792 protein-coding genes, 25 tRNA genes, 12 rRNA genes, 1 other RNA gene, 2 pseudogenes, 4 riboswitches and 1 other annotated feature (2 of these 837 cut by a window edge) are annotated in these 922,746 nt (G+C 55.4%); of the genes and pseudogenes, 523 read left to right on the top strand and 309 right to left on the bottom strand.

Annotated features, from left to right (window positions below):
• On the bottom strand, positions 1-1,456 hold the 5' portion of the coding sequence (gene ravA / locus ACXKZG_RS22685) for an ATPase RavA (RefSeq protein ID WP_488875493.1). The gene continues 41 nt to the left of window position 1, outside the view; 1,456 of the gene's 1,497 nt are visible here — the first part of the coding sequence; it begins with the start codon at positions 1,454-1,456; its stop codon lies off the left edge, out of view.
• A 257-nt stretch (positions 1,457-1,713) separates the two neighbouring features.
• Here ravA and kup point away from each other — a divergent pair, with 257 nt between their 5' ends.
• Positions 1,714-3,582 carry a low affinity potassium transporter Kup gene (gene kup / locus ACXKZG_RS22680; protein ID WP_013200046.1) on the top strand — a complete coding sequence of 623 codons (1,869 nt, stop codon included), beginning with the start codon at positions 1,714-1,716 and terminating at the stop codon, positions 3,580-3,582.
• Between the two features lie 59 nt (positions 3,583-3,641).
• Here the strand turns inward: kup and qseC are convergent, their stop codons facing one another.
• Together qseC and qseB are read right to left on the bottom strand one after the other, a co-directional pair.
• A complete protein-coding gene (qseC, locus tag ACXKZG_RS22675; RefSeq protein ID WP_013200047.1) occupies positions 3,642-4,988 on the bottom strand; it encodes a quorum sensing histidine kinase QseC in 1,347 nt (448 codons plus the stop codon).
• Entirely contained in the window at positions 4,985-5,647 is a 663-nt protein-coding gene (gene qseB, locus ACXKZG_RS22670; protein ID WP_013200048.1) for a quorum sensing response regulator transcription factor QseB, read from the bottom strand. Before qseB ends, qseC begins: the two co-directional genes overlap by 4 nt.
• Before the next feature lie 220 nt (positions 5,648-5,867).
• Here qseB and ACXKZG_RS22665 point away from each other — a divergent pair, with 220 nt between their 5' ends.
• Positions 5,868-6,263 (top strand): YgiW/YdeI family stress tolerance OB fold protein, encoded by a 396-nt coding sequence (locus ACXKZG_RS22665; protein ID WP_346568258.1) that lies wholly within the window; start codon positions 5,868-5,870, stop codon positions 6,261-6,263.
• Between the two features lie 42 nt (positions 6,264-6,305).
• On the opposite strand, the gene ACXKZG_RS22660 is transcribed toward ACXKZG_RS22665, so the two are convergent.
• From ACXKZG_RS22660 to ACXKZG_RS22650, 3 genes are all read right to left on the bottom strand, one after another.
• Complete coding sequence (locus tag ACXKZG_RS22660; protein ID WP_013200050.1) at positions 6,306-7,658, bottom strand: 8-oxoguanine deaminase; 1,353 nt, start codon at positions 7,656-7,658, stop codon at positions 6,306-6,308.
• Positions 7,659-7,745: 87 nt separating this feature from the next.
• Positions 7,746-9,119 (bottom strand): nucleobase:cation symporter-2 family protein, encoded by a 1,374-nt coding sequence (locus ACXKZG_RS22655; protein WP_134823126.1) that lies wholly within the window; start codon positions 9,117-9,119, stop codon positions 7,746-7,748.
• Positions 9,120-9,318: 199 nt separating this feature from the next.
• Positions 9,319-10,215: a LysR family transcriptional regulator gene (locus ACXKZG_RS22650; protein ID WP_013200052.1), complete on the bottom strand. Its 897-nt coding sequence runs from the start codon at positions 10,213-10,215 to the stop codon at positions 9,319-9,321.
• Between the two features lie 103 nt (positions 10,216-10,318).
• Between ACXKZG_RS22650 and budA the strand changes: the two genes are divergently transcribed.
• The 8 genes from budA to rbsR all read left to right on the top strand — a co-directional run bounded on the left by budA (position 10,319) and on the right by rbsR (position 18,748).
• Positions 10,319-11,101, top strand: a complete 783-nt coding sequence (gene budA, locus ACXKZG_RS22645; protein ID WP_488875492.1) for an acetolactate decarboxylase — start codon at positions 10,319-10,321, stop codon at positions 11,099-11,101.
• An 18-nt stretch (positions 11,102-11,119) separates the two neighbouring features.
• The gene (gene alsS, locus ACXKZG_RS22640) at positions 11,120-12,799 is read left to right on the top strand and encodes an acetolactate synthase AlsS (protein WP_134823128.1); all 1,680 of its coding nucleotides are present in this window, start codon (positions 11,120-11,122) and stop codon (positions 12,797-12,799) included.
• 152 nt (positions 12,800-12,951) lie between these two features.
• A complete protein-coding gene (gene rbsD / locus ACXKZG_RS22635; RefSeq protein WP_013200055.1) occupies positions 12,952-13,371 on the top strand; it encodes a D-ribose pyranase in 420 nt (139 codons plus the stop codon).
• 7 nt (positions 13,372-13,378) lie between these two features.
• Positions 13,379-14,890, top strand: a complete 1,512-nt coding sequence (gene rbsA, locus ACXKZG_RS22630) for a ribose ABC transporter ATP-binding protein RbsA (protein WP_053141028.1) — start codon at positions 13,379-13,381, stop codon at positions 14,888-14,890.
• Positions 14,887-15,855, top strand: coding sequence for a ribose ABC transporter permease (rbsC, locus tag ACXKZG_RS22625; RefSeq protein WP_013200057.1), 969 nt, complete (start codon positions 14,887-14,889; stop codon positions 15,853-15,855). Before rbsA ends, rbsC begins: the two co-directional genes overlap by 4 nt.
• 22 nt (positions 15,856-15,877) lie before the next feature.
• Positions 15,878-16,756 (top strand): ribose ABC transporter substrate-binding protein RbsB, encoded by an 879-nt coding sequence (gene rbsB / locus ACXKZG_RS22620; protein ID WP_053141027.1) that lies wholly within the window; start codon positions 15,878-15,880, stop codon positions 16,754-16,756.
• A gap of 57 nt (positions 16,757-16,813) precedes the next feature.
• Positions 16,814-17,743, top strand: coding sequence for a ribokinase (rbsK, locus tag ACXKZG_RS22615; protein WP_013200059.1), 930 nt, complete (start codon positions 16,814-16,816; stop codon positions 17,741-17,743).
• 3 nt (positions 17,744-17,746) lie between these two features.
• Positions 17,747-18,748 carry a ribose operon transcriptional repressor RbsR gene (rbsR, locus tag ACXKZG_RS22610; RefSeq protein ID WP_209215495.1) on the top strand — a complete coding sequence of 334 codons (1,002 nt, stop codon included), beginning with the start codon at positions 17,747-17,749 and terminating at the stop codon, positions 18,746-18,748.
• On the opposite strand, the gene mdtD is transcribed toward rbsR, so the two are convergent.
• Positions 18,745-20,148, bottom strand: coding sequence for a multidrug transporter subunit MdtD (gene mdtD / locus ACXKZG_RS22605; RefSeq protein ID WP_013200061.1), 1,404 nt, complete (start codon positions 20,146-20,148; stop codon positions 18,745-18,747). The two genes, rbsR and mdtD, sit on opposite strands and share 4 nt — an antisense overlap.
• A 547-nt stretch (positions 20,149-20,695) precedes the next feature.
• Between mdtD and ACXKZG_RS22600 the strand changes: the two genes are divergently transcribed.
• The 4 genes from ACXKZG_RS22600 to rrf (ACXKZG_RS22585) all read left to right on the top strand — a co-directional run bounded on the left by ACXKZG_RS22600 (position 20,696) and on the right by rrf (ACXKZG_RS22585) (position 25,745).
• Positions 20,696-22,236: ribosomal RNA gene (locus tag ACXKZG_RS22600) — 16S ribosomal RNA — on the top strand.
• 73 nt (positions 22,237-22,309) lie between these two features.
• Positions 22,310-22,385 (top strand) — tRNA-Glu (locus ACXKZG_RS22595).
• 229 nt (positions 22,386-22,614) lie between these two features.
• A 23S ribosomal RNA gene (locus tag ACXKZG_RS22590) occupies positions 22,615-25,522 on the top strand.
• A gap of 107 nt (positions 25,523-25,629) precedes the next feature.
• A 5S ribosomal RNA gene (gene rrf, locus ACXKZG_RS22585) occupies positions 25,630-25,745 on the top strand.
• Together the 16S, 23S and 5S rRNA genes with 1 tRNA gene alongside form the textbook arrangement of a ribosomal RNA operon.
• 173 nt (positions 25,746-25,918) lie before the next feature.
• On the opposite strand, the gene mobA is transcribed toward rrf (ACXKZG_RS22585), so the two are convergent.
• Positions 25,919-26,518 (bottom strand): molybdenum cofactor guanylyltransferase MobA, encoded by a 600-nt coding sequence (gene mobA / locus ACXKZG_RS22580; RefSeq protein WP_346596275.1) that lies wholly within the window; start codon positions 26,516-26,518, stop codon positions 25,919-25,921.
• Between the two features lie 78 nt (positions 26,519-26,596).
• Between mobA and ACXKZG_RS22575 the strand changes: the two genes are divergently transcribed.
• From ACXKZG_RS22575 to spfP, 5 genes are all read left to right on the top strand, one after another.
• Positions 26,597-26,866, top strand: a complete 270-nt coding sequence (locus ACXKZG_RS22575; RefSeq protein ID WP_013200063.1) for a YihD family protein — start codon at positions 26,597-26,599, stop codon at positions 26,864-26,866.
• Between the two features lie 74 nt (positions 26,867-26,940).
• Positions 26,941-27,927 carry a serine/threonine protein kinase gene (locus ACXKZG_RS22570; RefSeq protein ID WP_488875491.1) on the top strand — a complete coding sequence of 329 codons (987 nt, stop codon included), beginning with the start codon at positions 26,941-26,943 and terminating at the stop codon, positions 27,925-27,927.
• A gap of 53 nt (positions 27,928-27,980) precedes the next feature.
• Positions 27,981-28,610, top strand: coding sequence for a thiol:disulfide interchange protein DsbA (dsbA, locus tag ACXKZG_RS22565; RefSeq protein WP_151038617.1), 630 nt, complete (start codon positions 27,981-27,983; stop codon positions 28,608-28,610).
• Between the two features lie 421 nt (positions 28,611-29,031).
• Complete coding sequence (gene polA / locus ACXKZG_RS22560; protein ID WP_013200066.1) at positions 29,032-31,818, top strand: DNA polymerase I; 2,787 nt, start codon at positions 29,032-29,034, stop codon at positions 31,816-31,818.
• 295 nt (positions 31,819-32,113) lie between these two features.
• Positions 32,114-32,161, top strand: a complete 48-nt coding sequence (spfP, locus tag ACXKZG_RS22555) for a small protein SpfP (protein WP_441316268.1) — start codon at positions 32,114-32,116, stop codon at positions 32,159-32,161.
• A 73-nt stretch (positions 32,162-32,234) separates the two neighbouring features.
• Here the strand turns inward: spfP and yihA are convergent, their stop codons facing one another.
• The gene (gene yihA, locus ACXKZG_RS22550; protein ID WP_013200067.1) at positions 32,235-32,879 is read right to left on the bottom strand and encodes a ribosome biogenesis GTP-binding protein YihA/YsxC; all 645 of its coding nucleotides are present in this window, start codon (positions 32,877-32,879) and stop codon (positions 32,235-32,237) included.
• Positions 32,880-33,436: 557 nt separating this feature from the next.
• On the opposite strand from yihA, the gene yihI reads away from it, so the two are divergent.
• Positions 33,437-33,970: a Der GTPase-activating protein YihI gene (yihI, locus tag ACXKZG_RS22545; RefSeq protein WP_013200068.1), complete on the top strand. Its 534-nt coding sequence runs from the start codon at positions 33,437-33,439 to the stop codon at positions 33,968-33,970.
• Between the two features lie 264 nt (positions 33,971-34,234).
• The gene (hemN, locus tag ACXKZG_RS22540) at positions 34,235-35,593 is read left to right on the top strand and encodes an oxygen-independent coproporphyrinogen III oxidase (RefSeq protein WP_488876296.1); all 1,359 of its coding nucleotides are present in this window, start codon (positions 34,235-34,237) and stop codon (positions 35,591-35,593) included.
• Positions 35,594-35,665: 72 nt separating this feature from the next.
• Here the strand turns inward: hemN and glnG are convergent, their stop codons facing one another.
• The 3 genes from glnG to glnA all read right to left on the bottom strand — a co-directional run bounded on the left by glnG (position 35,666) and on the right by glnA (position 39,682).
• Complete coding sequence (glnG, locus tag ACXKZG_RS22535; protein WP_013200070.1) at positions 35,666-37,075, bottom strand: nitrogen regulation protein NR(I); 1,410 nt, start codon at positions 37,073-37,075, stop codon at positions 35,666-35,668.
• A 7-nt stretch (positions 37,076-37,082) separates the two neighbouring features.
• Complete coding sequence (gene glnL, locus ACXKZG_RS22530; RefSeq protein WP_053145234.1) at positions 37,083-38,132, bottom strand: nitrogen regulation protein NR(II); 1,050 nt, start codon at positions 38,130-38,132, stop codon at positions 37,083-37,085.
• Positions 38,133-38,272: 140 nt separating this feature from the next.
• Entirely contained in the window at positions 38,273-39,682 is a 1,410-nt protein-coding gene (gene glnA / locus ACXKZG_RS22525; protein ID WP_013200072.1) for a glutamate--ammonia ligase, read from the bottom strand.
• Between the two features lie 433 nt (positions 39,683-40,115).
• On the opposite strand from glnA, the gene typA reads away from it, so the two are divergent.
• The 5 genes from typA to fabY all read left to right on the top strand — a co-directional run bounded on the left by typA (position 40,116) and on the right by fabY (position 44,972).
• Positions 40,116-41,939: a ribosome-dependent GTPase TypA gene (typA, locus tag ACXKZG_RS22520; RefSeq protein WP_013200073.1), complete on the top strand. Its 1,824-nt coding sequence runs from the start codon at positions 40,116-40,118 to the stop codon at positions 41,937-41,939.
• A 134-nt stretch (positions 41,940-42,073) separates the two neighbouring features.
• Entirely contained in the window at positions 42,074-42,670 is a 597-nt protein-coding gene (gene yihX / locus ACXKZG_RS22515; RefSeq protein WP_013200074.1) for a glucose-1-phosphatase, read from the top strand.
• Positions 42,671-43,543 (top strand): virulence factor BrkB family protein, encoded by an 873-nt coding sequence (locus tag ACXKZG_RS22510; RefSeq protein ID WP_013200075.1) that lies wholly within the window; start codon positions 42,671-42,673, stop codon positions 43,541-43,543.
• Positions 43,540-43,977, top strand: coding sequence for a D-aminoacyl-tRNA deacylase (gene dtd, locus ACXKZG_RS22505; RefSeq protein ID WP_053145240.1), 438 nt, complete (start codon positions 43,540-43,542; stop codon positions 43,975-43,977). Before ACXKZG_RS22510 ends, dtd begins: the two co-directional genes overlap by 4 nt.
• A 56-nt stretch (positions 43,978-44,033) precedes the next feature.
• A complete protein-coding gene (gene fabY / locus ACXKZG_RS22500; protein ID WP_041691835.1) occupies positions 44,034-44,972 on the top strand; it encodes a fatty acid biosynthesis protein FabY in 939 nt (312 codons plus the stop codon).
• 16 nt (positions 44,973-44,988) lie between these two features.
• Here the strand turns inward: fabY and rluF are convergent, their stop codons facing one another.
• The 3 genes from rluF to ACXKZG_RS22485 all read right to left on the bottom strand — a co-directional run bounded on the left by rluF (position 44,989) and on the right by ACXKZG_RS22485 (position 49,105).
• Entirely contained in the window at positions 44,989-45,867 is an 879-nt protein-coding gene (gene rluF / locus ACXKZG_RS22495) for a 23S rRNA pseudouridine(2604) synthase RluF (RefSeq protein ID WP_013200078.1), read from the bottom strand.
• A 38-nt stretch (positions 45,868-45,905) separates the two neighbouring features.
• A complete protein-coding gene (locus ACXKZG_RS22490; protein WP_346568362.1) occupies positions 45,906-47,588 on the bottom strand; it encodes an AsmA family protein in 1,683 nt (560 codons plus the stop codon).
• 128 nt (positions 47,589-47,716) lie between these two features.
• Positions 47,717-49,105, bottom strand: a complete 1,389-nt coding sequence (locus ACXKZG_RS22485) for a nucleobase:cation symporter-2 family protein (RefSeq protein WP_013200080.1) — start codon at positions 49,103-49,105, stop codon at positions 47,717-47,719.
• A gap of 160 nt (positions 49,106-49,265) precedes the next feature.
• On the opposite strand from ACXKZG_RS22485, the gene ACXKZG_RS22480 reads away from it, so the two are divergent.
• The gene (locus tag ACXKZG_RS22480) at positions 49,266-49,928 is read left to right on the top strand and encodes an SDR family oxidoreductase (protein WP_488875490.1); all 663 of its coding nucleotides are present in this window, start codon (positions 49,266-49,268) and stop codon (positions 49,926-49,928) included.
• Positions 49,929-49,934: 6 nt separating this feature from the next.
• Here ACXKZG_RS22480 and recG read toward each other — a convergent pair whose 3' ends face one another.
• Genes recG through gmk form a run of 5 tightly spaced genes read right to left on the bottom strand, consistent with a single transcriptional unit; the run spans position 49,935 to position 55,812 of the window.
• The gene (recG, locus tag ACXKZG_RS22475; protein ID WP_013200082.1) at positions 49,935-52,016 is read right to left on the bottom strand and encodes an ATP-dependent DNA helicase RecG; all 2,082 of its coding nucleotides are present in this window, start codon (positions 52,014-52,016) and stop codon (positions 49,935-49,937) included.
• Positions 52,013-52,711 carry a tRNA (guanosine(18)-2'-O)-methyltransferase TrmH gene (gene trmH / locus ACXKZG_RS22470; protein WP_053145252.1) on the bottom strand — a complete coding sequence of 233 codons (699 nt, stop codon included), beginning with the start codon at positions 52,709-52,711 and terminating at the stop codon, positions 52,013-52,015. Before trmH ends, recG begins: the two co-directional genes overlap by 4 nt.
• Before the next feature lie 3 nt (positions 52,712-52,714).
• Complete coding sequence (spoT, locus tag ACXKZG_RS22465; protein ID WP_013200084.1) at positions 52,715-54,838, bottom strand: bifunctional GTP diphosphokinase/guanosine-3',5'-bis pyrophosphate 3'-pyrophosphohydrolase; 2,124 nt, start codon at positions 54,836-54,838, stop codon at positions 52,715-52,717.
• Positions 54,839-54,859: 21 nt separating this feature from the next.
• Positions 54,860-55,135 (bottom strand): DNA-directed RNA polymerase subunit omega, encoded by a 276-nt coding sequence (gene rpoZ / locus ACXKZG_RS22460; RefSeq protein WP_004154766.1) that lies wholly within the window; start codon positions 55,133-55,135, stop codon positions 54,860-54,862.
• 53 nt (positions 55,136-55,188) lie between these two features.
• The gene (gmk, locus tag ACXKZG_RS22455) at positions 55,189-55,812 is read right to left on the bottom strand and encodes a guanylate kinase (RefSeq protein ID WP_013200085.1); all 624 of its coding nucleotides are present in this window, start codon (positions 55,810-55,812) and stop codon (positions 55,189-55,191) included.
• Positions 55,813-56,062: 250 nt separating this feature from the next.
• Here gmk and ligB point away from each other — a divergent pair, with 250 nt between their 5' ends.
• Positions 56,063-57,754 (top strand): NAD-dependent DNA ligase LigB, encoded by a 1,692-nt coding sequence (gene ligB / locus ACXKZG_RS22450; protein WP_346568367.1) that lies wholly within the window; start codon positions 56,063-56,065, stop codon positions 57,752-57,754.
• Here the strand turns inward: ligB and ACXKZG_RS22445 are convergent.
• Positions 57,729-58,346: a trimeric intracellular cation channel family protein gene (locus ACXKZG_RS22445; protein WP_013200087.1), complete on the bottom strand. Its 618-nt coding sequence runs from the start codon at positions 58,344-58,346 to the stop codon at positions 57,729-57,731. The two genes, ligB and ACXKZG_RS22445, sit on opposite strands and share 26 nt — an antisense overlap.
• A gap of 134 nt (positions 58,347-58,480) precedes the next feature.
• Between ACXKZG_RS22445 and ACXKZG_RS22440 the strand changes: the two genes are divergently transcribed.
• The gene (locus ACXKZG_RS22440; RefSeq protein ID WP_041691837.1) at positions 58,481-59,161 is read left to right on the top strand and encodes a DJ-1/PfpI family protein; all 681 of its coding nucleotides are present in this window, start codon (positions 58,481-58,483) and stop codon (positions 59,159-59,161) included.
• An 84-nt stretch (positions 59,162-59,245) separates the two neighbouring features.
• Here ACXKZG_RS22440 and ACXKZG_RS22435 read toward each other — a convergent pair whose 3' ends face one another.
• On the bottom strand, positions 59,246-59,584 hold the full coding sequence (locus ACXKZG_RS22435; protein WP_013200089.1) for a zinc ribbon domain-containing protein YjdM: 339 nt from the start codon (positions 59,582-59,584) through the stop codon (positions 59,246-59,248).
• Between the two features lie 283 nt (positions 59,585-59,867).
• On the opposite strand from ACXKZG_RS22435, the gene ACXKZG_RS22430 reads away from it, so the two are divergent.
• A complete protein-coding gene (locus ACXKZG_RS22430) occupies positions 59,868-61,214 on the top strand; it encodes a glycoside-pentoside-hexuronide (GPH):cation symporter (protein WP_488875489.1) in 1,347 nt (448 codons plus the stop codon).
• Between the two features lie 12 nt (positions 61,215-61,226).
• Positions 61,227-63,278 carry a glycoside hydrolase family 31 protein gene (locus ACXKZG_RS22425; protein ID WP_488875488.1) on the top strand — a complete coding sequence of 684 codons (2,052 nt, stop codon included), beginning with the start codon at positions 61,227-61,229 and terminating at the stop codon, positions 63,276-63,278.
• Positions 63,279-63,345: 67 nt separating this feature from the next.
• Here the strand turns inward: ACXKZG_RS22425 and ACXKZG_RS22420 are convergent, their stop codons facing one another.
• Positions 63,346-64,209 carry a YicC/YloC family endoribonuclease gene (locus tag ACXKZG_RS22420; RefSeq protein WP_488875487.1) on the bottom strand — a complete coding sequence of 288 codons (864 nt, stop codon included), beginning with the start codon at positions 64,207-64,209 and terminating at the stop codon, positions 63,346-63,348.
• 158 nt (positions 64,210-64,367) lie between these two features.
• Here ACXKZG_RS22420 and ACXKZG_RS22415 point away from each other — a divergent pair, with 158 nt between their 5' ends.
• Positions 64,368-64,793 (top strand): DUF3574 domain-containing protein, encoded by a 426-nt coding sequence (locus ACXKZG_RS22415; RefSeq protein WP_488875486.1) that lies wholly within the window; start codon positions 64,368-64,370, stop codon positions 64,791-64,793.
• 35 nt (positions 64,794-64,828) lie between these two features.
• Here the strand turns inward: ACXKZG_RS22415 and ACXKZG_RS22410 are convergent, their stop codons facing one another.
• Positions 64,829-66,013, bottom strand: coding sequence for a NupC/NupG family nucleoside CNT transporter (locus ACXKZG_RS22410; protein WP_013200094.1), 1,185 nt, complete (start codon positions 66,011-66,013; stop codon positions 64,829-64,831).
• A 212-nt stretch (positions 66,014-66,225) separates the two neighbouring features.
• Between ACXKZG_RS22410 and rph the strand changes: the two genes are divergently transcribed.
• Together rph and pyrE are read left to right on the top strand one after the other, a co-directional pair.
• Positions 66,226-66,942, top strand: a complete 717-nt coding sequence (gene rph / locus ACXKZG_RS22405) for a ribonuclease PH (protein ID WP_013200095.1) — start codon at positions 66,226-66,228, stop codon at positions 66,940-66,942.
• Positions 66,943-66,996: 54 nt separating this feature from the next.
• Positions 66,997-67,638, top strand: coding sequence for an orotate phosphoribosyltransferase (gene pyrE / locus ACXKZG_RS22400; RefSeq protein WP_013200096.1), 642 nt, complete (start codon positions 66,997-66,999; stop codon positions 67,636-67,638).
• 38 nt (positions 67,639-67,676) lie between these two features.
• Here pyrE and slmA read toward each other — a convergent pair whose 3' ends face one another.
• The 3 genes from slmA to coaBC form a co-directional block, all read right to left on the bottom strand.
• Positions 67,677-68,273, bottom strand: a complete 597-nt coding sequence (gene slmA, locus ACXKZG_RS22395; RefSeq protein WP_013200097.1) for a nucleoid occlusion factor SlmA — start codon at positions 68,271-68,273, stop codon at positions 67,677-67,679.
• 120 nt (positions 68,274-68,393) lie between these two features.
• Positions 68,394-68,852, bottom strand: a complete 459-nt coding sequence (gene dut / locus ACXKZG_RS22390; protein WP_041691838.1) for a dUTP diphosphatase — start codon at positions 68,850-68,852, stop codon at positions 68,394-68,396.
• The gene (coaBC, locus tag ACXKZG_RS22385; RefSeq protein ID WP_013200099.1) at positions 68,830-70,044 is read right to left on the bottom strand and encodes a bifunctional phosphopantothenoylcysteine decarboxylase/phosphopantothenate--cysteine ligase CoaBC; all 1,215 of its coding nucleotides are present in this window, start codon (positions 70,042-70,044) and stop codon (positions 68,830-68,832) included. The genes dut and coaBC overlap by 23 nt, the downstream gene beginning before the upstream one ends.
• A gap of 198 nt (positions 70,045-70,242) precedes the next feature.
• Here coaBC and radC point away from each other — a divergent pair, with 198 nt between their 5' ends.
• From radC to mutM, 4 genes are all read left to right on the top strand, one after another.
• Entirely contained in the window at positions 70,243-70,911 is a 669-nt protein-coding gene (gene radC / locus ACXKZG_RS22380) for a RadC family protein (RefSeq protein ID WP_151038604.1), read from the top strand.
• Between the two features lie 282 nt (positions 70,912-71,193).
• Positions 71,194-71,430, top strand: coding sequence for a 50S ribosomal protein L28 (gene rpmB / locus ACXKZG_RS22375; protein ID WP_013200101.1), 237 nt, complete (start codon positions 71,194-71,196; stop codon positions 71,428-71,430).
• A gap of 17 nt (positions 71,431-71,447) precedes the next feature.
• Positions 71,448-71,615 (top strand): 50S ribosomal protein L33, encoded by a 168-nt coding sequence (rpmG, locus tag ACXKZG_RS22370; RefSeq protein WP_001051798.1) that lies wholly within the window; start codon positions 71,448-71,450, stop codon positions 71,613-71,615.
• Positions 71,616-71,700: 85 nt separating this feature from the next.
• Complete coding sequence (mutM, locus tag ACXKZG_RS22365; RefSeq protein WP_013200102.1) at positions 71,701-72,510, top strand: bifunctional DNA-formamidopyrimidine glycosylase/DNA-(apurinic or apyrimidinic site) lyase; 810 nt, start codon at positions 71,701-71,703, stop codon at positions 72,508-72,510.
• Positions 72,511-72,513: 3 nt separating this feature from the next.
• Here mutM and coaD read toward each other — a convergent pair whose 3' ends face one another.
• The 8 genes from coaD to ACXKZG_RS22325 form a co-directional block, all read right to left on the bottom strand.
• On the bottom strand, positions 72,514-72,990 hold the full coding sequence (coaD, locus tag ACXKZG_RS22360; RefSeq protein ID WP_013200103.1) for a pantetheine-phosphate adenylyltransferase: 477 nt from the start codon (positions 72,988-72,990) through the stop codon (positions 72,514-72,516).
• Positions 72,987-73,775 (bottom strand): glycosyltransferase family 2 protein, encoded by a 789-nt coding sequence (locus tag ACXKZG_RS22355; protein WP_053145272.1) that lies wholly within the window; start codon positions 73,773-73,775, stop codon positions 72,987-72,989. Before ACXKZG_RS22355 ends, coaD begins: the two co-directional genes overlap by 4 nt.
• Entirely contained in the window at positions 73,776-75,050 is a 1,275-nt protein-coding gene (gene waaA, locus ACXKZG_RS22350) for a lipid IV(A) 3-deoxy-D-manno-octulosonic acid transferase (RefSeq protein ID WP_041691839.1), read from the bottom strand.
• A gap of 102 nt (positions 75,051-75,152) precedes the next feature.
• A complete protein-coding gene (locus ACXKZG_RS22345; RefSeq protein WP_488875485.1) occupies positions 75,153-76,286 on the bottom strand; it encodes a glycosyltransferase family 4 protein in 1,134 nt (377 codons plus the stop codon).
• On the bottom strand, positions 76,279-77,361 hold the full coding sequence (rfaQ, locus tag ACXKZG_RS22340) for a putative lipopolysaccharide heptosyltransferase III (RefSeq protein WP_488876295.1): 1,083 nt from the start codon (positions 77,359-77,361) through the stop codon (positions 76,279-76,281). Before rfaQ ends, ACXKZG_RS22345 begins: the two co-directional genes overlap by 8 nt.
• A 76-nt stretch (positions 77,362-77,437) precedes the next feature.
• Positions 77,438-78,388 (bottom strand): glycosyltransferase, encoded by a 951-nt coding sequence (locus ACXKZG_RS22335; protein ID WP_488876294.1) that lies wholly within the window; start codon positions 78,386-78,388, stop codon positions 77,438-77,440.
• 53 nt (positions 78,389-78,441) lie between these two features.
• Complete coding sequence (locus tag ACXKZG_RS22330; RefSeq protein ID WP_488875484.1) at positions 78,442-79,545, bottom strand: glycosyltransferase family 9 protein; 1,104 nt, start codon at positions 79,543-79,545, stop codon at positions 78,442-78,444.
• A 248-nt stretch (positions 79,546-79,793) separates the two neighbouring features.
• Positions 79,794-80,900: a glycosyltransferase gene (locus ACXKZG_RS22325; protein ID WP_488875483.1), complete on the bottom strand. Its 1,107-nt coding sequence runs from the start codon at positions 80,898-80,900 to the stop codon at positions 79,794-79,796.
• A 312-nt stretch (positions 80,901-81,212) separates the two neighbouring features.
• Here ACXKZG_RS22325 and ACXKZG_RS22320 point away from each other — a divergent pair, with 312 nt between their 5' ends.
• Both ACXKZG_RS22320 and ACXKZG_RS22315 read left to right on the top strand, forming a co-directional pair.
• Positions 81,213-82,172: a polysaccharide deacetylase family protein gene (locus ACXKZG_RS22320; protein WP_488875482.1), complete on the top strand. Its 960-nt coding sequence runs from the start codon at positions 81,213-81,215 to the stop codon at positions 82,170-82,172.
• Between the two features lie 36 nt (positions 82,173-82,208).
• Complete coding sequence (locus tag ACXKZG_RS22315) at positions 82,209-83,456, top strand: O-antigen ligase family protein (RefSeq protein ID WP_488875481.1); 1,248 nt, start codon at positions 82,209-82,211, stop codon at positions 83,454-83,456.
• Between the two features lie 17 nt (positions 83,457-83,473).
• Here the strand turns inward: ACXKZG_RS22315 and ACXKZG_RS22310 are convergent, their stop codons facing one another.
• From ACXKZG_RS22310 to rfaD, 4 genes are read right to left on the bottom strand one after another with little or no spacing between them, the layout of a single operon-like run.
• Positions 83,474-84,397: a glycosyltransferase family 2 protein gene (locus ACXKZG_RS22310; protein ID WP_488875480.1), complete on the bottom strand. Its 924-nt coding sequence runs from the start codon at positions 84,395-84,397 to the stop codon at positions 83,474-83,476.
• Positions 84,394-85,383 (bottom strand): lipopolysaccharide heptosyltransferase RfaC, encoded by a 990-nt coding sequence (gene rfaC / locus ACXKZG_RS22305; protein ID WP_488875479.1) that lies wholly within the window; start codon positions 85,381-85,383, stop codon positions 84,394-84,396. Before rfaC ends, ACXKZG_RS22310 begins: the two co-directional genes overlap by 4 nt.
• Positions 85,371-86,432: an ADP-heptose--LPS heptosyltransferase RfaF gene (gene rfaF / locus ACXKZG_RS22300; RefSeq protein WP_488875478.1), complete on the bottom strand. Its 1,062-nt coding sequence runs from the start codon at positions 86,430-86,432 to the stop codon at positions 85,371-85,373. Before rfaF ends, rfaC begins: the two co-directional genes overlap by 13 nt.
• Positions 86,433-86,448: 16 nt before the next feature.
• Positions 86,449-87,381, bottom strand: coding sequence for an ADP-glyceromanno-heptose 6-epimerase (gene rfaD / locus ACXKZG_RS22295; RefSeq protein ID WP_013200116.1), 933 nt, complete (start codon positions 87,379-87,381; stop codon positions 86,449-86,451).
• 231 nt (positions 87,382-87,612) lie between these two features.
• On the opposite strand from rfaD, the gene ACXKZG_RS22290 reads away from it, so the two are divergent.
• Both ACXKZG_RS22290 and tdh read left to right on the top strand, forming a co-directional pair.
• The gene (locus ACXKZG_RS22290; protein ID WP_488875477.1) at positions 87,613-88,815 is read left to right on the top strand and encodes a glycine C-acetyltransferase; all 1,203 of its coding nucleotides are present in this window, start codon (positions 87,613-87,615) and stop codon (positions 88,813-88,815) included.
• Positions 88,815-89,840, top strand: coding sequence for an L-threonine 3-dehydrogenase (gene tdh, locus ACXKZG_RS22285; protein ID WP_346568390.1), 1,026 nt, complete (start codon positions 88,815-88,817; stop codon positions 89,838-89,840). The genes ACXKZG_RS22290 and tdh overlap by 1 nt, the downstream gene beginning before the upstream one ends.
• A 42-nt stretch (positions 89,841-89,882) precedes the next feature.
• Here tdh and ACXKZG_RS22280 read toward each other — a convergent pair whose 3' ends face one another.
• From ACXKZG_RS22280 to envC, 4 genes are read right to left on the bottom strand one after another with little or no spacing between them, the layout of a single operon-like run.
• The gene (locus ACXKZG_RS22280; RefSeq protein ID WP_134823151.1) at positions 89,883-90,791 is read right to left on the bottom strand and encodes a hypothetical protein; all 909 of its coding nucleotides are present in this window, start codon (positions 90,789-90,791) and stop codon (positions 89,883-89,885) included.
• Positions 90,784-92,019, bottom strand: coding sequence for a glycosyltransferase (locus tag ACXKZG_RS22275; RefSeq protein WP_013200120.1), 1,236 nt, complete (start codon positions 92,017-92,019; stop codon positions 90,784-90,786). Before ACXKZG_RS22275 ends, ACXKZG_RS22280 begins: the two co-directional genes overlap by 8 nt.
• A 54-nt stretch (positions 92,020-92,073) precedes the next feature.
• On the bottom strand, positions 92,074-93,000 hold the full coding sequence (locus ACXKZG_RS22270) for a divergent polysaccharide deacetylase family protein (protein ID WP_346596242.1): 927 nt from the start codon (positions 92,998-93,000) through the stop codon (positions 92,074-92,076).
• A gap of 3 nt (positions 93,001-93,003) precedes the next feature.
• Entirely contained in the window at positions 93,004-94,311 is a 1,308-nt protein-coding gene (envC, locus tag ACXKZG_RS22265; RefSeq protein WP_488875476.1) for a murein hydrolase activator EnvC, read from the bottom strand.
• Between the two features lie 327 nt (positions 94,312-94,638).
• Between envC and ACXKZG_RS22260 the strand changes: the two genes are divergently transcribed.
• The 4 genes from ACXKZG_RS22260 to cysE all read left to right on the top strand — a co-directional run bounded on the left by ACXKZG_RS22260 (position 94,639) and on the right by cysE (position 97,584).
• Positions 94,639-95,070 carry a rhodanese-like domain-containing protein gene (locus ACXKZG_RS22260; RefSeq protein WP_013200123.1) on the top strand — a complete coding sequence of 144 codons (432 nt, stop codon included), beginning with the start codon at positions 94,639-94,641 and terminating at the stop codon, positions 95,068-95,070.
• 140 nt (positions 95,071-95,210) lie between these two features.
• The gene (secB, locus tag ACXKZG_RS22255; RefSeq protein ID WP_013200124.1) at positions 95,211-95,675 is read left to right on the top strand and encodes a protein-export chaperone SecB; all 465 of its coding nucleotides are present in this window, start codon (positions 95,211-95,213) and stop codon (positions 95,673-95,675) included.
• Positions 95,675-96,694, top strand: coding sequence for an NAD(P)H-dependent glycerol-3-phosphate dehydrogenase (gpsA, locus tag ACXKZG_RS22250; protein ID WP_488875475.1), 1,020 nt, complete (start codon positions 95,675-95,677; stop codon positions 96,692-96,694). Before secB ends, gpsA begins: the two co-directional genes overlap by 1 nt.
• Positions 96,695-96,762: 68 nt before the next feature.
• The gene (gene cysE, locus ACXKZG_RS22245; protein WP_013200126.1) at positions 96,763-97,584 is read left to right on the top strand and encodes a serine O-acetyltransferase; all 822 of its coding nucleotides are present in this window, start codon (positions 96,763-96,765) and stop codon (positions 97,582-97,584) included.
• A gap of 3 nt (positions 97,585-97,587) precedes the next feature.
• On the opposite strand, the gene trmL is transcribed toward cysE, so the two are convergent.
• From trmL to cpxR, 3 genes are read right to left on the bottom strand one after another with little or no spacing between them, the layout of a single operon-like run.
• A complete protein-coding gene (gene trmL, locus ACXKZG_RS22240; protein ID WP_013200127.1) occupies positions 97,588-98,061 on the bottom strand; it encodes a tRNA (uridine(34)/cytosine(34)/5-carboxymethylaminomethyluridine(34)-2'-O)-methyltransferase TrmL in 474 nt (157 codons plus the stop codon).
• A gap of 43 nt (positions 98,062-98,104) precedes the next feature.
• Complete coding sequence (gene cpxA / locus ACXKZG_RS22235; protein ID WP_013200128.1) at positions 98,105-99,481, bottom strand: envelope stress sensor histidine kinase CpxA; 1,377 nt, start codon at positions 99,479-99,481, stop codon at positions 98,105-98,107.
• Positions 99,478-100,176: an envelope stress response regulator transcription factor CpxR gene (gene cpxR / locus ACXKZG_RS22230; RefSeq protein WP_013200129.1), complete on the bottom strand. Its 699-nt coding sequence runs from the start codon at positions 100,174-100,176 to the stop codon at positions 99,478-99,480. The genes cpxA and cpxR overlap by 4 nt, the downstream gene beginning before the upstream one ends.
• Before the next feature lie 150 nt (positions 100,177-100,326).
• Here cpxR and cpxP point away from each other — a divergent pair, with 150 nt between their 5' ends.
• The 5 genes from cpxP (at position 100,327) to ACXKZG_RS22205 (ending at position 105,144) form a co-directional block, all read left to right on the top strand.
• Entirely contained in the window at positions 100,327-100,836 is a 510-nt protein-coding gene (cpxP, locus tag ACXKZG_RS22225) for a cell-envelope stress modulator CpxP (RefSeq protein WP_013200130.1), read from the top strand.
• A 119-nt stretch (positions 100,837-100,955) separates the two neighbouring features.
• Positions 100,956-101,858 (top strand): CDF family cation-efflux transporter FieF, encoded by a 903-nt coding sequence (fieF, locus tag ACXKZG_RS22220; RefSeq protein ID WP_488875474.1) that lies wholly within the window; start codon positions 100,956-100,958, stop codon positions 101,856-101,858.
• A gap of 207 nt (positions 101,859-102,065) precedes the next feature.
• Positions 102,066-103,028: a 6-phosphofructokinase gene (gene pfkA / locus ACXKZG_RS22215; protein WP_013200169.1), complete on the top strand. Its 963-nt coding sequence runs from the start codon at positions 102,066-102,068 to the stop codon at positions 103,026-103,028.
• Between the two features lie 144 nt (positions 103,029-103,172).
• Complete coding sequence (locus tag ACXKZG_RS22210) at positions 103,173-104,165, top strand: sulfate ABC transporter substrate-binding protein (protein WP_106382037.1); 993 nt, start codon at positions 103,173-103,175, stop codon at positions 104,163-104,165.
• A gap of 220 nt (positions 104,166-104,385) precedes the next feature.
• The gene (locus tag ACXKZG_RS22205; protein WP_488876293.1) at positions 104,386-105,144 is read left to right on the top strand and encodes a CDP-diacylglycerol diphosphatase; all 759 of its coding nucleotides are present in this window, start codon (positions 104,386-104,388) and stop codon (positions 105,142-105,144) included.
• Positions 105,145-105,175: 31 nt separating this feature from the next.
• Here the strand turns inward: ACXKZG_RS22205 and yhjD are convergent, their stop codons facing one another.
• Positions 105,176-106,177 carry an inner membrane protein YhjD gene (yhjD, locus tag ACXKZG_RS22200; protein WP_455916762.1) on the bottom strand — a complete coding sequence of 334 codons (1,002 nt, stop codon included), beginning with the start codon at positions 106,175-106,177 and terminating at the stop codon, positions 105,176-105,178.
• Between the two features lie 57 nt (positions 106,178-106,234).
• Positions 106,235-107,134, bottom strand: a complete 900-nt coding sequence (locus ACXKZG_RS22195; RefSeq protein ID WP_013200173.1) for a LysR family transcriptional regulator — start codon at positions 107,132-107,134, stop codon at positions 106,235-106,237.
• 114 nt (positions 107,135-107,248) lie between these two features.
• Here ACXKZG_RS22195 and ACXKZG_RS22190 point away from each other — a divergent pair, with 114 nt between their 5' ends.
• A complete protein-coding gene (locus ACXKZG_RS22190) occupies positions 107,249-108,007 on the top strand; it encodes an SDR family NAD(P)-dependent oxidoreductase (protein ID WP_013200174.1) in 759 nt (252 codons plus the stop codon).
• 59 nt (positions 108,008-108,066) lie between these two features.
• Here the strand turns inward: ACXKZG_RS22190 and ACXKZG_RS22185 are convergent, their stop codons facing one another.
• Complete coding sequence (locus tag ACXKZG_RS22185) at positions 108,067-108,918, bottom strand: PhzF family phenazine biosynthesis protein (RefSeq protein ID WP_134823159.1); 852 nt, start codon at positions 108,916-108,918, stop codon at positions 108,067-108,069.
• A gap of 161 nt (positions 108,919-109,079) precedes the next feature.
• Here ACXKZG_RS22185 and ACXKZG_RS22180 point away from each other — a divergent pair, with 161 nt between their 5' ends.
• Entirely contained in the window at positions 109,080-109,703 is a 624-nt protein-coding gene (locus ACXKZG_RS22180; RefSeq protein WP_013200176.1) for a glutathione S-transferase family protein, read from the top strand.
• A 2-nt stretch (positions 109,704-109,705) separates the two neighbouring features.
• Here the strand turns inward: ACXKZG_RS22180 and ACXKZG_RS22175 are convergent, their stop codons facing one another.
• On the bottom strand, positions 109,706-111,163 hold the full coding sequence (locus ACXKZG_RS22175) for an aminotransferase-like domain-containing protein (RefSeq protein ID WP_134823161.1): 1,458 nt from the start codon (positions 111,161-111,163) through the stop codon (positions 109,706-109,708).
• A 136-nt stretch (positions 111,164-111,299) separates the two neighbouring features.
• On the opposite strand from ACXKZG_RS22175, the gene ACXKZG_RS22170 reads away from it, so the two are divergent.
• The gene (locus tag ACXKZG_RS22170; RefSeq protein ID WP_013200178.1) at positions 111,300-111,884 is read left to right on the top strand and encodes a LysE family translocator; all 585 of its coding nucleotides are present in this window, start codon (positions 111,300-111,302) and stop codon (positions 111,882-111,884) included.
• Positions 111,885-111,937: 53 nt separating this feature from the next.
• Here the strand turns inward: ACXKZG_RS22170 and mqo are convergent, their stop codons facing one another.
• Positions 111,938-113,557, bottom strand: coding sequence for a malate dehydrogenase (quinone) (gene mqo, locus ACXKZG_RS22165; RefSeq protein ID WP_106382042.1), 1,620 nt, complete (start codon positions 113,555-113,557; stop codon positions 111,938-111,940).
• A gap of 408 nt (positions 113,558-113,965) precedes the next feature.
• Positions 113,966-114,418 (bottom strand): carboxymuconolactone decarboxylase family protein, encoded by a 453-nt coding sequence (locus tag ACXKZG_RS22160; RefSeq protein WP_013200180.1) that lies wholly within the window; start codon positions 114,416-114,418, stop codon positions 113,966-113,968.
• An 87-nt stretch (positions 114,419-114,505) separates the two neighbouring features.
• Between ACXKZG_RS22160 and pdxR the strand changes: the two genes are divergently transcribed.
• Positions 114,506-115,936 (top strand): MocR-like pyridoxine biosynthesis transcription factor PdxR, encoded by a 1,431-nt coding sequence (gene pdxR / locus ACXKZG_RS22155; RefSeq protein ID WP_488875473.1) that lies wholly within the window; start codon positions 114,506-114,508, stop codon positions 115,934-115,936.
• A gap of 44 nt (positions 115,937-115,980) precedes the next feature.
• Here pdxR and tpiA read toward each other — a convergent pair whose 3' ends face one another.
• Together tpiA and ACXKZG_RS22145 are read right to left on the bottom strand one after the other, a co-directional pair.
• Positions 115,981-116,748 carry a triose-phosphate isomerase gene (tpiA, locus tag ACXKZG_RS22150; protein WP_013200182.1) on the bottom strand — a complete coding sequence of 256 codons (768 nt, stop codon included), beginning with the start codon at positions 116,746-116,748 and terminating at the stop codon, positions 115,981-115,983.
• Positions 116,749-116,867: 119 nt separating this feature from the next.
• A complete protein-coding gene (locus ACXKZG_RS22145; protein ID WP_013200183.1) occupies positions 116,868-117,461 on the bottom strand; it encodes a DUF1454 family protein in 594 nt (197 codons plus the stop codon).
• A 90-nt stretch (positions 117,462-117,551) separates the two neighbouring features.
• Here ACXKZG_RS22145 and ACXKZG_RS22140 point away from each other — a divergent pair, with 90 nt between their 5' ends.
• Complete coding sequence (locus tag ACXKZG_RS22140) at positions 117,552-117,995, top strand: DUF805 domain-containing protein (protein ID WP_013200184.1); 444 nt, start codon at positions 117,552-117,554, stop codon at positions 117,993-117,995.
• On the opposite strand, the gene fpr is transcribed toward ACXKZG_RS22140, so the two are convergent.
• A complete protein-coding gene (fpr, locus tag ACXKZG_RS22135) occupies positions 117,986-118,732 on the bottom strand; it encodes a ferredoxin--NADP(+) reductase (protein ID WP_013200185.1) in 747 nt (248 codons plus the stop codon). The genes ACXKZG_RS22140 and fpr overlap by 10 nt on opposite strands.
• Positions 118,733-119,037: 305 nt before the next feature.
• Between fpr and emrD the strand changes: the two genes are divergently transcribed.
• Positions 119,038-120,216 carry a multidrug efflux MFS transporter EmrD gene (emrD, locus tag ACXKZG_RS22130; RefSeq protein WP_013200186.1) on the top strand — a complete coding sequence of 393 codons (1,179 nt, stop codon included), beginning with the start codon at positions 119,038-119,040 and terminating at the stop codon, positions 120,214-120,216.
• Positions 120,217-120,303: 87 nt separating this feature from the next.
• Here emrD and glpX read toward each other — a convergent pair whose 3' ends face one another.
• From glpX to ACXKZG_RS22115, 3 genes are all read right to left on the bottom strand, one after another.
• On the bottom strand, positions 120,304-121,314 hold the full coding sequence (gene glpX / locus ACXKZG_RS22125; RefSeq protein WP_013200187.1) for a class II fructose-bisphosphatase: 1,011 nt from the start codon (positions 121,312-121,314) through the stop codon (positions 120,304-120,306).
• A gap of 100 nt (positions 121,315-121,414) precedes the next feature.
• Positions 121,415-122,929: a glycerol kinase GlpK gene (glpK, locus tag ACXKZG_RS22120; protein ID WP_013200188.1), complete on the bottom strand. Its 1,515-nt coding sequence runs from the start codon at positions 122,927-122,929 to the stop codon at positions 121,415-121,417.
• A gap of 32 nt (positions 122,930-122,961) precedes the next feature.
• Positions 122,962-123,810: an MIP/aquaporin family protein gene (locus ACXKZG_RS22115; RefSeq protein ID WP_488875472.1), complete on the bottom strand. Its 849-nt coding sequence runs from the start codon at positions 123,808-123,810 to the stop codon at positions 122,962-122,964.
• A gap of 448 nt (positions 123,811-124,258) precedes the next feature.
• Between ACXKZG_RS22115 and zapB the strand changes: the two genes are divergently transcribed.
• The gene (gene zapB, locus ACXKZG_RS22110) at positions 124,259-124,498 is read left to right on the top strand and encodes a cell division protein ZapB (RefSeq protein WP_013200190.1); all 240 of its coding nucleotides are present in this window, start codon (positions 124,259-124,261) and stop codon (positions 124,496-124,498) included.
• A 45-nt stretch (positions 124,499-124,543) separates the two neighbouring features.
• Here zapB and rraA read toward each other — a convergent pair whose 3' ends face one another.
• The 7 genes from rraA to priA form a co-directional block, all read right to left on the bottom strand.
• Positions 124,544-125,029 (bottom strand): ribonuclease E activity regulator RraA, encoded by a 486-nt coding sequence (rraA, locus tag ACXKZG_RS22105; protein ID WP_013200191.1) that lies wholly within the window; start codon positions 125,027-125,029, stop codon positions 124,544-124,546.
• A 106-nt stretch (positions 125,030-125,135) separates the two neighbouring features.
• Positions 125,136-126,065 (bottom strand): 1,4-dihydroxy-2-naphthoate polyprenyltransferase, encoded by a 930-nt coding sequence (locus ACXKZG_RS22100; RefSeq protein WP_013200192.1) that lies wholly within the window; start codon positions 126,063-126,065, stop codon positions 125,136-125,138.
• A gap of 157 nt (positions 126,066-126,222) precedes the next feature.
• Positions 126,223-127,554: an ATP-dependent protease ATPase subunit HslU gene (gene hslU, locus ACXKZG_RS22095; protein WP_013200193.1), complete on the bottom strand. Its 1,332-nt coding sequence runs from the start codon at positions 127,552-127,554 to the stop codon at positions 126,223-126,225.
• A gap of 11 nt (positions 127,555-127,565) precedes the next feature.
• Complete coding sequence (hslV, locus tag ACXKZG_RS22090; protein WP_013200194.1) at positions 127,566-128,096, bottom strand: ATP-dependent protease subunit HslV; 531 nt, start codon at positions 128,094-128,096, stop codon at positions 127,566-127,568.
• A 90-nt stretch (positions 128,097-128,186) separates the two neighbouring features.
• A complete protein-coding gene (gene ftsN, locus ACXKZG_RS22085; protein WP_488875471.1) occupies positions 128,187-129,113 on the bottom strand; it encodes a cell division protein FtsN in 927 nt (308 codons plus the stop codon).
• Between the two features lie 168 nt (positions 129,114-129,281).
• Entirely contained in the window at positions 129,282-130,286 is a 1,005-nt protein-coding gene (gene cytR / locus ACXKZG_RS22080) for a DNA-binding transcriptional regulator CytR (RefSeq protein WP_482435172.1), read from the bottom strand.
• Positions 130,287-130,511: 225 nt separating this feature from the next.
• Complete coding sequence (gene priA, locus ACXKZG_RS22075; RefSeq protein ID WP_106382050.1) at positions 130,512-132,710, bottom strand: primosomal protein N'; 2,199 nt, start codon at positions 132,708-132,710, stop codon at positions 130,512-130,514.
• Positions 132,711-132,927: 217 nt separating this feature from the next.
• On the opposite strand from priA, the gene rpmE reads away from it, so the two are divergent.
• Positions 132,928-133,143: a 50S ribosomal protein L31 gene (rpmE, locus tag ACXKZG_RS22070; RefSeq protein WP_013200198.1), complete on the top strand. Its 216-nt coding sequence runs from the start codon at positions 132,928-132,930 to the stop codon at positions 133,141-133,143.
• Positions 133,144-133,224: 81 nt separating this feature from the next.
• On the opposite strand, the gene ACXKZG_RS22065 is transcribed toward rpmE, so the two are convergent.
• The gene (locus tag ACXKZG_RS22065; RefSeq protein ID WP_346568417.1) at positions 133,225-134,127 is read right to left on the bottom strand and encodes a LysR family transcriptional regulator; all 903 of its coding nucleotides are present in this window, start codon (positions 134,125-134,127) and stop codon (positions 133,225-133,227) included.
• A gap of 99 nt (positions 134,128-134,226) precedes the next feature.
• Here ACXKZG_RS22065 and ACXKZG_RS22060 point away from each other — a divergent pair, with 99 nt between their 5' ends.
• Positions 134,227-135,228 carry an aldo/keto reductase gene (locus ACXKZG_RS22060; protein WP_013200200.1) on the top strand — a complete coding sequence of 334 codons (1,002 nt, stop codon included), beginning with the start codon at positions 134,227-134,229 and terminating at the stop codon, positions 135,226-135,228.
• Positions 135,229-135,332: 104 nt separating this feature from the next.
• Here the strand turns inward: ACXKZG_RS22060 and metJ are convergent, their stop codons facing one another.
• Complete coding sequence (gene metJ, locus ACXKZG_RS22055) at positions 135,333-135,650, bottom strand: met regulon transcriptional regulator MetJ (RefSeq protein ID WP_013200201.1); 318 nt, start codon at positions 135,648-135,650, stop codon at positions 135,333-135,335.
• A gap of 286 nt (positions 135,651-135,936) precedes the next feature.
• Between metJ and metB the strand changes: the two genes are divergently transcribed.
• The 3 genes from metB to metF all read left to right on the top strand — a co-directional run bounded on the left by metB (position 135,937) and on the right by metF (position 140,652).
• Positions 135,937-137,097, top strand: coding sequence for a cystathionine gamma-synthase (metB, locus tag ACXKZG_RS22050; RefSeq protein ID WP_013200202.1), 1,161 nt, complete (start codon positions 135,937-135,939; stop codon positions 137,095-137,097).
• 2 nt (positions 137,098-137,099) lie between these two features.
• Complete coding sequence (locus ACXKZG_RS22045) at positions 137,100-139,529, top strand: bifunctional aspartate kinase/homoserine dehydrogenase II (protein ID WP_013200203.1); 2,430 nt, start codon at positions 137,100-137,102, stop codon at positions 139,527-139,529.
• A 223-nt stretch (positions 139,530-139,752) separates the two neighbouring features.
• Positions 139,753-140,652 (top strand): methylenetetrahydrofolate reductase, encoded by a 900-nt coding sequence (gene metF, locus ACXKZG_RS22040; protein WP_013200204.1) that lies wholly within the window; start codon positions 139,753-139,755, stop codon positions 140,650-140,652.
• Positions 140,653-140,752: 100 nt separating this feature from the next.
• Here metF and ppc read toward each other — a convergent pair whose 3' ends face one another.
• Together ppc and argE are read right to left on the bottom strand one after the other, a co-directional pair.
• Positions 140,753-143,404 carry a phosphoenolpyruvate carboxylase gene (gene ppc / locus ACXKZG_RS22035; protein WP_053145333.1) on the bottom strand — a complete coding sequence of 884 codons (2,652 nt, stop codon included), beginning with the start codon at positions 143,402-143,404 and terminating at the stop codon, positions 140,753-140,755.
• A 245-nt stretch (positions 143,405-143,649) separates the two neighbouring features.
• Complete coding sequence (gene argE, locus ACXKZG_RS22030; RefSeq protein WP_346568420.1) at positions 143,650-144,801, bottom strand: acetylornithine deacetylase; 1,152 nt, start codon at positions 144,799-144,801, stop codon at positions 143,650-143,652.
• A gap of 180 nt (positions 144,802-144,981) precedes the next feature.
• Between argE and argC the strand changes: the two genes are divergently transcribed.
• The 4 genes from argC (at position 144,982) to argH (ending at position 149,483) form a co-directional block, all read left to right on the top strand.
• Positions 144,982-145,986, top strand: a complete 1,005-nt coding sequence (gene argC, locus ACXKZG_RS22025) for an N-acetyl-gamma-glutamyl-phosphate reductase (RefSeq protein WP_488875470.1) — start codon at positions 144,982-144,984, stop codon at positions 145,984-145,986.
• Between the two features lie 15 nt (positions 145,987-146,001).
• Complete coding sequence (argB, locus tag ACXKZG_RS22020; RefSeq protein ID WP_013200208.1) at positions 146,002-146,778, top strand: acetylglutamate kinase; 777 nt, start codon at positions 146,002-146,004, stop codon at positions 146,776-146,778.
• A gap of 26 nt (positions 146,779-146,804) precedes the next feature.
• Positions 146,805-148,025: an argininosuccinate synthase gene (locus ACXKZG_RS22015; RefSeq protein ID WP_013200209.1), complete on the top strand. Its 1,221-nt coding sequence runs from the start codon at positions 146,805-146,807 to the stop codon at positions 148,023-148,025.
• 84 nt (positions 148,026-148,109) lie between these two features.
• The gene (argH, locus tag ACXKZG_RS22010; protein WP_013200210.1) at positions 148,110-149,483 is read left to right on the top strand and encodes an argininosuccinate lyase; all 1,374 of its coding nucleotides are present in this window, start codon (positions 148,110-148,112) and stop codon (positions 149,481-149,483) included.
• Between the two features lie 141 nt (positions 149,484-149,624).
• On the opposite strand, the gene ACXKZG_RS22005 is transcribed toward argH, so the two are convergent.
• Positions 149,625-150,356 (bottom strand): redoxin family protein, encoded by a 732-nt coding sequence (locus tag ACXKZG_RS22005; RefSeq protein WP_488875469.1) that lies wholly within the window; start codon positions 150,354-150,356, stop codon positions 149,625-149,627.
• A gap of 135 nt (positions 150,357-150,491) precedes the next feature.
• Here ACXKZG_RS22005 and oxyR point away from each other — a divergent pair, with 135 nt between their 5' ends.
• Positions 150,492-151,409, top strand: coding sequence for a DNA-binding transcriptional regulator OxyR (gene oxyR, locus ACXKZG_RS22000; protein WP_013200212.1), 918 nt, complete (start codon positions 150,492-150,494; stop codon positions 151,407-151,409).
• On the opposite strand, the gene sthA is transcribed toward oxyR, so the two are convergent.
• Positions 151,392-152,792, bottom strand: a complete 1,401-nt coding sequence (sthA, locus tag ACXKZG_RS21995) for a Si-specific NAD(P)(+) transhydrogenase (RefSeq protein ID WP_013200213.1) — start codon at positions 152,790-152,792, stop codon at positions 151,392-151,394. The genes oxyR and sthA overlap by 18 nt on opposite strands.
• 202 nt (positions 152,793-152,994) lie before the next feature.
• Here sthA and fabR point away from each other — a divergent pair, with 202 nt between their 5' ends.
• On the top strand, positions 152,995-153,636 hold the full coding sequence (fabR, locus tag ACXKZG_RS21990; RefSeq protein ID WP_041692180.1) for an HTH-type transcriptional repressor FabR: 642 nt from the start codon (positions 152,995-152,997) through the stop codon (positions 153,634-153,636).
• 11 nt (positions 153,637-153,647) lie between these two features.
• Positions 153,648-154,004, top strand: coding sequence for a YijD family membrane protein (locus ACXKZG_RS21985; protein ID WP_013200215.1), 357 nt, complete (start codon positions 153,648-153,650; stop codon positions 154,002-154,004).
• A 27-nt stretch (positions 154,005-154,031) separates the two neighbouring features.
• Here the strand turns inward: ACXKZG_RS21985 and trmA are convergent, their stop codons facing one another.
• Entirely contained in the window at positions 154,032-155,132 is a 1,101-nt protein-coding gene (trmA, locus tag ACXKZG_RS21980) for a tRNA (uridine(54)-C5)-methyltransferase TrmA (RefSeq protein WP_134823171.1), read from the bottom strand.
• A 124-nt stretch (positions 155,133-155,256) separates the two neighbouring features.
• Positions 155,257-155,436, top strand: a riboswitch (cobalamin riboswitch).
• 72 nt (positions 155,437-155,508) lie between these two features.
• Here trmA and btuB point away from each other — a divergent pair.
• The 9 genes from btuB to ACXKZG_RS21935 all read left to right on the top strand — a co-directional run bounded on the left by btuB (position 155,509) and on the right by ACXKZG_RS21935 (position 164,195).
• Positions 155,509-157,383, top strand: coding sequence for a TonB-dependent vitamin B12 receptor BtuB (gene btuB, locus ACXKZG_RS21975; protein WP_471720742.1), 1,875 nt, complete (start codon positions 155,509-155,511; stop codon positions 157,381-157,383).
• Positions 157,328-158,179, top strand: a complete 852-nt coding sequence (gene murI, locus ACXKZG_RS21970) for a glutamate racemase (RefSeq protein ID WP_488875468.1) — start codon at positions 157,328-157,330, stop codon at positions 158,177-158,179. Before btuB ends, murI begins: the two co-directional genes overlap by 56 nt.
• 376 nt (positions 158,180-158,555) lie before the next feature.
• Positions 158,556-160,096: ribosomal RNA gene (locus tag ACXKZG_RS21965) — 16S ribosomal RNA — on the top strand.
• 75 nt (positions 160,097-160,171) lie between these two features.
• Positions 160,172-160,248 (top strand) — tRNA-Ile (locus ACXKZG_RS21960).
• A gap of 155 nt (positions 160,249-160,403) precedes the next feature.
• Positions 160,404-160,479: transfer RNA gene (locus tag ACXKZG_RS21955), tRNA-Ala, on the top strand.
• Positions 160,480-160,681: 202 nt separating this feature from the next.
• Positions 160,682-163,589: ribosomal RNA gene (locus ACXKZG_RS21950) — 23S ribosomal RNA — on the top strand.
• 229 nt (positions 163,590-163,818) lie between these two features.
• Positions 163,819-163,934: ribosomal RNA gene (gene rrf / locus ACXKZG_RS21945) — 5S ribosomal RNA — on the top strand.
• Positions 163,935-164,035: 101 nt separating this feature from the next.
• Positions 164,036-164,112 (top strand) — tRNA-Asp (locus ACXKZG_RS21940).
• Between the two features lie 7 nt (positions 164,113-164,119).
• Positions 164,120-164,195: transfer RNA gene (locus tag ACXKZG_RS21935), tRNA-Trp, on the top strand.
• 143 nt (positions 164,196-164,338) lie between these two features.
• Here the strand turns inward: ACXKZG_RS21935 and hdfR are convergent.
• The gene (gene hdfR / locus ACXKZG_RS21930; protein WP_041692181.1) at positions 164,339-165,163 is read right to left on the bottom strand and encodes an HTH-type transcriptional regulator HdfR; all 825 of its coding nucleotides are present in this window, start codon (positions 165,161-165,163) and stop codon (positions 164,339-164,341) included.
• A 121-nt stretch (positions 165,164-165,284) separates the two neighbouring features.
• Here hdfR and ACXKZG_RS21925 point away from each other — a divergent pair, with 121 nt between their 5' ends.
• On the top strand, positions 165,285-165,623 hold the full coding sequence (locus ACXKZG_RS21925) for a MaoP family protein (RefSeq protein ID WP_013200220.1): 339 nt from the start codon (positions 165,285-165,287) through the stop codon (positions 165,621-165,623).
• 25 nt (positions 165,624-165,648) lie between these two features.
• Here ACXKZG_RS21925 and ACXKZG_RS21920 read toward each other — a convergent pair whose 3' ends face one another.
• Positions 165,649-167,169, bottom strand: coding sequence for a YifB family Mg chelatase-like AAA ATPase (locus tag ACXKZG_RS21920; RefSeq protein WP_471720740.1), 1,521 nt, complete (start codon positions 167,167-167,169; stop codon positions 165,649-165,651).
• Between the two features lie 345 nt (positions 167,170-167,514).
• Here ACXKZG_RS21920 and ilvL point away from each other — a divergent pair, with 345 nt between their 5' ends.
• The 6 genes from ilvL (at position 167,515) to ilvA (ending at position 174,064) form a co-directional block, all read left to right on the top strand.
• Positions 167,515-167,613, top strand: coding sequence for an ilv operon leader peptide (gene ilvL, locus ACXKZG_RS21915; RefSeq protein WP_071822090.1), 99 nt, complete (start codon positions 167,515-167,517; stop codon positions 167,611-167,613).
• A 140-nt stretch (positions 167,614-167,753) separates the two neighbouring features.
• A complete protein-coding gene (gene ilvG / locus ACXKZG_RS21910; protein WP_488875467.1) occupies positions 167,754-169,400 on the top strand; it encodes an acetolactate synthase 2 catalytic subunit in 1,647 nt (548 codons plus the stop codon).
• The gene (gene ilvM / locus ACXKZG_RS21905) at positions 169,397-169,654 is read left to right on the top strand and encodes an acetolactate synthase 2 small subunit (RefSeq protein WP_041691853.1); all 258 of its coding nucleotides are present in this window, start codon (positions 169,397-169,399) and stop codon (positions 169,652-169,654) included. The genes ilvG and ilvM overlap by 4 nt, the downstream gene beginning before the upstream one ends.
• A gap of 19 nt (positions 169,655-169,673) precedes the next feature.
• Entirely contained in the window at positions 169,674-170,600 is a 927-nt protein-coding gene (locus ACXKZG_RS21900; RefSeq protein ID WP_013200223.1) for a branched-chain amino acid transaminase, read from the top strand.
• Between the two features lie 63 nt (positions 170,601-170,663).
• Positions 170,664-172,514 (top strand): dihydroxy-acid dehydratase, encoded by a 1,851-nt coding sequence (gene ilvD, locus ACXKZG_RS21895; RefSeq protein ID WP_013200224.1) that lies wholly within the window; start codon positions 170,664-170,666, stop codon positions 172,512-172,514.
• A 5-nt stretch (positions 172,515-172,519) separates the two neighbouring features.
• On the top strand, positions 172,520-174,064 hold the full coding sequence (gene ilvA, locus ACXKZG_RS21890) for a threonine ammonia-lyase, biosynthetic (protein WP_013200225.1): 1,545 nt from the start codon (positions 172,520-172,522) through the stop codon (positions 174,062-174,064).
• Here the strand turns inward: ilvA and ilvY are convergent, their stop codons facing one another.
• On the bottom strand, positions 174,065-174,946 hold the full coding sequence (gene ilvY / locus ACXKZG_RS21885) for an HTH-type transcriptional activator IlvY (RefSeq protein WP_013200226.1): 882 nt from the start codon (positions 174,944-174,946) through the stop codon (positions 174,065-174,067).
• Between the two features lie 164 nt (positions 174,947-175,110).
• Between ilvY and ilvC the strand changes: the two genes are divergently transcribed.
• Positions 175,111-176,589 (top strand): ketol-acid reductoisomerase, encoded by a 1,479-nt coding sequence (gene ilvC / locus ACXKZG_RS21880; protein ID WP_013200227.1) that lies wholly within the window; start codon positions 175,111-175,113, stop codon positions 176,587-176,589.
• Between the two features lie 85 nt (positions 176,590-176,674).
• Here the strand turns inward: ilvC and ppiC are convergent, their stop codons facing one another.
• Positions 176,675-176,956 carry a peptidylprolyl isomerase PpiC gene (gene ppiC / locus ACXKZG_RS21875; protein WP_013200228.1) on the bottom strand — a complete coding sequence of 94 codons (282 nt, stop codon included), beginning with the start codon at positions 176,954-176,956 and terminating at the stop codon, positions 176,675-176,677.
• An 89-nt stretch (positions 176,957-177,045) separates the two neighbouring features.
• Between ppiC and rep the strand changes: the two genes are divergently transcribed.
• Positions 177,046-179,067 (top strand): DNA helicase Rep, encoded by a 2,022-nt coding sequence (gene rep / locus ACXKZG_RS21870; protein WP_013200229.1) that lies wholly within the window; start codon positions 177,046-177,048, stop codon positions 179,065-179,067.
• Positions 179,068-179,128: 61 nt separating this feature from the next.
• On the opposite strand, the gene gppA is transcribed toward rep, so the two are convergent.
• Together gppA and rhlB are read right to left on the bottom strand one after the other, a co-directional pair.
• On the bottom strand, positions 179,129-180,613 hold the full coding sequence (gene gppA, locus ACXKZG_RS21865; protein ID WP_013200230.1) for a guanosine-5'-triphosphate,3'-diphosphate diphosphatase: 1,485 nt from the start codon (positions 180,611-180,613) through the stop codon (positions 179,129-179,131).
• Positions 180,614-180,620: 7 nt separating this feature from the next.
• The gene (gene rhlB / locus ACXKZG_RS21860; RefSeq protein WP_151038561.1) at positions 180,621-181,913 is read right to left on the bottom strand and encodes an ATP-dependent RNA helicase RhlB; all 1,293 of its coding nucleotides are present in this window, start codon (positions 181,911-181,913) and stop codon (positions 180,621-180,623) included.
• A gap of 117 nt (positions 181,914-182,030) precedes the next feature.
• Here rhlB and trxA point away from each other — a divergent pair, with 117 nt between their 5' ends.
• The 17 genes from trxA (at position 182,031) to ACXKZG_RS21775 (ending at position 196,027) form a co-directional block, all read left to right on the top strand.
• Positions 182,031-182,363: a thioredoxin TrxA gene (gene trxA, locus ACXKZG_RS21855; protein WP_013200232.1), complete on the top strand. Its 333-nt coding sequence runs from the start codon at positions 182,031-182,033 to the stop codon at positions 182,361-182,363.
• Positions 182,364-182,750: 387 nt separating this feature from the next.
• Positions 182,751-184,010, top strand: coding sequence for a transcription termination factor Rho (rho, locus tag ACXKZG_RS21850; RefSeq protein ID WP_013200233.1), 1,260 nt, complete (start codon positions 182,751-182,753; stop codon positions 184,008-184,010).
• A gap of 320 nt (positions 184,011-184,330) precedes the next feature.
• Positions 184,331-185,410 carry a UDP-N-acetylglucosamine--undecaprenyl-phosphate N-acetylglucosaminephosphotransferase gene (gene wecA / locus ACXKZG_RS21845; RefSeq protein ID WP_106382082.1) on the top strand — a complete coding sequence of 360 codons (1,080 nt, stop codon included), beginning with the start codon at positions 184,331-184,333 and terminating at the stop codon, positions 185,408-185,410.
• A gap of 50 nt (positions 185,411-185,460) precedes the next feature.
• Complete coding sequence (gene wzzE / locus ACXKZG_RS21840) at positions 185,461-186,486, top strand: ECA polysaccharide chain length modulation protein (protein WP_053142031.1); 1,026 nt, start codon at positions 185,461-185,463, stop codon at positions 186,484-186,486.
• 48 nt (positions 186,487-186,534) lie between these two features.
• The gene (wecB, locus tag ACXKZG_RS21835) at positions 186,535-187,665 is read left to right on the top strand and encodes a non-hydrolyzing UDP-N-acetylglucosamine 2-epimerase (protein ID WP_134823180.1); all 1,131 of its coding nucleotides are present in this window, start codon (positions 186,535-186,537) and stop codon (positions 187,663-187,665) included.
• Positions 187,662-188,924, top strand: a complete 1,263-nt coding sequence (gene wecC, locus ACXKZG_RS21830; RefSeq protein ID WP_488875466.1) for a UDP-N-acetyl-D-mannosamine dehydrogenase — start codon at positions 187,662-187,664, stop codon at positions 188,922-188,924. The genes wecB and wecC overlap by 4 nt, the downstream gene beginning before the upstream one ends.
• Complete coding sequence (rffC, locus tag ACXKZG_RS21825; RefSeq protein ID WP_013200238.1) at positions 188,921-189,640, top strand: dTDP-4-amino-4,6-dideoxy-D-galactose acyltransferase; 720 nt, start codon at positions 188,921-188,923, stop codon at positions 189,638-189,640. The genes wecC and rffC overlap by 4 nt, the downstream gene beginning before the upstream one ends.
• A 4-nt stretch (positions 189,641-189,644) precedes the next feature.
• Complete coding sequence (gene rffA / locus ACXKZG_RS21820) at positions 189,645-190,775, top strand: dTDP-4-amino-4,6-dideoxygalactose transaminase (protein WP_053142042.1); 1,131 nt, start codon at positions 189,645-189,647, stop codon at positions 190,773-190,775.
• A 1-nt stretch (position 190,776) separates the two neighbouring features.
• Positions 190,777-192,027 carry a lipid III flippase WzxE gene (wzxE, locus tag ACXKZG_RS21815; RefSeq protein WP_106382079.1) on the top strand — a complete coding sequence of 417 codons (1,251 nt, stop codon included), beginning with the start codon at positions 190,777-190,779 and terminating at the stop codon, positions 192,025-192,027.
• Positions 192,024-193,094, top strand: a complete 1,071-nt coding sequence (locus ACXKZG_RS21810; RefSeq protein WP_488875465.1) for a TDP-N-acetylfucosamine:lipid II N-acetylfucosaminyltransferase — start codon at positions 192,024-192,026, stop codon at positions 193,092-193,094. The genes wzxE and ACXKZG_RS21810 overlap by 4 nt, the downstream gene beginning before the upstream one ends.
• The gene (gene wzyE, locus ACXKZG_RS21805; RefSeq protein WP_346568582.1) at positions 193,091-194,431 is read left to right on the top strand and encodes an ECA oligosaccharide polymerase; all 1,341 of its coding nucleotides are present in this window, start codon (positions 193,091-193,093) and stop codon (positions 194,429-194,431) included. The genes ACXKZG_RS21810 and wzyE overlap by 4 nt, the downstream gene beginning before the upstream one ends.
• Positions 194,432-194,541: 110 nt before the next feature.
• On the top strand, positions 194,542-195,216 hold the full coding sequence (wecG, locus tag ACXKZG_RS21800) for a lipopolysaccharide N-acetylmannosaminouronosyltransferase (RefSeq protein WP_241199885.1): 675 nt from the start codon (positions 194,542-194,544) through the stop codon (positions 195,214-195,216).
• A gap of 180 nt (positions 195,217-195,396) precedes the next feature.
• Positions 195,397-195,473 (top strand) — tRNA-Arg (locus ACXKZG_RS21795).
• A gap of 95 nt (positions 195,474-195,568) precedes the next feature.
• Positions 195,569-195,644: transfer RNA gene (locus ACXKZG_RS21790), tRNA-His, on the top strand.
• A gap of 15 nt (positions 195,645-195,659) precedes the next feature.
• A tRNA-Leu gene (locus ACXKZG_RS21785) sits at positions 195,660-195,746 on the top strand.
• Positions 195,747-195,783: 37 nt separating this feature from the next.
• Positions 195,784-195,860, top strand: a tRNA-Pro gene (locus ACXKZG_RS21780).
• Positions 195,861-195,950: 90 nt separating this feature from the next.
• Positions 195,951-196,027: transfer RNA gene (locus tag ACXKZG_RS21775), tRNA-Pro, on the top strand.
• Positions 196,028-196,605: 578 nt separating this feature from the next.
• Here ACXKZG_RS21775 and hemY read toward each other — a convergent pair.
• Genes hemY through hemC form a run of 4 tightly spaced genes read right to left on the bottom strand, consistent with a single transcriptional unit; the run spans position 196,606 to position 200,631 of the window.
• Complete coding sequence (gene hemY, locus ACXKZG_RS21770; protein WP_013200244.1) at positions 196,606-197,796, bottom strand: protoheme IX biogenesis protein HemY; 1,191 nt, start codon at positions 197,794-197,796, stop codon at positions 196,606-196,608.
• 2 nt (positions 197,797-197,798) lie between these two features.
• Positions 197,799-198,929: a uroporphyrinogen-III C-methyltransferase gene (hemX, locus tag ACXKZG_RS21765; RefSeq protein ID WP_151038557.1), complete on the bottom strand. Its 1,131-nt coding sequence runs from the start codon at positions 198,927-198,929 to the stop codon at positions 197,799-197,801.
• Positions 198,930-198,946: 17 nt separating this feature from the next.
• Positions 198,947-199,693, bottom strand: a complete 747-nt coding sequence (hemD, locus tag ACXKZG_RS21760; protein ID WP_488875464.1) for a uroporphyrinogen-III synthase — start codon at positions 199,691-199,693, stop codon at positions 198,947-198,949.
• A complete protein-coding gene (gene hemC / locus ACXKZG_RS21755) occupies positions 199,690-200,631 on the bottom strand; it encodes a hydroxymethylbilane synthase (RefSeq protein WP_053142056.1) in 942 nt (313 codons plus the stop codon). The genes hemD and hemC overlap by 4 nt, the downstream gene beginning before the upstream one ends.
• Positions 200,632-200,917: 286 nt before the next feature.
• Between hemC and ACXKZG_RS21750 the strand changes: the two genes are divergently transcribed.
• The 9 genes from ACXKZG_RS21750 (at position 200,918) to corA (ending at position 210,546) form a co-directional block, all read left to right on the top strand.
• Positions 200,918-203,473 (top strand): class I adenylate cyclase, encoded by a 2,556-nt coding sequence (locus ACXKZG_RS21750; RefSeq protein WP_013200248.1) that lies wholly within the window; start codon positions 200,918-200,920, stop codon positions 203,471-203,473.
• A gap of 120 nt (positions 203,474-203,593) precedes the next feature.
• Positions 203,594-203,830: an LPS translocon maturation chaperone LptM gene (gene lptM, locus ACXKZG_RS21745; RefSeq protein WP_041691855.1), complete on the top strand. Its 237-nt coding sequence runs from the start codon at positions 203,594-203,596 to the stop codon at positions 203,828-203,830.
• Between the two features lie 27 nt (positions 203,831-203,857).
• Positions 203,858-204,682, top strand: coding sequence for a diaminopimelate epimerase (gene dapF / locus ACXKZG_RS21740; protein ID WP_013200250.1), 825 nt, complete (start codon positions 203,858-203,860; stop codon positions 204,680-204,682).
• Positions 204,679-205,386: a DUF484 domain-containing protein gene (locus tag ACXKZG_RS21735; protein ID WP_013200251.1), complete on the top strand. Its 708-nt coding sequence runs from the start codon at positions 204,679-204,681 to the stop codon at positions 205,384-205,386. Before dapF ends, ACXKZG_RS21735 begins: the two co-directional genes overlap by 4 nt.
• Positions 205,383-206,291: a tyrosine recombinase XerC gene (gene xerC / locus ACXKZG_RS21730; protein WP_053142063.1), complete on the top strand. Its 909-nt coding sequence runs from the start codon at positions 205,383-205,385 to the stop codon at positions 206,289-206,291. The genes ACXKZG_RS21735 and xerC overlap by 4 nt, the downstream gene beginning before the upstream one ends.
• A complete protein-coding gene (yigB, locus tag ACXKZG_RS21725) occupies positions 206,291-207,007 on the top strand; it encodes a 5-amino-6-(5-phospho-D-ribitylamino)uracil phosphatase YigB (protein WP_013200253.1) in 717 nt (238 codons plus the stop codon). Before xerC ends, yigB begins: the two co-directional genes overlap by 1 nt.
• A gap of 57 nt (positions 207,008-207,064) precedes the next feature.
• Positions 207,065-209,227, top strand: a complete 2,163-nt coding sequence (gene uvrD, locus ACXKZG_RS21720; RefSeq protein WP_013200254.1) for a DNA helicase II — start codon at positions 207,065-207,067, stop codon at positions 209,225-209,227.
• A gap of 157 nt (positions 209,228-209,384) precedes the next feature.
• Positions 209,385-209,441: a YsgD/CorL family protein gene (gene ysgD, locus ACXKZG_RS21715; protein ID WP_371732180.1), complete on the top strand. Its 57-nt coding sequence runs from the start codon at positions 209,385-209,387 to the stop codon at positions 209,439-209,441.
• A gap of 151 nt (positions 209,442-209,592) precedes the next feature.
• Positions 209,593-210,546, top strand: coding sequence for a magnesium/cobalt transporter CorA (gene corA, locus ACXKZG_RS21710; protein ID WP_106382071.1), 954 nt, complete (start codon positions 209,593-209,595; stop codon positions 210,544-210,546).
• Between the two features lie 54 nt (positions 210,547-210,600).
• Here the strand turns inward: corA and rarD are convergent, their stop codons facing one another.
• Together rarD and ACXKZG_RS21700 are read right to left on the bottom strand one after the other, a co-directional pair.
• A complete protein-coding gene (rarD, locus tag ACXKZG_RS21705; RefSeq protein WP_134823189.1) occupies positions 210,601-211,503 on the bottom strand; it encodes an EamA family transporter RarD in 903 nt (300 codons plus the stop codon).
• Positions 211,504-211,569: 66 nt separating this feature from the next.
• Positions 211,570-212,040: a thioesterase family protein gene (locus ACXKZG_RS21700; RefSeq protein WP_041692183.1), complete on the bottom strand. Its 471-nt coding sequence runs from the start codon at positions 212,038-212,040 to the stop codon at positions 211,570-211,572.
• Positions 212,041-212,211: 171 nt separating this feature from the next.
• On the opposite strand from ACXKZG_RS21700, the gene pldA reads away from it, so the two are divergent.
• Both pldA and recQ read left to right on the top strand, forming a co-directional pair.
• Positions 212,212-213,090 (top strand): phospholipase A, encoded by an 879-nt coding sequence (gene pldA / locus ACXKZG_RS21695; protein WP_041691856.1) that lies wholly within the window; start codon positions 212,212-212,214, stop codon positions 213,088-213,090.
• A gap of 54 nt (positions 213,091-213,144) precedes the next feature.
• The gene (gene recQ, locus ACXKZG_RS21690) at positions 213,145-214,971 is read left to right on the top strand and encodes an ATP-dependent DNA helicase RecQ (RefSeq protein ID WP_013200259.1); all 1,827 of its coding nucleotides are present in this window, start codon (positions 213,145-213,147) and stop codon (positions 214,969-214,971) included.
• Between the two features lie 46 nt (positions 214,972-215,017).
• Here recQ and rhtB read toward each other — a convergent pair whose 3' ends face one another.
• Complete coding sequence (rhtB, locus tag ACXKZG_RS21685; protein ID WP_013200260.1) at positions 215,018-215,641, bottom strand: homoserine/homoserine lactone efflux protein; 624 nt, start codon at positions 215,639-215,641, stop codon at positions 215,018-215,020.
• 115 nt (positions 215,642-215,756) lie between these two features.
• Here rhtB and pldB point away from each other — a divergent pair, with 115 nt between their 5' ends.
• Both pldB and yigL read left to right on the top strand, forming a co-directional pair.
• Positions 215,757-216,749 carry a lysophospholipase L2 gene (gene pldB, locus ACXKZG_RS21680; RefSeq protein WP_134823190.1) on the top strand — a complete coding sequence of 331 codons (993 nt, stop codon included), beginning with the start codon at positions 215,757-215,759 and terminating at the stop codon, positions 216,747-216,749.
• A 74-nt stretch (positions 216,750-216,823) separates the two neighbouring features.
• The gene (gene yigL / locus ACXKZG_RS21675; RefSeq protein ID WP_053142069.1) at positions 216,824-217,624 is read left to right on the top strand and encodes a sugar/pyridoxal phosphate phosphatase YigL; all 801 of its coding nucleotides are present in this window, start codon (positions 216,824-216,826) and stop codon (positions 217,622-217,624) included.
• A 37-nt stretch (positions 217,625-217,661) separates the two neighbouring features.
• On the opposite strand, the gene glpT is transcribed toward yigL, so the two are convergent.
• Positions 217,662-219,011 carry a glycerol-3-phosphate transporter gene (glpT, locus tag ACXKZG_RS21670; protein WP_488875463.1) on the bottom strand — a complete coding sequence of 450 codons (1,350 nt, stop codon included), beginning with the start codon at positions 219,009-219,011 and terminating at the stop codon, positions 217,662-217,664.
• Between the two features lie 267 nt (positions 219,012-219,278).
• Here glpT and ACXKZG_RS21665 point away from each other — a divergent pair, with 267 nt between their 5' ends.
• Positions 219,279-220,133: a carboxylate/amino acid/amine transporter gene (locus tag ACXKZG_RS21665; RefSeq protein WP_013200264.1), complete on the top strand. Its 855-nt coding sequence runs from the start codon at positions 219,279-219,281 to the stop codon at positions 220,131-220,133.
• Positions 220,134-220,183: 50 nt separating this feature from the next.
• On the opposite strand, the gene ACXKZG_RS21660 is transcribed toward ACXKZG_RS21665, so the two are convergent.
• On the bottom strand, positions 220,184-220,666 hold the full coding sequence (locus tag ACXKZG_RS21660) for a YehS family protein (protein WP_013200265.1): 483 nt from the start codon (positions 220,664-220,666) through the stop codon (positions 220,184-220,186).
• A 98-nt stretch (positions 220,667-220,764) separates the two neighbouring features.
• On the bottom strand, positions 220,765-221,706 hold the full coding sequence (metR, locus tag ACXKZG_RS21655; protein WP_013200266.1) for an HTH-type transcriptional regulator MetR: 942 nt from the start codon (positions 221,704-221,706) through the stop codon (positions 220,765-220,767).
• Between the two features lie 141 nt (positions 221,707-221,847).
• Between metR and metE the strand changes: the two genes are divergently transcribed.
• On the top strand, positions 221,848-224,124 hold the full coding sequence (gene metE / locus ACXKZG_RS21650; protein WP_134823191.1) for a 5-methyltetrahydropteroyltriglutamate--homocysteine S-methyltransferase: 2,277 nt from the start codon (positions 221,848-221,850) through the stop codon (positions 224,122-224,124).
• A gap of 48 nt (positions 224,125-224,172) precedes the next feature.
• Here the strand turns inward: metE and ACXKZG_RS21645 are convergent, their stop codons facing one another.
• Positions 224,173-225,000, bottom strand: a complete 828-nt coding sequence (locus ACXKZG_RS21645) for a dienelactone hydrolase family protein (protein WP_053142074.1) — start codon at positions 224,998-225,000, stop codon at positions 224,173-224,175.
• Positions 225,001-225,288: 288 nt separating this feature from the next.
• On the opposite strand from ACXKZG_RS21645, the gene udp reads away from it, so the two are divergent.
• The 9 genes from udp (at position 225,289) to tatD (ending at position 233,383) form a co-directional block, all read left to right on the top strand.
• Complete coding sequence (gene udp / locus ACXKZG_RS21640; RefSeq protein ID WP_013200269.1) at positions 225,289-226,050, top strand: uridine phosphorylase; 762 nt, start codon at positions 225,289-225,291, stop codon at positions 226,048-226,050.
• Positions 226,051-226,123: 73 nt separating this feature from the next.
• Entirely contained in the window at positions 226,124-227,659 is a 1,536-nt protein-coding gene (gene rmuC, locus ACXKZG_RS21635; RefSeq protein WP_106382066.1) for a DNA recombination protein RmuC, read from the top strand.
• Positions 227,660-227,735: 76 nt separating this feature from the next.
• Positions 227,736-228,491 (top strand): bifunctional demethylmenaquinone methyltransferase/2-methoxy-6-polyprenyl-1,4-benzoquinol methylase UbiE, encoded by a 756-nt coding sequence (ubiE, locus tag ACXKZG_RS21630; protein WP_013200271.1) that lies wholly within the window; start codon positions 227,736-227,738, stop codon positions 228,489-228,491.
• Between the two features lie 12 nt (positions 228,492-228,503).
• The gene (ubiJ, locus tag ACXKZG_RS21625) at positions 228,504-229,109 is read left to right on the top strand and encodes a ubiquinone biosynthesis protein UbiJ (RefSeq protein ID WP_013200272.1); all 606 of its coding nucleotides are present in this window, start codon (positions 228,504-228,506) and stop codon (positions 229,107-229,109) included.
• On the top strand, positions 229,106-230,743 hold the full coding sequence (ubiB, locus tag ACXKZG_RS21620; RefSeq protein ID WP_013200273.1) for a ubiquinone biosynthesis regulatory protein kinase UbiB: 1,638 nt from the start codon (positions 229,106-229,108) through the stop codon (positions 230,741-230,743). The genes ubiJ and ubiB overlap by 4 nt, the downstream gene beginning before the upstream one ends.
• Before the next feature lie 120 nt (positions 230,744-230,863).
• Positions 230,864-231,109: a Sec-independent protein translocase subunit TatA gene (gene tatA, locus ACXKZG_RS21615; protein ID WP_013200274.1), complete on the top strand. Its 246-nt coding sequence runs from the start codon at positions 230,864-230,866 to the stop codon at positions 231,107-231,109.
• 3 nt (positions 231,110-231,112) lie between these two features.
• Positions 231,113-231,760, top strand: coding sequence for a Sec-independent protein translocase protein TatB (tatB, locus tag ACXKZG_RS21610; protein ID WP_013200275.1), 648 nt, complete (start codon positions 231,113-231,115; stop codon positions 231,758-231,760).
• A gap of 2 nt (positions 231,761-231,762) precedes the next feature.
• Positions 231,763-232,521, top strand: coding sequence for a Sec-independent protein translocase subunit TatC (tatC, locus tag ACXKZG_RS21605; protein ID WP_013200276.1), 759 nt, complete (start codon positions 231,763-231,765; stop codon positions 232,519-232,521).
• Positions 232,522-232,597: 76 nt separating this feature from the next.
• Positions 232,598-233,383, top strand: coding sequence for a 3'-5' ssDNA/RNA exonuclease TatD (tatD, locus tag ACXKZG_RS21600; protein ID WP_013200277.1), 786 nt, complete (start codon positions 232,598-232,600; stop codon positions 233,381-233,383).
• A 24-nt stretch (positions 233,384-233,407) separates the two neighbouring features.
• Here the strand turns inward: tatD and rfaH are convergent, their stop codons facing one another.
• A complete protein-coding gene (gene rfaH, locus ACXKZG_RS21595; RefSeq protein ID WP_013200278.1) occupies positions 233,408-233,896 on the bottom strand; it encodes a transcription/translation regulatory transformer protein RfaH in 489 nt (162 codons plus the stop codon).
• A 187-nt stretch (positions 233,897-234,083) separates the two neighbouring features.
• Between rfaH and ubiD the strand changes: the two genes are divergently transcribed.
• Positions 234,084-235,586 carry a 4-hydroxy-3-polyprenylbenzoate decarboxylase gene (gene ubiD / locus ACXKZG_RS21590; RefSeq protein ID WP_013200279.1) on the top strand — a complete coding sequence of 501 codons (1,503 nt, stop codon included), beginning with the start codon at positions 234,084-234,086 and terminating at the stop codon, positions 235,584-235,586.
• A 27-nt stretch (positions 235,587-235,613) separates the two neighbouring features.
• On the top strand, positions 235,614-236,315 hold the full coding sequence (gene fre, locus ACXKZG_RS21585) for an NAD(P)H-flavin reductase (protein ID WP_053142087.1): 702 nt from the start codon (positions 235,614-235,616) through the stop codon (positions 236,313-236,315).
• A 100-nt stretch (positions 236,316-236,415) separates the two neighbouring features.
• On the opposite strand, the gene fadA is transcribed toward fre, so the two are convergent.
• Positions 236,416-237,579: an acetyl-CoA C-acyltransferase FadA gene (fadA, locus tag ACXKZG_RS21580; protein ID WP_265908466.1), complete on the bottom strand. Its 1,164-nt coding sequence runs from the start codon at positions 237,577-237,579 to the stop codon at positions 236,416-236,418.
• Positions 237,580-237,589: 10 nt separating this feature from the next.
• Positions 237,590-239,776: a fatty acid oxidation complex subunit alpha FadB gene (fadB, locus tag ACXKZG_RS21575; RefSeq protein ID WP_488875462.1), complete on the bottom strand. Its 2,187-nt coding sequence runs from the start codon at positions 239,774-239,776 to the stop codon at positions 237,590-237,592.
• A 187-nt stretch (positions 239,777-239,963) separates the two neighbouring features.
• On the opposite strand from fadB, the gene pepQ reads away from it, so the two are divergent.
• The 10 genes from pepQ (at position 239,964) to birA (ending at position 252,457) form a co-directional block, all read left to right on the top strand.
• Positions 239,964-241,295, top strand: coding sequence for a Xaa-Pro dipeptidase (gene pepQ, locus ACXKZG_RS21570; RefSeq protein WP_013200283.1), 1,332 nt, complete (start codon positions 239,964-239,966; stop codon positions 241,293-241,295).
• The gene (locus tag ACXKZG_RS21565; protein ID WP_488875461.1) at positions 241,295-241,906 is read left to right on the top strand and encodes an IMPACT family protein; all 612 of its coding nucleotides are present in this window, start codon (positions 241,295-241,297) and stop codon (positions 241,904-241,906) included. The genes pepQ and ACXKZG_RS21565 overlap by 1 nt, the downstream gene beginning before the upstream one ends.
• Before the next feature lie 29 nt (positions 241,907-241,935).
• Positions 241,936-243,387: a Trk system potassium transporter TrkH gene (trkH, locus tag ACXKZG_RS21560; RefSeq protein ID WP_013200285.1), complete on the top strand. Its 1,452-nt coding sequence runs from the start codon at positions 241,936-241,938 to the stop codon at positions 243,385-243,387.
• Between the two features lie 18 nt (positions 243,388-243,405).
• A complete protein-coding gene (hemG, locus tag ACXKZG_RS21555; RefSeq protein ID WP_106382089.1) occupies positions 243,406-243,957 on the top strand; it encodes a menaquinone-dependent protoporphyrinogen IX dehydrogenase in 552 nt (183 codons plus the stop codon).
• Positions 243,958-244,350: 393 nt separating this feature from the next.
• Positions 244,351-245,891: ribosomal RNA gene (locus tag ACXKZG_RS21550) — 16S ribosomal RNA — on the top strand.
• A 73-nt stretch (positions 245,892-245,964) separates the two neighbouring features.
• Positions 245,965-246,040: transfer RNA gene (locus ACXKZG_RS21545), tRNA-Glu, on the top strand.
• A 227-nt stretch (positions 246,041-246,267) separates the two neighbouring features.
• Positions 246,268-249,174, top strand: a 23S ribosomal RNA gene (locus ACXKZG_RS21540).
• A 107-nt stretch (positions 249,175-249,281) separates the two neighbouring features.
• Positions 249,282-249,397: ribosomal RNA gene (gene rrf, locus ACXKZG_RS21535) — 5S ribosomal RNA — on the top strand.
• Positions 249,398-250,460: 1,063 nt separating this feature from the next.
• Positions 250,461-251,498, top strand: a complete 1,038-nt coding sequence (murB, locus tag ACXKZG_RS21530; RefSeq protein WP_013200287.1) for a UDP-N-acetylmuramate dehydrogenase — start codon at positions 250,461-250,463, stop codon at positions 251,496-251,498.
• A complete protein-coding gene (gene birA / locus ACXKZG_RS21525) occupies positions 251,495-252,457 on the top strand; it encodes a bifunctional biotin--[acetyl-CoA-carboxylase] ligase/biotin operon repressor BirA (RefSeq protein ID WP_013200288.1) in 963 nt (320 codons plus the stop codon). Before murB ends, birA begins: the two co-directional genes overlap by 4 nt.
• Before the next feature lie 30 nt (positions 252,458-252,487).
• Here birA and coaA read toward each other — a convergent pair whose 3' ends face one another.
• Positions 252,488-253,438 (bottom strand): type I pantothenate kinase, encoded by a 951-nt coding sequence (gene coaA, locus ACXKZG_RS21520; protein ID WP_013200289.1) that lies wholly within the window; start codon positions 253,436-253,438, stop codon positions 252,488-252,490.
• A 567-nt stretch (positions 253,439-254,005) separates the two neighbouring features.
• Here coaA and ACXKZG_RS21515 point away from each other — a divergent pair.
• From ACXKZG_RS21515 to rpoC, 13 genes are all read left to right on the top strand, one after another.
• Positions 254,006-254,081 (top strand) — tRNA-Thr (locus ACXKZG_RS21515).
• A gap of 20 nt (positions 254,082-254,101) precedes the next feature.
• Positions 254,102-254,186: transfer RNA gene (locus ACXKZG_RS21510), tRNA-Tyr, on the top strand.
• 159 nt (positions 254,187-254,345) lie between these two features.
• A tRNA-Gly gene (locus tag ACXKZG_RS21505) sits at positions 254,346-254,420 on the top strand.
• Positions 254,421-254,426: 6 nt separating this feature from the next.
• Positions 254,427-254,502: transfer RNA gene (locus ACXKZG_RS21500), tRNA-Thr, on the top strand.
• A gap of 114 nt (positions 254,503-254,616) precedes the next feature.
• A complete protein-coding gene (tuf, locus tag ACXKZG_RS21495) occupies positions 254,617-255,801 on the top strand; it encodes an elongation factor Tu (RefSeq protein WP_013200290.1) in 1,185 nt (394 codons plus the stop codon).
• A 228-nt stretch (positions 255,802-256,029) separates the two neighbouring features.
• The gene (gene secE / locus ACXKZG_RS21490; protein WP_013200291.1) at positions 256,030-256,413 is read left to right on the top strand and encodes a preprotein translocase subunit SecE; all 384 of its coding nucleotides are present in this window, start codon (positions 256,030-256,032) and stop codon (positions 256,411-256,413) included.
• 1 nt (position 256,414) lies between these two features.
• Positions 256,415-256,960 (top strand): transcription termination/antitermination protein NusG, encoded by a 546-nt coding sequence (gene nusG, locus ACXKZG_RS21485; protein WP_013200292.1) that lies wholly within the window; start codon positions 256,415-256,417, stop codon positions 256,958-256,960.
• Positions 256,961-257,161: 201 nt separating this feature from the next.
• Complete coding sequence (gene rplK / locus ACXKZG_RS21480; protein WP_013200293.1) at positions 257,162-257,590, top strand: 50S ribosomal protein L11; 429 nt, start codon at positions 257,162-257,164, stop codon at positions 257,588-257,590.
• A 3-nt stretch (positions 257,591-257,593) separates the two neighbouring features.
• Positions 257,594-258,295 (top strand): 50S ribosomal protein L1, encoded by a 702-nt coding sequence (gene rplA / locus ACXKZG_RS21475; RefSeq protein ID WP_013200294.1) that lies wholly within the window; start codon positions 257,594-257,596, stop codon positions 258,293-258,295.
• Between the two features lie 291 nt (positions 258,296-258,586).
• A complete protein-coding gene (gene rplJ / locus ACXKZG_RS21470) occupies positions 258,587-259,090 on the top strand; it encodes a 50S ribosomal protein L10 (protein WP_013200295.1) in 504 nt (167 codons plus the stop codon).
• A 71-nt stretch (positions 259,091-259,161) separates the two neighbouring features.
• A complete protein-coding gene (gene rplL, locus ACXKZG_RS21465) occupies positions 259,162-259,527 on the top strand; it encodes a 50S ribosomal protein L7/L12 (protein WP_013200296.1) in 366 nt (121 codons plus the stop codon).
• Between the two features lie 326 nt (positions 259,528-259,853).
• Positions 259,854-263,882, top strand: a complete 4,029-nt coding sequence (gene rpoB, locus ACXKZG_RS21460) for a DNA-directed RNA polymerase subunit beta (RefSeq protein WP_013200297.1) — start codon at positions 259,854-259,856, stop codon at positions 263,880-263,882.
• Positions 263,883-264,015: 133 nt separating this feature from the next.
• Positions 264,016-268,236 carry a DNA-directed RNA polymerase subunit beta' gene (rpoC, locus tag ACXKZG_RS21455; protein ID WP_013200298.1) on the top strand — a complete coding sequence of 1,407 codons (4,221 nt, stop codon included), beginning with the start codon at positions 264,016-264,018 and terminating at the stop codon, positions 268,234-268,236.
• Between the two features lie 135 nt (positions 268,237-268,371).
• Here the strand turns inward: rpoC and ACXKZG_RS21450 are convergent, their stop codons facing one another.
• Entirely contained in the window at positions 268,372-268,563 is a 192-nt protein-coding gene (locus tag ACXKZG_RS21450) for a DUF1127 domain-containing protein (RefSeq protein ID WP_013200299.1), read from the bottom strand.
• 171 nt (positions 268,564-268,734) lie between these two features.
• Between ACXKZG_RS21450 and ACXKZG_RS21445 the strand changes: the two genes are divergently transcribed.
• Complete coding sequence (locus tag ACXKZG_RS21445; protein WP_488875460.1) at positions 268,735-270,219, top strand: aminotransferase-like domain-containing protein; 1,485 nt, start codon at positions 268,735-268,737, stop codon at positions 270,217-270,219.
• Between the two features lie 136 nt (positions 270,220-270,355).
• Here the strand turns inward: ACXKZG_RS21445 and thiH are convergent, their stop codons facing one another.
• The 7 genes from thiH to ACXKZG_RS21410 all read right to left on the bottom strand — a co-directional run bounded on the left by thiH (position 270,356) and on the right by ACXKZG_RS21410 (position 276,585).
• Positions 270,356-271,483: a 2-iminoacetate synthase ThiH gene (thiH, locus tag ACXKZG_RS21440; protein WP_013200301.1), complete on the bottom strand. Its 1,128-nt coding sequence runs from the start codon at positions 271,481-271,483 to the stop codon at positions 270,356-270,358.
• Entirely contained in the window at positions 271,480-272,256 is a 777-nt protein-coding gene (locus ACXKZG_RS21435) for a thiazole synthase (RefSeq protein WP_013200302.1), read from the bottom strand. The genes thiH and ACXKZG_RS21435 overlap by 4 nt, the downstream gene beginning before the upstream one ends.
• A gap of 1 nt (position 272,257) precedes the next feature.
• Positions 272,258-272,458 (bottom strand): sulfur carrier protein ThiS, encoded by a 201-nt coding sequence (thiS, locus tag ACXKZG_RS21430; RefSeq protein WP_206404843.1) that lies wholly within the window; start codon positions 272,456-272,458, stop codon positions 272,258-272,260.
• Positions 272,442-273,203, bottom strand: a complete 762-nt coding sequence (locus ACXKZG_RS21425; RefSeq protein WP_346596478.1) for a HesA/MoeB/ThiF family protein — start codon at positions 273,201-273,203, stop codon at positions 272,442-272,444. The genes thiS and ACXKZG_RS21425 overlap by 17 nt, the downstream gene beginning before the upstream one ends.
• Entirely contained in the window at positions 273,193-273,840 is a 648-nt protein-coding gene (thiE, locus tag ACXKZG_RS21420; protein WP_346568844.1) for a thiamine phosphate synthase, read from the bottom strand. The genes ACXKZG_RS21425 and thiE overlap by 11 nt, the downstream gene beginning before the upstream one ends.
• Positions 273,837-275,771 carry a phosphomethylpyrimidine synthase ThiC gene (gene thiC / locus ACXKZG_RS21415; RefSeq protein ID WP_488875459.1) on the bottom strand — a complete coding sequence of 645 codons (1,935 nt, stop codon included), beginning with the start codon at positions 275,769-275,771 and terminating at the stop codon, positions 273,837-273,839. Before thiC ends, thiE begins: the two co-directional genes overlap by 4 nt.
• 88 nt (positions 275,772-275,859) lie before the next feature.
• Positions 275,860-275,960: riboswitch (TPP riboswitch) on the bottom strand.
• Between the two features lie 118 nt (positions 275,961-276,078).
• Entirely contained in the window at positions 276,079-276,585 is a 507-nt protein-coding gene (locus ACXKZG_RS21410; protein ID WP_013200306.1) for an Rsd/AlgQ family anti-sigma factor, read from the bottom strand.
• A gap of 84 nt (positions 276,586-276,669) precedes the next feature.
• On the opposite strand from ACXKZG_RS21410, the gene nudC reads away from it, so the two are divergent.
• From nudC to ACXKZG_RS21375, 7 genes are all read left to right on the top strand, one after another.
• Entirely contained in the window at positions 276,670-277,443 is a 774-nt protein-coding gene (gene nudC, locus ACXKZG_RS21405) for an NAD(+) diphosphatase (protein ID WP_013200307.1), read from the top strand.
• A 191-nt stretch (positions 277,444-277,634) separates the two neighbouring features.
• Complete coding sequence (locus tag ACXKZG_RS21400; protein WP_488875458.1) at positions 277,635-278,351, top strand: bactofilin family protein; 717 nt, start codon at positions 277,635-277,637, stop codon at positions 278,349-278,351.
• Positions 278,352-278,534: 183 nt separating this feature from the next.
• Positions 278,535-279,602 (top strand): uroporphyrinogen decarboxylase, encoded by a 1,068-nt coding sequence (gene hemE / locus ACXKZG_RS21395; protein ID WP_013200309.1) that lies wholly within the window; start codon positions 278,535-278,537, stop codon positions 279,600-279,602.
• Positions 279,603-279,604: 2 nt separating this feature from the next.
• Entirely contained in the window at positions 279,605-280,273 is a 669-nt protein-coding gene (gene nfi, locus ACXKZG_RS21390; RefSeq protein WP_206404848.1) for a deoxyribonuclease V, read from the top strand.
• A gap of 65 nt (positions 280,274-280,338) precedes the next feature.
• Positions 280,339-280,929 carry a YjaG family protein gene (locus ACXKZG_RS21385; protein WP_013200311.1) on the top strand — a complete coding sequence of 197 codons (591 nt, stop codon included), beginning with the start codon at positions 280,339-280,341 and terminating at the stop codon, positions 280,927-280,929.
• 188 nt (positions 280,930-281,117) lie between these two features.
• Positions 281,118-281,393 (top strand): nucleoid-associated protein HU-alpha, encoded by a 276-nt coding sequence (gene hupA, locus ACXKZG_RS21380; protein ID WP_013200312.1) that lies wholly within the window; start codon positions 281,118-281,120, stop codon positions 281,391-281,393.
• A gap of 125 nt (positions 281,394-281,518) precedes the next feature.
• The gene (locus ACXKZG_RS21375) at positions 281,519-282,184 is read left to right on the top strand and encodes a DUF1481 domain-containing protein (protein WP_041692185.1); all 666 of its coding nucleotides are present in this window, start codon (positions 281,519-281,521) and stop codon (positions 282,182-282,184) included.
• 38 nt (positions 282,185-282,222) lie between these two features.
• Here ACXKZG_RS21375 and purD read toward each other — a convergent pair whose 3' ends face one another.
• Entirely contained in the window at positions 282,223-283,503 is a 1,281-nt protein-coding gene (purD, locus tag ACXKZG_RS21370; protein ID WP_013200314.1) for a phosphoribosylamine--glycine ligase, read from the bottom strand.
• A 19-nt stretch (positions 283,504-283,522) separates the two neighbouring features.
• Positions 283,523-285,112, bottom strand: a complete 1,590-nt coding sequence (gene purH, locus ACXKZG_RS21365) for a bifunctional phosphoribosylaminoimidazolecarboxamide formyltransferase/IMP cyclohydrolase (protein ID WP_013200315.1) — start codon at positions 285,110-285,112, stop codon at positions 283,523-283,525.
• A gap of 628 nt (positions 285,113-285,740) precedes the next feature.
• Here purH and ACXKZG_RS21360 point away from each other — a divergent pair.
• The 4 genes from ACXKZG_RS21360 (at position 285,741) to rrf (ACXKZG_RS21345) (ending at position 290,908) form a co-directional block, all read left to right on the top strand.
• Positions 285,741-287,281, top strand: a 16S ribosomal RNA gene (locus ACXKZG_RS21360).
• A gap of 73 nt (positions 287,282-287,354) precedes the next feature.
• Positions 287,355-287,430: transfer RNA gene (locus ACXKZG_RS21355), tRNA-Glu, on the top strand.
• Positions 287,431-287,657: 227 nt separating this feature from the next.
• Positions 287,658-290,565, top strand: a 23S ribosomal RNA gene (locus ACXKZG_RS21350).
• 227 nt (positions 290,566-290,792) lie between these two features.
• Positions 290,793-290,908: ribosomal RNA gene (rrf, locus tag ACXKZG_RS21345) — 5S ribosomal RNA — on the top strand.
• A 235-nt stretch (positions 290,909-291,143) separates the two neighbouring features.
• Here the strand turns inward: rrf (ACXKZG_RS21345) and ACXKZG_RS21340 are convergent.
• Both ACXKZG_RS21340 and ACXKZG_RS21335 read right to left on the bottom strand, forming a co-directional pair.
• Positions 291,144-291,938: a transporter substrate-binding domain-containing protein gene (locus ACXKZG_RS21340; RefSeq protein WP_488875457.1), complete on the bottom strand. Its 795-nt coding sequence runs from the start codon at positions 291,936-291,938 to the stop codon at positions 291,144-291,146.
• Positions 291,935-293,143 carry a M20 family metallopeptidase gene (locus tag ACXKZG_RS21335; RefSeq protein ID WP_013200317.1) on the bottom strand — a complete coding sequence of 403 codons (1,209 nt, stop codon included), beginning with the start codon at positions 293,141-293,143 and terminating at the stop codon, positions 291,935-291,937. The genes ACXKZG_RS21340 and ACXKZG_RS21335 overlap by 4 nt, the downstream gene beginning before the upstream one ends.
• Positions 293,144-293,303: 160 nt before the next feature.
• Between ACXKZG_RS21335 and ACXKZG_RS21330 the strand changes: the two genes are divergently transcribed.
• The 5 genes from ACXKZG_RS21330 to aceK all read left to right on the top strand — a co-directional run bounded on the left by ACXKZG_RS21330 (position 293,304) and on the right by aceK (position 300,268).
• Positions 293,304-294,155: a LysR family transcriptional regulator gene (locus ACXKZG_RS21330; RefSeq protein ID WP_134823213.1), complete on the top strand. Its 852-nt coding sequence runs from the start codon at positions 293,304-293,306 to the stop codon at positions 294,153-294,155.
• Positions 294,156-294,261: 106 nt separating this feature from the next.
• Entirely contained in the window at positions 294,262-295,191 is a 930-nt protein-coding gene (gene metA, locus ACXKZG_RS21325; RefSeq protein ID WP_013200319.1) for a homoserine O-acetyltransferase MetA, read from the top strand.
• A gap of 327 nt (positions 295,192-295,518) precedes the next feature.
• Positions 295,519-297,117 (top strand): malate synthase A, encoded by a 1,599-nt coding sequence (gene aceB / locus ACXKZG_RS21320; RefSeq protein ID WP_134823214.1) that lies wholly within the window; start codon positions 295,519-295,521, stop codon positions 297,115-297,117.
• Positions 297,118-297,135: 18 nt separating this feature from the next.
• Positions 297,136-298,440 carry an isocitrate lyase gene (aceA, locus tag ACXKZG_RS21315; RefSeq protein ID WP_013200321.1) on the top strand — a complete coding sequence of 435 codons (1,305 nt, stop codon included), beginning with the start codon at positions 297,136-297,138 and terminating at the stop codon, positions 298,438-298,440.
• Between the two features lie 19 nt (positions 298,441-298,459).
• Positions 298,460-300,268 (top strand): bifunctional isocitrate dehydrogenase kinase/phosphatase, encoded by a 1,809-nt coding sequence (gene aceK, locus ACXKZG_RS21310; RefSeq protein WP_488875456.1) that lies wholly within the window; start codon positions 298,460-298,462, stop codon positions 300,266-300,268.
• Here aceK and ACXKZG_RS21305 read toward each other — a convergent pair.
• The 4 genes from ACXKZG_RS21305 to iclR form a co-directional block, all read right to left on the bottom strand.
• Complete coding sequence (locus ACXKZG_RS21305) at positions 300,214-300,855, bottom strand: bifunctional 4-hydroxy-2-oxoglutarate aldolase/2-dehydro-3-deoxy-phosphogluconate aldolase (RefSeq protein ID WP_041691858.1); 642 nt, start codon at positions 300,853-300,855, stop codon at positions 300,214-300,216. The genes aceK and ACXKZG_RS21305 overlap by 55 nt on opposite strands.
• 14 nt (positions 300,856-300,869) lie before the next feature.
• The gene (gene edd / locus ACXKZG_RS21300) at positions 300,870-302,690 is read right to left on the bottom strand and encodes a phosphogluconate dehydratase (RefSeq protein ID WP_346595291.1); all 1,821 of its coding nucleotides are present in this window, start codon (positions 302,688-302,690) and stop codon (positions 300,870-300,872) included.
• Positions 302,687-303,226: a gluconokinase gene (gene gntK, locus ACXKZG_RS21295; RefSeq protein ID WP_013200324.1), complete on the bottom strand. Its 540-nt coding sequence runs from the start codon at positions 303,224-303,226 to the stop codon at positions 302,687-302,689. The genes edd and gntK overlap by 4 nt, the downstream gene beginning before the upstream one ends.
• Positions 303,227-303,372: 146 nt before the next feature.
• Positions 303,373-304,206 (bottom strand): glyoxylate bypass operon transcriptional repressor IclR, encoded by an 834-nt coding sequence (gene iclR, locus ACXKZG_RS21290; protein ID WP_106381870.1) that lies wholly within the window; start codon positions 304,204-304,206, stop codon positions 303,373-303,375.
• 245 nt (positions 304,207-304,451) lie between these two features.
• On the opposite strand from iclR, the gene metH reads away from it, so the two are divergent.
• Complete coding sequence (gene metH, locus ACXKZG_RS21285; protein WP_488876292.1) at positions 304,452-308,087, top strand: methionine synthase; 3,636 nt, start codon at positions 304,452-304,454, stop codon at positions 308,085-308,087.
• Here the strand turns inward: metH and ACXKZG_RS21280 are convergent.
• A complete protein-coding gene (locus ACXKZG_RS21280) occupies positions 308,084-308,836 on the bottom strand; it encodes a UTRA domain-containing protein (RefSeq protein WP_013200327.1) in 753 nt (250 codons plus the stop codon). The genes metH and ACXKZG_RS21280 overlap by 4 nt on opposite strands.
• Positions 308,837-309,044: 208 nt before the next feature.
• Between ACXKZG_RS21280 and ACXKZG_RS21275 the strand changes: the two genes are divergently transcribed.
• From ACXKZG_RS21275 to ACXKZG_RS21250, 6 genes are all read left to right on the top strand, one after another.
• Positions 309,045-310,106, top strand: a complete 1,062-nt coding sequence (locus ACXKZG_RS21275; protein ID WP_488875455.1) for an ABC transporter substrate-binding protein — start codon at positions 309,045-309,047, stop codon at positions 310,104-310,106.
• A 9-nt stretch (positions 310,107-310,115) separates the two neighbouring features.
• Positions 310,116-310,931, top strand: coding sequence for an alkaline phosphatase family protein (locus ACXKZG_RS21270; protein ID WP_013200329.1), 816 nt, complete (start codon positions 310,116-310,118; stop codon positions 310,929-310,931).
• Positions 310,931-311,770 carry an ABC transporter permease gene (locus ACXKZG_RS21265; RefSeq protein WP_013200330.1) on the top strand — a complete coding sequence of 280 codons (840 nt, stop codon included), beginning with the start codon at positions 310,931-310,933 and terminating at the stop codon, positions 311,768-311,770. The genes ACXKZG_RS21270 and ACXKZG_RS21265 overlap by 1 nt, the downstream gene beginning before the upstream one ends.
• Positions 311,771-311,782: 12 nt before the next feature.
• On the top strand, positions 311,783-312,568 hold the full coding sequence (locus ACXKZG_RS21260) for an ABC transporter permease (RefSeq protein WP_013200331.1): 786 nt from the start codon (positions 311,783-311,785) through the stop codon (positions 312,566-312,568).
• 2 nt (positions 312,569-312,570) lie between these two features.
• Entirely contained in the window at positions 312,571-313,563 is a 993-nt protein-coding gene (locus tag ACXKZG_RS21255; protein ID WP_013200332.1) for an ABC transporter ATP-binding protein, read from the top strand.
• Positions 313,564-313,689: 126 nt separating this feature from the next.
• The gene (locus ACXKZG_RS21250) at positions 313,690-315,315 is read left to right on the top strand and encodes a Na/Pi cotransporter family protein (protein ID WP_134823222.1); all 1,626 of its coding nucleotides are present in this window, start codon (positions 313,690-313,692) and stop codon (positions 315,313-315,315) included.
• Positions 315,316-315,351: 36 nt separating this feature from the next.
• On the opposite strand, the gene panS is transcribed toward ACXKZG_RS21250, so the two are convergent.
• The 3 genes from panS to ACXKZG_RS21235 all read right to left on the bottom strand — a co-directional run bounded on the left by panS (position 315,352) and on the right by ACXKZG_RS21235 (position 319,880).
• Positions 315,352-316,269, bottom strand: coding sequence for a ketopantoate/pantoate/pantothenate transporter PanS (gene panS / locus ACXKZG_RS21245; protein ID WP_106381876.1), 918 nt, complete (start codon positions 316,267-316,269; stop codon positions 315,352-315,354).
• A gap of 59 nt (positions 316,270-316,328) precedes the next feature.
• Positions 316,329-317,681: a lysine-sensitive aspartokinase 3 gene (lysC, locus tag ACXKZG_RS21240; protein WP_013200335.1), complete on the bottom strand. Its 1,353-nt coding sequence runs from the start codon at positions 317,679-317,681 to the stop codon at positions 316,329-316,331.
• Positions 317,682-317,778: 97 nt separating this feature from the next.
• Positions 317,779-318,022: riboswitch (Lysine riboswitch) on the bottom strand.
• Positions 318,023-318,074: 52 nt separating this feature from the next.
• A complete protein-coding gene (locus ACXKZG_RS21235; protein WP_488875454.1) occupies positions 318,075-319,880 on the bottom strand; it encodes a cation:proton antiporter in 1,806 nt (601 codons plus the stop codon).
• Between the two features lie 219 nt (positions 319,881-320,099).
• Between ACXKZG_RS21235 and pgi the strand changes: the two genes are divergently transcribed.
• The 8 genes from pgi to ubiA all read left to right on the top strand — a co-directional run bounded on the left by pgi (position 320,100) and on the right by ubiA (position 328,324).
• Entirely contained in the window at positions 320,100-321,749 is a 1,650-nt protein-coding gene (pgi, locus tag ACXKZG_RS21230) for a glucose-6-phosphate isomerase (RefSeq protein ID WP_488875453.1), read from the top strand.
• A 646-nt stretch (positions 321,750-322,395) separates the two neighbouring features.
• Positions 322,396-322,644, top strand: a complete 249-nt coding sequence (yjbE, locus tag ACXKZG_RS21225; RefSeq protein WP_041691859.1) for an exopolysaccharide production protein YjbE — start codon at positions 322,396-322,398, stop codon at positions 322,642-322,644.
• Positions 322,645-322,723: 79 nt separating this feature from the next.
• Positions 322,724-323,371 carry a YjbF family lipoprotein gene (locus ACXKZG_RS21220; RefSeq protein WP_488875452.1) on the top strand — a complete coding sequence of 216 codons (648 nt, stop codon included), beginning with the start codon at positions 322,724-322,726 and terminating at the stop codon, positions 323,369-323,371.
• Entirely contained in the window at positions 323,368-324,123 is a 756-nt protein-coding gene (locus ACXKZG_RS21215; protein ID WP_106381879.1) for a capsule biosynthesis GfcC D2 domain-containing protein, read from the top strand. Before ACXKZG_RS21220 ends, ACXKZG_RS21215 begins: the two co-directional genes overlap by 4 nt.
• Positions 324,123-326,219, top strand: a complete 2,097-nt coding sequence (locus tag ACXKZG_RS21210; RefSeq protein WP_106381880.1) for a YjbH domain-containing protein — start codon at positions 324,123-324,125, stop codon at positions 326,217-326,219. The genes ACXKZG_RS21215 and ACXKZG_RS21210 overlap by 1 nt, the downstream gene beginning before the upstream one ends.
• Before the next feature lie 153 nt (positions 326,220-326,372).
• A complete protein-coding gene (gene psiE / locus ACXKZG_RS21205) occupies positions 326,373-326,771 on the top strand; it encodes a phosphate-starvation-inducible protein PsiE (protein ID WP_013200341.1) in 399 nt (132 codons plus the stop codon).
• A gap of 139 nt (positions 326,772-326,910) precedes the next feature.
• The gene (gene ubiC / locus ACXKZG_RS21200; RefSeq protein WP_346566803.1) at positions 326,911-327,438 is read left to right on the top strand and encodes a chorismate lyase; all 528 of its coding nucleotides are present in this window, start codon (positions 326,911-326,913) and stop codon (positions 327,436-327,438) included.
• Position 327,439: 1 nt separating this feature from the next.
• On the top strand, positions 327,440-328,324 hold the full coding sequence (gene ubiA, locus ACXKZG_RS21195; RefSeq protein WP_041692188.1) for a 4-hydroxybenzoate octaprenyltransferase: 885 nt from the start codon (positions 327,440-327,442) through the stop codon (positions 328,322-328,324).
• A gap of 60 nt (positions 328,325-328,384) precedes the next feature.
• On the opposite strand, the gene plsB is transcribed toward ubiA, so the two are convergent.
• Positions 328,385-330,808 (bottom strand): glycerol-3-phosphate 1-O-acyltransferase PlsB, encoded by a 2,424-nt coding sequence (plsB, locus tag ACXKZG_RS21190; protein ID WP_013200344.1) that lies wholly within the window; start codon positions 330,806-330,808, stop codon positions 328,385-328,387.
• A 128-nt stretch (positions 330,809-330,936) separates the two neighbouring features.
• Between plsB and ACXKZG_RS21185 the strand changes: the two genes are divergently transcribed.
• The 4 genes from ACXKZG_RS21185 to ACXKZG_RS21170 all read left to right on the top strand — a co-directional run bounded on the left by ACXKZG_RS21185 (position 330,937) and on the right by ACXKZG_RS21170 (position 333,913).
• A complete protein-coding gene (locus tag ACXKZG_RS21185) occupies positions 330,937-331,296 on the top strand; it encodes a diacylglycerol kinase (RefSeq protein WP_013200345.1) in 360 nt (119 codons plus the stop codon).
• A gap of 116 nt (positions 331,297-331,412) precedes the next feature.
• Positions 331,413-332,021, top strand: a complete 609-nt coding sequence (gene lexA / locus ACXKZG_RS21180; RefSeq protein ID WP_013200346.1) for a transcriptional repressor LexA — start codon at positions 331,413-331,415, stop codon at positions 332,019-332,021.
• 119 nt (positions 332,022-332,140) lie between these two features.
• Positions 332,141-333,463 carry an MATE family efflux transporter DinF gene (gene dinF / locus ACXKZG_RS21175; RefSeq protein WP_106381882.1) on the top strand — a complete coding sequence of 441 codons (1,323 nt, stop codon included), beginning with the start codon at positions 332,141-332,143 and terminating at the stop codon, positions 333,461-333,463.
• Positions 333,464-333,703: 240 nt separating this feature from the next.
• Complete coding sequence (locus ACXKZG_RS21170; protein ID WP_013200348.1) at positions 333,704-333,913, top strand: CsbD family protein; 210 nt, start codon at positions 333,704-333,706, stop codon at positions 333,911-333,913.
• Positions 333,914-334,039: 126 nt separating this feature from the next.
• Here ACXKZG_RS21170 and zur read toward each other — a convergent pair whose 3' ends face one another.
• Positions 334,040-334,555, bottom strand: coding sequence for a zinc uptake transcriptional repressor Zur (gene zur / locus ACXKZG_RS21165; protein ID WP_134823232.1), 516 nt, complete (start codon positions 334,553-334,555; stop codon positions 334,040-334,042).
• Positions 334,556-335,029: 474 nt separating this feature from the next.
• Here zur and ACXKZG_RS21160 point away from each other — a divergent pair, with 474 nt between their 5' ends.
• From ACXKZG_RS21160 to pspG, 3 genes are all read left to right on the top strand, one after another.
• Entirely contained in the window at positions 335,030-336,271 is a 1,242-nt protein-coding gene (locus ACXKZG_RS21160) for a conjugal transfer protein TraF (protein WP_134823233.1), read from the top strand.
• Between the two features lie 207 nt (positions 336,272-336,478).
• Entirely contained in the window at positions 336,479-337,474 is a 996-nt protein-coding gene (gene dusA, locus ACXKZG_RS21155) for a tRNA dihydrouridine(20/20a) synthase DusA (RefSeq protein ID WP_013200351.1), read from the top strand.
• 211 nt (positions 337,475-337,685) lie between these two features.
• The gene (pspG, locus tag ACXKZG_RS21150; protein ID WP_013200352.1) at positions 337,686-337,916 is read left to right on the top strand and encodes an envelope stress response protein PspG; all 231 of its coding nucleotides are present in this window, start codon (positions 337,686-337,688) and stop codon (positions 337,914-337,916) included.
• A 247-nt stretch (positions 337,917-338,163) separates the two neighbouring features.
• Here pspG and ACXKZG_RS21145 read toward each other — a convergent pair whose 3' ends face one another.
• The gene (locus ACXKZG_RS21145) at positions 338,164-339,144 is read right to left on the bottom strand and encodes a quinone oxidoreductase (RefSeq protein WP_488875451.1); all 981 of its coding nucleotides are present in this window, start codon (positions 339,142-339,144) and stop codon (positions 338,164-338,166) included.
• A gap of 95 nt (positions 339,145-339,239) precedes the next feature.
• On the opposite strand from ACXKZG_RS21145, the gene dnaB reads away from it, so the two are divergent.
• The 6 genes from dnaB to ACXKZG_RS21115 all read left to right on the top strand — a co-directional run bounded on the left by dnaB (position 339,240) and on the right by ACXKZG_RS21115 (position 344,231).
• The gene (dnaB, locus tag ACXKZG_RS21140) at positions 339,240-340,655 is read left to right on the top strand and encodes a replicative DNA helicase (protein ID WP_013200354.1); all 1,416 of its coding nucleotides are present in this window, start codon (positions 339,240-339,242) and stop codon (positions 340,653-340,655) included.
• Between the two features lie 120 nt (positions 340,656-340,775).
• Positions 340,776-341,240 (top strand): Lrp/AsnC family transcriptional regulator, encoded by a 465-nt coding sequence (locus ACXKZG_RS21135; protein ID WP_471720713.1) that lies wholly within the window; start codon positions 340,776-340,778, stop codon positions 341,238-341,240.
• A gap of 257 nt (positions 341,241-341,497) precedes the next feature.
• Positions 341,498-342,112, top strand: a complete 615-nt coding sequence (locus ACXKZG_RS21130; protein WP_013200356.1) for a YitT family protein — start codon at positions 341,498-341,500, stop codon at positions 342,110-342,112.
• A 47-nt stretch (positions 342,113-342,159) separates the two neighbouring features.
• Complete coding sequence (locus ACXKZG_RS21125) at positions 342,160-343,353, top strand: amino acid aminotransferase (protein ID WP_013200357.1); 1,194 nt, start codon at positions 342,160-342,162, stop codon at positions 343,351-343,353.
• A 38-nt stretch (positions 343,354-343,391) separates the two neighbouring features.
• Positions 343,392-343,808 (top strand): secondary thiamine-phosphate synthase enzyme YjbQ, encoded by a 417-nt coding sequence (locus ACXKZG_RS21120; RefSeq protein WP_346595306.1) that lies wholly within the window; start codon positions 343,392-343,394, stop codon positions 343,806-343,808.
• A gap of 90 nt (positions 343,809-343,898) precedes the next feature.
• Positions 343,899-344,231: an MmcQ/YjbR family DNA-binding protein gene (locus ACXKZG_RS21115; protein ID WP_013200359.1), complete on the top strand. Its 333-nt coding sequence runs from the start codon at positions 343,899-343,901 to the stop codon at positions 344,229-344,231.
• 3 nt (positions 344,232-344,234) lie between these two features.
• Here ACXKZG_RS21115 and ACXKZG_RS21110 read toward each other — a convergent pair whose 3' ends face one another.
• The 6 genes from ACXKZG_RS21110 to ACXKZG_RS21085 all read right to left on the bottom strand — a co-directional run bounded on the left by ACXKZG_RS21110 (position 344,235) and on the right by ACXKZG_RS21085 (position 350,435).
• Positions 344,235-345,353 carry a M20 family metallopeptidase gene (locus tag ACXKZG_RS21110; protein WP_488875450.1) on the bottom strand — a complete coding sequence of 373 codons (1,119 nt, stop codon included), beginning with the start codon at positions 345,351-345,353 and terminating at the stop codon, positions 344,235-344,237.
• A gap of 43 nt (positions 345,354-345,396) precedes the next feature.
• Positions 345,397-346,152, bottom strand: coding sequence for a glutamine amidotransferase (locus ACXKZG_RS21105; RefSeq protein WP_151038507.1), 756 nt, complete (start codon positions 346,150-346,152; stop codon positions 345,397-345,399).
• Between the two features lie 12 nt (positions 346,153-346,164).
• The gene (locus ACXKZG_RS21100; RefSeq protein WP_134823237.1) at positions 346,165-347,244 is read right to left on the bottom strand and encodes a phosphotriesterase family protein; all 1,080 of its coding nucleotides are present in this window, start codon (positions 347,242-347,244) and stop codon (positions 346,165-346,167) included.
• 3 nt (positions 347,245-347,247) lie between these two features.
• Positions 347,248-348,249, bottom strand: coding sequence for an ABC transporter permease (locus ACXKZG_RS21095; RefSeq protein ID WP_191907225.1), 1,002 nt, complete (start codon positions 348,247-348,249; stop codon positions 347,248-347,250).
• A 19-nt stretch (positions 348,250-348,268) separates the two neighbouring features.
• On the bottom strand, positions 348,269-349,015 hold the full coding sequence (locus ACXKZG_RS21090; protein ID WP_162096478.1) for an ATP-binding cassette domain-containing protein: 747 nt from the start codon (positions 349,013-349,015) through the stop codon (positions 348,269-348,271).
• A 406-nt stretch (positions 349,016-349,421) separates the two neighbouring features.
• Positions 349,422-350,435, bottom strand: coding sequence for a LacI family DNA-binding transcriptional regulator (locus tag ACXKZG_RS21085; RefSeq protein ID WP_162096471.1), 1,014 nt, complete (start codon positions 350,433-350,435; stop codon positions 349,422-349,424).
• Between the two features lie 354 nt (positions 350,436-350,789).
• Here ACXKZG_RS21085 and ACXKZG_RS21080 point away from each other — a divergent pair, with 354 nt between their 5' ends.
• Positions 350,790-351,743 (top strand): ABC transporter substrate-binding protein, encoded by a 954-nt coding sequence (locus ACXKZG_RS21080; RefSeq protein ID WP_013200366.1) that lies wholly within the window; start codon positions 350,790-350,792, stop codon positions 351,741-351,743.
• A 36-nt stretch (positions 351,744-351,779) separates the two neighbouring features.
• Here the strand turns inward: ACXKZG_RS21080 and ACXKZG_RS21075 are convergent, their stop codons facing one another.
• Positions 351,780-352,640: a PfkB family carbohydrate kinase gene (locus ACXKZG_RS21075; RefSeq protein WP_488875449.1), complete on the bottom strand. Its 861-nt coding sequence runs from the start codon at positions 352,638-352,640 to the stop codon at positions 351,780-351,782.
• Positions 352,641-352,667: 27 nt separating this feature from the next.
• Here ACXKZG_RS21075 and ACXKZG_RS21070 point away from each other — a divergent pair, with 27 nt between their 5' ends.
• Complete coding sequence (locus ACXKZG_RS21070; protein WP_488875448.1) at positions 352,668-353,513, top strand: BtpA/SgcQ family protein; 846 nt, start codon at positions 352,668-352,670, stop codon at positions 353,511-353,513.
• Complete coding sequence (locus tag ACXKZG_RS21065) at positions 353,514-354,164, top strand: TenA family protein (protein ID WP_488875447.1); 651 nt, start codon at positions 353,514-353,516, stop codon at positions 354,162-354,164.
• Positions 354,165-354,272: 108 nt separating this feature from the next.
• Here ACXKZG_RS21065 and ACXKZG_RS21060 read toward each other — a convergent pair whose 3' ends face one another.
• Together ACXKZG_RS21060 and uvrA are read right to left on the bottom strand one after the other, a co-directional pair.
• Complete coding sequence (locus tag ACXKZG_RS21060; RefSeq protein WP_013200370.1) at positions 354,273-355,328, bottom strand: NAD(P)-dependent alcohol dehydrogenase; 1,056 nt, start codon at positions 355,326-355,328, stop codon at positions 354,273-354,275.
• Positions 355,329-355,702: 374 nt separating this feature from the next.
• Complete coding sequence (gene uvrA / locus ACXKZG_RS21055; RefSeq protein ID WP_013200371.1) at positions 355,703-358,534, bottom strand: excinuclease ABC subunit UvrA; 2,832 nt, start codon at positions 358,532-358,534, stop codon at positions 355,703-355,705.
• Positions 358,535-358,838: 304 nt separating this feature from the next.
• On the opposite strand from uvrA, the gene ssb1 reads away from it, so the two are divergent.
• From ssb1 to ACXKZG_RS21025, 6 genes are all read left to right on the top strand, one after another.
• Complete coding sequence (ssb1, locus tag ACXKZG_RS21050) at positions 358,839-359,387, top strand: single-stranded DNA-binding protein SSB1 (protein WP_013200372.1); 549 nt, start codon at positions 358,839-358,841, stop codon at positions 359,385-359,387.
• A gap of 296 nt (positions 359,388-359,683) precedes the next feature.
• Positions 359,684-361,924 carry a ferric-rhodotorulic acid/ferric-coprogen receptor FhuE gene (gene fhuE, locus ACXKZG_RS21045; protein ID WP_488875446.1) on the top strand — a complete coding sequence of 747 codons (2,241 nt, stop codon included), beginning with the start codon at positions 359,684-359,686 and terminating at the stop codon, positions 361,922-361,924.
• A complete protein-coding gene (gene fhuD / locus ACXKZG_RS21040) occupies positions 361,914-362,825 on the top strand; it encodes a Fe(3+)-hydroxamate ABC transporter substrate-binding protein FhuD (RefSeq protein WP_488876291.1) in 912 nt (303 codons plus the stop codon). Before fhuE ends, fhuD begins: the two co-directional genes overlap by 11 nt.
• On the top strand, positions 362,819-364,825 hold the full coding sequence (gene fhuB, locus ACXKZG_RS21035) for a Fe(3+)-hydroxamate ABC transporter permease FhuB (protein WP_488875445.1): 2,007 nt from the start codon (positions 362,819-362,821) through the stop codon (positions 364,823-364,825). The genes fhuD and fhuB overlap by 7 nt, the downstream gene beginning before the upstream one ends.
• A gap of 275 nt (positions 364,826-365,100) precedes the next feature.
• On the top strand, positions 365,101-365,802 hold the full coding sequence (locus ACXKZG_RS21030; protein WP_488875444.1) for an alpha/beta fold hydrolase: 702 nt from the start codon (positions 365,101-365,103) through the stop codon (positions 365,800-365,802).
• Between the two features lie 97 nt (positions 365,803-365,899).
• Entirely contained in the window at positions 365,900-366,346 is a 447-nt protein-coding gene (locus ACXKZG_RS21025) for a DUF3828 domain-containing protein (protein ID WP_013200384.1), read from the top strand.
• 29 nt (positions 366,347-366,375) lie between these two features.
• Here ACXKZG_RS21025 and ACXKZG_RS21020 read toward each other — a convergent pair whose 3' ends face one another.
• Positions 366,376-367,311 (bottom strand): VirK/YbjX family protein, encoded by a 936-nt coding sequence (locus tag ACXKZG_RS21020; RefSeq protein WP_471720705.1) that lies wholly within the window; start codon positions 367,309-367,311, stop codon positions 366,376-366,378.
• Positions 367,312-368,390: 1,079 nt separating this feature from the next.
• A complete protein-coding gene (locus ACXKZG_RS21015; protein WP_488875443.1) occupies positions 368,391-368,786 on the bottom strand; it encodes a transposase in 396 nt (131 codons plus the stop codon).
• A 544-nt stretch (positions 368,787-369,330) separates the two neighbouring features.
• On the opposite strand from ACXKZG_RS21015, the gene ACXKZG_RS21010 reads away from it, so the two are divergent.
• The gene (locus tag ACXKZG_RS21010) at positions 369,331-370,587 is read left to right on the top strand and encodes an MATE family efflux transporter (RefSeq protein WP_013200387.1); all 1,257 of its coding nucleotides are present in this window, start codon (positions 369,331-369,333) and stop codon (positions 370,585-370,587) included.
• Positions 370,588-370,595: 8 nt separating this feature from the next.
• Complete coding sequence (locus ACXKZG_RS21005) at positions 370,596-371,549, top strand: ATP-grasp fold amidoligase family protein (RefSeq protein ID WP_013200388.1); 954 nt, start codon at positions 370,596-370,598, stop codon at positions 371,547-371,549.
• A gap of 56 nt (positions 371,550-371,605) precedes the next feature.
• On the opposite strand, the gene ACXKZG_RS21000 is transcribed toward ACXKZG_RS21005, so the two are convergent.
• A complete protein-coding gene (locus ACXKZG_RS21000; RefSeq protein ID WP_013200389.1) occupies positions 371,606-371,887 on the bottom strand; it encodes a YjcB family protein in 282 nt (93 codons plus the stop codon).
• An 887-nt stretch (positions 371,888-372,774) separates the two neighbouring features.
• Here ACXKZG_RS21000 and dgcN point away from each other — a divergent pair.
• Positions 372,775-374,058: a diguanylate cyclase DgcN/YfiN gene (dgcN, locus tag ACXKZG_RS20995; protein WP_488875442.1), complete on the top strand. Its 1,284-nt coding sequence runs from the start codon at positions 372,775-372,777 to the stop codon at positions 374,056-374,058.
• Here the strand turns inward: dgcN and soxS are convergent.
• Positions 374,055-374,483, bottom strand: coding sequence for a superoxide response transcriptional regulator SoxS (gene soxS, locus ACXKZG_RS20990; protein ID WP_013200391.1), 429 nt, complete (start codon positions 374,481-374,483; stop codon positions 374,055-374,057). The genes dgcN and soxS overlap by 4 nt on opposite strands.
• Positions 374,484-374,574: 91 nt before the next feature.
• On the opposite strand from soxS, the gene soxR reads away from it, so the two are divergent.
• From soxR to ACXKZG_RS20970, 4 genes are all read left to right on the top strand, one after another.
• A complete protein-coding gene (gene soxR, locus ACXKZG_RS20985; RefSeq protein ID WP_013200392.1) occupies positions 374,575-375,033 on the top strand; it encodes a redox-sensitive transcriptional activator SoxR in 459 nt (152 codons plus the stop codon).
• A gap of 72 nt (positions 375,034-375,105) precedes the next feature.
• The gene (locus tag ACXKZG_RS20980; RefSeq protein WP_488875441.1) at positions 375,106-375,768 is read left to right on the top strand and encodes a glutathione S-transferase family protein; all 663 of its coding nucleotides are present in this window, start codon (positions 375,106-375,108) and stop codon (positions 375,766-375,768) included.
• Positions 375,769-376,050: 282 nt separating this feature from the next.
• A complete protein-coding gene (locus ACXKZG_RS20975; protein WP_013200394.1) occupies positions 376,051-377,400 on the top strand; it encodes an NCS2 family permease in 1,350 nt (449 codons plus the stop codon).
• Between the two features lie 168 nt (positions 377,401-377,568).
• Positions 377,569-379,218: a Na+/H+ antiporter gene (locus tag ACXKZG_RS20970; protein ID WP_013200395.1), complete on the top strand. Its 1,650-nt coding sequence runs from the start codon at positions 377,569-377,571 to the stop codon at positions 379,216-379,218.
• A 509-nt stretch (positions 379,219-379,727) separates the two neighbouring features.
• Here the strand turns inward: ACXKZG_RS20970 and ACXKZG_RS20965 are convergent.
• On the bottom strand, positions 379,728-380,645 hold the full coding sequence (locus ACXKZG_RS20965; RefSeq protein WP_013200396.1) for a LysR family transcriptional regulator: 918 nt from the start codon (positions 380,643-380,645) through the stop codon (positions 379,728-379,730).
• Between the two features lie 101 nt (positions 380,646-380,746).
• Between ACXKZG_RS20965 and ACXKZG_RS20960 the strand changes: the two genes are divergently transcribed.
• The 3 genes from ACXKZG_RS20960 (at position 380,747) to ACXKZG_RS20950 (ending at position 382,557) form a co-directional block, all read left to right on the top strand.
• The gene (locus tag ACXKZG_RS20960) at positions 380,747-381,175 is read left to right on the top strand and encodes a CidA/LrgA family protein (RefSeq protein ID WP_134823251.1); all 429 of its coding nucleotides are present in this window, start codon (positions 380,747-380,749) and stop codon (positions 381,173-381,175) included.
• Positions 381,168-381,866, top strand: a complete 699-nt coding sequence (locus ACXKZG_RS20955) for an LrgB family protein (protein ID WP_013200398.1) — start codon at positions 381,168-381,170, stop codon at positions 381,864-381,866. The genes ACXKZG_RS20960 and ACXKZG_RS20955 overlap by 8 nt, the downstream gene beginning before the upstream one ends.
• Positions 381,867-382,011: 145 nt before the next feature.
• Positions 382,012-382,557, top strand: a complete 546-nt coding sequence (locus ACXKZG_RS20950) for a YfaZ family outer membrane protein (protein ID WP_013200399.1) — start codon at positions 382,012-382,014, stop codon at positions 382,555-382,557.
• Positions 382,558-382,598: 41 nt separating this feature from the next.
• Here ACXKZG_RS20950 and ACXKZG_RS20945 read toward each other — a convergent pair whose 3' ends face one another.
• The 3 genes from ACXKZG_RS20945 to acs form a co-directional block, all read right to left on the bottom strand.
• On the bottom strand, positions 382,599-384,257 hold the full coding sequence (locus ACXKZG_RS20945) for a cation acetate symporter (RefSeq protein WP_013200400.1): 1,659 nt from the start codon (positions 384,255-384,257) through the stop codon (positions 382,599-382,601).
• Positions 384,254-384,565: a DUF485 domain-containing protein gene (locus tag ACXKZG_RS20940; protein ID WP_013200401.1), complete on the bottom strand. Its 312-nt coding sequence runs from the start codon at positions 384,563-384,565 to the stop codon at positions 384,254-384,256. Before ACXKZG_RS20940 ends, ACXKZG_RS20945 begins: the two co-directional genes overlap by 4 nt.
• Before the next feature lie 136 nt (positions 384,566-384,701).
• A complete protein-coding gene (gene acs / locus ACXKZG_RS20935; RefSeq protein WP_488875440.1) occupies positions 384,702-386,657 on the bottom strand; it encodes an acetate--CoA ligase in 1,956 nt (651 codons plus the stop codon).
• 532 nt (positions 386,658-387,189) lie between these two features.
• Between acs and gltP the strand changes: the two genes are divergently transcribed.
• The 4 genes from gltP to ACXKZG_RS20915 all read left to right on the top strand — a co-directional run bounded on the left by gltP (position 387,190) and on the right by ACXKZG_RS20915 (position 398,029).
• The gene (gene gltP / locus ACXKZG_RS20930) at positions 387,190-388,491 is read left to right on the top strand and encodes a glutamate/aspartate:proton symporter GltP (protein WP_488875439.1); all 1,302 of its coding nucleotides are present in this window, start codon (positions 387,190-387,192) and stop codon (positions 388,489-388,491) included.
• 621 nt (positions 388,492-389,112) lie between these two features.
• Complete coding sequence (locus ACXKZG_RS20925) at positions 389,113-395,268, top strand: autotransporter outer membrane beta-barrel domain-containing protein (RefSeq protein WP_488875438.1); 6,156 nt, start codon at positions 389,113-389,115, stop codon at positions 395,266-395,268.
• Positions 395,269-395,563: 295 nt separating this feature from the next.
• On the top strand, positions 395,564-397,108 hold the full coding sequence (locus tag ACXKZG_RS20920; protein ID WP_488875437.1) for a methyl-accepting chemotaxis protein: 1,545 nt from the start codon (positions 395,564-395,566) through the stop codon (positions 397,106-397,108).
• Positions 397,109-397,255: 147 nt separating this feature from the next.
• Complete coding sequence (locus tag ACXKZG_RS20915; RefSeq protein WP_488875436.1) at positions 397,256-398,029, top strand: AraC family transcriptional regulator; 774 nt, start codon at positions 397,256-397,258, stop codon at positions 398,027-398,029.
• Here the strand turns inward: ACXKZG_RS20915 and leuA (ACXKZG_RS20910) are convergent.
• Positions 398,002-399,675, bottom strand: a complete 1,674-nt coding sequence (leuA, locus tag ACXKZG_RS20910) for a 2-isopropylmalate synthase (RefSeq protein WP_488875435.1) — start codon at positions 399,673-399,675, stop codon at positions 398,002-398,004. The two genes, ACXKZG_RS20915 and leuA (ACXKZG_RS20910), sit on opposite strands and share 28 nt — an antisense overlap.
• A 688-nt stretch (positions 399,676-400,363) precedes the next feature.
• Between leuA (ACXKZG_RS20910) and ACXKZG_RS20905 the strand changes: the two genes are divergently transcribed.
• Positions 400,364-402,016 (top strand): dihydroxyacetone kinase subunit DhaK, encoded by a 1,653-nt coding sequence (locus tag ACXKZG_RS20905; protein WP_488875434.1) that lies wholly within the window; start codon positions 400,364-400,366, stop codon positions 402,014-402,016.
• 356 nt (positions 402,017-402,372) lie between these two features.
• Here ACXKZG_RS20905 and sbmA read toward each other — a convergent pair whose 3' ends face one another.
• Positions 402,373-403,602: a peptide antibiotic transporter SbmA gene (gene sbmA, locus ACXKZG_RS20900; protein ID WP_134823260.1), complete on the bottom strand. Its 1,230-nt coding sequence runs from the start codon at positions 403,600-403,602 to the stop codon at positions 402,373-402,375.
• A 335-nt stretch (positions 403,603-403,937) separates the two neighbouring features.
• Here sbmA and ACXKZG_RS20895 point away from each other — a divergent pair, with 335 nt between their 5' ends.
• The gene (locus ACXKZG_RS20895; protein ID WP_488875433.1) at positions 403,938-406,823 is read left to right on the top strand and encodes an EAL domain-containing protein; all 2,886 of its coding nucleotides are present in this window, start codon (positions 403,938-403,940) and stop codon (positions 406,821-406,823) included.
• A 47-nt stretch (positions 406,824-406,870) separates the two neighbouring features.
• On the opposite strand, the gene ACXKZG_RS20890 is transcribed toward ACXKZG_RS20895, so the two are convergent.
• Entirely contained in the window at positions 406,871-408,283 is a 1,413-nt protein-coding gene (locus ACXKZG_RS20890) for an MFS transporter (protein WP_134823262.1), read from the bottom strand.
• 271 nt (positions 408,284-408,554) lie between these two features.
• Between ACXKZG_RS20890 and ACXKZG_RS20885 the strand changes: the two genes are divergently transcribed.
• The 4 genes from ACXKZG_RS20885 (at position 408,555) to yjdN (ending at position 413,158) form a co-directional block, all read left to right on the top strand.
• The gene (locus tag ACXKZG_RS20885) at positions 408,555-409,292 is read left to right on the top strand and encodes a gluconate 2-dehydrogenase subunit 3 family protein (protein ID WP_013200412.1); all 738 of its coding nucleotides are present in this window, start codon (positions 408,555-408,557) and stop codon (positions 409,290-409,292) included.
• 2 nt (positions 409,293-409,294) lie between these two features.
• Positions 409,295-411,076 carry a GMC family oxidoreductase gene (locus ACXKZG_RS20880; protein WP_013200413.1) on the top strand — a complete coding sequence of 594 codons (1,782 nt, stop codon included), beginning with the start codon at positions 409,295-409,297 and terminating at the stop codon, positions 411,074-411,076.
• Positions 411,077-411,086: 10 nt separating this feature from the next.
• Positions 411,087-412,400 carry a c-type cytochrome gene (locus ACXKZG_RS20875; RefSeq protein ID WP_488875432.1) on the top strand — a complete coding sequence of 438 codons (1,314 nt, stop codon included), beginning with the start codon at positions 411,087-411,089 and terminating at the stop codon, positions 412,398-412,400.
• A gap of 317 nt (positions 412,401-412,717) precedes the next feature.
• A complete protein-coding gene (gene yjdN / locus ACXKZG_RS20870) occupies positions 412,718-413,158 on the top strand; it encodes a VOC family metalloprotein YjdN (protein ID WP_134823265.1) in 441 nt (146 codons plus the stop codon).
• Here the strand turns inward: yjdN and ACXKZG_RS20865 are convergent.
• On the bottom strand, positions 413,148-414,059 hold the full coding sequence (locus ACXKZG_RS20865) for a LysR family transcriptional regulator (RefSeq protein ID WP_488875431.1): 912 nt from the start codon (positions 414,057-414,059) through the stop codon (positions 413,148-413,150). The genes yjdN and ACXKZG_RS20865 overlap by 11 nt on opposite strands.
• 98 nt (positions 414,060-414,157) lie before the next feature.
• Between ACXKZG_RS20865 and ACXKZG_RS20860 the strand changes: the two genes are divergently transcribed.
• Positions 414,158-415,225 carry an SDR family oxidoreductase gene (locus tag ACXKZG_RS20860; protein ID WP_488875430.1) on the top strand — a complete coding sequence of 356 codons (1,068 nt, stop codon included), beginning with the start codon at positions 414,158-414,160 and terminating at the stop codon, positions 415,223-415,225.
• A gap of 183 nt (positions 415,226-415,408) precedes the next feature.
• Positions 415,409-416,188: an L-threonylcarbamoyladenylate synthase gene (locus ACXKZG_RS20855; protein ID WP_013200418.1), complete on the top strand. Its 780-nt coding sequence runs from the start codon at positions 415,409-415,411 to the stop codon at positions 416,186-416,188.
• Positions 416,189-416,218: 30 nt separating this feature from the next.
• Here ACXKZG_RS20855 and ACXKZG_RS20850 read toward each other — a convergent pair whose 3' ends face one another.
• Both ACXKZG_RS20850 and ACXKZG_RS20845 read right to left on the bottom strand, forming a co-directional pair.
• Positions 416,219-417,115 carry a LysR family transcriptional regulator gene (locus ACXKZG_RS20850; RefSeq protein WP_134823268.1) on the bottom strand — a complete coding sequence of 299 codons (897 nt, stop codon included), beginning with the start codon at positions 417,113-417,115 and terminating at the stop codon, positions 416,219-416,221.
• 156 nt (positions 417,116-417,271) lie between these two features.
• Positions 417,272-418,573, bottom strand: coding sequence for an MFS transporter (locus ACXKZG_RS20845; protein WP_134823269.1), 1,302 nt, complete (start codon positions 418,571-418,573; stop codon positions 417,272-417,274).
• Between the two features lie 480 nt (positions 418,574-419,053).
• Between ACXKZG_RS20845 and ACXKZG_RS20840 the strand changes: the two genes are divergently transcribed.
• From ACXKZG_RS20840 to ACXKZG_RS20830, 3 genes are all read left to right on the top strand, one after another.
• Positions 419,054-420,676: an alpha,alpha-trehalase gene (locus tag ACXKZG_RS20840; protein ID WP_049789639.1), complete on the top strand. Its 1,623-nt coding sequence runs from the start codon at positions 419,054-419,056 to the stop codon at positions 420,674-420,676.
• A gap of 159 nt (positions 420,677-420,835) precedes the next feature.
• Positions 420,836-421,615, top strand: coding sequence for an ABC transporter substrate-binding protein (locus ACXKZG_RS20835; protein WP_488875429.1), 780 nt, complete (start codon positions 420,836-420,838; stop codon positions 421,613-421,615).
• 5 nt (positions 421,616-421,620) lie between these two features.
• On the top strand, positions 421,621-422,712 hold the full coding sequence (locus ACXKZG_RS20830; protein WP_488875428.1) for a DUF2817 domain-containing protein: 1,092 nt from the start codon (positions 421,621-421,623) through the stop codon (positions 422,710-422,712).
• A gap of 80 nt (positions 422,713-422,792) precedes the next feature.
• Here ACXKZG_RS20830 and ACXKZG_RS20825 read toward each other — a convergent pair whose 3' ends face one another.
• A complete protein-coding gene (locus ACXKZG_RS20825; RefSeq protein ID WP_106381934.1) occupies positions 422,793-423,572 on the bottom strand; it encodes a HalD/BesD family halogenase in 780 nt (259 codons plus the stop codon).
• 151 nt (positions 423,573-423,723) lie between these two features.
• On the opposite strand from ACXKZG_RS20825, the gene ACXKZG_RS20820 reads away from it, so the two are divergent.
• Positions 423,724-424,749 (top strand): Gfo/Idh/MocA family protein, encoded by a 1,026-nt coding sequence (locus ACXKZG_RS20820; RefSeq protein WP_013200430.1) that lies wholly within the window; start codon positions 423,724-423,726, stop codon positions 424,747-424,749.
• Positions 424,750-424,805: 56 nt separating this feature from the next.
• Here the strand turns inward: ACXKZG_RS20820 and ACXKZG_RS20815 are convergent, their stop codons facing one another.
• A complete protein-coding gene (locus tag ACXKZG_RS20815; protein ID WP_471720692.1) occupies positions 424,806-425,222 on the bottom strand; it encodes a nucleotide triphosphate diphosphatase NUDT15 in 417 nt (138 codons plus the stop codon).
• Between the two features lie 181 nt (positions 425,223-425,403).
• On the opposite strand from ACXKZG_RS20815, the gene ACXKZG_RS20810 reads away from it, so the two are divergent.
• The 3 genes from ACXKZG_RS20810 to ACXKZG_RS20800 are packed head-to-tail and all read left to right on the top strand — an operon-like array spanning position 425,404 to position 428,959.
• The gene (locus ACXKZG_RS20810) at positions 425,404-425,925 is read left to right on the top strand and encodes a sugar dehydrogenase complex small subunit (protein ID WP_013200432.1); all 522 of its coding nucleotides are present in this window, start codon (positions 425,404-425,406) and stop codon (positions 425,923-425,925) included.
• 26 nt (positions 425,926-425,951) lie between these two features.
• A complete protein-coding gene (locus tag ACXKZG_RS20805) occupies positions 425,952-427,541 on the top strand; it encodes a GMC family oxidoreductase (RefSeq protein WP_013200433.1) in 1,590 nt (529 codons plus the stop codon).
• Between the two features lie 2 nt (positions 427,542-427,543).
• The gene (locus ACXKZG_RS20800) at positions 427,544-428,959 is read left to right on the top strand and encodes a c-type cytochrome (RefSeq protein WP_488875427.1); all 1,416 of its coding nucleotides are present in this window, start codon (positions 427,544-427,546) and stop codon (positions 428,957-428,959) included.
• Between the two features lie 38 nt (positions 428,960-428,997).
• Here ACXKZG_RS20800 and ACXKZG_RS20795 read toward each other — a convergent pair whose 3' ends face one another.
• Positions 428,998-429,411, bottom strand: a complete 414-nt coding sequence (locus ACXKZG_RS20795; RefSeq protein WP_013200435.1) for a winged helix-turn-helix transcriptional regulator — start codon at positions 429,409-429,411, stop codon at positions 428,998-429,000.
• Between the two features lie 115 nt (positions 429,412-429,526).
• On the opposite strand from ACXKZG_RS20795, the gene ACXKZG_RS20790 reads away from it, so the two are divergent.
• Positions 429,527-430,384, top strand: coding sequence for an SDR family oxidoreductase (locus tag ACXKZG_RS20790; RefSeq protein ID WP_013200436.1), 858 nt, complete (start codon positions 429,527-429,529; stop codon positions 430,382-430,384).
• Between the two features lie 3 nt (positions 430,385-430,387).
• Here the strand turns inward: ACXKZG_RS20790 and ACXKZG_RS20785 are convergent, their stop codons facing one another.
• A complete protein-coding gene (locus tag ACXKZG_RS20785; RefSeq protein WP_471720690.1) occupies positions 430,388-431,548 on the bottom strand; it encodes an MFS transporter in 1,161 nt (386 codons plus the stop codon).
• Positions 431,549-431,637: 89 nt separating this feature from the next.
• Between ACXKZG_RS20785 and ACXKZG_RS20780 the strand changes: the two genes are divergently transcribed.
• Together ACXKZG_RS20780 and ACXKZG_RS20775 are read left to right on the top strand one after the other, a co-directional pair.
• Positions 431,638-432,405, top strand: a complete 768-nt coding sequence (locus ACXKZG_RS20780) for an IclR family transcriptional regulator (protein WP_488875426.1) — start codon at positions 431,638-431,640, stop codon at positions 432,403-432,405.
• A gap of 113 nt (positions 432,406-432,518) precedes the next feature.
• Positions 432,519-433,103 carry a YceI family protein gene (locus ACXKZG_RS20775; protein WP_488875425.1) on the top strand — a complete coding sequence of 195 codons (585 nt, stop codon included), beginning with the start codon at positions 432,519-432,521 and terminating at the stop codon, positions 433,101-433,103.
• Between the two features lie 69 nt (positions 433,104-433,172).
• Here ACXKZG_RS20775 and dld read toward each other — a convergent pair whose 3' ends face one another.
• The 3 genes from dld to umuD all read right to left on the bottom strand — a co-directional run bounded on the left by dld (position 433,173) and on the right by umuD (position 435,827).
• A complete protein-coding gene (dld, locus tag ACXKZG_RS20770) occupies positions 433,173-434,867 on the bottom strand; it encodes a D-lactate dehydrogenase (protein WP_488875424.1) in 1,695 nt (564 codons plus the stop codon).
• Positions 434,868-435,010: 143 nt separating this feature from the next.
• Positions 435,011-435,394 (bottom strand): hypothetical protein, encoded by a 384-nt coding sequence (locus tag ACXKZG_RS20765; protein ID WP_013200441.1) that lies wholly within the window; start codon positions 435,392-435,394, stop codon positions 435,011-435,013.
• 13 nt (positions 435,395-435,407) lie between these two features.
• Positions 435,408-435,827 carry a translesion error-prone DNA polymerase V autoproteolytic subunit gene (gene umuD / locus ACXKZG_RS20760; protein WP_013200442.1) on the bottom strand — a complete coding sequence of 140 codons (420 nt, stop codon included), beginning with the start codon at positions 435,825-435,827 and terminating at the stop codon, positions 435,408-435,410.
• A gap of 503 nt (positions 435,828-436,330) precedes the next feature.
• Here umuD and tssB (ACXKZG_RS20755) point away from each other — a divergent pair.
• The 26 genes from tssB (ACXKZG_RS20755) to ACXKZG_RS20630 all read left to right on the top strand — a co-directional run bounded on the left by tssB (ACXKZG_RS20755) (position 436,331) and on the right by ACXKZG_RS20630 (position 472,271).
• The gene (tssB, locus tag ACXKZG_RS20755) at positions 436,331-436,828 is read left to right on the top strand and encodes a type VI secretion system contractile sheath small subunit (protein WP_013200443.1); all 498 of its coding nucleotides are present in this window, start codon (positions 436,331-436,333) and stop codon (positions 436,826-436,828) included.
• A gap of 28 nt (positions 436,829-436,856) precedes the next feature.
• Positions 436,857-438,404, top strand: coding sequence for a type VI secretion system contractile sheath large subunit (tssC, locus tag ACXKZG_RS20750; protein WP_346595363.1), 1,548 nt, complete (start codon positions 436,857-436,859; stop codon positions 438,402-438,404).
• A 15-nt stretch (positions 438,405-438,419) separates the two neighbouring features.
• Positions 438,420-439,763: a type VI secretion system baseplate subunit TssK gene (gene tssK / locus ACXKZG_RS20745; RefSeq protein WP_488875423.1), complete on the top strand. Its 1,344-nt coding sequence runs from the start codon at positions 438,420-438,422 to the stop codon at positions 439,761-439,763.
• The gene (gene tssL, locus ACXKZG_RS20740) at positions 439,760-440,449 is read left to right on the top strand and encodes a type VI secretion system protein TssL, short form (RefSeq protein WP_346600963.1); all 690 of its coding nucleotides are present in this window, start codon (positions 439,760-439,762) and stop codon (positions 440,447-440,449) included. Before tssK (ACXKZG_RS20745) ends, tssL begins: the two co-directional genes overlap by 4 nt.
• Positions 440,449-442,128 (top strand): OmpA family protein, encoded by a 1,680-nt coding sequence (locus ACXKZG_RS20735; protein WP_488875422.1) that lies wholly within the window; start codon positions 440,449-440,451, stop codon positions 442,126-442,128. The genes tssL and ACXKZG_RS20735 overlap by 1 nt, the downstream gene beginning before the upstream one ends.
• Before the next feature lie 3 nt (positions 442,129-442,131).
• Complete coding sequence (locus ACXKZG_RS20730; protein ID WP_013200448.1) at positions 442,132-442,623, top strand: Hcp family type VI secretion system effector; 492 nt, start codon at positions 442,132-442,134, stop codon at positions 442,621-442,623.
• Positions 442,624-442,918: 295 nt separating this feature from the next.
• A complete protein-coding gene (gene tssH, locus ACXKZG_RS20725; protein ID WP_488876290.1) occupies positions 442,919-445,573 on the top strand; it encodes a type VI secretion system ATPase TssH in 2,655 nt (884 codons plus the stop codon).
• A gap of 11 nt (positions 445,574-445,584) precedes the next feature.
• Entirely contained in the window at positions 445,585-448,035 is a 2,451-nt protein-coding gene (locus tag ACXKZG_RS20720) for a type VI secretion system Vgr family protein (protein ID WP_488875421.1), read from the top strand.
• Positions 448,036-448,049: 14 nt separating this feature from the next.
• Positions 448,050-450,845, top strand: coding sequence for a glycoside hydrolase family 19 protein (locus ACXKZG_RS20715; protein ID WP_488875420.1), 2,796 nt, complete (start codon positions 448,050-448,052; stop codon positions 450,843-450,845).
• 1 nt (position 450,846) lies between these two features.
• On the top strand, positions 450,847-451,548 hold the full coding sequence (locus ACXKZG_RS20710) for a hypothetical protein (RefSeq protein WP_488875419.1): 702 nt from the start codon (positions 450,847-450,849) through the stop codon (positions 451,546-451,548).
• Positions 451,549-451,613: 65 nt separating this feature from the next.
• Entirely contained in the window at positions 451,614-452,603 is a 990-nt protein-coding gene (locus ACXKZG_RS20705) for an N-acetylmuramidase domain-containing protein (RefSeq protein ID WP_488875418.1), read from the top strand.
• Positions 452,603-453,277 carry a hypothetical protein gene (locus tag ACXKZG_RS20700; RefSeq protein WP_488875417.1) on the top strand — a complete coding sequence of 225 codons (675 nt, stop codon included), beginning with the start codon at positions 452,603-452,605 and terminating at the stop codon, positions 453,275-453,277. Before ACXKZG_RS20705 ends, ACXKZG_RS20700 begins: the two co-directional genes overlap by 1 nt.
• A 589-nt stretch (positions 453,278-453,866) precedes the next feature.
• A complete protein-coding gene (locus ACXKZG_RS20695; RefSeq protein WP_346595375.1) occupies positions 453,867-454,130 on the top strand; it encodes a PAAR domain-containing protein in 264 nt (87 codons plus the stop codon).
• Between the two features lie 2 nt (positions 454,131-454,132).
• Positions 454,133-455,341 carry a hypothetical protein gene (locus ACXKZG_RS20690; RefSeq protein ID WP_488875416.1) on the top strand — a complete coding sequence of 403 codons (1,209 nt, stop codon included), beginning with the start codon at positions 454,133-454,135 and terminating at the stop codon, positions 455,339-455,341.
• Positions 455,334-458,729, top strand: a complete 3,396-nt coding sequence (locus ACXKZG_RS20685) for an ImcF-related family protein (protein ID WP_488875415.1) — start codon at positions 455,334-455,336, stop codon at positions 458,727-458,729. Before ACXKZG_RS20690 ends, ACXKZG_RS20685 begins: the two co-directional genes overlap by 8 nt.
• A gap of 55 nt (positions 458,730-458,784) precedes the next feature.
• On the top strand, positions 458,785-460,407 hold the full coding sequence (tssA, locus tag ACXKZG_RS20680) for a type VI secretion system protein TssA (protein WP_488875414.1): 1,623 nt from the start codon (positions 458,785-458,787) through the stop codon (positions 460,405-460,407).
• A 33-nt stretch (positions 460,408-460,440) separates the two neighbouring features.
• The gene (tssF, locus tag ACXKZG_RS20675; protein ID WP_488875413.1) at positions 460,441-462,210 is read left to right on the top strand and encodes a type VI secretion system baseplate subunit TssF; all 1,770 of its coding nucleotides are present in this window, start codon (positions 460,441-460,443) and stop codon (positions 462,208-462,210) included.
• On the top strand, positions 462,174-463,253 hold the full coding sequence (gene tssG / locus ACXKZG_RS20670; protein WP_488875412.1) for a type VI secretion system baseplate subunit TssG: 1,080 nt from the start codon (positions 462,174-462,176) through the stop codon (positions 463,251-463,253). The genes tssF (ACXKZG_RS20675) and tssG (ACXKZG_RS20670) overlap by 37 nt, the downstream gene beginning before the upstream one ends.
• 20 nt (positions 463,254-463,273) lie before the next feature.
• Positions 463,274-463,798: a type VI secretion system lipoprotein TssJ gene (gene tssJ, locus ACXKZG_RS20665; RefSeq protein ID WP_488875411.1), complete on the top strand. Its 525-nt coding sequence runs from the start codon at positions 463,274-463,276 to the stop codon at positions 463,796-463,798.
• A gap of 3 nt (positions 463,799-463,801) precedes the next feature.
• On the top strand, positions 463,802-466,201 hold the full coding sequence (locus tag ACXKZG_RS20660) for a type VI secretion system Vgr family protein (protein ID WP_488875410.1): 2,400 nt from the start codon (positions 463,802-463,804) through the stop codon (positions 466,199-466,201).
• Between the two features lie 2 nt (positions 466,202-466,203).
• Positions 466,204-467,031: a DUF4123 domain-containing protein gene (locus ACXKZG_RS20655; protein ID WP_488875409.1), complete on the top strand. Its 828-nt coding sequence runs from the start codon at positions 466,204-466,206 to the stop codon at positions 467,029-467,031.
• A gap of 45 nt (positions 467,032-467,076) precedes the next feature.
• Positions 467,077-467,622 (top strand): DUF3304 domain-containing protein, encoded by a 546-nt coding sequence (locus ACXKZG_RS20650; protein ID WP_488875408.1) that lies wholly within the window; start codon positions 467,077-467,079, stop codon positions 467,620-467,622.
• A gap of 96 nt (positions 467,623-467,718) precedes the next feature.
• Positions 467,719-468,264, top strand: coding sequence for a DUF3304 domain-containing protein (locus ACXKZG_RS20645; protein WP_488875407.1), 546 nt, complete (start codon positions 467,719-467,721; stop codon positions 468,262-468,264).
• Positions 468,265-468,278: 14 nt separating this feature from the next.
• Entirely contained in the window at positions 468,279-470,075 is a 1,797-nt protein-coding gene (locus tag ACXKZG_RS20640) for a T6SS phospholipase effector Tle1-like catalytic domain-containing protein (protein ID WP_488875406.1), read from the top strand.
• A 335-nt stretch (positions 470,076-470,410) separates the two neighbouring features.
• Positions 470,411-470,878, top strand: coding sequence for a type VI secretion system baseplate subunit TssE (gene tssE / locus ACXKZG_RS20635; RefSeq protein ID WP_488875405.1), 468 nt, complete (start codon positions 470,411-470,413; stop codon positions 470,876-470,878).
• Positions 470,871-472,271 carry a VasL domain-containing protein gene (locus ACXKZG_RS20630; protein WP_488875404.1) on the top strand — a complete coding sequence of 467 codons (1,401 nt, stop codon included), beginning with the start codon at positions 470,871-470,873 and terminating at the stop codon, positions 472,269-472,271. The genes tssE (ACXKZG_RS20635) and ACXKZG_RS20630 overlap by 8 nt, the downstream gene beginning before the upstream one ends.
• 234 nt (positions 472,272-472,505) lie before the next feature.
• Here ACXKZG_RS20630 and ACXKZG_RS20625 read toward each other — a convergent pair.
• A tRNA-Ser gene (locus ACXKZG_RS20625) sits at positions 472,506-472,608 on the bottom strand.
• A gap of 49 nt (positions 472,609-472,657) precedes the next feature.
• Here ACXKZG_RS20625 and ACXKZG_RS20620 point away from each other — a divergent pair.
• From ACXKZG_RS20620 to ACXKZG_RS20590, 7 genes are all read left to right on the top strand, one after another.
• Positions 472,658-473,542 (top strand): ParA family protein, encoded by an 885-nt coding sequence (locus ACXKZG_RS20620; RefSeq protein WP_479402965.1) that lies wholly within the window; start codon positions 472,658-472,660, stop codon positions 473,540-473,542.
• On the top strand, positions 473,535-474,914 hold the full coding sequence (gene dnaB-PI, locus ACXKZG_RS20615; protein WP_488875403.1) for an SPI-7-type island replicative DNA helicase: 1,380 nt from the start codon (positions 473,535-473,537) through the stop codon (positions 474,912-474,914). The genes ACXKZG_RS20620 and dnaB-PI overlap by 8 nt, the downstream gene beginning before the upstream one ends.
• Positions 474,911-476,422, top strand: a complete 1,512-nt coding sequence (locus ACXKZG_RS20610) for a ParB family protein (RefSeq protein WP_488875402.1) — start codon at positions 474,911-474,913, stop codon at positions 476,420-476,422. Before dnaB-PI ends, ACXKZG_RS20610 begins: the two co-directional genes overlap by 4 nt.
• A 48-nt stretch (positions 476,423-476,470) precedes the next feature.
• A complete protein-coding gene (locus ACXKZG_RS20605; protein WP_217550109.1) occupies positions 476,471-477,052 on the top strand; it encodes a DUF2857 domain-containing protein in 582 nt (193 codons plus the stop codon).
• The gene (locus tag ACXKZG_RS20600; RefSeq protein WP_488875401.1) at positions 477,049-477,303 is read left to right on the top strand and encodes a ParE family toxin-like protein; all 255 of its coding nucleotides are present in this window, start codon (positions 477,049-477,051) and stop codon (positions 477,301-477,303) included. The genes ACXKZG_RS20605 and ACXKZG_RS20600 overlap by 4 nt, the downstream gene beginning before the upstream one ends.
• 90 nt (positions 477,304-477,393) lie before the next feature.
• Positions 477,394-478,578: an STY4528 family pathogenicity island replication protein gene (locus tag ACXKZG_RS20595; RefSeq protein ID WP_488875400.1), complete on the top strand. Its 1,185-nt coding sequence runs from the start codon at positions 477,394-477,396 to the stop codon at positions 478,576-478,578.
• A 100-nt stretch (positions 478,579-478,678) separates the two neighbouring features.
• On the top strand, positions 478,679-479,401 hold the full coding sequence (locus ACXKZG_RS20590; RefSeq protein ID WP_488875399.1) for a PFL_4669 family integrating conjugative element protein: 723 nt from the start codon (positions 478,679-478,681) through the stop codon (positions 479,399-479,401).
• A gap of 138 nt (positions 479,402-479,539) precedes the next feature.
• On the opposite strand, the gene ACXKZG_RS20585 is transcribed toward ACXKZG_RS20590, so the two are convergent.
• On the bottom strand, positions 479,540-479,989 hold the full coding sequence (locus ACXKZG_RS20585) for a hypothetical protein (protein ID WP_488875398.1): 450 nt from the start codon (positions 479,987-479,989) through the stop codon (positions 479,540-479,542).
• A 26-nt stretch (positions 479,990-480,015) separates the two neighbouring features.
• On the opposite strand from ACXKZG_RS20585, the pseudogene ACXKZG_RS20580 reads away from it, so the two are divergent.
• A pseudogene (locus ACXKZG_RS20580) lies at positions 480,016-480,198 on the top strand (DUF3577 domain-containing protein); the annotation flags it as partial.
• 29 nt (positions 480,199-480,227) lie between these two features.
• Here ACXKZG_RS20580 and ACXKZG_RS20575 read toward each other — a convergent pair.
• Positions 480,228-481,348 (bottom strand): IS3 family transposase gene (locus ACXKZG_RS20575; RefSeq protein ID WP_488875397.1). Its coding sequence is split into 2 segments (ribosomal slippage): positions 480,228-481,090 and positions 481,090-481,348, totalling 1,122 coding nucleotides; the frame shifts between segments, so codons are not numbered across the junction.
• Positions 481,349-481,369: 21 nt separating this feature from the next.
• On the opposite strand from ACXKZG_RS20575, the gene ACXKZG_RS20570 reads away from it, so the two are divergent.
• The 9 genes from ACXKZG_RS20570 to ACXKZG_RS20530 all read left to right on the top strand — a co-directional run bounded on the left by ACXKZG_RS20570 (position 481,370) and on the right by ACXKZG_RS20530 (position 490,544).
• The gene (locus ACXKZG_RS20570; protein WP_488875396.1) at positions 481,370-481,732 is read left to right on the top strand and encodes a DUF3577 domain-containing protein; all 363 of its coding nucleotides are present in this window, start codon (positions 481,370-481,372) and stop codon (positions 481,730-481,732) included.
• A gap of 141 nt (positions 481,733-481,873) precedes the next feature.
• Positions 481,874-482,965 (top strand): nucleoid-associated protein, encoded by a 1,092-nt coding sequence (locus ACXKZG_RS20565; protein WP_488875395.1) that lies wholly within the window; start codon positions 481,874-481,876, stop codon positions 482,963-482,965.
• Positions 482,958-484,241, top strand: a complete 1,284-nt coding sequence (locus ACXKZG_RS20560; RefSeq protein WP_369789576.1) for a hypothetical protein — start codon at positions 482,958-482,960, stop codon at positions 484,239-484,241. The genes ACXKZG_RS20565 and ACXKZG_RS20560 overlap by 8 nt, the downstream gene beginning before the upstream one ends.
• 178 nt (positions 484,242-484,419) lie before the next feature.
• Positions 484,420-485,082, top strand: coding sequence for a TIGR03759 family integrating conjugative element protein (locus ACXKZG_RS20555; RefSeq protein ID WP_488876289.1), 663 nt, complete (start codon positions 484,420-484,422; stop codon positions 485,080-485,082).
• Complete coding sequence (locus ACXKZG_RS20550) at positions 485,061-485,696, top strand: lysozyme family protein (protein ID WP_488875394.1); 636 nt, start codon at positions 485,061-485,063, stop codon at positions 485,694-485,696. Before ACXKZG_RS20555 ends, ACXKZG_RS20550 begins: the two co-directional genes overlap by 22 nt.
• The gene (locus tag ACXKZG_RS20545; RefSeq protein ID WP_488875393.1) at positions 485,693-486,199 is read left to right on the top strand and encodes an integrating conjugative element protein; all 507 of its coding nucleotides are present in this window, start codon (positions 485,693-485,695) and stop codon (positions 486,197-486,199) included. Before ACXKZG_RS20550 ends, ACXKZG_RS20545 begins: the two co-directional genes overlap by 4 nt.
• A gap of 161 nt (positions 486,200-486,360) precedes the next feature.
• Positions 486,361-488,445, top strand: a complete 2,085-nt coding sequence (traD, locus tag ACXKZG_RS20540) for a type IV conjugative transfer system coupling protein TraD (RefSeq protein WP_488875392.1) — start codon at positions 486,361-486,363, stop codon at positions 488,443-488,445.
• Positions 488,445-489,206 (top strand): TIGR03747 family integrating conjugative element membrane protein, encoded by a 762-nt coding sequence (locus ACXKZG_RS20535; protein ID WP_488876288.1) that lies wholly within the window; start codon positions 488,445-488,447, stop codon positions 489,204-489,206. The genes traD and ACXKZG_RS20535 overlap by 1 nt, the downstream gene beginning before the upstream one ends.
• 177 nt (positions 489,207-489,383) lie before the next feature.
• On the top strand, positions 489,384-490,544 hold the full coding sequence (locus ACXKZG_RS20530; RefSeq protein WP_488875391.1) for an IS30 family transposase: 1,161 nt from the start codon (positions 489,384-489,386) through the stop codon (positions 490,542-490,544).
• A gap of 245 nt (positions 490,545-490,789) precedes the next feature.
• On the opposite strand, the gene ACXKZG_RS20525 is transcribed toward ACXKZG_RS20530, so the two are convergent.
• Together ACXKZG_RS20525 and ACXKZG_RS20520 are read right to left on the bottom strand one after the other, a co-directional pair.
• A complete protein-coding gene (locus ACXKZG_RS20525) occupies positions 490,790-497,794 on the bottom strand; it encodes an autotransporter outer membrane beta-barrel domain-containing protein (RefSeq protein WP_488875390.1) in 7,005 nt (2,334 codons plus the stop codon).
• A 28-nt stretch (positions 497,795-497,822) separates the two neighbouring features.
• Positions 497,823-498,011 (bottom strand): hypothetical protein, encoded by a 189-nt coding sequence (locus tag ACXKZG_RS20520; protein WP_110867843.1) that lies wholly within the window; start codon positions 498,009-498,011, stop codon positions 497,823-497,825.
• Between the two features lie 207 nt (positions 498,012-498,218).
• Between ACXKZG_RS20520 and ACXKZG_RS20515 the strand changes: the two genes are divergently transcribed.
• The 4 genes from ACXKZG_RS20515 to ACXKZG_RS20500 all read left to right on the top strand — a co-directional run bounded on the left by ACXKZG_RS20515 (position 498,219) and on the right by ACXKZG_RS20500 (position 503,924).
• Complete coding sequence (locus tag ACXKZG_RS20515) at positions 498,219-498,842, top strand: response regulator (RefSeq protein WP_110867842.1); 624 nt, start codon at positions 498,219-498,221, stop codon at positions 498,840-498,842.
• Positions 498,842-502,309, top strand: coding sequence for an ATP-binding protein (locus ACXKZG_RS20510; RefSeq protein WP_488875389.1), 3,468 nt, complete (start codon positions 498,842-498,844; stop codon positions 502,307-502,309). The genes ACXKZG_RS20515 and ACXKZG_RS20510 overlap by 1 nt, the downstream gene beginning before the upstream one ends.
• A gap of 105 nt (positions 502,310-502,414) precedes the next feature.
• Positions 502,415-503,032 carry a helix-turn-helix transcriptional regulator gene (locus ACXKZG_RS20505; RefSeq protein ID WP_488875388.1) on the top strand — a complete coding sequence of 206 codons (618 nt, stop codon included), beginning with the start codon at positions 502,415-502,417 and terminating at the stop codon, positions 503,030-503,032.
• A gap of 250 nt (positions 503,033-503,282) precedes the next feature.
• Positions 503,283-503,924, top strand: coding sequence for a hypothetical protein (locus tag ACXKZG_RS20500; RefSeq protein WP_488875387.1), 642 nt, complete (start codon positions 503,283-503,285; stop codon positions 503,922-503,924).
• A 1-nt stretch (position 503,925) separates the two neighbouring features.
• On the opposite strand, the gene ACXKZG_RS20495 is transcribed toward ACXKZG_RS20500, so the two are convergent.
• Both ACXKZG_RS20495 and ACXKZG_RS20490 read right to left on the bottom strand, forming a co-directional pair.
• Positions 503,926-504,225, bottom strand: a complete 300-nt coding sequence (locus ACXKZG_RS20495) for a hypothetical protein (protein ID WP_488875386.1) — start codon at positions 504,223-504,225, stop codon at positions 503,926-503,928.
• Positions 504,225-504,494: a hypothetical protein gene (locus tag ACXKZG_RS20490; RefSeq protein ID WP_488875385.1), complete on the bottom strand. Its 270-nt coding sequence runs from the start codon at positions 504,492-504,494 to the stop codon at positions 504,225-504,227. Before ACXKZG_RS20490 ends, ACXKZG_RS20495 begins: the two co-directional genes overlap by 1 nt.
• Before the next feature lie 103 nt (positions 504,495-504,597).
• Here ACXKZG_RS20490 and ACXKZG_RS20485 point away from each other — a divergent pair, with 103 nt between their 5' ends.
• The 17 genes from ACXKZG_RS20485 to ACXKZG_RS20405 all read left to right on the top strand — a co-directional run bounded on the left by ACXKZG_RS20485 (position 504,598) and on the right by ACXKZG_RS20405 (position 518,861).
• Positions 504,598-504,936, top strand: a complete 339-nt coding sequence (locus ACXKZG_RS20485) for an integrative conjugative element protein, RAQPRD family (protein WP_488875384.1) — start codon at positions 504,598-504,600, stop codon at positions 504,934-504,936.
• On the top strand, positions 504,927-505,169 hold the full coding sequence (locus ACXKZG_RS20480; RefSeq protein WP_008107119.1) for a TIGR03758 family integrating conjugative element protein: 243 nt from the start codon (positions 504,927-504,929) through the stop codon (positions 505,167-505,169). The genes ACXKZG_RS20485 and ACXKZG_RS20480 overlap by 10 nt, the downstream gene beginning before the upstream one ends.
• Positions 505,170-505,215: 46 nt before the next feature.
• On the top strand, positions 505,216-505,593 hold the full coding sequence (locus tag ACXKZG_RS20475; protein ID WP_224933598.1) for a TIGR03745 family integrating conjugative element membrane protein: 378 nt from the start codon (positions 505,216-505,218) through the stop codon (positions 505,591-505,593).
• Between the two features lie 10 nt (positions 505,594-505,603).
• Positions 505,604-505,966, top strand: coding sequence for a TIGR03750 family conjugal transfer protein (locus ACXKZG_RS20470; protein WP_488875383.1), 363 nt, complete (start codon positions 505,604-505,606; stop codon positions 505,964-505,966).
• The gene (locus ACXKZG_RS20465) at positions 505,963-506,622 is read left to right on the top strand and encodes a PFL_4703 family integrating conjugative element protein (protein WP_455851717.1); all 660 of its coding nucleotides are present in this window, start codon (positions 505,963-505,965) and stop codon (positions 506,620-506,622) included. The genes ACXKZG_RS20470 and ACXKZG_RS20465 overlap by 4 nt, the downstream gene beginning before the upstream one ends.
• Entirely contained in the window at positions 506,619-507,482 is an 864-nt protein-coding gene (locus ACXKZG_RS20460; protein ID WP_488875382.1) for a TIGR03749 family integrating conjugative element protein, read from the top strand. Before ACXKZG_RS20465 ends, ACXKZG_RS20460 begins: the two co-directional genes overlap by 4 nt.
• Positions 507,472-508,968 carry a TIGR03752 family integrating conjugative element protein gene (locus tag ACXKZG_RS20455; protein WP_488875381.1) on the top strand — a complete coding sequence of 499 codons (1,497 nt, stop codon included), beginning with the start codon at positions 507,472-507,474 and terminating at the stop codon, positions 508,966-508,968. The genes ACXKZG_RS20460 and ACXKZG_RS20455 overlap by 11 nt, the downstream gene beginning before the upstream one ends.
• 11 nt (positions 508,969-508,979) lie before the next feature.
• Complete coding sequence (locus ACXKZG_RS20450) at positions 508,980-509,393, top strand: TIGR03751 family conjugal transfer lipoprotein (RefSeq protein WP_488875380.1); 414 nt, start codon at positions 508,980-508,982, stop codon at positions 509,391-509,393.
• On the top strand, positions 509,393-512,203 hold the full coding sequence (locus ACXKZG_RS20445) for a conjugative transfer ATPase (protein WP_488875379.1): 2,811 nt from the start codon (positions 509,393-509,395) through the stop codon (positions 512,201-512,203). The genes ACXKZG_RS20450 and ACXKZG_RS20445 overlap by 1 nt, the downstream gene beginning before the upstream one ends.
• 12 nt (positions 512,204-512,215) lie before the next feature.
• The gene (locus tag ACXKZG_RS20440) at positions 512,216-512,611 is read left to right on the top strand and encodes a hypothetical protein (RefSeq protein ID WP_264273350.1); all 396 of its coding nucleotides are present in this window, start codon (positions 512,216-512,218) and stop codon (positions 512,609-512,611) included.
• Positions 512,612-512,681: 70 nt separating this feature from the next.
• Positions 512,682-512,993 (top strand): hypothetical protein, encoded by a 312-nt coding sequence (locus tag ACXKZG_RS20435; protein WP_488875378.1) that lies wholly within the window; start codon positions 512,682-512,684, stop codon positions 512,991-512,993.
• 255 nt (positions 512,994-513,248) lie between these two features.
• Entirely contained in the window at positions 513,249-513,641 is a 393-nt protein-coding gene (locus ACXKZG_RS20430; RefSeq protein ID WP_264273348.1) for a TIGR03757 family integrating conjugative element protein, read from the top strand.
• A complete protein-coding gene (locus tag ACXKZG_RS20425; RefSeq protein ID WP_488875377.1) occupies positions 513,638-514,600 on the top strand; it encodes a TIGR03756 family integrating conjugative element protein in 963 nt (320 codons plus the stop codon). The genes ACXKZG_RS20430 and ACXKZG_RS20425 overlap by 4 nt, the downstream gene beginning before the upstream one ends.
• Positions 514,597-516,012, top strand: a complete 1,416-nt coding sequence (locus ACXKZG_RS20420; protein ID WP_488875376.1) for an integrating conjugative element protein — start codon at positions 514,597-514,599, stop codon at positions 516,010-516,012. The genes ACXKZG_RS20425 and ACXKZG_RS20420 overlap by 4 nt, the downstream gene beginning before the upstream one ends.
• Position 516,013: 1 nt before the next feature.
• Positions 516,014-516,337, top strand: a complete 324-nt coding sequence (locus ACXKZG_RS20415; RefSeq protein ID WP_264273345.1) for a hypothetical protein — start codon at positions 516,014-516,016, stop codon at positions 516,335-516,337.
• Positions 516,334-517,851, top strand: a complete 1,518-nt coding sequence (locus ACXKZG_RS20410; RefSeq protein ID WP_488875375.1) for a conjugal transfer protein TraG N-terminal domain-containing protein — start codon at positions 516,334-516,336, stop codon at positions 517,849-517,851. The genes ACXKZG_RS20415 and ACXKZG_RS20410 overlap by 4 nt, the downstream gene beginning before the upstream one ends.
• A 98-nt stretch (positions 517,852-517,949) precedes the next feature.
• Positions 517,950-518,861 carry a hypothetical protein gene (locus ACXKZG_RS20405; protein WP_488875374.1) on the top strand — a complete coding sequence of 304 codons (912 nt, stop codon included), beginning with the start codon at positions 517,950-517,952 and terminating at the stop codon, positions 518,859-518,861.
• A gap of 90 nt (positions 518,862-518,951) precedes the next feature.
• On the opposite strand, the gene ACXKZG_RS20400 is transcribed toward ACXKZG_RS20405, so the two are convergent.
• On the bottom strand, positions 518,952-519,317 hold the full coding sequence (locus ACXKZG_RS20400) for a hypothetical protein (protein WP_488875373.1): 366 nt from the start codon (positions 519,315-519,317) through the stop codon (positions 518,952-518,954).
• Positions 519,318-520,145: 828 nt separating this feature from the next.
• On the opposite strand from ACXKZG_RS20400, the gene ACXKZG_RS20395 reads away from it, so the two are divergent.
• The 8 genes from ACXKZG_RS20395 to ACXKZG_RS20360 all read left to right on the top strand — a co-directional run bounded on the left by ACXKZG_RS20395 (position 520,146) and on the right by ACXKZG_RS20360 (position 528,021).
• Positions 520,146-521,033, top strand: coding sequence for an integrase domain-containing protein (locus ACXKZG_RS20395; protein ID WP_488875372.1), 888 nt, complete (start codon positions 520,146-520,148; stop codon positions 521,031-521,033).
• Positions 521,034-521,196: 163 nt separating this feature from the next.
• Complete coding sequence (locus ACXKZG_RS20390; RefSeq protein WP_488875371.1) at positions 521,197-521,727, top strand: response regulator; 531 nt, start codon at positions 521,197-521,199, stop codon at positions 521,725-521,727.
• Positions 521,728-521,810: 83 nt separating this feature from the next.
• Positions 521,811-522,785, top strand: coding sequence for a hypothetical protein (locus ACXKZG_RS20385; RefSeq protein WP_488875370.1), 975 nt, complete (start codon positions 521,811-521,813; stop codon positions 522,783-522,785).
• A gap of 217 nt (positions 522,786-523,002) precedes the next feature.
• A complete protein-coding gene (locus ACXKZG_RS20380; protein ID WP_488875369.1) occupies positions 523,003-523,506 on the top strand; it encodes a hypothetical protein in 504 nt (167 codons plus the stop codon).
• 78 nt (positions 523,507-523,584) lie between these two features.
• Positions 523,585-524,571, top strand: coding sequence for an ArdC family protein (locus ACXKZG_RS20375; protein WP_488875368.1), 987 nt, complete (start codon positions 523,585-523,587; stop codon positions 524,569-524,571).
• A gap of 129 nt (positions 524,572-524,700) precedes the next feature.
• Entirely contained in the window at positions 524,701-526,185 is a 1,485-nt protein-coding gene (locus tag ACXKZG_RS20370) for a conjugal transfer nickase/helicase domain-containing protein (RefSeq protein ID WP_488875367.1), read from the top strand.
• Positions 526,186-526,261: 76 nt separating this feature from the next.
• Positions 526,262-527,275, top strand: coding sequence for a tyrosine-type recombinase/integrase (locus ACXKZG_RS20365; RefSeq protein ID WP_224933835.1), 1,014 nt, complete (start codon positions 526,262-526,264; stop codon positions 527,273-527,275).
• A gap of 326 nt (positions 527,276-527,601) precedes the next feature.
• Positions 527,602-528,021: an efflux RND transporter permease subunit gene (locus tag ACXKZG_RS20360; protein ID WP_488875366.1), complete on the top strand. Its 420-nt coding sequence runs from the start codon at positions 527,602-527,604 to the stop codon at positions 528,019-528,021.
• Positions 528,022-528,146: 125 nt separating this feature from the next.
• On the opposite strand, the gene ACXKZG_RS20355 is transcribed toward ACXKZG_RS20360, so the two are convergent.
• The 11 genes from ACXKZG_RS20355 to ACXKZG_RS20305 form a co-directional block, all read right to left on the bottom strand.
• Entirely contained in the window at positions 528,147-529,109 is a 963-nt protein-coding gene (locus tag ACXKZG_RS20355; protein ID WP_488875365.1) for a KpsF/GutQ family sugar-phosphate isomerase, read from the bottom strand.
• Positions 529,110-529,112: 3 nt separating this feature from the next.
• Positions 529,113-529,880 carry a glucitol operon DNA-binding transcriptional repressor SrlR gene (srlR, locus tag ACXKZG_RS20350; protein WP_488875364.1) on the bottom strand — a complete coding sequence of 256 codons (768 nt, stop codon included), beginning with the start codon at positions 529,878-529,880 and terminating at the stop codon, positions 529,113-529,115.
• Positions 529,881-529,967: 87 nt separating this feature from the next.
• A complete protein-coding gene (gene gutM / locus ACXKZG_RS20345; RefSeq protein WP_488875363.1) occupies positions 529,968-530,330 on the bottom strand; it encodes a transcriptional regulator GutM in 363 nt (120 codons plus the stop codon).
• Positions 530,331-530,374: 44 nt separating this feature from the next.
• Entirely contained in the window at positions 530,375-531,154 is a 780-nt protein-coding gene (srlD, locus tag ACXKZG_RS20340) for a sorbitol-6-phosphate dehydrogenase (protein WP_488875362.1), read from the bottom strand.
• A gap of 13 nt (positions 531,155-531,167) precedes the next feature.
• Positions 531,168-531,536, bottom strand: a complete 369-nt coding sequence (locus tag ACXKZG_RS20335; RefSeq protein WP_488875361.1) for a PTS glucitol/sorbitol transporter subunit IIA — start codon at positions 531,534-531,536, stop codon at positions 531,168-531,170.
• A 14-nt stretch (positions 531,537-531,550) separates the two neighbouring features.
• Positions 531,551-532,540 carry a PTS glucitol/sorbitol transporter subunit IIB gene (srlE, locus tag ACXKZG_RS20330; protein WP_488875360.1) on the bottom strand — a complete coding sequence of 330 codons (990 nt, stop codon included), beginning with the start codon at positions 532,538-532,540 and terminating at the stop codon, positions 531,551-531,553.
• A 14-nt stretch (positions 532,541-532,554) separates the two neighbouring features.
• Positions 532,555-533,103, bottom strand: a complete 549-nt coding sequence (gene srlA, locus ACXKZG_RS20325) for a PTS glucitol/sorbitol transporter subunit IIC (RefSeq protein ID WP_013360098.1) — start codon at positions 533,101-533,103, stop codon at positions 532,555-532,557.
• 638 nt (positions 533,104-533,741) lie between these two features.
• Positions 533,742-535,205: a glycoside hydrolase family 1 protein gene (locus tag ACXKZG_RS20320; protein ID WP_488875359.1), complete on the bottom strand. Its 1,464-nt coding sequence runs from the start codon at positions 535,203-535,205 to the stop codon at positions 533,742-533,744.
• A gap of 197 nt (positions 535,206-535,402) precedes the next feature.
• Entirely contained in the window at positions 535,403-536,050 is a 648-nt protein-coding gene (locus tag ACXKZG_RS20315; protein ID WP_488875358.1) for a TetR/AcrR family transcriptional regulator, read from the bottom strand.
• 49 nt (positions 536,051-536,099) lie between these two features.
• A complete protein-coding gene (locus ACXKZG_RS20310) occupies positions 536,100-538,085 on the bottom strand; it encodes a CocE/NonD family hydrolase (protein ID WP_488875357.1) in 1,986 nt (661 codons plus the stop codon).
• Between the two features lie 134 nt (positions 538,086-538,219).
• Positions 538,220-539,227 carry a zinc-dependent alcohol dehydrogenase family protein gene (locus tag ACXKZG_RS20305; protein ID WP_488875356.1) on the bottom strand — a complete coding sequence of 336 codons (1,008 nt, stop codon included), beginning with the start codon at positions 539,225-539,227 and terminating at the stop codon, positions 538,220-538,222.
• Between the two features lie 79 nt (positions 539,228-539,306).
• Between ACXKZG_RS20305 and ACXKZG_RS20300 the strand changes: the two genes are divergently transcribed.
• Complete coding sequence (locus ACXKZG_RS20300) at positions 539,307-539,687, top strand: winged helix-turn-helix transcriptional regulator (protein ID WP_488875355.1); 381 nt, start codon at positions 539,307-539,309, stop codon at positions 539,685-539,687.
• A 15-nt stretch (positions 539,688-539,702) separates the two neighbouring features.
• Here ACXKZG_RS20300 and ACXKZG_RS20295 read toward each other — a convergent pair whose 3' ends face one another.
• A complete protein-coding gene (locus tag ACXKZG_RS20295; protein ID WP_488875354.1) occupies positions 539,703-540,851 on the bottom strand; it encodes an MFS transporter in 1,149 nt (382 codons plus the stop codon).
• Between the two features lie 117 nt (positions 540,852-540,968).
• Between ACXKZG_RS20295 and ACXKZG_RS20290 the strand changes: the two genes are divergently transcribed.
• Positions 540,969-541,718, top strand: coding sequence for an IclR family transcriptional regulator (locus ACXKZG_RS20290; RefSeq protein ID WP_488875353.1), 750 nt, complete (start codon positions 540,969-540,971; stop codon positions 541,716-541,718).
• Positions 541,719-542,139: 421 nt separating this feature from the next.
• On the opposite strand, the gene ACXKZG_RS20285 is transcribed toward ACXKZG_RS20290, so the two are convergent.
• The 5 genes from ACXKZG_RS20285 to aspA all read right to left on the bottom strand — a co-directional run bounded on the left by ACXKZG_RS20285 (position 542,140) and on the right by aspA (position 547,755).
• Positions 542,140-542,215 (bottom strand) — tRNA-Phe (locus ACXKZG_RS20285).
• Between the two features lie 110 nt (positions 542,216-542,325).
• Entirely contained in the window at positions 542,326-542,904 is a 579-nt protein-coding gene (dicD, locus tag ACXKZG_RS20280) for a division control transcriptional repressor DicD (RefSeq protein WP_488875352.1), read from the bottom strand.
• A gap of 63 nt (positions 542,905-542,967) precedes the next feature.
• A complete protein-coding gene (locus ACXKZG_RS20275; RefSeq protein ID WP_488875351.1) occupies positions 542,968-544,692 on the bottom strand; it encodes a protein-disulfide reductase DsbD in 1,725 nt (574 codons plus the stop codon).
• 207 nt (positions 544,693-544,899) lie between these two features.
• A complete protein-coding gene (locus ACXKZG_RS20270) occupies positions 544,900-546,201 on the bottom strand; it encodes an anaerobic C4-dicarboxylate transporter (RefSeq protein WP_151038434.1) in 1,302 nt (433 codons plus the stop codon).
• A 117-nt stretch (positions 546,202-546,318) separates the two neighbouring features.
• Positions 546,319-547,755 carry an aspartate ammonia-lyase gene (aspA, locus tag ACXKZG_RS20265; RefSeq protein WP_013200465.1) on the bottom strand — a complete coding sequence of 479 codons (1,437 nt, stop codon included), beginning with the start codon at positions 547,753-547,755 and terminating at the stop codon, positions 546,319-546,321.
• A 361-nt stretch (positions 547,756-548,116) separates the two neighbouring features.
• Between aspA and ACXKZG_RS20260 the strand changes: the two genes are divergently transcribed.
• The 4 genes from ACXKZG_RS20260 to ACXKZG_RS20245 all read left to right on the top strand — a co-directional run bounded on the left by ACXKZG_RS20260 (position 548,117) and on the right by ACXKZG_RS20245 (position 551,363).
• On the top strand, positions 548,117-548,578 hold the full coding sequence (locus tag ACXKZG_RS20260; RefSeq protein WP_013200466.1) for an FxsA family protein: 462 nt from the start codon (positions 548,117-548,119) through the stop codon (positions 548,576-548,578).
• Positions 548,579-548,790: 212 nt separating this feature from the next.
• On the top strand, positions 548,791-549,084 hold the full coding sequence (locus ACXKZG_RS20255; RefSeq protein WP_012442682.1) for a co-chaperone GroES: 294 nt from the start codon (positions 548,791-548,793) through the stop codon (positions 549,082-549,084).
• Positions 549,085-549,129: 45 nt separating this feature from the next.
• Positions 549,130-550,773 carry a chaperonin GroEL gene (groL, locus tag ACXKZG_RS20250; protein ID WP_013200467.1) on the top strand — a complete coding sequence of 548 codons (1,644 nt, stop codon included), beginning with the start codon at positions 549,130-549,132 and terminating at the stop codon, positions 550,771-550,773.
• A 236-nt stretch (positions 550,774-551,009) separates the two neighbouring features.
• Complete coding sequence (locus ACXKZG_RS20245) at positions 551,010-551,363, top strand: DUF4156 domain-containing protein (RefSeq protein ID WP_013200468.1); 354 nt, start codon at positions 551,010-551,012, stop codon at positions 551,361-551,363.
• A gap of 118 nt (positions 551,364-551,481) precedes the next feature.
• Here the strand turns inward: ACXKZG_RS20245 and epmB are convergent, their stop codons facing one another.
• Positions 551,482-552,510, bottom strand: a complete 1,029-nt coding sequence (epmB, locus tag ACXKZG_RS20240) for an EF-P beta-lysylation protein EpmB (protein WP_013200469.1) — start codon at positions 552,508-552,510, stop codon at positions 551,482-551,484.
• Between the two features lie 41 nt (positions 552,511-552,551).
• Between epmB and efp the strand changes: the two genes are divergently transcribed.
• The 3 genes from efp to ACXKZG_RS20225 all read left to right on the top strand — a co-directional run bounded on the left by efp (position 552,552) and on the right by ACXKZG_RS20225 (position 553,552).
• Positions 552,552-553,118, top strand: coding sequence for an elongation factor P (gene efp, locus ACXKZG_RS20235; RefSeq protein WP_346599758.1), 567 nt, complete (start codon positions 552,552-552,554; stop codon positions 553,116-553,118).
• Between the two features lie 59 nt (positions 553,119-553,177).
• Positions 553,178-553,309, top strand: a complete 132-nt coding sequence (locus ACXKZG_RS20230; protein WP_034891515.1) for an entericidin A/B family lipoprotein — start codon at positions 553,178-553,180, stop codon at positions 553,307-553,309.
• Between the two features lie 108 nt (positions 553,310-553,417).
• A complete protein-coding gene (locus tag ACXKZG_RS20225; protein WP_013200472.1) occupies positions 553,418-553,552 on the top strand; it encodes an entericidin A/B family lipoprotein in 135 nt (44 codons plus the stop codon).
• Between the two features lie 35 nt (positions 553,553-553,587).
• On the opposite strand, the gene ACXKZG_RS20220 is transcribed toward ACXKZG_RS20225, so the two are convergent.
• The 5 genes from ACXKZG_RS20220 to frdA all read right to left on the bottom strand — a co-directional run bounded on the left by ACXKZG_RS20220 (position 553,588) and on the right by frdA (position 557,466).
• On the bottom strand, positions 553,588-554,115 hold the full coding sequence (locus ACXKZG_RS20220) for a lipocalin family protein (RefSeq protein ID WP_134823303.1): 528 nt from the start codon (positions 554,113-554,115) through the stop codon (positions 553,588-553,590).
• 70 nt (positions 554,116-554,185) lie between these two features.
• Positions 554,186-554,527, bottom strand: coding sequence for a fumarate reductase subunit FrdD (gene frdD, locus ACXKZG_RS20215; protein WP_041692197.1), 342 nt, complete (start codon positions 554,525-554,527; stop codon positions 554,186-554,188).
• A gap of 11 nt (positions 554,528-554,538) precedes the next feature.
• Complete coding sequence (frdC, locus tag ACXKZG_RS20210) at positions 554,539-554,946, bottom strand: fumarate reductase subunit FrdC (protein ID WP_455916882.1); 408 nt, start codon at positions 554,944-554,946, stop codon at positions 554,539-554,541.
• 11 nt (positions 554,947-554,957) lie between these two features.
• On the bottom strand, positions 554,958-555,692 hold the full coding sequence (locus ACXKZG_RS20205; RefSeq protein ID WP_106382201.1) for a succinate dehydrogenase/fumarate reductase iron-sulfur subunit: 735 nt from the start codon (positions 555,690-555,692) through the stop codon (positions 554,958-554,960).
• Positions 555,685-557,466, bottom strand: coding sequence for a fumarate reductase (quinol) flavoprotein subunit (frdA, locus tag ACXKZG_RS20200; protein ID WP_106382200.1), 1,782 nt, complete (start codon positions 557,464-557,466; stop codon positions 555,685-555,687). Before frdA ends, ACXKZG_RS20205 begins: the two co-directional genes overlap by 8 nt.
• Positions 557,467-557,750: 284 nt before the next feature.
• On the opposite strand from frdA, the gene epmA reads away from it, so the two are divergent.
• Entirely contained in the window at positions 557,751-558,728 is a 978-nt protein-coding gene (gene epmA, locus ACXKZG_RS20195; RefSeq protein WP_106382199.1) for an elongation factor P--(R)-beta-lysine ligase, read from the top strand.
• Between the two features lie 38 nt (positions 558,729-558,766).
• Here the strand turns inward: epmA and mscM are convergent, their stop codons facing one another.
• From mscM to rsgA, 3 genes are all read right to left on the bottom strand, one after another.
• On the bottom strand, positions 558,767-562,102 hold the full coding sequence (mscM, locus tag ACXKZG_RS20190; protein ID WP_488875350.1) for a miniconductance mechanosensitive channel MscM: 3,336 nt from the start codon (positions 562,100-562,102) through the stop codon (positions 558,767-558,769).
• A gap of 9 nt (positions 562,103-562,111) precedes the next feature.
• The gene (gene asd / locus ACXKZG_RS20185; RefSeq protein ID WP_013200480.1) at positions 562,112-563,011 is read right to left on the bottom strand and encodes an archaetidylserine decarboxylase; all 900 of its coding nucleotides are present in this window, start codon (positions 563,009-563,011) and stop codon (positions 562,112-562,114) included.
• Positions 563,012-563,117: 106 nt separating this feature from the next.
• Positions 563,118-564,176 carry a small ribosomal subunit biogenesis GTPase RsgA gene (rsgA, locus tag ACXKZG_RS20180; protein ID WP_013200481.1) on the bottom strand — a complete coding sequence of 353 codons (1,059 nt, stop codon included), beginning with the start codon at positions 564,174-564,176 and terminating at the stop codon, positions 563,118-563,120.
• 96 nt (positions 564,177-564,272) lie between these two features.
• Between rsgA and orn the strand changes: the two genes are divergently transcribed.
• From orn to ACXKZG_RS20160, 4 genes are all read left to right on the top strand, one after another.
• Positions 564,273-564,818, top strand: a complete 546-nt coding sequence (orn, locus tag ACXKZG_RS20175; protein ID WP_488875349.1) for an oligoribonuclease — start codon at positions 564,273-564,275, stop codon at positions 564,816-564,818.
• A gap of 160 nt (positions 564,819-564,978) precedes the next feature.
• Positions 564,979-565,054, top strand: a tRNA-Gly gene (locus ACXKZG_RS20170).
• 33 nt (positions 565,055-565,087) lie between these two features.
• Positions 565,088-565,163, top strand: a tRNA-Gly gene (locus tag ACXKZG_RS20165).
• A gap of 32 nt (positions 565,164-565,195) precedes the next feature.
• Positions 565,196-565,271: transfer RNA gene (locus ACXKZG_RS20160), tRNA-Gly, on the top strand.
• Positions 565,272-565,588: 317 nt separating this feature from the next.
• Here ACXKZG_RS20160 and queG read toward each other — a convergent pair.
• Positions 565,589-566,725, bottom strand: a complete 1,137-nt coding sequence (queG, locus tag ACXKZG_RS20155) for a tRNA epoxyqueuosine(34) reductase QueG (protein ID WP_013200483.1) — start codon at positions 566,723-566,725, stop codon at positions 565,589-565,591.
• Here queG and nnr point away from each other — a divergent pair.
• From nnr to ACXKZG_RS20080, 15 genes are all read left to right on the top strand, one after another.
• Complete coding sequence (gene nnr, locus ACXKZG_RS20150) at positions 566,724-568,247, top strand: bifunctional ADP-dependent NAD(P)H-hydrate dehydratase/NAD(P)H-hydrate epimerase (RefSeq protein WP_346566867.1); 1,524 nt, start codon at positions 566,724-566,726, stop codon at positions 568,245-568,247. The genes queG and nnr overlap by 2 nt on opposite strands.
• Entirely contained in the window at positions 568,244-568,720 is a 477-nt protein-coding gene (gene tsaE / locus ACXKZG_RS20145; RefSeq protein ID WP_013200485.1) for a tRNA (adenosine(37)-N6)-threonylcarbamoyltransferase complex ATPase subunit type 1 TsaE, read from the top strand. Before nnr ends, tsaE begins: the two co-directional genes overlap by 4 nt.
• An 8-nt stretch (positions 568,721-568,728) precedes the next feature.
• A complete protein-coding gene (amiB, locus tag ACXKZG_RS20140; RefSeq protein ID WP_013200486.1) occupies positions 568,729-570,384 on the top strand; it encodes an N-acetylmuramoyl-L-alanine amidase AmiB in 1,656 nt (551 codons plus the stop codon).
• 17 nt (positions 570,385-570,401) lie between these two features.
• Positions 570,402-572,309, top strand: coding sequence for a DNA mismatch repair endonuclease MutL (mutL, locus tag ACXKZG_RS20135; protein ID WP_134823310.1), 1,908 nt, complete (start codon positions 570,402-570,404; stop codon positions 572,307-572,309).
• Complete coding sequence (gene miaA / locus ACXKZG_RS20130; protein ID WP_013200488.1) at positions 572,302-573,252, top strand: tRNA (adenosine(37)-N6)-dimethylallyltransferase MiaA; 951 nt, start codon at positions 572,302-572,304, stop codon at positions 573,250-573,252. The genes mutL and miaA overlap by 8 nt, the downstream gene beginning before the upstream one ends.
• Before the next feature lie 102 nt (positions 573,253-573,354).
• Positions 573,355-573,663 (top strand): RNA chaperone Hfq, encoded by a 309-nt coding sequence (gene hfq, locus ACXKZG_RS20125; protein ID WP_013200489.1) that lies wholly within the window; start codon positions 573,355-573,357, stop codon positions 573,661-573,663.
• Between the two features lie 209 nt (positions 573,664-573,872).
• Positions 573,873-575,153 (top strand): ribosome rescue GTPase HflX, encoded by a 1,281-nt coding sequence (gene hflX, locus ACXKZG_RS20120; protein ID WP_013200490.1) that lies wholly within the window; start codon positions 573,873-573,875, stop codon positions 575,151-575,153.
• A gap of 70 nt (positions 575,154-575,223) precedes the next feature.
• Entirely contained in the window at positions 575,224-576,474 is a 1,251-nt protein-coding gene (gene hflK, locus ACXKZG_RS20115; RefSeq protein ID WP_013200491.1) for an FtsH protease activity modulator HflK, read from the top strand.
• 3 nt (positions 576,475-576,477) lie between these two features.
• Positions 576,478-577,482, top strand: coding sequence for a protease modulator HflC (gene hflC, locus ACXKZG_RS20110; RefSeq protein WP_013200492.1), 1,005 nt, complete (start codon positions 576,478-576,480; stop codon positions 577,480-577,482).
• Positions 577,483-577,549: 67 nt separating this feature from the next.
• A complete protein-coding gene (locus tag ACXKZG_RS20105) occupies positions 577,550-577,750 on the top strand; it encodes a DUF2065 domain-containing protein (RefSeq protein WP_013200493.1) in 201 nt (66 codons plus the stop codon).
• A gap of 97 nt (positions 577,751-577,847) precedes the next feature.
• Positions 577,848-579,146: an adenylosuccinate synthase gene (locus tag ACXKZG_RS20100; RefSeq protein WP_488875348.1), complete on the top strand. Its 1,299-nt coding sequence runs from the start codon at positions 577,848-577,850 to the stop codon at positions 579,144-579,146.
• 193 nt (positions 579,147-579,339) lie between these two features.
• Positions 579,340-579,777: a nitric oxide-sensing transcriptional repressor NsrR gene (gene nsrR / locus ACXKZG_RS20095; protein ID WP_013200495.1), complete on the top strand. Its 438-nt coding sequence runs from the start codon at positions 579,340-579,342 to the stop codon at positions 579,775-579,777.
• Between the two features lie 19 nt (positions 579,778-579,796).
• Entirely contained in the window at positions 579,797-582,265 is a 2,469-nt protein-coding gene (gene rnr, locus ACXKZG_RS20090; RefSeq protein ID WP_134823312.1) for a ribonuclease R, read from the top strand.
• Positions 582,266-582,320: 55 nt separating this feature from the next.
• The gene (gene rlmB / locus ACXKZG_RS20085) at positions 582,321-583,058 is read left to right on the top strand and encodes a 23S rRNA (guanosine(2251)-2'-O)-methyltransferase RlmB (protein ID WP_106381850.1); all 738 of its coding nucleotides are present in this window, start codon (positions 582,321-582,323) and stop codon (positions 583,056-583,058) included.
• A gap of 101 nt (positions 583,059-583,159) precedes the next feature.
• Positions 583,160-584,788 (top strand): isovaleryl-CoA dehydrogenase, encoded by a 1,629-nt coding sequence (locus ACXKZG_RS20080; protein WP_488875347.1) that lies wholly within the window; start codon positions 583,160-583,162, stop codon positions 584,786-584,788.
• Here ACXKZG_RS20080 and bsmA read toward each other — a convergent pair.
• Both bsmA and ACXKZG_RS20070 read right to left on the bottom strand, forming a co-directional pair.
• Positions 584,765-585,088 (bottom strand): biofilm peroxide resistance protein BsmA, encoded by a 324-nt coding sequence (bsmA, locus tag ACXKZG_RS20075; protein WP_134823314.1) that lies wholly within the window; start codon positions 585,086-585,088, stop codon positions 584,765-584,767. The genes ACXKZG_RS20080 and bsmA overlap by 24 nt on opposite strands.
• A 54-nt stretch (positions 585,089-585,142) precedes the next feature.
• On the bottom strand, positions 585,143-587,077 hold the full coding sequence (locus tag ACXKZG_RS20070; protein WP_134823315.1) for a methyl-accepting chemotaxis protein: 1,935 nt from the start codon (positions 587,075-587,077) through the stop codon (positions 585,143-585,145).
• 166 nt (positions 587,078-587,243) lie between these two features.
• On the opposite strand from ACXKZG_RS20070, the gene yjfP reads away from it, so the two are divergent.
• Positions 587,244-587,993: an esterase gene (gene yjfP / locus ACXKZG_RS20065; protein ID WP_488875346.1), complete on the top strand. Its 750-nt coding sequence runs from the start codon at positions 587,244-587,246 to the stop codon at positions 587,991-587,993.
• A gap of 35 nt (positions 587,994-588,028) precedes the next feature.
• Here the strand turns inward: yjfP and ACXKZG_RS20060 are convergent, their stop codons facing one another.
• On the bottom strand, positions 588,029-588,238 hold the full coding sequence (locus ACXKZG_RS20060; RefSeq protein ID WP_041691874.1) for a hypothetical protein: 210 nt from the start codon (positions 588,236-588,238) through the stop codon (positions 588,029-588,031).
• 366 nt (positions 588,239-588,604) lie between these two features.
• Here ACXKZG_RS20060 and rpsF point away from each other — a divergent pair, with 366 nt between their 5' ends.
• From rpsF to rplI, 4 genes are read left to right on the top strand one after another with little or no spacing between them, the layout of a single operon-like run.
• Positions 588,605-589,000: a 30S ribosomal protein S6 gene (gene rpsF / locus ACXKZG_RS20055; RefSeq protein ID WP_013200501.1), complete on the top strand. Its 396-nt coding sequence runs from the start codon at positions 588,605-588,607 to the stop codon at positions 588,998-589,000.
• 6 nt (positions 589,001-589,006) lie between these two features.
• Positions 589,007-589,324, top strand: a complete 318-nt coding sequence (gene priB, locus ACXKZG_RS20050; RefSeq protein WP_071822094.1) for a primosomal replication protein N — start codon at positions 589,007-589,009, stop codon at positions 589,322-589,324.
• 4 nt (positions 589,325-589,328) lie between these two features.
• A complete protein-coding gene (gene rpsR, locus ACXKZG_RS20045) occupies positions 589,329-589,556 on the top strand; it encodes a 30S ribosomal protein S18 (protein WP_004392491.1) in 228 nt (75 codons plus the stop codon).
• A gap of 41 nt (positions 589,557-589,597) precedes the next feature.
• Positions 589,598-590,050 carry a 50S ribosomal protein L9 gene (rplI, locus tag ACXKZG_RS20040; RefSeq protein ID WP_013200502.1) on the top strand — a complete coding sequence of 151 codons (453 nt, stop codon included), beginning with the start codon at positions 589,598-589,600 and terminating at the stop codon, positions 590,048-590,050.
• 65 nt (positions 590,051-590,115) lie between these two features.
• Here rplI and ACXKZG_RS20035 read toward each other — a convergent pair whose 3' ends face one another.
• Positions 590,116-590,670, bottom strand: coding sequence for a LysM-like peptidoglycan-binding domain-containing protein (locus ACXKZG_RS20035; protein ID WP_151038417.1), 555 nt, complete (start codon positions 590,668-590,670; stop codon positions 590,116-590,118).
• 300 nt (positions 590,671-590,970) lie between these two features.
• Between ACXKZG_RS20035 and bamJ the strand changes: the two genes are divergently transcribed.
• On the top strand, positions 590,971-591,591 hold the full coding sequence (gene bamJ / locus ACXKZG_RS20030) for a BamJ family beta-barrel-assembly machinery protein (protein WP_013200504.1): 621 nt from the start codon (positions 590,971-590,973) through the stop codon (positions 591,589-591,591).
• A 34-nt stretch (positions 591,592-591,625) separates the two neighbouring features.
• On the opposite strand, the gene ACXKZG_RS20025 is transcribed toward bamJ, so the two are convergent.
• Positions 591,626-593,566, bottom strand: a complete 1,941-nt coding sequence (locus tag ACXKZG_RS20025) for a bifunctional 2',3'-cyclic-nucleotide 2'-phosphodiesterase/3'-nucleotidase (protein WP_346595419.1) — start codon at positions 593,564-593,566, stop codon at positions 591,626-591,628.
• A 344-nt stretch (positions 593,567-593,910) separates the two neighbouring features.
• Here ACXKZG_RS20025 and cysQ point away from each other — a divergent pair, with 344 nt between their 5' ends.
• Positions 593,911-594,651 (top strand): 3'(2'),5'-bisphosphate nucleotidase CysQ, encoded by a 741-nt coding sequence (gene cysQ / locus ACXKZG_RS20020; RefSeq protein WP_013200506.1) that lies wholly within the window; start codon positions 593,911-593,913, stop codon positions 594,649-594,651.
• 690 nt (positions 594,652-595,341) lie between these two features.
• On the opposite strand, the gene ACXKZG_RS20015 is transcribed toward cysQ, so the two are convergent.
• Positions 595,342-595,899: a YtfJ family protein gene (locus tag ACXKZG_RS20015; protein WP_134823320.1), complete on the bottom strand. Its 558-nt coding sequence runs from the start codon at positions 595,897-595,899 to the stop codon at positions 595,342-595,344.
• A 316-nt stretch (positions 595,900-596,215) separates the two neighbouring features.
• On the opposite strand from ACXKZG_RS20015, the gene ACXKZG_RS20010 reads away from it, so the two are divergent.
• Positions 596,216-596,422 carry a DUF1107 domain-containing protein gene (locus ACXKZG_RS20010; protein ID WP_013200508.1) on the top strand — a complete coding sequence of 69 codons (207 nt, stop codon included), beginning with the start codon at positions 596,216-596,218 and terminating at the stop codon, positions 596,420-596,422.
• A gap of 45 nt (positions 596,423-596,467) precedes the next feature.
• Here the strand turns inward: ACXKZG_RS20010 and paeA are convergent, their stop codons facing one another.
• Both paeA and ACXKZG_RS20000 read right to left on the bottom strand, forming a co-directional pair.
• Entirely contained in the window at positions 596,468-597,799 is a 1,332-nt protein-coding gene (gene paeA / locus ACXKZG_RS20005) for a polyamine export protein PaeA (RefSeq protein ID WP_013200509.1), read from the bottom strand.
• Positions 597,800-597,865: 66 nt separating this feature from the next.
• Positions 597,866-598,297 (bottom strand): hypothetical protein, encoded by a 432-nt coding sequence (locus ACXKZG_RS20000; protein ID WP_488875345.1) that lies wholly within the window; start codon positions 598,295-598,297, stop codon positions 597,866-597,868.
• 38 nt (positions 598,298-598,335) lie between these two features.
• Between ACXKZG_RS20000 and tamA the strand changes: the two genes are divergently transcribed.
• Genes tamA through ACXKZG_RS19985 form a run of 3 tightly spaced genes read left to right on the top strand, consistent with a single transcriptional unit; the run spans position 598,336 to position 604,177 of the window.
• Positions 598,336-600,051: an autotransporter assembly complex protein TamA gene (gene tamA / locus ACXKZG_RS19995; RefSeq protein WP_013200510.1), complete on the top strand. Its 1,716-nt coding sequence runs from the start codon at positions 598,336-598,338 to the stop codon at positions 600,049-600,051.
• Positions 600,048-603,821, top strand: a complete 3,774-nt coding sequence (gene tamB / locus ACXKZG_RS19990; RefSeq protein WP_488875344.1) for an autotransporter assembly complex protein TamB — start codon at positions 600,048-600,050, stop codon at positions 603,819-603,821. The genes tamA and tamB overlap by 4 nt, the downstream gene beginning before the upstream one ends.
• Positions 603,822-603,823: 2 nt before the next feature.
• Positions 603,824-604,177: a gamma-glutamylcyclotransferase family protein gene (locus ACXKZG_RS19985; protein WP_013200512.1), complete on the top strand. Its 354-nt coding sequence runs from the start codon at positions 603,824-603,826 to the stop codon at positions 604,175-604,177.
• 62 nt (positions 604,178-604,239) lie between these two features.
• Here the strand turns inward: ACXKZG_RS19985 and ppa are convergent, their stop codons facing one another.
• Positions 604,240-604,770, bottom strand: coding sequence for an inorganic diphosphatase (gene ppa / locus ACXKZG_RS19980; protein ID WP_013200513.1), 531 nt, complete (start codon positions 604,768-604,770; stop codon positions 604,240-604,242).
• A 154-nt stretch (positions 604,771-604,924) separates the two neighbouring features.
• Positions 604,925-605,326 carry a lysozyme inhibitor LprI family protein gene (locus ACXKZG_RS19975; protein WP_134823323.1) on the bottom strand — a complete coding sequence of 134 codons (402 nt, stop codon included), beginning with the start codon at positions 605,324-605,326 and terminating at the stop codon, positions 604,925-604,927.
• Between the two features lie 171 nt (positions 605,327-605,497).
• Here ACXKZG_RS19975 and ACXKZG_RS19970 point away from each other — a divergent pair, with 171 nt between their 5' ends.
• On the top strand, positions 605,498-607,060 hold the full coding sequence (locus ACXKZG_RS19970) for a methyl-accepting chemotaxis protein (RefSeq protein WP_488875343.1): 1,563 nt from the start codon (positions 605,498-605,500) through the stop codon (positions 607,058-607,060).
• Positions 607,061-607,134: 74 nt separating this feature from the next.
• Here the strand turns inward: ACXKZG_RS19970 and fbp are convergent, their stop codons facing one another.
• Entirely contained in the window at positions 607,135-608,133 is a 999-nt protein-coding gene (fbp, locus tag ACXKZG_RS19965) for a class 1 fructose-bisphosphatase (protein WP_013200516.1), read from the bottom strand.
• 169 nt (positions 608,134-608,302) lie between these two features.
• On the opposite strand from fbp, the gene mpl reads away from it, so the two are divergent.
• On the top strand, positions 608,303-609,658 hold the full coding sequence (gene mpl, locus ACXKZG_RS19960; protein ID WP_488875342.1) for a UDP-N-acetylmuramate:L-alanyl-gamma-D-glutamyl-meso-diaminopimelate ligase: 1,356 nt from the start codon (positions 608,303-608,305) through the stop codon (positions 609,656-609,658).
• A 79-nt stretch (positions 609,659-609,737) separates the two neighbouring features.
• Here the strand turns inward: mpl and yjgA are convergent, their stop codons facing one another.
• A complete protein-coding gene (gene yjgA / locus ACXKZG_RS19955; protein ID WP_013200518.1) occupies positions 609,738-610,283 on the bottom strand; it encodes a ribosome biogenesis factor YjgA in 546 nt (181 codons plus the stop codon).
• Between the two features lie 164 nt (positions 610,284-610,447).
• Between yjgA and pmbA the strand changes: the two genes are divergently transcribed.
• From pmbA to ACXKZG_RS19895, 12 genes are all read left to right on the top strand, one after another.
• The gene (gene pmbA / locus ACXKZG_RS19950) at positions 610,448-611,788 is read left to right on the top strand and encodes a metalloprotease PmbA (protein ID WP_151038410.1); all 1,341 of its coding nucleotides are present in this window, start codon (positions 610,448-610,450) and stop codon (positions 611,786-611,788) included.
• A gap of 110 nt (positions 611,789-611,898) precedes the next feature.
• A complete protein-coding gene (gene cybC / locus ACXKZG_RS19945) occupies positions 611,899-612,282 on the top strand; it encodes a cytochrome b562 (protein WP_013200520.1) in 384 nt (127 codons plus the stop codon).
• 495 nt (positions 612,283-612,777) lie between these two features.
• Positions 612,778-613,044, top strand: a complete 267-nt coding sequence (locus ACXKZG_RS19940; protein WP_241199784.1) for a glycine dehydrogenase — start codon at positions 612,778-612,780, stop codon at positions 613,042-613,044.
• A gap of 55 nt (positions 613,045-613,099) precedes the next feature.
• Complete coding sequence (locus ACXKZG_RS19935) at positions 613,100-613,462, top strand: SFCGS family glycine-rich protein (protein WP_013200522.1); 363 nt, start codon at positions 613,100-613,102, stop codon at positions 613,460-613,462.
• Between the two features lie 3 nt (positions 613,463-613,465).
• Positions 613,466-613,762 (top strand): DUF4312 family protein, encoded by a 297-nt coding sequence (locus tag ACXKZG_RS19930; RefSeq protein ID WP_013200523.1) that lies wholly within the window; start codon positions 613,466-613,468, stop codon positions 613,760-613,762.
• A 67-nt stretch (positions 613,763-613,829) separates the two neighbouring features.
• On the top strand, positions 613,830-614,606 hold the full coding sequence (locus tag ACXKZG_RS19925; protein WP_106381837.1) for a DUF4311 domain-containing protein: 777 nt from the start codon (positions 613,830-613,832) through the stop codon (positions 614,604-614,606).
• 12 nt (positions 614,607-614,618) lie between these two features.
• On the top strand, positions 614,619-615,263 hold the full coding sequence (locus tag ACXKZG_RS19920) for a DUF4310 family protein (protein ID WP_013200525.1): 645 nt from the start codon (positions 614,619-614,621) through the stop codon (positions 615,261-615,263).
• Between the two features lie 76 nt (positions 615,264-615,339).
• Complete coding sequence (locus ACXKZG_RS19915) at positions 615,340-616,473, top strand: amidohydrolase/deacetylase family metallohydrolase (RefSeq protein ID WP_488875341.1); 1,134 nt, start codon at positions 615,340-615,342, stop codon at positions 616,471-616,473.
• The gene (locus ACXKZG_RS19910) at positions 616,457-617,572 is read left to right on the top strand and encodes a DgaE family pyridoxal phosphate-dependent ammonia lyase (RefSeq protein WP_134823329.1); all 1,116 of its coding nucleotides are present in this window, start codon (positions 616,457-616,459) and stop codon (positions 617,570-617,572) included. Before ACXKZG_RS19915 ends, ACXKZG_RS19910 begins: the two co-directional genes overlap by 17 nt.
• Before the next feature lie 2 nt (positions 617,573-617,574).
• Entirely contained in the window at positions 617,575-618,315 is a 741-nt protein-coding gene (dagF, locus tag ACXKZG_RS19905) for a 2-dehydro-3-deoxy-phosphogluconate aldolase (RefSeq protein WP_013200528.1), read from the top strand.
• Positions 618,316-618,381: 66 nt separating this feature from the next.
• On the top strand, positions 618,382-619,527 hold the full coding sequence (locus ACXKZG_RS19900; RefSeq protein WP_488875340.1) for a lactonase family protein: 1,146 nt from the start codon (positions 618,382-618,384) through the stop codon (positions 619,525-619,527).
• A 59-nt stretch (positions 619,528-619,586) separates the two neighbouring features.
• A complete protein-coding gene (locus ACXKZG_RS19895; RefSeq protein ID WP_013200530.1) occupies positions 619,587-621,497 on the top strand; it encodes a BglG family transcription antiterminator in 1,911 nt (636 codons plus the stop codon).
• 59 nt (positions 621,498-621,556) lie between these two features.
• Here the strand turns inward: ACXKZG_RS19895 and dolP are convergent, their stop codons facing one another.
• From dolP to ACXKZG_RS19875, 4 genes are read right to left on the bottom strand one after another with little or no spacing between them, the layout of a single operon-like run.
• On the bottom strand, positions 621,557-622,129 hold the full coding sequence (gene dolP / locus ACXKZG_RS19890) for a division/outer membrane stress-associated lipid-binding lipoprotein (protein WP_013200531.1): 573 nt from the start codon (positions 622,127-622,129) through the stop codon (positions 621,557-621,559).
• Positions 622,130-622,139: 10 nt separating this feature from the next.
• Positions 622,140-622,730 (bottom strand): DnaA initiator-associating protein DiaA, encoded by a 591-nt coding sequence (gene diaA, locus ACXKZG_RS19885; protein ID WP_013200532.1) that lies wholly within the window; start codon positions 622,728-622,730, stop codon positions 622,140-622,142.
• Positions 622,731-622,762: 32 nt separating this feature from the next.
• On the bottom strand, positions 622,763-623,155 hold the full coding sequence (locus tag ACXKZG_RS19880) for a YraN family protein (RefSeq protein WP_488875339.1): 393 nt from the start codon (positions 623,153-623,155) through the stop codon (positions 622,763-622,765).
• The gene (locus ACXKZG_RS19875) at positions 623,113-625,191 is read right to left on the bottom strand and encodes a penicillin-binding protein activator (protein ID WP_488875338.1); all 2,079 of its coding nucleotides are present in this window, start codon (positions 625,189-625,191) and stop codon (positions 623,113-623,115) included. Before ACXKZG_RS19875 ends, ACXKZG_RS19880 begins: the two co-directional genes overlap by 43 nt.
• Positions 625,192-625,253: 62 nt before the next feature.
• Between ACXKZG_RS19875 and rsmI the strand changes: the two genes are divergently transcribed.
• On the top strand, positions 625,254-626,111 hold the full coding sequence (rsmI, locus tag ACXKZG_RS19870; RefSeq protein ID WP_013200535.1) for a 16S rRNA (cytidine(1402)-2'-O)-methyltransferase: 858 nt from the start codon (positions 625,254-625,256) through the stop codon (positions 626,109-626,111).
• A 32-nt stretch (positions 626,112-626,143) separates the two neighbouring features.
• An RNA gene (rnpB, locus tag ACXKZG_RS19865) (RNase P RNA component class A) lies at positions 626,144-626,640 on the top strand.
• A gap of 494 nt (positions 626,641-627,134) precedes the next feature.
• Here the strand turns inward: rnpB and ACXKZG_RS19860 are convergent.
• On the bottom strand, positions 627,135-627,599 hold the full coding sequence (locus tag ACXKZG_RS19860; RefSeq protein ID WP_488875337.1) for a hypothetical protein: 465 nt from the start codon (positions 627,597-627,599) through the stop codon (positions 627,135-627,137).
• A 143-nt stretch (positions 627,600-627,742) separates the two neighbouring features.
• On the opposite strand from ACXKZG_RS19860, the gene ACXKZG_RS19855 reads away from it, so the two are divergent.
• Together ACXKZG_RS19855 and ACXKZG_RS19850 are read left to right on the top strand one after the other, a co-directional pair.
• Complete coding sequence (locus ACXKZG_RS19855; RefSeq protein ID WP_455864220.1) at positions 627,743-628,552, top strand: shikimate 5-dehydrogenase; 810 nt, start codon at positions 627,743-627,745, stop codon at positions 628,550-628,552.
• Between the two features lie 107 nt (positions 628,553-628,659).
• A complete protein-coding gene (locus ACXKZG_RS19850) occupies positions 628,660-629,229 on the top strand; it encodes a UPF0149 family protein (protein WP_488875336.1) in 570 nt (189 codons plus the stop codon).
• An 81-nt stretch (positions 629,230-629,310) separates the two neighbouring features.
• Here ACXKZG_RS19850 and ACXKZG_RS19845 read toward each other — a convergent pair whose 3' ends face one another.
• Positions 629,311-630,015 carry a pirin family protein gene (locus ACXKZG_RS19845; protein WP_013200538.1) on the bottom strand — a complete coding sequence of 235 codons (705 nt, stop codon included), beginning with the start codon at positions 630,013-630,015 and terminating at the stop codon, positions 629,311-629,313.
• A 125-nt stretch (positions 630,016-630,140) separates the two neighbouring features.
• Between ACXKZG_RS19845 and ACXKZG_RS19840 the strand changes: the two genes are divergently transcribed.
• The gene (locus ACXKZG_RS19840) at positions 630,141-631,043 is read left to right on the top strand and encodes a LysR family transcriptional regulator (RefSeq protein ID WP_013200539.1); all 903 of its coding nucleotides are present in this window, start codon (positions 630,141-630,143) and stop codon (positions 631,041-631,043) included.
• A gap of 82 nt (positions 631,044-631,125) precedes the next feature.
• Here the strand turns inward: ACXKZG_RS19840 and ACXKZG_RS19835 are convergent, their stop codons facing one another.
• The 8 genes from ACXKZG_RS19835 to ACXKZG_RS19800 form a co-directional block, all read right to left on the bottom strand.
• Positions 631,126-632,112 carry a glutathione S-transferase family protein gene (locus ACXKZG_RS19835; protein ID WP_488875335.1) on the bottom strand — a complete coding sequence of 329 codons (987 nt, stop codon included), beginning with the start codon at positions 632,110-632,112 and terminating at the stop codon, positions 631,126-631,128.
• 143 nt (positions 632,113-632,255) lie between these two features.
• Positions 632,256-632,648: a DoxX family protein gene (locus ACXKZG_RS19830; protein ID WP_013200541.1), complete on the bottom strand. Its 393-nt coding sequence runs from the start codon at positions 632,646-632,648 to the stop codon at positions 632,256-632,258.
• 247 nt (positions 632,649-632,895) lie between these two features.
• On the bottom strand, positions 632,896-633,177 hold the full coding sequence (locus ACXKZG_RS19825; RefSeq protein WP_013200542.1) for a YqjK-like family protein: 282 nt from the start codon (positions 633,175-633,177) through the stop codon (positions 632,896-632,898).
• Positions 633,177-633,569, bottom strand: a complete 393-nt coding sequence (locus ACXKZG_RS19820) for a phage holin family protein (RefSeq protein WP_013200543.1) — start codon at positions 633,567-633,569, stop codon at positions 633,177-633,179. The genes ACXKZG_RS19825 and ACXKZG_RS19820 overlap by 1 nt, the downstream gene beginning before the upstream one ends.
• A gap of 2 nt (positions 633,570-633,571) precedes the next feature.
• Positions 633,572-633,877, bottom strand: a complete 306-nt coding sequence (locus tag ACXKZG_RS19815) for an ElaB/YgaM/YqjD family protein (RefSeq protein WP_013200544.1) — start codon at positions 633,875-633,877, stop codon at positions 633,572-633,574.
• A 37-nt stretch (positions 633,878-633,914) separates the two neighbouring features.
• Positions 633,915-634,289, bottom strand: a complete 375-nt coding sequence (locus ACXKZG_RS19810; protein WP_013200545.1) for a DUF1090 domain-containing protein — start codon at positions 634,287-634,289, stop codon at positions 633,915-633,917.
• A 157-nt stretch (positions 634,290-634,446) separates the two neighbouring features.
• Entirely contained in the window at positions 634,447-634,833 is a 387-nt protein-coding gene (mzrA, locus tag ACXKZG_RS19805; protein WP_013200546.1) for an EnvZ/OmpR regulon moderator MzrA, read from the bottom strand.
• Positions 634,833-635,510, bottom strand: coding sequence for a DedA family protein (locus tag ACXKZG_RS19800; protein WP_013200547.1), 678 nt, complete (start codon positions 635,508-635,510; stop codon positions 634,833-634,835). Before ACXKZG_RS19800 ends, mzrA begins: the two co-directional genes overlap by 1 nt.
• Before the next feature lie 458 nt (positions 635,511-635,968).
• On the opposite strand from ACXKZG_RS19800, the gene ACXKZG_RS19795 reads away from it, so the two are divergent.
• Both ACXKZG_RS19795 and ACXKZG_RS19790 read left to right on the top strand, forming a co-directional pair.
• Entirely contained in the window at positions 635,969-637,417 is a 1,449-nt protein-coding gene (locus ACXKZG_RS19795; RefSeq protein ID WP_488875334.1) for a tagaturonate reductase, read from the top strand.
• Between the two features lie 11 nt (positions 637,418-637,428).
• Positions 637,429-638,919, top strand: coding sequence for a UxaA family hydrolase (locus ACXKZG_RS19790; protein ID WP_013200549.1), 1,491 nt, complete (start codon positions 637,429-637,431; stop codon positions 638,917-638,919).
• Positions 638,920-638,967: 48 nt separating this feature from the next.
• Here ACXKZG_RS19790 and sstT read toward each other — a convergent pair whose 3' ends face one another.
• The 3 genes from sstT to ACXKZG_RS19775 form a co-directional block, all read right to left on the bottom strand.
• A complete protein-coding gene (sstT, locus tag ACXKZG_RS19785) occupies positions 638,968-640,200 on the bottom strand; it encodes a serine/threonine transporter SstT (RefSeq protein ID WP_041692199.1) in 1,233 nt (410 codons plus the stop codon).
• 240 nt (positions 640,201-640,440) lie between these two features.
• A complete protein-coding gene (locus ACXKZG_RS19780) occupies positions 640,441-641,412 on the bottom strand; it encodes a TerC family protein (protein WP_346566888.1) in 972 nt (323 codons plus the stop codon).
• 253 nt (positions 641,413-641,665) lie between these two features.
• Positions 641,666-642,664 carry a Gfo/Idh/MocA family protein gene (locus ACXKZG_RS19775; protein WP_013200552.1) on the bottom strand — a complete coding sequence of 333 codons (999 nt, stop codon included), beginning with the start codon at positions 642,662-642,664 and terminating at the stop codon, positions 641,666-641,668.
• Positions 642,665-642,832: 168 nt separating this feature from the next.
• On the opposite strand from ACXKZG_RS19775, the gene ACXKZG_RS19770 reads away from it, so the two are divergent.
• Positions 642,833-644,524, top strand: coding sequence for a chloride channel protein (locus ACXKZG_RS19770; RefSeq protein WP_346566890.1), 1,692 nt, complete (start codon positions 642,833-642,835; stop codon positions 644,522-644,524).
• 68 nt (positions 644,525-644,592) lie between these two features.
• Here ACXKZG_RS19770 and ACXKZG_RS19765 read toward each other — a convergent pair whose 3' ends face one another.
• The 4 genes from ACXKZG_RS19765 to ACXKZG_RS19750 all read right to left on the bottom strand — a co-directional run bounded on the left by ACXKZG_RS19765 (position 644,593) and on the right by ACXKZG_RS19750 (position 648,802).
• The gene (locus tag ACXKZG_RS19765; protein ID WP_134823345.1) at positions 644,593-645,444 is read right to left on the bottom strand and encodes a BtpA/SgcQ family protein; all 852 of its coding nucleotides are present in this window, start codon (positions 645,442-645,444) and stop codon (positions 644,593-644,595) included.
• A gap of 39 nt (positions 645,445-645,483) precedes the next feature.
• Positions 645,484-646,383 (bottom strand): carbohydrate kinase family protein, encoded by a 900-nt coding sequence (locus ACXKZG_RS19760; protein WP_134823346.1) that lies wholly within the window; start codon positions 646,381-646,383, stop codon positions 645,484-645,486.
• A complete protein-coding gene (locus tag ACXKZG_RS19755) occupies positions 646,383-647,135 on the bottom strand; it encodes a GntR family transcriptional regulator (RefSeq protein ID WP_134823347.1) in 753 nt (250 codons plus the stop codon). The genes ACXKZG_RS19760 and ACXKZG_RS19755 overlap by 1 nt, the downstream gene beginning before the upstream one ends.
• A gap of 272 nt (positions 647,136-647,407) precedes the next feature.
• Positions 647,408-648,802: an aminotransferase-like domain-containing protein gene (locus tag ACXKZG_RS19750; RefSeq protein WP_488875333.1), complete on the bottom strand. Its 1,395-nt coding sequence runs from the start codon at positions 648,800-648,802 to the stop codon at positions 647,408-647,410.
• 127 nt (positions 648,803-648,929) lie between these two features.
• Here ACXKZG_RS19750 and ACXKZG_RS19745 point away from each other — a divergent pair, with 127 nt between their 5' ends.
• Positions 648,930-649,793, top strand: coding sequence for a DMT family transporter (locus tag ACXKZG_RS19745; RefSeq protein ID WP_013200558.1), 864 nt, complete (start codon positions 648,930-648,932; stop codon positions 649,791-649,793).
• Positions 649,794-649,803: 10 nt separating this feature from the next.
• Here the strand turns inward: ACXKZG_RS19745 and ACXKZG_RS19740 are convergent, their stop codons facing one another.
• Complete coding sequence (locus ACXKZG_RS19740; protein ID WP_134823350.1) at positions 649,804-650,310, bottom strand: M48 metallopeptidase family protein; 507 nt, start codon at positions 650,308-650,310, stop codon at positions 649,804-649,806.
• Between the two features lie 82 nt (positions 650,311-650,392).
• Here ACXKZG_RS19740 and rlmG point away from each other — a divergent pair, with 82 nt between their 5' ends.
• Complete coding sequence (gene rlmG, locus ACXKZG_RS19735) at positions 650,393-651,520, top strand: 23S rRNA (guanine(1835)-N(2))-methyltransferase RlmG (protein WP_151038394.1); 1,128 nt, start codon at positions 650,393-650,395, stop codon at positions 651,518-651,520.
• Positions 651,521-651,581: 61 nt separating this feature from the next.
• On the opposite strand, the gene ACXKZG_RS19730 is transcribed toward rlmG, so the two are convergent.
• Positions 651,582-652,298 (bottom strand): purine nucleoside phosphorylase YfiH/LACC1 family protein, encoded by a 717-nt coding sequence (locus tag ACXKZG_RS19730; RefSeq protein WP_013200561.1) that lies wholly within the window; start codon positions 652,296-652,298, stop codon positions 651,582-651,584.
• Positions 652,299-652,428: 130 nt separating this feature from the next.
• Here ACXKZG_RS19730 and ACXKZG_RS19725 point away from each other — a divergent pair, with 130 nt between their 5' ends.
• Positions 652,429-653,235 carry a 5'-nucleotidase, lipoprotein e(P4) family gene (locus tag ACXKZG_RS19725; protein ID WP_106381808.1) on the top strand — a complete coding sequence of 269 codons (807 nt, stop codon included), beginning with the start codon at positions 652,429-652,431 and terminating at the stop codon, positions 653,233-653,235.
• 54 nt (positions 653,236-653,289) lie between these two features.
• On the opposite strand, the gene ACXKZG_RS19720 is transcribed toward ACXKZG_RS19725, so the two are convergent.
• The gene (locus tag ACXKZG_RS19720) at positions 653,290-655,299 is read right to left on the bottom strand and encodes a 2,4-dienoyl-CoA reductase FMN-binding domain-containing protein (RefSeq protein ID WP_488875332.1); all 2,010 of its coding nucleotides are present in this window, start codon (positions 655,297-655,299) and stop codon (positions 653,290-653,292) included.
• Positions 655,300-655,476: 177 nt separating this feature from the next.
• Here ACXKZG_RS19720 and ACXKZG_RS19715 point away from each other — a divergent pair, with 177 nt between their 5' ends.
• Entirely contained in the window at positions 655,477-656,796 is a 1,320-nt protein-coding gene (locus ACXKZG_RS19715; RefSeq protein ID WP_013200564.1) for a gluconate:H+ symporter, read from the top strand.
• Between the two features lie 47 nt (positions 656,797-656,843).
• Here ACXKZG_RS19715 and ACXKZG_RS19710 read toward each other — a convergent pair whose 3' ends face one another.
• The 8 genes from ACXKZG_RS19710 to galB are packed head-to-tail and all read right to left on the bottom strand — an operon-like array spanning position 656,844 to position 664,183.
• On the bottom strand, positions 656,844-658,145 hold the full coding sequence (locus ACXKZG_RS19710) for a c-type cytochrome (protein WP_488875331.1): 1,302 nt from the start codon (positions 658,143-658,145) through the stop codon (positions 656,844-656,846).
• Entirely contained in the window at positions 658,142-659,755 is a 1,614-nt protein-coding gene (locus ACXKZG_RS19705; RefSeq protein WP_488875330.1) for a GMC family oxidoreductase, read from the bottom strand. Before ACXKZG_RS19705 ends, ACXKZG_RS19710 begins: the two co-directional genes overlap by 4 nt.
• Positions 659,748-660,266, bottom strand: coding sequence for a sugar dehydrogenase complex small subunit (locus ACXKZG_RS19700; protein WP_488875329.1), 519 nt, complete (start codon positions 660,264-660,266; stop codon positions 659,748-659,750). Before ACXKZG_RS19700 ends, ACXKZG_RS19705 begins: the two co-directional genes overlap by 8 nt.
• Before the next feature lie 26 nt (positions 660,267-660,292).
• The gene (locus tag ACXKZG_RS19695; protein ID WP_151038389.1) at positions 660,293-660,742 is read right to left on the bottom strand and encodes a GlcG/HbpS family heme-binding protein; all 450 of its coding nucleotides are present in this window, start codon (positions 660,740-660,742) and stop codon (positions 660,293-660,295) included.
• 1 nt (position 660,743) lies between these two features.
• On the bottom strand, positions 660,744-661,628 hold the full coding sequence (locus tag ACXKZG_RS19690) for an NAD(P)-dependent oxidoreductase (RefSeq protein WP_488875328.1): 885 nt from the start codon (positions 661,626-661,628) through the stop codon (positions 660,744-660,746).
• Positions 661,628-662,728: a 4-oxalomesaconate tautomerase gene (locus ACXKZG_RS19685; protein ID WP_488875327.1), complete on the bottom strand. Its 1,101-nt coding sequence runs from the start codon at positions 662,726-662,728 to the stop codon at positions 661,628-661,630. The genes ACXKZG_RS19690 and ACXKZG_RS19685 overlap by 1 nt, the downstream gene beginning before the upstream one ends.
• Position 662,729: 1 nt before the next feature.
• Positions 662,730-663,443, bottom strand: a complete 714-nt coding sequence (locus ACXKZG_RS19680) for a 4-carboxy-4-hydroxy-2-oxoadipate aldolase/oxaloacetate decarboxylase (protein ID WP_488875326.1) — start codon at positions 663,441-663,443, stop codon at positions 662,730-662,732.
• On the bottom strand, positions 663,440-664,183 hold the full coding sequence (gene galB / locus ACXKZG_RS19675; protein WP_488875325.1) for a 4-oxalmesaconate hydratase: 744 nt from the start codon (positions 664,181-664,183) through the stop codon (positions 663,440-663,442). Before galB ends, ACXKZG_RS19680 begins: the two co-directional genes overlap by 4 nt.
• A 126-nt stretch (positions 664,184-664,309) precedes the next feature.
• Between galB and ACXKZG_RS19670 the strand changes: the two genes are divergently transcribed.
• Positions 664,310-665,545, top strand: a complete 1,236-nt coding sequence (locus ACXKZG_RS19670; RefSeq protein ID WP_106381798.1) for a LysR family transcriptional regulator — start codon at positions 664,310-664,312, stop codon at positions 665,543-665,545.
• Here ACXKZG_RS19670 and aroQ read toward each other — a convergent pair.
• Genes aroQ through ACXKZG_RS19650 form a run of 4 tightly spaced genes read right to left on the bottom strand, consistent with a single transcriptional unit; the run spans position 665,540 to position 669,460 of the window.
• Positions 665,540-665,971, bottom strand: coding sequence for a type II 3-dehydroquinate dehydratase (gene aroQ, locus ACXKZG_RS19665; RefSeq protein ID WP_013200574.1), 432 nt, complete (start codon positions 665,969-665,971; stop codon positions 665,540-665,542). The genes ACXKZG_RS19670 and aroQ overlap by 6 nt on opposite strands.
• Positions 665,972-665,980: 9 nt before the next feature.
• Positions 665,981-666,805: an amidohydrolase family protein gene (locus ACXKZG_RS19660; protein WP_488875324.1), complete on the bottom strand. Its 825-nt coding sequence runs from the start codon at positions 666,803-666,805 to the stop codon at positions 665,981-665,983.
• Entirely contained in the window at positions 666,805-668,064 is a 1,260-nt protein-coding gene (locus ACXKZG_RS19655) for a gallate dioxygenase (RefSeq protein WP_455864201.1), read from the bottom strand. Before ACXKZG_RS19655 ends, ACXKZG_RS19660 begins: the two co-directional genes overlap by 1 nt.
• Before the next feature lie 16 nt (positions 668,065-668,080).
• A complete protein-coding gene (locus ACXKZG_RS19650) occupies positions 668,081-669,460 on the bottom strand; it encodes an MFS transporter (protein WP_013200577.1) in 1,380 nt (459 codons plus the stop codon).
• An 817-nt stretch (positions 669,461-670,277) separates the two neighbouring features.
• Between ACXKZG_RS19650 and ACXKZG_RS19645 the strand changes: the two genes are divergently transcribed.
• From ACXKZG_RS19645 to ACXKZG_RS19635, 3 genes are all read left to right on the top strand, one after another.
• Positions 670,278-670,904 (top strand): carbonic anhydrase, encoded by a 627-nt coding sequence (locus tag ACXKZG_RS19645; RefSeq protein ID WP_106381793.1) that lies wholly within the window; start codon positions 670,278-670,280, stop codon positions 670,902-670,904.
• Positions 670,901-672,379 carry a SulP family inorganic anion transporter gene (locus ACXKZG_RS19640; protein ID WP_471720644.1) on the top strand — a complete coding sequence of 493 codons (1,479 nt, stop codon included), beginning with the start codon at positions 670,901-670,903 and terminating at the stop codon, positions 672,377-672,379. The genes ACXKZG_RS19645 and ACXKZG_RS19640 overlap by 4 nt, the downstream gene beginning before the upstream one ends.
• A 95-nt stretch (positions 672,380-672,474) precedes the next feature.
• Positions 672,475-673,584, top strand: coding sequence for an AI-2E family transporter (locus tag ACXKZG_RS19635; protein ID WP_013200580.1), 1,110 nt, complete (start codon positions 672,475-672,477; stop codon positions 673,582-673,584).
• 59 nt (positions 673,585-673,643) lie between these two features.
• Here the strand turns inward: ACXKZG_RS19635 and ACXKZG_RS19630 are convergent, their stop codons facing one another.
• The 3 genes from ACXKZG_RS19630 to ACXKZG_RS19620 are packed head-to-tail and all read right to left on the bottom strand — an operon-like array spanning position 673,644 to position 676,212.
• Positions 673,644-674,423 (bottom strand): ABC transporter ATP-binding protein, encoded by a 780-nt coding sequence (locus tag ACXKZG_RS19630; RefSeq protein ID WP_488875323.1) that lies wholly within the window; start codon positions 674,421-674,423, stop codon positions 673,644-673,646.
• Positions 674,420-675,184 carry an ABC transporter permease gene (locus tag ACXKZG_RS19625; RefSeq protein ID WP_013200582.1) on the bottom strand — a complete coding sequence of 255 codons (765 nt, stop codon included), beginning with the start codon at positions 675,182-675,184 and terminating at the stop codon, positions 674,420-674,422. The genes ACXKZG_RS19630 and ACXKZG_RS19625 overlap by 4 nt, the downstream gene beginning before the upstream one ends.
• 11 nt (positions 675,185-675,195) lie before the next feature.
• A complete protein-coding gene (locus ACXKZG_RS19620) occupies positions 675,196-676,212 on the bottom strand; it encodes an ABC transporter substrate-binding protein (RefSeq protein ID WP_488875322.1) in 1,017 nt (338 codons plus the stop codon).
• Between the two features lie 283 nt (positions 676,213-676,495).
• Here ACXKZG_RS19620 and ACXKZG_RS19615 point away from each other — a divergent pair, with 283 nt between their 5' ends.
• Positions 676,496-676,687: a hypothetical protein gene (locus ACXKZG_RS19615; RefSeq protein ID WP_488875321.1), complete on the top strand. Its 192-nt coding sequence runs from the start codon at positions 676,496-676,498 to the stop codon at positions 676,685-676,687.
• Between the two features lie 50 nt (positions 676,688-676,737).
• On the opposite strand, the gene ACXKZG_RS19610 is transcribed toward ACXKZG_RS19615, so the two are convergent.
• Together ACXKZG_RS19610 and ACXKZG_RS19605 are read right to left on the bottom strand one after the other, a co-directional pair.
• Positions 676,738-677,163, bottom strand: a complete 426-nt coding sequence (locus ACXKZG_RS19610; protein WP_488875320.1) for a hypothetical protein — start codon at positions 677,161-677,163, stop codon at positions 676,738-676,740.
• Between the two features lie 70 nt (positions 677,164-677,233).
• Positions 677,234-677,581 (bottom strand): DUF1493 family protein, encoded by a 348-nt coding sequence (locus tag ACXKZG_RS19605; RefSeq protein ID WP_488875319.1) that lies wholly within the window; start codon positions 677,579-677,581, stop codon positions 677,234-677,236.
• Positions 677,582-677,777: 196 nt separating this feature from the next.
• Between ACXKZG_RS19605 and ACXKZG_RS19600 the strand changes: the two are divergent.
• Positions 677,778-678,152: pseudogene (locus ACXKZG_RS19600) on the top strand (STM2901 family protein); the annotation flags it as partial.
• Positions 678,149-678,490 carry a DUF1493 family protein gene (locus ACXKZG_RS19595; RefSeq protein ID WP_488875318.1) on the top strand — a complete coding sequence of 114 codons (342 nt, stop codon included), beginning with the start codon at positions 678,149-678,151 and terminating at the stop codon, positions 678,488-678,490. The pseudogene ACXKZG_RS19600 and the gene ACXKZG_RS19595, both read left to right, overlap by 4 nt.
• Positions 678,491-678,604: 114 nt before the next feature.
• On the opposite strand, the gene ACXKZG_RS19590 is transcribed toward ACXKZG_RS19595, so the two are convergent.
• Positions 678,605-678,681, bottom strand: a tRNA-Ile gene (locus ACXKZG_RS19590).
• Between the two features lie 195 nt (positions 678,682-678,876).
• On the bottom strand, positions 678,877-679,680 hold the full coding sequence (locus ACXKZG_RS19585) for an SDR family NAD(P)-dependent oxidoreductase (RefSeq protein ID WP_488875317.1): 804 nt from the start codon (positions 679,678-679,680) through the stop codon (positions 678,877-678,879).
• A 305-nt stretch (positions 679,681-679,985) separates the two neighbouring features.
• On the opposite strand from ACXKZG_RS19585, the gene ACXKZG_RS19580 reads away from it, so the two are divergent.
• Both ACXKZG_RS19580 and ACXKZG_RS19575 read left to right on the top strand, forming a co-directional pair.
• Positions 679,986-680,585 carry a TetR/AcrR family transcriptional regulator gene (locus ACXKZG_RS19580; RefSeq protein WP_346599848.1) on the top strand — a complete coding sequence of 200 codons (600 nt, stop codon included), beginning with the start codon at positions 679,986-679,988 and terminating at the stop codon, positions 680,583-680,585.
• A complete protein-coding gene (locus ACXKZG_RS19575; RefSeq protein WP_488875316.1) occupies positions 680,578-681,513 on the top strand; it encodes an AraC family transcriptional regulator in 936 nt (311 codons plus the stop codon). Before ACXKZG_RS19580 ends, ACXKZG_RS19575 begins: the two co-directional genes overlap by 8 nt.
• A 41-nt stretch (positions 681,514-681,554) precedes the next feature.
• Here the strand turns inward: ACXKZG_RS19575 and ACXKZG_RS19570 are convergent, their stop codons facing one another.
• Positions 681,555-682,289: an SDR family oxidoreductase gene (locus tag ACXKZG_RS19570; RefSeq protein ID WP_488875315.1), complete on the bottom strand. Its 735-nt coding sequence runs from the start codon at positions 682,287-682,289 to the stop codon at positions 681,555-681,557.
• 234 nt (positions 682,290-682,523) lie between these two features.
• Here ACXKZG_RS19570 and ACXKZG_RS19565 point away from each other — a divergent pair, with 234 nt between their 5' ends.
• Both ACXKZG_RS19565 and ACXKZG_RS19560 read left to right on the top strand, forming a co-directional pair.
• Positions 682,524-682,796 (top strand): type II toxin-antitoxin system Phd/YefM family antitoxin, encoded by a 273-nt coding sequence (locus ACXKZG_RS19565; RefSeq protein WP_053140587.1) that lies wholly within the window; start codon positions 682,524-682,526, stop codon positions 682,794-682,796.
• 8 nt (positions 682,797-682,804) lie between these two features.
• The gene (locus ACXKZG_RS19560) at positions 682,805-683,101 is read left to right on the top strand and encodes a type II toxin-antitoxin system RelE/ParE family toxin (protein WP_134823376.1); all 297 of its coding nucleotides are present in this window, start codon (positions 682,805-682,807) and stop codon (positions 683,099-683,101) included.
• 37 nt (positions 683,102-683,138) lie between these two features.
• Here the strand turns inward: ACXKZG_RS19560 and ACXKZG_RS19555 are convergent, their stop codons facing one another.
• Positions 683,139-683,954 carry an SDR family oxidoreductase gene (locus ACXKZG_RS19555; RefSeq protein ID WP_488875314.1) on the bottom strand — a complete coding sequence of 272 codons (816 nt, stop codon included), beginning with the start codon at positions 683,952-683,954 and terminating at the stop codon, positions 683,139-683,141.
• Positions 683,955-684,046: 92 nt separating this feature from the next.
• Here ACXKZG_RS19555 and ACXKZG_RS19550 point away from each other — a divergent pair, with 92 nt between their 5' ends.
• Complete coding sequence (locus ACXKZG_RS19550) at positions 684,047-684,958, top strand: LysR family transcriptional regulator (RefSeq protein WP_471720631.1); 912 nt, start codon at positions 684,047-684,049, stop codon at positions 684,956-684,958.
• On the opposite strand, the gene ACXKZG_RS19545 is transcribed toward ACXKZG_RS19550, so the two are convergent.
• Entirely contained in the window at positions 684,936-685,505 is a 570-nt protein-coding gene (locus tag ACXKZG_RS19545; protein WP_488875313.1) for a histidine phosphatase family protein, read from the bottom strand. The genes ACXKZG_RS19550 and ACXKZG_RS19545 overlap by 23 nt on opposite strands.
• A gap of 594 nt (positions 685,506-686,099) precedes the next feature.
• Between ACXKZG_RS19545 and ACXKZG_RS19540 the strand changes: the two genes are divergently transcribed.
• Genes ACXKZG_RS19540 through ACXKZG_RS19530 form a run of 3 tightly spaced genes read left to right on the top strand, consistent with a single transcriptional unit; the run spans position 686,100 to position 689,575 of the window.
• The gene (locus ACXKZG_RS19540; protein ID WP_488875312.1) at positions 686,100-687,494 is read left to right on the top strand and encodes an MFS transporter; all 1,395 of its coding nucleotides are present in this window, start codon (positions 686,100-686,102) and stop codon (positions 687,492-687,494) included.
• Positions 687,495-687,552: 58 nt separating this feature from the next.
• The gene (locus ACXKZG_RS19535) at positions 687,553-688,590 is read left to right on the top strand and encodes a LacI family DNA-binding transcriptional regulator (protein WP_488875311.1); all 1,038 of its coding nucleotides are present in this window, start codon (positions 687,553-687,555) and stop codon (positions 688,588-688,590) included.
• A gap of 10 nt (positions 688,591-688,600) precedes the next feature.
• The gene (locus tag ACXKZG_RS19530) at positions 688,601-689,575 is read left to right on the top strand and encodes a nucleoside hydrolase (protein WP_488875310.1); all 975 of its coding nucleotides are present in this window, start codon (positions 688,601-688,603) and stop codon (positions 689,573-689,575) included.
• A gap of 45 nt (positions 689,576-689,620) precedes the next feature.
• On the opposite strand, the gene ACXKZG_RS19525 is transcribed toward ACXKZG_RS19530, so the two are convergent.
• A complete protein-coding gene (locus ACXKZG_RS19525; protein WP_488875309.1) occupies positions 689,621-691,105 on the bottom strand; it encodes a PepSY-associated TM helix domain-containing protein in 1,485 nt (494 codons plus the stop codon).
• A gap of 82 nt (positions 691,106-691,187) precedes the next feature.
• Positions 691,188-691,616 carry a DUF2946 domain-containing protein gene (locus ACXKZG_RS19520; protein WP_488876287.1) on the bottom strand — a complete coding sequence of 143 codons (429 nt, stop codon included), beginning with the start codon at positions 691,614-691,616 and terminating at the stop codon, positions 691,188-691,190.
• 270 nt (positions 691,617-691,886) lie between these two features.
• Between ACXKZG_RS19520 and ACXKZG_RS19515 the strand changes: the two genes are divergently transcribed.
• A complete protein-coding gene (locus ACXKZG_RS19515; protein ID WP_013200603.1) occupies positions 691,887-693,116 on the top strand; it encodes an MFS transporter in 1,230 nt (409 codons plus the stop codon).
• A gap of 49 nt (positions 693,117-693,165) precedes the next feature.
• Here the strand turns inward: ACXKZG_RS19515 and ACXKZG_RS19510 are convergent, their stop codons facing one another.
• The 3 genes from ACXKZG_RS19510 to ACXKZG_RS19500 form a co-directional block, all read right to left on the bottom strand.
• Positions 693,166-693,633, bottom strand: coding sequence for a YbaK/EbsC family protein (locus ACXKZG_RS19510; protein WP_041692203.1), 468 nt, complete (start codon positions 693,631-693,633; stop codon positions 693,166-693,168).
• Positions 693,634-693,705: 72 nt separating this feature from the next.
• Positions 693,706-694,494, bottom strand: coding sequence for a siderophore-iron reductase FhuF (fhuF, locus tag ACXKZG_RS19505; protein ID WP_346595499.1), 789 nt, complete (start codon positions 694,492-694,494; stop codon positions 693,706-693,708).
• 486 nt (positions 694,495-694,980) lie between these two features.
• Complete coding sequence (locus tag ACXKZG_RS19500) at positions 694,981-696,081, bottom strand: GGDEF domain-containing protein (RefSeq protein ID WP_346595501.1); 1,101 nt, start codon at positions 696,079-696,081, stop codon at positions 694,981-694,983.
• A gap of 261 nt (positions 696,082-696,342) precedes the next feature.
• Between ACXKZG_RS19500 and ACXKZG_RS19495 the strand changes: the two genes are divergently transcribed.
• On the top strand, positions 696,343-696,627 hold the full coding sequence (locus ACXKZG_RS19495; protein WP_041691886.1) for a DUF1435 domain-containing protein: 285 nt from the start codon (positions 696,343-696,345) through the stop codon (positions 696,625-696,627).
• Positions 696,628-696,777: 150 nt separating this feature from the next.
• On the opposite strand, the gene ACXKZG_RS19490 is transcribed toward ACXKZG_RS19495, so the two are convergent.
• From ACXKZG_RS19490 to rsmC, 4 genes are all read right to left on the bottom strand, one after another.
• A tRNA-Leu gene (locus ACXKZG_RS19490) sits at positions 696,778-696,864 on the bottom strand.
• Between the two features lie 38 nt (positions 696,865-696,902).
• Positions 696,903-696,989, bottom strand: a tRNA-Leu gene (locus tag ACXKZG_RS19485).
• Between the two features lie 33 nt (positions 696,990-697,022).
• Positions 697,023-697,109, bottom strand: a tRNA-Leu gene (locus tag ACXKZG_RS19480).
• Between the two features lie 186 nt (positions 697,110-697,295).
• The gene (rsmC, locus tag ACXKZG_RS19475) at positions 697,296-698,330 is read right to left on the bottom strand and encodes a 16S rRNA (guanine(1207)-N(2))-methyltransferase RsmC (RefSeq protein WP_134823383.1); all 1,035 of its coding nucleotides are present in this window, start codon (positions 698,328-698,330) and stop codon (positions 697,296-697,298) included.
• Between the two features lie 179 nt (positions 698,331-698,509).
• Here rsmC and ACXKZG_RS19470 point away from each other — a divergent pair, with 179 nt between their 5' ends.
• The 38 genes from ACXKZG_RS19470 (at position 698,510) to ACXKZG_RS19285 (ending at position 742,909) form a co-directional block, all read left to right on the top strand.
• Positions 698,510-698,929 (top strand): DNA polymerase III subunit psi, encoded by a 420-nt coding sequence (locus ACXKZG_RS19470; protein ID WP_134823384.1) that lies wholly within the window; start codon positions 698,510-698,512, stop codon positions 698,927-698,929.
• Complete coding sequence (rimI, locus tag ACXKZG_RS19465) at positions 698,892-699,332, top strand: ribosomal protein S18-alanine N-acetyltransferase (RefSeq protein ID WP_041691887.1); 441 nt, start codon at positions 698,892-698,894, stop codon at positions 699,330-699,332. The genes ACXKZG_RS19470 and rimI overlap by 38 nt, the downstream gene beginning before the upstream one ends.
• Positions 699,333-699,346: 14 nt before the next feature.
• Positions 699,347-700,027 (top strand): pyrimidine 5'-nucleotidase, encoded by a 681-nt coding sequence (gene yjjG / locus ACXKZG_RS19460; protein ID WP_488875308.1) that lies wholly within the window; start codon positions 699,347-699,349, stop codon positions 700,025-700,027.
• 959 nt (positions 700,028-700,986) lie between these two features.
• Positions 700,987-701,481, top strand: coding sequence for an SH3 domain-containing protein (locus tag ACXKZG_RS19455; RefSeq protein WP_167738438.1), 495 nt, complete (start codon positions 700,987-700,989; stop codon positions 701,479-701,481).
• 24 nt (positions 701,482-701,505) lie between these two features.
• The gene (tssJ, locus tag ACXKZG_RS19450; protein WP_053140546.1) at positions 701,506-702,009 is read left to right on the top strand and encodes a type VI secretion system lipoprotein TssJ; all 504 of its coding nucleotides are present in this window, start codon (positions 701,506-701,508) and stop codon (positions 702,007-702,009) included.
• Between the two features lie 25 nt (positions 702,010-702,034).
• Positions 702,035-703,378: a type VI secretion system baseplate subunit TssK gene (gene tssK / locus ACXKZG_RS19445; protein WP_488875307.1), complete on the top strand. Its 1,344-nt coding sequence runs from the start codon at positions 702,035-702,037 to the stop codon at positions 703,376-703,378.
• Positions 703,379-703,395: 17 nt separating this feature from the next.
• A complete protein-coding gene (locus ACXKZG_RS19440; protein ID WP_488875306.1) occupies positions 703,396-704,634 on the top strand; it encodes a DotU family type VI secretion system protein in 1,239 nt (412 codons plus the stop codon).
• A 3-nt stretch (positions 704,635-704,637) separates the two neighbouring features.
• Positions 704,638-708,258, top strand: a complete 3,621-nt coding sequence (tssM, locus tag ACXKZG_RS19435) for a type VI secretion system membrane subunit TssM (RefSeq protein WP_488875305.1) — start codon at positions 704,638-704,640, stop codon at positions 708,256-708,258.
• 21 nt (positions 708,259-708,279) lie between these two features.
• Entirely contained in the window at positions 708,280-708,990 is a 711-nt protein-coding gene (gene tagF / locus ACXKZG_RS19430) for a type VI secretion system-associated protein TagF (protein WP_013200617.1), read from the top strand.
• Positions 708,991-709,007: 17 nt separating this feature from the next.
• Positions 709,008-710,024, top strand: coding sequence for a type VI secretion system protein TssA (tssA, locus tag ACXKZG_RS19425; protein WP_053140538.1), 1,017 nt, complete (start codon positions 709,008-709,010; stop codon positions 710,022-710,024).
• A 47-nt stretch (positions 710,025-710,071) separates the two neighbouring features.
• Complete coding sequence (gene tssB, locus ACXKZG_RS19420; RefSeq protein ID WP_106381763.1) at positions 710,072-710,599, top strand: type VI secretion system contractile sheath small subunit; 528 nt, start codon at positions 710,072-710,074, stop codon at positions 710,597-710,599.
• 3 nt (positions 710,600-710,602) lie between these two features.
• Positions 710,603-712,102, top strand: a complete 1,500-nt coding sequence (tssC, locus tag ACXKZG_RS19415) for a type VI secretion system contractile sheath large subunit (protein ID WP_053140535.1) — start codon at positions 710,603-710,605, stop codon at positions 712,100-712,102.
• 596 nt (positions 712,103-712,698) lie between these two features.
• Positions 712,699-713,181: an Hcp family type VI secretion system effector gene (locus tag ACXKZG_RS19410; protein WP_013200621.1), complete on the top strand. Its 483-nt coding sequence runs from the start codon at positions 712,699-712,701 to the stop codon at positions 713,179-713,181.
• A gap of 78 nt (positions 713,182-713,259) precedes the next feature.
• Complete coding sequence (locus ACXKZG_RS19405) at positions 713,260-714,105, top strand: N-acetylmuramidase domain-containing protein (protein ID WP_488875304.1); 846 nt, start codon at positions 713,260-713,262, stop codon at positions 714,103-714,105.
• Positions 714,106-714,113: 8 nt separating this feature from the next.
• The gene (locus ACXKZG_RS19400) at positions 714,114-714,665 is read left to right on the top strand and encodes a hypothetical protein (protein WP_488875303.1); all 552 of its coding nucleotides are present in this window, start codon (positions 714,114-714,116) and stop codon (positions 714,663-714,665) included.
• Between the two features lie 131 nt (positions 714,666-714,796).
• Positions 714,797-715,135: a lysozyme inhibitor LprI family protein gene (locus tag ACXKZG_RS19395; protein WP_488875302.1), complete on the top strand. Its 339-nt coding sequence runs from the start codon at positions 714,797-714,799 to the stop codon at positions 715,133-715,135.
• 90 nt (positions 715,136-715,225) lie between these two features.
• Complete coding sequence (locus tag ACXKZG_RS19390; protein WP_157868004.1) at positions 715,226-715,597, top strand: hypothetical protein; 372 nt, start codon at positions 715,226-715,228, stop codon at positions 715,595-715,597.
• 172 nt (positions 715,598-715,769) lie between these two features.
• Positions 715,770-716,171: a lysozyme inhibitor LprI family protein gene (locus ACXKZG_RS19385; protein WP_488875301.1), complete on the top strand. Its 402-nt coding sequence runs from the start codon at positions 715,770-715,772 to the stop codon at positions 716,169-716,171.
• A 196-nt stretch (positions 716,172-716,367) separates the two neighbouring features.
• On the top strand, positions 716,368-718,491 hold the full coding sequence (tagH, locus tag ACXKZG_RS19380) for a type VI secretion system-associated FHA domain protein TagH (RefSeq protein WP_488875300.1): 2,124 nt from the start codon (positions 716,368-716,370) through the stop codon (positions 718,489-718,491).
• Complete coding sequence (locus ACXKZG_RS19375) at positions 718,491-719,285, top strand: PP2C family protein-serine/threonine phosphatase (protein ID WP_041692207.1); 795 nt, start codon at positions 718,491-718,493, stop codon at positions 719,283-719,285. Before tagH ends, ACXKZG_RS19375 begins: the two co-directional genes overlap by 1 nt.
• An 18-nt stretch (positions 719,286-719,303) precedes the next feature.
• Positions 719,304-720,296 carry a hypothetical protein gene (locus ACXKZG_RS19370; protein ID WP_346599891.1) on the top strand — a complete coding sequence of 331 codons (993 nt, stop codon included), beginning with the start codon at positions 719,304-719,306 and terminating at the stop codon, positions 720,294-720,296.
• A gap of 25 nt (positions 720,297-720,321) precedes the next feature.
• Positions 720,322-721,140: a type VI secretion system accessory protein TagJ gene (locus ACXKZG_RS19365; RefSeq protein ID WP_488875299.1), complete on the top strand. Its 819-nt coding sequence runs from the start codon at positions 720,322-720,324 to the stop codon at positions 721,138-721,140.
• Positions 721,137-721,718 (top strand): type VI secretion system baseplate subunit TssE, encoded by a 582-nt coding sequence (gene tssE / locus ACXKZG_RS19360; protein WP_053140497.1) that lies wholly within the window; start codon positions 721,137-721,139, stop codon positions 721,716-721,718. The genes ACXKZG_RS19365 and tssE (ACXKZG_RS19360) overlap by 4 nt, the downstream gene beginning before the upstream one ends.
• Before the next feature lie 2 nt (positions 721,719-721,720).
• Positions 721,721-723,598, top strand: a complete 1,878-nt coding sequence (gene tssF, locus ACXKZG_RS19355) for a type VI secretion system baseplate subunit TssF (protein ID WP_338571426.1) — start codon at positions 721,721-721,723, stop codon at positions 723,596-723,598.
• Positions 723,595-724,659, top strand: a complete 1,065-nt coding sequence (gene tssG, locus ACXKZG_RS19350) for a type VI secretion system baseplate subunit TssG (protein ID WP_134823402.1) — start codon at positions 723,595-723,597, stop codon at positions 724,657-724,659. The genes tssF (ACXKZG_RS19355) and tssG (ACXKZG_RS19350) overlap by 4 nt, the downstream gene beginning before the upstream one ends.
• A 56-nt stretch (positions 724,660-724,715) precedes the next feature.
• Positions 724,716-727,328 (top strand): type VI secretion system ATPase TssH, encoded by a 2,613-nt coding sequence (gene tssH / locus ACXKZG_RS19345; RefSeq protein ID WP_488875298.1) that lies wholly within the window; start codon positions 724,716-724,718, stop codon positions 727,326-727,328.
• A 29-nt stretch (positions 727,329-727,357) separates the two neighbouring features.
• Entirely contained in the window at positions 727,358-728,827 is a 1,470-nt protein-coding gene (locus tag ACXKZG_RS19340) for a serine/threonine protein kinase (RefSeq protein ID WP_488875297.1), read from the top strand.
• A 59-nt stretch (positions 728,828-728,886) separates the two neighbouring features.
• A complete protein-coding gene (locus ACXKZG_RS19335; RefSeq protein ID WP_488875296.1) occupies positions 728,887-730,848 on the top strand; it encodes a type VI secretion system Vgr family protein in 1,962 nt (653 codons plus the stop codon).
• A gap of 25 nt (positions 730,849-730,873) precedes the next feature.
• On the top strand, positions 730,874-731,905 hold the full coding sequence (locus ACXKZG_RS19330) for a PAAR domain-containing protein (RefSeq protein ID WP_488875295.1): 1,032 nt from the start codon (positions 730,874-730,876) through the stop codon (positions 731,903-731,905).
• 17 nt (positions 731,906-731,922) lie between these two features.
• Positions 731,923-732,360, top strand: a complete 438-nt coding sequence (locus tag ACXKZG_RS19325) for a hypothetical protein (RefSeq protein ID WP_488875294.1) — start codon at positions 731,923-731,925, stop codon at positions 732,358-732,360.
• Between the two features lie 21 nt (positions 732,361-732,381).
• A complete protein-coding gene (locus ACXKZG_RS19320; protein WP_488875293.1) occupies positions 732,382-733,458 on the top strand; it encodes a hypothetical protein in 1,077 nt (358 codons plus the stop codon).
• Positions 733,459-733,662: 204 nt separating this feature from the next.
• Complete coding sequence (locus tag ACXKZG_RS19315) at positions 733,663-735,588, top strand: type VI secretion system Vgr family protein (RefSeq protein ID WP_053140471.1); 1,926 nt, start codon at positions 733,663-733,665, stop codon at positions 735,586-735,588.
• Positions 735,585-736,019, top strand: coding sequence for a DcrB-related protein (locus tag ACXKZG_RS19310; RefSeq protein ID WP_488875292.1), 435 nt, complete (start codon positions 735,585-735,587; stop codon positions 736,017-736,019). Before ACXKZG_RS19315 ends, ACXKZG_RS19310 begins: the two co-directional genes overlap by 4 nt.
• A gap of 3 nt (positions 736,020-736,022) precedes the next feature.
• Entirely contained in the window at positions 736,023-740,639 is a 4,617-nt protein-coding gene (locus ACXKZG_RS19305) for an RHS repeat-associated core domain-containing protein (protein ID WP_488875291.1), read from the top strand.
• A gap of 4 nt (positions 740,640-740,643) precedes the next feature.
• Positions 740,644-741,189: a hypothetical protein gene (locus tag ACXKZG_RS19300; RefSeq protein ID WP_134823410.1), complete on the top strand. Its 546-nt coding sequence runs from the start codon at positions 740,644-740,646 to the stop codon at positions 741,187-741,189.
• 616 nt (positions 741,190-741,805) lie between these two features.
• Positions 741,806-742,111, top strand: a complete 306-nt coding sequence (locus ACXKZG_RS19295; RefSeq protein WP_134823411.1) for a hypothetical protein — start codon at positions 741,806-741,808, stop codon at positions 742,109-742,111.
• A gap of 104 nt (positions 742,112-742,215) precedes the next feature.
• Positions 742,216-742,617: a hypothetical protein gene (locus ACXKZG_RS19290; RefSeq protein WP_488875290.1), complete on the top strand. Its 402-nt coding sequence runs from the start codon at positions 742,216-742,218 to the stop codon at positions 742,615-742,617.
• A gap of 100 nt (positions 742,618-742,717) precedes the next feature.
• Positions 742,718-742,909 (top strand): hypothetical protein, encoded by a 192-nt coding sequence (locus ACXKZG_RS19285; protein ID WP_134823413.1) that lies wholly within the window; start codon positions 742,718-742,720, stop codon positions 742,907-742,909.
• 169 nt (positions 742,910-743,078) lie between these two features.
• Here ACXKZG_RS19285 and yghU read toward each other — a convergent pair whose 3' ends face one another.
• Positions 743,079-743,945, bottom strand: coding sequence for a glutathione-dependent disulfide-bond oxidoreductase (gene yghU, locus ACXKZG_RS19280; protein ID WP_488875289.1), 867 nt, complete (start codon positions 743,943-743,945; stop codon positions 743,079-743,081).
• Positions 743,946-744,149: 204 nt separating this feature from the next.
• Here yghU and ACXKZG_RS19275 point away from each other — a divergent pair, with 204 nt between their 5' ends.
• From ACXKZG_RS19275 to yjjJ, 11 genes are all read left to right on the top strand, one after another.
• A complete protein-coding gene (locus tag ACXKZG_RS19275; protein ID WP_053140460.1) occupies positions 744,150-744,797 on the top strand; it encodes a DNA-3-methyladenine glycosylase I in 648 nt (215 codons plus the stop codon).
• Positions 744,798-745,051: 254 nt separating this feature from the next.
• Positions 745,052-746,641, top strand: a complete 1,590-nt coding sequence (prfC, locus tag ACXKZG_RS19270; protein ID WP_013200639.1) for a peptide chain release factor 3 — start codon at positions 745,052-745,054, stop codon at positions 746,639-746,641.
• A 308-nt stretch (positions 746,642-746,949) separates the two neighbouring features.
• Complete coding sequence (gene osmY, locus ACXKZG_RS19265; protein WP_013200640.1) at positions 746,950-747,564, top strand: molecular chaperone OsmY; 615 nt, start codon at positions 746,950-746,952, stop codon at positions 747,562-747,564.
• Positions 747,565-747,699: 135 nt separating this feature from the next.
• The gene (locus tag ACXKZG_RS19260) at positions 747,700-747,861 is read left to right on the top strand and encodes a DUF1328 domain-containing protein (RefSeq protein WP_013200641.1); all 162 of its coding nucleotides are present in this window, start codon (positions 747,700-747,702) and stop codon (positions 747,859-747,861) included.
• Between the two features lie 147 nt (positions 747,862-748,008).
• Entirely contained in the window at positions 748,009-749,061 is a 1,053-nt protein-coding gene (locus ACXKZG_RS19255) for a patatin-like phospholipase family protein (RefSeq protein WP_013200642.1), read from the top strand.
• On the top strand, positions 749,058-749,834 hold the full coding sequence (locus ACXKZG_RS19250; RefSeq protein ID WP_338571391.1) for a TatD family hydrolase: 777 nt from the start codon (positions 749,058-749,060) through the stop codon (positions 749,832-749,834). Before ACXKZG_RS19255 ends, ACXKZG_RS19250 begins: the two co-directional genes overlap by 4 nt.
• A gap of 367 nt (positions 749,835-750,201) precedes the next feature.
• Complete coding sequence (gene deoC, locus ACXKZG_RS19245) at positions 750,202-750,981, top strand: deoxyribose-phosphate aldolase (RefSeq protein WP_013200644.1); 780 nt, start codon at positions 750,202-750,204, stop codon at positions 750,979-750,981.
• An 80-nt stretch (positions 750,982-751,061) separates the two neighbouring features.
• On the top strand, positions 751,062-752,384 hold the full coding sequence (deoA, locus tag ACXKZG_RS19240; RefSeq protein ID WP_488875288.1) for a thymidine phosphorylase: 1,323 nt from the start codon (positions 751,062-751,064) through the stop codon (positions 752,382-752,384).
• Between the two features lie 62 nt (positions 752,385-752,446).
• Positions 752,447-753,670 carry a phosphopentomutase gene (deoB, locus tag ACXKZG_RS19235; protein ID WP_134823419.1) on the top strand — a complete coding sequence of 408 codons (1,224 nt, stop codon included), beginning with the start codon at positions 752,447-752,449 and terminating at the stop codon, positions 753,668-753,670.
• A gap of 59 nt (positions 753,671-753,729) precedes the next feature.
• On the top strand, positions 753,730-754,452 hold the full coding sequence (gene deoD, locus ACXKZG_RS19230; RefSeq protein ID WP_013200647.1) for a purine-nucleoside phosphorylase: 723 nt from the start codon (positions 753,730-753,732) through the stop codon (positions 754,450-754,452).
• A gap of 191 nt (positions 754,453-754,643) precedes the next feature.
• Entirely contained in the window at positions 754,644-755,963 is a 1,320-nt protein-coding gene (yjjJ, locus tag ACXKZG_RS19225; RefSeq protein WP_488875287.1) for a type II toxin-antitoxin system HipA family toxin YjjJ, read from the top strand.
• On the opposite strand, the gene ACXKZG_RS19220 is transcribed toward yjjJ, so the two are convergent.
• The gene (locus ACXKZG_RS19220) at positions 755,964-756,629 is read right to left on the bottom strand and encodes a YtjB family periplasmic protein (RefSeq protein WP_106382150.1); all 666 of its coding nucleotides are present in this window, start codon (positions 756,627-756,629) and stop codon (positions 755,964-755,966) included.
• A 115-nt stretch (positions 756,630-756,744) separates the two neighbouring features.
• Between ACXKZG_RS19220 and serB the strand changes: the two genes are divergently transcribed.
• Genes serB through nadR form a run of 3 tightly spaced genes read left to right on the top strand, consistent with a single transcriptional unit; the run spans position 756,745 to position 760,355 of the window.
• On the top strand, positions 756,745-757,722 hold the full coding sequence (gene serB / locus ACXKZG_RS19215) for a phosphoserine phosphatase (RefSeq protein ID WP_013200650.1): 978 nt from the start codon (positions 756,745-756,747) through the stop codon (positions 757,720-757,722).
• A gap of 9 nt (positions 757,723-757,731) precedes the next feature.
• Positions 757,732-759,114 carry a DNA repair protein RadA gene (gene radA, locus ACXKZG_RS19210; protein ID WP_013200651.1) on the top strand — a complete coding sequence of 461 codons (1,383 nt, stop codon included), beginning with the start codon at positions 757,732-757,734 and terminating at the stop codon, positions 759,112-759,114.
• Positions 759,115-759,128: 14 nt separating this feature from the next.
• A complete protein-coding gene (gene nadR, locus ACXKZG_RS19205) occupies positions 759,129-760,355 on the top strand; it encodes a multifunctional transcriptional regulator/nicotinamide-nucleotide adenylyltransferase/ribosylnicotinamide kinase NadR (protein ID WP_013200652.1) in 1,227 nt (408 codons plus the stop codon).
• Positions 760,356-760,466: 111 nt separating this feature from the next.
• Here the strand turns inward: nadR and ACXKZG_RS19200 are convergent, their stop codons facing one another.
• Positions 760,467-761,468 carry a zinc-binding alcohol dehydrogenase family protein gene (locus ACXKZG_RS19200; RefSeq protein ID WP_106382153.1) on the bottom strand — a complete coding sequence of 334 codons (1,002 nt, stop codon included), beginning with the start codon at positions 761,466-761,468 and terminating at the stop codon, positions 760,467-760,469.
• A gap of 97 nt (positions 761,469-761,565) precedes the next feature.
• Here ACXKZG_RS19200 and ACXKZG_RS19195 point away from each other — a divergent pair, with 97 nt between their 5' ends.
• Positions 761,566-762,462 carry a LysR family transcriptional regulator gene (locus ACXKZG_RS19195; RefSeq protein WP_041691892.1) on the top strand — a complete coding sequence of 299 codons (897 nt, stop codon included), beginning with the start codon at positions 761,566-761,568 and terminating at the stop codon, positions 762,460-762,462.
• Between the two features lie 76 nt (positions 762,463-762,538).
• Here ACXKZG_RS19195 and ettA read toward each other — a convergent pair whose 3' ends face one another.
• Positions 762,539-764,206: an energy-dependent translational throttle protein EttA gene (ettA, locus tag ACXKZG_RS19190; protein ID WP_013200655.1), complete on the bottom strand. Its 1,668-nt coding sequence runs from the start codon at positions 764,204-764,206 to the stop codon at positions 762,539-762,541.
• Between the two features lie 261 nt (positions 764,207-764,467).
• On the opposite strand from ettA, the gene ACXKZG_RS19185 reads away from it, so the two are divergent.
• Positions 764,468-765,415: a 2-hydroxyacid dehydrogenase gene (locus ACXKZG_RS19185; protein WP_134823422.1), complete on the top strand. Its 948-nt coding sequence runs from the start codon at positions 764,468-764,470 to the stop codon at positions 765,413-765,415.
• A gap of 9 nt (positions 765,416-765,424) precedes the next feature.
• Here ACXKZG_RS19185 and deoR read toward each other — a convergent pair whose 3' ends face one another.
• Positions 765,425-766,201: a DNA-binding transcriptional repressor DeoR gene (deoR, locus tag ACXKZG_RS19180; RefSeq protein WP_013200657.1), complete on the bottom strand. Its 777-nt coding sequence runs from the start codon at positions 766,199-766,201 to the stop codon at positions 765,425-765,427.
• A 24-nt stretch (positions 766,202-766,225) separates the two neighbouring features.
• Positions 766,226-766,897 (bottom strand): deoxyribose-phosphate aldolase, encoded by a 672-nt coding sequence (gene deoC, locus ACXKZG_RS19175; protein WP_013200658.1) that lies wholly within the window; start codon positions 766,895-766,897, stop codon positions 766,226-766,228.
• A gap of 188 nt (positions 766,898-767,085) precedes the next feature.
• Here deoC (ACXKZG_RS19175) and rbsK (ACXKZG_RS19170) point away from each other — a divergent pair, with 188 nt between their 5' ends.
• From rbsK (ACXKZG_RS19170) to ACXKZG_RS19140, 7 genes are all read left to right on the top strand, one after another.
• A complete protein-coding gene (gene rbsK, locus ACXKZG_RS19170; RefSeq protein ID WP_346566944.1) occupies positions 767,086-768,000 on the top strand; it encodes a ribokinase in 915 nt (304 codons plus the stop codon).
• A 13-nt stretch (positions 768,001-768,013) separates the two neighbouring features.
• Positions 768,014-769,339 carry an L-fucose:H+ symporter permease gene (gene fucP, locus ACXKZG_RS19165; protein ID WP_488875286.1) on the top strand — a complete coding sequence of 442 codons (1,326 nt, stop codon included), beginning with the start codon at positions 768,014-768,016 and terminating at the stop codon, positions 769,337-769,339.
• Positions 769,336-770,358: an aldose 1-epimerase family protein gene (locus ACXKZG_RS19160; protein WP_488875285.1), complete on the top strand. Its 1,023-nt coding sequence runs from the start codon at positions 769,336-769,338 to the stop codon at positions 770,356-770,358. Before fucP ends, ACXKZG_RS19160 begins: the two co-directional genes overlap by 4 nt.
• Positions 770,359-771,459: 1,101 nt before the next feature.
• Complete coding sequence (gene leuC, locus ACXKZG_RS19155; RefSeq protein WP_488875284.1) at positions 771,460-772,896, top strand: 3-isopropylmalate dehydratase large subunit; 1,437 nt, start codon at positions 771,460-771,462, stop codon at positions 772,894-772,896.
• The gene (gene leuD / locus ACXKZG_RS19150; RefSeq protein WP_346599944.1) at positions 772,883-773,524 is read left to right on the top strand and encodes a 3-isopropylmalate dehydratase small subunit; all 642 of its coding nucleotides are present in this window, start codon (positions 772,883-772,885) and stop codon (positions 773,522-773,524) included. Before leuC (ACXKZG_RS19155) ends, leuD (ACXKZG_RS19150) begins: the two co-directional genes overlap by 14 nt.
• On the top strand, positions 773,521-774,435 hold the full coding sequence (locus ACXKZG_RS19145; protein ID WP_488875283.1) for an alpha/beta fold hydrolase: 915 nt from the start codon (positions 773,521-773,523) through the stop codon (positions 774,433-774,435). The genes leuD (ACXKZG_RS19150) and ACXKZG_RS19145 overlap by 4 nt, the downstream gene beginning before the upstream one ends.
• Positions 774,436-774,466: 31 nt before the next feature.
• On the top strand, positions 774,467-775,417 hold the full coding sequence (locus ACXKZG_RS19140; protein ID WP_488875282.1) for a LysR family transcriptional regulator: 951 nt from the start codon (positions 774,467-774,469) through the stop codon (positions 775,415-775,417).
• 40 nt (positions 775,418-775,457) lie between these two features.
• Here ACXKZG_RS19140 and ACXKZG_RS19135 read toward each other — a convergent pair whose 3' ends face one another.
• On the bottom strand, positions 775,458-776,381 hold the full coding sequence (locus ACXKZG_RS19135) for a sugar ABC transporter substrate-binding protein (protein ID WP_151038319.1): 924 nt from the start codon (positions 776,379-776,381) through the stop codon (positions 775,458-775,460).
• A 52-nt stretch (positions 776,382-776,433) separates the two neighbouring features.
• Positions 776,434-777,213 carry a TIM barrel protein gene (locus tag ACXKZG_RS19130; protein WP_134823430.1) on the bottom strand — a complete coding sequence of 260 codons (780 nt, stop codon included), beginning with the start codon at positions 777,211-777,213 and terminating at the stop codon, positions 776,434-776,436.
• Between the two features lie 199 nt (positions 777,214-777,412).
• Between ACXKZG_RS19130 and ACXKZG_RS19125 the strand changes: the two genes are divergently transcribed.
• On the top strand, positions 777,413-779,368 hold the full coding sequence (locus ACXKZG_RS19125) for a sigma-54-dependent Fis family transcriptional regulator (protein ID WP_041691894.1): 1,956 nt from the start codon (positions 777,413-777,415) through the stop codon (positions 779,366-779,368).
• Here ACXKZG_RS19125 and ACXKZG_RS19120 read toward each other — a convergent pair.
• From ACXKZG_RS19120 to ACXKZG_RS19075, 10 genes are all read right to left on the bottom strand, one after another.
• A complete protein-coding gene (locus ACXKZG_RS19120) occupies positions 779,343-783,290 on the bottom strand; it encodes an amino acid adenylation domain-containing protein (protein ID WP_488875281.1) in 3,948 nt (1,315 codons plus the stop codon). The genes ACXKZG_RS19125 and ACXKZG_RS19120 overlap by 26 nt on opposite strands.
• A 321-nt stretch (positions 783,291-783,611) precedes the next feature.
• On the bottom strand, positions 783,612-784,310 hold the full coding sequence (urtE, locus tag ACXKZG_RS19115) for an urea ABC transporter ATP-binding subunit UrtE (RefSeq protein ID WP_013200669.1): 699 nt from the start codon (positions 784,308-784,310) through the stop codon (positions 783,612-783,614).
• A 1-nt stretch (position 784,311) separates the two neighbouring features.
• Positions 784,312-785,103 carry an urea ABC transporter ATP-binding protein UrtD gene (gene urtD, locus ACXKZG_RS19110; RefSeq protein WP_013200670.1) on the bottom strand — a complete coding sequence of 264 codons (792 nt, stop codon included), beginning with the start codon at positions 785,101-785,103 and terminating at the stop codon, positions 784,312-784,314.
• Positions 785,096-786,172: an urea ABC transporter permease subunit UrtC gene (gene urtC, locus ACXKZG_RS19105; RefSeq protein WP_053140406.1), complete on the bottom strand. Its 1,077-nt coding sequence runs from the start codon at positions 786,170-786,172 to the stop codon at positions 785,096-785,098. The genes urtD and urtC overlap by 8 nt, the downstream gene beginning before the upstream one ends.
• Positions 786,172-787,746 (bottom strand): urea ABC transporter permease subunit UrtB, encoded by a 1,575-nt coding sequence (urtB, locus tag ACXKZG_RS19100; protein ID WP_346599952.1) that lies wholly within the window; start codon positions 787,744-787,746, stop codon positions 786,172-786,174. Before urtB ends, urtC begins: the two co-directional genes overlap by 1 nt.
• 97 nt (positions 787,747-787,843) lie before the next feature.
• A complete protein-coding gene (urtA, locus tag ACXKZG_RS19095) occupies positions 787,844-789,112 on the bottom strand; it encodes an urea ABC transporter substrate-binding protein (RefSeq protein ID WP_013200673.1) in 1,269 nt (422 codons plus the stop codon).
• 27 nt (positions 789,113-789,139) lie between these two features.
• Positions 789,140-789,850, bottom strand: a complete 711-nt coding sequence (locus ACXKZG_RS19090; RefSeq protein ID WP_013200674.1) for a GntR family transcriptional regulator — start codon at positions 789,848-789,850, stop codon at positions 789,140-789,142.
• A 9-nt stretch (positions 789,851-789,859) separates the two neighbouring features.
• Positions 789,860-793,477, bottom strand: a complete 3,618-nt coding sequence (gene uca / locus ACXKZG_RS19085) for an urea carboxylase (RefSeq protein WP_488875280.1) — start codon at positions 793,475-793,477, stop codon at positions 789,860-789,862.
• Positions 793,470-795,272 (bottom strand): allophanate hydrolase, encoded by a 1,803-nt coding sequence (gene atzF / locus ACXKZG_RS19080; protein WP_488875279.1) that lies wholly within the window; start codon positions 795,270-795,272, stop codon positions 793,470-793,472. The genes uca and atzF overlap by 8 nt, the downstream gene beginning before the upstream one ends.
• Positions 795,273-795,433: 161 nt before the next feature.
• Entirely contained in the window at positions 795,434-796,321 is an 888-nt protein-coding gene (locus tag ACXKZG_RS19075) for a LysR family transcriptional regulator (RefSeq protein ID WP_488875278.1), read from the bottom strand.
• Between the two features lie 131 nt (positions 796,322-796,452).
• On the opposite strand from ACXKZG_RS19075, the gene ACXKZG_RS19070 reads away from it, so the two are divergent.
• A complete protein-coding gene (locus ACXKZG_RS19070; RefSeq protein ID WP_013200678.1) occupies positions 796,453-797,178 on the top strand; it encodes a pirin family protein in 726 nt (241 codons plus the stop codon).
• A gap of 61 nt (positions 797,179-797,239) precedes the next feature.
• Here ACXKZG_RS19070 and ACXKZG_RS19065 read toward each other — a convergent pair whose 3' ends face one another.
• The 3 genes from ACXKZG_RS19065 to ACXKZG_RS19055 are packed head-to-tail and all read right to left on the bottom strand — an operon-like array spanning position 797,240 to position 801,655.
• Complete coding sequence (locus tag ACXKZG_RS19065; RefSeq protein ID WP_013200679.1) at positions 797,240-798,061, bottom strand: alpha/beta fold hydrolase; 822 nt, start codon at positions 798,059-798,061, stop codon at positions 797,240-797,242.
• A gap of 45 nt (positions 798,062-798,106) precedes the next feature.
• Positions 798,107-799,735: an MFS transporter gene (locus ACXKZG_RS19060; RefSeq protein WP_488875277.1), complete on the bottom strand. Its 1,629-nt coding sequence runs from the start codon at positions 799,733-799,735 to the stop codon at positions 798,107-798,109.
• 42 nt (positions 799,736-799,777) lie between these two features.
• The gene (locus ACXKZG_RS19055) at positions 799,778-801,655 is read right to left on the bottom strand and encodes an amidohydrolase (protein ID WP_488875276.1); all 1,878 of its coding nucleotides are present in this window, start codon (positions 801,653-801,655) and stop codon (positions 799,778-799,780) included.
• Positions 801,656-801,921: 266 nt separating this feature from the next.
• Here ACXKZG_RS19055 and ACXKZG_RS19050 point away from each other — a divergent pair, with 266 nt between their 5' ends.
• The 3 genes from ACXKZG_RS19050 (at position 801,922) to ACXKZG_RS19040 (ending at position 808,159) form a co-directional block, all read left to right on the top strand.
• The gene (locus tag ACXKZG_RS19050; protein WP_013200682.1) at positions 801,922-802,608 is read left to right on the top strand and encodes a hydrolase; all 687 of its coding nucleotides are present in this window, start codon (positions 801,922-801,924) and stop codon (positions 802,606-802,608) included.
• 83 nt (positions 802,609-802,691) lie between these two features.
• Entirely contained in the window at positions 802,692-803,075 is a 384-nt protein-coding gene (locus ACXKZG_RS19045) for a response regulator (RefSeq protein ID WP_013200683.1), read from the top strand.
• The gene (locus tag ACXKZG_RS19040; protein ID WP_488875275.1) at positions 803,072-808,159 is read left to right on the top strand and encodes an AAA family ATPase; all 5,088 of its coding nucleotides are present in this window, start codon (positions 803,072-803,074) and stop codon (positions 808,157-808,159) included. Before ACXKZG_RS19045 ends, ACXKZG_RS19040 begins: the two co-directional genes overlap by 4 nt.
• A gap of 17 nt (positions 808,160-808,176) precedes the next feature.
• Here the strand turns inward: ACXKZG_RS19040 and ACXKZG_RS19035 are convergent, their stop codons facing one another.
• Positions 808,177-808,797: a response regulator transcription factor gene (locus ACXKZG_RS19035; protein WP_053145510.1), complete on the bottom strand. Its 621-nt coding sequence runs from the start codon at positions 808,795-808,797 to the stop codon at positions 808,177-808,179.
• A 460-nt stretch (positions 808,798-809,257) separates the two neighbouring features.
• Between ACXKZG_RS19035 and bglF the strand changes: the two genes are divergently transcribed.
• Together bglF and ACXKZG_RS19025 are read left to right on the top strand one after the other, a co-directional pair.
• Positions 809,258-811,105: a PTS beta-glucoside transporter subunit IIABC gene (gene bglF / locus ACXKZG_RS19030; protein ID WP_488875274.1), complete on the top strand. Its 1,848-nt coding sequence runs from the start codon at positions 809,258-809,260 to the stop codon at positions 811,103-811,105.
• 13 nt (positions 811,106-811,118) lie between these two features.
• Positions 811,119-812,513 carry a glycoside hydrolase family 1 protein gene (locus ACXKZG_RS19025; RefSeq protein WP_488875273.1) on the top strand — a complete coding sequence of 465 codons (1,395 nt, stop codon included), beginning with the start codon at positions 811,119-811,121 and terminating at the stop codon, positions 812,511-812,513.
• A gap of 28 nt (positions 812,514-812,541) precedes the next feature.
• On the opposite strand, the gene licT is transcribed toward ACXKZG_RS19025, so the two are convergent.
• Positions 812,542-813,405 carry a BglG family transcription antiterminator LicT gene (licT, locus tag ACXKZG_RS19020; RefSeq protein ID WP_013200688.1) on the bottom strand — a complete coding sequence of 288 codons (864 nt, stop codon included), beginning with the start codon at positions 813,403-813,405 and terminating at the stop codon, positions 812,542-812,544.
• A gap of 278 nt (positions 813,406-813,683) precedes the next feature.
• Between licT and sltY the strand changes: the two genes are divergently transcribed.
• Together sltY and trpR are read left to right on the top strand one after the other, a co-directional pair.
• Positions 813,684-815,606 carry a murein transglycosylase gene (gene sltY / locus ACXKZG_RS19015; protein WP_488875272.1) on the top strand — a complete coding sequence of 641 codons (1,923 nt, stop codon included), beginning with the start codon at positions 813,684-813,686 and terminating at the stop codon, positions 815,604-815,606.
• A 53-nt stretch (positions 815,607-815,659) separates the two neighbouring features.
• Positions 815,660-815,989 carry a trp operon repressor gene (gene trpR / locus ACXKZG_RS19010; protein ID WP_041691896.1) on the top strand — a complete coding sequence of 110 codons (330 nt, stop codon included), beginning with the start codon at positions 815,660-815,662 and terminating at the stop codon, positions 815,987-815,989.
• Here the strand turns inward: trpR and yjjX are convergent.
• Positions 815,975-816,526, bottom strand: a complete 552-nt coding sequence (gene yjjX, locus ACXKZG_RS19005; protein WP_013200690.1) for an inosine/xanthosine triphosphatase — start codon at positions 816,524-816,526, stop codon at positions 815,975-815,977. The genes trpR and yjjX overlap by 15 nt on opposite strands.
• A 50-nt stretch (positions 816,527-816,576) precedes the next feature.
• Between yjjX and gpmB the strand changes: the two genes are divergently transcribed.
• A complete protein-coding gene (gene gpmB / locus ACXKZG_RS19000; RefSeq protein ID WP_053140358.1) occupies positions 816,577-817,224 on the top strand; it encodes a 2,3-diphosphoglycerate-dependent phosphoglycerate mutase GpmB in 648 nt (215 codons plus the stop codon).
• A gap of 82 nt (positions 817,225-817,306) precedes the next feature.
• On the opposite strand, the gene robA is transcribed toward gpmB, so the two are convergent.
• The gene (gene robA, locus ACXKZG_RS18995) at positions 817,307-818,197 is read right to left on the bottom strand and encodes an MDR efflux pump AcrAB transcriptional activator RobA (protein WP_013200692.1); all 891 of its coding nucleotides are present in this window, start codon (positions 818,195-818,197) and stop codon (positions 817,307-817,309) included.
• Between the two features lie 192 nt (positions 818,198-818,389).
• Here robA and creA point away from each other — a divergent pair, with 192 nt between their 5' ends.
• Positions 818,390-818,860, top strand: coding sequence for a protein CreA (gene creA / locus ACXKZG_RS18990; RefSeq protein ID WP_013200693.1), 471 nt, complete (start codon positions 818,390-818,392; stop codon positions 818,858-818,860).
• 57 nt (positions 818,861-818,917) lie between these two features.
• Here creA and arcA read toward each other — a convergent pair whose 3' ends face one another.
• A complete protein-coding gene (gene arcA / locus ACXKZG_RS18985; protein WP_013200694.1) occupies positions 818,918-819,634 on the bottom strand; it encodes a two-component system response regulator ArcA in 717 nt (238 codons plus the stop codon).
• Between the two features lie 601 nt (positions 819,635-820,235).
• Here arcA and ACXKZG_RS18980 point away from each other — a divergent pair.
• From ACXKZG_RS18980 to thrC, 5 genes are all read left to right on the top strand, one after another.
• Entirely contained in the window at positions 820,236-820,937 is a 702-nt protein-coding gene (locus ACXKZG_RS18980) for a tRNA/rRNA methyltransferase (protein ID WP_134823448.1), read from the top strand.
• A 190-nt stretch (positions 820,938-821,127) separates the two neighbouring features.
• A complete protein-coding gene (gene thrL / locus ACXKZG_RS18975) occupies positions 821,128-821,199 on the top strand; it encodes a thr operon leader peptide (RefSeq protein ID WP_071822137.1) in 72 nt (23 codons plus the stop codon).
• Positions 821,135-821,256 (top strand) — a sequence feature (Thr leader region). (Overlaps the previous gene by 65 nt.)
• 24 nt (positions 821,257-821,280) lie before the next feature.
• The gene (gene thrA, locus ACXKZG_RS18970; RefSeq protein WP_134823449.1) at positions 821,281-823,743 is read left to right on the top strand and encodes a bifunctional aspartate kinase/homoserine dehydrogenase I; all 2,463 of its coding nucleotides are present in this window, start codon (positions 821,281-821,283) and stop codon (positions 823,741-823,743) included.
• Between the two features lie 2 nt (positions 823,744-823,745).
• Positions 823,746-824,675 (top strand): homoserine kinase, encoded by a 930-nt coding sequence (gene thrB / locus ACXKZG_RS18965; RefSeq protein WP_053140355.1) that lies wholly within the window; start codon positions 823,746-823,748, stop codon positions 824,673-824,675.
• 3 nt (positions 824,676-824,678) lie between these two features.
• Positions 824,679-825,965 (top strand): threonine synthase, encoded by a 1,287-nt coding sequence (gene thrC, locus ACXKZG_RS18960; RefSeq protein WP_013200698.1) that lies wholly within the window; start codon positions 824,679-824,681, stop codon positions 825,963-825,965.
• Positions 825,966-826,047: 82 nt separating this feature from the next.
• Here thrC and yaaA read toward each other — a convergent pair whose 3' ends face one another.
• The gene (yaaA, locus tag ACXKZG_RS18955; protein WP_488875271.1) at positions 826,048-826,824 is read right to left on the bottom strand and encodes a peroxide stress protein YaaA; all 777 of its coding nucleotides are present in this window, start codon (positions 826,822-826,824) and stop codon (positions 826,048-826,050) included.
• Between the two features lie 253 nt (positions 826,825-827,077).
• Here yaaA and tal point away from each other — a divergent pair, with 253 nt between their 5' ends.
• The 3 genes from tal (at position 827,078) to ACXKZG_RS18940 (ending at position 830,175) form a co-directional block, all read left to right on the top strand.
• Positions 827,078-828,031: a transaldolase gene (gene tal / locus ACXKZG_RS18950; RefSeq protein WP_488875270.1), complete on the top strand. Its 954-nt coding sequence runs from the start codon at positions 827,078-827,080 to the stop codon at positions 828,029-828,031.
• A gap of 132 nt (positions 828,032-828,163) precedes the next feature.
• Positions 828,164-828,751 carry a molybdopterin adenylyltransferase gene (gene mog / locus ACXKZG_RS18945; protein ID WP_013200701.1) on the top strand — a complete coding sequence of 196 codons (588 nt, stop codon included), beginning with the start codon at positions 828,164-828,166 and terminating at the stop codon, positions 828,749-828,751.
• A 122-nt stretch (positions 828,752-828,873) separates the two neighbouring features.
• Positions 828,874-830,175, top strand: a complete 1,302-nt coding sequence (locus ACXKZG_RS18940; RefSeq protein ID WP_488875269.1) for an MFS transporter — start codon at positions 828,874-828,876, stop codon at positions 830,173-830,175.
• A gap of 53 nt (positions 830,176-830,228) precedes the next feature.
• Here ACXKZG_RS18940 and satP read toward each other — a convergent pair whose 3' ends face one another.
• A complete protein-coding gene (gene satP, locus ACXKZG_RS18935; RefSeq protein WP_488875268.1) occupies positions 830,229-830,801 on the bottom strand; it encodes an acetate uptake transporter in 573 nt (190 codons plus the stop codon).
• Between the two features lie 110 nt (positions 830,802-830,911).
• Here satP and ACXKZG_RS18930 point away from each other — a divergent pair, with 110 nt between their 5' ends.
• From ACXKZG_RS18930 to nhaR, 5 genes are all read left to right on the top strand, one after another.
• Complete coding sequence (locus ACXKZG_RS18930; protein ID WP_041691897.1) at positions 830,912-831,103, top strand: hypothetical protein; 192 nt, start codon at positions 830,912-830,914, stop codon at positions 831,101-831,103.
• Between the two features lie 26 nt (positions 831,104-831,129).
• A complete protein-coding gene (gene dnaK / locus ACXKZG_RS18925) occupies positions 831,130-833,046 on the top strand; it encodes a molecular chaperone DnaK (RefSeq protein ID WP_013200704.1) in 1,917 nt (638 codons plus the stop codon).
• Positions 833,047-833,154: 108 nt separating this feature from the next.
• Positions 833,155-834,294: a molecular chaperone DnaJ gene (dnaJ, locus tag ACXKZG_RS18920; RefSeq protein WP_013200705.1), complete on the top strand. Its 1,140-nt coding sequence runs from the start codon at positions 833,155-833,157 to the stop codon at positions 834,292-834,294.
• Positions 834,295-834,477: 183 nt separating this feature from the next.
• Positions 834,478-835,638 (top strand): Na+/H+ antiporter NhaA, encoded by a 1,161-nt coding sequence (gene nhaA, locus ACXKZG_RS18915; protein WP_346566971.1) that lies wholly within the window; start codon positions 834,478-834,480, stop codon positions 835,636-835,638.
• Positions 835,639-835,685: 47 nt separating this feature from the next.
• On the top strand, positions 835,686-836,573 hold the full coding sequence (nhaR, locus tag ACXKZG_RS18910; protein WP_013200707.1) for a transcriptional activator NhaR: 888 nt from the start codon (positions 835,686-835,688) through the stop codon (positions 836,571-836,573).
• Positions 836,574-836,637: 64 nt separating this feature from the next.
• On the opposite strand, the gene rpsT is transcribed toward nhaR, so the two are convergent.
• Positions 836,638-836,901 (bottom strand): 30S ribosomal protein S20, encoded by a 264-nt coding sequence (rpsT, locus tag ACXKZG_RS18905; RefSeq protein ID WP_013200708.1) that lies wholly within the window; start codon positions 836,899-836,901, stop codon positions 836,638-836,640.
• A gap of 315 nt (positions 836,902-837,216) precedes the next feature.
• Between rpsT and ribF the strand changes: the two genes are divergently transcribed.
• From ribF to carB, 8 genes are all read left to right on the top strand, one after another.
• Positions 837,217-838,155, top strand: coding sequence for a bifunctional riboflavin kinase/FAD synthetase (ribF, locus tag ACXKZG_RS18900; protein ID WP_053140334.1), 939 nt, complete (start codon positions 837,217-837,219; stop codon positions 838,153-838,155).
• A 30-nt stretch (positions 838,156-838,185) separates the two neighbouring features.
• Positions 838,186-841,002, top strand: coding sequence for an isoleucine--tRNA ligase (ileS, locus tag ACXKZG_RS18895; RefSeq protein ID WP_013200710.1), 2,817 nt, complete (start codon positions 838,186-838,188; stop codon positions 841,000-841,002).
• Entirely contained in the window at positions 841,002-841,502 is a 501-nt protein-coding gene (gene lspA / locus ACXKZG_RS18890) for a signal peptidase II (RefSeq protein WP_013200711.1), read from the top strand. The genes ileS and lspA overlap by 1 nt, the downstream gene beginning before the upstream one ends.
• A 9-nt stretch (positions 841,503-841,511) precedes the next feature.
• Positions 841,512-841,982, top strand: a complete 471-nt coding sequence (gene fkpB / locus ACXKZG_RS18885; RefSeq protein WP_013200712.1) for an FKBP-type peptidyl-prolyl cis-trans isomerase — start codon at positions 841,512-841,514, stop codon at positions 841,980-841,982.
• Entirely contained in the window at positions 841,963-842,916 is a 954-nt protein-coding gene (gene ispH / locus ACXKZG_RS18880; protein WP_053140328.1) for a 4-hydroxy-3-methylbut-2-enyl diphosphate reductase, read from the top strand. Before fkpB ends, ispH begins: the two co-directional genes overlap by 20 nt.
• A gap of 212 nt (positions 842,917-843,128) precedes the next feature.
• The gene (gene dapB, locus ACXKZG_RS18875) at positions 843,129-843,950 is read left to right on the top strand and encodes a 4-hydroxy-tetrahydrodipicolinate reductase (RefSeq protein WP_346566972.1); all 822 of its coding nucleotides are present in this window, start codon (positions 843,129-843,131) and stop codon (positions 843,948-843,950) included.
• 467 nt (positions 843,951-844,417) lie between these two features.
• The gene (gene carA, locus ACXKZG_RS18870; protein WP_041691900.1) at positions 844,418-845,563 is read left to right on the top strand and encodes a glutamine-hydrolyzing carbamoyl-phosphate synthase small subunit; all 1,146 of its coding nucleotides are present in this window, start codon (positions 844,418-844,420) and stop codon (positions 845,561-845,563) included.
• A 14-nt stretch (positions 845,564-845,577) separates the two neighbouring features.
• Complete coding sequence (carB, locus tag ACXKZG_RS18865) at positions 845,578-848,802, top strand: carbamoyl-phosphate synthase large subunit (RefSeq protein WP_013200716.1); 3,225 nt, start codon at positions 845,578-845,580, stop codon at positions 848,800-848,802.
• 127 nt (positions 848,803-848,929) lie between these two features.
• Here carB and ACXKZG_RS18860 read toward each other — a convergent pair whose 3' ends face one another.
• On the bottom strand, positions 848,930-849,268 hold the full coding sequence (locus ACXKZG_RS18860; RefSeq protein WP_488875267.1) for a DUF1493 family protein: 339 nt from the start codon (positions 849,266-849,268) through the stop codon (positions 848,930-848,932).
• A gap of 354 nt (positions 849,269-849,622) precedes the next feature.
• Here ACXKZG_RS18860 and ACXKZG_RS18855 point away from each other — a divergent pair, with 354 nt between their 5' ends.
• The 6 genes from ACXKZG_RS18855 to ACXKZG_RS18830 are packed head-to-tail and all read left to right on the top strand — an operon-like array spanning position 849,623 to position 855,703.
• Positions 849,623-850,333, top strand: a complete 711-nt coding sequence (locus ACXKZG_RS18855) for a FadR/GntR family transcriptional regulator (RefSeq protein ID WP_134823458.1) — start codon at positions 849,623-849,625, stop codon at positions 850,331-850,333.
• The gene (locus tag ACXKZG_RS18850; protein WP_013200718.1) at positions 850,323-851,486 is read left to right on the top strand and encodes an aminotransferase class I/II-fold pyridoxal phosphate-dependent enzyme; all 1,164 of its coding nucleotides are present in this window, start codon (positions 850,323-850,325) and stop codon (positions 851,484-851,486) included. Before ACXKZG_RS18855 ends, ACXKZG_RS18850 begins: the two co-directional genes overlap by 11 nt.
• A gap of 38 nt (positions 851,487-851,524) precedes the next feature.
• Complete coding sequence (locus tag ACXKZG_RS18845; RefSeq protein ID WP_488875266.1) at positions 851,525-852,808, top strand: ABC transporter substrate-binding protein; 1,284 nt, start codon at positions 851,525-851,527, stop codon at positions 852,806-852,808.
• A gap of 45 nt (positions 852,809-852,853) precedes the next feature.
• Positions 852,854-853,777, top strand: a complete 924-nt coding sequence (locus tag ACXKZG_RS18840; RefSeq protein ID WP_013200720.1) for a carbohydrate ABC transporter permease — start codon at positions 852,854-852,856, stop codon at positions 853,775-853,777.
• A gap of 10 nt (positions 853,778-853,787) precedes the next feature.
• The gene (locus tag ACXKZG_RS18835; RefSeq protein WP_013200721.1) at positions 853,788-854,615 is read left to right on the top strand and encodes a carbohydrate ABC transporter permease; all 828 of its coding nucleotides are present in this window, start codon (positions 853,788-853,790) and stop codon (positions 854,613-854,615) included.
• A gap of 5 nt (positions 854,616-854,620) precedes the next feature.
• Complete coding sequence (locus ACXKZG_RS18830; protein ID WP_488875265.1) at positions 854,621-855,703, top strand: ABC transporter ATP-binding protein; 1,083 nt, start codon at positions 854,621-854,623, stop codon at positions 855,701-855,703.
• 34 nt (positions 855,704-855,737) lie between these two features.
• Here the strand turns inward: ACXKZG_RS18830 and ACXKZG_RS18825 are convergent, their stop codons facing one another.
• Positions 855,738-856,352, bottom strand: a complete 615-nt coding sequence (locus tag ACXKZG_RS18825) for a LysE family translocator (protein WP_053140310.1) — start codon at positions 856,350-856,352, stop codon at positions 855,738-855,740.
• A gap of 189 nt (positions 856,353-856,541) precedes the next feature.
• Here ACXKZG_RS18825 and folA point away from each other — a divergent pair, with 189 nt between their 5' ends.
• Entirely contained in the window at positions 856,542-857,024 is a 483-nt protein-coding gene (gene folA, locus ACXKZG_RS18820) for a type 3 dihydrofolate reductase (RefSeq protein WP_488875264.1), read from the top strand.
• 65 nt (positions 857,025-857,089) lie between these two features.
• On the opposite strand, the gene apaH is transcribed toward folA, so the two are convergent.
• The 6 genes from apaH to lptD all read right to left on the bottom strand — a co-directional run bounded on the left by apaH (position 857,090) and on the right by lptD (position 863,933).
• On the bottom strand, positions 857,090-857,920 hold the full coding sequence (gene apaH / locus ACXKZG_RS18815) for a bis(5'-nucleosyl)-tetraphosphatase (symmetrical) ApaH (RefSeq protein ID WP_346566976.1): 831 nt from the start codon (positions 857,918-857,920) through the stop codon (positions 857,090-857,092).
• A 67-nt stretch (positions 857,921-857,987) separates the two neighbouring features.
• Positions 857,988-858,365: a Co2+/Mg2+ efflux protein ApaG gene (apaG, locus tag ACXKZG_RS18810; protein ID WP_013200726.1), complete on the bottom strand. Its 378-nt coding sequence runs from the start codon at positions 858,363-858,365 to the stop codon at positions 857,988-857,990.
• 4 nt (positions 858,366-858,369) lie between these two features.
• Complete coding sequence (gene rsmA / locus ACXKZG_RS18805) at positions 858,370-859,209, bottom strand: 16S rRNA (adenine(1518)-N(6)/adenine(1519)-N(6))-dimethyltransferase RsmA (protein WP_013200727.1); 840 nt, start codon at positions 859,207-859,209, stop codon at positions 858,370-858,372.
• The gene (gene pdxA, locus ACXKZG_RS18800) at positions 859,202-860,194 is read right to left on the bottom strand and encodes a 4-hydroxythreonine-4-phosphate dehydrogenase PdxA (RefSeq protein WP_488875263.1); all 993 of its coding nucleotides are present in this window, start codon (positions 860,192-860,194) and stop codon (positions 859,202-859,204) included. Before pdxA ends, rsmA begins: the two co-directional genes overlap by 8 nt.
• On the bottom strand, positions 860,184-861,479 hold the full coding sequence (gene surA, locus ACXKZG_RS18795; RefSeq protein WP_346600009.1) for a peptidylprolyl isomerase SurA: 1,296 nt from the start codon (positions 861,477-861,479) through the stop codon (positions 860,184-860,186). The genes pdxA and surA overlap by 11 nt, the downstream gene beginning before the upstream one ends.
• 54 nt (positions 861,480-861,533) lie before the next feature.
• Positions 861,534-863,933, bottom strand: coding sequence for an LPS assembly protein LptD (gene lptD, locus ACXKZG_RS18790; protein ID WP_041691901.1), 2,400 nt, complete (start codon positions 863,931-863,933; stop codon positions 861,534-861,536).
• Between the two features lie 148 nt (positions 863,934-864,081).
• Here lptD and djlA point away from each other — a divergent pair, with 148 nt between their 5' ends.
• On the top strand, positions 864,082-864,915 hold the full coding sequence (gene djlA / locus ACXKZG_RS18785) for a co-chaperone DjlA (protein WP_013200731.1): 834 nt from the start codon (positions 864,082-864,084) through the stop codon (positions 864,913-864,915).
• 66 nt (positions 864,916-864,981) lie between these two features.
• Here djlA and rluA read toward each other — a convergent pair whose 3' ends face one another.
• The 3 genes from rluA to polB form a co-directional block, all read right to left on the bottom strand.
• Positions 864,982-865,635 (bottom strand): bifunctional tRNA pseudouridine(32) synthase/23S rRNA pseudouridine(746) synthase RluA, encoded by a 654-nt coding sequence (gene rluA / locus ACXKZG_RS18780; RefSeq protein WP_013200732.1) that lies wholly within the window; start codon positions 865,633-865,635, stop codon positions 864,982-864,984.
• Between the two features lie 42 nt (positions 865,636-865,677).
• Positions 865,678-868,584: an RNA polymerase-associated protein RapA gene (gene rapA, locus ACXKZG_RS18775; protein WP_013200733.1), complete on the bottom strand. Its 2,907-nt coding sequence runs from the start codon at positions 868,582-868,584 to the stop codon at positions 865,678-865,680.
• A gap of 132 nt (positions 868,585-868,716) precedes the next feature.
• Positions 868,717-871,077 carry a DNA polymerase II gene (gene polB, locus ACXKZG_RS18770; RefSeq protein WP_488875262.1) on the bottom strand — a complete coding sequence of 787 codons (2,361 nt, stop codon included), beginning with the start codon at positions 871,075-871,077 and terminating at the stop codon, positions 868,717-868,719.
• 228 nt (positions 871,078-871,305) lie between these two features.
• Here polB and ACXKZG_RS18765 point away from each other — a divergent pair, with 228 nt between their 5' ends.
• Positions 871,306-872,073: a DedA family protein gene (locus tag ACXKZG_RS18765; protein WP_013200735.1), complete on the top strand. Its 768-nt coding sequence runs from the start codon at positions 871,306-871,308 to the stop codon at positions 872,071-872,073.
• Here ACXKZG_RS18765 and thiQ read toward each other — a convergent pair.
• From thiQ to sgrR, 4 genes are all read right to left on the bottom strand, one after another.
• Entirely contained in the window at positions 872,060-872,761 is a 702-nt protein-coding gene (thiQ, locus tag ACXKZG_RS18760) for a thiamine ABC transporter ATP-binding protein ThiQ (RefSeq protein ID WP_346595583.1), read from the bottom strand. The genes ACXKZG_RS18765 and thiQ overlap by 14 nt on opposite strands.
• Complete coding sequence (thiP, locus tag ACXKZG_RS18755) at positions 872,745-874,355, bottom strand: thiamine/thiamine pyrophosphate ABC transporter permease ThiP (protein ID WP_488875261.1); 1,611 nt, start codon at positions 874,353-874,355, stop codon at positions 872,745-872,747. The genes thiQ and thiP overlap by 17 nt, the downstream gene beginning before the upstream one ends.
• The gene (thiB, locus tag ACXKZG_RS18750; RefSeq protein ID WP_013200737.1) at positions 874,331-875,317 is read right to left on the bottom strand and encodes a thiamine ABC transporter substrate binding subunit; all 987 of its coding nucleotides are present in this window, start codon (positions 875,315-875,317) and stop codon (positions 874,331-874,333) included. Before thiB ends, thiP begins: the two co-directional genes overlap by 25 nt.
• Positions 875,318-875,358: 41 nt before the next feature.
• Positions 875,359-875,465, bottom strand: a riboswitch (TPP riboswitch).
• 35 nt (positions 875,466-875,500) lie between these two features.
• The gene (gene sgrR / locus ACXKZG_RS18745; protein ID WP_488875260.1) at positions 875,501-877,162 is read right to left on the bottom strand and encodes an HTH-type transcriptional regulator SgrR; all 1,662 of its coding nucleotides are present in this window, start codon (positions 877,160-877,162) and stop codon (positions 875,501-875,503) included.
• Positions 877,163-877,407: 245 nt separating this feature from the next.
• Between sgrR and ACXKZG_RS18740 the strand changes: the two genes are divergently transcribed.
• The gene (locus ACXKZG_RS18740) at positions 877,408-878,586 is read left to right on the top strand and encodes a sugar efflux transporter (RefSeq protein WP_013200739.1); all 1,179 of its coding nucleotides are present in this window, start codon (positions 877,408-877,410) and stop codon (positions 878,584-878,586) included.
• 39 nt (positions 878,587-878,625) lie between these two features.
• Here ACXKZG_RS18740 and leuD (ACXKZG_RS18735) read toward each other — a convergent pair whose 3' ends face one another.
• The 4 genes from leuD (ACXKZG_RS18735) to leuA (ACXKZG_RS18720) are packed head-to-tail and all read right to left on the bottom strand — an operon-like array spanning position 878,626 to position 883,300.
• On the bottom strand, positions 878,626-879,231 hold the full coding sequence (gene leuD, locus ACXKZG_RS18735) for a 3-isopropylmalate dehydratase small subunit (protein ID WP_013200740.1): 606 nt from the start codon (positions 879,229-879,231) through the stop codon (positions 878,626-878,628).
• 9 nt (positions 879,232-879,240) lie between these two features.
• The gene (gene leuC / locus ACXKZG_RS18730; protein WP_488875259.1) at positions 879,241-880,638 is read right to left on the bottom strand and encodes a 3-isopropylmalate dehydratase large subunit; all 1,398 of its coding nucleotides are present in this window, start codon (positions 880,636-880,638) and stop codon (positions 879,241-879,243) included.
• A gap of 2 nt (positions 880,639-880,640) precedes the next feature.
• Positions 880,641-881,729, bottom strand: coding sequence for a 3-isopropylmalate dehydrogenase (gene leuB, locus ACXKZG_RS18725; protein ID WP_488875258.1), 1,089 nt, complete (start codon positions 881,727-881,729; stop codon positions 880,641-880,643).
• Between the two features lie 2 nt (positions 881,730-881,731).
• Entirely contained in the window at positions 881,732-883,300 is a 1,569-nt protein-coding gene (leuA, locus tag ACXKZG_RS18720; protein WP_488875257.1) for a 2-isopropylmalate synthase, read from the bottom strand.
• 885 nt (positions 883,301-884,185) lie between these two features.
• Between leuA (ACXKZG_RS18720) and ilvI the strand changes: the two genes are divergently transcribed.
• From ilvI to lpxC, 19 genes are all read left to right on the top strand, one after another.
• Positions 884,186-885,910 (top strand): acetolactate synthase 3 large subunit, encoded by a 1,725-nt coding sequence (ilvI, locus tag ACXKZG_RS18715; protein WP_134823474.1) that lies wholly within the window; start codon positions 884,186-884,188, stop codon positions 885,908-885,910.
• A gap of 2 nt (positions 885,911-885,912) precedes the next feature.
• On the top strand, positions 885,913-886,404 hold the full coding sequence (gene ilvN / locus ACXKZG_RS18710) for an acetolactate synthase small subunit (RefSeq protein ID WP_013200745.1): 492 nt from the start codon (positions 885,913-885,915) through the stop codon (positions 886,402-886,404).
• Between the two features lie 196 nt (positions 886,405-886,600).
• Positions 886,601-887,611, top strand: a complete 1,011-nt coding sequence (gene cra, locus ACXKZG_RS18705; RefSeq protein ID WP_013200746.1) for a catabolite repressor/activator — start codon at positions 886,601-886,603, stop codon at positions 887,609-887,611.
• Positions 887,612-888,158: 547 nt separating this feature from the next.
• The gene (mraZ, locus tag ACXKZG_RS18700) at positions 888,159-888,617 is read left to right on the top strand and encodes a division/cell wall cluster transcriptional repressor MraZ (protein ID WP_013200747.1); all 459 of its coding nucleotides are present in this window, start codon (positions 888,159-888,161) and stop codon (positions 888,615-888,617) included.
• Positions 888,618-888,619: 2 nt separating this feature from the next.
• Positions 888,620-889,561, top strand: coding sequence for a 16S rRNA (cytosine(1402)-N(4))-methyltransferase RsmH (rsmH, locus tag ACXKZG_RS18695; protein ID WP_013200748.1), 942 nt, complete (start codon positions 888,620-888,622; stop codon positions 889,559-889,561).
• Positions 889,558-889,878 carry a cell division protein FtsL gene (gene ftsL / locus ACXKZG_RS18690; protein ID WP_013200749.1) on the top strand — a complete coding sequence of 107 codons (321 nt, stop codon included), beginning with the start codon at positions 889,558-889,560 and terminating at the stop codon, positions 889,876-889,878. The genes rsmH and ftsL overlap by 4 nt, the downstream gene beginning before the upstream one ends.
• Before the next feature lie 8 nt (positions 889,879-889,886).
• Positions 889,887-891,656, top strand: a complete 1,770-nt coding sequence (locus tag ACXKZG_RS18685; protein WP_013200750.1) for a peptidoglycan glycosyltransferase FtsI — start codon at positions 889,887-889,889, stop codon at positions 891,654-891,656.
• Positions 891,643-893,130: a UDP-N-acetylmuramoyl-L-alanyl-D-glutamate--2,6-diaminopimelate ligase gene (gene murE / locus ACXKZG_RS18680; protein WP_488875256.1), complete on the top strand. Its 1,488-nt coding sequence runs from the start codon at positions 891,643-891,645 to the stop codon at positions 893,128-893,130. The genes ACXKZG_RS18685 and murE overlap by 14 nt, the downstream gene beginning before the upstream one ends.
• On the top strand, positions 893,127-894,488 hold the full coding sequence (murF, locus tag ACXKZG_RS18675) for a UDP-N-acetylmuramoyl-tripeptide--D-alanyl-D-alanine ligase (protein ID WP_488875255.1): 1,362 nt from the start codon (positions 893,127-893,129) through the stop codon (positions 894,486-894,488). The genes murE and murF overlap by 4 nt, the downstream gene beginning before the upstream one ends.
• Complete coding sequence (gene mraY, locus ACXKZG_RS18670) at positions 894,482-895,564, top strand: phospho-N-acetylmuramoyl-pentapeptide-transferase (protein WP_013200753.1); 1,083 nt, start codon at positions 894,482-894,484, stop codon at positions 895,562-895,564. Before murF ends, mraY begins: the two co-directional genes overlap by 7 nt.
• Positions 895,565-895,566: 2 nt before the next feature.
• Complete coding sequence (gene murD, locus ACXKZG_RS18665; protein ID WP_488875254.1) at positions 895,567-896,883, top strand: UDP-N-acetylmuramoyl-L-alanine--D-glutamate ligase; 1,317 nt, start codon at positions 895,567-895,569, stop codon at positions 896,881-896,883.
• On the top strand, positions 896,883-898,097 hold the full coding sequence (gene ftsW, locus ACXKZG_RS18660; RefSeq protein ID WP_013200755.1) for a cell division protein FtsW: 1,215 nt from the start codon (positions 896,883-896,885) through the stop codon (positions 898,095-898,097). The genes murD and ftsW overlap by 1 nt, the downstream gene beginning before the upstream one ends.
• Complete coding sequence (murG, locus tag ACXKZG_RS18655) at positions 898,094-899,152, top strand: undecaprenyldiphospho-muramoylpentapeptide beta-N-acetylglucosaminyltransferase (RefSeq protein WP_013200756.1); 1,059 nt, start codon at positions 898,094-898,096, stop codon at positions 899,150-899,152. Before ftsW ends, murG begins: the two co-directional genes overlap by 4 nt.
• A gap of 67 nt (positions 899,153-899,219) precedes the next feature.
• Positions 899,220-900,695 (top strand): UDP-N-acetylmuramate--L-alanine ligase, encoded by a 1,476-nt coding sequence (gene murC, locus ACXKZG_RS18650; protein ID WP_013200757.1) that lies wholly within the window; start codon positions 899,220-899,222, stop codon positions 900,693-900,695.
• A complete protein-coding gene (locus ACXKZG_RS18645) occupies positions 900,688-901,608 on the top strand; it encodes a D-alanine--D-alanine ligase (protein ID WP_338571207.1) in 921 nt (306 codons plus the stop codon). The genes murC and ACXKZG_RS18645 overlap by 8 nt, the downstream gene beginning before the upstream one ends.
• A 1-nt stretch (position 901,609) precedes the next feature.
• Positions 901,610-902,449, top strand: a complete 840-nt coding sequence (gene ftsQ, locus ACXKZG_RS18640; RefSeq protein ID WP_013200759.1) for a cell division protein FtsQ — start codon at positions 901,610-901,612, stop codon at positions 902,447-902,449.
• Entirely contained in the window at positions 902,446-903,702 is a 1,257-nt protein-coding gene (gene ftsA / locus ACXKZG_RS18635; protein WP_013200760.1) for a cell division protein FtsA, read from the top strand. The genes ftsQ and ftsA overlap by 4 nt, the downstream gene beginning before the upstream one ends.
• 70 nt (positions 903,703-903,772) lie before the next feature.
• Complete coding sequence (gene ftsZ / locus ACXKZG_RS18630) at positions 903,773-904,930, top strand: cell division protein FtsZ (protein ID WP_013200761.1); 1,158 nt, start codon at positions 903,773-903,775, stop codon at positions 904,928-904,930.
• A 101-nt stretch (positions 904,931-905,031) separates the two neighbouring features.
• The gene (gene lpxC, locus ACXKZG_RS18625; RefSeq protein ID WP_053145520.1) at positions 905,032-905,949 is read left to right on the top strand and encodes a UDP-3-O-acyl-N-acetylglucosamine deacetylase; all 918 of its coding nucleotides are present in this window, start codon (positions 905,032-905,034) and stop codon (positions 905,947-905,949) included.
• 8 nt (positions 905,950-905,957) lie between these two features.
• Here lpxC and ACXKZG_RS18620 read toward each other — a convergent pair whose 3' ends face one another.
• Positions 905,958-906,473 (bottom strand): DUF721 domain-containing protein, encoded by a 516-nt coding sequence (locus ACXKZG_RS18620; RefSeq protein ID WP_013200763.1) that lies wholly within the window; start codon positions 906,471-906,473, stop codon positions 905,958-905,960.
• Positions 906,474-906,493: 20 nt separating this feature from the next.
• On the opposite strand from ACXKZG_RS18620, the gene secM reads away from it, so the two are divergent.
• Entirely contained in the window at positions 906,494-906,994 is a 501-nt protein-coding gene (gene secM / locus ACXKZG_RS18615) for a secA translation cis-regulator SecM (protein WP_053140249.1), read from the top strand.
• Positions 906,995-907,070: 76 nt separating this feature from the next.
• Positions 907,071-909,776 carry a preprotein translocase subunit SecA gene (secA, locus tag ACXKZG_RS18610; protein WP_013200765.1) on the top strand — a complete coding sequence of 902 codons (2,706 nt, stop codon included), beginning with the start codon at positions 907,071-907,073 and terminating at the stop codon, positions 909,774-909,776.
• 50 nt (positions 909,777-909,826) lie between these two features.
• Here secA and ACXKZG_RS18605 read toward each other — a convergent pair whose 3' ends face one another.
• Positions 909,827-910,522 carry a prepilin peptidase gene (locus tag ACXKZG_RS18605; RefSeq protein WP_134823480.1) on the bottom strand — a complete coding sequence of 232 codons (696 nt, stop codon included), beginning with the start codon at positions 910,520-910,522 and terminating at the stop codon, positions 909,827-909,829.
• Between the two features lie 201 nt (positions 910,523-910,723).
• Here ACXKZG_RS18605 and mutT point away from each other — a divergent pair, with 201 nt between their 5' ends.
• Positions 910,724-911,119: an 8-oxo-dGTP diphosphatase MutT gene (gene mutT, locus ACXKZG_RS18600; RefSeq protein ID WP_013200767.1), complete on the top strand. Its 396-nt coding sequence runs from the start codon at positions 910,724-910,726 to the stop codon at positions 911,117-911,119.
• Positions 911,120-911,150: 31 nt separating this feature from the next.
• Here mutT and yacG read toward each other — a convergent pair whose 3' ends face one another.
• From yacG to coaE, 3 genes are read right to left on the bottom strand one after another with little or no spacing between them, the layout of a single operon-like run.
• Complete coding sequence (gene yacG, locus ACXKZG_RS18595) at positions 911,151-911,360, bottom strand: DNA gyrase inhibitor YacG (RefSeq protein ID WP_013200768.1); 210 nt, start codon at positions 911,358-911,360, stop codon at positions 911,151-911,153.
• A gap of 11 nt (positions 911,361-911,371) precedes the next feature.
• Positions 911,372-912,115 carry a cell division protein ZapD gene (gene zapD / locus ACXKZG_RS18590; protein WP_488875253.1) on the bottom strand — a complete coding sequence of 248 codons (744 nt, stop codon included), beginning with the start codon at positions 912,113-912,115 and terminating at the stop codon, positions 911,372-911,374.
• 4 nt (positions 912,116-912,119) lie between these two features.
• Positions 912,120-912,731 carry a dephospho-CoA kinase gene (gene coaE, locus ACXKZG_RS18585; protein ID WP_488875252.1) on the bottom strand — a complete coding sequence of 204 codons (612 nt, stop codon included), beginning with the start codon at positions 912,729-912,731 and terminating at the stop codon, positions 912,120-912,122.
• Between the two features lie 236 nt (positions 912,732-912,967).
• Here coaE and ACXKZG_RS18580 point away from each other — a divergent pair, with 236 nt between their 5' ends.
• Positions 912,968-914,008 (top strand): GMP reductase, encoded by a 1,041-nt coding sequence (locus ACXKZG_RS18580; protein ID WP_013200771.1) that lies wholly within the window; start codon positions 912,968-912,970, stop codon positions 914,006-914,008.
• A gap of 128 nt (positions 914,009-914,136) precedes the next feature.
• Here ACXKZG_RS18580 and hofC read toward each other — a convergent pair whose 3' ends face one another.
• The 7 genes from hofC to ACXKZG_RS18545 form a co-directional block, all read right to left on the bottom strand.
• Positions 914,137-915,336: a protein transport protein HofC gene (gene hofC / locus ACXKZG_RS18575; protein WP_488876286.1), complete on the bottom strand. Its 1,200-nt coding sequence runs from the start codon at positions 915,334-915,336 to the stop codon at positions 914,137-914,139.
• Complete coding sequence (gspE, locus tag ACXKZG_RS18570) at positions 915,329-916,723, bottom strand: type II secretion system protein GspE (RefSeq protein ID WP_157868051.1); 1,395 nt, start codon at positions 916,721-916,723, stop codon at positions 915,329-915,331. The genes hofC and gspE overlap by 8 nt, the downstream gene beginning before the upstream one ends.
• A complete protein-coding gene (gene ppdD / locus ACXKZG_RS18565) occupies positions 916,723-917,175 on the bottom strand; it encodes a prepilin peptidase-dependent pilin (RefSeq protein WP_013200774.1) in 453 nt (150 codons plus the stop codon). The genes gspE and ppdD overlap by 1 nt, the downstream gene beginning before the upstream one ends.
• 208 nt (positions 917,176-917,383) lie before the next feature.
• Complete coding sequence (gene nadC, locus ACXKZG_RS18560; protein ID WP_053140230.1) at positions 917,384-918,274, bottom strand: carboxylating nicotinate-nucleotide diphosphorylase; 891 nt, start codon at positions 918,272-918,274, stop codon at positions 917,384-917,386.
• 93 nt (positions 918,275-918,367) lie between these two features.
• Positions 918,368-919,030, bottom strand: coding sequence for an anti-sigma factor (locus tag ACXKZG_RS18555; protein WP_488875251.1), 663 nt, complete (start codon positions 919,028-919,030; stop codon positions 918,368-918,370).
• On the bottom strand, positions 919,027-919,596 hold the full coding sequence (locus ACXKZG_RS18550) for an RNA polymerase sigma factor (RefSeq protein ID WP_041691905.1): 570 nt from the start codon (positions 919,594-919,596) through the stop codon (positions 919,027-919,029). The genes ACXKZG_RS18555 and ACXKZG_RS18550 overlap by 4 nt, the downstream gene beginning before the upstream one ends.
• A 70-nt stretch (positions 919,597-919,666) precedes the next feature.
• On the bottom strand, positions 919,667-920,227 hold the full coding sequence (locus ACXKZG_RS18545; RefSeq protein WP_013200777.1) for a fasciclin domain-containing protein: 561 nt from the start codon (positions 920,225-920,227) through the stop codon (positions 919,667-919,669).
• A gap of 188 nt (positions 920,228-920,415) precedes the next feature.
• Here ACXKZG_RS18545 and ampD point away from each other — a divergent pair, with 188 nt between their 5' ends.
• Both ampD and ampE read left to right on the top strand, forming a co-directional pair.
• Positions 920,416-920,982 carry a 1,6-anhydro-N-acetylmuramyl-L-alanine amidase AmpD gene (ampD, locus tag ACXKZG_RS18540; RefSeq protein WP_134823486.1) on the top strand — a complete coding sequence of 189 codons (567 nt, stop codon included), beginning with the start codon at positions 920,416-920,418 and terminating at the stop codon, positions 920,980-920,982.
• A gap of 5 nt (positions 920,983-920,987) precedes the next feature.
• On the top strand, positions 920,988-921,842 hold the full coding sequence (gene ampE / locus ACXKZG_RS18535; RefSeq protein WP_151038241.1) for a beta-lactamase regulator AmpE: 855 nt from the start codon (positions 920,988-920,990) through the stop codon (positions 921,840-921,842).
• On the opposite strand, the gene ACXKZG_RS18530 is transcribed toward ampE, so the two are convergent.
• Positions 921,816-922,746 carry the 3' portion of a glycoside hydrolase family 43 protein gene (locus ACXKZG_RS18530; RefSeq protein ID WP_488875250.1) on the bottom strand. 47 nt of this gene lie beyond the right edge of the window, so only the last 931 of its 978 coding nucleotides appear in the window; its start codon lies off the right edge, out of view — the gene reads right to left on this strand; the stop codon is at positions 921,816-921,818. The two genes, ampE and ACXKZG_RS18530, sit on opposite strands and share 27 nt — an antisense overlap.

Raw genomic sequence — 922,746 nt, 5'->3', positions numbered from 1 at the left:
GACTCTCTTCAATTTTTGCCAGCCAGTCATCGCTGATAAACAGGCAGCGCTGATGCTGGCTGAACAGCGTGCGCTGGTTGCGCAGCTGGGTTTCCACCTCATCCAGTGCCTGCACAATCTCTTCCGGCAGCCCGCTGGCCTGCTGTTTGCCCGGCAGCATCAGCCGGGTGGATTGCAGGCTGACATCGCGCAGCGTCAGGCAGTCAGTACCGTCCACATGCAGGTCCAACGTCTGGGCAAAGCCAATGCCGTTAAGCTTGCCGCGAATATCGCCGCTTTTTTGCAGCCAGTGATGCAGCGGTTCACGCGCAATCACCACGTGCGTCACCTGCATGTCGTGCAGCATCAGCGGCTTTTGCAGCATCAGCGTCAGTGAGTCATCGGCCAGCGTGGCGGGCAGTTCGTAATGCGGTTTGCGGCTGAACATCCCGCCATGTTTTTCCAGACGGATCGCCTGTTCGACGCTTTTTTCCTGCTGCAAGGCCAGCCGGCGCGACTCAATTTGCTGCAGCTTAATCAGCATCGGCTGCTGCTGCCAGGCGTGCTGGGTGATCAGGCTGTCGATTTCGCGATCCAGCAGCTTCATCGACGCCACGTCGTGCCACAGGCAATCCTTCAGCAGGATAAGATCGACCGGCGCAATGCTGTTGCGTCCGCTGTAAAACGCGCAGGCTTGCAGCAGGTGGATGGCTTTTTTCCAGCGGCGATCGGAGATATACGGCGCTTCGGGCTGGTTTTCCATCTGCTGACGCAGCAGGAAGATCAGTTCAAAGACATCGTCAGTCAGCGCGACCTGAGTAATGCCTTTCTGCCATTCGCTATACTCTTCATCGGTGATGCACAGAGAGTCCGCCACCGGGTTGATGGTTTCATCCTGCTGGTGGGTAAGCATGCTGCGGAAGTTTTGCTTCTCATGCACGTTATCCAGCCACAGGCGGATTAACATGCGGTCATACAGCGCTTCCAGCCCGCTGTCGGCCTCGGGCAGCTCATTCGACGCGGTAACCAGCAGGCGCATGGGGATTTTTTCTTCGCTGTCACCGTTACGAAAGCGACGTTCATTAATGGCGGTCAGCAGGGTATTGAGGATCGCCGGGCCCGCCTTCCAGATCTCATCGAGAAAGACAATTTCGGCATCCGGCAGATAACCTTTGGTCAGTCGCTGGTAGCGGCCTTCGTCTTTTAGTGCCTGAATAGAGAGAGGGCCAAACACTTCTTCCGGGGTGGAAAAACGGGTCATCAGGTATTCAAAGGCGCGGGAATGTTGAAAAGCGTACTTGAGTCGGCGGGCAATCAGACTCTTGGCAATGCCCGGTGGGCCCAGCAAAAAGACGCTTTCGCCGCTCAGCGCAGCCAACAGGCAGAGGCGAATCGCGTGATGCCGCTCATAAAGTCCTTTTTCTAACGCATTGCTGAGGCGGGCGATTCTTTCCGCAAGTAAATGGGGCTGGGGCATGTTCAAACATTCATCCTTTTCTACGGTCAGGCCAGCAGGGTGACTGGCGAGCGCAAACACTACTGGCTATGATGCTTGAAAGAGTTGATACGAGTCAGCTTTTTTCTTGTCAAAGAGTGACGCAGGGCAGTGAAGTCATTTCTCTTAACGTAATAAGGATAGGCATTCATCATGATTCATGCATACTGTGCGCGTTTTGATGGCTTGATGAGCTGTGCGCAATCCCGCGTCACTCGGCTCCAACAAAAGACTAGTTTATGAGTTCTGAAAAAAAGCAGTCCCTTGGCGCAGTGACCTTAGCCGCCATTGGCGTTGTCTATGGTGATATCGGTACCAGCCCTTTATATACCCTCCGTGAATGCCTTTCCGGCCAGTTTGGCTTTGGCGTGGAACGTGACGCGGTATTTGGTTTTCTTTCCCTGATTTTCTGGCTGTTAGTGCTGGTGGTGTCGCTCAAGTACATCAGCTACGTGATGCGCGCAGATAACGCCGGAGAAGGGGGAATACTGACCCTGATGTCGCTGGCCGGCCGCAATACCGGGGCCAGAGCCACGGCGGTACTGGTGATCATGGGACTGATTGGCGGCAGCTTCTTCTATGGTGAAGTGGTGATCACGCCGGCCGTTTCAGTGCTTTCGGCGATTGAAGGTCTGGAGATCATCGCGCCGAACCTCGACCGCTATATTGTACCGATGGCGATTGCCGTGCTGACGCTGCTGTTTGCTATCCAGAAGCACGGTACCGGCATTGTCGGCAAACTGTTCGCCCCGGTGATGTTGCTGTGGTTCATTGTGCTGGCGGTGCTCGGCGGCATGAGTATCGCTGCGAATCCGGACGTGCTACATGCGATGAACCCTTACTGGGCGATGCATTTCTTTATGGAATATAAAGAGGTGTCGTTCTTTGCGCTGGGCGCGGTGGTGCTGGCGATCACCGGGGTAGAAGCGTTGTATGCCGATATGGGCCACTTCGGTAAATTCCCTATCCGTCTGGCGTGGTTCATTGTGGTACTGCCGTCGCTGGTGCTGAACTATTTCGGCCAGGGCGCGCTGCTGCTGAAGAACCCTGAAGCGATAAAAAACCCCTTCTTCCTGCTGGCGCCTGACTGGGCGCTGATCCCGATGCTGATCCTGGCGACGCTGGCCACGGTTATTGCCTCGCAGGCGGTGATTTCTGGCGTCTTCTCGCTGACCCGGCAGGCCGTTCGTCTGGGCTATCTGCCGCCGATGCGCATTGTGCACACTTCGGAAGAGGAATCCGGTCAGATTTATATCCCGGTCATCAACTGGCTGCTCTATTTCGCCGTGGTGATTGTGATTGTTGGCTTCCAGCACTCCAGTAACCTGGCCGCGGCCTACGGTATTGCCGTCACCGGCACCATGGTGTTGACCGCGATCCTCTGTACCACGGTGGCGATTAAAAACTGGCACTGGAACCGTTATCTGGTGCTGACGGTGCTGGTCGGCATGCTGTGCATTGATGTGTCGTTGTTCTCTGCCAACCTGGTGAAAGTGTTCTCCGGTGGCTGGTTGCCGCTGTGCCTGGCACTGGTGATGTTTATCATCATGACCACCTGGAAAAGCGAGCGTTTCCGCCTGCTGCGTCGTATGCATGAACACGGCAACTCACTGGAAGCGATGATTGCCTCGCTGGAGAAATCGCCGCCGGTGCGCGTACCGGGCACCGCGGTGTATATGTCCCGTGCGTTGAACGTGATCCCGTTCGCCATGCTGCATAACCTTAAGCATAACAAAGTGTTACATGAGCGCGTGGTGCTGCTGACGCTGCGAACGGAAGATGCGCCTTATGTGCATAACGTCCGGCGCGTGACCATCGAACAGCTTTCGCCAACCTTCTGGCGCGTGGTGGCCAGTTACGGCTGGCGTGAAACGCCGAACGTGGAAGAGATTTTCCACCGCTGTGGGCTGGAAGGGCTTAGCTGCCGGATGATGGAGACCTCGTTCTTTATGTCGCATGAGTCGCTGATTATCGGTAAACGACCGTGGTATCTGCGCCTGCGCGGCAAGCTGTTCCTGATGCTGCAGAAGAACGCCCTGCGTGCGCCAGACCAGTTCGAGATCCCGCCTAACCGGGTGATTGAGTTAGGGACACAGGTCGAGATTTAATCCCGACCGGTAGAGAAAAGGGGCCTTTGGGCCCCTTTTTTTGTGCTCGCTGACGCGGGCTACCAGCTGACGGACGCCGCAAAACCGCCCGCATCACGGTTAGCAAAGCTGGCCCGCATCCCATGCAGTTGGGCAATATTGCTGACGATGGACAGTCCCAGCCCGCTGCCGGACTTTTCCTGTCCCGGAGGCCGGTAAAACCGCTCGCCAACCCGCGTCACAGCCTCTCCCGTAACACCGGGTCCGTTATCCAGAACCTCAATACGGCGTGGCGACAGGATCAGCTGCACGCTTCCGCCGGACGGGCTGTAACGAATGGCGTTATCCAGCAGATTACGCACCATCAGCGCCAGCAGCAGCGGCTGTCCATTTTTGATGACCGGAACCCCGGGCGCCTCAAGGCTAAGCTCGATACCGGCGGCCTGCGCGTTGCCATAATGATCGACAACGGCCTGTTGCAGCAGCTGTTGCAGATTGACCGGCTGCGTCTCCAGATCCTTCTCGCTGTCCAGTCGTGAGAGCGTCAGCAACTGATCGACCATCCGTGTGGCTCTGTCGATCCCCGCATCCAGATTGGCCAGTGCATGGTGACGCATCGCTTCATCGTCATGGGCCAGCTGCGCCACTTCGGTTTGCACCTTCAGCGCCGCCAGCGGCGTGCGCAGCTCATGCGCGGCATCTGAGGTAAAGCGTCGCTCGCGGGTCAGCATCTGTGCGATCCGGGCAAACAGCGAATTCAGTTCGTCCACCAGCGGCCGGACTTCTTGTGGAACCCGATCTTCCCTTAACGGCGTCTGATCGTCCGCAGAGCGATGCCGCAGCTGGCTGGCGATACGTTTCAGCGGTGCGAGCTCATGGGTGATCAGCCATAGCAGCAGGATCAACATCACCGGCAACGCAAACAGCCACGGCCAGAGGTTGGTCTGCACGATATCGCGGGTCATATCATCGCGATATTCCCATTCCTGACCGACCACCACCACATACTGCTGATCCGGTGTGCTCAGCCAGACCATGCGCCACAAATCATCGTCACCTTTCAGCTTGCCGTCGGTGAAGCCGTTGCGCGGGTAGTGAAAGCGGAAGTCTTTGCCGTTTTCACCGTCGTTCATCACCATTTTTCCGTCGCGGGTGAACACCGCAAAGGCCAGCGCATCGTCTTCCTGATCGCCGCGATGATGCTTGAGCAGCTTTTTGGTTTTAGGCAGCGTCAGCGGTTCGTGGCTGAGCTGTTCCGGGTTCATCGTTGCCAGCCTTTTGGCAAACAGCATCTGCTGGGTATCAAACAGCTCATTGATTTTATGCCGCGTCTGCCACCATGAGCCGAGGCTGGCCGTTCCCCAGCAAATCAGCGTCAGGAGCAGAAAGCCCAGCATCAGACGCAGGCGCAGGCTCAGGCGATTCACACCGGTTCTCCCAGCGTATAACCGACGCCGTGAATGGTGCGGATAAACTGGCTGCCCAGTTTTTTTCGCAGATGGTGGATATGCACTTCAACGGCGTTGCTGGAGACGTCTTCATCCCAGCTGTAGAGCTTTTCTTCTAACTGCGCTCGGGTCAGCACTCTGCCGGTATTCATCAGAAACAGTTCGAGCAGCGCCAGCTCGCGGGATTTTAGCTCCAGCGGTTCGCCGTTCAGCGTCACGCGGTGCGAGCCGCTCTCCATCACCACTGCACCATGGCTGAGCAGCGGGTGAAGCTGGCCATGGCGGCGGCGAATCAACGCCTGTAACCGGGCCGCGACTTCGCTCAGGGCGAAAGGTTTGCAGAGATAGTCATCGGCCCCTTGCTGTAGGCCGGTTACCCGCTGTTCCAGCGCATCCCGCGCGGTGAGGATCAGCACCGGTTCATCCTGTCCCTGCTGACGCCACTGGCGCAAAATATCCAGCCCGTCCATGCCCGGCAGGCTTAAATCCAGCACCACCGCGTCATAAGGCGCCGCGCTGAGTGCCGCCAGTCCCTCTTTACCTTCGGTGAACCAGTCGACGCTGAATCCCATTTTTATCAGCCCGGCTTTAATCCCGTCGCCAATTAACCGATCGTCCTCAATGACTAAGATGCGCATGATAAATTCCTCTGTGATTACCCGCTTTATACGTAACAGGCAGACCGGTTGTACAGCGCAGATCGCCGGAATTCGCGTTTTTTCGCTAATTTTGATAAATATTAAGCGTGCCGCGAGGTTCTTAAGAACCTGTTAAGAACCCTTTGCTTTAATAGCTCCCGAAGAGACAAACGAGGCACTATTTATTACTGCCGAACCTCCAAGGAATAAAGGTGACAATATGAAAAAGACCGCTGCTTTATTAGCCATTACCGCGCTGGTTTCAATGCCTGTTCTTGCTGCTCAGACCGGTGGGTTTGTTGACCCAAATGCCCCCACTGCCCAGGTGCAGAAAGGCGGCTTTTCCGGACCAAACGGCACGGTAGCCACCGTTAAACAGGCGCAGGATATGAAGGATGATGCCTGGGTAACCATGCGCGGCAATATTGAAAAGCGTATTGGTGATGAGGATTATCAGTTCCGCGATGCCACCGGCACGATGAAGGTTGAGATTGATCATAAGCGCTGGGAAGGCCAGACCATTTCGCCGAAAGATAACGTCGAGCTTCAGGGCAAGATTGATAAAGACTTCAACTCGGTTGAACTGGACGTAAAACAGATCCGCAAAGTTCAGTGATAATACGTCGCGGCGGGGACAACGAACCCCGCCGCGCGTTATTTAGCTGACCAACGCACTGGCAGCCGTGCGATGTTGAGCAATCAACGAGGCAATATCCAGACCCGGAATAACGCCATCTATCACCCGCCACTGACCGCCCACCATCACGTAATCAGCTCGCTCCGCGCCACACAGAATTAAGGCGGCAATCGGATCGTGGCTGCCGCTGAACCGTAATTCATCCATTTTAAACAGCGCCAGATCGGCCTGCATGCCGACCCGTATCTCACCAATATCCTCGCGCCCTAATAAACGCGCCGATCCGCGTGTCGCCCAGCCGAGCACTTTTTGCGGCGTGATACGTTCAGCGCCGTAACGCAGCCGCTGCAAATAGAGCGCCTGGCGGGTTTCATACATCAGGTTGGAGGCATCGTTAGAGGCGGAACCGTCCACGCCCAACCCTATGGTTGCGCCAGCCTGTTCCAAATCCAGCGTCGGGCAGATACCCGAAGCAAGCCGCATATTGGACACCGGACAGTGGCAGATGCCGGTTCCGGCCGCGCCGAGGCGGGTTATTTCATCAGGATTGAAATGAATTCCGTGCGCCAGCCAGGTGCGTGGCCCCAGCCAGCCCACCTTCTCCAGATAATCCACGGTGCGCAGGCCAAAACGATCCAGACAGAATTGCTCTTCATCCAGCGTTTCGGCCAGATGGGTGTGCAGACGGACATCCCACTGCCCGGCCAGCTTTGCGCTTTCAACCATGATCTCTTCGGTAACCGAGAACGGAGAACAGGGCGCCAGGGCAATCTGTATTTGTGCGCCGGCGCCGCGCTGGTGGTAGCGCTTAATCAGCCGCACGCTGTCTTCGAGAATAGCTTCACCCGTCTGCACCGTGTGCTGAGGCGGCAGGCCGCCCTGGTCTTCGCCGAGACTCATTGAGCCACGGGTTAACAGCGCCCGCATGCCCAGCTCTTTCACCACCTCAACCTGCACATCAATCGCCTCTTCCAGTCCGTCGGGAAAAAGATAGTGATGATCGCTGGCGGTGGTGCAGCCAGACAGCAACAGTTCCGCCATTGCCACTTTGCTGGCCAGCGCCAGCGCATCGGGCTTCAGTTTTGCCCACACCGGATAGAGCGTTTTCAGCCAGGGAAACAGCGGCTGATTGACGACGGGTGCCCAGGCTCGGGTCAGCGTTTGGTAAAAATGATGATGCGTGTTGATCAAACCCGGCAGCACCACGTGCTGGCTGGCGTCTTTGATCTCATCGCAGGGCTGGGAAGGGTGTTGGCCTGAAGCCAGGATTTCAGTGATCACCCGATCTTCAATGACCAGTCCACCTCGTCCATCGGTGTCTTCAGGGGTAAAAATAGCGAGCGGGTTTTTCACCCAAATACGGTGTGCGGGCATAGCCAGCTTCTCCTTTATAAAGAATAAGATAAGCCAGCTCAGTTATACCCTGTCTGCTGATCCAGGGAGCGCGTACGCGTTACAAGACTATTTTTCCGTTGCCAGTTTGCTTTCGCGGGTCTGACGTACCGCGGTGTCGGACGGCAACACCAGGTTCAGCACGATGGCAACAATGCCACCCGCGCTAATCGCTGAGCCAAACAGGTTAGCAAAAACCTTCGGTAAATGGCTGAGGAATTCAGGTTGCGCTTCGATGCCGAGGCCAATGCCAAACGAGACGGCAATGATCATCATGTCGCGGCGGGTCAACGGCGATTGGGTCATGATGCGGATGCCAGCGGCCAGTACGCTGCCAAACATCACCAGCGTCGCGCCGCCTAAAACCGGTGCCGGGATTTGCTGGACCACCGCGCCAAACGCCGGGAACAAGCCCAGTAACGCCAGCAGGCAGCCAATCCACATGCCGACATAGCGGCTGGCGACGCCAGTCATCTGGATCACGCCATTATTCTGCGCAAAGGTAGTGCTGGGCAGCGCCGAGAAGATGGCTGCCAGCATGCAGCTGACGCCATCCGCCAGAATGCCGCCCTTTAAACGTCTGACGTAGCTTTCCCCTTCAACGGGCTGGCGTGACAGCAGGCAGTTCGCCGTCAGATCACCGACCGCTTCAAGAATACTGATTAACGAAATCAGCGCAATCGGCAGAAACAGCGAGAAATCGAACTGGAAGCCGAAGCGATAGGGCTGTGGCACGGCAATCCAGGATTCGGTGAACGGATGCAGGGTCAGATTGCCGCTCAGCGCAGCGGCCACGCAGCCAACGGCCATACCGAGGATCACCGCAGAGAGACGCAGCCAGCGGTTGCGCGCGTGGCTGAACAGCACGATGGTGGCCAGCGTCAGCAAACCCAGCAACAGGTTAGGTACCGAACCGAAGTTTGCCGCGTTATGACCGCCGCCCCAGTCGGTGATGCTGACCTTAATCAAGCTGATGCCAATCAGGCACACCACGGTGCCACTGATTAACGGGGTGATCAGGCGGCGGATCTGGCCCAGAAAACGGCTGACGATCATCGGAATAAAGGCCGCAACCGTGGTCAGGCCGAAAATCATCGCCATCACATCTTCCGGGCTGCCGCCGCGATTTTTCACGCTGAATCCGGCCGCCAGAATCACCGCCAGAAAGGCAAAGCTGGTGCCCTGCAGGCAAATCATCCCGGCACCGATATGCCTTATCCGGCGAGCCTGAATAAAGGTGCCAAGGCCGGAGACAAACAGCGACATGCTGATCAGATAAGGCAGCCAGGCATTGAGGCCCAACACCGTACCGATAATCAACGGTGGTGTAATCACGCCCACCAGACTCGCCAGCACATGCTGTAACGCGGTAAACAGCGCGACCGTCGGAGTGGGTTTCTCCTCAAGGCCATAAATCAAATCAGAAGGTTCATTAGCAGACATAACTACACTCCATGGATCGGCAGACTTTGTCTCATGCATGAAACACGCCAGAGTGCAGTAAATGATGCGGTGGTTTTTTATTATCTGATAGATAAGGGCTTTTTTCTTGAATCGGATGATCCGAAAGTTTCACGATGTTTTTACGTGAACCTAATTGGTGCGATCCAACCCGGCAAATACGCACCAAAATGGCACATTCTCAGCGCGTGGCCGGCTGAATTTCATTGAGGGTGGCCACCAGATGCAGCACCGCCGGCGATCGATCCAGCCGTCGCCAGGCCAGGGCGATATCGCTGTTTAGCACCGCATCATCAATGGCATGCAGCGTGACGTCCGGATGGCGAATGCAGCCCAGCGATTCCGGCACGAGGGTATAGCCAAACCCACTGGCCACCAGCCCGATGGCGGAGGCGATTTGCGGTGCCTGTTGGCCGGTGCGCGGCTGGAATCCGGCCCGCAGACAGGCGCTGATGATCATCTCATACAGGCTGGGCGCCACTTCCTGCGGAAAGAGGATCAGCGGATCCTCCGCCAGCTGCTGCAGCGACAGGGATGCCTGGCCCGCCAGCGCATGGCCCGGCGGCAACACCGCCAGCATTTTTTCACTGGCGATGACCTTCAGATTAAAGGCTTTGCTGCTTTCACACGGCAGGCGCACAAAGGCCGCATCCAGCAATCCTTCCTGCAGGTTATGCAGCAGCGTCGCCATATTCTGCTCGCCGGTGATCATCTCCATATCCGGGTAGCGATGCTGAAACTCCCTGAGCAGGCTGAATACCGAACCATGAAACGCCACCGAGCTGGCGAAACCGAGGGAAAGTCGTCCCCGGGTGCCGCGCGCAATGCCTTTGGCTTTCTCCAGCGCATGACCACTGAGTTCGAGGATCTGGCAGGCATCCTGATAAAAGGCCTCTCCGGCTTCGGTCAGCTCAACGCTGCGGGTCAGTCGTTTCAACAACGGCAGGCCAATTTCGCGCTCAAGGCGAAGGATTTGCTGGCTCAGAGGCGGTTGGGAAATCCCAAGCAGTTCGGCCGCGCGGGTGAAGTTGTGGGTCTGGGCAACGGCCACAAAATAGCGCAGGTGACGGAGTTCCATATCAAAAACGTCTCAAAGTGAAGGCTTCCCTATATTGGTATCCGGCACTGAATCGAGTCAACATCCTGTTAATGATTCTTAACCTTTTAGCCACGAGGATGACATGAAAAATTCTGCAACTGACTGTTTATGCGAACAAGAGCTGGCCTCTACCGTCAGCGCATTGCAGCAGCATAAGCCAGAAAGCGTAATCTATCAGACCTCTCTGATGAGCGCGTTGCTGAGTGGGGTTTACGAGGGCAATATCACCGTTGCCGATCTGCTGAAAAAAGGCGACTTCGGCCTCGGTACCTTTAACCAGCTGGACGGCGAACTGATTGCCTTCGATCGTGAGGTCTATCAGTTACGCGCTGACGGCAGCGCCCGCGAGGCCAGTCCGCAGCAGAAAACCCCCTTTGCGGTGATGACCTTCTTCCGTCCGCAGCATCGCCATCATTTCGATCGGCCGGTGGGTCGTCAGCAGATTCACGACTATATCGACAGTCAGGTCACCTCCGATAACCAGTTCTGCGCCCTGCGCATCGACGGCCGTTTCTCGGAGGCGCAGACCCGCACCGTGCCGTGCCAGCATCGTCCTTATCGCAGCATGCCCGAAGTGCTCGGCCAGCAACCCACCTTTCATTTCAGCGAGCGCAACGGCGTGCTGATTGGTTTCCGCACGCCGCAATATATGCAGGGCATCAACGTGGCGGGTTACCACGAGCACTTTATTACCGATGACCGTCAGGGTGGCGGCCATCTGCTGGATTACCGGCTGGAGGAAGGGGTGCTGACCTTCGGTGCGATCAACAAACTGGTGATCGACCTGCCAAAAGATAACGACTTTCTGCAAGCCAACCTGAATCCCGACGATCTGGATTCGGCCATTCGTTCCGTTGAGAGCTAATTCCCCTAAGGAGTCATGATGAAAAATCCAACCGATACTCAGCTATGGCAGCATGGCGCCGATCTGGTCGTGGCGCAGCTGGAAGCTCAGGGCGTGAAGCAGGTCTTTGGTATTCCGGGCGCCAAAATCGATAAGGTCTTTGATTCGCTGGTGGACTCCACTATCCAGACCATCCCGGTGCGCCATGAAGCCAATGCTGCCTTTATGGCGGCGGCGGTAGGACGGCTGACCGGCAACGCGGGCGTGGCGCTGGTCACCTCCGGCCCCGGTTGCTCGAACCTGATCACCGGTATGGCCACCGCCACCAGTGAAGGCGATCCGGTGGTGGCGCTGGGCGGCGCGGTGAAGCGCGCGGACAGTGCAAAACAGGTGCATCAGAGCATGGACACCGTTGCCATGTTTCGTCCGGTCACCAAATATGCCGTTGAAGTCACCGATGCCAATGCCCTGTCTGAAGTGATCTCCAACGCCTTCCGCCAAGCTGAACACGGCAGAGGCGGCGGTGCCTTTGTCAGCCTGCCGCAGGATATTGTCGATCAACCGGCCCGGGGCAATCTGCTGAGCAGCAAAGGTCAGGTGTTGCTGGGCGCCGCGCCGGATGTGGCGATTGAGGCGGTTGCCGCACAGATTGCGCAGGCCAAAAACCCGGTTCTGCTGCTGGGACTGATGGCCAGCCAGCCGGAAAACAGCGATGCGCTACACCGCCTGCTGGAGCGCAGCCATATTCCCGTCACCAGCACCTATCAGGCGGCTGGGGCCGTCCGTCAGGGACACTTTTCACGCTTTGCTGGCCGGGTAGGCTTGTTTAACAATCAGGCGGGCGATCGTCTGTTACGTCAGGCTGACCTGATTATCACCATCGGCTACAGCCCGGTGGAATATGAGCCGGCCATGTGGAACAGCGGGACGGCCACGCTGGTGCATATCGATGTGTTGCCTGCGGAAGCGGATAACTGCTATTTGCCGGATGCTGAGCTGGTGGGCGATATCGCCGCAACGCTCGACAAACTCGCCGCGCGCATTGCCTCGCCTTTGCAGCTCAGCTCACAGGCCGCATCGATTCTGCACGATCGCCAGCAACAGCGGGAGCTGTTGACATTGCAGGGCCAGAATCTGAATCAGTTTGCCTTGCATCCGCTGCGCATCGTGCGGGCGATGCAGGACATCATTAACAGTGACGTCACCCTGACGGTGGATATGGGAAGCTTCCATATCTGGATTGCCCGCTATCTTTACAGCTTCCGGGCGCGTCAGATTATGATCTCCAACGGGCAACAGACGATGGGCGTGGCGCTGCCGTGGGCCATTGGCGCCTGGCTGGTCGACCCGAGCCGTAAAGTGGTGTCGGTCTCCGGCGATGGCGGATTCCTGCAGTCCAGTATGGAGCTGGAAACTGCCGTCAGGCTCAAAGCCAATATTCTGCACATCATCTGGGTGGATGAGGAATACAACATGGTGGCGATGCAGGAACAGAAGAAATATCAGCGGGTGTCGGGGGTTAAATTCGGCCCGGTCGATTTCAAAGCCTATGCCGAAGCCTTCGGCGCTGCCGGATTTGCGGTAGACAGCGCAGAAGCGTTAGAGCCAACGCTGCGTAAAGCCATGGATGTGCAGGGACCTGCAGTGGTCGCGGTGCCGGTCGATTATGCCGACAATCATTTGCTGATGGGCCAGCTCCATTTAAGCCAGATCCTCTAACCTCCAGCCACGATCCCAGCCTTAAGCCAAACCCGAGGCAGGCAACAGCGAAACGTTTCGATGGCGATCACAATTTCGCGATTTGGCGGTTGTTTTCGCCCCTGCCTCTCTTAAACTCCGGATCAGCGAAACGTTTCGCTCTGGAGTGAAAGATGAAAAAAGGCACCTTACTGAATTCTGATATTTCGTCCGTGGTTTCCCGCCTCGGGCATACCGACAGCCTGACCATCGGCGATGCGGGCTTGCCAATTCCGGCCGGTCCTCAGCGTATCGATCTGGCGCTGACCCACGGTATTCCCAGCTTTCTGCAGGTGGTTCACACCGTGACCGAAGAGATGCAGGTAGAAAGTGCCATCATCGCGGAAGAGATCAAATCTCATAATCCCAAGCTTCACAGCGACCTGTTAGCCCTGCTCGACTTGCTGCAACAACATCAGGGAAACACCATCTCGATCCAGTACGTCACTCATCACCAGTTAAAACAGCAAACCCAGCGTAGTCAGGCCGTGATCCGCAGTGGGGAATGTTCCCCCTACGCGAATATCATCCTGACCGCTGGCGTGACCTTCTGAGGCCATGATGCAACCTTTACTGCAACTGCAAGGTATTGATAAATCCTTTCCCGGCGTGAAGGCGCTTTCCGGCGCGGCACTCTCGGTCTATCCGGGCAGAGTGATGGCGCTGGTCGGCGAAAATGGTGCCGGTAAATCCACCATGATGAAGGTGATGACCGGGATCTATCCGCGTGATGCGGGTCGCATCACCTGGCTGGGCAATGACGTCTCCTTCAACGGGCCAAAAGCGTCGCAGGAAGCCGGCATTGGCATCATTCATCAGGAGCTGAACCTGATCCCACAGCTGAGCATTGCGGAAAACATCTTCCTCGGCCGTGAGTTTGTTAATGCGTTTGGCCGCATCCAGTGGAAGAAAATGCACGCCGAAGCCGACGTGCTGCTGAAAAAACTCAATCTGCGTTTTAGCAGCCACAGGCTGGTGGGCGATCTGTCGATCGGCGACCAGCAGATGGTCGAGATTGCTAAAGTGCTGAGTTATGAGTCGAAAGTGATCGTGATGGACGAACCCACCGATGCACTGACCGATACCGAAACCGCGTCGCTGTTCCGCGTGATCCGCGAGCTGAAGGCGCAGGGATGCGGCATTGTCTATATCTCGCACCGCATGAAGGAAATCTTCGAAATCTGCGATGACGTGACCATTTTCCGCGACGGACAGTTTATTGCCGAGCGGGCCGTGGAAAGCCTGGAAGAAGATTCGCTGATTGAAATGATGGTTGGCCGCAAGCTGGAAGAGCAATACCCGCGGCTGGATAAAGCGCCTGGTGAGGTTCGCCTCAAGGTGGAACATCTTACCGGGCCGGGCGTTGACGATATCAGCTTCACCCTGCGCAAAGGTGAAATTCTGGGTGTTGCCGGGCTGATGGGCGCGGGCCGTACCGAATTAATGAAGGTGTTATACGGCGCGATGCCGCGCAGCAGTGGCAGCGTGCAGCTCGACGGCAAAAACGTCACCACGCGTTCGCCTGAAGAAGGGCTGAAAAACGGCATCGTCTATATCTCTGAAGACCGTAAACGCGATGGACTGGTGCTGGGCATGTCGGTGAAAGAGAACATGTCTTTGACCGCGCTGGATTACTTCAGCCACAAAGGCGGACGCCTGAAGCACGCTGAAGAGCAGATGGCCGTTGGCGATTTTATTCAGCTTTTCAATGTGAAAACCCCGTCAATGGACCAGCCAATTGGGCTGCTGTCTGGCGGTAATCAACAGAAAGTCGCCATCGCTCGCGGTCTGATGACCCGCCCAAAAGTGTTGATCCTCGATGAGCCGACGCGCGGCGTCGATGTCGGGGCGAAGAAAGAAATTTATCAGTTAATCAATCAGTTCAAAGAAGAAGGGCTGAGCATCATCCTCGTCTCCTCTGAGATGCCTGAAGTGCTGGGTATGAGCGATCGCGTGCTGGTGATGCACGAAGGCCGCCTGAGCGGTGACTTCCCCATTGAACAAGCCACGCAGGAAGTCTTAATGGCGGCGGCGGTAGGCAAGCAACATAGCGTGGAGCTAGCAAAACTATGAGTACCCAAACCCTTCGTGCCAACCGCATCTTCAGCAAAAGCTGGCTGCTGGAGCAAAAATCGCTGATCGCCCTGATCGTGCTGATCGCCATTGTGTCGAGCCTCAGCCCGAACTTCTTCACCGTCAATAACCTGTTCAACATCCTGCAGCAGACGTCGGTCAACGCCATTATGGCGGTGGGCATGACGCTGGTGATCCTGACCTCGGGCATCGATCTTTCCGTGGGTTCATTGCTGGCATTGACCGGCGCGGTGGGCGCTTCGCTGGTGGGCCTGGAAGTCAATGCACTGGTCGCCGTGGCGGGATCGCTGGCCTTGGGCGCGGCGATTGGCGCGCTGACCGGTACGATTGTCGCCAAGGGCAAGGTTCAGGCCTTTATCGCCACGCTGGTGATGATGCTGCTGTTGCGCGGCGTGACCATGGTTTATACCAACGGTAGCCCGGTGAACACCGGCTTTAATGATAATGCCGATCTGTTTGGCTGGTTCGGCATCGGCCGCCCGCTGGGCATCCCAACGCCGGTGTGGATTATGGCCATCGTCTTCTTCGCGGCCTGGTACATGCTGCATCACACGCGTCTGGGCCGTTATATCTATGCGCTGGGCGGCAATGAAGCGGCGACCCGTTTATCCGGCATCAGCGTCAGCCGCGTTAAAATCATCGTTTATGCCCTGTGCGGCATGCTGGCCGCGCTGGCAGGCACGATTGAAGTGGCGCGTCTCTCTTCGGCTCAGCCAACGGCGGGAACCGGCTATGAGCTGGATGCTATCGCGGCCGTGGTGCTCGGCGGTACCAGCCTGGCAGGCGGTAAAGGACGCATTATGGGAACCTTGATCGGTGCGCTGATCCTCGGCTTCCTGAATAACGGCCTCAACCTGCTCGGTGTTTCTTCTTACTACCAAATGATCGTCAAAGCTGTGGTGATACTGCTGGCGGTGCTGGTAGATAACAAAAGCAGTAAATAACTCTCCCCTACAGGAATTTATGATGAAAATGAAACTGACTGCACTTGCTGTTCTGCTCGGCGTAACCGTCAGCGCAAACGCGCTGGCAAAAGACACCATCGCGCTGGTGGTTTCCACACTGAATAACCCGTTCTTCGTCTCCTTAAAAGATGGCGCACAGAAAGAAGCGGATAAGCTGGGCTACAACCTGGTGGTGCTGGATTCACAGAACAACCCGGCGAAAGAGCTGGCTAACGTGCAGGACCTGACCGTTCGCGGCACCAAACTGCTGCTGATCAACCCAACCGATTCAGACGCGGTGGGCAATGCCGTGAAGATGGCGAACCAGGCGAATATCCCGGTGATCACCCTCGACCGCGTGGCTTCCCAGGGCAAAGTGGTGAGCCACGTCGCTTCGGATAACCGTTTCGGCGGTAAAATGGCCGGTGACTACCTTGCCAAAAAACTGGGCGATAACGCCAAAATCATCGAGCTGGCCGGTATTGCCGGTACCTCGGCTGCCCGTGAACGTGGCGAAGGCTTCAAAACCGCGGCCGATGCGCACCACTTCCAGATCCTTGCCAGCCAGCCCGCTGATTTCGACCGTACTAAAGGCCTGAACGTGATGCAAAACCTGCTGACCGCGCATCCTGATGTGCAGGCCGTGTTCGCGCAGAATGATGAAATGGCGCTGGGCGCGATGCGTGCATTGCAAACCGCAGGCAAATCTGATGTTCTGGTGGTTGGCTTTGACGGCACCGCCGATGGCGTGAAGGCGGTTGAAGGTGGCAAGCTGGCCGCGACCGTGGCGCAGCAGCCAGAGCAGATCGGCGTTATCGGCGTGGATACCGCTGATAAAGTGCTGAAGGGCCAGAAGGTTCAGGCAATCAACCCGGTTGATCTGAAACTGGTCACTAAATAATTCAGCACGACACGCGCCACCTCCTGCAGGTGGCGCCTTTTTCTGGACGACACCCTGATGAAAACACCCGGTAAGCTGGCTGTCCTTGGCAGCATCAACGCAGATCACATCCTTAACCTGAACACCTTTCCTCGTCCCGGTGAAACGGTGATCGGCAAGCATTATCAAATCGCTTTCGGCGGCAAAGGGGCCAATCAGGCGGTCGCGGCCGGACGCAGCGGCGCTGACATCGCGTTTATCGCCTGTGTGGGTGAAGACGATATTGGTCAGCGTATTCGCGAGCAGCTGAATAAAGACAACATTGATGTTTCCCCTGTCGAAGTGATTGCGGGTGACTCCACCGGCGTGGCGCTGATTTTCGTCAATGCCGAAGGCGAAAACAGTATCGCCATCCATTCGGGTGCCAACGCGGCGTTGACGCCAGCCATCGTCATCAAGCACCAAAAAACGATCGCTGAGGCTGGCGCGTTACTGATGCAGCTTGAGTCTCCGCTTGATAGCGTGCTGGCGGCCGCCAAAATCGCCCATCAGCATCAGACCAAAGTGATCCTCAATCCCGCGCCTGCCACGCCGCTGTCCGATGAGCTGCTGGCGCTGGTGGATATGATCACCCCCAATGAAACCGAAGCCGAGATCCTGACGGGCGTCCATATCGACAGCGATGAGGATGCAGCCCGTGCGGCGGCGGTTCTGCATGATAAAGGCATCCACAGCGTGCTGATTACGCTGGGCAGTCGCGGCGTGTGGCTCAGTGAGCAGGGCGACGGGCAGCGCATTGCCGGCTTTAAGGTGGATGCGGTCGATACCATCGCCGCAGGCGATACCTTTAACGGCGCGTTGATTACCGCCTTACTGGACGAACAGCCGATGGCGCAGGCCGTGCGCTTTGCCCACGCCGCGGCCGCGATTTCAGTCACGCGATCCGGTGCGCAGCCTTCGGTGCCCTGGCGTCACGAGACCGACAGCTTCTTGCAGCAGCAGGGGTAGCACTTGGCCACCATGAAAGATGTCGCACGGCTGGCGGGCGTTTCAACGTCCACCGTTTCCCATGTGATCAACAACAACCGCTTTGTCAGTGACGCGGTGCGGGAAAAAGTGACCACGGCGATTTCGCAACTTAACTATGCGCCATCCGCCCTGGCACGAAGCCTGAAGCTTAACCAGACCCGCACCATCGGGATGCTGCTGACCGCCAGCAGCAACCCGTTCTATTCGGAAGTGGTGCGTGGCGTCGAAAGAAGCTGTTATGAGCGCGGCTACAGTCTGGTGCTGTGCAATACCGATGGCGATGAAAACCGCATGAACCGCAGTCTGGAGACGCTGTTGCAAAAGCGTGTCGACGGGCTGTTAATCATGTGTACCGAAAGCCATATTCCGTCGGTTGAGATCCTGACGCGCTATCCTTCTATCCCTTCCGTGATGATGGACTGGTCCCCTTTTGACGGTGGCAGCGACATTATTCAGGATAACTCGCTGCTGGGCGGCGAAATGGCCACCCGGCATCTTATCTCCCGGGGGTATACGCGTATTGCCTGTATCGCCGGACCACAGGATAAAACGCCGGCCCGTTTACGCCTTGAGGGATTTCATCAGGCGATGAAACAGGCGGGTTTACCGGTGCTGCCTGGCTATATCGTCGCTGGCGATCTGGAGTTTGAGGGCGGCTACAATGCGATGAACCAACTGCTGGCGCTCAACCCGCTGCCGCAGGCGGTGTTTACCAGCAACGATGCGATGGCGGTTGGGGTTTATCATGCGTTGTATCAGGCAGGACTGTCGGTGCCGCAGGACATTGCGGTGATCGGCTATGACGATATCGAGCTGGCCCGCTATATGACCCCGCCGCTGACCACCATCCATCAGCCGAAAGATGAACTGGGTGAGTTGGCCATTGATACGTTGCTGCATCGTCTGGCCGAGCCCGGTGGCAGCCAGCAACTGCTGGTGCTGACACCGGAACTGGTCGAGCGTGGATCCGTCGGGGAGCGTTAAGCGGCTTTCTTCTTTTTCTCCCGGTTGCTGATCAGATGCCTTCCGTCGCCGGGTTTCAACATCAAAAACACCGATCCTGAGATCACCGTGACCACACCCATCGTCAGGAACGTGGCATGGAAGTGCTGAACGGTGGTGCCATCAAAGTTTTCATAGAATCGCAGCACGGCGGCACTGACCGCCACCCCGAAGCTGATCGCCAGCTGTTGGGTCACGGCCAGCATGCTGTTGCCGCTGCTGGCGTTGGCATCATTAAGATCCGCCAGTGTGATGGTGTTCATGGCGGTGAACTGTGTCGACATCCCCATCCCCAGAACAAACAGCGGCAGCAGGAGCACCAGCAGGCTCATCCCCGGCGTTTGTAAGGCGAAGCTGGCAACCAGCACGCCGATGATCACGCTAATCCATACCAGGGTTTTACGGTAGCCAAACCAGCGCAGCACCTGCGTCACCATCGACTTGGCCATAATCGAACCTAACGCGGTCGGTGCCATCATGCAGCCTGCCAGGATCGCCGAGTAACCAAAGCCAACCTGCAGCATCAACGGCATCAGGAAAGGAATGCATCCCGTCCCGAGGCGTGCGGCGATATTGCCCAGTATGCCTACCGAGAAAGTGCGGGTTTTAAACATCGGCAACGGGATGAGCGGCGTAGGGTGGCGTCTTGCGTGCACTATATAGAGAAGAAGTAACAGAACGCCGCCCAGCGTGACCGCCAGCGCAATGCTGGTGGCAACGATCTTCTCGCCAAACAGCTCTATTCCGCTCGAAAGCAGCACCAGCCCAATCCCGAACAGCAAAAAGCCCAGGAAATCGAAGCGGCGGCGTGGCGTGGTGAAGTCCGGCATATATTTGCGGGCATAGATGATGCCGGCAATCCCCATCGGGATATTAATCAGGAAGATCCAGTGCCAGGTAGCATAGGTCACCAGCACGCCACCCAGCATCGGCCCCAGTACCGGGCCAATCAGTCCGGGCATGGTGACGAAATTGAGTACCGGCAGCAGTTCGCTCCGTGGGTAAGCCCTTAACAGGGCAAGGCGTGCAACCGGCATCATCATCGCGCCGCCGACACCCTGCACCACCCTGAAAGCAACCAGTGAGGTTAGCGACCCCGAGAGTGCGCAGGCGAGAGAGCCGAGGGTAAACAGTGAGACAGCGACGATAAAGACTTTGCGGGTGCCGTAGCGATCGGCCAGCCAGCCGCTGACGGGAATAAGCAGGGCAACCGTTAAGGTGTAGCTGATGACGGCGGACTGCATCGCCAGCGGAGAGCGGTTAAGACTTTGGGCGATTGCAGGGAGGGCGGTGTTCAGTATCGTGGCATCCAGCGCCTGCATAAAGAAGGCCATGGCGGCGATCCACGGAAGTCCGGCCATACTGCGCGCGGATTTTATCATTTAGCATCCTTTTTAATGTTCAATGCTGGCAGGGCAAACCTGCAATGCATAAAGAATAGTATCAGCTGACCTGGTTACAGGAAGGGCAAAAGGGCTTTTAAAGGCCATTTAGCTGCTAAAAACAGCGTAAGACGGGTGTTTTTTCACCTTTTGGTGAAAAAAGAGGCGGTCAGATCTTTTTTGTTGAGAAACACTTGCGGCCTTCCAGGAATTCCCTATAATGCGCCTCCACTGACACGGAACAACGACTTACGAGTCACCGGGTCAGAGGTTCAGGAAGCTGAATCGCCGGAGAAAAACTTCCCAAAAAGAAGTTGACTCTGAAGGAGGAAAGCGTAATATACGCCACCTCGCAGTAAGGCGCCAAGGCACTTACCGCAACGCTCTTTAACAATTTATCAGACAATCTGTGTGGGCACTCGCAGGATTGATATCAGCGCCGCAAGGCGCAAAAAAATATCAAGCCTTAAGAGTGAACACATAATGAAATTCATTATGACGTTTTACACTTGAGCATCGCTGAACTTGTTTCAGCAAATCGAACTTTTAATTGAAGAGTTTGATCATGGCTCAGATTGAACGCTGGCGGCAGGCCTAACACATGCAAGTCGAACGGTAGCACAGAGAGCTTGCTCTCGGGTGACGAGTGGCGGACGGGTGAGTAATGTCTGGGAAACTGCCTGATGGAGGGGGATAACTACTGGAAACGGTAGCTAATACCGCATAACGTCTTCGGACCAAAGTGGGGGACCTTCGGGCCTCACACCATCGGATGTGCCCAGATGGGATTAGCTAGTAGGTGGGGTAATGGCTCACCTAGGCGACGATCCCTAGCTGGTCTGAGAGGATGACCAGCCACACTGGAACTGAGACACGGTCCAGACTCCTACGGGAGGCAGCAGTGGGGAATATTGCACAATGGGCGCAAGCCTGATGCAGCCATGCCGCGTGTATGAAGAAGGCCTTCGGGTTGTAAAGTACTTTCAGCGGGGAGGAAGGCGATAAGGTTAATAACCTTGTCGATTGACGTTACCCGCAGAAGAAGCACCGGCTAACTCCGTGCCAGCAGCCGCGGTAATACGGAGGGTGCAAGCGTTAATCGGAATTACTGGGCGTAAAGCGCACGCAGGCGGTCTGTCAAGTCAGATGTGAAATCCCCGGGCTTAACCTGGGAACTGCATTTGAAACTGGCAGGCTAGAGTCTTGTAGAGGGGGGTAGAATTCCAGGTGTAGCGGTGAAATGCGTAGAGATCTGGAGGAATACCGGTGGCGAAGGCGGCCCCCTGGACAAAGACTGACGCTCAGGTGCGAAAGCGTGGGGAGCAAACAGGATTAGATACCCTGGTAGTCCACGCCGTAAACGATGTCGACTTGGAGGTTGTGCCCTTGAGGCGTGGCTTCCGGAGCTAACGCGTTAAGTCGACCGCCTGGGGAGTACGGCCGCAAGGTTAAAACTCAAATGAATTGACGGGGGCCCGCACAAGCGGTGGAGCATGTGGTTTAATTCGATGCAACGCGAAGAACCTTACCTGGCCTTGACATCCACGGAATTCGGCAGAGATGCCTTAGTGCCTTCGGGAACCGTGAGACAGGTGCTGCATGGCTGTCGTCAGCTCGTGTTGTGAAATGTTGGGTTAAGTCCCGCAACGAGCGCAACCCTTATCCTTTGTTGCCAGCGAGTAATGTCGGGAACTCAAAGGAGACTGCCGGTGACAAACCGGAGGAAGGTGGGGATGACGTCAAGTCATCATGGCCCTTACGGCCAGGGCTACACACGTGCTACAATGGCGCATACAAAGAGAAGCGAACTCGCGAGAGCAAGCGGACCTCACAAAGTGCGTCGTAGTCCGGATCGGAGTCTGCAACTCGACTCCGTGAAGTCGGAATCGCTAGTAATCGTAGATCAGAATGCTACGGTGAATACGTTCCCGGGCCTTGTACACACCGCCCGTCACACCATGGGAGTGGGTTGCAAAAGAAGTAGGTAGCTTAACCTTCGGGAGGGCGCTTACCACTTTGTGATTCATGACTGGGGTGAAGTCGTAACAAGGTAACCGTAGGGGAACCTGCGGTTGGATCACCTCCTTACCTGAAGATACCTTCCCGCGTAGTGTCCACAACAGATTGTCTGATAGAAAACGTAATGAGCAACAGTAACAGAGTCCCCATCGTCTAGAGGCCCAGGACACTGCCCTTTCACGGCTGTAACAGGGGTTCGAATCCCCTTGGGGACGCCATCTCCTGATAATGAGTGAAAGACATTATCAACCAGTATCTCAAAACTGATTCTCTCCGCAAGGACGAGTCACGTTTGAGATATTTGCTCTTTAACAATCCGGAACAAGCTGAAAATTGAAACGACATGTCGTTTTCATTCTCCGTAATAAGAATGAAATCAATGATATGTTCGAGTCTCTCAAATGCTTACAACAGCAATGTGTCTTTCGGGACGCTTGTGGGTTGTGAGGTTAAGTGACTAAGCGTACACGGTGGATGCCTAGGCAGTCAGAGGCGATGAAGGGCGTGCTAATCTGCGATAAGCGTCGGTAAGGTGATATGAACCGTAATAACCGACGATACCCGAATGGGGAAACCCGGTGCACTTTGGTGCATCATTGCAACATGAATACATAGTGTTGCAAGGCGAACCTGGGGAACTGAAACATCTAAGTACCCAGAGGAAAAGAAATCAACCGAGATTCCCCCAGTAGCGGCGAGCGAACGGGGAACAGCCCAGAACCTGAATCAGTTTGTGCATTAGTGGAAGCGTCTGGAAAGTCGCAGGGTACAGGGTGATACTCCCGTACACAAAAATGCACTTGCTGTGAGTTCGATGAGTAGGGCGGGACACGTGACATCCTGTCTGAATATGGGGGGACCATCCTCCAAGGCTAAATACTCCTGACTGACCGATAGTGAACCAGTACCGTGAGGGAAAGGCGAAAAGAACCCCGGCGAGGGGAGTGAAACAGAACCTGAAACCGTGTACGTACAAGCAGTGGGAGCACCTTCGTGGTGTGACTGCGTACCTTTTGTATAATGGGTCAGCGACTTATATTCTGTAGCAAGGTTAACCGTATAGGGGAGCCGAAGGGAAACCGAGTCTTAACTGGGCGTTAAGTTGCAGGGTATAGACCCGAAACCCGGTGATCTAGCCATGGGCAGGTTGAAGGTTGGGTAACACTAACTGGAGGACCGAACCGACTAATGTTGAAAAATTAGCGGATGACTTGTGGCTGGGGGTGAAAGGCCAATCAAACCGGGAGATAGCTGGTTCTCCCCGAAAGCTATTTAGGTAGCGCCTCGTGAACTCATCTTCGGGGGTAGAGCACTGTTTCGGCTAGGGGGCCATCCCGGCTTACCAACCCGATGCAAACTGCGAATACCGAAGAATGTTATCACGGGAGACACACGGCGGGTGCTAACGTCCGTCGTGAAGAGGGAAACAACCCAGACCGCCAGCTAAGGTCCCAAAGTCATGGTTAAGTGGGAAACGATGTGGGAAGGCACAGACAGCCAGGATGTTGGCTTAGAAGCAGCCATCATTTAAAGAAAGCGTAATAGCTCACTGGTCGAGTCGGCCTGCGCGGAAGATGTAACGGGGCTAAACCATGCACCGAAGCTGCGGCAGCGACGCTTATGCGTTGTTGGGTAGGGGAGCGTTCTGTAAGCCGTCGAAGGTGGACTGTGAGGTCTGCTGGAGGTATCAGAAGTGCGAATGCTGACATAAGTAACGATAAAGCGGGTGAAAAGCCCGCTCGCCGGAAGACCAAGGGTTCCTGTCCAACGTTAATCGGGGCAGGGTGAGTCGACCCCTAAGGCGAGGCCGAAAGGCGTAGTCGATGGGAAACAGGTTAATATTCCTGTACTCGGTGTTACTGCGAAGGGGGGACGGAGAAGGCTATGTTAGCCGGGCGACGGTTGTCCCGGTTTAAGCATGTAGGCGGAGAGTTTAGGTAAATCCGGACTCTTTTTAACGCTGAGGTGTGATGACGAGGCACTACGGTGCTGAAGTAACAAATGCCCTGCTTCCAGGAAAAGCCTCTAAGCATCAGGTAACACGGAATCGTACCCCAAACCGACACAGGTGGTCAGGTAGAGAATACCAAGGCGCTTGAGAGAACTCGGGTGAAGGAACTAGGCAAAATGGTGCCGTAACTTCGGGAGAAGGCACGCTGGCGCGTAGGTGAAGGGACTTGCTCCCGGAGCTGAAGCCAGTCGAAGATACCAGCTGGCTGCAACTGTTTATTAAAAACACAGCACTGTGCAAACACGAAAGTGGACGTATACGGTGTGACGCCTGCCCGGTGCCGGAAGGTTAATTGATGGGGTTATCCGCAAGGAGAAGCTCTTGATCGAAGCCCCGGTAAACGGCGGCCGTAACTATAACGGTCCTAAGGTAGCGAAATTCCTTGTCGGGTAAGTTCCGACCTGCACGAATGGCGTAATGATGGCCAGGCTGTCTCCACCCGAGACTCAGTGAAATTGAACTCGCTGTGAAGATGCAGTGTACCCGCGGCAAGACGGAAAGACCCCGTGAACCTTTACTATAGCTTGACACTGAATATTGAACCTTGATGTGTAGGATAGGTGGGAGGCTTTGAAGCGTGGACGCCAGTCTGCGTGGAGCCAACCTTGAAATACCACCCTTTAACGTTTGATGTTCTAACCTGGCGCCGTGATCCGGCGTGGGGACAGTGTCTGGTGGGTAGTTTGACTGGGGCGGTCTCCTCCTAAAGAGTAACGGAGGAGCACGAAGGTTAGCTAATCACGGTCGGACATCGTGAGGTTAGTGCAATGGCATAAGCTAGCTTGACTGCGAGAGTGACGGCTCGAGCAGGTGCGAAAGCAGGTCATAGTGATCCGGTGGTTCTGAATGGAAGGGCCATCGCTCAACGGATAAAAGGTACTCCGGGGATAACAGGCTGATACCGCCCAAGAGTTCATATCGACGGCGGTGTTTGGCACCTCGATGTCGGCTCATCACATCCTGGGGCTGAAGTAGGTCCCAAGGGTACGGCTGTTCGCCGTTTAAAGTGGTACGCGAGCTGGGTTTAGAACGTCGTGAGACAGTTCGGTCCCTATCTGCCGTGGGCGCTGGAAGATTGAGAGGGGTTGCTCCTAGTACGAGAGGACCGGAGTGAACGCACCACTGGTGTTCGGGTTGTCATGCCAATGGCATTGCCCGGTAGCTAAGTGCGGAAAAGATAAGCGCTGAAAGCATCTAAGCGCGAAACTTGCCTCGAGATGAATCTTCCCTGGGCCTTTAAGGCCCCTGAAGGGACGTTGAAGACTACGACGTTGATAGGCCGGGTGTGTAAGCGCAGCGATGCGTTGAGCTAACCGGTACTAATGACCCGTGAGGCTTAACCTTACAACACCAGAAGCGTTCTGGTGGGTGTCTGAGAGACACGAACGATATTTTCAGCTTGAACCGGATAAATTTGCGCGGCCTTATGGCGGCGTGAATAACAGAATTTGCCTGGCGGCTTTAGCGCGGTGGTCCCACCTGACCCCATGCCGAACTCAGAAGTGAAACGCCGTAGCGCCGATGGTAGTGTGGGGTCTCCCCATGCGAGAGTAGGGAACTGCCAGGCATCAATTAAGCAGACAAGCCTCATGCGAAAGCATGGGGCTTTTTTGTGTGCGTAAAAAGCAAAAACCCACAGCAGACCCGCCTCAAAACAGCTCCTGAACCCCCCAAAATACCCAAAAACCAGACAAAAAAAGACGCCGTGCTGCCGCACGACGCCTCTAAATTCCGCTAAATTCAGCGCTTACCCTGAAATGAAGCGAGATCTTCAGGCGTATTAAGATTAATAAACGCCTGCTGGTTGTCGAAATTAACCGCTGAACCGCCCACTTCTGTCAGGAAAACCATCAATTTGCGGTCGCCACGCTGCAAATATTCTTCCAGCTGAGGCGCCAGACTCCGGTGAACTAACGCCAGTGTGGGATGATCGCGTTCACCACATCTCACCCAGGCTGCTTTTGCCCCGGCATTTTTTACCTGCCAAAGCTGACTGACCAGATTTGTTGGAAGGAAGGGCGTATCACAGGAGGCAAAAACGGCCCAATCGGTGTTGATTCGCTGCAAAGCGGCCAACATGCCTGCCAGCGGACCCGCAAATCCGGTAAAAGTATCGGCAAAAACCTCGCAACCACTTTCCAGGTAGCGCTGATGATGACGATTGGCACTGATACAGACCTCCGCAACCTGCGGCTGCAGGATCGCCAGCACATGCTGATACAGCGGCTTGCCATTCAGCATCACCAACCCTTTATCCTCGCCCTGCATCCTGGAACCTCTCCCTCCGGCCAGAATCACGCCGCTGACATCCTCTACTCTATACTTCACTGGTTGAGTCATGCGCCACAATACCCCTCTTTTCATGTGGGATTAAAGCTGGTAACCTGGCGTCCTCTGTCGACCTTAAGGAACCCTGTCATGAAATGCCACCGTCTTAATGAACTGATTTCTCTTCTTCAGCCTGAATGGCAGAAAGAACCCGACCTTAATCTGATGCAATTTTTGCAGAAACTGGCGTCTGAGTCAGGTTTTAGCGGCCCAATAGGCGATCTGACAGACGATATTCTGATCTATCATCTGAAAATGCGCGGTACCGATAAAGATGAGCAGATCCCAGGTCTGAAAAAAGATTATGAAGAGGATTTTAAGACCGCGCTGCTGCGTGCCAGAGGAGTCATTAAAGATTAATTCCCCGCAGTCTCCCGTAGCCTGCTGCGTTTAATGGTATTCTTAAGGGCTAATTCACGCCATGAGCATCCCGGATGAAAGAACCCGCGTTTAATTTTCAACATCTTGATCCCGATACCATCCTTGATGCACTCTGGGAGACTGGGATCCGTGTGGAATCAGGGCTGACTGCCCTGAACAGCTATGAAAACCGGGTCTATCAGTTCTCAGATGAAGACAAAACCCGCTATGTGGTGAAGTTTTATCGCCCACAACGTTGGTCACAGCAGCAGATCCTGGAAGAACATCAGTTCACTGCAGAACTGTTTGATGATGAGGTTCCCGTCGCAGCGCCGCTGCAATTACAGGGAAAAACCCTCCATCAGCATAATGGTTACCTGTATACCGTATTCCCAAGCCTGGGTGGTCGTCAGTATGAAACGGACAATTATGACCATCTGGAATGGGTAGGGCGATTCCTTGGTCGTATCCATCAGACGGGCCGCAAAAGCACCTTTGCCGTTCGTCCTACCCTGGGGCTGGACGAATACATCAACGAACCGCTTCAGGTCTTTGAAGCCAGTACATTAATTCCCCGTAAGTTGAAGGAGCCCTTATTGGCCAGCGTGCGGCTGATAGGCACAACTTTACAAAAATACTGGCATACTCAGTGGCAGCCTTTACGCCTGCATGGTGACTGCCATCCGGGCAATATTCTCTGGCGTGATGGCCCGTTCTTTGTTGACCTCGATGACGCCCGTAATGGCCCCGCCGTGCAGGATTTATGGATGTTAATTAACGGGGATAAACAAGAACAACGCCTACAATGGGATATTCTGTTAGAGGCTTACAGTGAATTCTGCGAGTTCGATACACACGAATTGTCACTTATTGAACCTTTACGCGCTATGCGGATGGTTTATTATCTGGCGTGGGTTGTTCGCCGCTGGCAAGACCCTGCATTTCCTGCAAGTTTTCCATGGATGACGGATGAAGATTTCTGGCGCAGGCAGATTTCACTATTTAACGAGCAGGCAAGGTTGTTGCAGGAGCCCCCGCTACAACTGACGCCCGCATTCTAAGGCTGACCGTCTTTTCCGGTTTGCCCAATTTGCTGTTAGGAGAGAGTTTCACGATGAAAAAGATTTGGTTTGCGCTGGTTGGTCTGGTTTTGGCCTTTAGTGCGTCAGCAGCCCAGTTTACGGATGGCCAGCAATACGTGACGATGCAGAAACCCGTCGCTGGCGAACCTCAGGTTCTCGAGTTCTTCTCTTTCTTCTGCCCTCACTGCTATGAGTTTGAAAACGTCTGGCATGTTAGCGATGCGGTGAAGAAAGCCCTGCCTGCTGACACCAAAGTGACCAAATATCACGTCGAGTTCCTGGGTGGTGAGATGGGTAAAACCGTGACTCAGGCCTGGGCTGTTGCAATGGCTCTGGGCGTGGAAGATAAAGTTACCACACCACTCTTTGATGGCATTCAGAAAACACAGACCATCACTGATGCAGCGAGCCTGAAAGATGTCTTCGTCAAAGCGGCAGGCATTACGCCCGAAGCTTATGACGGCGCCTGGAATAGTTTCGTCGTGAAATCTCTGGTGGCCCAGCAGGAAAAAGCGGCAGCCGATGTACAGCTGCAGGGCGTTCCAGCGATGTTTGTTAACGGCAAATATATGGTTAACAACGGTGGCCTGGATACCAGCTCAATGGACAACTATGTTCAGCAATATGCCAACGTAGTGAAGTTCCTGCTGACTCAGAAGTAATTGACGTCAGTCTGCAACGCCGGCGTAATGCCGGCGTTGTTGTTTTCAACTGCCGGCTCTGGTTTCTCCACGGAATAAACATGCTGAGAAGATCCTGATTGAAAGACAGAGATCCTGTGCGATCGGCAAAGGCAATAATTAATATCCACATATAATTCATTCCGTGAAACCTGAAGTTATTCCTGGCGAATAAATTTAACTTGTTGAAAACAGGTTTTTTTTGTTTTTATGCCGGCATTTTATTCTAGGTATGAAAAACCGGGATCATTTTTACGCACAAACTTATCCACAGCTTATTACTGCGTCACCTCCCGCAAAATCAACAGCCAAATGAAGTTTATCCGTCAGGTTATTTCAACTTTCGTCCTCAGCTGTGGCATCCTTACCGCATTGAAAAAACCAACGAAGAACGTGACGACTTATGGCACAAATTGCAGAAAACCCGCTGATTCTGGTAGATGGCTCTTCTTACCTCTATCGCGCATACCACGCGTTCCCTCCGCTGACCAACAGCGCAGGAAAACCTACCGGCGCGATGTACGGTGTGCTGAATATGTTGCGCAGCCTGCTGCTGCAATATAAGCCCAGCCATGTAGCCGTGGTTTTTGATGCCAAAGGCAAAACCTTCCGCGATGAGCTTTTCGAAGCCTATAAATCCCACCGCCCACCGATGCCGGACGACCTGCGAGCGCAGATCGAGCCCTTGCATAATATGGTCAGAGCGATGGGCTTGCCTCTACTGGCCGTCAGTGGCGTGGAAGCCGATGACGTCATCGGTACGCTGGCGCTGGAAGCCGGTAAAAAAGGCAAGCCGGTATTAATCAGCACTGGCGATAAAGATATGGCGCAGCTGGTAACGCCAGATATCACCCTTATCAACACCATGAACAATGCGATCCTCGGCCCTGACGAAGTGGTGGAGAAATATGGCATTCCGCCTGAATTAATCATCGACTTCCTCGCGCTGATGGGCGACGCATCCGATAACATTCCCGGCGTACCGGGCGTGGGCGAGAAAACGGCTCAGGCGCTGCTGCAGGGGCTGGGCGGAATTAAAGATATCTATGCCAACCTGGATAAAGTCGCTGACCTGACGTTCCGTGGGGCAAAAACCATGGCCACCAAGCTGGAGCAAAATAAAGAGATGGCGCTGCTCTCTTACCAGCTGGCGACCATTAAAACGGATGTGGAATTAGATCTGACCAGTGAACAGCTGACGGTGAATGAGCCGGCGGTGGAAGAGTTACTGGGCCTGTTCCGCGAATATGAGTTCAAACGCTGGATCACCGACCTGGAAGAAGGAAAGTGGCTACAGGGTAAAAAGAGTCATCCTGCCGCGCAGAAAGCGCTGGTTGAACAGGTTGAAGAACAGGTCGAAACCACCAGTACGCTCTCTGCCGAAGGCTATGTCACTATTCTGGATGAAGAGACCTTCGAAAGCTGGCTGAAGCAACTCAAGACCAGTTCACTGTTTGCGTTCGATCTGGAAACCGACTCGCTGGATACGCTGAGCGCCAATATCGTGGGGATTTCCTTCGCCATTGAGCCAGGCAAAGCCGCCTATCTTCCCGTGGCGCATGATTATCTGGATGCGCCAGCCCAGCTGGATCGCAACAGCGTGCTGGAGCGCCTCAAGCCGCTGCTGGAAGATCCGGCGTTGCTGAAGGTGGGTCAGAACCTGAAATACGATCGCGGCGTGCTGAAGAACTACGACATCGAATTACAGGGCATCAAGTTCGACACCATGCTGGAGTCGTACGCGCTGAGCAGCGTGGGGAGTCGTCATGATATGGATACGCTCTCATCACGCTGGCTGAACCATAAAACGGTCTCCTTTGAGGAGATTGCCGGCAAAGGCAAAAAGCAGCTGACCTTTAACCAGATCGATCTGGAACAGGCCGCGCATTATGCTGCCGAAGATGCCGACGTAACGCTCCAGCTCCACCTGAAGATGTGGCCAGAACTGGAGAAAGAGCAGGGGCCGAAGGAGGTGTTCGAAAACATCGAAATGCCGCTGCTGACGGTGATCTCGCGCATTGAGCGTAATGGGGTGTTGATCGATCAGGGGATTCTGGCCGCCCATTCGAAAGAGCTGACCATTCGTCTGGCAGAGCTAGAGCAAAAAGCCCATGAACTGGCGGGTGAGCCGTTTAACCTCTCTTCGCCAAAGCAGCTGCAGACCATTCTCTTTGAGAAGCAGGGCATCAAGCCAACCAAGAAAACGCCTGGCGGCGCGCCGTCTACCAGTGAGGAAGTCCTTGCTGAGCTGGCGCTGGATTATCCTTTGCCGAAGGTGATCCTGGAGAACCGTGGCTTAGCCAAGCTGAAGTCGACCTACACTGACAAGCTGCCGTTGATGATTAATCCTATCACCGGACGCGTGCACACCTCTTATCATCAGGCGGTCACGGCCACCGGCCGACTCTCTTCTACCGATCCCAACCTGCAGAACATTCCGGTGAGAAACGAAGAAGGTCGCCGCATTCGTCAGGCTTTCATTGCTTCCAAAGGCCATAAGATTGTTGCCGCTGACTATTCTCAAATTGAGCTGCGCATTATGGCTCACCTGTCACAGGATAAGGGCTTGTTAAGCGCCTTTGCTGAAGGCATGGATATACACCGTGCGACGGCTGCCGAAGTCTTTGGCATGGCACTGGATAAAGTCACCGGCGAACAGCGACGCAGCGCGAAAGCGATCAACTTTGGCCTGATATATGGCATGAGCGCCTTTGGCCTCTCCCGTCAGCTGAATATTGGTGCAGGTGAAGCGAAGAAGTATATGGATCTGTACTTTGAACGCTATCCTGGCGTGTTGGAATATATGGAAAGCACCCGCCAGCAGGCCGCTGAAAAAGGCTATGTCTCAACGCTGGATGGCCGACGTCTCTATTTGCCGGATATCAATGCCAGTAATGCAATGCGCCGTAAGGCGGCCGAACGCGCAGCAATCAATGCGCCAATGCAGGGCACGGCGGCTGACATTATCAAAAAGGCGATGATTGCGGTCGATGGTTGGTTAACGCCGCAGTCAGCACCGGACGTGAAAATGATCATGCAGGTACACGATGAACTGGTCTTCGAAGTGAAAACCTCTGAAGTGGAGGCGGCCACGGCGAAAATTCGCGATCTGATGGAAAACAGCATGAAACTCGACGTTCCTCTGCAGGTGGATGTCGGCGTTGGCGATAACTGGGAACAGGCGCACTAATTTCCCGGCTGCCCACGGATGAGACTGATTTTATAGCAAATTCAGTCTCATTTTTTATCCATAAGAAAATGCTTTAGTTCCGCTGTACGCCTGAAACTTTGGGCCAACCACCGTTCAGAATTTCACCTAAGCAGTTATCCTGGAAGCATTTTTTTTGTAATTAAGCTACAGGCAAGGGCGGTTTCTGTGACCTGAGTTGGATAACACCCGGTGTTTTCTGAAAATTAACTACAAAAAACCCTTTTGAGGGCCGAAAAAATCCTGTAGAGTTTCAGTTGTAGGGTACAGAGGTAAGATGTTCTATCTTTCAAACCTTTTACTTCACGTAATCGGATTTGGCTGAATATTTTAGCCGCCCCAGTCGTTATGACTGGGGCGTTTTTTATTGGGCGCTATCTGGCCCCAGGGCGAGAATCTTACTCTGCAGGCGCTTCTTGTTCTTCGTCTTCTACTGCTGGCGGAAGTTCGCTAAACCACGTATTTAACTGATCGCTCAGTTTATCAACGCCAATTTTCTTCAGTGAAGAGAACATCTCTACCCGAACATCCCCAATGAACCCTTTGGCTGTTTCACGCACCGCATTCAGCTGCGCTTTGCGTGCGCCAGAAGCCAGTTTGTCTGCCTTGGTCAACAGCACCAGCACCTGAATGCCGCTCTGCACTGCCCACAGGATCATCTGCTGATCCAGGTCCTTCAGCGGATGGCGGATATCCATCAGCACCACCAGGCCCTTCAGGCACTGACGATCGCGCAGATATTCTGCCAGCGCTCTCTGCCACTTCAGCTTCATCTCTTCCGGTACTTCTGCATAACCATAGCCCGGTAAGTCGACCAGACGATAGCCTTCAGCAACCTGGAAAAGGTTGATCAGCTGGGTACGGCCTGGGGTTTTACTGGTACGTGCCAGGCTTTTTTGATTGGTCAGCGTATTCAGTGCGCTGGATTTGCCCGCGTTGGAACGACCGGCAAAAGCCACTTCAAGTCCGGTATCGGCTGGAAGGTGACGAATGTCAGGGGCACTGGTGACAAAATGGGTAACGTGATAATTCCAGCCAGACAAAATAAAAACTCCAGATAATAAGGTCAATTGCGCAGAGTATACCCTGTATAGAATGAAAGCGCCCAACCGACCTTTTTACGGCCGGGATTTTGTAGGAGATTGGCTATTAGATTTGCCAGAAGTTTCCTCTTTTTCACGCTAAATAAAACTAATAAAACATTTAATAACAATAAGTTATATAAAATTATGACTTTCCGAAAAGAATTTTGTTGTGGCACCTCCCTTGTCAGTTTGACCATTTAGTCTAAAGTAATTGGCAGAACCCGGACGGTTCTCTTCAGGATGATGTGCTCATGGGCGCCAGGACGGTGTGGAGCAGGGAAGGAGCGTGTTGGGATTTTCAACACAACATGGAAAGGATCGAGTCCAGGACGGGACTCCCAGGCAATGGAAAACCGGGATGTTGGCTGCTCAAAAGGATGCTGACCTAGTCAGTCCTTCTGCGGAAGGTGCGAAAAAAGGCGACAGGGTGACCTGGCGCCTTTTTTCTTTGTCTGCTTTCTGCTAGATTCCGCCGCAATTCTATACTGAATATAAATCGTCTGAGAGCAGAAAACATGAAGCAACCCGCACGCGCGCCACAGGATAAGAAACCGGCAGCAAAAACCCAGCGTAAAACGCGTGATGAATCCAACGCGGAAGCGCGCGATCGTAAGCGCGACAAGAAGCATCGCGGCAATGCCTCCGGCAGCCGTGCTAATCCGGTCACCGTTAACAAGAAGAGCGGCGAAAGCGCCGTCAGCAAAGATCCGCGCATTGGCAGCAAAAAGCCCATTGCCCTGGGTCCGGTAACTGCAGACGCTCAGCCCGCGAAGAAAGTGGCTAAAGTCGCTAAACCTGTAGAAGAGAAAAAAGTCCTTCTGTCGCCGGAAGAAGAGCTGGCGAAGCTGGAGAATGACGAACGTCTGGACACCTTGCTGGATCGCCTGGAAAAAGGCGAGACGCTGTCAGCAGAAGATCAGGCCTGGCTGGACCAGACGCTCGACCGTATCGACGTGCTGATGGAAGAGCTTGGCATCGCGCTGGACGACGGTGCGGAAGATGAGCAGGCGGAAGAAGATATGTACCGCTTGCTGAAAGGCGGCCAGTAACCTTTCTGCGTTATTGGGTAAAATTGAGGTGGCGCAGTATTGCGCTGCCCTTTTAAAAGGTTTCTCTGCGAATGAATTGGCCTGGATCAATTTTCGTGCTGATTATGCTCTGCAGCCTTGGCGGGTTATTCGTTAAACTACGTCGTCTTTCGCGGTTGAAAACCCGACTGCACCGAGCGACCGTCCGCCAGTCTGCCAGGCACACCCCTTTCACCCGACGGTCGGCATCCAGACGCCAACGCAGGAGTGAATACCGTGACGCAGATGATTGAATGGGATCAACGCCTGATCCAGACCTACAATATCTCCGGCCCCCGTTATACCTCCTATCCCACCGCGCTGGAATTTACCGAGCAGTACAACGAAGCGGCTTTTCAGCAGGCAGCGCAACGCTATCCCGATCGTCCTCTGTCCCTGTATGTTCACATCCCGTTCTGCCATCGGCTGTGTTATTTCTGCGGCTGCAACAAGCTGGTCACGCGTCAGCAGCACAAGGCGGATGCCTATCTGGATGCGCTGGCGAGCGAAATCCAGTCTCGCGCCAGATTATTTCGTGGCCGCACCGTCAGCCAGATGCACTGGGGCGGCGGCACACCGACGTATTTAAATAAGCAGCAGATAACCCGGCTGATCACCCTGCTGCGGCAGGCTTTTACCTTCAGTGAAGACGCCGAGCTGTCGATTGAGGTCGACCCGCGAGAAATCGAACTGGATGTGTTGGACCATTTGCATGCGGCAGGCTTCAACCGCCTGAGCATGGGCGTGCAGGACTTCAACAAAACGGTGCAGGAGAAGGTGAACCGGGTTCAGGATGAACAGGTGATCGTCGATCTTATCGCGCGTGCCCGTCAGGTTGGCTTTGCTTCCGTCAGTCTGGACCTGATCTACGGCCTGCCGGCACAGACGCCAGAGAGTTTTGCCTTCACCCTGCAGAAAGTCATCGCGTTGAACCCCGATCGGCTTAGCGTGTTTAACTACGCGCACATGCCGGCCTTGTTTGCCGCACAGCGCAAAATCAAAGAGGCTGATATGCCGACTGCTCAGCAAAAAATGGATATCCTGCAGCAGTCAATCGCCATGCTGACCGGCGCGGGCTACCAGTTTATTGGCATGGACCACTTTGCCCGCCCTGACGATGAGTTGGCCGTCGCGCAGCGGGAAGGGAAGCTGCACCGCAATTTCCAGGGCTACACCACGCAGGGCGACAGTGATTTACTGGGCATGGGCGTTTCAGCCATCAGCATGCTTGGTGACACGTATGCGCAAAATGAAAAAGAGCTGAAATCCTGGTATGCCGCCGTGGCTGAAAATCACACGGCGTTATGGCGGGGTGTGGCGCTGTCGGCTGATGATTGCCTGCGTCGGGACGTGATTAAAACGCTGATGTGCAATTTCGCGCTCAATTTTGCTGACTTTGAGAGCGGTGAACGGTCCTTTAGCGACTATTTTGCCGAAGATCTGGCGCTGTTAGCGCCGTTCATCAGGGACGGGCTGGTGGAATGCCACGAGAAGGGCCTTCAGGTGACGGCTAAGGGACGTTTGCTGGTGAGGAATGTCTGTATGTGCTTTGACGTCTACCTGCGTCAGAAGGCGCGTATGCAGCAATTCTCACGGGTGATCTGATTGCCAGAAAACAAAAAGGCCGGACAAATACTGTTCCGGCCTTTTTTTTGGGTGACAGACTCGCGGTATCCGCTACTCCATTCCCAACTCTTTCAGCTTACGGGTCAGGGTATTTCGTCCCCATCCCAGCAAACGTGCGGCTTCCTGCTTGTGCCCCTGCGTATGACGCAGTGCGGTGGTCAGCAGCGTGCGCTCCATTTCGGGTTGCGCTTCTGACAGCAGGTTTTGATGACCGGAACGCAGCGCGCGATCGGCCCATTGTGCCAACAACGTTGCCCAGCTGTCCGGCAGTGACTGCACCGGATTTTCAGGCGTTGAAGTCTCAAACAGCTCGGACGGCAGATCCTGAATTAACACTTCTTGTCCGGCCGCCATAACGGTCAGCCAGCGGCAGGTGTTCTCAAGCTGACGAACGTTACCAGACCAGTGAAGCCGGGTGAGGGCCGTTTCGGTTTCTGGGTGCAGGATCTTCGCTTCAACACCGAGTTCACGTGCCGCAACCTGCAGGAAATAGCGTGCCAGGCGCGGAATATCTTCGCGACGTTCGCGCAATGGCGGCAGGTGCACACGAATCACGTTCAGGCGGTGGAACAGATCCTCACGGAACTTGCCTTCCTGTACCCGCAGCTCCAGGTTCTGGTGGGTTGCCGCAATAATGCGCACATCCACTTTCACCGGTGCATAGCCACCAACGCGATAGAACTGACCATCCGCCAACACACGCAGCAAGCGGGTCTGAACATCCATCGGCATATCGCCGATTTCATCCAGGAACAGCGTGCCGCCGTCGGCCTGTTCAAAACGGCCCTGACGAATTTGATTAGCGCCGGTAAATGCGCCTTTCTCATGGCCAAACAGTTCCGACTCAATCAGGTCTTTCGGGATCGCCGCCATGTTTAGCGCGATAAATGGCGCTTTTGCCCGCGGGCTGTGGCGGTGCAGAGCATGGGCGACCAGCTCTTTACCGGTACCGGACTCGCCGTTGATCAATACGCTGATCGACGAACGGGAAAGGCGTCCAATAATGCGGAAAACATCCTGCATCGCGGGCGCTTCGCCAATGATGTCGGTAGTGGGGCCGCTAACCGGTTGATTACGCGGCTGCTGCTGCTCCTGGTAATGGCTGATCGCCCGTTCTACCAGCGCAACGGCCTCATCGATATCAAACGGTTTTGGCAGATAATCAAACGCACCCTGCTGATACGCGCTGACCGCCGCATCCAGATCGGAGTGGGCCGTCATTATGATGACCGGAAGCATCGGATGACGCTGCTTAATTTGTTTCAGCAGCGCCAGGCCATCCATGCCGGGCATGCGAATATCTGAAAGTAAAACGTCTGGGGTTTTACTGGCAAGGGCGTCCAGCACCTCATTAGCGCTGTCAAACGTGGCGCAGTTCAAACCGGCTCCAGTGAGCGCGCGTTCAAGCACCCAGCGGATGGAGCTATCGTCATCGACGATCCAAACTATCCCTCGTTGCATAGAAACCTCACTGGCGAATAGGCAGAAATACCGAAAATTCAGTGTGACCGGGCCAACTGCTAAATTCTATTTTTCCCGAATGCTGATCGATCAGGCTTCGGGCAATCGACAGGCCTAAACCTGTGCCGCCTTCACGCCCGCTCACCATCGGATAAAACAGCGTATCCTGCAGTTGTGCCGGAATGCCTGGGCCATCATCTTCAACATCGATGCGGGCCACCAGGCGATAGCGTACGCCGTGCAGCGTTAACTGAAACGCCGTGCGGGTACGAAGAGTAATAGTGCCGCCTTCTTCACCCAACGCCTGAAGCGCGTTGCGTACTACGTTCAGCAGGACTTGTTCAATCTGATCCGGATCGTGCGGCAGTTCAGGCAGGCTGGGATCGTAATCCCGCACCAGCGTGACGTTATCGGGCAGCTCCATCGACACCAGGTTCACGATGCGTTCTGCGACCTGATGGATACTCTGCGTGACGTGCATACCCGGCTGCTGTGGACCCAGCAGGCGATCAACCAGATTGCGCAGGCGGTCAGCCTGTTCAATGATCACCTTGGTATATTCGGTTAATGACGGATCGGGCAGGGCTTTCGCCAGCAGCTGTGCTGCGCCACGCAATCCTCCCAGCGGGTTTTTAATTTCATGTGCCAGACCACGGACTAAATCCCGGGCGGCGACCTGCTGAGCATGTTGAATTTGTTCCTGACTGAGACGGCGCTGATTATCCATCGGGGCCATTTCAAGCAGAATTAAGCCTTCAGGCAGACGCTGTGCGGTTAGCGACATAATATGCGCACGGCTGTCGACCACCAAAGTCACTTCACTGTCAGTAAAACCCTGACCTGCATCCAGACTCTCAAGCATGACGTCGATATTTAACGAAAAATATCCCATCAGTTCCGGCAGCGGTAATCCAAATAGCTTGCGGGAGCTTTGCGCTAACAGTTGTTGGGCCGCGGGATTGGCGTAATGCACCACCAGTTCGCTGTCGACCAACAAAATACTGTTAATAAGGGAATTGAGAATCTGCCCAGCATCGGGCAGCGTGCCTGTTGCCATACAGCCTTCTCCTGCACCATTTTAGTGCATTATAGTCCTTAAACCCGAAATTCGTCTTCCCGGACGATGAATTCGTGGTGAAAAAAGCCCATCCGGAGATGGGCTGGAATTTTCCACGGCAACAAATACTGTCTTACCTGTTAAACGCTGTAGTACAGCTCGAACTCAACAGGGTGTGGCGTCATACGAACGCGGTCCATCTCGGCTTTACGCAGTTCGATGTAAGCTTCGATAGCGTCGTCAGTGAACACGCCACCACGGGTCAGGAACTCGCGGTCTTCGTTCAGTGCTGCCAGCGCTTCGTCCAGTGAACCTGCCACTTTAGGGATCTCAGCTTCTTCTTCCGGCGGCAGGTCGTACAGGTTTTTGTCCATCGCATCGCCAGGGTGGATCTTGTTGATGATGCCGTCCAGGCCAGCCATCAGCAGTGCAGCGAAGCACAGGTACGGGTTAGCCGCTGGATCAGGGAAGCGCGCTTCGATACGACGTGCTTTCGGGCTGGCAACCACTGGGATACGGATAGAAGCAGAACGGTTACGGGCAGAGTAAGCCAGCATTACTGGCGCTTCGTAGCCTGGGACCAGACGCTTGTAGGAGTTAGTGGTTGGGTTCGCCAGGGCGTTGATCGCTTTAGCGTGCTTGATAACACCACCGATGTAGAACAGGGCCATTTCAGACAGGCCGCCGTATTTGTCGCCGGCGAACAGGTTGTTACCGTCTTTAGACAGTGACATATGGCAGTGCATACCAGAACCGTTATCACCGAACATAGGTTTCGGCATAAAGGTCGCTGTTTTGCCGTAGGCGTGCGCCACGTTGTGAACAACGTATTTGTAGATCTGAATTTCGTCAGCTTTTTTGGTCATGGTGTTGAAGCGGGTTGCCACTTCGTTCTGACCCGCGGTTGCCACTTCGTGGTGGTGAGCTTCAACAACCAGGCCCATCTGCTCCATGGTCAGACACATCGCAGAACGGATGTCCTGTGAGGAGTCGACAGGTGGAACCGGGAAGTAACCGCCTTTCAGACCTGGACGGTGACCTTTGTTGCCGCCTTCGTAAGCTTTACCGCTGTTCCAGTAAGCTTCGATATCGTCGATAGCAACATGGGAACCGGAGGTGCTGCTGCCGAAACGGATGTCATCGAACAGGAAGAACTCTGGCTCTGGTCCAAACAGAACGGTGTCTGCAATGCCAGAAGAGCGCAGGAAATCTTCAGCGCGCTTTGCGATGGAGCGTGGGTCACGATCGTAGCCCTGCATGGTGCCTGGCTCGAGAATGTCACAACGGATGATCAGCGTAGGATCTTCGAAGAATGGATCCAGCACAGCGGTGGTCGCATCTGGCATCAGAACCATGTCTGATTCGTTAATGCCTTTCCAGCCACCAATAGAGGAGCCGTCAAACATTTTGCCTTCTTCGAAGAAGTCAGCGTTAACCTGATGAGCAGGAATGGTGACGTGCTGTTCTTTACCTTTGGTATCGGTAAAACGCAGGTCAACGAATTTGACTTCGTGCTCGTTCATCATCGACAGAACGTGTTCAGCGGACATACTTAACTCTCCTGGATTTTGTCATTGTCGTCGTGGTTAGCGATCTCAAGGTGGACTTTGCTTATCTCGCATTGTCATCCGATAATAAAGATCTCTCACACGCTATCAACCGTTGTGAAAAACTGCATTCTTCGCTTGAGTGTATAAAGCGAAATCTATGCCAACTTTATTATTTACCTGAAAAAGCGCTATGATGCGCCCTCTCGTGATACGGGACCTGCACCATGATGGAAGTCGCGCACCATTTTGGTGCTATTGAGTGCTGAGTGAGCACTATTCTGGTGCATTTTTTCGATGGAGTGCGATTCTTGCACTGTTTAAGGTGTAAAAAGCAATCCTGACAGTTATCTTTAATTGAAATTTGTGATCCTGTTCAGTCCTTCGATTAATCCGTGTACAATAGCGCGCTATTTCTAATGCCTGAGGCAAAGCTGTGATCGAAAATTTGCGTAACATCGCCATTATTGCCCACGTTGACCATGGTAAAACTACCCTGGTCGATAAGTTGCTGCAGCAATCCGGGACCTTTGACGCCCGTACTGAAGCCACCGAACGCGTAATGGACTCCAACGATTTGGAGAAAGAGCGTGGGATTACCATCCTCGCAAAAAACACCGCCATTAATTGGAATGACTACCGCATCAACATCGTGGATACCCCAGGACACGCCGACTTCGGCGGTGAGGTTGAGCGTGTGATGTCAATGGTTGACTCGGTGCTGCTGGTTGTGGATGCAATGGATGGCCCAATGCCGCAAACCCGCTTCGTGACCAAAAAAGCGTTTGCTAATGGTCTGAAGCCGATCGTTGTTATCAACAAAGTTGACCGTCCTGGTGCGCGTCCGGATTGGGTTGTTGACCAGGTATTTGACCTGTTCGTAAACCTCGATGCGACTGACGAGCAGCTCGACTTCCCGGTAATCTATGCATCAGCGCTGAACGGTATCGCTGGTCTGGATCACAACGATATGGCTGAGGATATGACTCCGCTGTATCAGGCCATCGTGGATCACGTTTCTCCTCCGCAGGTTGAGGCAGAAGCGCCATTCCAGATGCAGATTTCCCAGCTGGACTACAACAACTACGTTGGTGTTATCGGCATCGGCCGCATCAAACGCGGTAAAGTTAAGCCAAACCAGCAGGTTACTATCGTAGATAGCGAAGGCAAAACCCGTAACGGTAAAGTCGGTAAAGTCCTGACCCACATGGGTCTGGAGCGTATCGAAGCGGTTGAAGCTGAAGCGGGCGATATCATCGCTATCACCGGTCTGGGCGAGCTGAACATCTCCGACACCATCTGTGATCCACAGGCTGTTGAAGCGCTGCCAGCACTGAGCGTTGATGAACCAACCGTAACCATGTACTTCAACGTAAACACCTCTCCGTTCTGTGGTAAAGAAGGTAAGTATGTGACTTCACGTCAGATCCTTGACCGTCTGAACAAAGAACTGGTGCACAACGTTGCGCTGCGTGTTGAAGAAACCGAAGATTCTGACGCCTTCCGCGTGTCAGGTCGTGGTGAGCTTCACCTGTCCGTTCTGATTGAAAACATGCGTCGTGAAGGCTTCGAAATCGCCGTTTCACGTCCTAAAGTTATCAACCGTAAAATCGATGGCCGCATGCAAGAGCCGTTCGAGAACGTGACGCTGGATATCGAAGAACAGCACCAGGGTTCTGTAATGCAGGCAATGGGCGAGCGTAAGGGTGATGTTAAAGACATGATCCCTGATGGCAAAGGCCGTATTCGTCTGGATTACCTGATCCCGGCGCGTGGACTGATCGGTTTCCGTACCGAATTCATGACCATGACGTCTGGTACCGGTCTGCTGTACTCCACCTTCAGCCACTACGATGATGTTCGTCAGGGTGAAATCGGCCAGCGCCAGAACGGCGTGCTGATCTCTAACGGCCAGGGTAAAGCGGTAGCATTCGCCCTGTTCAGCCTGCAGGATCGCGGTAAGCTGTTCCTCGGCCACGGTGCTGAAGTGTATGAAGGCCAGGTTATCGGTATTCACTCACGTTCAAACGACCTGACCGTGAACTGCCTGACCGGTAAGAAACTGACCAACATGCGTGCTTCGGGTACTGATGAAGCAACCACGCTGGTTCCGGCAATCAAGATGTCTCTGGAGCAGGCTCTGGAATTCATCGATGATGACGAACTGGTTGAAGTTACGCCAACGTCCGTACGTATTCGTAAACGTCACCTGACGGAAAACGACCGTAAACGCGCAAGCCGTGGTCCTAAAGAGTCTTAATCCTCTTTAAGCACTGCACTCTCAAGGCCGGAGCTCTCCGGCCTTGATTCTTCTCCCTGATTTTCCCCCTCTCCTGTTCAGTCTCCCGATTTACCGCTAGAGTGAATATCTCACCGGCACAAAAGGAGATGACCATGCTGTATATCTTTGATTTAGGTAACGTCATTGTTGATATTGATTTCAACCGGGTTCTTGGCGTCTGGAGCGATCTGGGGCGCGTACCGCTGTCTACATTGCAAAGCCGTTTCCAGATGGATGCGTCTTTCGAACAGCACGAACGAGGTGAAATCAGTGATGAAGAGTTCGCAGAGAAAATGTGCGAACAGCTGGATGTCGCGTTAAGCTTCGAACAGTTTGCGGCGGGCTGGCAGGCGGTTTTTGTCGGCGTGCGTCCGGAAGTGATTGCCATCATGCACAAGCTGCGTGAGCAGGGCGATCGCGTTGTTATCCTCTCTAATACCAACAAGCTGCATTGTACCTTCTGGCCGACGCAATACCCGGAAGTGCAGAGCGCGGCAGATAAACTCTATTTGTCCCAGGAAATGGGGCTGCGCAAGCCTGAGCCTGAAATCTATCAGCAACTGCTGAATGCCGAAGATGCATCCGCACAGGAGGCGATTTTCTTCGACGATAATCTTGCCAACATTGAAGCTGCCCAGGCATTGGGTATTCACAGCGTGCACGTCACGGATGCCAGCGTGGTGCCGATGTTCTTTAGCGATCGCTTCTGAATGAGCCGTATTAATCATTACCGCCACCGGCTGCGGGCTTTTTGGGGTTGGCTAAAATTACTGTGGGAACGCATTGATGAAGATGCGATGACGACGCTGGCGGGTAACCTGGCGTATGTGTCGCTGCTGTCACTGGTACCGCTGGTGGCGGTGGTCTTCGCCCTGTTTGCTGCCTTTCCGTCCTTTGCCAATGTCAGTGTTCAGCTGAAGGCATTTATTTTTAATAACTTTGTGCCGTCTTCCGGTACGGTGATCCAGAGCTATCTGGAGCAGTTTGTCGCCAACGTCAACAAAATGACTGCGGTCGGCGCCTGCGGGCTGGTGGTGACGGCATTGCTGTTGATGTACTCGATCGATACCGCGCTGAATACCATCTGGCGCAGCAAGCGCAAACGCCCGATTGTGTACTCGTTTGCGGTGTACTGGATGATCCTGACGCTGGGGCCGCTGTTAGCGGGTGCCAGTCTGGCCATCAGCTCGTATCTGCTGTCGCTGCGCTGGGCGTCCGTGACGGGCGTCAGCTGGCTGATTGACTATGGGCTCAGGATTTTCCCGTTACTGCTCTCCTGGCTGTCATTCTGGCTGCTGTACAGCATCGTGCCGACCCGCCAGGTGGCGGGAAAGGATGCGTTGATTGGTGCGCTGGTGGCCGGGCTGCTGTTTGAGCTCGGGAAAAAAGGCTTTGCGCTGTATGTTACGATGTTCCCTTCGTACCAGTTAATTTACGGTGTGCTGGCGGTGATCCCCATCCTGTTCCTGTGGGTTTACTGGACCTGGTGTATCGTCTTATTGGGGGCCGAAATCAGTGCCACCCTTGGCGACTATCGCCTGATAAAACAAGAAGAACAAAAAAAAGAAGATGAGGAATTATGATTGCCTTAATTCAACGCGCGTTGAGCGCCAGTGTGACGGTGGCAGGAGAAACCACCGGTGAAATCGGCCCGGGATTGCTGATCCTTTTAGGCGTGGAAAAAGGCGACGACCAGCAGAAAGCCCAACGGTTATGCGATCGGGTGCTGGGGTATCGGATCTTCGGCGACGAAAACGACAAAATGAACCTCAATGTCCAGCAGGCGGGAGGTAGCCTGCTGGTGGTCTCACAGTTCACCCTGGCTGCCGACACGCAAAAGGGGATGCGTCCCAGCTTCTCCGGCGGTGCCGATCCCGCTGATGCGGAGCGGCTGTATGAATCCTTTATCGGCTGCTGCCGGGAAAAGGGGATGGTCACGGAAACGGGGCGTTTTGCTGCCAATATGCAAGTTGCACTGGTCAATGACGGACCGGTGACGTTCTGGCTGCAGGTTTGAGGCAGCTGGCTGAACGGCAGGGAGGCGTTGCGGGCTCAGAGAGAGAGAACCACTTTATGTATCACCTTCGGGTTCCTGAAACAGCAGAAGAGCTGGATACCTACTATCAGTTCCGCTGGGAAATGTTACGTAAGCCGCTCCATCAGCCGATGGGCTCAGAGCGGGATGCCTGGGATGCGTTAGCGCATCATCAGATGGTAGTGGACGAGCGCGGAGAACCGGTTGCGGTTGGCCGCCTGTACATCAATGCAGAAAATGAGGCCGCTATCCGCTTCCTGGCGGTGCATCCTTCCGTGCAGGGCAAAGGGCTGGGTACGCTGGTGGCGATGACGCTGGAGTCTGTGGCGCGCCAGGAAGGGGCCAAGCGAGTGGTCTGTAGCGCCCGTGAAGATGCCGTCGAATTCTTTGCCAAGCTGGGCTACATCAATCAGGGCGAAATTACCGCGCCGCAAACCACGCCGGTGCGCCACTTCCTGATGATCAAACCGGTGATGTCGCTCGACGATATTTTGCACCGTGCCGACTGGTGTGGGCAGCTGCAGCAGGCCTGGTACGATCACATCCCGCTGAGTGAAAAGATGGGCGTGCGCATCTTGCAGTTCACCGGGCAGAAGTTTATTACCACCATGCCGGAAACCGGCAACCAGAACCCGCACCATACCCTGTTCGCGGGTAGCCTGTTCTCGCTGGCGACGCTGACCGGCTGGGGATTAATCTGGCTGCTGCTGCGCGAACGTCGGCTTGGCGGCACGATTATTCTTGCCGATGCGCACATCCGTTACAGTCATCCGATTACCGGGAAACCGGGTGCCGTTGCCGATTTAGGCTCGCTGAGTGGCGATCTGGATCGGCTGGCGCGCGGACGTAAAGCGCGCGTGCAGCTGGAAGTGGAGCTGTTTGGTAATGAAGAGTGCGGGGCGGTGTTTGAAGGGGTTTACATCGTGCTACCCGCCGATGCTGACGGCCCTCTTGAGCAGGGCGGTTCCGGCGGGTAACGGAAGGGGCGCTGAGTTAGCGCCCTTTCTTTTTGCGCCCAGGCTGAACGAAACGCTTACGGGCAGCGCCGTTGGCGGTCGGCTTTTCTGCCGTTTTCGGTCCGGCGATGGTCGGCTTTTTCACCGCAGCAGGTTTAGCCTTCGGCTTGGCTTTCTTCTCCGGGTTTTCTTCCGACGAGGAATGCTCGATCAGCTTAAATAACTCAATCAGCTCATCATCCGTGAATTCACGCCATTCGCCGATTGGCAGGCCTTTCAGGCTGACGTTCATAATGCGCGTGCGTTCAAGCTTGGTTACTTCATAACCAAAGTGCTTACACATGCGGCGGATCTGGCGGTTAAGTCCCTGCACCAGCGTGATGCGGAACACGAACGGTGCCTCTTTCTTCACCTTGCACTTTTTGGTCACCGTGCCCAGCATCGGCACGCCGGCACCCAGCCCGGCAATAAACTCGTCAGTGACCAGTTTGTTGACCGTCACCACGTACTCTTTCTCGTGATCGTTGCCGGCACGCAGGATTTTGTTCACCAGATCGCCGTGGTTGGTCAGGAAGATCAGTCCCTGGGACTCTTTATCCAGACGGCCAATCGGGAAGACGCGTTTGCTGTGGTTAACGAAGTTAACGATATTGTCGCGCTCACCTTCTTCGGTGGTACTGATGATGCCGACGGGCTTGTTCAGCGCGATAAGCACCAGATCGTCTTCGTTACGAGGCTCAATCAGCTGACCGTTAACCTTTACTACATCCCCTGCATAGACCTGATCGCCCACGGCTGCACGCTTGCCGTTGATAAAAACATTTCCCTGTTCGATATAGCGATCGGCATCACGACGAGAACAGATACCGCTCTCGCCGATGTATTTGTTAAGACGAATGGATGAGTTGGTCAGCATGGTTCCTCCGTAAAAAAACGGACTATACCTTACCTGCGTTACTGCGCGCCAGTGACCTGACCCGCGTGCAGGGTTTGCTGCACGCTTTTGTCACCTGCGCTGGCGGAGAGGCTGCCGTTTACCGTCGGTTTTAACGGCGCATCAGCCGCCAGACTGGCCTGCGCTTTCAACTGCAGATCGCCATCGCCTTCCAGCGGAACCGTTGGCCAGCCCCAGTCGTGCAACAGATTAACCGGCACCTGACGACCGTTCAGGGTCAGCGAAAGGGCACGTTGCGGCTGCTGGGAAAGGGTCGCCAGGCTCTCGACCATGCCGTTTTTAGTGAACGCGCTCATCTCGGTAACGTTGATTTTGCTGTCGTCCGCGGTCAGTGCGATTGACGGATGGCGCAGATCCACCCGGTTAAAGGTGGCTTCAGCCGCGTTCAGGCTCAGGCTGCCTGACCAGATCCCCCACTGATGATCCTTCGCCATCAACAGGTTGCTGCCATTGCCATCCAGCGAGGTGGTCTGGAACGGGAAGGCCGGATTAATATCAATAATCAGATTGCGGTTGGCGGCAAATTTGGTCACTTCAACGCTATCCAGCCAGTCCGGCAGACGCGCCATCCAGTGTTCGCGCCAGTTCTGCGGCAGCGTGTATTCCAGACCGGCGATCGCCAGCTCATTCAGCGTGAGTTTCTTGTCACTGCGGTTCCAGTTGCCTTCGGTGCGGACCAGACCGTTAACCCAACGCGAACTGAACTGCGTCAAGGCGACGCCCTGTGGCGAGAAGGCCAGGTTCACAATCGGATCGTTGAGTTCCAGGCTGCCATTCACAAAAGTACTGGCGTTCATCGATAGCGAACCGTCATCGCTTTCCCAGTCACCGTTTTTCAGGGTGATATTCTTCAGCGCCATATCCAGGTCGGTCACTGCCCAGTCCGTTCCCTGCAGGCGGGCATCGGTCATATCAATGCGGTCAAAATGCACTGACGGCAGCGCTAACAGCGGATCGAGGAAGCCGCTGAGGGTGTTATCAGACTGCAGGCGGATGCTGTTGAGGCGCAAATTCGCCACGTCCCAGTTTCCCTGAGCATCACGTTGCGCGCTGGCGGTGATCGAGCCCAGCGCAGCATCCGCGCCAATATTGCTGATGATCAGCTGCCTATTCTTGATGCTGCCCTGAATCAGCACATTGCTGGCGGGAATGCCGTTAATCTCCACTGAACCGGCACTTATCTGGAAGCTGGCATCGTTGCCGATGAAATCGCCGGCCTGCGGTTTCCAGGGGAGAACGCCGCCATCGACTCGGGTTGCCGTGACGGGCAGGCTGCTGTCCGGGCTGTTCACCGCCATCTGGTTCAGTTGCAGCCTGTCAGCCTGCAGCGGCAGCGGTTTTCCCTTGCCGGAAAGCGTCAGCGAGCCTTTTTCCAGCCAGATGCTGGCGAAATGCAGCGGCTGGGTAAACTGGATAACGCTCAGGCCAAGATCGACGCGTTTAGCGGTTACCATCGCCGGCTGCGTTTTGTGGCCAAAGGAGACATCGTTCAGGATCAGATGGTCAGGATCGGAAAAGTTATGCTCCAGCTTGCTCATCGCCAGCTGATAGTCGGTATGTGAGCTAATGGTACGGCTAATCCAGCGGGCACCCCACTGGGTCTGCACCACAACATACAGCGCAACCACTGCCAGCAGCAGGATCAGCAGAATCGTCAGCAGAATTTTTCCGATTACTTTCATGGCATCTGTCCCTGTGAACATCGGGTAAAAGGTTGTTATGCCTGATTTATCATCGAAGCTCAACTCTCAGAAGACGCAGAGGGCACCAGGACCCTCTGCGAATCACCACAGGATGACACAAGACGGGATTATTTTTCCTGCGGAAAGAGCAGATTCAGAATGATGGCAGTGATGCCGCCAGCGGCAATTCCGGAAGAAAGTAACGTTTTCAACCAGTCAGGAGCAAATTGCAGGATCAGCGGCTGCTGAGAAACGCCCAGGCCAACTGCCAGTGACAGCGCCATAATCATGATCGCCCGGCGGTTTAGCGGCTCGCGGGAGACAATGCGCACCCCGGAAGCGGCAATCGTACCGAACATCACCAGCGTCGCGCCGCCCAGTACCGGTTCCGGAATATGCTGCACAAAGCCACTCACCGCCGGGAACAGACCCAGCACAATCAACATTAACGCCACGACAAAGCCAACGTAGCGGCTGGCCACGCCGGTCAGCTGTATCACGCCGTTGTTCTGGCCGAAGCAGGAATTAGGGAAGGTATTAAACAGCGCCGAGACGAAAGAGTTCAGCCCGTTAGCCAGCACGCCGCCTTTCAGGCGCTTCATATACAGCGGTCCGCTCACCGGCTGCTCGGAGACATCTGACGTTGCCGTGATATCACCGATGGTTTCCAGCGAGGTCACCATAAATACCAGCATCAGCGGGATCAGCAGGTTCCAGTCAATGCCCAGGCCGTAATAGAACGGCGTTGGAACCGCGATCAGTGGCTGACTGACCGGAGCGCTGTTTTCCGGCAGCATACCGAGCGCCCAGGCCAGCAGATAGCCGACGGCCATCGCAATCACCAGAGACGCCACGCGCAGATAAGGATTCCGCTGGCGGTTAAGCAGAATAATCACCAGCAGCACCGCACCTGCCAGCATCAGATTCCTGGGCGCACCAAAGGTGTGATCGTTCATCGCCGCAAAGCCACCGCCAATCGACGTCAGGCCAACCTGGATCAGTGACAGGCCGATAATCATTACCACAATGCCTGACACCAGCGGGGTAATTACCCGGCGGGCAAGATGCAGGAAGCGGGAAAGGATCATTTCCGTGCAGGAGGCCAGCATCAGCGTGCCGAACAGCGCGGCCATCATGGTGGGCACATCGGCACCGCCATTCTTCAGCGTCATTCCGCCCATAATCAATGGCGTGACGAAGTTAAAGCTGGTTCCCTGAATCGACAGCAAACCCGAACCAACCGGGCCCCAGGTTTTAATTTGCAGTACGGAAGCCACGCCCGACGCAAACAGCGACATGCTGATAATGTGCTGCGTATCCTGCGCCGGCAGGCCCAACGCCTGGCAAATCAATAATGCGGGGGTGATCACCGCCACAAACATCGCCAGCAGATGCTGACAGGCTGCAAACAGGGTTTGCGGCAGAGGAGGGCGATCTTCCAGACGGTAGATTAATTCACTTTTCACCGCAGGTATTGGGTTACGGCTGGCTGCTGCATCGGGGATATTGGCGGACATTCTCGGGCTTCTCTGACGAAGAAAGTGGCGATTTTAATCGTCTGGTGGGCAAAAGCAAACGTTTGCCGGGCGTTATAGTTCGGTTGTTCAGCCTTCACCCAGCGAAACGGCGCGCTGTTCGCTAGACTAAGGGTAACTACGTCCACTGAGAGAGGAACACATGCAGGTATTTATTATTGGTGCAACGGGTGGCGTCGGAAGCCGTTTAAGAAAGAGTCTGGTCAAAGCCGGGCATCAGGTGACCGGTGTTTACCGCAGCGAAAGCCAGGTGGATGACCTGGTCGCCGATGGGGTTAAGCCGGTAAATGTGGATTTGATGAACACCAGCGGGGAAAAGCTGGCCGAGGTGATGAAAGGCTGTGATGCGGTGGTGTTCTCTGCCGGTGCTGCCGGTGCCGGTATCGAACAGACGGACGGGATTGATGGGCGCGGGTGCAAGTTTGCCGCCGAAGCGGCCAGGCTGGCAGGGATCAAACGCTTTCTGCTGGTCTCCGCGTTTCCGGAAGCCGGTCGGACGAAAACCCTCTCGCCTACCTTCGAACACTATATGCAGGTGAAGAAGCAGGCCGATGTGATGCTGGCCGCCACCGCGCTGGATTGGGTTATTCTGCGTCCGGGTACGCTGGTGAATGGCTCTGGCAGTGGAAAAGTGCGGCTGGGTCTGGCGATCCCTTATGGCACGGTGCCAAGAGCGGACATTGCCGCCGTGCTGCACAGCCTGATCGATCATCCTGAGGTCAACCGGGTGATCATCGAGCTGACGGCCGGCGAGCAGGCGGTTAATGATGCCGTGGCAGAAATGGCGGCTTACAGCGGCCGATAGCGGGATTCAGGCGTTAGTATAGCGCTGCGTTTCCGGCAGCCAACGCTCAATCAGCGACTGTGCCTGAGTCGGATAATGCTGGTGGATGTGGCGGGCGACGCGCTGAACTTCGGGGATCATTGCGGCATCCCGCAGCAGGTCCGCCACTTTGAATTCGGCGTTACCTGTCTGCCGGGTGCCGAGCATTTCGCCTGGCCCACGAATTTCCAAATCGCACTGGGCAATCACAAAGCCGTCATTGCTGTCGCGTAAAACCTGCAGGCGCTTTTGCGCCGTTTTGCTCAGCGGCGCTTTGTACAGCAATACGCAGTGCGATGCGACCGATCCACGGCCCACGCGGCCGCGCAGCTGGTGGAGCTGTGCCAGGCCCAGCCGCTCGGGATTCTCAATGATCATCAGGCTGGCGTTCGGCACATCCACACCCACTTCAATCACCGTGGTGGCGATCAGCAGGTGGATCTCACCCAGCTTAAAGGCCTGCATCACCGCCTGCTTTTCCGACGGCTTCATGCGCCCATGCACCAGTCCAACGTTCAATTCTGGCAGCGCCAGCTTCAGTTCTTCCCAGGTGGCTTCTGCGGCCTGCGCCTCTAGCTGTTCAGATTCTTCAATCAGGGTACATACCCAGTACGCCTGACGCCCTTCATCGCTGCAGGCGCTTTTCACCCTGGCGATAATGTCCGGCCTGCGGGTATCGGGGATGGCAACCGTGGTGACCGGCGTTCTGCCCGGCGGCAGTTCATCAATCGTCGAGGTATCAAGGTCAGCATAGGCAGTCATCGCCAGCGTTCGCGGAATGGGCGTGGCGGTCATGATCAGCTGATGCGGATGGAAACCCTGCTCTTCGCCCTTCTCCCACAAAGCGAGGCGCTGATGGACGCCAAAGCGATGCTGCTCATCAATAATCACCAGTGCCAGCCCGTTAAACTGCACCTGTTCCTGGAAAATGGCATGAGTGCCGACAATCATCGACACCTGACCGCTGGCGATGGCTTCCTGCTGCGCCAGTCGGGCTTTGCCTTTTTGTTTTCCTGCCAGCCAGCCCACTTCAATCCCCAGCGGTTCAAACCACTGACGGAAGTTGTTGGCATGCTGTTCAGCCAGCAGTTCGGTCGGCGCCATCAGGGCAACCTGCTTACCGTAAGCGATGACGTTTAGTGCGGTGAGTGCGGCGACCAGCGTTTTGCCCGAGCCCACATCGCCCTGAACCAGACGCATCATCGGATAGTCGTGAACCAGATCCTGCTCAATTTCACGCACCACGCGTGCCTGGGCACCCGTCGGGCTGAAGGGCAGCGCGGCCAGTAATTTGTTACTCAGGTCATGGCGTGCAGGCATTGATAAGGCATGGTAGCGCTGGGCACCGGCGCGGACGGCAAGCATGCTGAGATTGTGCGCCAGCAGTTCTTCCATAATCAGCCGCCGCTGAGCGGGATGCTTACCGCTCTCCAGATCGGCGAGCGCCATATCCGGCGGCGGACGGTGCAGGGTACGCAGTGCGTCTTTCAGGCTGATCATGCCCTGGCTTAACTCGGGCGGCAGCAGTTCGGCAATGGCGCAGGTATCCAGCAGAGCCAATGCCTGGTCCGTCAGATTGCGTAGCGTCGCCTGGCGGATGCCTTCGGTGGTGGAGTAAACCGGTGTCAGCGTCTCCTGCAGCTCAACCCCGCTATGGTCACCCTGGATGCGATATTCGGGATGAATAATCTCCGCGCCGCGCTGGCCACGTTTCACTTCGCCATACGCGGTGACGCGTTTGCCTGGAGAGAGGCTGTTTTTCATGCCAGCGTTGAAGTTGAAGAAGCGCAGGGTGAGGATGCCGCTGCCGTCACTGATCTGACAGGTCAGCATGCGCTTACGGCCGAAGGAGATGTCGCTTTGCAGCACTTCGCCCTCTACCGTGGCATAAATATTGGGAAGGAGATCGTTAATCGCGTACAGCTGGGTGCGGTCTTCATAACGCAGCGGCAGATGCAGCAATAAATCCTGCACGGTTACCAGCCCCAGCTTCGCCAGTTTGCCTGCCTGACTTGCGCCAACGCCAGACAACGAATTCAGCGGGACGGCATCGAGCAGGCGGCCGGTCATTTTCTGCGTACCGAAGCTTGCATGCTGTCCCACCATTCGGCATCGGCGATCACTTCACCGACGTCGCTAATTTCCGGGTAAGGCAGACCTTTGTGCTTCGCGACGCGCGCCAGCACCGGGTAACCGCCTTCGAACAGTAAACGCTGCTGCTCGCTGTATTCCAGCGTGCTTTCCCGTCGCTGATACATGCCGGCGTTTTGCCGCTGGCGCTGGGCTTCGTAGAGGATTAAGGCCGAGGCCACAGAGACGTTCAGCGACTGCACCATCCCGATCATCGGGATAATGATGTCCTGGTCAGCAAGGTCGAGGGCTTGCTGGGTGATGCCGGTTTTTTCCTGCCCCATCAGAATGCAGGTAGGGCGGGTGTAATCAATCTCACGGAAATCGACGGCTTTATCAGAAAGATGGGTGGCAAGAATTTGCATCCCCTGGCCTTTGAGCTGGCCGACGGCATCAGCAATATTGCTGTGCGTTTTCACCTGGACCCAGCTGTTGCTGCCTGCAGCGGACGAGACCATGGTGCGCATCCGGCTACCGGGCCAGACCGCATGGACTTCGTGCACGCCAACCGCATCCGCGGTACGGATCACCGCGGCGACGTTATGGGGCTTATGAACCTGCTCCATACAAACGGTCAGGTCGTGCTGGCGGGCGGCCAGCATCTCAAGGATGCGGGCATAGCGTTGAGCATTCATGCGTTAGTTTCGGTTGCGATGAACTTTAATCACGTCCGGCATTACGCGGATTTTACGCATAATATTCGCCAGGTGAACGCGATCGCGTGCCGTAAGACGGATAAAGGCGCTGTAAACCCGGCCATCTTTTTCTTCCGTATTCAGGCTCTGGATATTGGACTCAGCCGTATTGATTGCCGCGGTCAGATTCGCCAGCGCGCCCTGATGGTTGAACATGTCCACTTTGATCTCCGCCACAAACTCATGCTCGGTGACTTTATCCCATTCTACGGCCATGTACTTCTCTGGCTCTTTCTGCCAGCCGCGAATGTTACGGCACGACTCATGGTGCACCACCAGGCCTTTGCCAGGGCTGACGTGCGCCACAATCGGATCGCCTGGAATCGGGCGGCAGCACTTGGCGAAGGTGATCAGTACGCCATCTGCGCCTTTGATTGGCAGCTTATTGCGCGAAGAGGACGTCGTTGTTTGCTGTGGTGCAGGCGCAGCGTGTTCGCCCTGCTGCAGATTCTTCGCCACCACCACGCTCATCGCATTGCCGAGGCCAATTTCAGCCAGCAGGTCATCCATGGTCGGCAACTTCATTCTTTCCAGCTCATGCTGAACATTTTCAGGCGGGATTTCGGCCAGTTTACGGCTGCCCCCTAACGCATGGTTCAACAGACGACGGCCAAGGCTGACGGAGTCTTCGCGCTTGAGGTTTTTCAGCAGCTGACGGATTTTCGCCCGGGCTTTCGAACTCACCACAAAGTTCAGCCAGGCGGCGTTTGGACGCGCGCCAGGTGCGGTGATGATTTCGACGGTTTGCCCGCTGGTCAGCGGCTGGGAAAGCGGATACGGCTGACGATCGACACGTGCGCCAACGCAGGCATGACCGATATCGGTATGCACGGCGTAAGCAAAGTCGACCGGCGTTGCGCCCGCAGGAAGTTCGACAATGCGGCCTTCCGGGGTAAAAACGTAAATCTCATCCGGGAACAGATCGGATTTCACGCTTTCAATAAATTCAAACGAGCTACCGGCACTCTGCTGCAGCTCCAGCAGGCTTTGCAGCCAGCGCTGGGCGCGGATTTGTGCGGTGGTGCTGCTTTCACCTTGCTCTTTATAAGCCCAGTGCGCGGCGACACCCATTTCTGCCATCTGATCCATATCTTCGGTACGGATCTGGACTTCGACCGGCACGCCGTGCGGACCAATCATCGAGGTATGCAGCGACTGATAGCCGTTGGCCTTGGGGATCGCGATGTAGTCTTTCACCCGACCTGGGCGCGGTTTGTAGAGGCTGTGCATCTGCCCCAGAACGCGGTAACAGGTATCGAAATCACTGACAATCACCCGGAAAGCATAGATATCCATAATGGAATGGAAGCGCTGCTCTTTCAGGTGCATTTTGCAGTAAATCGAATAGAGGTGTTTTTCCCGACCACTGACGCGACAGGGGATCCCGGCTTCCTGCAGACGACCGTCAATTTCAGAGAGGATTTTCTGGATCATCTCTTTACGGTTGCCGCGGGCCGCTTTAACCACTTCTTTAATGACGCGGTAGCGGTTTGGGTAAAGTGCTTCGAAACCCAGCTCTTCGAGCTCAGTTTTCAGGTGATGAATACCCAGACGGTGAGCCAGAGGGCTGTAAATTTCCAGCGTCTCTAACGCAATGCGTCGTTTTTTATCCGGGCGCAGGGCCCCGAGGGTACGCATATTGTGGGTGCGGTCAGCGAGTTTGATCAAAATGACGCGGATATCCTGCACCATCGCCATGATCATTTTGCGGAAGTTTTCCGCCTGCGCTTCTTTTTTATCGCGGAATTTTAGCTTATCGAGTTTAGAAACCCCCTCGACCAGTTCAGCAACAGTCTGACCAAACAGCTGTTCCATATCCTGATACGTTGCGGGCGTGTCTTCGATAACGTCGTGCAAAAGCGCGGCCATGAGCGTTTCATGGTCGAGCTTCATTTCAGCAAGAATGCAGGCCACGGCTACCGGGTGGGTGATATAAGGCTCACCACTGGAGCGCGTCTGTCCCTCGTGAGCATCACGTGCGACAAGGTAAGCTTGCTTGAGGCGTTTAATCTGATCCTCAGGCAAGTATTTTTCAATCAGTTGATTGAGACTTTCGAACAGATACAAGGGCGACCTGCAGGCTGGTGATTAACGACGACCTTCAGCGATAGCGGTTACGGCCTGCAATTCAGCGGCTTCCTGCTCATGCTGTTCCTGGCGATCACGCACATCCAGAATCTGGTTGGTGATCAGACCTTCTTCGATTTCGCGCAGCGCGATCACGGTAGACTTGTCGTTTTCTTCCGGAACCAACGGATCTTTACCGCCAACCTGCATCTGACGTGCGCGACGAGCCGCGACCAGAACCAGGTCAAAACGGTTACCAATTTTCTCTACTGCGTCCTGAACGGTTACGCGTGCCATAAGTGTGATACTCCACGGGTGACGAAATGACTGGGCATCATACTGAGTTGTCCTCAGTCTGCCAATAGTTTGCTGATTAATGCGTCATGACGGGATTTTTGACGGCCCATACGCAGACGCTCAGCGCGAATGATGGTTTTCAGATCGGACAGTGCCAGGTCGAAATCATCGTTCACAATAAGGTAATCATACTCCGCGAAGTGGCTCATCTCTGCCACGGCCTGAGCCATGCGCTTGGTGATAACCTCTTCGCTGTCCTGTCCGCGGCCACGCAGGCGACGATCCAGTTCATCTTTCGATGGCGGCAAAACAAAAATGCTGCGTGCCTGGGGCATTTTCTGGCGGATTTGCTGCGCGCCTTGCCAGTCGATATCCAGGAACACATCCACGCCGGTCGCTAATACCTGCTCGATCGCTTTACGCGAGGTGCCGTAATAGTTGCCAAACACTTCCGCGTGCTCAAGGAAGGCTTCTTCCTTAATCATGCCGCGGAATTCGTCATGACTGACGAAAAAGTAGTGTTCGCCGTGATTCTCACCGGGACGCACTCCCCGCGTCGTGTGGGAAATGGAAACCTGAGTATCGTACAGCGGCTGCGTTTTCAGCAACGCGTGAATCAAGCTGGATTTTCCCGCCCCACTGGGAGCAGAAACAATAAAAAGTGTGCCTTGAGCCATGATTATCTTGATATGCCAATAAAGCGGAGTCTACTTCCTGCACAGTATACACGGCTGATGCCCTTCATGCAGCGTTTCAGCGTCCTGGCGGTGCATTTTCTCAGAATATGGAAAGCGGGTCGCGGTATGGATGTAGCTTTTCATGCTAGGCAAATCAATTTTCGAGCGGCATTCCAGGTCGTTTCTTTGCCTCTCGCCAACCGGTCCATTTTTGCATTTAATCCCCACAGCACCCTAAAAGGAGACAGGGATGAACAAACTATGGCTGGTACTGGCCTTGTTCGCGGGCATCGCGCAGGCCGCTTGTCCTGCCTGGACGCCGGCCAGAGCAGAGCAGGAAATGAATGCGCTGGAAAATCAGCTCAGTGCATGGGATGACGCCTATTACCGGGCGGGCGAACAGAAAGTGCCGGACGATCGTTACGATGCGCTGGCACTTAAGTATCAGTCGTGGCAGCACTGCTTTGCCCCCGGCAGCGATCTTCGCCAGCCGGCGCTGGCCCGTAACGGCAAAGTCCTGCATCCGGTGGCTCACGTCGGGGTGAAAAAGGTGGCTGACCAGCAGGCGCTTTCACGGTGGATGGCGGGAAAAGACGCGCTCTGGGTGCAACCCAAGGTAGACGGTGTGGCCGTTACCCTGCATTACAAACGGGGAAAACTGGCTCAGGTGATCAGTCGCGGAAATGGATTGCAGGGAGAAGACTGGACGGAAAAAGCCCGCTTTATCCCCGATATTCCCCAACAGATCGCGCTGGGGTCTGACAGCCTCGTTTTGCAGGGCGAGCTTTACCTGAAGATGACCGATCACCAACAGACGTTACTGGGCGGCCTGAATGCCCGTGCCACGGTAGCGGGGGCCATGCGGCGCAACACCCCTACAGATACGCTGAACAGGCTGGGTATCTTTATCTGGGCGTGGCCCGACGGACCGGCAACCTTGCGGGAAAGGATCGAAAGGCTCAGCGAAGCGGGCTTTCCAATGATGGGCGAGTGGAGTAAACCGGTTCGCTCTGCGGAAGAAGTCGCTGGCTGGCGTGAACGTTGGTTTGCTCAACCGTTACCCTTTGTCACCGACGGCGTGGTGGTCCATAGCCAACCTGTTAAAGGCGCTTACTGGCAGCCCGGCGAGAACGCCTGGTCGGTGGCCTGGAAATATCCTCCCGCCACGGTGACCACGGAAGTCCGTTCGGTGGATTTTCCGATTGGGCGCACCGGGAAAATAAGTACGGTGCTGAATCTTGTCCCGGTAAAGCTGGATGATAAGCAGGTCAGTCGGGTAAATGTCGGTTCGTTCAACCGCTGGCGGGAGGCGGACATTGTCGCCGGCGATCAGGTTGCGGTCAGCCTGGCGGGGCAAGGCATTCCACGGCTGGATGAGGTGGTCTGGCGTGTGGCCGATCGCACGCTTCCCGCGTTACCTGATGCGACCTTATTCCATCCCCTGAGCTGTTTTAGCCTGACGCCTGTTTGTCGTCAGCAGCTTCTGGCCCGGCTTGTCTGGCTGAGTGGCAGGGCCGCCTTAACTCTATCTGGTGCCAGCGAAAGCACCTGGCAGCGGATTATGCAGTCCGGCCAGCTCACTCACCTTTTCTCCTGGCTGACGTTAACGGCAGAACAGTTAAGCCAGATCGCCGGTATTACCCCGGCAAGGGCGAATCAGCTCTATCACCAGTTCAACCAGACCCATCAGCAACCTTTTAAACGCTGGGTCAGGGCGTTAGGCGTGCCGGTTCCCAACAAGGCGTTAGATGCGCTGGATGATGACAACTGGCAGAGCCTGCTCTCGCGGAAAGTTGCCGACTGGCAGCGCCTGCCAGAGATAGGCGAAAGGCGTGCGGGTCAGATCGTGACCTTCCTTCAGCATCCCGATGTGCAGGCGCTGATCGCTTTTCTCTCAACACATCTTCAGCAATCGATCAGTGTTCAGCATGAGGGTAATTGAAAATGGGCAGGCCAAGCTTAAATCGCAGTGCCAGCAGACGGGCAATAAAGCCGAAGAGCAGGGTCGCGGTGATCACCACTTCGTGGGAAAGCGGGGTCTTCAACAGCAGGATATAGATCCAGCCAGAGGCGAAAGCGATGCCGGCATACAGTTCTTTCTGGAACACTAACGGGATGCGGTTGCAGAACATATCGCGCAGCACGCCGCCAAACACGCCGGTAATGACCGCGCAGATTGCCGCAATGATCGGCGCATGGCCCATATCCAGCGCGACTTTTGTGCCGATGATGGAGAACACCACCAGGCCAAGCGCATCCAGCACCAGGAACACTTTGCGCAGGTGCGGCATCAGATGGGCTAATTGGGTGGTGACGACGGCCGCTGCGGCCACAATGATGATATAGACCGGATGCTGCACCCAGCCAAGTGGATAATGGCCTAGCAGCATATCCCGCACCGACCCGCCGCCAATGGCGGTGACCGAGGCGATAATGATGACGCCGAACATATCCATTTTGCGCCGCCCGGCTGCCAGCGCGCCGGTCATGGCTTCAGCGGTGATACCGATGATGTAGAGAACAGTAAGTAACATAGCCAGCTCCAGAGTGATCGCCGGCAAGCCTGCAGGATCTGCAGCAGATTGACGATTGAATTTTTTTAAGGCGAATTCAGCTAAATTAGATTAGCTAATCCGAATTGTCATCAGGATATAAATGGGAGAGTGCAATGAATAAGCCATTTACCATCGTTATGCCGTTGTATCAGGGAATTACGCAGTTAGATTTCACCGGTCCTTATCAGTTTTTTTCCCGCCTGCCGGATGCAAAAGTTGTGGTGGCATCACTTGGCGCTGAGCCTGTCGTTGTGGAAAGCTTCAGCTTTTCCGGCCTTGCTGCCCTGGATGAGATTACCGAATGCGATCTGCTCTGTGTGCCGGGCGGCACCTGCACTAACGCGATCGAGAATGCCGACTTTCTCGCTGCCATTCGACGCTTAGGGTTGAATGCCAGCTACGTGACGTCAGTCTGTACGGGTTCAATGATCCTCGCAGCCGCTGGCTTGCTGAAGGGGAAAAGAGCCGCCTGTCACTGGGCATGGCGTGATTCGCTGGCGCTGTTTGGCGCGATCCCGGATAACGAGCGCGTGGTGAAGGATGGGCACATCATTACCGGCGGTGGCGTGACCGCAGGAATTGATTTTGCGCTGGTGGTGATTGCCGAAATTGCCGGAGAAGAGATGGCGCAGTCAATTCAGCTTGGCCTTGAGTACGCACCGCAGCCGCCTTTCAATGCCGGACGACCTGAAACGGCGCCTCCCGCTGTCAGAGAGAGAGTGATGGCGCGGATGCAAAAAGTGGTGGAGGAAAAAATGCCGATCCTCGAAAAAGCGGCCCGCGAGCTCAACTGACGATCGCCCCGACGTCCCTGTCCGGACCGACGCATCGGCGCCGGGCAGGCAACTTTCACACTAAGATTCCGGCATCTTTCAGGATTAGTTCTTCTTCACAAACTCTGATTTCAACTTCATCGGGCCAAAACCATCAATTTTGCAGTCAATATTGTGGTCGCCTTCCACCAGACGAATGCTTTTAACTCGGGTGCCGATTTTTAGCGGGGTTGAGCTGCCTTTCACTTTTAAATCTTTAATCACCGTGACGCTGTCGCCATCGGCCAACAGGTTGCCGTTAGCATCTTTCACAATCAGCGCGTCATCAGACGCGGCTTCAGCCCCTTCGGACCAGACGTGACCGCACTCAGGGCAATTGAAGAGCGCGCCATCCTGCCAGGTATATTCAGAGTGACACTTCGGGCAGGGAGGAAGGGTTTGCATAATAAGCCTCAAAATAATCCATAGAAAATAAGGGGGCATTTTAGCCTGGCGGCTGGCGTAAGCCCACAAAAAACGCCGATGCAGGTCCGGAAGGCGTCATTGCGCAACCTTCCGTACCGCTTTGACATAAAGGAGTTACCGGTATCACAGAAATAAGAAATCATAAAAATGGAACGAGATCCCGCAATTGAGCCTTCCTCGCCTCAACTCTATAACTAAACGTCAGTTTCCCTTAAGGCTTCCAGGCCACGATCTGCAACCCTTAACAACAGGCGTGCCATCTATGAAAGAGACGTTATCGGTAAAAGAAAAAATTAGCTACGGCCTCGGCGATATGGCCAGCCATATTGGTCTCGAAAATGTGATCATTTTCCTGACCTTTTATTATACCGATGTGGTGGGATTGCCCGCCGTCTTCGTCGGAACGATGTTCCTGCTTGCGCGCGCGGCTGATGCCATCATCGATCCCCTGATGGGCCTCATTGCGGACCGCACCAAAACGCGCTGGGGTAAATTTCGCCCCTGGTTGCTGTGGCTGGCTGTGCCGTTTGGTGCCAGTTGTCTGTTGATCTACGCCGTGCCGGAATCCCTCTCGCTGAGCGGAAAAATGATTTTTGCCAGCGTGACTTACGTAGCGATGATGCTGATGTACACCGCCATCAACATTCCTTATTGCTCGATGGGCGCGATCATCACGTCGGATAATGAAGAGCGCATTTCGCTGCAATCCTACCGTTTTTTCCTCGCGACCCTCGGCGGCGCGATGTCCACTTTCCTGATGATGCCGCTCGCCCAGTATATTGGCGGCGAAGATAAACTGGCCGGTTATCGGGGGGCGATGGCCATCATGGCTGGCGCAACCGTCTTTATGTTCCTGATCTGTTTCAGAAATACCAGGGAGCGTATCCAGGCACCGGCCAGCCACGAAAACTTTATCAGCGACCTGCGCGACTTACTGCGTAACGACCAGTGGCGTGTTGTGGCGGGTCTGGTGTTTTTCAACATTGCTTTTGGCGTTATCAGGCTCGGCGCCATGATGTATTACGTGACCTATCACCTGGGCAATCCCAGCTATTTTATGTGGCTGCTGGGGGCACACATCGTCGGCAAAAGCGCGGGCAGTGCGCTGTGTAAACCCCTGACCACCGGCCGCAGTAAGGTGCAGGTATTCAGGCTGGCTGCCTGGGCCGCAGGCCTACTAAGTATCGCGATCTTCTTCCTGCCCGCCTCCATCAGTCTGCTGGTGGTGATGGTGGTACTGGTTTCCACCTTCTACCAAATTACCACCACCCTGATGTGGGTGATGATGTCTGATGTGGTCGATTACGGTGAATACACTCAGGGAAAACGTATGGACGGCACCATCTTCTCCACGCTGCTTTCCATCTTGAAAATGGGCATGGCGGTGAGCGGAGCGATCGTCGGCTGGACGCTGGGCCTGAGCGGCTACATTCCCCATGCTGAGATGCAAAACCCGGTCGCCATGTCCGCCATTATCGCGTTGTTCAGCCTGGTTCCCGGCGTGCTTTCAATTCTCAGCGCGCTGACGCTGCGTTGGTACATGCTGAGCGATGCCACGATGGCTGACGTTAATACCTCGAAAAGATCGCTACAAAGCGATCGTTACTAATCAGGAGTTTCTATGAGCGAGTTAATCGCAGAGCAGCGCCGTATTCTGTGGCATTTCGATCGACAAACGCTGGTTGTTGAACCCTGGGGGAAGAACAGCCTGCGCGTTCGCGCCACCTGCTTACCGCCGATCAAAGATGAATGCTGGGCACTGTTACCAGACCCGCAAGAGACACCCGTGTCGATCACGGAAGGGCCGGAAACCCTGAGCATCACCCACGGCAATTTAAAAGCGGTGCTGAACATCAAAGGCCAGCTGGCTTTTTATAACCAGCACGGTGAATTACTGCTGGAAGAGTTCTGGCGCCAGCGCACCACGGTGGGCATTGGCGCCAGCGAAAAGAATCAGGATAAGTACATCAGCGCGCTGAAGCTGGATGCCCGTGAGTTCCGTCCTATTCCCGGTGGAAAATATCAGCTGACCGTCCGCTTTGAAGCCCGGCCGGAAGAGAAAATCTATGGCATGGGCCAGTATCAGCAACCCTGGTTAGACCTGAAAGGCTGCACGTTAGAGTTGGCGCAGCGTAATTCCCAGGCCAGCGTGCCCTTTATGCTCTCCAGCCTGGGTTATGGGCTGCTGTGGAATAATCCGGCTATTGGTGAGGCGACCTTCGCGAAAAATGGGACCGAGTGGCAGGCCAAAGTGACTGAGCAGATGGATTACTGGATCACTGCCGGTGAGACGCCTGCGGAAATCGTCCGTCAATATGGCGCCGTAACAGGCACTGCGCCAAAAATGCCGGAATTCGCCACCGGTTTTTGGCAATGCAAATTACGTTACCGAACCCAACAGGAAGTGTTGGAGGTGGCACGTGAGTATCATCGTCGTCACCTGCCATTGTCTGTAATCGTTATCGACTTCTTCCACTGGCCGAATCAGGGTACCTGGTGCTTCGATCCCAAAGACTGGCCAGATCCGAAGGCGATGGTCGCCGAGTTGAAATCGCTGGGCATCGAAACGATGGTATCAGTGTGGCCAACCGTCGACAGCCGCACCGAAAATTATCAAGAGATGAAGTCCAAAGGCTATCTGGTGAATACCGATCGCGGCGTGTCGGTCAATCTGGATTTTATGGGCAACACCACCTTCTTCGATGCAACACATCCTGAGGCACGGCGGTTTGTCTGGGAGAAGGTAAAACAGAATTACTATGACCTGGGTATCAAGCTGTTCTGGCTGGATGAAGCCGAGCCGGAATACCGCGCCTATGATTTTGATAACTATCGCTATCATCTCGGTCCGGTGCTTGAGGTCGGTAATATCTATCCGCAGAAGTTTGCTGCCGGTTTCTATGATGGGCTGAAAGAGCAGGGAGAAACCGACATCGTCAATCTGGTTCGTTGTGCCTGGGCAGGTAGCCAGCGCTATGGCGTACTGGCATGGTCTGGCGATATCCATTCCTCTTTCCATTCACTCCGCAACCAGATTGCCGCCGGCCTGAACATGGGGATGGCAGGTATTCCCTGGTGGACCACCGATATCGGCGGATTTCAGGGCGGTAACGTTAACGATCCTGCCTTCCAGGAGTTGCTGATCCGGTGGTTCCAGTGGGGCGTTTTCTGCCCGGTTTTCCGTCTGCATGGCTACCGGGAACCACAGATCCAACCTCCTGAGGCCTGGCGAGACGGTATTGCCCAATGTAATAGCGGGTCGCCGAATGAGGTCTGGAGCTACGGTGAGGATAACTATCAGATCATGCGCCACTGGCTGCTGGTTCGTGAAAAGCTGCGTCCTTACATCAACCGCATGATGGATGTGGCTCATGAGCAGGGCGATCCGGTGATGCGTGCCATGTTCTACGCATTCCCTGAACAGAGTGAAAGCTGGCAGGTGGAAGATCAGTACATGTTTGGGCCCGATATCCTGGTGGCACCCATTCTTCACCAGGGACAGCGCGAACGCCGTGTCTGGCTGCCTGCGGGGACGACCTGGCGTGAGTTAAACGGGGAGCAGCATGAAGGCGGTCAATGGATAGGCGTTGCCGCGCCGCTCGACGCAATTCCCGTGCTGGTGCGTGATGGCTCGCAGGTTCAGCAAGAGCTGGGGGAGTATGTGACGCGTTAAGTGTTGGAATGATCGTGAAGTCAGGTGAAAGCCCACTGAACAGTGGGCTTTGTACGCATGGACGCGGTTATTCGATGTTTTGGATTTGCTCGCGCATCTGCTCAATCAGCACTTTCAGCTCGATGGCGGAGGTGGTGATCTCGGCATTGATCGATTTAGAGGCCAGGGTGTTCGACTCGCGGTTGAACTCCTGCATCATAAAGTCGAGACGGCGGCCAACGGCTTCCTTCTTCTTCAGGATGTTGTAGGTCTCTTTAACGTGCGCTTCCAGACGATCCAGCTCTTCAGCCACGTCAACACGCTGTGCCAGCATGATCAGTTCCTGCTCAACGCGGTTGCTGTCCAGCTGTACCTGCGCATCTTCCAGCTTGCTGACCAGCCGCTCGCGCTGCCATTTCAACACGTCTGGCATCTGCGTTCGCACCTTGCCGATTTCCGTCGTCACGCCTTCAAGACGTTGTTCAATCATCGCTTTCAGCGCCGTGCCTTCTGTCTCACGGGAAGTGATAAAGTCTTCCAGTGCGGTATCCAGCGACGTTAACAGCTCGGCGGAAATAGCATCCAAATCCTGCTCTTCGGCAGACATCACGCCAGGCCAGCGCAGAATATCAACCGGGTTGATTTCCCCTTCATCGCTCTGCATTTTGACCCAGTTAGCGGCCTGAACCAGCTGAACAGCCAGCTTTTCATTCAGCACCAACGCGCTCTGCGCGCTGGGATCGGCGTCAAAACGCAGGTTGCATTCGATTTTACCGCGGGTCAGGCGGTTACGGATGCGCTCACGGATCACCGGCTCCAGGCCACGGAACTGCTCCGGCAGGCGGATGTAGGTTTCTAAATAGCGCTGGTTAACGGAACGAAGTTCCCAGGCTGCGTTGCCCCATTCGCCTTTGGTTTCACGCCGCGCGTAGGCGGTCATACTGCGGATCATGTGCGTACCCGTTTTCTGAGAAAGATAAACGGATTATAGCGGCGCAAGCCAGGCCTTAACAGGCATTCGGCTAAACTCAATGAAATCAGCGATCGTCACTGGTTTTTTACCCGGGCCAGCTTATGATGCAGTTACCCGTAATCTGCATCAGGAACTTCATGAAAACCTCTTCCGTTATTGCTGTGGCTGTCGCCTTTACCCTCAGCGGCTGCATGGCTTCCAGCCAGCAAACTACCGTGACCCCCGCCAGCTGCCAGGTGGGCGATGCCATGCAGCAAACCACGCTTTATTTTGGTCTGAGCCGGCCTCATGGCGCGGATATCACTCACGCTGAATGGCAATCGTTTGTCGACAGCGAGGTTACGCCACGCTTCAAAGATGGCCTGACGGTATTTGATGCCAAAGGTCAGTGGCTGGGAGAAGACGGCAAGGTGGCACGAGAGGGCAGTAAGGCGTTGATGCTGATCCATGCGCCAGGCAAGCAGTATCAGCAGAATATTGAAGCGCTGCGCACGCGTTACAAGCAGCGCTTCCAGCAGGAGTCGGTGATGCGGGTGGATAGCCTGGTCTGTGTCGGCTTTTAAGTTCAGCCCGGCATCACGCCGGGCTGGTTGTCAGATTACAACACCAAACCGGCAAAGGCGGCTGACAGCAGGCTGACCAGCGTCGACCCGTAGACCAGCTTCAGACCAAAGCGGGAAACCACGTTGCCCTGCTGTTCGTTCAGGCCTTTGATCGCGCCCGCGACAATGCCAATGGAAGCAAAGTTGGCGAACGAAACCAGGAAGACGGAGAGGATGCCAAGCCCGCGAGGTGAAAGCTCCGCCGCGATTTTCTTCAGCTCAATCATTGCCACAAACTCATTTGCCACCAGTTTGGTCGCCATGATACTGGCTGCTCGCAGCGCATCCGGGGCCGGAATGCCTATCAACCAGGCAAATGGCCAGAAGATGTAGCCGAGGATTTCCTGGAAGCTGATGCCAAACAGGCTGGAGAAGATGGCGTTGACCGCAGCAATCAGCGCAATAAAGCCAATCAGCATCGCCATAATAATCATCGCCACCTTAAAGCCGGCAAGAATGTATTCCCCCAGCATTTCAAAGAAGCTCTGATCTTCGTGCAGCTTTTCCAGTTTGATTTCCGGCTCGTCGCCTGGCACCGTCGGATTGATGATCGACAGGATAATAAAGGTGCTGAACATGTTAAGCAGCAAAGCCGCCACCACGTAGCGCGGTTCAATCATCGACATATAGGCGCCAACAATCGACAGTGACACCGTCGACATCGCCGCCGCCGCCATTGAATACAGGCGGCGAGGGGAGATATCAGCCAGAATGCCTTTATAGGCGATAAAGTTCTCAGACTGGCCGAGGATCAGGGTACTGACCGCGTTAAACGACTCCAGTTTGCCCATCCCGTTCACTTTCGACAGAACCGTGCCAACCAGACGGATCAGCAGCGGCAAAATACGCAGGTGCTGCAAAATCCCGATCAGTGCCGAGATAAAGATGATCGGGCAGAGCACACCCAGGAAGATGAAGGCCAGACCCTGACTTGCCATGCCACCAAAGACGAACTCCGATCCTTGCCCGGCAAATTTCAGCAGGGTTTCAAAGAATCCGGACACCGCGGTGACCAGCGTCAGGCCACTGGACGCGTGCAGGAAGAACCAGGCCAGCGCGGCTTCAATCACGACCAGCTGAAGGATCACCCGAGGGCGGATTTTTTTACGGTCGTTACTGAACAGCAACGCCAGGCAAAAGATGACCACAAGGGCCAGAAGAAAATGAAGTACGTCAGGCATTTCAATGATGTCCGGCAGACTAATGAGAGAAGGCAGCATTTAGCCACAACTTGCCGCGCTTTTCACTCTGCGTTGCGCTGCGCTGCAATTTTAGACGTAAGAAAGTCATCTCAGGCATAAGAAACGCCGTCTGCATCAGGCGAACGTAGGCATTCGGCGGTGAAATCCGTATAATGCGCAGCCAATACTGATTTGCTAGCCGGAGAGAAACCATGCGTCCTGCAGGCCGTAGCGCACAACAAGTGCGCCCTGTCACACTGACCCGTCATTACACCAAACATGCTGAAGGTTCAGTTCTGGTTGAATTCGGTGATACCAAAGTGCTGTGTACCGCCACCATCGAAGAAGGCGTACCGCGTTTTCTGAAAGGTCAGGGACAAGGCTGGGTAACCGCTGAGTACGGCATGCTGCCGCGCGCGACCCACAGCCGTAATGCCCGCGAAGCCGCGAAAGGTAAGCAGGGTGGCCGCACGCTGGAAATTCAACGTCTGATCGCCCGCTCTTTGCGTGCGGCGCTGGATTTGAAGGCGCTGGGTGAATTCACCATCACCCTGGACTGTGACGTGCTGCAGGCGGATGGCGGAACCCGTACCGCCTCCATCACCGGTGCCTGCGTGGCGCTGGCCGATGCCCTTAACCATCTGGTCTCTATCGGCAAGCTGAAAACCAATCCAATGAAAGGGATGGTGGCCGCCATTTCCGTCGGTATCGTTAACGGCGAAGCGCTGTGCGACCTGGAATACGTCGAAGACTCCGCCGCTGAAACCGACATGAATGTGGTGATGACGGAAGATGGCCGCATGATTGAAGTGCAGGGCACCGCAGAAGGCGAGCCCTTCAGCCACGATGAGCTGCTCCAGCTGCTTGCTCTGGCAAGAGGGGGAATTGATTCCCTGATTCTGGCGCAGAAAGCAGCGCTGAAAGACTGATTTTATGAGGCGACCCGTGAGTCGCCTTTTTTATGACAAGCAGAGGACCAAGACATGAAAGCCTGGCAGCGCCAATTTATCGAATTCGCCATCAACAAGCAGGTGCTGAAGTTTGGTGAGTTCACGCTGAAATCAGGGCGCACCAGCCCTTATTTCTTCAATGCTGGCCTGTTCAATACGGGCCGCGATCTGGCGTTACTTGGGCGTTTCTATGCCCAGGCGCTGGTAGATTCCGGTATTGATTTCGACCTGGTTTTTGGTCCGGCGTACAAAGGTATCCCAATTGCGACCACCACCGCCGTCGCGCTGGCCGACCATCACGATCGCGATGTGCCTTATTGCTTCAACCGTAAAGAAGCCAAGACGCACGGTGAAGGTGGCACGTTGGTGGGCAGCCCGTTGCAGGGGCGCATTATGCTGGTGGACGATGTGATCACGGCCGGTACCGCCATCCGCGAATCGATGGAGATCATTTCAGCAAGTCATGCCACGCTGGCTGGCGTGCTGATTTCGCTGGATCGTCAGGAACGCGGACGTGGCAAGGAGTCAGCCATTCAGGAAGTTGAGCGGGATTACGGCTGTAAGGTCATTTCGATTATTACGCTGGAAGAGCTGATTGCTTATCTGGAAGAGAAGCCGGAGATGGCAGACCATCTGGTGGCGGTTCGTGCTTACCGTAAAGAGTACGGTATCTAAGATTGTCGCGGGTCAGATCCCTCTGACCCGCAGTCTGTTTATACCAGCTGAGACGCCAGCAAGGGCCAGCGGGTATCAAAGTCTACCGTTGGACGGTAGCGGAAGCCGGAACGGACAAAGCGGGAAAGCAAGCCTTCACAGAACGCCAGCAGTTGACTGGCCAGCAGCGTTTCATCGGTCACAAAACCCTCGCCTTCCCGCAATTTCTGCTCGCGAAGCACCTGACGCAGCTGCACTTCAATGCGCTCGAACAGCTGATTGATTCGTCCCTGCAGACGGTCCTGTTCAAACATCAGTGCATGGCCGGTCAGAATGCGCGTTAAACCCGGATTACGCTCACCAAAACCCAGAATTAACTGGATAATCAGACGCAGACGCGGCAGCGTCTCTTTTTCGTCTTTCAGAATCAGATTGATGCGCGTAATCAGGCTGTCTTCAATGAACTCGATCAGGCTGTCAAACATCCGGGTTTTGCTGGGGAAATGGCGATACAGCGCCGCTTCCGAAACCCCAACGTTGGCGGCCAGTTTGGCCGTGGTGATCCGCTGACTGCCATCGCTTGATTCCAGCATTTGCGCCAGAGCCTGCAATATTTCTTCGCGACGATTCCTTTTCGCACTCTTTTTCTCTGCCATGACCTGAAAAACCCCTGAAATATCACTTTAATAGGGCAGTAGCCCACGCAACGTCCGTGAGCAAAGCGCTCACGGCGAAAATAAGGATAAGTGACTGGCTAACGATCTGCAGGCAGACGCTTACTGGCGACCAGAGTGACCAAAGCCACCTTCTCCGCGATCGCTGGTATCAAAGTCTTCTACCAGATTGAATTCAGCCTGAACGACCGGCACGAAGACCATCTGAGCGATGCGCTCGCCGGGTTCAATGTTGAAGGCTTCCTGACTACGGTTCCAGACGGAAACCATCAGCTGGCCCTGGTAATCCGAATCGATCAGACCGACCAGATTACCCAACACCACGCCATGTTTATGGCCAAGGCCAGAGCGGGGAAGAATGACTGCTGCCAGTTGCGGGTCGCCAATGTGAATAGCCAGACCGGTTGGCACCAGCGTGGTGGCGCCTGGTGCCAGTAAAATGGCTTCATCCAGGCAGGCGCGCAGGTCAAGACCTGCCGATCCAGAGGTGGCGTAGGTGGGTAATGGGAAGTCTTTACCCACACGCGCATCTAAAATCTTAACGTCGATTTTTTTCATCATAACGGCTGACTATCTCGTCTAGTAACTGTTGGCCAAGGAGTGACTTATCGCTGAGCGGTAAGACTTTCTCTCCCTCCTGCCAAAAAAGGTGCAGAGCATTGGTATCACTGTTGAAACCCTGCCCGGCTTTCGAAACATCGTTGGCGCAGATTAAATCCAGGTTTTTACGGACCCGTTTTTGTTGCGCGTATTCTTCCACATTCTGGGTTTCTGCCGCAAACCCTACGACGTAAGGGCGGCCCTCCTGCATGTGCGCGACCCCTGCAACGATGTCGGGGTTTTTTACCATTTTGAGGGTGACTTCATCACCCTGTTTTTTGATTTTATCTGGCGCAACTTCAGCGGCACGATAGTCTGCAACGGCTGCCGTGCCAATAAAAATATGTTGTTTAGCGGCGCTTGCCATCACCGCATGTTGCATCTCTAACGCGGTTAACACGTCGGTGCGTTTAACCCATTGCGGCGTGTTTAATGCCACAGGACCACTGATCAAGGTGACGTTTGCGCCCCGTTTTGCCGCCGCGGCGGCAATCGCGAAGCCCATCTTACCTGAGCTGTGGTTAGTAATGAACCGAACCGGATCCAGCGATTCACGGGTGGGACCGGCGGTGATCATAATGTTGAGATGTTTCAGATCGTTGACGGGTGAAGACCAGTTCACCGCTTCATCCACAATCGCCAGCGGATCTAACATCCGGCCTGGACCGACATCACCACAGGCCTGGCTGCCGCTGTCCGGCCCCCAAATCAGCACACCCCGCTGTGCCAGCACCTGCAAATTATGCTCGGTGGCCGGTGCCCGGTACATCTGCTGATTCATTGCCGGCACCACGGCAATCGGTGCCGGTGTGGCGAGGCAGATGGTGGTCACGAGGTCATTTGCCATCCCTGCCGTCACCCGCGCAATAAGGTCCGCTGTAGCGGGTGCCAGGATCACCAAATCGGCCCATTTCCCCAGCTCGATGTGCCCCATCGCCGCTTCCGCTGCCGGATCGAGCAGGTCATCAGATACCGGATAGCCAGAAACAGCCTGCAGGCTAAGCGGTGTGATAAAGGCTTTTGCCGCTTCCGTCATCACCACGCGCACCTCAGCCCCGCGATCGCGCAGGCGCCTGACCAGTTCGGGTGCTTTATAGGCTGCGATACCGCCGCTTACGCCCAGAACAATGTGTTTACCGGTTAATCCCGTCATCTTGCTATCCGCCCTGTAGAGTCAGACTGGCGCGGCTCACTGCCGCCACAATGCCGCTATTTTACCATACTCATCCGGCGGTGCCTGTTAGCACTCTGTAGCCTTTGCGAGACAATTCGCAGAGTCAGACCGGAAGGGTGGAAAAGTACTGTATATAATGCCATGCTTTTTCGGGCTGAGGAAGAAGGGATACGCAAGATGAAACAGTGGACGGAGTTACCGCCGAGAGAAAAATTACTGGTGAAAGGCGTTGAGGCATTGAACGATACCGAATTACTTGCGCTGTTTTTACGCACGGGATCGGGCGGTGTGCATGTGATGGCGCTGGCGCAGCAGCTGATAGGGACATTTGGCTCGTTATACCATTTGATGACGGCAGACCGGACGGCATTTGATCGGGTTAAAGGGATAGGTGATGCAAAATATACCCAGATCAATGCGATAGCCGAGTTAGCCCGCCGTTTCTTTTCCAGTATTCCAGTTCAGGAGCGCCAGCTGGCGGGCGGGACGGCCGATATGCTTACCTTTTTTATTAGTCAACTAGCGCACCGTGAGCGAGAAATTTTTATGGTGGCGTTTCTTGATAACCAGCACCGGATGATTCACGCGTGCGAAATGTTTGCCGGAACCTTAAATAGCGTCGAAGTTCATCCACGGGAAATCGTCAAAGAAGCGCTGGCGAAAAATGCGGCTGCGCTGATTCTGGCGCATAATCATCCCTCCGGGATTGCCCGCCCCAGTAGGGCTGACCATCAGGTCACGCGGCGAATTGTCGCGGCCTGCCAGTTAATGAATATTCACGTATTGGACCATATTGTCATTGGGCACGGCGAGTCGGTCTCTTTTGCCGAACGCGGGTGGATGTAGCCCACCCGGTTCGGCTAAAAGCTCATTTTTTGTCCCGAGTTAAGAACGGTTAAGTGTTCAAATGAAGCTATTTTGCACGATCCAGAGGGATCTTTATCTGTTCGGGACTTGAGCAGCGGCGGCGCAGGGCGTATACTACGCCACCTTTGAGAATCTCGGGTTTGGCAAATAGGCCTACTCAGCGGGTTCACATTGAACTCGCCTGGAGGGTCTTAGAGCCTGACGAGGCGGCCAAAACCTTATTTTTAAAGCTCGAGCTGATTTGATTTTTGGAGAATAGACATGTCACGAGTCTGCCAAGTAACTGGCAAGCGTCCGGTATCGGGTAACAACCGCTCCCACGCAATGAACGCGACGAAACGCCGTTTCCTGCCGAACCTGCACTCTCACCGTTTTTGGGTTGAGAGCGAAAAGCGCTTCGTTACACTGCGCGTCACTGCCAAAGGCATGCGCGTAATTGATAAAAAGGGTATTGAGACGGTCCTGGCCGATCTGCGTACCCGCGGTGAGAAGTACTAAGGTAAAGGAACTGAATCATGGCTAAAGGTATTCGTGAGAAGATCAAGCTGGTTTCTTCTGCTGGGACAGGTCACTTCTATACCACCACGAAGAACAAGCGTACTAAGCCGGAAAAATTGGAATTGAAGAAATTTGATCCAGTTGTCCGCCAGCACGTGATCTATAAAGAAGCTAAAATCAAGTAATTGATTTCAGTGGATGAAAAACCCGGCTTCGGCCGGGTTTTTTGTTTTTAAAAAAGGATAACGGACCTTAACGGGAGGCAAGTACATGCCGGAGTTACCTGAAGTCGAAACCAGCCGCCGCGGCATTGAACCGCATCTGGTGGGCGCCACTATTCTTCATGCTATTGTCCGCAATGACCGCCTGCGTTGGCCGGTTTCCCTCGAAATTCAGAGCCTCAGCGATCAACCGGTGCTCAGCGTGCAACGCCGTGCCAAGTATCTGCTGATTGAGCTGCCGCATGGCTGGATCATCATTCACCTGGGAATGTCCGGTAGCCTGCGCGTGCTGCCCGAAGAGCTTCCCCCTGCCAAACATGACCACGTCGATCTGGTGATGAGCAACGGTAAGGTCCTGCGTTATACCGATCCTCGCCGCTTTGGTGCCTGGCTGTGGTGCACGGATTTAGCCGCGAGCAATGTGCTGGCCCATCTTGGCCCGGAACCCCTGCATGATGCCTTCTCGGCGGAGTATCTGTTTGATAAGTCGAGAAACAAGCGGACGCCGGTTAAACCCTGGCTGATGGATAACAAACTGGTGGTGGGAGTGGGGAATATTTACGCCAGCGAATCCCTGTTTGTTGCCGGGATCCATCCCGATCGTCCGGCCATGACCCTGACTCAGGACGAAGCGGCTTTGCTGGTGAAAACCATCAAGGCGGTACTGCTACGTTCAATTGAGCAAGGGGGAACAACGCTGCGTGATTTTCTGCAGACGGACGGTAAGCCGGGTTATTTCGCGCAGGAGTTGCAGGTGTATGGTCGGGCAGGCGAACCCTGTCGGGTCTGTGCCACGCCGATTAAGAGCGCGAAGCACGCCCAGCGCAGTACCTTTTATTGTCCGACCTGTCAGAAATAAGGCTTAGAGTTTAGCCTGCAGCGCGTCAAAAACGGGCTGCGGTAGAAAGGCGCTCACATCACCTTTGTGACGCGCCACTTCTTTCACCAGCGAAGAAGAGATAAACGAGTACTGCTCTGAAGGCATCAAAAACACGCTCTCCAGCTCCGGCAACAGATGGCGGTTCATGTGGGCCAGCTGCATCTCATATTCAAAGTCAGAGACGGCCCTCAGGCCTCTTACCAGCACATTGGCTTGCTGATCGCGGGCAAAGTTCGCCATCAAATCACTGAATCCCACCACCTCCACGTTCGGCAAATGGGCTACCACCTGCTGCGCCAGGCTTACGCGCTCTTCCAGCGTGAACATCGGTTTCTTGCTGGGACTGGCCGCGATAGCCAGTACGATACGGTCAAACATCAACGCGGCTCGCGTCACGATATCCAGATGGCCATTGGTCATCGGATCAAAGGTGCCAGGATAAATCGCTTTGGTGCTCATAGACCGCCCTTGCCGGAAGCGTGAGAAGAGTTATTCAGCGCCCAAAGCGCCGCGTATTTATTGAAGGTGTACTGCGCATTGACGACCGCCAGCAGCCAGCCCTGTTTGCCATCCAGAAAACCTGCACGCAAAACCAGCGTTTTGAAGAAGGCGCCGATGGTGTGCGTAAAGATGGAAACAATGCCGCAGCGCTTGCCCTGATGATAGCGCTGTTTTGCCCAGGCCTCCGCGTAGGCGAACTGTTTCCACTGGAAGGCAGAAAAGTCACGACAGGTCAGATGCAGAAGATCGCCTTTCAGCGCAGTCACGGCAACGCCTTGGGTGTCGAGCGACTCATGCACCTGGTGATCGTTGTATTGATAGCGGGAAGGATAGAGGCGGGTGACCCGGTCCGGATACCAGCCGCTGTGGCGCATAAAGCGGCCTAAAAACAGGTTACGGCGACCCAGACTGTACACCGCGTCAGCTGAGGCGGGGCTTGTTAGCACGGCCTCTATCGAAGCGCGCAGCTGTTGCGTCACGCGCTCATCGCTGTCGATCATCAAAATCATCGGATGGCTGGCATAACTCTGCGCCAGCTGACGCTGACGGCCATAGCCGTGCCATTCCGTGGAGTGAAAGACTTTTGCGCCGTGTCGGGCAGCAACCTGGGGTGTGCCATCACTGCTACCTGAGTCGAGCAGGACGATCTCATCGGCCCAGCTCACGGACTCCAGACATTCTGGCAGCAGGTCAGCCGCGTTTTTGGCGATCAGCACGACTGAAAGAGCCTGGCGTGAAGACATTTAGTGATTCCGCTGTGGCAGATGGGGTTCGAGTAACTGTAGCAGACGCTGCAGCGCACCCTGGTTCTGATGCAGCACTTCGACGGCATGACGGCCATAGTAAAGGCGATAATCTTCGTCGGTCAGCAGCGTACCAATTTCTTTATCCAGCGAGTCCGCATCGGTGACGGTAATCAGGCCGTCAGCCTGCTGCAGCTTGGCGCAGATATCTTTGAAATTGAGGGTATAAGGTCCCATCAACACCGGGATAGCATGTGCGGCCGCTTCCAGCGGATTGTGGCCGCCACGATCGACCAGGCTGCCGCCAACAAAGGCCACATCGGCAATGCCGTAAAGCAGCATCAGTTCACCCATCGTATCGCCAATCACCACCTGCGTGCTGCCTGACGGGATCTCGCCACTGCTGCGAAGGGTGTAGCTGAGTCCGGCTTTCTGCGTCAGTTCGCGGGCGGTAGAAAAACGCTCCGGATGACGGGGAACCAGAATTAACAATAAATTGGGGAAACGCGTCAGCAGCTTACGGTGCGCATCCAGAATAATGCTCTCTTCGCCATCATGCGTACTGGTGGCAATCCACACCGGACGGCGAGGTGCCCACTGGCGACGCAGGGTAATCGCTCTGGCGGCCAGTTCTGGCGTGACGGAGATATCAAACTTCAGGCTGCCGGTCACCGTCAGCTGCGAGCGTTTTAAGCCAAGGCTGATAAAGCGTTCGCCATCTTCCTGATTCTGCGCGGCAATCAGCGTAATGCGTTGCAGCAGCCGTTGCATAAATTTGCCGAGTTTTTTGTAGCCCTTTGCAGAGCGTTCTGACAGGCGGGCATTGGCGATCACCAGCGGGATCTTTCGTTTGTGCAGCAGCGCGATCATGTTCGGCCACAGCTCGGTTTCCATAATGATCACCAGACGCGGGTTCACATTATCGAGGAAGCGGTTCATCGAGCCGGGGAGATCGTAGGGCAGATAAACATGGTGCACATCTTTGCCAAACGCTGAGGCTGCGCGTTCAGAGCCGGTTGGCGTCATGGTGGTGACGGTGATTGGCATCGAGGGATAGCGATGGCGCAACGCCCGCACCAGCGGGACCGCAGCCAGCGTCTCACCGACAGAAACGGAGTGCAGCAAAATACCGTCTGGCTTCACTTTGCCGGCGCAATAGCCATAGCGTTCTGCCCAACGTTTGCGGTAGGCGGGAGCCTTCCGGCCGCGGAGCCAGAGCCGGAGCCAAATCAGGGGCTGAATGAGGTAAAGCAGAACGGTATAAAGTGTTGTCATCACAGTGTTTATTCAGAGTGGAGAGACTCGCGCCAGAGTATGCCAGAAAAGAGGAATAATACGGCATGTTAGCAGATAAGTCGTCTCCGCTCACACTTCTTATCAGGGCTGCTGCAACACTTGTTGATATAGCACATGAAGCTGCGTGGCAAGCTGTTGCGGAGAGCAGGGCAGGACCCTTTCCCGGGCAAGATCGCCCATCCGGCTGTCCAGCGTGCGTTGTGGGATGGCAACGGCCGCCGCCGTCAACGCCGGCACGTCCAACGCATCACAGACAAACCCTTGTTTACCATCGACAATGAATTCCGCACCGCCACAGGTAAAACTGGTGATGACCGGTAATCCGCAGGCCATCGCTTCCAGAATGACGTTAGGGAAGGGATCGTACAGCGTAGGCAGAATCAAGCTGTCAGCGGCGTGATAGAAGGGGATGACGTTGTTCTGCACGCCCAGGAAATGAATGCGTTTTTCGCATCCCAGGCTGCGCGCGAGGTTTTCGTAACGTGATTGCTGCTTGTCCTGCCCGATCACCAACAGGTGCGCATCGGTCGCTGCCAGCGCGCTGATACTGGCCTTAAGACCTTTGCGTTCAAAGCCTGAACCGACATAGATAAACACTTTCGCATTATCCGGCAGGTTAAGCTGCTCACGAGACTGCTGACGTTGCTCGGCGGTTGCGGGCATAAAGCGCGTGGAGTCGATGGCATTATAAATCACCGCAAACTTCTCTTCGGGTACCTGGAAGCAGCGCATGATGTCGTTTTTCACCATCAGCGAATTGCAGATGATCTTTTTAAGCGCAGGGGAGCGGAACATCTCTTCTTCTGCGGTCATCACATAGCGGTGATAACGGCTTACCTGCGTCAGCAATCGCTGCACCGGAGACACGACCCGGGCGCGCTGTTCCAGCCACACCCGGTGCACGCCGTCGCCGGCGCGGAAAATATCGCAGCCCGCAATACGCTCGTGACTTTGCACGATATCAAACTTCTCCTGCTGCCAGCAGGCCCGTGCGGCCACGGCAAAGCCACGTTCGCGGGAGATCCGGCCCCACTTTTTCGGGTTGCAGATATGCAGGTGCCACTCTGGCTTGGGTTCTCCCTGCCAGCTGCGGGTAATGATGTTTAATTCCAGGCTATCGTCATCCAGCGCTTCCAGCGCACGTGAGATAAACCGCTCGGCGCCGCCATCGGGGCGATATTTCTGGCGCACTATGGCCAGTCTGACCTTACTCATCCAGATAATTCCTTGCGGCTTTCACCACGTCTTCAAGTGGGATAGCGCTGAGATAACGCGTTTCCGTTTTGGTATCGATGCTGTCCGGTGAGGGCAGCGGCGCATAGTCACCCGCCCAGATCACCTTGTTGTTGTCGCCCCACGGCCGCCATTGCTTCAGCTTGGTTGGGCCAAACAGCGCAATACAGGGCGTATCCAGCGCGGCAGCCATATGCATCGGGGCGGAATCGACGCCGATAAACAGGTTGGCATGGTCAATCAGCGCGGCTAACTGCGGCAGAGTCAGTTTACCTGCCAGAGAGATGGCCTGGCGGTTCTGGCATAGCGAGAGAATATTGTCGATCATCGCCAGCTCTTTCTTATCTGGCGCAGCGGTCAGCACAATATCCATTTCATCTGAGGCAAGACGGTCAATCAGCCCAGCCATTTTATTGTCTTCCCAGCACTTGAACAGCCAGCGGGACGTGGGCTGAATCACAATATAAGGTTTACGGGTTGGCTGAAGCTGTTCCAGCTGAGTGCGGGTGGTTTCCCAGTCGCTCTCACTGTAGTGCATTGCGGCCGGAAAGCCGTGGAAAGGGATGTTTAGCGGCGTTAACGCCATCAGGTTTTGTTCAACCGTATGCAGATTTGCATGCTGTTCAGTGGTGGCCCGATGGGTATGCGCCAGGCGCCAGATGGCATTGCGACGCTTATGGTAATCAAAACCAATCCTGACTTTCGCACCCGAGAAGGCGGTAATAATGGCGCTGCGCCACTGGTCCGCGAGGTTGACCACCAGGTCGTAATGACACTGGCGAACGGCGGAGACTAACGCCACCTCATGCCGGATGTGCTGCCAGGCACCCTCTTTTTTCCAGTTACGATCGATAAAGTGGATCTGTCGAATGTCCGGATGCGCCTGCAGCATCGGGCGCGTCTCTTTATACAAAAGCACGTCAATACTGGCATCGGGATATTGCTGGCGCAGGGCGTGGATCACCGGGGTGGTCAGCAGCATATCGCCATGATGGCGGAGTTTGATCAGCAGAATGGTTTTTGGCGTAAACAACGGGCTGATTTGCGGAGTAGCCATGCTCATGAGATCTCAATGTTGAGTTGACCCACTGCAAGGAGGGGCCTGCCAGTAAAAATGTCGACGGGTTTCATCATTAGCCTTTCCGCCAGCGATAAATTCGGCTCAGCCACAGCAGCAACTGGTACCACTGCTGCACGCCACGCGCATTTCGCAGCATTCTGCCCGGCGTTTTACTGGCGATCAGGTCCGCTATCATCGCCTGTCGGGCGGCCGCATCGGGTTCGCGGCGAATAGAGTGGCACACGGTCAGGGCTTCTTTCGTGACCTGCCGATACAACGGCGCAGACAGCTTTACGGTGTTTTTATAGCGCTGGTTAATCTCATCCAGCATCCGCGCGATTTTAAGATAGTGGCGCTGATATTCCACATTCCGCATTCCCGTGCGCTTCTGATTACTGATTGACTGATCGTGTACGTAATAACGGTACATCACCTCGTCGGTATACCGCACCCGACGGGCATTCAGCATCAGTTCAGTGGTCCACGGGATATCCTGATGATGCAGGCCGGGCTCAAACTGTAGGTTAAGTTGGTCAATCAATACACGGCGGTAAACGCCCAGCCAGACAACATGCAGATAGCGATTGGTCGCCAGGGCCTTGCCGAGCCATTCAGCGCCGCTAAGAACGCCGGTGGATTGTAAACGGTCTTTAGGGATCAGCGGTTTGGCTTTATCCCCGTCCCAAAAAACGCGTTCTGCATTGCACTGGGCGATATCCAGATCGTCGGCGTTGGCCATGGCGATCAGTTTTTCATACATATCAGGTGCAAGGGTGTCGTCAGCATCGGGGAAGGTCACGTAGCGGCCTGTCGCTATTGCCATCCCGGCGTTGCGGGCGCGAGATACGCCGCCATTTTGCTGATCGATAACCCGAACGTGCGGATACTCAGCGGCATACTGATGCGCCATCGCGGCTGACTCGTCAGTTGAACCATCATTAACAATAATGACTTCAAGGGATTGCAACGTTTGAGCCAGTAATGAAGCCATGAAAGCCTCAAAGCTTTTCCCGGCATTGTACATCGGGATAACCACGCTCAGTTCAGGCGCGGCGGGATCGGAATGCGGCATCATACTCAGGGTAAAATCTTCTCTTCGTGAGTCAATTGAGGCTTGCGGGCACTCACAAAATCATGGATATCATCCAGCTTACGCTTATCCAGTTCAAACAGTTGTTCGGCAGGATGATTGAATTTGTAGAGCGCCTGAAAAACAAAGGAGGTTGGCGCAATATGGTTCGGCCCGATCAGCAGAACATCGCCTAATGGCCGTTGTTCTTCTACGCAGCAGGGACCATAAATCAGCACCACTGGCACATTCTGCGCGTCAGCAATATAAACATTGCCGGAGTCCGATGCCACGTAGATATCCATCTGCTCGATCGCATAGGGCAATCCCTCCAGCGAGACCTTGCCAATCATGTTGACCAGGTTGTCGAGTTCACCAACCACCTTATTGAGCTCATTTAAGCGAGGAAGTTCATTCGGTGAACCAAATACATAGAACAGGCAGGGCAGGTCGCTCAGACGATCGAATAGGCTTTTCCAGATAACCGGGGGAATGGTTTTCGCCTGATTTCCGGCCGAGATGCTGATGCCGATTTTAATTTTGTCCGTCCTGAACAGCTCTTCCGGCGTATTGACGGGTTGCACTAACGGCAGCGTCGCATGCTTGGGATAGCTCTCTTTGGTCAGCGAGCGGTCGGCCAGTTTCAGGTAGTTTTCCAGCGTCAGCGTGTTTTTCTCATGCTCCACCGTGCCGCTGGCGGTGAGATAAAAAATCCCCTGATACCAGCGACGGCGATACATCGACAGAAACTGTTTATTCTCCGCATTACAGCAGGCGGCATAGAACAGATTGGCGTTGTTAGGATGCAGCAGATAGACGTTGCGATAGCGGTTCATCAACCTGATGGCCAGCTTCAGTTTGGCCATCGTGCTGGATTTATGCTCTTCAACGTAAAAAATCTCGTCCAGAGTGGCATCATTACGGGCAAGCGGCGCGACTGAGGTGCTGAGCAGGGCGTCGCTATGCTTAAGATGCTGCATCAACGGGGTGATGTTGATGAAGTCCCCTATCTTTGCCGTCTGAATGATCAGATTACGGTTGCTTGTGTTCTTACCCAGCTTTTTCCATAGCTTAAGCGGTAAGAGCAGCAAAAATAACAATACATAATTCACGCTCTGTTCTCCCTGAGCGAGCTGAAAGTTCCACGGAAGAGGATCTGGGTAAGCGTACGTCCCATTGTCAGCCGTATTGATGAGGTCAAGCTTTTCACTGAGCTCAGATATCCGTTCCTGTTAATGAGCGTTATCATGGGCCAAAACCTTCAATGATGAGTAAACAAAAAGTGGCTTCAGGTTGTCTTCGCCCTGATGTTGTGGGCTGATTTTAACGCTGAAACGAATGACAGTGCAGCAGGACTTTGTTAATTACGATTAATTAAATCAAGGTACTGTCTGCAAACAGCCTCAATACTGTAAGCATCGACATCAGGCTTAAGCATTATGGGTGGATGAAGATAAATATCCCGCATTGTCGCCGCCAGCGAATCGTCATTCATTTCTGCCAACCCCCGCGATAATTCGCCGGTCAGGATGCTGACGGGGCCACCCGGGCAGCGGGTGCTGACCACCGGCGTATGGCAAATTAATGCTTCGACTAATACGTTGCCAAACCCTTCGCTGTCCGAGCTAACGACCAACAGCTTCGCATGACGGATGTAGGGATAGGGATTGCTGATAAATCCCTTAAAAATGACACGCTTGCTGATGCCTAAGTCAATAGCCAAATCTTTAATCGCGCGGGTAGCCTCGCTACTTCCCTGGCCAATTAACACCAGCGGCGCTTCGAGGCCACTTATGGCGTAGGCGCGTAACAGCCGGTCATGGCGTTTGGTCGGATGAAAACGGCCCACATGGACCAGATAGTCCTTACCTTCCATCGAGCAGGGTTTCAGCGAAAGGGCTTCAATGGCCTCAAACTCAAAGGGATTAAATATCACCTGCTCACGTTTGGGCTGGATTTCAAACGAGCGCTTCAGGTCCTCCACGACGTATTGCGAGACGCCAATGATGTTTCGGCCCTGATAAATGCGGCGGATTTTGGCCTTTTTAAGCCACAGAGAGAAGCCTTTACGGCGGGCAAGGTATGAGGCAGAAAACACCCCATGCAGGCAGAACCAGGTCTTTTCAGGTTCAAGGTGCGGGCAGCGGCGTACGATGCGATCCGTCTTGTGCAGATGAGAAATCACCAAATCGAACGGGGTGTCGCTTGTCTCCGCCGCATGGATTTCTTTATCCAGCTGTGCAGCGCGGCGGCTCAGTTCGGTCAGTTTGCGCCACGGTTTTTTGCAGTTATCTTTGATCACCCGGAAATCCAGACCGGGCGGGATGGCGTACTCACACACCGAACGCAGTGAGAATAACGACACCCGATGTCCACGCTCCATCATCCCTTTTGCAAGAGTCAGCACGACTTTCTCAGCTCCCCCTCCGGGTAAGCCATCAATGATCATCAAAATGCGCTTGGACAATTTTTTACCCTTAGCCAGAAAAATACTGCGGAGAAGGCGCCGTAGCCTCTTTTGCCGCATAAATGCCGCTCATCTTTTTTTTGATTCAGGCGGATCCTTCTGCCAGAGCTGTGTAGATTATAATCGGGAAAACAAGCCGAACATCAGGGGCTTCCCAATGTACTCTTTTTTATTAGCTGTAGTTATCTTAGAAAATTAACAGGAAGAGTGCCACAGCATAATCCACTGACAATATTGCCTCGCGAATCTCTTTGCGTCTCTATTGTCCGCTGCGTAACATACCCGCAGACTAACCAGGAGTATGGAAACGGCATGACCACACCCGCATTTCTCATCACTATTGATACGGAAGGTGACAACCTGTGGCGCAATCGCTCGGGTATTGTTACCACCAAAAACGCGGGATATCTCGCACGTTTCCAGCAACTTTGCGAAAAATACGGTTTCAAACCGACCTGGCTGACCAACTATGAAATGGCCATCGACCCGGTTTACCAGGCATTCGCCCGTGATGTGATCGCCCGCGGAACCGGTGAAGTGGGGATGCATTTACATGCCTGGAACAGTCCGCCAGCGTACTCACTGACTGACGATGACTGGAAATTTCAGCCCTATCTGATCGAATATCCAGTTGATGAAATGCGCCGAAAAATCGCCTACATGACTGAGCTACTGGAAGAGACCTTTCAGACAAAAATGCTCAGCCATCGGGCCGGGCGTTGGGCGTTCAACCAGCAATATGCCCGGCTGCTGGTTGAGTTTGGCTATAAGGTAGACTGCTCCGTCACGCCTGGCGTGAACTGGCAGTTTTCTCCGGGTGCGCCGCAAGGCTCCGGCGGCACCAACTACACGCATTTCCCGCGCAATGCTTATTATGTGGATGCGGAAGATATTTCCCGTGAAGGCACCTCGCCGTTGCTGGAGGTGCCAATGAGCGTTCAATACAAGCATTCAGGATTGATGAACAGCCTGAAACAAGGCTATGACCGTTTACGCGGCAAGCAGCGCAGTCCGTCGGTTCACTGGCTGCGTCCGACGGGCGGTAACGTGCAGCAGATGATTGGCGTGGCTGAAAAAACGCTGGCTGCGGGGTCGGATTACGTTGAGTTTATGCTGCACTCGTCCGAATTTATGCCCGATGGCAGCCCGACCTTTAAAAATGAAGCGGATATCGATCGCCTTTATGACGATCTGGAGCAGTTGTTTAACTGGTTACATAGCCGGACCGTCGGGATGACGTTAACGGAATATGCGGCCACTAAAGCTCGTTGATGTGATAAACAGGACTCGGTGAGAGAGAAAATGAAAATGAGCTTCAAAGATACGGACTTCCGTGCTGTTTTTTACTTGCTGGCCCTGGCTTGTACGCTGCTAACCATTATGGTGACCTTTATTGACGTTAAGGGTGCCAAGGTGCTGTTTTACTGGAGCTTCTATTTTTCACTCGCGGGGATTTTGTTTAACCTGAAAGAGTATGATAAATCGCGGCTATGGTTCATTGGGCTATTGGCCGTGCTTGGCTTGAGTAAGGTCATCTGGTTCTACTGGGAATATCTGGGCAGCGCGGATTACAGCGAGTTTAACGACTACTTTAATGCGGGAAAACGCCTGCTGTTGGCGTGCTTTATCGGTTACTGGCTGTTTTCTCAGATGAAGAACTACCCGAAAAGAAGTCTTTGGTTAATCCGCACAGGCTTACTGGTGGCGTTTTTTGCCGCGACCCTGTTCGGTTTATATCAATACTTTAGTGATATTCACCGGGTCGCTTTTTCGTTAGACCGCGCCACCATATCCGCCTATGGCTATGCGATGCTTTCAACGATGGTGCTGTTTATGCTGGCCACCGAAAAGCATACCCCTGAAAACATCCTGTTCTGTCTGGCGATCTTTTGTCTGTCCTATTTTATCCTGGTGCAAACCGGCACCCGCAATATGATGGCGGCTTATCCCCTGATTATCCTGCTGGTTGGCGTACTGCAATTCCGTCACTTCGGCCTGAAGTCATTATTCTCGGTGGTGATTGCCTTGGTGATCTTGGTTGGGGTGAGCTATAAGCCGATGATTGAGCCGAAGCTGGACTCGACTCTGCAAGAGTACAATACCTATATCCAGTCGGACGGGAATCAGTTTGGGTCGTTAACCACGCGTCTGGCAATGTGGCGAGTGGGGTCAGTCTGTTTCATCGCGCATCCTCTGGGGATGAAAACAGAAGATCGTACGGCGTGCTTCGAAAACTATGTGAAAACCCGCCATACAGACACTATCTCGCTGATGTATGAGAAAGTGCATTTGCACAACGAATTGCTGGATAGCGCGACGCTACAGGGAATTCAGGGCGCGTTGGTGATGCTGCTATTTTATGTCGTGCTGATTGCCTACGCTCTTCGAAGCAGAAATGCGTTGATGCTGGCGGTGATGTTTGGGGTAGTGATTAGCGGCCTGAGTGACGTGGTGTTCATCAGCCGTGAGTTAACGATTTGCGTGGCGTTGATGCTGATCGTCAGCGAGATGTTCAATGCATTGAGAAGCCATCAGCAGAGCAGCCTGGCCCGTTAACGTCTTCACCGGGGTCTTCACAGACCCCGTTTACGCACCTGCAGCATTTTTCTTTTGTAGCTGAGTCTGATTTTTCTATCCAACAGGAAACGGCTCAGACTGACCCGACCAATACGCGCGTTGACGATCCTGTCCTGGCCGCTGCTTCGCAGCGCGTCTGGATAGCGGTTGGCGATATCTAGCCAGTGGCAGGTAATTAGCGAGGCAAAGTTAGCGGGTAAAACCTCATCCATATGCTGCGTTGCCGCAATCAGGCAGTCGATTTTCCGCTCATCTATCGCGGAAGACAGGCTGTTGGCGTGTTTGCGATAGAGATAGAATCCGCTGTCTGAATAAAGCGTCTTCTGGCTCAGTGTCAGTAACAGTGGAAATAACCAGCTGTCCTCATAACAAATGAAGTCTGGAAAAGCGTGCTGCTGGAGCAGATGACGGGCAAAAAACTGGCCAATGAAATGTGCCTGATAGTCGCGATGGATCAGAAACCGTTCAACAGACTGATGCTGAGTCAGTATTTCAGGTGCCTTTGCCTGCCAGACGGGCTGATTGGCGATCTCACCACGCACCTCAATTATTTTACTCAGGAAAATGTCCGGCGCGTGCTCTTGCAACGTGACCAGCCGATCGCGCAAAGCATCAGGCAGGAGGTGATCGTCACTGTCTACCATCAGCAAGTAATCACCCGTTGCCAGGCTCACCGCCTGATTACGAACTTTACCGACGTTTCGGTGGGCCGAAAGGACGCTGCGAAGACGGGGTAATTGCCCTGCATAGCGATCGATAATGGCCTGCGTGCCGTCCGTGGAACCATCATTAACGATGATAATTTCAGCTTGATCGAGTGCCTCACCCAATGAAGCCACAATGCTGTCGAGCGTTGCAGCAAGATAGGTTTCACTGTTATGGGCGGCAATCAGGATGCTGAGCGGGCAGGCGTTGGTCATCGGCTTAACGGCACCGGTAAGGCGATAGCGGGTAAGAGCAGCGACAAGACATTCTCAGCAGTAATCGAGGCCATATTATTGCCCTGCTCGGGGCGCAGCACGCACTGGTTCTTGCCGTAACCGCCTATCAATCCCGGGTCGGTCGGGCCATAAAGTGTGATATTCGGGCGATCCAGCGCGGCGGTAAGATGGCTTAAACCGGTATCGACGGAGACGACTGCTCTGGCGCCTGCCAGCGTGCGGGCAACCTGCTCAAGCGTCAGCTTTGGCAGCACCTCGACATAGCTAAACCCTTCGGCCAGCCTGATGGCGCGCTGGTGTTCGTGGTCAGCGCCCCACGGCAATTTAATCCTCAGGCCGCTGTCGGCGAGTAAGCCAATCAGCTCGCGCCAATGGCTTTCTGGCCAGTGCTTGGCATCACGCGTGGTGGCATGAAGAAACACCAGGTACTGTCCGGCATCAGATGGCGGCTCGCTAAGGAAATGCTGCGCGATGGCGTAATCCCCTTCGCTATCCGGCATCGGGTAACCCAGACTTTTGGCGAACAGCTCGCGAGTTCGCTGCACGGCATGTTGTTTTTTACTGATTTCATGGCGCTCGTCATACCACCAGCTGGCGAAAGGTTCTCGCGCACTGCGGCTGTCCTGACCATGCTTAACGCCTTTTGCAATGCGCGTGACCAGCGCGGCGCTTTTGATCAGTCCCTGTGCATCGATCACCACATCATACTGGCGCGACTGCACTTCGCGTTTAAACAGGAAGCGCTCTTCGCGGACTTCACTGCCAAACCAGTGTTTACGCCAGCGGCGGATGGCCACCGGGATCACTTTATCCACGGCAGGATGCCAGGCGGGGATCTGCGCAAAGCCTTCTTCCACCACCCAGTCAAAGCGAATGCCGGGAATCGCCTGCATGGCATCAGTCAGCGCCGGAAGCGTGTGCAACACGTCGCCCATGGAGGAGGTTTTAACAATCAGGACGTGCATGTTTTTTCCTCGTCATCCGCTAACAAGGCCGTCAGCTCGGCGATCACCCGCTCAGGCTGAATATCGATCAGGCTCTGATGATAGCCTTCTTCCGCATCTCCTTTGCGTACCTTGTGGTAGCCGGTGATCAGGCGGATAACGCGTGCTTTATCGGACAACGGCGGCGTAAAGTCAGGGCTGCTTGGGCCGTAGAGTGCGATCAGCGGACGATCCAGCGCGGCGGCAATGTGCATCAGGCCGGAATCGTTGCTCACCACCGCGCGGCAATGCGCCAGCAAAATCACCGCCTGTTCCAGCTGGGTTTCACCGGCCAGATTGCGGCAATGCGCACGCGAATCTTCCTGCAGGCTTTGCAGGATCTGTTCGCCCGTCTCTTTATCTTTGGCCGAACCAAACAGAATGATTTGATAGCCACGGTTGATCAGGCTCTGCGCCAGTTCAGCGTAGTGGTAATGCGGCCAGCGTTTTGCCGGACCAAATTCTGCGCCAGGGCAAAAACCGATCGCGGGACGATCTGCCGATAAGCCGAACGCCGCGGCGGTCGTCAGCTTTTCAGCTTCATTGACCTGCAGCTTCGGCCACAGCAGCGGCTGCGGCAGCTGGGCCGCATGGCTGTAGCGCGATTTGTCGTAGGCCAGCGCCACATAGCGCTCAACCATTAAAGGCCACGCGGCTTTATCCAGCACCCGCACGTCGTTCAGCAGCCCGTAGCGCATTTCACCGCGCCAGCCGGTGCGGGTTTTGATATCGGCAAAGAAGGGAACTAACGCGGACTTAAACGAGTTGGGCAACACGTAAGCCCGATCGTAACCTTTGCTGCGCAAGGCTTTGCCCAGACGACGACGCTCGCCTAATGCCAGCGCACCATGGCCCAGCGGCATCGCCAGCGCTTCGTTGACCTCTGGCATACGCGATAACAGTGGACGGCACCACGCGGGTGCCATCACATCAATTATCGCGTCGGGTTCAGCCGCCTTCAACGTGCGATAGAGACTTTGCGACATCATCATATCGCCAACCCATGAAGGGCCGATTACCAGAATCTTCATTGCCGGAATTGTCCCGTTACGCCTTGCGGTTCAGCCATGCCATATATTCAGCGACGCCTTCAGCGACGGTTTTGAACGGCTTATCATAGCCCGCTGCCAGCAGGTTGGTTTGATCCGCCTGGGTATAGGCCTGGTAGCGTCCCTTCAGTTTTTCCGGGAAAGGAATGTATTCGATTTCCCCTTTCTGATGGAAATTCAGCGCCGCATCGGCCACTTCCTGGAACGACTCGGCACGACCGGTACCGCAGTTGAAGATGCCGGAAACGTTATTTTCCCAGAACCACAGGTTCACCGACGCCACATCTTCCACGTAGATAAAATCACGCTTAAAGGTATCGCTGCCTTCGAACAGCTTGGGATTTTCGCCGTTGTTTAACTGGGTGTTCAGGTGGAAAGCCACGCTGGCCATGCTGCCTTTATGGCCTTCACGCGGACCATACACATTGAAGTAGCGGAAACCACAGACCTGCGAACCCGCTTCCGGCAGGATCTGACGGACATAGTGATCGAACAGCATTTTGGAATAGCCGTAAACGTTCAGCGGCTCTTCATACTGGCGCTCTTCGATAAAGTTATCGTTGCGGCCGCCGTAAGTGGCTGCGGAAGAGGCATACAGGAACGGGATTTCGTGCTCGAGGCAGTAGTGCAGCAGCTCTTTGGAATACTGATAGTTGTTGTCCATCATGTACTTGCCGTCCCACTCGGTGGTGGATGAGCAGGCGCCTTCATGGAAGATCGCTTCAACATCGCCGAAATCTTCATCGGCCAGAATGCTGATCAGAAAGTCTTCTTTATCCATGTAATCGGCAATATTCAAATCCACCAGATTGACGAATTTGGTGCCGTCTTTCAGGTTGTCGACCACCAGGATATCGGTATGGCCTTTGTCATTCAGCGCTTTAATAATGTTGCTACCGATAAGTCCTGCGCCGCCGGTGACGATAATCATGAGCATTAACCTTTAAACAGGGGGGTGAAACGGGAGGTTTCACACGCTAATGCCTCTTATCATAACATCTGATGCGGCGTCAGACAGCCAGATGACTCCGTAACGGAATGTAATTGTTGGAAGCTGGCGTTAATTATGCTGCGAAAATCACACTACACGATCTGTATCCTCGTCCCATCCCTTGCCCTTCAGTAAGATATTCCGCTACTAAGCCTGTTTCGGAGTATGAAAATGTCATCGCCATTTTATCAGCAACTTACGCAACAATTACGGGAAGTCGAGGCGGAAGGGCTGTTTAAGTCCGAACGCCTGATTATCTCCGCGCAACAGGCCAATATCGAACTGGAAGGCGGCGGGAAAGTCGTTAACTTCTGCGCAAATAATTACCTGGGTTTGGCTAATCATCCCGCCCTGATCGCCGCGGCGAAAGAAGGCATGGACAGCCACGGATTTGGCATGGCGTCAGTACGCTTTATTTGCGGCACGCAGGACAGCCATAAACAGCTGGAAAAGCAGCTGGCGGAATTTTTGGGCATGGAAGATGCCATTCTCTATTCCTCCTGCTTTGATGCTAACGGCGGTTTGTTCGAAACGCTGCTTGGGCCGGAAGATGCGATTATTTCTGACGCGCTGAATCACGCGTCGATTATTGATGGCGTAAGGTTATGCAAAGCCAAACGCTACCGCTATGCCAACAACGATATGTCGGAACTGGAAGCGCGGCTGGAAGAAGCCAAAGCGGCCGGCGCGCGCCATATCATGATCGCCACCGACGGCGTTTTCTCCATGGATGGCGTGATCGCCAACCTCAAGGGCATCTGTGACGTGGCGGATCGCTATGGCGCGCTGGTGATGGTCGATGATTCTCATGCCGTTGGCTTTGTGGGCGCAGGCGGTCGGGGCACGCACGAATACTGCGAGGTGATGGGCCGGGTCGATATCATCACCGGTACGCTGGGCAAAGCGCTGGGTGGCGCTTCGGGTGGCTACACGGCGGCTAAAAAAGAGGTGATTGAATGGCTTCGCCAGCGATCCCGTCCTTATCTGTTCTCGAATTCGCTGGCGCCGGCCATTGTTGCCGCCTCAATACGTGTGCTGGATATGCTGACCGAAGGAGATGGTTTACGTCAGCGTCTGTGGGACAACGCAAAATTTTTCCGTGCCGAAATGACCAAAGCCGGGTTTACCCTGGCCGGCGCCGATCACGCCATTATTCCGGTGATGCTGGGCGAAGCGAAAGTGGCGCAGGAATTTGCCCGGCTGTTGCAGCAGGAAGGCATCTACGTTACCGGCTTCTTCTATCCCGTGGTGCCGAAAGGGCAGGCAAGGATCCGCACGCAAATCTCGGCGGGACACAGCCATGAGCAGCTAGTCCATGCGGTGGATGCTTTCAGCCGGATTGGCAAAAAGCTTGGCGTGATTAAGGAGGCGTGATGAAAGCATTAGCGAAGCTGCGCGCGGAAGAAGGGATCTGGATGGTTCACGATGCGCCTGTCCCCGAGCCGGGTCACAATGACCTGCTGATCAAAATTCGTAAAACCGCCATTTGCGGCACGGATGTGCATATCTATAACTGGGATGAATGGTCACAGAAAACCATTCCCGTGCCGATGATCACCGGGCATGAATATGTTGGTGAAGTGGTCGGGATCGGTCAGGAAGTGAAGGGCTTCTCGCTGGGCGATCGGGTTTCCGGGGAAGGGCATATTACCTGTGGCCACTGCCGAAACTGCCGGGCGGGGAAAACCCATCTTTGCCGCAATACGGTCGGCGTTGGCGTTAACCGGCAGGGCTGCTTTGCGGAATACCTGGCGATCCCCGCGTTTAATGCCTTTCGTATTCCCGACAACATTTCTGATGAGCTGGCAGCGATTTTCGACCCTTTTGGTAATGCGGTGCATACGGCGCTGTCATTCGATTTGGTCGGCGAAGATGTGCTGATTTCAGGTGCCGGCCCGATTGGCATTATGGCGGCAGCAATCTGCCGTCATGTCGGCGCCAGGCATGTGGTGATCACCGACGTGAATGACTATCGCCTCGATCTGGCCCGCAAGATGGGGGTGACCCGCGCGGTGAACGTCAGCCAGCAAAAGCTGGTGGACGTGATGCAGGAACTGGGCATGACCGAAGGATTTGACGTAGGACTGGAGATGTCCGGCGCACCGGCAGCGTTCAGAACGCTGTTAAGCGTGATGAATAACGGTGGCCGCATTGCATTACTCGGCATTCCCCCTTCAGAGATGTCGATTGACTGGAATCAGGTGATTTTCAAGGGACTGTTTATCAAAGGGATTTATGGCCGGGAAATGTTCGAGACCTGGTACAAAATGGCGGCATTAATCCAGTCCGGGCTGGATATCACGCCGATCATTACCCATCACTTTGGGATTGATGATTTTCAGGCGGGGTTTGATCAAATGCGCTCGGGCCTTTCAGGCAAGGTGATTCTGGACTGGTAATCAATCTGTTGGGTCGGCAATGGGCCGACCCAATTTACAATGTTACTTGAGCTTTTCGGCATCCGTCAGATAGCGCACCTTACGGGTGTAATCCTGACCTTTAAAGGTCAATGGCGTATCGGATGACTGCAAATACTTTTGCCATTCCGAAAGCGGGAAGCCGCCATGCGCACCAACCACCTCTTTCGGGATCGCTGCCGTGCTGCCACCAATCTTCTTCGAGACCGGCCAGTTCATCCAGTCACCCAGGTTTACCGTCTTCAGATCCAGCATATCCAACAATGCAGCCAGTGGGAGCTGATCGGTGGGTGGCTGCGAATCATCCATTAATTCCCAGGTATCCTGGAAAAGCGTTAACCACAGTGGGCAAATGCGTTTCCACGTCTGCCGTGTCGCGGCAAGAAAAGCGCCATTCACATGGTCAACAATATAAGGTCTGACGCTATTGCGGTAATAAGCCGGTCGGTTTTGCTCAGGCGCATTGGCCAGTTTGGCGATCATCTTGCCCTGGCGGAAGCTGGAATAGATATGCCCGTCATGCATGTTGATATCGGGCATTTTCAGCAGATTGAGATCGGAATCGATCATCAAAATGCCGTCGGTTTTTGCCTGCAAAGGCGCCTGAAGCTTAATCAAACGACTGCGGTAAATTTGTTTATAGCGGTAGTTCTCTTCCCGCAACGGCACGTCCAGCGTCACCACCCGGGTTTTCGCCGGCAGCTCGCCAAACTGTGCGGCAGGCTGATCGGAGACGATGACAATCTCTTCTGCATCAGGCGCAAAACGCGATGCAAATAACGCGCTTAAGGTTGCCTCTTCGACAAAGTCAGCGCCCGTACAGGGAATGACAATAGAAGTGACCGGTGTTGCGCCTTGCACCTCTTTCTGCTGATAAGAGAGGTTATGGCGCGAACGAATGTGGCGGAACTGAGGGTTCAGGAATTCAAACATGCGAAGAGTTTCCATGTGACGCATTTTTCAAAATAGATTCCACGCCTGCGACGTAATGCTCAATAGCATAGTGCGCTTTCACGTTGGCGTTGGCCTGTTGCAATAATGTCGTGCGTTTTTCCGCATCAAGATACAGCGTCTTCATCTGCTCAAACAGGGTATCGGTATCGCCGTAATCGAACAACAAGCCCGTTTTATCCGGCGAGATAAGTTCGGCGGTGCCGGTGACTTTCGAGCCAATCACCGCGGTATTGAGCAACATGGCCTCCAGCACCACGCGCGGCAACCCTTCACTTTTGGACGCCAGAATAAACACGTCCAGCGCGGCCAGATATTCCAGGGCATTGGGGCGGAAACCGGTAAAAATCACCCGATCCGCAATACCGGCCTGAGCCGCCTGACGTTTTAACGCCGCTTCTTCCGGGCCTTCGCCGAGGATCACCATCCGCCAGTCGGCCTGGGGGAAGGACGCGGCAAACTTTTCCAGCGCCTGCAGAATATGGTGATTGGATTTGCGGGGGATTAACGATCCGATGCTGCCAAACACAAAGGTGCGGTTATCCAGCGCCAGCAGCTGTTGCCGCATCGCATCGCGGGAGGGCAGCGGTTGCCAGATGTCGATAGCATTGAATACGGTGAAGCATTTTTCAGCCACGACGCCATGGGCGATCAGCACTTCGCGGACGCCGTTTGATACAGCGATGATTGCATCCGCGCGCTGATTCACCATCCCGACCAATTCGCGGTTCAGGACCGGTTCAATGCGGCAATGCTGCACCAGGGTAATCGGTAAACCTTCGGCCGCAAGATAGCCTTCAGCGTTCGATCCCGGCTGATTATTCATGTAGAGCAAATCAATATTCTGGCGGGAAATCGCCTCGGCAATACGTTTCGCATTGGGCTTGATGCGCCAAAGCATATCCACCCAACGGGTCGTTTTCAGCCGTAAAGAACGGTTGAAAAATACCAGCGATCGCAGTAGTTCTTTGCAGACTTTCGCCCAGCGAGGTTGCTTGCGTTGCGGAATAAACATCACCGGGATGCCGAGCGCTTCCAGCACGTCAGCAATGGTGTCACCTTTACCACGGCGGTAATTATGGTAGAAGCAGCAGCGGATATCGAACTGACTGCGGTCGATACGCTTCAACAGCTCAAGCATGCTGTTGGTGCCGCCACCCCATTCATTTCCGGTATCCAGCAACAGAATTTTTTTACGCTGATCTTCCATGTGTCCGCGACTCTCTGGGCCTGCGTCCCTTCAGTCAGGGACGCTGCAGAAAAATTAAGGTTGGGTCCCGATATCGAGCTTCAACCCGCTAAAGTGCGTATCGATATAACGCATGCCCGCGCTGTTGCCAATACTTTCAGCCACCACGCTCAGTGCACGGGTTGCCGGAACCGGTGCAATCTTCACCGGACAGCTTTTCACGCCGTGGAACGGATTACGCGGTTTTTCAGCCGGTGGCAACGGCTGGCGGCCGGTGGATTGGGGCTCATTCAGCAACTGGCTTGGACGAACCAGCGTCACGTCTGCCGGAAGCGTTGGCAGCATTTCCTGCAATACCCTGACGGTGGTGGGATGCGGATGGCCGATGGCAATGGCTGAGCCATCGCGCTGGGCCAGGCGCACCGCACGCGTGAACTGCTTGCGGATATCCGCTTCGTTCTGCGTATCGTCGAGGAACACGCGGCGCTTCAGCACGTTGACGCTGGTTCCGGCGGCGGCGCGCGTTGACTGGCTGTTACCGATGGTCATGCTGTCGAGGAAGTAGAAATTATAGTGATCCAGTACCTGCATCACCTTCTGCATCCCAGGCAGACTGGAGGTCATCGCGCTGCCCATATGGTTATTCAGGCCGACCGCAAAAGGCACATCGGCCACCGCTTCACGAATAATGCGCGCGATCTCCGCACTGGACATGTTCGGGCGCAGGGTGTCTTTTTCCAGCGGTTGTTTGCTCAGGGGCGCCATCGGCAGATGGATCAGCACTTCGTGACCCAGCTGGTGGGCTTTGGTCGCCATTTCACGGGCGTGGGTGGCGTTAGGCAGAACCGCGACAGAGATGTTCTTCGGCATCTGCAAAACCTGATTCTCTTCCTTCGGACGATAACCAAAATCATCAATGACGATAGAGAGTTTTCCGGCGTGTGCCGTACAGGCCATTAACAGGCCTGCCAGCACGCCACTCATTTTGCGGAGGTGTGACAAAAGTTATTTTCCTAACCACGGAAGTGGATTGACGGCCTGTCCCTGGCGTCGGATTTCGAAATAGAGTGAAGGCGTGCCCCGGCCGCCACTGGTCCCGACCAGTGCGATTGGCTGTCCTGCCTTAACCTGAGTTCCCACGCTCACCAGCGCACTTTGGTTGTAGCCGTAAAGGCTCATATCCCCTTTGCCGTGTTCTACCACCACCACCAGACCGTAGCCCTGTAGCCAGTCGGCCATCAGAACGCGGCCATCGGCAATGGCTTTCACTTCGGTGCCTTCAGGTGCGTCAATCACCAAGCCTTTCCAGCGTAGCTCACCCTGCAGCTGTTCGCCGAAGCGATGTTCAATCGTGCCGCGCGCCGGCCATACGGCCTGGCCAGAAGGACGGCCTAATCCGCCGGTGCGCGCCATTAATGAACGCTCACCTTCGGTCGGTTTGTAGGTGGTGCCTTTGCTCTTCGCCTGAGCCTGACGCTGACGGACTTTTTCCGCCTCGCGCGCTTCTTTCTCTGCCCGGGCTTTGGCTTCCCGTTCAGCTTTGGCAATTTTGTCGCGCAGGCGGCTTTCGTTTTCCCGCATATCGACCAACTGCGCCTGATCTTTTTCGAGAGACGACTCCAGCGTGGTCAGCGTTTTCTTACGGGCAACGCGCGCACCTTCCAGCTTCTGCTGTTGCGACTGCTGCTGGTCGAGTAAGGATTTCTGCTGCGCCTGTTTATCCACCAAAGACGCTTTCTGCGCAGAGAGGTCGCTGCGGGTCTTTTTCAGGTCATCAATTGATTTTTGGCGGGCATCGTTAAGATAGCCAAAGTAGGAAAGGATGCGCTCGCTGCGCTGGCTCTCTTCGCCGCTGAGGATCAGCTGGACGCCGCTGTGTTGTCCCTGACGGAAAGCCGCATCGAGCTGCTCGGCAAGCAGCTTTTCCTGACTGACTTGTTGCGCCTCCAGCTTGCTGATCGAGGCGGTCAGCGATGAAATGTCCTTATTCAGCCCGGTGAGGGTGATTTGGGTTTCACGCAGTTGGCGGCTGGCCTGAGCAATGATCTTTTCCTGGCTGGTCAGCTGCGCCAACAGCTTGCCGCGTTGCTGCTTTTGCTGCAAAACGCTCTTCTCTTTCGCTGCAATATCCTGCTGCAGGCTGGAGAGCTGCGACTTGTTATCGTCGGCCGCGTGGCTGGCAAAAGACGACAGCAAAAGACCGGCGCAAAGTACGCTGGCAGACAGGCTGAACACATGAGATCGCAACAGAACGCCTGTGGCAGATCCGTTACCCTGTGCTCGTAAAGATGAAACTGGCGCTTTTTCCCTCATAGGACCAGATTATTCCACGATGAACAGCAGCTTACCAGCCATCTGTCCCGGCTTTTGCATTTCCACCAGTGACAGCGTTGCCTGAAACCGGTCGCTGGGCAGGCGATCCTGCGGGGAAGTGTCAGGCAGATTTGCACAACAAATAACCGCTCAGGATTGCAGCGAACTCGCACTGACACGGGCATTTACACTTAAGGCAATTTTTTTTGGGAATCTGCCTCAGAAAACGCAACTCTGACGGCTTCATGACTGTACATGACAATACTGGCAGGTATACTCAGAAGCCTTGTTTTAGCTTATTAACCCTTTCGGGAGTTGTTACCCCTCATGCAAGATATTATGCAGTTCGCAGGCAGCCACACCATTCTTAGTCTGGCGTGGGTTGTCCTGTTGGTTTTGGTGATCGTGACTACCGTTAAGGGTATGTTCTCCAAGATAAAAACGATTAGCCGCGGTGAAGCAACCCGTTTAATTAATAAAGAAGAAGCCGTGGTGGTCGACGTGCGTGGGCGTGATGACTACCGTAAGGGCCATATCTCCAATGCCATCAACGTGCTGGCCGCTGACATCAAAAAAGGCAGCTTTGGCGAATTAGAGAAGCACAAAGCGCAACCGATTATCGTGGTGTGTGCCAACGGCACATCCGCTGCAGAACCCGCTGCTCAGCTGAACGCGGCCGGTTTTGAAAACGTCTCCATACTGAAAGATGGCGTCTCCGGTTGGAGTGGTGAAAACCTGCCGCTGGTACGTGGAAAGTAAGACTGATGTAGTGATGCGCAGCACTTTGTTGGCTGTGAAGACCAGTTCGCGCTAGATGGCTTTTCTGGCCTCGACCCGCTACTTAAATAAGACGGGCGAGTGGCGAAATAACGGATTATTAACCAATAGGATTACGTAACATGTCAGAGCAAAACAACACCGAGATGGCTTTCCAGATCCAGCGTATTTACACCAAGGATATCTCTTTTGAAGCGCCTAACGCGCCTCAGGTTTTCCAGAAAGAGTGGGAACCAGAAGTGAAACTGGATTTGGATACGGCTTCCAGCCAGCTGGCAGAAGACGTGTATGAAGTCGTACTGCGTGTGACCGTAACGGCAACCGTGGGCGAAGATACTGCGTTCCTGTGTGAAGTTCAGCAGGCAGGTATTTTCTCTATCTCCGGTATCGACGGTAACCAGATGGCGCATTGCCTCGGTGCATACTCGCCGAACATCCTGTTCCCTTATGCTCGCGAATGCATCACCAGCCTGGTTTCACGCGGTACCTTCCCGCAGCTTAACCTGGCGCCAGTGAACTTTGACGCGCTGTTCATGAACTATCTTCAGCAGTCAAACGAAGGCGCCGCTCCTCAACAGGATGCATAATGCCTCACGCTAACGCTTCAATGAGCGTCCTCGGTGCCGGATCTTACGGCACCGCTTTAGCCATCACGCTGGCTCGTAATGGGCACAACGTGGTGCTGTGGGGACACAACCCACACCATCAGGCTCAGCTTCAGGCTGACCGCTGTAATGCGGCTTTCCTGCCCGATGTTCCTTTCCCTGATTCGTTGAGCCTTGAAACCGATTTGGCCAGTGCGATTGCTGCCAGTCGCGATCTGCTGGTGGTGGTTCCCAGCCATGTGTTCGGCGATGTATTACAGCAAATCAAACCGCATCTGCGCGCTGACTCCCGCATTGTCTGGGCCACGAAAGGCCTGGAAAAAGAGACCGGACGTTTGCTGCAGGATGTCGCGCGTGAGATCCTCGGTCCGGATATTCCGCTGGCAGTGATCTCGGGCCCGACTTTTGCCAAAGAACTGGCGGCGGGTCTGCCGACGGCGATTGCCCTGGCGGCAACGGACAGCGAATTTGCTGATGACCTGCAGACGCTGCTGCATTGCGGTAAAAGCTTCCGTGTGTATAACAATCCGGACTTTATTGGCGTCCAGCTCGGCGGCGCGGTGAAAAACGTGATCGCTATTGGCGCGGGCATCTCCGATGGAATTGGCTTTGGTGCCAATGCACGTACCGCATTAATTACCCGTGGCCTCGCTGAAATGACCCGTCTGGGCACCGCTCTCGGTGCCGATCCCACCACCTTTATGGGCATGGCGGGATTAGGCGACCTGGTGCTGACCTGTACCGATAATCAGTCACGCAATCGGCGCTTTGGCATGATGCTGGGGCAGGGAATTGACGTGGAAGCGGCGCAAACGACCATCGGTCAGGTAGTGGAAGGTTTCCGAAATACTAAAGAGGTTAAGGCTCTGGCTGCGCGCTGCGGCGTGGAGATGCCAATAACCGAGCAAATTTATCAGGTTCTGTATTGCGAAAAAAATGCGCGAGAGGCAGCATTGAGCTTACTTGGGCGCACAAGGAAAGACGAAAACAGCGCCAGTTGAGAAAGGGATGCAAACTGATATAGCGCGCAGGCAGTCGCCGGGCGCTATTTTTTGATGTGGAGAGAGCAATGCCGTGTGTAGAACCTGAACTGGTCTGGGATTATATCAAAGCGGAAGCGCGGGCCCTGGCTGACTGCGAACCGATGCTTGCCAGTTTTTACCACGCAACGTTGCTGAAGCACGACGATCTGGGCAGTGCGCTGAGCTATATGCTCGCCAACAAGCTGGCCAATCCGATCATGCCTGCCATCGCCATCCGTGAAATCGTGCAGGAAGCCTATAATCAGGACCCGTCGATGATCCAGTCGGCAGCCTGTGATATCCAGGCCGTCCGTCAGCGTGACCCGGCAATCGATAAATACTCCACGCCCTTGCTGTACCTGAAAGGCTTCCACGCCTTACAGGCCTATCGTATTGGTCACTGGCTGTGGAATGAAGGACGACGCGCGCTGGCGGTGTATCTGCAGAACGAAGTGTCGGTCTCGTTTGCGGTGGATATTCATCCGGCGGCCAAAATTGGTCGCGGCATCATGCTCGATCACGCCACCGGCATTGTCATTGGCGAAACGGCGGTGGTTGAAGACGATGTCTCGATCCTGCAATCCGTTACGCTGGGCGGTACCGGCAAAACCAGCGGCGATCGCCATCCGAAAATTCGCGAAGGGGTGATGATCGGGGCAGGAGCGAAAATCCTCGGCAATATCGAAGTGGGACGCGGGGCGAAAATTGGTGCCGGTTCGGTAGTGCTGCAACCGGTTCCGCCACATACCACCGCAGCTGGCGTTCCTGCCCGCATCGTTGGCAAGCCGAGCAGCGACAAGCCTTCGATGGAAATGGATCAGCACTTCAATGGCACCGTGCCGGGCTTCGAATTCGGCGACGGGATCTGACGTTTACGCCTTCACCACTGCGCCAGCGTAATCCAGCTGGCGCCACGCCTCGTATACCACCACTGAGACGGCATTAGACAAATTCATGCTGCGGCTGTCCGGCTGCATCGGGATTCGGATTTTCTGCTGTGCCGGCAGCGCATTGAGAATGTCGGCTGGCAATCCCCGCGTTTCCGGTCCAAACAACAGGTAATCACCCGGCTGATAACTCACCGCGCTGTGCGCGGGCGTGCCTTTTGTGGTGAGCGCAAACAGCCGCTGTGGCGCTTCTGCAGACAGAAACGCAGCATAGTCAGCGTGATGTTTGATGGCGGTGAACTCATGATAATCGAGCCCCGCACGGCGCAGGCGCTTATCATCCCAGGCAAAGCCCAGCGGCTCAATCAGGTGCAGTTGAAAGCCGGTATTGGCGCAAAGACGGATGATATTCCCGGTATTGGGTGGGATTTCAGGTTCAAATAAAACGATATTCAGCATCGACAACGGCCCTCATTAGCGAGGGCCGAAGCATAGCAAACAATCAGGCTTTGCTGGAATAGAGCGGCAACCAGATTGTCAGACGCAGACCGCCCAGCGGGCTGTCATCCGCTTTGACCCAACCCCGGTGTTGCTGGATGGCGGTATCGACAATCGCCAGCCCCAGGCCGGTTCCACCGGATTCACGGTCGCGCGCTTCATCAGTGCGGTAGAACGGCCGGAAAATCTGCTCACGATCTTCCGCGCTGACGCCTGGGCCATCATCATCAACGTGGATGGTAATGCCCTGTTTATCCACCGAAAAACTGACGGCGATTTTGGAGTAGGAGTAGCGCAGCGCATTGCGGACGATATTCTCCAGCGCGCTGTCCAGCGCACTCGGGTTACCGTACAGCGGCCATGGGCCAGGCGGATAGGGCACGTCCAGCGTTTTGCCCATCTGCTCGGCTTCAAACTTGGCATCATCCAGCACGCCGGACCACAGCTGGTTGGCTTTCATCGCTTCGCTGACCAGCGCATTTTTGTGCTGAGTGCGGGAGAGCACCAGCAGGTCGTTGATCATGCCATCGAGCCGCTGTGCTTCCATCTCAATACGCTGCAGCTCTTTGCCTTCACCCTGACGGCGGCGCATCAGTGCGGTGGCCAGCTGCAGGCGAGTCAGAGGCGTACGCAGTTCATGTGAGATATCCGACAGCAGACGTTGCTGACCGGTCATCATTCTTTCCAGGGCGCTGACCATCTGGTTGAAGCTGGCACCGGCCGCCAGAAACTCCTGCGGGCCGGATTCCAGTTCGGGACGCTGACGCAAGTTACCGGCCGCCACATCATCGGCAGCATGCTTGAGCTTACGGGCCGGTTTAGCGAGGCTCCAGGCCAGCCAAAGCAGCAATGGCGAGCTGATCAGCATAGTGACAATCAGCAGCAGCAGAGGACGGTCAAACAACAGATTGATAAAGTCCAGCTGTGAGCTGCCCGCCGGGCGGATCAGGTAAAGCTGGTAGTTATCTTCTCCGTCGCGAACCGAGAAGGGGCCAACCATCTCAACGCGGCCGTATTTCTTTTTCTGCGGATGATCGGAGTTATCAGACTGGCCGATAAAATTACGGATCACCTGCATTTCGTTATGCTGTGCGCCGATCACGCGACCCTCACTGGTGACCAGTAAAAGCCGTTGACCAGGCGGAGCCCATTTGTCGATTGCGCGAAACAGTCTGCGCCACCACATCAGGTCGTTGGGCGGATCCTGCATCAACTCCGCTTCAACGTGTTGTTCAATCATGGTGCCCTGACGCTGCTCGTTATCCAGCAGCGGCGTCATCTGACGGGTATCCAGCTTTGGCACCATTAAAACCAGCATCAACACCAGTGCCAGGGTCAGCCAGAAAATAGCGAAGATGCGGGTGGTCAGGCTTGAAATCATGTAGCGGAAACCATCAGATAGCCGCGGCCACGCAGGGTTTTAAACCAGGGATGACCATCTTTGCGGTCCGGCAGTTTTCGGCGCAGGTTAGAGATATGCATATCGATCGCGCGATCGAACGGCGTCAGGCGTTTTCCAAGCACTTCCTGGCTCAGATGTTCGCGGGAGACCACTTGTCCAAGGTGCTGGGCAAGCAGATACAGAAGCGTGAACTCTGTCCCGGTCAAATCCAGCGTCAGGCTGTCGAAGCTGGCTTCCTGGCGGCCTGGATTCAGGCGCAGGTGATCGACTTCCAGCGTCGGTGAGCTGTTATCGTGTTGCTGTTGCTGCTCGCTCCAGTTTGAACGGCGTAAAATAGCGCGTATACGCGCCACCAGTTCGCGATCGTTAAATGGCTTAGGCAGATAGTCATCTGCACCCAGTTCGAGGCCCAGAACGCGATCCAGCTCGCTTCCGCGCGCCGTCAGCATAATGACCGGCGTCTGGTGCTGTTGACGCAATTCTTTCAGGGTGTCGATACCGTTTTTCTTCGGCATCATGACGTCGAGCAGTAAAAGATCTATCGTGTTATCAATCAGGGTGAGTGCCTGCTCGCCGTCGCCGGCAACCAGAACGTCAAACCCTTCCATTTCAAGTAATTCTTTCAGCAGCGAAGTCAATTCGCGGTCATCGTCAACCAACAGGATTTTATTCATTTTTATTGCCCTCCGCAGGCAAAATACCGTGAACGAATGCTGTCATTCCATGACTTTACGTAGTTTTACACCGGCTGACGCATGTTTGCAGCGGGCGCCGTAGACTGGCTCTCGTTGAATCGAAAATGGAAACCAACCTGGGAGTAAACGATGCGCAAAGTTACCGCCGTCGTTGTGGTTCCGGCGCTGATAATCAGTTTCTCCGCCGCCTGTTCTGCAGCAGTGACGACGACTGACGAGATGCATCAAGACAACGCGGCGACACGCAGTATGACGCAAATTCCGCAGAGTCACATGTTTGATGGCATCAATCTCACCGAACAGCAGCGTCAACAGATGCGAGATTTGATGCAACAGGCGCGTCATGAACGTTCTTCCATAAGTATTAACGATTTAGAACAACTGCACGAGAAGATTATTGCAGATAAATTTGATGAAGCGGCCTACAAAGCTCAGCTGGATAAGATTGCACAGGCGGAAGTCTCGCGGCAGGTAGAAATGGCCCGGATACGCAACCAGATGTACCACCTGTTAACACCAGCCCAGCAGGACGTTTTAAACGAGAAACATCAGCAGCGCATGAGTGAAATGCGCAAGCTAACGAACATGCAGCAGGCGTCATCGCTGCAGGCAGTGAGTAGTACCGGCAGTAACCAGTAACATAGTATCCCTGTTTTTCCTTGCCATAGACACCATCCCTGTCTTCCCCGCCATGATGGCGGGGCTTTTTTTTGCCTGAAATCCAGTATACTTACGCACTCAACTTAAGGGAGTGTGGCATGGATCAACACTACGCACGTCTGGTGAATCGCGCCGCACTGGCCGCCACGATGCTGGCTTCGGTGCTGCTGCTGGTGAAGATTTTTGCCTGGTGGTACACCGGCTCCGTCAGCCTGCTGGCCGCCCTGGTCGACTCCCTCGTCGATATCGCCGCCTCACTGACCAATCTGTTTGTGGTCCGCTACTCCCTTCAGCCTGCTGACCGCGAGCATACCTTTGGTCACGGCAAGGCAGAATCGCTGGCCGCGCTGGCTCAAAGCATGTTTATCTCCGGCTCTGCACTGTTCCTGTTCCTCACCGGTCTCCAACACCTGGCGACGCCCAATGAAATGCGCGGACCGTTAATCGGTATCGTCGTCACCTTGATCGCCCTGTTTTCCACTCTGATGTTGGTCACTTTCCAGCGTTGGGTGGTTAAGCGCACCCGCAGCGTGGCTATCCGCGCCGATATGCTGCATTACCAGTCTGATGTGATCATGAACGGGGCCATTCTGTTGGCGTTGGGGCTAAGCTGGTACGGCTTTAAGCGTGCGGATGCGCTGTTTGCGCTGGGGATTGGCGTGTGGATTTTAACCAGCGCATTGCGCATGGGCTACGATGCCGTTCAGGCGTTGCTGGATCGGGCGTTGCCGGATGAGGACCGTCAGACGATCATTGATATCGCCACAAACTGGCCGGGCGTTCAGGGCGCGCATGATATCCGTACCCGTCAGTCGGGCCCAACCCGTTTTATTCAGCTGCATCTGGAAATGGACGATAATTTGCCCCTTTATCAGGCGCACAAAATGGCAGAAGACGTTGAAAAGGCATTGTTAAGCCGCTTTCCGGGGTCGGATGTGATCATTCATCAGGATCCCTGCTCGGTGGTACCGGCTGAAAGGGCGCGGGGACTTGATCTATAATTCCTTGGGAAATAAATGGGTTAGCGCAATGATTGTGAAAAACGTGACGCGGCGCAAAAAAAATAGCTGAATCATGACTGACCTGAATCAATTCAGCTGCCTGGCTTTGATATACTATTGCCATCATTAGTGGGTAAGATCGCCTATGCGCCGACCTTCCAGGGCGCTCAGAATTCTAATTTTGCATCAACAAGTTCAGAGGTTGTCATGATTAAAAAAATCGGTGTACTGACAAGTGGTGGCGATGCGCCAGGAATGAACGCAGCCATCCGGGGCGTGGTCCGTGCCGCCCTGAGCGAAGGCCTGGAAGTGTGTGGCGTTTACGATGGCTATCTGGGCCTGTATGAAGATCGCATGGCCAATCTGGACCGTTACAGCGTATCTGACATGATTAACCGTGGCGGCACCTTCCTGGGCTCCGCGCGTTTCCCGGAGTTCCGTGAAGAGTCAGTGCGCACCGTTTGCATCGAGAACATGAAAAAGCGCGGGATTGATGCGCTGGTAGTTATCGGTGGTGATGGTTCTTACATGGGCGCCAAGCGTCTTACTGAGATGGGTTTCCCGTGCATCGGCTTGCCGGGCACCATTGATAATGACGTGGCCGGAACGGATTACACCATCGGTTACTTCACCGCGCTGGAAACCGTCGTCGAAGCGATTGACCGTCTGCGTGACACGTCTTCTTCTCACCAGCGTATTTCCATCGTTGAAGTGATGGGCCGTTACTGTGGCGATCTGACGCTGGCTGCGGCCATCGCCGGTGGCTGTGAATTTATCGTATTGCCTGAAATCCCTTACACCCGCGAAGAGCTGGTAGAAGAGATCAAAGCGGGCATCGCCAAAGGTAAAAAGCACGCTATCGTGGCCATTACCGAGCACATCTGCGATATCGATGAGCTGGCCAAATACATTGAAGCTGAAACCAAGCGTGAGACCCGTTCAACGGTGCTGGGCCATATCCAGCGCGGCGGTGCGCCGGTCGCTTACGACCGTATCCTGGCATCCCGCATGGGCGCCTACTCGATTGAGCTGCTGTTGCAGGGCTACGGCGGCCGTTGTGTCGGTATTCAGAATGAGAAGATGGTGCACCACGACATCATCGATGCGATTGAAAACATGAAGCGTCCCTTCAAAGGTGACTGGCTGGATACCGCCAAGAAGCTTTATTAAGCAAAATCAAGGCGCTGAAACCCAGCGCCTTTTTACTGCCTTGCTATATTCCATTAGGTTATTAAAGCTTGTTTTTAATTCTTTAAATCGTGGATAGGTTTGTGTCAGGCTCTCCTACAGCGAAAACCTTTGGGAGAGAGAGTAATGAATAAGTGGAGTGTGGGATTTACCCTGTTACTGGCTTCAACCAGCGTGCTGGCGAAAGATATTCAGCTGCTGAATGTTTCTTACGATCCAACGCGTGAGCTGTACGAACAGTACAACAAAGCCTTCAGCGCGCATTACAAGCAGGAAACAGGTGACAATGTTGTCGTCCGTCAATCCCATGGTGGCTCCGGTAAGCAAGCGACGTCCGTTATCAACGGCATTCGTGCCGATGTGGTTACGCTGGCGTTAGAATCTGATGTGGATGCCATTGCTGAACGCGGTCGTATCGACAAAAACTGGATTAAACGTCTGCCAGACAACTCTGCTCCTTACACCTCGACCATCGTCTTCCTGGTCCGCAAAGGCAATCCAAAGCAAATCCACGACTGGGGTGATTTGATCAAACCTGGCGTGTCGGTGATCAGTCCGAATCCAAAAACCTCCGGCGGCGCACGCTGGAACTATCTGGCGGCATGGGGTTGGGCACTGGATCAGAACCATGGCGATCAGGCGAAAGCGCAGGCTTACGTCAAAGCCCTGTATAAAAACGTTGAGGTTCAGGATTCCGGCGCGCGTGCCGCGACCAATACCTTCGTAGAACGTGGCTTAGGCGATGTGCTGATCGCGTGGGAAAACGAAGCCTATCTGGCGGTGAACAAGCTGGGTAAAGACAAGTTTGAGATCGTGACGCCAAGTGAATCAATCCTGGCGGAACCGACCGTATCCGTGGTGGATAAAGTGGTCGACGAGCGTGACAGCCGTAAAGTGGCCGATGACTACCTGAAGTATCTCTACTCGCCAGTGGGTCAAACCATCGCGGCAGAGAACTACTATCGCCCGCGCGATCCTGAGGTCGCGAAGAAGTTTGCCAGCACCTTTGCGCCGGTGAAATTGTTTACCATTGATAATAAGTTTGGCGGCTGGACTCAGGCCCAGAAAACACACTTTGCCGATGGTGGCACTTACGACCAGATTATGAAACCCGATTAATTGTTACCCAGGCGGTGAATACCTTCACCGCCTGATTTGCCTTATCCACGGTCTTTACTGCTTATTTACGCCTTCCTTACCCTTTCCGAACCCTTCCGAATACTGCCTTAAGTCGATTTATCCCCGCCCAGAAAAATGGTCACCGCGATTGATTATTTGACATGATCTTTATCCGTAATTCGTTTACATTACGAGCAGATTATGAGCAGAGGTTTCAATGATGCAGGGGCGAAAGCGGGTCCTGATTGTAGTGGGTATTGCAGGGGTAATTTTGACGGCGGGCTGTGCCTCGATCGCGTTGAATTATAAAAACAATTCGGATGCGTTATGGAAAATTGTCAGTCAAAAATGTGTGCCTAACCAAAATCAAAATAACGATCCCACACCCTGTCGTCAGGTCGACTTGCGCAATGGTTATGTGGTCCTGAAAGATCGCGTTGGTCCTCTGCAGTTTTTATTAATGCCGGTGGAAAAGATTACCGGTATTGAAAGTCCGGCCTTACTCAATCCTGCTACGCCTAATTTCTTTGCGGAAGCCTGGCGCTCGCGTCATTTTATGGAAGAAAAGCGCGGTGCGCCCATCAATGACAGTGCCTATGCGTTAAGCATTAATTCAGAGCGGGGAAGAACGCAGAATCAGCTGCATATTCATATCTCCTGCCTGCGCCCGGATATTCGCCAACAGCTGGACAGCCTCAGCCCTAAACTGACCAGCCTATGGCAATCCGAGCAGTTGGCTGGGCATACCTATCAGGTGCGGGCGGTTACCCGCGACGAGATCAAAAAGATGAGTCCGTTTCTGCGTCTCGCCAGAGAGATACCCGGCGCGCGGGAAGAGATGTACAAATACGGCATTGCCGTTGCGGCGCTGCCAGATGGCCGTCGCGTGATGATGGTGATCAAACGTAATCTGTTGCTGATGAACCGGGGTTCTGCTGAAGAGTTGCAGGACCACAGTTGCAGCATCCTCAAGTCTTAAGGGCAACCCACGCTGCCCTTAAATCCCTGCCTCAGGCTTTTTTAGCCGCTGGCTCGATGGGTTGATCGTCCTTGTACTTCGCCGTGGCAATCCACGCGGCGCAGAACAGGGTCAGACGGGCAAAGAAGTAGAAAAAGGCCATCAGTCCCAGCACCGACCCAAAAGCTGCGCCGGAAGGCGAAGACGCCAGCTTAGGCAGGGTCAGCGTCATAATGAATTTAATCACTTCAAAGCCAATCGCCGCCAGCAAGGTCCCACGGAATAACGCTTTTTTACGCGGCTTATGCCGTGGCAGGATCCAGAAAATCCACAGGAACAACAGATAGTTCGCCAGAATGGAAATCGACAACGCAATCAGCGTCATCGCCGGTTTCAGCCAGTCGATTCCCTCCAGTCCTAATGCCCGCACAATCATATCCTGCGCCGCGCCGGCAATAGATGTCAGTGACAGCGTGATAATCAGCGCCAGCACCAGTCCGGTCAGCGAAATAAAGTCGCGGGAATAGCGCCGCCAGATTTTCTCTTTGTCCTGCTCGTTTCTTTCCCAGACATCGCGCGACTGGGCGCGGATCGCCTCGCGCAGATTGCCCATCCAGCTAATCCCGGAATAGAGCGCAATGAACAAGCCGGTCAGCCCGACGGTAGTACGCTGTTGAATCGCCGTATTAACGGTGTTTTTCAGCGTCGAGGCCAGCGTGGGATCGCTGATATTGTCGACGATCTTATTGATCAACTGCGTCAGCAGGTCCTGGTTAGACGCCAACACAAAACCGACGGCGGCAAAGGAGACCATCAGGATCGGGATCAGCGAGAGAAATGAGAAATAGGTAATCGCCGCGCCAAACTGGCTACCCAGTCGATCGTTAAAGCGTTCACCCGCGCGCAGGAAATGCGCCACGGCGGGAATGGCCTGGAACCAACTCGCCAGCTTTGAAACCCGGGTAATGGATTTATCAACGGTGTGATTGCCTGTCTTGATATTGATCAGCGGTTTGTCTTCTTGCTGGTTTTCAGCGGATTGGTTTTCCTTCATGTCACCTTCTTCATGTCCTTCAAATGAATGTACCTGCCTGAAATTATAGCCCCGCACTCAGGTAACGTATTTTTTCATCGTCTGAGTGATCCATTCCATAAAAACGTGCACCCGACGGGCGAGGTTACGGCGGTGGGGATATATCAGCGAGATGGGCATCGGTTCAGCCCGAAAATGCGGCAGAACTTCCACCAGGGTTTTGTTGGCCAGTGACGCTTTCATTCCGGCGAGAGGCGCCTGAATGATGCCAAGTCCGGACAGACAGGCCGACTGGTAGGTTACCGTATTGTTGACGGTGACCGCGCCGCCGGTCTGGATAAAGCGGGTTGTTTTGCCGTCCCAGTACTCAAATCCTTGCGGATGGACGCCCAGCTGCTGGCTGTAATGCACCATCGCATGTTGTCCCAGATCGTCGAGGGTCTGTGGGGTGCCAAACCGTTCCAGGTAGTCAGGGCTGGCGCAATTTATCTGCGTCATTTTCCCTAACGGACGCGCGATCAGCCCGGAGTCGCCCAGGGTGCCGCCACGGATCACGCAGTCAAAGCCTTCCCGAATCACATCGACACGGCGGTCACTGCTGCTCAGCTCCAGCTCGATCCCCGGGTATTGCTGCAAGAATTGCGGCAGCAGCGGCAGGATGAAATTACTGGCAAGGCTGACCGACATATCCACCCGCAGCCGGCCGCTGAGCGTGGTGGGATCGTGCTGAAACAGGGAATCCATCTCTTCCAGCGTGGCCAGCACATCACGGCAGCGCTCGTAATACACCAGTCCATCCTGGGTCAGCTGCACGCGGCGGGTGGTACGGTGCAGCAGTCGCGTTCCCATGCTGTTTTCCAGCGCCTGTAACTGACGCGACAGGCTGCCTTTCGGTAAACCCAGGCTGTCTGCCGCGCGGGTAAAGCTCTGCAACTCCGCGACTCTGACAAACACCTGCATTGCGTGAATTTTATCCATTTTTGCGCCTGTTGTTGTCCGGAATGAAACAGTGAAGCGTCATTCAGGACATTTATAGATCAGAACGGAGGTAATATCCTGTTTTTTGTCCACAGAAACAGACTGGAGAAGAAAATGAGCCATAAAATCGCAGTGATCACCGGCGGAAGCCGGGGTTTAGGTGAGAATGCCGCCCTGAAACTGGCCGCTAAAGGCGTTGACGTCATTTTGACGTACCGTAGCAAGCAGCCGGAAGCCGATCGGGTTGTGCAGCGTATTGAGGCGCTCGGAGCCCGTGCCGTGGCGCTTCAGCTGGATGTTGGCGACAGCAAGAGCTTCGTGGCCTTTGCGGCTGAAGTGAAAAAACAGCTCAACGCTGTCTGGCAAAGAGAGCATTTTGATTATTTATTGAACAATGCCGGGACCGCACTTCACGCCAGTTTCGAGGAGACCACCGAAGCGCAGTTTGATGAGATGGTGAATGTCCATTTCAAAGGGCCGTTTTTCCTGACCCAGACGCTGCTGCCGCTGCTGGTGGACGGCGGACGTATCCTGAATATCTCCAGCGGACTGGCGCGCTTTAGCCTGCCAGGCTCCAGTGCGTATGCGTCGGTAAAAGGGGCGATGGAAGTGCTGACCCGTTATCAGGCGAAAGAACTGGGTAAGCGTGGGATTGCGGTGAATATCCTCGCGCCAGGCGCGATTGCCACCGACTTTAGCGGTGGGATGGTGCGTGATAACCCGGAAGTGAATGCCTTTGTCGCCTCGCAAACGGCGCTGGGACGGGTCGGTTTGCCGGATGACATCGGCAATGCCGTCGCGCAGATCCTCAGCGATGAGAGCGGCTGGATCAACGGTCAACGTATTGAAGCGTCCGGCGGCATGTTTATGTAATCCTCTGGCGCCGCTCTCTGGATCCAACGCCAGCAGAGCGGCGGCCGTGACTGGCGTGCTTAAACGGCGAGCGTCCCGTCGATAACCGTGACGGTTTGTCCACCAATCCACAGGCCATCGCTGGCGTAGGTGACGCTCAGCCTGCCTGCGCGCTTCATCGCCGTCCCCTGGCGAACCCGATAATCCAGCTCAACGCCCTGTGCCTGAAGATAGCGGGCCAGACAGGCGTTGGCGCTGCCGGTGACCGGATCTTCAGTGAAGGAGCCGTTCTCGACCAGCAGGCCTCGCACTTCATACTGCTCGGGCAAACCGTCCAGCGGGCCAAACGGCATCACGCCGTTCACCTGCGCTTTCCGCAACAGCCGTTCAAACTCCACGATATTCGGTTTGATCGCCAGCACCGCCTCAGCGGATTGCATCGGCACCAGCAACCAGCGAATGCCCATATCGGCCACCATTACCGGCAACTGAGTTTCCAGCGCGTCACTGTTCAGGGCACTGCTTAACGGCGCATCGCTGAACCCGGTCAGCGTGGCTTCCGGTGCGGCAAAGGCCAGCGCACCCTCGGCGGCAATTTTGATGGTGACCAAACCAATCCCGCACTCCTGCACAATCTTGCCGGGATTTTTCACGGTGACGCCCGCTTCGAGCAGCGCATGGGCGGTACCCAGCGTCGGATGCCCGGCGAACGGCAGTTCCAGATCCGGGGTGAAGATGCGCACCCGATAGTCCGCGGCGGGATCTTCAGCCGGCAGCACGAAGGTGGTTTCTGACAGATTGGTCCAACGGGCAACGGACATCATCTGCTCATCGCTCAGGCCGCTGGCATCCATAATCACCGCCAGCGGATTGCCGTTGAGCGGTGAAGAGGTAAAGACATCAACCTGTTTAAATGCACGTAACTGTGTCATCACTAAAGTCCTTCTGGTTGGCATGTTGCAAGAGTAGACGGAAAATTGCCTGCTTAAGCCGGCGGAAATCACATTGTTGAGGCAGCAAGGGGTTAGCCATTGTCAGCCTGACCGAATATGGGTATTAATAGCTCCACGCTGCACAAAAAAGTGACGGAACTATGCTGAAAATACTGGGACGCGCCTCATCAATCAACGTTCGCAAAGTGCTGTGGGTTTGTGAAGAGCTGGACATTGCCTTCCGCCGGGAAGACTGGGGCGACGGATTTAAATCCCCCCAGGACGCCGCCTTCAAAAACATGAATCCCAATGCCCTGATCCCGGTTATACAGGAAGGGGATTTCATCCTTTGGGAATCCAACGCCATTATCCGTTATCTGGCCAATGCGTACGGCGGCGGCTGGCTCTATCCCGAGGATCCCCGCGCCCGTGCGCCCGTCGATCAGTGGATTGACTGGCAGGCCACCGAGCTGAATACCTCCTGGCGCTATGCCTTTATGTCGCTGGTTCGCCACTCTCCGGCGCATCAGGATCCGCGTTTACTGGCCGCGGCGAGTAAAGGCTGGTCGCATACCATGGGCATTCTCAATGCGCAGCTGGAACGTACCGGCGCGTATGTTGCGGGCAAAGCCTTCTCGCTGGCGGATATCCCGGTCGGACTGTCGGTTAACCGCTGGTATGAAACGCCGCTGGACCATCCTGACTTTCCGGCGGTGCGGGCCTATTACGAGCGACTGACCCTGCGCAAAGGCTATGCGACCTATGGCCGCAACGGCACGCCGTAATCTCAGGCGATACCCGCTTCCAGCCCGCTAAGTTCACAGGCCACCGCACCGGTTCGCTTCAGTGCCCAGGTGTAGCGCTCATCAAAGGGATAGCAGCAGGACAGGCGAAGCGCGCTGTTCCCGCGATCGCTCAGGGTATAAAGTGCGCCGGGCGTCAGACATATCTTCTCCTGCAACAGGCGATGGAACAGCTCGACGGTATCCACTTTCGCCGGCAGCTCCACCCAGAAGACAAAGCCGCCGCTGGGCAGCGTTGCTTGGGTTCCCTGCGGGAAATGGCGGGCAATAATGCCACGCGCCTCATCCAGCTGCGCGGCATAGCGGCGGCGCATGGTGCGAAGATGATGATCGTAGCCGCCTGATTCCAGAAAATGGCCCAGCGTTTCTGACAACAACCGCGATTCTGCCAGCGAAGAGACGGCTTTCAGCCTGGCCAGTTCACCGCTAAACCGTCCCGCCGCAATCCAGCCGATATGGAAATCAGGTGCCACCGTTTTGGTAAAACTGGCGCAGTACAGAACCCAACCCTGGGTATCGAAGGCTTTCACCGAAGGCGCGAGGGGCCAGCAGAACTGTAGCTCGCCGTACAAACCGTCTTCCAGTAGCGGCACCTGGTAGCGGTTGACCAGCTTCGCCAGCCGCTTTTTATCGTCCAGCTTCATGCTGCATCCCAGCGGATTCTGCACGTTGGGCATGGCGACAATCGCCTGCAGCCGCTTTTCCTGTAGCAGCAGCTCCAGCGCATCCAGCGACATCCCGTGTTGGGGATCGGTGGGGATTTCCAGCACCTTCAGCCCCAGGCTTGCCAGCAGCGGGAACAGGTAAAAATAGGTTGGCGTTTCGACGCCCACACAGTCACCGGGCCGGGTGACCGCCCGCAGCGCCAGCTGGAGCGCTTCCATACAGCCGTGGGTCAGGGTGATATCTTCGGTCGCCAGCGCCATGCCCAAATCCATCGAGCGTTTGGCGATGGCCCGGCGTAAGCGTTCGCTGCCGGGTGGCAACGCATAGCGGCCAATTAACTCCGGCTCGCGGCGTAACAGCGAGGCCATAATGCGGCTGATTTTTGCCGTGGGAAAAAAATCACTGTTCTGCGGGCAGGCCAGCGAGATATTGGTGTAGTCCGGATGATTCTGCGCGGCAAAAACCGCATCAATCAAATCCAGCTTCTCGCTGCTGGGAGAGCGCACTTTCGCCCGCCGATCGCCGCTGCTTTTCACCGAAGGCAGCATGCCACGCACGTAATAACCGGATTGAGGTCGTGCTTCGATCAGGCCGCGATCTTCAAGGATACGGTAGGCCGTCAGCACCGTATTGATACTGACCTGATGATTACTGGCGCAGCGACGTATCGCGGGCAGACGCGTGCCGGGCAGGAAAGTGCCGTTATGGATGGCTTCTGCCAGCGATTCTGCCAGCTGGTGATACAGGGTACTTTCCTGCGGTTCGACAATGGACACAATCGCCTGCCTTAGTGATGGGTACAGTGAAAGTCATTTCGACATTGTACTCATTACAATAGTGTATTTCTGAATCTGTTACCATCCTGCTGCCCGCACTACCATGGTGTTCTCAACCATCTGCAGGATACTGACCATGCTTGATCCCTCCTTTTTCAGTTATGTCACCGTTATGTCGATTACGCCTGGGCCGAACAACCTGATGCTGGCGACCTCTGGCGTCAATTTTGGCATGCGTAGAACGCTACCGATGCTGCTGGGAATCATGATCGGCTGCGCGATCCAGACGGCGATAGCGGGATTACTGCTGGAGGTCTTGCTGGTGTGGATGAGCGCCATTCGCCTGCCGTTAACGCTGTTGGGCGCGGCTTATCTGCTCTGGCTGTCTTGGAAAATTTTCCGCAGCGGCGCGCCAGAATTGCGTGAGAAAGCGCAGCCGATGACGCTGCTGGGCGGGGCGATGTTCCAGGCCATTAACCCAAAAGCCTGGCTGATGGCCACCAACGTCGCGTTGATGTACACCGCCAGCAGCGGAATTTTGACGGTGATGATTGGGTTTATGGCGCTGAATCTGCCGTGCATTCTGATCTGGGCAGCGATGGGAGACCGGTTGGGGAAACATCTGCAGGTGGCGTGGAAGCTGCGTGTCTTTAACACCGTGATGGCACTGTCGCTGATGGCGACGACGTTATGGATGCTAGTTGAAGTGATTCACCCCTGATCGGAAAGGGCGGCCTTTAGGCCGCCCTTTATTGCCTGATGCCCGGCCAGTAATTACTTACCGATCACCGCCGCATTGGCTTCTTCTGCTTCATCGTTCGCGGCTGAGGTTGGGGTGTATTCCAACTGCAGAACACGACTGGTTTCCGCCAGCTCTTTCTCGGTCGCCGCCACGTTGCCGTTCAGCTTCCTGCCATACGATGGGATCATCGTTTTCAGCTTCGCCTGCCACTCAATCGATGAGAAGCGATCCTCAAACACTTTGGCCATCAGATCGATCATGATTGGCGCAGCGGTTGACGCGCCCGGAGACGCACCCAACAGAGCGGAGATGGTGCCATCCTGAGACGTCACCACTTCGGTGCCGAGTTTCAGCACGCCACCTTTATCCGCATCTTTCTTGATGATCTGCACGCGCTGACCGGCCTTCACCAGACGCCAGTCTTCCTTTCTGGCTTCCGGGAAGTACTCCTGAAGTGCCTTCAGGCGATCGTCATCGGTCAGCATCACCTGACCCACCAGGTATTTCACCAGATCGAAGTTGCTCAGGCCAACGTGCAGCATCGGCTTAATGTTGGAAGAGGTCAGCGAGCCAAACATATCCAACAGCGAACCCTGCTTCAGGAACTTGGTGGAGAAGGTGGCGAACGGACCAAACAGCAGTGTCTGTTTACCATCCAGCATCCGCGTATCCAGATGCGGAACCGACATCGGCGGTGCGCCTACGGACGCTTTGCCATAGACTTTCGCCAGATGGCGCTTTACCACGTCCGGATTCTCGGAGACCAGGAACTCGCCGCCCACCGGGAAGCCGGCATAGTCTTTCACTTCCGGGATGCCCGATTTCTGCAACAGCGTCAGGCCCGCGCCGCCCGCGCCGATAAAGACATATTTGGCGCGCAGCGTTTTTTCCTGACCGTTGTTTTTCAGGTCGGCGAGGGTCACGCTCCAGCTACCGTCTTCGTTACGCTTGATATCGCGCACTTCGTGACTGGTTTTGAGCGAGAATTGCGGGCTCTTCTGCAGTGAATTCACCAGTTGATGGGTGATTTCGCCAAAGTTGACGTCGGTACCGGTCAGAATACGGGTCGCGGCAACGCGGTCAGTCGCTTCGCGACCTTCCATCATCAACGGCACCCACTCCCTGACTTTTTCCGCATCTTCTGAATATTCCATGCCACGGAACAGCGTGCTTTTCTGCAAGGCTTCAAAGCGTTTTTTCAGGAATTCGACATTGTCGTCGCCCCAGACAAAGCTCATGTGCGGCACGCTGTTGATAAAGCTGCGAGGGTTTTGCAGGTTGCCTTTTTGCACCTGATACGCCCAGAACTGGCGGGAAATCTGGAAGGATTCATTGATTTCCACGGCCTTTTTGATCTCAATTGAGCCGTCGCTTTTTTCCGGGGTGTAGTTCATCTCTGCCAGCGCGGAATGGCCCGTGCCTGCATTGTTCCAGCCGTTTGAACTCTCTTCAGCGATGCTGTCCAGACGTTCAACCATGCCAAGTCGCCATGTGGGCTCAAGCTCCTGTAAATAGGTGCCGAGCGTGGCGCTCATGATTCCGCCGCCGATCAACAACACATCGACGTCATTTTTCTCTTCTTCAGCCGTTACCGATTTTGCCAAACTTATTGCGTTGAACCAGCCAGCCAGGCGTACTGCTAAATTTCGCATGAGGGCGACTTCTCCGTATGTTGAATCATCAACATGGTAAGCAGGTGAAACAGTTTCGGCTTCTGAGGAGCGCGTTTTGCTGTCTCGTTTTTCCAGGGTAATTTTTAAGCAAATTCACACATTAAAACGAATGTATTGAAAATGGTTAAAGCGATAGAAATATACCATTGTTACCAGTCAATTAAAAAATTGTTTAAAGATTAAAAATGAGAATGAAAAATCAAACGAAATTAGTAACATTGATACCGCGCCGTGAGGGTGGCGCGGTCGGAGGAAGTGAGAGCAGAAGAGCTATTTTATAATCAGCGACTTAGGTTCAGTTAGGGCATCGAGCCCTCAGCGGCTCGCGCTTTTTAGCCGTAAAGGTGCGGGATCATTTTTTTTGGCAACGCGTTTAGCTTTTTAACATTAGCGCGGGGCACTGTCAGGCAGTTTACGGTGGCTGATCGCCAGGCGGTTATAGGCATTCATCAGGCCAATGGCGATGGTCATATCGCTGATCTCTTTTTCACTGAACGCCGCCTCAACCTCCGCGAAGACCGCATCCGGTGCGTGGGATTGGGCAATCAAGGTTAGTGACTCTGCCCATGCCAGCGCTGCTTTCTCACGCGAGGTGAACCAGTCGCCCGCTTCACGCCAGACCTGGGTCAGCACAATTTTGTCCCACGGCAGGCCCCCTTTGTGCAATGCTTTGGTATGCATATCAATGCAGTATGCGCAGCCATTGATTTCCGATACGCGCAGGAAAACCAACTCGATCAGATCCTGTGGCAGGCCGCATTGCGCTACATAGTTGTAGACGCCACCGAGCGCTTTCATGCCAGCCGGGGCAACCTGGGTGTAATCGATACGTTCGCTCATTTTTCTTTCCTTTAATGGTCTGGTGCAGGTGAGGGGCTGAATAGCCCCGCTGGCGATGATTCTCTCTTCTTCGATGGGACAGTAAAAGTGCCAGGAATTGACAAAAACAGTGGTCCATCTGCCGTGCAGATTGCGCTCTCACGACGAGGGGAACTGACGCTCAGCGAGCAGATCCGCGATGAGGTGACCGCCGCTATCCGGGAAGGTCGGCTGGTGGCTGGCGCGCGCGTGGCATCCTGCCGGGATCTTGCGGCTCAGCTTGGGGTGGCAAGAGGAACCGTTCGCCATGCCTACGATATGCTGGTAGACAGCCAGTTGCTGGTGGCGAAGGGCGCGGCGGGCACCTTTGTCGCGGCACAGCTGCCGGTTACCTCGAAGCCTGGCGCCCGGCAAAAAGTGATGTCGCCACTGTTCGACATTATTCACGACTTCGATTTAGCGCCGCTCACCTTCCAGATGGGCGTACCGGCGGATGACGCATTCCCGGCTAAAGTCTGGTCGCGCATTCTCACCCGCCACGCCCGCGAGATGGCGACGCGGCCGGTTAGCTATCCCGATCCCCGAGGCAGCGTAATTCTGCGGGAACAGTTGGTCAGCTATCTGGCGATGACGCGTGGCATTCGTTGCCAGGCATCGCAAATCATGATCACCAACGGCTATGCGGGCGCGCTCGGACTGATTTGCCTGACCCTGGGTCTGCGGGACCAGCAGGCGTGGATTGAAGATCCCGGCTACCTGCTGGCACGCAAGGCGCTGGAAATGGCCGGCGTGACGCCGGTGGGCATTTCGGTGGACAGCGAAGGGATACGGGTGGATGAAGGCAAACGGCTGGCGCCCGAAGCGCGGATCGCGCTGGTGACGCCAGGCCAGCAGGCGCCGCTGGGCATGACGCTTTCTCTGGCGCGCAGGAGCGAGCTGATCCAGTGGGCGCAGCAAACCGATGGCCTGATTGTCGAAGATGACTATCTGGGGGAACTCCAGCTTGATGGCCGGGCGGCGCCGGCAATGGCTTCACTGGATACCGAGCGCGTGCTGCATATTGGCACCTTCAGTAAGAACCTCAGCCCTTCACTGCGTTTAGGCTATCTGGTGGTGCCTGAAAGGCTGGCGAGCCGTTTTGGCGACGTCACGGCTTTACTGTCTCCAGCCTCCTCCTTTGTGCTGCACAATGCGGTGGCTGAATTTTTACGGGAAGGGCATTTTATGCGGCATTTACGGCGCATGAAACGGCTGTACGCGGAGCGGCTGGAGAATATGTTGCAGGCTTTGCGACCGCATTTCCCGTCGGTGACCCGTGCGGCACTCGGCGTGGTCATTGAATTGCCTGCTGGCACGCGGGACAGCGTGATCGCGCGCGAAGCGCTTGCCTGGGGCATGGCGCCAACGGCGCTTTCCGTCTGGTATCAGTGTGCAGAACGGCGTCGTTATGGCTTAGTGCTTAGCGTGACCAATATGCCGAAAGGGGGATTTGAAAGCAGTGCGCTGAGGTTAAAAATGTTGGTCGAGCAGTGTGGCTGAAGGGGAAAATATCCTGCGCTGTGACCAGCGCAGGAGGCAGAGCATCAGGCGTTTTTCGCTGCTGCAGCTGCTTTAACGATCACCGCGAAAGCATCTGCTTTCAGTGATGCGCCGCCAACCAGCGCACCGTCGATGTCCGGCTGAGCAAACAGTTCAGCGGCGTTCTTGTCGTTAACAGAACCGCCGTACTGAATGATAACCTGAGCGGCAACGGCTTCATCTTTTTTGGCAATATGGCCACGAATGAATTTGTGAACCGCCTGGGCCTGAGCTGGAGTCGCCGATTTACCGGTACCGATCGCCCATACTGGCTCGTAAGCAATAACCACACCGTTGAACGCGTCCGCGCCCTGGGTGTTCAGCACCGCGTCGATCTGACGTGCGCAGACTTCTTCGGTTTTACCCGCTTCGTTTTCTGCTTCGGTTTCACCGATGCACAGCACAGGGATCAGACCGGCTGCTTTCAGCACGGCAAACTGCTCAGCCACGAACTCGTCGCTCTCTTTGTGGTAAGTACGACGCTCAGAGTGGCCGATAATGATGTATTTCGCGCCAACGTCTTTCAGCATGTCGGCAGAAATTTCACCGGTAAACGCACCAGACAGGTTCACACCCACATTCTGCGCGCCAAGGGCGATATGGCTGCCAGAAATAGCGTGTTTCGCCAGATCCAGATACATCACCGGAGGGGCAATGGCTACGCCGCAGCCGTCAACATTGCTCAGCTCTGTACGCAGGCCGGCAATCAGTTCGTTGACCATATGCTTGCTGCCGTTCAGTTTCCAGTTACCCATTACTAACGGATGTCGCATTATATCCTCCACGCTTAGCGCGATGCTGTTAAATTACCCTGCCTTGGCAGCGTTGTCTGCCAGACAGTATAGAGATCAAAAACACGAAAGGCTTTGCTTTTCGTCATCTTTGCGGAGGGTCAGTTGGTGGCCAGCGCGAGTTTAATCGGCTCGATGGCGAAGGTCAGACCCTTGTCGCCATTGTCCGCCACGATGTAGCGCACCGCGCCCTCATCCTGAGTGTAATAGCGCGATCCTTTCCCTTTGCTCAGCACATCATCCAGCCGTTTCAGGCTTTGCGCTTCGTTAAGCGTCGGCTCGAAAAAACGCTCCATGGCGGCCATGTACGCACGGGCTTTATCCTGCGCTTCCTTCTGATCCGGACCGGGAACCGGTAGCCAGGTTATCTGTAACGTTTTGATCTTACCGGTCCCTTGCTCAAGGGCGGTCGACGCGTACAGATTTTCATTGATCTTGCTGGCGGCGCGGGTCAAATTACTTTTGTCCCCACGGTTGTCGATGGCGCGATATTCAGCAATCTGTAACGTTGGGTAGATAGCATTATACTTTTCGCGAAACTGGCCGATAGTCATATCAAAGGTGGGCGATCCCGCCTGAAGATAAGGCGCGGCAGGCAGGTGTTCAGTACGATCCTGCGCAACAGGGGCGTCGTCTGCTCTGGCCGCCGTAAGCGTTAGCAGTAACGTGATGCCCAGAAAAATCGCTTTATTCATACCGTCAGCCCTAACCAATAAATTCAGCTCAAGATTAGAACGGACAATGACCGGCAAAGTCAAAGCCTGACGCTGTTCTGGGGGATAAAAATGACCTTACAAGCGTGGTGTTTTTCCTGGCGGGGCCGAATAGGACGCCGGGATCTGTGGGTCTGGCTGACGCTGTGGCTGGCACTGATGGTGGTGCTGTTCTGGCTGGCCGACCGGGGATTTATGTCGACACAATCTGCGGCTTTTTGCGTGGTTTGTCTGCTATGGCCGACCGGTGCGGTGGTGGTGAAACGCCTGCACGATCGCAATAAAACCGGCTACTGGGCGCTGCTGTTGGTGGTTGCCTGGGTATTACTGGCGCGTGACTGGGATATGTTACCGGCCAACTGGCAGTGGGCGTTGGGATGCTTTATTCCAACCCTGATCCTGGTGACCATGACGCTGGAACTCGGCACCTTTCGCGGCACGCCGGGCGAGAACCGCTTTGGTAAAGCGGCCAGCCCGGTGAACTATTTACGTCGCAGGGCGCCTGATTACCAGTAATGCTCGGCGGTCATATGGCCGGGCTTACGTTTCAGGTGCTTGCGCATCTCGCGGGTCTCTTTCAACAGCTGTTGGGTGTCTCTGACCATTTGCGGATTGCCGCACAGCATGACGTGGCTGTCTTCAGCATTCATTGGCAGGCCAACGGCGGATTCCAGCTCACCGCTCTCAATCAGCGCCGGGACGCGGCCGGTCAGTGAACCGGTAATCTCTTCGCGGCTGACCACGGTCTGGATGCGTAACTGGCCGTTGTAACGCTGCTGTAGCTGCTGCATCAGCGGCAGGTAGCTCAGATCCTGGGCATAGCGGGCGGCATGAACCAGCACGATATTCTCAAAGCGCGCCAGGCCTTTGCCTTCCTGCAAAATCGACAGGTAGGGACCGATGGCGGTGCCGGTTGCCAGCATCCACAGCGTTTTGCATTCCGGGACTTCATCCACGACAAAAAAACCGGCCGATTCTTTGGTGATCATCACTTCGTCGCCGGGCTTCAGGGCATGCAGGCGCGGGCTGAGTTTGCCTTCCGGCACGGTGACCAGATAGAACTCCAGATTGTTATCGCTCGGGGCATTAACAAAGGAGTAAGCCCGCTGTACGCGCTCTCCGTCAATTTCCAGCGCCAGCTTGGCAAACTGACCGGCAGTAAACGGGTCGATGGGGGCGGTAACGATCAGACTGAATAAACTGTCGGTAAAATCGTTCACCTGTTTGATGCTGGCGTTAACCCATTCGGCCATAAATAACTCCTTTATTCGGGGGTAAGGGCAAGGTGGCGTAGCGGTATCTTCTCCACTCAGCGGCTGATTTTCCAGTGTCAGTCGGTGACAAAGCTCGTATCGACAAATTGTCCGCACCTGTAAACACTATAACGTACAGATAGATTTACGCTGCTGCCTGCTTTCTCTGACAGTGGATGCCTGACCATTTTCAGCCTGCCTCTCGCTTTGTCATCGAATCCTGATATTTTCCCCGGCATAACACTCCCTCCTGCTGGCGTTATTGCTGAATTAAGTGAGTAACGCCGATAAATGTGCTGACTGAAATGAGAAAAATTGAAAACGGGCATCTGTTGCTGATGCTGATCGCGCTGGTGGCTGTGGGGCAGATGGCGCAGACCATCTATGTCCCGGCGATGGCGACCATTGCCGAGGCGTTTAACGTCCGGGATGGCGCGGTACAACGGGTGATGGCGGCGTACCTGATGACCTATGGCGGCTCCCAGCTGTTGTATGGGCCGTTGTCCGACAATATCGGCCGCCGCCCGGTGATCCTCGCCGGTCTGGCGATTTTCTGCGTGGGTACCCTGGTGGCGCTCAATGCGGCCACCTTCGATCTGCTGGTGCTCGGCAGCGCGATTCAGGGACTGGGCACCGGCGTAGCGGGCGTGATGGCCCGAACCATGCCGCGCGATTTGTATGCCGGCAGCACATTAAGGCTGGCAAACAGCCTGCTGAATATGGGTATCCTGGTCAGCCCGCTGGTGGCACCGGTGATTGGCGCGCTGCTGACGCATCTGTTTGGCTGGCAGGCCTGTTTTGCTTTCCTGCTGCTGCTGTGTTTCTGCGTAGGTACCGCGATGCTGCGCTGGTTACCGGAGACGCGTCCCGCACCGGTTGAGAAACGCCGGTTATTTTCGCGCTATCGCCCGCTGCTGGCGGATGGCACCTTTATTCGCTACCTGATTATGCTGATGGGGGCGTTGGGCGGCATCGCGGTGTTTGAGGCCAGCTGTGGCGTGTTGATGGGCGGCGTGTTGGGCCTGAACAGCTTGACCGTCAGCCTGCTGTTTATTCTGCCAATCCCGGCGGCCTTCTTTGGTGCCTGGTTTGCCGGGCGCGATAACCGACCTTTCCCGCAGTTGATGTGGTGGTCAGTGAACAGCTGCCTGCTGGCCGGGGCGTTGATGTGGATCCCCGGCTGGTTTGGGGTGATGACCATCTGGACGCTGATCGTGCCGGCGGCGGTGTTCTTCTTTGGGGCCGGGATGCTGTTTCCGCTGGCAACAACCGGTGCCATGGAACCCTGGCCTTATATGGCCGGGACCGCGGGGGCGTTGTTAGGAGGATTGCAGAATCTGGGATCGGGTCTGGCTGCATGGCTTTCCGCCCTGTTGCCGCAGACCGGGCAGTTCAGCCTGGGTATGCTGATGTCGGCGATGGCGCTGCTGATCCTGCTGTGCTGGCTGCCGCTTTCCCGCCGTCCGGAGCCGATGGCGGTTTAATCGCGACCGCCCATAAAAAACGGCCCCGCCAGCAACACTGCTGCCGGGGCCGTTTTTAGTTGTCCACAGAATCGGACAACTCAGGCGTTACAGAATAAACGGGTGCAGATTTTCATCTTTGCGATCGAGGTAGTGAATCGACTGAATACGGCGAATGGTGCGGGATTTGCCGCGAACCAGCAGCGTTTCAGTGGTCGCGATATTGCCGTTGCGGGTGATGCCCTTCAGCAGGTCGCCGCTGGTGATGCCGGTTGCCGAGAAAATCACGTTATCGTTACGCGCCATCTCGTCCAGACGTAAAACCTTGCCGGCTTCGATGCCCATTTCCTGACAGCGTTTCAGCTCCTGCTCGCCGAGCGCGCGGTTCTCCGGCGTGTCGCCTTTGACATCATGACGCGCCAGCAGGCGGCCTTGCATATCGCCATCCATCGCCCGGATCACCGCCGCCGAGATCACGCCTTCAGGTGCGCCGCCGATGCCGTACATCACATCCACTTCACTGTCTGGCATACAGGTCAGGATCGATGCCGCAACATCGCCATCGGGAATGGCAAAAATCCGCACGCCAAGCTGCTGTAGCTGGGCAATCACGGCATCGTGACGGGGCTTCGCCAGAATGGTGACGGTCAGTTCAGACAGCGGCTTGCGCAGCGCCTCAGCGACGCGCTTCAGATTCTCTTCGAGTGGCAAAGCCAGATCGATTGCGCCTTTCGCGCCGGGCCCGACAATCAGTTTTTCCATATACATATCGGGCGCATTCAGGAAGGTGCCCTTATCGCCAACCGCCAGCACCGCCAGCGCATTAGGCTGGCCCATCGCGGTCATGCGGGTGCCTTCAATCGGATCGACGGCGATATCTACCGCATCACCCTCGCCGCTGCCGACCTTCTCGCCGATATATAACATCGGGGCTTCATCAATCTCGCCCTCGCCAATGACGATCTGGCCGTCAATGTTCACTTTGTTCAGCATGATGCGCATGGCGTGGACGGCAGCACCGTCTGCGGCGTTTTTGTCACCGCGTCCCAGCCACTTGTAGCCTGCCAGAGCAGCGGCTTCCGTTACGCGTGAAAATTCAATGGCGAGTTCTCGTTTCATGATTGGCCTCGGGAAATGTTGAGGCGGAAAGTTTATCACAGCGGGGAAGCGGGGGAGGGGGAAAAGCCCGTAGCCGGGAGGCCACGGGCAATTTTCAGACTTACGAGTCGTCCTGATCTTCCCACGCCTGGGCGCGAGAAACGGCTTTTTTCCAGCCGGCATAGAGGTAGTTACGCTGAGTGGTTTCGATGCTTGGGCGGAACTCACGCTCAATCACCGCTTTTTCACGCACTTCATCCAGATCTGACCAGAAACCGACGGCCAGGCCAGCCAGGTACGCTGAACCTAACGCGGTCACTTCCAGCACTTCAGGGCGCTCAACACGCGTACCCAGAATGTCGGACTGGAACTGCATCAGGAAGTTGTTGGCAACCGCACCACCATCCACACGCAGAGACTGCAGGCGGGTATTGGCATCGATCTGCATTGCTTCCAACACGTCACGCGTCTGATAAGCAATCGACTCCAGCGTGGCACGGATGATGTGGTTAGCATTCGCACCGCGCGTCAGGCCGAAGATCGCGCCACGGGCATACGGGTCCCAGTAAGGAGCACCCAGACCGGTAAAGGCAGGCACCATATAAACGCCGTTGCTGTCCTTCACCTTAGTCGCAAAGTACTCGGAGTCGGTTGCATCGCCGATCAGTTTCATCTCATCGCGCAGCCACTGGATAGAGGCACCGCCGATAAATACCGCGCCTTCCAGTGCGTAGTTCACTTCACCGCGTGGGCCACAGGCGATGGTGGTCAACAGGCCGTTGGTTGAGGTCACCGCTTCGGTACCGGTGTTCATTAACATAAAGCAGCCGGTGCCGTAGGTATTTTTTGCCATACCCGGCTGAACACACATCTGGCCGTACAGCGCCGCCTGCTGGTCACCGGCGATACCGGCGATTGGAATACGCGTACCGCCTTTACCACCAATGTTGGTCTGGCCGTACACTTCAGAAGACGATTTCACTTCTGGCAGCATTTCACGCGGGATATCGAGGATATCCAACATGCGCTGATCCCACTCCAGCTTGTGGATGTTAAACATCATGGTACGCGAGGCGTTGGTGTAATCGGTGATGTGCACCCGTCCCTGCGTCATTTTCCACACTAGCCAGGAGTCAACCGTACCGAACAGCAGCTCGCCACGTTTCGCACGATCGCGTGAGCCTTCCACGTGGTCGAGGATCCACTTCACCTTGGTACCGGAGAAGTAAGGATTAATCACCAGGCCGGTGGTGTGCTGGATATACTCTTCCAGCCCTTCTTTTTTCAGTTTTGCACAGTAGTCAGCGGTGCGCGGATCCTGCCAGACGATAGCGTTGTAGATCGGCTTGCCGGTCTCTTTGTCCCAGATAATGGTGGTTTCACGCTGGTTGGTGATACCGATCGCGGCAATCTCGTCTGAACGAATATCGGCATGCGCCAGCACTTCTACCAGCGTGGAGCTCTGGGAAGCCCAGATATCCATCGGGTCATGCTCAACCCAGCCGGGCTTAGGATAAATTTGCTGAAATTCGCGCTGGGAGACGGCAACGATGTTGGAGTCATGATCCAGGATCACGGCACGAGAGCTGGTCGTCCCCTGATCGAGCGCGACAATGTATTTTTTTTCTATGGTCATAATTCATTCCTGATGGTGTAAAGGGTTAGCACTTACGCTTTACGCTGCTCAGCACGCGCTATCGTCTTCTCGTCTTTCTTTACTACAGCTGCGCCAGGCAGGTTACGGGCAATCAGATAGCGATAGCCAACTGCGCCCAGGCTGGCACCCACAATCGGTCCAAAGATCGGCACGAGGAAATACGGGATATCACGGCCACCGGTAAAGGCGACGTTACCCCAACCCGCAAGCCAGGCAAAGAGTTTCGGTCCGAAATCACGCGCCGGGTTCAGTGCGAAGCCGGTCAGTGGACCCATTGAGCCACCGATTACCGCAATCAGCAGGCCAATCAGCAGCGGAGCCATCGGACCGCGAGGCAGGCCGTTACCGTCATCGGTCAGCGCCATAATCAGGCCCATCATCACCGCGGTGATCACCGCTTCAACCAGGAAGGCCTGGCCAACGCCGATGTGCGGATTTGGATAGGTGGAGAAGATCCCAGCCAAATCGAGGCTCTCGATACTGCCGCGCACCATCTGATGCGTTTGCTCGTAATCAAAGAACAGATTGTAGTAGAGACCGTAAACCAGTGCGGCGGAGCAGAAGGCACCGGCGATTTGTGCCAGAATGTACGGCACAACTTTACGGCGTTCGAAATTGGCGAACAGGCAGAGTGCAATGGTCACTGCAGGATTCAGATGCGCGCCGGAGATAGCGGCGCTGAGGTAGATGGCCATCGCAACGGCAATCCCCCAGATAATACTGATTTCCCACTGACCAAAACTTGCACCAGCCAGTTTCATGGCGGCGACACAGCCGGCACCAAAGAAGATAATGGTGGCGACACCAAGGAATTCGGCGATGCACTGCCCTTTGAGCGTGCTTGTTGCTGTCTGACTCATGATGACATTTCCTGAAGGCGAGGTTTAATGTTGTACTTCGTTTTTTTCTCACTCCCTGAGCCGCCCAAATCTTATGTAGGGCTGATGTAAATTTATCGTTAACGAGCATAAACGAGAAATAGCGAAATCAAAAGTTGTGTGCTGTGTCATAAAAATGAGCGTTTTCGCGTCTTTTTGCTTTCCTGAAACAACATTTCAATTTTCCATTTGGTGATTTTTATCCCAAATCGTTAACATTAGCCCCGCAAATACTGCGGGTAATGTTGCAGATTCCAGGTCTATGCTGAAAATTGTTACAGTCTGCACCCTGTGCGGGTTCGCTACTGGACTTGGGGCGCGGGTCTACTTACAATCGGGGAAGCGTTGTTATCCGTGGAATCCCGGCTTATCCCCTCATGATCTGCGGCTGGCAACATCAACGCCTGGCGATTTGGAGAGGTCTTTTACAATGTCATTTGAAGTGTTCGAGAAACTGGAAGCGAAAGTACAACAGGCGATTGATACCATCACCCTGTTACAGATGGAAATTGAAGAGCTGAAAGAGCAGAACAACAACCTGAATCAGCAGGTTCAGCAGGCTGCAGGGAATAGCGAATCAGTGGTGCGTGAGAACCAGCACCTGAAAGAAGAGCAGCTTGTCTGGCAGGAGCGTTTGCGCGCCCTGTTGGGAAAAATGGAAGAAGTCTGATTTAACGGTCAGCAGAGAAACGGGTGCCAGTGGCACCCGTTTTTTTTATTCGATATCGAGCGGATCTTCGGAAAGGATAATGCCAGTGTTGTCGGCGTAGAGATGATCGCCGGAGAAGAAAGTGACGCCACCGAAGTTGACGCGAATATCGCTCTCGCCAATGCCTTCACCCGCAGCACCGACCGGAATGGCAGCAATCGCCTGAATGCCAATATCCAGCTCTTCCAGATCGTCAACCTGACGTACGGAACCGTACACCACAATGCCTTCCCATTCGTTCTGCAGTGCCAGCCTGGCCAGCGCCGCATCAATCAGCGCACGACGCACTGAACCGCCGCCATCAACCAGCAGCACACGACCTCGCCCGTTTTCCTCCAGCAGATCGTACAACAGCCCGTTGTCCTCGAAACATTTTACCGTGATGATTTGCCCGCCAAACGACGTACGGCCACCGAAGTTTGAAAAGAGCGGTTCAACGACGTTCACATCTTCGTGATAGATGTCGCAGAGTTCAGAAGTATCATATTTCATAAGGGTTTCGTCTGTTTGCCACAGGAACTCTAAGTATATCGCTTTCTCGCCGCTGTTGGCAAAATCATCAATTGTTAAAAGTTGCGATGAGTCAAACACATCGCAGTTAATTGAGGACCAGCCCGAGCGAGAAAAGCAGGTTGAGTAACAGGGCGGATTTCACGGTTTTCGCCAGCATAGGACGCATGGCAACGGCGGAAGGCTGCTGCGTAATGTAGCGGGCCTGTCTGAACAGCAACGGTGCGGAGAGCAGGAATAACCAGCCGGCGAGATTCAGCGAAGTGAGCAGGGCAAAAACCGCGCAGCACAGCACGGCCGCGGTGAGGATTAGCTGATGATAGCGCCTGGCGCCACTCGCCCCTAAGCGCACCGCCAGGGTAAACTTGCCATGCTGCTGGTCGCTTTCAATATCGCGCATGTTATTGACGTTAAGCACCGCGACCGCCATCAGCCCACAGGCTGTGGCAGGTAACAGCAGTAGCAGGGAGAGTTGATGGGCCTGAAGATAGTAGCTGCCCATTACCCCAAGCCAGCCGAAGAAAATTAATACCGACGCATCGCCCAATCCTAAATAGCCATAGGGTTTCTTGCCGACGGTGTAAGCGATGGCGGCGACGATCGCCACCGCGCCCAGCGCAATAAAGCCCAAAAAATCGTTTACCGACTGGCAGGCGCGGATCACCAGCGCGACGCCGGATATCATCGTCAAGGCCACGGTGAGGATCAGGGCACTGCGCATCTGCTTCTGACTAATCGCCCCTTTTTGCATGCCCCGCAGTGGCCCGATGCGGGCCGGCGTGTCGCTGCCTTTCAGGGCATCACCATAGTCATTTGCCAGGTTGGACAGAATTTGCAGCAGGGCGGTGGTGAGCAGTGCCAGCGCGGCGGTGCCCGCATTAAAATGTCCCTGCCACCAGGCCAGCGCGGAACCGGTCATCACCGAGGCACAGGCCAGCGGCAGCGTGCGCAAACGCAGGCTTTCCAGCCAGGCGCGGGAAGAAGATATTGCGGTCATCGGGTGCAGATTATCCGTCATAGCGGCAGGTCCTGGCTGAGGGAAGACGTCGCGCTATGGTAGCGTCTGCGACGGGCCAGAGAGTTATTCCACGTCAAGGATGCAACTGCCGGGAAGGGATTTCAGGCAATAAAAAAGGAGGCCGAAGCCTCCTGATGTGTCGATTTTCGCCGCGCGGTTACAGAATAAAGCGGCTCAAATCTTCGTCTGCGACCAGCTCGTCCAGATGCTTTCCAACATACTCGGCATCAATGGTAAACGACTGACCGTTGAGGTCGCTGGCGTCATAGGAGATATCTTCCATCAGACGCTCCAGCACCGTATGCAGACGGCGCGCACCGATGTTCTCGGCGGTTTCATTCACCTGCCACGCGGCGGCGGCAATCTTGCTGATGCCGTCTTCGGTGAAGTGAATATCCACGCCTTCGGTTTTCATCAGCGCTTTGTACTGCACGGTCACGGAGGCACTCGGCTCGGTCAGAATGCGCTCGAAATCATGGGTGGTCAGTGCCTGCAGCTCAACGCGGATTGGCAGACGACCCTGCAGTTCCGGGATCAGGTCTGACGGGCTGGCAACCTGGAACGCACCCGACGCGATAAACAGAATGTGGTCTGTTTTCACCATGCCGTGCTTGGTGGATACGGTGCAGCCTTCCACCAGTGGCAGCAGGTCGCGCTGTACGCCTTCGCGGGAAACGTCCGGGCCGGAGCTTTCGCCACGCTTACAGACTTTGTCGATTTCATCGATAAAGACGATACCGTGCTGCTCAACCGCGTCGATCGCTTCCTGCTTCAGCTCTTCCGGATTGACCAGTTTGGCGGCTTCTTCTTCAATCAGCAGCTTCATCGCTTCCTGAATTTTCAGCTTACGCGGCTTCTGCTTCTGGTTACCCAGGTTCTGGAACATCGACTGCAGCTGATTGGTCATCTCTTCCATGCCCGGAGGCGACATGATTTCAACGCCCATCGATGAAGAGGCCAGATCGATCTCAATCTCTTTGTCGTTCAACTGGCCTTCACGCAGTTTTTTGCGGAAAGACTGACGGGCGGCAGACGGTGCGGCTTCCGCTTCAGACTGGCCCCAGTTGTTCTTGGCCGGTGGGATCAGCACGTCCAGAATGCGTTCTTCCGCCATCTCTTCAGCGCGGTAACGATTTTTTTCAATCGCCTGAGAACGCACCATCTTCAGTGCAGAATCGGTCAGGTCGCGGATGATGGAATCCACTTCTTTACCGACATAACCCACTTCGGTGAATTTGGTCGCTTCGACTTTGATAAACGGCGCGTTGGCGAGTTTTGCCAGACGGCGGGCAATTTCTGTTTTACCCACACCGGTCGGGCCGATCATCAGAATGTTTTTTGGCGTCACTTCGTGGCGCAGCTCTTCGTCGAGCTGCATACGACGCCAGCGGTTACGCAAGGCGATCGCCACGGCGCGCTTGGCATTATCCTGGCCAATGATAAATCTGTTCAGTTCGCTGACGATCTCGCGCGGAGTCATTTCGGACATAGTTGGGATCCTTACGCTTTAGACGGTAATGCTTCGATGGTGAGGTTGTGGTTGGTATAGATGCAGATGTCGCCTGCAATACCCAGCGCTTTTTCAACGATGTCACGTGCGCCGATTTCGGTGTTTTCCAACAGCGCACGGGCAGCAGCCTGCGCGTAAGGACCACCAGAACCAATGGCAATTAAATCGTTTTCCGGCTGAATGACGTCGCCATTACCGGTAATAATCAGGGAGGCATTTTCATCGGCTACCGCCAGCAGCGCTTCAAGCTTGCGCAGCATACGGTCGGTACGCCAGTCTTTCGCTAACTCAACGGCCGCTTTCACCAGGTGGCCCTGATGCATTTCCAGCTTACGTTCGAAGAGTTCAAATAGCGTAAAGGCATCTGCGGTCCCACCAGCAAAACCGGCAATGACTTTGTCGTTATAGAGACGACGCACTTTTTTGACGTTGCCTTTCATTACGGTGTTGCCGAGGGTAGCCTGGCCATCACCGCCAATTACTACCTGGCCGTTGCGTCGTACACTTACAATTGTTGTCACGGGCAGACCCCTTGTTGCAGTCAGAAGATGTCCCCGCAGTTCACCTGCGGGGCATTGATGCAACCAGATATGGGGCGGCTTTAAGGGGTTTCAACCCCCGGAGGCGAGAGGAATACAATTTGAATGGCCCGATCCGCGCAGACGTTTCAGCGTGCTGTCAGCCGAAGAACGGCTGTTGTACGGGCCGATCACTACGCGATTCCAGCCACCGCCGGTCGTGATTCGGCTTTCAAATCCTTCGAAGGCCAGCTGTGCACGAATCGACTCTGCCTGGTCGGTCCCTTTGAACGAACCACACTGCACCATCCAGTGCTGAGACTTCTCGGCCTCTTTCGGTTTGCTCTCCGTTTTCGGCTGCTGAGCGGTTTGTGCCGGTGCCTGCGCTGGCGCAGCCTGCTGCTGCTTAACCGACTCACGTACTGCCGGCTCACGCACTGCCGGCGTTGCCCGGGTCACCGGCGCGACAGGTGCCTGACGAGGCGCCTGTTGCTGCTGTTGCTGCTGTGGCATCCGTGACTGCTGCTGTAACTGGCTCTGCTGCTGTTGACGCTGCAACGTTTGCTGACGCTGTGCCGGGGTCTGTTCGTTCCACGGCACCTCATTCAGCTGCGTTGGCTGCTGGCGCATATCAGACTGCATTTGCTCCAGCAGCTGGCGCTGTTCGTCGGTGAGCTGGGTTTTGGATTGCACTTCGCCACCTGATGACGGTTCAACAGGTGAGGGAACGGTAATCTGACGGTTTTCCAGCTCTTTGATATAACGCCAGCGCTCTTCCGGTTTAGGCGGAAGGCCGTTACCCACGGCTTTGTGCGCGGGGATTTCCGGCGTCTCTTCTTTTTTATGATGGGCAATAAACCACAGTCCGCCGACGAACGTCACCAGCACGGCAACGGCAAGCACAACCATAATTTTTGAAACTCCTGAACCACCACCACTGCGCTTTTTAGTGCGACTGTTGGTCTTCTTGCGACGCGTCCCTGTCGAACGCCCGCGGCCTACGTAATCTTTTTGTGCCACTAATCGTTCCGCTAATATTCAATGAAAGGTGAGGCCGGACCAAAGCTGACGCGCCCGGCTATCAGCCCGTCATGTTACTTAAGGGCCGGAAGTTTGACCAGCGGGGATCCCTGTAAGAATCCACTGAATCTTGTTTTTGCGTCTGTGGTGACGGAAATAGTGAGCTTTTCAGACTTTTTCCCGCAGGGAAGGCGCGGTACTGCCGCGAATTTTCAGTTCAAAATCTAACAGGCGGGAACCGCTGTTAACGGTTTTGCCCTGCAGCTGTTCGAGTAACAGCAACATCGCTTCCCGACCGATATTAAACCTCGGCTGGGCAACGGTGGTCAGTTGCGGGTCGCTGTAACGGGACAGTTCGATATCATCGAAGCCAATCAGCGATAAATCCTGAGGCACGCGTAACCCCATGATTTTGGCCTGCGACATCGCGCCTAGCGCCATGATGTCACTGTGACAGAACAGCGCGTCCGGCGGCTTAGGCAGCGTCATCAGATGTTTCATCGCCCGCGAACCGGCATCGAAGGTAAAGTCGCCGCGCACAATGTAGTGTGGATCGACCGCCAGGCCATTGCGGCGTAACGCCTGGATGTAGCCCTGCAGACGATACTGGCACAGCGGCATATCCTGCGGACCGGCAATACAGGCAATGCGACTGTGGCCGAGTTTTAGCAGATGATTAACCGCTTCGAAGGCCGCGGTCAGGTTATCGATATGCACGGTTGGCAGCTCAAGCTCAGGCGCAAATTCATTGGCCATCACCATTGGCGGAAGATTGCGCTGCTCTTCAATCCCGGTGTCGAAAGGCACCTGTGAACCCAACAGCACCATGCCATCGATTTGACGGGTCATCACCAGGTTGAGAAAGGATTTTTCCTGCTTGTTCTGATGAGCGCAGTCGCCGATCAGTACCAGATAGCCCTGATCGGCCGCGACCACTTCAATGCCGCGGATCATCTCACTAAAGAAGGGATCACAGATGTCAGGGACGATCACCAGGATCGTACGGGATTCGCTGCGTTTGGCACTGCGGGCCATCGCGTGAGGGGAGTAACCAACGGCAAGCACCGCTTTTTCGACTTTTTTGCGCGTGGCGGCAGAGACCTTTTCCGGGTTCATCAGGGCGCGCGAAACGGTCGCCGTTGATACGCCTGCTTCTTCAGCCACGTCCTTCATGGTCGCGCCTGTTGTCTCTTGATTGTGCTCCAACGCTTTTCTCCTCACGCCAGCCTGAGCTGACCTGACACTTGGGGACGATTCTAATTATAAGTAGCCGCGAGAGGTCATTTTGCAGGCCAGACACTCATGTTTATCAGATGCGGCGACAGGCTGTTACTTAATTTGCATAAAAATTGTGACTTGTGCGACTTTTTTCGATGTTACTCGCACCCGTAAGACGATTTAGCCTTCTGTAGGATCCACATCCAGCGTCCATTTCACTTTTCGCGCCTGCGGCAAGGTGCCAATCAGCGGCAGTGAATTTTTAATTAACCGCTGTAATACGGCGCGTGACGGATGCTGTAACAGTAACTGCCAACGGAAGCGGCCACCGCGCTTAGGTTGCAGTGCCGGAACCGGCCCCATCACCCAAAACGCCTCATCTTTTAACGGGCTGGCTTCCAGCAAATTACGCAGCTGCTGTAAGAACAGCGCAGACTGCTGATTATCATGGTCTTCGGAGCGGAACAGCGCATGGCTGGTAAACGGCGGCAGGAACACGGTTTTGCGCTCGACCAGCGCCTGCTGGGCAAAGGCATCGTAGCCCTGATGCAGCAAGGTTTGCAGCAGCGGGTGCTCAGGATGGTGCGTCTGCAGCATCACTTCTCCTTGCTTACCCGCACGGCCTGCGCGTCCGGCCACCTGAGTGTAAAGCTGGGCGAAGCGCTCGGCTGAACGGAAGTCGGCGGAAAACAGCGCGCCATCCACATCCAGCAACGACACCAGCGTCACATCCGGGAAGTGGTGACCTTTGGCCAGCATCTGCGTGCCGACCAGAATGCGCGCGCCGCCCCGATGCACATCCGCCAGATGCTGTTCCAGCGCCCCTTTGCGGCTGGTGGTATCACGATCGATGCGCGACAGCGGAACGTCAGGGAACTGCTCGCTGAGATTGTGTTCGAGCTGCTCGGTTCCCAGCCCGACCGGCACCAGGTTGGTCGATCCGCACTGCGGGCATTGATGGGGCACCGGACGCTGGCTGTCGCAATGGTGGCAGCGCAGCTGGCGATGGTGCTGGTGCAGCGTGTAGTAGCGATCGCAACGCTGACACTCGGCAATCCAGCCGCATTCATGGCATAGCATGGCGGGAGAGAAACCGCGACGGTTCAGGAACAACAGCACCTGATTGTCCGCTTTGAGGTGCTGACTGATTTTTTTGATCAGCATCGGCGACAGTCCGCCCTGCAATTTCACCCCTTTCAGGTCGATCAGCTGTTGCGTCGCCTGTCGGGCGTTACCGGCACGTTTGTTGAGGTTGAGCTGGCGGTATTTGCCCATCTGCACGTTGTGCAGCGTTTCCAGCGCGGGCGTCGCGGTGCCCATCACAATCGGAATATCTTCCTGTCGTGCGCGGAACACGGCCAGATCGCGAGCCTGATAACGCCAGCCTTCCTGCTGCTTATAGGAGCTGTCGTGCTCTTCATCAATGATGATCACCCCAAGCCGTGCGAAGGGCGTGAACAGCGCAGAGCGCGTGCCGATAACAATCGCCGTTTCACCCTGACGGGCGCGCAGCCAGACGGCCAGGCGTTCGCCGTCGTTCAGGGCGGAGTGCAGCACGTCGACCGGTGCGTTAAATCTTTCCCGAAAGCGGGCGATGGTTTGCGGCGTCAGCCCGATTTCAGGCACCAGTACCAGCGCCTGACCGCCGTTCGCCAGCACATTCTCCAGCACGCTGAGATAGACTTCTGTTTTACCGGAACCGGTGATCCCGGCCAGCAGCCAGGCGGCAAAATGATCGTCTTCGCTGCGGATCGCGCCCACAGCGGTGGCCTGTTCGGTATTCAACCTTAACCGCTCGCCTTTCACCGCATAATCGGTGCGCCAGTCCTGCTGAGCCCGCGGCTGCGCACGCAGATCGCACAGGCCTTTCGCCCGCAGCGCCTGCAGTGTGGCGTCGGTAATATCGTGCTGGCTGACTTCATGGCGATAGAGCGGGCGCTGACGCAGCGCGGCGAGCGCCTGCTGCTGCTTCGGCGCACGCTTCAGGCTTTCCGGGGCCGTTTCTTTCCCTGACTCGCTGAGGAACCATTGATAGATCGGCGCGTCCTGCGCGGGTTTCCCCTGTCGCAGCAGCACCGGCATGGCGTGAAACAGCACTTCGCCCAGCGGATAGTGATAATAGTCGGCGGCCCACAGCAGAATGCGCCACAGCGACGGCGGATAGAGTGACGCCTCGTCCAACACTTCATGCACGGCTTTTAGCTGATCCAACGGGAAATCGCTGGTTTCAGACGTGCCGACCACCACGCCAATCGCCTTGCGCTTGCCAAAAGGCACGCTGACGCGCGCGCCGGCTACCGGTAACGGCAGATGAGCGGGTAACGCATAGTCAAAATTGCGGGCAAGCGGGACGGGTAGCGCGACCTGAACAACGGGCATGAAATCATCCGGATGAAATTATGAGCGAGATAGTGTACACTGTGTCTTCCGTAATGTGCGGATTCGATTGCAGCAGACGTTACCTTTCTGTATAGTTTGCCGCCGTTGATACGGCATTATTGGTATCAAAACACCTGTTATTATTAATCCGCGTGTGGTGCCGGTGCAGGAATAATCCTGGCACGGGAGAGCGACACGGCCTTAACTGAGGTTTCCCATGAAAAAAGGTATTCACCCTAATTACGCTGAAGTTACTGCTAAATGTTCTTGCGGTAACGAAATCAAAACCCGCTCAACCGTGGGTCACGACCTGAACCTGGACGTGTGTGGTAACTGCCACCCGTTCTACACCGGTAAGCAGCGTGACGTTGCTAGCGGTGGTCGTGTTGACCGCTTCAACAAGCGTTTCACTATGCCTGGCAGCAGCAAGTAAGTTGCCTGAAAGAAACGGTCTCCGTTTCGCAAGTGATGAAAACCCAGCTACGGCTGGGTTTTTTTATGCCTGTCATTCCGCTCAGGGCTGGCGGTTAAACGCCTGCAGCCACGCAATGAAACAGCGCAGCGGCGTTGAGGTGTATTTCCTGCCGGGATAGTAAAGCCAGAAGCTTTCAGCCGGGGCGGCAAAATCCGCCAGCACTTCCACCAGCTCACCGTTATCCAACCGGTTTTGCACCAGCTCTTTAAACACAAAAGCCAATCCTGCACCCGCGCTCGCCGCGTCTGCCATCACAAAATCATTGTCCAGCGTCAGGCTGCCCACCACCGCAACCGCCAGTGGTTTCCCTGCATCACTGAATTCCCATTTGTAGTTCATCCCACTGGGAAAACGTCGCTGGATACAGGGAAAGTTGATTAATTCCTGAGGGTGCTTAGGGACGCCATGTAGCGCAATATACGCCGGGCTGGCGATCACCGCTCCCCGCAATTTTCTGCCAAAGGGGATCGCCACCATATCCTGCGGGATGGCCTCGCCAAAACGAACGCCCGCATCAAATCCCCCTTCGACAATGTTCACCAGACTGTCACTGGTCGTGACCTCCAGCGCGATATCGGGATACTGCTGGCGAAAGGGCAGCAGCAATGACTGCAGGTACAGGGCTTCGGCGCTGCGCGGCATATTCAACCGCAGCGTGCCGCGCGGATCGACCCGCCAGTGATTCAGTTCATCCACCGCCAACGAAAGATCCAGCATCGCCGGTTCAATACGCAGTAAAAATGCTTTCCCGGCATCAGTCAGTGAAACGCTGCGCGTGGTGCGATTCAGCAAGCGAACGCCGATGCGCTGTTCCAGATTGGTCATGGTGTGACTGAGCGTCGAGGGCGTGACGTTTCGCTCCTTCGCCGCTTTGCCAAAGTTAAGATGGCGGGCGATGGCGGTGAAAATCTCTAATTCCTGCAGCGTGGCGCGTGTTTTCATATTCGTGATTATTTTTCACTAATCTGCTTAAAAGGCATCAATTGTTGAATAAATCTGAGCAAAGTATAACGGTTCTGTCGCCAATTACCGGAGAAGAAAATGAAGCGCAGAACATTAGGCAGTCAGGGTTTTGAGGTCTCGGCCATCGGCCTCGGCTGCATGGGGATGACTTTCGCTTACGGTCACAACGATCGCCAGCAGGCGATCAACACCCTCCACCGTGCGTTCGATCTGGGCGTGGATTTTCTCGATACGGCGGAAGTTTACGGGCCTTTCAATAACGAGGAACTGCTGGCAGAGGCCCTGAAGGGGTATCAGGGACGGATTAAGGTCGCAACGAAATTCGGCTTTAACATCACTGACCAGGGGGAAGGGTGGGAACGGATTAAAGGCGTTAACAGCCAACCGGCGAATATCCGCGCCGTGGCGGAAGCGTCGTTAAAAAGGCTCAACGTTGAGACGCTGGACCTGTTTTATCAGCACCGTCCCGATCCTGCGGTGCCGATTGAAGCGGTGATGGGCACGCTGGCAGATCTGGTGCGCGAAGGTAAAATCCAGCATATCGGCCTGTCCGAAGTCTCCAGCGAGACGTTGAGAAGAGCGCAGGCTGTCTATCCGGTCACCGCTTTACAGAGCGAATACTCGTTGTGGAGCCGGGATGTTGAACAGGGCGTTTTGGCTACCTGTCAGCAGCTGAACATCGGTTTCGTGCCGTACAGTCCGCTTGGACGCGGCTTCCTGACCGGCAAGTTGCCCGATCCTGACACGCTTGATGCCTTCGACTATCGCAGAACGCTGCCGCGTTTCCAGCCCGATGCCCTGGCGCAAAACAACAAGCTGCTCGCCCAGTTGGCGGAGATGGCATCAGGTTATGGCGCGACGTCCGCCCAGATCGCGCTGGCCTGGGTGCTGGCGAAAGGGCAGAACATCGTACCCATCCCTGGCGCGAGTAAAATCGCCAACCTGGAAGATAACTGCAAAGCCACCGAGATTGCGCTGGCGGCTGGCGATGTCAGCCATCTTGACCGCTTATTCAGCGTTGGCAATATCGCGGGAGAACGTTATAACGCCGGTGAGTTTGGGCTGGTTGAGCGTGACTGAATGCCGTAAAGGCGATCCGCACAGGCGGTGAACCCCTAAATCACGGCCAAAAAAAATCCGCGAATGCTATCCATTCACGGATTTTTTTATGCCTTGAGGCGGGCCTAGTATTCCCAGGTATCGGGATCGACGCCCATCTCACGCATGATTGCTTTGGCTTCTTCCGGGATCTCATCGCTGCGTTCTTTACGCAGATCAACATCATCTGGCAAAGGCTGGCCGGTGAAAGCATGCAGAAACGCTTCGCAAAGCAGTTCGCTGTTAGTGGCATGACGCAAGTTATTAACCTGACGGCGTGTCCGCTCATCGGTCAAAATTTTTAATACTTTCAACGGAATGGATACCGTGATTTTTTTAACCTGTTCGCTTTTCTTGCCGTGCTCAGCGTACGGGCTGATATATTCGCCGTTCCATTCAGCCATGGGTTACCTTAGTCATCATTAAATTGAAATTACCCTTTATTTCCCGGCATGCCTGCCTGTGAGCGTTGGGTATATACCGAAATTCGGCTAATTATGCCCGAAGTTAGTGACCATCACACTGCATTGGCTCAACTTTCTGTCGGCTATAGCGTCATAATCTTAACGGTTATTGTCGGTTTGCTCAATCTATACGCAAAGACATTTAGATGTCCAGATGTATTGACGTCCATCTTTGCGCTGTTATGCTATGGCTCTTCTTTATTATCCAGTCAGGAATATTTGCACCATGACGCGTAAACAGGCAACCATCGCAGTACGCAGCGGTTTGAATGATGACGAGCAATATGGCTGCGTTGTCCCGCCGATCCACCTTTCCAGCACCTATAACTTTACCGATTTCAACGAGCCTCGCGCCCATGACTACTCTCGCCGTGGCAACCCGACGCGCGATGTGGTTCAGCGTGCGCTGGCCGAGCTGGAAGGCGGTGCCGGTGCGGTGATGACCAATACCGGAATGTCAGCCATTAACCTGGTGTGCACGGTATTCCTGAAGCCTGGCGATCTGCTGGTGGCCCCGCACGACTGCTACGGCGGCAGCTATCGCCTGTTCGACAGCCTGAGCAAACGCGGTGCGTACCGCGTGAAGTTTGTCGATCAGGGCGATGAAGCGGCGCTGAACGCGGCGCTGGCCGAAAAGCCGAAACTGGTGCTGATCGAAAGCCCAAGCAATCCGCTGCTGCGCGTGGTGGATATCGCCGCCATCTGCAAAGCGTCTGCGGAAGCCGGTGCCATTACCGTGGTGGACAATACCTTCCTCAGCCCGGCCTTACAGAACCCGCTGGCGCTCGGCGCTGACGTGGTGCTGCACTCGTGCACCAAATACCTGAACGGCCACTCTGATGTGGTAGCGGGCGCGGTGATCGCGAAAGACCCGGCGCTGGTGACCGAACTGGCGTGGTGGGCAAACAATATTGGTGCCACCGGCAGCGCGTTCGACAGCTATTTGCTGCTGCGCGGCATGCGCACGCTGGCACCGCGTATGGCGGCGGCACAACGCAATGCGTTAGCCATCGTTGATTACCTGAAGCAACAACCGCTGGTCAAAAAGTTGTATCATCCTTCCCTGCCGGAAAACGCGGGCCACCAGTTTGCCGTTCGTCAGCAAAAAGGCTTTGGCGCGATGCTCAGTTTCGAGCTGGATGGTGATGAGCAGACCTTACGCCGTTTCCTGAAAGCGCTGGAATTGTTCACGCTGGCAGAGTCACTGGGTGGCGTGGAGAGCCTGATTTCTCACACCGCAACCATGACCCACGCAGGCATGTCGGCTGAAGCCCGTGCCGCCGCAGGTATTTCTGAGACGCTGTTGCGCGTGTCAGTTGGAATTGAAGACCACGAAGATTTAATCGCCGATCTGGATAATGCATTCCGGATAGCGGCCGAGAGGTAAGTATGAGTCAGTCAGCAGTGGCAGCAGGTACGCGTCAGTTGCATAAATTTGGTGGAAGCAGTCTTGCGGACGCCAAATGTTACCTGCGTGTGGCGGGGATCATGGCGGAATACAGCCATCCCGGCGATATCATGGTGGTCTCCGCTGCGGGGAGCACGACCAACCAGTTGATCAGCTGGCTGAAGTTAAGCCAGAGCGATCGGTTATCGGCTCACCAGGTGCAGCAGGCGCTGCGTCGCTATCAGAGCGAGCTGATTGCCAGCTTGCTGCCACCTGCTCAGGCAGACGGCATGATTGCCGAGTTTATTCACGATCTGGAAAAACTCGCTGCGCTGCTGGACGGCAAAATCACTGATGCAGTCTATGCCGAAGTGGTGGGACACGGCGAAATCTGGTCCGCCAGGCTGATGGCTGCGGTGCTGACACGGCAAGATATCGCGTCCAGCTGGCTGGACGCGCGTGAATTCCTCTGTGCTGAGCGTGCTGCGCAGCCGGAAGTAGACGAAGGGAAATCCTGGCCGCTGCTACAGCAGCTGATGATCCAGCATCCCAACCGTCGTCTGGTGGTCACCGGTTTTATCTGCCGCAATGAAGCGGGTGAAACGGTGCTGCTCGGTCGCAACGGCAGTGACTACTCAGCCACGCAAATTGGTGCACTGGCGGGCGTGTCCCGCGTCACCATCTGGAGCGACGTGGCGGGCGTCTACAGTGCCGATCCGCGCAAGGTAAAGGATGCCTGCCTGTTGCCGCTGCTTCGTCTGGATGAAGCCAGTGAGCTTGCGCGCCTTGCCGCGCCGGTTCTGCACACCCGTACTCTGCAACCCGTCTCCGGCAGCGATATCGATCTGCAACTGCGTTGCAGCTATCAGCCTGAGCAGGGTTCAACCCGCATTGAGCGCGTGCTGGCTTCCGGCACGGGCGCAAGGATTGTCACCAGCCATGATGACGTCTGTCTGATTGAGTTCCATGTGCCTTCGCAGCACGACTTTGCCTCTCAGCATAAAGAGATCGATCACCTGTTGAAGCGCGCGCAGCTACGTCCGCTGGCCACCGGTGTGCATCCCGACCGCAATCTTATTCAGCTGTGCTACACCTCTGAAGTGGTCAGCAGCGCGCTGGATCTGCTGCAGGATGCGGGCATCCCGGGCCGCATTCAGCTGCGTGAAGGCATGGCGCTGGTGGCGATGGTCGGTGCGGGCGTCTGCCGTAACCCGCTGCACAGCCACCGCTTCTGGCAGCAGTTGAAAGATCAGCCGGTAGAATTTATCTGGCAGTCTGAAGACGGAATCAGTCTGGTGGCGGTGTTGCGTGTTGGCCCGACCGAAAGCCTGATCAGAGGCCTGCACCACTCGCTGTTCCGTGCGGAAAAGCGTATTGGACTGGTGCTGTTTGGCAAAGGCAATATCGGTTCACGCTGGCTGGAGTTGTTCGGACGTGAGCAGGAAATCCTCTCTGCCCGCACCGGCTTCGAATTCCTGCTGGCTGGCGTGGTGGACAGCCGCCGCAGCCTGCTGAACTATGACGGACTGGACGCCTCCCGCGCGCTGGCTTTCTTCGAAGATGAAGCGGTCGAGCAGGATGAAGAGTCGCTGTTCCTGTGGATGCGTGCCCACCCGTATGATGATTTGGTGGTGCTGGATGTCACCGCCAGCGAAACGCTGGCCGATCAGTATCTGGATTTCGCCAGCTACGGCTTCCATGTGGTCAGCGCCAATAAAGTGGCGGGCGCCTCAACGACCGATCGTTATCGCCAGATCCGCGATGCGTTCGCCAAGACCGGCAGCCAGTGGTTGTATAACGCCACCGTCGGCGCGGGCTTGCCGGTGAACCATACGGTGCGCGATCTGCGTGAAAGTGGCGACAGCATTCTGTCACTCAGCGGCATCTTCTCCGGCACGCTCTCCTGGCTGTTCTTGCAGTATGACGGCACGGTGCCTTTTACCGAGCTGGTGGATCAAGCCTGGCAGCAGGGACTGACCGAGCCCGATCCGCGAGTGGATCTCTCCGGTCAGGACGTGATGCGTAAGCTGGTGATCCTGGCGCGTGAAGCGGGTTATGACATCGAGCCGGATCAGGTTCGCGTCGAGTCGCTGGTGCCGGACAGCTGTAAGGGCGAGTCGGTCGATCACTTCTTCGAAAATGGTGAGGCGTTGAACGACCAGATGCAGCAGCGTTTTGAAGCCGCTCAGGAAATGGGGCTGTTGCTGCGCTACGTGGCGCGCTTCGATGCCAATGGCAAAGCGCGCGTGGGTGTGGAAGCGGTGCGCAGCGAGCATCCGCTGGCTTCACTGCTGCCGTGCGATAACGTCTTCGCGATTGAAAGCCGTTGGTATCGTGATAACCCGCTGGTTATCCGTGGGCCGGGGGCTGGCCGTGATGTGACCGCCGGTGCCATTCAGTCTGACCTGAACCGTCTGGCACAACTGCTGTAATCCTGTCTTCGGGGCCGGCATCCGCTGGCCCCTGATTTTCCTCAAAATTTTCCTGCCATCATGAAGTCTGTTCAACTTGAGTGAGAATTTGTCACGCATGTTGACCAACTATCTGTTGACTGAATAAGCGATTTCGTTCATTTTGAATGTCTGGACGTCTAAACGTATGGATGTTCAGAGAGGGATTTTTATTCTATTGCAGCGATCGATGAGGTAAGCAGGTATGAGTTTTTTCCACGCCAATCAGCGCGACGCGTTGAACCAGAATCTGGCCGAACTGAACGGGCAAATTAACGTCTCTTTTGAATTTTTCCCGCCGCGTACCAGTGAAATGGAACAAACTCTGTGGAACTCTATCGATCGTCTCAGCAGCCTGAAACCTAAATTTGTGTCGGTGACCTACGGCGCCAACTCCGGCGAACGTGACCGTACCCACAGCATTATCAAAGGCATTAAGGATCGCACCGGGCTGGAAGCGGCACCGCATCTGACCTGTGTGGATGCCACTCGCGACGAGCTGCGCACCATCGCCCAGGATTACTGGAACAACGGTATTCGCCATATCGTGGCGTTGCGGGGTGACCTGCCACCGGGCAGCGGTAAGCCGGAAATGTACGGTGCCGATCTGGTCGGCCTGCTGAAAGACGTTGGGGATTTTGATATCTCTGTTGCCGCCTATCCGGAAGTCCATCCGGAAGCGAAAAGCGCGCAGGCTGACCTGATCAACCTTAAGCGTAAGGTCGATGCCGGTGCCAACCGTGCCATCACCCAGTTCTTCTTCGATGTGGAAAGCTATCTACGTTTCCGCGATCGCTGCGTGACCGCCGGTATTGATGTGGAAATCGTCCCAGGCATTCTGCCGGTTTCAAACTTTAAGCAGCTGCAGCGATTTGCCACCATGACTAACGTGCGCGTGCCGGGCTGGATGACCAGCATGTTTGAAGGGCTGGACGACGATCCTGAAACGCGCAAAATGGTTGGCGCCAACGTCGCCATGGACATGGTGAAAATCCTCAGCCGTGAAGGGGTGAAGGATTTCCATTTCTACACCTTGAATCGCGCAGAGCTGAGCTACGCTATCTGCCACACGCTGGGCGTTCGCCCGCGCGGTGCCGTCGTCTGAAACGGATGAAATAAAGGAAAAAAGACGCCCGTGGGCGTCTTTTTTTATGGGCGTTGCCCGCTGCAGAAATTGCGGGAGGCCTGAGCCTCCCGACTGCGGCTTAGCCGGTGTTACGCATGCCGGCAGCCACGCCAGCAATGGTGACCATCAGCGCTTGCTCTACGTGCGGATCGACCGGTTCGCCTTTCGCTTCCTGCTGACGTGAACGGTGGAGCAGCTCTGCCTGCAGAACGTTGAGCGGATCGGTGTAGACGTTACGCAAGGCAATCGATTCGGCAATCCATGGCTGATCGGCCATCAGGTGCGCATCGTTGGCGATAGTCAGGATGGCTTTGATGTCTGAGTCCAGCTGATCGCGCAGCTGTTTGCCTAGCGGCCACAATGACGGTTCGACCAGGCGCTGATCGTAATATTCGGCCAGCCACAGGTCAGCTTTCGAAAACACCATCTCCAGCATGCCGACGCGGGTTGAGAAGAACGGCCAGTCGCGACACATGGTTTCCAGCTCATCCTGATTACCGGCTTCCATCGCTTTTTGCAGCGCGGCACCGGCACCCAGCCAGGCCGGCAGCATCAGGCGGTTCTGCGTCCAGGCAAAGATCCACGGAATCGCACGCAACGATTCAACGCCACCGCTTGCACGGCGTTTGGCTGGACGGGAACCCAGAGGCAACTTGCCCAGCTCCTGCTCCGGCGTTGCCGAGCGGAAGTAAGGCACGAAATCTTTGTTTTCACGCACGTAGCCACGATACATCTCGCAAGAGTCCGCAGACAGCTGGTCCATAATGCGGCACCACGCTTTCTTTGGCTCCGGCGGTGGCAACAGGTTGGCTTCCAGAATGGCACCGGTATACAGCGACAGGCTGCTGATAGTGACTTCTGGCAGACCGTATTTAAAGCGGATCATCTCGCCCTGTTCGGTAACGCGCAGGCCACCTTTCAGGCTGCCTGGAGGCTGGGAAAGCAATGCCGCATGGGCAGGTGCGCCGCCACGGCCGATAGAGCCACCGCGTCCATGGAACAACGTCAGGGCGATGCCGGCTTTCTCACAGGTTTTGATTAATGCATCCTGCGCTTCATACTGCGCCCAGCTTGCGGCCATCACGCCGGCATCTTTCGCAGAGTCAGAGTAGCCAATCATTACCATCTGCTTGCCCTGAATGATGCCGCGATACCAGTCGATGTTGAGCAGCTGGCTCATCACGTCATTGGCATTGTTCAGGTCATCCAGCGTTTCAAACAGCGGTGCTACTGGCATGGTGAACGGGATACCGGCTTCTTTCAGCAGCAAATGCACCGCCAGCACGTCGGACGGCACTTTGGCCATCGAGATAACATAAGCGGCAATCGAACCTTTCGGCACTTCAGCGGCGACGCGGCAGGTTTCAAGCACCTCACGCGTATCGGCACTTGGCTCCCAGTTGCGCGGCAGCAGCGGACGTTTTGAATTCAGTTCGCGGATCAGGAACGCCTGTTTGTCGGCTTCTGACCAGCTTTCATAATCGCCCAGACCGAGGAAGCGGGTGATTTCGGCAATGGCTTCAGTGTGACGGGTGCTTTCCTGACGGATATCAATGCGCACCAAAGGCACGCCGAAGCACTTCACGCGGCGCAGCGTATCCAGCAGCTGGCCATTGGCAATGATGCCCATGCCGCACGCCTGCAGGGACTGATAACAGGTGTACAGCGGATCCCACAGCTGGTCGTTGGAGATCAACAGGTCAGCCGGGCGCGGCAGACGTTCGCCCTTCAGGCGACGTTCCAGGTAGGCCTGGGTGCTCATCAGCTGACCACGCAGGTTTTTCATGATCTCGCGGTAAGGTTCCAGCGCTTCCGGGTTACCACACAGCTCACGCACTTCTGGCGTACATTCAGACATCGACAGCTCTGACACCAGCACGGCGATATCACGCAGGAACAGGTCGGTCGCTTTCCAGCGGCTAAGCTGCAGCACATGGCGGGTGATATCGGCGGTGACGTTCGGGTTGCCGTCACGGTCGCCGCCCATCCACGAAGTGAACTTGATCGGCACGAAATCCACCGGCAGCTTGACGCCAAACGAGGCTTCAACCTGCTCATTCAGTTCGCGCAGGAAGTTAGGCACGCCTTCCCACAGGCTGTTTTCGACCACGGCGAAGCCCCATTTGGCTTCATCAACCGGGGAAGGGCGGTATTTACGTATTTCATCGGTATGCCAGGCCTGAGCAACCAGCTGGCGCAGGCGGCGCATGATCTGCGATCGGTCGTAATCAGAAAGATCGTTGTGATCGAGCTGCTTCAGGCAGCTGTTCACTTCAACCAGTTTGTGGATCAAGGTACGACGGGTGATTTCCGTCGGGTGGGCAGTCAGCACCAGCTCCAGTGAAAGCGATTCGATGGCTTCACGGATCGAGGCTTCGGTCAGATGAGGTTGCTGCTTCAGGCGATCGAAGACTTTGGTCAGCATTTCCGGGTGATTGGCCCCTTCACCCTTCGGGGAAATCGTATGGTACTGCTCGGCAACGTTAGTCAGATTCAAAAACTGGCTGAAGGCGCGTGCAACAGGCAGCAGCTCATCATTCGACAGGTTTTGCAGCGTTGACAGCAATTCTTTACGGTGGGCGTCATTTCCCGCACGTGATGACTTCGAGAGTTTGCGGATGGTTTCCACCCGCTCAAGGATGTTCTCTCCAAGTGCATCCTTAATCGTATCCCCGAGCAGTTTGCCGAGCATACTGACATTACTTCGCATTGCGGAATATTGTTCGTTCATATGACCCCTGACACCCTTCTTGTTTTTGTCACTTTATTTCACCGTTGCCGGCATAACTTTGCCTTTTATCTAGCCACGTTCGTTACCATTCGTCAAATGACTTAAATCTGGCGGCTTCAGCGGCTAAATGTCGGTAATTTATGAAATTTAATTACAGGCAAGTGAGATAAGTTATTCTTATCATGAAAGACGGAACAAATCAGGGGCAACACGCTGTTTCAGCAGTGAATTGCCCCAAATGTGATTTAGTGGTGGCAAAAATGCTGCACAACCTGAGCGATCAATTCACGGGTGGGTTTAATAAATGCGGTGTCGATATATTCGTCCGGTTGGTGCGCCTGATTGATCGATCCCGGGCCCAAAACCAGCGTTGGGCACAGCGTCTGAATGAACGGCGCTTCGGTACAGTAGTTCACCACTTCGGTTTCGGTTCCCAGTAATTTCTCCACTACCTGCACCAGCTGATGGTTGCGCGGACATTCGTAGCCTGGAATGGGCGGATGCAATTCACCAATCGTCACCCGGCCTGGCCAGCGTTCACTCACCGGAGCCAGCGCATCATTCAGCAAACCTTCCAGATCCTGCAGTGACAGGCCCGGTAACGGACGAATATCCATATACATCTCACAGCAGGCACAGATGCGGTTTGGCGCATCGCCGCCGTTGATGTAGCCGAAGTTCATGGTCGGATACGGGATGGCAAAGCCATCATGGTGATAGCGCTCTTTCAACGTATTACGCAGGCCCATCAGGTGAGTGATGGACTCATGCATCAGCTCAATCGCATTGACGCCACGCGCCGGATCGCTTGAGTGACCCGACTGGCCCTGAATGCGGATCGACTGAGATAAATGGCCTTTATGAGCCCGCACCGGTTTCAGTGAGGTGGGCTCACCAATAATCGCGCAGTCCGGGCGGATGGTGGTGTTTTCAGAGAAATACTGCGCGCCGGCCATGGTGGTTTCTTCATCGGCGGTGGCGAGGATGTAGAGCGGCTTTTCCAGTTTGGTCACGTCAACATCACGCAGAGTATCTAAAATAAAGGCAAAGAAGCCTTTCATGTCGGCGGTGCCCAGACCGTAGAGCTTGTTGTCATGCTCGGTCAGGGTGAACGGATCGCGCGTCCAGCGCCCATCGTCGAACGGGACGGTATCGGTATGACCGGCGAGCAGCAGGCCGCCCGCGCCGTTTCCGGTTCTGGCCAGCATATTGAATTTGTGGCGCGTGCCGGGCACCGGTTGCACTTCAACGCTGAAGCCAAGGTCACGGAACCAGCCTGCCAGCAAATTGATTAAAGTTTCATTACTCTGATCGATGGCAATATCGGTTGCGCTGATCGACGGTGTGGCAATCAACTCACGGTATAACTCGATAAAAGGGGGTAATTTTGTCTTCACTGTTGCCATTCCTTGAGTTAGGATAGTGTCATATTCATGCATTAATAGTGAATAAAAATACATTAACGGCGTACGGATGGAAACCACAAATTGCTCCATCGTCCAGCGCCGCTCGCGTGGGAAGACAGCGAAAATTCGCTGCAGCCCGGAAATTTGAGACCAGAAAAAGGTGTCAGTCTGATGTTGAATACGCTGATTGTTGGTGCTAGTGGTTATGCTGGCGTAGAGCTTGCGACTTACCTGAATCGTCATCCACAGGTGAACATAACCGCTTTGGCGGTTTCAGCGCAAAGCCCGGACGCAGGAAAATTACTTTCCGATCTTCATCCGCAGCTGAAAGGCATCCTTGATATGCCGCTGCAGCCCTTGAGCAGCGCCTCGCAGTATGCCGATAAAGTGGACGTCGTTTTTCTGGCGACCGCTCACGAAGTCAGCCATGACCTTGCGCCAGAGTTCCTCGCCGCGGGTTGTGTGGTATTCGATCTCTCCGCTGCTTTCCGCGTGAACGATCAAAGCTTCTTCACAGACTACTACGGCTTCCCGCATCAGCATCAGGACTGGCTGGAAAAAGCGGTATATGGTCTGGCCGAATGGCAGCATGACAAAATTAAAGAAGCGCAGCTGATTGCGGTGCCGGGTTGCTATCCTACCGCTGCCCAGTTGGCCTTAAAGCCGCTGGTCGAAGCGGGCCTGCTGAACGATGCGCAATGGCCGGTGATCAACGCCACCAGCGGCGTGAGCGGAGCAGGGCGCAAAGCGGCGGTCGGCACCAGCTTCTGTGAAGTGAGCCTGCAGCCGTACGGTATTTTCACCCATCGTCATCACCCAGAAATCGAAGCGCACCTCGGTGTGCCGGTGATCTTCACCCCGCATCTGGGCAACTTCCCGCGCGGTATTCTGGCAACCACCACCTGCCGGTTAAAAGCAGGTGTGACGTCTGACGACGTGGCAGAAGCGTTCCATAATGCCTATCACGATAAGCCATTGGTGCGTGTTTACGACAAAGGCGTGCCGTCAATTAAGGGTGTTGTTGGTCTGCCATTCTGCGACATCGGTTTTGCGGTGAGGGGTGAACACCTGATTGTCGTGTCGGCAGAAGACAACCTGTTGAAAGGCGCCTCCTCGCAGGCAGTGCAATGCCTGAATATTCGTTTCGGCTTCCCGGAAACGCAGTCACTTATTTAATCGGTGAAGAAGATTATGACGACTCCTTTAATTATTAAACTCGGTGGCGTGCTGCTGGATAGCGAAGAAGCGCTGGAGCGCCTGTTTGGCGCGCTGGTGGCCTACCGGGCTGAGCATCAGCGTCCACTGCTGATTGTGCACGGCGGTGGCTGCCTGGTGGATGAGCTGATGAGCAAGCTCTCGCTGCCGGTGAAAAAGAAAAATGGCCTGCGCGTCACGCCTGCGGATCAGATCGACATTATTACCGGCGCCCTGGCGGGAACCGCAAACAAAACCCTGCTGGCCTGGTCGAAAAAGCACGGCATCGAGGCAGTTGGCCTCTGCCTGGGCGACGGCAGCAGCGTTAACGTGGAAGCCTTCGACGAAGAACTCGGCCACGTGGGTCTGGCCACGCCAGGTTCGCCGATGTTAATTAATACTCTGCTGACCGCCGGTTTCCTGCCAGTGATCAGTTCCATCGGCATCACTCAGGATGGTAAGTTAATGAACGTCAACGCCGACCAGGCTGCGACCGCATTGGCGGCCACCCTGGGTGCCGATTTAATCCTGCTGTCGGATGTCAGTGGCATCCTCGACGGCCAGGGACAGCGTATCGAAGAGATGACCGCCGCCAAAGCTGAGAAGTTGATTGCTGAAGGCGTGATCACCGACGGTATGATTGTCAAAGTCAATGCAGCCCTGGACGCTGCCCGCACGCTGGGCCGTCCGGTAGATATCGCCAGCTGGCGTCATGCTGAGCAGCTGCCGACCCTATTTAACGGCGTGTCAATTGGCACCCGGATCCTCGCTTAATCAGAAACGGATTCAAGGAAAAGACAATGCAAGACAAGAGCATCAAAAAAATCGTTCTGGCTTACTCCGGTGGTCTGGATACCTCCGCCATCATTCCATGGCTGAAAGAGAACTACGGCGGCTGTGAAGTGGTCGCATTTGTGGCTGATATCGGTCAGGAACGTGGCGATCTTGAAGGCGTTGAGCAGAAAGCTCTGCAGTCAGGCGCGTCCGAATGTCACGTTGTCGATCTGCGTGAAGAATTCATCAGCGAATACGTTTACCCCGTGCTGCAGACCGGTGCGTTGTACGAAGGCACCTATCTGCTGGGCACCTCGATGGCGCGTCCAATCATCGCTAAAGCGCAGGTTGAGCTGGCGTTGAAAGTGGGTGCCGATGCGCTGTGCCACGGTGCGACCGGTAAGGGTAACGACCAGGTGCGTTTCGAAACCACCTATACCGCGCTGGCACCACAGCTGAAAGTGGTTGCGCCATGGCGTGAGTGGAACCTGCGTTCCCGTGAAGCCCTGCTGGACTACCTGAAAGAGCGCAACATCCCAACCACCGCCTCTCTGGAAAAGATCTACAGCCGTGATGAAAACGCCTGGCATATCTCTACCGAAGGCGGCGTGCTGGAAAGCCCATGGAATGCACCGAATAAAGATTGCTGGGTGTGGACCGTCGATCCGCTGGAAGCGCCAGATCAGCCGGAGCAGGTGACTGTGACTGTTGAGAAAGGCCGCGTTGTTGCGGTTAACGGCAAAGCGATGAGCCCGTTCCAGTGTCTGGACGCGCTGAACGTGATCGGTGCCAAACACGGCGTTGGCCGTATCGATATCGTGGAAAACCGTCTGGTCGGCATCAAATCCCGCGGCTGCTACGAAACCCCAGGCGGCACCATCATGGTGAACGCACTGCGCGCCGTAGAGCAGCTGGTTCTGGACCGTGACAGCTTCAAATGGCGTGAGCAGCTGGGCCATGAGATGTCGTATGTGGTGTACGACGGTCGCTGGTTCGCGCCATTGCGCAAATCCATCCAGGCGGCGGCTGAGTCACTGGCTGAAGACGTCAACGGCGAAGTGGTGCTGCAGCTGTACAAAGGCACCGTGACGGCAACGCAGAAGAAATCGGCTAACAGCCTCTATTCTGAAGAGTTCGCGACCTTCGGCGAAGATGAAGTGTACGATCACCGTCACGCGGGTGGCTTCATCCGTCTGTTCTCCCTTTCTTCACGCATCCGTGCGCTGAACGAAAAGAACAAGGCCTGAGTTCAGGCTAATCGCGCCAGGGAGATCCTCTCTGGCGCCCCGCTGAAAATTTACTCTCACCAAACGAATTAATGGAGCACTGACATGGCACTTTGGGGTGGACGGTTTACTCAGGCAGCAGATCAACGTTTCAAACAGTTTAATGACTCGCTGCGCTTCGACTATCGTCTGGCAGAGCAGGATATTGTCGGATCCGTTGCCTGGTCCAAAGCGCTGGTGACGGTCAATGTTCTGACAGCAGAAGAGCAGCAGCAGCTGGAAAGCGCGCTGACGGTATTGCTGGAAGAGGTGCGTGCCAATCCGCAGCAAATCCTTGAAAGCGATGCAGAAGATATTCACAGCTATGTTGAGGGACGCCTGATCGAGAAGGTCGGCGCGCTTGGCAAAAAGCTCCATACCGGACGCAGCCGTAATGACCAGGTGGCGACCGATCTGAAATTGTGGTGTAAAGCGCAGGTCAGCGAATTGCTGATCGCTTCCCGCCAGTTGCAGCAGGCGCTGGTGGCCACTGCGGAAGCAAACCAGGATGCGGTGATGCCGGGTTACACCCACCTGCAACGCGCTCAGCCGGTGACCTTTGCGCACTGGTGCCTGGCGTATGTGGAAATGCTGGCGCGTGATGAAAGCCGCCTGCAGGATACGCTGAAGCGCCTGGATGTCAGCCCGTTAGGCTGTGGCGCATTAGCCGGAACCGCGTACGAAATCGATCGTGAGCAGCTGGCCGGCTGGTTGGGCTTTGCGTCCGCCACCCGTAACAGTCTGGACACGGTGTCTGACCGCGATCACGTGCTGGAACTGCTGTCCAATGCCTCGATCGGCATGGTGCACCTGTCGCGTTTCGCAGAAGACCTGATCTTCTTTAACACCGGTGAAGCGGGCTTTGTAGAGCTATCCGACCGCGTGACCTCCGGTTCTTCTCTGATGCCTCAGAAGAAAAACCCGGATGCGCTGGAGCTGATCCGTGGCAAATGTGGCCGTGTACAGGGCGCACTGACCGGCATGATGATGACATTGAAAGGTCTGCCGCTTGCTTACAACAAAGACATGCAGGAAGACAAAGAAGGCCTGTTTGACGCGCTGGATACCTGGTCAGACTGCCTGCATATGGCGGCGCTGGTGCTGGATGGTATTCAGGTGAAGCGTCCGCGTTGTCAGGAAGCGGCAGAACAGGGTTACGCTAACTCAACCGAACTGGCGGATTATCTGGTCAGCAAAGGCGTGCCGTTCCGTGAAGCTCACCATGTTGTCGGTGAAGTGGTGGTGGCGGCGATTGCTAAAGGCGTGGCGCTGGAAGCCCTGCCGCTGACGGAATTGCAGGCTTACAGCAGCGTGATTGCCGAAGATGTCTATCCGTTCCTGTCACTGCAATCCTGCCTGGACAAACGTAATGCGAAGGGCGGCGTTTCTCCTCATCAGGTGTCGCTGGCGATAACTGATGCGAAAAATCGTCTGATTTAAGGTGCGTCAGAGCGGGAAGCGTTTTCCTTCTCGCGAAAAAAAGGCGGACCAGGGGTCCGCCAAATAAGATTCGACTTTATTATACGTTCTCGGCACATAAGAGAACGGGTCATGCAGGCATCACCCGTTCTGCTCAGGTTCTCAGGCTACAAAAAACTTTTCCAGATCGTCGCTGCCACCAATGTGGCGTCCACCGATAAAGACCTGTGGCACCGTTGCTCGGCCCGTTACGGCGCGAAGGCTGACGGTTGTCGCGTCCTGCCCCAGCACAATCTCCTCGTACTGAATACCGCGATCCTGCAGCATCTGTTTGGCCTTAGCGCAGAATGAACAGCCTGGCTTGGTGAACAGCGAGACGGACTCCTGCACCTTAAACTCCGGTGCCAGATAGCGCAGCATGGTGTCAGCATCAGACACTTCAAACGGGTCGCCCGGCTTGTTGGGTTCAACGAACATTTTTTCTACCACGGCGTTGCGCACCAGCATGGAGTAACGCCATGAACGTGGGCCAAAGCCGAGGTCGGCTTTCTCAACCAGCATCTCCATGCCACGGGTAAAATCACCGTTGCCATCGGGAATAAACGTAATGTTCGAGGCGTGCTGATCGGCTTTCCAGGCATTCATCACAAAGGTGTCATTTACCGACACGCAGAGAATGCTATCAACGCCGTGCTTTTTAAAGACGTCAGACAGTTCGTTGTAACGTGGTAAATGGCTGGAAGAGCAGGTTGGGGTAAAGGCACCCGGCAGCGAAAACAGAATGACGGTTTTATCTTTGAACAGCTCATCAGTAGTAACATCTACCCAGTTATCGCCCTGACGAGTATGAAAAGTGACCTGCGGGACTGACTTACCTTCCTGACTAACAAACATAAATACCCTCTGTAATTTCTTAAAAATTGATTTATCTCGCGAACGGGGGACATTATTGCCATCTGCGCTTGATAGGGATAATCGTTGATTGCTATCCTATCTATCGCCACGGACTATCGTGGCCCGGAGGATAAAATGAATATTCGTGATCTTGAATACCTGGTAGCGTTGGCCGAACATCGTCATTTTCGACGTGCAGCAGATTCCTGCCATGTCAGCCAACCCACCCTGAGCGGCCAGATCCGCAAGCTTGAAGATGAGCTTGGCGTGATGTTACTCGAGCGAACCAGTCGTAAGGTACTGTTTACCCAGGCTGGACTGTTGCTGGTCGATCAGGCGCGTACGGTTTTACGTGAAGTGAAAGTGCTAAAGGAGATGGCCAGCCAGCAAGGCGAAGAGATGTCCGGGCCAATGCATATCGGGCTGATACCAACTGTCGGGCCGTATTTGTTGCCGCAGATCGTCCCCAACCTGCATAAAACCTTCCCTAAGCTGGAAATGTACCTGCACGAAGCGCAGACCCAGCAGTTGCTGGCTCAGCTGGATAGCGGGAAGCTGGATTGTGCCATTCTGGCGCTGGTGAAAGAGTCGGAAGCCTTTATTGAGGTGCCGTTGTTTGACGAGCCGATGAAGCTGGCGATTTATCAGGATCACCCGTGGCGCGATCGCGATCGTGTACCGATGTCCGATTTGGCCGGTGAAAAGCTGTTGATGCTGGAAGACGGGCACTGCTTACGCGATCAGGCAATGGGATTCTGCTTCCAGGCAGGCGCAGATGAAGATACGCACTTCCGTGCGACCAGTCTGGAGACGTTGCGCAATATGGTGGCAGCAGGCAGCGGCATCACGCTGTTACCGGCGTTAGCCGTACCGAAAGAACGCGTGCGCGACGGGGTTTGCTATCTGCCGTGCTACAAACCTGTCCCGCAGCGTACTATCGCGCTGGTTTATCGCCCGGGATCGCCACTGCGCGGCCGCTATGAGCAGCTGGCAGAGGCAATCAAGGTCCATATGCAAAACTATATGGGCCCGGCGTTAAAACAGGCGGTTTAAACCGTTTAATGCCGCCACGCGGTAGGCTTCGGCCATGGTGGGATAGTTGAAGGTGGTATTCACGAAGTACTCGATCGTGTTGCCGCCGTTCTTCTGTTCCATGATGGCCTGGCCGATATGAATGATCTCCGCAGCACGCTCACCAAAGCAGTGGATGCCAAGGATCTCTTTGGTTTCGCGGTGGAAGAGAATTTTCAGGCTCCCGACATTCATCCCGACAATCTGCGCACGCGCCAGATGCTTAAACTGCGCACGACCGACTTCGTATGGCACCTTCATCGCCGTCAGCTGCTGTTCCGTTTTGCCGACAGAGCTGATCTCAGGGATGGTATAAATCCCGGTAGGGATGTCTTCAATCAGGTGGGCATTGGCTTCACCTTTAATCAGCGCCTGTGCCGCAATACGGCCCTGATCGTAAGCCGCAGAGGCCAGACTTGGGTAGCCAATCACATCACCCACCGCGTAAATATGCGGTTGAGCGGTCTGATACATGCTGTTCACTTTCAGCAATCCACGGCCGTCCGCTTCCAGACCCACATTTTCCAGCGACAGCGAATCGGTGTTACCGGTACGTCCGTTGGCGTAAAGCAGGCAGTCAGCTTTCACTTTCTTGCCTGACTTGAGGTGCATAATCACCCCGTCACTGACGCCTTCAATCTTCTCGAACTCTTCGTTATGGCGAATAACCACGCCGCTGTTCCAGAAGTGGTAGGAAAGTGAATCCGAAATTTCCTGATCGAGGAACGCCAGCAGGTGGTCGCGAGTGTTAATCAAATCGACCTTCACGTTCAGGCCACGGAAGATTGAGGCGTACTCACAGCCAATCACCCCAGCGCCATAAATAATGACGTGGCCGGGTTCATGGTGCAGGTTCAGAATGGAGTCGCTGTCGTAAACGCGAGGATGGGTAAAGTCGACGTCTGCAGGATGGTAAGGGCGTGAACCGCAGGCGATGACAAATTTCTCTGCCGTCAGGCGCTCCAGGCTACCGTCGTGGGACGCAATTTCAATGGTGTTGGCATCGATAAAGCGTGCATCACCCTGATACAGTTCGCAGCGGTTACGTTCATAGAACCCCTGGCGCATACGGGTTTGCTGGCTAATCACGTTTTCAGTGTGGTTAAGGATGTCGGCAAACGAGGAGCGCAACAGACGGGTCTGATCGCTGTAAAGCGGGTTCTGGTTGAACTCGATAATACGGCTGACTGCATGACGCAGTGCTTTAGATGGAATGGTTCCCCAATGCGTACAGCCGCCACCGATGTTGTGATAGCGCTCGATAACGGCGATGCGGGCACCCTGTTTCAGCAGGCCCATCGCGGCTCCCTCACCGCCAGGACCTGAACCAATCACAATGGCGTCGTAATCATAAGACTGTTGCATACCAATACGTCCTATTTTTTTATACAATTTTTCAACGAGATTCTAACATCCCGATGACCACTTCCCAATTCTAACCGACTTTTTTGCCATCATTTGTCAAAGCGTGGGGTTAACAGGCGCTCACAAACTAGATGCCACTGTACGCTGAAATTTTTGTTATAGTGCCGATCAGCTAAGTAAAACAGGCACAAACATGACTACCATGGGCGTCAGAGCACAGCAGAAAGAACGGACAAGACGTTCGCTGATTGAAGCGGCATTTAGTCAACTAAGTGCCGAGCGGAGTTTTGCCAGCCTGAGTCTGAGAGAAGTCGCCAGGGAAGCGGGGATCGCACCGACGTCATTCTATCGTCATTTCCGTGATGTAGATGAGTTAGGGCTAACCATGGTAGATGAAAGTGGTCTGATGCTACGCCAGCTGATGCGCCAGGCGCGTCAACGCATCGCCAAAGGGGGCAGCGTCATTCGCACCTCGGTCTCCACGTTTATGGAGTTTATTGGCAACAATCCCAACGCATTCCGCCTGTTGCTGCGGGAACGTTCCGGGACTTCGGCGGCGTTTCGTGCCGCGGTGGCCCGGGAAATTCAGCATTTTATCGCCGAACTGGCGGACTACCTTGAGATTGAAAACCGCATGCCGCGCAGCTTCACTGAAGCGCAGGCGGAAGCCATGGTCATTATCGTGTTTAACGCCGGTGCAGAAGCGCTGGATATCGATATCGATCAGCGCCGTCAGCTGGAAGAACGGCTGGTGTTGCAGCTGCGGATGATTTCGAAAGGGGCTTATTACTGGTATCGTCGTGAACAGGAGAGGCTGGCGGTAACGCTGGAATCCCATGACTAAAGGAAAGTGACATGAGTTTAGCGCCTGGCCGTGACAGAGGTACGCTGTTGCTGGCATTTCTTACCGGTTTGTCGATCAACGGGACGTTTTCGGTGTTATTCAGTTCCCTTGTGCCGTTCTCAATTTTTCCGCTTATCGCGCTTGGCCTGGCGGCCTGGTGCCTGCATCAACGCTATCTTAACCGCTCAATGCCGGATGGCATGCCTTCACTGGCCGCCGCTTTTTTTCTGCTTGGTATCCTGCTTTACAGCGCCATTGTGCGCGCGGAATACCCGGAAATCGGCTCTAACTTTATCCCGACCATCCTGATGGTAGCGCTGGTGTTCTGGATTGGGCTGAAGCTGCGTACGCGCAAAAGCCAGGAGTAAAATGGGCGACTGAGGTCGCCCAACCTTTTAGCGTCGGGTCAGCAGAACGCCGCACTCCATATGGTGGGTATACGGGAACTGATCGAACAGCGCCAGCTTCTCAACCGTGTGCGTTTCTGACAGTGTGGCCAGGTTTTCGCACAGCGTTTGCGGGTTGCAGGAGATATAAAGGATGCGCGGGTAAGCCTGCACCATTTTCACCGTATCGGCATCCAGCCCACTGCGCGGCGGATCGACGAAGATCGTCTCGCACTGATAGCTCTGCAAATCGATGCCTTCCAGACGCCTGAACTGGCGCTTCCCTTTCATTGCTTCGGTAAACTCTTCCGCTGACATGCGGATGATCTGCACGTTATCAATATTGTTCACCGCAATATTGTACTGAGCTGAGGCCACCGACGGTTTCGCGATTTCAGTCGCCAGCACGCGGTTAAAGTTGCGGGCCAGCGCCAGCGAGAAATTGCCGTTACCGCAATACAGCTCCAGCAAATCCCCGGATGAATCTTTGGTGACTTCCAGCGCCCACTCCAGCATCTGAATATTCATCGCCGCATTCGGCTGGGTGAAGCTGTTTTCGACCTGACGATAGATAATGTCTTTTCCGGCAACCGGTAAACACTCATCAACGTAATCGCGATCCAGGCAGATTTTGGTCTTGGTGGCGCGACCAATCAGCTGTACGTCAAAGCCTTCTGCCCGCAGCGCATCCCGCAGGGCTTCCGCTTCCTGCTGCCACTCTTCGGTCAGAGCACGGTGATACAGCATTGAAACCACGATCTGGTTGCTCAGCGTGGACAGATAATCGACCTGGAAAAGCTTGTGGCGCAGCGTTTTGTTATCGCGAACGGCGGCAATCAGGCGTGGCATCAGCGCATTGATTAACTGGCTGGCCGCCGGGAAGCTGTCAACCCGAATCCGCTCGCGGGTCTGTTGATCAAAGATGATGTGATACAGGTCATCCCCTTCATGCCAGAGACGAAACTCCGCGCGCATACGGTAATGGCTGACCGGTGAACGAAATACGTCAACTTCCGGAGCCGCAAACGGGGTCATCAACGTCTGCAGACGGGTAACCTTTTCCTCAAGTTGGGCATCATAGTGTTCAATGGGCAGCTGTTCGGGCGTCATGCGTTTTCCTGGGTTGAAGGGCTTTTATTGCCGGGCGATTGTAGGCATCTGGCACTCAATGTCCAGTATTGTGCAGTTTCGCTGGGTTTTGGATGTCTGGATATCTGGACTTCTCTCATTGTTGAACATAAGATGCGATTTCCGGCCTTTCAAACAGTTAAAAGGGAATCCAGTACCAAGCTGGAGCTGACGCGCAGCGGTAGGGAATGTCTTGGCGAACGTAATTCAGACACTGTCTCCGGATGGGAAGTCTTCGCCATTTATGATTCCGAGCCCGAAGACCTGCCGGTATTACGTCGCAATTCCTGTGACCATCGCGTGCTATCGGTCGCAGGCCTGCGGCATCCTGCATGAATTTATGGATGCTTTGTCAAAAATGATAATTAATAAAACCCCACTGTTGGCTTTTAGCGCAACGGCGATTTCCCTCTGGGCGCAAAATGGCTTTGCACAGGATGCGGATAATACGCTGGTCACCACGGCGAATCGCTTTGCGCAGCCTGTTTCTTCGGTATTAGCCCCGACTACGGTTGTCACCCGGGAAGAAATTGACCGTTGGCAGTCCAAAAGCGTCGCGGATGTGATGCGTCGTCTGCCCGGTGTTGATATCGCGCAGTCCGGGGGCCTGGGACAGCAGAGCTCGTTGTTTATCCGTGGTACCGAATCCCGCCATGTGCTGGTGCTGATTGATGGTGTCCGTCTGAACCAGGCCGGTATCAGCGGCTCTTCCGACCTCAGCCAGATCCCCATTTCACTTGTCCAGCGTATTGAATACGTCCGTGGCGCGCGTTCTGCCGTATACGGCTCAGATGCCATTGGCGGTGTGGTTAACATTATCACCGGCCGCAGCAAACCAGGTACGACGCTTACCGCCGGCGTCGGCTCGAATGGCTATCAGTCTTATGATGGTTCGACTCAGCAGATGCTTGGACCAAACACCCGGGTGACCCTGGCAGGTAACTATACCTATACCAAGGGTTATGACGTGGTTGCCAACTATCCTGACGTCTACGGGGACCCGGCACAGAAAGATCGTGATGGATTTATGAGTAAATCCCTCTACGGCTCGGTAGAACAACAGTTTAGTGACGAGCTGAGCGGTTTTGTGCGTGGCTATGGCTACGACAACCGCACCGCGTACGATAGCAGCCTCAGTTATAACGTTCCCGGCGCACTGGTTGATACCCGTCAGCTTTACAGCCAGACGTGGGATACCGGGCTGCGCTTTAACCGTGACATCTATTCCACTCAGCTGATTGCCAGCTACAGCCATACCAAGGATTACAATTACGATCCGCGTCTGGGACGTTATGCCGATCCCGCCACGCTGGATGATGTTGAGCAGTACAACCTGCAATGGGGTAACACCGTTGCTGTCGGTTACGGCACCGTCAGCGCCGGCGTGGACTGGCAGAAGCAAACGTCAGAGCCGAACACCAGTACTGTTACTGAAGGGCAGGAACAACGTAACACCGGCGTGTATGCCACGGCACAACAAAAGCTGGGCAGCGTCACGCTGGAAGGGGCAGTTCGTGGCGATGACAACAATACCTTCGGCTGGCATAACACCTGGCAAACCAGTGCCGCGTGGGAGTTTGTTGATGGTTACAGCGTCTTCGCCTCTTACGGTACCGCGTTTAAGGCACCAAATCTGAGCCAGTTATACAGTGGAGTCTATGGTAACCGCGATCTGGACCCGGAAAAAAGCAAGCAGTGGGAAGGAGGCTTCGAAGGGCTGACCGGTCCGGTTAACTGGCGCCTGTCGGGTTATCGCAACGACATTGATAACCTGATTGACAGCGATCCAACCACGTTCCGTTATTACAATATCGATAAAGCCACTATTAAAGGTGTAGAGGCTACCGCGTCATTCGATACCGGCCCACTGAGCCATACCGTTTCTTATGACTATGTGGATCCGCGTGACGGCAATACCAACGAAATCCTTGTTCGTCGTGCTAAGCAGCAGGTTAAGTACCAGCTGGATTACACGATTTATGATTTTGACTGGTCACTCAGCTATCAATACCTGGGCGAGCGTTACGATAAGGACTTCAATACCTCTTATACTACCCGCACCGTCAAACTGGGTGGCGTGAGCCTGTGGGATCTCGCCGTTTCGTATCCGGTCACGTCTCAGCTGACCGTTCGTGGTAGAATAGCCAACCTGTTCGATAAAGATTACGAGACAGTTTATGGCTATCAAACTCCAGGAAGGGAGTATTACCTCAGCGGCAGCTACACCTTCTAAAGAGCGTCCTACCGTGCTGGTTTTTGACTCCGGCGTCGGTGGGCTTTCAGTCTATGAAGAGCTCCGGCAGCTGATGCCGGATCTCCACTACGTTTATGCCTTCGATAACGTGGCCTTTCCTTATGGTGAAAAGTCAGAAGAGTTCATCGTTCATCGCGTTGTCGATATCGTCGAGGCTGTCACCCGTCGCTACCCGCTGGCGTTAGTGGTGATAGCCTGTAACTCTGCCAGTACCGTTACCCTCCCAGCACTTCGTGCCCGTTTTGACTTCCCTGTTGTTGGCGTTGTGCCCGCGATTAAACCGGCTGCCCGCTTGACCCGTAATGGCATCGTCGGATTACTGGCGACGCGAGGTACGGTTAAGCGTCCTTATACTCACGAGCTGGTGGCGCGTTTTGCCAGTGAATGTAAAACGGAAATGTTGGGATCGGCAGAGCTGGTTGAGCTGGCTGAAGCGAAGCTGCAAGGCAAGCCCGTTCCGCTGGAAGAGGTTCGCCGCATTTTGCAGCCGTGGCTGCGAATGAAAGAACCGCCGGATACCGTCGTGCTGGGCTGTACCCACTTTCCTCTGTTAAATGAGGAGTTACAGCAGGTATTGCCGGAAGGGACGCGTTTAGTGGATTCAGGCGCGGCGATAGCGCGTCGTACGGCCTGGTTATTAGAAAATGAATCCCCTGCAGCTTTTTCTGCCGACAGCAATATCGCTTTCTGCACGGACATCACCGAGCAGGCAGTACAATTAATGCCCGTTTTGAAGCGTTATGGCTTCGAAAAGCTCGAAAAACTGGCACTTTAGTCGGTTTGTGAGTGAAAAATAATCGGTTGAAAAGTTTTTTGCATTTAGCGCTTGTCAGACTCCAGAAAATCCCTATACTGCGCCTCCACTGACACGGAACAACGACTTACAGGTCGCCGGGTCAGGAAGAGAAAAGTGAGAAAATTCCTTGACTCTTCAGCGGGAAAGCGTAATATCTGCACCCCGCGCCACACGAGATTATGTGGCACTGCTCTTTAACAATTTATCAGACAATCTGTGTGGGCACTCGCAGGATTGATATCAGCGCCGCAAGGCGCAAAAAAAATATCAAGCCTTAAGAGTGAACACATAATGAAATTCATTATGACGTTTTACACTTGAGCACCGCTGAACTTGTTTCAGCAAATCGAACTTTTAATTGAAGAGTTTGATCATGGCTCAGATTGAACGCTGGCGGCAGGCCTAACACATGCAAGTCGAACGGTAGCACAGAGAGCTTGCTCTCGGGTGACGAGTGGCGGACGGGTGAGTAATGTCTGGGAAACTGCCTGATGGAGGGGGATAACTACTGGAAACGGTAGCTAATACCGCATAACGTCTTCGGACCAAAGTGGGGGACCTTCGGGCCTCACACCATCGGATGTGCCCAGATGGGATTAGCTAGTAGGTGGGGTAATGGCTCACCTAGGCGACGATCCCTAGCTGGTCTGAGAGGATGACCAGCCACACTGGAACTGAGACACGGTCCAGACTCCTACGGGAGGCAGCAGTGGGGAATATTGCACAATGGGCGCAAGCCTGATGCAGCCATGCCGCGTGTATGAAGAAGGCCTTCGGGTTGTAAAGTACTTTCAGCGGGGAGGAAGGCGATAAGGTTAATAACCTTGTCGATTGACGTTACCCGCAGAAGAAGCACCGGCTAACTCCGTGCCAGCAGCCGCGGTAATACGGAGGGTGCAAGCGTTAATCGGAATTACTGGGCGTAAAGCGCACGCAGGCGGTCTGTCAAGTCAGATGTGAAATCCCCGGGCTTAACCTGGGAACTGCATTTGAAACTGGCAGGCTAGAGTCTTGTAGAGGGGGGTAGAATTCCAGGTGTAGCGGTGAAATGCGTAGAGATCTGGAGGAATACCGGTGGCGAAGGCGGCCCCCTGGACAAAGACTGACGCTCAGGTGCGAAAGCGTGGGGAGCAAACAGGATTAGATACCCTGGTAGTCCACGCCGTAAACGATGTCGACTTGGAGGTTGTGCCCTTGAGGCGTGGCTTCCGGAGCTAACGCGTTAAGTCGACCGCCTGGGGAGTACGGCCGCAAGGTTAAAACTCAAATGAATTGACGGGGGCCCGCACAAGCGGTGGAGCATGTGGTTTAATTCGATGCAACGCGAAGAACCTTACCTGGCCTTGACATCCACGGAATTCGGCAGAGATGCCTTAGTGCCTTCGGGAACCGTGAGACAGGTGCTGCATGGCTGTCGTCAGCTCGTGTTGTGAAATGTTGGGTTAAGTCCCGCAACGAGCGCAACCCTTATCCTTTGTTGCCAGCGAGTAATGTCGGGAACTCAAAGGAGACTGCCGGTGACAAACCGGAGGAAGGTGGGGATGACGTCAAGTCATCATGGCCCTTACGGCCAGGGCTACACACGTGCTACAATGGCGCATACAAAGAGAAGCGAACTCGCGAGAGCAAGCGGACCTCACAAAGTGCGTCGTAGTCCGGATCGGAGTCTGCAACTCGACTCCGTGAAGTCGGAATCGCTAGTAATCGTAGATCAGAATGCTACGGTGAATACGTTCCCGGGCCTTGTACACACCGCCCGTCACACCATGGGAGTGGGTTGCAAAAGAAGTAGGTAGCTTAACCTTCGGGAGGGCGCTTACCACTTTGTGATTCATGACTGGGGTGAAGTCGTAACAAGGTAACCGTAGGGGAACCTGCGGTTGGATCACCTCCTTACCTGAAGATACTCTCCCGCGTAGTGTCCACAACAGATTGTCTGATAGAAAAGTAACGAGCAGAAAAAACCTCTACAGGCTTGTAGCTCAGGTGGTTAGAGCGCACCCCTGATAAGGGTGAGGTCGGTGGTTCAAGTCCACTCAGGCCTACCAAATTTTCACTCATGCTGCGTTATGTTTCCGGCTTGCATAGTGAACTATGCGGCGCGAAAACATGCCTTGCCTGAGCAAAAATTAACATTTGTCGCCTGACGGTGGCTGATGAACTCACGTTGAGTGGTAGTAGATGGTCTCTGCAGTAACTGTATGGGGCTATAGCTCAGCTGGGAGAGCGCCTGCCTTGCACGCAGGAGGTCAGCGGTTCGATCCCGCTTAGCTCCACCATGCAGTTTTCTGACAATACTTCAGAGCGTACCGGCAACGGTGTGCTGCGAAGTATTATGCTCTTTAACAATCCGGAACAAGCTGAAAATTGAAACGACATGTCGTTTTCATTCTCCGTAATAAGAATGAAATCAACGATATGTTCGAGTCTCTCAAATGCTTACAACAGCAATGTGTCTTTCGGGACGCTTGTGGGTTGTGAGGTTAAGTGACTAAGCGTACACGGTGGATGCCTAGGCAGTCAGAGGCGATGAAGGGCGTGCTAATCTGCGATAAGCGTCGGTAAGGTGATATGAACCGTAATAACCGACGATACCCGAATGGGGAAACCCGGTGCACTTTGGTGCATCATTGCAACATGAATACATAGTGTTGCAAGGCGAACCTGGGGAACTGAAACATCTAAGTACCCAGAGGAAAAGAAATCAACCGAGATTCCCCCAGTAGCGGCGAGCGAACGGGGAACAGCCCAGAACCTGAATCAGTTTGTGCATTAGTGGAAGCGTCTGGAAAGTCGCAGGGTACAGGGTGATACTCCCGTACACAAAAATGCACTTGCTGTGAGTTCGATGAGTAGGGCGGGACACGTGACATCCTGTCTGAATATGGGGGGACCATCCTCCAAGGCTAAATACTCCTGACTGACCGATAGTGAACCAGTACCGTGAGGGAAAGGCGAAAAGAACCCCGGCGAGGGGAGTGAAACAGAACCTGAAACCGTGTACGTACAAGCAGTGGGAGCACCTTCGTGGTGTGACTGCGTACCTTTTGTATAATGGGTCAGCGACTTATATTCTGTAGCAAGGTTAACCGTATAGGGGAGCCGAAGGGAAACCGAGTCTTAACTGGGCGTTAAGTTGCAGGGTATAGACCCGAAACCCGGTGATCTAGCCATGGGCAGGTTGAAGGTTGGGTAACACTAACTGGAGGACCGAACCGACTAATGTTGAAAAATTAGCGGATGACTTGTGGCTGGGGGTGAAAGGCCAATCAAACCGGGAGATAGCTGGTTCTCCCCGAAAGCTATTTAGGTAGCGCCTCGTGAACTCATCTTCGGGGGTAGAGCACTGTTTCGGCTAGGGGGCCATCCCGGCTTACCAACCCGATGCAAACTGCGAATACCGAAGAATGTTATCACGGGAGACACACGGCGGGTGCTAACGTCCGTCGTGAAGAGGGAAACAACCCAGACCGCCAGCTAAGGTCCCAAAGTCATGGTTAAGTGGGAAACGATGTGGGAAGGCACAGACAGCCAGGATGTTGGCTTAGAAGCAGCCATCATTTAAAGAAAGCGTAATAGCTCACTGGTCGAGTCGGCCTGCGCGGAAGATGTAACGGGGCTAAACCATGCACCGAAGCTGCGGCAGCGACGCTTATGCGTTGTTGGGTAGGGGAGCGTTCTGTAAGCCGTCGAAGGTGGACTGTGAGGTCTGCTGGAGGTATCAGAAGTGCGAATGCTGACATAAGTAACGATAAAGCGGGTGAAAAGCCCGCTCGCCGGAAGACCAAGGGTTCCTGTCCAACGTTAATCGGGGCAGGGTGAGTCGACCCCTAAGGCGAGGCCGAAAGGCGTAGTCGATGGGAAACAGGTTAATATTCCTGTACTCGGTGTTACTGCGAAGGGGGGACGGAGAAGGCTATGTTAGCCGGGCGACGGTTGTCCCGGTTTAAGCATGTAGGCGGAGAGTTTAGGTAAATCCGGACTCTTTTTAACGCTGAGGTGTGATGACGAGGCACTACGGTGCTGAAGTAACAAATGCCCTGCTTCCAGGAAAAGCCTCTAAGCATCAGGTAACACGGAATCGTACCCCAAACCGACACAGGTGGTCAGGTAGAGAATACCAAGGCGCTTGAGAGAACTCGGGTGAAGGAACTAGGCAAAATGGTGCCGTAACTTCGGGAGAAGGCACGCTGGCGCGTAGGTGAAGGGACTTGCTCCCGGAGCTGAAGCCAGTCGAAGATACCAGCTGGCTGCAACTGTTTATTAAAAACACAGCACTGTGCAAACACGAAAGTGGACGTATACGGTGTGACGCCTGCCCGGTGCCGGAAGGTTAATTGATGGGGTTATCCGCAAGGAGAAGCTCTTGATCGAAGCCCCGGTAAACGGCGGCCGTAACTATAACGGTCCTAAGGTAGCGAAATTCCTTGTCGGGTAAGTTCCGACCTGCACGAATGGCGTAATGATGGCCAGGCTGTCTCCACCCGAGACTCAGTGAAATTGAACTCGCTGTGAAGATGCAGTGTACCCGCGGCAAGACGGAAAGACCCCGTGAACCTTTACTATAGCTTGACACTGAATATTGAACCTTGATGTGTAGGATAGGTGGGAGGCTTTGAAGCGTGGACGCCAGTCTGCGTGGAGCCAACCTTGAAATACCACCCTTTAACGTTTGATGTTCTAACCTGGCGCCGTGATCCGGCGTGGGGACAGTGTCTGGTGGGTAGTTTGACTGGGGCGGTCTCCTCCTAAAGAGTAACGGAGGAGCACGAAGGTTAGCTAATCACGGTCGGACATCGTGAGGTTAGTGCAATGGCATAAGCTAGCTTGACTGCGAGAGTGACGGCTCGAGCAGGTGCGAAAGCAGGTCATAGTGATCCGGTGGTTCTGAATGGAAGGGCCATCGCTCAACGGATAAAAGGTACTCCGGGGATAACAGGCTGATACCGCCCAAGAGTTCATATCGACGGCGGTGTTTGGCACCTCGATGTCGGCTCATCACATCCTGGGGCTGAAGTAGGTCCCAAGGGTACGGCTGTTCGCCGTTTAAAGTGGTACGCGAGCTGGGTTTAGAACGTCGTGAGACAGTTCGGTCCCTATCTGCCGTGGGCGCTGGAAGATTGAGAGGGGTTGCTCCTAGTACGAGAGGACCGGAGTGAACGCACCACTGGTGTTCGGGTTGTCATGCCAATGGCATTGCCCGGTAGCTAAGTGCGGAAAAGATAAGCGCTGAAAGCATCTAAGCGCGAAACTTGCCTCGAGATGAATCTTCCCTGGGCCTTTAAGGCCCCTGAAGGGACGTTGAAGACTACGACGTTGATAGGCCGGGTGTGTAAGCGCAGCGATGCGTTGAGCTAACCGGTACTAATGACCCGTGAGGCTTAACCTTACAACACCAGAAGCGTTCTGGTGGGTGTCTGAGAGACACGAACAGATATTTTCAGCTTGAACCGGATAAAGAATTATCTGTTCTGCGGACCCCGGTCCGTGGGATTTTGCTTTGTGGCAAGGCGGCAAGCGCCGTGAAGGAAGGAGCATACTGAAGTATGTGACTGAGTTTACAAGCGCGGCCAACGCGGCCACGGAGCGAAATACACAGGACAGAGCACAAGAATTTGCCTGGCGGCTTTAGCGCGGTGGTCCCACCTGACCCCATGCCGAACTCAGAAGTGAAACGCCGTAGCGCCGATGGTAGTGTGGGGTCTCCCCATGCGAGAGTAGGGAACTGCCAGGCATCAATTTAGACCATTTTATGGTCATGACCTTTCCAGTGACACGGAAAGGGCGAAACACCTGATATCAGAAGCAACATTCTGAAGTCAGTACAGAATCGGTGGAGCGGTAGTTCAGTTGGTTAGAATACCTGCCTGTCACGCAGGGGGTCGCGGGTTCGAGCCCCGTCCGTTCCGCCACCCTTTTAGGGGCGTAGTTCAATTGGTAGAGCACCGGTCTCCAAAACCGGGTGTTGGGAGTTCGAGTCTCTCCGCCCCTGCCATTAAAAATGATCCTTTGCTTCGGCAAAGGATTTTTTTTTGCCTGTAATACAGCAATTTCTGCTGCAAATTCCTCCAGTCCCCTCTCTTCAGATGAAAAAAATGGCCAGTAAACTGACCATTCTGTTCGCTTTTCATGCCCGAATTACTGCGTATTAACCGGAAATTTAATCAACTGACGAATATGCGTTTGTTGATCGCTGTTCTGTAACCACACGGCATAAAGCGGTCTGACGGCCACTGGCGTGTCCGGGATCACCACCAGATCCGGGTATTCACTTTGCCAGATGTCCGGCAAGAATGAGCAGGCTCCCGTGGTGTGCAGCAGCTGCCGGGTTAAATGGGCCGAGGTGGTCGTTAACACAGGGACGTCATCTGCACCGGCAAGATAGCTCTCATGTTGGTGAAAATCAGCGCCCCATTCCAGCTTGATATAGTCATATTTCTCACGTTTGTCCGTTTTTCGTGAACGATACAGGGTTAATGAGATATGCCCAATTTGCTGGCTGGTGAGCTCATCCATTTTCGGTGCCTCAGTGGTGATCAGCAGATCCAACTGACGCTCATGCAATTGCTTCACCAGCAGATGACGCTGAGCGACGCGCGCTTCGAGGTGCAGGCTTTCACGGTTCTCATACAGTGTCTGCAGCCAGGGCGTGAGGTAAGCCTCCCATAACGACGCACTGGCCCCTATCGACAGCTCATGATGCTGCTGGGTGTGCGAGACTTCCTTCTTGGCCATCATCCATGTGCTCATCAAACTTTCGGCGTAAGGCAACAGGCGCTCACCAGCCGAAGTCAGCCGTATGTTATTGCGGTGACGGGTAAAAAGATTCACCCCCAGCTGATTTTCAAGCTGCCTGATGCGAAAACTCACGGCCGATTGTGTGAGATAGAGCGCTTCAGCGGCACGTCCAAAGTGGCGAGTTCTGCTCACTTCAAGAAAGGTCTTCAGTAATTCCGTATCCACATCCATCTCCTAAAAAACATTTGTCGTTATGATTTAAATGTTTTGTTTTACACTCTGTCAAGCGTATCTAATACTCCGCGCCATAAATAGCACGGCCATAGAAGAGTTAGGAGCGTGTAGAATGGCGGAAAGCTTCGCAACAACTAATCGTTTTTTTGACAACAAACACTATCCGCGTGGATTCTCCCGTCATGGTGATTTCACCATCAAAGAAGCCCAACTTCTTGAGCGTTATGGTTACGCTTTTAACGAGTTGGATCTGGTAAAACGTGAGCCTGCAACGGAAGAAGAGCGTCTGTTTGTTGAGGTGTGCCGCGGCATCCGTGAGCCACAGACTGAAGCAGAGCGCGTCTGGTCCAAGTACATGAGCCGGATTAAGCGTCCTAAACGTTTCCACACCCTGTCTGGCGGTAAGCCACAGATGGAAGGTGTGGAAGATTACACGGATAGCGACGATTAAGATAAAAGGGGCTTCGGCCCCTTTTTCATTCCAGACTTTTCTGTAGATGGCTAAGTAACCTGTCGATCCCCCGATAACTTAGCGCCTCGTGCAGGTGCTCTCGCTGAATACTCTCCTTCTTTCCTAAATCTGCAATCGTGCGGGCAACCTTCAGAATACGCTGCCAGGCGCGAACTGACAGACCTAACTGATTCAACACCTCTTCGAGCCACTGCGCATCCTGCTGCGTTATCCGGCAATCGCGCTTAATTTCTTTGGGCTGAATAAGGGCATTAACCTTTCCGGCACGATTAAGCTGGCGTTGTCGGGCCGCAATCACCCTCAGCCGAATAGTGGTGCTGCTTTCACTGTTGGCGTTTTGCCTGCTCAGTGTGCCAGGTGGAAGCAGAGGGACTTCAAGCGACAGATCGAAGCGATCGAGGAACGGCCCGGACAGTTTGTTGAGGTAGCGAAGCGTCTGCTGCGGCGTGCTGCGATTATGGGTACCCTGATAATGACCTGTCGGGCTGGGGTTCATTGCGGCTATTAACTGAAAGCGCGCCGGGTAGGTCACTTTCGCCCGCGCGCGTGAAATACAAATCTCACCAGACTCAAGCGGTTCTCTCAGCGCATCCAGCGTTTTACGATCAAACTCTGGCAGCTCATCCAGAAACAGAATGCCATTGTGTGCCAGCGAAATCTCGCCGGGTTTTGGCATTGAACCGCCACCGACCAGTGCATAGCGTGATGACGTGTGATGAGGGGCCCGGAATGGGCGCTGTCGCCATTGCTGATGCAGAACACCTGTGCTGACCAGGCTGGCAATGGCGGCGCTCTCCAGGGCCTCCTCATCGCTTAATGATGGCATTAACCCGGTTAGCCTGGTGGCAAGCATTGTCTTCCCTGTGCCGGGCGGCCCAATCAGTAACAGGTTATGCCCACCGGCGGCACAAATTTCCAGTGCCCGCTTCGCCTGTTGCTGACCCACGATGTCACTGAGGTCTCCTCCTTGCCAGCCTACCTCAGGTAACTCACATCGTGCCTCTTCAAGCGTTGTGTGGCCGGCCAGAAAATGGCAAACGTTTAGCAGATGACCGCTCAGCAAGCTTTTCGCCTCGTGGATCATGCCGACCTCTTCAAGGTTATCGCTCGACAAGATCAGCTGGCGCTGTGCCTGAGTGGCTGCCAGCGCTGCGGGAATGGCGCCCTGTACGCCACGGAGAGCACCTGTTAAAGCTAACTCTCCCAGGAATTCATATTGCCCCAACTTCTCCGCAGGAATCTGCTCTGAGGCCGCCAGAATCGCTATTGCGATTGGAAGATCGTATCTTCCTCCTTCTTTCGGAAGATCGGCTGGCGCAAGATTGACGGTGATGCGTTTAGCGGGAAAGGTAAAGCCACAGTTGATGATGGCACTGCGTACCCGATCGCGGGCTTCTTTTACCGTCGTTTCAGGCAGACCCACCAGTGAAAGCGCGGGCAGGCCATTACTGAGATGAACTTCAACCAACACCAATGGCGCCTCGATACCAATAGCGGCTCGGGTATAGGCGAGAGATAGCGACATAGACACTCCTTGTTTATCGCAGTCTTACTTTTCAGCGGAACACTTTCGAGTGCCCGCGGCTGCTTTACCGGGCGGGCTCGCAAAGAACATCGTCCTGAGGACAGATTTTATGAGTGGCGTTCGACAGGGCTCGCAATATGAACGGTGTTTTTTTCACCTGTAGTCATTGCGCAGGGTGCGTAATGAATAATTTTCAGGATCTGGCTTATTCCCTGAATAACCATCGCTTTTTTGAATATTGCAGCGCGCAGCATAAAATAAAATGATCAAAAAAGTTGAGTTTGACTCGCTAACTGTGATAACTCTGTAGGCATTACTTCGAACAAGCGAAATTATCGAATACAAATGAAAGCCCTTCTACGAGTCGTCAGCCTAGTCATTATTAACGTCGTCGTGATTATTATCACGCCGTGCGGGGCTACGCTCGGAGAAAGAAAGGCTTAAAAATCAAGCCTGATTTCGAAAGAACCCCCGCACCGAAAGGTCCGGGGGTTTTTTTTTGGCAGGTTATCAATGACAGAGGAACAGATTATGAACAGTAGAATAAAATGCTGTTGTTCCCAGCCAGAGGCGGGGAAATAACTATGAATGGTGCTCAGTGGGTGGTTCAGGCGTTGCGTGCGCACGGTGTCGAGACAGTTTTCGGCTATCCGGGTGGGGCGATTATGCCCGTCTATGATGCGCTCTATGACGGTGGCGTCGAACACCTACTCTGTCGCCATGAGCAGGGCGCAGCAATGGCCGCTATCGGCTACGCCCGTTCTACTGGCAAAGTCGGCGTGTGTATCGCCACTTCCGGCCCGGGTGCAACGAACCTGATCACCGGCCTGGCTGATGCGATGATGGATTCTGTGCCTGTGGTGGCGATCACCGGTCAGGTTTCCTCTGCCTTTATCGGTACTGATGCGTTTCAGGAAATTGACGTGCTGGGAATGTCCCTGTCCTGCACCAAACACAGCTTCCTGGTGGAATCACTGGAAGAACTGCCAGAAGTGATGGCTGAAGCTTTCGCTATCGCGCAGTCTGGTCGTCCTGGCCCGGTACTGATCGACATTCCTAAAGATATTCAGCTGGCGAGTGGCGAGTTAACGGCTCACCTGTTGCCGGTCGAAGCCGAAACCGAGCATCCTTATCAGGAATTGCAGCAGGCAAGAGCCATGCTGGCGCAGGCGAAGAAGCCAATCCTCTATGTCGGTGGCGGTGTTGGCATGGCCGGTGCCGTTGAGGCACTGCGCGCTTTCGTTAAAGAGACCGGTATTCCAACTGTTGCTACGCTTAAAGGATTGGGTACGCCCGATGCCGAAGACCCATGCTACCTGGGCATGTTAGGTATGCATGGTACCAAAGCCGCTAATTACGCAGTGCAGCAGTGTGATTTGTTGATTGCCGTCGGTGCGCGCTTTGATGACCGTGTGACGGGCAAGTTAAACACCTTCGCTCCACATGCCAGCGTGATCCATATGGACATTGACCCGGCTGAATTGAATAAACTGCGTCAGGCCCATGTGGCATTGCGCGGCAACCTGAATAAAATGCTGCCAGACTTATATCATCCGGCAGACATCAGCGCCTGGCGCGATCACGTCATCACGATGAAAGCGGAAAACGGCTGGCGTTACGATCATCCAGGTGAAGCTATCTTTGCCCCATTGTTCCTGAAGCAGTTGTCCGATCGTAAACCCGCCAGCGCTATCGTCACCACTGATGTGGGCCAGCATCAGATGTGGGCCGCACAGCATATGCGTTTCAGCCGCCCGGAGAACTTCATCACCTCCAGCGGGCTGGGCACGATGGGCTTTGGCCTGCCAGCCGCCGTCGGTGCGCAGGTTGCCCGCCCGGACGATACCGTTATCTGCGTTTCCGGCGATGGTTCATTCATGATGAACGTGCAGGAACTCGGCACCATTAAACGTAAGCAGCTGCCGGTCAAAATCGTGCTGATGGATAACCAGCGTTTGGGCATGGTTCGCCAGTGGCAGCAACTGTTCTTCTCCGAGCGCTACAGCGAAACCAATTTGTCCGACAATCCAGACTTCCTGACCCTGGCCAGCGCGTTTGATATCCCTGGCCAGCGCATTACCCGGAAAGACCAGGTCGACGCCGCGTTAGACGCTTTGCTGCACAGTGAAGGGCCATACATGCTCCACGTCGCCATCGACGAGCATGAAAACGTCTGGCCTTTGGTACCGCCTGGTGCCAGCAACGAAAATATGATGGAGAAAACCTCATGATGCAGCATCAATTGTCTATCGAAGCCCGCTTCAGACCCGAAATACTGGAGCGGATATTGCGGGTTGTCAGACACCGTGGTTTTCAGGTGTGTGCGATGAATATGGCTTCCAGTAATAATACCGACAACATTAATATTGAAATGACCGTTGCCAGCCAGCGCTCAGTCGATTTACTGTCAACACAATTAAGCAAGCTGATGGATGTCGCGTGCGTCCAGATCCAACAACAGACAACACAACAGATCCGCGCCTGAGCGCGAAAGGAAAATAAGAATGACGAAGAAAGCTGACTTTATCTGGTTCAATGGCGAGATGGTTAAGTGGGAAGACGCGAAGGTCAGCGTGATGTCCCACGCACTGCACTACGGTACGTCTGTGTTTGAAGGCGTCCGCTGCTACGACTCGCACAAAGGCCCGGTAGTCTTCCGCCATCGTGAACATATGCAGCGCCTGCACGACTCTGCAAAAATCTATCGTTTCCCGGTCAGCCAGAGCGTTGATGAACTGATGGAAGCGTGCCGCGAAGTTCTGCGCGTCAACAAACTGAAAAGCGCTTATATCCGTCCGCTGGTCTTCGTTGGCGACGTGGGTCTGGGTGTTAACCCGCCAGAAGGCTTCAGCACCGATGTGATCATTGCCGCGTTCCCTTGGGGCGCGTACCTGGGTCCTGAAGCGCTGGAGCAGGGTATTGATGCCATGGTCTCCTCCTGGAACCGTGTGGCACCCAACACCATCCCAACTGCTGCGAAAGCGGGCGGTAACTACCTGTCCTCACTGCTGGTAGGCAGCGAAGCTCGCCGCCACGGCTATCAGGAAGGTATCGCTCTGGATACTCAGGGCTACATCTCTGAAGGTGCGGGTGAGAACCTGTTCGAAGTGAAAGAGGGCATTCTGTTTACCCCGCCATTCACCTCTTCCGCGCTGCCGGGCATTACGCGTGATGCGATCATCAAGCTGGCTAAAGACATGGGTATCGAAGTGCGTGAGCAGGTGCTGTCACGTGAATCTCTGTATCTGGCCGATGAAGTCTTCATGTCAGGTACGGCTGCTGAAATCACACCGGTTCGCAGCGTAGACGGTATCCAGGTAGGTGAAGGCAAGCGCGGCCCGGTTACTGCCCGCATTCAGTCCGCCTTCTTCGGCCTGTTCACTGGCGAAACAGAAGACAAATGGGGCTGGCTGGATTCGGTTAACCCATAATAAAAAAATACCTGAGCGGGCGTCATATGACGCCCGCGCACTATCTGATTTTGGAGTATGAGCATGCCTAAGTTACGTTCCGCTACCACCACACATGGCCGCAATATGGCCGGTGCCCGTGCCCTCTGGCGCGCCACTGGAATGACCGACGACGATTTCGGTAAGCCAATCATTGCGGTAGTTAACTCCTTTACCCAGTTCGTACCGGGCCACGTTCACCTGCGCGACATGGGGAAACTGGTCGCTGAGCAGATTGAAGCGTCCGGCGGCGTGGCAAAAGAGTTCAACACCATTGCGGTGGATGATGGGATCGCGATGGGGCATGGCGGCATGCTGTACTCCCTGCCGTCGCGTGAATTGATTGCAGACTCGGTCGAGTACATGGTGAATGCGCACTGTGCCGATGCGATGGTCTGTATCTCCAACTGCGACAAAATCACCCCGGGGATGCTGATGGCTTCCCTGCGTTTGAATATCCCCGTGATCTTCGTTTCTGGCGGCCCGATGGAAGCCGGTAAAACCAAGCTCTCTGACAAAATCATCAAGCTGGATTTGGTTGATGCCATGATCCAGGGCGCAAACCCGAACGTCAGCGATGCCGACAGCGAGCAGATCGAACGCTCCGCGTGCCCGACCTGTGGCTCCTGTTCCGGTATGTTTACCGCCAACTCGATGAACTGCCTGACCGAAGCGCTGGGCCTTTCCCAACCGGGTAACGGTTCACTGCTGGCGACTCACGCCGACCGTAAAGACCTGTTCCTGAATGCCGGTAAGCGCATTGTTGAACTGACCAAACGCTGGTATCAGCAGGATGATGAAAGCGCGCTGCCGCGTAACATCGCCAATAAAGCGGCTTTCGAGAACGCCATGACGTTGGATATCGCCATGGGCGGTTCCACCAACACCGTTCTGCACCTGCTGGCCGCTGCGCTGGAAGGTGATATCGACTTCAATATGTCAGATATCGACCGTCTGTCACGCAAAGTGCCACACCTGTGTAAAGTGGCGCCGAGCACCCCGAAATACCATATGGAAGATGTGCACCGCGCCGGTGGCGTATTCGGTATCCTCGGCGAATTAAGCCGTGCCGGCCTGATGGATCAAAGCGTCCGTAACGTGCTGGGTCTGACCCTGCAGGAAACGCTGGATCAGTACGACATCATGCTGACCAAAGATGAAGACGTGAAGAAAATGTTCCGTGCTGGCCCGGCCGGTATCCGCACCACGCAGGCGTTCTCTCAGGACTGCCGCTGGGAAACGCTGGATGACGATCGCAAAGAAGGCTGTATTCGTACGCGTGAATTCGCCTTCAGTCAGGACGGTGGTCTGGCCGTGCTGTACGGTAACCTCGCTGAAGATGGTTGCATCGTCAAAACGGCGGGCGTGGAAAAAGAGAGCCACACCTTCCGTGGTCCGGCCAAAGTTTACGAAAGCCAGGATGATGCCGTTGCGGCGATCCTGGGCGGCAAAGTGGTTGCCGGTGATGTGGTTGTAATCCGTTACGAAGGGCCTAAAGGCGGACCGGGCATGCAGGAAATGCTTTACCCGACCACCTATCTGAAATCGATGGGCCTCGGCAAAAGCTGTGCGCTGATCACCGATGGACGCTTCTCCGGCGGTACTTCCGGGCTGTCAATCGGCCATGCTTCACCAGAAGCGGCCAGCGGCGGAACCATTGCGCTGGTGAGAGACGGCGACATCATTGATATCGATATTCCTAATCGCGGCATCAAGGTTGATGTGCCAGATAACGTGCTGCATGCCCGTCGCGAAGAAGAAGAAGCCCGCGGTAGCGAGGCCTACACGCCACATGGTCGTGTGCGTGAGGTTTCCTATGCCCTGCGCGCTTATGCCTTACTGGCAACCAGTGCGGACAAAGGCGCTGTGCGTGACAAGAGCAAGCTGGGAGGCTAACAACGATGGCTGAGTCTCAACCGTTACCCGACGAGCCATGCGGCGCGGAGTATCTGCGGGCGGTTCTCCGTTCGCCGGTCTACGAAGTGGCGCAGGTGACCCCGTTGCAGAAGATGGAGAAGATCTCTTCCCGTCTGGGCAACACCATTTTGGTCAAGCGTGAAGATCGTCAGCCGGTGCACAGCTTCAAGCTGCGCGGGGCTTACGCGATGATCGCAACGTTGAATGAAGAGCAGAAAGCGCGCGGGGTGATTACCGCCTCCGCCGGCAATCATGCTCAGGGCGTGGCGTTATCGGCATCAAAGTTAGGGATTGCTTCCCTGATTGTGATGCCAGTGACTACCGCAGATATCAAAGTGGATGCGGTGCGGGCGTTTGGCGGTGAGGCTTACCTGTTTGGTGCCAACTTTGACGAAGCGAAAGCCAAGGCCATCGAACTGGCGGAGCAGAAGGGCTACACCTTTGTGCCGCCGTTCGATCACCCGATGGTGATCGCCGGACAGGGTACGCTGGCGATGGAGCTGCTTCAGCAGGATGCGCATCTTGACCGCGTGTTCGTGCCCGTTGGCGGCGGCGGTCTGGCAGCAGGTGTTGCCGTGCTGATTAAACAGCTGATGCCGCAGATCAAAGTGATCGCGGTGGAAGCAGAAGATTCGGCCTGTCTGAAGGCGGCGCTCGACGCGGGTCATCCTGTCGATCTGGCCCGCGTTGGGGGCTTTGCTGAAGGTGTGGCGGTCAAACGCATCGGCAATGAAACCTTCCGTCTGTGCCAGGAGTATCTCGACGACATCATCACCGTCGACAGCGATGCGATATGTGCGGCGATGAAGGATTTATTTGAGGATGTCCGCGCCGTTGCCGAGCCTTCCGGGGCGCTGGCACTGGCCGGCATGAAAAAGTATATCCAACAGCACCAGATCAAAGGGGAACGTCTGGCACACGTGCTCTCTGGCGCAAACGTCAACTTCCACGGTCTGCGATATGTCTCGGAGCGTTGTGAGTTGGGTGAACAGCGCGAGGCATTGCTGGCGGTCACCATTCCGGAGCAGAAAGGCAGCTTCCTGAAGTTTTGCCAACTGCTTGGCGGTCGCTCGGTCACCGAGTTTAACTATCGCTATGCGAATGCCGATAACGCCTGCATTTTTGTTGGCGTGCGGCTGACGCGTGGGCTTGAAGAGCGCAGCGAAATCCTGCAACTGTTGCAAGAGGGCGGCTATAAAGTTGTCGACCTGTCCGACGATGAAATGGCCAAGCTGCACGTGCGTTATATGGTCGGCGGACGCCCTTCAAAACCGCTGCGTGAGCGGTTGTTCAGCTTTGAGTTCCCTGAAGCGCCGGGCGCATTACTGCGCTTCCTGCAAACGCTGGGCACACACTGGAATATTTCGTTGTTCCATTATCGTAGCCACGGCACTGACTATGGTCGGGTGCTGGCAGGCTTTGAGCTCAGCGACAGCGAGCCCCAGTTTGAAGAGCACCTGGCCGAGCTGGGCTATGATTTCCATGATGAAAGTAACAACCCGGCCTTCAGCTTCTTCCTCGCAGGCTAGTTACATCAGTGCCCAAAACGCATCGATAAGCGGCTCATTGAGCCGCTTTTTTTGTACGCAAACGCCCAGTTCGAACGGTGCGACCATCTCCACGTTATCCAGCTCAAGAATACGATTGCGCACGGACTCCGGACTGTTCTCCAGCACCACATCCGGCAGCAAAGCAATGCCACAGCCCAGCGCAACCATCGACACAATCGCTTCGTGACCAGCCACCGTGGCGTAAATCAACGGATTAGGAATGCGGCGGCGGCGGAACCATAAATCAATGCGCTGCCGGGCAGGACCCTGATCGGGCAAAATAAACGGGATCTCTGACCAGTCCGGCTCAGGTTCTGTGGCCTGAGTCCGGACCGGGCAGGGCAACGCCGGGGCAATCAACACCAGCGGGATCAGCCCAATCGGCGTAAAGCCAATACTGGCCGGCAGCGTTTCCGGCCGTCCTGCAATGGCAATATCAGCCTCTGTGCTCTGCACTTTCTCCACCGCGTCCGCGGCATCCCCGGTTGTCAGCTTAATTTCTACCAGCGGATGTTCAGCACGGAAGCGATCCAAAATCGGTGGCAAGTGGCTGTACGCCGCGGTCACGGAGCAAAAAAGGCGCAACTCACCGCTGAGTGATGGGCCATTCTGCCCAATGGAATGCAGCAGATGTTGATACTGCAACAGCGTATGCTGGGCGAACTGGCGCAGCTGCTCACCTGCATCGGTCAGGGTGACCGTACGGTTATCCCGCAGGAACAAAGCCTGGCCGAGGTCTTCTTCCAGCCGCTGAATTTGTCGGGATAAGGTGGAAGGACTGACGTGCATCGCCCTTGCGCTGCGGCCAAAATGCCGGCTTTCGGCCAGATGAAGGAACAGTTTCAGATCACGTAAGTCCATATAATTCAGGCCTCAATTTCACGTTGCAGTTTTTGCAATGTCACGTTGTTAATATATCAATTTAAGCAATGCATTTCCTGTCATATGATAAGGTTTATACAGGGTAAGCGCGAAAGGCGTTCCCTCCTTATTAAAAGACCCAAACAACCCTATACGGAGTTTCCATGGCTAACTATTTCAACACTTTGAACCTGCGCAACCAGTTGGCGCAATTAGGTAAATGCCGCTTCATGTCCCGTGAAGAATTTGCTGATGAAGCAAGCTACCTGAAAGGCAAAAAAGTCGTCATCGTTGGTTGTGGTGCTCAGGGCCTGAACCAGGGTCTGAACATGCGTGACTCCGGTCTGGATATTGCTTACGCCCTGCGTGCAGAAGCGATTGCTGAGAAGCGTGCTTCATGGCGTAAAGCGACCGAAAACGGCTTCAAAGTGGGAACCTACGAAGAGCTGATCCCGCAGGCCGACCTGGTCGTTAACCTGACGCCAGACAAGCAGCACACCTCTGTTGTTCAGGCTGTTCAGCCGCTGATGAAAGATGGCGCGGCGCTGGGTTACTCACACGGCTTCAACATCGTTGAAGTGGGCGAGCAGGTTCGTAAAGACATTACTGTAGTGATGGTTGCGCCGAAATGTCCGGGCACTGAAGTCCGTGAAGAGTACAAGCGTGGCTTCGGTGTTCCAACGCTGATTGCGGTTCACCCGGAAAACGATCCGAAAGGCGAAGGCATGGCGATTGCTAAAGCCTGGGCCGCTGCAACAGGTGGTCACCGTGCCGGTGTTCTGGAATCTTCCTTCGTTGCTGAAGTGAAATCTGACCTGATGGGCGAGCAGACAATTCTGTGCGGTATGCTGCAGGCGGGTTCACTGCTGTGCTTCGACAAGCTGGTGGCAGAAGGGACTGACCCGGCCTATGCCGAGAAACTGATTCAGTTCGGTTGGGAAACCGTGACCGAAGCGCTGAAGCAGGGCGGCATCACGCTGATGATGGATCGTCTGTCTAACCCAGCGAAAGTGCGTGCTTACGCGCTGTCTGAGCAGCTGAAAACCATCATGGCGCCACTGTTCCAGAAGCACATGGATGACATCATCTCCGGTGAATTCTCTTCCGGCATGATGGCTGACTGGGCGAACGACGATAAGAAACTGCTGGGCTGGCGTGAAGAGACCGGTAAAACGGCCTTCGAAACGGCTTCACAGTTCGAAGGTAAAATTGCAGAGCAGACGTACTTTGATGAAGGCGTGGTGATGATCGCGATGGTCAAAGCAGGCGTTGAGCTGGCATTTGAAACCATGGTTGATGCCGGCATTATCGAAGAATCAGCTTACTACGAATCTCTGCACGAGCTGCCGTTGATCGCGAACACCATCGCGCGTAAGCGTCTGTATGAAATGAACGTGGTGATCTCTGACACGGCGGAATACGGTAACTATCTGTTCTCTTACGCGGCAGTTCCGCTGCTGAAAGAGTTTATGACTACCCTGCAGGCCGGCGATCTGGGCAAATCACAGGCGACCTCTACCGCCATCGACAACGCTCAGCTGCGTGATGTTAACGAAGCCATTCGTCACCATCCAATCGAAGCCGTTGGTAGCAAACTGCGTGGCTACATGACTGACATGAAGCGTATTGCCGTTGCCGGTTAATGCCTGACTGACGGGCTGGTTTCACTGGCCCGAAAGCAAAAAAAAGAGCGGAATCCGCTCTTTTTTTTCGTCCGTCATCCGGCAATCAGTTGCGGTACAACACCTTGATGATGTGGTAACCGAACTGGGTATGCAGAGGACCATAGGGCACGATAAGTGGGCAGGAGAACACCACTTTATCAAACGCCGGCACCATTGCGCCCTGTTTGAACTCGCCTAAATGGCCGCCTTTTTTGCCCGATGGGCAGGTGGAATGCTTCTTGGCCAGCTTTTCAAAGTCTGCGCCTTTTTCCAGCTCAGCCAGAATATCCTGAGCCAGTTTTTCTTCCTTAACAAGGATATGGAGTGCTGCTGCGGTTTTTGCCATGATCGTACCTTGAGTCGTATGGATGCTGCTGGCTATACTACCACGCTGAATTTCTCTTTCCTTCTGTCTTTTCATCGAGCGACTTTCCTATGCGTCTGAATCCTGGCCAACAACATGCCGTCGAATTTGTTACCGGGCCCTGCCTGGTGCTGGCGGGTGCGGGGTCGGGCAAAACACGCGTGATCACCAATAAAATCGCCCATCTGATCCGTGAATGCGGCTATCAGGCGCGCCATATTGCCGCGGTAACCTTTACCAACAAGGCCTCGCGCGAGATGAAAGAGCGTGTGGCGCAAACGCTCGGGCGCAAAGAAGCGCGTGGGCTGATGATTTCCACCTTCCACACCCTGGGGCTGGAGATCATCAAGCGCGAGTATGCCGCGTTGGGTATGAAGTCGAACTTTTCGCTATTTGACGATCAGGATCAGCTGGCTTTGCTGAAGGATCTGACCGAAGAGTGGCTGGAAAATGACAAGACCTTGCTGCAACAGCTGATCTCCACGATCTCCAACTGGAAGAACGATCTGATGGATCCCTCCCGTGCGGCGGCGGGTGCCGTGTCGGAGCGGGATAAGCTTTTCGCCCACTGTTATGGCCTTTACGACAAACATCTGAAGTCCTGCAACGTGCTCGACTTTGATGATTTGATTTTGCTGCCGACCCTGCTTTTCCAGCGCAATCAGGAAGTGCTGGAGCGCTGGCAACAGCGCATCCGTTACCTGCTGGTGGATGAATATCAGGATACCAACACCAGCCAGTATGAACTGGTGAAGCTGCTGGTGGGCGCACGCGCGCGTTTTACCGTGGTAGGGGATGACGATCAGTCGATCTACTCCTGGCGCGGCGCGCGGCCGCAAAACCTGGTGCTGCTAAACGAGGATTTCCCGGCGTTGCAGGTCATCAAGCTGGAACAGAATTACCGCTCCACCGAGCGCATCCTGAAAGCCGCCAATATTCTGATCGCCAACAATCCGCATGTGTTTGAGAAACGCCTTTTCTCCGAACTGGGTTATGGCGCAGAGCTTAAAGTCGTCACCGCCAACAACGAAGATCATGAGGCGGAGCGGACGATTGGTGAATTGATTGCCCATCACTTTATCAATAAGACCCAGTACAAGGATTACGCGATCCTCTATCGTGGCAACCATCAGTCGCGCGTATTCGAAAAAATGCTGATGCAGAACCGCATTCCTTACCGCATCTCCGGGGGAACCTCTTTCTTCTCCCGACCGGAGATCAAGGATCTGCTGGCGTATCTGCGCGTGCTGACCAATCCCAATGATGACAGCGCATTTATGCGCATTGTGAATACGCCCCGGCGTGAAATTGGCTCGGCGACGTTGCAGAAGCTGGGTGAGTGGGCGATGCAGCGCAACAAGAGTTTGTTTACCGCCAGCTTCGATATGGGGCTTGAGCAGACGTTGTCAGGACGTGGGCTGGAATCGCTACAGCGCTTCACGTTCTGGCTGCAGGAAGTCGCACAGCTGGCTGAACGTGAGCCGGTCGCCGCTGTTCGCGATCTGATCCGCGGTATCGACTATGAAAGCTGGCTGTTTGAAACCTCTGCCAGCCCAAAAGCGGCCGAAATGCGGATGAAAAACGTCAATACGCTGTTCCAGTGGATGACAGAAATGCTGGAGGGCAGCGATATCGATGAGGCGATGACGCTGACGCAGGTTGTCACCCGGTTTACGCTGCGCGATATGATGGAGCGCGGCGAAAGCGAGGAAGATATGGATCAGGTTCAGTTAATGACGCTGCATGCGTCGAAAGGCCTGGAATTCCCCTACGTCTACCTGGTCGGGATGGAAGAAGGGCTGTTGCCACATCAAAGCAGCATCGATGAGAACAACGTTGAAGAAGAGCGTCGGCTGGCCTACGTGGGCATCACCCGCGCCCGCAAAGAGCTGACCTTCACCTTGTGCCGCGAGCGTCGGCAATATGGCGAGACCATCCGCCCGGAACCGAGTCGTTTTCTGATGGAGCTACCACAGGATGATTTGAAGTGGGAATCCGAGCGTAAGATTGTCAGCGCCGAAGAGCGGATGCAGACCGGACAAAGCCGCGTCGCCAATCTGAAAGCGATGCTCGATAAGGCGAAAGGGAAGTAGAATCACTGAGCGGTTAAAAATGAAAAAGGGGCTGAATCAGCCCCTTTTTACTGCCTGTCGGTCAGCCGATGGTCAGCGGCCAGTGAACATAGCTCTGCCAGTGGCATTCTTGCTCCAGCAGCTCCGCACGAAGCGGATGCGCTTCCAACCAGCCTGCGGGCAGCGTCACATGCAACGCATCGTCATCGGCATGAAGCCGAACCGCAGGTAGCGTATCGTCACGTCGACGGCTGGAGAAAATGATCGCCAGACGCAGCAAACGACAGAGTCGTTCAGCCATTCGCGGAGGGATGGCATTTTGCTGGCTTAGTACCGCCAGATCGATACTGTTGACCTGATTTTGCAGCAAGGTTGCCAGCAGTTTTTTCTGTGCGGGAGTAAAGCCGGGAAGGTCGAGATGGCGGATCAGATAGGCAGCGTGTTGCGGAGCCTGTTTGAAATCGACGCTCAGACCGATTTCGTGCATCAGGCAGGCACTGTCCAGCAGCTCCCGACATCGATCGTCCAGTTTCCAGCTGTGGCTGACCTGGCGGGCGAAACTTTCTGCCAGATTGCGCACGCGGTCGGCTTGCTCGGCATCAATAGTGAAACGACGCTGGATATTTTTCAGCGTGCGGCTGCGAATATCACGATCGATCGGCAAATGAAGCATGCCATAAACCAGGCCTTCACGCAGTGCACCGCCCGCCAGCGTCATGCTGTGGATATTCAGCTCGGTGAAAATAGCGATCAGAATCGACAGACCGCTTGGAAATACCAGCGCGCGCTCCAGCGTTAGCCCTTCGATCTCAAGCTCTTCCAGCTTGCCGCACTGAATCGCCCGCTGCTTCAACTGCTGCAGCTTGCTCAGGGTGATGCGTTCATCCATGCCCTGCGCCATCATAATTTCCTGCAACGCCTGTACGGTGCCAGAAGCCCCCACACAGACCTGCCAGCCGTGCTCACGTAGCTCGGCAGCAATCGGGCGGATCATGGCGCGAGCGGCAAGTTCTGCCTGTTCAAAATTGGCTTTCGCCAGATGACGATCGCCAAAATAGCGTTCAAGCCAGGTGACACATCCCATCGACAGGCTGAAAAGGGAGGTGGTTTGCGAACCGCTTCCGGTCACCAGCTCCGTACTGCCGCCGCCAATGTCCACCACCAGACGCTTATCGGATCCGCCGGTGGTATGCGCAACGCCCTGATATATCAGGCGTGCTTCTTCCTCGCCGCTGATGACATTCACCGGGCAGCCAAGAATGTGTTGGGCGGTTTGCAGGAAAGTGCCGGCATTCGACGCCAGCCGCAGCGTGGCGGTGGCGACGACGCGAATTTGCTCAGCAGGAATGTCCTGCAACTGCTCTGAGAACAGCCGCAGACACTGCCAGCCGCGCTCCATCGCTTCATCGGAAAGATGGTTTTCGCTATCGAGGCCGGCGGCCAGACGCACTTTGCGCTTGATGCGCGCTACGGTCTGGATATTTCCAGCCACCTCGCGCACCACCAACATATGAAAACTGTTCGATCCCAGATCGATAGCAGCATAAAGTGATGACGCGCTCAGCATGGCTGTTTTAACCTGAACGTTTACGGTTATTGTTGCGTGGTGCACTGCTGCGGCGATTGTTGTTGCCGCCACGACGTGGACCATTGCCAGAACGATGACGTGTTAAACGCTTCGGTGGCGGCAGATCGGTCATCAGCGCATCACTGTTATAGCGGCTCACGGTAATGCTGTGGCCAATATACTCTTCGATAGCAGGCAGATTCAGCGCGTACTCTTCGCACGCCAGGCTGATGGAATGTCCATTGGCGCCAGCGCGTCCGGTACGACCAATACGGTGCACATAGTCTTCACGGTCATCCGGCAGGTCATAGTTGAACACGTGAGTTACCGCAGGGATATGCAGGCCACGCGCGGCAACGTCGGTGGCGACCAGGATATCAACATCACCTTTAGTGAAGTCATCCAGAATACGCAGACGTTTCTTCTGTGCCACATCGCCGGTCAACAGCCCAACACGGTGTCCATCTGCTGCCAGGTGGCCCCAGACATCTTCACAACGGTGCTTGGTGTTCGCGAAGATGATGGCACGATCTGGCCACTCTTCTTCCAGCAAAGTTTGCAGCAGGCGCATCTTCTCTTCATTAGAAGGATAGAAAAGTTCTTCTTTAATGCGGTGGCCGGTTTTCTGCTCGGGTTCCACTTCCACATATTCCGCGTTGTTCATGTTTTCGAACGCCAGTTCGCGAACACGGAAAGAGAGGGTCGCGGAGAACAGCATGTTCAGACGCTGATTTGCCGCAGGCATCCGGCGGAACAGCCAGCGAATATCTTTAATAAAGCCGAGATCGAACATGCGATCCGCTTCATCGAGCACAACCACCTGAATGGCGCCGAGGTTAACGTGATTTTGCTTGGTATAGTCAATCAGTCGGCCCGTGGTGCCGATTAAAATATCGACACCGCTTTCCAGCACTTTCAGCTGCTTATCGTAGCCGTCACCGCCATAAGCAAGCCCAAGCTTGAGACCGGTTGCCTGCGTCAGCGGTTCAGCATCGGCATGGATCTGTACGGCTAATTCGCGCGTAGGGGCCAGGATCAGCGCACGTGGCTGATTCACCTGACGGCCTTCTGGCGCAGGGTTAGAAAGAAGATGATGGAACGTTGACGTCAGGAACGCCATCGTTTTTCCGGTACCGGTTTGCGCCTGTCCCGCTACATCACGCCCTGAGAGCGTGAAAGGCAATGCCAGCGCCTGAATCGGCGTGCAGTTATGAAAGCCTTTAGTTTCAAGGGCTTCAATCACCTGAGGGTGCAGGGCGAAGTCGGAAAACTTCTGTTCGGTTAAGTGTGTTTTGCTCATAGTGTGGTAGAATATCAGCTTACTATTGCTTTACGAAAGCGTATCCGGTGAAATAAAGTCAACCTAAGTTGGCAGATTTTACGCCAACCAGCCAGGCATAATCTTTTGGAGTAAGACATGAGCAGCGATAAAATTGTTCACCTGACCGACGACAGCTTCGATTCCGACGTATTAAAAGCAGAAGGTTTGACGCTGGTCGACTTCTGGGCAGAGTGGTGTGGTCCTTGTAAAATGATCGCCCCAATCCTCGATGAAGTCGCCGAAGAGTACGACGGCAAGCTGACAATCGCGAAACTGAATATCGACGATAACCCGGGCACCGCGCCTAAATACGGTATTCGTGGTATTCCTACTTTGCTGCTGTTCAAAAACGGCGAAGTCGCGGCAACGAAAGTTGGCGCCCTTTCTAAAGGCCAGCTCAAAGAGTTCCTTAACGCGAACCTGGGCTAACAGCCTGTCCGGCGCCTGGTCTGAGGGGGTTTATTTGCCCTCAGTCAGGTGCCCGGCATATTTTTAGTCAGCTGCTAGACGTTTCACATCAGTCGTGCTAAGTTGTTTTTACTGCACTACGAACTTACCTGTAGTTTGAATCTTAGATTTATTCCTTGTTGAACGCCTAATCATCTTCTCCTTACGGGCATTCAGCAATCTGACGGTTAGCATCATCAGAATTTCCGGCGTCTTGTCCTTACCGTCTCCTCGTCTCAGATTTGCGTTTTCCTGCACGTGATCATCGAGCGGATCCTGACAAGAGTGCCATTAACAGGCATGGATTTTTCGCCATACCACTTACGACAATCATTCCGAGATTTACCCCGAGTTTAAGAACCCACCATTATGAATCTTACCGAATTAAAAAATACGCCGGTTTCTGACCTGATTACACTCGGCGAAAACATGGGGCTTGAAAACCAGGCCCGTATGCGCAAACAGGACATTATCTTCTCCATCCTGAAGCAGCATGCAAAAAGCGGCGAAGACATCTTCGGCGACGGCGTACTGGAAATTTTGCAGGATGGCTTTGGATTCCTCCGTTCTGGAGACAGTTCCTACCTCGCCGGTCCTGATGATATCTACGTTTCCCCTAGCCAAATCCGCCGCTTCAACCTCCGCACTGGTGACACCATTTCCGGCAAGATCCGCCCGCCGAAAGAAGGTGAGCGTTATTTCGCCCTGCTGAAAGTTAATGAAGTTAACTACGACAAACCTGAAAACGCCCGCAACAAAATCCTGTTCGAAAACTTAACCCCGCTGCACGCAAACTCTCGTCTGCGCATGGAACGTGGTAACGGTTCGACCGAGGATTTGACCGCTCGCGTACTGGACCTGGCCTCGCCAATTGGTCGTGGTCAGCGTGGTCTGATCGTTGCACCACCAAAAGCCGGTAAAACCATGCTGCTGCAGAACATCGCCACCAGCATCGCTTACAACCACCCAGACTGCGTACTGATGGTACTGCTGATTGACGAGCGTCCGGAAGAAGTGACCGAGATGCAGCGTCTGGTGAAAGGCGAAGTGATTGCATCTACCTTCGATGAGCCAGCATCCCGCCACGTGCAGGTTGCCGAAATGGTTATCGAGAAGGCCAAGCGCCTGGTTGAGCACAAGAAAGACGTGATCATCCTGCTGGACTCCATTACCCGTCTGGCGCGTGCCTACAACACCGTTGTTCCTGCTTCAGGTAAAGTCCTGACCGGTGGTGTTGATGCTAACGCCCTGCACCGTCCAAAGCGTTTCTTCGGTGCTGCACGTAACGTAGAAGAGGGCGGAAGCCTGACAATCATCGCCACCGCACTGGTTGATACCGGTTCGAAGATGGACGAAGTGATCTACGAAGAATTTAAAGGTACAGGCAACATGGAACTGCATCTGGCGCGTAAAATCGCTGAGAAGCGTGTGTTCCCTGCTATCGATTACAACCGTTCAGGTACGCGTAAAGAAGAGCTGCTTACCAGCTCGGAAGAACTGCAGAAGATGTGGATCCTGCGCAAAATCATCCATCCAATGGGTGAAATTGACGCGATGGAGTTCCTCATCAACAAGTTGGCAATGACCAAAACAAACGATGAGTTCTTCGACATGATGAAACGCTCTTAAGGCGACTCATCGGGCTGTAACGTTCAGGTTCAGCCAGGCTGAACCTGCTCTTTCTGGCCTTTTCGTGTGGATCGGGCTGTTCGCGACAGCAAAAAAATAAGAAAACTCGGGGAACGCCACGCTCAGACGTGGCGTTTTTCGTTTATGGGCTATACGATATTCAGCAACTGGAGAATTAAACCAAAAGGTGCGGTTAGCAAAAAAGGGACTTTAGGCCGTTTTATGCTCATCACGCACAACAGAAATCAGAATTAAACGGATGTTAATGGCACATAAAATGCTTATAACACTGCGAGATTCTTTGCAGAGAGCTGGTTAATGTGAATTTACTCAATATGAGTACTGAGCTTGCTTTAATATTTGTCTTTTCGATGGTTTTCCTCTTTTTTGCCCGTAAAGCAGCTAAAAAGGTTGGTCTGGTAGACAAGCCTAACTACCGTAAGCGCCACCAGGGTGTGGTTCCTCTGGTGGGTGGCATCTCTGTTTTTGCCGGGACCTGCTTTGGCTTTGCCATCACTAACTTCTACATTCCCCACGCTCTGCTCTATCTTTGCTGCGCTGGCATGTTGGTCCTGATCGGTGCCCTCGACGACCGTTGGGATATCAGCGTCAAAATTCGTGCTATTGTCCAGGCCATTGTTGCCGTGCTGATGATGAGCATGGGTAAGCTTTACTTGCTCAGCCTGGGATACATCTTTGGTCCCTGGGAACTGATTGTTGGCCCCTTTGGTTATGTCCTTACCCTGTTTGCCGTCTGGGCAGCGATCAACGCCTTTAATATGGTGGATGGCATAGACGGACTGCTGGGTGGGCTGTCCTGCGTCACTTTCCTCGCAATGGGCATCATCCTGTTACTGGATGGTCAGCAGAGCCTGGCGATGTGGTGCTTCATCATGATTGTCGCCATCGTGCCCTATATCTTGTTGAACCTGGGCGTGTTCGGTCGCCGCTATAAAGTGTTTATGGGCGATGCGGGAAGTACGCTGATTGGTTTCACCATCATCTGGATCCTGCTCGAGGCGACACAGGGTCAGTATCACCCTATCACCCCGGTCACCGCGCTCTGGCTGATTGCTATCCCGTTGATGGACATGGTTGCTATTATGTACCGCCGCCTGAGTAAAGGGATGAGCCCGTTTTCCGCCGATCGGCAGCATATTCACCACCTGATTATGCGTGCCGGGTTCACCTCCAGGCAGGCGTGTTTCCTGATTACGCTGGCGGCAGCGTTGCTGGCTGCGGTGGGCGTGTTGGGCGAGTCGCTGAGTTTTATCCCTGACTGGGCGATGCTGGTGCTGTTCCTGCTGGCCTTTATGCTTTACGGCTACTGCATCAAGCGGGCATGGCGAGTGGCCAGAATGATCAAACGCTTCAAAAGACGCTTACGGCAGACACAGTAAAGCGCTTATTACCTCTGAAAAGCTGACCCTGATAACAAGGAATATGAAGTATGACGCATCCTGACGTTACCCATAACGAGCTGGATATTCGCGGGCTTTGCTGCACGTTATGGCAGGGTAAAAAATGGATTGCGGGCGTGGCGCTGGTGTTTGTCCTGCTTGCCTGGATCTGGTCGCTGTTGGTGACGCCACAATGGAGTACCACCGCGGTTACCGATCGTCCGACGGTCAATATGCTGAGCAGCTACTATTCGCAACAGCAATTCCTGAATAATCTGGATCTGCGCGCCAGTCAGTCTGCGGATACCCCTCCTTCGGTGATGGCTGAGGCCTACCAGGAGTTTGTGATGCAACTGTCTGCCTATGACACCCGTCGCGAATTCTGGCTGCAAACGGACTATTACAAGCAGCGGCAGCACGGCAACACCCGTGATGACGCGGTGTTGTTAGACGAGCTGATTGCCAACATTCAGTATCAGCCGGCGGATGCCGCTAAAAACCTCAATGATTCCGTGCGTCTGGTTGCTGAGACGTCGAAAGATGCCAACACGCTGTTACGCCAGTATGTGGCTTTCGCCAGCCAGCGTGCGGCCACGCACCTAAATGAAGAGCTGACCGGTGCCTGGGCAGCCAGAACCATCCAGATGAAAGCACAGGTTAAAAGGCAAGAAGCCGTCGCGAAAGCGATCTACGATCGTCAGGTGAACAGTGTTCAGCAGGCGTTGAAAATTGCCCAACAGCAGGGTTTTGAACAGGCCAAAACGGATACCCCTTCCGAACAGCTGCCCGATTCTGAACTGTTCCTGTTAGGTCGCCCGCTGCTGCAGGCCAGGCTGGAAAATCTGCAGGCGACCGGACCGGGTTACGATCTGGACTATGATCAAAACAAAGCCATGTTGTCGACGCTGAATGTCGGCCCAACATTGGTGACTACTTTCCAGACTTACCGCTATCTGCGTACACCGGAGGAGCCGGTGAAACGCGACAGCCCTCGTCGCCTGTTTTTGATGATTATGTGGGGCGCTGTGGGTGCCTTAATTGGGGCAGGGATTGCACTGGCACGTCGACCGCGCTAACCGCGGCTGGCCTGTTGTTATCAGACAGATGAACGAAAGAGAGTCACTGTGAAAGTATTAACAGTTTTTGGCACGCGCCCTGAAGCGATAAAAATGGCGCCGCTGGTCCATGCGCTGGCGCAGGATAGCGAGATTGACGCTCGCCTGTGCGTCACCGCACAGCATCGTGAGATGCTGGATCAGGTGCTGCAACTGTTCGCCATCATTCCGGATTATGATCTGAATATCATGAGTCCGGGGCAGGGGCTGACTGAAATCACCAGCCGGATTCTCGAAGGATTAAAGGCTGTTTTCGCTGAATTCAAACCGGATGTGGTGCTGGTCCATGGCGATACCACCACGACCTTTGCTGCCAGCCTGGCGGCATTCTATCACCGCATCCCCGTTGGCCACGTTGAGGCCGGTCTGCGCACCGGCGACCTCTATTCTCCGTGGCCGGAAGAAGCTAACCGCACGCTGACCGGTCACCTTGCCACCTGGCATTTCACCCCGACGGAAAATGCCCGTCAGAACCTGCTGAAAGAAAACCTGCGCAGTGACCGGATGTTTGTCACCGGTAACTCGGTAATTGATGCGCTGTTCTGGGTAAGAGATCGGGTATTGGGTGATACAGGACTACGGGAAGGCCTGGCTTCGCGCTATCCGTTCCTTGATTCAGACAAAAAAATGATTCTGGTCACTGGCCACCGACGCGAGAGTTTTGGTGGCGGTTTTGAACGCATTTGTAGCGCGCTGGCTGAAATTGCCCGCCTGCATCCTGATGTTCAGATTGTTTATCCTGTTCACCTGAATCCCAACGTCAGCGAGCCGGTAAACCGCATCCTGAGCGGCATCGACAATATCTTCCTGATTGAACCTCAGGAGTACCTGCCTTTTGTCTGGCTGATGGTGCGTTCCTGGCTAATCCTGACGGATTCTGGCGGCATTCAGGAAGAAGCGCCGTCATTGGGTAAACCGGTGCTGGTGATGCGCGAAACCACCGAGCGGCCAGAAGCGGTTGCGGCGGGAACGGTCAAGCTGGTGGGCACAGACGTACAGAAGATAGTTGGTGAGGCCACGCGCCTGCTGACGGATGAAGACGCTTATCAATCCATGAGCCGTGCCCATAACCCTTATGGTGACGGCCTGGCCTGCGAACGTATTGTGCAGGCACTAAAAAATAATCGGGTTACGTTATGATTTTCAATACCATTTCCATTATCGGCCTGGGCTACATTGGCCTGCCAACCGCAGCGGCATTTGCCTCACGGCAGAAGAAGGTCATTGGCATCGACATCAATGCGCACGCTGTTGAGACCATCAATCGCGGTGAGATCCACATCGTTGAGCCAGACCTCGACCGGGTTGTGAAGACCGCCGTTGAACAAGGTTACCTGCGCGCGGCAACCCAACCTGAAGAGGCCGATGCCTTTCTGATTGCTGTACCAACACCGTTTAAAGACGATCATCAGCCCGATCTCAGCTGGGTGAAAGCGGCCGCTGAATCCATCGCGCCGGTGTTGAAGAAAGGGGATTTAGTGATCCTCGAATCGACCTCACCGGTGGGTGCCACCGAGCAAATGGCGGCCTGGCTGGCGACAGCACGTGAAGACCTGAGCTTCCCGCAACAGGTTGGTGAAGCCGCCGATGTGCATATTGCCTATTGTCCTGAGCGTGTTCTGCCGGGCAAGGTGATGGTCGAACTGTTCAAAAACGATCGGGTGATTGGCGGGATGACGCCAGCCTGCTCGCAGCTTGCCTGTGACCTGTACAATATCTTTCTTGAAGGTGAGTGCGTGGTCACCAACTCCCGCACTGCCGAAATGTGTAAGCTGACCGAAAACAGCTTCCGGGACGTCAACATCGCCTTTGCCAACGAGCTGTCGTTGATTTGTGCCGATCAGGGGATCAACGTCTGGGAACTGATTAGCCTGGCGAACCGCCATCCGCGGGTGAATATCCTGCAGCCCGGCCCTGGCGTTGGCGGCCACTGCATCGCCGTCGATCCCTGGTTTATCGTGGCGCAAAATCCGGTACAGGCGCGATTGATCCGCACCGCGCGTGAAGTGAATGACAGCAAACCGCTGTGGGTCCTTGAGCAGGTTAAAAAGGCATTAGCCGAGAGTCTGACCACCAGCGACAAGCGCGCCAGTGAGCTGACGATTGCCTGCTTTGGTCTGGCGTTTAAACCGGATATTGACGATCTGCGTGAAAGCCCGGCGATGCACGTGGCTGAAATGATCGCGGACTGGCATTCCGGCACCACGTTAGTGGTGGAACCGAACATTCACCAGCTGCCGGAGAAACTGGCCGGTAAAGCTGAACTGGTTGGGCTGCATCACGCCCTGAAGCAGGCTGACGTGCTGGTGATGCTGGTCGATCACGCGCAGTTCAAAGCGATGGATGCGAAACAAATCCACGCTCATCAGAGAGTGGATACCAAAGGAGTCTGGCAATGAGTGCCAGCAGCCAGCCTGCGCTTATGCCATCGGTAGCCCTCAACCCGTTGAGTTGGGAAAATACCTTCTTTGGCGTGAACAGTGGCTTGCTCTCATTTGAGGCGAATGGGTCGCCATTAACTGACGCGCTGTTTGCAGGCTACGATCTCGTTCAGGCGAAGGTGCTGTCGCAGCAGACCGCCGAGCTGGACGCGCTCAGCGCGCTGGGTTTTAAGCTGGTGGAAGGGGAAGCCGACTTTGTGCTGGGCATTGCCTCTGCAAGCCGCCCTGAAGGGATCCGCATTGCCAGAAAAGAGCATATTCCTGCCTTACGCGAAGCGGCAAGCGGCGCGTTTGCGCAAAGTCGCTTCCGTGCGCCCTGGTATCAGCCCGGTGACAGCGGCCGTTTCTATGCTCAGTGGATTGAAAACGCGGTGCTTGGCACCTTTGATCATCAATGCCTGCTTGCTATCAATGAGCAGGGCGATCTGCAGGGGTTTATCTCCCTTCGTGAACTGTCGGATGGCAGTGCGCGCATCGGGCTGCTGGCGACGTTACCGGAAGCTCAGGGATTAGGAGTGGGACAGCGCATGATCGAAGCGGCGTCCGACTGGTGTCGCGCGCGACGCCTGACTCGTCTGCATGTGGCAACTCAACTGGGCAACTTACCCGCGCTCAGACTCTATCATCGCTGTGGGGGTGTTATAGAACGCACCGCTTACTGGCTCTACAGGTAACATTATGATCCCATTTAACGCACCACCGATCGTGGGAACCGAACTCGACTACATGAAATCGGCGATGGGAAGCGGCAAGCTGTGCGGCGACGGTGGATTTACCCGACGCTGCCAGCAGTGGATGGAAAATAAGTTCGGCAGCAAAAAAGTGCTGCTGACCCCATCCTGCACGGCCTCTCTGGAAATGGCCGCGATCCTGATCGATATCCAGCCTGGCGATGAAGTGATCATGCCAAGCTATACCTTCGTCTCAACGGCTAACGCCTTTGTGCTGCGCGGCGCGACTATCGTGTTCGTCGATATCCGCCCGGATACGTTGAACATGGATGAGACGCTGATTGAAGCGGCGATCACCGACAAAACCAAAGCCATTGTTCCGGTTCATTACGCCGGCGTCTCCTGTGATATGGACGTGATTATGGCGCTGGCAGCCAAACACCATCTGTTTGTGATTGAAGACGCCGCACAGGGCGTGATGTCCACCTGGAAAGGCAAAGCGCTGGGGACAATTGGTCATATCGGCTGCTTCAGCTTCCACGAAACCAAGAATTACACGGCAGGCGGTGAAGGTGGCGCGACGTTAATTAACGATCCGGCTTTGGTTGAGCGTGCTGAAATCATCAGAGAGAAGGGCACGAATCGCAGCCAGTTTTTCCGTGGGCAGGTGGATAAGTATACCTGGCGCGATATTGGTTCCAGCTACCTGATGGCCGATTTGCAGGCGGCTTATCTGTGGGCCCAGCTGGAAGCCGCGTCGGCGATTAACGCGCAGCGCCTGCGCTTGTGGCAGAACTACTACAGCGCGCTGCAGCCGATTGCGGCCAGCGGCCGGATTACCCTGCCCACCATCCCGTCGACCTGTCAGCATAACGCGCACATGTTTTACATCAAGCTGCATGATATTGACGACCGCACGGCGCTGATTAACTGGCTGAAGGAAGCCGAAATCCTGGCCGTCTTCCACTATATTCCGCTGCACTCTTCACCTGCCGGTCAGCGCTTTGGCCGCTTCCACGGCGAAGATCGCTACACCCAGTCCGAGAGTGAACGACTGCTGCGTCTGCCGCTGTTTTATAACCTCACTGATAATAATCAGCAGACGGTGATTAACTCCCTGCTGAGCTATTTTTCCTGATATGTCGCTGGCTAAAGCGTCGGTGTGGACGGCAGCGTCCACGCTGGTAAAAATTGCGGCCGGTCTGCTGGTGGTCAAAATGCTGGCGGTATCATTTGGCCCGTCAGGCGTTGGTCAGGCAGGCAACTTCCGTCAGTTGATTACCGTGCTTGGCGTGCTGGCCGGGGCGGGTATTTTTAACGGTGTCACCAAATACGTTGCCGAATATCAGCAAAACCCAGCGCAACTTCAGGCGGTAACGGGCACCGCCTCGGCAATGGTGCTGGGCTTCTCCACCCTCCTGGCCATCGTATTTTTGCTGTTTGCCGGACCGATTAGCGTCGGCTTATTTGGCCACAGTGATTACCAGAACGTGGTGCGTATTGTCGCCTTCCTGCAGGCAGGCATTGCCTGGGCCAATCTGGCGCTGGCGGTAGTGAAAGGCTTCCGCGATGCGAAGGGCAATGCGCTGGCGCTGATCCTGGGCAGCCTGATTGGCGTAATGGCCTGGTTTGTCTGTTACTGGATCGGCGGCTATAGCGGGGCGCTGGTGGGCATGGCGATGGTTCCGGCGCTGGTGGTGGTGCCTGCGGCGCTATTACTGGCAAAGCGTGACCATCTGCCGGTGCGATTTTTCAAACCTTGCTGGGATGGCGCGATTGCCCGCAATCTGAGTAAGTTCACCCTGATGGCGCTGATGACCTCCATCACCTTGCCGGTGGCATGGATCATGATGCGAAATCTGCTGGCCGACCATAACGGCTGGGAGCAGGTAGGTCTCTGGCAAGGGGTGACCAGCATTTCAGATGCCTATCTGCAATTTATCACCGCCTCATTCAGCGTCTATTTGCTGCCAACGCTGTCGCGTCTGACCAGCAAAAAAGAGATCTCCCGGGAAATTCTGCGCTCGCTGAGTTTTGTACTGCCCGCGGTGATGGGAGTCAGCCTGATGGTATGGCTGTTGCGGGACGTGGCTATCTGGCTGCTGTTCTCCAGTCAGTTTACCGGCATGCGGGATCTCTTTATCTGGCAGCTGACCGGCGATGTCTTTAAAGTAGGCTCCTACGTTTTTGGTTATCTGGTGATCGCCAAAGCCTCACTACGTTTTTATGCCCTGACCGAGATCAGCCAGTTCATTCTGCTGACGCTGTTCGCGCGCTGGCTGATCCCGCTGCACGGGGCCACCGGCGCGGCACAAGCCTATATGGCGACGTATATGGTCTATTTTGCGCTCTGCGCAGGCACCTTTTTTCTTTATCGTAGAAAAGTATGACAACATTGATTCACGTTCTCGGCTCTGCCATTCCACACCATAATCAAACCGTGCTGCGCTTTTTTAACGACAGCGTGGCCGAGGCCGTGCCGCGTGCGGAACCTCGTCAGTTTTGGGTGGTTGGGGAGCCTGCCGCCGCGGATTACAGCCGGCTGGCGATCCGCTGGTTTGCCAACAAACGCGCCATTGCCGATGCGGTCGTCGCCCTTGCACAGGCAGACAGACAAACCCATTTCTTTTTCCACGGACAGTTCAATCCCACGCTGTGGCTGGCGATCCTGTTCGGTAAGATTAAACCGGCGCAGGTTTACTGGCATATCTGGGGTGCAGATCTCTACGAACAGGCCGGTGGTCTCAAATTTCGCCTGTTCTACTTCCTGCGGCGGCTGGCGCAAAAAAGGGTCGGTCAGGTTTTTGCCACGCGTGGCGACATTAACTATTTCCAGCAACGCTATCCCGATGTCCCAGCGGCACGGCTCTATTTTCCGACCCGAATGGCTCAGGTGGCGTTGCCTGCCGCCGAGCCGCAGCCAGAGATGACCTTGCTGGTAGGAAATTCTGGCGATGAAAGTAATCGCCATATTCAGGCGCTGCAGGAGATCCATCAGCAGTTTGGTCGTCAGGTTAATGTGGTGGTCCCGATGGGCTACCCGGAACACAATGACGCCTACATTCAGCGCGTGCGTGAAGCCGGGCTGGCACTTTTTGCGCCGGAAAGATTACAGATCCTCACGGAAAAGCTCGAGTTCGCCACTTATTTACAGCTGATCTCGCGCTGCGACCTGGGGTATTTTATTTTTGAACGTCAGCAGGGCATTGGCACATTATGCTTGCTGATCCAGGCCAACGTGCCGTTTGTGGTTAACCGTAAAAACCCGTTCTGGCAGGATTTGACCGAGCAACAGGTGCCCGTGCTGTTTGCCGGCGATTCGCTGGATGCACAGGTGGTTGGCGAAGCAAAACGGCAAATGTCCCTGTTGGATAAACCCGCGATTGCCTTTTTTGAGCCTGCTTATCTCGACGGCTGGAAAACGGCGCTGGCCCAGGCTGAAGGAGTGAAAGCATGACGCTGATGCAATTTGCTGGTCTGCTGGTGGTCTGGCTGCTGTCGCTGGGGCTGATCCTGACGCTGACCTGGAAGGAATTTCGACGGGTAAAGTTCAACTTCAACGTCTTCTTTTCGCTGCTATTTTTGCTGACATTTTACTTCGGCTTCCCGCTGACCTGCATGTTGGTGTTTGGTTTTAACGTTGAGGTGGTTCCTCCTGAATTTCTGCTCGAGGCGCTGCTTTCCGCTACCGGGTTTTATGCCATTTACTATGTCAGCTATAAAACACGCCTGCGGCCAGCCTCGTCCCAACCCAGCCGGCAGTTTTTCACCATCAACCGGGTCGAAGCGCATTTAACCTGGGGCATTCTGGCGGCGATAGCGCTGGGCACGGTGGCGGTATTCTTCCTGCACAACGGCTTCCTGCTTTTTAAGCTGCACAGTTACAGCCAGATCTTTTCTGCCGAAGTGTCAGGCGTCGCGCTGAAGCGCTTTTTCTACTTCTTTATCCCGGCGATGCTGGTGGTCTATTTCCTCAAGCCCGGATTCCGTAACTGGTTGTTTTTCCTGGTGGCGACCGTCGCCTTTGGTTTGCTGACCTATGCCGTAGTGGGCGGGACGCGGGCAAATATCATCATCGCTTTTGCGCTGTTCCTGTTTATCGGCATTATTCGCGGCTGGATCTCCTTATGGATGCTGGCGATGGCGGGTGTGTTCTCCGTGGTCGGGATGTTCTGGCTGGCGCTGCGCCGCTATAACCTTGATGTCAGTGGCTCTGAAGCGTTCTATACCTTCCTGTATCTGACGAGGGACACCTTCTCTCCGTGGGAAAACCTCGGCCTGCTGCTGCAAAATTACGACAAAATTGATTTCCAGGGACTGGCACCGATTGTTCGTGATTTTTACGTGTTTATCCCCAGCTGGTTGTGGCCCGACCGGCCCTCCATCGTGTTAAACAGCGGCAATTATTTCACCTGGGAGGTGTTGGATAACCATTCCGGGCTGGCAATTTCGCCGACGCTGATAGGCTCTCTGGTGGTGATGGGAGGCGCGTGGTTTATCCCGCCGGGCGCGGTAGCCGTGGGGATGATCATTAAATGGTTCGACTGGCTCTATCAAAAGGGACAGCAGGAAACCAACCGCTACAAGGCTGCGATCCTACAAAGTTTCTGCTTTGGCGCGGTGTTTAATATGATTGTGCTGGCACGTGAAGGGCTGGACTCTTTCGCTTCGCGAGTGGTGTTCTTCTGCCTGATCTTTGTGGTGGCGGTGGTGGTGGCGAAACTGCTGTTCTGGCTGTTTGATGCGGCAGGTCTGATCCGCCCCCGTAAAATGCCGGTCGCGCTACATGACTAATTTTCTCAGGCCTGCGGGCCTGATTTGTTGCATTTGACCTGAAGGAACCGATTGTGGATTCAGTACCGCTATACCAAATCCGCGGCTTCACGCTGCTCGGTTTTCGCGATATGGCTGCGTTTCTTGACTATCTCTATCTGGGAAAAAACCTCAAGACCGGCACGCTGGTGGCGATTAATGCGGAGAAAGTCCTGACCGCCGAAAGCCAGCCGGCGATCCGCCAGCTGATCGACGAAGCGGAATTTAAGTACGCCGACGGCATCAGCATCGTGCGGTCCGTACGCAAAAAATATCCGCAGGCGGAAGTCTCCCGCATTGCCGGTGCCGATTTGTGGGAAGGATTAATGGAACGTGCCGGACGCGAAGGCACGCCGGTGTTTCTGATTGGCGGCAAGCCTCAGGTGCTGGCACAAACGGAAGATAAGCTGCGTCGTCAGTGGAATGTGAACATTGTCGGTTCGCAGGACGGTTATTTTGCGCCGGCAGACCGCGAAGCCTTGTTTGCCCGAATTGCCGCCAGCGGCGCGAAGATTGTTACCGTGGCGATGGGATCGCCGCGACAGGAAATTCTGATGCGCGACTGCAAGGCCGTCTGGCCAGAAGCCCTGTATATGGGCGTGGGTGGCACCTACGACGTCTTTACCGGTCATGTGAAGCGTGCGCCTAAGATCTGGCAGAAAATGGGCCTGGAGTGGCTCTACCGGCTTATTATGCAGCCATCACGTCTGCGCAGGCAGCTCAGGCTGCTGAAATATCTGAACTATCACTGGCGTGGCGATCTGTAGTTTTCGTATTTGTTTGCCGGCGGTTGGCTGAATGCTGAACGTTTTAGCCCGGAAATCGGGTGAAAACGTTCGCCATTTAGACAGAACGCACAAAGCGTAATCAAACAAGATATTTAGTGATAAAAAGCACTGGACAGGATCGGCTCAAATACGTAGTATGCCCATCCGCAACGGCGCTAAGCGCCCGTAGCTCAGCTGGATAGAGCGCTGCCCTCCGGAGGCAGAGGTCTCAGGTTCGAATCCTGTCGGGCGCACCATTAATTTAGTGCAGCAAGAGCTGCGGTGGTAGTTTTACCGCGTTAGGTAGTAAGCAGTAAGCAGTAAGAAGTTCGGTAGTACAGCAGTAGATGTGGTGGCTATAGCTCAGTTGGTAGAGCCCTGGATTGTGATTCCAGTTGTCGTGGGTTCGAGTCCCATTAGCCACCCCAGATTTTGTCCGGTACGCGATGGTGGCGGAATTGGTAGACGCGCTAGCTTCAGGTGTTAGTGTTCTTACGGACGTGAGGGTTCAAGTCCCTCCCTTCGCACCAACAAAATCAGCAGTATTGTCAAGCAGTAAGCAGTATTCGGCGAGTAGCGCAGCTTGGTAGCGCAACTGGTTTGGGACCAGTGGGTCGGAGGTTCGAATCCTCTCTCGCCGACCACTTTCAAAGACTTGCCGAGGCAGGTTTTTTTGCTTAAGGTCCACGGATCTTAGCAGCAGTAAAAAGCAGTAATGAAGTGCCAGCAGTATTCGGCGAGTAGCGCAGCTTGGTAGCGCAACTGGTTTGGGACCAGTGGGTCGGAGGTTCGAATCCTCTCTCGCCGACCAATTTAGAAAAACCCCGCTTTGGCGGGGTTTTTTGCTTTCCGCCATTCGCTATCCGCAGCCCTGTCGTTTCTTCCCGTTTTTTGTCTCCGTTAAGAGACAGCTAATTCGTTGTTTATTATAGCCTTTACTCAACTTCATTTTCGCTGTCGTTAATCCACGACGCCCGTACAACCGTTTGTCGTTAAATGCCAACGGCCAGAACGGTGTTTGACTCACAGTGATGTAAATAAAATGGCTAACTATCAAAGAGTTAATATATTTTTCAGCGGTGTCGATAAAGCTGGCACGTCTCCTGCAATATCACCACTGTAGATGCTCATTCCACTCCTTATGATTGTTAACGCTTCATAAACCAGGAATGATGCAGAGCCCTTTACGGTACCTGTTGTCCGCCCGCCAGTCTCGCTTCGGCCTTACTGGAGTCCAGGGACAATACGTTGAGTCAGGTACCAGCCAAATTGTCTTACCGACCTGATCTTTACACCTGCCAGTTTGGCAGGTGTTTTTTTTTGTCTGTCTGCCAGAGATCAGGCATAAAAAAACCGGGCACAGGGCCCGGTTATCTGGAAGATGCAGGATTACGGTGCGTTCTTCAGGGTCAGCAGCAACCCGTCACGCCGCATCTGTGCCGCTTCTTCTGGCTTATGCTGACGATCCAGCGTGTCAGCCAGCCAGGCGTAATCAAAGGCATCAGGACGCTGCTTAAGCGCTTCTCTGAAGGCCTCGGCTGCCTGCTCCCACTCGCCATGCTTCATCAGCAGCTGACCCAGCGTGCTGTGCAGCAATGGTGTGGCACCATGCTGTTTGATCTGCTGGCGCAGCGCTTTCTCAAGCTGTTCCGGATTGCCGGTCTTCAGGCGTGGCATCAACAGGATTAAACGCTCGTCATAGGCCTTCTTGAGGCCATCCAGCACGATTTGCTGCGCCGTTTCGTGGTCATCACAGACGATCAGGTGATCTGCCATGGCAACCTGCAGGGCCGTCTCATTGCGCGTTTTACGGCTCTGATCCTGCCACCAGCGTTTCAATCCATCGCTACCCTGATCGGCCATTGCCTGGTTCATTAAGCCCAGCCAGGCTTCCTGTTGCAGAGCCAGACGATGCGCTTCATCCGACACCTGGGATTTCTCCATCGCAGGCAGGATATCCAGCAGGGCGCTCCAGGCACCGGTCCGCACGTAAGCCTGCTCAGCCAGACGCAGCACTTCAGGATGGCGCGGAGCCACTTCCAGCAGTCGATCAACACCATGACGCGCGGCGTGATCTTCATTACGCGCCAGTTGAATACGCACGCGGGTGATCTCCACCGGCAGCTGATCGCTGCCCGCCAGTTCCGCGGCACGTTCAAGGTGCTGGTTGGAACGAATTTCGTCACCACGTTGCTGAGCGGCTTCTGCTGCCAGCAGGTAGTTCACCACAGGCTGTTCTGCATGGTCAGCATTGCGCGACAGCAGTTTTTCAACCTGGCGATAATCTCCTTCAGCCAGCTTAACCAGCGCAGCATTGGTTTGCTTACGCGCGCGGTTACGCTTACGGCCCATAAACCAGCCACGGGTTCTGACGCCGGTGCGTAACAGGCGACGCAACACCCACTCCACCACCAGGATCACGATCAGTGAGAGGATCAGGATGATGGCCAGTCCGGTGACGCTGGTTTCGATATTCCAGTTATCGGTCTGGATCAGCACATAACCCTGGTGGCCGGCCAGCATTGGGCCAAGCACCACGCCAGCAATTAGCAGGAGAAACAGTATCAGGACTTTAAGCATGCTTATTCTCCCTGCTGCTGTTGCCCGGCACTTGGCTGTGCCAGCAGGTTGCGCACGCGCGTTTGCATCAGTTTATCCAGCATCGGCTGGCTTTGCAGTGCATCCGGAACGTCCATTGAGACGCTTTGCTGGCTCAGGTCGTCCAGCTGGCTGAGAAACGCCTTCGTGGCCGGATCGTGAGTATCAAACCAGGCGCGAACCCAGGTCGACACCGTGTCGATGGACTGCTTATAGATTTGATCCTGATGACGTGGCACGGCCTGCGCCGCAATCAGCAGGCGTGAACGGATGTTTTCACGCAGATAGACATCCTGATTCGGGGCCAGCAGCGGTTCGGCAGTGGTATCGCGACGACGGATGGTAATGAAATCATCCATAAAGTTGTGCCAGCTTTTCACCAGATTCTGACGCCACTCGCGCAGGGAAGAAGAGAGCTCGCCGCTGTCCTGATCCATTGGGCTGCCGTCGGAGTCATTGTCAGCAAGGCGCAGGTTATCAACGCCATTGGAAAGCTGATTCAGTTTGAGGATGATGCCATCGTAATCCACCTGGCTAACGGCAGAAAGCGTGCTGATGTCCTGGGTCAAGGCGCGACGCACATCAATCAGGCTCGGGTCGTTCATATCGGCCAGACTCTGATCGGCGCTTTTAAGCAGTGCAGCCGCGGTGGTGACATCCTGATCGCTCCACAACTTGCGGCCCGCCAGTTTCACCAGATAGTCGGCCTGAGCCAGCAGCCAGGTATGCGCATCATTGCCGGAAATGGTCGCGACTTTCTGTTTAAGCTCATCCAGCTGCTGGCTCATCGCCGTTTGCTGTTGATGGGCAGTGTCTAACGCGCTGCTTTGCGTCGCCAGTTGCTGCACCAGCGTCTGCTTGTCGCTGGCGGCCTGCTGCTGCAGGTCGGAGAGTTGATTAGCCAGCGTCTGGTTAGCCGCAGCCTGCTGTTGAGCCTGGTGTTTACCATTTATATAAAGTCCAACGCCTATCGCCAGCGCGATCGCTATAGCCAGAACGCCCAACGCCGTGCCGGTATTCTTCGGCTTGCGGGGTGGTTTTTGTTCTGCTGTAGTGGTCTCACCCGCTGGGGTGGTTTCTTCAACCATGGCGGAGGAATTTTTTTGTTCCGTCATTGTGGCACATCCCATATTTAAGTTTGTTGTAACGCTCGCAGCAACGCGTCGTTATCGGCACCATCGGCTACCCGTATCTCTCGCCAGCCCAGTTCCCTGGCGCGAGTAGCCAAACGATCACTGACGACAACCAGTCGACAGTGCAGAAGCCATTCCTCACGATCAATCTCAAGGAACAGCGAATAAAGCTGTTGCAGCATTTCGCCACTGGTCACCACCAGCGTATCAATCTGACGATCGCGCCAGCGCCGACCTTCTATTGCACCCTGGTAAATCTTCGCACAACGTTGATAGCATTCAACAAACTGTACAGTAGCGCCGCGCGCTTGCAAGGTCTCTGCCAGCAGTTCACGCCCGCCGTTACCCCTGAGGATCAGCGCGCGCTTGCCCGCAACCTGCTGCAAGGCCGGGAGCTGAATCAATATTTCGCTGGTTTCACGCTCGTGCGGCCAGACAACATCCAGTCCGCTTGCCGCATGCAGGGCCAACGCCGTTGTCCGGCCAATAGCATAATAGTTCAAGCTGGCGGGCCATGATGCCTTCGCGCGCACAAGAGCAGGCTGCGCATAATGAATGGCCTGCTGCGACAGAATAAAAACCAAGTCATCCGGCCGCAGGGTGGCGAGGTGACCGGGCAGGCTGTCGAGATCAACGCCAGGCGTGAATTCAATTAGCGGCATCGCCCAGGCCGCCCGTCCTTGCGTGCGTAAACGGCTTACCAGCTCGTCGGCGGCCGGTGATGGACGGGTGACCAGGATGGTCATGCGGGAGGATTTCCCTGGTAAACTTCGGCAAGGATCTCGCGAGCGCCATTATTCAGCAGCTCTTCGGCCAGCGAGATGCCCATTTTTTCCGCATCGGCCCTTGGCCCACGGCGTTCGCCACGGATCATCGCGGTGCCGTCTGGGGAACCGACCAGCCCACGCAGCCAGAGTTCATCACCCTGCAGCAGCGCAAAGCTACCGATTGGCACCTGGCAGCCACCTTCCAGACGGGTGTTCATTGCCCGCTCCGCTTTCACACGGACGGCGGTGTCGTCATCATTTAAGGCTGACAGCAGCGCGATAGCCTGCGCATCATCCAGACGGCATTCAATGCCGACCGCGCCCTGGCCAACGGCCGGCAAGGATTCTTCCGCCGGCATGGCATAGCGGATGCGATCGCCAAGGCCCAGGCGCTTCAGTCCGGCTACGGCAAGAATGATCGCGTCATAGTCACCCGCATCGAGCTTACCCAGACGCGTGCCGACGTTGCCACGCAGCGATCGGATGATCAAATCTGGTCGACGGGCGCTGAGCTGACATTGACGACGCAGGCTCGATGTTCCCACGACCGCGCCCTGCGGCAGGGCATCAACCGAGTCGTATTGATTAGAAACGAAGGCGTCGAGCGGATCTTCACGCTCGCAGATTGTGACCAGTCCCAGCCCTTCCGGGAAGGCGATTGGCACATCTTTCATCGAATGAACGGCAATATCTGCGCGGTCTTCGAGCATCGCCTGCTCCAGTTCTTTGACGAATAATCCCTTGCCGCCGACCTTAGCCAGCGGCGTGTCGAGGATCACATCACCCTTGGTCACCATCGGGACGAGTTCGACCCGAAGCCCCGGATGGCAAGCCATCAGACGCTGCTGAACATAATGTGCCTGCCAAAGTGCAAGCGGACTTTGCCTGGTGGCAATTCTTAAAATTTTGTCTAACATGCTTCTTACCGTTTTGATCGCTCATTGATTATCCTATCATTGATACGGGAATGCTGTCAGTTTCCACGCTGTCAAACGGCCACCAGCGGACGGATCACGGCATCTAAAACCAGGCAGAACGTAAAACGTGCTAAACTGTTGTGTAGCGCAACTTTCTTTACGGTCAATCTGCCAGGTGTTAGATTGATCACGTTTCCAGCAATAATTCGCCCGACTATTTTTAAATCAAGCGGCGGATTTCGGAAACAGGGTTTTTGTAAGCACTGGGATAATCAGGCGAGACGTCTTGTACCTCTACATAGAGACACTGAAACAGAGACTGGATGCTATCAACCAGCTGCGCGTAGATCGCGCGCTGGCTGCTATGGGACCTTCGTTCCAACAGGTCTACAGTCTGCTGCCAACCTTATTACATTATCATCATCCGCTGATGCCGGGTTACCTCGAAGGTAACGTTCCACATGGCATCAGCTTTTACACGCCTGATGAAAGCCAAATTGATTATCTCAATGATTTAGAAGGTAAATCTGGATCATTCGCTGCTATTCCGCCCCGCGGCGAACTGCCGATTACCGGCGTGTATTCGATGGGTAGTACCTCTTCTGTTGGTCAAAACCTCACCTCCGACCTCGATATCTGGGTCTGCCACCAGTCATGGCTGGATAATGAAGAGCGCCTGGCGCTGCAAAAGAAATGTACCCGCCTGCAGAAATGGTGTGCGTCGATGGGCGTTGAAGTCAGCTTCTTCCTGATTGATGAAAACCGTTTCCGCCATAACGAGAGCGGCAGCCTCGGCGGGGAAGATTGCGGCTCCACGCAGCATATCCTGCTGCTGGATGAGTTTTACCGCACCGCAGTGCGGCTGGCAGGTAAGCGTATTCTGTGGAATATGGTGCCGGGAGAAGAGGAAGAGCATTACGACGATTACGTCATGTCACTCTATCAAAAGGGCGTGTTAACCCCGAACGAGTGGCTTGATTTGGGCGGCCTGGGCACGCTGTCTGCCGAAGAGTATTTCGGAGCCAGCCTGTGGCAGCTGTATAAAAGTATCGATTCTCCGTACAAAGCGGTGTTGAAAACCCTGTTGCTGGAAGCCTACTCGTGGGAATACCCGAGTACTCAGCTGCTGGCGATGGACATCAAGCAGCGCCTGCACGACGGTGAAATCGTTTCTTACGGCCTCGACCCTTACTGCATGATGCTGGAAAGAGTGACGTATTACCTCACCAGCATTGACGATCATGCCCGTCTGGATCTGGTTCGCCGCTGCTTCTATCTGAAAGTCTGCGAAAAGCTGTCGGTTGATCATGGCAAGTCTGGCTGGCGGCGCGAAATTCTTAATCAGCTGGTGACGGAATGGGGTTGGGATGCGGATCGCATCACGATGCTGGACAGCCGCGCCGACTGGAAAATTGAACGGGTGCGTGAAGCCCACAACGAACTGCTGGATGCGATGATGCAGAGTTATCGCAACCTGATCCGCTTCGCCCGTCGTAACAACCTGAGCGTTAGCGCCAGCCCGCAGGATATCGGGGTGTTGACCCGTAAACTGTACGCGGCTTTTGAAGCGCTGCCGGGCAAAGTGACGCTGGTGAACCCGCAGATTTCGCCGGATCTTTCTGAATCGCATCTGACCTTTATTCATGTGCCGCATGGCCGTGCCAACCGCGCGGGCTGGTATTTGTATAATCAGTCGCCGGATATGCAATCGATCATCAGCCATCAACCGCTGGAATATAACCGTTACCTGAATAAGCTGGTGGCCTGGGCCTGGTTTAACGGCCTGCTGACCAGCAAAACCCGCCTGCACATTAAAGGCAATGAAATCTGTGACCTCGCCAGATTACAGGAGCTGGTCGCTGACGTGTCGCACCACTTCCCGTTGCGGGTGCCCTCACCAACGCCGAAAGCGCTCTACAGTCCCTGTGAAATCCGCCATCTGGCCATTATCGTTAACCTCGAATATGACCCGACCGCCGCTTTCCGCAATCAGGTGGTGCATTTTGACTTCCGTAAGCTGGACGTCTTCAGCTTTGGTCAGCAGCAGCAGTGCCTGATTGGCAGCATCGATCTGCTTTATCGCAACTCGTGGAATGAAGTGCGCACGCTGCACTTTAATGGCGAGCAGGCGATGATCGAAGGATTGAAAACCATCCTTGGCAAAATGCACCAGGATGCTGCGCCGCCAGACTCAGTGGAAGTGTTCTGCTACAGCCAGCATTTGCGCGGATTAATCCGTACCCGCGTTCAGCAGTTGGTGTCGGAATGCATCGAGCTGCGCCTGTCCAGCACCCGTCTGGAACCCGGGCGTTTCAAAGCGGTACGTGTGGCAGGTCAGACCTGGGGTCTGTTCTTTGAACGGCTGAGCGTGTCGGTGCAGAAGCTGGAAAACGCCGTCGAATTCTATGGCGCTATCTCCAACAACAAATTACATGGCCTGTCGATCAAGGTGGAAACCGATCAGACGCGCCTGCCTGCTGTCGTAAATGGCTACGCCAGCGAAGGGCTCATCCAGTTCTTCTTCGAAGATACCAAAGACGATTTCGGCTTTAATATCTACATTCTGGATGAAACCAACCGGGTAGAGATTTATCACCATTGTGAAGGCAGTAAAGAGGATCTGGTGCGCGACGTGAGCCGCTTCTACTCCTCTTCACACGATCGCTTCACCTACGGCTCGAGCTTTATCAACTTCAATCTGCCGCAGTTCTACCAGATTGTGAATGTTGACGACCGTTTCCAGGTCATCCCTTTCCGCAGCCAGACGCTGGCCCAACTTTGCGCCACCGTCTCGGATAACGATCCGAACGGCGACTACGCCCAACGCTATCAAATGCATTGATGTCATGGCGGGATGCTTTCCGCTACTGACTGTGACATCGAATCAGCTTTTCCTGTTGCTTTTAGCACTTCACCTGCGATGATAGACAACAAACAGGCCCTGATAACGAGCAGAATAAGCATGAACAAAATGATTTGCCGGATGGCGCTGGTGCTGGCTGTAGTCAGCCTGGCAGGGTGCGGACTGAAAGGACCTTTGTACTTCCCGCCGCAGGAAAAGCCAAAGCAGCAAACCACTGAGAGCACCAAAAAGACACCCGCGACCGCCACGGATCAGCGCGCTGTCACGACGCCAGCTCAGAATGGAACGCAGAGCCAGCCTTCGACCACCGAACCGGAAACGCAAACGGCTCAGTAAACTATGACGCACTCGTTGGAGCCAAAAATGCAGTTCTCCAAAATGCACGGTCTGGGCAATGACTTTATGGTGGTCGATGCCGTGACGCAAAACGTCTATTTTTCTCCAGAATTGATCCGGCGTCTGGCGGATCGTCATCTGGGGATCGGTTTCGATCAGCTGCTGATCGTCGAGCCACCGTACGATCCCGATCTCGACTTCCATTACCGTATTTTCAACGCTGATGGCAGTGAAGTTGCCCAGTGCGGCAATGGCGCGCGCTGTTTTGCCCGCTTCGTGCGGTTGAAAGGGCTGACCAACAAAAATGATATTCGCGTCAGCACCCAGACCGGGCGTATGGTGCTTAGCGTCACGCAGGATGAGCTGGTTTGCGTCAACATGGGTGAACCCAACTTCGATCCGCAACAGGTGCCGTTCCGCGCCAATAAAGCCGAGAACCTCTACCTGATGCGCGTTGCTGAGCAGACCATCATGTGTGGCGTGGTGTCGATGGGTAATCCTCACTGCGTACTGCAAGTGGACAGCGTGAAAACCGCCGCTGTCGAAAGTCTGGGGCCGGTGCTGGAAAGTCACGATCGCTTCCCTGAGCGCGTTAACGTCGGCTTTATGGAAGTGGTCAGCCGTGAACACATCCGCCTGCGCGTGTATGAGCGTGGCGCGGGTGAAACTCAGGCCTGCGGTAGCGGAGCCTGTGCGGCGGTTGCCGTCGGCATTCAGCAGGCGCTGCTGGCTGAAAAAGTACGCGTCGATCTGCCTGGCGGCAGCTTAAACATTGCCTGGAAAGGCCCGGGACATCCGCTGTATATGACCGGTCCAGCCACTCACGTTTATGACGGATTTATTCATTTATGAAAAATGTCGGAGAACAACAGGCGACCAGCGAATTGCTGCTGGACGATCGAGCGGTCAGCGAGTTCCTGCTGCAAAATCCGGACTTCTTTATCCGTAATGCCCGTCAGGTTGAGCAGATGCTGGTGCCCCATCCGGTGCGCGGTACGGTCTCGCTGGTGGAGTGGCAGCTGGCTCGCCAGCGCAACCATATCACCCAGTTAGAAGAAGAGATCACCCTGCTGATGGAGCAGGCCAGCGCGAATCAGCAGCTGTTTGACCGCCTGTTATCCCTGCAGGCCCGCCTTGCGGCCGCAGACAGCCTGCACGATATGCTTAATCGCCTGCATCGCTGGGCCAGAGAGCTGGGGCTGGCAGGCGCTAACGTCCGCCTGTTCAGCGAGAAATGGCGGATTGGCGCGCCTTCTGACTTCACTCAGCTCGCGCTTTCCCGACACGCTTTTGAATCCGTCCGCATCCAGCGGCTGGGTAAACAGCAGCATTACCTGGGCAGCCTGAATGGCCCTGAGCTGTTGCTGTTGCTGCCTCAGGCCAAAGCGATTGGTTCGGTGGCGATGTCGCTGATGGGCGAACAGGGCGATCTGGGCGTGCTGATTTTCAGCAGCCGTGACACGCAGCATTATCAGTCAGGCATGGGAACCGTGCTGTTACAGCACCTCTCTCTGATGCTGCCCGATCTGCTGACGCGCTGGGTCGAACGCGCATGAGCAGTGACTCGCCTCTACAACCCGCCGTAGAGGGATTCCTGCGCTACCTGAAGGTAGAGCGCCAGCTCAGTCCGCTGACTCAAATCAATTACCAACGCCAGCTTGCCGCCTGCCTTGCCTTGCTCACCGAGATGAAGCTAACGGCCTGGGACAAGCTGGATGCGGCGCAGGTGCGTTCGCTGGCGGCCCGCAGCCGTCGCGGCGGCCTGAAACCGGCCAGCCTGGCCTTACGTCTGTCCGCCCTTCGCAGCTTCCTCGACTGGCAAATCAGCCAGGGCGTGCTGAAAGCCAATCCGGCAAAAGGCGTAGCCACGCCGCGCGCGCCGCGCCATCTGCCGAAGAATATCGATGTGGATGAAGTCAGCCAGCTGCTGGATATCGACCTGAACGATCCGCTGGCGGTGCGCGACCGCGCCATGCTCGAAATTATGTACGGTGCCGGATTGCGTCTTTCAGAGCTGGTGGGCATCGATACCGGCCATCTGGACTTAGCTTCGGGCGAAGTGTGGGTGGTGGGTAAAGGCAGCAAGGAGCGACGCTTGCCGATTGGCCGCACCGCCGTGCAATGGATGGAACACTGGCTGGAAATGCGCGAACTGTTTGCACCCGAAGACCAGGCGGTCTTCCTGTCGAAATACGGTAAACGCATGTCCGCCCGCAACGTGCAAAAGCGCTTCGCCGAGTGGGGCGTGAAGCAGGGCGTTTCCAGCCATATTCACCCGCATAAATTGCGCCACTCTTTTGCCACCCATATGCTGGAATCCAGCGGTGATTTGCGCGCGGTGCAGGAGTTACTGGGTCATGCCAATCTCAGCACCACACAGATTTATACCCATCTCGACTTCCAACACCTGGCGTCGGTTTACGATGCTGCCCATCCCCGTGCCAAACGAGGAAAATCCTGATGCACTTTTACCGACCGCTGCGACCGATTGCCGCGATGACCTTTGATCTGGATGACACGCTGTACGACAACTATCCGGTGATCATGCGTACCACTGAAGAGTCGCACGCTTTCCTGCAGTCTTATCATCCGGCCTTAAACCATTTCAGCGTTGAGCAATATCAGCAGCTGCGCGACAGCCTGCGCGAGCAGGAGCCAGACATTTATCACGATGTCAGCGAGTGGCGACGCCGCGCGGTGGAACTGGCGATGCTGAATGCCGGCCTGACGCCGCGCGAATCCGAAGAAGGTTCACGCGCAGCGATGGCGCACTTCGCTCACTGGCGCAGCAAGATCGACGTGCCGGAAGAGACCCATCAGACGCTGGCCACGCTGGCAAAACAGATCCCGCTGGTGGCGATCACCAACGGTAACGCTGAGCCGCACCTGTTTGGTCTGGACAAGTACTTCCAGTTTATCCTGCGTGCCGGTCCGGATGGCCGCGCCAAGCCGTATGACGATATGTATCACGTTGCGGCTGAGAAGCTGAATCTGCCGCTACAGAGTATTCTGCATGTGGGCGATGACCTGACGACTGACGTTGCGGGTTCAGTGCGTTGCGGTATGCAGGCCTGCTGGATCAATCTGCGCAAAGGCAACCTGATGCATATCGCAGATTCCCGCCTGCTTCCCACGCTGGAAATTTCGCAGTTGGCATCGCTGACTGCGCTGATATAATAGACTGGTTAAATATCCAGTGGAGCGCGTGGCGCTCCCCCTTTCCTGACGGTGCCTATGGACGTTTCTGACCTGCTAGACAGCTTGAATGACAAACAACGCGACGCCGTTGCCGCGCCGCGCAGCAACTTGCTGGTGCTGGCTGGTGCTGGCAGCGGCAAGACACGCGTGCTGGTTCATCGTATTGCCTGGCTGATGGCCGTTGAAAACTGCTCACCTTATTCGATTATGGCGGTGACCTTCACCAACAAAGCGGCGGCAGAGATGCGTCATCGCATAGAGCAGCTGATCGGCACCAGTCAGGGCGGAATGTGGATTGGGACTTTCCATGGCCTGGCGCACCGTTTGCTGCGTGCGCACCACCTGGACGCCAATCTGCCACAGGATTTTCAGATTCTGGACAGTGAAGATCAGCTGAGGTTGTTGAAGCGCCTGATCAAAGCGATGAATCTGGATGACAAGCAGTGGCCCGCGCGTCAGGCGATGTGGTACATCAACGGCAAGAAAGACGAAGGGCTGCGCCCGAAACATATCGAAAGCTACGGCAATCCGGTTGAGCAAACCTGGTTACGCATTTACCAGGCCTATCAGGAAGCCTGCGATCGCGCCGGGCTGGTGGATTTTGCCGAACTGCTGCTGCGTGCTCACGAGCTGTGGCTCAACAAACCGCATATCCTCAACCACTATCGCGAGCGTTTTACCAACGTGCTGGTGGATGAGTTCCAGGATACCAACAACATTCAGTACGCCTGGATCCGCATGCTGGCAGGTGACACCGGCAAGGTGATCATTGTTGGCGATGACGATCAGTCCATTTATGGCTGGCGTGGTGCGCAGGTCGAAAACATTCAGCGTTTCCTGACCGACTTCAAAGGGGCCGAAACGGTTCGTCTTGAGCAGAACTATCGCTCGACCAATAACATCCTTAAAGCCGCTAACACTCTGATCGCCAATAACAATGGCCGTCTGGGTAAAGAGCTGTGGACCGATGGCAAAGATGGCGAACCGATTTCGATTTACTGCGCCTTTAACGAGCTGGATGAAGCCCGCTTTGTGGTCAACCGCATTAAGGTGTGGATGGAAAACGGCGGGGCGCTGAAAGACTGCGCCATCCTGTATCGCAGTAATGCCCAGTCGCGCGTGCTGGAAGAGGCCTTGCTGCAAACCAGCATGCCTTACCGCATTTATGGCGGTCAGCGCTTCTTCGAACGTCAGGAAATCAAAGATGCGCTGGCGTATCTGCGAATGATCTCCAACCGTAACGACGATGCGGCATTTGAACGTGTGGTGAACACGCCAACCCGCGGCATCGGCGATCGTACGCTGGACGTTGTGCGTCAGACCGCCCGCGAACGTCAGCTGACCTTGTGGCAGAGTACCCGCGCGCTGTTGCAGGAAAAAGCGCTGGCTGGTCGCGCCGCTTCTGCTCTGCAGCGCTTCACCGAGCTGGTGGATTCGCTGGCGCAGGAAACCAGTGAAATGCCACTGCACGTGCAGACTGACCGGGTGATCAAGGATTCCGGCCTGTGGTTGATGTACGACCAGGAGAAGGGCGAGAAGGGCCAGGCGCGTATTGAAAACCTTGAGGAGCTGGTCAACGCCACCCGGCAGTACAGCTATCAGGATGAAGATGAAGATCTGATGCCGTTGCAGGCATTCCTCTCACATGCTGCGCTGGAGGCGGGCGAAGGTCAGGCCGACAAATGGCAGGATGCGGTGCAACTGATGACCATGCACGCCGCCAAAGGTCTGGAATTTATTCAGGTGTTTATCGTCGGCATGGAAGAGGGCATGTTCCCCAGCCAGATGTCGCTGGAAGAGGGCGGCCGGCTGGAAGAGGAACGGCGCCTGGCGTATGTCGGCGTGACGCGAGCGATGCAAAAGCTCACCCTGACCTACGCTGAAACCCGCCGCCTTTATGGCAAAGAGGTGAATCACCGTCCTTCCCGCTTTATCGGCGAACTGCCGGTTGAGTGCATCGAGGAAGTTCGCCTGCGCGCCAGCGTCAGCCGGCCGGTTAACCATCAGCGTATGGGCACGCCGCTGGCACAGAATGACAGTGGCTTTGCGCTGGGCCAGCGGGTGCGGCATGCCAAGTTTGGTGAAGGTACCATCGTTAATCTGGAAGGCAGCGGGGAACACAGCCGTCTTCAGGTGGCATTTCAGGGGCAGGGCATCAAATGGCTGGTCGCTGCCTATGCGAAGCTTGAAGCAGTTTAATCACGTTTACGGGGTGAGTTTTTCGTCACCCCGATCCTCTCTCCTGCTCGCTTAACACTTGTCAATATTTGTTGCGTATTTATGCTGGTACGGTTGTTGACGCCATTTTCAGCACAGCGTAACATGCGCGCACCATTACCCTAAGAGGACATTCGCCTTGGACACACCCAGTACCTACTGGCTCATTGACCTGCAATCCAGGTACAACTCCTAAGGCTATCCTCTTCTGCTGATAGCCTTCGCGGTTGTTGGCGACCTCGCATTTCCGTCGCTCTGAGTCAGATGCTGTTGCTGACCGAAACGCTCTCGTTTCCTGTGTACAAGCGTATTGTCCCATTCTGATACTGTGAATTGGGAGTACAGCTATGCTGAGCGCATTTAAACTGGATAAAAGCCGCTTAACCCGCCTTGAGCTGGAAGAGCCGAACGACGAGCTGTCCAGCTCCGTTTGGGTCGACCTGATCGAGCCGGAAGAAAATGAGCGTGACCGTGTCCAGAACGAGCTGGGCCAGAGCCTGGCCACCCGGCCTGAATTGGAAGACATCGAAGCCTCAGCACGTTTCTTTGAAGATGAAGACGGCCTGCATATCCACTCCTTTTTCTTCTATGAAGATGCGGATGACCACGCCGGTAACTCCACCGTGGCCTTCACCATTCGTGAAGGGCGTCTGTACACGCTGCGCGAGCGCGAACTGCCTGCTTTTCGTCTCTACAGGATGCGTGCCCGTAACCAGATCCTGATCGACGGGAATGCCTACGAGCTGTTGCTGGATCTGTTCGAGACCAAAATTGAACAGCTGGCGGATGAAATCGAAAACATCTACAGCGATCTGGAAAAGCTCAGCCGCGTGATTATGGAAGGTCAGCAGGGCGACGAATTCGATGGTGCGCTGTCGACGCTGGCCGAGCTGGAAGATATCGGCTGGAAGGTGCGTTTGTGTCTGATGGATACCCAGCGCGCGCTGAACTTCCTGGTGCGTAAAGCGCGTTTGCCGGGCAATCAGCTGGAGCAGGCACGTGAAATCCTGCGAGATATCGAATCGCTGCTGCCGCATAACGAATCGCTGTTCCAGAAGGTTAACTTCCTGATGCAGGCGGCGATGGGCTTTATCAATATCGAACAGAACCGCATCATCAAGATCTTCTCGGTGGTCTCGGTAGTGTTCCTGCCGCCAACGCTGGTGGCATCCAGCTACGGGATGAACTTCGAGTTTATGCCCGAGCTGAAATGGAGCTTTGGTTACCCAGGCGCGATTACGCTGATGATCCTGGCAGGGCTGGCGCCTTACGCCTACTTCAAGCGTAAAAACTGGCTTTAATCCCGGCTGCAAAAAACGAAAACCCCGCGCAAGCGGGGTTTTTTGTTTCAACACTCAGGCCAGACCTGGCTGCCTGCTCCGCTTCAGCGTCCACACCGCATCCAGAATAAACAGTGCCAGCGCGGCCCAGATAAAGCTGAAGGTCACCACTTTATCAGGCGTCATCTGCTCACCATAAAACACCACGGCCAGCAGGAACATCAGCGTCGGGCCCAGATACTGGAAGAAGCCAACGGTCGACAGGCGCAGCCTGCTACAGGCGGCAGTAAACAGCATTAGCGGAATGGTGGTGACGATCCCGGCGGCCACCAGCAACAGGTTCAGCGTCAGTGGATTCTGGCTCAGGTGGCTGGTGCTGGAATCAGCAATGCCAAACAGGTAAATAGCTGCCACCGGCAGCAGCCAGCTGGTTTCGACCAACATGCCGGTCTGGGCATCCACACCAATCTTTTTGCGGATCAGGCCATAGGCGGAAAAGGTGACCGCCAGCCCGATAGCAATGATCGGCACCGAACCAAACTTCCACAGCTGAATGAGCACACCACAGGCGGCCAGCGCCACTGCCAGCCACTGCAGGCGACGAAAGCGTTCTTTCAGGAATACCATGCCCACCACCACGTTCAGCAGCGGATTGATAAAGTAACCCAGGCTGGCTTCCAGGATATGCTGATTATTCACCGCCCAGATAAAAATCAGCCAGTTTGCACAGATAACCGTGGCCGAGACCGCCAGCATCAGGATCTTTTTCGGCTGCTGCAGGATCAGCTTCACTTTGGCCCAGTTCCGGCTGAGACTGACCAGCAACAGCATAAAGAAGAATGACCAAATCACCCGGTGCGTCATGATTTCGCCCGGCGCGACCTGTTGCAGAAGTTTGAAATAGGCTGGGGCAATACCCCAGATAAAATAGGCGCCGAGGGCAAAAAAGATCCCCTGGCGGGTGTGTTGCGCATCCATGAAAACAGGCTCCATCAGGTCTAATGTAGGGGTGTAGGGACTGCTATTGACGGCATGATGAGCGCATTAACCCGTCAGGTACGTGGCCGTAGCGCTGGCAATATACAGGCCCGTGTCGTTATGCAGTTCAACGCGCGCGACCGAGACCTTATTGCCGCCCCGCAGCAGGCTGCTGGTGGCAATAAACCGCTCTCCGCGACCCGGACGGAGATAATCGACCCGCAGATCGATGGTGCCCATACGCGATAATCGCTGACGCAGCTCCTCTTCGGTAATACTCTCCTGACGCGTCAACGCGCTGCTGACGCAGACCAGACCGGCCGCCACGTCCAGCACTGACGCGATCACGCCACCGTGCAAAATCTTCTGCGCCACATTGCCCACCAGCTGGGTCTGATTGGCAAAGCTCAGCTCGGCGTAATCGGGTTCCAGCCGGTCTAAATGCAGGCCCAGCGCCTGGTTAAACGGCATATGATAAACAAAAATGTCACCGATCAGGCGGCGCGCGGCATCCTGAGTCAGAGGGACTGCAGACATCATGAGAATTCCTTTGCGGCAATGTCATTTTAATGGGAAGCAGCTGGCCATATTAGGCTCAGGCGGGTCAGGTTTCCACTTTACAAAAACAGCGCTAATGCCACACTCGCTTTCTGTGTAGAATGGCGTGCTTTTTATCCACTTATCCCTTTATTCGCTCTGGAGAACATTATGCCTATGCTGAGAGGATTGCTGGTTGCAGCCTTCCTGTTTCCCACGTTAGTTCTGGCACAAGAGGCCACGGTCACTGAGGTCCATGACAAGCCCGCCGTGCCTGGCAGTATCATTGCTAACCTGTTGGAAAAGCATGACAACCCTTTCGTTCTTTTCCCGTACGAAAGTAACTATGTTCTGTATACCGACACCAGCAACATCAATAAAGATGCGATCCAGACCTATAACTGGGGCAATAAAGCCAAGCATGATGAAGTGAAATTCCAGCTTAGCCTGGCGTTTCCGCTGTGGCGTGGCATTTTGGGTGATAACTCAGTGCTGGCGGCGTCTTATACGCAAAGCAACTGGTGGCAGCTTTCAAACCGCGGTGCGTCTTCACCGTTTCGTGAAACTGACTACCAGCCACAGATCTTCGTGGGATGGGCAACGGATTACACCTTTGCCGGCTGGACGCTGCGAGATATCGAAACCGGTCTGAACCACCAGTCCAACGGACGCTCAGAACCGACGTCGCGAAGCTGGAACCGTGTCTATGCGCGTTTGATGGCGCAGAACGGCAACTGGATGGTCGAAGCCAAACCCTGGTACCGCCTTCCAGAAAATGAAAATAATGATGATAACCCGGATATCACTAAGTACATGGGGTATTATCGCCTGACCGTTGGCTATCAGTGGGGCGAGAGCATTTTCAGCGTGAAGAGCAACTATAACTGGAACAGCGGTTATGGCGGCGCGGAAATGGGCTGGAGCTACCCGATGACCAATCACGTTCGCTTCTACACTCAGGTGTTCAGCGGCTATGGTGAATCACTGATTGACTACAATCACCGCCAGACGCGCGTGGGTGTGGGCGTGATGTTGAACGACCTGTTTTAATGTTTTTGGGTGAGTGGTTGACGCCGCTCACCCCTCATCAGATTTGGGGAATACGTGTCAACGGCAGTTATTAATCAGGAAGCGCTGGCGGAACAGGTACTGCAAGAGACCTTCGGCTACCAGCACTTTCGCCCAGGACAACAATCGATCATTCAGGCCTCACTGAACGGGCGTGACTGCCTGGTCGTGATGCCGACCGGCGGCGGTAAGTCGCTCTGCTATCAAATCCCTGCGCTGGTAAGAGAAGGCCTGACGCTGGTGGTCTCTCCGCTGATCTCGCTGATGAAAGATCAGGTGGATCAGCTGCTGGCTAACGGCGTTTCGGCCGCTTGCCTCAACTCCACCCAGACCCGTGAAGAGCAGCAGGAGGTGATGGCCGGTTGCCGTACGGGTAAAGTGCGGCTGCTGTATATCGCGCCTGAACGCCTGATGATGGATAACTTCCTCGACAATCTGCTGCACTGGAATCCAGCCATGCTGGCGGTCGATGAAGCGCACTGTATTTCTCAGTGGGGCCATGATTTCCGTCCTGAATACGGCGCCCTGGGCCAGCTACGCCAGCGCCTGCCTGATGTGCCGGTGATGGCCCTGACGGCCACGGCGGATGAAACCACCCGCAATGATATTGCGCGTCTGCTTCAGTTGGACGATCCGCTGATCCAAATCAGCAGCTTCGACCGCCCGAATATCCGCTACACGCTGGTCGAAAAATTCAAACCCACCGAGCAGCTGCTCCGCTACGTGCAGGATCAACGGGGCAAGTGCGGCATCATTTACTGTAACAGCCGGGCGAAAGTGGAAGACACCGCCGCCAGGTTGCAAAGCCGTGGGCTGAGCGTCGGCGCCTATCATGCCGGGATGGACAATGCCCATCGCGCGCAGGTTCAGGAAGCTTTCCAACGCGATGACCTGCAAATCGTTGTCGCCACGGTGGCGTTCGGCATGGGCATCAACAAGCCCAACGTACGCTTTGTGGTGCACTTTGATATCCCACGCAACATCGAGTCCTATTATCAGGAAACCGGACGCGCCGGGCGCGATGGCCTGCCTGCCGAAGCCCTGATGCTGTACGATCCGGCCGATATGGCCTGGCTGCGCCGCTGCCTGGATGAAAAAGCGCCGGGTCCGTTGCAGGACATTGAGCGACATAAGCTGAACGCTATGGGTGCCTTTGCGGAAGCGCAAACCTGCCGTCGACTGGTGCTACTGAATTACTTTGGCGAAGGTCGTCAGCAGCCTTGCGACAACTGCGATATCTGCCTCGATCCGCCACGCCGGTATGATGGCCTGGTGGAAGCGCAGAAAGCATTATCCGGTATTTATCGCGTTGGGCAGCGTTTCGGTATGGGCTACATTGTTGAAGTGCTGAGAGGCGCGAACAATCAGCGTATCCGCGATATGCAGCACGACAAATTGCCGATTTACGGCATTGGTAAAGATCAGAGCCATGAACACTGGGTGAGCGTGCTGCGTCAGCTGATCCACCTCGGGCTGGTGACGCAAAACATTGCGATGCACTCTGCCCTACAGCTTACGGAAGCGGCCCGACCGGTCCTCAGGGGCGAAGCCTCACTGATGCTGGCGGTGCCAAGGCTGGTAACGGTCAAAACCCGCAGCAGCAGCCAGAAATCTTACGGCGGCAATTACGATCGCAAGCTGTTCGCCAAGCTGCGGAAATTACGCAAAGCGATTGCCGACGAAAACAACGTCCCGCCGTATGTGGTGTTCAACGATGCCTCGCTGATTGAAATGGCCGAGCAGATGCCGATCACCGCATCAGAGATGCTGGGCGTCAACGGGGTAGGGCAGAAGAAGCTGGAGCGATTTGGTAAGCCGTTTATGGTGATGATCCGGGATCACGTCGATGGTGACGAAGAGTAAGGCAATCAGAGGCCGGGCTGGCTGCCCGGCCTTTTCGCTTCGCCTGTCAGGCAATGCGTCGGGCTGAGGCCAGCAACGCACCCACCGCCATAAACATCCCGCCAAAGGTTCTGTTCAGCAACTTCATCTGCTTTGGCCCTTTGATCCAGCCCGCGATGCGCGTTGCTAATGTGGCATAGCCAATCATCACAATGATATCGACCACCACCGTCGTCACGCCCAGCACCAGATACTGAATCGCCTGCGGCTGATGCGGAATGATGAACTGCGGGAACAGCGCCGCCAGAAAGACAATGCTCTTCGGATTGGTCAGGTTAACCAACACCGCCCGCTTAAACAGCTTGCGACGTGGCATGGCTTTCGCCACGGCTTGCAGATCGATACCGCCGCCAGAGCGCCACTGCTGGATGCCCAGCCAGACCAGATAGGCCGCACCTGCCCACTTCAGAATTTCAAACGCCAAAACGGACTGGGAGAACAGCGCGCCCAGCCCAATGCCGACCAGCACAATGTGCAGCGACAGACCGACCTGCAGGCCAGAAATAGAGGCAACCGCGCCACGATAGCCATGGCTGATGCCGGTGCTCATGGTATTAATGGCACCCGAACCCGGGGAAAGACTTAAAATGCTGGTTGTAAGAAGATAAGCCAGCCACCACTCGATGGTCATGGGTAACGCTCCCTGATAGCGCAGAAGTGTGACACAATACGTCATTGTTTGCGGTTGCGCTACGGGATGACGTGAGGTCTTTCGCAGCGGATGAAGGGAGTGAGGGCTGAAGCCGATGACAGGTCGAAAAAACGGCTGGCCAACGCGTGAAAAGGCGTTTGCCGCTTTTGCTACAGGCCCGCTGCTGGATTTCTGGAAGCGCCGGGAAGAGGGTGAATTTACCGGCGTGGAAGACGTGGCGATTCGCTACGTCCGCTTCAGCGCTGCAAAACACGATAACGTTATTCTGCTCTGCCCGGGGCGCATCGAAAGCTACGTGAAATACCCTGAGCTGGCCTACGATCTGTTCCACTGCGGCTATGATGTGGTGATTATCGACCACCGTGGGCAGGGACGTTCGGGCCGGTTGCTGCAGGATTCGCACCGTGGCCACGTGGAAGCCTTCGACCACTATGTCGACGATCTGGAAACGCTGTATCAAAAGGAAATTGCCAGCCGCAATTACCGTTATCGTTATGCGCTTGCTCACTCGATGGGTGGCGCGATCCTGACGCTGATGCTGGCAAGACAGCCGAAAGCGTTCGATGCGGTGGTGCTGGCGTCACCAATGTTCGGTATCTATCTGCCGATGCCCGTATGGATGGCCAACCAGATCCTGAACTGGGCAGAGAAACGTCCGGCATTCCGTGATGGTTATGCGATGGGCACCGGAAAATGGCGCGCACGCCCGTTTGGTATCAATGCGCTGACCCACAGCCGTGAACGTTACCGGCGCAATCTGCGCTTTTACGCTGACGACCCCGGCCTGCGGGTAGGTGGTCCAACCTACCATTGGGTGCGTGAAGGCGTGCTGGCCGGACAAAGCATTTTAGAGAAAGCGAAAGAAATCACCACGCCGCTGCTGCTGCTGCAGGCCGGTGCGGACAAGGTGGTGGATAACCGGGCCCAGGATTTATTCTGTCAGGCCATGACCACTGCGGGGCAACCCTGCGAAGGGGGAAAACCGTTTGTTATCGACGGCGCGCGTCATGAGATCTTGTTTGAAAAAGACAGCATGCGTGCCGAAGCGCTGGACGCGATCGTCGCGTTTTTTTCCAGACATCCCTAATTGTGCACGACTCAGATATGACTCTCATTAGCGGGCAAGAAAGCATGCCCGATAACAGACAAACCAGAGGTTTTATGTACCCTATCGTTGCTTCCGATCTTGATGGCACCCTGTTGTCTCCGGATCACCGTCTCTCCTCCTTCGCCCGTGAAACGCTGCCGCTGCTGACCCGCAAAGGCGTGAACTTTATTTTTGCCACCGGCCGTCACTATATCGATGTCGCCCAGATGCGCGACAGCCTGGGGATTGATGCGTTTATGATCACCTCCAACGGCGCTCGCGTGCACAATACCGCCGGCGAGCTGGTGTTCAGCCACAACCTGGATGAAGACATCGCCAGTGAGTTGTTTGCGATGCACCACGACCATCAGGACATCTTCACCAACGTCTATCGCGATGAAGAGTGGTTCCTGAACCGCAATCGCCCTGAAGAGATGGATTTTTTCCGTGAGTCCGACTTCAACTATCAGATCTATCAGCCGGGTTCGCTGCCAACCGATGGCATCAGCAAGGTGTTCTTTACCTGTGGTAAGCCCGAACTGCTGATCCCGCTGGAAGAAGCGCTGATTGCTCGCTGGGGCGATCGGGTTAACGTCAGTTTCTCGCTGCCGACCTGTCTGGAAGTGATGGCGGGTGGCGTCTCTAAAGGCCACGCGCTGGATGCCGTCTCGCAATCGCTGGGTTACAGCCTGAAGGACTGCATTTCCTTTGGTGACGGCATGAATGATAAAGAGATGCTGAGCATGGCGGGCAAAGGCTGCATCATGAGCAACTCTCACCAGCGCCTGAAAGATTTCCTGCCGGAGCTGGAAGTGATTGGCAGCAACGCGGATAACGCGGTGCCGCATTACCTGCGCAAGATGTACAACGTCTAAGCCGTAATAACCGCCCCGAATCCGGGGCGGTCTCACGTTATTCAGCCGACTTCAGCTGCTGTTTATGTTTGTTTTCACTGAGCATGGTCAGCAGCAGGAAGATCACCGACAGCACGCAGCCGCCAATCATGATGATAAAGCCGCCGTCCCAACCAAAGTAATCCACGGTATAACCGACAATCGCGCTTGCCGCGACCGATCCGCCAAGATAACCAAACAAACCGGTAAAGCCTGCCGCCGTGCCTGCCGCCTTTTTCGGTGCCAGTTCCAGCGCATGCAGTCCAATCAGCATCACCGGGCCATAAATCAGGAAGCCGATGACGATCATGCAGGCCATATCAATCCCCGGATTGCCTGCGGGATTCATCCAGTAAATCACCGTGGCAATGGTCACCAGCACCATAAAGAACACCCCGGTCGCCCCGCGATTGCCCTTAAAGACTTTGTCCGACATCCAGCCGCACAGCAACGTTCCTGGGATCCCGGCGTATTCGTAGAAGAAATATGCCCAGGAGGATTTATCCAGCGCGAAGTGCTTAACCTCTTTCAGGTAGGTCGGTGACCAGTCGAGGATGCCGTAACGCAGCAGATACACGAACACGTTCGCCAGCGCGATGTACCACAGCAGTTTGTTCGGCAGAACGTACTGCATAAAGATCTGCTTAGCGGTCAGCTCCTCTTCATGCTTCTCATCGTAATCCACCGGATAGTCGTTCTTGTACTCTTCAATCGGCGGCAAACCACAGGATTGTGGCGTGTCTCGCATCAGCGCAAAGGCAAAAACAGCCACCAGAATCGCGCCGAACGCCGGCATATAGAGCGCTGCTTTCCAGTCGTTAAACCACGCCATGCCCAGCAGGAACAGCAACGGTGGGATGCCGCCGCCAACGTTATGTGCACAGTTCCACACCGACACAATGCCGCCACGCTCTTTCTGTGACCACCAGTGAACCATGGTTCGCCCGCACGGTGGCCAGCCCATGCCCTGGAACCAGCCGCAGAGAAACAGCAGGACAAACATCACCATGATGCTGGACGTTGCCCAGGGCACAAAGCCCATAAACAGCATCACCGCAGCGGCCAGGATCAAACCGGCGGGCAGGAAATAGCGGGGATTAGAGCGGTCCGAGACCGATCCCATAATGAATTTGGAAAAACCGTAAGCGATAGAAATACCGGATAACGCGAAGCCGAGATCGCCCCGTGAGAATCCCTGTTCAATCAGGTAGGGCATGGCCAGCGCGAAGTTTTTACGCACCAGATAGTAGGCGGCGTAACCGAAGAATATACCCAGGAAGATTTGCCAGCGTAGCTTGCGGTAGAGCGGATCCACCTGGCTGGCTTCAACGCGCGGCTGATGAGATGCCGGTTTGAAAATACTTAACATATAAGCCTCCAATGGCGACGTTCTTGTTGTTTTAACCTCCGCGGACGCCTCACATCATCGATCCGTCCGTCAAAGGGCGTAGGGATGTTCCATTTCGCGCACAGGATAGGGGTTTTCTGCTGTTGAGACTGTGAAGGTTTACACAAATGTTACATTTTTATGACAGCGCGGAAGGATGAAAAAGCGCCAGATGTAAACTAAATACTTTCCTGCAACTTCGGTCATTTCGTTACACTGGGCGCACTTTTCGCAGCAGAGTCTTCCATTGTGACGTTACTGATTGTCACCACAATTTTGTGGGCATTTTCTTTTAGCCTGATTGGCGAATACCTGGCGGGCCAGGTCGATAGCGTATTTTCGGTGTTAGTGCGCCTGGTGCTGGCGGCGGTGGTGTTCCTGCCGTTTCTGCGCTGGCGTGGCTATCGGGCCTCGACCATCCTGATGTACATGGCGGTGGGCGCATTGCAGCTCGGCATCATGTATCTGATCAGTTTCCAGGCCTATCTCTACCTCAGCGTGCAGGAATTCCTGCTGTTTACGGTGATGACGCCGCTGTACGTGACGCTGGTTTATGATTTGCTGACCGGCCGTGGCGTGCGCTGGGGCTATGCCCTTAGCGCGATGCTGGCGGTGGGCGGCGCGGCTATCATCCGCTACGACAAAGTCAGCGATCATTTCTGGTTCGGCCTGATGCTGGTGCAGCTGGCTAACCTCATCTTTGCCATTGGCATGGTCGGGTATAAGCGCCTGCAGGAAATCCGGCCGGTACCGCAGCACACCGCGTTCTCCTGGTTCTATCTGGGCGCGGCGATGATTGCCGTTGTGGCGTGGTTTATGTGGGGAAATCCGCAAAAATTACCGACGACTTCGCTGCAGTGGGGCATTTTGATTTGGCTGGGTGTGGTGGCGTCTGGGCTGGGCTACTTTATGTGGAACTATGGTGCGACGCAGGTTGATGCCGGCACGCTGGGGATCATGAACAACATGCATGTGCCCGCCGGACTGCTGGTGAACCTGGCGATCTGGCAGCAGCAGCCACACTGGCCGAGCTTTATTATTGGTGCCGCGGTTATTTTCGCTTCATTGCTGGTGCACCGACACTGGATCGTGAAAGGCCGATAGCGTGGGGAACGTGCAGGGATAACGGGCAGACTGCTGCTGCCCGCTATGACTTACTTGGCTTTTGGCACAACCGCAGGACGGATTTTCATGGTCAGTCCTTTCAGGAAGTTACGCAGGATCTGATCGCCGCACTCGCGGTAGTTTTTGTGACCAGGCTTGCGGAAAATCGCCCCAATCTCAGACTGTCCCACCGCAAAATCCGCCATCTTCAGAATGTCGAGAATGTCGGTGGTTTTCAGATCGAACGCCACGCGCAGCTTCTTCATCATGATGTTATTGGTCATCTTGCGCTCGATGGACGGCTCTGGTGCATCTTCACTTTTGCCGCGGCGCTGGAAAATCAGGCCATTCAGGAAGTAGCCCATAATCACATCCGGGCATTCACGGAAACCGTCTTCATCGTCTTTCTTCAGGAAGCTGTTGATTTCGGCTTCGGTGACTTCTGTTTCTGCCAGCGCCAAAATTGCCACAACCTGCGCATCGCTCAGGTTAAGCATGAAGCGCACGCTGCGCAGAACGTCGTTATTAGTCATAAAAATCTCATCAGGGATCAAAGGCTGTTGTGCGCATTATAGTGACAAATGGCCGTTGATACAGGAAAACCCACCAGCGATTCAGGCTGGCAGGTAAATCAGGAGTGGGTCAGCGGAGAGGGCAGTGCGGCACCGGGCTGAGAAGCGTCTCTGACCAGCGGCAGATGATCGCAGGCATGCTGGCGGGCAGAACGGATAAAGGCTTCGGTCACCGGCTGACGCTGTTCACCATCGCGCACGGCGGCATACAGCCGACTCCACAGGCCATCACCCAGCGTTTTGGTCACCACCAGTCCCTGATGTTCGAAGCTTTCCACCACCCAATGCGGCAGTGCCGCAATCCCCATTCCGGCCGACACCATCTGGATCAGCAGTAGGGTGTTATCGACGCTTTTCAGCGCCGGGCTGACGCCAGCCGGTTGCAGGAAGTGTCGCCAGATATCCAGACGCTGACGCTGCACCGGATAAATCATCAGCACTTCATTCGCCAAATCTTCCGGCGAGATATGGTCCACTTTCGCCAGCGGATGATCCTGGGCCAGCACTAACCTCACTTCAAAATCAAACATCGGCGAATAGAACAGGCCACTGCGCGGCAGAATATCGGAGGTCAGCACGATATCCAGCTCGCCCTGCTGCAAGGCAGGCTGAGGGTCGAAGGTGACGCCCGATTTGAAATCCATCACCACCTGAGGCCAGCTCTGGCGGAAATTACTCAACGCCGGCGTCAGCCACTGGATACAGCTATGGCATTCAATGGCGATGCGCAGCGTGGTCTGGTGAGGCTCGTGGCAGGCCTGAAGCGCCTGCTGGATCTGCGGCAACACCTGTTCCGCCAGCTGCAGCAGGATTTCGCCCTGGGGCGTAAAGCGCAGCGGCTGGCTTTTACGCACGAATAACCGAAAGCCCAGACGCTGTTCCAGGTCGCTGAACTGATGAGATAACGCCGACTGCGTTTGGTGAAGCTGGGCCGCCGCGGCCGCCAGCGAACCGGTTGTCCGCAGCGCCTGCAGCGTCCGCAGGTGTTTGAGTTCGATCATGAGAGTCCTTCACATCGACAGTGAACAATTTGCGCTTGTGGTGACTACAGTACCTGCGGATTATAGATGTGTAAACATCTGGACGTCTAAAAGCCTGATTGCATCTGCAAGGACAGCGGGCAACAACTGAGGAAAGAACTGATGACCATTCTGAACCACACACTTGGATTCCCTCGCGTCGGTCTGCGTCGCGAACTGAAAAAAGCGCAGGAAAGCTACTGGGCGGGTAACAGCACTCAGGACGATTTACTGGCGGTAGGCCGCGAACTGCGTGCCCGCCACTGGCAGCAGCAGAAGCAGGCGGGCGTTGATCGGGTGCCGGTGGGTGACTTCGCCTGGTACGATCACGTTCTGACCACCAGCCTGATGTTGGGCAACGTGCCGGCCCGTCACCAAAACAAAGACGGCTCTGTCGATCTGGATACGTTGTTCCGTCTTGGCCGTGGCCGGGCACCCACGGGTGAGCCCGCTGCCGCTGCCGAAATGACCAAGTGGTTCAACACCAACTACCACTACATGGTGCCGGAATTCACCCAGGGCCAGCAGTTCAAACTTAGCTGGACACAAATTCTGGAAGAAGTCGATGAAGCGCTGGCTCTTGGCCACAACGTAAAACCGGTGCTGCTGGGCCCGGTAACCTATCTGTGGTTGGGTAAAGTAAAAGGCGAACAGTTTGACCGACTGAGCCTGCTGAAAGACATTCTGCCGGTCTACCAGCAGGTGCTGGGCGAGCTGGCTACCCGCGGAATTGAATGGGTACAGATTGATGAACCTGCGCTGGTGCTGGAACTGCCGCAGGAATGGCTGAACGCCTTCAAACCGGCTTATGATGCCTTGCAGGGCAACACCAAACTGCTGCTGACCACCTACTTTGACAGCGCCGGCACTAACATCAATACCCTCCGTACGCTGCCGGTGCAGGGGCTGCACGTTGACCTGGTGCAGGGTAAAGACGATATCGTTGCGCTAAATGCCAGGATCCCTGCCGACTGGTTGCTGTCCGTCGGCGTTATCAATGGCCGTAACGTCTGGCGAGCCGACTTAAGTAGCTGGTTTGAACGCCTGCAACCGCTGGTTTCCCAGCGCAAACAGCTGTGGATCGGTTCGTCCTGTTCGCTGCTGCACAGCCCTATCGACCTGAGTACCGAAACCCGCCTGGACGACGAAGTGAAAAGCTGGTTCGCCTTCGCCCTGCAAAAGTGTGCTGAGCTGTCACTGCTGAGCAACGCGCTGAACAACAATAACCCGCAGTCACTGGAGGCCTGGAGCGCACCGATCCGTGCCCGCCGTGATTCGGGTCGGGTGCATAACGCGGCGGTCAGCAAACGTCTTGCGGCGATCACCGCGAAAGACAGCCAGCGCGATCATGGCTATAGCGTACGTGCTGACGCGCAGCGCAAGCGCTTTAACCTGCCGGCCTGGCCGACCACCACCATCGGTTCGTTCCCACAAACTACTGAAATCCGTGGCCTGCGCCTGGACTTCAAACAGGGTCGCCTCGACAGTAATCACTACCGTACCGGCATTGCCGGACATATCAAACAGGCCATTGCTGAGCAGGAACGTCTGGGTCTGGATGTGCTGGTTCACGGCGAAGCCGAACGTAACGACATGGTTGAGTATTTTGGCGAGAACCTCGACGGTTTTGCCTTCACGCAAAATGGCTGGGTGCAGAGCTACGGTTCACGCTGCGTCAAACCGCCCGTTATTATCGGCGACGTCAGCCGCCCGGCGGCGATCACCGTTGAGTGGGCGAAATACGCCCAGTCCCTGACGGAGAAACCGGTGAAAGGCATGCTGACCGGGCCGGTTACCATCCTTTGCTGGTCATTCCCGCGTGAAGACGTGAGCCGTGAAACCATCGCTAAGCAGATTGCCCTGGCGCTACGCGATGAAGTGGAAGACCTGGAAAAAGCCGGTATCGGCATCATTCAGATCGATGAGCCTGCCCTGCGTGAAGGTCTGCCGCTGCGCCAGTCCGACTGGGCGGCCTATCTGGCATGGGCCGTTGATGCCTTCCGCCTGAACGCTGCCGTGGCGCGGGATGACACGCAGATCCATACCCATATGTGTTACTGCGAGTTCAACGACATCATGGGGTCGATTGCGGCACTGGATGCGGACGTGATCACCATCGAAACCTCACGGTCGGATATGGAACTGCTGGAGTCGTTTGAGGAGTTTGATTACCCGAATGAGATCGGCCCTGGCGTGTACGACATTCATTCGCCAAACGTGCCCGGCGTGGAATGGATGGAGGAACTGCTGCTGAAGGCGGCGAAGCGCATCCCGACTGAGCGTCTGTGGGTGAATCCGGATTGTGGTCTGAAAACCCGCGGCTGGACAGAAACGCGTCAGGCGTTAGCGAACATGGTGCAAGCCGCCCAGAATCTGCGCAAAACTAAAAAACCGGCCTGATTTCTGAGTGATTGAAGTGATGTGGGGCGCCTGGCGCCCCTTTTTTTATTACTTCACGCCATTCTGCCGGAACCAGGCGAGCATGCGCTGCCAGCCATCTTTGGCCGACTCTTCATGATAGCTTGGGCGGTAATCGGCATTAAAGGCATGGCCCGCATCCGGATAAACAATAATTTCCGATTTGGCGTTCGCTGCACGCAGCGCCTGGCGCATAGTCTCCACGCTCTCCTGCGGAATGCTGTCATCCTTGCCGCCATAAAGTCCTAACACCGGCGCAGTTAAATCCACCGCGATATCAACCGGCTGCTTCTGCTGCTTCAGCGTCTTCTCTCCGACCATTTTGCCATACCAGGCCACGGCGGCTTTCAGCTGTGGATTGTGTGCTGCATACAGCCAGGTAATGCGTCCGCCCCAGCAGAAGCCAGTGATGCCCATATTGCGCATATCGCCGCCGTGACGGGAGGCCCAGTTGGCAACGTGATCCAAATCGGCCAACACCTGATTATCCGGAACGGTGCTGACTAATTCTTTAAACAGCGTCGGGATATCGTCGTATTCAGCAGGATCGCCCTGGCGGAAGTAAAGCTCTGGCGCAACCGCCAGATAGCCTTCGGCAGCCAGGCGACGGCAGATATCGCGAATGTGTTCATGCACGCCAAAAATCTCCTGAACCACCAGAATCACCGGCAGTGGGCCGCTGACATGACGCGGTTTGGCGTGAAAAGCGGGCATGTTCTCGCCCTGAGTAGGAATGGATGTTTCACCTGACTGGATGGCGTCACTGTCAGTAATAATCGTGGTCGATGCGGTAGGCGATACCGCAGGAGTGAACCCATTATTGCTCATTTTTTGAGTCGTATTCTCGTCGGTTTTCATTGTCCTCTCCATGCATGCATTAGCGCAATCAGCTAACTATAGCCAGGATTACGTTTGGGTCAGGGGGTTGCTCTCTACCCATCATTAACACTGCCATTACCTGACCGTGAGGGCAAGTTGTGGCAATCCGAAAGGAAAGAGTGTTTAAATGTGATGTATGTCACTTCTTGTTGTTGATTCAATGTAACTTTCATTGGACGAAGTGATGCGATTCACATAATTTTCGGCAGCTTTGCATTATTGTGACCGCCAGATCCTTATCCCCCTTTCCCGTTACAGGAGTTTGAAATGGCACACTCAGACGTTTTTCATTTGGGTTTAACAAAAGCGGATTTGCAGGGCGCGACCTTGGCGATTGTGCCGGGCGATCCTGAGCGGGTGAAAAAAATTGCGGCATTGATGGAAAACCCGGTCCATCTGGCTTCACACCGTGAATTTACCAGCTGGCGTGCAGAGCTGGATGGCAAGGCGGTGATCGTCTGTTCCACCGGCATCGGCGGTCCTTCAACGTCTATTGCAGTGGAAGAACTGGCTCAACTGGGCGTGCGCACCTTCCTGCGCGTCGGTACCACTGGCGCTATTCAGCCAGAGATTAACGTCGGCGATGTGCTGGTCACCACCGGCTCAGTGCGTCTTGATGGCGCCAGCCTGCACTTCGCCCCGCTGGAGTTCCCGGCTGTCGCGGACTTTACCTGCACCACGGCGCTGGTCGACGCGGCGAAAGCGGCAGGCGCAACCACCCACATTGGCATCACCGCATCTTCCGATACGTTCTATCCTGGTCAGGAGCGTTACGACACCTTTTCAGGCCGCGTCGTCAGCCGTTTCCAGAACTCAATGAAGGAATGGCAGGATATGGGCGTGCTGAACTATGAAATGGAGTCGGCAACGCTGTTAACCATGTGTGCCAGTCAGGGACTGCGGGCCGGTATGGTGGCGGGTGTGATCGTCAACCGCACTCAGCAGGAAATTCCTGATGCGGAAACGATGAAAAGAACCGAGAGTGATGCGGTACGTATCGTAGTAGATGCGGCGCGCCGCCTAATCTGACGCTTTTTATCTGGACATTCATACAGTAGGCCTCTACCTTTTCCCGTAGATAAGTCCATGCGGGAGAATAAAGGTGGATGCAACAATCAGTTATGGCGTTTGTCTGGCGCTGGCCGGTGTGCTGGCAGGCTGGACAATCGCCTGGTTTCGCGGGCAGCAGGTCTCAGCCCGGCAGGAAACCGAACGGCAATTGCTGCTGCAGTCAGCGGAACAGCTGCGCGAAGAGCGTCAACGGCTGCAGCAGCAGGTCGAAACCTGTCAGCAGGCGCAACGGCAGAATGAGCTCGAGTTGCGCCAGCTACACGGGACGCTGTCTGCGGCCCAGGAAAAGCTTCACCACCTCGATCACTGGCGCAATGAAACTGAACAGCTGACGCGGGAATTACGCAACCAGCTGGAAATCAACAGTTCTCAGGAAGCCGAACTGCGCGAAGTCACCATCCGTCTTGAAGAAACCCGCATGGCTGCTGAAGAGAAACAGCGCCTGCTGGTCAACAGCGAGCAGCGGCTGAACGCGCAATTTGAAAACCTTGCAAACCGGATTTTCGAAAACAGTGGCCGCCGCGTTGATGAGCAAAACAAGCAAAGCCTTAACAGCCTGATTTCGCCACTGCGTGAACAGCTGGAAGGCTTCCGCCGCCAGGTGCAGGACGGATTTGGCCAGGAAGCCCGTGAACGTCATACCCTCTCGCATGAAATCCGCAACCTGCAGCAGCTGAACGCGCAAATGGCGCAGGAAGCGATCAACCTGACCAAAGCGCTGAAAGGCGACAATAAAACCCAGGGTAACTGGGGTGAAGTGGTCTTGAGCCGCGTGCTTGAAGCCTCCGGGCTGCGGGAAGGCCATGAGTATGAAACCCAGGTCACCATTCAGTTAGAACAGAACGGAAGGATGCAGCCGGATGTGATCGTGCGTCTGCCGCAGGGCAAAGATGTGGTTATCGATGCCAAAATGACGCTGGTGGCCTACGAACGTTACTTCAACGGTGACGATGAGGCGCAGCGCGAAGCGGCAATCAGCGAGCATATTGCCGCCATTCGTGGGCATTTACGTCAGCTGAGCCGAAAAGATTACCAACAATTGCCCGGTTTACGCTCCCTGGATTATGTGTTGATGTTTATCCCGGTTGAACCGGCCTTTTTACTGGCGATCGATCGTCAGCCGGAGTTGATTAACGAAGCGCTCAACCTGAACATCATGTTAGTCAGTCCAACCACCCTGCTGGTGGCGTTGCGGACGATTAACAATCTTTGGCGCTATGAGCATCAGAGCCGCCATGCCCAACGCATCGCCGATCGTGCCGCGAAGCTCTACGATAAAATGCGCCTGTTTGTCGATGACATGTCCTCAATGGGCCAAAGTCTGGACAAAGCGCAGGACAGTTACCGTCAGGCAATGAAAAAACTGTCGGAAGGGCGGGGCAATATGATCGCCCAGACCGAAAGCTTCCGTCAGCTGGGTATCGAGGTGAAACGGCCGATTAATCCGCGGCTTGTTGAACAGGCCATGCCGGAATCGGCCGAAAATATCGCTGAGCTGGAGGACGATGAAGCCCAGCCAGATGGCGATTCCGGGCAGGATAACGGCGCATTAAGAGTCAATGAATAAGCCGCCAGGCTGCGTGCCTGACCTGCTGGACTCTGGTACACTTGGCAGATAATTGATTGCAGAGCAGGCAAAACAAATGGCAGATGAATCAAAGGACACCACTCATTTCGGCTTCCGTACCGTAGCGAAAAGCGACAAGGAAGAAATGGTGGCAGATGTTTTCCATTCCGTTGCGGCCAAATATGACCTGATGAACGATTTAATGTCGTTCGGCATCCACCGCGTCTGGAAGCGTTTTACTATCGATTGCAGCGGCGTCCGCCGTGGGCAGCGCGTGCTGGATCTGGCGGGCGGCACCGGCGATTTGACCGCGAAGTTCTCGCGCCTGGTGGGCGAGACGGGCGAAGTGGTGCTGGCTGATATCAACAGCTCGATGCTGAAAGTGGGCCGTGAGAAATTACGCAACAACGGCATCATTGGCAACGTGAACTACGTGCAGGCCAATGCTGAAGCACTGCCTTTCCCGGACAACTATTTCGACTGCATTACCATCGCCTTTGGCTTGCGTAACGTCACCGAGAAAGAGAAAGCGCTGGCGTCCATGTTCCGCGTACTGAAGCCGGGCGGCCGTTTACTGGTGCTGGAGTTCTCCAAGCCGGTGCTGGAACCGCTAAGCAAGGCCTATGACGCATACTCTTTCCATATCCTGCCGCGCATCGGCGAGTTGGTGGCGAAGGATTCCGGGAGCTATCGCTATCTGGCCGAATCCATCCGTATGCATCCGGATCAGGACACACTCAAGCAGATGATGGAAGACGTGGGCTTTGAAAACACCACGTATCACAATCTCACCGGTGGCATCGTTGCACTGCACCGTGGGTTCAAGTTCTAAACAGGAAAGCGAATGACTTTAACGCCGCTGTTAACCGCGGGCCTGGAAACGGCACTTAACCAGATCCTCTATCGCGATCGCGGCCTGAAAGCAGCACGTCAGCGCCTGAATGGCAAAAGCCTGGCCATCGTGCTGGCTGAACTGAAACAGCCGCTGATCTTTATCTTCAGCGAGCATCAGGTTGATGTGCTGGGCGAGTGGAATGACACGCCCGATTGCACGGTAAAAACGCAGATTGCCACCTTGCGCAAGCTGCGCGATCGCCAGCAGCTGACCAGCGTGATCCGCAGTGGCGAGCTGGAAGTCGACGGCGATCTGCAGGTTGTGCAGCACTTTTCTGCGCTTATCGATCTCGCCGAGCTGGACCCCGCTGAATACCTTGCGCCCTGGACCGGGGACGTGGTGGCGCAGGGTATCAGCCAGTTTGCCCGTCGCGGTTTCCAGCTGTTACGTGGTGATGCTGAACGCAAGCAGGCCTATCTCGGTCAGGCGCTGACCGAAGAGTGGCGGCTGGCACCCGGCGGATTAGAAGCAGCCTGGTTTGCTGAAGAAGTTGATGCGCTATCGCGCGATCTTTCCGCGCTTGAAAGCCGCCTTGCAACGCTGGAGGGCAAATGACGCCAGGAGAATTGCGCCGACTCTATTTGATTATCCGGGTATTCCTCACCTACGGCCTGGATGAACTGATCCCCAAAACCCGTCTGGCATTGCCGATCCGCATGTGGCGTAAGTGCCTGTTCTGGCTGCCCAACAAGCACAAAAACCTGCCGCTTGGCGACCGTATTCGCCTGGCGCTGGAGCAACTGGGTCCGGTATGGATCAAGTTTGGTCAGATGATGTCGACACGACGCGACCTGTTCCCGCCGCAGATTGCCGATCAGCTGGCGATGCTGCAGGACCGGGTAGCCCCATTTGACGGCGTGCTGGCTAAGCAGCAGATCGAACTGTCTCTTGGTTGCCCGGTTGAATCCCGCTTTGATGATTTCATGATCAAACCTCTGGCATCAGCGTCGATTGCCCAGGTGCATACGGCAACGCTGAAAGAAAACGGCCAGAAAGTGGTGATCAAAGTGATTCGCCCGGACATCCTGCCGGTGATCAGAGCCGATATGAAGCTGATCAACCGCATGGCGCGCTGGGTTCCACGCCTGTTACCCGACGGCCGCCGCTTGCGTCCGCAGGAAGTGGTCGCAGACTACGAAAAAACGCTGATTGATGAGCTGAACCTGTTGCGCGAAGGGGCTAACGCCATCCAACTTCGCCGTAACTTCGATAAAAGCAAAATGCTGTACGTTCCGGAAATCTTCTCCGACTACGGCAGCGAAACCATGCTGGTGATGGAGCGGATCTACGGTATTCCGATTTCCGACGTGGTGACGCTGGAGAAGCATGGCGTGAACATGAAGTTGCTGGCTGAGCGCGGCGTGCAGGTGTTCTTTACCCAAGTGTTCCGCGACAGCTTCTTCCATGCGGATATGCATCCGGGCAATATTTTTGTCAGCTACGACCATCCAGAAGATCCGCAATATATCGCCATCGACTGCGGGATTGTCGGCTCGCTGAATAAAGAAGATAAGCGCTATCTCGCCGAAAACTTCATCGCCTTCTTCAATCGTGATTACCGCAAGGTGGCCGAGCTTCACGTCGACTCTGGTTGGGTTCCGCCGGACACCAACGTGGAAGATTTCGAATTTGCCATCCGCACCGTGTGCGAACCCATTTTTGAAAAGCCGTTGGCAGAGATCTCCTTTGGCCACGTGTTGCTGAATCTTTTCAACACCGCCAGACGCTTCAATATGGAAGTTCAGCCACAACTGGTTCTCCTGCAGAAAACATTGTTGTATGTTGAAGGCATTGGGCGGCAGCTTTATCCGCAGTTGGATCTGTGGAAAACAGCCAAACCGTTCCTGGAAGACTGGATCAAAGATCAAATCGGTATTCCGGCCATTGTCAGGGCACTGAAAGAGAAAGCGCCTTTCTGGGCTGAGAAATTGCCAGAACTGCCGGAACTCTTCTATGACAGCCTGCGCCAGCACAAGCATTTGCAACACAGCGTCGACAAGCTGACCAACGATTTAAAAGGCGAGCGGATCAGACAGCATAAGTCCCGTTACCTGTTCGGCGTCGGTGCGACCTTGTTGCTCAGCGGCACTGCCATCTTGCTGACACGGCCAGATTGGGATCTGATTTCCGCGGCGATGATCGCCGCCGGTCTGGTGAGCTGGCTGGTTGGCTGGCGTAAAACCAGCTGATTGTCATGAAAGGTAAACAGAAGGTTATCCCGCGCTGGTGATGGTTTGCTCATCGTCAGCGCAACACAAGCTGTATATACTGAAAAACTGGCATCACAACTCAATATCAGAGGCAAAATCATGGGCGGTATTAGTATCTGGCAATTGTTAATCATTGCCGTAATTGTTGTTCTTCTGTTTGGTACCAACAAACTCCGTACGCTGGGATCTGATTTGGGTTCATCGATCAAAGGCTTCAAAAAAGCCATGGGCGATGAAAACGAGAAAGATAAAGACCATGCTAATGATGCTGACTTCCATGCCAAACTGGCGGAAAAAGATCAGACAGAAGCGAAGAAAGAAGACGTCAAGAACGACAAGGTATAAACCGTGTTCGACATAGGCTTTAGTGAACTGATTTTGGTGTTCGTTATCGGGCTGGTCGTGCTGGGTCCACAGCGTTTACCGGTGGCGGTCAGAACCGTCGTTGGCTGGATCCGCGCTCTGCGTTCACTGGCGACCAGTGTGCAGAACGAACTCGCTCAGGAACTTAAATTGCAGGAGCTGCAGGACAGCCTGAAAAAGGTGGAAGAGGCCAGTAAGAACAGCCTTTCTCCTGAGCTGAAGGCGTCAATGGAAGAGCTGAAGCAATCAGCAGAATCCATGAAGCGTTCTTACCTCGGCGAAAATGAAAAAGCCGATGACGAAGCCAACACCATCCATAACCCCCTTGTGAAGAACTCTGCCGAGACGCATGAGGGTGTGACGCCAGCGGAAGCCGACCATCAGGCCAGTTCCCCTGTCAAAGCCCCTGACGCGGTGACCACACCGGTTCAGGTATCTGAAGCGGCAACCTCACCCATTCCGGCTACTGACGTGGCGTCTGCGCCCGTTCAGGCACCCGAAGTGGCTACCGCGCCAGCTCAGGCCCCGACAGTGAAACCTGAACCGAAACCGGCCTTGACCACGAATGGCGACGCGCCAATCCTGTCCAGCCGTGCTCCTGTTTCCACCCATTTACCGAGCGATGAACGATAAACATGGCTGTTGAAGATACCCAACCGCTTATCAGTCATTTGATTGAACTCCGTAAGCGCTTGTTGAACTGTATTATTGCCGTCGTCGGCATCTTTATCTGTCTGGCTTATTTTTCCAATGACATCTACCAGCTGGTTTCCGCGCCGCTGATTAAGCAGATGCCAGCGGGCGCCAGCATGATCGCCACTGACGTTGCGTCCCCGTTTTTCACCCCAATAAAACTGACGATGATCGTCTCGGTATTCCTTGCGGTACCGGTGATCCTGTATCAGATCTGGGCCTTTATCGCCCCTGCGCTTTATCGCCATGAGCGCAAGCTGGTTATGCCGTTGCTGTTTTCCAGTTCATTCCTATTCTATACCGGAATGGCTTTCGCCTACTTTGTTGTCTTTCCGCTGGCCTTTGGCTTCTTCGCCAAGACCGCGCCGCAGGGCGTGTTGATTGCCACTGACATTAACAACTATCTCGATTTTGTAATGGCACTGTTTATGGCATTTGGCGTCTCCTTTGAAGTGCCAATTGCTATCGTGTTGATCTGTTGGACCGGCATGACAACCCCGGAAGACCTGAAGAAGAAGCGCCCGTACGTGTTGGTGGGTGCTTTCGTGGTGGGAATGCTGTTGACCCCGCCAGATGTCTTCTCTCAGACGCTTCTGGCTATTCCGATGTATTGCCTGTTTGAAGTCGGCGTGTTCTTCGCGCGCTTCTATGTCGGCAAGCGTCGTCAGGACATGGACCCGGAAGAATCGGGCCCAGAGTAGCGTAAAGCAGGTCCAGCGCTCCCTTACATGACGTAACGTAACCGCCCGAAAGGGCGGTTACTGTTTGGAAAATCCTATGTTCGATATTGGTGTGAACCTGACCAGCACGCAGTTCGCGAAAGATCGCGATCAGGTCGTAAAACGTGCGAAAGACGCCGGGATCACCGGCTTACTGATCACCGGCACCAACGCGCTGGAAAGCCAGCAGGCGCAAAGCCTGGCCACGCGTCGTCCGGGTTATTGCTGGTCCACCGCCGGTGTCCATCCTCATCATGCCAGTGAATGGTCAGGCGAAACCGCCGCGACCCTGAAACGGCTGGCGGAGAGCCCTGAAGTGGTCGCCATTGGCGAATGTGGTCTGGACTTCAACCGCAATATCTCTGAACCTGAGCAGCAGGTTTATGCGTTCAATGCCCAGCTTGAGCTGGCTGCCGAATTGGCGATGCCGGTGTTTCTCCACTGTCGCGATGCCCACGATCGTTTCCTCGCCGTCCTCACGCCCTGGTTACCAACGTTGCCTGGTGCGGTGGTGCACTGCTTTACCGGCACGCGCGAAGAGCTTGAAGCCTGCCTGGCGGCGGGACTCTCAATTGGGATTACGGGCTGGGTGTGCGATGAGCGACGTGGCGTAGAGCTTCGTGAGTTAATGCCGTTGATCCCAGCCGACCGTCTGCTGCTGGAAACGGATGCGCCCTATTTGCTGCCCCGCGACATGCGCCCGAGGCCGCCTTCACGACGTAATGAACCCTGCTTCCTGCCGCATATTGTGCAGGTAGTGGCGGGATTACGTGGGGAAGAACCCGAGGCGCTGGGACGTCAGTGCGATGCTAATGCGCGTAAGCTGTTTCGTTTGCCGGCGTAATTCCGGCATCAGCGGCAGGAAGGGTTAAAGCTTGTGGAACTGCTTGTTGTCGAGGCTGCGCGTGATCTGCTTATTGAGCAGGTTCAGCAGCAGCATTGAGCGCGCTTCCCCATCGGGCTCGGTGAAGATGGCTTTCAGCCCTTCAAACGCGCCGCAGGTAATTAACACGCGGTCGCCGGGCTGAGGCACGTCAGGATCGACCATGGTGATTGGCGTATCGGTTTGCAGTGCCATAATCACGTCATGAGGAACGCTTGCCGGCAGACTGCCGAAGCGAACGAAATGGCTGACGCCCCGCGTGGCGCTTATGGTTGTGGTATGAATCGCTTCCGGATCAAATTCTATAAACAGATAATTGGGGAAGAGCGGCTCATCCACCTGGGTGCGTTTTCCGCGAACCAATTTCTCTAATGCAATCATTGGGCTAAGACAATGCACCGATTGACGCTCAAGATGTTCTTTCGCGCGAAGCAGCTGGCCACGTTTGCAATAAAGTAAATACCAGGATTCCATAACGTCACTTTTTGATTACAGGGCCGCTAAGAATACCAAACTCATCGCCAGAGTTATAGCGGGATCCAGCAGAGATGCGGCCCTGGCAAGAATTTGGTTTGCAGATCGCGGTCGCTCCAAAAAACTAAGCATAGCGTAACAATCCTCCCTATAATGGCCGATTCACTGACCGTATTGATGAGAAGTCATGAAATACCACGACTTACGCGATTTCCTTGCCTTGCTTGAGCAGCGCGGGGAATTAAAACGTATTACGCAAGAGATCGACCCGGATCTTGAGATGACCGAAATCGCCGATCGCACCCTGCGAGCTGGCGGCCCGGCACTGCTGTTCGAAAACCCAAAAGGGTACGACATGCCGGTGTTGTGCAACCTGTTCGGTACGCCGGACCGTGTGGCCATGGGCATGGGACAGAAAGATGTCTCGGCGCTGCGTGATGTTGGCCGCCTGCTGGCGTTCCTGAAAGAACCTGAGCCACCTCGCGGTTTCCGTGATTTCTTCGATAAGATGCCGCAGTGGAAGCAGGTGCTGAACATGCCGACCAAGCGTCTGCGTGATGCGCCGTGCCAGCAAGAGATTTGGCAGGGTGACGAGGTCGATCTGCACCGAATCCCGGTAATGAAATGTTGGCCTGAAGATGCGGCCCCGCTAATTACCTGGGGATTGACCGTCACACGCGGTCCGCACAAAGAGCGGCAGAATCTCGGCATCTATCGCCAGCAGGTGATTGGTAAGAACAAGCTGATTATGCGCTGGCTCTCCCATCGCGGCGGCGCGCTGGATTTCCAGGAGTGGACGCAGCAGCATCCGGGGGAACGTTTCCCGGTATCCGTCGCGTTGGGCGCCGATCCGGCCACGATTCTGGGTGCCGTGACCCCCGTTCCTGACACCCTGTCTGAATATGCCTTCGCCGGCCTGCTGCGCGGCACTAAAACGGAAGTGGTGAAGTGCATATCCAACGATCTGGAAGTGCCCGCCAGCGCGGAAATTGTGCTTGAAGGCTATATCGAGCCTGGCGAAATGGCGCCAGAAGGCCCTTACGGCGATCATACGGGTTACTATAATGAAGTAGACAGTTTCCCGGTGTTCACCGTGACGCATATCACTCAGCGCCGCAATCCGATCTATCATTCGACCTACACCGGTCGTCCACCGGATGAACCTGCGGTGTTAGGCGTGGCGCTGAATGAAGTCTTTGTGCCGATCCTGCAGAAGCAGTTCCCGGAAATTGTCGATTTCTATCTGCCGCCGGAAGGGTGTTCCTATCGCCTGGCCGTCGTTACGATGAAAAAACAGTATGCGGGACATGCCAAGCGCGTAATGATGGGCGTCTGGTCTTTCCTTCGTCAGTTTATGTATACCAAATTTGTTATTGTCTGCGATGATGATGTGAATGCCCGTGACTGGAACGACGTCATCTGGGCGATCACCACGCGAATGGATCCGGCGAGAGATACTGTCTTAGTTGAAAATACGCCGATCGACTACCTGGACTTCGCTTCACCTGTTTCCGGCTTAGGCTCGAAAATGGGACTGGATGCGACCAATAAATGGCCAGGCGAAACGACGCGAGAGTGGGGACGTCCAATCCGTAAAGATCCGGCGGTAACAGCCCGTATCGATGAGATTTGGGACGAACTGGGCATCTTCAGTGAGCCACCTACGCGCAATAACACGCCCGGCAAATAACTGCCAGAGACCCGACAGAGGGAACGCATGACAACGTTAAGCTGCAAAGTGACCTCAGTAGAGGCGATTACCGATACTGTGTACCGAGTGAGAATGGTGCCGGAGGCTGATTTTAGCTTCCGTGCTGGCCAGTATTTGATGGTGGTGATGGACGAGCGTGACAAGCGTCCATTCTCACTGGCTTCCACTCCGATGGAAAAAGACATTATCGAGCTGCACATTGGTGCCTCAGAACTGAATCTGTATGCCATGGCGGTGATGGAACGCATTCAGGAACAGCGCAAAATCACCGTCGATATTCCCCATGGTGATGCCTGGCTGCGGGAAGAGGGCGATCGCCCGCTGGTGCTGGTTGCGGGTGGAACCGGGTTCTCCTATGCCCGTTCTATTCTGCTGACCGCCCTTTCTCAGCAGCCGGATCGTGATATCGCCCTTTACTGGGGCGGACGCGAGCTGAAGCATCTCTACGATCTGGAAGAGTTAGACGCGCTGGCCATTAAGCACCCTAACCTGAAAATTATTCCGGTTGTCGAGCAGCCTGAAGCGGGTTGGGATGGGCGCAGTGGTACGGTGCTGACCGCCGTGATGAATGACTATGCCACGCTTGCCGGTCATGACATCTATATTGCAGGCCGTTTCGAGATGGCCAAAATCGCCCGTGAGCGTTTTTGTGCCGAGCGCGGCGCGAAGGAAGATCAGATGTTCGGCGATGCCTTCGCCTTTATCTGAGGTTGCCGGGGGCAGGACGCTCTGCCCCTGAACCTGAGCAACGAAAAAACCCGCCCCTGACAGGCGGGAATTGAATCAGTGAAACAGCCAGTTCAACGTATCAGATGCGTTCGAAGACGGTGGCGATCCCCTGTCCCAGACCAATACACATGGTCGCCAGGCCAAATTGGGCATCGCGCCTTTCCATCAGATTAAGCAAGGTAGTACTGATGCGGGCACCCGAACAGCCCAGCGGATGACCTAACGCGATTGCACCGCCATTCAGATTGACCTTTTCATCCATCACTTCCAGCAGGCCGAGATCCTGAATACAGGGCAGCGTTTGCGCGGCGAACGCTTCATTCAGTTCGAAGACGCCAATATCCGTCACGTTCAGACCGGCTCTTTTTAACGCCAGTTTTGACGCCGGAACCGGACCGTATCCCATCACCGAAGGGTCACATCCCACCACCGCCATCGCGCGGACAACCGCTCGCGGCTTAAGGCCCAGCTCACGCGCACGGGATTCACTCATTATCAGCATCGCAGCGGCACCGTCTGACAGTGCGGAAGAGGTGCCTGCAGTGACCGTGCCGTTGACCGGATCGAAAGCGGGACGTAATGCGGCGAGGCCCGCAACGGTGGTATCTGAACGGATCACTTCATCGAAGTCGTAACGGCGCAGCACGCCATCCGCATCATGTCCGCTGGTTGGCACAATCTCATTGGCAAAGTGACCGGCCTGGGTGGCAGCCCAGGCACGCTGATGGGAACGTGCGGCGAAGGCGTCCTGACGCTCACGGCTGATTTTATGGATGCGCGCGAGCATCTCGGCGGTTAATCCCATCATCCCAGCCGCTTTGGCGACGGTTTTGCTCAATCCCGGATGAAAGTCCACCCCGTGATTCATCGGCACGTGGCCCATATGTTCAACGCCACCAATCAGGCAGGCATGGGCATCGCCCACCATAATGGCGCGCGCCGCATCATGCAGCGCCTGCATTGAGGAACCACACAGGCGGTTGACCGTGGTCGCCGGCACGCTGTGCGGGATCTCTGCCAACAGCGACGCGTTGCGGGCAATATTGAAACCCTGTTCGAGGGTTTGCTGCACGCAGCCCCAGTAAATATCGTCCAGCGAAGCCGCGTCCAGCGCGGGATTGCGGCTCAACAGGCTGCGCATCAAATGTGCCGATAAATCTTCAGCACGAACGTGGCGGTAAGCGCCACCTTTAGAACGACCCATCGGCGTGCGGATGGCATCAACAATCACGACTTTTTCCATTTTCTTACCCTCACGCCGTTTTCAGAGTGGCATCGCCGATGGGCGCGGCCTGTGGATACCAGCTTTCGTCTTTCTGCGCTTTTTCACGCAGGCCAGCAGGCGGCTGATAAAGCGCACCCAGCTCGCTGAACGGTTCAGCCTGGCTGACAAAACGCGCATTGCCTTGCGTATCGAGATAGCGGAAAGCGCCGCCGTGGAAGGGCGGGAAGCCGAGTCCATAAACCAGCGCCATATCGGCCTCGGCAGGGGAGGCAATAATTCCCTCTTCCAGACAACGTACGACTTCATTGATCATCGGGATCATCATGCGGTACACGATCTCATCATCGCTGAACACCCGCTTTGGCTGACAGACCGTCTGCAGCAGGTCATCGACCGCCGGATCTGCCACCTTCTTCTGTTTACCCTTGCTGTCCGTTTCCCAGCGATAGAAACCAAGCTGATTTTTCTGACCAAAGCGTTTGGCATCGAACAGCACGTCAATCGCATCGCGATAATCTTTCTTCATGCGGGAAGGGAATCCGTCAGCCATCACCATCTGTGCATGGTGAGCGGTATCAATCCCCACCACGTCCAGCAGCCAGGCCGGGCCCATTGGCCAGCCGAACTGTTTTTCCATCACTTTATCTATCTGGCGGAAGTCTGCGCCATCGCGCAGCAGCAGGCTGAAGCCCGCAAAGTAAGGGAACAGCACCCGGTTAACGAAAAAGCCCGGACAGTCATTAACAACGATCGGCGTTTTGCCCATTTTGCTGGCCCAGGCCACCACGGTTGCCAGCGTCGCGTCTGAGGTTTTCTCACCCCGGATCACTTCGACCAGCGGCATGCGGTGAACAGGATTAAAGAAGTGCATGCCGCAGAAATTTTCTGGCCGCTTCAACGCGTGGGCCAGCTGGCTGATTGGGATGGTGGAGGTATTCGACGCCAGGATCGCACCGCTGTGCAGATAGCCTTCCGTTTCTGCCAGCACCGCGGCTTTTACCTTCGGGTTTTCAACAACGGCTTCAACCACAATGTCTGCCCGCTCAAAGCCGGCATAGTCCAGCGTGGGTTGAATGGTGCCAATAATGCCAGCCAGTTTCATGCCGTCGATTTTTCCGCGTTCCAGCTGTTTATTCAGCAGTTTCGCGGCTTCTTTCATACCCAATTCCAGCGAGGCCGGATTAATGTCCTTCATCATCACCGGTACGCCTTTCGAGGCGGACTGATAAGCAATGCCGCCGCCCATAATACCGGCGCCCAGCACAGCGGCTTGTTTTGGCGTTTCAACGTCGCGGGTCAGCTTTTTGGCTTTGGCCTTCACCGCCTGATCGTTGAGGAAGATCCCCACCAGTGCGCGAGCCTCGTCAGAACGGGCCAGTGGCACAAAGGCCTGCGTCTCCAGCTTCAGCGCAGCATCACGGCCCAGACCTGCTGCGGCCTCAATGGTTTTCACCGCCATCATCGGTGCCGGGTAATGTTTCCCGGCGGTCTGCAGCACCATACTTTTTGCGATGCTGAAGCTCATGGTGGCTTCAATCTTGCTCAGTTTCAGCGGCGCAAGCTTCGGCTGACGACGTGCGCGCCAGTCCTGCTTGCCGGACATCGCTTCCTGCAGGATGGCCAGCGCGGCCTGCTGCAATTTCTCAACCGGGACCACGGCATCAACCAGACCGATGGCCAGCGCTTTTTGCGCATCGACATCTTTGCCGGCGGCTATAATTTCCAGCGCGCTGTCCGCACCTAACAGGCGAGGCAGACGTACCGATCCCCCGAATCCAGGCATGATGCCCAGTTTGGTTTCCGGCAGGCCGATGCGGGCGTCCGGGGTGGCAATACGGAAATCGGTCGCCAGAATGCATTCACATCCGCCGCCGAGGGCATAGCCCTGGATCGCGGATAGCGTCGGCACGGGCAGGTCTTCCAGTCGGCTAAAGATGGCGTTGGCAAAGCCCAGCCACTGTTCCAGTTTTTCAGCCGGTGCCGCAAACAGAGAAAGGAACTCAGTGATATCCGCGCCAACAATAAAAGCCGGTTTGCGGGAGCTGAGCAGCAGCGCTTTCAGCCCTGGCTGCTTCTCCAGAACCGAAATAGCTTCACCCAGGCTGGCCACGGTTTGTGTATCCAACTTGTTCACCGAGCCGTGCGCATCAAAAGCCAGCTCGGCGATGCCATCTTCCAGCCAGTCCAGGGTAAGCGTGTCGCCTTTGTAGAGCATGTTGATCTCCTGAAGCCGCATTAAGGGGATCTGGTCATACCAGATGATCGAGAGTGTGGAAGGGATGTTAATTATTTGCAAACGAGAGTTTGCTAATTTGCAAACAAGATCACAGGCGCGGCAAAACGGCATCGGGTAAAGGGCTGTGATAAGATGCGCTCAATTTCACGTTAATGGAGACGGAGTTATGGAATCGTTGGTCACTCTTTATCAGGACCACCTGAAAACACTACAGGCGCGTGCTCAGCAGGTATTAGCTCGCAGCAAGCTGGATGCCATGTTGATCCATTCGGGAGAACTGCTCACCGTTTTCCTCGACGATCATACCTATCCCTTTAAAGTGAATCCGCAATTCAAAGCCTGGGTGCCGGTGACCTCTGTGCCGAACTGCTGGCTGTGGGTGGATGGCGTAAACAAACCTAAGCTGTGGTTCTACTCGCCGGTTGATTACTGGCACAACGTTGAGCCGCTGCCGCAAAGCTTCTGGACCGACGAAATCGACATCGTGGCGTTAAAAAATGCCGATGAGATTCAACAGCTGTTGCCTGCTCAGCTGGGTAATGTGGCTTATATCGGCCCTGTGCCCGCGCGCGCAGCGCAGTTAGGCATCAAAGCGGAGCTGACTAACCCGAAAGCCGCTATCGATTTCCTGCATTACCATCGCTCGCTGAAAACTGACTATGAGCTGTACTGCATGCGCGAAGCGCAGAAAACCGCGGTGATCGGTCATCGTGCGGCCAAAGAGGCGTTCCTCTCAGGCATGAGCGAGTTTGATATCAATGGCGCTTACCTGAGTGCCACCGGCCACCGCGATATTGATGTGCCTTACGGCAATATCATTGCGCTGAATGAACACGCTGCGGTGCTGCATTACACCAAGTTGGATCATCTGCCCCCTGCGCAGTCGCGTAGCTTCCTGATTGATGCCGGAACAGAATACAACGGCTATGCGGCCGATCTGACCCGCACCTATTCAGCGCAAAGTGACAATGACTATGCCCAGCTGATCCGCGATATGAATGAAGAAGAGCTGGCGCTGATCGCCACGATGAAAGCTGGCGTTCGCTACACCGAATACCATCTGCAAATGCACCAGCGTATTGCCAAACTGTTGCTTAAGCATCAGCTGGTGAAAGGGCTGAGTGAAGAAGCGCTGGTGGCGGAAGATCTGACCGGGCCGTTTATGCCGCATGGTATTGGTCATCCGCTGGGACTTCAGGTTCATGATGTCGCCGGATTTATGCAGGATGAAGAGGGCACCCATCAGGCCGCACCTGCGCAATATCCTTACCTGCGCTGCACGCGTATTCTGGAACCGCGGATGGTGGTCACCATTGAACCTGGCATCTACTTTATTGATTCCCTGCTGGCGCCATGGCGTGAAGGCAAGTTCAGCCAGCATTTCAACTGGGATCGCATTGATGCGCTCAAGCCTTATGGCGGCATCCGTATTGAGGATAACGTCATTATCCGCGAACAGGGCGTGGAAAATATGACGCGTGACCTGAAGCTGGACTGATGGACGCGTATGACATCCCCGCTGAGCGCTTCAGCGTCAGCGAGGAGATTAAAAAAAGCCGCTTTATTACGCTGTTGGCCCATACTGACGGCGTGGAAGCGGCGCGGGCCTTTGTTCATCAGGTCAAAGGCGAGCATCCTTCTGCCCGCCACCATTGCTGGGCATGGGTGGCGGGAGCCCCTTCCGACTCACAACAGCTTGGGTTCTCTGATGACGGTGAACCCTCTGGCACGGCAGGTAAACCGATGCTTGCCCAGCTGATGGGAAACAACATCGGGGAAGTGACCGCCGTCGTCGTGCGTTATTACGGTGGCATCCAGTTGGGTACGGGCGGCTTAGTGAAGGCGTATGGCGGGGGTGTTCAACAGGCATTAAAGCTGCTGCCGCGTCAGCAAAAAGTCCCGATGCTGACCTTCACGCTCTCCTGTGACTATGCTCAACTGGCAGAGATAGAAAGAATGACTGGCCGCTTTCATGGCCAGCTGTTGCAGACAGAATTTTTGGCATGCGTCTCGCTGACGCTGGCCTTGCCCCATGCGCAGGTGGCCGGGTTTTCGCAAAATCTTACAGACTTTAGCCGAGGGGCGCTCACGCTCACACTGCTCGACTAACCTCATCATCGTCAGGAAGGAAAGGCTACATGCATTATCGTGCCATTACCCGCATCGTTGGGTTGCTGGTCATTTTGTTCTCGGGGACGATGATCGTGCCGGGCCTGGTCGCGTTAATCTACCGCGATGGTGCCGGACGAGCCTTTACTCAGACCTTCTTTATGGCACTGCTGATCGGCTCGATGCTGTGGTGGCCCAACCGAAAGCAGAAAAAAGAGCTGAAGCCTAAAGAGGGCTTCCTGATCGTCGTGCTGTTCTGGACAGTGCTGGGCAGTGTGGGGGCGATGCCCTTTATCTTTGCGGAACATCCCAACCTTTCAATTACCGATGCCTTCTTTGAATCCTTCTCAGGTCTGACGACGACCGGTGCCACGACGCTGGTGGGGCTGGACTCGCTCCCTAAAGCGATCCTCTTCTACCGGCAAATGCTGCAATGGCTGGGCGGCATGGGGATCATTGTGCTGGCAGTGGCGATTCTGCCGATTCTGGGCGTGGGGGGTATGCAGCTCTATCGCGCGGAAATGCCCGGCCCGTTGAAAGACAATAAGATGCGGCCGCGTATTGCTGAGACGGCGAAAACCTTGTGGCTGATCTACGTGTTGCTAACCGTCGTCTGTGCGCTGGCACTCTGGCTGGCGGGTATGCCGCTGTTTGATGCCATCGGCCACAGCTTCTCAACGATCGCCATCGGCGGCTTCTCCACCCATGATGCGAGTATCGGCTATTTCAACAGCCCGACGATTAACACGATTATTGCCATCTTCCTGCTGATTTCCGGCTGTAACTACGGCCTGCACTTCTCTCTGCTGAGTGGTCGTAATCTTCGCGTCTACTGGCGCGATCCAGAATTCCGCATGTTTATAGGGGTGCAGCTGACCTTAGTGGTGATCTGCACCATCGTGTTGTGGTTCCACGATGTCTATCATTCCGGACTGCAAACGCTTAACCAGGCCTTCTTCCAGGTCGTGTCGATGGCCACCACCGCCGGTTTTACCACCGACAGCATCGCGCGCTGGCCACTGTTCCTGCCGGTCTTGTTGTTGTGCTCTGCCTTTATTGGTGGTTGTGCCGGTTCGACGGGCGGCGGGCTTAAGGTCATCCGTATCCTGCTGCTGTTCAAACAGGGTAACCGTGAGTTAAAGCGCCTGGTGCATCCGAACGCGGTTTACACCATCAAGCTGGGACAGCGCGCGCTGCCGGAACGTATCCTCGAAGCGGTGTGGGGATTCTTCTCTGCGTATGCGTTGGTGTTCCTGTTGAGCATGCTGGCGATTATCGCGACCGGCGTTGATGATTTTTCTGCGTTTGCGGCGGTGGCAGCTACCCTGAACAATCTGGGCCCAGGATTGGGAGTGGTGGCAGATAACTTCACCACCATGAATGATACGGCGAAATGGATCTTAATCCTGACGATGCTGTTTGGTCGTCTTGAAGTGTTCACGCTGCTAGTCCTGTTTACGCCGACCTTCTGGCGCGAGTAACTAAAACGAGTAATGAATATGAAAGCGTTGATTCTGTTTTCCAGCCGCGAGGGACAAACCCGCGAGATTGCAGCTTATATAGCTAACCAACTTAAAGAGCAGCAGGAGTGTGAGGTAGTGAATATCGAACATGCCTCTGCTGTTGACTGGTCTAAGTACGATCGGGTGTTGATCGGGGCCTCTATTCACTACGGTCACTTCCATCCGGCGGTAACCAAATTTGTGAAGAAGAACCTGGCCCAATTAAATGAAAGGCCAAGCGGCTTCTTCTCCGTCAACCTGACCGCCCGTAAAGCAGAGAAGCGTACGCCGCAGACCAATGCGTATACCCGCAAGTTCCTGTTGCAGTCGCCATGGCAGCCGGACTGCTGTGCGGTATTCGCTGGCGCACTGCGTTATCCGCGCTATGGCTTCTTCGATCGCTTTATGATCCGCTTGATTATGCGTATGACCGGCGGCGAAACCGATGTCAGTAAAGAAGTTGAGTACACAGATTGGGTTCAGGTGGGTCGCTTTGCCCATGAATTTGCTGGATTATCAGGCAAAATGCAGGAAAAAAAGGCGCTTTGATGAAAAATGACGCTGTCAGTCATTTTTCTGCAATAAACACTTGTCCTCCGTCAGGAACTCCCTATAATGCGCATCCACTGACACGGAACAACGACTTACGAGTCACCGGGTCAGAGGTTCAGGAAGCTGAATCGCCAGAGAAAAACTTCCCAAAAAGAAGTTGACTCTGAAGGAGGAAAGCGTAATATACGCCACCTCGCAGTAAGGCGCCAAGGCACTTACCGCAACGCTCTTTAACAATTTATCAGACAATCTGTGTGGGCACTCGCAGGATTGATATCAGCGCCGCAAGGCGCAAAAAAATATCAAGCCTTAAGAGTGAACACATAATGAAATTCATTATGACGTTTTACACTTGAGCATCGCTGAACTTGTTTCAGCAAATCGAACTTTTAATTGAAGAGTTTGATCATGGCTCAGATTGAACGCTGGCGGCAGGCCTAACACATGCAAGTCGAACGGTAGCACAGAGAGCTTGCTCTCGGGTGACGAGTGGCGGACGGGTGAGTAATGTCTGGGAAACTGCCTGATGGAGGGGGATAACTACTGGAAACGGTAGCTAATACCGCATAACGTCTTCGGACCAAAGTGGGGGACCTTCGGGCCTCACACCATCGGATGTGCCCAGATGGGATTAGCTAGTAGGTGGGGTAATGGCTCACCTAGGCGACGATCCCTAGCTGGTCTGAGAGGATGACCAGCCACACTGGAACTGAGACACGGTCCAGACTCCTACGGGAGGCAGCAGTGGGGAATATTGCACAATGGGCGCAAGCCTGATGCAGCCATGCCGCGTGTATGAAGAAGGCCTTCGGGTTGTAAAGTACTTTCAGCGGGGAGGAAGGCGATAAGGTTAATAACCCTGTCGATTGACGTTACCCGCAGAAGAAGCACCGGCTAACTCCGTGCCAGCAGCCGCGGTAATACGGAGGGTGCAAGCGTTAATCGGAATTACTGGGCGTAAAGCGCACGCAGGCGGTCTGTCAAGTCAGATGTGAAATCCCCGGGCTTAACCTGGGAACTGCATTTGAAACTGGCAGGCTAGAGTCTTGTAGAGGGGGGTAGAATTCCAGGTGTAGCGGTGAAATGCGTAGAGATCTGGAGGAATACCGGTGGCGAAGGCGGCCCCCTGGACAAAGACTGACGCTCAGGTGCGAAAGCGTGGGGAGCAAACAGGATTAGATACCCTGGTAGTCCACGCCGTAAACGATGTCGACTTGGAGGTTGTGCCCTTGAGGCGTGGCTTCCGGAGCTAACGCGTTAAGTCGACCGCCTGGGGAGTACGGCCGCAAGGTTAAAACTCAAATGAATTGACGGGGGCCCGCACAAGCGGTGGAGCATGTGGTTTAATTCGATGCAACGCGAAGAACCTTACCTGGCCTTGACATCCACGGAATTCGGCAGAGATGCCTTAGTGCCTTCGGGAACCGTGAGACAGGTGCTGCATGGCTGTCGTCAGCTCGTGTTGTGAAATGTTGGGTTAAGTCCCGCAACGAGCGCAACCCTTATCCTTTGTTGCCAGCGAGTAATGTCGGGAACTCAAAGGAGACTGCCGGTGACAAACCGGAGGAAGGTGGGGATGACGTCAAGTCATCATGGCCCTTACGGCCAGGGCTACACACGTGCTACAATGGCGCATACAAAGAGAAGCGAACTCGCGAGAGCAAGCGGACCTCACAAAGTGCGTCGTAGTCCGGATCGGAGTCTGCAACTCGACTCCGTGAAGTCGGAATCGCTAGTAATCGTAGATCAGAATGCTACGGTGAATACGTTCCCGGGCCTTGTACACACCGCCCGTCACACCATGGGAGTGGGTTGCAAAAGAAGTAGGTAGCTTAACCTTCGGGAGGGCGCTTACCACTTTGTGATTCATGACTGGGGTGAAGTCGTAACAAGGTAACCGTAGGGGAACCTGCGGTTGGATCACCTCCTTACCTGAAGATACCTTCCCGCGTAGTGTCCACAACAGATTGTCTGATAGAAAACGTAATGAGCAACAGTAACAGAGTCCCCATCGTCTAGAGGCCCAGGACACTGCCCTTTCACGGCTGTAACAGGGGTTCGAATCCCCTTGGGGACGCCATCTCCTGATAATGAGTGAAAGACATTATCAACCCGTATCTCAAAACTGATTCTCTCCGCAAGGACGAGTCACGTTTGAGATATTTGCTCTTTAACAATCCGGAACAAGCTGAAAATTGAAACGACATGTCGTTTTCATTCTCCGTAATAAGAATGAAATCAACGATATGTTCGAGTCTCTCAAATGCTTACAACAGCAGTGTCTTTCGGGACGCTTGTGGGTTGTGAGGTTAAGTGACTAAGCGTACACGGTGGATGCCTAGGCAGTCAGAGGCGATGAAGGGCGTGCTAATCTGCGATAAGCGTCGGTAAGGTGATATGAACCGCAATAACCGACGATACCCGAATGGGGAAACCCGGTGCACTTTGGTGCATCATTGCAACATGAATACATAGTGTTGCAAGGCGAACCTGGGGAACTGAAACATCTAAGTACCCAGAGGAAAAGAAATCAACCGAGATTCCCCCAGTAGCGGCGAGCGAACGGGGAACAGCCCAGAACCTGAATCAGTTTGTGCATTAGTGGAAGCGTCTGGAAAGTCGCAGGGTACAGGGTGATACTCCCGTACACAAAAATGCACTTGCTGTGAGTTCGATGAGTAGGGCGGGACACGTGACATCCTGTCTGAATATGGGGGGACCATCCTCCAAGGCTAAATACTCCTGACTGACCGATAGTGAACCAGTACCGTGAGGGAAAGGCGAAAAGAACCCCGGCGAGGGGAGTGAAACAGAACCTGAAACCGTGTACGTACAAGCAGTGGGAGCACCTTCGTGGTGTGACTGCGTACCTTTTGTATAATGGGTCAGCGACTTATATTCTGTAGCAAGGTTAACCGTATAGGGGAGCCGAAGGGAAACCGAGTCTTAACTGGGCGTTAAGTTGCAGGGTATAGACCCGAAACCCGGTGATCTAGCCATGGGCAGGTTGAAGGTTGGGTAACACTAACTGGAGGACCGAACCGACTAATGTTGAAAAATTAGCGGATGACTTGTGGCTGGGGGTGAAAGGCCAATCAAACCGGGAGATAGCTGGTTCTCCCCGAAAGCTATTTAGGTAGCGCCTCGTGAACTCATCTTCGGGGGTAGAGCACTGTTTCGGCTAGGGGGCCATCCCGGCTTACCAACCCGATGCAAACTGCGAATACCGAAGAATGTTATCACGGGAGACACACGGCGGGTGCTAACGTCCGTCGTGAAGAGGGAAACAACCCAGACCGCCAGCTAAGGTCCCAAAGTCATGGTTAAGTGGGAAACGATGTGGGAAGGCACAGACAGCCAGGATGTTGGCTTAGAAGCAGCCATCATTTAAAGAAAGCGTAATAGCTCACTGGTCGAGTCGGCCTGCGCGGAAGATGTAACGGGGCTAAACCATGCACCGAAGCTGCGGCAGCGACGCTTATGCGTTGTTGGGTAGGGGAGCGTTCTGTAAGCCGTCGAAGGTGGCCTGTGAGGGCTGCTGGAGGTATCAGAAGTGCGAATGCTGACATAAGTAACGATAAAGCGGGTGAAAAGCCCGCTCGCCGGAAGACCAAGGGTTCCTGTCCAACGTTAATCGGGGCAGGGTGAGTCGACCCCTAAGGCGAGGCCGAAAGGCGTAGTCGATGGGAAACAGGTTAATATTCCTGTACTCGGTGTTACTGCGAAGGGGGGACGGAGAAGGCTATGTTAGCCGGGCGACGGTTGTCCCGGTTTAAGCATGTAGGCGGAGAGTTTAGGTAAATCCGGACTCTTTTAACGCTGAGGTGTGATGACGAGGCACTACGGTGCTGAAGTAACAAATGCCCTGCTTCCAGGAAAAGCCTCTAAGCATCAGGTAACATAGAATCGTACCCCAAACCGACACAGGTGGTCAGGTAGAGAATACCAAGGCGCTTGAGAGAACTCGGGTGAAGGAACTAGGCAAAATGGTGCCGTAACTTCGGGAGAAGGCACGCTGGCGCGTAGGTGAAGGGACTTGCTCCCGGAGCTGAAGCCAGTCGAAGATACCAGCTGGCTGCAACTGTTTATTAAAAACACAGCACTGTGCAAACACGAAAGTGGACGTATACGGTGTGACGCCTGCCCGGTGCCGGAAGGTTAATTGATGGGGTTATCCGCAAGGAGAAGCTCTTGATCGAAGCCCCGGTAAACGGCGGCCGTAACTATAACGGTCCTAAGGTAGCGAAATTCCTTGTCGGGTAAGTTCCGACCTGCACGAATGGCGTAATGATGGCCAGGCTGTCTCCACCCGAGACTCAGTGAAATTGAACTCGCTGTGAAGATGCAGTGTACCCGCGGCAAGACGGAAAGACCCCGTGAACCTTTACTATAGCTTGACACTGAATATTGAACCTTGATGTGTAGGATAGGTGGGAGGCTTTGAAGCGTGGACGCCAGTCTGCGTGGAGCCAACCTTGAAATACCACCCTTTAACGTTTGATGTTCTAACCTGGCGCCGTGATCCGGCGTGGGGACAGTGTCTGGTGGGTAGTTTGACTGGGGCGGTCTCCTCCTAAAGAGTAACGGAGGAGCACGAAGGTTAGCTAATCACGGTCGGACATCGTGAGGTTAGTGCAATGGCATAAGCTAGCTTGACTGCGAGAGTGACGGCTCGAGCAGGTGCGAAAGCAGGTCATAGTGATCCGGTGGTTCTGAATGGAAGGGCCATCGCTCAACGGATAAAAGGTACTCCGGGGATAACAGGCTGATACCGCCCAAGAGTTCATATCGACGGCGGTGTTTGGCACCTCGATGTCGGCTCATCACATCCTGGGGCTGAAGTAGGTCCCAAGGGTACGGCTGTTCGCCGTTTAAAGTGGTACGCGAGCTGGGTTTAGAACGTCGTGAGACAGTTCGGTCCCTATCTGCCGTGGGCGCTGGAAGATTGAGAGGGGTTGCTCCTAGTACGAGAGGACCGGAGTGAACGCACCACTGGTGTTCGGGTTGTCATGCCAATGGCATTGCCCGGTAGCTAAGTGCGGAAAAGATAAGCGCTGAAAGCATCTAAGCGCGAAACTTGCCTCGAGATGAATCTTCCCTGGGCCTTTAAGGCCCCTGAAGGGACGTTGAAGACTACGACGTTGATAGGCCGGGTGTGTAAGCGCAGCGATGCGTTGAGCTAACCGGTACTAATGACCCGTGAGGCTTAACCTTACAACACCAGAAGCGTTCTGGTGGGTGTCTGAGAGACACGAACGATATTTTCAGCTTGAACCGGATAAATTTGCGCGGCCTTATGGCGGCGTGAATAACAGAATTTGCCTGGCGGCTTTAGCGCGGTGGTCCCACCTGACCCCATGCCGAACTCAGAAGTGAAACGCCGTAGCGCCGATGGTAGTGTGGGGTCTCCCCATGCGAGAGTAGGGAACTGCCAGGCATCAATTAAGCAGACAAGCCTCATGCGAAAGCATGGGGCTTTTTTGTGTGCGTAAAAAGCAAAAACCCACAGCAGGCCCGCCTGATAACGGCCAAAACCCGCCACTGAAATCCAAAACCGCCCCAAACACCCCCTAAAACTCCCAAACCATCCCAAACCATCCCAAACCATCCCAAAACCAGACAAAAGAAGACGCCGTCCTTCCGCACGACGCCTTAAAGGATAATGACAGGCAGATAACGTCGTGTTCTGAAAGCGTTAATTACCCGACCTTGTTAAGGAGAACATAATGGTAATTTTATTGAGATCCATAAACCCGATGGAATAACCAAACTATAAGAGTAATTAGCAAAAATTTATTCTGACTGTGGTTTTTTACAGATAATATTTAAATTATAAGGAGAGAATAAAAGTGCAGAGGATAAAGACACTGAGTGAAGGGTTTGTTGAGTGAAATAACTGAGCGACTGATATTGCTATATCCTAACCTTCCATTGCACGCATTGTACATGACGTAAGACAGACAGGGGAGCTCAAAATATTTAAATGATTTCTTGGTGGTAAACACCAATCACTCGCATTATATATTAGCCAGTTTTTATGGCCAATCTCCTGCTAATGGCGTCCCGAGACAATATGAAAAACTGAACCTGAATAGCGTTAAAATAATTCCATCTCATCAGCTATCCTATCAACAGTTGTAGTCTGGTAGACCTTCATTGCCTGAATCTGTATCAAATAGTCTTCAGATGGAATGAATATCATCGGGTCGTCTGATGTGATCTAAATTCATTATTACAATCATGCATTCAATTAAACCTCATCATTGTTAAAGGGGGTTATTTAATGGTGGGTGAATGTTTTGGTGAAACAGTCGATTGATTGAGATGGGGTTTTGTCCCTGCATTTTAATATAAAGCAATATTCAAGAGTTTGGTTTTTAGGGGTTATCCGTAACTCATTCCCGTATTACAACAAAAGTCTTTATTAAATCAAAATCCACTGCAAGCTTGCGGATGGATGGGGTACACTCTCCCGTAGATTAATTTATTAAGGTTTGAGCATGTCCTCTCAACATAACTCCCTTCAATCCTGGAATACTTTTGGCCTTGACGCCCATGCCGCCAATCTTGATGTAGCGACCAGCGCAGAGTCGCTTCTGCAAAGCTGGCAGCAGAGCCTGCTACACAACCAGCCGGTGTTGCTACTGGGAGAAGGTAGCAACATTCTTTTCCTGGAAGACTTTTCTGGCCGGGTGATCATCAACAGAATTAAAGGCATACAGATCGAGGAAGATCAGCATCACTGGCAGCTGCATATCGGCGCGGGTGAAAACTGGCACAATCTGGTGCAGGTCCTGCTGGAGAAAGGCATACCGGGACTGGAAAATCTGGCGATGATCCCCGGTTGTGTTGGTTCAGCACCTATACAGAACATTGGGGCTTATGGCGTCGAGCTAAAGGATGTCTGTGCTTATGTTGATGTATTGGATTTAAACACCGGTGAAGTCGAACGTCTGACGGCAGCCGCATGCCAGTTCGGTTATCGGGACAGCATCTTTAAGCATCAGTATCAGCTGGGCTATGCCATTGTTGCCGTAGGACTGGTGTTGAACAAACAGTGGTGCCCGGTAATGACTTACGGCGACCTGAGAGCATTAGATCCACAGACAGTCACTCCCCAACAAATTTTCGATGCGGTCTGCGCAATGCGTAGCAGTAAGCTGCCGGATCCGGCGATAACAGGTAACGCTGGCAGCTTCTTCAAGAATCCGGTTGTCACTGCTGAAGCCGCAGAGGCGATCCGCACTGCCTACCCAACGCTGCCCGCTTATCCTCAAGCGGATGGAAGAGTAAAGCTGGCTGCAGGCTGGCTGATTGAGCAGTGTGAGCTTAAAGGGGTTAGCGTTGGCGGCGCAGCGGTGCATCAGCAGCAGGCGCTGGTTTTGATCAACAAAGAGAAGGCGACAGGGAGCGACATAGTGGCTTTAGCGCATGAAGTGCGCCAACGAGTGGGCACGAAATTTAACGTGTGGCTTGAGCCTGAGGTGCGCTTTATTGGCGCGCAGGGTGAAAAGGATGCAGTTGGAGTCATTGCATGAAAGCAAATACCGTCCCGTTAACGCTGATTGGCCTGTTGGCTGATGGCGAGTTCCATTCCGGAGAGCAGCTTGGCGAACAGCTGGGTATGAGCCGCGCCGCAATCAATAAGCACATTCAGACCCTGAAGGATTGGGGGATTGATGTCTTCACTGTTACCGGCAAAGGCTATAGCCTGCCGGCACCGATGCAGCTGCTGGATGAAGAAACGATTATGGCGCAGCTGAAGGAAAAACGGCTGGCCGTAATCCCGGTGATTGATTCAACTAATCAGTATCTGTTGGAAAGAATGGATTCACTGCAATCAGGTGATGCCTGTGTCGCAGAGTATCAACAGGCTGGCAGAGGACGGCGTGGTCGTCAGTGGTTCTCCCCGTTTGGTTCTAATCTCTATTTATCTCTTTACTGGCGCCTGGACCAGGGGCCAATGGCGGCAATGGGCCTGAGTTTAGTTATCGGGATTGTCATTGCCGAAGTTTTGCAATCACTGGGTGCTAAAGACGTTCGCGTAAAGTGGCCTAACGATCTCTATCTGAACGATCGCAAACTGGCCGGCATTTTGGTTGAGTTGACCGGAAAAACCGGCGATGCCGCTCAGTTGGTGATCGGTGCGGGTATCAATCTTGCTATGCGCTCACCCGATGCCGGTATTGTGAACCAGGGCTGGATAAACCTGCAGGAAGCCGGCGTCAACGTGGACCGAAATACGCTAACGGCGCATCTGATCAACAATATGCGTGAATCGTTGCCGATATTTGAGCGCGAGGGACTGGCACCTTTTATCGATCGCTGGAGCGAGCTGGATAACTTTATTAACCGGCCGGTTAAATTGCTGATTGGCGATAAAGAAATCCCGGGAATTGCGCGCGGCATCGATCAGCAAGGCGGATTAATTCTGGAGCAGGATGGGGTAAGGAAATCCTGGGTCGGGGGCGAAATTTCGCTTCGTCCGCAAGATTAATTGCAAGAAAAGGGGCTTTCGCCCCTTTTTTTATTTCCGCAAGCGGACCAGGTCCACCGCATGATCGACGCTTTTGGTCATTATCAGGCTGGCTCGTTCCCGGGTAGGCAAGATATTTTCCTTAAGGTTCATAAGGTTGATCTCTTCCCATAGCTGAGTTGCCACGCCCACCGCTTCCTCTTCAGAGAGTTTCGCGTAGTTGTGGAAATAAGAGTCTGGATCGGTAAAGGCGCCCTGGCGGAATTTCAGGAAGCGGTTAATGTACCAGCTCTGCAGCAGATCTTGCGGGGCATCGACGTAAATTGAGAAGTCTACAAAATCAGAGACAAAGACGTGATGCGGATCGTGAGGATAGTCCATCCCACTCTGCAAGACGTTAAGCCCTTCAAGAATCAAAATATCAGGCTGCTGCACAACCTTGTCACCCTGCGGGATCACATCATAAATAAGATGAGAGTAAACCGGAGCCGTGACCTGCGAAGCGCCTGATTTTAAATCTGATACGAAATTCACCAGTCGGTGCATGTCGTAAGACTGCGGAAAGCCTTTCTTCTTCATCAGACCGCGTTCTTTAAGCACCTCATTAGGGTGCAGGAAGCCGTCAGTGGTGATCAGCTCTACCCGCCGATGCTCAGGCCAGCGGCTCAGCAGAGCCTGCAGTACACGCGCTGTAGTGCTCTTACCCACGGCGACGCTGCCAGCAATACTGATGATATAGGGAATCTTCTGGCCATTGGTTCCCAGGAACTGCTCAAGTACAGCCTGACGACGAACGTTAGAACTGATATAGAAATTAAGCAGACGTGAAAGGGGAAGATAGATCTCGGCTACTTCCTCAAGAGATAAATCTTCATTTATCCCCTTCAGGCGGGCAATTTCTTGTTCACTCAAGGTCATTGGGACTGAATCGCGGAGCGCAGCCCATTGATCACGATTGAATTGTAGATAGGGGGTGGTCAACAAGGAGTCTTTTTTGCTCATATGCATGCTTCTGCCAGCAAGAATTTGCCTGTCGTAGAGTTAACTACTCTGTCGAGGGGGATAAACCCGCCTTTTCCAGCTCATGTGACTAAGGTAAATTTCAGAAAACAATGGGCAGGAGGTTACCACCAGAGAGACAGTAGCTGAAGGAAAAATATATTCTGCGAGCGCAAACGGAACGGCACCCGCATTTATTGAATAATGTGCTGGCAATCAGCAAAAGAAACTGATCACACACGCCAAGAAAAAATCGCTTATACGCCGCCTCTGTTTAGTCAGTCATGGCACGATGCCTGCCAATTGTCGCCTTTTTAAGCGTAGAGTGTTGCCATCGCAATTTTTTTGCCGCGATCATGCATCTTTTAAACTTAGCGGCGCAGTTGAATCGCAAAATCATCCGCGTGGATGCTGGTGAAAAAATCGCTAAAATGGCGCTTCTTTGAACTGTTTTTCTGCCCCAATGCGATAATTTGCGAAGAATTGCACAAATAGTAAGCATAAGAACATTTATCGCAATTTTTTTGTTGCATCAGAGGCCAGGTCTTCCTAGAATGCGCACCACTTGATGCCGGCTTAGCTCAGTTGGTAGAGCAACTGACTTGTAATCAGTAGGTCACCAGTTCGATTCCGGTAGCCGGCACCATCAAGTAACGAAATACCCCTGGTGGGGTTCCCGAGCGGCCAAAGGGAGCAGACTGTAAATCTGCCGTCATCGACTTCGAAGGTTCGAATCCTTCCCCCACCACCATTTCGACCCGGAACGTTAAGGTTGAAATGAATGAAGATTTTAGACTGAGCACCAGCGCAGTCAGGGTCATCAAGCGTATGCGGGTTGACTCGAATAGCAAGGGGGCATCTTCTTGTTGTTCAAAAGCTACAGACAGAACAGGTAGCCGAGTTCCAGGATGCGGGCATCGTATAATGGCTATTACCTCAGCCTTCCAAGCTGATGATGCGGGTTCGATTCCCGCTGCCCGCTCCAAGCCGTGCTGATATGGCTCAGTTGGTAGAGCGCACCCTTGGTAAGGGTGAGGTCCCCAGTTCGACTCTGGGTATCAGCACCACTTCTAATTCTCCCTCCCTGATTCTTTCTCTGTACGTTAAAATTCAACTGTTCAGGCTTTGCCTGGTTGATGTGGTGATATCACCGATTTATCCGTGTCTTAGAGGGACAAGTTATGTCTAAAGAAAAATTTGAACGTTCCAAACCGCACGTCAACGTTGGTACAATCGGCCACGTTGACCACGGTAAAACTACCCTGACTGCTGCTATCACTACCGTTCTGGCTAAGACCTACGGTGGTTCTGCTCGTGCATTCGACCAGATCGATAACGCACCAGAAGAAAAAGCGCGTGGTATCACCATCAACACTTCCCACGTTGAATATGACACCCCATCACGCCACTATGCGCACGTTGACTGCCCAGGCCACGCCGACTATGTGAAAAACATGATCACCGGTGCTGCACAGATGGACGGTGCAATTCTGGTTGTTGCTGCAACTGACGGCCCTATGCCTCAGACCCGTGAGCACATCCTGCTGGGTCGCCAGGTTGGCGTTCCTTTCATCATCGTATTCATGAACAAATGCGACATGGTTGATGATGAAGAGCTGCTGGAACTGGTTGAGATGGAAGTTCGTGAACTTCTTTCTGCCTACGACTTCCCTGGTGATGACCTGCCAATCGTTCGCGGTTCTGCACTGAAAGCACTGCAGGGCGAAGCTGAGTGGGAAGAGAAAATCATCGAGCTGGCTGGCCACCTGGATAACTACATCCCAGAACCAGAGCGCGCAATTGACAAGCCATTCCTGCTGCCAATCGAAGACGTATTCTCCATCTCCGGCCGTGGTACTGTTGTTACCGGTCGTGTAGAGCGCGGTATCATTAAAGTTGGTGAAGAAGTTGAAATCGTCGGCATCAAAGATACGGCTAAATCAACTTGTACCGGCGTTGAAATGTTCCGTAAGCTGCTGGACGAAGGTCGTGCAGGCGAGAACTGTGGTGTTCTGCTGCGTGGTATCAAGCGTGAAGACATTCAGCGTGGTCAGGTTCTGGCTAAGCCAGGCTCTATCAAGCCACACACCAAATTTGAGTCAGAAGTTTACATTCTGTCCAAAGACGAAGGCGGCCGTCATACTCCGTTCTTCAAAGGCTACCGTCCACAGTTCTACTTCCGTACAACTGACGTGACCGGTACCATCGAACTGCCAGAAGGCGTTGAGATGGTCATGCCTGGTGACAACATCCAGATGGTGGTTACCCTGATCCACCCAATCGCGATGGATGACGGTCTGCGTTTCGCAATCCGTGAAGGTGGCCGTACTGTTGGTGCGGGTGTTGTTGCTAAAGTTATCGCATAATCGCGGATAATATTTGACGCAACGCACATGAAAAGGGCATCATTTGATGCCCTTTTTGCACGCTGTAACATAGAACCTGGCTCATCAGTGATTTTCAACCATAATCATTGCTGAGGCAGGCTCTGTAGCACGGCGTTATATGCCGAGTTTCGCCTGAAAGCCTCATTCGGTTTGGTTGCCTCGTATTACGGGGCAAAATAGTTTCTGTTTATTGTGGCAGGTTGGTTTATGAGTGCTAATACCGAAGCTCAAGGGAGCGGGCGTGGCCTGGAAGCGGTAAAGTGGCTAGTCGTAGTGTTACTACTGATTCTGGCCATCGTAGGTAACTACTTTTACCGTGAAGTCTCGCTGCCGTTGCGTGCGCTGGCCGTCGTTGTCCTTATCGCTGTCGCCGGTGGCATTGCGCTGCTGACCACGAAAGGTAAGTCTACACTGGCGTTTGCCCGTGAAGCCCGCACCGAAGTTCGCAAGGTCATTTGGCCGACTCGCCAGGAAACGTTGCATACCACGTTAATCGTTGCCGCGGTTACTGCCGTGATGTCACTGATTTTGTGGGGACTGGATGGTATTCTGGTCCGTCTGGTATCGTTTATCACTGGCCTGAGGTTCTGAGATGTCTGAAGCTCCAAAAATGCGCTGGTACGTCGTTCAGGCGTTTTCCGGTTTTGAAGGCCGCGTAGCCCAATCGCTGCGCGAGCATATCAAGTTACATAACATGGAAGAGCTTTTTGGCGATGTCATGGTTCCAACTGAAGAAGTGGTTGAGATCCGTGGTGGTCAGCGTCGTAAAAGCGAGCGTAAGTTCTTCCCGGGTTATGTCCTGGTCCAAATGCTCATGAATGATGCAAGCTGGCACTTAGTGCGTAGCGTGCCTCGTGTCATGGGATTCATTGGTGGTACCTCCGATCGTCCGGCACCTATTAGCGATAAAGAAGTCGATGCGATCATGAACCGCCTGCAGCAGGTTGGTGATAAGCCACGTCCGAAAACCATGTTTGAACCTGGTGAAATGGTCCGTGTTAGTGACGGTCCGTTCGCAGACTTCAACGGTGTGGTTGAAGAAGTGGATTATGAGAAAAGCCGCCTGAAAGTGTCGGTTTCAATCTTTGGGCGTGCTACGCCGGTTGAGCTGGACTTTGGTCAGGTTGAAAAAGGCTGATAATCACTCTGCGCGGAGACAGACTGTGGGGTAACCACTCCCTGCATATAAAATGATCTCTTTGAGTGAAAATTGGTTGCGAGAGGCGCGAAATTGCCATACAATTTCGCGCCTTTTGTTTTTATGCGCTGTTCGCAGCGTGTGGAATATTAATCACGGGGAGCTCTTCACGGAGCGTCTGAACCCAATTGAGGAATTATCATGGCTAAGAAAGTACAAGCCTACGTCAAGCTGCAGGTTGCAGCTGGTATGGCAAACCCAAGTCCTCCGGTCGGTCCGGCACTGGGTCAGCAGGGTGTTAACATCATGGAATTCTGTAAAGCGTTTAACGCCAAAACAGAATCCCTGGAAAAAGGCCTGCCTACTCCAGTTGTGATTACCGTTTACTCTGACCGTTCTTTCACCTTCGTTACCAAAACGCCTCCAGCACCTATCCTGCTGAAGAAAGCGGCTGGTATTAAGTCTGGTTCCGGTAAGCCGAACAAAGACAAAGTCGGTAAAGTAACGCGTGCTCAGGTACGTGAAATCGCAGAAACTAAAGCTGCGGACATGACTGGTGCTGATATTGAAGCGATGGCTCGCTCAATTGAAGGTACTGCTCGTTCCATGGGCCTGGTTGTAGAGGACTAAGAAATGGCTAAGCTGACCAAGCGTATGAGCGTGATCCGCGACAAAGTTGATGTAACTAAACAGTATGACATCAACGAAGCTGTTGCTCTGCTGAAAGAACTGGCTACTGCCAAGTTCGTTGAAAGCGTTGACGTAGCGGTAAACCTGGGCATTGATGCCCGTAAATCTGACCAGAACGTTCGCGGTGCAACTGTACTGCCACACGGTACTGGCCGTTCTGTTCGCGTTGCCGTATTTGCCCAGGGCGCAAACGCTGAAGCTGCTAAAGCTGCAGGCGCTGAGCTGGTAGGTATGGAAGATCTGGCTGACCAGATCAAAAAAGGCGAAATGAACTTCGACGTTGTTATCGCATCTCCTGATGCAATGCGCGTTGTTGGCCAGCTGGGCCAGGTACTGGGCCCACGCGGTCTGATGCCTAACCCGAAAGTGGGTACCGTAACCCCTAACGTTGCTGAAGCGGTTAAGAACGCTAAAGCCGGTCAGGTTCGTTACCGTAACGACAAAAACGGCATCATCCATACCACTATCGGTAAGGTTGATTTCGATGCAGATAAACTGAGAGAAAACCTGGAATCCCTGCTGGTTGCGCTGAAAAAAGCAAAACCTTCACAGGCGAAAGGCGTTTTCATCAAGAAAGTTAGCCTGTCCACCACTATGGGTGCAGGCGTTGCAATCGATCAGGCTGGCCTGAACGCTGCAGTTTAATCTGCTTTACGCGGGCGAAAGTTTCTATTAGAATCTTACGCCCGTTGTTCCGTTAATTGCGGAACCAGAATTTTCGGTTGGAGCCTGGCCTTATCCAGGCCTCCGTCCAAGACCGCAGGTGTCTCGAAAGAGGCTTAATCTCCTGCGTAGACGGTGACAGAACCTGAAGAATATTTTTATAGTCTTTGCTGGATTCTGCTCACCGTGTTAAGCGCCTGACTTCGGAAACGCGGTCAGGTGAAGTGAGTTCCGGAGAAATTCATCTCCGGCAAAATCCAGGAGCAAAAGCTAATGGCCTTAAATCTTCAAGACAAACAAGCGATTGTTGCTGAAGTCAGCGAAGTAGCCAAAGGCGCGCTGTCTGCGGTAGTTGCGGATTCTCGTGGCGTACCAGTAGGCAAAATGACTGAACTGCGTAAAGCAGGTCGTGAAGCTGGCGTTTACATGCGTGTTGTTCGTAACACCTTGCTGCGCCGCGTCGTTGAAGGTACTCAGTTTGAGTGCCTGAAAGACACGTTCGTCGGTCCAACCTTGATTGCATATTCTATGGAACACCCGGGCGCTGCTGCTCGTCTGTTCAAAGATTTCGCTAAAGCGAATGCAAAATTTGAGGTTAAAGCTGCGGCCTTTGAAGGCGAGTTAATCAGTGCGGCTCAGATCGACCGCCTGGCAACTCTGCCTACTTACGATGAAGCAGTCGCACGCCTGATGGCAACCATGAAAGAAGCCGCTGCCGGCAAACTGGTTCGCACTCTGGCTGCAGTACGTGATCAGAAAGAAGCTGAAGCTGCATAAGCTCAGGCCTTTCATTTTCCGTACTCTTGCTAACGTATTTACACCTAAACTGAATTTCAGGAACATTTGACATGTCAATCACTAAAGAACAAATCATTGAAGGCGTTGCAGCCCTGTCTGTAATGGAAATCGTTGAACTGATCTCCGCTATGGAAGAAAAATTCGGCGTTTCAGCTGCTGCTGCAGTTGCTGGCCCAGCCGCTGCTGCTGAAGCTGTAGAAGAAAAAACCGAGTTCGACGTTGTACTGAAAGCTATCGGCGCTAACAAAGTTGCCGTGATCAAAGCAGTACGTGGCGCAACTGGTCTGGGCTTGAAAGAAGCTAAAGACCTGGTTGAGTCTGCACCTGCTGCCCTGAAAGAAGGCATCAGCAAAGACGACGCTGAGTCTCTGAAGAAAGCACTGGAAGAAGCTGGCGCAGAAGTTGAAGTTAAGTAAGCCAACCTTTCAGGTTGCAGCCTAATCTGATTTAGGCTGACGGCTGGTGACTTTTTAGTCACCAGCCTTTTTGCGCTCTACAGCGTCAATGACGTTTCACACTGTTTAGTCATTGAATTGCTTAATATCTTTCTCTATCGACGACTTAATATATTGCCCTCCTGCGGCGCTTCTCTGCTTTGCTACGGCAACGAAATGATTTAAGCGTGATAGAAAGAGGTATTACGGAAGGGGAGTCTTCTTTCCGCGTCACAAAATAGTGTTGCATGAACTGTCCCCTCTGGACGGACAGCGAGGTTCTACCTTTCAGCGAGCTGAGGAACCCTATGGTTTACTCCTATACCGAGAAAAAACGTATTCGTAAGGATTTTGGAAAGCGCCCCCAGGTGCTCGACATTCCTTATCTCCTTTCTATCCAGCTTGACTCGTTCCAGAAGTTCATCGAGCAAGACCCGGAAGGTCAACATGGTTTGGAAGCGGCTTTCCGTTCCGTATTCCCAATCCAAAGCTATAGCGGTAATTCTGAACTGCAGTACGTCAGCTACCGTTTAGGCGAACCTGTTTTTGATGTGAAAGAGTGTCAGATTCGTGGCGTCACGTACTCTGCACCCCTGCGCGTAAAACTGCGCCTGGTGATCTACGAGCGCGAAGCGCCGGAAGGCACCGTTAAGGACATCAAAGAACAAGAAGTTTACATGGGTGAAATTCCACTCATGACCGATAACGGTACCTTTGTCATCAACGGTACAGAAAGGGTTATCGTTTCTCAGCTGCATCGTAGTCCTGGTGTCTTCTTCGACAGCGATAAGGGTAAAACCCACTCATCGGGTAAAGTGCTTTATAACGCACGTATCATTCCTTACCGTGGTTCGTGGTTGGACTTTGAGTTCGACCCGAAAGACAACCTGTTCGTTCGAATTGACCGTCGCCGTAAATTGCCTGCGACCATCATTCTGCGTGCACTGAATTACACCACTGAGCAGATCCTTGATCTGTTCTTTGACAAAATCGTGTATGAAATCCGCGACAACAAGCTGCAGATGGAACTTGTTCCTGAGCGCCTGCGTGGAGACACTGCCTCATTCGATATCGAATCCAACGGTACTATCTACGTTGAGAAAGGCCGTCGTATTACTGCACGTCATATCCGTCAGCTGGAAAAAGATGGCATTGAGCACATCGAAGTTCCTGTTGAATACATCGCCGGCAAAGTCGTTGCTAAAGACTATGTTGACGAGAGCACCGGTGAGCTGATCGTTGCTGCCAACATGGAGCTGTCGCTGGATCTGCTGGCTAAGCTGAGCCAGTCTGGTCACAAGCGCATCGAAACGCTGTTCACCAACGACCTGGATCACGGTGCGTACATTTCCGAAACCGTCCGCGTCGACCCAACCAGCGATCGCTTGAGCGCACTGGTTGAGATCTACCGCATGATGCGCCCTGGTGAACCACCAACGCGCGAAGCGGCTGAAAACCTGTTCGAGAACCTGTTCTTCTCTGAAGACCGCTACGATCTGTCTGCGGTTGGTCGTATGAAGTTCAACCGTTCTCTGCTGCGTGACGAGATCGAAGGTTCCGGTATTCTGAGCAAAGACGACATCATCCAGGTGATGCGTAAACTGATCGGGATCCGTAACGGTATTGGCGAAGTGGATGATATCGACCACCTCGGCAACCGTCGTATTCGTTCCGTTGGCGAAATGGCAGAAAACCAGTTCCGTGTCGGTCTGGTCCGTGTTGAGCGTGCGGTGAAAGAGCGTCTGTCTTTAGGCGATCTGGATACCCTGATGCCTCAGGACATGATCAACGCCAAGCCAATTTCTGCAGCAGTGAAAGAGTTCTTTGGTTCCAGCCAGCTGTCCCAGTTTATGGACCAGAACAACCCACTGTCTGAGATTACGCACAAACGTCGTATCTCTGCACTTGGCCCGGGCGGTCTGACGCGTGAGCGTGCAGGCTTTGAAGTTCGAGACGTTCACCCGACGCACTACGGTCGCGTGTGCCCAATCGAAACGCCTGAAGGTCCAAACATCGGTCTGATCAACTCCTTGTCCGTGTACGCACAGACCAATGAGTACGGTTTCCTGGAAACCCCATACCGTCGCGTTCGCGAAGGCGTGGTGACCGACGAAATTCATTACCTCTCTGCAATTGAAGAGGGTAACTACGTTATCGCTCAGGCTAACACCAACCTCGACGACGAAGGTCACTTCGTAGACGATCTGGTTACTTGCCGTAGTAAAGGCGAATCGAGCTTGTTCAGCCGCGATCAGGTTGACTACATGGACGTATCCACCCAGCAGATCGTTTCTGTTGGTGCGTCACTGATCCCGTTCCTGGAGCACGATGACGCCAACCGCGCATTGATGGGTGCAAACATGCAACGTCAAGCGGTTCCAACTCTGCGTGCTGATAAGCCGCTGGTTGGTACCGGTATGGAACGCGCGGTAGCGGTTGACTCCGGTGTTACAGCCGTAGCAAAACGTGGTGGTACTGTTCAGTACGTGGATGCATCCCGTATCGTTATCAAAGTTAACGAAGACGAAATGTACCCAGGCGAAGCCGGTATCGACATTTACAACCTGACCAAATACACCCGTTCTAACCAGAACACCTGCATCAACCAGATGCCTTGCGTGAACCTGGGTGAGCCAATTGAACGTGGTGATGTGCTGGCTGATGGTCCTTCAACGGATCTCGGCGAACTGGCACTGGGTCAGAACATGCGCGTCGCGTTCATGCCTTGGAACGGCTACAACTTCGAAGACTCCATCTTAGTCTCCGAGCGTGTGGTACAGGAAGATCGCTTCACCACCATCCACATTCAGGAACTGGCATGTGTGTCTCGCGACACCAAGTTGGGGCCGGAAGAGATCACCGCTGACATCCCTAACGTGGGTGAAGCTGCGCTCTCCAAGCTGGATGAATCCGGTATCGTTTATATCGGTGCTGAAGTGACCGGCGGCGACATTCTGGTTGGTAAGGTAACGCCGAAAGGTGAAACCCAGCTGACGCCAGAAGAGAAGCTGTTACGTGCGATCTTCGGTGAGAAAGCGTCTGACGTTAAAGACTCTTCTCTGCGTGTACCAAACGGCGTATCAGGCACCATTATTGATGTGCAGGTCTTCACCCGCGATGGCGTGGAAAAAGACAAGCGCGCGCTGGAAATCGAAGAGATGCAGCTGAAGCAGGCGAAGAAAGACCTGTCTGAAGAATTGCAGATCCTCGAAGCTGGCCTGTTTAGCCGTATTAGCTACCTGCTGGTTGCCGGTGGCGTTGAAGCGGAAAAACTGGAAAAGCTGCCTCGCGAGCGCTGGTTGGAACTCGGCCTGACCGACGAAGACAAGCAAAACCAGCTGGAACAGCTGGCAGAGCAGTACGACGAGCTGAAGCACGAGTTTGAGAAGAAACTCGAAGCGAAGCGCCGCAAAATCACTCAGGGCGATGACCTGGCACCTGGCGTGCTGAAAATCGTTAAAGTGTATCTGGCCGTTAAACGTCAGATCCAGCCTGGTGACAAGATGGCTGGTCGTCACGGGAACAAAGGTGTTATCTCCAAGATCAACCCGATCGAAGATATGCCATACGATGAGAACGGTACGCCGGTCGACATCGTACTGAACCCGCTGGGCGTACCATCACGTATGAACATTGGACAGATTCTTGAAACCCACCTGGGTATGGCTGCGAAAGGTATTGGCGAGAAGATCAACGCCATGCTTAAGAAGCAGGAAGAAGTGTCTAAGCTGCGTGAGTTTATTCAGCGTGCGTACGATCTGGGCTCCGATTTACGTCAGAAAGTCGATCTGAACACCTTCACCGACGACGAAGTGCTGCGTCTGGCAGAAAACCTGAAGAAGGGGATGCCAATCGCAACACCAGTGTTTGACGGCGCGAAAGAAAGCGAAATCAAAGAGCTGTTACAGCTCGGCGGCCTGCCTTCTTCTGGTCAGATCACGCTGTTTGATGGTCGTACTGGCGAGCAGTTCGAGCGTCAGGTTACCGTTGGCTACATGTACATGCTGAAACTCAACCACTTAGTGGATGACAAGATGCATGCACGTTCTACCGGCTCTTACAGCCTCGTTACTCAGCAGCCGCTGGGTGGTAAGGCGCAGTTCGGTGGACAGCGATTCGGTGAGATGGAAGTGTGGGCACTGGAAGCATACGGTGCCGCTTATACCCTGCAGGAAATGCTGACCGTGAAGTCTGATGACGTTAATGGCCGTACCAAGATGTATAAAAACATCGTGGACGGTAACCATCAGATGGAACCGGGCATGCCGGAATCCTTCAACGTACTGTTGAAAGAGATCCGCTCGCTGGGTATTAACATCGAGCTGGAAGACGAGTAATCCCTGTGACTTTCAGGCTGTAGCCCATGTGGATGCAGCCTGAGAGATAACGGGAAAAGCACTCGAATTTGTACTGGTTACAGCACGTCCGCCTGGACGTGCTGAGAAGTCTCACTCCGACGGGAGCTAATCCGTGAAAGACTTACTTAAGTTTCTGAAAGCGCAAACTAAGACCGAAGAGTTTAGTGCGATCAAAATTGCTCTGGCCTCGCCAGACATGATCCGTTCATGGTCTTTTGGTGAAGTTAAAAAGCCAGAAACCATCAACTACCGTACGTTCAAACCAGAACGTGACGGGCTTTTCTGTGCGCGTATTTTCGGGCCGGTAAAAGACTATGAGTGCCTGTGCGGTAAGTACAAGCGCCTGAAACACCGTGGTGTGATCTGTGAGAAGTGTGGCGTTGAAGTTACACAGACCAAGGTTCGCCGTGAGCGCATGGGCCACATTGAGTTGGCATCACCTACTGCGCACATCTGGTTCCTGAAATCGCTGCCTTCGCGCATCGGTTTGCTGCTGGATATGCCACTGCGTGACATCGAGCGCGTGCTGTACTTCGAATCATACGTTGTGGTTGAAGGCGGCATGACCAACCTCGAGCGTCGTCAGATCCTGACTGAAGAGCAGTATCTGGATGCGCTGGAAGAGTTCGGTGACGAATTCGACGCGAAGATGGGTGCGGAAGCTATTCAGGCCCTGTTGAAAAACATGGATCTGGAGCAGGAATGCGAGACGCTGCGTGAAGAGCTGACCGAAACCAACTCCGAAACCAAACGCAAAAAACTGACCAAGCGTATCAAGCTGCTGGAAGCGTTCGTTCAGTCTGGTAACAAGCCAGAGTGGATGATCCTGACCGTGCTGCCTGTACTGCCACCGGATCTGCGTCCGCTGGTACCGCTGGACGGCGGTCGTTTCGCTACGTCGGATCTGAACGATCTGTATCGTCGCGTGATCAACCGTAACAACCGTCTGAAACGCCTGCTGGATCTGGCTGCGCCAGATATCATCGTACGTAACGAAAAACGTATGTTGCAGGAAGCGGTCGATGCGCTGTTGGATAACGGCCGTCGCGGTCGTGCGATCACCGGTTCTAACAAGCGTCCTCTGAAATCTTTGGCCGATATGATCAAAGGTAAGCAGGGTCGTTTCCGTCAGAACTTGCTGGGTAAACGTGTCGACTACTCTGGTCGTTCGGTTATCACCGTCGGTCCATACCTGCGTCTGCACCAGTGTGGTCTGCCGAAGAAAATGGCACTGGAACTGTTCAAACCGTTCATCTACGGCAAGTTGGAACTGCGTGGTCTTGCTACCACCATTAAAGCTGCCAAGAAAATGGTTGAGCGTGAAGAAGCTATCGTTTGGGATATCCTCGACGAAGTGATCCGCGAACACCCGGTCCTGCTGAACCGTGCACCAACTCTGCACCGTCTGGGCATCCAGGCATTTGAGCCAGTACTGATCGAAGGTAAAGCTATCCAGCTGCACCCGTTGGTTTGTGCGGCTTATAACGCCGACTTCGATGGTGACCAGATGGCTGTTCACGTACCGCTGACGCTGGAAGCCCAGCTGGAAGCGCGTGCGTTGATGATGTCTACCAACAACATCCTGTCTCCAGCGAACGGTGAGCCAATCATCGTTCCTTCTCAGGACGTTGTATTGGGTCTGTACTACATGACCCGCGACTGTGTTAACGCCAAAGGCGAAGGCATGGTGCTGACTGGCCCGAAAGAAGCTGAGCGTGTTTACCGCGCCGGTCTGGCCTCTCTGCACGCTCGTGTGAAAGTCCGTATCACCGAGCACGAAAAGAACGAGCAGGATGAGTGGGTTGCTAAAACCAGCATCATCGATACCACCATTGGTCGCGCCATCCTGTGGATGATCGTGCCTAAAGGTTTGCCGTACTCTATCGTCAACCAGGCGCTGGGCAAAAAAGCGATCTCCAAGATGCTGAACACCTGTTACCGCATCCTGGGCCTGAAGCCGACCGTTATCTTTGCGGACCAGACCATGTACACCGGTTTTGCCTATGCAGCGCGCTCAGGTGCGTCAGTAGGTATCGACGACATGGTCATCCCAGAGAAGAAAGTGGAAATCATCACCGAAGCGGAAGCAGAAGTGGCTGAGATCCAGCAGCAGTTCCAGTCTGGTCTGGTTACCGCTGGCGAACGCTATAACAAAGTGATCGATATCTGGGCTGCGGCCAACGAACGCGTTGCTAAAGCGATGATGGAAAACCTGTCTACCGAAGTGGTTATCAACCGTGACGGTGAAGAAGAGCGTCAGGTTTCCTTCAACAGCATCTTTATGATGGCTGACTCCGGTGCGCGTGGTTCTGCAGCACAGATTCGTCAGTTGGCCGGTATGCGTGGTCTGATGGCTAAGCCAGATGGCTCAATCATCGAGACGCCAATTACCGCGAACTTCCGTGAAGGTCTGAACGTACTCCAGTACTTCATCTCGACGCACGGTGCACGTAAAGGTCTTGCGGATACCGCACTGAAAACAGCTAACTCCGGTTACCTGACCCGTCGTCTGGTTGACGTGGCACAGGATCTGGTTGTCACTGAAGACGATTGTGGTACCCACGAAGGTATCATGATGACCCCGGTTATCGAGGGTGGCGATGTTAAAGAGCCACTGCGTGAGCGTGTTCTGGGTCGTGTGACGGCTGAAGATGTGATCAAGCCGGGTACTGCTGACATTCTGCTGCCACGTAACACCCTGCTGCACGAACAGCAGTGTGATCTGTTGGAAGAGCACTCTGTTGACAGCCTGAAAGTCCGTTCCGTAGTAGGTTGCGAAACTGACTTCGGTGTGTGTGCACACTGTTATGGACGCGATCTGGCACGTGGTCACATCATCAACAAAGGTGAGGCCATCGGCGTTATCGCAGCACAGTCCATCGGTGAGCCGGGTACCCAGCTGACGATGCGTACATTCCACATCGGTGGTGCGGCATCTCGTGCGGCTGCTGAATCCAGCATCCAGGTGAAGAACAAAGGTACGCTGAAACTGATCAATGCCAAGTCGGTAACCAACTCCGCTGGCAAGCTGGTGATCACCTCGCGTAACGTTGAACTGAAAATGATCGACGAATTTGGTCGTACCAAAGAGAGCTATAAAGTTCCTTACGGTTCAACCATGGCGAAAGGCGACGGCGAGCAGGTTGCAGCGGGCGAGACCGTAGCAAACTGGGATCCGCACACCATGCCAGTGATCACCGAAGTGAGCGGTTTCATTCGCTTCACTGACATGATCGACGGCCAGACCATTACCCGTCAGACAGATGACCTTACCGGTCTTTCTTCTCTGGTGATCCTGGACAGTGCTGAACGTACTGCCGGTGGTAAAGATCTGCGTCCAGCGCTGAAAATTGTTGATGCTAATGGCAACGATGTAATGATCCCAGGCTCCGATATGCCTGCTCAGTACTTCCTGCCGGGTAAAGCAATTGTGCAGCTGGAAGATGGCATCAAGATCAGTTCTGGTGACACCCTGGCTCGTGTACCGCAGGAATCTGGCGGTACCAAGGACATCACCGGTGGTCTGCCACGCGTTGCTGACCTGTTCGAAGCCCGTCGTCCGAAAGAGCCGGCAATCCTGGCTGAAATCAGCGGCATCATTTCCTTCGGTAAAGAAACCAAAGGGAAACGTCGTCTGGTTATCACCCCGATTGATGGCAGCGATCATTACGAAGAGATGATCCCGAAATGGCGTCAGCTGAACGTGTTCGAAGGTGAACGTGTTGAACGTGGTGATGTTGTTTCCGATGGCCCTGAGTCTCCACATGACATTCTGCGTCTGCGTGGCGTGCATGCGGTGACCCGTTACATCACTAACGAAGTGCAGGAAGTTTACCGTCTGCAAGGCGTTAAGATTAACGATAAGCACATCGAAGTCATCGTGCGTCAGATGTTGCGTAAAGCAACCATCGCAAGTGCAGGAAGTGCAGACTTCCTGGACGGTGAGCAGGTTGAGTTCTCACGCGTTAAAATTGCTAACCGTGAGCTCGAAGCCAACGGCAAAATCGCAGCGACCTTCGCACGCGATCTGCTGGGTATCACCAAAGCGTCTCTGGCGACCGAGTCCTTCATCTCTGCGGCCTCGTTCCAGGAAACGACGCGCGTACTGACCGAAGCAGCCGTTGCGGGCAAACGCGACGAACTGCGCGGCCTGAAAGAGAACGTCATCGTGGGCCGTCTGATCCCAGCCGGTACCGGTTACGCTTATCATCAGGATCGTATGCGCCGTAAAGCAGCTGGCGAAACGCCGGTTGTTCCTCAGGTGACTGCGGACGAAGCTTCTGCCAGCCTGGCAGAGTTGCTGAACGCGAGCATGGGCGGCAAAGACGATTAATCGTCTCTGACCCTCAAGCCACTAAAAACCGCTCTCCGGAGCGGTTTTTTTATGCCTGCGATTTACAGACAAAAAAATGGGTGGCCGGATTTCTCCAGCCACCCTAAATACGGGCTGTGTCAGCCCAACACCACATCATTTATAGCGACGAACATCCTCACAGGTCATGCCAATATCTTTCAGCTGGCTTGCGCTAAGTCTTGAGAGAATTTTGCGGGTCTCTACCCGGCTCCGCCAGGCTTTCCACAAACGGTAAGGCAATTTGTAGATCAGATGAAACGGTGAATCGGCGAAAGGCTTTGCAGCCCGATTTTCATTGAATTCCATGATGCTCTCCTCAACGGGGTATGGGGCTATTTTGCGCGGAAGCGGAATTTCAATACAGATGCAAAAAACACCTTTATTTAACATACAGATTGGAAGATAGTGGGTCTGAATGGTCAGATGCAGAGCGATCTGTACTGGTTTCTGGCTTGTGTACCGTGTGGAGACGATACGATGACGCGTTATCAACATCTGGCAGATTTGCTGGCAGGGCGGATTGAACAAGGGCTTTACCGCAGTGGTGAGCGCCTGCCCTCGGTCAGGATCCTCAGTACTGAACATGGCGTAAGCATCAGTACCGTTCAGCAGGCGTATCATTTGCTGGAAGAGAGGCAGTTGATCACGCCGCAGCCTCGCTCAGGCTATTTTGTCACTCCGCGCAAAGCCGAACCGCCCGTTCCTCCGCTAACCCGTCCGGCTCAGCGTCCGGTAGAAATTACGCAGTGGGATGCGGTGTTGGATTTGTTAAACGCCCGTCAGGAAAAAGATGTGTTGCAGTTAGGCAGCGGCATGCCTGACCTGAACCAGCCAACGCTCAAGCCGCTGTGGAAGATCATGAGTCGGATCGGCCATCAGCAGGATGTGCGGATGCTGAACTACGACAATATTTATGGGCTGCCGGAATTACGTGAACAGATTGCCCGTCTGGCCATTGATGGCGGTTGTCATCTGACGGCGGATGAGATTGTGGTCACCACCGGTTGTCACGAAGCCTTGTCGGTATCGATTCGCGCTGTCTGCCAGCCGGGCGATATTGTGGCGGTAGAATCCCCGACCTTCCACGGCACCATGCAGTCCCTGCGGGGCTTTGGCATTAAAGCCATTGAGATCCCCACCGATTCAGAAACCGGGATCAGCCTTGAAGCCCTTGAGCTGGCGTTTGAGCAGTGGCCGATTAAAGCGGTGGTGGTGGTACCCAACTGCAATAACCCGCTGGGCTTTATCATGCCCGAACCACGTAAGCGTGCCTTGCTGGCTCTGGCGCAGCGTTTTGACGTGGCCATTGTCGAAGATGACGTCTACGGCGAACTGGCGTATGAATATCCCCGCCCGCCAACCATCAAGTCGTTCGATGATGAAGGCCGGGTTTTGCTGTGCAGTTCCTTCTCCAAAACCGTCGCCCCTGGTCTGCGGGTGGGCTGGGTTGTGCCGGGACGATATCTCGATCGTGTACTGCATATGAAATACATCGTGACCGGTTCAACAGCCACGCAAACCCAGATGGCCGCGGCGGAATTTGTTCGCCAGGGCTACTATCCGGCGCATCTGCGACGGATGCGTCAGCAGTACCAGCGTAATCTGGAAATATTTACCCACTGGGTTCGCCATTACTTCCCTTGCGGCATTTGCGTCACCCGGCCGCAGGGCGGTTTTTTGATGTGGATAGAATTGCCGGAAGCATTCGACTCCGTCAGGCTTAACAAGGAGTTGCGCGAGGCCAAACTGCAAATCGCGGTGGGATCGCTGTTCTCCGCCTCTGGAAAATACCGCAACTGTCTGCGCCTAAGCTATGCCCAACCGTTTACCGACAGAACCGGCATAGCGCTGGAAATCCTTGGTGCTGCGGTGGAGCGGGCAATGGAGCGCTGTGGTATCAAGGTGCACTATCCGGTCACCTCCACCGATGAGGAAGGAGGCAGGGTCAGCGAGAGGGGTTGATACTGACCCTGGTTAACTCCCCTGTTGGAGTCAACGAGAGGGAGTTTACCGTCCTCACTGAACGGTGCCAGTGAGGACGTGACGCGATGCGAAGCGGATTCCAGCGTTTTTGAGGTCCGTTACATCCGCTGGCATTTTACTTCGCGGCTCTTCCCAGATAGCCATCCCAGTCCTTCCAGACCGGCTGCATTCCTGACTGAATCAACGCTTTCGCGACCTGCTGCGGGTGACGGTTATCATGTGGGGAGAACTGTTCCAGCTCCGTCTGCCCGTCGGCATAGCCGCCGGGCTGCGTTTTCGAAAAGGCGCTGACAGTATTAATCGCCAGCGGCACCACCTTATCGCGGAACTGGGGTGATTCCCGGGTTGAGAGCGACTGCTCAACTTCCGGTGCAAACAGCCGGAAAGCGCAAATAACCTGAACCAGCTGCGCTTCATCCATGATCGACGCCGGCTGAATGCCGCCCGCGCAAGGCCGGAGTCGGGGAAAGGCCACCGAATATCGGCTTTGCCAGTAGGTTTTCTGCAGCCATAACAGGTGTTCAGCCATCATATAACAGTCGGTGCGCCAACTGTCTGACAGGCCGATCAAAGCGCCCAGGCCAATCTTATCCACGCCGGCACGGCCCAACCGGTCTGGCGTTTCCAGCCGGAAGAAGAAATCCTGCTTGTTGCCTTTAAGGTGATGCTGGCTGTAGACCGAAGGATGATAGGTTTCCTGATAGACCAGTACGCCATCCAGCCCTAATGTTTTCAGTTCGGCATACTCCGCTTCACTCATTGGCTGCACTTCCATCATTAAGGAACTGAAGTGCTGACGAATGGCGGGAACATGTTCACGGAAGTAAGCCATGCCGACTTTTGCCTGATGCTCGCCGGTGACCAGCAACAGGTTATCAAACCCCATCTTGCGGATAGCCTGACATTCCCGGGCAATCTCATCAGCATCTAACGTCTTACGCCTGATGCGGTTACTCATCGAGAAGCCGCAATAGGTGCAGTCGTTGGCACAGAGATTGGACAGATACAGCGGCACAAAGAGATTAACCGCATGGCCGAAGCGTTGCCGGGTTAAGCGCTGGGCCTTTTGCGCCAGCGGCTCCAGATAGGCCTGAGCAGCGGGCGAGAGCAGGGCCATCAGCTCTTCCCGCCCGACGTTGACCGCATTCAGCGCTCGCTCAACATCCGCGGCCGTTTTGCTGTGGATCCTCAGGCGAATATCATCCCAATCGAGCGTTTCCCACTGTGAGACGAAGCTTTTCATTGCGGCTCTCCTGCCTGCAAAAAGTGGGTCAGCGGGCTGGTGGCCACGGCCTGATGGTGGCGACTGCCCAACCCGCTGCGGTAAGCCAGTGCGCCAGCTTCAACAGCAAGTCTGAACGCCCTCGCCATTTGCACCGGGTCTTGCGCGGAGGCCATTGCGGTATTCACCAGCACCGCGTCAGCACCCATTTCCAGCGCTTCACTGGCGTGGCTGGGCGCGCCAATGCCGGCATCTATCACCACCGGCACATTAGACTGCTCGATTATGATCGCCAGCAGATCGCGTGTTTTCAGCCCTTGATTACTGCCGATCGGCGCACCCAACGGCATCACGGCCGCACAGCCCACTTCTTCTAACCGCTTGCACAGCACCGGATCGGCGTGGCAGTACGGCAATACGGTAAAGCCTTCCCGCACCAGGATCTCCGCTGCTTTCAGCGTTTCGATGGCATCGGGCAGCAGATAGCGAACGTCCGGGTGGATTTCCAGCTTTAGCCAATGGGTGCCCAGGGCTTCGCGTGCCAGACGGGCAGCAAAAATGGCTTCCTCTGCGGTTTTAGCGCCGGACGTGTTTGGCAGCAGCTGCACGCCCAGTTCCTGAAGAGGCCGCAGGATCCCGTCATCGCCACCGCGTAAATCAATCCGCTTCATCGCCATGGTGACCAGCTGGCTGCCGGACTCGCGCAACGCCGCAAGCATCATTTGTGGACTGGAGAATTTGCCCGTACCGGTAAATAAACGAGACGAAAAGGTTTTATCAGCAATTTGCAGCATGTCAGCCTCCGGCAATGGCCTGGAAAATCACCAGATCATCGCCTTCCTGTAATAAGTAAGAGGACCAGCGATCGCGGGGAATAATCTGCTGGTTAACGGCCAGCGCGGTGCCTGGCTGGTGGCGGGAAAGCTGCTCCAGCAGCCCGGCCAGCGTCAGCGTGCCGGCCAGCGTCAGGTTTTCATCGTTAACCACGATTTTCATCACTGACCCCGCATACCGGGCAATCCACACTGCGTTGCAGCGACAGCGTTCGCCAGGTTTGTTGCCTGCCGTCAAACAGCCGAAGTTTGCCGTCAAGGCAGGACGGCTGGCCTGCCAGCATCTTTAAGGCTTCTAACGCCTGTAAGGTACCCATTACGCCCACCACAGGACCCAGCACGCCTGCGGTACGGCAATTTCGCTGGGGTTCATCTGCGTCCGGCCATAAGCAGCGATAGCAACCGTGTTCAAAAGGAGGCGTAAGCACCAGCAGCTGGCCACCCAAGCCAACGGCGCTGGCACTGACTAACGGCTTACCCTGTTCCACGCAGGCGGCATTGACCGCATGGCGGGTTTCCATGTTGTCGCTGCAATCCAGCACCAGGTCGACCTGCTGCACGACTTCCCTGAGTGATTCAGCCGTCATCCGCTGCGCCAGAGCAATAAACTCCACCTGCGGGTTTAGCGACTGTAGGTGCTTCTTCGCCACGGCGACTTTGGACTGACCGGTTTCATTCGTGCGAAACAGCACCTGGCGCTGAAGATTACTGATATGCACGCTATCGTCATCGGCCAGCACCAGCTTGCCAACGCCTGCGGCAGCGAGGTACAGCGCCGCAGGTGAACCCAATCCGCCGAGGCCGATAATCAGTACGCTGCCTGCCTGCAATTTCTGCTGGCCATCGAGGCCAAACTCCTCCAGCAGGAGCTGACGGCTGTAGCGTAAAAAGTCGTTGTCACTGAACATGGGCTTCGTCCCCGTTTCCAGCCAGATCGAGCAGCTGCGCGGTAGCTGCCTGCCAGTCAGGCGCCAGCGTGATGGCGCTGACCACCGCAATGCTTCCCACGCCGGTTGCCAAGACCTGCGGTGCCCGTTCCAGACTGATGCCGCCAATCGCCACCGTGGAAATCCCTTTCAGGCGGGAAATATGGCGCTGCAACTCCTGCAATCCCTGCGGCGAAGAGGGCATATTTTTGGTCTGGGTCGGAAAGACGTGTCCGAGGGCGATATAGGACGGCTTCTCAGCCAGCGCCCGATCGAGCTCGGCATCGTCATGGGTTGAAAGCCCAAGCCGTAATCCGGCGCGATGGATCGCATCCAGATCGGCGACATCCAAATCTTCCTGGCCCAGATGCACGCCATAGGCCTGATATTTAATCGCCAGCTGCCAGTAGTCATTGATAAACAGGCGTGCCTGATAACGCTTACCCAGTTCGATAGCCGCCGCGATATCGTTTTCGACCGCCGCGTCAGGCAGATCCTTGATTCGTAACTGAATCGTACGCACGCCCGCTTCAAGCAGGCGCGCGATCCAGGGCACCGTTTCCACGACCGGATAGAGTCCAAGCTGGGCCGACGTTGGCGGGAAGGCTGAGCGGCTCATGCTTTTTCCTCCTGCGACAGCGCATCGGCGGGGTGATAAAGTTCCCCGCCGCGGGTACGGAAAGCCTCTGACATTTCGGCCATACCAACCTCAATCGGTTTGGCTTCCGCCTCCTGTCTGGCGGCATAGTCCCGCACTTCCTGAGTAATTTTCATCGAACAGAATTTCGGGCCGCACATTGAACAGAAGTGGGCGACCTTGCCCGATTCCTGCGGCAGCGTTTCATCGTGATAGGCGCGCGCAGTATGAGGATCGAGTGCCAGATTAAACTGATCTTCCCAGCGGAATTCGAAGCGGGCTTTGGACATGGCGTTATCGCGGATCTGCGCGCCGGGATGCCCTTTTGCCAGGTCGGCGGCATGCGCGGCAATCTTGTAGGTAATCAGACCCTGCTTAACATCTTCCTTGTTGGGCAAGCCCAGATGCTCTTTCGGCGTGACGTAACAGAGCATTGCGCAGCCAAACCAGCCAATCATCGCCGCGCCAATACCGGAGGTGAAATGGTCGTAGCCAGGCGCGATATCGGTGGTTAGCGGGCCGAGCGTATAGAAGGGCGCTTCATGGCAGTGATCGAGTTGCTCGGTCATATTACGGCGGATCATCTGCATCGGCACATGTCCTGGCCCTTCGATCATCACCTGCACGTCATACTCCCAGGCAATTTTGGTCAGCTCGCCCAGCGTATGCAGCTCGGCAAACTGCGCTTCATCGTTGGCATCCTGAATCGATCCTGGACGAAGTCCGTCGCCCAGCGACAGCGAAACGTCGTAGGCGACGCACAGCTCGCAGATCTCGCGGAAGTGTTCGTAGAGGAAGCTCTCTTTGTGGTGAGACAGGCACCACTTGGCCATGATCGATCCCCCCCGGGAGACGATCCCCGTCAGGCGTTTTGCGGTCATCGGCACATAGCGCAGCAACACACCGGCATGGATGGTGAAGTAATCGACGCCCTGTTCAGCCTGTTCCAGCAAGGTATCGCGGAACACTTCCCAGTTGAGATCCTCTGCCACACCGTTCACTTTTTCCAGCGCCTGATAGATCGGAACCGTACCAATCGGAACGGGACTGTTACGCAGGATCCATTCGCGCGTCTCATGAATATTGCGCCCGGTAGAAAGATCCATCACCGTATCGGCGCCCCAGCGGGCGGACCACACCAGCTTCTCCACTTCCTCTTCAATCGACGAGCTGACCGCGGAGTTACCGATATTGGCGTTAATCTTCACCAGGAAATTGCGGCCAATAATCATCGGTTCGGATTCAGGATGGTTAATATTTGCAGGGATGATGGCGCGGCCGGCCGCCACTTCCTGCCGGACGAACTCTGCCGTGATATTTTCCGGCAGGCTGGCACCAAAGCTATTGCCGGGATGCTGTTGCAACAGCACGTCACCCCGGATACGTTCGCGGCCCATATTTTCACGCAGGGCGATAAATTCCATCTCTGGCGTAATCACGCCCAAACGCGCGTAATGCATTTGCGTCACGCAGCGGCCAGCCAGTGCCTTGCGTGGGCGGGGAAGATGGTCAAAACGCAAATGATCGAGGCCTTCATCCGCCAGGCGCTGTTGGGTATACACCGAACTGAGCTGCTCAATGTGCTGAGTATCACCACGCTGTTCAATCCAGTCATTGCGTAGTCTGGCAAGTCCGCGATGCACATCAATTTTTGCGTCAGGATCGCCATAAGGTCCGGCCGTGTCATACACCGGTACCGGTTCGTTATCTTCAAACTGCGGATTGTCTTTGCTGCCACCGACCATCGTCGGACTGAGCTGGATTTCACGCATCGGCACGCGAATATCCTCGCGCGAACCGTTCAGCCAGATGCGTTTAGAATTGGGGAAAGCGGTGCCCTGAAGGGAGTCGATAAACTGCTGGGCTTCTGCGCGCTGTTTGCGGCGGGTCAGTCTTTTATCACGGGTAGACATAGCTCGTTCCTGAAAAAAGGGAATTTGCTTGCCTGGAGTTCGGAGGAGTAAGCGCAGGGTGTGAAAATGGTCGGATCCACACCGTCACTGAAGATTTACTCTTGTTCCCTTCGCAGGTACTAACCTGATCAGGTTCCGCGGATCCCGAATTAACGGTCTCAGCCCCTAAGGGCACTCCGACAAGAAGAATTTTGCTGGCAGACAGCACCAGCAAAACAATCGTGGCAGGTCTGGCCTCGCCACATAGTGCCCTTTCAGCATAAAGGGGCTTTTTTGAAACTACAAGGGGTTTACAATCTGATAACGTTTACGCCGGACGGGCAAGCGCACTCTCATTAGCTGCCTCAGGCTTATCCGCCGTTTTTTCCAGCGCCAGCTGAATAAAGCGGTCTTCAAGCGTGAAACGCGCTTCCAGCGCTTCGCCCACTGTGGACAAAGCATTCTGGAATTCGAGACAGTTATCGTGATCGATAGCCTTCTCGAGATGGGTATCATACACCTGCATGATCATCTCGGTGTTTGCCTGCAGGGAAGGGTAGATCAGCGCGGCTTTAGCCAACTGTTCGCTGCCTTCCATCTCCTGAATAAAGCGTTGATAAACGGTGAAATGCCCGGTGGAAAGGTAATCCACCAATCCCTGACAGAAGCTGTCCAGCGCGTTTTCATCGAGCGTAGTGAGCGATTCCTTGTTAGGCTTGATGCCAACCAGACGATAATAGGCAATCAACAACTGCCTGCGGGAGCGTAGACAAAAGTCTACCAGGTCGCTACATCCGCCGACGCGCGCGGTCAGAACTTCTAACTGGTTAAGCATGAGTGACTCCATGAGTGTAATTATTACTATTTCGCCCCAATCCAGTAATTCAGAAAGTCTGTAAAGCTGAGGATGAGCAATTTTATGCAACGTGAGATTTCAAGCGTAGACGTTGGCTGGTGGGTTGTCAGTCATGAACATAAACTTTGGTTACCGAAAGGTCAATTACCGTTCGGTAGCGCGCAAGAATTAAGCCTGACAGGATCGAACGGATCACAAATCGGCGAGTGGCAGGGCGATCCCGTCTGGCTGATCTGTGAGAACCGTCAAGAGGGCATGGGATCCTTGCGTCAGATCCTCGATCTGGACGTGGGCCTGTTCCAGCTGGCGGGTAAAGGGATCCAGCTGGCGGAGTTCTATCGCTCGCATAAGTGGTGCGGCTACTGCGGCCATGAAATGCACCACAGCAAAACCGAACTTGCCTGCCTCTGCCGCCATTGTCGACAGCGCTATTACCCGCAAATCGCGCCCTGCATCATTGTGGCGATCCGCCGTGGGGAAGAGATCCTGCTGGCCCAGCATACCAAACACCGTAACGGCATCTACACGGTGCTGGCCGGTTTTGTTGAAGTCGGCGAAACGCTGGAACAAACCGTCGCGCGGGAAGTGATGGAAGAGAGCGGGCTGAAGGTGAAAAACTTGCGTTACGTCTCCTCTCAACCCTGGCCGTTCCCCCAGTCGTTGATGATGGCTTTTATGGCCGATTACGACAGCGGCGAGATTGTCATCGATCCCAAAGAGCTACTGGATGCGGGTTGGTATCGCTTTGATGCCTTACCGCAGCTTCCTCCTCCAGGAACGGTCGCCCGTCGCCTGATTGAGGATACCGTGGTGCTTTGCCGCGAAGAGGCTGAGTAAGTACCCAGGCCGGCAAATTCACCCTTTGCCGGCTTTTGCTGAACCCGCTCGGGTGTTTAATCATCGTATTTCATTTTTTTAAATAAACTACTGTGCTTAATCGTGCAGCATCACGTATTTTATTGTTCTGATTTTGTCTGCCAGACTGCATTAATATTAATGTCATGTTAATAACATCAGGGAATGATGCCATGGAAAGGTTCAAGAAAGAACATTACTTATGGGGCCTGTGGCTCTTATGGATTTTTTCTCTTTGTTGTTACCTCTTCCCGCAATATAAATTCTTTGATTGTTGCCTGAGGGTGACGATCGGCTGTTATTTAATATTCGTTTTATTAACTCTCGCTAAAAGGATGGATCCCAATATGTTTAACTTCAATAAGAAAGAAACAGACTCGCCAGTGAACGGCTCAGTCGCTACCGCCTCGCCGCAGGCACCGAAGGCCGCGCTGGAGCTGGCTGATGAGAGCGCGACGGCGAAAGAAACCCGCATTTCATCAGGCAGTAAATTGACGGGTGAAATAATTAATGAAGCTAATATTTCGATAAATGGTCAGATCGTTGGCGATATTGTCAGTAAGAAAACGGTGCAGATCGGTCAAGAGGGGAAAGTGAATGGTAAGGTGTCTTCTTTGAAAGTTGTTGTAAATGGTTCGCTAAAAGGATGCTGTTACGCGAAGTCAGTCACGATTCTTTCCCGTGGCCGAATTGAAGGGGATGTTTATGCCGAGGATTTCTCTATTGAGAAAGGCGGCGTATTTATTGGCAATTCTCATGTGCTTGATGAAAACAGGCTGCCAGATAAAGCCTCGACCGCGGTGAGGACAAAGCCAGAAATATCTGAGTTAATGCCGCCGGCACCGGGAAAAAATACCAATAAAGAGCGGGGTGACAAAGTCGCTAAATAAGGGTTTGATATGCGCATTCAGCCACCCAACCGGGCGCGAGGTTCACTGCCCGGTGGGTGAGCCCATCCTGTCTTATGCTCTCAGCCGCCCGGCGATCGCTCAATTTTTGTGACGCTGTGGCAGCGCCATTTCCAATAAATGTTACACTACGCGCATGCATGTGTGCTTAGAGAGCTTTTAAAAATGAGTGAACTGAAGAACGATCGTTATTTGCGCGCCCTGTTGCGCCAGCCGGTAGATGTGACGCCAGTGTGGATGATGCGCCAGGCCGGGCGTTATTTGCCTGAGTACAAAGCGACTCGCGCGGTAGCCGGTGATTTTATGTCGCTGTGCAAAAATGCCGAACTGGCGTGTGAAGTGACGCTGCAACCGCTGCGTCGCTATAACCTGGACGCGGCGATCCTGTTCTCCGATATCCTGACCATTCCAGATGCGATGGGCTTAGGCCTCTATTTTGAAACGGGTGAGGGTCCGCGTTTCTCTTCACCGGTCACCTGTCGTGCAGACGTTGAAAAGCTGCCAATCCCCGATCCTGAACAGGAACTGGGTTATGTGATGAATGCCGTGCGCACCATCCGTAAGAATCTGAACGGTGAGGTTCCGCTGATTGGTTTCACCGGCAGCCCGTGGACGTTGGCGACCTATATGGTGGAAGGCGGCAGCAGCAAGGCCTTCACCAAACTGAAAAAGATGATGTATGCCGAGCCGGCCACCCTGCATCTGATGCTGGATAAGCTGGCTGACAGCGTCACCCTGTACCTCAATGCGCAAATCCGCGCCGGTGCGCAGTCGGTGATGATCTTTGATACCTGGGGCGGCGTGTTGACGGGTCGTGACTACCTTGAGTTCTCCCTTCACTACATGCACAAAATCATTGATGGCCTGCAGCGTGAAAACGACGGACGTCGCGTACCGGTTACTATGTTCACCAAGGGTGGCGGACAGTGGCTGGAAGCCATGGCGGCGACCGGCTGTGATGCGCTGGGGCTGGACTGGACGACCGATATTGGCGATGCACGCCGCCGTGTAGGCGATAAGGTCGCGCTGCAGGGCAATATGGATCCTTCCATGCTGTATGCCGCGCCTGCCCGTATCGAGCAGGAAGTAGCAACTATCCTTGCAGGCTACGGTAATGGCAGCGGTCACGTGTTCAATCTGGGTCACGGCATCCATCAGGATGTGCCGCCAGAGCACGCAGGGGTGTTTGTCGAGGCAGTCCACACGTTGTCTCGCCCATACCATCAGGACTAAGCATGGATATTCAGGCATTAAAACAGGAACAGCTTGCGCGTGCCGCTGAGGTGATACGTGAAGATGATTTTGAGGTAATGCCGCCCCGTTACATTGGCGGTGCCGATGTCGGGTTTGAGCAGGGCGGTGAGATAACCCGCGCCGCCCTGGTTATTCTGGAATATCCTTCGCTCCAGTTAGTGGAGCATCGTGTTGCGCGCATCGCCACCACCATGCCCTATATCCCCGGTTATCTCTCCTTCCGTGAATATCCCGCGTTGATGGCCGCCTGGCAGCAGCTGGAGCATCGTCCTGACCTGTTAATGGTCGATGGGCAGGGCATTGCCCATCCGCGTCGCCTGGGCGTTGCCAGCCACTTTGGCCTGCTGGTGGATGTGCCGACGCTGGGCGTAGCAAAAAGCCGGCTGTGTGGCACCTTCGAACCGCTCGCCGATGAGCCGGGCGCCAGCCAGCCATTAATGGACAAAGGCGAGCAGATCGGTTTTGTCCTGCGCAGTAAAATCCGCTGTAATCCGCTTTTTATATCGCCTGGCCATCGCATCAGCCCGGCTACCGCATTGAGCCTGGTGGAGAGCTGCCTGAAAGGTTATCGCCTGCCTGAACCCACGCGCTGGGCAGATGCCGTCGCTTCCCAACGGCCCGCTTTCCTGCGCTGGCAACAGAGGGGTTAACGGTGTGAGCCGTCACCTTTTCGGTTACACTGCAGGCCGCGCACTTATCTTTAAGAGATCCGAACATGTTACGTAATCCCATTCATCTGCGGCTTGAGAAACTGGAAAGCTGGCAGCACGTTACTTTTATGGCCTGCCTGTGTGAACGCATGTACCCCAACTACTGGGCGTTTTGCCAGCAGACAGGCTTTGGCGACAGTCAGATTTACCGCCGTATTCTCGATTTGATTTGGGAAACGCTGGTGATTAAAGACGCCAAAGTGAATTTTGACTCGCAGCTGGAAAAGTTTGAAGAAGCGATCCCGGCCGCAGAGGATTACGATCTGTACGGCGTCTACCCGGCTATCGATGCCTGCGTGGCATTAAGCGAATTACTGCATTCGCGTCTGAGCGGTGAAACTCTGGCGCATGCCATTGCGGTAAGTGAAGCGTCGATCACCAGCGTCGCGATGCTGGAAATGACCCAGGCCGAACGCGAAATGACCGATGAAGAGCTAAAAGAGAATCCTGCTGTTGAAGAGGAATGGGATATCCAGTGGGAGATTTTTCGCCTGCTCAGCGCCTGCGAAGAGAGGGATCTTGACCTCATCAAAGGACTGCGATCTGACCTCAAAGAAGCCGGGATCAGCAACATCGGTATAAATTTTCAGCAGTAAGGCGATAAAACGTGACTTCAGGCCTGATTTGTAGCGCCTAAAGGCTTCACATTCGCCCCCTGTCTGGTCTACATTTGGGGGGCTGAAAAATGTGGCTATCGGTGCGTGTATGCAGGAGAGTGCCAGAAACTGGTTTTTCCCTCGCACTCGATACTTAGCAAGCGATAAATACACTGTAAGGATAACTTATGAACAAGACTCAACTGATTGATGTAATTGCGGACAAAGCGGACCTGTCTAAGACCCAGGCTAAAGCTGCACTGGAATCCACCCTGGCGGCGATTACTGAGTCTCTGAAAGAAGGTGATGCTGTACAACTGGTTGGTTTTGGTACCTTTAAAGTTAACCACCGTGCTGAGCGTACTGGCCGCAACCCGCAGACTGGTAAAGAAATCAAAATTGCTGCTGCTAACGTACCGGCATTTGTTTCTGGTAAAGCACTGAAAGACGCTGTTAAGTCATAATTTGACAGTGAAGAGTTTAAACAGGGGGGCGTCGAGCCCCTTTTGTTGACGCTCTCCGTTGAGATCCCTCTGCTTTCGCCAACCAGGCTGCGGCAAACCCTTCTGCAATGTGTGATAATCACACCATGATACGAAACCCAATAACGACTTCTGCGCTGTTCCTGATGCTGCTGACGCTGGCAGGATGCAGTTCAACCCCGAAAGTCCCTGACTTTACCGCCAGTGGTTATCTGGCCGATCGCGGAACCGTGAGGATTTGGCGTAAAGACAGCCATCAGCATTCCAGCCATCTGGTCACCATCTATACCCCTTTCAATGAAACCACGAGCGAGACCACGGATTATCAGTGGCAGGCAGACAAGCTGGTGTCGATTGAAAGGAAGACTAAAGGCGACCATCCTGAAAGCGTCACGCTGCGTTTTGATCAGGACGGGAATCTGAGCTTTATGCAACGCCAGCTGGACGGACGACGAGAAGCGCTCTCAGCAGATGCGATAGCGTTGTATCAGTTTGATGCAGGGCGGATGTTGAAAATCAGTGACGACCTGATAGATGGGCGGGTATGGCTGAAGCAGGGGCACTGGTCACCTTCAGGCACCGTGACGCTATGCCAGGGCGGTGAGGAAAAACCGACCTTTGATAGCTTCTTTATGCATTACATCACTCAGCATCAGCGCGAGTCAGGTAAACCGGTGAGTATTTCATGGCTGGAAGCGCCAAAAGGCACGCAGCTGATTCTGGTTTCTGCGGAAGATCAGTGCCTGTCGGAACCGAAAGAAGCGGACTTCTAATAACGGGGCAATCAGCTTGCCCCGTCAGCATGACTTAACTACTTACGACCAATCGCACGATAGCCGATATCGCTGCGGCAGAAGCTGCCGTTCCAGGAGATATGCTTAGCCAGTTCATAAGCGTGTTTCTGAGCCGCGGCAACATCTTCGCCCAGCGCGGTCACGCACAGCACACGTCCGCCGTTGGTGACCACCAAATCGTCCTGCATCTTGGTCCCCGCATGGAAGACTTTGCCATTCGGCGTCTCTTCCAGCGGTAAGCCGTGGATCTGATCGCCGGTAGCGTAATCGCCAGGATAGCCGCCAGCAGCCAGCACCACGCCCAGAGAAGGACGAGGATCCCACACCGAGTCTTTGGTATTCAGCTTGCCGTCCACGGCAGCCAGGCACAGATCCACCAGATCCGACTGTAGACGCAGCATGATCGGTTGAGTTTCCGGATCGCCAAAGCGGCAGTTAAATTCGATCACTTTCGGCTGACCGCTCTGATCGATCATCAGGCCAGCGTAGAGGAAGCCGGTATAAACGTTGCCTTCGGCGGCCATGCCACGCACGGTTGGCCAGATCACTTCATCCATCACGCGCTGGTGGATTTCATCGGTCACGACCGGAGCCGGAGAGTAAGCACCCATGCCGCCGGTATTAGGACCGGTATCCGCATTGCCGACACGTTTGTGATCCTGGCTGGTGGCCATCGGCAGCACGTTCTCGCCGTCGACCATCACGATGAAGCTGGCTTCTTCGCCGTCAAGGAACTCTTCTACCACGATGCGGTGTCCGGCATCGCCAAAGGCGTTTCCTGCCAGCATATCCTGAATCGCGTCTTCTGCTTCCTGCAGCGTCATCGCCACGATCACGCCTTTACCGGCGGCCAGACCGTCGGCCTTGATCACTATTGGCGCACCTTTACTTCGGGTGTAAGCCAGAGCGGGCTCCACTTCAGTAAAGTTCTGGTACTCAGCGCTTGGGATCTTGTGGCGAGCCAGGAAATCTTTGGTGAAGGCTTTCGAGCCTTCAAGCTGAGCAGCGGCCTGCGTTGGGCCAAAAATCTTCAGGCCAGCAGCACGGAAAGCATCAACCACGCCCATCACTAACGGCGTTTCCGGACCGACGATGGTCAGGCCGATATTTTCACTCTGGGCGAAGCTCAGCAGCGCGGGAATATCGGTGGCGCTGATGTCGACGTTCTGCAAAGCAGGTTCAAGTGCCGTTCCGGCGTTGCCTGGGGCAACAAACACGGTTTCTGCCAGTGGCGACTGCGACGCTTTCCAGGCCAGCGCATGTTCGCGTCCGCCATTACCAATCACTAAAATTTTCATTGTTCAGTCTGCTCCGTAATTAATGGCGGAAATGGCGCATGTCGGTGAAGATCATCGCCAGGCCGTGTTCGTCGGCGGCGGCAATCACTTCGTCATCACGAATCGAGCCACCAGGCTGGATAACACAGCTCACGCCAGCAGCCGCTGCGGCATCGATACCATCGCGGAACGGGAAGAACGCATCAGACGCCATGGCCGAACCTTTCACTTCCAGTCCTTCATCGCTGGCTTTGATACCGGCAATTTTCGCTGAGTAGACGCGGCTCATCTGGCCTGCACCTATGCCGATGGTCATATTGTCACGGGCATACACGATGGCATTGGACTTAACGAACTTGGCCACTTTCCAGCAGAACAGCGCGTCACGCAGTTCCTGCTCGGTTGGCTGGCGCTTGCTGACGACACGCAGCTGGCTTTCATTCACCATGCCGAGATCGCGATCCTGCACCAGCAGGCCACCGTTGACGCGTTTGAAATCCAGCGCGGTCTGACGCTCCTGCCACTGACCGCAGGTCAGCACGCGAACGTTCTGTTTCGCGGCGGTAATCTTCAGGGCGGCTTCGCTGGCAGATGGCGCGATGATCACTTCGACGAACTGACGGCTGATGATCGCCTGAGCAGTGGCTTCGTCCAGCTCGCGGTTGAACGCAATGATGCCGCCAAACGCGGAGGTTGGATCGGTTTTGTAAGCACGCTCGTAGGCATCGAGGATTGAACCGCCAACAGCCACGCCACACGGGTTCGCATGCTTGACGATCACGCAGGCTGCCTCGGTGAACTCTTTCACACATTCCAGCGCGGCGTCAGTATCTGCGATGTTGTTATAAGAGAGGGCTTTGCCCTGAAGCTGTTGCGCGGTGGCCACGGATGCCTCTGTGACATTCTCTTCTATATAGAAGGCCGCATCCTGATGGCTGTTTTCGCCGTAGCGCATATCCTGCTTCTTAATGAAGTTCAGGTTCAGCGTGCGGGGGAAGCGGCCAGCAGGTTCGCTGGTTTCACCATGGTACGCCGGCACCATGCTGCCAAAATAGTTGGCAATCATGCTGTCGTAGGCGGCGGTGTGTTCGAAGGCTTTAATTGCCAGGTCGAAACGGGTGGCCAGCGTCAGAGAGTTCTGGTTGGCATCCATCTCGGCAACGATTGCCTGGTAGTCGCTGCTCTTAACGACAATCGCCACGTCTTTGTGGTTCTTCGCCGCTGAGCGCACCATGGTTGGCCCGCCGATATCGATATTCTCAACCGCATCTTCCAGCGAGCAACCTTCACGGGCAACGGTCTGGGCGAACGGATAAAGGTTAACGACTACCATGTCGATAGGAGAGATGCTGTGCTCCTGCATGATGGCATCATCCTGTCCGCGGCGTCCTAAGATGCCGCCATGCACTTTCGGGTGCAGGGTTTTGACGCGTCCATCCATCATTTCCGGGAAACCGGTGTAGTCGGACACTTCAGTAACAGGCAGGCCCGCGTCTGCCAGCAGGCGAGCAGTACCGCCAGTGGAGAGGAGCTCGACGCCGCGCTGAGTCAGCGCCTGAGCAAATTCGAGAATGCCGGCTTTGTCAGACACGCTCAGAAGCGCGCGGCGTACAGGACGAGGTTGTTGCATGAGGTTTATCCCTTGGCTTTGGTTCGCATCGATAAGATCGTTACCTCAAGCTTAGCCATTTTCTTCCTCTATATAGAAGAAGAGTGAATTCAGCCTCAGGGAACGCCCTTAACAGCGGCAGTTTTTTTCGGGGGCATTGTAGCGAAAACGTTTGCGTGGTGCTTGTCTAATTTAACGGGCGCTGACGAATGTGGATAAGATTGTGCATAACTGCGTATAAACAGCCCTTTTGCTGTGGATTGCAGCGAACGGTCTGTTTTTCGCAATTTAGGGGTTGTCAGGGTGCGAGAACTCCCTATAATGCGACTCCATCAACACGGCACAACGACTTACGAGTCATCGGGTTGAGAGATTCAGGAAGCTGAATCGCCAGAGAAAAACTTCCCAAAAAGAAGTTGACTCTGAAGGAGGAAAGCGTAATATACGCCACCTCGCAGTAAGGCGCCAAGGCACTTACCGCAACGCTCTTTAACAATTTATCAGACAATCTGTGTGGGCACTCGCAGGATTGATATCAGCGCCGCAAGGCGCAAAAAAATATCAAGCCTTAAGAGTGAACACATAATGAAATTCATTATGACGTTTTACACTTGAGCACCGCTGAACTTGTTTCAGCAAATCGAACTTTTAATTGAAGAGTTTGATCATGGCTCAGATTGAACGCTGGCGGCAGGCCTAACACATGCAAGTCGAACGGTAGCACAGAGAGCTTGCTCTTGGGTGACGAGTGGCGGACGGGTGAGTAATGTCTGGGAAACTGCCTGATGGAGGGGGATAACTACTGGAAACGGTAGCTAATACCGCATAACGTCTTCGGACCAAAGTGGGGGACCTTCGGGCCTCACACCATCGGATGTGCCCAGATGGGATTAGCTAGTAGGTGGGGTAATGGCTCACCTAGGCGACGATCCCTAGCTGGTCTGAGAGGATGACCAGCCACACTGGAACTGAGACACGGTCCAGACTCCTACGGGAGGCAGCAGTGGGGAATATTGCACAATGGGCGCAAGCCTGATGCAGCCATGCCGCGTGTATGAAGAAGGCCTTCGGGTTGTAAAGTACTTTCAGCGGGGAGGAAGGCGATAAGGTTAATAACCTTGTCGATTGACGTTACCCGCAGAAGAAGCACCGGCTAACTCCGTGCCAGCAGCCGCGGTAATACGGAGGGTGCAAGCGTTAATCGGAATTACTGGGCGTAAAGCGCACGCAGGCGGTCTGTCAAGTCAGATGTGAAATCCCCGGGCTTAACCTGGGAACTGCATTTGAAACTGGCAGGCTAGAGTCTTGTAGAGGGGGGTAGAATTCCAGGTGTAGCGGTGAAATGCGTAGAGATCTGGAGGAATACCGGTGGCGAAGGCGGCCCCCTGGACAAAGACTGACGCTCAGGTGCGAAAGCGTGGGGAGCAAACAGGATTAGATACCCTGGTAGTCCACGCCGTAAACGATGTCGACTTGGAGGTTGTGCCCTTGAGGCGTGGCTTCCGGAGCTAACGCGTTAAGTCGACCGCCTGGGGAGTACGGCCGCAAGGTTAAAACTCAAATGAATTGACGGGGGCCCGCACAAGCGGTGGAGCATGTGGTTTAATTCGATGCAACGCGAAGAACCTTACCTGGCCTTGACATCCACGGAATTCGGCAGAGATGCCTTAGTGCCTTCGGGAACCGTGAGACAGGTGCTGCATGGCTGTCGTCAGCTCGTGTTGTGAAATGTTGGGTTAAGTCCCGCAACGAGCGCAACCCTTATCCTTTGTTGCCAGCGAGTAATGTCGGGAACTCAAAGGAGACTGCCGGTGACAAACCGGAGGAAGGTGGGGATGACGTCAAGTCATCATGGCCCTTACGGCCAGGGCTACACACGTGCTACAATGGCGCATACAAAGAGAAGCGAACTCGCGAGAGCAAGCGGACCTCACAAAGTGCGTCGTAGTCCGGATCGGAGTCTGCAACTCGACTCCGTGAAGTCGGAATCGCTAGTAATCGTAGATCAGAATGCTACGGTGAATACGTTCCCGGGCCTTGTACACACCGCCCGTCACACCATGGGAGTGGGTTGCAAAAGAAGTAGGTAGCTTAACCTTCGGGAGGGCGCTTACCACTTTGTGATTCATGACTGGGGTGAAGTCGTAACAAGGTAACCGTAGGGGAACCTGCGGTTGGATCACCTCCTTACCTGAAGATACCTTCCCGCGTAGTGTCCACAACAGATTGTCTGATAGAAAACGTAATGAGCAACAGTAACAGAGTCCCCATCGTCTAGAGGCCCAGGACACTGCCCTTTCACGGCTGTAACAGGGGTTCGAATCCCCTTGGGGACGCCATCTCCTGATAATGAGTGAAAGACATTATCAACCCGTATCTCAAAACTGATTCTCTCCGCAAGGACGAGTCACGTTTGAGATATTTGCTCTTTAACAATCCGGAACAAGCTGAAAATTGAAACGACATGTCGTTTTCATTCTCCGTAATAAGAATGAAATCAACGATATGTTCGAGTCTCTCAAATGCTTACAACAGCAGTGTCTTTCGGGACGCTTGTGGGTTGTGAGGTTAAGTGACTAAGCGTACACGGTGGATGCCTAGGCAGTCAGAGGCGATGAAGGGCGTGCTAATCTGCGATAAGCGTCGGTAAGGTGATATGAACCGCAATAACCGACGATACCCGAATGGGGAAACCCGGTGCACTTTGGTGCATCATTGCAACATGAATACATAGTGTTGCAAGGCGAACCTGGGGAACTGAAACATCTAAGTACCCAGAGGAAAAGAAATCAACCGAGATTCCCCCAGTAGCGGCGAGCGAACGGGGAACAGCCCAGAACCTGAATCAGTTTGTGCATTAGTGGAAGCGTCTGGAAAGTCGCAGGGTACAGGGTGATACTCCCGTACACAAAAATGCACTTGCTGTGAGTTCGATGAGTAGGGCGGGACACGTGACATCCTGTCTGAATATGGGGGGACCATCCTCCAAGGCTAAATACTCCTGACTGACCGATAGTGAACCAGTACCGTGAGGGAAAGGCGAAAAGAACCCCGGCGAGGGGAGTGAAACAGAACCTGAAACCGTGTACGTACAAGCAGTGGGAGCACCTTCGTGGTGTGACTGCGTACCTTTTGTATAATGGGTCAGCGACTTATATTCTGTAGCAAGGTTAACCGTATAGGGGAGCCGAAGGGAAACCGAGTCTTAACTGGGCGTTAAGTTGCAGGGTATAGACCCGAAACCCGGTGATCTAGCCATGGGCAGGTTGAAGGTTGGGTAACACTAACTGGAGGACCGAACCGACTAATGTTGAAAAATTAGCGGATGACTTGTGGCTGGGGGTGAAAGGCCAATCAAACCGGGAGATAGCTGGTTCTCCCCGAAAGCTATTTAGGTAGCGCCTCGTGAACTCATCTTCGGGGGTAGAGCACTGTTTCGGCTAGGGGGCCATCCCGGCTTACCAACCCGATGCAAACTGCGAATACCGAAGAATGTTATCACGGGAGACACACGGCGGGTGCTAACGTCCGTCGTGAAGAGGGAAACAACCCAGACCGCCAGCTAAGGTCCCAAAGTCATGGTTAAGTGGGAAACGATGTGGGAAGGCACAGACAGCCAGGATGTTGGCTTAGAAGCAGCCATCATTTAAAGAAAGCGTAATAGCTCACTGGTCGAGTCGGCCTGCGCGGAAGATGTAACGGGGCTAAACCATGCACCGAAGCTGCGGCAGCGACGCTTATGCGTTGTTGGGTAGGGGAGCGTTCTGTAAGCCGTCGAAGGTGGCCTGTGAGGGCTGCTGGAGGTATCAGAAGTGCGAATGCTGACATAAGTAACGATAAAGCGGGTGAAAAGCCCGCTCGCCGGAAGACCAAGGGTTCCTGTCCAACGTTAATCGGGGCAGGGTGAGTCGACCCCTAAGGCGAGGCCGAAAGGCGTAGTCGATGGGAAACAGGTTAATATTCCTGTACTCGGTGTTACTGCGAAGGGGGGACGGAGAAGGCTATGTTAGCCGGGCGACGGTTGTCCCGGTTTAAGCATGTAGGCGGAGAGTTTAGGTAAATCCGGACTCTTTTTAACGCTGAGGTGTGATGACGAGGCACTACGGTGCTGAAGTAACAAATGCCCTGCTTCCAGGAAAAGCCTCTAAGCATCAGGTAACACGGAATCGTACCCCAAACCGACACAGGTGGTCAGGTAGAGAATACCAAGGCGCTTGAGAGAACTCGGGTGAAGGAACTAGGCAAAATGGTGCCGTAACTTCGGGAGAAGGCACGCTGGCGCGTAGGTGAAGGGACTTGCTCCCGGAGCTGAAGCCAGTCGAAGATACCAGCTGGCTGCAACTGTTTATTAAAAACACAGCACTGTGCAAACACGAAAGTGGACGTATACGGTGTGACGCCTGCCCGGTGCCGGAAGGTTAATTGATGGGGTTATCCGCAAGGAGAAGCTCTTGATCGAAGCCCCGGTAAACGGCGGCCGTAACTATAACGGTCCTAAGGTAGCGAAATTCCTTGTCGGGTAAGTTCCGACCTGCACGAATGGCGTAATGATGGCCAGGCTGTCTCCACCCGAGACTCAGTGAAATTGAACTCGCTGTGAAGATGCAGTGTACCCGCGGCAAGACGGAAAGACCCCGTGAACCTTTACTATAGCTTGACACTGAATATTGAACCTTGATGTGTAGGATAGGTGGGAGGCTTTGAAGCGTGGACGCCAGTCTGCGTGGAGCCAACCTTGAAATACCACCCTTTAACGTTTGATGTTCTAACCTGGCGCCGTAATCCGGCGTGGGGACAGTGTCTGGTGGGTAGTTTGACTGGGGCGGTCTCCTCCTAAAGAGTAACGGAGGAGCACGAAGGTTAGCTAATCACGGTCGGACATCGTGAGGTTAGTGCAATGGCATAAGCTAGCTTGACTGCGAGAGTGACGGCTCGAGCAGGTGCGAAAGCAGGTCATAGTGATCCGGTGGTTCTGAATGGAAGGGCCATCGCTCAACGGATAAAAGGTACTCCGGGGATAACAGGCTGATACCGCCCAAGAGTTCATATCGACGGCGGTGTTTGGCACCTCGATGTCGGCTCATCACATCCTGGGGCTGAAGTAGGTCCCAAGGGTACGGCTGTTCGCCGTTTAAAGTGGTACGCGAGCTGGGTTTAGAACGTCGTGAGACAGTTCGGTCCCTATCTGCCGTGGGCGCTGGAAGATTGAGAGGGGTTGCTCCTAGTACGAGAGGACCGGAGTGAACGCACCACTGGTGTTCGGGTTGTCATGCCAATGGCATTGCCCGGTAGCTAAGTGCGGAAAAGATAAGCGCTGAAAGCATCTAAGCGCGAAACTTGCCTCGAGATGAATCTTCCCTGGGCCTTTAAGGCCCCTGAAGGGACGTTGAAGACTACGACGTTGATAGGCCGGGTGTGTAAGCGCAGCGATGCGTTGAGCTAACCGGTACTAATGACCCGTGAGGCTTAACCTTACAACACCAGAAGCGTTCTGGTGGTGTCTGAGAGACACGAACAGAGATTTTCAGCTTGAACCGGATAAAGAATTATCTGTTCTGCGGACCCCGGTCCGTGGGATTTTGCTTTGTGGCAAGGCGGCAAGCGCCGTGAAGGAAGGAGCATACTGAGGTATGTGACTGAGTTTACAAGCGCGGCCAACGCGGCCACGGAGCGAAATACACAGGACAGAGCACAGAATTTGCCTGGCGGCTTTAGCGCGGTGGTCCCACCTGACCCCATGCCGAACTCAGAAGTGAAACGCCGTAGCGCCGATGGTAGTGTGGGGTCTCCCCATGCGAGAGTAGGGAACTGCCAGGCATCAATTAAGCAGACAAGCCTCATGCGAAAGTATGGGGCTTTTTTGTGTGCGTAAAAAGCAAAAACCCACAGCAGGCCCGCCTGATAACGGCCAAAACCCGCCACTGAAATCCAAAACCCCCAAAACCCCCAAAACCCCCAAAACCAGACAAAACTAAACAAAAAAAGACGCCGTGCTGCCGCACGACGCCTTATCCAGTTCATTTTTTACCCTATCCCAACTTAATTAATCGGACTATTTCGCCTCCGTGCGCGTCACTTTCATCTCAATATCGCCAAAATAGTGCTGCTTGATCGTCTGCCAGGTGCCATCGGCCATGATCTTCGCCAGCCCTTGATTCAACATTTGCTGCGTTTTCTCATCCCCTTTGCGCACTCCGTAAGCAGAACCAATGCTGTAAAGCAGATCGTCACGCACTTCCGGGCCGGTCAAGGCAAAGTCTTTGCCTTCAGGCTTCTGCAGGAAACCAAATGTAATGGCCACCGCCGGGCTTAAAGCCCCATCGAGCCGTCCTGCAGCCAGATCCTGATAAATCACATCCTGATCCGGATAGGTTTTGATCTCCACACCCTGGGGTGCCCAATACTTATTGGCGTACATTTCCTGAATGGAACCCTGCTGAACAGCAATCGATTTACCCTGCAGCGACTCTGCAGTGGGCTGCAAATTAGTGCCTTTACGTGCCACTAACTGAGAAGGGACATGATAAATAAAGTCACTGAAATCAATGGATTTCTTACGTTTAATGGTCGCGCCAAGCGGTGAAATGAAGTCCACTTTTTTCGCCATCAGCGAAGGGATCTCTGCATCAAAGCTGCTGACGACATAGTCACATTTCACCGCAATCGCTTTACACACTGCGTTAGTAATATCGATCTCAAAGCCGGCAGGTTTGCCGTTTACATCGCGATATTGAAACGGCGGATAAGCCAGATCGGCCGCGACGCGTAAGGTACCCTCGGCCGCGATGGCGGAAGAGCAACACAGGGCGAGCGTGGCCAGCGTCAGAGCACGGGATACGTTGATCATTGCTTCTCTCCATCCAGTAATTTTTGGGTATGCCACTGAGTAAATTCGTTTTTAACCGCCGCCAGCTGGGCTTCATCGTGGCAAAGGTCATACGCCGTCATTGCCAATGCTTTCGCCGCCGTTAACATGGCGCGGAGTCCGACAGCCGATCCGGCCGCAGCCGCAAACTCAGGCGTATGCGGGGTGACGTCACCAATGCGCAGATAAGGGTGTATTGCTGCCGTGACCTGGCTGACGTTGCCAATATCGGAAGACCCTACGCCGCCACTTTTGGGTGGGTCGTAGCTTTCCACGCCAAGCAGCGCCAGGTTATCGGTAAAGTTGGCCGCCAGCGCCAGATTATTATTCCGCTCGGCGTAAATCAGCCCCTCTTCGATCTCTACCCGTGCGCCGGTCATTTCAGCGGCGCCATTCACTGCGGCATACACTTTTCGGCGCACTTCACTCAGGCCACCCACCGTCGCCGCTCGCAGGATAAACTTGGCTTCAGCATAAGCGGGAACGATATTTGCCGCGCTGCCGCCGTGAGTAATTATCCCATGCACACGGACATCATCGGTAAAGAACTGGCGCAACGCGTTGATTGCGTTGAAGGTATGGATCACCGCATCAAGCGCACTGATCCCTTGCTGCGGCGCGGAAGCCGCGTGGGCCGGTTTACCAAAGAATTTAAACGTGGAGTCATGACAGGCAAGGGCACCACGCAATACCATGTTGCGCTCCCTGGGATGGAACATCATCGCCGCATCGACATCATCAAAGACGCCTTTCTCAACCATGATGATCTTGCCGCCGCCATCTTCCTCGGCAGGTGTGCCAATCACTTCTATGCAGCCATTGAACTCAACGTTCGCGGCCTTCAGAGCCAGCGCGGCAGCAACCGAGGCGGTGCCAATCAGGTTATGACCGCAGGCATGACCAAGTTCGGGCAGCGCGTCATACTCCGCCAGAAAAGCGATAGTCGGGCCGCCGGTGCCCTGTTTCCAGCTGGCGCGAAAAGCCGTTTCCAGCCCGCCGGTGCCGGTTTCAATGCTGAAGCCAGCCTCGCGCAACGGCTTGATCAATTCTGCCGCAGAGCGATGTTCTGCAAAGCTCAGTTCCGGGTGCTGATGCAGGCTCAGCGCCAAATCGTTCATTGCCGGGCTGAGTTGTTCAGCCGCATAAATAATTTTATCTTTCTGCGCGCTGTTGGTGCGTTCAGACATAGTGATTCCCCAATTAGGTGCAGTTAAATACTGAAAAACCAGTGCGTTATAATGGTATAGGCTTTTTTATGCGCAATTCCCAATTGTAGTTTTTTATGGCTTGCATCACTCTGCCAAAAATTATTTTATGGTTGCAGGGCACAAGGCGCATGGGCATGCAATGAACGAAAAAGACTGGTTAATCATCCGTACTGTCTGGCAGTACAAAAACATTACGCGCGCTGCGGAAGAGCTGTTTACCTCACAGCCTGCGCTCAGTTACCGGCTGCGGCAGATCGAGCGCAAGCTGGCCATTCAACTATTTGAAACCGGCGGTAAAGGCCTTAACTTCACGGCGCAGGGGCGTTATCTGGCGCAGCATGCTGAAACGGTGCTTGATGAACTTCAGCTCTTACGCGCTACCTTGCAAAGCCTGAACGGACCGCAGCAGGGCGAACTCAAGATGGGCGTATCGAGCAATTTCGCCGCCTACCGGTTACCCGATTTGCTCGCCGAATTTAGCCAACAGCATCCGGGGATTAGCGTCAATCTGGTCAGCGGGCTCAGTGAGGAGATGTTTCTGAAGCTGCAGCGCGGCGACGTGCATCTGGCGGTGGTCAAAGACGACTATGGCTGGAAGGAAGGCAAGAGGCTGATCGATGAAGATGACTATTACCTGATTAGCCGGCAGCCGATCGACCTGGCGCTGCTGCCCCATTTGCCGCAGATAAAGATCAGCCACGGTGGCCATATCACTAAACTTATCGAACGTTGGTGGAATGCCAATTACTCGCTGGCGCCGCGCGTGGCGATGCACGTCGATAAACTGGAAGTCTGTCTGGCGATGGTTGAGCGGGGGTTGGGTTATGCCATCGTCTCCAGCTATCAACCGCTGGCACCCACGCTTTGCCGCACGCCGATAGCGGTTGGCGGGGAGTCGGTTAAGAGCCGTACCTGGCTGCTCTATCGACATGCCAGCACCGACGCGGCGGTGACGCTGCCCTTTGTCGAAATGTTTGGCGACCGGAGATGAAACATTTTCAACTAAAGCATGAAGCCTCGACATTCAGCGGGCATCACGCTATCTTCGGCTGTCTGGATGTCTAAACGTATGAATGGATAAATGAGGAAGCAAGGTTATGCCAATCAGGGTACCCGATGAACTACCAGCAGTGAATTTTCTGCGTAACGAGAATGTCTTTGTGATGACCTCTACCCGGGCCAGCACGCAGGAAATCCGTCCGTTGAAAGTGCTGGTACTGAATCTGATGCCGAAAAAGATTGAGACAGAGAATCAGTTTCTCCGCCTGCTTTCCAACTCGCCGCTACAAATTGATATCCAGCTGCTGCGCATCGACAGCCGTGAAACCCGCAACACGCCAATGGAGCACCTGAACAACTTCTACTGCAACTTTGAAGACATTCAGCATGACAACTACGATGGCCTGATTGTCACCGGCGCGCCGTTGGGGCTGGTTGATTTTAATGATGTGGCCTACTGGCCGCAGATCCAGCGCGTGCTTCACTGGGCGAAAGAGCACGTGACCTCGACGCTGTTTGTCTGTTGGGCGGTTCAGGCGGCATTGAACATCCTTTATGGCATTCCCAAGCAAACGCGTGAAACCAAGCTGTCAGGCGTTTACGACCACCAGATCCTGCATCCTCATGCATTATTAACCCGTGGCTTTGACGATAACTTCCTGGCGCCACATTCGCGCTATGCGGATTTCCCTTCGCAATTACTGCGGGATTACACCGACCTGGAAATTTTTGCTGAATCGGAACAAACCGGCGCCTATCTGTTTGCCAGTAAAGACAAGCGGCTGGCCTTTGTCACCGGGCATCCTGAGTATGATGCACTGACCTTGTCGGGAGAATTCCATCGCGACTTTGAAGCCGGTCTGAACCCCGATATTCCGTATAATTATTTCCCGCAGAATAATCCTCAGCTCACGCCGCGCGCCAGCTGGCGTAGTCATGGTAACCTGCTGTTTTCAAACTGGCTGAACTATTACGTTTACCAGATCACGCCGTTCGATCTGCGCCATATGAATCCCAGCCTGGAATAAACCGGCGAGTCGCAAAGAAAGGGTCAGTCTCTGAAAAAGGCTGGCCCTTTTTTATTGCCTGAAATCTGTCACGCCCGAGTATTTATCCCGTTAATCTTCCGAGACTTACCCCATCACTACGGCTCTGAAATCCTTCATTGAAACTCCCTTCCTGTAATAACAAAACTTTAAACAATTATTTTTCAATAAGTTAAATGGCATTTTGCATTAAAATGGAAATAGTTTTTGATTTTGTAATTTAAAAAATTGTATGTTGATTTACGGGTTAAAAATCACCCAATGACGAAACCGACCTTCTGAGAATGCAACCAGGCTGGGAGTGAAGAGATGACACAACAGGTTATCAGCACAGATTTGGCGTTCCAGCGCCCATCAGGCCCGAAAGAGCGGCAAATCCTGACCGATACGGCAGTTGAATTCCTGACTGAACTGGTGACGCGCTTCACCCCGCGTCGCAATGAATTACTGAATGCCAGGAAGCAGCAGCAGCAGCGATATGATGCCGGTGAGTTGCCAGGATTTATTTCGGAAACGAATTCCATTAAGCAAAGCGAGTGGAAAATTCGCGGCATTCCCGCTGACCTGCTCAACCGCCGGGTCGAGATCACCGGTCCGGTTGAACGCAAGATGGTAATCAATGCGCTGAATGCCAACGTGAACGTTTTTATGGCTGACTTCGAAGACTCGCTGGCACCCTCGTGGGACAAAGTGATCGAAGGGCAGATCAACCTGCGTGATGCGGTTAACGGCACCATCAGTTACTGCAATGAAGCCGGGAAGATCTACCAACTGAAGCCGGATCCTGCAGTGCTGGTGTGCCGCGTTCGCGGTCTGCACCTGCCTGAGAAACATGTCACCTGGCGCGGTGACGCTATCCCCGGCAGCCTGTTTGATTTCGCGCTCTACTTTTTCCACAACGTTGACGCGTTGCTGGCCAAAGGCAGCGGTCCCTATTTTTACCTGCCAAAAACCCAGAGTTGGCAGGAAGCGGCCTGGTGGAGCGAGGTGTTCAGTTTTGCTGAGGATCGTTTCGATCTGCCACGCGGCACGATCAAGGCCACGCTGTTGATCGAGACGCTGCCGGCGGTCTTCCAGATGGACGAGATCCTTTTCAGCCTGCGCGATCATATCGTCGGCCTGAACTGCGGTCGCTGGGACTACATCTTCAGCTATATCAAAACCCTGAAAAATCACCCGGACCGCGTATTGCCCGATCGCCAGTCGGTGACGATGGAAAAAGGCTTCCTCGATGCCTACTCGCGGCTGCTGATCAGAACCTGTCACCGCCGGGGCGCGTTTGCAATGGGCGGAATGGCGGCCTTTATCCCGAGCAAAGATCAGGAGCGCAACCAGTGGGTGCTCAACCGGGTGAAGACCGATAAAGAGCGTGAGGCGACCAACGGCCACGACGGCACCTGGATTGCTCACCCTGGGCTGGCAGATACGGTCACGGCGGTGTTCGATCGGGTGCTGGGCGACAAACCCAATCAGCTGGACGTGCTACGGGACGACGACGCAGCCATTACCGCGGAACAGCTGCTGGCGCCCTGTGACGGTGAAAGGACCGAGGCTGGGATGCGCGCCAACATTCGCGTGGCCGTGCAGTACATCGAAGCGTGGATCTCCGGCAATGGCTGCGTGCCGGTGTATGGATTGATGGAAGATGCCGCGACGGCCGAAATCTCCCGCACCTCGATCTGGCAGTGGATCCGCCACGGCAAAACGCTGCAAAGCGGTGAGCAGGTGACCGAAGCGCTGTTCCGCCAGATGCTGGCCGAAGAGATGCTGGTGATTCAGCAAGAGCTTGGCGACCAACGCTTCTCTCAGGGGCGCTTCTGTGAAGCCGCCGAACTGATGGAACGCATCACCACTGAACCTGAACTGGTGGAGTTCCTGACTCTGCCGGGCTACAGCTTACTTCACTGATCGACCGGAGAATTTGCTATGACATCTCGTACCCAACAGATCGAACACCTGACGCAATCCTGGAACGATGCACGCTGGGAAGGCATTACCCGTCCTTACACAGCGGAAGAGGTGGTGAGGCTGCGCGGCTCGGTTAATCCGGCCTGCACTCTGGCACAGCTGGGAGCAGAAAAACTGTGGCATCTGCTGAACGGTGGGTCGAAGAAGGGCTATATCAACAGCCTTGGCGCGCTGACCGGCGGCCAGGCACTGCAGCAGGCGAAAGCGGGGATCGAGGCGGTGTATCTCTCCGGCTGGCAGGTGGCGGCGGATGCCAACCTCGCCGGCAGCATGTATCCCGATCAGTCGCTCTACCCGGCCAACTCGGTGCCATCGGTGGTTGAACGCATTAACAACACCTTCCAGCGAGCCGATCAGATCCAGTGGGCCAATCAGATTGAACCTGGCGACGCGCGTCATGTGGATTATTACCTGCCGATCGTTGCCGATGCAGAAGCGGGCTTTGGCGGCGTGCTGAATGCCTTTGAACTGATGAAGGCGATGATTCAGGCCGGGGCAGGCGGGGTGCATTTTGAGGATCAGCTGGCGTCGGTGAAAAAATGCGGCCATATGGGCGGCAAGGTGCTGGTGCCCACCCAGGAAGCGATTCAGAAGCTGGTTGCGGCAAGGCTGGCGGCGGATGTGATGGCGGTGCCAACGGTGCTGATTGCCCGCACTGACGCGGATGCCGCCGACTTAATCACCTCCGACTGCGATGACTATGACCGCGAATTTATCACCGGCGAGCGCACGCCTGAAGGCTTCTTTAAAACGCATGCCGGTATTGAGCAAGCGATCAGTCGCGGGCTGGCTTACGCGCCCTATGCCGATGTGCTGTGGTGCGAAACCTCGACGCCGGATTTGTCGCTGGCGAAGCGCTTTGCCGACGCTATTCATGCCCGTTTCCCGGGCAAGCTGCTGGCCTATAACTGCTCGCCTTCGTTTAACTGGAAGAAGAACCTCGATGACAACACCATCGCGCATTTCCAGCAGTCGCTGAGTGAAATGGGTTACCGCTTCCAGTTTATTACCCTGGCGGGCATCCACAGCATGTGGTTCAACATGTTCGATCTTGCCCGCAGCTACGCCGAAGGGGAAGGGATGCGCCATTACGTGGAAAAAGTGCAGCAGCCGGAGTTTGCCGCGCGGGAGCAGGGTTACACCTTCTCCTCCCATCAGCAGGAAGTCGGAACCGGTTATTTTGACAGCGTCACCAATATCATCCAGGGCGGCGTATCGTCAGTGACCGCGCTGACCGGATCAACGGAAGAACAGCAGTTCTGAGTGCAACAACGGGGGCCCCATGACGCAACGAGAAACGCTGATCGCACACACCATCCTGCAGGGATTTGATGCGCAGTATGGCCGGTTTCTGGAAGTGACTGCCGGGGCCCAGCACCGTTTTGAACAGGCCGACTGGCCTGCGGTACAGGCGGCAATGAAAGCCCGTATTCATCTGTACGATCGCCATGTGGGTCTGGTGGTGGAGCAATTGCGCTGCATTACCGGTGATCAGGTGAATGACGATGCTTTTCTGTTGCGGGTGAAGGCGATTTACACCGACCTGCTGCCCGACTATCCCCGATTTGAAATCGCTGAAAGCTTCTTTAATTCCGTCTATTGCCGTCTGTTTGGGCATCAACTGCTGACGCCCGAGCGGCTGTTTATCTTCAGCTCACAGCCGCAGAAACGCTTTCGCACCCTTCCGCGTCCGTTAGCGAAAACCTTCCACGCCCACGGCGACTGGCAGGCACTGCTGGGCCGGGTGCTGCACGATCTGCCGTTACGCCTGCCGTGGCAGGACAGCCCGCGGGATATCGGCTTTGTGATCGCCCATCTGCAGGAAAACTTCAGTGCGCAGCAGCTGGCTGGCGCATCGCTTGAAGTGGCCAACGAGCTGTTCTACCGCAATAAAGCCGCCTGGCTGGTGGCAAAACTGCATCTGGCGTCGGGCGTGTATGCCTTTCTGTTGCCGATCCACCGCAGCGATCGGGGCGAACTGTTTATTGATACCTGTCTGACGCGCAAGCGCGAAGCCAGCATCGTATTCGGCTTTGCCCGCGCCTATTTTATGGTTTACGCGCCGCTACCCGCCGCGCTGGTGGAGTGGCTGCGCGAAATCCTGCCGGGAAAAACCACCGCCGAGCTGTATATGGCGATCGGTTGCCAGAAGCATGGCAAAACCGAGTGTTACCGCGAGTATTTGCAGTATATGCGCGCGACTGAGGACGAATTGATCATTGCGCCTGGCGTGCGGGGACTGGTGATGCTGGTGTTCACCCTGCCGGGATATGACCGGGTTTTTAAGGTGATCAAAGACCGCTTTGCGCCACAAAAAGAAGTGACGCCGGCGCGCGTCCGCGCGTGCTATCAGCTGGTCAAGGAACACGACCGCGTTGGACGCATGGCGGATACCCAGGAGTTTGAAAACTTCGCCGTCGACAAGGCGCGTATCAGCCCCGCGCTGTTACAGGCGTTGCAGCAGGAGATCCCGGAAAAATTGCAGCCGCAGGGCGACAAGCTGGTGATCAGCCATTTGTACCTTGAACGCAAAATGACGCCGCTGAATCTGTGGCTGGAACAGGCGGATGTGCAGCAACGGCGGGAAGCGATTGAAGAGTATGGCAATGCGGTTAAACAGCTGGCCGCCGCCAATATTTTCCCCGGCGATATGCTCTTCAAGAACTTTGGCGTAACCCGTCACGGTCGGGTGGTGTTTTATGATTACGACGAGATCAGCTACATGACCGAGGTGAATTTCCGGCAGATCCCCGCGCCGCGCTATCCGGAGGATGAGCTGAGCCATGAACCCTGGTACAGCGTGTCGCCTGAAGATGTTTTCCCGGAAGAATTTCGCCACTATCTTTGTGCCGATCCGGCGATTGCGCGGCTGTTTGATGAGATGCATGGGGAATTATTTACCGCTGCGTTCTGGCAAAACCTGCAGCAGCGTATTGCGGAAGGGCATATTGAGGATGTTTTTGCCTATCGCCGCCGGCAGCGCTTCTGCCAGCGCTATCCGCAGAGCCTGACTGAAAGCCAGGCTCTGCGCCAGGATCAGGCGGAGGCGCCTGCTACCGCTTCACGTGCCAGCGAGGTGATGCGATCGTAATCGCCGCTCTCCAGCGCGTCATTCGGCACCAGCCAGGAGCCGCCGATACAATGCACGCTGTTAAGCGCCAGATAGTCACGGTAATTCGCCGGTGAAATGCCGCCCGTCGGGCAGAAGCGAACCTGAGGGAATGGACCGGCGATGGCCTGCAACGCTTTCACGCCGCCGTTGGCTTCCGCCGGGAAGAATTTAAACTCACGCAAACCCTGATCCAGTCCCAGCATCAGCTCGGACACGGTGCTGATCCCAGGGATCAGCGGGATCGTGCCGGCGTTTGCGGCCTGCAGAAGATCCTCAGTCAGACCTGGGCTGATGGCGAACTGCGCGCCCGCTTCGGTCACCTCGCGCAGCTGCTGCGGGTTGATCACCGTGCCGGCCCCAACGATCGCGTCCGGGACTTCTTTGGCAATGGCGCGGATGGCGTCAAGGGCGCAGGCGGTACGCAGCGTCACTTCCAGCACGCGAACACCGCCCGCCACTAAGGCTTTAGCCAGCGGCACCGCGTGCTCCAGCTTATTGATCACGATGACCGGGACCACCGGACCTGAGGTCAGGATCTGCTCAGCACTGATTTTCCAGTTATTCATTAGCCTATTCTCCGTTAAAATTTGATGCAGCAGGCGCCCTGTTCGGCACCGGAAAGCTGACTACGCAACGCGCCAAATAATTCGCGCCCGGAGCCGATATGTTCAGCGCTTAAATCAGGCTGATAAGCCATTCGGTCATGCAGAACCTGCGGATCAACCTGCAGTTCCAGCTCGCCAGTGCGGCCATTGACCCGAATGATGTCCCCGTTTTGCACTTTCGCCAGCAGTCCGCCGGTGTAGGCCTCAGGCGTCACATGGATGGCGGAAGGCACCTTGCCAGATGCGCCAGATAAGCGGCCATCGGTGACCAGCGCCACCTTAAAGCCGCGATCCATCAATACGCCGAGCGGTGGCATCAGCTTATGCAGCTCCGGCATGCCGTTGGCCTGTGGGCCCTGGAAACGCACCACCACCACACAATCTTTGTTTAATTCACCGGCCTCGAAGGCGGGCAGCACGTCATGCTGGCTTTCAAACACCACCGCAGGCGCGGTAATGATCTGGTTATCCGCCGGCACGGCAGAGGTTTTCATCACTGCGCGGCCCAGATTTCCCTGCAGCACCTTGGTGCCGCCATGCTGCTCGAAAGGCTGCGCAACCCTGGCGATCACCTTGTCATCAAGTGATACTTCCGGGCCGTCCCGCCACGCCAGCTGGCCGTTTTCCAGCCACGGTTCCTGGGTATAACGCTGCAAGCCAAAACCGGCCACGGTATGCACATCTTCATGCAGCAGGCCGTGCGCCAGCAGTTCCCGCACCAGCAGCGCCACGCCGCCGGAAGCCTGGAACTGATTAATGTCGGCCGGGCCATTGGGATAGATCCGGCAAAGCAGCGGAATAGCTTCGGAAAGGTCGGAGAAATCATCCCAGTTAATCTGTATTCCCGCCGCGCGGGCCATCGCCACCATATGCATGGTCAGGTTGGTGGAGCCACCGGTCGCCAGCAGCGCCACAATCCCGTTCACCACCACTTTTTCATCAACCAGTTTGCCTAACGGCAGATAGTTGCCGGACATTTCGGTCAGGCGGGTGACCTGACGGGCAGCGGCATCGGTCAGCGCGTCGCGCAGTGGCGTATCGGGATGGATAAATGACGAACCCGGCAGATGCATGCCCATCACTTCCATCACCATCTGGTTGGTGTTCGCGGTACCGTAGAAGGTGCAGGTGCCAATGCCGTGATAGGAGGCGGCTTCCGCTTCCAGCAGCGCATGGCGATCGGCTTTCCCTTCGGCATACAGCTGGCGAACGCGGACCTTTTCTTTATTGGGCAGCCCGCTGCTCATTGGCCCGGCGGGAATAAACAGCGCCGGCAGATGACCAAAGGACAGGGCGGACATCACCAGACCGGGAATGATTTTGTCGCAGATGCCAAGGAACAGCGCGCCATCGAACATATTGTGTGACAGGCCAACAGCCGAAGACATGGCAATGATATCGCGGCTCATCAACGACAGCTCCATGCCGTCCTGGCCCTGCGTCACGCCGTCGCACATTGCGGGCACGCCACCCGCCACCTGACCCACGGCACCGACCTGATTCAGGGCGCGGCGAATTTTATCCGGGTAAACCTCGTAAGGTTGGTGGGCGGAGAGCATGTCGTTATAGGCGGTAATGATGGCGATATTGCTGCGCACCATATTTTTCAGCGATGCCTTATCGTCTGGCTGGCAGGTGGCAAAGCCATGGGCAAGGTTGCCGCAGGCCAGCTTGGCACGCTGCACGGTTTTGGATCGGGCAGCGTCGATACGCTTCAGATAGGCGGCGCGTGTCTCAGCCGAGCGATCGATAATGCGCTGTGTGACGCGGGCAATGGCGGGGTGAACGCTGTTCATGCGCAGGCTTCCTGTGGCTGGAAGAGCTGGATATGCTCAACCGTGGCGGCAATCACCTGCTCCAGCGGTTGATTGATGTCGATGATTTTGACGTCACTCTCTTCGACGCCTGGCTGTTCCAGCGCGGCAAACTGACTGACCAGCATCTGGGTTTTGAAGAAATGCCCGCTGCGGGCGGCCAGGCGCGCTTCAATCACCGGGAAATCGCCATGCAGATAGACAAACGAAAGGTTGCTGTTACCGGCGCGCAGACGGTCGCGATACTGCTTTTTCAGCGCGGAGCAGACGATAATCGACACGCTGTTAGTACGCTGCATGGCAAAGGCGGCATTGTTAAGCGCCGTCAGCCATGGTGCGCGGTCGCCGTCATTTAACGCTTCGCCTGAGGCCATTTTCTGAATGTTATCGCGGGGATGCAGGAAATCGCCATCCAGCATGCCTGCAGAGAGCTGGCGGGCGACGCTTGCCGCCACGGCCGATTTTCCGCTGCCGGAAACCCCCATGATGACGTAGATTCGGTGGTGTTGATTGCTCATAGCTAAGCTCCAAAATAGCAAAGGCACGACGCTCGCTGGCGTTGTTACCGGTAACATCTTTCCTTAGCATTGTTGGGGGAATGCGCTGAGGACGCAATCAGAACAGCGGGGAATCGGCGGTAATTGTGATCTGGTTCAAATTTTGTTTAGCGCGCGCCGCCGTATTCGCGGGTGATCTCTTTCGCGGCTTTTATCACCAGCGCACCCAGCTCGGTGACCCGGTCATCGGTCACTCTGGAAATCGGGCCGGAAATCGAAATCGCGGCAAACGGTTCGTGGTGCTCGTCATAAATGCAGGCCGCCACGCAGCGCAGGCCCAGCGCATGTTCTTCATCATCGAAGGAGAAGCCCACTTTGCGAACCTGCGCGAGGTTCTCTTTTAAGCTGTGCGGCGACATCAGGGTTTTTGGCGTGTAGTGATGTAAGCCCTGACGGTGCAGCAGCTCGCTGACCTGCGCATCATTCAGATTGGCGAGGAACGCTTTGCCCGCGCCGGAGGCGTGCATCGGCAGCTTGCCGCCAATCGGCGCGGACATCCGCATCAGCTGCGTACACTGCACCTGGTCAATAATCACCGCCTGGCGATCGCTCAGGTCCAGCACCGCCAGATTGACGGTTTCGCCGGAGTCTTCCATCAGCTGGCGCAGCATCGGATGGACCAGCGCCAGCAGATTGCGGCTCTGTAAAAAGCTGCTGCCGACCACAAAGGCATGCGCACCGATGGTCCACAAACCCAGATCGCCCACCTGGCGGACAAAGCCCTGCTGTTGCATGGTGGTCAGCAGGCGATGCGTGGTGGAGTTGGGCAAGCCGGCCTGTTGTGCCAGCTCGGTTAACGCCACGCTGCCGTGCGAATCAGCGATAAATTCCAAAAGCTTCAGGCCACGGGTCAGTGACTGAACCTGTCCGGCTGGTTGGGCGGGCTGAGCAGCAGCCGCGCGGGGTTTTTTACCGCGTTTAACCACGACGGGGGTCGCCATATCTGACTCCTTAATTTTCACCATGTGGAAATCATTTTCGTTTTATTGGTTAATAATGCAACGTGAGCTTTACTGGTCGGAGGTGTTGGCGCTTTGCCTGAAAATGTCTCACCGTCGATTTCTTTTACCCGCTCAAAAGTTGTGCCAGTATGTTCAGCTGGCCGTGTTGCCAGTGGGTAGACGTTGAAGGGGCGAGAGTGAGCAACAGAATTGAAGCACTGCAGCAGCAGCTGGCGAAACGTATCATGCTGCTTGATGGCGGCATGGGCACCATGATCCAGAGTTATAAGCTGGACGAGGCCGATTTTCGCGGTCAGCGTTTTGCCGACTGGCAAAGCGATCTCAAAGGAAATAATGACCTGCTGGTGCTGACCCGACCGGACATTATCAGCGAGATCCACCACGCTTATCTGGAAGCGGGTGCCGATATTCTGGAAACCAACACCTTCAACTCCACCACCATCGCCATGGCGGATTACCATATGGCGTCGCTGTCGGCAGAAATTAACTTTGCCGCCGCCAAACTGGCACGCGCCGCCGCCGATGAATGGACCGCGCGCACGCCGGATCGCCCGCGCTACGTGGCGGGCGTGCTCGGCCCGACCAACCGCACCTGCTCAATATCGCCCGACGTCAACGATCCTGCTTTCCGCAACGTGACCTTCAATCAGCTGGTGGACGCCTACCGCGAATCCACCCGCGCGCTGGTGGAAGGCGGTTGCGACATCATCATGATCGAAACCGTTTTCGACACCCTGAATGCCAAAGCCGCCATCTTTGCCGTCGAAAGCGAATTTGAAGCGCTGGGCATTACGCTGCCGCTGATGATTTCCGGCACCATTACCGATGCGTCTGGTCGTACGCTGTCTGGCCAGACGACGGAAGCGTTCTATAACTCACTGCGCCATGCCAGGCCGCTCTCCTTTGGCCTGAACTGCGCGCTGGGCCCGGACGAGCTGCGCCAGTACGTGGCTGAACTTTCGCGCATAGCCGAAGGCTACGTCACTGCTCACCCTAACGCCGGTTTGCCAAATGCCTTCGGTGAATACGATCTGGATGCGAAGATTATGGCGGAGCAGATCGGCGAATGGGCGCAGTCAGGCTTCCTGAACATTGTCGGCGGCTGCTGTGGCACCACGCCTGAGCATATTGCGGCGATGGCGAAAGTGATTGAAGGCGTTGCGCCGCGTGCGCTGCCTGAGCTGCCGGTCGCCTGTCGCCTGGCGGGCCTTGAGCCGCTGACCATCAGCGCCGACTCGCTGTTTGTGAACGTCGGCGAACGCACCAACGTCACCGGCTCAGCCAAATTCAAGCGTCTGATTAAAGAAGATAAATATAACGAAGCGCTGGAAGTTGCGCTGCAGCAGGTACAAAGCGGCGCGCAGATTATCGATATCAATATGGACGAAGGGATGCTGGATGCGGAAGCGGCGATGGTGCGCTTCCTCAATCTGATCGCCGGCGAGCCGGATATTGCCCGCGTGCCGATCATGATCGACTCCTCAAAATGGGAGGTGATTGAAAAAGGCCTGCAGTGCATCCAGGGCAAGGGCATCGTTAACTCGATCTCGATGAAAGAGGGCGTCGACGCCTTTAAGCATCACGCCAGGCTGGTACGCCGTTACGGTGCCGCGATGGTGGTGATGGCCTTTGATGAAATCGGTCAGGCAGACACCCGTGAACGTAAAATCGAGATCTGCCGTCGGGCCTACAAGATCCTGACCGAAGAGGTCGGTTTCCCGCCTGAAGACATCATTTTCGACCCAAATATCTTCGCGGTAGCGACCGGGATTGAAGAGCATAACAACTACGCGATGGACTTTATTGGCGCCTGTGAAGACATCAAACGCGAACTGCCGCACGCGATGATTTCCGGCGGCGTCTCGAACGTTTCCTTCTCCTTCCGCGGCAACGAACCGGTGCGTGAAGCCATCCACGCGGTGTTCCTGTATTACGCCATCCGTAACGGTATGGATATGGGCATCGTTAACGCCGGTCAGCTGGCGATATACGACGACCTGGACGAAGACCTGCGTCATGCGGTGGAAGATGTGGTGCTGAACCGCACCGATCAGGGAACCGAGCGTCTGCTGGAGATTGCCGAAAAATACCGTGGCACCAAATCCGACGAAGGCAGCACCAAACCGCAGGCCGAATGGCGCAACTGGGAGGTTGAAAAACGCCTTGAGTACTCGCTGGTTAAGGGCATCACCGAATTTATCGAAGAAGATACCGAAGCCGCCCGCCAGAATGCCAGCCGCCCGATCGAAGTGATTGAAGGGCCGTTAATGGCCGGGATGAACGTGGTCGGCGATCTGTTTGGCGAAGGCAAAATGTTCCTGCCGCAGGTGGTGAAATCGGCCCGCGTGATGAAGCAGGCGGTGGCCTATCTCGAACCCTATATTGAAGCCAGCAAAGAGAAGGGCAGCACCAACGGCAAGATCGTGCTGGCGACGGTGAAGGGCGATGTGCATGACATCGGCAAAAACATTGTCGGCGTGGTTTTGCAGTGTAATAACTATGAAATCATCGACCTGGGCGTAATGGTACCGAGCGATAAAATCCTTAAAACTGCCCGCGAACATAACGCCGACATCATTGGCCTGTCCGGTCTGATCACGCCATCGCTGGATGAAATGGTCAACGTGGCGAAAGAGATGGAGCGCCAGGGCTTTACGCTGCCGCTGCTGATCGGTGGGGCGACCACCTCGAAAGCGCATACCGCGGTGAAGATTGAACAGAATTACAGTGGTCCGGTTGTCTATGTACAAAATGCCTCGCGTACCGTTGGCGTGGTGTCGGCCCTGCTGTCCGCCGCCCAGCGCGATGACTTTGTTGCGCGCACGCGCAAAGAGTACGACACGGTGCGGATCCAGCATGGGCGCAAGAAGCCGCGCACGCCGCCGGTCAGCCTGCAGGTTGCCAGGGACAACGATCTGCCATTTGACTGGGCAACCTACACGCCACCCGTAGCCCACAGGCTGGGTGTAAGCGAAGTAAGTGCTAACATCGAAACCCTGCGACATTACATCGACTGGACGCCATTCTTTATGACCTGGTCGCTGGCGGGTAAATATCCGCGCATTCTGGAAGATGAAGTGGTCGGTGAAGAGGCCAGACGCCTGTTAGCGGATGCCAACGCGATGCTGGATGACCTGAGCGCCAATAAATCCTTAAATCCGCGTGGCGTGGTGGGGATTTTCCCGGCTAACCGCGTGGATGACGATATTGAAATCTATGAGGACGAGTCGCGCAGCCATGTTTTGCAAGTGAGTCATCACTTACGTCAGCAGACAGAAAAGACGGGCTTCCCGAACTATTGCCTCGCCGATTTTGTCGCGCCGAAGTCCAGCGGTAAGGCCGATTACCTGGGGGCCTTTGCCGTCACCGGCGGGTTGGAGGAAGATGCGCTGGCCGACGCGTTTGACGCGCAACATGATGACTACAACAAAATCATGGTGAAGGCGTTGTCAGACCGTCTGGCCGAAGGGTTTGCTGAATACCTGCATGAGCGGGTGCGTAAGGTGATTTGGGGCTTTGCCGCCACGGAAAACCTGAGTAATGAAGAGCTGATCCGCGAGAACTATCAGGGCATCCGTCCGGCGCCGGGTTATCCGGCCTGCCCGGAACACACCGAGAAAGAGACTATCTGGAAGCTACTGGACGTGGAGAAGCATACCGGAATGAAGCTGACCGAATCCTTCGCCATGTGGCCAGGCGCGGCGGTATCAGGCTGGTACTTCAGCCATCCGGACAGTAAGTACTTCGCGGTAGCACAGCTGCAGCGCGATCAGATTGAAGACTACGCCCGCCGCAAAGGCATGGCGGTCAGCGACGTTGAACGCTGGCTGGCACCGAATTTGGGCTACGACGCAGACTAACCTTCCTCTTCAGGGCAAGCCGGCTGGCGGCTGGTTTGCTCTGCTTCTCTCACCTGCACATCAATATACAGCGCGTCATAGCGCCAGTATTCGTAGTCACAGTCGATGATGCGATCGTGCTGATCGCGGTTAACGCGGGTGATAAACAGCGCGGGACTGCCTGATGCCACCTTCAACGCCGGTGCGGCAAAGGTTGGCAATGGCGCGGGTAACATGGTGAAACCCACGCGCCCGTAATTGATGCCGTACTCTTCCTGATACAGGTGGGTCAAAGAACGGGTGAGATCAAAGCTCAACAGGTCCGGGAAATACTGGGGATTCAGGTAGTGCTCGACATACAGCACCGCGCGGCCATCAATCCGCCGCAGCCGCTGGATGCGATAGACGTCTTCGCCTTCGTTCATGCCCAGCTGCCGGGCCAGTCCGGCGCTGGCCTGAACGCGTTGCGCATCCAGCACCTCCGTTTGGGCTTTTCGGCCCTGTTGCTCAGCCATCGCATGGAAGTGGCTGCGCAGCAGCGGATCGTAAGCTAACCGGGGAGGCGCGATAAACCAGCCGCGACGCAGTTCACGGTAAATCATCCCCTGAAACTCTAACTGGCCCAGCGCCTCGCGCAGGGTGATGCGTGTGGTGGAGAACTGCTCGCTCAGACTACGCTCCGACGGCAGGCGTCCGCTGGCCGCAAAATCACCGCTGGCGATCCGCGCGGCCAGCGTCTGGCAAATGACATCTACAGTTAACGCTTTCATCACATCAAAGCCTCAATTTGGTGCGAAGCTGCACATAAACAGAACAATCTTCGCGCAGATCCCACATTCCAATGCTATCAGAGATGTTGGACTAGTCCACAGCCCACAAGGCCCTGACATAAAACTGTCATATCGCCAGGCTAGATTGGCTCGGATCTTGCTGGACTAGTCCAGAAGGCCACTCAACTTATCATCTGGAGCAGCAGTTATGAAATCTTTGTTCGCATCTGTGTTAGCCAGCGCCATCTTCCTTGCCCTTCCGGCCGCCCACGCCGCCGAGTCCGACCTTGCCGCACTGGAGAAAGCCGCGAAAGCGGAAGGTCAGGTCAACAGTGTCGGTATGCCTGACAGCTGGGCTAACTGGAAAGGCACCTGGGCCGATATCAGCAGCAAATACGGTATCAAGCACAGCGATACCGACATGTCCTCTGCTCAGGAACTGGCGAAATTTGCCGCTGAAAAGAGCAATGCCACCGCCGATATCGGTGACGTCGGCGCCGCGTTCGGCCCGGTTGCCGTGCAGAAAGGCCTGGCGCAACCGTACAAGCCCAGCACCTGGGATCAGGTTCCTGCCTGGGCAAAAGACAAAGAGGGTAACTGGGCGCTGGCCTATACCGGCACCATCGCCTTTATCGTCAACAAAGATCAGGTTAAAGACATCCCGCACAGCTGGGCTGACCTGAAAAAAGGCAAATACGTTGTGACCATTGGTGACGTTGGCGTGGCGGCGCAGGCAGCGAACGGCGTGCTGGCAGCTGCCTATGCAATGGGCGGTGGCGAGAAAGATCTGAAGCCGGCGTTGAGCTTCTTCAGTGACCTGGCGAAAGAAGGCCGTCTGGGCGTAACCGATCCGGTGATTGCCAACATTGAGAAGGGTGAAATCCAGGTTGCCGTGGTCTGGGACTTTAATGGCCTGAACTACCGCGATCAGATTGATAAGAGCAAGTTCGAAGTGGTTATCCCGTCTGACGGCTCAATCACTTCTGGCTACACCACCATCATCAACAAATACGCCAAGCACCCGAACGCCGCCAAACTGACGCGCGAATATATCTTCTCCGATGCCGGTCAGATCAACCTGGCGCGTGGCTATGCCCGTCCAATCCGTGCAGAGCATCTGACGCTGCCAGCGGACGTGCAGGCGAAATTGCTGCCTAACGCGGAATACAAAAATGCGCACCCGATTGCCGATCCTGAAGCCTGGGATAAAGCATCAAAAATGCTGCCGCGTCTGTGGCAGGAAAACGTCATTGTTAACATGAAGCAATAAGGATTCGGGATGAAAACGATTCTGGTAGTGCTGGACGGCCTGAGTTATGAAGTGGCGCAACATGCCATGGGGTATCTGTTTGCGGAATGCGCGCAGGGGAACGGGCAGTTCTACCAGATGACCTGCGAGCTTCCGTCGCTCTCACGTCCTTTGTACGAATGCATCCTCACCGGCGTGCCGCCGGTGAAAAGCGGCATTATTCACAACGGTGTCAGCCGTTTGAGCAAAGAGCGCAGTATTTTCCATTATGCGCGCGATGCCGGGCTGACCACGGCGGCCGCGGCCTATCACTGGGTAAGCGAACTCTACAATCGCTCCCCGTGGCAGGCCGCCCGCGATCGCCACACTGAAGAGGCCTCGTTGCCGATTCAGTACGGCCACTTTTACTCTGACGACGGCTATCCGGACTCGCACCTGTTCGAGGATGCGGAAAGCCTGCGCCTGCGCTTCAACCCTGACTTCCTGCTGATCCACCCGATGAACATCGACGATGCCGGACACAAGTTTGGCCTCTCCACGCCGCAATACCGCAACCGCGCCCGCATGGCCGATGGCTATCTGTCGCACTGGATGCCGGGCTGGCTGGAGGAAGGCTATCAGGTGGTGGTCACCGCCGATCACGGCATGAATGATGACCGCAGCCACGGCGGGATCCTGCCGGAAGAAACGCAGGTGCCGCTGTTTGTTTTCGGCAGCGCCTTCTCGTTACAGAAAGACGCCGCGCCGTTGCAGACCGAACTGTGCGGCACGCTGTGCGACATCCTGGGCATCGATCACGATAAGCCGGTATGCCCGGAACTGCTGAACACCCAGGAGAACGCATGATGAAAGGCAAAGGAATAGCGCTGCTGTGCCTGCTGCCCTTTGCGCTGTTCTATATCGCTTTTCAGATCGCGCCTTTAGTGTGGATCGCGATTAACAGCTTCTACAGCGAGATGAACGAAGCTTGGGGCTGGGGAAATTACCGCGATATTTTCACCTCGACCTTTTATCAGCAGGCAATCCGCTTCTCGCTGGATATCTCGATCTGGTCGAGCGTGTATGGCTTGCTGATCGCGCTGGTGGGCGGCTATTCCCTGCATCAGTTGGGCAGCGGCAAGCTGCACCGCTTCTTTATGTCGTTTACCAATATGACCAGTAACTTTGCCGGGGTGCCGCTGGCGTTTGCCTTTGTGATCCTGCTGGGTCTGAACGGTTGCCTGACGCTGCTGATGCGCAAATATGGCCTGCTGGAGGGATTCAAACTCTACTCCACCGACGGCCTGATCGTGGTCTACACCTGGTTCCAGATCCCGCTTGGGCTGTTGCTGCTGTATCCCGCCTTTGACGGGCTGAAGAAGGACTGGGAAGAGTCCGCCGCGTTGCTCGGTGCCAGCCGCATGCGTTACTGGCTGCATATCGGATTGCCGATCCTGACGCCGGCGCTGCTCGGCACCTTTGTGATCCTGCTGGCGAATGCTCTCGGCGCTTACGCCACCATTTATGCCCTGACCACCGGAAACTTTAACGTGATCCCGGTGCGCATTGCAGCACTGGTTTCGGGCGATATCTCGCTCGATCCGAATATGGGCAGTGCGCTGGCGATGGTGCTGGTGGCGCTGATGTCGGTGATCACCGTGGTTCATCAGTGGCTGGTGCGTCGCAGCTACCAGAACGCGCGTTAACGGAGGCGATTCATGTCGAAAATGGAATATGTCTGGCACCGGATCGTTGTCTGGCTGGTGTTTCTGATCCTGGCGTTGCCGCTGGTGGCGACGCTGTTATATGCGCTGGCGACCAGCTGGGGCGCAACCATCCTGCCGGATGGCTTTACCTTCAAATGGATGATCCAGCTGTGGAGCGATCCGCGCTTCCTGGTGGCGCTGGGGCATTCACTGCTGATCTGCTTCGGCGCGCTGATCTTCTCGCTGGTGCTGGTGCTGCCGACGATGTTTGTGATCGCCTACTACTTCCCGAAACTCGATGCGGTGATGAACATTCTGATCCTGATGCCGTTTGCGGTGCCGCCGGTGGTCTCGTCGGTCGGCTTGCTGCAGCTCTATTCCGAACCGCCGCTGATGCTGACCGGCACGCCGTGGATCCTGATCGGCTGTTATTTCACTATCGCGCTGCCGTTTATCTACCGGGCGATCTCCAACAACATGCAGGCGATCAATATGCGCGAGCTGATTGATGCCGCCAATCTGCTGGGTGCCAGCACCTGGCAAGCGGCACTGCTGGTGGTTCTGCCGAACCTGCGTAAGGGCGCGCTGATTGCCGTGCTGCTCTCTTTTTCATTCTTAATCGGCGAATTCGTCTTTGCCAACATGCTGGTCGGCACTAGCTATGAAACGTTGCAGGTCTACCTCTACAACGTGCGCAATGCCAGCGGTCACTTCAGCAGTGCGCTGGTGATCTCCTATTTCTTTGTTGTACTGCTGGTGACCTGGCTGGCGAATGCCCTGAACCGCGAGAGAGGCTGAAGATGTCTTATTTACACGTCACGCAACTGAACAAGAGCTACGGACCGACGACCATTTTTCAGGACATTGATTTCACCGCCAGCGAAGGGGAGTTCGTTACGCTGCTGGGCCCAAGCGGCTGCGGTAAATCGACGCTGCTGCGTTGTCTGGCTGGCCTGACCTCGGTCGACAGCGGGCAAATTCTTCTTCAGGGCCAGGACATCGTGCCGCTGACTCCACAAAAGCGCTCGATTGGCATGGTGTTCCAGAGCTATGCGTTGTTCCCGAATATGACCGTCGAACGCAACGTCGCCTTTGGCCTGAAAATGCAGAAATGCACCCCCGCCGATATTCAGCGCCGGGTCGGTGAAGTGCTGGAGCTGGTGGAGCTGAATGACTACGCCAAACGCTATCCGCATCAGCTTTCCGGTGGGCAGTGTCAGCGTGTCGCGCTGGCCCGTTCGTTAGTGACCCGGCCGCGCCTGTTGCTGCTGGATGAACCGCTGTCCGCGCTGGATGCGCGCATTCGTCGCCATCTGCGCGACCAGATCCGCCGCATCCAGAAAGAGCTCAATCTCACCACCCTGTTTGTCACCCACGATCAGGAAGAGGCGCTGACGCTTTCTGACCGCATCGTGCTGATGAACAAAGGCAAAATTGTGCAGAATGGCAACGCCGAATCGCTCTACACCCAGCCGGTAAATCTGTTTGCCGCCGGTTTTATTGGTAACTATAACCTGCTGAGTGCCGAACAGGCTTCGCGCCTGACCGGCGAGACCTACACCAGTCAGGTCGCGTTGCGACCGGAATCGGTAGCCTTCTGCGCACCGGAGCAGGGGATCCCGGCTGAAATCCTCAGCCACAGCCTGCTGGGTAACGTCATCCGTTACCGCGTAAAAGCGCGTGAGGTTGAGCTTTTTGTCGATGTGCTTAACCGTTCGGTGGCGGATCTGCATGCGGCGGGCCATCAGGTTGGCCTGCATCTGGACAAGCTTACGCTGCGGGAAGTGGCCTGATTTTGCGGATATATCACGCTGATTAAACAGATTTTTTCAGTAACTCGACTAAACTTACTGCGGTAAGCTGGGCGGAGAAATCCGCTCTCAGTCCGTTTAGTTTGAGAAGTTGTGAGGTCGATATCGGTGTTAACCCTGCTTAATTTGCTTTCTGCTGTCGCGTTGCTGATCTGGGGAACGCACATTGTTCGTACCGGCATTATGCGTGTCTATGGCGCGGATTTACGCCGCGTGCTCAGCCGCAGCGTGTCGAAAAAACCAATGGCCTTTGTCGCCGGGATTGGCGTGACCGCGCTGGTCCAGAGCAGCAATGCCACCACGTTATTGGTCACGTCGTTTGTGGCACAGGAACTGGTCGGGCTGACGCCTGCGCTGGTGATAATCCTCGGTGCCGACGTCGGAACTGCGCTGATGGCGCGGATCCTGACCTTTGATCTCTCCTGGCTGTCGCCGCTGTTTATCTTCTTTGGCGTGGTCTTTTTCCTCGGGCGCAAACAAACGCGCGCCGGGCAGCTTGGCCGCGCCAGTATTGGCCTTGGGCTGATCCTGCTGGCGCTGCAGCTGATTGTGGCCGCAGCGACGCCAATCACCCAGGCTTCTGGCGTTAAGGTGCTGTTCTCCTCGCTGACCGGCGACGTGATGCTGGATGCGCTGATTGGTGCCGTCTTCGCCATCATCAGTTACTCCAGCCTCGCGGCGGTGCTGATCACCGCCACGCTGACGGCGACCGGCGTTATCTCGTTCAAGGTGGCGCTGTGCCTGGTGATCGGTGCCAATCTGGGCAGCGGATTGCTGGCGATGCTCAATAACAGCGGCTCGAATGCCGCCGGAAAACGCGTGGCCCTCGGCAGTCTGATCTTTAAATTTATCGGTTCGCTGCTGGTACTGCCGTTTATCGATCTGCTGGCAGAGTGGCTGCAAAAATTGCCGGTGAACGACGAAGAACTGGTGATCTTCTTCCATGTTTTCTACAACCTGATCCGCTGCCTGATTATGGTGCCATTTGCCGATGCCATGGCCCGGCTGTGTACCGCGTTAATCCGCGATGAGCCGGAAACCGATCTGCGCCTGAAACCCCGTCATCTGGACGCCAGCGCGCTGGATACGCCGGCGCTGGCACTGGCTAATGCCTCGCGCGAGACGCTGCGCATGGGCGATGTGCTGGAGCAGATGCTGGCCACCTTCAGCAAAGTGGTGCATGGCGAACTGCGGGAAGAACGTGAAATCCGCAAGCTGGATGATGATGTGGATGTGCTGTACACCGCGATCAAACTCTATCTGGCGCAGATGCCGAAAGAGGATCTGCCCGAGGAAGATTCGCGCCGCTGGGCTGAAATCATCGAGATGGCGTTAAATCTGGAGATGGCCGGCGACATTCTGGAAAGGATGAGTGGCGATGTGGCTGACAAATCGCTGACCGCGCGCCGCGCCTTCTCCGAAGAGGGGATGAAAGAGCTGGATGCGCTGATAGAACAGCTTTCCGGCAATCTGCGGCTGGGCCTGTCGGTGTTTTTATCGCAGGACGTGACCAGCGCCAAGCGCCTGCGCCGCTCAAAGCACCGTTTCCGCATTACTAACCGCCGTTACTCCCACAAGCATGTGAATCGCCTGCATCAGCATAACGTGCAGAGCATCGAAACCAGCTCACTGCATCTGGGATTGTTGGGGGATATGAAGCGGTTGAATTCGCTGTTCTGTGCCGTGGCGTATAACGTGCTTGAACAACCGGATGATGACAGGGACGACGACTGAGGAAACGTCCCCCGCCTGGCGGCGGGGGAAACAGGCTTATTTCTTTTTGATCGGCTTGCCGGACCAGTAACCGGCCAGCAGAGAACCAGACAGGTTGTGCCAGACCGAGAACAGCGCGCCCGGCAGTGCCGCCAGTGGCGAGAAGTACAGCTTGCCTAACGTGGCCGCCAGGCCCGAGTTCTGCATACCCACTTCCAGCGCCAGCGTACGGCAGGTGGATTCATCAAAGCCAAACAGCTTCCCGCCCCAGTAACCGCCTAACAAACCAATGGCGTTATGCAGGATCACCGCAGCAATCACCACCAGGCCCACCGAGCCGATAAAGCCCTGACTGCCGGCAACCACGGCACTGATAATCAGCAAAATACAGACCATCGAGAAGGCCGGCAGGTACGGCTCAACGCGCTTCACCAGACCGTTCATGGTGTGGTGAACAATCAGGCCAATGCCGATCGGCACCACCACAATCTTCACGATGCTCAGCAGCATGCCGACCACATCCACCTGAATATGGGTATCGACATACAGTTTGGTCAGCAGTGGCGTGGCGAACACGCCAACCAGCGCCGACACGGACGAGATGGTAACGGAAAGGGCCACATCGCCTTTCGCCAGATAAATCATCACGTTGGATGCCGTGCCGCTGGCCACGCTGCCCACCAGGATCATCCCGGCCGACAGGTCAGGCGGCATATGGAACAATTTTGCCAGGCCCCATGCCGCGAGCGGCATCACCAGATAATGCAGGAAGGTCCCGGCAATCACCGGTGCAGGGCGGGTCAGTACACGTTTAAAATCACCGATATTGAGCGTCACGCCCATGCCGAACATGATCAGCATCAGCAGATACGTCACCCACGGACCAATCGCGAGAAAGGTGGTCGGGGTGTAATAGGCGGCAACAGAGAGCAGGACTGCCCATAACGGAAACAGTCGGGTAACAAAGGCGAGCATAGCCAGACTTCCTTTTTTCCGATGGCGAAAAAAACCGGGCCAGGCCCGGTTTAGTAAAACTATTCAAACAGATTGTGATGAAGCGTCTGCACCACCTGCTCGGCGTCGCTGCCGGGCACCAGGAAGCACAGGTTATAGCTGCTGGCGCCATAACAGATCAGGCGAAGGTTGAACGGCTCAAGCACGCCAAACACTTCTTTGCCCACGCCACAGGCCTGCGACAGTTTGTTGCCGATGATCGCCACCAGTGCCAGATCCTCTTCGACTTCCACCCGGCAAAGGGAAGAGAGTTCGGTCAGCAACGCCTGGGTTAACAGGCTGTCCCCGGTCGAGGTTGAGCCGGTGGTGTCCAGCGTCAGCGCGATGCTCACTTCGGAGGTGGTGATCAGATCCACCGAAATATTGTGGCGCGCCAGGATGGTGAACACTTCCACCAGGAAGCCGCGAGAGTGCAGCATGTTCAGGCTATGCAGGGTCAGCAACGTCTGTTTACGCCGCAGCGCCAGCGCGCGGAACAGCGGTGGGTTCTGCGTTTCATTGCAGACGCGCGTGCCGCCGGCAGCAGGATCCTTGCTCGAGCCCACAAACACCGGGATATCGCTGCGGACTGCAGGCAGCAAGGTGGCCGGGTGCAGAACCTTGGCGCCGAAGGTGGCCATTTCGGCCGCTTCTTCGAAGGTGATCTCATCAATGCGTTTGGCGGTCGGCACCACGCGCGGATCGGTGGTGTAAATCCCCGGTACATCGGTCCAGATATCGATGCGGCTGGCATGCAGCGCCTCGCCTAACAGCGCCGCGGTGTAATCACTGCCGCCACGCCCTAAGGTCGTGGTGCGGCCTTTGGCTTCGCTGCCGATAAAACCTTGCGTCACGATCAGCGCTTCCGCCAGTTTCGGGGCGAGTTGCGTTTGCGTCAGTTCGGCAAGTAGGGCGACATCGGGCTCGGCACGGCCAAAGCGATCGTCAGTGCGCATCACCTTACGCACGTCAAACCACTGCGAGGCGACATTACGCTGGCGCAGCACTTCAACGAATAACAGCGAGGAGAGCAGTTCACCGTGACTGACCAGTTCATCGGTCAGCGCAGTTGAGGTCGCCAGGGAGGCAGCCTCAGACAGCATGGTGATGTTTTCCAGCACGCGGTCCACTTCGTCGCGGATCACTTCAGGCTGCGATAACTGGTCGACGATGGCGTACTGGATACGGCGGATCTCATCGAGCTGATAAGCCCGCTGCTCCTGCTCCTGGCCTTCAGCCAGAGACACCAGCAGGTTAGTCACACCCGCAGAGGCGGAAAGGACCACCAGGCGCGTGTTGGGATCGGCCAGCACCACATCGGCGCTGCGGTTCATGGCAGTAAAATCGGCAACGCTGGTGCCGCCAAATTTGGCCACGATCAGGGATTGGGACATAGTTGTTGACATACCTCGTGTCAGGATAAGTTTCCATCAGCTTGGTACAAGGGAGGAGCAGAAACGGGGCAGACGTAGAAAAGGGATGAACTACGAATCACCCAGAAGCGCCCCACCTTGTATACCTACCGGGTCTGACGTCGCCTGTAACTGCGCCAAAACGGTAAATATTGATCGCCCGGTTTACGAACGATGCTGGTGACAACCCAGAGGATTCAGCCCCTGCGGTCGATACGCTCCCTTCCGCGGGGAGAGTACCTCGGCGTCGCACCCCATGATGTGTTTTCTGCGGATTCGGTTCCTCCAACACACTGCCTGGGCGACGCGCCTCTTCTGGCTTGCGCATCAGATGCGCAACAAGCGGACTAGAAATATCGGTTTATGGCGCTGCTGTCAATCTCTGCCGTCTGAGGAATTTTCATTTTGCACCAGCGCAATCAGGGTACAGGGCAGCGCCGGCGTCTCTTCACCCTGCACTGGACTCAGAATGCCGGCCTCATTTTGCACAAACAACGGGATCACGCCCTGGTTTTTCTCAAGGTATTCCAGCCAGCCGAAATTCTCGTTCAGTCGGGTTGCTTTGATGATCGCGCCCTGTGACAGCAGGCTGCTCAGGCGGGCATAGGTCTGCTCATGACCGAACAGCACTTCATGGCGGCGAAAGCGCGGGCTTTCACTGTCACGCTTCGCGCGCAGCGCTGCACCGGAGCGGATCGCGGCGACCTTTTTCTCGCCAAACAGATGGCTGAAGTGGTACACCGCCAGCGCATTCTGGTGGCGGTTGGGCGACAGCGCCAGAACCTGCGAGGTTTCGCTCAGATCGAGGAAGTTCTCCGCATGTTCCGACCAGGCATTACCATAGTAGGCCGGGATCCCCTCCATGCGGGCGAGGCGATAGTATTCCCAGCTGCTGTCGGTCACCAGCACCGGAATATCCAGTTTCTTCAGCGCCGCCGCCAGGGTTCTGGCCACGCTGTTGGCGCCAATAATCAGCACGCCGCGCGGTTCACGCTGCTGCACCTTAAGCATTCTCGCCAGCAGGGAGCTGGTCAGGCTTTGCAGCACCACGGTGCCGATAATCACCGCGAACACCACGGTCACCAGCTTGTCTGCGCCAGCAAAGCCGGTTTTTTCCAGCGTCAGCGCAAACAGCGAGCTGACCGCCGCCGCCACAATCCCGCGTGGCGAAATCCAGCTCAGCATCAGCCTGTCCCGCATCGGCAGTGACGATCCCCATGTCGAGACGGCAATACAGAGCGGACGGGCAACAAACTGCACAATCAGCAGCACCGCCACTAACGGCCAGCCCATCGACAGCAGCGCCATCAAATCCAGTCGCGCCGCCAGAATGATAAACAGCCCGGAGATCAGCAGCGCGGATAACTCTTCCTTGAAGGCGATGATCTCGGTCAGATCGACGTCGCGCATATTGGCCAGCCAAATCCCCATCACCGTGACCGTCAGCAGCCCCGATTCATCCGCCAGCGCGTTCGACAGGCCAAACGCGGTCAGCATCACCGCCAGCACCGCAAAGTTCTGCAGATAGCCCGGCAGCCAGACCCGCTTCAGGGCCACGCCCAGCAGCCAGCCAAATACCACGCCGGCAATCAGGCCCACCACAGCGGTCTGGCCTAAGGTCCAGAACAAGTGCGTTAACGATTCAGCTTTCTGACGCAGCACAATGAATTCAAACACCAGAAGCGTGAAGATAGCGCCGACCGGATCGATGACGATGCCTTCCCAGCGTAAAACCTGGTTAATGGCTTTATTTGGCCGAACTACGCGCATCAACGGCGCGATCACCGTTGGGCCGGTCACCACGGTGACGGAACCGACTAACGCCGCCAGCTCGGGCGGGAAATCCAGCAACGCCCAGCAGGCGACGCTGATCACCAGGAAGGTGATTAACATGCCGACGGTAACCAGATTGCGGACCACGTTGCCCAACCCGCGAATTTCATCGAAGCGAAGCGTTAACGCACCTTCGAACAAAATGATGGCGACAGAAAGTGAGACAAAGGGGAACAGCAGGGTGCCAAACAGCGCATCCGGCTGCAAAACATGGCACAACGGCCCCAGGACAATGCCGAAAACGAGCAGTGGCAAAATGGCGGGCAGCCGTAGCAACCAGGCCAGCCACTGGGCTACCAGCGAACTTAATCCAATGATAACCAACAGCAGTGGGGCGGATAACTCCATAAAATTTTTCCTTTCGACAGCAAGAATAGTCATACTGAAACGCTGAGCGGACAAGCTGACCGCCGACTGAATTATAAATAGCCCCGGACAAAAAGGTGGGAAAATCCTGCCTTTATGATAGTTGCAACCTGTTGCAGGAAGAGGGAAGCCGAAACGGCACCTCGGGTAACATGGCGTCCGGTCTGATTTACGGTTCTTAAATAAAAAGAGTGTGTTGTTATGAAAAATATCAATCCGACACAAACTGCTGCCTGGCAGGCGCTGCAGCAGCATTTTGAAGAGATGAAAGACGTTCAGATCTCAGAGTTGTTTGCGAAAGACAGCAATCGCTTTGCGACCTTCTCTGCCACCTTCGACGATCTGATGCTGGTGGACTACTCCAAAAACCGCATCACCAGTGACACCCTCGCAAAACTGCAGGCTCTTGCTAAAGAAACCGATCTGCAGGGCGCAATTAAGTCGATGTTCTCCGGCGAAAAAATCAACCGCACTGAAGATCGTGCCGTGCTGCATGTTGCGCTGCGCAACCGCAGCAACACGCCGATCGTGGTCGACGGTAAAGACGTGATGCCGGAAGTGAACGCGGTGCTGGAGAAGATGAAATCCTTCTCTGAACGCATCATCAGCGGCGACTGGAAAGGCTACACCGGCAAGCCCATCACCGACGTGGTGAACATTGGTATCGGCGGGTCTGACCTGGGGCCATTTATGGTCACCGAGGCGCTGCGCCCGTACAAGAATCACCTGAATATGCACTTTGTGTCCAACGTTGATGGCACGCATATCGCGGAAACCGTGAAGGATCTGGATCCTGAAACCACCCTGTTCCTGGTGGCGTCAAAAACCTTCACCACCCAGGAAACCATGACCAACGCCCACAGCGCGCGTGACTGGTTCCTGAAAACCGCTGGCGATGAGCAGCACGTAGCGAAGCACTTTGCTGCGCTCTCAACCAACGGTAAAGCGGTCGGTGAGTTCGGGATTGATACCGACAACATGTTCGAATTCTGGGACTGGGTTGGCGGACGTTATTCACTGTGGTCGGCGATTGGCCTGTCGATCATTCTGTCGGTCGGTTTCGACAACTTTGAGAAGCTGCTCAGTGGCGCACACGCCATGGACAAACACTTCTCTACCACACCCGCAGAGCAGAACCTGCCGGTGATCCTGGCGCTGATCGGCATCTGGTATAACAACTTCTTCGGTGCTGAAACCGAAGCGATCCTGCCTTATGACCAGTATATGCACCGTTTCTCTGCCTATTTCCAGCAGGGCAACATGGAGTCGAACGGCAAGAACGTTGACCGTAACGGCGCACCGGTCTCTTATGAAACCGGCCCAATCATCTGGGGCGAACCGGGCACCAACGGTCAGCACGCGTTCTATCAGCTGATCCACCAGGGCACCAAACTGGTTCCTTGCGACTTTATCGCCCCTGCCATCACCCACAACAAGCTTGGCGATCACCATGCCAAGCTGCTGTCGAACTTCTTTGCACAGACTGAAGCGCTGGCGTTTGGTAAGTCACGCGATCTGGTCGAGAAAGAGTTCACCGACGCAGGTAAAGATGCGCAGTCGGTCGAGCACATCGTGCCGTTCAAAGTGTTTGAAGGTAACCGCCCAACCAACTCCATCCTGCTGCGTGATATCACGCCGTTCAGCCTGGGTGCGTTGATTGCGCTGTACGAACACAAAATCTTCACTCAGGGCGCGATCCTCAATATCTTCACCTTCGATCAGTGGGGCGTTGAGCTTGGCAAACAGCTGGCGAACCGTATCCTGCCAGAACTGTCGGGTAGCGAGCAGGTCAGCAGCCACGACAGTTCAACTAACGGGCTGATTAACCGTTATAAAAACTGGCGCGGCTAAGCGGCGTCTAGCCGTTAACCGTCCTGCATAAAGGGGCTGGTGCCAATGCGCCAGCCCTTTGTTTTTTCAGCTATCCCGTCCGGCATCAGGACCGCCTTTAGCTACTTTTGGACCTGGTTGACATCACCCTGTTTTCTGCGCGATCCCAGCATGCCACCGCTTAGCGCGGAAATCAGGCGGCTGCTCGTGCTGAAATACCCCCAAAGATGAATAAAGTCAGCGTTATGAGGCTGAGGATATTCTTAAAATCACCCATTATTGTCCGAATCCCGCCAAGATAAATCCTAAAGCCATAGCGCCCATTACGCTACTTAACTGCCCTTAACGCCTGTTAACTTATTGAAAATAAATCCTTTAGTTCATTAAAAGCTCCGTGACGCGCTTTTCCCAGTGAATTCGCCGTGCTAAAGGCTATTGTCAGCGAATGGCACTAACAAGCAGGGTTAAATCAGTCATAAATTCCAATATATTGAATTAATTAGTCAAATGTTGCCTTGAGCAGCCAAAACGTGCTTATTTTAGACATCAGAAATCGCCCGCTGAATCGAAGGCGACCCCCCTCAATTCTGGTCATTTATTGCCTTATACTGAACGCGCCTGAAACCCTTCAGGTGAAGTATCCATTCATTTAATGAAGGGAAATGTTATGAAAAAAGTCTTATGTGCTGCTGCAGCCATAGTGTACTTAGCAAGTGCTTCAGCCGCGTTCGCTGCGCCTGAAGAAGCTGGCGCCGCGGCGGGTGCCTCAGCGGGAACCCTTTCCGCAGGAACCACCACTGCGGTGGGTATTGGTGCGCTTGGCGCACTGGTTGGTGTTGCTCTGGCAGCATCGAGTGGCGGAAACGGTTCTAATACCGGCACCACCACCACGACCACGACCAGTACCACGCGTTAAGTGCGGTAAATTACTCATAACCACACGCTCGTGTGGTTATTTTTTGACATTGTCAGACTTTGTTCAGGGACACACACAGGTGCGCTACCTACCACTGCTGCTTTTATGCCTGCTTCTCCAGGCCTGTACACAAACACAAAAAGGGCTGGGAGAGACGGTAAAACTCGCTCTGCTCGGGCCGGACGATGTTCAGGTCTCTGATGAGCAAATAGAAAGTTTGCCTTATGCCAGCATGTACCTGCGCGTGAATAACGGGCAGCAGATCTTCGTGGTGCTGGGCTTCGATGAAAACGGTCAACAAAAATGGATCACCCGCGACCAGTCGATGGTGGTGACTCAGCATGGCCGCGTGGTGAAAACCCTCGGGTTAAGCGACAACCTGCTGGAGGTGAACAACCTGCAACAGGATCCGCTGACCGCACCGCTGTCGTTGACCGAAGGCGCAAGCTGGACCCGCACGCTGAGCTGGACGGAAGCCGGTAAATTCCGCTCGGCAACGGCGACCTCACGCTTCACCCGCCTGAAAGATCAGGTGCTGACGCTTGGCGGTAACACCGTCGCCTGCCGCGTCTGGCAGGAAGAGGTTGAGCTGCCTGCCGAGGGAAAATCCTGGACTAACACCTTCTGGATTGATACCACCTCCGGCCAGGTTCGCCAGTCACAGCAAACGCTGGGGGGCGACTATTTCCCTCTCGAAACCACCATCCTGAAGCCTGCGAAATCATGAAAAAAATAACCCTCCTTCTCGCAGGAATTTCAGCCTGCGTTTCGCTCAACGTGTCTGCAGAAAGCCAGGTGACGGTCTATTCCCCTGGCCAGACGCAGACCTCGATTGTCAGCCATGCACAGAACCTGGCGCAGTTGGTCAGCAGCCCGGCATTGATGGATAAAACCTGGTGGCCGGGAACGGTGATTGCCGAAAAACTGGCCACCGCGGCGGCGATTCAGCAGCAGCAGCAGGTGCTGGCGCGGCTGAAAGCCTGGAGCAATCAACTTCACGCCGATGGCGATAGCGAACAGGCTGCAGTGGTCGATAACGTCTGGCAGCAGGTATCGGCAGTAAAAGTCACTGGCCGTCAGCGGGCTAATCTCGATCCGGACTGGGTGCGGATGCGTCCGGCACAGAATCGCCGTCTGGAAGGGGATTACAGCGTTTATACGCTGCTAAAACCGACCAGCATTACGCTGGCTGGCGTGCTGGCCAACAGCGGTAAAACCCCGTGGGCACCGGGCCGCAGCGTGGTGGATTATTTGCAGGATCATGACCGTTTGTCCGGGGGCGAACGTAACTTCGTGGTGCTGATTGCGCCGAATGGCGAAGTGAGTGACGTTCCTGTCGCCTACTGGAATCGCCGCCACGTGGAGCCTGAAGTGGGCAGCATTGTGTACCGTGGCTTTTCCTCATGGACGTTGCCTGGCGACGATGAAGACCTTAACCAGCAGATTGTTTCTGTTCTGACGCACCGGATCCCTGACTGATGAAAAAAACCTATCTTCTCAGCCTGATAGCTGTTTCCGTTGCCTGTGCCTGCCAGGTTCAGGCGGCGACGTATCCCGATCCGGTAGGGCCTTCGCAGTCAGATTTTGGCGGCGTCGGTCTGTTACAGGTTCCCACTGCGCGTATGGCGAAAGACGGCGAATTCAGCCTGAACTACCGCTATAACGATCAGTACCGTTTCTACTCCTCCTCGGTGCAGCTGTTCCCGTGGCTGGAAGCGACCATCCGCTATACCGACGTGAAAACGCGCGAGTACAGTGCGGTTGAGAGCTTCAGTGGCACCCAGACCTACAAAGACAAAGCCTTCGATTTGAAAGCCCGTCTCTGGCAGGAAGGCTACTGGCTGCCCGAAGTCTCGGTCGGGGCGCGTGACCTTGGCGGTACCGGCCTGTTCGACAGTGAATACCTGGTCGGCACCAAGGCCTGGGGGCCGTTTGATTTCACCCTCGGACTGGGCTTCGGCTACCTCGGCAACAGCGGCACGGTGAAGAACCCGTTCTGTGAAGCCGACAGCAGCTATTGCTATCGCTCTGGCAGCAACGGCACCGCCGGTTCGGTTAACGGCAAAGACATGTTCAAAGGCCCGGCCGCGTTCTTTGGTGGGGTGGAATACCAGACGCCATGGCAGCCGCTGCGCCTGAAAGCAGAATACGAAGGGAATGATTACCAGGACGACTTTGCCGGCAAGATTGAGCAGAAAAGCAAAGTTAACGTCGGCGCCATTTACCGTATTACCGACTGGGCGGATGTGAACGTCAGCTATGAGCGCGGCAATACCTTTATGGCCGGCTTTACGCTGCGTACCAACTTCAACGATCTGCACACCGCCTCGATCGATTCGGCGAAACCGGCCTATCAGCCGCGTCCGCAGGGCGAATTCCTTGAGCAGACCACCGTTGCTGGCCAGCTGACCGACCTGAAATACAATGCCGGTCTGGATGCGCCAAACATTCAGGTACAGGGCAATACCATGTATGCCTCTGGTCAGCAGAGCAAGTACCGCAATACCCAGGAAGGCGTCGATCGTGCCAACGTGATCCTGATGAATAACCTGCCAGCCAATATTGATACGCTGAAAGTGACCGAAAACCGCAGCCGTATGCCGCAGGTGACCACGGAAACTAATGTCGCCAGCCTGCGTCAGCAGCTTGAAGGCTATCCGCTGGGCAAAGAGCAGCCGCTGGATCAGAAACGCGTGGAGCCGGTCGATCCGGGTCATACCGAGCAGGGTTATTACATCGATGCCGATGACTTTAACTACAGCCTGGCACCGGTACTGAATCAGTCTGTGGGTGGACCGGAAAGCTTCTACCTGTATCAGGTTGGCGTGATGGCGAACGCTAACTACTGGCTGACGAAGCACCTGTTGATTGATGGCAGCGTGTTCGGCAACCTGGCGAATAACTACGACAAGTTCAACTATAACGGTGCGCCGAGCGATTCCTCATTGCCGCGCGTGCGTACCCATATTCGCGACTATGTTGAAAACAACGTCTACGTTAACAACCTGCAAGCGAACTACATGCATGCGCTGGGCAATGGTTTCTACGGCCAGGTTTACGGCGGTTATCTGGAAACCATGTACGGCGGTGTGGGTGGCGAAGTGCTGTACCGTCCGCTGGACTCTGACTGGGCGTTTGGTGTTGATGCCAACTACGTGAAGCAGCGTGACTGGGACAACATGATGCAGTTTACCGACTACAACGCGAAGGTCGGGAACCTGACGGCTTACTGGCGTCCGTCGTTCTTCAACAACCAGGTGTTGGTGAAGGCGAGCGTAGGTCAGTATCTGGCAGAAGATAAAGGGGCGACGATTGATGTCTCCCGCCAGTTCGACAGCGGCGTGATCGTTGGCGCTTATGCCACCAAAACCAACGTGTCGGCCGAAGAGTATGGCGAAGGCGACTTCACCAAAGGCTTCTATATCTCGATTCCGATGGATCTGTTCACCGCCTCACCAACGCGTGGCCGTGCACAGGTTAACTGGACGCCGCTGACGCGTGATGGCGGTCAGATGCTGGGCCGTAAGTACCAGCTGTATGATATGACCACCGACCGCGATATCGATTTCCGCTAAAAATAGCCGCGACACCGCCTCCGCCTGTGGACAGCGGTGTCGCCCGCTTATCTCTCCGGCATCAAGCAAAACTTGTGAACCCGCTCACACTAAAGCATATTGTCACTGTCAGGATTATCCTGACGGATAACAGTGACTTTTGAGGGTTTTTGCATGATTACCGCGACGCGTATTGCCTGGTTGTTACAGATGGTGCTGAATATAGGGCTGATCGTCCTGGCCGCTATTCTGGCGATCTTTCTTGGCAAGGAGACCTTCCATCTGGCCAACGTGTTGCTGAACACCGGCGAACAGACGTCTTCTTATCTGTTGATCGATGGCATAGTGATTTACTTCCTTTACTTCGAGTTTATTGCCTTAATAGTCAAATACTTCCAGTCGGGTTATCACTTCCCGCTGCGCTATTTTGTCTATATCGGTATCACGGCGATCATCCGGTTGATCATTGTCGATCACAAAAACCCGGTGGATACGCTGGCCTACTCCATTGCCATTCTGATCCTGGTGGTCACGCTGTGGCTGGCAAACAGTAACCGGCTGAAACGCGAATAACATGTCGGCGCGCCGTCCCAGGCGCGCCAACCTCTTACTTTACCGACCTGAAATCCGCACTATTTCCTCCAGCAATCTGTGTTCTCTCCCAGCCTCTGCGTTACACTGTGGCACCAAAATTTTTGCCCGGAGAAGCCGAATGGCTGATAACGCGCTGGTGCAATTGCGCGCCCTCGACTGGCTGCCAGCCTCATCACCCTTGCTTTCAGCCCCGCTGCTGGACTGGTTGATGGAAGAAGACTCCATGACCCAACGTTTTGAGCGCCACTGTCAGCAAGTGACGGTAAAAGTGGTGCAGGAAGGTTTTATTACCGCAGAAGAGGTCGGTGAAGACGTGGCGTTGCTGCCGCATGAGTCCCGCTACTGGCTGCGTGAAATTCTGCTGTGCGGCGATGGCGAACCCTGGCTTGCCGGGCGGACAATCGTACCGGAATCCACCCTGAACGGGCCTGAGCAGATGTTGCAGCAGCTTGGCACGCGCCCGCTGGGCCGTTACCTGTTTGCCTCTTCCACGCTGACGCGGGATTTTATCGAGCCGGGCAAGAGCGGCGATTTGTGGGGACGTCGCTCTTTGCTGCGCCTTTCCGGCAAGCCGTTATTGCTGACCGAGCTATTTTTACCGCCTGCGCCGCTGTATGCCTCGCTAACCGGTACCGGAGATGAGTAACGTGGAGAGAAGTCTGCCAATGAGTAAATTCCGGGCCTACAGCCGCCTGATGCGTATTGATAAGCCGATTGGTTCGCTGCTGCTGATGTGGCCGACCTTCTGGGCGCTGTGGCTGGCGGGAATGCAGATCCCGCCGTTGAATATCCTGATCGTCTTTGTGCTGGGGGTCTTTTTCATGCGTGCCGCGGGCTGCGTGGTCAACGACTTTGCCGACCGTAAGATCGATGGTCATGTAAAGCGCACCCAGTCGCGGCCATTGCCGAGCGGCGCGGTAACCTCAAAAGAGGCCAAGCTGCTGTTTGCCGGACTGGTGCTGGTGTCGTTCTGTCTGGTTCTGACCATGAACGCGATGACCATCTGGCTGTCGTTTGGTGGGCTGGCGCTGGCGTGGGTCTATCCCTTTATGAAGCGCTACACCCATCTGCCGCAGGTGGTGCTGGGCGCGGCGTTTGGCTGGGCTATCCCGATGGGTTGGGCGGCGGTCAGTGAAACCGTGCCGCTGACCTGCTGGCTGCTGTTCGCCGCGAATATCTGCTGGACGGTGGCTTATGACACGCTGTATGCGATGGTCGATCGCGATGATGACCTGAAGATTGGCGTCAAATCCACCGCCATTCTGTTTGGTCGTTTCGATAAGCTGATCGTGGGTTTGTTGCAGCTGGCGACGCTGGTACTGATGGCGGTGATTGGCTGGCGGATGCAGCTGGGCGGCGCATTCTACTGGTCCATTCTGGTGGCTGGCGCGCTGTTCGTGCATCAGCAGAAGCTGATCTCAGCCCGCGAACGCGATCCCTGTTTCCAGGCTTTCCTGAACAACAACTACGTTGGTTTGGTGTTGTTCCTGGGGATTGCCCTCAGCACGGCGCCATTCTCTGGCTGGCTCTGAGTGATGCCAATAAAAAAGGGTCGATGATTGCTCATCGACCCTTTTTTTATGCCCTGACGCTTACTCGTGCGGTCCCGCACTTTCAATCGTCATTCGCACTTCCTGAGTGATCAGGTCAGCCAGCATCTGATAGACCCTGTGCGTCTGTTCTACCTGCGCATCGCCGGTATCACTGATATAGCCTTCATCACGCAGGGTCAGCACCAGTGAAGAGAACACCGCTTTGTCGAAGAACTCCGGCGAGTTGATACCGTGCAGTACCGACAGGCGCTGAGCCATGGTCCGGCTCTCTTTTTCCAGCGTACCGCGGTTGATCGACGGATTCGCGCTGAGGATAGAGAAGGTGATGGCATAACGCTGCAGCGTTTCACGCACACCCGCCGCCAGCAGTTGCAGCGTTGGGAAGCGTGCCGGGCTCAGACGCAGCGTCTGGTCATCGGCCGTCAGCAGGCCCTGACGCGCCATCTCGCTCACCAGCGAATCCAGCACGGCAGGCAGATCTTCTTTATTCCAGTGCAGGAACAACTCGCTCTTCAGCATCGGGTAAATCACGCTGATCTGACGCAGCAGTTCGGCCCGGCTCAGTTCGCGGTAATGCGACAGGATCACCGCGATCAGCGACGGCATCACCAGCATATGGTGAACGTTGTTGCGATAGTAGGTCATCAGCACGGCCTGCTCGCGCGGCAGTACGATGATTTCGCCAATGTTATCCTGCTCAATATCGAACTTGTTCATGCTTAACGCATGGTTCAGCAGCGCTTCTGGCGTCATGTCCGGCACGGTCGAGTCCGGCGAATACGGCACGTTACGCAGCAACTGAACGTAGCACGCCAACTGCTCGGTCAACTGTTCACGGGTCAGCGAGCGCTGGCGCGATGCGAGCAGGGCGGTAACGCACAGGTTCATGGCATTGGCCGCACCGGCGTTGTTGATACGCACCATCACGCGCTGCGCGATGTCATTCACCGCAGGCGTCAGCCAGGCTGGGCGCTGGGCTTCGATGGGGTCGATGGCATCACGCCACTCAGGCACATGCTTGTTCAGGTAGGTCACCAACGGCAGCGGCTCCCCGAAGTTCACATACCCCTGGCCGAGGTTACGCAGCTTGCGCAGTCCGCGCACCATCTGCATAAACCCTTCTTTTTCTTTCGTCGCACCACGTAACTCTTTGGCGTAGGTTCCCACTTCCATCACGTGCTCATAACCGATATAGATCGGCACCAGTGTGATAGGGCGGTTACCGCCGCGCAGCATCGCCTGAATTGTCATCGACAGCGTGCCGGTTTTCGGGTCAAGCAGACGACCGGTACGGGAACGACCGCCTTCGACAAAGTATTCTACCGAGTAACCCCGGGTGAACAGCTCGCCGAGATATTCACGGAATACCGTTGAGTAGAGCTTATTACCCTTGAAGGTACGGCGGATAAAGAATGCGCCCAGACGGCGGAAAATCGGGCCCGCTGGCCAGAAGTTCAGGTTGATACCGGCGGCAATGTGCGGTGGCACCAGACCCTGGTGATACAGCACATAAGAGAGCAGCAGGTAGTCCATATGACTACGGTGGCAGGGCACGTAGACGATCTCGTGGCCGTCTTGCGCCAGCTGACGCACGCGCTCGCCGCCGTTGACGTTGATGCCCTGATACAGCTTGCTCCACGTCCAGCCCATGATGCGGTCCGTCAGACGGATGGCTTCATAAGAGAAGTCGGCGGCGATCTCTTCCATCAGCTCAACGGCGTTCTGCTGGGCTTTTTCATGGGAGATTTTCTTGCTGCGCGCTTCGTCTTCCACCGCTTTAGCGATGGCTTTGGACTGCAGCAGTTTATTAAACAGGTCCTGACGCACCGGCAAACGCGGGCCAATGGCCGCCAGGCGCTGACGGGCAAAGTGCATGCGTGCCACGCGCGCCAGCTTCTGCGCAATGATTTTGTCGGTGCCGTGTTCCGTTGCCATACGGCGCAGGGAAACCATCGGTGAGAAGCGGACAAAGCTGTCGCGGCCTAACCACAGCACGGCAAAGAATTTTTGGATGCCGTTCAACACGCGCAGATGAGGCTGATCGTCGCCCTGCACTTCGCGGCCTGGAGCCCGGCCAAACATCACGGATACCGGCACCATCTGCACGTCCAGCAGCGGGTTGCTGCGGTGCAAATCGAGGTATTCGTGGAACAGTTTTACCGATTCAACGTTAGGCACGAAATAGGGGAATACGCGTGGGCCGTCATGGATAAACACATGACGTGGCAAAACCGTACCGTCGATTTCCAGCGGATCTAAAGGATCGGGCAGATCCTGTTTACGGCATTGCTCACGCAACGCCAGCAGATCGGCCTTTGAATCATAAGGCAGCACATACATAATAGGGCGCGATGTATCCAGCGCCAGCTCGGAAACCGGCTCGGCGGGAATCGCTTTACTTTTTACCAGGAATTTTACTGGTAAATTCAATAAGTTATAATATAAGTTACGCCAACCTGACATAGATACCATGAAGCCTCTTGTTAGCAAAGCGCCGCAAGCATACCAGAAAGCGCCAGTGAGATCTGTGGTGTTGCAAAATGTGCGCCACCCAGACATTGACGTTAAACATCTCAAAGGGTTCCCTGATTATGGCAAATAACGTCACCGGATTGACTCGTATCATTAATGCCGCCGGTTATTCCTGGAAAGGAATACGCGCCGCCTGGCAAAACGAAGCGGCTTTTCGCCAGGAAGCGGTGGCCGGCATTGTCGCGGTGATTGTGGCGTGCTGGCTGGATGTGGACGCCGTCACGCGGGTGTTGCTGATAGGGTCCGTGATGTTGGTGATCATTGTTGAAATCCTTAACAGCGCGCTGGAAGCGGTGGTCGACCGCATTGGCAGCGAGATGCATCCTTTATCGGGTCGCGCCAAAGATATGGGCTCCGCTGCCGTCCTGCTGACGATACTACTCGCTGTTTTCGTCTGGGTAATGCTGCTAATTCCCTGATTGCGGCGCGCTTTCCATAATCTGACAAACTGCTGTTTTTTCCACATCTTTAGGTTTTCAACGCACAAATACCTGTATATACTCACAGCTGACTGTATAAACAACCAGGGGGCGGGATGAAAGCACTAACTGCAAGGCAGCAGCAGGTTTATGACCTGATACGCGACCACATTAACCAGACCGGCATGCCACCGACGCGGGCAGAAATCGCTGCACAGCTCGGTTTCCGTTCCCCGAATGCGGCTGAAGAGCATCTCAAAGCGCTGGCACGTAAAGGCGTGATCGAGATTGTTTCCGGCGCGTCTCGCGGTATCCGTCTGATGATGGAAGAAGAGGAAGGGTTGCCGTTGATTGGCCGTGTCGCCGCAGGTGAACCTTTGCTGGCGGAAGAGCACATTGAAGGTCACTACAAGGTGGATCCTGAACTGTTCAAGCCGGGCGCCGACTTCCTGCTGCGTGTTAGCGGCATGTCGATGAAAGATATCGGGATTATGGACGGCGATCTGTTGGCTGTGCATAAGACTCAGGATGTGCGTAATGGCCAGGTCGTGGTTGCGCGCATTGACGACGAGGTGACGGTAAAGCGCCTCAAGAAGCAGGGCAATATCGTGCATCTGCTGCCTGAAAACGGCGAATTCCAACCGATCGTGGTCGATCTGCGCTTGCAGACCCTGTCGATTGAAGGTCTGGCCGTCGGCGTAATCCGCAACGGCAACTGGCTGTAAACGCCTGACCTTAACGCGCTGCTTTCGCGGCGCGTTTCTCTTTTGGTAAGCTGTATGCCTTATTGACTGGCATATTCAGCTTCCGTGATGCTTTTAAGCCAGTCGCACAGTGGATGACCATGCGATTATTTTCTCCCTCAGATAACCAACTCTGGCGGCTGGCGCTGCCAATGATCCTGTCGAATATCTCCGTGCCCTTACTGGGCCTGGTGGATACCGCGGTCATTGGTCACCTTGACAGTCCTTCCTACCTCGGCGGCGTTGCCGTGGGCACTACCGCGACCAGCTTCCTGTTTATGCTGCTGCTGTTCCTGCGGATGAGCACCACCGGATTAACCGCGCAGGCGTTTGGTGCGGGTGATAAACCTGCGCTGGCCCGTGCACTGATGCAACCATTATTGATTGCCCTGGCGGCTGGCCTGCTGTTTATTCTGCTGAAATCCCCGCTTAACCACCTGGCGCTCTCTGTCGTGGGTGGCGATCCTGCCGTGCTGCATCAGGCCGCCCTATTTATGAATATCCGCTGGTTAAGTGCACCTGCGACGCTGGCCAACCTGGTATTACTGGGCTGGCTGCTGGGCGTACAGTATGCCCGTGCGCCGGTGATCCTGCTGGTTGTGGGAAACCTGGTCAACATCGTGCTGGATCTGTGGTTCGTGATGGGGCTGGGCTGGGGCGTGCAGGGTGCGGCGGCGGCCACCGCGATTGCAGAATACGTTACGCTGGCGATTGGGCTGGTGATGGTCTGGCGGGTGCTGAAGCTGCGGGGCATTTCGCTGCCGATGCTGAAAACCGCCTGGCAGGGCAATTTCGGCCGGCTGCTGCGGCTGAATCGGGACATTATGTTGCGATCTTTACTGCTGCAACTGTGCTTTGTTTCCTTGACGATATTGGGTGCGCGGCTGGGAAGTGAAGTCGTCGCCGTCAACGCCGTATTGTTGATGTTCCTGACCTTTACCGCTTACGCGCTGGACGGCTTTGCCTATGCGGTAGAAGCCTGCTCCGGCGAAGCCTATGGGGCAAAGGACGCAAAAAGGTTGCTGCTGATTTGGCACGCGGCCTGTCGCCAGGCAGGACTGGTGGCGCTGGCCTTTTCAATTCTCTATGGACTGGCCGGGACGCATATTGTTGCCTTACTGACCTCAATCCCCGAACTACAGCAGCAGGCTGACACCTATCTGTTCTGGCAGATTGTTCTGCCGGTCTGCGGTGTCTGGTGTTATCTGCTGGATGGCATGTTTATTGGTGCCACGCGCGCCAGCGAAATGCGCAACGGCATGCTGATTGCGGCACTGGGCTACGGCGCGACGCTGTTCACCGTGCCGGCATTAGGCAACCATGGTCTGTGGCTGGCCGTTACCGTGTTCCTGCTGCTGCGTGGGCTGACCTTGTGGCTCATCTGGCGCAGGCACTGGCGCAACAACAGCTGGTTTGCGGGCTGAAATAATTCGTTACACCCGCCTGCCGCTTCGTTATCTGCTGATCTCCCTGCCTTTTTTCACTTTTCGTTGTCACTTTTAGCTAAAAATGTGGCTTTATCTTTCGCCATTACGGGCAAACTCGCCATCATCTACTACAATTATCTGTACGTTAAGCAGTTAAGCAGCGTTTTATGTTGCTGCTGTGTGGTCTGCAAAGACGAAATCCCTAAAGCTGTGAACCTAAGGTTGAGGAGTTATAAGATGAACAAAGACGAAGCCAGCGGTAACTGGAAACAGTTGAAAGGTAAATTTAAAGAAAAATGGGGCAAGCTGACTGATGACGACCTGACCGTCGTCGAAGGTAAACGCGATCAGCTTGTAGGCAAGATTCAGGAACGCTACGGATATGGCAAAGAGCAAGCAGAGAAGGAACTCGGTGAGTGGGAAACCCACAATAACCACCGTTTCTGATTGGCAGCAAAATCTCTGACAAGATTTAGTTTCAGGACGATGCTCCTACCCCGGCACAAGGACAGTGCCACTTAATCCCCCAGCACTCCCCCTTCTTTACTTCAGAACTTACCCTGCGATAACGCTCTACTTGCCACGCTTCTTGCTGGTGACAGTATGATCGTGCTGGCATGCATCCTGATGCGTACAGGCTTCAACTTCCACACAACCCCGGCACAACCCATGAGCTTCAATAACACTGTTAGCCAGTGCGAATCCCGAGGTCAGGGCCAGCATTTTCAAAATGTTTTCCACCCCTTCAGCCTGTTGCTCTGCAACTGACCCGCAGCGATCGCAAATCAGCATCGCAGAAGTGTGAGAAGGCTGTTCAAAATGATGGCAGACCACGTAGCTGTTGGTGGACTCAACGCGGTGCACAAATCCCTGTTCAAGCAGAAAATCCAGCGCGCGATAAACCGTTGGCGGCTTCGCCTGAGGCTCGCTTGCCCGCAGCAGATCCAGCAGGTCATAGGCGCTGATCGCCCCATGGTGCTGGCTCATCAGCCGCAATACTTCCATACGCTGAGGCGTCAGTCTGACGTTGCGTTGCTGGCACAGGGCTTCAGCCTGCGACAGGATTTTTTCAGGACTGCTTACGTTCATAACTTTCCCCTCAGGTCAGATCAGTTTGTTATGTTATCACGTCCACCGAAAATCGCCGAATCCCGCCTTAACGCGTCAATCCGCCGGCTGTTGCCGTTTAACAGACTGAAAAAACTCTTAAAATGAGTGGTATTTCCCTCAAGGGAAAACAGTTAGCGATGCTGATTGGTTTAAGCGTTTCAAACCGTGCCATAAAATTTCTATAAAACTCTATTAATGTAATTTGCAGGCTGTAACGTTACTGACTACCTTTTTACTGGGTGTTACAGCGATCCTGGCCTTAAATGACGGGATCAAAATGCTTATTGATTAGCCTGATAACAGATAAACAAACAGCCAATGAGCAGATAAGCCCCACCATTGTTACTTACTTCACAGCAATGAAATGTTGCCTTTGTGTCCATTATTCAGGCAGCAGAAATCTTCACGCCTGAACAGGCGTTTTCCTCTTTGTCACGGTGGGTTCTAGGTAAAATGGCGAAATTAATCCGTAAGTTGAACAGTTTTTCCCGTCCTGCAGTTTTTCCCATAGTGTTTCTGGCCCCCCTTAGCGCGTTAGCCGCTGGCAACTATTACGATGCCCGCAATGACGCCATGGGTGGGACGGGTGTGGCTTCCTCTACTTACGGCACGGCAGTGCTGGCTAACCCCGCGTTGATGACCAAAGCAAAACCGGATGACACGGTCAGCGTGATCCTTCCGGCGGCCGGTCTGCAGGTGACGGATAAAAACAATCTGGTGGATAAAGTTGATGACCTGACTGACAGCGTCGACCGTTATCAGGACATAGCCAAAAGCATCACCAGCTTTGCCGATTTTGCAAAAGTGCAGTCAGCGGCCGGTGACTTATCCAGTCAGCTGCAGGGTATCAAGGGGAATCAGGCCCACGGCACGGCGGGCGCAGCGTTTGCGGTAACCATTCCCAATGAAACGCTGCCATTCGCTTTCGTGACCAAGGCCTACGGCACCGCGCACGTTACGGCAGATGTCACCCAAAGCGATATCGATTACCTGGATGAAGTCGCAAATGGCACCCGAATCCCCTTCCCGGGCGATCAGAACAAGCTGACGTCGGCTGGCCTTGGCCGTGGCGCGATTGTTTATGATTACGGTGTGGCGGTTGCGCACGAGTTCAATATCGCAGGCCATCCGGTTTCCTTTGGCGTCACGCCAAAGCTGCAGAAAACCTACCTGTATAACTACAGCGCCTCGGTTTATAACTACGACAAATCAGATTTCACCAACGGTCGTTACAAAAACACCAACAGTGGCTTCAACCTTGATGCCGGTGCCGCCACCGATATTGGCGACAACTGGACGCTGGGTCTGAGCGCGCAGAACCTTATTTCGCGCGATATCGATACCAAAGAAGTGAACGGCTACAAAGATACCTACCAGATCAGCCCAATCGTCACGCCCGGCGTGTCTTTCCATACTGAGCGACTGACCGCAGCGCTGGACGTTGACGTAACGCCAACCAAAGGCTTCAAAACGCAGGAAGAAAGCCAGTATGCGGGCGTGGGTGCCGAGTACCGTCTGCTGAGCTGGTTACAGCTGCGTGCCGGTTACCGTGCCGATATGAAGTCCAACGACACCAACGTTTACACCGCCGGTTTTGGCCTGTCACCGTTTGGCAAGGTGCATCTGGATCTGGCCGGTATGAAAGGCGACGACAGAACCTGGGGTGCGGTTGCCCAGCTGAACTTCACCTTCTGATGCTTCGGGCTGCCTCAGCCTGAAGGGTTAACAACAGGGCGGGATCCTCTTCCGCCCTGTATTTCCTCTCACCGTCGCAGCGGTTAACGGCGGCAATGCCCGCGATAATGCGTTAGCCCGCGTGCTGAAGGTGTGTCTCCGTCGGCAGGCGTGTTATCATTGCGCACATTATCGTCATTTGTTAATCACACCGAGTTTGCGCGCTTTATGACCCAGATTTTACCTGCACACCGTTTTTCCGTTGCCCCGATGCTTGACTGGACCGACCGTCATTGCCGTTATTTCCTGCGTCAGTTAACGCGTCATTCCCTGCTGTACACCGAGATGGTTACCACCGGTGCCATTGTGCATGGCAAAGGCGATTATCTGGCGTGGAATCAGGCAGAACAGCCTGTTGCCCTGCAGCTGGGCGGCTATGACGCTGCGGCGCTGGCCGAATGCGCGAAGCAGGCGGAAGCGCGAGGCTACAACGAAATCAATCTGAACGTCGGCTGTCCGTCGGATCGTGTGCAGAACGGCCGCTTCGGTGCCTGCCTGATGGGCGAACCGGCGCTGGTCGCCGATGGCATTAAAGCGATGCGCGACCAGGTGTCGATCCCGGTGACGGTGAAAACCCGCATCGGTATTGACGAGCAGGACAGCTATGAATTCCTCTGTGAGTTTATCCGTCAGGTGTCCGAGCAGGGCGGTTGCGACAGCTTTATCATTCATGCCCGCAAGGCCTGGCTGTCGGGGCTGAGCCCGAAAGAGAACCGCGAAATCCCGCCACTGGATTACGAACGCGTCTATCAGCTGAAGCGTGATTTCCCGCATCTGACGATGTCGATCAATGGCGGCATCAAGTCGCTGGCAGAAGCCAAAGTGCATTTGCAGCACGTCGATGGCGTGATGATGGGCCGTGAGGCGTATCAGAATCCTGGGCTGCTGGCGCAGGTCGATCGCGAACTGTTTGGCAGCGAGTTGCCCGCCCCGGATCCGGTGGCCGTTGTGCGGGCAATGTACCCGTACATTGAGGCTGAACTGGCGAACGGCACCTATCTTGGTCACATCACGCGCCATATGTTGGGCCTGTTCCAGGGCATTCCGGGCGCGCGCCAGTGGCGACGTCACCTGAGCGAGAATGCCCATAAGCCGGGAGCCAATATCGAAACGGTTGAGCAGGCGTTGGCGCTGGTGGCGGATAAAATCCCGGCCGCGGTTTAAGCGTCAGCACCAGGATGAACGCACAGGTCAAGCCGCGACGGTTTGAACTGTGCGATTATCGTCACCGCTTCACCAATTAGTCATCAATTTCACCAGGTGCACTTCACCGCTGTTTATTCCATCTCATTCAATTCAATCACTTAATCCAATCCCAATCCTGGCACGCTTCTTGTAATAGTCTCTGAGGAATCTTTTCTCTGGAGCGAACCTGATGGAAATCTTATTTGTGCTTGGCTTCTTTGTCATGCTGCTGCTGACCGGTATTTCCGTGCTCGGCATTATCGCCGCGCTGGTCGTCGCTACCGTGGTGATGTTCTTTGGCGGCATGCTGGCGATTGTTATAAAATTGTTGCCTTGGCTGGCGTTGGCGGTGGTGGCGGTATGGATTTATCGCGCGTATAAAAAACCGAACTCGAAACTGGACCGTTGGTTATCCCGGTAATATCAACGTGTTAGACGGTAAATTACCGTAAAGAATGCGCACTGGATCACAAGATGGCATATTGCATAGACGAATCAGCAATTAAACATATTATTTACTTATGAATTCTGCCAGGATGTTTCCACTGAATTGACACGAATTCATCGCTCTGACCCTACAACCAGCGCGAACTAAAAAAAAAAAAAGGGGCTTCCTACGGGAAGCCCTGTTTGCATCTGGCGATCGGGAAAATTACCGCAACCGACGATCAGGGGATCAGCAGGCTTGAGCCTTGCGTAGCCCGACTCTCCAGCGTTTTGTGCGCCTGCTGCGCATCCTTCAGGGCAAACTTCTGCTGCTCCGGCACATCGACATTAATCGCTCCGATGCCAATCAGCGAAAACAGCTCATTGCTGGCGCTGGTTAACGCGTCGCGGTTGGTGACGTAGCCATTCAGGGAAGGGCGGGTGACGTATAACGAGCCTTTCTGGTTGAGGATTGCCAGATTCACGCCGCTGACCGGGCCGGACGAGTTACCAAAGCTGACCATCAATCCACGCCGTTGCAGACAGTCCAGCGACGCTTCCCAGGTATCTTTGCCGACCGAATCGTAAACCACCCGCACCTTCTTGCCGTCGGTTAACTCGCTGACGCGTTTGGCGATGTCCTCTTCGCGGTAGTTAATGGTTGCCCAGGCGCCGGCCGCTTTCGCACGCTGCGCTTTCTCAGCCGAACCCACCGTGCCGATCAGATGTGCGCCCAAGGCTTTCGCCCACTGGCAGGCAATCAGACCGACGCCGCCCGCCGCGGCCTGGAACAGAAAAATCTCGCCCGGTTGTACCACATAGGTCTGCCGCAGCAGATAGTGAACCGTCAGCCCTTTCAGGAACGAGGCGGCGGCCTGCTCAAAGGAGATGTTGTCCGGAATTAACGCCAGCTTATCGACATGCACTGCATGGAACTCGCTGTAGGCACCCAACGCCGACTGCGCATACACCACGCGATCGCCCGGCTTAACCGCCGTCACGCCGTCACCCACGCTCTTGACCACGCCAGCCGCTTCCGTGCCCAGGCCAGAAGGCAATGCCGCCGGATACAGGCCGGTCCGCATATAGGTATCGATGTAGTTAATGCCGATCGCTTTATTCTCTACCACCACTTCCCCGGCCGCTGGCTCAGGGATCGCGACATCAATCAGTTGCATCACTTCCGGTCCGCCATGCTGGCTGATTTGTATACGTTTTGCCATGCTCACTCCTGTTGATTCCGCTGTATTGAGGGAGGACGACAGCATCCCAAACGGGTATACTTGCCCGTCCCCACACTCTTCGGTATTGCATCACTATGGCAGGAAATAAACCCACCAACAAATCCAACGAAAACCGTGAACCGCGCGACCGGCAGATGGAAGGCCTGAAGTTGCCGCCGCATTCTCTGGAAGCGGAACAGTCCGTGTTGGGCGGGTTAATGCTGGATAACGAACGCTGGGATAACGTCTCCGAACGCGTGGTCGCGCTGGACTTCTTCAGCCGCCCGCACCGGATGATCTTCAGCGAAATGCAGCGCCTGCTGGAACTGGGCAAACCCATCGATTTGATCACCCTGTCTGAATCGCTGGAAACCAAAAACGAGCTGAATCTGGTTGGCGGATTCGCCTATCTGGCCGAACTGTCGAAAAACACCCCAAGTGCGGCGAACATTGGCGCCTATGCGGATATCGTGCGCGAACGTGCGGTGGTGCGTGAGATGATCTCGGTGGCGAATGAAATTGCCGATGCGGGTTACGATCCGCAGGGCCGCACCAGCGAAGATCTGCTCGATCTGGCGGAATCCCGCGTGTTCCAGATTGCCGAAAGCCGTGCCAATAAAGATACCGGCCCGAAGAGTGTCGATCAGATCCTTGAGGCGACGATCGCCAGGATCGAATCGCTGTATCAGACGCCGCACGATGGTGTGACCGGCGTGGATACCGGCTATCAGGATCTGAACAAGAAGACCGCCGGTCTGCAGCGTTCGGATCTGATTATCGTCGCGGCGCGTCCGGCGATGGGTAAAACCACCTTCGCCATGAACCTGTGTGAAAACGCCGCGATGCTGCAGGACAAACCGGTGCTGATTTTCAGTCTGGAGATGCCCGGCGAACAGATCATGATGCGTATGCTGGCGTCACTTTCCCGCGTCGATCAGACCCGTATCCGTACCGGCCAGCTCGATGATGAGGATTGGGCGCGTATCTCCAGCACCATGGGCATTCTGCTGGAGAAAAAGAACATGTTTATCGATGACTCCTCGGGCCTGACGCCGACGGAAGTCCGCTCCCGTGCCCGCCGCATCTTCCGCGAACACGGCGGCCTGAGCATGATCATGATCGATTACCTTCAGCTGATGCGCGTGCCGTCGCTTTCTGACAACCGTACGTTAGAAATTGCCGAAATCTCCCGTTCCCTTAAGGCGCTGGCGAAAGAGCTTCAGGTGCCGGTGGTGGCGCTGTCGCAGCTTAACCGCTCGCTGGAGCAGCGTGCCGATAAGCGCCCGGTCAACTCCGACCTGCGTGAATCAGGCTCCATCGAGCAGGATGCCGACTTAATCATGTTTATCTACCGTGATGAGGTCTACCACGAAAACAGCGATCAGAAAGGCATTGCGGAAATCATTCTGGGTAAACAGCGTAACGGCCCGATCGGCACGGTGCGCCTGACCTTCAACGGTCAGTGGTCGCGTTTTGATAACTACGCTGGCCCGCAATACGACGACGAATAACCCGTCATGCACGAAATGTGCATCGCCTGGCCTATCCATCAGAAAATAGTGTTGGACAACCAGGCGAAGAATGCGGTTATCTGTCTGGGTAGCGTCCCTGATTAGCCGCCCGGATCGATAATGACCCAGATAGATGATTTCGACCTTAAGATACTGACTTTACTTGAAACTAATGGTCGTCTGACCAATCAGGAACTGAGCGATCTGGTGGGGCTTTCTGCCTCACAGTGCTCACGCCGCCGTATCAACCTTGAGCAGGCGGGCTTGATTCTGGGATACCACGCGCGGCTGTCGCCGGATGCCGTCGGTTTAGGCATGATTGGGCTGATTGAAGTGCGCCTGATTAACCATACTTCAGATTACGTTGACAGCTTCCACAGCATGGTTGCCGAGCAGTCAGCGATTGTTGATGCCTATAAAACCACTGGCGATGCCGACTATTTACTGAAGGTGGCGGTGAAGGATTTGGCCGGGCTCAGTGCCTTAATCAGCCAGCTGGTTGCCGGTCACCAAAGCGTATCTCATGTCAAAACGTCCGTGGTGTTAACCCGTCTGAAAGAGAACGGCGTGATGATCCCCGCCTGAGGGCTGAGCGCACCAAAACAGTGCGCGGGTGGATCGTGTTAGTGCATGAAACGCGGTGTTGATGCGTGAAGCGTGTAGGAAAAAGAATTCGAGTGCGTGATCTGACGGAGTAGCCCGTCTTTCATGCACGAAAATAAGTAGTAAAGCGCCTTGTATTCAATGGGATAATTCGCTGGCACCATCCGGCAGTCGTCTTTACTGCCGGATTGGTGCGATTTTTGCTATACCCAGAGACTATTTCTCTGAGAATCAGCACCATGGATAATGTCGTTTCCCCCACAAAAGTCCCCCACACCCTGGTTGAAGATGCGCTGGCGATCCTGTTTGGTACGCTGCTGGTCTCCTTTGGCATTACGCTGCTGAAAACGGCTGGTGCGTTAACCGGCAGCACTGCGGGCATCGCCTTCCTGATCAGTTACCTGACGCACACCTCTTTCGGCGTGGCCTTCTTTGTGATCAATCTGCCGTTCTACTGGCTGGCGGCAAGCCGCATGGGCTGGGCATTCACCCTGAAAACCTTCTGCGCGGTCGGGCTGGTTTCGCTGTTCACCCATTTACATCCGCTTTTCATCCACTTTTCCGCGTTGGATCCCTTTTACGCCACACTGTTCGGTAACGTGATAATGGGAATTGGGTTTATAGTGTTGTTTCGCCATAAAGCCAGCCTCGGCGGCATCAATATTCTGGCGTTATGGCTGCAGGATCGGTACGGTATTCGTGCCGGGAAGCTGCAAATGGGCGTCGATACCTGCGTGGTACTGGCGTCGTTATTTGTGGTTTCCATGCCGATGCTGGCCGCTTCAATCGTTGGCGCGCTGATCCTCAATCTGATCATTGCCATGAACCATCGCCCTGGCCGCTATTACGTCTGATAAGTTGTTAACCTACAGCACCACACCAATTAATGGAGATCTGCACCGTGTTTCAAAACGTTGATGCCTACGCTGGCGATCCAATTCTCTCCCTGATGGAGACGTTCAAGCAGGATACCCGACCGCAAAAGGTGAACCTGAGCATCGGCCTGTATTATGACGGCCACGGTGTGATCCCACAGCTGAAAGCCGTGGCGGAGGCGGAAGCGCGTCTGACGGCCCAGGCACAGAATGCCTCGGTGTACCTGCCGATGGATGGCCTGCCACCTTACCGTAGCGCGGTGGCTCCGTTACTGTTTGGGCAGGATCACCCGGCGCTGAAAGCCGGCCGCATCGCCACCATCCAGACGGTGGGCGGCTCTGGCGCGCTGAAAGTCGGTGCAGATTTTCTGAAAACCTACTTCCCTGGCTCGTCTGTGTGCGTCAGCGATCCGACCTGGGATAACCATGTGGCGATCTTCAGCGGTGCCGGATTCGAAGTCAGCACCTATCCGTGGTACGACGAAGCGACCAACGGCGTGAAGTTTGACCAGTTCATGGCCAAGCTGAACACCTTGCCCGCGCAGACCATCGTGTTGCTGCACCCGTGCTGCCACAACCCGACCGGTGCCGACCTGACAAACGCCCAGTGGGACAGCGTGACCGAAGTGCTGAAAACCCGCGATCTGATCCCGTTCCTCGACATCGCCTATCAGGGCTTTGGTGCCGGAATGGAAGAAGATGCCTACGCCATCCGCGTTATTGCCGCCGCAGGCTTGCCGGCGCTGGTCAGCAACTCCTTCTCTAAAATCTTCTCGCTGTACGGTGAGCGCGTTGGCGGCCTGTCAGTGGTCTGTGATGATGCGGAAGAAGCCTCTCGCGTGTTGGGCCAGCTGAAAGCGACCGTACGTCGCAACTACTCCAGCCCACCCAACTTCGGTGCCCAGGTGGTGTCCTGCGTGCTGAACGATGCTGAACTGAAAGCCAGCTGGCTGGCCGAAGTGGAAGAGATGCGCGTGCGTATCTCCTCTATGCGTCAGGCGCTGGTCGACGCGTTGACCCAGGCGATGCCGGGTAAAAGCTTCGACTACCTGCTGAAGCAGCGTGGCATGTTCAGCTACACCGGCCTGAGCGCAGCACAGGTTGATCGCCTGCGCGAAGAGTTCGGCGTCTACCTGATCGCCAGCGGCCGCATGTGTGTCGCCGGGCTGAACAGCCAAAACGTTCACCAGGTGGCCGAAGCCATGGCTGCAGTAATGTAACTGCACGCCCGCACTCATTGAGTTAAAGGAACAAGACAATGTGGTATCAGCAGACGATTACCTTAAGCGCCAAATCTCGTGGATTTCATCTGGTTACCGAAGAGATCGTCGACGAGCTGCGGCGCTTAAGCGACGTGCAGGTTGGGCTGCTTCATCTGCTGCTACAACACACCTCCGCGTCTTTGACCCTGAATGAGAATTGCGACCCAACGGTGCGCAGCGATATGGAACAGCATTTCCTGCGCGCCGTGCCGGAAAACGCGCCTTACAAACACGATTATGAGGGGGCAGATGACATGCCCGCGCATATCAAGTCGTCGCTGTTAGGCACGTCGCTGCTATTGCCCATCAGTCGTGGGCGTTTGCTGCTTGGCACATGGCAGGGGATCTGGCTCGGTGAGCACCGCGTGCAGGGCGGATCGCGGCAGATTGTTGCCACGCTGCAAGGCGAATAAGTCGTCAGATACGCCAGATCGCCTATACTCACCTACCAACGCCGGGCAAAAAACCGACAACATTGCCAGGCTGCAAGGAGAATGTAAAAGATGAACGTATCGGATCTTCTGTCTTACTGTATGGATAAGCCAGGCGCGGAGCAAAGCGTGCACAGCGACTGGAAAGCGACGCAAATTAAAGTGGATGATGTGCTGTTTGCGCTGGTGCATGAGGTGGATGGCCGACCGGCCGTGGCGTTGAAAGCCACACCGGCGCTGGCCGATTTACTGCGTGAAGCGCATACCGACGTCCGTCCCAGCGACCATCTGAATAAGTCGCACTGGAGCACCGTCTTGCTGGACGGCACCTTAAAGGATTCGCAGATCTATTATCTGGTCGATGCCTCGCTGCAAAAAGCGCTGGATACCCGCGGCGCCCATTAATACTCAGCCGTTTTGCCAGTCAACTATCAGCTGGCCATACAGCCTTTCCGCTTCGGCAAGGCGGCTCAGCAGGCAATACTCATCGGTCTGATGTGCCATGGTCGGCTCTCCTGGCCCCAAAATAATGCACGGCGGATTGCCCATTGCCGGCAACAGCAACGATGCATCGGTAAAGTAGGGGACGATTTTCGCCTCAATCGGCTGGTCGTGCAGCGGCTGACAACGCCGATACACGCCGGCAATCCAGCGGTTATCCTCTTCACTCAGCACCGCAGGCAGATCGACCAGCGTGGACACCATCACCTTTTCGCCCAGCGTGGTGGTGAGGTTCTGACGGATGGTGGCGTGCTGCAGATTGGGTGCGGTACGAATATCCACATCAAACTGCGTGCGGTCCGGCACCGAATTAATATTCAGCCCGCCCTGGATGCGGCCAACGTTAATTGTCGGCTTCTTCATCAGTGGATGAGGCGCGCCAGGCGTAAAACTCTGGATCTTGCCTAACGCTTCCGCCGCCAGATAAATGGCGTTGATCCCCAGCTCCGGCATCGCACCGTGCGCCGTTTTGCCCCGCGTTTCGCACCGTAACCACAACGCGCCTTTATGCCCAATCACCGGATAGTTAGCCGTGGGTTCACCGACGATCAATGCGCCCACCGCCGGCAGATCGCCAGCCGAAATCAGCGCTTTCGCCCCGTCACAGCCGGTTTCTTCTCCGCCGGTGAGCAGCAGTACCACGCCTGAACCCTTGCGGATCGTCGCCAGATTGCCCACGCAGGCCACGGCAAAAGCCGCCACGGCCGCTTTCATATCACTGGCGCCACGACCGTACAGACGATCCCCGTCGATCGACGATCCAAAAGGATCGTGCTGCCAGCGTTGATTGCCCAACGGCACGGTATCGAGATGGCCGGTGAAGCCCAGCGGATCGCCAGCGGTTTCGCCGACGATCCGCGCGATCAGGTTCACGCGATCCTCACCGAACCCGCTGAGCGTCACCTCAAAGCCATTGTCCTCCAGCCAGCCGGCAAAAAAGGCCATGCAGGCCGCTTCGTTGCCGGGCGGATTAATGGTATCGAAGCCCAGCAGGCGCTGGGCAAGCTGAAGCGTTCGATCGGTCATGCGCCGGACTCCTCAGGTGGGGACAGCAGGTTAGCCACGGCCATTATGCCTTCTCCGTCAGCCAGTCCAGACAGTTGACCCACAGCTGACGATAGCCCGGCCAGGCGGCAAACTCCGTCGGCAGCCAGTGTGCAGACATATCGCTGGTCCAGACTAACGAGCGGCCTTGTTGATATTGGCGCACCGCGACCAGAGGATGCTCAGTGCCCGCGATGGTCGCCAGCAGCGTGCCTTCCGGATGCATCTCCACTTCGTTGTAGCCCAGCAGCCACGGCCAGTCGCCGGAAATATCGTTGAACACCGCGTGTGACTCTTTGATCTCCGGATAAATGCCTTCCGGCGATTCAATCCGGTCATCCCAGGCCAGGCAGCGAACCGGCAGCACCTTTTCCACCGCGGTGTTGCGGTAGCGCGCGCCACCGTTGATTCCCTGGAAACTGTAATAGCCGCCAATCATCATCAGGCTGCCGCCGGCGGCAACATAATCGTGGATCAACGCCAGACGGTTCGGCGTGCGCTGGCTCTTCAACCAGGTATCGGGATGCAGCAACAGCGTATTGGCACCGATATCGGAAAGGATAATCGCATCCCACTCCTGTAAGCCCGCAAGCGTCAGCGGAAAACTCACCGGCGCTTCATGGGCCGGCATATGCGTGATGGCATAATCGCTGTCCGCCAGCGCGGCAAGAAAATCGGTGGCGCCATTGTGCCAGGTTGCCGTGGCGAACTGGTCGAAGCCCTTAACGTGTGTCGAGGTGCTGGTCCAGGATTCACCGACCAGCAGAATTTTCTTTGGCATTATTCTCTCCCTTTACCCGCCAAATACGCGCTGCGGGTTAGCAATCATTAATGTTTCAAGCTGCTCACCACTGACGCCATGGCGGCGCAGACGGGGAACGAAATGTTTAAGGATGTAGCCGTAACCGTGGCCGCCGTAGCGGGTCAGCATGGTTTTCAGAAAAACATCCTGCGACAGCAGAATTTGCTGAATATAGCCGTCATCGATCAGCTCGCGGATCGCCCGCGCATTCTCTTCATCAGAAGGCGACTGCGCAGACTCATCGGCGTAGTAGTAGCTCATGCCGATCATGTCGTATTCCAGAAACGCCCCGCGCTGCGCCAGTTCACGCTGATAACGTTTGTCAGCAAAACTGGGGTTCATATGGCACAGCACCGTATGACGCAGATCGGCGCCTTCCTGTTCCAGAATATCCAGCACCTTATGGCCGAGTCGTTCCCAACCCGGCAGGTGCACCTCAATCGGCACGCCCGTTGCCGCGCTGGCCCGGCCGGCGGCCCGCAACGACTTCTCTTCATCGGCGGTAAAGCGGCTGGAAACGCCGATTTCGCCAATCAGACCGGCAATCACCTCCGGCTTTTCGTCCGCGCCGCCGACATCGTAAATCAGCTTTTCGGTCAGCTGTTCGACGGAGATAGTCTTCACCCATTCGGGATGCGAAGGCTCCAGATACAGGCCGGTGCCCATCACGATATTCAGCCCGGTCAGTCGGGAAATGCGTTGCAACGCTTTGGGATCGCGGCCGATGCCAATGTTGGTCGGGTCGATCACCGTCTGGCCGCCCAGCGCGCGGTACTTCATCAGCTCCTCGATGGCGACATCGACATCAAACAGCTGGCAGTTATCGCGGCTCATCAACGGGTTAAGCGACAGCTCGCCCAGATTTTCAATTTTGACCGGCATCTCGGCCACATGACGATCGCTACAGCAGCAGGGCGCCACCCACTTGCCGGACGCATCCAGCAGAATGTGTTCGTGCATCAGCGTCACGCCCATCTCACTCAGCGGCATCGGCCCCAATACGGTCATCACATGGCCACTGCTCACCCCAACGGGCAGGGGATCGGCATGGCGAAAAATAGACCCTTTCATCAGCTATCCTTTCGAGGGCGCGCGCGCCGGGTTAAGAATGCGGGTGTTCAGCCAAATCGCCAGCAGGATGATGGTGCCGGTGGCGATCTGGGTATAAAACGGCGAGATATGCGACAGGATCAAACCGTTCTGAATGATGGCAATCGACAGGGCACCCAGCAGCGTGCCGATAATGGTGCCAAAGCCACCAAACAGGCTGGTACTGCCCAGCACCACTGCGGCAATCACCTGCAATTCAAAGCCTTCGCCCTGGTTGGAGGAACCGCTGCCCAGACGTGCGGTGATAATCATCCCGGCCAGTGCCGCCGCCATGCCGCTGATCATATAGACGCGCATCGTTACCGCTTTGGTGTTGATCCCGCTGCGGCGTGCGCCTTCGGTGTTGGCACCAATGGCGGTGACGTAACGGCCAAAGCGCATATGATTCAGCACAATATGACCGACAAGCAGCACCACGATGCCAATCAATGCCGGCATCGGAATGCCTACAACCCACGCGCGGCCCATCAAGGTAAACGGGCTGTCAGCCGGAATTGGAATCGAATAGCCCTGGGTGATCAGCAGCGCCACCCCGCGCACCACCGCCAGCGTGGCGAGGGTGACGATAAAGGCGGGAATGCCTTCGTAAGCAATAAAGAAACCGTTGATCGCCCCAACCAGCGCGCCGAGCATCAGGCCGCCAATCAGCACTACCGGCCAGGGCAGTCCCCAGCTATTCAGGGCAATCGCCGACAGCGCGCCAACCAGCGCCAGCGTGGAGCCGACCGACAGATCGATACCGCCGGTGGTGATCACCAGCGTCATCGCGGTGGCGACAATCAGCAGCGGGGCGCTCTGACGGATGATATTCAGCCAGTTGGTGCTGCTGAGAAAGTTGCTGGTGATAAACGAGAACACCACGCAACAGAAGATGAAAAACAGCGCGATACTGACCACGCCAGAATGGCTGTGCAGCAGGCGACGCGGCAGCGAATGCCGGATCATGCGTGTACCGCTTAAATTGATCATACTCATCCCGTTTACCTCAGTGCGCGGCGGCAGAATGTGCGGTGAATTTCTCGCCGACAATCAGGTTAACGATATCGCTGAGGCTGGTATCAGCCACCTGACGATCCGCCACGTTGGTGCCTTCGTACATCACCATGATGCGGTCACAGACCAGGAACAGATCCTGCAATCGGTGGGTGACCAGAATAACGCTGACGCCACGCGCGCTGACGCGCCGGATCAGTTCGAGTACCGCTTCCACTTCGGCCACCGCCAGCGCGGCGGTCGGTTCGTCCATGATCAGTACCTTTGGCTCAAAGGCGGCCGCGCGGGCAATGGCAATCGCCTGGCGCTGACCGCCGGAGAGATTGCGCACCAGCAGGCGGGTATCCGGAATCGAAATGCCCAATCCTTTCAGCATTTCCCGCGCATCGGCATGCATTTTTGCCTGGTCGAGAAACGGGATGCCCAGCAGATGCTTCAGCGGTTCGCGGCCCATAAACAGATTGCCGGCCACGTCAACGGTGTCGCACAGCGACAGATCCTGATAAACCATTTCGATATGACACCGGCGGGCGTCCGCCGGATTGGTAAAGTGCATCTCTTCACCATCAATGCGGATCGCGCCACTGGTGGGCACCACCGCGCCGGAAAGCACTTTGGTCAGCGTGGATTTCCCCGCGCCGTTATCACCCACCAGGCCCAACACTTCACCCGGCGCCAGCTTGAGGTTCACCCCGCGCAGCGAGCGGATCGCACCGTAGGTCTTGGTGATATTGACCATTTCTACCCGCGCTCTGGCAGGCTGTGGCTGTTGCATCGTTGACTCCCATCGCAGTTCGTTTATGAGGGAAAACCCTCTCGCCAGACATCGATTACCCGGGACGGTGATGGCCGAAAAGGGTTCCGCTGGTCGCGGTCTACTTCTTGTAAACCGGTTTACCTGAACAGCGGAACTGTCTCCAGTGCACATCGGGACAAAACGCTAACTATTTGTTCGCCACTGATGACTAAGCAGCTTCCATGCCAGGCTTGTGAGGAGGGCGGAGAGAGGATTTCTAATTGGCTGTAATCTAATAGGATAATTTTAAATGTATCGGTAAACCGGTTTACCAGATGGCTCATCGCCTGAAAGGGTTGAACAGTTTTTGCGCCAAAGTTGTGCGATTACTGCGCCATTTTGGACCGGGCTAACGTGATTGAATGGAATCGCGTCCAATCCAGGTGACCGGCAGGCGGGTTTCGGCAGGGACATTTTCCTCGCCTTTTAGCAGCCGCAGCATCAGGCTGACCGCGGTTCTGCCCAGTTCCCGTGCGGGTTGGCGAATGGTGGAAATGCGCGGTTGGGTGAAATCGGCGTAGCTGGCGTCATCGAAGCCAACCAGCGATAAATCTTCTGGTGCACGCAGGCCCAGTTCCCGCAAACCATCTAACAAACCGAGCACCAGAAAATCACTGGCGGCAAAGATCGCCGTCGGGCGGATCGCCTTGCTGAACAGCGTGTGCAGCGCCTGCTGACCGAACTCGCGCTGATATTCGCCGTACATCACCCACTCTGGCGGACAGTGTAAACCGGCCTGCGCCAGCGCGGTGCAAAAACCCTGGTAACGTTCGCGCACGCTCATCAGCTCATCGGGCCCGCCGATAAAGGCGATCTGCTGGTGGCCAGCGGCAATCAGCTGCTGGGTGGCGATAAAGCCACCCTGAACGTTGTCGGCAAACACCTTTGGTACCTTGCTGCCGGGGATATCTTCATCCAGCAGGACAATGCGCTGATGGCGCTGGATCTCCCGACATAACAGGCCGTTATCCGGGCGGTTAGTGGTAAACAGCAGGCCATCAACCTGGCAGGTATCCAGCCAGCGAATAAACTGCGTCTCTTTTTCGGGATTGTTCCGGGTGATGCACAGCACCAGGCTGTAACCGTGTTCGAAAGCGGCTTCTTCTGCCGCATCGGCCAGTTCGGCAAAGAAGGGGTTGGTAATATCCGGCAGCACCAGGCCGAGCGTTTCGCTACCGCCTTTACTCAGCCGGCGGGCGAGGCTGTTTCCGCGATAATCCAGCTCGGCAATCGCGGATTCAATGCGCGCAATGGTCTCTTGTGGCAGCACAATACTGTTGTTCAGATAGCGGGAAACCGTCGCTTTCGACAGTCCCGCATGGGATGCCACATCGGAGAGCAAAACGCGTTTTTTAATCATCATGCCGGCCACATCAGAAAAAGAAGGGTATCTGTAACATAGTTAAGCGCCGCTGTTATACCCTTTTCGCTGCAATTCGCGCTGGCAAAAATAGCGCTTGACAAAAAAACGGCCAGAGAGAATTGTAATAGGCAGTTTACCTGCATGACCCGGGAAGAGATTCCCACCCGTTTAAGAGACATTTTATCCCTGCACCGAAATGGACCGGCTGCCTAAATGTTTTTTTCACGGTTTCACCTTAACGCCCCCATTTCTACCGGGTGTTTACGCCATCACGCTACTATTTGCCCTGCCATCCATAATTCCGCCCGGTGTATTTTACGCCGAGGTAGAGATTTACTCCCATTGAGGATCATGATGATGGTTTTTAACACCGGAAAATTGCGAATTGTAGCCCTGGCAACCGTTTTACTGGCTTCTGGCAGTTATATGACCTCGGCGCTGGCAGCAGCACCGACTTATGCATTAGTGCAGATTAATCAGCAGGCGTTGTTTTTCAACCTTATGAATAAAGGTGCGCAAGACGCGGCGAAAGCCAGCGGCAAAGATCTGGTGATCTTTAACGCCACGGATAATCCCGTTGCCCAGAATGATGCCATCGAAAACTATATTCAGCAGGGTGTGAAGGGCATATTAGTCGATGCGATTGATGTGAACGGCATTATGCCGGCAATTAAAGAAGCCGCAGCGGCAAAAATCCCGGTCATCGCCATTGATGCCGTGCTGCCAGACGGTCCTCAGGCCGCGCAGGTGGGCGTGGACAACATCGAAGGCGGCAAAATTCTCGGCCGATACTTCGTTGATTACGTTAAAAAAGACATGGGTGGCAAGGCACGCGTCGGCATCGTCGGTGCGCTGAACTCGGCTATCCAGAATGACCGTCAGAAAGGCTTTGAAGAGACGATTAAAAGCAATAAACAGATTACCGTTGCGGACGTGGTCGATGGCCAGAATATTCAGGACAACGCGATGACCGCGGCGGAAAACCTGATCACCGGTAACCCGGATATCACCGCAATTTATGCCACAGGTGAACCGGCGCTGCTTGGCGCGATCGCGGCGGTAGAAAACCAGGGTCGCCAGAAAGATATCAAAGTCTTTGGCTGGGATCTGACCGCGAAAGCCATCAGCGGCATTGATGGTGGCTACGTCACGGCGGTATTGCAGCAGGATCCGCAGAAGATGGGCGAAGAAGCGTTAAAAGCCCTGAATGAGATTACCGCCGGTAAAACGGTACCGAAGCGTATTTTGGTGCCGGCAACCGTGGTCACCAAAGACAATGTCGGTCCCTATCGCACGCTGTTTAAATAAGGCTGAAGGCCCACATGAAACTGTGGGCCCTGCAGTTTAGTTTTGCAGTAAGGCGGTCAGTTCGCTGATGCTGGGGAACGCGCTGTAGGTTCCGGCACGGCTAACGGTAATGGCAGCGCCCTGACTGGCGTGAGTGAGTGCTAACTTATCAATCTCTGTATGACGCAGCAACGCAGAGGCCAGCATCACTGCCAGAAAGGTATCGCCAGCTCCGGTACTGTCGACAGCAGTCACGGGAATTGCGGGACAAAACGCTTCGTTATCAAGGGTTTTGAGCAACGCGCCCTGTGAACCGTGAGTGACCACTAACGTTTTGACCCCTTCTGGCTTCAGCAGCGCCGCTTCATGCTGATTGAGGACGGCAATATCGACCAGAGACCAGAGCTCAGCGAAGGCGGCTTTGACCGGTGAAGGGTTAAACACGGTGATCATGCCACGGGCTTTGGCGAACGCGAACAGGCCACGGGTTTTCTCAATGGAGAAATTACCCTGTTGCAGCAAAACGTCACCGGGCTGGGCGGCAGAAAGCGCCTGCGTAATCCCGGTGAGCGATAATGAATCCGCCGCGGTGGTGGTGGTGATAATGGCATTATCACCGTCGGCGCTATTGAAAATAATTGAGGTATCACTGTGACAAGGGAATAACGTGTCAGGCAACAGTTGCAGGGGTTCAGCGAGCATCTGCTCTTTGATCCACTTGCCATTATTGTCATTTCCGATCGCGGCAACTAACGTTGTTTCTATGCCGCAGCGGGAAAGTAATATTGCCTGATTGGCGCCCTTGCCACCGATATCTTGTGACGTTTTATTGCCATGAATGGATGAGCCTTTTGTGGGAATATCGGGAATTGACCAGATTTCATCGACGGCTATATTCCCGGTGACATAAACACGCATAGTGTTTCCTTGAACAGGATGAAGAAGATGGTTTCTATATCAGCAGGAAAAACAGACGCAATACAAGCTATTTTTTCACGTAAGAAAGTGGTCATTGGTGTTATTCATTGTGACCCTTTCCCCGGCACGCCGAAATACAGAGGGAAAACAATCGGTGATATTATTGAACGTGCGTTACGCGATGCGGATAATTATGTTTCCGGCGGCGTTCATGGTCTGATAATTGAAAATCACGGCGATATTCCTTTTTCCAAACCGGAAGATATCGGCCCGGAAACCGCGGCGCTGATGGCAGTGATCACCGAAAAGGTGCGCACCCGTTTTAACGTGCCGTTAGGCATCAACGTGCTGGCAAATGCGGCGATCCCTGCGCTGGCTACCGCGCTTGCCGGCGGCGCCGACTTTATCCGCGTCAATCAATGGGCCAACGCCTACATCGCCAACGAGGGCTTTATTGAAGGTGCGGCGGCCAAAGCGCTGCGCTATCGCAGCCAGCTGCGCGCCGAACACATTAAGGTCTTTGCCGACAGCCACGTGAAGCATGGCAGCCATGCCATCGTCGCCGACCGCTCAATTCAGGAACTGACCCGTGACGTCGACTTCTTTGAAGCCGATGCGGTGATCGCCACCGGTCAGCGCACCGGCGACAGCGCCACGCTGAGCGAAATTGATGAGATCCGCAGTGCCACCGAATTGCCGCTGCTGGTGGGATCGGGCGTTACGCCGGATAACGTTGGGCAGATCCTGTCGCGTACCCAGGGCGTGATCGTCGCCAGCGCGCTCAAGGTGGATGGCGTCTGGTGGAATGAGGTCGAGCTGGCGCGGGTGAAGCATTTTATGGCTGCGGCGGCATCCGTGTTGGAGGGCGAATAGATGGAAACCTTCAGCGATCGTTTGCTGCGGGAGCATCAGGGAGCCTGGCATGAGATGCAGCAGCATCGCTTTGTCTGCGAGATTGAGCAGGACGTTTTGTCTGCCGACGTTTTCAATCGCTACCTGGTGTTTGAAGGTAACTTTGTCGCCACCGCCATCGCCATCTTCGCGCTGGGCGTCAGTAAAGCGCCCGATATTCGTCAGCAGCGCTGGTTGATCGGCGTGCTGAATGCGCTGGTCGATACGCAGATCGCCTGGTTTGACACGGTGCTGGCCAAACGGCAGGTCAATCCGGCCTATTATCCGGACGATCTGCCTGGCGTCAGACGATTTCGCGACGGCATGCTGAACGTGGCCCAGCGCGGCAGCTATGAAGAGATCATCACCTTGATGTTCGGCGCAGAGTGGATGTACTACCACTGGTGCAAGCGCGTCAGCCTGAAAACGCAATCCGATGAAGATGTGCGACGGTGGATTGAGCTGCACGCGGAAGAGGAATTTTTCCAGCAGGCCAGCTGGTTAAAAACGGAGTTGGATCGCTGTGCGACACAACTGAGCGCCGAGCAGAAATTCGCGCTGTCTGACCTGTATGGCAAGGTACTGAAGTGGGAAATTGATTTCCATAGCGCCGCCTATGCGGAAGCAAGCTGACGGGCGAGGGAGTGTCCGGCGGTTCAGACGCAAAAAAGGGCGGAAATCATTCCGCCCTTTCTTTATTATCCGGCCACGACAATCTGAGGCCGGTTGTGCCCATCGGCCTTACTGGTTGCGTAAGGTATCGATGTCGATCACAAAGCGGTATTTCACATCGCTTTTCAGCATACGTTCGTAGGCGTCGTTCACTTCATCCATCTTGATCATTTCGATATCAGAGGTGATGTTGTGCTTACCGCAGAAATCCAGCATCTCCTGCGTTTCTTTGATGCCACCGATCAGAGAACCGGCCACGCTACGACGTTTGAACACCAGGTTAACCACCTGGGGTGCCGGATGGTCATGCTCTGGCACGCCGACCAGGGTCATGGTGCCATCGCGACGCAGCAGGGTGATGAACTGGTTCAGATCGTGCTGAGCGGCAACGGTGTTCAGAATAAAGTCGAAGCTGTTGGTGTGCGCCGCCATCTGCTCAGGATCTTTGGAAATGACCACTTCATCTGCGCCCAGGCGCTTGCCGTCTTCGATTTTAGAGGGCGAAGTGGTGAACAGCACCACGTGTGCGCCCATCGCATGAGCAATTTTCACGCCCATGTGACCCAGGCCGCCGAGACCAACGATACCGACTTTTTTACCCGGACCCACTTTCCAGTGGTGCAGAGGCGAGAAGGTTGTGATGCCTGCACACAGCAGTGGCGCTGCGCCAGCCGGATCCAGGTTTTCAGGAATACGCAGCACGAAGTCTTCGTTAACAATTACCTGAGTGGAGTAGCCGCCGTAGGTGATGTCGCCGGAAATGCGGTCTTCGCCGTTATACGTGCCGGTGAAACCGTTTTCACAGTACTGCTCCAGGTCTTCTTTACAGCTGTCGCACTCGCGACAGGAATCAACCAGACAGCCAACGCCAACTAAATCGCCCACTTTATATTTATGGGTGTGTCCACCAACAGCGGTAACACGGCCGACGATTTCATGGCCAGGGACGACAGGAAAAATGGTGTTTTTCCACTCGTTACGGGCCTGATGCAGATCCGAGTGGCAGACGCCACAGAACATAACTTCAATCTGGACATCGTGTTCACGCAGTTCGCGCGGCTGGAACTCAAACGGAGCCAGCTTTGATTTGGCGTCCTGTGCGGCATAAGCATGCGTAATATTCATGGTGTCTCCAGTCATTGAAAGTGTTTAGAACTTATTGCTTAGAGGATGTTCTGACAGACCGTGCTGGCAGAATCGGTGTAGGGAGTCGAGCCTATTAAGGATAGTTAGCTATTGGCAAAGGGGGTATGCCGGAACCTGTCTAAATCTTGCCTGATCCTGCAGGATTTGCTCTGAAGCGGCAAAAGGAAGGGGAAAAGGACGCTAATTTGTTGCTGAGTGTGGAGTTTATTTCTTCATGTAAATCAAATAAAACTGTCATCCGCCCGGCGGACGGCGGCGAAAAAAACAAGGGGCGATGAAATCCGCCCCTTGCTCACACTTTGCCCGAACTGTCCTGAATCTCCCGCTTATCCTTGCGATAAACGGCAGCTAGCTTAATCCAGATTCAACAGCGGTTTCAGGAAGCGTGCCGTGTGCGACTCTTTGCACATTGCGACCGTTTCCGGCGTGCCGGAGGCGAGGATCATCCCGCCGCCGCTGCCGCCTTCCGGACCCAGATCGACAATCCAGTCCGCGGTTTTGATCACATCAAGGTTGTGCTCAATCACCACGATGGTGTTGCCCTGGTCACGCAGCTGATGCAGCACTTCCAGCAACTGCTGAATATCCGCGAAGTGCAAACCGGTGGTCGGCTCATCAAGGATATACAGCGTCTGGCCGGTACCGCGCTTGGAGAGTTCTCTCGCCAGCTTCACGCGCTGCGCTTCACCGCCTGAAAGGGTGGTCGCCGACTGGCCCAGTCGGATATAAGACAGGCCGACGTCCATCAGCGTTTGCAGCTTACGCGCCAGTGCAGGCACGGCATCAAAGAACTCGCGGGCTTCTTCAATGGTCATTTCCAGCACTTCGTGAATGTTCTTGCCTTTGTACTTCACTTCCAGCGTTTCACGGTTATAGCGCTTGCCTTTGCACTGGTCGCACGGCACATAAATGTCCGGTAAAAAGTGCATCTCTACCTTGATCACACCGTCGCCCTGACAGGCTTCGCAGCGGCCGCCACGGACGTTAAAGCTGAAACGTCCAGGCGTGTACCCGCGCGTACGGGATTCCGGCACGCCGGCAAACAGTTCACGCACCGGGGTGAAAATACCGGTGTAGGTGGCCGGGTTCGAGCGCGGCGTACGGCCAATCGGGCTCTGGTCGATATCGATAACCTTATCGAAGTTTTCCATGCCGGTGATATCGCGATACGGTGCCGCTTCGGCGATGGTCGCCCCGTTCAGCTGACGCTGGGCAATCGGGAACAGCGTATCGTTGATCAGCGTGGATTTACCGGAACCGGAGACGCCAGTAATGCAGCTGAATAACCCGACCGGCAGCGACAGCGTCACATCCTTCAGGTTGTTGCCCTTCGCGCCTGTAAGCTTCAGCACTTTACTCGGATCGGCCTTCACGCGTTCTTTCGGGATGGCGATACCGCGCTTGCCGCTAAGGTACTGACCGGTCAGCGATTCCTCCACCGCCATAATGTCATCAACGGTGCCTTCCGCCACCACCTGGCCGCCATGCACACCGGCACCGGGCCCGATATCAATCACGTGGTCTGCGGCGCGGATCGCATCTTCATCATGCTCAACCACAATCACCGTATTACCGAGGTCGCGCAGATGCACCAGCGTTTCCAGCAGGCGTTCGTTATCGCGCTGATGCAGACCGATTGACGGCTCATCCAGCACGTACATTACGCCGACCAGGCCCGCACCAATCTGGCTTGCCAGACGGATACGCTGCGCTTCACCACCGGACAGCGTGTCGGCGGAGCGTGACATCGAAAGGTAGTTCAGACCGACGTTAACCAGGAACTTCAGGCGGTCGCCAATCTCTTTCAGCACTTTTTCGGCAATCTGCGCACGCTGGCCGCTCAGCTTCATGTTCTGGAAGAACTCCATCGCATGGCCGATGCTCATATCGGAAATGGTCGGCAACGTGGTGTTTTCAACAAACACGTGGCGCGCCTCGCGCTTCAAACGGGTGCCGTGGCAGCTGGTGCAGGAGCGGTTGCTGATAAATTTCGCCAGATCTTCGCGCACGGCGGAAGATTCGGTCTCTTTATAGCGGCGCTCCATATTGTGCAGCACGCCTTCAAACGGGTGGCGACGCACCGAGGTGTCGCCGCGATCGTTGATGTACTTAAACTCGATGGTCTCTTTACCGGAGCCAAATAGGATCACCTGACGGGCATGATCTTCCAGCGACTCAAACGGCGATTCGATATCAAATTTCAGGTGCTCCGCCAGCGAGCGCAGCATCTGGAAGTAATAAAAGTTACGGCGATCCCAACCACGGATTGCGCCGCCCGCCAGCGACAGCTCAGGATTCTGTACCACCCGGTCAGGATCGAAATACTGCTGCACGCCCAGGCCATCACAGGTTGGGCAGGCACCGGCCGGGTTGTTAAAGGAGAACAGGCGTGGTTCCAGTTCGGTCATGCTGTAGCCACAGACCGGGCAGGCGAAGTTCGCGGAGAACACCAGCTCTTCCGCTTTTTCATCGTCCATATCCGCCACCACGGCGGTGCCACCGGAGAGCTCCAGCGCCGTTTCGAACGACTCTGCCAGCCGCTGCTGCAGATCTTCACGCACCTTAAAGCGATCGACGACCACTTCAATGGTGTGTTTCTTTTGCAGTTCCAGCTTCGGCGGATCGGAAAGATCGCACACTTCCCCATCGATACGGGCGCGGATATAGCCCTGCGAGGCCAGGTTCTCCAGCGTTTTAGTGTGCTCGCCCTTACGCTCTTTCACGATCGGCGCCAGCAGCATCAGGCGGCGGCCTTCTGGCAGCGCCAGCACGTTATCCACCATCTGGCTGACGGTCTGTGCCGCCAGCGGAATGTCATGATCCGGGCAGCGCGGCTCGCCGACGCGGGCAAACAGCAGGCGCAGGTAGTCATGAATTTCAGTGATCGTGCCCACGGTGGAACGCGGGTTGTGTGAGGTGGATTTCTGTTCGATCGAAATGGCTGGCGACAAACCTTCGATATGATCGACATCCGGTTTCTCCATCAGCGAGAGAAACTGGCGCGCATAGGCCGACAGGGATTCTACATAACGGCGTTGCCCCTCGGCGTACAGCGTATCAAACGCCAGCGAGGACTTACCGGAACCTGACAAGCCGGTGACAACGATCAGTTTGTCGCGCGGGATGGTCAGGTTGATATTTTTCAAATTATGGGTGCGTGCACCCCGTACTTCGATCTTATCCATTCACAATTCCCGGATTAACACAGATCTCACCATGCCGGTCCGGCATGGCCAGAATTAAGCCTGTAATTATGGCACAAAATAACCTGATTGGATATCCAGTGTTTTGCCGAAAGCACTCAGCAGGATCCTGTTGCAGGCTGCGACAGGACCGTAAAAAATCTCGATCCTGCTCAGGCCGCAATCTGCAACGGCGCAAGCGTGATAAAGGCCTTTGAGATCCGGATCTGAAAGTAGGATCTCAGGGAGTGGCATGTTAGAATTTCCGGCTTAGACTTAAAGCAGAACAATTATCGGAGACTCGAACATGGCCAGCAGAGGCGTAAACAAAGTGATCCTGGTGGGCAACCTGGGTCAAGATCCGGAAGTCCGCTACATGCCTAATGGCGGCGCCGTTGCCAACATCACGCTGGCCACGTCCGAAAGCTGGCGTGACAAGCAAACCGGCGAAACCAAAGAAAAAACCGAATGGCACCGCGTTGTGCTGTTTGGCAAACTGGCGGAAGTCGCGGCAGAGTACCTGCGTAAAGGTTCTCAGGTGTATATCGAAGGCGCACTGCAGACCCGTAAATGGACTGACCAGGCTGGCGTTGAGAAGTACACCACCGAAGTGGTCGTCAACGTTGGCGGCACCATGCAGATGCTGGGTGGACGTCAGGGTGGCGGTGCAGGCGCACCGGCTGGCGGCGGCGGTCAGGGCAGCAACAACGGCTGGGGCCAGCCACAGCAGCCACAGAGCGGCGGCAACCAGTTCAGCGGAGGCCAGCAGGCACGTCCGCAGGCTCAGCCACAGCAGAACAGCGCGCCGGCTAACAACGAGCCACCAATGGACTTTGACGACGATATCCCATTCTGATTTCAGAACGTCGTTGAACCTCCCTTAAAAACCCCGCTCCGGCGGGGTTTTTTTATGCCTGCGCGACCAGCTTTCTCCCCGTATCCCTCCGCTTTCCCTCGCTTTACATTCTGTTACGTAATCGCAGTGAACCTTTGCAAGATTCCTTGAAGCCAAATGATTACTATTCACATTCTCATTTCGTGCGCATCGCGCCTGATGTGAGTTCAGCCGGATAACAGTGGCAAGCTGCACCGGCGTAGAAAGACAAAAAAGAAGCCTCAGCTTCCAATAATAAAATTCTATGGGATACGGTTATGTCTTCATTTGGCAGGGAAAAAGGGTCGCAATCACGCGCGCCTGAGAATAAAACACGCGTCAATTTTTCACTTTCGGCACTGGCGATGCTGGTGCTGGTAAACCCTGCGCTGGTGCAGGCCGCCGACAGTAATAGCGCTGCTCCGGCAGTAAATGCCGCCGTAACCCCGGCCAAAACCTCTTCTGCTCCATCCACCACTCAGCAGGATATGGTGGTTGGCGCAACGGTGGACGATTATGCCGACGAGCAGCAGGATTACAGCGTAAAAACCACCACTGCCGGCACCAAAATGCTGCTGACGCCACGCGATGTGCCCCAGTCGCTCAGCGTGGTGACCAAACAGCGTATGCAGGACCAGAACCTGCAGTCGGTCGGCGATGTGTTAAATAACACCACCGGTATTTCGACGGAAGTGATCGACAGCGAGCGCGCATCTTACTTCTCCCGCGGATTTATGATCAGCAGCTACACCTACGATGATATTCCCAGCTCGGTTAGCGATACCTGGAACTTTGGCGATGCGGCAGAAGACACGGCGATTTATGACCGCATCGAAGTGGTCCGTGGTGCTACCGGCCTGATGACCGGCGCCGGAAACCCGGCGGCATCCGTCAATATGGTGCGTAAGCAGGCGGACAGCCGTGAGTTTACCGGCAACGTCAGCGCCAGCTACGGCAGCTGGAACAAGCAGCGTTATGTGGCGGATGTCTCCGGTCCCTTAAACGAGGCGGGCACCGTGCGCGGCCGTGTGGTGGCGGGCTATCAGGATCAGGACGGGCAGCTGGATCGCTACCATAAAACCAAGAAATTTCTTTATGGCGTGGTCGATGCCGATCTGACTGAAAACACCACGCTGTCACTGGGCTACGACTATCAGCAAACCAACACCAGCGACCCGACCTGGGGCGGCTTGCCAACCTGGTACAGCAACGGGGTGAAAACCCATTACACCCGCAATACCAGCACCTCGACCGACTGGACGCATTACGACATCAACTCGCGCAAGGTCTTCGCCAATATTCGCCATGATTTTGATAACGGCTGGAGCTTCCGGGTCAATGGCACCCATGCCGAAGAGACCTTTAACGATGCCTTGCTGTATATAGAAGGTTTCCCGGATGCCACGACGGGCGAAGGCACCACCGGCTTTGGCAGTAAGGATCGAGGAACGCGTAAGCTTGAATCCGTTGACGCCTATGCCAGCGGGCCGTTCGACCTGTTTGGCCGCCAGCATGAGCTGATCACCGGGGTGAGTTACAGCCGTCAGCGCAATACCACCTACAGCGCGGATGGTCCAATAGACAGCGAACAAATGGGCAGCTTTGGCAGTAACTGGGACGGCAACGTCGCCGAACCGGAGTGGGGCGACTGGTATCAGAACCTGGACGACACCGTTCGTCAGAAAGCGGGCTATATCGCCGCGCGTTTTTCACTGGCCGATCCGCTGTCGCTGATTTTAGGCAGCCGTTACACCCAGTGGAGCACCATCGGCTCCAGCGGCGACGTGCATAAAAACAACCTCACGCCGTATGCGGGCCTGGTGTATGACATCAACGACTCTCTGTCGGCCTACGCCAGCTACACCTCGATCTTCCAGCCGCAGACCTATCGCGATCGCAACGGCACTTACCTCTCGCCGGTGACCGGAAAGAACTACGAAACCGGCCTGAAATCTGACTGGATGAACGGGCGTCTGACGGCCACCTTCGCCATCTTCCGCATCGAGCAGGAGAACGTGGGCCAGGCCGATGGCTCCAACTTCGTCAATGACAGCAGCGAGCAGGCCTATTATGCCGCGCAGGGCACGGTAAGTAAGGGTGCTGAATTCGAAATCAATGGTGCGGTGACCGACAATCTGCAGCTGACCTTCGGCGCGACGCGCTATGTGGCCAGGGACGATACCGGCGCACGCTTAAACAGCAATATGCCGCAAACGCAGCTCAAACTGTTCAGCCGTTATCAGCTGCCGATGCTGGCCGATTTGACCATCGGTGGCGGCGTAAACTGGCAGAACAAGACCTTCCAGGACGCCACCGGGCCGGATGGCGAAACGACGCGCGTCTATCAAAGCAGCTATCCGCTGGTTGATCTGTTTGCCCGTTACCAGCTGACCAAACAGCTGGCGGTGCAGGCCAACGTCAACAATGTCTTCGATCGCACCTATTACTCCTGGCTGAGCGATTACGCGGTGTATGGCGATGAACGCAACTACTCCGTCAATCTCTCCTATGCCTTCTGATAGCGTAGCGCCGGGCACGTCAGCCGGCATCGACAGACCGCGTCGCCGCTTAGTCACCGCGTTGATGCTGTCGCCGCTGCTGGTGGGCTTTCCGCTTCGGGCGGCTGAGCCTGCCCGGCGCATTATTGCGCTGGAATGGCTGCCGCTGGAAATGCTGTTTGCCCTTGGGATCACCCCGATGGCGGCGGCAGATACCCGCGATTATCAGCTGTGGGTGCGCGAACCGGCGATACCCGCCAGCGTGATTGATGTCGGCACGCGTTCCGAACCCAATCTTGAGTACATCGCTGAACTGAAGCCTGACCTGATCCTCTATTCGCAGGGCTATGGCCCGCGCGAGGCGCAGTTACGCGCTATCTCACCGGCACAGGCCGTGGCGTTCACCGATGAGCACGGCCAGCCGTTGCAGACGGTGCGGGCAGGGCTGGTGACGCTTGCGCAGCGGTTGAATTGCCAGGCGGCTGCGCAACATCATCTGGCCTGGTTCGATCGCCAGCTGGCTGATGCGCGCGAACAGCTGGCGGCTTACCGCCATCAGCCGTTACTGGTTTTCTCACTTATTGATGAAAGACATGCGGTGATCCTCGGTGAAACCAGCCTGTTTGGTAACGTGATGCAGCAACTGGGGATTAAAAATGCCTGGCAGGGAGAGAACGGCTTTTGGGGAACGGCAACGGTGGGGATTGAACGTTTAGCCAGCCTGCCGGCCTGCCGGGCGATTTGTCTGGATCATGGCGATGAAGCCGCCAGGACGCGGATTCGCGCCACGCCGGTCTGGCAGGCGATTCCCTTTGTGCGACAAAACAGCGTGCGTACCGTGCCCGCCATCTGGATTTTTGGCGCAACGCTCACCGCGATGCAATTTTGCCGCATGCTGCAGGGACTGGAGAAGCAATGGTGACGTTGAACGCACGGCGGGCAGGCAAACCGCACCGCACACCCTTTGCGCTGATCCTGCTGACGCTGGCGGTTGCCGCCACGCTGATACTGAGCCTCAGCAACGCGCAGCAGCTGCTTCCCCACCATCTGTGGGCGGCGACGATCCTCCATCCTGATAAAGCCGATATCCAACAGGTTCTGTTTTATTACAGTTTCCTGCCTCGCGTGGCGATCTCGCTGCTGGTTGGCGCGGGGCTGGCGCTGGCCGGCGTTTTATTCCAGCAGGTGTTACGCAATCCGCTGGCCGAACCCGCCACCCTTGGCGTCGCCAGCGGCGCGCAAATGGGCGTCACCCTGGCCAGCCTGGGCATGTTGCCCGCCGGTATTGTCGGTCAGCAAGGTGCCGCGATGCTGGGCGCGCTGGTGATTGCCGTGGTGGTGTTTGGCACCGCCTGGGGTAAAAAGCTTTCTCCCGTCACCCTGATCCTCGCGGGGCTGGTGCTGAGCCTGTATTGCAGTGCCCTTAACAGCCTGCTGGCGATCTTCCATTTTCAGGAACTTCAGAGCCTGTTTTTATGGAGCAGCGGGGCGCTCAATCAGCAGGACTGGTCAGCGGTACAGTCTCTTCTGCCAAGGCTGATCCCGTGCCTGCTGCTGGCGCTGATGCTGGTCAGGCCGCTGACCTTACTGGGTGTGGATGATGATGTGGCCCAACAGTTAGGGCTGGGGCTGTCGTCTGCCCGCTTTGTCGCGCTGGCGCTGGCGGTGGTGTTGAGCGCCTTTATGGTGAATGCCGTCGGCGTGGTCGGCTTTATCGGCCTGTTTGCGCCATTGCTGGCCAAATTACTCGGTGCCCGACGCCTGTTGCACCGGCTACTGCTTGCGCCGGTGTTAGGGGCCTTGCTGCTGTGCCTGTCCGATCAGGCGATGGTGATGCTGGCGCGCGTCTGGCAAGAGGTGCCGACGGGGGCGGCAACGGCGTTGATCGGCGCACCCGTTCTGCTTTGGCTGTTACCCCGCCTGCGACACGCCAGCCAGCCTGCGGTCTCCGGCGAGTTACCGGCGGAGCGCCAGCGGCCAGCAGGGTGGATTGCCGGCGGAGGCGTTCTGCTGCTGGCGACAGTAGTGGTGGTGCTGATGGTCGGACGCGACAGCCAGGGCATTCATTGGGCGGGTGGCGACCTCTGGCGCGTCTGGCCCTGGCGCTGGCCGCGCACCCTGGCGGCGTTGAGTGCCGGTGTGATGCTCGCCGCAGCGGGTACCTTGATACAGAAACTTACCGCCAATGTGATGGGCAGCCCGGAAGTGTTAGGCATCAGCGCCGGCGCGGCGTCAGGAGTGGTGCTCACTCTGTTCCTGCTGCCCGCCGGCGGATTCGCAGCGATGTTAGTGGCAGGCAGCGGCGGCGCGGCAATCACCCTCGCGGCCATTTTGCTGGTGGCGGGCCGGCGCCATTTCTCCACCCAGCGCCTGTTACTGGCGGGCATTGCCTTAGGCACGCTGTTTTCTGCCATCATTTCACTGTTACTGGCCAGCGGCGATCCGCGTCTCGGTAACCTGCTGAGCTGGATTTCCGGTTCGACTTACGGCGTCGAGCCGCCGCAGGCCATCGCCAGCGCGGTGCTCGCACTGGTACTGATGCTGTTAATGCCGTTGTGCCGTCGCTGGCTGAACGTTATGCCGTTGGGCGGCAATACCGTCAGAGCGCTGGGCGTACCGCTGATGCGCTCCCGGCTGATCGTTCTGTTGCTGGCCTCGATACTGACGGCGGGCGCAACCTTAACGGTCGGCCCGTTGAGTTTTATCGGGCTGATGTCACCGCATATGGCGCGCATGCTCGGTTTCCGCCGCGCGATGCCGCAACTGGCGATGGCCGCGATCGTCGGTGCACTGCTGATGCTGCTGGCCGACTGGTGTGGCCGGATGGTGTTATTCCCCAACCAAATCCCGGCCGGACTGCTCACCACCTTTATCGGCGCGCCGTACTTTATTTTCCTGCTCAGATCGCAGGGAAAAGGGTGATGTGGGTTAGCGGGGAGTGAAGCCTGTTAGTGGTGGGTAAAGTGATAGTATTTTATTGAAAAACACCCAATAACGATAAAATATTATCGTTTTTAAATCGCTCAATACACGCTCAAAAGGTCGGGTTTCTGCATGCCTGGTAAGGCACGTGGGCGGGCATTATTTGAGTTTCAGTATCATCCACCCTCACACCGGCAATGCATCCGCTGAGCCAATCGCCATCACCAGCGTCGCCTGCTATCCTGCGGGCAGGTAAAAAGCAAAGGAAAAACAAGATGGCGGGACTGGTTTTACTGCCGGGCGTAATGTGTGACGCCGGATTATGGCAGGCAATGACCGACGAGCTGGCGGCGTTTGGTCCATTGGTATTTGGCGATCTGTCGCAGGATAGCTCGCTGGAGGCGATGGCGGCGCGGGTGCTGCAACAGGCACCCGAGCGCTTCACGCTGGTCGGCTTTTCGATGGGCGGATTTGTGGCGCGCGAAATGATCCGTCAGGCGCCAGAAAGGGTGGAAAAATTGATACTGATTGCCACCTCCAGCCAGCAGGACAGTGAACAGGCTCAGGCCTTTAAGGCGGCGACGGCGAAAACGCTCCAGTCTGCAAGCGGCGCGTTTCGCGGTCTTGGCCATAAGGCCATTGCACTGTCGCTCAGTGAAAAGCATGCCGGCGATGAAGGATTACAGCAGCAGGTGCTCGCCATGAGCCAGCGGATGGGAAGGGAAGCGTACTGTCGTCAGCTGCTGATGGCCCGCAACAGCGACACGGCACTTTTACCGCAGATAACCTGCCCAACCCTGGTGATTGCTGCAGCTGAAGATCGGATGCGGACGTTACGTGAATCCGAAGTGCTGCGCGATAACATTGCCGGTGCAACGCTTACCGTGATTGAAGATTCCGGCCATATGCTGCCGCTGGAACAGCCGCAAGCGCTGGCCACGGTGATGACGCGCTGGCTGACGGCGCATCCGCTATAAACATTTACCAAAAATAACGCAGATAATCGCTCAAATACTGTCGCGAAAGGGTAAATTAGCGGGGCATTTTGGCATTCCCGGGTAGAGATGGCATTAGATGAAAAGATGGTTACTGGCACCGGTTATCGTGCTGATGGCTTGGCAGGTTGCGGCGGCAGAACACCGCAGCGATCCTGAAGCGGTCAGCCAGAGTTTTTACAGTTGGTATCTGACAGCGTTAAGCAAAGATGAGAGTCCCATCGATGAGCACGATCCGCTGCTCAACACCTATGTGACGCCTGAGCTGCTGAGCAAAATCAATGTGCTGATCAAAAGTCCGGATGGCATGGACGATGATTTCTTCCTGCAGGATCAGGATTACAGCGATTCCTGGGTCGATCATGTCAGCGTCGGGCGCTTTACCCTGAACGGGCTTACCGCCACGGGCGACGTTACTCTGGGTAACGATCCCAACGATCAACAGCTGCTGGTGGTGACACTGCAAAAAAAAGGCGCGATCTGGAAGATCGATGACGTGGAAAAAGAAGAGAATAAGCAGCCCTGACATCTGCACAGGGCTGGACCTTCCTGATATCAGGCGATGACCTGACTGAATTGCTCACGCAGCGTATCCAACAGATCGTACCGTTTGCGGTACTCCGAACGCTTTTTACTGGCGATCTCTTCCAGCGGCTTCCTCGGGAAGCTCAGCGGCAACGAGTAGAGCTTGTTGCCTGACGGCTGGGCATTCAGCGTTTCCCAAAACTCGTTATAGCTGGCATGGAACAGGCTGCGTTTCTTCAGACGATAGCGCAGGCTGCGGAAGATGTGGCCATTGTCGCTGACCGCCTCAATTTTCGTCACGCCCGTCTCGGCACAGATAAGCGACAGGGTTTCCATTAACAGCCGTTTTGGAAACAGGCCATAGCACGCCTTGGTCGCTTCGCGGATCAGCTCATGCGGCGTATCGCGATGAGCACCCTGAATACCGCCAATCATCGCCACCTTCTCACCGTCGACCGTTGTCACTGCAAAGGTCAGCATCGCCAGCTGCACACCATCCCGGCGGAACAGCAGGTTCACTTCACCTTCACGTTCGCACCGGCCGGTACAGGCCAGGGTGACGGTAAAGGTTTCGCCGTTTTTACCGGCAAAATTCACCAGCTCCACGCCCTGTTGGGTCAGCATTGCCTGGCGTAAGCGCAGGGAAGACAGCTGCTTCACATACTGGTAATGGCTGATGATGGCGTGGGTGCGCGCGGCCATCGGCATGCCATTATAAAGGTAAGGGCGGTGGATCTTGCTCGGCAGCGTGTGTTGGATCGGCAGAACCTCGCGCATCACCGGCTCTTCGGTGATCGCCGTCAGCATCTTGTGGGTGGCGACAGGCCAGGCCAGCGAGCGGAACAGATACTTGATGCGATACTCCGGGTCATACCACAACTTGCCCGGCTTAACTTTTCCGGAGATCAGTGACAGAAAAAAGGTCAGGCTGTTTTCCTGATGGGGAACGAGTGTGGTATCGGTCATGGTCGGCATTCCAGGGATGAAAATGACAGTCAACCATGATCACGCTCAACGTTTGGTAAACATCCTGGCCGCAAATGGCCCTGTTCGCAGTCGGTTGAAGCGGCGTTTAATTTGCTGACGACTTAAGGCAAATCAAGATGATAAACGGCCCGTTAATGAGGCTATTGGACTCAAGCCCGGTTCACGGGTGCGCTTGTTCAGGCTGCCTGCGGGCTATAGCCTGCCTGCTTCTTTGCTCACTCTCCCACCAATCCCGCGGGTAAAGCTTCTTTCTCGGCTGGCCGCAAATGCGCGGTTTATTATGTCAAATCTGTGAAGCGCACCGTGTTTTTAGGACAATACCGCAGGCCGAATAGCGGTTACACCGCACGCTTTTACCAGGCACAGTCTCTAATTGTTCCGCTATAAGAATAATCGTTAATGATAATCACCCGCTTTTTGGACAGTGTACGGGCGCTTCTTAATGGTAAAGGCGCGCTTTTTGAGACGGTTTTTATATTCTCAAACCAGCCTTAACTCAAATTTCCAGTTCATCTAAAGGTTAATATCGGCGAAAGGTAAGGGCGAACACATTAGAAAATCCGTGATTATGATTCCTTTGGCGAACGCTTCAGAGGCCTTCAGGGTGTAAATCTTAAGTGTTACTTTATGGTTTCTTACAGTATGACTGGCTCTGATCGTGACGGATGCACCATCAGGCGGGGTTTTAAGCCAAATCGTTGAGTAGCATATGAAATGCACTTTTGCCAAAAAGATGAAAACCATGAACCATTTAATAAAAGAGAATGTTAACGGAATTTGAAGGTGGGCGGGTGTTTTTTGACCTTCCGGTTAGCGAGGTTAATGTCAGGAAAGGCGCATTTATCTTTGGGTTCAAAGATAAATGCGCTCAGAAGGGATTGAAACAGATGGGTTTTTAGCTGGTGGTTAGTAAATATACAGCCTAACAGGGGACAATCCAGACAATTAACTCATCAAGAAAAAGCGTCTCCAGAAAATCGAACCGTACTTTTCAATTAGCATTGGGAATATTTTATTTTGGTCCTGCGTCTAATATAGAAACGTGCTGTGGATCTCAATTAATGGTTTTCAATGTTGTACGGGTAATGATACACGCTACGGCTAATATCCAGCAGGCGGCAACTGCGGCGAGTCCCGATATCAAAGGTATCCTGAAGGTAATTAACGGCCTGGCGCTTGTCATTGGTAGTAAAGAAGTTTTTAAGCACGCTTTGCAGCATCTCTTTGTCGGAGTTAAGGGTCTGCAGCTCGCGCTCCATGTTATGCACTCTCTCCTCCAGGTCTTTGATTTTACGGCCTTCTTCAGAGGATAAACCGGCAAATTTCTTCTTCCAGCTATAGAAGGTCGCTTCAGAGATACCCAGTTCGTCGCAGATCTCTTTCACCTTTACACCGCATTCTGATGCTTTAATGGCACTGGTGATTTGCTCTTCTGTATATCGTGACTTTCTCATAAATGCTCTTCCCTTTCTTAACAATAATGTGATGAGAACGACTGCAATAATTAGTGGATCTGATTATTCCAAAAATCACAGCAGTGTCGTTAAGTGCGCGATTTGAATGGCAGGGATTAAGTTAAGTGATTATGAAGAAATATCATCATGGGATTTCTCCTATTTTATTTCCAAACCCCTTAGTTAGCTTTCGATATGCAGGTTTTTGATATAAATTCGTCTCATGAAATCTTCAATGCCAACATGTGATTCAGAATACTCCCGCATGTGCAGCCTGAAATTTGTGCCATGATAATTAGCGCCAAAAAGTGACTTGTGAAAAGGTTTACATGAATTTAAGCGCGTAATTACCCTGGCTATTTTTCAGCGGTGAAGCGCTCAGACAAAAAAACGCATTTGATTGCGAGCGGATTAGGAATTGTCCGTATTATAAATTTTAGGTCCATTTTTATCGCCAGGTATATTGAGCGTTAATCTTTTCCGTTTTCGACATGGACGTGCCGAGTTATTGCAATAAGTGATTAGTTTTACAAAGGATGCTTCGATGAAACACAGCGCAATGTCAAACGCCATCTGGATGATGTCGGAAAAGGTCGTTTCCGTATTTGGAGTGATATTTGTCACATCCTATGTCGCAAAATCCTTTGGCCCCTCAATATTCGGGCAAATAGCATTTTCTGCATCACTTTTTTCAATTGTTCAGACTATCGCTATTTTCGGTACTGAAACCATTCTGTTTAAAAGTATCAGCAAAAGTGCGCCAAAAGGAATACGGCTGATGGCGGTGGCCAAACAGCTGAGAATGGTTTTGTTGTTAGTCTTATCTTTGCCGGTATTAATTTACGTCTGGCTGGAGATGCGGGAAAACTTTTTGGTTTTTGCGGTCGCGTCATTCTTGTCGGCAATGTTTGTTACGCAGGATATCTTCAGCGTTTACAACAATGCCCGGTTAGAGTCCCGGATGAACACGGTGGCGAATGCCACGGGAATGATCATCAGTTTTGGCATCAGCTTTCTGGTGGCCTGGTTCAAACTGAGTCCTTTGCTGCTGTCGTTTTCAATCGTGGCGGTCACGCTGGTGCCGTACATGATCAAGCGCAGCCGGTTCCTTCAGGCGAACACCATCAGCTCGCCGCCTAAGCGCAAGCACAGAAGCTATTTGCGCTACCTGTTACATGCGGGACTCCCGCTGGCCATCTCCAGCGTGTTCATCTCAATACAGGTAAAGCTGGCACAATTTTTCCTGGTGGGCGTGGGCTCAGCGCATGAGCTGGGGCTGTTTACCGCCGCCAACACTATCTCTGCTTCGTGGATTTTTATCCCGGTAGCGATCATTACATCCTGCTTTTCTGAGATCTTCAGGGAGCGTGCGGATGTGGCAGTAAAACTGGCCGCAAGGCTGAATGGCTATGTAATGGCAGTTTCCTTTTTGATGCTTCTCGTCGTCGCGCTGTTTGGCGAAAAGATCATCACTACCCTTTATGGGCATGACTACACACAATCAGGAAATCTCGTTACGTTATTGTCGTTAGCAACCTGCTTTTCGGCAATGGGAACAGTAGCTTACCGCTACATGGTGAAGGAAGGTGGTTTTAATTACCTGCTGGTCAAGATCGTGGTGCTGGTCGTAATTAGCGTGGCAACCAACTGGTTCTTCATCCGTTTCTGGGGATTAACAGGCGCAGCCTGGAGCGTTCTGGTCACCGAACTGCTCTCCCTGACCGTAATGAATTATTTCTTTAAGAATGCCGTCATTCTTAAAATACAGCTTTCCTCACTTAACTACAAAACATACAAATGAGGTAAAAAATGTTAAAACTCAAAGCAGAATTGAGAAAAGGCGTCTTATACCTGCTCAAGAAAATGCCGTGGTCTTATCAGGACCGAGTTTACTATTTTCACACTTTTAAGCGGTTACCTAACATTCGCCAGCCGAAACTGTTTAATGAGAAAATTCTGTACCGCAAATTCGTCACTGGCGACTATGTTCGTTATGGGAATCTTTCGGATAAAGTTTTAGTGCGCGATTACATAGCAAAAACAATTGGTGAAGAGTATTTAATTCCTTTGCTGCATGAAACGGCCGATCCGATTTCATTGCTGGGGCTTAAATCCTTAAAAAACACCGTTATTAAACCGAACCACGGTTCTGGTATGGTAGAAATCTTTCTTGAAGAACCAGACTGTATTCAAAAACAGTTGCTGGTGCGCCGGTGTGAAGAGTGGTTGCGCTGTGATTTCTCGCATCAGTCGCGGGAAATTCATTATCGCTACATTAAGCCGCGCATTCTGGTGGAAGAGTATGTTGGTGATGGCAAGTTTGCCGCCATCGATTACAAATTCCACATGTTCAACAAGAAAGACGGCAACTTTGAGTACGTGCTGCAGATCATCTACAACCGCTGTGGCAACTCACCGCTGTCGATGAACTTCTACGTCAACAACCTGGAGCAGTGCTTCTACAAGATCCGCGATACCGGACTGGATATCAGCGGGGATATGGAAACGTTGAAGAAGGCGCTGGAGCTGAGCAAAAAGCTGGCCAGTGACTTCGACTATGTTCGCGTTGACTGGTACATCAGCGAAGGGCAAATCTTCTTTGGTGAGCTGACCTTTACGCCAGGCGCAGGCATGGTGACCGGGCTGGATATGGGCCTGGATAAGATGATGGGTGATATGTGGTTGCAGGAACACAAAGCAGCCGTATTGCCAGCAACGTCAGGAAGCGTTACGCCGCTGCCGGTGGCCTTTAAGAAGTTTTGATTGAGCCGAATACAATAACGAGCCGCTGACTCTCTGAGTCAGCGGCTCGTTTGTTTTCAGGGCATAGGATAATCAGTTGGGGTGTGGCTCATCACGTCGATAAACACATCTTTGGTGATGTGCCAGAAGTTATGCAGGTTATCCATACTCAGAGTGATACCTAACAGCCCGGTAACGAACCAGCATGACATGCCAATACCCACGCCGGTGAAGACAAAGGCAATGCCTTTATGGCTGGCCTGACGGCACTTCACGTTAAAGGTGCTGGCAATAAACATCATTACTGCACTAACCAGTTCCCATCTCATCAATACCAGGCTAGCGGTTAAGGTACCCATATCGTTCAAACTCCGAGATTTACTGCCCTGACAAGAGGCGGTGTCATCACCGATCCAGACGAAAAGTTGCCAGGTTGCTTTTCACTTGAACGGACATAACAGGTCACAGAAGTGTGATGACGGTCACATTATATCACTCGATTTTAAAATTTGAACAAAATTTAGGCCTGGTATGGTAGTTTTTTGTCAGTGGAAAATTAAGCCTTTTATTAACTGAGGTTTACCGATTTAATTCCAAAATATGGGGAATAATCCGTATAGGGAAAGAATGAAAACCGTCTTACAGGCTATATTACTGCGCATAATTCCTTATATTTTGGAAAATAATTACTCTCCGATATCAATTTTATTTTTAATTTAAGGCAGTTAGCTTTATTTTGAGACGACAAATGACAATTAAACTCATTATAAATGATTAGCCCGATCGTCCGGTTCCACCTCTTATTTTCAACGGCACTGATGAAAACTAAGCAAAAACAGGCACTTGACATTGCTAGCAATTGCCGGGATTGTTCCATACTTAAACCTTACTTAGCTTTTATTTGACGCGACTTAAGTCAAATTACCTCTTTGAGATGAATCCGACCTCTTAAAAGTTGTACAACCCGCCAATGGGTTGTAGGATTTTTCATGGTAAAAATCCTTATAACTCATTCCCTTCCATTTCCACAGGGCGGGATCTCTACACCTCAAATACAGCTCACGCCATATTCGCTAAAGCGAAATGCGTTAACGGAGCAATAAAAACAATAAAGGAGGCTTTGTGTTTTCGACTGACGCAAAACAGCGCCCGCTGACGCCTGATGACGTGGCGACCCTGAGTAGCCACCCCGTGTTACGGGTCCAGCACAACCAACAGGGCCACATTACCTCTGTGGAAGCACTCCGTGCACAAGGCTAATACTACGGCTAAAAAACCGCTGCTGACCTTACGCAAAAGTCTGCAACGCATTCATCTGGTGATCATCGTGGTGTCGCTGTTGTTCAGCGGCATCTCGCTGTCGGTGCTGTCGATGTTTGCCCTACGCAGCTATGCGGAAAACAATCTCCAGCTGGTGGCCACCACCCTCGGCTACAGCGTGCAGCCGGCGGTGCTGGCGGGCGATGCGGATGCGGCTAACGACATCGTGCGGCAAATCGGGGCGAAGGCGGAGTTTGGCCACGCCAGAATTGTCGATGCCCGTAATCGCCTGCTGGTGAACTGGCCTCCATCCGGGGCGCAACATCATCAGGGCGCCGGGGAGCTGGTCACCCACTGGATTTTCCCGCAGCCTGCCAACGTGCCGATCGTGCACAACGGCAAGGTGATTGGCCAGGTGTGGTTGAGCGGTGATGCCAGCCGGGTGCTGCATTATCTAAGCCAGGCGTTGAAATGGCTGAGCGGCAGCCTGCTGGTGACCGCGCTGCTGGCCTCGTGCCTGTCCAACCGCATGCACGCGGGGATCCTCAGCGGACTGCAAAATATTGCCTCGGTGGCGCACGACGTTCGCCGACGGCGCGCTTTCTCGCTGCGGGTGCCGTCATCGTCGATTGCCGAGCTGAACAAGCTGAGCGGGGATTTCAACAGCCTGCTGGATGAGCTGTCAGACTGGCAGACCCATCTGCAGCGCGAAAACGACTCGCTGGCCCATCAGGCACGGCATGATGCGCTGACCGGTTTGCCTAACCGGACAGCGTTTGAGCAGGCGTTGCACACGCTGATGAACAATCCGCAAACCGCCGATCGGGTGGCGGTGCTGTTTATCGATGTTGACCGCTTTAAAGAGGTGAACGATACCTATGGTCACGCTGCCGGGGACAACGTGCTGACGGAAACGGCACATCGCCTGCGTGGCAGGTTGAGGAAAGATGATTTAGTGGCGCGTCTGGGCGGTGATGAGTTTGCGGTGCTGTTGGCGGGCATCGAAAACGGCGAGCAGGCGGCCAGAATGGCTGAAAACGTCATCGAAGCGATGCGCGAGCCAATCAGGCTGACCGACGGCAAGACGGTGGCGCAATCGCTGAGTATTGGCGTGGCGCTGGCCAAAAATCACCGCACCGGCGAGGCGATGATTGCCCAGGCCGATGCGGCGATGTACCACATCAAGGAACTGGGCGGCGGCTGGTACTTCTCCCCGTCATTCTGGGGACAGGATCCGCAGGCCGCGCCAAAGATGCGTAACCGGGCCTAGTTACAGGCCGGGCTGTTGCTGTCCTGCTGCACTTTGCCGTAAGCGGAGCTGGCAAAGTCGCTGCAGTCGAAGCTGTAGCTCACCTGGCGGGTCAGCGACTGACGGCGCATGGTGTGACGGTAGGCGGTCGGCGTCTGCGAGAACTGGCGGCGGAACACGCGGGAGAAGGTCTGCTGCGAGTCGTAACCGTACTGCATGGCAATATCAAATACCGGGCGCTGGGTCTGACTCAGCGCTTCGGCCGCCAGCGTCAGCCGACGCTCACGAATATAGCCGCCCAACGTCTGTTTGGTGACGGTGCGGAACATCCGCTGCAAATGCCACTTCGAATAGCCCGATTTCGCGGCCACTTCATCAATCGACAGGGTTTTATCCAGGTTGGTTTCAATCCAGTCGGTAAGGGTGTGGATGATGTCGTCATGCATGCTGCTCTTCTCCCTGGCGAAATAATTTCTGGTCGTCTTCTCAATGGCTGCTGAGTATAATTCCTCAAGTTAACTTGAGGTAAAGAGCTAAATGAAAAAAAGTCGCAACTGCCCCAACAAGCGAGAACTGACCCCAGGCGACGTAGCGCAACGCTGCGGCGTGGCGGTTTCTGCGCTGCACTTCTATGAAAGCAAAGGGTTAATCACCAGCTTCCGCAATGCCGGTAACCAGCGGCGCTATCACCGCGACGTGCTGCGCCGGGTGGCGATCGTGAAAATTGCGCAGCGCATCGGTATTCCGTTGGCCACCATTGGTGACCATCTGATGCAGCTGCCGGCGGGAAACCGCATGTCGCCGAAAGAGTGGAAGGTGCTGACCGAGAAATGGCGCGAGGAGTTGGATCGGCGCATCGAAACCTTAACCCGACTGCGTGACGATCTGGACGGTTGCATTGGCTGCGGCTGTTTATCGATGCAGGATTGCCCGCTGCGCAACCCGGACGACAGGCTGAGCGAGCGCGGCACCGGCGCAATCCTGCTGGAGTCTTAGCGGAAGTGAGCGGCATCAGGCTGTGGCGGAGGGTCTATACTGATAACTCTTCGTATAACACAAGGTTAGAGCATGATCACCGTTCACCATCTGAATAACTCCCGATCGCAGCGTGTGCTCTGGATGCTGGAAGAGCTGGAAGTGCCTTACCAGATCAAACGCTATCAGCGTGAGAGCACCATGCTGGCCCCGGACGCGCTGAAAAAAGTGCATCCGCTGGGTAAATCCCCGGTCATCACCGATGAAAATCGCGTGATTGCCGAATCCGGCGCGATCCTTGAATACCTCGCCGAGCGTTATGACGCAGAAAATCGCCTGAAACTAAATGATGAGGACGAGCGCCTGCAGTCTCGTTACTGGCTGCATTATGCCGAAGGGTCGTTAATGCCGCTGCTGGTGATGAAGCTGATCTTCAGCCGGATGGGCAAGCCGCCGGTGCCGTGGCTGCTGCGTCCCATTGGCAATGCCTTTGGTAAGGGCGTGCAGAAAGGCTATCTGGATAAACAGCTGGCGACCCATCGCGAATTTATCGAACAGCATCTGGCCAGCAACGCGTGGTTTGCCGGCGAGCAGTTCAGCATTGCCGACGTGCAGATGAGCTTCCCGATCCAGGCGCTGACCGCGCGAGGCGGTGCCGCCAACTCCCCGGCCATCCAGGCCTGGCTTGCGAAAGTGCAAAACCGTGCCGCCTGGCAGCGTGCGCTGCAACAGGGTGGTGAAGTGAAGCTCGACTGAATGGATTTCTGCCTGAAATGCCCCTGCGTTTCAGGTTGCTGCAAATATAGGTGCGATCAGGAGTTGATAATGCACTGATAAAGGCTGGATAATCGTTTGCCTTTAAAATAGTGCGGCTTAATGCGTGACGTAGTAAACGTTTGCCTTTTTTCCGACCGTTGCCCGGCTAACGGGTTTTCGCGGTCTGTGAACAGTGCGTCCTGGGATGGTGAAACGTTGAATCAGTCAGCTTCATGCGTCACGCATCAATAACTCATAAGAAATCTCAGGGGATTTTTCACTATGTCGACTCCTTCTCATCAGCCCGGCGGTTCGCTGGACAGCTGGTTTAACATTTCTGCGCGCGGCAGTTCGGTCCGTCAGGAAATTCTGGCGGGCCTGACCACCTTCCTTGCCATGGTTTATTCGGTGATCGTGGTGCCGTCTATGCTCGGCAAAGCCGGTTTTCCGCCGACGGCGGTCTTCGTCTCCACCTGTCTGGTAGCGGGCTTCGGATCGCTGATCATGGGCCTGTGGGCCAATCTGCCGATGGCGATTGGTTGTGCAATCTCACTGACCGCCTTTACCGCCTTCAGCCTGGTATTGGGACAGCATATCAGCGTGCCGGTGGCGCTGGGTGCGGTGTTCCTGATGGGGATCCTGTTCACCATCATCTCCGCCACCGGCATCCGTTCGTGGATCCTGCGTAATCTGCCGATGGGCGTGGCGCACGGCACGGGCGTTGGGATTGGCCTGTTCCTGCTGCTGATCGCCGCGGACGGCGTTGGCCTGGTGGTCAAAAACCCTGCGCCGGGCTTGCCTGTGGCGCTCGGTGATTTCGCCTCGTTCCCGGTGATGATGTCGATGGTTGGCCTGGCGGCAATTTTCGGTCTGGAAAAGCTGCGCGTGCCGGGCGGCATTCTGCTGACCATTATCGCCATTTCCATTCTCGGGCTGATTTTTGATCCGGCGGTGAAGTACCAGGGGCTGTTTGCCATGCCAAGCCTGAATGATGCCAATGGTCATTCGCTGGTGTTCAGTCTGGACATCCTGGGTGCGCTGAAGCCTGCGGTACTGCCAAGCGTGCTGGCGCTGGTGATGACTGCGGTGTTCGATGCCACCGGCACCATCCGTGCCGTTGCCGGACAGGCTAACCTGCTGGACAAAGACAATCAGATCATCAACGGCGGCAAGGCACTGACCACCGACTCGGTCAGCAGCATCTTCGCCGGTCTGGTGGGCGCATCGCCTGCGGCGGTGTATATCGAATCGGCGGCCGGAACGGCGGCGGGCGGCAAAACCGGCCTGACGGCAATCGTCGTCGGCCTGCTGTTCCTGGTGATCCTGTTCCTGTCGCCGCTGGCCTATCTGGTGCCGGGTTATGCCACGGCACCGGCGCTGATGTATGTCGGCCTGCTGATGCTGAGCAACGTATCAAAAATCAATTTTGACGATTTTGTTGATGCGATGTCCGGCCTGCTGGCCGCGGTGTTTATCGTGCTGACCTGTAATATCGTGACCGGCATCATGCTGGGCTTCGGTTCACTGGTGATTGGCCGTATTTTTGCGGGCGAATGGCGCAAGCTGAACGCCGGCACGGTGATTATCGCGGTGGCGCTGGTGGCATTCTATGCCGGCGGCTGGGCGATCTAAACCGTCAGGGGCCGCCCGTCGGCCCCTGATTTTAGCCTTTAAATGCATTAATCCCCCGATAGCGCACTTCCTGTTTTTAAACCCACCGCATTTTTGTTTTACTATTCTCTCAGGTCGATCGTTCCGACTGGCATTTGTGTATTTCGCAGGAAGACAGATAAGGACAACATGGAAATCTTCTTTACCATCCTCATTTTGACGCTGATGGTGTCGCTCTCAGGCGTCGCTGCCCGCATCATTCCGTTTCAAATCCCACTGCCGCTGGTGCAGATCGCCATGGGTGCCTTGCTCGCCTGGCCGACGTTTGGTTTGCATGTCGACTTCGATCCCGAGCTGTTCCTGGTGCTGTTTATCCCGCCGCTGCTGTTTGCCGATGGCTGGAAAACCCCGACCAGTGAGTTTCTGAACCACGGCCGCGAAATTATCGGGCTGGCGCTGGTGCTGGTGTTGATCACCGTGGTCGGGATTGGCTATCTGATTTACTGGCTGGTGCCGGGCATTCCGTTGCTGGCGGCCTTTGCGCTGGCAGCGGTGCTGTCACCGACCGATGCCGTGGCGTTGTCCGGCATTGTCGGGGAAGGGCGCATCCCGAAGAAAATCATGGCGATTTTGCAGGGCGAGGCGTTGATGAACGATGCCTCTGGCCTGGTGTCGCTGAAGTTTGCCGTCGCGGTCGCGATGGGCACCATGGTGTTTACCGTCTCCGGGGCCACCATCGAGTTCCTGAAGGTCGCCATTGGCGGGCTGTTAGCCGGTATCGCCATCTGCTGGCTGTACGGTAAATCGCTGCGTCTGCTCAGCCGCTGGAGCGGTGATGACCCGGCGACACAAACCGTGCTGCTGTTGCTGTTGCCGTTTGCCTCTTACCTGATTGCCGAACATATCGGCGTGTCCGGGATTCTCGCGGCGGTGGCGGCGGGGATGACCATTTCCCGTTCCGGGATTATCCGTCAGGCACCGCTGGCGATGCGTCTGCGTGCTAACAGCGTCTGGCAGATGCTGGAATTCGTGTTTAACGGCATGGTGTTCCTGATGTTGGGCCTGCAGCTGCCGGACATCCTCACCAACTCGATGAATCTGGCCGAAGCCGATCCTAACGTCGATTTCTGGATGCTGGCGCTGTCGGTGGTGCTGATTTACGCCGCGCTGATGATCGTGCGCTTTAGCTGGTTGTGGGCGATGCAGCAGATCAGCAAGCGCCTGCTGAAGAAGAAGCCGATGGAGTTCACCAGTTACTCAACCCGTGAGCTGCTGATTGCTTCGTTTGCCGGCGTGCGCGGAGCGATCACTCTGGCCGGTGTGCTGTCGATTCCGCTGTTCCTGACCAATGGCGATGCCTTCCCGGCACGTTACGAGCTGGTGTTCCTGGCGACGGGCGTGATCCTGTTCTCGCTGCTGGTGGGTGTGATTCTGCTGCCGTTATTGCTGCGTGGCATTGAAGGCATGGATAAAACCGCCCATCGTCATGAAGTGCAGATGGCGCGGGCAGTGATGGCCGGCACGGCGATTGAAAGTCTGCACAAGATGGAAGAGCGTCTGGCCGCCGATACCGAAGAGAACATCGATCCGGAGCTGGTAAAAGAGGTCAGTTCGCGCGTCACCGGCAATCTGCGCCGCCGCGTCGACGGCAAAGAGGATTTGGAGCGCGCGCTGTACGCCGAGAATCTGGAGCGCCGCTTCCGCCTGACGGCACTGCGGGCTGAGCGAGGCGAGCTGTATCACCTGCGCGCCACGCAGAAAATCAGCAACGAAACCATGCAGAAATTACTGCACGATCTCGACCTGCTGGAAACGCTGCTGATCGAGAAAGAAGAGTAAATAGCGCAGGTCGTCTGGATGTGCTGGTGGCTTTCGCCTGGTAGCGTGAGTCGTCTGGATGTGCTGGTGGTAGGGTGAGTGTGGGTTTTTGCTGTTAGCGCGTAGGTCGTCTGGGTGTGCTGGTGATTTGCTCAGGGAGAGAGGGGTGAACGCAAAGACGCCGTAAACCCATCCCTGGGGGCTCAGCGGCGACATCCCTGTCGCCGATGCTTTGCTTATCACCCCTCTCACCCTTCCCCTCAAGCTTCAGCGTTGAATGGTCGATTGTGGACACACACGTCAAACCCATTTTTTTTGACCTGTGTGTCCACCGGCCCAATCCAAAACGTCAGTGTTAGTGGGTGGCGGCATAGAGCACGTTAGCCGGGTGTCTGCGGCAGGGATGCCGCAGCCAAGCCTCCAGGGATGGATTTACGGCGTCCCGGAAAACGTGCTCTATGCTGACGCCGTACCCCGAACCGCCTTTGACCCTCATCCCTTCAGCCTTTGACCTTCAGCCCTTTTGCCCTTCACTCTTTCAACCTCCCAACCGACAGCGTCGGGGCCTGGCCCGGCCAGAACTCGCGACAACAGGCAATCCATGCCTGCGCGCTTTTCGACAGATAGCTGCCTTCCCGCCAGATTAACCCCAGCTTCCACACCAAATCCGACTCTAACGGTAGCCACAGCAGATGCTTCTTATCCAGACGCTGGCAAATCGGCTCGGGCAGGATCGCCACGCCCATGCCCGCCTGCACCATCGCCGCCAGGAAATCCCACTGACCGCTGCGCACCGCGATCTGTGGCGCAAAACCGCTGTTTTGAAACGCCTTCATTAACTGCCGGTTTAACGAAAACTCCTCGTTATAAATCAGGATCGGATGCCCGGCTAACTCCGCAATCGGAATATGCGTGCGCCGCAACCATTCACTGGTGCGCGGCACCAATACGCATAACGGATGACTCATCAACGGCAGCGAATTGAGCGGCAAATCATCGGCCACCGGCAATGCGGTCAACGCGATATCCAGCGTGCCGGACAACACCGCCTGCTGCACGGTGAGGCCGCCAAATTCGGAAATCTTCAGCTCCACGCCGGGATAACGGTGACGGAAGGCCGAAATCGAACCGGCAATCTGCATCCCGACCATCGGCGGGATCCCCAGCCTCAGCTCGCCGGTTTTTAAATCATTGATATCGGTGATTTCCGCTTCCAGCTGCTTAAACTCCTGCAGGATGGTCAGCCCGCGCTGATAAACCGCCTGCCCGGTATCGGTCAGATGCAGCTTGCGACCTTCGCGGATCAGCAACGTGCAGCCCAACTCATCTTCCAGCTGGCGCAGCATCTTGCTGATGGTCGGCTGGGTGACAAACAGCTGCTCCGCCGCGCGGGTAAAGCTTTGCTGGCGGACCACTTCGACAAAATAACGCAGGGCTCGGACGTCCATAAACATTCCTGAATGGCATAGTTTGAATAATATTAAGTCATTTTTTTCACTCTTTGTTACCGATTTATACTACCCACTCGCAATCTCGGGGAGAGGTCATTATGGCGTTAGCATTACATCCGCAAAGAACGGGCTGGCTGCAACGTGTTCAGGTGCCATTACAGGTGGCGCTGTATATCGGATTCTTTTTAGTGGCTGAGCAACTGGTGGACTGGCTCCACCTGCCGCTGCCGGCCAATATCGTCGGCATGCTGCTGTTGCTGGCGCTGATTATGCTGCGCGTGCTGCCGCTGGACTGGGTTAAAGCCGGCTCCCGCTGGCTGCTGGCGGAAATGCTGCTGTTCTTTGTGCCGGCGGTGGTGGCGGTGGTCAACTACTCGCAACTGCTGCGCGTCGAAGGCTGGCGCATCATGCTGGTGATCGGCATCAGTACGCTGCTGGTGCTTGCAACTACCGCGCTGGTGGTCGATCGCGTTTATCGCTTCGAAATCTGGCTGGCGGAACGCAAACAGGCGCGCAACCATGAATGATCTGCGGGTCAGCGTACTCTGTCTGATCGCCACGCTGGCGATCTACTTCCTCAACAAACGGCTGTATCGCCGCTGGCATAAACTGCTGATGATGCCGCTGGTGATGACGCCGATGGTGCTGGTGGCGCTGCTGGTGATCACCCATATCTCCTGGCAGAACTATATCGGCGAAAGCCACTGGCTGCTGTGGCTGCTCGGCCCGGCAACGCTGGCCTTTGCCGTGCCGGTGTATGAAAACCTGGCGATAATCCGCCGCCACTGGATGTCGCTGAGCGCCGGGGTGATCACCGCCACCTCGGTTGCCGTGTTCAGCTCGGTGTGGCTGGCGCGCATGTTAACGCTGCCGGAAGCCATCCAGCGCAGCCTGGCGGTGCGCTCGATCACCACGCCTTTTGCGCTGGCCGCCGCGAAACAGCTCGGTGGACAGCCGGACCTGGTGGCGCTGTTTGTGGTGATCACCGGGGTGTTTGGTATGGCAGTGGGCGACGTGCTGTTTATCCGTCTGGCGGTGAAACAGGGCATGGCGAAAGGGGCCGGATTTGGCGCGGCGTCGCACGGTGCCGGCACCGCCCGCGCCTATGAAATCGGCCAGGAAGAGGGCGTGGTATCAAGCCTGGTGATGATGCTGTCTGGCGTAGTGACGGTGATTATCGCCCCGGCGATTGGCCATTTGCTGTGGGCCACGGTCTGACAGACACATCCTGTTACTGCTGTTTTGTAATGTTAACTAAATTCTGCGTTCTGTCAGTGATGTCTCATAGGAATACGCTGGCAGTTGGTTTACTCTGCGAGGCCGCCCGTACAGGGTGTGAGTAAATTCATCAGGAGAATAAAAAATGAAAGCAGTGGCAACTACCGCAGGCGCACTGGCGCTTCTGGCGCTGGCAGGATCCGCGCAGGCAATCGATGGCGGCGTTGACGTCGGTCGTGATTACACCAACCTGCATTTGGGTCTGGGCACCGATTCCCCAGGATTTGCGCTTTCAGGTGACTGGCTGCGTAGCGATCATGATGGCAACGTTGAGAGCCTGGGTCTGGGTTATAACGTCGCGATTGGCGATGTGTTCCTGTCGCCTGGCGCGAAAGTGATGTCGACCAACCCAACTGACAGCAAAGATGGCTATGCCGTTGCCGTCGGTGCTGGCGTGAAGGTGCCGGTCACCCACATGTTCAACGTATTTGGTGAGTACTACTACTCGCCGGACGCGTTCTCCAGCCATATCGACAACTACCAGGAAGCCTCTGGCGGCGTGAGCTTCCAGCCAATCTCGCTGGTTGACGTGCGCGTGGGCTATAAGTACATGACCATGAACGGCAAAGACGGTCGTAAAGACAACGTCATTGCTGATGGTCCTTATGTCGGTGCGTCAGTTCACTTCTGATGCGCAAGGGCGGATCGTTCGATCCGCCCCTCAACGCCCGTTTAGTGTGATTTCCCGCCTTCAATCCCGACACCCGTCTGTGAACGCACAAACTGTGCCTGGAAGCGCTTACGCTCCTCTGCGCCCGATGCCGAACTGTCGGTGATCGAGAACAGCCAGGTGCCGATAAAGGCCGCTAACATCGAGAATAGCGCCGGATACTCATACGGGAAGATCGCTTTGGCATTGCCCAGCACCTGAACCCAGATTGTCGGGCCCAGCACCATCAGCATCACCGCCGTAATCAGCCCCAGCCAGCCGCCAATCATCGCGCCACGCGTGGTCAGTTTCGACCAGTACATCGACAGCAGGATAATCGGGAAGTTACAGCTCGCCGCGATAGAGAACGCCAGCCCGACCATAAAGGCGATGTTCTGCTTCTCGAACATAATCCCCAGCGCGATGGCGACAAAGCCCAGCAGCACCACGGTAATTTTCGACACCCGCAGCTCCTGCAGCTCGGTGGCCTGGCCTTTGCGGAACACGCTGGCATACAGGTCATGAGAGACCGCCGAAGCGCCCGCCAGGGTCAGACCGGCGACCACCGCCAGAATGGTGGCGAAGGCCACGGCAGAGATAAAGCCGAGGAACAGACTGCCGCCAACCGCATCCGCCAGATGCACCGCCGCCATATTGTTACCTCCGATCAGCACGCCGCTGGCATCCTTAAACGCCGGATTCGCGCCGACCAGCAGGATCGCACCAAAGCCGATAATAAAGGTCAGGAAGTAGAAATAGCCCATAAAGCCGGTGGCATAGAACACGCTTTTGCGCGCTTCACGGGCATCGCTGACGGTGAAGAAACGCATCAAAATATGTGGCAGGCCAGCGGTACCAAACATCAGTCCCAGCCCCAACGACAGCGCGGAGATGGGGTCGTGAACCAGCCCGCCAGGACGCATAATTTCAACGCCTTTCGGGTGCACCGCCATCGCCTGGGTAAACAGGTTATTGAAGCTGAAGCCGACGGTTTTCATCACCATAAACGCCATAAACGACGCGCCGAACAGCAGCAGCACGGCTTTGATGATCTGCACCCAGGTGGTGGCCAGCATGCCGCCGAACAACACATACATCACCATCAAAATCCCGACCAGCACCACCGCAACATGATAATCCAGGCCGAACAGCAGCTGGATCAGCTTGCCTGCGCCCACCATCTGCGCAATCAGATACAGCGCCACCACCACCAGTGAACCACAGGCGGACAGCGTGCGGATCGGCATCTGTTTCAGACGATAGGACGCCACGTCCGCGAAGGTATAGCGCCCCAGGTTACGCAGACGCTCGGCAATCAGGAACAGGATGATCGGCCAGCCAACGAGGAATCCCAGCGAATAGATCAGCCCGTCATACCCGGAGGTATAAACCAGCGCGGAAATACCCAAAAATGACGCGGCGGACATAAAGTCACCGGCCATCGCCAGCCCGTTCTGGAAGCCGGTAATATTGCCGCCAGCGGTATAATAATCGCTGCGCGAGCGGGTGCGTTTCGACGCCCAGTAGGTAATCCCCAGCGTAAAGGCGACAAAAATCAGGAACATCACGATCGCTTCGTAATTGGTGGGCTGCTTTTGCACCGCACCGGTGATCGCATCCGCCGCCAGGGCAGAGAACGGCAGCAGCGCCGCCAGACAGAGCAATAAACGAGGGCGCTTCATCCTTTCACCTCTTTCAGCAGTTCACGGGTTAAGCGGTCGAATTCACCGTTGGCGCGCCAGACGTAGACGCCGGTCAGCAGGAAAGAGATCACGATCAGGCCAATACCAATGGGAATACCACGGGTTACGTTGGTACCGGCATGCAGAGGCGCGCCCAGCCAGCCAGGCGCAAAGGCAATTAACAGAATAAAACCGACGTACAGGATGAGCATGATGACGGAGAGCAGAGTGGCAAAGGCCTGGCGTTTTCTCACCAGTTCTTTAAAGCGTGCACTCTTTTCTATCCGTTGATAAATAAGTTCATTCATCACAGAGTCTCCAGAGGTATAAGTACAGGGTTTATTTTTTTAAAAAGGGTAATGGTCAGTGAAAGGAATAATGGGCAGCGTTATTAACGACTTTTTATTACGCTGCCCATCAATAAAGGAAATCTATTAACCGGACTTAAGGCATCTTAATAGACTGTTTCTCTTCAAGTAGTTTTTCTACCACGCCAGGATCGGCCAGGGTTGAGGTATCGCCAAGATTGCTGGTATCGCCGGAGGCAATTTTGCGCAGGATACGGCGCATAATTTTCCCCGAGCGGGTTTTTGGCAGTGAATCCGTCCAGTGCAAGACGTCCGGCGTGGCAATTGGGCCGATCTCTTTACGCACCCAGTTACGCACTTCGGCATACAGCTCTGCTGACGGTTCTTCACCGCTGTTCAGGGTGATATAGGCATAAATCGCCTGGCCTTTAATGCTGTGCTGAATACCGACCACCGCCGCTTCGGCGATTTTCGGATGCGACACCAGCGCCGACTCAATCTCTGCCGTGCCCAGACGGTGGCCTGAGACGTTCAGCACGTCATCCACGCGGCCGGTGATCCAGTAGTAGCCATCTTCATCGCGACGGGCACCGTCTCCGCTGAAGTACATGTTCTTAAAGGTGGAGAAGTAGGTCTGTTCAAAGCGATCGTGATCGCCGTACAGCGTGCGCGCCTGGCCCGGCCAGGAGTCGACAATCACCAGATTGCCTTCGCCCGCGCCTTCCTGCGGATTGCCTTCGTTGTCCACCAGTGCCGGCTGCACGCCGAAGAACGGCTTGGTCGCCGAACCGGCTTTCAGCTCGGTGGCACCCGGCAGCGGGGTGATCATAAAGCCGCCGGTTTCGGTCTGCCACCAGGTATCGACGATCGGGCAACGGCCGTCGCCAATCTTGTTGTAATACCATTCCCAGGCTTCCGGGTTAATCGGCTCGCCGACCGAACCCATAATGCGCAGGCTGCTGCGATCGGTGCCTGCAATCGCCTTGTCACCTTCGGCCATCAGGGCGCGAATGGCGGTCGGTGCGGTGTACAGCAGGGTGACCTTATGCTTATCGACCACTTCGGCCATCCGGCTGGGTTTCGGCCAGTTTGGCACCCCTTCAAACATCAGCGTGGTGGCGCCACAGGCTAACGGGCCATACAACAGATAGCTGTGCCCGGTGATCCAGCCAACGTCAGCGGTACACCAGTAGACGTCATCCGGATGATAATCAAAGACATATTTGAAGGTGGTCGCCGCATACACCAGATAGCCACCGGTGGTGTGCAGCACGCCTTTCGGTTTGCCGGTGGAGCCGGAGGTATAAAGGATAAACAGCGGGTCTTCCGCGTTCATCTCTTCGGGCTGATGGTGGGCGCTGGCTTTGTTGACCAGCTCGTGCCACCAGAGATCGCGACCATTTTCCCAGGCCACCTCTTTGCCGGTGCGGCGGAACACCACCACGTTGGCGATCGATTTCACCCCAGGATTGGCCAGCGCATCGTCGACATTTTTCTTTAACGGGATTGAACGGCCGGCGCGCACGCCTTCATCGGCGGTGACCACCAGACGGGCGTTGGAGTCGATAATACGGCCGGCAACGGCTTCCGGTGAGAAGCCGCCAAAAATAACCGAATGCACCGCGCCAATGCGGGCGCAGGCGAGCATGGCAACGGCCGCTTCAGGCACCATTGGCATATAAATAGCCACCACATCGCCGCGCTTCACGCCGAGTTCCAGCAGCACGTTGGCAAAGCGACAGACTTCCCGGTGTAACTCGCGGAAGGTCAGGGTTTTGCTTTCACTGGCATCATCGCCTTCCCAGATAATTGCCGGATGGTCACCGCGGCTGTGCAGATGGCGATCGAGACAGTTGGCCGCCAGGTTCAGCGTGCCGTCTTCAAACCAGCGAATATCGATATTGCCCGGCGCGAACGAGGTGTTCTTCACCGCGGTATAGGGTTTGATCCAGTCGAGAATTTTACCTTCCTGGCCCCAAAAGGCATCGGGGTCCTGCACGGACTGCTGGTACATGCACTCATACTGCTGGGCATTAATCAGGGTGTTTTCCGCAATATTGGCGGGAACAGGATGTCGGTGTTGTTGGCTCATGGCTATTCTCCTTGAAGATGTTAATGATATGTCAATCAAAGGTTAATTGAAGCGAGCCGGGGAGTTTTGTTTGCTTTTTGCGCCACAGATCACGTCATAACAACAGGTAATGAAAAGCGCGAAAACGGCCGCCGGAGACGCGAAATTTGCCTTTATTTCCGTCGGTCAAAACGCCGACGCAGGCCGCTGGGCTGAGTGAAAAGTAGACAACCGAACCGCAGGGCTATTTCAGGTCACAGCACGATATTGCATAGATATGCTTTATCAGTAACAAATATTGCCAAGTATAACAATGGCTTAGTTTGTGTGGGGCTGTTTCAGAGCTTTATCCTGTCCGCAGGCCATAAAGTAGCCACATCTCGCCGAGGGTTGCAATTTACCCAGTGAAAATGGTACTTATCACGCGCCTGAAATTCAGGTTTCAACCATCCATCATCCGCGAATTAGCCGACTTCGGCCTACTCCCCTTGAGAGTGATTCATTCCGCCAACTGCGTGCGGAGACCGGGTTTTGTTAAGGAAAAAGACAAGTTATGAAAGTAAAATTCAGCCTTGCCTGGCAAATAGTGACGGCGTTAGTACTGGGGATCATCGTCGGCGCTATATTGCATAATCAGCCATCCGAACGTGAATGGTTAATCACCAACATTCTCAGCCCGGCCGGTGACATCTTTATTCACCTGATCAAAATGATCGTCGTGCCGATCGTCATCTCTACGCTGATTGTCGGTATTGCCGGCGTCGGTGATGCAAAAAAACTCGGACGCATTGGCGTAAAAACCATCGTCTATTTCGAAGTGATTACCACCATTGCCATCGTGGTAGGGATTACCCTGGCGAATGTGTTTAAACCTGGCTACGGCATTGATATGTCGACGCTGGCAACGGTGGACATCTCTAAATATGAAGCAACCACGGCACAGGTGCAGAGCGGGGCGCACAGCCTGGTCAACACCATCCTGTCGTTGATCCCGCAGAATATTTTTGCCGCGATCGCCAAGGGCGACATGCTACCGATCATCTTCTTCTCGGTGCTGTTCGGGCTGGGGCTTTCCTCGCTGCCGTCTGAACACCGCGACCCGCTGTTGAAGGTGTTCCGCTCGACCTCGGAAGCGATGTTTAAGGTCACGCACATGATCATGCGTTATGCGCCGATTGGCGTGTTTGCGCTGATCTCGGTGACCATCGCCAACTTTGGTTTCGCCTCCCTGTGGCCGCTGGCGAAGCTGGTGATCCTGGTGTACGCCGCCATCCTGTTCTTCGCCTTTGTGGTGCTGGGCGCGGTGGCCCGGCTCTGTGGCCTGCGGATTACCACGCTGATGCGCATCCTGAAAGATGAGCTGATCCTGGCATACTCCACTTCTAGCTCCGAAACCGTGTTGCCGCGCATCATGGAGAAGATGGAAGCCTACGGCGCGCCGAAATCCATCACCAGTTTTGTGGTGCCGACCGGCTACTCGTTTAACCTCGATGGCTCGACGTTGTACCAGAGCATTGCGGCGATTTTTATCGCCCAGCTGTACGGTATTGACCTGTCGATTGGGCAGGAAATCGTGCTGGTCCTGACGCTGATGGTGACCTCAAAGGGCATTGCTGGCGTACCAGGCGTCTCCTTTGTGGTGCTGTTGGCCACGCTGGGTAGCGTCGGTATCCCACTGGAAGGACTGGCCTTTATCGCCGGTGTTGACCGTATCATGGATATGGCGCGTACCGCGCTGAACGTGGTCGGTAATGCGCTGGCGGTGCTGGTTATTGCCAAGTGGGAGAACCAGTTTGATGCTAAACAGGCGGTTGCCTACGAGTCTAAAATGAAGACCTTAGCCTCGACGTCTTGATTTAACGCTGGTGCTGGTGGCAGGTTTTCCTGCTGCCAGCCTTCATCCATCTGATTTGTCCCACCTCGCAAAAATCACACCCTTTTTCGCAGCAGATTAATTCATATCGTTAATGTATTAATGCGTTATTCCTTTTTTCCATGCCCGCCATCTCCCTGATTCCAGAGAAGTCATTTTTTAAGCGAAAGGCTTTTAAAATAGCGATTTAATCCAAATTTAAGACGACAGGTGATAATTAATCTCATCCTGTTAATGATTAGCGTGCAATGTTTTTATTCAGTCAAATAAATCGGCCGCACGGGATTATTTTTTGCGTAAACAAAAGCCTGCATCTATAGCTACTGATATCTGGATCTGACGCGCTACGCAAAGGGAATTTAATTTCGAAACCCATCAGGTCCATTTATTTTAAGAGCCTTTCTCTTATTTAATTACGCCCGTTATCACCTTGCGGTGAGGGGTATTTCTGTCGCCTGACGGCGACCGATCCTTGTTATTTCAGGTTGACCGCTGGGGCTAAGACCTTTAAATGCATTACTGCTGTCAGTATTTCTCCCCGGGTTAGCACACTGGTGTCTGTTTTATTTCAGGCACGTGATGGGTTTTGCGTGGAGAAAAACGATGAGGTTAAAACTGAATCCGGTAATGATGGGTTTATTAGCCGCGCAGGCGGTCTTTATTCCACTGCCCGTTGCCTGGGCGGCGGTACTGGATAGTTATAATCCGACGGCGAATGACGGAAAAGTTGGTTCGCTGAATATTACCGATGGCGCTTCGCAATCGTTAACCGGCATTCAGCAATTCGATCCGGGCCTGGTCGGGACGCAGCCGACGGTGCTCGGCGACTTACTCAACAGTTCGCGCATTACCTCGGGGGCGGCGCTGATTGGTGCCGCGCGCCTCGATCCCGGCCCGCAGAATTTTGGCATCACCATTCCCGATCCCACCACCGGCGGTAACACCACTTTCCAGGTGTATAATCCCGGCAGTCTGGTCGATCAGGCTCCGGTCACCGCCGCCAACAGCGTGCCGGACGTGGTGAACGTTGGCGACCGGCAATATATCGACGCGCGGGTCTCTGACGTCACCGCTGGCGCGCTCGACGTCAATATTGGTCAGGCGGGTGCCAGCATCACTTCGGCCAACAACAGCTGGACCATGGCGGCCAAACAGACCACCTTATTCAATGCCGAAAGCACCTCCACGGCCGATCCGGCGTCAATCAACTGGACGTCGCAGAACCGCATTACTTTCACCGGCGTCGCCGCCGATCCGACCGTGCCCCGGCAATTTCAGGTTACCAACGTGGCAACTTACAACGGCGCGTTCAGCGTCACCACGCTGGATGGCAACAGCCGGGCATTTAACGTCACCAATGCGGCCAGCTTAAAAAGCTACAACGACTGGCTGATTACCGAGTTGAAAGCCGGTAATCTCGCCACCAGCAGTTACCTGACCGAATTCAATAAGGCCTTTAGCAAATCCAATCAGAATATCGCTTACGCCATCACCGCTGACGACCCGCTGGATGATGTGGCGCAGGCGGTTGGCGACCGCGTGGTGCTGAATGCGACGGGTGCGGGTGCGACCATCACCGTGGCATCCACCGCCCGACTGGAAGTGGCGGGGGCCAACGGCGGCGCTATCCGTGCCACCAACGGTGCCACCGTGGTCAATAATGGCAAGGTGGCAAGCCAGGGCTCGTTGGGATCGGACAGCGCGGCGCTGAGCCTGAACAGCAGCACCGGCACTAACAATGGCGTGATTAACGGCGGCTTCTTCAACCGGGTTGACGGCACGGGCGTCGGCTCGACCGGCTATAACTCAAACGGGGTGAACGTTGCCGGCACCGGCACTTTCAGCAACAACCCGGGCGGCATCGTTAACTTTGCCACCACCGGTAACCCTGCCGGCGGTTACACCGCGGCCATAAACCTGACCGACAGCGCCACCGCCCATAACAGCGGCATTATCAACGTTGGCGTTAACGGTTCCAGCGCCAGCGGCACCACCAGCGGCGTGGCGGTCGGCGCAACGTCGCAGTTTACCAATAACGCGCAGGGCACCATTTATATCGGACGCGGCCCGCAAAACAGCGCCTCAGACAGCGTGGCCGATACGGCGATGAACCAGAGCGGCACCACCAGCGGTATTTCGGTCAGCGCGGGCGGCACGGCCACCAATGACGGTAACATTGTGATTGGCAGCAAAGTGCAGAATGCGGCCGGGATGCTGGCCACCGGCGGCAACAGCACCCGCATGGTCAACAACGGGACCATCAGCGTTAACGGCGCGGCCTCGACGGTGCCGCGTGAAAATATCGGCATGTCGATCGTCAACGCCGGCCTCGGCGGCAACATCAATAACGCCGGCACGCTTAACCTCAACGGCATTAACTCCACCGGGGTGAAAGTCGTCGCCACCAACGGCAATCAGGCATCCGCCAATTCAACCGGCACCATCAACGTGGCGGGCGGCGCCGATCCCGCCAGCGGCACCCGCAACTTCGGCATCTGGGTTGAAGGACAGGGAAGCGGCACCTCGACGGCCAATGTCGATGGCGCCATCAACCTGACCGGCACCGGGGCGATTGGCGTCCATGCGCGCGGCAACGCCACGGTCAATGTCGACAGCGCCGCCATTCCGAGCTTCAGCCAGGGCAGCAATCAGATTGCCTTTTTTGCCTACGGCCCCAATGCCAAAATCAATGTGGTGGGCAACAACGCCTTTGACGTCACCACCACCGGCTCAACCCTGTTCCGTCTGGAGCAAGGGGCCGATTTTGATGGCACCAACCTGGCGCTAACCGCCTCCGGAGCCAACTCGGTCGGCGTGCTGGGCACCGGCACCGGCGGCACGCAAATCAGCACCCAGAATGCCGATATCAACGTGTCCGGCACCGGCGCGACCGGGGTGATTGTCGAAGGCGGTGCCACCGGCACCATTGATGCCGCCACCAATATTAACCTCAGCGGCGCGAATGCGGTTGGCGCGATTGCGGACGGGCAGAAGCATGATTTATCGGGCAAAAACAGCGGCCCGGCCCAGACCGCGACTACGCTGGTCTCGAACGCGGCGCTGGGTTCAACGCAGAGCGGCCTGACCGGGCTGATTGCCCGCAACCGTGCGCAGCTGACCAATACCGGCGACATTAACTTTTCCGGGGCGGGCACCACCGGCATCTCGGTGGAAAGTGGTGCCACCGCCAGCAACAGCGGCAATATCTCGGTCAATAACGGCGGGACCGGCATCCGGGTGGTAGGCGGCACGCCACAGGCGACCACCGCAAACAACACCGGCACCCTCAACGTGAACGGCGGCAGCACCACCAGCCGCACCCGTGGCGTCAGCGCAACGGGCAGCAACGCCATCGCCAACCTGAATGGCGCGATCGCCATGAACGGCCTCGGTGCCATCGGTGCGGAAGCGCTGAACGGCGCGCGAGTGAATCTGAATGCGGCCTCCACCCCGGTGTTCAACAATACCGACCAGATTGCCTACCATGCGGCGGGCGCAGGCTCGGCGATCAACAGCGCGACCTCAACCAACACCGTCAGCACCGATCGCTCAACGCTGTACCGTATCGACGATGCGGCGGCGCTGAACTTCACCTCTCCGGCCGCCATCACCCTCAGCGGGGCCGACAGCACCGGAGTGATTGCCTCTGGCAGCGGCAGCCAGTTTAACAGCGGCAGCAGTCAGTTTATCGCCAACGGTGACGGCGCCACGGCGGTCAGCGTGGAAGGCGGCGCCAATGGCACCCTGGCAAGCGGCAGCACCCTCACCCTCAACGGCGCCAACAGCGTGGGCGTACGGGTCAATAATCTGCGCACTGACCTCAGCAATGCCCTCAACGGCACTTCCGCCGCCACCGCCGTCACCAGCCAGGCCAGCGTCACCGGCAGCGGTCAGAATGCCATCGGCTATGACGTCGCCAACGGCGGCACGCTGGTCAATCAGGGTAACGTCACTCTGAACGGGGCCAACAATATCGGCATCCGCACCCGCAGCGGCAGCAATATCACCAATCAGGGCGTGGTTAACGTCGCGCAGGGCACCGGGCTGGATATCAGCGGCAGCGGCACCACGCTGGCGCGCGGCGGCGAAATCAACGTGGCTGATGGCATCGCTGGCGTGCGGGTCGGCAGCGGGTCCAGCCTGGCCCTGACCGGCAGCGACACGGTGATCACCACCAACGGTACGGCGCACGGCATTCTGCTGGATAGCGGCGCCGCAGCGTTAACCGCCAGCGACGCCACGCTCAACGTTAACGGCAGCGGAAACGGCATTGAAAACCGGGTGGAAACCGGCAACGTAACGCTGAATAACCTGACGGTGAACGTCGCCAACGGCAGCGGCCTGCGCACCGCGGTGCCGTTTGATGCCGGATCGCGGGTGACCACCAACGTCTCCGGCAGCGGCACCGGTCTGAACTTCACCCAGGCCGACGGCGCTGCCACTGACAACGATCTGATCCTCGGCGACGACTATCAGTTTAACGTCAGCGGCGCGGGCGGAACCGGCATCCGCGCCAACACCACTGGCAACGTACAGTCGGCGGCGAACGTGAATATCACCAGCATCAACGGCGGCTCGGCGCTGGTGGCGGGAACCGCCCGCTCGGTGCTGAATACCGGCACCCTGACCTCCGCCAGCACCACCGCACCGGTGGTGGATCTGCGCGGCGGCACGGCGGTATTTGAAAACCTCGGTACCATCACCACCACATCGCCGCTGGGGCAGGCGGTGGCGGGCAGTGATGCCAATGACGTGGTGCTGCTGACGGAAGGGGATGTGGTCGGCGATGTCAGCACCGGCGGCGGCACGGACAGCCTGCGCTGGACCGGCGGCACGCTGAACGGCAGCCTGACGCTCGGTGGCGGCGTGAATAACTCGGCGCTGATCGATGGCGTCGATCTCAGCCAGACCCGGCATATCACCAACGGTGGCGCAACGGGTGGCGCGCTGACCTTTAACAACATCGACGCACGCGGCGGCTCCTTCGCCTCAGACGACCTGAGCAAAGGCGTCAATCTGGGCAGCGGCTGGAGCACCATCAACTTCACCGGCAGCCGCTGGGAGCTGACCGACGATCTGCAACTGGCGCACAGCACGATCGCTATCGCGGCTGATTCGATCCTGTATGCCGGTAACGGCGTCAATCCCACCCTTGCCGGCGGCAGCAACAATTCGCTGACGGTGAACAATGCCGGGATTATCGATCTGACCAACGGCAGCGGTTCGCCGGGTAATGCGCTGTCGATTGACGGTAATCTGGCCTCTGACAATGGTCAGGTAAAGCTGAACACCGATCTGAATGAGGGCGGCGTGCTGAGCAATCAGTTCACCGACAATCTGCGTGTGGAAGGCAACGCCAGCGGCACCACCTTGCTGGATGTCACGCCCAGCGTACTCAGCAACGGTAATCTGACCGATCTTAACCACAGCAGCACCGTGGAAGGCTATGAAGGGATCTCGCTGGCGCAGGTGGCAGGCAGTGCCCGCGCGGACAGCTTTGCCTTAAAAGGCGGGTATCTGGCCGCCGGGCCCTGGAGCTACGTGCTGTACAGCTTCGCGCCGGGCAGCAGTGACGCTAACCAGCGGCGGGTGGGCGACGGCAACACCAACCAGTTCTGGGATTACCGCCTGGCGAACAAATACGTCTGCGAAGGTGGCATTGCCTGCCAGCCCGGCGCCAACGTGGCGGCGGTGGCGACCACGCCGGATGGCGCGGGCCTGAGCAACCCGCCGGCTGACAATTGCGTCAAGGATGGCATTGATACCTGTGCGCCAGGCCGTCCGGCCGTGGTGCCGCAGGTGCCGGCCTATATCTCTGCGCCGCTGGGCCTGGCGTACTACACCACCGCAATCATTGATGACCTGCATAAACGTTTGGGTGAACTTCGCCATCAGCAAAGCCAGCCGGAAGGCTACGGCGGCGAAATGTTCCTGCGCTATATCGGCTCGAACATGACCTACAAAACCAACCAATCCTTTAAGGCTTTTGGCTACGATTTTGATGAGGATTACAGCGCGGTGCAGGTGGGCGGCAACCTGCTGAAGTTTGATGGTGAAAAAGACAGTCTGCGCGGCGGTATTGCCTATACGCGCGGCAACACCCGCCTGCGCCCGGATGCGGCGGACGGTTACAGCAGCACCACCTTCGACAGCGACAGCCTGGCGCTGTATGGCACCTGGCAGCGCGATAACGGCTTCTATCTGGATGGCGTGCTGTCGTACGACTGGCATCGGGGTGAAACCGATATCGCCCGGCAGAAAACGGTGGCGAAGCTGAAAGGCCAGGGCTGGACCGCCTCGCTGGAAAGTGGCTATCCGTTTGAGCTTGGCAACGGCGTGCGGCTGGAGCCGCAGGCGCAGCTGATGTATCTGCATCTGGACATGGACAACTTCACCGACAAGGACAACCTGACGGTGAAATACAATGACTACAACCAGACCATCGGGCGTCTTGGCGCGCGGCTGGACAGAACCTGGACCGATGACAGCGAACGTCAGTACACGCCGTATGTTCGCGGCAATGTCTATAAAGGGTGGGGTGGCCAGTCGAAAACCACCCTTGGTCAGCAGGGCTACGATAACTTCGATCACACCTTCACCGGCGGCCAGTTTGGTCAGATGTGGGAGTTAGGCGTGGGCGGCACCACCACCTTTAAAAATGACGTCTCGCTGTATGCGGAAGCGGATTACCGCAAAGAGATTGATGGCAACGGAGCGAAAGGCTGGCGCTATAACGCCGGCGTCCGCTGGACATTCTGACAGATCGCGGGCTGGGGAAACTCAGCCCGTTATTCCCCCTCACTGAAGATATATCCGCAATACACTAAAACCCGCCTTAATAATAATGGCTTAGCAATTCAAGGGGCATTACCTGCCCTGGAACCGGTTCAAATTGCACTAATCACGCAGCGGAAGGGCTTTGTCTGCTTTTTGGTCTGGATCGCAAAAGTTAGGTTAAGTCGCTAAAGTTCACTGATTTCCCGCCGAAACTATAAAAAAAGATAACTCTTCTGCCTAACCCCAATCCTGGCGACAGCCTCAAGGATGTTGATTCATGCGTACAAATTTGCCCGTAACACAGCAGGAATATGTGTTTGACGATAATGCCACTCTGATGACCACCACCGACATCAGCAGCCACATCACCTATGCCAACGATGCGTTTATTGAGGCCAGCGGATTTTCGCCGGAAGAGATCGTCGGCCAGCCGCACAATATGGTGCGCCATCCGGATATGCCGCCTGAAGCCTTTGCCGATATGTGGGCGACCCTCAAGCAGGGCGAACCCTGGACCGGGCTGGTGAAAAACCGCCGTAAAAATGGCGATCATTACTGGGTGCGTGCCAACGCCATTCCGGTGGTCCGGGACGGCAAGGTGCAGGGATTTATGTCGGTTCGCACCAAACCCGGCAAGCAGGAAGTGCGTGAAACCGAAAAGCTGTACCGCGAGTTCCGCGAAGGGAAGCGTAAAGGCTGGCGCTTCCATAAAGGGCTGCTGGTGCGTACCGGCTTGCTGAGCTGGACCACGCTGTTTAAAACCCTGTCTCTGCGCTGGCGCATCCGCAGCGCGATGATCGCCTTGTTGCCGTTGGCGCTGCTGGGCGTCTGGCTACTGGGCTTGCCGGGCCGGTCGCTGGCGATCTTTGCCGCCGTCATGGCGGTGCTGTTAATGCTGGCGTCGGCCTGGCTGGAGCAGCAGATTTCCCGCCCGATCGAGCGGATGTGCCAGCAGGCGCTGAAGGTGGCGACCGGGGCCAGCCACAAGGTGGATGAAACCGATCGGGTTGATGACGTCGGCATGACGCTGCGGGCGGTGGGTCAGCTGGGGCTGATGTTCCGCTGGCTGGTGGATGACGTCAGCGGCCAGGCGATTAACGTGCTGAGTGCCAGCGATGCCATCGCCCACGGCAACAACGAACTGAGCCGCCGCACCGAACAAGCGGCCGCCAACGTGCAGCAAACCGCCGCCACCATGAATGAAATGACCGCGACGGTGCAGAGCAATACCGAAACCGCCCGTCAGGTGAACACGCTGTCGAAAAGCACCAGCGATGTGGCCACCAAAGGCGGCAAGGCGATGAACGAGATGGTGACGATGATGGCCGAAATCGACGAAAGTTCGAAGAAAATCGCCAGCATTACCAGCGTGATCGACGGCATTGCTTTCCAGACCAATATTCTGGCGCTGAACGCCGCAGTGGAAGCCGCACGCGCCGGCGAACAGGGTAAAGGCTTTGCGGTGGTGGCTGGCGAAGTCCGCAGCCTGGCGCAACGCAGCGCGGTCGCCGCCAGTGAGATCAAGAATCTGGTGGAAAACAGCGCCACCAAGGTGCGTTTAGGCAGCGATCACGTCAACGATGCCGGTAAAACTATGGAAAACATCGTCAGTCAGGTCCAGAACGTCACCTCACTGATTGCGCTGATCAGCGCGGCGACCTCCGAGCAGGCCACCGCGCTCAGCGAAGTCAGCCTGGCGGTGGAAGACCTGGACAACATCACCCATCAAAACGCCGCGCGGGTGGAAGAGGGCGCTCAGGCCTCCGGCCGCATGACGCGTCAGGCAACGCGGCTGGTGGAAGCGATCAGCGTCTTCCGCTAATCCCGGTCCCGGTTGCGGCGCGCGAATGCGCGGCAACCGGCTCGCGTTGGCCAGTCCGGTTGCCGCATAATATTGCACTGCAACCGGCTCGCATTTCTCACCGGTGGCGTGATACGTTTCTGTCACAACCTGCCGCCGGTAATCGTCATGTCGACCACCTTTATCCCCGAATTTTCCACCCGTCCACTGATCCCCTTCGCCCATGATTATCAGCATGGCGACCGCGAACAGATGCATCACCACGACTGCGCGCAGCTGATCCACAGCCTGACCGGCGTGGTCAGGGTCGAAACCGCCGCCGGACACTGGATTGTGCCGCCGGGGCGCGGCGTCTGGATGCCCGCTGGCGTGCGGCATGCGTTGCAGATCACCGGCCAGGTGGCGGCGAGAACGCTGTTTATCGACCCGCTCGCCCGCGCGGATTTGCCGGTCAGCTGTCAGGTGGTGCAGGTTTCGCCGTTGCTGAGAGAGTTAATTGTCAGCTCGCTGTCGCTGCCGCCATCTTATTCGGCCAACACCCGCACCGAGCGGATTTACGAGCTGATGCTGGATGAAATCCGGGTGATGGCGGCGTTGCCGTTTTGCCTGCCGGAGCCACAGACGCCGCCGCTGATGGCCCTGTGCCAACGTATCCGCACGCAGCCCGCCGAACGCTGGACGCTGGAAAATAGCGCCAGCCAGCTGAGTGTCAGCAGCAGGACGCTGGCCCGACGTTTTTATCAGGAAACCGGCCTGCAGTTCAGTGACTGGGTGCGCCGCGCCAGGCTGATGGAAGCCCTGACGCGGCTGGCAGCGGGTGAGTCGGTGCTGCGCGTGGCGCTGGATATGGGTTACGAAAGCCACAGTGCCTTCAGCGCCATGTTCCGGCGGATTATGGGCGTGGCGCCCAGCGACTATTTCCCGGCCAAAGACGTCCAGTGAGCGAAGGCGTTGAGCAGCGCCTGCAGAGAAGCTCTGGCCACGTCGCCATCGATGCCGACGCCCCAGCTGCTCTGGCCGTCCGGTAGGATGCAGCGCAGATAGGTCACCGAGCGGCTGTCACTGTGTTGCCCCAGCGTATGCTCGTGGTAATCCTGGATCGACAGCGTGACGTTATAGGTCTTGCTCAGTGCCGCCACGGCCGCCGACAGCAGGCCCTTTCCCCGACCGTCCAGTTTCTGGCGTTTTTCGCCCTGCCACAGTTCGCCCTGTAACAGCAATTCGCCGCCTTCGCTCTGGCTGCGGTAATCATGCAGTTGCAGCGCGGGCGAGGTTAAGCCATACAGGCGGCAGAACAGTTGCCAGATGGCGGCCTGGGTCATTTCCCCGCCTTCGCTGTCGGCCTGCTGCTGCACGTGATGGCTGAAATGCTGTTGCAGCGCGCGAGGCAGGGACAGCCCGTGGTTTTGCTCGATCATCCAGGCGGCACCGCTTTTCCCCGACTGGCTGTTGACGCGGATCACCGCTTCATAGCTGCAGCCGATATCCGCCGGATCGATGGGCAGATACGGCACTTCCCACTGCGCGTCCGGCGTCTGCCGGCGGGCGCTGAAGCCTTTTTTAATCGCATCCTGATGCGATCCGGAAAAGGCGGTAAACACCAGTTCACCGGCATACGGATGGCGGGGATGCACCGGCAGCTGGTTGCACTGCTCGACGGTTTCCACCACCTGTTTAATCTGGCTGAAATCGAGACCCGGCGGGATGCCTTGGGTATAGAGGTTCAACGCCAGCGTCACCAGATCGACATTGCCGGTGCGCTCGCCGTTGCCAAACAGGCAGCCTTCAACCCGATCGGCCCCGGCCAGCATCGCCAGTTCGGCACAGGCAATGCCGGTACCACGGTCGTTATGCGGATGTACGCTGATGCACACCTGCGATCGCGCCGAAAAATGGCGGCAGAAGTGCTCAATCTGATCGGCATAAACGTTCGGGGTGTTCACTTCCACCGTGGCCGGTAAGTTGACGATCATCGGGCGTTCGGCACAGGGTTGCCAGACGGCGGCGACGGCTTCACAAATCTCCAGCGCAAAGTCACTTTCGGTAAAACAGAAGGTTTCCGGCGAGTATTCAAACGTCCAGTGGGTGGCCGGGTTCTCTTCGCAGCGCTGGCGAATTTGTCGGGTGGCGTTGACTGCCAGCGCGACGATCTCTTCCCGGCTTTGGCGGAACACCAGCTTACGGAACACCGGTGCGGTGGCGTTATACAGATGCAAAGTGGCGCGGTGTGCGCCTTCAAGGGCGGCAAAAGTGCGGTCGATTAAGTCACTGCGGGCCTGGGTCAGCACCTGAATGGTGACGTTTTCGGGGATATGATCCCCTTCGATCAGCTCACGGACAAAGGCAAAGTCCGTCTGTGATGCCGACGGAAACGCCACTTCAATTTCGGTGAAACCGCACTGCAGCAGCAGGTTCCAGAACAGCATTTTGCGCTGGCTGTCCATCGGCTCGGCCAGCGCCTGATTGCCGTCGCGGAGATCGGTGGATAACCAGCGTGGTGCCTGGGTTAAGGTCCTGCCCGGCCACTGACGGTCGGGGAGTGCCAGCACCGGGGACGTGGGGTATTTTTCTGCGGGGGATAACAGCATGATGAGTCTCCTGAAAAGGGAGAACCATCATGACCGCAGGTCGCGGCAGAGACTGGCGGAAAGCTGACAATCAGTGTGGCAAAAGTGACAAATGAAAAAAAAGCAGACCTTGCGGTCTGCCTTCTGAACGCCCTGGAATTGGCGTGTTGAACCAAAGAGATTTGCTGTCAGCGGTATTAATTGTTGGTTGTATAAAAATCCGCTGGCTTTTTTTTTATAGGAAAACGATCTTTGCCACAAGCTGTTCCTGGAAATCCGCCATATTTTTAAGCCATTTCTCGGAAAATTGCAGCAAGCTTTACGGTGAAATGTGACAAAAACAACACTCTCCTGACCTTTTTCAGAATGTGGAACATGTCGTCCGGATAATGAGTAATCATAAAACTGATCTATATCAATCGGTTGTAATTAACGTTGAAAAAAATTCACTGATTGTAACGGCATGTATCAGGTTTTTTAAAACGTCAGCAGGACATTATTCTGCTGTGGCCTTTATATTAAGAATGAATAATTAGCGGAGTCAGTAATCGCTATTTAAGTATTGCCGCCAGATTTTCTGGAAATGCGCTTCTATTACTGCATCGCGTTACTGACTCTTTTTGCCCAATCACGAAAAATAATTCAGCTACAGTTAGACACTTAGCTCGTTTTCCCCTTCATCATTCACATCATCAGAGAGAGAAGCGTCATGAGTCAGTTTTTTATGAATCAGAAGAGCGGCCTGGTCAATGAAGCCATCGAAGGTGCCCTGATTAGCAGTGGTTATCACAATATCAGTCAGCTGGACGTGGGGCTGGATATCCGGGTGGTGGTGCGGAATGACTGGGATAAGTCGCGCGTGGCGTTGATTTCCGGCGGTGGTTCCGGTCATGAGCCGGCTCACGTTGGTTTTGTCGGCAAAGGGATGCTGACCGCAGCCGTTTGCGGCGATATTTTTGCCTCACCCAGCGTTGACGCGGTATTAAGCGCCATTGTTAACGTAACCGGTAAGAAAGGCTGTTTGCTGATCGTCAAAAACTACACCGGCGATCGGCTCAATTTTGGTCTGGCGGCGGAGAAGGCGAAGAAGCTGGGCTTCAAGGTCGATTTGGTGATGGTGACCGATGATATCGCCCTGCCGGATAACCCGCAGCCGCGCGGCATTGCGGGAACGGCGTTGGTGCATAAGGTGGCCGGTTATGCGGCAGAGCAGGGCAAATCCTTAAAAGACGTGACGGCGCTCGCGAATAAAGCGATTGCGGCCACGGCGAGTATTGGTTTGGCATTTTCCACCTGTCATGTGCCTGGTGAGACGCGCGACGATCGGGTGAAGGAAGGGCAGAGCGAGTTGGGCATGGGCATTCACGGCGAACCGGGTGCATCGACGCTGAAGACGCAGAACAGCGAGGAGATCGTCAGCGTGTTGGTGGAGAAGCTGGCGAAGCACAATCCGGATGGCAAGAAGGTGGCGTTGTTAGTGAACAATCTGGGCGGTTTTTCGGCGCTGGAGATGGCGGTGCTAACCCGCGAGGTGTTGAAAACGGATTTAGGTAAAACCGTTAAGCAGTTGGTGGGGCCGGCAACCCTGGTGAGTGCGTTGGACATGAAGGGCTTTTCCCTTTCGACGCTGGTATTGACGCCTTCGTTGGAGGAAGCATTGCTGGCGCCGGTCGAGGCCAGCGGTTGGCAGTCGGCGGTGAAGGTGAAGGCTCCGAAGGTGATCAAAGGTAAGAAAGTGGCCTCCCAGCAGAAGGTGAAGCCATCGGAGAATGCAAAGGTTGCCGCGGTGGTGAAGGCCATTTGCAGCACGTTGGTGGGATTAGAGAGTGAGTTGAATCAGCTGGATGCGAAGGTCGGTGACGGTGACACCGGTTCAACCTTTGCGGCCGGCGCGGGCAAGGTGTTGAAGGACTTGAAGGCGAAGGCATTGCCATTAGACGATTTGTCCAGTCTGCTGACCTATGTCGGTGAGCAGTTGGCGGTGGTGATGGGCGGTTCCAGCGGGGTATTGATGTCGATTATGTTTACCGCGGCGGGGCAGAAGCTGGAAGAGGGCGAGCCGGTGGCGAAGGCGTTGAGTTGGGGTCTGGACAGAATGCAGCATTACGGCGGCGCGCAGCCGGGTCATCGCACGATGATCGATGCGTTGCATCCGGCCTTTGAAGCCTTGGTCGCCGGTAAGGATTTGAAGAAGGTGGCTGCCGCGGCGAAGAAGGGGGCGGACAGCACCGCGAAGATGAGTTCAGCCAAAGCCGGACGTTCATCGTATCTGAACAAGGACAGTCTGAACGGGGTGAAAGACCCAGGCGCTTATGCCGTGGAGCAGGTGTTTGCTGAGTTGGCTAAGGGCGGTAAGGCTTAAGGGGTAAGGTCAAAACCGGCTCGGGTGTCTCGGCGTCGGCAGAGTGCGCGTGATCCGAGGCGCCGTGAACCCATCCCTGGGGGCTTGGCTGCCGCATCCCTGCGGCAGACACTCGGCTAACGCGCACTCTGCCGCCACCCTTAATCTTCTGAGTTGTTGGTGGGATTTGGGGATGCACAGGTCAAGGGCTGACTCGGTGGTATGCCGCCAGCCCCAGTCGCAATGCACCGATAGCGGCCTGGCGATGATTGGAGGGGAAAAGGTGCCGCTGAGTCATTGAACCACGCATAAAAAAGCCCGATATATCGGGCTTTTTTTACAAGGGCTTCCTGCCCGCAGGTTCTGCTGTTGCGGGATTACTCGACGGTGACGTCCTGTGGGTCGGGCAGATTATCCAGCGTGCGCTCGAAGCTGCGCAGACGTTTGTAGATCGACAACAGCTCCACCAGAGTGGTCCAGGAGTTAATCAGATACTGGAAGGAGCCGCGAACCTGATCGAAAACGTTGGTGATCTGCGTCAGCAACCCGAGGGTGATGGCGCCGGTGATAATCGACGGGAACAGCACAAACAGACTGAATACCGCATCAAGCTGCAGATACAGAATGCGCGCAATGTTGAAGTACAGATAGTGGAAGTACAGGCGGAAATAGTTGCGGCGCACGTTGGAGAACAGCTCGCGCACGGTCGGTGGACGGGCGCGGTGCGGATCGTCTTCGCCGTAGACCAGCTCTTTACGGTACGCGGCTTCAACCCGCTGATTCCTGAACTCCAGACCCGGCAGCTTAATCCCGATAACCGCCAGCAGGCCGGTTCCCAGCAAGGACCACAGCAGCGCGGCAATCACCAGCGAATAGGGAATGCTGCCCAAAATCGGAATGGTTTTGACGTGGACCGACAGCGCGACCAGCACCGGTAAAAAGGCAATCAGCAGCATGATCGAATTGATAAAGCTGGTGCCCATATCTTCCAGCGTCGAAGAGAAACGCATGGTGTCTTCCTGCACACGCTGAGCCGCACCTTCAATGCCCCGCAGTTCCGGCCAATGATCCATATAGTAATTGTTCATCGCCGTGCGCCAGCGGAATATGTAGTGGCTGACAAAGAACATATTCAGCACGCCGACTACCACCGCAATCATCGCAATACTCAAAAATCCCTGAAGCTGCAGGTAAAATGCTTCGATCTTGATGGTATTAGGGTGCGACATCGCCTTTTGAATTAAATCATAGAAAGGCTCGTACCAGGCATTCACCGCCACGCTGACCTGCACCGAAAACCAGGTGGCGAAGATAATCAGCGCTGAACCCAGAATCGACCAACGCTGCCACGGATGCGGGCTGACGATGGCCCAGAAGGCATAAAATATCGCTACCACCAGCAGATAGTAGAGATAAAAAGCCAGCGCGCTGGGGGCGATAAAGCGCAGTGCGTTATTCGGTAACGGTTCCTGCGCGTTGCCAGCAAAGGCCGAAAAGTGAGTCATCCAGGTACTGGCACCCGCAAACCACAACAAAATGGCCAGGGCACTCCAGAGCACGACACTTCCAAAAAACAGCCCCGGTCGGGGAAAAAATGATTTGAACATAATGACTCCAAATAATGTGCTCTTTTTTTATAACGCTTTTTGCTGTGAACAATCTTATCGCGGTTGTTTCCGAAAGTGTCAGCCCTAAATAAACGCTGAATGTTTTTTAAACAATGCCGATAAACAGGAAAGAACCTCTGACATTCATCTGAAATCGCTTGAAATTACAGCGCTTTTCAGTTTATAGCTATTAAGAATATTCTTAGAAAAAACAGACGGCCTGCTGATAAAAGGCAGCGTTGAGCCCATTGGCGTCAAGCCCTGACGCACTTGAAAGCCAGGGGTCTGGACAGGCAAATACCCGTCCAGACCTTCAGCAACCAGGCGAAAAGACCATGACAGAAAATAGCGATGTGATGTACCGCTTATTGGTACAGAGCGTAGTGGATTACGCAATTTATATGCTCAAGCCGGATGGCACCGTCGCCAACTGGAATGCCGGCGCACAGCGCGCCAAAGGCTATCTGCCGGAAGAAATTGTCGGGAAAAACTTCTCGCTGTTTTACAGCGAACAGGACCGCGCTAAAGGCCTCCCGCAGCATGGGCTGGAAACCGCCAGCCGCACCGGGCGTTATGAAGTGGAAGGCTGGCGCTACCGCAAAGACGGCAGCGCCTTCTGGGCGCATGTGATTATTGATGCTGTGCGCGCGGAAGACGGCACGCTGATTGGCTTTGCCAAAATTACCCGCGACTGCACCGAACAAAAGGCCGCCCAGGCCGGGCAGCGCGCGCATGAAGAAAAATTTCGCCTGCTGGTGGATGGCGTCAAAGATTACGCCATCTACATGCTGGATGCCGAAGGCAACGTGGTGAACTGGAACGCCGGTGCCACCCGGTCAAAAGGCTATACCGCCGATGAGATCGTCGGAAAACACTTTTCGGTGTTCTACAGCACCCAGGATCGGCTGGCGAAAGTGCCGGAAGCCAACCTGCGGACCGCACACCGCACCGGACGTTTTGAAGAGCAGGGCTATCGCTACCGCAAAGACGGCAGCGCTTTCTTTGCCCACGTGGTGATTGATGCGGTCCACGACGACGACGGCAAGCTGATCGGCTACGCCAAAATCACCCGCGACTGTACCGAACAACAGCGTCTGCTGGTCGAGCAGCGTGAAAGGGAGCAGGTGTTCCGCCTGCTGGTGGAAGGCGTGACTGACTACGCCATCTACATTCTGGATCCTAATGGCCTGGTGGTGAACTGGAACGCCGGTGCGCGGCGGGCCAAAGGCTACAGCGCCGATGAAATTGTCGGAAAGCACTTCTCCTGTTTCTACAGCGCGCAGGATCGCCTGGCGCGCCTGCCTGAAACCAACCTGAAACTGGCTGAAACCACCGGTCGTTTTGACGACGAGGGCTGGCGCTACCGCAAAGATGGCAGCGCGTTCTGGGCCCATGTGGTGATCGACGCAATCCATAACGACAGTGGTCAGCTGATTGGCTACGCCAAAATCACCCGCGACTGCACCGAAGTGCGGGAATACGAGCAGCAGATTTTAAGGGCGAAGGATCTGGCCGAGCAGACCAGCGCCAGGACGGCGTCGCTGTCAAAATTCCTCGACACCATCATCGCCAATATTCCCTCTTCGGTGATTGTGGAAGATGTGGTTTCGCGCGAAATCCTGCTGATGAACAACAAGGCCGAACAGCTGCTGGGGCTGACTCAGCAGCAGATGAGCGGCAAAAAGCTGGCAGCCTGCCTGACCTCTGAAATGAGCGACTATTTCACCCAGCTTTCCACCGCCGCGCAGCGCTTCGAAGGGCTGCATAAAAACGAGCAGCTGTTAAATACCCGTGGCGGCGAGCGGATTATCTCCGCCTCGGCGGCGATTATTCGCGGCAACGATGCGCGCACTAACTACGTGCTGCTGATTGCCGATGACGTCACCGATCAGCGTGCGGCGGATGCGCGCATTCACCATATGGCGCATCACGATAACCTCACCAGCCTGCCGAACCGCGTGCTGTTCAGTCAGCGGCTTAATGAGGCGCTGCGTGCCGATCGCGAGGCCGGGAAACTGACCGCCACGCTGGGTCTGGATCTCGATAACTTTAAAAACGTCAACGATGCGCTTGGCCATCAGGTTGGCGACGATCTGCTGCGCGCGGTAGCCAGCCGGTTGCGCGGGGTACTGCGCGATGTCGATACGCTGGCGCGGAATGGCGGCGACGAATTCTCGATTGTGCTGCCCGGCCTGACCCATCAGCAGGAAGCCGACGCGATTGCTCACCGGCTGATTGAAGTGACCAAACTGCCGTTTAACGTCGATGGCCATAACCTCTCGGTCGGGCTGAGCATCGGCATCGCGATTGGCGGTCGCGAGCTGGCGACGCCGGAGCAGCTGCTGCGCTGTGCCGATATGGCGCTGTATGAAGCCAAGCGCAACGGCCGTAACCGCTTCGAACACTTCTCGGTGCAAATGGGCGAAGCCGCCAATCTGCGTCGGATGATTGAAAATGACCTGCGCGATGCGATTACCCATAAGCATTTGCGGCTTTACTATCAGCCGATTACCAACAATCACGGTCGCGAAATCATCGGCTACGAAGCGCTGATGCGGTGGCATCACCCGGAAAAAGGGCTGATCATGCCGATGGACTTTATCCCGATTGCCGAAGAAACCGGGTTAATCCACAGCCTGGGCGCTTATGCCCTGTATGAAGCCTGCCGCGAGGCCGCCAACTGGCCGGCGCACCAGAGCGTGGCGGTTAACCTGTCGCCGCTGCAATTTAAAAACAGCTCGCTGGTGTCGGTGGTGGAAGCGGCGCTGAAAGACTCCGGGCTGGAGCCGGGCAGGCTGGAAGTGGAGATCACCGAGTCGGTGCTGCTCGACAACACGCTGGTCAATATCCGCACCTTGCAGAAGCTGAAGGCGCTGGGCGTGCGCATTGCGCTGGATGATTTTGGCACCGGTTATTCGTCGCTCAGCTATCTGCGATCCTTCCCGTTCGACAAAATCAAAATTGATAAGTCATTTATCAACGATATGAAGGACAGCCGTGAAGCGCTGGCGATTATTCGCGCCATTACCGGCATGAGCCGCAGTCTGGATATTCAAATTACCGCAGAAGGGGTGGAGAGCAATGAGCAGTTTGAACAGCTGAAAAGTGAAGGCTGTACGCTGTTCCAGGGCTATTTCTTCGGGCGACCGCAGCCGCCAGAAACCCGACTCAAGGTGTTTAATCCGCCGGAAAGATTTGCTGAAGTCTCAGCCGAAAAGTAAGCCTGCCGCCGGTATTGCCTGAACCGTCAGGCAATACCGGCGCGGTGTCAGATCCGCTCCGGATCCAGCCCGCGCGTCTTCGGACCAAAAATCCCAATCACCAGCATCACAATCACCATACTCACCACGATAAAGGCAATCACGCCCTGCGCACCGGCCACCTGCAAAATCATGCCGATAATAATGCTGCTGAACACCGTGGAAAGACGGCTGAACGAGTAGCAGAACCCGACGGCGCGCGCGCGAATAAAGGTCGGGAACACCTCGGTCTGATAGGCGTGATAGCTGTAGGTCAGCCAGGCGTTGGAGTACGTGATGCAGAAGCCGCAGACAATCAGCAAAATCGGGCTGGTTTGCAGCGCAAACAGCGTGCCGAAGACCACCGTCATCAACGAGGCGAGCACGATCTGCCATTTATTCTCAATCTTGTCGGCATAGCGGCTGCAAATCAGCGAGCCCAGCGGATAGGCGAGGGTAATGAAAAAGGCATACAGCAGGCTGTGGGTGATGCTCGCGCCTTTGCCGGACAGCAACGCGGGCAGCCAGTTGCCGAAGCCGAAGAAACCGATCGCCTGGAAGATATTCATCACCACCAGCATCAGCGTGCGCTGACGGTATTCAGGGCGCCAGATATCGCGGAAGCGACCTTTCTTTTCAATGATGCCGCCGGTTTCGATCGTCGCTGCCGCCGGTTCGGTGCTGGCTTTACCACAGCGGATCTCCATCGCCGTCACGCCTTTATGCGCCTCCAGATGGCGGCCCTGCTGCGCCAGCCAGCGCGGCGATTCCGGCAGATTTTTTCGGATAAACCAGATCACCAGCGAGCATAACGCCCCGGCAATCACCACCCAGCGCCAGCCGGTCAGGCCGAGGATGGTTTGCGGCACCAGCCACCACGACATCAGCGCAACCGCCGGCACCGACAGAAACTGCACAAAGAAGGCGAAGGCAAACGCCTTGCTGCGCAGGTAGCTCGGCACCGATTCGGTCAGATAGGTATCGATGGTCACCAGTTCGATGCCCAGCCCGACGCCGACCAGGAAACGAAAGAAAATGATCCCTTCGGCGTGATTCTGGAAGGCCATGATCAGCGAAAAACAGCCGTACCAGGCCAGCGCGCACATAAAGGTGATGCGACGGCCAAAGCGGTCGGCATAGGGAGCCAGCAGGCTGGCACCGAGGAATAAACCCAGGAAGGTGGAAGAGGCAAAGGCGGCCTGATCGGAGATGCCAAACACGCCCTGGCTGCCGACATGGAAGATATTTTCCGCCACCAGACCGGCGCTGATATAGCCGGTCTGAAACAGGTCGTACAGCTCGAAAAACCCACCCAGCGAGAGCAGGGCGATAAAGCGCCATAGTCCGGCTGAGGCCGGCAGTGCATCGATACGTTCGGAAAGCTTATTGTTATTGAATGCAGGTTCAGACGGCATCGTCCCTGGCGAACAGACTTCACTCATTGCTTTTTAATCCTCGTTCTTGCGGTACGCAGATCCTCCATCCTAAGGGTTTATGTCAGGTTTTGTATATCCAGATGCAAATCTTGTTAATGAATTTGTGCCATTTTGTTTCCCTGCGCTAAATCTTTGCTAAAAGACCTGTTAAACTCCATGGCATTGTTACCGGTAACATTGATTCGGTAACCGCGTTATGTGCCCGATTAAAAAAAATACTGCAAGCAACCGTGAATCCCAAGCCGAAGCACCAGGCGCAAGTTATTAAGGCAATGTCATGTCGAAAGAAACCACAGGAAGCTCCCGCCGGGACTTTCTGCTGAAAACCATCACCCTGGCTCCGGCCATGGCGATCGGCAGTACCGGAATTGGCGCGCTGACCGCCGCTGCTCCGGCCGCCGCGAAAGAATCCGCGCCATCCGGTCCACAAAAAGCCCGTGATTACCAACCGACCTGGTTCACCCCCGAAGAGTATGCCTTTGTGCAGGCCGCCTGCGCGCGCCTGATCCCGGCCGACGATCGTGGACCTGGCGCGCTGGAAGCCGGCGTGGCGGAATATATCGATCGCCAGATGAATACGCCGTATGCCATTGGTTCCAACTGGTATATGCAGGGACCTTTCCACCCTGATGCCGACAAAGAACTGGGCTATCAGTACCCGCTGGTGCCCCGCCAGATTTACCGTTTAGGGCTGGAAGATGCCGATGCGGTCGCGAAAGCGCAGCATGGCAAGGTCTTCGCCAAACTGAGCGCGGACCAGCAGGACACGCTGCTGCAGGCGTTCGAAGCGGGCAGCGTTGCGTTCAAACAGGTTCCGGCCAAAGTCTTCTTCTCTTTCCTGCTGCAGAACACCCGTGAAGGGTTCTTCAGCGATCCGATCCACGGCGGCAATCAGGGCATGGTCGGCTGGACGCTGATTAACTTCCCGGGCGCGCGTGCGGACTTTATGGACTGGGTTGAACGTGGCGAGCGTTATCCGTTCCCACCGGTATCGATTCGTGGGGAAAGAGCATAACCATGGCAAACGAAATGAAGAAAGTAGATGCGGTGATCGTCGGCTTCGGCTGGGCAGGATCGATCATGGCCAAAGAGCTGACCGAAGCCGGTCTGAACGTGGTGGCACTGGAACGCGGCCCGCATCGTGATACCTATCCGGACGGCGCCTATCCGCAGGTAATTGATGAGCTGACCTATAACATCCGTAAAAAGCTGTTCCAGGATCTGTCGAAAAGCACCGTCACCATCCGCCACAATTCGGCGCAAACCGCACAGCCTTATCGTCAGCTGGCGGCGTTTTTGCCGGGCACCGGCACCGGCGGCGCGGGCCTGCACTGGTCAGGCGTGCACTTCCGCGTCGACCCGATGGAACTGCGTATGCGCAGCCATTACGAAGAGCGTTACGGCAAGAACTTCATTCCTGAAGGCATGACCATTCAGGATTACGGCGTCACCTACGACGAGCTGGAACCGTTCTTCGACAAAGCGGAGAAAGTGTTCGGCACCTCAGGCTCTGAATGGAGCGTAAAAGGCAAGGTGATTGGTCAGGGCAAGGGCAACCCGTTTGCGCCAGACCGCTCCGATAAATTCCCGCTGCCGGCACAGAAGCGCACCTTCTCGGCGCAGATGTTTGCCCAGGCCGCAGAATCCATCGGCTATCACCCGTACGATCTGCCGTCGGCCAACACCTCCGGCCCGTATACCAATACCTATGGCGCGCAGATGGGACCGTGCAACTTCTGTGGTTATTGCAGCGGCTATGCCTGCTACATGTATTCCAAGGCCTCGCCAAACGTCAACATCCTGCCGGCGCTGCGTCAGGAAGCGAAGTTCGAGCTGCGTGAAAACGCCAACGTGCTGCGCGTTAACCTGACCGCCGATAAAAAGCGCGCCACCGGCGTGACCTATGTCGATGCGTTAGGCCGTCAGATTGAGCAGCCTGCCGATCTGGTGATCCTCTCTGCCTTCCAGTTCCACAACGTGCACCTGATGCTGCTGTCCGGCATTGGCAAGCCTTACGATCCGGTGACCAATGAAGGGACCGTGGGCCGTAACTTTGCTTACCAGAACATCTCCACCATCAAGGCGTTCTTCGATAAAGACGTGTTCACCAATAACTTTATTGGTGCGGGCGGTGCGGGCGTGGGTCTGGATGATTTCAATGCCGATAACTTTGACCACGCCAAATACGGCTTTGTTGGCGGCTCGCCAATGTGGGTGAACCAGGCGGGCGTGAAGCCTATCTCCGGTCTGCCAACGCCTCCGGGCACGCCAAACTGGGGCAGCAAGTGGAAAGCCGCCGTGGCCGATCACTACACCCATCACGTGTCGATGGATGCGCACGGGGCTCACCAGTCCTATCGCAACAACTATCTGGACCTGGATCCGAACTACAAGGATGCCTTTGGCCAGCCGCTGCTGCGTATGACCTTCGACTGGCAGGACAACGACATCAAGATGTCGCAGTTTATGCACGGCAAGATGCACAAAATTGCCGAAGCGATGAACCCGAAACTGATCAGCGGTTCACCGAAAGCGGCCGGCACCCACTTCGACACCACCGTCTATCAGACCACCCATATGAACGGCGGCGCGATTATGGGTGAAGATCCAAAAACCAGTGCGGTGAACCGTTATCTGCAAAGCTGGGATGTCCCGAACGTGTTTGTCCCCGGCGCTTCTGCCTTCCCACAAGGTTTGGGCTACAACCCAACCGGCATGGTGGCAGCCCTGACCTACTGGTCAGCTAAAGCGATTCGTGAACAGTACCTGAAAAATCCAGGTCCGTTGGTGCAGGCATAAGGACAACCCGATGAAGATGATGATCCCGGCCCTGTTACTGGGCATGGCAAGCTTTGCCGCGCTGGCGGACGACTCCGGCGCGGCGCAGATCCAACGCGGTGAATACCTGGCGCGCGCCGGTGACTGCGTGGCCTGTCACACCAAAGCGGGCGGCCAGCCGTTCGCCGGTGGCCTGTCGATGGCGACGCCAATCGGCAATATTTACTCCACCAACATCACGCCGGATAAGCAAACCGGTATTGGTGATTACAGCTACGACGATTTCCAGAAAGCGGTGCGTCATGGCGTGGCGAAGAACGGCGATACGCTCTATCCGGCGATGCCGTATCCGTCTTACGCGGTGGTCAGCGATGAGGATATGCAGGCGTTGTATGCCTACTTTATGCATGGCGTGCAGCCGGTTTCGCAGGCCAATCAGGACAGCGACATTCCGTGGCCGCTGTCGATGCGCTGGCCGCTGGCCATCTGGCGCGGCATGTTTGCGCCGGACGTGAAGGCCTTCCAGCCAATCAAAGGTCAGGATGCGGTGCTGGCACGCGGTCAGTATCTGGTTGAAGGCCTCGGCCACTGCGGTGCCTGCCATACGCCGCGCAGCCTGACCATGCAGGAAAAAGCCCTCAATGACAGCGAAGGCAGTGACTATCTGTCCGGCAGCAGCGCGCCGATTGATGGCTGGACCGCCAGCAACCTGCGTGGCGATAACCGTGACGGCCTGGGCCGCTGGAGTGAAGACGATCTGGTGCAGTTCCTGCGTACCGGCCGTAACGATCAGACCGCCGTATTCGGTGGTATGACCGATGTGGTCGAGCACAGCCTGCAGCACCTCAGCCCGGAAGATGCCACGGCGATTGCCCGTTATCTGAAGTCGCTGGGCGCGCGCGATCCGAATCAGGTCGGCTTCAAGTCTGATGACGCGGTGGCGAAAGCCCTGTGGAAAGGCGATGACAGCAAGCCGGGCGCCTCGGTGTACGTCGACAGCTGTGCTGCCTGCCATAAAACCGACGGTAGCGGCTATAAGCGCTTCTTCCCGGAACTGCGCGGTAACGCGGTGGTGCAGGCAGAAGACCCAACCTCGCTGATCCATATCGTGCTCAGCGGTGCCACGCTGCCGGGCGTGAAGGGTGCGCCTTCCAGCATCACCATGCCGGCCTTCGGCTGGCGTCTGAACGACCAGCAGGTCGCTGACGTGGTGAACTTTATCCGCAGCAGCTGGGGTAACAGCGCGAAGCAGCAGGTCAGCGCCAACGATGTGGCGAAAGTGCGCAAGACGGTGCCTGAGCATCAGGGCAATGCCGACGTTGAAAAGTTGATGGAAGAGAAGTAAGCGACTTTACGATCGAAAACGGCCAGCAAACTGGCCGTTTTTTTTTGCTTTATTTTTAGTCATCTCGCTATTTTTAGCATGTTGATGTCCATTCGTTGAAGCAATTTGAAGAATATTGTATCGCTCATAATCTGGGAAACTCTTTCTTTCCCGGCGACTGTTCCCGCGCCGCTATACGGTATTCATAACCGCTTATCCTCTGTCTTCTTTGCATATGTTATTAACCAGTAAAATGTAATTAAGCGCCAGATTTGAGTCGCCTGCTACACTTTCTTCGAGCTTGTTCTTAAGCACATACCTCAAACGAAGGAGATGTTATGCAACTTTCGCCTTATTTATATTTTTCGGGAAACTGTGAAGAGGCTATCGCTTTTTATCAGCAGGCTACGGGAGCCAAACTGACGGTTAAAATGACCTGGGGTGACGTGCCTGCGGAGAAAAAACAGCAGCCGCAGAAACAGAACAGCCCAGCCGCGGAACAGCCAGCGGATGATAAAATCATGCACGCGCTGCTGCATATCGGCGAAGGTGAGCTGCAAATGAGCGACAGCGCGGAAGCGGTAAGCTACAACGGTTTTGCCGTTAGCCTGTCGAGCAACGATCCTGCCGAAGGCAAACGTTGGTTTGATAATCTTTCCGCTGGCGGTAAGGTCACGCTGGAATGGGAAGAAACCTTCTGGGCGGCCGGTTTCGGTACGCTGATCGATAAGTTCGGCGTGCCGTGGCGCATTAACGTAAATAAACCCGCTACTGACTGATTTTTAGCCGATCCAGCGTGGCAAGCAGCGCGTCGACCTTCGGCAGCAGCTGCTTTCTGCGCGGCCAGACGATAAACAGCGGCAGACCTTCTACCGCCAGCTCTGGCAGGATCGGCACCAGCGCACCGCTGGCTAACTCTTTTTCCATCAGCCAGGTCGCCATCTGCGCCACGCCGAGTCCGGCTACCACGGCGGCGACCTGGGCTTCGCCATCCCCCAACGCCATCCGATAAGGTAGGGTTCGGGTTATCGTTCGTCCATCCGGCGAGCGGATATGCCACGGACTGGTGCTGCCATCTACCCGATCGTAAACAATGGCTCGCCTTTCGGTCAGCGCCTGCAAAGAATCAGGCACGCCGTGCTGCGCCAGATAGTCCGGCGAAGCGCAGAAGATCAGCCTTTCATTACCCAAAAAGCGGTAGCCCAGCGAGGGCGGAAAATCTGTCGAGCCGCCAATACGTATCGCGATATCCACGCCTTCCTCAAACAGATCGACAAAGCGATCTGAAAAAGAGAGGGCAATCTGCATCTCCGGGTTCTGCTGGCAAAATTCGTTGATTAGCGGCATCACCTGCATCCGGCCAAAGGTGTTGGGTACGGCAATCCGCAGTCGTCCGACCGGAATGGCGCGCTGGGCGGCCAGTACGGATTCCGCTTCCGCCAGCTCGCTCAGCACACGCGTACAGGTTTCATAAAAGGCCTGACCGGCATCGGTCAGCGCCAGCCGGCGGGTAGTGCGTTCAAACAGCTGCGAACCTAATCGCGCTTCCAGCCTCGCCACGCTTTTACTGACCGCTGAACTGGTCAGGTGCAGTACCGCAGCGGCGGCGGTAAAACTGCCCTGTTCGACGCTGGCCACAAACGGCGTAATGCCCTTAAGGCGATCCTGAGTCATCATCATTAGGGAATCCAGTTCATTAATTATGTGAATTTATACCTCAGATAAGACTCCAATTCTCTATTAAGCTGATTGTTACCCCTTTATTCAGGAGTCTGGCTATGCAACAACGTGCACTTATTGTCGGCGTCAGTGGCGTCATTGGAACCGCGCTGGCGGAACAACTCACCGGTGACGGCTGGCAGGTTTACGGCCTGTCCCGTGGACGCACCGCGGTGCCAGCCGGTTGCACCGCGCTGACTGCCGATCTCACCGACAAAGCCTCGGTAGAAAAGGCGCTGCAAGGCGTCACCGTGGATAAGGTCTTTTTCAGCGTCTGGGCCCGTCAGGCCAACGAGAAAGAGAACATCCGCGTTAACAGCGCCATGGTTCGCAACGTGATTGACGCGCTGGGCGACAGCCTGAAAGGCGGCCACGTCGGGCTGGTCACCGGCCTCAAGCACTACCTCGGCCCGTTTGATGCCTACGGTAAAGGCGCAGTGCCGATGACGCCGTTCCGCGAAGAACAGGGCCGTCAGCCGGTGGATAACTTCTACTACGCGCAGGAAGACGAAGTGTTCGCTGGCGCGGAAAAATATGGCTACAGCTGGAGCGTGCATCGCCCGCACACCATCATCGGTTTCGCGCTGGGCAATGCGATGAATATGGGCCAGACGCTGGCCGTCTACGCCAGCCTGTGCAAGCAGACCGGCCAGCCGTTTGTCTTCCCAGGTTCCAAAGCGCAGTGGGAAGGCGTCACCGATATGACCGACGCGCATATTCTCGCCCAGCAGCTCGAATGGGCCGCCACCACGCCGTCGGCGCAGGATCAGGACTATAACGTGGTGAATGGCGACGTGTTCCGCTGGAAGTGGATGTGGGGCGAAATCGCCAGCTACTTTGGCATTGAGGCCGCGCCGTTCCCGGACGACGTGCAGCCGCTGGATGGCCGCATGGACGCGGCTCCCGCCGAATGGCAGGCGCTGGCGAAGCAGTTCAACCTGAAGGAAGCCGACATCAGCAAGCTGGTATCCTGGTGGCACACCGATGCCGATCTGGGCCGTCCGATGGAAGTGTTTACCGACATCAGCAAGAGCCGTAAAGCAGGCTTCACCGGCTATCAGTCCACGCGTGACGCCTTCTACGCGCTGTTTGATAAGCTGAAAGCGGAAAAGCTGATCCCTTCCTGATTTCGGTTTTCAGCAACGACTGTTTCCTGTGGGAAACAATGCAGGGTTAAAGTGTTTTATTGTTGCCTGAATGGCGGTTTGACGTCAGGATGGTTGCAACAGGCCAGTGCAGGGTTAGCCAGCCATGCTACCTTGAAATACTGACCGACACACTTTAACCCTCTACGTTATACAGGTGCGACCATGAGCAATAAGACTATCCATTGGAACGGCGGCTTACAGCCAGAAGCAGTTAAGGTTTTGTCTGCTGACGGCGGCATGATCGTCTGCCCGACCAAAGTGGGCTACATCATCATGACCTCCGATGCCAAAGGGCTGGAGCGTAAATTTGATGCCAAGCAGCGCAACCGCAACAAGCCGGGCGTGGTGCTGTGTGGTTCTCTGGAGCAGTTGAAAGAGCTGGCGCAGCTGAACCCGGAAATTGAATCGCTGTATCAGCAGCACTGGGATCAGGACGTGCTGTTGGGCTGCATCCTGCCGTGGAAAGAAGACGCAGTTGCACGCATTCCGGAAGACGGTTCAAAAGACCTGATGATGGATCGCCGTCAGACCAGCTGCTTTGTGATCAAATTCGGTACCCCTGGCGAAAACCTGGCGAAAGAGCTGTGGGAAAACCACGGTAAATTCTCCTTCGCCAGCTCCGCTAACCCGTCAGGCAAAGGCAACCGCGGCCTGGTCGAAGGGATCGGCGAGCGTATCGAATCGCAGGCTGACCTGATTATTGAAGCCAACGACTACGTGAAATCCATCCAGCCGAACGAGTCTGAGAAAACCCGTTACGAGCAGGGTGTGATGGTGGCGATGGTGGATGAGCAGGGCAAACTGGTGCCAGAGCAGAAAGGCGAGCGCAACATCACGCCATGCCCAATCTTGATCCGTAAAGGTCTGGATGTGGACAAAATTATGTCGATGCTGTCTGACACCTTCACCACCTGGGATTACCGTCACGGTAACTACTACTAAGCATGCTGAGGGCGGACGCTGTTCCGCCCTTTATTTCAACCGTAACGCCTGCTGCAAATCCTCGATAAATACCCTGACCCGCGGTGAAATCAAACTGTCGGCTTTGGTCAGGATCCACGACTGATAGACGTCCATTTCCCATTCCGCTAACACCCGACTGAGCTTGCCCTCTTTGACGGCTTCCTGCGCGACGTATTCCGGCAAATAGGCAATGCCGCTGTTGGCGATGGCGGAATTCAGCAGCGCGGTGCTGTTATTGGCGCGAAAACGGCTACGTACTTCGATATCCAGCTTCTGCTTCTCTTTGCGGAACGGCAGCGAGATGGTGTGAGCCGGGCCACGGAACAGGATAAAGTCATGGCGCGGTAGATCGTCCGGCTGGGCGATGGGCGGGAAGCGTTGCAGATAGTCCGGTGCGGCAAACAGGCCCCAGCCGATGTCCATCAACGGCGTGCAGTGGGCATGCTCCGGCGGCTCGCGGCGGATCACTATCGCCAGATCGACATTGTCATCGACCAGGTTAACCGGGCGATCGGTCAGGTCCAGATCGACGCTGACATGCAGGTTATTGGCGACAAACTGATTGAGCACCGGCACGATGCACTGACAGCCAAAGGTGACGGGCGCCACCACGCGCAGGCTGCCGGTCGGCTCTTCGTGATACTGGCGGATAAACAGCCCGGCACTTTTCACTTCGCTGAGGATGCGCGCGCAGTAGTGATACCAGGTCATGCCGACATCGGTGACCACGATTTTACGGGTGGTGCGTTGCAGCAGTTTGGTGCCCAGCCGGACTTCCAGCGCGGAGATCTCTTTGCTCACCGAGGATTTGGATAATCCCAGCAGCTTTGCCGCTTCGGTATAGCTCAGCGTCTCCACCACTTTGGCGAAGATCACCATCCCCTGCAGGTTTTCTACGTCGCTCATCGCCGGTCCGGCTCCTGAAAATTCGCTGCCTGAACAGGGTCGCAGGCGGGGAATAAAGGGGTGTGATAATCAGGGGCGCTAGCTTAATGGTTGGGCAGGGGGAAGTAAATCGTCACGGCAGGCGAGCAGGGGCGGAGCCTGAGCTCCGCCCGCCGGTTAGCGAACTTTTTTCACCAGCACCGGGATCTTACGCAGGTTGTTGGCCAGAAACAGGCCGCCGATCAGCATCACCGCCACAAAGGCGGAAACGCCCATCCAGCCCCAGTTGTGCCAGAACACGCCACCAAGCGTACCGGCGACGCTGGAGCCGAGGTAATAGAAGAACAGGTACAGCGACGACGCCTGTCCTCGGGCGCGGCGGGCGCGGTGTCCTACCCAACTGCTGGCCACCGAATGCGCGGCAAAAAAGCCGGCGGCAAACAGCATCAGTCCCGGCAATACCAGCAACAGCGTGGTGAACTGGGTGGCTAACAAGCCGACCAGCATCAGGCTGAGCGCGCCCATCAGCACCACGCCACGGCCATATTTCACCGTCATCATTCCCGCACGCGGCGAGCTGTAGGTGCCGGTCAGATACACTACCGACAGCAGTCCGACCACCGTCTGGCTTAACGAGAACGGCGCGGCCATAAAGCGGTAGCTGACGTAGTTAAACAGCGTGACAAAGCTGCCCATCAGGATAAACCCGACGATAAACAGCATCGGCAGCCCCATGTCGCGCCACTGGAACATAAAGTTAACCAGCAGCTTATGCGGCCGCAGCGAGCAGGCGCGGAAATGCTGCGACGGCGGCAACAGGCGGAAGAACAGCCCGGCGGCCGCCAGCGCAAAGAGCCCGACCACAAACAGCGATACGTTCCACGAGAAGTGATCCGCCAGCATCCCGGTCGACAGTCGGCCGACCAGCCCGCCAATCGAGTTGCCGCTGATATACAGCCCCATCGAGAAGGAGAGGAACACCGGGTGCAGCTCCTCGCTCAGCCAGGTCATCGCCACCGCCGCCACGCCGCTGAGGGCCAGGCCGGTCAGCGCGCGCATCGCCAGTACGCCTTCCCAGCTGCTCATGGTGGCGCAGATAAGCGTGAAGAACGCCGCCAGCAGCAGCGAAATCGACATCACCGATTTGCGCCCGATGGCATCCGACAACGGCCCGGTGACCAGCAATCCCAATGCCATCATCGCCGTGGTGACGGAAAGTGACAGGCTGCTCTGGGCCGGCGTCAGATGAAAACTCTGCGAGAACACCGGCAGAATGGGCTGAACGCAATACAACACCGCAAACGTCGAAAGCCCGGCACAAAATAGCGCCAGCGTGGCGTGGGTAAAACGCCGGGTTCCACGGGTAATATAGGTTTTATTTATGGGAGCGGGTGTATCGAAGGGGGAAACTAAACTGTCATCCTCATCAGAGAGGCTTTCCGAGTGCAACGCTGCGGATTTATTTACTACCGGTGCCACGAGAGTTCCTTAATTAATCATTTAAAGGTCTGGTTTGCTATCAGATAAACTTATTTTTACCAGGCGTGGCAAGGGCTGCGCGACGATCTGGCCTGCACAGTATTCGACGGTTTAAATATAATGTAAATGGTAAAACCAATTATTTTTTATAAACGTAAATTTTCAGTTAATTTAATTTCAAAACTGGATAAATAAACATCATTTTAACGGTTTGGCTTAAGTGCAGGGCTGGCGGGCTTCTGAACAACGGCGATATGGAATGCTCGCTTTTCAATTACTGTAAATTAATATGCAGAATAATCTTAAGTAACTGCTTACGGTTATTTTTTGAAATATCTTCTCATCGTCGGTAATAAGTTCAATGGGTTGCGTTGTGAGACTGGGGTACTATACTGAGGGCTTGTTTCTGAAATTCAGCGCAATCATTGTCGATATCAATTGGCACAGGAGGTTTCTATCACTTTTAACCAAAATGACCTAATCATTGACAATAATCAGACTGACTACGAAGCCTATTATCACGATTACGAGGCGGGTCTGGAATCGGTCGTTGAGCCGCAACCGGAGTCGATTCGTGGTCTGCCCGCATCGGACATCCTGACGCCTTCCGATCGGTATCAGGAGCTATTTGAAGCCGTGCAAACGTCGCGGATATTTACCGACAGCAAAACGTTTGCCGACTGTGCGCCCAAAATTGAACCTGAAAGAATTCTGTACCGCTATTTTATGCAGCGTGAGCGCGAGGATTTTAATTTACTGGCGTTCGTGCTGGAGAATTTTGACCTGCCAAAAGTCCATGACAGCCGCTATGTTTCGGACCCCAATAAATCGATGGGCGAGCATATCGACGCGCTGTGGCCGGTGTTAACCCGTAAGCCGGAGAAGCACTCGGAGTTCTCTTCGCTGCTGCCGTTACCGCAGCCTTACGTGGTGCCGGGCGGACGATTTGGTGAGACCTACTACTGGGATTCCTACTTCAGCATGCTGGGCTTTGCCGCCAGCGGTCGCACCGATCTGCTGAAGAATATGGCGGATAACTTTGCCTGGATGATCGACACCTACGGGCATATCCCTAACGGCAACCGCACCTATTACCTCAGCCGCTCCCAGCCGCCGGTGTTTGCGATGATGGTCGAGCTGTTCGAAAAGGACGGCGTGCACGAAGCGCAGCGCTATCTGAAGCACCTCAAGCGCGAATACGAATTCTGGATGGACGGTGAAGCGTCGCTGACGCCGAACGAAGCCTATCGCCACGTGGTGATGCTGTCGGATGGCTCGGTGCTCAACCGCTATTGGGACGATCGGGATACGCCGCGCGACGAGTCGTGGATTGAAGATGTGGAAACCGCGAGAAACTCTTCGCGGCCGTCGAACGAAGTGTATCGCGATCTGCGTGCCGGTGCGGCGTCCGGTTGGGACTTCTCATCGCGCTGGCTCAGCGAGCCTGGCCGTCTGGAGAGCATCCAGACCACCAGCATTGTGCCGGTGGATTTGAACGCCTTCCTATATAAGCTGGAAACCACCATTGCGCGGCTGTCGGCCAGCAAAAACGACCATGCCACGGCCGAGCTGTTCCAGCAGAAAGCGGTGCGCCGCCGGGAAATCCTCGACAGATATCTGTGGGATGCCGAAGCGGGTTTGTATCGCGACTACAACTGGCGTGACCGTGAGAAAGGCGCGTTTTCTGCCGCGTCGGTAACGCCGCTGTTTGTCGGTATGGCGAGCCTCGATCAGGCCACGCACACTGCAGCGGCGATCCGCTCGCATCTGCTGGCGCCGGGTGGGGTACTGTCAACGGTGGAAGAGACCGGCGAGCAGTGGGACAAGCCTAACGGCTGGGCGCCAATGCAGTGGATGGCGATCAAAGGGCTGAATAACTACGGCGAAGAGCTGCTGGCGAAAGAGATTGCTACCCGCTGGCTGCAGATTGTCGGCGCCACCTACCATCGTCATCACAAGATGGTCGAAAAATATAACGTGGCCGGACGCGCGCCGGTGCTGGCGGGCGGCGGTGAGTATCCGCTGCAGGACGGTTTCGGCTGGACCAACGGCGTCACGCGCCGCCTGCTGGAGATGTATCCGGATGCCGCACCCAAACGCTAATCCGCGTTGTCACTGAATCAGAGCCTTCTTATGAAGGCTCTTTTTTTTGCGCAGCGCCTGTTCACAGCGAAGAAAAAATCCCCACTTTGCGCAATAAATCATGGTATGAAAGAGGATAACCGCTTTTTTATTAACCCTTTTTGCTTTTTGGGAGCCTGCATGAAAAAAATCGCCCTGTCTGCTTTGGTGTTGCTCGCCTGCGCCAGTTCACCCGCTTTTGCTGCCGAGTCGCTGCGTTTTGGCGTCGATCCCACTTTCCCGCCGTTTGAGTCCAAAGCGCCCGATGGCAGCCTGCAGGGCTTTGATATTGAAATGGGCAACGCCATTTGCCATCAGATGAAGGTGAAGTGCGTGTGGGTGCAGACCGGCTACGACGGCATTATTCCGGCGCTGCAGGCGCGTAAATTCGATGCGATCCTCTCGGCGATGGCGATGACCGACAAACGCCGCCAGCAGGTTGCCTTCACCGATATGCTCTACAACACGCCAAGCGCGCTGGTGACCAAGAAGGACAGCGGCCTGAAACCCGATGCGGAGTCGCTGAAAGGCAAGTCAGTGGGCGTCGCGCAGGGCACCACCCAGGAAACCTATGCCAAAGCCGTCTGGGCGGGCACCGGCATCAACGTGGTGTCGTATCCTAACCAGGAAGAGATCTGGCCCGATCTGGCGTCAGGACGGGTGGATGCAACGCTGACCAGCGCCGCCTCAGCGGAAACCGGCTTCCTGAAGTCGCCACAGGGCAAGGATTACCAGATCAGCGGCGATACCCTGTATGACAAAAAATACTTCGGCGAAGGCGTGGGGATCGGTCTGCGCAAAGACGATCGTGCGCGGGTTGAGAAGATCAACGCGGCGCTGGCCGAACTGCATAAAAACGGCACCTACGAGCGGCTGGCGAAGAAGTACTTCAGCTTTGACGTTTATCATATTCAGAAGTGAGCCTGATGCGATCTTTACCTGATTACAGCGCGCAGCGGGCGCGCTTTCTTGCCGCCGTGGCGCGGCTGGACGGCCACGTCACCCATTATCCCCATCCGCTGAGCGGGCCGAAGGGCGAAGCCTTAAGCACCGATGTGGCGGTGATTGGCGACCCGGCAGCAGACAATCTGCTGCTGATCGTTTCCGGCACCCACGGTGTTGAAGGCTATTACGGATCGGACAGTCAGATTGCCTGGCTGGACGGACTCGACGCTGCAACATTGCCCGCCGGTGTGGCGCTGGTGATGGTGCATCTGATCAATCCGTGGGGCACGGCCCACCTGCGCCGGGTGAACGAAGATAACGCCGATCTTAACCGTAACTTTATCGACTTCGCGGCCGGAGCACCGGATAACGCCGCCTATCGCGATCTGCATGCGGTGTATTCCTGCAAGGATCTGGATGGCGCAGCGCGTCAGCAGGCCGATGCGCTGTTGCAGGCCAGTCGCGAAGCGCTGGGTTGGGCGGGCGTTAAGCGCATTGTGGAAGCCGGTCAGTATCAGTTTGCCGACGGCATTTTCTTCGGCGGCCAGCAGGCCAGCTGGTCGCATCAGACGCTGAAAACCATCATTTCCCGCCACCTGGCGCAGGCGAAGCGCATCATCAGTTTTGATCTGCATACCGGCGCGGGCGCCTATGGTCATCCGATGCTGATGGCGATTGCCGAGCGGGATTATCCGGCGCTCGAACAGGCGCGGGCGATCTTTGGCGAATGGCTGACGGTGCTGATCACCGGCGCCGGACGCGACAGCGAAACCGGCGTCACCGCCACGGCGACCGGCTATCTGTCGCAATTTATGCTGGATCATCTGCCGGAGACGCAGCTGCTGCAGCTGGTGGTGGAGTGCGGCACGCTGGATGGGGAAGAGATGCATCGCCGCCTTCGCGACGATCACTGGCTGCATCTGTATGGCGATCCTGCCAGCGATCGCGGGCAGCAGATCAAGCAGGATCTTTATGACGGTTTCTATCCTTACGATCCTGACTGGCAGGCGCTGATCGCCTTCCGCACCCAGCAGATCTTCGCCCGGGCCTGGAAGGCGTTGTTGAGTCAGTAACCGTTGAATAAGTGATAAAAGGGCTGAATGATTTCAGCCCTTTTTTTATCGGGACGATCTGGCCGCTGCGGATTTAAAGCTTAAAGGCGGCCGTAAAAGGTCATGCGGGCGGTTTCGGACAGGGCAATATCGGGCTGGGCATTGTACGCCAGCACCACCAACATCCGGCTGGTATCGCCTTCGGTTGGCGTGACGCGGTGCAGCGCATTGCGGCCGCGGAACAGCACCAGGTCGCCGGGATTAATCGCCAGCTTCTCGACCGGCTGCTGCTGGTGCAGCACCTTTTCCACACCCTCGAAATTCATCTCGCCCGCTTCGGCATTGCGCAGATTGCTGACGTACTCAAACACGCCGCCGCCCTGCGGTTTCTGGATCAGCAGGGTGATGGCAAACGACGAGTTATCGAAGTGCCAGCCTAGTTCCTGGCCGGTGTGGGCATAGTGCAGATTGATAGAGGAAAGGGAATCCGCATAGGGATACAGCTGCTGCTCGCCCAGCACGCTGCACAGAAACGCTTTAAATGCCTCGGCGTTATACAGCGTGCGCAAAGGGGAGTGCTCGGGCACCTGATCATCGGTGATGCAGCCTTTGGACGAGACAATCTGATGGTTGCGCGGATGATCGGCCGCATAGGCGTCATCCGGCGCTTTCAAATAAACGTTGTGCTTGCTGGCGGTATAAAACGCCAGATGCTGCTGCGCTTCACCCTCCTGGCGTATAGCATCCAGCGCGTCGGCAGTCAGAAAATTTCGCAGGACCAGCGCACCGCTGTCGTCCAGCGACGCTTTGCAACTGGCAAGGTATTCGGCATCCATAATCGGATGGGAGGACAAATTGATAATCGGGGCCAGCTGGGTCATCACACGCTCATCGTCATCAGTTATCAGGATTTCTTACTCTACTGCCAGTTGGTCTTGCTCACCAGATATTCGCCGGGCCGATTGGCTGGTTTGTGGTTAACTGACTAAAGTTAAAAGCTAAATTGTGATCATCATCGAACAGGAGCCACGCATGCGAATTGGACTAGTGGGATACGGCACCGGCGGTCAGAACTTTCATGCACCGTTTATTACCGCGGCAAAAGGCGTGGAGCTGGTGGGGATCGTCGCCAGAGCACCGGCCACCATTGCCCGCGTGAAGGCGGATTTTCCGGATGTCCCGATCTATCCAAGCCTGACGGCGATGCTGGACGCGGGCGTGGATATCGTCACCATCACCACACCCCCGCAAACCCGCCGGGAGCTGGTGCTGGAAGCGATTGAGGCGGGCGTGGCGGTGATTGCCGATAAGCCGTTTGCGCCGGATGCCGCCACCGGACGCGAACTGGCCGCCGCCGCGAAAGCGAAAGGCGTGGTGTTGGGCATTTATCATAATCGCCGCTTTGACGCAGATATCCTGACGCTGCGGGATGTGCTGGAACAGCAGCGCGTCGGCAAGCTGTGGCGGCTGCATAACCGCATGGATCTTGACGATCCCCATACGCTGGAAGGCGGCGAAACCGGCGGCCTGCTGCGTGATATGGGTAGCCACCTGGTCGATCAGGCGGTGTGGCTGCTTGGGCCGGTGAAATCGGTGCTGGCACAGACGGATAGGGTTGACCGCCCGGAAGGCCAGACCGATGCCAGCTTTGTCATCACCCTGACGCACACCAGCGGCGTGCATTCGCATATCTCATCCAGCAAGCTGAATCACCTGGCCGCGCGCGATATCCGTGCCTATGGCGACCAGGGCAGTTACGTCTCCAACGGCACGGACGTGCAGGCCAACGCCATCTTTGCCGGAAAGCGGCCGGCCGACGATCTGCAAGGTTGGGGTTATGAAGAGCAGGCGCTGTGGGGAACGCTGCGCACGGCGGCGGGTGAAGAACGCGTGCCGTCCGCTCAGGGCTGCTATCACGCCTATTACGAAGCTTTCGCCAGGGCCGTGCGGGAAGGGACCGCGCCTCCCGTTACGCCAGAGCAGGCAATTATGACGCTGGAAGTGCTGGATGCGGCATTACTCAGCGCCAAAGAAGGGCGGCTGGTGACGCTGGAATAAGCGGCTCAGCGGCCTGCATAAGCGACTGGCCCGATGCCTCTGACGATGCCGGGGCATCAGCGGCCGGTCAGTAAAGGCAACAGGCCGCCTTCCTGAAGCAGTGTTTCCAGTGGGGCGAACAGCGGCTGCGGCAATTCATCGGCGGAAAACCATTCCCATCCGGCACACTTGTCGGGTTCACAGCGCTGCGGCGTGCCGCTAATGTCTTCCGTCAGCATAAAAAGCGTAACGTAGTGTTTCTTCTCGGCGATAAAAAAGTCGTTAGTGAACGCGACCTTAGCCAGTTTTCCCACAACCAAACCCGTCTCTTCCAGCACTTCCCGGCGCGCACACGCCTCTGGCGTTTCGCCAAATTCCAGGTGTCCGCCGGGCGCTGACCAGCTGTCTGCACCATGGCTTCCCCTGCGTCGGCCCAGTAACAGCCTGCCTTCCCGCACAATCAGTACGCCTACGCCAATTTTTGGCTGGGTCATTTCTGTCTCCTTCGAGGGCCGGGTGAATCCGCCATTGTTAGCTTAATGGATTCAGCTGGTGAGTTTTATGTATTGGGTTTGTTATCAGCGCTGCTTAATAATTCCCTTGGTTTACAAAGCATTTACAAATGTGGGGTTATAACGTGAAATGGATCACACTTTATCAACAAGGATGATTACGATGTTATCGCGCAGACAATTTATGACTTCCGGTGCCGCCCTGCTGGGGTTTGCCGTGCTTCGCCCCGCGCTCTCCTGGGCTGCCACGCCCGCATCCAGCTCCGACAGCGCACAGTTTCTGGCCATTTCGCAGCTGCTGACCGGTAAAGCGTCGCTCAGCTCACTGGTCGCGCAGCGGGCGCTGAATGGGCTGACCGAAGAGGATAGCCAGTTTCCGCAGAAGCTGCAAAAGCTCGCGGCGGCGCTGAACGCGGCAGGGATCACTTCGGCAGACGCGCTTAATGGCCACGCCATTATGGCCGATGCCAATACCGGTGCGACGGCGAAGAAAATCGTCTCGGCATGGTATCTGGGCTTTACCGGCACGCCAGTAAGCCTGCGGGCGGTGGATAACACCCGCTTTGTCACCTACACCGACGCCTTGATGTACGCACCGACGCTCGATGCCACGGTGATCCCGACCTATTCCCGGGGCCATACCAATTACTGGACACAGCCGCCAGCGACCCTGAAAAACGACTAATTTTTCCCAATTTATGTGAGCACACCATGGACAAGCAATTTGATGCCGACGTGATTGTCGTCGGGTCCGGCGCGTTGGGCAGTAATGCCGCGACGACGCTCGCCCGCGCGGGTAAATCCGTGATTATTCTTGAAGCCGGTGAGAAGATCCCGCGATGGAAAATCGTCGAGAATTTCCGTAACTCTTCCAAAAAAGGCAACTACAACTCGCCGTATCCCAACGAGCCCTGGGCCCATCACTCCTACGACGAGCAGTACATTGAAAACGTCGGCTCTTTTGATTTCCGCCCGGGAATGTTGAAGTTAGTCGGCGGCACCACCTGGCACTGGGCATCCGCCTGCTGGCGCTATCTGCCGAACGATATGAAGCTGAAAACCCTGTATGGCGTTGGCCGCGACTGGCCGATGGAGTACAGCGAGCTGGAACCTTTTTACCAGAAAGCCGAAGAGGCGCTGGGCGTCTGCGGCAGCGATACCGACGATCAGAGCGGTCAGGCTGGCGGCGCATTCCCACCGCGATCCAAACCCTATCCGATGGAGCCAGAAGGCGAAACCTATCTGTTCCAGCGCCTGAAAGCGCGCCTCAGCCCGTCAGGCTATCACTTTATCCATGAGCCAAACGCCCGTGCGACGCGTCCTTACGACGGTCGTCCGGCCTGCAGCGGCAACAACAACTGTATGCCGGTCTGCCCTATCGGCTCGATGTACAGCGGCGATAAGCACGCGCAGCACGCGGAAGATGCCGGTGCGAAGCTGATGACCGATTCCACCGCGTGGAAGCTGGAAAAAGGCAGCGACGGCAAGATTGTCGCGGTGCACGTGCGCAGCTCCAAAGGGGTGGATACCCGACTGACCGCCAAATACTTTATCGTTGCCGCGCATGGCCTGGAAACGCCAAAACTGCTGCTGATTTCTGATGTGGCCAACAGTTCCGATCAGGTCGGCCGTAACCTGATGGACCACACCGGGATGGGCCTGCAATTCCTCGCTGACGAACCGATGTGGCCTGGCCGTGGTGCGGTTCAGCAGGGCGGGATTTTTAACTACCGCGACGGGGATTTCCGTAAAAATCACGCGGCGATCAAGCATGCCGTGTCCAACAACGTGCCGAATATGGCGGTGGCACAGCGTCTGATCGGCCAGGGTGTGATTGGCAGCGAGCTGGATAAACAGATCCGCCATCAGGCCGCGCGCTGGGTCGATATTTCAACGGTGTTCGAAATCCTGCCGCACGCGACCAACACCGTGCGTCCAAGTACCACCCGTAAAGATGCGCTCGGCATTCCGATGCTGACGGTGAATTACGAGGTGGATGACTATGTGAAGGCCGGCAAGAAGGTGGTGGATGCCGACTACAAAAAGTTCGTCAGCCTGATGGGCGGTGAAGTGATAGAAGACAATACCGGCTGGCAGAACCGTGACCACCTGATGGGCACGGTGATCATGGGTGACAATGCGAAAGATTCGGTGGTGAATCACGAGTGCCGGAGCTGGGATCACAGCAACCTGTTCCTGGCGACAACCGGCGTTATCCCGGCTTCCGGGGTGATTAACCCCACGCTGACCGGCGTCGCGCTGAGTATTCGTCTGGCCGAAATTATTGAGCGGGAGATCTGATCATGAAACTGTCTGGATCTTATTCTCTGCTGAAAAGCGCCGTGCTGGTGGGCAGCCTGCTGGCCTCTGCCGCCGCGCTGGCGGACAGCGCGGCCGATGAATCGGCATTAATTAAACGCGGTGAATACACCGCCGTGGCCGCTGACTGCGGTGCCTGTCACCGTCAGACCAAAGAAGACGGTGCGCCCTTTGCCGGTGGCTATGCCATCGACTCGCCGATGGGGCGGATTATTGCCAGTAATATCACGCCATCAAAGCAGTACGGCATTGGCAACTACAGCGAGCAGCAGTTTGCGGATGCGGTGCGCAAAGGCGTCGCAGCCGATGGCAGTAACCTCTATCCGGCGATGCCTTACACGGCTTACGGCGCGATGAGCGACGAGGATATTCACGCGCTTTACACCTACTTTATGAAAGGGGTGAAGCCGGCGGATATTCCGGCGGAAGCGAAAACTGACCTGAGCTTCCCGTTCAACGTTCGCCAGATTATGTGGGGCTGGAACCTGCTGTATCGCAACGATAAACCATTTGAAAAGCAGGCGGCCGCGTCCGATCAATTGAATCGCGGTAAGTATCTGGTGGATGTGCTGGCGCACTGCAGCACCTGCCATACGCCGCGCAATATGATGATGGCCGAAAAAGGCGACCAGGCGCTGGCGGGCAGCCCGCTGGGAAGCTGGTATGCGCCGAACATCACCCCGGACAAAAGTGGCATTGGCGACTGGAGTCAGGATGATATCGTCACCTACCTGAAAACCGGGCATCTTGCCGGCAAAGCGCAGGCCGCCGGGCCGATGGGCGAAGCGGTGGAACACAGCTTCCAGCATATGAACGATGACGATCTGCAGGCGATTGCAGCATGGATGAAACAGGTCCCGGCGATCGCCACACCGTCCGCACCTGCGGCAACCCAGCCGGTGAAAGCGACCGATATTAATCAGGTGATCGGCGGGCAGGGCGATCAGGCGTCGCTGGCCGACAGCCGCAGCACCGATGGCGCGGAGCTTTACAGTGGCGCCTGTGCCAGCTGTCACGGTCGCGCAGGCGAGGGCACGAAGGATAACTTCTATCCGTCACTGACCCACAACAGCGCGGTCTCGGGTCAGACGGCCAGCAACCTGGTGATGACCATCGTCGACGGGATCCACCGTAAAAGCAGTGACAGCGATGTCGGCATGCCGGCCTTCGGTCAGCAGTTGGACAATGCGCAAATTGCGTCCGTCACCAACTACGTTCGCAGCCACTTTGCCAATATCGACTCGCAGGTGACGGCTGAGCAGGTGAAAACCCTGCGTGCCGGTGGCGATGCGCCGTTTATCGTGCGGTACGTCAACGTGTTGATGGCGGTTGGCGGCGGGGTTGCGCTGCTGGTGCTGTTTGCGTTGTATCGCCTGGTAAGCAAAAGAAAACGCCGTTAACGGCGAGGCGTCCCCTGCGCGGTCTGGCGGGGGACGCGTTACGCTTTTTCAACGTCGCCGGCATACTGGCGGCGATGATCCATAATCTGTTGCAGGTTCATCTCAATCCAGTCTGCCAGCCCGATCACCTGGCCCCGCACTTCATGTCCGCTGGGCGAAAGGCGGTACTCAACGTGTGGCGGAATAACGTCATAGGCTATACGCTCTACAAAGCCATCCTCTTCCATAAATCGTAACGTTTGCGACAGCATGCGTTCACTGATGCCGCCGATTTTTCTTCTCAGTTCGCTAAAGCGCAGCGTGTCATCCTGCAAGGCGACGAGGATCAGCAGGCTCCAGCGGCTGGTTAGCCGTTTCAGCACGTCGCGTGAGGGGCAGTTGGCATCGAACAGTTCACCCCGGCGAAACTTTTCGCTGAGCGAGTCACAGGCCACATCTTGATTTTTTTTCACACTAACATTCCTGTAAGTACTTACTTTTGATTAGTGTATGGCATAGGCTGGTTGGGTGAAAGCGATTTCGGCGGCAGCGGCCGCCACACCTTATTAAAATCCACAGGAGATGATCATGATTGCTGTTACCGGTGCGACGGGCCAACTGGGCCGCTTAGTGATTGATGCTTTACTGAAGAAAGTGCCTGCCGCGGAAATTATTGCCGCCGTGCGTTCGCCAGAAAAGGCGGCGGATCTGGCGGCGTTGGGCGTGCAGCTGCGCAAGGCCGACTATGCCAAACCCGAAACCCTGGCCAGTGCCTTCAGTGGCGTGGAAAAAGTGCTGCTGATCTCGTCCAGCGAAGTCGGCGCGCGTGAGGCGCAGCATAAAGCGGTGATCGCCGCGGCGAAAGAGGCGGGCGTGTCTCTGCTGGCCTACACCAGCTTGCTGCATGCGGACACCAGCCCGCTGGGACTGGCAACGGAACACCGGGCCACCGAGCAGGCGTTGATCGCCTCTGGCGTGCCTTACGCCATCTTGCGTAACGGCTGGTATACCGAAAACTATGCCGCCAGCATTGCGCCGGCCATCACGCACGGCGCATTTATTGGCGCAGCAGCCGAAGGCAAGATTGCCTCCGCCAGCCGCAAGGATTATGCCGAAGCCGCTGCTGCGGTGCTGGCTGGCAATGAGGCTGCGGGTCAGATTTATGAGCTGTCTGGCGATACCGCTTACACCCTGGCGGAATTCACTGCGGAGATTGCCCGCCAGAGCGGCAAAGAGATCCAGTATATCGATATGCCACAGGCCGATTTCTCCGCCGCGCTGAAGGGCGCAGGCCTGCCGGACTGGCTGGCAGAGATGCTGGCGGATTCTGATGCCGCAGCGGCGAAAGGCGGCCTGTTTGATGACAGCCATACTCTGAGTAAACTGACCGGACACCCGACCACCCCATGGCAGGATGTGGTCAAAGCGTTCGTGACCAAAGGCTGATGATTACGGGAGAGTCTGACTCTCCCGTGCTTCTTTATGCTGGCTGGCATGGAATCGCCATAACACCGGCACCACCATCAATGCGATACCCGCCGCGCCACAAAAAATCCCACTGCGATTGCCAGGCATCAGCTCCATAAAAGAAGAGCAGAACTGCCCGGAAAAAATCGCCATCGACAGGTAAGCCAGATTTTGTCCCCGGCGACTGACCGGACTGTGCTCAACCACCAGATGATTGACCAGCGGCACCGACAGACCAAATCCGCATCCCATCAGAATGCCTGCGGCGATCAAGCCACCGGGATCGGAAGAAAATGCCAGCAGCAGATGCGCGGCGGCGTAGGCCAGAAACGCCAGATACAGCGTCGTAAACTCTCCCAGTCCTTTGACCGCGCGCGGCATCAGCCAGGCGGCAACCACCGCCATCAGCGAAATAAATGCCAGGTAATAACCCGTTTGCGCTTCGTTATAGCCCAGACCATGCAGCTGGAGAGGCAGCACGATCACTGCGGTGAAAAAGCACACCATCGAAAAGAAGGCGGCAAGATAAACCGGGATCAGTCGGGAGGTTGCTGGCGCGTCGGCCTCTTCCAGAACCGACTGATAACGGCTTTCATCCGGGCGGGGCACAAAGATCAGCAGCATCAGTAAAAACAGCCAGGCAAACAGATACAGACTGAATGGCCAGCGCCAGCCTGCCGTGGCCAGCAGCCCGCCAAAGAACAGGAAAATCACCCCACCCAGCTCAATCGACATGCCCTGACGCGCAATCATCTTCAGCCGCTGTTCGCCGCTAAAGAAGCTGGAAAGCAGCCCGGTTCCGGCTGACATCACCAGCGCCGTTGCGCCGCCTAACAGAAAACGGTCGGCGAACAGCACCGCCGGATGCGTCAGGAAAGCCCCGGCGGCGCCTAACGCGCCATAGCTGAGCAGACCCACCATCAGCGAGCGATACAGCCCTTTACTTTCAATGATTTTGGCGGCAATCGGCCCAAACATCACCACGCCCAACGAGGGCAGGGTGATCAGCCAGCTGGCCTGCCCGCTAATGCCCAAATGGGCGGCAACAGAAGGCAATCCTGGGACAATCACACAACCGACCATAATGGTCAGACAGGCGATAGCCAGCAGCGTAAACACCCCGGCGGTAGAAATCTGCTTCATGGTCTTCTCCATAATAAAAACGTCCGCACCGTCCGAATAGTGGACAGTGTGTCCGTATAGTGGTATAAGTGTCGTGGGAGAGTGCGTCAATGTCAATGGCCGCAGGAGGATCGACGGTGAAAGCAGAAGGTGAGTCTGGGGTTATTGCCCGGGCGGCGGCGGTGCTGAAAGTGCTGGAGAGTTGCCCTTCCGGGCTGAGTCTGACCCAGCTTGCGCGTCAATGCGGATTGCCCCGCACCACGGTTTACCGGCTGGTGGCCTCGCTGGAAGCGCAGCAGTTTGTGATGCAGACGGCGGAAGGCGTGACGCTGGGTCCGGCGTTGGCCCGACTGGCGGCGGCTGCGCATACCGATATTGTGGCCCTCGCCAGACCGGGGGTGGAAGCGCTGGCGCGCCGAACGCGGGAAACGGTGGATCTGGTGGTGTTTCGCGGGCTGCATGCCATTTTGGTAGAGCAATGCGTGTCGGATCAGGAGCTTCGCGTGGTGTCGCCGGTGGGCACCGCCTTCCCGGTCAATGCCACCGCGCCGGGAAAAGCGCTGCTGGCCGCGCTGCCTGACGATCAGCTGCAGGCGTTACTGTCGCAGCCGCTGGAGCAGCGCACGGTCAATACGCGGGTAGGGCGGGAAGCCTTGCTGGCGGATATCGGCAGTGTCCGGCATAAGGGCATGGCCATCGATCGCGAGGAGCATGCGCTGGGCGTCAGTGCGCTGGCGGTGGTGTTAGACCTGCCCGGTAACGAACGTTATGCGCTGTCGGTGGCGGTGCCCAACCTCCGTTTCGACGATCGGCTGGAAAGTTTACTGCGTGCGTTATTACAAACCAAAGCGGAAATAGAATCCCTGGCGGGAAAGTAATTACGCGTGTCGGCTAATCTTTTTGACAGACCCGGTCAAATATCTTCACTATCGGCACAGAGATTAATCTTGCACTATCAGCGGTACACTTCGCGAAAATAAAGGCTAGATTGATGTCCTTGATTAAAAAAATGTCCGTCCCGTTATTCATTACCGCCGCGTTATATTCTCAGTTCTCTGCGGCTGCGGTTGAAAGCTATGCGATGGATTCAGGCCACACCTCGGTCGTTGTCACCTGGACGCACTTTGGTTTTTCGCATCCTACGGCTGATTTATCTGGCATCACCGGTAATATTGATTTTGATAATAGCAACGTGGCGAAATCAAAAGTGAGCGTTTCCATTCCGGTCGACACCATTAATACCCATGTTGACGCGCTGACCACCGAATTTAAAGGTGCTGAGTATTTCGACGTGACTAAATTCCCCACCGCGACCTTCAAAAGCACCAAAGTGGTCAGCAAAGGGAAAAATAAAATGGACGTTTACGGCGACCTAACCATCAAAGATATTACCAAGCCGGTGATCCTGCACGCGGTACTGAACAAGCAGGGTATGCATCCGATGGTGAAGAAGCAGGCGGTGGGCTTTGACGCCACCACCACCTTCAAGCGCTCTGATTTCAAGCTGGATAAATATGTGCCAGCCGTCAGCGATGACGTGAAGCTGACTATTTCTACTGAAGCTTACGCGAAATAAGCTTTGTCAGTGCGGAAGGCCTGCTTTCCGCACTGCTTATCGTCCTCCTGCGCAATTTCCCTGCCTGCGCTACTGCCAGAACTTCTTCTTACTGGTTTTGCCAATCCCCGGATTACAGCTGTTGGTCGGATCGAGCTGACGCATATGCGACTCATGTTCACAGGACGCGTGATAAAGATGGCCGACGTTATGCTCCGCCGGATATTTCGCGCCACGCCGATCGAGGTATTCCAGCACATCATGTTTAAACGCCAGCGCATCCACGCCGGGTTTCAAAATATAGTCCTGATGATTCACAAAGCAGAAGAAGTGCCCACAGCACGAGTCTTCCAGCACCTGATCCTGCAACGCCTGCGGTAATTTAATTCGCCATTCCGTATCGTTCCGACGTAACGCCACGTCAAAGGCGATCAGCCGTTGGTCGGTATTAATCCCTTTATAGTCGCAATAAGAGATGGTGCAGCCGCCGACGCCAAAACGCACCAGGAAAGCATCCCGCTCTTCGCGCGCGTCGCAGGCAAAATACTGACCCGACCGAGCTGAGAAGAAGGTGTCCAGCAGCCGCTGCAACTCATCGGCATGGCGGGCTTCCGCTTTGATCATCAGATGGTGCTCAAAACGCTCGCGGTAATCGAGAATGCGTGGCGCAACCCCTTTTGGCGTCACATTGTTGGCAAACTGCAGCACTTTATCGACAAAGTTAGCAGGAAGGACCTTCAGGTTTTTTACCCGTATATCCCATTTCGCCTTGTTAGCCATCAGCTGCGGCAGGGCTTCAGGACCGAAGCGGTTGATCGCCCAGTACATATGTTTGGCGTAGCGCACGGTCAGGTCAAAGGCATCGCGGTGGATATATTCCGCCTGCAGCGGCAATTCCGACAGCCCTTCCAGCAGATAACGGCGCAGGGCAACCAGCTCGGTTTCATCATTGGTGCCGATATAAAAGGTGCGGGTGCGGTCGCTGGCATCGAACGTCGACAGGCGCACCGCGAAGACCGCGATCTTGCCGGCACTGCCGGAACTGTCATGCAGGTACTGTACGTTGCCGTTGTAGCGGGTTGGCGTGTCGGCATCGACATTACGCAGGATCGCGGCGTAATCATCGGCCCAGATTTTACCTTCCCAGTCTGGCGCCGTGCCGGTGGTGAACTGCTGCGACTCCAGGTTAGCAATCATCTCTTCTGGCGTGCTGCCCAGTTCAATACCCAGATGATTAACCAGTTGCAGTGAGCCATCCGCATTGATGCGCGCGAAAAGCGATTTTTCAGTGAAGGCAGGACCACGGCGGATCAGCGAGCCGCCAGAATTATTGCAGACGCCGCCGATAACCGACGCGCCAATACAGGATGAACCGATCACCGAGTGCGGCTCTTTACCGTGAGGCAGCAGCGCCTTTTCCAGTTCGGTCAGCGTACTGCCGGGGAAGGCAAGGACCTGGCGGGCCTGGTCGATTACCTGCACCCCTTTCAGCCTGCGGGTGCTGACAATCACCACCTCGCGGTCATAGTCTGCGCCATCCGGTGTTGAACCGCCGGTCACGCCGGTATTGGCCGCCTGCATCAGAATGATGGTGTCGCAGGCGACGCAGGCCTGCAGCACCTGCCAAAGCTGCATCAGCGTTTGCGGTATGGCCACCGCCAGCGCGTTGCCCCCGCCGACGCGAAAGCCTTTGGTGTAATACGCTTTGCTGTCCTCGCTGGTCAGCACCTGCTCTTTACCCAATACCTGCTCCAGTCGGGTAATGACGCCTGAATCCTTCACCATCTGAACTGCTCCTGAATGTAACCTGTCCAGCAGCGGCCGCGCTAAGGCGGCAGCCTGATTGGGCCTGAAGGTTCCATACTACAGAGCACATCGGCGAAAAACTGTGATTTCTGTGCGGCTGCTTTTTACCCATACCGCTGAATTTACAGGCAGGGACGCGGTGCCAGATAAGTGGAAACCACTTCACGAATGGCCACGCCAATCACCGTCGCGTCATCCAGCTGCTCACCTTCAATGATCTCGCCGTCATCGGTGACCAGCTGTGGCGGATTTTGCCTGACCCGTGCCCAGTTGCAGCTGCCATCCAGCTCGACCAGCACGCGGCTGCCGGCAATGGCGGGACGGTAACGGTCAATAATGCACAGCGTGCCGTTGCAGGAGGTCAGGTAGCAGTCGTGATTGGTCGGCACCAAATCCTGCAATTTACTGAACAGAAATTTGATTTCGTGGCGTGCAGGAGAGGGAAAGCTGGCCGCATGAGAAGCCAGTACCTCACCCGTAACATCATATTTAATCAACTCAGTCATACCTGCCTCTGTGTTATTCCATCGCTTTTATGGTGAAGGTCACCACGCCAAAAATCTCCAGCTTATCTTCCCCGGACAACACAATCGGTGCCCAGCGCGCGTTCATCGCGATCAGCTGCACCGTGGGCCGCAGCTGCAATTTTTTTACGGTGAACTCACCGTCGATAGCGGCGACCACGATATCGCCATGGCCCGCCGTCAACGAGTTATCCACCACCAGTAAATCGCCATCGTTGATCCCGGCATCCTTCATTGACTCGCCGCTGACCTTAATAAAGTAGGTCGAGTCTGGACGCTGGATCAGCAGGTTATTGAGATCAAGACGCTGCCCGACATCATCTCCGGCCGCAAAGGGCGTACCGCAAGGCACGCGGGAAAGAAAAAGGGGCAAATGCAGGCTTTTCCGCACTTCGGCAATCTGGAGAAGGTTCATGATGGTGACTCGCAAAATTACTGTATATAAATACAGTATTATCATTTGCGGTCAGCGATCAAGTCTGATAGCGGAGTTTTTTAGCGGAATGATGTTAATCATATGTTAAGTAAGGCTAAATTTCGATTTCACCTCCTGCGCGTGTTACTGCAACCCGTCATCCCGCTGTCTTCAGGCAATGCGACCCCGATGATAATCATCCGCCCTGACAATCATAAGTCTGAACAGTTAACCAAATGTAATGGTATCGCACCGGCGTTAACCTTTTCTCCTGCGGTGGAAAAGGGACGCTTTTGTTTATTTTTCGGACGAATCTTATTATTAATGCGTTTTTTAATCATGAGCTTAACGAAAACTATAAGAAAAGTACTAGATAAATCGATGATAAATATCGAATATTTCATATTGCTCATCTTAAACTGACTGCTATATAGTCGCGCCGGTACACACAGGGAAAGTGTGCGTAACGCCTGCTTTCCGCGCCCATTTTTACAGGAATAAATATGAGCAACTCTTATCAGAACGAGATCCCAAAAGCGCGAGTAAATATCAAGCTGGATGTTCATACCGGTAACGCCCAGAAAAAGATGGAGCTGCCGCTGAAGCTGCTGGTGACCGGCGATTTCAGCAACGGTCAGGAGCAGCGGGTGCTTTCTGAGCGTGAAAAGATCAACGTCAATAAAAACAACTTCGACAGCGTGCTGGCGGAGTTCTCCCCGGCACTCAACATCTCGGTAGAAAACACCCTCGCCGGCGACGGCAGCGAAGAGAACGTCAGGCTGACCTTCCGCGATATGAACGACTTCACGCCGGAGCAGGTTGCCCGCCAGATCCCGCAACTCAACGCCATGCTGGCGATGCGCAACCTGCTGCGCGATCTCAAAGCCAACCTGCTGGATAACGTCACCTTCCGCAAGGAGCTGGAAACCATCCTGAAAAACCCGGCGCTGAGTGACGAATTGCGTGGCGAGCTGTCTGCGCTGGCGCCTGAAAAAGCCTGATCCCCCTTCACGGAATGATATAGAGAGAATGCTGATGTCAGTTCACAATGAAACCGCCTCTGCCGGCACCACCACCGTGCTGGATCGCCCCGTTGCGGGCGGCGTTTATGCTTCACTGTTTGAAAAAATCAATCTCAGCCCGGTCACGCACCTCAGCGACCTGAATGTCTGGCAGGACAACCAGGCGATGTCCGACGCCAGCGTCGACGAACGCGTCACCGCGGCGATGAAGGTGCTGGTTGAGTGCCTGAATCAGTCAGGGTCAACGGTTGAAAAGCTCGACAAGACCCTGCTGGACCACCATATCGCCCGGCTGGACGGGCAGATCAGCCGTCAGCTCGATGCGGTAATGCACCACGACGCGTTCCAGCAGGTGGAATCCCTGTGGCGCGGCCTGAAGTCGCTGGTCGATAAAACCGACTTCCGTCAGAACGTGAAGATCGACGTGCTGGACCTGTCGAAAGCCGACCTGCTGCAGGACTTTGAAGACGCGCCGGAAATCATCCAGAGCGGGCTGTACGCACACACCTATATTGCCGAATACGACACTCCCGGCGGCGAGCCGATTGGCGCACTGATCTCCTCCTACGAATTCGACGCCTCGGCGCAGGACGTGGCGCTGCTGCGTAACATTTCTAAAGTCGCGGCTTCCGCGCATATGCCCTTTATCGGCTCCGCCGGCCCGCAGTTCTTCCTGAAGGACAATATGGAAGACGTGGCGGCAATCAAAGATATCGGCAACTACTTCGATCGCGCCGAATACATCAAGTGGAAGGCGTTCCGCGAAACCGACGACGCGCGCTATATCGGCCTGGTGATGCCGCGCGTGCTCGGCCGCCTGCCGTACGGCCCGGACACCGTGCCGGTGCGCAGCTTTAACTACGTTGAAGAGGTGAAAGGCCCGGATCACGACAAATACCTGTGGACCAATGCCTCGTTCGCCTTCGCCGCCAACATGGTGAAAAGCTTTATCAACAACGGCTGGTGCGTGCAGATCCGCGGTCCGCAGGCCGGTGGCGCCGTTCAGGATCTGCCGATCCATCTGTACGACCTCGGCACCGGCAATCAGGTGAAAATCCCGTCTGAGGTGATGATCCCGGAAACCCGCGAGTTTGAGTTCGCTAACCTCGGCTTTATCCCGCTGTCGTATTACAAAAACCGCGACTACTCGTGCTTCTTCTCCGCCAACTCGACGCAGAAACCGGCGCTGTACGACACCGCAGACGCCACCGCCAACAGCCGCATCAACTCGCGCCTGCCGTACATCTTCCTGCTGTCGCGCATTGCACACTATCTGAAGCTGATTCAGCGCGAAAACATCGGCACCACCAAGGATCGCCGCCTGCTGGAGCTGGAGCTGAACACCTGGGTGCGCGGGCTGGTCACGGAAATGACCGATCCGGGCGACGAGTTGCAGGCCTCCCACCCGCTGCGCGATGCCAAAGTGATTGTCGAAGATATCGAAGACAACCCGGGCTTCTTCCGCGTCAGGCTGTTCGCCATCCCACATTTCCAGGTGGAAGGCATGGACGTCAACCTGTCTCTGGTTTCCCAGATGCCGAAGGCGAAAGCGTAAGGCGGGTTAACAGGGATGAAAATTTACCGTCCGTTATGGAACGAGGGGGCGTTGCTGTCCCCTCAGCAGTTCCAGCAACAGTCCGAATGGGAATCCTTCCGCAGTGCAGGGGTGTCCTCGCTGGCATCCCCGTTCCCGTGGGGGACGGAAATCGTCGAACTGGATGAAGGCCTGCTTTCGTCCGGGCTGATTCAGGTGCGGCATCTGCGGCTGTGGTTGCCCGACGGCACGCTAATCGACACCCTCAGCAGCGATTTGCCTCCGGACCCGCGCGAACTGGACGAAGTCGCGGGGCAGGATGCGGTTACCGTGCTGTTGGCCCTGCCTCTGATGCAGTCGGGTACCCGCAACGTGCAGTTGACGACCTCTGCCGCTGAGCGCCCACTGCGTTTTCGTGAAGAGTGGGTCAGGGTGGCGGATGCCTTCGGTCCTGAAGAGGAGTCAATGGCGGTGGCCCGGCATAACCTGGCCCTGCGCTTTGAACATGAAAGCAATGACGCCTGGAAAACCTGCCCGCTTGCACGATTGATCCGTGATGGGCAGGGCGGCTGGCGTCAGGATCCGGAATTTATTGCCCCGATGGCGCTGTTTTCTGCCAGTGCGGCGCTGTGCGAGCGTCTGGTGCTGTTGAACCGCCAGCTGCGATCCCGCCGTCAACGTCTGATGTCGATGCGTCGTGAAAGTAATGAACGTCTGGCGGATTTTGCTGTAGCGGACGTCTCGCTGTTCTGGCTGCTCAATGCGCTGAATTCCCACGCGCGGGTGCTGACCGAATATGAACGCTTTCCGGCGCGTCACCCTGAACAGGTCTGGGCCGAACTTGCCCGTCTGGCCGGAAGTATGCTGACGTTCTCGCTCGATCACGATCTGGATGCCATTCCCGGTTATGACCACCAGGAGCCGGGTAACGCCTTCCCGCCGCTGTTCGAATTGATCGCCGGGCTGCTTGAAGCCAGCTTGCCATCAAGAGTGATTGCTCTGCCGATGTCGCGTCCCGATCCACAGACCTGGAAAGCGTCACTGCACGATCTTCGTCTGCGCGAAGAGGCGGATCTCTATCTCTCCGTGCGCTCCGATATCCCGGCCTGGCAGATTGCCGAACGCTTCCCGGATATGTGCAAAGCCGGTTCACCGGATGACGTGAACGCCATTTATGGCGTGTCGCTGAAGGGGATCCCGCTGATTGCGGTTAACCGCGTGCCTGCCGCGTTGCCGGTGCGTCTTGAGAACCAGTATTTTGCGCTGGATATGGAAAGTGCGGCAGCTGCCAGCATGCAGGAGCAGGGCATTTGTATGTTCTACGTGCCTTCGCTGCTCGGCGCGCTGGAGCTTGAACTGTTTGCGGTGATGCGCTCATGAGAAAAGACGTCGATATCGATCAACTGATGGAAGACACCTGGCTGACGGTAACCATGCTACGCCAGGGCGCGGTGACGCCGGACGGTTATGCACTTTACCACAACTGCTGTCAGCAGGTGGAGAGCGTGCGTCAGGCCCTGGTCGACGCCGGTTATGACGAGGCGAGTATCCGTCATATCTCCTATGCCCAGTGTGCGCTGCTGGATGAAACCGTGATGAGCCGCAAGCCGAAGGAGGCCGAAGCAGGGCAGGAGGTCATACCGGACGAAGGGCAGCGCGCCTGGCGTACGGCGCCCCTTCAGGCGAAGTATTTTGGCTCGTTGCATGCCGGTGAAGCTATCTGGGATCGCATCGCTGAAGTGCTGCATCAGCCTGCCCCCGTCGAGGCAGTGCTGGTCTGTTATCACCGTATGCTGGCGTTGGGTTTTCAGGGCCTCTACAGCGTGAAAACCGTCAGCCAGACGCAGCGTGATGACGCCCTCAACGCGCTTAGCGAGCGGGTGCCGACGCTGGATCCGGGCCTGTCGCTGGTGATTCATCGTACGGGACGGCGGCGCTATAGCCTGCTGCGATCCGTCTGGTTCTGGACGGTATTTGCGCTGGTCCTGACCGGGCTGGTGTGGCTGGGTGGGCATCACTGGCTGCAAACATTGCTCTCCTCTCAGTTACCGGAGCTGCGACGTTAATGCGTAAATCTGCCGTCATCCCGGGCGTTCTGCCTGTTATCGCTGGCAGCTCAGCGCTGCTGTGGCTGCTGTGGTATTTCGTGCCGACCGCGATAGCAGTCAGGGCGCTTTGTACGCTGGCGATTGTGCTGGTGGCATGCCGGATGCTGTGGTTGCGCTGTCGCCGGCCTGCTGCGCCAGAGGGCAGCGAGCCGGTTATCGCGCTGCCGCTGGCAGATGCGCAGGGGCCTATCGTCCTCGTCTGTGGCGATGGCCTGGAGGCATTATTTCCTGAGCAACCTGTCCGTAACACTGCGCAAGGCTGCTGGATTAAAGTCAGTGATATCAGCGCGTTGCCCGATGTCGTCCGCGCCATTCGCTCACGCCAGCCGCGCCAGGTTGGGCAACTCTGCGTGATGTACACCTGCCTGCCGGACGATCATCCGGATGAAGGCGTGCTCCGCGCCCCGATCAAAACCCTGCGTCAGCAAATCGGCAAACTGCATTCCCTGATCGGATTTGACCTGCCGCTGGTGCTGAGCGGCCAGTTTTCTGGCCCGGACACGCCGTGGGTCATTGTGCGAGGCAGCCAGGCGTTTGTCTGCCCGGCCGGTGAATCGATGATTGCTGCTCAGGCGTGGCAGCAGGCGCAAGACAACCTCCCCCTGCTGCCGGTGCTGAGCCAGGCATTCAACTTTATGCGTGACGTGATCGTGGATGAGCTGACCAAAGCCGATCGTCTTTGCCCCGCGATTTATCCCTTCGCGGTGGCGTTGCATACGGGAGCGTCAGGGGCGGATGGTGACTCTCTGTGGTCCCAGCGCTTGTTCGCCCGGACCTGTCTTCATTTCAGCCCCATGGCGGCCCGCACTCAACGTGGACGGTTTGCTGATGCGCTGCTGCCGTTGCTGTCAGCCGTCGCGCTGCCAATGCAGGGCGGACAGGCTACGCGCAGGACCGTCTGGATCCTGCTGTGCTGTGCGCTGGCGGCTATCGGTTTTTCGGTGCGTAACAACGGTGAGCTGATCCACCGCGTCGGCGGCAATCTGGCTCGCTGGCAGGCAATCCCAATGGATCACTACGCGCCAAAAGCCCAGTCGCTGCTCTCACTTAAGCAGGATGCCCTGCTGCTGGAACGCTGGCAGCGCCAGGGTGAACCGCTGAAATATGCGCTGGGAATGTACCCGGGGCAGCGCCTGTGGCTGGTTCTGCAACAGGCCATTGATACCTATATTCCGCCACCGCCACCGGCCCCGTCGGTGGCGAAGGACAGCCCTAAAATCGTGCGCCTGGACAGCCTGTCGCTCTTTGACACGGGCAAGGCGGTGCTTAAACCCGGTTCGCTGAAAATGCTGGTCACGGCACTGGTCGATATCAAAGCCCGCCCGGGCTGGCTGATTGTCGTCGCCGGACATACCGACAGCACGGGCAACGCGCTGGCCAATCAGCAACTGTCGCTGACGCGCGCCGACGCGTTGCGCGACTGGATGTTGTCGACCAGCGACGTATCGCCAACCTGCTTTGCAGTACAGGGCTTCGGGGCTTCACGCCCGATAGCCACCAACGATACCCCGGCCGGTCGCGCGTTGAACCGCCGGGTCGAAATCAGTCTGGTGCCGCAGGCAGACGCCTGCCAGGCAGCAGCAACCCGAACGTCATCACAGGATGATGACACAACAGTAAGTTCTGATAAGGAGTAACACATGGCAATTCCAGTCTATCTGTGGCTGAAAGACGACGGCGGTGCGGACATCAAAGGGTCCGTGGACGTGAAAGACCGTGAAGGCAGCATCGAAGTGGTGGCGCAGGAACACAACCTGTACATCCCGACCGACAACAACACCGGCAAGCTGACCGGGACCCGCGTGCACACGCCGTTCCTGTTCACCAAGGAAATCGACTCATCCAGCCCGTACCTCTACAAGGCGGTCACCACCGGTCAGACCCTGAAATCCGCCGAGTTCAAGTGGTACCGCATCAACGATGCCGGTCAGGAAGTGGAGTATTTCAACACCCGGCTTGAGAACGTCAAGCTGGTGAAAGTCGCGCCGCTGATGCACGACATCAAGGATGCGTCGAAAGAGAAGCACAACCACCTGGAGCGCATTGAACTGCGCTACGAAAAAATCACCTGGACCTACAAAGACGGCAACATCATTCATTCCGATTCATGGAACGAACGCACCACCGCCTGATTACCCGTCATTCTTCGCGCCGCAGGTGCGTTGGCTACGTTCGCCGGCCCGGGTCACAGAGTTATCTCTGCTCCCGGGGACCTGCTCACTTGCCGCCTTCCTGCGCCACGAATTATTGAGGGTAATGGTTTATCTGCAGGCGGTTCGCCGCCTGCTTTTTCAGTTGTTTCCGTTCAGCGAACGCGCTGACCAGAAATAATTTTATCCGCAAGTGTGACCTTATGGGCCTTGGTTCCTGCTTCAGGAAATGGCTATGGGCGGTAGCGTGCCGCCATCCTACTCAGAGAGTGAAAACATGGAAAACCAGTCAGCCGTTCTTTTACGTCGTTTAAACCCGTTCTGCGCCCGCGCGCTGGAAGCGGCCGCTTCGCTGTGCCAGACCCGCGCCCACAGTGAGGTCTGCACTGAGCACCTGCTGCTTAAGCTGCTGGAGCAGGGCGAGGGCGACATCACCGTGCTGGCCCGGCGCTACGAGTGGGATATGGACGGCATCTGGCAGGCGCTGCTGGGCTGGCTGGATAACGTGCCGCGCTCGGTCCGCACCCGCCCGCAGCTCGCCGGCCCCCTGCTGGCGCTGATTAAGCAGGCCTGGCTGATTGCCTCGCTGGAAGATGACGACGCCCACATCCGCAGCCATCACCTGCTGGCGGCGCTGACGGATAAGCCGTCGCTGGTCAGCTGCGAAGGTCTGTGGCCGCTGCTGAGCCTGACGCGCGCCCAGCTGGATCGCCTGCGCCCGCTGCTGGACGCGCAGTCCGACGAGCGCCCGGAAGTGCAGCAGCAGGAGAGCCTGAGCCCGTCGCCTTCAACGCTGGGCGATGCGGATGCTCCGGCTAAAAAGGATGGCGGCAGCCCGGCCGGCGATGCGCTGAGCGAGGCGCTGCAGGCCGCGCTCGACAAATTCACCCTCGACGTCACCGCCAAAGCGCTGGCGGGAAGCATCGACCCGGTCTTTGGCCGCGACACGGAAATCCGCCAGATGGTCGATATCCTCTCGCGCCGCCGCAAGAACAACCCGATTTTGGTCGGCGAACCCGGCGTCGGTAAAACCGCGCTGGTGGAAGGGCTGGCGCTGCGTATCAGCGAGGGCAACGTGCCCGACAGCCTGAAAACCGTCAGCGTGCGTACCCTCGACCTTGGCCTGCTGCAGGCCGGCGCGGGGGTGAAGGGCGAGTTTGAGCAGCGGCTGAAGAATGTGATTGAGGCCGTGCAGCGGTCGCCGGCGCCGGTGCTGCTGTTTATCGACGAGGCGCACACCATTATCGGCGCGGGCAACCAGGCGGGCGGCGCCGACGCCGCCAACCTGCTGAAGCCGGCGCTGGCACGCGGCGAGCTGCGCACCATCGCCGCCACCACCTGGAGCGAGTACAAGCAGTATTTCGAGAAGGACGCCGCGCTGGAGCGCCGCTTCCAGATGATAAAAGTCGACGAGCCGGACGACGAAACCGCCTGCCTGATGCTGCGCGGCCTGAAGTCGCGCTACGCGCAGCACCACGGCGTGCATATCACCGACGACGCGGTGAAAGCGGCGGTCAGCCTGTCGCGCCGCTACCTGACGGGCCGCCAGCTGCCGGACAAGGCGGTGGACCTGCTGGATACCGCCGCCGCGCGGGTGCGCATGAGCCTCGACACCGTGCCGGAGGCCATCACCCTGCTTAACGCGCGGCTGACCGCGCTGGCGCTGGAAGCGCAGGCGCTGACGGACGATATTGCCGCCGGCAGCGCGCAGCATGACGAACGTCTGCGCGCCATCGCCGCCACCCGCGCCGGACTGGAAGCGCAGCGCGGGCAGCAGGAAGCGCATTTCGCCGCGCAGCAGGCACTGGCGCAGCAGCTGATGACCAGCCGCCAGGAACAACGGCCGCAGGCGGAGATTGCCGCGCTTCAGCAGCAGCTGGAAGCCCAGCAGCAGCAGGACGCGCTGATTCAGGTGGACGTGGATACCCGCACCGTTGCCAACGTGATTGCCGACTGGACCGGCGTGCCGCTCTCCGCACTGATGAAGGACGAGCAGACCGGACTGCTCGGCCTGGAAGCGGAAATCGGCAGGCGCGTGGTCGGGCAGGACGTGCCGCTGAACGCCATCGCGCAACGGCTGCGCGCCGCCAAAACCGGGCTGACCGCCGAAAACGGTCCGCAGGGCGTGTTCCTGCTGGTCGGGCCGAGCGGCACCGGCAAAACCGGTAGCGCGCTGGCGCTGGCCGACGTGCTGTACGGCGGCGAAAAGTCGCTGATCACCCTCAATCTCTCCGAGTACCAGGAGCCGCACACCGTCTCGCAGCTGAAGGGTTCGCCTCCGGGCTACGTCGGCTACGGCCAGGGCGGCATCCTGACCGAAGCGGTGCGTAAGCGGCCTTACAGCGTGGTGCTGCTGGATGAGGTGGAGAAGGCGCACCGCGACGTGCTGAACCTGTTCTACCAGGTGTTTGACCGCGGCTTTATGCGCGACGGCGAAGGGCGCGAAATCGACTTTCGCAACACGGTTATCCTGATGACCTCAAACCTCGGCAGCGACGCGATTATGCAGCTGCTGGCGGAAAACCCGCAGGCCACGGAAGGGGATTTACAGGAGCTGCTGCGCCCGACGCTGCGCGACCACTTCCAGCCCGCGCTGCTGGCCCGCTTCCAGACCGTTATCTACCGGCCGCTGGGGGCAGAGGCGATGCGCACCATCGTCGGCATGAAGCTCGACCAGGTCAGCCAGCGGCTGGCGCGGCACTATGGCCTGAAAACCACCCTCGGCGACGGCCTGTCAGCGGCCCTGACCGCCGCCTGCCTGCTGCCGGACACCGGCGCGCGCAATATCGACAGCCTGCTGAATCAGCAGGTCCTGCCGGTGCTGAGCCAGCAGCTTTTGCAGCACATGGCCGTGAAACAGAAGCCGCAGCACCTGACGCTGGACTGGGATGATGAAGAAGGGATTGTTCTGGCGTTCGATCAACCTGCATAAGGAATATTGCAATGAGTGATTTACCAGAAAAGGTGGAAAGCCTGCTCCAACTGCTGCCGGGTCAGTCGCGTTACAAGGTGGACGTGCATGACTGCCCACATTTCCTTGATGTCCTGAATTTTCGCGGCGAAGAGGCGCTGAGCCAGCCGTGGTTTTATAACATCTCCGTGACCAGCGCCGCGTCCGATATCGACTGCGCCTCGCTATTGCTCAAACCCGCCTCATTTACCTGGCAGGTACCGGAATTTACCGGGGCACCGGCCACCCCGCTGCGCACGATATATGGCGTGGTGCAGTCATTTCGTCGCATCTCGACAGCGAGAGACGATACCCGCTACGCCCTGCGTATTGTGCCGCGCATCGCGCTGCTGGCGCACAGTCGCAACAGCGACATTTTTCTCAACCAGTCGGTGACGGAAGTGGTGGAGCAGGTGCTGCGCAAGCATGGCATGGAGGGGCCGGACTTTGAGTTCCGCCTGTCGCGTAACTACCCGGCGCGCGAGCTGATCACCCAGTGGCGGGAAACGGATCTGGCATTTGTGCAGCGCCTGTTAGCAGAATCCGGCATTTTTTGGCGTTTTGAGATGGATGAGCGCATTGAGCAGGACGTCGTTATTTTCCAGGACACGCAGGAACAGTATCAGTTCGGCGTTACGCTGCCGCTGCGCAATCCGGCGGGCGCGGGAATGAGCGATACCGGTCAGGAGAGCATCTGGGACATTCATACCGCCTCCAACGTGGTCAGTGCTGGCGTGGCAACCCGCGACTATAACTACCGCGAAGCGTTGACTCCGCAGGACAGTAGCGAAAGCATCAGCAGCGCGGCAGGCATTACCATCGGTGAGGTCTATCACTACGCCGAACCCTTCCTTTCCGAAGGAGACCCCGACAGCCCGGAGAGCGGGGCTTTTTACGCCCGCCTGCGCCATGAGCGCATCCTCAACGGGCAGCATAGCGTTCGCGGACGTTCTACCAGCCCGCAGCTGGCCCCGGGCCAGGTATTGGAAACCGACAGAAGCCTTCCCACTGTCGTGAAGGAGGGCATCGTCATTACCCGCGTGCGCAACCGAGGCTCCCGCAGCAGCAGCTTTGCCCAGAAATTTGAGGGTATTCCCTACAGTGAAACCGTCTGCTTCCGACCGGCGCTGGTTAACCGACCGCTGATGGCCGGCACGCTGCCGGCACGGGTAGAGAGCAGTGAAAAAGGCGACATCTATGCCTGGCTGGACGACCAGGGGCGCTATCGGGTCAGACTGGATTTTGATCGCAACGGCACCGAAGCGGGTTATGCCTACCTGTGGCTGCGCCTGGCGAAGCCCTACGCCGGTGATACTTATGGCTGGCACGCGCCTCTGCTGGACGGCACCGAAGTAGCCGTGGCTTTCGACGGCGGCGACCCGGACCGTCCCTACATAGCCCACGCCCTCCACGATTCGGAACACCCGGACCACGTCACCAGTGAAAACCACACGCGTAATATCTGGCGCACGCCGGCGAATAACGAGCTGCGCATGGAGGATCTGCGGCAAAAAGAGCATATCCATCTCACCACCGAGTACGGCAAAACCCAGCTCGGCATGGGCCATATGGTCGACACGCAGAACGCTGAGCGCGGGACCGGATTCGAGCTGCGCACTGACGAATACGGCGCGGTGCGCGCGGCAAAGGGCCTGTTCCTGACGGCAGAGAAGCAGCCGGATGCACAGGGCCAGGTACTGGAAATGACGCCCGCCGTCAGCCAGATCCAGCAGGCAAATAACCAGATGCAGGCGCTGAATGATGCCGCGCAGGCCGCCGGGGCGCTAGCCTCGGACATCAGCACCCAGATGAACCTGGTGACTGACCATATCGAGGCGCTGCGCTCGGCGGTGCTGCTGGGAAGCGCGCCTCAGGGCGTGGCGCTAACGTCGGGGGAACACCTGCAGCTCACCAGCACCGGCAACACCATGCTTAACGCCGGGCAGCATCTGGATATTGGCGCGATGAAGAACCTCTCGCTTGTGGTGGAGAAAGCGCTGGGGCTGTTCGTGCATAAAGATGGCGCAAAGCTGGTGGCCAATCAGGGCGATATCGAGATTCAGGCGCAGCACAACACCATGGCGTTGTTTGCCAAACAGCAGGTCACCATCACCAGCAGCGAAGATGAAATCATTATCAGCACGCCGAAAACACTGACGCTGAATGGCGGCGGCTCATATCTGAAGCTAAGCGAAAACGGCATCGAGCACGGCTCGAACGGGGACTACATCGTCAAGACGTCGAATTACCTGGTAACAGGAGTGGGGGCGGATCTGCCCTATGAAACCCAAAGCTTCAGTCAGAGCGAGGTGAATGACGCCAGCGACAGCGCGGCTGGCGATGAGGCGGGGGAAGGGGCGGAGACGTCGCCTGAATCCACCGGCTCAAAAAAGACCAAAGCGAAGCCCGTCAGCAAGATACCGGCCAAGTGGGGCAGTAATTAACAGGGAGGTCATTCATGCCTGCAAAACTTTTGAAAATCAGCTACCCCGTGCCGTCGGACAAAAACGGTCATGAGTTCTCCTCGGCAGAGCAGCTTCTGTCACTGCTGGGCAGCGAAAATTCCGGCCAGTATCTGGTCGGCAGCCAGGGCATGTGGCACGGCGGTATCCATATTACCGACGCCACCGTACCCTGGTGTGCGCTGAGCGCTGATACCGCCGCAGAACGGGAATACCTGGCAAAAAACGCGCCCTACAAGGGCGGGCAGTTTATCCGCTGCATGGCGGAGGGGAAGATAGTGGCGTGGCGCGTGTGCAAAGACTATGACAGCGCGGCCATCGCCTGGCGCGACGGCCACGTTTTTCAGTCAACGTCGTTCGTGCTGGTCGAGCACTACATTCAGCCGGGTGAGAAAGACAGCAGCGGACTGACGTTCCACACCCTGTATATGAATATGGCTCCCTTCGAAGCCTATATCACTGAAGAAGGGGCGAACCAGCGCAAAGTGGCTAAAAGCCAGCGCTATTACGCCAGCAAGGAAGACGTGCTGGCGTCCCCCGCGAAGCCGGCAGGCACACTGCCGGGAGGGACCGCCGTAACGCTGAGCGATAACCTCATTACGCGCGGCAGCGACCGCCGCCAGTTCACGCAGGTGACCCTGAGTGCCGAAGCAAAAAATACGGCCGGGAAAAAGCTGGCGGCGGGAACGCCGGTATGGACCGTGTCCGACCGGGGCTCCCTGCTGGCGGCGTCGTCTGCGGTGCCCGTGCCGTCCTGGTGGACGAAGTGTTCTCCGGCCTACGGCAATCAGACAGGTGCCGGCGTGCAGTGCACGGCAAGAACCAACTGGCAGTTCTACCTCAGCAGTGATGACGTGTTGAAAGGGAACAACGCGGGGAGCCTGACGGCGGGGTTTCCGCTGACGTACGAACCGGACAATGCCGGGCAGCAGATGACCCGCCCGGCGAAAAATAAGAACGAAGCGGCCCGCATCTTCAGCCTGGTCACGCTGGGGCAGAACGTGGGCAAAATGAAAAAGGGCGACCGCGTCTGGGTGGTATCCGACGGCGACAGCCTGACGAAAACGGCGCAGGCGGCGGCAGGCGGCGAACCCAAATTTGGTGAGGTTGTCATTCCTGCCGCACCGGTAGAGATCAACGCGGGTGACAGCATTGGCCACATGGGCTTCTATGAGCTGCCCGAAGAGGATGGCAAGCAGTCACGCTATCAGGTGCACATTGAGTGCCTGAGCATGGACAGCAAATTACCGACGTTCCTGACCAATCCGGATAAGGTCGGCGGGGACTCCCCCACCTTCCTGAAGTATCCCGAAGGAGCCAATCTTTTTGCCGGCAACGCGGAAGGAGCGATGGTGGACACTAAGCGCGTGACGCGCGCGCCGGGTATTCTGACGCTGTCGGGCGTGCCGGTAATACGTGCTGACGAGGTGGTGACGCATTACCAGATCCGTCCGGAAGGGGGCTGGCTACCCGCGGCGAATATTATCAAGCTGCCGCAGTGGGCGCTGGGAGATCTGGGTTTTGTCACGCTTGACAGGAAACCGGAAAGCTTCGACCTGATAGACGGGAAAAAGCAGCCGAATAACGTGGTGAAAGGTATCCTGGCGGAAATGTACAAGGCGGCTAAGGCCGATCCCCGTACCGGTTCGGCGCTGTATCATTATAACTATGATCGGCTGCTGAAGCAGATAGACCGGAATAATGACGGTCAGTTTTCGGAAGAGGAGTACATTCAGGCCATACGGCTGCCGGCCTACCGCGACCACTTGTACCGTATTATCGCAAAGCATCCGAGCGAGTGGTGGTACGGCAAGGACGACGCGCTGTGGAAAAAGTACCTGGACACGCTGAAGGAGGATGCGCCGGCGTGGAAAACCTACCTTGAAACCTTTATCGACCGGCTGACGTGGATGAAGTCGGTAGCGGGGATAGGGCCTGACCCGTGGCATATGCATCCGGTGGTGTTTCTGGAAGCTCTTAATATTAAAAATGCATGTGCTTGTAATAGAGATATAACCTTAGAAGAATTAATGGGGATATCTAGTGATTTGTCAGAGACTAATGCAAAAAAATATCTCAGCACTCTTAACGACTCTTTCACTACATATAGCGTGACGACATGTTTGGCCAAAGCTCATTTAATAGCACAATTATTGCACGAAAGTGGTCGATTCAAGACTACAAAGGAATATAAGGGTGAAAATGCAAACTATAGCCCTTGGTATGGGCGAGGTTTAATTCAGATAACCCTTAAAGATAACTATATAGCGTATGGTAACTATATTAATGAGGATGTAACTTCTTCAGACACGAATAGAGATAAACTTCTAAATGTTCCACATAGTGTAAAGTCTGCATTATGGTTCTTTAAGATTCACACTTCTTGCTATGAATATGCATTGCTGGATGATTTCAATAAGTTATCTCACACAATTAATGGTGGTTTTATTGGGTATAATGATCGGCTGGATATTATTAATTCTGCTATAAAGTCGCTGCACTCAGAACATCTGATTAAGTTAAACTCGGGTGGAAATTATGCGTTCTCAGAAAGTAAGATTTTTGATATCAAAAGAGGAGCCCTAGCATGGGGGTTGTGGCATGATCCCGGTGCGAATAAAGAGGGTATGAATAAAGATCAAGTGCTTGCTCTAGAAGGGTATTTAAGATTTAAAGAGATATTAATATCATCACCATTTACAAGTAGCGAGTTGAAGCGAAGTTGGTATGGAATAAAAGTATTAGAGTTAGAGAACTATGTTAACAACAGAATTGCTCAATTAGGAGTTTAGGATGTTTAACCTTAAAGGTATATTTTTATTTTTTATGGTTAGCTTCGGAGCTAATGCAGGATCTTTTAAAGATGGTGACTTTGATCTTGACGGTATAAAAGATAGCGTGATCATTAGTTACGGAAAAACAATTCAGTTAAAATTCACCCCTTCATCTTCTGGTAAAAACTTTAGTTACAATATTGAATATCTTAATTCAGCTGATGAGGGATACACTGATTTATATAAATATAACAAGAGAAATTATATCGTATCCTATTATTCTGATTTTAGAAACGGAGAAGAATACAATGAAAGTATTTACAGGTGGGATTCTAACTTAGAAAGTTTCGTGATGTTCATGGATGTTGATGTTACAAAAGTAAATGGTTCGTCAGTCTATAAGCCTAAAATGGTGGTGTGTTGTGTATTGCTAGGGGACGAAAATGCTAACCTTAATTTTTTATCTGATGCTAACGAGTCAGTTCATGTTGATAAAGTGATTAAAAATATTAACACCTCCTTTATTAATAAAGATGGTTATATTGATAATATGGTCGTCGAAGAATTGTCATTGATTAATAAACACTATAGCTCAGAATTTAAACCTGTACTAACTTCACTTAAACAGTATTTTTCAAAAAACAAGGATTCTGAAATGTATTATGAGTTGGCTAAAATTTTAAGTGTTAGCTCAAAACCATTATCAAAAATTGATAAGTAAGGCTCCATTGTACAAAGCCCATTCCCTCTTAGATAAAAAGTGAATACGACTATATTTCTGAAAGCATGGGTGTCTCTTTCATATTAAGTGGAGCCATTCAAGTTAAAAACAACGAAGTAGATACATATAGTAACAGCGACCGCCGCCAGTTCACGCAGGTGACCCTGAGTGCCGAAGCAAAAATCGCGAAGCATCCGAGCGAGTGGTGGTACGGCAAGGACGACACACTGTGGAAAAAGTACCCGGACACGCTGAAGGAGGATGCGCCGGCGTGGAAAACCTACCTTGAAACCTTTATCGACCGGCTGACGTGGATGAAGTCGGTAGCAGGGATAGGGCCTGACCCGTGGCATATGCATCCGGTGGTGTTTTTAGAAGCGATCAAGCCATTGAGTAATAGATGTTTTTGCTACAATCAAGGGATTGTTGATCGCCCTTGTCAGGCTGGTGCACTGAATGTAACTAATAATGATTTTGAGTTACTTGCGACTGAGATAGGCGTTGAAAGAGAAGTGTTAAGAGCGATTGCTGTAGCTGAAACTGGTGACAAGGTACCTTTTAAGCAATATGTAAGTGGTGAGAATCACGCAACAATTCTCTATGAAAGGCATTATATGAAAAGATTGGCTCCGGCCATGGGAGTAAGTCTGCAAACAGTAAGAGACATAGAAGTATCCGAACCAAAAATTTTGCATTCGTTTGAAAGTGGTTATCGTTATGGTTCAGATAGTGAACAGTATCATCGGTTGTTGAGGGCTCGAGAAATTAATTATGATGCTGCGAATATGTCTTGTTCCTGGGGGAAGTTCCAAGTCATGGGGGAGTATTATCACCACCTTTATGAATCAACCAAGGAATTAGTCGATGCTCAAAACTATTGTGCAATGCAACATCTGCAGTATTTTAAGGTTTTCTTAATTAAGGAGAAAAGAATGCTTCAGCCAATGAAGGATAAAAATTGGTTAACGATAGCCAATAAGTATAATGGAGCTGGCCAGGTGGGTTATGACGATAAGATTAAAGAGGCATATGACCACTTGAAGGAGAACTGGTAATGATTACGTTTTTTTTTAAATTTATGCTTTATATCCTCTTATGTTGCACCCCTGTAGTTACCTTAGCTAAGGATTCGAACCTGTTACGTGAAGTTAATAATTACGATGGTAGTAGATGGTATGTTGAGAAAAATGATGAAAAGTATATTTTAAAATACATAAACTCACGGGGCGTGGTTTATAGCAACAGTGCAATTATTACATCCGATGTTGAAGGGAGTGGTTTATTCTTAAATACTAACTCAAATGGTGATGTGTCGCTTATTATGGATTATCCTAGAGATCTCTACAAGTTTAGGTTTTCATCAGGAGATAAAGCATCTTTGTTATCTGCTTGCAAACAAATAAAACTCCCCTCAACTAGTACAAAACAAGTAGTTGCTATTCTCACATTATGTTCAAAGAGTGTAAGCGCTCAGGTTTTTTCAAAATTAGAGGCAGAGACAGTCTTAGCATCAAAAAATTTAGTTATTAATGGGAGGGTTAAAACTATAATCGGGAATGACAAAGCTTTTTTATATGATGGTAATGGGCTGAGGGTTAATAAAAACCCTTACTTAATCAAAGGTGATGACATTGAAGTGCTGGAGTACAAAAACTCATTTTTGAAAGTAAGATATATGTCAAAAAATAAATCAGTAGTTTCCTGGATACAATTCAGTGATATTCTTTAAATTTAAAAGAGATTAACAAAGTGGGAGGTATTTTATTGGAGGGGCAAGGGGGGTAATGGCGATCGCAATACGAAATTGTGTGATGAGTATTTGCCATTTAGAGTAGCATCAGATAAGTCATATTTTTATGATGAGAAATTATCTCAAAAGAATTCATATATTATAAAAGGTTACTATATTAATTTACAAAGAGTTGATGAATCAGGTAAGTGGTGCAAAGTAAGCTATTTCAATGAAAAAGGTAAGGTAATTGTAGGTAATCTACTATGTAGTACTTTAGCGTTGAAGTAGTCAAGTTGAGCGATCGGTTTGAGATGACTTTTTTGTCAGGCTCGTAATTGATTATAAAATTATGGCATTTAATAGTACATACCGTTGTCATCAACCTTTCTAATGCAAATTCGATTGAAACACCCGCACAGAAACGTATAGAGATCTATAAATGTCAGACAGAAATGACGCTGAACCGTATCGCTTTCCTGGGCGGCGACCGTGAAGACTAATCATTAAATTTCATAAATATGTGCCCGTGATTGCGGGCATATATCTGATGCTAATAAATCAATACAATCAATTAAGGTCTAATACCATGCTGCAAATAATACGCAAAGGCGATAAAACAACTCACGGTGGTTCGGTTTTAACTGGTTCCGAAACCATGAAATTTGGCGGAATTGGGGTTGCTCGTAAAGGTGATAGGGTTTCATGCCCAATATTAGGACACGGCCTTACAACCATTATTGAAGGCAATCCGAATTATCTCGACCACGGGGTTCCTGTCGCTTTCCACGGTCATAAATGTGGATGCGGTTGCACCCTTATCAGTTCTTTTGCTGCGGCCAGGGTTGGCTAACTATGCCTGTCTGGCTGGATGCCATCCCTGAAAGAGCGCCGGAAGTTAACCGGCCAGAAACCCGCCGCTGGCTGCTATTTCTGGTAGCGGTCATGCTGATCGGAATCGCATTAACATTCTGGCACTGGACCAGCGAACGCGCCGGGTTTGTGTTCTGGTTTACCGCGCTGGGCTTACCGTTCTGCATCTGGGGGCTACTTTTTTCGTTACGTAGGTTCGCCTATAAAGCCGGGCAGGTGGCGGCAGAGTCGAGAAATATCGAACGCGACAGGCTGATTGAAAGTGAGACAAGCCGTGGTCAACGTTGCGCCTGGATACTGGGTACTTATGTTCAGACCTCTTTTGGAAATAAGCCCAAAGGATTACTGACAACCATCGAGGGTAACCCGCCGCTTGTTGAATTCTCTCAGCCTCGCGGTCTTAACACCCCTGTCAGATATGTCGCACTCACCGAGTTTCAGAAAAATATGGCGGCTGAACTTAAAAGCGTCATATCCAAACTCTCGGCTCGGATTCAGGAGATCGCAGGCGTTCTTCCTGCTGATATTAACTGCGGATTGATCCTTGATTGCGACAGCGATCTTGAAGATCAAATCCTGGAGCCGTTCACCAGCGAACTTTTTCAGAAAACAGGCAGAGCTTTTCGCCTGATGTCGGGTAAAGGGCTGAGCGCTTTTGATCAGTGGCTTGACCGGCGTTGGGAACATCCAGCCATCCTGGCCGTGGTGACAGTGTCGCTGCCAGCCGTCCCTGTTGAAGGGGATGCCGACGCCATCACCTTGCTGGTACTCAGCAATCGCCCGGCTGATGACTTCCCCGATGCCGCCTGTCTGCATCGCCCTGAACGAGGGGAAGCGGCCTCGCTCACAAAGGCACTGGTCCGCGCGCTGCTTTGGGCAGGTATTGGGTCGAATGAGCTGCGTGGTGCCTTATTTTCTGGCAGGACGATCAGTAGGAGCGGTGACTGGAATAAAGCCTGTGAGAACAGCAAGGTCACATTCAGCCTCACCCAGCAGAATATCGGTATCGATCAGGTACTGGGACATGCGGGTCATGCCTCGCCTTGGCTCTTAATTGCTCTCGCCGATGCCGCCTGTAAGACCCGTGGTCCGCAGGTTATCGCCGCTCAACCTACCGCTGACAAAGATGACATCTGGGTCACCGTTATCACCAACGATGAAGCACCTAAGGAAATGCCAGGGAATGTCTAAGGTCAAAGTCAAAACACTTATTGGAGCTACCGTCGCGGTACTTTTTTTTCTGACAGCGATCGTCGCTTTTTTGCTGTACGCCTTTCCAGAAAAAGTCGCCTCCGCGATCGGCTTAGGGCCTTATGACGGTCAACGGATCCTGACATGCTGCGCCGCGATGGTGGCGGTGCTGTTTCTGGTGGGCTGGCTGGTCGAAAAGGCATTCGATTTTGCCGGAAAATCGGGGCTGTACTTTCACTGGGGAGCAAACAAGGATCGAGCGGAAACGCCATCATTGGGACGAATATCCGGTGATGAAGAGGACAAGGATGCCTCATTCAACGCCTTCGCCGTCATCGAACACCTTAGCCTGCGCTATGACCGCCGTTGGAAGCGCAAAGTCCGTATCCTGTTGATTCAGGGCAACGATGAACATATCGAAAAAGCGGTGCCCGGCCTGCGCCGCGATCTGTGGCAGGAGAGTGACGGGGTGGTTCTGATCCACGGCGGCGATGCGGAATCCGCGCCCGATGAGGCATTTTTACAGGAACTATGTCAGCTGCGCCCTCGGCGTCCACTGGACGGGATCGTGCAGGTGCTGAATACCCTTAGTCTGCCGACGGAAGCTCAGCGCGATGCTTGCGTCCGCCACCGCCAGAAGGCCGACAAGCTGCTCGGTTGGCAGGCTCCGGTCTGGTTATGGCTGATTGATAAAGCCGCTGGAGAACAGGATGGCCGTGAGCTGGCACCGGTGGGCGCGCTGTTTGGTCCGGGGGCACCGCCAGAACAGGCGGTGGCCTCACTGGATGCCCTGGTGCCACGTCTGCGCACGGCCGGGATGGCGCATTTGCTGGAGGATGTCCGCCATGACTGGCTGTTGAATCTGTCTTCACGTCTGCACCAAGAGCTGAGAACCCGACTGACGCTGCTGTTTACCGGCCTGATGCAAGGGCCGGCACCGTATCGCCTGCGCGGCATCATGATCAGTCCGGCACTGGCCGGCGCGGGCACCGCAGCGCATGTCCGCCTGAGCAGCCCCGGCTGGCAGGCGCTGGAGGAGGACAGCCGTCAGGTCGCACCGCTAAAGCTTACCTTTGACTGGCTGAAAACGCTGCGCCTGCTGTTGCTGTCCCTGGTTGTGCTGTGGGGTGCCGGGACGCTGATGTCACTGGCGGTTAACCGCACGCAGATTTATCAGGCGCAGGAAACCGCCCGTCTCGCGGCCGATTCCACATTGCCGCTGACGGAAAGGCTGCGCAATCAGCTGATACTGCAACAGGCCATCGCCCGCCTGCAGTATCGCCAGGCCACCGGGGCGCCCTGGTATACCCGCTTTGGGCTGAATCAGGACGGCGATACCCTTGCCGCGCTCTGGTCGCTGTATGCCCGCAACAATAACCGGCTGATGCGCGATGCGGCTGCCGCCCACCTCAAGGAAAAGCTGGACGCTTTTGTGCAATTGCCTCCCGCCAGCCAGGCAAGAACGCAGGGTACGCAGCGTGCATACCTGCTGCTTAAGGGCTACCTGATGTTGGCTCAACCGGACCATGCGGATGCGGACTGGCTGGGGAAAAACATGCTGACAGCCTGGCCAAAACGACAGGGCATCCCGGATGGCAACTGGCAAGCGCTGGCACCAAAGCTGCTCGGTTTTTACGCCCAAAACCTGCCGGATCACCCGGAGTGGCGCACCAAACCGGATGCGCAGCTGGTCAGCAACGTACGTCAGATCCTGCTTAAACACATCGGGCAGCGCAACGCCGAGTCCGGGCTGTATCAGGAGATGCTAAAGCGCATCGCCAGCAACTGGCCGGACTTAACCCTCAGGGATATGACCGGCGACACCGATGCTTCTCCGGTCTTCAGCACGGAAGAAGTGGTGCCAGGCATGTTCACTCGCCAGGCCTGGCAGGAACAGGTGCAGGACGCGATAAACGAGGTGGTGAAAACCCGCCGCGATGAAATTGATTGGGTGCTGTCGGACAAAAAGCATCCGTCGGACAGCGAGATGTCGCCAGAGGCGCTGAAAACGCGCCTGACCGGGCGCTATTTCACCGATTTCGGCAATGCCTGGCTCAACCTGGTGAACAGCATTCAATGGCATGAGGCGACGTCTCTCTCGGAAGCGATTGCCCAGCTGAGCCTGGTCGCCGACGTCCGCCAGTCGCCGCTGGTCGCACTGATGAACACCCTGGCGTGGCAGGGTAAAACCGGCGAGAAAAGCGAAGCACTGGCCGATTCAATCGTCGATTCAGCGAAGAAGCTGATCGGTAAAGAGAAGAATGAGAAGCAGTTTATCGCTCAGGCGCAGGGGCCGCGTGGCCCGCTTGAAAGCGTGTTTGGACCGTTGATTGGAGTGATGACCGGGAAAGAGGGAACTGGCAGCAACGGCAACCTGAGCTTCCAGTCCTGGCTTGCCCGCGTAACCCAGGTGCGCCTTAAGCTGCAGCAAGTGACCAGCGCACCCGATCCGCAGGCGATGTCGCAGATGTTGGCACAGACGGTTTTCCAGGGAAAAGCCATCGATCTCACCGACACCCGTGATTACGGCAGCCTGATGGCAGCCAGTCTCGGGCAGGAGTGGAGCGGATTTGGTCAGTCTCTGTTCGTGCAGCCGCTGGATCTCGCCTGGCGCCAGGTGCTGGCTCCGGCAGCGGGTAGCCTGAACGCCCGCTGGCGAAATTCGATTGTCGAACAGTGGAACAAAGCCTTTGCCGGACGCTATCCGTTTAAGGCGACGGGTAGCGATGCCTCATTGCCGCTGCTTGCGCAGTTTCTGCGCGCCGATTCCGGACGTATCGATACCTTCCTGAAAGCGAACCTCAGCGGCATTTTGCATCAGGAGGGCAACCGCTGGGTGGTCGATGCCGCCGCCAGCCAGGGGATGACGGTCAACCCGCTGTTTATGAAGGTGATTAATCAGCTGGCTGAAATCGGTGACATTGCCTTTGCTCAGGGAGATGCCGGGGTGCAATTTGAGCTGATGGCCCGTCCGTCGCGCAACATCGCCCGGCTGCAGATGACCATTGGCGAGCAGAGTCTGGATTACTTCAACCAGATGGAAAGCTGGCAGAACTTTAGCTGGCCGGGTAACACCTTTTATCCGGGCGCGCAGCTGAGCTGGCGCAGCGTCAAAACCGGTATGCAGCTATATGCCAATAACCCGGGCAACTGGGGGCTGATCCGCCTGCTGGATAAGGCGAAGGTGACGCCGCTGGACACCAGCCGCACCCAGCTGGTGTGGTCCACGCCGGACGGCGATCCGCTGAAAGTCATTCTGCGCAGTGAACTGGGCGAAGGCCCGCTGGCGCTGCTTCAGCTACGCAATTTCAGACTGCCAGAGCAAATTTTCCTCGATCAGCCCACCGCGAACGAGGCTGAGGAAAGCAGGGATTCGGCAGGATATTGATGAGTCACGTCGGGCGCACCTGCGCCAGACGCAACAGGGATCCAGAGATAACGTTATGGCTTCATTACAGACACTGATAACCACCTGCACCGACGATCCGGCCGGACAGCAGGCGCTACTGTCACGGGCATCGGCGGATGCCGCGCGATGGGATAAATGGCTCAGTCCGATTTCAGAGGACAGCCCGGTGGGTGACGACCCGGGATACGACGATGACTTCCAGCAGATGCGCGAAGAGATCAACAAACTGTCCGGCATTGATACCGGGCTAATGTGCGAGCTGGCGGAAAGGCTGATCTGCACCCGCTGCAAGGATGTTCGGGTAGCAACCTGGTACATCTGGGCAAGGCTGCACCGCGACGGGGAGTCGGGGCTGGCGGAAGGGCTGTCGCTGCTGGCCGCGCTGGTGAAGCGTTTTGGCCATGCGTTACTTCCCGCCAGAACTAACAGCCGCAAGAAGGCGGCAGAATGGCTGGGAGGCGGGCGTTTTCTCGACAGCCTGTCCCTCTATCCGGAAGTGGACCGCACCGGCTTTGAGCGCATCGTCGCTGCACTGGCACTGCTGGACACGGGCCTACAGCAATGGCAGGAAAGCAGTCGTCCTGAACTGGGCGGCCTGTACCAGGCGCTGGAAAACCGGCTGGTGCAATCGGGCGGTCTGCACAGCGTGGTCCCGCAAAACAGCCGTCCGGCAGACGATGCGCGTTACGGCAATGAGTCTGCGCCTGCCGCCCCGGCGGCCCAGCTGAAAGACGTGCAGTCAGGTCGTGACCTGCTGGACCAGGCGCGTTTACTGGTGCGCTTTCTCAACGAACAGCCTCTTGGCTGGCTTTCCGGGCATCATCTGATGAAAAGCCTCCGCTGGGATACGGTGCACGAACTACCGCCGCTGGATGCCAGTGGGCGCACCCGGCTGGTGCCGCCGCGTACCGACTACCGCGCCCAACTGAAACGCCTGTACCTGCAGCAAAGCTGGCAGGAGCTGATGGAGCACGCCGGCAGCATGTTTGGCGAAGGGGTCAACCACCTCTGGCTCGATTTACAGTGGTATCTGCATCAGGCCCTGAGCCGCTGCGGAGCGCCTTACGACGGCTGGGCCGATATCATTCGCGAAGATGTGCGCCTGTTCCTTCTGCGCCTGCCGGGCTTTGAAACCCTCGCCTATAACGACGGCACCCCGTTTGCGGATGAGGTGACGCTGAACTGGATAAACCAGCAGATCAGAGAGGAACCGGGCGGCTGGATGGGCGATACCCCCAGTGCCACACCCGGTGGGAATGACGACGATATTCTCGGGCTGGAGAGCGAAGCGCTGGCGCAGGCCGATGCGGATGGGATCGAGGCGGCGCTGGGCTGGCTGCAATTGCGGCCCGGCATCACCTCGGTTCGTCAGAAGTGGCTGCTACGTCTGCTGATGGCACGTATTGCCGAACAGCACGGCAAGAATGATATGGCGTTGCACCTGCTCAGTGAGCTGCTTGAGCAGGCCGGAGAGATCCTGTTGCCCGCCTGGGAACCACAGCTAATTTTTGAAGCCAGAGCCCGCAGCCTCAAGCTGCTGCGCATCAAGGCCAGCCGCAGCGAGTCGGATAAAACGCGCCTTGCGGCGGAGATGGACAGGCTGCTCGCCGGGCTTATCGCCATTGATCCGGCTCGTGCCATGGTGCTCTGTAGCTGATTTTTTCTCTGACAACTCACTGGATTTGCCACCATGGATGATTTGACCCTGCGCTATTACGAGGCCGAAATGCGCTACCTGCGCGAGGCCGGTAAAGAATTCTCACGCGCACACCCCGACCGGGCCGCGCAACTCAATCTGGACAAGCCGGGCGCCCGTGATCCGTATGTGGAGCGCCTGTTCGAAGGTTTTGCTTTCCTTATGGGGCGGATGCGCGAAAAGCTCGACGACGATCTGCCTGAGCTGACTGAAGGGCTGGTTAGCCTGCTGTGGCCGCACTATATGCGCACTATTCCGTCGCTGGCTATTGTGGAGTTTTCCCCAGACTGGCGCAGTCTGCGCCAGACCGAAGCGTTACCCGAAGGGTTTCCGGTGCTGTCGCGACCGGTCGGGCCGCACAAAACCGCCTGCCAGTACCGTACCACTTATGACATCCCGCTCCAGCCGCTGCACCTGGCGGATGCCTGCCTGCAAACCGAAACCAACGGTCGATCGGCGATCCGTTTGCGTTTTGAATGCCCGGAAAAAGTGAACTGGGCCAAAGCTGGTCTCGACAAAGTGGCCATTTACCTGAACGCCGACAGCCCGGTGGCTTCCGCGCTGCATCTGGCGATGACGCGCCGCGTTCATGCCACCTATGCGCGCCACGCCGGTACTCACACCGAACGCCGCAAATTTGACGGCTGGTGCAAGCCAAGGGGGTTTGAGGAGCAGGATCGCCTGTGGCCGAAGGGGGAATCGGCCTTTAGCGGCTACCAGCTGCTGTTGGAATACTTCAGCTTCCGGCCGAAGTTTATGTTCCTGGAGCTGCACGGGCTGGAGACTATCGGCCTGAATGCCGCCAGCAGCTGGTTTGAAATCGACATCGTGCTGAATGAAACCTGGTCCTCTGACCTGCCGTTTGAAACCGAAAACTTCCGCCTGCACTGTGCGCCGGTGATCAACCTGTTCACGCTGGAAGCCGACCCGTTGACGCTCAACCCGCTGGACAATGAATACCTGTTGCGGCCACTGCGTCTGCAGGACGGGCACACCGAGATTTACAGCGTCGATGACATTCACGGCGCGGTGAAGCACGGCAGGCATCCCTACGTGCCCTTTACCAGCTTCCGCCATCGGGGCGGCATGATGCGCCACGACGCGCCGGAGCGTTATTACCACACCCGCGTCAGGCGCGGTGCCTCCGGGCTGTACGACACCTGGCTAATCCTTGGCGGCGGCGCGTTTGAAATCGAAAAACTGGCCGAAAAACCCGAATCGCTCTCACTGCGCATTACCGGTACCAACGGTCAGCTACCGCGTAAAGCGCTGGAAAGCACGCTGCTGGACCGGGTGGTGAAGGCCGGAAAGGTGCCGGTTAAGGTGCTCAACCTCTCTTCTCCCACCCTGCCGCTTTATCCGCCGGCCAGCGATCGTTTTCACTGGCGGGTGATGAGCCACCTGGGATCGAACTTCCTCAGCATGATGGATAACCCCGAAGTCCTGCGCGGGACGCTGGCGCTGTATGACTGGACCGATGATGAAATGAACCGCCGCCGCCTTGAGGCGATTGTCGCGGTGAAGCACCAGCTTATCCGCCGCTTTGAGCGCGGTTTTATGCTGCGCGGCGTGGACATCGAAGTGACCCTTAATGCCGACAATTTTGCCGGGGAGGGCGATGTGAATCTGTTTGGTGAAATGCTGCACCGCTTCTTCGCGTTGTATGCGGATATTCATCTCTTCAACCAGCTGACGCTGGTACTGCAACCGACAGGGAAACGACTGCGATGGCGCGAGAATCACAGCCAGCACGTACCGGGCTGACGCTGGCATTAAGCCAGAACATCTGGCGGGCTAACTTTTACCGCTTTTGCCAGCTGCTTGAACAGGCAGAGCCGGATTCTCCGCTGTTGGGGGCAACCAGCCATCCGGGGACGGATCCGGTGCGTTTTCGTCCCTGGCCAGGTATGGGGTTTCCGGTCAGCGAACTGAAACAGATCGAGACCGACGTCGATCGCCCGGACTTGCCGCCGACCGTGCGTACCACTTTCCTCGGGATGTATGGCGTGGATTCGCCGCTGCCGGGCACCTATCTGGATGACATTGCCCAGCGGCGGGAAGGCCATGAAGCAACAACCGCATTTCTGGATATCTTTAACCACCGTATCACCACTCAGTATTACCGCATCTGGCGCAAATATGCCTATCCGGCCACGTTTGAGGCGGGTGGGCGAGACGCCACTTCGCAGTGTCTGCTGGGGCTGGTGGGGTTGGGGATCCCCGGCACGGCCAGGCACATTGCCACACCCGTTTCGCGTTTTCTGGCACTGCTGGGCACCATGAGGTTGCCTACGCGCAATGCCGAGGGCATCCGTGCCCTCGTCCGCCTGCTGGCTCCGGACACGGAAGCGATCGTAACCCCGCACGATCCGGTGAAAGTCCCGATTGAACGACGTACGTGTCTCAAAGCCGGCAATCGCGTGCCGCTATCGCAGCGGGCCACGCTGGGCAAAACGGCGAAAGAGGCCAGCAGTCGCGTGCTGTTGACGCTGGTGACGAGTAATCCGCAAGAGGCTGAAGGCTGGCTACCGGGCGGTCATCACCATGCCGATTTGCTGGTGCTGCTACGCGTTTATCTCGGTTATCGCAGTGACGCCCGCTTACGGCTGACCGTGCCGGTCAGCTTGCTGCCGGAACCGCGTCTTGGCAACGGTCGGCGGATCCAGCTCGGTCGCACCGGCCTGTTGGGGCTGAAGAATGGCCGATGCGGTGACCGCGAAACCCTGACCGTCAGCCTCGGCTGCTACACGGGCGTGCAGTGCGCATCCTTATCCCCGGCCGAAGATGGCCACTACCGCTTTGAATAATCACTAACAGGAATATCTGAATGGCAAAAGTAATCTGGCGGCGAACCTTTGCGTTCATCGCCTGCTGCCTGCTGGCAGGCTGCGGTCTGACCCAGAGCGTCACGGACGGCACGGTCAGCCTGACCAAATCTATCTTTTACAAGCAGATCAAAGTGCTGCATCTGGATTTCATACCACGTGCAGCGTCTAACGCTGACGGCGAACAGACGCCGTTGGCGACCATGGTGCGCGTTTACCAGTTGAAAGATCGTAAGGCGGTGGAGGCGGCGAACTACCCGACCTTACTTAATAAAGCGGATGCAGCATTAAAGGACGACGTACTGGCCTCACGTTCACTGCTGGTGATGCCGGATGGCAGCGTCACGCTGAATATGCCGATGGATGACAATGCCCGGTTTGTGGCGGTCGTAGGGCTGTTCAACCGCCCGGATCTGAAGGATAACCGCTGGCGTCTGGTACTGACCCGTGACGATCTCGACCCGGACAAAGCACGCATTATTGAACTGGGTGACGGCTGGCTCAGCCTTATCACCCTCAAGGAGTGAGTTATGGATAACTGGAATGCGCTGTTTGATCTCAGCCCGCGCTTTGCGCTGGAGATCACCGGCAGCACGCTGCGGCCGGACGTGCTGAACATTAAGGGGCGGGAGGCGCTGAGTGAACCGTTTTGCTGGACGATCGAGTTCACCGCGCCGCCGGAAGACATCGCCCCGGAGCAGGTGCTGATGAAGTACGCCAGCCTGCGGATGCGCGCGGGTCGCGCGGTGCATGGGGTGCTGACCGGGCTGGAGTGGCTCTCCACCACCGCCGACCAGTCGCACTGGCGGGTGACGCTGGAATCAGGGCTGGCGCTGCTGTCGCGCACCCGGCGGTGCGCCGTATTCCAGAACCAGTCGGTGCCGGAGGTGGTGGAGCAGGTGCTGCGCAGTCACGGCTTTACCGGGCCGGAGTTCGAGTTCCGCCTGGCGCGCAGCTACCCGCCGCGCGGGCTGATAACCCAGTGGCGGGAGACCGACCTCGAATTTATCCAGCGGCTGCTCTCCGAAGTTGGCATCTGGTTCCGCAGCGAAATGCAGGCGGCCACCGAAACCGAAACGCTGATATTTGCCGACGCCCAGGCGGGCTACCGCTTTGGCGTCAGCCTGCCGTACCGCGAGCCGTCCGGGCTGTATGACGGTGCGGCGGAGTCGGTGTGGGACGTGCGCACCCGTCATGAGGTGGTGACGGGCGGCACCGCCACGCGCGACTACAACTACCGCACGGCGGCAACCCCGCAGGACTCCACGGTCAGCGTGCGCAGCGATGCCGTCACCACCGGCGAACACTACCGCTACGCCGTGCCCTTTCGCGAGGCGGGCGATGACGGCGACCCGGAGCCTGCCACCGAATCCGGCGCGTTTTACGCCCGCCTTCACCACGAGCGCGAGCTGAACAAATCGGCGCGGGTACTGCTGTTCAGCAACGCCGCCGGCCTCGCGCCCGGGCAGGTGCTGGAGCCGCAGGGTGAGGTGATTAACGCGCTGAAGGAGGGCGTCATCATCACGCGGGTGAGCTTCAGCGCGGCGCGCGACACGCGGCTGCACGTGCTGGTGTCGGGGATGCCTTACGGCGAGCGCTACTGCTTCCGCCCGGCGGAAATCCCGCGCCCGGAAATCCGCGGCACGCTGCCCGCCCGCATCGAGAGCCGCGAGAAGGGCGATATCTACGCGCACCTGGACGGCCACGGGCGCTACCGGGTGAGGCTTGACTTTGACCGGGCCGATAGTGAGCAGGGTTACGCGTACCTGTGGCTGCGCCTGGCGAAGCCTTACGGCGGGCGCGACCACGGCTGGCATGCGCCGCTGACCGACGGCACCGAGGTGGCGATAGCGTACGGCAACGGCGACATCGACCTGCCGTACATCGCGCACGCGCTGCACGATTCGGCGCACCCGGACCACGTCGCCCGCGACAACCGCACGCGCAACGTGCTGCGGACGCCGGCGAACAACAAGCTGCGCATGGAGGACCGGCGTGGCCTGGAGCATATCAGGCTGGCGACCGCATACGGCAAAACCCGGCTGAACGCCGGGCACATCGTCGACGCGCGTGAGGCACCGCGCGGCACCGGCAGCGAGCTGGGCACCGGTGAGTACGGCGCGCTGCGCGCGGGCAGGGGCCTGTTCATCAGCGCCGACGCCCGGCCGGCGGGCGACGGACCGGTGCTGGATATGGACGCGGCGCTGCGGGAAATAGAGCGGCTTGAGCGCCGGCTGGCGCAGCTGCAGTCCGCGGCAGAGGCGGCCGGCGCGCTGAAGGCGGACACCGATGCGCAGATAGCGATGTTTAGCGAACGGCTGAAGCCGCTCAACGAGGCGCTGCACTTCTCGGCACCGGCGGGCATGGCGTTCACCAGCGGCGCGGAGATGCAGCTGGCGGCCGCGAAGAACCTGAGCATCAACGCGGGGGGCGATATCAGCGCGGGCGTTATGGGCAACCTGACGGCGCTGGCGGGAGAGAAAGCCGGGCTGTTTGCGCGCACCGGCCAGCTGAGCCTGAAGTCGGGCGAAGGCCCGTTGGAGGTGCAGGCGCAGAACGCCCGGCTGGGCCTGTTTGCGCAGAAGGCGCTGACGCTGACCAGCACCGCAGACGTGCTGTTCGCCGGGAAAAAGCGCATCACGCTGAGCGGCGGCGGCAGCTACCTGAAGATCGACGCGAACGGGGTGGAGTACGGCACCACCGGGATTTATATGCGCCGGATGAAGCTGACGCTGAAGCGGGTGAAAGATGCGGCGGAGATGGATTTCCCCTCCGTGAGCGTTGAGCTGATGGAGGATGGCGCGGAGGGTGCAGTGCCACTGACCATTCCGTTGTTCCCTGAACAGTACCCGGTATTTAAGAAGAAAATCTGTATTGAGTGTCTACTAAACGCGATTAAAGCAAATGATGCTGTGGTGCAGGGAGCTTAGAAATGGATATGACAACGTTACTTCAGTCCGTTTGCAGGGAAGATGAATATCGCTTCTCTCTCTTAATTGAGGGGGGTACTCAGACGGCAGACCTATTTGCTGCATTACGTGCGCAGCATAAATCCGAAATGTTTCCGCTATATATTCATCCTCAGCTGTATCAAGCAAAAGATTACGGCCCGTGGTTACTGGATATCAAGCATAAGGAGAAATTTGGCGAGTATATTTCCAAAACCCCGGGTATTGTTGGCGTGATTGTATCAACACGATCATCCAGTGCACTGGCAATTCAGCTTGCGAACGGCTGTAGCATTATTACGCCGGATGGCACTACTGCATTGGTTCGTTTCCACGCTCATCATGTTCTCAGCATCCTGGCACTACAGAACGAACAAGAATGGCATGCCTTATTATTTAATGGAATTACGCAGTGGTGGGTTCCCGCAAAGGAGGGCTGGCAGCCGATCGAGATTCCAGCGTCAACGATTGAAAATCCCAGTGATCATAAGGTGAGACTCAGCGAAGAAGTTTGGCAGCAAATAGCTGACAAGCCAGAGGTCAGTAGCGTTTTGAGGGAATGGCAGAAGATGCCGATGAGCCAGCATTTCACTCCCTGTATACAGCGTGACATGGTGATTAAAGCACTGAGAAAAGCAGTAGAAGCCGGAGTCGCAACTCCACTGGATCAGAAAGTTTATGCGCTGTATTACCTCAATGGTGGGAGGGCTAAGCTGGAATCAGACTCACTGAGGGTTGCAGTACCGAACATAGTAAATGGAACGCTAACGCTGGCAGATGTGCTGGTTAACCTCGCGAATACACAGTACTGAAAATCTAAACAGTTCATGGTGTTTGGTTCAATTAGGAAATGAATAATGGGATTTTTTAAGTCTTACGACAAAGTTGATAACGCCATTAATCGTGTCTATGCCCGCTGGGGAAAATGGATCTGGGGCAGTTTGTTGGCAGTGGTTCTGGCATACATTAGCTGGTTAATCTGGGCATCTATCTGGGGGCCACCGACTGGAGGGGTAACGTTAATTATTCACAGTGAAATTGACCGGCCAATTTTGGGATTCAGTGTTAACGGAGTGGCGGGCGGTAATTCTTCAGCATATGACAAAAATAACCCATATGCCAAAGGTGCAGGTAAGGCAACCTGCTGTGGCAGCATCAGTGGAAAGACCGCGGAAGTAATATGGACACTAAGCACTACACGTGCTCAGTATGATGCAGGGCTTCGCAAAGAAACTCGCCGTGTTGTAATGCATTTGCCAGAAAGAAAGTGGGGAGAAAATGATTTGCATGTTCATTTTTTACCAGGTGACTGGGTGCTGCTGGGCTGGAGTGATAACGCTTTTTCGCCCCATGATCCCCGTAGTCCGAATTACATTCCCACAGAAAATCTTAAGGATAAATAAAAAGAATAAATAGGGTGATTAACTTGGGTGTCATTATTTTCGGAAGAATTGTTTTTAAGACTCTTACCTGATGGTAATAAAATTTGAGGAATAGTAATGGGTTTTTTTACCTATATGGAAAAAATTGATACCGCCGTAAACAGGTTTTACGAAAGGCGTAAAGTATGGATCTGGGGCGTTATATTTCTACCGGTGGTGTATCTGTTTGGGTGGGTGGTCTGGGTGATGCTCTGGGCACCGCCGGCGGGCGGTGTGACGCTAATCATTCACAGTAAAATCGATCGTCCCATTCTCGGCTTCAGCGTGAACGGCGTGGCGGGGGGCAATGCGGGGGCTTTTGATCCCAATAATAAGTATGCGGGTGAAAATGGAAAAACAACCTGCTGTGGTTCGATTAAGGGCAAAACCGCCGAGGTAATCTGGACCGTGAACTATACAAGAGCGCAGTACAATGCCGGAATACGAACAGAGATTCACAGAGTTACTATGCCGATGCCTGAGCGTAAGCGCGGCGAAAACGATCTTCACGTCCATTTTTTCCCCGGCGACCGGGTGCTGCTGGGCTGGAGTGATAACGCTTTTTCGCCCTATGACCCGCGCAGTCCGAATTACAAACCTACAGACAGTATTAAGAATAAATAAAAGGATAAGTGGATATGGATATTAATTTGGATGCCATTATCTCCGCGGCGAACCAAGCGGAGCAGGCCTGCGATTTCGGACTAAGTAACTGCTCGAGGGTGCTGCATATTGGGTTCTTTTTTGACGGCGTGGGACGCAATATCGAACAGGACGCACCGGCTAACCGACTGAGCAATATTGCCCGTCTTTACAGGGCATATCCTCAACCAGAAAAAGATAATTCAACCGAATCTTACCAAGCGCACTACATATCCGGCCTGGGCACACCGTTCGACGAGACGACGGCGGAGCGACTTCAGGGGATGATGGATAAATCCCTAGGCTCGATACTGGATGACATTAAAAATACACCTACCGATATGGCCAAAGAGGCCTTTAAATCGTTGATAGGCGGTGCCAGCCGCAATGATGTACTGACGGAAATGAAAGATACGCTTCTGACCCCAAAAGGGAGGCAGGGGTTGCTGAACAAGTCGGCGATCAATGCCATGAAACGGGTGAGCACTGAAGCGACGCCGTGGCTGCGTGATTCAGAATTTATGGCCTACACATTTTTGACTGGCGTAGATACCCGGCTTAACAGTGTAAAAAAACGGTTTATACGGTCATTTGATGAGGCGTTAAAAAGCGGGGAAGTTCCGGTGCGGCTGATATCGGTGTCGGTATTCGGTTTTGACATGGGGGGAACACTGGGTAGGCAGTTTCTCGATAATCTGCTGGATGATGTATGCGACAAGAAAGCCAGTGGATCCCCCACCTTTCGCGGCGTGCCGGTTGATATCGTATTTACCGGACTGTTTGACTGCTCGCGGGACACGCCGCAGAGCAGCGATAACGGTCTGGACTATGCGGCCTCGGTGGTCAGCTGGTTGCCGGGCCCTGTCGCTAAAACGCTGGCAATAACCGGTACCATGTTCGGACGTAAATATCTGGAGCATATGTCACCGCTGCCGGACGCGGTTAAAGCATCCTTGCACCTCGTGGCGGCACATGAGCGGCGACTCTGGCGGTGCGTGTACCGCACTGGGCGTGGAGGGAGTAAGCATCAGGAAGTGCTAATGCCGGGATACAGCGAGGATATTGGGGGTGGGTTACAACCCGACGAGCAGAAGCCGAGCGCTGAGCTTTGTCGGGTGTCGCTGAGGAAAATGTATGTTGAGGCCGTTAAGGTCGGAATACCGTTTCCTGACCTGAAGACCTTAGATGAGTTTGATCCCGTAGTTGCTGCCTATTTTACCCTGCAAGACGGCGTGCAAAATAGGTCTGCCGGGCAGTGGGTAAGCCGCTATCAGCAAGCGGTACCTGACAAATTGCTGAGCTATGGGGCGATGAACCGGCATCTGGACAGCTATTTTGAATGGCTGGGTAAGCAGCATTATGAATACAAGAGCGAACTTCGCCGTCTGGAAAACATTCAATCGAGCATTCTCACGGCTGCAGGCGCCTCGATGGGGTTGGTGGGTATCAATCCGCAAGCTAAACAGGCAGGGGGTGAGGTGATCGATGAGATCCTTATCTTGAAAAAACACTGGGGCTGGCTGACAGACGTCGTTAACGCGGCAAATCTTCTGCTAACCCGGCAGTTGTCAAATCCGCCACAACTATTTTTGGTGAATATTCACATGCCAGCATGCGCCCGGGCGAAACGCTTTATTGAATGCGGGGCGGCTGGCTTTAATGGCAAACCGTTGCCGATGATGTTGTACAACGCACCAGAGGTGCTTTATGCGTGGTTTTTACACGATGTGCAGCGAGGAGAAGGGATAAATGATGCGTATTTTTACATCCGCTGGACCGAACCGCGACAATAATCTGTAGGCCAGTAACCTAAAATCATCAGATTGAATATTTCTCTCCGCATAAATTAGTAAATCACCTCTTTATTTACAGAAAGGATGTATGCCTGTCTCTACTATATTTAGTGATTTTTGCTATTGGCGTCTATATGGTTGGATCAAGCCTGTGCTATAGGGCTAAAAATAAGAATCAGGACCTTACGATGTTTTTTATAGGGATTTTTATTTTGCCCCTACTCAATCTTTCTGATTTTTATTGCCTCTAATAAGATTATCCCACTAAATATAAACTTGCCATAAATAACATCTGAGTACGTTATTTTTAATTAATAAACATTCTGGACGCGTTTATGAATCACAACAGTGCGTCGTTATATGAATTGCTGTACGGCAATTTTAGCGGCGATCTCGACCTCAATCAGGTCAGCGAAGAAAATCAGGTTATTCTATCCGTGCTGGATAATATTCAACGGATACTCAACTCTCGCGCAGGTACTCTGTCTCAATTACCCGACTACGGTTTGCCTGACATGACCAGGATACTGCAAGGCATGCCGGGAACGGCACATGAATTAATAGATGCCCTGGCCAGAGTTTTGCTCAAATACGAACCACGATTGCAGTCGCTGAATGTCACTCTCCTCCAGCAAACACTCCCCGGCGAACTGCGTTACACCATTGATGCCGAACTCAAAGGTATCGGCCTGGTGCGCTATGGCACCGACTTTATGCCGGAAGGCAAAGTGCTGATCCGCCATTTGAAACAGCAGCAGTTTATTAACCCTAATGCCAGGAAATGGATATCAGGTCATGAATGACACCCCCTCCCGTAAAATCAAAACCGGTAACGACCCGCGTACGCTGGCGGATTATGCCGCCCTGCGTGATGAGCTGAACAAGCTGTCCCACCCTGCGCGGCCCGATGTGAACTGGCACTATGCCGAAAAGTTGTGTCTTTCGCTGTTTGAGCAAAATGGCGTGGAGCTACAGACGGCGGCCTGGTACACGCTCGCCCGCACGCAGCTGGCCGGACTGTATGGCCTTAATGAAGGATTGTCTGTCCTGGAGGCATTGATAAGCCATCAGTGGGGCGCTCTCTGGCCGCAGCCTGTGCACGCCCGCATGGAGATCCTCAGCGGTCTGAGCCAGCGTATCCAGCAGCTGATGCGCACCTTACCGTTGAGCTACAGCGACATCAGTCAGCTGTATCGTGCCGAGCAGCACCTCACCCGTCTGGGGGACGTTCTCCAGCGGCTGGAGCTTAAGCATCTGAGCCAGCTTGATGCATTACGTAGCCAGATGCATAACAGCGCTGTCCGGCTGGAAAACAGCGATGGCGCCGCTGGCACGGGCGCTGCGATTCAACCCGGCGTTGTACTGCCCGCACCGGCAACAGACGGCCAGGCAAGCTGGGCTAATGCCCCGTCCGGCCGTCCGGCGGCAGATATTTATGACCGCATTAACGCGGTTAAGTGGGTGTATGTGGCGCAGCCGGAACCTCAGCCGAATGTGGCCGTGTTGACGACGCTGCCGGCACCGGCAAAATCCTGGAAGCCGTTTGCGTTGGGGGTGATTACCATGCTGGCGGCAGGAAGCGCCGCGCTGTGGGGATGGCATGCTTTCCACCGGCCTGACCCGCTGCAGGCGCAGCTGGCGGCATCGCTGGCCCCGCTGCCCGCGATTCTTTCTCCCGCCCAGCGGGATAGCCTGCGCCAGCAAGCGTCGTTACCGCCCCAAATTGCACAAACCCAGCGGCAGCTTTCCAGCCTGGCGCAGTTACCGCCGGGCTGGAATATCGATTACGGTCGTCAGCTGGTTGAACAGGCGCAGATACTGTGGCCGGAGCAGGCCAGGCCGCTGGTGCAGGCCTGGCAGCAACAGCAGAAGGCCAATGCGTTGTCAGCAGGGAGCCTGTCTGGCTGGCATCAGGGTATGACGAAGCTGACGCAACTGAGTGAGCGGCTGAGCAGGCTGGATGAACAGAAGGGAAAATACATGACGGTCAGCGAACTGAAATCCGCCGTGTTTGCCACCCAGCAGTCATTTAATCAATCGATACCGGCTGAGGAGCAGCTACGGGCATTGTCACAAACGCCCACGGGACAGCCTTTGCCCGCTGCAGCTAAAGCGCAGCTGGAGATGCATCTGAAGCAGCTAACGGCGAGCTATGCAGAAATTAAGCAGAATGCGTCAACAGGGGAAAGAGGCTAACGGAGGAAAGAGGCTAACAGAGAAAAGAGGCTAACAGAGAAAAGAGGCTAACAACGAGGTGTGATGGAAGCGTGTTTTATTCGCGTGCCAGAGGGCTATCAGGGAGGTAGCCACTCTGGAAAATACCACGGCATCCCTGACAGTCATTTTCTCAGGTCATCCGGGTACGATCTGACGTATTACTCTGCGCCAGAAACGAAAAAAGCCTCGCTTTTCAGCAAGGCCTTATAAATATGGTGCCCGGACTCGGAATCGAACCAAGGACACGGGGATTTTCAATCCCCTTGCTGAGAGTTTAGGTTTGATTTTTTCACCGGATTTCATGCAGTAAACGGGCATTGACGGAATAAGCAGGTGTACACCCGAACTAACTTCGGATGTGCATGATGAAAATACTTCCCGTAATTTCCACCAAAGGTGGAGAAGGCAAATCTACGCAAGCCGCCAACCTCTGTGGCTTCCTCGCTGATGCAGGTTTGAAGACGCTGTTAATCGATGGCGACTTCGGCCAACCCACCGCCAGCAGCATCTATCAACTCACCTATGAAGCGCCGTGCGGTCTATACGAGCTGCTTATGCAGACCGTGGATCTGAGCGATGCGAGCAAGATAATTTCCCACAGTTTTATCCCTAACCTTGACGTCATCATCTCCAACGACCCCCAGGCTCATTTGCTGACGGCCATGCTGCATGCGCCGGACGGTCGGTTACGCATGCGCAATATTCTGCAGCATCCACTTTTTAGCGGATATGACGCAATCATCATTGATTCGCAGGGCGCGCGCTCTGTGATGTTGGAATTGATAGTGCTCGCTGCGACTGATTCCACCATCGGTATCGTGAAGCCAGTGCTACCAGATATTCGTGAGTTCCTGCGTGGTTCAATAGCGATGTTTGAGCAACTGCGCTCCCTTTCCTCTTACGGCATAAAGCTTCCAGCTGTTCGCATTCTGGTGAACTGCATGGATTACACGTCGCTGGCTAAAGCCACGTTGTCGCAGTTGGAGGCAATTGTCAGCGAGGGGAAATACAGTCCCTACGCCGCCGAACTGCCTGTATCGCTGCTGAATACCCAAATCTTCGATCTCGACATCTATAAAGCTGGCCATTTTGCTGGCGAACCTGCGCACCGGCTTGAAACGCAAACGCGTCGTAAAAGCGATTCGGCGCTGCAAACCATGCATAACCTGGCATGTGAATTATTCCCGGAATGGCAAAGCCAGTTTGATGCGCTTCTTTCACGTTCGGTGAAGGAGGTGAATCATGTCTAATTCCAGCAATTACCCAATCGATATGCCGCATTCAATTGATGCTGAGCAGGCCGTGCTGGGCGCGCTGATGCTGGATAACGATCGCTGGGATGATGTGGTCACGTTGATTCAACGCGAAGACTTCTTCTCCGGACCGCATCGCTCGATTTTCAAAAGCATAGACGAGCTCGCTAGGGGCAACAACCCGTTCGACCTGATCACCCTCAGCGAATTACTGGAACGTCACAACATCATTGACCAGTGCGGTGGATTTGCTTATCTCGCTGAGTTAAGCAAGAACACGCCGAGCGCGGCCAACATCCTTGCCTACGCGCGGATAATTGCCGAAAAGAGCCAGCTACGTCAGCTGTACATGCTAGGCAACCAACTCACGCGCGATGTGCAGCTTCCTAACGCCGCCGCCAGCAACATCACTGAAGTCGCTGAAAGCCAGCTGTTTAACCTCGCCGAAAAAGGCCATGCACGCCAACACCAGGAAATCACCGTGCTAGATGGCATGTCGCAGCTGCTTACCCGGTTAGAAGAGACGACCGGCGGCAATGGCATCACCGGTACGCCGACAGGCTTTAGAGAAATGGATCAGATGACCTGCGGTTTGCAGGCTGGCGATTTAATTCTGTTGGCCGCACGCCCCTCGATGGGCAAAACGGCACTGGCTTTAGCGATGTGCGAAGCGGCGCTGGACGCGCTGGAGAGCAATTTAGTTTTCTGCTTCAGCCTGGAAATGCCAGCTGAGCAGTTGATGATGCGGCTGGTTGCGATGCTGGGTCAGGTTGAGCTGAATTTACTACGTAGCGGCCAGCTCGATGATGAGTGCTGGGCCAGAATCAGCATGGCAATGGAGCGCGTCACTGCCTGGAAAGATCGGCTAATCATTGATGAAAACAGCGACCAGACTCCGGCGCTGTTGCGTGCCCGAGCACGGCGCTACATCCGCAAATACGGGCAACCCAGTCTGATTCTGGTCGATTACCTGCAGCTGATGCGCGCACCTGAACAAGAGAATCGCACGCAGGAGATATCAGAGATCTCGCGTTGTCTGAAGGCGCTGGCCAAAGAGCTGAAATGTCCGCTTGTCGCACTATCCCAATTGAATCGGCAAGTTGAATCCCGCCCCAATAAGCGGCCAAATAATGGTGATTTACGTGATTCTGGCGCTTTGGAACAGGATGCCGACCTGATTCTCTTCATCTATCGCGATGAAGTTTACAACGAGAACTCTCCCGATAAAGGCATTGCCGAAATCATCATTGGTAAGCAACGCCAAGGCCCTATCGGCACCGTCAAAACCGCCTATGATGGCCGTTACACGCGCTTCTCTAATGCTGAAAACAATTCCTATCACTTCGGTTATGGGAGGGCTCAGGCATGACAGCGATGGCAAAACAGCGAACTACCGATCTGACTGATGCGCTTCTGAAACGCGGACGTCAGGCCGAAGCGACATTAACTGTGGCGACGCCAGATGCGCCGGGCAGTGAAATGCCCATGGTGCTGACACTGGATCAGCTTCGCCCCAATCCTGATAACCCACGAACCAGCCGCAATCCACGTTTCGACGATATCAAGGCATCGATTCGCGCGCGCGGCCTCGATACGGTTCCAAAAGTCACGCTCGATCCCGACAATCCTGGTTCATACATCTTCAGCGACGGCGGCAACACGCGTTACCAGGCGTTGAGTGAGCTGTGGGAAGAGACGCACAGCGAGCATTTCTACCGCGTGCATTGCCTGTTCAAACCCTGGCCTGGACGCATCAAATGCGTGATAGGCCACCTTGCGGAAAACGAGCTGCGCGGCGAACTGAGCTTTATCGAGAAAGCGATCGGCATCCGTAACGCGCGTCAGATCATTGAGGATGAATCGGGCAAAACGGTTTCCCTGCGCGAGCTGGCAACGGCGCTGACAGATCAAGGCTATCCGGTTAGTTACTCCAGCCTGAGCCGCATGGACAGCTGCGTCCGTCATCTCTATCCACATCTACCGGCGCTGCTGGAGTCGGGTCTTGGCCGTCCGCAGATCAACGCATTGTTGGTACTGCGCAGCGATGCTGAAAAATTGTGGAATCAATATGCGGCTGAAGCGAAACCAGATACGACGTTTGAAAACGTTCTGGCCAAAGTGTGCCCGCATTTTAATTCGCCTGAAAGCTGGTCGCTGGAGATGTTCCGCGACGAGTTTATCGGCGAGCTGGTCAACGCGTTGCCACATCCATCACTCAACTACGACCGCTGGCTGATTGAGCTTGATCCCAGCGAACAGAATCGCCGCCAGCTGTTCGGCGAGCCTGAACCGGTAGCGCCGCAGCTGCAGCAACAAAACCAGCAACCTGAACCGGAAGCCACACCACGCGCGCCTTCGCCGGTTAGAAAACCGACTCCGCTACCATCCAATCAGGGTGTTGCCAGTGGCAACACTTTCAATACAAGTTCCACTGTTGCCACTGGCAACACCTCCGAGTCGGCTCCAACTGTTGCCACTGGCAACACTCAACCAGCAAGCGGCCCCATTCAATCAGCCGCGCCAGATTTCTGGTCCATCCCCACTCTGCAGGACGATCCCGATCACCTGCGCAATATCGCCTTTCGTCTTGCTTTTGAGCTAGCCGATTCGGACAGCGATGGCGAAGCCGTAGTGCCGGATAACAGCGCTGATTCAGCAGGCTATCGAATTGACGAAGAACTCAGCGCCTCGCAGATTTCATGCCTGCTTTCCTCACTGGCAGGTGGTACATGCGATGAGGACTTACCGGACCTGATGCGCGAGCTGCTGATCGGCAGCAGCGATGCCGCGCCGCGCTTTGATGATGATCTAACTCAGACGTTTATGAAGTTAATCCGCACGTTGCGGCGGCTGCGCGAGCTGCAGCGCCAAAGCTGAGCGGCATGTTTAGTCGATTGAGATTACTGAAAACCGGAGATAACCATGATGAGTAACAGCTTGTCTCAGGCCACCAACGGTCTGCTTACCCAGTTAGTGATGGAACTCAAATCAGGCTACATCCGCCGCTGCGAAGCGGTGGGTTTGATGCCCGAGGAGATGCAGATGCTTCACGGGCTAACCATTGAAGATCTGCATTACCTGATGAACAGCCCCGTATCAGTGCTGACTTTCCGCATCCACCACGAAAACCTGTCGTTGATGTTGCAGCAGGCACGCCGTGAGCAAAGACGCCTGCAGCGCATCGATCGCGCGCTGGCGCTCAACGGCTCGATCGAGCTGATGCAGCATTACTTTGGCCTGTCCACTGTGGAAGTCGCCGCACGTCGCCGCATGGCAGGTATAGAAGTGCGTAAGGGACGCGGCGTAGTGCTCAACGATGAGGACAATGCCGAGATATGGCGCAAGTGGCAGAAAGCCAGCATTGACGATCCTGACAGCGCCGATGGCCTCGATGTGATGATGCTGTGTGCTGAGCAGATGGATTTGTCATTGACCGCTATCTGGCACGCCGTACATGGCTGGCACAGCAATAAAAAGTCTGAACCCGCCATGCGGAAAATGGCATGAGTCATCGCCACCAAACGCTAACTGAAGGACTTGTCGCACCGGTCAACGTTCCAGAGCCTTACCGTCGTAAAGCGGTTAAGCAGCTGACATTGTTCCGGTGCGGCAAGAACAACTTCACGCGCATCAAAGCGAAAGGATCGGATTATCTCAAAATCGACATTGGCCTGTTCTGGCGGCTGTTGAGCAAAAACAGCGGCAAAGACTGGGAACTGATGACGCATGAGAGATACAGCAAAGCGATCTGGAAATAGTGAGTGTTGTCACTCTGTATCCCGTGCGGGGTGCAGCAATAACAGCATTTACCCGATGGCATTTGGCGATCGGCGGCAAAAGGAAATGACATGAATCTCCCCTCTGACAGCTTAATCGCTTTGACGATCGAAAAAATGCAGGCGCGCCTGGCGGAAAAATCCAGTGATGACGGCGTCTCGCAGCTGCGCAGCGGTTTGCTTTATCTCGGCAATGTGCAGGATGCTTATCCGCGCCAGCTGCTGCTTGATACGCGACTTTCACCGCTCGATAAAATGGCGTGGATGATGATCAGGCTGTACGCGCAGCAGAACCATGGCACAGTGTTCCCCAGCTATGACGAACTGCAGCTGCAGCTCGCTTCCCCGCACAAAGGCAAGGCATCGCGCGAGACAGTCAGCCGTGTGTTGCTGATGTTACGGCTTACCGGCTGGCTCAGTCTGTGCAAGCGCGTTCGTGACGATCAGGGCCGTGTGCGCGGCAATATCTATGCGCAACACGATGAACCGCTAACCTGCTGTGACGCCGAAATCATGGACCCGGCGTGGCTCGATACCGTCGCTGAAGCGTGCCGCAGCGGCAATAAAACCATCCAGCAAACCGCGTTGCAGGTGCTGGATGAAATCAAAAATGACCCGCAGATGCGCCACTGCAAAAGCCATATTAGCCAGATCGAAAGCCGCCTGGGCAAGCCACAAACGCCACAGGAAATGGCTGCAGCCAGGAAGCTCATCTCCCCGGATTCGGTTTCCGAACCGGGTATAAAAACACCGAGTTCGGAAGCCGAACCCAGTATGCCAGCTCATTCAAATTCACTGAGTTCGGTTTCCGAACCCTCGCTGATACCAAGGCTTCAGCCCGGAGTTCGGAATCCGAACGGTAACGTACGTTGTTTTACACAAGGTGTGAAAAAAAACACGTATACACCGGCTACGCCAACTTTGGAAATCATCCCAGAACGCTACCGCCAGCGTTTCAGCCATGAAGATCTCGCCATGCTTGAACACCGGCTGGCAGCGTTGCCCACAGAGCAGTCGCAGCAGCTGCTTCACCAACTTGGCCAGAATCTCGATGCCGGTTCAATCCAGAACCCAACCGGCTGGCTGCTGGCGATCATCAAAAAAGCGAGAACCGGCCAGTTCACTCACGTTGCTGATTCGCCCTCTGTCACCGCATCGGCTAAACCAGCACAACCTGAACCAATGATGAGAGCATCCCGCTCCGCCGCTGACATCGCCGGGATCGTGCAATCGATACGCCAACGCCTTAACAGCTGACGAGCCAGATAACTGGCAGTTGTGTGAATGGTTTTACGATAGATGTTGCCTTAACGCTCCTGAAAACTGGCGAAGCATCATCAATTATATGGAGTGGGAAATGGCTGAAGAAAAGAACGAAACCGATACGGCCAAAGCGGGCGCGTTACGCTCCTCTTTGACCATTGAACTGCACTCGCATTATGCGATTCGACTATGGGAAGGCCGCAAACGCCAACCTGATGACCTGCGTGAACGCGGCAGACCACAAATCCTCAGTATGCCGCGTGTGATTCAGCGCGCCGGTTTGATGAGCCGTGACGCTGAAGGTGATAATCCTTATGCAGATATGGCGCTGTTGAAGCTGGAGAACGCGCTGGATTTGGCGACCACAGAGATCCAGAAGTTAGTGGATGAGCTGGAAGCGACGCTTAAAGCTATCCCCGCGCGGATCTCATTGACGGATGTGTCGTCGGTGTCACCGCTCAATATTGGCGTCTTCAGCCGCACACCGCTGGGTTATCGCTGCGTCTGGCTGCTGGTAGGTTACGATCAGCTGGCAATGAAGGTGTTTCAGGCATCCCATTACGGCCTGATCAGCGGCAAAGAGCGCGATGAAATGCTCAGCAATGGCGGCCATCTGGTGCGCAAAGTGTATGGCGTGGCGCAGCACTATCGTTCGTTCGCCGTAACGCGCGCCGATCTGGAACAGAAGACGGTGATTGCCAGCGAAGCCGTCAAGTTGCTGGGTGACGTTGATCTGGAGGTGATGAAGGGGAAAATGCTCTCTACCTTTTCACCCAACCTGAAAAAGCTGGCGGAAAATAGTGAAGCTTCTGAATAACTTTCTGGCGCTTCAGCAAAGCCTTTTATGTCCTCAGCGATGCTGATAAGGTTAACAGGCTTCGATGTAGCACCCCGTGACTGCGGGATGGTTGGATGTCTTTTACGGGGACAGAAAATCATCAGTCCGGCAGGCAAATCACCGCACATCCGATTTGGTCTGTAAGGCGCACGCCCTCCGTGAAAACCGCGCCGGAGCTTCAACTCCCGGAGTAACGAATACACCACCGGTCTGCGTGCAGGCCCTGAGCGCTGGCAATTGCTGGCGCTTTTTTATTTTCATTCCCGCAAAACTACTTAATCGCTGACATCCGCTTTTAGCGGAAGGACACTGGAACGGCATTATTGTTGTTGTCTCAACAACCAGCCAATGTTTCAGCAGCCTGAGAGAGACGCTTACGCGGTTGCCATCTAAAACTTCATGACCTGAGAGAAGTGCTGCTTTTGCAGTGGTCGATCCGCTCAACCTCTTAATGCGGATGTCACCTGTGTGATGAGGTTCTTTGTACTGACCAGCCAGCGCGGCATAGCTATCCGCGCTTCCTGACGGAAAGCATTTATCCGTCAGGGATGAATGTTTCTCCGTCACTATTTCCCACTCCTGGAGTAAACATCATGACTGCTACCACTACCAACAACGCTGCAAACAACACCATCAACACTTCTACTAAAGCTGAATACTTCAATCTCAACATCAAGGGCCTGGGTTATCTTAGCAATATTCGCAGAATTGAAACCCTCACTGGCAGCTTCCTCAGCGTGGTGATTAATGCTCTGAGTGGCCCCACTGACAACCCTTGACCTGCCCCCAGGATTAGATACAACGCTCACTTAGTAATGTCGGATCCTTCACTATCAGAATTACCCTTTCTCCAGCCCGCCGCAAATTCAGACGGCGTCTGATAATTCAGTGTGGAGTGCGGGCGGCACTCGTTATAGTCCTGACGCCATTCACTGATGGTTTTCCTGGCATGACTGACGTCGCTGAACCAGTGTTCATTCAGGCATTCATCGCGAAAGCGCCCGTTAAAACTCTCAATAAATCCGTTCTGTGTCGGCTTGCCGGGCTGGATAAGCCGCAACTCCACGCCATGCTCAAAAGCCCATTGATCGAGCGCGCGGCAGGTAAACTCCGGGCCCTGATCGGTTCTTATCGTAGCCGGATAGCCGCGAAACAGCGCAATGCTGTCCAGAATACGCGTGACCTGCACGCCTGAAATCCCGAAGGCAACGGTGACCGTCAGGCACTCCTTCGTGAAGTCATCCACGCAGGTCAGGCACTTGATCCTGCGACCTGTGGCCAGCGCATCCATGACAAAATCCATCGACCAGGTCAGATTCGGCGCCGCCGGGCGGAGCAGCGGCAGACGTTCTGTTGCCAGCCCTTTACGACGACGTCTGCGTTTTACGCCGAGTCCACTCAGATGGTAGAGCCGGTATACTCGCTTGTGATTAACATGAAGCCCTTCGCGGCGCAGCAGCTGCCAGATGCGGCGGTAACCAAAACGCCTGCGCTCCAGTGCCAGTTCGGTGATGCGCCCGGATAAACGCGCATCCGATGCCGGACGCTGCGCTTCGTAACGGCAGGTCGACAGGGACAAACCTGTAAGCCTGCATGCACGACGTTGCGACAGACCGGTCGCATCACACATCAACACCACGGCTTCCCGCTTCTGGTCTGTCGTCAGTACTTTCGGCCCAGTGCCACCTGAAGCGCCTCCTTATCCAGCATGGCTTCGGCCAGCAGCTTCTTGAGTCGTGCGTTCTCTTCCTCAAGCGACTTCAGGCGCTTAACCTCGGGCACCTCCATGCCGCCATACTTTTTACGCCAGGTGTAAAACGTGGCATCGGAAATAGCATGCTTGCGGCAGAGCTCGCGGGCAGAAACTCCGGCTTCGGCCTCGCGGAGAATACTGATGATCTGTTCGTCGGAAAAACGCTTCTTCATGGGGATGTCCTCATGTGGCTTATGAAGACATTACTAACATCGGGGTGTACTAATCAACGGGGAGCAGGTCACCCTACCTATGTACGCTTTGATGCCACGGTCGCCGGTAAGGAAGCAACGGACCTTATAAGCCGCTGCCAGAAAGCCGTAGACGAGGACCAGAAAGTGCTGCTTGGGTTTACCCTCAGCAACCTGACGTCAGACATTTTCACGCTCAACAAAGGTGATCATGCAGGCGAACAGCGGGTTAGCTTGAAAGCCAGACTGATTAAGGTCGATTGGATAAAGATCGGCCAGCAGATGGTCTATAAGGTAGAAAAAATCGAAACGACTCCACCGAGCTATGCTGAAGAGCATCGCTCATATGCTAAAAATTCCTTTTAGCATAAACAAAACGCCGTGATATGTGTCACGGCGTTTTTCTTCAATGAGCAAACACTACTCTTCAGAAAATTTTAACTATGTAAGCAGTGAACTTGGTGTTATAAAACAAAAAATAAATTTCTTTTTCACAAGGACAGTAGAATGTCATTTAAACTTCGTCATTGCGTCATCCATGATTTGATTAAAGAGTCTGGGAAGCAGGCAGTTGAGACTAAAATTAAAACTAAAGTTCTCCCAAATAATGATATCTATGTTCAAACTTTGATTGAAGAGCTTTATGGCCTTATAGGGAAAAAGGAAAGCCAGGCTGCTCGTGGCACTTTTGATTCTAATATTGATGTTTATAAAGTACCTGCAGCTTTTAATAAATATTATGAAAGCAATTCAACTAGTGAAGATTTCATTTCCTTCTCCAAAACATGTATGAATGAGCTTTCCAAGCAAGCAAAAGACCCTCACAGAATAGCAGCGAGTGGTGGAGCTATTGTGTTCTCTCATTTTGAAGTTAAAGGTTCTAATTATTTTTTGGTAACAATGATAAAGCAAAAAGATGCTTTAGGTTTGAATGATGATTTAATACCAGTTAGAACTGTTGAAATTGATTTATCTAAAATTCATCAGGCAGCAAGAATAAATTATGATAGGTACTTCAACCATATAACATCTCAGGATGAAGATAAGCCTAATTACTTGGCCTTCGTAAGTCCCAAGTCAAACATTGATGCTTCTGGTTACTTTGTCTCGGCTTTAGGATGTTCGGATAGTTTGCCGCCTTCAAAAGCAACCGAATTAGCTTTAACGGGAGTAAGACAGTTTTTTGAAGCCAACGTTGATCTTAAGCCCTTTAAACAACCAGCCTATGAGGCTGTTTTCACTTACTTGAAGGAAAAAGCCAATGGGGAAACTGCGAGTATTAATGATATTGAACATGTCGTCCGTGGCATAGTCCCTCCAAAGCTTGGGGATGTTATTAACAATCTATCTGAATTTCTTAATAGTGACGATATCGGATTGCCTAATGAATTTGGCGTTAGCCAAGCTACGCTTACGAGGCGTTCCCGTGTTAGAACTAAGTCAGATGGCTGGGAATTGGTCTTCGAAAAAAGGGTATTAGGTACAAGAGATGGTGCCGATATTAGATATGTTAAAGCTGAAAATAAAATCATCATATCTAATCTAGATGATGACACTAAGGCCAAAATTGAAAAAGCCTTGGAAGAGAAAAATGGCTGATTTCAATGAGTTCAAGCTTTTAGTTAAACTTTACAGACTTCTTAACAGGCCTGATTTCGACAACAATCAGTGTACCTTTAATGGCATTTTAGCCCAGGATGCACATGCCATTTTGAATGAGATTTGGTCAAATGGTAGTTCATTATCAGAGTTTACATTGCTTAATGGTGATGATGAGATTAGCACGGCATTTGGGGATCCATGCCCTCAATACTCCAGCGATGTTGTTAAGCTAACAATTGTGTTTCCTTCAGGTGATTACACCTTCAAGAAAAATATATCATCTTATCTTCAAGGTGATAACCATTTAAATAAATCTGAAGCTTCTCATAATGTTTATTTATCAGAAGAAGATTATGACTTCTCAGAATCAGATGAAAATATTACTGGAGAGCTTAAGTCTGCTTTAGAATTAGCTAAATTAATCAATGGGTTGAAGTTGTTAAGCTCTTACTATTATGATGATAAGATATCTGGATGTCTAAATTTGGTTTTCATTGACTCAAATCCAGAGATAAAAGATACAAGTGCCCCAATAGTAATCACCCCGAGGATAACTAGTGAGCATTTAAAAAAACAACTTGATAGTGTTGGTGTTATTGACAGTATTATGTCCTCCGATGCAGACAGGTTGCACAAAGAAGAAAAATCTTCATTATTTAGGGTTTCAATCCTAGAACTTTTAAATATTGAACGAAACGGTGTGAATCCCTTTGATAAAATCGTAAACAATTGGGATGTTTTATTGAGTATTTACAGAGGGAACTTTGAAGCTTATCTAACTAAGTTTTCTTTCTTAAAGCAAAAGAAGGCTGCGTCAGAAAATTATATTGAATTGTCTTCGAAAATATCATCCTGTTTATCAGGGATATCAGGTAAGTTATTTGGCCTTCCTGTATCACTGGCTGTTCCCTTGGCTATACTCAAGTCAAAGGATTCTTTTGAATCCCTGCTTCTCTTGCTAGGGGTTTACGCTGCATCACTATTGATTTTTATAACAACACAAGAGCAAAGAAAAATAATAAATGCCATAAAGTCCTCTATTGATAGTACGTTTAGTTACTCTGAAGCAGATAATGGAAGCGATCTATCTAATTTAATAAGCAGTCAAAAACTAAAGCTTAAATCTCAAGCAAATAAACTAAAATTTTGGATGATTGTTTTTTCTTTTGTTGCTTGGCTTCCTAGTTTTATATCAACACAAATTTATTTCACAAAGTTCATTACTTTCGACAGAGTTGAAAGCATCTTAAGTTATTTGCACTCACTTATTTAGCTCATCTTGGAAAGGCAGTAATTTCAAGGTGCTTTAATTTAATAACCCACATTTCTACTTTTTCATTCATTCCTCTCACTTTAACCATCACTCTCCATTTATTTCCAGCTCATAGTTTCAAGGTAATTTAGGAGAGTCAATGAGGCGATATTTTGTCATCATAACCACAGTGCTACTAATGCCTTCAAGGTTTGTCATTGGGGCTGAGAGTGATAATTTGGACTTCACTAAAAGCACTGAAAAAATTTCGGAAGAAAATGTAGGTGGCTATTGGGAAATCAGCCAACAAGATTATCAGCGCTTTAAAGAGCTTAAAAGCGGTACAAGAGGAACCTTGTCTCCAAATTTAGATCCATTAAGCACATTGGGAATTGAAGCCCGCAACGACGCCGAGCGCCGTCACTACGCAGAACTTTGGGTAAAACAGGAGTACGAGCGCACCGAAAAAGAGCTCAAATTCCAGCGCGAAGTTGATGCTGCCTGGAAGCGCCTCATGCCTAACATGCTACCAGTTAATATGGGCAACGCCGCAGGTATCGCGCATGATTCCGGTGGCCGACTCGCGCTGTTCGTGCGCGAAGCAGATTGCCAGCGGTGCGATGCCCGACTCTCCGCTGTTCTTGCCGATAAACGTCCCGTTGATATCTATCTTGTCGATAGTGAAGGCAGCGATCAGAAACTCCGTAACTGGGCACAGCAGCACCGCATTCCCGCAGAGCAAGTTCGCGAGCGCCGGATCACCTTAAACCACGACGCAGGTCGCTGGATGCGCTACGGCAATGGCATTATGCCGGTCCTTCTTCAACAGGGGGAAAGCGGATGGCATATCGCAGCTTTCTGATAGCCGCTTTGTTGCTGAGCGCTACAAGCTCAATGGCATCAACCAGCATGCAGAGCGTGCCATCGGGTTATCAAAAAGTCGCTCTGCAGCATGGTGTTCCAGCCGAGTCACTTTACTCGCTGGCGTTGGCTGAATCATCGCGCAAACTGCCGCACGGCACGCGCCCGTGGCCCTGGACAATTAACGTCGCGGGCAAAGGCTACCGCTATGAAAGCAGGCAAGCAGCCTGGCTGGCGCTGAAGCAGTTTATGAAAAGCCATCCACTGAAGAGAATCGATGTCGGCATTGCACAGGTCAATCTCGGCTGGAATGGCCATCGCTTCAGCTCAACATGGGATGCATTTGATCCGTATACCAACCTGAACGCAGCGGCGAGCATTCTTCGCGAGTGCTGGGAACTCAGCCCCGGCAGTTGGTTGAAAGCCGCTGGCTGCTACCACCATCCGGCTGGCGGCAAACCTGCTGCACGCTATCGGCAGATTGTCAGCCAAAAGCTGGCTTCACTCACACCCAGTCAACCTCGTCCAATAGCAACACAGACACCCGCCAACCTCGCGAGCAACCAAACACCTTCAACCGAAATCATCTGGACAGAACCCCGGAGGCAACAATGAAAAAATTGATGCTGGCTGGCGTGATCGCCGCGCTGCCATTTCTCTCACATGCGGAACTCAACGTTATCGCGGATCTCGGCGGTCAATCGGCAGCGACGTTCTATGAAGGAATTAACGCTGAGCCTCAGCCGCAACAGCAATCAATCCAACCTGATTACAGTGAAGGTTCAGTGTTGCCAGTGGCAACACCTGAACTCACTCCCGGCATCATTGAGCCGCGCGCGTTGAAGCTGCCTGGAATTGGTGCGCTGTTTCTGGTTGGCGATGATGCTCAATCGCAGGAATGGCTATCACGTAACGCTGAACTGCTCAGCCGTCGTGGTGCAGTTGGGATGGTGGTCAACGTAAGCAGCTCGGTATCCTTGCAGCAGTTGCGCCAGATTGCGCCCGATCTGCAGCTCGCACCGGTATCAGGTAGCGATTTAGCGCGCCGCCTCAAGTTGGAACGTTATCCGGTGCTGATCACCGAACATTCACTGAGCCAGCAGGTTTCAGCCCAGTGATGGGATTTGCCGGATTGCATGGAATTCCCCACGCAGCGCTGATGCTCCTTCCTTTGTTCTTCATCCTTTTTCTGGCTCTGCTGCGCGCTTACTGGTATTGGCGCAATCTGCATCATCCCACGCGCAGCACGCCTGAATCCTGCCAAAAGTGAGTCACTGCTATGAGCGATCGCTATGTTATTGAAGCGCTACTGCGTCCCGCAGTTGAGTTTAACACCACGCTGGTAGCCGCTACCGCCAGCTACGTTTGCGTTGTAGCGCCCTGGGCTGTCGCGCTGTCGCCATCGGTGAGTTATGTCACCGCTACCGGCTTTGCGGTGCTGGCCGCCGTTCGAGCCCGTCAGGGATGCCAGGTGATCAGGTATCGCCGAAATCTGCGCCGCTTGCCGCGCTATGTGATGACCAGCCGCCAGGTGCCAGTAAGTCATCACCGGCTGTTCCTGGGCAAAGGTTTTCTGTGGCAGCAAAAACACACTCAGCGCCTGCTCGATACGCGTCGGCCAGAAGTCGAAAAGTATGTGCAGCCAGCAAGGATTTATCAGTATGCGCGCAGGTTAGAACGCGCGTGCGAGCATTCTCTGCCCTGGCTGTCATCGCTGATTTCAGCTGATACGCCGCTGAATCCGGTTCGTCCGTTGCCACCGGTTGGCGGTAATCCGGCGCTGCACGGCATCGAACCACATGAACGCGATGTATCAATGGATCTACGCGAGCGCGTTGGGCATACGTTAGTCGTTGGCACTACACGCGTTGGCAAAACACGGCTGGAAGAGTTGCTGGTTACGCAGGATATTCGGCGCGGCAATATCACCATTGTCTTCGACCCCAAAGGCGATGCCGATTTGCTAAAACGCATGTGGGCTGAAGCGCACCGCGCCGGTCGTCAGGATGACTTCCACGTTTTCCATCTTGGCTGGCCAGAGATCTCGGCTCGTTACAACGCGGTTGGCCGCTTCGGGCGTGTGTCGGAGGTGGCTTCGCGCATTGCTGGTCAATTAGGCGCTGAAGGTAACAGCGCCGCGTTTCGCGAGTTCGCCTGGCGATTCGTGAACATCGTGACGCGCGCACTGGTTGCACTTGGCCAGCGCCCCGACTACTCGCTTATCCTTCGCTATGTCACCAACATCGGCGAGCTCTATCAGCGCTACGTGGAACATCTCGTTGATAAGCATCTGCCGGAGCTGCGCAGCAAAATTGAGAATGGCAGCAATGTGCTGAAAGAGAAGGATTTGCCGCGAAATATGCAGGGGCAATCAAATGCCACGCGCATCTGGGCGATGGAGCTGGCGCTGAGTTCTGAAGCCGGTAAAAAGCTCTATGATCCCATTCTTGAAGGGCTGCGCTCTGCAGTGCGTTACGACCGAACCTATTTCGATAAAATCGTCGCGTCACTGCTGCCGCTACTGGAAAAACTCACCACCGGGAAAACGGCGGCGTTACTCTCGCCTGACTATGAAGACCTCGACGATCCGCGCCCGATTTTTGACTGGCAACAGGTGATCCGCCAGCGCGGCATCGTTTATGTCGGTCTGGATGCGCTCTCTGACAGTGAAGTCGGCGCTGCCGTTGGCAACAGCATGTTCGCTGATTTGGTCAGTATCGCGGGGCATATCTATAAGCACGGCATCAATGACGGCCTGCCTGAGAACGGCGACGGCAAGCTGCCGATCAGCCTTCACTGTGACGAGTTCAATGAACTGATGGGCGATGAGTTCATTCCTCTGATTAACAAAGGTGGCGGCGCGGGCATCGAGGTGACGGCGTACACCCAAACAATTTCTGACATCGAGGCACGCATTGGTAGCAGCGCCAAAGCTGCGCAGGTCACGGGCAACTTCAACACGCTGATCATGCTGCGCGTGCGCGAGAATCGCACCGCCGAGCTGCTTACCAGCCAGCTGCCTGAAGTGGATGTGTATTCTAAAACGCTGGTTTCTGGTTACACCGACATCACCAACCAGGAGCAAGGCACCGATTTCACCTCCAACACTCAGGATCGTGTGAGCATGGTGAAAACGCCGATGCTTACACCGGCTGACGTCATCAATCTGCCTAAAGGCCAGGCTTTCGCGCTGCTGGAAGGCGGCCAGCTGTGGAAGATTCGCATGCCGCTGCCCGCCGCTGGTAAAACCGATTTAATGCCGGAAAGCCTACAGAAGATCGCTGCTGAGATGCGCCGTAATTACCGTACCAGTGAAGCGTGGTGGTCTGGTGCAGCTGGCGCAGAACCGCCGGGAGGTGAATGATGCCACCACCAAACACATCGGCACCGCCAGCACGCGTGCAGCAGCCCAAAGAGCATGGCTTTCTGTTTAATCTGTTATGGGGATGGCCGTGGAAGCTGATCGGTATGCTGCTGGCATCGCTGTTTTTCAGCCTCGTTATGGAATACATCGGAATTGCTTTCTTCTGGCCGGAACAAGGTGCGGCGCATAGTCAGCAGGTTATGCAGATCGAGAGCGGCTATCTCTCCACTGAGTTCACTCGCAGCCTGTTGCTGTCTCAGCCCACGGTCACGGTCTCTGCCTGGGTAACACAGGTTTATCAGTGGCTGGTTGTGGATAGTGGTTTGCAGGGATGGATCGCGCAGCAAAATCAGGCAATGGAAAGCGGTGGTAATGCAGTTGCTGCTGGTTTAAGTGCCGGTAGCCGCTGGCTGTCATCGGCACTGCAGGAGTATTTACTGGCAACGGTTTATGTCGCGGTGGTGACGCTGATTCGTGTGACGATTTTGGTGCTATCGATACCGCTGTTTCTTATGGTAGTGCTGGTTGCGGTGGTTGATGGTCTGGGACGGCGAGATTTGCGGCGTTATGGTGCGGCTTATGAATCCAGTTTTGTTTATCACCATGCCAAACGCTTCGTTAAACCCGCGTTCTATGTGCCCTGCATGGTGTATCTGTCATGGCCATCGGCTGTGTACCCAAATTTGCTGTTACTGCCTGCCGCGCTGATGTTGGGAATGGCGCTGGCGGTGCTGACTGCTACATTCAAGAAGTATTTGTAAGCTGGACGACAGCGTACAAAGCTCGACTTTGTGCGCTGTCGTCAGCAGGCAAGCCGCAGTAGCGGCGCGGCAGAATTAAATCCAATTATGGAAATGTAGCCGACTTGAATGGCTGCTTTGAGCTGTGAGTTCAACGGGTCGACGCAACGCTATCCTTAAACAAGGGGGGACGTTGCCATGAAACGAAGAACGCGCATTTACTACACGCCAGAACAAAAAGCGATTATCTGGGACAGGTATAAGCAAGGTGATTCCCTGCATGATATCGCCAGAATGTTCGACAGATATCACTCTTCTGTTATGCCCACTATTCACCAAACTGGTGGTTATCGCCCTCCTGTCAGAAAGCGACACCAGCTGGCTCTTTCACTTGATGAAAGAGAGGAAATATCCAGGGGGCTGGTAGCAAAAAGTAGCATCAGGGACATCGCTGACAAATTATCAAGAGCCCCTTCAACTGTTAGCCGCGAGATCAAAAGGCATGGAGGTGCAAAACATTACCGAGCTGCAAAAGCTGATAAGGACGCGTGGGACAGTGCCCTGAGGCCAAAATCTTGCAAGCTAGTTGGATGCCCCGCATTGTGTAAAATCATTGCAGAGAAGATGTATCAGGACTGGTCGCCGGAACAAATCGCCGGTTGGCTTAAACGCTGTTATCCGGATAATCAGGAAATGCAGGTGTCACACGAAACGATTTATAAAACGCTTTTTATACAAACCCGGGGAGCTTTAAAAAAAGAGCTGCAGCAGTGCCTAAGAAGCGGAAGAGTAGTACGTAAATCCAGAACGACATCACTTAAAGGAAAGGGATTAGGCTCAATTCCGGATGCAATACCTATCAGCGAAAGGCCATCTGATGTTGCAGACAGATCCATACCAGGTCACTGGGAGGGAGACCTGATACAGGGCTCTAAAAACTCATATATTGTCACGATGGTAGAACGCCATTCCCGCTTTGTTATGCTTGCCAAAATCAGTGATAACAAGACAGCCACAGTCATATCCGCACTAATCAAACAAGCCCGGCAGCTGCCTGTTGAACTGTATAAAACATTAACCTGGGATCGAGGGGCGGAAATGACTAATCACACCCTTTTTACTGTAGCGACAGAAATTGAGGTCTATTTTTGTGATCCTCAATCTCCCTGGCAACGCGGCTCCAATGAAAATACGAACAGATTGCTTAGGCAGTATTTTCCAAAAGGAACTGACTTATCGGTTCACAGCCAGCAAAGACTAAACAGTGTTGCCAGGCAGCTCAACGAGAGGCCAAGAAAAACGCTAGACTATGAATCACCCGCAGAGCGTTTTAACCAATGTGTTGCATCCATCGGTTGAACTCACAGCGAACAGCGGACGTTCACAGTTAGCTGATGCATGTAAACTTTTTCAATCGCATATTAGATAACAAAGTGATGTCATGGCTGCCTCTAAAAGCGGCACATGCATGAGGCAGCGGCCGGTTAATCGCGTTTGTATAAGATGCGAAAGTTGCAGATGAGGAGCTCGTTAAAATCCAAAAAAAATGCTGGTCACCTTTGTAACCAGCATTTAAACCTACCTATACAATATGGTCCTTCAAATCAGAAATTTACTTTTACCCCCAACAAGGCGCTGGTATCGGAGTATCCTTTGTCACCCATCTGCTGGCCGATATTACCCCACAGGTTAACATTTTTGGTGATCTGGCCCTCAACCCCTACTTTCAGCTCGCCCAGATTGCGCGTGCCTTTCTGGGTGACTTTTACGCCGTTTAGTTCGCTGCCAAATTCCTTTGTATTATGGATCCAGTTAGCCTCAATAAATGGCTGGAATACGCGATCTTTGCCATCATCAATAGCGCTATGACCTTTGATAAAGGTACGCGCTCCTAAGCGGGTTTGAATGTTGCCATCGCCGGTTCCTTTCACGCGGGTGCCATTCTGCTCGCGAATCTCATCCGCTTGCACGCCCATCCAGGTGATCTGCGCCTGAGGCTGCACGAAGTAGCTCTCACGCTCATTCTTCTCGCCAATCTTCCACGTGTACCCGGTCTCAAGTGACGCGGTAATGCCTTTTGATTTATAAGACTCCGCCGTCAGTGAGTCGCCTTTCACTGTGTTATCAAACCAGCTGTATTGCGCCCAACTGTCAAGATAAGCACCTGATTTCTCTTCGTTGTCCTGTAACCAGGTCGCGTAGATGCCCGTGCTGTAACCATTGATCGTGCCATCTGCTTTCTGACCAGAAATATGGTTACGACTGTTACTCTGCTGATTAGCATAACCGGCCATCACACCAAGGTGATAACGGTTAGCGCCATCCGTAGTCCACTGCGCAATATCCCCCCCCATCTGCATCACATAGCGATTGGCCTGCGTTTTCATCTGGCCGCTGCTGTCACTTGAGCGGGTGTGGCCACCTACGTTTCGTAGCCACATACTGGTCACTTTCTCTTCGCCAGTAAGCGCGTCAACATAGTGGGTCTCACCTAAACGATCATGTAAACGCGTATTGAACAGGTTATTTGCTGCAGCCATGTTCGCTGAGTAGGCGGCAGATTCCGGGCGATAAATCTTGATGATCTCATCTTTATCGCCACCACCGCTACCTTCACCAGGGTCAATCACACCACTGAGCAAGTTGGTCAGATACCAGTTGTTGCTGTTGGCGCTTTCGCCACGTACCAGATTGTAATCATAGGCACCAGCGACGATACGGCCGTCCTTCACAAACTCACCGTCAGATTTGCCTCCGACACTGATAACTTCAATACCGTTGAGGGTTTTAGCACCGCTCCCGCCGGCATTGTTGACACTTACGAGTGTTGTACCGCTAGTGTCCCCCGCAACGATCATTTTATCAGTGGTCGAATTGTCATCACCTAAGGCGGTGTTCAGAGTAATGTGACCGTTATTACCAAGGTAATTGCCAGCAATATGCAACTGATTACCTGCCGCTGCTCCTGCACCACCCAAAATGATGTCTCCACTGTTGGCAAAATTGCCGCCGACGTTGAATCGCAGAGTTTCTGTAACGGACTTAGCGGCTGGAATGATTTCACCTAACTGCAGTTTACCGCTGTTGGTAACGTTGCCTGATGTACCACCAAAGCCACCGGCAACCGCCCCTGCGGCTATATTCAGGTTGGCTGAAGCCAGAGTGACGTTATTGCCCACGCTACCAAGCTGCAGGCCGCCCGCGTTAACCTGTGTATCTCCGGTGTACTGCGCTGCCTGCTGGCTAAGCGTTACCACACCTGAACCATTCTGGTTTAACTCACCGCTGCCGGTAATAGTGTTATTCATCAACCAGCTGTGGCTGCTGGCAAGATTTAACGCTCCCTCATTGGAGATTTCAGCTGAGCCCAGGCTCGATTGAGTTGATGCCGTCAATGCGGAGCCGTTTCCAATACTGAATTTACCTGCGAATTCACCGTTATCACCCAGCAAGATAACATCACTGTTCTGCGCAATATTGGTTTCACCTGAACCGCTCAGGCTGTTGAACAACGCACCAGCCGTATTTTTTAATGCTAATAAACCTTCGTTGACGATATTGCCGCTGCCCAAGCCGAAGGTGTTGTTCAGCTGCACGTCAGCACCAGAAGCAATTGAAGTTGTTGCCGCGAGCCCGGCATTGCTGCCATTGATCGTTAACGTACCGCCATTTACATTCAGTGCACCACTGCCCTGCAGGTTGCCGTTGACCGAACCGCCGTGTGTAATGCCCAGTGTGCCGCCGTTGAGGTTCGCCACTGATCCTGCCGTTGTGTTTAAAGCACCGATAGTCTGGTTGTAGCCATTCATGTCAAATCCAGTATTGGCCGCCAGCGAAAGTTCTGATGTCTGACCCAATACGTTGTCATTGTTCATCACCAGACTGCCGCTGCGTACATCCGTTTTACCGCTGTAACTGTTATCCATGTTGGACAGTGAGACGGTGTGACCAGTACCGGTATCAATTGCCAGATCGCCAATTCCAGTCAACTTCGCGCTCATATCCGCAGAGTTGCCCTTTTTACCAAAGGCATTCAGCACCAGTGCATCGTTGCCCTGAGTCAACAGGTCCAGCTGCGTCAGGCCGTAAGTAACATACAACCCGTCATTGGCCTGCCCACTGGTCAGTCGATAGTCATAGGTGGCATTGGCCACCACGTTGCCATCCTGCAGCACGTTGGTATTTAATTTATCGGTTATCAGGTTGCCGCTGGTATCACGCAGTTCCAGATTGCCGCCGGAGCCTTGCACCGGAATCGCGCTACCTGCCAGTTTGATGCCCTGATCGCCTTCATCCTGTTCCAGTAATGAAACGGTCTGTGGTGGCAGCACATGATGGTTTGTGACCGAACCAGGATTAATTTCAACAGTCCCTCGGCCACTTATGTCCATTAATCCGGAAGTCTGCACCACGCCTTTAGCAACCGTATCGCCAGGTGTACCGGTATTAAATACGACGGTGCCACCGTCAAAGTTAAGACCACCAATTCGCTGCACGCTATCAGCTACGGTTACACGGCTATCGGTTCCTGCTAGCAGGGTTGCGTTAGTGAGAGCCTGAGTATTCAGTCCATCTAGAGCAAATTTGCTGTCGGTTAGCGCTAACGTACCAGTAAAGGTGTTGCTGGCATTGTTGGCAGTAAAGTCAAAAGCGTTACCTGCCGTACTGGCCGCAATCATGCCTGATCCACTGATGTGACTGTTAAAAAATGTGTCAGCGCTTTGTTTCAATACCAGTGTGCTGCCGTCGGTAATATTAAAACCGGTACCTGCGGCGTCATCTGCAGAGTTGCCTAAGGACAGCAGAATATTATCCAGCGTCAGGGTTGAGCTGTTTTCAAGATTTACCTGTTCAAAACCTGTAATTGTTTTTCCAGATTGCGCCAGCGTCAGCTGACTGTTACGCAGATTGAGCTTGTCATCGCCGGCTCCGCCATTCAGAGACTTAAACAAATTGCCGTCGGTGGCATCAATGTTGACCAGATTATAGCTGTCATTACCGCTTGAGCTGGTGATATCCGTAGCGGTACTTCCATGCTGTAAATCCACAGTGTGGTCGTGTGCGGTAGTAAGATTTACCTGACCAACAATGTTGCCGCCTTGAGCATTCACAAAGTGAACGCCTGACAGACCGCTGGTAATTTCCAGCGCAACCTGTGCAGCTGAGTTGGCGATAATGTCCCCACGGTTAATAAAGCTACCCACGTAATCGTTATTAACGTCGACTACAGGGTTGATGGTGGATTTTGACACCAGGCGGCCGCTCTGTTCAACCACTGCAGTCGTTCCGCCAACTCTCAGAGCAGGTCCGCCAGCAGCATCATTGATGTTGACGCTTGCACCGGACTTCACGTCGCCTTTAATATTCGTGGCGATACCGCTGCCGTCCGCACTGTTGACATCAATTACCAGGTTACGAGAATTTGACATATCAAGGGCACTGTCAGCTGTTGAACCATCAGCATTCTGGATCAGCAAGCCAGAGCCGCTACCGTTAACGGTAATCTTTCCACTGTTTTCACTGGCCATGCTGGCGGCCGTGCGAACGCCTGCCCCGTTATCAACGGTTATCTGCGTGTTATCAAGTTTGATGCCCGCAATTTCTGCTTTGTTTTCGATGGCATTACCATTGCCTACCGGGTTCATCTCAATGCTGGCATCTTTCACCCTCAGGCCAGTAGCACCGGTGTCCAGCAGAATGCCATGAGCGCTGCCGCTGGCTTTCACCACCCCTCGGCCATCAAGGGCCAGATTCGCACCGTTACCGACCTTAATCGCAGCTTCGCCATTTGAGGCTTCGATATTGCCAGTATTAGAAATGGTTGAAGCCGGCCCCTGAATATTAACGGCAACTCCATTTACCTTGATATCGCCGCTGTTAACCAGCGTGCCGCCATCCACCAGGACGCCCGTGGTATTCGCCGTGGCGAAGTTAATGTCACCACGGTGATCTAGGGTGCCGCCATTGCGGGCAATATAGCCGATAGCATTTGGCGCTGTGGCTACGGTGCTATCGAGCGTCGCATAGCTGGTCAGCCTTGCATTGCCGCGATAAGCGGGATCGCCGTTGCCGGTAATATCTGAATAACTGCCGTCTACAATACCTGCCGTGCTGCTGGCACCGCTTATTGAAAGTGTAGTTTCCTTAGCCAGTGTGCCCTGGGCATTGCCCATCACCTTGATACCCGTTGCGCCTTCACCGCTGGCTGCGATGGACATATTACCGGTGTTAAGCTCACTTGCCTGGGCATTACTGGTTACCAGCAGAGCCGTCGAATTTTTACCGCTGCTTTCTACAGCGGATGCGCTACCGGTGCCATTAAAGCTTGCACCGCCGTCGATACGATACAGCGTCGATCCATCGGTCGTAACATTTTGCGTACCGGTGCTGTTATCGACCACTTTAGAGCCCGCACCCAGTACGTAATAGCCGGTCTGACTCACGCCATCAAAATTAATTACGCCGGCATTGTCTACTTCAATGGTTCCACCATTACGCGCATGGGCGCCGATGGCACCATCACCCTTCAGCTCAATGGTACCGGCATTGGTGGCTACTGCCCTCGCGCCGTCAGCCCACAAACCGTAGTTTGCGGTTTTGGTAACAGCATCTATTCCCCGCAGAATATTAATCAATCCGTCGTTGCGCACCGTGGTCGTTCCACTGTCTGTGCTGACAGAACTCGCCATCATGGCGACAGCGTTAATACCGTCCAGGGTGATGTTACCGTCAGCGGCATTCAGTACTGAGCCGCCTGCGGCGCCCGCGCTGGCGAAACCTTTCATGCCAACATTTTGCAGGGGAGGCTGTCCGGCCACGCCGTCTGCTGCGCCTTTGATGAGAATTTCACCGTGGTTGATAGCACGAGCAGCGGGCCCCTGAACAATGACACCAAAGGCCCCCTGTGTTTTACTGCCCAGTGTCAGCGTACCGCCGTTCTGATTGGTGAATGTTGAAAATCCACGCGCCAGTACCAGCTGATTATTTGGTGAGTTAGCCACGATATCTGTCGTCGCGTCGCCGGTACTGTGTTGTGCCTGACGGCCAAGATAAACCTCTCCACTGTTACTGAACGCAGAGCTGTCTTCAAGCAAAACACCCATACTGTAAGTTGGGTAAGTTGTTGTTACTTTACGCTCAACAGCTGAAATATTGATGCTGCCACTGTTATTCAAAACCGCATCATTGAATAGCTGCACACCTATGTTACTCACATAGGCTCCGCTGGGCGCTAGATTAATCACCCCGTCATTATTAATTGTACTACCTGTACTGGCGGCAACGGCATTATTATGTCCTGTAAAAGGAGTGCCAATCGGATTGCCAGAGCTATTCTTATAAGCACTCATTTCAGCGTTTGTCCCTGCATCAATAACCCCATAATTATTGACTACAGAGTTCTCGCGTGCAGACACGACCAACGAACCCGCACTGGAGTTTGCAAATGTCCCCAGATTGCCATAGTTATTCAGTGTTGACGCGTTAGTCAGCCTAACAACCGATATATCGGTGTTATATGCCTGAATGGATGCATCAGAATCGATATTAATAGTGCCAGCACTGCCTAAAATGTAAGCTACTCGGGTTGGGTCAATGACAAAGCGTGTTGCATCATCATCTGGCACTGTTTCGTCAACGTAAATATGTTTAACACCTGATGAGTCATAAGCTTTCTTAAATTCCGAATCATACGATCCCGGAGATAATAATCCGTCTTTTACTGCCTGAATTAACGCAGAATTATAGCTTTTCAGATCCTCAATATTTTCTACGGTTTGCACGCCAATTGCACTATCGAAAGTTCCAGTGAATCCTGCCAGAAATGCCAAGGCGGGGTCGGAGTTGTTTTTGGCATAACTGCTTATATTTCCAAGGTGTGCTACCGTCTTGCTTTTGTAATTCAGCGTCCCTCCATTTGCTAGAAATACGGATGACGTGCTGTTTTTACCTTTCATAAACAAGGTGATCTGATTATCTTTATTGTTGAACCAGTCACTGTCTGAGCTATTCCCTACATTCACATCCAGACTGGAACCAGTGCCAATTTGAATCAGATTACGATCAACATACTGCCCGTCTGCACCCACGGCATAATGGTAGCTATAAAACTGATTAGCCAGGTCAACCATACGCAGTTGATTATTCTGATATGCAGAAAAAGTAGCGCTGTTACCCGTTGCCGGGTCAATGTAGTCATAACCCGCCTGCTGACCCAGTCCGATATAGCCACCATTATCAACATAACTGGCACCATTCCCGGAGAGTTTCCCCATACCGGCCAGTACTGACAATTTAAGAACGTTAAATCCACTGTCACCGCTGGCTATTGCCATCCAGTCTGTTGAAAGCAGATTATCGTTTCCATTAATGGCCTGAACATGACCGCCATCTTTAGAATTAAAAACATCCAGGGACAAATCTGCCGCATGCGCCGGAATGAACAACGCTAACGCCAATGCGCTCAGTGACCACGCTGTTAAGTTTAGGCGCGTCCTATTGGGTTGTTTAGAGCAGCCTTTTGATGACTTACTTTTTCCCTTGGTTAATTCTGAGGTGACATCAAAACGTTGCAGGGCAGAATTCCACTTTACTTTAAATATCTTATTCATAATATTTGATTCGCGATTTAGATTGATATCAGAATATGATCTGAATGATGACGCCAGCCATAAACCAGGCACCAAGGGAAAACGCAGCTACAAAAAGCCACGCAGCAGGTCTAAGTATTTGGTTAATTTCAATGAAATTAGCAATTGCCTTCATGATTTTCTCACTGTCTTTGTGGCTCAGCGCAGGTGTGAGCACATCTGACAATAAGTGTGTCATTTTTTAATCACTGTAAATATCAGACACAAAGAGCCACAGTGTAAGCCGAGGACTACATTCCAATGTTTTAATTCTTATTTATTTTTCTTTCGTAATTAGAACTAGGATAAATGAAGTAATTTTGTGGGAGCGGGACTACAAAATAATTTTTGCAGTCTTTTTCTTGGCAACATATTATTAACCAATATCTAAACATTCAGGATGCATATGGCTGCGTTCATTGTTGTAGACGACCATCCACTGGCAAGGCTTGCCATTCGTATGCTTCTTGAGAAAGAAGGCCACCTTGTTGTAGCAGAAACTGACAACGGTTCAGACGTGTTAGATTTGGTCATAAAGCACAATGCTGATGCACTGGTGATGGACATTGATCTTCCTGGCATCAATGGCATTGAGGCGATTACCTTGCTGCGCTCTGCTGGTGTAAAAATCCCGGTCATCGTCATGAGTGGAAAAAATGCCGACTATTACACTCAACTCAGCATGAAGGCTGGAGCGAACGGTTTCATCAGCAAACAAAATAATCTTTCAGACCTTTCCTACGCTATTGGGGCGGTTTTTTCTGGCTACGGTTATTTTCCTTTGCGCATGCATGAACCTTATGAAAAGGCCATCACAGCTTCAGAATCGGAGCAACTCCGACTGCTGTCGCGGCGTGAGTTTGAAGTGTTGAAGCTTCTGGGTGAAGGGGTAGAAATCATCAATATCGCAACACGTATGCAAATCAGCAATAAGACCGTAAGTACCTACAAAGCACGTCTTATGGATAAACTGGGTCTGAAGAATCAGCGTGACTTACTGGATTTCACTCGCAGGAATAATATCTCCTGATGCGTCCAAATCGTCTTTGGATATTCGCTGCTTTCTTATATTCGGTTAGTGGCATCTCCGCTCCCGATAAGCTCAGTTATGTGCCTGACGCCCTTCCCGAAGTGACGGCTCCAACGCTCACAGATTATCAATGGCGTTGGCTCGGACAAAAGCGCGAATTGACGCTCGCGCTTTATGGTCCCACCAGACCGCCTTTGACGAGGATTGATGCTTCAGGACGCGTTACCGGGTATATCCCCGATTTCTCCTGGACTCTGGCTCGAAGCCTCGGCCTGACTCTTCGCATCGTTCATTTTAATAATGCAGAGTTAGCCTATTCCTCGCTTAACGAAGGCGACACCGACATAATATTTAGCCCCGCAGGAGATGAACTTCACTCTTATCATCAAGCAGTTATGAGCGTCAAGGTGGCAGAAGCGTATCCCTTGGAAGTTGTACGACGAAGCGCCGATGCTATGTCCGCTATCACTGACAAAAGTACTATTTCAGGTGGCACACCTGGCAGGTTGCTTGCTGCGCTCGATCAGGGAAAGGTTCAGTCTGTCATATTGCCGGCTGGGGAAGCGTACTATGTAACAGAACGAAACTACGTTAATTCCCTGAATATAATTGCTCTTTCTTCCCAGCCGATGACAGCATATAAATTCATTACCCGGAAGCATACGCCTGTTTTGCATGAGGTGCTTGAGAAAGCGACCCTTAATCTGCGTTCAAGTCAGGCAGGTGAAATAATTGCCTCTCGTTGGGATCAAGGCAATCTCATTCGCTTCATTTCCGAACCGTTAAACCTGACGTCTGATGAGCGGACCTGGCGTGAAAGTCATCCCACCGTCACCGTAGTGGCCTCAAGTTTTAATCCTCCGTTTTTTATGAAAGGCCCGGATGGGAATTACACGGGGATAGGACCTGAATTACTTTCGCTTGTGAGTCTCAAAACAGGCATTCGGTTCCGCTATTCGGACATTGGCGACGCTACGAATATTTCCGCGGCTCTGGCAAGCGGAGATGCCGCCATGACCGCGCCACTGATATGGAGTCAGGAAAGAAACCGGGACATCCTGCTCACGACCCCGTTTATGTTTACGCCCACCGTGATGGTCACCCGCAGCGGTGAACAATCATTAGATGACATCCGCAGCGTGGCATTGATTCCCGCCCAGGAAGCCACAGACTGGTTCAGAAAGGCCTTTCCAGAGGCTAAGGTTACTTTGATCGGTAATCCAGGACTTGCTATGCAATGGGTCGCTGAGGGAAAAGTTGACGCCACACTGAACACGCTCATTAGCGCCCGATATCTTCAGCAGGGTCTCTACCAGGACAGGCTTAAATTACAACAGGATTTACCTGTACCGGAGGCGGCGATTGTCTTTGGGGTAAGAAGGGCTGACCCGGAGCTGCAAAGCATACTTAACAAGACGCTTGGTTTAGTGCCAGCAGATATGGTGACCAGTATACTGACACACTGGCAGGCTACACCTGCAGCGCGCTTCGATACCTGGAGAATTTATCGCAGTGAATTTTACAGTGGGGCGGCGGGTGCCGTGTTGCTTATCCTAATTACCGCAGTATGGGCCGGCGTTCTGCGAAGACAGGTTAAGCGCACTCAACGGGCTAAAGTTTTATTACGCCAAGAAATCCTGTTTCGTGACCGGCTGATAAACGGCCCTCCCCGTCCCGTCTATGTGGCGGCTCCTGATGGACAAATCATCCACAACAATCTGGCATTCGAAAAATATTTAAGCGACTACCCCTCCCAAAATCTGGCTTTATCGTTATTTGACAGCAGACACCCACTCTATGCTGTCTGGAAAGAGTGCTTAAGAATGCCGCCGACGGGGGACGAGCCACTGGAGTCAGAATTCGCTCTTAAAGATTCATCCGGGCGCGTAAGGCAAATACGGCACTGGATGACCAGCTTCCATGAAGACGACGGGACAACCGGCGGTTTTATCGGAGGATGGCAGGACGTAACTGACTATCTCAGTATGCAGGGCCAGTTAAGCATAGCTCGGGAAGAGGCTGAACGTGCCAGTCAGACTAAGAGCCGATTTCTGGCCACTATGAGTCACGAGATACGGACGCCCCTTAGCGCAATAATCGGCCTGCTTGAGTTGCAGGTGCAGGAAAATCGTGCCGATACAGAACTCATTCGCGTGGCCCACGAATCATCCCAGAGCCTTCTGGCGTTGATTGGTGACGTTCTTGATATTGCACGCATCGAATCGGACAAAGTCACTCTACAGCCACGTTGGTGTCGTGTATCGGCTATTGCTCATGCGGTAGTAGAGACTTTTAGCGGGCTGGCACACCAGAAGGGATTACTCCTGAGCCTGGCGCTGCCGGAATACGACAGAGAGGTTTTTTCTGATGAAAATCGGCTCAGGCAAATAATAGGAAATCTTGCTGGCAATGCCGTCAAATTCACTCAGAAGGGAGAGATAAATATAAGCGTTTCGCTCCCGTTACAGAACAAAGGCAGAATGCAAATTGTCGTGCGGGACTCAGGTCCAGGTATTTCCGAAAATGATCAGAAGCGTCTGTTCTTGCCCTTTGAACAGGCAGACAACTCAGTTTCGGGGGGAAGCGGGCTTGGGCTGGCTATTAGCCGCGAACTCACGGTGCTAATGAACGGAACACTGAGTCTTGAAAGTGCTCCCGGAAAAGGTTCTGCTTTTACGATTGATATTCCTGTAGAAACAAGACCCGTCAGCTATGTAGATTCTGTCCCAGTCATTCCCCCAAGGCTGCATTCGTCGCTTAAGATTCTTGTCGTTGACGATCATCCTGCAAATCGCCTGCTCGTTTCACGCCAGGTTGCCCTGTTGGGTCACAGCGCCAGTGTTGCAGATAATGGCCGGTCAGGACTTGAGACATGGCAAAATGAGAAGCCCGATATCATCCTTACCGACTGCAATATGCCGGAAATGGATGGCCTCGAGATGACTCGTAGCATCAGGAAACAAGATCCGGGTGTTTTGATCATTGGTATTACTGCGGATGCACAGGAATCGGAAAGAGACCGATGCCTTGCCGCTGGAATGAATGCCTGCCTATTCAGGCCGGTAGATTTTTCCCGACTGGCTGAAACTATCGCTGCTTTTGAGCCACACGAACCACATGAAGTTACGGACCTAACCGAGTGGATAGATCTAGAGGCTATGGCCGCCTTTTTACCCGATAGCCCTCAGGCCATAAGAGAGTTTATTACTCTTTCTATCTGTGAAACCCGGAAAGACCTTCTTAACGCGCGCGATGCGATTGCTCAGAACGATTTACCTTCTGCACGCCGCATTTTTCATCGTGTTGCCGGGACGCTCAAGGTGAGCGGAATCAGGGAAATGGGTGAACAGTGTGCCATGCTTGAAGAGTTGGCAGAGATGGATGAAGACAACTCGATTATTATTCATCATATTGAAAAAGCACTGACTACGATTGATCAATTTGAAAATGTCTTTATGCATTCGTGATCTGCACACGATAAATTAGGATAATTCCTACAACTCAACCTAGTGCTGTCTGATGTCGTGAAAATGACAAATTCTGTTTAATGCTATTAGCAAACAGGAGGTGCTATGTTCACATTAACGGTCATGGACAGCGATAAATGGATTGCCGCAGGAATTTCTCAGTATTTTAACGACAGACATATTAAAGTAACAGTGATGACTGACGAACAGGATAGTCAAGCACTCAAACTTGCGGCGGAATCGAATATTGTCATAAGTGAGTTATACACAGCTGGACGTGATGTACAGGCAGTTTGCGAACTTTTTGTTATGCTCAGAATGATATCACCATCAACTCGATTAATTTTCCTCACAGACCTCAGGGAAAAAGCCGTCATCAAATACATTACAGCTCTTTTGCCAAATGCAAGTGTACTTCCGAAAAGCTGTGATATACACCGTCTTGCGAGTGAGGTATTTAGTTGCGCTTCGCGATCTGATGACGAGATTACTTCCTTAAACGTTAAGCGTAAAAGCGGGGCTCTGACCGCTAAGGAGTTTGGATTGCTTCGAGTTTTAGCCACTAACGACAGTCTGACTGACATAGGATGTAAGCTTCAGCTCAGCGTCAAAACAATAAGTCAACATAGAAAAAACATAATACGAAAACTAAATTGCCATACTGCTCACGACCTTTCTACTCGTCTTATTGGTATGGGATTTGGGAATAACAAATCGTCCTGACCTGCACCTCGCTACTCCGAAGAGACTGTTATAAGCAACTTCCGCTGTTGGCACAAAGTGGACTGTCATTACCCATCCCATCCGTTAGGAGGTGTCCATACCATTCCCAGCAAGCTTTACACAAGCTTGATAAGCTCGGGTTTGATCGCTGCCGTCAGCAGACAAACCGTATTAGCTGCGCAGCAATTGTATATTATTACTGGATTTTTTAATAAATTTTTTATAACTTTATAACCCTAACAATATTTAAATGGAAGTTAAAAGCATAATGACACTATTGATATCATTTGGATTACCATTTTTAGGTGTTTTAATAAGTTATTTTGTGTACATGAATAGTGTAAGAAAAGACAAAAGCTCAATAGTAATTGAACTAGCTAAAGAAATCGAAAAAAATACTCCTAATAAACTCCTTGTTGAGTTTTTATTTTCTTCAGCATTTAAATGTGGGCCAATGCCATTTAGTGATATAGTCGTATTACTAAAGCACCACCACCCTTACATGGCAACAGAGGAGTACTTGAAAGTAAAGCGACATGTTAATGCATTCAAACTAAGATTTATTAATGGAATGGTTCGCGTAGATATAAATGAAGGTTGGGACTCAAACAGAAAAATAAAAAAGATGAGAGTAATGAATATGTCCTATGCACTTACCTGTTATTTCACATCGGCAATTTTTATCAATAATTATTGGGGAGGTAACCCGCTAGCAAACATTGAGACACTCTTACATTCAGGACAGTGGCTTTGGGTAATTATTAAAGGCATCATTGATGTAGGATTTCCAATTATGATTGGATTTTTCACATTTACATTTTTACGTACTTGGCATGCCATTGGACTAATAGAGGGCTCAGTGAGATTTTTAAAATCCAGCCATCACGTTTGACTCACTTAACTCTTTCCATTACAGAATCAAAGTCGATCCCATACGGATTAATAGTTCTAAAAATTATGGCGTTTTTTCTTTCCTCGACTAACTCATACTGTTGATTTTTCCCTGTAGCCCTCATGTCTTCTGGGTAATATATCTTCATCGCCTCACTCTTCTCAATAATTTCTTTTGGCATCTCTTTGCCATTCAATTGAAATCTAATGGGGAATGACTTCATGTTATCCAGTGAGGTTATTATTTTATTATCATATCTCACCCACGTACCTGCAGAATCGCTATGATAAGTGACTTTCACTATATCTCCCGCCCCCCTTCAATAATCACATTCCCAGAGAAATTATATTTTCCATTGGCAAAGTATGACGTTATCCCTGTTACTCTTTCAGAGTATCCCCCATATCCATAATGGTAATTAACTCGCCAGTCACCAATTAAATTCCCACTGATTTCACTGTTTGGTGCTGTCGGGTGCAAGTAATAATAAAGCCCTAAGCCATTTGACAGAATAAAACTCAAAGTAAGTGTTCTCTTCCAGCTTGATAAAATAGACTTAAACATATTCATGACTGTCCTTGTTAATTATTCAGAAACACATATTATTTTAGGCTGTATGTAATCCTCAGCGGTAACAATGATAGAAAAATAATATCGTTAAGAGGGTGAACACATGAAAAGGTTATCTTTATCTAAGGCCACAAGAACTGTGATGGGTATATTTTTAATATTCACATCATTCTTTTCCTCAGCTTCAGAGCTCGACGAACTCGCCACCACCCAACGCCTTCTAGACCAAGTCCAGCTCTCCCTCGACCGCGCCCGCACCGTCGCCGCTCAGTCCGATCCCAATAACCGCCGCCGTTACCTCTTCGACTACAAGAAAGCCAACGAAGACCTCAACACCATGCGTGCTGGCATCGATCGCTACACGCAGCCTTCGCGTGCGCAGCCGTTGGATTACGGCAAGGTCAGCGGTGATTACACGCGGGGCCGTCCGCTATGGCGATGACTGCCGCGCAGATCAACGCGTTTAAAACGGCATCCGGCAACATCGATATTAGCGTTCTGTATCTGGTGTCCGTTGGGCTACTACTGTGCGTGCTGTTTCTCTGGGCAGCTTGGGCGGCGGTAGATGTCTGGCATGGCTGGGCAAATACCAAAGTAAGGGATGCCGCGCTTGCCCGATTTGTTATCCGTTCTGTGGCTTTACTGATCGTCTGCATCTGGATGTTCGCCAGTTAACGCAGACATTTTCGAAGTGCCTTTACCCGTCAAAGAGGAATGTTCCATGAAATCAAAGTTAGTTCGCTTGTCTCGCTTTAAAGACCGTCAGGTCATGCGTCTGGGTTCCGGGCTGATTCTGGCTTGGTTGTCGTGCAAACCGGCGCTGGCCGATCTCCCTACCGTTGAAGCACCTGAATCCAGCGGCGGCACCGGGTTGATGGGCCAGATCAAAGGTTACGCGCAGGACTTCATTGTGTTCGCGGGTCTGCTGGTTTGTGCCGTGGCCTTCATCAACGTTGCAACCAGCGCCGTGCATACGTTCGTCGAAGTGCGTAACGAGCGTGCCACCTGGACCAAGTTTGGCTCCATCGTAGCAACCGGCGTTGTGTTACTGGTCGCGACTATCTGGCTGCTCGGTCAATCTGCCGAAATCATTCTGTAAGGGGATTAGCATGCAGACCATCCGTTTTTTACCCGATCGACTGAATGCCGAACCTGTCGTGTTTCGCGGTTTCACCACGCCGGAATTGGGATTGGCGGCATTGATTGGATTAGCGGTTGGAGGTGTGGTGTGTCTGCCGTTTTTTCCACTGGTTGGCTGGGTCATCATCCCGACCGGGATGCTGCTCATGCCGCTGGTACTCATTGCGTTTGGCGGGCGCTGGATGGCCCGCCTCAAACGCGGCAAGCCAGAAAACTATATCTGGCAGCGGCTGGAGGAGAAGAAACGTCGCATGGGCTATGGCGATCGCACTCTCATCATCAGCTCACACAGCTGGTCTCTGCGCCGTACACCGAAGGGAGCCGGAAAATGAGCCAGTTCCGCAATGCTATTCAACGCAGCGATCAGCACATCAAATCGCTGCGCATCGCGTGTGCTTTCCTTGTGCTGTTAGTGCTGATCACCTCAACTGGCTGGATGCTCGCCCCTCGCAGCATGACCATTCATAACCCGCCAGATCTGCGCACCGGCAGCACGCGCCCGTGGTGGGAAGTGCCGCCATCATCTGTATACGCCTTTGCCTTCTATATATTCCAGCAGCTCAACGCCTGGCCAAAAAACGGTGAAACTGATTATCCCGCCAAGATCCGCGCGTTATCTGCTTACCTGACCCCGGCCTGCAAAGACTTCCTGGAAAGAGATGCCACCGAGCGCACTAACCGCAACGAGCTGATTGACCGCGTGCGTGTGGTGTATGAAATCCCCGAGCGCGGTTACAGCAGCAAAAGCGTCTCGGTGCGTGATCGTGATAACTGGGTGGCACGGCTGGATCTGGTAGCCGATGAGTATTTTCATACCGAGCCGGTTAAGCGCGCAATGGTGCGTTATCCAATGAAAGTCACGCGCTGGAATGGCGATCCCGAAACCAATCAGTTTGGTCTGGCGCTGGATTGCTACGACGGCGTGCCACAACGACTCGAAGCCGCACCACCGCAGCCGAAGCCTGAGCATAAGGGGATGTTTGAATGATGACGCTCACCAGATTGCATGTTGCCTGCAGGCTGATGTTGGCGGTGTTGCCAGTGGCAACACTTGTGCCGAATCCGGTTCAGGCGGTTGAATTAATGAAGTGGGAGCGCGTCCCGCTGCAGGTCACGTTAAAGGTTGGTCAGGAGCGCGTGGTGTTCGTCGATAAAAACGTGCGCGTCGGCATCGCACCTGCACTTAAGAGCAAGCTGCGTGTGCAAAGCACGGGCGGCGCGGTTTACCTGAAAGCGAACGAAGCGTTTTCCCAGACCCGCATCCAGCTGCAGGATGTCGAGAACGGCGAGATCATCATGCTCGATGTCACCGCAGGTGCGAAGGGTTCAGCCGAGCCGGTGAAGCTGGTTTATGAAGATGGCGACAGCGAAGGCGATACAAACCCTGGGCAAGCTGAAGCTGCCAAAGAAGAGAAGAAAGTCAGCTACTCCGCGCCATTACCGGTGTTGCTCACGCGTTACGCATCGCAGCGATTGTATGCGCCGCTGCGCACGGTTGAGCCGGTTCCCGGCGTGCGTTCACTACCGCTGCATCTGCCAAGCCGCATTACCACGCTCTATCCCGCCGAACCGTTAGAGATCCAGCCCATCGCGGCGTGGGCAGTACAAAGTCAAAACGTCGTGGCGTTTCGCGTGCGCAATATGACCAGCCGCAAAATCGTTCTCGATCCCCGCTCGCTGCAGGGCAAGTTTGTCTCCGCTACTTTCCAGCACCGTTTTCTCGGTTTAGTCGGCACGCCCGAAGACACCACCATGCTGTATCTGGTAATGGATTCGCGCCCCGAAAACGCATTGATTCCTGAAGCGAAGGTAAGCCGCAAAGCGCGAGGTAAACAGCATGCAGATTAAATCGAACACGCTGGTCAAAGTGCTGGTGCCGGTCTTTCTACTCGCGGGCGTTGCGGTGGGCATGAAAAGTTGCAGCATCAAAAGTGAGACGGAGAAAACCAGTGCCACGCCAGAAAAGCCTAAAGCGCTGGCCGATCTGACGCCTGCCGAACTCAAGGCGCTGGGCGTTGAAGGTGATACGCCAGAAGATACGCTGCGTACGCTGGTCGGCACGCTGAAAACCATTCGCGGCAAACAGGAAACGCTCGACCGCCAGAATCTCGACCTGGTGAAAGAGAACGAGCGACTGCGTACGCGTAATCAGAACGTTGCCGGACAGGTAAACGAAGCGGTATCGAACTATCAAAAAATTGCCGAAGACCGCCGCCAGCAGTTACAGCAGGAGCAGCAATCGCTGTCCAGCAAAGTGCAGGAGCTGAGCAACCAACTGGCCAAACGCATGGCTTCCGATAAGCAGGATCAGAATAACAGCGATATTCCGCTGGGACTTGGTCTGGATGATGTTGCCAGTGGCAACAGCAACGATGGCGTGATGTGGGTTTCACCCAGCGATCAGCGCAGCAGCAGCAGCAGCACGGACGCGGGCACAACATCCAGCAATGGCAAATCAGCAATCGGCGGATTCCCGACTTCGTTCCTCGGCGATAACGCGCTGAGTAAGAGTAAAAGCAATTACGAGCAGAAGGTGAAAGGCTACTCAAACAGCCAGAAAGAGGAGGAAAGCACCGAACCGGTGTATACGCTGCCGGAAAACTCCACGCTAATTGGCAGCAAAGGCATGACCGCGCTGCTGGGACGCGTTCCAATTAATGGCACCGTCACCGATCCTTATCCATTCAAAGTACTGATTGGCCGCGACAACCTGACAGCCAACGGCATCGATTTACCCGATGTTGAAGGCGCGATTGTTTCCGGCACCGCATCCGGCGACTGGACGCTCTCCTGCGTGCGCGGCCAGGTGAACTCCATCACCTTCGTCTTTAGCGATGGCCGGGTGCGCACGCTGCCGCGCCCTGATAACAACGGCAAGAGCAACGGCCAGGATGGCGGCAAAAAGCAGGACGGCGGCATTGGCTGGATCTCGGATGAAGCCGGTATTCCCTGCATCAGCGGTACGCGAAAATCCAACGCATCAACTTACCTGCCGACCCTCTTCGCGCTCTCCGGCGCAGCCGCTGCCGGTGAAGCGCTCAATGAAAATCAGCGTACCGGACAAACCAACGCTTACGGCGGCGTAACCTCAACGCTAACCGGCGATGCCGGACAAGCGGCGATGGGCAAAGCGATTGCCGGTGGCGTTGGTGATGTTTCCGAATGGGTGAAACAGCGTTATGGCCAGACGTTCGACGCGGTGTATGTGCCGCCCGGTGCGAATCTGGCCGTTCACATCACGCAGCAGCTGGCGATCGATTACGAAGATAAGGGCCGCAAGGTGCGTTACGACTTCAGCGTACCGGGTAATAACGCGCGCATCGAGCTGGACTAAGGAGATTGCGAATGAACAAAGCATTTATGTCGGTCGCGGTTGCCGCGCTGGTGTCGGTTATTTCAGGGTGCAGTACGTCAAAAGATGAAATGCTGCCAGCGGGCGACAGCAACATGCTAGAGCTGTGGCAAGGCAAAGGTGCGAGCGGTTCGGCTCAGCGCGGTGCGCAGGGACGTGAAGCGCTGCGCCGACCGCTGAGTGAAACGGAAGATCAGCGTGCCAACAAACTCGACCATACATACAGCCGCACGCAGGAAAGCGAGATCACGCAGCAGTTCCCCCGCCTGCCAAATCCCGACATGGTGATGTACGTGTTTCCGCATCTTGCCGGTGGCAACTCGCCGGTTCCCGGCTATAGCACGGTGTTTCCGTTTTACAGCCAGGTGCAGTATGCCTTGCCTGGTGAGCGCACGGAGGATCTGTAATGATGTTTTCCTTGTATAAAAAGCCTGCCTCAGTAGCTGACCAGATTTCTGCAAGCAGCCAGCCGCAGCCACTGCCGCGCCCCGGCAAAATGACGGTGCAGGATGAAGCGGCGCTGTATCACGCCAAACCTTCCATCATTGATTACCTGCCATGGGCCGAATATCTGCCGGAAGATAAATGCCTGCTGCTTGATGACGGCGTTTCGGTGGGCGCGGTTTATACCATCACGCCGATTTCGTCCGAGGGACGCACCGCCGCGCGCCTGGAGGAAATCCGCGATCAGGTGGAAGACGCGCTACAGGACAGCCTGGAAGAGGACGACATATCGCCATGGGTGGTGCAGTTCTATTGCCAGGATGAAGACGATCCATCTCCCTATCTGAACAGGGTCAAAGAGTACGTAAAACCCTGGGCGCGCGGCACAGAATTCACTAACGCCTGGCTGGGTGAAACCGAGCGCCATTTGCGCGACATCGCCATTCCAACGGGTTTGTTTCGCGACACGCTGGTCACTGGTCAACCGTGGCGAGGACAGCAGCGCCGCACGCGCATGGTGATTTATCGCTGGGTGCCTGGCGCTGCCAAAGGCGCGAAAGACGTTCACGCGCTGCCGCCCGTTACCATGCTGAATCAGGTGTGTGACAGGCTGGCGGCATCGCTGGGCGCATCAGGCGTGGCATGTCAGCGCCAAACCGGCGCGCAAATTCATGAATGGCTGTTGCGAATGTTCAATCCCGATCCGCAGCACGGCCTGAGCAAAGAAGCGTTTTACGCCGCTGCGAAGCATCATGATGCAGAAGCTGGCGAGCTACCGATGACGAACGATTTTGCTGAAACGCTGTGGTACACGCCGCCGCGTTCCGACATTGAAAATGGCGTGTGGTGGTTCGACGATAAGCCTCATCGTGCGATCGCCATCGAACGTCTGCGTCGCCCACCCGAACCCGGCATGCTGACAGGCGAAATGGCGCGCGGCGAGCATATCAACGCGCTGATGGATCTGTTGCCCGAAGGCACAGTGGTTTCACTGACCATCGTGTCCCAGCCACAGGACGTGCTGGAAAACGACTTCATTAAGTTGGCCAAAAACGCCGTGGGTGAAAATACCGAATCCGGGCGCGTGCGCGAGGATGTACGCGAGGTGAAAGAGTATCTTGGTCGCCGCCACAAGCTGTATCGCGGTGCGCTGACTTTTATGCTGCGCGGTAACGATCTGACTGACCTCAACCGACGCCAGCAAAACATGTCGGCGGTGCTGCTGACCGCTGGCCTGCAGCCGGTTCGACCTGAATACAACGTTTCCCCACTGAATACCTGGCTGCGCACGCTACCTATGTGTTTTAACCCGCAGAAAGACCGTCGCCACTGGTATACGCGCTTGACATGGGTGCAGCATCTGGCCGGTTTATTGCCCGTAACGGGGCGAGCGACCGGCAGCGGCCATCCTGGCTTCAGCTTCTTTAATCGCGGCGGTGAACCGCTGACCTTCGACCCAATGAACAAACATGACCGCACGCAAAACGCGCATATGCTGCTCTTCGGGCCAACCGGTGCGGGTAAGTCGGCCACCTTGTGCTCCTCACTTTCTCAGTTGATGGCCATTCACCGCCCGCGTTTGTTTATCGCCGAAGCCGGTAACTCATTTGGCCTGTACGCTGACTATTGCGAAAACCTTGGCCTGACGGTGAATAAAATCAGCATCCGACCCGGCTGCGGCGTCAGCCTGGCGCTGTTCGCCGATGCGCATCAACTGCTCGACCTCAAGCCTGAGCAACTGCAACTTAATGAAGCCGATATCCCGGATGCCGATGAAGATGAAGATGAAGGTGATGAACAGCGCGACATCCTCGGTGAAATGGAAATCGCCGCGCGCATGATGATTACCGGCGGCGAAAAGCGCGAAGAGGAGCGGTTAACGCGCTCCGACCGTGGCCTGATCCGTGAAGCTATTATGATGGCGGCGCAAACCAGCTACGACGAGACGCGCCAGATGATTGCTGAAGATCTGCAGACTGCACTGTTAGCCATCGCACGCGATAACAGTGTTGATAGCAGCGGCCAGCCTTTGCTGACTGAACGCCGTCGCGCACGCGCTGATGAAATGGCCGGGGCGATGTCGATGTTTACCAGCGGTTTTGAAGGTGAGCTGTTCAACCGTCCCGGCACGCCGTGGCCGGAAGCCGATGTCACACTCATCGATTTGGGCACGCTAGCGCGCGAGAACTATGGTGCGCAGATGGCACTGGCGATGGTTTCACTGGTGAACACCATCAACAACATCGCCGAACGCGACCAGTATCTGGACCGCGAAATTGTCTTCACCATCGATGAAGCGCACATCACCACGACCAATCCGCTGCTGTCTCCGTACATGACCAAGGTGGTCAAAATGTGGCGTAAGCTCGGTGCCTGGCTGTGGATGGCGACGCAGAACCTGGCGGATTACCCGGACATCGCCGAGAAGATGCTGAACATGGCCGAATGGTGGCTTTGCCTGACGATGCCACCTGATGAGGTGGAGCAAATCGCACGCTTTAAGAAGCTGAGTGATGAGCAAAAATCGGTACTTCTTTCCGCTAGCAAGTTGCCACGCTGCTATACCGAAGGCGTGGTGCTGTCTAAGAAAACCGAAGCGCTATTCAGAGCCGTGCCGCCCAGCCTTTACCTTGCTCTCGGCATGACCGAGAAAGAGGAAAAAGCCGAGCGCCGCAAGCTGATGAAGTTGCATAACTGTAGTGAGCTGGAAGCTGCAGTGATGGTTGCGCGCCAGCTTGATGCGGCGCGTGGCCTCAAGTCTGCCACTGCATAACCAGGGAACCGTATGTTAAAACTAAAATATCCCGTACCCCGCATCACCACGACGATTTCCCGCCAGGCTGCGCGCACGCTTTTTACTTTGATGCCGCAGGGTGAACCTGAAATCCTGAGCAGCGATCTGGCTTTACTGGACAGGCTTTGCGATGAAATCCGTACGCGCGTGAATCCTCCCGTGCAGATCACCAGTCACCCGCAACGTGTAGGCAGTCATTCATGCCTTGCGCTTAACTTCAAAGGCAAGCTGTGCAGCTCGATTGATTTGCTGATTACAGTGAATAGCCATCTGAGCTGGCCAACGCAAGATGACTACCACCATCCGCGCTGGTATATGACGGTGGTGGATGCGGCGGACCTGCTTTATTTGCAGTTATATCTAGCCCACCAACTTACAAAAAAGTAGTTTCATGGCTTCTTTATCCATCGGATTCATTGAGTTAATGTAACTCTCTCATTACTTAAGGAGGAAGAACATGATTGTTAGAACATGGCATGGTTGTGTACCGCTTGAGCATGCGGAAGGTTTTGCAACTCACCTTCAACTGACTGGCGTAAAACATTCTCAGGGAATTGAAGGCAATCTTGGTGCTGAGGTAAAACGAGTCACACAACAAAATTGGGAACATTTTTTCCTGGCTACCTATTGGACTGATATCGAATCAATCAAAGCTTTTGCCGGTGAAGATTATCATGACGCTGTGACTTACCCCGAAGATGAGAAGTTCAGCTTGTTATCTGATCCCTACGTTTTCCAGCATGAAGTTAAGACAATTACCTCTCTTTAAATCCTTATGGCTAGGTAATCAATCAACACGAAATGACGCACAAATCAGACCTCACTTAATTGTGAACTGGTCCTGAAATCAGCATAGTGTGCCTGTCTCCAGTCCAAAGGTTACATCTTCCCCCAGGTAAGTTGTTCTGCACCCCTTTGGGCTGGGGATTCATTTAATTCCGCAATCCAGCACAGAGTTGTTTACTGTGTTGCTCAGTTTTACAGCGCAACGTAATGGCTTCACTCACTTTGTGGAGTTAGTCTGATGAAAGCGCTGCTTCCGCTTGTACTGATGCTTCTGGCATCGCCTACCTTTGCTGCGATTACCGTATTTACCACTGCGAATCATCCTGCAATCAATGCGGATTCCGAAACTCGCGTCATTTTTCTTGATGCGCCTGACCGGCTGCAGAATGCGATGTTTGGCCAATTCAGCAGTGATCCATCCAGTGCTGAAAAGGAGGCTAAGAGCGGCCTGCAGCGTATGAGCATCGAGCAACAGCAGCAGATAGTTGAAGCCTGGCAAGGCGTAATCGCTGCATGGAAGCTGGGCATCGAGAAGTATCCAGCCGTGGTGTTTGATGATGTTGATGTGGTGTATGGCACCACTGATGTAGATATTGCCAGCAACATTCGCACGCAAGGTGGCCACCAATGACGCGCGCGAAACTGGCTGGCGCTGCGTTGCTTTTTGCTGCAGTGCAGCCAGCAACTGAAGCGGCGATCACCAGCGCCCAGATAATCGCGAGTGCGGTTTCTCCTTCATGCATCAGTTGGCGCGTTAGTGGGATTTGCTACTGGCTGTTCTGCACGCCGTTTGGCTGCAAGGTGCGCACGTCGGTGAAAGTGACGCACTTCATACCTGAAGCCGTAGTGTCGGCGTATGCCCAACGTGGCGCGAATCCGTGGAGCGAAATGGCATTCGTCAGCCAGACCGCAGGCGGGCTCGAAAATGGCATGTACGGCGTGCCAGCAGGTGGTGGCAATGAGGAGCTGAAAGCCCCGGGGAAACGCAAAACCAATCTGCACTTTAAATATGCGGATGCGATTGGCCATCCAGCGACTTCGCTGATTGGCGGCAGCATCTCTGGCTATTCCTGCAAAAGCGCGGCAAAGCCATTCAATCCCTATTTTCTGAGCACGCTTGATACGCTGGCATGGCGTAGCGGCATACCTGAATCGCTCTACCCGGAAGCACTGGTGCCAGGCATGCGCGAGATCGGCAGTCAGGCAGCGGCCAATATGTGGAGCAACGTATATCCGCGATCGGGCTTCGTCACACAGACAGATGATGATAAAGCCGCAGCCGTGGTAGCGCAGCGTGTTGCCGACATCATCACTCGTACTGGTCAGCCTCACGTTTATCAAACCCTCAAAGGCAATCCATCTCCTGGCTACTGGCCACCGGGCCCGGTTGAAGAAAATACCGGATTCAAAAATCACAAATGGCAGCGACTATCGCCGCTACTCAGCGAAACCTGCGCGGTGTTCCCGGATGGCAATTTCACACCAGCGGTTGATGGCAATGAAGCCTTTGCACTCTGGCAACCTTACAGCTGTTGCCAGCGGCGCGGCCAGACCTTCCTCTACAGCACCGACTTTGGAGGTGAATCATGATCTCTCGTTTTTCATTCGCTGCGACTGCATTGCTGATTACTACCAGCGCTCATGCGTTTGAGGTTTCGCTACCGCAAGTGCAGGACAGCAGCATGGGCTACGGCAAAAGTGCCAGCGGCGCGGTGTCCGACAAGCTGTTTTATACCCTTGGCGGCGGCTCGGTGATCTCGCAGCCCGCCACGCGCAGCAGCATGCAGAAACTGGGGCTGGACGTTGGCTGGAGCTCAGATCTGCAATGCGGCAACTTCGACCTTAAAGCTACCGTGGGCAATCAGCTCAACGGCATGACTAACGGCTTTAAAAACCTGATGGGTGATGTGGTTCAGGGAGCAACCGGCGCGGTGGCCAGTTTACCCGCGATGGTGATTCAGCGTGCCAATCCCGGCCTGTATGAAATGCTCACCAACGGCGTGCTGCAGGCCAATGTGGCATTCGACAAGGCGCAGCTCAACTGCCAGAACATGGCCAAGCGCATGGTGGATTTCTCGGACTCCAGTAAATGGACGCAGCAAGCAGCGATGGATGAGTACAAGAAGCTGGTGAATAGCGGCGACGCAGATGCGATACGCGTGAACGATGCCGGTGAAAAAGTGACGGGCGAATCCGGCAGCAACTGGGTTGGCGGTGAAAAGCGCGGCGGACGTGGCCAGCGTGCGATCCGACCCACACATGATCTCACCGCTGCAGGCTACAACATGATGAACAACCTGGCTGTTACCAGCACTGGCAGCGTTACGGGTGACAGCTGCACGGGTGGCAGTTGTGGCAAATTTGCCAACTCTGAAGAAGCCGCAGCAGCCGTGGTGAAAGTGCTGGGCGATCGCTCGATTCGCACCTGTAAGGATGCCGCGCAATGCACCGATGGAGATGTTGATCAGCAACCTGGCGCCAGCGTCGCGGGAACCGGGTTTTCGCCCATGCTGGAAGAAGCGACACGCATCAACGGTGAGCAACTTGTGAAACTGGTTAATGGTGCGGAGAAACCCAACGCCGAGAACCTGGCGAAGCTGCGCACCGGCAGCCTGGCAATCACCAGCGGCGTAATCAAAGCGCTGCAACGCGACCCAGACAACGCGGCGCTGGTTGGTCGTCTAGCGGGTGAACTGGCAATGGCTGACACAGTTGAAACCGCGCTGTTGATGCGCCGCATGATCGTCACCGGCCAATCTGAGCCAAATGCCGCTGCCATGCCTGAAGCACTGCAGGAAGGCGATCGCCGCGTTGAATCGCTCGATCGAGAAATCACCGCACTCAAGAATGAAATGGAACTCAAACGGGAGCTGGCGCGCAACTCGGTGCTGACCATCATCGATCGCGAAAACAATCGTGCCACGTCTAACCCGCAGCGCCAGCCGCATGAAAATACTGATTCGCGTTTCAATCAGCTTTCCGCGCCATCCGGGGAGGAGTGAGATGCGTAAATTTCTGAAGGTTTTCGCATGGCTGTTAACGTTCACCGCAATAGTCTGCATCGCCCTCGCTTTGTTCTGGTCTGCGAGTAAATCACCTGAAGCACTGACGCATCTCATGCGCTGGTTCGATAGAACATGGGTTGTATGGCTGATATGGCGGCTAGTGATTTATGCGGTGACCGCTTACTTCGCCTATCAATGCTGGCAATTGAAGAAATCAGATCCCGCCTGGCGTCGCATGATTCTGCGCATCTGCAGCATTGGCACGCTATATATCGTCGTCATGGAATGGGCGCTGTACTCCACAACAGGAGGCCACTGGTGAGCACGAACAGCTATCTGGAGTTCTTTCTTACCCTGCTGGGGTGGATCATCAATAACGGCATCTGGGGTCTGCTGATATCCACGGGCCTGTTTGCAGTGCCGCTGATATTCAAAGTGGTGGGGATCTGGCTCAAGGTGCGCGAGGAAGGTGATGACGAGGGCAACAAAGGTAAGCTATCACTGCCACGCATCGAGAACGCGCTCTACAGCGCGTTCTTCGTCATGCTGGTTTGCTGCCTGCCGATCATTAACGTCAGCCTCGACAGCATTCAATACGATGAGTCTCGCTCAAAAAGCTGCGGTACCTGGACGCCAAAAGCGCCGGATGAAAGCGGATATTCGACAATCATTAGCAGCATGGATGGGCAAACGGCAGCAGCACCAGTTTGGTGGGTGCTGATGCACAAGCTATCCAAAGGCATCACTCAGGCAGCTGTGGCGACAATTCCCTGCCGCCCGGATTTACGCCAGCTGCGCTTTGAAGTGCAGCACACCCGCATCAGCAATCCAGCACTTGCCGCCGAGCTGCAGGATTTCACCAACGATTGCTATGCACTGGCGCTGTATCTGTGGAAGCAGCAGGATCAAGGGCAAACCAAAGAGGAAGATGCGCTGCGCGATGTTGAATGGCTGGGCAGCAGCACCTTTTTGAATGGCAGCGGTTATTACGACCAGCTGCAATCCAAGACGCCGCGCGCATCATTCCCGTGGAACGAAAGTCGCGACAGCGGCAGACCGGACACCGGTCGCGGTGGCTATCCAACCTGCCGCGAATGGTGGTCCAGCACTGATACCGGCCTGGAAGCGCGAGTGGTCGATCAGGCTTCACCCGGCATGTGGCTGCGCATGTCTGCTGCATTGAAAATGATGGGCAAGGACAACACCGAATATAAAGAAAGCATTGTTCGTCGCCTGGTCAGCCCCGAAAGTCTGACCGTTTCACAAAATGGCCGCACCTATGCCGGTTATGGCGGCAATGCCGATTTCACACTGGATAATTCTGCAAGCCGCATTGGCGGTATTGCGGGAATGTCATTGGGTAGTCTGGCTGCGTTTCCAGCATTTGATGCGATGCGCCAGGCATTACCGATGGTGCAGGCATTATTGCTCATGGCGATTTATGTGATGCTGCCGTTGATATTGGCATTTGGTAGTTATGAGTTTAAAACCGTTATTACCGTGAGTTTTGTAGTGTTCGCGCTTAATTTCCTAACGTTCTGGTGGGAACTGGCGCGCTGGCTTGATAGTTGGTTAATGGAAGCACTGTACAGTTCTGATACGCATAGCCGCTGGAATGCGGCTGGGTTCCAGAATAGCTCTGACGATTTGATTATGAACTTTGTTATGGGCGCAATGTTTATTGTCTTGCCTGCGCTGTGGATGGCTGCATTTGGATGGGCTGGCATCAGAGTTGGTGGGATGGCTGAGATGTTTTCGAATGGGGCCAAGAATGTGCAAGGTGCTGCAGGGAAAGCTGGTGAGTCAGTTTCTAATGGCGCGGCGAGATTAAAATAGATTATAATAAAACTACTGGCGTATGATTAAAATTTATGTTTAATATTTTAATTTGAATCGTCCCTTTAATGTTATAAATATGACAAAGATGATAATGAATGACTAAAAAACCACCTCAGCATATAAGTAATCTCCATAGGAAACTTGATGTTTTAAGAGATGGACTAATACATAGTAATAGTAGAAATCAGTTTTATAAAAAATTCAACTCTAGAATTGGAGAGTATATTACATTGGCTCTACTGGGATTAATAACCAGGGCTAACGCTTCAATGGCAGAGGTTAAATTTATTGCTTGCATAGCGGAAACATTTAAGCCTTTAGAGTTGAGAACATATAGCACCAATATTAAAGAAAAAACAAACCTAAGTTTTTCAGGTGTTTCCGGAACATATAAAATTCTATTTGAGTTACAGCTTGACGTATTGAATACAGAAACAAATAAACTACTCCACCCCGATCTTAAACTCACTATTTTGCAACACAATAGAGGAATTGAAAAAAGCATAGCAACACTTATCATTGAATATGAAGGACATCCCAATCATCTTAAACCAGAGGAGGTAAAGCCTGCTTTTATTAGGAATCGCGAAGTTACTTATCAGACCGGTGGCCCGGTACTTCCATATTATCAAGAAGAAGTTACAGGTAAATTGGAAAGAGAAAAAGTTTTAAAACGAATTAATGAATTTGTTAATATGAAGATTAAAGAGTTTGAAATTAATGCTGAATTTGCGAGAAAATCATCAAATTCTAAGTCACCATCATTTAGCTCATTCGTTTGCTGCCCTGTCTGTGAAGGTTCAGAAACTCTTGAAGGTGAGTTTTGCCCTGCATGTGGAGGAATTGGAAGAATAAAATATTATAAATTCCAACTAATCAATCTTAATAACTTTATCGATTTTAAATGTTTTAATTGCAAGGGGGATGGTTGTTTAAGGTGTAATAATAGTGGGTTTGTATCTAGAGAAAAAGCCATCGAGAACTCTTTAAAAGGATCTCTGATGTAAATCGGAATTAAAATCCCCTTGGAATATCAAGTACCATGTCTTACACAATTATCATGAACTCCCATCAAGAAAAATGATAAAGATTCAATGTTAATCATCAGTCTTATATCCACCTGAATAATATCCATAACCTTCCGGCCCATCACGATAACCATCTTTAAAACTATAGATATTGTCATCATCGTCACTTGGCGAAGGGTGGGATTTAGGTAGAGCAATTGCGATTAATAAAAGGATCACTGGCCCAACGATACCGATAGCATAATAAAGAGCGGATGACACCAAACCAATGATGACAAAAATGCTTCCAATAAATAGCATGCTCGCCAATTTTTTTTTCCATGCTGATTGGCCCGCTCTAGCTAACATGTGATATCTAATGCTAACGAGAAAAGTAATCGTTGCTCTGGCTGCTCCGCCAATTTTCATCCCATTGCGATGTGAATTTTTCGGCATACAGCCTCCTTCGCTGACTTAAATATATACAGTAAGCATTAACTTTTTTGCTCATTTTTTCAACTATAAATCACTCTAACAATTTGACCTAAAAGACCGCACTTGCTAAGTTTTAGCCGTTGCCATTGTTGTTTACGCAACCAACAAAGCCCTCATGACCTGAAAGGGGCACCCCAGCGGCGGTTGTCAGCGAAAGTTTCAGCAGCCTGTGAGAAACGCCATTTGGCGGCTGCATCCGGTATAAGCGGCAAAGCTACTCAACCTTTGCAAGTAGCGGGCAATAGCAACGCCCAAGGTTTCCATCACTTCACTACGGTTCAATCAACTTCATCTCATCTATACCAGCTACAGCGCACGGCCAGTTTGCGTGATCGTTTCCGCCATTTGGAACATTTGGCGACGAGCGGACCTCGCAAATACAGGCAGAAGCTGCGCGGCGTCACTTGCGTTGGCGCGTAGCAACAACCAAGTGACGCGCGCAGCGCGTATACGTCAACACCACGTAATACGGCCTTCTGCGACGACGTTTACCGTCTGACCAACACGTAGTCCGTTACTACAACCATCAACTGCCCCAACATTTTATGAACGTTGGCAACTTATCTGAGGAGGAAATCAACGCGATATCAAGGCGACGTCAGCGAACCTGACGGACGGAGGCGTCCTGAGTAATCAGGAACCGGCATTAGCCGCGATCAGCTCTGAGAGCTGTGGAGACCTCGCAACAACTCAACATTTCGCCGCCCCGATGCACAGATATCCGCTGAGACGCAGGAAGCGCAACCTGAAACCATGCCGTCGGGGTAGAGATGTTTTTTTGGAGGATGTATGTCGCGAGGAAACAAGCAGTTCAGCAAACAGCTGGTGACATTGGCCAGACAATCTGGCGGCAGTTTCAAAACCGTTGCCGATCGCTCGCGCATAGCAGCACGGCTGGCTGAACAGATGCTGAAACTCAACATCCAGATCAGAGACGTCAATCATATCAAGACGCATCACATTGAGACTTACGTTAAAAGCCGCTTGGCGGATGATATTTCTAAGCGCACGCTGCAAAACGAGATGGCGGCGCTGCGAGCGATTCTGACCACTGCAGGCAGAACAAAACTGGCCGATCCGAAGCATGAGAAGTTGAGCAATGATGCGCTCAACCTGTCAGGTGCCAGTAGAGCCGGATCAAAGACGGCGATCACGGACGAGCGCTTTCACGAGGCGCTCGCCCTCGTACGGAGTAAAGACGAAGGTGTCGCGTTGGCGATGGAGATTGCTCGTTATCTCGGTTTGAGGACCGAGGAAGCTGTGCAGTCTGCGAAATCACTTAAGACATGGCAGCAGGCGCTGGCGCGAGGTGATGAGCGTCTGCGAGTTGTATTTGGCACTAAGGGTGGTAGACCTCGAGATACGACAGTGGTTAGACGCGAGGAACTTGCGCGCAGCTTGAATGAAGCGGTGGCATATTCGAAAGAACATGGCGGAAAGTTAATTGATAAAACTGGGCTGAGGAGTGCAATCGATCGTTACCGAAATCTGGCTAAGGATTCAGGACTCTTAGGGAAAGAAGCGCCACATAGTCTAAGATATGCATATTCGCGGGAGGCTAGAGAATGGCATATGAAAAATGGCCTAAGCATTAAAGAAGCTGAGGCAATGGTTTCAATGGATTTGGGGCATGGTGATGGCAGAGGTCATTACGTTAAAATAATTTACTTAATTTAGAGTTTTACTCCAAAAATTAATTTAAACTCAGAATTAAATTTCATCTAATTAATTTAGGGCGCGCTCTAAATCCGTACGCATATCATTTGTGTAATACTTCTAATAAATTTTTTTAAAATAATGTATTATTGCAAAGCCTAATTTATATTTTAGAGAAAACTATATGGTCGAGAGTTTAACTTCACCTTTGGGGCTTGTTATTGTACCAGTGGTAATTACAGCCTTGCTAACAGGCTTAGGCGCTTTAATTAAAAGAAAGTTCTTTTCAGAAAGAACCACACCCCAACCAATTAATCCCGGTGTTACGCCAATCCCCATTGAGGTTAAAATGAAAAACACCAACATCCTTTTTATTGATGACGAACGTTTTTTAGTAATTGATATACTAAAAAACTCCGGATGGGATAATACAACAAGAATAAGTGATGTTAAAGCGCTGAACCAAAAAGAGGTCATTGATGCAAATATTATATTTGTGGATATTCAAGGGGTGGGTGTAAAGCTCGGATTTCAAGACGAAGGGTTAGGCCTTTCTATCGCGCTTAAGAACAAATACCCTGACAAAAAAATAATAATTTATTCAGCTGAGAAGAATGGCAACAGATTCCATGCGGCACTAAAAGTTGTTGATGATTTTCTTGAAAAAGATGCAGATCCTTATCGCTTTGAATTAATTGTTGAAAAATTCGCATAGGTAATATGATGTTCCTCTATAGAATATTTAATTCAAATGGAAAACTACTTTTCAATAACATCAATGGTCTAATGGCTATTGAAATGTCCACTATTGATTCAAGTAAATCTTCAGCAAAAAGAAAGATTAAAGGAGTTGACTATCGTTTTTTAGAGAAAAGAGATAGTAGAGGGCAGGTCTTTTGCATTTCTGATGTTATTGACCACATAAAAAGCCCTAAAACTTTAGAACGGGAAGCTGATTTACTTCTTGGTTCTATAGAAAGAATATTTAATATTCATGAAACTATAAAAAAAGAAGTTAATATCCACTTAAACAGATTGCTTCATAACTTAACAACTATCAACGCTCATAATTTGCAAGGTGTTTACTCAATAATACCGCAGGACTTCGTTAATAATAGAAGTGGAATTCCATCACGGCAGTGGAAGGCCAGAGGAGAACATGAAGTACAGAAGAAGATAAGGGAGACCACTTCAGTTCTCATTAGACTAGCAAAAAATAATGCTCACTTCAAAAGTGAGATGGGTATATATCATGCCATGCTTAAAGATGAATTTGAGCTTAGCCCTAATGCCCATGTTTTGCATCGTGTTATAATGAACTCTTTATATGGCTTTTTCCCTGAATTTACAGATCTTCATGTTGAAGTTAATGTAAATGAAAGCTCACTAAGAGCTTCATTTGATTATGAAACAATTAATGTTGCTTTCTACCTAATGCTTGAGAATACAGTGAAATATATCAAGCCAAGCACCGAGTTATTTATATCAATCAAAGATGGGCAATTAGAAAATACATCCGATGTAATATTTAGCATGATTAGCTTAAATATTAGAGAAGATGAGATTGATAAAGTCCTATATGAAGGCTATTCAGGAATAGAGGCAATCAACGCTGGAAAGTCAGGTGATGGGATTGGCATGGCGAGAATGAATCATTTCCTAGCGTTAAATAATGCATCAATTAAGATTGTTGCAAAAAAGCATATTGATTACTTTGAATTTTGTGGAAGAGTGTATAACAGAAATGATTTTATTATAACTTTTCAAAAATGATATTTTGATATAAATTAAACATGACGCTTAAGCTTCAAGGACCTGAAAGAAGCGCCAACTGGCGGTCCCCATACCCACACACCTTTAGAGCGGGTGCCATCTCAGATGGTTAAGGTTCTCTCATCACCTCGCCGCACGGCACACTTTACCCACCCTAACGGGGATTTACTCCCGTTAGCGGATAAATCCCCTTTTTTCACATCTGGAGGATTTACCCATGGGCTTTTGCCATTGCTACACCCAACTGAAATCAGTTCCTGACGATCAGTGGTTACTGTTCACCGTACAGCTATCAAACGTGTTTTTGATAATACAAAACCGGCATGTTCCCGGCTATAAGCAACCGTTGGTGCTTTGCACAAGCGATGGTCGTTATCCACTTTTGCAGTCAGCAGAACTGATAGTACAAAGCGGCATTCGACAACCCGCTATCTCATTTAACGGCGAAGAGAAGGAAGATCTTGAGTATGAAAGTTTCTTCCTTGGCCAACATTCGTCTGGCAGTGAATTCTGCAAGACATCGTTTAACTGGTCACCAGACCGACCTTATGACTTCATGGTGAAAGCCACGCTACTGCTAGCACATCGATTCTGCATCGGCTGCTATGACATCTCATCGGATGGCACACTTGCTGAATGGCTTGATGTTCAGGAGTGGCTAACTAAGCACTTAGGTGGCCAGTGGCCAATACCTGAAGCAATCCTCAATAACCCCGAGTAATCACCCTCAATTTCAACCTGCCCAATGGCGTATCTCTTCGCCATTACGGGAAGGGATACGCCACGTAAGGAGTATCCCATGCCGACCAAAACCAAATCCCGTAAGTCATCAACCAACAATGTTGATCTCTATCAGCAGGTCACGGACAAAATCGTCGCATCGATCGAGCGAGGGGTTTTGCCCTGGCGTAAACCATGGAGAGACAGCAAGCGTTCCGCTGAATCACCGATACCCTTCAACGCAGCGACCCGCCGCCACTACAACGGCGTAAACATCATGTTGTTGTGGTTAGCTGCCGAGGAGCAAGGCTTTCATTCCAACCGCTGGCTGACATGGAAACAGGCGCAAGCGCTGGGTGGCCACGTTCGTAAGGGTGAGAAATCGACCATTGCTGTTTTCTTCAAACCGTTTGAGGTTGAGTCCACTGACAAAGCTGGCCAGACACGCAGAAATGCGCAAGGCGATCCGGTTATGGAACAACGCATCATGTTGCGCAGCATTCCTCTGTTTAACGTGCAGCAATGCGATGACCTTCCTGAATCCGTTGCATCAACATCTGCCATAAATATGGATGACCAGGATGATGGCGAGCTGGATGCTGATACGCATGGGCAGATACTGGAGATGCTTAACGCTTCTGGCGTGCAGGTGACTTCCGTCGAGCAAAATCGTGCGTATTACAATTCTGCTGCTGATCGAATCGTCTTACCGAAAACGTCGCAGTTTTTTACCAGCGCGGATTACTGGTCAACGTTGCTACATGAGCTGGTGCATTCCAGCGGGCATGTTAAGCGTCTAAACCGTGAAGGCATCACTTCAACAACGCGTCGGTTTGGCGATCCTGTCTATGCGTTTGAGGAGTTGATTGCTGAGTTGGGTAGCGCATTCCTGTGTGCTCACTTAGGTGTTTACGGTGAGGTGCAGCACGATAGCTATATCGATCACTGGTTGACGATATTGAAGTCAGACAAAAAGGCGTTATTCCGCGCAAGCCGCATGGCGCGCGAAGCATCAGAGTTCCTTTTGAAGCCGCTCAATGAAGAGGTTGAAGAAGACGCCGCCTGAAACCAAAACCATCTCCCCCGGAGATGGTTTCTTTTTTCGACGGGCATTAAATCGCATTTTCCAAAAATGATTTTAAGCTGTGATTAGTTGCTACCTGGAACGATAGTGCCTCCGATCCGGAGGTGAATCATGTTCCCAAAATTACAAAACAAGTTAAGACGCAGCACTATTCAGCCGTCAATTCCGGCTAAACGCGAAGGCTACTTCACACCGCAAAACTATCAAACGTTGCTCGGCACACCGGCGCGGCAGATGCAGGTAAAAAAAATCTGGCAGAGTTCTTTGCTGTCACGATCACTGTTCAATTCATTTTGCCTGGAGCCACTACAGGCGCTGTCAGAACGCTATCAAAATCTGCCCGCTGGACGCTTTTCTGAATGGCGTTACAGCGGCGGTTTACTTGACCTGACGCTGCAAAATATCGTGGTAATGATGCAACTGGCGAAAGGCATGATCCTGCCAGCCAATGCTTTGCCAGAGGACCAGTCAGCGCAAAGCAGCCACTGGAATTGCCTGGTCTTTTGGTTAGCTCTCTACTGGTCTGTTCCGGAGTTGCTGAACATTGAGGGGGAATTTGATGATGGCAATAGCTGGGCTCCGCTATCAGTTGCGCCGCAACAACCGTTTCGCTTCCAGCTTAATCACGTTGATTTTGGCTCTGAAGCTGCAGGCGTAACACGCCTCGCATTTACTGTTGCCATGTTGCCGAAAGAAGCGATCCGCTGGCTAGAATCTCAGCCCGCTGCGAGAAATTGCTTTTATTTAGAGTTAGCTGGATTCGAATCGCCGGAAAAACAGATCCACGATTTAATTAACAGAGTTTCAGATCGGCTCAGCCGCAAGCCATCAAATTCAGCGGAAAATACTCAGGTTGATGATGAGGAATTACAACTTCGTGTGGTGGACGTTAAAACGCACAAAAACGCGCCACGACCCGAGCTCGATGATGCTTACGAACAATACTTTAATCAAGGTAATGTGATGTCACAGGCTGGAGCCAGTTTTGATCTGGAGGAACAATTTAAGATCCGTCACCAGGAATGGAGTATTGGTTCTGATTTAGATGAAAATCAAACCCAAAAAATAGGAATAAATTCAGACGGCGATCACCAAGTGATTGATTTCAAGACCTACGGATCTTCCGAAAGTGATCAAATAAACGTCAGTAATACTTATCAAACGCAAATACCTGATCAAGAATCGGCCCCTGTAGCACCTGAGACAAGCTCACAAATATCTAAGAAACAGATCGGCGAGTCCTTTTGGCACTGGCTGAGTGAGGGTCTCGAAAATGGAACGATAGCATGCAATGAAGCAGATTCACGTGTGCAACTGGTCGCAGGTTTTGTTTTCTTGCTGGTACCGGGCATTTTTTATCGTTATCTGAAACATACCGGTCAGTCTGCAGACGAACGTGAAAACGTTCAGGCAGGGTTTGAAAGACTTAACCGACATCGGCGTAACAACGGCAAGCGCTTCACGTTTGCCACTCTCTACAACAGTGCCGACCGTAACGGCCCTTATAAACGTGTGAAAGGCTATCTGGTCAAATCCACAGTGCTGTTTCAGGCCAATCATGTGCCTGATGACAGTCAGTTTCTGGTGGTTCCCTGACGCTTTTCAGGAAGGTGTAAGGAGGAGAGTTGCTGCTTAGGGAGCAGCGGTTAAATTGCTGATTGAAGGAAATGTCATGAGTCAGGTAAACGATACTAGCTGGGAATTTTTGCTCGATGAATACTTCTTTGTGAAGGTGCTCCGCCCGGATACGGAGTGGAGCTATCGCAAGGTGGTTAACGTGTTCCGTAAGTATTATGGTCAGGATAAAAAGCCAGGAGACATCAGCCGTCGTGATATTCAGCAGTGGCGAAGGCATGTGATCAATGTCGAGGGCTCATCGGCCAACACCTGGAATAACAAAGTTGCGCATATGCGTGCGCTTCTTAATTTTGCTATCAAAGCAAACCTCGTTTCTCAGGTTGAAAATCCTTTTAACGATGTGTCAGTTCGTGCTGACAATAAGCGAAAAAAGACTCTATCAAGACAACAACTAACACGCGTCTACCTGCTGATGCAGCAATACGCCGATATGGATGCTGTTATCACAACAGCAGAAATGAAGCGTTGTGCACTCTATCCTGCATGGTACTGGATCACTGTATTGGACACTCTTCGCTATACAGGCATGCGTGTTAATCAGTTGATGCATCTGCGCTTGAAAGACATCAATCTTGAAGAAAACTGGATTGAATTACGTCTGGATGGCAGCAAAACACACAGAGAATGGCGGGTGCCTGTCGTAGGACCACTAAAATTAAAATTAGACATACTGATTCATAAAGCATTAAAGCATGGAGCCGAACCAAATGACGCCCTATTTGATGTAAATCGATTTTTATGTAATGAACTCGAGCGCGATAAATTACCCGATATACCCACATTACAACCAATAAAATCTTTTTTTAGACGTCTATCTAAAGAGTGTGGATTTCAAGTGTCTCCACATCGCTTCAGGCATACATTAGCTACAGAGTTAATGAAATCTCCTGATAGAAATCTCCAAATGGTAAGGGGACTATTAGGACACCGAAGCGTAACAACGACAATGGAATATATAGATATAAATTTAGATGTTGCTGGAAAGACGCTTGAGAGGGAGTTAGGGTTACATACAGATATTAAGTCATTCAAGAATGTAATAACTTAGCACTCCATGACATCACCAGCTGAATAATTTTCTACTGGTGATGTCATGCAAAAATAGCGTAAGACATACTAGTTTATACTTTGTCATATTAAGAGGACTTTAACGAAAGTAAGCTTTATCCGCTAGCTATTCACTTAATACGGTCCCCCGTGAATTAACATGTGTCTGCACAAATCGCGTATTTTTATTATGAAGCAGAAATTTTGAAGGTCCGCAGTGAGTGAAAAGCGGACCTCAACACAATTCGCCTGCCAATTGAGTCTCTGAACTCATGGACTTGAAACTATGGCCGTGCTCTATGAGAGCTGGTCAATTCCGGTTTGGGGATGCTGCTTGTGCCGCTGGCGGCCTTGCTCCGCGATATGCCCAATAACGTGTTGTTTAAGGTGAGCATGATCACCATCATTGGACTCTTGGCCAAAAATCTCACTCTGATTATGGAGTTTGCAAGACAGCTTCATGAGTACGGGAAAGGTACGTCAGAAGCGACGTTTGAAGCTGTGAGTATGCGTTTACATTGGTACGGGCGTATTCGGGAGTATGATCAGCGGCACTCTGCTGGCAATTTTCTTCGTGCCTTTTTTCTCTTTTGGCGTCATGAAAGTTGCAGGCAGATTCAGCCGTCAAAAAGCTCAGTAATACGTCAGTGCGTACCGTACGGTGCGCCCTTTCCACCGCGGAGTGCAGACTTTGCGATGATCGACGAGATGAGTGAGAAATATACTCACTCCCCCTTTTATCCGTGATGAATTCGTAACCTGCGAAAAGTTTCTGCATCACTTTCAGACTTTGTGATGGCGTATACCTTTAGCAGGTTAACCACGGGCGGGCGTTACCTCGCTGCGCGGCCAACCGGGGTTACAATTGTGCGTCAGATACCGGCTTCGCTGATGTCCAGGGCGCTGATGGCGCCGATGACAAAACCGTCATTTGATATCACCGGTGCCGAGGAGATTCTGCGTTCCTGAAGCAGGGCCTTAGCTTCGGCAGCAAGCTGAGTAGCAGACAGGGCGAACCCCGGAGATGTCATGGCGTCCTGTACGGGTGAACTTAAGGCTCCCCCTTTAAGCAGCCAGCGGCGCAGGTCTCCATCGGTGAAAACACCCAGCATTCGGCGATCGCCGACCGTTACAGCGACCATTCCCAGCCCCGTCCGGGTCAGTTCGAAAAGCGCGTCGTAAACCGTTGACGTCGATTCGACGAGAGGAATTCTGGCATCTGTCCGCATGATATCTCTCACGCGACACAGCAGGCGCATACCCAGACTGCCGGCAGGATGAGTCCGCGCATAGTCTTCTTCGCTGAAGTTACGGGCGCGCATCACGGCGATGGCAAGGGCATCACCCATTATCAGAGTGTTCACCGCAGAGGAGGTCGGCGCGAGGCCTAATGGACAGGCTTCCTGTTTAACGTGTACGTCTATGCAGTGATCCGCCGCTTCACCCAGTGGAGAGACAGGGCTGCCGGTGAATGCGATGACACCAACAGGAAGCGCTTTCAGGAGCGGCATCATCCGGCGAAACTCTGCGGCATGCCCTGAATATGAAATCAGAATAACGACGTCCCCTTCCGAAATCATGCCCAGATCGCCGTGAAGGGCTTCGGCTGCATGAACATAGAAAGCGGGCGTACCGGTACTGGCCAGCGTTGCCGCAATTTTTCTTCCTATATGACCAGACTTCCCGATACCACTGACGATCACCTTACCCTTACAGGCAAGGATGCGCTGACAGGCGTGAAGGAAGCCATCGTCCAGCCGTTCCGTAAGACTGGATGCCTCTCGTAGTTCTGTCTGAATTGTCTCCCGGGCAGCGCAAAGCACCAGTTCTTTCATCGATCATTCATCTCCGGCAATGATGACGTCAATCCCTTTTTCCCTGAGTTGTGCAAGGGTATCGTCAGTGATATCACTGTCGGTGATTAGGACGTCAACAGTATCAAGGCTGCAAACTACGTTCGGACTGCGCCGGCCAAACTTTGAGGAGTCGACGAGCAGAACGATTTTTTTTGCTGCATTACACATGGCCTGGCTCACTGCAAAAACCTCGTTAAAGGTCGTGACGCCGGCATTCATATCGACACCGTCTGCTCCGATAAAAAGCGTATCGAAGCCGAACTGACTGAAAGCGGACTCAGCCAGGCTGCCATGAAATGACGCGGAAGTGCGGCGATAGGTTCCACCTGGCATCAATATGACCTGATCGTTATCCAGCTCATTGAGCTCTACCACAATGCTCAGGCTGTTGGTCATCACCGTAATATTGTTGAACTTAGCCAGATGCGGCACCATCTGCAGAACAGTGCTGCCGGCATCAAATATCAGCGAGTCGCCTTCACTGATAAGCGATGCTGCACGTGCGGCGATCCGTTTTTTCTTTTCCGTGTTGATAAGTGTTTTTCTGTCGATAGGCTGGTCTCCTTCCTCGCGATTCAGCATCACGCCACCATACGTTCTGATGACCGCGCCCTCCTGCTGAAGCCGGGTGAGGTCCTTTCGGATGGTGGTGCCGGTCGTATTAAAGTGAGCAATAAGCGCTTCTACCGACGTACGCCCGTTTTGCTGCAGGTATTCAAGAATTTTCGCCTGACGTTCAACTGGTTTCATAAAAAGGTCCCTTCACGATTCTGAATATCCTTTCATCCCCAAAAACTGTCTGGTGATGCAAAGGAATATCTTTCAGAATGAAAGTTATCATCTTTTATTTGAAATCGCTAACGACAGCGCTTCACACAGTGCTTTATTCGTGGGAAATATGACCTCAGGCTGGATTTCACTGAGTACTTTGTTGCACAACGCTGTTTCTGTGTAGGGTCGGGCGAAAACGGTCAGTCCCTTCATCACAAAATTGCCCGTCACTTTTCCCTCATCACTGACGGCCATAGCCAGAATCACTTTGGGTTTGAAACGTCCCGCCGATCGCCCGATTCGTACCCGGCCTTCATTGGAAAGCGCGGCCAACGCACGGTTAAACCGGTTAATCTGAAGCCAACCAAGCCCAATCTGCGCTGTCCAAGCTATTGCTGCGGCACAGATCAATGCATTAACAGGATCCATCTTTGAACTCCTTATACCGGCGGTTACACCGCCGGTTTTATCTGTCAGAACATGACCTGCCCACCAGTAATATTGATGGACTGTCCAGTGCAGTAAGCCGCCTTATCGCTTGCGTAAAAGAGCAGAACGTTGAGTACGTCCTCATAGTCGCAGCCGCGCTTCAGAGGCACCTTGTCAATGTAATGCTGTTCAACTTCATCCGGGCTGATGCCCAGTTTTTCTGCATATTGCGGCAGTAACGACTTGAACATCGGTGACTTAAGAAGGTTGCCCAGCATCAGGGAATGAACGGTAATACCATATTCTGCAAGGTCAAGCGCCAGCGACTGCGTGAGGCCGACGCCACCAAACTTGGCCGCGCTGTAACCGGAGTTATGTTTACTGCCGACTTTGCCGGATTTTGAGTTAATCTGAATAATCCGGCCTTTTATGCCGTCTCTTATCATCAGCTTTGAAAATTCACGGGCGCACAGAAAATACCCCACCAGGTTCACCTGAAGCGACAGGTCAAAATCTCTCAAACCAAACTCAGTAATCGGCGCGGCTCTTGCAATTCCCGCGCTGTAAAGAAGCAGGTCGGCACGACCCAAATGCTCGTCTACCTGACGGGCTAAAGCGATGACGCTCTCCTCATCCGTTGCGTCAACACGAAAACCCAGCGCACGACCTGCACCATGTTGTTCGTTGATTGCGGCGGCTATTTTGTTTGCATTGTCGATATTAAGATCAGCAACCGCCACTCTGTATCCGGCATTTGCCAGTCCCTCCGACAGGTAAGCACCCAGCGTCTGACCGCCTCCGATGACTACAGCAACCTGATTCATGTTCTTCTCCTGATTATTCACTCAACATACGAAATTTCTGACCCGGTTCAATTGAGGCTGGCGTACTGCCTGCAACGTGAATAGTTCCCGGGAATTCAGCCTCCGCTGCGCCGTCAAACCGCACCGTTATGTGCCCGAGATCGCGCAGGTTTTCACGGGCTACGCTGCCGACGGCCGTAACCGGATATTCCTTCTCGCCGATGGCCAGTACGGAACCGGCATCAAAGGCACCGCCTTCATTGACTTCGGTCCGGTGGATAAAGCAGTAGTCGGCGACGTCCTGCGGTGCCCCCTCACCAAACGTGATGATAAAGTTGTCGTCCAGCGACTCTCTGGCACTGGTACCGACAGCGATAAACGTTGATTCATATACAGTTTTCATAATTGCACCTGCATTTACTGATAGATAAACCCGGAAACGGCCCAGGCAAGAAGAACTGACGGCGCGCCGGTGAGAAAACGTCCTACCAGGACTGAAGGTACGCCGACACGCACCGTTTCCTGTCGGGCTTCGGCGATCGACAATCCAACCGGTATAAAGTCACAGGCTGCCTGAGAGTTAATGGCGAAAAGTGCAGGCAGAGCGAGATGAGGCGGGATAGTTCCCTGACCGATTTGGACCCCAACGAGCACGCCGATAACCTGTGCGATAACGGCACCCGGACCCAGAAATGGTGAAAGCAGTGGAAATGAGCAGATCAGTGCCAGCGTGACCAGACCGATAGGACTGTTTGCCAGAGGTGTCAGGCCGTGTGCAATAAAGTCACCCAGACCGGAGGCCATAATGATGCCGATCAGCGCTGAAACGAACGCCATAAAAGGCAGAATGGTTTTCAGTACTGTATCGATGGTTTCCCGGCCTGCCTGGAAAAATACCGCCACTACCGAGCCCATCCCCATACCAACTTTGGCCAGGAGTCCATCGCTCTGCTCAGTGATTTTTTTAGTGGTATCGTAGTCCCGGCCTTTACCTGCTTTGACTGCATCAGATTTTTTATCTGCGTCAGGTAAAGACGTATTATCTCCTGCCTGGATGTCCTGAGGACGGACGCCAGATACATAGATATCTTCTGTTATGTACTGTGCCAGCGGACCAGATTTTCCGGTGGCGTGTATGTTAATCGTGGGAATACGTCGCTTGGGATAAAGCCCGCAGCGAAGCGTACCGCCGCAGTCAATGACCGCTACGCCAATTTCGTCTACCGGGGGTTCCCCCTCTTTGAAACCGTCAACCGCTTCCCAGCCGGTCACTTCCTTCAGCCGATCAACGATCGCCGGTCGGGTTCCTGCTGTGACATAAACAATCTTTTTCCCGGGAGTAACGGTGATGGTCAGCGGGCCGCCCCAGCCACTTTCACCTTTTTTAACGGTAATGGTGTTAGTCATTTTTTTCTCCGCTCTTATAAACGCACGTTGCGGTCGAGTTGAAGGCCCATCTTTCTTTCAAAAATGGTGGTAGTCAGATCGGTAACCCATCCCCTGAAGAAGTTGGTCACCACACCGACCAGCAGGTAACTGACGGCCAGTGGACCCAGCGGCAGGCCGAGGGTAGTCAGGCCGTTGGCGATGCCCAGATAAACGAAAAGCTCGCCTGGATTTATGTGAGGGAAAAGGCCGTTCATGGAGTGGCAGCTATAGGACGCGGCAGCGTAATAGCTCGGTTTGTATTTTTCCGGCATAAAACGGCCCAGGCTGTGCGTCATCGGGTTACAGAAAACAAAGGTCCCGATTACCGGCAACAGCAGGTAGCGTGATACAGGATTACCGGCACAGCGCTGTGCGAGCGCTTCAATGCGGCGCTGTCCAACAAACACTATCAGCGCATTCATGACTACCAGCAGGCTGATAAGGAGAGGAAGAATCCCGGTAACCATGCCGGTAAACACCTCTCCGCCTTTCTGAAAGAGTCCGATAAACCATTCGGCTCCGTGTGTAATGCTATCAATCATTTATAAACCCCTTCGCGTAGAGAACAGATTCAAATTCTTATTCACTGCGATAACAAGGTAGATCGATAACGAAACAATAAAAGAGTAATGGATCACAAAATACTCATTTTATCTTTCATTGTGAAAGGTTAAATGAAAGGTTATTTCTTTCATTTCACTACTCATCTGAGCGTTCTAGCTAGGAGTAACTCGCATAAGAGGATGCAAATGATATAAAGCGCCGTATTTTCCACGCGAGAAACTTACTGGGCTTTTCAGACGCGAAATGCTGCCGCTGTCTAACGGGGCGATGGTTAAGTTAGGCGCGCTCTCCTTATTCGGGAGTATTTCAGGCTTATCGATAACGATCGATAGCACCTCAATCATGTCGGGAGACCAGACCATTTACTCGGTGTAAATCCGGTCAGTTCAGCAAAAATCTCCTGCCGCAGATGCTTCGGGAAATGATGGCCGACGTTTCAGCAAAATAAAAACTGGTTGCCATTAAGGCAGGAGAGCGGCGATAAGAAGCTGATTTGATTGAGTGAGCTAAGCGGACAGACGTGAGACCAATGTCCGCTATAAGTATGTGTTCAAAGGGGCGAAGTAACGCCTGACTGATCAGTCAAGCTACCTACTTTTTTTATTTCCTGATTTAATTAGCTGCTTTTACAGTCAGCATCACTAATATTTTCCCCACGGACGATTTTTCCGTAGATTTCTGCACTGAGTTTAGGTGTACGCTGCTGGGTATCATAGTCCACGTATATCATGCCAAAGCGGCTTTTATAGCCACTTAACCATTCCAGATTGTCATGACTGGACCAGACGTGATACCCCTGAACATTGGCCCCCCTTGCAATCGACTGCCTCATTGCGTGGATGTGATCTACCAGATACCGGCAGCGGTTTACATCGTTCACTTTCCCATTCGTCAACTGATCTTCACCTTCAAACCCAGCACCATTTTCTGTAATTATTACCGGTGGATTGCCGTACTCATCACGCACCCGCTCAAGTAGGGCGGAAAACTGATCGGGTCTTACTGCACCATTGAAGGCAAGTTTTTCATTTTTCGGGAAGATGATTTCGGGCGAATAGACTTCTGAAGCATTTTTCTGATGGCGAATGAAGAAAGGAGCGTAGTAATTGATGCCCAAAAAACCCAGGCCCGCATCATGAATGCGTTCTGCATCTCCGGCCTGGACGTCAATATTCAGGTGTAGGTCTGCTGCAAGCTTAATTACATCGGCTGGATAGCTCCCTTTATACATGGCATCAAGGAACCAGCGATTAAGAATGCCGTCAACAAGACTGGCATCAGCTTTGTCTTCATCCGACGCGTTCTCAGCTGTCAGTATCGGGAAAAATGGCAGAGCAATTCCCAGCCGGCCTTTGTAGCCTTCTGCCTTAAAACTCTCTGCTGCCGCTGCTGAGGCCAACAGAATATGGTTATAAGACTTCAGGGAAGTTTCGAGATAGGGACCAGCCGGAACAATAGGGGGGAGTTTAAGCTCCTCACCTTTCAGCCGCTTCTCAGCCATGATCTTTGTTGCAACCTCAACGGTTGGTTCATTAATCAGTACAAACTGGTCAACCTGATCTGAGAAGTTAGCAAAGATAACCTCAGCGTAACGTTGAAACCACTCTACCGACTGCCGGCTTTCCCATCCCCCTGAAGCAGAAAGTGACTCAGGCATATCCCAGTGGTACAGCGTTACAAGAGGCTTTATTCCAGCAGCCTTTAAATCGGTAATAAACTGCCGATAGTGCGCGACCGCCTTAAGGTTTACCGGCCCCTGTCCGTCCGGGATAATACGTGTCCAGGCGATAGAGAAGCGGTAGCTGTTCAGCCCCAGCTCTTTGAACAACTGAATATCTTTGAGGTACTGATCTCGGTCGTAAAAGTTAATCGCAACGCTTCCCGATATGCCGGGGCCGGCCAGGTGCTTCTCATCAAGATAGTAATCCCATACAGACCGGCCTTTACCGTCTTTATTTGTTGCCCCCTCAACCTGGTAGGCAGCTGAAGCCGCCCCCCACAGAAAATTATCAGGAACGTCAGCTGCAGTGGCGATGTTCATCACTGCAGTCATACCTAGCGCCAGCATTCCGTTTTTCATCGCTTACTCCTCTTTTGACATAGTCAGGCTAACGAAAAATTTTTTGATGCCCAGCCAGGAAAACCGGACGGGCATCATGAATAGCAACAATATATCATCAGTCGATGATATATTGCTTAGGCGTTTTGTTTTTACGTTTTTACCTGCATGACGCCACCTGCTAAAAGCGTGACGCTCTTTTGCGACCTGGCAGTCGTTCAGGAATGTTCAGAGACGACGAACAGGCGTATAGCCTCATCAGCAATATCAGAAGAAAGAGATGTGGACTGAGGTGCATCTGGGTCGATCAGACCTGGAGTGATCAAAGGTAACGAAATTGCTGAAATCATTAATGCAAAAGTCAGCGAGGGTTGATGACTTCTGATGATGCCTTTCTCCATTGCAAGTCTGATGATGGGCAGACAGCTGTCACGAAACGGCGCGACCAGATGCAGGAGAAGGTATTCAAGCCGTTCGTCGCCTCTCGCAGCTTCGTTCAGCAGCAGCGATGGAAACTCTGGAATTTCGACGCTGATAGCGGTCAGGTGGCGAATAAACCGTCGAAATCCTTCAGCAGGATCGATACTGAACGTCTCTTCAATTGCTCTGATTTCTTCAAGATGATGCCGTTGCTTATTCAGCAAATGTTCGAGCACCGCATTCCAGAGATCGGATTTTGAACCGAAAAGGCGCGCCACCAAGGCCACATCCACACCGGCCTCTGAGGCGATTTGTCGTAGAGTTGTGCCGTCATAGCCGTTTCGTGAAAAATAACGTGTAGCTACGGGAAGAAGCGCATCCCGCCCTGATACTGTCCCGCCGGGGCGGCGACCTCGTACTGGAGGCCTGCTGTCTTGTGAGCTCATGAGATTCCGTTTTGAATAAGCACCAGACCAGGCCGGTGCTTTTTATTGATCAAAATACCATGCCCATTTTACTCACAACCGGGATCTGAAGGTAACTGTCGTATTTTCCACCGAAGTGAATGATATGCCGGCCTGCATTCCGGCTCACGGGGGTGGCTACCTGCTGTTCACTGACAAATGGCAGAAGCGTTGACGCCGGACCACCGAGGGAAATACGTTTAATTTTCTCTCCAGGGATATAGGTTCCTCCGGAAGCAGGCAGTTCTATGACGGCAGAGCCAAACCCCATGTCAATACTCGTGGGTATTGGGCGGTGTGCTGCAATGGTCAGCACCAGTTTTTCACCTGCATGATAAAGCATGCTCATCGGCCATATACCTATTTCAACGGGAACAATCTCCCCAGCATGCAACTTCTCTTCCCGCGTATGCAGGTGGAAGGGCTCTGTTTCAGTAGACAGCTTTGGATCAAGCGCGCGCTGGGAAACCCTCAGTAAACCTGAAGCGACCACAGGCCCTTTCACACCCTCACCCAGCAGACGTTCAAACGGTTTACCGTCTTTACTACGTTTCTCAACGCCAACCTCAAGTTCCATATCATCTGCTCCCTGGGCTTCAACCCAGAGCTTCAGTTTCATGTAGCCAGTAAGCTCTGTATCCTGGGTGAAGGTAAAGTGAAGCTCTGTTTTTCCTTCACTGGATACGTCATAAGAGAGAGACGCCGGTATGTTCTGCCCCACGGGGCTGAGCTGCGAGCCGGAAGTAATGAACATTTTTTTTAGCTGAGTCTGGGGCAGTGGCCAGCTGTCTTCTGTGCGGTCGACAATATCTTTACCTCCGTCGTCCAGAACGCAGATACGCACGCGGGGAGTGTTTTCCCAGCCGTTTTTATGACCTTTAAGATAATGGTCAAAAAATGCCAGAAGCTCCTGCGAATATGCGGGGGTATAAAAATCCAGCCATTCGTTTGTATTATTAACGCGCAGCCATTTATCTTCTGAAGCTATCTGACGGTAGCCGGCAAATGAGCCGTGGGTGTGAGCGTGATTGGTATAGCTTGCGACAACGTATGCAGGAATGTTGATACGCTCAAGCCTTGCCTTTTTGTCTTCCCAGTAGGCATCCATCAGCTGATTTTCCATAATCATTCGGGGCTGATCTTCTACAAGGTTCTCACCAGCGAAAGATTTCAGTATGACTTCAGGAAATGCTGGCGCAGGGATTCCTCCACGATTTCCAGTCTCTCTGTAATGATCGACAAACCCTTCCCAGGGCGCGATCGCCGTGAGATGAGGAGGCTGCTCGGCTGCAATAAACCACTGCGATACGGCAAGCCATGAGTTCCCCGCCATACCGACTTTTCCACTTGACCAAGACTGCTGCGCGGCCCATTCAATAAAATCATAACCATCTTCCGCGAGCTGCCGTCCCCAGTAAGAGATATGACCTTCAGATTTATAAGCCCCACGAGGATCTGGATTCAGAATAACGTAGCCTTCGTTGACCCAGAATGCCGGATCGGGGCCTTCAAACTTCTGAAGCTCTGAAACCCACTCCAGCGGCACGCCGGAGCGCTCGTGTATATCATCCAGCCACTGACCGCCTATCTCTTTTCCATAGGGGCTCCATGCAACCAGGGCCGGATATTTTCCGTCCGCTACAGGGCGGAATACATCCGTATAAATGGTTGTTCCGTCGCGCATTTTAAGAGCAACGTCACGCTCAAAGATGATGTCGCAGGGTAGTGGTTTTGCTCCTTCGCGCCGGATAGTCCCTTTTTTTAGCAGAGTGGTGCCGGGAGCAAAACCGGGATAGCGAGCGCGGGGAGCGTTAAGAGGCAGCGGGCGTCGATACCAGACTGGATAAGCGCTGTCGCCATAGATTTTTGTATTTTGCATGATGCGATTCCCTTTAGTACTGCCGCTTTGAGCAAATGCCAGCTTAGGCATCATCATATGTGTAACGGCCATTCCCACTGCACCCGCCAGTAACGAGCGTCGTGAAACTTCAGGGCCAGTAGGTTTAATTTTATTCATCGCACTCTCTTTATATCAACAGTTGATGATTTAATTCTAAAGTGGATCGTTTACAAGTCAATGTTCCTGTTGCTGGAACACGATCGCGACCGCATTTTGTGCAAAAAAAAGCCAGCTTTTGCTGGCCCGTCTTTTTAGATTTCTATGACAATTTTGCCCGTGTGTTTTCCGGCAAGCTGATACCGGAAAGCGTCCTGCAGCTCACTGAGGGGAAAAACTTTATCAATAACGGGACGTACATCTGAAGTTTCAAAAGCGCGGATCATTTCTTTCTGATGCTCACGGCTTCCAACGGTGATGCCCCGGACGGTTAGCTGCTTGCCCATTATTGCCGCCGTGGGGACTTCTCCGGCAATGCCGGTGAATACGCCAATAAGCGTAATCCGGCCACCTATGCGCGCTGCTGCAATTGACTGGGATAGCGTACCGGGACCGCCAATTTCAATCACATGATCAACCCCCCGACCACCTGTGAGATCGAAGATTTTTTTACCCCAATCAGGCTCTTCGCGGTAGTTAACTGCTCCGGCAACCCCATGATCACGCAGCCAGGCCATTTTTTCTTCAGAGGAAGACGTGCCCCAGACGCGGGCTCCGACCATTTTTGACAGCTGCAGGGCAAAAACAGATACGCCTCCGGTGCCAAGAATAAGAACATCTTCTCCCGGGCGCAGATCGCCTTCGGTAATCAAAGCTCGCCAGGCCGTCAGTGCTGCGGTAGGGAGCGTCGATGCCTCAGCATGCGTCCATCCGGAGGGGGAATGCGTGAAAAAATGGGCGGGACGGACAACGTATTCCGTGGCATATCCATCAATACCGTCTCCGGGCGTTCTGCTGAAACCCGCGAGTGGACACTCTCCTTTCTCCCAGTCGGGAAAAAATGTTGATACCACCGCATCCCCGGGTTGAAAATCTGTGACATCTTCTCCGACACTTTCGACTGTACCTGCGCCGTCAGACATAAGGACACGACCCGCCTGCGCGGGGAGGATCCCAGCAGCGACGTTGTAATCGTGAAAGTTAAGCGAGACATTATGAATACGAACGCGTATTTCACCTTTGCCGGGCAGGCCCGGCTCGGAAACGTCTTTAAAGGCGATATTATCTACGCCTGCTTCATTGCCAAGAAGTAATGCTTTCATCGTGAAGGTTTTTCCCGTATCCGATAAAGTAAACTATGACTTTAGCCCTCTTTAACGTCCTGGATAAGTACCTACAAAAATGTCCGTATTCCCTAAACCTGCTGATGAAAAAAAAAATGTGCTGGCGACACGGTTACGTAATGGAGAAACATTTGATGCGACCTGTCCCTCCAGAAGGTTGCTCAGTCACCTTACAAGCCGATGGGGAACCCTGACGCTGATAACCCTCATTGATGGCACTCATCGTTTTGGGGAGCTGAAACGTAAAATGGGCGGAATTACCGACAGAATGCTGATAAAAACGTTGCAGGAACTCGAGAGTGAGTCCCTGATCCACAAAATGGTTTATCCAGCCATACCACCTCGTACTGAATATACGCTCACCGCGCCGGGACGTGAGGCGGCGGCTCATATTGAAAAGCTGACAGACTGGATTAGTAACCACATTGACGGCACATGAAGCCGGACGGTCAGTTTACGTATGTGATGCGGCTATGGCAGGCAAGCGTAGTTTTATGAACAATGAAAATAACGCACCGATTGCTGCGGCGAACAAAAACACTGTTGAAGTGGTACCCGGAAGATAAACCATGAACGCGGACAAAAACTGTCCAAGAAAGATAGCCATTGAAAGCCGTGCCAGATTTCGTCCACGTACAGCGTTACTGCTGAGATCGACAATAAGATGATTTACGAGGGGAACGGAAAAACCGAATCCCAGTCCCAGTGCGATTCCTCCGGAGATCAATAATGGCATGGAAGACGCAAAAGCAAAGACCAGATGCGCAAGCGCATAAAAACCGAATGCAATGGACAAGGTTGAAAAATCACCGCAACGACTTACCAGCCTCGGCATCAGCCAGGCCCCACAGACGGCAACCAGAGAAACAAAAGAGAGAAAATATCCCGTCTGAGACTCGGTAAGTCCCATTTTGTGCAGATGCAGGGGTAAAACAACAATGGCGGTAAAGAAGACAATCATGGACATCAGTGCAGCTGACCAGGTCATCAGAACTGCTGGCGAAGTCTCACCGTGGCTGACGTTCGTTCCAATCGATTCAGGATCCGCTTTGTTGCCAGGTCGCGGCACAAATATCAGCACCATCAACAGCATTAGCCAGGCAAATAAATAGAGTGCGAACGGCCAGCGCCATCCCGCTGCGGCAAGTAACCCGCCGATAAACAGGAAGATGACGCCTCCCAGCTCAATCGACATGCCTTGCCGTGCAATCATCTTCATACGTTCTGGCCCATTGTAAAATACTGAAATCAGTCCCGTTCCAGCAGTCATGATCAGCGCCGTAGCCCCTCCCAGCAGGAAGCGGTCCGCAAAGACCGTAATGTATCCGGAAAGAAATGCCCCGGCTGAACCTAACAGGCCATACAGGAAAAGTCCGATGCACAATGCTTTGTAAAGCCCGGCTCGCTCGATGAATTTTCCAGCAAGCGGTCCCAGTACCACCACTCCCAAAGACGGGAGCGTAACAAGCCAGCTCTCTGCACCTTTCACGTTCAGGGCATCAGAAATACTGGTTAGTCCCGGTACAATCACGCATCCCACCATGATGGTCAGGCAGGCCACGGCCAGAAGCGTAAATCCCCCAACTTTATTAATCTGTAACATAAATCGCTCCACAATGACCAACATGCGGACAATTGTGTCCGCTATACGGATATAGTATTCTGACTATTCTCCTTTGATGTCAATGCGCAAAATGTAAGTCGAAAGTAAGGAGTCACCATGCAGGCCAAATCTGATGATTCGGGTACCAGTGTTATTGTTCGGGCTGCTCATCTTCTGAGGACGCTTGAAGAACATCCTCGCGGGCTGACGATCGCCGCTTTGTCGCGTTATACCGGAATGCCTCGCACGACGGTACACCGGCTGGTCAGTTCACTGGAGGCTGAAGATCTTTTACTGAATGCGGCAGGGCTTATCCGGCTGGGTCCTGCGCTAACAAGACTTGCGGCTTCAGCGCATACAGATGTAGTTACTCTGGCGCGTACGCCTATGGAAATGCTGGGACGCAGGACGCGGGAGACCGTCGATCTCAGTGCTTTGCGTGGGGCCCATGCGCTGCTCATCAGTCAGTATGCTTCTGATCAGGAGTTGCGTGTCATTTCACCGGTAGGCACAGCCTTCCCTAGCCACTGTACTGCTCCGGGAAAAGCGCTACTTGCCTGCCTGGAAGACGAGCAGATAGCATCGTTTTATAGACAAACACCTGAAATCAGGACGCAAAAATCATTAAGCAGCGTGGAGGATATTCTTGCTGAGGTCGTAAAAGTGCGAAAGACGGGGTATGCGATAGATTATGAAGAACATGCGCAGGGTGTATGTGGCCTCAGCGTTTATTTGCAGTCATCTCTGAGCGAGTTATACGCTATCTCCATTGCCGTGCCGTCCCTCAGGTTTGAGGAAAAAAAGGAGTTTCTCATGATATCTCTTATGAAATGTAAAGCGGAAATTGAAGCCATGATTTCAGGCTGATTGTTTTGCATAAGAATGCTGGTAACGTCCGTTTTTGGCACTTAGCGGGCATTTTGGGGCTTCTTATAGATTTAGAGCATTTAACTCAAATGGCCGTTGAAATGATGTTCGCAGAAATGGGGACATTACGGATAAACCTAAAAGGATACTTCATATTCGTCATAGCAAAAACGATTCTTGCTGCAGATGAGGGGTAGCGAGAATTGACAAAATCTGAGGTTTTATTGACAGGTGTCGCAATCATTGCAATTATTTACGCCAACGAGAAAAGGGCACTAGCGCTAACTAGTACCCTTTCTTGAAGATTTTTATGTTCAATCTTGGATGATGCATCTGCAAATGCAGTCACCGTTGCTTTGAACACCATCTTCGTTTAGACACCCGTTAGAGATCTCACTTCTAACCAGTGTGCTTCGATGTATGGTGCCCGGACGCGGAATCGAACCACGGACACGGGGATTTTCAATCCCCTGCTCTACCGACTGAGCTATCCGGGCAACGGGGCGCATTAAACCGTAAAGGCCGTCTGGCGTCAACGGCTTTGTCACAAAAATCCCGTAAAGCGCGACTGAGTGATTGCTTTTCAATCAGTCGGCGCGGTTTTTGCTCAGGCCAGCGCACCATTCTTACGACACAACGCAATGCTCAGCACATCCTCCGCCAGCGTGCGGGCCGTCACCACTTCCTGCACGTTCCGCGTCACCAACAGGCGGCTGAGGCAGCCTTCAAGGATTAACTCCATCTGATGGGCAACCAGCGTGGGATTGTCGGTTTCCAGCGCGGACAATAAATCGTGCGTGTACTGCCAGGAGGCGCGTTTCTGGAAGTCAGCCACCTGATGGATGGGATGATCCGGCTGCGGATAAAAACTGCAGGCGGCAATAAACAAACAGCCAGGGTAACGGTGATTATTTACCGCATCTTCCAGCACCTGATAGCGCGCCATCAGCTTTTGTTCTGCATTCAGCGTCTCATCCAGCAACAGCTTACGTCGCCAGATATCTATCTGTTGGCTGTGATAACGCAGGGCGTCATACAGCAGCGCTTCGCGGTCTGGCCAGAAGCGTTGCAGATCCTCTAACTGGCAGTCCACCGCATGCGCCATATCGGCGAAAGAGGTGGTGGCCGCCAGGCCTTTTTGCTCGAGTACGTTCAGCGCATGCTCGAGTACCTGTTCACGTTGCAAGTGACTCTCCTCTTGAATGCCCGTTTCGCGGTTCTTAACCGGGAAATCACGCCTTAGTGTCGTTTACTGCGCCAGTTTCTGCAAATGCTGCTGAAACGCGGCGGCATCCATAAAGCCGGTGACGCGAGAATGAGGGATCTCATGGCCGTTGGCATCGAAGAACAAAATGGTCGGCAAACCCAGCACCTGCAGCTGTTTCAGCAGCGCGCTATCCTGGGCATTGTTGGCCGTGACATCGGCCTGCAGCAGCTGAGTATGGCTCAGGGCATTTTGGACTTCAGGCTGACTGAAAGTGTATTTTTCGAACTCTTTGCAAGCCACACACCAGTCAGCGTAAAGGTCGACCATCGTGATACGCCCCTGCGCGTTTTGCAGCGCGTGGGTAAGCTGCTCAGTATCGCTAATCCGGGTGAAGTTCAGGTGCGCGATAGCCGCATTTTGACCGGGCGAAGCAAATGCCCAGTCCTGCAGCGGACGTGCTGCAACCAGCGCTGCTGCCAGCATCACGATTTGTCCCAGGCGCAGCCAGCCATTGTTCGACTTCAGACTGATAAAGGCCCAGCCAAAGAAGGCGACACCCAGCAGGCTCCATAACCGCAATCCCCACTGATCGCCAATCACGCGCTCCAGTAGAAATACCGGCAGGGCAAGGATCACAAAACCAAAGCCTTCTTTGATGGTTTGCATCCAGGCACCGCTTTTCGGCAACAGACGGTTGCCAAACACCGTGACGGCAATCAGCGGCAGCCCCATTCCCAGCGCGTAAAGATAGAGCGTACCTGCGCCCGACAGCATATTGCCGCTTTGGGCGATGTACAGCAGGATCGCGCTAAGCGGCGCCGTGGTGCACGGAGAGCAAATCAGTCCGGCCAGTGCCCCCATTAAAAACACCCCGGTCAGCGATCCGCCTTGTTGACGGTTGCTCCACAGCGCCAGACGGGTTTGTAGCGAGGAAGGGAGCTGAAGGGTGAACAGGCCAAACATCGACAGTGACAGCAGAATAAACAGTACCGACAAGCCAATCAGAATCGCCGGGGCCTGCAGCGCCGCCTGAAAACGCAGGCCAGCGGCGGCCACGATCACGCCCATCACCGTGTAAGTCAGCGCCATTCCCTGCACATAGACCATCGCCAGGGCGAACAAACGGCCCGCCGAATATTTGCGATTGCCGCCGAGAATAATGCCGGAAATCAGCGGGTACATTGGCAGCACGCAAGGGGTGAAGGCGACGCCAATACCGATCAGCAGCGCCCACAGCGGCGAAAACGGCAGGTTTTCAGTCGGTGCGGTCTGGACGCTGACCGGTGCAGGTGTCGAAGCCGCTGCCTGAGAATCCAGGCTTGCATCACCGGCCTTCACTTCATCCAGCGGCACGCTGCGTGTTTCCGGCGGATAGCAGAATCCCGCGGCGGCACAGCCCTGATAGGTGACGCTTACCGTCGCCCCTTTATCCGCCTGCTGCAGGATTAAGGGCAGCGTCAGGCTTTCGGGGTAAATTTCGGTTTTGCCGTAGAACTCATCTTCATGAGGTGTGCCCTCAGGCAGGGTAAAGTCGGCGAGTTTTGCGCCGTTAGCCGAGATTTTTATCTGCTGGCGATAGAGGTAATAACCGGGTTTAACCTGCCAGCTCAGGGTCAGCGTGTTGGCTTGCTGATTGAAGTCAAAAGTGAAGGCCTGGTCAACCGTGCCGAAATGATTGCCGTTCTGTCCGAACAGCGAAGCCGCCGCATTCAGGCTGAACAGCGTTGTGAACAGGATAAAAATCAGTGTTGTAATGCGCTTAGACATAACGGTAACCACGTTCTCCATGTTGGGCTGAGTCGGGCAGAGGACGCAAGCACGTCCGGCAGCGCTCTGACGGAGCTCAGAGGGGTATCCTCGGGGCGTGCAGACTATAACATGGGGTTACGGCAGGGAGTTTTTCAGGATGTAACCGGCGAAAGCAGGGTGGAATTCACTCCGCCCTGCTTCAGCGCGTGCCGTGGCCGTCTGTGGCTATAGAATCAGATGCCCAAAGATAAAGCCAAACAGCACGGAGAGTGCAATGGCCAGCGTGCCCGGCACAATAAACGAGTGGTTAAAGACGAACTTGCCAATGCGCGTGGAACCGGTATCGTCCATTTCTACCGCAGCCAGCAGCGTAGGGTAGGTTGGCAAGACAAACAGTGCGGAGACGGCAGCGAACGATGCCACGGCGGTGATGGGCGAAACGCCGAGCATCAGCGCGGCAGGCATCAGGGCTTTGGTGGTCGCGGCCTGTGAGTAGAGCAGGGTGGAAGCAAAAAACAGGATCACTGCCAGCATCCACGGATAATCGGTCAGCAGATCGCCTGCCACCTGCTGGATCTCGCTAATGTGCGCTTTGACAAAGGTATCGCCGAGCCAGGCCACGCCCATCACGCAAATACAGGCGCTCATGCCGGATTTGAAGGTGCTGGCAGAAAGGATTTTGGCGGTATCCACTTTGCAGGTGAAGCAGATAATCGCCGCCACGGTCAGCATAAAGACCACAATCGCTTCATTACGCGGCAGCACCGGATTGGTAATCAGGCCAACCGTATCGCTGATGGCGGTGGCATACAGCACCACCGCAACAATGCCCAGCAGGAACAGCAGCACCGACAGTTTTGCGCCGGGTTTCGCTTCAAAAACGCCTGCGCCACGCAGCACCGTTTCTCCTTTCGCCAGACGCTGTTGGTAAATGGCATCTTCTTTCAGCTCTTTGCCGAGGAAGTTGGTGATCAGCGCCGCGAGGAAAATGGCGATCATGGTTGAGGGAATGGAGACGGCAAGCAGCGCCAGATAGCTGATGCCTTTTGGCTCCAGAATCCCCGCCAGAAACACCACCGCCGCTGAAATTGGCGAGGCGGTAATGGCAATCTGCGAAGCGACCACCGCGATCGATAACGGACGGGAAGGGCGGACACCTTGCTCTTTTGCCACTTCCGCTATCACCGGTAAGGTGGAAAATGCCGTGTGGCCGGTTCCCGCCAGCAGCGTCATAAAGTAGGTCACCAGCGGCGCGAGGAAGGTGATATAGCGGGGCTGTTTCCTTAACAGACGTTCAGCCAGGCTCACCAGGTAATCCATCCCTCCGGCGACCTGCATGGCGGCAATCGCGGCAATCACTCCCATAATGATTTCGATGACGTCGAAGGGAATGACGCCCGGCTTGATTTGGAAGCCCAGCGTTAAAATTAACATGCCCACACCGCCGGCAAAACCGATGCCAATGCCGCCCAGCCGCGCTCCCAGATAAATCGCCAACAGGACGACAAGTAACTCCGGCACAATCATGATCTGCTCCTTGGTTTTTTTTGATAACTAACCGTTAATAATTTGTAGGCTGTGCCATAAAAAAAGGCACGTCGTTCTGCGAACGCGCGTGCCTTAAAGGTCTGTCAGGTTAAGCTGTTATTGTTCATTTTCATCGGTATAACGTTTGGCTTTATATACCGGGAACATCAGGTTCTGCGTTGAGAAAATATCATCGAGTTCGGCTTCGGTCAGCAACCCGCGCTCCAGCACCACTTCCCGTACGCTTTTGCCGGTCTCGGCACAAATTTTGCCGACAATATCGCCATTATGGTGGCCGATGTACGGGTTGAGGTAGGTCACGATGCCGATCGAGTTAAAGACATAGGCCTCACACACCGCTTTGTTGGCAGTAATGCCGTTAACGCATTTTTCCAGCAGATTCGAACAGGCGTTGGTCAGAATATGCACCGACTCAAACAGGGCCTGGCCGATAACCGGCTCCATCACGTTCAACTGCAGCTGGCCAGCTTCAGACGCCATGGTCACGGTGACGTCATTGCCGATCACCTTGAAGCACACCTGGTTGACGACTTCGGGCACCACCGGGTTCACTTTGGCCGGCATGATAGAAGAACCGGCCTGCAATTCTGGCAGGTTGATTTCATTCAGCCCGGCACGCGGCCCGGAAGAGAGCAGACGCAGGTCATTACAGATTTTGGAGAGCTTGACCGCCAGGCGCTTCAGCGCGCTGTGTACCATCACATAGGCACCGCAGTCTGAGGTCGCTTCAATCAGATCTTCTGCAGGAACGCAGGGCAGGTTACTGACTTCCGCTAACTTCTGTACCGCCAGCGCCTGATAGCCGTCCGGGGTGTTCAGGCGTGTGCCGATCGCCGTCGCGCCCAGATTCACTTCCAGCAGCAGTTCGCCGGTACGCAGCAGGTTCTTGATCTCTTCATTCAGCAGCACGCTGTAGGCGTGGAATTCCTGACCGAGGGTCATTGGCACGGCATCCTGCAACTGGGTACGGCCCATTTTCAGGATGGTTTCAAACTCAACGGCTTTGCGCTGGAAGCCTTCGCTCAACTGGCCGATAGCATCCAACAGCTTCAAAATAGAGGTGTACACCGCGATACGAAAACCGGTTGGGTAGGCGTCATTGGTGGACTGGCACTTGTTGACGTGGTCATTAGGATTGAGGAACTGATAATCCCCTTTCTGATGGCCCATCAGCTCCAGACCAATATTGGCCAGCACTTCATTGGTGTTCATGTTGACCGAGGTGCCGGCACCGCCCTGATAGACATCAATCGGGAACTGGTCCATGCATTTGCCGTTATTCAGTACTTCATCACAGGCCTGAATAATGGTGTTAGCGATATGGCGGGGAATGGTCTGCAACTCTTTGTTGGCCATCGCGGCGGCTTTTTTCACCATCACCATGCCGCGGACAAACTCAGGGATATCGCTGATTTTACTGTTACTGATGTAGAAATTTTCAATCGCACGCAGAGTGTGAACACCGTAGTAAGCATCTGCCGGAACTTCACGCATACCTAACAGGTCTTCTTCGATACGAATGCTATTTGTCATGAGAACCTTCTTGTTTTTGCTACCGGATACACCCAATCATTCGGTGTAGATCATCACAATCAAAGTGAATCTTTGGTCATGAACAGCCTCGGCCGACATTTTATCCATTTGCGGTAGACTGAGCACGATCATATTCTGTTAAGGGCGAAAAGCCTGAATCCAGATCACTTAAATTGCGTTCATTTTCAGCCATCTTCGACACAGTGTGATACGGGTCACATACCGCTGACCAACATGAATTTCGTATAAGGTAGTTGAAAAATGCTCTGTAAGAGCCCATTTCATTACTCTACGATCGTGACGATCCCTCTTTTTGCCGTCCCGCTGTGAGCGAGATGGCCCGGACAGACAGGAGACTGCGGTGCGCTGGTTACCGTTTTTAGTGCTATTTATTCTCGCCTGGATTGAGATCACCATTTTCATTCAGGTGGCCCACGTGATGGGCGTGCTGCTGACGCTGCTGCTGGTGGTGTTCAGCTCGTTGATCGGTATCTCTCTGGTCAAAAACCAGGGGATGAAAAACTTTATGCTGATGCAGCAGAAGCTGGCGGTGGGCGACAGCCCTGCCGCGGAAATGATCAAGAGCGTTTCGTTGATCATCGCCGGCTTCCTGCTGCTGCTGCCGGGTTTCTTCACCGATTTCCTCGGGTTGCTGCTGTTGCTGCCGCCGGTGCAAAAGCATCTGACGCTGAAGCTGATGCCGCATCTGAAAGTCTGGCGTGGTGCCGGCGCTGGCCCGGACAGTGGCTTCACCGTTGACGGTGAATTTGAGCGAAAAGACAGCAAACTGCTTGAACACGACGATCCAGAGGATCGCCGATAACTGAGCCGAAGGCGGGATTTCCCGCCTTTTTGCTTTTCAGGGGAAACGATTGCCTGTTATTTGCGCAGTTGGTTCGCAGAAGCGAAATTTTTATTTTTTTCCCCTTGAAAGCCCCTCCGCCAGGCCCTATCTCTTTCGTCACGAGGTCGGTGCCAGTGAAGCCCGGCGTTCATCCCAAAAACCTGATTGGACTTCTCAAAGGAGAGTTATCAATGAAAATTCGTCCATTGCACGACCGTGTTATCGTCAAGCGTAAAGAAGTGGAATCTAAATCAGCTGGCGGCATCGTGCTGACTGGCTCCGCAGCCGGTAAATCTACCCGTGGCGAAGTACTGGCTGTTGGCAATGGCCGTATCCTGGAAAGCGGCGATGTGAAACCGCTGGACGTGAAGGTTGGCGACGTCGTCATTTTCAGCGAAGGTTACGGTGCTAAAACTGAGAAAATCGACAACCAGGAAGTGCTGATCATTTCTGAAAGCGACATTCTGGCAATTGTTGAAGCGTAATTACGCGTAACTCACTGAACAAACGAATTTAAGGGATATTTTAAGATGGCAGCTAAAGACGTAAAATTCGGTAATGACGCACGCGTAAAAATGCTGCGTGGCGTTAACGTACTGGCAGATGCAGTAAAAGTTACCCTGGGCCCGAAAGGCCGTAACGTGGTTCTGGATAAATCTTTTGGTGCACCGACCATCACTAAAGATGGTGTATCTGTCGCACGTGAAATCGAACTGGAAGACAAGTTCGAAAACATGGGTGCTCAGATGGTGAAAGAAGTGGCCTCTAAAGCGAACGACGCTGCAGGCGACGGTACCACCACCGCAACCGTTCTGGCTCAGTCTATCGTTAACGAAGGTCTGAAAGCCGTTGCTGCGGGTATGAACCCAATGGATCTGAAGCGCGGAATCGACAAAGCGGTCATCCACGCTGTTGAAGAACTGAAAAAACTGTCTGTGCCTTGCTCTGATTCTAAAGCGATTGCTCAGGTGGGTACCATCTCTGCTAACTCCGATGAAACCGTGGGCGAACTGATTGCTCAGGCGATGGAAAAAGTCGGCAAAGAAGGCGTGATCACCGTTGAAGAAGGCACCGGCCTGCAGGACGAGCTGGACGTGGTTGAAGGTATGCAGTTTGACCGTGGCTACCTGTCCCCGTACTTCATCAACAAGCCAGAAACTGGTGCAGTAGAACTGGAAACCCCATTCATTCTGCTGGCTGACAAAAAAATCTCCAACATCCGTGAAATGCTGCCAGTTCTGGAAGCCGTGGCGAAAGCCGGCAAACCCCTGCTGATCGTTGCTGAAGATGTTGAAGGCGAAGCGCTGGCTACGCTGGTGGTTAACACCATGCGCGGTATCGTGAAAGTGGCTGCGGTTAAAGCACCTGGTTTCGGCGACCGTCGTAAAGCTATGCTGCAGGACATCGCTGTGCTGACTGGCGGTACCGTCATCTCTGAAGAGATCGGTATGGAGCTGGAAAAAGCAACGCTGGAAGATCTGGGTCAGGCAAAACGCGTTGTGATCAGCAAAGACACCACCATCATCATCGATGGCGTTGGCGAAGAAGCAACAATCTCTGGCCGTGTTTCTCAGATCCGTCAGCAGATTGAAGAAGCGACCTCTGATTACGATCGTGAAAAACTGCAGGAGCGCGTAGCGAAACTGGCAGGCGGCGTTGCCGTTCTGAAAGTGGGCGCAGCCACTGAAGTTGAAATGAAAGAGAAGAAAGCGCGCGTTGAAGATGCCCTGCACGCGACCCGTGCTGCGGTTGAAGAAGGCGTGGTTGCAGGTGGTGGTGTTGCGCTGGTTCGCGTGGCGTCTAAACTGGGCGATCTGCGTGGCCAGAACGAAGACCAGAACGTGGGTATCAAAGTTGCGCTGCGCGCAATGGAATCTCCACTGCGTCAGATCGTTTCTAACGCCGGTGAAGAGCCTTCAGTTGTCACCAACAAAGTGAAAGCGGGCGAAGGTAACTACGGTTACAACGCACAGACTGAAGAATACGGCGACATGATCGACTTCGGTATCCTGGACCCAACTAAAGTGACCCGTTCTGCGCTGCAGTACGCGGCCTCTGTTGCCGGTCTGATGATCACCACCGAGTGCATGATCACCGACCTGCCGAAAGGCGACACCCCTGACTTAGGCGGTGGCGGTATGGGTGGTATGGGCGGCATGGGCGGCATGATGTAATGCCTGCCGGCTGGCTATAACGCTCCCCGTCGTCTTTGACGGGAAGGGCAGCCTCCTGAAAAACCCCCGTTTTATAACGGGGGTTTTTCTTTTTGGGGGGAAGATAGTAAAGTTATGGCGCAAGCAGTAGCCCGAACAAGGATTTATCTGTGTTGGGCAACGGAAGCTTCACCAAGGTTGTCGATTTCCGGTACGCTCAGAACTGATTCTGATGATGATAATAATGGGGATTTAAAATGCGGATTAAGGTCTTGCTGGGACTTTCAGTAGCGACTGCGCTGCTGGCAGGCTGTAGCAGCAGTTCTAACACCCTGAGTGCTGCGGGTGAGCGCGTCAGCTTCACCGACCAGCAACCAGCCAAAGAGTGCCAGCTGCTGGGCAACCTGACCGGCGAACAGAGCAACTGGTTGAGCGGTGCAGGCGGCGGCGAAAGCAGCTCGCTGCGTGGCGCGGCCAACGATCTGCGCAACCGTGCGGCAGAAATGGGCGGCAACACCATTTACGGTGCAACCAGCCCAACACAGAATATCTGGTCAAGCTTTGCCCCGCTGGACAGCAAAATGAGCGGCCAGGTGTATAAGTGCCCTTAACCGTTTGCGGAAAGCCTCTGTCGTCTGGGCCGCGTTATCGCTGCCGGTAGAGTGTTTAAAGCAGATAATAAAGCGGGGAGGATCGATGATCCTCCCCGCTGTTGTTTTCAGGATGGGATTAAACCTGTCTTAGCTGTAAATCGAGCGGCGTTTTACTCGGTTCTCCGCCAATTTCACGGGCCAGTTTCGGCACCATATAGCCGGAAACGTTGGCCAACAGTTCCCGCATAATCGCCCTGGCATCGTCATCCGACACGTAGAAATGCGCCGCACCCTGCACTTTATCCAGCACATGCAGGTAATAAGGCAGCACGCCGGCATCAAACAGCGCGTTGCTGAGCGTCGCCAGCGTGGTCGCATCGTCGTTGATATTGCGCAGCAAAACGCTCTGGTTAAGCAGCGTCACGCCCGCGCTCTTCAGCAGTTGCAACGCATCCCGCAGCGCGTCATCAATCTCCTGGGCGTGATTAATGTGCGTCACCATCAGCACCTGTAACCGCGACTGCGCCAGACGCTGGCAGAGCGTGCGGGTGATGCGGCTGGGGATTACCACCGGTAAACGGCTGTGGATGCGCAGGCGTTTCAGGTGGGGGATCTGCTCCAGTTCGCCGATCAGCCAGTCCAGTTCGCTGTCTTTTGCCATCAACGGATCGCCACCGGAGAAAATAATCTCATCCAGTTCTGGCTGCTCTCGGATATACTCCAGGGCTTGCTGCCAGTTGCGCTTGTTTCCCTGGTTATCCTGGTAGGGGAAATGGCGGCGGAAACAGTAGCGGCAGTTAACCGCACAGCCGCCTTTGACCAGCAACAGCGCACGATTGCGATATTTATGTAACAGACCCGGCACCACGCTGCTCTGCTCATCGAGCGGGTCAGTACTGTAACCCGGAGCATCAACAAACTCCTGGCTGGCGGTGATTACCTGCAGCAGGAGCGGATCTTGTGGATCGCCTTTTTGCATTCTGGACGCGAAGGCCCGTGGGACGCGCAGGGCAAACAGACGTCGGGCATCACTGCCGGCCGTCAGCTCCGGGTGCGAATCGAGGCCTAAAAGTTGCAGTAATTCATTTGGGTCGGTGATTACATCCGCAAGTTGATGCAACCATTCTTCTCGCGAAGGGGTTTTTAGGGTTACAATGTGTGCCATTTTTTTGGCTTAGTACCAGTATTAAATTGTAGAGGGCCTTTATGGCGACTTATTCTAGCAACGATTTCCGTCCCGGTCTTAAAATCATGTTCGAAAGCGAACCTTACGCTATCGAATCGAGCGAGTTCGTTAAACCAGGTAAAGGTCAGGCTTTTGCACGCGTAAAAATGCGTCGCCTGCTGACCGGTACCCGCGTTGAGAAAACGTTCAAATCTACCGACTCCGCTGAAGGCGCAGACGTTGTAGATACTAACCTCAACTACCTGTACAACGACGGTGAGTTTTACCACTTCATGCACCCGGAAACCTTCGAACAGCACCCTGTTGAAGAGAAGACCGTGGGCGATGCCGCTAAATGGCTGCTGGATAACGCAGAATGTATCGTAACCCTGTGGAACGGTAAGCCGATCCAGGTGTTGCCACCAAACTTCGTTGAACTGGAAATCACTGATACCGACCCAGGCCTGAAAGGCGACACTGCGGGTACTGGCGGCAAGCCAGCCACGCTGTCTACCGGTGCCGTGGTGAAAGTGCCGCTGTTCGTGCAGATTGGCGAAGTGATCCGTGTGGATACCCGTTCAGGCGAATACGTTTCTCGCGTGAAATAAGCCCGATGAAGTGGGCCTGACTGTCAGGCCCTTTTCTTTAACGATGTGAGCTGAATCAGATGATGAAGTGGTTAAAACTCATTGCTGTCGCAGTGCTTATGACCAGTGCGCTCAGCGCCTGCAATACCTTCCACGGTTTTGGTGAGGATGTTCAACACCTCGGCGGTGCTATCTCACACGCAGCCAACTAGTCTCTCTTCGCAAAAAATGTCCTTTTGCTACCTGCCTCAATAGCATGTGGTTAAATTACGGCTATGCTTAATTCGCTGTACTTTACTTCACGCTAAAAGGACATTCTCATGTTAAAGAAAAGTATTATTTCAATTCTTTCTGTACTGGTGCTCTCTTCGGTGCTCACAGCTTGTAATACCACGCGTGGCGTGGGTGAAGACGTGTCAGCCGGTGGCCAGGCGATTCAAAAAAGCGCTCAGTAATTACGGTGCCGGTGCTCCCGCACCGGCCTCATTGTTTACTTCCCCTGGTTCACCCAAATCAGCTTACTGACATCAAAACCATTATCACGGGCCTTCGCTAACAACGACGCTTTGACCTGATCCGAAATCTGCGGCGTGCGGGAAAGGATCCACAGATAGTCCCGGTTCGGGCCGCTCACCAGCGAATACTGATAGTCGTTATCCAGCGCAATCACGTTGTATCCGCCATAGAACGGGCCAAAGAAGGAGACCTTCAGGGCCGCGCGGCTCTGTGGTCCGGTAAAGTAGGCTTTCCCTTCACTCTGCTGCCAGCGCTGCTTCTCGACGTTATAACCGCGATTAATGACCTTCAGACCGCCATCATCACGCTTGCTGTAGCTGGCGGTGACATGATCGAGTCCACGTTCAAACGAGTGATCCAGCCTGGCGATTTCATACCAGTCACCCAGATAAAGATCGGCATTAAAGCCTTCGACTGGCGTCACGCCCTTGGGCGGCGTGGTGCTACAGGCAACGGAGAGCAGGGCGACGGTGCCGGCAACCAGATTTTTCCACAGAGACATAGGCTATTCCTTTACGATTGAATAGCTTGAGTATAGAGGAAGTTTAGGCGGCAGGGTTGCCGCCTGTGGATTACAGGGTGATCACCCCAATTGCCGTCACCACGGTGAGGATCGCCGCCAGCCCATAGAACAGCCATTTCGCGGCGGGAACGTGCAGGCGAATGTCGTGCATGCCGTGATGAAGACGGTGAAGCGCGCACCACACCGGCATCACGATGGTCAGAAACAGGAACAGACGGCCGGGCAGGGTTTGTGCGGCCTGCAGCAGGTGCGTATAGCTGAGCCCCCGCTCCGTGCCGATGCCCAGCGGAAGGAGGATGCCAGCCAGCAGCACCACCACCGGCGAGACGATCGCCGCCCACATTCCTCCGGCACCAAACAGCCCCCAGAACACCGGTTCATCAGAACGCATGGCCTTATTTTTCACAGCGACTCCTTAATAAGCAGTGCCCATGTCAGCAGGATCAGGCTGACCACCACCATCGCCAGCCACAGTCCTTTAATCACCGGGGCGGGAGACATTTTTTTGCCCCCCAACACGATGACCTGTGCTTTGGGTGCCAGCTCAAACCAGGTTTTGCTGTGCAGCAAGGCGGCGGCCAGCGCGACGATATTGATCAGCAGCATTAAAGGATGTTGTAAGACTGCGACGAACGCCTGCCAGCTCTGCTCGCCATTCTTCAACGCAAACAGCCCGAAAATCATCTCCAGGCTGAACCACAGCGCCGGCAATGCCGTGGCTTCGCGCAGCATGTAAAAACGGTAATAGCCAGACTTCTGCCACCAGTTAGCGGTCATCGGGCGATGGAAGGGTTTCCGTTTGGTTGTCATTTCTGGGCTCCCTACTGCGGTCTGAGGGTGGTGATAAGGTAATCCTGGGCGCTTGCCACTTTGCTTTGCTGGATCGCCGCCGCAGGATCGACATGTTTCGGGCAGACCTCCGAGCAGAAACCGACAAAGGTGCAGGGCCAGACGCCGTTATCGCCGTTGAGCGTCGGCATTCGCTGCGCCTTGCCTTGATCGCGGCTGTCCAGGTTGTAGCGATGTGCCAGGGTGATGGCCGCCGGCCCAATAAATTCCGGGTTAAGGCCAAACTGCGGGCAGGCGGCGTAACACAGGCCGCAGTTGATGCAGCCGGAGAACTGATGATATTTGGCCATCTGAGCCGGCGTTTGCCGTTGAGGGCCGCGATCGGCATTCCGTGCATTACCGATGATCCACGGTTTTACCGCCTCCAGGCTTTCGATAAAGCGGCTCATATCCACAACCAAATCGCGCTCAACCGGGAAATGGGCCAGCGGTTCGACCAGCAGGCCGTCGGGGTAGTGACGTAGAAAGGTTTTGCAGGCCAGTTTCGGGATGCCATTGACCATCATGCCGCAGGAGCCACATATTGCCATGCGGCAGGACCAGCGGTAGGACAGGTCAAACGCCAGGTTATCTTTGATAAACCCCAGCGCATCGAGCAGAGAGGTCTGGTCATCCCAGGGCACGTCGAAGATCTCATGACGCGGGACCCTGTCGGACTCCGGGTTATAACGCTGAACGGTGATTTTACAGCGAGCGAGTTCACTCATGGACGGCCTCCTTACCTTCAGACTCGGCACCGTAGACGCGTTTCGCCGGCGGCAACCGGGTAATCTTAACGTCATCCCAGCTGATTTCAGGTGCGCCGTCAGGGCGATAAAAACTCAGGGAGTGTTTCAGATACTGCGCGTCATTGCGGGTGGTACAGCCTTCATCCAGCCGCTGATGCGCACCGCGAGACTCTTTGCGCTGGATAGCAGCGTGCGCCATACATTCGGCGACGTTCAGGCCGTGCGCCAGCTCGATGCTGTACAGCAGTTGGGTATTGAAGACGCTGGAGGTATCGCTGATGTGCAGATGCTTGCAGCGTTCTTGCAGCTCGGCCAGTTTGTCGATGGTTTTCTGCATCAGCTCTGGCGTGCGGTAAATCCCGCAGCCTTCTTCCATCGCCAGCCCCATCTCATCGCGCAGTTCAGACCAGGTCTCTTTGCCCTGTTGATTGACCAGCCCGTGCAGGCGTTTTTCACAGTCCCGAGCCTGGGCCTGCAACGCGCTGGCGGGTTTTTTGTGAACCTGTACCGCATGTCTTGCAGCACTTTCCCCGGCAAGCCTGCCAAATACCGCCAGTTCAGCCAGCGAGTTAGACCCGAGGCGATTGGCACCATGCAGGCCGACCGACGAGCATTCCCCGACGGCGAACAGACCGGCGATGCGCGTCTCACACTGCGCATTGGTTTCAATCCCGCCCATGGTGTAGTGCGCGGTGGGCCGCACCGGGATCGGTGCCTGAGCCGGATCGACGCCGATATAGGCCTTACTCAGCTCACAGATAAACGGCAGGCGCTCAAGCAGCTTCTTCTGACCCAGGTGGCGTAAATCCAGATGCACCACATCACCGCGCGGCGTGGCGATGGTGCGGCCTTTCCGCCACTCATGCCAAAAGGCCTGCGAAACCTTGTCACGCGGGCCAAGCTCCATATATTTATTCTTCGGCTGGCCCAGCGGCGTTTCCGGCCCCATGCCGTAGTCCTGCAGGTAGCGATAGCCGTCCTTATTGACCATGATGCCGCCTTCGCCCCGACAGCCTTCGGTCATCAGGATCCCCGAGCCTGGCAGGCCGGTGGGATGGTATTGCACAAACTCCATATCCCTCAGCGGCACGCCATGGCGCAGCGCCATGCCCATGCCATCCCCGGTCACGATGCCGCCATTGGTGTTGTAGCGATAAACCCTGGCGGCGCCGCCGGTTGCCAGCACCACCGCACCGGCATGAATATGGACCAGCGTCCCTTCCATCATATTCATCGCCACCACGCCGCGCGCTTCGCCTTCATCAACCAGCAGATCCAACACGAAGTGCTCGTCAAAGCGCTGGATTTGCGGGTATTTCAGCGAGGTTTGAAACAGCGTGTGCAGCATATGGAAGCCGGTTTTATCTGCGGCAAACCAGGTGCGCTCAATCTTCATGCCGCCGAAGCGACGCACGTTGATGGTGCCATCGTCGCGGCGGCTCCACGGGCAGCCCCACAACTCCAGCTGGGTCATTTCCCGTGGGCAATGCTCAACAAAATAGTCGACCACATCCTGCTCGCACAGCCAGTCTCCGCCTGAAACGGTGTCCTGAAAATGGAGATCGAAACTGTCGTGAGACTGCGTCACCGCGGCGGATCCGCCTTCAGCGGCAACGGTGTGGCTGCGCATCGGATAAACTTTAGAGACCAGCGCAATAGTCAGGGTGGGATTTGCTTCAGCGGCGGCAATGGCAGCGCGGAGTCCAGCTCCGCCAGCGCCGACGATGACCAGATCGGCAGTACAGGTTTGCACGGTGTTCTCCCTGTCAAAATGTCAGAAGAGGGGAAAAGAGAGGGAAATCCTCACTTTTTCCAGGGAGAACAGTATAAAACTGGCCATCAGCGCTAAACTTGATGTGCTCGGGTATTAGTATGAGAAATAAACAGAAAAAGCGGGATCTGAGCAACGTTTTTCGCCATTCAGATCGGCATATGGGCGGTGAAATCCGGCAAAGAGAGGAATTTCCCGCGGCAAATTTGTGTGTTTATCTCCGTACGGGTAGACTGCTTCACCCTGTCTGATGAGGAGTAGAAACAATGAGCGATACGGCCAGCTGGCTGCCTGGCGCTTCGATAAGCAATTTACTGAAGCGTGCGGCAATTATGGCGGAAATTCGGCGATTTTTTGCCGATCGTGGGGTATTGGAAGTGGAAACCCCGGCGATGAGCCAGGCCACGGTGACCGATGTTCATCTGGTTCCTTTTCAGACGCGTTTTGTCGGCCCGGGTGCCGCACAGGGGCTTGACCTCTATCTGATGACCAGCCCTGAGTACCATATGAAGCGCCTGCTGGCGGCGGGAAGTGGACCGATCTTCCAGCTCTGCCGCAGCTTCCGTAATGAGGAAGCCGGACGTCACCATAATCCTGAATTCACCATGCTGGAGTGGTATCGCCCGCATTACGATATGTACCGGCTGATGAACGAGGTCGATGACCTGTTACAGCAGGTGCTGGAATGCGCTCCGGCCGAAACGCTCTCGTATCAGCAGGCGTTTATCCGCCATCTGGAAATGGATCCGCTGTCGGCGGATAAAACGCAGATGCGTGAAGTGGCGGAAAAACTGGGCGTGGGCGATTTGGCTAACCGCGAAGAAGACCGCGACACCTTATTGCAGCTGCTGTTTATGATGGGTGTGGAGCCGCAAATCGGGAAAGATAAGCCGGCGTTTGTGTATCACTTCCCGGCCAGCCAGGCGTCTCTGGCGGAGATCAGCACCGAAGATCACCGCGTGGCGGAGCGCTTTGAGGTCTACTTTAAGGGGATTGAGTTAGCGAATGGTTTCCGCGAGCTGACCGACAGCCGTGAGCAGAAGCAACGCTTTGACCAGGATAACCGCAAGCGAGCGGCGCGCGGTCTGCCTCAGCAGCCGATCGATACCAACCTGCTGGATGCGCTTGCGCACGGCATGCCTGATTGTTCCGGCGTGGCGTTAGGCGTCGATCGTATCGTGATGCTGGCGCTGAAAGCCGACTCCCTGAGTGAGGTGATCGCCTTCCCGGTCGATCGCTGCTAAACCCTTCCCAGAGGCGGCGGTCTGCCGCCTCTGCTGCCTTACAATCCGCCTGATTTATAGGCTCTTGCCGCCGGTGCGCCATTCTGCGCGGGCGTCTTGCGTCCAATGGTTTCCATGCGCACCTGGAAAGGTGGGAACGGCATTTCCAGCCCGTGTTCCTGATATCCCCGCAGGATCAGCTGGTGCAGTTCATGGCGCAGCGGCATACGGTGACCCATTTCTGCGGCGTGAATACGCAGCTCAAACAGCTGGATCCCCTGCTGCAGATCGACCAGATAGGCTTCCGGCGGTGGGGTTTCCAGCACGTACTGACAGCGTTTTGCCGCGGTGAGCAGCACGTCGGTCACTTCTTCACTGTTGGCTTCGGCAGAGGCCGGGATGGTCAGCACCACGCGCGTCACCGAATCTGACAGCGACCAGTTAATAAATTGCTCGGTGATAAAGGCCTTATTCGGCACGATAATCTCCTTGCGGTCCCAGTCGGTAATGGTGGTGGCTCGGGTGTTGATTTTGGTGATGCTGCCGGTCAAATCGCGGATGGTGACGGTATCGCCAATACGGATCGGCTTCTCGAACAAAATAATCAGACCGGAGATAAAGTTGGCGAAAATTTCCTGCAAGCCAAACCCTAATCCGACACCCAATGCCGCGACCAGCCACTGCAACTTCGACCAGTCGACGCCAATCATTGAGAACCCGGCCAGCCCGCCGACAAAAATCAGCACGTATTTGGTCAGCGTGGTGATTGCATAGCCGGTGCCTGGCGTCAGGCTCAGGTGCTGCAACAGCGCCAGTTCCAGCAGCGCCGGCATATTGCGCACCAGCTGGGTGGTGATAATCAGCACCAGAATGGCAATCAGCACCGATCCCAGCGTGATCGGCTGCAGGCTTTCAACGCCCTGCACGGTGGTGCTGGCATCCCACAGATGGATGTTTTCGAGGAAGCCGAATGCCGAATGGATCTCGGACCACAGCACAATCACCGAAATCAGCGCAACCAGCGTCAGAATTGAACGTACCAGTCGCAGAGACTGCGCGCTGATGGCATCCAGATCGATCACCGGCTCTTCCACTTCAAGCGTATCGGAGTTGCTCTGATGTGCGACCGCTTCCTCTTCGCCTTTCGCACGTTGGGCGAGGATCTCAGCACGGCGATTTCGCGCACGGTCAAAGGCAATACGGCGACGCTGAATCAGCATCCAGCGGCGGATAATGTGGTAAATCACCAGCAGCAGGAACCAGATGGCGACGGAGGTTTCCAGCCTGGCCAGCAGCGCCTGCGACGTCGCCAGATAACCAATGCATGACGCCAGCGCAGCAAACAATGGAATGCAGATCATCAGATTCCACAGCAGCTTGTTGATCAGGTTGTCACCGCTGCCTTCTTTGTCCAGATGCAGCGGGATCCCGGCACGCTTCAGGCTGATGGTCACCAGGCTTATCGCGCCACAAATCAGGATAAAACAGAGCCTTCCCAGCGTGGCGGAGAACTGCCGGTCTTCCAGATTATCGAAGCTTATCAGCAGCATAATCAGGGGAACCACCAGACCGATGCACAACGAGTAGAAGCGCATCGCGCGGGCCACGCGGGCCTGAGGCCAACGGAAGTGGATAATGAACAATCCCTGCGGACGGGCAAACGCCGCGCTGATCATAAACACCCACAGCAGCGGCACGGTGGCCGTTATGCCATCGCCAATCGCTACCGCGATAGGGTACGGCCAGGCGTGTTGCAGGCCATAACCCAGCGCCATCCACAGCACCGGCAAGGGCACGGCCACCAGAATCGACCAGAACACCGTCCGCATGGTCAGGCCGAAACGATCCTGCGTGACTTTGCCGACCTTGCTGGCCGAGCGGGTCATAAAATCACGGTAATGGCGGCGCGAGCTGAGGCTAAAGCCAACCAGCAGCACGGCTCCAATAATCGGGATAACGGTTTCGCGGCTGGTAAACATCATCACCATCGCGCCGCCAAGCTGACCGAGCGTATCCAGCGACAGCAGGCTTTTCAGATCCCGCGCCAGATCCATCGGGAAATTCAGGCTTAAGGCATTAACATCCGCGGTCCAGAACAGGTAGCGGTGCGTCGCCTCTTTCACTTCATTCAGCGCATCTTCCAGCTGACCATTTGCCACCTTCAGCTTGGTCACTTCGAGGATCAGGTTGTCACAGCCTGACAGCAGCGAACTGATCAGCTCGCGCTGGGTTTTGATTTGCGCATCCAGAATGCGTTTCTGTTCCGCGGTGAGCGGCGTGCCGTCATCCTGTTTAATCTGCAACAGCTGCTGCTGACGTTCGAGAAGGTCTTCATAGCGCAGCCGTTGCACCCGCAGTTCGCCCATCTCATTATCAAGCTGCTGCGGTTTCGGCATATCAGGAAGGCGTGCAACCTGCGCGCGCAGTGCCTCGCCCAGCACGTTAGAGACGCCCAGCCACTGCGACTGCTCGCGGATGGTGCTCAGCGCCTGACGCACCTGAATGGTCTGGTTATTGGCGGTGCGTTGCTGCGAGGCCACCAGGTCCATACGCTGGGCCTGCTGATTGAGGTCATTGGACAGTTCGCGGTTGACCCGGAACTGTTTGTCGAGATTCTTCGGCAGATCGCCGCTGTTCTCCGCCAGTTGCTCGGTGCGCTCAAGGGCGATTTCGGCTTCGCGCTGACGACGGCTGTTGAGCTGGTTACGTAAGTCCTGCAGATAGGCATCGAGCTGTGCGGCTTTACGCTGGTGAAGTTCACCGCGCATTCTTGCCAGCTCCTGACGATTGTTGGCCGACAGCTGAGCCAGTTCCAGCTCATCGACTTTGGCTTTCTGCGCTGCCGATTCCGCCTGACGGGAAGCCAGCTGTGCCTGGGCTAACGGCGTGGTGGCGGAAGGCTGTCCTTGCAGACGGCGTTCAATGTCGTTTAGCGCCCGGCGGGCTTCGGTTTGTTGTTGCGGAAGTTGCGCCAGTGAATCACTGATCTCCCGGGCGCGATCCTGTTCCTGCTGGGCCTGGCGACCTTCTTCAATCAGCTGGCTGCTGACCTGCAGGATCTCCTGGTCGAGTTCAGGGGCCGTCATGGTATTGCTGATGGTTTTCGGGTTATCCGTCAGCGCGGCGATCTGCTGGCGCAGATCGCGTGAAAGTTTCGGAAAACCATCGATAACCTGCTGATAGGCATCTGAATTGGCCTGAGATTTTTGCATCTCATCAAGCCAGTTCAGCGTCGCCTGCAGCGCGTCTATCGTTTCCGCCTGATTCGGCGTGGTCTTGTCCGACTTAACGTCCTCAAGCTGCTGCTTGATTTGAGCATTATCCGGGGCGCTGGCGCCCCAGGCGGGCTGGAGGAGCATCCAGCCGAACAAAATTGGGAGGATCAGGCGTAACATAGGTGTCTGCTATGGGTGGTGTAAAACTTCTTCCGCACTGGTTTTCTGCAGTGCGATGGCGAGCGTCTGACCCAGGCGCGTTTTGGTCTCTGGCGTCAGGCTTTCGGCCAGTTTTACTCTGTCTTTCGCAAACAGGTTAATCACCGTTGAACCCAGCTTAAAGCGGCCCATTTCCTGGCCCTTCAACAGCACCACCGATCCTTCAGCGTCGGCACCCGGCCAGCTCCAGCGCTTGATCACGCCTTCACGCGGTGGGGTGACCGTGCCAGCCCAGACGGTTTCGATGCTGCCAACGATAGTGGCACCGACAAGAATCTGCGCCATCGCGCCAAATTCGGTATCAAACAGGCAGATCACGCGCTCGTTACGGGCGAACAGGTTAGGGATGTTCTGTGCCGTCAGCGGGTTAACGGAATAGAGATCGCCAGGCACATAAATCATCTCGCGCAGGATGCCATTACACGGCATATGCACGCGGTGATAATCCCGTGGTGCCAGGTACGTGGTGATGAATTCACCATCCCGGAACAGGTCGGCCATGGCGGTATTTCCGGCCAGCAGCGCTTCCAGTGAGTAAGTGTGACCTTTCGCCTGGAAAATCTGATCGCCTTCGATATGACCTAACTGGCTCACCGCGCCATCGGCAGGCAGTACCAACAGGTTAGGATCGGTCTCAATCGGACGCGCTTCGTCACGCAATGGGCGCACGAAGAAGTCGTTGAAGGTGCGATAGCTCGCCGTATCTGATTTCTGCGCCTCTTTCATATCGACTTTATAGAACCAGACAAACGCATCGATAACCGCTTTAGTGAGCCAGCCCGCGCGCTTACCTGCGCCCCAGCCAGCCAGTTCAGTCAGGCCTTTTTTAGGCAAAATGTTATTCAGGCCGAGTTTAAAACGATCCAACACAGTAGCCTCCTGGCTTGATCAGACAAATAGAGAAACGGGGCGGATTGTAGCAGCGCCCTGGTGATTAGGCTATGGCGCCTGCCTGCGGTATGCAGGCAGGCCAGTATTAGTTACTGTTTTCTGAGAAAGATCGCCGGGTTTTCAACTGCATATCCTCCATGCTGTCCAGAATCCGGTGGTAGCTTTCAAAGCGGGCAGCATCGATCTTGCCGTTTTCGACGGCTTCACGCAGCGCACATCCCGGATCGTTGTCATGCTTACAGTCGCGGAATTTGCAGTGGCCCAGAAACTCACGGAATTCGACAAATCCACGGGTGATTTGTTCCGGCTCAAGATGCCATAAACCGAATTCCCTGACGCCAGGGGAGTCAATCACATCGCCGCCCTGCGGGAAGTGGTACAAACGGGAAGCGGTGGTGGTGTGCTGGCCGAGACCGGAGACGTCAGAGACATCGTTGGTCAGGATCTCATTGGCACCCAATTCCAGCCCCAGCAGGGTGTTCAGCAAGCTGGACTTGCCGACGCCCGACTGGCCCGCAAAGATGCTGATACGCCCAATCAGTGCGGCCTGCAGCTCTTCCAGACCGTTCTTTTGATGGCTGGAGACCATCAGCACGCGATAACCAATGCGGCGGTAAATCTCCATCTGCTTATCAACAAACTTGCGGCCTGCATCATCCAGCAGGTCGGTTTTGTTCAGCACCAGTAAGGGCTCGACATCCAGCGTCTCGCTGGCGATCAAATAGCGGTCGATAATATTCAGTGATAATTCGGGCAGGATCGCAGAAACAATCACGATCTGGTTGAGGTTGGCTGCAATCGGCTTCACGCCATCGTAAAAATCGGGGCGAGTCAGGACCGAGGTGCGTTCATGAACGGCCTCGACAATCCCTTTAACGGTGGCACTGCCTTCGACACCTGGACGCCACAGCACGCGGTCACCGGTGACCAGCGAGCGAATGGTGCGACGGATGTTACAGCGGTGCACTGAACCATCCGCATCTTCCACATCGGCGTGCATACCAAAACGGCTAATGACCACACCGTCCCGCGCATCGCCAAACAGGCTGTCATCGGGCTCGGGTTTATCCGCGCGTTTAAGACGGCGGTCGTGGTTAGCGCTGACGCGACGTTGCTGACCTTTGGACAGTTTGTTTTTACTCACTCTTCCTCACACGGCTTGGCAGGCTTCGCCCTGACAGGGCAAAACGTTTATGATACACCCTAATGTTTGATGATATAAGCCACGGTGAGGATCCCTATGACCGCAAATGCCAGTAACCTGATTTGGATTGACTTAGAAATGACCGGGCTGGACCCGGAACAGGACCGCATTATTGAGATTGCGACCCTGGTGACCGACGCCGATCTGAATATTCTGGCGGAAGGGCCAGTTTTCGCGGTGCATCAGTCCGATGCGCAGCTGGCACTGATGGATGAGTGGAACGTGAATACGCACACCAACAGCGGCCTGGTCGAACGCGTGAAGGCCAGTCAGTATGACGATCGTGCGGCTGAACAGGCGACAATTGAGTTTCTGAAAAAGTGGGTGCCGGAAAACAGTTCGCCAATTTGTGGCAACAGCATCGGCCAGGATCGTCGGTTCCTGTTCAAGTACATGCCTGAACTGGAAGCCTACTTCCACTATCGCTACCTGGACGTCAGCACGCTGAAAGAGCTGGCGCGCCGCTGGAAACCAGGCATTCTGCCGGGCTTTAAGAAGCAGGGCACGCATCAGGCATTGGATGATATCCGTGAATCGGTGGCGGAACTGGCGTATTACCGCGAGCATTTTATCCGGTTGTAAACCCTGCAACCTGCTGTTGCTGATTAAATTGCCACTTTGCCGATTTAATCAGCAATCAGACCGAAAGCAGAAAATTTTTGTATTTTCAGTCTTGCAGCAGGTCTGTTTTCTCGTATAATGCGCACCCCGTACCGAGAGAGTTTTTTACTCGTTACGCAGAGCGGGAATAGCTCAGTTGGTAGAGCACGACCTTGCCAAGGTCGGGGTCGCGAGTTCGAGTCTCGTTTCCCGCTCCAAATTTTTTTGCAGTGATGTACCAGGTATCTTAAGCGGGAATAGCTCAGTTGGTAGAGCACGACCTTGCCAAGGTCGGGGTCGCGAGTTCGAGTCTCGTTTCCCGCTCCAAACGTTTTGCAGTCATATACCAAGTATCTTATGCGGGAATAGCTCAGTTGGTAGAGCACGACCTTGCCAAGGTCGGGGTCGCGAGTTCGAGTCTCGTTTCCCGCTCCAAATCTTCATTCTTCTCATTATATCCAGATGATGTTATCCACAGCGATAACCCAGCTGCGCTTCGTTGCATTTGCTCATCACAAAAAGTTCTTTAACAGAGTTATCCACAGGCGACGTATCTGTCATCAGTTGGTCATCTTTGCGCACAGTTGTTGAGAGTTCGTGTAACTTACTGTTTTTACGCTTTATAATAATATTTCAAATTGTTATCTGGATCGCTTGTGCTTTCTGTGACTCTTGAATGACAACAACTTTTTATTTTTATGCACAGCGTGTGGAAAACCTTCTACGGCAGAAAATAATCGCGCATTGTTCACTTATGCATCGCGTGGTAACCCTTTTTCTACCGCTCTCACCAGCCGTTTCTGCTGTCCCTGAATTTCGACCGCATGTTCGCTGCGATTCGCCAGTTGGCGGGCCAGCGCCCAGTTGATATGTTCATCCAGCATCGCGTTCTCTCCCTGACGGGCTTCCAGTGCCGCCACATTGTCGGCCGACCACGGCGCATTGCCGAGGGCCACCGCCACATTGCGCAACCAGCGAAGATGACCAATACGGCGGATGGCGGAACCCTCGGTTACCCGTAAAAATTTGGCCTCATCCCAGGCAAATAGCTCGTTGAGCGGCGGGGCATGCAGCACCGCGCGGGGACTAAAATCATCTTCGTCAGTCAGCTGTCCATAACGGTTCCACGGGCAAATCAGCTGACAGTCATCACAACCGTAAATCCTGTTACCGATCAGCGGCCTGAACTCTTCCGGGATCGCGCCCTCCAACTCGATGGTCAGATAAGAAATGCAGCGCCTGGCGTCGACCGTGTAGGGCTCGACAATGGCGCCGGTAGGGCAGATGGTCATGCAGGCTACGCAGCGGCCGCATTGTTCTTCCTGCGGTTGGTCGACGGGCAGCGGCAGATCAATCAGTAGTTCGCCCAGGAAAAACCACGAACCGGCCTCGCGGTTAAGGACCAGCGAATGCTTGCCCGTCCAGCCCAGCCCCGCTTTGACGGCAATGGGCCTTTCGAGGATCGGCGCAGAGTCGACAAACGGGCGAAACTGCACTTCTTCACAGCGCGCACGGATCAAGTCTCCGAGCTTTTTCAGGCGATTGCGCAATACTTTGTGGTAATCCCGCCCGAGGGCATAGCGACTGACATAACCCAGTTGGGGATTTTTTAAGGTGCTGGCGAAAGCCGCTTTGGCAGGAAGATAGTTCATCCGCACGCTAATCACCCTGAGCGTGCCGGGCAACAATTCATGGGGACGTGCGCGCATCATGCCATGACGTGCCATCCATTCCATCTCGCCATGGTATTGCTTGTCCAGCCAGGCCTGCAGGCGCGGTTCTTCCGCGCTTAAATCGGTATCGCAGATACCGACCTGTTGGAAGCCGAGTTCCTGCCCCCAGCGTTTGATATCGAGGGCAAGTTGATGGAGATCGAGAGGAAGCGACATGACAAACCTGAATAAACAAAGTAACCCCACCAGTTTACCCTATTCTGTCTGGCCTGTAGAGGCGATGGCGCGTCTGGAGCGTGAAGCGGCTGATGCGTTGGGCATCACGCTGTTTGAACTGATGCAGCGCGCGGGCGACGCGGCATTTGCCCAACTCCGCGCGCTCTGGCCTGACGCGCAGCACTGGCTGATACTCTGCGGACACGGCAATAACGGCGGCGATGGGTTTATCGTCGCGCGGCTGGCGCAGTCGGCCGGGTTAACGGTGACGGTGATTGCCTGCGAAGGCAGCAAGCCGTTGCCCGAAGAAGCCGATCAGGCGCGTGATGCCTGGCTGGCGGCGGGTGGGGTGATCCACGATCCGTCTTATGTCTGGCCTGACGGTATCGAGGTGATTGTTGATGCCCTGTTGGGCACCGGCCTGAACCGGGCCCCGAACGCGCCTTATGCCGATCTGATTGAGCAGGCAAACGGCCATGCGGCGCCGGTTTTTGCGGTCGATATCCCGTCTGGGTTAGTGGCCGCTAACGGTACAGCGCCAGGCGCCGTTATCGCCGCCAGCCACACGCTGACGTTTATTGCCCTGAAACCCGGCTTACTGACCGGTAAAGCCCGCGATTACACCGGCCAGCTGCATTTTCATGCCCTGAGCCTGGATGCCTGGCTGTCACAACAGCAGGCACCGATGGCCCGCTTTGATGCTTCTTCACTTTCTGGCTGGCTGAAACCGCGTAAACCCACCTCGCACAAAGGCGATCATGGCTCGCTGGCGATTATTGGCGGCGATCACGGCACCGCCGGGGCGATTCGTATGACCGGGGAGGCCGCACTGCGCGCCGGTGCTGGGTTAGTGCGAGTGCTTACTCACAAAGACAACATTACGCCGTTGCTGACCGCCAGACCCGAACTGATGGTGCAGGAGCTGAGCGACAAGGCCGTGGATCAGGCGCTGGAATGGGCGGATGTGATTGTCATCGGTCCGGGGCTCGGCCAGGGCGAATGGGGTAAAAAAGCGTTACAAAAGGTGGAAAACTCTCAGAAACCGATGCTTTGGGACGCAGATGCGCTTAACCTGCTGGCAATCAGTCCCGATAAACGTCAAAATCGGATCCTTACGCCTCACCCTGGCGAAGCGGCGCGTTTGCTGAACTGTAAGACCAGCGAAATTGAGAGTGACCGCTTACATTCAGCCAGAGAGTTGGTGAAACGCTACGGCGGCGTGGTGGTGCTGAAAGGCGCCGGCACAATTATCGCCAGCGAGGCAGGCGAAATGGCGTTTGCCGATGTCGGCAACGCAGGCATGGCGTCGGGCGGGATGGGCGATGTGCTTTCAGGGATCATCGGCAGTCTGTTAGGGCAAAAGCTCTCACTGTATGATGCCGCCTGTGCAGGATGCGTCGCGCATGGCGCAGCGGCTGAAGCCGTTTCAGCGCGCGTCGGTACGCGCGGCATGCTGGCTACCGATCTATTTTCCGAACTTTATCTGTTTGTTAATCCAGAGATCCTGAATAAAAAAGAATGAAGACCTGTGTAATTGCACTGTCCGACGAGGCAGCAACCCTCACTTTAGGTGCCAGCCTGGCACGCGCCTGTCATGGCGCGGCCATGATCTACCTGTTTGGCGATCTCGGCGCGGGAAAAACCACCTTCAGCCGCGGTTTCCTGCAGGCGTTGGGGCATCAGGGGAACGTTAAAAGCCCCACCTATACTCTGGTAGAACCTTACAGTCTGCCCGATCGCCAGGTCTATCATTTCGATCTTTACCGCCTTGCCGACCCCGAAGAACTCGAATTCATGGGGATCCGCGACTATTTTGGCGGTGACAGCGTGTGCCTGGTTGAGTGGCCACAACAAGGCGCGGGCTTCCTGCCCGTTCCGGACATTGAACTGCACCTGAGCTATCAGGGAACGGCGCGTCAGGCGGAGTTGAAAGCCTGCTCAGCGGCGGGAGAAATGATGATTCAGCAGGTCGCTATGGAAAAGGGTTGTTCATGAGGTTGCGCATGAAGTTTGGTTTGGTACTGGCACTTTTACTGACGACGTTTAGTTCGCTTGCAGCCAATTTATCCGACATTAAAGTCTCCAATGGTGATGATAAAGCTACCGTCACCCTCAGCTTTAACGGCCAGCCGGTGTATGGCTTTTTCCCGTTGCACAATCCCGATCGCGTGGTGCTGGATATTCGCCAGAGCGGCGTTATCAAAGGCCTGCCGTTAACGTTTAGCGGTGAAAATATCGTTAAGCGCATTCGCTCCAGCACGCCGAAAGACAAGCAAAGCATTCGTCTGGTGTTTGAGTTGACCCAGGCGAGCAAAACGCGGGCGGTCACCCAGCGCGAAGGTAACAATTACAATGTGGTCTTCACTATCGCCGGCACCCGTCCGGCCGCCACGGCTTCCCGCCGTCCGGCTGAGGTAAGCTCTGCCTCCAGCAGCGCGCCATCAGCGCCGGTTGAGAATCCTTTTAAAGGCAACCCGGTGACCGCTGTCAGCAGCGGCAATGACGTTGTCAGACCGGGCAGAACGCCGGTGTCGGCCAACGAAGCGGTGATTGTGGCGATTGATGCCGGTCACGGCGGACAGGATCCCGGCGCGATTGGCGCGGGCGGTCTGAAAGAGAAGAACGTGACCATCGCCATCGCCCGTAAGCTGAAGGCGCTGCTGAATGCCGATCCGATGTTCAAAGGGGTGATGACCCGCGACGGGGATTACTTTATCTCCGTGATGGGCCGGTCCGATGTAGCGCGTAAGCAAAACGCCAACGTGCTGGTTTCCATCCACGCCGATGCGGCACCTAACCGCAGTGCGTCTGGCGCTTCCGTTTGGGTCCTGTCAAACCGCCGCGCTAACAGTGAAATGGCGGGCTGGCTGGAGCAGCACGAGAAACAGTCCGAGCTGCTGGGCGGCGCAGGGGATCTGCTGGCCAACAGTCAGGCCGATCCTTACCTCAGCCAGGCGGTGCTAGACTTGCAATTCGGTCACTCGCAACGCGTGGGTTATGATGTGGCAGTAAAAGTGATTGCGCAGCTTCAGCGTGTGGGTTCGCTGCACAAACGTCGGCCGGAACATGCCAGCCTGGGCGTTCTGCGCTCGCCGGATATTCCTTCCCTGCTGGTGGAAACCGGCTTCATCAGTAATCCTTCGGAGGAGCGACTGCTTGGCAGTAGCGCATACCAGCAGAAGATTGCCGAGTCGATTTATAAAGGACTTCGCAACTACTTCCTGGCGCATCCGCTGCAATCCATCCCAAAGGAGGAAAACCGTCCCTTGCAGTCCGCAGCGACGGTTAATGTTGAACCCAACCCGGCACCAGACACCACCCAATACACTGGGGCGATCCAGCGTCATGTGGTAAAACGGGGCGAGACAGCATCCGGTATTGCCGCCCGTTATGGCATCAGCATGGCAACCCTGCGGTCAATGAACACCCTGAAGAAAGATGTGGTCTGGGTTGGACAACGACTGAAGGTGCCGGCGGGCAGCCAGCCCGCCGCCGTGACTAAAGCCAAAACGCCGGTGCGCCACAAAGTGGTTCGCGGCGATTCTCTTACCGCGATTGCCGCCCATTACGGCGTCAGTCCAAAGGCCATTCAGCAGGCCAATAAGATGAAATCGCAAAACGTGATGCTGGGCCAGACCTTAACTATCCCGACTTCATAACCAGATAAGGAATTGATATGCCGATTCAGGTGTTGCCTCCTCAGCTCGCTAACCAGATAGCTGCTGGTGAAGTGGTGGAGCGGCCAGCGTCGGTTGTCAAAGAACTGGTCGAGAATAGCCTGGACGCGGGTGCCACCCGGATCGATATCGAAATCGATAAAGGCGGCGCCAAACTGATCCGCATCCGCGATAACGGCAGCGGCATTGGGAAAGACGAACTGTCGATGGCGCTTGCCCGTCATGCGACCAGCAAAATCACCACGCTGGATGACCTTGAAGCGATCGTCAGTCTGGGCTTCCGTGGCGAAGCGCTGGCCAGTATCAGCTCGGTATCGCGACTGACGTTAACATCGCGTACCGAAGCACAGGCGGAAGCCTGGCAGGCCTATGCCGAAGGGCGGGATATGGCGGTAACGCTAAAACCGGCGGCCCATCCGGTAGGCACCACGCTGGAAGTGCTGGATCTGTTTTACAACACCCCGGCACGCCGCAAATTTATGCGCACCGAGAAAACCGAATTCACCCATATAGACGAAATCATCCGCCGTATCGCGCTGGCGCGTTTTGACGTGGCTTTTTCGCTGACCCATAACGGCAAACTGATGCGACAGTATCGTGGCGTGGCGGATCACAGCCAGCGTGAACGTCGGCTTGGCGCAATTTGCGGCACCGCGTTTTTAAGCCATGCGCTGGCGATTGAGTGGCAGCACGGCGATCTGAGCCTGAAGGGCTGGGTTGCCGATCCGGTGGGCTCCAGAGCGATTACCGACCTGCAATACTGCTACGTCAATGGCCGCATGATGCGCGACCGGCTGATTAATCATGCCATTCGCCAGGCCTATCAGGACAAGCTGGGAGACAGCCATCAGCCGGCCTACGTCTTGTACCTGGAAATCGATCCCCATCAGGTCGACGTCAATGTCCATCCCGCCAAGCATGAAGTGCGCTTTCATCAGTCGCGGCTGGTACACGATTTTATCTATCAGGGTGTGGTCAGCGTTTTGCAGGAGGCCGGTGCCGAAACCCTGCCCGATGTGGAACCGGCGGCGCCCGCCGAACGCTGGCAGACAGAGAACCGCCAGGCTGCGGGTGGCAACCATTTTTCCACGCCCGCACCGTCTAAAATCCCGTCCGGGAAGTCACACACGGCAGGCCATTCGCCCGCGGTTTCGACCTCAGGCGGGGGAGAGCGTTCACCCGCCGGTGGGGGAGTCGGTGCAGGTTCAAGCCACTGGCAGCGACAGGAACCGATCTATCAGCCGCAGGAAGGCAAGGCCTATCAGCAGCTGATGCGCACCCCGGAGGTCCCTGTCGCCAGGGAACCTTCAAAACAGGGTGAACGCAGCACTGAGCTGCCGCTCAGCGGGCACAGCCAGAGCTTTGGCCGGGTACTGAGCGTGATACGGGACAATTTTGCCTTGGTTGAAGCGCAGGAGCGGCTGGCATTGATTAATTTGCCGGTAGCGGCGCATTGGCTGAAGCAGGCGCAGCTTGAACCTGGGGAAGAAGGGCTGAAACCTCAGCCGTTGTTGATCCCGGTTAGGGTAAAGATGGACAAGCCAGAGCGGGAAGCGATTACGCATCACGCCAGCTTATTGATCCAGATGGGAATTGAGCTGCAGGCGGATTCACACCATGTGACGTTGCGCGCGGTACCTTTACCATTACGCCAACAAAATTTACAAAACTTGATTCCAGAACTGTTAGGCTATCTCGCCCGGCAGCAGGATGTGTCCGCAACGCAGGTGGCGCAATGGTTAGCGCGTCATTCGGTAGTTGAACATCCGCACTGGAATCACTCGCAGGCGATTACGTTGCTGGCTGAAGTCGAACGGCTTTGCCCGCAGTTACTGAAATCGCCACCTTCTGGATTTTTACAGCACATCGATATTGAACAGGCGATGAACGCCCTGAAGCATGAGTGAGACATCCAAGGCTGGCCGGCCTAAGGCAATTTTTTTGATGGGGCCAACGGCTTCCGGTAAGACAGCACTGGCGATTGCATTACGTCAGGAACTGCCGGTTGAGTTGATTAGCGTAGATTCCGCCCTCATATATCGCGGTATGGATATTGGCACAGCCAAACCTTCCGCAGATGAGCTGGCATTGGCGCCCCATCGTTTACTGGACATTCGCGACCCCTCTGAAGCGTATTCTGCTGCAGAGTTCCGTCGGGATGCGCTGGCTGAAATGGCGGAGATAACCGAAAGCGGTCGTATCCCGTTGCTTGTTGGTGGCACCATGCTCTATTACAAGGCTTTGCTGGAAGGATTGTCGCCGTTGCCCCCGGCGGATCCGGAAGTGCGTCAGCGTATTGAGCAACAGGCGAGTGAACAGGGTTGGGATGCCCTTCACCGTCAATTATGTGAGATAGATCCCGTTGCAGGAAATCGTATTCATCCGAATGATCCCCAGAGACTCTCGCGAGCACTGGAAGTTTTTTTTATTTCGGGTAAAACTTTAACGGAACTGACTAAAACTTCTGGCGAAGCGCTGCCATACGATGTGACCCAGTTCGCGATTGCACCTCAGCACCGCGAAGTGATCCATCAACGGATAGAACTGCGCTTTCAACAGATGTTAGCCTCAGGGTTTGAAGCGGAGGCTCGGGCGTTATACGCACGAGAAGATTTGCATACGGACTTGCCTTCCATTCGTTGTGTCGGTTACCGCCAGATGTGGTCATATCTGGCGGGTGAGATCGATTACGATGACATGGTTTATCGGGGAATTTGCGCAACCCGGCAGCTGGCTAAGCGGCAAATAACGTGGTTACGCGGTTGGAAGGATGTTCACTGGCTGGATAGCGAACAACCTGACGCCGCGCGCGATACCCTGTTACAGGTTCTTAGTGCGAAGCCTGGGTGATTGTGTACAATTAGTGCAGTATCTTGCGCAAATTTTTACGCAGTATTTCAGAGCGTTCATGCTCTTAAGTAGTAAACAACAAGCATATAAGGAAAAGATAGAATGGCTAAGGGGCAATCATTGCAAGATCCGTTCTTGAACGCGCTGCGTCGTGAACGTGTTCCGGTTTCGATTTATTTGGTGAATGGTATCAAACTGCAGGGTCAGATCGAGTCGTTTGATCAATTTGTAATTCTATTGAAAAACACAGTTAGCCAGATGGTGTACAAGCACGCTATCTCGACTGTTGTTCCGTCCCGTCCGGTCTCCCACCACAGCAACAATGCGGGTGGCGGAAGCAGCAACTATCATCATGGCAGTAACCAGGGGGCGTCTACTCAGCCTCAGCAAGAGAGTGACGACACAGAGTAATCACTGCTCTTCCAAGACGGGGTTACCTGTTCACTCGGGTTCCCCGTCCTGGCAATTCGCCCGATCCACTCTTCGCCGAATGGCGAGAGTCGATTGCGCAAACTCGCCACCTGAGGATCTGTTGATCCCGGTGCGCATTGAGAATCTGATATTCACGCAGTATGGCCAAACGTGTTGCAGGTTTAATAAGGCTCTGAGAGGTTTTAAGTTTGTTTGACCGTTATGAAGCCGGTGAGCAGGCCGTTCTGGTACATATCTATTTTTCCCAAGAGCGGAATACGGAAGATTTGCAGGAATTCGAAACCCTGGTCTCTTCTGCGGGTGTTGAAGCGCTGAGTGTTGTCACCGGCAGCCGAAAATCTCCCCATCCAAAATATTTCGTCGGTGAAGGTAAGGCAGTTGAAATTGCAGAGGCGGTGAAAGCCAGCGGTGCGACGGTGGTGTTATTTGATCACGCCCTCAGCCCGGCCCAGGAACGAAACCTGGAAGCCCTTTGTGAATGCCGCGTCATCGACCGAACCGGCCTTATCCTTGATATTTTTGCCCAGCGCGCCCGTACCCATGAAGGTAAATTGCAGGTGGAGTTGGCACAGCTTCGCCATCTTGCCACGCGCCTCGTTCGTGGCTGGACGCACCTTGAGCGCCAGAAAGGCGGGATAGGTCTGCGCGGCCCGGGTGAAACGCAGCTGGAAACGGACCGTCGTTTACTGCGTAACCGTATTACGCTGATCCTCTCGCGTCTCGAGCGGGTAGCTAAACAACGTGAGCAAGGTCGTCAGGCGCGAAATAAAGCCGATGTACCGACCCTGTCGTTAGTGGGATATACCAACGCCGGTAAATCCACCTTATTTAACCGCGTGACGGCGGCTGAGGTTTATGTTGCTGACCAGCTGTTCGCCACGCTCGATCCGACATTACGTCGTATCGATGTAGCCGATGTGGGTGAAGTGGTGCTGGCGGATACCGTCGGCTTTATTCGTCATTTGCCGCACGATTTAGTCGCCGCATTTAAGGCTACATTGCAAGAAACGCGTGAAGCAACGTTGCTGGTGCATGTTATTGATGCCGCAGATTTACGCGTCGATGAAAATATTAAAGCCGTTGAAGTGGTGCTGGAAGAAATTGAGTCAGACGAAATTCCCACGCTTCAGGTCATGAACAAGATCGATATGCTCGACGGTTTCGTCCCGCGTATCGATCGTGATGAAGAGAATAAGCCGGTGCGGGTGTGGGTTTCTGCCCAGACAGGGGAAGGGATCCCACTGCTATTCCAGGCGCTGACCGAGCGGCTGGCCGGTGAAATTGCGCAGTATGACTTGCGTCTGCCGCCTGAAGCAGGGCGGTTACGTAGCCGTTTTTATCAGCTTCAGGCGATAGAAAAAGAGTGGAACGAAGACGATGGTAGCGTAGGTTTACAGGTACGTATGCCGATCGTTGACTGGCGCCGTCTGTGCAAACAGGAGCCGGCGCTGGTGGATTACATTGTTTGACTGATTTTGCCTGACACGCGTATCCCGGCCTTGGGATACCACCGCACACACAATTATATGGAGTATAAACATGGCGTGGAATCAGCCCGGGAATAACGGACAGGACCGCGACCCGTGGGGAAGCAGCAATAATCAAGGCGGCAACTCTGGGGGAAACAAAGGAGGGCGCGATAAGGGGCCTCCTGATTTAGATGATATTTTTCGCAAGCTGAGCAAAAAGCTTGGCGGATTTGGCGGTGGTAACAAAAACGATAACAGCGGCGGGCAGCGTACGCCGGGTCGCGGTGGTCGTCTGGTCGGTATTGTCGTGGTTGCGGCGGTAGTGATTTGGGCCGGTAGCGGCTTCTACACCATCAAAGAAGCGGAACGCGGTGTGGTGACACGCTTCGGCAAATTCAGTCATCTGGTTGAGCCAGGCCTGAACTGGAAACCGACCTTTATCGATCAGGTTCGTGCGGTGAACGTTGAAGCCGTCCGTGAGCTGGCAGCCTCCGGCACCATGCTGACCTCTGACGAAAACGTCGTGCGCGTCGAAATGAACGTGCAGTATCGGGTCACTAACCCGGAACGTTACCTGTTTGCGGTCACCAGTGCGGATGACAGCCTGCGTCAGGCAACGGACAGTGCTTTGCGTGGTGTTATCGGCCGCTCAACCATGGACCGTATTCTGACTGAAGGGCGTACCGTGGTGCGTAGCGATACGCAGCGTGAGCTTGAAGAGACCATTCGTCCATACGATATGGGTATTACCCTGTTGGACGTGAACTTCCAGGCTGCGCGTCCGCCGGAAGAAGTGAAGGCCTCATTTGATGATGCCATCGCGGCACGTGAAAACCGTGAGCAGTACGTTCGTGAAGCGGAAGCCTATGCGAATGAAGTGCAGCCACGCGCCAACGGTCAGGCACAGCGTATTCTGGAAGAAGCGCGTGCTTACAAAACCCGTACCGTACTGGAAGCACAGGGTGAAGTGGATCGCTTTGCGAAACTTCTGCCTGAATACAAAGCGGCTCCAGAGATCACCCGCGAGCGTCTGTACATTGAAACCATGGAACGCGTGCTGAGCCATACCCGTAAGGTGTTGGTGAATGACAAGGGTAACAACCTGATGGTGTTGCCGTTGGATCAGATTATGCGCGGACAGGGCGGAGCATCGTCGAACGCAACCCAGGACAGCAGTAGCAACAGCCTGTTGCGCCTGCCACCGGCCAGCGGCAGCAATGACCGCGCCAGTAACGGTTCGACGTATAATCCGGACACCATCATGGATCAGCGCCGGGCGAATGCTCAGCGCAACGATACCCAGCGCGAAGGGAGAGAGTAAGCGATGCGTAAGCCATTAATCGTCGTATTGATTGTTGTGCTGGTGGTGCTGTACGCGTCACTGTTTGTGGTACAGGAAGGCCAGCGCGGCATCGTCATGCGCTTTGGTAAAGTCCTGCGTGATAGCGAAAACAAACCGCTGGTGTACGCACCAGGTCTGCACTTCAAGATCCCATTCCTGGAATCCGTGAAGTCGCTGGACGCCCGTATCCAGACCATGGATAACCAGGCCGACCGTTTCGTCACCAAAGAGAAGAAAGACCTGATCGTTGATTCCTATATCAAATGGCGCATCAGCGACTTCAGCCGTTACTATCTGGCCACCGGCGGCGGCGACGTCTCCCAGGCAGAAGTGCTGTTGAAACGTAAATTCAGTGACCGTTTGCGTTCTGAAATCGGTCGTCTGGACGTGAAGGACATCGTTACCGATTCTCGTGGCCGTCTGACCACCGATGTGCGTGATGCACTGAATACCGGTAGTGCAGGCCAGGACGATGAAATCGCCACGCCAGCAGCAGATGATGCGATTGCCTCGGCAGCCGCGCGTGTGGAGCGTGAAACGACCAGCAACGAACCGGCTATCAACCCGAACAGTATGGCGGCGTTAGGTATTCAGGTTGTTGATGTGCGTATCAAGCAGATCAACCTGCCTACCGAAGTGTCAGACGCAATCTACGCACGTATGCGTGCAGAGCGTGAGTCTGTCGCCCGTAGCCAGCGTTCACAGGGTCAGGAAGAAGCTGAGAAACTGCGTGCAACGGCGGATTACGAAGTGACGCGTACGCTGGCAGAAGCGCAGCGTACCGGCCTGATGACCCGCGGTGAAGGGGATGCAGAAGCAGCGAAACTGTTTGCTGATGCGTTTAGCCAGGATCCTGACTTCTACGCCTTTATCCGTAGCCTGCGTGCTTACGATAATAGCTTCAAGAGCAATCAGGATGTGATGGTGCTGAGCCCGGACAGTGATTTCTTCCGCTTTATGAAATCGCCTTCTAACGCCACCCGTTAAGAATCTGCTATAAAACGAGGGGCCGGATTATCCGGCCCCTTTTTTATTGTCTGTAGCGGAAAACATAATGAACCCAACCATTTGGATGGCGCTGGCGTTAGTGCTGGTTTTGGAAGGCCTGGGCCCGGTACTGCTGCCGCGCATGTGGCGGCGGATGATTTTATCCATGGCGCAATTGCCTGACACGCTGTTACGGCGTTTTGGTGGTGGCCTTGTGGTGGCCGGTGCGGTGATCTACTACATGATCAGTTCGCATAGCGGCGGGTGAAATCTGGGAAAAAAGTCCGCAATCGTATGCTAAAAGAGCTGAAAGACGGGTTTTACGGTGGTAGAATCCATTTTTAAGCAATCGGTGATTTTGAGAAATGGGTAAGAACGTCGTCGTACTGGGCACCCAATGGGGTGACGAAGGTAAAGGTAAGATTGTTGACCTCCTGACTGAACGTGCAAAATACGTTGTTCGTTATCAGGGCGGCCATAACGCTGGCCATACGCTAGTCATCAACGGTGAGAAAACCGTCCTCCATTTAATTCCATCAGGTATTCTGCGTGAAAACGTGACCAGCATCATCGGCAACGGTGTTGTGCTGTCTCCGGCTGCGCTGATGAAAGAGATGAAAGGTCTGGAAGATCGCGGCTTCCCGGTACGTGAACGTCTGTTTATTTCTGAAGCCTGCCCGCTGATCCTGGAATACCACGTTGCACTGGACGTGGCACGTGAGAAAGCGCGCGGTGCGAAAGCCATCGGCACCACCGGTCGCGGTATTGGCCCGGCTTACGAAGATAAAGTGGCCCGTCGTGGTCTGCGTGTGGGTGACCTGTTCAACAAGGAAACCTTCGCCGCTAAGCTGAAAGACGTGATGGAATATCACAACTTCCAGCTGGTGAACTACTACAAAGAAGACGCCGTCGACTACGACAAAGTGTTGAGGGATACGCTGGCGATTGCCGACATCCTGACCGGCATGGTTGTGGATGTTTCTGAGCTGCTGGACGGTGCGCGTAAGCGTGGCGACCTGATCATGTTTGAAGGTGCACAGGGTACGTTGCTGGACATCGACCACGGTACCTATCCGTACGTGACTTCGTCCAACACCACCGCAGGTGGCGTGGCAACAGGTTCCGGCATCGGTCCGCGTTATGTGGATTACGTGCTGGGCATTGTAAAAGCCTACTCAACCCGCGTTGGCGCAGGTCCATTCCCGACTGAGCTGTTCGACGAAACCGGCGAGTTCCTGTGCAAGCAGGGTAACGAATTCGGTGCCACAACGGGCCGTCGTCGTCGTACCGGTTGGCTGGATGCGGTTGCCGTGCGTCGTGCCGTACAGATCAACTCCCTTTCTGGCTTCTGCATGACCAAACTGGACGTGCTGGATGGCCTGAAAGAAGTGAAAATCTGTGTCGCTTACCGTATGCCGGATGGCCGCGAAGTGACCACCACGCCGCTGGCAGCAGAAGGCTGGGAAGGCATCGAGCCAATCTACGAAAGCATGCCTGGCTGGTCTGAGACCACTTTCGGCGTGAAAACGCTGGATGGCCTGCCACAGGCCGCGCTTGACTACATCAAGCGTGTAGAAGAAGTAACTGGCGTACCGATAGATATCATCTCTACCGGCCCGGATCGTAGCGAGACAATGATCCTGCGCGACCCGTTTGACGCATAAGTTATCTGAGGCCGGGCAATGCCCGGCCTTACTCTATCCGCCTGCGCTTCCCACCTTGTTTTCTCTTTATCAACGCTTGCTTAAATAAAATGGCCTCGAATACGCAGGCTGGTTTATCATCATTGATAACACACTCATTTATGAGCGGATTACGGCAGCGCTTCTGGCAGTCGGTCGAGCTTTCGAGGTTACTGTGCAGCTAACAAGTTTCACCGATTATGGTTTACGTGCGCTGATCTACCTGGCCGCCTTACCGGCAGGCCAGATGGCCAGCATTACCGAAGTAACAGAGGCTTACGGTGTCTCGCGTAATCATATGGTCAAAATCATCAATCAACTTAGTCGGGCAGGTTACGTCGCCGCGGTGCGCGGAAAGAACGGCGGGATCCGTTTAGGCAAGCCAGCGTCAGAGATTGTGATTGGCCAGGTCGTTCGGGAAATGGAGCCGCTACAGTTGGTGAATTGCCAACCCTGTCTCATTAGTCCGGCCTGTCGCCTTAAGAAGGCGCTCTATGATGCGGTCCAGAGTTTTCTGGCCGTTTTGGATGGCTATACCCTGGCAGATCTGCTGGAAGACAACCATCCGCTCTACAAATTATTGCTGGTTGAACAACCTTCACTCAGCAGTTGATGACAACGGAGGAACCGCTATGTCAAAAGATCCATTTAAGGAACGGGAAGCAGAAAAATATGACAATCCCATTCCAAGTCGCGAGTTTATTTTAGCCCATCTGGATAAACGCGAAAAACCGGCCAGCCGTGAAGAGCTGGCAGCCGAACTGTCAATTTCAGACGAAGAGCAGACCGAAGCGCTGCGCCGCCGTCTGCGGGCGATGGAACGTGATGGCCAGCTGGTCTTCACCCGTCGCCAGTGCTATGCCCTGCCAGAACGCCTGGACCTGCTGCGCGGAAAGGTGATCGGCCACCGCGATGGCTTCGGCTTCCTGCGTATTGAAGGCAGCAAAGACGACCTGTACCTGTCTGCCGATCAGATGAAAATGTGCATGCACGGCGACATCATCCTGGCGCAGGCGATGGGCGCAGACCGTAAAGGTCGCCGCGAAGCCCGTGTCGTCCGGGTGCTTGAGCCACGTAACAACCAGATCGTCGGTCGCTACTTCACCGAAGCCGGCGTCGGCTTTGTGGTGCCTGATGACAGCCGTCTGAGCTTCGATATCCTGATCCCACCAGAAGATCTGATGGGTGCCCGCATGGGCTTTGTGGTGGTCGTGGAGCTGGTTCAGCGTCCAACCCGCCGCAGCAAAGCCGTGGGTAAAGTGGTCGAAGTGCTGGGCGATAACATGGGCACCGGCATGGCCGTGGAAATGGCGCTGCGTACTCATGACATTCCTCACTCCTGGTCACCGGAGCTGGAACAGCAGATTTCGAAGCTGAAAGAAGAAGTGCCGGAAGAAGCCAAAGCCGGACGTGTGGATCTGCGCGATCTGCCGCTGGTCACCATTGATGGTGAAGATGCGCGTGACTTCGATGACGCCGTTTTCTGTGAAAGAAAACGTGGCGGCGGCTGGCGTCTGTGGGTGGCGATTGCCGATGTGAGCTATTACGTTCGCCCTGGTACGCCGCTGGATGACGAAGCGGTTAACCGCGGGACATCGGTCTACTTCCCTTCGCAGGTTGTACCGATGCTGCCGGAAGTGCTCTCTAACGGCCTGTGTTCTCTGAACCCGCAGGTAGACCGTCTGTGTATGGTCTGTGAGATGACCATCTCCTCAACCGGTAAGCTGACGGGCTATAAGCACTACGAAGCGGTAATGAACTCGTGGGCGCGTCTGACCTATAACAAAGTGTGGAGCATTCTGCAGGGCAACCAGGAGCTGCGTGAACAATACCAGCCGCTGGTCAAAGACCTGGAAGAGCTGCACCGCATGTATCTGGTACTGGAGAAGTCGCGCGAACAGCGTGGCGGTATCTCCTTCGAAACTGACGAAGCCAAATTTGTCTTCAATGCCGATCGCCGCATTGAACGCGTTGAGCAGGTTTCCCGCAACGATGCGCACAAGCTGATTGAAGAGTGCATGATCCTCGCGAACATCGCCTCTGCCCGCTACGTTGAGAAAAACAACGAGCCAGCCCTGTTCCGTGACCATGACCGTCCTGGTGAAGAGAACATCAAGAGCTTCCGCTCGGTGCTGAACGAGCTGGGCCTGACGCTTGGTGGCGGCAACAAACCGCATCCACTGGATTACGCCGAGCTGCTTAAGCAACTCTCCAGCCGTCCGGATGCAGAAATGCTGCAAACCATGCTGCTGCGCTCGATGAAGCAGGCGGTTTACGACCCGGAAAACCGTGGCCACTTTGGTCTGGCTCTGGCGTCGTATGCGCACTTCACGTCGCCTATCCGTCGTTACCCGGATCTGCTGCTGCACCGTGCGATTAAGTACCTGCTGGCGAAAGAGAACGGTACGCTGGCGGAAGGCAGTATCACCACGCCAACCGGCGGCTACCACTACGAAATGCCGCAGATGCTGCAACTGGGCCAGCACTGCTCAATGACGGAACGTCGTGCCGATGAAGCCACGCGTGATGTTGCTGACTGGCTGAAATGCGACTTTATGCAGGATCAGGTGGGCGAAACCTTTACCGGTGTGATCTCCAGCGTCACCGGCTTTGGCTTCTTTGTCCGCCTGACCGATCTGTTTATCGATGGCCTGGTGCATGTCTCCACCCTCGACAACGATTACTACCGTTTCGACGCGGTGGGTCAGCGTCTGATCGGCGAATCCGGCGGCAAAGCCTATCGCCTTGGCGATACCGTAGAAGTGCGGGTTGAAGCGGTACACATGGATGAGCGGAAAATTGATTTCGCGATGATCTCCAGCAGCCGTAAACCGCGTGGCGAAGGCAAAACCGAGCGCGATCGCGCCAAGAAACCTGCCTCGCAGAATAGCGGCAAGCGCCGTCGCGACCAGGGCAAAAAAGGCACCTTTGAGCCGGACACTTCTTTCCGAGCGCCGAAGAGCCAGGAAACCGCGGCTACAGCCGATGCGGGTGCCAAAAAAGACAAAAAGCCGAGAAAACCGTCAGACAAAACGCGTAAAATCGCGTCCGGAACCCGGTCACGTCGTGCGGCGAAGAAAAAGACTGACAATCCGGCATAAGCGATTATCCGGCATCGCAGTCATGGCCTAACAAGATTAATTGAGTAACAGATTAATGAGTGAAATTGTATTTGGTATTCACGCCGTAAAGGCGCTGCTCGACAGCAGTCCTCAGCGCTTTCAGGAAGTGTTTATCCTCAAAGGGCGTGATGACAAGCGCCTGCAACCGCTGATCAAAGAGCTGGAAGCCCAGGGCATTGTGGTGCAGATCGCTAACCGTCAGTGGCTGGACAGCCAGGTCGAAGGCGGCGTGCATCAGGGGATCGTGGCGCGGGTGAAGCCTGGCCGTCAGTATCAGGAAAGCGACCTGCCCGATCTGCTGGAAAGCCTGGACTCGCCGTTCCTGCTGATCCTTGATGGCATTACCGATCCGCATAACCTCGGTGCCTGCCTGCGCAGCGCCGATGCGGCGGGCGTTCACGCGGTGATCGTTCCGCGCGATCGTTCTGCCCAGCTGAATGCCACCGCCAAAAAAGTGGCAAGCGGCGCGGCAGAGCATGTGCCGCTGATCACCGTGACGAACCTGGCCCGCACCATGCGCGTTCTGCAGGATGCTAACGTGTGGATTGTCGGTACCGCCGGTGAAGCCGATCACAATCTGTACCAGAGCAAAATGACCGGCCCGATGGCGCTGGTGATGGGTGCAGAAGGTGAGGGCATGCGTCGCCTGACCCGCGAGCACTGCGATGAGCTGATCAGCATTCCGATGTCTGGCAGCGTGTCGTCGCTGAACGTTTCTGTGGCAACCGGCGTCTGCCTGTTCGAAGCGGTGCGTCAGCGCAGCAGTAAGTAATCTCTCCGGGGCGTGACCTGCGCCCCGAATTTCCCTTCTTTATCCCCCCAGTTCCTGTCTGTCTCTCATACTGAATGAGTGCTAATGATAAGGATGCCGCGATGAACTGGAAAACGCATACCGTTTTTAATCAACCTCTCCCTCTGGCGAACAGCAACCTGTTTCTTTCTGACTCTCCTCTGCGTGATGCCGTGCTTCGTGAAGGCGCGGGTTGGGATGGCGATCTTTTGGCTTCGGTCGGGCAGCAGTTGGGCAGTGCCGAATCACTGGAACTGGGCCGGCTGGCCAACAGCTCTCCGCCCGAACTGCTGCGTTACGATCCCTGCGGCGAACGGCTGGATGATGTGCGCTTCCACCCGGCCTGGCATCTGCTGATGCAGGGGTTGACGGCCAATCGCGTGCATAACCTTCCCTGGCTGGATAACGCCCCGGAGACGGCTTTCGTTGCCCGTGCGGCGCGCTTTATGCTGCACGCCCAGGTCGAATCGGGCAGCCTCTGTCCGGTTACCATGACCTTCGGTGCCATTCCGGTATTACAGAAACACCTGCCAGCGGCCTTTGCCGACTGGCTGCCGCCCTTACTGTCCGATCGTTATGATGTGCATATCAAAGAGGCGCCGCTGAAAAGAGGGCTCCTGATCGGCATGGGAATGACCGAAAAACAGGGCGGCACCGATGTGCTCAGCAATACCACGCGCGCTGAGCCCGTTGCCTCACGCGGGAGCGGAGAATGCTATCAGCTCACCGGCCATAAATGGTTTTTCTCGGTGCCGCAAAGCGACGCGCATCTGGTTCTGGCGCAGGCAAAAGGCGGGCTATCCTGCTTTTTCCTGCCGCGACTGCTACCGGGTGGCGAGAAAAATGCGGTGCATATCGAACGGCTGAAAGAAAAGCTCGGCAATCGCTCCAATGCCAGCAGTGAAGTGGAATTTTTGGCCGCCAGCGGCTGGCTGATTGGTGAAGAGGGCGAAGGCATCAGGCAGATCCTGAAAATGGGCGGCTATACCCGTTTTGACTGCGCGTTAGGCAGCCACGCCATGATGCGCCGCGCCTTCTCGGTCGCGCTGTATCACGCGCATCATCGTCAGGTGTTGGGGAAAAATCTCGTTGATCAACCGCTGATGCGACAGCTGTTAGCTTCCCAGGCGCTGGTGCTGGAAGGACAAACGGCGATGCTGATGCGGCTGGCGCGGGCCTGGTCCCATCAAGCCACGGCGTCGGAAAAACTTTTCAGCCGGCTTTTTACGCCTGCTGCCAAATATGTCGTCTGCAAACGCGGCATCGGCTTTGTGGCCGAGTCGATGGAAGTGCTCGGCGGTATTGGCTATTGCGAAGAGAGCGAGCTACCGCGTATCTACCGTGAAATGCCGGTGAACAGCATCTGGGAAGGATCGGGAAACGTGATGTGCCTGGATGTGCTTAGGGTGCTGAGCAAACAGCCTGGCGTCCGGGAGATGCTGTCAGCAGAATTCGACGCGGTGAAAGGGCAGAACCGCCACTTCGACAGCTTATGGCGTCAGATCAAACTTGCTGCCGGCAAACCGCAGGAAGCGCAGGCACGTAACCTGACTGAAGGCTTATTCGCGCTGGCCTGCGGCGTACAGGTGATGACCCAGCTGGAACCTGCGCTGGCGGATGCCTGGTGCCGCCAGATGCTGGATCGCAGAGGGTTTTCCCGGCTGCCCGAAACGGTGGCGGAACGGCTGTTATTGCGCGCCAGCGGTGGCTGAAGGGCCATAAAGGATCGCGCTGGAGTACCAGAGCCCAGGCATTATCGTCTCACTGACCAGCTGGATATAGTAATAGGTTGCCCCCGCTGCATTGGCCTTCGCGGCAATCGCGCGTTGCGCATCATCCGGGGAACCGCGCTCATTGACGCTGATGGTGCCGATTTTTCGCAGGTTAAGGCTTTGCGCGCGCGTGACTTCCTGCGCGTGTGAAGTGGGCGGGGGTGGCGGTTTAGGTTGGGTTTGTAACTGGCTACAGCCAACGGTCAGCAAAACCAAGAGGATTGTCAGTAACCGGCTCATAGTGCGATCTCAGCAGTGGGATAGCTCATAGTGTAAGCTATCCCACCGTGATTATTAGCCTTTCAGCGTAAATACACTCACCAGCTGAGTCAGATGGTGCCCTTTGCGGCTCAGTTCGTGGGCGGTCTGTTCAGAGGTCGACACCAGCTCGGTGTTCTGGTGCGTCGCCTGACCGATCTGGTTCATGGCAATGTTGACCTGACCAATTCCGGCGGACTGCTCTTTCGAGGCGATATTAATCTCACTCATCAGCACCTTCACCTGACCAATGCGACCCACGATATCCTCCATCGCCTTGCGCGTCTGCTCAGAAAGATCGTGCCCCTGAACCACTTTGCTTAGCGAGTTTTCAATCAGTCCGTCGATCTCTTTCGCCGCATGCGCACTGCGTTGTGCCAGCGCACGCACTTCTGCCGCCACCACCGCGAAGCCTTTGCCATGCTCACCCGCCCGTGCCGCTTCCACCGCCGCGTTCAGCGCCAGGATATTGGTCTGGAAGGCAATCGATTCAATCACGTGGGTGATGTCGGCAATGCTCTGCGAGGCGCTTTTAATATCCGTCATGGTGACCACGGAGCGCGACACGGTCTCGCCACCGTTTTGCACCACTGCAGAGGCTTCATCGACCAGCGTCAGCGCCTCAGAGACGTTAGCGGCGTTCTGCGCCACGGTCGCACTTAACTGCTCCATGCTGGCAGAGGTTTCTTCCACGCTGCTGGCCTGGCGGGAGATCTGTTCGCTGATGTTCTCGCTGCTCAGCGCAATGGCATCCGTCCCGCTGCTGATCTCTTCTGCGGCTGCGCGGACCTGCGAAACAATCCGCTCCAGCCCGTCGCCAATGCCATTGATGGCCAGGATCAGCTGCCCGACTTCATCATGGCGTTGGGTGGTCAGCGTCGCCTGCAGGTTGCCTGCCGAGTAATGACGTGCCAGTTCGATCACTTCCTGCAGCGGCTTGCTCAGCCAGTGGCGGGTAGTGATGACGAAGCCGAGGGCAAACAGCAGCACCAGCGCAGCGCCAATCAGCAGGAACAGATCGCGGGTCTGATCGATCGGCGCCAGCAGGCTGGCCTTGTTCACTTCGCCGAGGATCACCCAGTTCCACTCCGGCAGATGGCGCCAGGTCATGATCTGGCGGCTGCCATCTTCGCCTTCCGCTTCCAGCGTGCCCTTATCCTGCGTCAACAGCTGCTGCTGAACCGCGTCTGACCAGCGTGGCTGCTTGCCTTCCTCCGTTGGGTGGAACACGAAGTTGCCGTGATTTTTACCGGCCGCATTGTCCAGCACCACAAAATGGCCGGTTTCGCCCAGTTTCTTGGCAAGCACCTTCTGGCGAATTTCGGCATACTGCTTGGTAATGTCCACGCCGACAAACAGGATGGCAATCACCTTGCCTTCGCTGTCTTTTACCGGCTGATACTGGGTGATATAGCGCTTGCCGAACAGCATGCTTACGCCCTGATAAATTTCTCCTTTCTGCATCAGCTTCCAGGCCGGGCTGGTGTGATCCAGCCGGGTGCCGATCGCCCGTTCGCCGTCCTGCTTACGCAGAGAAGTGGAAATACGCATAAAGTCGTCGCCCATGCGCACAAAAATGGTGGAGATGGCGCCGGTACGCTGCTGGAAATCATCAACCAGCACCTGATCGAGGTTAAGGGTTTTCAGCCCGGCGCGTAACGTAGGGGTCTGCTCTGTGCCAACGGTGATTTGCTGGCTGTCGTCCACGGAAAAACGCTTCGGTAAGAAGCTCTGGAAAAGCGCGGTGTAATTGGCGACTTCTTCGCTAAGCGTACTGTCAAACATCGACGCCATATCGCCAATGCCGCTGACCTGGTTATCCATATTTTCCTGGGTCAACGCCTGCAGCTGTTTTGCCGCATTGTGGGTCAGCGCCAGCGTCAGGATCAGGAACAATATGGCGACACTGAATGAGGTGATCACCGAGAGCTTGACGCCAAGGCTCCAGCGCCTGAATGAGAGTTTTTTCATGGGAGGCCTGTTGAAGGTTTAAGGGGCTTGCATCGGTTAACGGCAACAGACCTGAAACATTTAGTTTTTAATTTTGTGAGCAGGCTAACGGTTTAGATAATAAACTCAAATTCCATCGCAATCCGCTGGCGCCCTGTCAGTCCACCCTGTTTTCCATGGAGGCTTAATGATTGAGATTGCTACCGAATCTTTTGCCGGCATCGACTGTTTGCACGCCACGCCCGCCGGTAAACGCCACACGCCCTTACCGACCATTTTGTTCTGGCATGGCTTCACCTCTTCAAAAGAGGTGTACGCCTATTTTGCCGTCGAGCTGGCTCAGGCCGGTTTCCGGGTGGTGATGCCGGATGCTGATATGCACGGTGCGCGGTATAACGGCGACACGGAATTCCGGCTGACCCGTTTTTGGGAGATCCTGAAAAGCAATATTGATGAGGTGCCACGGATTGAGGCGGCATTACGCCAGCAGCATCTGATTGAAGAGGGCAGGTTTGCGGTGGCCGGCGCCTCGATGGGCGGCATGACCGCGCTGGGATCGATGGCCCGTTACGACCAGATTGCCTGCGTCGCCTGCATGATGGGATCGGGCTATTTTATGTCGTTGTCGCACACGCTGTTCCCGCCGCTGGTGGCCAAAACCGCCGAGCAGAAAAAGGAACTGGCAGACCGACTGGCGCCGTTAGCGGAGTATGACGTCAGCGGGCAGCTGGAAAAACTGGCTAACCGACCGTTGCTGGTCTGGCATGGCGAAGCGGATGAGGTGGTGCCTGCCGCAGAGAGCGTCAGGTTAGAAAAAGCGATGCGCGAAGCGAAGCTCGATGCGAATCTGACGTATATCGTCGAAAGCGGCATCGGGCATCGCATCACTCCGCCAGCACTGACAGCGATAGCGGCGTTTTTTAAGCATCATTTATAAGGCAAGTTCCCGGGGAAGCCCGGGACCCTTCACCGCTACAACTGTTTGGACAGTCGCTCTGCTGCGGTAGTTGGGGCTTTATGCGATGTTTTGTCTAACGGAGAAGGTATCCGGTTAATATAGACATAACTGTTCGCCGCATTGCTGGTGTAGCTTTTCACCTGCTGCTCGGTGCCGGTCGAAATGGCAAAGGCGGATGTGGAAAGGAAGAGACCTAGTAAGGAGGCGATTGCGATGGTTTTCATAATAACTCCACAATCTGGTAATACCGTCTGACGCGGACGTCAGGGTCGTGTCATAAGCAACCTGTATAGTTTAGCCCACCGCGACTTAAAAGGTATTAGTAATTCTTGCTGTTTTAGATCAACTTTTTTGAACGACTTTTCGGTTAAGCTGATGATCTTATTCAGTTAGCACAGAATGCCCCTGTGCCTGGCCGCGAAATTGACAAATTATTTACTCCCCGCCCCGACATTACCTTGAGTTTTTCCGGCCCCGCCAGTATGATTACGCGTCAATTTTTTCAGCCGCTCAAACATACACGTTCCTTGCTTCCATGGGCCGCGGCTGACCCTGACAGGAGGCTGAATAATCCGTAAGGAGCAAATTCGATGCGTCATTACGAAATCGTATTTATGGTACACCCTGACCAGAGCGAACAGGTTCCTGGCATGATCGAGCGTTACACTGGTGCTATCACTGGTGCAGAAGGCACGATTCACCGTCTGGAAGACTGGGGCCGTCGTCAGCTGGCTTACCCGATCAACAAACTGCACAAAGCACATTACGTTCTGCTGAACGTAGAAGCTCCGCAGGAAGTGATCGATGAGCTGGAAACTAACTTCCGCTTCAACGACGCCGTTATCCGCAGCATGGTTATGCGCGTTAAGCACGCGGTAACTGAAGCATCTCCGATGGTTAAAGCGAAAGATGAGCGTCGTGATCGTCGCGAAGATTTTGCTAACGAAACCTCTGATGATGCAGATGCTGGGGATTCTGAAGAGTAATTTACCGTGACGGCTAATCGGCTGACGTTGTCTGGCACCGTGTGCAAGACACCGACGCGTAAAGTGAGCCCGTCAGGTATTCCACATTGCCAGTTCGTGCTTGAGCACCGTTCCGAGCAGGTGGAAGCCGGTTTTACCCGGCAAGCCTGGTGTCGTATGCCGGTCATTATTAGCGGCAAAGCGCATCAGCACATTACTCAAAGTATAACGGTCGGCACGCCTCTCACCGTTTCAGGTTTCATTAGCAGCCATCAAGGGCGTAATGGACTGAATAAGACGGTGTTGCATGCCGAGCAGATTGAATTGATAGATTCTGGAGACTAGCCTAATGGCACGTTATTTCCGTCGTCGCAAGTTCTGCCGTTTCACCGCGGAAGGCGTTGTAGAGATTGATTACAAAGATATCGCTACGCTGAAAAACTACGTTACCGAAAGTGGTAAAATTGTCCCGAGCCGTATTACCGGTACTCGTGCAAAATACCAGCGTCAGCTGGCCCGCTGCATCAAGCGCGCTCGCTACTTGTCCCTGCTGCCATACACTGATCGTCATCAGTAATATCGGCCGCTGTCTATTAACGACTTTAAGAGGATAAGGTAATGCAAGTTATTCTGCTTGATAAAGTAGCAAACCTCGGTAACCTGGGTGACCAGGTTAACGTTAAAGCGGGCTACGCTCGTAACTTCCTGGTACCACAGGGCAAAGCTGTTCCTGCTACCAAGAAAAACGTTGAGTTCTTCGAAACACGTCGTGCAGAACTGGAAGCTAAACAAGCTGACGTTCTGGCTGCATCTAATGCACGTGCTGAGAAAATCAACGCACTGGGCAACGTTACCATCGCGTCTAAAGCAGGCGACGAAGGTAAACTGTTCGGTTCCATCGGTGCTCGCGACATCGCTGATGCAGTTACTGCAGCTGGCGTTGAAGTGAACAAGAGCGAAGTTCGCCTGGCGAACGGCGTTCTGCGTACTACCGGTGAGCATGAAGTTGAGTTCCAGGTTCACAGCGATGTGCTGGCAAAACTGATTGTAAACGTGGTTTCAGCAGCTTAATCGCTAACGTTACCGCATAAAAACGCCGGCCACGTGCCGGCGTTTTTGTTTTTGTCGATCGGGCTTTATTGCGCGCGAATAAAGGATCCGTCTGGCTGGCGGGTAAACAAAATCTGCCCGTTATCCGTATCTACCGTTAATCCATTCACCACGCCCTGCGCATTCTGACGCACACGCACTGCCTGACCGGTTTTCAGATTACTCAGCGGCTTATCGTCGCCTTCCACCCGCGCCATCGCGAACACATCATTCACGGCTAAATTATTGTCGCGGAACAGTTGCGCCAGCGTCTGGCCGGATGCGATTTGATAGCTGTGCCAGGTGCCCTGAGAATCATTGCTGGTTTTCGCCGGCGCCTGAGGCGTTTCCGGCTGCTGGTCGTTAATCTCCGCCTGCATCGGCACCTCTGTTCCGGACGACGAATCGGCCGTGATGGGCCTTTGCGGCTGCACAGGCGAGGGCGCTGGCCAGAGGAACGCCAGTAATATCAAAATGATAGCGAGAATGATCCCCCGACGATGGCCCGGCGGCAGCGGGTCCATCCAGCGGACGGAATCCGGCAGGTGCCAGACCTGGCGGAAGAAGTGGGGTACTCGTGATGCTGAAGACGCTTTGGGCATTGCGTCATCCTCCTGGCGCGAACCACGCGCAAATAGTGAGCTTTTTGCTATCCGGTGAAACCACCCGTTTAGAGAAAGCGACTGGCTTTTCCTTCGCCTGCGGGCAAGATGGCCCATTTTGACCTCGACTAAAATATAGCTGATAACGCATTGTGCGTGCGGAGTTTATTCCGCCCGTGGGATCCGCGTATTGTTTCCTTTTAGCCAGCAAAAGTCACCTGAAGAAGATGCCATTTTACGCCCGTTGCCTGCGCTGTTATGCTTCGTCTTCTGTTTTTATCAATGATGAAAGGAAATTCCATGACTACCCCTTCTTTTGACAGCGTAGAAGCGCAAGCAAGTTACGGTATCGGTTTACAGGTTGGCCAGCAGCTGCTGGAATCTGGACTGCAGGGTCTGCAGCCAGAAGCATTGCTGGCAGGCCTGCGCGATGCGCTGGAAGGGAACGCCCCTGCTGTACCTGTTGACGTTGTTCACCGTGCGCTGCGTGAAGTTCATGAGCGTGCTGATGCCGTGCGTCGTGAGCGCCAGCAGGAAATGGCAGTAGAAGGTCAGAAATTCCTGCAAGACAATATCAAGCGTGAAGGCGTGAGCAGCACCGAGTCTGGTTTACAGTTCAGCGTGATTGCGCAGGGCGAGGGTGCTATCCCATCCCGTCAGGATCGCGTACGCGTGCATTACACCGGTAAACTGATCGATGGCAGCGTGTTCGACAGCTCTGTACAGCGTGGCGAGCCGGCTGAGTTCCCGGTTAGCGGCGTTATCCCAGGCTGGATTGAAGCGCTGACGCTGATGCCAGTGGGTTCCAAATGGGAGCTGGTTATCCCTCATGAGCTGGCTTACGGTGAGCGTGGTGCGGGTGCCTCTATCCCGCCATTCAGCACCCTGGTATTTGAAGTTGAGTTGTTAGAAATCCTGTAAGATTTCGGGCCAGGGACGCCTGGCCCACTCATCATTATTTCTGCAAATCTAGCTGATAAACGGCAAACCCCACCTCATCAGTCCCTTTCTGCTGTAACGGATACTGCGCGTGCTCGCGAATAAACTGAGCGGCTTTCTCACCTGGTGAGGTTTCAAAGCGAATATCCAGCGGCGTGGCACTCTCAATGTGCGCCAGCTTCCAGTTATTATCCGCCTGCGGTTTCACTTCTCCCTGCGCTTTGGTCTGCGCGCTGATATACGCCGCCACTACCGAGCGGTTCTCATCCGGCGAGGCGAAGGCAATATGGCTTTCACCGGTTCCGGCGAACTTGCCGCCATAAGCGCGGTAGTTATTGGTGGCCACCAGGAACGTCGCCTGCGGATCGATGGCTTTGCCGTTGTAGGTCAGATCTTTGATACGTGAGGCATTGGCATTGAGCGGCTGACACTCGGCGTCGTATTTCGCCGGTTGGGTGACATCAATGCGGTAATTAACGCCATCAATCACATCAAAGTTATAGGTGCGGAAATCCCAGTTAATCAGCGACTGCGGTTTGCTGCTGTGGATATCAATCTGATTGAACTGGCCGGCGGAGCACTCCAGCCACTCTTTAACCTCTTTGCCACTGACTTTCATCACGACCAGCGTATTAGGATAAAGATACAGATCGGCGGCATTACGGAAGGTCAGCTGTCCTTTTTCCACTTCCACATAACTGGCGGGATCGTTCTTGCGGCCACCGGCTTTAAACGGCGCGGCTGCCGTCAGTACCGGCAGGTTAGCCAGATCCGGATCGCCCTGAATATAGCGCTGCACGTAGTCGCGCTGGGCGTTATTCACAATCTGCACGGTCGGATCGTCCTGCACCAGTGACAGATAGCTGTACATCACATCCGCCGACTTGCCGATAGGCTTGCTGACAAACTCGCGGGTGGCATCGTGATCGTGCTTCATCACCTTCAGCAAGGCCTGATCTTCCGCCGCCAGCGATTTTTTCGCTGTCTTGTCGTAAATCGGGCGCGCTTCGGCCTTCGCGCTGCTGACCTGCCAGTGCCCCTGCTGATTATCCAGCACCAGATCGACCACACCGAGGTGATCGCCCCACATGCCGGGCATGACGGCCGGAATGCCGTTCAGCGTCCCCTGTTTGATGTCAGCGCCTTTAATGCTGGCAAAGTCGGCGCTCGGGAACACCGCATGCGCATGACCAAACAGGATTGCATCAATCCCCGGCACCTGGCTGAGGTAATAGACGGAGTTTTCGGCCATCGCCTTATACGGATCGCCAGACAGCCCGGAGTGCGGAATCGCGACGACCAGATCGGCACCGGCTTTGCGCATTTCCGGCACCCACTTGCGGGCGGTTTCGGTAATGTCATTCACCGTGACTTTGCCGGTCAGATTGGTTTTGTCCCAGACCATAATTTGCGGCGGCACAAAGCCGATATAACCGACCTTCAGCGTATGTTTTTTTCCGTCACGGTCCGTGACCTCGACCTCCTTAATCAAGTAAGGAGTGAACAGCGGTTTGCCGGTTTTGACATCAATGATGTTGGCGTTGATATACGGGAACCGCGCGCCGCTAATCGCTTTATGCAGGTAGTCCAGGCCATAGTTGAATTCGTGGTTGCCAAGGTTGCCGACGGTATAATCGAGGGTATTCATCGCTTTATACACCGGATGCACTTCACCCTGCTGCAGGCCTTTGGCCGCCATATAATCGCCAAGCGGACTTCCCTGAATAATATCGCCGTTGTCGACCAGCACGCTGTTGGTTGCTTCTTTGCGCGCGGCGTCAATCAGCGTAGCGGTTCGCACCAGGCCAAATTTCTCCGTGGGCGTGTCTTTGTAATAGTCAAAGTCCATCATATTGCTGTGCAGATCGGTGGTTTCCAGCAGGCGAAAATCCACCGTGGCCGCATGCAGAGAGGTCGCAACCAGCAGGGCTGCGAGGGTATAAACAGGCTTAATCATCATTTCTCCGTAAATTTCGATGCCATCACTCCCTAACATCTCAAATTTTTATGAAACTGTTACGTTGTGTCTCACATAACTGTGATCTGCCACAAATATTTACCTCTTATGACCCTGGCGGGATAAACAGGGGGTTCCGCGAGAGAAAATGAATTATGCTGTTGATAACTAAGGTCAACTTTTTACCTAATCTGTCGAAATCAGCGGGCCTGGCCCGCAGCGCGACAGGCGGCTAAAATTCAGCTGCTATGATCAGTAGAGGTTTTTAGCTGTAAAAAAGGCGGCCTGATACGTAACACCTGCCGGCAGAGTCCGGCATCAAGATGCTAATCAAGAGGTGGAAAATGTTAGACAAAATTTGCCAGCTGGCCAGGGAAGCAGGCGATGCAATCATGAAGGTGTATGACGGACAGGCACCGATGGATGTGGCTCACAAGTCCGATGATTCGCCGGTGACGGCGGCGGATATTGCAGCTCATAACGTGATTGTTCAGGGGCTGACCGACCTCTCCCCGGAAATCCCGATACTGTCGGAAGAAGATCCGGCAGGTTGGGAGGAGCGTCAGCACTGGCAGCGTTACTGGCTGGTGGATCCGCTGGACGGCACCAAGGAATTCATTAAGCGCAACGGCGAGTTTACCGTCAACATCGCGCTAATCGAAAACGGCAAGCCGGTGCTGGGTGTGGTGTACGCGCCGGTGCTGCAGGTAATGTATTCCGCAGCAGACGGTAAGGCATGGAAAGACGAGGGCGGTCATCACGAGCAGATTCAGGTGCGTGAAGCGCATCCGCCTCTGGTGGTCGTCAGCCGCTCCCACTCAGACACCGAGCTGGAAGACTATTTAAGCCAGTTGGGTGAGCACCAGACCACGGCCATCGGCTCCTCGCTGAAGTTCTGCCTGGTGGCAGAAGGCAAAGCGCAGCTTTATCCACGCTTCGGACCAACCAATATCTGGGACACCGGCGCAGGTCACGCGGTCGCCATCGCTGCCGGTGCATACGTGCATGACTGGAAGGGCAAAACACTCGACTACACGCCGCGCGAATCCTTCCTCAACCCAGGCTTCCGCGTTTCGCTGTTCTGATTGGTGTTATTGCGCGAGTCATCTGGATGTTCTGGCGGTAGGTTCAGCTGAGTTTGTCGCAGGGAGATAGCAAGTCGTCTGTGGAAACTTGTGGCAAGCTCAGGGAGAGAAGGTTGAACGCAAAGACGCCGTAAACCCATCCCTGGGGGCTCAGCGGCGACATACCTGTCGCCGAAGACTCGCTATCAACCTTCTCTCCCTTCCCCAAAGCTTCAGCGTTGCCTGTTCTTATCGGGCACACACTTCAAAACCCACTCAGCGTTGCCTGTTCTTATCTGGCACGCACTTCAAAACCCACTCAACGTTGCCTGTTCTTATCGGGCACATACTTCAACACCCACTCAGCAGCGGCCATTGACCTGTGCGTCCACAAGACCCACCAACAACACTGATGTTATTGGGTGGCGGCATAGAGCGCGTTAGCCGAGTGTCTGCGGCAGGGATGCCGCAGCCAAGCCTCCAGGGATGGATTCACGGCGTCTCGGATAACGCGCTCTATGCTGACGCCTTACCACCCGAGCAGCCTTTGACCTGAACAACGTGCTCTATGCTGACGCCTTACCACTGAGCCGGTTTTGACCTGAACAACGCGCTCTATGCTGACGCCATACCACTGAGCCGGTTTTGACCTGAACAACGCGCTCTATGCTGACGCCTGACCACTAAGCCGGTTTTGACTTAACCCGCGCCTCACTCCAATAACTTATGTACCAGCGCCACCACGTTCTTCACTTCATCCTGCGTCAGCGCACCGTCTTTGGCGAAGCGTACCTTGCCGTATTTATCCAACACCACAATCGCCGATCCGGCATCATCCAACTGCCAGGCCTTTTTGGCCACGCCGTTGCTGTCGACGATGAACTGCGACCACGGAAACTGCTTCTTGTTGTTCTCGATGCTGCTGCGAACGAACATCCCGGTGCCGGGGATCGCATCGTCGGTGTTGACGATGGTGGTGGTCTGATAACGATCATGCGGAAACTTCGCCGACTTAATGGCTTCAATCAACGCCGCATTCTTCTCCTTGGAAGAAGAGCGCCCGGCAATATGCTGGATCACCCGCACCTTGCCCGGCAGCTTTGCACTGTTCCAGTTCTGATAACTGAAATCCTCCTGCTTCAACACCAGCTCACCTTTATCCGTGATGCCCACGGCAGGCACGCGTTGCCCTTCTGCAAAACCATGTGCGCCGGCAAATGAGGAGAAACACAGCGCGATAAGAACAAAAAATAAGCGAACGGTATTCATGGACTCGACCTTTTGATGTGATCCGACCAGTTAGTCATGTTCCTGCAATAATAAGCGCAGAAGATGCTGCTGTCGCATCGGAATAACATCTTTGCAACACACAGCACAAATCCCTTTCAATTGAAGGTTTATACTGTTTCGACATAACCAGCAGGCAGTCTGTACTGTCATGATGTGTAAAAACAGGAAAAAAAGTCGGTTTTCGGACTTCAGGAAGGCGATGTTGGTCTATAGTGAATCCACTTTGCGCTGCAAGGATTCGTACCGAAATTGGACACGACGCAGCGCACATATCTTTTTCAGGAGTATTACCAGCATGAAGATCTTTCAGCGATATAATCCGCTGCAGGTGGCCAAATACGTAAAAACACTGTTTCGCGGCAGGATATACATCAAAGACGTAGGCGCATTTGAGTTCGATAAAGGCAAAATCTTGATCCCACGCGTTAAAGATAAACAGCATTACAGCGTGATGTCAGAAGTGAACCGCCAGGTACTGCGATTACAAACCGAATTTAACTAAAAAATAAGGCGCGAATTCTCGCGCCTTTCTGTTTCCTGCTTCCCGCTACGACTCTTCCGGCACCGGCGTTAACACCGACGCCGCCGTGGTTGGACGGGCATCAATCCGCGTCACCAACAGCTGATCGATACGATAACTGTCGATATCCACCACTTCGAACTTATAACCGTGGAACTTCACAAAGTCGGTGCGTTTCGGGATCTTGCGCAGCATAAACATCATAAAGCCGCCAATGGTCTCGTAGTTACCGGACTGCGGGAACTCATCGATATGCAGCACGCGCATCACGTCATCAATCGGCGTGCCGCCTTCAACCAGCCACGAATTCTCGTCACGGGCCACAATCTGCTCTTCCATGCCCTGACCGACCAAATCGCCCATCAGAGTGGTCATCACGTCGTTCAGCGTGATAATGCCGACCACCAGTGCGTACTCATTCATGATCACCGCGAAGTCTTCGCCGGCGGTTTTGAAACTTTCCAGCGCTTCTGACAGCGTTAAGGTATCCGGCACGATCAGCGCGGAACGGATCTGCACGCCGCTGTTCAACGCCATACTCTGATGGCCCAGCACCCTTAACAGCAGCTCCTTCGAATCGACATAGCCGACGATATGGTCAATATCTTCATTACACACCAGGAACTTGGAGTGCGGATGATTAGCGATTTTTTCCTTCAGGCTGTCTTCGTCTTCGTGCAAATTGAACCAAACGATGTTCTCACGGGAAGTCATCGAAGAAGGTACGGTGCGTGACTCCAGCTCAAACACGTTTTCAATCAGCTCATGCTCCTGCTTACGCAGCACGCCAGCCAGCGCACCCGCTTCCACAATGGCGTAGATATCATCGGAAGTGATGTCGTCTTTACGCACCAGCGGGATTTTAAACAGGCGGAAAATGATGTTAGCGCCGCCGTTAAAGAACCACACCAGCGGACGGAAGATAAACAGACAAAAACGCATCGGGTTGATGATCTTCAGCGCGACTTGCTCTGGCGCGATCATCCCCAGACGTTTTGGGAACAGGTCAGCAAACAGGATAAACAGGCTGGTCACCACGGTGAATGAACAGATAAAACTTAGCTGCTCGGCCAGCTCCGGGGAGGTGAAGCGTAGAAAAAGAGAACGAAATGCCGGAGAGAAGGCGGCGTCGCCCACAATACCGCCTAAAATAGCCACGGCGTTCAGGCCGATTTGCACCACGGTAAAAAACATCCCGGGTGTTTCCTGCATCTTCAACACGCGCTGCGCGTTGATATTGCCGGTATCCGCCAGCAGCTTCAGCTTGATTTTACGGGCTGCAGCCAACGAGATTTCTGACAATGAGAAAAATGAGCTGATCGCAATCAGCAGTACGATGACAAGCAAACTGTCTAACATAAAACATCCATAAAATGGCTCGATTCAGTAACGATCAGGTGAAAGTGCCCGGAACCGGCCTTGAGTTTAATTACTTGTCATTTTTGGCCTGGGCAGCGTTTGAGGATCTGCGGACGTCATGTCCCATGATAAGAGCTCGGCTATCCGTGCCAAAAATGTCTGCGCCTGTTCGGCAAGATTGCCGGGGCAGAAGTCAGTCAACAAGCCGTCAGACGACTTGTGCAAAGGATTATAGCCGTGCCGCCGCATGCTTACAATTGCGGCGATGGGCTGGGTGAGATTAATCCGAGTCTGGTTGAGGAGAGTGCCGAAGTAACATTCGATCACGATCCTGTGTTGTAACGTGTCGATACTTTGCACACAATAAGTTAATAAATTTGGCTTTACGGGCAAATAGAGGGCCATAAGCGGCAAAAAGTTGCCATGCTTACAGGATCCCGCGCCTGGAAAGAACGTAAAGAAAGCGTTGTGCCCAACTGGAATAAGGGCCGGCATCATAATCAGGAGTCAGCGTGCCACGAATTCATGTTTATTGCATGTTAGGTCTTTTAGCTGCTGCACCGTTCGCTGAAGCAGCGACCGTGCGTTTGCAGGTGACGGGATTATCGGGGGAGTTACAAAAGAACGTCCGTGCGCGGTTGTCCACCATTTCGAGCGATGAAGTCTCGGCGGATGGCCGTTTCCGTGCCCGTGTCAGTGATGCGGTAAAAGAAGGCCTGAAGGCGCTGGGCTATTACGAACCGACCATCGAGTTCGATCTGCAGCCGCCGCCGGCGGGCGGTAAAAGGCCGGTGCTGGTGGCGAAAGTCACCGCCGGCGAACCGGTGAAGCTGGCCGGTGAAACGGTGGTCCTGCGTGGTGAAGCCCGCACCGATAAAGATTACCTGGCGCTGGTCAAAAATGGCCGTGGCAAAATCGGCGGCGTGCTGAACCACAGTGATTATGACGGCTTTAAAAGCTCTCTCAGCAACATGGCGCTGCGCAAAGGCTACTTCGATGGTGACTACACCAAAAGTCAGCTGGGTGTCTCTGTAGAGCGCCGTGAGGCCTTCTGGGATATCGATTACGACAGCGGCCAGCGTTACCGCTTTGGCGACGTCAGCTTTGAAGGATCGCAAATTCGTGAAGAGTATCTGCAAAACCTGGTGCCGTTTAAAAAGGGCGACTATTACAGCTCTCGTGACCTGGCGGAACTGAACCGCCGTTTATCCGCCACCGGCTGGTTTAACTCGGTAGTGGTGGCACCAGAATTCAGTAAATCACGAAAAACCAAAATTCTGCCGCTGCATGGCGTCGTCAGCCCACGCACCGAGAACACCATTGAAACCGGTGTCGGCTACTCCACCGATGTCGGGCCTCGGGTGAAAGCCACCTGGAAAAAGCCGTGGGTCAACAGCTACGGCCACAGCCTGACCACCAGTGCCAATATCTCCGCCCCTGAACAGCAACTGGATTTCAGCTATAAAATCCCGCTGCTGAAAAATCCCATTGAGCAGTACTACCTGCTGCAGGGCGGCCTGAAAAAAACCGACCTCAACGACACCAAATCCGACTCCTCCACGCTGGCGGCCTCCCGTTACTGGGACTCGTCTTCCGGCTGGCAGCGCGCGATTAACCTGCGCTGGAGCCTCGATCACTTTACTCAGGGTAACGTCACCAACACCACCATGCTGATCTACCCTGGCGTCAGCGTTAACCGCACCCGCTCCCGTGGCGGACTGATGCCGACTTGGGGCGATTCGCAGCGTTACTCGTTAGATGTCTCTGACACCACATGGGGATCGGATATCGACTTCGCGGTGGTGCAGGCGCAGAACGTCTGGATCCGTACGCTGGCAGATAAACACCGCTTTGTGGCCCGTGGCAACCTCGGCTGGATTGAAACCAATGACTTCGACAAAGTGCCGCCGGACCTGCGTTTCTTCGCCGGTGGCGATCGCAGCATTCGTGGTTATAAATACAAAGGCATCTCGCCGCGCGATGACGATGGCAAGCTGACCGGTGCGTCCAAGCTGGCGACCGGCTCGCTGGAATATCAATACAACGTGACCGGCAAATGGTGGGGCGCGGTGTTCGTCGACTCCGGCGAAGCGGTGAATGACATCAAACAGACCGATCTGAAAACCGGCGCCGGTTTTGGCGTGCGCTGGCAGTCGCCGGTCGGCCCGGTCAAGTTGGATATCGCCCGTCCTATCGGCGATGACGAACATCGTGACGTACAGTTTTATATCGGATTGGGGCCTGAACTATGAGTCGTTGGAAAAAGGTCCTTATTGGAATCCTGATCTTCCTGATGGTGCTGCTGGGCGGCATCGCCTTTTTAATTGGCACCACGCCCGGCCTGCATCTGCTGCTTAACGGCGCCGCGCGCTGGGTTCCGGGGCTGCAAATCAAACAGGTGGACGGCGGCTGGCGAAACCTGACGCTGACCGGCGTGCAGTATGAAATGCCGGGCGTCACGGTTAACGCCGGCGAGTTCCACCTCGCGGTACAGTTGGGCTGCCTGAAACACAGTGCCTTCTGCGTCAACGACCTCTCGCTGAAAGATGTGAATGTGGTGGTCGACAGCAAGAAAATGGCGCCGGCGGCACCTGCCCCGGCGGAAGAAGAGCCGTCCTCAGGCGATCTCAGCACGCCGTATCCGATCACCTTGCGTCAGCTTGCGCTGCACAATATCAATGTGAAGGTGGATGACACGGCGATTTCCCTCGCCGACTTCACCTCCGGCATTAGCTGGCAGGGCCGTGCGCTGACGCTGAATCCCACCCATATTCAGGGGCTGCTGATCGCACTGCCAAAGGCGGCGAAAGTGGCCGATGAACAGATTGTGCAGCCAAAAGTGCAGCAGCCGAAGGCCGACGAACCGCCGCTGGGCGAAACGCTGAAAGCGATGTTTGCCAAACCGTTGCTGCCGGAGCTGCCTGATTTCAAGATACCGCTGGATGTCGATGTTCAAGAGATCCTTGGCGAGCAGCTGCGCATCACCGGCGATACCGATATCACCGTTAATCGCCTGTTAGTGAAAGCGAAAACGCAGGACAAACTGCTGCATCTGGAGACGCTGGATGTTGACTCGCCGCAGGGACAGCTGAACGCCCAGGGACAAGCGACGCTGTCTGACAACTGGCCGGTGAACTTCACGCTCAACAGCACCGTCAACGTCGATCCGATCAAAGGCGAGAAGATCAAAATGACGCTGGACGGGGGCCTGCGCGAGCAGCTCAATATGGCGTTGAATCTGTCTGGTCCGGTTCAGGTGCAGATGGACGCCAATACCCGCCTGGCCGACGTGGGCCTGCCGCTGGCAATGAATGTGAAAAGCCCGCAGCTGCGCTGGCCGCTGACCGGTGAAATTCAGTACGAAGCAGATAATTTCAACTTCAGCTTTAAGGGCAAAGCGACGGATTACGCGATGTCGCTGAAGGCCGCACTAAAAGGGCAGGGCATCCCGCCCGCTACGGTGGCGCTGGACGGCAAAGGCAATATTGAGCAGTTCTCGCTGGATAAACTGCGTCTTGCGGCGCTGGAAGGCAATATTGACCTGACGGCGCTGGTGGACTGGAGCAAGGCAATCAGCTGGCGCAGCGATCTGACGCTGTCTGGCATCAATACCGCGAAGCAATATCCTGACTGGCCGGCGAAGCTGGAAGGTCACATCTCCACGCGCGGCAGCCTGTATGGCGGCAGTTGGCAGATGCGCGTGCCGGAACTGAAACTGCGCGGCAACGTCAAGCAGAACGCGGTCACCGCAGACGGTTCCCTATACGGCAACAGCTATAACCAGTGGGATATTCCGGGCCTGAAGCTGGTGCTGGGCCGCAACAATATCAACCTGAAGGGATCGCTGGGCGACAAGCTCAACCTGGATGCCGATATTGATGCGCAGCATCTGGACAACGCGTTGCCAGGCCTTGGCGGCGTGGCGAAAGGCACCATCAAAGCCCGTGGCGATCTGAAAAAGCCGCAGCTGCTGGCGGATCTGACCGGGACGGGACTGCGCTGGCAGGCGCTGACCATTGCCCGCGTTGCGCTGAACGGCGACGTCAGTTCCGGCGAGCAGGTTCAGGGTAAGCTGACGCTGAAGGTCGATCGACTGAAGCAGGATGCGCTGGATATCTCGCAAATCACTCTGGATGCCAGCGGCAGCGAAAAACAGCATCAGCTGAAGCTGAATATCGACGGCAAGCCGGTCTCGGGCCAGCTGGCGCTGAACGGCAGTTTTGACCGGGCTGAGCAGCGCTGGAAAGGCACGCTCAACAACACCCGCTTCGATACCCCGGTCGGTGAATGGCGCCTGACGCGCCCAATCACGCTGGATTATCTCAACAGCAAGCAGACCGTCAGCATCGGGCCGCACTGCTGGCTCAATCCGAATGCCGAGCTCTGCGTGCCGCAAACCATTGAAGCCGGGCCTTCCGGCCACGCCAAAGTGCAGCTCAATCGCTTCGACCTGGCGATGGCCAAGCCGTTCCTCACGGAAGACACCCAGCTTCGCGGCGTGTTCAGCGGTGATGCGGACGTCAGCTGGACCGCCGGCGGTGGTTTACCGCAGGGTCGCGTCTCGCTGAAAGGCAACGGCGTGAAGGTCGAGCAGAACGTGCAGGGCAACACGTTGCCGATTGCGTTCGACACGCTGAACCTGAATGCCGCGATGCGCAATGGCCGCGCTCAGCTGGACTGGCTGATCCGCATTGCCAATAACGGTCAGCTGGATGGCAACGTACAAATTGCCGATCCCGAGGGCAAGCGCACGCTGTCAGGCAATGTGAATATCGCTAACCTGTCGCTGGCGCTGCTGAACCCGGCGTTGATGAGAGGCGAAAAGGTCGCGGGGATCGTCAGTTCCAACCTTCGTCTGGGCGGCAGCCTGCAGAAACCGCAGGTGTTCGGTCAGCTTGGGCTGAAGAACGTGGATGTCGACGGCAGCTTTATGCCGGTCGACCTGACCAGCGCCAACCTCAATATGGTGTTCAACGGCATGAGCTCGACGCTGGAAGGGCTGATTCAGACCTCGAAAGGGCAGCTGACCTTAAGCGGTGGCGCGGACTGGAGTGTGCTGGATGCCTGGCGGGCGCGGATCGCCGCCAAGGGCGATAAAATCCGCGTGACGGTGCCGCCGATGGTGCGGATGGACGTCTCGCCGGACCTGGTATTTGAAGCGACGCCGCAAATGTTCAACCTCGATGGTCGCGTTGATATTCCGTGGGCGCGCATCAACGTGCAGGAAGTGCCGGAGAGCGCGGTGGGCGTGTCGTCGGATGAAGTGCTGCTGGATAAAAACCTGCAGCCTATCGCACCGAAATCGACCGCTATTCCGATTAACAGCAACCTGGTGATCCACGTCGGTGACGATGTGCGCATCAGCGCCTTTGGTCTGAAAGCCAAACTGAATGGCGATCTGAAAATGGTGCAGGACCGTCGTGGCCTGGGCCTGAACGGCCAGATCAACATTCCTTCCGGCCGCTTCCATGCTTACGGACAGGATCTGATTGTGCGCAAAGGTGAGCTGCAATTCTCCGGTCCGGCGGATCAGCCGTACCTGAATATTGAAGCGATCCGTAACCCGGAAGCGACGGAAAATGATGTTACCGCCGGCGTGCGCGTCACCGGGCTGGCCGATGAGCCCAAGGTGGAAGTGTTCTCCGATCCGGCAATGTCACAGCAGGAAGCCTTGTCCTACCTGCTTCGCGGACAGGGTCTGGACTCGAATGGCAGCGACAGCAGTGCAGTAACCTCAGCATTAGTGGGATTGGGGCTTGCACAAAGTGGTCAGGTTGTGGGTAAAATCGGGGAGACCTTCGGCGTAAGCAATCTCGCCCTGGATACGGCCGGCGTCGGTGACAGCCAGCAGGTCCAGGTCAGTGGCTACGTTCTGCCGGGTCTACAGGTAAAATACGGTGTTGGCATATTTGATTCACTGGCGACCTTAACCCTGCGTTATCGCCTGATGCCCAAGCTCTATTTGGAAGCAGTGTCTGGTCTCGATCAGGCCCTGGATTTGCTTTATCAGTTTGAGTTCTAGCAATGCGAATAATTGTCTACGGCACCTTAAGACGGAAGCAAGGCAACAGTCATTGGATGACCAACGGGCAGTGGCTGGGCGATCATAAGATCGACGGCTACGCGCTTTATAGTTTAGGTCTTTACCCCGGCGTTGTTGCGGGTAGCGGGCAGGTTGCCTGTGAAGTTTACCGTATCGATGCGTCCACACTGGGCGAGCTCGATGCACTCAGAACCAAGGGCGGGGAGTACAAGCGTGAGCTGGTGCAAACGCCTTACGGCAGCGCCTGGCTCTATGTGTATCAGCGTTCGATTGTCGGGAGAGAGCATATTGTCAGCGGCGACTGGCTGCAACAAAATGCACCCAAACCCACCTGAGGTTGCTGCAAATAAAAACACCGCTCAGTGAGCGGTGTTTTTTTTCGTCTTCGTCGCGAGAATTACTTCTTCGCAGCGCGCTCGAAAGAGGTCACGATTTCAGCTTTCGCTGCGGCCGCGTCGTCCCAGCCTTCAACTTTCACCCATTTGCCTTTTTCCAGCGCTTTGTATTGCTCGAAGAAGTGAGTGATCTGCGCACGCAGCAGTTCTGGCAGGTCGTTCACATCTTTGATGTGATCGTATTCTTTGGTCAGCTTGCTGTGCGGAACGGCAACAACCTTGGCATCTTCGCCAGATTCGTCGGTCATTTTCAGCACGCCAACAGGACGGCAACGGATAACCGAGCCCGGCTGCAGCGGATAGGCGGTAGGGACCAGTACATCTACCGGGTCACCGTCTAAAGACAGGGTGTGGTTGATGTAACCGTAGTTGCACGGATAGAACATCGCGGTAGACATAAAGCGGTCAACGAACAGGGCACCGGTATCTTTGTCGACTTCATATTTGATCGGATCGGCATTGGCCGGGATCTCAATAACAACATAGATATCTTCTGGCAGGTCTTTGCCCGCTGGAACCTGGGTCAAACTCATGGTCAATTCCTTCATTCAGCCTTAAACAAGTGACGCTCATTATAGCCAACTGAGTTGGAAAGTATCCCCCCTTTTTGCCCTTTAGGAATGCTCCAGTACTGGCCTTACGGCCTGTAGGGAGAATCTTCCCCTTCGATGCGCGGATGGCCCCTTGTTAAGGGTTGCCGCTGTTGCCATCCGCCAACGATTTCAGCACTAAGGCCTGGTTTTTTACCAGGCTTACGCTCTGCGCGCCCACCTGTAATGACGCCATGGTGCCGCCATCGCTCAGCCGGGCTTTGGTGGCATCCAGCCAGCTGTCGCGGTATTTCAGCCAGGCACGCTGTGCGGTGCGTAATTTGGCTTTCTGCTCACTGTTTAGCGTGGCTGTCAGTTTGCCGTATTGCTGATTCATTTCACTGTCCCAGGCCTGATTCGCTGCGCTAAAACACTGCTGCATGGCCACGGTGGTAGAGGCTTTATCCAGGCATTGTTGCTGGGCGGTATCAATCGGGCTCACGTCTGCGTGGCTGTAAAACGCCATTAACAGGCCTGTAATCGCAATGGTTTTTTTCATCGGACAATTCCTTCTGTAGGGTCATGGGCAAAAATTGATCCTTATCAAGTCAGCCGCAGTCGTCAATCCTTTTCACTTCATCAGCGCTAAAGATTGCCCGCGACCCTGCCGATACCTTCTTCGCTTTTTGGGTTCCTGGACTATTTGCTTTTTCGAGGGTCACACAAAATCATGCTTAGAAAAATTTCGATTCGAACGGGGTTATTAGTGTTGTTAGCGCTGATGACGTTGATGCTACTGGGCGTTAGCCTGATGGGCATCGTTGCCATTAACAAAGGGAATCGATCGCTGGAGGTGGTCAACCGCATTCAGGGTATCGAGTTAAACAGCTTATCGCTTACCAATAACAGCCTGCTTCATGCGCGCACCACGGCAGCGTTATCGGTAAGGAAGATGGAAATAGGGATGATTGATGAGGCCACCCTTGCCACTCAGCGGGTCAGTGCCTATATCGAACTCTCAAAAAAAGGCTTAAAAACCTTTGTGGATGCCGGCACGGTGACCGCGCATGGCAAAAAGCTCTCCGATGACATTGTCGCCAGTTATGACGTCTATCTGCAGCAGGGCATCATGCCGATGCTGGATGCGCTGCAAAAGCAAAACACCGACGGTTATTACACCGTTCTGGAAGAAAAGCTCACCGCGTTAAATAACACCTTTACCAAAGCGGCCGATGCTTTCAACGTCTATGCCAATCAGGTCACGGATGCGCAGCTGGCGGAAGCCGCTCACAACCAGAAAATGCTGACCCTTTTGATCCTGTGCTGCGGCGTTCTGACGGTGATCCTGCTTTCCGTCGCCTGGCTGCTGTTGCGGGCGATCCTGCTGAAACCGCTCGAGTCCGCCATCGGGCATCTGGAATTCGTCGCCGCAGGCGATTTAACCCAGGCACTGCCGGAAAGTGGCAACAATGAGCTGGGACGACTGAACGCGGCGCTGGCGGCGATGCAGAGCTCTCTGCAGCTCTCGGTCAGCCGGGTGCGCGATGCCAGCCTGCAAATTGATATCGGCAGCCGTGAGCTCTCTTCGGGCAACATCAACCTCTCTCAGCGCACCGAGGAGTCAGCGGCGTCGCTGGAGCAAACTGCCGCCAGCATGGAGCAACTGACGGCGACGGTGAAGCTGAATGCCGATAACGCCAGCCAGGCACATCAGCTGGCAAGGTCGGTTTCTGACAGCGCCGATCGTGGTAGCGAAGTGGTGAGCTACGTGATGGATAAGATGCAGGAGATCTCCAACAGCTCTAAGCGCATTGGCGACATCCTCGGCGTGATTGACGGCATCGCCTTCCAGACCAACATCCTCGCGCTGAACGCCTCGGTAGAGGCCGCACGCGCCGGAGAACAGGGCAGAGGCTTTGCCGTGGTCGCCAGCGAGGTGCGTAACCTGGCGCAGCGCAGTGCCACGGCGGCGAAAGAGATCCGCACGCTGATCGCTGAATCGCAAAGCCGGGTCAGCGAAGGCTCGGAGATGGCGACCAAAGCCGGAGAGACCATGGACGAAATCGCCAGCGAAGTGATGCGGGTGACCACGCTGATGAAGGAGATTTCCAGCGCGTCTCAGGAGCAGAGTCATGGCATCGAGCAGGTGAACCAGGCGGTGACGCAGATGGATGAGGTGGCACAGCAGAATGCCGCGCTGGTCGAGCAGGCGATGGCCGCCACCCAGTCGCTGGAGGAGCAGTCTCAGCAGCTGGTGCAGTCAATGGCGGTGTTTAAGGTCAGCCCAGCCTGACAGGCTGCTTAAAGACGGGAAATAAAAAGGGCGATCGTCAGATCGCCCTTTTTTTATCTGGCTCGCAGGAGGCGTTACGCGTCCGGGAACTCGCGCAGGAAACGTTCCTGATCTTCTACCATCGCGGTATTACCGACGAAGAACGGTGAACGCTCGTGCAGGGTTTCCGGGGTCAGATCCAGAATACGGTTTTTACCGTCGCTGGCTTTACCACCGGCCTGCTCGGCCAGGAAGGCCATCGGGTTGCACTCATACAGCAGGCGCAGCTTGCCTTTCGGGTGGCTGGCGGTGCTTGGGTAGAGGTAGATGCCGCCTTTCAAAAGGTTGCGGTGGAAATCTGCAACCAGAGAACCGATGTAACGTGAGGTATACGGACGATGCGTGGCAACGTCTTCTTCCTGACAGAATTTCAGGTATTTCTTCACGCCCTGAGGGAAACGGATGTAGTTTCCTTCGTTAATGGAGTAGGTGTAGCCCGCTTCCGGAAACTCCATTTTTTCCGCGCTAAGGCAGAATACGCCCAGTGACGGGTCGTAGGTGAAGGCGTGAACGCCACAGCCGGTGGTGTAAACCAGCATGGTGGACGAACCGTAAACCACATAACCCGCAGCAACCTGCTGGTTGCCCGGCTGCAGGAAGTCTTCTTCCGTGACTGGCGTGCCGGCTGGGGTGATACGACGGTAGATGGAGAAGATGGTGCCCACAGAGACGTTAACGTCGATGTTTGACGAGCCATCCAGCGGATCCATCAGCACCACGTACTTGCCGTTCTCGACACCTTCGAAGATCACGATCTCATCTTCTTCTTCGGAGGCGATACCGGCAACGATCCCGCGCGCTTTCAATGCTGCTTTGAGTTTTTCATTGGCAAACAGATCGAGCTTCATCTGCTGCTCGCCCTGAATGTTCTCTACGCCGGAGGCGCCGAGAATATCCACCAGACCGGCTTTGTTGATATCACGGTGGATAATCTTCGCGCCCAGTTTGATGGCTGAAATCAGCGCCGTCAGTTCACCTGTGGCGTGAGGAAAGTCGTGTTGCTTCTCGACGATGAATTCGCCTAACGTTTTCATAACACTATCCCTGAATCTGCGGTTGAACAGCAGCCTGATTTACAAACTGCCAACGTATGCGTAAGCAGTCTAGCCGATTGGACACTAAAGAACATAGGGCAAATCCGTTTCTTCCTCGCGATGAGGACGCTACACTGTGCGCCGGACTTTCCTGTTAACGGATCATTTTATGCGTATTCATATCCTCGGTATCTGTGGCACCTTCATGGGTGGCCTGGCCGTACTGGCCCGGGCACTGGGCCATGAAGTGACGGGTTCAGATGCGAACGTTTATCCGCCGATGAGCACGCTGCTTGAAAAACAAGGTATTGATTTAATTCAGGGTTATGATGCTTCCCTGCTCGATCCTGCGCCGGATTTAGTGATCATCGGTAATGCGATGACGCGCGGAAATGCCTGTGTTGAAGCGGTACTCGAGCGCAACATTCCTTACCTCTCAGGCCCGCAATGGCTGCATGATTTCGTGCTGCGTGACCGTTGGGTCATTGCGGTGGCCGGAACCCATGGAAAAACCACCACGGCGGGGATGGCGGCATGGATTTTACAGGCGTGCGGCCTCGAACCGGGCTTCGTGATCGGGGGCGTGCCGGGAAACTTCGATGTCTCGGCAACTTTAGGAAAAAGCCCATTCTTCGTGATTGAAGCCGACGAATATGACTGCGCCTTCTTCGACAAGCGTTCCAAATTCGTGCATTACTGCCCGCGCACGCTGATCCTCAACAACCTTGAGTTTGATCACGCGGATATTTTTGACGATCTGAAAGCGATCCAGCGCCAGTTCCACCATCTGGTGCGGATCGTCCCAGGCCAGGGCAAAATCCTGATGCCGGATCACGACGTCAACATCAAGCAGGTGATGGCGATGGGCTGCTGGAGCGAACAGGAAACCGTTGGCGACTCCGGTCACTGGCAGGCGAAAAAGCTGACGCCGGACGCCTCTCGTTGGGAAGTCTGGCTGGACGGTGAGCGCGTGGCGGAAGTGAACTGGGCGCTGGTGGGCGAACACAACATGCATAACGGCATGATGGCGATCGCCGCCGCACGTCACGTCGGCATTAAACCGGAGGATGCCGGTCTGGCGCTGAACGACTTTATCAACGCCCGTCGCCGCCTGGAACTGCGCGGTGAAGCCAACGGCGTCAAAGTCTATGACGACTTTGCCCATCACCCAACGGCGATCCTCGCTACCATGACCGCCTTACGCAGCAAGGTTGGCGGCACTGCCCGTATTCTGGCCGTACTGGAACCGCGTTCTAATACCATGAAAATGGGCATCAGCAAGGACGATCTGGCGCCGGCACTGGCGCGTGCGGATGAAGTGTTCCTGCTGCAGCCGCACCATATTCCGTGGCAGGTTTCAGAAGTGGCGGAAGCCTGCTCGCAGCCGGCGCACTGGAGCCCGGATGTGGATGTGCTGGTTGAGATGATTGTGAAAGTGGCGCAGCCGGGCGACACCATTCTGGTGATGAGCAACGGTGGCTTTGGTGGTATTCATCAGAAGCTGCTGGACAGACTGGCGAAGTAATCAGGCGAAAACCCTGGCAGGAAAGTCTCTTGCCAGAGTTCAGAAGCGCAACAAAAGGGCGGAACGGTTTCCGCCCGGTTTATTTGGCTTCGGCAAGCTCACGCAGATACTGGAAGATCTGGCGGAAGGCTTTTGGCGGTTTGTTAGCGGCTTTCTCTTTCTGCGCATTGCGGATCATCGCACGCAGCTGCTGACGGTCGGCCTCGGGATAGAGCGCCAGCACGTCCGGCACCACCTCATCGCCTTCGGCAACCAGACGATCGCGCAGCACTTCCAGCTTATGGAACAGCGCAACCTGCTGGTTGTGACGGTTCTTCAGCTTATCCAGCGCCAGGCGGATCGGCTCTTCATCGCGGGAGCGCAGCATTTTACCGATCAGCTGAAGCTGACGGCGACGCGCTTCTTTCTTGATCTTCTGAGCCAGCTCAATGGCGGTGCGCAGGTCTTCATCCAGCGGGATTTTATCCAGCGAGTTTTTGCTCAGTTCCATCAATTCTAAACCCAGGCGCTTAAGCTCCTCGGCGTCACGTTTGATTTCACTTTTACTGACCCAGATAATCTCTTCGTCTTCTTCTTCTTTGTCATCTGGTACATCATCAAGCCAGTCGTCAGGCTGTTTGGTCATTGGGGGCTCCCTAAAAAAGAGGCTCATGCTATCAGGTTACGTGGCTACTGCGAAATTGTTCTCTGAGTCTGTTAGACTCAAATGAACCTTAATCACTAAAGAGTCAGGCAATCTGGCGTTTTACCCGCTCCAGAAAAGCCCTCTGTTAATTATATGGTAGGTCGATGAAATTACTCTCCCAAGTTGCAGAACAGCGTAAAACCCTCGAACAGGCGGTAGCAACAGCACTCGAACTGGCAAAAGTCAGCACCGATGGAGCGGAAGTCGCCGTGACCAAAACCACCGGCATCAGCGTCAGCACGCGCTTTGGCGAAGTGGAAAACGTAGAATTCAACAGCGATGGTGCCCTTGGCATCACCGTTTATCATCAGAACCGCAAGGGCAGCGCGTCCTCTACCGATCTTAGCCCGGATGCGATCAAGCGCACCGTGCAGGCCGCCATCGATATCGCCAAATTCACCACCGCGGATCCGTTTGCCGGTCCGGCGGATCGTGAGCTGCTGGCCTTCGATGCGCCGGATCTCGATCTGTTCCATCCGACCGATCTCGATCCGGATCGGGCGATCGAAATGGCGGCCCGCGCAGAGCAGGCCGCGCTGAAGGCCGACAAGCGCATCACCAACACCGAAGGCGGCAGCTTTAACAGCCATATCGGCATGAAGGTGTTCGGTAACAGCCACGGCATGATCCAGGGATACTCCTCCAGCCGCCACTCGATCTCCAGCAGCGTGATTGCCGAAGCCAATGGCGATATGGAACGCGATTATGCCTATACCATTGGCCGGGCGATTGAAGATCTGAAATCCCCGGAGTGGGTCGGTGAAGAGTGCGCCCGTCGCACCCTGTCCCGTCTTTCTCCGCGCAAGCTGTCCACCATGAAAGCACCGGTGCTGTTTGCCGCGGAAGTGGCCACCGGCCTGTTTGGTCACCTTGTGGGGGCCATCAGCGGCGGCAGCGTCTACCGCAAATCCACCTTCCTGCTCGATTCGATGGGCCAGCAGATCCTGCCGGAGTGGCTGACCATTCAGGAACAGCCGCATCTGCTGAAAGGGCTGGCCTCGACGCCGTTCGACAGCGAAGGCGTGCGCACCCAGCAGCGTGACATCGTCAAAGATGGCGTGCTGCAAACCTGGCTGTTAACCAGCTACTCGGCGCGCAAGCTGGGGCTGCAAAGCACCGGTCACGCTGGCGGCATCCATAACTGGCGCATCGCCGGTCAGGGCGACAGCTTCGATCAGCTGCTGAAGAAAATGGGTACCGGCCTGGTGGTCACCGAGCTGATGGGGCAGGGCGTGAGCGGCATGACCGGCGATTATTCTCGCGGGGCGGCTGGCTTCTGGGTTGAAAACGGCGAGATTCAGTATCCGGTCAGCGAAGTGACCATCGCGGGCAACCTCAAAGACATGTGGATGAACATGGTCACCGTCGGCAGCGATATTGAGCTGCGCAGTAACATTCAGTGTGGATCGGTGCTGCTGCCCGAAATGAAAATCGCCGGGCAGTAATTTCGTCATTTTTGCGTATTATTATGGGGTGGCCTTTTGGTCACCCTTTTTTGTCGTGCTTTTCAAATAAAAATTGTCTTACTTCTCATATAAAAAGAAGGAATTGAGCAATGCGTAGAGCCTTGTTAGCCGTGATGACCGCCTCCCTGTTGTTCTCCAGCGTGTCGGCGATGGCCAGCCTGGAAGACGATATGGACACCCTGAATGCGGGTTTACATACCGTCAGTAAAACCGACGATGTCGGTGAGTTTAAAAAAGCCCTGACCAGCATGCGCGGTGCGGCGGAAGATGCCAAAACGCAAACCCCGGATAAGCTGAAAGGCAAACCCGCGGACAGTGCCGAAATCAAAGATTACCACGCGGGCCTCGACACGCTGATTGGTCAGATTGACAGCAGCATGAAGCTGGCCGACGCGGGCGATCTGGCCGGTGCGAAAGCGGAAGCGAAGAAATTCACCGCAACCCGTAATGAGAACCACAAAAAGTTTCGTTAATTTCCCGGGCTCTCAGGAGCCCATTTATTTACGCTGTGACGCCACGCCTGTAAATAACGCCTTTTATCCTGCCGACATTCTCCCGCTCCGCGCCAATTTCCTGTTGAACGATGGCTGAAATATCCCTGAGATAAGTTTTTCCTATATCACTGACCTCTTCAGACGCATTTTTCGCTGCAAAAAATTCCCGTCAATGCATTGGCTTAGCGAATACCAGCCCTGTTCTGTGACTTTCCTCTCATTTCCTCCTCTTTTATGCATGAATTAACGATTCTGTGGCACAAGCCACACCGCTCGGTGCTATTTCCACTTCGAAGTGGAAAAAGTCGGTCTACACAGTTGCCTGCCGGAGGACTAATTTGTTTGTAACGCGAATAAACCCCGTTTCAGGCCAGAGTCCGAGCGGAACATGAGGAGCAGAGAGTGAATAATGGAGCGGTATCCGTGAGCACGACCGACGACGATCAGGCTATTCAGGCGCTGGCAGGCAAAGTGATGGCGCAGATTGCCGACCTCTTTGCGGCAAAAGCTATCGTCCCTAACGCTGTTCAGCAGCAGATGCTGGCGTCGCATGTTAAGGCCATGGCGCTGCGCTCACTGACCGGCGAGCCGCTGCCTGAAGTGGAAGAGGAGCTGTTTGAAGATATCTCCCCGGAATCCATGGCTCTGGCGCAACAGGTGGTCGATCTGTTTGGCAATTTGCCAAAAGAAGAGGCCTGGCTGCTCTCCGTCCACTTTGAAGTGGCGAAAGAAAACGACTAATCCCGCAGGGCCTGCCAGCCAGGTCCGGTAAAAATTCAACATTGAGGAATTCACCATGTCACAAGTCATCGTAGTAATCGGCGATCGTTTAGGTAAAGGCCAGAAAGTGGCGGCAGGCGTTGAGAAAGCGGGCGGGAAAGCCGTGGTTGTGCCTGGCGTGGCGGCAGATATGAAGCTGGGCGACGTGATGAAAGCGGAAGGCGCCTCTTTCGGCATCTCCTTCTGCGGCAGCGGCGGCGCGGGTGCGATCACCGCACAGAACAAATATGGCTACAAGGCGAAGCACGGTATGCGTTCCGTCGACGAAGGCGTTACCGCCATCAACGAAGGTGCCACCGTACTGGGCTTCGGCTTTATGGACAAAGAAGAGTTGGGCGAGCGTCTGGTTCAGGCGTGGAACAAGAAGCACGGTAGCTGATCGATGAAGGAACAATTCACTACCACGGTGAACGTCAGCGGCAAAGGCGACAGCAAAGAGCGCGCCTTTGCCGATGCGCTAAGCCGGGTTCAGAACACCGTGCTGAAATCGACCAACAAGGTTCTGCTGCGGATTGAACCAGAGGATGTGAAGGTGGTTCAGGCCCGGGAGAGTGTCAGGCAGGAGAAGTTTTTGTTCTTCTTTCTGGCAAGACAACGGCGGAGTTACAGCGTCGAGCTGGATATTACCGTCAACGTAACGGTGATCGACACTGACAAAGTCAGTTTCGTTTCGCAATAAAGCACTGCCTGTAAGGGCAGCAATAACCTGATTTAAAAACGTTGGCGAAAGCCTGAAAGGAAGACTGATGTTTTTAATTATTCTCTTTAAGTCACTTATTATCGGCGGTCTTGTCGGTGTGGGCGTTGGCGCCGGAGCGGCGCGCATGTTCCACGCGCCAACAACGCAGGGGATGGGGGCATTTCGTACACTGGGTGAACTGAATTCCTGTGAAGGCGATCCTGCTTCTCACTTCTCCTTTGGCCTGGGCTTCTTCTTCAACGCCTGGGCATCGTCGGTTGCAGCCGGTTCTTTCACCCAGGACGTTGACCACCGCATCATCCCACACTGGGGCGCGGCGGCACTGATGGTGAAAAACCGCAACGTGGCAGAAACCCTGCACGATCCGAAAAAAATGGCGATTGCCTGCGGCATCATCGGCATGATCGTCGTGGCCTTCCTCAACTCTACCGCCTCAGCGGTGCCGGCCGCGCTGCAGGTGACCGCAGTGAAAGTGCTGGTGCCTGCGGCTAACCTGCTGGTGAACACCGTGATGCCGGTGATCTTCTGGCTGGCGGCGATCGATGCCGGCAAAAAATCGGGCTTCTGGGCCACCATCTTCGGCGGCCTGGCGCAGCTGATCATGGGTAACGCCGTCCCTGGCCTGGTGCTGGGTATCCTGATCGGTAAAGGCGTCGAAGAAGCCGGCTGGAACAAAGTCACCAAGGTGATGATGGCGGCGATTGTGCTGCTGTTCGTGCTGAGCGGCTTCTTCCGCGGCTTCGATATGAAAGTGCTGCAGTCCTTCCAACTGGGCGTCCCAGGCTGGCTGGATATGATCCACAACTCCCTGAGCGGCAAATAAGAGGAACGGTCAATGGAAGAGTCAAAAAGCGGTTTCTGGTATGCCGACTGGTCTTTCCCGATTTTCGTCGGGTTGCTGTCAGCCGGGGTGTTTGCGGGAACGCACATGTACTACACCTATGGCCTGGGCGCGTTTAACGAAGTGGCCTTCGTTTCAATGCTGCGTTCCGGCATGGAAACCGGCGTGTATGGCGCGGTAGCGGCCTTCGGTGCCAGCTTCCTGTTTGCCCGCATCATTGAAGGTTCGCTGGTCGGGATCCTCGATATCGGCGGTGCCATTCAGACCGGCGTCGGCCTCGGCGTGCCGGCGCTGCTGCTGGGTGCCGGGATCGTCTATCCGGTCGCCAACTTTGCCGCCTCGCTGGTGACAGGCCTGGTGATTGGCGTGGCGATTGGCTACCTGATTATCCTCGCGCGTAAGTTCACCATCAACAACAGCGACTCCACTTACGGTGCCGACGTGATGATGGGCGCGGGTAACTCCTCAGGTCGTTTCCTTGGGCCGCTGATCATCCTGTCGGCAATGACCGCATCGATTCCAATCGGTCTGGGTTCGCTGGTCGGCGCACTGTTGTTCTATCTCTGGAACAAACCGATTACCGGTGGCGCGATCCTCGGCGCCATGCTGCTGGGTGCGATTTTCCCGGTCGCGCTCTGATGTAACGGCGGTTTACCCATCTCGGGTAAACCGCTTAATCGGATGTCATCCCATCCGGTGCAAGAAGGAGTTTGTTATGTATGACCTGATTATTCGCCGTGCACGCCTTGCCGATGGCAGCGTGACGGATATCGCCCTGCAGGACGGCAAAATCGCCGCGCTGGGGGAGGTGACGGGCACGGCCACTGCCGAGCGCGATCTGGCCGGACGTTACTGGCTGAGCGCAGGCTGGATTGATTCCCACGTTCACTGCTACCCGAAATCCCCGATTTATCATGACGAAGCGGACCGCATTGGCGTTGATACCGGCGTCACCACCGTCGTTGATGCCGGCAGCACCGGCGCTGACGATGTCGACGAATTTTACCGCCTGACCCGCAGCGCCAGTACCCAGGTGTATGCCTTGCTGAACATTGCCCGCACCGGCATTGTGACGCAAAACGAACTGGCCGATATGACCCAGATTGATAAGGTTGGCGTGCGCGATGCGGTGCAGCGTTTACCGGCCTTCATCATCGGTATTAAGGCGCGTATGAGCAGCAGCGTGGTCGGTGCCAACGGCATCAAGCCCTTGCTCCGCGCCAAAGAGATCCAGCATGAGATTGGCGATCTGCCGCTGATGGTGCACATCGGCAACAATCCGCCCGATCTGGATGAAATCGCCGATCTGCTGACCCATGGCGACATCATCACCCACTGCTACAACGGCAAGCCAAACCGCATCCTGACCCCGGCCGGCGAGCTGCGTGCGTCGGTCAGCCGCGCCATCCAACGCGGCGTGCGTCTGGATGTCGGTCACGGCAGCGCCAGCTTCAGCTTTGACGTGGCACGCGTGGCGATTGCACGGGGCATTTTGCCGCACAGCATCAGCTCCGATATCTATTGCCGCAACCGCCTGAACGGCCCGGTGTATACCCTGGCCCACGTGATGTCCAAATTCTTTAACGTCGGCATGACCCTGCCGCAGATTATCGACTGTGTGACCGTTAACGCGGCGGAAGGCCTGCGTCTGCACAGTAAAGGGCGGCTGGAAGTGGGAAGGGATGCCGACCTGACTATTTTTGACGTCAAAGAGGAAACTTGCCTGTTTACGGACTCCGAAGGGCAGTCAGTTTCGGGTGAGAAGCAGCTGGTACCACTGGCCGCCGTGGTTGGCGGTCAGTGGTTCATTACCGACGAAGGGAAAAAGAATCATGTCTTCGATTTATGAAAAATACGGCTTAAAGCAGGTCATTAACGCCTCTGGCCGCATGACTATCCTCGGGGTGTCTACGCCCAGTGCCGACGTGGTTGAGACGGTCAACTATGGCCTGAATCACTATTTCGAAATGAAAGACCTGGTGAACAAAACCGGGGCTTACATTGCCAACCTGCTCGGCTGTGAAGATGCCGTGGTGGTCTCCTGCGCCTCTGCCGGGATCGCGCAGTCCGTGGCGGCAGTGATCGTGAAAGACGACGACTGGCTGCTGGAAAACCTGCACGCCATGCCGCTGATTGTGCCGCACGACATCGTGGTGCCGAAGGGCCATAACGTCAATTTCGGTGCGCCGGTAGGCACCATGGTGGCGATGGGCGGTGGACGCCTGGTGGAGGCTGGCTGGGCGAACGAATGCTCCGCCGATCAGCTTTCTGCGGCGATCACGCCACAGACCGCGGCCATTATGTATATCAAGTCTCACCACTGCGTGCAGAAGAGCCATCTCAGCGTTGAGCAGGCAGCCGTCGTCGCCCGTAAACACGGGGTTCCGCTGATTGTGGATGCCGCCGCCGAAGAAGATTTGCAGTGCTACTACCAGTACGGTGCCGATCTGGTGATTTACAGCGGTGCGAAAGCGATTGAAGGGCCAACCAGCGGGCTGGTGATGGGCCGTAAGCAGTACGTTGAGTGGGTTAAACGCCAGTCGATGGGGATCGGCCGCGCGATGAAGGTCGGCAAAGAGGGCATTCTTGGCCTGACCCAGGCGATTGAAAACTATCTGGTTAACGAGAAAGTCTCGGGTGCGCAGATGGTGGAAAAAATGACGCCGTTTATCAACAGCCTGAACTCGCTGAATGGCATCACTTCGCGCGTGGTCTGGGATGCGGCGGGCCGTGATATCGCCCGTACCGAAATTCATTTCGATGAGGCGGTGATTGGCCACACCACCGGCGAGCTGGTGCAGGCGCTGAAAACCGGCGTCATCGCCATCTACTTCCGCGGCTATAAGGCCAACGAAGGCATCGTCGAAGTGGATGTGCGCAGCGTCTCGCCAGAGCAGCTCAACACCATCTATCTGTGCATTAAAGCCCTATTAGCAGGAGAGAAATAAGCATGACGCTGACCCCGAAATTTTATAAAGACCGCGTATGTCTGAACGTGCTGGCCGGTTCGAAAGAGAATGCCCGTGAGATCTGGCAGGCGGCGGAAGGCCATGTGCTGGTGGGCGTACTGTCCAAAAACTACGACAGCGTGGCCAGCGCGGTGAGCGATATGCGTGAGTACGCGGCGCTGATCGATAACGCGCTGTCGGTGGGGCTGGGTGCCGGCGATCCGAACCAGTCGGCGATGGTCAGTGCCATCTCCGCTGAGATCCAGCCGCAGCACGTGAATCAGGTGTTCACCGGTGCTGCCACCAGCCGCGCCTTGCTGGGACAGGATCAGACCGTGGTCAACGCGCTGATCTCGCCCACCGGCAAGGTCGGCTTGGTCAAAATCTCCACCGGCCCGCTGAGTTCCAAAGCCGCCGATGCGATTGTCCCGGTAGAAACCGCCATCGCGCTGCTGAAAGATATGGGTGCCAGCTCGGTAAAATACTTCCCGATGGGCGGTCTGAAATCGATCGACGAATTCAAGGCGGTTGCTAAAGCCTGTGCAGAACAGGACTTCTGGCTGGAGCCGACCGGCGGCATCGATCTGGAGAACTACGAAGCGATCCTGCAGATCGCGCTGGATGCCGGCGTGCCGAAGATCATTCCGCATATTTACAGCTCAATCATCGATAAAGAGAGCGGTAATACCCGTCCGGCCGATGTCAGCACGCTGCTGGCGATGACCAAAAAGTTGGTCGGTTAAGTGCTCACGGCGGGCGTTCTGCCCGCCGCTTCTGTAGTCCCCTGACATTTCTTTGCGAGGAACACCATGCGTAACTGGTCTTTGATCTCTGCCGTGTCTGTCGCGTTGATGGCGACGGTTCCCCTGGTGGCACAGGCGCAGTTTGCCTGGGTCGGCACCTATAATCCCAATGGTGAAGGCCTTTACCGCTTCCAGGTTAACCCGGCCGACGGCGCGCTGAGTGGCAAAACGCTGGTCAGCCAGCTGGCTAATCCGGCACAGCTGACGGCGGATGCCAAAGGCAAGACGCTGTATGTTGCCAGCGAGAGCGAGAAGGGCGTGGTAGTGGCGTATGCCATTGCCGCAGATGGCAGTCTGAGCAAGCTGAATGAAGTCAGTACCCACGGTGCAGGACCGGTTTATCTGTCGCTGACGCCGGACGGTAAATTCCTGCTGGTCGCCAACTATGTCAGCGGCAGCAAAGCGGTGCTGCCGGTGCTGGCCGATGGTCGCCTGGCGGAGGCCAGCGACACGCAGCAGGATCAGGGACCGGCAGGCGCCGCCAAACCGGCAGCCGCCGTTGAGGGCAGCTTTGCGGTCAGCGATCATAACGGCCCGCATGCGCATATGATCGCCACCGATCTGAGCGGTAAGTTTGTCTTCTCCACCGATCTGGGGCTGGATCGTATCTATCAGTACCGACTCAGTGCCGATGGCAAGCTGCAGCCGAATACGCCGGCCTGGATCCTGGCTTCGTCAGCCGGTGCCGGCCCCCGCCACTTTGTCTTCCATCCCGACGGTCATTCGGTTTATTTGATCAACGAAGAAGCCTCGACGCTGACTCACTATCTGCTGAACCGCAAAACGGGTACGCTTAGCGAAGCGGCGACCGTCCCGGCGCTGCCTGCGGGCTACAAGGGCACCAGCTTTGCCGCTGGCCTTGTGATCGATAAGGCCGGGAAAAACCTATATGTCGCCAATCGCCTGCATAACAGCATTGGGCATTTCGCCATCGAGGCCAACGGCACGCTGACGCAGAAGGACGATGTCTGGACGCGCGGCGATTACACGCGCACCTTGACGCTGTCACCAGATGGTAAGACTCTGTATGCCATGAATCAGCGCAGCGATAACATCACCCGTTTCAAGGTGGATCCCGCGAATGGCGCCCTGTCGTTTACCAACGACTACACCGCGGTTGGGGCTCCGTCTCAACTGGTGTTAACGCCGTAATTATTCAGGGGCCGACGCTGTTCGGCCCTCTGCTTCGCCCCGCAATCACAGGATAAAGAGTGAGATTCCCAAACCAACGCCTTGCCCAACTGTTCGATCTGCTTCAAAACGAGACGTTGCCTCAGGATGAACTGGCGCGACGTTTTGACGTTTCCACCCGCACCGTCCGCACCGATATCACCACCCTGAATGAGCTGCTGGCCGATCACGGCGTCCGTCTGGTGTTAAACCGGGGCGAGGGCTATCAGCTGAAAGTGGATGATGAGGCGCTTTACCGCCAGCTGCAGGATCAGTCACCGTCACATCTCCGCGTGCCGCGCACCTCCGCCGCCCGCGTACACTATCTGTTAACCCGTTTTCTCACTTCAGCTTTTTCCCTGAAGCTGGAAGATCTGGCTGATGAGTGGTTTGTCAGCCGCGCCACGCTACAAAGTGATATGGCTGAAGTGAGAGAGTGGCTGGGGCGTTACCAGCTGGCGATTGAAACCAAGCCGCGTTACGGCATGAAGCTGTTTGGCAGCGAAGTGGCGATGCGCACCTGCCTGACCGATCTGCTGTATAAAATCGCCCAGGAAGACAGCGAAGATCCGCTGTTGAATCTGGAAGCGCTGAACAGCGGCATGTTAGGCACGCTTCAGCCGTTGCTGCATCAGTGCTTCAGCCGCTTCCATATCCGCATGACCGATGACAGCGAGTTCTATCTGCGGCTGTATTGCGCGGTTGCGGTCAGGCGCATCAGCGAAGGCTATCCGCTGTCTGACTTCAGCGCGGAAGACGTCGATGAAGACGTGCGCGATGCGGCGCGGCATATCATCAACCTGATGCGGCCAATCACCGGCAAGGCGATCTCGCCGTCGGAAGAGGCCTACCTGCGGGTGAATATCGCGGCACGGCGCGTCGAGGAGATTGCGCCCAGCGCCATCAGCCCGGATGACGGTGAGGCGCTGGTGGATTACATCCTCAGCTACATCAACAGCCACTACAATTTCAACCTGCAGAACGATCCCCAACTCCGCGCTGACCTGCTGACGCATATCAAAACCATGATCACCCGCGTTCGCTATCAGATAAATATTCCCAATCCGCTGTTGGCCAATATCAAACAGCATTACCCGATGGCGTATGACGTCACGCTGGCTGCGGTCTCCAGCTGGGGCAAGTACACGCCTTATGTGATCAGCGAAAACGAGATTGGCTTCCTGGTGCTGCATATCGGCGTCGGTCTGGAGCGGCATTACAACGTCGGCTATCAGCGGCATCCGCAGATCCTGCTGGTTTGCGACACCGGCAATTCGACGGTGCGGATGATCCAGGCGATGCTGACGCGGAAATATCCACAAATCGTCCTCAGTCATATCGTCTCGCTGCGGGAGTACGAGCAGAAGCAGAGCATCGAGGAAGATTTTGTCATTTCTACCGCGCGGCTGAGCGAGAAGGATAAGCCGGTGGTGGTGATGTCGCCGTTCCCGACGGAATACCAGCTGGAGCAGATTGGTAAGCTGGTGCTGGTGGATCGCACCCGGCCCTATATGCTGGAAAAATACTTCGATGCCAGCCACTTCCGCATCATCGACCAGCCGATGACCCAGGCCGAACTGTTCCAGACCCTGTGCCAGCAGTTGGAGCAGGAAGGGGTGGTCGACAGCGATTTCTGGCCGTCGGTGGAAGAGCGTGAAGCGATCGTCAGCACCATGCTGGGCGAGGGCATCGCGCTGCCGCACTCCCTTGGCCTGCTGGCGAAGAAAACCGTGGTGTACACCGTGCTGGCCCCACAGGGCATTGCCTGGGGAGAAGAGACCGCCCACGTCATTTTCCTGCTGGCGATCAGCAAAACGGAATACGAAGAGGCGATGGCGATCTACGATCTGTTCGTCACTTTTATGCGCGAAAGGGCGATGACCCGGCTGCGGGACAGTGGCGATTTTGCCAGTTTTAAAGCGGTGGCGATGGACTGTTTAAGTCGGTTGTAGCGGCAAGGAAGACAGGAATAAAGTCCGCCCGTGCAAAGGGTTGCACGGGCGGTTAGCGCTTACTTCAGAATAGTAAAGGCGGTGGTGACGTGCTTCACGCCGCTAACCCGGCTGGCAATATCAGCCGCGCTTTTCGCTTCAGTGTCGGTCACCAGCCCCAGCAGGAACACTTCGCCGTTCTCGGTGGTCACCTTCACATTGGACGATTTCACCTGGTCGCTGGACAGCAACTGCGAGCGCACCTTGGTGGTGATCCAGGTATCCGAAGAGGCGGTGCCGAAGCTGGCTTTGTCGCCGGTACGGATTTCGTTATACACCTCATTCGCGCCGTCGACACCCATGGTGATCTGCTTCGCACGGCTGGCGATATCCGCCGTTGGCGACTGGCCGGTCAGCAGCACTTTGCCCTGATAGGCCGTGGCGACGATATGGGCGTCATTTTTAATCTGCTGGTCTTTGCCAAGCGCATTGCTGACGCGCAGCTCGAGCGTGCTGTCGTCTACCTGAGTCCCAACGGTACGTGGGTCAGTGGCGGATTTGGTCGCTACCGCTGCACTGCCAATCACCGCAGCCACACAGCCCTGTAACATCAGCGCGGTCAGTACTACGGCCAGAGTTGGTAATACCTTCATTTAAGCTCCTTTAAACGTCCTGGTGGGGAAACAAGGTGTTATCGATTAAATCGCACAGGCAATTCACGGTTAACATGTGCATTTCCTGAATCCTCGCGCTTCGGTGCGAGGGGATGCGAATTTCCACATCCTGTGGTCCCAGTAAACCGGCGAGCTCGCCGCCGTCATAACCGGTAAGCGCGATGATGGTCATGTCGCGCGTTACCGCTGCTTCTACGGCCTTCACAATATCACGGCTGTTGCCGCGGGTTGAGATGGCCAGCAGAATGTCGCCCGCCTGGCCCAACGCCCGGACCTGTTTGGCGTAAATCTCTTCGTGCAGACGATCGTTACCGATGGCCGTCAGCAGCACGTTATCCGCACTCAGCGCGATCGCCGGCAGGCTTGGCCGCTCCGTTTCATAACGGTTGATCATGCTGGCGGCAAAATGCTGGGCATTGGCGCTTGAGGTTCCATTGCCACAGCTCAGAATTTTGTTGCCGTTCAACAGCGACTGAACCATGGTCATCGCTGCATTGGAGATGGCATCCGGAAGCGCTTCTGCCGCAGCAATCTGCGTCTGAATACTTTCGGTAAAACATACTTTTATTCTTTCCAGCACTTCATTCACCTGGTCAGTCGTTGGTGGAGTGTCTACTCCGCCGAAAAGGCATTGGGTAACCAGTCAACCTGGGTGCCGGTTATCGCAATCACATCAAAACGGCAGTCTGCGCTATCCAGGCTGCTGTTGCGTCCCCGAAGCCACACCGCTGCGGCGCGCAGCAGCTTACGCTGCTTGCTGCGGGTCACGCTGGCGGCGGCGCCACCAAACGCATCGCTACGACGATACCGCACCTCGACAAACACCCACGTCAGCCGGTCGCGCATAATCAGGTCAATTTCCCCGACGCGATAGCGGACGTTGGCCGCCACAAAGGTTAACCCTGCGTGCTCCAGCAGGCGGCGGGCCTTAAGCTCATAGCCCGCCCCCGTTTGCTGGCGACTCAGTTTGCCGGAACGATTTGCCCCTGGCGATACTGGTTCCATGTCAACTTCCTGTTGATAACACAGTCCTGAGTTGCGCTCAGGTTGCCGGTTTCCCCTTTCACCTGGAAGCCTGGCAGCTGGCGCATTTCGTTAAAGTGGTTTGCCAGTGTCCAGGCATCCACGCCCATGGCATACAAACGAACCAACGAGTAATCGTTGTTGAAGTTTTTAGCGGCCTGCTGCAACAGGGCCGGGTTTGAACCGGACAGCAGCGGCGCATCGCTGAACTGCAGACCTTCCATCTCCAGACGGTAGTCCGGGCCGGAACCGGCCTGGAAGCTGCGGGAGCTGGCATACATCTGCACCATGCTGCGGCTGCTGACGCGCATAGAGATCATCGGTTTGATCAGCGCCATTTCCCCTTCGGTGGCCACAATGTAGACCGCGTCGACGCTGCCGCCATTGCCCGACGTTGCCGCCACTGGCTCGGGCTGCGTCGGTGCCGGAATGGTCAGCCCGGCAATGGTCACACCCTGCGGCTGAGCCGGTTCGGTGGTAATTGGCGTGCCGGTCAGTTGCAGGCCCGCACCGCTGTTGATGCCCTGCTTCAGCTCACCGGTCGAGCCAAACTGCTGTTGCAGCACGGTGCTGCCGCCCAGCTTCTGCCATTCGGTGGCGAACGCCTTGCTGACGCGGTCACCCAGCGAGCTGCGTGGCACCATCAGCAGTGGCGAGCGCTTGCCTTGATCCCACATATGATGAGCGGCATCACGGGCTTCGTCTTCAGGAGAAAGCGCAAAGTAGCAAAGATTCGGATGGTTCTGTACCGTCTCCGGCTCGTTCAGCGCAAGGATATTCAGCGGGGTTTGCAGTGAAGAGAGCTTCTCGACGTTGCTTTTGATCAACGGGCCGACCACCAGCGTGGCGCCATCTTTCTGTGCCTGCGCCAGCACCTGGTCAATCGGCTGGGTACTGGTGTCATACACCTGTACCTGGGATGAGCTGGACGGTGGCGCGGTTTGCGCGACGTTGCCGGACTGAGCAGCAGGCTGTGCCTGAGCGGCATTAGCGTCTGGCGTCGCACTGGCGTTCTGATTAGCTTCCACTGGCGCTGCGGATGGGCTGACCGCCGCGGCGGGATCGGCTGGATTGGCCGCCGCCGCCGGCTGTGCGCTGCCATCGGCGGTTGGTGTGCTGGCCGCGGCAGGTGCCGGGGCGGCCGCCTGGGTCAGCACGCCGTTTTTCGCGTCGTTAAAGCCTTTCTGAATGGCGTTGGCAAAGATCTGCGCCTGACCGCTTAATGGCAGCAGCAGGGCAATTTTACCGGTGGTCGACTGCTGGAAGTTCTGCACCTGGCTCAATGCCGTTGGCAGCATTTTCGCCGCCGGGTTAACCGGGTAGCGGGTCTGCCAGTCCTTCAGACCGGCTTTCAGCATGTCGGGATCGTTGCTGTTGGCTTTATACACGCTCAGCAAATCGAGCCAGCCTTGCAGCGTATTCTCGTCAGCGTTGATCACCATGTTGCTGACCTGAGCAGGCGACATCTGCACCAGCGTCTGCCAGGTGGCATCAATGTTCTTCTGTTTGTCGGCCGGATTGGTCAACAACGGCTCTTGCGCGATGTATGCACGCAGCACGTCCAGCGAAGGACGACCCTGGTTCGCGGCAATCTGCAGCTGGTAGTAACGGGCCTGCTGCTCTTTCGATAACGCGCTAACATCAACCTGTTTTAACAGGCCCGCCGCGCCATTCACGTCCTGCTGAGTCAGCTTAACCTGCGCCTGTAACAGCAGCGCTTCCTGACGTTGGGTATCGTTTAACGTCTGCGGCAGACTGGAAAGCTGGTCGTTGGCCTGAGGGAACTTCCCTTCGTTGAGCAGCGCTTTGATTGCGAGTAATTGCCAGTCAACCTTGTTATCATCTGAACTTTGCTGCATTTGCTGCAGATAATAGTCAGAGGTGCCTGTAGCTGCGCCTTGCACATTCGCCTCTGGCGTTTGCGGACCCTGGCTTGAACACCCCGCAAAGAACAGGGCGGCCAGTAGAACAGGCATGCAGCGTCCTGCTTTGTTATGAATGACTTTCGAAGGAAGCATACTGTATCCAGTGATGTTTTTTTCAAGATGCTCAATATTAAATCGGCAATTCGGATCACACAATGAAACAACGCGATGATATTTCTGCCAGCACGCTCTATATCGTTCCAACCCCGATCGGTAATCTGGGCGATATCACCCAGCGTGCGCTGACGGTGCTTGCGGGCGTCGATCTGATCGCAGCGGAAGATACACGTCATACCGGACTGTTGCTACAACATTTCGCCATCAATGCGCGCCTGTTCGCATTGCACGATCATAACGAACAGTACAAAGCCGAAACGTTGATTGCCAGGCTGCAGGAAGGCCAAAGCATCGCCTTAGTTTCCGATGCCGGCACGCCGTTAATCAACGATCCTGGCTACCATCTGGTGCGTCGTTGCCGTGAAGCCGGTATCCGCGTCGTTCCACTGCCTGGCGCCTGCGCCGCGATCACAGCATTAAGCGCAGCGGGGTTACCGTCCGATCGATTCTGTTACGAAGGATTTCTACCGGCCAAAAGCAAAGGACGTTGCGATACGCTTCGCGAGCTGGAACAGGAACCGCGCACGCTGATCTTTTACGAGTCCACCCACCGTCTGCTGGAGAGTCTACAGGATATGGTGACGGTTTGGGGACCGGATCGCTATGTTGTGCTGGCCCGCGAGATCACTAAAACCTGGGAAAGCATTCAGGGCGCGCCGGTGGGCGAGCTGCTGGCCTGGGTTCTGGAAGATGAAAACCGCCGTAAAGGCGAGATGGTATTGATTGTCGAAGGTTTCCACGCCGAAGAAGACGCGCTGCCGCCGGAAGCACTGCGCACCCTGGCGCTGTTGCAGAAGGAGCTTCCGCTGAAAAAAGCCGCGCAGTTAACCGCCGAAATCCACGCTGTGAAAAAAAATGCGCTGTATAAATACGCTCTGGAGCAGCAAGAGGGGTGACAAATCGCGCGGGATCCCCTATTATCCGCGCCGAAGCTGACCAGGCAGTCGCCGCTTTGTTGCCGTCCTCCTTCGGGGGAGACAGACAGAGGGGAGGAAAGTCCGGGCTCCATAGGGCAGGGTGCCAGGTAACGCCTGGGGGGCGCAAGCCCACGACCAGTGCAACAGAGAGCAAACCGCCGATGGCCCCCCCAATAGATTTCAGGTTGCAGCAAGGCAGCAATCGCTTGAGTCCTCAGGAGCTTAGGTAACTAAGTGACTGGGGTGAAAGCGAGAAGCTAACGCAGCAGCGGCCTGAAAGATGCAGGGGATGTGGGATCAGGTAAGGGTGAAAGGGTGCGGTAAGAGCGCACCGCGCGGCTGGTAACAGTTCGTGGCACGGTAAACTCCACCCGGAGCAAGGCCAAATAGGGGTTCACCAGGTACGGCCCGTACTGAACCCGGGTAGGCTGCTTGAGCCAGTGAGCGATTGCTGGCCTAGATGAATGACTGTCCACGACAGAACCCGGCTTAACGGTCAGCTTCAACTCATTCAAATAAAAACCCCGCTTCGGCGGGGTTTTTTGCTTTGTGGCCGATGAATGACTGTCCACGACGCTTTTTATGAAAAGAAAGCGGCTTAACGGTCAGCTTCAACTCATTCAAATAAAAACCCCGCTTCGGCGGGGTTTTTGCTTTGTGGCCGATGAATGACTGTCCACGACGCTTTTTATGAAAAGAAAGCGGCTTAAGGAGGAAGTCAGTTTTGAGTAAACACTAAACCCCAGGTTTAGTGTTTACTCAACCTCAGGTTTAGTGTTTACTCAACCTCAGGTTGAATGCGCTTAGGCAACCCTATAGAATAAGCGTACTGCAAGAGCATTCGCAGGGGGCGTCAACCAGTAATTGGCCTTCTGTGCCGGGCAGTCAGATGACTGGTCATCTGCCGGGTAGTTACGACGTCAGTCGGTTTCTGAACCCTGTGTGCTAAGGAAATGCTGCGGCTACCAACACATTCCTCTAAAGGCGCTTTTAGCGCCTTTTTTATTTAAGTGTGCCAATCAATACCCCGTGTGCTCTCCGGCTTGTGTACGCCGCCACCACAACATAAATCCACCCTGAATCAGTCTCAGGTGCCTCTCTGGGTTCAAGTATCACAATACCTAATGATGACTTCAAAACTGTCGGCCTGTGTTTCCCACCAGGATGATTAAACTCACAATAAATTGCTGAACCGGGCCGGATGATATCCCGTACAAAACGCACCACATCGTCAACGGTGGTATAGCCTAATCGGGTCAGTTCAGTTTGATGCTCAGCCCATATGTGACGAACGCCAAACCCTCTGTTGGGGCCGGTATGCCTGCCAGCACGCAGGAAAATCTCACCGGCAGGAATAACATCACCCTGCGTATTAATTTCGGGAATCCTACCATAACATTCAAGCCCGTCAGGATGGGCTATCGCGCTGTTGGGAGACCCGACAACGCCAAATTCATTAAGAGGCATTTGATGATCCCTATCAAAACCAAGGCAAGCATATTATCAGCAGATGATCCCGGAGTGAAATGGCAGGCAGGTTCCTGATTTAACCCCCAGCTTCAACTATCATGGTGGGTACACTGGCAGCAGATTTTAATAAGGACATGGTTATGCTCAACAAAGACACCCAACTCTGTATTTCCCTTTCCGCCCGGCCCAGCAACATCGGTACCCGCTTTCATAACTACCTGTATCAAAAGCTTGATCTGGATTTCATCTACAAAGCGTTCTCCACCCAGGATATTGAACATGCGGTGAAAGGCGTTCAGGCGTTGGGGATCCGTGGCTGTTCAGTCTCCATGCCGTTTAAAGAGAGCTGTATTCCCTTCCTCGACACGCTGTCCGACTCGGTCAAAGCCATTGATTCGGTCAACACCATCGTCAATGACAATGGGCATCTGACGGCTTACAACACCGACTATATTGCGGTGAAAACGCTGATTGAGAAGAACTTCCCGGACAGCAACCAGACGGTGGTTATTCAGGGCAGCGGCGGCATGGCGAAAGCGGTGGTGGCAGCGTTCCGCGACAGTGGCTTTAGCCAGGTGACGGTGCTGGCGCGCAATGAAGAGAAAGGCGCCGCGCTGGCCAACAAATATGGCTTCCGCTGGAGCAAAACGCCTACCGGCGAGCAAGCCGATATCCTGGTCAACGTCACGCCGGTTGGCATGAGCGGTGGTGCAGAACAGGATCAGCTGGCATTCAGCAAAGAAGAGGTGCAGGCCGCTACTTTTGTCTTTGACGTGGTGGCCTTCCCGGCAGAAACGCCGCTGATCGTGCTGGCCCGGGAATATGGCAAAACTGTGGTGACGGGTGCGGAAGTGATCGCCCTGCAGGCGCTGGAACAATTCGCCCTGTATACCGGCGTGCGTCCCGATGAAGCTTTGATGCTGGAAGCGTCGGCCTTCTCACGTTCCTGAGCCCTGCGCTCAGCACCGCTGCCTGAACCTTTCCGTCAGCAAAGGGTCTTTTCTGGTAAGCTTGAGCGATTATCGCCGCAAAAATTGAAGGATCTGAGGAGAACAGCATGAACAGTGGACCGCTAAACGAAGAAGAGCTGGAGTGGCTGGATGAGGCGCTGATGAATCACGGCAGTGAGAATTCCGTGCTGGATATCTCCGAACTGGACGGCATGTTTACCGCCATCCTGTCAGGCCCGACTAAACTGCCTTCTTCAGTCTGGTTAACCGCGCTGTGGGGCGGCGAACAGCAGATCCCTCTGTGGCCGAGCGATGTGGATGAAAACCGCTTCAACGACCTGATCTTCCAGCATCTGAATGACACGGCTGAACGACTTGCGACCGCGCCAGACCAGTTTGAACCGCTGTTTGGCTTCAGCACCATCGATGATGAAGATTACGAAGTGGTCGAAGACTGGTGCTTTGGCTATCTGCGCGGCGTGGCGCTGGATGACTGGTCTGGCTTACCGGACAGCCTGCAACCTTCGCTCGATGCGATTGCGGTCCACGGCGATGAAGAGCAGTTCGCGAAGCTTGAAAAGATGACGCCGGATGAATATGTGCTGGCGCAGCAGGCGATCCGCCCGGCGGCGCTCAAGCTGTATGAGTACTGGACCGCGAAGCGTGAGCCTGAGTAACGCTTCACGATGATGCCAGAAACAGAAAACCCCGCTTCGGCGGGGTTTTGCGTTTAAGGACTTTCCCTGATGCCGGCTTAATTAAACAGGCAAATCAATTACCAGCGCGCGCAGCGGCGTCTCGGCCATCAGCGTTACGCTCACTTCTTCACGAATAAATGCGCCATCTCCGCAGACCAACGCTTCTTTTGCCTGAGTTCCGGTCACCGCATTCAGGCCACCGTGAATCGACTGCAAATAGGCGCGCGGCCCATGAAGTTTAATGGTCTGCGTCTCGCCAGGTTCAAGCACCACATGATGCACCCAAACCTGCTGACGGAGCTGCAGGCTGTTTTCCGCGCCATCCGGCGACGCCAGCAGCGTATAACGGGCGTTTTCTGGCATCTTCACGCGCTGTACCGCGGCGTTCTCACGCTCCGGACAGGCATCCAGCCAGAGCTGCATACGCGTCAGTTCCTGCTCTTTACTGACGTTAAATTCGCTGTAACTGATGCCGGGTTGCGTCGAAAGCAGCAGCGCTTCGCCCTGTTGTGCGAATGCGTGGTTGCCCTCGCTGTCGCGATACTCTGCCTCGCCCTGCAAAATCAGATTCAGTACGTCGACCTTTGGATAGGTTCTCGGTTGGAAGGAAGCCCCTGGTGCCAGCACTTCCTGATTGAGCACGCGTAACGACGCGTAGCCCAGTAATTTGGGGTCAAAATAGTGGCCAAAGGAAAAGGTATAGCGGGCTTGTAACCAGCCATAATCAGCCTTGCCACACTCTTGCGCGGTGCGACTGGTAATCATAAATCCTCCCCGGTCGATGTGATTTACCCGACCGTTTATTCTGCATCTATAGTAAGTTTCTGGACGCCGGATTGTTAGCCAGTTAATCTGCTCGGTATATTCAAAATTCCTGACAGAGAACCGCAATGGCTAAAGACCGCGCCCTGACGCTGGAAGCGCTGAGAGTGATGGATGCTATCGATCGCCGGGGCAGTTTTGCTGCCGCAGCGGACGAACTGGGTCGGGTGCCTTCCGCGCTCAGCTACACCATGCAGAAGCTGGAAGAGGAGCTGGACGTGGTGCTGTTTGACCGTTCCGGCCACCGCACCAAGTTTACTAACGTCGGCCGGATGCTGTTAGAGCGTGGCCGGGTGCTGTTGGAAGCGGCAGATAAGCTGACAACCGATGCCGAAGCGCTGGCGCGCGGCTGGGAAACGCACCTGACCATCGTCACCGAAGCGCTGATCCCCAGCGAATACCTGTTCCCACTGATCGGCAAGCTGGCCGATAAAGCCAATACCCAGATTTCGCTGGTGACGGAAGTGCTGGCCGGTGCCTGGGAACGTCTGGAGCAGGGCAGAGCGGACATCGTAATTGCGCCGGACCTGCATTTTCGCGCCTCGTCGGAGATCAACACCCGCAAGCTGTACAGCATGATGAGCGTGATTGTCGCCAGCCCGGATCATCCGATTCATGACGAGCCGGAACCGCTGTCCGAAGTGACCCGCGTGAAATACCGTGGCATCGCGGTGGCGGATACCGCGCGCGAGCGTCCGGTGCTCACCGTACAGCTGCTGGATAAACAACAACGGCTGACGGTCAGCACCATCGAAGACAAACACCGTGCCCTGCTGGCCGGACTGGGCGTGGCGTCGATGCCGTATCCGATGGTGGAAAAGGATATCGCCGAAGGACGCCTGCGGGTGGTCAGCCCGGAATACACCCGCGAAATTGACATTATCATGGCGTGGCGGCGTGACAGCATGGGCGAAGCGAAGGCCTGGTGCCTGCGCGAAATCCCGAAACTGATGGCCAAACGCCAGAGTTAACCGGCGGCATCATCCCACTGCGTTCCGCGCAAAAAAAACGGCCCCTCACTGAGGTGGCCGTTTTTATTTCTGCAGGCGACGACTAGCGGAAGCGCAGGTCACGGCCGTGCGGCTCGTCCCAGTTAAAGGCGGGTCCGATCGAGATCACCCCGGACGGGTTAATCGTTTTGTGGCTGCAATAGTAGTGATGGCGGATATGCGCCAGATCGACGGTTTCGGCCAGGCCCGGCATCTGATAAATCTCCCGCAGGAAACCGTTCAGGTTCAGGTAGTCACTGATGCGGTGCTTATCGCATTTAAAATGTGTGACATACACCGGATCGAAGCGCACCAGCGTGGTCCACAGACGCAGATCGGCTTCGGTCAGACGATCACCGGTCAGATAACGATGTTGCCCCAGCATCTGCTCCAGACGATCCAGCGAGCTGAACAGGGCGGTGACCGCCTCATCGTAGGCCGGTTGCGAGGTGGCAAAGCCCGACTTGTAGACGCCGTTGTTCACCGTGTCGTACACCCAGCTGTTCACGTCATCAATTTTTTCGCGCAGATCGGCAGGATAATAATCCCCGGCCCGCGCGCCCACCGCATCAAACGCACTGTTTAACATGCGCAGGATATCGGCGGATTCATTGCTGACGATGGTGTTTTGCTGCTTGTCCCACAGCACCGGCACGGTGACGCGGCCGGTGTAGGCATTATCGGCATGCAGATAGAGCTGATACAGGTACTCGTTCTGATACAGGCTGTCGCCGGTGGCCGCCGGGAAATCGTCGTCGAAGGTCCAGCCGTTTTCCAGCATCAGCGGATGCACCACGGAGACGGAAATCATCGATTCCAGCCCTTTCAACGCGCGCATAATCAGCGTGCGGTGCGCCCAGGGGCAGGCAAGAGAAACGTACAGATGATAACGGTCTGCCTCAGCACGGAAGCCGCCTTGGCCGGTCGGGCCCGCTTCACCCTCGGCGGTGACCCAGTTACGGAAGGCCGATTCAGAGCGTTTAAAACGGCCGCCGGTGGATTTGGTGTCATACCAGTTATCGTGCCAGACACCGTCAATCAGTTGTCCCATATTTCCTCCAGTCCCTAAGTGAGAAAGCAACAAAGCCCTTAGTTCTCGCGTTGCCGGGGCGTTAGCTGCCTTCCTGCAAATCGAAATCTAAGGGCTATCAGCATCGTCGTCGCTTTGATGCTACTGAGTATAGCGGGTGTTTCTTACCACTTTTTATTCAGCAGGCGATCCAGGCTGATTGCGCCAGGGCCAGTGATGAACAACAGCAGGTAGCCACCGGCGATGCTCAGGTTTTTCATAAAGTTGATCGAGTTACCTTCTACCGAGAAATCGATGTGGAACACCATCGCGGTGATCAGGGTGAAAATAACGGTCACGATAGCGGTAAAGCGCGTCAGGAAACCGAACAGGATGGCCAGACCGCCGCCAAACTCAAGCAGGATGGTCAGTGGCAGCAAGAAGCCAGGGACGCCCATGTGCTCCATATACTGCTGGGTACCGGCATAACCGGTGATTTTGCCCCAGCCCGCCACGATGAACAGCACAGGCATCAAAATACGCGCAACCAAAAAGCCGATATCTTCTAATTTTTTCATGATTCACCCTAACAAGTTTTATCTGGCAGGAAACATTCCCCACCGCATTAAGTTCAGGCCTGAAGCGTCTTAAGCGCTTAGTACCGTTCGTTGCAGGAGATAATATTCGCGAATCGGAATCATTGTAAGCGAGATAAACTGTCGATGTTTATCAGGAAAATTGAACAGGAAGGGTAGGGCCAGAAATAACTGAGGGTGGTGAGACGGCGGGCAAAAGAAAAGCCCCAGTCAGCGAGGGCTGAAGGGGCTAGCGACGAGGGAGATAGTTGCGGACCATCCGCCAGGTGCTCCACACGCCGATGCCGCGTTTGGCCCAGCGTGAGAGGCGACGCGGATTACGCACCGACCAGATTGCCATCAGGCCGCTGCCGACGGCGACATAGCGACGCAGACCAATCAGCGTCAGCCAGCCGTGATCGTAGCGGGCTGTGCTTTCCAGAAAGCGCTTCTTACCGGCACTCAGGTCAAGCCGCTGCTGCTGGATCTGGCCTAGCAGCTCGGCTTTACGTGCATCACGCTCGCGGCTCATCAGTCATCCTCCAACAGCTGGCGGTCAGACTTCAGTTCTTTACGCGTGGCGCTCAGTAAGGTGGAACGACGTGATTTTGCCAGGGTCCACAGACCGAAGATCAACGCCAGGGCAAACAGCACTGCGGTGGTTATGCCGATCGCCATCAGACGATACTGCGCATCCACAGCCCAGATGATTAACACCATCAGGCTCATCAAGCCAAAAGCGGTAAAGAGCATGGTAAGGCCAATCATCAACAGCATCTGTATCAGATTGGCCTTCTCTTCCTCAAGCTCAACCACTGCCAGCCGCACGCGCGTTTCCACAATCCCCACCAGGGTGGTGACAATGCGCTGTCCAATGTTAATGACCCCTTTGCCGGGGCCGTGGCTTTGCTGAGAATCTGCCATTATTAACGACGCGTCAGCAAGACACCCAGTACCACACCAATGGCGGCACCGATACCTACGCTGGTCCATGGATTTTCACGCACATAGACATCAGCGTGGTCAGCCACTTCGCGAGAGGTTTTGGCAATACGATCGCCAGAGTCACCCAGACGGGCGCGCGTGTCTTTCAATGCGCTCTGTGCTTTGCTGCGCAGTTTATCCAGCTCATTCTTTGATTTCTCGCCGGTGTTGCTCAGCACTTCTTCCAGCGTATCGGCCAGGTTTTTCAGTTCAGCGCGCAGATGTTCAGATGTAGTATCTTTTGACATAACAAACTCCATTGATGTTCAGTAATTAGAGCCCGGCTCAGTAAGGGGCGGCCTGGACTTCTTTCAGTTCATGTTTTGCTTCTGCCAGTTTTTCTTCACGCTTAGCGATTTTTTTACTGTCATCGCCATCCGCTTTTTCCTTTTCCAGCTCTTTCTGACGCTCAACCACCTGCTGCTTGTGGGCAGCAATTTTTTCCTGATGCTGAGCCTTCAGCTTTTCGTCGGTACAGCCCGCTTTCGCTTCCGTTAATGCACGCTCCAGACCGGTCACACGACGTTGGTTGTCATGCTTTTTCGCCAGTTCAATTTCATGCTGGATCCCCTGTTCTTTCTGCATGCACAACGAATCTGCCGCATGGGCAAACGTGGTCAGCGAGAACAGAGCGAGTCCAAGGAGAGTGCGGGTTTTCATGCTAATCGTTACCTTCCGTTGTGTTGGGCCGCAGGACGTCCCGTTAATCCTGTAAACAGTCTTCGGGGATACTGGCATAGTAAGCATAGACAGAAATCCCAAAAAGCTCAAAAAGAGAGAAGATTCTTAGGGATAGCGCCGGAAAGCCGGATAAAAATCAACCAACGGACTGTTTGCGCAGGCTCAGGCGATTCATTAACTGCGAAGAACCCGACGGATCCATCTGGCCAATATCAAAGCCATACGGCAGCAACTGATGCAGCACTTTTTCCGCCGCCATGCTCTGTTCTTCGGTGTCGAAACGGATTACCAGCGAGTCGTTATCCGGGGTAATACTTTTGATGCGGATCCCTTCCGCATTCAGGCGCTGATAGACATAAAACCCGTCCGGCAGCGTGGTGCCCTGACGGGAGGCGCGAATTTGCAGCGCGGTATCGTTGCGAAACAGGGTCGGGATAAAAGCCACCAGCATCAATGCCGAGAAGCACACGACCAGCACGCAGAGTACCCGCGTGGAGAGATAGGGTCTGAGTAGGGCGAGCATTATAAGTTTCCTTTCTCATTGTTCACGCCGCGCTTTTTGCGCCACAGCACGAACAACGAGCCAAACAAACCAAAGACCAGCAGCACCAGCGGCAGCATCATCAGGCAGAACATCATCTGATCTTCGTATTTGCGAAAAATAGGGGTTTTGCCGAGCGCAAAGCCGATAACCGTCAGGATTAATACCCAGAGCAGCGCGCTTACCCAGTTAAAGAACTGGAAACGGGCATTGCTCAGGCCGGAAAGGCCCGCGATGGTCGGCAACAGCGTTCGGACAAAGGCGATAAAACGGCCGACCAGCAGCGCGGAAAGGCCATGCTTATGAAATAACTGGTGGGCGCGAACGTGATACTGGGCGGGCAGGTGCGAAAGCCATTTTTGCACGGTGGGGGTATTGCCCAGCCACTTGCCCTGAATATAACTGCACCAGCAGCCCAGACTGGCCGCAGTGGTAAGAATAAACAGCGTCATCGGGAAGCTCAGCGTGCCTTTGGCAATCAATACGCCAACCAATACCAGCAGGCTGTCACCCGGTAAGAAAGCGGCAGGAAGCAGGCCGTTTTCCAGGAAAAGGATCATAAACAGGACAAAATAGATTGCCCAGACCAACGTAGGGTCTGAAAGGGTTTCGAAATCTTGTTGCCAGAGGGCGTGGATTAGGGCTTTAAAAATATCCATAGGGTATTCCCTTAAGACCGTCTCAAACGGTAAGAAAAGGCGCGTAACTGTAACAAAACACCGGCGAATGAGACAGGAGAAACGTGTCGCCAACGTTGTTTTACAGGGGCAAGCGAGAAGGGAAAAGAAGCTTTACACAGGCTGACATTATAGCACTGTTTCTGCGGCTCGCTGGGGCACTGTGACGCCAAGAAAAATCCGACTTATCGACGATTGAGACAGAAAAATGGCTGACCGACTGATTTTAACCACTTTCACAATTTTACATTGAAAATACGATGGCTACATTTCCACCGTTTCGGGTTTTTATACAGTATTAAAACCTGATTTTGTGACCCGGCTGGCAATTAGTCGCTGACAGCAGGGACAACCCTTGCCATACCTCTTAAAGATGGGGGCATTCGTCAGCGCAGGTGATGCGGCTGACTTCGCTTGTTACCCCGATGAAGGATCTGGCAATGTCGACGCTCAATCGCAGGGAGTTTGCTGGCCGGACTCACCCGACAAAAATCATTCAGTTTGGCGAAGGCAACTTCCTGCGTGCTTTCATTGACTGGCAAATCGATCTGTTAAACGAACATACCGAGCTGAACGCCGGTGTGGTGGTAGTGCGTCCGCGTAACAGCCAGACCACCCGCAGTCTTAACAGCCAGGACGGGCTCTACACCACGCTGATCCGCGGCGTTAACGATCGCGGCGAAGTGGTCAGCGAACCGCGGCTGATCCGTTCGGTGAATGAGGAAATTCATCCGTGGCGGCAGCACGAGGCGTTTCTGGCGCTGGCGCGGGAAGCGGAGATTCGCTACGTCTTCTCCAACACCACTGAGGCGGGCATCCAGTATGACCCGGCCGATCGGCTGGACGATAAGCCTGCCAGCAGCTTCCCGGCAAAGCTAACCCAACTGCTGTACGCGCGCTGGCAGCACTTCTCCGGTGCGAAAGGGAGCGGCTGGGTGATGTTGCCGTGCGAGCTGATTGATGACAACGGTGAGGCGCTGAAGGCGCTGGTGCGGCGTTACGCGCAGGCGTGGCAGCTGCCCGCAGCGTTTGTGCAGTGGCTGGAGCAGGAAAATACCTTCTGTTCGACGCTGGTCGACCGCATCGTCACCGGCTATCCGCAGGAAGCCCGTGCGATTGAAGCCGAACTGGGCTATCAGGATGCCTATCTGGTGGCCGGTGAGGTCTATTACCTGCTGGCGATCCAGGGGCCGGCGTGGCTGGAGCAGGCGCTCTGTCTGGATCGCTATCCGCTGAATATCCGCCTGGTTGACGACATTAAACCGTTTAAGGAGCAGAAGGTGGCGATCCTGAACGGCGCGCATACCGCCATGGTGCCGGTGGCGTACCTCGCCGGGCTGGATACGGTGGGTGACGCGATGGCCGATGCCGATATCGCCGGGTTTATCGACCGCACCCTGCGGCAGGAAATCATTCCCACGCTGTCGCAGGATCCGGCTGAATTACATGCCTTTGCCGATGCGGTGCTCAACCGCTTCCGCAATCCGTTTATCCGCCATCAGCTGCAGGCGATTGCCCTCAACGGCATGACCAAATTCCGCACCCGTCTGCTGCCACAAATTCTGGCCAGCTGCCAGCAAACCGGTGAGGTTCCGCCGCGTCTGAGCTTTGCCTTCGCGGCGCTGCTGGCCTTTTATCGCGGTAAACGCGGCGACGAAGTTTATCCCCTGCAGGACGACGCGGCCTGGCTGGCGCGCTTTGCCGAACTCTGGCCGCAGGTCGACAGCGGCAAGCTGGCGCCGCAGCAGCTGGTTGACGCCGTTTTCCGCGACTCTGCTCACTGGGGCTGCGATCTGAATACGGTACCGGGCTTAACCGCTGCCGTCACCGAACACCTGCAACGTATTGTCGGCGGCGATATGCGCCAGGCACTGACGCATTTGAACTGAGGAACACCACCATGCAGCGTTATATCAAAATCCATCCAAACGACAATGTGGCGGTTGCCCTCGCGGAACTCGCCGAAGGGGAAACCGTCAGCGTCGGCGAGCAGAACGTGGTGCTGAAGCAGGCCGTCGAGCGCGGCCACAAATTTGCGCTGCTGCCGCTGGCGGTGGGCGAACTGGTGATCAAATACGGTTTGCCGATTGGGCACGCCACGGTGCCGGTATCGGCAGGTGAAATCCTGCATTCCCACAACACCCGCACCAATCTCAGCGATGTGGACGAGTATAGCTATCAGCCCGATTTCGCCACGCTACCGGCACAGGCCGCTGACCGTGAGGTGCAGCTGTTCCGCCGCCGCAATGGCGATGTGGGCATCCGTAACGAGCTATGGATTTTGCCCACGGTCGGCTGCGTTAACGGCATCGCCAAACAGATGGTTAACCGTTTTCTGAAGGAGAGCGACGACGCGGCGGGCATCGACGGCGTGCATCTGTTTACCCATCCTTTCGGCTGCTCCCAGCTGGGCCAGGATCACGAGAACACCCGCACCATGTTGCAGAATATGGTGCGTCATCCCAACGCAGGCGCGGTGCTGGTGATTGGCCTGGGCTGTGAAAACAATCAGGTGGATGTCTTCCGCGAGACGCTGGGCGAATACGATGCCGATCGCGTCAGCTTTATGGCGTTGCAGCAGCATGATGATGAAGTGGAAGCCGGGCTGGAACACCTGCGCCATCTGTATGCCGTCATGCGCGATGACCAGCGCCAACCGGGCAAGCTGAGTGAGCTGAAGTTCGGCCTGGAATGCGGCGGCTCGGACGGGCTGTCCGGCATCACCGCCAATCCGCTGCTGGGCCGGTTCTCCGACCAGATGATTGCCAACGGCGGCACCACGGTGCTGACGGAAGTGCCGGAAATGTTCGGTGCCGAGCGCATTCTGATGAGCCGCTGCCGCGATGAGCAGACCTTTGAAAAAACCGTCAGCATGATCAACGACTTCAAACGCTACTTTATCGATCACCAGCAGCCTATCTACGAGAACCCGTCGCCGGGCAACAAAGCGGGCGGCATCACCACGCTGGAAGAGAAGTCGCTGGGCTGTACGCAGAAAGCCGGGCAAAGCCAGGTGGTTGACGTGCTGAAATACGGCGAGCGCCTGCATCAGCCGGGTCTGAACCTGCTTAGCGCACCGGGGAATGACGCGGTCGCCACCAGCGCGCTGGCTGGCGCAGGCTGCCATATGGTGCTGTTCAGTACCGGACGCGGCACCCCTTACGGCGGCTTTGTGCCGACGGTAAAACTGGCCACCAACAGCGAGCTGGCGGCGAAAAAGCCGCACTGGATTGATTTCGATGCGGGTGCGTTGATCAAGGGAACCGACATGTCGGTGTTGCTGGAGAACTTTGTCGATACGCTGGTGGACATCGCCAACGGCCGTCAGACCAAAAATGAGCTGAATGACTTCCGCGAGCTGGCGATTTTCAAAAGTGGGGTGACGCTGTAGGGAAGGGAATACGGACCGGCTCGCCAGGCAGCGAGCCGGTTAACGCCATCAGGCGCGTTGCTGTTCTTCCTGACGCTGGTCGGCCATACAGGCCGCCGCGGTAAACAGGATATCGGCTGAGGAGTTCAGCGCGGTTTCCGCCGAATCCTGCAGTACGCCGATAATAAAGCCAACCGCCACTACCTGCATCGCCACTTCATTTGGAATACCAAACATATTACAGGCCACCGGGATCAGCAGCAGCGAACCGCCCGCCACGCCGGATGCACCACAGGCACAGATCGACGCCACCAGGCTCAGCAAGATCGCCGTACTGACATCAACCTGAATGCCCAGCGTATTCACCGCCGCCAGCGTCAGCACGGTGATGGTGATCGAAGCCCCCGCCATACTGATATTCGCCCCCACCGGGATCGACACCGAGTAAGTGTCCTCATCCAGCCCCAGCTTTTTCGCCAGCGCCATATTCACCGGAATATTGGCGGCGGAACTGCGGGTGAAGAAGGCGGTCACGCCGCTTTCACGCAGGCAGGTAAATACCAGCGGATAGGGGTTGCGGCGGATTTTCCAGTACACCAGCAGCGGATTGAACACCAGCGCCATCAGCAGCATACAGCCCAACAACAGGCCCAGCAGATGCGCGTAATCCCACAGCGCGGAGAAGCCGGTGGTCGCCAGAATCGAGGCCACCAGTCCGAAAATGCCCAGCGGCGCAAAGCGGATCACCAGCCGTACCAGCGAGGTCACGGCGTTCGAGGCATCATTGAGGAAGGTGCGGGTGGTGTCGCTGCTGTGACGGAAGGCGAAGCCGAGGCCAATTGCCCACACCAGAATGCCGATATAGTTGGCGTGCATCAGCGCATCAAACGGGTTAGCCACCATGCTCATCAACAGGCCGTTGAGCACTTCCAGAATGCCGGACGGCGGGACGATCTGCTGGTTAGCGTCGCTCAGCGTCAGGGTTTGCGGCAGTAGATGGCTGAAGACCACGGCCACCACGGCGGCACAGAACGTGCTGAGCAGATAGAGAATGACGATCGGGCGGATACTGGTTTTGCTGCCGTGCTGATGGTTTGCAATCGAGGAGATCACCAGCACCATCACCAGCAGGGGAGCAACCGCTTTCAGCGCGCTGACAAACAGCGTACCCAGCAGGCTGACAGAATGGGCGCCTTCTTTTGAGAACCACGCCAGGGCAATGCCGGCGATCAGACCGATCATAATTTGAGTGACCAGGCTGCCCTGCATCAGACGCTGCATCAGCCCAGGACTTTTTTCCATACGCATAGTAAAAAACCAGTGTTGTTTTCGATAAATAACAATGCGGCGCTTCAGCATCGTGTGTGCTGAATGGGACGGCATTGGTGTGTTTGCGCGGGTGAGTATAAGGAAATGTGATGGCAGGGGAAGGGAAAAGTCGTGAAAAGTTCGGCTGACGAAAAGAAGCGTGCGGCTAAACAGAATCTCCAGCGGGAAATTGACACCGGGCCGCGGTGAAGCAGCACGGTGTCAGGCAGCGCGTTACTGACTCAGCTTCTTCTGGTCGTTACGGTAATTAACCCAGGCATTAACCAGCAGGGTGATGGCCAGAATGCCGCCGACGGTACCCAGCGAGATCGACACCGGAATGTGGTAGAAATCGACGATCAGCATCTTCACACCGATAAACACCAGCACCACCGCCAGACCATATTTCAGCATATGGAAGCGTTCCGCGACGTTCGCCAGCAGGAAGTACATCGCACGCAGGCCGAGGATCGCGAACAGGTTAGAGGTCAGGACGATAAACGGGTCGGTGGTGACCGCGAAAATAGCCGGAATGCTGTCGACGGCAAAAATCACGTCGCTCAGCTCGACCATAATCAGCACCAGCAGCAGCGGCGTAGCGAACAGCACGCCGTTACGACGCACGAAGAACTTCTCGCCTTCCATGGTTTCGGTCATGCGCATTTTGCTGCGCAGCCAGCGGACGACCGGCTTGTCGCCGACGTTGCCTTCATCGTCACCGCCTTCCATCGCCATTTTGATACCGGTAAAGATCAGGAACGCGCCGAAGAGATACAGGATCCAGCTGAATTCAGAGACCAGCCAGCTGCCGGCAAAGATCATCCCGGTACGCAGCACGATAGCGCCGAGGATGCCGTAGATGAGTACCCGACGTTGAATGGCGGCCGGCACCGCAAAGTAGCTGAACAGCATCAGCCAGACGAAGACGTTATCCACCGCCAGCGCTTTTTCCAGCACGTAGCCCGTCAGGAAAGCCAGGGTTTGCGTATTCGCGATCTCACGGCCGACATTACCGTCGAGGTACCACCAGAAACCGGCAGCGAACAGCAGAGAGAGGGAGATCCACAGCAGCGACCAGAGTGCCGCCTGTTTCATTGACATGGTTTGGGAGCCGCGACGACCCTGCAAAAACAGGTCGATAGCCAGCATAATAACCACGATTACCGCGAAGCTGCCCCACAGCAGAGGCGTGCCAACAGAGTGCATAGACGTATCCTGTAAAATGAAAAATGGCCGACAGAAACAGGGCTGTTGATTTCATCATAGATGACAAACAGACCGATTCCTTTAACGCCAGGTCTCACTCACAGCAGAACCCGTGGTTCTGTTGCCCAACGACCGGGTATCTTCGATACCGTGCTGACGATCGGTTGGCGTAAAAGTTACTCCCCTATGCTGCGGCAGAAGATACGGTCCGCCGCGGCACAGGTCAATCATAACTGGACATATTTAGAAATATTTACACAACCACGTCATCGGGCAACTCATCCGCCGGGAAGACCACGCCGGTCTGGCGACGAATGTCGGTCAGCAGTTTCGCCGTGGTACGGGAGGTTTGCAGGCCCGGATGATTCACTTCGTTGCTCTCTACCAGCCGGGCGAAGGTCTCGGCTTCATACAGCATGGTATTGATATGCTGAGGATGGCTGAGGTCCTGCGAGCGGGCGCCGCGCGGCACAAAGCTGACGCGCTGGCATTCCGAAACGTGCTCAATAACCAGCGATCCCTCTTCGCCCTGGATCTCACTTGGCAGGCCAGACTGGCTGACTTTCGAGTGCAGAAGGGTAACGTCAAAATCGCCGTAATCCATCACCACCGTGCCGTGGGCATCCACGCCGCTGGCCAGCAGCGACGCATTCGCCGACACCTTATGCGGTTCACCCCACAGGCTGACCGCGGTCGCCAGGCAGTAATAACCGATGTCCATAATCGAGCCGTTCGACCAGGCCGGATTAAAGGTATTGGGATTCTCGCCGTCCAGATAGCGCTGATAGCGCGAGGAGTACTGGCAGTAGTTGATCACCGCTTTACGCAGCTTGCCCACTTTCGGCAGGGACGCTTGCAGGATCAGGAAATTGGGCAGGCTGGCGGTTTTAAAGGCTTCAAACAGCACTACCTGATTTTCTCGCGCGCAGGCGATCATCGTCTCGACTTCACGCAGGTTAGACGCCAGCGGCTTCTCACAAATCACATGCTTTTTATGCTGCAGGAAAAGCAGCGATTGCTGGCAGTGCAGGGCGTTCGGGCTGGCGATATACACCGCATCAATGTCGTCCGACTCGGCCATTTGCGCCAGCGAGGTAAACAGATGCTGCACGGGGTAATCGGTGCTGAAGGCCTGAGCCTGGTCCAGTGAACGGGAGTAAACGGCGGTGAGCTTCATTTTGCCGGTTTCATGCGCGGCATCGACAAACTGGCGGGTGATCCAGTTAGTCCCTACAACAGCGAAGCGGATCATGGCGTGTTTTGGTCTCCACACGTTTATGGCGGGAGTGGCGCAGCGCGTTTGCCCTGCCCACGGCGATAACCTTCAGAGTAGCATGTGAGTTCCCGCATGCCGTTTGATTTTTCCTGTATCCTCTTTCACCCTAAGAGGAAAGATTCTCCACCGGGGCACACTGAAAACATGACGACGGGCAGTAAACACGCACTGAACTGGACCAGCATTCTGGTCGCGATCCCGGTTGGCCTGGTGGCGACGCTGGTGACGCTGGGCTTTCGTCAGGCGATTGAGCTGATTAACTCGGTGGTGTTTGGCACCCGGCAGGATGTGACCCAGGCCATCGGCGTCTATCCGTGGTATCTCTGGCCGCTGGTGGTGGGTGTCGGCGGGGTGATTGCCGGTTTTTTCCTGCGTTATGCCACGGCGATTGAACAGAAAGAGACGGTTCGCACCGATTATCTGGAAGTGATCAACGCCCGACTGGATGCCGTGCCGACCAAAACCTCGCTGTTCCGCGCGCTCTCCTCGATTGCCAGTATCAGCAGCGGCGCCTCGATTGGTAAAGAGGGGCCGATGGTGCAGCTTTCCGCACTGAGCGGCAGCCTGATGGGCCGGCTGTGTTTCGCTAAGCTCGCGCTGCGCAACAGTGACATTGTGGCGATGGCCGCCGCCGCCGGGCTGTCGTCGGTTTACCATGCCCCGCTGGCCTCGGCGATTTTCGTGGCGGAGATTGCTTTTGGCATCTCGGCGCTGCAGCGCCTGATCCCGCTGATCATCTCCTCAGGCGTGGCGGTGCTGACCATGTGGACGCTGGGCTACCGTTCGGCGATTTATCCCTTCTCCCATGCGCAGTTTGATTTGACGGTCGGCAACATGCTGCTGACGGTGATCGTCGGCCTGGCGGCCGGTCTGGTGGGCTGGGCGATGATCTGGCTGATCAATCAGAGCAAGCAGCGCTTTGGCCGCATCAAAAACCTGCCGTTCCGGCTGGGATTAGGCGGCGTGCTGGTGGGCGTGATGGCGATTGCCAGCACCAATATTCTCGGCAACGGCTACGAAGTGATTGTCGAAATCATGGCCGGCAGCTTTGTGCTGAAAGGGCTGATTATCCTGCTGGCGCTGAAGATGATCGCCACGGCGGTGTCGGTCGGCTCGAATGCGGTGGGCGGCCTGTTCACGCCCTCGTTGCTGATTGGCGCGGTGCTGGGCGTGGTGATCGCCACGCTGGCGAGCCTGGCCGGCTGGCCGGTCAGCAACACCGTGGTATTCGCGGCGGTGGGGATGGGCGCGGTGCTGGCGTCGGTCAGTCAGGCACCCTTGATGGCGATGCTGATGGTGCTGGAAATGACCCTCAACAGCAGCCTGTTGTTCCCCACCATGATTGCCTGCGTGCTGGCGTCAATGACCGTCTACCGTTTGCAGTCCAGCAGCACCTATCCGGTGATCAAAAACCACTTCAGCCGCTCCGATGCCAAGTTCGATTTTGATAACGGCATCATCTCGCAATTTATCGTTTCTGGCGCGGCGCTGAAGCCGGAAGATACCGTCGGCAAGGCGCTGGCGGTCAGCACGTTAAAACGCGAGCGTTTTGTCTATGTGATCGGTGATGTTGGGCAGTTTCTGGGCGCGGTGTCGATCCATGATATTTCCAGAAAGGTGCTGGATAAAGAGATCACGCTGGATTCCCCGGTCAGCTGCGTGGTGGATGACACCTTCCCGTTTATCTACGAAAATCAGACCATTACCGAAGGCTGGGAAGCCTTTGCCCGCATCACGCTGGAGCGCCTGCCGGTGCTGAATAATCCGGTGGAAAGGAAATACCTCGGCGCGCTGACCAAAACCAGCCTGATCCAGAAAGCCAAAGACTTCCTGTAAGCAGGGGGGCCCGTCACGGGAACCCCTTGCGGATTACAGTCCGTCGGCCGGGTATTCGACCTTCTCGCTCACAGTCCTTCCCGCACTTTCATCACCGCCGCCATCAGCTCCGCCACGCGGCGCGGATCGACCGGCTTCCACCACTGTCCGTCTTCCTTCAGCCACTGGCCGATAATCGCGCCATCGGCGGAGGCAAACAGCGCCGGCACCTGAGACGGTGACAGGCCAGAGCCGACAATCACCGGCAAATTGGTACCGCTGCGCACCTCATTGACCTCGGTGTCGCTGGTGGGGTTGCCGGTGCGGGTGCCGGTGGCGATCAGCACGTCGGCATCAAACCATTCGGCGTCGGTGGCCTGCTCGGGAATGCTGCGGTCGGCGGTAATGGCATGTGCGCCAAACTTAACGTGAACATCGGCGAAAATGGCGACATCGCGGGCGTCGATCATCGCGCGATAGCGCATTGCTTCCGGGGCCGGGCCGTTGATAAAGCCTTCGTTAGCGATATAGGCATTGGCCCACTGATTGACGCGCACCCAACGGGCACCGACCGCTTTGGCAATCGCCAGCGCCGGGATGGCACCGTTGGCGACACAGGTAATGCCGATGGGCGTATCAACGGCATTTCGCACCGCGAGGCAGGCGGCGGTTAACGCAGCCACCGTCTCCGGACCGATATTTTCCGGGCGCGCGAAGGGCAGGTCGCTGGCGTTTTCGACAATAATGCCGTCCACGCCGCCGCGTGACAGCGTCAGCGCATCGGCCACGGCGGCGTCATACACCTCTTTCATCGCCTGGCCGTTATAACGTGGCGCGCCGGGCAGCGGCTTCAGGTGGATCACGCCAATCACCGGTTTCTTCACCTGAAACAGCGTCTCCAGGGCATTACTCTTCTGCGGCAGAACTTGGGGTGCGGCCATATCACTCTCTCTGTAAACGTGCTTGATGGGGTCAGAAGGTCAGCGCAGGCTGGCCTGTTGAAAGGCAGCGAGCTGCTGCCGGTCAGGATAAGAGGACTGAGCGCCAGCCCGTTCGCAGCTGTAGGTGGCGGCAAACACCGCTTCGGTCAGCGCCGCGTCGGGCGATTTGCCCGCCAGCAGGCAGGCGATAAACCAGCCGGCCAGGCAGTCGCCTGCGCCGGTGGTGTCCACCAGCGTTGGCGTCAGCGGGTAGCGTACTTCGAGGTGATCCGTGTCGGTGGTGTAGCTGGCGCCTCTGGCACCCAGCGTGGAAACCACCGCGTTTACCCCAGCCGCCAGCAGCTGTTGCACCGGGTTGTCGCCCAGTTGCGCCAGCGCGCGCTGATTGCAGAACACCACTTCCGCACCCGCCAGCAGCGATTCGATCGAGGCAATGCCGTTGCTGAAGGTGGCGGGTTCCAGATCCAGCGACCATTTGCAGCCGCGCTGACGCGCCTGCTCAATCAGCGGCCACGCGCCTTCGCCATACACCGCGGTATGCACCCAGTCGATGCCGTCTAAGGAGAGGGATTGCACCCATTCAAGGGAGGGATAGAGCGACACGCCGGGCTCCAGCAGCAGTCGCTTCTCGCCGTGCGGTTCAATCAGCACGATGGCGCGGCAGGTGCGGCCAGGCATCTTGCGGCTGACGATCTCAATGCCTGCCTGCTGCAGGCTGATCAGCAGGGAGTCGGCAAACAGGTCATCGCCGGTTTCCACCGCCAGCACCGGGTTGCCGCCGGCCAGACGGCAGGCGAGGGCGGCGTTGCTGATCACCCCACCGGCAGATTCGTTATCAATACGCACGTGCAGCTTTTCATCGGGCTGCGGGATGTGGCCCAGCTGCAGGGTGGTGTCGAGGCTGATATCGCCAACAAATAAGGCCTTTCCCGTCGCCATCAGGTGCGCACCAGATCGATGGCGAAGGCATAGCGGTCGGCGCGGTAATGCACCACTGCATACTCCACCGGCTGCTGTTCTGCATCGTGACTGAGGCGGCGGGCGACCAGGCTGGCGGAGCCTTTCGCCACCTTCAGGCGTCGGGCCAGTTCCGAGCTGACCAGCGCGGCACCGATGGTTTCCTGCGCGCCGGTAATCCGGCAGTCGCAATGCTGTTCCAGCCAGTCATACAGCGACTGGCGGTCCAGCTTGTCGCTGCCCGGCGGCGCATGCAGGTCGAACAGGCCGGGTTTCAGCCAGCTGTAGGAGAGCGCCATCGGCTGGTTATCGGCATTGAGTAGGCGCGAGATGGCATAGGCCTTCTCATGTTCGCCCAGCCCCAGCGCGGCGGCGGCTTCTGCGGGCGGCGTCACCATGCGGGCGCTGAGGGTTTTATAGCTGGCGATAAAGCCGCGACGGCGCATATCTTCGGCAAAGCTCGACATCTGGCTCAGCGGCTGGATAACCTGCGGCGGCAAAACGATCGAGCCTTTTCCCGCCCGGCGGCTGATCAGCCCTTCCTGCTCAAGCTTATCCAGCGCTGCTCTGGCGGTGGTGCGGCTGACGCCAAACACCTGATTGAGGGCCGCTTCGGACGGCAACACGTCGCCCTGCTTAAAGCCGCCAAATTCGATTTCACGGCGAAGCCGCTCGGCGATTTGCCACCAGAGAGGTTGAGTACCGGCAACAAGCGCCTGTTGATCCCATTGCATAAACCCGATCCTGTCCGAGTGAAGTTGGCTCGATAATCAAATGACATGACAACCGTGTCAATACGCGGGGGAACGGGGAAAAACGAGAAGAATCAGGCACTTTTGTCGAACTGGTTGGTATGACATTTGCCGCTTTGTCACCAGTTAACAAGCAATTAGCAGCAGACATTCAGCGGCGCTGAATTCGGCGAATATCGGGCAAAAAACAGCCATACGGAATTTGTATGACGGCGCGCGCGATCGACCCTCGCGCGGCCATTTTTTGGCGTCTGTTAAACCGGTTTGGAGTCCGCCAGCACGCGTCCAAGGAGGTCAAAAATCCGCTTATCCGCGCACTGGGAGACGTTAAAGCGCATAAAATCGCCCGCGTTTTGCAGCTGGCTAAAGGTATTGCCCGGCGCCAGCACCACCCCTTCCTGCAGGCAACGGCGCGAGACGACGGCGGCATCGGTGCCGGTGGGCAGCTGGCACCATAAAAACATCCCGGCATGCGGCACCAGCCAGGGGGTGATCCCAAGGGGTTTGAGTTGCGCCACGGTGTCGCTCATCGCCTGCGCCAGCCGCAGCCGCACGGTTTCCATATGCCGCCGGTAGCCGCCGTCAGTCATCGCGGTCAGCAACAGTTCGGCCGCCATGCGACCGCCGCTAAAGCTGGTGGCGATTTTGAAATCGGTCAGGCTCTCAATCCAGTCGGCGCGGCCGGTGATAAACCCACAGCGCACCGATGCGGTAACCGTTTTTGAAAAGCTGCCGATAAAAATCACCCGCGACAGTCCGTCAAACGCGGCCAGTCGTGGCGCGGCAGACACCTCGAGATCGGCAAAAATATCATCCTCGATAATCACCAGATTTGCCGCATCGGCCAGCTTCAGCAGCCGGTGCGCCGTGACCGGAGAAAGCGTGGCGCCGGTGGGGTTCTGAATACCGGAGTTGGTCAGATACAGCCTGGGCGCATGCTGCTGCAACGCCTGACTGAAGGCGGTGAGATCCGGGCCGGTGGCGGTATAAGGAATGCCGACGACGTTGACCCGATGCGCCTTCAGCAGCGCATGGAAATTGAAGTAGCAGGGATCGTCCACCAGCACGGTATCGCCCGGCTCCAACAGGAAGCGGCAAATCAGATCGACCGCCTGGGTGCCGGATTCGGTCAGCAGGATGCGGCTGGCTTCGGTCTCAACGCCTTCCAGCGCAAGCTTGCGCGCCAGAAACTGGCGCATCCCCGCATGGCCCAGCGGCGTGGCGTAATCGGTCAGCAGCGAGGCGTCCGATCTCGCCAGCGTGCGCATCGCCCGACGGATGCCTTCTTCAAACATCCACGAGGCCGGAAGCCAGCCGCAGCCGGGCTTCAGCATACTGTCATCGGCTTCCAGCGACTGACGAGACATCCACAGCGGATCGATATTTCTGTCGAGTCGCGGGCTGATTTGCGCCAGATCCAGCGGGGCCACCGGGCCACTGACGAAAAACCCGGCACCGGGCCTTGCCAGAATCACATTCTCCGCCGCCAGCCGTTCATAGCCCTCCACCACGGTCGATACCGACACGCCCAGCGTCTTCGCCTGGGCGCGAACCGACGGCAGCCGCGAGCCGGGCAGATAATTTCGGGCGGCAATTTTGCTGCGCACGTCCTGCATCACCATCGCGATACGCGTGAGGTTTTCCGACATCGGGCACTCCAGACTGTAGGGGAAAGTGAACCAGTACAGTTCGTTTGAATTGTACTTGATTGTCTCTGGCCCGGCGGTTTATTTCAATGCTTCAATGCGGCTATCTGCAACAGGGAGAACGCGTGACATGAATCTGAAATCAAATGGCTGGATCAACGGTTTTATCGGCATGGTGATATTCGCCGGTTCGCTGCCGGCAACCCGCGCGGCGGTGGCCGATCTCGATCCGGTTTTCCTCACCTGTGCCCGCGCCACCATTGCCGGATTACTGGGGCTGGCGCTGCTGATGGCTTTCCGCCAGCGGCGGCCTGCAGGTCAGGATATCGCCTCGCTGGCGATCGCTGCGATGGGCGTGGTGGTGGGGTTCCCGCTGCTGACCGCGCTGGCGGTGCAGCATGTCTCTTCCGCCCATTCGATTGTGTTTCTCGGGCTGCTTCCGCTTTGTACCGCCACCTTTGCGGTGCTGCGCGGCGGCGAGCGTCCCCGTCCGGCGTTCTGGCTGTTCTCATTGCTTGGCAGCGCCGCCGTGGCGGGTTATGCGCTGATCGGCAGCGCGCAGGGATCGTTGCGTGGCGATATCTGCATGCTGGCGGCGGTGATTATCTGCGGTCTGGGCTATGCCGAAGGGGCGCGCTTATCGCGCCGGCTCGGCGGCTGGCAGGTGATTTGCTGGGCGCTGGTGCTGTCGCTGCCGGTGATGCTGCCGGCGACATACCTGACGCGTCCCGATTCCTTTGCCAACGTTGGCCTGCCTGCGTGGCTCGGATTTGGTTACGTCTCGGTGTTCAGCATGCTGATTGGCTTTATCTTCTGGTATCGCGGCCTGTCGCAGGGTGGCATTGCGGCGGTCAGCCAGCTGCAACTGTTTCAGCCCTTTATCGCGCTGGGCCTGGCCGCGCTGCTGCTGCACGAAACCGTCAGCTGGTCGATGCTGCTGGTGACCCTGGCCGCCATTGTCTGCGTGGCGGGCGCGAAGCGATTCGCGGTGTGACGGCCGGGCGCTATTCGCTCTCCCGTCCGCGCAGGGACTGCTCGGTCAGCCACAGGCGGGTATCGAATTCCAGCTGGTGGTATTCTGGCTCCATATGGCAGCAAAGCTGATAGAACGCCTTGTTGTGATCCTTCTCTTTGATGTGCGCCAGCTCGTGCACCACGATCATCCGCAGAAACGCTTCCGGTGCCTGCTTAAAAATGGTGGCGACGCGGATCTCCGCCTTGGCTTTCAGCTTGCCGCCCTGCACGCGCGAAATGGCGGTATGCAGACCGAGCGCGTGCTTCATCACTTTTATTTTGCTGTCGTAGATCACTTTGTTCAGCGGCGGCGATTTGCGTAAGGTCTGGTTCTTTAAATCCAGCGCGTAATCGTACAGCGCTTTATCGCTGGTGATGCTGTGGCTGGTGGGATAGCGCTTCTGCAGCACTTCCCCCAGACGCTGCTGATCGATCAGCGTTCTGACCTGAGAAAGCAGGGATTCGGGGTAACCTTGCAGGTAAATAAGCGACGACATGCTGACTCCAGGAAAGAAAAAAGTTTACTGTTAGCCCGTTTTAGGGGATAAATCGCGGGAATTTTACCACGCCGGAGATCCCATGAGCCAACTCGAACTGAGCCACCGCACGCTGACGCTGCACCGTTTCCCCCAGACGCGCGAAGAGAGCCCGTTACAGGCCTGGGATGCTGCCGATGAATATTTGCTGCAACATATGGCCGATATTCAGACCAATGGCCCCGTTTTCCTGTTCAACGACACCTTTGGCACGCTGGCATGCGGACTGTACGGTGAAGAGCTTTACAGCATCAGCGACTCGGTGATGTGCGAGCTGGCCACGCGTCAGAACCTGAATGAAAACGCGATGGACGAAGGGGACGTGAAGTTTATCAACAGCCTCGCGCCGCTGACCATTACCCCTGCCGTGGTGCTGATCAAGATCCCTAAAACGCTGGCGCTATTAGAGCATCAGTTACGTTCACTGCGTAGCGTGGTCACGCCTGAAACGAAAATTATTGCCGCAGGCAAAGCGAAAGACATTCACACCTCGACGCTGAACCTGTTTGAACGCGTGCTGGGCGTCACCAAAACCTCGCTGGCGGTGAAAAAAGCGCGTCTGATCTTCTGTGAACCGACGCTGCCGGCGCTGGCCGATGCGCCAATGACCTCGATCTGGCCGCTGGACGACACGCAGTACGAAATCCACAACCACGCCAACGTGTTTTCCCGCAGCGGTCTGGATGTGGGCGCGCGCTTCTTTATGGCGAACCTGCCAGAAGGAATTGAAGGCGAGATTGCCGATTTGGGCTGCGGTAACGGCGTTATTGGCCTGACCGCGCTGGATCAGAACCCGGCTGCTGAAGTGCACTTTATCGATGAATCCTGGATGGCGGTCGCCTCCAGCGAGATGAACGTGGAAGTGAACCGTCCGGATGACATGGATCGCTGCCACTTCTCGGTGAACCATTCACTGGCGGGCTTCCCGTCGAATACCTTCCATGCGGTGCTGTGCAATCCGCCGTTCCATCAGCAGAACACGCTGACCGACTATATTGCCTGGCAGATGATGCGCGATTCCTATCGCTGTCTGCAGGAAGGCGGCGAGCTGCGCGTGGTGGGTAACCGCCATCTGGACTACTACCGCAAAATGAAGAAACTGTTTGGCAACTGCACCACCGTGGCTTCTAACCAGAAGTTCGTGATCCTGCGTTCGGTGAAGATGCGCTAGCGCTGTCGCGACAGACAAACAAGGCGGCACCTGCAACGGGCCGCCTTTTTTTTTTATGCGCTTAATCCTGCCTGCGGATCCACGAAAAACGCTGCTGATAGCCGTGATCGAAGTGGCTGTTGCGGCGGTAGCTGGCCTGCGCTTCCGCCATGCAGTAAGTGCATATTTCGCTCAGTTCAATCTGTGCTTCCGGCACCCCTTCACGCATCGCCATCCTCTTAGCCAGCAGCGGCAGATCAAACCACACTCCACCGGTGGTGCCTTTCGCCTGTGCGCGAACCGCATCGCGGTTAACCGGCTGCACGGTTGAGAAGGCGATCAGCCCGGCGAGATCATGAGGGTTCTCCTGCTGGATGCCCGCAATGCGTTCGTCACCCAGCTCATAGCAGCAGGGACAGATTGCCGGACCAATGGCCATCATCAGGCTGTCCGGCGTGGCGCCGCGTTCACACAGGCGTCGCAGGGTATTGATCAACACGCCGCCCAGCGCGCCGTTCAGTCCGGCATGGACGGCGGCAACCTGCTTGTGTCGGGTATCGGCAATCAGGATCGGCAGGCAGTCGGCGGTATACACCGCGACGGGCCGCGTGCCGGTGCCAATCAATCCGTCCGCCTGCTGGCTTTTGACCGGCAGCGCCTCGGTATCCAGTACCACGTTGGGGCTGTGACGCTGATGGTTATAGATGCTCTCTTCCGGCGGACGCTCACCGGCGGGCAGGAAAGCGTGATCGAGCCAGCTCAGCGAAGAGAGCAGGGGAGAGCGATAGGGTTGCGGCATGTTCCAGTCCTTTACGTCATCAGCAGGCGAACAATCTCTTCACATTACGGGGGAGATGCTACATTTTTAAGGCGTTAATTCGAAAGCCTTTCTATCCCTTTATTCTGGCAGGAGATCACCACCCTTGAAAATGAAAACCACCACCACCTTAAGTGCCGCCGTGCTGATGGCGCTGGCGCTGTCTGGCTGTGCCCCTCACAAACAGGATGCTGCCAATCAGCTGAATCAGCAGTCGGTGATGGCGCTTAACTGGTTCCAGCAGTCGGGTGAATATCAGGCGCTGGCGTATCAGGCGTTTAATTTTGCCACGCTGGCGTTTGATAAAGCCCCGTCGCTGACCGGCAAGCCGAAGGCGGTGATCGTCGATCTGGATGAAACGATGATCGATAACAGCGCTTACAGCGCCTGGCAGGTGAAGGCGAACCAGCCGTTTGCCGATAAGAGCTGGTCACAGTGGACCCAGGCAAAACAGGCCACCGCCGTACCGGGCGCGGTCAACTTTGCCAACTACGTTAACAGCCACGGCGGCACCATGTTCTATGTCTCCAACCGCGACAGTAAAGATGCGGCGGCCACGGCGGCAAACCTGACCCAACTGGGCTTCACCGGGGTGAACGATAAAACCCTGCGCCTGAAGAGCGACAGCTCAAACAAGCAGGCGCGATTTGATGCGATCAAGGCGGAAGGCTACGACGTGGTGCTGTATATCGGCGACAACCTTAACGACTACGGTGCCGCGACCTGGCATCAGGGCAACGCCCAGCGTCGTGCTTTTGTGAACCAGAACAACCGCCTGTTCGGCACGCAGTTCATTATTCTGCCTAACCCGCTGTACGGCGACTGGGAAAGCGGATTAGGCGAAGGCTATAACAAGCTGACGCCAGAGCAGAAGCTGCAAACCCGTGACGCCAACCTGAAGGCGTGGAGCGGTAAATAAGCCGCTGAACCGCCTGGCAGGATCGCCTCTGCCAGGCACGTAAAACGCCGTCGTTTAGATCGACAGCGCCAGCTGGGTGCCCTGCGCAATCGCGCGGCGGGCATCCAGCTCCATCGCCACATCCGCACCGCCAATAATATGCAGCGGCTTACCCAGGCGGGTGAGCGAAGCTTCCAGCTGACGGTTAGGCTCCTGACCGGCGCAAATCACCACGTTATCGACGGCCAGAAGCAGCGGCTCGCCCTCGCGCAGAATATGCAGGCCGCGGTCATCAATCTTCAGATACTGCACGCCGCCCCACATGTTCACCGCCCGCATTTGCAGGCTGGCGCGGTGGATCCAGCCGGTGGTTTTACCCAGTCCGGCCCCCGGTTTTCCGGGCTTGCGCTGCAATAACCAGATCTGCCGTTCCGCCGTCGGCAGCACCGGCGGCACCAGTCCGCCGGGCTGTTGCAGGGTCCGATCGATGCCCCACTCCTGGCAAAAGGCGGCAATATCCAGGCTGGTGGACGGCCCGTGTTGGCTGAGGTATTCGGCAGTATCGAAACCAATTCCGCCAGCGCCAATCAGCGCCACGCGCGGGCCGACCGGCTTTTTATCGCGCAACACGTCCAGATAGCTGAGCACGGAAGGGTGATCCAGGCCGGGGATGTCCGGCAGGCGCGGGGTAACGCCGGTCGCCAGCACGATCTCATCAAATTCGGTCAGTTGCTCAGCGCGGGCCGCTTCATTCAGCCTCAGAGTCACGCCGGTCAACGCCAGCTGGCGACGGTAGTAACGCAGGGTTTCGCTGAACTCTTCTTTGCCAGGGATCTGCCGGGCAATATTAAACTGGCCGCCAACCTCAGCCGCACGGTCAAACAGCGTCACCTGATGGCCGCGCGCGGCGGCATTGACCGCAAACGCCAGCCCCGCCGGACCGGCGCCAATCACCGCCAGCCGTTTTACGTTCTGCGTCGGCGTAACCGGCATCTCGGTTTCATGGCAGGCGCGCGGGTTCACCAGGCAGGAGGTGATCCGGCCGGCGAAAATCTGATCCAGACAGGCCTGATTACAGCCGATACAGGTATTGATCCGGTCGCTGTGCCCGGCGCGGGCCTTGCTGACCCACTCTGCATCGGCGAGGAACGGCCGCGCCATCGAAATCATATCCGCACAGCCCTCATCCAGCAGGGCTTGCGCCACGTCAGGATGATTAATGCGGTTAGTGGCGATCAGCGGAATGCTCAGGTGCTGGCGAAGTTCCCGGGTGACCCAGCCAAACGCGCCGCGCGGCACCGAAGTGGCGATGGTGGGGATCCGCGCTTCGTGCCAGCCGATGCCGGTGTTGATCAGGCTGGCCCCCGCGCGCTCAATGGCTTTCGCCAGCCGGATGCTCTGCGGCAGGGTGTTGCCCTGTTCAACCAGATCCAGCATCGACAGGCGGAAGATAATGATAAATTCCCGGCCGACCGCTTCCCGCACCGCCTTAACAATCTCCACCGCAAAGCGCATGCGGCGGCTGTCATCACCGCCCCAGTCGTCCTGGCGCTGGTTGGTGCGTGCCGCCAGAAACTGATTAATCAGATAGCCTTCCGATCCCATGATCTCCACGCCGTCATACCCGGCCTCTTTCGCCAGTGCGGCGCAGTGCGCAAAGTCGCCGATCAGCGCCAGAATATCGTCGCCATTAAGCTCATGCGGCTTAAACGGGTTAATTGGGGCCTGCAGCGGCGAAGGGGCAACCAGCGAAGGCTGATAGCTGTAGCGTCCGGCATGCAGGATTTGCAGCGCGATTTTGCCGCCGGCCTGGTGCACCGCGTCGGTGACCGGGCGATGATGCGCCAGCTGATCCGCATGATTAAGCACCGACGCGCCGGCCATCACCACGCCTTCCGCCGACGGCGCAATGCCGCCGGTAACAATCAGCGCCACGCCCGCCGCCGCGCGCTCGGCATAGAAGGCGGCCAGACGGCGCGGCCCGTCCGGGTGCTCTTCCAGCCCGGTATGCATGGAGCCCATCAGCACGCGGTTCTTCAACTGGGTAAAACCCAAATCAAGCGGAGAGAACAAGGAAGTGTTCATAAGACCCTGAAAGTGAGTGGTCGGATGAGTGCTACTGTAGCGATGAAAAGCCCATTGTTAAAGTGTTGTTAACCGGAGTGTGATGTGCCGCCAGGTATTGCGCTTTTTCAGCGGCGTAGCGCGAAAGAAGCAACTACACCTAATGCATCCTCTGACTCTTTTCTTCAAGGAATTAGCATGCCTGTAACCATCATAGCGGTTGGCGTGATCCTGCTTCTGGTGCTGATGATCGTCTTCAAAGTGAATGGCTTTATTGCGTTGGTGTTTGTCTCGGCGGTGGTCGGCGTGGCGGAAGGCATGACGCCGCTGGCGGTGGTGGCCTCGATCCAAAAAGGCATCGGCGGCACGCTGGGCAGCCTGGCGATGATCCTCGGGTTTGGTGCCATGCTCGGCAGGCTGGTGTCCGATACCGGCGCGGCGCAGCGGGTGGCCACCACGCTGATAGCCGCCTTCGGTAAAAAGCATCTGCAATGGGCGCTGGTGGTCACCGGGCTGATTGTCGGTCTGGCGATGTTTTATGAAGTAGGCTTCGTGCTGTTACTGCCGCTGGTGTTTACCATCGTGGCGGCGGCGCAGATGCCGCTGCTGTACGTCGGCGTGCCGATGGTCGCCGCCCTGTCGGTGACCCACTGCTTCCTGCCGCCGCACCCGGGCCCGACGGCGATCGCCACCATCTTTGGCGCCAATATCGGCACCACGCTGCTGTACGGGCTGATCATCACCATTCCGACGGTGATCGTCGCCGGGCCGATTTTCTCCCGTTTCCTGAAAAGCTTCGAGCGCGAACCGCCGGAAGGCCTGTTCAATCCGAAGATCTTTGAAGAACACGAAATGCCGGGCTTCTGGATCAGCATCTTTGCGGCGGTGATCCCGGTGATCCTGATGGCCATCGCCGCGATCTGCGAGCTGACCATGCCGAAAGAGAATGCGCTGCGTCAGTTCTTTGAATTTATTGGTAATCCGGCCGTGGCGCTGTTTATTTCGGTCGTGGTGGCGGTGCTGACGCTGGGCCTGCGCAACGGCCGTAAGATGGAAGAGGTGATGGAGATGTGCGGCAGCTCGATTGCCGCCATCGCCATGATTGTCTTTATCATCGCCGGCGGCGGGGCGTTCAAGCAGGTGCTGGTCGACAGCGGCGTTGGCAACTATATCGCTGACCTGATGAAAGGCTCGTCGCTGTCGCCGCTGCTGATGTGCTGGACCGTGGCGGCAATGCTGCGCGTGGCGCTGGGATCGGCCACCGTGGCGGCGATCACCACCGCCGGGATCGTTACGCCGATTATCGCCATCACCCATACCGATCCTGCGCTGATGGTGCTGGCGGTGGGATCCGGCAGCGTGATCGCCTCGCACGTCAACGATCCGGGCTTCTGGCTGTTTAAGGGCTACTTCAATCTGACCGTGGTGGAAACGCTGAAAACCTGGACGGTGATGGAAACGCTGATCTCGTTCCTCGGCCTCGGCGGGGTGTTGATCCTCAACGCCATTATTCACTGATGATTCCCGCCCGATCTCCCCTCGGTGGGACGATCGGGCAGTAACCCCTAAGGCTTATCCCCCTGGCCATACACCGGCGGCGAGGCGAGTTTCGCTTCCTGCCGACGTTCAGCCACCTGCTTTGCCGTTACCGACGCAGCCGCCGGATTGCCGAACTCGCGGCTGACAAAGTTGGCGACGTCGGCCACCTGTTCATCGCTCAGCTCCGGCGCAAACGGCGGCATAAACACTTCGCCCTGGCTCATCTTGCGGTGGACGCCGTTCAGCACCACCGAAATCAGATTGCGGCTGTCCCACGCGCCGGTGGTGGTGTGGTGGCTGAGCGAAGGATAGGCGCCAAAGCCTGTACCCGATCCGCCGCCCGACGCACCGTGGCAGCTGGCACAGTTGCCGGCAAACACCACTGCGCCGGCGTTCTCACGGCGCCAGGCGTCTGAGCTTCCCCGCAGCTGGCTGACGGTGGCGGTAGGCTGCCCCCAGTCATCGCGTGGTTTGGTCTGCTTATCATCGCCAACCGGCTTCACGCTGCGCAGGTACAGCGCGATATCCTGCAGGTCGCTGTCCGGCAGATATTGCAGGCTGTGCTCAACGGCTTCCGCCATCGGCCCGGAGGCGCTGGCGCGTCCGGCGACAAAGCCGGTTTTCAGGTAGGTGACCAGCTGCTTTTCGCTCCAGTTACCGATACCAGCGTTTTTATCCGGCGTGATGTTCCACGCCATCCAGCCGCCCAAATCGCCGCCGGACAGCGGGCTGCCATTATCCATGCCCTTGGTGATATTACGCGGCGTGTGGCAGGTGCCGCAGTGCGCCAGCGCTTCCACCAGATAGCGGCCGTTGTTCCACTGCGGGCTTTGCGCCGGATCGGGCTTAAGCGCGCCTTTATCCAGGTTCAGCCATTTCCAGAAGCGCAGTCCCCAACGCTGGTTGTACGGGAAGCCGAGCTGCGTTTCCGGCGAGGCAACATGTACGGCGGCCAAAGCCAGCAGGTACGCGCGGATCGCCAGCACATCTTCGCGGCGCATTTTGCTGAAGGCGTCGTACGGCATCGCCGGATAAAGCTGCTTGCCGCCTTTGCCAACGCCATCGCGCACCGCCGCGACAAACTCGTCCTCGCTCCAGCTACCGATGCCGTACTCGGGATCGGAGGAAATATTGGTGCCGTAAATCTGCCCGAACGGCGTGCTGACCGCAAAGCCGCCGCCAAAGGGTTTGCCGTTGGTCGCGGTGTGGCAGGCCGAGCAGTCAGCCGCCGTTGCCAGGTATTTGCCGCGCGCGATCTGGGCCGGATCGGCATGGGCGGCAGTACACATCACCGCAGTCAGGGAGAGTGCCAGCAGGGTGCGCTTCATGCGGTTGCTCCCAGGCTTTTCAGCACCGTATCGGCCATCCGCAGTGCCAGCGCGGTGCCGGTCAGCGTGGAGTTCACCGTCGAGGCTGACGGCATAATGCCGGTGCCGGCGATATACAGATTCGGGTGATCGTGAGTGCGACAGTCCGCATCCACCACCGAGTCTTTCGGATCGCTGCCCATGATCATCGTGCCGGTAATATGCTGATTGTTATCGTAAACGCCGCGCTTGCTGTACACCGCCTCGGTGCCACCCATCTCTGCCACCATCTTTTTAAAATCCTGCATCGACTGGTCATAGCCACGGTGAACGTAGTCCGGGAAGCGGTAATACACTTCCAGCCGGGGAATGCCCCAGGCATCCTTTTCGGTTTTGCTCAGCACCACGCGGTTTTCCGGTTCCGGCAGCATCTCCAGCAGGCATTTCAGCTGCACAAAACGTTCGGCCTGCCAGCGCAGCTTGTCGTTCAGTGCCCGGCCATAGAAGCCCTGTTTCACCAGCCTTTCGGTAAGATAGCGCACCGGCGAGGTGTTCGCCAGATCGACACGCAACGCCGAACGATCCTTGCGGAAGTCACCATCACGCAGGTTGTTGATGCTGCCAGGCCGCATCGGCCCACGACCAAACCACACCGGCTCGTCGGCATAAAATTCAACGGACGAACCCGGATGATCCATCAGGTTGCGGCCGACCATGCCGGAGCTGTTGGCGATGCCGTTGGGATAGCGATCGCTGGTGGAGAGCAGCAGCAGTTTCGGACTTTCAATGCCGTTGGCGGTCAGTACGAACTGCTTGCCGGTGACCCGATGGCTGGCTTTATTGCGGTCAAGGTAATGCACCGCCTGGATCACGCCTTGGTCGTCGGCCTCAATCTTGTAGACCACCGCGTTGGCGATGATTTTCACCCCGGCATCCAGCGCCTTACGGGCCGAAATGCCGCCGTGATACTGCGCGTCAATCGGGCAGACCGGCATACAGTTGTTGTTGCCGCAGCAGGCCGGGCGGCCATCGTAAGGAATGCTGTTGCGCGCCTGCGGGCCAATCCCCACGTCGTAGCCCAGCGGCGCCAGACGGGCTTTCAGCCGCTCAAAGCCGTAAGGCAGCGGAATGCCGGGCAGCGGATAGGGACGCGAACGCGGCGAGTTGAGATCGTCATCGCCCGATACGCCCATCTGGGCTTCCGCATCGCAGTAATAAGGTTCCAGATCGGCATAGCTCAGCGGCCAGTCGCGGCCGACGCCGTACAGCGTGTTGAGGCGGAAATCGTTGGGCAGCAGGCGAAATGCCTGACCCGCCCAGTGCCAGGTGGTGCCGCCGGTGCCGCGCAGGTATTGTGCGCGATAAGGATCCGGCCCTTTCTGGATCAGATAGTGATTATCCACCGGGATAAATTTGGGCTGCGGTGCCCAGGGCTCTGGCGGATAGGGTTCGGTGAAATCGCCCTTAAACGGCGAGTGACGGAAATACTCCACGGCCTGGTCCCGTTTGATTTCCGGGCCGGATTCCAGCATCAGCACCGAAACCCCGGCCTTGACCATTTTCAGGGCGGCCAGCGAACCGGCAATCCCGGCGCCAATCACCACCACATCTGCGCTTACATTCTCAGCCATGTGCATTGCTCTCCTTGCCTGGCGGTTGCGTCCAGAAATTGGCTTCACCCGGCGCATAGCTCGGAAGAAGCAACGAGGTCTTAACCACGCGATAACTGACGATATTCTCAAACGCCACGCATTCCGGCTTCTGGCGGTTCACCACGCCGAGATACCAGCCGGAAACCAGCGTCTGATAGAGTTCCTGCACCGCCGCCGGCTGGTCAGCCATCGCCGCCAGCAGCGCATCGCCCTGCAGCGCAGGCTGGCGATGAAGCAGGTCGCTCAGGCCGATCAGCTGGTTGTCCAATCCGTCGATCCGCTGATGCAGCCAGCTGTACAGGCGCTGCGCCAGCAGTGCATCAGGGCGATCCATGCCGGTCAGCGTTTGCGACAGCGAGACGAAATTTGCGGGCACCGTAATGGCCGACGCCAGCGGCGCACGGGCAAATGCGGGCAGCCACTGGCTCAACGCGCCAGCAACCAACAGGCCCGTCGAGCCGACTAACAGTCGGCGACGTGTAAGCGACATAAGGTGAAATCCTTTACGGGTTGCGCTCAGTTGAGCGCGGTAGCGGCCGACTCTGAGGCCTGATTATCCAGTTCCTGTTTGGGGGTGCTGACGCCAACCGCACCGACAATCTCACCGTGCAGGGTCAGCGGGAAGCCACCGCCAAGGGCGACCGCCTGCGGGATTGCCAGCACGGTGGTTTCGCCCTGTTGCAGGCGCTGCATAAACTTCAGCGACGGCGCGTGGTACAGGGCGGAGGTGCGGGCCTTGCCGATTGAGGCGTTCACGCAGCCCGGCGGCGCGTTATCAAAACGCTGGAAGGCGACCAGCAGTCCACTGGCATCGACCACCGCCACACAGCCGGTGCTGTTGGCGGCGGCAAGGCTCTCTTTGACGTGGTTGAGCACCTGGTCAGCCTGGGCGGCATTCAGGCCTGCGGCGGCGCAGGATCCTGCCGAGGCCAGCAGCAGGCTGGCGGCGAAAAATAACGGTTTCATATCAGTCCTTAACGTAAATCCGGTCCAGCGTATGCTGCCAGACAAAGGGGGTAAGCTGTTGATAGTTGAGGTCACGTTGCGCCAGCGCATCGACCAGCCCTTGCTGTGTGGTGACGATGCCCTGGCTCATCGCCGGGACCACGTTGACGTCCTGCAGGGTTTGTACCACTTCGCGCATCTCTTCTGCGCGGCGCTGGCCGTGCTCCGCCACCCGGCTAATCAGGTAATCCGGCAGAGCGGCATTCCAGCCCAGCGACGGGAAGCTGGCATGCAGCGAGTCCAGCACCGCCTGTTCCACACCGTACTGACGGGCGGCGCTCAGGCATTCGGTGGTCAGCGCTTCCAACCCTTTGATCATCACGCTGCGGCACATTTTGATCGCGGAGGCTTCGCCCACGTCGCGGCTGCGATACTGGCTGTTCATCCCCAGCGAGCGCAGCGTGACGTTCAGGGCTTCCGCCGTTTTACCGCCAATCAGCAGCGGCGTTTTCAGCCCCGCTGGCGGCACCGGGGCCATCACCGCCACATCGATATAGTTCGCGCCACGGGCCTCAATCAGTTCGGCGGCCGCCAGTTTGGTGGCCGGTGCCACCGAGTTCAGATCGAGGAAGGTCTGGCCAGGGTGCAGATCGGCGGCGGCGGCCATCGCCACGTTCAGCGCTTCAGAAGCGGTGACGGCGGAGAAGATCAGTTCGGCCCCGTCCAGCGCATCGCCCAGCGAGCGGGCCACGCGCACACCCGCGCCATCGGCTTTCTCCACCATCGCCGCGCGGCATTCGGCGCGATCGAACTTGCGGTCCCACACCGTGACTTCAGCCTGTTTCGCCAGCGCCGCGGCGAGAATGCCGCCCGCTTCACCAAAGCCAATAAAGGTTATTTTTGTCATTACAGCGTCTCCTGTGATGAGGAAAGCGGCCAGACGGACGCCGGGATCATCACCTCACCGGCAAAAATCAGTCTGGCGGTGCGCAGCAGTCCGGCGCCGGTCAGCTGAAGGCGATCATCGCGCTGCAACAGCACGCTAAATTCGCCGCCGGGATGCTCGACGCTCAGCCGCTGATCGCGTGCGGTGCCGACCCGGGCGAGGCCGTTGGCGACACTGCCCGCCACCAGGCAGGCGCTGGCAACGCTCACCGCGCCCAGCACGCCAATCGAGGCGTGGCAGCGGTGCGGAATAAAGGTGCGGCTGTTGATGGTGCCGCCCTGACGTGGTTCCGAAAGCAGCGTCATCTTCGGCACGGTGCGCTGGCTGACGTCACCCAGATTCATTAACGGACCGGCCTGCAGGCGGATGGATTCCAGCCGCTGCTTCAGTTCAGGATCGTTGTCCAGCTGCTCGCGGCTCTCGTAGCCGGTACGGCCCAGATCGGCGGCCCGCAACAGCACCACCGGCATGCCGTTATCGATGCAGGTCACTTCGATGCCGTCGAAGACATTGCGCGGCTGGCCGGTTGGCAGCAGAGAGCCACAGCTGGATCCGGCGATATCGCTGAAATTCAGCAGTACCTCCGCCGCCGTGCCCGGCACGCCGTCGATCTTCAGATCGCCGTCGTAGCAGACTTCGCCGTCTGGCGTGGCGATCTGCGCGACCGCAATCTGCCCGGTGTTCTGCATAAAGATCCGCACTTCCGTGAGCGGATCGCCGGCCTTAACCAGCCCGCGCTGGATGGCAAACGGACCAACCGCCGCCAGCACGTTGCCGCAGTTCTGGCCGTAATCGACGATGGCCTTGTCGACGTTGACCTGGGCAAACAGGTAATCGACATCGGCATCGGCACGTTCGGATCGCCGGACGATCGCCACTTTGCTGGTCAGCGGATCGGCACCGCCCAGGCCGTCGATCTGGCGGCTGTCCGGCGATCCCATCAGCGCCAGCAGCACGCGATCGCGACGATCCGCGTCTGAAGGCAGATCGCTGGCCAGCAGGCAGGCGGCTTTTGAGGTTCCCCCGCGCATCAGCAGGCAGGGCAGGCGGCGCTGGCGCATATTAGGTCTCCAGATCGTCAAGGGTGTCCAGGTAGCGCAGGCCTTTCTCGGCCAACCGTGGGCGCATCTGGTAGATGTCCAGACCCAGTTCGCCCGCCGCCATGCGCACGCGTTTGCTCTCTTCCAGCGCTTCGCGCTTGCGGGCGCTTTCCGCCACCTGCGCCGCTTCGCCGCGCGCCACTACCACCACGCCATCGTCATCGGCGACAATCACATCGCCAGGATTGATCAGCTGACCGGCGCAGATCACCGGCACGTTGACCGAGCCGAGCGTTTCTTTCACCGTGCCTTGCGCAAACACCGCGCGGGACCAGACCGCAAAGCCCATCTCACGCAGCGTGCGCGAGTCGCGAACGCCGTGATCGGCAATCAGGCCAATCACGCCGCGCGCCTTCAGCGAGGTGGCAAGCAGATCGCCGAAGAAGCCATCCACGCACGGGGAAGTCGGCACCGCCACCAGAATGTCGCCGGGCTTACACTGCTCAACCGCGACGTGAAACATCCAGTTATCGCCCGGTGCCAGCAGCACGGTGACGGCGCTGCCCGCCACCGATTTGTTCTGCTGAAGGGGACGGATGGCGTGATCCAGCAGCCCTTTGCGACCCTGGGCTTCATGCACCGTTGCCACGCCGGATGTCGCCAGCGAAGCGATATCCTTGTTATCCGCGCGCGGGATATTACGCACCACAACGCCTTTTTGACCGATCGCACTCATGCCAGATCCTCCGTCACGCGGGGGAAGATGCTCTGATAGCCCTCGCCGTAAATGATATCGCGGGCGGCGGTGATACCGACATTGCGTTTCGCCTGCACGCCACGCTGCTGGGCCACGCGGGTGTAGTACTCCCACAGGTGTTCCTGCCCGGCCATACACTGGATCGCCGCGTACTTTTTGTCCCAGACGCGGGTGATATCCAGCAGCACGTCCGGCTTCCAGTTGCACTGCTCGGGCTGGTGCGGCTCAAAGCAGTACACCGGCGGTGCGGCAACGATCTTCTCGCCCGGACGGTAGCCTTCGGCCTGGGCGATAATTCGCGCTTCCTGCGCCAGATTAGTCGCCATCGGATGGTCGTAGTTGTAGGGATCCTGCAGGGAATGGGTCAGCACAAAGTGAGGCTGCACGCGGCGATAGACGTCCGCCAGGCGGAACAGCGTCTCTTTGTCCGCACACAGCGGGTAGTCACCGAGATCGAAAAATTCGATGCTGGCACCGAGGATTTCGGCGGCGGCCTGCGCCTCCGTGCGGCGGGATGCTTTGACCTGCGCTTCGGTCATCGACGGCCCTTTACGCCACAGCTTGGCCGATTCGCCGCGCTCGCCAAAGGACAGGCAAACGATATGCACCTGATAGCCCTGTTGCTGATGCAGCGCGATGGCGCCGCCGGCACGCCAGACGAAATCGGCAGAGTGAGCGCTGACCACCAGAGCGGTTTTCGGGGAAGTTAACTCAGTCATATTCGGGTTCCTTTGCGTTTTTTTCATGCTGTCACGCGGGCGAATCCCCGGATAATTCATTTGATTGCAGTGGGTATGCGTTTTATTTATAGTTTGGCTCAGATCACAGGTTGAGAAGGAGCGGAAATGGCACAGGAAATTACCCGGCAGGAACTGACAAACCTGATGCAAATCAGGGCATTTAGTCAGGTTGTGGTTCAGGGAAGTGTCTCAAAGGCAGCCGATGAATTATTTCGTACCCAGTCGGCGATCACCCGCGCCATTCGCGATCTGGAACTCACTTTAGGCGTGCCGTTATTTGAGCGTCATGCGGGCGGTATGCGCCTGACCGACCTGGGGAAATGCATTCTGCCGCGCGCCGAACGGGCGATAGATGAGCTGCACGCCATCCCGTTATTGCTGAGCAAACTGCAGGGCAAAGGCGGCAGGGCGGAGTCAGAACCGCTGTGGCTGTTCAACGTCCGTCGCCTGCAAATCTTCGTCAGGCTGTGCCAGACCCGGCATATGCAGTCGGTTGCTCAGCAGCTGGGGCTTAGCCAGCCGGCGGTCAGCGCCGCGCTCAAGGTGCTGGAAAACGGCGCGGGCATCGCACTGCTGGAACGCACGCCGCACGGCATGATCCCGTCGCTGGCGGGACGGGAAATCGAGCCGAACATTCGCCGTGCCCTCAACGAGCTGCGGCATATTCCGGCGGATATTGCCGCCCGCAAAGGGGTGCTGGAAGGGACGGTGCGCGTGGGGGCCTTACCGCTCGGCCGCACAAGACTGCTGCCGCAGGCGATCGTGCGGCTGACCGCGCGGTATCCGGGCATCAAGGTGGTTACCAGCGAAAGTGCCTGGGGCATGCTGACGTCTGAAATGCGATCCGGCGAGATCGACTTTATCTTTGGTGCGCTGCGTAACACCGAAGAGATCAACGATATCAGCAACGAACCGCTGTTTGCGGAAGAGATGGTGCTGGTGGCCCGACGCGATCACCCGCTGGCGCAGGCACCGGTCAGCACCCAGGCGCTGCGCGAGGCGCGTTGGGTGCTGCCGCGTTCCCATACGCCCGCCCGTAATCTGCTGGATAACTGCTTCCTGGCGATGGGCATTCCGACGCCGGATCCGGTGGTCGAGAGCGGCGATCTGGCGCTGGTGCGTGGCCTGCTGCGCGATTCCGATATGCTGGCCGCCGTCTCCGCGCACCAGCTGGAGTTTGAGCTGGCGTCCGAGGAGCTGGTGGTGCTGCCGATCGCCCTGCCGGATACCCGACGGGCGATTGGGCTGAGCTACCGCACCGGCAGCCTGCCGTCACCGGCGGCCGACGCGCTGATCGGCTTTCTGCGCGAGGTGTGCCACGGCAGCGAGCCGCGCTTATAAAGAACGGGCCGCTTCGATCAACGCATAGCGGTAGCCACGAATGCCGTAACCACAAATCACGCCCTGCGCGACATCCGACAGGAACGAGTGATGGCGGAAGGCTTCGCGCTTGTGCACGTTGGTAATATGCACTTCCCACAGCGGCAGCGCCACGCCGGTCACCGCATCGCGGATCGCCACCGAGGTGTGCGTCCAGGCGGCCGGGTTGATCACCAGCGCATCGGCCTGCAAACGCGCCTGCTGGATCCAGTCGATCATTTCCCCTTCATGGTTGGTCTGGCGAAACTCAAGAGCGATATCCAGTTCGGCAGCGGTATCGCGGCAGAGCTTTTCCACCGTTTCCAGCGTGTCGGAGCCATAGGTTTCCGGCTCGCGGGTGCCCAGCAAATTCAGGTTCGGGCCATTCAGAACATAAATGGTTTTCATGCGTTTTCCTCAGTCGTCGAAGCCAAACAGGCGCTTTGGGGTGTCCCACAGGATTTTGCGGCGGGTGTTTTCGTCGGGGATCATTTTCTCCAGCAGCAGCAGCTGGGTGCCCATGTCCATCCGTTCGGTGGCGCGCAGGAACGGCCAGTCAGAACCCCACAGGCAGGCATCCGCGCCAAAGGCGTCGAGCAGCGCCAGCACATACGGCTGCGCATCGTGCCACGGATAGCGCTGCTGCGAGAACTTGGCCATGCCGGACAGTTTGACCGACGTCCGATCCTGACCCGCCAGCGACAGCAGCGCCCGGAATGCCGGCTGCGACAGCCCGGCGTTAACGTCCGGTCGCCCGGAATGGTCGAAGATCAGTTTGGTGCGGGTGCGGTTCAGCAGCGGCATCAGCGCCAGCAGCTGATCATCCTGCACCTGGATCTGCGCAAACATCTCCAGCTCCGCCAGCCTCGCCATCAGATCGTCGAGCTGTAAAAAAGGGCCGGTGCCGAGCATCGCGACATTAAAGGCAATACCGACCACGCCGCGATCCTTCAGGGCCGCCAGCGTATTGCTGTCCACGTCACGCGGCGTCACCGCAATGCCTTTCGCCCGGCCACCGGACTGGCGGATCGCCTCCAGCATGCAGCGGTTATCGAGGTTATAGGCCGAGGTCGGGCCGACCATCAACGAATGGCGGATGTTGTAGGCTTCCATCACCGCCTGATAGTAGGCCGGCGTGGCCAGCTCGTGACCGTCCGGATGGTAGCCGCTGTTGGCATCATAGGGAAACTGCGCCGGATCGAACACGTGATGGTGGCAGTCAATAATGGGCAACGAGGTCATCAGGACGCTTTCCCCGCAACAGAGTAGAGCACCTGCTGATTGCGGGTTTGCTGGAACTCTTCCAGCGACACGCCGCGCATCGCGGAGTAGATATGCAGGTTGGAGACGCCGACCACCGCACCCAGTTTCTCCAGCAGGAAGAAGCTGACGCCGTAATGGATCATCCCGCGCCAGTCCAGCGAGCTAATCAGCGTGCGCTCTTCTTCGGTCAGTTTTGCTTCGTCATACAGCGCCTCGGGTTCGTTGCGGAAGCGCTCACGCCACGCGGGCTGGATCATCTTGTGCAGGAATTTGTTGATGCGTAATGCCTTCAGGCTGCGCGCCTGAGTGAACGGATAGGTGCCGGGCAATTTCTCCACGCCGCTGAGCTGCAGGTTGATCTTATCGCGCTGGCGCTGATGCACATCCACCGGCGCTTCCCTCGCCTGGTTTTCAAGGATCAGCGTGGCGATGCCGGTCATCGACGGCAGATAATAGGCCTGATGCAGCTTTTCCACGTTGGCAGACAGCGCGCCGCGCATCACCAGCCACATAATCACTTCCGACCCTTCCAGCCCGCCCAGCGTGGCGTATTCGGCCAGAGTGATTTCGGTCAGACGCTGCGGATCGTTGACGATCATATCGACAAACTGCGCATCCCACTCCGGGTTGTTAAAGCCGCAGCGTTCACCGTGCACCTGATGAGAAACGCCGCCGGTGGCGACGACCGCCACCTTCAGATCTTCCGGGAAGCTTTCCACCGCGCGGCGCAGCGCCTGGCCGAGTTTGAAGCAGCGGCGGGCAGACGGGATCGGGAATTGCAGCACGCCAATCGCCAGCGGAACCACCTGCATAGGCCAGCCGTTATCGCAGGGTGCCAGTGCGGACAGCGGTGAGAACAGGCCATGATCCAGCGGCTTGTCCTGGAAGAACGACATATCGAATTCATCGGCCATCAGGCTGGCACCAATGTGCTGCGACAGGGCCGCATGCCCCTGAACCGGCGGCAAATCGCGCGGGCCGCCGCCTTCATCCGCCACCGCATACTGCTCATCAATGCCCAGCGTAAAGGCCGAATAGTGATCGAAGAAGAAGGAGGTGACGTGATCGTTAAACACGTACAGCAGCACGTCCGGTTTCTTCTCTTCCAGCCAGCGTTGCATAGGCGCAAAGCCGTCGAAAATAGGCGCCCAGGCCCCTTCCTGTTGCTTGTTATGGTCGACTGCAAAGCCAATGGTTGGCGTGTGTGAGACGGCCAGACCGCCGATGATAGTAGCCATAGTTCTCTTCCTTCACTTATCGGTTATTCATACTGCGCGAGAGGGACGGCAGGTCGTTGAGATCAACCCCTTTCAGCTGTCTTGCCACCTGCGCAGGCTTATGTTGCGTAATCGAGAGCGCCGCCAGCAGAGCCGGGATCGCTAACACAATAAAGATGCTGGTTTGCCCCGGGAACACCCCGAGCAGCACGCCGCCCAGCGAGGAGCTGATAATCGCGCCGCTGCGGCCAATGCCGTGCATCCAGCACACGCCGGTGGCGCGCATTTCTGTGGGATAAAAGGCCGGTGAGAAGGCCTGCAGGCCGGTCTGCGCGCCGTTAATACAGAGCCCGCTGACAAACACCAGCAGCGCCAGCATGTCCGGACCAAAGCCCCAGACGCCCTGAGAGACCAGGCAGAAACAGCCCAGCAGATAAAAGGTCGCGATGACATATTTCGCCTTCAGGCGATCCATCAGGCTTCCGACCAGCAGGCCGCCGACGGTGCCACCCAGCTGGAACAGCCCGGCGACGATTGCCGCGCGCTCCAGCGTGACGCCGCCCGACCGCATAATGGTCGGCAGCCAGCCGTTAAGCAGGTAGATGACAAACAGGCCCATAAAGTAGGTCAGCCACAGCACGATGGTGCCGCCGGCATAGCCCTTGCTGAACAGCTGCAGCACCTGCGCTTTTTTCGGCACTATCGGCGTCGACAGCACAAAGGCGGTGGTGGCAGTAAAGGTGCCGCCCATGCGGTTCAGCACCGCGGCAATTTTTTCGCGGCTGACGTTGCGCACCACCATAAACATTGCCGATTCCGGTAATACCCAAATCAGCACCGGCAGCATCAGCAGCGGCATCGCGCCACCGAACAGCAGCACCGATTTCCAGCCAAAGTGCGGCAACATGCCGGCGGCGATAAAGCCGCCCATCCCGGAACCGATATTAAAGCCGCTGTACATCAGGGTGATCATCAGGCTGCGGCGACGTTCCGGCATATATTCCGACACCAGCGTTACGCAGTTGGGCATCACCGCGCCAAGGCCCAGCCCGGTCAGAAAGCGCAGCAGCGCCATCTCCATCGGCGAACGGGCAAAGGCGCTGCCCAGACTGAAGCAGGCAAAGCAGGCAATCGAAATCAGCAGGATCTTCTTGCGGCCAAATTTATCCGACCACGGCCCGGCGACCAGCGCGCCAATCGCCACGCCGAACATTGCGGCGCCGAGGATCGGGCCCATCTCAGCGTGGGAAATGCCCCAGTCTTCAATCAGGGCAGGGGCAATAAAGCCCATTACGGCGGCGTCATAACCGTCGAACAGGATAATTAAGAAGCACAGGGCCAAAATCAGCCATTGCTTCCCCGAGATGGCGCGGGAATCAATCCATCCCTTTACGTCGACAATGTCGTGGTTGCTCATAGGGTACGCTCTCTGTTTTTTTTATTAATCCGTGACCGGGTTAAAAAAAAATCCACTCACCTGGGATTGACGGGTGGTGTTTTTATCTGTTTTTGAGGTAAGTCTGTTCTGTTTTTTTATTATAAAACAGCCAGTTATATTGTTGTTGTTTTGTTGTGCCAATACCAACTTAAGCAGGGGCGGCGGCTTTGTCTGCCATAAAATGGTTATAGAGGCATGAGTTTTATTTATTCTGTGAGGTGTGCCGTAAGATGAAACCGGGGAAGGGCGGCAGATCGACAATGTAAAGATGTTCAAATATTTCAGTGTGTTTCTGACGTTTATTGATAAATCGCGTTATTACTCGCCAGCGTATTTATTCTTAGAGAAATAAAACCTTTCAGTGATTTAGCCAGTGGATCTATTTATTCACCCCAAAAAAAATAATGATAAAGCGGTATATTAAAGAGACGACCATCCCTTTTATGGCTAATTGAGGTCATAGGAAAAGCTTATGTTTAATTAATGCATCCGGAATGCATTAATAATCATATTATTGATTATTAGGGGTTTTAGTTGATTACTTTAGTTTATTTAATTGGCTGGAAACGCGTGTGCTGAGAAATCAACGGTAAACAGGTTAATTTAATAAAAATTACATTCGCTTATTTCATCTGACTTAAGAATAATCTTAATAATTAATACCAGTCTAAAATATCAGAACTTATTACAGCAGATGTGTACATGCTTAAACGGAGGCAGTTCCTCTGTTAACACTTATTTCCATTTATTTGGCGCTCAGGTTTATTCCTGTCGTACTTAAAAGAGAGAATGTATTTTGACGACACTAAAACCCCTGTTAGCGAAAAACCGCAGTTGGGCCTTACAGCGCCGCCAACGCAATCCTCAATACTTTCGCCAAAACGTCGATTCCCAGCAGCCGCACTCGCTGTGGATTGGTTGCTCCGACAGCCGCGTTCCCGCCGAAGTCCTGACCGGCGCGCATCCCGGTGAACTCTTTGTGCACCGTAATATCGCCAATATGGTGGTGGCCGGTGACGATAATTTTATGAGCGTGCTGCAATACGCGCTGGAGTACCTGAAAGTCTCGCGCATTGTGCTCTGCGGCCATTACGGCTGCGGTGGCGTGCAGGCGGCGATAGCCTTACCGAATATTCCGTTGTCTGACGAAAACTCGCCGCTCGCCCGACGCATCACGCAGCTGCGTAATGCGCTGGCACCGGGACTGGCCGACGCCGAGGGTATTGAGGATGAAAGCGAAAAGCTGAATAAGCTGGTGGAGGCCAACGTCCTCGCCCAATTTTCTCACCTGATCGCCGCAGAGCCGGTGCTGAATATCTGGCGATCCGGCGTGGAACTGGATGTGTTTGGCTGCGTGTATGACCTGCAGTCCGGGCATCTGAAAGAGTTAATCCAGCAAAGTGCAGAGGGTAAATCGCCATGAACTTAAGTCATCTACGTCGGGATATCCCGGCGGGTCTGGTCGTGTTTCTGGTGGCGCTGCCGCTCTGTCTGGGCATTGCGCAGGCCAGCGGCCTTCCGCCCTTCGTTGGCCTGCTTACCGGGGTGATTGGCGGGCTGGTGGTCACCACCTTCAGCCCGTCTAAATTCGCCGTCAGCGGCCCGGCCGCCGGTCTGGTGACCATTGTCACCGGCGCCATTGAAACCCTCGGATCGTTTTCCGCCCTGCTGTTCGCGTTAATCATCGCCGGCGTGCTGCAGTTTATGCTTGGCGTGATGCGCGCCGGACGCTTTATCACCCTGGTGCCTGGCACGGTGATCAAAGGCATGCTGGCGGCAATCGGTATTTTGCTGATTATGCAGCAGATCCCGGTGGCGTTGGGTGCGGCGGAAGAGAGTGAACTCAGCTCGCTGGTCACCGGCGGCGCGTTCAGCGTGTCGATCCCGGCGATTGTGGTCTCCGGCATCGGCCTGTTTATTCTGTGGTTCTGGTCGACCAACACCGTCAAAAACATCAAGGTGCTGAGCTGGGCGCCCGGCCCGTTGGTCGCGGTGCTGTTTGGCTGTATGGCGACGGTGGTCGGCGGCAGAATGTTCCCGGACATCGTCAGCAACCTGCCGCGCATTTCTCTGCCTTCCTTCGACAGCCTGGCGGCGTTGACCGGTGAACTGGAACGCCCGGACTGGAGCGTCTGGCAGAATCCGGCGGTGTATATGATCGCCGCGACCCTCGCCATCGTTGCCAGCCTGGAAACCCTGCTTAGCCAGGAAGCGCTGAAAAAGCTGCGTCCACAAAATCCACCGCCGTCGCCGGACAAAGAGATGCGCGCGCAGGGTATTGGTAACCTGATCAGCGGCTTCCTTGGCGGCTTGCCGATTACCGCGGTGATTGTGCGTAGCTCGGTCAACGTCAGCGCCGGTGCGCAGAGCAAGATTTCAATCCTGATCCACGGCGTGTTGCTGCTGGTGTGTGGCCTCTACTTCAGCGAACTGCTGAACGCCATTCCGCTGGCCAGCCTGGCGGCGGTGCTGCTGTATACCGGGTATAAGCTGGCCACGCCGCGCCTGTTTGTTGAGCAGTTCCGTCAGGGCGCGCAGCAGGCGGTGCCGTTCCTTGCCACCATCGGCGGGATTCTGGTGTTTGGCATGCTGGCGGGGATTGGTATTGGCCTGGCCACGCAGATCCTGTTCAGCATCTACAAGAGCCATCGCGGGGCGATGTTGCTGACGCGCTACGACGATCACTTTGTGTTGCGCTTCCAGCAGAACCTGACCTTTATGCATAACCCCCGGTTGAAAGGCCTGCTGGCGGAAATCCCGGAAAACAGCGTAGTGATTGTCGATCACGACAACGCGGAGTACATCGATCCGGATGTCAAAGCGGTGCTGAAAGACTTCGGTGAAGGGGCGCAGAAACGTGGCATCGTGCTGAATCAGTGGCCGGTGAAACTCGCCTGATGTGACAGGCCGTTAAATGAGCGTCAGTCTTTTGTTGCAAATGCGAAATTGCGTTCTATGCTTCGGGAGCAAAATTGCGCATTAGAGGGACTGACATGAGATTTAACGGCCTGGCAAAAGGATTTTTCATCCTGATCCTTTTTATCGTAACAGTGGCTTTTCTTGATGTACTGGGGCCGTACTACTCTTCGGTATTGTGGGCTGCGATCCTCGCAGTGATCTTCCACCCAATGAAAACAAAACTCCGCCAGATGATGGGTGACCGTAATGGATTAGCCACCTTTGCCACGCTGGTGGTGATCTGCTTAATCGTCTTCACCCCGTTGGCCATTCTCGTTTCGTCGATGGCGATTGAGTTCAATGTGGTTTACACCAAGCTGCAGAGCAACAATATGCAGCTGCCGACCATCATGGCTGACGTGATGCAGCATTTGCCGGGCTGGGCCAGAAGCTTCCTGACCGAACACCAGTTGGATACCGCTGCGCAAATCCAGCAAAAGCTTTCACAGGTGGCGATGCAGGGCGGACAGTATCTGGCGGGCAGCGTATTCCTGATCGGTAAAAGCACCTTCGGTTTCACCGTTGGTTTCGGCATCATGCTGTATCTGCTGTTCTTCCTGCTGAAAGACGGTGCTTACCTGGTCAATCTGATCCTCGAAGCGTTGCCGCTGTCCAGCTACGTGAAGCATCACCTGTTTATGAAGTTCGCAGCGGTTTCCCGTGCGACGGTCAAAGGCACGGTGGTGGTGGCGGTGGTGCAGGGCGCGCTGGGTGCGCTGGCATTCTGGATCACCGGCATTGATGGCATCCTGCTGTGGGGTGCACTGATTGCCTTCCTGTCCCTGATCCCGGCGGTGGGGTCGGCGATTGTCTGGGTGCCTGCGGCGATCTTCTTCTTCGCCTCGGGCGTGTTGTGGAAAGGGCTGTTTATCGTCGGCTTCTTTGTGGTGGTCATTGGCCTGGTGGATAACATTCTTCGCCCGCTGCTGGTCGGCAAAGATACCAAGATGCCGGATTACCTGATCCTGATCGCCACCCTCGGCGGCATGGAAATCTACGGTATTAACGGCTTTGTGATCGGTCCGCTGATTGCCGCGATGTTTATTGCCTGCTGGAATCTGCTTTCCGGTCGCGATAACCGCGAAAACAGCGATGAGATCGATGAAGAGTTTATTGAAGAAGGGAAAGCCCCGCCGGAAGCCTGATCGGCCGGATGGGTGAAATAAAAAAGCAGCGCTCCGGCGCTGCTTTTTGCTTTATGAGACTACCCCGCCATTTCCCGCTTAAACACCTCCAGCGTATGGGCTTTGACGCGAATAAATTCCGGATGACTCATGATTTCGGCGGTGCGCGGACGCGGTAATTCAAACGGGACGATTTCCGCCACCCGCGTCGGACGCCGCGTCAGCAGTAAGATCTCATCCGCCAGGAACACCGCATCCTCCAGATCGTGCGAGACAATCAGCATCGTCACGCCGGTGGCCTGCTGGACCTGCTGCAGCTTATCGCGGATAAACAGCGTCATTTCAAAGTCGAGCGCCGAGAACGGCTCGTCGAGAAACATCACCTCCGGCTCGGTCGCCAGCGCACGCATGATGCACACCGTCTGCTGCTGGCCGCCCGACAGCTCGTACGGATAGCGCTGCAGATCGAAGCGGATATCAAACATTTCCGACAGCTCGGCCACGCGCTTTTTCACCGCACCGGCCTTCATTCCCCGGCGATTCAGCGGATAGGCAATGTTGTTCCAGGCAGTTAGCCACGGAAACAACGCATCGCGGTAGTTCTGGAACACATAGCCGATGGTGGTTTCCGCCAGCGTTTTGCCATCAAACAGAATTTGCCCGCGATCGACCGGGATCAGGCCGGCAATCATATTCATCAGCGTCGATTTACCGCAGCCGTTGGGGCCGAATATCGACACAATCTTGCCGCGCGGGAAGTCGAGATTCAGATCCTGATAAAGCGGTTGCCCGGCGAAGGTTTTATCCAGCCCGCGGATCGTGACGTGGGTATTGGGTTTAGGGTAGGGAGGATGGTTCATGCTTTGCCACTCCAGTGTACGCAGCGCTTTTCAATCAGCAAAAAGCCCAGATTCAGCAGATAACCAAAGGCACCGGTAATCAGGATCGACGCGTACATGTCCTTAATGTTGAACAGCTGCTGCGCGTCAATAATGCGATGGCCCAGGCCGGTTTCCGAGCCGATAAACATCTCGGCAACGATCACGATCACCAGCGCCATCGACACGCCGGTGCGCAGGCCGACAAAGGTTTGCGGCAGGCTTTCCATCAGCATGATGTCTTTGAACACATGCCAGCGCGAAACGCCCATCACCTGCGCCGCCATGATGCGGGTCTTTTTGGCATTCATTACGCCGTACGCGCTGTTAAACAGGATCACCAGCACCGCCGCAAAGGCCGCAATGGCGATTTTATTGGTGTCGGTAATGCCGAAAATCAGCATAAACAGCGGGATCAGCGCCGAAGAGGGCGTGGAGCGGAAGAAATCGACCAGAAACTCCACGCTGCGGTACAGACGTTCGCTACTGCCGAGCATCACGCCCAGCGGCACACCAATCACCGCCGAGACGAAAAAGGCCATTAGCGTGCGATACAGGGTGGCACCGATATCCTGATTCATGCTGCCGTCGGCCAGCTTGCTGAACAGATAGCTGACGGTTTCACCCGGTGAGGGCAGTAACACCGGGTTCAGCCATTTGGCGCTGACCGCCGTCTGCCACAGCAAAAACAGCAGCAGCGGCCCAACCAGCGGCAGAAGCTTATAACGCCATGATGACTTCATCTTGCGGCTCCTTATGCTTTGTAGATCAGCGGGGCAACCTGAAGCGGCTTGCTGAAGATCTTCCGCTCGGTAAAGACGTCATAGAATTTCTGGAACCATTGCTGATTCTCGCCGGTGAGCTGGTCATACATCACAAAGCCCGGCAGCGGCACTTCCTTCACCAGCGCGGCTTCGATACCGGTGTAGCCGGCAACATACTGACGCGCGTCGTCCGGGTTTTGCTGAATGTATTTCACCGCTTCGGCATAGGCTTCGACAAACTGCGTCGAGCGGGCCTTATCGGCATTAATAAAGCTGCTGGTCAGCGCCGCCGCGCCACCAAACCACGGTGCGTTGGCATCGCCCAGCACGTATTTCGCAATCACGCCGGTTTCCAGCACTTTGCCCAAGCCTTTCATCCGCGCGACCGTGCCGGTGGGCTCAAGGGTATAAACGCCGTCGATCTGGCCCGCCGCCAGTGAAGGCACATGCTGGCCAATCGGCAGTTCGATCACGTTGGTTTCCGTGAAGCCATTCTTTTCCAGAATGATTTTCGCCATGGTGACGTTCTGAATGCCGGGTCCGCAGGCGATGCGTTTGCCTTTCAGATCGCCAATGGATTTGGCGGTGCTGTTCATCGGCACCAGGAATTCATCCAGCACCATTTTTTCGTTGGACGGGTTGGAGCAGATTATTTTGAACAGGTCCGGGCTGGTCAGCGCGCCCAGTCCCAGTGCGCCGGTTGCCGTGCCGTTGGCACAGCCATGAATGCGCCCGGTGATCATCCCTTCGACCACCTGTTGCGTACTGGCAAATTTCACCGCGCGCACATTCAGGCCCGCCTTTTTAAAGAAGCCTTTCTCAATACCGACATATAAAGGCAGACCGCCGACAATCGGCCAGTAGCCAATCAGGATCTCTTCGTTTGCCGCCATCGCAGGCAGGCTCCCCAACATGCCACTGAGTGCAACGCCGCCTAAAGTCAGTGCCGAATACTTCATGATCTGGCGACGCATCGCATCGATAGTCTGTTTGTCTTTGCTGCTCATGGCTGATGACTCCCAATGTGGCCCGGTATGCGGGCTTGTATACAAGTTAGTGATCTAGCAATGCAGGAGTTATGCCAGAACGGCAAAGGCAGGCAGGGCTGGCCCTGAACGGGGATTATGGCGTAAGGTTCGTTGTTGGTGGTGCGAACGGTGCACAAATCTGGAGAAAATGCTCCTTCATTGCTAGCAGTGCGCTTGTTTTCGTTTGCGTGGCTGCCTGCCAGCGACATACTCCGCCTGCAGGGCAACGTGGTGACCGCCTACTCCGCACCCGTCATGGCGCGTGTCGCTGGCTAACCTGAATGAGTATGACTACGCCAATATCGGTAAAGCCATCCGCAGGCTGTCTCAGGAATATTATGAGAAGTTTGTCGAAGCGACCAGTGCCGACGTCCCGTCGCCTGCCGCTAAAGCAGTAAAAACGGTGAAAGCGACCGGCGCGACCCCGAAACCTAAGGCGAAGAAAAAGTCATAGTGGTTTAGGGCTAAAGTGATGCTGGCAGCTCCATGTGGGGCTGCCTTTTTTTATGGGGTGCGGGAGGTGAAATCAATTGATGGCGTCATCGCAATGCCGTCTGAGGTGTAAAAGACCGAGCTGGTGAACTGGTAGACCTTGCCGCTGAGGTTGATACTGACTCGGTTTCCCCATTTGTTGACCTTGGCATCCGCGGTATCCGCCGTCAGGAAGGGGGCAATATGGCCGAGGGCTTTTAGCGGATCGGTTTTTAATTCCGCTGAAAGGTAGTAACGGTAGACATCTGACACCGTCGCGCCGCCCTGATACTCCGTTATATAAAGCCACGTATCCGGGCCGATCTGTTTCGCTGATAGCAATGCATCGTCATAAGGCGGGCCCATTGCGCGCTGATAGGCGAAATAGCCGAGGACTAATAGCAACAGGACAAGCGTCAGGATCCGGTGGGTCCATTTAATAACCGTGCTGGGTGACATAATCTATTCCTTGAAGTGCTGAAGGTTAGGCGCAGATTGATGTGATTAGCCACAACCTTCATATTTCCATTTAGTTATACAGCCAACGGCCGGCCTTCGCCGATTCAGCCAGCATTTTTAAGGTGAGTGGTTTCGGTTCAGTCCACTTCCTCTTTTTGTCCTTTGAACGCAGAAAATTCAGAAGCATAAACACCCCTTCATTCGGCCAGTAGTTAGTGAATGAGAAATTGCCCTTATCGACATGGAATTTGTCGAAGTATTCAACAAGGATGTCTTCCCCATCCTCCCAGCACCATGGGTAATCACCTGTAGAAAGGCTGGTCTCCAGGGTAAGAGTGGGGCGCTTGAAGGAGAGGAATAACGGCTTATTCCATCTTTCCTGATACCAGGCTAATACCTGAGCGTCAGTGATGTTCATTTTTGGCCTGGGAACTGAGCGGGGGTTGGGGTGTTGTTGATTGTGTCCATGGATACTCTTCGACTCCTGTCTGGTGGAGTGGCAATCCTATAACCGCGTTGGGTTTGTGGGTAGGGGTTTTGAGGCGGGAATTTTGTGAAGTGTGCGCTGGTTGGCAGATTTAGCCTGGCGTGCGAGGACGTAATTTAGCGGAGTTTTCTGGGTGTTCCTTGATGAAGCCCAACGGCAGTTAAATGTTGATGATGTGATAGCACTAGCCCTTTTCATCTTGGGTCAACCAACGAAAACCACCAGAGGAAAGCCAGCTGGAGCAACCAAAGGAACCAGCTTCTTAAGCCAGAATTTAAGGCGTTGGATCAATATTGAAGTTGGTATGCAATTGCCTACGCTTACCAATGGTTCGATAAAAAGAAGAATATTCAGCTATGTCACTAATTTAGGGGCTTTTAGAGGGCGTTGGATCCCTATACTCGGTATTATGTTCATGATGAATCACGTGATGACCATCGCCTGGAGGGCAACGAATACATTTAATCGTATTGCGAGGGAAGAGGACAAATTATGGGGATGAGTGAAGCTAAGGCACAGGAGGTCTTCGACTGGTATGACGAGCATTGGAACTTGCCCACGCCCTTTAGTAAAAAGCGACCTCTTACTCTTGATAACAGCCTCAGCACAGGCCGCTACCCTTGGGCACGCGAGACAGGCGATGACATTATGAAGGATTATTTTTCACGCTTTGGTGTTGATGATACAAACTTCGATTTCATCAAATACTGGCCATACGAAAAAGGGTTGATCCCTAATTTCCTGCGACCTCGCTCAATGCGGGTAGAGGAAAAGGAGCCAGAGGAACTCACTATTACCATGCTGATTGAATCAGCAAAAGCGGGCCGTTGGCTTTATTGAGAGGCATTGCGCCTGTTTGGACAGGCATCGCCATTTCATCGCCACTCAAAACCCAGAAACAAAAAAGCCACCCTCTAAAAGGTGGCTTAATGTCCTGATTTGACAGGGGAAATTTGGTGGCCCCAACTGGACTTGAACCAGTGACCAAGCGATTATGAGTCGCGTGCTCTAACCAACTGAGCTATGGGGCCTGAGGCGCAGGATTATAATGTAACTCGGTGGTGCAATCCAGCAGTTATCATCCGGTTGGCTAATTTCCAACCAGGAAAACGGGTGGAATAACAACCTCTTCGCCCCTTACCCTTGTCCCGACAACGGTTTCCGCTACGTCACTAAGCCATAGCGATCCCCATTCAAGGTACTCGTTCCCCGCACCCAACATCCCTTTAGCGATAGCGATAGCGAGACGCAGACTGGCTCAGCGATAAATCCGGCAGCAGCGCGGCGCGGGCGGCATCGTAGGCTTCCCAGTTTTCATATTTCTCCAGCGATGGGATGGTCACGCTCTCGCCTAAATCCAGTCCGGCCAGTGCCGCATCCACCATGGTGTCGACTTCCATCAGCATATGCGCCGGCAGCTCGTCGGCGGAACGGCCGGAACGTTCGAAGATTTCGGTGCGGGTTAACCCTGGCAGCACGGCCTGCACACGTACGCCGTGAGGTTGCAGCGACGCTTCCAGCGAACGGCTGAAGTTCAGCACGAAGGATTTGGTGCCGTTATACACGCCGTTGGACATTTCATGCACCAGCGAAAGGACCGACGCGATGTTGATAATCGTGCCCTGTTTGCGGTCCTTAAAGGCGTTGGCCGCCGCATGTGCCAGTCGGGTCGGGGCGAGCACGTTAAGGATGATCATCCGCTGTACGCTGTCGATGTCGTTATCCAGGAAGTCGCCGGCGACGGTCATGCCTGCGTTATTGACCAGCAGCGTGATGTTGGCATCGCTGCTCAGCCGTTGTTCGACGCGCGCCAGATCCTGTTGATCGATCAGATCGGCGGCCAGCACCTCGGCTTTCACGCCGTAATCTGAGGAGAGTTTTGCGGCCAGTGCCTCAAGTTTCGTGTTGTCGCGTGCAATCAGCAACAGGTCGTAGCCGCGCTGTGCCAGGCGTTGTGCGTAAAAAGCCCCAATCCCTGCCGATGCGCCGGTGATCGCTGCTGTGCCTTTAGATGCGTTCGAATGGGTCATGATGCTCTCCTGGATATGATGGTTATCATTTGGTGTTGAGGCTTAATATGATGGCCATCATATTGGCTGTCAATAGCGCCAAAATAGCGGTTTTAGCCCGTTCTTCGTCCATCCAAAAAATTTTATCTAGCGCTTTCATCAAGATAGGCGCGCAACGGCTAACGCCACATTGAATATGACGGTCATAATAATTATTATGATAGTCATATCCTTTTAAGCGCTGAGCTAAACTGCCTGTATTTGGCTCATGCGTTCAGCCGCACAATTCAGCGCAAGCCGATTACCGATCCCGTCCCGGAGGCCCCATGTCAGAAGTCATCACCCATAAAGAACGCACCCGTCAGCGAATCCTGGACGAAGCGGCCGCCATCATGCGCGTCGTGGGCACTGAGGGCATCGGCGTGGCGGCGCTGATGAAGCGCGTTGGGCTGACGCACGGCGGGTTTTATGCGCACTTCACCTCGCGTGATGATCTGGTGGCGAACGTTATCGACCGGATGTTTAACGAAACCGGCGAACGGCTGAATGCCTTGTCGCCGCTGCCGGAAGGCGCTGCGCGGCTGACTCGCCTGATCGATCTCTACCTTTCCCCTGAAGCCCGCAACGCACCGGAGCACAATTGCCCGATGCCTTCGCTGGCGGGCGAAGCCAGCCGTTTGCCGGACGAGGCGCGGGCACGCTTTACGCTGGGCATTCAGGAAATGCAGGCGCTGATCGCCCGTTCGCTACAGGCGATGGGGCATGCACAACCGCAGTCTCTGGCCTCCTCGGCGCAGGCCGAGTTGATTGGCGCGATGGCGCTGGCGCGAGCCATTCAGGATGATGCGGTGGCTGAGCAGTTGCTGGCGGATTCCCGCAGCCAGCTCAAGCGTCGGCTGGGCCTGAACGGTGATGCGCATGGCTGAACCTCAGGCGCTGGAAACCGAGCAGCGGCGCAAGAAAATGGCGGCGCTGATTACCCGACTTGCCCCCAATAACGGCTATACCCGGTCCGCGCTGGATGATGTGCGCCTGCTGCGTTCTGACAGGCCGCTGGACCATACGCCGGTGCTGTACGAACCCTCGATTGTCATCGTCTGCCAGGGCTGCAAGCGCGGTTATTTGGGGGATGACGTCTATGTTTACGATGCTCAGCATTTTCTGGTGGTCGCGGTACCGCTGCCCTTTATCAGCCAGACCGAAGCCAGCGTGGATGAGCCGATGCTGGCGGTGGCGCTCAGGCTGGATTTTGCGGTGCTGGCCGATTTGCTGCTGACCTTAAAATTGCCGGTTCCCCGCCGTCATGACGCGGTCAGCATGCTCTCTTCGCCGCTGGATGAGGCGTTGGGTGACAGCGTCATCCGTCTGCTGGAGGTGTTGAGTTCGCCGCAGGAAAGTCAGGTGCTGGGCGCGGGGATCGTGCGGGAGATTTACTACCGGGTGCTGGTCGGCGATCAGGGCGGCACGTTACGTGCGGCGCTGGCGCAGCAGGGGTATTTTGCGCAGATTGCGCGGGCATTACATATCCTGCAAAACCGTTACAGCGAGCATTTTGAGGTGGCCGATCTGGCAAGCGAAGTGGGCATGAGCGTGGCTACTTTCCATGCCCATTTTAAAACGGTGACCCAAAGCTCACCTATTCAATACCTGAAATCCACCCGACTGCATCAGGCCCGACTGTTGATGGTGCGTGGCGGAATGTCTGCCGCCACGGCTTCAGCGGAAGTGGGTTACGAAAGTCCTTCGCAGTTCAGCCGCGAGTTTAAGCGCTTCTTTGGTCGCAGCCCGGTTCAGGAAGCGCTGTATATGAAAGAAATCCTGCGGCTGGAACCGGCCATTGAGATGGCGGGCTAAGTCTAAAAAAAGCCCGCCGGTCACGGCGGGTCTGAAGCGGATCAGTAGGGGCTGGCGGTAGGACGCACCACGATCTCGCTGACATCCACGTCCGCCGGTTGCTCAATCGCATACACCACGGCACGCGCGATGGCATCCGGTTCCAGCGCCACACGGCGGAACGTTTTCATCGCTTCGCGCGCTGAATCATCGCTGATGCTGTCCGCCAGTTCTGACGTCACCACGCCCGGTGAAATCACCGTCACCCGCAGTTTATCCGTCTCCTGACGCAGCCCATCCGATAAGGCCCGCACCGCGAACTTGGTGGCACAATACACCGCCGCCGTTGGCGAGACGCTCAGTCCACCAATCGACGAAATGTTGATGATATGGCCGTGCTGCTGCTGTTCCATCAGCGGTTGTGCGGCTGCAATGCCGTAGAGAACGCCACGGATATTGACGTCAATCATGCGATCCCACTCGTCCACTTTACGGGCCGAAAGCGGCGATAGCGGCATCACGCCAGCGTTGTTAATCAGCACATCCAGTCCGCCAAAATGCTGTTGTGCTTCGGTGATAAAGCGCTCCATCTCGCTGAGGTTGGTGACGTCAAGCGAGGTGAAATGCGCTTCGCCGCCAGCGGCACGGATCTCTGCAACCACCGTCGCCAGACGATCGGTACGGCGCGCGCCAAGCAAAACACGCGCGCCTTTGGCCGCCAGCAGTCGGGCGGTGGCTTCGCCAATACCACTGCTGGCACCGGTGATCGCCACGATTTTATTGTTCAGTTCAGACACAGGACTCTCCTTACCAGTGCTTGCTGAACGGCTTGTCCGTCAGCGAAGTTCAGGGTAAAGCCTTATCCCCTGGCTGCGAATATCCGGGCCTCTCTCAAGCTTGCCTGTTCCTCTGAAACAAACTGACGAAGTACGCATTTCTTAACAGTGGGCATGGTGCGGGTGGCTGCGATGCATTAAAATTGGTATGAATCGGTACGAATCGTACCTGTTGTATTGTTGAAGGATGTGAGTATGCACAGCTTTACCGCCAGTGAGGCCAAAATCCAGTTTGGCGAACTCATCAGCAAAGCGCAGCGCGAGCCTGTCAGTATTACCAAGAATGGCCGACCTAAAGTGGTGGTGATGTCGATTGAAGATTTTCACGATTATGAGCAGTTGAAACTAATGAAACTGCGCGCGATGGTTGCGGAGTCGATCGTCCAGTCAGAACGTGGCGAGTTGCACAGTATTGACGATGTGTTCAGCGACCTTACTGAAGAAGAAATCAAACACGCTGGGGAATAGGTTCAAGGATGACCGTCATATTTACCACACAAGTAAGGGCGCAGATCCGCGCCATAAGAGCGTATTCACATCGTCATTTTGGTGCGACTACCGCCGATCTGTATGCCAACGCATTGCGGACAACGATGCAGGATATTCTTGACCCTAACCCTGCATTGGGCCGGGACCGTAGCGCTGACATCGGTCCCGGCGTACTGAGTTTCCCTGCCAACTCCCACCTAATCTTCTACCGGGTAGTCAAAGTCGGTATTGAGATTCTGGCCGTAGTACATCAGAAAGACGAACCCACGAAGTATTCTCCTTAACCCGCTTTTTGACTTGCCTGTTCCTCTGAAATGCCGGTCAGCGCCCGACATCGGTCGAAAAGGCGATCTCTTTCTGCGCTTCCAGCGCCGCAAGGCGTTCGGTCAATGCGGCATGCACCAGCGTGTATGCATCGCTGCCCAGCGTCAGTCGGCGTGGCGCAGGGGAGCGATCGACGGAGGCAATCATTTCGCGCACCATCTTTTTCGCCTCGCCGACGGTTGGCCAGTTCTCCATCAGCTGCCGCATCGGGCTCCGATCGTAAGCCGCCAGCGGTTCAGCCATCTCCATTCCCTGGGTGAACCCCGTCTGGGCGGTGCCTGGCTCAACCAGCGTGAATTCAATATTGAATGCCGCCACTTCCTGCGCCACCGTTTCGACAAAGCCTTCCATCGCAAATTTGCTGGTGTGATAAAGGCTCAGTCCCGGGAAGGTAATCTGCCCACCCATCGAAGAGAGCTGCAGGATGCGGCCACCGCCTTGCTGGCGCAGATGCGGTAAGGCCGCGCGGATCAGCTGGATCGAGCCGAGCACATTGGTGTCCAGCAGGCGTTCAATTTGCGCATCCGCCAGCTCTTCGGCGGCGCCGCCCAGCCCGTAGCCCGCGTTGCTGACCACCACATCAATGCGGCCTAATTCCGCAAAGGCCCGATCGACGACCGTGCGCACGCTTTCGGCGTCGGTCACATCCAGTTGCGCCAGCCACAGCTGCCCACCATAACGCGCTTTCAACGTCTGCAGCACGGCGGGTTTGCGCAAGGTGGCCGCCACGCGGTCGCCGCGTTCCAGCAGGCGTTCAGTCATTTCCAGGCCGAAGCCTGATGAGGTGCCGGTAATAAACCAGGTTTTAGACATGGGGTTTCTCCTGTTGAGTGTCAGGTAACCTTACGCCGCTGGAATTGATGCTACTATCCGTCCAATCATGCATGAGTTGGTGAAAATTACCCATGAATAGCAAACCCGATCTCTCCGCGCTGCAGGCCTTTGTGCTGGTCGCCACCCGCCGCAGTTTTCGTCAGGCGGCCGACGAGCTGGGATTATCGCCGTCCACCCTCAGCCATATGCTGCGCGCGCTGGAAGAGAAGATGGCGGTGCGGTTGCTGCACCGCACCACCCGCAGCGTCTCGACCACCGAAGCCGGCGAGCAGTTGCTTAACCAGTTGAAGCCGGTGCTGCAAGGGCTGGAGAGTGCGCTCAGTTCGGTGGAGGCATTTCGCCAGCAGCCGACCGGCACCTTGCGGATCAATGCCAGCGAGAGCGCCGCGCGTCAGCTGTTGCAGCGGGTTGTGCCGCTGTTTTTGCAGCGCTATCCGGCCATTTCGCTGGATGTGGTCACCGAAGGGCGGTTGATCGATATCGTCAGCGAGCAGTTTGATGCCGGCGTGCGGCTTTTGGAGGATGTGCCGCAGGATATGGTGGCGGTGCCGTTTGGCGGCGATCTGCGCTTTATTGCCGTGGCCTCGCCCGCTTATGTCGCGAAAAGCGGCGAACCTGCCACGCCCGACGATCTGTTAACCCATCAATGTATTCGCTTCCGCTTACCCAGCGGCAAGCTCTATCGCTGGGAGTTCTCGCGTCGTGGCGTGGAGCGGCATATGGAGGTGAAGGGCGCGCTGATGCTGGATCATCTGGAACTGATGGTCGAATCGGCGGCGCAGGGGTTGGGTATCGCCTATGTCCCGAGCAGCGTGGCGGAGCCCTGGCTACAGAGCGGCAAGCTGCAAATCGTACTGGAAGAGTGGAGTCCGCCTTCGCCGGGGCTGGCGCTGTACTATCCTGGCCATCGCCATGTGCCTGCGGCGTTAAGCGCCTTTATCGAGGTGCTGAAGTCGCCCGTTACAGCATTCCCGGCGGAATAACCGGCGGATGATAAATGGCCGCGCTCCAGTGCCGGCTGCTGGCATGTTTCTCCGCCAGCCAGCCCTCTTTGCGCAGATGGCGGGCGATCATTTTATTCATGATGCCGTGTCCCAACAGCAGCACGTTGCCATGCTCCGACAGGGAAATCAGTCGGTTAGCGGCCTGAGTGGCGCGCAGTTCCGCCTGCTGGAAGGATTCGACCGATCCGGCATAGCCGCACAGCCACATCAGCCGCAGTAACGAAAGCCACAGCGATGGAGGAAGGTGGGGATAGGCAAGGCGCATGGTAGGCAGGGACACTTCGCTGAATACCGCATCGATGCAGGCCGGTTCCAGCCCCAGCTTTTGCAGTGACGAGCGCGCGCGGGGAAGGGGACTGGTCACCACGTAGTCGGCCATCGCCGCCACCCGAATACTCTTATCCGGCGGGCCATCCTGCACGTTCGACATATCATAGGCTTCACACCACTCTGTCATCGCCAGCGCCGGTAAGCGGCCGCCCACCGTATGGTCCGGCTTACCGTGACGCATCAGAATTATGGTCATTACCTTCCCTCAGGTGTTTTTTTCAAGAGTAAGCTGACGTTCAGGTTAAGACAAATAAGCGGGCTGATTTTAAGATTTGCCCGGCAATGGGCGAGGATTCATCTGACTGCAATAATCTGCCGTTTAGAATGCCCACGACTGAGCCAGTCAGACGTGAGTGAAAACTGAACTTTAGTACAGTTTATTCGGTGTATTGTAGTGCAATATCAGAGCGATAAATTAAGTTATTAATTCAAGTTAATGTATTTTATCGCTTTTATCTGGAGTCGTGCTTTCCAAATGTGAAGTGACACTAATTTATTTGCGCAGATCTATTGCAAAATCTACGCGCGTAGATACAATAGCCCTCGTAGTAAAAATTCGCGACGCATGATGCTTATCTGCCCAGTGAAGGTCACTTTGTTTCACCGTATGGATGCGATTGGTTACTTAAAACCGACGACCGGGAAACGAATATAACTCTCCCAACACCAGGGAACCTGTTCTGACCTTAACCATGGCTCAGCAAAAGAGCGTCCTAACTGGCGAATTTTTCCTGACTCTCAGGACACGCCAGGGAAGGCAAATTAGCACTCTGTATTTCAGGGAACTTTCATGTCCACTCCTCAAAGCACTCAGCATGAGGCTTCACGTTCCGCATCCTCTGCGGCAGATGAACGCCTGACTACCCCAGAAGGCCGTAAAGATTTTTGGCGCGCCACCTTCTCCTGTTGGCTTGGCACCGCGATGGAATATGCGGACTTCGCCCTCTATGGTCTGGCCGCCGGTATTATCTTTGGCGACGTCTTCTTCCCCGAATCCACCCCAACCATGGCGCTGCTGGCGACCTTTGCCACCTGGTCCGTAGGCTTTATTGCCCGACCGATCGGTGCACTGTTCTTCGGCTGGCTTGGCGATCGTAAAGGCCGCAAAGTGGTGATGGTGTCGACCATCATTCTGATGGGCGCGTCGACCACATTGATCGGCGTTATCCCGAGCTATGCCTCGATTGGCCTGTGGGCACCGGCCTGTCTGGTGGTGTTGCGCTTCAGTCAGGGCTTTGGTGCTGGCGCCGAGCTGTCTGGCGGCACGGTGATGCTGGGTGAATATGCCCCGGCAGAAAAACGCGGTCTGGTCTCCTCGATCATTGCGCTGGGATCCAACAGCGGCACGCTGGTGGCCTCGCTGGTCTGGCTGGCGGTGGTGCAGATGGATCAACAGCAGCTGCAGGATTGGGGATGGCGTATCCCGTTCCTCTGTAGCTCGCTGATTGCGCTGGTGGCGCTGTGGATCCGCCGTCATCTGAAAGAAACCCCGGTATTTGAACGCAAGAAAGCGGAACTGCTGGCGCAGCGTGAAAGTTCACGCGTTGCTAAGCCGTTGCCGGTCGATACCCGCAGCTTCTGGAAACGCAGCCGTTCGTTCTTTGTGATGGTTGGCCTGCGTATCGGTGAGAACGGCCCTTCGTATCTGGCTCAGGGTTTTATCATCGGCTACGTGGTGAAAGTGCTGGCTGTCGATAAGTCGGTTGCCACCACCGCCGTGTTCCTTGCCTCTCTGCTCGGCTTCCTGATCATTCCTTTCGCTGGCTGGCTTTCTGACCGCTTTGGCCGCCGCATTACCTACCGTTGGTTCTGCCTTTTACTGATCCTTTATGCCTTCCCGGCCTTTATGTTGCTGGATTCTCGTGAGCCAGTGATTGTGATCTCGACTATCGTTGTCGGTATGGGCCTGGCGTCACTCGGTATTTTTGGTGTGCAGGCAGCCTGGGGCGTTGAGATGTTCGGCGTGCATCACCGCTACACTAAAATGGCGACGGCGAAAGAGCTGGGATCGATTCTCTCTGGTGGAACAGCACCTCTGGTTGCTGCTGCGCTGTTGTCATGGACTGGCCACTGGTGGCCGATCGCCACTTACTTTGCGGCGATGGCGGCCATTGGCTTCCTGACCACGTTTGTTGCCCCGGAAACCCGTGGGCGAGACTTAAATGACCCGGAAGACGCGATCTGACGGGAAACCAGGCGAACCGTCGATCGCTCGGCGGTTTGCCTCTGGAAAAGGCAATAATTTGGTAAAAAGCACCGTAAATCGTGCCACCCGCAGCGATGTCGCCAAAGAAGCGGGCACCTCGGTCGCCGTGGTGAGCTATGTGATGAACAATGGTCCGAGGCCGGTTGCGGAAGCAACGCGGCTTCGCGTGCTTGAGGCCATCAAGAAAACCGGATACCGGCCCAACAGCGTGGCCCGTGCTCTGGCGTCGGGCACCACGAAAACCTACGGACTGGTGGTGCCCAATATTTCCAACGCGTTTATCGCGTCATTTGCCCATGCGTTGCAGCAGGAAGCGTTGAGCAACGGCATGGTGATGCTGTTGGGCGATGCCGGTGACAGCCGTAAGCGCGAGCTGGAGCTGATCAACAATCTGCTGAGCCGTCAGGTTGATGGACTGTTTTATAACAGCGTCGATCGCCACCCTTATATCGATGTGATTCAGGCCACCGGCACGCCGCTGGTGATGCTGGACCGGGTCGATCCCAGTCTGAAAGTGAATATTCTGCGCGTGGACGAGCGCGAGGCTGCCCGTCAGGTGACCTCGCATCTGTTGAGCCACGGCTACCAGGACATTGGCATTATCTGCGGTCCGCTGGAGCGTTTTAACACCCAGGATCGTCTTGCAGGCTGGCGTCAGGCGCTGGCCGACGCGGGTGTGACCGAGCGGCCAGAGTGGATATTCCCGACAAGCTATACCCGCGAAGGCGGCTATGAGGCCGGTCAGCAAATGCTGAAAACCGGCGCGTTACCTCGCGCGCTGTTCGCCAGCAACGAAGCCCAGGCGATTGGCTGTATTCGGGCGCTGTCGGAACACAACATTACGGTGCCAGAGCAGGTTGCTCTGGTCTGTTTTAACGGAACGGATCAATCGGCGTTTCATGTCCCTTCATTAACCACCGTGCGACAGCCGGTTGGGGAAATGGCGAAAAGGGCCATCGCAATGCTGACAGCCCCGGAAGGCGAGGCACAGCTGAGTGAGTTTGCGCACCAGCTGGAAATAGGCGAATCCTGTGGCTGTGGCTTTAACGACAGCCGCAACGCCGCACAAAAATGATAATAAAAAAATGAAAAGATTGATTATTGATTGTGACCCAGGAAACGGCATCGTCGGTGCCAACGTTGATGATGGTCTGGCCATAGCGCTTGCGCTGGGGTCACCCAATATCTCGCTCGAGTTGATTACCACGGTCGCCGGCAACACGCCGTGCGAGCAGGGATTCAACGTAGCGAAAGATTTGATTGAAAATTTAGGCCTGACTATTCCGGTGTTGAAAGGGGCGACCCAGGCACTGGTCGAACCGCCACAGCCGTGGCGTGACGCGCTGGACAATCGGGTGCACGGTAACAAACTGGCGCATCTGTGGCAGGGCGTTCGTCAGCCGGAGGCCTTTGTGGCACCGGAAGAGGACGCGGCCGATGCTATCGCCCGGCTGATTTGTGCCAATCCCGGCGAGATCACCCTGGTGGCGATTGGGCCGTTAACCAACGTGGCGCTGGCGATGGAACGCTATCCGGAGATGGTGGAAGCGGTGCAGGAGATCGCCATTATGGGCGGCGTGTTTGCGCTGGATGACTATATCAAGGACACCAATTTCGGCCTCGATCCTGAAGCCGCGCACAAGGTGCTGAACAGTGGTGCTAACATCACCTTAGTGCCGATGGACGTCACCACCCAGACGTTGATGACGCATAGCGATCTGGACCGGATTGCCCGACTGAACACGCCGCTGGCGCGCTTTGTCACCGAAACGCTCAGGCCGTGGATGGATTACTCGATGCAAACCCGCAATCTGCCGGGCTGCTGGATCCACGATGCGCTGGTGGTGGCCTGGCTGCTGAATCAGCAGGTGGCCAAGGCCGCGGATTACTACGTCAATGTGGAGTTGCGGCCGGGACAGACGCGCGGGAAATCATGGCGCTACCGTCCGCCATTACGGGTCGACGTGGCGATTGAGCCTTCAACGGCGGGACTGGTTCACGTACTGCAAACGGTGGATAACCGTCTGCTGCTCTCGATGCTGGAAAAAGCGCTGGCTTAAGGCTGCGCTCCCCGTCGCGGAAGACGGGGAGCCAGTTCATTTGACTCAGGCGACCTTCACCGCACGCTGCCAGCGAATGGCATCAATCACCAGCATCACCAGCAGACTGATGCCCATCAACGGCAGGCTCAACGCCAACGCCACGGTAACCACCGACACCGCAAAACGGCCGCTAAGCGACAGCTGTCGCCAGTGATAAATCAGCGTTTCTGCCGGATGCGGGCCTTGCCCGGCGGCCGGACGGCGCAGCCACCATAAGCGATATCCCATCACAATCATCACGCATAGTCCCAGCGCAAAAGCCGCCAGAATCAGCTGGTTCGGCAGGCCAAACAACACCCCCATATGGGCATCGACGCCCCAGCGCGTGAGTTTGGCCAGCAGGCCAAATTGCGCAAACTCCACCTTATCCAGCAGGGCATAGCTGCGCGGATCGACCGACACGCTGTCGACCTGGGTTGGCCAGCGGCGGTCGATCTCGCTGACGGTCCAGGCCTTATCGGCGCGGGTGGTGGGGCGGATTTCAATCTTGCCGGCTGAAATCCCCGCCGCGCGGGCGGTATGCACCACCGCATCAAACTGCTCCGGTGAGATGCTGACCGACGCCGCCGGATTGTCCGGCATCGGCATGCCTGACTGTTTGTGTTCAGCATGTTCATCGGCAGGCATGTTCATCCCTGGCATCGCGTGATCGGCATGTGCATCGGCAGGCATGGTCATACCCGGCATGCTGTCATCAGCCGCTTCCGCGTTTGGCGTCAGCGCGGTATTCACCGCAGGCGTCAGCCAGCCAAAGTGGGCACGCATCGACGAGATATTGTCGCCCGCCCAGCGCGACCAGGTCAGGCCGGTGGCCGAGAAGAAGATCAATCCCAGCAGCAGCGCCACGCCCAGCGTGCTGTGCCAGTAGCGGCTTCGCAGCAGGCTTTGTCCGCGAGAACGGCGGCCTTTTTTGATCCGGCCCGGCGCCCTGCTGGTGGCCCACAGCAGCAGTCCGCCTAATGATGCCACCCATAACCAACTGGCGGCCAGCTCGCTGTAGTTCCGGCCAACGTCGCCCAACAGCAGATTCTGATGCAGATAATCCAGCCAGGTGCGCAGCGGCAGCACGCCGCTGGTGCCATAAACGTTCAGCATGCCGCGTACTTCTAAGGTCTGAGGATCGACGAATACCGCGGTGGTGGCACTGCCGCCGTCAGGCGTGGTGAACATCACCCGCGTGGTTTCCCCGGCAGCGGGCGCCGGACGCAGGGCGGTAATTTTCGCCTGTGGGCCAATAAACGACTCAGCGACCCGAACCTGATCGGCAAGAGAGCGTTCCGGCCCCTGGCTGTCGGTAAACAGCTGATGTGCGTAGAGCGCGTTTTCCAACTGCGGCGTCATCACGTACAGCGCGCCGGTGAAGGCTGCGACGAAGATAAACGGACCGATAAACAGCCCGATATAGAAATGCAGACGACGCAGTAATGGCAGCAGGGCGCTGCGCGATTGTTCGGCGCGTGCAGACTGCGCCAGGATTTTTTCTGACATGATATTTTTCCATCCGCCTGTTTCCAGGCATGAGCAGGTGCCTGCCGCTATAACGACAGGATATTTTTAGTGTTTAACCGGCTCAGTAAGCGGGTGGGGCGCGGGGATGGAAAAACTGCGGAATAAACCGTGCCACAGCGGGGCGGAACGGCGGCGAATCGGGAAGCCTGGCGGCCTGAAGTGAAGACCACAAAACAGGGAAGTTGGTCAAATCTAACGGCAGGTGTGCCAGTAACACGCAGTAGCCGCAGGCGCTGTCATCCATCATCGACATCGGATGGTGCTGCATCATGCGGGCATGTTCAAGCGGCGACATCGTGGCCATGTTCATGCCGTCCATCGGCATCTCATCATGCATCGCCATGTCATGATCCATGGCCATTCCCGGCATCATCATCGAATCACGCGCAGCATCACTCACCAGGGATTTGGAAATCACCGGAGCAATAAACAGCAGCAAAATGGCCACCACCGCCAGCCAGGCCGCAAAGCGGTTGGGCGAACGGTGCATCTGAATCAGCGACAAGCCTTGAATATCCTGGTCAAAAATCCACGGCGGGAGTGTAGCAAATAAACAATTAGTGCCGAAGCATTAACATCGCGGCAGCACCTTACCCCTGCTAACTATCAGGCGGGTAATGAAGTGTTACGCCGGTTTACAGCTTGAATCTTGCGCTGACAAAGACGCGAAGATCGCTATTTACTTACATGCTATAAACAAATAGTTAACATTTCTTGACCCGATATCCGGGCCTTGGCCGCAGCAAGACAGGATAACCCTATGTTCAACTGGACTTCGACCCAGCGCAATGTGGCTTTCGCCAGCTTTGCCAGCTGGACGCTGGACGCGTTCGACTTTTTTATACTGGTCTTCGTGTTGAGTGATATTGCTACCAACTTCCACACCGAAATTTCGCACGTCTCGCTGGCGATCATGCTGACGCTGGCGGTGCGACCGATTGGCGCGCTGCTGTTTGGCCGCCTGGCCGAACGGTTTGGTCGTCGACCGATTCTGATGGTCAACATCCTGATGTTCTCGATTTTCGAATTGCTGTCCGCCTGGTCTCCGACCCTCGGCACCTTCCTCGCCTTCCGGGTGATCTACGGTATTGCGATGGGCGGCGTCTGGGGCGTGGCCTCATCCCTGGCGATGGAAACCATTCCTGACCGCTCGCGCGGGCTGATGTCGGGGATCTTCCAGGCGGGTTATCCCTGTGGCTATTTGCTGGCATCGATTATTTTCGGCCTGTTCTATGCCTCCGTCGGCTGGCGCGGCATGTTCCTGATCGGCGCGCTGCCGGTGCTGCTGCTGCCGTTTATCTATTTCAAAGTCCCTGAGTCGCCGGTGTGGCTGGCGGCACGGGAACGTAAAGAGAGCACCGCGCTGATGCCGGTGCTGCGCAGCCACTGGAAGCTGTGTGTCTATCTGGTACTGCTGATGGCCTGCTTCAACTTCTTCAGCCACGGCACGCAGGATCTCTATCCCACCTTCCTGAAGGTACAGCACGGCTTCGATCCGCATACCGTCAGCATCATCGCTATCTGCTACAACATCGCCGCGATGCTCGGTGGCGTGTTCTTTGGCACGCTGTCAGAGAAAATTGGCCGTAAGAAAGCGATGATGATTGCTGCCTGCCTCGCGCTGCCGGTGATCCCGCTGTGGGCATTCTCGACCGGTTCGGTGATGATCGGGCTGGGCGCGTTCCTGATGCAGTTTATGGTGCAGGGCGCATGGGGCGTGGTGCCAACCTACCTGACCGAGCTGGTGCCGGCCAATACCCGCGCGGTGCTGCCAGGCTTCGTTTATCAGCTGGGTAACCTGATTGCGTCAGTCAATGCCACGCTGCAATCCTCGATAGCGGAAGCGCATGGCAACAACTATGGCCTGGCGATGGCGATTGTCGCCGGCACCGTGGCGGTGTTGATCTGTGTGTTGGTGGCTTTCGGCAGGGAAACGCGCGGGGTGGAGATATCGTCTTCACCCGGCAAGGTGAGCGAACAGTCCCGCTAGGGGAGTAAGCGAAAAGGGCGGTTCTCAGAGCCGCCCTTTTTTGTTGCCGTCAGGCAGGGATCTCGCAGACGTCGACCCATTTGGCGTCGGTCAGTTGCGCCAGCATCTCGGGCGAAATACGCACGGCGCTGTTAATCGATCCGGCTGCAGGCAGCACTTCTTCATAACGCTTCAGCGAGATATCGCACAGGATCTGTAAAGGGGTTTCCAGCCCGAACGGGCAGACGCCGCCGACCGGATGACCGGTCCAGTTCACCACTTCATCGGTGCTGAGCATGCGCGCTTTGGCACCCAGCGTCGCTTTCAGCTTACGGTTATCCAGGCGGGCATCGCCGCGAGTCACAATTAATACCACCCGATCTTTCACCTTCAGCGACAAGGTTTTGGCAATCTGGCCAGGCTCCACATGGTGTGCCCGTGCCGCCAGAGCGACCGTTGCCGTGCTCTCGGCCAGCTCGATAATGCCAATATCAGGGGCGCGCTCGGCAAAGAACTGCCGTACAGACTCCAGGCTCATGCTTTTCTCCCACATAACGAAGCGCATAAAGTTGCCACAGAGCAGACTGACTGTAAACGGGAAGGCGTTAATTTAGCTTAGCGTGCAGTTTCCGCAGCGCTCAACTTCCGGCAGGCGATAGCGCTGGCAGCAGGTACGTCGCTGCATTTCACCGTCACGCGGGAGCATGGTGCGATAGAAAGGGTTGTCGGAACCGTCCAGCAGGGTTTTGCTGAAGAAGAAGGCGTGTTCGAGTTCGGCGTGCAGGGATTTGCCCAGCAGAGGGGCCAGTTCACCGAGGAACCAGTGCACGGCGAAGCCGGTGTTGCTCCAGATAAGCTTGCCGTTGATATCACCGTGCTGCTCAATGGCGCGCACCGCCGGGATCAGATGCTGTTGGATCAGGCGATCCATACGACGTTGTGGGCTAAGGAAACGGGCTTCTTCATCTTCGCGCACGTCAAACCAGAAGGTTGCCGGGCGGCCGGTTTCATGGAACTCAACGTGACAATGCTCGGGTGAGCAGTCCAGCGGGCGGTTTTCAATCAGCAGTGCCATCATCATCGGCGGCAGCACCAGGCCGAAATACCACTGCGCCCAGAGCGATTGCAGCGGCTTGTTTTCGCGTTCCATCTCGCCATGCTCACGGTAGATATAGTCACCGTACTGCGCGTTAAGGCGGGCGAAATTCTCCGGTGTCGACCAGCGGTCCAGCGTCATGCTGCTGGCGGGCGCTTCTTCCCCCAACTTCACGCTATCCAGGAAATAAGCACGGTGTTCACTGAACAAGGCGCGCAGCGAAGACGCCAGCGAACGATTGCTCTGCAAAAAGATCAGCGGATGTGAACCATACTCAACTGCCTGACGGACGATGGTGGCCATGGGATTTCCAGCGTAAACCGAATACAAAAACAAATGATAATCGTTCTTGATTCTATCTGAGGCCATACGCACAAACAAGCAGCAAATTGTGCGCCGGGCCTGAAAGGGAATTGATAAGAAATCTGGCTGAATTTTGATCGCATTGGCCATAATAACAGCAGGGATTAGGCTGAAGGTTAGCAGGCAGGCGTTATTGACGGCTTTATAGCAACTTATTCCATAGCCGCGACGTTTCCCGGCACTGTAGAGTTAATTCCAATTATAGGGAATAACAATGGCTGGGTTATTTCCTGTTATCACCTTCGCCGAAGAATGCATTATTGCCATTTTTTATTAACAACAATTTTTCATTCATCGGCTTAATGAATAGGGAATAAAATCGCCGGTCATTATGCCAAATAAACCCGTCAGGCCTGGGATTTGTATTAAGGAGAGCGATAAATTAATTCAACGTATTGGCCCGGACGTCCGGGCCAGTTAAAAATATCACATTGCATCTGCGGGGTGGGTAAGCGGACTTTTCGTTATGTCTTCAAAGGAGAGGATCGTATTACGTCCACGGCCTTTTGCCAGATAAAGTGCGCGGTCGGCATTGGCCAGCGCCGCATCGAAATCCTCTTCGATTAAGGGCGCAAACCCGGCGCTGATGGTGACGTGCGTGGCGACCCGGTCATTAAACAGATGCGGGATCTCCAGATTCAGCACGTACTGGCGGATGCGCTCCGACAGTTTGCGGGCAATCGACTCATTGACGTTGGTCAGCAGCACCAGAAACTCTTCGCCGCCATAGCGGGTCACAATGTCCCTTGAACGCACCGCATCCCGTATCGCCACCGAGACGCGCGCCAGCGCCTGATCGCCCATCGCATGGCCGTAGTTGTCGTTGTAGGCCTTGAAGTTATCGATATCCAGCAGCAGCACGAAGTGGCTGCCCGCGTGGTTCTCGAGGATGTTCTCCAGCCGGTTTTTCAGCCCACGGCGATTGTACAGCCCGGTCAACGGATCGAGCATGCTGAGGTCGCTGTAGGTCTCTTTCTCTTCATACAGCTGCCGCATCAGGCGCAGGGTAAAGTTGTCCCGGCGGCGCTGCATCAGGTGGTGCAAGGTAAAGCCAATCAGCGGCAGCGCAATGGTAAACAGGATCAGCAGCGTGTTCTGCCCGTGGTCCAGCACCAACACCGCGACGGAAGGCGGAGCCGTATGCAGGCAAAATGCCAGCAGATGGTCGCCCAGCGCGATGGCACTGATAAAAAACACGCTAATCAGACTGATTACTAAAAAGCTGCCGTCGAAATAAAATACCCTTTCGTACTTATCGTAAATTTGCCACGTCCACAGCAAACCGGTAATTACCGCGACCAGATTTAATATCGGAAATTTCCCTGACGGCTTTAAAAGCATCCACGCGATGATCACCGCACAAAATAGTGCGATGGCAACCGTGGGAATTGAAAACTGAACCTGTCCCAGTTTCCCTTTAGTGCTACATAAACAAAATAAAGACGTTGCTGTGTTTAAAAAGAGAAAGAGCATCAGCGACAGCCGATGCTTGCTGTTAAGCAATTCATCATAGCTTTGTAATTTCATTATTTTCTACTCGTGACTGCAATGAATAAACCCGCACCATTAACCTAAATTGGCGGACTACATTCGCGCGTGGAATAGTTTCTTTCTGTTATTATTTGGAATTTCTTAATAGTGAACCTGGCCAATTTACCACTTAACATTCTGAGTGTCATCAGCGCGGGCAAAGTTTCAACAGCGGCACGGTAAATTATGCTGCAAAGTGATAAATATTCTTATATGCTATTGGTAATCATTATCATTTGAAAGGGTGTGGGTACGACAATGCTGATAGCACTGGTCACCGCATGTGGACTTTGGGGGGTAAGCTGGATGTTCGGAAAAAAACTGGATAGCGCCTGGGGCGTGTTGCTGCCCTGTGCAGTGATGCCGCTTATCGCCCTGATGAAACTGTCATTCAGCGAATGGCGGGTGATCATGGTGATTGCGCTGTTGGCCACCGTGGCGATGCTCTATCACAAACGTCTGCGTCATTACCTGCTGTTACCTTCCTGCCTGGCACTGGCGGGCGGCATGGCGGCCATATCCGTTAATTTCGGCATGCTTTAACAGAGCAGGGGACGCTGAGTCGCAAAGGAATAGCGGATCGAACCGATGAAAAACGGAATGCAACGTGAAAACAGAAAGTGATTCAGAGAAAGGCCGTGCAGAGATAATCGGGGAGATGATGCAGGGAAAAGCAGTGAGCCAGTTTCAACGTGGTGCGAAGAGAGGGACTTGAACCCTCACGTCCGTAAGAACACTAACACCTGAAGCTAGCGCGTCTACCAATTCCGCCACCTTCGCATTCTGTTGAACTTAACTTTTTATTCATATCACCGCATTGGTGCGAAGGGAGGGACTTGAACCCTCACGTCCGTAAGAACACTAACACCTGAAGCTAGCGCGTCTACCAATTCCGCCACCATCGCTCGAATGCTGCGTAATATGAACAACGTGATTTATGGTGCGAAGAGAGGGACTTGAACCCTCACGTCCGTTAGGACACTAACACCTGAAGCTAGCGCGTCTACCAATTCCGCCACCTTCGCATACCATCAACACAGGTAAACTGTATTGCAACCACGGAGGCGCATTCTAGAGATTTTCCAGTCTACGTCAACAGTTATTTAGCCACCTTCCCGATGAACGCTGTAAAAAGCGACGTTATCACGGCCAGGTTGGCGAATCAGGCACTTGCTAAGCAAAAAGCGGCGAAATAATCGCCGCTTTACGGATTAACGCTTGGCTTTCGCCGCGCGCTGCAACACGGCACGGTAAACCTTAAAACGGCCATTTTGTAACAGCACTTCATGGCTGCCAAACGTCTCATCCAGAATCTGCGGATAAGGCAGGAAGGCGTTGGCCACGATGCGCAACTCGCCGCCCATGTTCAGGTGCTTCACCGCACCGCGGATCAGCGTCTGTGCTGCGTCCAGGCTGGTTTGCATGCCATCGTGGAACGGCGGGTTGGAGATAATCATGTCGTAACGCCCGTTGACGTCGGAGTAGACGTTACTGGCAAACACTTCACCTTCCAGATCGTTCGCTGCCAGCGTCGCTTTACTGGCTTCGATTGCCGCCGCATTTACGTCAGTCATAAACAGGCGAACTTTCGGCGAGAAGCTGGCGAGCATGGCGGAGAGCACACCGGCGCCACAGCCCATATCCAGCACTTTGCCTTTCATATGCGGTTTCAGCGTGGAGAGCAGCAGGTTGCTGCCGGCATCCAGACCGTCACGGCTGAACACGCCTGGCAGGGTTTTGATGGTCAGAGGGCCGAGCGGATATTCGTCCCAGTACTGCTCAACATCAAAGGTCGGCTGAACATCCAGGCTGCCATGATACAAACCACAGCGACGTGCGCTGTCGATTTTGTTCATTTTTGCCCACGGCTCCAGCATCTGTTCTGCACTGCGAACGCCGCTGCGGTTTTCGCCGACCACGAACAGATCGGTGCCCACCGGCAGCAGCGACAGCAGGTTTTCCAGCTGGAACAGCGCTTCCGGTTTGTTCTTCGGCCAGAAGTAGATCAGCGTGTCGCACTCTGCAACGTCTTCGGCTGTCGCCACCAGGCCGTAGCGCGCGTTGTCTTCAAGCGTGCGGCTCAGGATCTGCCAGTGATGATATTGTTGGGTATGCACCCGACTCAAAACGGTGTCCAGTTGGGCGGGCAGGTCATCCTGCAGATCGCCAGCAAACAGTACGCGGCGTTGAGTAAATTCATCACTGTGGCGCAGTATCACTTCACTGGCCGGGCTAAATGCAGACATCGGTGGCTCCTTACGAATCAGAGCGGCGATTATACCCAAATTAGCCAGAGTTGCAGCACTGCCCGCCGCATTCCGTTGTTTTGTGCTGTCAGCCGGCGTGCGAAGGGTGGCTTTGTTGGCGCAGAACCGATGGGTTTGCTAGCATAGCGACGCAATCGGGCGACCAGACAGGAATAAAGATGTCCTCCAGACGTGACTGGTTATTACAGCAAATGGGCATAACGCAGTATACGCTGCGGCGTCCGCGTGCCTTACAGGGTGAGGTTGCGGTGTCACTGCCGGAACAGACTCGCCTGCTGATTGTGGCGGAAGTGCCGCCTCTGCTCTCGGATCCGCTGATTAGCGATGTGCTCCGCGCGATGCTGATGCGCGAGCAGGAGGTGGTGGTGCTGACCCCGGAACAACTGGCGATGCTGCCAGACGATACCCGTTGTGCGAGCTGGTGTCTGGGTGTAGAACCCGCCGCCGTGCCTGACGGTTCACAGATCGCTTCGCCTGTTCTTGCGGAGCTCTATCATAATGCCGGTGCCAAACGTGCGCTGTGGCAGCAGATCTCCCACTATGAATCAGATTTCTTTACTGACCCCGCACGATCTTGAGACCGCTTTTGCCATTGAGCAGCGCAGTCATGCTTTTCCCTGGACAGAAAAAACCTTCTCCAGCAATCAGGGCGAACGTTACCTGAACTATCAGCTGACCGTCGGTGAGCAGATGGCGGGATTTGCCATTACTCAGGTGGTGCTTGATGAAGCCACGCTGTTTAACCTGGCGGTGGATCCCGCTTTTCAGCGCCAGGGCATTGGCCGGGAACTGCTGGAGCATGTGATCGTCGAACTCGAATCACGCGGCATCCAGACGTTATGGCTGGAAGTGCGCGCCTCAAACCGTCCAGCGATTGCGCTCTATGAGCAGCTGGATTTCAACGAAGTGTCGGTGCGCCGTAATTACTACCCAACGGCGGACGGCAAAGAAGATGCCATTATTATGGCGCTGACGTTATAAGGACCGACTGAAAGATGCTTAAAGACTGGGATTGGATCTTATTTGACGCTGACGATACGCTGTTTCACTTCGATGCGTTTGCCGGTTTACAGCGTCTTTTTCAGCAGTATGACGTGGCCTTTTCTACGGCCGATTACGATGATTATCAGGCGATTAACAAGCCGCTGTGGGTTGATTACCAGAATGGCGCCATCAGTGCCTTGCAGCTGCAGCATCAGCGCTTTGAAGGCTGGGCCGCGAAGCTGCAGGTGACGCCGCTGGACCTTAACGACGGCTTCTTAGCTGCGATGGCCGAGCTGTGCGTGCCGTTGGCCGGCGCTGTGAACCTGCTTAACTCGCTTAAAGGCAAGGTGAAGATGGGCATCATCACCAACGGCTTTACCGCATTGCAGCAGGCACGGCTTGAGCGGACGGGGTTCCTCGGCTATTTCGACCTGTTGGTGATCTCGGAGCAGATAGGCCACGCTAAACCGCATCCGGCCATCTTTGATTACGCGCTGGATCAGATGGGCAATCCTCCGCGTGAGCGGGTGATGATGGTTGGCGATAACCCGGATTCGGATATTCTCGGCGGCATTAATGCCGGTCTGGCGACCTGCTGGCTCAACGCCGACAATCGTCCACGTCCTGAAGGCATCCAGCCTGGCTGGCAGGTAAAAACGCTACAGGAACTGGAAGTGATTCTAAATACTTAAGTTTGATATTTTTGGTCAAAAACACCCTCACTCTCTGAATGCCAGCACAAATCTCTGGCATTCAGCAATATAACCCCATTTTTAGATATAAAAACCTGTAGACTCCTGTCTCAAAAACCCCACCCGATAAAATCCTAAAAATTAGTGCCAATCGATAATTTTACTTTATGATATTTGGTTATTAAAAATAATATTTATATTCCATATTGTTTTAATAAAGCCAAATATTGAGCGAACTCCTGGAAATGTCCTGGGTTTTTTCGCCTGAATATGCAGAATTTTCCTTAATTTTGTAACATTAGATTTTCTTACGTTTGTGGCAGCGTCTGCGTAGCGTTGAATAATCGATTGGACTCTGTAAACTTGCCGAAAATTTCACAATAAACTGTAACCAATGTCACGGGCGTTTTGCGTTTGCATCAGCTCGTGCGGTAGCTATGGTAGTAGGCCTGTTTTTTAATCTATATATAACAGGCAATTAAAGTGAAATGTTATTGAAACAAGTAATGAGTATAGGGACTTTGCGTAAGAAGAGTGGAGTAATTCACTACAGTATTATTCACTTCTTTATGTAGGATATTTGGAAAGGGCTTGTAGGGTAAACGGAGTTTAACCTCATTTTTGTTCGTTAAGTGAGCGATATGGTCGGCTGAATCGATCCTGTTGCTACACTATTAACCTGCTAATAAAGCCCTTCATCTCGTTTCAATGTTACTCAAGTGAATAATCTGCGTTACTAAGCTGTGAAGCGTGCTTTCGGCTATAAAGTGAAACGGATAAATGTTGACCTGTTTTAATGACTGGTCCAGTTAAGCCGTGCTTCATTTGCCTGCCTCGCTCTCCCTGCTTGTCGTTACGGTCTGCTTCCTGCTGACCCAGACACCCTCTCTATTCTGTACACGCGTATTTCTGAGTTGTCGTACGCCTTTCATTCCAAAAAAAACTTCATGAGGATCATGGTGAAAATTCGAATTGCACTGAGTCTGCTCTTTGTCCTGACCGTTGCAGGTTGTAAAGCGCCACCGCCAGCAATGACGGATGACACGATTGTTTCCAGCACTGTCGATGGTGTGAAGCTGACTTACCGTCACGCCGTTCAGCCGCCAACGTCGTTCACGCCGGTGAATGAAGAGTACCGCGCGCTGTATGACGCGTCGGTGATGAACCGTCCTGACTTCGGCGGCAAGTTGGTGAGCAATCTGGAGAACGGCAAGCCTTATACCGTGCTGGGCTCGGTGGAAAACAACTGGTTCGCCATTGCCGAGCAGGGACAGGAGCAGCTGATTGGCTACGTTCCGCTGCGTGCCGTGGTGAAGAGCGATCTGTACGACAAAACCGTCAAAGCCGACTCCCGCCGTAAGCGTGTCCGCGCCGCGAGCAAAAAAACCTGCGTTGCCGCGGGTGACAGTAAAGCGTGCCAGAACAGCAACAGCGGCACCTGGATCATCGACTGATAACGGGTTAATGGCCGCCTGACTATGAAAAGACATTCATTTTTGCGCCTGAGTCTTCAGGCGCTTTTTCTGATAGCAGTCAGCCTTGTTGCTGGCTGTGGTTCGTCTACACACAGCAATCCTGCTCACTACAACCTGGTTTTCCAGGCGCATCCGCAAATCAATGACGGCGCTCCGCTCAAGATCAGGGTGCTGTTACTGAAGTCGGATGCGGATTTCATGTCTGCCGACTTCTATTCGTTGCAAAACAGCGCGCCCGCCCTGCTGGGCAACAACCTGATCACCAGCGAGCAGTTTTTCCTGATGCCAGGTCAGCTGAATAAAGTCCTCCAGGGGCAAACCACTTCAGAGGCGCGATATATCGGGATCCTCGCGGAGTATCAGTCTCTGGATGGCAAAAAATGGCGTATCTCATTGCCGCTGCCGGTGCCCAATGACCATTCCTACGCATTCTGGCAGGGGTCTTCTGACGAACTGAAAGCCGACATCATTGCTGACATCAGCGGTCTGCGCACCGTGAAACCGTGAGCATTGCCTGACAACGGAAGCCATTATGAATAAAGCAGAAAAAGTGGTCTGGACCGAGGGCATGTTCCTGCGTCCACACCATTTCCAGCAAGCAGAGAGCTATCAACAAAGCGCGCTTCGTAACTGGGGACTGACCCAGCGGCCTTATCTCTGGGGCTTTTTAGATTATGAAATCGACGAAGCGATGTTGCGGCAGGGGAAAGTTGCCCTCAGCTCCGCCAGTGGATTGCTGCCTGACGGCACCTTTTTCTCTTTCCGCGATGCGCGTAACGGGCCGCCGCCACTGGCTATCCCGGATAATCACGGCAATGAGTTGGTGGTGCTGGCCCTGCCTGCCCGCCGTAATGGCCGTGAAGAGGTGATCTTCAGCGAGTCGGCGGATTCGCTGGCGCGTTATGTCACCTTTGAACAGGAAGTGGATGACTTCAATGCGCTGTCGGTGGGCGGCGCTGCCGTGCAGTTCGGCAAGCTTCGTCTGCGTTTGATGCTGGAAAGCGAGCTGTCGGCGGAATGGACGGCGATGGCTACTTTGCGCATCACCGAGAAGCGCAGTGACAATCAGGTTCGGCTGGATGAAAACTTCATTCCGCCGATGCTTAACTGCGTCGCGCACATCAAGCTGTATGAGTATCTCAGCGGCATGCATGGGCTGTTACAGCAACGCAGTCAGGAAATCGGCCAGCGTCTGCAACAGCCTGGCCGCTTTAATTCGGCCGATATGGTCGACTTTATGCTGCTGGCGCTGGTTAACCACCACGTTGGCCACGTCAGCCATCTGAAAGATCTGCCGCTGCTGCATCCTGAACAGCTTTTTTCTACCTGGCTGGCCTTTGCGACGGAACTGGCCACCTACACGCCTCAGCGCTTCCCGGACAGCGAACTGCCGACCTATGACCATCACGATCTGGCCTTTTGCTTCGGCAAACTGATGCTGATGCTGCGTCAGGGGCTGTCGCAGGTGATGGAAGAGAACGCCGTTCAGCTGATGCTGACCGAACGATCGCACGGGCTGAACGTCGCCACCGTGACCGAAACCTCGATGGTCCGTGAGTTCGGCTTTGTGCTGGCGGTGCGCGCCAATGTGCCCGGCGAGGCGCTGCAAACGCACTTCCCGGCGCAGATGAAGATTGCGCCGGTGACCAAAATTCGCGATCTGGTGCAGCTGCAGCTGCCGGGCATGGTGCTGCGGCCGTTGCCCGTCGCGCCGCCACAAATTCCCTGGCACACCGGTTACAGCTACTTCGAGCTGGAGAAGGGCAGTGAGCTGTGGCAGGAGATGGAAAAATCCGGCACCTTCGCGCTCCATCTGGCGGGGGATTTCCCCGGTCTGAAGATGGAATTCTGGGCTATCCGTAACCACTCAGTCTGACGCAGGGAGCGAGCAACATGCAGCAACAACAGGCTTTTGCCCAGGGCGATGTGTTCTCGGGCGCCAGCAATAACAATCCTCTGGTGGCCGCGGCGAACGGGTTATTGAATTCGATTCCGCAAATCCGCCATTCGGTCAGCCATGCCGATCCGGCCGCGTTACGCCAGCGTTTGATCGACGAAATGCGCCAGTTCGAGATGAACTGCCAGCGAGCCGGACTGGCTTATGAAGTGATTATTGGCGCGCGCTACTGCTTATGTACCGCACTGGATGAAGCCGCTGCGCTCACGCCCTGGGGCAGTCGCGGCGTCTGGCCCGGCCAGGGATTGCTGGTCACCTTCCACAATGAAACCTGGGGCGGCGAGAAGTTCTTCCAGCTGCTGGCCAAACTTTCACAGAATCCGCGTGAACAAATCGTTCTGCTGGAGCTGATCAACTACTGTCTGCAACTGGGCTTTGAAGGGCGCTACCGCGTGCTGGATAACGGCCGTTCCCAGCTGGAAACCATCAAACAGCGCCTGCTGCAGATGATCCACTCCGTGCGCGGTGGCTATGCGCCGCCGCTTTCACCGCATCCTGAAGATCATCCGGTCACGCGTAAGTTGTGGCGGCCGGTGGTGCCTTTGTGGGCCTGCACGGCGCTGGTCGGCTTACTCGCCTGCCTGTTCTATATCCTGCTGAACTGGCGTCTGGGCGATGTCACCTCGCCGGTGCTGGCTGCGGTCTACCAGACGCCGTTACCGGAAATCACCATTCATAACCCGGCACCGCCGCCGCCAGCGGCGTTGAACCTTAAGGCGTTCCTGCGTCCTGAAATCGAACAGGGCCTGGTGGCGGTAAAAGATGAAGCCGACCAAAGCGTGGTTACGCTGAAAGGCGACGGTCTGTTTACCTCGGCGTCCACCTCGGTTCGCGGGCGTTATGAAGAGGTGCTGGATCGTATCGCTCAGGCGATGAACAACGTTAATGGCCGCATTCTGGTGATTGGCTACAGCGATAACGTGCCGATCCGCAGTGCGCGCTTCGCCTCTAACTATGAGCTTTCGCTGGCCAGGGCACAGTCCGTGCAGGAGCGCCTGCAACAACATCTGTCACAGCCGCAACGCGTGAAAGCGGAAGGGCGCGGAGAGAGCAATCCTCTGGTGCCGAATACCACCGCCGAAAATCGCGCCCGCAATCGCCGGGTGGACATCACGCTGTTAGTTTCGCCGCAGAACACCCGCGCGGAAGTTAACGGTTTGCAGCAAGGAAATTAACGGATGCTGAATATTCTATTTTCCATCATGACCAGCCGTCTGATGTGGGGTTTTATCGGCATCACCGCGCTCTCCTTTATCATCTGGGTGATTGGGCCGGTGTTCTCGATTGCGGATTCCCGCCCGCTGGAGCCGGAAGTGAACCGCCAGATCAGTATCGGGCTGCTGTACGTGGCGTGGGGACTGAGCAATCTGGTGCCGCGCCTGTATAACGCCTGGCTGAACCGCAAGCTGATGGGCAGCCTGAAAACCACGCCGGGCGAAGAGGGCAGCGCTGACAACAAGCGTCTGACCAGTGAAGACCGCGTGCTGTCCGAGCGCTTTACCGAAGCCGCCGAGATGCTGAAAAAGGCCCACTTCAGCGGCGCGGGCAATAAGCGCTGGACCCAGCGCTTCAGCCGTCAGTATCTGTATCAACTGCCGTGGTACGTGATTATCGGCGCACCGGGCGCGGGCAAAACCACCGCGCTGGTCAACTCCGGGCTGAAGTTCCCGCTGGCCGACCGCTTTGGTAAAGCGGCGCTGCGCGGCATTGGCGGCACCCGCAACTGCGACTGGTGGTTCACCAATCAGGCGGTGCTGCTGGATACTGCCGGACGCTACACCACCCAGGAAAGCGAGCAGCAACAGGATGCCAGCGAGTGGGGTAACTTTGTTGGACTGCTGCGGAAATATCGCGGTCGCCAGCCGATCAACGGCGTGATTGTCACCATCAGCGTCTCCGATTTGCTAACGCAATCGGCTGAAGCGTCGCGTCAGCAGGCGCTTTCGCTGCGACAGCGTCTGATGGAGCTGCATGAGCAGCTGGGTATCCGTTTCCCGGTTTACGTAATGGTCACCAAAACGGATTTGCTAAAAGGCTTCCGTTCGTACTTTGCCCGTTTTGATAAGGCGCAGCGCGATCAGGTCTGGGGCTTCACCTTCCCGTGGGAACGCTCGAAGCTGGCCGATTTCGATCTGTTAAGCGCCTTTACCCAGGAATATGCTCTGCTGCAACAGCGGCTGGATGCCGGTCTGCCGGACACGCTGTTACAGGAAAGCGACGGCAAAGCCCGGGCCGAAAGCTACCTGTTCCCGCAGGAGTTTGCGGCGCTGCGTCCGCTGCTGAATGACTATCTGGAAACCGTCTTCAGCCGCTCCAATTTTGAAACGCAGTTCTCGCCACGCGGCATCTACTTTGCCAGCGGCACTCAGGAAGGTCTGCCGTTTGACCGGGTGATGGGCGAACTGAACCGCGCGCTGAATCTGCCGCAGGAAGAGGGCGGCAACAGCAAAGCGTGGGATCAGGTGGATAAAGCCGCGCCGATCCCGGCTAACAAAGGGCAAAGCTACTTCCTGAAAGACCTGCTGCAAAACGTCATTTTCCAGGAAGCCGGGCTGGCGGGCAGCAACCGCTGGTGGGAGCTGCGCAATCGCGCCGTGCTGTGGTCCGGCTATCTGCTGCTGGCCGCAGCGCTGATCGTGGCCGGCGTGCTGTGGATCACCAGTTACAACAATAACAAAGCTTATTTGCAGGAAGTGCAGGCGAAAGTGCCGCAGGTGGTGAAGCTCAGCCAGAACCTGCAGGCCAATGACCTGACCGATCTGTATGCGCTGCTGCCGTTCCTCAATGGCGTGCTGCATCTGCCGGAGAGCGAAGACTTCGATCTGAACGATCCGCCGATCACCCGCCGCATGGGGCTGTATCGCGGTGTGGAAGTCAGTGATGCGACGTTGTCACTGTACCAGAAATCGCTGAAGCAGCTGCTAATGCCGCAGGTGGCTCAGCTGATCACCACCTGGCTGCGTAATGACAACGGCAGTGATGCGGATTACAGCTACGAAGCGCTGAAAGCCTATCAGATGCTGTACCAGCCAAAGCATTACGACGGCAAATTCCTGCACGCCTGGCTGATGCTGAATATTCAGCGCAACCAGCCGCAGAACATCACCCAGCAACAGATTAAGCAGCTCGACTGGCATCTGATGCAGCTGTTGGAGACGCAAATTCAGGCGTCGCCGTATGCGCAGGATGATGCGCTGGTAAAGCGCGAGCAGGCGCTGATTAATCAGATGCCGCTGTCGCAGCGGGTCTATGGACGCCTCAAGCGCCTGCTGGAAAGGGATGATGCACTGAAGTCGGTATCGCTGGCTTCACTCGGGGGTCCACAAAGCGAACTGGTCTTCTCACGTAAAAGCGGCAAGTCGATTGGTGAAGGCATTCCGGGGCTGTTTACCCCAGACGGTTACTGGAACAGCTTCGACAAAAACATCGACAGCGTCACGGCGGCTTTGCATGACGATGACCAGTGGGTGCTGGGCGGACAGGTGCAGGGCGAGACAAAGGATCAAACCGATCTGGCCGTTCGCCAGCTCTATATGGCCGATTACATGCGTCAGTGGGATGGCTTACTGCAGGACATCCAGCTGAACAACAGCGCGGATTTATCGCAACGCATCAACGCGGCGCGTCTGCTTTCCAGCAGCAATTCGCCGCTGCGCAAACTGGTGATTAACCTCAGCCACTATCTGGTGCTGGAGAAAGCGGCCCCGGAAGAGGATACGGCGAAGGCCGGCGAGGACAAGCAGGAGAGCAGCGCCAGCAGCACGCTGAGCGCGCTGTTCCGCTCACGCCAGGCCAGCACCGCCGCCAGCCAGCAGCAGCAAACGCCGGAGCAGTCAGTAACCGCTCACTTCGCACCGGTGATTGAACTGGCTCAGCCGCTGGAGAAAGGCGGTAAAACCATCGCCTTCGATGATTTCCTTAAGCAAATCGACGACCTCTATCGCTACCTGACCGCGGTGCAGGATGCCGCCAACAGCGGTATGCCGCCGCCAGCCAGCGATTCAATCAGTCGTCTGCAGGCCAGCGCCGGTCGCCTGCCTGGCTCACTGCAAAACATGTTCACCAGCATGGCGGTGGGTGCCAGCAGTGATACCCAGCGTCGCGATCTGGATAACGTGCGTAAGCGGATCAATGTCGAAGTGGGCAGCTTCTGCCGTCAGGCGATTGCCGGGCGCTATCCGCTCTCCCGCAGTGGCCGTTCTGAAGTAACGCCTGACGATCTGGCGCGGATGTTTGCACCGGGCACTGGTTTGATGGACAGCTTCTTCCGCGACAATCTCGCCAACAAGGTCGATACCACGCAGTCGAGCTGGCGCTTTACGCCGGGCATCGACGGCAAGACCTTGCCAGGCGGCGAAAGCGTGCTGCGCCCGTTCCAGCAGGCGCAAAGCATTCGTGATGCCTTCTTTGCCAATGGCGCGACCACGCCTTCTTTCCGCGTCACCGTCCGCACCGTGCAGATGGATAACAACATCCTGACCTTAACGCTGGATGTGGATGGACAGCTGCTGCGTTACAGCCACGGGCCGCAGGCGGTCCAGCTGATGAACTGGCCGGGCCCCGGCGGCACCAACCAGGTGCGTATGCAGCTGGGGCTGGCGGATGGCACCACCGCCACGCTGGTCACCAACGGCGCATGGGCACTGAATCGCTTCTTTGACCGCGCCGAACTCTCGCGCGGCAGCAGCAGCCTCAGCCGTCAGGCGGCCTTTAACGTCAATGGTCATCGGGTGACGCTGGAGTTCACGCCAAACAGTATCCGTAATCCGTTTCAGCTTCCCGGGTTCTCATGCCCCTAACCGCAAGGCAAGGATTTGATAATGAACCAGACTCCTGCGATTGGCTGGTACGGGAAATTGCCCAGTGCCGGTGACTTTCTTAAGCGCCGTTTTCCCGAAACGCTCTGGCAGCAATGGACCCACTGGTTCCAGGTGGGCTTGCTGAACTGGCAGCAAAATGAAGATCAACGCGCCGACGGAGACCGATCGTTCAGCGCCGCGCCGGTGTGGAATTTTGTGGTGCCGCCGATGCTGGGCAGTCAGCTGGTGCAGATGGGCTGCCTGCTGCCCGCGCGTGACAACGTGGGCCGACAGTATCCGGTCTGCGCCTTGCTGACCTTTTCCCCGCAGAGCTGGACGCAACCGCAGCTGGCGCTGGCAGGAGAATGGTATCAGCAGGTGGGGCGCACGCTGCTGAACGCGGTGCGCAACGCGTACAGCGCTGAGCAGCTGGACCAGGCGTTGCTGTCGATTCCCGCACCGGTGCTGCCTGCCGCAGAGTCACGCTCCGACATTCTGGACGTGATTGGCTATGCCGATCGGCCCTGCACGCTGAGCTGGCGTCAGGTATCGGACTGCTTCGATCCGCAGCACTACACCAGCTTCTGGTGGACCAATCAGACCGATGGCTATCCGCTTTATACCCACGTGCACAGCGGCAACTTTACCGGTCAGCTGTTCTCGATGCTGTTTGACCCGGCAGCCGGCGCCAAACCCGGTCGCCACGGTCTTTATCCGCCGATGTTTGAGTAATAACGCAAGGAAATCCTATGAATATCGATGCGCTACTTGAGCCGATAAGCGCTGACAAGCCCTGCGGCGAGAATCTGGAATACGACGCCGATTACATGGCGATGGAGCAGGCCTGCGCGGGCAAAGCCGAGCAGCAATTTGGCAGCACCATTATTCCTGCCGAGCCTGCGGACTGGAACAAAGTCGAGCGGCTGGCCAGCGACCTGCTGAGCCGCACCAAAGATCTCCGCGTAATGCTGGCATTGACCCGCGCCTGGACGCAGCTGAAAGGGCTGCCGGGTTACGCCAACGGCCTGGAGCTGATCAAGCAGTCTTTGCTGCGTTACTGGGAGCCGCTCTGGCCGGTGCTGGAGGAGGACGGTGAGCGCGATCCGTTTTACCGCGTCAATGCGCTGGCGGCGTTAAGCGATAAGTCAGCACTCACTACCGCAGCCCGCCAGGCCCCGTTGATTCGCAGCGCCTCAGATGAGATTTCGCTGCGCGATGCCTGCGCACTACTGGACGGCAGCAAAACCGAATGCCCGGAGTATCCTGGCGGCCTCGCACGGCTGACAGATGAGCTGGCGCGCGCGGGTCAACCCGGCGTGGAAGCCATCCTGAGCATAAGTGAGCGGTTACAAACAATTCGTCAAACGCTGGTGGAACACCTCGGCGAAACCGGCGTGCCGGAGATGGAGCAGCTGCAAAAAACGGTGAACACCGTCGCGCAGGCCTGTGAAGTTACCGATCTGGCGAGCCTGATCCCCGGCCTAACGCCAGCGAGTGATGAAGTCCCGCAGGCATCGCCAGCCGCCAGACCGGCGCGTGCCGATATGGACTGGCGGACGATTCAGCCTGGCTCGCGTTCTGATGCCCAGCTGATGCTGGAGAAAGTGAAGCAGTACTTTGTGCAGCACGAGCCAAGCCATCCGGCTCCGCTGATGATCGACCGCGTACAGCGGATGATCGCGCTCGACTTTATGGACATCATCCGTGATTTGGCGCCAGACGGCGTGCATCAGCTGGAAAATATCTTCGGACGCCGCGATAACTGAGTTGCGCGTTCATTCACGTTTTACCGCGAATACCAATGGAGAACCCCATGGCACCAAGTAAATCCAGTGGGCAGAAATTTATCGCCCGTAACCGTGCGCCACGCGTGCAGATCGAATACGACGTGGAGATCTATGGCGCGGAACGCAAAATTGAACTGCCGTTTGTGATGGGCGTGATGTCCGACCTGGTCGGTAAATCGGTCGAAGGCCTGCCGGCCGTAGACGAGCGCAAGTTCCTTGAAATCGATATCGACAACTTCGACGAACGCATGAAGGCGCTGAAACCTCGCGTGGCGTTCCAGGCGGACAACACCTTGACCGGCGAAGGGCGTCTGAACATCGATCTGACCTTCAACAGCATGGAAGATTTCTCGCCGGATGCGGTGGCGCGTAACGTTGAGCCGCTGAATCAGCTGCTGGATGCACGCACTCAGCTTTCCAACCTGCTGACCTATATGGACGGCAAAAACGGCGCGGAAGAGCTGATCTCCAAAATTCTGCAGGATCCTACGCTGCTGAAATCACTGAGCCACCTGCCGAAGCAGGATGAAGCCGCTAAAAGTGGGGAGGAATAACCGATGAGCAATCCTTCACAACAGTCCGAACTGCAGGAACAGCAGGCTTACAGTCAGGATGAGTTCAGCGCGCTGCTGAATAAAGAGTTCCGTCCTAAGACCGACTCTGCGCGTGCCGCCGTGGAAAGCGCGGTGAAAACGCTGGCGCAGCAGGCGCTGGAAAATACCGTCACCGTTTCCACCGATGCCTACCGCACGATTCAGGCGCTGATCGCGGAGATCGACGAGAAGCTGTCTCAGCAGGTAAACCAGATCATCCACCACGAAGACTTCCAGAAGCTGGAAGGGGCGTGGCGTGGCCTGAGCTACCTGGTGAACAACACCGAAACCGACGAGATGCTGAAAATCCGCTTTATGAGCATCTCCAAGCAGGAACTGGGCCGCACGCTGAAGCGTTATAAAGGCGTCGGCTGGGACCAGAGCCCGATCTTCAAGAAGGTGTACGAAGAAGAGTATGGCCAGTTCGGTGGCGAGCCGTTCGGTTGCCTGGTCGGCGATTACTACTTCGACCACAGCCCGCAGGACGTTGAGCTGCTGAGCGAAATGGCGCGCATTGGCGCGGCTTCACACTGTCCGTTCATCACCGGGACTGCGCCGGGCGTGATGCAGATGGAATCCTGGCAGGAGCTGGCGAACCCACGTGACCTGACCAAAATCTTCCAGAACAGCGAATATGCCGCCTGGCGCAGCCTGCGGGAATCGGAAGATGCCCGTTATCTGGGCCTGGTGATGCCACGCTTCCTGTCGCGCCTGCCGTACGGCATCCGCACCAACCCGGTGGACAGCTTCGACTTCGAAGAGCAGACCGACGGTGCGAACCACAGCAATTACACCTGGACCAACGCTGCCTATGCGATGGCGGCTAACATCAACCGCTCCTTCAAAGAGTACGGCTGGTGCACCTCAATCCGTGGCGTGGAGTCAGGCGGTTCGGTAGAAAATCTGCCTTGCCACACCTTCCCAAGCGATGACGGCGGCGTGGACATGAAGTGCCCGACCGAAATCGCCATCAGCGACCGTCGCGAAGCCGAGTTGGCGAAAAACGGCTTTATGCCGCTGGTTCACCGCAAGAATTCCGACTTTGCCGCCTTTATCGGTGCACAGTCTTTGCAGAAGCCTGCGGAATACCACGATGCCGATGCCACCGCGAATGCCCGTCTGGCATCACGCCTGCCGTACCTGTTCGCCTGCTGCCGCTTCGCGCATTACCTGAAATGCATCGTGCGTGACAAGATCGGATCCTTCCGCGAGCGTGACGAGATGGAACGCTGGCTGAACGACTGGGTGATGAACTACGTCGATGGCGATCCGGCTAACTCCTCGCAGGAAACCAAATCCCGCAAGCCGCTGGCATCTGCAGAAGTGCAGGTTGAAGAGATCGAAGACAATCCAGGCTACTACGCCGCCAAGTTCTTCCTGCGCCCGCACTACCAGCTGGAAGGCCTGACCGTGTCGCTGCGTCTGGTATCAAAACTGCCTTCTTTAAAATCTAACGATGCGTAATGGCTATGCGGAGTAATGATTTACTCCGCAAAATTTCATCTGTTCTTTTGGTTTCTTGCTTTAACTATTAACCAAATAGCCGTTAAGCAAAGGGTGGTGAACACAATTTCGCCCAGCATAAAACCCAAAAATGACACAGATAAATGCTCATATCTTATGACCAGATAGAACGAAGAGAGAATATCTAAAATTGAATATATTGATACGATCGATAACAGGGAAATAAAAATGATTGAGATGATCCTTTTCAATTATTGATCCTTTTTCGATTATGAGTAATGCAATGTATTCCGGGTAATGTAGCGCATGAATATACCCGTTGTCTATTACCTGACAGAGCTTAAGTGATTCGTTCAATATGTTGAATGAGGTTCGAGCAGTTTTTTTGCCTTAAGTAAAGTTGACGTTACTTAAGGCACAACAATAGTTATACCGCCGGGTGGCGGGTAACTATATTTCTGGATAATCCCATGTAGCGATATTCAGAAGCGAGGCAGAGGTAAAATATGGACTGTTTTATTCAGCCCCATGCTTTCCTGTTTGCCATATCAGTGCTTTATCTAAAGCAAATTTTAACTAATGAAGAGTAGATAATCATGGCTATTGATATGTTTATGAAAGTTGACGGTGTGACTGGCGAATCAAAAGATTCAAACCACACCGGTTGGACAGATATTACTTCTTTCTCCTGGGGCGCTTCACAGCCAGGCAATATGTCTGTGGGCGGCGGCGGCGGTGCCGGTAAAGTGAACTTCAATGATTTGCATGTTGAGGCATTGATCGATAAGTCAGTAACTGCTCTATTGAAAAATTGCGCGAGTGGTAAACATCTTACTAAAATCGAACTTTCGATCTGTAAAGCGGGTGGTACTCAGGTTGAGTATGCACGCATTACTCTCGAAGATGTCCTGGTAACCACAGTAAATTATAATGGTGCTGACAATGGCGACTTAGTAGGAATGTCGTATTCATTCCAGTCCTCTAAAGTTAAACAACAGTATTGGGAGCAGAGCTCCTCGGGTGGTAAAGGCGCAGAAAGTAGCGCAGGTTGGAATATTAAAGAAAATAAAGAAGCGTAATAATAAAGCCTCCCGGCATAGGGAGGCTTAAATATTATATTCATATATCCCAGTTAAATTTTAAGTTGAGGTCGTGGCATGGCAAGGATTGGATCTGCTGTAGGTATTGGCCAAAAAAATAATTATGCGGATGTTATAACTATTCAAACATTGCTTAATAAAAATAAAAAAATAACCACGCCGTTGAATAAATTGAGCGTAGATGGATTGGTGGGTCCGGGAACCATTGATAGAATTAAACGCTTCCAACAGGAGGTTGTTAATCTAAAAAATCCTGATGGCATTATTTCTCCAACTGGCATAACAATGCGTAATCTTGTTGTGCACTCATCATTTCACACGACGACTAATCACACGACTCGGGCAATTTTATTTAGTCAGGATCAGTTGGTGGAAGCTGCAAAAGGACTGGGATGTGAAGTCGCGGCTATTAAGGCCGTGGTGTTAACAGAGACTCCACGTGGTGCTTTCGATGATCAGGGAAGGCCAAGTATCCTGTATGAGCGCCACTACTTCCATAGATTAACAAAAGGGAAGTATGATAGTGACCCAGTACTTTCAAACAAGGATTCTGGTGGTTATGGAAAATACAGTGCTCAGTATGGTAAGTTGAACAAAGCTATCGCGCTTGATAAAAGTGCAGCCTTACAATCTGCATCGTGGGGAGCATTCCAGATTATGGGAGAAAATTACAAAGCTGCCGGGTTTGCGAGTGTTGATGACTTTGTTCAAGGGATGGGGACTGTGCAGGGGCAACTGAATGCATTTGTTACATTCATAAAGAACACTCCCCCTCTTCAAACTGCGTTGCAAAACAAGCATTGGGCGACTTTTGCCAGAACCTACAATGGACCAAAATATAAAAAGAACGACTATGATACTAAGCTTGCCAATAATTATCAGGTCGCTCTAAAAAGCTCATGAGAGGAAATATGCGTTTAGTTATGATGTTTATGGGGTTACTCCTACCTACTGCTGTGTTGGCGCAGACATCGTTACATGCTGTAAGTGATACCGCATTTCAAAAAGATTTATATCTAAAATCATCTGAAAAATCGATTGAAGGGGGCGCACCAGTTGATGGGCAAAGCTTTACTTTGAAAGATAATGGCAAAACCCTGGGAACGTTCATCGCAGGTAGTGGTTTTAATGCGCAGGATGAAAATGTTTGTTTTGTCGGTTGGTCCAAGAAATCACCGGTGATTCATACATTAATCCCCACCATCGGATATGATGACTGGGAAGCTGAGAAATGTAATAAGACAAAATCCGTGGGGGTTATTTCAGGCAATAACAATCCCGCTACGAAAATTGCAGTTATTTATGAGGCTTCGTCTCCCAATGCAATCGCTGATGAGTCAGTTATATTTTCAGTAGTTAGCTCGACTGGTGATCTTGAGTTAGATAGTGAATTGACCAAGAAGATAGGTTCTTCAGGAGCTAGAACGATTAAAGAATTAAAAGAAAAATATCTCGATAAGTAATTATTTTAGAGTTTTTAGAAGGATTATTGCTAACATATCATGATGGAATTGAGCGTATCCCTGGAAGGGGATATGCATTTTACGTTTATAAACTCTTTCAAAGATATTCTTTGTTGGCCTTGTAACGGATTGTGAACTGGTATGATGGATCCATCCTCACTCTGTCACCTGTAAGTAATGGAGCTACTCCAGAGCCTTCTTTCAGTTGTTCAAAAGCTCAAAGTTCATCAGAGAAAGCAATCTGTTCTGATTATGGACTATCGTCTTATGATAAAAGTGTAAATAACTCATGGAAATCAGCAAAAGAGGGAGCTGTTTCCGTTGGTAATAATCAACAGCTGAAAGAAATTATAAACTCTCAAAAAGAATGGTTAAAAAAACGAAATGCTTGTGGTAGTGATAAGGAGTGTCTAAAAAATGTCATGGTCAATAGATTGAATGTGTTGTCTTCGATAACTGATGGTCAATAATTAATTAATGTCAATTTTTATTTTTGTTAGGTGACTGTATTTACTACAATTAATATCTCACCTAACCTAAATTATACATATGATTAAAACATGAAGATATATACTGCATTAATATGTATGGTTGTTTCTTTACTTGGATGGTCAAATCTCTCTCATGCTGATTCAACAGTCGTTTTTACTGGAAGTAAATACACTGCAAAGATAACTGAGCATTGTTCTGAAGGAAATGTCTCATGTGAGGATGTGACTGCATACTCGAAGAGTAATAAAACAGGTGAGGGTATTCACCTTAAAGGGGAAACCGTCAATGTAAATTGTCCAGAGTCGTGTAATTTTCGAGGGTATAGCTTTAAAAACGGTGCCTATACGTATTCATTCACGACTAATGACTTTGAAAAATGGAACTTAAATATTTTTAAAAATGATAAAGCAATTGCAGGAGATGTTGGGACTTTGCAGTAGGTTTATTTATTGTTCCATAGATAGGTTTCTATAAATATCAAAGACCATAGCGATAATAACTTCACTAGTAAATTTATTTTATTCTCAGCAATTGCCGAGCAGTACCCTCCTGTTTTCAGATGAAAAAATTCGTTGACCTCCGCCTACTCCCCAATTTCCAGTAAGGAATTAAATGAAAAAGCCCGCTTTGTTTTTAATTTCAGTAACAGCTCTCACCGTTTCTCAATTCGCCCGAGCAGATGAAGATTGCAGCAGTAAAACCATCAGTTGGGAAGTGGATAGTTGTAGCGTAAGAAATAAAGATGCCACCGAGGCGGTTTTAAATAAAGAGTACTCTGCTGCAAAGAAACGTATCGAAGAAGAATACAAGAGTGATAGCAGCATCGTAAAATTTCAATTACAAACCCTGCTGGAAACTCAGCGCAACTGGTTAAAGTATCGTGAAGGGCAGTGCAAAATGGAAGCCAGCCTTGCTGACGAAGATAGCAGTGCGCATCTTGGCATGGTCAGTATTTGTATAAACAAATTAGATAAACAGCGTATTGCGCAGTTTAAAGAAATGCCCTATGGCTGATTCGCCGCATTTATGCAGTCAGTTATGAATGGTAAGTCCTCAATGAAACATTATTGAATTCACATAGCGGAGGGTGATATCCATCCGCCATGAGTTTCATTGCCATCTCCCCCTAATTCAGCCTGCAAACTTCGCCGCTTTTATTTAAAGAGCCGCGAGGCTTGAATGCCGACTAAATCCAACGCAGGAAACCGTTATGCGATTTACGATAATAGCGACCAAATCGGGTCAGCAGCCGCCACAGGGTAGCTGCGACTTTATGCCGCCGGGCGGTACCATTGGCCGGGGAACTGAAAATAATCTGGTGCTGCCGGATGAGAACCGCTCAATCTCCCGCCTGCAGGCGATTGTGCATGTCAGCGCAAATGGCGAGTGCCAAATTACCAACCGCGGCACCGTCACCCTGGTGCACCTGAATGATATTCCTCTGCAACGCGGCCGCCAGGTGGAACTGCAGGATGGCGATATCATCCGTATTGATGATTACGCACTGCAGGTGAGCGAGCTGGGTGCGGGTGCGCAACCCATTGTGAGCGCGCCGATTTCCCGCGCCGTGGTTAGCGATGCGCCAGCGTCAGCGCAGGCCTCGCCACAACACGTATCATCACCATCGGCGGCTCCCAACGCTGCTTCGCAACCTGTACCGCCGAACACTGCACCGCAGGCGTCTGCACCGTCTGCAACTGCACATGCCGCGCAGCCGCCGGTGTCCACGCAGGCCGCCTCAGCGAATACGGTAAATCCACAGCCGCAGCCTTCAGCACCGCAGCCTGCTGCAAAAGAGAACTCGCCCGCTGCCATCCCCAGCGAAATCTGGGACAGCCTGGCGCAGGAGTTTTCCATCTCCGACAGCCTGTCTAATCGCAGCAAGCCACAGCCGGCCAACCTGAATCCTTTTGCAGAGGCACCGGCCCCGGATCGCAATCCGGTGGATCCGCTGGCGCAGTTTGCCAGCAAGCCGGACAGCCTGAACTTCGATCGCCGCGATCAAACGCCGGATTCCCTGTTTACCGATGACGATGGCCTGTTTAAGCAGGACAGCATCTTCAATGACAGCACGCCAAGTACCCTGATGCAGCAGCCTGCGGCTCAGCCTCAGCAGCCGGGGAAAGGGAAAGATGAGCTGGATCCGCTGGCCCTGTTTGGTGGCAGCGGCGGTGGCGTGCCGGCTCAGGCCAACAGCGACGATCCGCTGGGCCTGATGATGGGCAATGCCGTGCCGCTAACGCCGATGGATGCGTCAGGCAGCCAGCCGCGTCCGGCGACGCAGCAACCTCCGCAGCACACCATCGTGCCGCCAGCGCCGCACGCGCTGGATAGCGACTTCGATCTGTTTGCCGGTGACAAACCCAACCAGCAGCACGCTTCGCCGCTGTTTGATGATGCGCCACGGCATGGCGACGAAACGCCGTCACGGTCAGCTGACTCCGCGGCGGGCCCTGGCGATTCGCCGCTGTTCGCTGGATCCACTTCAGATCTGGCCGATTCGCCGCTGTTCGCTGAGTCTTCCGTAAATCAGCCTGACTCGCCTTTGTTTGATCAGCCGCCGACGGCCGCTCAACCGGATTACGGCGGCATCACGCTGCCCACGCCGCAGGCGGTGGCCCGTAACACCACGCCGCCGCCAAAAGGCCGTCTGCGCATCGATCCTGTCTCCAATACGGCTTCGCAGCAGTCGTCGTCATCGGCCTCCAGTGGCCAGGTGCTGGACGGTGAACTGCTGGACGCATTAATCGGCGGCATGGGGCTCAACGATCTGCAACCGACGCCGCGCATCGATCGCGATTCCATGCAGGAGCTTGGGCAGATGCTCAGCATGTTCTCGCAGGGGACCGTGGCGCTGCTCTCTTCCCGCTCGATCCTCAAGCGCGGCGTGAAGGCAGAAATGACGGTGATCCTCGACGAGGCGAACAACCCGTTCAAGCTATTGCCGTCAGGTAAATCGGTGCTGATGCAGATGTTTGGTAGCCGCATGCCGGGCTTTATGCCGCCGAAACAGTCGGTGCGCGATGCGCTGGTCGATCTGCAGGCGCACCAGTTGGGGATGATCGCCGGGATCCGCGCGATCATCGCTTCGATGCTGCAATCCTTTAATCCTCAGCAGCTGGAAGAGGAAGCAAAACAGGAAGGGATCACCTCGCGCATCTCCTTGCCGAGCAGCCGCAAAGCCGCGCTGTGGGAACACTTCACCAAACGCTATGGCGAAACCGCCGGTGAAATCGAAGACGACTTCCATACCCTGTTTGGCGAGGCGTTTCTGCATGCCTATGACATGGAAGTGAACCAGTACAAAGACTCTCAAATCAGATCGGAAGAATGATGAATATCACCATTGCCTCTATGTCGAATCAGGGCGCCCGCGAAAGCAATCAGGACCAGACAGGTGAGATCATCGGTGAGCGGTCGGCCTGCTTTGTGGTCTGCGATGGTGTCGCGGGATTGCCAGGCGGTGATGTCGCTGCTGAGCTGGCGCGCAACACCATCCTTGAGCGCTTCAACGGCGATCGGCATCTGGATGCGCAGAGCATCCGCCGCTACGTCAACGAAGCCAATGGCGCCATCCGCCAGCAGCAGAAAGCCATGACCGACTACAAACGCATGGGCACCACCATGGTCAGCCTGTTTATCGATCGGGATTTCGAGCTGGCTTACTGGGCGCACGCCGGTGACAGCCGCCTGTATCTGTTTCGCCGTGGCTATCTCTATCACGTCACCACCGACCACAGCCTGGTGCAGCAGATGAAAGATGCCGGACACCAGACCGAAGGGATCAACAGCAATCTGCTCTATTTTGCGCTGGGCATGGGCGATGAAGAGCGGGATGCCAGCTACAGCGATGTGGTGCCGATTGAAGATGGCGATGCGTTTTTACTCTGCACGGACGGCTTCTGGCACGCCCTCTCGCCAGACCATATGCAGCAGTCATTGCATATGGTGAACACCCCGGACGAGTGGCTGACGCTGATGCAGGAAGTGATCCGCAAGAACGACCAGCAATCCGAGGCCAGCCAGGACAACTACAGCGCCGTGGCGGTCTGGGTTGGCGATCCACAAGACACCACGCTGCTGCACTCCTTGTCGCAGGCAGCCCAGTTTTTCCCTCTTCGTGATTAACGGCCTTAAAGGACTTATATGAAATATTGGCTATCAGGCGCGCTCTCCCTGTTTATCGCGTCCAGCGCCTGGGCGCAGGATTATCTCGTGGTCTCTTCGCCTTCGCAGAAACTGGATATCTGGATCGATAACGTTAAAAGCAAAAATGCGGCCGACTGGTGTACGCGTGAGCTTCCGCTGCGCATCGTGGCAAAAGGCAAAAAGGATCCGGACGTGCTGAACGATTTCCTGCCGCGCGTCGGCAAGGTCTTGCAGCATCAGTGCGGCAAGATGGAATCCATTCACTGGCAGATGACCGACAGCAACGGCAGTGCGCTGGCAAAAGGCACCGCCGCCAAAGCCCAGTCCTGGGCGGTGAAGGTGGAACCTGACGCCCCGGTGACGCCTCCAGCGGCACCTCCGGCAGCCGAAACCGCACCGGCAGCCACGCCAGCGGCGGCCGATCTTTCCCCGCCGGCCGATACCACGCCGTGGGTGCAGTTCAGCCTGCTCGACGGTTGCCACTTCCGCACCTATTTCCGTAGCGGCAACCAGACCAGCGCCCTGTTTGTGCCTGCCAAAGGCGGCGTCAGCTGTGGCAGCGATGGCTGGCTGAGCGGCGAAAGCCAGATTGCTCAGCTGGGCAAAGGGGCCAGCAAAAACGTGCGCATGACCTTCCTGCAAGGCTTCCCGGTGGCCGGACTGACCAGCAAAGCGCTCAGCCAGGATCTGCAAATCACCACCGTAAATAACCAACGCATGGTCCTCAGCGATGAGAAGTCGCCGCAGAGCTGGATGGTGGTGCCGTTCGACCCGGCGGTTAACGGCTGGAAAACGGATGGCACGGTGGTGGTGGAAATTACCGCCGCACAGGCCAGCGACGAAAGCGATGTGAAGGCGCGCCTCGCTGAGGTACGTAAAGTCTGGTCCCCTTACCTGGCGGATAAAAGCACGCTGACCATCAAGCTGGTGCAGGCGCTCCATCCGCAGCTTAAAGACCCGGCAGCCGGTTCATTCCGCACCCTCAACTAGTTCACTGCACGTCAAAGGAAAGCTTATGTACTCCCTCAGCACCCTGATGTCCGGCGCCTCGCTTGCGGAAACGCTGGCGCGCGTCGAAGGCAAAATTAAAGCCAACCCGGCGGATGCCGATTTGCGCGCGGCCTTCGTGCAGTTGCTGTGCCTGGCCGGAAACTGGACGCGCGCCACCACCCAGATGAAATCCTGGGCGGCGTTGAAGCCACAGGCCAAACCGACGGTGACGCTGCTGGAGCAGGCGGTGGCGGGAGAAGTGCAGCGCGCGGCGGTGTTTGCCGGCGAGGCCTCGCCGATGATGCCTGGCGACGCCTTTAACTGGTCCGAAGGATTATTAAGCGCGCTGCGGGCCGATGCGGCGGGCAAAAACCTGTTGGCTGACGAGCTGCGTGCGGCGGCGTTCGAGGCGGCTGAAATCAATCCCGGCAGCCTGAAGCAGTTGAAGGATGAGTCAGCGCAGGCGGTCGATTGGTTGATTGATGGCGATGGCCGCCTTGGCCCAATCTGCGAGCTGATCGTCAACGGGCGCTACACCTGGCTGCCGTTCAGCGCCATCAGCGAACTGCGTTTTCAGGCACCGGCCAGCGTGACCGATCTGGTCTGGCGTCATACCTCGGTCAGGCTGACCGACGGCAGCGAGCAGGTGTGTCAGATCCCGGTGCGCTATCCGTTTGGCGCTGAAGCCGCTGATAACCTGCTGCTGGCCAGCGTCACCGAATGGCAGCCGCTGGATGGTGCCGGTCTGCACTTTAGCGGACTGGGGCAGAAAACCTGGCTGAGCGGCGAAGCGGACTATCCGTTGCTGAGCCTGGACGTGCTGACCTTCGACGAGGCGCTATGAGCAATGACTTCGACCTGAATCAACCGCAGCAGGGCAGCGATCTGCTACGCGGTGGCTACCGTCACCGCAACAAGCAGGAAGCGTTAAACGCCCGCGACAAAATGCAGCCTTCACTGCTGGATCGGCTGACCGATAACGCCCCGGACAAGCTGAAAGAGTCCGCCAGCAACACGGTGATCTCCCACACCACGCTGCGGCGGCATGTGCTGCGGGATTTGCAGTGGCTGTTTAACAGCATCAATAACGAAGGGCAGCAGGACCTGGAGCCCTTCGCCGAGGTGAAGCGCTCGGTGCTGAACTATGGCGTGGCGCCGCTTTCCGGGCAGCGCATGTCCGACATCGAATGGCAGGACGTGCAGCGCAAGCTCACCAACTCGATCCTGCATTTTGAGCCGCGCATATTGCCGGTGGGTTTGCAGGTGCGCTGCATTTCAGACACCACCTCGCTGGACCTGCACAACGTGTTGTCGATTGAAATCAAGGGGCGGCTGTGGTGCGTGCCCTATCCGCTGGAATTCCTGTTCCGCACCGATGTCGACCTGGAAAACGGCCATTTTGAGTTTAAAGACGTAGGGTAATCATGGACAGCAAACTGCTCGATTATTACAACCGTGAACTGGCGTACCTGCGCGAAATGGGGGCGGAGTTTGCCGAACGCTACCCAAAAGTCGCCGGACGGCTGGGGATGCGCGGGATTGACGTCGCCGATCCGTATGTCGAGCGGCTGATGGAAGGCTTTGCCTTTCTGACCTCCCGCGTGCAGTTAAAAATGGATGCCGAGTTCCCGCGTTTCTCCCAGCGGATGCTGGAGATGATTGCGCCAAACTATCTGGCGCCTACGCCGTCGATGGCGATAGCGGAGCTGCATCCGGACAGCCAGAAAGGCGACATCAGCGGCGGCTTTCGCGTCCCGCGCGGCACGATGATGGACAGCCAGACGCTGAAGAAAAGCGGCGTCACCTGCAGTTACAGCACCGCCCACGATGTGATGCTGCAACCGCTGACCATCACCAGCGTCGAGCTGGGCGGCGTGCCGGCGGATATCCCGCTGGGGCCGATGGGCCTCAGCCAGCGCGGTGCCGCCAGCGCGCTACGCATCCGCCTGACCTGTTTCAACGACGTAACCCTGAACACTCTGACCTTTGACGATCTGATGTTCTTCCTCAGCGGCCCGGATATTCAGGCGCAAAAGCTGCTCGAATTGATTATGCAGCACACGGTGGGCAGCTTCTGCCAGACGGTGGAAGCACAGCCGCAGCGGGTGGTGATGAACGATGAGGCGCTGACCCAGGAAGGATTTTCGCCAGACCAGGCCTTGCTGCCGGACGATCTGCGCAACTTCGACGGCTACCGGCTGTTGCAGGAGTACTTTGCTTTTCCGGCCCGTTTCCAGTTCATCAACATCAGCCAGCTGCGCGGCATTCTCGGTAAGTGCGGCCCGGAGGTGAAGGCGTTTGAGATCGTGCTGCTGCTGGATAAAGCCGACGCGGCGCTGGAAAGGGTGATCGATAAAAGCCATCTGTCGTTGCACTGCACGCCGGTGATCAACCTGTTCCCGAAGACGGCCGAGCGGCAAAAAATCAGCGACAGCGTGCATGAATATCATCTGGTGGTCGACAATATTCGCCCGCTGGATTATGAGATTTACTCGGTTCAGAAGCTGTATGCCACCGGCGATAAGCGCCGGGACGAACAGGTTTTCCGCCCGTTCTGGAGCACCTTCAGTCAGGACCACGGGGATTACGGCGCCTATTTCTCGCTGCGCCGCGAACAGCGCACGCTGTCTGAACGCGCGCAGCGTTACGGCACGCGGACCGGCTATGTCGGCTCGGAAGTTTTCCTGTCGCTGGTGGATGAACGTCATTCCCCGTGGAGCGATGATCTGCGCCATCTGACCGCCGACGTGCTGTGCACCAGCCGCGATCTGCCGCTGATGCTGCTGCAACAGGATCAGGGCAACTTCCTGATGCCGGACTCGATTCCGGTCGGTCAGTTAACGCTGAAGAAAGGCCCAACGCCACCGCGTCCGGCGCTGGCCGAAGGGCTGACGACCTGGCGCTTGATCAGCCATCTGCAAATGAACTACCTCAGCCTGATGGACAGCGATGAGGGTCAGGGCGCTGCCGCGCTGCGTCAGCTGCTGGGGCTGTATGCCAATCTGGCGGAAGCGCCGGTGGCGAGGCAGATCGAAGGCATCCGCCACTGTCAGTTAAAGCCGGTGTATCGCCGGGTGCCGGAACCCGGCCCGATCGTCTTCGCGCGGGGTGTGGGCATCGAACTGAGCGTGGATGAACAGGCGTTCTCCGGTTCAAGCCCGTGGTTACTGGGCAGCGTGCTGGAGCGGGTCTTTTCGCGGCTGGTGGCGATGAACAGCTTTACCGAAGTGACGCTGATCAGTCAGCAGCGCGGTGAAGTGGGTTACTGGTCGCCGAGGATGGGCAAAAGGGCGCTGATATGAGTGATGCGACGGCACCATCGACGTTACGATTCCGCAAAATCCAGCGGCTGCCGGAACATTTCTGGCAAGGCGTGACGCTGGCACCCTGGCGCTACGATCTGTTCCAGCTGCTGCGGCGGCTGGATGCGCAGGGCGGAGAACGCTATCCGCTGGGACGGGCGCCGCTGCCTCGCCACGAGCCGCTGCGTATTGGTCAGACGCCTTCGCTGGCCTTCGCACCCTCGACGCTCGCCAGCGCCAGCGCGCGTGAGAACAGCCCGCTGCACGATGTTTCGATCCTCAGCTTCGGCCTGTTCGGCCCCAACGGCCCGCTGCCGGTTCACCTGACCGAATATGCTCGCGAGCGCATCTACCATCATCAGGATCACAGCCTGAGCGCCTTTGCGGATCTGTTCCATCATCGCCTGACGCTGCTGTTTTATCGCGCCTGGGCCGATGCGCAGCCGACGGTGTCGCTGGATCGCGAGGATGCCCATCACTTTGAACGCTATCTGGCCAGCCTGATTGGCATGGGCCAGCCCGGCCAGCTGGAAAAAGGCAGCCTCAGCGAACATGCGCGCTATACGGTGGCCGGGCACTTAACCCGCAACGGCCGCGATGCCGAAGGATTGCAAAAAATCCTCAGCCACTATTTCAAGGTGCCGGTCACGCTGGTGGAAAACGTGCCGCACTGGCAGCCGATCGATCGCCGCGAGCGCGCGCAGCTGGGTGCCGGACGGCGGATGCCGACACTGGGCCAGTCCGCCTTTCTCGGCGTCGCGGTGCGCGATGTGCAGCATAAATTTCGCATCGAACTGGGGCCGCTGAGCCTGGCAAATTACAACCGGTTTTTGCCCGGCACACCCTGGGCACAACAGCTGCGCGACTGGGTTCGGCAGTATCTGGGCATCGAATACGTCTGGGACCTGCGGCTGATCCTGGCGGCGGAAGACGTGCAGGGCGTCAGCCTCGGCGGCCCGGCTCAGCTGGGCTACAACGGCTGGCTGGGTTGCCCTGAAAATCCGCAGCCGCGTAACGATCTGACCTTCAGCCCTGAACCGACTGAAACCCCTGGGATTTAAGGACGTCATTCTGTCGTCATCCCGCTTATCACCGCCTTCAACTACTGAGAAAAACTATGTCAGAAATCAGCCGCGCCGTACTGTTCGGCAAACTGGACAAGCTGTTATTCACCTCTCTGGAAAGTGCGACCGCGTTCTGCAAACTGCGCGGCAATCCTTATGTTGAACTGGTGCACTGGCTTCATCAGTTGATGCAGCATCAGGAGGGCGATCTGCAACAGGCGATCCGCCATTTCTCGCTGGATGAAGAGGCGCTGACGCGGGATATCGTGGCGGCGTTGGATCGCCTGCCGCGCGGGGCCAGCGCCGTCGCCGATCTGTCGGAACATATCGACAGCGCCGTCGAGCGCGCCTGGGTTTACGGTTCCCTGAAATTCGGCGTGCAGAAAATTCGTGGCGGCCATCTGCTGATCGGCATGCTGAAAACCTTCAACCTTGCCAATTTGCTGAAGGGCATCTCGCCGCAGTTTGGTCGCATCAGCGTCGACGCGCTGCTGGAACAGTTCGACACCGTGTTTGCCAACAGCAAAGAGGAACAGCAGGTGAGCGCCGCGCCGGTTGATGCCGGTGCGGTTCCTCAGCAGCAGGGCACGCTGGCGCAATATGCCCAGGACCTGACCGCGCGGGCGCGCGAAGGCAAGATTGACCCGGTGGCCGGGCGTGATGAAGAGATCCGCCAGATGGTCGACATCCTGATGCGTCGTCGCCAGAACAACCCGCTACTGACCGGGGAAGCCGGGGTCGGTAAAACCGCGGTGGTGGAAGGGCTGGCGCTGCGCATTGCCGCAGGCGACGTGCCGCAACCGTTGCAGGACGTGCAGCTGTGGCTGCTGGATATCGGCATGCTGCAAGCCGGTGCCGGCATGAAGGGCGAGTTTGAAGCGCGTCTGCAGGCTTTGATCAACGAGGTGCAGTCGAGCCCAACGCCGATCGTGCTGTTTATCGACGAGATCCACACGCTGGTCGGCGCGGGCGGACAGCAGGGAACCGGTGATGCGGCTAACCTGCTGAAACCGGCGCTGGCACGCGGTCAGCTTCGCACCATTGGTGCCACCACCTGGGCCGAATACAAAAAATACATCGAGAAAGATCCGGCGCTGACCCGCCGTTTCCAGACCGTGCAGGTGCAGGAGCCGGATGAAGAGAAGGCGCTGCTGATGTTGCGCAGCACCGTCAGCCCACTGGAAAAGCATCACCGCGTCCTGCTGCTGGACGAAGCAGTGGCCGCGGCGGTGAGACTGTCGCACCGCTATATTCCTGCGCGTCAGTTGCCGGATAAAGCCGTGGCGCTGCTGGATACCGCCTGCGCCCGCGTCGCCGTCAGCCAGAGCGCTCAGCCGCCGCAGCTGGAAGACTGCCTGCACCGAATCCACGCGCTGGAAATCGAAAAAGAGATTGCCGGACGCGAGCTGAAAGTCGGCATTGGCGACAGCACGCGCGTTGAGGCATTAAGCGAACAGCTGGCCGAACTTGCCGCGCAGGCTGAAGCACTAACCGCCCGCTGGCAGGCCGAGCGTGAGCTGGTCGATGGCATCATCGCCCTGCGTGCCCAGCTGCATCAGGACAGTGCCGAAGATGTGGCTGAACTGCATGCCACGCTGAAAGAACGTCAGCAGCAGTTAAAGGATCTGCAGGGCGAATCGCCGCTGCTGTTTGCCGCCGTGGATGCCAACGTGGTTGCGGCAGTGGTTTCCGACTGGACCGGCATCCCGCTGGGCCGCATGGTAAAAAACGAGATCGATGCGGTGCTGAAGCTGGCAGATACGCTGAACGAGCGGGTGATTGGTCAGCGTCACGGCCTGGATCTGATTGCCAAGCGGGTGCGGACGTCGCGTGCCAGACTCGACGATCCCAACAAGCCGGTCGGCGTGTTTATGCTCTGCGGCCCGTCGGGCGTCGGTAAAACCGAAACCGCACTGGCCCTGGCCGAGACGCTGTACGGCGGCGAGCAGAACATCATCACCATCAATATGAGTGAATTCCAGGAAGCGCATACCGTCTCAACCCTGAAAGGGGCGCCGCCGGGCTATGTCGGCTATGGCGAAGGCGGCGTGTTAACCGAAGCCGTCCGCCGTCGGCCTTACAGCGTGGTGCTGCTCGACGAGATCGAAAAAGCGCACCCGGACGTGCACGAAATCTTCTTCCAGGTGTTCGACAAAGGCTGGATGGAAGACGGTGAAGGACGTCATATCGACTTCCGCAACACCATCATCATTTTGACCTCCAACGTCGGCACCCAGCTGATTAGCGCGATGTGCGCCGATCCTGAACTGATGCCGGATCCCGATGCGCTGGCCGCTGCGCTGCGTCCTCCGCTGCTCGAGGTCTTCCCGCCCGCGCTGTTGGGCCGTCTGCTGGTGGTGCCGTATTACCCGCTCAGCGACGAAATGCTGGCCAGCATTGTTCGCCTGCAGCTGAAGCGCATCCAGCGTCGCCTGGAGCAGAACCACGGCATTGTTTCCGAGGTGGACGACAGCGTGATTGCCCAGATTGTGCAGCGCTGCACCGAGGTGGAATCCGGTGGTCGCATGGTTGACGCCATCCTAACCAATACCCTGTTGCCGCAGATGAGCCAGATGTTGCTCACCGCCAGCGCACGGGATGAACAGTATCGCCGCCTGCGTGTGACCTTACAGCAGGGCGAATTCCAGTGTCAGTTTGAGGCTTAAGGCCTGTCACTATCAGAGAGTTGTCCAATATGTCAGAACACGATAATCCGCGCGCAGTCCCGAATGCCTTACCGGTGGGCTACCGCTTTAACGAGTTTGAAATCAAGGAAGTGATTGGCGGTGGCGGCTTTGGCATTGTCTACCGCGCCTGGGACCATCAGCTGGAGCGGACGATTGCCATCAAGGAGTTTATGCCGGCCTCGCTGGCCGTACGCAATGATGACCTGACGCTGGTGCTGCGTAGCGAACGCTTCAGCAAAACCTTCCACGCCGGGCTGAACAGCTTTATTCAGGAGGCGCGCCTCCTGGCCCGCTTCAATCACCCGAACCTGCTGCACGTGCTGCGTTTCTGGGTACAGAACGATACCGCCTATATGGGCACCGCGTTCTATACCGGCACCACGCTTTCTCAGCTGCATCAGCAACGTCCGGAGATGATTAGCGAAGCCTGGATCCGCACCGCGCTGCCGCCTCTGTTTGGCGCGATCAACACCATCCATCACGAAGGGTATCTGCACCGCGATATCTCGCTGGATAATATCCAGATCCAGGAGAACGGCGTGCCGGTGCTGCTGGACTTTGGCTCGGCGCGAAAGGCCATCGGCAACCTGTCCGATGAGACCGAAACCATGCTCAAGCCGGGCTTCGCCCCTATCGAGCAATACAGCGACGATAACGAGAGCGAGCAGGGCACCTGGACCGATATCTATGCGTTGGGCGCGGTGCTGCACACGCTGATTGTGGGATCGCCGCCGCCGGTCAGCGTGGTGCGCAGCATTGAAGATAACTACCAGCCGCTGATGCAGCGTCAGCCGTTTGGCTACTCGCTGGCGCTGCTGAATGCCATCGATCGGGCGCTGGCCTTGCAGCCAGAAGATCGCCCACAAACCGTCGATGAGTTTGCCGCGCTGATGGAGTTCACCCCGACCGACATCAACGAGATCCACGAAGTGAAAGTCAGCGGGCCGGGCACCATGCTGGTGGCAGTCGAGCCAGAAGAAGAGGTGGCGGCGACGCCCGTTTCTCCGCTGAAACGCTTTATGGTTCCGGGATTGATTGCCGCGGGCGTGCTGGTGGGCATCGGCGTGGGGGCATTGATTGCCGGAGGCGGCAGCAACAGCCAGCCAGAGAGCGCGGCAACTGCGCCAGCATCGACAACCGCACCAGCATCGGCATCGCAGCCAACGGAAACCGCCCGCGCAAATCCGTCGGCGACTCCGGCCGGTTCGGAAACCCAGACCGGTGCCGAACAGGCGACCCCAGCCGTTGCGCCGCCACCGCCAGCCCCGGTTGCGCAGGTCTATATCAAGCTGCTGCCGGGTGACCAGGTCGCCATGAACGGCAATCCGCAGGCGTTAGTGCCGTCTCCAAACGGCTTTGCCATGCTGCAACTGCCGCCGGGCGACTACCGCTTCAGCATCAGCAATAACGGCCAGACCCGCGACCAGAGCATCACCGTCGATCGTGAAGGCGTGTGGCTGCTGAATCCGCAAAGTTAATCACCTCTCTTCAGCCCGGCGCAACTGCCGGCCGGGCGCAGTCTTTCAGGGAAATCATCATGCTTGATCGCATTACAGTTCAACTGCCGATGGAAGGCCTCCTGTTCTGGAAACTGAACGGCACGGAGGCGCTTTCCAGCGCGTTTGAAATCACCGTCCAGCTCCTGAGCACCGACGCCCGCATTGAGCGTAAGGCCCTGCTGGGGCAGCCCATGACCGTGTCCATCCCCACCCAGAACCTGATGGCCACCCGTTACCTGAACGGGAAAATCACTAAAGTGTCGGTCAGCAGCACCGAGCTGAGCGGCACGCGCTATGCGGTTTACAGCCTGGTGATGGAGCCGGACCTGTGGCCCCTGAAGCGCGACAGAAACCTGCGCATCTTCCAGAGCCAGACGGTAACACAAATCATCAAAACGCTGCTTTCCGAATACAACGTGACGGTAGAAGACAAGCTCACCGGCAACTACCGCGTGTGGGAATACTGCGTGCAGTATCAGGAAAGCAGCTTTAACTTCATCAGCCGCCTGATGGAGCTGGAAGGAATTTACTACTACTTCCGCCATGAGGCGGATAAACACACCATGGTGCTGATGGACAGCGCGCAGCAGCATCAGCCGTTCAGCGGCTACGAAACCATTCCGTACCACGTCACCCCGTCCGGCGGCTCGACCAGCGAAGAGGGCATCAGCCTGTGGAGCCTGGAAGACCAGGTGACGCCGGGGCTGTACAGCATCGATGACTACGACTTCCGCAAGCCCAACGCGTGGATGTTCCAGGCGCGGCAGAATCCGGCCTCACCGTCGCCGGGTCAAATCGACGTCTACGACTGGCCGGGACATTTTATCGACCACGACCACGGCGAGTTTTACGCCAGAATCCGCCAGGAAGTGTGGCAGGCCCAGCACCAGCAGGTCACCGCCTCCGGCACCGCGCTGGGGCTGGCGCCGGGCAACACCTTCACCCTGCTGAACGCGCCGTTCTTCAGCGATAACGGCGAATACCTGACGATTAAGGCCGTTTACGATTTCGAAGAGAACAGCTACGCCAGCAGCAACAGCGGCAGCACCATTCACAAGGTGGATATCGTGGTGATCCCGTCTGACGTCACCTTCCGGCCGCAGCCGACGGCAGAATGGCCGCGCACCCACGGCCCGCAGACGGCGAAGGTGGTGGGGCCGAAAGGCGAATCGATCTGGACCGACAAATACGGCCGCATCAAGGTGAAGTTTCACTGGGACCGGCTGGCTAAAGGCGACGACACCAGCTCCTGCTGGGTGCGCGTCTCCAGCGCCTGGGCGGGTCAGGGGTTTGGCAGTATGCAAATCCCGCGTGTAGGTGATGAGGTGGTGATTGACTTCATTAATGGCGATCCGGACAGGCCGATCGTAACGGGGCGCGTATATAACCAGGCCAGTATGCCACCCTGGGAATTGCCAGCATCAGCAACTCAGATGGGGTTTTATAGCCGCAGTAAGGATGGGCATAAAGACAACGCCAATGCATTCCGTTTTGAAGATAAATCAGGACATGAGCAAATCTGGGTCCATGCTGAAAAGAACATGGACACAGAGGTTGAGAATTGTGAAACACATGAAGTCGGTGTCGATCGTAAGAAAACGATTGGGCGCGATGAGAACGTCACTATTAAACGTCATTCAAATGTCGACGTTGGTGTAAATGCGGCACACAAGACAGGTGAGAAACATATTATCAACGTTGGTGAAAGTCAGAGCGTTCTGACCATGGATAAGGAAGGTAATGTACTTCTTGAAGCCGCGACCAGCATTAAATTAAAAGTGAATGATAATTATATTTTGATTTCCCCGGCAGCGATTGAAATTCAGGTGACAGAGGGAAGTATCCTGGCTCAGAGCGAGGATGAAGCGCTCTTTAAAGGGACCAATTTTACCTCGCTTGGTGGTGGAACGGATGCGGAATTAAAAGCTAATGATACTGTGAGTATCACTGGCGTAAATATCACCGATATTAAAGGTGCTCTGATTAAAGTGAACAGCTAATGGCATAGGGAAGGATGATAATTTTATGGGAAAACCAGCCGCCAGAGCAACTATTGATCAGTGTGCTCATACCGGTCAAATTCAGTCCGGCAGCCCCAATGTGCTTATTGGGGGCTTCCCCGCAGCCAGAAAGGGTGACCCAGTAGGCTGCTCTCAGCATGGTAGTGGCATTATTGTCGGCGGCTCTGCAAGCGTTCTGGTAAATGGGCTACCTCTTGCTAGATTGGGGGATAAAACTCAGTGTAATACGTCGGGGGCACCGGCAGTAGCTCCAAATATCTACTGGGGAGGCTCATTAGCTGAAAAAGCGGGTGACGATGGCATGTTACATGGAGAAAAGTTTGATCTCCGAGTACTGGGTGCCTATGACAATAGCGAGGATAAAACCGGTGATGGTAATTATGATAGTGCATCGGCTGGGTTTTCACTTTTAGACCTCACCGTTGGTAATATGAAAAGTGATGATTTATTTAAGTTTGAAAATCGTAATAAATTGGCCGTAGCGAATCTCAATAGTTCACTATATGGTGGTGACTCCGGAATATTTGGAGTGAACGGGAGTGGTACTGCTACTGCGGTACAATATGGTGGTACCGCAGGCTTGGGGAGTCAGGGGTCCCTCTATGGTGGTGTGTCAGGTGACGTAAGCATAGCAACGGTCGAATCTAAAGCTATTGGTGAACTTTATTATGGTAATAAGGGGCGCTATGGATTTAGTGTGGAGGGGGGAAGCGAAGCGGCGTTACTAAAACCTGAAGCAATTGTAAACATTGATATATATAGTTTTATTGTCGCCGAAGCTAAGTTCGGAGCCCCTATTGGTGGAGCTGGGGTTTCAGCAGGATTGACTGCTTATATAGATGAGACTGATTACTCAGGTAATCTAAAGATTGCTGGGGAGTTAGCTATAATTTTAGGGCTTAAAGGCGATGTTAATGTTAAAATTTCAGCTAAACCTATACTTAAATTACTTTATGGAGATGATGGCGAGATTAAACCGTCTGATGGTGATGGGGTGATTTTAACAGGTTGTGTTATTGTGTTGATTGGCGATTGAATTTTTAGAGGCTTTTAATGATGAACTGGATTGGGTTCTTGTTTTTTTTAATGCTGGCATTATGTTACCTTTGGAATGGAAAGGATACTTTCAATAAGAAAGAGTGGATTTCATTTGGTCTCAAGTTTTTAGCGGTTATTTTAGGTGTATTTATATTTGGGTTTATTTTCAAGTTTTTTGCAACTGTAGTTCCTGTTATTTCAGTAACTACAGCTAAATATTTAACCGTTACACTTTTCCTGTCGTTTATTATGATTTTAGGAACGAAATTTCTTGTGGTTATGATTTGTGCTATTTTTTCAAGGATAATTGCATTTCACCGTGACCATAATAAAGAACATTATCAAGAGATAGCTTCTATTTCTAATCGTTATGGGTCATCACTTATCTTGTTAGCAAAATGCCTGATTTCATTCGGCAGCGTATTAATATTTTATGGTATTTGGTTGGCATAACCGCCTGGACAGAGGGTTTTTATGAACATTGATCGCAGTTATGACTTCCCGCTGACCTCAGCATTTACAAATGAGCAGGTGCAGCAGTATTTCTGGAAATGCCTTTATACTTCTGCTAAACAGGAGATGCTGCATTATTGGGTGATATTGCCACAGAAGGTTAAGCCAGCCGAACTCGATCCTATTGATTTTCATGACGTCGGCTTAACCAATATCGGTCGCTATGTCTCGCCAGATAAGTCACCTTATCTTGAGATATGGGCTGCATATGAGCATTGCCCGTGGGAAATGAATGCCTCTGATTGGTTGTTTAATAAGCTATCGTTGATGGGAGAGAAAATTCTTCATCAACGCATACTCGATAATCCCTCTGGCAGTGGGAAATTCGCTGATGTGTTAACAACCAAAACGCAACCTTCGGGTGAAGAAGTGATCTCCCGTTACACTGTGCAAAAAGACTACAACCCTAAGAGCGCTGGTGGTAATTACTTTCTTCTGAAAGCTTCCTGCGCTTCGGGGGATTACCCCGCGTTGGCTGATGATATCTATACCGTTGTGGTCAATTGGGATCTTCTTCATCGTAGTCATCTGGGCACAGCAGAATTGCTGACGACTATTAATCTTAATGCTGACAGCTCATTTAAAGTTCCTGCCTCCTGGAGGGCTAAGAACGTTGCCGATAACCGATTGCTTGTAGAGCATACGATTAAAGGTATTAACTATGGCGTAATAAATATTTATTTTTACTCCAAGCCTTTGCATCATTCACCGGAACAAGTATTTAATAAATCTGTTGAACGGTTCTATCATAATGAAAATTCTGTGACGCTTACGGTTAAAAAAGTCCAGCGCATCATTAATAATTTCAATGATAATCTGGATCAAGACGTATATACCTGTATTGGCGACGTGTTCAGCGCCACTGAGAATATGCGCGCATTTTATCAAATGTTTATACTTAGCCATGCCGATTTGTGGGTTTACATCGAATTGGTGGGCAAAAATATTAATCATAAAGAATACAATTATGAAGCTAACAAACGCTGTCTCGAACTAGTCCTTTCAACAATTAATATCAACGTGAAAACAGGCCAGTAAAAGCGTGTGGCTTCGTGACCCGTTCTTGATTTTTCGAGACTCACTGTTGATGACGTGAAGTGCTCAGTATCATTCAATCAATTTTCTCTTCTGCCCTATTTAATCGCAACGTCCTCCTGAAGGTACGGTTCTCTCTGCATTACCCCTCTTCTTCATTCAGCCCGGCCCATCACCGGCCGGGCGCAGTCTTTCAGGGAAATCATCATGCTTGATCGCATTACAGTTCAACTGCCGATGGACGGCCTGCTGTTCTGGAAACTGAACGGCACGGAGGCACTTTCCAGCGCGTTTGAAATCACCGTCCAGCTCCTGAGCACCGATGCCCGCATTGAGCGTAAGGCCCTGCTGGGGCAGCCCATGACCGTGTCCATCCCCACCCAGAACCTGATGGCAACCCGTTACCTGAACGGGAAAATCACCAAAGTGTCGGTCAGCAGCACCGAGCTGAGCGGCACGCGCTATGCGGTTTACAGCCTGGTGATGGAGCCGGACCTCTGGCCCCTGAAGCGCGACAGAAACCTGCGCATCTTCCAGAGCCAGACGGTAACGCAAATCATTAAAACGCTGCTTTCCGAATACAACGTGACGGTAGAAGACAAGCTCACCGGCAACTACCGCGTGTGGGAATACTGCGTGCAGTATCAGGAAAGCAGCTTTAACTTCATCAGCCGCCTGATGGAGCTGGAAGGAATTTACTACTACTTCCGCCATGAGGCGGATAAACACACCATGGTGCTGATGGACAGCGCGCAGCAGCATCAGCCGTTCAGCGGCTATGAAACCATTCCGTACCACGTCACCCCGTCCGGCGGCTCGACCAGCGAAGAGGGCATCAGCCTGTGGAGCCTGGAAGACCAGGTGACGCCGGGGCTGTACAGCATCGATGACTACGACTTCCGCAAGCCCAACGCGTGGATGTTCCAGGCCCGCCAGAATCCGGCCTCACCGTCGCCGGGTCAAATCGACGTCTACGACTGGCCGGGGCATTTTATCGACCACGACCACGGCGAGTTTTACGCCAGAATCCGCCAGGAAGTGTGGCAGGCCCAGCACCAGCAGGTCACCGCCTCCGGCACCGCGCTGGGGCTGGCGCCGGGCAACACCTTCACCCTGCTGAACGCGCCGTTCTTCAGCGATAACGGCGAATACCTGACGATTAAGGCCGTTTACGATTTCGAAGAGAACAGCTACGCCAGCAGCAACAGCGGCAGCACCATCCACAAGGTGGATATCGTGGTGATCCCGTCCGACGTCACCTTCCGGCCGCAGCCGACGGCAGAATGGCCGCGCACCCACGGCCCGCAGACGGCGAAGGTGGTGGGGCCGAAAGGCGAATCGATCTGGACCGACAAATACGGCCGCATCAAGGTGAAATTTCACTGGGACCGGCTGGCAAAAGGCGACGACACCAGCTCCTGCTGGGTGCGCGTCTCCAGCGCCTGGGCGGGGCAGGGCTTCGGTGGCGTGCAGATCCCGCGCGTCAACGACGAGGTGGTGATCGACTTTATCAACGGCGATCCGGACCGGCCGATCGTCACCGGCCGGGTCTACAACGAAGCGAGCATGCCGCCGTGGGCACTGCCGGCAGCCGCCACCCAGATGGGCTTCCTCAGCCGCTCCAAAGACGGTTCGCCGGACAACGCCAACGCCCTGCGCTTTGAAGATAAGGCCGGGGAAGAGCAGGTGTGGATCCAGGCGCAGAAGAACATGGATACCCATGTGAAGGCGGATGAAACGCAAACCGTCGGTGGCAATCAGACCATCAGCGTGGAAAAAGCGCTCAGCAGCACCGTGTCCGGGACTTACGATCAGAAAACACAGTGGACGCGCAGTGAGCTGGTCGGCAGCGATTACGTGCTGAAGGTGCAGGGAGGAATGGTGCTGGCCTCCGGGGAAGGTATCAGTCTGGTATCGGGTGACAGCATGCTGACGCTTATGCCGAACGGCACCATATCCTTGCAGTGCAAACAGTTCCAAATCAATGCCAGCGGGCAGGCTGAAATCAATACCGGCGGGACGCTCGACCTCAATATTAATGTGCCGGGCACGGCGGCTCAGCCCTCGCCAACTCCGGATGAAATCAAAAATGACGTTATGGAAGCCTTTCAGAATAAAGGGAGCAGCAAATGAGTCAGCCAGTCAGTTATCACCTCACCGAAGGAATGCTTCCACTTCCGGAAGCCGTGCAGGAACAAAGCATCACTTTGCTAAAACTGCCAAAGATCGGGGCTTCGCTGGTGGTCACCCGGGCCTGGGAAGTGAAGGCGGGTGAGGAAGAAGCCTATCTGCAGCAGCAGTTAGCCAAAGTTAAACGCGACATGAAAAAGTTTGCTGCAGACGCCGTAGAAGACACGACGTTTGGCGGGATCCCTGCACGTGAAGTGAGTATGCATTTTGAAAATCATGGCGTGGTGGTGATGCAAAAGCTGCTGGTGGTGATGTTGGAAACCCACCTGATGGCAGTCACCTTCAGCCGTGCAGCCAGTTTCGATGAGGCCTCTCTGGCGGTCTGGCAAAACATCAAGCTGGGCTTTGTGCCTGCCACGGGCAAGGAGGCCTGATCGATGTCTGACGAACTGATTGCTGCCCGGCTGGGCGATCCGCTGGTTCACAGCTCTGTCATTGCCGATTTTGTCAGTGGCGTGGTTGAAGGGGCGATTTACGGCGGAATTCTTTTTGGTGCCGCGCTGATCTCCAGCACCGGCGTGGGGCTCGCCGTTGGGGTGGGCTTAACCGTGGCCGCCATGGCGTCCGGTTATCCGGAAAAGCTGGGGAATAAGGCCGGAGAGGCGGTTGATGGCCTGTTGGATATGCTGGGCATGCGCGGCCCACCGGATGCGTTCATCACCAGTGGTTCAGACAATGTACGAATAATGGGTAAACCCGCCGCGCGTGCCGCCGGCACGGTTAATCATGAATGGCTTAATTCGCCCCAGGCGGGCAGTGAAGAACAGCCCGGCGCACTGGATATCGCTATGGCCGTGGCGGCGGATATCGCCTCTGCGGTCAGCCATCCTGGCGCAACCGCCAGTGCCTTGTGGGATAAAGTCAGCAGCACCAGCGGTGATTCGGTAAAGCACTGGTTTGGCAGCCTGTGGGATGACCTGGTGCAACCGACGGTCGCCAGTGCCAGCCCGTATGCCACGCCAGCCAGCAAAGATACGGTGGCCTGCACCAAAGGACATCTCGCCGAAAGGGTGAATTTTATCGCCGAAGGGTCGAAAAAAGTGCTGATTAACGGGCACCCGGCTGCACGTAATGGCGACCGCAGTACCTGTGAAGCCAAAATTCAGGTCAGTGAAAATCCCCGGGTACGTATTGGTGGCGACAGTGTTGTGGTCCGCGATATTCGCAGTGGGAAAAACTTCCTCGCGTATTTCCTTGGCGGAATTGTGGGCGGCGGTATCGGTAAAGAAGGGGCCCAGTTGCTGAAGCAACTCTTTACCCGCATTGCCGCCCGACGCGCATTGCGCCAGATCACCTGCATCATCGCCTCTCAGGCCGGTGGACAGGTGGCGGGCGCGGTTGCCATCGCCGCAGTACAGGGTTCGCATCCGGTGAATTACGCCACGGGGGCGAAGATCCTTGCTGGCGAAGAAGACCTGGATTTTGTGCTTGAAGATCGCCTTCCGCTTTACTGGCAACGTATCTATAACAGCCGAAATCTCAGCTGTGGAATGCTGGGGACCGGCTGGATGCTGCCGTTCGAAACCCGTCTGATTCGTTTCCGTCATGAGGATGGTTCATACCCGTTTATGTGGCGGGACATCTCCGGTCAGGAGCTGGGATTAGGCGAAATCAGCCCTGGCGATGTGATTCATTTTGATGAAGAGGGCTTCACGCTCTATTGCACCCTTCAGGGGGTGATCATTATGCAAACCGCACAGGGAGAGTTTCACCTCTATGAGCCCGATCCCACCCGCGAAGGTGAATGGCGCATTGGGCGCATTTACGATCGTCATGAAAACTGTCAGCACTTCCAGTGGAATGACGCGGGGCAGCTGGTGGCCATTGCCGGAGATAATCAGGCCCTTGAAGTCCGGCTGAGTTATGAGCCGGTGCAGGGGCGGTTGATTGCGCTGCATCAGGTGGTGGGGGAAGAGCATCGGCCGCTGGTGCGCTACAGCTACAATCCTGAAGGACAGCTGACGACGGTGCAGGATGCTGATGGCGTGGTTACCCGACGCTTCAGCTGGGATCGTGCCAGCGATCTGATGGCATCGCACAGTTATGCCACCGGACTGACGGTGGCATATCAGTGGAAGCCGTCGATCGATCCGCGTTACTGGCGGGTTTATGAGTATCAGGTGCTGGATGAAAACAGGGCCACACTCGAACACTGGGTGATCGATGCGGATGAACAGGATCGCAGCGCGTCAGTGACCTGTTTTTCCGGCGGAACCACCCTGCATCGCTGGGATGAACTTTGCCGTATTACGGAATACACCGACAGCTACGGGGCGCACTGGCGCTGGCGCTGGGCAGGCGAGTTGCTGATGGCAACCGAGGCGCCGGGTGGAAGGGTATGGGAATACGGCTATGACGAGCGTGCCAACCTGACGATGGTGCGCGATCCGGCGGATCGAACCACCATCACCACCTGGCATCCTTCTTACGCTTTCCCCCTGAAAGAAGTCCTGCCTGACGGTGCGGTCTGGGAATACCAGTACAACGTTGCGGGCGATGTGGTGGCGGTGATCGATCCGCTGGGCGGGATAACCCGCTTCACGTGGAATGCGCAGGGTGACCTGGTCACCCGCACCGATGCGCTGGAGAATACGCATCGCTTCTGGTGGAACGATCGCGGTCAGATCCAACGTGATGAGGACTGTTCCGGCCATCAAAGCCATAACCAGTATGATGGGGCGGGCAGGCTGATCGCCAGTTGCGATGCGGAAGGAAATACCACCCGCTATCAGTGGAGCAACGCCGGGCGACTGCAATGTCTGACCCGTCCGGATGGTCGCGATACCGAGTATGAATATGATGCCGCCGGGATGCTCACCGGTGAAAATATTGACGGCTTTTCTGAACGTCGGGTTAAGCGCAATGTTCGTGGGCAGATCGTCACGGAAATCAATCAGGCCGGGCATCAGACCCGCTATCAGTACAATCGTTTTGGCCACCTGACCGCGCTGATCAACCCCAACAACGATCGCTGGCAGTTTGAATATGATAACGGCCAACGTCTGCTTGCGCAGATCGACTATGCCGGCAGACGTAAAAGCTATCGCTATGACGATCTGGGTCAGGTTACCGAGGTCACCCAGTCACCGCTGAATGCGGCAGATGAACAGCTTTCACCGCACTCGACCTGGTTTGAATACGATGTGGTGAACCGACTTACGGCTAAGCTCACCCGGCAGAACCGTACCGAATATCACTACGGCCCCGATCGGGTGGATATCAAAAAAATGTCCCTCGAAAGCTGGCAGCGCGCCCGGACAGGCGGCTTTGAGGTCACTGACGCTGAGGTGATTACGCTGACCAGCGATGCGGTCGGCAACCTCATCCGCGAGGAAAGCAGCGCTGGGGCGATCGCCCATCAGTACGATGTGCTGGGTAATCTTATTGGCAGCACGCTGCCGGACGGCCGCGAACTAAACTGCTTGCGCTACGGGACCGGGCATCTGCTGCAGATGAACCTGAAACTGGGCGGTAAACAGGTTGAGATTGCCGGCTATCAGCGTGATAAGTTGCATCGGGAAATCGGACGGACTCAGGGGCCGCTGAATCAGCAAACCCGTTACGATCCGGTGGGCCGTATTGTGATGCGGCGCAGTGGCTTTGAAGATCGTTCGGGCGCTGTTTTTGAGCGTCGCTATAACTGGGATCGTCTGGATCAGGTCTTGCAGCAACGGATTCTGGACAGCGCCACGGGTCAGAACGAGTGGGCACAGTATCAGCAACGTTTTGGCTACGATGCGACGGGGCAGATTACCGGCGCCGTCCAGCCCCATAATACAGAACATTTCAGTTGGGACGCGGCTGGCAACCAGACGGATAAGCCGGGTCAGGTGGTCTGGCACAATCTGTTGCAGAGGCTGAAAGGCGCGCGCTGGGCATACGATGGTTTTGGGCGGATGACCTGGCGAAAAACCGGACCAGATGCCGTAGAGCAGCATTACCGCTATGACGATGAGCAGCGGATAGCGGAAGTCCGCTTTAGCGGGCATAAAGAGTTCAGCCGCGCAGAATATCGCTACGATGCCTTAGGTCGCCGTACGCATAAAATCCTGCATCGCCACCACAAGCCGGAAGAGACGATTTCCTTCCTGTGGAGCGGCATGCGGATGGTGGGCGAAAGCAGCAGCTTAACGCCGGATCGCAACACACAGTATCTCTACAGCGAAGGAAGCTGGGAGCCGCTGGCACGGGTCGACAGCATTGGCGGGCAGGCGGATATTTACTGGTACCACACCGAACTGAATGGTCTGCCCGAGCGGATGACCAACGAAGAGGGTGACGTGGTATGGCGCGGCCGGTTCTCCACCTGGGGAATGACCGGGCAGGAAAGCAGCAGCGGCTTCCAGTCAGTGCCGCAAAATCTGCGCTTCCAGGGGCAGTACCTGGACAGGGAAACCGGGCTGCATTACAATTTATTCCGCTATTATGACCCAGTGGGCGGTAGGTTTACCCAGCCTGACCCGATAGGGTTGATGGGTGGGCTGAATACTTATAGTTATGTTGGGGATCCGCTGGTTTGGGTTGATCCGCTGGGATTAACGGGGTGCTCCACCACCTTGGGAAAAAATATGATGGGGTCTATGGGACTACCGCGTTCCACAACTTGGAAAGGATACCAAGCTCACCATATTATACCAAAAGAATTATCCAGCCATCCGGCACTTAGGAAGATTAATTATTATATTGATGATGCATCAAACGGAATATTTCTTCGAAAAGCGGATGATGCTTCAAGTACAATGTCAAGACATCAAGGTAATCATCATGGTTATACTGATGCTGTTAAGGATGCATTGGATAAGATTGATTTGAGTCATTCTGTTAATGATATATCTAAGCAAGTATCAACTATTCAGGCTACTGCCAGTCGTGGGATGATGGATGGAGTTCCTATAAGATCTAAAGATATGTACAACGCTGATATTTTTGGTAGGGATGTTGGACAGGTTGGCAGGCAGAGGGTATATAATTTATGGTCAGATATATTTAGGTGATAATATGAATAGTCAAAAAGATTTTTACATGGAACCAATTCTCTTTATTAACAATGCAAGCTTTCTATCAGGAACGGGGGAGTCTTTGGCTGGGGTTGATATAATTTCAGATTCTGAGGAAGCTAGAAGGTTGCTTTTTGAGCAAAACTTAACTGCACCATATGTATGTTGGAATGATTTTTTCTCTGAGTTGGTATCAAATATCATTCTGGACAAAAATTATAATGCTTCTCAGAAGGACATTCTTGATAACTCTAAAAAGATGAAAGACGATTCACTAAAAGACAATATACGTAAGCGCAAGGCATATTTACTTAGGAAAAAAAACGGATTGTCAGAGAATACATTTTATGATGATTTTGTTAAGGATGTCAGTGATGAAGCTATTTATATGCTAAATATGGTAGCCACTCAAAGGTATTTGTATGGTCTTAAAAGCAACTCTGTACTGGAAGAAATTTTCAGGATATTTAAAGCTGGTTGCTTGCCATGCGGTTACAATAATGACAAAAAAACACTTGCAGCATTCAACCCATTTAGTATGAAGTGATGATATTTACAAAAGTGATATTAATAATATGCCGTGTGTTTTATTGCGGCATAATAATTAAATAATTCGTAATCTCTTAGTTTGAAATGCCTAATTGATTTAACGTGAAAATTGTTACTATCAACTCTTGAAAATACTTATTATATATATTTAATGTTGGTTGTATTATTAATGAATGAAAAAGTGGTTGATAATTAGCATCCTGTGAATATATGAACGCGAAAACATCAATAATTACTCTGAGTGAGAAAAATAATAAAATATCATGTATTAATGAATTTTAAGTATCTAATAGGAAAGTAGTTTAATAAATGACTTAGTCGAACTGAATTATACAATTTATTGTTTCCTGTTGTTTAACCTATCAATTGATATGAGTAATTAAGAAACTAACGAAGATCGCAGTTAATGAATTAATCAGTAAATACTCAGGGGGATAATGCCCTTAATGGCCCTGTATTCCTAAGGATTTATATTCTTTCACTGGAATATGCTAAATTCATTGTTAATATCTAAATTTAATATCAATGCATATCCTATGCGCTATTGGTAATCCTTTTTTTTAAAGGGTAATAAATAGAGTGTTTAATGAACGTATTTTAATGGAGGTATTTGAATGATTGTTATAATGGGGTTTGATGAATTGTTAAAAAAACATAGAGATCTACCGAAGTTAGGTTGGTTATATGTTGAAAATTCTTTCAATCTTGAATCAAGAAATAATATCATTAATGGTGAGTATTTTCTTGCGGAGACTGAAGGCGAAGAAATGGATTTTGAAGAGAAATATGGCACTTTTTTAGAGGCGCCTATTTTTACTGCAATTATTGAAAAGGAAATCGATAACAATCCTAATTCCACAAAAGAGGATTTTCTGAATGCCACGGTTCATTATCTGAAAAATGATGATTTTTATAACTAAATAACTTATCGGAAGCTATCTCAAAAATCTTTAGCCCATCGGGTTGACCTGAAATAAAAAAGTGTTTTTTCTTTAATCGAAAAGAAAAAGTATTAGGTAGTTATATGAAATTATTATTTAGAAAGCTAACATATAAAAACGATGGTGTTTTGCATAATGTAAATATAATTTTAACTTCAGATTCAACATGTTTTTTAAAGGTGCCATTTGAGGGTGAAAATGAGCAGGTTGTTGAAGCCGACGATTTCTACAGTTGCTTTCGTAAATTAATGGAGTTAAATCCCTCAATTACTTTCTTTTGTAAGGGTGCAAAAATTAATGTTCTCCCATCCAGAATGACCAGGCAGATGACGTCCGGATTGAGTGCTTATGAAACAACACTAGGTAAACAAGCCAGGAAAGAAGATCTTGTGGATATCTTTGATTATGAAGATACGATGTTAGTGTCTGATCCATTGCAGCTGGATAAGTATCAGAAAGAATGGTTCTCATCATTAAATAATTAGCTTCATAATATGTATTTCACTCGTTCTCTATATTTTTTAGGGTGTTAATTTTCCCTGTGTAATTTCTAAATTACCATTTATGTAGGAGGATGCTTGGATAATGAATTTGAGTATAACCTTTGGTTCAAAGACTCAAGCCTTCGTCCGCAATGGCTTACGTCAACACGGTCAATGGAAAAGGAAAGTATATTTAAACCGTGCCAAAGGGGCGTTAATTGGTCTGGCTGTGGGTGATGCTGTAGGCATGACTCTGGGCGAACAGCTCTATGTTCCTGAACACTCAAAGTCGTAAATCTGTAGAGGCACTTCATCCTGTAACCTCTTCACACAAACAAAGTACCATCAAACCCTTACCTCTAAAAATATCCGCCAAACACGCATACTTTACTGCGTTTCCCCACAATAAAGTCCATCCAAAAAAAAGGCACCCCGCAGGATGCCCTTAGTCTTACTAAGCGGCGTTATTTCGCCAGCTTATCCTCGGTGCGCAGATCGAAATCCGATGCATCGTGGCGTTCATGCAACTGCTCAGAAGGCTCACCGAAGGTACGATTGACGATGCGGCCGCGCTGGACTGCCGGGCGCTGTGCGATTTCATCTGCCCAACGCACCAGGTTTTTGTAGGATTTGGCGTCGAGGAACTCCGCTGCGTTATAGACGGTTCCTCTGACCAGCGCGCCATACCACGGCCAGATTGCGATATCCGCGATGGTGTAGTCTTCACCGGCAATATAGCGATGGTTTGCCAGCTGACGATCTAACACGTCGAGCTGACGCTTGGCTTCCATAGTGAAGCGATCGATGGCGTATTCGATTTTTACTGGCGCGTAGTTATAGAAGTGACCGAAACCGCCGCCGAGGTAAGGTGCAGAACCCTGTAACCAGAACAGCCAGTTCAGCGTTTCGGTACGGGCTGCCGCATCTTTCGGCAGGAAGTGACCAAACTTCTCGGCCAGATAGAGCAAGATCGCGCCGGACTCAAATACGCGGGTGGCTGGCTTGGTGGAGCAGTCCAGCAACGCAGGAATTTTTGAGTTAGGGTTTACGTCGACAAAGCCTGAAGAGAACTGATCGCTTTCGCCAATGCGGATCAGGTGGGCATCATATTCCGCATCGTTAACGTTCAGCGCCAGCAGCTCTTCCAGCATGATGGTCACTTTCTGACCATTCGGCGTACCCATTGAGTACAGCTGCAGTGGGTGCTTGCCCACCGGCAGTTCCGCTTCGTGACGTGCGCCAGCGGTTGGGCGGTTGATGCTGCCCCAGGTGCCGCCGGCTTCTTTGTTCTCTGACCAGACTTTGGCTGGCTGATAATCCTTGGTGCTCATGTCCGAAAATCCCCTTTCTGATAAAAAAATGGCGCATCCTGGAGCAAAGCCCACAGACGTCTCGCCGATGATGGTCTAAAAATAGCTGCTGTCTGCACAAAAAACCAAACGCGGTTGTTACATCGGATGTCAGGTATAGCATCAGGATCTGGCCGGCGTTTATCTTTACGCAGCACTCTTCACACTCTTCAACGGGAATACAGAATGGATGAGCATTATCTGGCAGATCTGAAAGAAGCCGGACTGACACTGACCGAAGATGGACGCGTGTGCTGCTACTGGCAGCCTTCAATGCCTGACTATCACGATAACGAGTGGGGCAAACCGGTGGTGGATGACCGCCGCCTGTTTGAAAAAGTCTGTCTCGAAGGTTTTCACTCTGGCATGTCGTGGCAGCTGATTTACAACAAACGGGAAAACTTCCGTCGCGCCTTTAAGGATTTTGATTTCCACGCCGTGGCGCAGTTCAACGATGAGGACGTTGCCCGTTTGCTGGAAGATAAAAGCATTGTCCGCAATCGCGCCAAAATTCTTTCCACCATCAACAATGCGCAGCGGGCCATCGAACTGATCGAAGAAGCCGGATCGCTGGCGGCGTGGTTCTGGCAGTTTGAGCCCCAGCCGGGCGAACGGCCTCATACCGTCGATCTGGAATACTGGCAGAATGCCAAAACTTCACCCGAATCGGTGCGCATGTCCAAAGCGTTGAAAAAACGGGGCTGGACGTGGGTAGGTCCGGTGACCACCTATTCGTTGATGCAGGCGTTAGGGCTGATTAACGATCATCTGGCGGGCTGCCAGTGCAGGGACAAATTCGAGCAGCAGCGAGAAGCACTCAACCGCCCGCTGTAATCAGGCCAGCAAAAACATTATCAAGAGGTCAGGCCAGTGTAGAACCCGGAACCCCGCCGCAAAATGGCTGAAAAAAACAGCAGCTGAAGCCATCTGGTTTCGCTGCGCTACGCATTTATGGGGATAACGCGGCGTTCTGCATTGTTTATAACCGCCGGATCGGCGAAAATGCCGGCCATTGATGATTAATCGCCTGTGAAATTGCCCCCGCGCCGTCTGCGCAGCGGCAGCACAGCACCAAACAGAGTTTTTTCATGTCTAATGCACCCTTTATGCAAGAGGTGGCTCGCCGCCGCACTTTTGCCATCATTTCTCACCCGGATGCCGGTAAAACCACCATCACTGAAAAAGTGTTGCTGTTCGGACAGGCTATTCAGACCGCCGGTACGGTAAAAGGCCGTGGCTCTAACCAGCACGCCAAATCGGACTGGATGGAGATGGAAAAGCAGCGTGGTATCTCGATCACCACCTCCGTGATGCAGTTCCCGTACCGCGAATGCCTGATTAACCTGCTGGATACGCCGGGACACGAAGACTTCTCCGAAGATACTTACCGTACGCTGACGGCGGTCGACTGCTGTTTGATGGTGATCGATGCCGCAAAAGGCGTTGAGGATCGTACCCGCAAGCTGATGGAAGTGACCCGTCTGCGCGACACGCCGATCCTGACCTTTATGAACAAACTGGACCGCGATATCCGCGATCCAATGGAAGTGCTGGATGAAGTGGAAAGCGAGCTGAAAATTGCCTGCGCGCCGATCACCTGGCCAATCGGTTGTGGCAAGTTGTTTAAGGGTGTTTACCACCTTTATAAAGACGAAACCTACCTCTACCAGAGCGGTAAAGGGCGCACCATTCAGGACGTGCGTATCGTGAAAGGGCTTAATAACCCGGATCTGGATGCCGCCATCGGTGAAGAGCTGGCCGTTCAGCTGCGTGAAGAGTTAGAGCTGGTGCAGGGCGCTTCCCACGAGTTTGATAAAGAACAGTTCCTCGCCGGCAAGCTTAGCCCGGTATTCTTTGGTACTGCACTGGGTAACTTTGGTGTGGACCATATGCTGGATGGCCTGTGCGACTGGGCACCGTCGCCAATGCCGCGTCAGACTACGCTGCGCACCGTGACTGCAGCCGACGAGAAGTTCACCGGCTTCATCTTTAAGATCCAGGCGAATATGGATCCGAAACACCGTGACCGCGTGGCCTTTATGCGTGTGGTGTCTGGCAAATACGAAAAAGGCATGAAGCTGCGTCAGGTCCGTTTGGGCAAAGACGTGGTGATTGCCGATGCGCTGACCTTTATGGCCGGTGACCGTTCGCACGTTGAGGAAGCCTATCCGGGCGATATCATCGGGCTGCACAACCACGGCACCATCCAGATCGGCGATACCTTCACTCAGGGTGAAAACATGAAGTTCACCGGGATTCCGAACTTCGCCCCCGAGCTGTTCCGTCGTATTCGCCTGCGCGATCCGCTTAAGCAGAAGCAGTTGCTGAAAGGCCTGGTTCAGCTGTCGGAAGAGGGTGCCGTGCAGGTGTTCCGTCCGGTACACAATAACGATCTGATTGTTGGCGCCGTCGGTGTACTGCAGTTTGAAGTGGTTGTGGCGCGTCTGAAGAGCGAATACAACGTGGAAGCCATCTACGAAGCGATCAACGTTTCAACCGCGCGTTGGGTTGAATGCAGCGATGCCAAGAAGTTTGATGAGTTCCAGCGTAAAAACGAAGTGAACCTGGCGCTGGATGGTGGGGATAACCTGACCTACATCGCGCCGACCATGGTAAACCTGAACATTACTCAGGAACGTTATCCTGAAGTGGTGTTCCGCAAAACGCGCGAACACTAACAGATAATCAGGTCTGGTCTATACTGGAAAAAGCGATGCAATATGCATCGCTTTTTTTTCGCCTTCCTCTCCACACCGCTTTCCGCACCCCGTTTTTTACAGACTGCTCTTAAAAAACCTGCTTTTTGTGCATTTATCCATCATATCAACCACAAGCGGCGGTGAAATCCTGACGAGCGTCTATATTTAATCTCAACGGACGCAAAATATGCGGCGGTAAGCTGCAACGTCTCTCCTACTGCAGTCACGCCGTTTGTGACTGAAACCTCACAGTTGTGAGTGCAAAACACATGAAGAAGGAATAATCGATGAACACGACTAAGATTACTAAAACTCTGATGGCTGTACTGGTAGGTTCTGCGCTGGTAAGTGGTTCTGCAATGGCAGAAGACACCATGATGAACAAAACGCAGAATGCTGCTGACAACGCGGGTTCCAAAATCGATAGTTCAATGAAATCAGTCGGTGGGTACATGGATGACAGCGGCGTGACTGCCAAGGTGAAAGCCGCTCTGGTAGACAACGACGCAATCAAAAGCACAGACATCTCTGTTAAGACCCATTCAGGCGTCGTGACGCTGAGTGGTTTTGTACCGTCGCAGGATCAGGCCGAACTGGCTGTTGCGGCGGCCAAAAAAGTCGAAGGCGTTAAATCTGTTAGCGACAAACTACACGTAAAAGACAGCACTAAAGCCAGCGTCAGCGGTTATGCCGGTGATACGGCAACGACCAGCGAAATTAAAGCTAAACTGTTAGCTGACGACATCGTGCCATCACGTAACGTGAAAGTTGAAACCACCAACGGTGTTGTCCAGCTTTCCGGTACGGTGAAAAGCCAGGCGCAGTCTGAACGTGCCGAAAGCATCGCTAAAGCGATTGATGGTGTGAAAAGCGTTAAAAACGATCTGACTGTGAAGTCATAAAGCAGTCGCGGACCGGCTGATAACAGGACGGTCCGCAGCTGAAATGTTTGAAGAAAATAATCCACTTTCGCCGGTTTCGGCAGAGTAAATAAATCAGGCAGTTTGATTTTCTACATATAGGGTAAGGAGAAGCTTATGTTTCGTTGGGGCATTATTTTTCTGATTATTGCGCTTATCGCAGCAGCGTTAGGTTTTGGTGGTCTGGCTGGTACAGCCGCTTGGGCAGCTAAAATCGTCTTCGTTGTCGGTATCATTATCTTCCTGATCAGCCTGTTCACCGGCCGCAAGAAGTTATAGATCCAATAACAGATGTTTCAATGAAGGCCAGTCACTGACTGGCCTTTAGCATTTCTGGCTTTACACATTCTGCCGCAAAAAACGGCAAACAGTTACCGTCCATCCAGGGTATCCTCCGGTCTTCAACTCCCTCAGAGGATCTCACCATTGGGCAAGCGCATCCCTATAACCCTCGGCAATATTGAGCCGCTGGCGTTAACCCCTTTTCGTCCGGGCAAACTGGCCCTGGTCTGCGAAGGCGGCGGGCAGCGCGGGATCTTTACTGCCGGCGTGCTGGATGAATTCCAGCGGGCAAAATTCAACCCCTTTGATTTGATGCTGGGCACCTCTGCCGGGGCGCAGAATCTCTCTGCCTATGTCTGCGGCCAGCCGGGCTATGCCCGCAGAGTGATCACCCGTTACACCACCAGTAAACTGTTTTTCGATCCGTTGCGCTTTGTGCGCGGCGGGCACCTGATCGATCTCGACTGGCTGGTGGATGTCACCTCTCAGGAATTCCCGCTGGCGATAGAAGCCGGTGAGAAGATGTTCTCCGCAGGCCGCGAATTCTATATGTGCGCCTGCCGCAGCGACGATTACTCGCCGGGCTATTTTGCTCCGACCGCCGCCAACTGGATGAATATCATCAAGGCCTCCAGCGCCATTCCGGGTCTGTATCGTCCCGGCGTGGATATGGACGGCATCAGCTATCTCGATGGTGGGATCAGCGATGCCATTCCGGTGCGTGAAGCGGCGCGTCGCGGGGCCGATACTATCGTGGTGATCCGCACCGTTCCTTCGCAGATGACCTATACGCCACAGTGGCTAAAGCGCATTGAGCGCTGGCTGAGCGACAGTGCGCTGCAGCCGTTGGTCAATATCATGCATCTGCATGAAGACAGCTACCGCGAGACGCAGGACTTTATTGACAATCCGCCGGGTAATCTGCGGATTATTGAGATCTTCCCGCCGCATGCGCTCGCCAGCATGGCGCTGGGCAGTCGCGTGGCCTCGCTGAATCAGGATTATCATCTGGGACGCCGCTGCGGCCGCTATTTCCTCGCCACTGTGGGGCAATGGTTGCAGGAGAATGAGACGCTGCTGAGTACCAAACCGGTGGTGCCACCTGCGCCGGTGGCCAACGAACCGGTGCGGGATGGCGTGATTCTCGATCCACTGGCGGGCAACGATGCCGATTACGATAAGGGTTCGCTGGCATGACACCCACGTTTATCGATACCCATTGTCACTTCGATTTTGCGCCGTTTTCTGGCAACGAAGAAGAGAGCCTGCGTCTGGCGGCAGCGGCAGGGGTGGAGAAAATCATTGTGGTCGGCGTGTCGGCTGACCGCTTCGCAGGCGTAATGGCGCTGGCAGAGCAATGGCCACCGCTATATGCCGCGTTGGGCACCCATCCGATGGCTATCGCACAGCATGATGATTCACATCTGGACCAGCTGGAAGCGGTGCTGAAACAGCGGCCGAAAAAGCTGGTGGCGATCGGCGAGATCGGCCTCGATCTGTTTATCGACAATCCCCAGTTTGATAAGCAGGAGCGGGTGCTGGATGCGCAAATCCGGCTGGCAAAGCAGTACGATCTGCCGGTGATCCTGCACTCCCGCCGCACCCACGATAAGTTAGCCCTGCATCTGCGACGCCTCGATCTTCCTCGCCGTGGCGTGGTGCACGGCTTCGCCGGCAGCGAACAGCAGGCGCTGGCCTTTATCCGCGCCGGCTATGCCATCGGTGTGGGCGGCACCATTACCTATGAACGCGCCAGCAAAACCCGCAATACCATCGCACGGCTGCCGCTGACCTCGCTGCTGCTGGAAACCGACGCGCCGGATATGCCGCTGCAGGGCTTTCAGGGTCAGGCCAATCGCCCCGAGCGGGTAAAGAACGTCTGGCAAAGCCTGTGCGAACTGCGGGAAGAATCCCCGCAGGAAATAGCCGAAACCCTTCTTGAGAACACCCGCACTCTTTTTCAGCTCTGACTGGCTAAACTCTTAAAGTCCCCTGCGAGACGGTGCGCCTTTGGCCTGCCGGGTCTACTGTCATCTGCATCTGCTACACTGAACGATGAATGTTATAATTATAACATTTTCTGATGATGTCAGCTAAAATCAGGCTCTGTTGCGCAACAATGGCCGTATCGGGCAGGTTAACAGGCTATTTATGTGATATTAATCACATTGCATGTACAATGCTTGCAACAGTAATTCCCTGTTCGTGAATTTCATCACGGAAGTGGCTCAGCCTTTTCCGTTATTATTTTAACATCACAGCCCTTCGCGGGCTCAGGCGGAAGGAATTCTTGCCCGGCATCCGGGAAGCCGCCTTATACCTTGTCTGGAGAACAGAATGACTGACGTAACCGCAGCGGCCGTACGTGCCCTGAAACTGATGGATCTGACCACGCTGAATGATGACGACACCGATGCGAAAGTGATCGCGCTGTGCCATCAGGCAAAATCCCCGGCGGGCAATACCGCGGCGATCTGCATCTATCCGCGCTTTATCCCGATTGCCCGTAAAACGCTGCGCGAGCAGGGCACGCCGGATATCCGCATTGCCACCGTCACCAACTTCCCGCACGGCAACGACGACAAAGAAATTGCTCTGGCAGAAACCCACGCGGCGATCGCCTACGGGGCTGACGAAGTCGACGTGGTGTTCCCTTACCGCGCGCTGATGGCCGGTAACGAAGAGATTGGCTACGAGATCGTGAGCGCCTGTAAAGAAGCCTGCGCCGAAGCCGACGTGCTGCTGAAGGTGATTATCGAAACCGGCGAGCTGAAGGATGCGGCACTGATCCGTAAAGCCTCTGAAATTGCCATCGAAGCGGGCGCTGACTTTATCAAAACCTCCACCGGTAAAGTGCCGGTCAATGCCACCCCGGAAGTGGCAAAAATCATGCTGCAAGTGATTGCTGACAAAGGCGTTAAGCACCAGGTGGGCTTCAAGCCGGCTGGCGGCGTGCGTACCGCGGACGATGCGGCAATTTACCTGAAGCTGGCCGATGACATTCTCGGCAGCGACTGGGCCGATGCCCGTCACTTCCGTTTTGGCGCGTCCAGCCTGTTAGCCAGCCTGCTGGAAACGGCGGGTCATGCTGGAGCCAAGAGCGACTCCGCTTACTAGTCTGACTGGCGACCCCGCCAACCTAAGCCGCAAGGGCGAAAATCATTTCGCCCTCATTACCGCAACCACCAGGGGGCAACGTGTTCCTGCCACAAGAAATTATCCGTAAAAAAAGAGATGGCCAGCCGCTGACGGAAGAAGAGATCCGCTTCTTTATCAATGGCGTGCGTGATAACACCGTGTCTGAAGGGCAAATTGCCGCGCTGGCGATGACCATTTATTTCCACGATATGACGCTGCAGGAGCGGGTCGCGCTGACCATGGCGATGCGCGACTCCGGCTCGGTACTCAACTGGAAGGCGCTGAATCTTAACGGCCCGATCGTGGACAAGCACTCAACCGGCGGCGTGGGCGATGTGACCTCGCTGATGCTCGGCCCGATGGTAGCGGCATGCGGTGGCTATGTGCCGATGATTTCTGGCCGTGGCCTCGGCCACACGGGCGGGACGCTGGACAAGCTGGAAGCCATTCCGGGCTTTGATATCTTCCCTGATGACGAGACGTTCCGTCGTATCATCAAAGACGTCGGCGTGGCGATTATCGGCCAGACCAACTCGCTGGCGCCTGCGGATAAACGTTTCTACGCCACCCGCGACATCACCGCGACCGTCGATTCGATTCCGCTGATCACTGCCTCGATCCTCGCCAAAAAACTGGCGGAAGGTCTGGATGCGCTGGTGATGGACGTTAAAGTCGGCTCCGGGGCCTTTATGCCGACCTTCGAACAGTCCGAGCTGCTGGCCCAGTCGATTGTTGGCGTGGCGAACGGCGCGGGCTGTAAAACCACCGCGCTGTTAACCGATATGAATCAGGTGCTGGCGTCAAGTGCCGGTAATGCGCTGGAAGTGCGTGAAGCCGTGCGCTTCCTGACCGGCGAATACCGCAATCCACGCCTGCTGGAAGTGACGCTGGCTTTGAGTGCGGAAATGCTGGTGTCCGGTGGGCTTGCGGCCAATACCGACGAAGCCACCGGCAAACTGCAGGCGGTGCTGGATAACGGCAAGGCAGCAGAAATCTTTGCGCGCATGGTCGCGGCGCAAAAAGGCCCGACAGACTTTATCGAGCAGATGGATAAATATTTACCGGCGCCGATGCTCAGCAAGGCGGTGTATGCCGACAAACCGGGCATCGTCAGCGCGATGGATACCCGTGCGCTCGGCATGGTGGTGGTGTCGATGGGCGGCGGTCGTCGTCAGGCCAGCGATCCGCTCGATTACAGCGTTGGATTCAGTGAGATGGCGCAACTGGGTGACCGTGCAGACAACCAGCGTCCGCTGGCGGTGATCCACGCCGCTACGGAAACCGCCTGGCAGGAAGCCGCTGACGCGATGAAGCGCGCGGTGACCTTAAGCGAAAATGCGCCGGCCCAGACCCCAGTTATCTATCGCAGAATTAGCGGATAAGCGTCATACTGTTCGGATCGATAAAATTTACGCTCAGCGCGTCACAGACGCAGGAGATCAGGATGAAACGTGTATTTATCATGGTGCTCGACTCCTTCGGGATCGGCTCCAGCAAAGATGCCCATAAATTTGGTGATGAAGGCTCTGATACCCTCGGGCACATTGCCGAGGCGTGCTTCAAGGGCGAAGCGGATGTTGGACGTAAAGGCCCGCTGCACCTGCCAAATCTCACCGCCTTAGGCCTGGGAAAAGCAGCGGAAGAGTCGACTGGAAAATTCCCGTTAGGGCTGGATAAAGACGCCGAAATTACCGGCGCTTATGCCTATGCCAGCGAACTCTCTTCCGGTAAAGACACGCCGTCAGGCCACTGGGAAATCGCCGGTGTGCCGGTGCTGTTCGACTGGGGATATTTCAGCGACAAAGAGAACAGCTTCCCGCAGGAATTGCTGGATCTGCTGGTTGAGAAGGCCGACCTGCCGGGCTACCTCGGCAACTGCCACTCGTCAGGCACGGTGATCCTCGATCAGCTCGGCGAAGAGCATATGAAAACCGGCAAGCCAATTTTCTACACCTCCGCTGACTCGGTGTTCCAGATTGCCTGCCACGAAGAGACCTTCGGGCTGGAACGTCTGTACGCGCTGTGTGAAATCGCCCGTGAAGCCTTAACCGAAGGCGGCTATAACATTGGCCGGGTGATCGCCCGTCCGTTTGTTGGCGATAAGCCAGGCAACTTCGAGCGCACCGGCAATCGTCATGACCTGGCGGTAGAACCACCGGCGCCAACCATCCTGAAAAAGCTGGTGGATGAGCAGAATGGCCAGGTGATTTCGGTCGGTAAAATTGCCGATATCTACGCCCACGTTGGCATCACCAAAAAAGTGAAGGCCACCGGGCTGGATGCGCTGTTTGACGCCACCGTTGCCGAGATGAAAATCGCGCCGGACAACAGCATCGTCTTCACCAACTTTGTCGACTTTGACTCCACCTGGGGACATCGTCGCGATATCCCGGGTTATGCCGGTGGCCTTGAGCTGTTCGACCGCCGTCTGCCGGAGTTGATGGCGCAGGTGAAAGAGGGCGATATTCTGATCCTCACCGCCGACCACGGCTGTGACCCAAGCTGGGAAGGCACCGAGCATACCCGCGAGCACATCCCGGTGCTGATTTACGGCCCAGGCGTGAAGCCGGGATCGTTAGGCTATCGCGAGACCTTCGCCGACATCGGCCAGACCGTCGCGAACTATTTTGGCCTTTCCGATATGGAATACGGCAAATCCATGCTGTAATCTGCGCAACCTAAACGACCAGCGCTAAGGCGCTGGCCAGACTGAAAAAAGGATGAAAAATGGCTACCCCTCATATTAATGCAGAAATGGGTGATTTCGCTGACGTAGTGCTGATGCCGGGCGATCCGCTGCGCGCAAAACATATCGCAGAAACCTTCCTGCAGGACGCGGTAGAAGTGAATAACGTGCGTGGCATGCTGGGCTACACCGGCACCTATAAAGGCCGTAAAATTTCGGTGATGGGCCACGGCATGGGCATTCCTTCCTGCTCAATCTATGCGAAAGAGCTGATCACCGATTTCGGCGTGAAGAAGATCATTCGTGTCGGTTCATGCGGCGCGGTGCGTTCAGACGTGAAGCTGCGTGACGTGGTGATCGGCATGGGTGCATCTACCGATTCCAAAGTGAACCGCATGCGTTTCAAAGATCACGATTTCGCCGCGATTGCCGATTTCGAGATGGTGCGTAACGCCGTCGATGCGGCCAAAGCGCTGGGCGTGTCTGCCCGCGTTGGCAACATCTTCTCTGCTGATCTGTTCTATACGCCAGATCCGCAGATGTTCGACGTGATGGAGAAGTACGGCATCCTGGGCGTGGAAATGGAAGCCGCCGGTATTTACGGCGTGGCGGCAGAGTTCGGTGCGAAAGCGCTGGCCATCTGTACCGTTTCCGACCACATCCGCAGCGGTGAGCAAACCACGGCGGCTGAGCGCCAGACCACGTTCAGCGAGATGATTGAAATCGCGCTGGAATCTGTGCTGCTGGGCGATAAAGAAGCGTAACGTAACGCCTTCTGCTGGCCGGGCATTCCGGCCAGCAGTGATATTAATGAACTTCCCCTCCGTAAAGTCTTCAGTAGAAATCACTAAAGTATCTATTCATCTTTCCTCACCATTTTTTATCATTTTTATGTCTTTTCAGCTGATTAAGTGCTAATTATCTATTCAAGTATCTATTCACGAATCTATTCACTATGTCTGATTTAACCACGCTTCTTTTGCAAGGGCCGCTGGATGCGACGACATTGACTGCCCGTCTGGCAATTAGCCAGGCCACGCTCTCGCGTCTGATTGCTGCACATCCGCAGGTGATGAAATATGGTCGCGCACGCGCGACCCGCTATGCATTGCTGCGTCCCTTGCGTGAGGAGAGTCACTTCCCGCTCTGGCAGATTGATGAACAGGGGCATTCTCATCATGCCGGGCAGCTGTTCAGCGTCTGGCCGGCCGGCAGCTGCGTGGTGGAAGATGCCCAGGGTAACTGGCAGCATTTTGCGGGATTGCCCTGGTATCTCAGTGATATGCGCCCGCAGGGTTTTCTCGGCAGGGCATGGGGGCGCGAGTGCGCGCGGCAGCTGGGGTTGCCGGAAGATATCCGCCAGTGGAATGACGATCACAGCCTGCTGGCATTGACTGCCAGAGGCAGCGATATCTCGGGTAGCTGGCTGATTGGCCGTGAAAGTTACCATCAGTGGCTTCAGCAACCCGCGCCAACGCCGGTGACGTCGGCTCTGTATCCTGAGCTGGCGCAGAGAGTGCTGGCGGGAGAAGACGTCGGTTCTTCGGCGGGCGGCGAACAGCCAAAATTTGCCTGTTACACCCAGCTGGCGGATGGCGAGAATGCGCATGTGCTGGTGAAGTTCACGCCCGCTCGGCGTAACGAAAACAGCCAGCGTTGGTGTGATTTACTGCGGGCCGAGGCGTTGGCCTTGCAGGTTCTGAGGGAAGAGGGCGTGTCGGCGGCCAAGGCCACCATCCTCTCAGGCGCGGAAGAGCAGCTGTTTCTTGAAGTGGTCAGGTTCGATCGGTTGGGCGAAAGAGGCCGACGCAGCATGGTGTCGCTGGAGTCTGTGCAGGCCGAATTTACTGGCCAACAGTCCCGCTGGCCGCAGGCACTCAGCGCGCTGGTCAGCCAAAAAATGATTGTGATGCCGGATGCCGAACGCGGCACCCTGCAATGGGCATTTGGCAAGCTGATCGCGAATGGTGATATGCATGCTGGCAACCTGGCCTTTTTCCTCACCTCGCCGACGCTGACGCTGACGCCGGCCTACGACATGTTGCCGATGAGCTTCGCCCCCAACAGCGCGGGCTATATGCGTGCAGACGCGCCGGTGATTGAACTGGATAGCAGCGTGGGGCGAACGGTCTGGCAAAAAGCACTGGCCATGGCCGATCGTTACTGGCTTCGGATGAGTGACGATGATGCCTGGAGTGAGGATTTTCGGCGCATTGCGCAGGAGATGCAAAAAGGGCTCAAATCGCTTGAGCCCCACATCGCCCGCATGGCCTGATTACGGCTTATCAGCCTGGGCCGGCGTGTCGCTGGTCTCGTCGTCGTCTTCCTTCACCGGGTTATTGGCGGTCAGCAGGAAAGGCGATTGTTGCCAGCGGGTGCGGCGGTCGCGCAGCAGGGTCCGGCTGAGGATAATCCCGATAGCCAGTGCCAGCAGCATCATCAGGCGCAGAATATTGGTGGTGTTATCCACCTGCTTGGATTCCGTCACCAGCACGTGCGTATCCAGGGTGACGCGCAGGAAGCCGCGCGGGCCTTCAGCGCTGTCCAGCGACTGCACCAGCTGATGGTTGAAGTAGCTCCCGGCTCGCTGCCCGTCCAGCGCCAGACGGTCGCGCACGTTAATGGTTTCGCCGCTGTGGGCCAGTAAGGTGCCGTCGTCGTCGTAGACAGAGGCATCAAGGATGCGGCTCTCTTTAGTGAGCTGGGCGAGGATATCGACAATCTGCTGGTGGTTATCGTCGCTGTTTTCCATCAGTGGCGTCAGGCTGAACGCCACCTGGCGCGTCAGCGTGCGGGCCAGTTCATCCACCTGCTCGGAACGTGCCATCTGGTGGCTCAGACTGAACCACGACGCACCCTGCATCAGCACCACCAGTAAGGTCAGGCAGATCAGCACGATTGCCGTGCGATGCAGACGAAATTTAAGTTTGGCCTTTGCCATCTGTACCCTTCACACTTTATGCACGAACCAGCGTTCGTCTCGAGCTTTATGTTGCCAGAAGCGGGGCTGACAGGGTAGCCTCTTGCGTGGTTAAAATGTCCTTTCAGGAGCTGTAATGCCAAATAGTCTGACCTGGTGCGACCTGCCATCTGATGTCTCTCTCTGGCCGGGTTTACCTCTTTCTCTCAGTGGCGATGAAGTGATGCCGCTGGACTACCGCGCTGGCCGTACCGGCTGGCTTCTGTATGGTCGCGATCTGAATAAAGACAGCCTGACGCATCTTCAGCATCAGCTGGGTGCGGCGATGGTGATTGTCAGTGCCTGGCGCGTGGCGGATTACCACGTTGTCCGTCTGGCCGGATCGCTGACCGCGCGCGCCACGCAGCTGGCCCACGATGCCGGTCTGGACGTTGCGCCGCTGGGGAAAATTCCGCATCTGAAAACCCCAGGCCTGCTGGTGATGGACATGGACTCGACGGCCATCGAAGTCGAGTGCATTGATGAGATCGCCAAACTGGCGGGCTGTGGTGAAATGGTGGCGGAAGTGACGGAACGCGCGATGCGTGGCGAGCTGGATTTTGCCGCCAGCCTGCGTCAGCGCGTGGCGACCCTGAAAGATGCCGATGCCAATATCTTAAAAAAAGTGCGTGACGAACTGCCGCTGATGCCGGGCCTGACTGAGCTGGTGCAGCAATTGCAGGCGCTGGGCTGGCATGTGGCGATTGCCTCCGGCGGCTTCACCTACTTTGCCGAGTACCTGCGCGATAAGCTGCGTCTGTCTGCGATTGCCGCCAATGTGCTGGAAATTCGCGACGGCAAGCTGACTGGCGAAGTGCTGGGCGATATCGTTGATGCCCAATACAAAGCCGATACGCTGTTAAAGCTGGCCGGGCGTTTTGAAATCGCGCCTGAGCAGACCGTGGCCATCGGTGATGGCGCTAACGACTTGCTGATGATTAAGGCGTCCGCGTTGGGCATTGCCTATCACGCCAAGCCGAAAGTGAACGAGCAGACAGAAGTGATCATCCGCCATGCGGATTTAATGGGCGTGCTGTGTATTCTCAGCGGCAGCCTGATCCATGAAGAGCGTTAAGGGGTAGATTTGGCCAAAGCGGTAAAGCGCGCCTTTGTTTGTAATGAATGCGGCGCCGATTATCCTCGCTGGCAGGGGCAATGCAGCGCCTGTCAGGCCTGGAACACCATCACCGAAGTGCGCCTCGCAGCGTCGCCGACCGTGGCGCGCAACGAGCGCCTCACCGGTTATGCCGGCAGCGCGGGGCCAAGCCGCGTGCAGAAGCTGTCGGAAATCAGCCTTGAGGCATTGCCGCGCTTCTCAACCGGCTTTAAAGAGTTTGACCGGGTGCTGGGTGGCGGCGTGGTGCCAGGCAGTGCCATTCTGATTGGCGGCAGTCCCGGTGCCGGGAAAAGTACGCTGCTGCTGCAAACCCTGTGCAAGCTGGCCGAGGGGATGAAAACCCTGTACGTCACCGGCGAAGAGTCTCTTCAGCAGGTGGCGATGCGCGCGCACCGGCTGGGTCTGCCGACCGAAAACCTCAACATGCTGTCGGAAACCAGCATCGAGCAGATCTGCCTGATTGCCGAGCAGGAACAACCCCGGCTGATGGTGATCGACTCGATTCAGGTGATGCATATGGCGGATATTCAGTCTTCGCCAGGCAGCGTGGCTCAGGTGCGTGAAACCGCCGCCTATCTGACCCGCTTCGCCAAAACCCGTGGCGTGGCGATCATCATGGTCGGCCACGTCACCAAAGATGGTTCGCTGGCCGGGCCGAAAGTCCTTGAGCACTGCATCGACTGTTCGGTGCTGTTGGATGGCGATGCGGACTCCCGTTTCCGCACGCTGCGCAGCCACAAAAACCGCTTTGGTGCGGTGAACGAACTGGGCGTGTTCGCCATGACCGAACAGGGCCTGCGCGAAGTCAGCAACCCGTCCGCCATCTTCCTTAGCCGGGGAGAAGAAGTCACCTCCGGCAGCTCGGTGATGGTGTTGTGGGAAGGCACGCGTCCGCTGCTGGTAGAGATTCAGGCGCTGGTGGACCATTCGATGATGGGCAACCCACGGCGTGTTGCCGTCGGGCTGGAGCAGAACCGTCTGGCGATCCTGCTGGCAGTACTGCACCGTCATGGTGGCCTGCAGATGGCCGATCAGGATGTGTTCGTGAACGTGGTCGGCGGCGTTAAAGTCACCGAAACCAGTGCCGATCTGGCGCTGATGCTGTCGATGGTGTCCAGCCTGCGCGATCGTCCGCTGCCACAGGATTTGGTGGTATTTGGCGAGGTGGGGCTGGCGGGTGAAATTCGTCCGGTGCCAAGCGGGCAGGAACGCATTTCCGAAGCGGCCAAGCACGGCTTCCGTCGGGCTATCGTGCCGGCGGCTAACGTGCCGAAGAAACCCCCGGAAAATATGAAAGTGTATGGCGTGAAGAAGCTGGCCGATGCGCTGGCGATCCTTGAGGACTTATAACGCAGGAGGCATTGATGTCACCATTTGATTATTTGAAAACCGCCATTCGCCAGCAGGGCTGTACGCTGCAACAGGTGGCGGATGCGAGTGGCATGACCAAGGGCTATCTGAGCCAGCTGCTGAACGCCAAAATCAAAAGCCCCAGCGCGCAGAAGCTGGAAGCGCTGCACCGTTTTCTCGGGCTGGAGTTTCCGCGCCGGGAAAAAACCATCGGCGTGGTGTTCGGCAAATTCTATCCGCTGCATACCGGCCATATCTACCTGATCCAGCGCGCCTGTAGTCAGGTCGACGAGCTGCATATCATTATGGGTTACGACGAGCCGCGTGACCGTCAGCTGTTTGAAGCCAGCGCCATGTCGCAACAGCCGACGGTGAGCGATCGCCTGCGCTGGCTGCTGCAAACCTTCAAATACCAGAAAAACATCCGCATCCACTCGTTCAACGAGGAAGGAATGGAGCCCTATCCGCACGGCTGGGATGTCTGGAGCCGCGGCATTAACGACTTTATGGAAAACCACGGCATTGTGCCAAACCGGGTTTACACCAGCGAAGAGTTCGATGCCCCGCAGTATCAGCAGCATCTGGGCATTGAAGCGGTGGTGGTCGATGCCAAGCGCTCGTTTATGAGCATCAGCGGTGCGCAAATCCGTCACGATCCGTTCCGCTACTGGGAATATATTCCGACCGAAGTGAAGCCGTTCTTTGTGCGTACGGTGGCGATTCTGGGCGGCGAATCCAGCGGTAAATCCACGCTGGTCAACAAGCTGGCCAACATCTTTAACACCACCAGTGCCTGGGAATTTGGCCGCGACTACGTCTTCTCCCATCTCGGCGGCGATGAGATGGCGCTGCAGTATTCCGACTACGACAAGATCGCGCTGGGTCAGGCGCAGTACATCGACTTTGCGGTAAAGTACGCCAATAAAGTGGCCTTTATCGACACCGATTTCGTCACCACCCAGGCCTTCTGCAAAAAATACGAAGGCCGCGAGCACCCGTTTGTGCAGGCGCTGATTGATGAATATCGTTTTGACCTGGTGATCCTGGTCGAGAATAACGTGCCCTGGGTGGCCGACGGATTACGCAGCCTGGGCAGTTCGGTGGATCGCAAAGAGTTCCAGACGCTGCTGGTTTCAATGCTGGAAGAGAACAACATCAGCTACGTGCACGTTGAGCAGGACAGCTACGATGAGCGCTTCCTGCGCTGCGTGGAGCTGGTGAAGGAAATGCTGGGGGCGTAAGCCTCAACACAGCCGTTCAGCAGGACAGCCGTTCAGCTGGGAAAAACTGAACGGCTGTCGGTAGTGCATTAAAAAAGCGTCCGGCCCACTGTTCAGCAGGCCGGGATCGCATCAGTAAACCATCACCACTTTGCCGCGCATGTGGCCTTCCAGCACCAGCCGGTGCGCTTCTGACAGCGTTTCCACGCTCAGGCCGTGCAGCGTCTTGCTTAACGAGCTGCTGACCTTACCGGCATCCAGCAGTTTCGCCGTGGCGTCCAGAATTTCACCCTGACGGGCAATATCTGGCGTGGTGTACATGCTGCGGGTGTACATAAACTCAAAATGCAGCGCCGCGCTTTTCAGCTTCAGCTCATTCATTTCTAACGGCTTTTCATTCTCGACGATGGTGCAGATATGCCCCTGCGGCGCAATCAGCTTAGCCATCGCATCCCAGTGGCCGTCGGTGTCATTCAGGCAGAAGATATAATCCACCTGCTTCAGGCCATGCTTCTCCAGCTCGCCGGGCATGTCGTGGTAGTTGATCACCAGATCGGCACCGCGATCCTTGCACCATTGCACCGAATCCGGACGCGACGCGGTGGCAATCACTTTTACCTTGCTGTGCAGCTTAGCAAATGGGATCGCCAGCGAGCCGACGCCGCCGGCACCGCCAACAATCAGCAGCGTTTTACCTTCTTCTGCCTTATCCAGCTGCAGACGGTCGAACAGACCTTCCCAGGCGGTCAGCGCGGTCAGCGGGATTGCCGCCGATTCTGCCCAGTCTAACGACGTCGGCTTGTGGCCGGTGATGCGTGCGTCGATCAGCTGCTGGGTGGTGTTGCTGCCCGGACGGGTGATGTCGCCGGCGTAATACACTTCGTCACCGGGCTTGAATCCGCTGACTTTGCTGCCCACTTCCACCACCACGCCGCTGGCATCCCAACCGAGGATGCGCGGGTGCTGGAGTCCGTTTTTCTGTGCGCCTTTATGCACTTTGGTATCCACGGGATTTACCGAAGCGGCTTTAACGTCGACCAGCAGGTCGTATTCGCCTGGCGTCGGTTTCTCGACCTGGATCTCAATAAACTGCTGCGGTTTTTCTGGATTGATAGCAATCGCTTTGATTGTCATAGCGCATCTCCTTTAAGGTGTGTTATTCAGTGTAGAACCTAAGCAGGCTAATGATAAGCCGCACAATAACTAACGAAGTGTTCGTTTCAGGTAAACAATCATGTTTAAACAGCTGCAAGATATGGCCCTGTTTGCCCTGGTGGCCGAATGCGGCAGTTTCACCGGGGCGGCCAAAAAGGCAGGATTGCCGAAATCAAGCGTCAGTCAGCGCATCAGTCAGCTTGAGCAGGCACTGGGGCTGCGGCTGATTAACCGCACCACCCGCCAGCTGAACCTGACCTTTGCCGGCGAGCGCTACCTGGTGCATTGCCAGGAGATGATGCAGGCCAGCGAGCGCGCCAATGTGGCGATTGAACGTCTGCGGGATAACCCCAGTGGACGGCTGCGCATCACCTCACCGGCGGGAATTGGCGCCACGCTGCTGGCGCGTTTAAACGCCGCGTTTCAGCAGGAATACCCGGACGTCACGCTGGAAGTCTCAGTGTCCGATGAAGTCCGGGATATCGTGCTGGAGGGCTACGACGTGGCGCTGCGCACCGGACAGCCGCAGGACTCTTCGCTGATTGGGCGGCGAATTGGTTATTGCGAGCGGCTGCTGGTGGCTTCTAAGGGCTACCTTGAACAATATGAGGCGATCACGCATCCGCAGCAGCTGGCTGAACACCGCTGCATTGCGCACCGGGCGTGGAGCGAATGGCTGCTGAACCGTGGGGAAGAGTATTACCGCTGGCTGCTGCCGCCAACGCATATGACCGATAACCTGGTGTATGCGCGGGAGTGCGCGCTGGGCGATGCCGGGATCACGCTGCTGCCGCGATTTCTGACCCAGGAGATCCTGCCGGGAGGTGGTCTGGTGCAGGTGTTGCCGGACTGGCAGGTGGAAGGCAATGAGCTGTGGCTGGTCTATCCAAGCCGTAAGCTGAATTCGCCTGCGGTGGCGCGCTTTATTGATTACGCCTTGCAGTCGCCGGTGTTTCGGGAGTTTTATCAGTAACGTTGGGAAGCAGGGGACAACGCGAGTGCGTCCCGCAGAAGAAAAGCAGAGGGCGAATCGCTTCGCCCTCTGAGTGTTACTTGGTCATACGCTTGTACTTGATGCGTTTTGGCTCCAGCGCTTCTGCGCCCAGCGTCCGCTTCTTGTACTCTTCGTATTCGGTAAAGTTACCTTCGAAGAACTCGATCTTGCCTTCATCCTGATAATCGAGGATGTGGGTGGCAATACGGTCGAGGAACCAACGGTCATGCGAGATCACCATCGCACAGCCAGGGAACTCCAGCAGGGCGTTTTCCAGCGCGCGCAGGGTTTCAATGTCCAGGTCGTTGGTCGGTTCATCGAGCAGCAGCATGTTGCCGCCCACCTGCAGCAGCTTCGCCAGATGCAGACGGCCACGCTCACCACCGGACAGCTCGCCAACGCGTTTGCCCTGATCAACCCCTTTGAAGTTGAAGCGGCCCACGTAAGCACGGCTTGGCATCTCGGTGTTACCGACACGCATAATATCCTGCCCGCCGGACACTTCTTCCCACACGGTTTTGCTGTTATCCATGCTGTCGCGGAACTGATCGACCGAGGCCAGCTTCACGGTATCACCCAGCACGATGCTGCCTGAATCCGCTTCTTCCTGACCGGACATCATGCGGAACAGGGTCGATTTACCGGCACCGTTCGGCCCGATAATGCCCACGATAGCGCCTTTCGGCACCGAGAACGACAGGTCATCAATCAGCAGGCGATCGCCGTAAGACTTACGCAGATTGGCCACTTCCACCACTTTATCGCCCAGGCGCGCGCCCGGTGGGATAAACAGTTCGTTGGTTTCGTTACGCTTCTGGTAATCGGTATTGTTCAGCTCTTCAAAGCGGGCCAGACGGGCCTTGCCTTTAGACTGACGGCCTTTAGCGCCCTGACGAACCCATTCCAGCTCTTTCTCAATGGATTTGCGACGGGCCGCTTCGCTTGACGCTTCCTGCGCCAGACGGGCATCTTTCTGCTCCAGCCAGGAAGAGTAGTTACCTTCCCATGGAATACCTTCGCCACGGTCCAGCTCCAGGATCCAGCCGGCCACGTTGTCGAGGAAGTAACGGTCGTGGGTAATTGCCACAACGGTGCCTTCGAAGTCGTGCAGGAAGCGTTCCAGCCAGGCCACGGATTCTGCATCCAGGTGGTTGGTCGGTTCGTCCAGCAGCAGCATATCCGGTTTTTCCAGCAGCAGGCGGCACAGCGCCACGCGACGGCGTTCACCACCGGACAGGGTGGCGACTTTCGCATCCCACTCTGGCAGGCGCAGCGCGTCGGCAGCACGCTCAAGCTGGGTATTCAGGTTATGACCGTCGTGAGCCTGGATGATCTCTTCCAGCTTGCCCTGTTCAGCGGCCAGCTTGTCGAAGTCCGCGTCTTCTTCCGCATACAGCGCGTAGACTTCGTCCAGACGCTTCAGCGCGCCAACCACTTCCGCCAGCGCTTCCTCAACGGATTCACGCACGGTGTGTTCCATATTCAGCTGCGGTTCCTGCGGCAGGTAACCGATTTTCAGACCGGGCTGTGGACGCGCTTCCCCTTCGATATCCTTGTCGATACCGGCCATGATGCGCAGCAGGGTGGATTTACCGGAGCCATTCAGACCCAGCACGCCGATTTTGGCGCCAGGGAAGAAGCTAAGGGAGATATTTTTCAGAATGTGACGCTTCGGCGGAACCACTTTGCCGACGCGATGCATGCTATAGACGAATTGAGCCACGTAGGATGAGCCTCTTGGTGTCTGTGTGTTAATTGGGGCAGCAGATGCCCACTCAGATGACGAAGTTTAGCTGGTTTTGCTTGCTAATCACAGCCGCCACCCGAGGAATATCCTTCCTGCTTCAGGTTATCGGTGCGTTAGCTGCCCCATTCGCTGACCCGCGTCAGCGCCAGGGGATGCGCTCGCGTGCCGGATTATTGATTGATTTTTGAGCCGATGGCTTTATGCTGTTTTTTTGCCTTACAAAGCAGGGAGATAACGATGAGAGTTCTGATCGCGGCGGAAGAGAACGCTTGGGGCGGCATGATCCAACAGTTTCGTCACACCTTGCCAGACGTCGAGTTCACGGCTTCTGCGGGCCACGCCGCCGAAAGCCTGGCCGGATACGATGCCTTAATCCCCGGTATGGCAAAAGTCACGCCTGAGCTGCTCAAAACCGCTGACCGGCTGAAGCTGATACAGCAGGCCGGTGCCGGGCTGGAAGGGGTGGACCTGGCCAGCGCCAAAGCGCTTGGCATTCAGGTGGCTAACGTGCCGTCGGACCGATCCGGCAATGCCGATTCGGTCGCCGAACTGGGGATCTGGATGATGATTGGCCTGGCGCGCAAAGCCCGCGAGATCCCTGAGATGATCGCCACGCGTCAGCTTGGCCTGCCGGTGGGCATGGGGCTGATGGGGAAAACCGTCGGGCTGGTGGGGCTGGGCGGCATCGGTAAAGCGCTGGCGAAACGACTGGCACCCTTTGGCGTGCGGCTGATTGGCGTGAAACGCACCGCCGATCAGGCCTTCGCTAAAGCGCATCAGCTGGACTGGCTGGGCAATATGGCCCATCTGCCCGCGCTGCTGAATGACGCCGACTTTGTGATCCTCAGCCTGCCGGACAATGCCGACACCCGCCATATCATTGATGAAACCGCGCTGGCGCAGATGAAGCCGGGCAGTTTCCTGATCAACCTGGGGCGTGGCGGACTGATTGAAAAGCAGGCGTTGCTGGCGGCGCTGGAAGTGAATCACCTGGCAGGCGCCGGGCTGGATGTGTTCTGGCAGGAGCCGCCCGAGCCGGATGACGCGCTGTTTCAGTACAACGTCATCGCCACGCCGCATATCGGCGGCGTCACCGATAATTCGCTGAACGGCAACGTGGCGGGGGTATGTGAAAACCTGCGGCGCTTACGCGATGGCGAAGAGATCCTGAATCGCTGGGCGTAAGAGGCTGACCTAACGCGCTTTCTGCCCGACCATCACGTCAATGCCCAGCTGTTTCAGCTTCTGCGCCAGCTCTTTCGGCGGGGCATCGTCGCTGACCAGCGTCTCGAAGGCGCTGAGTTCGCCGATGCGGGCAGGCAACACTTTGCCAAACTTGCTGCTGTCAGCCACCAGAATCTTGTGGCTGGCACGCTGCATCGCCTGATGCTTCATCGGCAATTCGTTGAGGTTGTAGCAGGTCGCACCCTGACCGGCATCAATGCCTGCCGCAGAGATAAAGGCTTTGCCGGGACACAGGCTGTCCATTACCGAGCCGTGACCCAGCGGAGTGAAGATGGCGTTGTCGGCATGAAACTCACCGCCGTTGAGGATCACCTGACAGGCCGGTTTCTCTTTCAGCGCCAGGAAGGTGTTCATCGCGCAGCAGATGGCGGTAAACGCCAGCTCATTATCGATGGCATCGACAATCCACGGCATGGTGGTGCCGCAGTCAAAGAACACCGTATCACCCGGCTCAATCAGCGACGCCGCCAGCTGGCCCAGACGCCGCTTTTTCTCGACGTTATGCGCCTGCTGATCGGAGACAAAGTAGTGACCCTGATTGCTTTTCGGATCGCTGACAATGTAGCCCCCCAATAACACCACCACCGACGGCTGTTCGTTGAGATCGCGACGGATGGTCATCTCGGACACACCCAGCAGTCGCGCCGCCTCTCGCAGGTGGATTTTATCGGTTCGCTTAAGCGCAGATGCCAGCTTGTTTACGCGCTCGTCGCGGCGGGTTTCCATGGTCAGTCACTCCTGATAATACGGTTAATAACCCTCGCCGGCAGCGCTGCCGTTAACGATGGCGACGCCGGAGCTGGTGCCGATACGGCTGGCGCCCGCCTGGATCATGATGTCTGCCGTCTGTCGGTCGCGCACCGCGCCGGATGCTTTGACCGCCACCTCAGGGCCAACGGTATCATGCATCAGACGGACGTGCTCTTCGCGCGCGCCGCCGGTACTGAAACCGGTGGACGTTTTCACAAACGCGACCTTCAGTTCACGACAAATTTCACAGATTTGAATGATTTGCGCATCGCTAAGCAGGCAGGTCTCTAATATTACCTTCAATGGGATCGGGCCGCAAACCTCGCGCACCGCCTGAATATCGGCGCTGACGGCCTTCACCTCACCGCTTTGCAGCCAGCCAACGTTAATCACCATATCAATCTCCTGCGCACCGGCCGCAATGGCGGCTTTCGCTTCGAAGGCTTTGGCGCTGGTCAGGCCGGCACCCAGCGGAAAACCGATGACGGAACAGACCTTTACCTCACTTCCCGCCAGCTTCTCCGCCACTAACGGCACATAACCCGAATTGACGCACACCGCGTAAAAGTGGTGGGCGATGGCTTCGTCACACAGGGTGGCGATCTGTTGCACGGTGGCATTCGCCGCCAGCAGGGTGTGGTCGATGTAGCGGGCATAGTCCAGGTTTTGCACGAGAATCTCCTCAGCAGATTAGGGGGTTTTGTTAAAATAATAACATTTTCATTCTGGCGTCAATCGCCAATTAACATCTCGCGGGCGGGATTTTCAGGCTGAGACGGGTGTCACAAAAATAACATGAGATGATTGTTATTGTTATTTCCACAACATTTAATGATGAAAATTTACACGGGGAATACGTCATGGACATTGCCGTCATCGGCTCCAATATGGTCGATCTGATCACTTACACCAACAGTATGCCGAAAGCCGGTGAAACCTTAGAAGCGCCCGACTTCGCACTGGGCTGCGGCGGCAAAGGGGCCAACCAGGCCGTTGCGGCGGCGAAGCTGGGTGCCAGCGTGATGATGGTCAGCAAAGTGGGCGAAGACCTGTTTGCGGACAACACGGTGAAAAATTTGCAGCGGTTCGGCGTCGACGCGCAGCACGTCACCGTCGCGGCGGGCACCTCCAGCGGCGTGGCACCGATTTTTGTCGATGACCAGTCGCAAAACCGCATCCTGATTATCAAAGGGGCCAACGCGCACCTGTCTCCGGCGGATATTGATGCCGCCGCGGACGATCTTAAGCGCTGTCGTCTGATGGTGTTGCAGCTGGAGATCCCGCTGCCGACGGTCTATTACGCCATCGACTTTGCGCGGCAGAACGGCATTCAGGTGATCCTCAATCCCGCGCCGGCGGTGGCCGGTCTGGACATCGATTACGCCTGCCAGTGCGACTTCTTTATGCCTAACGAAACCGAACTGGAGATCCTGACGGGCCTGCCGGTCAGCACCGAAGACGAAGTGCTGCGCGCCGGGCAGATGCTGCTGGGACGCGGCCTGAAAAACCTGATTATCACTCTCGGCAGCCGCGGATCGGTGTGGATGCAGGGAGATGCCGTCCACCGCATTAAGCCCACGCCGGTGAAGGCGATTGATACCAGTGGCGCAGGGGATGCCTTTATCGGCTGCTTTGCCCACTTTCTGATCCAGCATGGCGATATCGCGAAGGCAATGCAGTCTGCCTCCGACTATGCCGCCTGTAGCGTCACCGGACGGGGAACCCAGCTTTCGTACCCTGATGCCGATACCTTCCACCGTTTTCTCAACGATTAACTGAGGATTCGCTATGCAACCGACCATCGTCCAGCAGCCTGATGGCTATTTAAATAAGACGCCACTGTTTCAGTTTATTTTGCTCTCGTGCCTGTTCCCGTTATGGGGCTGCGCCGCCAGCCTGAATGATATTTTGATCACCCAGTTCAAAAGCGTTTTCGCCCTCAGCGATTTCGCCAGCGCGCTGGTGCAGAGCGCCTTTTACGGCGGCTATTTTTTAATTGCCATTCCGGCCTCGCTGGTGATCCGCAGCAGTAGCTACAAGATTGCGATCCTGCTGGGGCTGGCGCTGTATATCGCCGGTTGCGTGATGTTCTATCCGGCTTCGCATATGGCGACCTACACCATGTTCCTGGCGGCGATCTTCGCGATTGCTATCGGGTTGAGCTTCCTGGAAACGGCGGCGAATACCTACAGCTCGATGATCGGTCACCGCGATCACGCCACGTTGCGGCTGAACGTCAGCCAGACGTTCTACCCGATTGGCGCGCTGATGGGCATCGTGTTGGGCAAATACCTGGTGTTCCAGGATGGCGACAGCCTGCACAGCCAGATGGCCAGCATGAACCCGGAACAGCTGCACCAGTTCCGTCTGACCATGCTGGAGCACACGCTGGAACCTTACAAATACCTGGTGATGGTCCTGGTGGTGGTGATGGTGTTGTTCCTGTTGACCCGTTATCCGCACTGCAAACCGCAGAGCAATGAGAAAAAGCTGCCGAGCCTTGGCGAAACCTTCAGCTATCTGGCCAAAAACCGCCACTTCAAGCGCGGCATCATTGCGCAGTTCCTTTACGTGGGGATGCAGGTGGCGGTCTGGTCGTTCACCATTCGTCTGGCGCTGAACCTCGGTGCGGCCAACGAGCGTCATGCCTCTAACTTTATGATTTACAGCTTTATCTGCTTCTTTATCGGCAAGTTTGTCGCCAACTTCCTGATGACGCGCTTCCGCGCCGAGAAGGTGCTGATTGCCTATTCCATCGTCGGTGTGGCCACGCTGGCCTACGTGATGCTGGTGCCAAACTTCACCGCCGTCTATGCCGCCGTGTTCGTCAGCGTGTTGTTTGGGCCATGCTGGGCGACGATTTATGCCGGCACCCTGTCTACCGTCGAGAGCAAATACACCGAAGTGGCCGGCGCGTTTATCGTGATGGCGATTGTCGGTGCCGCCTTTATCCCGGCCTTGCAGGGACTGGTGTCTGACCGTCTCGGCTCGATGCAGATGGCGTTTGGCGTCTCGCTGCTGTGCTTCGCCTGGGTGGGCTTCTACTTCTGGGGCGAACTGCGCCATAAAAAACAGCCGGCAGTCAGCGGTCGTCTGGCTGAGGAGGCACGATGAGAACCACTTTGCCACTGCATCCCTCGCTGTTCGGTGAAACGCCGCGCACGCTGCTGGATAACGCCGACGTCAAAGTCGATCTGTTCCGTTACCCCTCAGGGATTGAGGCGGTGCGGATGGAGAACCGCCGTGGCTTTGTAATCGTGCTGCCGTATTACGGGCAGATGGTGTGGGATGCGGCTTTCGACGGTCAGCGGATGACCATGGGCAACGGCTTTAAGCAACCGTTGCCGGGCAAGGACATTATCGACACCTACGGTTGCTTCGCCTTCCACTCCGGCCTGCTGGCCAACGGTTGCCCTGGCGAGGGCGATGTCCATGCGTTGCACGGCGAGATGGCCTGCGCCCGCATGGATAGCGCCTGGATCGTGCTGGAAGAAGAGGGCGTGTCGGTGCGCGGCGAGGTGGAGTACATCAAAGGTTTTGGCCATCACTATCGCGCATTGCCAGGCGTGACGTTGTTGGCGGATCGGCCACGCTTGCGCATTGAGATGGCGGTCACCAATCTGTCCGGCACGGCAATGCCGTTGCAGTACATGTGCCATATGAACAGCGCCTATGTTGAGAACGGCACTTTTAGCCAGAGTATCCCGGACAGCGCCTTTGCGTTGCGGACCTCGATTCCTGGCCACGTACATCCAACGCCGGTGTGGCTGGACTATACCCGTCAGCTTGCGGCGGAACCGCAGGCCTTTGGCGGGCTGACGCGCCCGGAGATGTACGATCCCGAGATTGTGTTTTTTGCTGATAATCTGGCGCAGTACGGCGAGACGGTGACCTTTAACCTGCACTCGCCGGACGGCCTCGGTTTTAGCACCACCTTCCAGACCGCGCAGTTCAACTATGCCACGCGCTGGATCCTGCACAACAGCGATCAGCAGGTCGCCGCCTATGTGTTACCGGCCACCTGCCGCCCGGAAGGCTTCAACGCGGCTAAGCAGGCCGGCACGTTGATCATGTTGGAACCGCGAGAGCAGCGGCATTTCAGCGTGGAAACCGGGCTAATCGAAAACCCATAAGGCCTCTTTGATTTTGACCCGTGTGTTAGGGAAGTCGTCTGGATGTTTCGGTGCTTTGCTCAGGGAGAGAGGGGGGAACACAAAGACGCCGTAAACCCATCCCTGGGGGCTCAGCGGCGACATCCCTGTCGCCGATGCTTTGCTTTTCCCCCCTCTCTCCCTTCCCCTCAAGCTTCAGTGTTGAATGATCGATTGTGGACGCACAGGTCAAAACCCCGCTGAGTTCACTCTATGCGTTTACCAAACTTCATTTGATTTTGACCCGTGCGTCCACCAAACCCCATTTGATTTTGACCTGTGCGTCCACCGGCCCCACCCACAACGTCAGTGCTTGTGGGTGGCGGCAAAGAGCGCGTTAGCCGGGTGTCTGCGGCAGGGATGCCGCAGCCAAGCCTCCAGGGATGGATTTACGGCGTCCCGGATAACGCGCTCTATGCTGACGCCTTACCACTGAAGCTGCTTTTGACCTGTGTGTTAGGGAAGTCGTCTGGATGTTTCGGTGTTTTGCTCAGGGAGAGAGGGGGGAACACAAAGACGCCGTAGACCCGTCCCTGGGGGCTCAGCGGCGACATCCCTGTCGCCGATGCTTTGCTTATCCCCCCTCTCTCCCTTCCCTCAAGCTTCAGCGTTGAATGATCAATTGTGGACACACAGGTCAAAACCCGCTGAGTTCATCCTATGCGTCCACCGAACTCCATTTGATTTTGACCCGTGCGTCCACCAAACCCCATTTGATTTTGACCTGTGTGTCCACCGGCCCCACCCACAACGTCACTGCTTGTGGGTGGCGGCATAGAGCGCGTTAGCCGGGTGTCTGCGGCAGGGATGCCGCAGCCAAGCCTCCAGGGATGGATTTACGGCGTCCCGGATAACGCGCTCTATGCTGACGCCTTATCGCCGGAGCGGGTTTTGACCTTTGCATCCGCCCTTTAGGTTTTGACCTTAAGGCCCACAACCCCACCCGTGATGCACGTTTCGTCACGCTATCCTTTCCCGGATGGAATCATTACCGCCGTGATTCCATGACATAATCTGCTGATTAATTCCTCGCCAATGACGCTGAATTTTCCCTTTCACCGTGATTATATTTTGGACGCAGATATGTCGAATAAAACGCTGTATGAAAAGTTAATTGATTCGCACGTGGTGCGTGAACTGGATAACGACGGCCACGTTTTACTCTATATCGACCGCTCAATTCTCAATGAATATACCAGCCCGCAAGCCTTCAGCGGCCTGCGCGAAAGCGGCCGTGGGGTGCGCCATCCTGAGAACATTTTGCTCAACGTCGATCATGTAAACCCCACCCGACCGACGCGCGATGCCGACATGACCGATGCGGGCGGCCAACTGCAGGTCGATTACTTTCGCCAAAACGCCGCGGATTTCGGCATCGAACTGTTTGATGTGATGGACCCACGACAGGGCATTGAACATGTGGTGGCCCATGAACAGGGCATGGTGATGCCCGGCATGGTCATTGCCGCCGGCGACAGCCACACCACCACCTATGGCGCGTTTGGCGCGCTGGGGTTTGGCATCGGCACCTCAGAAATCGAACACCTGCTGGCCACGCAAACCCTGGTCTACCGCAGACTGAAAACCATGCGGGTGACGGTCAGCGGCCTGCTGCCCTATGCCTGTACCGCCAAAGACATCATCCTCGACCTGCTGGGGAAAATCAGCGCCTCAGGGGCGACCGGCTACGCGATTGAATTTGATGGCGACGCGATCGACGACCTGAGCATGGAAGGGCGGATGACGCTGTGCAATATGGCGGTGGAAGCCGGCGCGCGCGGGGCGATTATCGCGCCGGACCAAAAAATATTCGACTATATTACGGGCAAACCGCAGATGCCGACCGGCGCGCTATGGCAACAGGCGCTGGCCGAATGGTCACAACTGCGCAGCGATCCGCTGGCGGTATTCGATAAAACCGTGCAGATCGACTGCAGCGAACTGGATCCGAAAGTGACCTGGGGCATCAGCCCGGATCAAACCAGCCCGATCGGTGGCGCGGTGCCGGATCCGGAACAGGAGACCGACCTGATTAAGCAACAGGCGATCCGCAAAGCGCTGCAGTATATGGGACTGACGGCCGGCACGCCGCTGCGGGAAATCCCCATTACCCATGCCTTTATTGGCTCCTGTACTAACGGCCGTATTGAGGATCTTCGATCGGCGGCAGCGGTGCTTCAGGGCCGCAAAATCGCCAGCCACGTGCGCGGAATTATCGTTCCGGGATCGAGCCAGGTCCGCCGACAGGCGGAAGCGGAAGGGCTGGCGCAGCAATTTCTCGATGCCGGATTTGAATGGCGGCAGTCAGGCTGTTCAATGTGTCTGGCGATGAATGAGGATGTGCTGGCACCGGGCGATCGTTGCGCCTCCGGCACCAACCGCAATTTTCCTGGCCGCCAGGGCGTCGGGGCCAGAACACATCTGATGAGCCCGGCGATGGTGGCGGCGGCAGCAATCAGCGGCCACCTTGAAGATGTGCGCACAATGCTTAACGCAGGGGGAAATCATGGAAGCATTTGATCGGGTCAGCGGCATCCTCGCGCCGTTACTGGAAGCGAACATCGATACCGATGTCATTATGCCGAAACAGTTTCTGAAAGGGATCGATCGTCAGGGACTGGATAAAGGGGTGTTTTTCGATCGGCGCTTTACCGTCGATGGCGAACTGAATCCGGACTTTATTCTCAATCAACCGGGCTGGCAGGGCGCGTCCTTTCTGCTGGTCGGGCCGAATTTCGGCTGCGGATCCAGCCGTGAACATGCGGTGTGGGGATTGCGCCAGCTGGGGATCCGTGCGCTGATCGGCACCAGCTTTGCCGGGATCTTCAACGATAATTGCCAGAACAACGGCGTGCTGACCGTGTCGCTGGACGACAGCAGCTTCGGACGCCTGAGCCAGCTGGCGGTTAACCCGGACAGCAACCGCATCACCGTCTCGCTGGAAACCTGCGAAATCACCGCCGGTGCAGAAACCCTGCCGTTTTCGGTCAGCGCCCTGAAGCGGGAAATGCTCGCCGGTGGCGAAGATGCGATTGGCTGGACCCTGCAATACCTCTCCGCCATTGAGCAGTTTGAAGCGCAGCATTATGGCCAGAAACCCTGGCTGAAGCGTCCGGCCGCCAGCCAGAGCGCCGGGAGGAATGGATGATTGCCCGTGCCGAACGCGGCGATTCGCCGTTTGTGCCGGGCTTCAGGCTGCACGATATCACCCTTGAGAGTGGCATCACGCTCAGAGTGGCGATTGGCGGCGACGGCCCGCCGCTGTTGATGCTGCACGGCCATCCGCAGAATCATATCAGCTGGCGCAAAGTGGCCCCGACGCTGGCGAAAACCCACACGGTGATCCTGCCGGATCTGCGCGGCTACGGCGACAGCGACAAGCCCGCCAGCGATCAACAGCATCGTCCCTATTCGAAACGGGTGATGGCGCAGGATCTGGTGCAGCTGATGGCGGGGCTGGGTCACCCGACCTTTGCCTTTGTCGGCCACGATCGCGGCGCGCGGGTGGGACATCGGCTGGCGCTGGATCATCCGCAACGCGTCACCTGCTGTACCTTTGTTGATATCGCGCCGACCGCCACCATGTACGCCCTGACCAATCAGGCCTTTGCCACCCGCTATTTCTGGTGGTTTTTGCTGATCCAGCCGACGCCGGTGCCGGAAACGCTGATCCTGCACGATCCTGAATTTTTCCTGCGCAAACATATCGACGGACAGCTCAAAATTCCGGGAGCGATGTCGGAAGCGGTGTTCCAGGACTACCTGCGCTGTTATCAGAATCCGCAGATGGTTCATGCGGTGTGCGAAGACTATCGCGCGGCGGCGACCCTTGATTTGGAGGATGACGCGGCCGACAGCGAGAACCGCATCCGCTGCCCGTTGCAGCTGTTGTGGGGTGAAAAGGGCACCGTCGGCCAGCTGTACGACGTGCTGGCGACCTGGCGCGAGAAGGCGCTCAATGTGCAGGGCGAAGCGTTGCCCTGTGGCCATTCGCCGCAGGAGGAGATCGCGGAACTCTTTTTGCAGAAACTTCAGCCCTTCCTGAAAACAGTGCTATAAAACCCTATTATTCCTTCTGTTTTTGGTGACGATGAAAACCCCTTCCGCCGGAAAAAATCTCCGCCAGCCTGTTGAGGGCTGGCCTTCCATTGACGATCTGTCGGTGTTTGTCACCGTGGCGCGCAACGGCGGTTTCGCCCGCGCGGCACAGGAGCTGGGGCTGTCGCCGTCCACCATCAGCAAGCGGATTGCCTTGCTGGAAAAGCAGCTGGATATCCGGCTGTTCTTCCGTAATAACCGCAGCATGCGCTTGACCGCCGAAGGGGAAATTGCGCTGGAAGGGGCGATGCAAATTGTCAGCGGCGTCGGCGATTTTGTCAGCGACCTTAACGGGCTGCGCGGCGCGGTGACCGGCAATATCACCCTCAGCTGCTCGTTTGGTTTTGGTCACGAATATATGGCGGATGCCCTGTCCGACCTGATGAACCTGCATAACGGGCTGAACGTGAAGCTGATGCTCAGTGACAGGGAAGTGAATCTGGTGGACGAAGGGATCGACATCGAGATCCACGTTGGCGATGAAATCAACGATCTCTATATCGCCCGTCAGCTGGCGGCCAACCGCCGGATCCTGTGCGCCTCACCGGACTATCTGCGTCAGGCTGGCGTACCGACATCGCTGGATGATTTGCGACAGCATGACTGCCTGATTATTCAGGAAAGAAGCGCGGCATTCGGCAACTGGGCGCTGACCAACGGCGAGGACAGTATTGTCTGCCGGGTCAACAGTCAGCATTCGTCCAACAGCGGCAGTGTGGTGCTGGCCTGGGCGCTGCGTGGACAAGGGATTGTGCTGCGATCGGCGTGGGACGTGGCGAAGCATCTGGCCAGCGGCGAGCTGGTGCAGATCCTGCCAGCGTGGTATCAGCAGGCGAATATCTGGGCGGTCTATACCCAACGTTCCTCCCACTCACTGCGGATTAAAACCTGTATCGATTTTCTCAGCGACTACTTTGCTCAACGGTTGCCCACGCCGCGATAGACGACGGTGGAAGAACAGGGGAGCCAGGCTCCCCCATTGGTTACTTGCTGTTTTTGGTCATAAATTCGGTGTAGTTCTCAGGGGTAATGGTCTGGTACGGGATCCAGATGGTGCTTTCTACTTTCTCACCGGCGAGCATTTTCTTCGCCGTCTGCACCGCGCCGATGCCCTGACCGGCCGCGTCCTGGAAGATGGTCAGCGACAGCTTGCCGGATTTCACAAAGCGCAGCGCATCGGGCGTGCCGTCGATGCCGGCGACCAGCACATCTTTTTTGCCCGCCTGTTGCAGCGCCATGATCGCGCCAATCGCCATTTCGTCATTGTTGGCGGCAATCGCATCAATCTTGTCGCCGTTCAGCAACCAGCCGGAGGTGACATCCACCGCCTCGTTACGCATCCACTGCGCGGACTGCTTCTCAACCACCTTCATATCCTTATATTTGGCGATCACCTCTTCGGTGGCCTTGGTACGCTGACGGGCTTCTTCCGCCGACAGCGCGCCCATCAAAATCGCCACGTTGCCTTTGTAGTTCATCTTTTTCGCCAGCGCTTCCATCTCCATTTTGCCGCCGAGTTCAGAATCTGAACCGACATAGGCCATATTGGCGCTTAACGGAATTTCCGGCTTTCGGTTAACGAAAATCAACGGGATTTTGGCCCGGCTGGCGGCTTCCATCATCGGTTTCACCGCCTGGGTATCCACCGGGTTGAGGATAATGGCGTCGACGCCCTGGTTAATAAAGTTCTCCACCTGCTGCACCTGCACGGCAACGTCGCCTTTGGCATCCTCGAACTGGCCGTTGATCTTCTCTTTCGCCAGCTCTTTCACCATCTGGGTACGCAGGATCGACACGAAGTTAAGGTCGAAGTTGGCCAGCGCCACGCCAACGGTTTGCTCTTTTGCCTGGCTTAACGGGCTGAGGGCCAGCGTACAGACCAGCAGTAACGATTGAGATAATTTCATAGCGATTCTTCCTGTAGGGTTTTTCCCCTTGTTGGGGATATTTTGTTATGGGTTACAACATAAACTGCTCTTTGAAACGCATCAGGGCGGTCTCGCTGTCGCCTGATGCCCAGCCTTCCATCGCCACCACGCCCTGGTAATTCATCGCCCGCAGGGCATTGGCAATGGCGCGGTAGTTGATCTCTCCGGTGCCCGGTTCCTGACGACCGGGAACGTCGGCGACCTGAATTTCGCCAATCGCGCTGCCGGCTCTTTTCACCAGCTCAATCAGGTTTCCTTCGCCGATCTGCGCGTGGTACAGGTCGAGGTTGATGCGCAGATGCGGGCTGTTGACCGCCTCGACCAGTGCCAGCACCTCACTGGCTTTGGCGAATGGCGTGCCGGGATGATCGACGGCGGTATTCAGGTTTTCCAGGGTGAACACCTTGCCTGCGCGTTCCGCCATCGTCGCCAGTTTTTCCAGCGTGCTGGCGGCCTTCAGCCACATCGCGCCGGTCACCACCTCCACCGGCTTCACCGGCAGGCCTTTCTCATCCAGCCCGGTGCCGTGCAGGTTGAGCGACGGGCAACCGAGCTGCTCAGCCACGCCCAGCGACACTTCCGCGCTGGCCAGCAGGCTGGCGATCTCACGGTCATCGGTAAAATTGCCGGACAGGTAGCCGGTCATCGAGGTAAAGCGCGCGCCGGTAGCCGCCAGCGCCGGAATATCTTTGTTCTGCCAGTTCCAGAGTTCCACGCCAAAGCCCAACTGGTGGATCCGTTTCACGCGCTCGATAAACGGCAGTTCCAGGAAAACCATTTCAGCACACACTGAAAGAGTGAAAAGGGTCATGTCCTTCCTCCGAAGTCATTTGTTCAATTGGCCAGCCGCAGGGATGCAGGCTAATCACTAATAAGCAAATGTTATGCCAGTGGCAAAACCCGCAGATTAGCGGCCTGTCAGTCGGCGTTCGATCACAAAGTGAACACAAAATCGACATGTAAACTCAACATGTCGATAAAATGGACATTCCAGAAAGGGGGAGAACAAAATGCATATACCTGTTTTGGCAGGCGCGATAGTGGAAGAGTGCGAAGGTAAACTCAGTCTGCCGCAAGGGGCAGAAGCCAGCCGCTGGGATGCCCAGTTTGAGCTGGCCTGGCGGGCGTTTGTAGCCGGGCAGGAGCCCTCTTTTCTGCGTCCGCAGATCCGCGCATCCTGGCAGGCCAGCCGCGACGCCGGTATCGATCCCGGTGCCATCAACTACGTTTTCCCCGCCGAGGCCGAACTGAAGGCGATTCTGGAAAACCATGCGGAGCTGATCGAAGTGGCGGACAGCATTATGCAAAGCCTGCTGGCCTATAACCCGGACGGGCACATCAATCTGACCGACGCCAACGGCGTGACCTTATGTTACTGCGGGCTGGATTTAACGCCGGTTGGCAGCATTCTGCGCGAGTCGGTGATGGGCACCAACTGCACCGGACGCTGCCTTAACGAACAGCGGCTGGTCTACGTGCTGAATGGCGAGAACTGGAAACAGGCGCTGCGTCAGCGGCACCGGCAGTGTGCCGCCGCGCCGGTGCGCAATGCCGAAGGGCGGATGATTGGCGTGCTGACCCTGACCGCCAGCCAGGACAATTTCCACTATCACACTCTCGGCACGGTACAGGCCGCGGCCGAAGCCATTGGCCGCCAGCTGGTACTGCGCAGCCTGCTGGCCGAACAGCGCTCCATTCTGGAAACGCTGAACGAAGGGGTGATCGTCACCGACGCGCGCGGCATCATCAAAACCATTAACCGCTACGCCCGGCAAATTTTCCACGGCATGATGCTGACCGGAAAATCGGTCGACAGCGCGTTAAACCCGGAGGGCGTGACGCTTACTGGCATCACCTTCTGCAACGACCGCGAAGTGGTGTTTCAGCCGCAGGATCGGCCGCGCGTCTCCTGCCTGGTGTCGGTGATGCCGGCGCCGGACGGTGGGCGGATCGTCTCGCTGCGCGATAACCAGCGTATCCGGGCGATCACCCGCCAGGTGATGGGCATCGGTGCCAGCTACACCTTTGAGATGATCTGCGGACGTTCCACCGCGCTATCGGAAGTGCTCGATAAAGCGCGCACCAGCAGCCGCAGCGACAGTACGGTGCTGCTGACCGGCGAGAGCGGCACCGGCAAGGAGCTGTTCGCGCAGGCGATCCACAACGGCAGCGCGCGCCACGGCGGGCCGTTTATTGCGGTCAACTGCGGCGCCTTACCGCGCGATCTGGTGCAAAGTGAACTGTTTGGCTACGTCGACGGCGCGTTTACCGGCTCGCGACGCGGCGGGGCGGCAGGCAAGTTTGAGCTGGCCGACGGCGGCACGCTGTTCCTCGATGAAATCGGCGATATGCCGCTGGAAGCGCAAACCAGCCTGCTGCGCGTGCTGCAGGAGGCGGAAGTGATGCGCATCGGCGCGCAGCGTCCGGTGAAGGTCAACGTCAGGATTATTGCCGCCACCAACTGCGATCTGCAACGGGCAATCGAAACGGGCGCCTTCCGGCGCGATCTGTTTTACCGTCTGAACGTGATCTCTCTGCGCATCCCGGCGCTGCGCGAGCGGACCGGCGACGTGCCGCAGCTGGTGGAGTGGTTTAGCGAGAAAATGTGTACCCGACTGAAGAAAGCCAGCATGCAGTTTACCCCGGCGGCGATGGCCGCGTTGGAGCAGTATCCGTGGCCGGGTAACGTGCGGGAACTGGAGAATATTGTCGAGCGGGCGATTAACCTCAGCGACAAGCTGCTGATTGATGCCGGGGATCTGCCGGAAGAGATCGCCACCGAAGAGCGGCCGAAATCCGGCGACTCGCAGCGGCTGGACAGCCACGAGCGGGCGCATATCGTCACCATGTTGGCGTCGCTCAACGGCAATCTGCGTAAAACGGCGCAGAAGATGGGGGTCTCCCGCGCCGGGTTATACAACAAGCTGAAGAAGCACGGTATCAGTGTGGATGAGTTTCGCGGCTGACGCCGACAGCGGATAACGCGGCGGCAATCTCCTGATGACAAAGGATAATCGAATGGTGATTGGCCGCCAGCGGCACGATTTTCAGCGAGGAACAGAGCGCGCCGACGCCGTTATCCTTAATCGCCAGCAGCTCATTGCCTTCCGCCGTGCCGCTGTCGCTTAAATCGAAAAACTGCATCGCTTTCAGCAAGGTCACCTGGGTGTGATGCAGTGGCGAACTGACCGCCTGATTATTGATGCTCAACTCGGTCTCTTCCGCCTGAATCGCGCGTTTTGCCGCATCGCCTTCCAGCCCAATCGCCTTCAGCAGCGACGCCAACATGCCGGGCGCGACCCGTTGTTGCACCTCGGTTTGATACAGCGAGTCCAGCAGGCAAACCTGCAGCTGGGTATAGCCCCGCTGTTCAAGCTGTGCGGCGATTTCCAGTGCGATCACCCCGCCGAGCGACCAGCCCAGCAGCCGCACCGGCCGGTCGGTCGGCAGGCCCCATTGCAGCATATGCTGCAGATAGTAGCTGGCTAACGCCGCCAGCGTCGGAATGTGCGGACGGTTGTGCAGGTTGTAGTTGTTGATCCCCAGCACGTTGAATTTTCCGCTCAGGCTGTCCGCCAGATCCTGATAGATCTCGCAGCCGACCACCGCCGGATGGATCATCCACAGATCGTCACCTTGCGTGGCGGCATTTAACGGCTGGATCAGATCAAAGGTTTGCTGCGGGCGATTCAGCTGCTTAAGCAGATTGGCCAGCGGTGCAGGCGTGTCGACCCACTGCGGGCTCTGTGCCGTCGCAGGCTGGCTGAGGGCTTCAGCCTGCTGACGCAGTTTGGGATGGGCAAACAGCGTCTTCATTTCCACCTCAATCCCCCGCTTTCTCAGCCGCATCATCAGCTGAATCGCATGCAGCGAGTGGCCGCCGAGGGCAAAAAAGTCGTCATCGCGACCGACAGGCGAGACGCCCAGCAGATCGCTCCAGCAGGCCGCTAACAGCCGTTCCTGCGCGGTGGCCGGCGGCGTAAAGGCAGGCTGCGCGTCGGCGGCAGGCATCGGCAGCGCTTTTCGGTCCAGCTTACCGTTCGGCGACAGCGGCAGGGCATCCACCCTGACGAAGCTGGCCGGGATCATAAACTCCGGCAGCGATTGCCCGATCTGCTGGCGCAGGCTGTCCGCCAGCTGCGGATCGGGCCGCGCGACCACCCAGGCAATCAGCCTTTTATCGCCGTCGTCATCCTCGCAGGCCAGCACCACGCAATCCTCCACCTGCGGGCAGGCGACAATCTGCTGCTCGATTTCGCCCAGCTCGATGCGCAGGCCGTGGATTTTGACCTGGAAGTCATTGCGGCCCAGATACTCAATGTTGCCATCCTCCCGCCAGCGCGCCAGATCGCCGGTTTTATACAGCCGCGCATCCGGCTGAGCGCTCAGCGGATCGGCGATAAAGCGCTGCTGGCTGAGTTCTTCGCGGTTCAGGTAGCCGCGCGCCACCTGCACGCCGCCAATGTGCAGCTCGCCGCTGATGCCCGGCGGCAGAAGCTGCAGGTTGGCATCGAGGATATACAGCTGGGTATTCGCTACCGGTCGGCCAATCGGCACGCTGCTGCCGATTTCGCCCGGTTTGCAGTGCCAGTACGAGACGTCGACCGCCGCTTCGGTCGGGCCATACAGATTGTGCAGCTCCACGGCGGGCAGCTGCTGATGGCAGCGCTCGACGGCGGTCAGCGGCAGGGCTTCGCCGCTACAGAACAGCCGACGCAAGCTGCGGCAGTGCGCCATCTCGCCGTGGCGCAAAAACAGTTGCAGCATCGACGGGACAAAATGCAGCGTGGTGATCTGCTGCTGCTGAATAAAGTCGCTCAGGTAGCCGGGATCCTGATGGCCGCCCGGTTTGGCCATCGCCAGCCGCGCGCCGACCATCAGCGGCCAGAAGAACTCCCAGACCGAGACGTCAAAACTGAAAGGCGTTTTTTGCAGCACGCGATCCTGCGCGGTCAGCGGGTAGGCGTCCTGCATCCACTTCAGCCGGTTCATCACCGCCAGGTGCTCGTTCATCACCCCTTTGGGTTTGCCGGTCGAGCCGGAGGTGTAGATCACATAGGCCAGCGATCGTTGCGGATCGTCGGCCAGCGCCGGCAGATTGCCGGTCGATCCCGCCTGCCAGCGCGGTCGGTCATTCCGCAGATGCACCAGCGGCAGGCTGGCGATCGGTTGCAGCGCCCGGGCGCCGACATCATCCACCAGCACCTGCTTCGCGCCGCAGTCGCTCAGCATATGTTGCAGGCGATCCTGCGGGTAATCCGGATCTAACGGCACATAGGCGGCACCGGCCTTGAGGATCGCCAGCAGGGCGATCACCATGTCGGCGCTGCGGCTGACGCACAGCGCAATGCGATCGTCCGGTTGGATCCCGCCCGCGCGCAGCCAGTGCGCCAGCCGGTTCGCCTCGGCATTCAGCGTGGCGTAAGTCATCTCCGCCACGCCACTCAGCGCCACCGCGTCTGGGGTTTTGCTGACCTGCTGCTCAAACCAGCGGTGGATCCCTTCCGGCAGTGGCCAGTCGGCGGCGGTGTCGTTCCACAGGTTGAGGATCGCATGCTGTTCGTCGGGCAGCAGCAGCGGCAGTAACGCCATCGGCTGTTCGGGCGGCGCGTCGAGGATCGCGTTCAGCAGGTGCAGCAGGCGATCGGCAATCTTGCCGGCTTCCTGCTCGCTGAACCAGGCCTGATTGACGTTGCATTCCAGCACCGGATCGTCGCCAGGATGATAATGGCGCAGGTACACCGCCACCGGCATCTGCTCAAAGCCGTGATGCAGGGCTTCCACTTTTAGCGGCGTGCCGTTCAGCTCAATATCGGTCGGGAAGGTTTCCAGCGAGAAGCTCATATCGTACAGCTGGCGGCGTCCCTGCTGGCTGAGGCGCAGATGGCGGTTCAGCTCGGCCACCGGGAAACGCTGGTGGCGATAGCTGCGGCGCAGCTCGGCGGAGACCTGCCGGATCAGCGAAGAAAACGGCTGGGCGGTGTCAATCTGCAGGCGGACGGGCAGCATCGCCGAGAACATCCCCAGCGTCTGCTTATGCCGCGCCCCGCTGCGATTGTGCACCGGCACGCCGAGGGTAAAGTCTTCCGTCTGCCACTGCCGGGCAAACCAGCACGCCATCAGCGCGCTAAAGAAATGCATCGGCGACGCGCCATAGCGTCCGGCAAACGCCGTCAGCTGCTGATAGCGCGCCTGCGGCAGCGTGCGCAGGATTTGCGTGCTCGGCCAGGCTTCGCTGGCGGCAAATCCATTGCGTCTTTCCAGCAGCGACGCCGGGGCATCGGCAAAGCGCGACAGCCAGTACGCGCGATCCCGTGGGTACCGGCTGGAGGCGAGATAGTCGCGGTCCTGGCCAATAAAATCGGTATATCCCGCGCAGGCGTCCGTCACGGCGAGTGCCTGTCCCAGCAACAGCGATTTATAACGATCGATAATCATCCGGCCTAATAACGACACCGAGGTGCCGTCGGCAATAATATGATGAGCATTAACTAACCATAAAGAGGTGGTGGCATTCACTTTCACTAAAGACGATCGCCAGAGTAATTCACCGTACAATTTGAAAGGCTGAATAAGACGGGCGTTTAATAATTCCCGTGCGGTGTGTACCGGCTGTAATTCCCTGCTGACATCGTGGCATTCGAGAATGAATTCTCTTTTATGGACGGTCGTCTGATTAATTCCCTCTTCACCTTCCGTCAATTTTATTTTTAACGCGTCATGCTGCTGTAATACCAGATTAATTGCCCGGTGCAGCAGGGAGGCGTCCAGCGGACTGTCGATGCGCCACAGCCCGCCCACGTTGTAGCAGGGCGTATCGGGCGTCAGTGCCTGGTCCAGCCAGACGGCTTGCTGTGAGGACGTTAACGGATAAATAGACAAGCGCATACCTCCGGTTAAGGAAAGTCAAAATAGGGAAAGCATTCTCAGCAAGGATTGTATAGGAAGATTTCAAAAATATGATACGGAATTATATTTATTTTGTTATGAGAATAATTCACACCCTTTGCAGAATGGAATTATTTATTGAGAGATGGTCGTCTGAATAATGACTTAAGTGAAATAACTATTAACGGAGATAAACATCTTATTTCGAGATGGTGGTTTATAATCAGCTTTAATTAAGTCGGTTAAATAAGCGCGAATATAAATAAAAGACGGGGATAATGCCGACCCTTATCCCCGTTTACCGGCACTTCTTTTGCTGCGTTAAATTGCCACCAGACTGCGGACGCCATCGGTTTCCATACTGTCGCCCCGGCCGCGCTGGACGATCTCGCCGCGTGACATCACCAGATAGCTGTCCGCCAGCTCGGCGGCAAAGTCATAAAACTGCTCCACCAGCAGGATCGCCATATCCCCGCGCTGCGCCAGCTGGCGGATCACCGCGCCAATCTCTTTGATCACCGAGGGCTGAATGCCTTCGGTCGGCTCATCGAGGATCAGCAGCTGGGGCCGACAGGCCAGCGCCCGGCCAATCGCCAGCTGCTGTTGCTGGCCGCCGGAGAGATCGCCGCCGCGCCGTTGCTTCATCTCTTTCAGCACCGGGAACAGCCGGTAGATCTCCTCCGGCACCTGTTTGGCTTCCGCGCCCGAAAAACGCGCCAGCCCCATCAGCAGGTTCTCTTCCACCGTCAGCCGGGGAAAGATCTCTCTGCCCTGCGGCACGTAGGCAATGCCGGCCTGCACGCGCTGATGCGGCTTGCGGCCGTTAAGGATTTTATCCTGCCAGCTGATGGTGCCGGATTTGGCCGGGATGATGCCCATCAGGCATTTCAGCAGCGTGGTTTTACCGACGCCGTTACGGCCGAGCAGGCAGGTGATTTCCCCGGTCTTCACCTCGAAAGAGAGGCCGCGCAGGATATGGCTGCCACCATAATATTGATTCAGTTCAGACACTTTTAGCATGTCAGCGCCCCAGATAGACTTCGATAACCTGCTCGTTAGCCTGCACATCGCGCAGCGAGCCCTCGGCCAGAACCTGGCCCTGATGCAGTACCGTTACGTGGTCGGCGATGGTTTCGACAAAGCCCATATCGTGCTCGACCACCATCAGCGAATGCTGTCCCGCCAGGCTGCGAAACAGCTCGGCGGTGTACTCGGTTTCCGCATCGGTCATGCCCGCTGCCGGTTCATCCAGCAGCAGCAGATGCGGGTCCTGCACCAGCAGCATGCCGATCTCCAGAAACTGCTTCTGACCGTGCGAGAGTAAGCCAGCCAGCCGGTAGCGTTCGGCACCCAGCCGCAGCAGCTTCAGCACTTCATCAATGCGGTCCTGCTGCTCGCCACTCAGGCGGCTGCGCAGGCAGGCCCACACCGATTTGTCGGTTTTCAGCGCGATTTCCAGATTTTCAAACACCGTCAGCGCTTCAAATACCGTCGGTTTCTGGAACTTGCGGCCAATGCCGATACGGGCAATGTCCACCGGTGACAGGGTGGTGAGATCGGTGCTCTGGTCATACATCACCCGGCCATTGTCCGGCCGGGTTTTGCCGGTGATCACATCCATCAGCGTGGTTTTGCCCGCGCCATTCGGGCCGATAATGCAGCGCAACTCGCCGACGCCAATCTGCAACGAGAGGTTGGTCAGCGCCTTAAAGCCGTCAAACGAGACGTTAATATTTTCCAGCAGCAGCACCGGATCGGTCTGGTCGCGGTGGCGATCGGCCGGATGGGGTTGGGTAAACAGTTGATCAGTCATGCTTCCTCCGGCGGATCAGCCCGATGACGCCACGCGGCAGGAACAGGGTGACCAGGATAAACATCAGGCCAAGGAAAAACAGCCAGTATTCCGGGAAGGCCACGGTAAACCAGCTCTTCGCGCCGTTGACGATCCCGGCACCCAGCAGCGGGCCAATCAGCGTGCCACGGCCGCCGAGCGCGACCCAGATCGCCGCCTCAATCGAGTTGGTGGGCGACATTTCGCTGGGGTTGATAATGCCGACCTGCGGCACATACAGCGCCCCGGCCAGCCCGCACAACACCGCAGAGAGCGTCCAGACAAACAGCTTGAAGCCTTTCGGATCGTAGCCGCAGAACATCAGGCGGTTTTCCGCATCGCGTACCGCGGTCAGCACCCGGCCAAACTTGCTGCGCGCGAGGGCGAAACCGATGCCGAGGCTGGCCACCAGCAGCAGCACGGTGGCAACAAACAGCCCGATGCGGGTGCTGGTGGCGGTCACCTGGAAGCCGAGCAGGGTGGTGAAGCCGGTAAAGCCGTTGTTGCCGCCAAAGCCGGTTTCATTTCGGAAAAACAGCAGCATGCCGGCATAGGTCAGCGCCTGGGTCATGATTGAGAAGTAGACGCCTTTAATCTTCGAGCGAAAGGCGAAGAAGCCGAAGATCAGCGCGAGGATGCCGGGCACCAGCACGATCAGGCACAGCGCCCAGGCAAAGTGCTGGGTGCCGGTCCAGAACCACGGCAGCTCGTTCCAGGAAAGGAACGACATAAAGGCCGGCAGCCCGTCGCCGGAGGCCTGGCGCATCAGGTACATGCCCATCGCATAACCGCCGAGGGCAAAGAACAGCCCGTGGCCCAGCGACAGCAGCCCGGCGTAGCCCCAGACCAGGTCCAGCGCCACGGCGACGATGGCGTAGCAGAGGATCTTGCCAATCAGCGTCAGGGTATAGGTGGAAAGGGCCAGCGGATTATCCGCCGGCAGCAGCGCGAGGAAAGGCAGCACCAGCAGCACCAGTAAGGCCAGCAGGCCAATACCGATTGTCAGGCGCGGCGCTTTCTGCGTCAGGGTCAGCGTCATCGGTTGCGTCATCAGTCAATCACCCTTCCTTTAAAGGCAAACAGCCCCTGCGGTCGTTTCTGAATAAACAGCACGATCAGCACCAGGATCAGAATTTTGCCGAGCACCGCGCCAATCTGCGGCTCCAGCACCTTGTTGAGGATCCCCAGCCCAAAGGCCGCGACCACCGTGCCGGCCAGCTGGCCCACGCCGCCGGTGACCACCACCAGGAACGAGTCAATGATGTAGCCCTGGCCCAGTTCCGGGCCGACGTTGCCGAGCTGCGACAGCGCCACGCCGCCCAGACCGGCAATGCCGGAACCGAGGCCGAACGCCAGCATATCCACGCGTCCGGTGGGCACGCCGCAGCAGTCCGCCATCGCCCGGTTTTGCGTTACCGCACGCACGTTCATCCCCAGACGGGTTTTGTTCAGCAGCAGCCAGGTGAGGAACAGCACGGCAAAGACAAAGACAATTACCGCCATGCGGTTGTACGGCAGCACCAGGTTCGGCAGCACCTGCAATCCACCGGACAGCCACGGCGGGTTCGCCACTTCCAGGTTTTGCGCACCAAACAGCATGCGCACCAGCTGGATCAGCATCAGGCTGATGCCCCAGGTGGCCAGCAGGGTTTCCAGCGGACGCCCGTACAGATGGCGAATAATGGTGCGTTCCAGCGCCATGCCTATCGCGGCGGTGACAAAGAAGGCCACCGGCAGCGCCAGCAGCGGATAGAACGCCAGCCACTCCGGCGCAAAGCGCTGGAACAGCGTCTGCACCATCCAGGTGGCGTAGGCGCCAAGCATCAGCATCTCGCCGTGGGCCATATTGATCACCCCCAGCAGGCCGTAGGTGATCGCCAGTCCCAGCGCGGCCAGCAGCAGCACCGACCCTAGCGACAGACCGGTAAAGGCCTGGCCCAACAGATCGCCGAGCACCAGCCGGTGTTTAATCTGCTTCAGGCCATCACTGGCGGCGGCGCGCACCGTGGCATCCGGCTCGTTCTGCGGCTGCGATAAGCGCTCAAGCACCGCCTGGGTTTGCGGATCGCTGGTTTCGCCTAGCAGCTTCACCGCCTGCAACCGCACCTGCGGGTTGCTGTCGGCAATCTGCAAACCGGCCACCGCCTGCGCCAGTACCGCATGGACGCCGTCGTCTTTTTCCGCCGCCAGACGCTGGGTCAGCAGCGGCAGCTGATCGGCCTGCGCCTCATTTTGTAGCGCGCGCGCCGCGCTCAGGCGCGTTGCCACGCTGTCGCTGACCAGCTGATGCGCCGCCAGCGTGGTGGCAATCATCACCCGCAGGCGATTGTTCATAAACAGCTTTTTGGTGCTGCCCGTCGGTTGCGCCACGCTGTCCAGCGCGCTCAGTTTGCCGTCAACCTCGCTGAACGGCTGTTTGTGCTCATCCAGCACCACGTTTTCGTTACGCAGGGCCTGAAGAAAGGGCAGACGGGACGGATCGGGTGTCGCCGCCCACCTCTGTAAAAGTGTGATTTGGTCGCTGCGGCTGGCGGCCGCAAAATCCGCCGCCGGACCGGCAAAGGCCGACAGCGGGGCCAGCAGGCACAGGGCCAGCAAAAATGTGCGTAAAGGGCGAATCGTCATCGCAATGCCCGTCCATGTCAGGGTTGCAGAAAACAGGCCGACGCATCGGCCCTTTCGGTAAGGATCTTACGGGCGAACTGGCGTCCGCCCGTGGGTGTTATTTGGTGGTTTTCACCGGATAGTCAGGCTTTTTATCGTTACCGGCGATATACGGGCTCCATGGCTGAGCACGTACCGGCTTATCGGTCTGCCAGACCACGTTGAACTGACCGTTATCTTCGATTTCACCAATCATCACCGGCTTGTGCAGGTGGTGGTTGGTCTGGTCCATGGTCAGCGTAAAGCCGTCTGGTGCTTTAAAGGTCTGTCCGGCCATTGCCGCACGCACTTTATCCACATCGGTGGTGCCGGCTTTCTCAACCGCCTGCGCCCACATATGGATGCCGACATAGGTCGCTTCCATCGGGTCGTTGGTCACTGCGGTGGCGGCGTTCGGCAGGTTGTGCGCTTTGGCGTAAGCACGGTAATCGGCCACAAACTGCTTGTTCACCGGATTATCAATCGATTCGAAGTAGTTCCACGCCGCCAGGTTACCGACCAAAGGTTTGGTATCAATGCCGCGCAGCTCTTCTTCACCGACGGAGAAGGCCACCACCGGGACATCAGTGGCTTTGATGCCCTGATTCGCCAGCTCTTTGTAGAACGGCACGTTAGAGTCACCGTTAATGGTGGAGATCACCGCGGTCTTACCGCCCGCCGAGAATTTCTTGATGTTCGACACGATGGTCTGGTAATCGCTGTAACCAAACGGCGTGTACACCTCTTCGATATCGCTGTCCTTCACCCCTTTTGAATGCAGGAAGGCGCGCAGGATTTTGTTGGTGGTGCGCGGATAGACGTAGTCCGTGCCCAACAGGAAGAAGCGTTTGGCGCTGCCGCCATCTTCGCTCATCAGGTATTCCACCGCCGGGATCGCCTGCTGGTTAGGCGCTGCGCCGGTGTAGAACACGTTTGGCGACATCTCTTCGCCTTCATACTGCACCGGATAGAACAGCAGGCCGTTCAGCTCTTCAAACACCGGCAATACCGATTTACGCGATACCGATGTCCAGCAGCCAAACACCACCGCCGCTTTATCCTGCGTCAGCAACTGACGGGCTTTCTCGGCAAACAGCGGCCAGTTCGAGGCCGGGTCAACCACCACCGGTTCGAGCTTTTTGCCCAGAACGCCGCCTTTGGCGTTAATCTCGTCGATGGTCATCAGCGCCACATCTTTCAGCGGCGTCTCGGAGATCGCCATGGTGCCGGAGAGCGACGAGAGGATCCCGACCTTAATGGTGTCCGCAGCCTGCGCACCCCATGACAAGCCCATACTGACAACCGTGGCGGATAGCGCAAAAGCCTTGAGCAGTGAACGTCTTTTCATCTGGCGAACCCTCAAAAGTATTGTTGTTTATGGTGGTGAATCCGGTTGTAGCCTTGCCTGTTGCAGCATATGCAGCGTGATCTTTCTGACCTCCGCCTTACTGACAGCGATATGGTCGGTCAGAATGCGTTGGGCCTCCTCAGCGTGTTGATGTAAAACCGCCTGCAAAATCCGGGCGTGCTCGTGATAGGTCGCCTCAATGCGGTCTTCCCGGGTAAAGTCGAGACGACGAATGATGCGAATTTTTTCGGTCAATTCAGCGTGGATGCGCGCCATTTCGCTGTTGCCAGCGGCGGCCACCATCGCCATATGAAACGCTTCGTCATGCAGGGAAACGGCCTTGCCGTCTTCCAGCCGTGGCGCCTCCACCCAGAACAGGCTTAACGCGCTCAGCAGTTCGCTGGCGCGCGCAGGCGGCATGCTGCACAGGCGGCGCACCGCCTCGCACTCCAGCACAATCCTCAGGTCGTAAAGCTCTTCGAAGTATTCGAAGTCGAACTGGCGAACCTGCCAGCCACTGCGGAAATAGACTTCGACATAGCCTTCACGCTCCAGCCAGAACAGCGCCTGCCGCACCGGCGTGCGGCTGACCTCCATCCGTTCTGCCATTTCGCTTTCGCTGAAGCGGTCACCCGGCATCAGGCGGAAATCGAAAATGTCGTTCTTGATGGTCTGGTAGACCTTTTCCGCCAGCGCTTCCGGTCGGGCCTTACCGCGTTTGGACTGAAGTTCCTGCATCCTGACTCCTTATTCCAGCCACAGCAGGGCATCACCTGGGCTGACGGCACGGCCTGGCTGACAGGCAATGCGTTTAACAATGCCAGCCTGCGGCGCATGAATGGCCAGCTCCATCTTCATTGCTTCAACGATGATCACCGGCTGACCGGCAACCACTTCATCGCCCGGTTTCACCAGCACTTTCCAGATATTGCCGTTCAGATCGGCGCTGACCTGCACGCCGCCATCTTCAACTTCCTCTGGCAGCAGATTTTCATCGCTGGTCAGCGGCGCGCCTTCCTCTTCCTGCGCCCACAGCGCCACTTCGGCGTCGAAGGAGCTGGCCTGTTTGCTGCGGAATTCGGCGATAGACGCGGCATTGTCCTGCAGGAACTGCTGGTGTTCGGCGAAATCAAACACCGTTTCTTCGATGGTCACGGTGGCGCGGCCTTCGCGGAAATCTTCCCGCAGCACATCCAGTTCCGCTTCGGTCACCGGGTAGAAACGCACCTGGTCGAAGAAGTGCAGCAGCCACGGCTCGTTAGCGGCGAACTGTGCGTTTTTCAGGAATTTGTTCCAGATGGGCAGCGTGCGGCCCACCAGCTGATAGCCGCCTGGCGAGTCCATGCCGTAAATGCACATATACATGCCGCCAATGCCCACCGTGCCTTCGGCGGTATGGGTGCGCGCCGGGTTATATTTGGAGCTCAGCAGGCGGTGACGCGGATCGATCGGCACGGCGCACGGCGCCCCGAGATAGACATCGCCCAGCCCGAGGATCAGGTAGCTGGCATCAAAAATGGTGTCGCGGACCTGTTCGCGGCTGCTCAGACCGTTGATGCGCTGAATAAAGTCGACGTTGTTCGGCAACCATGGCGCGGTGGATCGCACCGTTTCCTGGTAACGCTCAACGGCACCCAGCGTGGCGCTGTCCTCAAAGGCCATCGGCATATGCACAATGCGCGAAGGCACTTTCATCTTGCTGACGTCGCCGAGGTTTTTCTCCAGCGTCAGCAGCAAGGTCAGCAGCTGTTTCTGGCTAAGGATGCGGCTGTCATAGCGGATTTGCAGCGAACGCACGCCTGGCGACAGCTCTTCAATGCCCGGCTGGCCGGTCTCGCGCAGGGCGGTCATCAGCAGGTGCACGCGCAGGCGCAATGCCAGATCCAGCACGTTGTCGCCGTACTCCATCAGGATGTAGTTGTCGCCCGCCTGACGATAAACGGCGGTCGGGGTAAAAGCGGTGGCCTTGATGGCGGCCAGCACCGTTGCCGAGCCGTATTCGGTTTCAGCCAGTGATGGCACCGGATAAGCAGGCTGCGAGGTGGCGTGCAGTTTATCGACGCTTTTCGCCTGTGCCTGCTCCAGCGCATGGGCCTCTTCAAAGCTGATGGGATGGAAGCGGATGCGGTCGCCAGGCTTAACCTGACCGACTTTCCACAGCTCGGCTTTGGCGATGGTTACCGGGCAGACGAAACCGCCCAGGCTCGGTCCGTCGCGGGTGAGGATCACCGGGAAGTCGCCGGTAAAGTTCACCGCGCCAATGGCATATTCGCAGTCGTGAACGTTGGAGGGATGAAGACCGGCTTCACCGCCGTTGGCGCGGGTCCAGCTCGGTTTCGGTCCGACCAGACGCACGCCCAGACGGTTGGAGTTGTAGTGCACCTGCCACTCGCTGGCAAAGAATTCGTCGATGGATTCCTGGGTGAAGAAGTCCGGCGCGCCGTGCGGACCGTACAGCACGCCGATGCGCCATTCGTCGCCGTACACCGGCACCAGCGAGGCATCTAACGCCTGCGGCTCGCTGACCGGGGCCGGCGTGGTGCAGGCGGCCAGTTCAGGCTGCGAAATCGCCAGCATATCGGCAACGCGCAGGGTGCGACCGGCATGGCCACCAAACTGGCCCAGGGCGAAGGTGGAGCGGCTGCCAAGGTATTCCGGCACGTCAAAGCCATTGCGCACCGCCAGATAGGTACGGCAACCCATCTGCGCACGACCGAGGGTCAGCGTCTGACCGGCTTTGACGGACACCGGCTGCCAGTAGGCCACCGCGTCGCCATCCAGCGTGGCCGGGCATTCGGCACCGGTGAGGGCAATCAGGGTATCGCTGTGGAAGCGCAGGGTTGGGCCCTGTAGCGTGAACTCCAGGCCCGCCGCTTCTTCGGCGTTGCCGACAATGCGGTTGGCCAGGCGGAAGGCAAAATCATCCATCGGGCCGGACGGCGGCACGCCAATGTCCCAGTAACCCAGGCGGCCTGGGTAGTCCTGAATGCTGCTCCAGGTGCCGGGTTGCATCACTTCAATCACCGGCGAGGCCGGTACAAAGCTGTCGAGCATCCGCGTCCACACCTTGCCGCTGCGGAAGGCCTCGGTGGCGACAATCTGCCGCAGGTAATCCAGGTTGGTGGCAATGCCGTGCAGGCGGGTTTCGCTCAGCGCCTGCTGCATTTTGGCTAACGCCGCCTCGCGGTTCTCCGCATGGACGATCAGTTTGGCAATCATCGGGTCGTAAAACGCTGATACTTCGGTGCCGGTGTTGATCCAGCCGTCGACGCGCACGTCGTCCGGGAAGCAGACTTCGGTCAGCACGCCAGGGCTTGGCTGGAAGTTTTTCAGCGGATCTTCAGCGTAAATACGCACTTCGATCGACGCACCCTGCGGTGCCAGCGTCAGGCGTGGCCAGTCAATTTCCTCTTCGGCGGCGACGCGCAGCATGCATTCAACCAGGTCCAGCCCGGTGACGCTTTCAGTGACCGGATGCTCCACCTGCAGGCGGGTATTGACCTCGAGGAAGAAGAAATCATCCTGTTCAGCATCGTAAATATATTCCACGGTGCCGGCGCTGCGGTAGTTAACCAGTTCGCCCAGTTTGACCGCCGATTCCAGCAGCGCGGCGCGGGTGGCTTCCGGCAGCTGCGGTGCCGGGGTTTCTTCCACCACCTTCTGATTACGGCGTTGCAGTGAGCAGTCGCGTTCACCGAGGGCGATCACCTTGCCTTTGCCATCGCCAAAAATCTGCACTTCCACATGACGGGCGCGGTCGATGCAACGTTCGAGAAACACGCCCGCATCGCTGAAGAACTGTTCGCCCAGGCGACGGACGCTTTCCCAGGCGTTGCTCAGCGCCTCCGCATCCGCACAGCGGGTCAGGCCGATGCCGCCACCGCCGGCGGTGCTTTTTAACATCACCGGATAGCCCACGCGTTCTGCGGCGCTCAGCGCCTCGTCCAGCGAGGCCAGCAGCGGGGTTCCCGGCGTCATCGGCACGCCCGCCGCCGCAGCCAGTTCACGGGCACGGTGCTTGAGGCCGAACTCGCCAATCTGCTGGGCCGTCGGGCCGACAAAGGCGATGCCGGCCTCTTCACAGGCGGCGGCAAACGGCAGGCTTTCTGACAGGAAGCCATAACCGGGCCAGATCGCCTGCGCACCGGTCTCCCTGGCGGCGGCGAGAATTTTGTCGATGCGTAAATAGCTGTCGCTGGCCTTTTCCCCGCCGAGGGCAATGGCGATGTCAGCATCCTTCACGTGCTGCGCATTTTTATCAGCGTCCGAAAACACCGCCACGCTGGTGATGCCGAGGCGTTTCAGAGTGCGGATGGCGCGGCAGGCAATTTCGCCACGGTTAGCGATCAGGACAGTATTAAACATGGGTGGTCTCCTTGCGGGTCAGCCAGTTGCGCCAGCCGCCAAATTCAGTAATGTCCGTCGCCTCTGGCAGCACGGCGGGTTCACAGATAAAGCCTTTCACCAGGCGGCCATCTGCCAGCTCCAGCGTGCCAATCCCCAGCGGAGAGGGGATTTCAGCCACAAATTCACCGAAGCGCGCCAGTGGGATATCCCAGAGTTCCACCACGATCGACGCGCCGTCGCTGCCTTTGGCGAGGCCCGGTTTTGGCGGTGTGGTGTTGGCCAGCGCATACAGGCGATAGCAGGCGGCGGTGAGGGTCTCTTCCACCAGCACCGCATCGCGGCGGGTGAGCTGGTGGTTAAGCGGCATGCCGGTCAGGTGGGCACCGACCACCGCCACGCGCACATGCAGCGGCGAGGCCGGCAGCGCGGCAGGGGTTGCCGGCTGGGCTTTGCCGGTGGCGCCGAGGCTCAATGCCTGGCTGGCCTGCCAGCGCTGGCCGAAGGTCACCAGCGCGCGGTCGTACCAGGCCGGGGCAATCAGGGTGATGCCCGCCGGTAAACCGTCTTCGCGGAACGGGCCGGGCAGCGCCAGCGCCGAGAGATCGGCGAGGTTGGTAAAGTTGGTGTAGGTGCCGAACTGCGAGTTAAAGCGCACCGGCTCCTGCTTCATCTCTTCCAGCGTGTGGATGGTGGGCGAGGTCGGCACCACCAGCGCATCGAACTGGCTGAGGGTTTGCTGGATTTGACGGGTCAGTTCCGCGCGCAGGTATTCGGCCTTAAAGGCATCGGTGGCGCTGTAGTTATTGCCGCTGGCGACGATGCCGTACACCACCGGATCCATCTCTTCCTTGCGTGCCAGCATCTCGCCGACGGCGACGGTGCGTTCAGCCACCCACGGGCCGTAATAGAGCTGTTCCGCCAGCTGGTGGAAGGCCGAGAAGTCGATGGGATGCAGCGTTGCGCCGGTGGCTTTGAGCGCCTCGACGGATTTCTCCCACGCCGCTTCGGCCTGGGCATCGGCAAAGAATTCCAGCGTGGCGGGGATTGCCAGGCGCGGCGCGGCAGGCAGTGAGGCGGGCGCCAGACCCGGATTGCGGCGCGAGTAAGCATCGCTGGCGTCATAACCGCCGGCACAGCTGGCGGCGAGGAACGCATCTTCCACCGTCAGCGCGAAGATCGAAATGGTGTCGTTCAGGCGACAGGCGGGCACCACGCCGGTCGCGGATAACCAGCCTTTGGTCGGCTTGAGGCCAACGATATTATTAAAGCCCGCCGGTACGCGGCCGGAGCCGGCGGTATCGGTGCCCAGCGCAAAGCCCACCAGACCGCGCGCGGTGACCGACGCCGAACCGGAACTTGAGCCGCCGCTGACATACGCCGGGTTGAAGGTATTGCAGACCGCACCAAACGGCGAGCGGGTGCCGACCAGGCCGGTGGCATACTGATCGAGGTTGGTTTTGCCAATCACCACCGCACCGGCGGCTTTCAGATTGGCCACGGCGGTGGCATCCGCTGCCGCGTCATAAGCAAATGCCGGGCAGGCGGCGGTGGTCGGCCAGCCTGCCACGTCGATATTGTCCTTCACCGCGAACGGCACCCCAAACAGTGGCAGCGACGTCGGGTCCTGTTGCCAGGCGGTCAGCAGCGGTTCAACCTGTGCGCGGATCTGCGCCGGCGTCGCCAGATACAGCCAGGCGTTATCCCCGGTGGATAATTCGTCCAACAGGCCGGTCAGCGTGTCGAGAACGGCGTCAGGATGCTGCTGATAGTGATGCTGCCAGTCGCTAAGGGTGAATCCGGTGGTCAGGGCCATAAGTTGAATTCCATCTGGTATACAAGATTGAATTCAATTGAGCAAAACGCGTGCCAATCAGTAACAGGTTGAATTTGATGCGTTTTTGAAACCCGACCCGTCAGCGGTGCACGCTGGACGAGCAGGGAGTGAGCAAAAACAGGGCAGGGAGTACGCGGGGATCAGGGGTTTGGCTGACTCAGCCTTTCCTGCAGGAACGCGAGGAACTGGCGGTTAATTTCGCTTCGCTGGCGATGCTGGGGGAAGACCGCATTCAGGCTCAGCGGTGAGGGGATACAGTCATCCAGCACCCGGACCAGCTCGCCACGCGCCAGCGCACCGCCGACGATAAATTCCGGCAGCAGCACCAGCCCCAGCCCGGCCACGGCGGCATCCAGCAACACCTCACCGTTATTGCTCTGCACCGGACCGCTGACCGCCATGATCTTGCGCTTCCCGTCCACCTTCAGCTCCCAGCCCGTTTGCCCTTCGCGGCCATAGCGCAGGCAGGCATGTTGCAGCAAATCGTCCGGCTTTTCCGGTTGTGGCAGTCGCTGCAGGTAGGCAGGGCTGGCACAGATCACCCTTGGCAACTCGCCAAGCTTGCGGGCCACCAGCGTGGAATCCGCCAGCGTGCCGATGCGGATCGCCATGTCGAACCCTTCGCCAATCACATCGACATAGCGATCGGCCAGTTCGATCTGGAAATTAACCGCCGGATGGCGCGACAGAAATTCGGCAATCAGCGGAGAGAGGTGACTCATGCCGTAGGACATCGGCATGCTGATGCGAAAGGCACCGTGCAGCGCCTGATGGCGCTCGGACACCGCCTGCTGGGCTTCCTCGATATCTTCCAGGATGCGCTGCGCGTGTTGAGCAAAGGTGTGGCCGGTATCGGTGACCGACAGCTTACGGGTGTTGCGGATCAACAGCCTGGCACCCAGCGAGTCCTCCAGCGCCGCCATCCGGCGGCTGACGTACTGTTTGGAGAGCATCAGCTGCTCGGCGGCGGCGGTAAAACTGCCGGAGGCGATCACCACCAGATAAATCCTCAGATCGTCAATCTGCATATTGTCCACTTATTTGTGACAGTGATTGCCTTTACAGGCCATTGTTGAGCAAATGAGTTTACTTGTAATCTGGGTTCATCGGAAGGGCAACCGCTCTCCAGAAACCTACACTGAGATTACCGGAGCAGATCATGATCGAACAAAGACTGTCAGAACAACGCGGAGTGGGCGACCACGGTTGGTTGAACTCGCATCATACTTTTTCGTTTGCTAACTACTGGGATCCAAAACAGGTGGGCTTCTCGGATCTGCTGGTGATCAATGACGACCGGGTGGCCAAAGCCCGCGGATTTGGTGCCCATCCGCACAGCAATATGGAGATTATTTCCTATGTGCTGGAAGGTTCGCTGGAGCATAAAGATTCAATGGGTACCGGCTCGGTGATTGTCCCTGGCGATGTGCAGTTGATGAGTGCCGGTAGCGGCGTCACGCACAGCGAGTTTAACCACTCGGCAACTGAAGGCGTGCATTTCCTGCAAATCTGGATTGTGCCGGCAGAGAAAAATACCCCGCCGGGCTACCAGCAGGTGTCGGTCAGTGACGCTGAGAAACGCGGCAATTTGCGGCTGATTGTTTCCCCGGATGGCGAAGATAACGCGCTGACCGTGCGCCAGGACATGAGGATTTACGCCGGTCTGTTTAACGGTGACGAGCAGCAAACCTTCACCCTGAATGCCGATCGCTATGCCTATATTCAGCTGGCACGCGGCAGCCTGACGGTAAACGGCATTCGCTTTAAAGCCGGTGATGGTGCCCGGGTGCGTAATGAAACCACGCTGACCTTCAGTGACGGTGATGACGCGGAAGTGTTGTTATTCGACCTGCGGCCGGTGGAAGTGAATCACCAGACGCGTTAATTCGACGTGAAAAAACAACGGCCACCCGTAAGGTGGCCGTTTTTCGTGCTGGCGCGCAAAATTAATGGCTTTGCAGGAAGGCCAGCAAATCTTCGTTAAGCCGATCCTGATGGGTGACGGCAAAACCGTGCGGCGCATTGTCATACACTTTCAGCTCGGCACCGGGGATCATCGCCGCAGCGACTTTGCCGGTGGTCTCGAACGGCACCACCTGATCGTTACTGCCGTGGATCACCAGCGTTGGCACGGTAATTTTCTGCACATCGCCGCGGAAATCCGTTTCTGAGAAGGCGGTAACGCAGTCGATGGTGCCTTTCAGCGACGCCAGCAGCGCAATGTTCAGGGTCTGCGTCAGTGCGCCCGCGGAGACGGTCTGCCCGGCGTTAGTGCCGTAGAAAGGCACGGCAAAATCACTGATAAACTGCGCGCGATCCTGACGCAGGCCCGCTTTGATGCCGCTGAATACCGACAGATCCACCCCTTCAGGATAGTCATCGGCCTTGCCAAAGATCGGCGTCACCGCGCCCAGCAGCACCAGCCCGGCAATGCGATCGCTGCCGTAAGTGCCGAGATAACGCGCCACGTCGCCGCCGCCCATCGAGAAGCCCACCAGCGTCACGTCGCTCAGATCAAGCTGCACGATCAGTTCGTTGATATCAGAGGCAAAGGTATCGTAATCGTAGCCGGTCCACGGCTGATCGGAGCGGCCAAAGCCACGGCGATCGAAGGCAATGCCACGGTAGCCTCGTTCCGCCAGGAAGTTCATCTGGCTGTCCCACATATCCGCATCCAACGGCCAGCCATGACTGAACAGCACCGGTTTGCCGGTGCCCCAGTCTTTGTAATAGATCGCTGTACCGTCGGAGGTTTTAATCGTGCTCATGGTGTTTATCCTGTCGTTGAGTGAAACGGTGATAACGGGCCCCGGTCAGACCGGAGCGACCAGATAGCGAACTTCAGGCTGGCTGTCTCCCTGATGGAAGGCCAGCACCCGGTTTTGAATTTTGCTGTCGTTAATGGTGTAACGTTCCTTTTGCCGCAGGTGCTCCATCCAGGAGCCGACGACAAAGGTTTCGACAAAAATACCGGGGCGCAAAATGTCTTCGTACAGACACCAGTTGATCGCACCGCCGCGCCGTCTTACCCGGCGCATCTCCTGAATACAGACCGTGAAGCTGTGGGCTTCGTCGCTGGCGATCAGGTATTCATAGCTGACCATCACCGGCCCGCGATCGTGACGGACATCGGGCAGGGTGCCGTTTTCATCGCGGGCGATGCTGTCGAGATTCAGATCGGGGTCCTGATCCAGCCGCCAGCGCAACACGGTGGCGCTGGCGATGATCATCCCGGCGGTGGCAATCCACAGCGAGGCCGGAATGCCATAGTGGGACGCCAGCTGCCCCCAGATGGCGCTGCCGGCGGTCATTGATCCAAAGAACACCGTCAGGTACACCGCCAGCGCGCGGGCTTTTACCCATCTGGCGGCGCTGCGCTGTGCGCCAAGATTGAGGGTAGACAGCACCGCAATCCAGGCAAAACCGGTGAAGAATTCAAAGGCGTTCAGCAGCCAGAAATGACGCACCCAGGCCAGCGCCAGCATAGTGAGGGCAAACATCAGGCTGGCCAGTACCATCAGCCGGTCGGCACTGAAACGTTTGCGCATCCACGGCAGGAGCAGCGCGCCGCAAATCGCCCCGACGCCAATAAACGCCAGCATGATGCCGTAACCGCCAGGCCCCAGCCCCAGCTCACGGCGGGCGACCAGCGGCAGCAATGCCCAGCCCGCGCTGCCGAAAACAAAGAAGGCGACGGTGCGCACCAGCACATTACGCAAAACCGGCGCGGCATGGACGTAACGCAGACCGGCGCGGACCGCAGAGAAAAAATGCTCGGGCGGCAGGCGCTGCACGGTTGGCTCGGCTTTCCAGCGATACAGCACCAGCGCGACCCCCAGCACCGACAGCGCATTGAGCATAAACACCATCCACGGGCCCACGAAGGAGAGGATCAACCCGCCCAGCGCCGGGCCGATGGCGCGACTGATATTGATACCGAGGGAGTTAAGGGCAATGGCAGGACCCAGCGACGGCTTGTCGACCAGATCCGGCACGATGGCCTGAAACGGCGGCGAGCTCATTGCCGCACCGGCGCTGAGGAAGAACGCCGCCACCAGCAGCACCAGCGGCGTGACGTGGCCGGTAAACGACAGCACCGTCAGGATCGCCGCGGCAATAAAGACCCACAGTTGCGAAAACAGCAGGTATTTTCGCCGATCGACGATATCGGCCAGCACCCCCGACGGCAGCGCAAACAGGAACATTGGCAGGCTGCTGGCCGCCTGCACCATTGCCACCGACAGCGGATCGGCACTCAGGGTCAGCATCGTCCAGTTCACCCCCACATCGTTCATCCATGAACCGATGTTGGAGACGACGGTGGCCAGCCACAGCATGCGGAACACCGGCAGCCGTAAAGGCTGCCAGGGCGAAACGCTCACCGCCGGCAGGTCTTCAGGCAGCGGCGTGCTGGCACTGTGAATATCATTTACCTGCGCCATGCGGGTACCTCAGACGGTGGAGTCGTGGCGTTATTCATCGGCTCAGAACGCAAAGCAGCTGCAACCCAGCGCGCCCCAGAAAGCGGTATCTTCGGACACCGGCACGTTAGCGCCGCGCGCCGCATCGTGCTGATGGCTGTGAACGCCGCACGGGCCGCTGCAATGGTGCACCGACGGCATCATTCCCACCCGGGAGGCGGCCTGCGGTGGTGCGCTGCGATAATGGCCCGGCACCTTCACCACCGGCGACCAGTCGGGCAGCACCGGAATCGACGGCGGTGCCTCGGCACCAAAGGTCCCGGCGGCGTAGACCACGTTGCCATCGACCACGGTTAACACCGATTCAATCCCTTTGATCTCATCTTCCGGCACGCTGAAGAAGTCTTTGCTCAGCACCGCCATATCGGCCAGCTGTCCGACCTTGATCTGGCCTTTTTTCCCCTGCTCGCTGGAGAACCAGGCACTGCCCTGGGTCCACAGCATCAGCGCGGTTTCGCGATCCAGACGCGCGCTGGCCTCATACATTTGCATTCCGCCGACGGTGCGCCCGGAGACCAGCCAGTACAGCGCGGTCCACGGGTTGTAGCTGGCGACGCGGGTGGCGTCGGTGCCGAGACCCACCGGCACCTCAGTGTCGAGCATGCGCGCCACGGGCGGCGTGTGGCGGGTGGCTTCAATGCCGTAGCGCTCGGCAAAGTATTCCCCCTGGAACGCCATGCGGTGCTGCACCGCGATCCCACCGCCCAATTCCTTGATGCGGTCGATATTCTTCTGGGTGACGGTTTCCGCATGGTCAAAGAACCAGTGCAGGCCGTTGAACGGAATGTCGCGGTTCACTTTCTCAAACACGTCCAGCATGCGGCTGATGGATTCGTCATAGGTGGCATGCAGGCGGAACGGCCAGCGATGCTCGACCAGATGGCGCACCACGCGTTCCAGCTCGTCTTCCATGCCGGGCGCTAAATCCGGTCGCGGCTCCAGAAAATCTTCAAAGTCTGCCGCCGAGAACACCAGCATTTCGCCGGCGCCGTTATGGCGGAAGTAGTCGCTGCCCTGGCCGGGTGACAGCATGTCGGTCCACTTTTCAAAGTCCTCGAGTTCATGGCCCGGTCGCTGGGTAAACAGGTTGTAGGCGATGCGCAGCGTCATCTGCTTTTTCTCGTGCAGCTCGGCGATCACCTGGTAGTCTTCGGGGTAATTCTGGAAGCCGCCGCCGGCGTCGATGGCGCTGGTCAGGCCAAGGCGGTTGAGTTCGCGCATAAACTGACGCGTCGAGTTGACCTGCTGTTCCAGCGGCAGCGTCGGCCCTTTTGCCAGCGTGGCATAGAGGATCATCGCATTTGGCCGCGCAATCAGCATGCCGGTCGGGTTGCCGTTGCCGTCACGCTGGATTTCGCCGCCCGGTGGATTCGGCGTGTCTTTGGTGTAGCCGACCACGTTCAGCGCAGCGCGGTTGAGCAGGGCGCGATCGTAAAGGTGCAGGACAAACACCGGCGTGTCGGGCGCGGCTTCATTGATTTCGTCCAGCGTCGGCATCCGACGCTCGGCAAACTGGAATTCGGTCCAGCCTCCCACTACCCGCACCCACTGCGGAGACGGGGTGCGCAGCGCCTGCTCCTTCAGCATCCGCAGCGCATCGGCTAATGAAGGCACCCCTTCCCAGCGTAACTCCAGGTTGTAATTCAGGCCGCCACGGATCAAATGCAGGTGGGAGTCATTCAGGCCGGGCACCGCCGTGTGGCCTTTAAGGTCGATCACTTTGGTGGCGTCATCGTGGTACTGCATGACCTCGGCCACCGTGCCCACCTGCAAAAATTTACCCTGTGAAATCGCGACGGCTTCCGCAAAGGGCTGTTGACGATCAACGGTGTGGAACTTGCCGTTGGTGAAAATAAGATCGGCTTTAGCGGGCGTGACCATGGATCCTCCTGACGTGAGATGTCCGCACCGCCCGGCGCAGGCGGCAGTACGGAAAAGGGGAGCTGGGTGCCGGACAACAGGGCACCAACGTTGAAGAAGTATGGTGAGGAGTTTGGCCGATCGTCTAGTTATACGAAGGGATAACTATACGTCCGTATAGTTATACGCAGAGATAATAGTGACGGTGAATTAATCGCCTTAGACTGCGGGCTGACAGTGATTTTTCGCTAGCTTAATTCGCTTTTCAACCTCAATGGGTGACCACAATGACTAACGCTAAACTTGAAGTTTTGACGCCTCATAACAGCCAGATGATTTTCATCGACCAGCAGCCGCAGATGGCCTTTGGCGTCCAGTCAATTGACCGTCAGGTGCTGAAAAACAATACCGTGGCGCTGGCGAAAGCGGCAAAAGTCTTCAACATTCCCACCATTATCACCACGGTGGAAACCGAGAGCTTCTCCGGCCATACCTATCCCGAGCTGCTGGACGTGTTCCCAGGCCTGGATATCCTCGAACGCACCTCAATGAACTCATGGGATGACCAGAAAGTGCGTGATGCGCTGGCCGCCAACGGTAAAAAGAAGGTGGTGGTTTCCGGCCTGTGGACCGAAGTGTGCAACAACAGTTTTGCCCTCTGCGCGATGCTGGAAGGGGACTATGAGATTTATATGGTGGCCGATGCGTCCGGTGGCACCACCAAAGAAGCGCACGACTTTGCCATGCAGCGCATGATCCAGGCGGGCGTGGTGCCGGTCACCTGGCAGCAGGTGATGCTGGAGTGGCAGCGTGACTGGGCGCATCGCGATACCTATGACGCGGTGATGAACATTGCTAAAGAGCATTCGGGTGCTTACGGCATCGGCGTGGATTACGCCTATACCATGGTGCACAAAGCCCCTTCCCGTCAGAAGAGTGAGCACCGCACGCTGGCACCGGTGCCTGCGCGCTGATCCGGGTCGACGCTCCCGGACCGGGATAAAACGCCCTGAGCCGCTTTCCCTGACTCGCCCGCGCCATGTAAAAGGATATCCGGATGCGTTCACGGCCCATTGTTATTGTGGATGACGAACCCTCGGTCCGCAGTGGGCTGAGTAACTTATTGCAATCAGAAGGTTACTGCACGCTGGCCTTTGAGTCGGCAGAGGCTCTGCTGGCGGATCGCATCGCGCTGCGCGAGGCGGCGCTGTTTATCATTGATGTGCGGCTGCAGGGGATGAGTGGCGTTGAGCTGTTCAGCGAGCTGAGCCATCGGCTGAAGGCACCGCCTGCCATTCTTATCTCGGGCGACGGGGACGAGAACATGCTGTGGGTGGCGATTGAGTTGGGCGCGCTTGCTTTTTTGCCCAAACCCATCGAGATTGATACGTTGTTCACTCACATCCGCCAGCTGTTATCGCCAGGAGAAGCGCCGTCATGAGCCTGTCACCCGCCGCACTGCAGTTGGTCGGCGAAGAGGGATTTTCGCTGCCGGAAGATCTGACCCTCAGTCCGCTGGCACAGGAAAGTCAGCGGGCCTGGTATCTCTGCCGCAGTACGGCCGACAGCTTTATTATTGCCACCGCCGCCAGCGAAGACGCCACCTTTCAGGTGACGCCACTGCTGAAAAATGAGTACGCGCTGCGTGAGCAACTTAGCGAACGCTGGGCGATCCGGCCGCTGGCACAAAGCCATTTCCATGGTCGTTACGCGCTGATTTATGACCTCTTTTCCCATCGCACGCTGGCAGACTTTCTTAGCCTGACGCCGCAAACGCTGGCCGACTTCCTCACCAGCGCCATCCGGCTTTGTGCGCCGTTAAGCCAGATGCATCAGCAGGGGCTGGTTCACGGCGACATCAAGCCCGCCAACTTCTTTCTCACCGAAGACGGCGCGTTTCGGTTAGGCGGATTCGGACTGGCCTCGCTGACGTCAACGGCGCCGTTACCGCCGGGATTACCCGCATCCGGCGGCACGCTGGCGTATATGTCGCCAGAGCATACCCGCCGCACCGCGCAGCAGGTGACGCCGTTAAGCGATCTCTACAGCTTCGGCATGGTGCTGTACGCGCTGCTGACCGGGAAGCTGCCTTTCGGCAACGCCGACGGCGGCCATGCCGAATGGGTTCATCATCATGTCGCCTCCGAGCCGCATCCGCCGCACCTGATGCGCAGCGATGTCCCGCCGGTGCTGTCTGCCATCCTCTTGAAGCTGCTGGAAAAATCCCCGCAGCAGCGTTATCAGACGGTGGAGGGGCTGCAGGCCGATCTGCAGCGCTGCCTGGCGACTCTGACGCCCGACGGCCAGATTGCGCCTTTTACCCCAGGCTTGCAGGATACCCAGCGCAACGGGTTTGCCTGCGGAACCCTCAATAACGAACACCCTCAGACTGACCAGCTGCTGGCGCAGTTCGATGAAGTGATGCACAGCGGCCGATCCGCGCTGACGGCGATCGTGGGTGCAGCGGGCAGCGGAAAGTCCGCGCTGCTGGCCTCCGGCGTGAAAAAATTACAGCAAAAGCCGCTGCTGTTAACGGTGGTGACAGCCGATCGCTACGCGCCGCGGCGGCCTTATGCGGTCTTTACCGCCGCGTTTCGGATGGTGGTGCTGAATCTGCTGGGACTGTCGGCGGAAGAGGTTGCCCGCTGGCGATCGCACCTGGTCCGGCTGCTGGGCGATTATGTCGGGCTGGCGATCGATTTTGTGCCTGAACTTGGGGTGTTGTTGCAACAGAAGGCGCAAGCGCCTGACGATGTCGAGTCGCCCGATGCCCGACACCGTTTTACCCATATGGTATGTCGCCTGGTCAACGCTTTCGCCCGGCCGGGCAGGCCGCTGGTGATGCTGATCGACGACATTCACTGGGTCGATCGGGCCAGCCTGCAACTGCTGCAAAACCTGCTGGAAATGAGTGAAGATGCGCCGTTGATGCTGGTGATTGCCCATCACGATCTGGCTTCGCTGCCCAGTGCGCAGATCGGCCAGCAGCTGACGGCGCTTCAGCGCTCGGCGAGCCGATCGGTGGAGATCGTTCCTCAGCCCCTGTCGGTAAACGCTGTTGCGCTGTGGCTGGCGGACATCTTCCATGACCGTGCGGCGGCGACAGAGGAACTGGCGCAGCTGATCCACGAGAAAACCGCCGGTAATCCGCTCGCTACACAGGCGTTTTTCCGTCAGGCGGTGCAGGATGGCCTCATCCACCACGGCCGCACGCCGCAGAAATGGGGTTACGATCGACAAGGCCTGCGCGCCTGCCGGTACAGGGAACATGCCGCCCCTGTGTTAGCGCCGCTGGAATCGGTGTCGGTTACCCGCCGGACGCTGCTGGAAGAGACCGAGTGGGCGTTTCTACAGGGCAATCTTGCCGTGGCGCGCGCGCATTGCGAGCAGTTGCTGGCAGCGCCGGGCAACATCACCGATAAAGCGATCGCCGCCTGTTGGCTGGCGGAAATACATATGCGCCAGTCTGACAACAGCCTGGCGCTGGAAACCGCCATTGGCTGGCTGGCGGTATTTGGCATCCAGCTGAACCGCCATCCCGACAAGGCCGAATGTGATGCCGCGAGGATTTTGCTGAAGGCGGATGTCGGCATCAATCCTTACACCCGCTTCCGCTCGCTGCCGCTGATGGCCAGCCGTGAGAGCCAGGCGATCATCAACCTGATGGCCAGCGCCAGCATGTTTGCGGCGTTTTGCAATCCACGACTGCACTTTATGATCGTCTGCAAAATGCTGCACCTGACCCTGGAGCAGGGGATCAGCGGGGCCTCGACCTTTGCGCTGTCCTGGTATGGCGTGCTGTGCGGCAGCCATTACGACGAGTACAGCCGCGGCTATGCCAGTGCGCTGCTGGCGCGGGAGCTGGTTTATCACCACGATTTTACCCGCTATAAGGCCCGCACCCTGATGCCGCTGGATCAGGTCAGCGTCTGGACCATGCCATTGGCCTATGCCATCGAGCGCGCAAAGGAAACCTTCAACGTGGCGGTGGCCAATGGCGATCGCACCTCTGCCTGTCTGGCGTTACGCCATCAAACCATGAACTACCTGGCGCGAGGCGATCACCTGGAAGGCGTGCTGACCACCATTGAACGCGGCCTGGCCTATGTGCGCAAGGCGCAGTATCAGGATGTGGAATGCGTGCTGCAGATGCAGCGCGACTTCGTGTTGTTCCTGCGTGATGGCTCGCGAAGCGAGATGTCAGGCGAGCATTTTGTCGCGGGCGGACTGCGACTGGCCGGCAGCGGTATCGCTACGCAGCCGTTGTTTTTGATGCAGTTCTGGCACTGGCTTTACCGCGGTATGGCGCATTTTTTCTCGGGCGAATACCGTCATGCGGAACGTTGCCTGGCACAGGCGGCGCGCTTTACCGATTCAATCCCCGGGCACATTCATATGCTCGACTTTCATCTTTACAGCGCGCTGTCGCTGACCCTGCAGCTGGAACCGGCGACCTTCACTGCCGATAAGCAGCAACAGGTGGCGGCGCACTTTGAAAAAATCGCCACCTGGGCCACCGAAAATGCCAAAACGTTTGCCGATAAACAGGCATTGCTGCGGGCCGAAATCTTGCGGCTGGAAGGTCATCACAGTGCCGCCGCTGAGCATTATGAACAGGCCATCGCCTTATCCCGCAGCGGCCAGTTTGAGCACATTAACGGCGTGGCGCATGAGCTGGCCGCCCGCTTTGCCAGCGCGCGCGGATTATCGGTGGCGGCAGAAGCTTACCTGAAGGGCGCGATCAAGGCCTGGCAACGCTGGGGAGCCGACGCCAAAGTCCGGCAGCTGGGATCCCGCCATGCTTATCTGGCACCGGCCGCCCAGCATTCGCCTTTCAATACCGTCAGCTTCGATCAGAATGAAGCGGTCAGCGATCTGCAGAGTGTGATCGCCGCGATGCGCGCGCTGACCGAAGAGATCAACCTGGATCGCCTGATCAATACCCTGATGATGATGTTACTGGAGCGGGCTGGTGCGCAGCGGTGCCTGCTGATCCGCTTACTGGAAGGGCAGGTTCCCGAAATCGAAGCGATGGCCACCGCCACGGCCGATGGCACCCGGGTGAAAATTTTACAGGTCACCCCGACCTCAACGGATTTGCCGCTGTCGGTTTTATCGGCGGTGATCCGCACCGGCCAGGAGATCCGCACCGGTAAACCGGAGGTGTTCAGCCCGTTCAGCCAGGATCCCTATCTGGTAGCGTCTGGCGCGGCGGTGATGTGCGTACCGATGTTTAAGCAGGCGCGGATGGTCGGCGTGCTGTACCTGGAAAACAGGCTGATGCCGGAGGTGTTTACCGCGGAACACTCCAGAATTGTGGCGATTTTGGGCGCGCAGGCGGCGATTTCACTGGAAACCACCCGGCTCTACAGTGAGCTAGTGGAAGAGAACATTCAGCGACGCCGCGTCGAGAAACAGCTGCGATCCAGCCAGACCTCGCTGATGCTCGGGGAGAAGATCAGCCATACCGGCACCTGGCACTGGTATCTGGAGCAGGACATGATGGAGATTTCGGATGAATACCGGCTGATCCTCGGGCTGCCTGAACAGCAAAAGAGCCTGTCGATGGCCAACTTTTTAACCCGCGTCCATCCTGACGATCGCCAGTGTATCAGCGAGCTGGTGAGCGACAGCGTGGGTAACGGCATCATCATGCAGGCGGAGTTTCGCGTGCTCAGGCCGAATGGCGAGTGTCGCTATATCAAAGGGATTGGCGAGCCGGTCGACAGCGGCGCGGAGGTGAAAGAGTATTTCGGCACCATCAGCGATATCACCGCGCAGCGGCTGTCGGAAGATGCTGCGCGCATGGCGCAGGCCGATCTCGCCAGGGTTTCACGCGCCACCACCGTCGGGCAGCTGACCTCCTCCATCGCTCATGAAATCAACCAGCCGCTGATGTCGATTGTGGCGAATGCGGGTGCCAGCCTGCGCTGGCTTAAACGTGACCCCATCCACCTCGAAAATGCCTGTTCCAGCCTGCAGGAGATCATCAACGAAGGGAAACGGGCGGGCGATATTATCCGTGGCCTGCAATCGCTGACCCGCAATCATGCCGCTGAATTTGGCCGGGCGAATCTGCACCTGATTGCCCGCGATATCCTGTCGCTGTCCCGGATGGAGCTGGAAAGGCGCTGGATCGGCCTTGAGCTTAAGCTGCGCGCCAGCAATGACGCAGTGTACTGTGACCGCGTACAGATCCAGCAGCTGTTGTTAAATCTGGTGCTGAATGCCATCGAAGCGATGGATGAAACCCAGCAGCGGGCGCATCTGCTGACGCTGTCGTCGTCCAATCCAACGCCTGCGCTGATCCGCTTTGAGGTGTCCGATACCGGCACCGGCCTGCCTGAACCGGTGATCAAACGCATCTTTGACTCGTTCTACACCACCAAGAAAGAGGGCATGGGCATGGGACTGACCATCAGTGATGAGATCATTAAAAAGCATCGGGGCGAGTTGCGGGCTGAAAATCGGGAAGGCGGCGGCAGTATGTTCTGGTTTACGCTGCCGACTGAACCGCAGGCGTAGGGGATAAGCCGGGGCTGCTAGCGGCCCCGGGTTTTTTCGATATTGAGCCGTTCGGCCGCCCGCACCAAATCGGAAAGTGAACGCACCTGCATTTTCTCCATCACCCGGCGTTTGTGCACCTTTGCGGTGATTTCGCTGATCCCCATTTCGGCGGCGATTTGCTTATTCTGTAAGCCGCCAATAGCCAGCAACATCACTTCGCCTTCACGCGGCGTCAGCGAATGATGCCGCGCGGTCAGCTCCAGCTTTTGCTGCGAGGAAGCCATACCGTCTTCGGAAATCCTCAGCGCTTCTTCCACGGCCTGCAACAGTCGCTCGGGATCGACCGGCTTGGTCAGGAACTCGAAGGCGCCGGCTTTCATTGCCCGGACGGTCACCGGAATGGTGCCAAAACCGGTCAGAAAGATGGTGGGGATGGAATAGCCTCGTTCAATCAGCGCGCTGGCCACGCCGAATCCGTCGGTGCCCGGCATATTAATATCGACAATCAGGCAGCAGGGCGACGGGTAAAAGGGATGCGCCAGAAAGGCGTCCGGGGACGAAAAGGCCGCCACGTCATAATTTTGTGAGCTGAGTAGGTTGGTCAGCGCGGTGGTCACAGACTCATCATCATCAACAACATAAACTATGTGGTTCATAACGTTTCTCTTCTTAAGGGAACCCTCACTGACCCCTGACCACGGACATAAGCCTGCGATCAACGGAAGTATAGAATCAGTTAAGAAATCGTCAGGGCTTGGGCAGGAGCAAGGCTGGATAATAGCATAATAATTATTATTATCATCGTTTTAGCCCGCTAATAAGAATAACGCCACAAGCCGATGATTAGCCTCGCAATGCCGTCGGCAAGCTGCCCACATTTTCCCGCTATTCCGCGCCGTTTAACCCCTGCAAAGGCCGGCGAAATTTGACTCGCCTCACAGTTCGCTACTGAAACCCATTAAAAATCTTGCCTGTTCGCCGCTGAAATGACATTGATAGCGGCCACAGGATTGTTACTGTTTACAGGCAAAACCTCAGGCACGGCGTCTTCCCCAAGACGCCGTGCCTGAGGTTTTTTTTTGCTCATTTTTCACAGGCGCGTTCAGGAGACAGGGTATGCAATACCAGCAGCTGGCAGATGAAATCATCGACGGTGTCGGTGGCAAGAACAATATTCACAGCGTGATGCATTGTGCGACCCGTCTGCGTTTCAAGCTGAAAGACAGCCGCAAGGCCAATACGGCGGCCCTGAAGCAGAACCCTGGGGTGATCATGGTGGTCGAGAGCGGCGGCCAGTATCAGGTGGTGATTGGCAATAATGTCGGCGAGGTCTATCGCCTGTTAGGCACCGAGAACGGGCCGTCAGACGGTGAGAACGCCAGTAAAGAGAACCTGTTCGCCCGCTTTATCGACCTGGTGTCCGGCATTTTTACCCCGTTTATCGGCGTGATGATCGCTTCGGGGATCATCAAGGGCCTGCTGGCGTTGATGCTGGTGTTGGGCGTGATGCATCAGGAGAGCGGCAGTTACAAAGTGCTGTTTGTTGCCAGCGATGGCCTGTTCTTCTTCCTGCCGATCCTGCTCGGCTTTAGCGCCGGGAAAAAATTTGGCGGCAATCCGTTTATCAGCATGGCCATCGCCGCCGCGCTGGTGCATCCGCAAATCATGGCGGTGGTGGAAAGCCAGAAGCTGGGGCAGTCGCTTAACTTCTTCGGCATCCCGCTTGAGATCCTCAATTACAGCTATTCGGTGATCCCGATTATCTTTGCCGCCTGGGTGGCCAGCCTGATTGAGCGGGTGGTGCATCCACGATCGCCGTCTGCGGTGCGCAACTTTACCACCCCGCTGATTTGCCTGTTGTTGGCGGTGCCGCTGACCTTTCTGATCATTGGCCCCGCCGCCACCTGGCTGAGCCGCTGGCTGGCGGAAGGTTATGTCTGGATTTACAGCCTCAGCCCAACGGTGGCTGGCGCGTTTATGGGGGCTATCTGGCAAATCTGCGTGATTTTCGGCCTACACTGGGGATTGGTGCCGGTGATGCTGAACAATCTTGCCACTTTCGGCCAGGACACGCTGGTACCACTGCTGCTGCCTGCGGTGATGGGGCAGGCGGGCGCCACGCTTGGCGTGATGCTGAAAAGCCGCGACCTGAAGCTGAAAGCGATTGCCGGATCTGCCTTCACCGCCAGCATATTCGGTATCACCGAACCGGCGGTGTATGGCGTGACCTTACCGCATCGCCGTCCGTTTATCTTTGGCTGCATCGGCGGGGCACTGGGCGCCGCCATCCTCGGCTATTTCCATACCACCATCTACTCCTTCGGCTTTGCCAGCATCTTCACCTTCCTGCAAATCGTGCCGCCAACCGGCATCGATGCCAGCGTGTGGGCCGCCTTTGTCGGCTCTGCGGTGGCGCTGATTTTTGCCGCCGTAACCACCTACGGTTTCGGCTTATCTGCCGTACCGGTTGAGGTGCCCGTTGAACCGCCGGTTGAGAAAGCCTCCTCGCGCAGGCAAGCGGTAGTCAGCCCGATCAGCGGTGAAACGCTGCCGCTGGAGCAGGTTCAGGACGCCACCTTTGCCAGCGGGCTGTTGGGCAAAGGGGTGGCGATTGTTCCACAGCAGGGGCGCGTGCTGTCGCCGGTCAACGGCATGGTGTCATCGATGTTCCGCACCGGCCACGCCGTCGGGCTGACCTCCGATGAAGGGGCCGAAGTGCTGATCCACGTTGGGCTGGATACCGTCAAACTCGACGGACAGTTTTTCTTCCCGCGCGTCAGCAACGACCAGCCGGTCAGGGTCGGCGATCTGCTGCTGGAATTTGATTTAGAGGCGATTAAAGCGGCGGGTTACGACCTGACCACGCCGGTACTGGTCAGCAACAGCGATGACTACATCGACGTACTTATCCTCAGCGACGGCGCGATATCTGCAGGTGCGCCGTTACTGACCATATTGAACTAACAGGAGATTCACCATGAACACACGTTTTCCGGATAATTTCTTATGGGGCGGCGCGGTCGCGGCCAATCAGGTTGAAGGGGCGTATCAGCAGGGCGGAAAAGGGCTGTCGACCTCCGATCTGCAACCCAACGGCATTTTTGGCGGGCGAGTGGAACGCGTGCCGGGGGATGCTGGCATCAAGGACGTGGCGATCGACTTCTATCACCGTTTCCCGGAAGACATCAAGCTGTTCGCCGAGATGGGCTTCACCGTGCTGCGCACCTCGATTGCCTGGACGCGCATCTTCCCGCAGGGCGATGAACAGTCGCCGAATGAAGAAGGGCTGGCGTTTTACGATCGCCTGTTCGATGAGATGGCCAAATACCAGATTACGCCACTGGTGACCCTGTCTCATTACGAAATGCCGGTGGGATTGGTCGAGCAATACGGTGGCTGGGGAAGCCGGACCACCATCGATTGTTTCGAGCGTTATGCCCGTGCGGTGTTCAGCCGTTATCAGCACAAGGTGAAACACTGGCTGACCTTCAATGAAATCAATATGTCGCTTCACGCGCCCTACACCGGCGTGGGTCTGGCTGAAGAGAGCAGCGAGGCGGAAATTTATCAGGCGATCCATCATCAGCTGGTGGCCAGCGCCCGCGCGGTAAAGGCGTGCCATCAGATCGTCAAGGACGGGCAGATCGGCAATATGCTGCTGGGCGGATTACTTTACCCGTTGAGCTGTCGCCCGGCAGACGTGATGGAAACCCTGCAGCAGAACCGCGAATGGCTGTTCTTCGGTGATGTGCAGGTGCGCGGCTATTATCCGGCCTATATGCGCCGTTTCTTTGCCGACCGCAATATTACGCTGGAGGTGAGCGAGCAGGATAAGCAGGACCTGCAACACACCATCGATTACATCTCCTTCAGCTACTATATGACCGGCTGCGTCACCACCAATGAAGAAGAGAATCAGAAGGCGCGCGGCAATATTCTCTCAATGGTGCCGAACCCACATCTTGCCAGTTCCGACTGGGGCTGGCAGATCGATCCGGAAGGCCTGCGCATTCTGATGAATATGCTGTACGACCGTTACCAGAAGCCGCTGTTTATTGTGGAAAATGGTCTGGGCGCGAAAGATAAGGTCGAAGCCGACGGCAGCATTCAGGATGATTACCGCATCCAGTATCTGAACGATCATTTAGTGCAGGTGCGCGAAGCAATTGAAGATGGTGTGGAAGTGATGGGCTATACCTGCTGGGGGCCGATTGATCTGGTCAGCGCCTCGAAAGCGGAGTTCTCCAAACGCTATGGCTTTATCTATGTCGATCGTGATGACCAGGGGAAAGGAACGCTGGCCAGGTCCCGTAAGCAGAGCTTTTACTGGTATCAGCAGGTGATCCGCAGCCACGGTGAGTCACTGAAATAACCGCTCGCCGGGCGGTTTCCGCCCGGCGTTACGCCTCGTCCGCGTCCTCCGCTAACGCCAGCGTTTCCTTCCGCACCCGCTCAATATGAATGGTCAGAAACATGCGTTCTTCACAGGAGAGCGTGTAGTGATGCTTTTGTTGAATATGCTGGTCAATTTTTTGCGCGCACTGGTAGGAGAGCGGATATTTATCGCGCACCACATCATGCAGCGACTCATCGTCACTCCACACGCCGCGTTTGCCGAGCATGCGCTGGGCGAAGAACTTCAGATGGTTAACAAAGCGGTTATAGCTCAGGCTGTCGATGCGGTAATCCAGCTGGAGCCGATACTTCACGATATGCAGGATCTCCTGCATAAACTGGGTGATATGCGACACATCGGACATATCGCTGCCCAGCTGGGCGTTGACCAGATGCAGGGCAATAAACCCGGCTTCATCCTCCGGTAGCGTTACCCCCAGCCGTTTTTCAATCAGCTCAAGGGCGTTCAGGCCCAGCGCGAACTCTTTAGGGTACAGCGTTTTGATTTCCCACTTCAGCACATTGCGGATTGGCAGGTTTTGCCGGTGCCGCTCCAGCGCAAAGTGGCAGTGATCGCTGAGGGCAATCGACAGGCTCTCATGTAAGGGCGTGCCCAGCTCGCGGCGGGCTTCGGCGATAATCAGCTCGGTGGTGGTGATCACCTCCAGCGGGATTTCCGAAAGCAGTTCGCTCAGACGGGCAGTGAGCGCATCGCTTTGCAGCGCGAACACTTTTTCAATCAGGCCGGCATCCAGCTCATCGCCGACGCGTTTTTGAAAGGCTAAACCGCGTCCCATCACCACCTGTTCGTGGCCGTTGTCCGCCAGGATAATCGCCACATTATTATTAAGGATTTTTGCGATCTTCATTTATCCGCCCTGAAAATAAAAAAACCTGACCCACCGGGAGAACGGTGTGCCAGGTTTTGCCTGTGCCATGCACAGTAACAATCATGCGCCATGATTAACGGCGGGTGCGGATACCGCAATCACTTGATCCGTGAAATGTGATGCATATCCGCTAAAAAACTGACCAAAGTTTAGTAAATATTTGTGCATATCAGTGCAGTAGTGCGTAAGCCTGGTTAGCATGAAGGAAGTTGTAACGTGAGTTCAGGATAAAGAGAGGCGTTAACGTGGGGAAAGTCATGGCGGACAAGTGGCAGTTGTGGATAGCAGGCGCCTGTTTAACGGTAGTTACAGGAATGGCACACGCCGATTCGCTGGATGCGCAGCGCGGTCGTTATTTGCAGATTAAGCAGGCGTGGGACAGCAATCAAATGGATACGGTGGCGCAGCTGATGCCCACGTTACGTGACTATCCTCTTTATCCTTATCTTGAATACCGTGAGCTGGCTCAGCACCTGGATCAGGAAACCGGGCTGGCGGTGAATGCCTTTATTAAGCAGTATCCGACCTTACCGCCGGTACGCTCCTTACCTTCCCGCTTTGTTAATGAACTGGCCCGTCGTGAAGACTGGCGCGGTTTGCTGGTGTTCAGCCCGGAAGAGCCGAAGCCGGTGTCCGCGCGCTGTAACTGGTATTACGCCAAATGGTCGACCGGGCAGCAGCAGGTCGCCTGGGATGGCGCGAAAGCCATCTGGCTGCGCGGCACGTCTCTGCCAGCAACCTGCGATAAGCTGTTCAGCGTCTGGCAGGCCGCAGGTCAGCAAACGCCTATCACCACCCTTGAGCGCATGCGTCTGGCGATGAAGGAAGGCAATACCAATCTGGTCAATTTCCTCGCGAAACAGCTGCCGGAAGATTATCAGACCATGGCCAACGCGGTAATGGATCTGCAGAACAACCCTCAAACGGTGGTGACCTTTGCCCGCGCCGTGGGCCCGACCGATTTCACCCGTCAGGCGACCTCACTGGCGTTTGCGCGCGTGGCGCGTGAAGACGCGGAAAATGCCCGGGCGATGATCCCGTCGCTGGTGGCCGCGCAAAAAATGAGCGATCAGGAAGCGCAGGATCTGAAAGAGGCGGTCGCCTGGCGTCTGATGGGCAACGATATCACCTCTGAACAGGCCCGCTGGCGTGATGATGTGGTGATGCGCAGCGACTCCACGTCACTGATTGAGCGCCGGGTCAGGATGTCGCTCGGCAATAACGATCGTCGCGGTCTGAATACCTGGATAGCCCGCCTGCCGGTTGAAGCCAAACAGAAAGATGAGTGGCAATACTGGCAGGCCGACCTGCTGTTAGAGCAGGGCAGGAAAGAGGAAGCCGAGAAAATCCTGCATGGACTGATGCAGGAACGTGGTTTCTATCCGATGGTGGCCGCGCAGAAGCTCGGCGAAGAGTACAAAATGCAGATCGACAAGGCGCCGCCTCAGGACAGCAGCCTGACCCAGGGCAGCGAGATTGCCCGCGTGCGTGAGCTGATGTACTGGGGAATGGATAACCTTGCCCGCACCGAATGGAGCTACCTTGTTTCCAGTAAAAACAGCGGCCAGCAGCAGCAACTGGCCCAGTATGCCTACCAGCAAAACTGGTGGGTGCTGAGCGTGCAGGCAACCATTACCGGTAAATTGTGGAACAGCCTGCAGGAACGCTTCCCGCTAGCCTATCAGGATCAGTTCCAGCGCTATGCCAACGGCAAGGCGATTCCGATTAGCTATGCGATGGCCATCGCCCGTCAGGAGAGCGCCTGGAACCCGAAAGCGCGCTCGCCGGTGGGGGCGTCTGGTCTGATGCAGGTGATGCCGGCTACCGCGCAGCATACGGTGAAGGTCTACAGCCTGCCGGGCTACAGCAACAGCAGCCAGTTGCTGGATCCGGAAACCAATATTCAGATCGGCACGCAGTATCTGGAATCGGTCTATCAGCAGTTTGGTCAGAACCGCATCTTCTCGTCTGCTGCCTACAACGCCGGCCCATCGCGGGTGAAAACCTGGCTGGGTAACAGCGCGGGCAAGCTGGATCCGGTAGCCTTTATCGAAACCATCCCGTTCTCGGAAACGCGCGGCTATGTGAAAAACGTGCTGGCGTATGATGCTTATTATCGCCATTTCATGGATAAGTCAGACAAAATTCTGGCGGATAACGAGTGGCAACGGCGCTACTGATCGCGCCAGGCCTGTGCTATGCTTCTGTACTAGTTTAATAGTATGGGCCACACATGAGCGAATCTTCCGTTCCCGTTACCATGGAACCGCATAACGAAGAGTGGCAGCGTTTTGTGACGCTGCTGCAACGTGCCTTTGGCAATGGATTACATCTGCCGCTGCTGCAACTGATGATGACGCCCGATGAGCGCGAAGCATTGGGAACGCGACTGCGGATTATTGAAGAATTGATGCGGGGCGAATTGAGCCAGCGTGAATTGAAAAACGATTTAGGGGTGGGGATTGCGACCATTACCCGTGGGTCGAACAGCCTGAAAAGTGCGCCGCCAGCGCTGAAAGCCTGGCTGGAGGCGCAACTGCTGACCGGCTCAGATAAGATCTGATCCGTCGGATTCGCCCGGCTTCATCTGATAGATATCATTATGGAACGGGCAGAGCGCCAGAATCAGCGCCTGATGGTACACGCTGGTGCGTGACAGCAGGCCAGCGGTAAAGGCGCCGATGGCACCGCCTTTTTGCTTAATGTTATCAATGCCGGTGAGGCGGGACATCTCTTCACCCAGTTCACGGCCTTCGTGGATCCCTTTCATCACGATGGCCGGCAGCGTAAAGCTGGCCGAGCGCGATTCGCCGCGCAGTTTGTGGTTTTCAACCACCATCCAGGCGAAGGCACTCTCTTCTTCGATCCCGGCTTCAATCGCTACCCAGAAATCCGCTTCCGGACGAACCTGGCGGGCATTCATCACCCGTTGGCGTGCGCCAGTTCTCGTTTCGTGATTTGTTATTGGCTGTGCGGCCACGCCGCTGTCGACCTCGACACCCTCAATATGGCAGGATCCTTCACCGAATACATCGCTGAATGCCTGAGAAATTGCCTTAATTTTGGCTGGATTGATGGTGGCAGCGACAACATGGTACATAATTGTTTGAACCCTTTAGGCAAATTTGTCGCAGTATAACGGAAAATCGCATGTTACAGGTCTATCTTGTTCGCCACGGAGAAACGCTTTGGAATGCCGCCCGACGCATTCAGGGACAGTCAGACAGCGCGCTGACGGAGAAAGGAGAGCAGCAGGCTCATCAGGTTGGGGAGCGCGTGAAACATCTTGGCATCACCCATGTGATCTCCAGCGATTTGGGGCGAACCAAACGCACGGCGGAGATCATTGCGGATGCCTGTGGCTGCAACGTCACCCTCGACCCACGCTTGCGTGAGCTGAACATGGGCGTGCTGGAAGAGCAGCCGCTGGATGAACTGAGCGCCGAGCAGGAGAGCTGGCGGAAAACGCTGGTGGACGGCACCGAAAACGGCCGCATTCCTGGCGGAGAGTCGATGACGGAGATGGCAGAGCGGATGCATAACGCGCTGAACGCCTGTCTGGATCTGCCTGCAGGAAGCCGTCCGCTGATCGTCAGCCACGGTATGGCGCTGGGTGTGTTGGTCAGTACCTTATTGGGCCTGCCGGCGCATGCCGAACGTCGCCTGCGCTTACGCAACTGCTCGATTTCACGCGTCGATCATCAGCAAAGTGCCTGGCTGGCAGCGGGTTGGGTCGTGGAAACGGCCGGGGATGTTGCCCATCTCGATCAGCCTGCGCTGGATGAGCTGCAGCGCTAATCATCGGAAGATGAAGCAGGGGCGAGGTGTTTCGCCCCTTCACGCTAAAAGCCGGGGAATACCGTGCTCAATTACCCTGTGGTTACGCGGTTGCTGAGTCTGCCGGTGCACGGATGGGGATCAGATATTCACAACGGATCTCCGTCGGCGGCTCGGCGCGTTTCTTGCCACCGTGGGTGTAGAAGCGCTCGATATCCTGGCCATGGCGGCGGGTCAGCTTCAGCATCGGCATACAGGTGCCGTACACCAGCAGGATAAAGTCCTGGAATTCGCTGTGCGGGCCTTCGTACGTAAACTGCACGTATTCCCCCCCTTCTAACATCACGGTCTGCGTGGACTGCAACGGCTGCGACAGCTTGTCCGACGGCACGGCGGTGGTGTACAGGATCTCCTGCTCATCATCCTTTTCCATGCTTGGACGCGACTGATGCAGGCCATACAGCACCGGCGGCACCATATCCGTTTCGGCCAGGAACTGACGCCAGAAGTGCAACCGCATCTCACTCCGCGCACTGGAGATCTGCTCCAGCGTACAGGTGTAGCTTTGCGTTTGCCCAACCAACACCGTTTCCGGCAGAGTGATCCAGGCAGGCTCGGGAACGTGGAAATCACCCAGGCGGATCGGCGGACGTAAGCCAAACGAGTTCCAGTCAGACGAGCGGCGATAGTACGCAGGCGTCTGGTTGAACTGCTTTTTAAATGCCCGGGTAAACGTCTGTTGCGAATCAAAACGATACTGCAGGGCAATGTCCAGAATCGGACGGCTGGTCAGGCGAAGCGCTACTGCGGCCTTAGACAGACGGCGTGCGCGGATGTATGCGCCAATCGCGTGTCCGGTGACTTCCTTAAACATTCTTTGCAAGTGCCATTTTGAATAACCGGCCTTGGTCGCCACGTTGTCCAAAGACAGCGGCTGATCAAGGTGGCTTTCAAGCCAGACAAGCAAATCGCGAATGATACCGGCTTGATCCATAAATCATCCTTACCTGGTTAAAATTAGTGCAGGGAAAAGTTCCACTACGGGCTTCTGTTACGCATTCAGTCTGCAAGAAGACAAATACCCTGTGCTGATGCGCCTCAAACAACGGGGAGGTGTTACCATGCGGCAAGTGCCTGAAGAAGTTTACCTTACAATGTCATCTATTTTCTAAGCAATGGTAACGTTATGACAATGAGAAAATTGTTAATAGTCACGTCGGTAATTTTTGCATCGGTAACCGCTCATGCTGAGCAGGTTGGATCAGTGGACACGGTGTTTAAGGTGTTTGGCCCAGACCATAAGATAGTGGTTGAAGCCTTCGACGATCCGGATGTAAAAAATGTAACTTGTTATATCAGTCGCGCCAAAACCGGCGGCATCAAGGGTGGACTTGGGCTGGCTGAGGATACCTCAGACGCGGCCATCTCCTGTCAGCAGGTTGGTCCGGTTGAACTTAGCGATAAAATTGCCAAGGGCAAAGCGGAAGGCGAGGTCGTGTTCCAGAAGCGGACTTCACTGGTGTTTAAAAAGCTTCAGGTGGTACGGTTTTACGATCAGAAGCGTAATGCGCTGATCTATCTGAGCTATTCCGATAAAGTTGTGGATGGTTCGCCTAAAAACGCCCTGAGCGCAGTGCCTATTATGCCGTGGAAATAGTCTGCTGCATAGAAAAGGGCCGGATTACCGGCCCTTAATTTTTTGCACACGCAGGAGTTAGTCCTGCAGATCGCCACAGAAACGGTAACCTTCACCGTGGATGGTCGCGATGATTTCTGGGGTATCCGGCGTGGATTCGAAGTGTTTACGAATACGGCGGATGGTCACATCAACGGTACGATCGTGTGGCTTCAGCTCACGGCCGGTCATCTTTTTCAGCAAATCGGCACGGGTCTGGATTTTGCCTGGGTTCTCGCAGAAATGCAGCATCGCGCGGAACTCACTGCGCGGCAGCTTGTACTGCTCGCCCTGTGGGCTGATCAGGGAACGGCTGTTGATGTCCAGCTCCCAACCGTTAAACTTGTAGCTCTCAACCAGCTTGCGCTCTTCACTGTGCGGCGCCAGATTCATGGTGCGGGAAAGCAGGTTGCGTGCACGGATGGTCAGCTCACGCGGGTTAAACGGTTTAGTGATGTAATCATCTGCGCCAATTTCCAGGCCGAGAATTTTGTCGACTTCGTTGTCGCGACCGGTCAGGAACATCAGGGCTACGTTAGCCTGTTCGCGAAGTTCGCGGGCCAACAGCAGACCGTTTTTCCCTGGCAGGTTAATATCCATGATCACCAGGTTGATGTCGTTCTCGGTCAATATATGGTGCATTTCAGCACCATCCGTAGCTTCATAAACCATGTAGCCTTCGGCCTCAAAAATACTTTTGAGAGTATTACGAGTCACTAATTCGTCTTCAACGATAAGTATGTGCGGGGTCTGCATGTGTTCGCTACCTAAAATTGCCAACAAAGTTAAAACAGGGCATACAGTTAACAGGACCAGACAAAGCAGATGAGTCATCCGGCGCAAAACGTCAACTGTACAGAATATGTTCTTGAGCCATTAAAGACCAGGCCGTGCTTCCCGGGAAGACAAGGTGCATCCTGTCCTGGTACGCTTAAAAATGGGTGTACATCTTATCCGCATTAACAGCAATATAACAGTACAAGACCTGACCGAAATGTAATAAACAACGCTAAGTTGACTTATATCAAACCAATTGTAGCACGTTAACAAGTTTGTGAAAAACTCTTCCAAGAATGCCAGCTTAGCTCACATTTATGTGCTTTTCGCCGACAAGTTAGCGCCCGGCGGCGAAAGGAGTTTGGATAGGATTTAACATTTGGTAATTGATTGAACCCTATGGTTTTATGTGCTGATAATTGTTTTTATTAGGGTATTTAGCCTGAAGTCGTCATATAATTTGTTTATGACTGAATAGAGTATGCACCGGTAATGTTGTTTATTTGTTACTGGTGAGCGAATTTTTTTACAAGCTGGCTGTAATTTGTTTACCGCCCGGCCAACCATTATTAAGGCAGTTATGCGTTTTCCCCTGATCCTTGTCTCACCACGCAGACCAGAAAATGTCGGCGCCGCCGCCCGCGCCATGAAAACCATGGGATTTGATGAGCTGCGGATCGTCAACAGTCAGGCGCACCTTGAACCGGCCGCCCGCTGGGTTGCGCATGGTGCCGGGGAAATCCTCGACAACGCCACCCACTGGGAATCGCTGGACGCGGCACTGGCGGACATCGACTTCAGCATCGCCACCACCGCGCGCAGTCGGGCAAAATTCCGCTATTACGCTACGCCTCAGCAGGTGCAGAGCCTGTTAGAAGAGAAGCAGCAGTGGGTGCAAAGTGCCGCGCTGGTGTTTGGCCGTGAAGATACCGGGCTGACCAATGAGGAGCTGGCGTTGGTGGATGTGCTGACCGGGATCCCGATGGCTGCCGACTATCCTTCCCTGAATCTGGGACAGGCAGTCATGGTCTATTGCTACCAGCTTTCCGCGCTACGGCAGGTGAGTGCCATAAAAGAAGCGCCCGCGGATGCCCAGCAGCTGGATGCATTGCGGCAGCGTCTCGATCGGCTGTTGCTGAGCCTGGAAGTCAGCGAGGACAGCAAACTGGTGGACTGGCTGGCCCAGCGACTTGGCCTGTTGGAACAGCGCGACAACGCCATGCTGCATCGTCTGCTGCATGATGTAGAAAAAAAACTTATAGATAAAAAAACTGGCGAATAAAGCAATGGCAGTGGGTATTACTGGCATTGTTTCGACAGCTAACAGAATGGATCTGTTTTTTCGGGGAATGCCCCAAGGCTTCTCCGCTGCGCCGTCGGCCAGACGGTGATAAAAAAATTGACTTGGCCAGGGGATTGCTTTACTTCTGGAGGCCGACAGAATTTATAAACAGACAGACGATAAATCTAAAATGCGCAATTTCAGCCTGATGACAACAATCATTATTACCACCACCATTACCACAGGTAACGGTGCGGGCTGACGCATACAGGAATCATCAAAAATAAGCCCGCACCTAAACAGTGCGGGCTTTTTTTTCGGCAAAAATTCAGGAGATTTTGATATGCGAGTGCTGAAATTCGGTGGAACCTCAGTAGCCAACGCGGAACGCTTCTTACGCGTGGCAGACATTCTGGAAAGTAATGCGAAGCAGGGACAGGTTGCTACCGTATTGTCCGCGCCAGCTAAGATCACTAATCACCTGGTGGCGATGATTGAAAAAACCATCAGCGGCCAGGATGCCTTGCCGAACATCAGCGATGCGGAAAGCATTTTTGCTTCCCTGCTGCAGGGCCTGGCGGAAGTGCAGCCGGGTTTCCAGTACGACAAGTTGAAAACCGTTGTCGACCAGGAGTTTGCGCAGCTTAAGCAGATCCTGCACGGCATTGGCCTGCTGGGACAGTGCCCGGACAGCGTCAACGCGGCGATTATCTGCCGTGGCGAAAAGCTGTCGATCGCTATTATGGAAGCGCTGCTGCTGGCGCGCGGACATGGCGTTAGCGTCATCGACCCGGTTGAGAAGCTGCTGGCCGTTGGGCATTACCTCGAATCCACCGTTGATATCCCTGAATCCACTCGCCGCATTGCCGCCAGCCAAATCCCGCCAGAAAACATGATCCTGATGGCCGGCTTCACCGCCGGTAATGATAAAGGTGAACTGGTGGTACTGGGCCGCAATGGCTCCGATTATTCGGCCGCGGTGCTGGCCGCCTGTTTACGCGCTGATTGTTGTGAAATCTGGACCGATGTGGACGGTGTTTACACCTGCGATCCTCGCCAGGTGCCGGATGCGCGCCTGCTGAAATCGATGTCCTACCAGGAAGCGATGGAGCTTTCCTATTTTGGCGCGAAAGTGCTGCACCCGCGCACCATCACTCCTATCGCACAGTTCCAGATCCCGTGCCTGATCAAGAATACCGCCAATCCTCAGGCGCCCGGCACGCTGATTGGTGGCGACAGCTCGGATGATGATAATCCGGTTAAGGGCATCACCAATCTGAATAACATGGCGATGTTTAACGTCTCCGGCCCGGGCATGAAAGGGATGGTCGGCATGGCGGCGCGAGTCTTTGCCGCCATGTCCCGCAGCGGGATCTCGGTGGTGTTGATCACCCAGTCCTCGTCTGAATACAGCATCAGTTTCTGCGTGCCGCAGAGCGATCAGGCGCGTGCCCGACGCGTATTAGAAGAAGAGTTCTATCTTGAGCTGAAAGATGGCCTGCTAGAGCCACTGGACGTGATGGAGCATCTGGCGGTGATTTCAGTGGTCGGCGACGGTATGCGCACGCTGCGCGGCATCTCTGCCAAATTCTTCTCGGCGCTGGCGCGGGCCAATATCAATATCGTGGCTATCGCCCAGGGCTCTTCCGAGCGTTCTATCTCGGTGGTGGTGGATAACGATCAGGCCACCACCGGCGTGCGCGTGGTGCATCAGATGCTGTTCGCCACTGACCAGGTGATTGAAGTGTTTGTGATTGGCGTCGGTGGCGTCGGCGCGGCATTGATCGATCAGCTGCATCGCCAGCAGGCGTGGCTGAAAAATAAACATATCGATTTGCGGGTCTGTGGCATCGCCAATTCCAAAGCGCTGCTGACCAACGTGCACGGCATTCCGCTGGAGAACTGGAAAGCGTCGCTGGCTGACGCCAAAGAGCCGTTTAATCTTGGCCGCCTGATGCGTCTGGTAAAAGAGTATCACCTGCTGAACCCGGTGATTGTGGACTGTACCTCAAGCCAGGCGGTTGCCGATCAGTATGCCGACTTCCTCGGTGAAGGCTTCCACGTGGTGACGCCGAATAAAAAGGCCAACACCTCCTCTTACAATTACTACCTGCAGATGCGTGCGGCGGCGGCGAAATCTCGCCGTAAATTCCTTTACGATACCAATGTTGGTGCGGGCCTGCCGGTGATCGAGAACCTGCAAAACCTGCTGAATGCCGGTGATGAGCTGCTGCGTTTCTCCGGCATCCTTTCTGGCTCTTTATCGTTCATCTTCGGTAAACTGGATGAAGGCGTGTCGCTGTCGGAAGCCACCAAAACCGCACGTGAAATGGGCTTCACCGAGCCTGACCCGCGTGACGATCTCTCCGGGATGGACGTGGCGCGTAAGCTGTTGATCCTTGCCCGTGAAGCCGGCTACCAGCTGGAGCTCAGCGACATCGAGATTGAAGCAGTGCTGCCAGAAGAATTCACGGCGATTGCCGACGTGGAAACCTTTATGGCGCGTCTGCCAGAGCTGGATGATGCCTTTGCTTCCCGCGTGGCGCGGGCCAGTGCAGAGGGCAAAGTGCTGCGATTTGTCGGCGCCATTGAAGAAGGTGGCCGTTGTCAGGTAAAAATTGATGCCGTGGACGGTAACGATCCGCTGTATAAAGTGAAAAACGGCGAGAATGCCCTGGCCTTCTACAGCCGCTACTATCAGCCCATTCCGCTGGTTCTGCGCGGCTACGGTGCCGGTAATGATGTGACCGCAGCAGGCGTGTTCGCCGACCTGTTACGCACCTTGTCATGGAAGTTGGGAGTTTAAGAATGGTTAAGATTTATGCCCCTGCCTCAATCGGCAACGTCAGCGTGGGCTTTGATGTACTGGGTGCGGCGGTGTCTCCGATTGACGGCGCCTTGCTGGGCGACTGCGTGACCGTGGAAGCGGCCAGCGAATTCAGCCTGCGTAATGAAGGGCGTTTCGTCAGCAAGCTCCCCACCAATCCGCAGGAAAACATCGTCTGGCAGTGTTGGGATCGTTTCTGCGAAGCGATTGGCAAACGCGTGCCGGTGGCGATGACGCTTGAAAAAAACATGCCAATCGGTTCCGGCCTGGGTTCCAGCGCCTGTTCGGTGGTGGCTGGCCTGATGGCGATGAACGAGCACTGTGGTAAGCCGCTGAGCGATACCGAATTGCTGGCGCTGATGGGCGAACTGGAAGGGCGTATTTCCGGGAGCGTGCATTATGATAACGTGGCGCCGTGCTTCCTCGGCGGCATTCAGCTGATGCTCGAGGAAAATGGGATTATCAGCCAGCAGGTGCCAGGCTTTGATGACTGGCTGTGGGTAATGGCCTACCCGGGGATCAAAGTTTCCACCGCGGAAGCCCGCGCGATCCTGCCGGCACAGTACCGTAAAGAAGACATTATTAAGCACGGTCGCTACCTGGGTGGGTTTATTCATGCCTGCCACACGCAGCAACCGGCGCTGGCGGCAAAGCTGATGCGCGATGTGATCGCCGAGCCTTACCGCACCAAGCTGTTACCGGGATTTGCTGAAGCCCGTCAGGCCGCGCAGGATATTGGCGCGCTGGCCTGTGGGATTTCAGGATCCGGCCCAACGCTATTCGCCGTCTGTAACCAACCGGACACGGCGCAGCGCATGGCAGACTGGCTCAGCCAGCACTATCTGCAAAATGATGAAGGCTTCGTTCATATCTGCCGCATAGACACGGCAGGCGCACGTAAACTGGGATAACGCATGAAACTGTATAATCTTAAGGATCACAACGAGCAGGTAAGCTTCTCGCAGGCCGTTAAGCAAGGCCTCGGCAAACAGCAGGGCCTGTTCTTTCCGCTCGAGCTGCCTGAGTTTGAACTGACCGACATCGACGAGATGTTGGAAATGGATTTCGTTACCCGCAGTAGCAAAATCCTCTCTGCCTTTATTGGCGATGAGATCGAACCTCATCAGCTGCATCAGCGCCTGAAAACCGCCTTCAGCTTCCCGGCACCGGTACAAAAGGTGACGGATGATATCGCTGCGCTGGAGCTGTTCCATGGTCCAACGCTGGCGTTTAAAGACTTTGGCGGCCGTTTTATGGCGCAAATGCTCTCCTACGTTAGCGGCGCCGATGAGAAAATCACCATTCTGACCGCCACTTCCGGCGATACCGGTGCGGCAGTTGCTCATGCTTTCTTCGGCATGGAAAACGTTCGCGTGGTGATCCTCTATCCGAAAGGCAAAATCAGTCCGCTGCAGGAAAAACTGTTCTGTACGCTGGGTGGCAATATCCAGACCATCGCCATTGAAGGCGATTTCGATGCCTGTCAGTCACTGGTGAAGCAGGCCTTCGATGATGAGCTGCTGAAGAAAGCCATTGGCCTGAACTCGGCAAACTCGATCAACATCAGCCGCCTGCTGGCGCAGATTTGTTACTACTTCGAAGCGGTGGCACAACTGCCTCAGGAGAAGCGTAACCAGCTGGTGATCTCCGTACCGAGTGGTAACTTCGGCGACCTGACCGCGGGCCTGCTGGCGAAATCCCTTGGCCTGCCGGTTAAGCGCTTTATTGCCGCTACCAACGCCAATGACACCGTTCCGCGCTTCCTTGAGAAGGGCGAATGGCAGCCTAATGCCACGGTTTCCACCTTGTCTAACGCGATGGATGTCAGCCAGCCGAACAACTGGCCGCGCGTGGAAGAGATCTTCCGCCGCAAAACCTGGCGCCTGACCGATCTGGGCTTTGGTGCGGTTGATGATCAGACCACCAAAGACACCATGCGTGAGCTGGCGGACCTGGGTTACATCTCTGAGCCCCACGCGGCGATTGCTTACCGTATGCTGCGCGATCAGTTGCAGGAAGGGGAGTTTGGTTTATTCCTCGGCACCGCGCACCCGGCCAAGTTTATCGAAAGCGTGGAAGCGATCCTCGACCGCAAGCTGCCGGTGCCAGAAGAGCTGGCACAGCGTGCCAACCTGCCGCTGCTCTCCCATGAGATGAAAGCGGACTTCGCGGAACTGCGCGAGTTCCTGTTGCACAAATAAGGTCTCCGGCCCCGTTGTGGGCCGTATCCACCCATGCAAACGGCCCTGAAAAGGGCCGTTTTTTTATGCTGCCGGTGTGCTGTCAGGCCGCTTCGCGGCGCTTAAACATCAGTTCGCTATCGCTACTCTCTTCCGGGATAAAGGCGTAGCCGTCCACATCAAACTTCTTCAGCTGTGCCGGTTTGGTCAGGCGATTCTCAATGACATAACGGCTCATCAGGCCCCGTGCCTTTTTGGCATAGAAGCTGATCACTTTGAACTTGCCGTTTTTCTCGTCGAGGAACACCGGCTTGATGATACGGCCATTGAGCTTTTTCGGCTTCACCGCTTTGAAATACTCATCGGACGCCAGGTTTAGCAACACATCATCGCCTTGCTCGGCCAGCGCGGCATTCAGCGCTTCGGTCAGCTTATCGCCCCAGAAGGTGTAGAGATCTTTGCCAGCCGGGTTTTCCAGCCTGATGCCCATTTCCAGACGATAGGGCTGCATCAAATCCAGCGGGCGCAGCAGACCGTAAAGGCCGGACAGCATACGCAGGTGCTGCTGAGCAAAATCGAAATCCTTCTCTTTAAAGGTCTCCGCCTGCAGGCCGGTATAGACATCACCTTTAAAGGCGAGGATCGCCTGACGGGCATTTTCCGGGGTGAACGGCGGGTGCCAGTTATGGAAACGATCGGCGTTCAGTCCAGCCAGCTTATCGCTGATATGCATCAGTGAACCGATCTGCGCTGGCGTCAGCTTTCGGGCAACCTCAATCAGTTTTTGGGAATCATCCAGCAACGCAGGTTGGGTGAAACGTTTGGTCGCCAGCGGGCTTTCAAAATCCAGCGTTTTGGCTGGGGAGATAACCATCAACATGCCTGAGTCCTTGTATGAATATGCCGCGAGGGGCAAAAGTTTAGCCGTTACTTTAGCAAAAAAGTGACATGAAAGGAGTAATCGCTGCCATTGCCTTTACTGATCCCCGGCGCGTTAAAGGGGGTATTCTTCATCAATTTAGCACTGCGTGGCCTGCGGGCAACCTTACCTTGCATGGCAAGCTTCGCGTGATATTATCCGTGTCAGACATTTTCTAGAACCCGATAACTCTACTCTGATGAGAATGACAACCATGACGGATAAACTGACTTCCCTGCGTCAACTGACTACCGTTGTTGCCGATACCGGTGACATTGCAGCGATGAAGCTGTACAAGCCGCAAGATGCTACCACCAACCCTTCCCTGATCCTGAGCGCCGCGCAGATCCCTGAATACCGCAAGCTGATTGATGAAGCGGTTACCTGGGCTCGCGATCAGAGCAGCAACAAAGAAGAGCAGGTGAACTACGCTGCGGACAAGCTGGCCGTCAATATCGGTCTGGAAATCCTGAAGCTGGTCCCTGGCCGTATCTCTACCGAAGTCGATGCCCGTCTGTCTTACGACACCGAAGGCAGCATCAATAAAGCCCGTTCCCTGATCAAACTGTATAACGATGCTGGCATCAGCAACGACCGCATCCTGATCAAACTGGCGTCCACCTGGCAGGGCATCCGTGCTGCTGAGCAGCTGGAAAAAGAAGGCATCAACTGTAACCTGACGCTGCTGTTCTCCTTCGCCCAGGCGCGTGCCTGTGCTGAAGCGGGCGTGTTCCTGATTTCTCCGTTCGTCGGCCGTATTCTCGACTGGTACAAAGCCAACACTGACAAGAAAGAGTACGCTGCCCATGAAGATCCAGGCGTGGTTTCCGTGTCTGAAATCTACGAATACTACAAGCAGCATGGCTACGAAACCGTTGTGATGGGCGCAAGCTTCCGTAACGTTGGCGAAATCATCGAACTGGCTGGCTGCGACCGTCTGACCATCTCACCGAACCTGCTGAAAGAGCTGGCAGAAACCGAAGGGACGCTGGAGCGTAAACTGTCTTACACCGGCGAAGTGAAAGCGCGTCCGGCGAAAATGACTGAATCTGAGTTCCTGTGGCAGCACAACCAGGATCCGATGGCCGTCGATAAACTGGCTCAGGGAATCCGTAACTTTGCGCTCGACCAGGGCAAACTCGACAAAATGATTGCCGACCTGCTGTAAGTCTCCGACCGTGGCCGGTTATCCGGCCACCGTTTTCCCCCGCTGTACATCCCGCTTTGTAATGGTTTATCCTGCTTTTATCCTCCTCCACGCCCGCGCTTTTACCGTGGCCGTAAACACAGTGACCACACCATGAATACACTACGTATAGGCTTAATTTCGGTTTCCGATCGTGCCGCCAACGGCATCTATCAGGATCAGGGGCTGCCTGCACTTGAGGCCTGGTTAACCCAGGCGCTGGCGACGCCGTTTGAGATTGAAAAACGGCTGGTGCCGGATGAACAGCCGATGATTGAACAGGCGATTTGCGAGCTGGTGGATGAAATGTTCTGCCATCTGGTGCTGACCACGGGCGGCACGGGTCCGGCGCGTCGTGACGTCACCCCGGATGCCACGCTGGCGATTGCCGATCGCGAGATGCCCGGTTTCGGCGAGCAAATGCGCCAGATCAGCCTCAACTTTGTGCCGACGGCGATCCTTTCCCGTCAGGTCGGCGTGATCCGTAAACAATCGCTGATTATTAATCTGCCGGGCCAGCCAAAGTCGATTCAAGAGACGCTGGAAGGGCTGAAGGATGCCGAGGGTAAGGCGCGCGTGCACGGTATTTTTGCCAGCGTGCCGTATTGCATTCAGCTGCTGGAAGGCCCGTATGTCGAGACGCACGACGCGGTGGTAGCAGCATTTCGTCCCAAAAGTGCGCGTCGCGAAACAAACGGCTAAAAATGGCGTAATTCAGGCATAAGATCGAGCTGGTGTAGCGGGAATTGAACGGTATAGTAAGGATAGCTTTACAACTTCTCACTCACCTTTTTTCTTCACCTTCTGGATGTGCCTGAATAATTATGCTGCACGATAACGATCGCCGCCTGAACCGGCAGGATTACAAGACACTTTCTCTGGCGGCGCTCGGTGGCGCTCTGGAATTCTACGACTTCATCATCTTCGTGTTCTTCGCGGCGGTGATTGGCGATCTGTTCTTCCCGGCGGATATTCCCGACTGGCTGCGCCAGGTCCAGACCTTTGCCATTTTCGCTGCCGGCTATCTTGCCCGTCCGTTAGGCGGCCTGATCATGGCGCATTTCGGTGACAGCCAGGGGCGCAAAAAGATGTTCAGTCTGAGCATTCTGCTGATGGCGCTGCCCACGCTGGCGATGGGGCTGTTGCCGACCTATGCCACGCTGGGCATTGCCGCACCGATCCTGCTGTTACTGCTGCGCGTGCTGCAAGGCGCGGCGATCGGTGGCGAAGTGCCGGGTGCCTGGGTGTTTGTCGCTGAACATGTTCCCGAAAAACGCATCGGCTTTGCCTGCGGCACCCTGACCGCCGGGCTCACCGCGGGCATCCTGCTGGGATCGGTGGTGGCAACGCTGGTCAACAGCGCCTTTGGTCCGCAGGGCATCCTGTCCGGCGCCTGGCGTATCCCGTTCCTGCTGGGCGGCGTGTTTGGCTTTATCGCGCTGTATCTGCGCCGCTGGTTGCAGGAAACCCCGATCTTTGTCGAGATGAAAGCGCGGAAAGCGCTGGCCGCGGAACTGCCGTTGAAAGCGGTGGTGGTGAAACATAAACGCGAAATCGCCATCAGCATGTTGCTGACCTGGCTGCTCTCGGCGGGAATTGTGGTGGTGATCCTGATGACGCCGACCTTGCTGCAAAAGCAGTACGGCATTCCGACTGCGCAAGCACTGCAGGCCAACAGCCTGGCGACGGTGATGCTGCTGGTGGGCTGCATCTGCGCGGGCTTTGCAGCCGATCGCTTTGGCGCCAGTAAAACCTTTATCGTGGGCAGCCTGTTGCTGGCGGTGTGCAGCTGGATATTTTACCGCACGGTTGGCGCGCATCCCGAGCTGTTATTCCCCTGCTACGCGCTGGTGGGCTTAAGCGTGGGCGTGGTCGGCGCGGTGCCTTATGTGATGGTGCGGGCCTTCCCGGCGGAAGTGCGTTTCACCGGTATTGCCTTCTCATATAACGTCGCTTACGCCATTTTTGGCGGCTTAACGCCAATTTTCGTCACCCTGATTATGGCGGTGACGCCGCTGGCCCCGGCTTATTATGTGTTGGCGCTGTCAGCAATCGGTCTGCTGGTCGGCATCTGGTTAAAGCGCGATGGCAAGCGTGACGCACTGGGCGGTCGTACCTTCAGCTAATAAAAAAGCCCGGTCATTTTTCAACGGCCGGGCGGGTCACTTTCTTCCGCAAATTACGCCTTATTCATCTCGCCAACGGGCAGCGCTGTGCGCCCCAAATGCGCATTAATCACTTCGGCCATGGCCAGATAAATCGCGCTGGCGCCGCAAAGAATGCCTTCATAGCCTGCCAGCATCATCACGGCATGATTGCCGGCAATATGGCCGATGGCGAGAAGGGCGAAGAGCAGCGTCAGGCTGGCGAAGACAAACTGTAAGGCCCGGTTGGCGCGCAGGGTGCCAAAGAACATAAACAGCGTGAACACGCCCCATAATGCCAGCCAGATACCGAGCGCGGTGTCATCAGCGGGCTCTGCTAGTCCGGTGCGGGGTAACAGTAAAATGCCCACCAGGCTCAGCCAGAAGCAGCCATAGGCGGTGAAGGCTGTCAGGCCGAAGGTGTTCCCTTTTTTATACTCCATAAGGCCGGCGAGGATCTGCGCCAGACCGCCAAAAAATATCCCCATGCTGAAAATGGCGGCGTTAAGCGGAAAGAAACCGGCGTTATGCAGATTAAGGTATACGGTGGTCATGCCAAAGCCCATCAGGCCGAGCGGTCCGGGGTTCGCTAATTTGCTGCTGTCCATAAATCCTCTGATATCCATGATCAAGAAGTAAAAAAAACTGAAGTAACTGACTGAAAGGGGCTGTTTTTGCGGATTAATGGCCCCATTTTTTCAACTCGCGCGGCATCATAATGATCCGCCGTCCGGCAAACCTTGATCTGAAGAGTGGAAAAAACGAAATTTTTTTCACCTTGCCCCTTGATGCCGCTCTGGATGGCCCCATCTTATTTGGCATCCAAGGTTATGGACCTGGAAAAAAAGCGCGGCGCCAGCAGTTGAAACGGCAAAAAAAGCCCGCATTAAGTGTTCATAAACTGATTTGACATAAATTTAAGTGGGAGATGTATAGATGGGTAAAATTATTGGTATTGACCTGGGTACGACTAACTCTTGTGTCGCGATTATGGATGGCGGCAAAGCGCGTGTACTGGAGAATGCGGAAGGCGATCGCACCACCCCTTCCATCATCGCGTACACCCAGGACGGCGAGATTCTGGTCGGTTCACCGGCTAAGCGTCAGGCTGTGACCAACCCACAGAATACCCTGTTTGCGATTAAGCGCCTGATTGGCCGTCGCTTCCAGGACGAAGAAGTGCAGCGTGATATCAAAATCATGCCATACAAAATCGCCGGTTCTGACAACGGTGACGCCTGGATCGACGTGAAAGGCCAGAAAATGGCACCGCCGCAGATCTCTGCTGAAGTGCTGAAGAAAATGAAGAAAACGGCTGAAGATTACCTGGGCGAACCGGTAACTGAAGCGGTTATCACTGTTCCAGCGTACTTTAACGATGCGCAGCGTCAGGCAACGAAAGATGCCGGCCGTATCGCAGGTCTGGACGTAAAACGTATCATCAACGAACCAACCGCAGCGGCACTGGCTTACGGTATGGACAAAGGCCAGGGCAACCGCACTATCGCGGTTTATGACCTGGGCGGCGGTACCTTCGATATCTCCATCATCGAAATCGATGAAGTTGATGGCGAAAAAACCTTTGAAGTGCTGGCAACCAACGGTGATACCCACCTGGGTGGTGAAGACTTCGATAGCCGCATGATCAACTATCTGGTGGCAGAATTTAAGAAAGATTCTGGCATCGATCTGCACAACGATCCGCTGGCAATGCAGCGTCTGAAAGAAGCGGCAGAGAAAGCGAAAATCGAACTGTCTTCTGCACAGCAGACCGACGTGAACCTGCCGTACATCACGGCTGATGCGACTGGTCCTAAGCACCTGAACATCAAAGTGACCCGTGCGAAGCTGGAATCACTGGTTGAAGATCTGGTGGCTCGCTCTATCGACCCGCTGAAAGTGGCGCTGCAGGATGCCGGTCTGTCTGTTTCAGACATCAACGACGTTATCCTTGTTGGTGGCCAGACGCGTATGCCAATGGTGCAGTCGAAAGTGGCTGAGTTCTTCGGTAAAGAACCACGTAAAGACGTAAACCCGGATGAAGCGGTTGCCGTCGGTGCTGCGGTTCAGGGTGGCGTGTTAGCGGGTGAAGTGAAAGACGTTCTGTTACTGGACGTTACCCCTCTGTCTCTGGGTATCGAAACCATGGGTGGCGTGATGACCTCACTGATCACCAAGAACACCACTATCCCGACCAAACACAGCCAGGTGTTCTCTACTGCTGAAGACAACCAGTCTGCTGTAACCATTCACGTGGTTCAGGGTGAGCGTAAGCGTGCTGCGGATAACAAATCGCTGGGCCAGTTCAACCTGGACGGGATTCAGGGCGCACCGCGCGGCATGCCGCAGATCGAAGTCACCTTTGATATCGATGCCGATGGTATCCTGCACGTGTCTGCTAAAGACAAAAACAGCGGTAAAGAGCAGAAGATCACCATCAAGGCATCTTCTGGTCTGAACGACGAAGAGATCGAAAAAATGGTTCGTGACGCTGAAGCTAACGCTGAGTCCGACCGTAAGTTCGAAGAGCTGGTTCAGGTTCGTAACACAGCCGATCACTTGTCGCACAGCACCCGTAAGCAGCTGGACGAAGCCGGCGATAAACTGCCAGCAGACGACAAGGCGCCGATTGAGGCAGCCCTGGCCGAGCTGAACGAAGCGCTGAAAGGCGAAGATAAAGACGCTATCGAAGCGAAAATGCAGGCGCTGACTGAAGTTTCCAGCAAACTGATGGAGTTCGCACAGCAGCAGCAGGCCGCTGGCGGCGCAGCGGATGCCGGTGACGCTTCTGCGAAGAAAGATGACGACGTTGTTGACGCTGAATTTGAAGAAGTGAAAGACAACAAAAAATAATCGCCCTGAGCGGGCACGGTGGCCTGTAACAGGCCACTGATGATAACCGGCACGGGCGTGGGAATTTCTCCACGCCCGTGCACGCATGTTAAGGGCAGGAACACCAGTATGGCGAAGCAAGACTATTACGAGATTTTAGGCGTTTCCAAATCAGCGGATGAGCGTGAAATCAAAAAGGCCTACAAACGCCTGGCGATGAAACTCCACCCTGACCGTAATCCCGGTGATAAAGAATCTGAAGCCAAATTTAAAGAAGTGAAGGAAGCGTACGAAATTCTGACCGATGGCCAGAAACGTGCAGCTTACGATCAGTACGGTCATGCAGCCTTTGAACAGGGCGGTATGGGCGGCGGTGGCGGCGGCTTTGGTGGCGGCGGTGCCGATTTCAGCGATATCTTTGGCGACGTGTTCGGCGATATCTTTGGCGGAGGACGTCGTCAGCAACGTGCTGCGCGTGGTGCCGATTTACGCTACAACATGGAGCTGACGCTTGAAGAAGCTGTCCGCGGCGTGTCCAAAGAGATCCGCATTCCAACGTTGGAAGAGTGTGAGGTGTGTGACGGTAGCGGCGCGAAAGCGGGCACCAAACCACAGACCTGTGGCACCTGTCATGGACAGGGCCAGGTTCAGATGCGTCAGGGCTTCTTTACCGTGCAGCAGGCGTGTCCTACCTGTCACGGTCGCGGCTCGGTGATCAAGGATCCGTGTAATGCCTGTCACGGTCACGGCCGCGTCGAGAAGTCCAAGACCCTGTCGGTGAAAATCCCGGCTGGCGTCGATACCGGCGACCGTATCCGTCTGACTGGCGAAGGCGAAGCGGGCGAGCATGGTGCACCGGCAGGAGATCTCTACGTTCAGGTGCAGGTGCGCAAGCACCCAATCTTCGAGCGTGAAGAGAACAACCTGTATTGCGAAGTGCCGATCAACTTTGCCATGGCAGCACTGGGCGGCGAGATTGAAGTGCCGACGCTGGATGGCCGTGTGAAGTTGAAAGTCCCGGCGGAAACCCAGACCGGCAAGCTGTTCCGTATGCGCAGCAAGGGTGTTAAATCCGTGCGCGGCGGTGCTCAGGGCGACCTGCTGTGCCGCGTGGTGGTAGAAACCCCGGTCAGCCTGAACGAGAAGCAGAAGGCGTTGCTGCAGGAGCTGGAAGAGAGCTTCGGTGGCCCAAGCGGCGAGAAGAACAGCCCGCGCTCGAAAAGCTTCTTCGACGGCGTGAAGAAATTCTTCGATGACCTGACTCGTTAATTTCTGCGGAAGTCAGACTAACGGACGGCTCAGGCTGTCCGTTTTTTTTTGCGCATTTTCCCGAACGGCTTCACAACTCGGAAATACCTACCTTATAACCGGGTATAAACTGTTTTTTACGAGCAGTTAAAGCGCGTATGCTTGCGGTACTTTTCTTCATCACTTTGTTAAGGGAATGCCAAGATGAATGCAGCGCTCAAACGACTCCTGAAAAATGAAGCCACCGGTGGCGTGGTACTCATTATCGCTGCGGCGATAGCGATGATCCTCGCGAACACGGCCGGCACCCAGCAGGCTTACCAATCTATCCTGAATATGCCGGTCGAATTCCGCTTCGGTAGCCTGGATATCAGCAAAAACCTGCTGTTGTGGATCAATGATGCGCTGATGGCGGTGTTCTTCCTGATGATCGGTCTGGAAGTGAAGCACGAGCTGGTTTCCGGCTCGCTGGCAACGCGTGAGCGTGCGATGTTCCCATTGATTGCCGCGCTGGGCGGTATGCTGGCCCCCGCGCTGATCTATGCGGCGATGAACCATAACGATCCGCTGGCCATTCACGGCTGGGCTATCCCGACCGCGACGGACATCGCGTTTGCGCTGGGTATCCTTGCGCTGCTCGGCAGCCGCGTGCCGCCTGCGCTGAAGATGTTCCTGATGGCGCTGGCCGTCATTGATGACCTTGGGGCGATCCTGATCATTGCCTTCTTCTATACCCAGGACCTGTCCGTGACGTCACTGGCCGTTGCCGGCGGCGCGATTGTGGTGCTGGCGCTGCTGAATAAAATGGGCGTGCGCAGTATCTCGCTTTATATGCTGGTTGGCATGGTGCTGTGGGTGGCGGTGCTGAAGTCTGGCATCCACGCCACGGTGGCGGGTGTGCTGGTTGGATTCTTTGTGCCGCTGAAAAAAGAGAACGGTCATTCCCCGGCGATGCACCTGGCGCATGGCCTGGCGCCATGGGTGAGCTGGGTGATCCTGCCGCTGTTTGCCTTTGCCAATGCCGGCGTCTCGTTAACCGGCGTGTCTGCTGATGGCCTGCTGTCGGCGGTGCCAATCGGCATTATTCTCGGGCTGTTTATCGGTAAACCGCTGGGGATCACCCTGATCTGCTGGCTGGCGGTAAAACTGAAGATTGCGGCCTTGCCGGAAGGCACCCGCATGCAGGACATCGCGTCGGTCGGGCTGCTGTGCGGGATCGGCTTTACCATGTCGATCTTTATCGCCTCGCTGGCCTTTGATGCCGCCCACGAAGAGATGGTGACGCTGGCGAAACTGGGTATCCTGGTCGGTTCGGCTATTTCTGCGGTGATGGGGTACACGCTGTTGCGTCTTAAACTGCGATAACGCGGAACCGGCTGGCCGGTTCCGATCACGCCATCAGGGAGGCGCGCATGTCACACATTAACTTCAACCATCTCTATTACTTCTGGCAGGTGTGCAAAGCCGGTTCGGTGGTGGGCGCGGCAGATGCCCTTAATCTGACGCCGCAGACCATCACCGGGCAGATCAAAGCGCTGGAGGACCGTCTGCAGGGCAAACTGTTTAAACGCCAGGGAAGAGGGCTGGTGCCGTCTGAGCTTGGACAGCTGGTGTTCCGCTATGCCGACAAAATGTTTCAGCTCAGCCAGGAGATGCTGGATATCGTTAACTACCGCAAGGAAGCCAGTCTGCTGTTCGACGTTGGCGTGGCGGATGTGCTGTCGAAAAGGTTGGTCAGCCAGGTGCTGCAAACCGCGGTGGTCGACGAAGATAAAATTCATCTGCGCTGTTATGAATCGACCCACGAAATGCTGCTGGAGCAGCTGAGCCAGCACAAGCTGGATATGATCCTCTCCGACTGCCCAATCGACTCCACCCAGCAGGAAGGACTGTTCTCCGTCAAGCTGGGCGAATCCTGCATCAGCTTCTGGTGTCAGGCACCGCAACCTGATTTACCTTTCCCGGCCTGCCTTGAACAGCGAAAGCTGCTGATCCCCGGCCGTCGTTCGATGCTGGGACGAAAGCTGTTGAACTGGTTTCAGACCCAGGGACTGGAAGTGGATATTCTGGGCGAGTTTGACGATGCCGCACTGATGAAGGCGTTCGGTGCCAGCCACAATGCGATATTTGTCGCGCCATCCAGCTATGCCAATGATGTATTTTTTGAGAAAGGAATTTTAGAACTGGGCAGGATAGACAGCGTGGTGGAAGAGTATCACGTGATATTTGCCGAGCGGATGATCCAGCATCCGGCGGTACAGCGTATCTGCAACAAGGACTTTACGGGGCTGTTTTCCTGAATTGCAGACACAAAAAAACCGGCAGAGCCGGTTTTTTCATCAAAGCCGATTAGCGGGCTGGAGATTAATCCAGTTTGCTGATCTGTGCAGCCAGATTTGCTTTATGGCGTGCAGCTTTGTTTTTGTGGATCAGGCCTTTAGCTGCCTGACGGTCCACAATTGGTTGCATTTCATTAAATGCATTCTGCGCAGCCGCTTTATCGCCAAGAGCGACAGCCGCGTAGACTTTCTTGATAAAAGTACGCAACATTGAACGACGGCTAGCGTTGTGCTTACGACGCTTCTCAGACGTTACTGCGCGTTTCTTAGCTGATTTGATATTAGCCAAGGTCCAACTCCCAAATAGTTCTATGAGGACAATTCAAAGGCCGAGGAATATGCCTCTTTCGCCCATGGTTGTCAATGGATTTGTGCAAATAAGCGCCGCCAAACACGCGACACTCTATTACGTTTCGATGGCGCAAGATTCTACCAGCTTCATCTCACCGAATACAGCTTAATCACAAGATAAATGCTATTGCCGCCTGACGGAGCAGTTTACCGCAGAAAATGCCGCGATAAACAGAGTAAAGCCGCATTCGCGGGTTAACCTTCAGAGCTGTACAAGGTATAATCCGCCGATTTCCACAAATTTGAGCCAGCCATGAAGTTTATCCGCGGCATACATAACCTTAGGGAGCAGCATCGCGGCTGCGTACTGACCATCGGTAACTTCGATGGCGTGCATCGCGGCCATCAGGCGCTGCTGGCCCGACTGTGTGAAGAAGGACGCCAACGCAATTTGCCGGTGGTGGTGATGATCTTTGAACCGCAACCGCTTGAGCTGTTTGCGGCTGATAAAGCGCCTGCCAGGCTGACACGCCTGCGGGATAAAGTTCGCTACCTGAGCGAAGCGGGTGTGGATGCGGTGCTGTGCGTGCGTTTCGACCGCCGCTTTGCCGCGCTGACCGCGCAAAGTTTTGTCACCGACTTACTGGTGGACAAGCTGGATGTGAAGTTCCTGGCCGTAGGCGATGACTTCCGCTTTGGCGCTGGTCGCCAGGGAGATTTCCTGTTATTACAGCATGCGGGCATCGAACATGGCTTTGATGTCATCAGTACCCAGACCTTCTGTGATGATGGCAAGCGCATCAGCAGCACGGCAGTCCGTCAGGCGTTGGCCGAAGATAATCTGCCGCTGGCGGCTGCACTTCTTGGACATCCCTTCAGCATTTCAGGCCGGGTCGTGCACGGTGATGCACTGGGCCGGACGTTAGGCTTCCCTACCGCTAATCTGCCGTTGCGACGCTACGTTTCGCCGGTGAAAGGGGTGTATGCCGTGGAAGTGCTGGGTCTGGGCGATAAACCGTTGCCTGGCGTTGCCAACATTGGCACCCGCCCAACGGTTGCCGGCATGCGTCAGCAGTTAGAAGTTCACCTGCTGGACGTTGCAATGCACCTGTATGGACGCCATATAGACGTGGTGCTCTGTCAAAAAATACGAAATGAGCAGCGTTTTGCTTCACTTGACGAGCTCAAAGAGCAAATTGCTAAAGATGTGGTGAGCGCCCGGACATTTTTCGGGCTGAAAACACCGGTTTAAACAGAACCGAAATACGGAATCGAGAATCTGATGAGTGACTATAAATCTACCCTGAATTTGCCGGAAACGGGGTTCCCGATGCGTGGCGATCTGGCCAAGCGTGAACCGGGAATGCTGCAGCGTTGGTATGATGACAATCTCTACGGCATCATCCGCGAAGCCAAAAAAGGGAAAAAAACCTTTATCCTGCATGATGGCCCTCCGTACGCGAACGGCAGCATTCATATTGGTCACTCAGTTAACAAGATTCTGAAAGACATTATCGTTAAGTCCAAAGGTCTGTCGGGCTTCGACTCGCCGTATGTGCCGGGTTGGGACTGCCACGGTCTGCCGATTGAGCACAAAGTTGAGCAGATGATCGGTAAGCCAGGTGAGAAAGTCACCGCGGCAGAATTCCGTGCTGCCTGCCGTGAATACGCGGCCGAGCAGGTTGAAGGCCAGAAAAAGGACTTCATCCGTCTGGGCGTGCTGGGCGACTGGGATCGTCCTTACCTGACCATGAACTTCAAAACTGAAGCGAACATCATCCGTGCGCTCAGCAAAATCATCGGCAACGGCCATATGCACAAAGGCGCCAAGCCGGTGCACTGGTGCATGGACTGCCGCTCTGCGCTGGCAGAAGCCGAAGTCGAGTATTACGACAAAACCTCGCCCTCTATCGACGTGATGTTTAATGCCGTTGATAAAGAGGCGGTACAGGCCAAGTTTGGCGCCGCGCACGTTGACGGCCCGATCTCGCTGGTGATCTGGACCACCACGCCGTGGACCATGCCGGCTAACCGCGCCATCTCTCTGCATCCGGAGTTCGAATACGAACTGCTGCAGATCGAAGGTCGCGCGCTGATCCTGGCAAAAGAGATGGTCGAGAGCGTGATGAAGCGCGTCGGCGTGAGCGAGTGGAAAGTGCTGGGCGAGGTGAAAGGGGCTTCTCTTGAGCTGCAGGCCTTCCAGCATCCGTTCCTCGATCACACTTCACCGGTTGTCCTCGGCGAGCACGTAACGCTGGAAGCGGGTACCGGTGCCGTTCACACCGCGCCGGGCCACGGTCCTGATGACTATGTTATCGGCCAGAAATACGGTATCGAAACCGCCAACCCGGTTGGGCCAGACGGCAGCTTCCTGCCGGGCACCTATCCCTCGCTGGATGGCGTAAACGTCTTTAAAGCCAACGACATGATCGTTGAGATCCTGCGTGAAAAAGGCGCGCTGCTGCATGTGGAAAAACTGCTGCACAGCTACCCACACTGCTGGCGCCACAAAACCCCAATCATCTTCCGTGCCACGCCGCAGTGGTTTATCAGCATGGATCAGAAAGGTCTGCGTGCGCAGTCACTGAAAGAGATCAAAGGCGTGCAGTGGATCCCAGACTGGGGCCAGGCGCGTATCGAATCGATGGTTGCCAACCGTCCAGACTGGTGTATTTCCCGCCAGCGTACCTGGGGCGTGCCGATGTCGTTGTTCGTGCATAAAGACACCGAGCAGCTGCACCCGGATACCCTTGAGCTGATGGAGAAAGTTGCTCAGCGCGTTGAGCAAGACGGTATTCAGGCCTGGTGGGATTTGGACGCCAGCGAGCTGATGGGCGCCGACGCAGAAAACTACGTCAAAGTGCCTGACACGTTGGACGTGTGGTTTGACTCCGGCTCGACCAGCTTCTCGGTGGTGGATGCCCGTCCTGAATTCGACGGTCACTCGCCGGACATGTATCTGGAAGGATCGGATCAGCACCGTGGCTGGTTTATGTCTTCCCTGATGATCTCGACGGCGATGAAAGGCAAAGCGCCTTACCGCCAGGTACTGACCCACGGTTTCACCGTTGATGGTCAGGGCCGTAAGATGTCGAAATCCATCGGCAACACCGTTTCACCCCAAGACGTGATGAACAAGCTGGGTGGCGACATCCTGCGTCTGTGGGTGGCGTCTACCGATTACTCCGGCGAAATGGCGGTATCGGACGAGATCCTGAAACGCTCGGCTGACTCCTATCGCCGTATCCGTAACACTGCGCGCTTCCTGCTGGCTAACCTGAACGGCTTCAACCCAGAAACCGACAGCGTGAAGCCGGAAGAGATGGTGGTGCTGGATCGCTGGGCAGTGGGTCGTGCCAAAGCGGCGCAGGACGATATCCTCGCTTCGTATGAGAACTATGACTTCCATGAAGTCGTCCAGCGTTTGATGCAGTTCTGCTCGGTTGAGATGGGCTCCTTCTACCTGGATATCATCAAAGACCGTCAGTACACCGCGAAAGCCGATGGCCTGGCGCGTCGTAGCTGCCAGACCGCGCTGTATTACATCGCGGAAGCGCTGGTCCGCTGGATGGCGCCGATCATGTCCTTCACCGCAGATGAAATCTGGGGCGAACTGCCAGGCAAGCGCGAGAAGTATGTCTTCACCGGTGAGTGGTTCGACGGCCTGTTTGGTCTGGCGGATAACGAATCGATGAACGACAGCTACTGGGCTGAGCTGCTGAAAGTGCGCGGCGAAGTGAACAAAGTGATCGAGCAGGCGCGTGCTGATAAGCGCGTTGGCGGATCGCTGGAAGCGACGGTAACGCTGTACGCCGATGCCGATCTGGCTAAGAAGCTGGTTAGCCTGGGTGACGAGCTGCGCTTTGTGCTGCTGACCTCGGGTGCCCAGGTGGCTGACTATGCGCTGGCAACCGAAGAAGCGCAGCAGAGCGAGCTGGTGAAAGGTCTGAAAATTGCCCTGCATAAAGCAGAAGGCGAGAAATGCCCACGCTGCTGGCATTACACTACTGACATTGGTCAGAGTGCTGAGCATCCGGACGTGTGCGGACGCTGTGCCACCAACATTGCGGGCGCTGGCGAACAGCGTAAGTTTGCCTGATGAGTAAACCTATCTTCTCGACCGGTTTACGCTGGGTCTGGCTGGTTCTGGTGGTGATTGCCATCGACTTCGCCAGCAAGCAGTGGATTATGAACACGCTGATGTTGCATGAGTCGATGTCAGTGATGCCATTTTTCAACTTCTTCTATGCGCATAACTACGGGGCGGCGTTCAGCTTCCTCGCCGATAAGGGCGGCTGGCAGCGCTGGTTCTTTGCCGGCATCGCGGTGGCGATTGTGGTGGCGTTGCTGGTGATGATGTACCGCACTGCCGCCAGCAATAAGCTCAACAATATTGCTTACGCGCTGATTATTGGCGGCGCGTTAGGTAACCTGTTTGACCGCGCGTATCATGGCTTTGTCGTCGACTTTATCGACTTCTACGTTGGCGACTGGCACTTTGCCACGTTCAATATCGCCGACTGTGCCATCTGTATTGGTGCCGCACTGATCGTGCTGGAGGGCTTTCTCAGCCCGTCCGGCAAACCGGCAAAAAATTAAGGGCAGGGCATGACTGATTCTGTACAGCGCGAGAGCGCAGTGCTGGTGCATTTCACCTTGAAGCTGGAAGACGGCTCCACGGCGGAATCCACGCGCAATAACGGCAAACCCGCGCTGTTCAGCCTGGGCGACGGCAGCCTGTCAGAAGGGTTGGAGTCGCATTTGCTGGGTCTGACCGTGGGCGAGAAGAAATCCTTCTCGCTGACGGCGGACGATGCTTTTGGCCAGAGCAGCCCGGATTTGATTCAGTATTTCTCCCGCCGGGATTTTACCCAGGCAGGCGAGCCTGAAATCGGCGCCATCATGCTGTTCAGCGGCATGGATGGCAACGAAATGCCCGGCGTGATCCGCGAGATTTCCGGTGATTCGATCACCGTTGATTTCAACCATCCGCTGGCCGGGCAGACTATCCACTTTGAGGTTGAAGTGCTGGAGATCGATCCGGTACTGGAGGCGACAAATGCAAATCCTGTTGGCTAATCCCCGCGGCTTTTGTGCCGGCGTCGATCGCGCCATCAGCATTGTGGAGCGCGCGCTGGAAATGTACGGCGCGCCAATCTACGTGCGTCATGAAGTGGTGCATAACCGCTATGTCGTCAACAGCCTGCGCGAGCGCGGTGCGATCTTTATTGAAGATATCGGGGAAGTGCCGGACGGCTCGATCCTGATCTTCTCGGCGCACGGTGTTTCTCAGGCGGTCAGGGCGGAAGCTAAAGCCCGCGATCTGACCATGCTGTTTGATGCCACCTGTCCGCTGGTGACCAAAGTGCATATGGAAGTGGCGCGAGCCAGCCGCAGAGGCACTGAAGCGATCCTGATTGGTCACGCCGGCCACCCGGAAGTGGAAGGGACGATGGGCCAGTACAGCAGCCCGAAAGGCGGCATGTATCTGGTTGAAGCGCCCGAGGATGTCTATAAGTTGCAGGTTAAGGATGAAAACAACCTGTGTTTTATGACCCAGACCACGCTGTCGGTGGATGATACCTACGAAGTGATTGATGCGCTGCGTGCCCGTTTTCCGAAGATTGTCGGCCCGCGCAAAGATGACATCTGCTATGCCACCACCAACCGTCAGGAAGCCGTGCGCACGCTGGCAAAAGACGCCGACGTGGTGCTGGTGGTGGGTTCACGCAACTCCTCCAACTCCAACCGTCTGGCCGAGCTGGCGCAGCGTGCAGGGAAACTTGCGCGACTGATCGACTCCGCCGATGACATCCAGGAAGAGTGGATCAAAGGCGTGAGCTGCGTTGGCGTCACTGCCGGTGCCTCCGCACCAGACATTCTGGTGCAGGAAGTGATCCAGCGTCTGCGCGAGTTCGGTGGCGAAACCGCTATCGAGCTGATCGGCCGTGAAGAGAACATTGTTTTCGAAGTGCCGAAAGAACTCCGCGTCGACGTCCGCCAGGTCGACTAATCGCCTTCCGCAGCGCCCTGCTGCGGAAGTTTTTTACTTCGCTGTACCGCCTGCTATACCCGCCGATCAAAGCCAGACAAAATTTGTTTTACTGATAATCCGTCGCGTCTGGCATAAAATTCTAATCATGGTGTTTTTATTGTGGCGCAGAGGTTACCGCATGGTTAACCTGTCAACGCTTTGCATGCACAGACTTTATACAGGGATTCATTATGAACAATGCACAAATCCGCCTTGCCATTGTTGGCGCCGCAGGACGCATGGGGCGTCAGTTAATTCAGGCAGCACAGGAGGCGGACGGCGTGTGCTTAGGCGCAGCTTTGGTGCGGGAAGGCTCTTCACTGGTCGGCGCTGATGCCGGCGAGATGGCCGGAACCGGCGCGACGGGCGTCAAGATTAGCGACAACCTGGACGCCGTGGTGAACGACTTCGACGTGCTGATCGACTTTACCCGTCCTGAAGGCACGCTGGCGTATCTGGATTTTTGCCGTCAGCACCAGAAAGCGATGGTGATCGGTACCACCGGGCTGGATGATTCGGCCAAAGCGGCGATCAAACAAGCGTCACATGAGATTGCTATTGTGTTCGCAGCGAACTTTAGCGTGGGTGTGAACCTGGTGCTGAAACTGCTGGAAAAAGCCGCCAAAGTGATGGGCGACTATGCCGATATCGAAATCGTTGAGGCTCACCACCGTCATAAAGTGGATGCGCCATCCGGGACCGCGCTGGCGATGGGCGAAGCGATTGCTGATGCAATGGACTGGGATTTAAATGAGCACGCCGTGTATGCCCGCGAAGGCCATACCGGTGAACGTAAGGCGCAAACTATCGGTTTTGCCACCGTTCGTGCCGGCGATATCGTTGGCGAACACACCGCGATGTTTGCAGATATCGGTGAGCGCGTAGAGATTACCCACAAGGCTTCAAGCCGCATGACCTTCGCGAAAGGCGCAGTTCGTGCAGCAGACTGGTTAAGCACGCGTAAAGCAGGTCTTTATGATATGCGAAGCGTGTTGAATTTAGATGATTTATAAGTGTTGTGCACCATCGTGATGTGGTTATTTCAATCATAAGGTTCTGATTGGATAGGGCAATAATTTTATTGCCCTTTTTATTTTGTAATAATACTGCCTTAAGTTAATTTTCGATCCATAATGGCTATTATGTGTTTTTATCCTCAATTTATTCCGCAAAAATTGTTAATTTTGACCATTTGGTCCACTTTTTAACGCCATTTTCCCTTTTCCTATGCACATCCCGTCAGGCAACCGGTTTTATGGACTGGATATCTGTCCTTTTCAGGGTAAATCCTCCGATTTCCTCTCCAGTTGAGTAAAAGACTAAGAAAAAGTGAGCTGCGGGGTAGACAACAGAGTGAGCGATCATTAGAATGCGCGCAATTTGCCAAAAATCGAGAATTCAGGCGGTTTTTGCATTGATTTATGGCTCTGTTATGAATTAATATGCAAATAATGTGACTGTTTATTCTCAGGAGGATGTTTTGATTAAGTCAGCGCTATTGGTTCTCGAAGACGGAACCCAATTCCACGGTCGGGCCATCGGGGCAACAGGATCGGCAGTGGGGGAAGTTGTTTTCAACACTTCAATGACCGGTTATCAAGAAATCCTCACTGATCCTTCCTATTCCCGCCAGATCGTTACTCTTACTTATCCCCATATCGGCAATGTCGGCACCAATTCCGCTGACGAAGAATCCTCTCAGGTACATGCTCAGGGCCTCGTCATTCGTGACCTGCCGCTGATTGCCAGCAACTTCCGTAATGAAGAAGGGCTGTCTGAGTATCTGACGCGTCACAACATTGTCGCTATTGCCGATATCGATACGCGTAAGCTGACCCGTCTGCTGCGCGAAAAAGGGGCGCAGAACGGCTGCATCATCGCCAGCGACGCACCTGATGCGCAGCTGGCTCTGCAGCAGGCGAAAGCCTTCCCGGGCCTGAAAGGAATGGATCTGGCGAAAGAAGTGACCACCAGTGAAAGCTACAGCTGGCTGCAAGGCAGCTGGACACTGGACGGATTGCCGGACGCGAAGCAAGAAGCCGACCTGCCTTTCCATGTCGTGGCCTATGACTACGGCGTGAAGCGCAACATCCTGCGCATGCTGGTTGACCGTGGCTGTCGCCTGACGATTGTGCCGGCGCAAACGCCAGCAGAAGAGGTGCTGAAGATGAACCCGGATGGCATCTTCCTTTCTAACGGACCTGGGGATCCGGAACCGTGTGATTACGCGATTGCGGCAATCAAAGCCTTCCTGGAAACCGACGTGCCGGTCTTCGGCATCTGCCTTGGCCACCAGTTACTGGCGCTGGCCAGCGGGGCAAAAACCGTCAAGATGAAGCTGGGCCACCACGGCGGCAACCATCCGGTGAAAGACCTGGATAACAACACCGTGATGATCACCGCACAGAACCACGGCTTCGCCGTAGACGAAACCAACTTACCGGCAAACCTGCGAGTGACGCACACCTCGCTGTTTGACCAGACGGTACAGGGCATTCACCGCACTGATAAAGCAGCGTTCAGCTTCCAGGGTCACCCGGAAGCCAGCCCGGGCCCGCACGATGCCGCGCCGCTGTTCGATCACTTTATCGAACTGATCGAAGCCTACCGTTCAACCGCTAAATAATCAGGAGCGAGAAAATGCCAAAACGTACCGACATAAAAAGTATCCTGATCCTTGGCGCTGGCCCGATCGTGATCGGCCAGGCCTGCGAATTTGACTACTCTGGTGCACAGGCCTGTAAAGCCCTGCGCGAAGAGGGTTACCGCGTGATTCTGGTTAACTCCAACCCGGCAACCATCATGACTGACCCGGAAATGGCCGATGCGACCTATATCGAGCCGATCCACTGGGAAGTTGTGCGCAAGATTATCGAAAAAGAGCGTCCGGATGCGGTTCTGCCAACCATGGGCGGCCAGACCGCACTGAACTGTGCGCTGGAACTGGAACGCCAGGGCGTGCTGGAAGAGTTCGGCGTGGCGATGATTGGTGCTACCGCCGATGCCATCGACAAAGCAGAAGACCGTCAGCGCTTTGATAAAGCGATGAAGAGCATCGGTCTGGATACCGCGCGTTCAGGCTTCGCACACAACATGGAAGAAGCCTATGCGGTTGCCGCAGACGTTGGCTTCCCGTGCATCATCCGTCCTTCCTTTACCATGGGCGGTTCAGGTGGCGGTATTGCCTATAACCGCGAAGAGTTTGAAGAGATTTGCGAACGCGGACTGGATCTTTCCCCCACCAACGAGTTGCTGATTGATGAGTCGCTGATTGGCTGGAAAGAGTACGAGATGGAAGTGGTGCGTGATAAAAACGACAACTGCATCATCGTCTGCTCGATTGAAAACTTCGATGCAATGGGCATCCACACCGGTGACTCCATCACCGTGGCGCCAGCCCAGACCCTGACCGACAAAGAATATCAAATCATGCGTAACGCCTCGATGGCGGTACTGCGTGAAATCGGCGTGGAAACCGGTGGCTCTAACGTGCAGTTCTCCGTTAACCCGGCGAATGGCCGTCTGATCATCATCGAAATGAACCCACGCGTGTCGCGCTCTTCTGCGCTGGCCTCGAAAGCCACTGGCTTCCCGATTGCTAAAATCGCGGCCAAACTGGCGGTAGGTTACACGCTTGATGAGCTGATGAACGACATCACCGGTGGCCTGACCCCGGCATCGTTCGAACCGTCTATCGACTACGTAGTGACCAAAATCCCTCGCTTCAACTTCGAGAAATTTGCCGGTGCCAATGACCGCCTGACCACGCAGATGAAGTCGGTGGGTGAAGTGATGGCGATTGGCCGCACCCTTCAGGAATCCATGCAGAAAGCGCTGCGCGGCCTCGAAGTTGGCGCACACGGCTTTGACCCGAAAGTTGACCTGAACGATGCGGAAGCGATGACGGTTATCCGTCACGAGCTGAAAGACGCCGGTTCTGACCGTATCTGGTACATCGCGGATGCGTTCCGTGCGGGCATGAACGTGGAAGAGATCTTCAGCCTGACCAACGTTGACCGCTGGTTCCTGGTTCAGATTGAAGAGCTGGTTCAGCTGGAAGGCCAGGTTGCCCGCGAAGGCGTTAATGGCCTGACGGCGGACTTCCTGCGTACCCTGAAGCGTAAAGGCTTTGCCGATGCGCGTCTGTCTGCGCTGGCGGGTGTGTCTGAAGCTGAAGTGCGTAAGCTGCGTGAGCAGTACAATCTGCACCCGGTATATAAGCGTGTCGATACCTGTGCGGCGGAATTCTCTACCGATACCGCTTACATGTACTCCACCTATGAAGAAGAGTGCGAATCCAACCCTAACAGCGACCGTGAGAAAATCATGGTGCTGGGCGGCGGTCCAAACCGTATCGGCCAGGGCATTGAGTTCGACTACTGCTGCGTCCATGCATCACTGGCGCTGCGTGAAGATGGTTACGAGACCATTATGGTCAACTGTAACCCTGAAACCGTCTCCACCGACTACGACACCTCCGACCGTCTGTACTTCGAGCCGGTAACGCTGGAAGACGTGCTGGAAATCGTGCGTATCGAGAAGCCGAAAGGCGTGATCGTGCAGTACGGTGGTCAGACGCCACTGAAACTGGCGCGTGAGCTGGAAGCCGCTGGCGTGCCGATTATCGGTACCAGCCCGGATGCTATCGACCGTGCAGAAGACCGCGAGCGTTTCCAGCAGGCGGTTGAACGCCTGGGCCTGAAGCAGCCGGCAAACTCCACCGTGACTGCGATTGAGCAGGCGGTAGAGAAAGCGGCGGTGATTGGCTATCCGCTGGTTGTGCGTCCTTCTTACGTGCTGGGCGGTCGTGCGATGGAAATCGTGTATGACGACATCGACCTGAAGCGCTACTTCCAGAATGCGGTTGCCGTCTCTAACGATGCGCCGGTGCTGCTGGACCGCTTTCTTGACGACGCGGTAGAAGTGGATGTGGATGCGATTTGCGACGGTGAGCGCGTGCTGATTGGCGGCATCATGGAGCATATCGAGCAGGCGGGCGTGCATTCCGGTGACTCCGCGTGTTCTCTGCCAGCCTACACGCTGAGCAAAGAGATCCAGGACGTGATGCGTCAGCAGGTTGAGAAGCTGGCCTTCGAACTCTGCGTACGTGGCCTGATGAACGTGCAGTTTGCGGTGAAAGACAACGAAGTTTACCTGATTGAGGTGAACCCACGTGCTGCCCGTACCGTACCGTTTGTTTCCAAGGCAACCGGTGTGCCGCTGGCGAAAGTGGCGGCACGCGTAATGGCAGGCAAAACGCTGGCAGAGCAGGGCATTACGGAAGAAGTCATTCCGCCTTACTACTCGGTGAAAGAAGTGGTGCTGCCGTTTAACAAGTTCCAGGGCGTTGACCCCATCCTCGGCCCTGAAATGCGTTCCACCGGTGAAGTCATGGGTGTTGGCAAAACCTTCGCAGAAGCGTTCTCGAAAGCGATGCTGGGCGCGGCGAGCAACATGAAGAAAACCGGTCGTGCCTTACTGTCCGTGCGTGATGGCGACAAGAAGCGCATCGTTGCGCTGGCCGCCAAGCTGCAGTCACTGGGCTTCGAACTGGACGCGACTCACGGTACCGCAGTGGTGCTGGGTGAAGCAGGGATCAACATCCGCCTGGTCAACAAGGTGCATGAAGGCCGTCCTCATATCCAGGATCGTCTGAAAAACGGTGAGTACGCTTACATCGTAAACACCACGGCAGGACGCCAGGCGATTGAGGATTCCAAACTGATCCGCCGCAGCGCGCTGCAGTACAAGGTGCACTACGACACCACGCTGAACGGTGCGTTTGCTACGGCAAACTCACTGAGCGCAGATCCCACCGCGCAGGTTATCTCGGTGCAGGAAATGCACGCGCAGATCCAGGGCTAAGTCTCTGTCAGCGAACATCGATCCCCGCTTCGGCGGGGATTTTTTTTACCTGAAATTCACGATATTTTATGCGGATAATTTTCGGCTAAGCCGCGAGAATGCCGGGCTTAAGAAGAGGAAACGCTTTCTACGGATAGAGCCATTTTCCGGCCCGGGCTGATTCAGCCAACATGTTGAGTGTCAGTGGTAACGGTTCGTCCTCGTCATTTCCGCATCTACAAAGCGCAAAGACCGAAAAACCAGACGCTTCAACAGGCCAATATTTCACGAAATCAAACCCGGCAGGGTCAACCTTAAATTTCCCGAAATACTCTTCCATTATTTCGTCACCTGCCTCACACGCCCATACATAGCGGCCGGTTGAAAGGCTGGTATCCATCGTGACGGGCCAGCGTTTTTTGGAAAAAAAGCCCGGTTTATTAAACCGCTCATTGTACCAATCAAGGATGTCCTCATTACTCACCATAGGCGATCCTCCTCCCTGGCAATGGTGTTGTAACGGTTAGCCTTAAGCGCTGGCGAGAATGAGCCATTTTTTTAAATCTCCCTATAAAAAGTACGACTCTCATAAATCTCCATGACATTAATTTGAAGGGGGAATTTGAGTTAAGTTCATTTTTTTGCCTGAAATTCCCCCGATCCAAACCCGCCTTGCTGGCCGATTGTTGTGCAACCGGTTAACCACTTGCACCTTTTTTAATCAGAGCTTTTTATTATCTTCAGGCGATTATCCCAGCAAATCAGTAGCTTGATTTATTGGCACCCAATTTGCTTTAAGTAAAAAAGGTAGAGTTGTTGGACCAATTATTCAGGGGAAGCCATGTCAGCATCGATCGGTAATCTCGGCCCGATTGCGGTGCAGCACAGTGATGTGCTGGTACTGGACGCGTTGACCCGTTACGTCGCCCAAAGCGGCACCCAAATCGGCGAGCGTTTACCGCCGGAACGCGTGCTTGCAGAAAAGCTCGGCGTCAGCCGTAACACCGTGCGTGAAGCCCTTAAACGGTGGGAAGCGCTGGGCATCATCGTTCGCCGTAAAGGCAGTGGCACCTTTCTCCATGCTGAAGTCACCAGTGATGACAGTTTCCTGTCGCTGCGTTTCAAAAACGACTCCAGCAACATGCTCCATGCGCTGGAAGTGCGCCGGATTATTGAAAGCGAATCCTGCGCGCTGGCGGCGGTCCGTGCTTCCGATGACGATCTGCGTGACATTGAGACCCGGCTGGAAGAGATGGAAAGAGTCCATCTGGCAGTCGGTTCTGCTGGGGCAGAAGACTGGGCATTTCACGCCAGCATTTACCACGCGGCACACAATCCGCTGTTACTGCGGATGGTGGTCGGTCTTTACGACACGCTGCATGCCTTTTTTGAATCACCGCCTGAACAGGCCCTGTTTAGCGATTCGTTTTCCCTGCATCGCACCTTGTATGAAGCCATTGCCGACCGTAATGCGGAAGAAGCACGCCGCATCAGCCATTTAATTCTCGATATAACCGAGCGTGATATGAAGGAAGTGATTAATGCAGCCTGAAAAGCCCTTTAGTGAACAAACCCGACTGACCCACGATCAACGTCATGACAAAGGCGCGGTTTCCCCACCCGTCTATCAATCCTCTTTGTTCAGCTTCAGTGATTACGACAGCATGATTGCCCGCTTTCGTGGCGACAGCGATCAGCCGTTGTATTCACGGGTCGATAACCCGACGGTCAAAGTTCTGCAGGACAAAATGGCCGAACTGGAGGGTGGGGAAGCCTGCCTGGCTTTTGGCAGCGGGATGGCGGCGATCAGCAATGCCATTCTGAGCGTGGTCCAGCCCGGCGATAAGGTGGTTTGCATCAATCACGTCTATCCGGATACCTACCGTTTCCTGAAAGGGTTCTGCACCCGCTTTAACATCAGCAGTGAGTTTGTCGATGGCGACTCGCTTGAGGCGATTGCCGCCGCGCTGCCGGGTGCGAAGTTGCTGTATCTCGAAAGCCCAAGCAGTTGGGTGATGAGCGAACAGGATCTGCAGAAGATTGCCGCGCTGGCGAAAGAGCACAAGGTGATCACCCTGATTGATAACAGCTGGGCCTCGCCGCTGTTCCAGAAGCCGCTGGCGCTGGGCATCGATATGGTGGTGCATTCCGCCTCGAAATACATTGGTGGCCACAGCGATGTGGTGGCTGGACTGGTTATCGCCAATGCCGAACGCATCAGCGCCATCTCGCGTTATATCAGCCCGTTCCTTGGCGGCAAGCTGTCGGCTAATGAAGCCTGGCTGCTGATCCGTGGCCTGCGGACCTTGCCGTTACGCATGCGGCAGCACCATGAAAGTGCGCTGCAGCTGGCTTCTCAACTTCAGGACCATCCGCAGATCCTCGCGGTAAACCATCCGGGCCTGCACAAAGCCGCCTTTTCCACCCTCAGCGGCTACAGCGGGCTGTTCTCTTTTGAGCTGGATCAGTCGGTCGATATTCCGACCTTCTGTAATGCGTTGCAGCTGTTCCATATGGGCGTGAGCTGGGGAGGATTTGAAAGTCTGGTGATGCCCGCCATTTCGGTGCTGAATCAGGCCGGTGAATTTAACTCCGCCGTGGATTTTGGCGTCTCACCACGCGTAATCCGCGTCTCCATCGGTCTGGAAGACACCGCAGATTTGTGGAACGACCTGCAGCAGGCGATTGCCGCCGCACGCCAGTAACCTGATTGCCCGCACTCCATTAACAAGAGGTCATGAAAATGCGACAGCCTTTACGCTCTTTGTTACTTAACAGCGTCCTGATTACCCTGGGAATGTGCAGCGCCTACAGCACAGTGGCCGCCACCAAACTGACGCTGGTGGAAGTGATCACCAGCCCGGCCCGCACGTCGATGCTGCAGAAAATGCTGAGCGAATATAAAACCCAGCACCCGGAGACGGAAATCGAAGTGATCTCCCTTCCCTGGGGGCAGGCGTTTGAAAAACTGGGCACCATGATGCAAAGCGGGCAGGTGCCGGATGTGGTTGAAATGCCGGACACCTGGCAAGGGCTGTATGCCAGCAACAATATGCTGGTGGATCTCGAACCTAAGCTGAAGGCGTGGCCAAACACCGCCAACCTGACCGACAAAACGCTGGATATGGCGCGGGCGTCGGACGGCAAAGCCAATATGGTTCCTTACGGTTTCTATCTGCGCGCCATGTTCTGGAATAAGAAACTCTTCCAGCAGGCAGGATTGAGTGGCCCACCAAAAACCATGGATGAGTTTGTGGCGGATGCCAAAAAGATCAGCGCGCTGGGCAATGGCATCAGCGGGTACTGCATGCGCGGCGGTGTAGGTGGCACCAATGCCTGGATGATGTTTATGACTACCATGAACGGCTCACCGGCTTTCTTTGATAAAGACGGGAACAGCACGCTGACTCAGCCAGGGGCGATCAAAGGCGCGCAGCTGCTGGTCGATATGTACAAGCAGGGCGGTGCACCGAAGGACAGCGTCAACTGGGGCTTCAATGAAATTGTCTCCGGCTTCTACTCCGGAAAATGCGCAATGCTGGACCAGGATCCCGATGCCCTGATCGCCATCAAAAACAGCATGAATCCGGATGACTTTGGCGTGGCGCCAATGCCGGTTGGGCCATCAGGCAAAGCCTATCCGACGATTGGCTACACCGGCTGGTCGATCTTCAAGCAGGCCAAACACCCGGATGATGCCTGGCAGCTGATCCAGTTCCTTAGCAGTGAAGCCAATAACCTCACCTGGTCGAAGTTTGTCGGCACCTTGCCAATCTACAAAGGGGCCGAGAACGATCCGTTCTACCATTCACCCCAGTTTGCGGGCTGGTTCACCGAGCTTAACGACCCGAAATACGTTCCCCTGACCATGCCAACCCATCTGAAAGGCTGGGGCTATTTCAACTCGGTCACGGTGAAAGAGAGTACCCAGGAAACGTTGTTAGGGGAAAACGACACGACCTCGATGGTGGAGGATTGGGCCAAATACCTGACCAAAGAGCAAAAAGCCTGGATGGCTACCCAGTAACCCACGCGCCCCCGTCGTGACGGGGGCGGCAATGGAGACGGAATTATGATGCTGGACGTCAGAATGGTTGAAACTGCCAGACCGCCGCGCTTCCACCGGCTGCGGATGCTGGCAGAGCCCTGGCTGTATATGAGCCCAACGCTGATCCTGATTGGCCTGTTTATCTTCGTGCCGATGATGATCGGCATCTCGTACGCCTTCCAGAATATCCAGCTACTTAATCCGCTGGACAGCGGCTGGGTGGGACTGGATAACTTCCGCGAAATGTTTGATGACCGCCGTTTCTTTAAGGCGCTCGGGCACACCGCAAACTGGACGCTGACGTCATTGGGACTGCAGTTTTTCCTCGGGCTCGGGCTGGCGCTGTTGCTTAACCGGGAGTTTCCGCTGCGGCGCTGGGTGCAGGCGCTGGTGTTTCTCCCCTGGGCAGTTCCGGCGTTTCTGTCCGGATTAACCTGGTCATGGTTGCTGAACCCGGTGATCGGCATTTTGCCGCACTGGATGACGGCCCTGCATTTGATCAGCGAACCGTACAACATTCTCTCCGATCCGCAACTGGCGCTGTATGGGCCGGTGATCGCCAACGTCTGGTTTGGCATTCCCTTTTTCGCCATCACCCTGTTAGCGGCATTGCAGTCGATCCCGAAAGATCTGTATGAAGCGGCCTCAATGGATGGTGCCAGCAGCTGGCAGCAGTTCAGGCGGGTGACGCTGCCTTTTCTGGCGCCAATGATCGCCATTACCGTGATGCTCCGGACCATCTGGATTGCTAACTTTGCTGACCTGATCGTGGTGATGACCGATGGCGGGCCTGCCGGATCGACCTCGATTCTGTCGAGCTATATCTTCACCACGGCCTATCGCAAGCTGGACTTTGGCTATGCCTCCGCGATGGCGGTATTCCTGCTGATCCTGATGACCTGCTATGCACTGGTGCTGCTGCGGATCCGTCATCAGATGCTGAAATAAGGAGAGCATAATGCGCCAGCTATTACGTCTGATGGGTCACCGGGTGGGCATTCTGGCTTACCTGCTGTTTGCCTTGTTTCCGCTGTACTGGGTGATCAAAATTTCGGTGACGCCTGACAAGCTGCTCTACAGCGAAGGGGTGAAAATGTGGCCGAGCGCCTTCACCTTCGAGCATTTCAGACGGGTATTTGTTGAGAGCGACTTTCCAACCTTCTTCAGCAATAGCCTGATCGTCTCGTTTTCCACCGCGGCACTGGCGACGGTGATTTCCGCGCTGGCAGGCTATGCCTTTTCCCGCTTCTCCTTCAAAGGAAAAACGGTGATTGCTGCCCTGTTGCTGTTCACCCAGATGTTCCCGCTGGTGATGATCCTCGCCCCGATTTACAAGGTGATGGCGCCGTTAGGATTGACCAATAATCTGCTGGGGCTGATCCTGATTTACACCGCGTTTAACGTCCCTTTTGCCACCTTCCTGATGCAGTCCTTTTTCGACGCCATTCCCAAAGACCTGGAAGAATCGGCGATGCTGGAAGGCTGTACGCGTTTTCAGGCGTTAGTCAAAGTGCTGGCACCGCTGACCTTACCGGGTATGGCGGCCACGTTAGGGTTCGTCTTTACCGCCGCATGGAGCGAGCTGCTGTTCTCGCTGATGCTGATCAATAAAAACTCGGTGATGACCTTTCCGGTCGGACTACTGAGTTTTGTCTCGAAATTCGCCGTTTCATGGGGAGATATGATGGCAGCCGCAGTGCTGGCGCTGATCCCTGCCTGTCTGTTTTTCGCGTTCATTCAGCGTTACCTCATTCAGGGGCTGACGGCGGGTGCGGTAAAAGGATAATCATCATGGCTCAAATCTCTCTTTCGCAAATTGAAAAGCGCTACGGCAACGTCGAAGTGCTGCGTGACATCAATCTGACCATTGCTGACGGCGAATTCGTGGTGCTGGTGGGCCCGTCAGGCTGCGGCAAATCCACGCTGTTAAGGACCATCGCCGGGCTCGAACTGGCCAGCAGCGGAGATATTCGCATTGGCAACCGGTTGATGAATCAGGTCGCGCCGAAAGATCGTGATATCTCGATGGTGTTCCAGAGTTACGCGCTCTATCCGCATCTAACAGTCGCGCGCAATATGGGGTTCAGCCTGGAGGTGCAGAAACGGCCCAAAGCCGAAATTGAGGCGGCGGTAAAACGGGCGGCCGAGATTTTAAGCCTGACCGCCTTGTTGGATCGTCGCCCGAAAGAACTTTCCGGCGGCCAGCGCCAGCGTGTGGCGATGGGAAGGGCGATTGTCCGCCAGCCCAAGGTGTTTCTGTTTGATGAACCCTTATCTAACCTCGACGCACAGCTGCGTGGGCAGATGCGCGTGGAGATCAAAAAACTCCATCAGCAGATGAACAACACCATCGTCTACGTAACCCATGATCAGGTGGAAGCGATGACGCTGGCCGACCGCATTGTGGTGCTTAACCACGGGGTTATTCAGCAGGTGGGCACGCCATTAGAGCTGTACGACACGCCCGCCAATAAGTTTGTCGCCAGCTTTATCGGATCGCCGCCAATGAACTTTATCGGCGGCAACATTCAACGTCATGATCTGGGCCTCAGCCTGCAGGTCAGCGCCGAACTTTCCCTGCCGTTACTGGAGCGGGCCACGCCGCTCAGCCATGGCAAATCGGTGATTTATGGTATCCGCCCGGAAAATATCCTGCTGTGCGATCTGGCGGATCAAGGAGCGATGCCGTTTACCGTGTCGTTGATTGAGCCTACCGGCTTATCTGAGTTAATTCATGGCACGCTGGCCGGAGAACCGATGATGATTTACTGCACCCAGCGGTCGGGCTGTGCGGCGGGGGATGTCAGAGGGGTGAAGTTTGATCTGGAACGGATACAGCTGTTCGATGCCGACAGCCAGCAGCGGTTGCCGTAGCCGGTCAGTTTGACCGGCAGGCCGGTTCGCGCGATCAGGAGAGCGCGACCTTGATGCCCAGCGCGATCAGCACGCCGCCCAGCAGTTTATCCACCAGCTTTTGCGCCTTCGCCAGGCCACGACGGACCGGGGCGCTCTGGATGATCACCACCAGCAGCGGCCACCAAATCGAGGAGAGCATCAGGATGATCGCCGCGTACCAAATCTTCTCGCCGAAACCGGTATGCACGTTAAGCACCTGGGTAAACATCGACAGGAAAAACAGCGTGGCTTTCGGGTTTAGCAGGTTACACAGGTAGCCCTGCAGGAACGCCTTCTTCAGCGAGGTGGTTTCCGGCTCGATATTGCTGAGATCCATTTTGCTGTTGCCACGCGACATCAGGGCCTGCACACCGATGTAGATCAGATAGGCCGCGCCGACATACTTCAGCATCATAAACAGCCACGGCGTGGTGGTAATCACCACCGCCAGACCTGCCACGCAGTAAGCCATATGCGTCGCGACGGCACAGTTGACCCCCAGCGCGGTAAACATTGCGGCTGTGCGGGGATAACGGGCGGCATTCTTGATAATCAGGAAGAAATCGGGGCCGGGAGAGAGCATTCCCAGAGCCGCGATCGTGGCGATAATCAAGCTGGTCTCTAACATGGTGGCATCCTGTAGCAAATGAGGGGCGGATTCTAGCACGTTCGCAGGGTTTTTTAGCTATCAGCCAGAGCAAATACAACGCAAACGTTACCTTGAAGAACCTTTACGCAAATCCCCCGCCAGGGGTATCGACGAAAGTTTCACCTTTACGTATGATGGCGCCAATTTTACCCCCTTTACTGAGTTTCTATGATGATAAGCCTGATTGCGGCCATGGCGGCCGACCGCGTTATTGGAATGGATAATGCCATGCCGTGGCACCTGCCAGCCGATTTGGCCTGGTTTAAACGCCAGACCCTGGATAAGCCGGTGATCATGGGCCGCCGCACCTGGGAGTCGATCGGACGCCCGCTGCCAGGCAGACTGAACATTGTGATCAGCAGCCAGCCGGGCGATGCGGAAGGCGTCAGTTGGGTGGCCTCTATCGATGAGGCGCTGCAGGCAGCCGGAGAAGTGGATGAAGTGATGGTCATCGGTGGCGGTCGCATCTATGAACAGCTGTTGCCGCGTGCCGATCGTCTGTATCTGACGCACATTGATGCGGAAGTGGTGGGCGACACCACCTTCCCGGATTTCGAACCGGAAGAGTGGCAGTCGACCTTCAGTGAATTCCACGATGCGGATGAGAAGAACAGCCACAGTTTCTGCTTCGAAATTCTGCAACGTCGTTAATCACCACCCGCCAGATGTGACAATGCCAGACCGGAGTCTGGCATTGGCTAAGCCGCTTTATCGCGTCAGTCTTCCAGCGCACGTTCGCGGTTGGAAGGCTGAACGAACCACGCTTTATCTTCCCAGCGCAGCATCGTCAGCACGCCACCCCAGCAACAGCCGGTATCCAGCCCAATAATCCCGTCAGGTGTGCCTTTGCCTTCCAGCGAGGCCCAGTGACCAAACACAATGGTGTACTCGCTGGCGACCGGGCCAGGAATATCAAACCAGGGTTTCAGCGGCGGTGGGGCGGTGTCGGGCGTATCCTTGCAGATCATATCCAGCTGCCCGTTCGGGAAGCAGAAGCGCATCCGCGTCAAGGCGTTGGTACTGAAACGCAGACGCGCCAGCCCACTGAGTTCCGGCGTCCAGTTATTCGGCATATCACCGTACATGGCGTCGATAAACAGGGGGTAGGTGTCGCTGGAGAGGACCGCTTCAACTTCGCGGGCGCAGGTTTTCGCCGTTTCAATATCCCACTGCGGGGTGATCCCGGCGTGCGCCATCACCAGCTTTTTCTCTTCATCCACCTGCAGCAGCGGCTGGCGACGCAGCCAGTTGATCAGCTCGTCGGCGTCGTCCGCTTCCAGCAATGGCGTCAGGCGATCCTTGGGCTTATTGCGGCTGATACCGGCATAGACCGCCAGCAGATGCAGGTCGTGATTGCCCAACACCAGGCGCACACAGTCACCGAGCGAACGCACGTAGCGCAGCACGTCCAGCGATCCCGGACCGCGGGCCACCAGATCGCCGGTCAGCCACAGCGTATCCTGCTGAGGATCGAAAGCAACCTGCTCCAGCAGGGAATGAAGTTCGTCATAGCAACCGTGGACGTCACCGATCAGATATGTGCTCATTGGACCTTTCCAGGCAGACGTGTTCCTGAGCCGTTAAGCCCGATCGCCGTCTGTGCAATCAGATGAATTAATGGAGTTGGCTGGGAACGGCCATGCGGAACACCGGGATCTCAACCTGGAAGCTTGCGCCCTGATGGTCGATCATCACGTAATGTCCCTGCATGGTGCCCATCGGCGTTTCCAGCACGGCGCCGCTGGTGTACTGAAATTCACTGCCGGGCTGGATGTGCGGCTGCTCGCCAATCACGCCTTCACCCTGAACTTCGGTTTCACGGCCATTACCATTGGTAATCAGCCAGTAGCGGCCCAGCAGCTGAACGGCGTTACGCCCCAGATTGCGTATTGTGACGGTATAAGCAAAAACATAACGTTCTTCTTCAGGCACAGATTGCGAAGGAATATAGGCACTCTGAACATGGACACATACACGAGGCGTATCGATCATTCTGCTACTTCTCCGGCGTCTGGGTCTGAGGCTGGGTCTGCGGATGCGCAATCAGCCAGTTAGCTAACTGGCAATACTGCGCCACAGTGATGTTTTCAGCCCGTAAGGTCGGGTCGATGTTCATCTCCTGCAAGACTTCCAGCGAGAACAGATGCCCCAGGCTATTGCGCAGCGTTTTACGACGCTTACCAAAGGCTTCTGTGGTGATTCGGGTCAGCACGCGCATGTCGGTGACCGGATGTTCAATTTTCGCGTGCGGCATTAAACGCACCACCGCTGAATCAACTTTAGGCGCGGGCGTAAAGGATTCAGGTGGTACTTCCAGTACCGGGATCACCTGGCAATAATACTGCGCCATCACGGTGAGGCGGCCGTAGGCTTTGCTGCCTGGGCCCGCGACCAACCGGTTAACCACTTCTTTTTGCAGCATAAAATGCATATCACGGATTGCCGTGGCATAGCTGAAAAGATGGAACATCAGCGGCGTGGAGATGTTGTAAGGCAGGTTACCAAATACGCGCAGCGACTGGCCTTTTTCGCGAGCATACTCAGCGAAGTCAAAGGCCATGGCATCCTGCTGGAAGATCGTCAGCTTCGGTCCTAAAAACGGATGGGTTTGCAGACGAGCGGCCAAATCACGGTCGATTTCAATGACGGTCATGGCGTCCAGACGCTCGCCAACCGGTTCGGTTAACGCACCCAGACCGGGTCCGATCTCGACGATGGCCTCGCCTTTCTGCGGGTGAATGGCGGAGACGATGCTGTCGATAATGTACTGATCGTTCAGGAAGTTCTGTCCGAAACGTTTGCGGGCGAAGTGGCCCTGGTGGACGCGATTATTCATTACTGCTCTTGATCATGGTGATGGCGAGGTTAAGCGCCGTAATAAAGCTGCCCGCATCAGCATTGCCCAGGCCAGCCAGTTCTAAGGCGGTGCCATGGTCAACGGAGGTACGGATAAAGGGCAGGCCGAGGGTGATATTCACCGCGCGCCCGAATCCCTGATATTTTAGCACCGGAAGCCCCTGGTCGTGATACATCGCCAGGACGGCATCGGCATGTTGCAAATATTTTGGCTGGAAAAGCGTATCGGCCGGTAACGGCCCGGTCAGCAGCATTCCCTGCTGACGAAGCTCGTCCAGGGCAGGGATGATAACATCGATCTCTTCCCGACCCATATGTCCGCCTTCACCGGCGTGCGGATTTAAGCCACAAACGAAGATGTGCGGAGAGACTAAGCCAAATTTGCGCTGCAGGTCAGCATGTAAAATGCCGATGACTTCATGCAGGCTGTTGCGGGTAATCGCCGCGGAGACGTCTTTAAGCGGCAGATGGGTCGTCGCCAGCGCCACCCGCAACGCTTCCGTCGCCAGCATCATTACCACACGTTCGCACTGCGCACGTTCGGCAAAGAACTCGGTATGGCCGCTGAACGGGATACCGGCGTCATTAATTACACCCTTATGAACCGGGCCGGTGATTAACGCGGCGAATTCGCCGTTAAGGCAGCCGTCACAGGCGCGCGCCAGCGTTTCCAGCACGTAATGGCTGTTGGCGACGCACAGCTCGCCAGCGATAACCGGCTGCGGCAAAACGACGGGAAGGACGGTCAGCGTGCCGGCTTGCTGCGGCTGCGCCGCCGTACCGGGCTGATAGTCTCTCAGGGTGAGGGGTAAACCCAGCTTTGCTGCACGGTCGAGCAGCAAAGCTGGATCGGCACACACAACCAGTTCAACTGGCCAGTCGCGCTGGGCCAGTTGAAGGGTAACATCAGGACCAATCCCGGCGGGTTCGCCGGGAGTGATCACCACACGATGATTACTGTGCATTCGCATCCAGGATTTTCACGTAGGCGGCAGCACGCTGCTCCTGCATCCAGGTCTGCGCTTCTTCAGCAAACTTGCGGTTGAACAGCAGACGATAAGCACGCTCTTTCTGTGCCGCGTCGGTTTTGTCCACCTGACGGGTGTCGAGCAGCTGAATCAGATGCCAGCCGAAGGACGAGTGAACCGGTGCGCTCAACTGGCCTTTTTTCAGCTTCATCAGCGCATCGCGGAACGCCGGGTCATACATTTCCGGGGAGCTCCAGCCTAAATCGCCGCCCTGATTGGCTGAACCTGGATCCTGAGAAAGCTGTTTAGCTTCTTCAGCGAAGGTGGTTTTGCCGCTGTTAATATCAGCCGCCACCTGCTCCAGCTTCTGACGCGCCTGCTCATCGGTCATTACCGGAGACGGCTTCAGCAGAATGTGGCGGGCATGCACTTCGGTCACGGAAACGTTCTGGCTCTCGCCACGCACATCGTTAACTTTCAGGATGTGGAAGCCAACTCCCGAACGGATTGGACCGATGATGTCGCCTTTCTTCGCCGTGACCAGCGCCTGAGCAAACAGAGATGGCAGCTCCTGAATCTTGCCCCAGCCCATGTTGCCGCCTTTCAGCGCCTGGGGATCGGCAGAGTAGGTGATCGCCAGTTTGCCGAAGTCAGCGCCGCTTTTGCTCTGGCTGACCAGCTGTTTCGCCAGCGTTTCCTGATCGTCAACCTGTTGCTGAGTCGGGTTTTCCGGCAGTGGCAGCAGGATGTGGCTGAGGTTTAACTCGGTGCTGGCATTGTTTTGTGACGCAACCTGCTTGGAGAGAGAATCCACTTCCTGAGGCAGGATGGTGACGCGACGACGCACTTCGTTGTTACGCACTTCCGCAATGGTCATCTCGCGACGGATCTGCTCACGGTAGGTGCCGTAGTTCATCCCATCGTACGCCAGGCGGCTGCGCAGCTGGTCTGGCGTCATTTTGTTCTGTGCGGCGATGTTCTGGATAGCCCCATCAAGCTGAGCATCCGTCACCTGAATCCCGGACTGTTTTGCCATCTGCAGCAAAATATTGTCCATGACCAGACGTTCAACGATCTGATGACGCAAGGTTTTGTCATCAGGCAATTGCTGACCAGCCTGCTGAGCCTGGCTTTTAACCGACTGCATCATGCCGTCGACATCACTTTCAAGTACTACGCCGTTGTTTACTACAGCGGCAACTTTATCAACAACTTGCGGGGCTGCAAACGCGGTGCTGGCTGTCAGCGCTGCACCAAGGATCAGCATTCTCCAGTTCTTCATACTTTTTCCATTCTTCTATCCGCACTGCGGGTTTGCATTGTATTAATCACAACATCAGAAAGAGCGCTGATAAGGCAAGATGCCCTCACGCAGCATTTGACCGGTGCCGAGGCTATAAGAAGGACTCAGGCCACGTAGCTCAATGTTGAACGAGATTTTATTGTCGTAATTACTGGTACTGTTATCGCTATTCCAGCTGGTGATTTTACGTTCGTAACCCAGACGAATTGCATAGCAGCAGGAACTGTACTGCACACCAAGCAACTGATCGGCCGGCTGTTTGGCTTTGGTATCGTAGTACCAGGCGCCTACCACCGACCAGGCATCAGCAATCGGCCAGCTTGCCGTTGCGCCAACCTGAGAAATGCCATCCTGATAGCCTGGGTTGGTCACCGTGGATAACGTTTGGGCAATATATTCCGGGCTGGTGTAACGGTAGTTCAACTGCACCATACGGTCAGCATCGCGGCGGTATTCCAGTACGGCATTGCCTTGCGAAACGTTATCAAGACGGGTGTCGTACTGCAGGCCACCACGGGTGCTCCAACGGTCGCTGATACGGTAGTAGGTGTCACCTGCCCACACCAGACTGCCACGATCGTCGCTGTCCGCGTTCTCCAGACCGGTACGGGATGGAGTAAACGAGTAGATTTGACCTACGGAAGCGTTAAAACGTTCAACCAGATCGTTATCAAAAATTCGCGTGGTCACACCGCTGGTCACCTGGTTGGCTGACGCGATGCGATCCAGACCACTGTAAGTGCGGTCGCGGAACAGGCCGGTGTAGTCACTTTGCAGCAGCGTGGAGTCATAGGCGCGGATATCGCTCTGGTCGCGATAAGGCAGATAAAGGTACTGCATACGCGGTTCCAGCGTCTGCGTGTAGCCTTCTGACCAGTCCATATCCCGGTCAAACACCATCTTGCCGTCAACTTTAAACTGCGGCATCACGCGGTTAACGCTGCTTTTCAGCTGGTTAACTTTGTTGGTATCAACGGTGTTGTTGTAATACTCAATGTCGTCCTGCTGATAGTGGGTCGCCAGCAGTTTCGCTTCGGTATTCAGACTTCCCCAGCCGTTAGACAGCGGCAGGTTGATGGTCGGCTCGAGGTGCAAACGGGTTGCATCCGGCAACTCTTCGTTGACGTTGGTGAATTTCACCGCCTGAGCATACAGGTGGGTATCGAACGGCCCGACGTTGTTCTGGTAATAGTTGTAGTCAAACTGCGGTTCTGCACGGTAAACGTCATTGCTGGCGTTAGTGGAGAAGATCTGGAACTGTTTGGTCGACAGCGTGGCGTCCCAGTTTTTCTCGGCATAACCGATACTGAATTTCTGCGTGACGTAGCCGTCCGTCGAGTTGGCATACGGCGAGTCGAGGTCAGTGAAGTAATAGGTGTCACTGACTTTGGTGTAGTCGACGTTGAAGCGCCAGTTCTTATCGTAAACACCGGCGTGCTTCCAGTAGAACATCCAGCGTTTGGAATCGTCATCGCTGATGTTGCGTGAAGGCGCATCTTTTTCGAACTGATTGTCCGAATTCAGATAATCGAACTCCATCAGACCGGCACCCGCCAGGGTCAGATAACGGAATTCGTTCTGTAACTGCAGCCCACGGTTGCTCATATAGTGCGGCGTAATGGTGGCATCGGCCTGCGGCGCAATGTTCCAGTAATACGGCAGAATGAACTCAAAACCGTTGGAGCTGCCGTATTTGGCATTCGGGATCAGGAAACCTGAGCGGCGGCGGTCGCCAAGCGGCAACTGCAAATAAGGGCTGTACAGCACCGGTACCGAGCCGATCCTGAAGCGGGCATTCCAGATTTCAGCAACCTGCTCTTCGCGGTCCTGAATAATCTCGGTGCCGGCCACGCTCCAGCTGTTATCGCCTGGCAGACAGGAGGTAAACGTGCCGTTTTCCATAATGGTGTAACGGTTCTGGCCACGCAGTTTCATCTGATCGCCAGTACCACGGCCCTGACGGCCGACCATCTGGTAGTCGCCGTTCCAGACGTTGGTGTCTTTGGTGTTCAGGTTTGACCAGGCTTTCGGACCTTTCAGGATGACCTGATTGTCGTCGTAGTGCACATTACCTAAGGCATCTACGGTGCGCACAGGCGTCGGCTGACCCGGCTGCTGCTTTTGATGCAGCTGAACCTCGTCAGACAGCAGACGGCTGTTACCCTGCTGGATATCCACGTTGCCGGTGAAGACCGCGTTATCGGGATAATTGCCTTTGGCATTGTCGGCGTTAATCGTTACCGGTAGGTCATTATTCGTTTTTCCCTGGACCAGAGGACGGTTATAACTTGGTACACCCAGCATACATTGTGATGCCAGGTCGTCGGCCAGGCCTTGCTGGCTGTAAATCGCTGTGCCGATAAGCGTGGCCAGCAAAGTAGGTAATCTTTTTTTCATACGCGGTATCGAGAATTCCGTGATAGCTGGCATCATGCCGACAAACGGTCAGAGACTATCGCACTCAACTGCGTTGCGCTAGTGTTAATCCTGGTCGTCTGGCCGCGTTGCCGTTAGGCTCTGAGTTAAATGACAGGTATGATAATGCAATTTTTAGCCTTCAGCATGGCGAATTGAGGAGTATATGCGCTATTGGGGAAAAGTAATTGGCCTTGTGCTCGGTTTGTTGAGCGGCACCGGCTTCTGGGGTTTAGCATTTGGCCTGCTGATTGGCCACCTGATCGACAAAGCGCGGGCAGTAAAAGGACAGGGCTATTTTGCTAACCAGCAAACCAGACAGTCGCTGTTTTTCCGCACCACCTTTCAGGTTATGGGTCATCTGACCAAATCCAAAGGACGCGTGACGGATGCGGATATTCAGATGGCTTCACTGCTGATGGACCGTATGCAGCTGCACGGCGACGCCCGAACGTCGGCGCAGCGTGCGTTCCGTGAAGGGAAAGAGGGCGACTACCCGTTGCGCAGTAAATTGCGTGAACTGCGTAGCGCCTGCTTTGGCCGCTTTGACCTGATTCGGATGTTTCTGGAAATTCAGATTCAGGCGGCGTTTGCCGATGGCTCTCTTCATCCTAACGAACGCCAGGTCCTGTTTGTGATCGCCGAAGAGCTGGGTATTTCCAAAGCGCAGTTCGATCAGTTCCTGCGGATGATGGAAAGCGGTCAGCAGTTTGGCGGCGGTGGCGGCAATTATCACAGCGGTGCGGGTTCGCAGGGCGGCGGCTTTGGTCAGGCGCGACGCGGACCCACGCTGGAAGATGCCTGCAGCGTGCTGGGCGTGAAAAGCAGCGATGATGGCACCACCATCAAACGTGCCTATCGCAAGCTGATGAGCGAGCATCATCCGGACAAGCTGGTTGCTAAAGGCTTACCGCCGCAAATGATGGAAATGGCCAAGCAGAAAGCGCAGGAAATTCAGGCGGCTTACGATCTGATTAAACGCGAGAAAGGGTTTAAGTAGCGGATTTGCCTGATGGCGATGACCTGACGGTGATAATAAGGGCGGAAGAGATTCCGCCCTTATTCGTTAGAAATCCGCCGGCTGACGGAAGGTCATTGGCGTGTGGTACTGCGGATGGGTAATGGTCAGCATCTCGGCATGCAGCTGCAGTCGCGGTGCCATGGCTTTAGCCTCATCGTGGGCGTAAAAATTATCCCCCAGAATCGGATGGCCAAGCGCCAGCATATGCACCCTTAACTGATGAGAACGGCCGGTAATCGGCTTCAGCTGAATACGGGCACTGTTGTCATCGGCATAATCCAGCACTTCATACTCGGTCTGTGCTGACTTCCCCGTTTCAAAACACACCTTCTGCTTTGGCCGGTTTGGCCAGTCGCAAATCAGCGGCAGATCGACCAACCCTTTAGCTTTCTCCGGATGCCCCCAGATGCGGGCAACGTACTGCTTTTGCGGTTCCCGCTCGCGAAACTGACGCTTCAGCTCGCGTTCAGCCGCTTTGGTTAACGCCACAACGATCACGCCGCTGGTGGCCATATCCAACCGGTGCACCGATTCCGCCGCAGGAAAATCACGCTGGACGCGGGTCATCACGCTGTCTTTATGATCCTCCAGACGTCCGGGGACCGACAGCAATCCGCTCGGTTTGTTGATCACCATGATGTGCTCATCCTGATAAAGGATGTGCAGCCAGGGTTCTTGCGGTGGGTTATAGGGTTCCATCTTGTTGCCTGTCAGGGGCGGCGTGAACCGCCCCATGTTGAGTTACTGATGCGTTACGACAATCAGACGCAGCGCATCGAGACGCCAGCCTGCCTCGTTCAGCGCGGACAGAACCTGCTCACGGTTGCTTTCCAGTGCGTCAATCTCATCCTGACGGATGTTCGGATTCACGGCACTCAGGGCATCCAGGCGCGACAGTTCGGCGCTGAGCTTTTCATCGGCTTCGCGGCGGGCGACGTCAATCACCTCGCGGGCCATGGTCGCGGCTTCGTCTTCGGCCAGCTTCAGGATCTCATGGACATCCTGCTGTACGGCGTTGACCAGCTTGCTACCGGTATGGCGATTCACCGCGTTCAGCTGACGGTTGAAGCTTTCAAACTCCACTTTACCGGCCAGGTTAGTGCCTTTGCGGTCAACCAGCATGCGCACCGGCGTTGGTGGCAGGAAGCGGGTCAGCTGCAGATGTTTCGGCGCCTGCGCTTCCACCACGTAGATCAGCTCTACCAGCAGGGTGCCGACCGGTAATGCCTTATTCTTCAGCAGGGACAGCGCGCAGCTGCCGGTATCCCCGGAGAGGATCAGATCCAGGCCGTTGCGGATAATCGGGTGTTCCCAGGTGACATACTGCGCGTCTTCACGGGAAAGTGCCTGGCCGCGATCGAAGGTGATGGTACAACCGTCTTCCGGTAGACCCGGGAAGTCTGGCACCAGCATATGATCGCCCGGCGTCAGTACGATCAGGTTATCGCTGCGATCTTCCTGATTGATGCCGACGATATCAAACAGGTTAAGCGCAAAGTTAACCAGTTCGGTATCGTTATCCTGCTCGCCAATCTTCTCTGCCAACGCCTGCGCTTTCTCACCGCCGTTAGAGTTCAGCTCCAGCAGGCGATCGCGTCCCTGTTCCAGCTGCATTTTCAGCGCACTGTGCTGCTTACGGCAGTCGGCGATAAATTCTTCCAGGCCTTCGGTCTGTTCCGGCGAGGCGAGGAAGGCAACCAGCTGGGCGTAGGCCTTATCATATATAGCGCGGCCGGTCGGGCAGGTATGCTCAAATGCTTCCAGACCTTCGTGATACCACTGAACCAGCACCGACTGGGCGGTTTTTTCCAGGTAAGGCACGTGGATCTGAATGTCATGCGTCTGACCGATACGGTCAAGACGGCCGATACGCTGCTCTAACAGGTCCGGGTTAAACGGCAGATCGAACATCACCATCTGATGGGCGAACTGGAAGTTACGGCCTTCGGAACCAATTTCAGAACACAGCAGCACCTGAGCGCCATCTTCTTCAGAGGCAAACCACGCGGCCGCACGGTCACGTTCAATAATCGACAGGCCTTCATGGAACACTGCCGCGCGGATACCTTCCCGCTCGCGCAGAACCTGCTCCAGCTGCAACGCGGTGGCCGCTTTGGCACAGATCACCAGCACCTTCTTATCGCGCTGGCTGGTCAGGAAGCCCATCAGCCACTCAACGCGCGGATCGAAGTTCCACCAGGTGCCGCTGTCGCCTTCAAATTCCTGATAAATCTGCTCGGGATACAGCATGTCGCGGGCGCGCTCATCGACAGATTTACGCGCGCTCATGATGCCGGAAACCTTGATCGCGGTTTGATACTGCGTTGGCAGCGGCAAACGGATCTGGTGCAGTTCACGTTTCGGGAAGCCTTTCACCCCGTTACGGGTGTTGCGGAACAGCACGCGGCTGGTGCCGTGGCGGTCCATCAGCATGCTGATCAGTTCCTGACGCGCTTCCAGTTTTCCTTCACGGTCGCTGTTGGCGGTTTGCAGCAGCGGCTCGATATCCTGCTCGCCGACCAGATCGTTAAGCATATTCATCTCTTCCGCGCTGAGCGACTTATCGGCCAGCAGGCCGGTTACCGCATCGGCAATCGGACGGAAGTGCTGCTGCTCTTCAACGAAGGCAGCAAAATCATGGAAGCGGTTAGGATCGAGCAGGCGCAGACGGGCAAAGTGGCTTTCCAGTCCCAGCTGCTCTGGCGTCGCGGTCAGCAACAGCACGCCAGGGATCTGTTCGGCCAGTTGCTCAATCACCTGATATTCGCGGCTTGGCTGGCCTTCTTCCCACGCCAGGTGGTGGGCTTCATCGACAATCAGCAGGTCCCAGGAGGCATCCGCCATCATTTCGAGGCGCGTTTTGTTGCGGCGCACGAAGTCGAGTGAGCAGATCACCAGCTGTTCGGTTTCGAAGGCGTTATCGCTGTCCAGCTGCGCCTGCGCATAGCGCTCATCGTCAAACAGGGCGAAACGCAGGTTGAAGCGGCGCAGCATCTCAACCAGCCACTGATGTTGCAGGGTTTCAGGCACCACGATCAGCACGCGTTCTGCACGGCCGGCCAGCAGTTGCTGGTGGATGATCATCCCGGCTTCGATGGTTTTACCGAGGCCGACTTCATCCGCGAGCAGGACGCGCGGCGCATGGCGGCGGCCAACATCATGGGCAATGTGCAGCTGGTGCGGGATCAGGCTGGTGCGCATGCCACGCAGGCCACTGACCGCAAGGTGATACTGCTCGCTCTGGTATTTACGGGCGCGAAAGCGCAGGGCAAAGCGATCCATACGATCCAGCTGGCCAGCAAACAGGCGATCCTGAGGCTTGCTGAAGACCAGCTTACTGTCGAGCATCACTTCACGCATCACCACGCCGGTCTCTTCGGTATCCAGACGCGTGCCGATGTAGGTCATCAGACCGTTTTCAGTGGTGACTTCTGCCACTTCCAGCTGCCAGCCTTCATGGCTGGTAATGGTGTCGCCCGGATTGAACATCACACGGGTGATTGGAGAATCATTTCTGGCATAAAGACGGTTTTCGCCGGTGGCGGGGAACAGCACAGTCACCATGCGCGTGTCGATCGCGACAATAGTGCCCAATCCCAATTCGCTTTCCGTATCGCTGATCCAGCGTTGACCAAGTGTAAAAGGCATAGATATTCGGCTCGATTCTCTTAGAGGTTATGGCAGGCAATAGCATGACCGCCCGGCACTCGGTGCCCGGCAGAAAATTCAAATTATCTGGAAGGGCGCTATGGTACTGGAAGGTAGCGCGTTCGTCACCTGTCAAAAAAGACCTAACTGGCCTGTCACCAGTGTAGCAAAGTCATCCTGAAGGAAAGGTAAAATGCCCTCAGCCACCGGCTGGAGCTGCTTTGTCAGATAATGATCGTAGTCGAGAGGCGTGATGCGCGCTTCTAAAGGCTCGGGCCCGGAGGTGGCCATCACGTAACGAATCTTTCCGCCCTTCTGGTAAAGCAGCGGACGGCCCTGCTTCTCGTTGAATTCGTCGGCGATGCGGGCGGCGCGGACATGCGGCGGCACATTGCGCTGATAGTCGTCCAGCGGGCGACGCAGCCTTTTACCGTACACCAGCTGATCGTCCAGCTCGCCATCCAGCAACTGGCGCACCGTCTCCAGGATATAATCGCGATAGGGCAGTTTTTTAAAAATGCGGCGATAGAGCTCCTGCTGGAATTTTTTGGCCAGCGGCGTCCAGTCGGTGCGCACGGTTTCCAGTCCTTTAAACACCATGCGTTCACTGTCGCCTTCGCAAATCAGCCCGGCATAACGCTTCTTGCTGCCCTGTTCGGCACCGCGAATGGTGGGCATCAGAAAACGGCTGAAATGGGTTTCAAACTCCAGTTCCAGTGCGCTCTCCAGCCCAAACTCCTGCTGCAAATGCTGTTTCCACCAGGCATTGACCTTCTCCACCAGTTGCTGGCCAATGGCATTGGCCGACTGCTGGTCGTGGGGCTTTTTCAGCCAGACAAAGGTCGAGTCGGTATCGCCATAAATCACGTCATAACCTTCGGCTTCGACCAGCTCTTTGGTCTGCCGCATGATCTCATGGCCGCGCAGGGTAATTGAGGACGCCAGACGCGGATCAAAAAAGCGACAGGCGCTGGTGCCCAGCACGCCATAAAAGGCATTCATAATGATTTTCAGCGCCTGCGACAGCGGCTTATTGCCCTCTTTTTTGGCGGCTTCACGCCCTTGCCAGATTTGGTTGACGATTTCAGGCAGGCAATGGGTGGTGCGGGAGAAGCGCGCGCCCTTAAAACCGCTGACGGAATCGGTGTCATCAGGATGCGCCAGGCCTTCGACCAGCCCAACCGGATCGATCAGGAAGGTGCGGATAATGGCCGGATACAGGCTTTTATAGTCCAGCACCAGCACCGAATCATACAGGCCCGGCGTCGAGTCCATCACATAACCGCCTGGGCTGGCCTCAGGAGCCACTTCGCCCAGGCCCGGCGCGACAAAGCCTGCACGGTGCATGCGCGGTAAATACAGGTGGCCGAACGCCGCCACAGAACCGCCGTGGCGATCGACCGCCAGGCCATTCACCGTCGACCGTTCCAGCAGAAACGGCATCAGCTGGGTGTGATGGAAAATTCGGGTGACTAACTCGCAGTCCTTCAGGTTGTAATGGGCGAGGGCGGGTTTGTCTTCCGCAAAGCGCTGATCGATTTCCTGCATTCTGTCCCAGGGATTGTTAATCGCTTTGCCTTCTCCCAACAGTTCCCGGGAGACGGCTTCCAGACTGAATGAGGCGAAGTTCCAGAACGCCGATTTCAACGCATCAATCCCATCGACGATCAGCCGGCCGGTGGCCTGAGCAAAGAACACGCCGGGCTTGAAGCCGTGCTCACGCCACTCCAGCGCCTCGTTATTGCGTCCGAGTTTTAACGGAATACCATAACGGTCGGCGTGTTTTTGCAGCACGCGCAGGTCAAACTGCACCACGTTCCAGCCAATCAACACGTCCGGGTCGTGCTGCACAAACCAGGCGTTCAGTTTTTCCAGCAGCTGTGGCCGGCTGGAGACGTATTCCAGATTGAAGTCCAGTTTGCTGGCATCGCCGTTCTCCGGGCCCAACATATAGACATCGCGTTGTCCGCAGCCTTCAAGGCCGATGCAGTAGAGTTCGCCGTGGCGGGTGGTTTCGATATCCAGCGAGACCCACTTCAGCGGCGGCCGGTAGTCGGGATTGGGTTTCAGGCGGGTGTTGATCAGGCTGTTTCCCGCCGGCTGGCCGCTAAACCAGACGGGCGAGGTGATAAAGCGCTCCATCAGGTAGCGCTCGGGCGGCCGCACATCCGCTTCATACACCATCACGCCATTCTCACGCAGCAGCTTCTCCAGCTTTTGCAGTTGGCGGTACTGATGGCAATAGAGGCCGAACACCGGCCGATGGCGGAAATCTTTTAACCCGAGGGGAACGATACGGAAATGGCGTTCCTGCTTAAGTAACGCCTCAGCCTGCGCCTGATACTCTTGCGGAATAAAGGCAACGGATTCCTGTGGCGGCAGCACCACTCTCTGCGGGCCACTGTCGGTGGCCAGCCACAGCACCACTTCCGTGCCTGAAGGCGTATCCCGCCAGTGGCGGGTGAGCAGAAAGCCTGCGCGTGCATCGTTCACCGGAAATCCTTAATGTTGCTTCTTTGCACAATAATAGCATGTTTATTTATACAGTATAGCGCGATGCCGGGGGAATCTCGCCCGGTCGGGTCAGTGCGGATGCCGTCCGGCCCGTGCTGGAGGTTATCTTAATCTGACCGCGATCAATGAGTTCATACAAAACAGACCTTGACGCAGTACGGGTGTCTCAGGACAATCCGACCTCAATCAAAACAGAATGTGGAAAGTATGGAAGCCTGGCTGCAACATCTTATTACGCAATCACTGGCCTGGTCTTTGCTGGCGGTGGGGCTTATCACTTTTTTTGAATCCCTGGCGCTGGTCGGGCTGCTGTTGCCTGGCACTGTTTTAATGGCTTCCTTCGGCGCGCTGATCGGCAGCGGGCAAATTGGCCTGTATCCCGCCTGGCTGGCGGGGACCATTGGCTGTCTGGTCGGCGACTGGATTTCCTATCTGATTGGCTGGCAATTCAAAGGGCCGCTGCACCGATGGTCATTTATTAAAAAGCATCAGGGGCTGATGGATAAAACCGAACATGCGCTGCATCAGCACAGCATGTTTACCATCATTGTTGGGCGTTTTGTCGGGCCGACCCGTCCGCTGATCCCGCTGGTGGCGGGAATGCTGGAACTGCCGGTGAAGAAGTTTATCCCGCCGAATATCATTGGCTGCGTGCTCTGGCCACCGCTGTATCTGTTGCCGGGCATTCTGGCGGGTGTGGCGATTGATGTGCCGAAAGGGGCGAGCAGCAGCATGTTTAAATGGCTGTTGCTGGCGGTGGCATTGCTGGTCTGGCTGGGATGCTGGTTGGGATGGCGCTGGTTACGTTCGAAAAAGCAGGCCGACTGGGCCAGCGCGTATCTGCCGCCGAGCCGTCTGCGATGGCTGGCGCCGCTGGTGATTGTTATTGCCGTGGCCAGCTTTGTCGCCCTGCAATTCCATCCGATGATGCCGATATTCCGCCATCTGTTGTCAGAAGTCTTTATCGGACATTAATGCCCAGCACGGCGGCTTCAGCCACGTCACCATTGAGCAGCACGTCGGTGCTGCCGTCCCAGTAAACCCGTCCATCGACAATTAGTATGCTGCGTGGCGCTATCCGCGCGGCATCCTCAATACTGTGCGACACCATCAGTAGCGTCATCTTCCTCTCCTGACAGACCTCATCCACCAGCTGCAGCATCTCTTTGCGCAGGGCCGGATCCAAGGCAGAGAACGGCTCATCCAGCAGCAGCAACGGTTGCTGACGCACCAGACATCGTGCCAGCGCCGCCCGCTGCCGTTGGCCACCGGAAAGTTGCGAAGGCAAACGGTCCAGCAAGGTGTCCAGACCGACTCGTCGCGCGATGTCCTGCAACGCCTGCTTCTGCTGAGGATCCAGCTTCAGCCCGGGATGCAGGCCAAGGCCGATGTTCTGCGCCACCGTCAGATGCGGGAACAGGTTATTCTCCTGGAACAGCATGGAAACCGGTCGCTTCGCCGGTGGCGTGTGGCTGTGATCTTCGCCATTCAGCAGCAAGCTGCCGCTATTTACCGCAAGAAACCCCGCCACCAGGCTCAGCAGGGTGCTTTTCCCCGCGCCGCTCGGGCCGAGGATCGCCAGCCTTTCTCCCGCCTGCATGCTCAGTGAAAAGCGCATCGGCAGATGGTTATAGAGGTAGGTCAGATTAGTTAACGTCAGCATGGCGTCCCGGCAGTTTTTCAATCAGGGTGAACAGAAGGAAGCAGAGCAGCAAAAGCAGCAGCGCAGTGACCGCGCCATCTTCGCTACGGTAGGAGCCAATCTGTTGATAGAGATAAAACGGCAGCGTGCGGAAATTTTCATTACCAAACAGCGCCACCACGCCAAAATCGCCAATCGACAGCACGCAGGCAAATGCCAGCGCCTGCGCAAGAGGGCGCTTTAACGCGCGCAGTTCGATCAGTTTGACGCGATTCCAGCCGTGAATATCCAGCGACAAACAGAGCCGGTTATAGCGTTCGGCAATGTCCCGCAGAGGGTTTTCCAGCACCTTCATGGCGTAAGGAATGGCCATCAGCGCATTGGTGAAAATTACGATACCATCGGCGGCGTCCGGCAGGCCCACGGTGGCATTCAGCAGCAGAAAGAAGCCGGTCGCCAGCACGATGCCGGGCATGGCCAGAATCAACATGCCGCTCAGTTCCAGCGACTGGCCGAGCCAGACGCGCTGACGCAGGCGCAATTCCCGGCTGCTCCACAGCAGCATCACCGTCAGGATCACACACAGCACCCCCGCGCCAAGCGCGATGCGTATTGAGGTGAAGGTGGCCTGCCACAGCGCCGGTTGGCGTAATACTGCGGGCAGCCCCTGATTCAGGCCATCCACGATCACCGCCAGCAGCGGCGGCAGTAATAAAAGCAGCGCGGCGAAGATTAACAGCGCATCCCACACTTTGGCGCGCCCGCTGTCTTCAGGATTTCGCCAGCCGTTGATGCTTGCCGTGCCCGACGGAATCGCTTTGCTGAGCCACTGACTTAACATCACCAATCCCAGACAGCAGACCATCTGAATCATCGCCAGCAGGGCGGCACGGCCCGGATCGTAATCAAAGTTCAGCGCCTGAAAGATCGCCAGCTCGATGGTGGTGGCTTTTGGTCCGCCGCCGAGCGACAGGACGGTTGCGAAGCTGGCAAAACAGAGCATAAAAATCAGCGCGCCGGCAGGCAGAATTTGCCGCCGCAACCAGGGCCATTCGACCACCACGAAATGGTTCCAGCCGCGTAATCCCAGCTGCGCGGCCAGCTGGCGCTGCTCACCGGGGATCTGTTCCAGCGCCTGCAGCAGCAGACGCGCGGCTAACGGCAAATTAAAGAACACATGCGCCAGCAAAATGCCCTGCAAGCCATACGGCGTGAAGGTATAGGGAATGCCCAGCAACGCGCAGAGATCGGCCAGCCAGCCCGTGCGGCCATAGACGCTGAGGATGCCGAATACCGCCACTAACACCGGCAACACCAGCGTCATCGCGCAGAGTCTTAACAGCGTGTCCCGGCCGGGGAAGCGGCGTCGGTAAAGTGCGCGGGCCAGCGGGATCGCCGGCCCAACCGCCAGTACCGCGGAAAGAAAGGCCTGCCAGAAGGAGAAGCGCAGGACGTGCCAGAGATAGTCATCCTGCCAGAGATCCCGCCAGTGGATCGCCGGCGCACTCAGCCATAGCGCGCTGAATGCGGTCAGGGCCACGGCGACCAGCAGCGTCGCCGCCAGCGCACCGGGCACTAACGGGCCAGCACTCAGCGGCTGACGGCGCGTTGCCATGCACTGATCCATTGGCTACGTTGGCTGGCGACTTCCTGTGACGTGTATTGCAGCGAGTTGGACGGGACGGTCAGGGTATCGAAACCGGCAGGCAGGGTGCTTTTCACCACCGGATACATCCAGTTGCCGGTTGGGATGCTGTCCTGGAACGGTTTATCCAGCATAAATTTCATGAATTTCTGCGCGAGCTCCGGCTGTTTGCTGCTTTTCAGCTGGCCGGCCACTTCTACCTGCAGGTAGTGACCTTCGCTGAAATTGGCGGCGGCATACTGCGATTTCTTCTCTTCAATCAGGTGGTAAGCCGGAGATGTGGTGTAGCTCAGCACCATATCGCCTTCACCCTTGAGGAACAGCCCGTAAGCTTCGCTCCAGCCTTTGGTAACGGTGACGGTTTTCTTCGCCAGCTTCTGCCAGGCTTCCGGTGCCTTATCGCCGAACACTTTCTGCATCCACAACAGCAGGCCGAGGCCCGGGGTGCTGGTGCGGGGATCTTCATAAATAATCTTCAACGGTTTGTCGCTGTTGACCAACTCTTTCAGGCTGGTGGGCGGATTTTGCAGCTTGGTTTTATCGTACACAAAGGCGAACCAGCCGTAGTCATACGGCACAAAGGTCTTATCGTTCCAGCCACCCGGAACGGTGACCTTGCTGGTATCGACCTGGCCTGGTGCGAACAGGCCGGTTTTCTCCGCCGCATCCAGCAGATTGTTATCGAGGCCCAGCACCACATCGGCCTTGCTGTTTTTACCTTCCATCCGCAGACGGTTAAGCAGCGAGACGCCGTCTTCCAGCGCCACGTATTTCAGCTCGCAGCCGCAGTCCGCTTCAAACGCCTTTTTGATGGCAGGACCCGGTCCCCAGTCAGCGGAAAAAGAGTCGTAGGTATAAACAGTCAGGACGGGTTTAGCCGCGAAGGCCGGGAAGGTGCCGAGGATCAGTAAAGGCAGAACTTTTTTTAACACTTTGCGTTCCTTGAAAGTTAGGTGTCGCAAAGGATCTGAGCAATCTGGAGAGTCTCAAATCCCTACGCCGGCATTATCCGGATCAGGTTCGACGGGTTTGTCTCAGCGCTGGCAGTGAAACACCGCGAACGCACCCCGTTGAGAACGGCCTATTCTAGTGATTTCCGCTGGGTAACGAAAGCATCATGCGTCGTCAGGGGCGAACCAGGCGGATTTAAAATCAAACCAGCCCAGCATATTCATTCTGACCCCGCGCATACTGCGTTGACCTTCCAGCAGCAGCCAGTGATGGAACAGCGGATGCAGCGTCCAGGTGTTGATCAGCTGCTTGCCCCAGTCGGCCAGCGGCAGCTTCTGTTCGCGCCAGCGTTGCGCATCCTCTTCCCAGTCCAGCGTGACGCAATGATGCACCAGCGGGATTTCGTACAGCAGCGCAAACACCGAAAATTCCAGCGGCAGGGTGAAGTTGGCACTGCCGAGCCAGATATCGCTTTCGGCTTCGCCACGGTGCCAGACGTCATAATCGACCTGTTGGGTGATCAACTCCACGCCCTGTTCGGCGAGGATCGGCCGTAACGCATTGGCGATGCCCTGATGCTCGACGTGATCGTTATACCAGGTCAGCGTCAGGGTGGTCAGCCCGTCGGGCTTCTGGCTGGCAGCCATATCGCGGCGATGATGCCAGCGCGGCAGCAGGCCATAAGCCGGGAACCAGTAGCGTTGATAGCCAATACCGGCATGATTCAGCAGGGCGATCGGGTTGAACAGCGTGCTGACCCAGCGACGGATGTGTTCATCGCGACCCTGTTCGGATCGCTGGTCAAAAAGCAGGAAATAGCAGCCTTCTTCCAGACGACTCTCTTCTGACTTTTCTTCCAGCCCTTTGCCTTCCAGCTTAACCCCGGCATAAACCAGCTCATCACTGATTTCCGGCAGCACCCAGATATTCACTTCATCAATCAGCGCGCGGTAACCAAAATAGTCATCAAACGCCTGGATCCTCAGTTGGGTGGTCTGATTGCGCACCACCGCATACGGGCCGGTGCCAATCGGCTGACGGGCGAAGTCCGCGAGGAATGGCCACTCTTTTGGCAGGATCATGGTGCTGACGCTGCCCAGCAGCCAGGGAAGCCAGTTGTCGGGCTGATGCAGATGAATATCCAGCGTCCAGGGCGCCGAGGACTCAATGCGATCGAAATGGGCATAAAGGCGTTGGGGCTTCAGTCGCTCAAGGGTGCTGATAATGTCGGCCATCTCCAGCTCACGGCCATGATGAAAGTGGATCGCCGGGCGCAGATAAAACCGCCAGTGCAGCGGAGAAAGCTGCTGCCAGTGGTGGGCAATATCGGCTTCGATTTCCCCATTTTCCTCATTTATCCGCGTCAGGCTGCTAAAAATCTGACGGGCAAGGTGGGTTTCAGAACGACGCAGCGGCGTACCGGGTAACAGATTCAGTAACGAGCGATAGTACATCACCCGCAGGATATGTTTCCCCTGGCGGAAACTGCGGCCAAGATGCGAGATCAGCATCTGTCTGACCGCGTTTTTATCGCCCACCAGCTGCACCAGCTGGTCGATGCGATCGTTCTCCAGCAACTCTTCCGCCCGCTGCTGTTGCAATGCCAGCCCGGTGTAATGGAAGCTGAGCTTTGAACGTTTTCCGCGCCCGGCTTCAGCCTGCCAGTCCAGCCAGCCCTGTTCCTGCATCGCATTCAGCAGATTGCGCATATGCCGGCGGGAGCAGCTCAGTTGTACCGCCAGATCGTTGAGCGTGGTCTCCTGCGGCTGGCCTTCGCAGCACTGCCACAGGCGGATAAACTGTTGTTGTAAGCGGGCAGAAGACATAAAAGAGGAAGCCTTATCAGAAAGCAGTCTGTTTTTTCTTCCTTATATTAGGACGATAATGCCCGCAGATGAAAGAGCGGGAGACATTCTTCGAATGCGCTCTGACATTGATGATTCTGAGTATGGTGCCTTTCACCAGCCAGCCGGGTTAATACCTTGCTGGCTTTTTTCGCTGCTCCATGTTTTCTTCTATGCTTGCTGTTTGTCGACTCACCTCTGTGGCGACTTTTTTTGAAGGATCAGCTATGAAATCGCTCCTCACGCGCCGTCGCCGTATCAATCCTGTTTACGTCGCCTTTATGGCCGTGTCGTTTATGGTGGGCGTGGCGGGTGCGCTTCAGGCTCCGACGCTTAGTCTGTTTCTGACCCGTGAAGTGGCCGTTCGTCCGTTCTGGGTCGGGCTGTTTTACACCATCAATGCGATAGCCGGCATTGCGGTGAGCATTCTGCTGGCAAAGCGCTCGGACAACCGGGGCGACCGCCGCATGCTGATCCTGTTTTGCTGCGTGATGGCGATTGGCAACGCGCTGATCTTTGCCTTCAACCGTGACTATCTGACGCTGATTACCTTTGGCGTGCTGCTCTCCGCGCTGGCCAGCGTGTCAATGCCGCAAATCTTTGCCCTTGCCCGCGAATATGCTGACAGCTCGGCCCGAGAGGTGGTGATGTTCAGTTCGGTGATGCGTGCCCAACTGTCACTGGCCTGGGTAGTCGGGCCGCCGTTGTCCTTTGCGCTGGCGCTGAATTACGGCTTCACCACCATGTTTTTGATTGCCGCCGGACTGTTTGTGGTCTGTGTGGCGCTGATCTGGTTTGCGCTGCCGTCGGTGCCGCGCGTGGAACAACCGCCTGAAGTGGTGATCACCCAAATCAGCGCGTGGAAGAATAAAGATGTGCGGCTGCTGTTTATGGCTTCATTGCTGATGTGGACCTGCAACACCATGTATATCATCGATATGCCGCTGTATATCAGCAGCGTGTTGGGGTTGCCGGATAAGCTGGCTGGATTGCTGATGGGCGTGGCGGCCGGGCTGGAAATCCCGGCGATGTTGTTGGCGGGCCATTATGTGAAGCGCTTCGGTAAACGCAAAATGATGCTGTTTGCGGTGGCGTCCGGGGCGATATTCTATCTGGGGCTGGTGGTGTTCCACGACAAAGCGGCGCTAATGGCTTTGCAGATCTTTAATGCCATCTTTATTGGTATTGTCGCCGGGATTGGCATGCTCTATTTCCAGGATCTGATGCCGGGAAGGCCCGGTGCGGCGACCACATTATTTACCAACAGTATTTCGACGGGGGTGATTCTGGCGGGCGTGATTCAGGGCGCGCTGGCGGAAACCTTTGGCCATTATTCGGTTTACTGGGCGGCGTTGGTACTGTCGATTGGGGCGCTGGTGATGTCGGCCAAAGTGAAGGATGTCTGAGGGACGTTCGGGCGGAAGTGCTTCCGCCCGTGAGGGTCACTAACGCAGAAAGGCCGGCTGGGTTTTCTCATACGCCGTAATGTCGGCGTCATGTTGTAGCGTCAGGCCAATGTTATCCAACCCGTTGATCAGGCAGTGTCGGCGGAAGCTGTCGATGCTGAACGCGTAGTGCTTGCCATCGGCGATGACTTCCTGCTTTTCCAGATCGACGGTGATTTCCACGCCTGGCTGTGCGGCAACCAGCTGGAACAGCGTGTCCACCTCTTCCTCGCTTAATGACACCAGCAGCAGCTGATTGTTAAACGAGTTATTGGCAAAGATATCGGCAAAATCGCTGCCGACAATCGCCTGAATACCGTAGTCAGTCAGTGCCCAGGGCGCATGCTCACGGGAGGAGCCGCAGCCAAAGTTTTCCCGCGTTAGCATAATGCTGGCACCGCGAAATGCGGGCTTGTTCAGCACGAAATCCGGGTTGGGGATCTGGCCTTCTGCATCGCTGTAACGCCAGTCGTAAAACAGGTTGCGGCCAAAACCGGTGCGCGTCACCATCTGCAAAAATTGCTTCGGGATAATCGCATCGGTATCGACGTTTGCCGCATCCATCGGCACCACGATGCCGGTATGTTGGGTAAATTTCTTCGCCATACAGCCTCTTTAAATCAGTTCGCGGATATCAGCAAAATGGCCTGCTACCGCCGCAGCCGCAGCCATTGCCGGGCTCAGCAGATGCGTGCGGCCGCCGCGGCCCTGACGACCTTCAAAGTTGCGGTTGCTGGTGGATGCGCAACGCTCACCGGGATTCAGACGGTCGTTATTCATTGCCAGACACATTGAGCAGCCCGGTAAGCGCCATTCAAAACCGGCATCAAGGAAGATTTTATCCAGACCTTCCTCTTCCGCCTGCGCTTTGACCGGACCCGATCCCGGCACGACATAGGCCTGAACGCCCGGCGCAATCTTGTGGCCTTTCACCACCGATGCCGCCGCCCGCAAATCCTCAATACGTGAGTTGGTGCAGGAGCCGATAAAGACTTTGTCGATCTTCACCTCGGTCAGCCGGATGCCAGGCTGCAAATCCATATAGGCCAGCGCCTTCTCGGCTGAGGCACGCTCAACCGGATCGCTGAATGAGGCCGGATCGGGGATCCGCTCGTTAACGGCGATCACCTGGCCGGGATTGGTGCCCCAGGTAACCTGTGGCGCGATGTCCGCCGCATTTAAGGTCACCACTTTGTCGAAGTGCGCACCGCTGTCGGATTTCAACGTCCGCCACCAGGCGACCGCTTCATCCCATTCCGCCCCTTTCGGCGCAAACTGGCGGCCACGGGCGTAATCAAAGGTGGTGTCGTCCGGCGCAACCAGGCCTGCTTTCGCGCCCAGTTCAATCGCCATATTGCACAGCGTCATGCGGCCTTCCATGCTCAGGGCTTCTACCGCCGGACCACAGAATTCGACCACATGGCCATTGCCGCCGCCGCTGCCGGTTTTGCCAATGATCGCCAGCGCAATGTCTTTGGCGGTGATGCCCGGCGCGGTTTGTCCCACCACTTCAATCTTCATGGTTTTGGCGCGGGACTGCTTCAGCGTCTGGGTGGCCAGCACATGCTCAACTTCTGAGGTGCCAATACCAAACGCAAGTGCGCCAAAGGCACCGTGAGTGGAAGTATGCGAGTCGCCACAGACGATGGTCATACCCGGCAGGGACAGGCCCTGCTCAGGACCGATCACATGCACGATGCCCTGGAAAGGGTGCTTGAGGTCATACAAACGCACGCCGAAGGCTTCACAGTTTTTGATCAGCATTGACATCTGGATCCGCGCCATCTCACCGCTCGCATTGATATCACGCGTCTGGGTAGAGACGTTGTGATCCATGGTGGCGAAGGTCTTTGACGGCTGGCGCACCGGGCGGTTGTGTGCACGCAGACCATCGAAGGCCTGCGCGGAGGTCACTTCATGCACCAGATGACGGTCGATATACAGCAGTGGCGTCTCGCCTGGCGCTTCGTGCACCAGATGCGCATCAAACAGCTTCTCGTATAATGTTTTCATAATCAGGCTTCGCGAATGTAACGGGCGATAATCGACCCCATTTCCTCGGTGCCGACGGACTGGCCGCCACCGGCTAAATCGCCAGTACGGTGACCTTCAGCCAACGCGCGGCTGATGGCCTGGTCAATCGCATCGGCGGCGTCTGCGGCATTCAGGCTAAAGCGCAGCAGCAGCGACAGTGACAGGATCTGGGCAATTGGGTTGGCGATGTTCTTGCCTGCGATATCCGGGGCCGATCCACCTGCCGGTTCAAACAGGCCAAAACCCTGCTCGTTCAGGCTGGCGGAAGGCAACATGCCCATCGAGCCGGTGATCATCGCACACTCATCGGACAGGATATCGCCGAACAGGTTGGAGCAAAGCATCACGTCGAATTGCGACGGCTCTTTGATCAGCTGCATGGTGGCGTTATCGATATACATATGGCTCAGTTCAACGTCCGGATAATCCTTCGCCACTTCATTCACAATCTGGCGCCACAGGATCGATGACTGCAAGACGTTCGCTTTGTCGATTGAGGTCACTTTATTGCGACGTTTGCGCGCTGACTCGAAGGCAATGCTGGCAATGCGCTCAATCTCAAAACGGTGATAGACCTCGGTATCGAACGCGCGCTCGTGCTGGCCGCTGCCTTCGCGGCCTTTTGGCTGACCAAAATAGATGCCGCCGGTCAACTCACGCACCACCAGGATATCAAAGCCTTTCGCGGCGATATCACTGCGCAGTGGGCAGAAGGCTTCCAGCTCTTTATGCAGGCTGGCCGGGCGCAGGTTGCTGAACAGTTTAAAGTGCTTACGCAGGGGCAGCAGCGCCCCGCGCTCTGGCTGTTCGGCCGGTGGAAGGTGTTCCCATTTTGGACCACCAACAGAACCAAACAGGATCGCATCAGCCTGTTCACAACCGGCTACCGTCGCCGCCGGCAGAGGCTCGCCGTGGCGATCGATGGCGATGCCGCCAACGTCATATTCGCTGGTGGTGATGCGCAGGTTGAAGCGCTCACGAACGGCAGTCAGCACTTTACTGGCCTGAGCCATCACTTCCGGGCCGATGCCATCACCGGGCAATACTGCAATATGGTAAGAGCCTGACATGATTACACCACTTCCTTATGATCGGTTGTTTGAGATTTGCGCTGCAACTCTTGCTCAACCTGACGCGAGCGCCAGATGTTGTTCAGGGCATTGATCATCGCTTTCGCCGAAGACTCGACGATATCCGTTGCCAGACCGACGCCATGGAATTTGCGGTCGTTGTATTTCACCACGATATCCACCTGGCCCAGCGCATCTTTGCCGTGGCCTTTTGCCGTGAGCTGATAGGAAACCAGCTCGGCATCGAAATCGGTAATGCGATTAACCGCCTGATAAACCGCGTCGACAGGACCGTTACCGGTTGCTGCTTCGGACTTCACGTCTTCACCGCAGGCCAGTTTGACCGACGCGGTCGCCATCACGCTTGAGCCTGACTGCACGCTGAAGTAATCCAGACGGAAATGTTCCGGCTCTTCGTTCTGCTTATTAATGAAGGCCAACGCTTCCAAATCGTAGTCGAAGACCTGGCCTTTCTTGTCAGCCAGCTTCAGGAACGCGTCGTACAGGTTATCCAGGTTGTAGTCGTTTTCTTTATAGCCCATCTCATCCATGCGGTGCTTCACGGCGGCACGGCCAGAACGGGAGGTCAGATTCAGCTGGATTTTATTCAGGCCGATAGATTCCGGGGTCATGATTTCGTAGTTTTCGCGGTTCTTCAGCACGCCATCCTGGTGGATACCGGAAGAGTGAGCGAAGGCACCGGTGCCGACTACCGCTTTGTTTGCCGGGATTGGCATATTACAAATCTGGCTGACCAGCTGGCTGGTACGGTAGATCTCATGGTGATGGATGTTGGTATTCACATTCATCAACTGGCTGCGGGTTTTGATCGCCATGATCACTTCTTCCAGCGCACAGTTACCGGCACGTTCGCCCAGACCGTTGATGGTGCCTTCAACCTGACGCGCACCGGCCTGAATGGCGGCAATGGCGTTGCCGGTGGCCATGCCCAAATCGTCATGGGTATGCACGGACAGAATGGCTTTATCAATGTTCGGCACGCGATTACGCAGCTGCGCGAAGATGTTGCTGTACTCTTCCGGCAGCGTGTAGCCCACGGTGTCCGGGATGTTGATGGTGGTGGCACCGGCGTTGATCGCCGCTTCCACCACGCGGCACAGATCGTCAATCGGCGTACGTCCGCCATCTTCGCAGGAGAATTCCACGTCGTTGGTGTAGTTACGGGCGCGTTTCACCATGGTTACCGCGCGCTCAATCACTTCGGGCAGCGTGCTGCGCAGCTTGGTGGCGATATGCATTGGCGAGGTGGCCAGGAAGGTATGGATACGGTAAGCCTCGGCCACGCGCAGGGCTTCATAGGCGGCATCGATATCTTTTTCTACGCAGCGGGCGAGGGCGCAAACACGACTGTTTTTGATCTGACGCGCAATGGTCTGGACGGATTCAAAATCACCGGGGGAAGAAATTGGGAAACCCACTTCCATCACGTCCACACCCATGCGCTCCAGCGCCAGGGCGACCTGCAGCTTTTCTTTCACACTCAGGCTGGCCTGTAAGGCCTGTTCGCCATCACGCAGAGTGGTATCGAAAATAATAACTTGTTGGCTCATCGGGATATTCCTTGTCGTGTTTGCTTTACCAGTGCTACGAGCATAAAAAAACCCGCGCATCGGCGCGGGTTCTTTAGGTTTGTAAGCCTGAATCACTGATTCATTTCTTCGCCCACAAGTCTACCGCGCAATTGGGATGCGTTTAGTAGTAGACCGAGTAGGCGAACGGTACGAATCATGTCTTCAGACCTCATAAATTTGCTGTTCCCTTATTGATACTTGATTTGCGGGGGCGATGTCAACCTTCGCCGTAAGGTTATAACGGCGGCAGCCAACGTGGCTCAGGAAAGATATTCTGGGGGGAAGCCCGTGAGCAGAACAAAAAGGAAGGCGGGCAAACAGGGATATTTTTCAGCGGGAAATGCGGCCGGATTATTCGCGCCAGGCTGGCCTTTAAAAAAGCGGTTAATCAATGGCTTGCATAGGAAAATCTTATGGCTTGCTTTGAGGCTTATGCCACTTCTCTTCAGCTAAATATGTTTGATAATTAAATGCTGGCAGCAGATAAAACTAAATTAGGCGCGATGTTTGAACAGGTGAGCTTGAATTAAGGCTGTGAGCGTTTTGATAACAAAACGATCACACTGCAAAAGAATTGCTCACCAGAACAAACCGCTTTTCTTTCAGCCTTTGGTCAGTGTATTTGTCGACAAGTCCCCATTAGCGGTAGTGCCTTGCGGACCTGGTATTCGTTAAAAGCCGTGCTTGCAGGTTTGCCTGCCAACTTTTCTACGGTTATGGTACGTCCATCAACGCATAAAAATAGCCAGGGATTCACCCTGTACCTGGATTCTGGAAATGATTTCCAGCGTCTTTGCATAAACACAGGTTTTGACCTTATCTGCCTATACGATAATTCAGCACCTTAAGAGCCTGGAGGCAAAAATGGAGATGTTGTCAGGAGCCGAGATGGTCGTCCGATCGTTGATCGATCAGGGCGTTAAACATGTATTCGGCTACCCCGGCGGGGCAGTACTTGATATCTATGATGCGCTACAAACCGTCGGCGGCATCGATCATATACTGGTTCGTCACGAGCAGGGCGCGGTGCACATGGCGGACGGCTACGCCCGTTCCACCGGTGAAGTGGGCGTGGTGCTGGTCACCTCCGGCCCAGGTGCGACCAATGCCATCACCGGCATCGCCACTGCTTATATGGATTCAATCCCATTAGTCGTGCTCTCCGGCCAGGTGCCTTCCTCACTGATTGGTTACGATGCTTTCCAGGAGTGCGACATGGTCGGGATTTCCCGCCCGGTGGTGAAGCACAGCTTTATGGTCAAGTCGGCTGAAGATATTCCGACCATCATGAAAAAGGCATTCTGGCTGGCTGCCAGCGGACGTCCTGGTCCGGTGGTGATCGATCTGCCGAAAGACATGATGAACCCGGCGAACAAATTACCGTATGTCTGGCCAGATGAAGTCAGCATGCGCTCATACAACCCGACCACTCAGGGACACAAAGGCCAGATTAAGCGCGCCTTGCAGACCTTGCTGGCGGCGAAACAGCCGGTGATCTATGCCGGCGGCGGCGTAATCACTTCCGCATGTGATGATGAGCTTCGTCAACTCGCCGAAAAACTTAACCTGCCGGTCACCTGTTCGCTGATGGGCCTGGGCGCCTTCCCCGGCACCCATCGCCAGAGCGTCGGCATGTTGGGTATGCACGGCACCTACGAAGCCAATATGACCATGCATAATGCTGACGTAATCTTCGCCGTCGGTGTGCGCTTTGATGACCGCACCACCAACAATCTGGCGAAATACTGCCCGAATGCTACCGTGCTGCATATCGACATCGATCCGACGTCTATTTCCAAGACTGTGCCGGCAGATGTGCCGATCGTCGGCGATGCTAAGCAGGTGCTGACGCAGATGCTTGAGCTACTGGAACAGGGTGACAAGCAGCAGGATTTCGACAGTCTTCGCGACTGGTGGCAGAGCATCGATCAATGGCGTTCCCGCCAGTGTCTGGAGTTCGATCGTAAGAGTGAGCAGATCAAACCTCAGGCGGTTATCGAAACCATCTGCCGTCTGACCCATGGTGAAGCCTATGTCACCTCCGACGTGGGTCAGCACCAGATGTTTGCCGCGCTCTATTATCAGTTCGACAAACCGCGTCGTTGGATCAACTCCGGTGGCCTCGGCACGATGGGCTTCGGCCTGCCCGCTGCGCTGGGCGTCAAGCTGGCGGTACCCGAAGCCACGGTGGTGTGCGTGACCGGCGACGGCAGCATCCAGATGAACATTCAGGAACTGTCCACCGCGCTGCAGTACGATCTGCCGGTGCTGGTGCTGAGCCTGAACAATCGCGTGCTGGGCATGGTGAAACAGTGGCAGGACATGATCTACTCTGGCCGTCACTCACAGTCTTATATGGAATCTTTGCCTGACTTTGTGAAACTGGCAGAAGCTTATGGCCACGTCGGCATCAATATCAGCCGGCCGGAGGATCTGGAAGCCAAGCTGACTCAGGCACTGGAAGAGTTAGGTAAAGGGCGTCTGGTGTTTGTCGATGTTAACGTCGATGGCACTGAGCACGTCTACCCGATGCATATCCGCGGCGGGGGAATGGACGAAATGTGGCTTAGCAAAACGGAGAGGACTTAATTATGCGTCGTGTTTTATCAGTACTGCTGGAAAACGAATCCGGCGCATTGTCCCGCGTGGTTGGCCTGTTCTCCCAGCGTGGCTACAACATTGAAAGCCTGACCGTGGCACCGACCGATGACCCAACGCTTTCGCGCATGACCATTCAAACCGTGGGTGATGCCAAGGTGCTGGAACAGATCGAAAAGCAGCTGCACAAGTTGGTGGACGTACTGCGCGTGACGGAATTGGGTCAGGGCGCTTACGTCGAACGTGAAGTGATGTTGGTGAAAGTTCAGGCTACCGGTTACGGCCGCGAAGAAGTGAAACGCAGCGCTGAGATCTTCCGTGGCCAGATTGTGGATGTGACGCCTTCGCTTTATACGGTTCAGCTTACCGGCACCAGCGATAAGCTGGATGCGTTCCTCAACACCGTGCGCGAAGTGGCGGAAATTGTTGAAGTCGCCCGCTCCGGTATCGTCGGCGTTTCTCGTGGTGACCGCATTATGCGTTAATCACGCCCGGTGATTATCGCTCTCTTCTGCTAACCCAGCGTAATGCTGGGTTTTTTATTTTTTGTCTGAAAGCTAACGCACAGAAGTAAAAGCGGTTGCTCGCTAAACTGTTCTGCTGTTAGATGTAACAAATCTCTTATCCATAGCCGGGACGTGGCTATTTTCTGCGCCGTCACGGTGCTAGCGTGGGGTTATTGTGAAACTGGATGAAATTGCGCGCCTGGCCGGTGTTTCGCGCACGACTGCCAGCTATGTTATTAACGGCAAAGCTAAGCAGTATCGTGTCAGCGACAAAACCGTCGAAAAGGTCATGGCAGTCGTGCGCGAGCATAATTACCATCCCAACGCGGTGGCTGCCGGGCTCCGTGCGGGGCGTACGCGGTCGATAGGGCTGGTTATTCCTGATTTGGAGAATACCAGCTACACGCGTATTGCGAATTACCTTGAACGACAGGCGCGTCAGCGCGGCTACCAACTGCTGATTGCCTGTTCTGAAGATCAGCCCGATAACGAAATGCGCTGCGTGGAGCATCTGTTGCAGCGTCAGGTTGATGCGATCATCGTCTCAACGTCGTTACCACCGGAACATCCTTTCTATCAGCGCTGGATCAACGATCCCTTACCGATCATCGCCCTTGACCGTGCGCTGGATCGCGAGCACTTCACCAGCGTGGTCGGTGCCGATCAGGACGACGCCGAAATGCTGGCTGCGGAATTGCGCAAGCAACCGGTCGAATCGATTCTGTTTATGGGGGCCTTACCTGAGTTATCCGTCAGCTTCCTGCGCGAGATGGGTTTCCGGGATGCCTGGAAAGGGGACGAACGCACCATCGACTTTATCTACGCCAACAGCTTTGAACGGACCGCGGCAGCCGCGCTGTTCGAGAAGTGGCTGGAGACGCACGATATGCCCGATGCGCTGTTTACCACTTCCTTCGGCCTGTTGCAGGGCGTGATGGACGTGACGCTGAAACGTGAGGGACGTCTGCCAAGCAATCTGGCGATTGCCACCTTCGGCGATCATGAGCTGCTGGATTTCCTCGATTGTCCGGTGCTGGCGGTCGGCCAGCGTCATCGGGATGTGGCCGAACGGGTGCTTGAGCTGGTGCTGGCGAGTCTGGATGAACCGCGAAAACCGAAGCCAGGATTAACGCGAATCCGGCGTAATCTTTATCGGCGGGGCAGGTTAAGCCGTAAAGCGAGTTAACATTTCCACATAAAAAGGCAGCCTGACTGCCTTTTTTCTTTTTGATTGCCTGGCAAAAATCAGCCTGCGTTAACAACTGCTAAATTGTCGTGAGTTTTCTGTGACCAGGATTCACGTAAATAAAAGTAAAGGCGAATCAGTCCGCCGCTTATCATTTATCTAAATCTTCCTGATTATTAAAAATTTAGGACAAACCAGTCGACAGAAGCTCAGGCGCAGCGCGACTGAGGTAGGAATCTCTTAGGATATACCCTAAAATGCCGTCCATGTCGCAAAGTTGAGGGTGAGGAATTTACGGCGTAGAACTGGCATATTTTTGAACAATCTAATTTTACCGCAGAATTTCCTGCCACTATTCATTAGTTTATTTTTAAATTCCTGACCAGACCGCGTTCTTTTTAACTCCCTCCAGTTTTAACTGGCTCAGAAATAATTCTCTCCAACCTCTGCTGCGCCTTGACAATGTTTTCCTTCGCTCCGTAAACTCCTTTGGTGGGAAATTGTGGTGTAAAGTGGTGAACAGGGGTAACTGGAGGGTGAGGCTGGCATGTTCCGTGGGGCAACGTTAGTCAATCTCGACAGCAAGGGACGGCTCGCCGTGCCCACGCGCTATCGCGAAACGCTGATCGGGGAATCACAAGGGCAAATGGTGTGTACCATTGACCTTCACCAGGCATGCCTGCTGCTTTATACCCTGCCCGAATGGGAAATTATTGAACGTAAACTGGCCCGCTTATCGAGCATGAACCCGGCAGAACGCCGCGTACAGCGCCTGTTACTGGGACATGCCAGCGAGTGTCAGATGGATAATGCAGGTCGTTTGCTGGTAGCCACAACGCTACGTCAGCATGCGAATTTGACCAAAGAAGTGATGCTGGTTGGACAGTTCAACAAGTTTGAGCTGTGGGATGAACAGACCTGGTATCAACAAGTCAGGGAGGATATTGACGCAGAGCAGTCGACTCAGGAACCGTTATCTGAGCGTTTGCAGGATTTGTCACTATAGCTATGCAGGATAATTTCAAACATACCACGGTGCTGTTAGATGAGGCGGTAAATGGCCTTAACATTAAATCTGACGGCATTTATCTCGATGGCACCTTTGGACGAGGTGGACATTCGCGCCTGATCCTCTCTCAACTGGGAGAGCACGGCCGTCTCTATGCCATAGACCGCGATCCGCAGGCGATTGCCGCCGCCGCAGAGATCACTGACCCACGTTTCCAGATCATCCATGGCCCTTTTTCCGCGCTGGCAGACTATGCCGACGAACTCGGTCTGACCGGCAAGATCGACGGCATTCTGCTGGATCTTGGCGTGTCATCGCCGCAGCTGGATGATGCCGAACGCGGGTTCTCCTTTATGCGTGATGGACCGCTGGATATGCGCATGGATCCCACCAAAGGACAGTCGGCTTCGCAGTGGTTACTGCAGGCTGAAGAGAGCGATATCGCTTTTGTGCTGAAGACCTTTGGCGAAGAACGTTTTGCCAAGCGTATTGCCCGCGCCATCGTTGAACGCAACCGCGAACAGCCGATGACGCGCACCAAAGAGCTGGCGGATGTGATCTACGCCGCCACGCCAGTGAAAGACAAGTTTAAGCACCCGGCGACCCGCAGCTTCCAGGCAATTCGTATTTGGGTCAACAGCGAGCTGGAAGAGATTGAGCAGGCCTTGAAAGGCGCGCTGACGGCTCTGGCACCGGAAGGTCGTTTATCTGTGATCAGCTTCCATTCACTGGAAGACCGCATCGTTAAACGCTTTATGCGCGAGCAGAGTCGCGGACCTCAGGTCCCAGCCGGGATCCCGATGACCGAAGCGCAGCTGGCTAAGCTGGGTGGCCGCCACCTTAAAGCCTTCGGCAAAATGATGCCGGGTGACGAGGAAGTGAAAGAGAATCCACGCGCCCGCAGTTCAGTATTACGCGTCGCAGAGAGGACGGCGTCATGATTGGCAACGAGCGACACAGCTTACCGGGCGTGATCGGCGGCGATATCCTTCGCCACGGTAAAATCCCGGTGATCCTCGCTGTCGCTGTGCTGATCTCAGCGGTGTTAGTGGTGACCACGGCGCATAAAACGCGCCTGCTCACCGCACAGCGCGAACAGTTAGTGCTGGAGCGGGATGCGCTGGATATCGAATGGCGCAACCTGATCCTGGAAGAGAATGCCCTCGGCGATCACAGCCGGGTTGAGAGGACGGCAACGGAAAAACTGCAAATGCAGCATGTCGATCCATCGCAGGAAAACATCGTGGTACAACCTTAAGGGACTGAATGAAAGCCGCAAGCAACAAGAAGGTTAAACGCAGCGAGAATCCGGCCAGCTTTGTAAGCTGGCGTTTTGCGTTGTTGTGCGGCTGCATTTTCCTTGGCCTGGTCTTCCTGCTCTCACGTGTGGCTTATCTGCAGGTGATCAACCCGGACAAGCTGGTGCGCGAAGGCGATATGCGTTCGCTTCGCGTGCAGGCGGTGCCAACGTCTCGCGGCATGATTACCGACCGCGCCGGACGCCCTCTGGCGGTCAGCGTGCCGGTCAATGCTATCTGGGCTGACCCGAAAGAACTTCACGATAAGGGCGGTATTACTCTTGATAGCCGCTGGAAAGCGCTGTCGGATGCCCTGTCCATTCCGCTGGACCAGCTTGCCGCCCGAGTCAACGCCAATCCGAAAGGCCGCTTCGTCTATCTGGCGCGCCAGGTCAATCCTGCCATTGGCGATTACATCAAAAAACTGAAGCTGCCCGGCATCTTCCTGCGCGAAGAGTCACGCCGTTACTATCCGGCAGGCCAGGTCACCTCGCACCTGATCGGTTTTACCAATATTGATGGCCAGGGGATTGAGGGCGTTGAGAAAAGCTTCGATAAATGGCTGACCGGCCAACCGGGTGAGCGAACGGTGCGTAAAGACCGTCACGGCCGCGTGATTGAAGACATCTCCTCGGTCGACAGTCGTGCTGCGCATAATCTCGCGCTGAGCATCGACGAACGTTTACAGGCGCTGGTCTATCGCGAACTCAACAACGCGGTGGCCTTCAATAAAGCCGAGTCCGGCACCGCAGTGCTGGTTGATGTCAACACCGGCGAAGTGCTGGCAATGGCGAACAGCCCGGCTTACAACCCCAATAATCTCACTGGCACCACCAAAGACGTGATGCGTAACCGCGCCATCACCGACATCTTTGAACCGGGTTCTACCGTGAAACCGATGGTGGTGATGACCGCGCTGCAACGTGGCGTGGTGAAAGAAAACAGCGTGCTGAATACCGTTCCGTATCGCGTCAATGGCCATGAAATCAAAGACGTGGCGCGCTACAACGAACTGACCCTGACCGGGGTTCTGCAGAAATCGAGTAACGTCGGTGTTTCAAAGCTGGCGTTAGCGATGCCATCCTCAGCGTTAGTAGATACTTACGCACGCTTTGGATTGGGTAAGGCGACCAATTTGGGGTTGGTCGGAGAAAGCAGTGGCTTATATCCTCAAAAACAACGGTGGTCTGACATAGAGAGGGCCACCTTCTCTTTCGGCTACGGGCTAATGGTAACGCCGTTACAGTTAGCGCGAGTCTACTCAACGATTGGCAGTTATGGCGTTCTGCGCCCGCTGTCTATTACCAAAGTTGATCCGCCGGTGGCGGGTGAACGCGTCTTCCCTGAAGAGCTGGTCCGCACCGTCATGCATATGATGGAGAGCGTTGCTCTGCCGGGCGGCGGCGGCGTGAAGGCCGCCATCAAGGGCTATCGTATCGCCATTAAAACGGGTACCGCGAAGAAAGTCGGGCCGGATGGCGGATACGTTAACAAGTACATCGCTTATACCGCAGGTGTTGCACCTGCAAGCCGTCCTCGTTTTGCGCTGGTTGTGGTGATTAACGATCCACAGGGTGGCAAATATTACGGTGGTGCAGTTTCTGCACCGGTGTTTGGCGCGATCATGGGCGGCGTACTGCGCACCATGAATATTGAACCGGATGCGCTGCCACCGACACCGACGGAAAAAACCGAGATGGTAGAGAACAGAAGAGAGGGATCCAGTGACCGATCGTAGTTTGCGCGACTTACTGGCCCCGTGGGTGCCTGGAGCACCTGAGCGGGCGCTGCATGAAATGATCCTGGACAGCCGCGAGGCTGCGTCCGGCGATCTGTTCGTCGCGATTAAAGGTCATGCGGCCGATGGTCGCCGCTTTATTCCACAAGCTATCGCCCAGGGCGTTGCCGCAGTGATAGCCGATGCAGAGGGTGAAGCTGAAGATGGCGACATCACCGAAATGCACGGCGTGCCGGTGATTTATCTCGCACAGCTTTCGCAGCGTTTATCGGCGCTGGCCGGACGCTTCTACCAGCAGCCGGGCGATAAGCTCCGTCTGATTGGTGTGACCGGCACCAACGGTAAGACCACGACGACGCAACTGCTGGCGCAATGGGGCCAGTTACTGGGTGAAACCGGGGCGGTGATGGGTACCGTGGGCAATGGCCTGTACGGCCATCTTGTTCCGGCAGAAAACACCACCGGTTCTGCGGTTGAGGTTCAGCAAACGTTGCACTCACTGGTCGAGCAGGGCGCGACGCTGGCGGCGATGGAGATCTCTTCGCACGGTCTGGTACAGCATCGCGTTGCGGCACTGCCTTTCGCCGCGGCCGCTTTCACCAATCTGAGCCGTGACCACCTTGATTATCATGGTGATATGGCGCGCTACGAAGCCGCGAAATGGCTGCTGTTCTCTGAACATCAGGTCGGCCAGATCATCGTCAATGCCGATGATGAAGTCGGTCGCCGCTGGTTGCAGAAGCTGCCGGATGCGGTCGCGGTCACCATGGAAGACAACATTGATCCCGGCTGCCATGGCCGCTGGCTGCAGGCGACAGAAGTCGATTACCACGACAACGGCGCTAAAATCCGCTTCGATTCCAGCTGGGGCGAAGGGGAAATTGAGAGCCGCCTGATGGGCGCGTTCAACGTCAGTAACCTGCTGGTAGCGTTAGGCACGCTGCTGGCGCTGGGTTATCCGCTGGATTCGCTGATTGCCACCGGCAATCAACTGCAGCCGGTGACGGGCCGTATGGAAGTGTTTAGTGCACCAGGCAAGCCGACGGTGGTGGTGGATTATGCCCACACGCCGGATGCATTGGAAAAGGCGCTGGAAGCCGCGCGTCTGCACTGTACAGGCAAACTGTGGTGCGTCTTTGGCTGCGGCGGCGATCGTGACAAAGGTAAGCGCCCACTTATGGGTGCTATCGCCGAGCAATTCTCTGACGTGGTGGTGATCACCGATGACAATCCGCGCAGCGAAGATCCTGCAGCTATCGTCGCCGATGTGCTGAGCGGGCTGCTGGATGCCGGTCGCGCTCGCGTTATGCCAGGACGCGCGCAAGCGGTCACTAACACGGTGATGCAGGCGCAGGACGGCGACATCGTGCTGGTAGCCGGCAAAGGCCACGAAGATTATCAGATAGTTGGCAACCGCCGACTGGACTACTCAGACCGCATTACGGTCGCCCGTCTGCTGGGAGTGATCGCATGATTACACTGACTCTGCAAAAGCTGGCCGACTTAACTGGCGGCAAACTGTTCGGTGGTGACCTGTCCGTCGATGAAGTCACCACCGACACTCGCAAAGTCAGCGCGGGTTGCCTGTTCATCGCCCTACAGGGTGAACGTTTTGATGCCCATGACTTTGTGGGGGAGGCGATGGCAGCCGGTGCATCCGCACTTTTGGTTAGTAAGCACTTAACTGTGGCTGTGCCTCAGGTCGTGGTGGCTGATACCCGCATCGCGCTGGGTCAGCTGGCCGGCTGGGTGCGTCAGCAATCCACCGCGCGCGTGGTGGCTCTGACCGGATCCTCAGGTAAAACCTCGGTGAAAGAGATGACGGCCGCCATTCTTCGTGAATGTGGCGAGACGCTCTATACCGCAGGAAACCTGAATAATGATATCGGGGTGCCCCTGACCCTGTTGCGCCTGAATGCCTCGCATCAATATGCAGTCGTCGAGCTGGGTGCCAATCATCAGGGCGAAATTGCCTACACCACAGAAATTACCCGTCCAGAAACGGCGCTGGTGAATAACCTGGCGGCCGCGCACCTGGAAGGATTTGGATCGCTGGCGGGTGTGGCTAAAGCCAAAGGCGAAATTTTCCAGGGATTGCCAATCAACGGCACGGCGATCCTCAATGCAGACAGCAATGACTGGCCGCACTGGCAGCACTCCCTGCACAGCAAAACGGTCTGGCGTTTTTCCTCCGCGCCGCAAGCTGACAGCGACTTCTCCGCGACCGACGTTAAGGTCACCAGCAGCGGTACGCACTTCGTGATGATCACGCCTGCTGGCAGCATCGCCATTCAGCTCCCGCTGCCGGGACGCCACAATATTGCCAATGCGCTGGCCGCTGCGGCACTGGCATTGTCGGTCGATGCCCCATTAAGCGCTATCCAGAAAGGATTAAGCCATCTTCAGGCCGTACCGGGACGTTTATATCCGGTAGCGCTGGCTGAGAACAAACTGCTGCTGGATGACAGTTACAACGCCAACGTCGGTTCAATGACGGCTGCCGCACAGGTGCTGTCCGAGATGCCGGGTTACCGCGTGATGGTGGTAGGCGATATGGGCGAGCTGGGCGATGAGGCAGAAGAGTGCCACCGCGAAGTGGGCGAAGCCGCACGGCTGGCAGGAATCGATAAAGTTCTGAGCGTTGGCAAGATGAGTCACCTTATCAGTGAAGCCAGCGGCGCAGGAGAGCATTTACAAGACAAGGCGGCCGTTACGGCACGTCTGCAGACGCTGCTCGCTGAGCATGGCGTCATCACTATTTTAGTCAAAGGTTCGCGTAGTGCCGCCATGGAGCAGGTAGTACAGAGCTTACAGGAGAAAGGAACATGCTAGTCTGGCTGGCCGAACATTTGGTCACTTTTTATTCTGGCTTCAACGTCTTTTCCTATCTGACGTTTCGCGCCATTGTCAGCCTGCTGACCGCCCTGTTTATCTCTTTGTGGATGGGGCCGAAAATGATCGCCCGTCTGCAGGAAATGTCCTTTGGTCAGGTCGTCCGTAACGACGGTCCGGAATCACACTTCAGCAAACGCGGCACGCCGACGATGGGCGGGGTGATGATCCTGTTCTCCATCACCGTATCCGTGCTGATGTGGGCTTATCCTTCTAACCCGTACGTCTGGTGCGTGCTGGTGGTATTAGTCGGCTTCGGCATCATCGGATTTGTCGACGACTACCGCAAAGTGGTGCGTAAAGATACCAAAGGGCTGATCGCCCGCTGGAAATACTTCTGGATGTCGGTGATCTCGCTGGGTGTCGCCTTCGGGTTGTACATCGCCGGTAAAGGGACGCCAGCCACTGAGTTAGTGGTGCCGTTCTTCAAAGACATCATGCCGCAGCTGGGCCTGTTCTATGTGGTGCTGGCGTACTTCGTGATTGTCGGCACCGGCAACGCCGTTAACCTGACCGATGGTCTCGATGGCCTGGCCATTATGCCGACCGTGTTTGTCGCCGCCGGTTTTGCGCTGGTCGCCTGGGCAACGGGTAACGTCAAGTTTGCTGAATACCTGCACATCCCCTATCTGCGCCATGCCGGCGAGCTGGTGATCGTTTGTACGGCGATCGTCGGAGCCGGTCTGGGTTTCCTGTGGTTCAACACCTATCCGGCGCAGGTCTTTATGGGCGATGTCGGCTCTCTGGCGTTGGGCGGCGCGCTGGGCACCATTGCCGTGCTGCTGCGTCAGGAATTCCTGCTGGTGATCATGGGCGGCGTGTTTGTGGTTGAAACCCTGTCGGTGATCCTGCAGGTGGGTTCCTTCAAATTACGCGGTCAGCGCATTTTCCGTATGGCGCCGATCCACCATCATTACGAACTTAAAGGCTGGCCGGAGCCGCGCGTGATTGTGCGCTTCTGGATTATTTCTCTGATGCTGGTGCTGATTGGCCTGGCAACACTGAAGGTGCGGTAACAATGGCTGACTATCAGGGTAAAAAAGTGGTCATTATCGGGTTGGGCCTGACCGGGCTCTCCTGTGTTGATTTCTTTTTAGCGCGCGGCGTGACGCCACGCGTGATGGATACCCGTGTCGCCCCGCCGGGCCTCGATAAACTGCCCGCCAGCGTTGAGCGCTGGTTGGGTTCGCTGAATGACAGCTGGTTGCAGGCCGCTGATTTGATCGTTGCCAGCCCGGGTATGGCGTTGGCGCATCCGTCGTTAATGGATGCCGCGCAAGCGGGTGTGGAAATCATCGGGGATATCGAGCTGTTCTGCCGTGAAGCCCAGGCGCCGATCGTGGCGATCACCGGCTCCAATGGCAAAAGTACCGTGACCACCTTAGTGGGCGATATGGCGAAGGCGGCCGGGTGGCAGGTTGGCGTGGGAGGCAATATTGGTTTGCCTGCGCTGATGCTGCTGGAGCAACCGGCTCAACTGTATGTGCTGGAGCTGTCGAGCTTCCAGCTGGAAACAACCGCAAGCCTGAAGGCCGCCGCGGCAACGATCCTCAATGTTACTGAAGATCATATGGATCGCTATCCGTTAGGCATGCAGCAGTACCGTGCCGCCAAACTGCGCGTCTATGAAAACGCTGCCGTCTGCGTGGTCAACGCCGATGATGCGATGACCTTCCCGGTCCGTGGACGGGATGCGCGCTGCGTCAGCTTTGGCATCAACGCCGGCGATTATCACCTCGCAACGGAATCAGGCGAGAGCTGGCTGAACGTGAAGGGTGTCAACCTGATGAAAACCAGCGACATGACGCTGGTTGGACAGCATAACCAGACCAATGCGCTGGCTGCGCTGGCACTGGCTGAGGCCGTTGGTCTGCCGCTGGCATCCAGCCTGAAAGCCTTAACCACCTTTAGCGGGCTGGCGCACCGCTTCCAGATTGCGCTGGATCGTAACGGCGTGCGCTGGATTAACGACTCTAAAGCCACCAACGTCGGCAGTACTGAAGCGGCGTTGAACGGACTGCAGGTGCAGGGCACCTTGTGGCTGCTGCTGGGTGGCGATGGCAAGTCGGCTGATTTCAGCCCGCTGACCCGCTACCTGCAGGGCGATAACGTCCGCACTTACTGCTTTGGTCGTGATGCGCAAGCGCTGGCTGAACTGCGTCCTGAAATCGCCGTACGCACAGAAACGCTGGCAGACGCGATGAAGCAGATCGCCACGCAGGTCAAGCCGGGCGATATGGTGCTGCTTTCCCCAGCCTGCGCCAGCCTGGACCAGTTTAAAAACTTCGAGCAGCGCGGCGACGCGTTCACTCAACTGGCAAAGGAGCTTGGCTGATGCGTTTACCAGGATTAAGCCTTGCCGGTGGCGTCACGAATCGTCTGAAAGATTGGGTGATGGGCCCACGCGAGAGCGACGCCAGCTCGATGGTTCTTTATGATCGCACGCTGCTGTGGCTGACCATCGGTCTGGCGATCATTGGATTTGTGATGGTGACCTCGGCGTCAATGCCGGTCGGTCAGCGTTTGTCTGACGATCCGTTCTACTTTGCCAAGCGTGATGCGTTCTATATTGCGCTGGCGGTCGGCATGGCGCTGGTAACGCTGCGCGTGCCGATGGATTTCTGGCAGCGTTACAGCAACATCATGCTGCTGGTGACGGTGGTGATGCTGTTAGTGGTGCTGGTGGTGGGCAGCTCGGTCAACGGCGCCTCACGCTGGATTGCATTGGGTCCGCTGCGTATTCAGCCCGCAGAGCTCTCCAAGCTGTCGTTATTCTGCTACCTGGCAAGCTATCTGGTGCGCAAGGTGGAAGAGGTGCGTAACAACTTCTGGGGCTTCTGTAAGCCGATGGGCGTGATGGTGGTGCTGGCGGTGTTACTGCTGGCTCAGCCTGACCTGGGTACGGTGGTGGTGCTCTTCGTCACCACGCTGGCGATGCTGTTCCTCGCCGGGGCCAAACTCTGGCAGTTCCTGGCGATCATCGGCTCCGGTATTTTCGCGGTTTGCCTGCTGATTGTGGCCGAACCGTACCGTATGCGCCGCGTCACGTCCTTCTGGAATCCCTGGGAAGATCCGTTCGGCAGCGGCTACCAGCTGACCCAGTCTCTGATGGCTTTTGGTCGTGGGGAATTCTGGGGCCAGGGGCTGGGAAATTCAGTGCAGAAACTGGAATATCTGCCGGAGGCACATACCGATTTTATCTTCTCCATAATCGGTGAGGAACTGGGTTATATCGGTGTGGTTTTAGCCCTGTTAATGGTATTCTTCGTCGCTTTTCGCGCGATGTCCATTGGTCGTCGTGCGCTTGAGCTTGACCAGCGTTTTTCCGGCTTCCTTGGGTGCTCGATTGGCGTGTGGTTCAGCTTCCAGGCGCTGGTTAACGTTGGCGCTGCAGCGGGCATGTTACCGACCAAAGGTCTGACGTTGCCGCTGATCAGTTACGGTGGTTCGAGTCTGATCATCATGTCGACCGCCATCGTGTTTTTGTTACGTATTGATTATGAAACGCGTCTGGCAAAAGCGCAGGCGTTTACGCGGGGTAGTCGATGAAAGGGAAGCGACTGATGGTCATGGCTGGCGGAACCGGTGGGCACGTTTTCCCCGGGCTGGCGGTTGCGCATCATCTGATGGATCAGGGCTGGCAGGTTCGCTGGTTGGGCACGGCGGATCGTATGGAAGCCGATTTGGTTCCTAAGCACGGCATCGACATCGATTTTATCCGGATCTCCGGCCTGCGCGGTAAAGGCCTGAAGGCGCAGCTCACCGCGCCACTGCGTATTTTCAACGCGGTGCGTCAGGCCAGAGCCATCATGAAGGCCTACAAGCCGGATGTGGTGCTGGGGATGGGCGGCTACGTTTCCGGTCCGGGTGGCTTAGCGGCCTGGAGCTGCGGCATCCCGGTGGTGCTGCATGAGCAGAACGGTATTGCCGGCCTGACCAACAAATGGCTGGCGAAAATTGCCAAAAAGGTGATGCAGGCATTCCCCGGCGCATTCCCCAATGCGGACGTTGTTGGCAACCCGGTGCGTACCGATGTGCTGGCGCTGCCGTTACCGGCTGAACGTCTGGCCAACCGCAGCGGCCCAATCCGCGTGCTGATCATCGGCGGAAGCCAGGGCGCGCGGGTGCTGAACCAGACCATGCCTCAGGTTGCGGCGCTGTTGGGTGACTCAGTTACCCTCTGGCACCAGGTAGGGAAGGGCGCTTTGGAAGGCGTGAATCAGGTTTATGAGCAGTTGAACCTGACGCAGCATAAAGTCACCGAATTTATCGACGATATGGCTGCGGCCTACGCCTGGGCAGACGTCGTCGTTTGCCGTTCAGGTGCGCTGACGGTCAGTGAAGTCGCCGCCGCAGGCTTACCGGCGATTTTTGTACCGTTTCAGCATAAAGACCGCCAGCAGTACTGGAATGCGATACCGCTGGAGCAGGCGGGCGCCGCCAAAATTTATGAACAGCCGCAGTTTACTGCGGAGGGTGTGGCAGACACGCTGGCCCGTTGGGATCGACCGACTTTACTGCAAATGGCAGAAAAAGCGCGTGCCGTAGCGATCCCCGATGCGACCGACCGGGTTGCAGCGGAAGTCAGTAAAGCTGCGCTTTAACAGAATTTCAGGCCCGGAGCATTCCGGTCCGCAACACGATACTGAAAGGTAGCGACAGGCAGAAGAGATGAATACACAACAACTGGCAAAACTGCGTTCCATAGTGCCCGAGATGCGTCGCGTCCGGCACATTCACTTTGTTGGCATCGGTGGTGCTGGCATGGGCGGTATTGCCGAAGTGTTGGCCAATGAAGGGTATGAAATCAGTGGTTCCGACCTGGCGCCGAATGCGGTGACTCAGCATCTGAGCAACCTGGGTGCGACCATTTATTTCAACCATCGCCCTGAGAACGTCAGTGACGCCAGCGTAGTGGTGGTGTCTACCGCGGTGTCTCAGGATAACCCTGAAGTCGTTGCCGCGCGCGAAGCGCGTATCCCGGTGATCCGCCGTGCAGAAATGCTGGCTGAACTGATGCGTTACCGCCACGGCATCGCCGTTGCCGGCACGCACGGTAAAACCACCACCACCGCGATGGTTTCGAGCATTTATGCGGAAGGCGGACTGGATCCGACTTTCGTCAACGGTGGCCTGGTCAAAGCCGCCGGCACACACGCCCGTCTGGGAAGCAGCCGTTATCTGATTGCTGAAGCCGACGAGAGCGATGCCTCCTTCCTGCATTTGCAGCCGATGGTGGCTATTGTGACCAATATCGAAGCCGACCATATGGATACTTACCATGGCGACTTTGAGAACCTGAAACAGACGTTCGTGAACTTCCTGCACAATCTGCCGTTTTATGGCCGTGCGGTGTTGTGCATTGACGATGCGGTGATCCGCGAGTTGATCCCGCGTATCAGCCGCCATATCACCACCTACGGCTTCAGCGAGGATGCTGACGTCCGGGTAGAAAATTACCAGCAGAATGGCGCTCAGGGACATTTCACCCTGGTCCGTCATGACAAGCCGTTGATGCACGTGACCCTTAATGCGCCGGGCCGTCATAACGCGCTGAATGCGGCGGCAGCGGTTGCGGTGGCAACCGAAGAAGGCATCGAAGATGCAGAGATCCTCAGTGCGCTGGAGAGCTTCCAGGGCACGGGACGCCGCTTTGACTTCCTGGGGGAATACCCCGTGCAGGCGGCCAACGGCACTGCCGGTACGGCGATGCTGGTTGATGATTACGGCCACCATCCGACCGAAGTGGATGTCACCATTAAAGCCGCCCGTGCGGGCTGGCCGGACAAGCAGCTGGTGATGGTGTTCCAGCCGCACCGCTATTCACGTACGCGTGATTTGTATGACGATTTCGCTAACGTGCTGTCTCAGGTCGATGTGTTGCTGATGCTGGATGTCTATCCGGCCGGTGAAGCACCGATCCCCGGCGCGGACAGCCGTTCACTCTGTCGCACCATTCGTGGCCGTGGCAAAGTGGATCCAATCCTGGTCTCTGACCACGATGCGGTGCTCGATATGCTGGCACCAAAACTGTCCGGCAACGATTTAATCCTGATTCAGGGTGCAGGCAACGTCGGCCGTATTGCCCGCACGCTGTCAGAGCAAAAGTTACAACTGCAGAATAAAGAAGGGGAACATCATGGCTGAGAAAGTAGCGGTATTGCTGGGTGGCACCTCTGCGGAGCGAGAAGTCTCGCTGATGTCAGGTAATGCAGTGCTGGCCGGGCTGATTGAAGCCGGTATTGATGCACATGCGGTAGATATCCGTGATTTCCCGGTGATGCGCCTGAAAGAAGAGGGTTTTGATAAAGCCTTCATCGCGCTGCACGGTCGCGGTGGCGAAGACGGCACGCTGCAGGGCGTGCTGGAGTTCCTGTCCATCCCTTACACCGGCAGCGGCGTAATGGCGTCGGCCATTACCATGGACAAATTGCGTACCAAGTTCCTCTGGCAGGGCTGCGGTCTTCCGATCTCTCCTTATGTGGCGCTGACCCGTAATGAAATGGACGCCGGACTGACGCCGGAGACGGAAGCAAAAATCGCTGCGCTGGGCCTGCCGGTTTTCGTAAAACCGAGTTGTGAAGGTTCCAGCGTTGGCATCAGCCGGGTGAACAGCGCTGACACGCTTCAGGCTGCGCTGGTTGAAGCGTTCCGCCATGACGACGATGTGCTGGTCGAAGCGTTTTTAAGCGGCCCGGAATACACCGTAGCGGTGATTGGCGATGAAATATTGCCTTCAATACGCATAAAGGTGGTTTCTGAGTTCTATGACTATGAAGCAAAATACTTTTCTGACGATACTGAATACTTCTGCCCAAGCGGATTGTCTGCTGAACAGGAAGCTGAACTGAGCGATATCGTGATTAAAGCCTGGCGCGCATTAGGCTGTAGCGGCTGGGGCCGTGTTGACGTGATGATGGGCGGCGACGGTCAGTTCTACCTGCTGGAAGTGAACACTTCCCCAGGCATGACCGGGCACAGTCTGGTGCCGATGGCGGGTAAGCAGGCGGGGTTGAGTTTCTCCCAGCTGGTCGCGCGCATTCTGGAGCTGGCGGACTGATATGTCCCAGGCTGCTCTGAATGTTCGAAACCGCGAGGCGCAGGAAAAAGCGCGATCCGGGCGCAGTAATGGCTCCAGACTGGCAGGCATCATCTTTCTGACGATCGTGCTTGGCGTGGTGTTCGCCGCCGGATTTGTGGTGGTGAAGTGGATGGATGATGCCTCAAGGCAACCACTGTCAAAACTGGTGGTGACCGGGCAGACGCACTACACCACCAACGACGATATTCGCCAGGCGATTTTGTCGCTGGGCGCGCCGGGAACGTTTATGTCCCAGGATGTCGACGTCATCCAGCAGCAGATTGAACGTCTGCCGTGGATCCAGCAGGTCAGCGTGCGCAAGCAATGGCCTGACGAGCTGAAGATCCACCTGGTTGAGTATGTGCCCGTTGCGCGCTGGAACGACCTGCATATGGTTGATGCAGACGGAAAGTCATTCTCCGTGCCGGCTAACCACATTGGCAAGGAAGAGATGCCAATGCTGTATGGACCGGAAGGGAGCGAAACAGAAGTGCTGACCGGCTATCACCAGATGAGCGATCTGCTGGCGGCAAGCAAATTTAAATTGAAGGTGGCGTCGATGACCGCAAGGCGGTCCTGGCAACTGGTGTTGAGCGATGATGTCCGGCTGGAACTGGGACGCAACGAAGATATGAAGCGTTTGAAACGTTTCATTCAGCTCTACCCCACGCTGCAGCAGCAGGGACAGGCAGAAAACAAACGTATCACTTACGTGGATCTGCGGTACGACTCTGGCGCGGCAGTAGGATGGGCACCGGCAGAAATTAAGACCCCCGACAATAATCAGCAACAGAATCAGGCACAGGTTAAACAACAATGATCAAGTCGACGGACAGAAAACTGGTAGTTGGACTCGAGATTGGCACCGCGAAGGTTGCCGCTTTGGTAGGGGAAATTCTGCCGGATGGCATGGTCAATATCATTGGCGTGGGCAGCTGTCCTTCCCGCGGAATGGATAAAGGCGGGGTGAACGACCTCGAATCCGTGGTCAAATGTGTTCAGCGCGCGATCGACCAGGCTGAGCTGATGGCTGATTGCCAGATTTCGTCGGTTTACCTTGCATTATCGGGCAAACACATCAGTTGCCAGAACGAAATAGGGATGGTTCCTATTTCCGAAGAGGAAGTGACACAGGAAGATGTGGAGAACGTGGTACACACCGCCAAATCCGTCCGTGTTCGTGACGAGCACCGCATCCTCCATGTTATTCCGCAAGAATATGCGATCGACTATCAGGAAGGGATCAAAAATCCGGTCGGCTTGTCCGGCGTGAGAATGCAGGCCAAAGTGCATTTGATCACCTGTCACAACGATATGGCGAAAAACATTGTAAAAGCCGTTGAACGATGTGGCCTGAAAGTTGACCAATTGATTTTCGCCGGTCTGGCATCCAGCTTTGCGGTGCTGACTGAAGATGAGCGTGAGCTGGGCGTCTGCGTAGTGGACGTTGGCGGCGGCACCATGGATATCGCGGTTTACACCGGTGGCGCGCTGCGTCACACCAAGGTGATCCCGTATGCAGGTAATGTTGTCACCAGCGATATCGCTTATGCGTTTGGCACACCGCCGACCGATGCGGAAGCGATTAAAGTTCGCCACGGTTGCGCGCTGGGTTCCATCGTCGGTAAAGACGAAAACGTCGAAGTGCCAAGCGTCGGTGGACGTCCACCGAGAAGTCTGCAGCGTCAGACGCTGGCAGAGGTGATTGAACCTCGCTACACCGAACTGCTGAATCTGGTCAATGACGAGATCCTGCAGTTGCAGGAACAGCTTCGCCAACAGGGCGTTAAGCACCATCTGGCAGCGGGTATCGTCCTGACCGGTGGCGCAGCACAAATTGAAGGATTAGCGGCTTGCGCCCAGCGTGTGTTCCACACGCAGGTGCGTATCGGACAGCCGTTAAACATCACAGGATTAACGGATTACGCGCAGGAGCCTTACTACTCAACAGCGGTTGGCTTACTGCACTACGGAAAAGAGTCACACCTTAACGGTGAGGCGGATGTAGAAAAAAGAGCCTCAGTGGGCAACTGGTTCAAACGAATCAACAGCTGGCTGAGAAAAGAGTTTTAATTTAGAGAAAAGGGGATCATGCTAGACTTTTTATGATCTCCAGGCGACAGGCACATAACGGAGAGAAATTATGTTTGAACCAATGGAATTAACCAATGACGCGGTGATTAAAGTCATCGGCGTCGGCGGCGGCGGCGGCAACGCCGTAGAGCATATGGTGCGTGAGCGCATCGAAGGCGTTGAGTTCTTCGCAGTAAACACGGACGCGCAGGCGTTACGTAAGACTGCGGTTGGCCAGACTATCCAGATTGGTAATGGTATTACCAAAGGTCTGGGTGCCGGCGCGAACCCGGAAGTGGGTCGCAACTCGGCAGAAGAAGACCGTGAAGCACTGCGTCAGGCACTTGATGGTGCAGACATGGTGTTCATCGCTGCAGGCATGGGCGGCGGTACCGGTACCGGTGCAGCGCCAGTTGTCGCTGAAGTTGCAAAAGAATTGGGTATCCTGACGGTTGCTGTGGTGACCAAGCCTTTCAATTTTGAAGGCAAGAAGCGCATGGCATTCGCCGAGCAGGGTATCGCTGAGCTGTCCAAGCATGTCGATTCACTGATTACTATTCCAAACGACAAGCTGCTGAAAGTGCTCGGCCGTGGTATCTCACTGCTAGACGCGTTTGGCGCAGCGAATGACGTGCTGAAAGGCGCGGTGCAGGGTATTGCCGAACTGATTACCCGTCCTGGCCTGATGAACGTCGACTTTGCTGACGTGCGCACCGTGATGTCCGAAATGGGCTACGCGATGATGGGTTCTGGCGTGGCGTGCGGTGAAGACCGTGCAGAAGAAGCAGCCGAAATGGCGATTTCCAGCCCACTGCTGGAAGATATCGACCTGTCTGGCGCGCGTGGTGTGCTGGTTAACATCACCGCGGGCTTCGACCTGCGTCTCGATGAGTTTGAAACGGTGGGTAACACCATTCGTGCGTTTGCTTCTGACAATGCGACCGTGGTTATCGGTACCTCGCTGGACCCGGAAATGAACGACGAACTGCGCGTAACCGTCGTGGCTACCGGTATTGGCATGGACAAGCGTCCAGAGATTACCCTGGTCACCAACAAGCAGCAGCAGACTCAGCCAGTGATGGATCACCGTTACCAGCAGCACGGTATGGCACCGCTTCCTCAGGAGCAGAAACCCGCCGCTAAAGTGGTCAACGATCCGAGCACGCAGACTAACAAAGAGCCTGATTATCTTGATATTCCAGCCTTCCTGCGTAAGCAGGCGGATTAGGAATTTCCTGAGAATTGGGATTCTCCGCTCTTTGTGTTAAAATGTTCGCCCGTCAGTAAGTTATACTGGCGGTCGGATGAGTAATTTTGCGAGATAATACGATGATCAAACAACGGACATTAAAACGTATCGTTCAGACGACTGGAGTCGGTTTACATACCGGCAAAAAAGTCACGCTGACGTTGCGCCCCGCGTCGGCTAATACCGGGGTCATCTATCGTCGCACTGACTTGAATCCACCGGTAGATTTCCCGGCTGATGCCAAATCCGTGCGTGATACCATGCTCTGTACTTGCCTGGTTAATGAGCATGACGTGCGTATTTCGACAGTCGAACACCTGAACGCAGCACTTGCGGGTCTGGGCATCGATAACATCGTGGTGGAAGTGAACGCGCCAGAAATTCCTATTATGGATGGCAGCGCCGCCCCCTTTGTTTATCTGCTGATGGACGCAGGCATCGAAGAACTGAATTCTGCGAAGAAATTTGTCCGCATCAAACAGCCAGTCCGGGTTGAAGATGGTGACAAATGGGCCGAATTTACGCCGCACAACGGTTTTAAGTTGGATTTCACCATCGACTTTAACCATCCGGCGATCGATTCCGGTTCACAGCGCTACAGCATGGATTTCTCTGCTGAAGCCTTTGCGCGTCAGATCAGTCGTGCCCGTACGTTCGGCTTTATGCGTGATATCGAAGCATTGCAGTCCCGTGGCCTGTGTCTCGGCGGCAGCTTTGACTGTGCAATCGTGGTGGATGATTACCGCGTATTGAACGAAGACGGTTTACGCTTTGAAGACGAATTCGTCCGTCACAAAATGCTGGATGCCATTGGTGACCTCTTTATGTGTGGCCACAACATTATCGGCGCATTCACTGCCTATAAATCAGGTCATGCATTAAACAACAAGCTGCTTCAGGCGGTTCTGGCTAAGCAAGAAGCCTGGGAATGGGCAACGTTCGAGGACGAAGCCGAGTTGCCAGTGACCTTCAGAGCACCAAATCTGGTGTGGGCATAAAGTCAGCATTACTTATTACGACTGGTTGAGCTGGTACTCTCTCCGGCCAGTGAGGCCAGTCGTTCTATTGTCTTCTTCAGTTTTTCAGAGCCCCGGCTCGCCACACTCCGCAGTATCTCCGCACTCTGTTCACTCAGCTGACGTCCCGGCGAATTTTCTTCTGCTTCAGGTCGACCGCCGCTTTTTTGCACGCTTTCCTGCCCTTTTGCTGCCAGTGAAGGATTTATCGTGATGTCGATTGCCGTCAATGATGGTAATATTTGCGCTCGTAAAGCTGACAGCAGGCTGGATTGTTCATAGCGTAAGCGCATCATCCAACTGGCATTAGCGGTTTCGAGCACCAGAATGCCCTGGCGAAAATTGGCCACGCGGCACCAGGGATGCATCTGCGCAGGAAGAATACCCTGCACGGCCCGGTTCAGTTTGTTTAGCGCAATGGCGCGCTGCTGAATGGATTGCAGCATACCTTTGGCATCGGTGACTTCGAATAAATTTTCAATTGAATGCGGGCGACTATCACGCATAGCAAGCTCCGGCGGAAACAGTGATCGGGATTCTAAATCGTTGGCGACAACTTGGCAGACGTTATTTCTGGCCGCATCTCCTGTTGGGGATGGTCGCGGCTGGTCTTGGCCTGCCTCACGCTGCCAGCGACCGGACAACTTTACCAGAAACCGCCTCCCGAAGCCTGAATATCAGCAATGGCGTGCGTTTCGACAGCCTCGCACTGCTGCAGGAAAGCGTCCGTCGTCCTAATTTTAACGTGGATTACTGGCATCAGCATGCCATCCGCACCGTTATTCGTCATCTCTCCTTCACGCTAACGCCAGCCAATCAGCCCACTGCCGAGCAGGTTATGCCGCTCGAAGTGCAGAAACTGGCGCTGCTGGATACGCTGAACGCCTTACTGACGCACGAAGCCAGACCGCCGACGATCATTCGTCAGACCACTGAGCCTCAGAGCGCAGCAAAACCCCGTTATCAGACCGGCCTGTGGCTTGCTCAGGTTCAGGGCATTCGTGCCGGACCTGCCTCTCTCGCGTAACGTCTACGTTCATTACACCTAACTTATAATTAAGCGCTTCACCACGTCATGTGGTGGCTGAGAGAAAGTATTTACTATGTTAATCAAATTATTAACCAAAGTTTTTGGCAGTAGCAATGACCGCACCCTGCGCCGTATGCGCAAAGTCGTCGATCAGATCACCAAAATGGAACCGGATTTTGAGAAGCTGTCTGATGATGAGCTGAAGGCAAAAACCGTTGAGTTCCGCGCCCGTCTGGCAAAAGGCGAAGTACTGGAAAACCTGATCCCGGAAGCCTTTGCTACCGTTCGTGAAGCCAGTAAGCGTGTATTTGGTATGCGTCACTTCGACGTACAGCTGCTGGGCGGCATGGTACTGAATGACCGTTGCATCGCGGAAATGCGTACTGGTGAGGGTAAAACCCTGACCGCAACGCTGCCAGCTTACCTGAATGCCCTGAGCGGCGAAGGCGTCCACGTGGTCACGGTCAATGACTATCTGGCCTCTCGTGATGCGGAAAACAACCGTGCGCTGTTCGAGTTCCTTGGCCTGAGCATTGGTATCAACCTGCCAGGTATGCCAGCACCGGCCAAGCGTGAAGCGTATGCTGCCGATATCACCTACGGCACCAACAACGAATACGGCTTCGACTACCTGCGTGACAACATGGCCTTCAGCCCTGAAGACCGTGTACAGCGTAAGCTGAACTATGCGCTGGTGGATGAGGTTGACTCCATCCTGATCGATGAAGCCCGTACCCCACTGATCATCTCGGGTCCGGCGGAAGACAGCTCTGAGCTGTATATTAAGGTCAACAAAATCATCCCAAGCCTGATCCGTCAGGAAAAAGAAGATTCCGACAGCTTCCAGGGCGAAGGCCACTTCTCAGTAGATGAGAAAGCCCGCCAGGTTCACCTGACCGAACGGGGTCTGGTGGCGATTGAAGAGCTGATGGTCAGCGAAGGCATCATGGAAGAGGGCGAGTCGCTGTACTCCCCAGGCAACATCATGATGATGCACCATGTGACCGCCGCTCTGCGTTCTCATGTGCTGTTCACCCGCGACGTTGACTACATTGTAAAAGACGGCGAAGTGATCATCGTTGATGAACACACCGGCCGTACCATGCAGGGACGTCGCTGGTCTGACGGTCTGCATCAGGCAATTGAAGCGAAAGAAGGCGTGGAAATCCAGAATGAGAACCAGACTCTGGCTTCCATCACTTTCCAGAACTACTTCCGTCTTTACAACAAACTGGCCGGGATGACCGGTACAGCGGACACCGAAGCGTTCGAATTCAGCTCGATCTATAAGCTGGAAACTATTGTTGTACCAACCAACCGTCCGATGGTGCGTAAAGATCTGGCCGATCTGGTCTATATGACCGAGAAAGAGAAGATCGACGCGATCATCGAAGACATCCGCGAGCGGACCGCGAATGGTCAGCCGGTACTGGTGGGTACCATCTCCATTGAGAAATCCGAAGTGGTTTCTGAGCAGCTTTCACTTGCCAAGATCGAGCACGCGGTACTGAACGCCAAATTCCACGCCCGCGAAGCAGATATCGTAGCGCAGGCTGGTCAGCCGGGTGCCGTCACCATCGCCACCAACATGGCGGGTCGTGGTACGGATATCGTGCTGGGCGGCAGCTGGCAGGCAGAGATTGCTGAACTGGAAAATCCAACCGCAGAACAGATCGACGCGATCAAGAGCGCGTGGAAAATCCGTCATGATGCGGTACTGGCATCGGGCGGTCTGCACATCATTGGTACCGAGCGTCATGAATCACGCCGTATCGATAACCAGTTGCGCGGCCGTTCGGGTCGTCAGGGTGATAACGGTTCATCCCGCTTCTACCTGTCGATGGAAGATGCGTTGATGCGTATTTTCGCCTCCGATCGCGTGTCTAATATGATGCGTAAACTGGGCATGAAGCCTGGCGAAGCGATTGAACACCCGTGGGTGACCAAAGCGATCGCTAACGCCCAGCGGAAAGTGGAAAGCCGTAACTTCGATATTCGTAAGCAGCTGCTGGAATATGATGACGTTGCTAACGATCAGCGTCGTGCGATTTACTCTCAGCGTAATGAACTGCTGGACGTGTCTGACGTTTCAGAAACCATCAGCAGCATCCGCGAAGACGTGTTCAAAACCACGCTGGACACCTTCATTCCACCGCAGTCCCTGGAAGAAATGTGGGATGTGAAAGGTCTGCAAGAGCGTCTGAAAAACGACTTCGATCTGGATATGCCAGTAGCAGAATGGCTGGATAAAGAGCCAGAACTGCATGAAGAGACGCTGCGTGAGCGCATCATGCAACATGCGAAAGAGCAGTATCTGCGCAAAGAAGAAGTGGTTGGCGTCGAGATGATGCGTAACTTCGAGAAAGGCGTCATGCTGCAAACGCTGGATTCCTTGTGGAAAGAGCACCTGGCCGCGATGGATTACCTGCGTCAGGGTATCCACCTGCGTGGTTATGCGCAGAAGGATCCGAAGCAGGAATACAAGCGTGAATCCTTCGCCATGTTTGCTGCGATGCTGGAATCACTGAAATACGAAGTGATCAGTACGCTGTGCAAAGTTCAGGTACGTATGCCTGAAGAAGTTGAAGCAATGGAAGAGCAGCGCCGTGAAGAAGCGGAACGCCTGGCTAGCCAGCAGCAGCTGAGCCACGTTGATGTTGAAACCGAAGCCGCCATCGAGATGGCAGATCAAACCGGCGAGCGTAAAGTTGGCCGTAACGATCTTTGCCCATGTGGTTCTGGTAAAAAATACAAGCAGTGTCACGGTCGTCTTGCTTAACAGCAGACGGTGAGCATAAGAGGGCTGGAGAAGATTCTCCGGCCCTTTTTTTATGCCACAACAGGGTTGCAGATAAACAATAACCAGCCGCTAACTGCCAGCGCCGCGCCAAATGGAAAGGGATCGCGCAATGGACGTCCTGATACCCACTGCATTATGCCTAAAGCAATTAGCGAGGCGAGCGAGGCCATCAGCACCAGTATGGGCAGCCAGTACACCCCGAGCCAGGCACCCAGTGCGGCAAGCAGCTTCGCATCTCCCAGCCCCAGTCCTTCTTTTTTGCAGACCATCCGGTAGCCATATGAAAGTAGCGCCAGCACCGTAAAGCCAGCCGCCGCGCCAAGCACCGCCTCGGTGAGAAGCGCTGAGGAAATCACGCCTGCGACGTTGCCCAGCAATCCCAGCCACAGCAGTGCAAGGGTCAGTACATCGGGAAGCAGCAGATAGCGCAGGTCGATAACGATCAACGCCAGCAGTATCCAGCTTAACAACAGGGAAGCGGGCAGCAGACGGGCGGGGAGCACTGCGGCTACCAGCAATGAAATGCCGCAACAGAGCGTTGGCAGCAGCCAGAAGCCGGGAATATTTTCACGGCTGATCTCGAAGGACACACCCCGTATCTTAGCGGGCAACCAGCCACTCAGTAGCCAGACCAGGCTGCCCATCATCGCGCCGATAAGGCCTGTCGTTAGCCAGACGCCATTTGCCCATAACAGCCCCGATCCCTGTAATGCCTGCACCATCATTTCCCCTCCCTGGTCCCCATGCTTCAGTAGCGTCTGCCGGTACTATACGCCTGAGTTGAGGCCTCAGAAGGTGCACAAGATGATTACATCGCCTTGCAAAGCAGATTTTCGGGCGGGCTCGAAACAGGCGGATTCTGGCTTGCCATTCCCCGTTAACGCTGGAATAGTGGCGAGGTGTAAAGTTTCTCAGAGTGAAAGTGAATGAAGCAGCTGCAAGTGGCGGTAGGTATTATCCGCGATCAAAACCAGAATATTTTCCTCGCACGGCGTTCAGCCAGCTCGCATATGGCGAACATGTGGGAGTTCCCGGGTGGCAAAATTGAAGCAGGTGAAACGCCTGAAGAGGCGCTGAAGCGTGAGCTGCATGAAGAGACGGGCATTGAGGTTGAAAACGCCGTGGCGTATGGCTCAGGTGAGCATGGCGACAGCAGTTTCCACGTGACGCTACACTTCTTTATTGTCGATCGCTGGCAGGGAGAACCCTATGGCCGCGAAGGGCAACCGCAGCGCTGGGTACCGCAACGGGAATTAGTGGCGGATGAGTTTCCTCCCGCCAACGCCGCAATCGTTCGTCGACTGCTGGCCGAAGTGCTTTAACAAGCTTCCCGCCAGCGATGGCGGGAGCATCTTAATCGTGGTTTGGGTCGTGCTCGCTCCAGCCTTCGCTTTCTGAATGCTGGTCATTGCTGGCAATACGCTTTTCTTCCGCAGCCCATTCCCCAAGGTCGATTAACTGGCAGCGTTTGCAGCAAAATGGCCGCCACGGACTCAGTTCATCCCAAATCACCTCTTTCGCACAGGTCGGGCAGTTAACAACTATCACATCATCTTTATTCATCAGGCAAAACCTTAACAACAGGCAAGTTCAAAATCGAGGCGTGCCGGCACTTCACCGCGTTCACTGTCTAATGGCAGAAAACGAATTGCATAGCGGCTTTTGTGACCGGAAACCTGCGGGTATAGGGAATCATCCAGCGAAAGCTGAAGCCGAAGGAGCTCGGCACCTTCGCCGTTGTCCTGGAAAAAACCGTTGACGCTGGTTTGCGTGCGGAACTCACCAGACTGACGGATCAAATCCAGAATTTGGGTCAGCGCTTCGCGGATGGGCATCAGCGACTCCATCCAGACCGCAACCTGGGCATCACGCTGTTCCTGTGCGACATGTAGCCAGATATGCAGAGTCGGCAGATCGAAGCTGCAACAGCCGCCGGGAATACTCAGCCGCTGGCGTACCAGGCCAATCAGACGATCTTCACGCATCAGCTGACCCATTCGTGGGGCGGCCATCAGCGTGCCGGAACAGGCTTTAAGCTTGTCGCGCAGCGTATCGATCAGTTCCATATCCACACCCGGCACATCCACCCAGGCGCGCAATTTCTGCTGCTGTTTTTCCAGCTCTTTCACAATATCAGTGCGTAATTCGCCGCGTTCAAACACATCAAGCAGTTCGGCCGCGTTACGGAAAAAGGTCAGTGCTCCAAGAGGATCGGTGATGGTTCGGCTGCTCTCTAACTGGCTGATTAAAAACTCGATTCTTAGCCAGGTGCGCATTTTTTCGTTCAGTGGGTACTCAAATAGAATCGTTGTGCTCATGCTGTTAATCCTGGTCAATGGCCCCGGCCAGCTGGCGATATTGCTGGTCAAGCAGGGCAACGCGCGCGGTCACCGACTCGGGTGACCCGCCGTTATCAATAATGTCGTCTGCTACCGCAAGGCGCTGTTCGCGCGATACCTGGGCAGCCAGAATATGTTCCGCCTGTTCGCGGCTGATACCATCCCTGGCGATGGTGCGTCTTAACTGGGGCTCACGATCCACGTCGACGACCAGCACCCGGTTCGCCAGATGCTGAAGATTATTTTCAACCAGGAGCGGCACGACCCACAAACACCAAACGGAGTGAGTTAGCGCGAGCTGGCGGCGTGTTTCTGCCTGAATAAGGGGATGGAGCAGGGCGTTGAGCCAGGTTTTATCCTCCCCCGAGGTGAAAATGCGCTGACGCAGCGCTTTACGATCGAGGCTGCCATCACTTTGCATCACGTCTGCGCCAAATCGCTGGCGGATCGCGGCAAGCGCTGGCTGGCCTGGCTCGACGACCTGACGGGCAATCACATCAGCATCGACGATATCCACACCTCTGTCGGCAAAGGCGTTGGCAATGGTGGTTTTTCCGCTGCCGATGCCACCGGTCAGCGCAACAGTATAGCGCATAAGCCTCTTCTCTCCTGGCTCTGAGTGTGGGCAGTCGGTATCGCGGAGGATTAACAAGGCGGCTACTGGCTTAAAAATGAGGCACCGGTCACACGAGCGGATAGCAGATAAATTTATGAGATTGTAGCGTAAATAAACCTGCTTTCGCAGTCTTGTCCGCGCGATTTTAGCGCGTATGATAGCGTCACTGGAGCTGGCAATTGCTGACTTTCGCGCCATCAACCAGGAAATCTATCATGCGTATTGAAGAAGATATTAAATTAGGCTTTAAAGATGTCCTTATTCGGCCAAAGCGTTCCACGCTGAAAAGCCGCTCTCAGGTAGAACTTACCCGTCAATTTACCTTCAAACATTCCGGTGTAGCCTGGTCAGGTGTGCCGATCATTGCTGCCAATATGGATACCGTGGGCACCTTTACTATGGCCGAAGCGCTGGCGTCCTTTGATATGCTCACCGCGGTGCATAAACATTACAGTGTTGAGCAATGGCAGCAGTTCGTCTCCCGTGTGCCTGAAAATGTGCTGAAGCATGTGATGGTCTCTACCGGCACTTCCGATGCCGACTTCATCAAGATGAAGCAGATTCTGGCGCTTTCGCCACTGCTGAATTTCATCTGTATCGATGTGGCTAACGGCTACTCCGAACATTTCGTAGAGTTTCTGCAGCGTGCCCGTGAAGCCTGTCCGGGCAAAACCATCTGTGCAGGCAATGTGGTGACCGGGGAAATGGTTGAAGAACTGATCCTCTCTGGCGCAGACATTGTCAAAGTGGGCATTGGTCCGGGTTCAGTTTGCACCACCCGGGTTAAAACGGGCGTGGGCTATCCGCAGCTTTCTGCGGTGATTGAGTGTGCCGATGCGGCGCATGGCCTCGGCGGGCAAATTGTCAGCGATGGCGGCTGTTCTATGCCAGGCGATGTGGCAAAAGCGTTCGGCGGCGGGGCTGATTTTGTGATGCTTGGCGGTATGCTGGCAGCCCATGAAGAGTGCGAGGGCACGCTGGTGGAAGAAGAGGGCGAAGCGTTTATGCTGTTCTACGGCATGAGCTCCGAATCTGCGATGAAGCGCCATGTTGGCGGCGTGGCGGGTTATCGCGCAGCGGAAGGTAAAACCGTTAAGATCCCCTTCCGTGGCCCGGTCGACAACACCGTGCGCGATATCCTTGGCGGCCTGCGTTCAGCCTGTACCTATGTCGGTGCTGAGCATTTGAAAGAGTTGACCAAGCGCACCACCTTTATTCGGGTTAACGAGCAGGAAAACCGCGTATTTAACCGCTAGCCTGTTCGCGTTACCTTCGCGGGCAACCGGCAAATGGCGCCAGGCAACTGGCAACGCACCACCGCCATTGTCCGCTTAACGGCGCGCTAATCCAGCCAGCTAACATCCATGGCAGGCTGGATTTACCTTTATCCCAACGCATCCCCCAGATTGAAGATGGGCAGATACATAGCAATGACCAACGCGCCCACCAGCACCCCGGTAATCACCATCATCATCGGTTCCAGCGCGGCGGCCAGATTGTCTGCCAGCTCATGCGTCATCTCTTCATGTAATTCTCCCAGCCGTACCAGCATGCTGTCCAGTGAGCCAGACTCTTCACCCACTTTTATCAGCTGATAACACACCGGGCTGAAAAGCGGATGTCGCTTCAGGGCCTGGTAAAGCGGATAGCCAGTGGCAATGTGCTGTTGAAGCTGCTGGATCGCTTCACGCCACAGCAATGAGGTCAGCGTTTTCTCCACCGCCTGCAAGCTTTGTAGCAGTGTCAGCCCGGCCTGCTGCGTCAGTGCCAGCGTCATAAATATCCGGCTTAACAGCCCGCCCTGATACAGCTTGCCCGTTAGCGGTAAGGCTAACAGCCAGCGCTGCTCCCTCTTTTGCCATTCCGGGGAGCGTTTGGTCTGCCAGCGCCAGCTGAAGGCCAGAACCGTCAGACCTACCAGCAACTGAAAACCGTAATGCTGTAACCCCCCTGAAAGCGCGATGACGCCCGCAGTGAACGCCGGTAGCGGCGCATTGAAAGCCTGATAGACAGACATAAATTCCGGCAGCACAAACACCAGCATGCCAATGCTGACCAACAGAGCCAGCGACAGGATAAACAAAGGGTAGCGTAGCGCTTTCGTCACCTTCTTTTGCAGTTGCTGCTGGCGCTCCTGCTGACAGGCCAGTTGCAGACAGCAATCATCGATCCTGCCGGTTAACTCGCCAACGTACATCAATGCCGGAAACAGCGGTGGGAAGACCTGCGGCCACAGCGCCAGCGCGTCAGAAAAGGGCATGCCTTCCGCCACGTTGTTTTCCAGCTGCCTGAACAATGCCTGCCAACCGGGATGAGGATGCTCTTCCGCCAGCAGATTCAGACTGGCAGACAGGGTCAGACCGGCCTTCAACAGCGTCGCCAGCTGACGAAAGAAGGCAATTTTCTGTGCCCATTGCCACTCACGCGCCCGGTAGCGTTTAGCGGCAGAGAGCGACAGTGGCATTAGCCCGTCAGCCAGCAGGCGATCCATCACCTCCTGCTGGCTTTGGCAAAACAGGGCACCTTCAACCAACCTGCCGCTTTGATCCATCGCCTGCCAGCGAAACAGGTAAGGTTCAGCCATCATTGTTGCCGACAATCCTGTTCAGCTCCTCCAGGGTAGTGTCGCCACGATTGACGCAATGCAGTCCTTCGATAAACAGCGAGTTTCTTCCATGCTGGCGGGCAATCATTTCAAGCTGCTCTGCCGTGCTGTTGGCGGCAATCGCATTTTGCAGCCGGGCGGTGATCGGCAGCATCTCGAACAGCGCCAGCCTGCCATAAAAGCCCGAGTAGCAACGCTCACAACCCGGTGCCTGCCAGTTTTGCACGGTGCCGGGCCAGATAGCGGGCGGGAAGTGGGCGACAGCCTCGCTTTTCTGCCGGCAGTGCGGGCAAAGACGACGCACCAGCCGCTGGGCGACAATCAGCTTTAGGGCTGAAGCGAGCAGGTAACCTGGAATGCCAATCTGTCCAAGGCGGGTTAAGGTTTCCAGAGTGGAGTTGGTATGCAGTGTCGACAGCACCAGATGACCGGTTTGCGCAGCCTTCACCGCCGTTTCTGCCGTTTCCCGATCGCGGATCTCGCCCAGCATAATCACGTCCGGATCCTGGCGCAGCAGGGCGCGTAGCACCAGGTTGAAGTCCAGCCCGGCTTTCGGGTGGATCTGGGTCTGGTTTATCCCGGCCAGCGGGATCTCAATCGGGTCTTCGACGCTGCATAAATTACGCTGTGGCGTGTTCAGCGAATTTAAGCCGCTATAAAGCGTGAACGTTTTCCCGCTGCCCGTCGGTCCCGTCACCAGAATCAAACCCTGCGGTCGCGCCAGTGCCTGGCAATAAATCTTAAGCAGGGCAGGCGGCATGCCTAACTTATCCAGCGCCACCGCCTGCGGCTCGCTTTGCAGCAGCCTGATAACGGCCTTTTCGCCAAACTGTGTGGGCAACGTCGAGAGGCGGAACGACGCCGGGTTACCGTTCAGCTCAACGGTAAACTGGCCATCCTGGGGCGTCCGGCGTTCGGTAATGTCCAGACTGGCCAATATTTTCAGCCGTGCCAGCAAGGCTGCGGCGTTATCCTGTTCATTGCCGGAGAGGGTTTGCAGCACGCCATCGACACGTAAGCGGACCCTTAACGAACCGGCCTGCGGTTCAAGATGAATATCCGACGCGCGCCGCTGCACGGCCAGCAGTAACAGTTGCTGGATTTTATCTGGCGCGCCGCGATCGGTTGCGGCGGTGGGTTGCTGAGAAGGGGCGTTTTTCTGCTGCTGTCGAAACTGCTCAAGGCGTGCCTCCGGCCAGCATTCAATGTCCAGCGCACAGTGGGTGGCAAAACGCAGGGATGCGAGCAGCTCCTCTTCCGGCAGGGTCGCCATCGCCAGCTGCAACCGCTCGGCGGTAAAACTGACGATCACCGCGTGATGGCGTTGGCAAAGTGCTTCTACGGCACGTTGCGTAGATTCGAGGATCATTCTGACACCCCGCTGCTATCGTCATCGAAGCGGAAGACATTCTCACAGGCTTCTTTCAGGCTTGCCTGGGCGCTGCTGCAACTGCGTTGCCAGCTGATTTGACCTTGCGCCGCATCCCAGTCAGGTCGCATGGCGACCCGCAGATCGCTGAGGCTCTCCTGTCCGGTCAGTGAAATCACCCCGGCATTAATGCCCACCGCCGCGACATACCGCGATCCTTTGCCGTTGGGGATACCGTTACTTCCCTCACTGCAATTGCCAAACCCGCCATGCTCAATGGCACAGAGATCGACGGCAGTTTTATAGGGAAGCGCGGTTTGCAGCATATCGGTGAGCGCCGCTTTTTGCAGATAGCCCTGATACGCCGGCAAGCCAATGGCACTTAAAATCGCGATGATGGCAATAACGATCATCAGCTCGATCAGAGTAAATCCTTGCTGCTGTTTCATGCCAAACCTCCTTGTGATTAAGAGGCTGCACGATAACGCCGCAAAAATCAGGCTGCCATGGCGAAAGCCGGCAATGCCGGGGCGGGCCGAAAGAAGTTTTAACCGGTTGCAGTATTCAGTGCACGGGCTGGAAGGGGGATCGCATAACGAAAGCTGAACGTAAAAACGCCATCGCAAAGTCGATGGCGTGGGGGCACAATGCGCAGGCTTATTTGAAGCGCATTGAAAGATCTAACGCACGGACGTGTTTGGTCAACGCCCCGACCGAGATGTAGTCGACGCCGGTTTCCGCAAAGATCCGCAGCGTTTCATCGGTGACGTTGCCGGAGACCTCAAGCAGTGCGCTGCCGTCGGTTTGCTTCACGGCTTCACGCATCTGCTCAACGGTGAAGTTATCCAGCATCACGATATCTGCACCGGCAGCCAGCGCCTGGGTCAGCTCGTCCAAAGACTCGACTTCGACTTCAACCGGGACATCCGGATGCAGCCAGAAGGCTTTTTCCACGGCATCGCGAATCGAACCGGTGGCAATAATATGATTCTCTTTAATCAGGAACGCGTCAGAAAGCCCCAGGCGATGGTTAGCGCCGCCGCCACAGAGCACCGCATATTTCAGGGCAGTTCTCAGGCCCGGCAGGGTTTTCCGGGTATCCAGCAGCTGGGTGCGGGTCCCTTCAAGGATCGCCACATAGCGGCTGACTTCCGTCGCCACGCCAGACAGCGTCTGCACAAAATTCAGCGCCGTGCGTTCTGCCGTGAGGATCAATGCAGAAGGGCCGGTGATTTCGAACAACGGTTGATCGGCGGCGATCGCATCACCGTCCTCAACATGCCAGAGGATCTGGGTTTTATTGCCGAGTTGGATAAACACTTCCTCCACCCAACGCTTGCCGCAAAAAATACCCGCTTCGCGAGTAATAACAACGGCATGCGAGGTTGCTTCGGCAGGTAACAGGCTGGCGGTGATATCTTTGCAGGGGTCAATTTCGCCTCCCAGATCTTCACGCAGGGCCTGAGCAACACTTGGGGGAATATCATCCTCAACACGTTCCAGCAATGCCGTGCGGCGGCTGTCCGGATCGTAGCGGCGGGTAGTCATGATCGAACTCCGAAAGGTCGGATAGAGAGTTCGACCATGCTAGCCTGTTTAGCGGAAGCTTGCCAGCAAGCCGCGATGCCGCAATTGCCACCGTCAGATTGACGAAACCTTGCCGCTAAACACCACCGGACCTGTGGGTTGGCCGGTGGGTGAACCGCCCTGCGGCTCAAGGCTGATGGCCAGCAGCGGCAGGTCGCTGAGTCGGTTGCTGTTCAAGGCGATGCGCGTGATGCGCGTGGGATCAACCAGACCCAATGACTGCGGCTTTTGTCCCGGCGGGATCAGCCACAGTTCCAGGCTTTGCTTCGCGGGCAGCGCGCTGGCATTAATTGCCTGCAGCGTCAGCTCGCTCCGGGCCTGATTCAGCGCAACCACCCAGGAACCCTGCTGGCTCCCGCTGCTGTTCAGCACGGCAACGGCCTGCAAAGAGGCGGGTTGTTGATTGATGTTGACGATCAGCGCACCGGCGAAGGACGCGGCCAGCGCCCAGCCGAGGTAATGCCAGCGGAATGACATCCGCGCGCGTTTTTCGGCTGGCAGGTCACGCAGGATTTTTTGCCAGACGTCGGCAGAAGGGACAACGGGTTGCACCGCGTGGTCCATATGGCCGAGCATTGTCTGCCAGCGGCTGACCTCTTCCTGCAGTGCGGGCTCCTGTTGCAACCGGCGTTCGAACTGCTGGCGCGCGGGGCCGCGTAAGGTGCCGAGGGCATATTCTGCAGCGAGGGCCGAATCGTATTGGCTTGTTGTTTTCATATTCCCACACACTCTTTCAAATGGGCCAATGCGCGACGGATCCAGCTTTTAACGGTGCCAGCCGGTTGCTGCAGGTGCTCAGAAATTTCGCTGTGCGACAGGCCCTGATAATAGGCCAGCATCACACTTTGTCGTTGTTCTCCCGGAAGATGATCCAGGCAGTCCGCTAATCTGCGGGCTTCAGAGGTCGAGGGTAAACCGTCCGCAAAGGTGCAGGAGAGTCCCTCAGTGTAATCTTCGTTCAGCGTGTCGATATCCAGCGTATCCAGCGGAGAGGCCTGGTTGCCCTTCAGCCGAAGATAATCAATGGCCCGATGGCGGATAAGCGTGGTCATCCAGGTCTTTGGTGCACTCAGCAGCGGATCGTAGCTGGCGGCGCGCTGCCAGATGGCCAGCATCGTGTCGTGCAGCACCTCTTCGGCCCAGCCGCGCCGCCGAAGCATGCGCAAGGCGATGGCGAAAAGATAAGGGGAAAGTTGGCGATAAAGCTGTTCAAACGCCCGCCTGTCACCCCGGCCGACCGCTTGCAGTAAAAGAACCTGACTGTCGATAACATCGTCTGTCATGAAGCTTCCTGTGAAAAAAAGGTGCAGAGGATCTGAGAAAACCTGCTGCACCTGGTATAACGCTTTTTTGTTATTTCGGCATCAGCACGGTATCAATTACGTCGATTACGCCGTTACTTTGATGAACATCGTAGGTGCTGATATTAGCGACATTTCCCTGACCATCTTTCAGCTGAATATTGTGCGGGCCGTTACTCATAATCCACAGCGGCTGGCCGTTAACGGTTTTCAGCTCGGCATGGCCTTTACCCTGTTTAATCTTTTTCTCTAACATCTTCATGTCATAGTTGCCGGCAACCACGTGATAGGTCAGCACGCTGGTCAGCATGGCTTTATTTTCCGGCTTCAGCAGGTTGTCGACGGTACCCGCAGGCAGTTTGGCAAACGCGGCGTTGGTCGGTGCGAAGACCGTGAACGGGCCTTTGCTCTGCAGGGTATCGACCAGGCCAGCCGCTTTAACTGCCGCCACCAGCGTGGTGTGATCTTTGGAATTCACCGCATTTTCAACGATGTTTTTTGACGGGAACATCGCAGAGCCGCCGACCATAACGTTGTTGCTCATCGAGTCAGCCATGGCGACACCGCTGAACAGTAATGATGCGCAAAGCGCCGTGCGAACGATTGTTTTCATGATGTGTTCCTTTGAGAGTCAGAGAAGGCACATTTGCCTTACAAAGCTATCTACGGCTGGGGAGGCGAACTGGATGCAGGAGAAACAAAATAATTTTCATCAGCCGGATTTGGCGCTTATCAGAAGTTTGGTTATCCAAAAATGATTCATGCTACTCTGATGAAATCGTTATAAAAGGAGAGTAGGGCATGCAGTTGCACGAGGGTTGGATCCACGGAGTGAAGCGGGTTCACTCGCCGCATTTCAATGAGCGTCCGGATAATGAAACGCCGTCGCTGTTGGTGATCCACAATATCAGCCTGCCTCCAGGTGAGTTTGGCGGTCCGTGGATCGATGCGTTATTCACCGGGACCTTAGATCCCCACGCCCATCCCTATTTTGCCGATATCGCCCAGCTGCGGGTTTCCGCGCACTGCCTGATCCGCCGCGACGGTGAAATCGTGCAGTACGTTCCTTTTCACCTTCGCGCATGGCACGCTGGCGTATCGACCTATCAGGGCCGTGAAGCCTGCAATGACTTTTCCATTGGCATCGAACTCGAAGGGACGGACAGCCTGCCCTATACCGATGCGCAGTATCAGGCGCTGGAAGAACTCACCGCGCTGCTTATCGCCCATTATCCCGGAATAGCCGAGCACATCACCGGGCACAGTGATATTGCGCCGGTAAGAAAAACCGATCCGGGTCCGGCTTTTGACTGGACAAGATTTCGGGACGCGCTGGGCAGCCGCCCGGACGCCCCAGTACAGGAGTAACAGGCATGACGCTTTTTAGTTTGTTGTTGGTTCTGGGCTGGGAACGCCTGTTCAAAATGGGCGAGCACTGGCAGCTGGATCATCACCTGGCACCGCTGTTTCGCAAGAAGCACCGGTTTTCGCTGGTGCGTACGCTATCAATGATGCTGCTGGCGATGGCGGTCATGGTGGTTTGTCTGCTGGCGCTGAAAGGACTGTTTTTCGGCGTGCTGCAACTGCTGTTCTGGATTGCGGTTGGGCTGCTGTGCATCGGTGCCGGGTCTGTTCGTCTGCATTATCATGCCTATCTGAAAGCGGCGAGCCATAACGACACCGATGCGCATCAGGCGATGGCGGAAGAGTTGACGCTTATCCACGGTATTCCGGTCGATTGCGACGAACGGGAATACCTGTGCGAACTGCAAAACGCGCTGATGTGGATTAACTTCCGCTACTATCTGGCGCCGCTGTTCTGGTTTGTGGTTGGCGGCCCCTGGGGACCGGTATTGCTAGTGGGATACGCTTTCCTGCGTGCGTGGCAGTCGTGGCTGGCGCGTCATCATTCACCGCTGGAGCGCTCACAGTCGGGCGTGGATGCGATCCTGCATATGGTTGACTGGCTGCCGGTCAGGTTAGTGGGCGTGGCGTATGCGCTGCTGGGCCATGGCGAGCGCGCGCTGCCCGCCTGGTTTGCTTCCCTTGGCGACCGCCACACTTCGCAATATCAGGTGCTGACGCGGCTGGCCCAGTTCTCTCTGGCGCGCGATCCGCACACCGATAAGGTCGAAACCCCTCGCGTCGCCGTAGCGCTGGCGAAGAAGGTTTCGTGGGTGATGGTGGTGGTGGTCGCGCTGTTAACCATTTACGGCACGCTGGTCTGACGACGAATCTGCGGGAGGCGTGCCAAAGTCCGGCATCCCCTGCGCATTCCAGCCAAAGGTTTTGATCCGCGTATGACGATTAGGGTCATACAGCGGATCGCCCTCAATTTCGGTGTAATTCCGCGCATGATAGACCAGCACATCCTCTCCCTTCTCTGAAACCGTAAAGCTGTTATGACCGGGCCCAAACTGGCGGTGCTGCGTATTGGTAGTAAAGACCGGTTGCGCCGATTTATGCCAGTTAGCACTGTCCAGCGGATCCGCATCTGCTTCAATCCACAGTAAGCCCATGCAGTAGTTTTCGTCGGTTGCGCTGGCGGAATAGCTGACAAACAGACGATTGCCATGGCGGATTGCGGCGGGGCCTTCGTTGACGCTAAACCCCCGGCATTCCCAGTCAAATTCGGGCCGGCTGATCATCACCGGCTCACCTTTTATCGCCCACGGCGTGGCAAGCTCCGCCAGATAGAGGTTGGAGTTACCGGCGATGGCCGGATCTTTCTGCGCCCACAAATACCAGTTCTTCCCCTGATGCACAAAGTGCGTGGCATCCAGCGCAAAGCTGTCGATCGGAGTGACAATCTGCCCGCATTCACGCCACGTGCCGGTGAGGGGATTATCGTCCGTACAGGCCAGCGCAAACATTCGGTGCTGGAACAGGCCGTCTTTGATCGCCTGGGTGGGCGCCGCGGCAAAGTAGATGACCCAGATACCGTCGATTCTGTGCAGTTCGGGTGCCCAGATCAGCTCGCTCATTTCGCCGCTGTCTGGTTTTCGCCAAACCACAACCGGCGAGGCCTCAGCCAGTGCGGCCAGCGTTTTTGCCTGACGGATTTCCAGCCGGTCATATTCCGGGACTGAGGCGATAAAGTAGTAGCTGCCGCGATCGAACAGGATAAAAGGA

This window comes from Erwinia sp. 2186, from assembly GCF_057812255.1.
This window is presented reverse-complemented; position numbering and strand designations above follow the sequence as displayed.

Coding starts and splice junctions, on each gene's coding strand:
- ACXKZG_RS21340 (WP_488875457.1), bottom strand. CDS start 291,938: ATGATCAACGTATCCCGTGCTCTGACGCTGGCCACGCTCGCCCTGTGT.
- ACXKZG_RS19060 (WP_488875277.1), bottom strand. CDS start 799,735: ATGGCGCAGGTAAATGATATTCACAGTGCCAGCACGCCGCTGCCTGAA.
- ACXKZG_RS18835 (WP_013200721.1), top strand. CDS start 853,788: ATGCGCCAGCTATTACGTCTGATGGGTCACCGGGTGGGCATTCTGGCT.
- ACXKZG_RS21645 (WP_053142074.1), bottom strand. CDS start 225,000: ATGAAAACCGACGAGAATACGACTCAAAAAATGAGCAATAATGGGTTC.
- ACXKZG_RS22015 (WP_013200209.1), top strand. CDS start 146,805: ATGCAAGACAAGAGCATCAAAAAAATCGTTCTGGCTTACTCCGGTGGT.
- ACXKZG_RS22430 (WP_488875489.1), top strand. CDS start 59,868: ATGAAAGAGACGTTATCGGTAAAAGAAAAAATTAGCTACGGCCTCGGC.
- ACXKZG_RS22195 (WP_013200173.1), bottom strand. CDS start 107,134: ATGGATAAAATTCACGCAATGCAGGTGTTTGTCAGAGTCGCGGAGTTG.
- ACXKZG_RS20475 (WP_224933598.1), top strand. CDS start 505,216: ATGAAATCAAAGTTAGTTCGCTTGTCTCGCTTTAAAGACCGTCAGGTC.
- fpr (WP_013200185.1), bottom strand. CDS start 118,732: ATGGCCGAATGGGTTAACGCCAGCATCAAACAGGTGAACGATTTTACC.
- ACXKZG_RS19220 (WP_106382150.1), bottom strand. CDS start 756,629: ATGGCAAAGGCCAAACTTAAATTTCGTCTGCATCGCACGGCAATCGTG.
- ACXKZG_RS20530 (WP_488875391.1), top strand. CDS start 489,384: ATGAAACGAAGAACGCGCATTTACTACACGCCAGAACAAAAAGCGATT.
- ilvC (WP_013200227.1), top strand. CDS start 175,111: ATGGCTAACTATTTCAACACTTTGAACCTGCGCAACCAGTTGGCGCAA.
- ACXKZG_RS20355 (WP_488875365.1), bottom strand. CDS start 529,109: ATGAAAGAACTGGTGCTTTGCGCTGCCCGGGAGACAATTCAGACAGAA.
- dnaB (WP_013200354.1), top strand. CDS start 339,240: ATGGCAGGAAATAAACCCACCAACAAATCCAACGAAAACCGTGAACCG.
- gppA (WP_013200230.1), bottom strand. CDS start 180,613: ATGCTGAGCGCGTCATCACTTTATGCTGCTATCGATCTGGGATCGAAC.
- priA (WP_106382050.1), bottom strand. CDS start 132,710: ATGCCCGTTGTTCAGGTCGCGCTACCCGTCCCGCTTGCCCGCAATTTT.
- ACXKZG_RS21060 (WP_013200370.1), bottom strand. CDS start 355,328: ATGAATATTACGCATGCTTATGCCGCACAGGACGCCAAATCAAAGCTG.
- surA (WP_346600009.1), bottom strand. CDS start 861,479: ATGAAGAACTGGAGAATGCTGATCCTTGGTGCAGCGCTGACAGCCAGC.
- serB (WP_013200650.1), top strand. CDS start 756,745: ATGCCAAATAGTCTGACCTGGTGCGACCTGCCATCTGATGTCTCTCTC.
- ACXKZG_RS19325 (WP_488875294.1), top strand. CDS start 731,923: ATGATGAACTGGATTGGGTTCTTGTTTTTTTTAATGCTGGCATTATGT.
- ACXKZG_RS20860 (WP_488875430.1), top strand. CDS start 414,158: ATGCAACAACGTGCACTTATTGTCGGCGTCAGTGGCGTCATTGGAACC.
- rph (WP_013200095.1), top strand. CDS start 66,226: ATGCGTCCTGCAGGCCGTAGCGCACAACAAGTGCGCCCTGTCACACTG.
- ACXKZG_RS19140 (WP_488875282.1), top strand. CDS start 774,467: ATGAAAACCCCTTCCGCCGGAAAAAATCTCCGCCAGCCTGTTGAGGGC.
- ACXKZG_RS21010 (WP_013200387.1), top strand. CDS start 369,331: ATGAAACACAGCGCAATGTCAAACGCCATCTGGATGATGTCGGAAAAG.
- dsbA (WP_151038617.1), top strand. CDS start 27,981: ATGAAAAAGATTTGGTTTGCGCTGGTTGGTCTGGTTTTGGCCTTTAGT.
- tal (WP_488875270.1), top strand. CDS start 827,078: ATGACGGATAAACTGACTTCCCTGCGTCAACTGACTACCGTTGTTGCC.
- rho (WP_013200233.1), top strand. CDS start 182,751: ATGAATCTTACCGAATTAAAAAATACGCCGGTTTCTGACCTGATTACA.
- ACXKZG_RS22575 (WP_013200063.1), top strand. CDS start 26,597: ATGAAATGCCACCGTCTTAATGAACTGATTTCTCTTCTTCAGCCTGAA.
- ACXKZG_RS19555 (WP_488875314.1), bottom strand. CDS start 683,954: ATGTCTAAAACCTGGTTTATTACCGGCACCTCATCAGGCTTCGGCCTG.
- ACXKZG_RS19925 (WP_106381837.1), top strand. CDS start 613,830: ATGTTTTTAATTATTCTCTTTAAGTCACTTATTATCGGCGGTCTTGTC.
- budA (WP_488875492.1), top strand. CDS start 10,319: ATGAAAAATTCTGCAACTGACTGTTTATGCGAACAAGAGCTGGCCTCT.
- ACXKZG_RS20440 (WP_264273350.1), top strand. CDS start 512,216: ATGTTAAAACTAAAATATCCCGTACCCCGCATCACCACGACGATTTCC.
- ACXKZG_RS20370 (WP_488875367.1), top strand. CDS start 524,701: ATGTTCCCAAAATTACAAAACAAGTTAAGACGCAGCACTATTCAGCCG.
- ACXKZG_RS22180 (WP_013200176.1), top strand. CDS start 109,080: ATGCTGAAAATACTGGGACGCGCCTCATCAATCAACGTTCGCAAAGTG.
- ACXKZG_RS20730 (WP_013200448.1), top strand. CDS start 442,132: ATGGCAATTCCAGTCTATCTGTGGCTGAAAGACGACGGCGGTGCGGAC.
- ACXKZG_RS22185 (WP_134823159.1), bottom strand. CDS start 108,918: ATGACACAGTTACGTGCATTTAAACAGGTTGATGTCTTTACCTCTTCA.
- ACXKZG_RS19530 (WP_488875310.1), top strand. CDS start 688,601: ATGAAAAGATTGATTATTGATTGTGACCCAGGAAACGGCATCGTCGGT.
- coaBC (WP_013200099.1), bottom strand. CDS start 70,044: ATGACGGGATTAACCGGTAAACACATTGTTCTGGGCGTAAGCGGCGGT.
- ACXKZG_RS21030 (WP_488875444.1), top strand. CDS start 365,101: ATGGCGGGACTGGTTTTACTGCCGGGCGTAATGTGTGACGCCGGATTA.
- thiC (WP_488875459.1), bottom strand. CDS start 275,771: ATGTCTACCCGTGATAAAAGACTGACCCGCCGCAAACAGCGCGCAGAA.
- ACXKZG_RS20975 (WP_013200394.1), top strand. CDS start 376,051: ATGTCGACTCCTTCTCATCAGCCCGGCGGTTCGCTGGACAGCTGGTTT.
- ACXKZG_RS20455 (WP_488875381.1), top strand. CDS start 507,472: ATGCAGATTAAATCGAACACGCTGGTCAAAGTGCTGGTGCCGGTCTTT.
- panS (WP_106381876.1), bottom strand. CDS start 316,269: ATGCTCGCCTTTGTTACCCGACTGTTTCCGTTATGGGCAGTCCTGCTC.
- yjbE (WP_041691859.1), top strand. CDS start 322,396: ATGAAAAAAGTCTTATGTGCTGCTGCAGCCATAGTGTACTTAGCAAGT.
- tssE (WP_053140497.1), top strand. CDS start 721,137: ATGAGCAATGACTTCGACCTGAATCAACCGCAGCAGGGCAGCGATCTG.
- ACXKZG_RS21145 (WP_488875451.1), bottom strand. CDS start 339,144: ATGGCAAAACGTATACAAATCAGCCAGCATGGCGGACCGGAAGTGATG.
- wzzE (WP_053142031.1), top strand. CDS start 185,461: ATGACGCATCCTGACGTTACCCATAACGAGCTGGATATTCGCGGGCTT.
- murI (WP_488875468.1), top strand. CDS start 157,328: ATGGCTATCAAACTCCAGGAAGGGAGTATTACCTCAGCGGCAGCTACA.
- ACXKZG_RS20015 (WP_134823320.1), bottom strand. CDS start 595,899: ATGAATACCGTTCGCTTATTTTTTGTTCTTATCGCGCTGTGTTTCTCC.
- ACXKZG_RS18825 (WP_053140310.1), bottom strand. CDS start 856,352: ATGTTAGAGACCAGCTTGATTATCGCCACGATCGCGGCTCTGGGAATG.
- tagF (WP_013200617.1), top strand. CDS start 708,280: ATGAACCAGACTCCTGCGATTGGCTGGTACGGGAAATTGCCCAGTGCC.
- murF (WP_488875255.1), top strand. CDS start 893,127: ATGATTACACTGACTCTGCAAAAGCTGGCCGACTTAACTGGCGGCAAA.
- ACXKZG_RS18860 (WP_488875267.1), bottom strand. CDS start 849,268: ATGGTGAGTAATGAGGACATCCTTGATTGGTACAATGAGCGGTTTAAT.
- leuD (WP_346599944.1), top strand. CDS start 772,883: ATGGAAGCATTTGATCGGGTCAGCGGCATCCTCGCGCCGTTACTGGAA.
- ACXKZG_RS20955 (WP_013200398.1), top strand. CDS start 381,168: ATGAATGATCTGCGGGTCAGCGTACTCTGTCTGATCGCCACGCTGGCG.
- lptM (WP_041691855.1), top strand. CDS start 203,594: ATGAACAAAATGATTTGCCGGATGGCGCTGGTGCTGGCTGTAGTCAGC.
- ACXKZG_RS21385 (WP_013200311.1), top strand. CDS start 280,339: ATGTTACGTAATCCCATTCATCTGCGGCTTGAGAAACTGGAAAGCTGG.
- ACXKZG_RS22170 (WP_013200178.1), top strand. CDS start 111,300: ATGCTTGATCCCTCCTTTTTCAGTTATGTCACCGTTATGTCGATTACG.
- secB (WP_013200124.1), top strand. CDS start 95,211: ATGTCAGAGCAAAACAACACCGAGATGGCTTTCCAGATCCAGCGTATT.
- apaG (WP_013200726.1), bottom strand. CDS start 858,365: ATGATCGATACGCCTCGTGTATGTGTCCATGTTCAGAGTGCCTATATT.
- ACXKZG_RS20595 (WP_488875400.1), top strand. CDS start 477,394: ATGAATCTCCCCTCTGACAGCTTAATCGCTTTGACGATCGAAAAAATG.
- ACXKZG_RS19760 (WP_134823346.1), bottom strand. CDS start 646,383: ATGGCGACGGGAAAGGCCTTATTTGTTGGCGATATCAGCCTCGACACC.
- ilvM (WP_041691853.1), top strand. CDS start 169,397: ATGATGCAGCATCAATTGTCTATCGAAGCCCGCTTCAGACCCGAAATA.
- mraZ (WP_013200747.1), top strand. CDS start 888,159: ATGTTCCGTGGGGCAACGTTAGTCAATCTCGACAGCAAGGGACGGCTC.
- nadR (WP_013200652.1), top strand. CDS start 759,129: ATGTCACCATTTGATTATTTGAAAACCGCCATTCGCCAGCAGGGCTGT.
- ppdD (WP_013200774.1), bottom strand. CDS start 917,175: ATGAAACAGCAGCAAGGATTTACTCTGATCGAGCTGATGATCGTTATT.
- ACXKZG_RS19070 (WP_013200678.1), top strand. CDS start 796,453: ATGATCGAACAAAGACTGTCAGAACAACGCGGAGTGGGCGACCACGGT.
- ACXKZG_RS20855 (WP_013200418.1), top strand. CDS start 415,409: ATGAGCAATAAGACTATCCATTGGAACGGCGGCTTACAGCCAGAAGCA.
- ACXKZG_RS21110 (WP_488875450.1), bottom strand. CDS start 345,353: ATGACCGATCGAACGCTTCAGCTTGCCCAGCGCCTGCTGGGCTTCGAT.
- tssB (WP_106381763.1), top strand. CDS start 710,072: ATGGCACCAAGTAAATCCAGTGGGCAGAAATTTATCGCCCGTAACCGT.
- ACXKZG_RS21660 (WP_013200265.1), bottom strand. CDS start 220,666: ATGACTAATAACGACGTTCTGCGCAGCGTGCGCTTCATGCTTAACCTG.
- ACXKZG_RS20600 (WP_488875401.1), top strand. CDS start 477,049: ATGAGTCATCGCCACCAAACGCTAACTGAAGGACTTGTCGCACCGGTC.
- ACXKZG_RS20720 (WP_488875421.1), top strand. CDS start 445,585: ATGAGTGATTTACCAGAAAAGGTGGAAAGCCTGCTCCAACTGCTGCCG.
- tssM (WP_488875305.1), top strand. CDS start 704,638: ATGCTGAATATTCTATTTTCCATCATGACCAGCCGTCTGATGTGGGGT.
- ACXKZG_RS21105 (WP_151038507.1), bottom strand. CDS start 346,152: ATGCCAAAGAAAATTCTGCTGGTCGGTGAATCCTGGACCAGCACCTCG.
- ACXKZG_RS20320 (WP_488875359.1), bottom strand. CDS start 535,205: ATGAAAAACGGAATGCTGGCGCTAGGTATGACTGCAGTGATGAACATC.
- fhuF (WP_346595499.1), bottom strand. CDS start 694,494: ATGGCCACCATCGTCCGTCAGGCAGTTGAGTATGGTTCACATCCGCTG.
- rep (WP_013200229.1), top strand. CDS start 177,046: ATGCGTCTGAATCCTGGCCAACAACATGCCGTCGAATTTGTTACCGGG.
- emrD (WP_013200186.1), top strand. CDS start 119,038: ATGAGAAAAATTGAAAACGGGCATCTGTTGCTGATGCTGATCGCGCTG.
- mqo (WP_106382042.1), bottom strand. CDS start 113,557: ATGCGAAATTTAGCAGTACGCCTGGCTGGCTGGTTCAACGCAATAAGT.
- ACXKZG_RS22490 (WP_346568362.1), bottom strand. CDS start 47,588: ATGAAAGTAATCGGAAAAATTCTGCTGACGATTCTGCTGATCCTGCTG.
- ACXKZG_RS19525 (WP_488875309.1), bottom strand. CDS start 691,105: ATGTCAGAAAAAATCCTGGCGCAGTCTGCACGCGCCGAACAATCGCGC.
- ACXKZG_RS19860 (WP_488875337.1), bottom strand. CDS start 627,599: ATGCCTCTTAATGAATTTGGCGTTGTCGGGTCTCCCAACAGCGCGATA.
- uvrD (WP_013200254.1), top strand. CDS start 207,065: ATGGACGTTTCTGACCTGCTAGACAGCTTGAATGACAAACAACGCGAC.
- ACXKZG_RS20700 (WP_488875417.1), top strand. CDS start 452,603: ATGATTACGTTTTTTTTTAAATTTATGCTTTATATCCTCTTATGTTGC.
- rluA (WP_013200732.1), bottom strand. CDS start 865,635: ATGGAACCCTATAACCCACCGCAAGAACCCTGGCTGCACATCCTTTAT.
- ACXKZG_RS22660 (WP_013200050.1), bottom strand. CDS start 7,658: ATGCCCGCACACCGTATTTGGGTGAAAAACCCGCTCGCTATTTTTACC.
- ftsQ (WP_013200759.1), top strand. CDS start 901,610: ATGTCCCAGGCTGCTCTGAATGTTCGAAACCGCGAGGCGCAGGAAAAA.
- metH (WP_488876292.1), top strand. CDS start 304,452: ATGCTGCTTGATGGCGGCATGGGCACCATGATCCAGAGTTATAAGCTG.
- dnaJ (WP_013200705.1), top strand. CDS start 833,155: ATGGCGAAGCAAGACTATTACGAGATTTTAGGCGTTTCCAAATCAGCG.
- ACXKZG_RS20945 (WP_013200400.1), bottom strand. CDS start 384,257: ATGAAGCGCCCTCGTTTATTGCTCTGTCTGGCGGCGCTGCTGCCGTTC.
- ilvD (WP_013200224.1), top strand. CDS start 170,664: ATGCCTAAGTTACGTTCCGCTACCACCACACATGGCCGCAATATGGCC.
- ACXKZG_RS20310 (WP_488875357.1), bottom strand. CDS start 538,085: ATGAATAAAATTAAACCTACTGGCCCTGAAGTTTCACGACGCTCGTTA.
- ACXKZG_RS19090 (WP_013200674.1), bottom strand. CDS start 789,850: ATGCAGGAACTTCAGTCCAAACGCGGTAAGGCCCGACCGGAAGCGCTG.
- leuB (WP_488875258.1), bottom strand. CDS start 881,729: ATGTCAGGCTCTTACCATATTGCAGTATTGCCCGGTGATGGCATCGGC.
- trxA (WP_013200232.1), top strand. CDS start 182,031: ATGAGCAGCGATAAAATTGTTCACCTGACCGACGACAGCTTCGATTCC.
- ACXKZG_RS20080 (WP_488875347.1), top strand. CDS start 583,160: ATGAACTGGAAAACGCATACCGTTTTTAATCAACCTCTCCCTCTGGCG.
- tssF (WP_338571426.1), top strand. CDS start 721,721: ATGGACAGCAAACTGCTCGATTATTACAACCGTGAACTGGCGTACCTG.
- robA (WP_013200692.1), bottom strand. CDS start 818,197: ATGGATCAAGCCGGTATCATTCGCGATTTGCTTGTCTGGCTTGAAAGC.
- oxyR (WP_013200212.1), top strand. CDS start 150,492: ATGAATATTCGTGATCTTGAATACCTGGTAGCGTTGGCCGAACATCGT.
- urtA (WP_013200673.1), bottom strand. CDS start 789,112: ATGAAAAGACGTTCACTGCTCAAGGCTTTTGCGCTATCCGCCACGGTT.
- ACXKZG_RS19605 (WP_488875319.1), bottom strand. CDS start 677,581: ATGAACATCACTGACGCTCAGGTATTAGCCTGGTATCAGGAAAGATGG.
- ACXKZG_RS22485 (WP_013200080.1), bottom strand. CDS start 49,105: ATGTCCGCCAATATCCCCGATGCAGCAGCCAGCCGTAACCCAATACCT.
- dut (WP_041691838.1), bottom strand. CDS start 68,852: ATGATGAAAAAAATCGACGTTAAGATTTTAGATGCGCGTGTGGGTAAA.
- ACXKZG_RS19625 (WP_013200582.1), bottom strand. CDS start 675,184: ATGAAGTCATCATGGCGTTATAAGCTTCTGCCGCTGGTTGGGCCGCTG.
- rsmH (WP_013200748.1), top strand. CDS start 888,620: ATGCAGGATAATTTCAAACATACCACGGTGCTGTTAGATGAGGCGGTA.
- sbmA (WP_134823260.1), bottom strand. CDS start 403,602: ATGTTCAAATCATTTTTTCCCCGACCGGGGCTGTTTTTTGGAAGTGTC.
- gltP (WP_488875439.1), top strand. CDS start 387,190: ATGAAAGTAAAATTCAGCCTTGCCTGGCAAATAGTGACGGCGTTAGTA.
- tssJ (WP_053140546.1), top strand. CDS start 701,506: ATGAAAAGACATTCATTTTTGCGCCTGAGTCTTCAGGCGCTTTTTCTG.
- ACXKZG_RS22160 (WP_013200180.1), bottom strand. CDS start 114,418: ATGAGCGAACGTATCGATTACACCCAGGTTGCCCCGGCTGGCATGAAA.
- ACXKZG_RS21075 (WP_488875449.1), bottom strand. CDS start 352,640: ATGCGTGTTTATGTCACCGGGAATATAGCCGTCGATGAAATCTGGTCA.
- tpiA (WP_013200182.1), bottom strand. CDS start 116,748: ATGCGACATCCGTTAGTAATGGGTAACTGGAAACTGAACGGCAGCAAG.
- ACXKZG_RS19835 (WP_488875335.1), bottom strand. CDS start 632,112: ATGGGACAACTGATTGACGGTGTCTGGCACGATAACTGGTATGACACC.
- sltY (WP_488875272.1), top strand. CDS start 813,684: ATGGCGGACAAGTGGCAGTTGTGGATAGCAGGCGCCTGTTTAACGGTA.
- nusG (WP_013200292.1), top strand. CDS start 256,415: ATGTCTGAAGCTCCAAAAATGCGCTGGTACGTCGTTCAGGCGTTTTCC.
- udp (WP_013200269.1), top strand. CDS start 225,289: ATGGCACACTCAGACGTTTTTCATTTGGGTTTAACAAAAGCGGATTTG.
- folA (WP_488875264.1), top strand. CDS start 856,542: ATGATGATAAGCCTGATTGCGGCCATGGCGGCCGACCGCGTTATTGGA.
- ACXKZG_RS20950 (WP_013200399.1), top strand. CDS start 382,012: ATGAAAGCAGTGGCAACTACCGCAGGCGCACTGGCGCTTCTGGCGCTG.
- argH (WP_013200210.1), top strand. CDS start 148,110: ATGGCACTTTGGGGTGGACGGTTTACTCAGGCAGCAGATCAACGTTTC.
- ACXKZG_RS20960 (WP_134823251.1), top strand. CDS start 380,747: ATGGCGTTAGCATTACATCCGCAAAGAACGGGCTGGCTGCAACGTGTT.
- ACXKZG_RS22570 (WP_488875491.1), top strand. CDS start 26,941: ATGAAAGAACCCGCGTTTAATTTTCAACATCTTGATCCCGATACCATC.
- cysE (WP_013200126.1), top strand. CDS start 96,763: ATGCCGTGTGTAGAACCTGAACTGGTCTGGGATTATATCAAAGCGGAA.
- ACXKZG_RS21450 (WP_013200299.1), bottom strand. CDS start 268,563: ATGGAATTCAATGAAAATCGGGCTGCAAAGCCTTTCGCCGATTCACCG.
- lysC (WP_013200335.1), bottom strand. CDS start 317,681: ATGTCCCAATCCCTGATCGTGGCCAAATTTGGCGGCACCAGCGTTGCC.
- tatD (WP_013200277.1), top strand. CDS start 232,598: ATGTTCGATATTGGTGTGAACCTGACCAGCACGCAGTTCGCGAAAGAT.
- djlA (WP_013200731.1), top strand. CDS start 864,082: ATGCGCTATTGGGGAAAAGTAATTGGCCTTGTGCTCGGTTTGTTGAGC.
- carB (WP_013200716.1), top strand. CDS start 845,578: ATGCCAAAACGTACCGACATAAAAAGTATCCTGATCCTTGGCGCTGGC.
- yihI (WP_013200068.1), top strand. CDS start 33,437: ATGAAGCAACCCGCACGCGCGCCACAGGATAAGAAACCGGCAGCAAAA.
- ilvL (WP_071822090.1), top strand. CDS start 167,515: ATGAAAGCCCTTCTACGAGTCGTCAGCCTAGTCATTATTAACGTCGTC.
- ACXKZG_RS20035 (WP_151038417.1), bottom strand. CDS start 590,670: ATGCCCAAAGCGTCTTCAGCATCACGAGTACCCCACTTCTTCCGCCAG.
- ACXKZG_RS19660 (WP_488875324.1), bottom strand. CDS start 666,805: ATGACCTCGTTGCCCATTATTGACTGCCACCATCACGTGTTCGATCCG.
- ribF (WP_053140334.1), top strand. CDS start 837,217: ATGAAGTTTATCCGCGGCATACATAACCTTAGGGAGCAGCATCGCGGC.
- ACXKZG_RS19285 (WP_134823413.1), top strand. CDS start 742,718: ATGAATTTGAGTATAACCTTTGGTTCAAAGACTCAAGCCTTCGTCCGC.
- rplK (WP_013200293.1), top strand. CDS start 257,162: ATGGCTAAGAAAGTACAAGCCTACGTCAAGCTGCAGGTTGCAGCTGGT.
- metB (WP_013200202.1), top strand. CDS start 135,937: ATGACGCGTAAACAGGCAACCATCGCAGTACGCAGCGGTTTGAATGAT.
- ACXKZG_RS20510 (WP_488875389.1), top strand. CDS start 498,842: ATGCGTCCAAATCGTCTTTGGATATTCGCTGCTTTCTTATATTCGGTT.
- zapD (WP_488875253.1), bottom strand. CDS start 912,115: ATGAGCACAACGATTCTATTTGAGTACCCACTGAACGAAAAAATGCGC.
- ACXKZG_RS22345 (WP_488875485.1), bottom strand. CDS start 76,286: ATGAGTAAGGTCAGACTGGCCATAGTGCGCCAGAAATATCGCCCCGAT.
- yjjX (WP_013200690.1), bottom strand. CDS start 816,526: ATGTACCATGTTGTCGCTGCCACCATCAATCCAGCCAAAATTAAGGCA.
- rpoB (WP_013200297.1), top strand. CDS start 259,854: ATGGTTTACTCCTATACCGAGAAAAAACGTATTCGTAAGGATTTTGGA.
- secA (WP_013200765.1), top strand. CDS start 907,071: ATGTTAATCAAATTATTAACCAAAGTTTTTGGCAGTAGCAATGACCGC.
- ACXKZG_RS22445 (WP_013200087.1), bottom strand. CDS start 58,346: ATGTTACTTACTGTTCTCTACATCATCGGTATCACCGCTGAAGCCATG.
- ACXKZG_RS20295 (WP_488875354.1), bottom strand. CDS start 540,851: ATGTTACAGATTAATAAAGTTGGGGGATTTACGCTTCTGGCCGTGGCC.
- fhuB (WP_488875445.1), top strand. CDS start 362,819: ATGGTGACGTTGAACGCACGGCGGGCAGGCAAACCGCACCGCACACCC.
- ACXKZG_RS20620 (WP_479402965.1), top strand. CDS start 472,658: ATGAAAATACTTCCCGTAATTTCCACCAAAGGTGGAGAAGGCAAATCT.
- ACXKZG_RS19135 (WP_151038319.1), bottom strand. CDS start 776,381: ATGAAATTATCTCAATCGTTACTGCTGGTCTGTACGCTGGCCCTCAGC.
- ACXKZG_RS19305 (WP_488875291.1), top strand. CDS start 736,023: ATGTCTGACGAACTGATTGCTGCCCGGCTGGGCGATCCGCTGGTTCAC.
- rbsD (WP_013200055.1), top strand. CDS start 12,952: ATGAAAAAAGGCACCTTACTGAATTCTGATATTTCGTCCGTGGTTTCC.
- miaA (WP_013200488.1), top strand. CDS start 572,302: ATGAGTGAGACATCCAAGGCTGGCCGGCCTAAGGCAATTTTTTTGATG.
- ACXKZG_RS22140 (WP_013200184.1), top strand. CDS start 117,552: ATGACCTTACAAGCGTGGTGTTTTTCCTGGCGGGGCCGAATAGGACGC.
- ACXKZG_RS18545 (WP_013200777.1), bottom strand. CDS start 920,227: ATGAAAACAATCGTTCGCACGGCGCTTTGCGCATCATTACTGTTCAGC.
- ACXKZG_RS19390 (WP_157868004.1), top strand. CDS start 715,226: ATGAAGATATATACTGCATTAATATGTATGGTTGTTTCTTTACTTGGA.
- ACXKZG_RS20375 (WP_488875368.1), top strand. CDS start 523,585: ATGCCGACCAAAACCAAATCCCGTAAGTCATCAACCAACAATGTTGAT.
- ACXKZG_RS19610 (WP_488875320.1), bottom strand. CDS start 677,163: ATGTCACCCAGCACGGTTATTAAATGGACCCACCGGATCCTGACGCTT.
- rhlB (WP_151038561.1), bottom strand. CDS start 181,913: ATGAGCAAAACACACTTAACCGAACAGAAGTTTTCCGACTTCGCCCTG.
- mdtD (WP_013200061.1), bottom strand. CDS start 20,148: ATGATAAAATCCGCGCGCAGTATGGCCGGACTTCCGTGGATCGCCGCC.
- epmB (WP_013200469.1), bottom strand. CDS start 552,510: ATGGCACACATTGTAACCCTAAAAACCCCTTCGCGAGAAGAATGGTTG.
- ppiC (WP_013200228.1), bottom strand. CDS start 176,956: ATGGCAAAAACCGCAGCAGCACTCCATATCCTTGTTAAGGAAGAAAAA.
- ACXKZG_RS22355 (WP_053145272.1), bottom strand. CDS start 73,775: ATGTCTTCACGCCAGGCTCTTTCAGTCGTGCTGATCGCCAAAAACGCG.
- tssH (WP_488876290.1), top strand. CDS start 442,919: ATGGAAAACCAGTCAGCCGTTCTTTTACGTCGTTTAAACCCGTTCTGC.
- purD (WP_013200314.1), bottom strand. CDS start 283,503: ATGAAAATTTTAGTGATTGGTAATGGCGGACGCGAACATGCGCTGGCC.
- ACXKZG_RS20690 (WP_488875416.1), top strand. CDS start 454,133: ATGCCTGTCTGGCTGGATGCCATCCCTGAAAGAGCGCCGGAAGTTAAC.
- ACXKZG_RS22315 (WP_488875481.1), top strand. CDS start 82,209: ATGAGCTTCAAAGATACGGACTTCCGTGCTGTTTTTTACTTGCTGGCC.
- ACXKZG_RS19185 (WP_134823422.1), top strand. CDS start 764,468: ATGAGAGTTCTGATCGCGGCGGAAGAGAACGCTTGGGGCGGCATGATC.
- srlD (WP_488875362.1), bottom strand. CDS start 531,154: ATGAATCAGGTTGCTGTAGTCATCGGAGGCGGTCAGACGCTGGGTGCT.
- ACXKZG_RS20790 (WP_013200436.1), top strand. CDS start 429,527: ATGATTGCTGTTACCGGTGCGACGGGCCAACTGGGCCGCTTAGTGATT.
- ACXKZG_RS19340 (WP_488875297.1), top strand. CDS start 727,358: ATGTCAGAACACGATAATCCGCGCGCAGTCCCGAATGCCTTACCGGTG.
- ACXKZG_RS20275 (WP_488875351.1), bottom strand. CDS start 544,692: ATGTCTAAGCGCATTACAACACTGATTTTTATCCTGTTCACAACGCTG.
- mutL (WP_134823310.1), top strand. CDS start 570,402: ATGCCGATTCAGGTGTTGCCTCCTCAGCTCGCTAACCAGATAGCTGCT.
- yigL (WP_053142069.1), top strand. CDS start 216,824: ATGTACCCTATCGTTGCTTCCGATCTTGATGGCACCCTGTTGTCTCCG.
- ACXKZG_RS18940 (WP_488875269.1), top strand. CDS start 828,874: ATGCTGCACGATAACGATCGCCGCCTGAACCGGCAGGATTACAAGACA.
- ACXKZG_RS21810 (WP_488875465.1), top strand. CDS start 192,024: ATGACAACATTGATTCACGTTCTCGGCTCTGCCATTCCACACCATAAT.
- ACXKZG_RS20780 (WP_488875426.1), top strand. CDS start 431,638: ATGTCAATGGCCGCAGGAGGATCGACGGTGAAAGCAGAAGGTGAGTCT.
- ACXKZG_RS19685 (WP_488875327.1), bottom strand. CDS start 662,728: ATGCGCCAGCGCCGCCTGCCCTGCCTGCTGATGCGCGGGGGAACCTCA.
- waaA (WP_041691839.1), bottom strand. CDS start 75,050: ATGACAACACTTTATACCGTTCTGCTTTACCTCATTCAGCCCCTGATT.
- lptD (WP_041691901.1), bottom strand. CDS start 863,933: ATGATGCCAGCTATCACGGAATTCTCGATACCGCGTATGAAAAAAAGA.
- rpsR (WP_004392491.1), top strand. CDS start 589,329: ATGGCACGTTATTTCCGTCGTCGCAAGTTCTGCCGTTTCACCGCGGAA.
- tuf (WP_013200290.1), top strand. CDS start 254,617: ATGTCTAAAGAAAAATTTGAACGTTCCAAACCGCACGTCAACGTTGGT.
- atzF (WP_488875279.1), bottom strand. CDS start 795,272: ATGGCCCTGACCACCGGATTCACCCTTAGCGACTGGCAGCATCACTAT.
- wzyE (WP_346568582.1), top strand. CDS start 193,091: ATGACGCTGATGCAATTTGCTGGTCTGCTGGTGGTCTGGCTGCTGTCG.
- hemE (WP_013200309.1), top strand. CDS start 278,535: ATGAGTGAACTGAAGAACGATCGTTATTTGCGCGCCCTGTTGCGCCAG.
- ACXKZG_RS21335 (WP_013200317.1), bottom strand. CDS start 293,143: ATGTCTGAACGCACCAACAGCGCGCAGAAAGATAAAATTATTTATGCG.
- ACXKZG_RS20545 (WP_488875393.1), top strand. CDS start 485,693: ATGAAAAAATTGATGCTGGCTGGCGTGATCGCCGCGCTGCCATTTCTC.
- ACXKZG_RS20335 (WP_488875361.1), bottom strand. CDS start 531,536: ATGAAAACTGTATATGAATCAACGTTTATCGCTGTCGGTACCAGTGCC.
- cpxA (WP_013200128.1), bottom strand. CDS start 99,481: ATGATTTCAAGCCTGACCACCCGCATCTTCGCTATTTTCTGGCTGACC.
- mog (WP_013200701.1), top strand. CDS start 828,164: ATGAATACACTACGTATAGGCTTAATTTCGGTTTCCGATCGTGCCGCC.
- ACXKZG_RS19130 (WP_134823430.1), bottom strand. CDS start 777,213: ATGACCCTTTTCACTCTTTCAGTGTGTGCTGAAATGGTTTTCCTGGAA.
- ACXKZG_RS20940 (WP_013200401.1), bottom strand. CDS start 384,565: ATGAATGAACTTATTTATCAACGGATAGAAAAGAGTGCACGCTTTAAA.
- ACXKZG_RS18605 (WP_134823480.1), bottom strand. CDS start 910,522: ATGATGGTGCAGGCATTACAGGGATCGGGGCTGTTATGGGCAAATGGC.
- ACXKZG_RS21925 (WP_013200220.1), top strand. CDS start 165,285: ATGGCGGAAAGCTTCGCAACAACTAATCGTTTTTTTGACAACAAACAC.
- ACXKZG_RS20450 (WP_488875380.1), top strand. CDS start 508,980: ATGAACAAAGCATTTATGTCGGTCGCGGTTGCCGCGCTGGTGTCGGTT.
- bsmA (WP_134823314.1), bottom strand. CDS start 585,088: ATGAGCCGGTTACTGACAATCCTCTTGGTTTTGCTGACCGTTGGCTGT.
- ACXKZG_RS20390 (WP_488875371.1), top strand. CDS start 521,197: ATGGTCGAGAGTTTAACTTCACCTTTGGGGCTTGTTATTGTACCAGTG.
- ACXKZG_RS18930 (WP_041691897.1), top strand. CDS start 830,912: ATGATCCGCCGTCCGGCAAACCTTGATCTGAAGAGTGGAAAAAACGAA.
- cpxR (WP_013200129.1), bottom strand. CDS start 100,176: ATGAATAAAATCCTGTTGGTTGACGATGACCGCGAATTGACTTCGCTG.
- rimI (WP_041691887.1), top strand. CDS start 698,892: ATGAATCAGATTTCTTTACTGACCCCGCACGATCTTGAGACCGCTTTT.
- ACXKZG_RS20850 (WP_134823268.1), bottom strand. CDS start 417,115: ATGAGCGACGTAGAAAACCTGCAGGGGATGGTGATCTTCGCCAAAGTG.
- ACXKZG_RS20535 (WP_488876288.1), top strand. CDS start 488,445: ATGCCACCACCAAACACATCGGCACCGCCAGCACGCGTGCAGCAGCCC.
- btuB (WP_471720742.1), top strand. CDS start 155,509: ATGATAATTAATAAAACCCCACTGTTGGCTTTTAGCGCAACGGCGATT.
- leuD (WP_013200740.1), bottom strand. CDS start 879,231: ATGGCGAAGAAATTTACCCAACATACCGGCATCGTGGTGCCGATGGAT.
- ACXKZG_RS20520 (WP_110867843.1), bottom strand. CDS start 498,011: ATGACACACTTATTGTCAGATGTGCTCACACCTGCGCTGAGCCACAAA.
- ACXKZG_RS19655 (WP_455864201.1), bottom strand. CDS start 668,064: ATGGCTACTATCATCGGCGGTCTGGCCGTCTCACACACGCCAACCATT.
- ACXKZG_RS19335 (WP_488875296.1), top strand. CDS start 728,887: ATGCTTGATCGCATTACAGTTCAACTGCCGATGGAAGGCCTCCTGTTC.
- cysQ (WP_013200506.1), top strand. CDS start 593,911: ATGTTAGACAAAATTTGCCAGCTGGCCAGGGAAGCAGGCGATGCAATC.
- ACXKZG_RS19720 (WP_488875332.1), bottom strand. CDS start 655,299: ATGAACACTTCCTTGTTCTCTCCGCTTGATTTGGGTTTTACCCAGTTG.
- dinF (WP_106381882.1), top strand. CDS start 332,141: ATGCGATTATTTTCTCCCTCAGATAACCAACTCTGGCGGCTGGCGCTG.
- ilvI (WP_134823474.1), top strand. CDS start 884,186: ATGGAGATGTTGTCAGGAGCCGAGATGGTCGTCCGATCGTTGATCGAT.
- ACXKZG_RS19385 (WP_488875301.1), top strand. CDS start 715,770: ATGAAAAAGCCCGCTTTGTTTTTAATTTCAGTAACAGCTCTCACCGTT.
- yaaA (WP_488875271.1), bottom strand. CDS start 826,824: ATGTTGATGGTTATCTCCCCAGCCAAAACGCTGGATTTTGAAAGCCCG.
- nudC (WP_013200307.1), top strand. CDS start 276,670: ATGCAACGTGAGATTTCAAGCGTAGACGTTGGCTGGTGGGTTGTCAGT.
- ACXKZG_RS19065 (WP_013200679.1), bottom strand. CDS start 798,061: ATGAGCACGATTAAAACCTCCGACGGTACAGCGATCTATTACAAAGAC.
- ACXKZG_RS20560 (WP_369789576.1), top strand. CDS start 482,958: ATGGCTGATTTCAATGAGTTCAAGCTTTTAGTTAAACTTTACAGACTT.
- ACXKZG_RS20485 (WP_488875384.1), top strand. CDS start 504,598: ATGAAAAGGTTATCTTTATCTAAGGCCACAAGAACTGTGATGGGTATA.
- ACXKZG_RS19040 (WP_488875275.1), top strand. CDS start 803,072: ATGAGCCTGTCACCCGCCGCACTGCAGTTGGTCGGCGAAGAGGGATTT.
- ACXKZG_RS20715 (WP_488875420.1), top strand. CDS start 448,050: ATGCCTGCAAAACTTTTGAAAATCAGCTACCCCGTGCCGTCGGACAAA.
- trmA (WP_134823171.1), bottom strand. CDS start 155,132: ATGACGCCCGAACAGCTGCCCATTGAACACTATGATGCCCAACTTGAG.
- ACXKZG_RS21185 (WP_013200345.1), top strand. CDS start 330,937: ATGGCAAATAACGTCACCGGATTGACTCGTATCATTAATGCCGCCGGT.
- ACXKZG_RS21160 (WP_134823233.1), top strand. CDS start 335,030: ATGGCGAAATTAATCCGTAAGTTGAACAGTTTTTCCCGTCCTGCAGTT.
- ACXKZG_RS22310 (WP_488875480.1), bottom strand. CDS start 84,397: ATGACCAACGCCTGCCCGCTCAGCATCCTGATTGCCGCCCATAACAGT.
- ACXKZG_RS20980 (WP_488875441.1), top strand. CDS start 375,106: ATGATCACCGTTCACCATCTGAATAACTCCCGATCGCAGCGTGTGCTC.
- rplJ (WP_013200295.1), top strand. CDS start 258,587: ATGGCCTTAAATCTTCAAGACAAACAAGCGATTGTTGCTGAAGTCAGC.
- murB (WP_013200287.1), top strand. CDS start 250,461: ATGTCCTCTCAACATAACTCCCTTCAATCCTGGAATACTTTTGGCCTT.
- sthA (WP_013200213.1), bottom strand. CDS start 152,792: ATGCAACAGTCTTATGATTACGACGCCATTGTGATTGGTTCAGGTCCT.
- ACXKZG_RS20735 (WP_488875422.1), top strand. CDS start 440,449: ATGCGTAAATCTGCCGTCATCCCGGGCGTTCTGCCTGTTATCGCTGGC.
- ACXKZG_RS19875 (WP_488875338.1), bottom strand. CDS start 625,191: ATGCTTCCTTCGAAAGTCATTCATAACAAAGCAGGACGCTGCATGCCT.
- aceA (WP_013200321.1), top strand. CDS start 297,136: ATGACATCTCGTACCCAACAGATCGAACACCTGACGCAATCCTGGAAC.
- ACXKZG_RS18845 (WP_488875266.1), top strand. CDS start 851,525: ATGCGACAGCCTTTACGCTCTTTGTTACTTAACAGCGTCCTGATTACC.
- ACXKZG_RS18740 (WP_013200739.1), top strand. CDS start 877,408: ATGAAATCGCTCCTCACGCGCCGTCGCCGTATCAATCCTGTTTACGTC.
- ACXKZG_RS19575 (WP_488875316.1), top strand. CDS start 680,578: ATGGCTGAACCTCAGGCGCTGGAAACCGAGCAGCGGCGCAAGAAAATG.
- lexA (WP_013200346.1), top strand. CDS start 331,413: ATGAAAGCACTAACTGCAAGGCAGCAGCAGGTTTATGACCTGATACGC.
- tssA (WP_053140538.1), top strand. CDS start 709,008: ATGAATATCGATGCGCTACTTGAGCCGATAAGCGCTGACAAGCCCTGC.
- mscM (WP_488875350.1), bottom strand. CDS start 562,102: ATGTTACGCCTGATCCTCCCAATTTTGTTCGGCTGGATGCTCCTCCAG.
- tssH (WP_488875298.1), top strand. CDS start 724,716: ATGTCAGAAATCAGCCGCGCCGTACTGTTCGGCAAACTGGACAAGCTG.
- ACXKZG_RS18765 (WP_013200735.1), top strand. CDS start 871,306: ATGGAAGCCTGGCTGCAACATCTTATTACGCAATCACTGGCCTGGTCT.
- glnA (WP_013200072.1), bottom strand. CDS start 39,682: ATGTCCGCTGAACACGTTCTGTCGATGATGAACGAGCACGAAGTCAAA.
- ACXKZG_RS19830 (WP_013200541.1), bottom strand. CDS start 632,648: ATGAAAAAATTAGAAGATATCGGCTTTTTGGTTGCGCGTATTTTGATG.
- aspA (WP_013200465.1), bottom strand. CDS start 547,755: ATGACAAATAGCATTCGTATCGAAGAAGACCTGTTAGGTATGCGTGAA.
- tssG (WP_134823402.1), top strand. CDS start 723,595: ATGAGTGATGCGACGGCACCATCGACGTTACGATTCCGCAAAATCCAG.
- ACXKZG_RS19375 (WP_041692207.1), top strand. CDS start 718,491: ATGAATATCACCATTGCCTCTATGTCGAATCAGGGCGCCCGCGAAAGC.
- ACXKZG_RS20105 (WP_013200493.1), top strand. CDS start 577,550: ATGAACCCAACCATTTGGATGGCGCTGGCGTTAGTGCTGGTTTTGGAA.
- cybC (WP_013200520.1), top strand. CDS start 611,899: ATGCGTAGAGCCTTGTTAGCCGTGATGACCGCCTCCCTGTTGTTCTCC.
- rsmC (WP_134823383.1), bottom strand. CDS start 698,330: ATGTCTGCATTTAGCCCGGCCAGTGAAGTGATACTGCGCCACAGTGAT.
- murC (WP_013200757.1), top strand. CDS start 899,220: ATGAATACACAACAACTGGCAAAACTGCGTTCCATAGTGCCCGAGATG.
- secE (WP_013200291.1), top strand. CDS start 256,030: ATGAGTGCTAATACCGAAGCTCAAGGGAGCGGGCGTGGCCTGGAAGCG.
- ACXKZG_RS19820 (WP_013200543.1), bottom strand. CDS start 633,569: ATGGCAGATTCTCAGCAAAGCCACGGCCCCGGCAAAGGGGTCATTAAC.
- ACXKZG_RS19815 (WP_013200544.1), bottom strand. CDS start 633,877: ATGTCAAAAGATACTACATCTGAACATCTGCGCGCTGAACTGAAAAAC.
- thrC (WP_013200698.1), top strand. CDS start 824,679: ATGAAACTGTATAATCTTAAGGATCACAACGAGCAGGTAAGCTTCTCG.
- ACXKZG_RS20895 (WP_488875433.1), top strand. CDS start 403,938: ATGACAGAAAATAGCGATGTGATGTACCGCTTATTGGTACAGAGCGTA.
- ACXKZG_RS19045 (WP_013200683.1), top strand. CDS start 802,692: ATGCGTTCACGGCCCATTGTTATTGTGGATGACGAACCCTCGGTCCGC.
- ACXKZG_RS19545 (WP_488875313.1), bottom strand. CDS start 685,505: ATGACCATAATTCTGATGCGTCACGGTAAGCCGGACCATACGGTGGGC.
- rarD (WP_134823189.1), bottom strand. CDS start 211,503: ATGGATGCGCAACACACCCGCCAGGGGATCTTTTTTGCCCTCGGCGCC.
- ACXKZG_RS19680 (WP_488875326.1), bottom strand. CDS start 663,443: ATGAGTGCGATCGGTCAAAAAGGCGTTGTGGTGCGTAATATCCCGCGC.
- qseB (WP_013200048.1), bottom strand. CDS start 5,647: ATGCGCATCTTAGTCATTGAGGACGATCGGTTAATTGGCGACGGGATT.
- dagF (WP_013200528.1), top strand. CDS start 617,575: ATGACGCTGACCCCGAAATTTTATAAAGACCGCGTATGTCTGAACGTG.
- metJ (WP_013200201.1), bottom strand. CDS start 135,650: ATGGCTGAATGGAACGGCGAATATATCAGCCCGTACGCTGAGCACGGC.
- iclR (WP_106381870.1), bottom strand. CDS start 304,206: ATGGCGACCCCCGTCGTGGTTAAACGCGGTAAAAAACCCCGCGCGGCT.
- ACXKZG_RS20555 (WP_488876289.1), top strand. CDS start 484,420: ATGCCTTCAAGGTTTGTCATTGGGGCTGAGAGTGATAATTTGGACTTC.
- coaA (WP_013200289.1), bottom strand. CDS start 253,438: ATGAGCAAAAAAGACTCCTTGTTGACCACCCCCTATCTACAATTCAAT.
- ACXKZG_RS22320 (WP_488875482.1), top strand. CDS start 81,213: ATGACCACACCCGCATTTCTCATCACTATTGATACGGAAGGTGACAAC.
- tssJ (WP_488875411.1), top strand. CDS start 463,274: ATGGCAAAAGTAATCTGGCGGCGAACCTTTGCGTTCATCGCCTGCTGC.
- thiQ (WP_346595583.1), bottom strand. CDS start 872,761: ATGCTGACGTTAACTAATCTGACCTACCTCTATAACCATCTGCCGATG.
- nfi (WP_206404848.1), top strand. CDS start 279,605: ATGGATATTCAGGCATTAAAACAGGAACAGCTTGCGCGTGCCGCTGAG.
- hemC (WP_053142056.1), bottom strand. CDS start 200,631: ATGTTAGACAAAATTTTAAGAATTGCCACCAGGCAAAGTCCGCTTGCA.
- ACXKZG_RS19370 (WP_346599891.1), top strand. CDS start 719,304: ATGAAATATTGGCTATCAGGCGCGCTCTCCCTGTTTATCGCGTCCAGC.
- gmk (WP_013200085.1), bottom strand. CDS start 55,812: ATGGCTCAAGGCACACTTTTTATTGTTTCTGCTCCCAGTGGGGCGGGA.
- wzxE (WP_106382079.1), top strand. CDS start 190,777: ATGTCGCTGGCTAAAGCGTCGGTGTGGACGGCAGCGTCCACGCTGGTA.
- rraA (WP_013200191.1), bottom strand. CDS start 125,029: ATGAAATATGATACTTCTGAACTCTGCGACATCTATCACGAAGATGTG.
- thiH (WP_013200301.1), bottom strand. CDS start 271,483: ATGAAAAGCTTCGTCTCACAGTGGGAAACGCTCGATTGGGATGATATT.
- ACXKZG_RS20290 (WP_488875353.1), top strand. CDS start 540,969: ATGCAGGCCAAATCTGATGATTCGGGTACCAGTGTTATTGTTCGGGCT.
- ACXKZG_RS20435 (WP_488875378.1), top strand. CDS start 512,682: ATGATTGTTAGAACATGGCATGGTTGTGTACCGCTTGAGCATGCGGAA.
- hemX (WP_151038557.1), bottom strand. CDS start 198,929: ATGACGGAACAAAAAAATTCCTCCGCCATGGTTGAAGAAACCACCCCA.
- ACXKZG_RS19985 (WP_013200512.1), top strand. CDS start 603,824: ATGCGAATAATTGTCTACGGCACCTTAAGACGGAAGCAAGGCAACAGT.
- leuA (WP_488875435.1), bottom strand. CDS start 399,675: ATGCTGTTATCCCCCGCAGAAAAATACCCCACGTCCCCGGTGCTGGCA.
- tssB (WP_013200443.1), top strand. CDS start 436,331: ATGAGCAACTCTTATCAGAACGAGATCCCAAAAGCGCGAGTAAATATC.
- ACXKZG_RS21210 (WP_106381880.1), top strand. CDS start 324,123: ATGAAAAAAACCTATCTTCTCAGCCTGATAGCTGTTTCCGTTGCCTGT.
- ACXKZG_RS20640 (WP_488875406.1), top strand. CDS start 468,279: ATGGATATTAATTTGGATGCCATTATCTCCGCGGCGAACCAAGCGGAG.
- ACXKZG_RS19620 (WP_488875322.1), bottom strand. CDS start 676,212: ATGAGCAGCAAAGACAAACAGACTATCGATGCGATGCGTCGCCAGATC.
- ACXKZG_RS19560 (WP_134823376.1), top strand. CDS start 682,805: ATGACCGTCATATTTACCACACAAGTAAGGGCGCAGATCCGCGCCATA.
- tssG (WP_488875412.1), top strand. CDS start 462,174: ATGGCGCGAGAATCACAGCCAGCACGTACCGGGCTGACGCTGGCATTA.
- polA (WP_013200066.1), top strand. CDS start 29,032: ATGGCACAAATTGCAGAAAACCCGCTGATTCTGGTAGATGGCTCTTCT.
- ACXKZG_RS21330 (WP_134823213.1), top strand. CDS start 293,304: ATGAACGAAAAAGACTGGTTAATCATCCGTACTGTCTGGCAGTACAAA.
- umuD (WP_013200442.1), bottom strand. CDS start 435,827: ATGAACCTTCTCCAGATTGCCGAAGTGCGGAAAAGCCTGCATTTGCCC.
- ACXKZG_RS20925 (WP_488875438.1), top strand. CDS start 389,113: ATGAGGTTAAAACTGAATCCGGTAATGATGGGTTTATTAGCCGCGCAG.
- trpR (WP_041691896.1), top strand. CDS start 815,660: ATGAGCGAATCTTCCGTTCCCGTTACCATGGAACCGCATAACGAAGAG.
- ACXKZG_RS20230 (WP_034891515.1), top strand. CDS start 553,178: ATGATGAAGTGGTTAAAACTCATTGCTGTCGCAGTGCTTATGACCAGT.
- ACXKZG_RS19780 (WP_346566888.1), bottom strand. CDS start 641,412: ATGCACTCTGTTGGCACGCCTCTGCTGTGGGGCAGCTTCGCGGTAATC.
- yghU (WP_488875289.1), bottom strand. CDS start 743,945: ATGAGCACCAAGGATTATCAGCCAGCCAAAGTCTGGTCAGAGAACAAA.
- hofC (WP_488876286.1), bottom strand. CDS start 915,336: ATGGCTGAACCTTACCTGTTTCGCTGGCAGGCGATGGATCAAAGCGGC.
- ACXKZG_RS19055 (WP_488875276.1), bottom strand. CDS start 801,655: ATGGTCACGCCCGCTAAAGCCGATCTTATTTTCACCAACGGCAAGTTC.
- rbsK (WP_346566944.1), top strand. CDS start 767,086: ATGGACATTGCCGTCATCGGCTCCAATATGGTCGATCTGATCACTTAC.
- ACXKZG_RS21920 (WP_471720740.1), bottom strand. CDS start 167,169: ATGTCGCTATCTCTCGCCTATACCCGAGCCGCTATTGGTATCGAGGCG.
- fabY (WP_041691835.1), top strand. CDS start 44,034: ATGTATCACCTTCGGGTTCCTGAAACAGCAGAAGAGCTGGATACCTAC.
- ACXKZG_RS18620 (WP_013200763.1), bottom strand. CDS start 906,473: ATGCGTGATAGTCGCCCGCATTCAATTGAAAATTTATTCGAAGTCACC.
- ACXKZG_RS20445 (WP_488875379.1), top strand. CDS start 509,393: ATGATGTTTTCCTTGTATAAAAAGCCTGCCTCAGTAGCTGACCAGATT.
- yigB (WP_013200253.1), top strand. CDS start 206,291: ATGCACTTTTACCGACCGCTGCGACCGATTGCCGCGATGACCTTTGAT.
- ACXKZG_RS20425 (WP_488875377.1), top strand. CDS start 513,638: ATGACGCGCGCGAAACTGGCTGGCGCTGCGTTGCTTTTTGCTGCAGTG.
- ACXKZG_RS19915 (WP_488875341.1), top strand. CDS start 615,340: ATGTATGACCTGATTATTCGCCGTGCACGCCTTGCCGATGGCAGCGTG.
- rfaH (WP_013200278.1), bottom strand. CDS start 233,896: ATGGAATCCTGGTATTTACTTTATTGCAAACGTGGCCAGCTGCTTCGC.
- ACXKZG_RS20890 (WP_134823262.1), bottom strand. CDS start 408,283: ATGAGTGAAGTCTGTTCGCCAGGGACGATGCCGTCTGAACCTGCATTC.
- ACXKZG_RS19145 (WP_488875283.1), top strand. CDS start 773,521: ATGATTGCCCGTGCCGAACGCGGCGATTCGCCGTTTGTGCCGGGCTTC.
- ACXKZG_RS20060 (WP_041691874.1), bottom strand. CDS start 588,238: ATGAAAACCATCGCAATCGCCTCCTTACTAGGTCTCTTCCTTTCCACA.
- urtB (WP_346599952.1), bottom strand. CDS start 787,746: ATGACGATTCGCCCTTTACGCACATTTTTGCTGGCCCTGTGCCTGCTG.
- pgi (WP_488875453.1), top strand. CDS start 320,100: ATGAAAAATATCAATCCGACACAAACTGCTGCCTGGCAGGCGCTGCAG.
- ACXKZG_RS20270 (WP_151038434.1), bottom strand. CDS start 546,201: ATGATTGTGCCGGAGTTACTTGTCGTCCTGTTGGCGATTTATCTGGGA.
- tssA (WP_488875414.1), top strand. CDS start 458,785: ATGGCTTCATTACAGACACTGATAACCACCTGCACCGACGATCCGGCC.
- yjjG (WP_488875308.1), top strand. CDS start 699,347: ATGCTTAAAGACTGGGATTGGATCTTATTTGACGCTGACGATACGCTG.
- ACXKZG_RS20775 (WP_488875425.1), top strand. CDS start 432,519: ATGTCCTTGATTAAAAAAATGTCCGTCCCGTTATTCATTACCGCCGCG.
- rlmG (WP_151038394.1), top strand. CDS start 650,393: ATGAGCCAACTCGAACTGAGCCACCGCACGCTGACGCTGCACCGTTTC.
- ACXKZG_RS21115 (WP_013200359.1), top strand. CDS start 343,899: ATGAACGTATCGGATCTTCTGTCTTACTGTATGGATAAGCCAGGCGCG.
- rbsA (WP_053141028.1), top strand. CDS start 13,379: ATGCAACCTTTACTGCAACTGCAAGGTATTGATAAATCCTTTCCCGGC.
- ACXKZG_RS22280 (WP_134823151.1), bottom strand. CDS start 90,791: ATGTTTGAATTCCTGAACCCTCAGTTCCGCCACATTCGTTCGCGCCAT.
- ACXKZG_RS20225 (WP_013200472.1), top strand. CDS start 553,418: ATGTTAAAGAAAAGTATTATTTCAATTCTTTCTGTACTGGTGCTCTCT.
- lspA (WP_013200711.1), top strand. CDS start 841,002: ATGAGTAAACCTATCTTCTCGACCGGTTTACGCTGGGTCTGGCTGGTT.
- ACXKZG_RS19405 (WP_488875304.1), top strand. CDS start 713,260: ATGGCAAGGATTGGATCTGCTGTAGGTATTGGCCAAAAAAATAATTAT.
- ACXKZG_RS22145 (WP_013200183.1), bottom strand. CDS start 117,461: ATGAATAAAGCGATTTTTCTGGGCATCACGTTACTGCTAACGCTTACG.
- aceB (WP_134823214.1), top strand. CDS start 295,519: ATGACACAACAGGTTATCAGCACAGATTTGGCGTTCCAGCGCCCATCA.
- ACXKZG_RS20365 (WP_224933835.1), top strand. CDS start 526,262: ATGAGTCAGGTAAACGATACTAGCTGGGAATTTTTGCTCGATGAATAC.
- ACXKZG_RS20835 (WP_488875429.1), top strand. CDS start 420,836: ATGAAAAAAATCGCCCTGTCTGCTTTGGTGTTGCTCGCCTGCGCCAGT.
- fadB (WP_488875462.1), bottom strand. CDS start 239,776: ATGCTCTACAAAGGCGACACGCTTACCCTGGACTGGCTGGAAGATGGC.
- ACXKZG_RS20660 (WP_488875410.1), top strand. CDS start 463,802: ATGGATAACTGGAATGCGCTGTTTGATCTCAGCCCGCGCTTTGCGCTG.
- ACXKZG_RS20420 (WP_488875376.1), top strand. CDS start 514,597: ATGATCTCTCGTTTTTCATTCGCTGCGACTGCATTGCTGATTACTACC.
- rbsK (WP_013200059.1), top strand. CDS start 16,814: ATGAAAACACCCGGTAAGCTGGCTGTCCTTGGCAGCATCAACGCAGAT.
- ACXKZG_RS19515 (WP_013200603.1), top strand. CDS start 691,887: ATGTTCAACTGGACTTCGACCCAGCGCAATGTGGCTTTCGCCAGCTTT.
- ileS (WP_013200710.1), top strand. CDS start 838,186: ATGAGTGACTATAAATCTACCCTGAATTTGCCGGAAACGGGGTTCCCG.
- glpX (WP_013200187.1), bottom strand. CDS start 121,314: ATGAAACGAGAACTCGCCATTGAATTTTCACGCGTAACGGAAGCCGCT.
- ACXKZG_RS21275 (WP_488875455.1), top strand. CDS start 309,045: ATGAAATCTTTGTTCGCATCTGTGTTAGCCAGCGCCATCTTCCTTGCC.
- ACXKZG_RS19910 (WP_134823329.1), top strand. CDS start 616,457: ATGTCTTCGATTTATGAAAAATACGGCTTAAAGCAGGTCATTAACGCC.
- ACXKZG_RS20000 (WP_488875345.1), bottom strand. CDS start 598,297: ATGATGCCGGCCCTTATTCCAGTTGGGCACAACGCTTTCTTTACGTTC.
- ACXKZG_RS19025 (WP_488875273.1), top strand. CDS start 811,119: ATGAACACACGTTTTCCGGATAATTTCTTATGGGGCGGCGCGGTCGCG.
- ACXKZG_RS21015 (WP_488875443.1), bottom strand. CDS start 368,786: ATGAGAAAGTCACGATATACAGAAGAGCAAATCACCAGTGCCATTAAA.
- mraY (WP_013200753.1), top strand. CDS start 894,482: ATGCTAGTCTGGCTGGCCGAACATTTGGTCACTTTTTATTCTGGCTTC.
- ACXKZG_RS19855 (WP_455864220.1), top strand. CDS start 627,743: ATGCTCAACAAAGACACCCAACTCTGTATTTCCCTTTCCGCCCGGCCC.
- ACXKZG_RS21280 (WP_013200327.1), bottom strand. CDS start 308,836: ATGAAAGCGTTAACTGTAGATGTCATTTGCCAGACGCTGGCCGCGCGG.
- ftsZ (WP_013200761.1), top strand. CDS start 903,773: ATGTTTGAACCAATGGAATTAACCAATGACGCGGTGATTAAAGTCATC.
- fabR (WP_041692180.1), top strand. CDS start 152,995: ATGGGCGTCAGAGCACAGCAGAAAGAACGGACAAGACGTTCGCTGATT.
- urtC (WP_053140406.1), bottom strand. CDS start 786,172: ATGACGCAACCGATGACGCTGACCCTGACGCAGAAAGCGCCGCGCCTG.
- ubiC (WP_346566803.1), top strand. CDS start 326,911: ATGGCTGATAACGCGCTGGTGCAATTGCGCGCCCTCGACTGGCTGCCA.
- ACXKZG_RS18580 (WP_013200771.1), top strand. CDS start 912,968: ATGCGTATTGAAGAAGATATTAAATTAGGCTTTAAAGATGTCCTTATT.
- ACXKZG_RS22290 (WP_488875477.1), top strand. CDS start 87,613: ATGTCATCGCCATTTTATCAGCAACTTACGCAACAATTACGGGAAGTC.
- metF (WP_013200204.1), top strand. CDS start 139,753: ATGAGTTTTTTCCACGCCAATCAGCGCGACGCGTTGAACCAGAATCTG.
- radC (WP_151038604.1), top strand. CDS start 70,243: ATGAAACAGTGGACGGAGTTACCGCCGAGAGAAAAATTACTGGTGAAA.
- tssL (WP_346600963.1), top strand. CDS start 439,760: ATGAGAAAAGACGTCGATATCGATCAACTGATGGAAGACACCTGGCTG.
- groL (WP_013200467.1), top strand. CDS start 549,130: ATGGCAGCTAAAGACGTAAAATTCGGTAATGACGCACGCGTAAAAATG.
- hfq (WP_013200489.1), top strand. CDS start 573,355: ATGGCTAAGGGGCAATCATTGCAAGATCCGTTCTTGAACGCGCTGCGT.
- ACXKZG_RS19295 (WP_134823411.1), top strand. CDS start 741,806: ATGATTGTTATAATGGGGTTTGATGAATTGTTAAAAAAACATAGAGAT.
- fbp (WP_013200516.1), bottom strand. CDS start 608,133: ATGAAAACGTTAGGCGAATTCATCGTCGAGAAGCAACACGACTTTCCT.
- ACXKZG_RS19840 (WP_013200539.1), top strand. CDS start 630,141: ATGGCTAAAGACCGCGCCCTGACGCTGGAAGCGCTGAGAGTGATGGAT.
- ACXKZG_RS20470 (WP_488875383.1), top strand. CDS start 505,604: ATGCAGACCATCCGTTTTTTACCCGATCGACTGAATGCCGAACCTGTC.
- bglF (WP_488875274.1), top strand. CDS start 809,258: ATGCAATACCAGCAGCTGGCAGATGAAATCATCGACGGTGTCGGTGGC.
- ftsW (WP_013200755.1), top strand. CDS start 896,883: ATGCGTTTACCAGGATTAAGCCTTGCCGGTGGCGTCACGAATCGTCTG.
- urtE (WP_013200669.1), bottom strand. CDS start 784,310: ATGCTAAAAGTGTCTGAACTGAATCAATATTATGGTGGCAGCCATATC.
- ACXKZG_RS19120 (WP_488875281.1), bottom strand. CDS start 783,290: ATGCGCTTGTCTATTTATCCGTTAACGTCCTCACAGCAAGCCGTCTGG.
- srlE (WP_488875360.1), bottom strand. CDS start 532,540: ATGACTAACACCATTACCGTTAAAAAAGGTGAAAGTGGCTGGGGCGGC.
- ACXKZG_RS19745 (WP_013200558.1), top strand. CDS start 648,930: ATGAATCTGAAATCAAATGGCTGGATCAACGGTTTTATCGGCATGGTG.
- rsmA (WP_013200727.1), bottom strand. CDS start 859,209: ATGAATAATCGCGTCCACCAGGGCCACTTCGCCCGCAAACGTTTCGGA.
- rfaF (WP_488875478.1), bottom strand. CDS start 86,432: ATGAAGATTCTGGTAATCGGCCCTTCATGGGTTGGCGATATGATGATG.
- hemD (WP_488875464.1), bottom strand. CDS start 199,693: ATGACCATCCTGGTCACCCGTCCATCACCGGCCGCCGACGAGCTGGTA.
- ACXKZG_RS20915 (WP_488875436.1), top strand. CDS start 397,256: ATGTCGACCACCTTTATCCCCGAATTTTCCACCCGTCCACTGATCCCC.
- frdD (WP_041692197.1), bottom strand. CDS start 554,527: ATGCGTTCTGATGAACCGGTGTTCTGGGGGCTGTTTGGTGCCGGAGGA.
- ACXKZG_RS22065 (WP_346568417.1), bottom strand. CDS start 134,127: ATGAAAACACGCGCCACGCTGCAGGAATTAGAGATTTTCACCGCCATC.
- tdh (WP_346568390.1), top strand. CDS start 88,815: ATGAAAGCATTAGCGAAGCTGCGCGCGGAAGAAGGGATCTGGATGGTT.
- ACXKZG_RS21445 (WP_488875460.1), top strand. CDS start 268,735: ATGACGCGTTATCAACATCTGGCAGATTTGCTGGCAGGGCGGATTGAA.
- rffA (WP_053142042.1), top strand. CDS start 189,645: ATGATCCCATTTAACGCACCACCGATCGTGGGAACCGAACTCGACTAC.
- ACXKZG_RS22045 (WP_013200203.1), top strand. CDS start 137,100: ATGAGTCAGTCAGCAGTGGCAGCAGGTACGCGTCAGTTGCATAAATTT.
- ACXKZG_RS19940 (WP_241199784.1), top strand. CDS start 612,778: ATGGCGCAGATTGCCGACCTCTTTGCGGCAAAAGCTATCGTCCCTAAC.
- ACXKZG_RS21235 (WP_488875454.1), bottom strand. CDS start 319,880: ATGGAGTTATCCGCCCCACTGCTGTTGGTTATCATTGGATTAAGTTCG.
- envC (WP_488875476.1), bottom strand. CDS start 94,311: ATGAGGGAAAAAGCGCCAGTTTCATCTTTACGAGCACAGGGTAACGGA.
- ACXKZG_RS19275 (WP_053140460.1), top strand. CDS start 744,150: ATGGATGAGCATTATCTGGCAGATCTGAAAGAAGCCGGACTGACACTG.
- prfC (WP_013200639.1), top strand. CDS start 745,052: ATGTCTAATGCACCCTTTATGCAAGAGGTGGCTCGCCGCCGCACTTTT.
- ssb1 (WP_013200372.1), top strand. CDS start 358,839: ATGGCCAGCAGAGGCGTAAACAAAGTGATCCTGGTGGGCAACCTGGGT.
- rplL (WP_013200296.1), top strand. CDS start 259,162: ATGTCAATCACTAAAGAACAAATCATTGAAGGCGTTGCAGCCCTGTCT.
- ACXKZG_RS19800 (WP_013200547.1), bottom strand. CDS start 635,510: ATGGATATTTTTAAAGCCCTAATCCACGCCCTCTGGCAACAAGATTTC.
- glnG (WP_013200070.1), bottom strand. CDS start 37,075: ATGCAACGAGGGATAGTTTGGATCGTCGATGACGATAGCTCCATCCGC.
- nnr (WP_346566867.1), top strand. CDS start 566,724: ATGACAAACCTGAATAAACAAAGTAACCCCACCAGTTTACCCTATTCT.
- ACXKZG_RS22650 (WP_013200052.1), bottom strand. CDS start 10,215: ATGGAACTCCGTCACCTGCGCTATTTTGTGGCCGTTGCCCAGACCCAC.
- ACXKZG_RS20300 (WP_488875355.1), top strand. CDS start 539,307: ATGTCCGTATTCCCTAAACCTGCTGATGAAAAAAAAAATGTGCTGGCG.
- ispH (WP_053140328.1), top strand. CDS start 841,963: ATGCAAATCCTGTTGGCTAATCCCCGCGGCTTTTGTGCCGGCGTCGAT.
- pepQ (WP_013200283.1), top strand. CDS start 239,964: ATGGAATCGTTGGTCACTCTTTATCAGGACCACCTGAAAACACTACAG.
- ACXKZG_RS20395 (WP_488875372.1), top strand. CDS start 520,146: ATGTCGCGAGGAAACAAGCAGTTCAGCAAACAGCTGGTGACATTGGCC.
- murG (WP_013200756.1), top strand. CDS start 898,094: ATGAAAGGGAAGCGACTGATGGTCATGGCTGGCGGAACCGGTGGGCAC.
- arcA (WP_013200694.1), bottom strand. CDS start 819,634: ATGCAGACCCCGCACATACTTATCGTTGAAGACGAATTAGTGACTCGT.
- thrB (WP_053140355.1), top strand. CDS start 823,746: ATGGTTAAGATTTATGCCCCTGCCTCAATCGGCAACGTCAGCGTGGGC.
- tsaE (WP_013200485.1), top strand. CDS start 568,244: ATGAAGACCTGTGTAATTGCACTGTCCGACGAGGCAGCAACCCTCACT.
- wecC (WP_488875466.1), top strand. CDS start 187,662: ATGATTTTCAATACCATTTCCATTATCGGCCTGGGCTACATTGGCCTG.
- sgrR (WP_488875260.1), bottom strand. CDS start 877,162: ATGTCTTCTGCCCGCTTACAACAACAGTTTATCCGCCTGTGGCAGTGC.
- ACXKZG_RS19880 (WP_488875339.1), bottom strand. CDS start 623,155: ATGGAACCAGTATCGCCAGGGGCAAATCGTTCCGGCAAACTGAGTCGC.
- ACXKZG_RS21410 (WP_013200306.1), bottom strand. CDS start 276,585: ATGCTTAACCAGTTAGAAGTTCTGACCGCGCGCGTCGGCGGATGTAGC.
- ACXKZG_RS19565 (WP_053140587.1), top strand. CDS start 682,524: ATGCACAGCTTTACCGCCAGTGAGGCCAAAATCCAGTTTGGCGAACTC.
- ACXKZG_RS19700 (WP_488875329.1), bottom strand. CDS start 660,266: ATGTCGCTTACACGTCGCCGACTGTTAGTCGGCTCGACGGGCCTGTTG.
- ACXKZG_RS20825 (WP_106381934.1), bottom strand. CDS start 423,572: ATGACCCAGCTGGCCCCGATTATCAATTTGTCCTCCCATCCGATTATG.
- ACXKZG_RS20800 (WP_488875427.1), top strand. CDS start 427,544: ATGAAACTGTCTGGATCTTATTCTCTGCTGAAAAGCGCCGTGCTGGTG.
- galB (WP_488875325.1), bottom strand. CDS start 664,183: ATGACTGAGTTAACTTCCCCGAAAACCGCTCTGGTGGTCAGCGCTCAC.
- ACXKZG_RS19930 (WP_013200523.1), top strand. CDS start 613,466: ATGAAGGAACAATTCACTACCACGGTGAACGTCAGCGGCAAAGGCGAC.
- tssK (WP_488875307.1), top strand. CDS start 702,035: ATGAATAAAGCAGAAAAAGTGGTCTGGACCGAGGGCATGTTCCTGCGT.
- ACXKZG_RS20100 (WP_488875348.1), top strand. CDS start 577,848: ATGGGTAAGAACGTCGTCGTACTGGGCACCCAATGGGGTGACGAAGGT.
- pspG (WP_013200352.1), top strand. CDS start 337,686: ATGGAAATCTTATTTGTGCTTGGCTTCTTTGTCATGCTGCTGCTGACC.
- cpxP (WP_013200130.1), top strand. CDS start 100,327: ATGCGCAAAGTTACCGCCGTCGTTGTGGTTCCGGCGCTGATAATCAGT.
- deoR (WP_013200657.1), bottom strand. CDS start 766,201: ATGGAAACCCGCCGCGACGAGCGCGTAAACAAGCTGGCATCTGCGCTT.
- argC (WP_488875470.1), top strand. CDS start 144,982: ATGTTGAATACGCTGATTGTTGGTGCTAGTGGTTATGCTGGCGTAGAG.
- ACXKZG_RS19900 (WP_488875340.1), top strand. CDS start 618,382: ATGCGTAACTGGTCTTTGATCTCTGCCGTGTCTGTCGCGTTGATGGCG.
- queG (WP_013200483.1), bottom strand. CDS start 566,725: ATGTCGCTTCCTCTCGATCTCCATCAACTTGCCCTCGATATCAAACGC.
- orn (WP_488875349.1), top strand. CDS start 564,273: ATGACCGCAAATGCCAGTAACCTGATTTGGATTGACTTAGAAATGACC.
- ACXKZG_RS19260 (WP_013200641.1), top strand. CDS start 747,700: ATGTTTCGTTGGGGCATTATTTTTCTGATTATTGCGCTTATCGCAGCA.
- dapF (WP_013200250.1), top strand. CDS start 203,858: ATGCAGTTCTCCAAAATGCACGGTCTGGGCAATGACTTTATGGTGGTC.
- yihX (WP_013200074.1), top strand. CDS start 42,074: ATGCTGTATATCTTTGATTTAGGTAACGTCATTGTTGATATTGATTTC.
- pyrE (WP_013200096.1), top strand. CDS start 66,997: ATGAAAGCCTGGCAGCGCCAATTTATCGAATTCGCCATCAACAAGCAG.
- fadA (WP_265908466.1), bottom strand. CDS start 237,579: ATGGAAAAAGTCGTGATTGTTGATGCCATCCGCACGCCGATGGGTCGT.
- ftsL (WP_013200749.1), top strand. CDS start 889,558: ATGATTGGCAACGAGCGACACAGCTTACCGGGCGTGATCGGCGGCGAT.
- mzrA (WP_013200546.1), bottom strand. CDS start 634,833: ATGCTCGCCCTACTCAGACCCTATCTCTCCACGCGGGTACTCTGCGTG.
- ACXKZG_RS19690 (WP_488875328.1), bottom strand. CDS start 661,628: ATGACAAAAATAACCTTTATTGGCTTTGGTGAAGCGGGCGGCATTCTC.
- ACXKZG_RS19935 (WP_013200522.1), top strand. CDS start 613,100: ATGTCACAAGTCATCGTAGTAATCGGCGATCGTTTAGGTAAAGGCCAG.
- ACXKZG_RS20500 (WP_488875387.1), top strand. CDS start 503,283: ATGGAAGTTAAAAGCATAATGACACTATTGATATCATTTGGATTACCA.
- ACXKZG_RS19200 (WP_106382153.1), bottom strand. CDS start 761,468: ATGACAATCAAAGCGATTGCTATCAATCCAGAAAAACCGCAGCAGTTT.
- ubiE (WP_013200271.1), top strand. CDS start 227,736: ATGGCAGATGAATCAAAGGACACCACTCATTTCGGCTTCCGTACCGTA.
- ACXKZG_RS19670 (WP_106381798.1), top strand. CDS start 664,310: ATGGCACAGGAAATTACCCGGCAGGAACTGACAAACCTGATGCAAATC.
- ACXKZG_RS21170 (WP_013200348.1), top strand. CDS start 333,704: ATGAACAAAGACGAAGCCAGCGGTAACTGGAAACAGTTGAAAGGTAAA.
- ACXKZG_RS19790 (WP_013200549.1), top strand. CDS start 637,429: ATGCAGCGTTATATCAAAATCCATCCAAACGACAATGTGGCGGTTGCC.
- aroQ (WP_013200574.1), bottom strand. CDS start 665,971: ATGAAAACCATTTATGTTCTGAATGGCCCGAACCTGAATTTGCTGGGC.
- wecG (WP_241199885.1), top strand. CDS start 194,542: ATGGCTGCGTTTCTTGACTATCTCTATCTGGGAAAAAACCTCAAGACC.
- yjdN (WP_134823265.1), top strand. CDS start 412,718: ATGCAACTTTCGCCTTATTTATATTTTTCGGGAAACTGTGAAGAGGCT.
- alsS (WP_134823128.1), top strand. CDS start 11,120: ATGAAAAATCCAACCGATACTCAGCTATGGCAGCATGGCGCCGATCTG.
- ACXKZG_RS20875 (WP_488875432.1), top strand. CDS start 411,087: ATGAAGATGATGATCCCGGCCCTGTTACTGGGCATGGCAAGCTTTGCC.
- creA (WP_013200693.1), top strand. CDS start 818,390: ATGACAATGAGAAAATTGTTAATAGTCACGTCGGTAATTTTTGCATCG.
- ACXKZG_RS19315 (WP_053140471.1), top strand. CDS start 733,663: ATGCTTGATCGCATTACAGTTCAACTGCCGATGGACGGCCTGCTGTTC.
- ACXKZG_RS22655 (WP_134823126.1), bottom strand. CDS start 9,119: ATGTCTGCTAATGAACCTTCTGATTTGATTTATGGCCTTGAGGAGAAA.
- ubiD (WP_013200279.1), top strand. CDS start 234,084: ATGAAATACCACGACTTACGCGATTTCCTTGCCTTGCTTGAGCAGCGC.
- soxS (WP_013200391.1), bottom strand. CDS start 374,483: ATGCATGACGACATCATCCACACCCTTACCGACTGGATTGAAACCAAC.
- ACXKZG_RS20685 (WP_488875415.1), top strand. CDS start 455,334: ATGTCTAAGGTCAAAGTCAAAACACTTATTGGAGCTACCGTCGCGGTA.
- corA (WP_106382071.1), top strand. CDS start 209,593: ATGCTGAGCGCATTTAAACTGGATAAAAGCCGCTTAACCCGCCTTGAG.
- rfaQ (WP_488876295.1), bottom strand. CDS start 77,361: ATGGCTACTCCGCAAATCAGCCCGTTGTTTACGCCAAAAACCATTCTG.
- ubiB (WP_013200273.1), top strand. CDS start 229,106: ATGACGCCAGGAGAATTGCGCCGACTCTATTTGATTATCCGGGTATTC.
- dolP (WP_013200531.1), bottom strand. CDS start 622,129: ATGAAGGTATTACCAACTCTGGCCGTAGTACTGACCGCGCTGATGTTA.
- ACXKZG_RS20380 (WP_488875369.1), top strand. CDS start 523,003: ATGGGCTTTTGCCATTGCTACACCCAACTGAAATCAGTTCCTGACGAT.
- ACXKZG_RS19495 (WP_041691886.1), top strand. CDS start 696,343: ATGCTGATAGCACTGGTCACCGCATGTGGACTTTGGGGGGTAAGCTGG.
- deoB (WP_134823419.1), top strand. CDS start 752,447: ATGAAACGTGTATTTATCATGGTGCTCGACTCCTTCGGGATCGGCTCC.
- metE (WP_134823191.1), top strand. CDS start 221,848: ATGACCATTCTGAACCACACACTTGGATTCCCTCGCGTCGGTCTGCGT.
- ACXKZG_RS21270 (WP_013200329.1), top strand. CDS start 310,116: ATGAAAACGATTCTGGTAGTGCTGGACGGCCTGAGTTATGAAGTGGCG.
- coaD (WP_013200103.1), bottom strand. CDS start 72,990: ATGAGCACCAAAGCGATTTATCCTGGCACCTTTGATCCGATGACCAAT.
- ACXKZG_RS19400 (WP_488875303.1), top strand. CDS start 714,114: ATGCGTTTAGTTATGATGTTTATGGGGTTACTCCTACCTACTGCTGTG.
- trmL (WP_013200127.1), bottom strand. CDS start 98,061: ATGCTGAATATCGTTTTATTTGAACCTGAAATCCCACCCAATACCGGG.
- ACXKZG_RS21375 (WP_041692185.1), top strand. CDS start 281,519: ATGATACGAAACCCAATAACGACTTCTGCGCTGTTCCTGATGCTGCTG.
- ACXKZG_RS20805 (WP_013200433.1), top strand. CDS start 425,952: ATGGACAAGCAATTTGATGCCGACGTGATTGTCGTCGGGTCCGGCGCG.
- ACXKZG_RS21025 (WP_013200384.1), top strand. CDS start 365,900: ATGAAAAGATGGTTACTGGCACCGGTTATCGTGCTGATGGCTTGGCAG.
- edd (WP_346595291.1), bottom strand. CDS start 302,690: ATGAACAGCGTTCACCCCGCCATTGCCCGCGTCACACAGCGCATTATC.
- ACXKZG_RS19500 (WP_346595501.1), bottom strand. CDS start 696,081: ATGAAATTACAAAGCTATGATGAATTGCTTAACAGCAAGCATCGGCTG.
- osmY (WP_013200640.1), top strand. CDS start 746,950: ATGAACACGACTAAGATTACTAAAACTCTGATGGCTGTACTGGTAGGT.
- tatA (WP_013200274.1), top strand. CDS start 230,864: ATGGGCGGTATTAGTATCTGGCAATTGTTAATCATTGCCGTAATTGTT.
- tatC (WP_013200276.1), top strand. CDS start 231,763: ATGGCTGTTGAAGATACCCAACCGCTTATCAGTCATTTGATTGAACTC.
- gntK (WP_013200324.1), bottom strand. CDS start 303,226: ATGAGCAATCAACACCACCGAATCTACGTCATCATGGGGGTTTCCGGC.
- ACXKZG_RS20480 (WP_008107119.1), top strand. CDS start 504,927: ATGGCGATGACTGCCGCGCAGATCAACGCGTTTAAAACGGCATCCGGC.
- thrA (WP_134823449.1), top strand. CDS start 821,281: ATGCGAGTGCTGAAATTCGGTGGAACCTCAGTAGCCAACGCGGAACGC.
- ACXKZG_RS22435 (WP_013200089.1), bottom strand. CDS start 59,584: ATGCAAACCCTTCCTCCCTGCCCGAAGTGTCACTCTGAATATACCTGG.
- ACXKZG_RS21265 (WP_013200330.1), top strand. CDS start 310,931: ATGAAAGGCAAAGGAATAGCGCTGCTGTGCCTGCTGCCCTTTGCGCTG.
- ACXKZG_RS19595 (WP_488875318.1), top strand. CDS start 678,149: ATGAGTGAAGCTAAGGCACAGGAGGTCTTCGACTGGTATGACGAGCAT.
- ACXKZG_RS21260 (WP_013200331.1), top strand. CDS start 311,783: ATGTCGAAAATGGAATATGTCTGGCACCGGATCGTTGTCTGGCTGGTG.
- pldA (WP_041691856.1), top strand. CDS start 212,212: ATGCCTATGCTGAGAGGATTGCTGGTTGCAGCCTTCCTGTTTCCCACG.
- ACXKZG_RS19795 (WP_488875334.1), top strand. CDS start 635,969: ATGTCGACGCTCAATCGCAGGGAGTTTGCTGGCCGGACTCACCCGACA.
- ACXKZG_RS20245 (WP_013200468.1), top strand. CDS start 551,010: ATGCGGATTAAGGTCTTGCTGGGACTTTCAGTAGCGACTGCGCTGCTG.
- ACXKZG_RS19320 (WP_488875293.1), top strand. CDS start 732,382: ATGAACATTGATCGCAGTTATGACTTCCCGCTGACCTCAGCATTTACA.
- ACXKZG_RS18850 (WP_013200718.1), top strand. CDS start 850,323: ATGCAGCCTGAAAAGCCCTTTAGTGAACAAACCCGACTGACCCACGAT.
- ACXKZG_RS20305 (WP_488875356.1), bottom strand. CDS start 539,227: ATGAAAGCATTACTTCTTGGCAATGAAGCAGGCGTAGATAATATCGCC.
- hemN (WP_488876296.1), top strand. CDS start 34,235: ATGATTGAATGGGATCAACGCCTGATCCAGACCTACAATATCTCCGGC.
- rbsB (WP_053141027.1), top strand. CDS start 15,878: ATGAAAATGAAACTGACTGCACTTGCTGTTCTGCTCGGCGTAACCGTC.
- ACXKZG_RS21305 (WP_041691858.1), bottom strand. CDS start 300,855: ATGAATAACTGGAAAATCAGTGCTGAGCAGATCCTGACCTCAGGTCCG.
- dnaB-PI (WP_488875403.1), top strand. CDS start 473,535: ATGTCTAATTCCAGCAATTACCCAATCGATATGCCGCATTCAATTGAT.
- nadC (WP_053140230.1), bottom strand. CDS start 918,274: ATGACTACCCGCCGCTACGATCCGGACAGCCGCCGCACGGCATTGCTG.
- ACXKZG_RS18685 (WP_013200750.1), top strand. CDS start 889,887: ATGAAAGCCGCAAGCAACAAGAAGGTTAAACGCAGCGAGAATCCGGCC.
- tssF (WP_488875413.1), top strand. CDS start 460,441: ATGGATGATTTGACCCTGCGCTATTACGAGGCCGAAATGCGCTACCTG.
- leuC (WP_488875259.1), bottom strand. CDS start 880,638: ATGAAAACATTATACGAGAAGCTGTTTGATGCGCATCTGGTGCACGAA.
- uca (WP_488875280.1), bottom strand. CDS start 793,477: ATGTTTAATACTGTCCTGATCGCTAACCGTGGCGAAATTGCCTGCCGC.
- fre (WP_053142087.1), top strand. CDS start 235,614: ATGACAACGTTAAGCTGCAAAGTGACCTCAGTAGAGGCGATTACCGAT.
- metA (WP_013200319.1), top strand. CDS start 294,262: ATGCCAATCAGGGTACCCGATGAACTACCAGCAGTGAATTTTCTGCGT.
- ACXKZG_RS20785 (WP_471720690.1), bottom strand. CDS start 431,548: ATGAAGCAGATTTCTACCGCCGGGGTGTTTACGCTGCTGGCTATCGCC.
- yacG (WP_013200768.1), bottom strand. CDS start 911,360: ATGAATAAAGATGATGTGATAGTTGTTAACTGCCCGACCTGTGCGAAA.
- ACXKZG_RS19640 (WP_471720644.1), top strand. CDS start 670,901: ATGAACTTAAGTCATCTACGTCGGGATATCCCGGCGGGTCTGGTCGTG.
- ACXKZG_RS22210 (WP_106382037.1), top strand. CDS start 103,173: ATGAATAAGTGGAGTGTGGGATTTACCCTGTTACTGGCTTCAACCAGC.
- ACXKZG_RS20315 (WP_488875358.1), bottom strand. CDS start 536,050: ATGAGCTCACAAGACAGCAGGCCTCCAGTACGAGGTCGCCGCCCCGGC.
- fhuD (WP_488876291.1), top strand. CDS start 361,914: ATGCCTTCTGATAGCGTAGCGCCGGGCACGTCAGCCGGCATCGACAGA.
- ACXKZG_RS19750 (WP_488875333.1), bottom strand. CDS start 648,802: ATGTCGGAAAACCTCACGCGTATCGCGATGGTGATGCAGGACGTGCGC.
- ACXKZG_RS19050 (WP_013200682.1), top strand. CDS start 801,922: ATGACTAACGCTAAACTTGAAGTTTTGACGCCTCATAACAGCCAGATG.
- traD (WP_488875392.1), top strand. CDS start 486,361: ATGAGCGATCGCTATGTTATTGAAGCGCTACTGCGTCCCGCAGTTGAG.
- ACXKZG_RS19810 (WP_013200545.1), bottom strand. CDS start 634,289: ATGAAAACCCGCACTCTCCTTGGACTCGCTCTGTTCTCGCTGACCACG.
- dnaK (WP_013200704.1), top strand. CDS start 831,130: ATGGGTAAAATTATTGGTATTGACCTGGGTACGACTAACTCTTGTGTC.
- ACXKZG_RS19705 (WP_488875330.1), bottom strand. CDS start 659,755: ATGGCTGAGAATGTAAGCGCAGATGTGGTGGTGATTGGCGCCGGGATT.
- psiE (WP_013200341.1), top strand. CDS start 326,373: ATGATTACCGCGACGCGTATTGCCTGGTTGTTACAGATGGTGCTGAAT.
- rplA (WP_013200294.1), top strand. CDS start 257,594: ATGGCTAAGCTGACCAAGCGTATGAGCGTGATCCGCGACAAAGTTGAT.
- hupA (WP_013200312.1), top strand. CDS start 281,118: ATGAACAAGACTCAACTGATTGATGTAATTGCGGACAAAGCGGACCTG.
- ACXKZG_RS21135 (WP_471720713.1), top strand. CDS start 340,776: ATGACCCAGATAGATGATTTCGACCTTAAGATACTGACTTTACTTGAA.
- coaE (WP_488875252.1), bottom strand. CDS start 912,731: ATGCGCTATACTGTTGCGCTGACCGGTGGCATCGGCAGCGGAAAAACC.
- ilvN (WP_013200745.1), top strand. CDS start 885,913: ATGCGTCGTGTTTTATCAGTACTGCTGGAAAACGAATCCGGCGCATTG.
- acs (WP_488875440.1), bottom strand. CDS start 386,657: ATGAGCCAACAACACCGACATCCTGTTCCCGCCAATATTGCGGAAAAC.
- ACXKZG_RS19160 (WP_488875285.1), top strand. CDS start 769,336: ATGAGAACCACTTTGCCACTGCATCCCTCGCTGTTCGGTGAAACGCCG.
- ACXKZG_RS20695 (WP_346595375.1), top strand. CDS start 453,867: ATGCTGCAAATAATACGCAAAGGCGATAAAACAACTCACGGTGGTTCG.
- satP (WP_488875268.1), bottom strand. CDS start 830,801: ATGGACAGCAGCAAATTAGCGAACCCCGGACCGCTCGGCCTGATGGGC.
- tssK (WP_488875423.1), top strand. CDS start 438,420: ATGAAAATTTACCGTCCGTTATGGAACGAGGGGGCGTTGCTGTCCCCT.
- pdxA (WP_488875263.1), bottom strand. CDS start 860,194: ATGCACAGTAATCATCGTGTGGTGATCACTCCCGGCGAACCCGCCGGG.
- ACXKZG_RS19975 (WP_134823323.1), bottom strand. CDS start 605,326: ATGAAAAAAACCATTGCGATTACAGGCCTGTTAATGGCGTTTTACAGC.
- gpmB (WP_053140358.1), top strand. CDS start 816,577: ATGTTACAGGTCTATCTTGTTCGCCACGGAGAAACGCTTTGGAATGCC.
- ACXKZG_RS22005 (WP_488875469.1), bottom strand. CDS start 150,356: ATGTTTGTTAGTCAGGAAGGTAAGTCAGTCCCGCAGGTCACTTTTCAT.
- aceK (WP_488875456.1), top strand. CDS start 298,460: ATGACGCAACGAGAAACGCTGATCGCACACACCATCCTGCAGGGATTT.
- pfkA (WP_013200169.1), top strand. CDS start 102,066: ATGATTAAAAAAATCGGTGTACTGACAAGTGGTGGCGATGCGCCAGGA.
- ACXKZG_RS22410 (WP_013200094.1), bottom strand. CDS start 66,013: ATGCCTGACGTACTTCATTTTCTTCTGGCCCTTGTGGTCATCTTTTGC.
- ACXKZG_RS20880 (WP_013200413.1), top strand. CDS start 409,295: ATGGCAAACGAAATGAAGAAAGTAGATGCGGTGATCGTCGGCTTCGGC.
- leuC (WP_488875284.1), top strand. CDS start 771,460: ATGTCGAATAAAACGCTGTATGAAAAGTTAATTGATTCGCACGTGGTG.
- rfaD (WP_013200116.1), bottom strand. CDS start 87,381: ATGATTATCGTCACCGGCGGCGCAGGACTTATCGGTAGCAACATTATT.
- ACXKZG_RS20220 (WP_134823303.1), bottom strand. CDS start 554,115: ATGTCTCTGTGGAAAAATCTGGTTGCCGGCACCGTCGCCCTGCTCTCC.
- hslU (WP_013200193.1), bottom strand. CDS start 127,554: ATGTCCGAAATGACTCCGCGCGAGATCGTCAGCGAACTGAACAGATTT.
- ACXKZG_RS19250 (WP_338571391.1), top strand. CDS start 749,058: ATGACACCCACGTTTATCGATACCCATTGTCACTTCGATTTTGCGCCG.
- fkpB (WP_013200712.1), top strand. CDS start 841,512: ATGACTGATTCTGTACAGCGCGAGAGCGCAGTGCTGGTGCATTTCACC.
- tssC (WP_053140535.1), top strand. CDS start 710,603: ATGAGCAATCCTTCACAACAGTCCGAACTGCAGGAACAGCAGGCTTAC.
- ACXKZG_RS20905 (WP_488875434.1), top strand. CDS start 400,364: ATGAGTCAGTTTTTTATGAATCAGAAGAGCGGCCTGGTCAATGAAGCC.
- ACXKZG_RS19290 (WP_488875290.1), top strand. CDS start 742,216: ATGAAATTATTATTTAGAAAGCTAACATATAAAAACGATGGTGTTTTG.
- dtd (WP_053145240.1), top strand. CDS start 43,540: ATGATTGCCTTAATTCAACGCGCGTTGAGCGCCAGTGTGACGGTGGCA.
- ACXKZG_RS18830 (WP_488875265.1), top strand. CDS start 854,621: ATGGCTCAAATCTCTCTTTCGCAAATTGAAAAGCGCTACGGCAACGTC.
- ACXKZG_RS21735 (WP_013200251.1), top strand. CDS start 204,679: ATGAAAAATGTCGGAGAACAACAGGCGACCAGCGAATTGCTGCTGGAC.
- ACXKZG_RS20630 (WP_488875404.1), top strand. CDS start 470,871: ATGAATGACACCCCCTCCCGTAAAATCAAAACCGGTAACGACCCGCGT.
- recG (WP_013200082.1), bottom strand. CDS start 52,016: ATGACCGGCCGCCTGCTCGATGCCGTCCCGCTGAATTCGTTGTCTGGC.
- ACXKZG_RS22115 (WP_488875472.1), bottom strand. CDS start 123,810: ATGAGTCAGACAGCAACAAGCACGCTCAAAGGGCAGTGCATCGCCGAA.
- kup (WP_013200046.1), top strand. CDS start 1,714: ATGAGTTCTGAAAAAAAGCAGTCCCTTGGCGCAGTGACCTTAGCCGCC.
- ACXKZG_RS22420 (WP_488875487.1), bottom strand. CDS start 64,209: ATGATCCGCAGTATGACCGCCTACGCGCGGCGTGAAACCAAAGGCGAA.
- frdC (WP_455916882.1), bottom strand. CDS start 554,946: ATGACAACCAAACGGAAACCCTTCCATCGCCCGATGACCGCTAACTGG.
- ACXKZG_RS20605 (WP_217550109.1), top strand. CDS start 476,471: ATGAGTAACAGCTTGTCTCAGGCCACCAACGGTCTGCTTACCCAGTTA.
- ACXKZG_RS20400 (WP_488875373.1), bottom strand. CDS start 519,317: ATGCCGAAAAATTCACATCGCAATGGGATGAAAATTGGCGGAGCAGCC.
- ACXKZG_RS19520 (WP_488876287.1), bottom strand. CDS start 691,616: ATGCACCGTTCGCCCAACCGCTTTGCGGCCTGGCTGGCGGTGGTGGCC.
- ACXKZG_RS21435 (WP_013200302.1), bottom strand. CDS start 272,256: ATGCTGCAAATTGCTGATAAAACCTTTTCGTCTCGTTTATTTACCGGT.
- ACXKZG_RS19470 (WP_134823384.1), top strand. CDS start 698,510: ATGTCCTCCAGACGTGACTGGTTATTACAGCAAATGGGCATAACGCAG.
- ACXKZG_RS19730 (WP_013200561.1), bottom strand. CDS start 652,298: ATGCCGCAACCCTATCGCTCTCCCCTGCTCTCTTCGCTGAGCTGGCTC.
- tssE (WP_488875405.1), top strand. CDS start 470,411: ATGAATCACAACAGTGCGTCGTTATATGAATTGCTGTACGGCAATTTT.
- bamJ (WP_013200504.1), top strand. CDS start 590,971: ATGACTACCCCTTCTTTTGACAGCGTAGAAGCGCAAGCAAGTTACGGT.
- ACXKZG_RS19365 (WP_488875299.1), top strand. CDS start 720,322: ATGTACTCCCTCAGCACCCTGATGTCCGGCGCCTCGCTTGCGGAAACG.
- ACXKZG_RS19775 (WP_013200552.1), bottom strand. CDS start 642,664: ATGATCCGCTTCGCTGTTGTAGGGACTAACTGGATCACCCGCCAGTTT.
- rbsC (WP_013200057.1), top strand. CDS start 14,887: ATGAGTACCCAAACCCTTCGTGCCAACCGCATCTTCAGCAAAAGCTGG.
- ACXKZG_RS20610 (WP_488875402.1), top strand. CDS start 474,911: ATGACAGCGATGGCAAAACAGCGAACTACCGATCTGACTGATGCGCTT.
- ACXKZG_RS20570 (WP_488875396.1), top strand. CDS start 481,370: ATGAAGACATTACTAACATCGGGGTGTACTAATCAACGGGGAGCAGGT.
- ACXKZG_RS22060 (WP_013200200.1), top strand. CDS start 134,227: ATGAAGCGCAGAACATTAGGCAGTCAGGGTTTTGAGGTCTCGGCCATC.
- ACXKZG_RS18555 (WP_488875251.1), bottom strand. CDS start 919,030: ATGAAAACAACAAGCCAATACGATTCGGCCCTCGCTGCAGAATATGCC.
- ACXKZG_RS20765 (WP_013200441.1), bottom strand. CDS start 435,394: ATGACTGAGTTGATTAAATATGATGTTACGGGTGAGGTACTGGCTTCT.
- rnr (WP_134823312.1), top strand. CDS start 579,797: ATGTCAAAAGATCCATTTAAGGAACGGGAAGCAGAAAAATATGACAAT.
- glpK (WP_013200188.1), bottom strand. CDS start 122,929: ATGACCATAGAAAAAAAATACATTGTCGCGCTCGATCAGGGGACGACC.
- zur (WP_134823232.1), bottom strand. CDS start 334,555: ATGAACGTAAGCAGTCCTGAAAAAATCCTGTCGCAGGCTGAAGCCCTG.
- epmA (WP_106382199.1), top strand. CDS start 557,751: ATGAGCGATACGGCCAGCTGGCTGCCTGGCGCTTCGATAAGCAATTTA.
- lpxC (WP_053145520.1), top strand. CDS start 905,032: ATGATCAAACAACGGACATTAAAACGTATCGTTCAGACGACTGGAGTC.
- nhaA (WP_346566971.1), top strand. CDS start 834,478: ATGAATGCAGCGCTCAAACGACTCCTGAAAAATGAAGCCACCGGTGGC.
- srlR (WP_488875364.1), bottom strand. CDS start 529,880: ATGAAACCAGTTGAACGTCAGGCGAAAATTCTTGAATACCTGCAGCAA.
- rplI (WP_013200502.1), top strand. CDS start 589,598: ATGCAAGTTATTCTGCTTGATAAAGTAGCAAACCTCGGTAACCTGGGT.
- rpmG (WP_001051798.1), top strand. CDS start 71,448: ATGGCTAAAGGTATTCGTGAGAAGATCAAGCTGGTTTCTTCTGCTGGG.
- hflK (WP_013200491.1), top strand. CDS start 575,224: ATGGCGTGGAATCAGCCCGGGAATAACGGACAGGACCGCGACCCGTGG.
- ACXKZG_RS19740 (WP_134823350.1), bottom strand. CDS start 650,310: ATGTCGTCGCTTATTTACCTGCAAGGTTACCCCGAATCCCTGCTTTCT.
- ACXKZG_RS22440 (WP_041691837.1), top strand. CDS start 58,481: ATGAATAAGCCATTTACCATCGTTATGCCGTTGTATCAGGGAATTACG.
- sstT (WP_041692199.1), bottom strand. CDS start 640,200: ATGGAAAAAAGTCCTGGGCTGATGCAGCGTCTGATGCAGGGCAGCCTG.
- ACXKZG_RS20645 (WP_488875407.1), top strand. CDS start 467,719: ATGGGTTTTTTTACCTATATGGAAAAAATTGATACCGCCGTAAACAGG.
- ACXKZG_RS19310 (WP_488875292.1), top strand. CDS start 735,585: ATGAGTCAGCCAGTCAGTTATCACCTCACCGAAGGAATGCTTCCACTT.
- ACXKZG_RS22205 (WP_488876293.1), top strand. CDS start 104,386: ATGCAGGGGCGAAAGCGGGTCCTGATTGTAGTGGGTATTGCAGGGGTA.
- ACXKZG_RS22415 (WP_488875486.1), top strand. CDS start 64,368: ATGAAAACCTCTTCCGTTATTGCTGTGGCTGTCGCCTTTACCCTCAGC.
- dld (WP_488875424.1), bottom strand. CDS start 434,867: ATGGTGAAGGATTCAGGCGTCATTACCCGACTGGAGCAGGTATTGGGT.
- ppc (WP_053145333.1), bottom strand. CDS start 143,404: ATGAACGAACAATATTCCGCAATGCGAAGTAATGTCAGTATGCTCGGC.
- licT (WP_013200688.1), bottom strand. CDS start 813,405: ATGAAGATCGCAAAAATCCTTAATAATAATGTGGCGATTATCCTGGCG.
- apaH (WP_346566976.1), bottom strand. CDS start 857,920: ATGAGCACATATCTGATCGGTGACGTCCACGGTTGCTATGACGAACTT.
- ACXKZG_RS19585 (WP_488875317.1), bottom strand. CDS start 679,680: ATGACCCATTCGAACGCATCTAAAGGCACAGCAGCGATCACCGGCGCA.
- gpsA (WP_488875475.1), top strand. CDS start 95,675: ATGCCTCACGCTAACGCTTCAATGAGCGTCCTCGGTGCCGGATCTTAC.
- mobA (WP_346596275.1), bottom strand. CDS start 26,518: ATGACTCAACCAGTGAAGTATAGAGTAGAGGATGTCAGCGGCGTGATT.
- ACXKZG_RS22190 (WP_013200174.1), top strand. CDS start 107,249: ATGAGCCATAAAATCGCAGTGATCACCGGCGGAAGCCGGGGTTTAGGT.
- ACXKZG_RS19725 (WP_106381808.1), top strand. CDS start 652,429: ATGAAAACCACCACCACCTTAAGTGCCGCCGTGCTGATGGCGCTGGCG.
- dapB (WP_346566972.1), top strand. CDS start 843,129: ATGAACAATGCACAAATCCGCCTTGCCATTGTTGGCGCCGCAGGACGC.
- mutT (WP_013200767.1), top strand. CDS start 910,724: ATGAAGCAGCTGCAAGTGGCGGTAGGTATTATCCGCGATCAAAACCAG.
- murD (WP_488875254.1), top strand. CDS start 895,567: ATGGCTGACTATCAGGGTAAAAAAGTGGTCATTATCGGGTTGGGCCTG.
- ACXKZG_RS22665 (WP_346568258.1), top strand. CDS start 5,868: ATGAAAAAGACCGCTGCTTTATTAGCCATTACCGCGCTGGTTTCAATG.
- yjgA (WP_013200518.1), bottom strand. CDS start 610,283: ATGACCAAACAGCCTGACGACTGGCTTGATGATGTACCAGATGACAAA.
- argB (WP_013200208.1), top strand. CDS start 146,002: ATGACGACTCCTTTAATTATTAAACTCGGTGGCGTGCTGCTGGATAGC.
- ACXKZG_RS21090 (WP_162096478.1), bottom strand. CDS start 349,015: ATGGTCAATATCACCAAGACCTACGGTGCGATCCGCTCGCTGCGCGGG.
- pmbA (WP_151038410.1), top strand. CDS start 610,448: ATGAAATTACTCTCCCAAGTTGCAGAACAGCGTAAAACCCTCGAACAG.
- rpsF (WP_013200501.1), top strand. CDS start 588,605: ATGCGTCATTACGAAATCGTATTTATGGTACACCCTGACCAGAGCGAA.
- leuA (WP_488875257.1), bottom strand. CDS start 883,300: ATGAGCCAACAAGTTATTATTTTCGATACCACTCTGCGTGATGGCGAA.
- ACXKZG_RS19770 (WP_346566890.1), top strand. CDS start 642,833: ATGACGACGGGCAGTAAACACGCACTGAACTGGACCAGCATTCTGGTC.
- ACXKZG_RS19650 (WP_013200577.1), bottom strand. CDS start 669,460: ATGAGCAACCACGACATTGTCGACGTAAAGGGATGGATTGATTCCCGC.
- rlmB (WP_106381850.1), top strand. CDS start 582,321: ATGAGTGAAATTGTATTTGGTATTCACGCCGTAAAGGCGCTGCTCGAC.
- ACXKZG_RS22425 (WP_488875488.1), top strand. CDS start 61,227: ATGAGCGAGTTAATCGCAGAGCAGCGCCGTATTCTGTGGCATTTCGAT.
- ACXKZG_RS21120 (WP_346595306.1), top strand. CDS start 343,392: ATGTGGTATCAGCAGACGATTACCTTAAGCGCCAAATCTCGTGGATTT.
- ACXKZG_RS19715 (WP_013200564.1), top strand. CDS start 655,477: ATGCCTGTAACCATCATAGCGGTTGGCGTGATCCTGCTTCTGGTGCTG.
- ACXKZG_RS21005 (WP_013200388.1), top strand. CDS start 370,596: ATGTTAAAACTCAAAGCAGAATTGAGAAAAGGCGTCTTATACCTGCTC.
- birA (WP_013200288.1), top strand. CDS start 251,495: ATGAAAGCAAATACCGTCCCGTTAACGCTGATTGGCCTGTTGGCTGAT.
- ACXKZG_RS20590 (WP_488875399.1), top strand. CDS start 478,679: ATGGCTGAAGAAAAGAACGAAACCGATACGGCCAAAGCGGGCGCGTTA.
- ACXKZG_RS20515 (WP_110867842.1), top strand. CDS start 498,219: ATGGCTGCGTTCATTGTTGTAGACGACCATCCACTGGCAAGGCTTGCC.
- rfaC (WP_488875479.1), bottom strand. CDS start 85,383: ATGCACGTCCTGATTGTTAAAACCTCCTCCATGGGCGACGTGTTGCAC.
- urtD (WP_013200670.1), bottom strand. CDS start 785,103: ATGACTGATCAACTGTTTACCCAACCCCATCCGGCCGATCGCCACCGC.
- ACXKZG_RS20430 (WP_264273348.1), top strand. CDS start 513,249: ATGAAAGCGCTGCTTCCGCTTGTACTGATGCTTCTGGCATCGCCTACC.
- xerC (WP_053142063.1), top strand. CDS start 205,383: ATGAGCAGTGACTCGCCTCTACAACCCGCCGTAGAGGGATTCCTGCGC.
- hemY (WP_013200244.1), bottom strand. CDS start 197,796: ATGCTTAAAGTCCTGATACTGTTTCTCCTGCTAATTGCTGGCGTGGTG.
- tssC (WP_346595363.1), top strand. CDS start 436,857: ATGCTGATGTCAGTTCACAATGAAACCGCCTCTGCCGGCACCACCACC.
- ACXKZG_RS20025 (WP_346595419.1), bottom strand. CDS start 593,566: ATGATTAAGCCTGTTTATACCCTCGCAGCCCTGCTGGTTGCGACCTCT.
- ACXKZG_RS21085 (WP_162096471.1), bottom strand. CDS start 350,435: ATGATGATTAAAAAACGCGTTTTGCTCTCCGATGTGGCATCCCATGCG.
- nhaR (WP_013200707.1), top strand. CDS start 835,686: ATGTCACACATTAACTTCAACCATCTCTATTACTTCTGGCAGGTGTGC.
- ACXKZG_RS19695 (WP_151038389.1), bottom strand. CDS start 660,742: ATGAAACCGTTATTTTTCGCCGCCAGCCTGCTGCTGGCCTCGGCAGGA.
- ACXKZG_RS19075 (WP_488875278.1), bottom strand. CDS start 796,321: ATGCAGATTGACGATCTGAGGATTTATCTGGTGGTGATCGCCTCCGGC.
- ACXKZG_RS22100 (WP_013200192.1), bottom strand. CDS start 126,065: ATGACGGATAATCTGCACCCGATGACCGCAATATCTTCTTCCCGCGCC.
- ACXKZG_RS19630 (WP_488875323.1), bottom strand. CDS start 674,423: ATGAACCATCCTCCCTACCCTAAACCCAATACCCACGTCACGATCCGC.
- soxR (WP_013200392.1), top strand. CDS start 374,575: ATGAAAAAAAGTCGCAACTGCCCCAACAAGCGAGAACTGACCCCAGGC.
- ACXKZG_RS21425 (WP_346596478.1), bottom strand. CDS start 273,203: ATGTTCAGTGACAACGACTTTTTACGCTACAGCCGTCAGCTCCTGCTG.
- ACXKZG_RS20205 (WP_106382201.1), bottom strand. CDS start 555,692: ATGAGTGAACTCGCTCGCTGTAAAATCACCGTTCAGCGTTATAACCCG.
- ACXKZG_RS20490 (WP_488875385.1), bottom strand. CDS start 504,494: ATGAATATGTTTAAGTCTATTTTATCAAGCTGGAAGAGAACACTTACT.
- ACXKZG_RS20360 (WP_488875366.1), top strand. CDS start 527,602: ATGCTGCTTGTGCCGCTGGCGGCCTTGCTCCGCGATATGCCCAATAAC.
- ACXKZG_RS20885 (WP_013200412.1), top strand. CDS start 408,555: ATGTCGAAAGAAACCACAGGAAGCTCCCGCCGGGACTTTCTGCTGAAA.
- ACXKZG_RS21700 (WP_041692183.1), bottom strand. CDS start 212,040: ATGTCTGCAGTCCCTCTGACTCAGGATGCCGCGCGCCGCCTGATCGGT.
- trkH (WP_013200285.1), top strand. CDS start 241,936: ATGCATTATCGTGCCATTACCCGCATCGTTGGGTTGCTGGTCATTTTG.
- dusA (WP_013200351.1), top strand. CDS start 336,479: ATGACCCAGATTTTACCTGCACACCGTTTTTCCGTTGCCCCGATGCTT.
- ACXKZG_RS22335 (WP_488876294.1), bottom strand. CDS start 78,388: ATGTACAATGCCGGGAAAAGCTTTGAGGCTTTCATGGCTTCATTACTG.
- ACXKZG_RS19540 (WP_488875312.1), top strand. CDS start 686,100: ATGTCCACTCCTCAAAGCACTCAGCATGAGGCTTCACGTTCCGCATCC.
- ACXKZG_RS20550 (WP_488875394.1), top strand. CDS start 485,061: ATGGCATATCGCAGCTTTCTGATAGCCGCTTTGTTGCTGAGCGCTACA.
- tamA (WP_013200510.1), top strand. CDS start 598,336: ATGTTAGGTCTTTTAGCTGCTGCACCGTTCGCTGAAGCAGCGACCGTG.
- glnL (WP_053145234.1), bottom strand. CDS start 38,132: ATGGCAACAGGCACGCTGCCCGATGCTGGGCAGATTCTCAATTCCCTT.
- cytR (WP_482435172.1), bottom strand. CDS start 130,286: ATGAAGGACGTGGCTGAAGAAGCAGGCGTATCAACGGCGACCGTTTCG.
- fhuE (WP_488875446.1), top strand. CDS start 359,684: ATGTCTTCATTTGGCAGGGAAAAAGGGTCGCAATCACGCGCGCCTGAG.
- glpT (WP_488875463.1), bottom strand. CDS start 219,011: ATGTTAAGTATTTTCAAACCGGCATCTCATCAGCCGCGCGTTGAAGCC.
- ACXKZG_RS22260 (WP_013200123.1), top strand. CDS start 94,639: ATGCAAGATATTATGCAGTTCGCAGGCAGCCACACCATTCTTAGTCTG.
- rpoZ (WP_004154766.1), bottom strand. CDS start 55,135: ATGGCACGCGTAACCGTTCAGGACGCAGTAGAGAAAATTGGTAACCGT.
- ACXKZG_RS20465 (WP_455851717.1), top strand. CDS start 505,963: ATGAGCCAGTTCCGCAATGCTATTCAACGCAGCGATCAGCACATCAAA.
- rsmI (WP_013200535.1), top strand. CDS start 625,254: ATGAAACAACGCGATGATATTTCTGCCAGCACGCTCTATATCGTTCCA.
- srlA (WP_013360098.1), bottom strand. CDS start 533,103: ATGATTGATAGCATTACACACGGAGCCGAATGGTTTATCGGACTCTTT.
- ACXKZG_RS20565 (WP_488875395.1), top strand. CDS start 481,874: ATGTCATTTAAACTTCGTCATTGCGTCATCCATGATTTGATTAAAGAG.
- ACXKZG_RS20830 (WP_488875428.1), top strand. CDS start 421,621: ATGCGATCTTTACCTGATTACAGCGCGCAGCGGGCGCGCTTTCTTGCC.
- rapA (WP_013200733.1), bottom strand. CDS start 868,584: ATGCCTTTTACACTTGGTCAACGCTGGATCAGCGATACGGAAAGCGAA.
- ACXKZG_RS20505 (WP_488875388.1), top strand. CDS start 502,415: ATGTTCACATTAACGGTCATGGACAGCGATAAATGGATTGCCGCAGGA.
- hemG (WP_106382089.1), top strand. CDS start 243,406: ATGAAAGCGTTGATTCTGTTTTCCAGCCGCGAGGGACAAACCCGCGAG.
- ACXKZG_RS21565 (WP_488875461.1), top strand. CDS start 241,295: ATGGACGCGTATGACATCCCCGCTGAGCGCTTCAGCGTCAGCGAGGAG.
- slmA (WP_013200097.1), bottom strand. CDS start 68,273: ATGGCAGAGAAAAAGAGTGCGAAAAGGAATCGTCGCGAAGAAATATTG.
- ACXKZG_RS19510 (WP_041692203.1), bottom strand. CDS start 693,633: ATGAGCCTGGAGTCTGTACGGCAGTTCTTTGCCGAGCGCGCCCCTGAT.
- ACXKZG_RS20415 (WP_264273345.1), top strand. CDS start 516,014: ATGCGTAAATTTCTGAAGGTTTTCGCATGGCTGTTAACGTTCACCGCA.
- ACXKZG_RS21985 (WP_013200215.1), top strand. CDS start 153,648: ATGAGTTTAGCGCCTGGCCGTGACAGAGGTACGCTGTTGCTGGCATTT.
- ACXKZG_RS20820 (WP_013200430.1), top strand. CDS start 423,724: ATGCGAATTGGACTAGTGGGATACGGCACCGGCGGTCAGAACTTTCAT.
- ACXKZG_RS20920 (WP_488875437.1), top strand. CDS start 395,564: ATGCGTACAAATTTGCCCGTAACACAGCAGGAATATGTGTTTGACGAT.
- ACXKZG_RS20970 (WP_013200395.1), top strand. CDS start 377,569: ATGGAAATCTTCTTTACCATCCTCATTTTGACGCTGATGGTGTCGCTC.
- yjfP (WP_488875346.1), top strand. CDS start 587,244: ATGATTGAGATTGCTACCGAATCTTTTGCCGGCATCGACTGTTTGCAC.
- ACXKZG_RS20815 (WP_471720692.1), bottom strand. CDS start 425,222: ATGACCCAGCCAAAAATTGGCGTAGGCGTACTGATTGTGCGGGAAGGC.
- ACXKZG_RS19440 (WP_488875306.1), top strand. CDS start 703,396: ATGCAGCAACAACAGGCTTTTGCCCAGGGCGATGTGTTCTCGGGCGCC.
- thiE (WP_346568844.1), bottom strand. CDS start 273,840: ATGAGCCGCTCAGCCTTCCCGCCAACGTCGGCCCAGCTTGGACTCTAT.
- ACXKZG_RS21130 (WP_013200356.1), top strand. CDS start 341,498: ATGGATAATGTCGTTTCCCCCACAAAAGTCCCCCACACCCTGGTTGAA.
- ACXKZG_RS21070 (WP_488875448.1), top strand. CDS start 352,668: ATGGTTTCTATATCAGCAGGAAAAACAGACGCAATACAAGCTATTTTT.
- ilvY (WP_013200226.1), bottom strand. CDS start 174,946: ATGGACTTACGTGATCTGAAACTGTTCCTTCATCTGGCCGAAAGCCGG.
- rhtB (WP_013200260.1), bottom strand. CDS start 215,641: ATGACCATCGAGTGGTGGCTGGCTTATCTTCTTACAACCAGCATTTTA.
- ACXKZG_RS20810 (WP_013200432.1), top strand. CDS start 425,404: ATGTTATCGCGCAGACAATTTATGACTTCCGGTGCCGCCCTGCTGGGG.
- ACXKZG_RS22480 (WP_488875490.1), top strand. CDS start 49,266: ATGCAGGTATTTATTATTGGTGCAACGGGTGGCGTCGGAAGCCGTTTA.
- ACXKZG_RS21065 (WP_488875447.1), top strand. CDS start 353,514: ATGGAAACCTTCAGCGATCGTTTGCTGCGGGAGCATCAGGGAGCCTGG.
- ACXKZG_RS21020 (WP_471720705.1), bottom strand. CDS start 367,311: ATGACCGATACCACACTCGTTCCCCATCAGGAAAACAGCCTGACCTTT.
- ACXKZG_RS19825 (WP_013200542.1), bottom strand. CDS start 633,177: ATGAGCCGCGAGCGTGATGCACGTAAAGCCGAGCTGCTAGGCCAGATC.
- tagH (WP_488875300.1), top strand. CDS start 716,368: ATGCGATTTACGATAATAGCGACCAAATCGGGTCAGCAGCCGCCACAG.
- ACXKZG_RS18645 (WP_338571207.1), top strand. CDS start 900,688: ATGGCTGAGAAAGTAGCGGTATTGCTGGGTGGCACCTCTGCGGAGCGA.
- ilvA (WP_013200225.1), top strand. CDS start 172,520: ATGGCTGAGTCTCAACCGTTACCCGACGAGCCATGCGGCGCGGAGTAT.
- thiP (WP_488875261.1), bottom strand. CDS start 874,355: ATGGCAACGCGCCGTCAGCCGCTGAGTGCTGGCCCGTTAGTGCCCGGT.
- ACXKZG_RS21900 (WP_013200223.1), top strand. CDS start 169,674: ATGACGAAGAAAGCTGACTTTATCTGGTTCAATGGCGAGATGGTTAAG.
- ACXKZG_RS20865 (WP_488875431.1), bottom strand. CDS start 414,059: ATGATGATGACTCAGGATCGCCTTAAGGGCATTACGCCGTTTGTGGCC.
- fucP (WP_488875286.1), top strand. CDS start 768,014: ATGCAACCGACCATCGTCCAGCAGCCTGATGGCTATTTAAATAAGACG.
- ACXKZG_RS21000 (WP_013200389.1), bottom strand. CDS start 371,887: ATGGGTACCTTAACCGCTAGCCTGGTATTGATGAGATGGGAACTGGTT.
- ACXKZG_RS19710 (WP_488875331.1), bottom strand. CDS start 658,145: ATGAAGCGCACCCTGCTGGCACTCTCCCTGACTGCGGTGATGTGTACT.
- ACXKZG_RS19550 (WP_471720631.1), top strand. CDS start 684,047: ATGAATAGCAAACCCGATCTCTCCGCGCTGCAGGCCTTTGTGCTGGTC.
- metR (WP_013200266.1), bottom strand. CDS start 221,706: ATGATCGAACTCAAACACCTGCGGACGCTGCAGGCGCTGCGGACAACC.
- plsB (WP_013200344.1), bottom strand. CDS start 330,808: ATGTCAGGTTGGCGTAACTTATATTATAACTTATTGAATTTACCAGTA.
- zapB (WP_013200190.1), top strand. CDS start 124,259: ATGTCATTTGAAGTGTTCGAGAAACTGGAAGCGAAAGTACAACAGGCG.
- ACXKZG_RS21400 (WP_488875458.1), top strand. CDS start 277,635: ATGGAAAGGTTCAAGAAAGAACATTACTTATGGGGCCTGTGGCTCTTA.
- rpmE (WP_013200198.1), top strand. CDS start 132,928: ATGAAAAAAGGTATTCACCCTAATTACGCTGAAGTTACTGCTAAATGT.
- ACXKZG_RS19765 (WP_134823345.1), bottom strand. CDS start 645,444: ATGGCCGCACCCCAAGTTCTGCCGCAGAAGAGTAATGCCCTGGAGACG.
- mutM (WP_013200102.1), top strand. CDS start 71,701: ATGCCGGAGTTACCTGAAGTCGAAACCAGCCGCCGCGGCATTGAACCG.
- deoC (WP_013200644.1), top strand. CDS start 750,202: ATGACTGACGTAACCGCAGCGGCCGTACGTGCCCTGAAACTGATGGAT.
- ACXKZG_RS22510 (WP_013200075.1), top strand. CDS start 42,671: ATGAGCCGTATTAATCATTACCGCCACCGGCTGCGGGCTTTTTGGGGT.
- rffC (WP_013200238.1), top strand. CDS start 188,921: ATGAGTGCCAGCAGCCAGCCTGCGCTTATGCCATCGGTAGCCCTCAAC.
- efp (WP_346599758.1), top strand. CDS start 552,552: ATGGCGACTTATTCTAGCAACGATTTCCGTCCCGGTCTTAAAATCATG.
- ACXKZG_RS19410 (WP_013200621.1), top strand. CDS start 712,699: ATGGCTATTGATATGTTTATGAAAGTTGACGGTGTGACTGGCGAATCA.
- ilvG (WP_488875467.1), top strand. CDS start 167,754: ATGAATGGTGCTCAGTGGGTGGTTCAGGCGTTGCGTGCGCACGGTGTC.
- paeA (WP_013200509.1), bottom strand. CDS start 597,799: ATGTTAGACAGTTTGCTTGTCATCGTACTGCTGATTGCGATCAGCTCA.
- ACXKZG_RS19845 (WP_013200538.1), bottom strand. CDS start 630,015: ATGATTACCAGTCGCACCGCGCAAGAGTGTGGCAAGGCTGATTATGGC.
- ACXKZG_RS19850 (WP_488875336.1), top strand. CDS start 628,660: ATGAACAGTGGACCGCTAAACGAAGAAGAGCTGGAGTGGCTGGATGAG.
- ACXKZG_RS18980 (WP_134823448.1), top strand. CDS start 820,236: ATGCGTTTTCCCCTGATCCTTGTCTCACCACGCAGACCAGAAAATGTC.
- rluF (WP_013200078.1), bottom strand. CDS start 45,867: ATGCTGACCAACTCATCCATTCGTCTTAACAAATACATCGGCGAGAGC.
- deoD (WP_013200647.1), top strand. CDS start 753,730: ATGGCTACCCCTCATATTAATGCAGAAATGGGTGATTTCGCTGACGTA.
- ACXKZG_RS20385 (WP_488875370.1), top strand. CDS start 521,811: ATGTCCACTATTGATTCAAGTAAATCTTCAGCAAAAAGAAAGATTAAA.
- ACXKZG_RS20710 (WP_488875419.1), top strand. CDS start 450,847: ATGTTTAACCTTAAAGGTATATTTTTATTTTTTATGGTTAGCTTCGGA.
- yhjD (WP_455916762.1), bottom strand. CDS start 106,177: ATGAAGGAAAACCAATCCGCTGAAAACCAGCAAGAAGACAAACCGCTG.
- ppa (WP_013200513.1), bottom strand. CDS start 604,770: ATGAGTTTGACCCAGGTTCCAGCGGGCAAAGACCTGCCAGAAGATATC.
- ACXKZG_RS21255 (WP_013200332.1), top strand. CDS start 312,571: ATGTCTTATTTACACGTCACGCAACTGAACAAGAGCTACGGACCGACG.
- ACXKZG_RS21080 (WP_013200366.1), top strand. CDS start 350,790: ATGATGGTTTTTAACACCGGAAAATTGCGAATTGTAGCCCTGGCAACC.
- ACXKZG_RS20255 (WP_012442682.1), top strand. CDS start 548,791: ATGAAAATTCGTCCATTGCACGACCGTGTTATCGTCAAGCGTAAAGAA.
- ACXKZG_RS19035 (WP_053145510.1), bottom strand. CDS start 808,797: ATGAACCACATAGTTTATGTTGTTGATGATGATGAGTCTGTGACCACC.
- ACXKZG_RS19970 (WP_488875343.1), top strand. CDS start 605,498: ATGCTTAGAAAAATTTCGATTCGAACGGGGTTATTAGTGTTGTTAGCG.
- ACXKZG_RS20965 (WP_013200396.1), bottom strand. CDS start 380,645: ATGGACGTCCGAGCCCTGCGTTATTTTGTCGAAGTGGTCCGCCAGCAA.
- ACXKZG_RS20070 (WP_134823315.1), bottom strand. CDS start 587,077: ATGAAAAAACTCTCATTCAGGCGCTGGAGCCTTGGCGTCAAGCTCTCG.
- ligB (WP_346568367.1), top strand. CDS start 56,063: ATGAACAAACTATGGCTGGTACTGGCCTTGTTCGCGGGCATCGCGCAG.
- pldB (WP_134823190.1), top strand. CDS start 215,757: ATGACAGGTCGAAAAAACGGCTGGCCAACGCGTGAAAAGGCGTTTGCC.
- ampD (WP_134823486.1), top strand. CDS start 920,416: ATGCAGTTGCACGAGGGTTGGATCCACGGAGTGAAGCGGGTTCACTCG.
- ubiJ (WP_013200272.1), top strand. CDS start 228,504: ATGACTTTAACGCCGCTGTTAACCGCGGGCCTGGAAACGGCACTTAAC.
- ACXKZG_RS21215 (WP_106381879.1), top strand. CDS start 323,368: ATGAAAAAAATAACCCTCCTTCTCGCAGGAATTTCAGCCTGCGTTTCG.
- fieF (WP_488875474.1), top strand. CDS start 100,956: ATGGATCAACACTACGCACGTCTGGTGAATCGCGCCGCACTGGCCGCC.
- uvrA (WP_013200371.1), bottom strand. CDS start 358,534: ATGGATAAGATCGAAGTACGGGGTGCACGCACCCATAATTTGAAAAAT.
- ftsA (WP_013200760.1), top strand. CDS start 902,446: ATGATCAAGTCGACGGACAGAAAACTGGTAGTTGGACTCGAGATTGGC.
- ACXKZG_RS19635 (WP_013200580.1), top strand. CDS start 672,475: ATGAGATTTAACGGCCTGGCAAAAGGATTTTTCATCCTGATCCTTTTT.
- ampE (WP_151038241.1), top strand. CDS start 920,988: ATGACGCTTTTTAGTTTGTTGTTGGTTCTGGGCTGGGAACGCCTGTTC.
- tamB (WP_488875344.1), top strand. CDS start 600,048: ATGAGTCGTTGGAAAAAGGTCCTTATTGGAATCCTGATCTTCCTGATG.
- amiB (WP_013200486.1), top strand. CDS start 568,729: ATGAAGTTTGGTTTGGTACTGGCACTTTTACTGACGACGTTTAGTTCG.
- yjjJ (WP_488875287.1), top strand. CDS start 754,644: ATGTCTGATTTAACCACGCTTCTTTTGCAAGGGCCGCTGGATGCGACG.
- ACXKZG_RS20655 (WP_488875409.1), top strand. CDS start 466,204: ATGGATATGACAACGTTACTTCAGTCCGTTTGCAGGGAAGATGAATAT.
- ACXKZG_RS20650 (WP_488875408.1), top strand. CDS start 467,077: ATGGGATTTTTTAAGTCTTACGACAAAGTTGATAACGCCATTAATCGT.
- ACXKZG_RS19300 (WP_134823410.1), top strand. CDS start 740,644: ATGAATAGTCAAAAAGATTTTTACATGGAACCAATTCTCTTTATTAAC.
- mpl (WP_488875342.1), top strand. CDS start 608,303: ATGCGTATTCATATCCTCGGTATCTGTGGCACCTTCATGGGTGGCCTG.
- ACXKZG_RS20010 (WP_013200508.1), top strand. CDS start 596,216: ATGAAGATCTTTCAGCGATATAATCCGCTGCAGGTGGCCAAATACGTA.
- ACXKZG_RS19580 (WP_346599848.1), top strand. CDS start 679,986: ATGTCAGAAGTCATCACCCATAAAGAACGCACCCGTCAGCGAATCCTG.
- ACXKZG_RS22275 (WP_013200120.1), bottom strand. CDS start 92,019: ATGGAAGATCAGCGTAAAAAAATTCTGTTGCTGGATACCGGAAATGAA.
- ACXKZG_RS19330 (WP_488875295.1), top strand. CDS start 730,874: ATGGGAAAACCAGCCGCCAGAGCAACTATTGATCAGTGTGCTCATACC.
- trmH (WP_053145252.1), bottom strand. CDS start 52,711: ATGAATGCTCAACGCTATGCCCGCATCCTTGAGATGCTGGCCGCCCGC.
- ACXKZG_RS20405 (WP_488875374.1), top strand. CDS start 517,950: ATGACTAAAAAACCACCTCAGCATATAAGTAATCTCCATAGGAAACTT.
- ACXKZG_RS19125 (WP_041691894.1), top strand. CDS start 777,413: ATGCATATACCTGTTTTGGCAGGCGCGATAGTGGAAGAGTGCGAAGGT.
- gutM (WP_488875363.1), bottom strand. CDS start 530,330: ATGGATCCTGTTAATGCATTGATCTGTGCCGCAGCAATAGCTTGGACA.
- ACXKZG_RS18840 (WP_013200720.1), top strand. CDS start 852,854: ATGATGCTGGACGTCAGAATGGTTGAAACTGCCAGACCGCCGCGCTTC.
- ACXKZG_RS19755 (WP_134823347.1), bottom strand. CDS start 647,135: ATGCAATGGGATCAACAGGCGCTTGTTGCCGGTACTCAACCTCTCTGG.
- purH (WP_013200315.1), bottom strand. CDS start 285,112: ATGCAACAACCTCGTCCTGTACGCCGCGCGCTTCTGAGCGTGTCTGAC.
- ACXKZG_RS18550 (WP_041691905.1), bottom strand. CDS start 919,596: ATGACAGACGATGTTATCGACAGTCAGGTTCTTTTACTGCAAGCGGTC.
- ACXKZG_RS20705 (WP_488875418.1), top strand. CDS start 451,614: ATGGGTGTCTCTTTCATATTAAGTGGAGCCATTCAAGTTAAAAACAAC.
- hflC (WP_013200492.1), top strand. CDS start 576,478: ATGCGTAAGCCATTAATCGTCGTATTGATTGTTGTGCTGGTGGTGCTG.
- ACXKZG_RS19920 (WP_013200525.1), top strand. CDS start 614,619: ATGGAAGAGTCAAAAAGCGGTTTCTGGTATGCCGACTGGTCTTTCCCG.
- rpmB (WP_013200101.1), top strand. CDS start 71,194: ATGTCACGAGTCTGCCAAGTAACTGGCAAGCGTCCGGTATCGGGTAAC.
- ACXKZG_RS20460 (WP_488875382.1), top strand. CDS start 506,619: ATGATGACGCTCACCAGATTGCATGTTGCCTGCAGGCTGATGTTGGCG.
- ACXKZG_RS21100 (WP_134823237.1), bottom strand. CDS start 347,244: ATGAAAGGGTCTATTTTTCGCCATGCCGATCCCCTGCCCGTTGGGGTG.
- ACXKZG_RS18855 (WP_134823458.1), top strand. CDS start 849,623: ATGTCAGCATCGATCGGTAATCTCGGCCCGATTGCGGTGCAGCACAGT.
- thiS (WP_206404843.1), bottom strand. CDS start 272,458: ATGAAAATCGTGGTTAACGATGAAAACCTGACGCTGGCCGGCACGCTG.
- ACXKZG_RS20525 (WP_488875390.1), bottom strand. CDS start 497,794: ATGAATAAGATATTTAAAGTAAAGTGGAATTCTGCCCTGCAACGTTTT.